The sequence below is a fragment of the Pyxidicoccus sp. M15 genome (genome assembly GCF_056858435.1).
This window is the reverse complement of the sequence record NZ_CM166495.1, coordinates 11,902,132-12,810,000: the sequence shown is the minus strand read 5'-3', so window position 1 is coordinate 12,810,000 and position 907,869 is coordinate 11,902,132. Positions and strand designations below refer to the sequence as shown.

General features: G+C 71.0%; 741 protein-coding genes, 2 rRNA genes and 4 pseudogenes (2 of these 747 cut by a window edge). 378 read left to right on the top strand and 369 right to left on the bottom strand.

Annotated features, from left to right (window positions below; all coding sequences use genetic code 11):
- Positions 1 to 2,868 (top strand): 23S ribosomal RNA (locus ACX9TP_RS47895); it begins 96 nt to the left of the window's first position.
- A gap of 165 nt (positions 2,869 to 3,033) precedes the next feature.
- A 5S ribosomal RNA gene (gene rrf / locus ACX9TP_RS47890) occupies positions 3,034 to 3,150 on the top strand.
- A 127-nt stretch (positions 3,151 to 3,277) separates the two neighbouring features.
- Here rrf and ACX9TP_RS47885 read toward each other — a convergent pair.
- A complete protein-coding gene (locus ACX9TP_RS47885; protein ID WP_482977436.1) occupies positions 3,278 to 4,246 on the bottom strand; it encodes a quinone oxidoreductase family protein in 969 nt (322 codons plus the stop codon).
- Positions 4,247 to 4,503: 257 nt separating this feature from the next.
- Between ACX9TP_RS47885 and ACX9TP_RS47880 the strand changes: the two genes are divergently transcribed.
- Entirely contained in the window at positions 4,504 to 4,947 is a 444-nt protein-coding gene (locus tag ACX9TP_RS47880; protein WP_482977435.1) for a hypothetical protein, read from the top strand.
- A gap of 3 nt (positions 4,948 to 4,950) precedes the next feature.
- On the opposite strand, the gene ACX9TP_RS47875 is transcribed toward ACX9TP_RS47880, so the two are convergent.
- Complete coding sequence (locus ACX9TP_RS47875) at positions 4,951 to 5,151, bottom strand: SlyX family protein (RefSeq protein ID WP_267858113.1); 201 nt, start codon at positions 5,149 to 5,151, stop codon at positions 4,951 to 4,953.
- Between the two features lie 65 nt (positions 5,152 to 5,216).
- On the opposite strand from ACX9TP_RS47875, the gene ACX9TP_RS47870 reads away from it, so the two are divergent.
- Positions 5,217 to 5,516 carry a tetratricopeptide repeat protein gene (locus ACX9TP_RS47870; protein ID WP_482977434.1) on the top strand — a complete coding sequence of 100 codons (300 nt, stop codon included), beginning with the start codon at positions 5,217 to 5,219 and terminating at the stop codon, positions 5,514 to 5,516.
- A gap of 22 nt (positions 5,517 to 5,538) precedes the next feature.
- Here ACX9TP_RS47870 and ACX9TP_RS47865 read toward each other — a convergent pair whose 3' ends face one another.
- From ACX9TP_RS47865 to ACX9TP_RS47855, 3 genes are all read right to left on the bottom strand, one after another.
- A complete protein-coding gene (locus ACX9TP_RS47865; RefSeq protein ID WP_482982336.1) occupies positions 5,539 to 6,450 on the bottom strand; it encodes a tetratricopeptide repeat protein in 912 nt (303 codons plus the stop codon).
- A gap of 160 nt (positions 6,451 to 6,610) precedes the next feature.
- Complete coding sequence (locus tag ACX9TP_RS47860; protein WP_482977433.1) at positions 6,611 to 6,955, bottom strand: putative signal transducing protein; 345 nt, start codon at positions 6,953 to 6,955, stop codon at positions 6,611 to 6,613.
- A 99-nt stretch (positions 6,956 to 7,054) separates the two neighbouring features.
- Positions 7,055 to 7,477 carry a hypothetical protein gene (locus tag ACX9TP_RS47855; protein WP_482977432.1) on the bottom strand — a complete coding sequence of 141 codons (423 nt, stop codon included), beginning with the start codon at positions 7,475 to 7,477 and terminating at the stop codon, positions 7,055 to 7,057.
- A gap of 205 nt (positions 7,478 to 7,682) precedes the next feature.
- On the opposite strand from ACX9TP_RS47855, the gene ACX9TP_RS47850 reads away from it, so the two are divergent.
- Entirely contained in the window at positions 7,683 to 7,913 is a 231-nt protein-coding gene (locus tag ACX9TP_RS47850) for a hypothetical protein (protein ID WP_482977431.1), read from the top strand.
- Positions 7,914 to 8,054: 141 nt separating this feature from the next.
- Here the strand turns inward: ACX9TP_RS47850 and ACX9TP_RS47845 are convergent, their stop codons facing one another.
- The 4 genes from ACX9TP_RS47845 to ACX9TP_RS47830 form a co-directional block, all read right to left on the bottom strand.
- Entirely contained in the window at positions 8,055 to 8,894 is an 840-nt protein-coding gene (locus ACX9TP_RS47845) for a hypothetical protein (protein WP_482977430.1), read from the bottom strand.
- Complete coding sequence (locus ACX9TP_RS47840; RefSeq protein ID WP_482977429.1) at positions 8,891 to 9,643, bottom strand: hypothetical protein; 753 nt, start codon at positions 9,641 to 9,643, stop codon at positions 8,891 to 8,893. Before ACX9TP_RS47840 ends, ACX9TP_RS47845 begins: the two co-directional genes overlap by 4 nt.
- Positions 9,640 to 11,976: a TonB-dependent receptor gene (locus ACX9TP_RS47835; RefSeq protein ID WP_482977428.1), complete on the bottom strand. Its 2,337-nt coding sequence runs from the start codon at positions 11,974 to 11,976 to the stop codon at positions 9,640 to 9,642. Before ACX9TP_RS47835 ends, ACX9TP_RS47840 begins: the two co-directional genes overlap by 4 nt.
- A gap of 329 nt (positions 11,977 to 12,305) precedes the next feature.
- Positions 12,306 to 12,704: a hypothetical protein gene (locus ACX9TP_RS47830; RefSeq protein ID WP_482977427.1), complete on the bottom strand. Its 399-nt coding sequence runs from the start codon at positions 12,702 to 12,704 to the stop codon at positions 12,306 to 12,308.
- A 198-nt stretch (positions 12,705 to 12,902) separates the two neighbouring features.
- Between ACX9TP_RS47830 and glpD the strand changes: the two genes are divergently transcribed.
- Both glpD and ACX9TP_RS47820 read left to right on the top strand, forming a co-directional pair.
- The gene (gene glpD / locus ACX9TP_RS47825; RefSeq protein ID WP_482977426.1) at positions 12,903 to 14,600 is read left to right on the top strand and encodes a glycerol-3-phosphate dehydrogenase; all 1,698 of its coding nucleotides are present in this window, start codon (positions 12,903 to 12,905) and stop codon (positions 14,598 to 14,600) included.
- 230 nt (positions 14,601 to 14,830) lie between these two features.
- Positions 14,831 to 16,621 (top strand): S8 family serine peptidase, encoded by a 1,791-nt coding sequence (locus ACX9TP_RS47820; protein WP_482977425.1) that lies wholly within the window; start codon positions 14,831 to 14,833, stop codon positions 16,619 to 16,621.
- A gap of 94 nt (positions 16,622 to 16,715) precedes the next feature.
- Here the strand turns inward: ACX9TP_RS47820 and ACX9TP_RS47815 are convergent, their stop codons facing one another.
- A complete protein-coding gene (locus ACX9TP_RS47815) occupies positions 16,716 to 17,195 on the bottom strand; it encodes an anti-sigma factor family protein (protein ID WP_482977424.1) in 480 nt (159 codons plus the stop codon).
- Complete coding sequence (locus ACX9TP_RS47810; RefSeq protein ID WP_482977423.1) at positions 17,192 to 17,806, bottom strand: RNA polymerase sigma factor; 615 nt, start codon at positions 17,804 to 17,806, stop codon at positions 17,192 to 17,194. The genes ACX9TP_RS47815 and ACX9TP_RS47810 overlap by 4 nt, the downstream gene beginning before the upstream one ends.
- A gap of 352 nt (positions 17,807 to 18,158) precedes the next feature.
- Between ACX9TP_RS47810 and ACX9TP_RS47805 the strand changes: the two genes are divergently transcribed.
- The gene (locus ACX9TP_RS47805; protein WP_482977422.1) at positions 18,159 to 19,388 is read left to right on the top strand and encodes an acyltransferase family protein; all 1,230 of its coding nucleotides are present in this window, start codon (positions 18,159 to 18,161) and stop codon (positions 19,386 to 19,388) included.
- Positions 19,389 to 19,497: 109 nt separating this feature from the next.
- Here ACX9TP_RS47805 and ACX9TP_RS47800 read toward each other — a convergent pair whose 3' ends face one another.
- Both ACX9TP_RS47800 and ACX9TP_RS47795 read right to left on the bottom strand, forming a co-directional pair.
- Positions 19,498 to 19,791 carry a FruA-associating protein, FapA gene (locus tag ACX9TP_RS47800; RefSeq protein ID WP_482977421.1) on the bottom strand — a complete coding sequence of 98 codons (294 nt, stop codon included), beginning with the start codon at positions 19,789 to 19,791 and terminating at the stop codon, positions 19,498 to 19,500.
- A 120-nt stretch (positions 19,792 to 19,911) separates the two neighbouring features.
- Positions 19,912 to 21,984, bottom strand: a complete 2,073-nt coding sequence (locus ACX9TP_RS47795) for an ATP-binding protein (protein WP_482977420.1) — start codon at positions 21,982 to 21,984, stop codon at positions 19,912 to 19,914.
- Positions 21,985 to 22,213: 229 nt separating this feature from the next.
- On the opposite strand from ACX9TP_RS47795, the gene mhpA reads away from it, so the two are divergent.
- The 4 genes from mhpA to ACX9TP_RS47775 all read left to right on the top strand — a co-directional run bounded on the left by mhpA (position 22,214) and on the right by ACX9TP_RS47775 (position 27,385).
- The gene (gene mhpA, locus ACX9TP_RS47790; protein WP_482977419.1) at positions 22,214 to 23,776 is read left to right on the top strand and encodes a bifunctional 3-(3-hydroxy-phenyl)propionate/3-hydroxycinnamic acid hydroxylase MhpA; all 1,563 of its coding nucleotides are present in this window, start codon (positions 22,214 to 22,216) and stop codon (positions 23,774 to 23,776) included.
- Between the two features lie 96 nt (positions 23,777 to 23,872).
- Positions 23,873 to 24,271 carry a BlaI/MecI/CopY family transcriptional regulator gene (locus ACX9TP_RS47785; RefSeq protein ID WP_482977418.1) on the top strand — a complete coding sequence of 133 codons (399 nt, stop codon included), beginning with the start codon at positions 23,873 to 23,875 and terminating at the stop codon, positions 24,269 to 24,271.
- Entirely contained in the window at positions 24,268 to 25,887 is a 1,620-nt protein-coding gene (locus tag ACX9TP_RS47780; RefSeq protein ID WP_482977417.1) for a transglycosylase SLT domain-containing protein, read from the top strand. Before ACX9TP_RS47785 ends, ACX9TP_RS47780 begins: the two co-directional genes overlap by 4 nt.
- 142 nt (positions 25,888 to 26,029) lie before the next feature.
- Complete coding sequence (locus ACX9TP_RS47775; protein WP_482977416.1) at positions 26,030 to 27,385, top strand: MEDS domain-containing protein; 1,356 nt, start codon at positions 26,030 to 26,032, stop codon at positions 27,383 to 27,385.
- A gap of 6 nt (positions 27,386 to 27,391) precedes the next feature.
- Here the strand turns inward: ACX9TP_RS47775 and ACX9TP_RS47770 are convergent, their stop codons facing one another.
- Complete coding sequence (locus tag ACX9TP_RS47770; RefSeq protein WP_482977415.1) at positions 27,392 to 28,744, bottom strand: S41 family peptidase; 1,353 nt, start codon at positions 28,742 to 28,744, stop codon at positions 27,392 to 27,394.
- 34 nt (positions 28,745 to 28,778) lie between these two features.
- Positions 28,779 to 29,273 (bottom strand): MarR family winged helix-turn-helix transcriptional regulator, encoded by a 495-nt coding sequence (locus ACX9TP_RS47765; protein WP_482977414.1) that lies wholly within the window; start codon positions 29,271 to 29,273, stop codon positions 28,779 to 28,781.
- Between the two features lie 129 nt (positions 29,274 to 29,402).
- On the opposite strand from ACX9TP_RS47765, the gene ACX9TP_RS47760 reads away from it, so the two are divergent.
- The gene (locus ACX9TP_RS47760) at positions 29,403 to 30,839 is read left to right on the top strand and encodes a glycoside hydrolase family 43 protein (RefSeq protein ID WP_482977413.1); all 1,437 of its coding nucleotides are present in this window, start codon (positions 29,403 to 29,405) and stop codon (positions 30,837 to 30,839) included.
- A 61-nt stretch (positions 30,840 to 30,900) separates the two neighbouring features.
- Here ACX9TP_RS47760 and ACX9TP_RS47755 read toward each other — a convergent pair whose 3' ends face one another.
- A complete protein-coding gene (locus ACX9TP_RS47755; protein ID WP_482977412.1) occupies positions 30,901 to 31,791 on the bottom strand; it encodes a LysR family transcriptional regulator in 891 nt (296 codons plus the stop codon).
- Positions 31,792 to 31,900: 109 nt separating this feature from the next.
- Between ACX9TP_RS47755 and ACX9TP_RS47750 the strand changes: the two genes are divergently transcribed.
- The 9 genes from ACX9TP_RS47750 to ACX9TP_RS47710 all read left to right on the top strand — a co-directional run bounded on the left by ACX9TP_RS47750 (position 31,901) and on the right by ACX9TP_RS47710 (position 42,222).
- The gene (locus ACX9TP_RS47750) at positions 31,901 to 34,081 is read left to right on the top strand and encodes a S9 family peptidase (protein ID WP_482977411.1); all 2,181 of its coding nucleotides are present in this window, start codon (positions 31,901 to 31,903) and stop codon (positions 34,079 to 34,081) included.
- Positions 34,082 to 34,366: 285 nt separating this feature from the next.
- Positions 34,367 to 34,714 carry a hypothetical protein gene (locus ACX9TP_RS47745; protein WP_482977410.1) on the top strand — a complete coding sequence of 116 codons (348 nt, stop codon included), beginning with the start codon at positions 34,367 to 34,369 and terminating at the stop codon, positions 34,712 to 34,714.
- 320 nt (positions 34,715 to 35,034) lie between these two features.
- Positions 35,035 to 35,964, top strand: a complete 930-nt coding sequence (locus ACX9TP_RS47740; RefSeq protein WP_482977409.1) for a DUF2381 family protein — start codon at positions 35,035 to 35,037, stop codon at positions 35,962 to 35,964.
- A gap of 11 nt (positions 35,965 to 35,975) precedes the next feature.
- Entirely contained in the window at positions 35,976 to 36,470 is a 495-nt protein-coding gene (locus ACX9TP_RS47735; RefSeq protein WP_482977408.1) for a serine/threonine protein kinase, read from the top strand.
- A 100-nt stretch (positions 36,471 to 36,570) separates the two neighbouring features.
- Complete coding sequence (locus ACX9TP_RS47730; RefSeq protein WP_482977407.1) at positions 36,571 to 37,392, top strand: vWA domain-containing protein; 822 nt, start codon at positions 36,571 to 36,573, stop codon at positions 37,390 to 37,392.
- Between the two features lie 146 nt (positions 37,393 to 37,538).
- A complete protein-coding gene (locus ACX9TP_RS47725; protein WP_482977406.1) occupies positions 37,539 to 38,039 on the top strand; it encodes a sigma-70 family RNA polymerase sigma factor in 501 nt (166 codons plus the stop codon).
- The gene (locus ACX9TP_RS47720) at positions 38,036 to 38,788 is read left to right on the top strand and encodes a hypothetical protein (RefSeq protein WP_482977405.1); all 753 of its coding nucleotides are present in this window, start codon (positions 38,036 to 38,038) and stop codon (positions 38,786 to 38,788) included. The genes ACX9TP_RS47725 and ACX9TP_RS47720 overlap by 4 nt, the downstream gene beginning before the upstream one ends.
- Positions 38,785 to 40,329, top strand: coding sequence for a caspase family protein (locus ACX9TP_RS47715; protein WP_482977404.1), 1,545 nt, complete (start codon positions 38,785 to 38,787; stop codon positions 40,327 to 40,329). Before ACX9TP_RS47720 ends, ACX9TP_RS47715 begins: the two co-directional genes overlap by 4 nt.
- Before the next feature lie 69 nt (positions 40,330 to 40,398).
- The gene (locus ACX9TP_RS47710) at positions 40,399 to 42,222 is read left to right on the top strand and encodes an Ig-like domain-containing domain (protein WP_482977403.1); all 1,824 of its coding nucleotides are present in this window, start codon (positions 40,399 to 40,401) and stop codon (positions 42,220 to 42,222) included.
- Here ACX9TP_RS47710 and ACX9TP_RS47705 read toward each other — a convergent pair whose 3' ends face one another.
- Genes ACX9TP_RS47705 through ACX9TP_RS47695 form a run of 3 tightly spaced genes read right to left on the bottom strand, consistent with a single transcriptional unit; the run spans position 42,223 to position 45,476 of the window.
- Positions 42,223 to 43,737: a hypothetical protein gene (locus tag ACX9TP_RS47705; RefSeq protein WP_482977402.1), complete on the bottom strand. Its 1,515-nt coding sequence runs from the start codon at positions 43,735 to 43,737 to the stop codon at positions 42,223 to 42,225.
- Positions 43,738 to 43,781: 44 nt separating this feature from the next.
- A complete protein-coding gene (locus ACX9TP_RS47700; RefSeq protein ID WP_482977401.1) occupies positions 43,782 to 44,543 on the bottom strand; it encodes an SDR family oxidoreductase in 762 nt (253 codons plus the stop codon).
- Positions 44,544 to 44,588: 45 nt separating this feature from the next.
- On the bottom strand, positions 44,589 to 45,476 hold the full coding sequence (locus tag ACX9TP_RS47695) for an NAD(P)-dependent oxidoreductase (protein WP_482977400.1): 888 nt from the start codon (positions 45,474 to 45,476) through the stop codon (positions 44,589 to 44,591).
- A 185-nt stretch (positions 45,477 to 45,661) separates the two neighbouring features.
- Between ACX9TP_RS47695 and ACX9TP_RS47690 the strand changes: the two genes are divergently transcribed.
- On the top strand, positions 45,662 to 46,489 hold the full coding sequence (locus ACX9TP_RS47690) for an AraC family transcriptional regulator (RefSeq protein ID WP_482977399.1): 828 nt from the start codon (positions 45,662 to 45,664) through the stop codon (positions 46,487 to 46,489).
- 32 nt (positions 46,490 to 46,521) lie between these two features.
- On the opposite strand, the gene ACX9TP_RS47685 is transcribed toward ACX9TP_RS47690, so the two are convergent.
- Together ACX9TP_RS47685 and ACX9TP_RS47680 are read right to left on the bottom strand one after the other, a co-directional pair.
- The gene (locus ACX9TP_RS47685; protein ID WP_482977398.1) at positions 46,522 to 47,232 is read right to left on the bottom strand and encodes a hypothetical protein; all 711 of its coding nucleotides are present in this window, start codon (positions 47,230 to 47,232) and stop codon (positions 46,522 to 46,524) included.
- 123 nt (positions 47,233 to 47,355) lie between these two features.
- The gene (locus ACX9TP_RS47680) at positions 47,356 to 48,333 is read right to left on the bottom strand and encodes an MBL fold metallo-hydrolase (protein WP_482977397.1); all 978 of its coding nucleotides are present in this window, start codon (positions 48,331 to 48,333) and stop codon (positions 47,356 to 47,358) included.
- An 89-nt stretch (positions 48,334 to 48,422) separates the two neighbouring features.
- Here ACX9TP_RS47680 and ACX9TP_RS47675 point away from each other — a divergent pair, with 89 nt between their 5' ends.
- Positions 48,423 to 49,307 carry a LysR family transcriptional regulator gene (locus ACX9TP_RS47675; protein WP_482977396.1) on the top strand — a complete coding sequence of 295 codons (885 nt, stop codon included), beginning with the start codon at positions 48,423 to 48,425 and terminating at the stop codon, positions 49,305 to 49,307.
- Positions 49,308 to 49,313: 6 nt separating this feature from the next.
- Here the strand turns inward: ACX9TP_RS47675 and ACX9TP_RS47670 are convergent, their stop codons facing one another.
- A complete protein-coding gene (locus tag ACX9TP_RS47670) occupies positions 49,314 to 49,646 on the bottom strand; it encodes an ArsR/SmtB family transcription factor (protein WP_482977395.1) in 333 nt (110 codons plus the stop codon).
- Between the two features lie 53 nt (positions 49,647 to 49,699).
- Between ACX9TP_RS47670 and ACX9TP_RS47665 the strand changes: the two genes are divergently transcribed.
- Together ACX9TP_RS47665 and ACX9TP_RS47660 are read left to right on the top strand one after the other, a co-directional pair.
- On the top strand, positions 49,700 to 50,182 hold the full coding sequence (locus ACX9TP_RS47665; RefSeq protein ID WP_482977394.1) for an SRPBCC domain-containing protein: 483 nt from the start codon (positions 49,700 to 49,702) through the stop codon (positions 50,180 to 50,182).
- 67 nt (positions 50,183 to 50,249) lie between these two features.
- On the top strand, positions 50,250 to 51,071 hold the full coding sequence (locus tag ACX9TP_RS47660; protein WP_482977393.1) for an SDR family oxidoreductase: 822 nt from the start codon (positions 50,250 to 50,252) through the stop codon (positions 51,069 to 51,071).
- On the opposite strand, the gene ACX9TP_RS47655 is transcribed toward ACX9TP_RS47660, so the two are convergent.
- The 3 genes from ACX9TP_RS47655 to ACX9TP_RS47645 all read right to left on the bottom strand — a co-directional run bounded on the left by ACX9TP_RS47655 (position 51,059) and on the right by ACX9TP_RS47645 (position 55,374).
- Positions 51,059 to 52,270 (bottom strand): hypothetical protein, encoded by a 1,212-nt coding sequence (locus ACX9TP_RS47655; RefSeq protein ID WP_482977392.1) that lies wholly within the window; start codon positions 52,268 to 52,270, stop codon positions 51,059 to 51,061. The genes ACX9TP_RS47660 and ACX9TP_RS47655 overlap by 13 nt on opposite strands.
- Positions 52,271 to 52,272: 2 nt before the next feature.
- The gene (locus ACX9TP_RS47650) at positions 52,273 to 54,909 is read right to left on the bottom strand and encodes a TonB-dependent receptor (RefSeq protein WP_482977391.1); all 2,637 of its coding nucleotides are present in this window, start codon (positions 54,907 to 54,909) and stop codon (positions 52,273 to 52,275) included.
- 102 nt (positions 54,910 to 55,011) lie between these two features.
- Positions 55,012 to 55,374 carry a hypothetical protein gene (locus ACX9TP_RS47645; protein WP_482977390.1) on the bottom strand — a complete coding sequence of 121 codons (363 nt, stop codon included), beginning with the start codon at positions 55,372 to 55,374 and terminating at the stop codon, positions 55,012 to 55,014.
- Positions 55,375 to 55,530: 156 nt separating this feature from the next.
- Here ACX9TP_RS47645 and mltA point away from each other — a divergent pair, with 156 nt between their 5' ends.
- From mltA to ACX9TP_RS47630, 3 genes are all read left to right on the top strand, one after another.
- The gene (gene mltA, locus ACX9TP_RS47640) at positions 55,531 to 56,742 is read left to right on the top strand and encodes a murein transglycosylase A (RefSeq protein WP_482977389.1); all 1,212 of its coding nucleotides are present in this window, start codon (positions 55,531 to 55,533) and stop codon (positions 56,740 to 56,742) included.
- A gap of 231 nt (positions 56,743 to 56,973) precedes the next feature.
- A complete protein-coding gene (locus ACX9TP_RS47635) occupies positions 56,974 to 58,053 on the top strand; it encodes an isopenicillin N synthase family oxygenase (RefSeq protein ID WP_482977388.1) in 1,080 nt (359 codons plus the stop codon).
- A 45-nt stretch (positions 58,054 to 58,098) separates the two neighbouring features.
- Positions 58,099 to 58,428, top strand: a complete 330-nt coding sequence (locus ACX9TP_RS47630) for a DUF2845 domain-containing protein (protein ID WP_482977387.1) — start codon at positions 58,099 to 58,101, stop codon at positions 58,426 to 58,428.
- Here the strand turns inward: ACX9TP_RS47630 and ACX9TP_RS47625 are convergent, their stop codons facing one another.
- Together ACX9TP_RS47625 and sitA5 are read right to left on the bottom strand one after the other, a co-directional pair.
- Complete coding sequence (locus ACX9TP_RS47625; protein WP_482977386.1) at positions 58,429 to 59,097, bottom strand: hypothetical protein; 669 nt, start codon at positions 59,095 to 59,097, stop codon at positions 58,429 to 58,431.
- Positions 59,087 to 60,337 carry a SitA5 family polymorphic toxin gene (gene sitA5 / locus ACX9TP_RS47620; protein WP_482977385.1) on the bottom strand — a complete coding sequence of 417 codons (1,251 nt, stop codon included), beginning with the start codon at positions 60,335 to 60,337 and terminating at the stop codon, positions 59,087 to 59,089. The genes ACX9TP_RS47625 and sitA5 overlap by 11 nt, the downstream gene beginning before the upstream one ends.
- 148 nt (positions 60,338 to 60,485) lie before the next feature.
- Between sitA5 and ACX9TP_RS47615 the strand changes: the two genes are divergently transcribed.
- The 4 genes from ACX9TP_RS47615 (at position 60,486) to ACX9TP_RS47600 (ending at position 64,985) form a co-directional block, all read left to right on the top strand.
- On the top strand, positions 60,486 to 60,698 hold the full coding sequence (locus ACX9TP_RS47615) for a hypothetical protein (RefSeq protein ID WP_482977384.1): 213 nt from the start codon (positions 60,486 to 60,488) through the stop codon (positions 60,696 to 60,698).
- Positions 60,699 to 60,850: 152 nt separating this feature from the next.
- Positions 60,851 to 63,511, top strand: a complete 2,661-nt coding sequence (locus ACX9TP_RS47610) for an ADOP family duplicated permease (RefSeq protein WP_482977383.1) — start codon at positions 60,851 to 60,853, stop codon at positions 63,509 to 63,511.
- A gap of 41 nt (positions 63,512 to 63,552) precedes the next feature.
- Positions 63,553 to 63,924, top strand: coding sequence for a PadR family transcriptional regulator (locus tag ACX9TP_RS47605; RefSeq protein ID WP_482977382.1), 372 nt, complete (start codon positions 63,553 to 63,555; stop codon positions 63,922 to 63,924).
- Between the two features lie 68 nt (positions 63,925 to 63,992).
- Positions 63,993 to 64,985, top strand: coding sequence for a hypothetical protein (locus ACX9TP_RS47600; protein ID WP_482977381.1), 993 nt, complete (start codon positions 63,993 to 63,995; stop codon positions 64,983 to 64,985).
- 4 nt (positions 64,986 to 64,989) lie between these two features.
- On the opposite strand, the gene ACX9TP_RS47595 is transcribed toward ACX9TP_RS47600, so the two are convergent.
- The 4 genes from ACX9TP_RS47595 to ACX9TP_RS47580 all read right to left on the bottom strand — a co-directional run bounded on the left by ACX9TP_RS47595 (position 64,990) and on the right by ACX9TP_RS47580 (position 69,411).
- A complete protein-coding gene (locus tag ACX9TP_RS47595) occupies positions 64,990 to 66,558 on the bottom strand; it encodes a serine hydrolase domain-containing protein (RefSeq protein WP_482977380.1) in 1,569 nt (522 codons plus the stop codon).
- A 134-nt stretch (positions 66,559 to 66,692) separates the two neighbouring features.
- Positions 66,693 to 68,024, bottom strand: coding sequence for a DsbA family protein (locus ACX9TP_RS47590; protein WP_482977379.1), 1,332 nt, complete (start codon positions 68,022 to 68,024; stop codon positions 66,693 to 66,695).
- Positions 68,025 to 68,131: 107 nt separating this feature from the next.
- Positions 68,132 to 68,908: a hypothetical protein gene (locus tag ACX9TP_RS47585; RefSeq protein ID WP_482977378.1), complete on the bottom strand. Its 777-nt coding sequence runs from the start codon at positions 68,906 to 68,908 to the stop codon at positions 68,132 to 68,134.
- Positions 68,905 to 69,411, bottom strand: coding sequence for an RNA polymerase sigma factor (locus ACX9TP_RS47580; RefSeq protein WP_482977377.1), 507 nt, complete (start codon positions 69,409 to 69,411; stop codon positions 68,905 to 68,907). Before ACX9TP_RS47580 ends, ACX9TP_RS47585 begins: the two co-directional genes overlap by 4 nt.
- A 246-nt stretch (positions 69,412 to 69,657) precedes the next feature.
- On the opposite strand from ACX9TP_RS47580, the gene ACX9TP_RS47575 reads away from it, so the two are divergent.
- The 3 genes from ACX9TP_RS47575 to ACX9TP_RS47565 all read left to right on the top strand — a co-directional run bounded on the left by ACX9TP_RS47575 (position 69,658) and on the right by ACX9TP_RS47565 (position 72,951).
- Positions 69,658 to 70,920: a hypothetical protein gene (locus ACX9TP_RS47575; protein WP_482977376.1), complete on the top strand. Its 1,263-nt coding sequence runs from the start codon at positions 69,658 to 69,660 to the stop codon at positions 70,918 to 70,920.
- Entirely contained in the window at positions 70,917 to 71,696 is a 780-nt protein-coding gene (locus tag ACX9TP_RS47570; protein WP_482977375.1) for a hypothetical protein, read from the top strand. The genes ACX9TP_RS47575 and ACX9TP_RS47570 overlap by 4 nt, the downstream gene beginning before the upstream one ends.
- A 103-nt stretch (positions 71,697 to 71,799) precedes the next feature.
- Entirely contained in the window at positions 71,800 to 72,951 is a 1,152-nt protein-coding gene (locus tag ACX9TP_RS47565) for an Ig domain-containing protein (RefSeq protein WP_482977374.1), read from the top strand.
- A gap of 14 nt (positions 72,952 to 72,965) precedes the next feature.
- Here the strand turns inward: ACX9TP_RS47565 and ACX9TP_RS47560 are convergent, their stop codons facing one another.
- Positions 72,966 to 74,324 carry a hypothetical protein gene (locus tag ACX9TP_RS47560; RefSeq protein WP_482977373.1) on the bottom strand — a complete coding sequence of 453 codons (1,359 nt, stop codon included), beginning with the start codon at positions 74,322 to 74,324 and terminating at the stop codon, positions 72,966 to 72,968.
- 198 nt (positions 74,325 to 74,522) lie between these two features.
- On the opposite strand from ACX9TP_RS47560, the gene ACX9TP_RS47555 reads away from it, so the two are divergent.
- Positions 74,523 to 75,374 (top strand): hypothetical protein, encoded by an 852-nt coding sequence (locus ACX9TP_RS47555; protein ID WP_482977372.1) that lies wholly within the window; start codon positions 74,523 to 74,525, stop codon positions 75,372 to 75,374.
- A 71-nt stretch (positions 75,375 to 75,445) separates the two neighbouring features.
- The gene (locus ACX9TP_RS47550; protein ID WP_482977371.1) at positions 75,446 to 75,673 is read left to right on the top strand and encodes a hypothetical protein; all 228 of its coding nucleotides are present in this window, start codon (positions 75,446 to 75,448) and stop codon (positions 75,671 to 75,673) included.
- Positions 75,674 to 75,689: 16 nt separating this feature from the next.
- On the opposite strand, the gene ACX9TP_RS47545 is transcribed toward ACX9TP_RS47550, so the two are convergent.
- Positions 75,690 to 76,292 (bottom strand): CDP-alcohol phosphatidyltransferase family protein, encoded by a 603-nt coding sequence (locus ACX9TP_RS47545; RefSeq protein ID WP_482977370.1) that lies wholly within the window; start codon positions 76,290 to 76,292, stop codon positions 75,690 to 75,692.
- An 878-nt stretch (positions 76,293 to 77,170) separates the two neighbouring features.
- Here ACX9TP_RS47545 and ACX9TP_RS47540 point away from each other — a divergent pair.
- Complete coding sequence (locus tag ACX9TP_RS47540) at positions 77,171 to 78,031, top strand: DUF4846 domain-containing protein (RefSeq protein WP_482982335.1); 861 nt, start codon at positions 77,171 to 77,173, stop codon at positions 78,029 to 78,031.
- 113 nt (positions 78,032 to 78,144) lie between these two features.
- On the opposite strand, the gene ACX9TP_RS47535 is transcribed toward ACX9TP_RS47540, so the two are convergent.
- The 4 genes from ACX9TP_RS47535 to ACX9TP_RS47520 all read right to left on the bottom strand — a co-directional run bounded on the left by ACX9TP_RS47535 (position 78,145) and on the right by ACX9TP_RS47520 (position 82,180).
- Positions 78,145 to 79,197, bottom strand: coding sequence for a fatty acid desaturase family protein (locus ACX9TP_RS47535; protein WP_482977369.1), 1,053 nt, complete (start codon positions 79,195 to 79,197; stop codon positions 78,145 to 78,147).
- Positions 79,198 to 79,503: 306 nt separating this feature from the next.
- The gene (locus ACX9TP_RS47530; protein WP_482977368.1) at positions 79,504 to 80,799 is read right to left on the bottom strand and encodes a cytochrome P450; all 1,296 of its coding nucleotides are present in this window, start codon (positions 80,797 to 80,799) and stop codon (positions 79,504 to 79,506) included.
- 446 nt (positions 80,800 to 81,245) lie between these two features.
- Positions 81,246 to 81,656, bottom strand: coding sequence for an STAS/SEC14 domain-containing protein (locus ACX9TP_RS47525; protein ID WP_482977367.1), 411 nt, complete (start codon positions 81,654 to 81,656; stop codon positions 81,246 to 81,248).
- 107 nt (positions 81,657 to 81,763) lie between these two features.
- On the bottom strand, positions 81,764 to 82,180 hold the full coding sequence (locus ACX9TP_RS47520) for a SpoIIAA family protein (protein WP_482977366.1): 417 nt from the start codon (positions 82,178 to 82,180) through the stop codon (positions 81,764 to 81,766).
- A gap of 160 nt (positions 82,181 to 82,340) precedes the next feature.
- Between ACX9TP_RS47520 and ACX9TP_RS47515 the strand changes: the two genes are divergently transcribed.
- From ACX9TP_RS47515 to ACX9TP_RS47505, 3 genes are all read left to right on the top strand, one after another.
- The gene (locus tag ACX9TP_RS47515) at positions 82,341 to 83,627 is read left to right on the top strand and encodes an ABC transporter substrate-binding protein (RefSeq protein WP_482977365.1); all 1,287 of its coding nucleotides are present in this window, start codon (positions 82,341 to 82,343) and stop codon (positions 83,625 to 83,627) included.
- Positions 83,628 to 83,844: 217 nt separating this feature from the next.
- On the top strand, positions 83,845 to 84,723 hold the full coding sequence (locus ACX9TP_RS47510) for a carbohydrate ABC transporter permease (protein ID WP_482977364.1): 879 nt from the start codon (positions 83,845 to 83,847) through the stop codon (positions 84,721 to 84,723).
- Positions 84,720 to 85,529 carry a carbohydrate ABC transporter permease gene (locus ACX9TP_RS47505; RefSeq protein ID WP_482977363.1) on the top strand — a complete coding sequence of 270 codons (810 nt, stop codon included), beginning with the start codon at positions 84,720 to 84,722 and terminating at the stop codon, positions 85,527 to 85,529. The genes ACX9TP_RS47510 and ACX9TP_RS47505 overlap by 4 nt, the downstream gene beginning before the upstream one ends.
- 11 nt (positions 85,530 to 85,540) lie before the next feature.
- On the opposite strand, the gene ACX9TP_RS47500 is transcribed toward ACX9TP_RS47505, so the two are convergent.
- The 4 genes from ACX9TP_RS47500 to ACX9TP_RS47485 are packed head-to-tail and all read right to left on the bottom strand — an operon-like array spanning position 85,541 to position 94,808.
- Positions 85,541 to 85,789: a hypothetical protein gene (locus tag ACX9TP_RS47500; protein WP_482977362.1), complete on the bottom strand. Its 249-nt coding sequence runs from the start codon at positions 85,787 to 85,789 to the stop codon at positions 85,541 to 85,543.
- A 55-nt stretch (positions 85,790 to 85,844) separates the two neighbouring features.
- Positions 85,845 to 87,998: a hypothetical protein gene (locus tag ACX9TP_RS47495; protein ID WP_482977361.1), complete on the bottom strand. Its 2,154-nt coding sequence runs from the start codon at positions 87,996 to 87,998 to the stop codon at positions 85,845 to 85,847.
- A 6-nt stretch (positions 87,999 to 88,004) separates the two neighbouring features.
- The gene (locus tag ACX9TP_RS47490; RefSeq protein ID WP_482977360.1) at positions 88,005 to 93,512 is read right to left on the bottom strand and encodes a hypothetical protein; all 5,508 of its coding nucleotides are present in this window, start codon (positions 93,510 to 93,512) and stop codon (positions 88,005 to 88,007) included.
- Positions 93,513 to 93,551: 39 nt separating this feature from the next.
- Positions 93,552 to 94,808, bottom strand: coding sequence for a hypothetical protein (locus tag ACX9TP_RS47485; protein ID WP_482977359.1), 1,257 nt, complete (start codon positions 94,806 to 94,808; stop codon positions 93,552 to 93,554).
- Positions 94,809 to 95,188: 380 nt separating this feature from the next.
- Here ACX9TP_RS47485 and ACX9TP_RS47480 point away from each other — a divergent pair, with 380 nt between their 5' ends.
- The 3 genes from ACX9TP_RS47480 (at position 95,189) to ACX9TP_RS47470 (ending at position 97,488) form a co-directional block, all read left to right on the top strand.
- Positions 95,189 to 96,097, top strand: a complete 909-nt coding sequence (locus tag ACX9TP_RS47480) for a LysM peptidoglycan-binding domain-containing protein (RefSeq protein ID WP_482977358.1) — start codon at positions 95,189 to 95,191, stop codon at positions 96,095 to 96,097.
- Positions 96,098 to 96,230: 133 nt separating this feature from the next.
- Positions 96,231 to 96,911 (top strand): class I SAM-dependent methyltransferase, encoded by a 681-nt coding sequence (locus tag ACX9TP_RS47475; protein WP_482977357.1) that lies wholly within the window; start codon positions 96,231 to 96,233, stop codon positions 96,909 to 96,911.
- 151 nt (positions 96,912 to 97,062) lie between these two features.
- Positions 97,063 to 97,488 (top strand): hypothetical protein, encoded by a 426-nt coding sequence (locus ACX9TP_RS47470; RefSeq protein ID WP_482977356.1) that lies wholly within the window; start codon positions 97,063 to 97,065, stop codon positions 97,486 to 97,488.
- On the opposite strand, the gene ACX9TP_RS47465 is transcribed toward ACX9TP_RS47470, so the two are convergent.
- Both ACX9TP_RS47465 and ACX9TP_RS47460 read right to left on the bottom strand, forming a co-directional pair.
- Positions 97,478 to 98,149, bottom strand: coding sequence for an SDR family oxidoreductase (locus tag ACX9TP_RS47465; protein ID WP_482977355.1), 672 nt, complete (start codon positions 98,147 to 98,149; stop codon positions 97,478 to 97,480). The two genes, ACX9TP_RS47470 and ACX9TP_RS47465, sit on opposite strands and share 11 nt — an antisense overlap.
- Positions 98,150 to 98,179: 30 nt before the next feature.
- On the bottom strand, positions 98,180 to 99,388 hold the full coding sequence (locus ACX9TP_RS47460; protein ID WP_482977354.1) for a phospholipase D-like domain-containing protein: 1,209 nt from the start codon (positions 99,386 to 99,388) through the stop codon (positions 98,180 to 98,182).
- Positions 99,389 to 99,554: 166 nt separating this feature from the next.
- Here ACX9TP_RS47460 and ACX9TP_RS47455 point away from each other — a divergent pair, with 166 nt between their 5' ends.
- The 3 genes from ACX9TP_RS47455 to ACX9TP_RS47445 all read left to right on the top strand — a co-directional run bounded on the left by ACX9TP_RS47455 (position 99,555) and on the right by ACX9TP_RS47445 (position 104,593).
- On the top strand, positions 99,555 to 100,076 hold the full coding sequence (locus ACX9TP_RS47455) for a DUF2378 family protein (RefSeq protein ID WP_482977353.1): 522 nt from the start codon (positions 99,555 to 99,557) through the stop codon (positions 100,074 to 100,076).
- Positions 100,077 to 100,163: 87 nt separating this feature from the next.
- Positions 100,164 to 103,706 (top strand): protein kinase domain-containing protein, encoded by a 3,543-nt coding sequence (locus tag ACX9TP_RS47450; protein ID WP_482977352.1) that lies wholly within the window; start codon positions 100,164 to 100,166, stop codon positions 103,704 to 103,706.
- Positions 103,703 to 104,593 carry a methyltransferase domain-containing protein gene (locus tag ACX9TP_RS47445; RefSeq protein WP_482977351.1) on the top strand — a complete coding sequence of 297 codons (891 nt, stop codon included), beginning with the start codon at positions 103,703 to 103,705 and terminating at the stop codon, positions 104,591 to 104,593. Before ACX9TP_RS47450 ends, ACX9TP_RS47445 begins: the two co-directional genes overlap by 4 nt.
- Here the strand turns inward: ACX9TP_RS47445 and ACX9TP_RS47440 are convergent.
- Positions 104,530 to 104,955 (bottom strand): DUF4267 domain-containing protein, encoded by a 426-nt coding sequence (locus ACX9TP_RS47440; protein ID WP_163991050.1) that lies wholly within the window; start codon positions 104,953 to 104,955, stop codon positions 104,530 to 104,532. The two genes, ACX9TP_RS47445 and ACX9TP_RS47440, sit on opposite strands and share 64 nt — an antisense overlap.
- Positions 104,956 to 105,100: 145 nt before the next feature.
- Between ACX9TP_RS47440 and ACX9TP_RS47435 the strand changes: the two genes are divergently transcribed.
- The 5 genes from ACX9TP_RS47435 (at position 105,101) to ACX9TP_RS47415 (ending at position 110,259) form a co-directional block, all read left to right on the top strand.
- Positions 105,101 to 106,030, top strand: coding sequence for an AraC family transcriptional regulator (locus ACX9TP_RS47435; protein ID WP_482977350.1), 930 nt, complete (start codon positions 105,101 to 105,103; stop codon positions 106,028 to 106,030).
- A 256-nt stretch (positions 106,031 to 106,286) separates the two neighbouring features.
- Complete coding sequence (locus ACX9TP_RS47430) at positions 106,287 to 106,637, top strand: hypothetical protein (protein WP_482977349.1); 351 nt, start codon at positions 106,287 to 106,289, stop codon at positions 106,635 to 106,637.
- Positions 106,638 to 106,883: 246 nt separating this feature from the next.
- Positions 106,884 to 108,266: an SAF domain-containing protein gene (locus tag ACX9TP_RS47425; RefSeq protein ID WP_482977348.1), complete on the top strand. Its 1,383-nt coding sequence runs from the start codon at positions 106,884 to 106,886 to the stop codon at positions 108,264 to 108,266.
- Positions 108,267 to 108,470: 204 nt separating this feature from the next.
- A complete protein-coding gene (locus ACX9TP_RS47420; protein ID WP_482977347.1) occupies positions 108,471 to 109,208 on the top strand; it encodes a 2OG-Fe(II) oxygenase in 738 nt (245 codons plus the stop codon).
- A 139-nt stretch (positions 109,209 to 109,347) separates the two neighbouring features.
- Positions 109,348 to 110,259 (top strand): glutaminase, encoded by a 912-nt coding sequence (locus ACX9TP_RS47415; RefSeq protein WP_482977346.1) that lies wholly within the window; start codon positions 109,348 to 109,350, stop codon positions 110,257 to 110,259.
- A gap of 9 nt (positions 110,260 to 110,268) precedes the next feature.
- Here the strand turns inward: ACX9TP_RS47415 and ACX9TP_RS47410 are convergent, their stop codons facing one another.
- From ACX9TP_RS47410 to ACX9TP_RS47370, 9 genes are all read right to left on the bottom strand, one after another.
- Positions 110,269 to 111,798, bottom strand: coding sequence for a hypothetical protein (locus tag ACX9TP_RS47410; protein ID WP_482977345.1), 1,530 nt, complete (start codon positions 111,796 to 111,798; stop codon positions 110,269 to 110,271).
- A gap of 153 nt (positions 111,799 to 111,951) precedes the next feature.
- A complete protein-coding gene (locus ACX9TP_RS47405; protein WP_482982334.1) occupies positions 111,952 to 112,779 on the bottom strand; it encodes an SDR family NAD(P)-dependent oxidoreductase in 828 nt (275 codons plus the stop codon).
- A gap of 15 nt (positions 112,780 to 112,794) precedes the next feature.
- Positions 112,795 to 113,565: a lysophospholipid acyltransferase family protein gene (locus ACX9TP_RS47400; protein ID WP_482977344.1), complete on the bottom strand. Its 771-nt coding sequence runs from the start codon at positions 113,563 to 113,565 to the stop codon at positions 112,795 to 112,797.
- Entirely contained in the window at positions 113,562 to 114,530 is a 969-nt protein-coding gene (locus ACX9TP_RS47395; protein ID WP_482977343.1) for a 3-oxoacyl-ACP synthase III family protein, read from the bottom strand. Before ACX9TP_RS47395 ends, ACX9TP_RS47400 begins: the two co-directional genes overlap by 4 nt.
- On the bottom strand, positions 114,527 to 116,440 hold the full coding sequence (locus ACX9TP_RS47390; protein ID WP_482977342.1) for a cyclic nucleotide-binding and patatin-like phospholipase domain-containing protein: 1,914 nt from the start codon (positions 116,438 to 116,440) through the stop codon (positions 114,527 to 114,529). The genes ACX9TP_RS47395 and ACX9TP_RS47390 overlap by 4 nt, the downstream gene beginning before the upstream one ends.
- A gap of 96 nt (positions 116,441 to 116,536) precedes the next feature.
- The gene (locus ACX9TP_RS47385) at positions 116,537 to 119,695 is read right to left on the bottom strand and encodes an efflux RND transporter permease subunit (RefSeq protein ID WP_482977341.1); all 3,159 of its coding nucleotides are present in this window, start codon (positions 119,693 to 119,695) and stop codon (positions 116,537 to 116,539) included.
- Between the two features lie 9 nt (positions 119,696 to 119,704).
- Positions 119,705 to 120,895 (bottom strand): efflux RND transporter periplasmic adaptor subunit, encoded by a 1,191-nt coding sequence (locus ACX9TP_RS47380; RefSeq protein WP_482977340.1) that lies wholly within the window; start codon positions 120,893 to 120,895, stop codon positions 119,705 to 119,707.
- Positions 120,883 to 122,382 (bottom strand): TolC family protein, encoded by a 1,500-nt coding sequence (locus tag ACX9TP_RS47375; RefSeq protein WP_482977339.1) that lies wholly within the window; start codon positions 122,380 to 122,382, stop codon positions 120,883 to 120,885. The genes ACX9TP_RS47380 and ACX9TP_RS47375 overlap by 13 nt, the downstream gene beginning before the upstream one ends.
- Before the next feature lie 221 nt (positions 122,383 to 122,603).
- The gene (locus ACX9TP_RS47370; protein WP_482977338.1) at positions 122,604 to 124,676 is read right to left on the bottom strand and encodes a HEAT repeat domain-containing protein; all 2,073 of its coding nucleotides are present in this window, start codon (positions 124,674 to 124,676) and stop codon (positions 122,604 to 122,606) included.
- Between the two features lie 1,564 nt (positions 124,677 to 126,240).
- Between ACX9TP_RS47370 and ACX9TP_RS47365 the strand changes: the two genes are divergently transcribed.
- From ACX9TP_RS47365 to ACX9TP_RS47340, 6 genes and pseudogenes are all read left to right on the top strand, one after another.
- Positions 126,241 to 133,428, top strand: coding sequence for an RHS repeat-associated core domain-containing protein (locus ACX9TP_RS47365; protein WP_482977337.1), 7,188 nt, complete (start codon positions 126,241 to 126,243; stop codon positions 133,426 to 133,428).
- Positions 133,425 to 133,904: a pentapeptide repeat-containing protein gene (locus ACX9TP_RS47360; protein WP_482977336.1), complete on the top strand. Its 480-nt coding sequence runs from the start codon at positions 133,425 to 133,427 to the stop codon at positions 133,902 to 133,904. The genes ACX9TP_RS47365 and ACX9TP_RS47360 overlap by 4 nt, the downstream gene beginning before the upstream one ends.
- A gap of 706 nt (positions 133,905 to 134,610) precedes the next feature.
- On the top strand, positions 134,611 to 134,883 hold the full coding sequence (locus tag ACX9TP_RS47355) for a hypothetical protein (RefSeq protein ID WP_482977335.1): 273 nt from the start codon (positions 134,611 to 134,613) through the stop codon (positions 134,881 to 134,883).
- Complete coding sequence (locus ACX9TP_RS47350) at positions 134,880 to 135,359, top strand: hypothetical protein (protein ID WP_482977334.1); 480 nt, start codon at positions 134,880 to 134,882, stop codon at positions 135,357 to 135,359. The genes ACX9TP_RS47355 and ACX9TP_RS47350 overlap by 4 nt, the downstream gene beginning before the upstream one ends.
- A 25-nt stretch (positions 135,360 to 135,384) precedes the next feature.
- Positions 135,385 to 135,708, top strand: a complete 324-nt coding sequence (locus tag ACX9TP_RS47345) for a hypothetical protein (RefSeq protein ID WP_482977333.1) — start codon at positions 135,385 to 135,387, stop codon at positions 135,706 to 135,708.
- A 291-nt stretch (positions 135,709 to 135,999) separates the two neighbouring features.
- A pseudogene (locus ACX9TP_RS47340) lies at positions 136,000 to 136,578 on the top strand (SDR family NAD(P)-dependent oxidoreductase); the annotation flags it as partial.
- On the opposite strand, the gene ACX9TP_RS47335 reads toward ACX9TP_RS47340, so the two are convergent.
- The gene (locus ACX9TP_RS47335; RefSeq protein ID WP_482977332.1) at positions 136,551 to 137,405 is read right to left on the bottom strand and encodes a helix-turn-helix transcriptional regulator; all 855 of its coding nucleotides are present in this window, start codon (positions 137,403 to 137,405) and stop codon (positions 136,551 to 136,553) included. The pseudogene ACX9TP_RS47340 and the gene ACX9TP_RS47335 sit on opposite strands and share 28 nt — an antisense overlap.
- A 232-nt stretch (positions 137,406 to 137,637) precedes the next feature.
- Entirely contained in the window at positions 137,638 to 139,410 is a 1,773-nt protein-coding gene (locus tag ACX9TP_RS47330; RefSeq protein ID WP_482977331.1) for a M4 family metallopeptidase, read from the bottom strand.
- A gap of 267 nt (positions 139,411 to 139,677) precedes the next feature.
- On the opposite strand from ACX9TP_RS47330, the gene ACX9TP_RS47325 reads away from it, so the two are divergent.
- The 3 genes from ACX9TP_RS47325 (at position 139,678) to ACX9TP_RS47315 (ending at position 142,315) form a co-directional block, all read left to right on the top strand.
- On the top strand, positions 139,678 to 140,913 hold the full coding sequence (locus ACX9TP_RS47325; protein WP_482977330.1) for an AAA family ATPase: 1,236 nt from the start codon (positions 139,678 to 139,680) through the stop codon (positions 140,911 to 140,913).
- A 156-nt stretch (positions 140,914 to 141,069) separates the two neighbouring features.
- On the top strand, positions 141,070 to 141,897 hold the full coding sequence (locus ACX9TP_RS47320; RefSeq protein ID WP_482977329.1) for an alpha/beta fold hydrolase: 828 nt from the start codon (positions 141,070 to 141,072) through the stop codon (positions 141,895 to 141,897).
- A gap of 133 nt (positions 141,898 to 142,030) precedes the next feature.
- Positions 142,031 to 142,315: a DUF427 domain-containing protein gene (locus tag ACX9TP_RS47315; RefSeq protein WP_482977328.1), complete on the top strand. Its 285-nt coding sequence runs from the start codon at positions 142,031 to 142,033 to the stop codon at positions 142,313 to 142,315.
- Between the two features lie 4 nt (positions 142,316 to 142,319).
- Here ACX9TP_RS47315 and ACX9TP_RS47310 read toward each other — a convergent pair whose 3' ends face one another.
- The 4 genes from ACX9TP_RS47310 to ACX9TP_RS47295 are packed head-to-tail and all read right to left on the bottom strand — an operon-like array spanning position 142,320 to position 149,821.
- Positions 142,320 to 145,214, bottom strand: a complete 2,895-nt coding sequence (locus ACX9TP_RS47310; protein WP_482977327.1) for a HEAT repeat domain-containing protein — start codon at positions 145,212 to 145,214, stop codon at positions 142,320 to 142,322.
- Positions 145,207 to 146,418, bottom strand: a complete 1,212-nt coding sequence (locus ACX9TP_RS47305; protein ID WP_482977326.1) for a VWA domain-containing protein — start codon at positions 146,416 to 146,418, stop codon at positions 145,207 to 145,209. Before ACX9TP_RS47305 ends, ACX9TP_RS47310 begins: the two co-directional genes overlap by 8 nt.
- Entirely contained in the window at positions 146,415 to 148,736 is a 2,322-nt protein-coding gene (locus tag ACX9TP_RS47300; protein WP_482977325.1) for a DUF5682 family protein, read from the bottom strand. The genes ACX9TP_RS47305 and ACX9TP_RS47300 overlap by 4 nt, the downstream gene beginning before the upstream one ends.
- On the bottom strand, positions 148,736 to 149,821 hold the full coding sequence (locus tag ACX9TP_RS47295) for an ATP-binding protein (protein ID WP_482977324.1): 1,086 nt from the start codon (positions 149,819 to 149,821) through the stop codon (positions 148,736 to 148,738). Before ACX9TP_RS47295 ends, ACX9TP_RS47300 begins: the two co-directional genes overlap by 1 nt.
- A 202-nt stretch (positions 149,822 to 150,023) precedes the next feature.
- On the opposite strand from ACX9TP_RS47295, the gene ACX9TP_RS47290 reads away from it, so the two are divergent.
- Positions 150,024 to 150,545: a GNAT family N-acetyltransferase gene (locus ACX9TP_RS47290; protein ID WP_482977323.1), complete on the top strand. Its 522-nt coding sequence runs from the start codon at positions 150,024 to 150,026 to the stop codon at positions 150,543 to 150,545.
- Positions 150,546 to 150,558: 13 nt separating this feature from the next.
- On the opposite strand, the gene ACX9TP_RS47285 is transcribed toward ACX9TP_RS47290, so the two are convergent.
- Entirely contained in the window at positions 150,559 to 150,909 is a 351-nt protein-coding gene (locus ACX9TP_RS47285) for a DUF3088 domain-containing protein (RefSeq protein ID WP_482977322.1), read from the bottom strand.
- A gap of 60 nt (positions 150,910 to 150,969) precedes the next feature.
- A complete protein-coding gene (locus ACX9TP_RS47280) occupies positions 150,970 to 151,653 on the bottom strand; it encodes an alpha/beta fold hydrolase (RefSeq protein ID WP_482977321.1) in 684 nt (227 codons plus the stop codon).
- Between the two features lie 178 nt (positions 151,654 to 151,831).
- Here ACX9TP_RS47280 and ACX9TP_RS47275 point away from each other — a divergent pair, with 178 nt between their 5' ends.
- Positions 151,832 to 153,784, top strand: a complete 1,953-nt coding sequence (locus ACX9TP_RS47275) for a DUF4185 domain-containing protein (protein WP_482977320.1) — start codon at positions 151,832 to 151,834, stop codon at positions 153,782 to 153,784.
- A 2-nt stretch (positions 153,785 to 153,786) separates the two neighbouring features.
- On the opposite strand, the gene ACX9TP_RS47270 is transcribed toward ACX9TP_RS47275, so the two are convergent.
- Together ACX9TP_RS47270 and ACX9TP_RS47265 are read right to left on the bottom strand one after the other, a co-directional pair.
- Positions 153,787 to 156,018 (bottom strand): hypothetical protein, encoded by a 2,232-nt coding sequence (locus tag ACX9TP_RS47270; RefSeq protein ID WP_482977319.1) that lies wholly within the window; start codon positions 156,016 to 156,018, stop codon positions 153,787 to 153,789.
- Positions 156,015 to 156,728: a hypothetical protein gene (locus ACX9TP_RS47265; RefSeq protein ID WP_482977318.1), complete on the bottom strand. Its 714-nt coding sequence runs from the start codon at positions 156,726 to 156,728 to the stop codon at positions 156,015 to 156,017. Before ACX9TP_RS47265 ends, ACX9TP_RS47270 begins: the two co-directional genes overlap by 4 nt.
- A gap of 370 nt (positions 156,729 to 157,098) precedes the next feature.
- On the opposite strand from ACX9TP_RS47265, the gene ACX9TP_RS47260 reads away from it, so the two are divergent.
- Entirely contained in the window at positions 157,099 to 157,707 is a 609-nt protein-coding gene (locus ACX9TP_RS47260; protein WP_482977317.1) for a DUF6891 domain-containing protein, read from the top strand.
- Between the two features lies 1 nt (position 157,708).
- Here ACX9TP_RS47260 and ACX9TP_RS47255 read toward each other — a convergent pair whose 3' ends face one another.
- On the bottom strand, positions 157,709 to 158,500 hold the full coding sequence (locus tag ACX9TP_RS47255) for an ABC transporter ATP-binding protein (protein WP_482977316.1): 792 nt from the start codon (positions 158,498 to 158,500) through the stop codon (positions 157,709 to 157,711).
- A gap of 298 nt (positions 158,501 to 158,798) precedes the next feature.
- On the opposite strand from ACX9TP_RS47255, the gene ACX9TP_RS47250 reads away from it, so the two are divergent.
- Complete coding sequence (locus ACX9TP_RS47250) at positions 158,799 to 159,812, top strand: ABC transporter ATP-binding protein (protein ID WP_482977315.1); 1,014 nt, start codon at positions 158,799 to 158,801, stop codon at positions 159,810 to 159,812.
- Positions 159,813 to 159,899: 87 nt separating this feature from the next.
- On the opposite strand, the gene ACX9TP_RS47245 is transcribed toward ACX9TP_RS47250, so the two are convergent.
- From ACX9TP_RS47245 to ACX9TP_RS47235, 3 genes are all read right to left on the bottom strand, one after another.
- Positions 159,900 to 161,606: a methyltransferase gene (locus tag ACX9TP_RS47245; protein WP_482977314.1), complete on the bottom strand. Its 1,707-nt coding sequence runs from the start codon at positions 161,604 to 161,606 to the stop codon at positions 159,900 to 159,902.
- Positions 161,603 to 163,951: a glycosyltransferase gene (locus ACX9TP_RS47240; RefSeq protein ID WP_482977313.1), complete on the bottom strand. Its 2,349-nt coding sequence runs from the start codon at positions 163,949 to 163,951 to the stop codon at positions 161,603 to 161,605. Before ACX9TP_RS47240 ends, ACX9TP_RS47245 begins: the two co-directional genes overlap by 4 nt.
- A gap of 693 nt (positions 163,952 to 164,644) precedes the next feature.
- Positions 164,645 to 164,842 carry a hypothetical protein gene (locus tag ACX9TP_RS47235; RefSeq protein ID WP_267858231.1) on the bottom strand — a complete coding sequence of 66 codons (198 nt, stop codon included), beginning with the start codon at positions 164,840 to 164,842 and terminating at the stop codon, positions 164,645 to 164,647.
- A 233-nt stretch (positions 164,843 to 165,075) separates the two neighbouring features.
- Here ACX9TP_RS47235 and ACX9TP_RS47230 point away from each other — a divergent pair, with 233 nt between their 5' ends.
- The 4 genes from ACX9TP_RS47230 to ACX9TP_RS47215 all read left to right on the top strand — a co-directional run bounded on the left by ACX9TP_RS47230 (position 165,076) and on the right by ACX9TP_RS47215 (position 168,766).
- Positions 165,076 to 165,402 (top strand): DUF2171 domain-containing protein, encoded by a 327-nt coding sequence (locus tag ACX9TP_RS47230; RefSeq protein ID WP_482977312.1) that lies wholly within the window; start codon positions 165,076 to 165,078, stop codon positions 165,400 to 165,402.
- Between the two features lie 172 nt (positions 165,403 to 165,574).
- The gene (locus tag ACX9TP_RS47225; protein WP_482977311.1) at positions 165,575 to 166,825 is read left to right on the top strand and encodes a Kelch repeat-containing protein; all 1,251 of its coding nucleotides are present in this window, start codon (positions 165,575 to 165,577) and stop codon (positions 166,823 to 166,825) included.
- A gap of 59 nt (positions 166,826 to 166,884) precedes the next feature.
- Positions 166,885 to 167,250 (top strand): hypothetical protein, encoded by a 366-nt coding sequence (locus ACX9TP_RS47220; RefSeq protein WP_482977310.1) that lies wholly within the window; start codon positions 166,885 to 166,887, stop codon positions 167,248 to 167,250.
- 109 nt (positions 167,251 to 167,359) lie between these two features.
- On the top strand, positions 167,360 to 168,766 hold the full coding sequence (locus tag ACX9TP_RS47215; protein WP_482977309.1) for a M24 family metallopeptidase: 1,407 nt from the start codon (positions 167,360 to 167,362) through the stop codon (positions 168,764 to 168,766).
- A gap of 51 nt (positions 168,767 to 168,817) precedes the next feature.
- On the opposite strand, the gene ACX9TP_RS47210 is transcribed toward ACX9TP_RS47215, so the two are convergent.
- Positions 168,818 to 170,002: a cytochrome-c peroxidase gene (locus ACX9TP_RS47210; RefSeq protein WP_482977308.1), complete on the bottom strand. Its 1,185-nt coding sequence runs from the start codon at positions 170,000 to 170,002 to the stop codon at positions 168,818 to 168,820.
- 129 nt (positions 170,003 to 170,131) lie between these two features.
- Entirely contained in the window at positions 170,132 to 170,542 is a 411-nt protein-coding gene (locus tag ACX9TP_RS47205; protein ID WP_482977307.1) for a hypothetical protein, read from the bottom strand.
- A 418-nt stretch (positions 170,543 to 170,960) separates the two neighbouring features.
- Between ACX9TP_RS47205 and ACX9TP_RS47200 the strand changes: the two genes are divergently transcribed.
- A complete protein-coding gene (locus ACX9TP_RS47200; RefSeq protein WP_482977306.1) occupies positions 170,961 to 171,419 on the top strand; it encodes a DUF2267 domain-containing protein in 459 nt (152 codons plus the stop codon).
- 84 nt (positions 171,420 to 171,503) lie between these two features.
- On the opposite strand, the gene ACX9TP_RS47195 is transcribed toward ACX9TP_RS47200, so the two are convergent.
- Together ACX9TP_RS47195 and ACX9TP_RS47190 are read right to left on the bottom strand one after the other, a co-directional pair.
- A complete protein-coding gene (locus ACX9TP_RS47195) occupies positions 171,504 to 172,172 on the bottom strand; it encodes an outer membrane beta-barrel protein (protein WP_482977305.1) in 669 nt (222 codons plus the stop codon).
- Positions 172,173 to 172,358: 186 nt separating this feature from the next.
- A complete protein-coding gene (locus ACX9TP_RS47190; RefSeq protein ID WP_482977304.1) occupies positions 172,359 to 174,089 on the bottom strand; it encodes a S8 family serine peptidase in 1,731 nt (576 codons plus the stop codon).
- A gap of 458 nt (positions 174,090 to 174,547) precedes the next feature.
- On the opposite strand from ACX9TP_RS47190, the gene ACX9TP_RS47185 reads away from it, so the two are divergent.
- Complete coding sequence (locus ACX9TP_RS47185; protein ID WP_482977303.1) at positions 174,548 to 176,989, top strand: serine/threonine protein kinase; 2,442 nt, start codon at positions 174,548 to 174,550, stop codon at positions 176,987 to 176,989.
- A gap of 36 nt (positions 176,990 to 177,025) precedes the next feature.
- On the opposite strand, the gene ACX9TP_RS47180 is transcribed toward ACX9TP_RS47185, so the two are convergent.
- Positions 177,026 to 177,697: a hypothetical protein gene (locus ACX9TP_RS47180; protein ID WP_482977302.1), complete on the bottom strand. Its 672-nt coding sequence runs from the start codon at positions 177,695 to 177,697 to the stop codon at positions 177,026 to 177,028.
- Positions 177,698 to 178,310: 613 nt separating this feature from the next.
- Here ACX9TP_RS47180 and ACX9TP_RS47175 point away from each other — a divergent pair.
- Positions 178,311 to 182,669, top strand: a complete 4,359-nt coding sequence (locus tag ACX9TP_RS47175) for a two-component regulator propeller domain-containing protein (RefSeq protein WP_482977301.1) — start codon at positions 178,311 to 178,313, stop codon at positions 182,667 to 182,669.
- An 8-nt stretch (positions 182,670 to 182,677) separates the two neighbouring features.
- Here ACX9TP_RS47175 and ACX9TP_RS47170 read toward each other — a convergent pair whose 3' ends face one another.
- Positions 182,678 to 183,649: a PDR/VanB family oxidoreductase gene (locus ACX9TP_RS47170; protein ID WP_482977300.1), complete on the bottom strand. Its 972-nt coding sequence runs from the start codon at positions 183,647 to 183,649 to the stop codon at positions 182,678 to 182,680.
- 434 nt (positions 183,650 to 184,083) lie between these two features.
- Here ACX9TP_RS47170 and ACX9TP_RS47165 point away from each other — a divergent pair, with 434 nt between their 5' ends.
- From ACX9TP_RS47165 to ACX9TP_RS47155, 3 genes are all read left to right on the top strand, one after another.
- Positions 184,084 to 184,734: a hemerythrin domain-containing protein gene (locus ACX9TP_RS47165; protein ID WP_482977299.1), complete on the top strand. Its 651-nt coding sequence runs from the start codon at positions 184,084 to 184,086 to the stop codon at positions 184,732 to 184,734.
- 182 nt (positions 184,735 to 184,916) lie between these two features.
- A complete protein-coding gene (locus ACX9TP_RS47160; RefSeq protein WP_482977298.1) occupies positions 184,917 to 185,675 on the top strand; it encodes an SIMPL domain-containing protein in 759 nt (252 codons plus the stop codon).
- Between the two features lie 184 nt (positions 185,676 to 185,859).
- Positions 185,860 to 186,384 carry a hypothetical protein gene (locus ACX9TP_RS47155; RefSeq protein ID WP_482977297.1) on the top strand — a complete coding sequence of 175 codons (525 nt, stop codon included), beginning with the start codon at positions 185,860 to 185,862 and terminating at the stop codon, positions 186,382 to 186,384.
- A 28-nt stretch (positions 186,385 to 186,412) separates the two neighbouring features.
- Here the strand turns inward: ACX9TP_RS47155 and ACX9TP_RS47150 are convergent, their stop codons facing one another.
- The 5 genes from ACX9TP_RS47150 to ACX9TP_RS47130 all read right to left on the bottom strand — a co-directional run bounded on the left by ACX9TP_RS47150 (position 186,413) and on the right by ACX9TP_RS47130 (position 198,335).
- Complete coding sequence (locus ACX9TP_RS47150; RefSeq protein WP_482977296.1) at positions 186,413 to 190,492, bottom strand: putative Ig domain-containing protein; 4,080 nt, start codon at positions 190,490 to 190,492, stop codon at positions 186,413 to 186,415.
- A 163-nt stretch (positions 190,493 to 190,655) separates the two neighbouring features.
- Positions 190,656 to 193,361, bottom strand: coding sequence for a lipoprotein TP_1001-related protein (locus tag ACX9TP_RS47145; protein ID WP_482977295.1), 2,706 nt, complete (start codon positions 193,359 to 193,361; stop codon positions 190,656 to 190,658).
- Between the two features lie 121 nt (positions 193,362 to 193,482).
- A complete protein-coding gene (locus ACX9TP_RS47140) occupies positions 193,483 to 194,901 on the bottom strand; it encodes an IgA Peptidase M64 (protein ID WP_482977294.1) in 1,419 nt (472 codons plus the stop codon).
- 104 nt (positions 194,902 to 195,005) lie between these two features.
- The gene (locus tag ACX9TP_RS47135; protein ID WP_482977293.1) at positions 195,006 to 196,460 is read right to left on the bottom strand and encodes a PEGA domain-containing protein; all 1,455 of its coding nucleotides are present in this window, start codon (positions 196,458 to 196,460) and stop codon (positions 195,006 to 195,008) included.
- 114 nt (positions 196,461 to 196,574) lie between these two features.
- Positions 196,575 to 198,335: an Ig-like domain-containing protein gene (locus ACX9TP_RS47130; protein ID WP_482977292.1), complete on the bottom strand. Its 1,761-nt coding sequence runs from the start codon at positions 198,333 to 198,335 to the stop codon at positions 196,575 to 196,577.
- Positions 198,336 to 198,701: 366 nt separating this feature from the next.
- On the opposite strand from ACX9TP_RS47130, the gene ACX9TP_RS47125 reads away from it, so the two are divergent.
- The 3 genes from ACX9TP_RS47125 to ACX9TP_RS47115 all read left to right on the top strand — a co-directional run bounded on the left by ACX9TP_RS47125 (position 198,702) and on the right by ACX9TP_RS47115 (position 201,564).
- Positions 198,702 to 199,706 carry an SDR family oxidoreductase gene (locus ACX9TP_RS47125; RefSeq protein WP_482977291.1) on the top strand — a complete coding sequence of 335 codons (1,005 nt, stop codon included), beginning with the start codon at positions 198,702 to 198,704 and terminating at the stop codon, positions 199,704 to 199,706.
- An 82-nt stretch (positions 199,707 to 199,788) separates the two neighbouring features.
- Positions 199,789 to 200,796 (top strand): diacylglycerol/lipid kinase family protein, encoded by a 1,008-nt coding sequence (locus ACX9TP_RS47120; protein WP_482977290.1) that lies wholly within the window; start codon positions 199,789 to 199,791, stop codon positions 200,794 to 200,796.
- A gap of 78 nt (positions 200,797 to 200,874) precedes the next feature.
- The gene (locus ACX9TP_RS47115; protein ID WP_482977289.1) at positions 200,875 to 201,564 is read left to right on the top strand and encodes an NUDIX hydrolase; all 690 of its coding nucleotides are present in this window, start codon (positions 200,875 to 200,877) and stop codon (positions 201,562 to 201,564) included.
- A gap of 27 nt (positions 201,565 to 201,591) precedes the next feature.
- Here the strand turns inward: ACX9TP_RS47115 and ACX9TP_RS47110 are convergent, their stop codons facing one another.
- Together ACX9TP_RS47110 and ACX9TP_RS47105 are read right to left on the bottom strand one after the other, a co-directional pair.
- Positions 201,592 to 202,449, bottom strand: a complete 858-nt coding sequence (locus tag ACX9TP_RS47110) for a hypothetical protein (protein ID WP_482977288.1) — start codon at positions 202,447 to 202,449, stop codon at positions 201,592 to 201,594.
- Between the two features lie 108 nt (positions 202,450 to 202,557).
- Positions 202,558 to 203,478, bottom strand: a complete 921-nt coding sequence (locus ACX9TP_RS47105) for a hypothetical protein (RefSeq protein ID WP_482977287.1) — start codon at positions 203,476 to 203,478, stop codon at positions 202,558 to 202,560.
- Between the two features lie 297 nt (positions 203,479 to 203,775).
- On the opposite strand from ACX9TP_RS47105, the gene ACX9TP_RS47100 reads away from it, so the two are divergent.
- The 6 genes from ACX9TP_RS47100 to ACX9TP_RS47075 all read left to right on the top strand — a co-directional run bounded on the left by ACX9TP_RS47100 (position 203,776) and on the right by ACX9TP_RS47075 (position 209,272).
- Complete coding sequence (locus tag ACX9TP_RS47100) at positions 203,776 to 204,576, top strand: protein phosphatase 2C domain-containing protein (RefSeq protein WP_482977286.1); 801 nt, start codon at positions 203,776 to 203,778, stop codon at positions 204,574 to 204,576.
- A gap of 4 nt (positions 204,577 to 204,580) precedes the next feature.
- On the top strand, positions 204,581 to 206,452 hold the full coding sequence (locus tag ACX9TP_RS47095) for a hypothetical protein (RefSeq protein ID WP_482977285.1): 1,872 nt from the start codon (positions 204,581 to 204,583) through the stop codon (positions 206,450 to 206,452).
- Positions 206,453 to 206,522: 70 nt separating this feature from the next.
- Positions 206,523 to 207,587 (top strand): cysteine hydrolase family protein, encoded by a 1,065-nt coding sequence (locus ACX9TP_RS47090; protein ID WP_482977284.1) that lies wholly within the window; start codon positions 206,523 to 206,525, stop codon positions 207,585 to 207,587.
- 100 nt (positions 207,588 to 207,687) lie between these two features.
- Positions 207,688 to 208,494, top strand: coding sequence for a hypothetical protein (locus tag ACX9TP_RS47085; RefSeq protein WP_482977283.1), 807 nt, complete (start codon positions 207,688 to 207,690; stop codon positions 208,492 to 208,494).
- Between the two features lie 12 nt (positions 208,495 to 208,506).
- Positions 208,507 to 208,902 carry a hypothetical protein gene (locus ACX9TP_RS47080; protein WP_482977282.1) on the top strand — a complete coding sequence of 132 codons (396 nt, stop codon included), beginning with the start codon at positions 208,507 to 208,509 and terminating at the stop codon, positions 208,900 to 208,902.
- 109 nt (positions 208,903 to 209,011) lie between these two features.
- On the top strand, positions 209,012 to 209,272 hold the full coding sequence (locus tag ACX9TP_RS47075) for a hypothetical protein (RefSeq protein ID WP_482977281.1): 261 nt from the start codon (positions 209,012 to 209,014) through the stop codon (positions 209,270 to 209,272).
- Between the two features lies 1 nt (position 209,273).
- On the opposite strand, the gene ACX9TP_RS47070 is transcribed toward ACX9TP_RS47075, so the two are convergent.
- Both ACX9TP_RS47070 and ACX9TP_RS47065 read right to left on the bottom strand, forming a co-directional pair.
- Positions 209,274 to 209,819, bottom strand: coding sequence for a dihydrofolate reductase family protein (locus ACX9TP_RS47070; protein ID WP_482977280.1), 546 nt, complete (start codon positions 209,817 to 209,819; stop codon positions 209,274 to 209,276).
- A gap of 140 nt (positions 209,820 to 209,959) precedes the next feature.
- On the bottom strand, positions 209,960 to 212,635 hold the full coding sequence (locus ACX9TP_RS47065; RefSeq protein WP_482977279.1) for an Ig-like domain-containing protein: 2,676 nt from the start codon (positions 212,633 to 212,635) through the stop codon (positions 209,960 to 209,962).
- A gap of 189 nt (positions 212,636 to 212,824) precedes the next feature.
- Here ACX9TP_RS47065 and ACX9TP_RS47060 point away from each other — a divergent pair, with 189 nt between their 5' ends.
- Positions 212,825 to 214,006, top strand: a complete 1,182-nt coding sequence (locus tag ACX9TP_RS47060) for a glycosyltransferase (RefSeq protein WP_482977278.1) — start codon at positions 212,825 to 212,827, stop codon at positions 214,004 to 214,006.
- Between the two features lie 3 nt (positions 214,007 to 214,009).
- On the opposite strand, the gene ACX9TP_RS47055 is transcribed toward ACX9TP_RS47060, so the two are convergent.
- Complete coding sequence (locus ACX9TP_RS47055; RefSeq protein WP_482977277.1) at positions 214,010 to 215,230, bottom strand: glycosyltransferase family 4 protein; 1,221 nt, start codon at positions 215,228 to 215,230, stop codon at positions 214,010 to 214,012.
- Positions 215,231 to 215,345: 115 nt separating this feature from the next.
- On the opposite strand from ACX9TP_RS47055, the gene ACX9TP_RS47050 reads away from it, so the two are divergent.
- Genes ACX9TP_RS47050 through ACX9TP_RS47035 form a run of 4 tightly spaced genes read left to right on the top strand, consistent with a single transcriptional unit; the run spans position 215,346 to position 218,318 of the window.
- Positions 215,346 to 216,257 (top strand): hypothetical protein, encoded by a 912-nt coding sequence (locus ACX9TP_RS47050; RefSeq protein ID WP_482977276.1) that lies wholly within the window; start codon positions 215,346 to 215,348, stop codon positions 216,255 to 216,257.
- Positions 216,254 to 216,916 (top strand): hypothetical protein, encoded by a 663-nt coding sequence (locus ACX9TP_RS47045; protein ID WP_482977275.1) that lies wholly within the window; start codon positions 216,254 to 216,256, stop codon positions 216,914 to 216,916. Before ACX9TP_RS47050 ends, ACX9TP_RS47045 begins: the two co-directional genes overlap by 4 nt.
- A complete protein-coding gene (locus ACX9TP_RS47040) occupies positions 216,913 to 217,299 on the top strand; it encodes a hypothetical protein (protein WP_482977274.1) in 387 nt (128 codons plus the stop codon). Before ACX9TP_RS47045 ends, ACX9TP_RS47040 begins: the two co-directional genes overlap by 4 nt.
- Positions 217,299 to 218,318 (top strand): hypothetical protein, encoded by a 1,020-nt coding sequence (locus tag ACX9TP_RS47035; RefSeq protein WP_482977273.1) that lies wholly within the window; start codon positions 217,299 to 217,301, stop codon positions 218,316 to 218,318. The genes ACX9TP_RS47040 and ACX9TP_RS47035 overlap by 1 nt, the downstream gene beginning before the upstream one ends.
- Here the strand turns inward: ACX9TP_RS47035 and ACX9TP_RS47030 are convergent.
- On the bottom strand, positions 218,308 to 218,691 hold the full coding sequence (locus ACX9TP_RS47030) for a serine/threonine protein kinase (protein ID WP_482977272.1): 384 nt from the start codon (positions 218,689 to 218,691) through the stop codon (positions 218,308 to 218,310). The two genes, ACX9TP_RS47035 and ACX9TP_RS47030, sit on opposite strands and share 11 nt — an antisense overlap.
- Before the next feature lie 268 nt (positions 218,692 to 218,959).
- Here ACX9TP_RS47030 and ACX9TP_RS47025 point away from each other — a divergent pair, with 268 nt between their 5' ends.
- The gene (locus ACX9TP_RS47025; protein ID WP_482977271.1) at positions 218,960 to 220,429 is read left to right on the top strand and encodes a HAMP domain-containing sensor histidine kinase; all 1,470 of its coding nucleotides are present in this window, start codon (positions 218,960 to 218,962) and stop codon (positions 220,427 to 220,429) included.
- 106 nt (positions 220,430 to 220,535) lie between these two features.
- Positions 220,536 to 221,141 carry a tudor domain-containing protein gene (locus tag ACX9TP_RS47020; RefSeq protein ID WP_482977270.1) on the top strand — a complete coding sequence of 202 codons (606 nt, stop codon included), beginning with the start codon at positions 220,536 to 220,538 and terminating at the stop codon, positions 221,139 to 221,141.
- Between the two features lie 19 nt (positions 221,142 to 221,160).
- Here ACX9TP_RS47020 and ACX9TP_RS47015 read toward each other — a convergent pair whose 3' ends face one another.
- Both ACX9TP_RS47015 and ACX9TP_RS47010 read right to left on the bottom strand, forming a co-directional pair.
- Positions 221,161 to 222,288, bottom strand: a complete 1,128-nt coding sequence (locus tag ACX9TP_RS47015) for a sensor histidine kinase (RefSeq protein ID WP_482977269.1) — start codon at positions 222,286 to 222,288, stop codon at positions 221,161 to 221,163.
- Positions 222,289 to 222,404: 116 nt separating this feature from the next.
- Positions 222,405 to 223,673 (bottom strand): monooxygenase, encoded by a 1,269-nt coding sequence (locus ACX9TP_RS47010; RefSeq protein WP_482977268.1) that lies wholly within the window; start codon positions 223,671 to 223,673, stop codon positions 222,405 to 222,407.
- Between the two features lie 215 nt (positions 223,674 to 223,888).
- Here ACX9TP_RS47010 and ACX9TP_RS47005 point away from each other — a divergent pair, with 215 nt between their 5' ends.
- The 3 genes from ACX9TP_RS47005 to ACX9TP_RS46995 all read left to right on the top strand — a co-directional run bounded on the left by ACX9TP_RS47005 (position 223,889) and on the right by ACX9TP_RS46995 (position 226,853).
- Positions 223,889 to 225,409: a sensor histidine kinase gene (locus ACX9TP_RS47005; protein WP_482977267.1), complete on the top strand. Its 1,521-nt coding sequence runs from the start codon at positions 223,889 to 223,891 to the stop codon at positions 225,407 to 225,409.
- 112 nt (positions 225,410 to 225,521) lie between these two features.
- The gene (locus tag ACX9TP_RS47000) at positions 225,522 to 226,187 is read left to right on the top strand and encodes a hypothetical protein (protein ID WP_482977266.1); all 666 of its coding nucleotides are present in this window, start codon (positions 225,522 to 225,524) and stop codon (positions 226,185 to 226,187) included.
- A gap of 18 nt (positions 226,188 to 226,205) precedes the next feature.
- On the top strand, positions 226,206 to 226,853 hold the full coding sequence (locus ACX9TP_RS46995; protein WP_482977265.1) for a response regulator: 648 nt from the start codon (positions 226,206 to 226,208) through the stop codon (positions 226,851 to 226,853).
- Between the two features lie 3 nt (positions 226,854 to 226,856).
- Here the strand turns inward: ACX9TP_RS46995 and ACX9TP_RS46990 are convergent, their stop codons facing one another.
- The 3 genes from ACX9TP_RS46990 to ACX9TP_RS46980 form a co-directional block, all read right to left on the bottom strand.
- Complete coding sequence (locus ACX9TP_RS46990; RefSeq protein ID WP_482977264.1) at positions 226,857 to 227,372, bottom strand: SRPBCC family protein; 516 nt, start codon at positions 227,370 to 227,372, stop codon at positions 226,857 to 226,859.
- A complete protein-coding gene (locus ACX9TP_RS46985; protein ID WP_482977263.1) occupies positions 227,369 to 227,707 on the bottom strand; it encodes an ArsR/SmtB family transcription factor in 339 nt (112 codons plus the stop codon). The genes ACX9TP_RS46990 and ACX9TP_RS46985 overlap by 4 nt, the downstream gene beginning before the upstream one ends.
- Before the next feature lie 104 nt (positions 227,708 to 227,811).
- Positions 227,812 to 228,744 (bottom strand): LysR family transcriptional regulator, encoded by a 933-nt coding sequence (locus ACX9TP_RS46980; RefSeq protein ID WP_482977262.1) that lies wholly within the window; start codon positions 228,742 to 228,744, stop codon positions 227,812 to 227,814.
- A 72-nt stretch (positions 228,745 to 228,816) separates the two neighbouring features.
- On the opposite strand from ACX9TP_RS46980, the gene ACX9TP_RS46975 reads away from it, so the two are divergent.
- A complete protein-coding gene (locus ACX9TP_RS46975; protein ID WP_482977261.1) occupies positions 228,817 to 229,665 on the top strand; it encodes a nuclear transport factor 2 family protein in 849 nt (282 codons plus the stop codon).
- A gap of 136 nt (positions 229,666 to 229,801) precedes the next feature.
- Positions 229,802 to 230,776, top strand: a complete 975-nt coding sequence (locus ACX9TP_RS46970) for a LysR family transcriptional regulator (protein ID WP_482977260.1) — start codon at positions 229,802 to 229,804, stop codon at positions 230,774 to 230,776.
- On the opposite strand, the gene ACX9TP_RS46965 is transcribed toward ACX9TP_RS46970, so the two are convergent.
- Both ACX9TP_RS46965 and ACX9TP_RS46960 read right to left on the bottom strand, forming a co-directional pair.
- Positions 230,715 to 231,083, bottom strand: a complete 369-nt coding sequence (locus ACX9TP_RS46965) for a response regulator (RefSeq protein ID WP_482977259.1) — start codon at positions 231,081 to 231,083, stop codon at positions 230,715 to 230,717. The two genes, ACX9TP_RS46970 and ACX9TP_RS46965, sit on opposite strands and share 62 nt — an antisense overlap.
- 55 nt (positions 231,084 to 231,138) lie before the next feature.
- Positions 231,139 to 233,556, bottom strand: a complete 2,418-nt coding sequence (locus ACX9TP_RS46960) for a CapA family protein (RefSeq protein WP_482977258.1) — start codon at positions 233,554 to 233,556, stop codon at positions 231,139 to 231,141.
- Between the two features lie 237 nt (positions 233,557 to 233,793).
- Here ACX9TP_RS46960 and ACX9TP_RS46955 point away from each other — a divergent pair, with 237 nt between their 5' ends.
- Together ACX9TP_RS46955 and ACX9TP_RS46950 are read left to right on the top strand one after the other, a co-directional pair.
- The gene (locus ACX9TP_RS46955; RefSeq protein ID WP_482977257.1) at positions 233,794 to 236,499 is read left to right on the top strand and encodes a T9SS type A sorting domain-containing protein; all 2,706 of its coding nucleotides are present in this window, start codon (positions 233,794 to 233,796) and stop codon (positions 236,497 to 236,499) included.
- Between the two features lie 113 nt (positions 236,500 to 236,612).
- Positions 236,613 to 237,032: an ATP-dependent helicase HrpB gene (locus ACX9TP_RS46950; RefSeq protein ID WP_482977256.1), complete on the top strand. Its 420-nt coding sequence runs from the start codon at positions 236,613 to 236,615 to the stop codon at positions 237,030 to 237,032.
- On the opposite strand, the gene ACX9TP_RS46945 is transcribed toward ACX9TP_RS46950, so the two are convergent.
- Positions 237,016 to 237,444 (bottom strand): ribosomal maturation YjgA family protein, encoded by a 429-nt coding sequence (locus ACX9TP_RS46945; protein ID WP_482977255.1) that lies wholly within the window; start codon positions 237,442 to 237,444, stop codon positions 237,016 to 237,018. The genes ACX9TP_RS46950 and ACX9TP_RS46945 overlap by 17 nt on opposite strands.
- Before the next feature lie 411 nt (positions 237,445 to 237,855).
- Between ACX9TP_RS46945 and ACX9TP_RS46940 the strand changes: the two genes are divergently transcribed.
- Positions 237,856 to 238,947 carry a helix-turn-helix transcriptional regulator gene (locus tag ACX9TP_RS46940; protein ID WP_482977254.1) on the top strand — a complete coding sequence of 364 codons (1,092 nt, stop codon included), beginning with the start codon at positions 237,856 to 237,858 and terminating at the stop codon, positions 238,945 to 238,947.
- Positions 238,948 to 238,959: 12 nt separating this feature from the next.
- Here the strand turns inward: ACX9TP_RS46940 and ACX9TP_RS46935 are convergent, their stop codons facing one another.
- Positions 238,960 to 239,514: a helix-turn-helix domain-containing protein gene (locus ACX9TP_RS46935; protein ID WP_482977253.1), complete on the bottom strand. Its 555-nt coding sequence runs from the start codon at positions 239,512 to 239,514 to the stop codon at positions 238,960 to 238,962.
- 207 nt (positions 239,515 to 239,721) lie between these two features.
- On the opposite strand from ACX9TP_RS46935, the gene ACX9TP_RS46930 reads away from it, so the two are divergent.
- The 3 genes from ACX9TP_RS46930 to ACX9TP_RS46920 all read left to right on the top strand — a co-directional run bounded on the left by ACX9TP_RS46930 (position 239,722) and on the right by ACX9TP_RS46920 (position 244,189).
- The gene (locus ACX9TP_RS46930; protein WP_482977252.1) at positions 239,722 to 241,017 is read left to right on the top strand and encodes a GDSL-type esterase/lipase family protein; all 1,296 of its coding nucleotides are present in this window, start codon (positions 239,722 to 239,724) and stop codon (positions 241,015 to 241,017) included.
- Positions 241,014 to 243,236, top strand: coding sequence for a serine hydrolase domain-containing protein (locus tag ACX9TP_RS46925; protein WP_482977251.1), 2,223 nt, complete (start codon positions 241,014 to 241,016; stop codon positions 243,234 to 243,236). The genes ACX9TP_RS46930 and ACX9TP_RS46925 overlap by 4 nt, the downstream gene beginning before the upstream one ends.
- A gap of 71 nt (positions 243,237 to 243,307) precedes the next feature.
- Positions 243,308 to 244,189 carry a YIP1 family protein gene (locus tag ACX9TP_RS46920; protein WP_482977250.1) on the top strand — a complete coding sequence of 294 codons (882 nt, stop codon included), beginning with the start codon at positions 243,308 to 243,310 and terminating at the stop codon, positions 244,187 to 244,189.
- Positions 244,190 to 244,252: 63 nt separating this feature from the next.
- On the opposite strand, the gene ACX9TP_RS46915 is transcribed toward ACX9TP_RS46920, so the two are convergent.
- Together ACX9TP_RS46915 and ACX9TP_RS46910 are read right to left on the bottom strand one after the other, a co-directional pair.
- Positions 244,253 to 245,362, bottom strand: a complete 1,110-nt coding sequence (locus ACX9TP_RS46915; protein WP_482977249.1) for a hypothetical protein — start codon at positions 245,360 to 245,362, stop codon at positions 244,253 to 244,255.
- Between the two features lie 58 nt (positions 245,363 to 245,420).
- Positions 245,421 to 245,870, bottom strand: coding sequence for a hypothetical protein (locus ACX9TP_RS46910; RefSeq protein WP_482977248.1), 450 nt, complete (start codon positions 245,868 to 245,870; stop codon positions 245,421 to 245,423).
- 269 nt (positions 245,871 to 246,139) lie between these two features.
- Between ACX9TP_RS46910 and ACX9TP_RS46905 the strand changes: the two genes are divergently transcribed.
- From ACX9TP_RS46905 to ACX9TP_RS46885, 5 genes are all read left to right on the top strand, one after another.
- A complete protein-coding gene (locus tag ACX9TP_RS46905) occupies positions 246,140 to 247,405 on the top strand; it encodes a helix-turn-helix domain-containing protein (RefSeq protein ID WP_482977247.1) in 1,266 nt (421 codons plus the stop codon).
- A complete protein-coding gene (locus tag ACX9TP_RS46900; RefSeq protein ID WP_482977246.1) occupies positions 247,402 to 248,088 on the top strand; it encodes a Vgb family protein in 687 nt (228 codons plus the stop codon). Before ACX9TP_RS46905 ends, ACX9TP_RS46900 begins: the two co-directional genes overlap by 4 nt.
- Positions 248,085 to 248,789 carry a DUF899 domain-containing protein gene (locus ACX9TP_RS46895; RefSeq protein WP_482977245.1) on the top strand — a complete coding sequence of 235 codons (705 nt, stop codon included), beginning with the start codon at positions 248,085 to 248,087 and terminating at the stop codon, positions 248,787 to 248,789. The genes ACX9TP_RS46900 and ACX9TP_RS46895 overlap by 4 nt, the downstream gene beginning before the upstream one ends.
- A gap of 58 nt (positions 248,790 to 248,847) precedes the next feature.
- On the top strand, positions 248,848 to 249,552 hold the full coding sequence (locus ACX9TP_RS46890) for a trimeric intracellular cation channel family protein (RefSeq protein WP_482977244.1): 705 nt from the start codon (positions 248,848 to 248,850) through the stop codon (positions 249,550 to 249,552).
- A gap of 120 nt (positions 249,553 to 249,672) precedes the next feature.
- Positions 249,673 to 250,227 (top strand): hypothetical protein, encoded by a 555-nt coding sequence (locus ACX9TP_RS46885; protein WP_482977243.1) that lies wholly within the window; start codon positions 249,673 to 249,675, stop codon positions 250,225 to 250,227.
- 38 nt (positions 250,228 to 250,265) lie between these two features.
- On the opposite strand, the gene ACX9TP_RS46880 is transcribed toward ACX9TP_RS46885, so the two are convergent.
- The 8 genes from ACX9TP_RS46880 to ACX9TP_RS46845 all read right to left on the bottom strand — a co-directional run bounded on the left by ACX9TP_RS46880 (position 250,266) and on the right by ACX9TP_RS46845 (position 258,787).
- Positions 250,266 to 251,168: a hypothetical protein gene (locus tag ACX9TP_RS46880; RefSeq protein ID WP_482977242.1), complete on the bottom strand. Its 903-nt coding sequence runs from the start codon at positions 251,166 to 251,168 to the stop codon at positions 250,266 to 250,268.
- Between the two features lie 20 nt (positions 251,169 to 251,188).
- Entirely contained in the window at positions 251,189 to 252,100 is a 912-nt protein-coding gene (locus tag ACX9TP_RS46875; protein ID WP_482977241.1) for a radical SAM protein, read from the bottom strand.
- Positions 252,097 to 252,834, bottom strand: a complete 738-nt coding sequence (locus ACX9TP_RS46870) for a hypothetical protein (RefSeq protein WP_482977240.1) — start codon at positions 252,832 to 252,834, stop codon at positions 252,097 to 252,099. The genes ACX9TP_RS46875 and ACX9TP_RS46870 overlap by 4 nt, the downstream gene beginning before the upstream one ends.
- 2 nt (positions 252,835 to 252,836) lie before the next feature.
- Positions 252,837 to 253,472: a hypothetical protein gene (locus tag ACX9TP_RS46865; protein ID WP_482977239.1), complete on the bottom strand. Its 636-nt coding sequence runs from the start codon at positions 253,470 to 253,472 to the stop codon at positions 252,837 to 252,839.
- Positions 253,459 to 255,165: a hypothetical protein gene (locus ACX9TP_RS46860; RefSeq protein WP_482977238.1), complete on the bottom strand. Its 1,707-nt coding sequence runs from the start codon at positions 255,163 to 255,165 to the stop codon at positions 253,459 to 253,461. The genes ACX9TP_RS46865 and ACX9TP_RS46860 overlap by 14 nt, the downstream gene beginning before the upstream one ends.
- Positions 255,162 to 256,037 (bottom strand): hypothetical protein, encoded by an 876-nt coding sequence (locus tag ACX9TP_RS46855; protein WP_482977237.1) that lies wholly within the window; start codon positions 256,035 to 256,037, stop codon positions 255,162 to 255,164. Before ACX9TP_RS46855 ends, ACX9TP_RS46860 begins: the two co-directional genes overlap by 4 nt.
- Positions 256,034 to 257,566: an AAA family ATPase gene (locus ACX9TP_RS46850; RefSeq protein ID WP_482977236.1), complete on the bottom strand. Its 1,533-nt coding sequence runs from the start codon at positions 257,564 to 257,566 to the stop codon at positions 256,034 to 256,036. Before ACX9TP_RS46850 ends, ACX9TP_RS46855 begins: the two co-directional genes overlap by 4 nt.
- 108 nt (positions 257,567 to 257,674) lie before the next feature.
- Positions 257,675 to 258,787 carry a Kelch repeat-containing protein gene (locus ACX9TP_RS46845; protein ID WP_482977235.1) on the bottom strand — a complete coding sequence of 371 codons (1,113 nt, stop codon included), beginning with the start codon at positions 258,785 to 258,787 and terminating at the stop codon, positions 257,675 to 257,677.
- 201 nt (positions 258,788 to 258,988) lie between these two features.
- Here ACX9TP_RS46845 and ACX9TP_RS46840 point away from each other — a divergent pair, with 201 nt between their 5' ends.
- The 4 genes from ACX9TP_RS46840 to ACX9TP_RS46825 all read left to right on the top strand — a co-directional run bounded on the left by ACX9TP_RS46840 (position 258,989) and on the right by ACX9TP_RS46825 (position 263,257).
- Positions 258,989 to 259,891 carry a LysR family transcriptional regulator gene (locus ACX9TP_RS46840; protein ID WP_482977234.1) on the top strand — a complete coding sequence of 301 codons (903 nt, stop codon included), beginning with the start codon at positions 258,989 to 258,991 and terminating at the stop codon, positions 259,889 to 259,891.
- A 119-nt stretch (positions 259,892 to 260,010) separates the two neighbouring features.
- Positions 260,011 to 260,472: a DoxX family protein gene (locus tag ACX9TP_RS46835; RefSeq protein WP_482977233.1), complete on the top strand. Its 462-nt coding sequence runs from the start codon at positions 260,011 to 260,013 to the stop codon at positions 260,470 to 260,472.
- Positions 260,473 to 260,565: 93 nt separating this feature from the next.
- Entirely contained in the window at positions 260,566 to 261,195 is a 630-nt protein-coding gene (locus ACX9TP_RS46830) for a hypothetical protein (RefSeq protein ID WP_482977232.1), read from the top strand.
- A gap of 418 nt (positions 261,196 to 261,613) precedes the next feature.
- Positions 261,614 to 263,257: a choice-of-anchor D domain-containing protein gene (locus ACX9TP_RS46825; protein WP_482977231.1), complete on the top strand. Its 1,644-nt coding sequence runs from the start codon at positions 261,614 to 261,616 to the stop codon at positions 263,255 to 263,257.
- A 3-nt stretch (positions 263,258 to 263,260) separates the two neighbouring features.
- Here ACX9TP_RS46825 and ACX9TP_RS46820 read toward each other — a convergent pair whose 3' ends face one another.
- Both ACX9TP_RS46820 and ACX9TP_RS46815 read right to left on the bottom strand, forming a co-directional pair.
- Positions 263,261 to 264,601 carry a nicotinate phosphoribosyltransferase gene (locus tag ACX9TP_RS46820; RefSeq protein ID WP_482977230.1) on the bottom strand — a complete coding sequence of 447 codons (1,341 nt, stop codon included), beginning with the start codon at positions 264,599 to 264,601 and terminating at the stop codon, positions 263,261 to 263,263.
- A gap of 25 nt (positions 264,602 to 264,626) precedes the next feature.
- Positions 264,627 to 265,076 (bottom strand): thioredoxin family protein, encoded by a 450-nt coding sequence (locus ACX9TP_RS46815; RefSeq protein ID WP_482977229.1) that lies wholly within the window; start codon positions 265,074 to 265,076, stop codon positions 264,627 to 264,629.
- 254 nt (positions 265,077 to 265,330) lie between these two features.
- Between ACX9TP_RS46815 and ACX9TP_RS46810 the strand changes: the two genes are divergently transcribed.
- From ACX9TP_RS46810 to ACX9TP_RS46800, 3 genes are all read left to right on the top strand, one after another.
- Entirely contained in the window at positions 265,331 to 266,362 is a 1,032-nt protein-coding gene (locus ACX9TP_RS46810) for a 2-hydroxyacid dehydrogenase (protein ID WP_482977228.1), read from the top strand.
- Between the two features lie 72 nt (positions 266,363 to 266,434).
- On the top strand, positions 266,435 to 267,733 hold the full coding sequence (locus tag ACX9TP_RS46805) for a universal stress protein (protein WP_482977227.1): 1,299 nt from the start codon (positions 266,435 to 266,437) through the stop codon (positions 267,731 to 267,733).
- Between the two features lie 31 nt (positions 267,734 to 267,764).
- Positions 267,765 to 269,231 (top strand): TIGR02996 domain-containing protein, encoded by a 1,467-nt coding sequence (locus tag ACX9TP_RS46800; protein ID WP_482977226.1) that lies wholly within the window; start codon positions 267,765 to 267,767, stop codon positions 269,229 to 269,231.
- An 11-nt stretch (positions 269,232 to 269,242) separates the two neighbouring features.
- Here the strand turns inward: ACX9TP_RS46800 and ACX9TP_RS46795 are convergent, their stop codons facing one another.
- The 3 genes from ACX9TP_RS46795 to ACX9TP_RS46785 form a co-directional block, all read right to left on the bottom strand.
- Positions 269,243 to 269,911 (bottom strand): metallophosphoesterase, encoded by a 669-nt coding sequence (locus ACX9TP_RS46795; protein WP_482977225.1) that lies wholly within the window; start codon positions 269,909 to 269,911, stop codon positions 269,243 to 269,245.
- Between the two features lie 82 nt (positions 269,912 to 269,993).
- Positions 269,994 to 272,993 (bottom strand): tetratricopeptide repeat protein, encoded by a 3,000-nt coding sequence (locus ACX9TP_RS46790; protein ID WP_482977224.1) that lies wholly within the window; start codon positions 272,991 to 272,993, stop codon positions 269,994 to 269,996.
- Between the two features lie 17 nt (positions 272,994 to 273,010).
- Complete coding sequence (locus ACX9TP_RS46785) at positions 273,011 to 273,907, bottom strand: sigma-70 family RNA polymerase sigma factor (protein ID WP_482977223.1); 897 nt, start codon at positions 273,905 to 273,907, stop codon at positions 273,011 to 273,013.
- A gap of 234 nt (positions 273,908 to 274,141) precedes the next feature.
- Between ACX9TP_RS46785 and alr the strand changes: the two genes are divergently transcribed.
- Positions 274,142 to 275,347 (top strand): alanine racemase, encoded by a 1,206-nt coding sequence (gene alr / locus ACX9TP_RS46780; protein WP_482977222.1) that lies wholly within the window; start codon positions 274,142 to 274,144, stop codon positions 275,345 to 275,347.
- Positions 275,348 to 275,363: 16 nt separating this feature from the next.
- Here alr and ACX9TP_RS46775 read toward each other — a convergent pair whose 3' ends face one another.
- Entirely contained in the window at positions 275,364 to 276,386 is a 1,023-nt protein-coding gene (locus ACX9TP_RS46775; protein ID WP_482977221.1) for a lysophospholipid acyltransferase family protein, read from the bottom strand.
- A gap of 94 nt (positions 276,387 to 276,480) precedes the next feature.
- On the opposite strand from ACX9TP_RS46775, the gene ACX9TP_RS46770 reads away from it, so the two are divergent.
- Positions 276,481 to 279,237 (top strand): M1 family metallopeptidase, encoded by a 2,757-nt coding sequence (locus tag ACX9TP_RS46770; protein WP_482977220.1) that lies wholly within the window; start codon positions 276,481 to 276,483, stop codon positions 279,235 to 279,237.
- Positions 279,238 to 279,300: 63 nt separating this feature from the next.
- On the opposite strand, the gene ACX9TP_RS46765 is transcribed toward ACX9TP_RS46770, so the two are convergent.
- Positions 279,301 to 280,056, bottom strand: coding sequence for an enoyl-CoA hydratase (locus ACX9TP_RS46765; RefSeq protein WP_482977219.1), 756 nt, complete (start codon positions 280,054 to 280,056; stop codon positions 279,301 to 279,303).
- Positions 280,057 to 280,161: 105 nt separating this feature from the next.
- Between ACX9TP_RS46765 and ACX9TP_RS46760 the strand changes: the two genes are divergently transcribed.
- Positions 280,162 to 281,643 carry a peptidoglycan-binding protein gene (locus ACX9TP_RS46760; protein ID WP_482977218.1) on the top strand — a complete coding sequence of 494 codons (1,482 nt, stop codon included), beginning with the start codon at positions 280,162 to 280,164 and terminating at the stop codon, positions 281,641 to 281,643.
- 95 nt (positions 281,644 to 281,738) lie between these two features.
- Here the strand turns inward: ACX9TP_RS46760 and ACX9TP_RS46755 are convergent, their stop codons facing one another.
- Positions 281,739 to 282,293 carry a hypothetical protein gene (locus ACX9TP_RS46755; protein ID WP_482977217.1) on the bottom strand — a complete coding sequence of 185 codons (555 nt, stop codon included), beginning with the start codon at positions 282,291 to 282,293 and terminating at the stop codon, positions 281,739 to 281,741.
- Between the two features lie 726 nt (positions 282,294 to 283,019).
- On the opposite strand from ACX9TP_RS46755, the gene ACX9TP_RS46750 reads away from it, so the two are divergent.
- The 3 genes from ACX9TP_RS46750 (at position 283,020) to ACX9TP_RS46740 (ending at position 285,801) form a co-directional block, all read left to right on the top strand.
- Positions 283,020 to 284,168 (top strand): serine/threonine-protein kinase, encoded by a 1,149-nt coding sequence (locus ACX9TP_RS46750; RefSeq protein WP_482977216.1) that lies wholly within the window; start codon positions 283,020 to 283,022, stop codon positions 284,166 to 284,168.
- Between the two features lie 248 nt (positions 284,169 to 284,416).
- Positions 284,417 to 285,226: a hypothetical protein gene (locus tag ACX9TP_RS46745; protein ID WP_482977215.1), complete on the top strand. Its 810-nt coding sequence runs from the start codon at positions 284,417 to 284,419 to the stop codon at positions 285,224 to 285,226.
- Positions 285,227 to 285,498: 272 nt separating this feature from the next.
- The gene (locus ACX9TP_RS46740) at positions 285,499 to 285,801 is read left to right on the top strand and encodes a hypothetical protein (protein ID WP_482977214.1); all 303 of its coding nucleotides are present in this window, start codon (positions 285,499 to 285,501) and stop codon (positions 285,799 to 285,801) included.
- A gap of 295 nt (positions 285,802 to 286,096) precedes the next feature.
- On the opposite strand, the gene ACX9TP_RS46735 is transcribed toward ACX9TP_RS46740, so the two are convergent.
- Positions 286,097 to 286,504, bottom strand: a complete 408-nt coding sequence (locus tag ACX9TP_RS46735; RefSeq protein ID WP_482977213.1) for a hypothetical protein — start codon at positions 286,502 to 286,504, stop codon at positions 286,097 to 286,099.
- Between the two features lie 122 nt (positions 286,505 to 286,626).
- Positions 286,627 to 287,532, bottom strand: a complete 906-nt coding sequence (locus ACX9TP_RS46730; RefSeq protein WP_482977212.1) for a ribose-phosphate diphosphokinase — start codon at positions 287,530 to 287,532, stop codon at positions 286,627 to 286,629.
- Between the two features lie 134 nt (positions 287,533 to 287,666).
- On the opposite strand from ACX9TP_RS46730, the gene ACX9TP_RS46725 reads away from it, so the two are divergent.
- From ACX9TP_RS46725 to orn, 5 genes are read left to right on the top strand one after another with little or no spacing between them, the layout of a single operon-like run.
- Positions 287,667 to 288,350: a phosphoribosyltransferase gene (locus ACX9TP_RS46725; RefSeq protein ID WP_482977211.1), complete on the top strand. Its 684-nt coding sequence runs from the start codon at positions 287,667 to 287,669 to the stop codon at positions 288,348 to 288,350.
- Positions 288,351 to 288,369: 19 nt separating this feature from the next.
- On the top strand, positions 288,370 to 289,062 hold the full coding sequence (locus ACX9TP_RS46720; protein ID WP_482977210.1) for a dienelactone hydrolase family protein: 693 nt from the start codon (positions 288,370 to 288,372) through the stop codon (positions 289,060 to 289,062).
- Positions 289,063 to 289,115: 53 nt separating this feature from the next.
- Positions 289,116 to 289,568 carry an archease gene (locus tag ACX9TP_RS46715; protein WP_482977209.1) on the top strand — a complete coding sequence of 151 codons (453 nt, stop codon included), beginning with the start codon at positions 289,116 to 289,118 and terminating at the stop codon, positions 289,566 to 289,568.
- Between the two features lie 21 nt (positions 289,569 to 289,589).
- Positions 289,590 to 290,798 (top strand): OsmC family protein, encoded by a 1,209-nt coding sequence (locus ACX9TP_RS46710; protein ID WP_482977208.1) that lies wholly within the window; start codon positions 289,590 to 289,592, stop codon positions 290,796 to 290,798.
- A gap of 37 nt (positions 290,799 to 290,835) precedes the next feature.
- Positions 290,836 to 291,387 carry an oligoribonuclease gene (gene orn, locus ACX9TP_RS46705; RefSeq protein WP_482977207.1) on the top strand — a complete coding sequence of 184 codons (552 nt, stop codon included), beginning with the start codon at positions 290,836 to 290,838 and terminating at the stop codon, positions 291,385 to 291,387.
- Positions 291,388 to 291,397: 10 nt separating this feature from the next.
- Here orn and ACX9TP_RS46700 read toward each other — a convergent pair whose 3' ends face one another.
- The gene (locus ACX9TP_RS46700; protein WP_482977206.1) at positions 291,398 to 291,751 is read right to left on the bottom strand and encodes a response regulator; all 354 of its coding nucleotides are present in this window, start codon (positions 291,749 to 291,751) and stop codon (positions 291,398 to 291,400) included.
- The gene (locus ACX9TP_RS46695; RefSeq protein ID WP_482977205.1) at positions 291,748 to 293,283 is read right to left on the bottom strand and encodes an ATPase domain-containing protein; all 1,536 of its coding nucleotides are present in this window, start codon (positions 293,281 to 293,283) and stop codon (positions 291,748 to 291,750) included. Before ACX9TP_RS46695 ends, ACX9TP_RS46700 begins: the two co-directional genes overlap by 4 nt.
- A 316-nt stretch (positions 293,284 to 293,599) precedes the next feature.
- Here ACX9TP_RS46695 and ACX9TP_RS46690 point away from each other — a divergent pair, with 316 nt between their 5' ends.
- Together ACX9TP_RS46690 and ACX9TP_RS46685 are read left to right on the top strand one after the other, a co-directional pair.
- Positions 293,600 to 294,319, top strand: coding sequence for a glycoside hydrolase family 16 protein (locus ACX9TP_RS46690; RefSeq protein ID WP_482977204.1), 720 nt, complete (start codon positions 293,600 to 293,602; stop codon positions 294,317 to 294,319).
- Between the two features lie 73 nt (positions 294,320 to 294,392).
- Entirely contained in the window at positions 294,393 to 295,175 is a 783-nt protein-coding gene (locus ACX9TP_RS46685) for a hypothetical protein (RefSeq protein WP_482977203.1), read from the top strand.
- A 214-nt stretch (positions 295,176 to 295,389) separates the two neighbouring features.
- Here the strand turns inward: ACX9TP_RS46685 and ACX9TP_RS46680 are convergent, their stop codons facing one another.
- Positions 295,390 to 296,946, bottom strand: a complete 1,557-nt coding sequence (locus ACX9TP_RS46680; RefSeq protein WP_482977202.1) for an AMP-binding protein — start codon at positions 296,944 to 296,946, stop codon at positions 295,390 to 295,392.
- Between the two features lie 126 nt (positions 296,947 to 297,072).
- On the opposite strand from ACX9TP_RS46680, the gene ACX9TP_RS46675 reads away from it, so the two are divergent.
- The gene (locus tag ACX9TP_RS46675; protein WP_482977201.1) at positions 297,073 to 298,635 is read left to right on the top strand and encodes a DUF5722 domain-containing protein; all 1,563 of its coding nucleotides are present in this window, start codon (positions 297,073 to 297,075) and stop codon (positions 298,633 to 298,635) included.
- Positions 298,636 to 298,686: 51 nt separating this feature from the next.
- Here the strand turns inward: ACX9TP_RS46675 and ACX9TP_RS46670 are convergent, their stop codons facing one another.
- A complete protein-coding gene (locus ACX9TP_RS46670) occupies positions 298,687 to 299,535 on the bottom strand; it encodes an MBL fold metallo-hydrolase (RefSeq protein ID WP_482977200.1) in 849 nt (282 codons plus the stop codon).
- Positions 299,536 to 299,639: 104 nt separating this feature from the next.
- Between ACX9TP_RS46670 and ACX9TP_RS46665 the strand changes: the two genes are divergently transcribed.
- On the top strand, positions 299,640 to 300,437 hold the full coding sequence (locus ACX9TP_RS46665) for a helix-turn-helix domain-containing protein (protein WP_482977199.1): 798 nt from the start codon (positions 299,640 to 299,642) through the stop codon (positions 300,435 to 300,437).
- Here ACX9TP_RS46665 and ACX9TP_RS46660 read toward each other — a convergent pair.
- Both ACX9TP_RS46660 and ACX9TP_RS46655 read right to left on the bottom strand, forming a co-directional pair.
- Positions 300,397 to 300,768 (bottom strand): hypothetical protein, encoded by a 372-nt coding sequence (locus ACX9TP_RS46660; protein WP_482977198.1) that lies wholly within the window; start codon positions 300,766 to 300,768, stop codon positions 300,397 to 300,399. The two genes, ACX9TP_RS46665 and ACX9TP_RS46660, sit on opposite strands and share 41 nt — an antisense overlap.
- A gap of 2 nt (positions 300,769 to 300,770) precedes the next feature.
- On the bottom strand, positions 300,771 to 301,529 hold the full coding sequence (locus tag ACX9TP_RS46655; protein WP_482977197.1) for a hypothetical protein: 759 nt from the start codon (positions 301,527 to 301,529) through the stop codon (positions 300,771 to 300,773).
- A gap of 206 nt (positions 301,530 to 301,735) precedes the next feature.
- Here ACX9TP_RS46655 and ACX9TP_RS46650 point away from each other — a divergent pair, with 206 nt between their 5' ends.
- From ACX9TP_RS46650 to ACX9TP_RS46640, 3 genes are all read left to right on the top strand, one after another.
- Positions 301,736 to 302,437 carry a hypothetical protein gene (locus ACX9TP_RS46650; RefSeq protein ID WP_482977196.1) on the top strand — a complete coding sequence of 234 codons (702 nt, stop codon included), beginning with the start codon at positions 301,736 to 301,738 and terminating at the stop codon, positions 302,435 to 302,437.
- The gene (locus tag ACX9TP_RS46645; protein WP_482977195.1) at positions 302,409 to 303,485 is read left to right on the top strand and encodes a hypothetical protein; all 1,077 of its coding nucleotides are present in this window, start codon (positions 302,409 to 302,411) and stop codon (positions 303,483 to 303,485) included. Before ACX9TP_RS46650 ends, ACX9TP_RS46645 begins: the two co-directional genes overlap by 29 nt.
- A gap of 184 nt (positions 303,486 to 303,669) precedes the next feature.
- A complete protein-coding gene (locus ACX9TP_RS46640) occupies positions 303,670 to 304,458 on the top strand; it encodes a hypothetical protein (RefSeq protein ID WP_482977194.1) in 789 nt (262 codons plus the stop codon).
- A 195-nt stretch (positions 304,459 to 304,653) separates the two neighbouring features.
- On the opposite strand, the gene ACX9TP_RS46635 is transcribed toward ACX9TP_RS46640, so the two are convergent.
- Entirely contained in the window at positions 304,654 to 305,112 is a 459-nt protein-coding gene (locus ACX9TP_RS46635; RefSeq protein WP_482977193.1) for an SMI1/KNR4 family protein, read from the bottom strand.
- Positions 305,113 to 305,861: 749 nt separating this feature from the next.
- On the opposite strand from ACX9TP_RS46635, the gene ACX9TP_RS46630 reads away from it, so the two are divergent.
- The 10 genes from ACX9TP_RS46630 (at position 305,862) to ACX9TP_RS46585 (ending at position 321,904) form a co-directional block, all read left to right on the top strand.
- Positions 305,862 to 307,313 carry a phospholipase D-like domain-containing protein gene (locus tag ACX9TP_RS46630; RefSeq protein ID WP_482977192.1) on the top strand — a complete coding sequence of 484 codons (1,452 nt, stop codon included), beginning with the start codon at positions 305,862 to 305,864 and terminating at the stop codon, positions 307,311 to 307,313.
- A gap of 198 nt (positions 307,314 to 307,511) precedes the next feature.
- Positions 307,512 to 308,756 carry an HlyD family secretion protein gene (locus tag ACX9TP_RS46625; protein WP_482977191.1) on the top strand — a complete coding sequence of 415 codons (1,245 nt, stop codon included), beginning with the start codon at positions 307,512 to 307,514 and terminating at the stop codon, positions 308,754 to 308,756.
- On the top strand, positions 308,756 to 309,517 hold the full coding sequence (locus ACX9TP_RS46620) for an ABC transporter ATP-binding protein (RefSeq protein ID WP_482982333.1): 762 nt from the start codon (positions 308,756 to 308,758) through the stop codon (positions 309,515 to 309,517). The genes ACX9TP_RS46625 and ACX9TP_RS46620 overlap by 1 nt, the downstream gene beginning before the upstream one ends.
- A gap of 100 nt (positions 309,518 to 309,617) precedes the next feature.
- Positions 309,618 to 312,038 (top strand): ABC transporter permease, encoded by a 2,421-nt coding sequence (locus ACX9TP_RS46615; RefSeq protein ID WP_482977190.1) that lies wholly within the window; start codon positions 309,618 to 309,620, stop codon positions 312,036 to 312,038.
- Positions 312,039 to 312,050: 12 nt separating this feature from the next.
- Positions 312,051 to 314,468: an ABC transporter permease gene (locus ACX9TP_RS46610; RefSeq protein ID WP_482977189.1), complete on the top strand. Its 2,418-nt coding sequence runs from the start codon at positions 312,051 to 312,053 to the stop codon at positions 314,466 to 314,468.
- Between the two features lie 15 nt (positions 314,469 to 314,483).
- Positions 314,484 to 315,161, top strand: coding sequence for an ABC transporter ATP-binding protein (locus ACX9TP_RS46605; RefSeq protein ID WP_482977188.1), 678 nt, complete (start codon positions 314,484 to 314,486; stop codon positions 315,159 to 315,161).
- Positions 315,162 to 315,192: 31 nt separating this feature from the next.
- Positions 315,193 to 317,604 (top strand): ABC transporter permease, encoded by a 2,412-nt coding sequence (locus ACX9TP_RS46600; RefSeq protein ID WP_482977187.1) that lies wholly within the window; start codon positions 315,193 to 315,195, stop codon positions 317,602 to 317,604.
- 84 nt (positions 317,605 to 317,688) lie between these two features.
- Positions 317,689 to 319,080 (top strand): sigma-54-dependent transcriptional regulator, encoded by a 1,392-nt coding sequence (locus ACX9TP_RS46595; protein ID WP_482977186.1) that lies wholly within the window; start codon positions 317,689 to 317,691, stop codon positions 319,078 to 319,080.
- Entirely contained in the window at positions 319,077 to 320,441 is a 1,365-nt protein-coding gene (locus ACX9TP_RS46590; RefSeq protein ID WP_482977185.1) for a sensor histidine kinase, read from the top strand. Before ACX9TP_RS46595 ends, ACX9TP_RS46590 begins: the two co-directional genes overlap by 4 nt.
- A gap of 131 nt (positions 320,442 to 320,572) precedes the next feature.
- Positions 320,573 to 321,904, top strand: coding sequence for a hypothetical protein (locus ACX9TP_RS46585; RefSeq protein WP_482977184.1), 1,332 nt, complete (start codon positions 320,573 to 320,575; stop codon positions 321,902 to 321,904).
- Between the two features lie 106 nt (positions 321,905 to 322,010).
- Here ACX9TP_RS46585 and ACX9TP_RS46580 read toward each other — a convergent pair whose 3' ends face one another.
- From ACX9TP_RS46580 to ACX9TP_RS46565, 4 genes are all read right to left on the bottom strand, one after another.
- Positions 322,011 to 322,532 carry an SRPBCC family protein gene (locus ACX9TP_RS46580; RefSeq protein ID WP_482977183.1) on the bottom strand — a complete coding sequence of 174 codons (522 nt, stop codon included), beginning with the start codon at positions 322,530 to 322,532 and terminating at the stop codon, positions 322,011 to 322,013.
- Complete coding sequence (locus tag ACX9TP_RS46575; RefSeq protein ID WP_482977182.1) at positions 322,525 to 322,884, bottom strand: ArsR/SmtB family transcription factor; 360 nt, start codon at positions 322,882 to 322,884, stop codon at positions 322,525 to 322,527. Before ACX9TP_RS46575 ends, ACX9TP_RS46580 begins: the two co-directional genes overlap by 8 nt.
- 120 nt (positions 322,885 to 323,004) lie before the next feature.
- Positions 323,005 to 323,535 carry a hypothetical protein gene (locus ACX9TP_RS46570; RefSeq protein ID WP_482977181.1) on the bottom strand — a complete coding sequence of 177 codons (531 nt, stop codon included), beginning with the start codon at positions 323,533 to 323,535 and terminating at the stop codon, positions 323,005 to 323,007.
- A gap of 307 nt (positions 323,536 to 323,842) precedes the next feature.
- The gene (locus tag ACX9TP_RS46565) at positions 323,843 to 326,587 is read right to left on the bottom strand and encodes a YncE family protein (RefSeq protein WP_482977180.1); all 2,745 of its coding nucleotides are present in this window, start codon (positions 326,585 to 326,587) and stop codon (positions 323,843 to 323,845) included.
- 228 nt (positions 326,588 to 326,815) lie between these two features.
- Here ACX9TP_RS46565 and ACX9TP_RS46560 point away from each other — a divergent pair, with 228 nt between their 5' ends.
- Positions 326,816 to 329,371 carry a glycoside hydrolase family 15 protein gene (locus ACX9TP_RS46560; protein WP_482977179.1) on the top strand — a complete coding sequence of 852 codons (2,556 nt, stop codon included), beginning with the start codon at positions 326,816 to 326,818 and terminating at the stop codon, positions 329,369 to 329,371.
- 67 nt (positions 329,372 to 329,438) lie between these two features.
- Here the strand turns inward: ACX9TP_RS46560 and ACX9TP_RS46555 are convergent, their stop codons facing one another.
- Both ACX9TP_RS46555 and ACX9TP_RS46550 read right to left on the bottom strand, forming a co-directional pair.
- The gene (locus ACX9TP_RS46555) at positions 329,439 to 331,835 is read right to left on the bottom strand and encodes an FG-GAP repeat domain-containing protein (protein ID WP_482977178.1); all 2,397 of its coding nucleotides are present in this window, start codon (positions 331,833 to 331,835) and stop codon (positions 329,439 to 329,441) included.
- A 214-nt stretch (positions 331,836 to 332,049) separates the two neighbouring features.
- Positions 332,050 to 334,842, bottom strand: coding sequence for a hypothetical protein (locus tag ACX9TP_RS46550; protein WP_482977177.1), 2,793 nt, complete (start codon positions 334,840 to 334,842; stop codon positions 332,050 to 332,052).
- A 141-nt stretch (positions 334,843 to 334,983) separates the two neighbouring features.
- On the opposite strand from ACX9TP_RS46550, the gene ACX9TP_RS46545 reads away from it, so the two are divergent.
- The 3 genes from ACX9TP_RS46545 to ACX9TP_RS46535 all read left to right on the top strand — a co-directional run bounded on the left by ACX9TP_RS46545 (position 334,984) and on the right by ACX9TP_RS46535 (position 337,874).
- Positions 334,984 to 336,036, top strand: a complete 1,053-nt coding sequence (locus ACX9TP_RS46545) for a sensor histidine kinase (RefSeq protein ID WP_482977176.1) — start codon at positions 334,984 to 334,986, stop codon at positions 336,034 to 336,036.
- The gene (locus ACX9TP_RS46540) at positions 336,033 to 336,806 is read left to right on the top strand and encodes a LytR/AlgR family response regulator transcription factor (RefSeq protein WP_482977175.1); all 774 of its coding nucleotides are present in this window, start codon (positions 336,033 to 336,035) and stop codon (positions 336,804 to 336,806) included. Before ACX9TP_RS46545 ends, ACX9TP_RS46540 begins: the two co-directional genes overlap by 4 nt.
- Before the next feature lie 117 nt (positions 336,807 to 336,923).
- Positions 336,924 to 337,874 carry a TolB family protein gene (locus ACX9TP_RS46535; protein ID WP_482977174.1) on the top strand — a complete coding sequence of 317 codons (951 nt, stop codon included), beginning with the start codon at positions 336,924 to 336,926 and terminating at the stop codon, positions 337,872 to 337,874.
- Between the two features lie 51 nt (positions 337,875 to 337,925).
- Here ACX9TP_RS46535 and ACX9TP_RS46530 read toward each other — a convergent pair whose 3' ends face one another.
- From ACX9TP_RS46530 to ACX9TP_RS46510, 5 genes are all read right to left on the bottom strand, one after another.
- Positions 337,926 to 338,354, bottom strand: a complete 429-nt coding sequence (locus ACX9TP_RS46530; RefSeq protein WP_482977173.1) for a hypothetical protein — start codon at positions 338,352 to 338,354, stop codon at positions 337,926 to 337,928.
- 416 nt (positions 338,355 to 338,770) lie between these two features.
- Positions 338,771 to 339,592, bottom strand: coding sequence for a lipoate--protein ligase family protein (locus ACX9TP_RS46525; RefSeq protein ID WP_482977172.1), 822 nt, complete (start codon positions 339,590 to 339,592; stop codon positions 338,771 to 338,773).
- 434 nt (positions 339,593 to 340,026) lie between these two features.
- Positions 340,027 to 341,883 carry a penicillin-binding transpeptidase domain-containing protein gene (locus tag ACX9TP_RS46520; protein ID WP_482977171.1) on the bottom strand — a complete coding sequence of 619 codons (1,857 nt, stop codon included), beginning with the start codon at positions 341,881 to 341,883 and terminating at the stop codon, positions 340,027 to 340,029.
- A 114-nt stretch (positions 341,884 to 341,997) separates the two neighbouring features.
- Positions 341,998 to 343,347 carry a glycoside hydrolase family 26 protein gene (locus tag ACX9TP_RS46515; RefSeq protein WP_482977170.1) on the bottom strand — a complete coding sequence of 450 codons (1,350 nt, stop codon included), beginning with the start codon at positions 343,345 to 343,347 and terminating at the stop codon, positions 341,998 to 342,000.
- Positions 343,348 to 343,448: 101 nt separating this feature from the next.
- Positions 343,449 to 343,901, bottom strand: coding sequence for a hypothetical protein (locus ACX9TP_RS46510; RefSeq protein WP_482977169.1), 453 nt, complete (start codon positions 343,899 to 343,901; stop codon positions 343,449 to 343,451).
- Between the two features lie 381 nt (positions 343,902 to 344,282).
- On the opposite strand from ACX9TP_RS46510, the gene ACX9TP_RS46505 reads away from it, so the two are divergent.
- A complete protein-coding gene (locus ACX9TP_RS46505; protein ID WP_482977168.1) occupies positions 344,283 to 344,885 on the top strand; it encodes a hypothetical protein in 603 nt (200 codons plus the stop codon).
- 10 nt (positions 344,886 to 344,895) lie between these two features.
- On the opposite strand, the gene ACX9TP_RS46500 is transcribed toward ACX9TP_RS46505, so the two are convergent.
- The 3 genes from ACX9TP_RS46500 to ACX9TP_RS46490 all read right to left on the bottom strand — a co-directional run bounded on the left by ACX9TP_RS46500 (position 344,896) and on the right by ACX9TP_RS46490 (position 350,861).
- A complete protein-coding gene (locus ACX9TP_RS46500) occupies positions 344,896 to 346,221 on the bottom strand; it encodes a hypothetical protein (RefSeq protein WP_482977167.1) in 1,326 nt (441 codons plus the stop codon).
- A 1-nt stretch (position 346,222) separates the two neighbouring features.
- Entirely contained in the window at positions 346,223 to 348,961 is a 2,739-nt protein-coding gene (locus ACX9TP_RS46495) for a TonB-dependent receptor domain-containing protein (RefSeq protein WP_482977166.1), read from the bottom strand.
- Between the two features lie 211 nt (positions 348,962 to 349,172).
- Positions 349,173 to 350,861: an LVIVD repeat-containing protein gene (locus ACX9TP_RS46490; protein WP_482977165.1), complete on the bottom strand. Its 1,689-nt coding sequence runs from the start codon at positions 350,859 to 350,861 to the stop codon at positions 349,173 to 349,175.
- Positions 350,862 to 351,232: 371 nt separating this feature from the next.
- Here ACX9TP_RS46490 and ACX9TP_RS46485 point away from each other — a divergent pair, with 371 nt between their 5' ends.
- The 3 genes from ACX9TP_RS46485 (at position 351,233) to ACX9TP_RS46475 (ending at position 353,357) form a co-directional block, all read left to right on the top strand.
- On the top strand, positions 351,233 to 352,348 hold the full coding sequence (locus ACX9TP_RS46485; RefSeq protein ID WP_482977164.1) for a GRAS family protein: 1,116 nt from the start codon (positions 351,233 to 351,235) through the stop codon (positions 352,346 to 352,348).
- A complete protein-coding gene (locus ACX9TP_RS46480; protein ID WP_482977163.1) occupies positions 352,345 to 352,842 on the top strand; it encodes a CinA family protein in 498 nt (165 codons plus the stop codon). The genes ACX9TP_RS46485 and ACX9TP_RS46480 overlap by 4 nt, the downstream gene beginning before the upstream one ends.
- A 116-nt stretch (positions 352,843 to 352,958) precedes the next feature.
- Positions 352,959 to 353,357 (top strand): STAS/SEC14 domain-containing protein, encoded by a 399-nt coding sequence (locus ACX9TP_RS46475; protein ID WP_163991464.1) that lies wholly within the window; start codon positions 352,959 to 352,961, stop codon positions 353,355 to 353,357.
- A 12-nt stretch (positions 353,358 to 353,369) separates the two neighbouring features.
- Here ACX9TP_RS46475 and ACX9TP_RS46470 read toward each other — a convergent pair whose 3' ends face one another.
- The 12 genes from ACX9TP_RS46470 to ACX9TP_RS46415 form a co-directional block, all read right to left on the bottom strand.
- Positions 353,370 to 353,963, bottom strand: a complete 594-nt coding sequence (locus ACX9TP_RS46470; protein WP_482977162.1) for an imm11 family protein — start codon at positions 353,961 to 353,963, stop codon at positions 353,370 to 353,372.
- Positions 353,964 to 353,967: 4 nt separating this feature from the next.
- Complete coding sequence (locus ACX9TP_RS46465; RefSeq protein ID WP_482977161.1) at positions 353,968 to 354,450, bottom strand: imm11 family protein; 483 nt, start codon at positions 354,448 to 354,450, stop codon at positions 353,968 to 353,970.
- 182 nt (positions 354,451 to 354,632) lie between these two features.
- Positions 354,633 to 355,724: a hypothetical protein gene (locus ACX9TP_RS46460; protein WP_482977160.1), complete on the bottom strand. Its 1,092-nt coding sequence runs from the start codon at positions 355,722 to 355,724 to the stop codon at positions 354,633 to 354,635.
- Between the two features lie 42 nt (positions 355,725 to 355,766).
- Positions 355,767 to 356,552 carry an Imm49 family immunity protein gene (locus ACX9TP_RS46455; protein ID WP_482977159.1) on the bottom strand — a complete coding sequence of 262 codons (786 nt, stop codon included), beginning with the start codon at positions 356,550 to 356,552 and terminating at the stop codon, positions 355,767 to 355,769.
- Positions 356,553 to 356,557: 5 nt separating this feature from the next.
- Positions 356,558 to 357,169, bottom strand: a complete 612-nt coding sequence (locus tag ACX9TP_RS46450) for an imm11 family protein (RefSeq protein ID WP_482977158.1) — start codon at positions 357,167 to 357,169, stop codon at positions 356,558 to 356,560.
- A gap of 18 nt (positions 357,170 to 357,187) precedes the next feature.
- Entirely contained in the window at positions 357,188 to 358,213 is a 1,026-nt protein-coding gene (locus ACX9TP_RS46445) for an AHH domain-containing protein (protein WP_482977157.1), read from the bottom strand.
- A 32-nt stretch (positions 358,214 to 358,245) separates the two neighbouring features.
- The gene (locus tag ACX9TP_RS46440; RefSeq protein WP_482977156.1) at positions 358,246 to 359,553 is read right to left on the bottom strand and encodes a TIGR02270 family protein; all 1,308 of its coding nucleotides are present in this window, start codon (positions 359,551 to 359,553) and stop codon (positions 358,246 to 358,248) included.
- Between the two features lie 4 nt (positions 359,554 to 359,557).
- Complete coding sequence (locus tag ACX9TP_RS46435; protein ID WP_482977155.1) at positions 359,558 to 360,079, bottom strand: DUF6484 domain-containing protein; 522 nt, start codon at positions 360,077 to 360,079, stop codon at positions 359,558 to 359,560.
- Between the two features lie 22 nt (positions 360,080 to 360,101).
- Entirely contained in the window at positions 360,102 to 360,572 is a 471-nt protein-coding gene (locus ACX9TP_RS46430) for a DUF4150 domain-containing protein (RefSeq protein ID WP_482977154.1), read from the bottom strand.
- A 71-nt stretch (positions 360,573 to 360,643) separates the two neighbouring features.
- Positions 360,644 to 361,678, bottom strand: coding sequence for a DUF2169 family type VI secretion system accessory protein (locus tag ACX9TP_RS46425; protein WP_482977153.1), 1,035 nt, complete (start codon positions 361,676 to 361,678; stop codon positions 360,644 to 360,646).
- A gap of 73 nt (positions 361,679 to 361,751) precedes the next feature.
- Positions 361,752 to 362,375: a hypothetical protein gene (locus tag ACX9TP_RS46420; protein ID WP_482977152.1), complete on the bottom strand. Its 624-nt coding sequence runs from the start codon at positions 362,373 to 362,375 to the stop codon at positions 361,752 to 361,754.
- Positions 362,375 to 363,310 (bottom strand): fatty acid desaturase family protein, encoded by a 936-nt coding sequence (locus ACX9TP_RS46415; protein ID WP_482977151.1) that lies wholly within the window; start codon positions 363,308 to 363,310, stop codon positions 362,375 to 362,377. The genes ACX9TP_RS46420 and ACX9TP_RS46415 overlap by 1 nt, the downstream gene beginning before the upstream one ends.
- 166 nt (positions 363,311 to 363,476) lie before the next feature.
- Between ACX9TP_RS46415 and ACX9TP_RS46410 the strand changes: the two genes are divergently transcribed.
- The 4 genes from ACX9TP_RS46410 (at position 363,477) to ACX9TP_RS46395 (ending at position 370,191) form a co-directional block, all read left to right on the top strand.
- Positions 363,477 to 366,344 carry an FG-GAP-like repeat-containing protein gene (locus ACX9TP_RS46410; protein ID WP_482977150.1) on the top strand — a complete coding sequence of 956 codons (2,868 nt, stop codon included), beginning with the start codon at positions 363,477 to 363,479 and terminating at the stop codon, positions 366,342 to 366,344.
- Positions 366,341 to 367,114 carry a hypothetical protein gene (locus ACX9TP_RS46405; protein ID WP_482977149.1) on the top strand — a complete coding sequence of 258 codons (774 nt, stop codon included), beginning with the start codon at positions 366,341 to 366,343 and terminating at the stop codon, positions 367,112 to 367,114. The genes ACX9TP_RS46410 and ACX9TP_RS46405 overlap by 4 nt, the downstream gene beginning before the upstream one ends.
- 115 nt (positions 367,115 to 367,229) lie before the next feature.
- A complete protein-coding gene (locus ACX9TP_RS46400) occupies positions 367,230 to 368,936 on the top strand; it encodes a GH3 family acyl-acid amido synthetase (RefSeq protein ID WP_482977148.1) in 1,707 nt (568 codons plus the stop codon).
- A gap of 67 nt (positions 368,937 to 369,003) precedes the next feature.
- On the top strand, positions 369,004 to 370,191 hold the full coding sequence (locus tag ACX9TP_RS46395; RefSeq protein ID WP_482977147.1) for a Rieske 2Fe-2S domain-containing protein: 1,188 nt from the start codon (positions 369,004 to 369,006) through the stop codon (positions 370,189 to 370,191).
- A 43-nt stretch (positions 370,192 to 370,234) separates the two neighbouring features.
- Here ACX9TP_RS46395 and ACX9TP_RS46390 read toward each other — a convergent pair whose 3' ends face one another.
- Positions 370,235 to 370,768 carry a hypothetical protein gene (locus tag ACX9TP_RS46390; protein WP_482977146.1) on the bottom strand — a complete coding sequence of 178 codons (534 nt, stop codon included), beginning with the start codon at positions 370,766 to 370,768 and terminating at the stop codon, positions 370,235 to 370,237.
- A gap of 356 nt (positions 370,769 to 371,124) precedes the next feature.
- Here ACX9TP_RS46390 and ACX9TP_RS46385 point away from each other — a divergent pair, with 356 nt between their 5' ends.
- Positions 371,125 to 373,359, top strand: coding sequence for a M4 family metallopeptidase (locus tag ACX9TP_RS46385; protein ID WP_482982332.1), 2,235 nt, complete (start codon positions 371,125 to 371,127; stop codon positions 373,357 to 373,359).
- A 64-nt stretch (positions 373,360 to 373,423) separates the two neighbouring features.
- On the opposite strand, the gene ACX9TP_RS46380 is transcribed toward ACX9TP_RS46385, so the two are convergent.
- Positions 373,424 to 374,689: a hypothetical protein gene (locus tag ACX9TP_RS46380; RefSeq protein WP_482977145.1), complete on the bottom strand. Its 1,266-nt coding sequence runs from the start codon at positions 374,687 to 374,689 to the stop codon at positions 373,424 to 373,426.
- A 228-nt stretch (positions 374,690 to 374,917) separates the two neighbouring features.
- Complete coding sequence (locus ACX9TP_RS46375) at positions 374,918 to 380,689, bottom strand: AAA family ATPase (RefSeq protein ID WP_482977144.1); 5,772 nt, start codon at positions 380,687 to 380,689, stop codon at positions 374,918 to 374,920.
- A gap of 127 nt (positions 380,690 to 380,816) precedes the next feature.
- Between ACX9TP_RS46375 and ACX9TP_RS46370 the strand changes: the two genes are divergently transcribed.
- Both ACX9TP_RS46370 and ACX9TP_RS46365 read left to right on the top strand, forming a co-directional pair.
- Positions 380,817 to 381,410, top strand: a complete 594-nt coding sequence (locus ACX9TP_RS46370) for an alpha-ketoglutarate-dependent dioxygenase AlkB (RefSeq protein WP_482977143.1) — start codon at positions 380,817 to 380,819, stop codon at positions 381,408 to 381,410.
- A gap of 48 nt (positions 381,411 to 381,458) precedes the next feature.
- Positions 381,459 to 382,709: a GAF domain-containing sensor histidine kinase gene (locus ACX9TP_RS46365; protein ID WP_482977142.1), complete on the top strand. Its 1,251-nt coding sequence runs from the start codon at positions 381,459 to 381,461 to the stop codon at positions 382,707 to 382,709.
- Between the two features lie 25 nt (positions 382,710 to 382,734).
- Here the strand turns inward: ACX9TP_RS46365 and ACX9TP_RS46360 are convergent, their stop codons facing one another.
- Positions 382,735 to 383,775 carry a gamma carbonic anhydrase family protein gene (locus ACX9TP_RS46360; protein WP_482977141.1) on the bottom strand — a complete coding sequence of 347 codons (1,041 nt, stop codon included), beginning with the start codon at positions 383,773 to 383,775 and terminating at the stop codon, positions 382,735 to 382,737.
- A 313-nt stretch (positions 383,776 to 384,088) separates the two neighbouring features.
- On the opposite strand from ACX9TP_RS46360, the gene ACX9TP_RS46355 reads away from it, so the two are divergent.
- The 4 genes from ACX9TP_RS46355 to ACX9TP_RS46340 all read left to right on the top strand — a co-directional run bounded on the left by ACX9TP_RS46355 (position 384,089) and on the right by ACX9TP_RS46340 (position 390,796).
- On the top strand, positions 384,089 to 385,549 hold the full coding sequence (locus ACX9TP_RS46355) for an MATE family efflux transporter (RefSeq protein ID WP_482977140.1): 1,461 nt from the start codon (positions 384,089 to 384,091) through the stop codon (positions 385,547 to 385,549).
- 6 nt (positions 385,550 to 385,555) lie between these two features.
- A complete protein-coding gene (locus tag ACX9TP_RS46350) occupies positions 385,556 to 387,415 on the top strand; it encodes a hypothetical protein (protein ID WP_482977139.1) in 1,860 nt (619 codons plus the stop codon).
- 152 nt (positions 387,416 to 387,567) lie between these two features.
- Entirely contained in the window at positions 387,568 to 389,427 is a 1,860-nt protein-coding gene (locus ACX9TP_RS46345; RefSeq protein WP_482977138.1) for a hypothetical protein, read from the top strand.
- 43 nt (positions 389,428 to 389,470) lie between these two features.
- Positions 389,471 to 390,796, top strand: coding sequence for a metal-dependent hydrolase family protein (locus ACX9TP_RS46340; RefSeq protein ID WP_482977137.1), 1,326 nt, complete (start codon positions 389,471 to 389,473; stop codon positions 390,794 to 390,796).
- A 70-nt stretch (positions 390,797 to 390,866) separates the two neighbouring features.
- Here ACX9TP_RS46340 and ACX9TP_RS46335 read toward each other — a convergent pair whose 3' ends face one another.
- Positions 390,867 to 391,979 (bottom strand): GNAT family N-acetyltransferase, encoded by a 1,113-nt coding sequence (locus tag ACX9TP_RS46335; RefSeq protein WP_482977136.1) that lies wholly within the window; start codon positions 391,977 to 391,979, stop codon positions 390,867 to 390,869.
- A 94-nt stretch (positions 391,980 to 392,073) separates the two neighbouring features.
- On the opposite strand from ACX9TP_RS46335, the gene ACX9TP_RS46330 reads away from it, so the two are divergent.
- Positions 392,074 to 392,745 (top strand): phosphatase PAP2 family protein, encoded by a 672-nt coding sequence (locus tag ACX9TP_RS46330; RefSeq protein WP_482977135.1) that lies wholly within the window; start codon positions 392,074 to 392,076, stop codon positions 392,743 to 392,745.
- A 177-nt stretch (positions 392,746 to 392,922) separates the two neighbouring features.
- A complete protein-coding gene (locus ACX9TP_RS46325) occupies positions 392,923 to 393,855 on the top strand; it encodes a fatty acid desaturase (protein ID WP_482977134.1) in 933 nt (310 codons plus the stop codon).
- Positions 393,856 to 393,876: 21 nt separating this feature from the next.
- On the opposite strand, the gene ACX9TP_RS46320 is transcribed toward ACX9TP_RS46325, so the two are convergent.
- The 3 genes from ACX9TP_RS46320 to ACX9TP_RS46310 all read right to left on the bottom strand — a co-directional run bounded on the left by ACX9TP_RS46320 (position 393,877) and on the right by ACX9TP_RS46310 (position 397,344).
- A complete protein-coding gene (locus ACX9TP_RS46320; protein WP_482977133.1) occupies positions 393,877 to 394,347 on the bottom strand; it encodes a ricin-type beta-trefoil lectin domain protein in 471 nt (156 codons plus the stop codon).
- Positions 394,348 to 395,817: 1,470 nt separating this feature from the next.
- Entirely contained in the window at positions 395,818 to 396,087 is a 270-nt protein-coding gene (locus tag ACX9TP_RS46315; RefSeq protein ID WP_482977132.1) for a DUF2277 domain-containing protein, read from the bottom strand.
- Positions 396,088 to 396,129: 42 nt separating this feature from the next.
- On the bottom strand, positions 396,130 to 397,344 hold the full coding sequence (locus ACX9TP_RS46310) for an MFS transporter (RefSeq protein WP_482977131.1): 1,215 nt from the start codon (positions 397,342 to 397,344) through the stop codon (positions 396,130 to 396,132).
- A gap of 187 nt (positions 397,345 to 397,531) precedes the next feature.
- On the opposite strand from ACX9TP_RS46310, the gene ACX9TP_RS46305 reads away from it, so the two are divergent.
- Positions 397,532 to 398,089 (top strand): GNAT family N-acetyltransferase, encoded by a 558-nt coding sequence (locus tag ACX9TP_RS46305; RefSeq protein ID WP_482977130.1) that lies wholly within the window; start codon positions 397,532 to 397,534, stop codon positions 398,087 to 398,089.
- Between the two features lie 127 nt (positions 398,090 to 398,216).
- Positions 398,217 to 398,795, top strand: coding sequence for a DUF2911 domain-containing protein (locus ACX9TP_RS46300; RefSeq protein WP_482977129.1), 579 nt, complete (start codon positions 398,217 to 398,219; stop codon positions 398,793 to 398,795).
- A gap of 16 nt (positions 398,796 to 398,811) precedes the next feature.
- Here the strand turns inward: ACX9TP_RS46300 and ACX9TP_RS46295 are convergent, their stop codons facing one another.
- The 6 genes from ACX9TP_RS46295 to ACX9TP_RS46270 form a co-directional block, all read right to left on the bottom strand.
- Positions 398,812 to 399,846: an ABC transporter ATP-binding protein gene (locus ACX9TP_RS46295; protein WP_482977128.1), complete on the bottom strand. Its 1,035-nt coding sequence runs from the start codon at positions 399,844 to 399,846 to the stop codon at positions 398,812 to 398,814.
- A complete protein-coding gene (locus ACX9TP_RS46290; RefSeq protein WP_482977127.1) occupies positions 399,846 to 401,513 on the bottom strand; it encodes an ABC transporter permease in 1,668 nt (555 codons plus the stop codon). Before ACX9TP_RS46290 ends, ACX9TP_RS46295 begins: the two co-directional genes overlap by 1 nt.
- Entirely contained in the window at positions 401,510 to 402,556 is a 1,047-nt protein-coding gene (locus ACX9TP_RS46285; RefSeq protein ID WP_482977126.1) for an ABC transporter substrate-binding protein, read from the bottom strand. Before ACX9TP_RS46285 ends, ACX9TP_RS46290 begins: the two co-directional genes overlap by 4 nt.
- A 127-nt stretch (positions 402,557 to 402,683) precedes the next feature.
- Positions 402,684 to 403,082, bottom strand: a complete 399-nt coding sequence (locus ACX9TP_RS46280) for a nuclear transport factor 2 family protein (RefSeq protein WP_482977125.1) — start codon at positions 403,080 to 403,082, stop codon at positions 402,684 to 402,686.
- 102 nt (positions 403,083 to 403,184) lie between these two features.
- Positions 403,185 to 404,468 carry an SO2930 family diheme c-type cytochrome gene (locus ACX9TP_RS46275; protein WP_482977124.1) on the bottom strand — a complete coding sequence of 428 codons (1,284 nt, stop codon included), beginning with the start codon at positions 404,466 to 404,468 and terminating at the stop codon, positions 403,185 to 403,187.
- A 38-nt stretch (positions 404,469 to 404,506) separates the two neighbouring features.
- A complete protein-coding gene (locus tag ACX9TP_RS46270; protein WP_482977123.1) occupies positions 404,507 to 406,060 on the bottom strand; it encodes a parallel beta-helix domain-containing protein in 1,554 nt (517 codons plus the stop codon).
- A 502-nt stretch (positions 406,061 to 406,562) separates the two neighbouring features.
- On the opposite strand from ACX9TP_RS46270, the gene ACX9TP_RS46265 reads away from it, so the two are divergent.
- From ACX9TP_RS46265 to ACX9TP_RS46255, 3 genes are all read left to right on the top strand, one after another.
- Entirely contained in the window at positions 406,563 to 407,375 is an 813-nt protein-coding gene (locus tag ACX9TP_RS46265; protein ID WP_482977122.1) for an FKBP-type peptidyl-prolyl cis-trans isomerase, read from the top strand.
- 169 nt (positions 407,376 to 407,544) lie between these two features.
- Positions 407,545 to 408,375 carry a dienelactone hydrolase family protein gene (locus ACX9TP_RS46260; RefSeq protein WP_482977121.1) on the top strand — a complete coding sequence of 277 codons (831 nt, stop codon included), beginning with the start codon at positions 407,545 to 407,547 and terminating at the stop codon, positions 408,373 to 408,375.
- A gap of 116 nt (positions 408,376 to 408,491) precedes the next feature.
- On the top strand, positions 408,492 to 409,670 hold the full coding sequence (locus ACX9TP_RS46255) for an alpha/beta hydrolase (RefSeq protein WP_482977120.1): 1,179 nt from the start codon (positions 408,492 to 408,494) through the stop codon (positions 409,668 to 409,670).
- Between the two features lies 1 nt (position 409,671).
- On the opposite strand, the gene ACX9TP_RS46250 is transcribed toward ACX9TP_RS46255, so the two are convergent.
- On the bottom strand, positions 409,672 to 410,256 hold the full coding sequence (locus ACX9TP_RS46250; protein WP_482977119.1) for a CAP domain-containing protein: 585 nt from the start codon (positions 410,254 to 410,256) through the stop codon (positions 409,672 to 409,674).
- A gap of 186 nt (positions 410,257 to 410,442) precedes the next feature.
- Between ACX9TP_RS46250 and ACX9TP_RS46245 the strand changes: the two genes are divergently transcribed.
- Entirely contained in the window at positions 410,443 to 410,649 is a 207-nt protein-coding gene (locus ACX9TP_RS46245; RefSeq protein ID WP_482977118.1) for a hypothetical protein, read from the top strand.
- Positions 410,650 to 410,671: 22 nt separating this feature from the next.
- Here the strand turns inward: ACX9TP_RS46245 and ACX9TP_RS46240 are convergent, their stop codons facing one another.
- From ACX9TP_RS46240 to ACX9TP_RS46230, 3 genes are all read right to left on the bottom strand, one after another.
- A complete protein-coding gene (locus tag ACX9TP_RS46240) occupies positions 410,672 to 411,313 on the bottom strand; it encodes a CAP domain-containing protein (RefSeq protein WP_482977117.1) in 642 nt (213 codons plus the stop codon).
- Between the two features lie 114 nt (positions 411,314 to 411,427).
- A complete protein-coding gene (locus tag ACX9TP_RS46235; protein ID WP_482977116.1) occupies positions 411,428 to 412,774 on the bottom strand; it encodes a DUF1552 domain-containing protein in 1,347 nt (448 codons plus the stop codon).
- A complete protein-coding gene (locus tag ACX9TP_RS46230) occupies positions 412,771 to 414,483 on the bottom strand; it encodes a DUF1592 domain-containing protein (protein WP_482977115.1) in 1,713 nt (570 codons plus the stop codon). Before ACX9TP_RS46230 ends, ACX9TP_RS46235 begins: the two co-directional genes overlap by 4 nt.
- Before the next feature lie 306 nt (positions 414,484 to 414,789).
- Between ACX9TP_RS46230 and ACX9TP_RS46225 the strand changes: the two genes are divergently transcribed.
- Positions 414,790 to 416,409, top strand: coding sequence for a R3H domain-containing nucleic acid-binding protein (locus ACX9TP_RS46225; protein WP_482977114.1), 1,620 nt, complete (start codon positions 414,790 to 414,792; stop codon positions 416,407 to 416,409).
- 29 nt (positions 416,410 to 416,438) lie between these two features.
- On the opposite strand, the gene ACX9TP_RS46220 is transcribed toward ACX9TP_RS46225, so the two are convergent.
- Positions 416,439 to 418,523 (bottom strand): M3 family metallopeptidase, encoded by a 2,085-nt coding sequence (locus tag ACX9TP_RS46220; RefSeq protein WP_482977113.1) that lies wholly within the window; start codon positions 418,521 to 418,523, stop codon positions 416,439 to 416,441.
- Between the two features lie 260 nt (positions 418,524 to 418,783).
- Between ACX9TP_RS46220 and ACX9TP_RS46215 the strand changes: the two genes are divergently transcribed.
- The 6 genes from ACX9TP_RS46215 to ACX9TP_RS46190 all read left to right on the top strand — a co-directional run bounded on the left by ACX9TP_RS46215 (position 418,784) and on the right by ACX9TP_RS46190 (position 423,426).
- Entirely contained in the window at positions 418,784 to 419,599 is an 816-nt protein-coding gene (locus ACX9TP_RS46215) for a CheR family methyltransferase (protein WP_482977112.1), read from the top strand.
- Positions 419,600 to 419,747: 148 nt separating this feature from the next.
- Positions 419,748 to 420,647, top strand: coding sequence for a hypothetical protein (locus ACX9TP_RS46210; RefSeq protein ID WP_482977111.1), 900 nt, complete (start codon positions 419,748 to 419,750; stop codon positions 420,645 to 420,647).
- A gap of 28 nt (positions 420,648 to 420,675) precedes the next feature.
- Positions 420,676 to 421,041, top strand: a complete 366-nt coding sequence (locus ACX9TP_RS46205; RefSeq protein WP_482977110.1) for a hypothetical protein — start codon at positions 420,676 to 420,678, stop codon at positions 421,039 to 421,041.
- Positions 421,042 to 421,118: 77 nt separating this feature from the next.
- The gene (locus ACX9TP_RS46200) at positions 421,119 to 421,652 is read left to right on the top strand and encodes a hypothetical protein (protein ID WP_482977109.1); all 534 of its coding nucleotides are present in this window, start codon (positions 421,119 to 421,121) and stop codon (positions 421,650 to 421,652) included.
- Positions 421,653 to 421,957: 305 nt separating this feature from the next.
- A complete protein-coding gene (locus tag ACX9TP_RS46195; protein WP_482977108.1) occupies positions 421,958 to 423,058 on the top strand; it encodes a S1 family peptidase in 1,101 nt (366 codons plus the stop codon).
- Positions 423,059 to 423,081: 23 nt separating this feature from the next.
- Positions 423,082 to 423,426 carry a YciI family protein gene (locus ACX9TP_RS46190; protein WP_482977107.1) on the top strand — a complete coding sequence of 115 codons (345 nt, stop codon included), beginning with the start codon at positions 423,082 to 423,084 and terminating at the stop codon, positions 423,424 to 423,426.
- Between the two features lie 1,304 nt (positions 423,427 to 424,730).
- Here the strand turns inward: ACX9TP_RS46190 and ACX9TP_RS46185 are convergent.
- Positions 424,731 to 425,129, bottom strand: a complete 399-nt coding sequence (locus tag ACX9TP_RS46185; RefSeq protein ID WP_482977106.1) for a hypothetical protein — start codon at positions 425,127 to 425,129, stop codon at positions 424,731 to 424,733.
- 172 nt (positions 425,130 to 425,301) lie between these two features.
- Between ACX9TP_RS46185 and ACX9TP_RS46180 the strand changes: the two genes are divergently transcribed.
- Together ACX9TP_RS46180 and ACX9TP_RS46175 are read left to right on the top strand one after the other, a co-directional pair.
- The gene (locus ACX9TP_RS46180; RefSeq protein ID WP_482977105.1) at positions 425,302 to 425,937 is read left to right on the top strand and encodes a hypothetical protein; all 636 of its coding nucleotides are present in this window, start codon (positions 425,302 to 425,304) and stop codon (positions 425,935 to 425,937) included.
- Positions 425,938 to 426,050: 113 nt separating this feature from the next.
- The gene (locus ACX9TP_RS46175; protein WP_482977104.1) at positions 426,051 to 426,752 is read left to right on the top strand and encodes a DUF1361 domain-containing protein; all 702 of its coding nucleotides are present in this window, start codon (positions 426,051 to 426,053) and stop codon (positions 426,750 to 426,752) included.
- A gap of 103 nt (positions 426,753 to 426,855) precedes the next feature.
- On the opposite strand, the gene ACX9TP_RS46170 is transcribed toward ACX9TP_RS46175, so the two are convergent.
- Together ACX9TP_RS46170 and ACX9TP_RS46165 are read right to left on the bottom strand one after the other, a co-directional pair.
- On the bottom strand, positions 426,856 to 427,155 hold the full coding sequence (locus ACX9TP_RS46170; protein ID WP_482977103.1) for a hypothetical protein: 300 nt from the start codon (positions 427,153 to 427,155) through the stop codon (positions 426,856 to 426,858).
- A gap of 187 nt (positions 427,156 to 427,342) precedes the next feature.
- Entirely contained in the window at positions 427,343 to 427,828 is a 486-nt protein-coding gene (locus ACX9TP_RS46165) for a hypothetical protein (protein ID WP_482977102.1), read from the bottom strand.
- 190 nt (positions 427,829 to 428,018) lie between these two features.
- On the opposite strand from ACX9TP_RS46165, the gene ACX9TP_RS46160 reads away from it, so the two are divergent.
- A complete protein-coding gene (locus tag ACX9TP_RS46160; RefSeq protein WP_482977101.1) occupies positions 428,019 to 428,474 on the top strand; it encodes a DUF2267 domain-containing protein in 456 nt (151 codons plus the stop codon).
- Positions 428,475 to 428,598: 124 nt separating this feature from the next.
- Here the strand turns inward: ACX9TP_RS46160 and ACX9TP_RS46155 are convergent, their stop codons facing one another.
- Positions 428,599 to 430,116 (bottom strand): HAD-IG family 5'-nucleotidase, encoded by a 1,518-nt coding sequence (locus ACX9TP_RS46155; RefSeq protein ID WP_482977100.1) that lies wholly within the window; start codon positions 430,114 to 430,116, stop codon positions 428,599 to 428,601.
- 214 nt (positions 430,117 to 430,330) lie between these two features.
- On the opposite strand from ACX9TP_RS46155, the gene nrfH reads away from it, so the two are divergent.
- The 4 genes and pseudogenes from nrfH to ACX9TP_RS46135 form a co-directional block, all read left to right on the top strand.
- The gene (gene nrfH, locus ACX9TP_RS46150; protein WP_482977099.1) at positions 430,331 to 430,837 is read left to right on the top strand and encodes a cytochrome c nitrite reductase small subunit; all 507 of its coding nucleotides are present in this window, start codon (positions 430,331 to 430,333) and stop codon (positions 430,835 to 430,837) included.
- 1 nt (position 430,838) lies between these two features.
- On the top strand, positions 430,839 to 432,416 hold the full coding sequence (locus ACX9TP_RS46145) for an ammonia-forming cytochrome c nitrite reductase subunit c552 (RefSeq protein ID WP_482977098.1): 1,578 nt from the start codon (positions 430,839 to 430,841) through the stop codon (positions 432,414 to 432,416).
- Between the two features lie 678 nt (positions 432,417 to 433,094).
- A complete protein-coding gene (locus ACX9TP_RS46140) occupies positions 433,095 to 433,739 on the top strand; it encodes an START domain-containing protein (protein ID WP_482977097.1) in 645 nt (214 codons plus the stop codon).
- 891 nt (positions 433,740 to 434,630) lie between these two features.
- Positions 434,631 to 434,825 (top strand): annotated as a pseudogene (locus ACX9TP_RS46135) (hypothetical protein); the annotation flags it as partial.
- Positions 434,826 to 435,701: 876 nt separating this feature from the next.
- On the opposite strand, the gene ACX9TP_RS46130 reads toward ACX9TP_RS46135, so the two are convergent.
- Positions 435,702 to 436,514 (bottom strand): YwiC-like family protein, encoded by an 813-nt coding sequence (locus ACX9TP_RS46130; RefSeq protein ID WP_482977096.1) that lies wholly within the window; start codon positions 436,512 to 436,514, stop codon positions 435,702 to 435,704.
- 236 nt (positions 436,515 to 436,750) lie between these two features.
- Between ACX9TP_RS46130 and ACX9TP_RS46125 the strand changes: the two genes are divergently transcribed.
- Positions 436,751 to 437,029, top strand: coding sequence for a TraR/DksA family transcriptional regulator (locus ACX9TP_RS46125; protein ID WP_482977095.1), 279 nt, complete (start codon positions 436,751 to 436,753; stop codon positions 437,027 to 437,029).
- A gap of 475 nt (positions 437,030 to 437,504) precedes the next feature.
- Here ACX9TP_RS46125 and ACX9TP_RS46120 read toward each other — a convergent pair whose 3' ends face one another.
- On the bottom strand, positions 437,505 to 437,981 hold the full coding sequence (locus ACX9TP_RS46120; protein WP_482977094.1) for a hypothetical protein: 477 nt from the start codon (positions 437,979 to 437,981) through the stop codon (positions 437,505 to 437,507).
- A 278-nt stretch (positions 437,982 to 438,259) separates the two neighbouring features.
- Here ACX9TP_RS46120 and ACX9TP_RS46115 point away from each other — a divergent pair, with 278 nt between their 5' ends.
- Both ACX9TP_RS46115 and map read left to right on the top strand, forming a co-directional pair.
- Positions 438,260 to 438,481: a hypothetical protein gene (locus ACX9TP_RS46115; protein WP_206723636.1), complete on the top strand. Its 222-nt coding sequence runs from the start codon at positions 438,260 to 438,262 to the stop codon at positions 438,479 to 438,481.
- Positions 438,478 to 439,473: a type I methionyl aminopeptidase gene (map, locus tag ACX9TP_RS46110; RefSeq protein ID WP_482977093.1), complete on the top strand. Its 996-nt coding sequence runs from the start codon at positions 438,478 to 438,480 to the stop codon at positions 439,471 to 439,473. Before ACX9TP_RS46115 ends, map begins: the two co-directional genes overlap by 4 nt.
- Here map and ACX9TP_RS46105 read toward each other — a convergent pair.
- Entirely contained in the window at positions 439,460 to 440,371 is a 912-nt protein-coding gene (locus ACX9TP_RS46105) for a DMT family transporter (RefSeq protein ID WP_482977092.1), read from the bottom strand. The two genes, map and ACX9TP_RS46105, sit on opposite strands and share 14 nt — an antisense overlap.
- Positions 440,368 to 440,730 (bottom strand): DUF2917 domain-containing protein, encoded by a 363-nt coding sequence (locus ACX9TP_RS46100; protein WP_482977091.1) that lies wholly within the window; start codon positions 440,728 to 440,730, stop codon positions 440,368 to 440,370. The genes ACX9TP_RS46105 and ACX9TP_RS46100 overlap by 4 nt, the downstream gene beginning before the upstream one ends.
- Positions 440,731 to 440,925: 195 nt before the next feature.
- Between ACX9TP_RS46100 and ACX9TP_RS46095 the strand changes: the two genes are divergently transcribed.
- Complete coding sequence (locus tag ACX9TP_RS46095) at positions 440,926 to 442,362, top strand: aminotransferase-like domain-containing protein (RefSeq protein ID WP_482977090.1); 1,437 nt, start codon at positions 440,926 to 440,928, stop codon at positions 442,360 to 442,362.
- A gap of 255 nt (positions 442,363 to 442,617) precedes the next feature.
- Here ACX9TP_RS46095 and ACX9TP_RS46090 read toward each other — a convergent pair whose 3' ends face one another.
- The 5 genes from ACX9TP_RS46090 to ACX9TP_RS46070 form a co-directional block, all read right to left on the bottom strand.
- Entirely contained in the window at positions 442,618 to 444,012 is a 1,395-nt protein-coding gene (locus tag ACX9TP_RS46090; RefSeq protein WP_482977089.1) for a serine hydrolase domain-containing protein, read from the bottom strand.
- A 43-nt stretch (positions 444,013 to 444,055) separates the two neighbouring features.
- The gene (locus tag ACX9TP_RS46085) at positions 444,056 to 444,754 is read right to left on the bottom strand and encodes a hypothetical protein (protein ID WP_482977088.1); all 699 of its coding nucleotides are present in this window, start codon (positions 444,752 to 444,754) and stop codon (positions 444,056 to 444,058) included.
- A 494-nt stretch (positions 444,755 to 445,248) separates the two neighbouring features.
- Positions 445,249 to 445,896, bottom strand: coding sequence for a YiaD family glycine zipper/OmpA-like lipoprotein (locus tag ACX9TP_RS46080; protein ID WP_482977087.1), 648 nt, complete (start codon positions 445,894 to 445,896; stop codon positions 445,249 to 445,251).
- Between the two features lie 136 nt (positions 445,897 to 446,032).
- Positions 446,033 to 447,877, bottom strand: a complete 1,845-nt coding sequence (locus ACX9TP_RS46075; RefSeq protein ID WP_482977086.1) for a metallophosphoesterase — start codon at positions 447,875 to 447,877, stop codon at positions 446,033 to 446,035.
- Positions 447,867 to 448,598 (bottom strand): cupin domain-containing protein, encoded by a 732-nt coding sequence (locus ACX9TP_RS46070; protein ID WP_482977085.1) that lies wholly within the window; start codon positions 448,596 to 448,598, stop codon positions 447,867 to 447,869. Before ACX9TP_RS46070 ends, ACX9TP_RS46075 begins: the two co-directional genes overlap by 11 nt.
- A 98-nt stretch (positions 448,599 to 448,696) precedes the next feature.
- On the opposite strand from ACX9TP_RS46070, the gene ACX9TP_RS46065 reads away from it, so the two are divergent.
- Both ACX9TP_RS46065 and ACX9TP_RS46060 read left to right on the top strand, forming a co-directional pair.
- A complete protein-coding gene (locus tag ACX9TP_RS46065; RefSeq protein ID WP_482977084.1) occupies positions 448,697 to 449,158 on the top strand; it encodes an acyl-CoA thioesterase in 462 nt (153 codons plus the stop codon).
- Positions 449,159 to 449,295: 137 nt separating this feature from the next.
- Positions 449,296 to 450,066, top strand: a complete 771-nt coding sequence (locus tag ACX9TP_RS46060; protein WP_482977083.1) for a class I SAM-dependent methyltransferase — start codon at positions 449,296 to 449,298, stop codon at positions 450,064 to 450,066.
- Here ACX9TP_RS46060 and ACX9TP_RS46055 read toward each other — a convergent pair.
- Positions 450,047 to 450,511 carry a winged helix-turn-helix transcriptional regulator gene (locus ACX9TP_RS46055; RefSeq protein ID WP_482977082.1) on the bottom strand — a complete coding sequence of 155 codons (465 nt, stop codon included), beginning with the start codon at positions 450,509 to 450,511 and terminating at the stop codon, positions 450,047 to 450,049. The two genes, ACX9TP_RS46060 and ACX9TP_RS46055, sit on opposite strands and share 20 nt — an antisense overlap.
- 101 nt (positions 450,512 to 450,612) lie before the next feature.
- On the opposite strand from ACX9TP_RS46055, the gene ACX9TP_RS46050 reads away from it, so the two are divergent.
- Complete coding sequence (locus ACX9TP_RS46050; protein WP_482977081.1) at positions 450,613 to 451,467, top strand: SDR family oxidoreductase; 855 nt, start codon at positions 450,613 to 450,615, stop codon at positions 451,465 to 451,467.
- Positions 451,468 to 451,470: 3 nt separating this feature from the next.
- On the opposite strand, the gene ACX9TP_RS46045 is transcribed toward ACX9TP_RS46050, so the two are convergent.
- Entirely contained in the window at positions 451,471 to 452,190 is a 720-nt protein-coding gene (locus ACX9TP_RS46045; protein ID WP_482977080.1) for a CTP synthase C-terminal region-related (seleno)protein, read from the bottom strand.
- Between the two features lie 496 nt (positions 452,191 to 452,686).
- The gene (locus ACX9TP_RS46040; protein ID WP_482977079.1) at positions 452,687 to 453,973 is read right to left on the bottom strand and encodes a hypothetical protein; all 1,287 of its coding nucleotides are present in this window, start codon (positions 453,971 to 453,973) and stop codon (positions 452,687 to 452,689) included.
- Positions 453,974 to 454,173: 200 nt separating this feature from the next.
- On the opposite strand from ACX9TP_RS46040, the gene ACX9TP_RS46035 reads away from it, so the two are divergent.
- A complete protein-coding gene (locus ACX9TP_RS46035; protein WP_482977078.1) occupies positions 454,174 to 454,554 on the top strand; it encodes an Mpo1-like protein in 381 nt (126 codons plus the stop codon).
- Between the two features lie 117 nt (positions 454,555 to 454,671).
- On the opposite strand, the gene ACX9TP_RS46030 is transcribed toward ACX9TP_RS46035, so the two are convergent.
- Positions 454,672 to 455,946, bottom strand: a complete 1,275-nt coding sequence (locus ACX9TP_RS46030; RefSeq protein ID WP_482977077.1) for a Gfo/Idh/MocA family protein — start codon at positions 455,944 to 455,946, stop codon at positions 454,672 to 454,674.
- A 287-nt stretch (positions 455,947 to 456,233) separates the two neighbouring features.
- On the opposite strand from ACX9TP_RS46030, the gene ACX9TP_RS46025 reads away from it, so the two are divergent.
- From ACX9TP_RS46025 to ACX9TP_RS46015, 3 genes are all read left to right on the top strand, one after another.
- Positions 456,234 to 456,956 carry a YebC/PmpR family DNA-binding transcriptional regulator gene (locus tag ACX9TP_RS46025; protein WP_482977076.1) on the top strand — a complete coding sequence of 241 codons (723 nt, stop codon included), beginning with the start codon at positions 456,234 to 456,236 and terminating at the stop codon, positions 456,954 to 456,956.
- A gap of 75 nt (positions 456,957 to 457,031) precedes the next feature.
- Complete coding sequence (locus ACX9TP_RS46020) at positions 457,032 to 458,519, top strand: DUF6068 family protein (RefSeq protein WP_482977075.1); 1,488 nt, start codon at positions 457,032 to 457,034, stop codon at positions 458,517 to 458,519.
- 137 nt (positions 458,520 to 458,656) lie between these two features.
- On the top strand, positions 458,657 to 459,781 hold the full coding sequence (locus tag ACX9TP_RS46015; protein ID WP_482977074.1) for a serine hydrolase domain-containing protein: 1,125 nt from the start codon (positions 458,657 to 458,659) through the stop codon (positions 459,779 to 459,781).
- A gap of 86 nt (positions 459,782 to 459,867) precedes the next feature.
- Here the strand turns inward: ACX9TP_RS46015 and ACX9TP_RS46010 are convergent, their stop codons facing one another.
- Entirely contained in the window at positions 459,868 to 464,337 is a 4,470-nt protein-coding gene (locus tag ACX9TP_RS46010; RefSeq protein ID WP_482977073.1) for a galactose-binding domain-containing protein, read from the bottom strand.
- A gap of 346 nt (positions 464,338 to 464,683) precedes the next feature.
- Complete coding sequence (gene msrA, locus ACX9TP_RS46005; protein ID WP_482977072.1) at positions 464,684 to 465,340, bottom strand: peptide-methionine (S)-S-oxide reductase MsrA; 657 nt, start codon at positions 465,338 to 465,340, stop codon at positions 464,684 to 464,686.
- 125 nt (positions 465,341 to 465,465) lie between these two features.
- Between msrA and ACX9TP_RS46000 the strand changes: the two genes are divergently transcribed.
- Positions 465,466 to 467,100, top strand: a complete 1,635-nt coding sequence (locus ACX9TP_RS46000; protein ID WP_482977071.1) for a Sapep family Mn(2+)-dependent dipeptidase — start codon at positions 465,466 to 465,468, stop codon at positions 467,098 to 467,100.
- 13 nt (positions 467,101 to 467,113) lie between these two features.
- Here ACX9TP_RS46000 and ACX9TP_RS45995 read toward each other — a convergent pair whose 3' ends face one another.
- Positions 467,114 to 469,132, bottom strand: coding sequence for a PAS domain-containing protein (locus ACX9TP_RS45995; protein WP_482977070.1), 2,019 nt, complete (start codon positions 469,130 to 469,132; stop codon positions 467,114 to 467,116).
- 313 nt (positions 469,133 to 469,445) lie between these two features.
- On the opposite strand from ACX9TP_RS45995, the gene ACX9TP_RS45990 reads away from it, so the two are divergent.
- Positions 469,446 to 470,408 (top strand): ornithine cyclodeaminase family protein, encoded by a 963-nt coding sequence (locus ACX9TP_RS45990; RefSeq protein ID WP_482982331.1) that lies wholly within the window; start codon positions 469,446 to 469,448, stop codon positions 470,406 to 470,408.
- On the top strand, positions 470,405 to 471,778 hold the full coding sequence (locus ACX9TP_RS45985) for an MFS transporter (protein ID WP_482977069.1): 1,374 nt from the start codon (positions 470,405 to 470,407) through the stop codon (positions 471,776 to 471,778). Before ACX9TP_RS45990 ends, ACX9TP_RS45985 begins: the two co-directional genes overlap by 4 nt.
- 95 nt (positions 471,779 to 471,873) lie before the next feature.
- On the opposite strand, the gene ACX9TP_RS45980 is transcribed toward ACX9TP_RS45985, so the two are convergent.
- Positions 471,874 to 472,116 carry a hypothetical protein gene (locus ACX9TP_RS45980; protein WP_482977068.1) on the bottom strand — a complete coding sequence of 81 codons (243 nt, stop codon included), beginning with the start codon at positions 472,114 to 472,116 and terminating at the stop codon, positions 471,874 to 471,876.
- 410 nt (positions 472,117 to 472,526) lie between these two features.
- On the opposite strand from ACX9TP_RS45980, the gene ACX9TP_RS45975 reads away from it, so the two are divergent.
- From ACX9TP_RS45975 to ACX9TP_RS45960, 4 genes are all read left to right on the top strand, one after another.
- Entirely contained in the window at positions 472,527 to 473,984 is a 1,458-nt protein-coding gene (locus ACX9TP_RS45975) for an AAA family ATPase (RefSeq protein WP_482977067.1), read from the top strand.
- Positions 473,981 to 474,874 (top strand): HNH endonuclease family protein, encoded by an 894-nt coding sequence (locus tag ACX9TP_RS45970; protein WP_482977066.1) that lies wholly within the window; start codon positions 473,981 to 473,983, stop codon positions 474,872 to 474,874. The genes ACX9TP_RS45975 and ACX9TP_RS45970 overlap by 4 nt, the downstream gene beginning before the upstream one ends.
- A 297-nt stretch (positions 474,875 to 475,171) precedes the next feature.
- On the top strand, positions 475,172 to 477,109 hold the full coding sequence (locus ACX9TP_RS45965) for a glycoside hydrolase family 15 protein (protein WP_482977065.1): 1,938 nt from the start codon (positions 475,172 to 475,174) through the stop codon (positions 477,107 to 477,109).
- Between the two features lie 107 nt (positions 477,110 to 477,216).
- Positions 477,217 to 477,510, top strand: coding sequence for a YgaP-like transmembrane domain (locus tag ACX9TP_RS45960; protein WP_482977064.1), 294 nt, complete (start codon positions 477,217 to 477,219; stop codon positions 477,508 to 477,510).
- A gap of 13 nt (positions 477,511 to 477,523) precedes the next feature.
- On the opposite strand, the gene ACX9TP_RS45955 is transcribed toward ACX9TP_RS45960, so the two are convergent.
- The 3 genes from ACX9TP_RS45955 to ACX9TP_RS45945 form a co-directional block, all read right to left on the bottom strand.
- Positions 477,524 to 478,282, bottom strand: a complete 759-nt coding sequence (locus ACX9TP_RS45955) for a hypothetical protein (protein ID WP_482977063.1) — start codon at positions 478,280 to 478,282, stop codon at positions 477,524 to 477,526.
- Between the two features lie 96 nt (positions 478,283 to 478,378).
- On the bottom strand, positions 478,379 to 479,305 hold the full coding sequence (locus ACX9TP_RS45950) for an NmrA/HSCARG family protein (RefSeq protein WP_482977062.1): 927 nt from the start codon (positions 479,303 to 479,305) through the stop codon (positions 478,379 to 478,381).
- A gap of 351 nt (positions 479,306 to 479,656) precedes the next feature.
- Positions 479,657 to 480,343 (bottom strand): hypothetical protein, encoded by a 687-nt coding sequence (locus ACX9TP_RS45945; RefSeq protein WP_482977061.1) that lies wholly within the window; start codon positions 480,341 to 480,343, stop codon positions 479,657 to 479,659.
- A gap of 263 nt (positions 480,344 to 480,606) precedes the next feature.
- On the opposite strand from ACX9TP_RS45945, the gene ACX9TP_RS45940 reads away from it, so the two are divergent.
- Positions 480,607 to 481,212 carry a hypothetical protein gene (locus ACX9TP_RS45940; protein ID WP_482977060.1) on the top strand — a complete coding sequence of 202 codons (606 nt, stop codon included), beginning with the start codon at positions 480,607 to 480,609 and terminating at the stop codon, positions 481,210 to 481,212.
- Positions 481,213 to 481,220: 8 nt separating this feature from the next.
- On the opposite strand, the gene ACX9TP_RS45935 is transcribed toward ACX9TP_RS45940, so the two are convergent.
- From ACX9TP_RS45935 to ACX9TP_RS45895, 9 genes are all read right to left on the bottom strand, one after another.
- Positions 481,221 to 481,622 (bottom strand): DUF2203 family protein, encoded by a 402-nt coding sequence (locus tag ACX9TP_RS45935; protein WP_482977059.1) that lies wholly within the window; start codon positions 481,620 to 481,622, stop codon positions 481,221 to 481,223.
- 58 nt (positions 481,623 to 481,680) lie between these two features.
- Positions 481,681 to 482,382 carry a hypothetical protein gene (locus ACX9TP_RS45930; protein ID WP_482977058.1) on the bottom strand — a complete coding sequence of 234 codons (702 nt, stop codon included), beginning with the start codon at positions 482,380 to 482,382 and terminating at the stop codon, positions 481,681 to 481,683.
- A gap of 637 nt (positions 482,383 to 483,019) precedes the next feature.
- Entirely contained in the window at positions 483,020 to 484,183 is a 1,164-nt protein-coding gene (locus tag ACX9TP_RS45925; RefSeq protein WP_482977057.1) for an alkaline phosphatase PhoX, read from the bottom strand.
- A 95-nt stretch (positions 484,184 to 484,278) separates the two neighbouring features.
- Complete coding sequence (locus tag ACX9TP_RS45920; RefSeq protein ID WP_482977056.1) at positions 484,279 to 484,773, bottom strand: endonuclease V; 495 nt, start codon at positions 484,771 to 484,773, stop codon at positions 484,279 to 484,281.
- Between the two features lie 86 nt (positions 484,774 to 484,859).
- On the bottom strand, positions 484,860 to 486,173 hold the full coding sequence (locus tag ACX9TP_RS45915; protein WP_482977055.1) for a DUF1444 family protein: 1,314 nt from the start codon (positions 486,171 to 486,173) through the stop codon (positions 484,860 to 484,862).
- A gap of 54 nt (positions 486,174 to 486,227) precedes the next feature.
- On the bottom strand, positions 486,228 to 486,944 hold the full coding sequence (locus ACX9TP_RS45910) for a c-type cytochrome (protein WP_482977054.1): 717 nt from the start codon (positions 486,942 to 486,944) through the stop codon (positions 486,228 to 486,230).
- A gap of 116 nt (positions 486,945 to 487,060) precedes the next feature.
- Positions 487,061 to 488,311 carry a YncE family protein gene (locus ACX9TP_RS45905; protein WP_482977053.1) on the bottom strand — a complete coding sequence of 417 codons (1,251 nt, stop codon included), beginning with the start codon at positions 488,309 to 488,311 and terminating at the stop codon, positions 487,061 to 487,063.
- Positions 488,308 to 488,949 (bottom strand): hypothetical protein, encoded by a 642-nt coding sequence (locus ACX9TP_RS45900; protein ID WP_482977052.1) that lies wholly within the window; start codon positions 488,947 to 488,949, stop codon positions 488,308 to 488,310. The genes ACX9TP_RS45905 and ACX9TP_RS45900 overlap by 4 nt, the downstream gene beginning before the upstream one ends.
- A 10-nt stretch (positions 488,950 to 488,959) precedes the next feature.
- A complete protein-coding gene (locus ACX9TP_RS45895; RefSeq protein WP_482977051.1) occupies positions 488,960 to 490,264 on the bottom strand; it encodes a WD40/YVTN/BNR-like repeat-containing protein in 1,305 nt (434 codons plus the stop codon).
- 202 nt (positions 490,265 to 490,466) lie between these two features.
- Between ACX9TP_RS45895 and ACX9TP_RS45890 the strand changes: the two genes are divergently transcribed.
- The 3 genes from ACX9TP_RS45890 (at position 490,467) to ACX9TP_RS45880 (ending at position 494,704) form a co-directional block, all read left to right on the top strand.
- Complete coding sequence (locus ACX9TP_RS45890) at positions 490,467 to 492,068, top strand: LVIVD repeat-containing protein (protein ID WP_482977050.1); 1,602 nt, start codon at positions 490,467 to 490,469, stop codon at positions 492,066 to 492,068.
- A 202-nt stretch (positions 492,069 to 492,270) separates the two neighbouring features.
- Positions 492,271 to 493,464, top strand: coding sequence for a cyclic nucleotide-binding domain-containing protein (locus ACX9TP_RS45885; RefSeq protein ID WP_482977049.1), 1,194 nt, complete (start codon positions 492,271 to 492,273; stop codon positions 493,462 to 493,464).
- 13 nt (positions 493,465 to 493,477) lie between these two features.
- Positions 493,478 to 494,704, top strand: a complete 1,227-nt coding sequence (locus ACX9TP_RS45880; protein WP_482977048.1) for a cyclic nucleotide-binding domain-containing protein — start codon at positions 493,478 to 493,480, stop codon at positions 494,702 to 494,704.
- A gap of 105 nt (positions 494,705 to 494,809) precedes the next feature.
- On the opposite strand, the gene ACX9TP_RS45875 is transcribed toward ACX9TP_RS45880, so the two are convergent.
- Entirely contained in the window at positions 494,810 to 496,003 is a 1,194-nt protein-coding gene (locus ACX9TP_RS45875; RefSeq protein WP_482977047.1) for an OmpP1/FadL family transporter, read from the bottom strand.
- A 27-nt stretch (positions 496,004 to 496,030) separates the two neighbouring features.
- Positions 496,031 to 498,985, bottom strand: a complete 2,955-nt coding sequence (locus ACX9TP_RS45870) for an alpha/beta hydrolase (protein WP_482977046.1) — start codon at positions 498,983 to 498,985, stop codon at positions 496,031 to 496,033.
- Between the two features lie 183 nt (positions 498,986 to 499,168).
- Here ACX9TP_RS45870 and ACX9TP_RS45865 point away from each other — a divergent pair, with 183 nt between their 5' ends.
- Positions 499,169 to 499,693 (top strand): hypothetical protein, encoded by a 525-nt coding sequence (locus tag ACX9TP_RS45865; RefSeq protein ID WP_482977045.1) that lies wholly within the window; start codon positions 499,169 to 499,171, stop codon positions 499,691 to 499,693.
- Positions 499,694 to 499,718: 25 nt separating this feature from the next.
- Here the strand turns inward: ACX9TP_RS45865 and ACX9TP_RS45860 are convergent, their stop codons facing one another.
- Positions 499,719 to 500,603, bottom strand: coding sequence for an OmpA/MotB family protein (locus ACX9TP_RS45860; RefSeq protein WP_482977044.1), 885 nt, complete (start codon positions 500,601 to 500,603; stop codon positions 499,719 to 499,721).
- Between the two features lie 209 nt (positions 500,604 to 500,812).
- Entirely contained in the window at positions 500,813 to 502,804 is a 1,992-nt protein-coding gene (locus tag ACX9TP_RS45855) for a patatin-like phospholipase family protein (protein WP_482977043.1), read from the bottom strand.
- Between the two features lie 173 nt (positions 502,805 to 502,977).
- Between ACX9TP_RS45855 and ACX9TP_RS45850 the strand changes: the two genes are divergently transcribed.
- Positions 502,978 to 503,292: a CBS domain-containing protein gene (locus ACX9TP_RS45850; protein WP_482977042.1), complete on the top strand. Its 315-nt coding sequence runs from the start codon at positions 502,978 to 502,980 to the stop codon at positions 503,290 to 503,292.
- A 269-nt stretch (positions 503,293 to 503,561) separates the two neighbouring features.
- A complete protein-coding gene (locus ACX9TP_RS45845) occupies positions 503,562 to 504,245 on the top strand; it encodes a nucleotidyltransferase family protein (protein WP_482977041.1) in 684 nt (227 codons plus the stop codon).
- Between the two features lie 55 nt (positions 504,246 to 504,300).
- On the opposite strand, the gene ACX9TP_RS45840 is transcribed toward ACX9TP_RS45845, so the two are convergent.
- Complete coding sequence (locus tag ACX9TP_RS45840) at positions 504,301 to 505,182, bottom strand: porin family protein (protein WP_482977040.1); 882 nt, start codon at positions 505,180 to 505,182, stop codon at positions 504,301 to 504,303.
- Positions 505,183 to 505,522: 340 nt separating this feature from the next.
- Here ACX9TP_RS45840 and ACX9TP_RS45835 point away from each other — a divergent pair, with 340 nt between their 5' ends.
- Positions 505,523 to 505,921, top strand: a complete 399-nt coding sequence (locus tag ACX9TP_RS45835; protein WP_482977039.1) for a response regulator — start codon at positions 505,523 to 505,525, stop codon at positions 505,919 to 505,921.
- Here ACX9TP_RS45835 and ACX9TP_RS45830 read toward each other — a convergent pair.
- The 4 genes from ACX9TP_RS45830 to ACX9TP_RS45815 form a co-directional block, all read right to left on the bottom strand.
- Complete coding sequence (locus ACX9TP_RS45830; RefSeq protein ID WP_482977038.1) at positions 505,918 to 506,775, bottom strand: hypothetical protein; 858 nt, start codon at positions 506,773 to 506,775, stop codon at positions 505,918 to 505,920. The two genes, ACX9TP_RS45835 and ACX9TP_RS45830, sit on opposite strands and share 4 nt — an antisense overlap.
- A 156-nt stretch (positions 506,776 to 506,931) precedes the next feature.
- Entirely contained in the window at positions 506,932 to 508,431 is a 1,500-nt protein-coding gene (locus tag ACX9TP_RS45825; RefSeq protein ID WP_482977037.1) for a hypothetical protein, read from the bottom strand.
- 180 nt (positions 508,432 to 508,611) lie between these two features.
- Positions 508,612 to 508,977, bottom strand: a complete 366-nt coding sequence (locus ACX9TP_RS45820; protein WP_482977036.1) for a hypothetical protein — start codon at positions 508,975 to 508,977, stop codon at positions 508,612 to 508,614.
- A 61-nt stretch (positions 508,978 to 509,038) separates the two neighbouring features.
- Positions 509,039 to 511,618, bottom strand: a complete 2,580-nt coding sequence (locus ACX9TP_RS45815) for a sensor histidine kinase (protein ID WP_482977035.1) — start codon at positions 511,616 to 511,618, stop codon at positions 509,039 to 509,041.
- Between the two features lie 205 nt (positions 511,619 to 511,823).
- Here ACX9TP_RS45815 and ACX9TP_RS45810 point away from each other — a divergent pair, with 205 nt between their 5' ends.
- Both ACX9TP_RS45810 and ACX9TP_RS45805 read left to right on the top strand, forming a co-directional pair.
- Positions 511,824 to 512,672: an HAD family hydrolase gene (locus ACX9TP_RS45810; protein WP_482977034.1), complete on the top strand. Its 849-nt coding sequence runs from the start codon at positions 511,824 to 511,826 to the stop codon at positions 512,670 to 512,672.
- Between the two features lie 110 nt (positions 512,673 to 512,782).
- Positions 512,783 to 513,304 carry a hypothetical protein gene (locus ACX9TP_RS45805; protein ID WP_482977033.1) on the top strand — a complete coding sequence of 174 codons (522 nt, stop codon included), beginning with the start codon at positions 512,783 to 512,785 and terminating at the stop codon, positions 513,302 to 513,304.
- Positions 513,305 to 513,375: 71 nt separating this feature from the next.
- On the opposite strand, the gene atpA is transcribed toward ACX9TP_RS45805, so the two are convergent.
- From atpA to atpH, 3 genes are all read right to left on the bottom strand, one after another.
- A complete protein-coding gene (gene atpA / locus ACX9TP_RS45800) occupies positions 513,376 to 514,923 on the bottom strand; it encodes a F0F1 ATP synthase subunit alpha (protein WP_482977032.1) in 1,548 nt (515 codons plus the stop codon).
- Positions 514,924 to 515,124: 201 nt separating this feature from the next.
- A complete protein-coding gene (locus tag ACX9TP_RS45795) occupies positions 515,125 to 516,603 on the bottom strand; it encodes a PAS domain-containing sensor histidine kinase (RefSeq protein WP_482977031.1) in 1,479 nt (492 codons plus the stop codon).
- Positions 516,604 to 516,748: 145 nt separating this feature from the next.
- Complete coding sequence (gene atpH, locus ACX9TP_RS45790) at positions 516,749 to 517,297, bottom strand: ATP synthase F1 subunit delta (RefSeq protein ID WP_482977030.1); 549 nt, start codon at positions 517,295 to 517,297, stop codon at positions 516,749 to 516,751.
- Positions 517,298 to 517,546: 249 nt separating this feature from the next.
- On the opposite strand from atpH, the gene ACX9TP_RS45785 reads away from it, so the two are divergent.
- The 5 genes from ACX9TP_RS45785 to ACX9TP_RS45765 all read left to right on the top strand — a co-directional run bounded on the left by ACX9TP_RS45785 (position 517,547) and on the right by ACX9TP_RS45765 (position 524,783).
- Positions 517,547 to 519,373, top strand: a complete 1,827-nt coding sequence (locus tag ACX9TP_RS45785) for an Hsp70 family protein (protein ID WP_482977029.1) — start codon at positions 517,547 to 517,549, stop codon at positions 519,371 to 519,373.
- 70 nt (positions 519,374 to 519,443) lie between these two features.
- On the top strand, positions 519,444 to 520,607 hold the full coding sequence (locus ACX9TP_RS45780) for a TIGR02266 family protein (protein ID WP_482977028.1): 1,164 nt from the start codon (positions 519,444 to 519,446) through the stop codon (positions 520,605 to 520,607).
- 155 nt (positions 520,608 to 520,762) lie between these two features.
- Positions 520,763 to 522,895 carry a beta-propeller domain-containing protein gene (locus ACX9TP_RS45775; RefSeq protein WP_482977027.1) on the top strand — a complete coding sequence of 711 codons (2,133 nt, stop codon included), beginning with the start codon at positions 520,763 to 520,765 and terminating at the stop codon, positions 522,893 to 522,895.
- On the top strand, positions 522,895 to 523,275 hold the full coding sequence (locus tag ACX9TP_RS45770; protein WP_482977026.1) for a hypothetical protein: 381 nt from the start codon (positions 522,895 to 522,897) through the stop codon (positions 523,273 to 523,275). Before ACX9TP_RS45775 ends, ACX9TP_RS45770 begins: the two co-directional genes overlap by 1 nt.
- A gap of 110 nt (positions 523,276 to 523,385) precedes the next feature.
- Positions 523,386 to 524,783, top strand: coding sequence for an MATE family efflux transporter (locus tag ACX9TP_RS45765; protein WP_482977025.1), 1,398 nt, complete (start codon positions 523,386 to 523,388; stop codon positions 524,781 to 524,783).
- Positions 524,784 to 524,812: 29 nt separating this feature from the next.
- Here the strand turns inward: ACX9TP_RS45765 and ACX9TP_RS45760 are convergent, their stop codons facing one another.
- The 11 genes from ACX9TP_RS45760 to ACX9TP_RS45710 form a co-directional block, all read right to left on the bottom strand.
- Complete coding sequence (locus ACX9TP_RS45760) at positions 524,813 to 525,526, bottom strand: esterase family protein (RefSeq protein WP_482977024.1); 714 nt, start codon at positions 525,524 to 525,526, stop codon at positions 524,813 to 524,815.
- A gap of 174 nt (positions 525,527 to 525,700) precedes the next feature.
- Positions 525,701 to 527,206, bottom strand: coding sequence for a MocR-like pyridoxine biosynthesis transcription factor PdxR (gene pdxR / locus ACX9TP_RS45755; protein ID WP_482977023.1), 1,506 nt, complete (start codon positions 527,204 to 527,206; stop codon positions 525,701 to 525,703).
- A gap of 12 nt (positions 527,207 to 527,218) precedes the next feature.
- Positions 527,219 to 527,824, bottom strand: a complete 606-nt coding sequence (locus ACX9TP_RS45750) for a hypothetical protein (RefSeq protein WP_482977022.1) — start codon at positions 527,822 to 527,824, stop codon at positions 527,219 to 527,221.
- A gap of 236 nt (positions 527,825 to 528,060) precedes the next feature.
- Positions 528,061 to 529,005 (bottom strand): alpha/beta fold hydrolase, encoded by a 945-nt coding sequence (locus ACX9TP_RS45745; RefSeq protein ID WP_482977021.1) that lies wholly within the window; start codon positions 529,003 to 529,005, stop codon positions 528,061 to 528,063.
- A complete protein-coding gene (locus ACX9TP_RS45740) occupies positions 528,947 to 529,735 on the bottom strand; it encodes a MerR family transcriptional regulator (RefSeq protein ID WP_482977020.1) in 789 nt (262 codons plus the stop codon). The genes ACX9TP_RS45745 and ACX9TP_RS45740 overlap by 59 nt, the downstream gene beginning before the upstream one ends.
- A gap of 139 nt (positions 529,736 to 529,874) precedes the next feature.
- Positions 529,875 to 530,630, bottom strand: coding sequence for a DUF5953 family protein (locus ACX9TP_RS45735; RefSeq protein ID WP_482977019.1), 756 nt, complete (start codon positions 530,628 to 530,630; stop codon positions 529,875 to 529,877).
- Positions 530,627 to 531,358 (bottom strand): DUF6310 domain-containing protein, encoded by a 732-nt coding sequence (locus ACX9TP_RS45730; protein WP_482977018.1) that lies wholly within the window; start codon positions 531,356 to 531,358, stop codon positions 530,627 to 530,629. The genes ACX9TP_RS45735 and ACX9TP_RS45730 overlap by 4 nt, the downstream gene beginning before the upstream one ends.
- Positions 531,359 to 531,575: 217 nt before the next feature.
- Positions 531,576 to 532,268 carry a YqiA/YcfP family alpha/beta fold hydrolase gene (locus ACX9TP_RS45725; protein ID WP_482977017.1) on the bottom strand — a complete coding sequence of 231 codons (693 nt, stop codon included), beginning with the start codon at positions 532,266 to 532,268 and terminating at the stop codon, positions 531,576 to 531,578.
- On the bottom strand, positions 532,265 to 533,425 hold the full coding sequence (locus tag ACX9TP_RS45720; protein ID WP_482977016.1) for a serine hydrolase: 1,161 nt from the start codon (positions 533,423 to 533,425) through the stop codon (positions 532,265 to 532,267). Before ACX9TP_RS45720 ends, ACX9TP_RS45725 begins: the two co-directional genes overlap by 4 nt.
- Positions 533,426 to 533,505: 80 nt before the next feature.
- Positions 533,506 to 534,468, bottom strand: a complete 963-nt coding sequence (locus ACX9TP_RS45715) for a hypothetical protein (protein ID WP_482977015.1) — start codon at positions 534,466 to 534,468, stop codon at positions 533,506 to 533,508.
- A 158-nt stretch (positions 534,469 to 534,626) separates the two neighbouring features.
- A complete protein-coding gene (locus ACX9TP_RS45710) occupies positions 534,627 to 535,220 on the bottom strand; it encodes a hypothetical protein (RefSeq protein ID WP_482977014.1) in 594 nt (197 codons plus the stop codon).
- Between the two features lie 171 nt (positions 535,221 to 535,391).
- Between ACX9TP_RS45710 and ACX9TP_RS45705 the strand changes: the two genes are divergently transcribed.
- From ACX9TP_RS45705 to ACX9TP_RS45690, 4 genes are all read left to right on the top strand, one after another.
- A complete protein-coding gene (locus ACX9TP_RS45705) occupies positions 535,392 to 536,564 on the top strand; it encodes an AAA family ATPase (protein WP_482977013.1) in 1,173 nt (390 codons plus the stop codon).
- A 165-nt stretch (positions 536,565 to 536,729) separates the two neighbouring features.
- Entirely contained in the window at positions 536,730 to 537,164 is a 435-nt protein-coding gene (locus ACX9TP_RS45700) for a bpX5 domain-containing protein (protein ID WP_482977012.1), read from the top strand.
- Positions 537,161 to 538,993 carry a serine/threonine-protein kinase gene (locus tag ACX9TP_RS45695; RefSeq protein WP_482977011.1) on the top strand — a complete coding sequence of 611 codons (1,833 nt, stop codon included), beginning with the start codon at positions 537,161 to 537,163 and terminating at the stop codon, positions 538,991 to 538,993. Before ACX9TP_RS45700 ends, ACX9TP_RS45695 begins: the two co-directional genes overlap by 4 nt.
- Positions 538,990 to 542,133: a bpX6 domain-containing protein gene (locus ACX9TP_RS45690; protein ID WP_482977010.1), complete on the top strand. Its 3,144-nt coding sequence runs from the start codon at positions 538,990 to 538,992 to the stop codon at positions 542,131 to 542,133. Before ACX9TP_RS45695 ends, ACX9TP_RS45690 begins: the two co-directional genes overlap by 4 nt.
- 3 nt (positions 542,134 to 542,136) lie before the next feature.
- Here ACX9TP_RS45690 and ACX9TP_RS45685 read toward each other — a convergent pair whose 3' ends face one another.
- Positions 542,137 to 542,856 carry a response regulator gene (locus ACX9TP_RS45685; protein WP_482977009.1) on the bottom strand — a complete coding sequence of 240 codons (720 nt, stop codon included), beginning with the start codon at positions 542,854 to 542,856 and terminating at the stop codon, positions 542,137 to 542,139.
- A 194-nt stretch (positions 542,857 to 543,050) separates the two neighbouring features.
- Between ACX9TP_RS45685 and ACX9TP_RS45680 the strand changes: the two genes are divergently transcribed.
- From ACX9TP_RS45680 to ACX9TP_RS45670, 3 genes are all read left to right on the top strand, one after another.
- The gene (locus tag ACX9TP_RS45680; protein ID WP_482977008.1) at positions 543,051 to 543,302 is read left to right on the top strand and encodes a hypothetical protein; all 252 of its coding nucleotides are present in this window, start codon (positions 543,051 to 543,053) and stop codon (positions 543,300 to 543,302) included.
- A 79-nt stretch (positions 543,303 to 543,381) separates the two neighbouring features.
- A complete protein-coding gene (locus ACX9TP_RS45675) occupies positions 543,382 to 543,768 on the top strand; it encodes a response regulator (protein ID WP_482977007.1) in 387 nt (128 codons plus the stop codon).
- A gap of 81 nt (positions 543,769 to 543,849) precedes the next feature.
- The gene (locus ACX9TP_RS45670) at positions 543,850 to 546,297 is read left to right on the top strand and encodes a PAS domain S-box protein (protein WP_482977006.1); all 2,448 of its coding nucleotides are present in this window, start codon (positions 543,850 to 543,852) and stop codon (positions 546,295 to 546,297) included.
- A gap of 17 nt (positions 546,298 to 546,314) precedes the next feature.
- Here ACX9TP_RS45670 and ACX9TP_RS45665 read toward each other — a convergent pair whose 3' ends face one another.
- A complete protein-coding gene (locus ACX9TP_RS45665) occupies positions 546,315 to 546,683 on the bottom strand; it encodes a response regulator (RefSeq protein ID WP_482977005.1) in 369 nt (122 codons plus the stop codon).
- Between the two features lie 108 nt (positions 546,684 to 546,791).
- Positions 546,792 to 547,934, bottom strand: a complete 1,143-nt coding sequence (locus ACX9TP_RS45660) for a serine/threonine-protein kinase (RefSeq protein ID WP_482977004.1) — start codon at positions 547,932 to 547,934, stop codon at positions 546,792 to 546,794.
- 389 nt (positions 547,935 to 548,323) lie between these two features.
- Here ACX9TP_RS45660 and ACX9TP_RS45655 point away from each other — a divergent pair, with 389 nt between their 5' ends.
- Both ACX9TP_RS45655 and ACX9TP_RS45650 read left to right on the top strand, forming a co-directional pair.
- Entirely contained in the window at positions 548,324 to 548,785 is a 462-nt protein-coding gene (locus ACX9TP_RS45655) for a hypothetical protein (protein WP_482977003.1), read from the top strand.
- A 348-nt stretch (positions 548,786 to 549,133) separates the two neighbouring features.
- Positions 549,134 to 549,538 carry a helix-turn-helix domain-containing protein gene (locus tag ACX9TP_RS45650; protein ID WP_324289983.1) on the top strand — a complete coding sequence of 135 codons (405 nt, stop codon included), beginning with the start codon at positions 549,134 to 549,136 and terminating at the stop codon, positions 549,536 to 549,538.
- Between the two features lie 93 nt (positions 549,539 to 549,631).
- On the opposite strand, the gene ACX9TP_RS45645 is transcribed toward ACX9TP_RS45650, so the two are convergent.
- From ACX9TP_RS45645 to ACX9TP_RS45635, 3 genes are all read right to left on the bottom strand, one after another.
- A complete protein-coding gene (locus ACX9TP_RS45645) occupies positions 549,632 to 550,243 on the bottom strand; it encodes a TIGR02265 family protein (RefSeq protein WP_482977002.1) in 612 nt (203 codons plus the stop codon).
- Between the two features lie 496 nt (positions 550,244 to 550,739).
- On the bottom strand, positions 550,740 to 551,627 hold the full coding sequence (locus ACX9TP_RS45640; RefSeq protein WP_482977001.1) for a hypothetical protein: 888 nt from the start codon (positions 551,625 to 551,627) through the stop codon (positions 550,740 to 550,742).
- Positions 551,624 to 553,180 carry an OmpA family protein gene (locus ACX9TP_RS45635; RefSeq protein WP_482977000.1) on the bottom strand — a complete coding sequence of 519 codons (1,557 nt, stop codon included), beginning with the start codon at positions 553,178 to 553,180 and terminating at the stop codon, positions 551,624 to 551,626. Before ACX9TP_RS45635 ends, ACX9TP_RS45640 begins: the two co-directional genes overlap by 4 nt.
- A 285-nt stretch (positions 553,181 to 553,465) precedes the next feature.
- Between ACX9TP_RS45635 and ACX9TP_RS45630 the strand changes: the two genes are divergently transcribed.
- The 10 genes from ACX9TP_RS45630 to ACX9TP_RS45585 all read left to right on the top strand — a co-directional run bounded on the left by ACX9TP_RS45630 (position 553,466) and on the right by ACX9TP_RS45585 (position 573,858).
- On the top strand, positions 553,466 to 556,345 hold the full coding sequence (locus ACX9TP_RS45630; RefSeq protein ID WP_482976999.1) for a TonB family protein: 2,880 nt from the start codon (positions 553,466 to 553,468) through the stop codon (positions 556,343 to 556,345).
- Between the two features lie 264 nt (positions 556,346 to 556,609).
- Positions 556,610 to 558,901 (top strand): hybrid sensor histidine kinase/response regulator, encoded by a 2,292-nt coding sequence (locus ACX9TP_RS45625; RefSeq protein ID WP_482982330.1) that lies wholly within the window; start codon positions 556,610 to 556,612, stop codon positions 558,899 to 558,901.
- Positions 558,902 to 559,014: 113 nt separating this feature from the next.
- Complete coding sequence (locus ACX9TP_RS45620; RefSeq protein WP_482976998.1) at positions 559,015 to 561,237, top strand: DPP IV N-terminal domain-containing protein; 2,223 nt, start codon at positions 559,015 to 559,017, stop codon at positions 561,235 to 561,237.
- 73 nt (positions 561,238 to 561,310) lie between these two features.
- The gene (locus ACX9TP_RS45615; RefSeq protein WP_482976997.1) at positions 561,311 to 563,338 is read left to right on the top strand and encodes a sensor histidine kinase; all 2,028 of its coding nucleotides are present in this window, start codon (positions 561,311 to 561,313) and stop codon (positions 563,336 to 563,338) included.
- Between the two features lie 203 nt (positions 563,339 to 563,541).
- Positions 563,542 to 564,543 (top strand): hypothetical protein, encoded by a 1,002-nt coding sequence (locus tag ACX9TP_RS45610; RefSeq protein WP_482976996.1) that lies wholly within the window; start codon positions 563,542 to 563,544, stop codon positions 564,541 to 564,543.
- Positions 564,544 to 565,223: 680 nt separating this feature from the next.
- A complete protein-coding gene (locus ACX9TP_RS45605; RefSeq protein ID WP_482976995.1) occupies positions 565,224 to 566,072 on the top strand; it encodes an MbnP family copper-binding protein in 849 nt (282 codons plus the stop codon).
- Between the two features lie 20 nt (positions 566,073 to 566,092).
- On the top strand, positions 566,093 to 566,596 hold the full coding sequence (locus ACX9TP_RS45600; RefSeq protein ID WP_482976994.1) for a hypothetical protein: 504 nt from the start codon (positions 566,093 to 566,095) through the stop codon (positions 566,594 to 566,596).
- Between the two features lie 13 nt (positions 566,597 to 566,609).
- A complete protein-coding gene (locus ACX9TP_RS45595) occupies positions 566,610 to 567,758 on the top strand; it encodes an MbnH family di-heme enzyme (RefSeq protein WP_482976993.1) in 1,149 nt (382 codons plus the stop codon).
- Between the two features lie 442 nt (positions 567,759 to 568,200).
- Positions 568,201 to 572,286 (top strand): M4 family metallopeptidase, encoded by a 4,086-nt coding sequence (locus ACX9TP_RS45590; RefSeq protein ID WP_482976992.1) that lies wholly within the window; start codon positions 568,201 to 568,203, stop codon positions 572,284 to 572,286.
- 3 nt (positions 572,287 to 572,289) lie between these two features.
- Positions 572,290 to 573,858, top strand: coding sequence for an Ig-like domain-containing protein (locus ACX9TP_RS45585; protein WP_482976991.1), 1,569 nt, complete (start codon positions 572,290 to 572,292; stop codon positions 573,856 to 573,858).
- 91 nt (positions 573,859 to 573,949) lie between these two features.
- Here ACX9TP_RS45585 and ACX9TP_RS45580 read toward each other — a convergent pair whose 3' ends face one another.
- The 5 genes from ACX9TP_RS45580 to ACX9TP_RS45560 form a co-directional block, all read right to left on the bottom strand.
- Positions 573,950 to 574,573: an LURP-one-related family protein gene (locus tag ACX9TP_RS45580; RefSeq protein ID WP_482976990.1), complete on the bottom strand. Its 624-nt coding sequence runs from the start codon at positions 574,571 to 574,573 to the stop codon at positions 573,950 to 573,952.
- A gap of 65 nt (positions 574,574 to 574,638) precedes the next feature.
- A complete protein-coding gene (locus ACX9TP_RS45575; RefSeq protein ID WP_482976989.1) occupies positions 574,639 to 575,193 on the bottom strand; it encodes a response regulator transcription factor in 555 nt (184 codons plus the stop codon).
- The gene (locus ACX9TP_RS45570; RefSeq protein ID WP_482976988.1) at positions 575,190 to 576,500 is read right to left on the bottom strand and encodes an ATP-binding protein; all 1,311 of its coding nucleotides are present in this window, start codon (positions 576,498 to 576,500) and stop codon (positions 575,190 to 575,192) included. Before ACX9TP_RS45570 ends, ACX9TP_RS45575 begins: the two co-directional genes overlap by 4 nt.
- A gap of 61 nt (positions 576,501 to 576,561) precedes the next feature.
- The gene (locus ACX9TP_RS45565; RefSeq protein WP_482976987.1) at positions 576,562 to 577,311 is read right to left on the bottom strand and encodes a hypothetical protein; all 750 of its coding nucleotides are present in this window, start codon (positions 577,309 to 577,311) and stop codon (positions 576,562 to 576,564) included.
- A 10-nt stretch (positions 577,312 to 577,321) separates the two neighbouring features.
- Positions 577,322 to 578,221, bottom strand: a complete 900-nt coding sequence (locus ACX9TP_RS45560) for a transporter (RefSeq protein WP_482976986.1) — start codon at positions 578,219 to 578,221, stop codon at positions 577,322 to 577,324.
- Between the two features lie 207 nt (positions 578,222 to 578,428).
- Between ACX9TP_RS45560 and ACX9TP_RS45555 the strand changes: the two genes are divergently transcribed.
- Complete coding sequence (locus ACX9TP_RS45555) at positions 578,429 to 578,869, top strand: DoxX family protein (protein WP_482976985.1); 441 nt, start codon at positions 578,429 to 578,431, stop codon at positions 578,867 to 578,869.
- An 18-nt stretch (positions 578,870 to 578,887) separates the two neighbouring features.
- Here ACX9TP_RS45555 and ACX9TP_RS45550 read toward each other — a convergent pair whose 3' ends face one another.
- Together ACX9TP_RS45550 and ACX9TP_RS45545 are read right to left on the bottom strand one after the other, a co-directional pair.
- Positions 578,888 to 579,241 (bottom strand): hypothetical protein, encoded by a 354-nt coding sequence (locus tag ACX9TP_RS45550; RefSeq protein WP_482976984.1) that lies wholly within the window; start codon positions 579,239 to 579,241, stop codon positions 578,888 to 578,890.
- Positions 579,242 to 579,286: 45 nt separating this feature from the next.
- Entirely contained in the window at positions 579,287 to 580,192 is a 906-nt protein-coding gene (locus tag ACX9TP_RS45545) for a metallophosphoesterase (protein WP_482976983.1), read from the bottom strand.
- 289 nt (positions 580,193 to 580,481) lie between these two features.
- Between ACX9TP_RS45545 and ACX9TP_RS45540 the strand changes: the two genes are divergently transcribed.
- Positions 580,482 to 581,702, top strand: coding sequence for a sensor histidine kinase (locus ACX9TP_RS45540; protein ID WP_482976982.1), 1,221 nt, complete (start codon positions 580,482 to 580,484; stop codon positions 581,700 to 581,702).
- 77 nt (positions 581,703 to 581,779) lie between these two features.
- Here the strand turns inward: ACX9TP_RS45540 and ACX9TP_RS45535 are convergent, their stop codons facing one another.
- The 3 genes from ACX9TP_RS45535 to ACX9TP_RS45525 all read right to left on the bottom strand — a co-directional run bounded on the left by ACX9TP_RS45535 (position 581,780) and on the right by ACX9TP_RS45525 (position 584,697).
- A complete protein-coding gene (locus ACX9TP_RS45535) occupies positions 581,780 to 583,381 on the bottom strand; it encodes a ligand-binding sensor domain-containing protein (protein WP_482976981.1) in 1,602 nt (533 codons plus the stop codon).
- 204 nt (positions 583,382 to 583,585) lie between these two features.
- Positions 583,586 to 584,185 (bottom strand): hypothetical protein, encoded by a 600-nt coding sequence (locus ACX9TP_RS45530; RefSeq protein ID WP_482976980.1) that lies wholly within the window; start codon positions 584,183 to 584,185, stop codon positions 583,586 to 583,588.
- 134 nt (positions 584,186 to 584,319) lie between these two features.
- Positions 584,320 to 584,697 (bottom strand): response regulator, encoded by a 378-nt coding sequence (locus ACX9TP_RS45525; protein ID WP_482976979.1) that lies wholly within the window; start codon positions 584,695 to 584,697, stop codon positions 584,320 to 584,322.
- 361 nt (positions 584,698 to 585,058) lie between these two features.
- On the opposite strand from ACX9TP_RS45525, the gene ACX9TP_RS45520 reads away from it, so the two are divergent.
- Positions 585,059 to 586,360, top strand: a complete 1,302-nt coding sequence (locus tag ACX9TP_RS45520; protein ID WP_482976978.1) for a trypsin-like serine peptidase — start codon at positions 585,059 to 585,061, stop codon at positions 586,358 to 586,360.
- 152 nt (positions 586,361 to 586,512) lie between these two features.
- On the opposite strand, the gene ACX9TP_RS45515 is transcribed toward ACX9TP_RS45520, so the two are convergent.
- Positions 586,513 to 586,962 (bottom strand): Fur family transcriptional regulator, encoded by a 450-nt coding sequence (locus ACX9TP_RS45515; protein WP_482976977.1) that lies wholly within the window; start codon positions 586,960 to 586,962, stop codon positions 586,513 to 586,515.
- Between the two features lie 559 nt (positions 586,963 to 587,521).
- Between ACX9TP_RS45515 and ACX9TP_RS45510 the strand changes: the two genes are divergently transcribed.
- The 3 genes from ACX9TP_RS45510 to ACX9TP_RS45500 all read left to right on the top strand — a co-directional run bounded on the left by ACX9TP_RS45510 (position 587,522) and on the right by ACX9TP_RS45500 (position 594,664).
- The gene (locus ACX9TP_RS45510) at positions 587,522 to 589,489 is read left to right on the top strand and encodes a sensor histidine kinase (RefSeq protein ID WP_482976976.1); all 1,968 of its coding nucleotides are present in this window, start codon (positions 587,522 to 587,524) and stop codon (positions 589,487 to 589,489) included.
- Positions 589,490 to 589,715: 226 nt separating this feature from the next.
- Positions 589,716 to 592,460 (top strand): right-handed parallel beta-helix repeat-containing protein, encoded by a 2,745-nt coding sequence (locus ACX9TP_RS45505; RefSeq protein ID WP_482976975.1) that lies wholly within the window; start codon positions 589,716 to 589,718, stop codon positions 592,458 to 592,460.
- Complete coding sequence (locus tag ACX9TP_RS45500; protein ID WP_482976974.1) at positions 592,460 to 594,664, top strand: hypothetical protein; 2,205 nt, start codon at positions 592,460 to 592,462, stop codon at positions 594,662 to 594,664. The genes ACX9TP_RS45505 and ACX9TP_RS45500 overlap by 1 nt, the downstream gene beginning before the upstream one ends.
- Here ACX9TP_RS45500 and ACX9TP_RS45495 read toward each other — a convergent pair.
- Complete coding sequence (locus ACX9TP_RS45495) at positions 594,559 to 594,810, bottom strand: RCC1-like domain-containing protein (RefSeq protein WP_482976973.1); 252 nt, start codon at positions 594,808 to 594,810, stop codon at positions 594,559 to 594,561. The two genes, ACX9TP_RS45500 and ACX9TP_RS45495, sit on opposite strands and share 106 nt — an antisense overlap.
- 62 nt (positions 594,811 to 594,872) lie before the next feature.
- Positions 594,873 to 595,373: an Hsp20/alpha crystallin family protein gene (locus tag ACX9TP_RS45490; RefSeq protein WP_482976972.1), complete on the bottom strand. Its 501-nt coding sequence runs from the start codon at positions 595,371 to 595,373 to the stop codon at positions 594,873 to 594,875.
- 285 nt (positions 595,374 to 595,658) lie between these two features.
- Between ACX9TP_RS45490 and ACX9TP_RS45485 the strand changes: the two genes are divergently transcribed.
- From ACX9TP_RS45485 to ACX9TP_RS45440, 10 genes are all read left to right on the top strand, one after another.
- Positions 595,659 to 596,036 (top strand): response regulator, encoded by a 378-nt coding sequence (locus ACX9TP_RS45485; protein ID WP_482976971.1) that lies wholly within the window; start codon positions 595,659 to 595,661, stop codon positions 596,034 to 596,036.
- Positions 596,033 to 598,081, top strand: a complete 2,049-nt coding sequence (locus tag ACX9TP_RS45480; RefSeq protein ID WP_482976970.1) for a chemotaxis protein CheA — start codon at positions 596,033 to 596,035, stop codon at positions 598,079 to 598,081. Before ACX9TP_RS45485 ends, ACX9TP_RS45480 begins: the two co-directional genes overlap by 4 nt.
- On the top strand, positions 598,078 to 598,524 hold the full coding sequence (locus ACX9TP_RS45475; protein WP_482976969.1) for a chemotaxis protein CheW: 447 nt from the start codon (positions 598,078 to 598,080) through the stop codon (positions 598,522 to 598,524). Before ACX9TP_RS45480 ends, ACX9TP_RS45475 begins: the two co-directional genes overlap by 4 nt.
- A complete protein-coding gene (locus ACX9TP_RS45470; RefSeq protein ID WP_482976968.1) occupies positions 598,505 to 601,066 on the top strand; it encodes a methyl-accepting chemotaxis protein in 2,562 nt (853 codons plus the stop codon). The genes ACX9TP_RS45475 and ACX9TP_RS45470 overlap by 20 nt, the downstream gene beginning before the upstream one ends.
- Complete coding sequence (locus tag ACX9TP_RS45465; RefSeq protein WP_482976967.1) at positions 601,063 to 603,432, top strand: HEAT repeat domain-containing protein; 2,370 nt, start codon at positions 601,063 to 601,065, stop codon at positions 603,430 to 603,432. The genes ACX9TP_RS45470 and ACX9TP_RS45465 overlap by 4 nt, the downstream gene beginning before the upstream one ends.
- Positions 603,433 to 603,441: 9 nt before the next feature.
- Positions 603,442 to 604,263: a CheR family methyltransferase gene (locus ACX9TP_RS45460; protein ID WP_482976966.1), complete on the top strand. Its 822-nt coding sequence runs from the start codon at positions 603,442 to 603,444 to the stop codon at positions 604,261 to 604,263.
- Positions 604,260 to 605,309, top strand: a complete 1,050-nt coding sequence (gene cheB / locus ACX9TP_RS45455) for a chemotaxis-specific protein-glutamate methyltransferase CheB (RefSeq protein WP_482976965.1) — start codon at positions 604,260 to 604,262, stop codon at positions 605,307 to 605,309. The genes ACX9TP_RS45460 and cheB (ACX9TP_RS45455) overlap by 4 nt, the downstream gene beginning before the upstream one ends.
- Before the next feature lie 171 nt (positions 605,310 to 605,480).
- Positions 605,481 to 606,398: a fatty acid desaturase family protein gene (locus ACX9TP_RS45450; RefSeq protein ID WP_482976964.1), complete on the top strand. Its 918-nt coding sequence runs from the start codon at positions 605,481 to 605,483 to the stop codon at positions 606,396 to 606,398.
- Between the two features lie 234 nt (positions 606,399 to 606,632).
- A complete protein-coding gene (locus tag ACX9TP_RS45445) occupies positions 606,633 to 607,760 on the top strand; it encodes a PilZ domain-containing protein (RefSeq protein WP_482976963.1) in 1,128 nt (375 codons plus the stop codon).
- Positions 607,761 to 607,785: 25 nt separating this feature from the next.
- Positions 607,786 to 608,154 (top strand): response regulator, encoded by a 369-nt coding sequence (locus tag ACX9TP_RS45440; protein WP_482976962.1) that lies wholly within the window; start codon positions 607,786 to 607,788, stop codon positions 608,152 to 608,154.
- A gap of 9 nt (positions 608,155 to 608,163) precedes the next feature.
- Here ACX9TP_RS45440 and ACX9TP_RS45435 read toward each other — a convergent pair whose 3' ends face one another.
- The 16 genes from ACX9TP_RS45435 to ACX9TP_RS45360 all read right to left on the bottom strand — a co-directional run bounded on the left by ACX9TP_RS45435 (position 608,164) and on the right by ACX9TP_RS45360 (position 629,441).
- A complete protein-coding gene (locus ACX9TP_RS45435) occupies positions 608,164 to 609,660 on the bottom strand; it encodes a sensor histidine kinase (RefSeq protein ID WP_482976961.1) in 1,497 nt (498 codons plus the stop codon).
- Between the two features lie 63 nt (positions 609,661 to 609,723).
- On the bottom strand, positions 609,724 to 611,133 hold the full coding sequence (locus tag ACX9TP_RS45430; RefSeq protein WP_482976960.1) for a glycoside hydrolase family 1 protein: 1,410 nt from the start codon (positions 611,131 to 611,133) through the stop codon (positions 609,724 to 609,726).
- Entirely contained in the window at positions 611,130 to 611,825 is a 696-nt protein-coding gene (locus tag ACX9TP_RS45425) for a hypothetical protein (RefSeq protein WP_482976959.1), read from the bottom strand. Before ACX9TP_RS45425 ends, ACX9TP_RS45430 begins: the two co-directional genes overlap by 4 nt.
- A gap of 184 nt (positions 611,826 to 612,009) precedes the next feature.
- On the bottom strand, positions 612,010 to 612,822 hold the full coding sequence (locus ACX9TP_RS45420; protein ID WP_482976958.1) for a hypothetical protein: 813 nt from the start codon (positions 612,820 to 612,822) through the stop codon (positions 612,010 to 612,012).
- Positions 612,801 to 613,799 carry a type VI immunity family protein gene (locus ACX9TP_RS45415; RefSeq protein WP_482976957.1) on the bottom strand — a complete coding sequence of 333 codons (999 nt, stop codon included), beginning with the start codon at positions 613,797 to 613,799 and terminating at the stop codon, positions 612,801 to 612,803. The genes ACX9TP_RS45420 and ACX9TP_RS45415 overlap by 22 nt, the downstream gene beginning before the upstream one ends.
- Positions 613,800 to 613,810: 11 nt before the next feature.
- Positions 613,811 to 615,595 (bottom strand): monovalent cation:proton antiporter-2 (CPA2) family protein, encoded by a 1,785-nt coding sequence (locus ACX9TP_RS45410; protein ID WP_482976956.1) that lies wholly within the window; start codon positions 615,593 to 615,595, stop codon positions 613,811 to 613,813.
- Between the two features lie 124 nt (positions 615,596 to 615,719).
- On the bottom strand, positions 615,720 to 616,094 hold the full coding sequence (locus ACX9TP_RS45405; protein WP_482976955.1) for a response regulator: 375 nt from the start codon (positions 616,092 to 616,094) through the stop codon (positions 615,720 to 615,722).
- A gap of 105 nt (positions 616,095 to 616,199) precedes the next feature.
- The gene (locus ACX9TP_RS45400) at positions 616,200 to 617,681 is read right to left on the bottom strand and encodes a potassium/proton antiporter (protein ID WP_482976954.1); all 1,482 of its coding nucleotides are present in this window, start codon (positions 617,679 to 617,681) and stop codon (positions 616,200 to 616,202) included.
- 313 nt (positions 617,682 to 617,994) lie between these two features.
- Positions 617,995 to 619,698 (bottom strand): ATP-binding protein, encoded by a 1,704-nt coding sequence (locus ACX9TP_RS45395; protein ID WP_482976953.1) that lies wholly within the window; start codon positions 619,696 to 619,698, stop codon positions 617,995 to 617,997.
- A 101-nt stretch (positions 619,699 to 619,799) separates the two neighbouring features.
- The gene (gene cheB / locus ACX9TP_RS45390) at positions 619,800 to 620,858 is read right to left on the bottom strand and encodes a chemotaxis-specific protein-glutamate methyltransferase CheB (protein ID WP_482976952.1); all 1,059 of its coding nucleotides are present in this window, start codon (positions 620,856 to 620,858) and stop codon (positions 619,800 to 619,802) included.
- Positions 620,855 to 623,029 (bottom strand): hybrid sensor histidine kinase/response regulator, encoded by a 2,175-nt coding sequence (locus tag ACX9TP_RS45385; RefSeq protein WP_482976951.1) that lies wholly within the window; start codon positions 623,027 to 623,029, stop codon positions 620,855 to 620,857. The genes cheB (ACX9TP_RS45390) and ACX9TP_RS45385 overlap by 4 nt, the downstream gene beginning before the upstream one ends.
- Positions 623,029 to 624,672, bottom strand: coding sequence for a methyl-accepting chemotaxis protein (locus ACX9TP_RS45380; RefSeq protein ID WP_482976950.1), 1,644 nt, complete (start codon positions 624,670 to 624,672; stop codon positions 623,029 to 623,031). Before ACX9TP_RS45380 ends, ACX9TP_RS45385 begins: the two co-directional genes overlap by 1 nt.
- Complete coding sequence (locus tag ACX9TP_RS45375; RefSeq protein ID WP_482976949.1) at positions 624,669 to 625,268, bottom strand: chemotaxis protein CheW; 600 nt, start codon at positions 625,266 to 625,268, stop codon at positions 624,669 to 624,671. The genes ACX9TP_RS45380 and ACX9TP_RS45375 overlap by 4 nt, the downstream gene beginning before the upstream one ends.
- Complete coding sequence (locus ACX9TP_RS45370) at positions 625,268 to 626,992, bottom strand: CheR family methyltransferase (RefSeq protein ID WP_482976948.1); 1,725 nt, start codon at positions 626,990 to 626,992, stop codon at positions 625,268 to 625,270. The genes ACX9TP_RS45375 and ACX9TP_RS45370 overlap by 1 nt, the downstream gene beginning before the upstream one ends.
- On the bottom strand, positions 626,989 to 627,462 hold the full coding sequence (locus tag ACX9TP_RS45365) for a chemotaxis protein CheW (protein ID WP_482982329.1): 474 nt from the start codon (positions 627,460 to 627,462) through the stop codon (positions 626,989 to 626,991). The genes ACX9TP_RS45370 and ACX9TP_RS45365 overlap by 4 nt, the downstream gene beginning before the upstream one ends.
- Before the next feature lie 131 nt (positions 627,463 to 627,593).
- The gene (locus ACX9TP_RS45360; protein ID WP_482976947.1) at positions 627,594 to 629,441 is read right to left on the bottom strand and encodes a CHASE domain-containing protein; all 1,848 of its coding nucleotides are present in this window, start codon (positions 629,439 to 629,441) and stop codon (positions 627,594 to 627,596) included.
- A gap of 179 nt (positions 629,442 to 629,620) precedes the next feature.
- On the opposite strand from ACX9TP_RS45360, the gene ACX9TP_RS45355 reads away from it, so the two are divergent.
- Positions 629,621 to 631,195 (top strand): phytoene desaturase family protein, encoded by a 1,575-nt coding sequence (locus ACX9TP_RS45355; RefSeq protein WP_482976946.1) that lies wholly within the window; start codon positions 629,621 to 629,623, stop codon positions 631,193 to 631,195.
- A 7-nt stretch (positions 631,196 to 631,202) separates the two neighbouring features.
- Here ACX9TP_RS45355 and ACX9TP_RS45350 read toward each other — a convergent pair whose 3' ends face one another.
- Positions 631,203 to 631,784: a head protein gene (locus ACX9TP_RS45350; protein ID WP_482976945.1), complete on the bottom strand. Its 582-nt coding sequence runs from the start codon at positions 631,782 to 631,784 to the stop codon at positions 631,203 to 631,205.
- The gene (locus tag ACX9TP_RS45345) at positions 631,781 to 632,311 is read right to left on the bottom strand and encodes a hypothetical protein (RefSeq protein ID WP_482976944.1); all 531 of its coding nucleotides are present in this window, start codon (positions 632,309 to 632,311) and stop codon (positions 631,781 to 631,783) included. Before ACX9TP_RS45345 ends, ACX9TP_RS45350 begins: the two co-directional genes overlap by 4 nt.
- A gap of 268 nt (positions 632,312 to 632,579) precedes the next feature.
- On the opposite strand from ACX9TP_RS45345, the gene ACX9TP_RS45340 reads away from it, so the two are divergent.
- Positions 632,580 to 633,419 carry a hypothetical protein gene (locus tag ACX9TP_RS45340; RefSeq protein ID WP_482976943.1) on the top strand — a complete coding sequence of 280 codons (840 nt, stop codon included), beginning with the start codon at positions 632,580 to 632,582 and terminating at the stop codon, positions 633,417 to 633,419.
- A gap of 50 nt (positions 633,420 to 633,469) precedes the next feature.
- Here ACX9TP_RS45340 and ACX9TP_RS45335 read toward each other — a convergent pair whose 3' ends face one another.
- A complete protein-coding gene (locus ACX9TP_RS45335) occupies positions 633,470 to 635,245 on the bottom strand; it encodes a methyl-accepting chemotaxis protein (RefSeq protein WP_482976942.1) in 1,776 nt (591 codons plus the stop codon).
- Between the two features lie 254 nt (positions 635,246 to 635,499).
- On the opposite strand from ACX9TP_RS45335, the gene ACX9TP_RS45330 reads away from it, so the two are divergent.
- From ACX9TP_RS45330 to ACX9TP_RS45305, 6 genes are all read left to right on the top strand, one after another.
- Entirely contained in the window at positions 635,500 to 635,691 is a 192-nt protein-coding gene (locus tag ACX9TP_RS45330) for a CsbD family protein (RefSeq protein WP_482976941.1), read from the top strand.
- 806 nt (positions 635,692 to 636,497) lie between these two features.
- The gene (locus ACX9TP_RS45325) at positions 636,498 to 637,433 is read left to right on the top strand and encodes a universal stress protein (RefSeq protein WP_482976940.1); all 936 of its coding nucleotides are present in this window, start codon (positions 636,498 to 636,500) and stop codon (positions 637,431 to 637,433) included.
- Positions 637,434 to 637,468: 35 nt separating this feature from the next.
- On the top strand, positions 637,469 to 639,325 hold the full coding sequence (locus tag ACX9TP_RS45320; RefSeq protein ID WP_482976939.1) for an ABC transporter ATP-binding protein: 1,857 nt from the start codon (positions 637,469 to 637,471) through the stop codon (positions 639,323 to 639,325).
- A 56-nt stretch (positions 639,326 to 639,381) separates the two neighbouring features.
- Positions 639,382 to 640,956, top strand: coding sequence for a hypothetical protein (locus ACX9TP_RS45315; protein ID WP_482976938.1), 1,575 nt, complete (start codon positions 639,382 to 639,384; stop codon positions 640,954 to 640,956).
- Between the two features lie 162 nt (positions 640,957 to 641,118).
- Positions 641,119 to 641,451 (top strand): DUSAM domain-containing protein, encoded by a 333-nt coding sequence (locus ACX9TP_RS45310; RefSeq protein WP_482976937.1) that lies wholly within the window; start codon positions 641,119 to 641,121, stop codon positions 641,449 to 641,451.
- A 6-nt stretch (positions 641,452 to 641,457) separates the two neighbouring features.
- Positions 641,458 to 644,400, top strand: coding sequence for a pentapeptide repeat-containing protein (locus tag ACX9TP_RS45305; RefSeq protein ID WP_482976936.1), 2,943 nt, complete (start codon positions 641,458 to 641,460; stop codon positions 644,398 to 644,400).
- Positions 644,401 to 644,410: 10 nt separating this feature from the next.
- On the opposite strand, the gene ACX9TP_RS45300 is transcribed toward ACX9TP_RS45305, so the two are convergent.
- Positions 644,411 to 644,755 carry a thioredoxin family protein gene (locus tag ACX9TP_RS45300; RefSeq protein ID WP_482976935.1) on the bottom strand — a complete coding sequence of 115 codons (345 nt, stop codon included), beginning with the start codon at positions 644,753 to 644,755 and terminating at the stop codon, positions 644,411 to 644,413.
- Between the two features lie 41 nt (positions 644,756 to 644,796).
- On the bottom strand, positions 644,797 to 646,341 hold the full coding sequence (locus ACX9TP_RS45295) for a CotH kinase family protein (protein ID WP_482976934.1): 1,545 nt from the start codon (positions 646,339 to 646,341) through the stop codon (positions 644,797 to 644,799).
- 563 nt (positions 646,342 to 646,904) lie between these two features.
- On the opposite strand from ACX9TP_RS45295, the gene ACX9TP_RS45290 reads away from it, so the two are divergent.
- Positions 646,905 to 648,512, top strand: a complete 1,608-nt coding sequence (locus ACX9TP_RS45290; RefSeq protein ID WP_482976933.1) for an SMI1/KNR4 family protein — start codon at positions 646,905 to 646,907, stop codon at positions 648,510 to 648,512.
- Positions 648,513 to 648,767: 255 nt separating this feature from the next.
- Here the strand turns inward: ACX9TP_RS45290 and ACX9TP_RS45285 are convergent, their stop codons facing one another.
- The 3 genes from ACX9TP_RS45285 to ACX9TP_RS45275 form a co-directional block, all read right to left on the bottom strand.
- Positions 648,768 to 649,040 (bottom strand): hypothetical protein, encoded by a 273-nt coding sequence (locus tag ACX9TP_RS45285; RefSeq protein ID WP_267858631.1) that lies wholly within the window; start codon positions 649,038 to 649,040, stop codon positions 648,768 to 648,770.
- Between the two features lie 114 nt (positions 649,041 to 649,154).
- Positions 649,155 to 649,832 (bottom strand): SanA/YdcF family protein, encoded by a 678-nt coding sequence (locus ACX9TP_RS45280; RefSeq protein WP_482976932.1) that lies wholly within the window; start codon positions 649,830 to 649,832, stop codon positions 649,155 to 649,157.
- A 48-nt stretch (positions 649,833 to 649,880) separates the two neighbouring features.
- Positions 649,881 to 650,303: a response regulator gene (locus tag ACX9TP_RS45275; RefSeq protein ID WP_482976931.1), complete on the bottom strand. Its 423-nt coding sequence runs from the start codon at positions 650,301 to 650,303 to the stop codon at positions 649,881 to 649,883.
- Positions 650,304 to 650,532: 229 nt separating this feature from the next.
- On the opposite strand from ACX9TP_RS45275, the gene atpG reads away from it, so the two are divergent.
- The 15 genes from atpG to ACX9TP_RS45200 all read left to right on the top strand — a co-directional run bounded on the left by atpG (position 650,533) and on the right by ACX9TP_RS45200 (position 665,658).
- The gene (atpG, locus tag ACX9TP_RS45270) at positions 650,533 to 651,426 is read left to right on the top strand and encodes an ATP synthase F1 subunit gamma (protein ID WP_482976930.1); all 894 of its coding nucleotides are present in this window, start codon (positions 650,533 to 650,535) and stop codon (positions 651,424 to 651,426) included.
- 305 nt (positions 651,427 to 651,731) lie between these two features.
- Positions 651,732 to 653,177: a F0F1 ATP synthase subunit beta gene (gene atpD / locus ACX9TP_RS45265; protein ID WP_482976929.1), complete on the top strand. Its 1,446-nt coding sequence runs from the start codon at positions 651,732 to 651,734 to the stop codon at positions 653,175 to 653,177.
- Between the two features lie 33 nt (positions 653,178 to 653,210).
- The gene (locus ACX9TP_RS45260; RefSeq protein ID WP_482976928.1) at positions 653,211 to 653,780 is read left to right on the top strand and encodes a hypothetical protein; all 570 of its coding nucleotides are present in this window, start codon (positions 653,211 to 653,213) and stop codon (positions 653,778 to 653,780) included.
- A gap of 21 nt (positions 653,781 to 653,801) precedes the next feature.
- The gene (locus ACX9TP_RS45255; protein WP_482976927.1) at positions 653,802 to 654,212 is read left to right on the top strand and encodes a F0F1 ATP synthase subunit epsilon; all 411 of its coding nucleotides are present in this window, start codon (positions 653,802 to 653,804) and stop codon (positions 654,210 to 654,212) included.
- Positions 654,213 to 654,613: 401 nt separating this feature from the next.
- A complete protein-coding gene (locus ACX9TP_RS45250) occupies positions 654,614 to 655,003 on the top strand; it encodes a group I truncated hemoglobin (protein ID WP_482976926.1) in 390 nt (129 codons plus the stop codon).
- Between the two features lie 17 nt (positions 655,004 to 655,020).
- Positions 655,021 to 656,025 (top strand): 2Fe-2S iron-sulfur cluster-binding protein, encoded by a 1,005-nt coding sequence (locus ACX9TP_RS45245; protein WP_482976925.1) that lies wholly within the window; start codon positions 655,021 to 655,023, stop codon positions 656,023 to 656,025.
- Positions 656,026 to 656,027: 2 nt separating this feature from the next.
- Positions 656,028 to 656,474 carry an RrF2 family transcriptional regulator gene (locus ACX9TP_RS45240; RefSeq protein ID WP_482976924.1) on the top strand — a complete coding sequence of 149 codons (447 nt, stop codon included), beginning with the start codon at positions 656,028 to 656,030 and terminating at the stop codon, positions 656,472 to 656,474.
- Between the two features lies 1 nt (position 656,475).
- The gene (locus ACX9TP_RS45235) at positions 656,476 to 656,736 is read left to right on the top strand and encodes a hypothetical protein (RefSeq protein ID WP_482976923.1); all 261 of its coding nucleotides are present in this window, start codon (positions 656,476 to 656,478) and stop codon (positions 656,734 to 656,736) included.
- A gap of 395 nt (positions 656,737 to 657,131) precedes the next feature.
- Entirely contained in the window at positions 657,132 to 658,160 is a 1,029-nt protein-coding gene (locus ACX9TP_RS45230) for an ADP-ribosylglycohydrolase family protein (protein ID WP_482976922.1), read from the top strand.
- A 180-nt stretch (positions 658,161 to 658,340) separates the two neighbouring features.
- Positions 658,341 to 658,745, top strand: coding sequence for a phage holin family protein (locus ACX9TP_RS45225; protein ID WP_482976921.1), 405 nt, complete (start codon positions 658,341 to 658,343; stop codon positions 658,743 to 658,745).
- Positions 658,742 to 659,254: a hypothetical protein gene (locus ACX9TP_RS45220; protein ID WP_482976920.1), complete on the top strand. Its 513-nt coding sequence runs from the start codon at positions 658,742 to 658,744 to the stop codon at positions 659,252 to 659,254. The genes ACX9TP_RS45225 and ACX9TP_RS45220 overlap by 4 nt, the downstream gene beginning before the upstream one ends.
- Before the next feature lie 45 nt (positions 659,255 to 659,299).
- On the top strand, positions 659,300 to 660,631 hold the full coding sequence (locus tag ACX9TP_RS45215) for a cytochrome ubiquinol oxidase subunit I (protein WP_482976919.1): 1,332 nt from the start codon (positions 659,300 to 659,302) through the stop codon (positions 660,629 to 660,631).
- Positions 660,621 to 661,640 (top strand): cytochrome d ubiquinol oxidase subunit II, encoded by a 1,020-nt coding sequence (locus tag ACX9TP_RS45210; protein WP_482976918.1) that lies wholly within the window; start codon positions 660,621 to 660,623, stop codon positions 661,638 to 661,640. Before ACX9TP_RS45215 ends, ACX9TP_RS45210 begins: the two co-directional genes overlap by 11 nt.
- 448 nt (positions 661,641 to 662,088) lie before the next feature.
- Complete coding sequence (locus tag ACX9TP_RS45205) at positions 662,089 to 664,893, top strand: hypothetical protein (RefSeq protein WP_482976917.1); 2,805 nt, start codon at positions 662,089 to 662,091, stop codon at positions 664,891 to 664,893.
- A 297-nt stretch (positions 664,894 to 665,190) separates the two neighbouring features.
- Positions 665,191 to 665,658, top strand: coding sequence for an RrF2 family transcriptional regulator (locus ACX9TP_RS45200; protein ID WP_482976916.1), 468 nt, complete (start codon positions 665,191 to 665,193; stop codon positions 665,656 to 665,658).
- Between the two features lies 1 nt (position 665,659).
- Here ACX9TP_RS45200 and ACX9TP_RS45195 read toward each other — a convergent pair whose 3' ends face one another.
- The 3 genes from ACX9TP_RS45195 to ACX9TP_RS45185 all read right to left on the bottom strand — a co-directional run bounded on the left by ACX9TP_RS45195 (position 665,660) and on the right by ACX9TP_RS45185 (position 668,133).
- On the bottom strand, positions 665,660 to 666,175 hold the full coding sequence (locus ACX9TP_RS45195; protein WP_482976915.1) for a hypothetical protein: 516 nt from the start codon (positions 666,173 to 666,175) through the stop codon (positions 665,660 to 665,662).
- A gap of 57 nt (positions 666,176 to 666,232) precedes the next feature.
- A complete protein-coding gene (locus ACX9TP_RS45190; protein ID WP_482976914.1) occupies positions 666,233 to 667,003 on the bottom strand; it encodes an SDR family NAD(P)-dependent oxidoreductase in 771 nt (256 codons plus the stop codon).
- A 167-nt stretch (positions 667,004 to 667,170) separates the two neighbouring features.
- Positions 667,171 to 668,133 (bottom strand): alpha/beta hydrolase family protein, encoded by a 963-nt coding sequence (locus ACX9TP_RS45185; RefSeq protein WP_482976913.1) that lies wholly within the window; start codon positions 668,131 to 668,133, stop codon positions 667,171 to 667,173.
- A 113-nt stretch (positions 668,134 to 668,246) separates the two neighbouring features.
- Between ACX9TP_RS45185 and ACX9TP_RS45180 the strand changes: the two genes are divergently transcribed.
- The gene (locus ACX9TP_RS45180; protein WP_482976912.1) at positions 668,247 to 669,143 is read left to right on the top strand and encodes a LysR family transcriptional regulator; all 897 of its coding nucleotides are present in this window, start codon (positions 668,247 to 668,249) and stop codon (positions 669,141 to 669,143) included.
- A 106-nt stretch (positions 669,144 to 669,249) separates the two neighbouring features.
- Here the strand turns inward: ACX9TP_RS45180 and ACX9TP_RS45175 are convergent, their stop codons facing one another.
- Positions 669,250 to 670,839, bottom strand: coding sequence for a glucose-6-phosphate isomerase (locus tag ACX9TP_RS45175; protein WP_482976911.1), 1,590 nt, complete (start codon positions 670,837 to 670,839; stop codon positions 669,250 to 669,252).
- A gap of 193 nt (positions 670,840 to 671,032) precedes the next feature.
- On the opposite strand from ACX9TP_RS45175, the gene ACX9TP_RS45170 reads away from it, so the two are divergent.
- Entirely contained in the window at positions 671,033 to 671,821 is a 789-nt protein-coding gene (locus ACX9TP_RS45170; protein ID WP_482976910.1) for an SPFH domain-containing protein, read from the top strand.
- Here ACX9TP_RS45170 and ACX9TP_RS45165 read toward each other — a convergent pair.
- Positions 671,731 to 672,627, bottom strand: coding sequence for a sterol desaturase family protein (locus ACX9TP_RS45165; protein WP_482976909.1), 897 nt, complete (start codon positions 672,625 to 672,627; stop codon positions 671,731 to 671,733). The two genes, ACX9TP_RS45170 and ACX9TP_RS45165, sit on opposite strands and share 91 nt — an antisense overlap.
- Before the next feature lie 10 nt (positions 672,628 to 672,637).
- Complete coding sequence (locus ACX9TP_RS45160; RefSeq protein WP_482976908.1) at positions 672,638 to 673,303, bottom strand: TetR/AcrR family transcriptional regulator; 666 nt, start codon at positions 673,301 to 673,303, stop codon at positions 672,638 to 672,640.
- Positions 673,304 to 673,489: 186 nt separating this feature from the next.
- On the opposite strand from ACX9TP_RS45160, the gene ACX9TP_RS45155 reads away from it, so the two are divergent.
- Positions 673,490 to 674,308: a sulfotransferase domain-containing protein gene (locus tag ACX9TP_RS45155; RefSeq protein ID WP_482976907.1), complete on the top strand. Its 819-nt coding sequence runs from the start codon at positions 673,490 to 673,492 to the stop codon at positions 674,306 to 674,308.
- Positions 674,309 to 674,428: 120 nt separating this feature from the next.
- Entirely contained in the window at positions 674,429 to 675,514 is a 1,086-nt protein-coding gene (locus ACX9TP_RS45150; RefSeq protein ID WP_482976906.1) for an alpha/beta hydrolase, read from the top strand.
- A 132-nt stretch (positions 675,515 to 675,646) separates the two neighbouring features.
- Here ACX9TP_RS45150 and ACX9TP_RS45145 read toward each other — a convergent pair whose 3' ends face one another.
- On the bottom strand, positions 675,647 to 676,912 hold the full coding sequence (locus ACX9TP_RS45145; protein WP_482976905.1) for an amidohydrolase family protein: 1,266 nt from the start codon (positions 676,910 to 676,912) through the stop codon (positions 675,647 to 675,649).
- Between the two features lie 288 nt (positions 676,913 to 677,200).
- On the opposite strand from ACX9TP_RS45145, the pseudogene ACX9TP_RS45140 reads away from it, so the two are divergent.
- Positions 677,201 to 677,602: pseudogene (locus tag ACX9TP_RS45140) on the top strand (M23 family metallopeptidase); the annotation flags it as partial.
- A 231-nt stretch (positions 677,603 to 677,833) separates the two neighbouring features.
- On the opposite strand, the gene ACX9TP_RS45135 reads toward ACX9TP_RS45140, so the two are convergent.
- Both ACX9TP_RS45135 and ACX9TP_RS45130 read right to left on the bottom strand, forming a co-directional pair.
- Positions 677,834 to 679,531 carry a GTPase gene (locus ACX9TP_RS45135; protein ID WP_482976904.1) on the bottom strand — a complete coding sequence of 566 codons (1,698 nt, stop codon included), beginning with the start codon at positions 679,529 to 679,531 and terminating at the stop codon, positions 677,834 to 677,836.
- A 175-nt stretch (positions 679,532 to 679,706) separates the two neighbouring features.
- Positions 679,707 to 679,871, bottom strand: a complete 165-nt coding sequence (locus ACX9TP_RS45130) for a hypothetical protein (protein ID WP_482976903.1) — start codon at positions 679,869 to 679,871, stop codon at positions 679,707 to 679,709.
- 245 nt (positions 679,872 to 680,116) lie between these two features.
- Here ACX9TP_RS45130 and ACX9TP_RS45125 point away from each other — a divergent pair, with 245 nt between their 5' ends.
- Together ACX9TP_RS45125 and ACX9TP_RS45120 are read left to right on the top strand one after the other, a co-directional pair.
- Positions 680,117 to 681,013 (top strand): dimethylarginine dimethylaminohydrolase family protein, encoded by an 897-nt coding sequence (locus tag ACX9TP_RS45125; RefSeq protein ID WP_482976902.1) that lies wholly within the window; start codon positions 680,117 to 680,119, stop codon positions 681,011 to 681,013.
- A gap of 72 nt (positions 681,014 to 681,085) precedes the next feature.
- A complete protein-coding gene (locus ACX9TP_RS45120) occupies positions 681,086 to 681,883 on the top strand; it encodes a hypothetical protein (RefSeq protein WP_482976901.1) in 798 nt (265 codons plus the stop codon).
- A 1-nt stretch (position 681,884) separates the two neighbouring features.
- Here the strand turns inward: ACX9TP_RS45120 and ACX9TP_RS45115 are convergent, their stop codons facing one another.
- Entirely contained in the window at positions 681,885 to 682,538 is a 654-nt protein-coding gene (locus tag ACX9TP_RS45115; RefSeq protein WP_482976900.1) for an MBL fold metallo-hydrolase, read from the bottom strand.
- A gap of 145 nt (positions 682,539 to 682,683) precedes the next feature.
- Between ACX9TP_RS45115 and ACX9TP_RS45110 the strand changes: the two genes are divergently transcribed.
- From ACX9TP_RS45110 to ACX9TP_RS45085, 6 genes are all read left to right on the top strand, one after another.
- Positions 682,684 to 684,588: a lipase maturation factor family protein gene (locus tag ACX9TP_RS45110; RefSeq protein WP_482976899.1), complete on the top strand. Its 1,905-nt coding sequence runs from the start codon at positions 682,684 to 682,686 to the stop codon at positions 684,586 to 684,588.
- Positions 684,589 to 684,712: 124 nt separating this feature from the next.
- The gene (locus tag ACX9TP_RS45105; protein ID WP_482976898.1) at positions 684,713 to 688,636 is read left to right on the top strand and encodes a protein kinase domain-containing protein; all 3,924 of its coding nucleotides are present in this window, start codon (positions 684,713 to 684,715) and stop codon (positions 688,634 to 688,636) included.
- A 73-nt stretch (positions 688,637 to 688,709) separates the two neighbouring features.
- Positions 688,710 to 690,449, top strand: a complete 1,740-nt coding sequence (locus ACX9TP_RS45100) for a HEAT repeat domain-containing protein (protein WP_482976897.1) — start codon at positions 688,710 to 688,712, stop codon at positions 690,447 to 690,449.
- 29 nt (positions 690,450 to 690,478) lie between these two features.
- Positions 690,479 to 691,828 carry an HD-GYP domain-containing protein gene (locus tag ACX9TP_RS45095; RefSeq protein WP_482976896.1) on the top strand — a complete coding sequence of 450 codons (1,350 nt, stop codon included), beginning with the start codon at positions 690,479 to 690,481 and terminating at the stop codon, positions 691,826 to 691,828.
- Between the two features lie 144 nt (positions 691,829 to 691,972).
- Positions 691,973 to 692,803 (top strand): Ig-like domain-containing protein, encoded by an 831-nt coding sequence (locus ACX9TP_RS45090; RefSeq protein ID WP_482976895.1) that lies wholly within the window; start codon positions 691,973 to 691,975, stop codon positions 692,801 to 692,803.
- Between the two features lie 269 nt (positions 692,804 to 693,072).
- Positions 693,073 to 693,510 carry a hypothetical protein gene (locus ACX9TP_RS45085; protein ID WP_482976894.1) on the top strand — a complete coding sequence of 146 codons (438 nt, stop codon included), beginning with the start codon at positions 693,073 to 693,075 and terminating at the stop codon, positions 693,508 to 693,510.
- 3 nt (positions 693,511 to 693,513) lie between these two features.
- On the opposite strand, the gene ACX9TP_RS45080 is transcribed toward ACX9TP_RS45085, so the two are convergent.
- The 8 genes from ACX9TP_RS45080 to ACX9TP_RS45045 all read right to left on the bottom strand — a co-directional run bounded on the left by ACX9TP_RS45080 (position 693,514) and on the right by ACX9TP_RS45045 (position 710,103).
- On the bottom strand, positions 693,514 to 699,723 hold the full coding sequence (locus ACX9TP_RS45080; protein ID WP_482976893.1) for an RHS repeat-associated core domain-containing protein: 6,210 nt from the start codon (positions 699,721 to 699,723) through the stop codon (positions 693,514 to 693,516).
- A gap of 120 nt (positions 699,724 to 699,843) precedes the next feature.
- Positions 699,844 to 701,478, bottom strand: coding sequence for an outer membrane exchange protein TraB (traB, locus tag ACX9TP_RS45075; RefSeq protein ID WP_482976892.1), 1,635 nt, complete (start codon positions 701,476 to 701,478; stop codon positions 699,844 to 699,846).
- Positions 701,475 to 703,679: an outer membrane exchange protein TraA family protein gene (gene traA, locus ACX9TP_RS45070; RefSeq protein WP_482982328.1), complete on the bottom strand. Its 2,205-nt coding sequence runs from the start codon at positions 703,677 to 703,679 to the stop codon at positions 701,475 to 701,477. Before traA ends, traB begins: the two co-directional genes overlap by 4 nt.
- A gap of 144 nt (positions 703,680 to 703,823) precedes the next feature.
- A complete protein-coding gene (locus ACX9TP_RS45065; RefSeq protein ID WP_482976891.1) occupies positions 703,824 to 704,918 on the bottom strand; it encodes a glycosyltransferase family 4 protein in 1,095 nt (364 codons plus the stop codon).
- 88 nt (positions 704,919 to 705,006) lie between these two features.
- Positions 705,007 to 706,437 carry an endonuclease/exonuclease/phosphatase family protein gene (locus ACX9TP_RS45060; RefSeq protein WP_482976890.1) on the bottom strand — a complete coding sequence of 477 codons (1,431 nt, stop codon included), beginning with the start codon at positions 706,435 to 706,437 and terminating at the stop codon, positions 705,007 to 705,009.
- Between the two features lie 192 nt (positions 706,438 to 706,629).
- Entirely contained in the window at positions 706,630 to 707,703 is a 1,074-nt protein-coding gene (locus ACX9TP_RS45055; protein ID WP_482976889.1) for a hypothetical protein, read from the bottom strand.
- Between the two features lie 78 nt (positions 707,704 to 707,781).
- Positions 707,782 to 708,177 carry a helix-turn-helix transcriptional regulator gene (locus ACX9TP_RS45050; RefSeq protein ID WP_482976888.1) on the bottom strand — a complete coding sequence of 132 codons (396 nt, stop codon included), beginning with the start codon at positions 708,175 to 708,177 and terminating at the stop codon, positions 707,782 to 707,784.
- A 183-nt stretch (positions 708,178 to 708,360) separates the two neighbouring features.
- Positions 708,361 to 710,103 carry a GTPase gene (locus tag ACX9TP_RS45045; protein ID WP_482976887.1) on the bottom strand — a complete coding sequence of 581 codons (1,743 nt, stop codon included), beginning with the start codon at positions 710,101 to 710,103 and terminating at the stop codon, positions 708,361 to 708,363.
- Positions 710,104 to 710,211: 108 nt separating this feature from the next.
- Here ACX9TP_RS45045 and ACX9TP_RS45040 point away from each other — a divergent pair, with 108 nt between their 5' ends.
- Entirely contained in the window at positions 710,212 to 711,576 is a 1,365-nt protein-coding gene (locus ACX9TP_RS45040; protein WP_482976886.1) for a thioredoxin family protein, read from the top strand.
- Positions 711,577 to 711,598: 22 nt separating this feature from the next.
- On the opposite strand, the gene ACX9TP_RS45035 is transcribed toward ACX9TP_RS45040, so the two are convergent.
- The 3 genes from ACX9TP_RS45035 to ACX9TP_RS45025 all read right to left on the bottom strand — a co-directional run bounded on the left by ACX9TP_RS45035 (position 711,599) and on the right by ACX9TP_RS45025 (position 714,595).
- Positions 711,599 to 712,762, bottom strand: coding sequence for a metallophosphoesterase (locus ACX9TP_RS45035; RefSeq protein WP_482976885.1), 1,164 nt, complete (start codon positions 712,760 to 712,762; stop codon positions 711,599 to 711,601).
- 21 nt (positions 712,763 to 712,783) lie between these two features.
- Positions 712,784 to 713,908: a LuxR C-terminal-related transcriptional regulator gene (locus tag ACX9TP_RS45030; protein WP_482976884.1), complete on the bottom strand. Its 1,125-nt coding sequence runs from the start codon at positions 713,906 to 713,908 to the stop codon at positions 712,784 to 712,786.
- Between the two features lie 336 nt (positions 713,909 to 714,244).
- Positions 714,245 to 714,595, bottom strand: a complete 351-nt coding sequence (locus tag ACX9TP_RS45025; RefSeq protein WP_482976883.1) for a hypothetical protein — start codon at positions 714,593 to 714,595, stop codon at positions 714,245 to 714,247.
- 255 nt (positions 714,596 to 714,850) lie between these two features.
- On the opposite strand from ACX9TP_RS45025, the gene ACX9TP_RS45020 reads away from it, so the two are divergent.
- The 4 genes from ACX9TP_RS45020 to ACX9TP_RS45005 all read left to right on the top strand — a co-directional run bounded on the left by ACX9TP_RS45020 (position 714,851) and on the right by ACX9TP_RS45005 (position 720,285).
- Complete coding sequence (locus ACX9TP_RS45020; protein ID WP_482976882.1) at positions 714,851 to 715,231, top strand: hypothetical protein; 381 nt, start codon at positions 714,851 to 714,853, stop codon at positions 715,229 to 715,231.
- Between the two features lie 70 nt (positions 715,232 to 715,301).
- Positions 715,302 to 716,222, top strand: coding sequence for a hypothetical protein (locus ACX9TP_RS45015; protein WP_482976881.1), 921 nt, complete (start codon positions 715,302 to 715,304; stop codon positions 716,220 to 716,222).
- A gap of 110 nt (positions 716,223 to 716,332) precedes the next feature.
- Entirely contained in the window at positions 716,333 to 719,047 is a 2,715-nt protein-coding gene (locus ACX9TP_RS45010; RefSeq protein ID WP_482976880.1) for a lipoprotein N-acyltransferase Lnb domain-containing protein, read from the top strand.
- 725 nt (positions 719,048 to 719,772) lie between these two features.
- Positions 719,773 to 720,285 (top strand): hypothetical protein, encoded by a 513-nt coding sequence (locus ACX9TP_RS45005; protein WP_482976879.1) that lies wholly within the window; start codon positions 719,773 to 719,775, stop codon positions 720,283 to 720,285.
- Between the two features lie 31 nt (positions 720,286 to 720,316).
- Here the strand turns inward: ACX9TP_RS45005 and ACX9TP_RS45000 are convergent, their stop codons facing one another.
- Both ACX9TP_RS45000 and ACX9TP_RS44995 read right to left on the bottom strand, forming a co-directional pair.
- Positions 720,317 to 720,991: a dienelactone hydrolase family protein gene (locus ACX9TP_RS45000; protein ID WP_482976878.1), complete on the bottom strand. Its 675-nt coding sequence runs from the start codon at positions 720,989 to 720,991 to the stop codon at positions 720,317 to 720,319.
- 75 nt (positions 720,992 to 721,066) lie between these two features.
- Entirely contained in the window at positions 721,067 to 721,402 is a 336-nt protein-coding gene (locus ACX9TP_RS44995) for a PilZ domain-containing protein (protein WP_482976877.1), read from the bottom strand.
- 126 nt (positions 721,403 to 721,528) lie between these two features.
- On the opposite strand from ACX9TP_RS44995, the gene ACX9TP_RS44990 reads away from it, so the two are divergent.
- Together ACX9TP_RS44990 and ACX9TP_RS44985 are read left to right on the top strand one after the other, a co-directional pair.
- Complete coding sequence (locus ACX9TP_RS44990) at positions 721,529 to 722,032, top strand: GreA/GreB family elongation factor (protein ID WP_482976876.1); 504 nt, start codon at positions 721,529 to 721,531, stop codon at positions 722,030 to 722,032.
- Between the two features lie 83 nt (positions 722,033 to 722,115).
- Positions 722,116 to 723,024, top strand: coding sequence for an MBL fold metallo-hydrolase (locus ACX9TP_RS44985; RefSeq protein WP_482976875.1), 909 nt, complete (start codon positions 722,116 to 722,118; stop codon positions 723,022 to 723,024).
- Positions 723,025 to 723,081: 57 nt separating this feature from the next.
- Here the strand turns inward: ACX9TP_RS44985 and ACX9TP_RS44980 are convergent, their stop codons facing one another.
- On the bottom strand, positions 723,082 to 723,798 hold the full coding sequence (locus ACX9TP_RS44980) for a class I SAM-dependent methyltransferase (protein ID WP_482976874.1): 717 nt from the start codon (positions 723,796 to 723,798) through the stop codon (positions 723,082 to 723,084).
- 123 nt (positions 723,799 to 723,921) lie between these two features.
- Here ACX9TP_RS44980 and ACX9TP_RS44975 point away from each other — a divergent pair, with 123 nt between their 5' ends.
- The 10 genes from ACX9TP_RS44975 to ACX9TP_RS44930 all read left to right on the top strand — a co-directional run bounded on the left by ACX9TP_RS44975 (position 723,922) and on the right by ACX9TP_RS44930 (position 736,308).
- Positions 723,922 to 725,031, top strand: a complete 1,110-nt coding sequence (locus ACX9TP_RS44975) for a vWA domain-containing protein (RefSeq protein WP_482976873.1) — start codon at positions 723,922 to 723,924, stop codon at positions 725,029 to 725,031.
- A gap of 53 nt (positions 725,032 to 725,084) precedes the next feature.
- Complete coding sequence (locus tag ACX9TP_RS44970) at positions 725,085 to 726,521, top strand: choice-of-anchor D domain-containing protein (protein WP_482976872.1); 1,437 nt, start codon at positions 725,085 to 725,087, stop codon at positions 726,519 to 726,521.
- Entirely contained in the window at positions 726,521 to 728,011 is a 1,491-nt protein-coding gene (locus ACX9TP_RS44965; protein ID WP_482976871.1) for a hypothetical protein, read from the top strand. The genes ACX9TP_RS44970 and ACX9TP_RS44965 overlap by 1 nt, the downstream gene beginning before the upstream one ends.
- A 35-nt stretch (positions 728,012 to 728,046) precedes the next feature.
- Positions 728,047 to 731,133: an IPT/TIG domain-containing protein gene (locus ACX9TP_RS44960; protein ID WP_482976870.1), complete on the top strand. Its 3,087-nt coding sequence runs from the start codon at positions 728,047 to 728,049 to the stop codon at positions 731,131 to 731,133.
- Positions 731,130 to 732,254, top strand: a complete 1,125-nt coding sequence (locus tag ACX9TP_RS44955) for a hypothetical protein (protein ID WP_482976869.1) — start codon at positions 731,130 to 731,132, stop codon at positions 732,252 to 732,254. The genes ACX9TP_RS44960 and ACX9TP_RS44955 overlap by 4 nt, the downstream gene beginning before the upstream one ends.
- A gap of 135 nt (positions 732,255 to 732,389) precedes the next feature.
- Positions 732,390 to 732,908, top strand: a complete 519-nt coding sequence (locus tag ACX9TP_RS44950) for a hypothetical protein (RefSeq protein ID WP_482976868.1) — start codon at positions 732,390 to 732,392, stop codon at positions 732,906 to 732,908.
- Between the two features lie 162 nt (positions 732,909 to 733,070).
- On the top strand, positions 733,071 to 733,796 hold the full coding sequence (locus ACX9TP_RS44945) for an SDR family oxidoreductase (protein WP_482976867.1): 726 nt from the start codon (positions 733,071 to 733,073) through the stop codon (positions 733,794 to 733,796).
- Positions 733,793 to 734,632 (top strand): dihydroneopterin aldolase, encoded by an 840-nt coding sequence (locus ACX9TP_RS44940; protein WP_482976866.1) that lies wholly within the window; start codon positions 733,793 to 733,795, stop codon positions 734,630 to 734,632. The genes ACX9TP_RS44945 and ACX9TP_RS44940 overlap by 4 nt, the downstream gene beginning before the upstream one ends.
- A 124-nt stretch (positions 734,633 to 734,756) precedes the next feature.
- Positions 734,757 to 735,536, top strand: a complete 780-nt coding sequence (locus tag ACX9TP_RS44935) for an SDR family NAD(P)-dependent oxidoreductase (RefSeq protein WP_482976865.1) — start codon at positions 734,757 to 734,759, stop codon at positions 735,534 to 735,536.
- 22 nt (positions 735,537 to 735,558) lie between these two features.
- Complete coding sequence (locus ACX9TP_RS44930; protein WP_482976864.1) at positions 735,559 to 736,308, top strand: queuosine precursor transporter; 750 nt, start codon at positions 735,559 to 735,561, stop codon at positions 736,306 to 736,308.
- Between the two features lies 1 nt (position 736,309).
- Here ACX9TP_RS44930 and ACX9TP_RS44925 read toward each other — a convergent pair whose 3' ends face one another.
- The 9 genes from ACX9TP_RS44925 to queD all read right to left on the bottom strand — a co-directional run bounded on the left by ACX9TP_RS44925 (position 736,310) and on the right by queD (position 744,790).
- Positions 736,310 to 737,431 (bottom strand): outer membrane protein assembly factor BamB family protein, encoded by a 1,122-nt coding sequence (locus tag ACX9TP_RS44925; protein WP_482976863.1) that lies wholly within the window; start codon positions 737,429 to 737,431, stop codon positions 736,310 to 736,312.
- Positions 737,432 to 737,848: 417 nt separating this feature from the next.
- A complete protein-coding gene (locus tag ACX9TP_RS44920; RefSeq protein WP_482976862.1) occupies positions 737,849 to 738,760 on the bottom strand; it encodes an alpha/beta fold hydrolase in 912 nt (303 codons plus the stop codon).
- Positions 738,757 to 739,881 carry an alpha/beta fold hydrolase gene (locus ACX9TP_RS44915; protein ID WP_482976861.1) on the bottom strand — a complete coding sequence of 375 codons (1,125 nt, stop codon included), beginning with the start codon at positions 739,879 to 739,881 and terminating at the stop codon, positions 738,757 to 738,759. Before ACX9TP_RS44915 ends, ACX9TP_RS44920 begins: the two co-directional genes overlap by 4 nt.
- Position 739,882: 1 nt before the next feature.
- Positions 739,883 to 740,329 (bottom strand): hypothetical protein, encoded by a 447-nt coding sequence (locus ACX9TP_RS44910; RefSeq protein ID WP_482976860.1) that lies wholly within the window; start codon positions 740,327 to 740,329, stop codon positions 739,883 to 739,885.
- 66 nt (positions 740,330 to 740,395) lie between these two features.
- Entirely contained in the window at positions 740,396 to 740,959 is a 564-nt protein-coding gene (locus ACX9TP_RS44905; RefSeq protein ID WP_482982327.1) for a Uma2 family endonuclease, read from the bottom strand.
- Between the two features lie 154 nt (positions 740,960 to 741,113).
- A complete protein-coding gene (locus ACX9TP_RS44900; protein WP_482976859.1) occupies positions 741,114 to 742,148 on the bottom strand; it encodes a M23 family metallopeptidase in 1,035 nt (344 codons plus the stop codon).
- 163 nt (positions 742,149 to 742,311) lie between these two features.
- Complete coding sequence (locus ACX9TP_RS44895) at positions 742,312 to 743,058, bottom strand: SDR family oxidoreductase (RefSeq protein WP_482976858.1); 747 nt, start codon at positions 743,056 to 743,058, stop codon at positions 742,312 to 742,314.
- A gap of 113 nt (positions 743,059 to 743,171) precedes the next feature.
- Positions 743,172 to 744,314, bottom strand: coding sequence for a TPM domain-containing protein (locus ACX9TP_RS44890; protein ID WP_482976857.1), 1,143 nt, complete (start codon positions 744,312 to 744,314; stop codon positions 743,172 to 743,174).
- Positions 744,315 to 744,427: 113 nt separating this feature from the next.
- On the bottom strand, positions 744,428 to 744,790 hold the full coding sequence (queD, locus tag ACX9TP_RS44885) for a 6-carboxytetrahydropterin synthase QueD (RefSeq protein WP_163992062.1): 363 nt from the start codon (positions 744,788 to 744,790) through the stop codon (positions 744,428 to 744,430).
- A gap of 420 nt (positions 744,791 to 745,210) precedes the next feature.
- Between queD and ACX9TP_RS44880 the strand changes: the two genes are divergently transcribed.
- From ACX9TP_RS44880 to ACX9TP_RS44870, 3 genes are all read left to right on the top strand, one after another.
- Positions 745,211 to 746,920, top strand: a complete 1,710-nt coding sequence (locus ACX9TP_RS44880) for a right-handed parallel beta-helix repeat-containing protein (protein ID WP_482976856.1) — start codon at positions 745,211 to 745,213, stop codon at positions 746,918 to 746,920.
- A gap of 94 nt (positions 746,921 to 747,014) precedes the next feature.
- Positions 747,015 to 748,955, top strand: a complete 1,941-nt coding sequence (locus ACX9TP_RS44875; RefSeq protein ID WP_482976855.1) for a PAS domain S-box protein — start codon at positions 747,015 to 747,017, stop codon at positions 748,953 to 748,955.
- Entirely contained in the window at positions 748,945 to 750,861 is a 1,917-nt protein-coding gene (locus ACX9TP_RS44870; protein ID WP_482976854.1) for an ATP-binding protein, read from the top strand. The genes ACX9TP_RS44875 and ACX9TP_RS44870 overlap by 11 nt, the downstream gene beginning before the upstream one ends.
- Before the next feature lie 87 nt (positions 750,862 to 750,948).
- On the opposite strand, the gene ACX9TP_RS44865 is transcribed toward ACX9TP_RS44870, so the two are convergent.
- The 4 genes from ACX9TP_RS44865 to ACX9TP_RS44850 form a co-directional block, all read right to left on the bottom strand.
- Positions 750,949 to 751,761 carry an isocitrate lyase/PEP mutase family protein gene (locus ACX9TP_RS44865; protein ID WP_482976853.1) on the bottom strand — a complete coding sequence of 271 codons (813 nt, stop codon included), beginning with the start codon at positions 751,759 to 751,761 and terminating at the stop codon, positions 750,949 to 750,951.
- Between the two features lie 90 nt (positions 751,762 to 751,851).
- Positions 751,852 to 752,400 (bottom strand): methylated-DNA--[protein]-cysteine S-methyltransferase, encoded by a 549-nt coding sequence (ogt, locus tag ACX9TP_RS44860; protein WP_482976852.1) that lies wholly within the window; start codon positions 752,398 to 752,400, stop codon positions 751,852 to 751,854.
- Positions 752,401 to 752,608: 208 nt separating this feature from the next.
- Positions 752,609 to 754,123, bottom strand: coding sequence for an AlkA N-terminal domain-containing protein (locus ACX9TP_RS44855; protein WP_482976851.1), 1,515 nt, complete (start codon positions 754,121 to 754,123; stop codon positions 752,609 to 752,611).
- Positions 754,124 to 754,189: 66 nt separating this feature from the next.
- Positions 754,190 to 755,089, bottom strand: a complete 900-nt coding sequence (locus tag ACX9TP_RS44850) for a GspE/PulE/PilB domain-containing protein (RefSeq protein ID WP_482976850.1) — start codon at positions 755,087 to 755,089, stop codon at positions 754,190 to 754,192.
- Between the two features lie 326 nt (positions 755,090 to 755,415).
- Here ACX9TP_RS44850 and ACX9TP_RS44845 point away from each other — a divergent pair, with 326 nt between their 5' ends.
- The 4 genes from ACX9TP_RS44845 (at position 755,416) to ACX9TP_RS44830 (ending at position 758,102) form a co-directional block, all read left to right on the top strand.
- Positions 755,416 to 756,150, top strand: a complete 735-nt coding sequence (locus ACX9TP_RS44845) for a MotA/TolQ/ExbB proton channel family protein (protein WP_163992076.1) — start codon at positions 755,416 to 755,418, stop codon at positions 756,148 to 756,150.
- 115 nt (positions 756,151 to 756,265) lie between these two features.
- On the top strand, positions 756,266 to 756,751 hold the full coding sequence (locus ACX9TP_RS44840) for an ExbD/TolR family protein (RefSeq protein ID WP_482976849.1): 486 nt from the start codon (positions 756,266 to 756,268) through the stop codon (positions 756,749 to 756,751).
- Between the two features lie 25 nt (positions 756,752 to 756,776).
- Positions 756,777 to 757,358 carry an ExbD/TolR family protein gene (locus tag ACX9TP_RS44835; protein ID WP_482976848.1) on the top strand — a complete coding sequence of 194 codons (582 nt, stop codon included), beginning with the start codon at positions 756,777 to 756,779 and terminating at the stop codon, positions 757,356 to 757,358.
- Positions 757,359 to 757,445: 87 nt separating this feature from the next.
- Positions 757,446 to 758,102, top strand: coding sequence for an HAD family hydrolase (locus tag ACX9TP_RS44830; RefSeq protein ID WP_482976847.1), 657 nt, complete (start codon positions 757,446 to 757,448; stop codon positions 758,100 to 758,102).
- Positions 758,103 to 758,117: 15 nt separating this feature from the next.
- On the opposite strand, the gene ACX9TP_RS44825 is transcribed toward ACX9TP_RS44830, so the two are convergent.
- Positions 758,118 to 758,918 (bottom strand): helix-turn-helix transcriptional regulator, encoded by an 801-nt coding sequence (locus ACX9TP_RS44825; RefSeq protein ID WP_482976846.1) that lies wholly within the window; start codon positions 758,916 to 758,918, stop codon positions 758,118 to 758,120.
- Positions 758,919 to 759,087: 169 nt separating this feature from the next.
- Between ACX9TP_RS44825 and ACX9TP_RS44820 the strand changes: the two genes are divergently transcribed.
- On the top strand, positions 759,088 to 759,702 hold the full coding sequence (locus tag ACX9TP_RS44820) for a putative glycolipid-binding domain-containing protein (protein ID WP_482976845.1): 615 nt from the start codon (positions 759,088 to 759,090) through the stop codon (positions 759,700 to 759,702).
- A gap of 27 nt (positions 759,703 to 759,729) precedes the next feature.
- Positions 759,730 to 760,296 (top strand): hypothetical protein, encoded by a 567-nt coding sequence (locus tag ACX9TP_RS44815; RefSeq protein ID WP_482976844.1) that lies wholly within the window; start codon positions 759,730 to 759,732, stop codon positions 760,294 to 760,296.
- A gap of 2 nt (positions 760,297 to 760,298) precedes the next feature.
- Here the strand turns inward: ACX9TP_RS44815 and ACX9TP_RS44810 are convergent, their stop codons facing one another.
- Positions 760,299 to 761,702: a sensor histidine kinase gene (locus tag ACX9TP_RS44810; RefSeq protein ID WP_482976843.1), complete on the bottom strand. Its 1,404-nt coding sequence runs from the start codon at positions 761,700 to 761,702 to the stop codon at positions 760,299 to 760,301.
- A gap of 277 nt (positions 761,703 to 761,979) precedes the next feature.
- Here ACX9TP_RS44810 and ACX9TP_RS44805 point away from each other — a divergent pair, with 277 nt between their 5' ends.
- From ACX9TP_RS44805 to ACX9TP_RS44790, 4 genes are all read left to right on the top strand, one after another.
- Positions 761,980 to 763,200: a tetratricopeptide repeat protein gene (locus ACX9TP_RS44805; protein ID WP_482976842.1), complete on the top strand. Its 1,221-nt coding sequence runs from the start codon at positions 761,980 to 761,982 to the stop codon at positions 763,198 to 763,200.
- A gap of 144 nt (positions 763,201 to 763,344) precedes the next feature.
- Positions 763,345 to 764,472 carry a HupE/UreJ family protein gene (locus tag ACX9TP_RS44800; protein ID WP_482976841.1) on the top strand — a complete coding sequence of 376 codons (1,128 nt, stop codon included), beginning with the start codon at positions 763,345 to 763,347 and terminating at the stop codon, positions 764,470 to 764,472.
- Positions 764,473 to 764,575: 103 nt separating this feature from the next.
- On the top strand, positions 764,576 to 766,105 hold the full coding sequence (locus tag ACX9TP_RS44795; RefSeq protein ID WP_482976840.1) for a DUF4331 domain-containing protein: 1,530 nt from the start codon (positions 764,576 to 764,578) through the stop codon (positions 766,103 to 766,105).
- A gap of 4 nt (positions 766,106 to 766,109) precedes the next feature.
- Complete coding sequence (locus ACX9TP_RS44790; protein WP_482976839.1) at positions 766,110 to 766,397, top strand: hypothetical protein; 288 nt, start codon at positions 766,110 to 766,112, stop codon at positions 766,395 to 766,397.
- Between the two features lie 113 nt (positions 766,398 to 766,510).
- Here the strand turns inward: ACX9TP_RS44790 and ACX9TP_RS44785 are convergent, their stop codons facing one another.
- Complete coding sequence (locus ACX9TP_RS44785; protein WP_482976838.1) at positions 766,511 to 766,732, bottom strand: hypothetical protein; 222 nt, start codon at positions 766,730 to 766,732, stop codon at positions 766,511 to 766,513.
- A 134-nt stretch (positions 766,733 to 766,866) separates the two neighbouring features.
- Between ACX9TP_RS44785 and espC the strand changes: the two genes are divergently transcribed.
- From espC to ACX9TP_RS44770, 3 genes are all read left to right on the top strand, one after another.
- Entirely contained in the window at positions 766,867 to 769,383 is a 2,517-nt protein-coding gene (espC, locus tag ACX9TP_RS44780; RefSeq protein ID WP_482976837.1) for a serine histidine kinase EspC, read from the top strand.
- Between the two features lie 191 nt (positions 769,384 to 769,574).
- The gene (locus tag ACX9TP_RS44775; protein ID WP_482976836.1) at positions 769,575 to 769,886 is read left to right on the top strand and encodes a hypothetical protein; all 312 of its coding nucleotides are present in this window, start codon (positions 769,575 to 769,577) and stop codon (positions 769,884 to 769,886) included.
- 118 nt (positions 769,887 to 770,004) lie between these two features.
- Positions 770,005 to 770,382 (top strand): VOC family protein, encoded by a 378-nt coding sequence (locus tag ACX9TP_RS44770; RefSeq protein WP_482976835.1) that lies wholly within the window; start codon positions 770,005 to 770,007, stop codon positions 770,380 to 770,382.
- Here ACX9TP_RS44770 and ACX9TP_RS44765 read toward each other — a convergent pair.
- Complete coding sequence (locus ACX9TP_RS44765; protein WP_482976834.1) at positions 770,379 to 771,017, bottom strand: TetR/AcrR family transcriptional regulator; 639 nt, start codon at positions 771,015 to 771,017, stop codon at positions 770,379 to 770,381. The genes ACX9TP_RS44770 and ACX9TP_RS44765 overlap by 4 nt on opposite strands.
- 83 nt (positions 771,018 to 771,100) lie before the next feature.
- On the opposite strand from ACX9TP_RS44765, the gene ACX9TP_RS44760 reads away from it, so the two are divergent.
- Positions 771,101 to 771,886, top strand: coding sequence for a fatty acid desaturase (locus tag ACX9TP_RS44760; protein WP_482976833.1), 786 nt, complete (start codon positions 771,101 to 771,103; stop codon positions 771,884 to 771,886).
- Between the two features lie 35 nt (positions 771,887 to 771,921).
- Positions 771,922 to 772,536 (top strand): PAQR family membrane homeostasis protein TrhA, encoded by a 615-nt coding sequence (trhA, locus tag ACX9TP_RS44755; RefSeq protein ID WP_482976832.1) that lies wholly within the window; start codon positions 771,922 to 771,924, stop codon positions 772,534 to 772,536.
- 67 nt (positions 772,537 to 772,603) lie between these two features.
- Here trhA and ACX9TP_RS44750 read toward each other — a convergent pair whose 3' ends face one another.
- Complete coding sequence (locus ACX9TP_RS44750) at positions 772,604 to 773,485, bottom strand: hypothetical protein (RefSeq protein WP_482976831.1); 882 nt, start codon at positions 773,483 to 773,485, stop codon at positions 772,604 to 772,606.
- A gap of 243 nt (positions 773,486 to 773,728) precedes the next feature.
- Here ACX9TP_RS44750 and ACX9TP_RS44745 point away from each other — a divergent pair, with 243 nt between their 5' ends.
- From ACX9TP_RS44745 to ACX9TP_RS44735, 3 genes are all read left to right on the top strand, one after another.
- Positions 773,729 to 775,948 carry a M4 family metallopeptidase gene (locus ACX9TP_RS44745; RefSeq protein ID WP_482976830.1) on the top strand — a complete coding sequence of 740 codons (2,220 nt, stop codon included), beginning with the start codon at positions 773,729 to 773,731 and terminating at the stop codon, positions 775,946 to 775,948.
- Positions 775,949 to 776,124: 176 nt separating this feature from the next.
- Positions 776,125 to 776,550 (top strand): VOC family protein, encoded by a 426-nt coding sequence (locus ACX9TP_RS44740; RefSeq protein ID WP_482976829.1) that lies wholly within the window; start codon positions 776,125 to 776,127, stop codon positions 776,548 to 776,550.
- A gap of 214 nt (positions 776,551 to 776,764) precedes the next feature.
- Complete coding sequence (locus tag ACX9TP_RS44735; protein WP_482976828.1) at positions 776,765 to 780,763, top strand: hypothetical protein; 3,999 nt, start codon at positions 776,765 to 776,767, stop codon at positions 780,761 to 780,763.
- A gap of 21 nt (positions 780,764 to 780,784) precedes the next feature.
- Here the strand turns inward: ACX9TP_RS44735 and ACX9TP_RS44730 are convergent, their stop codons facing one another.
- Positions 780,785 to 782,254: a hypothetical protein gene (locus ACX9TP_RS44730; RefSeq protein WP_482976827.1), complete on the bottom strand. Its 1,470-nt coding sequence runs from the start codon at positions 782,252 to 782,254 to the stop codon at positions 780,785 to 780,787.
- Between the two features lie 230 nt (positions 782,255 to 782,484).
- On the opposite strand from ACX9TP_RS44730, the gene ACX9TP_RS44725 reads away from it, so the two are divergent.
- Positions 782,485 to 783,321, top strand: coding sequence for a family 16 glycosylhydrolase (locus ACX9TP_RS44725; protein WP_482976826.1), 837 nt, complete (start codon positions 782,485 to 782,487; stop codon positions 783,319 to 783,321).
- Positions 783,322 to 783,624: 303 nt separating this feature from the next.
- Here ACX9TP_RS44725 and ACX9TP_RS44720 read toward each other — a convergent pair whose 3' ends face one another.
- From ACX9TP_RS44720 to ACX9TP_RS44695, 6 genes are all read right to left on the bottom strand, one after another.
- On the bottom strand, positions 783,625 to 783,984 hold the full coding sequence (locus tag ACX9TP_RS44720) for a hypothetical protein (RefSeq protein ID WP_482976825.1): 360 nt from the start codon (positions 783,982 to 783,984) through the stop codon (positions 783,625 to 783,627).
- Between the two features lie 110 nt (positions 783,985 to 784,094).
- Positions 784,095 to 785,012: a hypothetical protein gene (locus ACX9TP_RS44715; protein ID WP_482976824.1), complete on the bottom strand. Its 918-nt coding sequence runs from the start codon at positions 785,010 to 785,012 to the stop codon at positions 784,095 to 784,097.
- 1,263 nt (positions 785,013 to 786,275) lie between these two features.
- Positions 786,276 to 788,294 carry a tetratricopeptide repeat protein gene (locus tag ACX9TP_RS44710; protein ID WP_482976823.1) on the bottom strand — a complete coding sequence of 673 codons (2,019 nt, stop codon included), beginning with the start codon at positions 788,292 to 788,294 and terminating at the stop codon, positions 786,276 to 786,278.
- Between the two features lie 549 nt (positions 788,295 to 788,843).
- Positions 788,844 to 792,281: a Kelch repeat-containing protein gene (locus ACX9TP_RS44705; protein ID WP_482976822.1), complete on the bottom strand. Its 3,438-nt coding sequence runs from the start codon at positions 792,279 to 792,281 to the stop codon at positions 788,844 to 788,846.
- Positions 792,282 to 792,291: 10 nt separating this feature from the next.
- Complete coding sequence (locus ACX9TP_RS44700) at positions 792,292 to 793,731, bottom strand: outer membrane protein assembly factor BamB family protein (protein WP_482976821.1); 1,440 nt, start codon at positions 793,729 to 793,731, stop codon at positions 792,292 to 792,294.
- A gap of 580 nt (positions 793,732 to 794,311) precedes the next feature.
- On the bottom strand, positions 794,312 to 794,986 hold the full coding sequence (locus tag ACX9TP_RS44695) for a hypothetical protein (RefSeq protein ID WP_482976820.1): 675 nt from the start codon (positions 794,984 to 794,986) through the stop codon (positions 794,312 to 794,314).
- 57 nt (positions 794,987 to 795,043) lie between these two features.
- Here ACX9TP_RS44695 and ACX9TP_RS44690 point away from each other — a divergent pair, with 57 nt between their 5' ends.
- Positions 795,044 to 796,255: a hypothetical protein gene (locus ACX9TP_RS44690; RefSeq protein ID WP_482976819.1), complete on the top strand. Its 1,212-nt coding sequence runs from the start codon at positions 795,044 to 795,046 to the stop codon at positions 796,253 to 796,255.
- Between the two features lie 181 nt (positions 796,256 to 796,436).
- On the opposite strand, the pseudogene ACX9TP_RS44685 reads toward ACX9TP_RS44690, so the two are convergent.
- Both ACX9TP_RS44685 and ACX9TP_RS44680 read right to left on the bottom strand, forming a co-directional pair.
- Positions 796,437 to 796,679 (bottom strand): annotated as a pseudogene (locus ACX9TP_RS44685) (protein kinase domain-containing protein); the annotation flags it as partial.
- A 226-nt stretch (positions 796,680 to 796,905) separates the two neighbouring features.
- Positions 796,906 to 797,628 carry a hypothetical protein gene (locus ACX9TP_RS44680; protein WP_482976818.1) on the bottom strand — a complete coding sequence of 241 codons (723 nt, stop codon included), beginning with the start codon at positions 797,626 to 797,628 and terminating at the stop codon, positions 796,906 to 796,908.
- A gap of 44 nt (positions 797,629 to 797,672) precedes the next feature.
- Here ACX9TP_RS44680 and ACX9TP_RS44675 point away from each other — a divergent pair, with 44 nt between their 5' ends.
- On the top strand, positions 797,673 to 799,007 hold the full coding sequence (locus ACX9TP_RS44675; RefSeq protein ID WP_482976817.1) for a hypothetical protein: 1,335 nt from the start codon (positions 797,673 to 797,675) through the stop codon (positions 799,005 to 799,007).
- A gap of 145 nt (positions 799,008 to 799,152) precedes the next feature.
- Here ACX9TP_RS44675 and ACX9TP_RS44670 read toward each other — a convergent pair whose 3' ends face one another.
- The 5 genes from ACX9TP_RS44670 to ACX9TP_RS44650 form a co-directional block, all read right to left on the bottom strand.
- Positions 799,153 to 800,148, bottom strand: coding sequence for a hypothetical protein (locus ACX9TP_RS44670; protein ID WP_482976816.1), 996 nt, complete (start codon positions 800,146 to 800,148; stop codon positions 799,153 to 799,155).
- 92 nt (positions 800,149 to 800,240) lie between these two features.
- Positions 800,241 to 801,839: a caspase family protein gene (locus ACX9TP_RS44665; RefSeq protein ID WP_482976815.1), complete on the bottom strand. Its 1,599-nt coding sequence runs from the start codon at positions 801,837 to 801,839 to the stop codon at positions 800,241 to 800,243.
- The gene (locus ACX9TP_RS44660) at positions 801,836 to 802,660 is read right to left on the bottom strand and encodes a hypothetical protein (protein ID WP_482976814.1); all 825 of its coding nucleotides are present in this window, start codon (positions 802,658 to 802,660) and stop codon (positions 801,836 to 801,838) included. The genes ACX9TP_RS44665 and ACX9TP_RS44660 overlap by 4 nt, the downstream gene beginning before the upstream one ends.
- Before the next feature lie 22 nt (positions 802,661 to 802,682).
- Positions 802,683 to 803,180, bottom strand: a complete 498-nt coding sequence (locus tag ACX9TP_RS44655) for an RNA polymerase sigma factor (RefSeq protein WP_482976813.1) — start codon at positions 803,178 to 803,180, stop codon at positions 802,683 to 802,685.
- A gap of 143 nt (positions 803,181 to 803,323) precedes the next feature.
- Positions 803,324 to 803,692 (bottom strand): hypothetical protein, encoded by a 369-nt coding sequence (locus ACX9TP_RS44650; RefSeq protein WP_482976812.1) that lies wholly within the window; start codon positions 803,690 to 803,692, stop codon positions 803,324 to 803,326.
- A 344-nt stretch (positions 803,693 to 804,036) separates the two neighbouring features.
- Here ACX9TP_RS44650 and ACX9TP_RS44645 point away from each other — a divergent pair, with 344 nt between their 5' ends.
- Both ACX9TP_RS44645 and ACX9TP_RS44640 read left to right on the top strand, forming a co-directional pair.
- Positions 804,037 to 804,336 carry a hypothetical protein gene (locus ACX9TP_RS44645; RefSeq protein ID WP_482976811.1) on the top strand — a complete coding sequence of 100 codons (300 nt, stop codon included), beginning with the start codon at positions 804,037 to 804,039 and terminating at the stop codon, positions 804,334 to 804,336.
- 375 nt (positions 804,337 to 804,711) lie between these two features.
- Positions 804,712 to 805,038 (top strand): hypothetical protein, encoded by a 327-nt coding sequence (locus ACX9TP_RS44640; protein ID WP_482976810.1) that lies wholly within the window; start codon positions 804,712 to 804,714, stop codon positions 805,036 to 805,038.
- Between the two features lie 154 nt (positions 805,039 to 805,192).
- Here the strand turns inward: ACX9TP_RS44640 and ACX9TP_RS44635 are convergent, their stop codons facing one another.
- Positions 805,193 to 806,389: a tetratricopeptide repeat protein gene (locus tag ACX9TP_RS44635; RefSeq protein WP_482976809.1), complete on the bottom strand. Its 1,197-nt coding sequence runs from the start codon at positions 806,387 to 806,389 to the stop codon at positions 805,193 to 805,195.
- 431 nt (positions 806,390 to 806,820) lie between these two features.
- On the bottom strand, positions 806,821 to 808,407 hold the full coding sequence (locus ACX9TP_RS44630) for a hypothetical protein (protein ID WP_482976808.1): 1,587 nt from the start codon (positions 808,405 to 808,407) through the stop codon (positions 806,821 to 806,823).
- A 462-nt stretch (positions 808,408 to 808,869) separates the two neighbouring features.
- Between ACX9TP_RS44630 and ACX9TP_RS44625 the strand changes: the two genes are divergently transcribed.
- The 3 genes from ACX9TP_RS44625 to ACX9TP_RS44615 all read left to right on the top strand — a co-directional run bounded on the left by ACX9TP_RS44625 (position 808,870) and on the right by ACX9TP_RS44615 (position 810,513).
- Positions 808,870 to 809,043, top strand: coding sequence for a hypothetical protein (locus ACX9TP_RS44625; RefSeq protein ID WP_482976807.1), 174 nt, complete (start codon positions 808,870 to 808,872; stop codon positions 809,041 to 809,043).
- A 154-nt stretch (positions 809,044 to 809,197) separates the two neighbouring features.
- On the top strand, positions 809,198 to 809,389 hold the full coding sequence (locus ACX9TP_RS44620; RefSeq protein ID WP_482976806.1) for a hypothetical protein: 192 nt from the start codon (positions 809,198 to 809,200) through the stop codon (positions 809,387 to 809,389).
- Positions 809,390 to 810,204: 815 nt separating this feature from the next.
- Positions 810,205 to 810,513 carry an EF-hand domain-containing protein gene (locus ACX9TP_RS44615; RefSeq protein WP_482976805.1) on the top strand — a complete coding sequence of 103 codons (309 nt, stop codon included), beginning with the start codon at positions 810,205 to 810,207 and terminating at the stop codon, positions 810,511 to 810,513.
- Between the two features lie 14 nt (positions 810,514 to 810,527).
- On the opposite strand, the gene ACX9TP_RS44610 is transcribed toward ACX9TP_RS44615, so the two are convergent.
- Together ACX9TP_RS44610 and ACX9TP_RS44605 are read right to left on the bottom strand one after the other, a co-directional pair.
- Positions 810,528 to 811,229: an NrsF family protein gene (locus tag ACX9TP_RS44610; protein ID WP_482976804.1), complete on the bottom strand. Its 702-nt coding sequence runs from the start codon at positions 811,227 to 811,229 to the stop codon at positions 810,528 to 810,530.
- Entirely contained in the window at positions 811,222 to 811,785 is a 564-nt protein-coding gene (locus ACX9TP_RS44605; RefSeq protein ID WP_482976803.1) for a sigma-70 family RNA polymerase sigma factor, read from the bottom strand. The genes ACX9TP_RS44610 and ACX9TP_RS44605 overlap by 8 nt, the downstream gene beginning before the upstream one ends.
- Positions 811,786 to 811,921: 136 nt before the next feature.
- Here ACX9TP_RS44605 and ACX9TP_RS44600 point away from each other — a divergent pair, with 136 nt between their 5' ends.
- Positions 811,922 to 812,410, top strand: a complete 489-nt coding sequence (locus ACX9TP_RS44600; RefSeq protein ID WP_482976802.1) for a DoxX family protein — start codon at positions 811,922 to 811,924, stop codon at positions 812,408 to 812,410.
- A 32-nt stretch (positions 812,411 to 812,442) separates the two neighbouring features.
- Here ACX9TP_RS44600 and ACX9TP_RS44595 read toward each other — a convergent pair whose 3' ends face one another.
- Positions 812,443 to 812,610, bottom strand: a complete 168-nt coding sequence (locus ACX9TP_RS44595) for a hypothetical protein (RefSeq protein WP_482976801.1) — start codon at positions 812,608 to 812,610, stop codon at positions 812,443 to 812,445.
- A 544-nt stretch (positions 812,611 to 813,154) separates the two neighbouring features.
- On the opposite strand from ACX9TP_RS44595, the gene ACX9TP_RS44590 reads away from it, so the two are divergent.
- Positions 813,155 to 813,436 (top strand): hypothetical protein, encoded by a 282-nt coding sequence (locus ACX9TP_RS44590; protein ID WP_482976800.1) that lies wholly within the window; start codon positions 813,155 to 813,157, stop codon positions 813,434 to 813,436.
- 56 nt (positions 813,437 to 813,492) lie between these two features.
- On the opposite strand, the gene ACX9TP_RS44585 is transcribed toward ACX9TP_RS44590, so the two are convergent.
- The 3 genes from ACX9TP_RS44585 to ACX9TP_RS44575 all read right to left on the bottom strand — a co-directional run bounded on the left by ACX9TP_RS44585 (position 813,493) and on the right by ACX9TP_RS44575 (position 817,373).
- The gene (locus ACX9TP_RS44585; protein WP_482976799.1) at positions 813,493 to 815,019 is read right to left on the bottom strand and encodes a hypothetical protein; all 1,527 of its coding nucleotides are present in this window, start codon (positions 815,017 to 815,019) and stop codon (positions 813,493 to 813,495) included.
- A gap of 506 nt (positions 815,020 to 815,525) precedes the next feature.
- Positions 815,526 to 816,005: a hypothetical protein gene (locus ACX9TP_RS44580; RefSeq protein WP_482976798.1), complete on the bottom strand. Its 480-nt coding sequence runs from the start codon at positions 816,003 to 816,005 to the stop codon at positions 815,526 to 815,528.
- Positions 816,006 to 816,116: 111 nt separating this feature from the next.
- Complete coding sequence (locus ACX9TP_RS44575; RefSeq protein ID WP_482976797.1) at positions 816,117 to 817,373, bottom strand: DEAD/DEAH box helicase; 1,257 nt, start codon at positions 817,371 to 817,373, stop codon at positions 816,117 to 816,119.
- Positions 817,374 to 817,802: 429 nt separating this feature from the next.
- Between ACX9TP_RS44575 and ACX9TP_RS44570 the strand changes: the two genes are divergently transcribed.
- Positions 817,803 to 818,315: a sensor histidine kinase gene (locus tag ACX9TP_RS44570; RefSeq protein WP_482976796.1), complete on the top strand. Its 513-nt coding sequence runs from the start codon at positions 817,803 to 817,805 to the stop codon at positions 818,313 to 818,315.
- 606 nt (positions 818,316 to 818,921) lie between these two features.
- Here ACX9TP_RS44570 and ACX9TP_RS44565 read toward each other — a convergent pair.
- Positions 818,922 to 819,407 carry a hypothetical protein gene (locus tag ACX9TP_RS44565; RefSeq protein ID WP_482976795.1) on the bottom strand — a complete coding sequence of 162 codons (486 nt, stop codon included), beginning with the start codon at positions 819,405 to 819,407 and terminating at the stop codon, positions 818,922 to 818,924.
- 249 nt (positions 819,408 to 819,656) lie between these two features.
- Here ACX9TP_RS44565 and ACX9TP_RS44560 point away from each other — a divergent pair, with 249 nt between their 5' ends.
- On the top strand, positions 819,657 to 819,866 hold the full coding sequence (locus tag ACX9TP_RS44560) for a hypothetical protein (protein WP_482976794.1): 210 nt from the start codon (positions 819,657 to 819,659) through the stop codon (positions 819,864 to 819,866).
- Positions 819,867 to 819,889: 23 nt separating this feature from the next.
- On the opposite strand, the gene ACX9TP_RS44555 is transcribed toward ACX9TP_RS44560, so the two are convergent.
- Positions 819,890 to 820,234, bottom strand: a complete 345-nt coding sequence (locus tag ACX9TP_RS44555) for a DUF4304 domain-containing protein (protein WP_482976793.1) — start codon at positions 820,232 to 820,234, stop codon at positions 819,890 to 819,892.
- The gene (locus ACX9TP_RS44550; RefSeq protein ID WP_482976792.1) at positions 820,231 to 821,238 is read right to left on the bottom strand and encodes an alpha/beta hydrolase family protein; all 1,008 of its coding nucleotides are present in this window, start codon (positions 821,236 to 821,238) and stop codon (positions 820,231 to 820,233) included. The genes ACX9TP_RS44555 and ACX9TP_RS44550 overlap by 4 nt, the downstream gene beginning before the upstream one ends.
- Before the next feature lie 260 nt (positions 821,239 to 821,498).
- Between ACX9TP_RS44550 and ACX9TP_RS44545 the strand changes: the two genes are divergently transcribed.
- From ACX9TP_RS44545 to trxA, 5 genes are all read left to right on the top strand, one after another.
- Entirely contained in the window at positions 821,499 to 822,155 is a 657-nt protein-coding gene (locus tag ACX9TP_RS44545) for an LON peptidase substrate-binding domain-containing protein (RefSeq protein WP_482976791.1), read from the top strand.
- A gap of 130 nt (positions 822,156 to 822,285) precedes the next feature.
- Complete coding sequence (nadE, locus tag ACX9TP_RS44540) at positions 822,286 to 824,178, top strand: NAD(+) synthase (RefSeq protein ID WP_482976790.1); 1,893 nt, start codon at positions 822,286 to 822,288, stop codon at positions 824,176 to 824,178.
- A 146-nt stretch (positions 824,179 to 824,324) separates the two neighbouring features.
- Positions 824,325 to 825,434 (top strand): outer membrane protein, encoded by a 1,110-nt coding sequence (locus tag ACX9TP_RS44535; RefSeq protein ID WP_482976789.1) that lies wholly within the window; start codon positions 824,325 to 824,327, stop codon positions 825,432 to 825,434.
- A 151-nt stretch (positions 825,435 to 825,585) separates the two neighbouring features.
- Entirely contained in the window at positions 825,586 to 825,909 is a 324-nt protein-coding gene (locus ACX9TP_RS44530) for an FKBP-type peptidyl-prolyl cis-trans isomerase (RefSeq protein WP_482976788.1), read from the top strand.
- A 17-nt stretch (positions 825,910 to 825,926) separates the two neighbouring features.
- Positions 825,927 to 826,304, top strand: a complete 378-nt coding sequence (trxA, locus tag ACX9TP_RS44525) for a thioredoxin (protein ID WP_482976787.1) — start codon at positions 825,927 to 825,929, stop codon at positions 826,302 to 826,304.
- A gap of 52 nt (positions 826,305 to 826,356) precedes the next feature.
- Here trxA and ACX9TP_RS44520 read toward each other — a convergent pair whose 3' ends face one another.
- Positions 826,357 to 826,947 (bottom strand): DUF2378 family protein, encoded by a 591-nt coding sequence (locus ACX9TP_RS44520; RefSeq protein ID WP_482976786.1) that lies wholly within the window; start codon positions 826,945 to 826,947, stop codon positions 826,357 to 826,359.
- 196 nt (positions 826,948 to 827,143) lie between these two features.
- On the opposite strand from ACX9TP_RS44520, the gene ACX9TP_RS44515 reads away from it, so the two are divergent.
- Positions 827,144 to 828,397, top strand: coding sequence for a hybrid sensor histidine kinase/response regulator (locus ACX9TP_RS44515; RefSeq protein WP_482976785.1), 1,254 nt, complete (start codon positions 827,144 to 827,146; stop codon positions 828,395 to 828,397).
- Positions 828,398 to 828,403: 6 nt separating this feature from the next.
- Here the strand turns inward: ACX9TP_RS44515 and ACX9TP_RS44510 are convergent, their stop codons facing one another.
- Positions 828,404 to 828,688, bottom strand: coding sequence for a type II toxin-antitoxin system RelE family toxin (locus tag ACX9TP_RS44510; protein ID WP_482976784.1), 285 nt, complete (start codon positions 828,686 to 828,688; stop codon positions 828,404 to 828,406).
- A gap of 124 nt (positions 828,689 to 828,812) precedes the next feature.
- Entirely contained in the window at positions 828,813 to 829,700 is an 888-nt protein-coding gene (locus ACX9TP_RS44505; protein WP_482976783.1) for a hypothetical protein, read from the bottom strand.
- 143 nt (positions 829,701 to 829,843) lie between these two features.
- Between ACX9TP_RS44505 and ACX9TP_RS44500 the strand changes: the two genes are divergently transcribed.
- Positions 829,844 to 832,561: a TonB family protein gene (locus ACX9TP_RS44500; protein WP_482976782.1), complete on the top strand. Its 2,718-nt coding sequence runs from the start codon at positions 829,844 to 829,846 to the stop codon at positions 832,559 to 832,561.
- On the top strand, positions 832,558 to 833,466 hold the full coding sequence (locus ACX9TP_RS44495; protein ID WP_482976781.1) for a hypothetical protein: 909 nt from the start codon (positions 832,558 to 832,560) through the stop codon (positions 833,464 to 833,466). Before ACX9TP_RS44500 ends, ACX9TP_RS44495 begins: the two co-directional genes overlap by 4 nt.
- Here the strand turns inward: ACX9TP_RS44495 and ACX9TP_RS44490 are convergent.
- Both ACX9TP_RS44490 and ACX9TP_RS44485 read right to left on the bottom strand, forming a co-directional pair.
- The gene (locus ACX9TP_RS44490) at positions 833,430 to 834,638 is read right to left on the bottom strand and encodes a cytochrome P450 (protein WP_482976780.1); all 1,209 of its coding nucleotides are present in this window, start codon (positions 834,636 to 834,638) and stop codon (positions 833,430 to 833,432) included. The two genes, ACX9TP_RS44495 and ACX9TP_RS44490, sit on opposite strands and share 37 nt — an antisense overlap.
- Positions 834,639 to 834,641: 3 nt before the next feature.
- Positions 834,642 to 835,316: a TetR/AcrR family transcriptional regulator gene (locus ACX9TP_RS44485; protein ID WP_482976779.1), complete on the bottom strand. Its 675-nt coding sequence runs from the start codon at positions 835,314 to 835,316 to the stop codon at positions 834,642 to 834,644.
- A 112-nt stretch (positions 835,317 to 835,428) separates the two neighbouring features.
- Here ACX9TP_RS44485 and ACX9TP_RS44480 point away from each other — a divergent pair, with 112 nt between their 5' ends.
- A complete protein-coding gene (locus tag ACX9TP_RS44480; RefSeq protein ID WP_482976778.1) occupies positions 835,429 to 836,769 on the top strand; it encodes a TPM domain-containing protein in 1,341 nt (446 codons plus the stop codon).
- A 22-nt stretch (positions 836,770 to 836,791) separates the two neighbouring features.
- On the opposite strand, the gene ACX9TP_RS44475 is transcribed toward ACX9TP_RS44480, so the two are convergent.
- From ACX9TP_RS44475 to ACX9TP_RS44435, 9 genes are all read right to left on the bottom strand, one after another.
- Positions 836,792 to 837,562 (bottom strand): hypothetical protein, encoded by a 771-nt coding sequence (locus ACX9TP_RS44475; RefSeq protein WP_482976777.1) that lies wholly within the window; start codon positions 837,560 to 837,562, stop codon positions 836,792 to 836,794.
- A 67-nt stretch (positions 837,563 to 837,629) separates the two neighbouring features.
- Complete coding sequence (locus ACX9TP_RS44470; protein WP_482976776.1) at positions 837,630 to 837,959, bottom strand: c-type cytochrome; 330 nt, start codon at positions 837,957 to 837,959, stop codon at positions 837,630 to 837,632.
- On the bottom strand, positions 837,956 to 839,434 hold the full coding sequence (locus ACX9TP_RS44465; protein WP_482976775.1) for a PQQ-dependent sugar dehydrogenase: 1,479 nt from the start codon (positions 839,432 to 839,434) through the stop codon (positions 837,956 to 837,958). Before ACX9TP_RS44465 ends, ACX9TP_RS44470 begins: the two co-directional genes overlap by 4 nt.
- A 226-nt stretch (positions 839,435 to 839,660) precedes the next feature.
- Positions 839,661 to 841,673 (bottom strand): phosphatase PAP2 family protein, encoded by a 2,013-nt coding sequence (locus ACX9TP_RS44460; protein ID WP_482976774.1) that lies wholly within the window; start codon positions 841,671 to 841,673, stop codon positions 839,661 to 839,663.
- Positions 841,674 to 842,203: 530 nt separating this feature from the next.
- A complete protein-coding gene (locus tag ACX9TP_RS44455) occupies positions 842,204 to 843,892 on the bottom strand; it encodes a hypothetical protein (RefSeq protein ID WP_482976773.1) in 1,689 nt (562 codons plus the stop codon).
- A 266-nt stretch (positions 843,893 to 844,158) separates the two neighbouring features.
- Positions 844,159 to 845,406, bottom strand: a complete 1,248-nt coding sequence (locus ACX9TP_RS44450) for an Ig-like domain-containing domain (RefSeq protein WP_482976772.1) — start codon at positions 845,404 to 845,406, stop codon at positions 844,159 to 844,161.
- 85 nt (positions 845,407 to 845,491) lie between these two features.
- Positions 845,492 to 846,181 carry a hypothetical protein gene (locus tag ACX9TP_RS44445; RefSeq protein WP_482976771.1) on the bottom strand — a complete coding sequence of 230 codons (690 nt, stop codon included), beginning with the start codon at positions 846,179 to 846,181 and terminating at the stop codon, positions 845,492 to 845,494.
- Between the two features lie 139 nt (positions 846,182 to 846,320).
- The gene (locus ACX9TP_RS44440) at positions 846,321 to 846,974 is read right to left on the bottom strand and encodes a hypothetical protein (protein ID WP_482976770.1); all 654 of its coding nucleotides are present in this window, start codon (positions 846,972 to 846,974) and stop codon (positions 846,321 to 846,323) included.
- Between the two features lie 78 nt (positions 846,975 to 847,052).
- On the bottom strand, positions 847,053 to 847,652 hold the full coding sequence (locus tag ACX9TP_RS44435; RefSeq protein WP_482976769.1) for a hypothetical protein: 600 nt from the start codon (positions 847,650 to 847,652) through the stop codon (positions 847,053 to 847,055).
- A 305-nt stretch (positions 847,653 to 847,957) separates the two neighbouring features.
- Here ACX9TP_RS44435 and ACX9TP_RS44430 point away from each other — a divergent pair, with 305 nt between their 5' ends.
- Both ACX9TP_RS44430 and ACX9TP_RS44425 read left to right on the top strand, forming a co-directional pair.
- On the top strand, positions 847,958 to 848,821 hold the full coding sequence (locus ACX9TP_RS44430) for an exonuclease/endonuclease/phosphatase family protein (protein WP_482976768.1): 864 nt from the start codon (positions 847,958 to 847,960) through the stop codon (positions 848,819 to 848,821).
- Positions 848,818 to 850,533: a carboxypeptidase-like regulatory domain-containing protein gene (locus ACX9TP_RS44425; RefSeq protein ID WP_482976767.1), complete on the top strand. Its 1,716-nt coding sequence runs from the start codon at positions 848,818 to 848,820 to the stop codon at positions 850,531 to 850,533. The genes ACX9TP_RS44430 and ACX9TP_RS44425 overlap by 4 nt, the downstream gene beginning before the upstream one ends.
- Before the next feature lie 43 nt (positions 850,534 to 850,576).
- On the opposite strand, the gene ACX9TP_RS44420 is transcribed toward ACX9TP_RS44425, so the two are convergent.
- Complete coding sequence (locus ACX9TP_RS44420; protein ID WP_482976766.1) at positions 850,577 to 851,176, bottom strand: MarR family transcriptional regulator; 600 nt, start codon at positions 851,174 to 851,176, stop codon at positions 850,577 to 850,579.
- A 330-nt stretch (positions 851,177 to 851,506) separates the two neighbouring features.
- On the opposite strand from ACX9TP_RS44420, the gene ACX9TP_RS44415 reads away from it, so the two are divergent.
- Positions 851,507 to 852,262: a peptidoglycan-binding protein gene (locus tag ACX9TP_RS44415; protein WP_482976765.1), complete on the top strand. Its 756-nt coding sequence runs from the start codon at positions 851,507 to 851,509 to the stop codon at positions 852,260 to 852,262.
- A 34-nt stretch (positions 852,263 to 852,296) separates the two neighbouring features.
- Here the strand turns inward: ACX9TP_RS44415 and ACX9TP_RS44410 are convergent, their stop codons facing one another.
- The 4 genes from ACX9TP_RS44410 to ACX9TP_RS44395 form a co-directional block, all read right to left on the bottom strand.
- A complete protein-coding gene (locus ACX9TP_RS44410) occupies positions 852,297 to 852,929 on the bottom strand; it encodes an EcsC family protein (protein WP_482976764.1) in 633 nt (210 codons plus the stop codon).
- A gap of 29 nt (positions 852,930 to 852,958) precedes the next feature.
- Positions 852,959 to 853,402, bottom strand: coding sequence for a hypothetical protein (locus ACX9TP_RS44405; protein WP_482976763.1), 444 nt, complete (start codon positions 853,400 to 853,402; stop codon positions 852,959 to 852,961).
- Positions 853,403 to 853,491: 89 nt separating this feature from the next.
- A complete protein-coding gene (gene panD / locus ACX9TP_RS44400; protein ID WP_482976762.1) occupies positions 853,492 to 853,884 on the bottom strand; it encodes an aspartate 1-decarboxylase in 393 nt (130 codons plus the stop codon).
- Positions 853,885 to 853,989: 105 nt separating this feature from the next.
- The gene (locus ACX9TP_RS44395; RefSeq protein ID WP_482976761.1) at positions 853,990 to 854,832 is read right to left on the bottom strand and encodes an LEA/WHy family protein; all 843 of its coding nucleotides are present in this window, start codon (positions 854,830 to 854,832) and stop codon (positions 853,990 to 853,992) included.
- 117 nt (positions 854,833 to 854,949) lie between these two features.
- Between ACX9TP_RS44395 and ACX9TP_RS44390 the strand changes: the two genes are divergently transcribed.
- The 5 genes from ACX9TP_RS44390 to ACX9TP_RS44370 all read left to right on the top strand — a co-directional run bounded on the left by ACX9TP_RS44390 (position 854,950) and on the right by ACX9TP_RS44370 (position 860,177).
- The gene (locus tag ACX9TP_RS44390) at positions 854,950 to 856,476 is read left to right on the top strand and encodes an alpha/beta hydrolase (RefSeq protein ID WP_482982326.1); all 1,527 of its coding nucleotides are present in this window, start codon (positions 854,950 to 854,952) and stop codon (positions 856,474 to 856,476) included.
- Position 856,477: 1 nt separating this feature from the next.
- Entirely contained in the window at positions 856,478 to 857,212 is a 735-nt protein-coding gene (locus ACX9TP_RS44385; protein ID WP_482976760.1) for an ABC transporter ATP-binding protein, read from the top strand.
- On the top strand, positions 857,209 to 858,381 hold the full coding sequence (locus ACX9TP_RS44380) for an ABC transporter permease (RefSeq protein WP_482976759.1): 1,173 nt from the start codon (positions 857,209 to 857,211) through the stop codon (positions 858,379 to 858,381). Before ACX9TP_RS44385 ends, ACX9TP_RS44380 begins: the two co-directional genes overlap by 4 nt.
- Positions 858,382 to 858,488: 107 nt before the next feature.
- The gene (locus ACX9TP_RS44375; protein ID WP_482976758.1) at positions 858,489 to 859,022 is read left to right on the top strand and encodes a DUF2378 family protein; all 534 of its coding nucleotides are present in this window, start codon (positions 858,489 to 858,491) and stop codon (positions 859,020 to 859,022) included.
- A gap of 87 nt (positions 859,023 to 859,109) precedes the next feature.
- Entirely contained in the window at positions 859,110 to 860,177 is a 1,068-nt protein-coding gene (locus tag ACX9TP_RS44370) for a DUF2804 domain-containing protein (RefSeq protein WP_482976757.1), read from the top strand.
- Positions 860,178 to 860,187: 10 nt separating this feature from the next.
- On the opposite strand, the gene ACX9TP_RS44365 is transcribed toward ACX9TP_RS44370, so the two are convergent.
- From ACX9TP_RS44365 to ACX9TP_RS44345, 5 genes are all read right to left on the bottom strand, one after another.
- Positions 860,188 to 860,595, bottom strand: a complete 408-nt coding sequence (locus tag ACX9TP_RS44365; protein WP_482976756.1) for a hypothetical protein — start codon at positions 860,593 to 860,595, stop codon at positions 860,188 to 860,190.
- A gap of 105 nt (positions 860,596 to 860,700) precedes the next feature.
- The gene (locus tag ACX9TP_RS44360) at positions 860,701 to 862,173 is read right to left on the bottom strand and encodes a hypothetical protein (RefSeq protein ID WP_482976755.1); all 1,473 of its coding nucleotides are present in this window, start codon (positions 862,171 to 862,173) and stop codon (positions 860,701 to 860,703) included.
- Between the two features lie 70 nt (positions 862,174 to 862,243).
- Positions 862,244 to 863,527, bottom strand: coding sequence for a M16 family metallopeptidase (locus tag ACX9TP_RS44355; RefSeq protein WP_482976754.1), 1,284 nt, complete (start codon positions 863,525 to 863,527; stop codon positions 862,244 to 862,246).
- A 2-nt stretch (positions 863,528 to 863,529) separates the two neighbouring features.
- The gene (locus tag ACX9TP_RS44350) at positions 863,530 to 864,828 is read right to left on the bottom strand and encodes a peptidase M16 family protein (RefSeq protein WP_482976753.1); all 1,299 of its coding nucleotides are present in this window, start codon (positions 864,826 to 864,828) and stop codon (positions 863,530 to 863,532) included.
- Positions 864,825 to 866,783 carry a toxin-antitoxin system YwqK family antitoxin gene (locus ACX9TP_RS44345; protein ID WP_482976752.1) on the bottom strand — a complete coding sequence of 653 codons (1,959 nt, stop codon included), beginning with the start codon at positions 866,781 to 866,783 and terminating at the stop codon, positions 864,825 to 864,827. The genes ACX9TP_RS44350 and ACX9TP_RS44345 overlap by 4 nt, the downstream gene beginning before the upstream one ends.
- Positions 866,784 to 866,957: 174 nt before the next feature.
- On the opposite strand from ACX9TP_RS44345, the gene ACX9TP_RS44340 reads away from it, so the two are divergent.
- A complete protein-coding gene (locus ACX9TP_RS44340) occupies positions 866,958 to 867,578 on the top strand; it encodes a hypothetical protein (protein ID WP_482976751.1) in 621 nt (206 codons plus the stop codon).
- On the opposite strand, the gene ACX9TP_RS44335 is transcribed toward ACX9TP_RS44340, so the two are convergent.
- Together ACX9TP_RS44335 and ACX9TP_RS44330 are read right to left on the bottom strand one after the other, a co-directional pair.
- Positions 867,536 to 868,927, bottom strand: coding sequence for a DUF6986 family protein (locus ACX9TP_RS44335; RefSeq protein WP_482976750.1), 1,392 nt, complete (start codon positions 868,925 to 868,927; stop codon positions 867,536 to 867,538). The genes ACX9TP_RS44340 and ACX9TP_RS44335 overlap by 43 nt on opposite strands.
- Positions 868,924 to 871,476, bottom strand: a complete 2,553-nt coding sequence (locus ACX9TP_RS44330; RefSeq protein WP_482976749.1) for a M1 family metallopeptidase — start codon at positions 871,474 to 871,476, stop codon at positions 868,924 to 868,926. The genes ACX9TP_RS44335 and ACX9TP_RS44330 overlap by 4 nt, the downstream gene beginning before the upstream one ends.
- Before the next feature lie 383 nt (positions 871,477 to 871,859).
- Between ACX9TP_RS44330 and ACX9TP_RS44325 the strand changes: the two genes are divergently transcribed.
- From ACX9TP_RS44325 to mtgA, 3 genes are all read left to right on the top strand, one after another.
- Positions 871,860 to 873,896 carry a sensor histidine kinase gene (locus tag ACX9TP_RS44325; RefSeq protein WP_482976748.1) on the top strand — a complete coding sequence of 679 codons (2,037 nt, stop codon included), beginning with the start codon at positions 871,860 to 871,862 and terminating at the stop codon, positions 873,894 to 873,896.
- 197 nt (positions 873,897 to 874,093) lie between these two features.
- Complete coding sequence (locus ACX9TP_RS44320; RefSeq protein WP_482976747.1) at positions 874,094 to 874,777, top strand: NlpC/P60 family protein; 684 nt, start codon at positions 874,094 to 874,096, stop codon at positions 874,775 to 874,777.
- A gap of 104 nt (positions 874,778 to 874,881) precedes the next feature.
- Positions 874,882 to 875,790, top strand: coding sequence for a monofunctional biosynthetic peptidoglycan transglycosylase (mtgA, locus tag ACX9TP_RS44315; RefSeq protein WP_482976746.1), 909 nt, complete (start codon positions 874,882 to 874,884; stop codon positions 875,788 to 875,790).
- A gap of 85 nt (positions 875,791 to 875,875) precedes the next feature.
- On the opposite strand, the gene ACX9TP_RS44310 is transcribed toward mtgA, so the two are convergent.
- Positions 875,876 to 877,174: an amino acid permease gene (locus ACX9TP_RS44310; protein WP_482976745.1), complete on the bottom strand. Its 1,299-nt coding sequence runs from the start codon at positions 877,172 to 877,174 to the stop codon at positions 875,876 to 875,878.
- A gap of 121 nt (positions 877,175 to 877,295) precedes the next feature.
- Between ACX9TP_RS44310 and ACX9TP_RS44305 the strand changes: the two genes are divergently transcribed.
- Positions 877,296 to 877,964 (top strand): hypothetical protein, encoded by a 669-nt coding sequence (locus tag ACX9TP_RS44305; RefSeq protein WP_482976744.1) that lies wholly within the window; start codon positions 877,296 to 877,298, stop codon positions 877,962 to 877,964.
- Positions 877,965 to 877,970: 6 nt separating this feature from the next.
- Here the strand turns inward: ACX9TP_RS44305 and ACX9TP_RS44300 are convergent, their stop codons facing one another.
- Entirely contained in the window at positions 877,971 to 878,558 is a 588-nt protein-coding gene (locus ACX9TP_RS44300; protein WP_482976743.1) for a hypothetical protein, read from the bottom strand.
- The gene (locus tag ACX9TP_RS44295) at positions 878,555 to 879,175 is read right to left on the bottom strand and encodes a hypothetical protein (protein ID WP_482976742.1); all 621 of its coding nucleotides are present in this window, start codon (positions 879,173 to 879,175) and stop codon (positions 878,555 to 878,557) included. The genes ACX9TP_RS44300 and ACX9TP_RS44295 overlap by 4 nt, the downstream gene beginning before the upstream one ends.
- Before the next feature lie 401 nt (positions 879,176 to 879,576).
- Here ACX9TP_RS44295 and ACX9TP_RS44290 point away from each other — a divergent pair, with 401 nt between their 5' ends.
- Positions 879,577 to 880,956 carry a bifunctional lysylphosphatidylglycerol flippase/synthetase MprF gene (locus tag ACX9TP_RS44290; RefSeq protein ID WP_482976741.1) on the top strand — a complete coding sequence of 460 codons (1,380 nt, stop codon included), beginning with the start codon at positions 879,577 to 879,579 and terminating at the stop codon, positions 880,954 to 880,956.
- Here the strand turns inward: ACX9TP_RS44290 and ACX9TP_RS44285 are convergent.
- The gene (locus ACX9TP_RS44285) at positions 880,947 to 881,189 is read right to left on the bottom strand and encodes a DUF2171 domain-containing protein (RefSeq protein WP_482976740.1); all 243 of its coding nucleotides are present in this window, start codon (positions 881,187 to 881,189) and stop codon (positions 880,947 to 880,949) included. The genes ACX9TP_RS44290 and ACX9TP_RS44285 overlap by 10 nt on opposite strands.
- Before the next feature lie 160 nt (positions 881,190 to 881,349).
- Here ACX9TP_RS44285 and ACX9TP_RS44280 point away from each other — a divergent pair, with 160 nt between their 5' ends.
- From ACX9TP_RS44280 to ACX9TP_RS44240, 9 genes are all read left to right on the top strand, one after another.
- On the top strand, positions 881,350 to 882,663 hold the full coding sequence (locus tag ACX9TP_RS44280) for a cytochrome-c peroxidase (protein ID WP_482976739.1): 1,314 nt from the start codon (positions 881,350 to 881,352) through the stop codon (positions 882,661 to 882,663).
- 14 nt (positions 882,664 to 882,677) lie between these two features.
- A complete protein-coding gene (locus tag ACX9TP_RS44275) occupies positions 882,678 to 883,796 on the top strand; it encodes a metallophosphoesterase family protein (protein ID WP_482976738.1) in 1,119 nt (372 codons plus the stop codon).
- A 15-nt stretch (positions 883,797 to 883,811) separates the two neighbouring features.
- The gene (locus tag ACX9TP_RS44270) at positions 883,812 to 884,630 is read left to right on the top strand and encodes a c-type cytochrome (protein WP_482976737.1); all 819 of its coding nucleotides are present in this window, start codon (positions 883,812 to 883,814) and stop codon (positions 884,628 to 884,630) included.
- Positions 884,631 to 884,698: 68 nt separating this feature from the next.
- Entirely contained in the window at positions 884,699 to 885,385 is a 687-nt protein-coding gene (gene sitA6, locus ACX9TP_RS44265; RefSeq protein WP_482976736.1) for a SitA6 family polymorphic toxin lipoprotein, read from the top strand.
- 4 nt (positions 885,386 to 885,389) lie between these two features.
- On the top strand, positions 885,390 to 886,109 hold the full coding sequence (sitI6, locus tag ACX9TP_RS44260) for a SitI6 family double-CXXCG motif immunity protein (RefSeq protein WP_482976735.1): 720 nt from the start codon (positions 885,390 to 885,392) through the stop codon (positions 886,107 to 886,109).
- Between the two features lie 144 nt (positions 886,110 to 886,253).
- Positions 886,254 to 887,492, top strand: a complete 1,239-nt coding sequence (locus tag ACX9TP_RS44255; protein ID WP_482976734.1) for an efflux RND transporter periplasmic adaptor subunit — start codon at positions 886,254 to 886,256, stop codon at positions 887,490 to 887,492.
- On the top strand, positions 887,489 to 888,184 hold the full coding sequence (locus tag ACX9TP_RS44250) for an ABC transporter ATP-binding protein (protein WP_482976733.1): 696 nt from the start codon (positions 887,489 to 887,491) through the stop codon (positions 888,182 to 888,184). The genes ACX9TP_RS44255 and ACX9TP_RS44250 overlap by 4 nt, the downstream gene beginning before the upstream one ends.
- Positions 888,181 to 889,347, top strand: coding sequence for an ABC transporter permease (locus ACX9TP_RS44245; protein ID WP_482976732.1), 1,167 nt, complete (start codon positions 888,181 to 888,183; stop codon positions 889,345 to 889,347). The genes ACX9TP_RS44250 and ACX9TP_RS44245 overlap by 4 nt, the downstream gene beginning before the upstream one ends.
- A gap of 3 nt (positions 889,348 to 889,350) precedes the next feature.
- Positions 889,351 to 890,508, top strand: coding sequence for an ABC transporter permease (locus tag ACX9TP_RS44240; protein WP_482976731.1), 1,158 nt, complete (start codon positions 889,351 to 889,353; stop codon positions 890,506 to 890,508).
- Positions 890,509 to 890,517: 9 nt separating this feature from the next.
- Here the strand turns inward: ACX9TP_RS44240 and ACX9TP_RS44235 are convergent, their stop codons facing one another.
- The 4 genes from ACX9TP_RS44235 to ACX9TP_RS44220 form a co-directional block, all read right to left on the bottom strand.
- A complete protein-coding gene (locus ACX9TP_RS44235; RefSeq protein ID WP_482976730.1) occupies positions 890,518 to 891,858 on the bottom strand; it encodes an NAD(P)/FAD-dependent oxidoreductase in 1,341 nt (446 codons plus the stop codon).
- Between the two features lie 162 nt (positions 891,859 to 892,020).
- The gene (locus tag ACX9TP_RS44230) at positions 892,021 to 893,019 is read right to left on the bottom strand and encodes an acyltransferase family protein (RefSeq protein WP_482976729.1); all 999 of its coding nucleotides are present in this window, start codon (positions 893,017 to 893,019) and stop codon (positions 892,021 to 892,023) included.
- Between the two features lie 7 nt (positions 893,020 to 893,026).
- Positions 893,027 to 893,878: an NAD(P)H-binding protein gene (locus ACX9TP_RS44225; RefSeq protein ID WP_482976728.1), complete on the bottom strand. Its 852-nt coding sequence runs from the start codon at positions 893,876 to 893,878 to the stop codon at positions 893,027 to 893,029.
- Complete coding sequence (locus tag ACX9TP_RS44220) at positions 893,878 to 894,327, bottom strand: nuclear transport factor 2 family protein (protein WP_482976727.1); 450 nt, start codon at positions 894,325 to 894,327, stop codon at positions 893,878 to 893,880. Before ACX9TP_RS44220 ends, ACX9TP_RS44225 begins: the two co-directional genes overlap by 1 nt.
- Positions 894,328 to 894,475: 148 nt before the next feature.
- Here ACX9TP_RS44220 and ACX9TP_RS44215 point away from each other — a divergent pair, with 148 nt between their 5' ends.
- Positions 894,476 to 895,423, top strand: coding sequence for a helix-turn-helix domain-containing protein (locus ACX9TP_RS44215; RefSeq protein WP_482976726.1), 948 nt, complete (start codon positions 894,476 to 894,478; stop codon positions 895,421 to 895,423).
- Between the two features lies 1 nt (position 895,424).
- On the opposite strand, the gene ACX9TP_RS44210 is transcribed toward ACX9TP_RS44215, so the two are convergent.
- A complete protein-coding gene (locus ACX9TP_RS44210) occupies positions 895,425 to 896,153 on the bottom strand; it encodes a 2OG-Fe dioxygenase family protein (RefSeq protein WP_482982325.1) in 729 nt (242 codons plus the stop codon).
- 356 nt (positions 896,154 to 896,509) lie between these two features.
- Between ACX9TP_RS44210 and ACX9TP_RS44205 the strand changes: the two genes are divergently transcribed.
- From ACX9TP_RS44205 to ACX9TP_RS44185, 5 genes are all read left to right on the top strand, one after another.
- On the top strand, positions 896,510 to 897,913 hold the full coding sequence (locus ACX9TP_RS44205; protein ID WP_482976725.1) for a M20/M25/M40 family metallo-hydrolase: 1,404 nt from the start codon (positions 896,510 to 896,512) through the stop codon (positions 897,911 to 897,913).
- A gap of 111 nt (positions 897,914 to 898,024) precedes the next feature.
- Positions 898,025 to 900,103, top strand: coding sequence for a prolyl oligopeptidase family serine peptidase (locus ACX9TP_RS44200; RefSeq protein ID WP_482976724.1), 2,079 nt, complete (start codon positions 898,025 to 898,027; stop codon positions 900,101 to 900,103).
- Between the two features lie 181 nt (positions 900,104 to 900,284).
- Positions 900,285 to 902,552 (top strand): zinc-dependent metalloprotease, encoded by a 2,268-nt coding sequence (locus ACX9TP_RS44195; RefSeq protein WP_482976723.1) that lies wholly within the window; start codon positions 900,285 to 900,287, stop codon positions 902,550 to 902,552.
- A 284-nt stretch (positions 902,553 to 902,836) separates the two neighbouring features.
- Complete coding sequence (locus ACX9TP_RS44190) at positions 902,837 to 903,787, top strand: hypothetical protein (protein ID WP_482976722.1); 951 nt, start codon at positions 902,837 to 902,839, stop codon at positions 903,785 to 903,787.
- A gap of 150 nt (positions 903,788 to 903,937) precedes the next feature.
- Complete coding sequence (locus tag ACX9TP_RS44185; RefSeq protein ID WP_482976721.1) at positions 903,938 to 904,672, top strand: glutathione S-transferase family protein; 735 nt, start codon at positions 903,938 to 903,940, stop codon at positions 904,670 to 904,672.
- A 177-nt stretch (positions 904,673 to 904,849) separates the two neighbouring features.
- On the opposite strand, the gene ACX9TP_RS44180 is transcribed toward ACX9TP_RS44185, so the two are convergent.
- The 3 genes from ACX9TP_RS44180 to ACX9TP_RS44170 all read right to left on the bottom strand — a co-directional run bounded on the left by ACX9TP_RS44180 (position 904,850) and on the right by ACX9TP_RS44170 (position 907,468).
- Positions 904,850 to 905,626 (bottom strand): hypothetical protein, encoded by a 777-nt coding sequence (locus ACX9TP_RS44180; protein ID WP_482976720.1) that lies wholly within the window; start codon positions 905,624 to 905,626, stop codon positions 904,850 to 904,852.
- 131 nt (positions 905,627 to 905,757) lie between these two features.
- Complete coding sequence (locus tag ACX9TP_RS44175) at positions 905,758 to 906,792, bottom strand: rod shape-determining protein (protein ID WP_011556714.1); 1,035 nt, start codon at positions 906,790 to 906,792, stop codon at positions 905,758 to 905,760.
- A gap of 163 nt (positions 906,793 to 906,955) precedes the next feature.
- Positions 906,956 to 907,468: a putative ABC transporter permease gene (locus tag ACX9TP_RS44170; RefSeq protein WP_482982324.1), complete on the bottom strand. Its 513-nt coding sequence runs from the start codon at positions 907,466 to 907,468 to the stop codon at positions 906,956 to 906,958.
- A 244-nt stretch (positions 907,469 to 907,712) separates the two neighbouring features.
- Between ACX9TP_RS44170 and ACX9TP_RS44165 the strand changes: the two genes are divergently transcribed.
- Positions 907,713 to 907,869, top strand: partial view of a hypothetical protein gene (locus tag ACX9TP_RS44165; protein ID WP_482976719.1) — the beginning only. The gene runs 359 nt beyond the window's last position; 157 of the gene's 516 nt are visible here — the first part of the coding sequence; its start codon is at positions 907,713 to 907,715; the stop codon falls past the right edge of the window.

The following is a 907,869-nucleotide window of genomic DNA, read 5'->3' as shown; positions in this document are numbered from 1 at the left end:
GCGTTGATCCGGAGATGTCCGAATGGGGAAACCCAGCACTGCGAATAGCGGTGTTACCTCCAACTGAATAAATAGGTTGGATGGAGCTAACCAGGGGAAGTGAAACATCTCAGTACCCTGAGGAAGAGAAAACAACGAGTGATTCCCAAAGTAGCGGCGAGCGAAATGGGAGAAGCCCAAACCGTTGCCACGCAAGTGGCTGCGGGGTAGTGGGTCCACGGTAGGACTTTGACTTGCTAGCGGAAGCCTCTGGAAAGGGGCACCAAAGAGCGTGATAGTCGCGTACGCGAAAGCGAGTTGGAGCTGAGTGGGGTACCCAAGTAAGACGGGACACGTGCAATCCTGTCTGAATCCGCCGGGACCATCCGGTAAGGCTAAATACTCCTTGGCGACCGATAGTGAACTAGTACCGCGAGGGAAAGGTGAAAAGAACCCCGGTAAGGGGAGTCCAAAGAACCTGAAACCGCATGTCTACAAGCAGTCCGAGCACTACGGCGCAAGCCAGTGCGAGGGCGTACCTTTTGCATCATGATTCGGCGACTTAATATACGTAGCGAGGCTAAGCCGTTAGGTGGAGCCGGAGCGAAAGCGAGTCCTAAAAGGGCGATTCAGTTGCGTGTATTATAACCCGAAGCGGGGTGATCTACACATGGCCAGGTTGAAGTGCGGGTAACACCGCATGGAGGACCGAACTCATGAAAGTTGAAAATTTCTGGGATGAGCTGTGTGTAGGGGTGAAAGGCCAATCAAACTCCGTGATAGCTGGTTCTCCCCGAAAGATATTTAGGTATCGGCTCGGGCAATTCAATGCCGGAGGTAGAGCACTGGAACGGCTAGGGGTCTCACCAGATTACCAAACCGTACCAAACTCCGAATGCCGGCAATTGTTATCCCGGGACGCAGTCAGTGGGTGATAACGTCCATTGGCAAGAGGGGAATAACCCAGACCGACAGCTAAGGCCCCCAAATCTAGTCTAAGTGAACACTAGAAAGGATGTGGCAGGTCATTGACAACCAGGAGGTTGGCTTAGAAGCAGCCATCCTTTAAAGAAAGCGTAATAGCTCACTGGTCAAGACAGGCCGCGCCGAAAATGTAACGGGGCTCAAGACTAGTGCCGAAGCTTCGGGTCATGCGCAAAACGCATGGCGGTAGGGGAGCGTCCCAGTTGCAGCGAAGGTCGACTGTAAAGGCGGCTGGAGCGACTGGGAGTGCTGATGCCGAAATGAGTAGCGATAAAGGGGGTGAGAAACCCCCTCGCCGTAAACCCAAGGTTTCCTGGGTCAAGTTAATCTTCCCAGGGTTAGCCGGAACCTAAGCCGAGGCCGAAAGGCGTAGGTGATGGAAAGCAGGTTAATATTCCTGCGCCATCTTGTGAGCGTTGAACTAAGGGAGGACGGAGAAAGCTAGGCGAGCTGACCGGTGGTTGTGTCAGTCTAAAGGCGTAGGGGTGTCGCGTACGATTAAAGGCGCGGCAGCTATCCCCGAGACCCCATGGCGCCCCGTAAGGGGTAAGTCGCTGATGCTCTGCTTCCAAGAAAAGTCCCGTAGGGAGCTCATAGGGTGTCCGTACCGCAAACCGACACAGGTGGGTGAGGAGAAAATCCTAAGGCGCTTGAGAGAACTCTCCTCCAAGGAACTAGGCAAATTTCCACCGTAACTTCGGAAGAAGGTGGGCCTCTGGTAGGTGTAGGCGTACAGCCGAAGCCGAGAGAGGTTGCAGAGAAATGGCGGTAGCGACTGTTTACCAAAAACACAGGACTCTGCGAAGGCGACAAGCCGACGTATAGGGTCTGACTCCTGCCCGGTGCTGGAAGGTTAAGGGGATTCGTCAGCCGCAAGGTGAAGCGATGATCCGAAGCCCCAGTAAACGGCGGCCGTAACTATAACGGTCCTAAGGTAGCGAAATTCCTTGTCGGGTAAGTTCCGACCTGCACGAATGGAGTAACGACTTCCGCGCTGTCTCGGAGAGGGACTCAGCGAAATTGAAATAGCTGTGCCGATGCAGTTTACCCGCAGCAAGACGGAAAGACCCCGTGAACCTTTACTATAACTTGACAGTGACACTAGGGATTGACTGTGTAGGATAGGTGGGAGCCTTTGAAGCCGGGCCGCTAGGTTCGGTGGAGGCAACGGTGAAATACCACCCTGTTGATTTCTGGTGTCTAACCATGTCCCGTCATCCGGGATTGGGACACTGTCTGGTGGGTAGTTTGACTGGGGCGGTCGCCTCCCAAAAAGTAACGGAGGCGCGCGATGGTTCCCTCAGCCCGATTGGAAACCGGGCGGCGAGTGCAATGGCATAAGGGAGCTTGACTGCGAGAGAGACATCTCGAGCAGGTGCGAAAGCAGGTCATAGTGATCCGGTGGTCCTGAATGGAAGGGCCATCGCTCAACGGATAAAAGGTACTCCGGGGATAACAGGCTTATCTCCCCCAAGAGTTCACATCGACGGGGAGGTTTGGCACCTCGATGTCGGCTCATCGCATCCTGGGGCTGGAGCAGGTCCCAAGGGTTTGGCTGTTCGCCAATTAAAGCGGTACGCGAGCTGGGTTCAAAACGTCGTGAGACAGTTTGGTCCCTATCTGCTGTGGGCGTAGGATACTTGAGAGGCTCTGACCTTAGTACGAGAGGACCGGGTTGGAGGCACCGCTGGTGTACCAGTTATCTCGCCAGAGGTATCGCTGGGTAGCCATGTGCCGATTGGATAACCGCTGAAAGCATCTAAGCGGGAAACCGACCTCAAGACCAGGTATCCCGGGCGCAAGCCCCTGAAGACCCGTCGAAGACTACGACGTTGATAGGCCGGGTGTGTAAGCGTGGTAACACGTTGAGCTAACCGGTACTAATGGGTCGAGCGGCTTACTTTCCCCGTTCTCTTCCATGCCTCCTTTTGGGGCGTAAGGGACTCGGGGCCAAGGCCGAGGCTCGAGTGCGAAAGCACTCGCCCGGAAGACGCTTCTAAAATAGGCACGGCGAGACTTTCTTCTCGCAGAGAATTGAAACTTACCCTTTGTATGCACTGTCGCTTGTTTTCCGGTGGCTATGTCGGAGGGGTCCCACCCGTTCCCATCCCGAACACGGAAGTTAAGCCCTCCAGAGCCGATGGTACTTCGCGGGAAACCGCGCGGGAGAGTAGGTCGCTGCCGGATTCTTTTTGAGAACCCCCGTTGCCCTCGTGGCAACGGGGGTTTTCTTTTTTGCGCGTCCGCCTTCGTGGCCCTCTGCTGGCCGGGGGCCCGCAGACCTGGCGCGAAGCCCAATCACCTCGGACAAGGCCTACGGGACGCGCAGCACCACCTTGCCCACCGTGCTCCGGCCTTCCAATTGGCGGTGGGCCTCGGCGGCCTCGGCCAGGTCCAGCACCAGCCCCGCGCGCACCCGCAGCCGGCCTTCCGCCAGCTCCGCCCTCAAAGCCTCACGGGCGTGACGCTGCAGCTCCGGTGGGTGGTTCGTGCGCAGCCAATAAGCGCTCACCTTCAGGGATTTCTCATACAGCGCCTCCACGTCCACCGGCGGTGGCGCGCCGCTCGCGCTGCCGTAGCTCACCAGGTGGCCGAAGACCGCCAACGAATCCAGGCTGCTCCTCCAGGTGCTCGCGCCCACGGAGTCGAGCACCAGCTCCACGCCGCGGCCTCCCGTCAGGGCGCGCACCCGCTCCGCGACATCGCTTTCGCCGTACAGGAGGACTTCGTCGGCTCCGAGCTCCCTTGCGAGCCTCGCCTTCGCCTCCGTCGACACCGTTCCAATCACCCGCGCCCCCACGGCCTTCGCGAGCTGCACCGCGAGCAGGCCGACGCCACCAGCGGCGGCGTGGATGAGCACGGCCTGCCCCTCCGACAGGTGGCCCATCGTGTGGATGAGATGCCACGCCGTCAGTCCCTGCACGAGGAGGCCGGCGCCTTCCTCGAAGGACACGCGCTCGGGAAGCACGAGCAACTCCTGCTCCGACACGGTCACCCGCTCCGCGTAGCTTCTCACCGCCAGGGCCACCACGCGCCGGCCCAGCCAGGCCGCGTCCACTCCCGGGCCCACGGACTCCACCACGCCCGCGGCTTCGCTCCCGAGGATTCGCGGCAGGGGCACCTTCGCGTCGTACAACCCCCGCCGGCGCTCGGTGTCCGCGAAGTTCACGCCCGCCGCGTGGACCCGGATGCGCACTTCCCCGGGGGCTGCCACCGGCTCCGGCACTTCCTCGAGACGAAGGAGTTCGGGCCCGCCGACCTGGTGATAGCGAATGGCTTTCATGCGACGTCTCCTGATGACGTCCCGCTGTCTAACGTCCGACGGTGGCGCTCGCCCTGCCCGTGCGGCACGCGGATGACACCTCGCGAGCCCTCTCGGCTCGCGGCCATACCGTCCGCTGAGAGTGTCCCCCTTCCGCTGCGACTGGGTGTTCGCCGTGGAAGTTCGTGTTTCACGCATGCTGAAGCCACTGTGTGGCTGGCCTCGGTGCTCGTGGCTTGATTGAGTGGCGCTCCCCCCGTCACTCAGGAGCCTCTCGCATGAAGCTGCTTCGTCCCTGTCTCGGCGGCCTGCTCGCGGTCGGCCTGTTCTTCACCCCCGTGACTTCCGAGGCCGCTGCCGTCCGGCTCGGCCTCGGAGCCGACTACTGGATTGATGAGAGCGCCGCCTTCAGCTTCACCCTCGGCGTCGAGGGGCGCATCACGGGCCCGCTCTCCGTGGGCGCGCGGTTTGGCGCGGCGCTCATCACGGACGGCAATGACGTCGGCATTCCGCTCGACCTCTACCTGCGCGCCAACATCGCCAGAAGCGTCTACATCGAGGGCATGGCCGGCCCGTGGATTGTCTTCGGCCGCGGCGACGAGTTCCGCGCCCATGCCGCCTTTGGCTTCGGCCTGCAGGGCAAGGCCGCGAGCATCGGCATCGAGGTCGGCTACCTCGACCCCAATCCCGTCATCGGCTTGCGTCTGGGCTACAAGTTCTAGGCCTCAGTAGTGCGGTGGACGCTCCTGCTGCCGGGCGTCCACCAGCCCCGGGTCGCCCGCCAGCTTCTGCTTGAGCACCTCCACCTCCGCCTTCAGCGCGGAGATGACCTTCTGCTGGTCGTACAGCACGTCGCTCAGCTCCTGCAGCAGGTCCTGCTGCTGCATGTAGCGAAGCTCCAGCTCGGCAATGCGCTTCTCGTCCATGGGTGGCTACCCTTAACCCGGAGCGGCCCCTTGCGTCCCGTCCCCGCCGCCCATCTGTCCGTGCCATGAACGTCCAGGAATACCTCCAGCGTTCGCGTGAGCTCCTCGCCCGGGGACAGCCCGAGCTGGCCGAGTCCGCGCTCAGCGATGCCATCGACGCCGCTGTCTCCGCCGAGGACATCGTCCTCCTCACCCGGGCCCGATTCGCCCTCGGCGAGCTGCTCTTCCAGCAGGGGCGCGACGATGAGGCGCTCCCCTACCTGCAGGCCGTCGTCCGCACCGAGCGTGTGGATGGCTCCGTCGACACCGAGGTGAAGTCCTCCGCGCGGATGCTCCGGCAGATTCGCGGCACCGAGCCCCGGTGAGCCGAGGCTCGGGCCCTCCGAGTCACGGGATGCTGCAGGACTGCCGGATGAGGTCCGTCCTTCCCGAGAAGCGACGCTCCAGGTCCATCCTCGTGAGCCGCGCGTCGTTGATGCGCCGCTGCTCGAGCTGCATCGCGCACAGGGCCGCGAGCGCCTTGGGGTCGCTCAGGTCCAGCCTGTCGGCCTGGCGCAGGGACTCCTCGGCTGCCTCCGTGTTCCCCAGCCGGTACAGCGCGAGCCCCAGCTCGAAGTAGCCGATGCCCAGCCTCGGGTCTTCCTCCACCGCCTTGCGGAAGAGCCGCACCGCGTCCGCGTTTCGCCCCTCGCGCGTCCACACGCGGCCCTGCTCCACCAGCAGCCGGCCTCGCGGGAGCCGTCCCTCGAGCCCCTTCAGCACGGACATCGCCTCGTCTCCGTGCTTCGAGGCACTCAACAACCTCACGTAGCGCAGGCCGATGACAGGGTCCTGCGGAGCCTTGCCGTAGGCCCGTCTCAGCGACTCGGCCGCTCCCGCCAGGTCGCCGTCCTGCTCCTGGAAGTCGGCTCGCAGCAGGTCTGGCCGGGCGTCCTTCGGCGCCACCTGTGTCGCCCGCTCCAGCGAGGTGCTCACGCAGCGCTCCATCCGCTCCACATCACAGATGCGCGCCAGCAACAGCTGCGTCTCCAGGGCGCCCGGGTCCCTGCGCTCCGCTTCCTGCGCCAGCTCGTGGGCCTCGGCCGGCGCTCCGTCCAGCAGCAACTCCGCGGCCTCGCGCAGCTCCGCCGGCGTGGCCTTCGGGTGCTGTCGCAGCGGCATCAGGAACCGCACCCGCTCCTCCGCGCTCGTCGCGGCGCGGGCGATGGCCAGCTCCTGCTCGGGCATGTTCCGGGGCAGGAAGAGCGGGATGAGGTGGATGAGCAGGGCGACGCCGCACACCACCAGGATGCTGCGCATCCCCCGGTCCAGCCTGCGCCGGTGCTGTGGCTCTCCGGCGCCTCGCGGGTCGGCCCCTGTCGTCATCGACGGATTGTCCACGCGCCCCTCCTGCTCCCTCTCTGCCAGAGCCTTTCCATGCCTCACCGAAGCGAACTCCGCCATTGCTTCACGGACGGGCCTACACCGCCCGCAGGCGCGGGCGCAGGCCCGAGGGCAGCTCAAGGCCGCAGCTCCAGCACAGCTCGAAGTTCCCAGGGTTCTCCTCCCGGCACTTCGGGCACTCGACGGAGCGCTCCGACGCCTCCTGGTTCTCCCGCAGCTCGGTGAGCAGCCCGCGTGCCTGCTCCAGCTCGTGCGGCCACAGCCACAGCTCGACCCACGTCTCGCCGCTGGGAATCTCCCCACTCAGCGGAGCGAGCGATTCGCCGCGCACCTCTACCGACACTCCCGCGGCCTCCAGCGCACCCGCCAGCAGCCGCGCTTCTCCCACCGTGCGATGCACGGAGAACTGCACGCGCTTCATCCCCCTCTCTTCACAGAACACCGCGCCCCCGGCAACCCTACCTGGACCTACGTCCAGGCTCGTCCGCCGAGCAGCCTCACGGCTGGGCCAGGGGCCTCGCTACTCCTCCTCGCGCAGCTCATGCGGCCAGACGACGTGTGCGTGCCTGGGCGCCCGCGTGTGGAGCTCCGCCGTCAGCAGCGCGTCCATCTCCGCGAGCAGCGGGTCGTAGACGGGGCCCGCTCCGCGCGCGGGGAGCCGCTCCGTTGCCAGGCGCACGCGGGGGGCCTCCTCGTCCTCGAATGCGAGCGTCACGGCCAACCCATCCGGCCCGCCTCCCTGCGGCACCATGACCGCGGGGACGGGCTCTCTTCCGGCCGCCTCGAGCAGCGGGCCCAGCGTCCGGGCCTCGTCCGCGGTCAGGGCGCGCTCGGTCACCACCTCGCCCTGCTCCAGCACCTTCAGCAGCTTCAGCCCTTCCAGCCGCAGCGCCTGGGCGCCCGTGTTGGTCCGGCCGCTGCGTTCATAGGTCACCATCCTCACGCGTCCATCACCTCCTCGGGCACGAGGTAGGCACCCCGGCTCGCGGCGGCATCCGGGCCCACCTCCGTCACGTCGCGAGCGCACCCTCCGGGCGTGCGTTTCCCGACAAGCGCGCGGGCCCTCCGGCCGAGTGTGCCTCCCGCGCGCGCTCCCTAGTTTGCGGCCCTCCCCTGGCACTCTCGCCAGGGGCTCCCGAGGTAGGTCCATGAGCAAGGACAGCGGCAAGACCCCCAACGATCAGCGTTCCGACACCAAGAACCCCAACAACCCCGCGCAGAAGGCGTCGCAGGACAACCGCTCCAACCAGATGAACCCGAACAACCCCCGCCACTCGGGCAACACGTCCGACGGCGGCGGCAGTGGCGGCAGCGGCGGTGGCTCCGGCTCCACGACGCCGGGCCAGGGCAACAACTGGGGCGGCAACAAGAAGAGCTGAAGTCCGCTTCGTCTCTCCGCAGGAACCCCAGGACCGGGGAGGTCGGCCCCAGGTCCTGGCGCCTGGCGCGGTGAGGCTCGCGGCGCTCCCTGCCGCGCTCACCGCGCCAGCGTGTTTTCTCCCGCCCCCGTCAGTGGCGGCTCAGCGGGTCCGGGGACTGCACTCGCCCTCGCCGCGGAAGTGGCCCACCGTCCGCACCAGCGCCGTCACGAAGTCGCGCAGGTTGCGCACGCTGCCCACGCCGCCGGTGCCGTACTGGCCCGACGGCAGCTCGGTCAGGTCCACCGCCGCCAGCTCCTCCAGCGTGATGTCCCCGTCCGCGCCGACGATGCCCAGCTTGTCCGCGTCGGCCAGCGCCTGGAAGCGCATCTTCGCGGCCGCCGACTGCAGGTCGTCGAAGAAGAGGTGGTCACCGTGCATGGTGAGGTCCACCGTCTCCTCGCCTCCGTCCGGCACGGTGACGCCCTCGCCGATGTCCGGGTTCTCACAGCGCTCGTACAGGGTGTTCGTGGCGAAGCCCCAGGCGAAGCGCTTCGTCGCCGTGCCCTTCGTCGCCGTGCCCTGGACGAAGACGGAGTAGCCGTCCGTCTTCATCATCGCCACGTCCTGCGCGTCCGCGTTGCCCGCCACGGCGTCCGGCCAGGGCGCAATCGCATAGCTGACGTGGTCCCAGTCCTTCGCCGCCAGGTCGGTGAAGGTCTCCACCACCACCGGTCCGGGCTTGTGCAGGTCGAACACCTTCGGCTGGCCCTGCTGCGCGCCCGTCTCATCGTCCGTGGCCACCTTCAGCTCGCCGACCATCACCAGGAACTTGTCGTACTTCACCGTCCAGCCGTCCACGAAGCCGTCCTCGCCTCCCATGGCCGCGGGGATTTCCTTCTCGATGTAGTCCTCGCCGTAGGTGGTGAACGTGACGGTGCCCTTGCCCTCACCACATGCGGCCAGCCCGAGAAACGACAGCCCCAGCATCCAGTTCTTCATTGCGCGGCTCCTTCTTCCCACGTCACGACGTAGGTGGTGGTGTCCTCCACGCCGCGCACCAGCGCGTTCTGCGCCTGGCTGCCAGCGGGGAAGGTGTAGACGCCATCCGCGTCCGGGTCGGTTGCGGTGGCGAAGTCGATGCGGCCCAGCCACGTCCCCAGGGCCACGGCGATGCGCACCCGCCCTGCCTCCATGCCCAGGGACTTCTCGAAGCGCACCCCGGCCACGGGCACCGGCAGGTCCGCCACCGCGTCGAAGCGCACCGCGCCTCCGTCCGCGTTGCGCGCCGTGCCCCGCACCCGCACCGCGTGGCCGCCCAGCACCCCTGTCGCATCCGTCGACGTCGTGGGCGCCGCGAGCGTCAGCTCCAGGGAGCCGTACTCACCCGTCACCGCGCTCGCGTCCCCGAGCGGCGCGCCTGTCAGCAGGTCCACCGTGGTGGTGGTGAGTACCTCGCCCAGCGCGTCTCCCGCCACGTAGTGGCCGGGGTGCGCCTGCGCCGTGCCTCCGATGAGTGAGTACCAGTCGAAGCGCGGCGCGCGCCGGGACAGCAGCACGCGGCCATTGAAGAAGCGCACCGGGCCGACGGACGCGTGTGCGGACTCCAGCGTCACCGTCCAGCCCTTCTCGTTGGCGCCGCTGGGAAGCGTTCCCTTCACCTCGACGGGGAACGCGCGGCGCTCCGCTTCGCTGCCACAGCCGCTCAGGGCCAGGGCGAGCGCGCCCATCAGCACGTGTCTGCGAATCACAGGTGGACCTCCAGGGTGAGCGAGGCCATCCGAGGCGACCCCGCGGTGAAATGTCTCGCCGGCACGAGGCTCGGCACGGACTCCGCGTCGAAGCGGGAGCTGTAGACGAACTCACCGTCGCGCCAGCGCGAGTCGAGTGCGTTCTTCACTTCCAGCCGAAGGCCGAGCTCGCCGCGCCTCACCGCCGTGTACGCGTCCGCGAGGAACACCGTGCGGCTGCGCTCGTCGAAGGGCAGCGGACGCGGGCCGAGGAACGTGAGCCCCGTGCCCACCGAGAAGGTCGCGCCCGTGCCGCCCAGCCAGGCCCACGTCACCGGGCGCTCCCAGCCCACGTCCGCGCGCGCCACCAGCGGCGCGAAGTAGGGGAGCAGCGTGTCCGTCGCCGTGACGTACGCATGCGCCACCGTGGCGCTCAGCGCCGTGACGAGCCCTCGCACCGGCCGCGCCTGCACCGCCGCGGAGACGCCCGAGCGCAGCGTCTCGCCCGTGTACACGGTGCTGCCCACCGCGTGGTCGAAGAAGAAGTCGTTGGCCACCTGCGAGCCGAAGAGGCTGACCTGCGCGGCCCAGCGCTCGCCGTCGCGGCGCGCGCCCAGCTCCGCGCCCTTCACGGACACGAAGGGCGTGCGCTCGCCTTCCGCCAGGCTCCGCGCCTGCGGGGAGCGGAAGCCGTCACCGTAGCTGGCGAACAGGCGCCAGGTGTCCGCGGCGTCTCCGAGCGCGTACTCCACGCCCGCCTTCGCGCCCAGGTGCATGCCGAAGGCGCTGCGTGCGTAGCCACGCCCGTCGTAGTAACGCGGGTCGCTGAAGGCGAGCGCGTCGAAGACCTCCACGCCCAGCGCGTCCGCGCGCCCACCCAGGCGCAGCGCCCAGCGGCCCAGCGCCATGCGCGCCTCCGCCCAGCCCCACACGTCCGTCTGGGTGATGCGCGCGTCCACCTCGTCCGAGAAGAAGGTGCCGTCCGACTCACGGTAACGCCGTTGCGTCTGCTCCACGCCGTCGCGCCGGGCGCCGAGGCCCAGCTCGAGCGCGACGGGGCGGCCGAACGCCGTCACGCTCCGGCGGTGCTCGGCACGCGCGCCCAGGGTGGTGCCATCGTTCGTCTGCTCCAGTCCGTCTCCGCGCTCGTCCACGCGGTAGCCGGTGAAGTTGTTGCGCAGCCGCAGGTCCGACAGGATGCCGAAGACCTCCAGCTTCGTGCGCCCCTTGCCCGTCCGGGGCAGCTCGAAGCCCAGGAGGAGCTGATGCCGCGTCACGGTGCCGCCCTGCCTCGCGGTGGAGGGCGAGAAGAACGTGCGGCGGCCCGCGAGCAGGTCGTCCTCGCGCACCACGCCCGGCGAGTCGAACCGCGTGACGTAGCTGCCGCCGAGCGCCCTCACCGTGAGCCCGTCGCCCAGCTTCGTCGTGGCCTGCGCGAGCAGGGAAGCCCGCCCGTAGCCGCGCTGCGCGCCGTAGCCGTCGCCCTCGCCCAGCTCCACCGCAGCGAAGGTGCCCTCGTCGTCTCCCGGGCGCACGGTGACGACGAGCCGCCGCTGGCCGTACTGCCCCAGCGTGCCCGCGAGGTGGACGCCGGGCTCCTCGACGCCCAGGTCCATGCGCACCGTGCCGGCGACGGCGAAGTCTCCCTGCGACGCGCGGTACGAGCCCTCCGTGACTTCGAGCTCGCGGACGACCTCCGGGATGACGAAGTTGGTGTCCGCGTAGCCGAGCGCGTGGATATGGCTCACCTCGTTCACCGGCAGGCCGCCCACGTCCAACTCCACGTCCTGGCCGTGCAGCGCATCGAAGCCGCGCAGGAAGAGCTGGTGCGCCTTGCCCTCGCCGCTGTGCTGCGAGGCCACGAGGCCCGGCACCGCGCGGAGCAGGTCCACGGCGCTCGTCCTCGGGGCCGCGTCCAGGATGTCCCGGCCGAGCGTCACCTCGGCCGCGCTCTGCGTGGGACGGGTGCCTCGCACCACCGTGGACGGGGCCTCCGGGGACTTCTCGGTGGAGTCCTGGGACGGAGGCCCGGACTTCGCGGCGGTATCCCGGGAGGCAGGCTCGTCGGCCGCGGAGGGCTCCGCGACGCCGGCCTGCTCGGACGTGTGAGGCTCCTCGCCCTGGCCCTGTGCTGGCACGGCCGCGTCGACACCCGGAGCCGCAGTCCCGGGGTTGCTGCCCGGCAGCTCAGCGCCTGGGGGACCGGCGTTGCCGCGGGTCTCCGCGCCGGCAGCCCGCTCGGAAGGCTCCGTTGGCTGGCGGTCGCCGGAGGCCTCGACGCCCGTCGCGCCGGGCGCGGAGGTGGCTGGGGCGCTCGTCCCCGTGCCGGGCCCGGGAGTGGCCTGGCTTCCCATGTCTGCCTTCACGGCTGTGGACGCCACGGCCGGAGGCGGGGCGTCGGACGCACGTCCTCCCTCCGGGGCAACGGCTGGTGACACGGCGAGGACACACGCCGACAACGCGGTAACGAAGAGCACGGGCACGCAATGACAGACAGCGGCGCAAAGACACGTCCCGGGGACTCACGCACCCGTGGACACACCACGGCGCACGCGTCTCCCCGGTGGACGGCTCCACCGGCAGGACGGATACACGGAACGGACGAAGGCACAGGCCCGCAGGCGCCGCTTCGACCGCGCGACACCTACGCACCGGGATGCACTTTGGATGTCCGTCCCCGCGACTACGGGCCCTGCGGCATCGCCGTCAGGCGAGGCGCCGAGCCGGGTGCACGTGACGGCCCTCGCAGGACCTGTGCGAACCACGACACCGCCCGGACTCGCGGCGCTTCCACCACCGTCCAGGAGGCCGCCAGCGCGTGCAGGTGCTCCACCGAGCCCGTCGCATGCTGGTGCCCGCCCGGCCCATGGCCCTTGCCCGGTGCCGCGTCATCCGGCACATCCCGCTTCGGGCCGTGCGAGTGCGCCCGCTCACCCGCGCCATGCGTGTGGGCGGGCGGGACGTGTCCACCCCCACCACCGTGCCCCACCACCGCGTGCACCACCGGCGCGACGGCGAGCCCGTACACCAGGACCATCAGGCCCAGGCACGCCAGGTCTCGTCGGTCGTCACGGTTCAGCACGGGGGCTCGACCCGGGAGGAAAGGGGTGGGGCGGTCGCCTCCTAGCCGTCTTCCCCAGGACACGCAAGGCTGCCTCCCTCGCGCGTTGACCCGTCTTCAACACCCGGAAGCCCTCGCGAGCCATACGCGTTGTATCACTCTTGACGCGTCGCATTGAATTCCACTGCCGTGTCGGTGCCGTGGCATTAAACTCTCTCCGTGCGTTCCGAATCCGCCGCGCTCCGCCAGCCGTCATCCGAGGCTGAAGTCCCACCGCCTCCTCCCCGCGCGGACCGCCTGCGCGCGCTGGCCACGCAGGAGTTCGACCTCCTCATCATCGGCGGAGGCGTCACCGGCTCCGGCTCGGCTCGCGACGCCGCGCTGCGCGGACTCAAGGTCGCCCTCGTCGAGCGCGAGGACTTCGCGAGCGGCACGTCCAGCCGCTCGTCGCGCCTCATCCACGGCGGCCTCCGCTACCTGGAGCACGGCCACCTCGGGCTCGTCTTCGAGTCCAGCATCGAGCGCCGGCGGCTGCTCCAGCTGGCTCCGCACCTGGTGCGGCCCCTGGCCTTCATCTGGCCCGTCTACGAGGGCGCGCGTGTGCCCCGGTGGAAGCTCAACGCGGGCCTCATGCTCTATGACGCCCTGTCGCTCTTCCGGAACGTGAAGGGCTACCAGCGACTCAGCCTGCGCCAGGTGCAGGAGATGGAGCCGGGCCTGCGCGCGGACGGGCTCAAGGGCGGTGCGCGCTATTACGACGCCGCCACCGACGACGCGCGCCTCACCCTGGCCAACGCCGTGGGCGCGTCCGAGGCCGGCGCCACCGTGCTCAACCATGCCGCCGTGCGCAGCCTCGTGCTGCACGAGGGGCAGGCCCGCGGCGCCGTGGTGGTGGACCACCTCACCGGTCAGGAAGTCACCGTGCGCGCCCGCGCCATCGTCAATGCCACCGGACCGTGGAGCGATGAAATCCGCAAGCTCGACGCTCCGGACCACATGAGCTCCGCGGTGCGTGGCAGCAAGGGCGTCCACATCGCCGTGCCGCGCGAGCGCCTGGGCCACCGCGATGCGCTCACGCTGCTGTCCCCCAAGGACGGGCGCGTCATGTTCGTGCTGCCCGCCGAGGGCTTCACCATCATCGGCACCACGGAGACGTCCACGCGCGCCCACCCCGCGGAGGTGCGCGCCAGCGAGGCCGACGTGGCCTACCTCCTGGAGTCCGCCAACGCCTTCTTCCCCGCCGCCCACCTCACCCGCGAGGACGTCGTCAGTGCCTGGGCCGGCATCCGGCCCCTCGTCGCCAGCGGCTATCACCGCGCCCCGACGGACGCGGGCAGCGCGAGCCGCGAGCACGCCATCGACGTGAGCACCTCGGGCGTGCTGGCCATCAGCGGCGGCAAGCTCACCACGTACCGGGTCATGGCCCGCGACGTGGTGGACGCCGTGGAGCGCCACCTGGGACAGGCCCGCCGCAAGTCGCCCACCGAGACGCTGCCCCTGCCCGGCGGAGACATCCCCAGCATGGACGCGGAGTTCGCCGCCGCTCGCGCGGAGGTCGGTGACGACGCCACCGCCGTGCACCTGGTGCGCGCCTACGGCAGCCGCTGGCGCCGCGTGTGGGCCCTCACCCGCGAGGAGCCCGCGCTGGCCCGGCCGCTCGCCCAGGGCCTGCCCTACCGCGCCGCCGAGGCCGCGTGGGGCGTCACCCACGAGCTCGCGCACACCTTGTCCGACCTGCTCGTCCGCCGCCTCAAGGTGGCCTTCGAGACGCGTGATCTGGGCCGCGCCGCCGCCCGCGTGGCCGCCGAGGTGATGGCGCCGCGCCTGGGCTGGGATGCCGCCGAGACGCAGCGCCAGCTCGCCACGTACGACGCTGACGCGCTGCGCATCTTCGGTGTGGACAGCGCGGACGCCTGAAATCCCCTGTTTCGGCGGTCCACAACGTCCGCCGCTCCACGCACGAGCGGTGGCGGACGTCAAAAGCTCGTTGTCCGGCGGACAGCCGCCCGAGCGGCCGGCCGGCATGCGTGCTTAACTTGCGCGCCGGGAACGGGACAGGCTGTCCTCTCGTTCCATCCGGCCCCGGTTGAGCGCCGGAAAGGGAAGCCGCACACGACTCGCTGGCCGGGGCGTGTAAGGAGAACGACATGAAGCGTTGGGTCTGGCTTGGGCTGGTGGGAGGCCTGGTGGCTTGTAGCGAGGAGAAGCCGCCCGAGGTGGAGCCCCAGGCCTGTCCGGGGACCGTCGAGGAGTCGCTGCCGAAGCCGCCCCGGGCCCAGGCGCTGACGTCGGATGATGGGCTGGAGGACGTGCTCATCAAGTTCCGGCCTCGCGTGTCCGCGAGCGCCAAGGCCAGCGCGGACGCGTTCGCCGGCGACGTGGCGCGGGTGGGCGGCCGGGTGAAGCGCCGCTTCCCCGACCTCAACCTCGTGTCCGCGCGGCTGTCGGCCGAGGCGCGCGAGGCGCTCGCGAAGAATCCGGACGTGGTGTCGGTGCGGCCCAACCGCACGGTGCACGCCTTCGGGCTGCCCCGGCTGCCCACCAGCACCTGGCTGCACGCCGCCAACACCGTCGGCTCCGTGGGTGAGTACACCCAGGGCCTGAAGATGATTCAGGCGACCGATGTCTGGGATGCCAACAACGACGGTGTGCTGGACACGGGCAGCGCGTCGGGCACGAACATCAAGGTGTGCGTCATCGACAGCGGCTGGGATGACCGGCACCCCGAGCTGAAGGCGGCCTACATCGGCGGCATGGACTTCATCGACAACGAAGACATCATCCCGGGCGACGGGCCGCTGGACCGCACCCAGCAGGATGGCGTCTACGTGTACGGCGGAGGCCATGGCACGCACACCGCGGCCACCATCGCGGCGCAGCTCGGCGTGGGGGGCAAGGTGCGCCCGGGCAAGGAGCCCAATGGCGTGGCGGGCGTGGCGCCCACCGTGCAGTTGCTGATTGCCCGCGTGCTGGATGTGAAGGGCAGTGGCAAGACGGACGACGTCGTCGCCGCCATCGAATGGTGCAGCTCGCAGGGCGCGGACATCGCCTCGCTGTCGCTGGGCTCGAACTCCCCGGATGAAGACGAGAAGGCGGCCTTCGAGAAGGCCCTGCAGGGCGGCCTGCTGGCCTTCGCGGCCACCGGCAACTCGGGTGCGGACCGGGTCGCGTATCCCGCCGCCTATGATGCCGTGGTGGCCGTGGGCGCGGTGAACTTCAAGGGCGAGTGGGCTCCCTTCTCGCAGTTCGGCAAGCAGGTGTCGCTGGTGGCGCCGGGCGTGGACGTGCTGAGCGCCGGCATCGTCGGCGCCTCCCCGTTCTCGGATGTCGCGGCGGTGGGGACGCACTTCACGTCAGACCCGCTGGAGTACTCGGCCATCAGCTCGTACACGGGCCGGCTGGTCAACTGCGGCCTGGGGGACAGCGTCACCTCGTGCGGCGAGGAGGCCACGTGCTCGGGCTTCGTGGCGTACGTGGACCGCGGCGGCGGCCTCTACTTCGAGGAGAAGGCGCGCAATGCCATCCAGGCGGGTGCCAAGGCCGTCATCATCGGCAACAACGTCACGGAGAACCCGGAAGGCGGCTTCACGCTCGGCGCGTCGTCCGGCATCTGGGTGCCCACGGCGTGGGTGCCCCTGGACGTCGCCAACACCATGAAGGGCGACCTCATCGGGCTGCAGGTGACGGTGGACGTCACCGGCTCGGACTACCTGGTGCAGTCGGGGACCTCCATGGCCACGCCCCACGTGGCGGGCGCGGCCGCCCTCCTGTGGAGCGCGCGCCCGGACCTCACGGCGGCCCAGCTGCGCGACGTGCTGGAGAAGAGCGCCAAGGACCTGGGCCCCGCCGGGCGGGACAGTCAGTACGGCTTCGGCCTGGTGCAGGCCGCCGACGCCCTCGAGTACGCGAACACGAACATCCCGCGCAGCGTGCCGTGAGGCGCGTGCGCGACGCGCTGAAGTGAGAAGACCCCCGGCGCCGCTCAGGCTCCGGGGGTCTTTTCCTGTTCCAGGGCCTGCGAGCCCGTGGCCTTCAGCGGGAGGAGATGATGGGCGAGGCCACGAGGCACGCGCCCAGGGCGGCCTCGAGCGCTGCCACGGCCTCACCCGAGGGGTCCTCGCACGCCTCGCCCATCATGCGCACGTCGCGGCCGCGGGGCTCGTCGCCCAGGGGCGTGGGCCCGCCCGGCATCAGGCTGAGGCCCACGAAGGCCACCGTGGCGGCGGCGGCCATCATCATCTTCCCCCAGTTGGCCCAGCTGCCCGCCAGGGGCACCCAGGGTGGGGGGGCGGGCCGGGCCAGGCGGGCCTCCAGCGCGGAGAAGCTCAGCGCGGGGCGCGCGGGCGTGCGGCGCGCGCGCTGGGCCATCCACCCGCGCTCCAGACGCAGCCACGTCAGGGCGTGCCGGCACGCGGGGCAGGTGTCCACGTGGGCATCCACGCGCGCGGCGTCCTCGGAGGACAGCTCTCCGGCGAGCAGCGCGTCCAGCTCTCCCTCACGGCATGCGCTCACGGCCGGCCTCCCACATGGGCGGCCAGCTGCTCGCGGAGCTGCAGCCGGGCGCGGTGGATTTCGTTCTTCACCTTCTGCAGGGACCAACCCATGACCGACGCAATCTCCTCGTAGGGAAGGCCGTGGTCGATGCGCAGGAGCAGCGCCGAGCGCCGCTCCTCGCGCAGCAGGCCGAGCGCGTCCGCCAGCAGGCCCTCCAGCTCGCGGTCCAGCAGCAGGTCCTCCGGCGTGGGCGTGGGGAGCACGGCCTCCACGCGGCTGGCGTGCTCCTCGTCGTCCACGTCCACGTGCACGCCGCGGCCGCGCCGGGACTCCAGGTACACGTGCCGGGCGATGCCCAGAAGCCACGCGCCCAGCCGGTCCTCGTCGCGCAGCGCGCCGAGCCGCCCGTGGGCGCGGACGAAGGTCTCCTGCGTCGCCTCGTCGGCGGCGGCCTCGTCGCGGAGCAAGTCACGCAGGAAGCGCCACACGGCGGGGGCATGGCGCTCGAACAGCGTCCGGAAGGCGGCGGGGTCGCCGGCACGTGCACGGCGCAGCAGGGCCCGCTCCCGGTCCATGTCGGACGGGGGCGCACCTGCCAGCACCATCTTCACCGCGGAGAGAAAGGCCACGGCCCCTCTGTGTCACGAGCCGTCCGGGAGTTTCACCGGGCCGTGTCTTTTTCCCAAGCCCGCAGGCGGTTGCCGGGCTTCCAAGGCCCGCGCCGTGCGGAGCCGTTCCCTGTCTGCGGCGGGTCTCGAGATCCACTCCGGGCGCGCTGCCGCCACGGTGGCCTCGCGCGTGGCGCCCCGGCCGGATGAAGGGGAGCGCCCGTCCGGCTGGTCGCCCTGTAGCGCGGAGACTCGCGACGCGGCCCGGGCCCAGGTTCCCGGTCTTGTTGGAAATTTCACGCGTTGGTAAGAGTCGGGCCGTCGTGCGCGAGGAGAGGGGCCGTGCACGGAAACCCCGAGGAGAGTCACCGTCATGTCCGCCAACCTCGCCCGCCCGGATGCCGCGGCGGCGCACGCTCCTCGCCTGCAGGGCCACCTGCCCGTGCTCGACGGGGTGCGAGGCCTCGCCGTCCTCATGGTGGTCTTCTTCCACACCACCCACCTGAGCGACCAGAGCGCCGTGGGCCGTGCGACGTGGTGGCTGGCCGGCGCCGGCTGGACGGGCGTGGACCTCTTCTTCGTCCTCTCCGGCTTCCTCATCACCGGAATCCTCTGGGAGGCGAAGGGGCAGCCGTTCTTCTTCCGCAACTTCTACATGCGCCGCTTCCTGCGCATCTTCCCGCTCTACTACCTGGCCCTCGCCGTCTCCTTCCTGGTGCTGCCGTCACTGGCCGGACGCCTCAACCTGGACCAGCGCATCACCACCGAGGGAGCGACGTGGTACCTGCTCTACCTCTCCAACTTCTACCAGCTGTGGGTGGACACCACGCACCCCATCCTGGGCGTGGTGTGGTCGCTGGCGATTGAGGAGCAGTTCTACATCGTCTGGCCCTTCCTCATCGCCGCCGTGTCCTACCGCGGCGCCATCCGCCTGTGCCTCGGCACCATCGCCATGGCCATGCTCGTGCGCGTGGGGCTCACCCTCTACGGTGCCAGCATCGAGAGCACCTACGTGGTGACGTTCTGCCGCGTGGACTCGCTGGCCGTCGGCGCGCTCCTGTCCCTGGCGCTGCGCCACCCGGAGGGCGTGGGGCTGAAGGCGTTCCCCTGGATGCGCTACGCCGTGTGGGCGGCGGTGCCGGTGGTGCTCACCCTCGTCGTGCTGCCCGTCGGCCCGGCCTTCCACACGGTGAACCGGACCGTGGGCTACACCGCCATCGCCGTCCTCTTCGGCGCCGTGGTCCACCGGGCCGTGGCCGTCGCGCCGGGCCACCCGCTCAACCGCTTCTTCTCCTCGAAGCTGCTGCGCACCTACGGCAAGTACAGCTACGCCATCTACCTCATCCACTCGCCGCTGGACGCCATCCTCCGGCGGACGTCCTTCCTGCGCACGCCGCTCAAGCCGGTGTTCGGCTCCGACTTCCCCATGCAGCTGGTCTTCTACGTCGTGGCCGCCGCGCTCTCCCTGGGCATCGCGCTGGTGAGCTGGAACCTCTTCGAGAAGCACCTGCTCAAGCTCAAGGACCGCTTCCCCTACGGCGAGCGCGCCAGGGCCGCCGAGCCCGCGCCGCTGGCGGGGGGCTCCACGGGCGCCGCCCGCTGACCTCTCCCCACGGTGTCTGTCTTTGCGCCGGAAGTGGCCTGAGGTAGGGCGTCAGGCCCCGCCCTCGCGCCACCTTCTTCGGGTGGTGGGCCACGGGGCCCCTCGGCCCTCAGTCCCGCTGCCTGCCGACGGCTTCCGCAACGCGCAGGGCCCAGGCCTCTGCCGAGTCCAGCTCCGCGCGGGCGCTCGCGTAGCGGTCCAGCCCCTCATCGGAGCCGTCGCGCGCGAAGAGGGCGTCATGGAACTCCTTCTGTGCGCGGGTGAGCCACTGGCTCGCCTTCTGCCGCAGTCGCGCCGCGTTCTGCGGCGTGACGGCCACCTGTTCAGGCGCCAGCAGTTCGTGCTCTTCGGGGTACAGCGACGTCATCTTGTTGAAACCGACATGTTCAAGGGTCGTAGTCATGCTTTGAGAATTTGCACCGCAGGGCGAGCGGGCACCTGACCAGTCGGGCATGTCGAAGTGTGATTCCGAGCAGAGCCGTGGGCCCGGGGAGGATGCACGCTCCGGGCCTGGAGCGCCGCGTCAGGCGCTGGGGATGCCCCGGGCCCGCGCCCTGACGCGCGCGGCCTCGTCGGCGTTCCCCGTCTCCTCCAGGAGCGCGGCCGCGCGGTGGTACAGCACGGCGGCCTCCAGGTGGCGCAGGGCTCCAGCCTCCGCGTTGGCGGCGGCCACCAGGAAGGGCGCGGCGCGGCGCGGCTCGTTGCCCTCCAGCCAGTGCTGCGCCACCACCGCCGGCGCGGCCCGGCGCACCTCCAGCGCCGCCGCGAGCCTCCGGTGGAGCAGGGCCGCCAGCGAGCGTGGCACACCCTGGCGCACCACCTCGAAGAGCAAATCGTGGGTGAAGCGCTCACTCCGGAAGATTTGCGCCGCCTCCAGCTCCGCCACGTGCGTGGCGAGCGAGAGGGCCGGCATCTCCAGGACTTCACTGGCCAGCTCCAGCCCGAAGTCCGTGCGCGCCAGCGCCGCCAGCCGCGCCACCTGAAGCGCCGGCGCGGACATCCGCTCCAGGCGCTGCTGGATGAGCTGCCGCAGCCGGACGGAGGGCGTGACGTGCTCGGGCCAGCCGCGCTCCAGCCCGCCCGTCTCCAGCAGGTCCTTGAGCGTCTCGGTGATGAAGAGCGGGTTGCCGCCGGTGTGCCGTGTCACGTCTCGCGTGAGTCGCTCGGCGCCGGGCAAGTCCAGGCTGCCCAGCAGCGCGCCCACCGCGTCCACGCCCAGCGGCTGCAGCTCGATGACGACGGCCAGCCCCGCCACCACCAGCTGCTGCACGCAGACGACGGCCTCGGGGGACAGCTCGTCGCTGCGGTAGGTGTCGATGAAGCGCGGGAAGCGGCCTCCCGGCCCGGGCGGATGGCGGCGCGACAGCATCAGCACCGCGAACTCGGCGGTGGCGGAGTCCATGAACTGCAAGTCGTCCGCGACGAGCGCGTCCACGCCGGAGCAGAGCTGGTAGATGAGCTGGCAGTGCGCCTCGAGGAAGCGGCTGCGGTCCGCCTCGTCCGCCATGGGCGGGGGCGGCCCCTCCGGCCCGGCCAGGTCCGGCAACAGCCGCGCCAGCTCGCGCCGCACCCAGGGCTCCAGCTTCGGGTCCGGCACCCGGGCCAACAGCTGCCGCACCAGCCGCACGTGCGAGGCATAGGGCACGTTCTGCTCGCCGGGCCGCGCCTCCAGCATGAAGTGCGTGCCGCGCGACGCGGCGAAGTCATGCGCTAGGCGCGTCTTGCCCACCCCGGGCTCGCCGGCGAGGAAGATGGTCTGCCCCGCCTCCCACGCCGCCTCCATGCGCGCCCACTCGCGCTCGCGTCCCACCAGCACCGGCGGGCGCAGCACGGACAGCGGCAGCTTCGGCTTCGGCGGCGGGCCGGGCTTGGCCGCCGTCGGGCCGCGCTCGATTTCGCGCGCCAGCGCCACCGTCTCCGGCAGCGGCGTGGTGTCCAATTCCTCACGAAGCAGGCGGCGGCAGCGCTCGAAGGCGTTGAGCGCAGCCATCCGGTCCCCGGACACGTAGTGCAGCCGCATCAGCCGGCGCCACGCCTCTTCCGAGTACGGGTCCATGCCCAGGAGCCGCTCCGCGAGCGTGAGCGCGCCCGACAGGTCTCCCCGGCGCTCGCACGCCTCGGACTCCAGCGCCGCGGCCCGGCGGCGCAGCTTGTCCAGCCGCTCCCGCGCGCCCTCCAGCCACGCCTGGAATTCGGTGCAGTCCTCGTACTCCAGCGCGCCCAGCAACACGCCATCCAGTTGCAGGGCCTGGGCGTGGCGCCCCGCGAGCACGTGCGCCTGCAGCTCCGATGCGTCCGCGATGACGCGCTCGCAGAGCGAGAGCACGTCCACGCCCTGCACCAGCTCCGCGCCACACGCGAGCCGCAGGCGGCGCAAGAGCTGTCGCATGTTGTTGCGCGCCGTCGTCTCGCTGGACTCGGCCCACAGCAGGCCCGCGAGCCGGTACTTGGGGTGCGGCCCTTCGAGCGCGAGCCACGCCAGCACTCCGGCCGTGCGCCGCTCCAGGGGAATGAGTCCCTCGCCGCTCCGAAGCCGGGCTTCGCCCAGCAGCTCCAGGCGGTAGTCGTGCGTGCCTGCCGCGTCGTCTCCTGCCATGTCCTCCCCGGCCCCCCGAGGTTGGGAGGAGCGCCAACCTAGCACGACGGGCCAGGGCCTCCGTCACGGGTAGGGATTGCCCCAGCACTGACAATCCTTGTCATGTGGGTTTCCCGCTATACGGCAGCTCGCCACTCTGGGCGGAAGCCGTGAAAACCTGTGAACGCCGTCACAGCGTGGTCACACCCTTTGGTTAATCAATATGCTTGAGATTACCCCGGGAGGCTCCATGGGTTGCGACAGCCAACAGTCCGACATGCAGGTCGATGTCATCATCAGCGGCTGCGGTCCGGTAGGCGCTCTCACGGGCAACCTGCTCGGACTGATGGGCGTGCGGACGCTGCTGCTGGAGCGGGATGTGGCTCCGCACGGCGAGCCGCGGGCCTTCTCGTGCGACGACGAGGGACTGCGCATCTACCAGGCCACGGGGCTGCTGGAGCTGCTCCAGAAGGACATGCGGGAGACGCGCTTCGCCGAGTACGTGGGCGGCTCCGGCAAGCGCTTCGCCGAGATTCATACGGGCGAGGCGGACTTCGGCTTCGGGCACACGCCGCTGTGGTTCTTCCACCAGCCGCTGCTGGAGGGCGCGCTGCGCGACGGCCTGCGCCGCTTCCCGCACGTGGAGCTGCGCAAGGGCGTGGCCTTCGAGAGCGCGGACCAGCGCCCCGACGGGGTGACGGTGCGCTACCGCGAGGTGGCCAGCGGCGAGGAGCACACGGTGCGCGCGCGCTACCTGCTGGCGTGTGACGGCGCGCGCAGCGCGGTGCGCAAGTCGCTGGGCATCCCCATGGCGGGCAAGGCCTATGGCGAGCCCTGGCTGGCGGTGTCCGGCACCATCAAGGGCGAGGCGCCCGACATCTGCCGCTTCGTGTGCGACCCGAAGCGCCCCGCCTTCGTGGCGACGGGCGCCGTCAATCAGCTCCGCTGGGAGTTCATGATGCTCCCCGGCGAGACGCGCGAGGAGCTGGAGCGGCCGGAGACGATTGCGAAGCTCATCGCGCCGTACATCGACCCGGAGCGCGTCCACATCGAGCGCGCGCAGGTGTACACGTTCCACTGCCTCAGCGCGGCGCGCTGGCGCGAGGGCAACATCTTCCTGCTGGGCGACGCGGCGCACACCATGCCGCCCTTCATGGGCCAGGGCCTGGTGTCGGGCCTGCGCGACGCGGCGAACCTCGCCTGGAAGCTGAAGCGGGTGATTCACGGGCAGGCGCCCGCGGCGCTGCTGGACACCTACGAGGCGGAGCGCCGCCCGCACGTGGCGGAGGTGCAGAAGCTGTGCGTGCGCGTGGGGCACCTGTTCCTGGCGCGCAACCCCGTGCTGGCCGCGGCCCGCGACGCGCTGATGCGCACGGTGCAGCGGATTCCGAGCGTGCGCGACTTCATCCAGGGCTTCAAGTTCAAGCAGCCCCCGATCCACGAGAACGGCTTCTACTTCGGCGGCAAGGGCACGTACTTCATCCAGCCCCGCGTGCGGCTGGAGTCGGGGGAGGAGGTGCTCCTCGACGACGCCCTGGGAAACGACTTCACGGTGATGTGCCGCTGGGACGCGCCCCAGGCGGAGCTGACCGCGGCGCGCGAGCTGGCCGAGTCCCTGGGCGGCCGGCTGGTGACGTTCCGCCCCGAGGCCGCGAAGTCCGAGGCCCCGGCCGTGGTGGACGTCACCGGGAAGCTGACGGAGTGGTTCTCCCGCCAGGCCGCCGACGTGGTGGTGCTGCGGCCGGACCGCTTCGTCTTCGGCGCGGTGAAGGCCGCGCGCCTGCCGGAGCTGCGCGAGGCGCTGGGCGTCTGAGGCCTCCGCGCCGAGACGACCCACGGAGAATCAACTAAGGACTTAGTTGACGAACAACTAAGGACTTAGTAGTTTGCTGGCCACGGAGGAAATCTCGTGGCCAGCAAACCCGAGCCCGAAGCGCCCCGGCCGTTGACGCCGGTGGAGCTCGAGCTGATGCAACTCGTGTGGAAGCAGGGTGAGGTGAGCGTGGCGGACGTGCTCGCCGCGCTGCCGCCGGAGCGCGCGCTCGCGTACACGTCGGTGTCCACCGTCCTGCGCATCCTGGAGCAGAAGGGCGTGGTGCGCAGCCGCAAGCAGGGGCGGGGGCACCTGTACTCGGCGGTGCTGCCGCGCGAGGCGTACGAGGCGCAGAGCGTGCGCCACCTGGTGGACACGCTCTTCTCCGGCACGCCGTCCGCGCTCGTGGCCCGGCTGGTGGAGGCCGTGCCGCTGGCCCCCGACGAGGTCGAGCAGATCCGCAAGCTGCTCAAGGCGAAGGGGGACAAGTCATGAGCGCCGTCCTCCGGGAGCTCGCCTCCCTCTATCTGGCCGTGGCCCTGCTGCTGCCGGTGGCGCTGCTGCTCTCGCGGCTGGCGCTGGCGGTCCTCGCTCGACTGGGGGCGCCGCTGTCCGCGCGCCAGTCTTTGCGCGTGGGACGGGGCGCGCTGCTGCTGGCGCTCGTCCTGCCGCTCGTGGCCACCCTGGCGCATGCGGTGTCCCCGGCCGGACCGCTCTTCACCTTCGAGCGCTCGGTGGCGCGGCATGCGGGACGCCTGCCTGGGCCCGCCTGGGATGCGCCGCCGCCCCGGCCCGCCGCCGCGAGCCCTCGCGAGTCCTTGCCCACGTCCTTGCCCATCCTTCCCGCCGCCGCGCTTGTGATTGCGCTGGGCGCGTCTGTCTTTACCGTCCGGGCGCTCGTGCGCCACCAGCGCCTCTTGCGCCAGCTGGAGTCCTGGCCCCAGGTGCGCGGCGTGGGCCGTGTCCGGGTGGTGCTGGGCGAGGAGGGCACGCCCGCCTTCTCCGCATGGTTCCCGCGCCCGCGCGGCGGGCCGTCCGCGTGGGTGGTGGTGCCTCCGTCCGTGCTCGGTGACGCGGAGTCGCTGCGCCTCACGGTGCTGCACGAGTTGCAGCACCACCGCCAGCGCGACACGCACCTGGCCTTCGCGCGCCTGGTCCTCACCGGCGTCTTCTTCTGGCATCCCGCCGCGCACATGCTGTCGCGCTGGCTCGTCTCGCTGCAGGAGTTGGCGTGTGACGAGGCGCTGGTGGCGGGCGGCCGGGCCCAGGCGCACGCGTATGCCCGCTGTCTGCTGCAAGCGGCGCTCACCCTTCCAGGCACGCCGTCCCTTCCCGCCGGAGCCACCGGCATGTCCCATCCCACCGCGAGGAGAATCGAAATGCTGTTCCAACCCCGTCCCTTCCGCGCCCACGGCGCCGCGGCGCTGCTGTCCGCGCTCTTCCTCGTCCTCCTTCCCCTGGCGACGCTGGCCGAGGGCGCGGCGCGCGGCCGCACGGTGACGCTCGCGGAGGCGAAGGCGCTGGCCGAGTCCAGCCAGCCCGCCGGAGACCTGCCGGTGGTGGTGGACGCGAAGGTGGTGGAGCAGCTCAACCGGCTCATCGGCACGGAGAAGGGCCGCGCCTTCATGAAGCGCGCGCTGGCGAACCTGGGGACGCACCGCGAGGCGCTGCTCACGGGCCTTCGCGCCAAGAGCCTGCCCGAGGGGCTGCTGGCCGTGGCGGTGGTGGAGTCCGCGGTGACGAACATGCCCGAGACGGACGGGCGTCCCTCACTGGCCCCCGGCATGCGCGGCGCGGGCGTGTGGATGTTCATCCCGGAGACGGCGCGCCGCTACGGCCTGGAGGTGAGCGCCACGAAGGACGAGCGGCTGGACGTGACGCGCGAGACGCAGGCCGCCGCCGCCCTGCTGTCAGACCTGCACACGCAGTACGGTGACTGGCGGCTGGCGCTCGCGGCCTACAACCAGGGCGAGAAGAAGGTGGACGAGGCGCTCGCGAAGGGCGGCAGCCGTGACGTGAGCGCGCTCATGGCCGCCGGCCGGCTCAACGACTACACCGCCACCGTGCAGGCGGGCCTGCTCATCGTCCGCAATCCGCACCTGCTGGACTGAAGCAGCGGGTGTCCCCCTGGCCGCCGTGCCGCCGTGCCGCCGTGCCGCCGTGCCGCCGTGCCGCCGTGCGAGTGAATGGTTCTGGACGACAGCCGGCTTCCCGGTGTTGTAGGCCGGCGCCATTCACCGGCAAGGGGACCCCATGCACGAACAGCTTCGACCCAGTGGCCTTGCGGCCGTGGGCTCCCTGCCCTGGGGCGCCCACTTCTGCCAGTTCTACGACGAGCAGGCGGACCTCGTGGACACGCTCGTGCCCTATTTCAAGGCAGGGCTCGACAGCAACGAGAAGTGCCTCTGGGTGACGTCGGAGCCGCTGCCGGCCCGGGACGCGCGGACGGCCCTGCGCAATGCCGTGCCGGACCTCGAGGCGCGCGAGCGCCGCAACCAGATTGAAATCATCGACCACCACGACTGGTACACCGCCACGGGCAAGCCCGACCCGGACTCCACCCTGCGCGGCTGGGTGGAGCGCGAGGAGCAGGCCCTGGCGGCGGGGTTCGCCGGGCTGCGGCTGACGGGCAACACCTACTGGGTGGAGCGCTCGGACTGGAACGGCTTCGTCGACTACGAGTCCCGCGTCACGGGGACCTTCAGGGGCCGGAACATCATCGGCCTCTGCAGCTACTGCCTGGGCAGGTGCCAGCCCCACGACATCCTGGACGTGGTCGCCAACCACCAGTTCGCCCTCACGCGCAGAGGGGGCGACTGGCACCTCATCGAGAGCGCCGCGCTGAGCATGGCGAAGGACGAACTGCACCGGCTCAACACGGAGCTGGAGCAGCGCGTGCTCGAGCGTACCGCCGCGTTGGAGCACGCCGTCCGCGCGCGGGACGAGTTCCTCTCCGTCGCGTCGCATGAGCTGAAGACGCCCATCACCTCGCTCCAGCTCTACGTGCAGGGCCTGGTCCGCGCCCAGTCGAAGGGCACGCTGACGCCGGAGCAGCTCAATGCCCGGCTGAACCGGGTCCAGGTGCAGTGCGGCCGGCTGGAGAAGCTCATCAACAACCTGCTCGACGTCTCCCGTGCGGATGCCCGGGCTCCGGCGCTCCAGCGCGAGTCGTTCGACATGGCGGAGCTCGTCGCGGACGCGGCGGAGCGTTTCGCGGAGGAGTTCGCCCGCGCTGGCTGCGAAGTGACGGTGGATACGCGGGAGCCCGTCGTGGGCTGCTGGGACCGGATGCGGCTGGAGCAGGCTGTCACCAACCTGCTGCAGAACGCGGCCCGCTACGCGCCGGGCGCTCCCGTGCACGTGCGCGTCCAGGGCGAAGGCCCCTGGGCCCGGGTCGTCGTGCGAGACAGCGGCCCGGGCATCCCCGAGAAGGACCACGCCCGCGTCTTCGAGCGCTTCGCCCAGGCGGGCAGCGAGCAGTTCGCGGGCGGCTTCGGCCTGGGGCTCTGGATTGTGAAGCAGGTGGTGGAGGCCCACGAGGGCACCGTCACGCTCACCAGCCGCCCCGGCTCGGGGGCGAGCTTCACGTTGATGCTGCCGTGTGACTAGCGCCGCTCAGCTCCGCGGATACACCCGCGGAGTCGGGTCTCCCCGCCACAGCGTCTCCAGCGCCTTCGGCGTGAATCTCACGCGCAGCCTGTCGGCGCCGTCGACGGCGAACAGCCCGTCCGCCGTCAGCGGTGACAGGCGGCGCGTGGGCCGGTTGGGCCGGGCCAGCCAGAGCGCGCCCTCGCGCACGCTCACCTCGACATCTCCGTAGCGCCCGGCGAGCGACTTCAGCCGGGCCGCCGCGACGGAGACGGGGTGCAGGCGCGCCTCCACCTCCAGCCGCGCCCACTCGTAGTCGGCGCGGGCCTCGGGGGACACCCCGGGCGCCGCCGCCAGGCGCTTCAGGGCCAGCAGCTGGGCGGTCTCCAGTGCCTGGGCGGGCGGGGCCTCCACGGTGGGCGGGACGCCGACGCCCTCCCAGTTGGTGCCGGTGACCGGATGCACCGGGCGGCCGAAGGAGACGCTCAGCATGAAGCCGGGGCGGATGGGGACGAAGCGGTTGTTGTTGGCCGCGCCGGCCGTCTTCGTGCCCACCAGCTCGCCCAGCTTGAACTGCGCCACGTCGTAGGCGAAGGCCTCACCCGCGGAGGCCACGCCGCCGTCGATGAGCACGTACAGGGGCTTGCCCTTGAGTCGTCCCGCCGGGACGTGCTCCAGGGTGCGCGACTGCACCGGTGGATTCGAGCCCGCCAGGAAGGTCATCTCCAGGAGGTCCCCGTCCATGAAGTGGCTGACCAGGTAGCGCACGGCCGCGTGCTCGCCGCCGCCGTTGCCGCGCAGGTCGATGACCACCGCGTCGCCGTCCCGCAGGAAGCGCAGCGCCTCGTCGTAGACGGCGCCCGTCTCGTCGCGGACCCACTCGAAGCCGGTGATGCGCAGGTAGCGGAGGTTGCCGGGCAGGAGCTTCAACTCCGCGAGGCCGTGGTGGCTCCTGCGGGCCTGCCGGCGGATGAGCGCGTCGGTGTCCTCTCCCTCTTCCGGCGGAGCGTGCGCGACCCTGCGCTGCTCGGCGGCGTACTCGGTGGGACTGTAGAGGAGGTAGAGGTGGCCGTCTCCGCTGGCGGCCTTCAGGTCCGTGGTGATGCGCTCGGCCAGCATCGCCGCGTCGTCCAGGGTGTAGCGCCCGGCCTTCCGGGACTGCTCCAGCCGCTCGACGATGGCGGGGACCTTCTCCGGCAGGACGTAGGACTCGCGGATGGCCGCGATGATGGTCGCCAGCGCGGCGTCGCGTTCGGCGGGGGAGAGGGTGCGCGGCGCGGAGCGCTCGGGCGGGGGCGCGACCTGGGCCGACGCGGGGCCGGGGGACAGCGTGAGCAGCAGCGCCGTCAGGGCGGCGGTCAGGCTTCTTTGCGAAGGCATCGAGGGCTCCAGGTATGGGGTCGGGGCGTTGCGCTCAGGACCTGCTCTTGCGTGACGGCTTCAGCTTCGCGGTCGCCTTCTCGAGTCGTGCAGCGAAGGGCTCGCGCTCCAGGGCTTCCAGCGCTTCGGCGAGGACGCGGGACAGCGGCGCGGAGAGCTCCTTGTCGAGCTGGTCCGCCGCCGCGTTGGTCGCCGCCCACTGGCGCTCCAGGGCGGGAAGCATGGCGCGGCCTTGTGGCGTCAGCGCGACGATGCGCTCGCGGGCGTCGGCGCCGGGCTGGAGCTCCACCAGTCCGGCGGTGACCATCTGCGAGACAGTCTGGCTGACGGCGGAGTGGCTGACCTGCGCCTGCTGTGCAATCGCGCGGATGGAGACCGGCCCCTGCGCCATCAGCGTCCGGACGATGGGCGTGTAGCGCGGACGGTAGTCCAGCCCCGCGCGCTCGTAGGCCTGCTCCACGGCGCCGTCGAGGTGCTCGACGAGGTGCCGCAGCAGCGTGCCCAGGGTGGGACCTTTGCCGGTGCTCATGCTGGATATGTATAAGCGCTGTTATATGTCGTCAAGGCGATGTGTCGGGCATGCCCCATGGAAGGCGGGTCTGGCTGACTTGTCGGGAATTTCGTGCTACCTCGCGCGCCTCCACCTGGAGGTGTTCCCATGAGGAAGTCCCCCCGCATCCTGGCCCTCGCGTTCGCGAGCGTCCTGTCGACCTTCGCATCCGGCTGTGGCGACGAGCGCTCCGACCTCGAGGCTCCCGTCGACTCCACCACCGCGGCGCTCGCGTGCAGCACGCGCATCACCTACGGCGACCGGTGGATTCGTCCCTCGGGGCACACGGCGCAGTACGACATCGCGAGCGACCTGGTGACGTGGAACGGCGTCTGCGTCAACGAGGGCACCAACTCGTACGCGGTGCTCTCCAACGGCTGGAAGCCGTACTTCACCGGCAACAACGCGTGCGTGCTGGCGCTCGACACGGACTGCGCCGGGGCCACCGCGTGCAGCACGCGCATCACCTACGCCGCGTCCTGGCTGAGGCCCTCGGGACACACCGCTCAGTATGACGACGTGGGCGGGCGTGTGTTCTGGGGCAGGGGCTGCACGAACGAGGGCACGAATTCGTACGCGGTGCTCTCCAACGGCTGGAAGCCGTACTTCAGCGGCTCGGGCGCGTGCGGCATGTCGTTCCGGTACACGGGCTGCGGCGGGCTGTACCAGAACCCGGTGGTCCCCGTGGACTGCGCGGACCCGGGTGTCATCCATGATGGGACGCGGTACGTCGCCGCCTGCACGTCGGGTGGCGCGGCCAACGCCTTTGGCCTGCGCACGTCGACGGACCTGGTGACGTGGACGGGCGCGGGCCACATCTTCCCCTCCGCGAGCAAGCCCACGTGGGCGACGGGCGACTTCTGGGCGCCGGAAATCCACAAGGTGGGTACGCGCTTCATCGCGTACTACACCGCGCGTCACTCGAACGGGAAGCTGTCCATCGGCGCGGCGACCTCGGCGAGCGCACTCGGGCCCTTCACGGACCTGGGCCGGCCGCTCGTGCACGACACGGGGATGGGCATGATTGACGCCACCTTCTTCAAGGACACGGCCGGGGTGCCGTACCTGGTGTGGAAGGCGGACGGCAACGCGGTGGGGCAGCCGACGCCCATCTACGGGCAGCAATTGTCGGCGGATGGCCTGGCGCTCGTCGGCACGCGCCGCACGCTCATGAGCAACAACCTCGCCTGGGAGGGCGGCGTCGTCGAGGCGCCGTGGGTCGTCGCGCGGGGCGGCTACTACTACCTCTTCTACAGCGGTAACGCGTACTACAACAGCACCTACGCCGTGGGCGTCGCGCGCGCCACCAGCCCGCTGGGGCCGTACACGAAGCTGGGCGCGCCCATCCTCACGACGGGTAGCGGCTGGGTGGGGCCGGGACACAACTCCGTCGTCACCGGGCCGGGCGGCGACACGTACATGGTCTACCACGCGTGGAACAGCGCCCACACCGCGCGGGTGATGCTCGTCGACCAGCTGACCTGGCCCAACGGCTGGCCCGCGGTGCCGTCGGCGCCGTCGACGGGCTCGCGGCCCATGCCGTAGCGGCGCGGAGGGCTTCGAGCGGCGGCGCGCCCTGGTGAAGGCGGGCGCGCCGTCGTGAGGCTCACTGCCGGCGCGCGACGGCCTCATGGGCCACGGCGCGGAAGTGCGCGGCGGCGGAGGAGGGGTGCTGCCCCGCGAAGGCGACCGACAGCTCCGCGTAGCCCGAAGCGTCGCGCAGGGTCCGGAAGACCACGCCCTTCGGACGCAGCGCCCGGGAGGACATCGGGGCGATGGTGAGCCCGAGCCCCGCTTCGACCATGCCGATGACCGAGGTCCACGCGCTGGCCTCCTGGACGATGCGTGGAGAGAAGCCCGCGGTGAGGCACATGCTCGTCACCGTGTCGTGCAGGCCCGGCGCCGAGTTGCGGGGGAACAGGACGAAGGGCTCGTTCGCCAGCGAGGTCAGGGCGACGACCTTCTGACGGGCCCGAGGATGCCGGGCGGGCAGCGCGAGCACGAAGCGCTCCCGCAGCAGCCGCTCCACCGTCACCCCTTCATGCTGGAAGGGCGCTCGCACGATGGCCAGGTCCAGCTCCCCGGTGGTGAGCGCGACGCCGACGTTCAGCGTCCCGCGGTCGTCGAGCTCCAGCTTCACCCCCGGAAACCGCGTCCGGAACCGGAGCACGATGTCGGGCAGCACGCCGAAGGCCGAGGACGCCACGAAGCCGACCCGCAGCGTCCCCGTCTCTCCCCGCGCCGCCTGCCGCACGGTGGTGATGACGTCCGCGCGCTTCGCCAGCAGCGCGCGGGCGTCCACCAGCAGGCGGCTCCCGGCGGGGGTGAGGGCCACACGCCGGCTCGTCCGGGTGAGGAGCTCCACGCCCAGCTCCGACTCCAGCCTGCGAATCTGCTGGCTGAACGGTGGCTGTGCCATGCCCACCCGGGCGGCGGCCCGGCCGAAGTGAAGCTCCTCCGCGACGGCGATGAAGAGCTGGAGTTGGCGGAATTCCATATCCAGACGATATCCGTCTCAATCGACGTCGAAAGAGATATTGGTCTTACAGAATCCGGCTCCGTACGCTCCTGGCATGCGACGCCTCTTGCTTGCTGTTGGAATCCTGATGATGGCCTTCGCGAGCGTGCCCGCCGTGGCGCTGCCGGGCCCGGACGCGAAGCTCCAGGAGCGGCTGGACCTGGCCGACCGGTTCAGCCGGCTTCCGACGTTCATCCGCGACAGCCTCGTCCCCCCGAAATGGCTCCGTGAGGGAGACCGGCTGGTGTTCTGGTCGGAGGATGCGAAGGACGGAGGGACGTGGATGCTCTTCCACGCCCGGACGGGAGTGGCGACGCCGCTGGTGTCCGGCGCCGAGCTGCGGGCCCAGCTCTCTCGGCTGGCAGGCAAGCCCGTCTCCGCGCCGCGGTTCTTCGAGGTCGCCATCACCGCGGACCAGAAGGGCATCGTCTTCCAGCACGAGGGGAAGGTCTTCAGGCTGGGACTGGCGGATGGCCGCGTCACCGCGCTCGCTCCGGAGGACCGGTCCGCGCTGGAGCTGTCGCGGACGCATGTCCTGGCTCCTGCGGGAGGAGGCGTCGCGGAGCAGCGTGACGGCGGTGGCTTCGCCGTGCGCGGTGCGGACGGGAGCCTGGTGGTGGAGCGCGCCGGGGAGGAGCACCTCGGCTGGCGCATCCCGGAGAGTCCCTGGTCGCCGGATGGCCGCTTCCTGGCGGTGCTGCGCGAGGACCTGCGCGGCGTCCACAAGGTGCCGGTGGTGGACTACTCCACCGCGCTGGAGCGGGTGACGTGGGTTGCGTACGCGAAGTCGGGCACGCCGCTGCCGAAGCGGGAGCTCCACCTCGTGGAGCTGGCGACGGGCCGCGTGATGCGCATTGCTCCCGTGGAGGAGGAAACGCATGACTTCTTCATCGGCTGGCGGCCCGATGGGGGCGAGGCGCTGAGCCTCCACCTCTCGCGCGACGGCAAGCGGCTGGACCTGACGGGGGTGGAGCCGGTGTCCGGAAAGCGTCGGCGCGTGCTGCGCGAGGAGCGGCCGGAGACCTTCGTGGCGGGGCTGGACCTGGAGGTGGGTGGCTTTGCGAAGCAGGTCCGGTTCCTGCCGGACAGCAAGGCCTTCCTCTGGATGTCCGAGCGCGACGGCTGGCGGCACGCGTACCTGTATGACGTGTCGGGACGGCTCATCCGCCAGGTGACGCGGGGCGCGTTCCCCGTCCACGAGGTGGTCGGCGTCGCGCCTGGAGGTGACGCAATCTTCGTGGTGGCCTCCGCCGAGAGTGGTGCGCCGTACGAGCAGCTCTTCTACCGGGGCAGCTTGAAGGGTGGGGCGCTGAAGCGGCTGTCGTCGGGCTCGGGGCTGCACCGAATCACCCTGGCGCCGTCGGGGGCGTACTTCGTCGACTCATGGTCCTCGCGGACGCAGCCCCGGTTGAGGGAGGTGGCGTCCACGGATGGCAGGACGCGCGTGCGGCTCACGACGGCGGATGTGAGCGCGGTCGCGGCGATGGGCTACAAGCCCCCGGAGGCGCTCACCGTCATGGCGGCGGATGGCGTGACGCCGCTGCACGGGGTGCTCTATACGCCGCGAGATTTCGACCCGTCGAAGCGCTACCCGGTCATCGCGTACATCTACGCCGGGCCGTTCATGACGTCCGTGCCATGGAGCTACATCGGCACCTCGATGTCGCTCGACTGCGCGGCGATGGCACAGCTGGGCTTCGTTGTGGTGCTGCTGGACCCTCGGGGGACGCCGGGCCGGAGCAAGGCATTCCAGGACGCGAACTACGGACGGGTGGGTCAGACGGAGATTCCCGACTACGTGACGGGCCTGAAGCAGGCCGCCGCCACCCGTCCATGGATGGACCTGGAGCGGGTGGGCATCCATGGCCATTCATGGGGGGGCTACTTCGCGCTGCGCGGCATGCTGACCGCGCCGGAGTTCTTCAAGGCGGGCTACGCGGGGGCTCCGGGGGCGCTGGAAGAGGAGGCCATCATCAACGAGCCCTACCTGGGATTGCCGAGCGTGAATCCCGCTGGCTACCAGGCGGGGTCCAACGTCGCGCTGGCGGGGAAGCTCCAGGGACAGCTCAAGATGATGCACGGGACGAGCGACGTGAATGCCACGCTCTCCACGACGATGCGCATGGCGGAGGCGCTCATCCGGGAGGGGAAGCACTTCGAGCTGCTCCTCATGCCGGGGCAGGGGCACAACCCCGAGGCGGCCATGGGCCGCTACTACACCGAGGATGTGAACCTGTTCTTCGTGCGGACGCTGGGTGGGCCGCGCTGAGCGATGCCTGGGCGTCCATGCTCCTTGGTATGTACCCCAGCGCCGCCTTATGCCGAGAAGTCACGCGTGTGTATTCCCGATGCCCGGGACTGCCCAGGACGACAATGGGCAGCCTGACTTCGTGTCAGGCTCAGCGGCTGTGTTTACAAGAGGAGGCCGTTCTTTCTCAAGGCCTCGTCGCGTTTGCCTGAAAGGAATCAGTCCGCTCGTGGTTGGGATGCAGTGAAGAAATCTGGACGCCCGTTCAGGTTTGGTTACATTCTTCCCAAACTTCGTGGAGGACACATGATTGAGGAGAACTTTGTAGAGAACGGCCGTCAGACCGCCGTGCCTCCCCTGATGCAAAAGATCAATGGGTACCGACGCTCCTGGGAGCGAGTCAAAATCGGTGTGACCGCTGATCCGGAGAGGCGGTGGAACAAACACGTACCCAGCGGATGGGAGAAGATGGTGCTCCTCTATGACGCGTATACGCCGGCAATCGCCAGGGAGATTGAGCGGGAATTGATTGCCAGCGCTCGCGAGCACAACTTCATGTTGGCCATCGAGAACGTCAATCCCGGGGGAGAAGGGATTGGAGACGCGGATCGGTCGAATTACATCTACGTGCTGGTGGCTGGCAGGCGATTCTGACTGGCTTGGTCACGCTCTTCGATAGGAGTGAAACCAGGCCGACCCGGTTACTTGCGCGACGCTGTTTTCGTAGAAGCGCGAGCGCCGATGGGCGCTGTCGGAGCGGGCGGAGGCCATGCGGCGAAGCAATGGAAATTGGCCCCCGACGCACCGCGGCCAGCGTCCAGCGACATTGCCAGGAATCGGCAGCTGTTCACGCCAACCGCTGCCGTGAGCACCGGTGCCGAACGACGGGTGAGTAGCGCTCGCTCGTGCGTACTGGACCTTGAACGCTCATTGGGTTGGATGCCTGTAACACGCCCTGTTAGGTTGTTCGGGTCATGCGAACGCACCTGCCAGTCCGCTATGCCGCACTCTCACTCCTGCTCGCATCCATGGCCCTGGTTAGGGGGCTGGACGACAAGGTCGTCATCAGGGCGCTCGACATTTCGGAGCGGCCGGCTGACGCCACCCACAACATCTACGTTTCCGGGCAGGTAACGACGGTCCTCCGCTTCGAGCACGACATCGACCCGGCCCGTACACAGTTCATGGGCTGGGAAGGTCGGTTCGAGCCCCTTCTCTTGGGCAACAGGAAGGTCGTGCTGGAGCCGCTCCGCGACCTCGGTGAGGAGGTAGGGCTGCCGCTGCTCGTGACGCTCACCGATGGAACCACGATTCCGTTCCTCGTCAGGCCACCGCGTCGTGAGCCGGTTGGGTGGACGGACCATCAGGTGAACGTGTTCAAGAGCGGCAACAGCTACAATGCGGTGCTCTCCTCCCTTCAGGACTCCATCAAACGAGAGCGCGAATTGAGCGAGGAGAATGAGCGGCTCAAGGCGGAAGAAAACTCGGTGGACCACGCCTTGGCGACGCTGCTCGCCAACGGCGAAGCGAAGAAGACACCATTTCGCCGCGTGAAGACCTTCCGTCCGAAGAACCAGGACATGGACATGGTCGTCGAGCTCTTCTCAGGACCGGGGAAGGCGGCGGCGGTGGTTCGCCTGACCAACACGTACTACGGAGGCCCCTGGACCTTCGACGCTGCCTACGTCACCTCCGACCTGACCGTCTACACGAGGCGCTCGTTCGCGCTCCGGATGAACCGGGCAGAAATCGTCCCCGGTCAGTCCGGGAGAATCGCGGTCGTGGTGGACAAGAGCGCCTTTGATTCGCACGAGGGGCTCGTGGACCTCGCGCTACAGATATTCCGTGGGGATGGGCTCCTGCAGGTGGCCGTGAAGATGGAACACACCCTGGTTCAGCAGTAAGCGTACGGCGCATGCATACGGCCAAAGTCCTGTTCCTCGGCGCCTGCGCCCTGCTGGGGGCGTCAGCGGGCTGCACCTCAACCGCAGGCGGAATGGCGCTGCGCCCGGATGGGACGCCGGGCCCACAGGAGTGTTCCGAGGAAGCCAAGCTGGTGATGCGAGCGCTCAAGCTCAGGGTGGGGGATGCCGCGCTGGTGGAACTGGATGCGAACCAGATCAGCGGGAAACGCATCACGCTCTACGATGGGCCGATTGAAAGCATCTTGATTGACGACTTTGGCACGCTGGAAGCGACGACGCGCCTGTACGGGCAGGTCTGGACCGCGGGGCCGCAGGTCGTCATCCGGTACTACGAGGCACACCCTCCAGACAGCGAGAAGCTCTCCATCTGCGCGGTGGCCCGGCTCAGCTACGACCAGATGCGGAAGCTGCCCGAGTCGAAGCCGGGCACGGCCATTCTCGAAGGCTCCGTCGCCTCCGCCTACGTCGTGGACTCCTTCCGGTAGCGTCGTGCAGGCGCCACGAGTCCCCACGTCAGGCCCGTGACACCCACGGCGTCGGAGCCGTGCCGCTGAGGGCAGGGCGGCCCGTACCCGGGGGTGTCTCTTGGACAAGCTTTCGCGGCTGGACCTGGTCTTCTGCGTGGACCTGACCAGCAGCATGACTTCCTTCATCGCGCAGGCGCGCGCGCACGTGCGCCGCATCCTCGATGCGTTGAAGGCCATTCCGGACCTGGACCTGTGCGTGGCGCTCTCCGGCTACCGCGACCACGGCTTCCCGGCGGTGCTCGAGGTCCACCCCTTCACCCGGGACATCTCCGCGCTCGCCAAGGCGCTCGATGCGGCCCGGGTCTTCAGCCACGAGTCGAACGTCGACGCGGCCGAGGCCGTCTTCGCGGGCCTCGACGCGGCGGCGAAGCTTCCCTGGCGCGAGGGCGCCTTCAAGGTGGTCGTGCTCGTGGGTGATGCGCCCCCGCATGCCTGTGGCGGCGATGGCGGCCACGCCCCGGACCGCTTCCGCGAGAAGGACCCCAGCGGCTGGGACCTCGACGGCCTCACCAACCACCTGGAGGCCCAGGGCATCTTCCTGCACGCGCTCGCCATGGTGCCCTCGGTGCATCCGCACTACGACGCCGCGCTGGAGCGTGCCTTCCGCCGCCTGTCCATCTCCACCGGCGGCACCTACCAGTCCGCGCGCGGCCCGAACGCCGCGCTGGCCATCGTGGAGACGCTCGTCCAGCGCACCTCCGTCGAGTTCGCCTTCGACCGCCGCGTGCACGGCGCCATCGAGGCCCTCGCCCTGGACGCGCGCGGCAGCTCCGCGCTCCGTGAGTCCCTGGCGAAGCAGCTCGGTAGCACGGAGGTCATCGTGTCCTCGGCCCTGATGCGCCTGCGCCAGCGGGGGCTCCTGCCCGCGGGCGTGGAGTAGCGCTCCACGCCGATGCCATGCTCCGCTGAGGCGGAGCCGCGTCGCTCCAGTCCGGGTGCGAGCCCCACGCACCCGGAGTCCTTTCACCCTCCGATGTCCCAACTTCCGCCGCCCGCGTGTCCAATCCGGTGAAGATGTCCCAAGGGTTGAGCACGGCGGAGCTCCAGGACCTGTACGACCGGTATGCCCCAGGCATGTACCGGAGGGCCTTCGCCTTGCTCCAGCGCGAGGCGGATGCCTGGGACGCGGTGCAGGAAGCCTGCATCCGCCTCCTCCAGTCCGCGGCCGAGTTCCGGCGCGAGGCCCGGCCGATGACGTTCATCTACCGGGTCACCACCAACGTCTGCCTCAACATGCTCCGCTCCCGAGCCCTGCGCGACGTGGCCCCCGAGGCGGACGGGCCGGAGGGCGCCGTGGACGCGCTCGCCTCCACCGAGTGCAGGGACTTCCTGGTGAAGCTGGCGCGCGAATTGGACGAGCGCGGCCTCACCGTGGCGACGCTGTACTACCTGGACGGGTTGTCCCAGGAGGAGATTGCCCAGGTGCTGGGCCTCTCCAGGAAGACCATCGTGCGCGAGGTGCAGCGCATCAGCGTCCTGGCCCGCTCCCTGGGCGAGCCCGGGGGAGCGCGAGGAGGTGCCGGATGAGTGAACACCTGTCAGACCTCGTCCTGGACGAGGTGATGGCCGGCGGCCCGAAGCCGCCTCACCTGGAGTCCTGTGACACCTGCAACACGCGTGTCACCCAGCTGCGCGCCCACGCGGACGGAGTCCGGGCCCGGCCGGACTTCTCTCGCGTTCGTGCCCGCGTCCTCTCGGAGGCGGCGCGGCGCCCCTCACGGCCCGCGGTCTCACGGTTCGCCGGCTGGTTGCTCGTCCCCGCGCTCGCCACCGTGGCGATGGTGGTGCTCCTCCGTGGCCCGCTGTCGCAAGGCACGCCCGGCCCGGGGACGCTGCCCGTGACGCCGGGCATCCGTGTGAAGGGCCCACCCGGAGTGGAGTTGCTGCGGCTGGTGGATGGCCAGGTGAACCCCACCCTCCGCGAGGGAGACGAGGTGGCGCTGCGGTTGAGGAGCGGAGGTCGCAGGTACGCGCTGGTTGTCTCCGTGGACGTCGGAGGGCAGGTGGAGGCACTGTGGCCCTCCGGGGCCGCGCGCAGCGGCGAGCTGGATGCCGAGCAGCCCGCGCCCCTATTCCAGGTCACCCGGGGAGACTTCGCGGTGCATGCCATCTATTCGGAGACGCCGCTGAGCCTCGACGAGGCTCGCGCCTGGCTGGCCACGCACGGCTCGGAGTGCTCCGGCGTCTCTGACGCGGCCGCATGCCAGGAGCCCGCCGGCCTGCCCTCCGGGGCCGCGCACGCGACGGTGTCGCTCCAGGTCGAGGCCCTCCAATGACGCTCGCGCTGTTGCTCGCGGCCGTGGTGGCGGCACAGTCCGTGGCCCCGGCCGAGACTCCGGAGCTGGAGGGGGCGCCGCGCCGCTTCGCCCTCGCGGTGGGCAACAACCGGGGCACCGGCGCGGACGCTCCGCTGCGGTACGCGGAGCGCGATGCCCGCTCGGTGCTGGGCGTGCTCGAAGAGGTGGGCGGGCTGCGGCGCGAGGATTCCCTGCTGGTGCTCGGCACCGACGCGGACGCTGTGCGCGACGCGCTCGCCCGCTTCGAGCGCCACCTCCAGGCGCAGGCCCGTCCCGGCGACCAGCTCTTCGTCTATGTCTCCAGCCACGCGGATGCGGGCGAGCTGCACCTGGGCGGCACGCGACTGCCCCTGGGCGAGGTGGTGCGCTTCATCGAGAACGCCCCGGTGAGTGTCGCCCTGCTGGTGGTGGACTCCTGCCAGTCCGGCGAGGCCGCGCGCCTCAAGGGACTCAAGCCCCTTCCCGGCGTGCTGGTGAACCTGGAGCGGCCGGAGCTCGCCGGGCGCGTCATCATCACCGCGTCCGCCGCGGACGAGTCCGCGCAGGAGTCCGACGCGCTCGCGGGCTCCATCTTCACGCACCACCTGGTCGCCGCGCTGCGCGGGGCGGCGGACGTGTCCGGAGACGGCCGCGTCACGCTCGCGGAGGCTTATACGTATTCGTATGCGCGCACGGTGGAGTCCTCGCTCCTGTCCCGCGCGGGCACGCAGCACCCCAGCTTCCACTTCGACCTCCAGGGGAAGGGGGACCTCGTCCTCTCCGCGCCCGCTCGCGCGACGTCGCTGTTGACGCTCGCCATCGACGAGCCCGGCGACTGGACGGTGTCCACGCTCGAAGGGGCGCCCTTCCTCGGACACGTGCACAAGGGCGCGGGCACGGCGACACTGGCGCTGCCCGCGGGCAGCTACCTCGTCACCACGCGCGGCGAGCACACCGCGCTGGTGGCGCGCGTGCAGGTGCCCGACTCCGGACGCGCGGAGGTGACGCGCGCCCAGCTCCGTCCCCAGCGGCTGGAGGCGAACGCGCTCAAGGGCTCGCAGGCTCCGACGTGGATGGTCCACCTCGGCCCCAGCGTGGGTGGGCCGCTCGTGGAGTCCTTCGGGACGATGGTGGGCGGCACGCTCGCCGTGCAGCGCGCGTGGACGACGTCCGCGGTGAACCTGGCGACGGCCGTGCTGGACGTGCGCCATGGACGGCACCCCTCCGGTGACCTCGCGCAGAACGACCATGCGCTGCGGCTGGGCGTGGGCCACCTCGTGCGCGGCTGGCACGGGCTGCACCTCCAGCTCGGCGTGGAGGCCGGCGCCACCCTGTCCAGCCAGCGGCAGTACAGCAACGGCGATACGGGGCTCACGCTGCAGCCCTACGTCGGGGCAGCGGGCGGCGTGTGGCTGCACGTGGGCGGGCCGTTCGCGGTGTCCCTGCTCGGCAGCGCGGGGCACACGTTCGTGCGGACCGAGTCCGGCGCTCCAGCCGCGGTGTCCCTGGGTGGAAGCGTCGGCATCGGTTGGCTGCGCTGAAGTCCCAACACTCCGGCCTCGAGTGTCCAAGGGACAGCTCACGTCGCATCCGCTTCGCGAGGTCCCCACGTGCAACCCCGTCCCCCCCGCTCCTGGAAGTCGCTGCTGTTCTGCACGGCCCTGGGGCTCGGTGCCTGTGACTCCTTGAAGTCGGAGCCGGACCCGCGGCCGCCCGTGGGAGAGGAGCCGCCGCCTCCGCCCGAGCTCCGCGTCACCGTGACTCCGGAGGGGCCGGAGCTGTGCCGCGAGGGCACGTGGACGCTCGCCGTCTCCGTCGAGGGCGGCACGCCGGAGCGCGTGGAGGTCGTCGAGAACGGCGGGGCCGCCACGCCGCTCGACAGCCCGTACCGCTACACCATCGACTGCGCCACCCATGCGCAGGGCCGCTTCTCCTTCATCGCGCGCGCTGTGTCGAAGGACCTGCGCGTCGAGAGCCAGGGCGTCTCGATGGTGGTGGACCGGCAGGGGCCCTTCGTCGAGTCCTGGGGCCCGGCGTCGTACTACCCGAGCGTCGCCGCGCCGCTGGAGATTGTCTTCTCCGAGCCGCTGCTGCCCGAGTCTCTCCAGTCCGCACCCACGGTGCTCCGGGATGGCAATGGCTTCTCGGTGGCGCACACGGCGGTGCTCCGGGGGGACGGGCGTGTCCTCCAGCTCACGCCGACGGTGCCGCTCCGTGTGCCCGGCACGCTGCACGCAGAGCTGGTGCAGCAGAACATGACCGACCTCGCCGGGAATCCCTTCACGCAGGAGCTCGGCGTGGAGGTTGGGAGGCGGCTCGAGTACTGGCCCTTCGTCCAGGCGGCACCCCGGCTGACGGACAGTCCCCGGGGGTGGCTCTGTCTCGCCCTGCAGGGCGTCCCGTCGCGGCCCGTCGTCGCCCTGGTCGAGCATGGCTCCGGTGACATGGCGGACAAGGATGTGCTCGTCGTCCAGGTCATGAACGGCGACACGTGGGAGCGCCTGCCTTCACCTCGTGCACCGGGGGCGCGCGCGAACGCCCCGGTGAGCCCGCAGCTCGAGGTCCACGGTGAAAGCCTGGTGCTCGCGTGGGTCGAGCGCTCTCCGCTCCAGGACCTGATTCACGTGTCCCGGTTCGACGGCACGTCGTGGAAGGCCCTGGGCGCGCCGCTCGCCACCGGGGACCTCTACGTCGAATACAAGATGGCGCTGGATGAGCAGGGGGACCCGGTCCTGGTCTACCAGGAGGGACAGGACGGCGGCATCGACCTGCGCGTCGTCCGGTGGGCCGACGACGACTGGCGGCTGCTCGGAGGCTCGCTCAGTGCCTATCCCACGCTCGGGACCCGGGCGGAGCACCCGGCCATCGCCGTGGACAGGGCCCGCGTGGTGGTGGCCTGGTCGGAGCAGTCCGCGGAGGTGGGAGCTTCCTCCGAGGTCATCGTGATGGAGTTCCGGAATGGGGGCTGGAGGCAGCTGGGCTCGCCGCTCCGGGGCGTGCCGGGAGGATGGGGGACGGGGCATGTCGCCATCGCACTGCGCGGCTACCAGGACAGCCCCTTCGTCGCCTGGACGGAGCGCGCGTACTTGTCCGATGACGGGTATGTGTTCACCGCGTACTGGAAGGAAAGTCCTTCGGTGGAGATTCCCGGAAGCTGGACGCGTCCGGAGGAACTGCAGGGCGCAACGGAGTACTTCTTCCTGGACAATCTCCGGGTCCTCCTGGACGCCACGAACGAGCCCTGGGTGGTATGGCAGCGCAGGGAGGGGGATGCGCTCGCGGTCACCTCCTACCGCAAGCACCGCCCCGCGGGCTGGGAGCCGGAGCAACTCGTGGTGGGCACGGAGGTGTTCGACTTCCGGCTGGATGAGAGCTCCTTCCCCTGGGTCGTGGCGGGGTACTGGCCGCAAGACGCCATTCTTCGGCCGCGGTAGCTACGGGCTCCGGCGTCTCCACAACGGCCCGTCGCGGGTGAAGTGCTCCGCCACCCAGCGCTCGCTGGGCGCGGAGAGCTGCCATTCACCCCGTCCGTGCAGGACGAGGACCTCGCAGCGCGCGAGCAGGGGCAGCAGCGTGCGCTGCGAGCGCTCGTCCTCGAAGGCGGCACTTGCATGAGTGAAGCGCTCGGGGCCGCCGAGCGCGTCGTGCAGCATGAGGCCGTAGGAATCCACGAGGGCGGGCGCGCCGCGAGGCACGCCGGGCAGCCGGCCCGCGGCGATGGCCCAGGCGGGCTCGAAGGTGCAGAGCGCCGCGTCCGGAGGGACGGAGGCGCGCAGCGTGCTCCCGAGCGCGAGCAGTCCCCGGTCCTTCTGGCGCGCCGACTCGATGACGGCGGGCAGCGGTGACAGCGCCGCGACGCCCACGGCGAGGGCCACGAGCGCGAAGACCTTGCGCAAGCGTCGCTCCGCCACGCCCAGCACCCACGAGGCCCCCAGCCCGGCGAGCACTGCCTGGGACGCCGCGAGCTGGGCGTTGTACTGGCCCCAGTAGCTCTTCGAGGACAGGAAGGTCGCGAGCGTGAGCAGCCAGGCCACGGCGAAGAGCCGCTCGGCCACGGCCTCGCGCCGACGCATGCGTGTCAGTGCGACGGCGAGTCCCAGCACGCCTGGCAGGGAGATGCCGACATGGTGCTCGCCCACCGCCGCGAGCAGCCGGCGCCACACGTCCAGCTCGCCGTCGGGCGGGCGCAGCAACTGGAAGCGCAGCAGTCCTTCGAACATCGCGTCCGGAGCGAGCGCGAAGAAGGGGCCCAGCCACAGGAGGCCCACCCCCGCGGCCACGCCCACGACGCGCACCACGCGCCGGCCCTCTCCGGCCGCGCCGCGAGCGAGGACGGCCGCCAGCACCCACGCGCCGGCGGTGAGCTTGATGGCGCACGCGGTGGCGAGCAGCGCGCCGGCCCACACGTCCCGCCGCCGCTCCTCCCCGGGACGCAGCCACACCCAGGCCGCTGTCAGGCAGGTGAGGTTGAGCAGCGGCTCCAGGAAGGGGCCCCGCTCGACGGCCGCCGCCTCCGGATAGAGGGCGTACACGAGCGCGGCCACCACGCCCGCCCGTGTGCCCCAGCGCTCCTGGACGATGCGGCCGCTCAGCAAGGCGCTCAGCGCGCCCAGCAAGGGGATGAGCCAGCGCACCACGGTGAAGGCCACGGCCGCGTCGAAGCCGTGCGCGAGCGCGGCCACGGGGGCCAGCAGCACGGCGATGCCGGGCGGGTGGACGAAGAAGTAGTCGCGGTATGGCAATACGCCGTGGGACAGGAGCGCGGCGGCGCTGAAGTAGACGCCCTCGTCGTAGTCCACGGGGTAGCCGAAGGCGCCGCCCCGGTGGAAGAAGCCCGCGATGCGCACGAGCCACGCCACCGCCGCGACGAGCAGCAGCGGCCACCAGGGCGGCGGACGCGGCGTCGCGGCGGTGACGGCAACGGCGTGCAGGGGGCTCGCGGGACGCACCGCCGCCGCGCGTACCAGAGGCCACGCGCGGTGTCGAGGACACCCTACCGGTGCGGCGCCACCACCTGCGTGAGCCCTCCATCCACGGGCAGCTCGGCGCCGGTGGTGAAGGTCGCCTCGAAGGCGAGGAACAGCGCCGCGCGGGCGACCTCCTCCGCCGTGCCGATGCGCCCCATGGGGGTGATGGTGTTCCCCTCCTGCTCGAAGGCGGCCAGCTCTTCCTTCGAGGCCTTGGCGACACCCAGGGTCGGCGTCTTGATGAAGCCGGGGCTCACCGCATTCACGCGGATGCCTCGCGGCAGCAGCTCGGCGGCGAACCCCTGGGCGAACGAGCGGAGCGCGGCCTTCGAGCCCGCGTAGACGCTCATGCCGGGACTGCCCATCACGTTCGCCACCGAGGTGGTGAACACGAACGAGCCCCCTTCACGCACCAGGGGCGCCAGCCGCTGCACCGTGAAGTACGCCCCCTTCGTGTTGACGTCGAAGGTCTGGTCGTACTCCTCCTCGGACACGTGCCCCAGCGGCGTGAGCTGCGCGACGCCGGCGTTGATGAACACGAAATCCACGCGGCCGAGCTTCTCCTCGACGACGCGGGCCAGCGCCTCGATGTCCGCGAGGCTCGACGTGTCCGAGCGCACCACGTGCGCCCGGGGGCCCAGCTCGCGACGTGCCGCTTCGAGGTTCTTCTCGTTCCGCCCCGTGAGCAGCACCTCGGCGCCTCCCGCGAGGAGCGCCTTCACCGTCGCAAGCCCCATCCCAATCGTTCCGCCCGTGACGACGGCCTTCCTGCCTGCATACCTGTCCATGGTGTCTTCCTGTGTGTCGTTCCGCGTGGGTTGCCTGCGAAGCCGTCACTCCGACTTCGGCCGTTTGATGACTTCGATGAGGCTCGCGAGGGAGTGGCCGCCATGCCCCCTTGCGACGGCGCGGTCGAACAGCGCCTTGATGGGGCCCGGCACATCGGCCGTGAGTCCCTGCTCCTCGCTGGCATGCACGAGGTGCCCGAGCCCCACCGCGCTGATGCCGAGGGTGGAGACGTCGGTCTCGTAGTCGCCGCTGTCGACCTGCTCCGCCATGTGAGGCAGGAAGCCCGCCACGGCGGAGAGCCATCCAGTCGCCATCGGCAGGAAGGCCGTGGCGGCGACCTGCTCGGTGCCGACCAGGGCCGCGGCATGGAAGAAGCCGCTCAGCGTCGACCACATGATGCCCAGCAGGGCCAGGTCATACAGCGCCGCGAGCCCGGCATCGGCACCGAGATACGTGCCGCTGCCAAGGCACGACAGCGCCGGCTGCCAGTCCGTGAAGGCCGCCCGCGAGCCGCTGTAGAGCAGCAGGGCCTCCGGCCGGCCCACGCCCTGCGGGATGTCCATGATGGCCCCGTCGAGGTAGTCGATGCCGCGCGCCGCGGCCCAGGCCGCCGTCTCACGGGCCTGCGCCGGAGTCTCCGAGGTGAGGTTCACGAACCCCCGGCCCGTGAAGGCATCGCCGACGTCCCGGAGGACCTCGCGGACCGCGTCGTGGTCCAGCACGCAGACCACCACCAGCGGGCTCGCGCGGATGGCCTCGGTGACGGTGGCCGCGCGAGTCGCGCCGCTCGCGACGAGGTCCTCGGCCTTCTTTGCAGAGCGGTTCCAGACAGTCGTGGGATGGCCGGCCTTCAGGAACGTGCGTGCCAGCGCCGCGCCCATCAGGCCCAGGCCGATGACTGTCACCGGGGCCTTCTTCGGGGTCGTGTTCATGGTGATTCCTCGTGTGAGCCGGTGGTCACCGGGTGCGTTCGAGCCCGCGCACAGTGCCTCCGGCGTCCCGGGCGTTCGCGCACGAACCGATGACCCCCGAGCACGTTCTGCTGCGCTCACTTGGGGGACAGGTGCGTCGACGTCACCCGGGCGTTGGGGGATATTCCCGGTTAGGAGTCCACGTCATGAATCTCCTTCCATCGTCACCGGGGGATGAACCCCGCGCGCGGCTCGGGCTGCGCGTGGACCTGCGCACCACGCCGCCCGGGACGGTCTCCTTCGAGGCCCTGCCGGACCACCGACTCAAGATTCACGCGGGCGCACCCGTCCGGGGGGCGTGCCGCACGCAGCGGTTCGTCTACACGCGCGGCGACATCGACATCTTCCCGGCCGGCCAGTCGGACATCTGGGAGGAGGAGACGGCGAACACGTCCCTCGTCGTGCGGCTCGCTCCCGCGCTCCTGCGCCGCGCCGCCGACGACATGGGACTGAATCCCGACCACGCCGGGGTGGAGCCGCGCTACCACTTCCGGGACGCGCGCATCGAGCACATCGCCTGGGCGCTCGAAGCCGAGCGCGAGGAGGGCCACCCGGCCGGGCTGCTCTACACGGAGAGCCTGGGCCTGGCCCTCGCCTTCCACCTGCTGGGCCGCTACCCGGCGCCCCTCGCGAGCGTGCGCGGCCTGTCCGGGCCGCAATTGAAGCGCGTGACGGAGTACATCGAGGAGCACCTCGACCGGAATCTCTCCCTGACCCGGCTGGCAGGCCTCGCCAGCGTGAGCGAGTCGCACTTCCGCGCCCTGTTCAAGGGCTCCACGGGGCTGCCCGTGCACGAGTACGTCGTGCAGCGCCGCGTGGAGCGCGCCAGGACGCTGCTCCTGCGCGGCGACCTGCCCGCGAGTCAGGTGGCGCTCGAAGCGGGCTTCTCACACCAGAGCCACATGGCCCGGTGCATGCGGCGCGTCCTCGGGGTGACACCGACGTCCCTGGTGCGCGGCGCACGGGCGCGGTGAGCCTCGACGCGTCGACCATCGTCCGGTGCGCCTCAGAACCGCCCTTGCAGCCCGAAGCTTGCTCCACCGGAGCCCACGGAAAGCGTTGGCGTCACTCCGGGCGACCCCGGGGCTGGGGGCGCGGAGTCCGTCAACTCATAGCCCACGATGCTGAGCACCGGAGCGCTGGCGAGCAGCACGGCGCTCACGTTCTTCGACCCACCCAGCAGGCGCACGGCTCCGGCGGAGGCCAGCGACACGCCGAGTCCGCCAAAGGCGCCCAGGCGCCGCCCATTGCCTCCTGCCTTGCGTCCGCCCCACCACACGCCCAGCGGTATGCCCACGGCAAGTCCTGTCGCGCCTCCCACCAGGGCACTGGAGGCGAGGCAGTCCGTCGACACACCCAGGAGGCCCAGGACGGTGCTGCTGTCCGACTCGCACACCGCCAGACTCAGCACGCCCGCGCCAAAGGCGCCCGCGACCCCCAGTGCCACGGCGCCGACCAGGCTGCCTCCCAGCTCCGCTCCCACGCGGGCCACGGTGGGGCTCCGCGCGGGAGAGGGCGCGGACGGCTCGCCGTCAACGGGCGTGGAGGTGCCTGTCGTCACCAGCGGAGGGGGAATGGGCGCCAGGTCCGGCCCCAGGACGGGCGGTGGCTCGGGCTGGGCCGAGGCGGGCAGGGTGAAGAGCAGCAGAAGCAGGACCGCACGTCGTCCCCACGTGCGTGAGACGCCGCGCCGCCGGGTTTCCTGGTCGAGGTACATGCCCGGTGGGCTGCAAGCCGAACGCCATGTCTCCCTTGCCTCTCGCGCCGCTCACCGTGCAACGGGCTGCACGGAGCTGTGAAGCCGCCTGCACAGAGCTGGCTCGTGGAGCACCCGGGGCACTCAGTGCTGGTGTCCCAGCCGCACGTCGACGTTGGGGTGCGCCCGGGCGAAGGCGCGCAGCTTCTTGAAGCTCTCCACGCCGCGCGGCGCGTCGGCGGTGAAGGTGCCGGGCTCCACGTCGTGCTCCCAGCCCCAGCGCGTGTGGCTGGCGTCACCCACCAGCAGCACCGGCCCCTTCGTCGAGCGCACCAGGTACGCGGTGCTGCCGGGCGTGTGGCCGGGCACCCAGAGCGCCCACACCGAGCCGTCCCCGAAGATGTCCACCGCGCCGTCGAAGAGGCTGCTGGCCCCGTCAGGGGCATTGCCCCGGGGCTCGGTGGCGTAGGGCCACTCGGACAGCGCCGGCTTGCCCTCCAGCGATTGGTCGATGCTGCCCTGCGTGGCGACGTTGAGGAGCTGGCGGGCGGACGCCTCGCCGGGGCCGGTGTACACGGGCGTGCCCGCGGGCACGTCCGCCATGCCGGTGAGGTGGTCCAGGTGCAGGTGCGTGAGGAGCACGCCCTTCAGGGGCTGCGCCTGCTTCGCCAGCCACTCGCCCAGCGGCACGTGCACCTTCAGCTTCTCCAGGTGCATGGCGCCACGGACCAGCCCGCTCAGCGCGGACTCCTCCGGCGCGTCGCGCAGCGCCTTCTCCACGCCGGTGTCCACGATGAAGAGCCCCTGCGTCGGGTGGCGGAGCGCGTGGAAGTAGACCTGGATGGGCTCGTCGCCGTCCGTCAGGCCCTCGGACTTCGCGACGGGGTGGCCCAGGTTGATGAGGCCGCCGCGCTCCACCGCCCAGTCGGCGGAGTTGACCGTCTCCAGCTCCACCGGGCCGGGCTGGTCCAGCAGCGCGAGCAGGTCCTTCGTCGAGCGGGCCGCGCCGAGCGAGGACTTCCGCGCCTCATGCGAGCTGGCCGCGAAGCCGACGGTGCCGGCGACGGCGAGGAGACCGCCGAGGGCGGCGACGATGGAGAGGGCGATGGACCTGGGGCGCATGAAGCGGGCTCCGTGACTTCGAGACACGCGAAAGGTAGCGATGCCAGAATGGATGGAAAACGGCGAATACGGCATGGGGTCATGCATTCATGGATATCTCCTGGGATGACGCGCGGCTGTTCCTGGCCATCGCGGAGACGGGCAGCCTGAGCGAGGCGGCGAGGCGGCTGCGCGTGGGGCAGCCCACGGTGAGTCGGCGGCTGGCGGCGCTGGAGTACGCGCTGGGGACGGCGCTGTTCCGCCGCAGCGTGGACGGCGCGGCGCTCACGGCGGCGGGAGAGCGGCTGGTGCTGCCCGCGAAGAAGATGGCGGAGTGGGCCGGAGAGCTGCACCGCGCCGCGGAGTCGGCGGACAACTCGCCCAGGGGCTTGGTGCGCGTGACGGCGAGCCCCTTCGCCAGCTTCGACTTCCTGGCGCCCTTCGCGGCCTTCGTCGCGCAGAAGCACCCGGGCCTGCGGCTGGAGGTGCTGTCGACGGTCCAGTACCTCGACCTGGCACGAGGCGAGGCGGACCTCGCCCTGCGCTCGAAACCGCCGACCAACGCGGACTTGAAGCTCGTGTATACGCTGGAGCTTCACAACGCCGTCATGGTCTCCAGGTCCCTCCGGGCGAAGCTGCCGAGGAAGCCCACGCTCCAGCAGCTCCCCTGGGTGGCGTGGTCGCCGCCATTCGAGTCGGTGACGCCCAACCCGCAGCTCGAGGAGCTCATCCCGGGCTTCGCGCCCGTGTTCACCGCCGACAACTACCTGGTGATGCTGGCCGCGGTGGAGGCGGGCGTGGGGGCGATGGTGCTGGGGAAGCTCTCGCACCGCTTCAGCCGCGACAGGGGACTGGTGCCGCTGGACCTCGACCTGGGGCCGTACGCGACGAGCCACGTCCACCTGGTGTGCGCGAAGTCGGCGCTCGACATTCCCCGCGTGAGGAAGGTGTCGGAGCTGCTGGTGGACGAGCTGGAGCGCTCCAGGCGGAGGTGAGCCCGGCTATTCGTCCGGGTCCTCCAGGTCCTTCTTCAGGCGCGCGAGCAGGTCCACCGCGCCCTGGGCATAGCGGCTGATGTACCGGTCGTGAATCTCCTGGATGGGCAGCGGATTGAAGTAGTTCCAGCGCTGCCGGCCCTGCTTCTTCGCGATGAGCAGCCCCGCCTTCTCCAGCACGCCCAGGTGTTGCATCACCGTGGTGCGGTCCAGCTCCGGGAAGTGCTCGGTCAGCTCGCCCGTCGTCATCGGCCGCGTCTTCAGCAGGTCGAGCATCGCCCGCCGCCGGGCGTCTCCCAGGGCCTTGAAGACCGCGTCGTGGGCGTCACTGCTTGACATGTTATAAATCTATAACATATTGACCTTGAACGCACGAACTTCGGAGGCACACCATGGCGCAGGAGCGAAACGAGAAGCCGTCGTCGGAGGGGGAGCTGGCGCTCAAGTTCCAGGTCCACGCCAAGATTGCGAAGCCCGTCGCGGAGGTCTTCGACGCGGTCTACAACCCGAAGAAGCTGAGCGGCTACTTCACGACCAACGGAGCGAGCGCCCCGCTCGACGAGGGCACCACCGTCACCTGGGACTTCGCGGACTTTCCCGGCGCCTTCCCCGTGTACGTGAAGAAGGTGGAGAAGAACCGCTTCATCGAGCTGGAGTGGAAGGCCGGCGACGGCGACTACAACACGAAGGTCCGCATGGAGTTCGAGCCGCTCGACGGCAACGCGACGCTGGTGCGCATCAGCGAGTCGGGGTGGCAGAAGACGGCGAAGGGGCTGGAGAGCTCCTACGGCAACTGCATGGGCTGGTCGCAGATGCTCCTGTGCATGAAGGTGTTCGTGGAGCAGGGGACGAACCTGCGTAGGTTCCTCTATTAGATAGGGGATGCGCGGAGGGGTCTGCCTGGCGTACATCCGTGTCACCACCGCTCAGGAGACCCCTCTCATGGCCGACCTCAAGGGAAAGACGCTCTTCATCACCGGCGCCAGCCGCGGTATCGGCAAGGCCATCGCGCTGCGGGCCGCGCGGGACGGCGCGAACATCGTCATCGCCGCGAAGACGACGGAGCCGCACCCCAAGCTGCCCGGCACCATCTACACGGCCGCGGAGGAAATCGAGAAGGCCGGTGGCAAGGCGCTGCCCTGCATGGTGGACATCCGCGACGAGCAGCAGATTGCCGCCGCCGTGGCGAAGGCGGTGGAGACGTTCGGCGGCATCGACATCCTGGTGAACAACGCCAGCGCCATCAGCCTCACCGGCACGCTCGACACGCCGATGAAGCGCTATGACCTCATGCACGGCATCAACACACGCGGCACGTTCGCGTGCTCGCAGGCGTGCATCCCGTACCTCAAGAAGTCCAGCAACCCGCACATCCTCAACAACTCGCCGCCGCTCAACATGGAGGCGCGCTGGTTCGCGCCCCACGTCGCGTACACCATGGCGAAGTTCGGGATGAGCATGTGCGTGCTCGGCATGGCGGAGGAGCTGAAGTCGGACGGCATCGCCGTCAACGCCATCTGGCCGCGCACCGTCATCGCCACCGCGGCGGTGCAGAACCTGCTCGGCGGAGATGAGACCATCCGCGGCTGCCGCACGCCGGACATCATGGCCGACGCCGCCTACGCCATCCTCACCAAGCCCAGCCGCGAGTTCACCGGCAACTTCTGCATCGACGAGGAAGTGCTTCGCGGCGTGGGCGTGACGGACTTCGACAAGTACCAGATGGTGCCCGGGGCGGAGCTGCTCCCGGACTACTTCATCTGAGGCGCCAGGCCCTCCGCTCCGGAGGGCTCGCCGAAGACGGACACCTCGCGCAGGCGCGAGAACTGTCCCGGGCCCGACCCTCCGGCCGTGTACTGGACGGTCATCCGCAGCCGGATGCGGCTCACGACGGGCGCATCCGGCGCGAGTGCCACGTCCACGTACTTCTCGTCGACGGTCAGCGTGGCCGGGTCGTCCTCGTAGGGAATGGAGCCGATGCCGTCCGGGAAGGGCGCGCTGTCTCCCAGCGGCAGCCACGTCTTCCCGTCCACGGAGCCCTCCACGTGGAGCACGCCGCCGAAGCCGTCCATGCCCCGCATGAGGACCCGCCGGGGTTGGATGGGCTCCTTCAGCAGGACGATGAGCTCTTGGGGCAGGACGTCCTGGCCAATGGCCACCCGGACCAGCTCCAGCCGGCCGTCGGTGAAGGGACACGGTGAGAAGGTGCCGGACTTCAGCGCGCAGCCAGCGCCCCGGCTGGCGGGCACCACGGGCGCGAAGGGCAGGGACACCGGCGGCGACTCGGAGACGGCGTTGTAATACAGCGAGTTCTTGAACCAGACGCGCGAGCCCTTGGCCACCGCCTGCACGCGGACCCGGGCGTCGAAGTCCTCCGCCATCTCCGGAGCCAACCACGGCTCACCTCTGTCCGCGTGGACCTGCCAGGCGGTGCCGTCCTCGCCGAGCAGCCGCACGAAGTACTCCGGCTCCGGGATATCCGCCGTGGGCACCACTGGCTCCCACTCCACGCGGACACCACCCGCTTCGTCCACGGTGCGCGCGTGGCTCTCCCAGGGGCGCAGCGGCGGCAGGTCCACGTCGCGGCTGAACTGGAACCAGAGGAGGTCCCGCGCCCCGTCCGTGCGCGGAAGGTGGAGCTGGAAGGCGGTGACGTCCGTCCAGGGGTTGGGATGCTCCAGGCCGTCCGCGCCCACGTCGCGCGCGGTGAGCGGGTGGAGGAAGAGTCCCTGCGCGTCGGGCGTCACGTCGGCAAAGCGCTCGTAGCGGGTCGAATAGACTTCGCCGCCGTACTCGTTGACGCGGATGTCCACCTTGCGCGGGCGCATCAGCGTGAGCGGGGCGCCCTGCCAGGGCGTGCCGTCCGCCGCCAGCGCGGTGCCGGACAGGTAGACGGGGTCATCGGGCTCCAGCGCGCAGCCGGCCAGCGTGAGGCAGAGCGGAAGCAGTCGAGACAGTCGCATGGTCAGAAGCTCCCCTTCACGCCGAGGGTGGGCAGAATCACGGGCACGCCCACCGACGTCTTCTTCAGCCCCGTGGGCTGGCCGTAGCCGTACTCGAAGGTGAGGACCTCCTTGCGGGCGGTGATGTTGAAGACGTCCAGGTACGCCTCCAGCACGAAGCGGTCGAACACCCAGCTTCGCGAGGCGCGCACGTCCAGCCGGAAGAAGCCCGGCAGCCGGTCCACCGAGCCGCGGTCCACGGGCATCCACTCGGCGTTGCCGCCCGCGTCGACGCCCTCGCGCCGGGTGCGGTAGCCGAACTGGCCGCTCTCCGGACGGCCGGTGTTGAAGTGCGCCACCGCGCCCACCGTGGCGAAGGCGAAGCGGTAGCTGAGCGCGGCGTTGACCGAGTGCGCCTGCTCGAAGACGTAGGGCAGGTAGCCCTCCGCCAGCCCCAGCTCCTCGCCCTGCGTCCCCAGCCGCGAGTAGCGCTCGAAGCGCCGGCTCTGGTTGAAGCCGTAGGTGAGCCAGCCGAACCATTTGCGGCCGAGCGGCCGGCGCACCATCAGCTCCAGGCCGTAGGTGTGGCCGCGCCCCTGGACGTCCTCGGCCTCCAGGCCTCGGCGGCGCACATTGCTCACCACGTCCTCGAAGTTGAACTCCAGCGTGCGCACGAGCGGGTTGAAGTAGGCCTCGGCGGACAGCTCCCAGTCCTGCGACGGCCGCCACTCCGCGCCGGCGGACAGCTGCACCGCGCGCTGCAGGCCGCGCTCCAGCGCGAGCATCTCCCCCGCAGGGACGGGCAGCAGCACCGTGGCGGGCTGGTGGTAGAGGCCCGCGCCGGCCTTGAGGGTGAGCGCGTCGGTGAGCGCGTGCCGCACCGCGAGCCGGGGCTCCAGCGCGACGGACGTGTCGAGCCCGAAGCCGTGGTAGCTGTCCACGCGCAGCCCCGGCACCAGCGTCCACCGCGCGGTGGGGCGCCACGTGAGCTGCGTGCCCACGCCCGCGAAGGTGGCGAGGATGTCCGGCCGGCTGTACGCGTCGCGGCCGTCGACGGGGCCCACGGGACGGAAGAGGCCCGTGGCCACCAGGCTCGCGCTCCGGCGCTCGAGCTGGCCGAAGGCCTCGAAGGTGAGCGAGCGCGACAGCTCGCGCGTGAAGCCGGTGCGCAGCGTGACGCTGCCCTGCGTGAGCTCGTAGCTGCCGGGAGTGCCGCCGCTTTCGACGAAGTTGAGGCCCAGCCGGTCATACCCGAGCGTCAGCCCCACCTCCGCCTCGCCGCCCGCGAGCGGATGGCGGCCGCGCAGGTCCACGCGGTGGAAGAGCAGCCCCACGCCGCCGCTCTCATGCTCGGGCAGACGCGCGGTGATGCCCACCGCGTCCGACGAGCCCATGACGAGCAGCCGCAGCTGTCCCTCGGCGCCCACGCGCTGCTCCACGCGGGCCTGGTAGTCCCAGTAGTCCGCGTAGAGTTTGGGCTCGCCCCGGTCCTGGTACGGCGTGCCGTCCGGAGCGACGTACGTGTCCGGGGCGGTGATGCTGTTGGCCACGCGCGTGACGATGAGGCCGGTGTAGCTGATGCGCGCGGCGGCGGTGACGGTGGTGCCCGTCTCGGGGAAGGGCACCTCCAGGAAGGCGCCGCTGTTGATGATGTCCAGGTACGCGCTGCCGCGCACGCCGTCCTCGCGCGGGCGGCTGACGTGCGCATCCACCGCGCCGCCGAGCAGGCTGCCATACCGCGCCGAGGGCACTCCCACCTGGAAGTCGAGCGTGTCGATGAAGTCTGGATGGACGACGGCGTTGCCCACGAGCAGGTGGTAGAGGAAGGGCACGCGCACGCCGTCCACGAAGAAGGCGCTCGCGGCGGGCTGCACGCCGCGCACCACGGGGTAGGAGAGGCCCGAGGCCAGCGTCGTCACGCCGGGCATCAGCATGATGACGCGAAACGGGTCGCCCATGGTGCCGGGCACCTCGCGCAGCTCCTGGTCGTGGAGGGTGACGCGGGAGACCTCGGTGCGGGGCCTGTCCGCGCGCACCACCGTTTCATAGGGGTTCACCTCCAGCGGCTCCAGGCCGTAGAGGACCTCCAGGTGCTGGTGTGCCTCCAGCGTCTCGTCGACGTACAGCGGCTGGTGGCCCGGCGCGGAGACCTTGAGCCGCGTGGTGCCGGGGGGCATGTCCAGGCGGAAGAGGCCCTGGGTGTCCGTCTCCGCCGTGGCCTCTCCTGCCTGGACGGAGGCACCTGCAATCGGCTTGCGCGTGCCCTTCTGCCGCACGCGGCCGGTGATGAGGGCGCGCGGGGCCGGGGGCTCGAAGCGGTAGGAGTAGGGCAGGCGCACCGAGACGGGCGTGCCGTTGGAAGTGGCGGGGTGGAAGCGCAGGCGGTGGGCGGCCTCCAGGGCGGCCGTGGCCAGCTCGGGCGGCGCGTCACCGATGACGGTGGCGTCCGTGACGACGCCGGACGCGTCGAGCGTGAGCTCCAGTTGCACCACCACGGGGGCGGTGAGCGGGAAGCCCTCGGGCACGCGGGCGGGAGCGTCCTCGCGCAGGGTGGGCGGGACGAGGGGGGCCTCGTCCGGGCCGGACTGTGGGACTGCGAGCGCCGAAGCGGAGGAGATGCCGAGGGCGAGCGCGAGGAGGAAGGGTCTGAAACGCGTCATCGTCAGGAGCGGGGAAGGCGACTGTGTCTGACGCCCGTCCCCGATGTCCTGATCAAAATCTTCTCGGGCCCCGACCTCGTACGCGCGGTGAAGCGCGAAGGCTCAGGCGTGGCTGCTGCTGAGCCGCCGCGCGCAGAAGGCATCCACCGCGGTGGCCGCGAGGACGTTGCTCAGGGCGAAGCCGACACTGCCCTTCTTCGGGCTGTCCTGGAGGGTCTTGCCCAGGCCCACGAGGTCCAGGACATCTCCGGCCACGCGCGCCCAGACCCACGGCGCGGCCCGGGTCGGCGACATCAGGATGCCGACACCCACGGCGATTTCCCGCAAGCCGGAGATGCGCAGCAGCGCGGGGCGCGCCTCCCTCACCCCCAGGAAGCGGGCGAGCACACGAGGCACCACCAGCTCCGTCAGGCCCACGCCGATGCTGAGCCACCCGAGCCCCCGGGTCAGTTGCTGGATGTTCATCGAAGCCGTCCTCCGTCCAGGTGCGCCTGCCCGCTCTCCCGCGCGGGAGTCCCACCCGGGGAAGGTGGTCACGGAGGCAGGGCGGGGCGAGAGGGCTGCTCCCGGGCAGGCAGGCTGTGCAGTCGGTAGGGCAGGTGAGGTAGGTACGAGAGCTCCATGTCCACGTCGTTCGCCCGAGCCCTCCTGCTGGCGGCCTGTGCCCTGTTCGTCACGGCCTGTCCGCGCCCCACGCGCGCCCCGATTACCCGGCCCGAGGAGGCGCTCGTCCCCGTCTCCCGCGCGCTGGAGTTGCGTGACGACGGCGAGCCCGCGGCGCTCCGGGCCGCCATCGCGCAGAGCGTGCTGTGGCTGCGGATGCGGCCTGAGGTCGAGCGCTTCATCTACGGGGACCGCCGGGTCTCCGCTGGCATGCTCCGGGCCGCGCTGGAGCGCCTGCACTCGCGCATCCGCGACGGCATGTCCCCCGGGGAGCTGTCGGCGCGGGTGCTGGAGGAGTTCGAGCCGCTGGAGGCGGCCGGAGGCGAGGACGGCCAGGTGCTCTTCACCGGCTATTACGAGCCGACGCTCGACGCGAGCCTCACGCAGACGGCCGAGTACTCGGTGCCCATCTACGGGGTGCCCGCGGATTTGATTGAAGTCCCGCTGGAGGCGTTCGCGGAGCGCTTCGCGGCGGAGCGCGTCTTCGGGCGGCTCGACGGGCGGAAGGTGGTGCCCTACTGGACGCGCGGAGAGATTCGCAGCGGGGGGCTGGACGGCCGAGGGCTGGAGTTGGCGTGGGCGAAGGACCCGGTGGCGCTCTTCTTCCTGGAGGTACAGGGCAGCGGCCGGCTGCGGCTGCCGGACGGGAGCGAGCGACGCATCGGCTACGCGGCGTCGAACGGGCGGCCGTACCGGAGCATCGGCACGCTGCTCATCCAGGAGGGCACCATCCCCCGCGAGCAGATGTCGATGCAGGCGCTGCGCTCGTGGCTGGCGGCGAACCCGGAGCAGCGCGAGCGGGTGCTCGACTTCAACGAGTCGTATGTGTTCTTCCGCTACCTGAAGGGGTCCTCGGAGGGCTCACTGGGGAGGCCGGTGACGCCGGGGCGCTCCATCGCCACGGATGCGCGGCTGTTCCCCAAGGGGGGGCTGGCCTTCATCCAGACCGAGCACCCGGTGAAGCGGGCGGATGGGACGGTGGAGTGGAGACCGCTGACGCGCTTCGTGCTCAACCAGGACACGGGCGGCGCCATCCGTGGCGCGGGCCGCGTGGACGTCTACTGGGGCCCCGGTCCCGAGGCCGAGCTGGCCGCGGGGATGATGAAGCAGAAGGGGCGGCTGCTCTTCCTCGTGCCGCGCGGGGCGACGGTGATGCCGGTGGTGCGCTGACCTTCAGGGGGATGTGGATGGGCGTGGAGTGGGCGAGGTTGTCGCCGGCCGGTGGAATCGGGGACACACCCGGCGAGGGGGCGGGCAGGGGAGGGGGCCACGCGTAGGTGGCGGGCACACTCCGAAACCGGGCAGTATTGTCGTCGTCTCCAGAGGCCGGGGTGCCTGGGCACCCCCGGCCCGCGCGTGTGGCGCCGTGAGGGGACAGAGGCCTTCGGGATGAGCAGCGAAGTGGCTGAGACGAAAGACGGAGTGGTCCTCCTCGACTACGCGAAGCTCGCGGCGGGCGTGGACATGTCGGCCGCCATCGAGCGCGCCTATGGGCCGGACGGCATCGGCCTGCTGGTGGTCCGGGGCATCCCGGGGCTGGTGGAGCTGCGCAACGGCCTGCTGCCGCTGGGCTTCCGCTTCGCGGCGCTCCCCAATGAGGTGAAGGACAAGTACGTCCATCAGCGGAGCAGCTACTCGTTTGGCTGGAGCCACGGGAAGGAGCTGCTCAAGCCCGGCCAGTTCGATGAGTTCAAGGGCTCGTACTACAACAACCCCCAGTACGACGTGCCGCAGGCGGACGCGTCGCTGGTGGAGAAGTACCCGGAGAACTACCACCCGAACGTGTGGCCGGACGCGGACTTCCCGGCGCTGCGCCCCGCGTTCATGACGCTGGGCCAGCGGATGGTGGACGTGGGCGTGCTCGTCGCGGAGCAGTGCGACAGGTACGTGCGCTCGCGGCTGGGGGACAGGTTGTCTCCGGACGCGCAGCTGGCGAAGACGATTCGCGAGTCGCGCGCGTGCAAGGCGCGGCTGCTCTACTACTTCGCCATCAACGAGGACGCGACGCCGCGCACGCGCGACTCGTGGTGCGGCTGGCACAGCGACCACGGCTCGCTCACGGCGCTGTGCCCGGCGATGTACTTCGAGGCGGAGCCCGGAGCGCCCGAGCCGGCGAAGGCGGACATCCCGCTGCCGGACCCGGAGGCGGGGCTGTACGTGCGCACCCGCGGCGGCGAGGAGCGCAAGGTGGTCATCCCGAAGGACAGCCTGGCGTTCCAGATTGGCGAGAGCTCGCAGATTGTGACGGGCGGGCTGCTGCGGGCGACGCCGCACGCGGTGCAGGCGCTGGCGCATCCGGCGAGCCGGAACATCTCGCGCTCGACGTTCGCGGTGTTCATGCAGCCGGACAACGACGCGCACCTGCGGGCGCCGGAGGGCACGGACCCGAAGGAGCAGCGGGTAGGGGCGTTCAAGCCGGGGATGACCTTCGGCGACTTCGCCCGGGCGACGTTCGCGAAGTTCTACAATCCGTACGCGTGAATTTCTTCCGGGCTTCTTCGTCGGAGCCCGGACGGAGGAGGTCCGATGCGTACGCTCTTGCTGGCAGTGGCCGTGGCGGTGATGTGGGTCCCCGGCGTTGGACAGGCTGCCTCGATGCGCTGTGGCACGGGGCTGGTGTCGGACGGGGCGTCGAAGTCGGACGTGGTGGCGAAGTGCGGTGAGCCCGTGTCCCGGGAGTCCCGCACGGAGTCGGAAGAGGTGAAAACCCGGGATGGGGACACCTCGACGAAGCGCGTGGTGCAGAAGACGTTCGAGGAGTGGACGTACAACTTCGGGCCGAACCGCCTGATGCAGGTGGTGGTGTTCGAGAACGGCAAGCTCATCGAGGTGAAGAGCGCGGGGTATGGGCGGTAGCTACGGCTTCGGCGGTAGGAGGCCCAGCGGGTCCCAGACGTACTTCTCGATGGGGATGAGAGCCATGTGGCTCATGGCGTGTCGCTCGGCGAAGCGCTTGAAGCGCTCGGAGACGAGGACGACGCCCCACATGCCGCGGGGCCGGAATACGTCCTCCCCGTTCCAGGTGCCTTCCTCCAGGGCGAGGCCGTCGATGGCGTCCGGTCCGGCATAGCGGCACCAGGTGCACTCCGGGGGCTTCTTGCGAAGGATGCGGCTGCGCTCCAGGTCCAGGGCGGCGTGGCCGTAGGCGAGGGTGACGTAGAGATACTTCGGAGGCGGACCGGGCTTGGGGCCACGGCCTCTTCGGCGGACCCGTTTTATCTCGACGGGATGGAAGCCATTGAGGCCCGTGAGTCCCTCTGCCTTGAAGTCCTCGGCGAAGCGCTCGGTGATGAGGAGGCCGCTAGCCCCCGGCATGAGGTCTCCGAAGGCTGTGCCGTAGAGTTCCAGTTCCCCCTGGTATGGCGGCTCCCAGCTCAGTGCTCCGACGGTGTTTCCGCACTGAGGACAGCGCAGCGCGGGTCCGACATTCGCGATTGTGCCGTTGAATTCGGTGTCGTGCTCACCTTCACGCAGCTTTTGCAGGAGGAAGAAACGTGTCGGGTGCGAGGGAGCCTCAGATGCCATTGGGGAACCGCGCTCTCATTGCTGGGCGACTATAGAGCTGTCGCAAGAACGCCTCGAACTGCTGGGGTGTTGCGTTGTCGAAAGACTCAAGCCAAGCGATGACTTCCTCATCCACATCTCTGTGCCACTTCTGGTAGCCGTTGTGGGAAGCCTTGTTGGCGGCTCGCGTAACGAATCGTGGATCTCTCGCGGTGTAGAGACCGCGGAGTGTCGTATGCAGCTTGAGCTTTTCAGCTATCCGCTTGGAAATGACGTGATGCAGCTGTCCGCTCGGAGCTGATGCTGTCGGGCCTCCGCTCATGCCCTGGGCCACCATGGCGATTGCGGTGGCGGGTAGGGAGATGACGACGGTGCCTTCCATGACGGCGACCGCGGTCACCTGCCCCACGTTGGCCAGACTGATGCCCACCTGGGATGCGCCCATCGCCGCCGCCTCGGGGAAGCGAGGCAGCATCGACAGCCGCGAGGCCAGCAACGCGGCCCCTCCGGTCATGCCCTGAGTCACCACCACCGTCACCGCGAGGACGACGACGCGTGCCACCTGCGGGCCTACCCGGTTCGCGAAGCGCTGGCCGGCCTGCTCCAACTCCTGGGGCATGGTGGCCTTGTCAGTGGTCCGCTTCAGCTCCCGGCTCGCCTCCACCACTTCGAGGAAGGTCTCCAGCCCCAGGTAGATGAGCAGGAGCGCCGAGACGATGGCCGCTGCCTTGGTGAAGACGGGCTCGGGGTTGGCCGCCATGACGGCCCAGGTAACGAGGCCCGTCGAGATGACCGCGTAGAAGAGCTGGGGTGCCAGCGTGTGCTCCACGGCCCTGGCGATGCTCTCCTTCATGGGGGCGAGCGACAGGCCCAGGGCCACCCCCAGCTTGTCCCACTCGCTCAGGCCCATCGTGTCATCGAGGAGCGACAGGCAGTCGCCCCGGCGCTGGCCCGCCTTGCAGAGGCCTCCGAAGCTCCTGCCCATGAGGCGCTGCCACGCAGAGGCCCCGTCGTTGGCTGGGTAGGAGACGCGTTGCAGCCACCCCTGCTGGGAGGAGCGAAGCGTCATCGGTGCATTCAGCACCAGTCGCGTCAGTGCGTCCTCGAACGCGTCTGCGTCCACCCTCACGGCCTTGGCGGAAGTGGGCGGCCTGTACTCCAGTGGAGCTCCTTGGCCCGTGTCGAGACGCACGACGCGCGAGGTGGCGCACCCGGTCAACAGCGCCAGCAACAGGAACGCGATGCTCCAACGAGCTGCCATAAGAAGGACTCTGGAGTGAGGGGGCTCCCATCGTACGGGAAGACGATGCCGGCCTGAGCCGGCTGTCGGGATAGAAGGGCCGGGACCTCCTGGAACTGCGCAGGCGGCTGCTACCCACGGTGCCCGAAGCGATGCGCCCGCATCGCATGTGGAGCGCCAGCCCGAAATCGACCGGGTCCAGGCCGGCCAGACGCGCGCGGGGCAGATGGTGCTCAAGCCCCTCGGCGTGCTGCATGTGATGTTCACCCTGCTGGGCGCGGTGATGAAGCTCGCGGGCAAGAGGATGCAGGGCGCGGGCGGAGTCCCCGACGTCGAGCCGCGCTACCTCACGACGCTCACACGCGGAGGCTCAGCCGGATGATCCAGCAGAGGACCTCGGGCCTCTGAGGGGCCGGGCGTCGGCACGGACTCACCTGGCCTTCCTCCACGCACGGAAATCCCCCACGCAATCGTCCGTCGCTGGCTCCGTATTCTACATTGTAGTAACACCCCCGCCAGCAACACGAGGTTCACGTGCCGCCGTTGGAGCCGAGGAGTGGAGGCCCCGAGAAGGTCCCCCGACTGCCTCTGGCCCTGCTGCGGGCGTGGCTTCCGTATGCCGAGCGGGACGAGGTGATTGCCGAGCTCCGCGCCGAGTTCGCTTCCCGCGAGGCCCATGAGGGTCGCCGGGCCGCGAGCGGGTGGTTGTGGCGTCAGGTGCTCGGCTCGGTGCCGCCGCTGGTGCGGCGGACGTTCTTCCGCGGTTGGACCGGCTTCGAGCCGGCCTCCAGCCGCCTGCGCCCCGGAGGCCCCCCGATGGAGAGCTTCATCATGGACCTGCGCTACGCCGCCCGCCGGCTGCGCGCGCGTCCCAGCTATGCACTGCTGGCCATTCTCACCCTCGCCATCGGCGTTGGCGGGACGGCGGCGGCCTTCGGGCTCGTCCGGGGACTGCTCCTCACGCCGCTGCCGTACCCCAATGAAGAGCGGCTCGGCCTCTTCTGGTCCCCGGGTGACTGGTCCGAGCGCGAGTTCCTCCACCTGTCCTCCGACTGGTCCGGCTTCAGCGCCGTCGCCGCCTTCCGCACCAAGGAACTCCCGCTGCGCCGAGGCCCCCAGGCCTCGCCCGAGCTGGTGACGTCGGTCTCCACCACGGCCGGCCTCTTCGACGTGCTCGGCGTCCGCCCCGTGCTGGGGCGCGCCTTCGAGCCCGGCGAGGACCGTCCCGGCGCCGCGCCCGCGGTGGTCATCAGTGACGGGCTCTACGCGGACCTCGGTGGGCAGCCGTCGCTCATCGGCAACACGGTGGAGCTCGACGGGGCGACGCACACGGTGGTGGGCGTCATGCCCAAGGGCTTCTGGTTCCCGGACCCGACGGTGCGCGCCTGGGTGCTGGAGCCGCTCAACCCGGAGGATGGCTCCGGCAACTATGCGCTGGTGGGCCGCCGCGCTCCCGGGACGGACGGGCCCGCGGTGGACCTGGCGCTGAAGCGGTTCGGCGCGCGGCTCAAGGAGCGCTTCCAGTACCCGGCCGCCTGGGACAAGTCCCGCGCACCCGCGCTGACGCCGCTGCGCGAGCACCTGCTCGGACCGCTGCAGGCGCCGCTGCTCGCGACGCTCGCGGCCATGGCGGTGCTGCTGCTCATCGCCTGCGCCAACGTCGCCGCGCTGATGCTCGGACAGGTGGACAGCCGCGCCACCGAGCTCGCCGTCCGCATGGCGCTCGGCGCGGACAGCCGTCGGATGACGCAGCAGTTGCTCGCGGAGGCGCTCCTGCTGGGGCTCGCCGCCGCGGGTGTTGGCGCCGTCATCGCGGCCCAGGGCTTCCGGCTGCTCACCGACGCGCTGCCGCTCGGGCCCCTGGCACCGCGCGGCTCGCTGGACTGGGGCGTGTTCTTCGCGGCGCTCGTGCTGGCGCTCGTCGCGGCCTTCGCGGTGGCGCTGCTGCCGGCGCGCTCGCTGCGCAAGTCGGACCCGCAGCGCGCGCTCTCGAAGTCGCGCACGGGAGGCGTGGGCGCGCGTGGTGGGCGGACGGAAGGCGCGCTGGTGGTGGGGCAGGTGGCGCTCGCGGTGCTGCTGACGGCGGGGGCCGCGCTGCTGGTCCGCTCGGTGACGAACCTGCGCGCCATCGACTCGGGCGTGGACACCGGCCGCGTGGCGGTGCTGGACGTGGTGATGGAGGGCAACGTCGCTCGCGAGGCCCGGCCTCGGGTGATGGCGGACCTGGAGGCCTCGCTCGCCACGCTCCCCGGCGTGCGCTCGGTGGGCGCCACGCAGAAGCTGCCGCTGCGCGGCGCGGGTGAGGACTGGGGGCTCGAAATCGAGGGCAAGCCGGACCTGCCCCGCACCACCACCTTCGTGCGCCTGGTGTCCCCCGGCTACTTCGAGGCCATTGGCATCCAACTGCTCGACGGGCGGCTGCTGCTCGAGAGCGACCGGGCGGACACCGAGCGCGCCGTGGTCATCAACCGCGCGCTCGCGAAGAAGTACTTCCCGGGGGAGAACCCCATCGGCCAGCGCATCGACACGGGGCTCGAGGGGCTGGAGCGCATCGTCGGCGTGGTAGAGGACGTGGCGGAGGCTGGCCTCACCGACGGCTCCGTGCCCGCGCGCTACATGCTCCACGCGCAGGTGGCGGGCATGATGATGACGCGGCAGACGCTGGTGCTGCGCGCGCAGCCGGGGCAGGACCCCGCGGCGCTGGTGGATGCCGCCCGGAAGCAGATTGCCGCCACCTCGCCCTCCGTGGCCGTGCAGCGCGGCTCCACGCTGGAGGCCGTGTTCGCCCAGGCCATCGGTCCCGCGCGGCAGGTGATGTCCGTGCTCACGTTCCTCACGGTGCTCGCGGTGGTGCTGGGCGCGGTGGGGGTGTACGGCGTCACGTCGCACTTCGTCCGGCGGCGGCAGCGGGACTTGGGCATCTGCATCGCGCTCGGGCTGCGTCCGTCGCGCGTGGTGGCGCAGGTGGTGGGGCGGGGTGGGGCGCTGGTGCTGCTCGGGAGCGTGATTGGCACCATCGCGGCGCTGGCCCTGGCGCGGCTGCTCTCTTCGTTCCTGTATGGAGTGAGCGCGGTGGACCCGCTGTCGCTCGCGGGTGCCACGCTGGGGTTGCTGGCGGTGGGGGTCGGCGCGGCGCTGCTGCCCGCCTGGCGCGCCAGCCGGCTGGACCCCGCCGTCGTGTTCCGCGAGGGATAGAGTCCCCCCGTTTCAAGCTGTCGTTTCGAGAGGAGCAGCCCGTGTCGCCCGCTTCCAGTCCGACGTCCGACGCACCCCTCGGCACCTTCGAGGAGCAGGTGCTGCTCGCCGTGGTCCGCACCGCGCGGGACCCCGACACGGGGGGCGCCTACGGAATGGCCGTGCGCCGGGAGCTGGAGGTGGTGGCCGGACGTGAGGTGGCGATTGGCGCGGTGTACGCCACGCTGGACCGGCTCGAAGCGAAGGGGCTGGTGGCGTCCGAGCGGGGTGACAGCAGCGCCCGGCGGGTGTTCGCCGTCACGCCCCGGGGCGCCCGTGCGCTGGTGGACACGCGCGAGATGCGAGAGCGGCTGTGGAGCGGCGTGGACCTGGTGCCGCTGCTGGCGGGTGGAGTGAGACGGCGGGCCACCTGACCTGTGTCAGTGGACGTCCGCGCGCCGCCTGGGTTGACTTGGTGTTTTAGTGACACTAAGTATGCGGAATGAGCGCTCCGCCTCCCGTCTGCCTGCTCCGCCGTGAGTACGAACCCGCTGCCCTGCTCGCCGCGCACCCTCCCGTGCTCCGGCATTCGCACAAGAAGCTGCTGTTCGAGCTGACGTGTCCTCCTGGTGCCACCCACGAGGGGCGCGTCGTGCTGACCCGGTGGCGGGCCCTGTCGCTGCCCGCGACGGTGGAGCTCGCGCCCACCGAGGTTCTCGCGGTGCCCGGCACCTACGACTACAGCGGGGACGACGCCGGCGTCTGGCATGTGAATTTCGCCGACCCGCAGCTCTTCATCGGCTACGGCTCCGCGCTGCTGGCCCAGGATGAGACGCAGGCCGCTGAACACCCGGTGCTCGGCTCCCTGCGCGAGGCGCTGCTCGATGAGGGCCTCCCGGCGACGACGGAGTCCCATGACGAGGCGACGCCCGTCCTCGTCTCCGGTGCCGAGCGTCGGTGCGCCATCTCGACCGAGCCGGACCGCGCTGCTGGACGGCCCCTCGGCCTCTACGGCAACCGGTTCGCCGCGGCGCCCGCCAGCATCATCCGCGATGCGGTGCGCGTGCTGCGTCCTCCCACCCGGACGAACCTCATCGCCATCGCCGCGCCCGCGGGCGGACGTGGGCTGTACTTCCGCCACCAGTTGGAGCGGATTCTCACCACCGCGTACACCGGCTTCCGCGCCGCGGTGGCCGAGTCCCATCGTCAGTGGCCCGGGACGCCCGTCGAGGTCCGCACCGGCTTCTGGGGCTGCGGCGCCTTCGGCGGCAACCGTCAGGCGATGACGCTGCTCCAGTTGCTCGCGGCGCGGCTCGCGGGCGTCGACCGCCTGCGCTTCTACGCTTTCGACGACGCGGGCCAGGCCGACTTCCGCAAGGGCGCCGCGGACTTCGAGCGGGTCCTCGCGGCCGGCACTCCGGGCGAAGCGCTCGCGGAGCTCATCGAGCGCATCGGGGACCTCGACTACGCGTGGGGCGTGAGCGACGGGAACTGAGCGCTCACGGCTTCGCGCCCAGCTTCTCCAGCACCTTCACGGCGTTGGTGTTCTTCGGGTCCAGCTCGAGCGACTTCTTGTAGTGGGTGATGGCCTCCGTATTCTGGCCCGCCTTCAGGTAGCACTCACCGAGGCTGTCATAGGCATTCGAGTCCTCGGGGTAGAGCTCGATGTTCGCTTTGAACACCTTCAGCGCGTCGGCGCTCTGGCCCTCGCCGAGCAGCCGGTAGCCGAGGTTGTTCAGGTCCCCGGGCGTCAGCTTGCCGGACGTGCCCTCTCGCTTCATGGACCGGTACCAGGCGAGCGCCGCATCCGTTCCCTTGAGCCGCGCGAACAGGTCCAGCTGGATGAAGAAACCCTCCGGGCGGGGGACATACGACTTCCAGCCGTACTCGGCGGCCACGCTGGTGGCGATACGCTCTATCAGCAGCCCGCCGCTGTCCGAGTTGGTCATGATGGCGACCCCGCTGCCCGAGTCGGCGAACGCAATCAGGGCGCACTGGAAGCCCTCGTTCGAGCCGCCGTGCCCGAAGCGGTCCTTGTCGCCCTCCAGCTGGAACCCCAGTCCGAAGGCCTCCGACTGCTTCGTGAGCATCTGCTTCGCCATCGCCTGGGACAGCACGCGCGTGGACTTTCCCGCCCGCGCCTTCGACACCTCGATGGCGATGCGTCCCAGGTCGGACGGCGTCGTCCACAGGCCCGCGGCCGCCATCTCCGGGTAGACGTGCCACCGTCCCTCGACGCTCTCTCCGCTGAAGCGCGTCCCGGCGGCGGCCATCGGCGCGAGGGCCGCGGGCAGGGGCTGCTCGTACGTGCTGTTCTTCAAGCCGAGCGGCGCCAGCACCGTCTCCCGCATGATTTGCGGAAACGGCTTCTTCAGCTGGTTCACCAGCATCAACTGCACGAGCGTGGTGCCGCCGCCGCTGTAGCGCGTCTTCGTCCCGGGGACGATGTCCACCCGCACCGGGGCGGTGTTCGCGGGCTTCGCTCCGTCGAGAATCTGCTCCACCGTCGGCAGCGGGTCGGTGACCGCGTAGCCGGGGAAGCCGTGCACCGTGGTGCCCGCGCTGTGGCTGAGCAGGCGTCGCAGCGTCACCTTCTCCGTCTTCGTGAAGTCATTCTCCGGGAGCTTCCAGGCGCCCAGCGCGTCGTTGATGTTCGCGTCGAGCGACCACTTCCTGGCCTCGGCGTGGTGCAGCGCCGCGAGGGCCGTCACCGGCTTGCTGATGGAGGCGGCCTGGAAGAGCGTGTCGGGCGTGACGGGGTCCGCGCCGCCGGCCTGCTTCACGCCATAGCCCTTGGCCCAGACGAGCGCGTTCTTCTCGAACACGGCGACGCTGACGCCGGGAATCTTGTACAGCTCCATCCAGCGCTCGAGCGGCATGCGCATGGGCTGCTCGCCGGGGAGCGTGACGGTGGGCAGGCCCGCCTCCACCCGCGCGATGCGAGCCGCCTCGGATGGGCGGGCCAGCCACTCGGTGGTGGGCTTTCGGGTGTCGGCCCCGGTGAGCAGGGCAACCCCCGTGAATCCAGTGAGGGCAACCAGGGCGAGTCGTTGAAGCGGTGGGCGCATGTCGTTCTCCGGAGGTAGCGGCTCCTACGCCCGCCCCTCGCATCGATTGCATCCCACGGTGTGCGCTGGAAATACAACCGCCGGGCCCCCCTCGCGAGGAGCCCGGCGGAGTGAGCTGTTTTTCGGAGCAGGGCCTACCGCGCCGCCACGCCGGACTTCTTCAGCTCCTCGTCGATGATGCGACGGAACTGGTCGATGGGCAGCGCACCCACCAGCGGGCGGCCATTGATGAAGAACGTGGGCGTCCCTTGCGCGCCCACGCGCGTGCCCTCGCTCATGTCCGCCGTCAGCTGGCTGTCGAACTTCCCGGAGTCCAGCGCCGCCTTGAAGCGCGCTTCATTGAGACCGAGCTGCTTCGCGTAGGCCTCCAGCGAGGCCCGGTCCAGCTGCCGCTGGTTCGCGAAGAGGATGTCGTGGAACTCCCAGAACTTGCCCTGCTCGTGCGCGGCCAGGGACGCGGCGGCGGCCAGCTTCGCGTTCCGGTGCATGGGCAGCGGCTGGTGCTTGAAGGCCACGCGCAGCTTCCCGGCGTACTCCTCCTCCAGCGCCTTCATCGTCGGCACCGCGCGGGCGCAGAACGGGCACTCGAAGTCGGAGAAGGCCACCAGCGTCACCGGCGCGTTCGCCGGGCCGCGCGCGGGCGCGTTGCCCACCTCCACCTTCTGCACCGGCAGCTCCTGCGGCGCGGCCGCCGGCTGCGAGGGCGGCCGGTCCACGCCCTTCTCCAGGACGCGCGCGTACACCTCCGCCGGGCGCACGCCGCCCTTCACCAGCGCCTCCGCCTTGCCCAGCTCCTCGTCCACCACGCCCGTGAAGACCTCCAGCGGCTGCGCGCCGTTGATGAAGCGGCCGTTCACGAAGAAGGCCGGCGTCCCGGTGGCGCCCACCTGCCGCGCCAGCGCCTCGTCCTTGCGGATGCGCTCGGCCAGCCGCGCGTCACCCATGTCCTTCTTCCAGCGTTCCACGTCCAGGCCCAGCCCCTGGGCGTAGCGCTCCAAATCCCCCTCGCCCAGCGCGCGCGCGTTGGAGAAGAGCGTGTCGTGCATCTCCCAGAACTTCCCCTGCTCGCCGGCCGCGAGCGTCGCCAGCGCCGCGGGACGGGCGCGCGAGTGGTTGGGCAGCGGGTGGTGCTTCATCACCACGCGCAGCCTCTTCCCGTACTTCGCCTGGAGCTGCTTCACCGTCCCGTGCGCGCGCGAGCAGAAGGGGCACTCGTAGTCGGAGAACTCCACCAGCGTGACGAGCGCGTCCTCGGGCCCGGCCGCAATCGAGCCGTCCAGCGGCACCTTGTAGACGGTGGGCGAAATCGGAGGACGCTGCCGGGCCGCCGGAGCCTTCGCCGCCGCCGGAGCCCCGCGCGCCTCGACGGCGCCAGCGGACGCGTCAGCGGGACGGCCGACCCGGCCCCCCATGAAACCCAGCACGAGCCCCACTGCGAGGCTCACCCACACGGACGGCTTGGACACGGCGCGACTCCTCGGGAAGAGACACCGGGCTTCCTGGAGGGAGCCCGGTCCCCGCGTAGTGACGCGAGCCCGTCCGGAGTTTCAGCGCCGATTTTCGAAACCGCCCGTCAGCGCGGTGTGAGCGTCACCCGCGTCTCACCCAGCGGCTGTCCCCGGGCGTCGGTGAAGCGCGCGCGCACCTCCAGCGCACCACTGAGCCACCCCTCCTGCACCGGCGTACTGAAGGGCAGGATGACGTCCACCCCCGGGGCCACGTCCGCCGCCGGGCCTTCGCTGGGAAAGAAGCGCAGTGGCTCACCGGAAGGGGACGGCGCTTCGATGGTCAGCCGCGCCGCCTGGGGCGCCGTGTAGCTGAACTGTACCGAGCCCCCTTCCGCGCACGCCAGCGTGCCACCGGGCCGCGCCTCGCCGCGCACCTGCCCGTCCGCGCCGATGCAGAAGGCCCGCACACCCCACGCCGCGCCCGGCTGCCCCGAGCGCGCCTGCCACTCGGAGTCCTTCGTGTCATCAGCCTGCCGCGGGCTCACCACCAGGAGCGCGAGCGCCGCGCTCGCCGCGAGGCCCAGTGGCACGCCCATCCAGGGACGAAAAAAGGAGAAGCGCTCCGCGGGCGGCGTGGCACGCACGGGCGCCTTCACCGGAGCGGCGGCCGTGCGCTCCCCGAGCCGTGAGAACAGCGCCTGCTCCAGCAGGGCCTGGCGGGCTTCGGGCAGCGCGCGCTTCTCCAGCGACGACTCCACGCGCGCGAGCCTGTCGTACGCCTCGCGGCAGCCCGGGCAGGTGGCCGCGTGGGCGCGCAGCCAGGTGAAGCCCTCCGCGTCCAGCTCGCCACGGAAGAGTGCCTCCAGGGCCCGCTTCGCCTTCGTGTCCGCGCACACCCTCATGAATCGCCTCGCCGTCTGAAGAAGCTCCAGCCCCGGGTCTCCAGTCCTTCCAGGTAGCCGCGCGCCTGGAGGAAGCCGAGCAGCCGCGTCTTGATGCCGTGCTCCCGCCGCCGCACCTGGATGCGGGTGAGCCCCATCTGGCTGGCCGCCGTCTCCTGCGCCAGTCCCTCTCCGAAGCGCAGCTCGAACAGGCGCCGCTCCTCCGCGGAGAGTCCTTCCTTGAAGCCCGCCACCAACGCCTCCACCTCCCGGTCCTCCAGCAGCTGTGCCAGCCCGCCGCCGTCTTCCGGTACCTCGCCCTGCGCCTCGAAGGGCTCCAGGCCCACCGCTACCTCGCGGTTGCGCGACTGCTCCAGCAGCACGTTGCGGGCGATGCCCATGAGGAAGTGGGAGTACGGCCGCGTGCCGTCGTAGGCCGCACGCGCCCGGGGCTCGAAGGCCCGGGCGAAGGTCTCCAGGATGAGGTTCTCCAGCTCCATGGCACCCTTCAGGTGGGAGAACACGCCTCCTCGCCAGGCAGCCGCCCTCAGCATGCGAGCGAGCCCCTCCGCGTTCGCGCGGTACACGGCTGCAAGGGCCTCCGGGACACCCTCCCGGAAGCGCCGCAATGTCTGGTCATCCCACTCCATCCCTCACCGGCTTACCGCGCTGTGCGGCTGCCGTCATCTTGTGTTGACGCGAGGGGGCCCGAGTGGATTGCGCAAGTGGACTCGTGGCAGCCTCCAGTGTCGCGCCACCCATCCAACCGAATGAGACTTCTCCTTCGCGCACCTCTTACGGCCCTGTGGGTCGCGCTGCTCTTCTCGGCCTCCGCCCGAGCCGCGTCCACCGACGGCGCCTATGCCGTCATCGTCGCGCACAACGGCGGGCTGGACCGGACCCAGGCCCCCCTGCGCTACGCGGATGATGACGGCGCGCGCTATTACGAATTGCTGGCCCCGCGCGTGCGCGAGGCGGTGCTGCTGAGCGTCCTGGACGACGAGACGCAGGTGCTCCACCCGGGGCTGGCGGCCCGGACGCGTCCGCCCACCCGCGCGGCCCTGAAGGAGTCCCTCGCGCGGCTCAACGCGCGGATGGCGGCGGACCGGGCCCGGGGTGAGAGTCCGGTTCTGTACTTCGTCTTCACCGGCCACGGGAAGCGGGGCGCCGCGGGCGAGGGGACGGTGAGCCTGCTGGACGGCCCCTTCACGCGCACGGACCTTTTCCAGGGCGTGCTCGCGCCCAGCAAGGCGTCGTTCGTCCACCTCATCGTGGACGCGTGTGACTCGTACTACTTCGTGCACTCGCGCGGCGCGCTGCCGGTGGGGCCCGCGCACACGGAGGCGGTGAAGGGCCTGCTGGCCACGCGCGAGCTGGACCGCTACCCGCAGGTGGGCGTGGTGCTGTCCACGTCGACAGAGCAGGAGAGCCACGAGTGGAGCGCCATCCGCTCGGGGGTGTTCAGCCACCTGGTGCGCTCGGCGCTCACCGGCGCGGCGGACGTCAACGCGGACGGGCGCGTGGAGTACTCGGAGCTGCACGCCTTCGTCGCGGCCGCGAGCCAGGGCACGGAGGACGTGCGCGGCCGGCTCGCGGCGTTCGTCCGGCCTCCCGCGCTGGACCGCTCGGCGGTGCTGTCGGACCTGAGCACGCAGGCGACGCTGAGCTACCTGCTGGTGCCTCCGGGCATGGAGGGGCGGCTGTGGGTGGAGGACGCCCGGGGCCTGCGCGTGGCGGAGTTCAACAAGGAGCGCGAGCGCTCGGTGGTGCTGGCGCTGCCTCCGGGCCGCGGCTACTTCCTGCGCACGCACGGTCGTGAAGCGGCGTTCACCTTCGCGAAGCCGGGTGCCGTGGTGGACGCGGGCGGGCTGGGGTGGCACGAGACGGCCTTCGCCGCGCGCGGGGCGTTGCAGGACGCGCTGCGCGACAGGCTCTTCTCGGTGCCCTTCGGCTCGCGCTTCTACCGGGGCTACGTGGCGAACCTCGAGCTGCCGCCGGTGGCGCCCGACGAAGGGCCGGACCTGTCGCCATGAGCGCCCTGTCCGTCGCGCTGCTCCTCTCGCTGTCGCTCGCGCAGTCGGCGGTGGAGTGCGAGGGGCAGAGGGTGGTGCTCATCCCCTTCGACCGGGTGGCGCTGGCGCGCGAGGAGGCACGCGGGCTGGAGGAGGCCGTGCGCCGCGCGGTGGGCTCCTCGCCCGGGGTGTGCCTGGAGTCGCGCGCCGACACGGTGGCTCGGCTGCGCACGCTGGGCCCGGGTGCGACGGCGTGCGAGGGCGCGGCATGCCTGGGCGCGCGGAGCGTGGCGCCGGGCGCGGCGTGGCTGGTGCGCGGCGTGGCGCTGGGCGTGGGGGGCTCGCGCAGCGTGGTGCTCACGCTGGAGGACTCGAAGGACTGGGAGGCGCGGGAGGTGTTCCAGCTGCCCGCGGCGAAGGCGGAGTCCGGCGAGGCCGAGGCCCGGGCCCGTCAGGCGTTCCAGGTGCTGTGGGCGGGGCGTCCCTCGCAGGCCGGTGTGGCCGGGACGTCGGCGAGCGTGGCGCGTCCGACGCGCGTGTGGCCCAAGGTGCTGCTGGCGGCGGGAGGCGCGGCGCTCGCGGCGGGCGTGGGCTTCGGCGTGGCCTCGCGCCGGGCGGAGTCGCGCCTGTCGGCGGGGAACGCGGGCTGCTCGGGTGACGGCGAGGCCTTCCGCGCGTGTCTCGATGACCGGCTGCGCGCTGGCCGCAAGCAGGCGACGACGGCCAACGTGCTGCTGGGGACGGGCGCGCTGCTGGGCGCGGGAGGGGCATTCTTCCTGGTCTGGGAGCTGCCATGAGGCGCGTGCTTCCTCGTCGGGCCGCGCCGGGACACGGGACGGCGCTGCGCCTTCCGGTGTGCGGGGTGACAGGCGGGGACCGTCCGCGGTGCGGGAGGTCGCGATGAGGCGCGTGCTGCCGGGGCTGCTGGCCCTGCTGTGCGGAGTCGCGTGCACCTTCGACCCGGACCTGTCGCGCTATGCCGCCTGTGACGCGCAGGGGGACTGTCCCCTGGGCTCCACGTGCCTGGCGTCGGAGTCGCGCTGCGTGCCGGACTGCGAGGGTGCGCTGGACACGTGCGAGCCCGTGGACCCGGGGCCCGTCGCGGATGCCGGTGACTCGGGAGCCGACGCGGGTGACGACGCCGGTGCCGACGCGGGTGACGACGCGGGGCCCGGCGTGGACGCGGGCGAAGACGGCGGCGTGGACGGGGGCACGGAGGAGGTGGATGCCGGGCCGGTGGTCGCGCTCGCGCTCGACCCGGATGCGCTCGGGACGGGGCAGCAGGGCCGGATGTACAGCAGCCAGCTCCTCGCGCGGGGCGGCACTCCGCCGTACACCTTCACGGCCACGGTGGCGCTGCCGGCGGGGCTCACGCTCGACGGCGAAGGAATGCTCACCGGCACGCCCGCGGTGGCGGGGGACTTCTTCCTGTCCATCAACGTGACGGACCGGAGCACCCCTCCGCAGCAGGCGAGTGGCAGCCTCCGCCTGCGCGTCTATTCCAGGCTGCACCTCGCCGGGCCGGGCGCGCTCGTGGATGCGGTGCAGAACAAGCCCTACTCGGAGCGCCTGTCCGCCATTGGCGGCAAGACGCCCCACCGCTTCACGCTGGCCAGCGGCAGCACCCTGCCCGCGGGGCTGCAGCTCTCTGAGGATGGCAGGGTGACGGGCACCGCCGGGCCGGTGGGGAGCGCCAGCTTCACGGTGGAGGTGACGGACAGCGACTCGCCGCCCCAGGTCTCATCGAAGCAGGTGTCGATGCGGATGGTGAGCGCGGGGGGCCTCAACCTGATTGTGTTGACGCAGGGTCTGCCGGACGGGCGCGTGGGCAGCGAGTACAGCTACGCCCTGCGCTCCTATGGCGGGACGCCGCCCTTCTCGTGGTCGTGGAAGGGCGCCGTGCCTCCCGGCATCTCCGTCGTCAACGGCGCGGAAGGGGGCGTCCTCTCCGGCACGCCCACGCAGGCGGGCACGTACACGGTGACGCTCACCGTCTCGGACTCCCTGATTCAAACCGTGAACAGCGACACGCTGACGCTGAAGGTGGACTGACTGTCCCCCGTGCCTCAGGTCAGGTTCAGCAGCGGGCTGCCGGCGGGGACGAGCGGCGGGGGCAGCGCCCACAGCGCGGCGGGGTGGCGGTAGCCGAGCATGAAGGCGGTGAGGATGGCGGGCCACCGGTCCGCGAAGCCCGCCCAGTTGTACTCGGTGGGCCTGGAGGTGAGCGGGTTGCCGTCGCGGTCTCGCTGGGTGGCGGCGTAGTCGGAGAAGTTCCACGTCACCGTGCCCAGCCGCAGGCACAGCAGCGGGGTGAGGGCCTGCATCAGCTCCGGGCGGGACACCTCGTCCGGCGGCCGCGAGGACGGAGTGAAGGCGGGCTGCACCGCATCATGCTGCTCCCGCCACGCGAGGCAGTTGTTGGCGATGGCGATGAGTGCGTCGCGCGCGGCGTCCCCCGGGGCCTGGCGGGCCGTCTCGAGGAGCGCGAAGCCCGCCACCACCAGGCTGTTGCCCGACACGTCCGGCAGCAGGCGCGCGAAGTCCGACGGGGCCGGCTGCTCGCGGGTGCGGGTGATGAGGGCGTCATACGCGCGCTTCGCCTGCTGGGGCGTGGCGCCGCGCAGGGTGAAGTCGCGCAGCACGCGGTCCGGGGTGATGGCGCCCGCGCCCTGACGCCACGCGAGATACGTCTGCGCCGAGCCACCGATGTCGGTGAAGATGGCGACGTTGCCCTCGTTGAGCATGCGCTCCATGGCGCGGGCCATGGCTTCGGCCTTGTCGAGCGGCAGCATGCCGGGGGCCTGGAAGAAGAGGCGGGCGAGGCGGTGCGCGGTGGACCAGAGCGTGCGCGGGTCGGACAGCGGCTCCAGGTTCATGGCGCCTGCGAGCGCGCCGAGCGCGGCGGCCACGTCCTTCGGCAGGCCATGCCACCCGAGCGCGGTGGAGACCTTCTCCGCGCCCTCGCGCATGGCGCCGGTGAGGCCCACGCGGTCATACGCCTGCGCGGCGCCGGGCAACACCTCCCCCTGGGCGATGTCGATGATGCGCCGGGCGATGGCCGCGCCGAGCATGCCCTTTCCCGCCTCCTGCGAGGCGTGGGGCGTGAAGGCGAACCAGGACGGACGCACGCGGCTGGTGCCGCCCGGCCGGAAGTCCGGGTCCAGCAGCGCCTGGAAGGTCTGCGCGATGCCGATGTAGCCCTGGGTGATGAAGCGGTTCTGCCGCAGGGGCGTACCGGGAGGCACGCCGGTAGGAGCCGCCAGGTCCGGGACGGGCGCGCGGAGCACGTTGAGGTCGCGCAGCACGTTCTGCTCGGCGGCGGGCAGCGCTCCGGGCGCGTGGATGCGCAGCGCGGTGCGCGGGGGCTCGGCGGCCGGGAGGGGTGACGCCGCGGTGGGCGTGGGAGTCGGGCGCTTGGTCGCCATGGGATGACGGCTCCAGGGCAGGAGAAGAGGCCGCACTATCGCTGGAATGCCCCGGGGAATGCTCGCGTGGTGGCTTTGCATGGGAGCCGGAGGGGGCTCGGCGGGTGGCTCGCACTCCAGGCGCTTCGTGGCGCTACGGGTGGTTGTCCATGACCCGGCAGTCCCCAACTTTGGAGTGGAAAGGGAGGGCCGGGACCCATGCTGCGCAAGGTCAGCTGGACGGTGTTGGGCATCGCGGGCCTGTCGCTGCTGATGTGCGGTGGGTGCACGGCGAAGGCGCAGTCGGGTGACGCGGAGGCGGCGCGGCCCGCCGCACCGCAAACGCAGGCGGGCGGACAGGCGCTGCCCGCCGATGAGGCCGCGGACCTCCGGAGAAGCGTGGCCGAGCTGCGCGCGGAGATGTCGCAGCTCCAGCAGGAGGTGATACGCCTGCGCGAGCAGGTGGCGGAGCCGGGCACGGGCGGCTCGGGAGCGGGCACCGGGGAAACGCGGGACGACACGGCGCGAAGTGACGCGGAGCCTGGCACCGGTGGCTCGGGGAGCGCGGGTGTCGCGGACGCGCAGGCTGGGACAGCGAGCCCGGAGCCGGGCACGGGTGGCTCGGGGAGCGCGGGTGTCGCGGACGCGCAGGCTGGGACAGCGAGCCCGGCGCAGGGCACGGGGGGCCAGGGCGAGCAGGCCGGAGCCGCGGGCGCGGGGCAGGGCACCGGCGGCGCGGGCACTCCGCAAGGCACGGGCACCCGGGCCCCCGTGGTGAGTGACGTCCCGCCCGCGGGCTCGAACGTCCCCGCACCGCGAGGCACGGCGGTGGTGAACGCCGTCTACACGGGCAGGTTGATATCGGTCTCGCCGAGACAGGTGGTCATCGACACGGGCTCCGAGGTGTCACTGACGCTGGGAGTGGGCCCGGCCACGCAGGTGCTCCGCGACGGGAAGAGCATCGGAGCGCTCCAGCTCAAGAAGGGGGAGCAGGTCCGGGCGGTGGTGGACATGGTGGGCCAGCACCAGACGCTGGAGATCGCCGTATTGCCGGCGGCGCCGGAGGAATGAGGAGGGAGGGCGAGCCACGCTCCGTCAGTCACATGCCTCGGGCTCGTCCCTGGGGCGGAGGTTTTTCCATCATGACGGCCTATGACCGATACCGCGCGCTCCTGCGCAAGCTCCTGCTCGTGCGTGCGGGACATCCGGAGGGCGACTCCCCCGAGGAGGATGCCCTGCTGGATGCCATGGACGAGGTCTGGTCGGAGATGACCGACGGCGAGCGCTCCGCCATCGCCTCCGAGCGGGCGCGGGCGCTGGGGCTTCCGGAGTCCCACGGCACCGACTCCGCGCCTCCGCCCCAGGGCTGAGGCCCCCTGCCGCGCGCTACTTGCGCGCCGTGGGCATTGAAGACGTAGGCCCCTCGGAGGGGCCGTGGTGTGCGTGGGCCCGCGAGGACCCGGGGCCGCGAGTGCGCGCATGCAGCACCGCGCGCGAGTAGTCCACCACCGAGGCGAGCGACAGCACGCCGATGAGCGCGACGAGCGGAGACACCGCCGGCGGGAAGAGCAGTACGCACAACAGCGCCACCAGCTGCAGCGAGGTGACGACCTTGCCGAGCAGCCGTGCCTTCAATTCCACCGACCGCAAGCCCGGCACCATGCGAGCGACGATGAAGCCGATGGCGGTGCCGATGTCGCGCACCACCAGCAGCAATACCTCGGGCAGGGCGATGAGCCCGTCGAGGTAGCAGACGAGGATGGCCGTCACCATGAAGCCCCGGTCGGCCACCGGGTCGATGAGCGCGCCGATGCGCGTGGCGAGCCCCCGGTGACGGGCAATCCACCCGTCGAGGAAGTCGGTGAACGCCGCCAGCATCACCAGGACCGCGCGCAGCACCGTGTCGGGGATGACGATGAACGCCACCGCCATGGGCAGCCGCGACAGCGACAGGGTGTTGAGCAGCACGAGGTTCGCCCGGCGTTGCATATGCATTGAAAGTGCGTCCTCAACCCCCGCGATGCACGGGGCCCGGCGGATGACCGTTCAGCGGCGGACCCCACCTCAGGCAGGCAGAATGGCGGGAAGGGGAGCCAGGGGGCCGGAGTCCAAGGGGCGACGCCCCCGTGGGACGCGGGTACAGGGCCGCGGGCGGGATTCCAGCAAACAGGGGCCGGAAAGGCCGCGAGGGAACTCCGGGCGGGTGTGAATGTTCCAAGCAAGGGAGCGTCATTTCCTGTGCACCTCATCCCACCCGGAGCCTCCGCGCCGTGCATGAGCCCCACCGTGTCCCCTCCCGCGTATCGCGGGAACCGGAAGTGAATTCCCCTTCACCTCGCGCCCGGGGCGCCGCGGCCCCAGGCCCTGAGGCGCGCCGCCCCGCGCCGTTTGGCGTATCGGGGCTGCTGGTGCTGGCGCTCCTGGCTCCCGGCGCGGCGAAGGCCACGGGCCTGCCGCTGGACTCCAGTGCCCCCCGGGTGAGCCGCTCCCCATCCGCCGAGCACGAGGCCGCCGTCTCCGGCCCGAGGCGCCAGTGGCTCGCGCTCCTGGGGCAGGAATCCTCCGGGGCCATGGCCCCTTCCACCTCGGCGCACGAGGCCGACATCTCCGGCCCGAGGCGCCAGTGGCTCGCGCTCCTGGGCCAGGAATCCTCCGGGGCCATGGCTCCTTCCTCCTCCGCGCACGAGGCCGCCGTCTCCAGCCCGAGGCGCCAGGACTCCTCCGAGGCCATGGCTCCTTCCACCTTGGAGCACGAGGTCGTCTCCGGCCCGAGGCGCCAGTGGCTCGCGCTCCTGGGCCAGGAGTCCTCCGGGGCCACGCCCCCCGACACCTCCGAGCGCGAGGCGGCCCGCGACTCCGTCCTCGGCATGCGGCGCCAGGTGCTCGCGCTCCAGGGGAAGGAGCCCGCGGAGGCCTCCACCACCACCGCCGGGCCCCGGGCCCCCACCCGCGAGGAGCTGGCGCGCTACGCGTGGCTCTCCGCGGAGGCGAGCATCCGTCCGCTGGAGTCCGCCTTCGCGCCCCCGAAGGGCTACACGCGCGTCGCGGTGGAGGCTGGCTCGTTCGGCGCGTGGCTGCGGGGGCTGCCCCTGCGTCCCGAAGGCGCCCCCGTGCGCCACTTCCGGGGCGGCGAGGTGCTGGCCGGTGACGACTCGCGACTGGCGGCGGTGGCGGAAATGGACGTAGGCACGGCGAACCTCCAGCAGTGCGCCGACTCCGTCATCCGCCTCCACGCCGAGTGGCTCTGGTCCAGCAACCAGCGCGAGCACATCGCCTACCGCTTCACCAGCGGAGACGCCGCCGCCTGGCCCCGCTACGCGGCGGGAGACCGGGCGAAAGTCACGGGCTCGAAGGTGGCATGGGTGCGCAGCGCGAAGGCGGATTCCTCCCGCGCCGCGTTCCGCTCCTACCTGGACCTGGTCTTCACCTACGCGGGCACGATGTCGCTGGAGCCCCTCAAGAAGCGCCCCACGCGGGACGACGTGCGTCCCGGGGACTTCTTCGTGCTGGGCGGCAGCCCGGGGCACGCGGTGCTGGTGCTGGACGTGGCGGCCAACCCCGAGGGTCGTCGGGTGGCGCTGCTGGGGCAGGGCTTCATGCCCGCCCAGGACTTCCACGTCCTCTCACCGGGCGGAGACGACGCGCCCTGGTTCCCGCTGGACGGCGACACGTTGGCGACGCCCTTCTGGAGGCCGTTCCCGTGGTCCTCGCTGCGCCGCTTCCCGTGAGGTGAGCCCCGAAGCCGACCTTCCAGCCACCGCAGAAGCCCCCCAGCTCCTTGCGGCGGCCTTGGTGTCGGCCTTCGGCTCACGCGTCCCGGGAAGCGGGCCGCGAGCGGCCGTCACGAGTGCAGCGGCTGGCCCAGCTCCTGCTGCGAGGCAGCCACCGCCATCGAGGCGGAGGGCTCCGGCGTGCGGGTGATGAACTCGCGGATGCTGTTCTTCGCGCCCAGGTACGTGTCGAACATGTTCACCCCGTCCTCCAGCAGCCCAGCCTTCTCCAGCTCCTTGTGCATGACGGGGAGGTTGTAGAAGGGCACGGACGGGAAGGCGTGGTGCGTGAGGTGGTAGTTCACGTTGAGCGGCGCCACGAAGAAGTTCTCCAGCGCGGTGCCCTCCACGTCGCGCGTCTCGCGCGTCTCGTCGCCCTTCGGGTTCGGGTCGATGGGGTGCTCGCCCAGCGCGCGCATCCGGAAGAAGGCCATCATCACCGTCGTCGTGGGCAGCACCCACAGGAACAGCCAGTGCAGCCACGCGCCCGTCGTCACCAGCACGGTGACGAGCGTGGCCACGTACAGCCAGTAGCGCACGTGCTCGAAGGCGGAAATCTTCGGGTTCGCCTTGCCCACCAGGCGGCCCCAGTACGTCCAGGGCAGCACCACCTTCAGGTGGTTGGGGGCGTACAGGCCCAGCGCGTCCGCCATGAAGACGGCCGCCGCGCGCAGCGGCGTGCGCGGGAAGTGCCAGGACGCGTCCACCATCTGCCCCGCCCAGTACGGGTCCTGCGGCGTGTTCACGTAGCGGTGGTGCAGCATGTGCTCGTGCCGGTAGCCCGCCGTCGTCATGTTCAGCGGGAAGGCGCAGAGGAAGTCGCTCACCACGTCGCCCACCGCCCGGTTGGACAGGAAGTGGTAGTGCGCCGCCTCGTGCATCAGCGCCAGCATCGCGTGCTGCCGCGAGGCGATGATCAGCGCGGCGATGGGCCAGGCCCACCAGCGGTCCACCAGGACGACGGCGGTGAAGCATGCGGCGATGACCAGCCACTGGCTCGCGAGCGCCCACAGGGCCCGCACGTTGCTCACCTGCGACATCTCACGCGTCACGGACGCCAGGGCCTTGCGGTCAACCCGGCGGGCGAACTGGACATCCGCCTCGTCCACTACCTCGGCGTACATAGTTGGGGGGCTCCTTCTGCTTCACTGGGAAGCAGGGTGTACCTAGACTCTTTCTCCTGAAATAGGGTGGTCTGGCAAGAATATTCTTTCAGCACCGGAAGCCCTCCAGAGTGAAACTACCCTTTGAAGTCAGGAACTACCCAATGGGGGTTTTTCCTGACTTCGTGATTCACTCGCAGTGCGGTGCGAATCGACCACGGGTTGTGGGCGTCGTCGGTTTCTGGGGCAGGGCTCCAGACATGCGAAGGGCCTGGAGACCGTCTTACGGTCGCCAGGCCCTCGTTACAGCGTTCTACCGGGCTGTGGCTACGCCTCGTGCGTCCATTCCACCTTCAGGTGCTTCATCTGGCGCAGGACGATGCTCTGCCACGTGCCGTAGTCCTGGTGGGGGACGAGCTTGAGCGCCGGCAGGCGGTCCAGCAGGACGTTGGTCGTAATCTGGAACTGGAGGCGCGCCAGCGGGGCGCCCAGGCAGAAGTGGGTGCCGCGGCCGTAGGTGAGGTGCTGGGGAATCTTCTCCCGGGTGATGTCCAGCTTGTTGGAGAAGGGGCAGAGCGACTCGTCCCGGCTGCCGGCGGCGTAGAGCAGCATCAGGCGCGAGCCCGCCGGAATCTTCACGCCGCCCACCATGACGTCCTCGCGCGCGGTGCGGAGCATGGAGTGCTGGACGGAGTCGTAGCGGCTGGCCTCCTCGAGGAACTTCGGCACCAGCTCGCGGTTGGCGCGCAGCTGCTCCCACAGGCCGTGCTCCAGGGCCAGCTTCCAGGTGTTGGCCATCAGCGCGGTGGTGGACTCGTGGCCGGCGGACAGCATGGACGCGCCAATGGCCATGACGAGCTCGTCCATGGTGAGCGCCTCGCCGTCGTCCTCCACGGCCACCAGGTAGCTGGTGAGGTCCTCGCGCGGATTCTTGCGGCGCTCCTCAATCAGCCGGACGCAGTACTGCTGGAACTCGATGACGCCGTTCGCCATCTCCACCTGCTTCTCGGCGGGGATGTGCTCGAAGGTGAGCTGCTGCCAGTCCGCGCTCCAGCGCTTGATCTTCCAGACGTCCTCGGCGGGCACGCCCATGATGCCGAGGATGACGTAGGCGGGCAGGGGATAGGCGAGCTGCTCCACCAGGTCCGCGCGGGTGTCGCCGACGAACTTGTCCACGAGCTGGTGGGCCATCTTCTCGATGAAGGGCGCCATGCCGTTGATGCGCTGGGCGGTGAAGCCGCGGTTCATCAGCCGGCGCAGGCGGGTGTGGTCCGGCGGGTCCATGCCCAGGAGCACGTGCCGCGTGTCATGTCCCTTGGCGAGGATGGCCTTCGCCTCGTCCGTCAGGTGCGTGCCGCTGCCCAGCATGTCCTTGTTGGAGAAGCGCGCCGGGTCCTTGAGGATGGCCGTGATGTCCTCGAAGCGGCTCACCAGCCACATGTTCAGCATGGGGCTGAAGGTGACGGGCTCCTCCTTGCGCAGCTTCTCGAAGAAGGGGTGCGGGTTCTCCACGTGGGGGCCAGCGAACGGGTTGTACTGGGCGCCGAGGTGGGGGCAGCGCGTCGCCGCTGCGGCGTGGGCGGGGACTCCGGTCTCTTCCTGCTTCTGGACTGTCACGGGCATGGCTGACTCATCAGGTCGAGCGCGCCCCCCCGGCTCGCTCTCCCTGGTTGCGGGTTGGCTGGCAATGGAGGGGGCTGGGCCCCTTCACGCGAAACAACAGGGATGTGGGTGAGCCTGGACATGGAACAACCGAGCAGGATGGGGCTCGCCCTGGGGTTCAGCCTATACAACAAATCCCCATTTCTGTACCAGTTAGAGCGAATTTTTCTAGTGACACGGGTTTATGGTGACGCCGTGACATTCTGCCAATGGTAGATAACTGCCCGTGCTTGAAGGGTTTTCCACCCGGAGTGACGGGAGGGTGGCCATCGCGTGCGACCTCCGGGCATGCCTGACTCCGGACGCGCGGGCGGGTCGGCAAGGCACCAGACGTGGCGGGGATGACTTCGGACGCGCGGGTCGCCGGGCCCCGGAATGGGCCCGGCGGGGACCTCCGCGCGGCGGGCTCAGCCGCTCTTCTTGATCTGCTTGAGGCGGTGCTGCTCGACCCAGGCGCGAGCCTCGGGGAGCGTCTTCACGAAGACGGTCTCGAAGCGCGTCTTGCCGGTGAACAGCATGCCCAGGGCAATCACCTTGCCGAAGGTCTGCTGCACCACGTCCGCTCCGACGTAGATGGAGCCCTTGAACCAGTCGGCCTTGCCGTTCTCCGACAGGTACCGCCGCGGCTCCGCTCCCAGCTGGGACTGACCGATTTCGGCGATCATGTAGTACGGGCCGTGCTTCGCGACTTCGCCGTACACCTCCACGGCCCGCTGGATTTCCTCCAGGCTGATGTTCCCGGAGAAGGTCGCCACCACGACGTCCGGTGGCTCGTAGCGCACCTTGTGTGCGCCGATCTTCCACTCCTGTTGCTGCATGTCACTCCCTTCGGAATCCACGCGAGCATAACGCCAGGAATTGTCCTACGCGACATTCCAGACTTTCCCGGAGTGGGGATTTCAGGTTCCGGACGGGGGCCGGAGGCTCAGCCTGCCTTGCGCTGACGGGAGGCGCGGTGCTGGGTCACCCAGGCGCGGGCCTCGTCGACGTTGGCGACGAAGACAGTCTCGAAGCTCGTCTTGCCGGTGTAGAGCATGGCCAGGGCGATGGCCTTGCCGAAGGTGCGCTGCACGACGTCGGCGCCCACGTAGATGACGGCGTGGAACCACTCGGAGCGGCCATTGTCGGAGAGGTACCTGCGGCCGGCGGTGTCAATCTGGGAGCGGCCGATGTCCGCGATGCAGTAGTACTGGCCGTGGCGCTCGAAGGTCTCCTTGTAGAGCTGGGACGTGCGCTTCACCTCGTCCATGTTGATGAGGCCACTGAAGGCGACCACCAGCGTGTCGGGCGGCTCGAAGTGCGAATGGTGCTCGCCGAATTTCAACTCTTCCTGTTGCTTCATGGGGCCCCCTCCCGTCGTTCGGATGACACAATAGCGTCTGGCTTTCCCAAGCGCACGAGGCCCCCCCTGCATTCCCGGGCAGGACGGATGTTGGGGCGCGGACCCTGAGGTGCGCGGGTGCATTGACGAGGCGATGAGCGGCTGGACTCATGCCGCGCGTATGGGTCGACACAACGCCACCTTGCTCGCGCTGGGCCTCGCCGTGCTCGCCGTGACGGCGGGTGGGTGTCGGCATGCGTCAGAGGAGGGCGGCGCGCCGGCGGGGCGCACGCGGCTCGTCTTCAAGTACCAGCCGCTGTGGGGGGCGCCGGAGCCATTCCGCGAATTGCTGGCGCGCTTCGAGCGGGAGAACCCGGGCGTGGAGCTCGTCACCGAGGCGCTGCCCAATTCCTCGGACCTGGCGCACCAGTTCTTCCTGACTTCACTGGAAGGTGGGGCGGATGACTTCGACGTGCTGGTGGCAGACGTCGTCTGGGTTCCCGAGTTTGCGCGTGCTGGATGGATTGCTGATTTGTCTGAGTATTTCCCGCCCGAGCGCCTGCGCGCGGACTTCTTCCCCGGCCCGGTGGAGGCGGTGGTGGTGGAGGGGCGCACGTACGCGGTGCCCTGGTACCTGGACGTGGGCGTCCTCTATTACCGCAAGGATTTGGTGCCGCGAGCGCCGCGCACGTACGAGGAGCTGCGGCGGTACGCGCGCGAGGCGATGGCGAAGGCGCCCGGGGTGCAGGGCTACGTGTGGCAGGGGCGGCAGTACGAGGGGCTGAGCTGCAACGTATACGAGGCGCTCTGGGGGCACGGGGGCGAGGCGCTGGGCGAGGGTGGACGCGTGCTGCTGGACGCGGGGCCCGCGCGCGAGGCGCTCGCGTACCTGCGCGGACTGGTGGAGAGCGGCGTGTCGCCGGAGACGGTGACGGGGTTCTCCGAGGAGGAGGCGCGGCGCGTGTTCCAGGAGGGGCGCGCGGTGTTCATGCGCAACTGGCCGTATGCGTGGAGCGAGGCGCAGAAGCCGGACTCGCCCATTCGCGGGAAGGTGGGGATTGCCCCGCTGCCGACGGTGAGCGGCGAGCCGGGGTGGGGGACGCTGGGCGGGTGGCAGCTCGCGGTGAATGCGCACGTGTCGCCGGAGCGCAGGAGGCTGGCGGCGAAGCTGATTGCGCACCTGACGTCGCCGGAGGCGAACCTGGTGCTGGCGCTGAACTACGCGCGCAACCCGCCGAGGCCGGCCGTGTACGAGGACCCGCGCCTGCGCGCGGCGGACCCGTTCATCGCCAACCTGAAGGAGATGGTGGAGCGCTCGAGGCCGAGGCCGGTGACGCCGTACTACAACCTGATTTCAGACGTGCTGCAGAGCGAGTTCTCCGCGGCGGTGGCGGGGTTGAGGACGCCGGAAGCGGCGCTGAAGCGCGCGCAGAAGCAGGTGGACCACCTGACGGGGGTGGGGGAGTGAGGGGCTCGGGGCGGCGGAGGTTCGCTGAAGCGAGCGTGGCTCATGAATCCGGGCGCCCTCCCTTCCGGGGGAGGACTCGCGGAATGAACATTCCTTCCGCCGCTGCCGGGCGCCGGGTGGGCTGTCCCATCCCGTCATTCCGTGCAGGCCGCGTCCGCTTCCCGAATACGCCGCCAACGCGGACAGGCTCCGCATCCGGCCCACCCGGAGGTGACGCGTGAGCGGCGGAGGCTCGCTGGAGCGGGAGCGGCGGCAGGCGTACCTGCTGGTGGCGCCGGCGGTGGTGGTGCTGGCGGGCGTGGCGCTGTACCCCATCCTGGCGGCGGTGTGGCTGAGCCTGCACCGCTTCATCCTCGTGTTCGGCGAGCGGCGCTTCACGGGGTTGGACAACTATGCCTTCCTGCTGAGCGACGCGCGCTTCTGGTCGGCGCTGGGGAACACGGCGTACTTCACGCTGGTGGCGGTGACGGTGGAGCTGCTGCTGGCGGTGCCTCTGGCGCTGCTGCTCAACCGCTCCTTCCCGGGGCGCGGGCTGCTGCGGGCGTCGGTGCTGGTGCCGTGGGCCATTCCCACCGTGGTGAGCGCGAGGCTCTGGGCGTGGATGTTCAACCCCGAGTACGGCGTCATCAACCGCCTGCTGCCGGGGAGTGACATCAACTGGCTGGGAGCGCCGGGGTACGCGCTGCACGCGGCCATCCTGGTGGACGTGTGGAAGACGACGCCCTTCGTGGCGCTGCTGGTGCTGGCGGGGCTGCAAGGGATTGGCGAGGACCTCTACAAGGCGGCCCGCGTGGATGGCGCGTCGAACTGGCGGATGTTCCGGTCGATTACGCTGCCGCTGCTGAAGCCGGCGCTGCTGCTGGCGCTGCTGTTCCGCTCGCTGGATGCGTTCCGCGTGTTCGACGCGATTTATGTGCTCACGGAAGGCGGGCCGGCGAACACGACGGAGACGCTGAGCATCTACGCGTACAAGACGCTGATGCGCTCGGGAGACTTCGGGTACGGGAGCGCGCTGTCGGTGGCGACGTTCCTGTGCGTGGTGGTGCTGGCGGCGGTGTGGCTGCGGCTGTTGGGGCGAGAGGAGGGCGCACGATGAAGCGGCCGGGGCTGGGCACGGCGCTGGCGGTGGTGGCGTTCCTCACGTTCTTCCTGGGGCCGTTCTTCTGGCAGGTGATGACGAGCCTGTGGCCGGACGGCGAGCTGACCCGGCCGTGGCCCTCGCACCTGACGCTGACGAGCTACGTGAGCGTGCTGTGGGGACGGCCCTTCCTGCGGGTGGTGGCGAACTCGCTGCTGGTGGCGGCGCTGACGACGGCGTTCTGTCTCACCATGGGCGCGGCGGCCGCCTTTGCCCTGGCGAAGCTGGAGTTCCGGGGGAGGGGGCTGCTGCTGAGCGCGGCGCTGGCGGTGAGCATGTTCCCGCCGATTGCGACAGTGAGCCCGCTGTACCTGATTCTTCGCGCGGTGGGGCTGCGGGACAGCCTGATTGGACTGGCGTTGCCGTATGCGACGTTTGCACTGCCATTGACGCTGTGGGTGCTGACGTCGTTCTTCCGGCAGTTGCCAGACGAGCTGTATCGCGCGGCGAGGGTGGACGGGTGCACGCCGTTCCAGGCGTTCCGGAGGGTGCTGCTGCCCCTGGCGGCGCCAGGGCTGGCGACGACGGCGATTCTCGTCTTCATCTTCGCGTGGAACGAGTTCCTCTACGCGCTGACGTTCCTGTCCACGCCGGAGAAGCGCACGGTGCCCGTGGCCATCAGCCTGTTCGCCAGCGAGTACCGTGAGCCGTGGGGAGAGATTGCCGCCGCCTCCGTGGTGGCCACGCTGCCCCTGGTGGTGCTCACCGTGTTGTTCCAGCGGAGGATTGTGTCCGGGCTGACGGCGGGCGCGGTGAAGGAGTAGGGGCGCGAGGCTCAGTGCTCCGGCGGGCGGGTGGCCACGAGGAGCGCTGCAGCCGCCTTGTCCGGCACGGTGACGGCCTGCTGGGTGAGCGCTTCCAATGCGTCAGCATCCAACTGGGCGAGGCGCTGCTCGGCATCGGGCGGGAGTGCAAGTCCCCTTGCCTTCGCGAAGGCCATCAGAATCTCTGCACGAATTCGGGCGCGCTCCAGGGCTCGTTGCTCTTCCCAGAAAGGCGAGTCCCAGAAGGGCGCGTCCGGCATCAGCAATCAAGTCTAGACGCTACTCCCGCGAAAGGCTCGCCTCCTGGCGGTTCCTCTACCGACTCTTCGCTACCTGGGGCCGCGCCCTGGCCGCGGCAAGCTCCTGCTCGGTCATCCGTGCGTTCTTCTCCGGGAACTTGAAGGCGAAGAACCGGAAGTCGTCCTTCGCATCACCAAGCACCTTCGCCGAGATATCCACCAGCGCCTTGTCTCCACCCTGGTTGACGAAGGGCGGAATCAGGTGGGGATACTCGATGGGCTTCTTCTCGTGCAGCGCCTTCTGGGCGGCCGGGCTGTAGAAGTAGGTCGGGTCTCCCCCATCCCCGTCCTGCCGCATGTAGATGGGCGTCACGGCGGTGATGAGCCGCTCCAGCTTCTCCCGGAACTCGAGCGCTGAAGACGCGGGCGACTTCAGGTAGGCACGGGCCGCATCGCAGTTGGGATGCTTCCGCCCGTCGAACCCCGTCTTCACGATGACGTCCGTCGGCGTGAGGCACTCCGTCCACTCCTTGTGTCGCGCCACCCGGTTCATGATGGTGTGCGCCACGCCCTTCCACGCCGCCTCGCTCTGGCCAATCGCCTCGCCGCACACCGTGCCGACGAAGAGCGAGAACTCCTCCTGCAGCTCGGGCGGAACAATCGGCATCGGCGAGGACAGCCGCTCCACCTCGCCCGACAGGTCCACCGTGTTCCCCGTGCACACGCCCGACGCGAATACCCGCGAGACGAACGCGCCGCCCTCGAAGGGCGCGAAGCCGCTGTGGCTCCCAGGCTCGCTCGCCTCGTAGTCCGCGATGGCCCAGAAGGGCACCTCCCGCGTGCCCGCCACCTGCATGGGACTGATGGCCACGAACACCTGCAGCCCCGGCACCTTCTTGAGCACCTGCACGTAGTGTCTCGGCAGTTGCTTCAAGTCGAGGAGCTCGCGCTCGAAGGTGTTCTCCCGGGCCGTCACCGTCACCGTCTGGATTTCCGCCAGCAGCGTCGACACGTCGTCCGGCAGGCAGAGCGTCACGGCCGCGTACTGTTTCTCCGTGTGCTGGATGGGAAGGCTCGTCTCCAGGCGGGTGCTCTCGAGGACGTTCCGGAAGAAGTCATCCAGCTCCTCCACGCGCCACCCCTCTCCCTGCGGCACGCGGACGTACGACTTCACCGTCAGGCCCAATTCCACGGAGTCGCTGAAGTTCTCGAAGGCGCCCCGGATGCCCAGCCTTCCACCGTCCAGCTCCACCTCGAGGGACTTCAGGCGCGGCCTCGGCACTTCGAGCGCAAGCCTCGAGTCCGCGAACACACCCACGACGGGTGGCGGAGGCGGCGGCTTCTTCTTGCTGCCCTTCTTTCCCTCCGGCGCGGGCGGCGCGGGCGGCGGCTTCTTCGTGATTCCCAGCCGGTACTGGAAGCCCAGCTTCGCCGAGGACTCCATGCCGCCGAGCGCCGCGAGCCGGTTGTCGAGCACCTCCGGGCCCTCCCCACGCACCGCCAGGAAGCCTACCTTCCACAGCAGCACCTTCTCCGCGTCCGGGTGGCCCACCTCCCATTCGAGGTGCAGTGTCGCGCCCGGGTCCGGCGCCACGCCCTCCACTGGCGTGGGGAAGATGTCCAGCGTGGCCAGGTGCCCGTTGAAGAGCGCCGTGATGTCCGGCTTCAGCTGGAGGAGCGTTCCCACCCGCGGGCTCCGCACGTGCCGCTCGAAGAAGTCGGGCAGCCAGCCGGACGTCAGCTCCGCGGGCGCGAGGCCGAAGTCGATGCGCGCTCCCAAATCAAACGGAATGGCCGCCGCGTCCCCGGGCTTCACCTCCACGGGCTGGTTGCCGAACAGCAGCGGCTCCAGCTTGAAGCCCAGCCGCCCCGTGCCGATGAGCCCCATTTCGTAGATGGAGAGCCGCAATGGCTGCGTGCCCTCTCCAACCTTCTCGCGCACCACGAAGCCCCTGCCGCTGGGCGACAGGCACGTCTCCCGGCGGTGGGCCAGCCGCTTCTCCGCGAAGCAGTCGCTGGTGACAATCCACTCCAGCCGGCAGGGCACGTTGCCCACCAGGTTCTCGCTGCTGCCGCCCACCATCACCTGCCAGGTGTCCAGGCTCATCTGCGTGGGCTGCGACTGGGGCTCGGGGCGGAGCACCAGGTGTGGCACCGCGCGGATGCGCACGACGCCGTCGTAGCCGAGCGGGAGCTGGCAGTCTCCGTGGGACTCTTGAGCTGTTGCCATGTCTGTCTATTCCTCGTCCCGCGTGCGCGTGAAGGGCTGGCTCTTCTTCTCCGGAATCACCGTCTGCCGCACCGGGCTGCCACCCGCGCGCCGGAGGATGAACGTGTAGGGCACGTCCGGCTCCAGCGCCTTCAGGTCCACGGTGGCGACGAAGTCCCCTTCGACGTCACATCCGCCGCGCTTCCCATCCGGCTTCGGGGTGGCGTACCGGATGTGCTCCGACAGCTTCGGCTTGAGCCCCTCCAGGTGCGGGTCCGCCTTGTCGGGTGTGACGGCGAGCTCGAACTCGCGGGCGACATTCCAGGCGCTCTTGTCCTTCGAGCCCGGCACCGGCACCTCGATGCCCTCGCCATGGCAGCGCACCTCCAGCCGCTCACCCTGCCGCTCCACCGTCAAGTCGCCCACCCAGCGCGGCTTGAAGTCATACGCGCCCGTCGCCTCCAGGTGCCGGGGCTCGCACTCCACGTTGTCCGAGACCAGCTCCAGCTTGAACTCCGTCGCGCCGTCGACGGGCGTCGACGGGTACGGGACGCGCGCCGAGACGCGCCACTCCGCCACGCTGTTGTCCCCTTGCAGGTCGAGCTTCTCCGGCCGCACCTTCGTGAAGCCCTTGAGCGGCTCCCACTTCGTGGCCTTGGGCAGCTTGCGCGAGAACGTCGCGGTGTAGCGGTTCAGGTCCTCCGGCGCCCCGTGGACGCTGGCGAAGACCTCCAGCTCGCACTGGCCCGGACGGGGCGCGGGTTTGAAGGCCAGCTGCCGCGCGGGCTCGGTGGCGGTGGCCGCCACCACGTCGCGCAGGGCCACCTTCCGGTACCGGCCCGGGCCTTCGTGCGTGGCATGGATGGGTTTGGCCGTCTTCGCCTTCAGCGCTTCGAACTCCGCCAGGGTGAGCGAGCCATCGCTCTCACCGGTGTTCTCCCCGGGGCTGCGGTGCAGGAAGGCCTGGCCATTCAGGGCCACGAGCTCGAACCAGTAGAAGAGCTCCATGCCGGGCGGCAGCTCGCTCTGGTTGAGGGTGTCGAAGATGTGCCCGGGGTGGAAGGTGGCCACGGCCTGGCTCTTCGCCGCGGGGTCCACGGTGAGTCGCAGCCGGGACTTCTTCGCCGGGTCGGCCTCCGTCACCTCGAAGCCGCCGGACACGGCCGCCGCGCGCACCCGGTCCACCGCGCCCTTCCCGCTGGCGTCGATGACGCAGCTCATGCCCGAGGCCTCGATTCGCTCGATGACGAGGGGCTGCTTTCCGAGCGCCGTCTCCGCGTGCCACAGCGCCGCGGCGAGCTGGACGTGCAGTGTCACGGAGGAGCCCTGGCGGTACGCGGCCTGGTACTCGCTGAACTTCCTGGAGCCGAGCGCGGTGTCCCTCGCCGCGGGGCTGCTGTTGACGATGAACTGGCGCTCGGCGTCGAAGACCCACGCCCTGGAGACCTTCGGCTCGTCGCAGACGGCCACGTCGAACTCCAGCTCAGCGATGCTCGCCTGGGGCTGCCGCACCTGCTTCGCGCCCGCGGCCTCCAGACGCCGGAGGTCCACGTTGCTTCCCAGCAGTTGGAGCGTGCAGGTCAACCCGTCCGCGCTCAGGGCCGTCAGCTTGAAGGAGACCTTCTTCGCCGCGAGCCTGCCGAGCCCCTTCACCAGCGCCCAGCCCACCCGGATGTCCATGGCCCGGAGGCAGTCCAGGAAGCGGACGTGGTCTCCGATGACGTAGAGCTTCTCCGTGCCCGCGAGCTTCTGCTCGCCCGCCAGCGTCAGGCCGGTGATGACATCCTTCGTGCTGTTCAACACGAAGAGCTTCGGATTGAGCTCGGGCGCCTCCGCCTGGGTGCGCGAGCGCACCGTGACGGGCACTACCCGCTCCGGATAGGGAGTGCCGGGGCCCGTCTCTCGCGTGTCGGTCCGCAGCAGGATGAAGCCCGGCAGCTCCCGGGGCGCCGTCCCAGAGAACTGGAGCCGCCAGCGCCAGCTCCCATCCGCTTGCCGCTGGGGACGCTCGGTGAGGACGGGCTCGCCCTCCACCTGCTCGCCGGCGAGCTTCGGGCGGGGGACGGTCAGCTTCGGGGTGAGGAAGGGCGGCTGGAGCTTGGGCGTCAGCGTCTTCGGAGGGCTGGACGTGTCGGCGAGCTCCAGGGACCAGTCGCCCCAGAAGGCCGTCTGGACCTGCTGCACGATGTTGCCACCCGGGCCGTACTCCCGGGCACCGGACAGCACGAGCTTCCGCCCGTCCTGGGTGGCGAGCAGCGTGACGCGGTTCTCCGGGTCGTAGCCGAAGTCCTCGTCGATGACGACCGCGGTGGCGGTGTCGCCCACGTTGCGCTCACCGCCCTTCGCCACCCAGCCGGCGCACAGCGGGCTCGGGTCCTCCTTCCGGAACGAGGGCACGGTCCACTCGTCCCGGACGCGCGCCTGCTTCTGCTTGTCGAGCACGTTGAGCAGCCACACGCCCGTCACCGGGTGCAGGTTCTCCAGCAGGCTGGCGGGCGCGAGCCACCCTCCGGCGTCGAAGAGCTTCTTGCCCGGCGGCCTGGCGGGTGTCCCCTCGCCCAGGGACGGCACGCGCGCGATGTGCGCCTCCTTCGCCGGGTCGCACCATGCAATCTCGGCCACCGTCTTCTTCGCCGCCTCGTCGGTCTCCACCCCGAGCGCCGCGTTCACCTTGCCCAGCACCGACTGGACGTTCTCGGAGGTCCACTCGTTCTTCTGGACGAGCCGCACATTGCGCCAGCGCCGGGTGATGCCCTGCGCGAGCAGTCGCCCATCCGCGCCCGGCAGCGAGACGGCCTGCTCGATGAAGAAGCCCTCCTTCGCCTTCAGCGTCATCCGCTCCGCCATGGCGGGCACCTTCAGCGACAGCGGCACGACGCCGTCCTTCGCGGCGGCGAGCTTGTTCCCATCCACCTTGAGCACCGCGGGCTTGCAGACCTTCCGGCCCTTTTCCTCGCCGCCGCAGCCGCCCCGGGGGCACTCCAGGCGCAGCCACTCACCGGCGACCTCCTGCTCGAAGCACAGCTCCAGCTCGTAGCAGCCTCCGGTGACCATGGTGTTCTGCTCGGGCTTCGGCAGGAAGCGCGTCTCCACCTCCAGCTTCAGCGGATAGGCGAAGCGGCAGCAGGGGGAGCTCCAGTCGGGCTTCTCGGCCTCGGGCGCGAACGAGGTGTTCTTGTCGAGGAGCGAGGCGACCCGCGCTCCGTACTCCATGCTGCTGCGCTTGATTTTCTCGGCCGCATCGAAGACCTCCGCGGTGGCCTTGCCGAAGGCCTCCCGGTCCTCCGGCGGGAGCGCCGTCTTGAGGTGGTCCTGGATTTCGGACACCTTCAGGAAGTTGTCCGGCTGCTCCTCCTTCACCTCGTGGAGCTCGGCGGGGCTGGCGCCGCCCAGCTCGAGCTTCTTCATCAACTCCTCGAGCAGCTTGATGCCGTTCTCCTTCTCCTCCTGGGGGCAGAACAGCTGGAAGTGGAGGAAGCCCGAGCGCAGGGTGAACTGCTTGCGCCTGCCGGGCACGTCCGGGTCCGCGGGCACCTGGAACGTCGGCGCGGCTGTCGCCCGCTGGCCGGGGAGGGGGCCCGCGAAGCCGAGCACCTCGCCGGTGGCCACCGGGAAGAAGGGCTCCTCGAAGGTGACCACCTTGCCGTCGGCCAGCGCCTCCATCGCCGCCTGGAGGTTTCCGGGGGGCGGCTTGTAGAGCCACTCCACCCGGCCTTCCTTCGTGCGCACGGTGATGGGCTTCAGGGTGCCATCGTCCGCGAGCACCCGGGCCTCGCGGGCGCCGGCCGTGGCGCCCGCCTCCGCGAGCTTCTCGCTCCCCTCGGTGACGGGCGCGCCGGCCCAGGCGAGGGTGCCGGGCGCAACCTTCGGGTCCTCCGCGATGCGCACCCACGCGCCGAAGCGCTGCCGGTACAGCTTCTGGAACCAGGGCACGTCCCGGAAGTACCGGTCCAGCGCCGGGCCCCGCGCCTGCTCCGCGTCGTTCTTCGCCAGGTACACCGGCGAGCGCAGGTGCATGTAGAGCGTGTAGAACGTGCCCCGCTTGCCGACGACGGTGTTGCCGTCTTCCTGCTTCAGCGCCTCCAGCTCGTGGCGGAGGAGGACGAAGCCCGGCCAGTTGCCGAGCGCCTCGACGACGCCCGGCCCGAGGCTGGAGGTGTGCTGGCCGGGGAGCCGCGCCGCCACGACATGGCCCGGGGCCACGGCGCTGACGGGCGCGAGGTCCAGGTGGGCGGGAGGGAAGAGGTGGACGCCGCCGTGCAGGTTCCGCTGCAGGCCGAGCACGTAGTAGCCACCGATGCCCGTGTCGAGCGACTCGTTGTTGTAATAGCACTGCCACGGGTGGCTGGAGGCCGTGGAGCCGCGCAGCGGGAAGCTGTACTTCGGCCGGCTGAAGCTGCTGTCGAGCACCTCGGGGGGCACCTCGGTGCGCTTCTCCCGGTAGAGGTAGCGCCCGCGTTGCCTGTCCGTGTGGTCCAGGAACCGGTCGTAGGGCGTCTCCAGCGCCTGGGGGTTCTTCTCGAAGAAGGCCGTGGCGCGCACCAGGTTGAAGGACGCGAAGCCCTTCATCTTGAAGCCGTCGCTCAGGATGCCGGAGCGCATCCGGAAGAGCGCGTGGTGGGGCTCGAGCCGGTGGCCCAGGTCCACGCGCCCGTCGCTGTTGGGCGAGCGGAGCATCGTCTTCGCGAAGCCGGACTTGGTGGACGGGTCGGCCGTCACGAGCCACAGCTGCCGCGTGCCCCCGAGGTCCAGGATGCAGTAGCCGCAGATGACGATGATGTGGCGCGGGTTGACGTTGTCCTTCTTGTTCCTGAAGCCGATGCCCGTGTAGATGACGACGGGGTTGTTGGCGCGAAGGCAGTCGATGAGGTGGGCGAACCGCTCCCGGGCGCGCTCCTCGCTGTTCTTGATGGCGTCCGCGTCCTGCCGCATGGAGTCCGGCAGCAGGTGGCCGAGCTCCTCGCCGTCCCCCGGGCAGCGATAGCGCAGGATGCGGCCCACGCCCGTCGGGCGAGGCTCCTGCGCCGGGAAGATCTGACTCAAGGGGAGGGGAATCTCTCCCTGCTCCTGGGCCGCGGGCGCGGCGCCGGACTGGATTTCATACGAGTTCGGCCGGGGGATGACCGTCCAGCCCCGCTTGCGCTGGGTGTCGTCGGCGGGGGGGCCGAAGAAGGCCCGCTCACCTGCCGGATATCGGAGGTCGAGCAGGCACTCCGGGTCCCCGGCGCGCGAGTGGGTGATGTAGTGCGGGCGCGGATCTCCACCCTTGATGAGCTGGAAGTAGTTGTAGAGCATCGAGGCGGAGGTCCGCCCGCACCAGTCCGGTGCCTGCTCGGGCTCCAGCAGTTGCTGTCCCAGCAGCGGCACCTTGATGACGTGCCACTCCCGGGCCTGTCGCTTGATTTCCTCGGGGAACTCGTAGAGGTCGACGGGGAAGACGCGCAGGAGCGTGTTTCCCTCCCGCTCGATGATGTTCTCGGAGACGCCCAGCCCGCTGCCGTCTTCCTTCAAATAGAACTGACGCTGAAGCCCCATGAGTCCCTGCTCCCCCTCTGCGGTACCGCACCGGCGGCGCTACTCCGGATGACAGTCGGAGTCGTCGACCGGGATGTTCCTGGCATTCACGACGGCGTAGTGGTGGGTTTCACCAATGGGCCCCACCTCCCAGCGAGACACATTGGCCACGGCCATGGGCCAGGTGATGGCCAGGGTCTCCTGTTGCCCTCTCCGATATCTGAGCTGCAGTTGAAACCCGGTCTCTGTCTTCGAAACACTGACGACGCGGATGACCTTGCTGGTGGCCTCTCCGCCGCCCTCGAACCGGCGCCACCAGATGAACGCCCGGCGGTGGAGGTCCATGCGGAGGTCGACGCCAAAGAGCGCGCAGCTCGCGTCGATGATGAACGTGCCGTCGTGTGTCTTTGAAAGCGTGTACCAGCGCGGGGGCAGCGACAGATAGAGCCGGAGGGAGTCCGCGCTCAGCACCGGCATGTCCGGGGACTCCTGCCAGTCCGGCGAGTACTTCTGCTCGTCCGGCACCGGGGGCCGCGCGCCCTGGCGCAGGGCCCGCTGAAGCACTTCCGGTGCCGGCGAGATGCTCCGCGACTCGATGATGACGCGGAAGTCCTCGTCGCGGTCGTCGAGCGCCGGTGTGTACAGCCCCTTCGTGGACGCGTAGGCGCCCGTGTAGACGGCGAGCGCGCCGCCCCGGGACATGGCGCTGACGAAGGCCGTGCCGCGAAACACGATGCGGTGCCAGTCGAAGTCAATCTTCTCCAGCTCCCGGATGACACCGGCCTCGCCCGCCTCCCGCTTCGCGGGGGGGCCTTCCTGGGTGATCTGCCGGAACACCAGGGACGTCTCGTGGAGGCCGCCCCTGCGCTGGTCCTTCAGGAGCTGCTCGAAGTTGACGTCGAAGAAGCGGTCCGCGACGAGCGTCAGGGCCTGCGCGTTCTCCGGGTCCAGCGTGGCCGCGCGCATGGCGGCGTCCAGCCGCACCTTCGCGGCCCGGGTGGTGTCCTGCGCCTGCGCCAGGAGCGCCTCGACGCTGGGCTTCTCCGCGCCGACGAGGGACTTGAGCGTGAAGCCCTCCACGTCACCGCACTTGAGGCGCACCCACTGCTTCGGGGCGCTCTTCCCCTGCTGGCACTCGGTGCCGATGGCGACCTTCGCCACCACCTTCGCGCTGGTGGCGGGCTTGTCGCGCAGGTTCACCTCGGAGCCCTGGATGTAGACCGGCTTGCCGGCCTGGGCCCACGTCGTCGTGGGGGCCAGCGCCAGCAGGCAGGCGGCCCAGAAGGAGAGGGAGCGGCGGCAAGTCGTCTGCTTCATCGTCCGTTCCTCGGCGCGTGCGCGCATGGGCACACACCCAAGAGGCTGTGCGGCGGTGGCCGCTGAGACGAAGCCTGGGAGGGCTTCATCCTGGGGTCAAGGACGGCCCGGCTCGCTCGGCTATTCATGCGGGGCAGGGTGGACCCGGGGCGGGTGTTGCGGCTCGCGGATGACCCGCCACTCGCGTTGGTCGAACATACCGATGATACGGAGGGGCACTGCTCCATTGGTCGAAAGGGCCCTGAGGTCCGGGCAACGACCAGGAAATTCCGCTGACTCCGTCTTCAAGAGTGGAGCGTCTCCAGCGCGCCCACACCATGCCCCTTCGCCATCGTTTGCGAGACGGCCTGCGCGAGTATGTCATTCTCGAATTGCAGGATTTGATTCCCGAAGACCACGAGCCCGTCGCCGTAGGGCGGGGCTGGACGCTCGAGCACCGCCTGCTCCAGCTCGTCCGGGATGACGCCAACCTCCGCGCGCTGCGGGAGCTGGTCTACACGCACGGGCACACGGCCGCGCGCTCCTCCACGTCGCTGGGCGCGGACGCCGTCGCGCGACACGCGGCCACGCTGTTCTCCTTCGGCCTGCTCCGGCTGGCGCGCGCGCCGCTGCCGCTTCGTACCGCCGCGCCCCCCTTCGCCCAGACGCCCGAGGTGGCGCCTCCCGTGGAGGACGCGGAGCCGCTGTGGCTGCGCCTCCAGGTCGTGGACGACGTCACGGACGTGCCCATCTCTGGAATCCAGCTGTGCATCCAGTTCTCGGACGCGTCGGAGCAGCGGACCACCACCGACTCGGAGGGCCGCATCGACCTGAAGGACGTCCCCGAAGGCTCCGCCAACGTGCTCTCCGTGCTCGACGGCGCCACGCTGGACAACACGCTGGCGCTGGTGCGCACGGGTGGCCCCTGGTCCCAGCAGAAGCCGGCGAAGGCGGGCAGCAAGGGCAAGACGTCCTCGTCCCCGCGAGTGCTCGCGCGCATCGCCGAGCACCAGGTCCGCGACGGCGAGACGCTGGAGAGCGTCGCGGAGATGTATGGGCTCACGGTGGACGCGCTCGCGAAGTTCAACTGGGGGACCACCGACCCGGCCGAAATCCAGCGCTACCTCCTCCTGGAGGTGGGCTGCACGCACAAGGACAGACAGGGCCGGTATGTATTCTCCAGCGAGGACGTCCCCGGCATCCTCCGCATCCCCCGTCCCGTGGCGGTGCCCCGCATGGCCGTGGAGCAGAGCCACATCCTGCGTGTGAAGAAGGTTCCTGAGCCCCGCCCCTACCTGTTCTCGCTGTAGGGCTCGCCGCATGTCGCACACCGTGCAGCCCGGTTGCGTCAGGAGCCGGGTTGCCCCGGGGCCCCATCGCTCGTCGCACAGCGGACAGGGTATAGGGTTGCGGTCGCCCACACATGTCCAGGAGCAGTGACCGATGGAGACTCCCTCGCTGGAGCTGTCGCTGTCGCCCGAGGTGCATGCGGGCCAGGCCGTGTACACGCGGTGGATGCTGCGCTTCCTCTACGACGTGGGCGTGCTGGGGTACTCCAACCGCTTCGTCTGGAAATGCCCCACCCCCATCCAGCTCGACTGGTACGACACCCACGTCTCCGCCAACCACCTCGACGTGGGTGTGGGCACCGGGTACTACACCGCGTACTGCCGCTATCCCTCCCCCACGCCGCGTCTGGCATTGATGGACCTCAATGCCAACAGCCTGGAGTACGCGGCCAGCCGCACCGCGCGTTACTCCCCCGAGCTCTACCGGCGCAACGTGCTCGACCCCATCGACTTCGACGCGCCCCGCTTCGACTCCATCGGCCTCAACAACCTGCTGCACTGCCTGCCCGGCTCCATGGACGAGAAGGCCGTCGCCTTCGACCACCTCCGCCCCCTGCTCAACCCGGGCGGCTGCGTCTTCGGCTCCACCATCCTCCAGGGGGACGTGCCCCGCAGCGCCCAGGCCCGCCTGCTGATGCGCGCCTACAACCGCAGGGGTCTCTTCTCCAACGAGCAGGACACGCGGGAGTCCCTGGAGCGCGCCCTCCGCCGGCGCTTCAAGGAGTCCCAAATCACCCTGCACGGCTGTGTGGCCCTCTTCCAGGCGCGAACCTGACCCGCTTGGAATCCGGCCTCCCGCCAGGGGACACTGCGTGCCATGCACGACGAGCTCCTGGCACCCATCCGCGAGGCCCGCGGCACCCACGGCACCGTGATGACGCCGCTTCCGAGCCGCCGCCGCTCGAACCTCTCGCGGTGAGCGCCGGATGTCCGTCCGCCAGTGGGCCACCCTCGCCGTCGTTCTCGTGCTGGGCTCGTGTCTGGGCTTCGGAGGCCTCCTGTGGGCCTTCGATGACGCCGACATCCTGGGCACCGACAAGGACGAGCGGGACTTCTCGGTGGCGGAGCAGCGCAAGCTCTTCGACACCTTCTTCCCGGTGCCGGTGCCCCCGAGCGCCGCCGACGTGCGCATCCGCTACGAGGGCTTCCAGGACTGGCACCTGGAGCTGTCCTTCACGCTGCCTCCGGGGGAGTTCGAGTCCTTCGTCGCCCAGCTCACCCCGCACCCGGACCAGCCCGGCGTCTACGCGGGGCGCATCCGGCTGGGGGACGGTGGCTTCCTCGCGGACAACAGCTCCATCACCGTGGACCTCGCGGCCCGGCGCGTGACGCTCAAGGCCTTCACGGTGTGACGGGGGGCTTCACGCCCGTGGCCTCCACCTCGGCCCACAGGCTGTCTCCCTCCAGCACCGTGCCCAGCGGGCCCCGCTTCTCCGAGACGCGCAGGAGGACGGCGGCGAGCTGCTCCAGGTGGATGGGCCGCAGCTTCCCCAGCAGCGGCAGCCGGGAGAGGGCGCGGAGGACGGGAATCGGCTCGTGGTACTCGCCCTCGAAGGCCGGGGGCCGCGCAATCGTCCAGGGGATGCCGCTGTCTCGCACCAGCCGCTCGGCCTCCGCCTTGGCCTTGAGGTACGCGCCCACCGGCCGGCCCGCGCCCATGCTGCTGAGCAGCACGAAGTGGTCCACGCCCGCGCGCTTCGCCGCCTCCACGAGCTGCCGCGTGGTGCCGATGTCGCTCGTCTCGTAGGTGTCGCCCGCGCCGAAGCGCTTGCGCATGGTGCCGATGAGCTGCAGCACCGTGGTGTAGCCGCTCATCATTTCAATGAGCGTCTCGCCGTCGGACAGCTCCACCACCGCCTTGCGCGGCCACTCCTTCGCCAGGTCGCTGCCCGCGCTCTTCGGCCGCACGTGCGCAATCACGGGCACGCCGCGCGCGAGCGCCTGGCGCATCAGGGTGCGGCCGGTGGCGCCGGTGGCTCCGGCGACGAACAGGTGACGGGACGGCGTTTCCATGGGCGCTCCGGGGTTGGGGGCGCTTGGAGCCTAGCGCGCGGCCCGCTCGGCGCGGATTTCCTTCGCGCGCTCCAGGTCCTCCAGGAAGAACGCCTCCATGGACCGGGCGGCCGCGTCGTCCTGCAGCACCAGCGAGCCCTCCTCCAGCAGGTTGAAGGAGAGCGGGTCGTAGTTGATGGAGCCCACCAGCACCAGCCGGTCATCCACCAGCATCGTCTTCGCGTGCATCATCGACGGCTGGTACTCCCAGATGCGCACGCCGGCCTCCAGCAGCGTGTCGTACGCCGCGCGCTGGGCCACGGTGATGACCTTCTGGTCGTTGTAGTCCCCCGGCGCCAGCACCCGCACGTCCACGCCCGCGCGGGCCCGCTCCACCAGTTGCTTCGTCAGCGCGCCGTTGGGCGTGAAGTACGCCTGCGCAATCCACAGCCGCTTCTGCGCCGCGCGCACCATGAGCTGGGTGAGCCGCTCGGCGCGGGTCACCTCGGGGTTTGCCGTGCTGCCCACGAAGGCGGCCCAGCCCTCGCCCGCGCCGTCCAGGCCGGGCACCGCGTCCGCCAGGGCGGGGAAGTCGCTCGCGGGCAGCAATTCGCCGCTGGCCTCCTGCCAGTTCTCCGCGAAGGCCTGCTGCATCTGCGACACCACCGGGCCCCGCACCCACGCGTTGGTGTCGCGGTACTCCTTCTCCTTCAGGCCGTCGCCCAGCCATTCGTCCTGGATGGCCAGGCCCCCGGTGATGGCCGTCTGGCCGTCGACGATGAGCAGCTTGCGGTGGTTGCGCGCCAGGTTTTCATCCGCCGGCAGCGGGCGGAACAGGTGCGCGCGGCAGCCGGCCGCCTCCAGCTGGGGCTTCACCTTCGCCTCGAAGTCGGGGCTGCCCAGGGGGTCCACCAGCACGCGGCAGGTGACGCCGTCCTTCGCCCGCGCGGTGAGGGCCTCCAGCACCTGGTCCGACGCGCGCCCCGGCCGCCAGATGAACATGACGATGTTGACGGAGACGCGGGCCTTCTTCACCTCCTCGGCCATGGCGTCGAAGACGGTGCCGTTGTTCGCCCAGCGGATGTGATTGGCCGGCACCATCCGCACGCCGACCGTTTGATACAGCGCCACCGCGAGGTCCGGGCCCTGCGAGCCCACCGGCCCCTTGAGCTGGAACGGCCGTGACTTCTCCTTGGAGCAGCCCGCGGCGCACCCCGTCAACGCCGCCACCGCCATCGCCACCGCCACCCATCGACGCATACGCCGGACGCCCCCCTGGACTCTCGGAGGTAGGGACCCTGGCCGCGTGAGTCATCCTGTAGGACAGGGACTCTGTCGACCGCTGAACCGCTCGCGGCTACCTGTCGGATTGAGACAGCAGGCAGGCGGGCTACCATGTGCGCCCTTGCAAACCCAAGAACCCCTCGTGTTCCAGCAGAGCTTCGAAGGCCTCATCCGCGCGCTGGGCGACCAGCTCGACGAGCGCTGTGCCGGGCGCCTGCGGCAGGTGGGCATCAACGCGAAGGGCTCGCTCGCGCCGGCCTACCCGCTGGACGTGTGGGTGGGGGCCTTACGCGTCGCGGCGGACACGCTCGCGCCCGAAGTCTCGCTGGACGAGGGCGCGGCCGTGGTGGGCCGCCGCTTCGTGCAGGGGTTCAGCTCCACTCTTATCGGCAACGCGCTGCTGGCCACCGTGCGCCTCCTGGGGCCGGAGCGGATGCTGGCGCGGATGACGCGCAACCTCCGTACGGGTACCAACTATCTGGAGGCCCATATGGAGCAGCTCGGGCCCACCCGGTATGCGCTCACCTGCCGGCCCGTGGTGGTGGCCGGCTTCTACGTGGGCCTCTTCCTCGCGGGCCTGGAGGCCAGCGGAGCCAGGCAGCCCACCGTCCGGATTGTCCGGCACGACGGTGAGGAAGCCGTGTACGACATTGCCTGGAACTGAGCAGGGAGACACTCGCGGCGCACGGGGCTCGATACAACCCACGCGGTTTCCCGGGTTGTCTGTATCATGCGGGGTGGGCGGCCCCCCATGCGTCAACTCCCTCTCGATACCCAGCTCCGGCCGGAGGATCCGGCTCGTCGTCCCATGGATGGCGAGGTGGTGGGCGGCCGCTACCGCATCATCGACTTCCTGGGTCGGGGCGGCGCGGGCACCGTGTGGCGGGCGCAGGACCTGCTCTCCGGCCCCGTCGCGGTGAAGCTGCTGCACCGGACGCTGGAGGACCTGGCGCGGCTGCCGCAGAGCCCGGGCACGCCGTCCTCCGCCGCGCGCCATGAGCTGGCGCTGTCGCTGGCGCACGAGTTCCAGACGCTCGCGTCGGTGCGCCACCCGCATGTCATCAGCGTGCTCGACTACGGCTTCGACGCCGAGCGCCGGCCGTACCTGGCCATGGACCTGCTGGAGGACGCGAAGCACCTGGTGGAGGCCGGGGCGGGCCAGCCGCTCGCCGTGCAGGTGGACCTGCTGCTCCAGACGCTGGACGCGCTCGCGTACCTGCACCGGCGCGGCATCATCCACCGGGACTTGAAGCCCGCCAACGTGCTGGTGGCCCACGGGCAGGTGAAGGTGGTGGACTTCGGGCTCGCGGTGGGGCGCGAGCACGTGCACCGCGCGCAGCCCGCGGGGACGCCGGGCTACCTCGCGCCGGAGCTGTTCGAGGACCAGCCGCCCTCGGAGGTGACGGACCTCTTCAGCGTGGGCGCCATGGCGTGCCAGATGATGTTCAACCGGCTCCCGCACGCCGGCCGGGTGGACGCGCCGCCGGGCTTTCCTCCCGCGCTCAAGGCGCTGCTGGCGCGACTGGTGGCGCCGGAGCCGAAGAAGCGTCCGCGCGGCGCGGACGAGGTGATTGCCGCGCTGCGCGCCGCCACCGGCCAGTCCGAGCCGCGCGAGTCCGCCGCCACGCGTGAGAGCTTCCTCCAGGCCGCGCGCTACGTGGGCCGGGCCCGGGAGCAGGTGCGGCTGTCCGGCGTGCTGGAGGAGGCGCGCCGGGGACGTGGCGCCGCGTGGCTCGTGGGCGGTGAGAGCGGCGTGGGCAAGTCGCGGCTCCTGGAGGAATTGCGGGCGCTCGCGCTGGTGCGGGGCATGGCGGTGCTGCGCGGGCAGGCGGTGGCCGCCGGCAGCAGTCCGTACCAGGAGTGGCGCCCGGTGCTGCGCTGGCTGTCCATCCTCACCACGCTGGACGCGCGCGAGGCCAGCGTCCTCAAGCCGCTGGTGCCGGATTTGGAGTCGCTGCTCGGCCGCCCCGTGGAAGACCCCGCGGAGCTGGGCGCGGAGATGGCGCAGGCGCGGCTGATGCAGGTGGTGGAGGACGTCTTCGCCCGGCTGCCCCAGCCCACCGTCGTCATCCTCGAGGACTTGCAGTGGGCCCGCAGCGAGTCGCTGCTGCTATTGGCCCGGCTCGCCACGCGCGCGGGCGGGCAGCGGCTGCTCCTGCTGGGCAGCTTCCGCGACGACGAGGCGCCGGAGTTGCCGTCGCAGCTGCCGGACATGCAGGTGCTGCGGCTGCCCCGGCTGGACGCGCTGGAAATCGCGGTGCTCAGCCAGTCGATGATTGGCGCGCAGGGGGCGCGGCCGCACCTGGTGGACTGGCTGCGCCGCGAGACGGAGGGCAACCCCTTCTTCCTCGTGGAGGTGGTGCGCGCGCTGGCGGAGGAGGCGGGCGGGCTGGACAGGCTGGGGGACATGGCGCTGCCCGAGCGCGTCTTCGCGGGCGGCGTGCGCCGGCTGGTGCAGCGGCGGCTGGAGAAGGTGCCCGCGCCGCGGCGCGAGCTCTTGAAGCTGGCCGCCATCCAGGGCCGCCACGTGGACGTGGCGCTGCTCGAGCGCGCGGCGCCCGGCGAGGACGTGGAGCACTGGCTGAACGCGTGCGCGGGGGCGGCGGTGCTGGACGTGGCGGACGGCCGGTGGCGCTTCGCGCACGACAAGCTGCGCGAGGGCGTGCTGGAGGAGCTGTCCGCCGAGGAGCGGCCCGGGCTGCACCGGCGCGTGGCGGTGGCGCTGGAGGCGGCGCACGGCGACGGCTCGGAGTGGACGGCGGCGCTCTGCTACCACTGGGGCGCGGCGGGAGACCGGGTGCGCGAGGCGCAGTACGCGCGGCGCGCCGGCGAGGACGCGCTGCGGGTGGGCGCGTGCCGCGAGGCGGTGCCCTTCCTGCAGCGCGCGCTGGAGCGCGTGTCCGAGCAGGGCGGTGACGCCATCCGCCTGGGCCACCTGGAGGCGCTGCTGGCCGAGGCCCGCTTCCAGCTCGGGGAGCTGGCGGAGTTCCGCACCCTGGCGGAGCGGGCGCTGAAGCACTTCGGCTGGCCGGTGCCGTCCGGCCGCGTGGGCTGGGTGCTGGGCACGCTGGGGCAGGTGGCGCTGCGGCTGGCGCAGAGCGCGCGGCCGGACGTGTACGACGCGGAGACGGAGGAGAAGCGCCGGGTGCGCCTGGTGGCGGGCCGGTTGCTGATGCGGCTCACCGACGCGTACATCTACGCGCAGGAGGCGCTGCCGGTGCTCTGGTCCGGCCTGCGCATGCTGAACCTGTGCGAGCCCGCGGGCGCGTCGTCGGAGCTGGCGCGCGGCTACACCAACATGGCGGTGGTGGTGGGCACGGTGCCCATCCACCCGGTGGCGGAGGCGTGGGCGGGGCGCGCGCGGGACGTGGCCGAGCGCGTGGGCAGCCCCTCGGACCTGGCCTACGTGCTGGTCCGCAACGCCGTGTACGCCGCGTACGTGGCGCGGTGGGCGGACGTGGAGGAGTGGGTGCGGCGGGCCATCGGCATCGTCGACTCGACGGGAGACCTTCGGCTGGCGGAGGAGTGCCGCTCGTTCCTGAATGTGACGTACCAGTACCAGGGGAGGTTCTCCCAGAGCCTGCCGCTGCTGGCGTGGCTGGAGAGCTCGGCGCGGCGGCGCGACGCCGCGCAGTCGCAGCACTGGGCGCTGCACTACCAGGCGCACATCCACCTGCGGCTGGGCGACTACGTGAAGGCCCGCGCCATGCTGGAGCAGACGCTGGAGTGGACGGAGGCGCACGGCGGCATCACGGACCGCATCATCGTGGAGAGCACGCTGGCGCTGCTGCGGCTGCGCGAGGGCAACCCCGGCGGGGCGCGCGAGGCGGCACAGAAGGCGCTGGCGAAGCTGTCTGCGGGCAAGCCGGTGGCGCACTTCGTCTACTTCGGCGTCATGTCGGTGGCGGAGGTGCTGCTCGCGCTGTGGGCGCAGGACGGCGGCGTGGATGCCTCGCTGGAGGCCAGCGCGAGGGCGGCGTGCAGGGCGGTGGACGCGTTCGCGAAGGTGTTCCCCTTCGGCAAGCCGGCGTCCCTGCTGTGGCGGGGGAGCGAGGCCTGGGTGGCGGGGGACGCGCCGCGCGCGTACGAGTCGTGGCGCCGGTGCATCCAGGCGGCGGAGAAGAAGGGCACGGCCTTCGAGGCGGCGCGCGCGCGGCTGGAGCTGGCGCGCCACCTGCCGTCGGATGACCCCGCGCGGCGGATGCACGCGCAGCGCGCGGCGGAGCTGTTCACGGAGCTGGGCACGCGGGAGGAGCTGGCGTGGGCGCGGGCGGAGTCGCTGCGGCGGGGATGACGGGAGCCTTCGTCCGGGACGTGGAGCGGCTGGTCTGCCCGGCCTGTGGTGGGACGCTGGTGTTCCACGGGCAGGAGCGGGACGGGCGCCTCTTCCACGGTTGGCTGCGCTGCGGCGGCTGCGGCGAGGCCTGGGCGGTGGAGCGGGGCCTGGCCCGGCTGTACCGCGAGGACGCGGTGCGTGGCACGGACCGGCTGATGCGCGTCATCTATGACGGGCTGCCCGTGCTGCATGACCCGCTGACGGCGGTGCTGACGCCGCTGCTCCAGTCCGTCACCGAGTCGCGGATGCGCGAGCGGTACATGCGCCGGCTGGAATTGGAGACGTTGCGGCCGCGCGAGGACGGGCAGCCGATGCGGGTGCTGGAGGTGGGCGTGGGCTCGGGGGCGAACCTGCCGCTGATTCGCGGGGCGCTGCCCCACGGGCTGGCCGTGGAGGTGTGGGGCGTGGACCTGAGCGAGGGCATGCTGAAGCACTGCCAGCGGCGGCTCGTGCGCGGCGGGTACGAGTCCGTGCGGCTGATGATGGCGGATGCGCATGCGCTGCCGTTTCCGGATGGAATGTTCGACCGGGTGCTGCACGTGGGAGGGATTGGCGGGTACCGGGAGCCGGCGACGGCGCTGGCGGAGATGGCGCGCGTGGCGAGGCGCGGAACGCCGCTGGTGGTGGTGGACGAGCAGCTGGACCCGGCCTTCCGGCCGTCGCTGCTCCAGCGCGCGGCGTTCCGGGCGATTACGTTCTACTCGAAGGACCCGCACTGTCCCCGGGAGCTGCTGCCCCGGGGCGCCGTGTCTGTGATTGAGGAACAGGTGGCGCCGTTCTACTACTGCCTGTCGTTCCGGATGGCGGATGGGCGCAGCAGCGCCGCGGCGAGCACGACGCCGTAGACCACGGCGCTTCCGTGGACCGAGAGGGCCAGGGCCAGCGAGGCACCGGCCTTCAGGACGGTCAGCGCGTCCACCACGGGCATCACGATACTGGTGAGCACGAAGAGTCCCGCCGCGAGCCGCTGCCGGGTCACCACCAGGGCCACGATGGCCAGCCCGATGCCGAGGTCTCTGCCGGACTTCACGCTCATCCAGGGGAGGGCCTCGGAGCCGGAGAGGGGCAGCCCGAAGCCCCGTGCCGCGCTCACCGGGTCCACCCTGCTGTTGATGCTGAGGAAGAGCATGAAGGCCCCCAGCAGCAGGGTGAACACGGCGGTGGGGGAAGTGAGCTTCCAGGACAAGGTGTTCCGATGCGTTTCCATGGTGCCTCCGGGTGCGTCGTGGCGCGCTTTACGAGATGGAATGTGGCCGGGGCGGGCTCCGCGTGCCATTCGCGGACGGCTCAATGTTTTGCCCGAAGCGCTCATGGCCCGGGCAGGCCGGGCGGGCTGTTGGTAACTTGAGGAGATGGACGGCTCTCGTGCTTCCGACCTCCTCGGGCAGATTCTCGAACGCACCCGGCTGCGGGGGCAGCTCTACTGCCGCACCGTGGCGCGCGCGCCCTGGGGCCTGCGCTTCCCGCCGACAGCCGTGGCGACCATGCACCTCGTGGCTTCGGGGAGCGGCCATCTGGTGCAGGGACGTGAGGTGATTGCCCTGGGAACGGGGGATGTCGTGCTGCTGCCTCGCGGGGACGGGCATGCCATGGCGGACGCTCCGCGCACTCCGAAGGTGCCGCTGGAGCAGTGGCTGGCGGAGCGGGGGGACGGGCCCACGCACGTGCTGGGCGGCAGTGGCGTGGAGTCGCGGTTTCTCTGTGGCCACTTCGCGTTCGACGAGCCCGGTGCGCACCCGGTGCTGCGCCTGCTGCCCGAGCGGGTGCACCTGCGCGGCGACTCGGAGCCCGCACGCGCGATGTTGCCCACGGTGGCCCTGCTGGAGGGGGAGTACGAGCGTGGCGAGCGTGGGGCCTCGGTGGTCATCTCGCGGCTGCTCGATGTCCTGCTGGTGCAGGTGCTTCGCGCCTGGGCCGATGCGCAGCCACCGGGTGGAGCGGGGTGGCTGGGCGCGCTCGGAGACAGGACGCTCGCCAGCGCGCTGGGGTGGATGCACTCCGAGCCCGGACGGGACTGGGACGTGAGCGAGCTGGCGCGTCGCTCGGGCACGTCGAGGGCGACGCTCGCACGCCGCTTCGCGTCCGAAGTGGGAATGGCGCCGCACGCGTACCTCACGCGGCTGCGAATGCAGGAGGCCGCCGTCCTGCTACGCGAGGGCGAAGACGGGCTCGCGGCGATTGCGGCGCGCGTCGGCTACGACTCCGAGTTCGCGTTCAACCGGGCGTTCCGCCGGGTCATGGGCGTGCCTCCCGGGCTGTACCGGCGGCAGGCGCGCTCCTGAATCCACCCCGCTTGTATCTGACCGGTACGGCTTCGATAATGTGCACACGCCAAAGGGAGATAAAGGCTGTTCCCTCGCGTGCTTTCGCCGCAACTCCTCGTGAGGATGTGGATGCGTCAGCTCCCGTGGCGCGTGATGGTGGGCCAGCCAATGCGCCTGACCCGAGAGGAGCAGGCGTCGCCGTTCTACGGCTGCGTGTCGTTCTGGATGGCGGAGGCGATGCCGCCGGGAAACCGAGTCTTGGAGGAGCGAGCTTTTGGAGATTCCGGAGAACGTTCAGATAGACGCTATTCTGTCCGACAAGACGTGGGACGTGGCCCTGCGCTACGTGGACGGAAAATGGGGTTCACTCAAGTGGACGGTGACCTTCGACCAGGTCGTCCAGGAGGCCAGGCGTAGAGGTCTGGAATCATTTGTCACCTCGTATGGGCTGACAGAGGGCTTCTTTCTGTGTGCGACCGAGAATGGCTATGTGGTGTTCTTTCTGGAGCGAGGAGTTCGAGACGACTGCCGGGAGTTCGCCGAGCTGGAACCTGCGTTCGTTCATTGGCTTGCCCAGAATTTGAGGGCGAGCAGGCTGCGCCTGGCTGGCATGCCTGAACCCTGATGCTCACGCCACGCTCTGGGCGGCGGCAGCTCCCACTCCTGCTGCTGCGCCGCATCGGCTATGGCCCTTTGTGCCTGCCCACCGCGAGCACGTTCTCCTTCACAGCCGAGGCGCTGGTGTAGTCAACGAAGACGTCCAAGGGGACCGCCAGCGCTTCGTCGACCGAACCGCTGATGGGTGGCGCCGTTCTGCCAGAGCCTGTCGTTCCAGGTGGCGGGCGCGTCCGACACCTGCTGCAGTGGTGTCATGCGTTTCTCCTTCATGCTCCTCCTGCTCTGCCTTGCCGCCCACTCCGCACACGCGGGGGAGGAGACCTCCGTCGTGGTGGCGGCCAGGGCGCTCCCTGCTGGAGCGGTGGTGACGCCCGAGCTCATCTCCGAGCGGCCCCTGCCTTCCGCCCTCGTGACGAAGTCCATGGTGCTCAAGAAGGACGCGCCCTTCGTGGTCGACCAGCGTCTGCTCGAGCCCCTGTCGCAGGGCGAGCCGCTCCAGTGGTCGCAGATGGCCACCGTCTACAACAAGCCCTCGGACTACCGGCCCTACTGTGACTGGATGAAGGCCGCGGGGAAGCGGAAGCGCGCCTACCCAGGCGTCCCGAGCGCCACGAACGAGCTCCCCGTGATGACCGCCGCGCGCGCCCTGCCGGCGGGAACGGTGCTGACGCGGGACATGCTGGTGCCCCTGCGTATGCCCAGCTCGTTCGTCAGCGGCTATTGGGTGCTGCAGAGCGCGATGGGGGCGGTGGTGGGACAGCGGTTGCTGACCCAGCTCGAACAGGGCGACGTGCTCCGCTACCCCCAGCTCGCCACCTATGCGAGCGAGCCCCGATGTGACTGGCTCTTCGAAGTGGCGGGCAATGCCTACGAGGAGAAGGGGCCTTCGGAGGCAGGAGGCTTTGCATGTCCGGATGGAACGAGCCGCGTCCAGGGCGTGCCCGGAGGCGCGAAGTGGACGAACCTGCTCCCGGGCTGGGTGGCGTTCTGCCAGAAGCCGGACGGCGCGCGCCACGGTCCATTGAAGGCCTGGCACCGCATGCGGCGCGGGCTCGTCGAGGAGGGGCAGTACGAGGACGGCAAGCGCACTGGCGCATGGAAGCATTGGGATGCGGGGCAGTCCCTGCCCTATGTCGAGGCGGGCTACCTGAAGGGCAGGCCCCATGGACCCTGGGTGCTGCGGAGCGCGGGGAAGGTGGTGGCCGAGGGGAACTACCAGGAGGGACTCCGCGAGGGGCTGTGGCGGATTCCCGGTGGCATGGAGTCCGCGGAGCTCCAGGCCATGTTCACCGCCGGCCTGCCGGATGGAACCTGGCGCTGGGTGAAGGCGGATGGCTCCGTGGTGCGGCAGCTCGACTTCGAGAAGGGCCAGCTGAAGAAGCCCTTTCCGAAGGGCCCGGCCATTGCCCTCGCCGTCCGGGACCTTCCTCCTGGCACCGTGCTGCAGCCCGCACTGCTGAAGAAGCTCGTGCTCCCCGAGCAGTTCTGGCCTCCCGCGTTCGTCGGCGAGGATTCGGCCTCGTACGTCCTCAACCGGCCCGTGGCGTACGGCCTGCTCGCTGGCGCCCCGCTCATGTGGATGGACATTGATGCGCCTCATGAACTGCCAGCGCCAGGCCGGATGGGCGACAAGTAGGAGGGCAGGCCCGCGGCTTTCTCCCAGGTCCGAGGTGAGGTTCACCGCAACTACCGGGTCGCCTCCGGTAGGCGGATGCGGCATCTCCCGACATGGGACACGGCGACGAGGGAATGCGCCGAGCCCGAGAGGGAGCGTCGTCATGGATTCCGAAGCAACGAGGGATGGGGCGGCACGGTGGAAGGCTCGTGGCGAGGTGTCGCCATGACCGCTGCGCTTCGCCGAAGGAAGCTTCCCACCCTCACGGAGCGCGTGGCCGCGCTCGACTGGGAGCGCATCACCCAGGACCTCGACACCCATGGCTGCGCCACCGTGAGTGCGCTGCTCTCTTCGGCCGAGTGCGCGGCGCTCGCGGAGACCTACGCTTCGGACACCGCGTTCCGCAGCCGGGTCGTCATGGCGCGGTATGGCTTCGGGCGCGGTGAGTACAAGTACTTCGCCCACCCGCTCCCGGACACGGTGTCCACGCTTCGCACCGCGCTGTACCCGCCGCTCTCGCGCATCGCCAACCGGTGGAACGAGGCGATGGGCGTCGACGTGCGCTACCCGGACGCGCATGCGGACTTCCTCACTCGCTGCCATGAAGCCGGGCAGACGCGGCCCACGCCGCTGCTCCTCCAGTACGGCGAGGGTGACTACAACTGCCTCCACCAGGACCTCTACGGCGAGCACGTCTTCCCGCTCCAGGTCGCCTTCCTCCTCTCCGCGCCAGGGCAGGACTTCACCGGCGGCGAGTTCGTGCTCACCGAGCAACGCCCCCGCATGCAGTCCCGCGCGGAGGTGGTGCCCCTGTCGCAGGGGGACGGGGTCATCTTCGCGGTGCATCACCGGCCCGTGAAGGGCACGCGTGGGTACTACCGCGTCAACCTCCGCCACGGTGTGAGCCGGCTCCGCTCCGGACAGCGGCACACGCTCGGCGTCATCTTCCACGACGCGCACTGAGGAGACCGCACGTGCCGGCGTCACGCGTGTCCGGCTTCGTGCTTCGGCTGCGCAAGTCTCTTGTCGCTTCGGCGTCACTCACGTCGTGGTCTGACTGCCGTCGCGGCTATCATGCGCCCCCAAGGGGGACGGGCGCGCAATGGACTACCAGGCGATTCTCGACGAAGTGATGACGGCGGTCCGACCCGTGGTCGGCCAGGGACGCGTCGCCAACTACATCCCCGCGCTCGCGGCGGTGGACCCGGGCCGCTTCGGCATGGCGCTGGCCACCCTGGACGGCGACGTCTACGGCGTCGGTGACTGGCGCGTCCCCTTCTCCGTCCAGAGCATCTCCAAGGTCTTCACCCTCGCCCTCACGCTGGCCCGCGACGGTGACGCCGTCTGGCGGCGCGTGGGCAAGGAGCCCTCGGGCAATCCCTTCAACTCCCTCGTCCAGCTCGAATACGAGCAGGGCATCCCCCGCAACCCGTTCATCAACGCGGGCGCGCTCGTCATCACCGACAGGCTGCTCCGCCTCACCGGCGACGCCCGGGGCGTGCTGCGCGACTTCCTCCGCGCGGAGAGCGGCAACCCCACGCTCGACTTCGACCCCGTCGTCGCTGCCTCCGAGGCCGAGCACGGCCATCGCAACTCCGCCCTGGCCCACTTCATGGCCAGCTACGGCAACATCGAGAACCCCGTGCCCCAGGTGCTGGAGCACTACTTCTGGCAGTGCTCCCTCTCCGCGAGCTGCGCGGACCTCGCCCGCGCCTGTGGCTTCCTCGCGCGCCACGGTGAGCGTGCCAGCGGGCAGAGACTGCTCACCCGCAGCCAGGCCAAGCAGGTCAACGCCGTCATGCTCACCTGCGGCACCTACGATGCCGCGGGCGAGTTCGCCTACCGCGTCGGCCTGCCCGGCAAGAGCGGCGTGGGCGGCGGCATCATCGCCGTCATCCCCAACCGCTGCGGCCTCTGCGTGTGGAGCCCCGGGCTGGATGCCCGGGGCAACTCCGTGGCCGGTGTGGAGGCGCTGGACCGCTTCACCACCCTCACCGGCCTCTCGGTGTTCTGACGCCCGGACTCACGCCATCCGCGCCGGGTACGGATAGAAGAAGTGCGGCGTGACGTCTCCCCGGTGCCGGATGAAGAGCGGGCCCCACGCCGGGTTCTGGTCGTGCATCTGCTTCAGCAGCCGAATCATCCGGTCGAAGATTCTGCGCACGTCGGCCTCTCCGGCCAGCGCGGCCGTGACGCCCGCCGCCACCAGGTGCGCGGCGTAGATGCCCTCGCTGACGCGCTCGGAGAGCGTCCCCACGCCGGTGACGAGCAGGCGGCGCATGTCCTCCACCTTCAGCTCGTCCCGGTTGCGCCAGTTCTGGATGCCCCCCAGCGCATGCCCTTCGAGCGCCTGCAGCTTGTGCATGACAATCGTGTCCGCGACCAGCCGGGCGGACTTGCGCGCATCGTCGGGGGACACCTTCTGCCCCGCCAGCACGAGCTCCGCGGGAATCAGGTCCTTCTCCGTCTCCGCGAGGATGGCTTGGGACCACGCCCCCGCCCGGTCGAAGCGCAGGCGCGCGACGGCGTAGCCCGCCAGGAAGCCCCGGAGGATGTCGGCGGGATGCGGGTCCCCCGCGGGCCCCCGGTTGCGCAGCTTCCCCGGCCCACCGAAGGCGAGATTCAGCCCCCGGAAGTAGCCGATGAGGCCGATGCCCGCCGCGGGCCCCATGTTGAGGATGCCGAGGACGTCGGACGCCGTCTCGTCGATGCGCTCGCTCCAGTAGTTCCCCAGCGCGGCGAGCCCCTCCGCCTCGAGGCGCTCGGACACCGCGTCGGAGAGCTCCTCGGGCAGCCCCACGTCGGCGTGCAGGATGTCGTGCCCGCCCACCTCGTGCCCGAGCGCGGACCAGGCCAGCAGCCCCGCCCGCGCGTGCGCTGGCGGAAGGTTGACGATGCCGGCGTCCATCTCCAGCACGGCGGCCGTCACGTCCACCGGCCACGTGTACGGCCCGAAGTGGGGGTTGCCCCACTTCACCAGCGGGGGGATGACGCCCAGGTCGGGCGGCTCCACGCCCCGGCGGTCCTCGGCGCTGAGGAAGCCGTCGTACAAGTCACTCACCACCTCCTCGAAGGCGTCCGTCGCGACGAGCAGGTAGTTCTCCCCGTTCTGGAGGATGGTGTGCGCCACGTCGATGAGCAGCCCCGCCTCGCGCTCGCGGTTGGGGTCCCTGAGCAGCACCTCCGCGTAACCCTGGGGCCCGAGCTGGTCCAGGATGCTCAGGAACGGCACGAGGACCGCTTCGCGATAGAGCGGCGGCAGGGTGACCCGGGACGCTTCGATGCGGCCCCGGAGCTGGTGGAAGTCGAGTGGCTCCGGTGGACCCGGGTCGGTGTCCTGGGCGGCCACCACGACGTCCTGGATGCAGGCGGGCAGGTTCCGGAGGTCCACGACGGGGGGCTCGCTGACGCTGCGGGCCTCGGCCCGCGAGCGAGCGGTGGATACCGGACGCGTGGAGATGTTCCCACCGAGGAGCTTGTTGGGCTTCACCGCGGTACGCCCCGCCGGGGAGACACTTCGCATGCTCTTGCGACCCTTGTCCTGCCTTGCCATGACCACCTCCGAGCTCGCGCGAAGGTGGGACCCTGGGGGGCCCCGGTACACTGGCTCGCGGGGCACCCGGAGTGCCTGGGTCCACACGGCTTCCAGCCCGGTGGGGCGTGAAGCGCGCCCCCGCGCGCCGGCGGAGGAAGGCCGTGGGGGCAGTCACGTATTCAGCACCAGGTCCATCAGCCGCAGCGTCATGCCGCCGGTGAAGTCGATGGTGGCGCCGTTGAACCACGCGGCGTCATCCCCCACGAGCACGCTGACGAAGCGGGCCACCTCCTCCACCGTGCACATGCGCCCGGCCGGGTGCATCCGCGCGTGCGCGGCCTCCAGCCGCACCAGCGCCTCCGGCGAGTACACGTGCTTCAGCGCGGGCGTCATCACCGTGGCGAACTTGAGCAGGTTGACGCGGTGCCCGAGCGGCCCCAATTCCATCGCCAGGTGCTGCACGTACATCTCCAGCGCCGCCTTGGACGCGCTGATGAGCCCGGTGTTGTGCAGGTGGGTCACGTCCAGCGGGTTCTGCAGGCCGAGCAGCCGGGCCTCCGGTGCCAGCATGTCCGCCGCCACCAGCGCCTGCGCCCAGTAGACGAAGGAGTGCGCCATGGTGTCGAAGGTGCGCCGGATGCGGCGCGCGTGCAGCCGGTCCTCGCCCTCCGCCAGGAAGTGCCCCACCGAGGCACCTGCAATCGAGTGGACGAAGAGCTTCACGCTGCGAGTGCCGGCCTCACGCCGCAGGGCCTCCACTCCGGCCTCGGCCGCCTCCGGCGTGGACGCGTCCGCCTGCCAGAGCACCGCACGGCGCCCCGCCCCGCGTACCTCCTGCTCCATCCGCGCGCCGCTGTCCGGGTACCGCCCGCGGTGGACGCCGAAGACGTCCATCCCGGGCCTGCGCGCCACGGCCTCCGCGATGGCGGCGCCCGTGCCCGATGAGGCTCCCAGGACGAGCGCCCACCGCGAGGCGCCCGCGCCCTCATCCTCCTCCATGCCGCTCATACCCCTCTACCTTCCCAGGCCCCAGTCGCGCTCCGCCGGCCGCTCGCGCGCCCTGTCCAGCAATGACTGCACCGCACCCGCCACCTCGTGGTGGGCCGCCAGCATGGCGGCCCTGTCGCCCGCGTCGAAGCCGGGCTCCAGGTGGCGCGTCAGCGGCTCGCCCACCCACTGCGTCATCTTCACGGGGAAGGGAAGGGAGAAGGGCCACACGCCCGTCGCTCCCACGCCCAGCCACAGCGGCAGCCTCGCCGGCATTCCCACCCGCCGTCCCAGCGCGTAGCCGTCGTTGAGGCCCACGTACGCATCGTCCATGCCGCTTCCACCCACGGGGACAATCGGCAGCCGGTAGCGCACCGCCAGCCGCAGGTAGCCCAGCCGCTCTCCCCAGTCCACGCGGTAGCGCTGGCGGAAGCTCCGGCAGCCCTCGCGCGTGCCGCCGGGCTGCAGCAGCACATGCTCGCCGCGCGCCACCGCGTCCGCCAGGCGGGCATCATCCCCGGTGACGAAGCCCAGGCCGTCCGCCACCGCGCGCATGCCGGGAAGCCGGTCGAAGGCGCCGTGGGCCACGCCGTGCGGCAGGTAGCCCAGGCGCTCGTGCAGCGTCACCGTCAGCATGCACAGGTCCACCGCCAGGGGTCGCCCGTGGTAGCCGACGATGAGCTTCGCGCCGGGGCGCAACAGCGGCTCCAGGTTCACCACCTCGTAGCGGTGGTAGCGGCGCAGCAGCCGGAACGTGGCCAGCCACGCCGCCAGCGGCAGCCCGCCCGCGCGCCTCATCCCCCCACCCGGTACAGCACCGCGCCGTGTGCCACGCCCGCGCCCACGCCCACCAGCAGAATCCTGTCTCCGGGCTTCACCGGCCGCGTGCGCAGCAGCCGGTCCAGCCCCACGCCCAGCGACGCCGAGCCCACGCTGCCCACCGTGTCCACCACGCGCACGCCGCGCTCCGGCGCCACGCCCATGGCCCCGAGGATGGCCTCCAGCATGCTCCCGTTGGGCTGGTGCGTGAGCACCCACTCCACGTCACCCAAGGAGACGCGGGCCTCGCTCAGCACCGAGCGCGCGGCCCCCAGCAGCGCGTCCAGCGCCACGCGCGTCATGTCCTTGCTGGGGGTGAGGAAGCGCATCCGCTCCAGCTTCCCGGTGGCATGCGGGTTCTCCAGCACCACGTCCGTGGGCAGCGTGCCGTCGTTGCCCAGGGCCACGCCCAGCACGCCCTCGCCGGGCCGCCCCGCGCCCAGCACCGCCGCCGCGGACGCGTCACCCAGCACCAGGTACGGGCGCGGGTCCTCCGGCGTCGTCGTGCGCGACAGCAGCTCCACCGAGACGATGCCCACCGGCCCCCAGCCCGTCGCCACCGAGCGCGCCGCCAGGTCGAAGGCGCTGAGGAAGCCCATGCACGCGTTGCTCACGTCCATGGCGTCACAGGTGCCGGAGAGCCCCAGCGCCGCCGCCACGCGGTTGGCCGTGGCGGGCGTGGTGACGTCGCCGCCCATGGAGGTGACGCAGAGGATGCGGCGCAGCGCCCGGGCCTCCAGCCCCGCGACTTCCAGCGCGCCTCGCAGCGCGGCGGCCGCCACGTCCGCGGCCCGGGTGCCCGGCGGCGCGAAGTGCCGGGTGTGGATGCCCGTCTTCTGCTCCACCTCCGCGGCGTCGCGCCCCACGCGCGCGCACAGCTCCGCCGTCGTCACGGCGCGGCCGGGGAGGACGCTCGCGGTGCCGAGGATGCGGACGGGAATCATGCCGCCCGCCTTCCGCCGGGGTGGGGCTCCTGGGGACAGGCGCGCGTCTTCACCCGGTACCAGAGCGCCTTCAATTCCTCCAGCTTCTCCGCCAGCGCGCCGTCCGCGGCCGCCCGGTCGAGGATGTCCCGCGCGCGGGCGAAGTCCATGGCGGTGAGCAGCGGCAACTGCGCCGAGGGGATGTCGTAGCTGACGTCCGCCAGCAGCGACTCCGAGTCTCCGCTGCGGTGAAGCAGCAGCACGCCGCTGGCCACCAGGTCCAGCGCCCGCGACACCGGGTTGAGGCCCGCGAGGAAGCGGCCCAGCCCCGTGCGCGGCATGAAGGCCGAGTCGCGGACTCCGAAGGGGAAGATGTTGCTGGAGAAGATGAGGTCCGCGCCCGCGCCCAGCAGCACGTTGGCCGGCACCATGCTGGTGAAGGCGCCGTCCACGTACCGCGCGGGCGGCACCAGCGTGGGCGCGAAGACGCCGGGCGCCGAGCCGCTGGCGCGCACGCCCATGGCCACCGGCCCGTGCTCCAGCGCCACGCAGTGCCCGCTCGCCAGGTCCGTCGCCACCGGCAGGAAGCGGATGGACAGCTCCTCCAGCGAGGTGTCTCCCAGGTCCTTGCGCACGAAGCGCTCCAGGGCGTACGACGTCACCACCGCGCCCGTGGCCGCCAGCGAGAGCTGGCGATTCACCGCGCGCTCCTCCAGGCGCAACAGTCCCTCGAGCCCGCTCTTGCCGTCCAGCGCGCTGCCGCAGAAGTACGCGCCCACCAGCGAGCCCATGCTGGCGCTGCTGACCAGGTCGATGGGGATGCCCTGGCCCACCAGCCAGCGCAGGATGAACACGTGGTAGAAGCCCCACACGCCGCCGCCGCTGAGCGCCAGCCCCACGCGCCGGTGGCTGATGGCCCGGGCCCAGCGCGACAGTGCGTCCTGCTCCGCGTCGCTCAATTCCACGTTCTCCAGAGGCTGCTCATCCACGGGCAGCCGCGCCAGCCGCTTCAGTCCCAGCCGAAGCCAGCACGCCGGCAGCACCCGCGTGTCCACGGACAGCGCCTCGTCCCGCGGCAGCCCGCCCAGCGCCGCGCCCCGGGAAGGCTGCTCGGGGTCGATGACCACCGTGGGCAGCACGCGGTGCCCGGGCGTGAGCGGAGGCCGCGCGTGCAGCGGACCGGGGACCAGCCGCACCGTCTTCCCTGGCAGGGACGTGTCCGTGACACGGCAGCCCTCCAGGAAGACGTAGTGCGCGTCATGCTCTCGCGCAACCCGCCGGAGCACTTCCGGGTCCACGCTGCCCGGCGCTCCGGGTGCGGGTGCGCACGCACGGAGGACGCCGTCCGCGCCTTCCGACACCCCGGTGGCCGGGCCGTCCACGCGCAGCAGCAGCACCCGGTCTCCGAAGTCTCGCACGAGCACCTTCGCCACCAGGGAGATGAGCGAGGACAGCGGCGCGCCCGGCACGTCGCTCTCGAAGGAGACCACCTCCGCGCTGGCGCGCAGGGGCTCCCGCCGGGCCAGGGCCGCCGCGCGGGAGCCCACGTCCTGGCGCAGCTCCGCGCGGGCCCGCACCAATTCCCAGACGGTGTCCCGAGGGAAGAAGAGGCCGCGCGAGTCGGCCGTCGCCCGCGCGGTGACGGCGTTCTTCCCGCCCACCAGCGCCTCCACGCCCAGCGGCGTGCCCGGCCGCAGCGTCAGCAGGTGCTCCCCGCCCCGGCGCACGTCCAGCTCCCCGTCCAGCAGCAGGAAGAAGCCCTCCGCGTCCCGGTCCTCCTCGCACACCACCGCGTCCTTCGCCCACCGGACCTCCTGGCCCCGCTCCAGCAACTGCAGCAGCACGGTGTTGCTGGCGTGCCGGAGTGCTGGCGCACGCTTCAGGGCGTAGAGCCTTCGGCGTTGCACATCGAGGCGCGTGGAGTTTGCCATTGAGGCTTCAAAGAATAACAAAGCCTCTCTGGTCGCGGGACGGGTCGGAAAGACCCCGTGTCTATTTTTGTGTGGGTATTGCTTGGTTTGCTTGTTTCACGTGGTCTGTGCCGGCGGACTTTCCGCTGGGGGCGGAGCGCGCGGCGGTTGGTGCCCGCGCACACGCGCGCGCGCGGCCTCCACCAGCACGTACAGCACGGGGATGAAGATGAGGTTGACGAAGGTGGAGAGCAACATGCCTCCGAAGACGGTGGTGCCCAATGACTTGCGCGCGGAGGCGCCCGCGCCGGAGGCGAGCATCAGCGGCACCACGCCCATGAGGAAGGCGAAGGACGTCATCAGGATGGGGCGCAGGCGCGTCTGCGCGGCGTGGATGGCGGCGTCCACCACGCCGCGGCCCTCGCCGCGCAGTTGCTCCGCGAACTCGACGATGAGGATGGCGTTCTTGCTGGCCAGGCCCACCAGCATGACGAGCCCCACCTGGCAGAACACGTCGTTCTGCAGGCCGCGCAGGTTCTGCAGGCCCAGCGCGCCCAGCATGGCCACCGGCACGCCGAGGAGGATGACGGCGGGCAGGGCGAAGCTCTCGTACTGCGCCGACAGCACCAGGAACACGAAGACGACGCCCAGGCCGAAGATGAGCAGCACGCTGCTGCCCGCCTGCCTTTGCTCCTGGGACAGGCCCGTCCACTCGAAGGTGTAGCCCGCGGGCAGGGACTGGCGCGCCACCTGCTCCATGTCGTCCAGCGCCTGCCCGGTGCTGCGGCCCGGCGCCGCCTGGCCATTCAGGCCCGCCGAGCGGAAGAGGTTGTAGTGCTGGATGTTCTGCGCGCTGGTGATGGGCTTCACGCGGACGAGCGACTCCAGCGGCACCATCTGCCCCGACGCCGAGCGCACGTAGAGCGCGTTGATGTCCCTGGGCTCGTTGCGGAACGGCATGGCCGCCTGCACGTAGACGCGGTACACGCGGCTGGCGAAGGTGAAGTCATTCACGTACTGGCTGCCCAGGTACACCTGCAGGGTGGAGAAGACGGCGTCCAGCGGCACGCCCAGGGCCAGCGCCTTCTCGCGGTCCACCTGCACGTCCAAGAGCGGCGTGCTGGCGGTGTACGAGGAGAAGACGCCCCGCAGGCCCGGGTCCTGACTGGCGCGCGCCACCAGCGCGTCCGTCGTCTGGGACAGGTCCGCCAGCGAGCGGCCGCCCTGCTGGTCCTCGAGGACGAACTCGAAGCCGCCCACGCTGCCCACGCCGCGGATGGCGGGGGGCTCGAAGGGCAGCACGCGCGCGCCGCCAATGCCCATGAACGGGCCGCGCAGCCGCTCCACGATGCCGGCCACGCTCTGCTCCCGCTTCGTGCGCTCTTCCCAGGGGTGCAGGTTGACGAAGAGGGTGCCGTAGTTGGCGCCGGTGCCCAGCAGCGAGAAGCCGCCCACGGTGAAGATGTCCTCCACCTCCGGCTGCTTGCGCAGCACGTCCTCCGCCTGGAGGAGCACCTGGCGCGTGTAGTCCAGCGACGTGCCCTCCGGGCCCTGCACCGCGACGATGAGGTAGCCCTGGTCCTCGCCGGGGATGAAGCCGGCGGGCGTGAGGCGGTAGACGAACAGCGTGCCGGCGAGGCACACGACGAAGGCGATGGCCACCGGCCACTTCAGCGGCCCGGTGAGCCGCACGAGCAGCCGCCCGTACGCGTCGCGGAACCGCTCCAGCACCCTGTCGAACGCGCGGAACACCTTCCACTTCTGGCCCTCGTGCGCCTTGAGCAGCAGCGCGCACAGCGCGGGGGACAGCGTGAGGGCCACCAGCGCGGAGAGGCTGATGGAGAAGGCGAGGGTGAGGGCGAACTGCCGGTAGATGATGCCCGTGGTGCCCGGGAAGAAGGACACGGGGACGAACACGGCGGACAGCACGAGGGCAATGGCCACCAGCGCGCCGGCCACCTGCTTCATGCCCCGGTGGGTGGCCTCGCGCGCGTCCACGTTGTCCTGCTCCATGGTGCGCTCGACGTTCTCGATGACGATGATGGCGTCGTCCACCACCAGGCCGGTGGCCAGGGTGAGGCCGAAGAGCGTCAGCGTGTTGATGGAGAAGCCGAACGCGCTGATGAAGAGGAAGGTGCCCACCAGTGACACCGGCAGCGTGGTGGCCACCACCAGCACGCTGCGCCAGCCGTGCAGGAAGATGAACACCACCAGCACCACCAGGAGGATGGCCTCGCCCAGGGTGACGAGCACCTCCTCGATTGACGCCTGCACCGCGGCGGTGGTGTCGAAGGCGCGCTCGTACTCCAGGCCCGGCGGGAAGTTGCCCTTGAGCCGCTCCAGCTCCTGGATGACGCCGTCGCGCACCTCCAGCGCGTTGGAGCCGGGGAGCTGGAAGATGCCCAGGCCCACGGCGTCGCGGCCGTTGAAGCGCAGGAGCTGCCCGTAGTTCTCCGCCCCCAGCTCCGCGCGGCCCACGTCCTTGAGCCGCACCAGCGCGCCGTCCTGCCCGCGCTGCACGACGATGTCCCCGAACTGCTCCGCCGTGCTGAGCTGTCCCAGCACGCGCACGGTGAACTGGAACGTCTGGCCCGCGGGCGCGGGCGCCTGGCCCACCTGGCCCGCGCCCACCTGCACGTTCTGCGAGCGCAGCGCATTGACGACATCCGTCGCCGCCAGCCCGCGCCGGGCCAGCTCCGTGGGGTCCAGCCACAGGCGCATGGCGAAGCGGCGCTCACCGAAGATGCGCACGTCACCCACGCCCCTCACGCGCAGGAGCGCGTCGCGGATGAAGACGTCCGCGTAGTTGCTGAGGAAGCCCGCGTCGTAGCGGCTCTCCTTGTCGAACAGGCCGAAGGCCATGAGCAGCTGCGTCTGCGACTTGTTGACGGTGATGCCCAGCGCGTTGACCTCCGCGGGCAGCTGCGCGGACGCGGTGGCCACGCGGTTCTGCACGTCCACCGCGGCGAGGTCCAAATCTCGCCCCGGCTCGAAGGTGACGGTGATGCTGCTCTGCCCGGTGTTGCTGCTGGTGGAGGAGATGTAGCGCATCCCCTGCACGCCGTTGAGCTGGCGCTCCAGCACGGTGGTGACGGCGCTCTCCACCGTCTCCGCGGACGCGCCGATGTACGTCGCCGACACCTGCACCACGGGCAGCGACAGGTCCGGGTACTGCTCGACGGGGAGCGAGGGGATGGAGATGGCCCCCACCAGCGTGATGATGATGGACAGCACGCTGGAGAAGACGGGCCGGCGGATGAAGAAGTCCGTGAACATGCCGTCCCCTCACTGAGCCGGTGTCGAGCCGCCGCCCGCGCCCGTGCGCTGGGACTCGCCGTCGCCGCTGCCGCCCACGCCCTGGGAGTCACCCCGGGCCCCGGGCTTCACCGGCGTGGGTTGAATGGGCTGGCCGTCGCGCAGCAGCTGGATGCCGCTGACCACCACCTGGGTTCCGGCGTCCAGGCCGCCCAGGACTTCGTAGGCGTTGCCGGAGACCTGGCCCAGCTTCACCGGGGCGCGCTCGGCCACCGTGCCGCCGTCGCCCTGGCCCACCACGAAGACGAAGGTCTGGCTGCTGACGCGTGTCACCGCGAAGGTGGGGACCCGCAAGGCGTCACGCGTCTCGTACACCACCTGCGCGCGCACCAGCTGCCCGGCCCGCAGGCCCACCGTGTTGTCGAAGGCGGCCTGCACCTCCACGAGCTGCGTGGCGGGGGAGGGCGTCGGCGCGACGAAGAGGACGGGCGCGGTCACCACCACCTTGCCGTCCGCGTCGAGCACCTCCACCGGCGTGCTCCCCACCTTGATTTCGCGGGCCCGCTCGACGGGCACCGACACGGACACCTCCAGCGCGCGGCTCTGGTCCAGCTGGGTGAGCAGCGTCTGCTGCGTGACGAAGTCGCCCACCTTCACCGGGTAGTCCCCCACCACGCCGGCGAAGGGCGCGCTCACCTTGTAGAAGCCGAGCTGCACCTCCTGCGCCTGGATTTGCGCCTCCATGGCCCGCGCGCTGGCCTCGGCCTGCTCGGCCTGCGCCACCGTCTGGTCATAGTCCTGCCGGCTCTGCAGGCCTTCCTTCAGGAGCTGCGCGCTGCGCCTGCGGGTGCTCTCGGCGAACTCGCGCTGGGCCTCGGCGGCGGACTTCTGGGCCTGGGTGGCGCGCAGGCCGGCCTTCTGCTGGCGCGGGTCCACCACCAGCAGCACGTCACCCTGCTTCACCTGTGCGCCGGGGCTGACGGGAATCTCCTGCACGTAGCCTGCGACCTGGGGATAGACGGTGATGCTGCTGCGGGAGATGAGCGTGGCCAGGTACTCGCTGGTGTCGCGCACCTGTCCCGGGGCCAGCGCCTGCACCTGGACGGGCATGGCCTTGTTCGCGCCGGCCTGGCCGCCCTGGGGGCCGTCCTCCTGTCCTCCCTTGCACGCCGCCAGCGCCAGGAACATGAGCCCCGCGCTCCACGTCCTCACCACTCGCATGCCGCCTCCGCCAGGAATGCCTCGACTCGCGCCTGCTCCAGCTCGAACTCGCGGACCACCAGCGCCAGCTCCGCCTGGCGCAGCGCCGCCGCGGCGTCGATGAGCTCCAGGCTGGTGCCCGTCCCCACCTCGAAGCTGCGCCGGGTGAGCCGGTCGTTCTCCTCGGCCAGCGCGCGCTCGCGCGAGGCGATGTCGCGGGACGCCGTCGCCACGTCCACCCCGCGCCGCGCCTGCGCCACCTCCACCGAGACGTTGCGCTCCAGCTCCACCACGTCCTGCCGGGCCACCTCCGCCTCGGCGCGCGTCTGCCGCAGCCGGCCCTCGCGCGCGCCGCCCTCCCAGAAGGGCAGCACGAGGCTGGCGCCGATGTTCCACGCCGGCACCTGCGCGAAGCCGTCCTCAACCGTCAGGGCCACCGCCGTGCTGTCCAGCGTCAGCGTGGGCAGGTAGCTGCGCTTCACCTCCGTTATCTGCAGCTCGGCCACGGTGAGCCGCGAGCGCGCCGCCGCGAGGTCGGGCCGGCTGTCCAGCTCCGTCAGGCGCTGGCAGTCGTTGCGCGCGCTCAGGAGCAGCCCCTCCAACTGGACGCCGCGCGCCAGCCCCACCGCGCTCGGAGTGCCCAGCGTCAGGCCGAGCGCCTCACGCGCCTGCCGCAGCTGCTCGTCCCCCGTCACCACCAGCGTGCGAGCGGACTCCGCGTCCTGCTGCGCGCGGACCACGTCGAGCCGGGTGCCCGCGCCCAGCTCCAGCCGGCGCCGGGTCAGGGCCAGCCGCTCCAGGGCGTTGCGCAGGTTGACGCGGTTGACCTCGGCCAGCCGCTCCCGGGCGGACACCAGGACCAGCGCCTGCGCGAGCGCGCCGGTGAGCTGGCGCCGCGTCTCCGCCAGCGACAGCGCGGCGGTGCGTCGTCCCTCGTCCGCGGTGCGCAGCACGGCGAGGGCCTGGAGGTCGAGCAGCGGCATGGATGCGCTCAGCGTGCCGATGAAGGGCGGCGAGGTGGGACGCAGCGAGTCCGTTCCACCGCCGCCCACCCCTCCGCCGCCGAGGCCCCCGCCTCCGCCGCCGAGGAACGTCGTCGCGTCGGGGTTGAGCAGGTTGTACTGGGTGGACACGACGCCGGTGAGGCTCGGCAGCAGGCCCGCGAGGGCGATGCGCCGCAGTCCCGCCGCGGACTCCACCTGGGCCAGCGCGGTGCGCAGGTCCGTGGAGCGCTGGCGCAGCAGGTCCAGCGCCTCCCGCCATGACGACACCTGCGTGGGCGCGGGCGGTAGGGGCTCCAGCATCGGGTCCGACACCTGGAACTGCGCGGGTGGCGGGATGGCGTCGGCCTCTCCCTCCGGGGCCGTGGGGGGAGTGCCGGCGGGAGGAGGCGCCGCGGGCGCACCGGAGGTCGGCTGCCGCACGGTGCCGGGGTCCGCCTGTGCGAGCAGCAGGCCGGACAGTACGCCGGAGCAGGAGAGCAGGACTGCGAGCGGCAGGGCATTCATGGGGGCGCGCCCAGAGGTACGAGGCGCGCATGCCGGGAACCACGTCCCCGTGGGCAGCCCCGCGTCTAATGGACAAATGAAGCGCGCGGGGTGCTCAGCAGTGGATGAAGCAATGGCTGGCAGGAGTCATGCCAGGGGACGGACTCGCGACTGTGTTGCGAATGCAACGTCGCATCCCGGAGCGTCGGGATTCGTTCCGCCCGCGCCCGGCAGGGAGCTGCTCACCGCCGCTGGCGGAGCATGTTGAGCCGCTGCTTCGCGGCCTTGCTCTGCGGGTCGAAGCGCAGGGCCTCCTCCAGCCGCTCCTGTCCCTTCTTCGCCTGGCCCTGGACGACGTACAGGTCGGCGAGCCACACGAGGGCCTCGGCGTTGTAGGGCTGGAGGTCCAGCGCGCGCTCGAACTCGCGGGTGGCGGTGGTCAGGTCCTTGCGACGCATGGCGAGCTGGCCGAGCATGAGGTGTGGCGGCACCAGCCCGGACGTCTCCGGCCGCGTGGCCATGGCCTCCAGCGTGGAGACGCCGCGCGGGTCTCCGATGCCCGCCAGCGTCATCGCGGCGGCCTGTCGCACCCACAGGGAGCCATCCGCGAGCAGCGGCACCAGGTCATTCGCGGCCGTGCGCACGCCCGCCGTTCCGAGCCCTTCGATGACGTCCGAGCGCAGCAGGCTGTCCGTGGTGCCGTTGAGCGCCGCGCGCAGGGCGGGCACGGCGTCATGCTTGAAGCGGCGGGCCAGCAGCTTCGCGGCGACCCCGCGCAGCGACGGCGCCTCCGTCGCGTCCGCGAGCACGGCCTCCAGCGCGGGGCGACTGGCGGCGGCCGTCTTCTCGTCGAAGGCCTCGGCCAGCCTCAGGCGGCGCTGCTGGCGCGTGGCGGCCTGGGGCCACCACTTCGTGAGCGCCTGGGACATGGCCGTGGGCGTCTCCTTGGCGTGGCAGGTGTTGCAGGCGTTGGGGATGGCGTGGCGGGTGGTGTTGTCCGGGACGGGCACGTCGATGGCGTGGTCGGCGAACTTGTCGAGCACGCCGGAGACGACGGGCGGCATGTGGCAGGACAGGCAGTCATTCGCGGCGCGGGCGGTGTGGTGCGTGTGGGCCTTGCCCTGCGCGAAGACGTCCTCGTGGCACTGCTGGCAGGTGGAGGCACCGACGGAGACGTGGGTGGCGGTCTTCGCCGGCTTCGGCGGCACGAGCTCGTTGGCGCCATGTGGCTCGTGGGGGGCGGTGTGGCAGGTGAGGCAGGTGGCGCCGCCCTGGAGGTGGCAGCGGGACTGGATGAGGGCCTGGTACTCGAAGCTGGAGGTGCTGGGCCGGCCGTCGGTGAAGTAGTCGCCGGAGCGCTCGTTGCCGACGAGGACGACGATGGGCTGGTAGTGGTCCTCGTAGCGCTGGCCGGGCTGGAAGCGGTGGGCGGCGTCGAGGATGGGGAACAGTGGGCGGCGCGGGCCGTGGCACTGCGCGCACACGGCCATGGCCTGCGCGTTGTCGAGCTTCGCGGGCTGGACGATGTCCTTCGGGTCCTGCGTGTCGGCGTGGCGGGCGCCGGGGCCGTGGCAGCTCTCGCAGGCGACGCCCGCGTCGGTGAACTTCGTCTCCCAGGTGTGCGAGGCGCGGTCATAGCTCGCGTCCAGCCCGGTGACGTGACAGTCGAGACAGGCGTGCTGGGCGCTGCGGCGGAAGTTGGTCCAGAAGAAGGGATGGTCCGGGGTGAGGGCGCCCTGCTTCGTTTCCGAGTAGTCCACCCACTCGCCCTTGCCGGTGACGTGGAAGTAGACGGGCAGCACCTGCCAGCGACCGTCGGGGCGGATGGTGACGGGGTCCTGCATGCGCTTGCCCCCGATGACCCACTGCACGGGGAACTCGGCGAGCGCGCCGTCCGCGCCGCGGGTGCGCATGTGGTGCGTCTCGCCGTCGCGGCGCATCCACGCCTCGCTGGAGTCGCCCTTGAAGTGCGTGTTGCGGAAGTTGCCGACGACGAACTTCGACGTGGCCGGGGAGAGGGCGCGCGCGTGCCAGTCCTTGCCCCACGCGGCATGCTCGTCCTCGTGGCACTCACCGCAGGCCGCGGAGCCGGCGTAGGCGCCCGCGGGAGGGTGCGAGTCCTTCACCGCGGTGGGCGCGGGGCTCGCGGGGGCGCTTGCCGTCACGGTGGGCGCGGGGGCGGGCGCGGCGGTGGCGGCGGGCTGGGAGCGAGGCTCGGGCTCCGGGGATGAGCGCAGCGCGAAGGTGATTCCCGCGGTCGCACCGAGCACGGCGAGGACCACGAGGGCGAGCAGGGCGGGGCGAGGGGCGCGCATCGGAGTTGTAACTGTGATGCTGCACCGGGGGGCGACGCGACACAAGCGGGGCTCTGGCCACGCCCGATAGATCTGGCACTGCGGGTTGGGCGGCGGCTGCGTACCCCGTCCACGCTTCAGGACGTGAGTCCCTCAGGCTGGACGAGTGTCTTGAGCCCTGTGGCAGTGGAGGCGCGAGCAGTACAAGCCGCACTACTACTACGGATTGTGGGTGGTCGGCTCTTTGCACTAGGGATCCCTGCTCGTGTCCAGACCGCAGTTGGTCCTCTTCTTCCATTCTCTTTCGCAGCCCGACCCTCATGCTCCTGCTTCGCTTGTGCGAGCGTTATGCGCTCGTCCTCATATGTTGTCTGACATTTCTGGCGATAGAAGAAACTCATGCAGCTTGTATCGACGGGGAGGTGATGGCCTGCTCGTCAAACGGATGCACGGCCTGGAAGATTTGTGAAGGGACGGCCTGGGGACCGTGCACGTTCACTGGTGAGTCCACCGTCTACTGTGCGGTCTGCGGGCGCGGCGGGACCCTCAGCTGTACTGACTCCGGAAGCACCATCCCCGGCTCCTGCTCCGCCAAGCGGTCGGAAATCTGCAATAGCTGTGACGACGACGGCAACGGCGTCGTGGACGACGGACTCTCCGGTCTGCCATGCATCATGGGCAGCGGCTGTAGTGGCACCAGCCTGTGTACGAACGGTGTGGCTTCATGTGCCTGGGGGCAGGGGAGCACCAAACCCTGCGACCAGTGCGGAAACGGCGGCAGCTCCGCCTGTCAGCAGAACGGTTCCATCGGGCCGTGTCAGCCCGTGACTCTCTCTCGCGAGGTCGAGTGCAACGCCTGTGATGACAACCGCGACGGCGTCTCCGACGGAGCCCCGGGCGCGTCCGAGTCCTGCAATGGACGGGACGACGACTGCGACGGTGCCATCGATGAGGGAGCTTCGGGTTGGGAGGGCGAGGTCTGCCAAGTGGATGTAGTGCAGGCCTGCTGCCAGCCCACCACCTGTCAGGCCCAGGGAAAGAATTGCGGCACCATCCTCGATGGATGTGGCGGAACACTTCCCTGCGGCACCTGTTCCAGTGGCCAAAGCTGTGGCGCGGGAGGCACTCCCAATGTCTGTGCCTGCACGCCCATTCCCCAGGCCACGGTTTGCAGCGGCAAGTGCGGCCAGTTGCCCAACGGCTGCCCTGGCGGCTACTGGAATTGTGGTGGCTGCGCCAGCCCTCAGTCCTGTGGTGGTGGTGGCACGCCCAACGTCTGCGGATGCACCCTCACTCCGCATGCCACCGCCTGTGCTGGGAAGAACTGCGGGACGGTGTCCAACGGCTGTGGCGGCACCTACTCCTGCGGCGGCGCGTGCTCTGGCCATGACACCTGTGGCGGCGGCGGGACGCCCAATATCTGCGGCTGCACGCGGAACGTTGATGCCTGCAGCGGTGTGGAGTGTGGAAGCGTCAGCGATGGCTGCGGTGGGACCATCAAGTGCGGCACCTGCTTCGGGGGCGCCTATTGCCGGTCCGGCGTCTGCACGGGCGGCAGCAACCCCCTGAAGGAGGAGGTCTCGCAATGACGCGCACGACGGCTGAAGCGGTGCCTCATGACATCCAGGACATTCACATGACGTCGGAGACTCTTCGGAAGAAGAACGGCAGGATGAAGCGCGTCCTCTCGCTGTGCATGCTGGGTCTCTATGGCGCTCAGTTCCTCAGTTCGTGCGGCCCCATTCCGGACGGCGACGGCACGGAGCTGGAAGAGGTCTCGGCGAACCGGCTGAGCGGTGATGCCCGGCTCCTGGCCCCGGTCGGGACGGTGATGGATACGAACGTCCAGTCCGGCCTCGCAGCAGGTGTCACCGAGGGGACCTTCTCCGTTACCGCGGACGGTGCGGCTGCCTACCGCCTGCCGTTGTGGGTTCCTCCAGGGCGGGCGGGTATCCAGCCCGAGCTCGCGCTCAGCTACAACAGCCGTTCCGGCGCTGGCCTGGCCGGGATGGGCTTCACACTGAGCGGGACGCCTTCCCGCATCACCCGCTGCCGGAAGACGATTGCCCAGGACGGCGCTGTGGCCCAGGTGCGCTTCGACAGGACGGATGCCCTGTGTCTGGACGGCGCCCGGCTCATCCACATCAATCCCGAGACGACGCAGTACGGCGCCCACGGGAGCATGTACCGCACCGAGGTCGATACCTTTGCCCGGGTGTATCTCTCCGGCGGACCCCCGACTGGCGACTCTCCCGACTACTTCGAGGTGCGTGGGAAGGACGGACGCATCTCCATCTACAACAACGTGTTGGAGGGCGCTCGCGTCATCCCCACGCAGGTGCTGCCCACGGGCGTCAGCGCCGCGAGCACCCAGCAGGTTCGCTACTCCTGGGCCCTGTCGGAGGTGATGGACCGGCACGGCAACTACATGGTGCTCAACTATGACCTGCTGGGCGGGCATGAGTCGGGCTACGAGCACCGGTTGAAGAGCATCGAGTACACCGGCTCCTATACGGATGACTCCGTCGAGCAGCCCCTTCGTCGCGTGGAGTTCCTCTACGAGCCCGGAGATGTGGACGAGTCCTACGTGGCGGGCTTGAAGCTGCGCTCGGCCTCGCGCCTGGTTCAGATCGACATGTTCGCGCCGGACGTGCCGGTCTCCGACTGGGAGCTGGGCCCGAGCACTCGCTGGCGCACGTATGCGCTCGCGTACCGGAACGACAGCATCTCCGGGAGGAGCCTGCTCGAGTCCGTGCAGGAGTGCGACAACGGCAACGTGTGCAAGGTAGGCACCACGTTCGATTGGGAGATGGGCTCCGAGCAGTTCAATACCGTCAACACCGGCATCACGGATGTCGCGGCCAACGGCTACGTCACCAACACCTCGGGCGCCCTCCAGTACAAGGCTCGCGATTTCTGGAGTCTACAGCTCGCGGATGTCAACGGAGACGGCAGGGACGACCTCCTCTACCGCTTCATGCGCTTTTCCTCCACCGGCGGCTACTCCCCCGCCGAGTGGCGCGTGCGATTGAGCACCGGCACGGGCTTCGGTCCCCCTACCACGGTCAACCTGCCCAGCGCGCAGGTGGGCGATTCGCTGGATGACCTGTTGACTGTCGACATGGACATGGATGGCAAGACGGACATCGTCGCCGTCAACCGGGCCGACTGCGACCGCAACATCAGTGGCCACTATCAAGTCTACCGCTACAGCGGCTCCAGCTTCACCACCGCCCTCAACGACGGCAGCGAGACCTATGGCGTCTGCGGCACGACGACGGCGGGCGTGAATCCTCCGGGCATGCAGGTGGCGGACCTCAGCGGAGATGGTCTGCCTGACCTCCTTCGTTCCTGGCGGCCCGCCAATGCGAGCTCGAGTGTTGCCACGGAGTGGGCTTGGCGCCTGAACCAGCTGGGCACCACGGGCAGCCTGGGCTTCCCGGGCTATACCAACCTCGGCTTCCGCTCCGGCGTGGACCACGCCGGCTTCGTGGCCGACCTGGATGGCGACGGCGCCTCCGAGGTGCTGCTGCGCAAGCCGGACATGCTGCCCTACACCCAGTCGCGCAGCCCGGATGGCTTCGCTGGCTACTACACTGCGGTGGGCATCAACCCGGATGGCAGCCGGCGTGAGACGGAGACGACGCTGTCGGCCCTGCCCTGGGACTACGAATTCGGCGGGCCCTACCACTATCGCAACATGTGGCTCATGGACGTGACGGGGGACGGGCTGCCGGATGCGCTCACCCTGCACAAGGAGCGCGAGCCGCATGATGGCGTCCCCCGCCAGCTCCGGCTGTCCATCAACACCGGCAATGGCTTCCTGCCCCCGCGGACGCTCTCCATCCCCGCGGGAGCCATGCCGGGACCGTCGCAGTGGCGGGAGACGGGCCGCTTCGTCGACAACGGCATGCGCGTCCTCGACTACAACATGGATGGGCGGCAGGACCTGCTGCTCACGGACATCTACAACGACCGCGGCGCCATCCGAACCCACCTCACCGTGCTGCTGTCGACCGGCTCCGGCTTCACCGCGAAGGTGCTCACCGCACTTCCGGTGGGAATGACCACGGGGAACGGCGATGTTGGCCCCACTGGCTCGTATGTGAACCTGGAGGGCTCGGGCTGGGGCCAGAAGCTCACGCGGCTGGGAGACATCAACGGTGACGGCCTCCAGGACATCGTCCAGGTGGTCGGGAATGTCTCGGGCAATCAGGTCGTCGTGCACCTGCGCCAGGCGGTCAAGCCGGACCTGCTCAGCCGCGTCACGGATGGCAATGGCCGGTGGGTCTCCTTCGCGCACCGCTCGCTGGGGAACACGCAGGGCATCTACACGCCCGGCTCATGCACCTATCCCCAGTACTGCGGGGTGCGGGGCATGTGGGCTGTCAACGCGTACATGACGGACAACGGGCTCGAAGGCCCCGATGCCTTCTTCCACTGGTACGTGCTCGCCTACGAGGGGGCGCGGACGGACCTTCGTGGCCGCGGATGGCTGGGCTTCTCCCGCCGCACCGTCACCAGCCAGATGACGAGCGCGGTGACGACGACCCTCTATGACAACACCACCCGGACCGGCACGCTGTACCTGCATGCGGGGCTTCCCAAGGAGGAGGAGGTCGCCACGCCGCTGACAGGACGCACGCATACCCGCACCTCCAGTTTCACCCGCGTGCCACGCACCGCTCCGGAAGGCCGCACCCGGTTCCTCTGTCCGTCGGAGACGACGGTTGCCGAGAAGGACGGTTACTTCGGCTCCGTCTCGTGGACCCTCACCCACCAGGAGTGCGACGGCTACGGCAATGCGACGCGGCTCTTCACCAGCGTGCGCGCCGCGGAGTCTGACGTCACCAGCACCTGGATGGAGCGCATCATCCAGGTCGAGAACCAGCCCGACGCCTGGATCATGGGCCTCGCCCGGCGGGTGACGGATACAGCCTACACGCCTGCTTCAGACCGTCATCCGGGCGGTCAGCAGCGCACCCGCACCACGACGTACCAGTACTGCCCCGCCACCTCGTGCCCGGAGTACGACCTCTTGTGGCGTGTGACCACGGAGCCGGAGGGCAGCGCGGACCTGCGTCTGTTCACCACCTACGAGCGCGATGACACCGGCCAGGTGACGTCCGTCGAGGTGGCCGATTCGGCAGCCGGGCTTCCTCGCGTGGAGCGGGTCTACTACGACGCCTTCGAGAAGATATTCCCCTCGGTCATCGTCAACGCGGCCGGTCATCGCACCGACGTGGCCCATCACCCGGGACTGGGCGTGGTTGCGCTCACCGAGGACCCCAACGGACTTCGGGTGCGGACCGCGTATGACGGCTTCGGCCGCCCCCGCATGGAGACGGCACCGTACCGCGAAGGTGGCGCTTCATCCGGCGCCACCCTCTGGATGGAGTACCAGCGCGAAACCCGGGGCACTCGCATCACTGCCCAACAGGACGGCAGTCCCACCATGGTCCTGCACCTGGACCGGTGGGACCGGGAGGCTTCCCGCAGCACCCAAGCCGCCGACGGCACCTGGATCCACACCTCCATCGCCTATGACTTCTTCGGGCGCACCGCGCGCACCACGCTGCCCCGCTACGACAACGAGCCCGAGAAGGCCACCACGTTCACCTACGACAACCTGGGCCGGATGCTGAAGCAGACGAATCCGGATGGCACCTTCCGGGAGTGGGCTCACCAAGGGCGCACGACGTCCTTCGATAACGAGAAGAGCTTCAGGACGTACTTCAACCACAACCCGCTGGGGCAGATGGTGCGGGTGGATGAGGAGCGGGAGCCCCCGTCCAACTGGCTCACGACCCAGTACTTCTACGGTCCATTTGGCGTGCTGGACTCGATGAAGGACCCGAGCGGCGCCGTCACCGCCATGGAGTACGACGTGCTCGGTCGCCGCACGAAGCTCCTCGAGCCCAAGCTGGGGGCGCTCGTCACCTTCTACAATGCCTACGGCGACATCCGGGAGGAGACGGACGCAGCCGGCGTCCTGACGTCCTACGGAAGCGACACACTGGGCCGTGAGGTCTTCGTCGCCAGTCAGAACCGCCAGACGCGGTTCATCTGGGACACCGCTCCCAATGGCATCGGTGCCCTGGCCAGGGCGGTGGATGAGCGAGGCATCGACACGACCGCCCATGACGTCGTCACGGCCTACACGTATGACTCGCTGGGCCGCATCTCGCAGGAGGCGCTCACGTTCAATGGCGTCACCCATGCCGTAGACCAGACCTATGACGGCCTGGGACGTCCGGACACCCTCTGGTACCCGGCCGGACCCAACGGGACGCGGCTGACCACCCAGCAGCGCTACACGGCCACGGGATACCTCGAGGCCGTGCGCAACCCCTCCACGGGCGCCGAGTACTGGCGTGCACAGGACCGCGATGCCTCGGGCCGCCTGCGGGTCGAGACGCGGGGAGGAAACGTCCTCACGACCTGGAATCGCCATGACGGTCGGGGGCGCCTGCGCTTCATCGAGTCTCGCAAGGGCACATCGGGGCTCCAGGTCCAGGCACTGGCCTACAGCTACCACGCCGATGACAACCTGCGGACGCGCCATGACGGTCTGGCCCAGGTCACCGAGTCCTTCCAGTACGATGCCGTGGACCGCCTCACGCGCTGGACGGTGCAGGCAGGCTGCAACAACACCGTCACCGACTTTGGCTACGACAACCTGGGCAACTTCATCTCCAAGCGGGTGGCCCGCAATGGCACGCAGGTGGAGCAGCTCTACTACCAGTACGGTGCCTTCACTGCGCCGCGGCATGCCATTACGGGCGTGAGTACGGACGCCGCATTTGGCACGCTGGCGGAGACGTTCTCCTACGACAGCGTGGGGAATCAGACGCAGGCGAGCGAGGCCGCGACGGGACGCTTCCGCCGCATCACCTATACCCCCTTCAACCTGCCGGCGACCCTGGAGACCCCGCAGGGCACGCTGACGTTCACCTATGACGCGCACCAGCGCCGTGTGCTCAAGCAGCACAGCAACGGGGACTCCACCGTCTACGTGGGGGGCATCTACGAAAAGCGCACCCAGGGCGGCGCTGTGTCCCATGTCTACTCCGTGCTGGCCGAGGGGCGTGTGGTCGCCCAGGTGGTCCTGGCGGGGAGCAGCGGCGCCACTCCGACGACCCAGTACCTGCTGTATGACCACCTGGGCTCGGTGGAGACGGTGACGGACGCGGCGGGCACCGTGCTGGAGCACCGCAAATACCAGCCCTTCGGTGCACGCGGACGGGCGGATGACCCGACACTGGCCCCGGCGTCCACGGTGGGCGGCGTGCGCCTGGGCTTCACCGGTCACGAGTGGGATGACGAGGCGGGGCTCATCAACATGAAGGGGCGGGTCTATGACCCGAAGGTGGGGCGCTTCCTGTCTCCCGACCCGGTGGTCCAGGCCCCCTTCTCCAGCCAGTCGTTCAATCGCTACAGCTACGTCCTGAACAACCCCCTGCGCTACACCGACCCCTCCGGCTTCACGGCCGAGCACACGTCGAGCCTACTGGGGACATGGAGGACCGCGGATGGTGAGGGCGCGGAGATCTGCGGCTCGACGAATACCGGTGACTGCGGTGGCCCTATCGTCTGGACATCTGGAACCAGCAAGCCGTCCTCCATCGCGGGGGGCGCCGACCAGAACGGCAGCGTGGAGTCGGGCTATGTCGAGTCCTCCTGCAAGTTCTGCGTAGGAGATGGCCGTGGCCTGTTCGCGATGAGCGACCAGCAACTGGGCGACTTCCAGGGCTGGTTGCGGGAGACAAAGTGGTCCTACGTCCCCTTCGTGGGTCTCGGCACGACCTCGCTCAACCTGATGCTGTCGGTGATGCGGGGCAACACCGATGACCTGGTCAATGACACGGCACAGGTGGCACTCTCCTTCGTCTCCGCGAAGGTCGTGGGACTCGCGTTCAAGGCCGCAGCACCCATCGTCGCCTCTGCGACTCGCGGTATGATTGGCAGGGCTGGACGGTTCATCGCCGCAAAGGTGGTGTTGGGCGGTTGCTTCGTTGCTGGAACTCCGGTTCTCACGGCTGATGGACAGCGGCCCATCGAGGAAGTCGCAACTGGGGACTGGGTGTGGGCCTGGGACGAAGAGACGAAGGAGCCTGGCTGGCACCGAGTGGCACGAACCTTCGTCAAGTACGACAGGGTTGTTCTCCGTGTCGTGCTGGAGGCGCCCGACGGAACTCGCGAAGAGCTTGGTGTGACTGCAGAGCACCCGTTCGGGGTGGCGGGGAAGGGCTGGAAGGAAGCGCAAGACCTCGCGTCGGGGGATGCAGTCGAAACTGCTTCTGGACAGTTGTCACGAGTGGTATCAGTCCAGACGGTTGCCGAGTTGCAGACGGTTTTCAACTTCGAGGTGGATGACGCCCACACCTACTTTGTTGGGAGACATTCCTCGTGGGTCCACAACAATTCATTGAGCGGGTTGGCCGCCAAGGGAGTGGTGAAGTCGGGAGCTGAGGTCACTGATGATTTAATTCGTTCTGTAATGGCCGATGCTCCACTCAAAACTCATCAGGGCGCGGTCTCCGTGCCGGCGATCCGCCGGTATGTTGAGCGCCTCGCAGCGGGCGGAAAGCCACCCCCCATCAAAGTGGAAAACGGAATAATAGTTGATGGGAACCACAGGTACATTGCCGGGCGGCTGTTTGGGATGGATCCACCACAAACAAACTGGAGACTCCCTGACCATTTGCGTTCGGAACCACCGCGGAATTGGCTTGATGTGTTTCTCGACCCGGTCGACTGGGGGAACAGGTGATTCGAATCTCATGTGAGACGGGTGACTTCCTGGATGTTTCTGGTGACACCCTGGAAGGGGCAAATTTGTGCGGGGCGGCGCTTCACCGTGCCATCTTGGGCGGGGCGAACCTTCGCCGTGCGGACCTGCGCGATGCGAATCTCAGGTCCGCATTCCTTGATGGAGCTGTCCTCTCCGGCGCAAATCTGGACGGGGGCAGGCTCATGGCAGCGAGCCTGCGACAATCCCGTCTAATTGGATGCAGCCTTCGGGGCGCGTGGCTCAATGGGGCGAATCTAGAGGGAGCTGAACTCCAGGGCGCAGTACTCGTTGATGCAGATCTCGGAGGGGCGAATCTCGAGGAGGCCAATCTCAGTGGTGCCGATGTACGGGCACTCAGGTTGTCCCTGGCCAAGCTTCGAGGTGCTCGAGCGAGCAGGGAGACAATTTGGCCTGACAACTTCGATCCCATTCAAGCTGGGGTTGTCTTCGAGTAGCCCTTGAAGTGCGCGTTGCGGAAGTTGCCGACGACGAACTTCGATGTGGCCGAGGGGAGCCCGCGCGAGTGCCAGTCCTTGCCCCACGCGGGTGCTCGTCCTCGTCCTTGTGGTACTCACCGCAGGTTGCGGAGCTGGCATAGGCGCCCGTGGGAGAGTGGGCGTCCTTCACCGGCACGGGTGCGCTCGCCGTGACGGTGGACGTGGGTGCGGCCACGGGTGCGGCGGTGACGGGCGGGGAGGGAGGCACGGGCTCCGAGGAGGAGCGCAGGGCGAAGGTGATTCCCGCAGCCGCGCCGAGCACGGCGAGGACCACGAGGGCGGGCAGGGTGGGGCGAGGGCGGGCGCATCGGAGTTGTAACGGGATGCTGCCCCGGGGGCGACGCGATACAAGGATGGCTACCAGCTACTCCTGAGAGGCGAGCCTCATCCGGGGGAAGAGGCCCGTTCCAAGGCGTTAGAAGCTCTGACAACGCGAGGTATTCCAGGTTCGCCAGTAGCTGAGACAAGATGCGCGCCAGCTGCGCTTGAGGAAATCGGCCAGGTTGTGAAGTGGACTGGAGTGACGCGTCAGGGGGACCTCAATGGGAGCTGATTACGATGACGCGGTCAGGAGCATCATCAAGGTGCGGTTCCCGGAGGCGAAGCAGCTCCCAGACGGTGGGTGGGACAGAGATGGCGCATTGAAACGGGTGTGGATGTCCCCGTGACAGGCGATGCGCTTGGGGCGGCCGAGAAGGCCATGGCCCAGGAAGATTTTGAGGTGAGGATTGACAGGGTCGGCCACCGGACCGTGGACCTGCTGGTGACGACCCGCGAAGACCCGAAGCAGGGTCGATTCCTGTTTGCAACCTACAATGCCTTGCGCATCTTTGATCAGGGTGTGGCCTATATTCTTTCAGTTGAAGGGCAGCCACGTGAGCACTGGACACCGCTTCGCGACTGGTCAGCTTCACGGCTGGGAGGACCTCCAGATTGAGCAGCAAGCGCATTGCGCTGGATGATGAGCAACTGGGGCACCTCATGGAGTGCCTGCTCATCCACTACAAGCTCCATCCCGAGTCCGGTGCGTTTGTCATCGTTTCGGACCATTGGGAGAAGCCGGGGGAGGGCTACCGCGCCTTCATCCGTATCCGACTCTCCGGGGTCGAGGAGTTTGCACGAGAGCGTGGTGTCAACCGCGCTGCGCAGGTATTCATGGAGGCGTATCGACTGCAAGAGGCTGCGCCGCCCGTCGTATTTCAAGCCGTGGACTCCTTCTCGGAAGGAGAGGGAAGGACTCGGGTGAACTTCTGGTTCGGACCGGCGTTCGGCGGGGTTTCCTTCACGTGCCGTGAGTACTCCGCATGGCTTCGAGTCGCCCGCGTCAGGCAGACGGGCTCCAAGTGGGAGTACCGTGATGCGACGACGGAGGACGTGATGGATTTCTACGACCCCTTCGGGGAATGGCACTGAAGGGACAGGGATGGCGACATTGGGGATGACGCAACAAATCGCCGATGAGTTCCTCGGTTGGTGGATCGACCCAGCGAGCAACCCAGGTTTCCCGAGGCGCTTTGCCCATGGGTTTACCTACCGGAAGGAGCCGGTAGGACTGTCGGATTCAGCCGCGGTTTGGTTCATCGAACAGAAACTGCCGTGGTCCAAGGTGGACGTGAGATCTCAAGTAGTCGAGGGCGCCACGGCTCTCATCGTTATCGAGGGGGTAGACCCGGTGACGGAGCTTCGCCATGAATTCAGATGGGAGCTTGTCGTCCGGGGGGAGCGAATCGTGTCCGTACTTGAGCGTGTTGACACTCTTTAGCCACTGGCAGTCGGTCGAAGTTTGTCTGGGGGACAGGCTTGCTGAGGCGATTCGTCGCGGTGGTCCTCCTGTCTGGTGGGATGGCGATGCTCTCGAGCGTCATGTACTTCGAGTGCTTTCGAGGCCATTCGCTCCATGAGTTCAAGGTCCCGTGGGGAGCCCGGGACTTCTCATGCGCCGGAGTCCCTCGCCGCGCACGGTGAGGTGGCGGCCGGGCTCATCCTGGTGGTCCGGGTCATGGGATGAGTTCACGCCATTTTTCCGGCCGTCACGGGCCGCTAGTCATGGGCCATGACCACGAAACAAGAGCCCCTGAATTCTGGCTATGGCGCGCGGACCACGGCGCATGAGGTGATGGGCAACGGCAGCCTTGATGGAGCCTCCGCCGTTGTGACAGGCGGGTATGCGGGCGTCGGGCTGGAGACCCCGCGCGCGCTCGCGGCCGCCGGTGCGACGGTGGTCGTCCCCGCGCGAACGCCCGACAAGGCACGTGCGGCATTGGCCGGCCTGGAGCGCGTGGAACTGGGGCACCTGGACCTGAGCGAGCCGGCGTCGATTGACGCGTTCGCCGCGCGCCTCCTGGCGTCCGGGCGCCCCCTCCACATGCTCTTGAACAACGCGGGCATCATGGCGACGCCGCTCCTGAGGGATTCGCGCGGGTTCGAGTCGCAGCTCGCCACCAACCACCTCGGCCACTTCCAGCTCACGGCGCGGCTCTGGCCCGCGCTGCGCAGGGCCCACGGTGCCCGCGTGGTCTCCCTGTCGTCACGGGGGCACCGGCGCGCCGCCATCGACTTCGAGGACCCTCACTTCGAGCGGCGCCCCTACGACAAGTGGGTGGCCTACGGCCAGTCGAAGACGGCGAACGCGCTCTTCGCACTCGCACTCGACGCACGGGGCGAGCCCCAACGCATCCGTGCGTTCTCCGTCCATCGCGTGACGCGAAGCTGGTGGCCGTCGGGCTCCGAGTGCGTGAGCGCGACGTGCTCGAACTCGATGACGCCCAGGCCTGGATGGTCGATGACCTTCAGGCCCTCGGGCCGCTCGACCACGTCGTGCTCGCCCGAGAAGCGCGCGAACTCCGGACTGACGCTCGCCAGCTCCTCGACGAGCGCATCGAACTCCGTCCGGTCGGCGGCGCGAGCGGCATCGAGGCGGAAGCCCGCCACGGCCCCGCGCGCATCGGCTTCCCAGCCCGGCATGCGTGCGCGCCGGTCCGGGTTCATGAACAGCGACCACAGCCCGTTGCGCCGCTCCGGGGGCAGGAGGCCGAAGTCTCCGTAGAGGATGACCGCCAGTGCGTTCCAGGCGAGCACGTCCCACCGCCGCGTCGAGACCAGCGCTGGAAACGGGTAGTCGTCGATGACGCGCTGGAGCGCTTCACTGATTCTGGCGGGTGCGATGGCGGGCCGCGCCGCCGGCCGCCCGTGCGCCAGCTCGAACAGGTGTGCCCGCTCCGTCGGCGTCAGGCGGAGTGCCCGCGCGAGACGCTCGAGCAGCGGCTCCGAGACGTGGATGTCCCGCCCCTGCTCCAACCACGTGTACCAGCTCACCCCTACGTCCGCGAGCCGGGCGACCTCCTCACGGCGAAGCCCCGGCGTGCGCCGCCGGGTGCCGGCGGGCAGGCCCACCTCCGCCGGACGCACGCGCGCACGACGGGTGCGGAGGAACTGCGCGAGCTCGGCGCGCCGGGGCATGCGTGGCGTACTCGTCACGAAGCAACACGTTACGCGAGCGTCGAAGGGGGCACCACGGTTGCCGGGACCATGCCGAAGCAGCGGTGAGCTCTTTCCGCATCCCTGGCGCCCGGCGGCCGGGCGAACCCATCCGCCCGAGGGCGGAGGCCGCGTCCCCCGGCTCCGAAAAGACAACCGGCGCGGCCGCCAGGAGTGGCAGCCGCGCCGGCAGGTGAAGCACAGCTACCGCGGACTACTGACCGGAGCTCACCGTGTAGGTGACGCCGGAGTAGGCCGTGTAGCCCTTGATGAGGACGTAGTAGGTGCCCTGCTTCGCGCCGTTGATGGTGCAGGTCTCCGTGGAGGTGGCGCCCGCCGAGATGCAGTCGTAGCTGGTGGTGGTCGGGGCGCTGCCGAACTTCACGTACATGTCCGCGTCACCCGTGCCGCCCGTCGTCGCGAACTTCATCGACGTCGCGCCGGCCGGCGTCACGTGCGTGTAGCTCTTGTTGCTGCTCTTCGCGCCGGACAGGTTGCTCACCGTGGAGATGACCGTCCACGTCGGAGGAGCCGCCACGCCCACCGCCGTCCAGCCCGCGTTCACCGCGGCCGCCTCGGTCGCGCCGTACAGGTCCTGCGCCGCCTGCGCCGTGGCGCCGCGCGCCTCGGAGAAGGTGCTGCCCGGCGTCAGGTACACCGTGTTGGCACGGTAGAAGATGGCCGCGCCCTTCATGATGCTCGTGAAGGCGTCCGCGTCGAGCGGGGGCACCACGGTGGTCGTCTTGCCGCGCGGGTGCGAGCCACCCGTCACCATCAGCTTGAACGCCAGGTTGGCGATGCCCGAGTTCCAGTGCACGCCACCGTTGTCCGAGGTGCCGGTGTACCGCGTGGGGTAGTAGTCGAAGTCACCCGCGATGGCCGGGTCGTTCATGTAGCGGAGCGCGTCGCCCGCGGTCCCCGGCGTCCAGCACTCCTCGCCAATCTTCCAGGTGTTGGCCGTGACGGCCCCATCCCGGAACGCCTCGATGGCGGCGCCGAAGACGTCGGACATCGCCTCGTTGAGGGCGCCGGACTCACCCTGGTAGATGAGCTCGGACGACGTGTCGGTGACGGCGTGGGTCAGCTCGTGGCCCACCACGTCCAGCACCGTCAGCGGGCCGGACTGCGAGCCGTCGCCGTCGCCGTACACCATCTGCGTCCCGTTCCAGAACGCGTTCACGTAGTTGCGGCTGTAGTGCACCGACGAGATGAGGTTCGTCCCCAGGCCGTCGTAGCTGTCACGCCCGAACTTGCTGAAGTAGAAGTCGTACGTGAAGCCCGCGTTGTCGTGCGCCGCGTTCAGCGTCGCGTCGCTCGTGGGGGCCGTGGTCTCGCTGCGCACCAGCGTGCCGGGCAGCGTCGTCCGGTTGTTGGCCGTGTACGTCCTGCGGTTGCGCTGCGTCTTGATGTTGTCGAACGACAGCGCCGTCTCGCCGTTGTGTGCGTCGACGAACACGTTCGGCATCGCCGGCTCGCCCTCGGCCGACACCGTCTCCAGCTGCACCCGCCACGTCAGCCGGCCGCCCTTGCCGGTGGTGTTGGGGAGGATCTGGAGGTCCACCTTCGGCGCGCCCACCAGGACGCTGCCGGCGGGCATCTGGGCGATGGCCGCCTGGAGGGCCCGGTCCGAACCGAGGCTCGGACGGGTGTCCACCTTCAAGTCACGCGCCAGCTTGTCGGTGATGGAGCCGAGGGTGCCGTCCGCCTTCAGGTGGACGATGGCCTGGGCGCCGAACACCGGCACGCCGTTGACGCTCTGCGCCACCCGCTCGTGCGCCTTGCCGCCGCGCTCGGACAGGGTGCGCTTCGCGGTCAGCTCGCCAGTACCACCAAGGAATTCAGGCTGTTGCGCCTGAACCTGACGCAGGCCCTGGCCCGTCTGGCCAAGGGTCTGCAGGTCCTGCGGAGACTGCGTGTCGGCGTCCAACGTCTCGACGCCGCATGCAGTTCCGAGGAGCAGGGGGAGGATGGAAACAAAACGAGTCATGCGCATGAGGGGCTTCCTCCAGATCGGCCAGGTGGCCGAGCGCAGTCTTTCTCACGAAATGAAAAGTTTAGTCAAACTGTATAAGTGCAACTCACTTGCATCTGTGGAACCTGAGTGATTCCGGATATTTACGTTCGGAATGTTTGTTTCCCAAGTAATTCCGGTTTGTGAGGTGTAGGTCCGGGCAGGCGTGGAAGGAAGGTCCGCGGGCCGGCGCTCGTGGCCTCGGGTTGACGCTGGCGGCGGGCGAGAGGAGCCTCCGGGCCGATGCTCAAGCTCCAGTGGCTCCAGGTCCACGAGTACCGCTCCGTGCAGCCCGGGACGCGGCTGTCGTTCAGCCCGTCCCTCAACGTGCTCCTCGGAGAGAACGGCACCGGGAAGACGATGCTGCTGGAGCTGGTCGCCGCCGTGGCCAGCTCCGACTTCAGCGCCCTCAAGGCCGAGGCGTTCGACCTCGAGTACGAGCTGACCTCCGACACCGGCCGCATCACCGTGCGCGTGCGCAACGAGACGGTGGAGGGCGGCACGGGGCTCGTCATGGACCTGGTCGTCGCGCCGGGGGACATGGCGTGGCCGCTCGTCATCCACCGCGAGGGACAGCAGGTGACGGTCTCCCGCCAGGACGACACCTCGGACGTCGTCCACGAGCGCATCGCCCCCGAGGTGGGGGGGCGGCTGTGGCTCGTCCTCATGTCCGGCGGCATCGCCTGGGTGGAGAAGACGGGCGAGGGCGCCGCCGCCGTGGAGCCGCTGCTCGCCATGGCCCGCGAGGTGTCCGCCCAGGCGGGCCTGGGCCGCTTCGACGAGGGGCTCGGCTACTTCGACCAGCTCTACCAGGTGGAGCTGCGCCTCTCGCGCCGCGCCGAGGGCGTGCTCGCCACCGGCACCGGCCTCGCGTCGGAGGACCTGCTGGATGGGCTGCGCAAGGTGGCCGCCGCGCAGTGGGGCTCCGCCCGGTACGTGCTCCCCGCCGAGGGCATCCCCTTCCTCCGCGACGCCGCGCGGCTGCTCGGCTTCGTCTCCGCCGAGGCGCTCCTGGCCCCGCTGGAGTCCCAGCCGCAGGGCCGGTACGAGACGCTGTCGCTCGGCCACCTGGAGCTGGTCTTCACCGGGCCCGGTGGGAAGCGCGTCTCCGCGCGGGAGCTGGGCTACGGCCAGAAGCGCCTCGTGGCCCTGTTGCACTACCTCGCCCATGCGCGCGCCGTGGTGGTGGCCGACGAGCTGGCCCACGCCCTCCACCCCCGGCAGCTGCGCGCCGGCCTCGAGCAGCTCGGCGCCCGGCAGGCCTTCCTCACCAGCCAGAGCCCGCTCCTGCTCGACAGCCTCACCTTCGACTCGGCCGAGCACGTGCGTGGCTCCTTCGTGCGCTGCCGCCGCGAGGACGGCACCGGCATGCTCGTCTGGGAGGACCTGTCCCCCGAAGTCGCAGAGGACTTCTTCACCGCCTGGCGCGCCGCCCCCCAGCGCGTGGGCGAGCTGCTCCAGGCGCGGGGACTCTGGTAGCGCCCAGAGGCGCGGGGCTCCGGTAGCGCCCAGAGGAGCGGGGCTCCGGTATCGCCCAGAGGCGCGTCCGTCACCCGGATGACGCCTCATGCCACCGCAGGGTGGGACGCCGCGTCATGGCATGGCCTATCCTTCCGGGCGGGGAGGGAACCGCCAATGCCGATGCTGTCCGTGAATGGAACCGAGCTCCACTACGAGGATACGGGGGGCTCCGGGCCGCCCATCATCTTCAGCCATGGGCTGCTGTGGAATACCCGGCTGTATGACCCGCAGGTGGATGCGCTGCGAGGCCGCTACCGCTGCATCGCGTATGACCACCGGGGGCAGGGCCGCAGCGCGGTGCCGCCGGAGAGCGTCATCGACATGGAGACGCTGTACCTGGACGCGATTGGCCTCATCGAGAAGCTCGGCGTGAAGCCGTGCCACTTCGTGGGCCTGTCCATGGGAGGTTTCATCGGCATGCGGCTGGCGGCGCGCAGGCCGGACCTGCTGCGCTCGCTGGTGCTGATGGAGACGTCCGCCGACCCCGAGCCCCTGGCCAACGTGCCCCGCTACACGCTGCTCAACCTCATCGCCCGGCTCGCGGGCGTGCGGCCAGTGGCGGACCCGGTGATGCGCATCATGTTCGGCAAGGGCTTCCTGACCGACCCGAACCGCGCCGAGGAGCGAGCCCTGTGGCGCGCGCGGCTGCTGGAGAACCGCAAGGACATCTGGCGCGCCGTCAACGGCGTCATCAAGCGCCGCGCGGTGAGCGCCGAGCTGCCCAGCATCAAGGTGCCCACGCTCGTCGTGGTGGGCGAGGAGGACGTGGCCACCGTCCCCGCGAAGGCCGAGCGCCTGCACCAGCTCATCCCCGGCTCGCGCCTGGTGCGGCTGCCGCGCGGAGGACACTCCGTCACCGTGGAGGAGCCCGCGCTCGTCAACGCCACCCTGGGCACCTTCCTCGACGCGCAGTCCGAGCAGTCCGCGGCGCAGGCGGGCTGAACCGGAGGCATGGGGTGCCCGCGTCCACGCGGGCCGTGGAGCACCTGACAGGACGAGCGGCGGGCGTGCTTCCGTGAGTGCGCCCCCGCCCGTCCGCCGTTATGCCCGACCTTCGAACCGGAGGAGCACCGTCATGCCAGTGGCGAAGTGGAATGGAGTGGTGATTGCGGAGAGCCCGCACTGCGAGAAGGTGGAGGGCAACTGCTACTTCCCGGCCGAGGCCATCCGCCGTGAGTACTTCCGCCCGAGCGACACGCACACCGTCTGCCCGTGGAAGGGGACGGCGAGCTACTACGACGTCGTCGTCGACGGGCAGGTGAACAAGGACGCCGCCTGGTACTACCCGGAGCCGAAGGCCGCCGCGTCCAACATCACCGGACACGTGGCCTTCTGGCGTGGCGTCACCGTGGAGGGCTGAGCGCCTACGCCTTCACGCCCAGCATCCTTTTCGCCGTGCGGGACAGCGCCTTGTCCGCGGCCACCGCGGGCATGCCCAGCAGCACCTGGGCCACCGGCTTGCCGGCGCCGTGCGCGTTCTCCCCCGCGAGCTTGAGGTACACCGCGCACCGGGCGAGGAACTCCGGGTGCTCGCGCGAGGCCTTCGCCCGCTGGAGCAGCTCCTCCGCCAGCGCGTCGGCGGGGAACTTCTCGAACAGGTTGCGCAGCGCCTGGCGCTCCACCGCCTCCGGGCGGACCTCCGCCAGCCGCACCGCGGGCGCGAGCATGGCGAGGCCGAACGTCTTCAGCGACTCGGACACCACGCCCGGCTTCCAGCCGTCCACGAAGGCCGCCAGCAGCGTCTCCGCCCCACGCACGTCGCCCAGCACCCCGAGGGCATACGTCGCCGTCTTCGCCTCCTCGTCGTCCCCGCCGCGCGCCTCCACGCTGGCGACGAAGCGCTCCAGCACCTCCGCGTCCCCCAGCCACGCCAGCGCCATGGCCGCGCGGTTGCGCACCTCGCGCGACGGGTCCCCGTACAGCACCTGCCGCAGCACCGGCCACGCCACGGTGAGCCCCACGCCCTCGAGCTGGTCCACCGCGCCCCGGCGGGCCTCCTTCGTCGGCTCCGTCAGCGCCCGCTGCGCATACGCGTGGATGCGCTCGCGCCGCGTCTTCAGCAGCGCCGCCGCGGCCTCCGGGCCCGCCTCGCGCGCCCGCACGTCGTCCAGCACCTCGCGCGCGAACAGCCGCAGGCCCGCGTCGTGTCCCTTGCGCGTGAGCGCATCCAGGAGCTGCCGCGCCTCGGTGCCGCCCAGCATTCCCAGCACGCGAATCGCCGTGCGGCGCACCATGCGGCTGTGGTGCTCGGCCAGCGCCGTCTTCGCCACCACCAGCGCCTGGTCCCGCGAGCCCTGGGCCACCGCGCGCGCCACGAAGGCACTGGCCGCGCCGTCGCTCCAGGCCGGGTACAGCTCGCCCAGCAGCGCTTCCGGCTTCATGCTCGCGTAGTAGTGCGCCGCGTGGGCCGCCGCCTCGTAGCGCGTCAGCTCGCCGCGCGCCCGCTTCAGCAGCGCCTCGCCCGGAGGCAGCGGCACCTCGGGCCTGCGCACGTGGATGCTCGGGTGCGTGGGCACCGGCTGCAGCGCGCCGCCGTCCACCTGCACCGCGCCCGCCAGCCGCACCAGGGCGATGCCGAGCACCTGATACACCTTGATGAAGTCGTCCAGCCGCTCCCCCGCGTCGGGTCTTCCGGCCAGCGCCTCCAGCAGCGCCCCCGGCTTCTCCAGCCCCAGCTCCCGCAGCCGCGCCACCAGCGGCTCCACCGCGCGCGTGGACAGCGCGGGCAGCCCGTTGGCGAACTTCTCCGCCAGCTCGTCCCGCACCTCCGCCAGGGCAATGGCCGCGCGAGATGCGCCCGCCGCCCGCGCCGCGTCCGACCACCCGCTCCGGGGCACCGCCACCGGCGCCGCCGCCGGCCTCGAGCCGCCCCGCCGGCGCGACGCGAAGGCCTCGCCCTCCAGCCGGCCCAGGCCGCGCAACTCCAGCCCCTCCGGCGTCTCCACCACCACCGCCAGGGGGAACAGCGTGGGCAGCGCCGCCTCCAGGCCCACGTCTCCCAGCACCACCTTCAGCTTCGCGCCCTCCAGCGCCGCGGCCAGGGGCTCCTCCAGCGCCGCGTCTGCCGGGAGGAACAGGCCCCGGTCCCCCGAGTCCACCAGCTGCGAGCGCTGCCCGCTGGCCAGCAGCGTCTCCACCCGGAGCGTCACCGGAAGCAGGTCCGGCGCGAAGACGTCCTTGCGGTGTTCCTGGAAGGCCGTCAGCGCCGCGCCCACGTCCGGCAGCGCCACCTCCACCAGGCGCCGCAGCGCCGCCCCGTCCAGCGGCAGCTTCCGCGCCTCCGCGTCCAAATCCAGCCGGTGCGGCGCGAAGCCCGGGTACTGGCCGCCCTTCGCCTCTTCCAGCACCAGCCCCGCGTGGCTCTTCTTCGGCTCCACGCTCTTGAGGAACGCGGGGAGAATCTGCTTCTCCGCGTAGTGCTTCCCGGACGCCAGGTCCACGAAGCGGCTCTCGCGCACGAGGAAGTTGTCCGGCGTGGTGCGCGTGGTGAAGGCGTACTCCACCAACGTCAGCCCCTCCACCGGCGCGCGGTCCTTCTTCGTCCACGTCTTGCCAATCAGCTCCTCGACGTAGCGGTCCTCCAGCGCCTCGCCGCCCAGGTGCTTCTCCACCTTGCGCACGGTGAGCAGCATGTCCGCCACCAGGTCCGCGTACACCGGCGCCTCGAAGGTGCCCGTGCGCGCCACCGCGAGGTCCAGGAGCCCCGCCACCTCCACCGTGCGCGCCGCCAGCCGGCGCAGGCCATTGGCCCGCAGCACCTCTCCGAGCTGGCGCACCTGCTCCGGCCGGTCCGCGCCCAGCGACACCACGCCCGACAGGCCCAGCTCCCGCACCAGCGTGGACACCTGCGCCACGCCGGCCTTCATCAAATCAGCCGTCTCGGCCTTGCCCTTCTTGACGCTCTTCTTCTTCGCCCCATCCGAGCCGCCCGAGGGCGCCGCGTCCGTGGTGACGAACGCCTCCGGCGCGCGGGCCCACGCCACCAGCAGCGCCGCCGCGTGCTTGCAGAAGGGCCGCGAGCGCGCCGCCATGCACGAGCAGCGCCCCTTCACCTCGCGCCCGTCGCCGAACACCAGCGACACCTTGTAGGGCGACGCCCCCGAGCCCAGCGCGTCCGCGAAGAGCCGGTTCTCGTACCGGGACAGGTTGGAGAGCTGCTTGCCGTCGAAGAGCTGCGCGCCCTTCGTCAGCTCCGCCCGGTCGCTGATGATTTCCGTCAGCGCCCCGAGTCCCCCCGTCAGCTTCCGCACCTCAGCCATGGCGCGCCTCCTTGTCGGCCGACACGAGCGGCCCCAGGTCCTGGTTGCGCATCACCCGCTCCACCACGTCCACCAGCTTGCGCGGCGTGCACCCGAAGCACGGAATGCCCAGCGCGGTGAGCTTCTCCGCCATCGCATGGTCGTACGAAGGCTTGCCCCCGTCCGACAGCGCCAGCAGACACAGCACCTTCGCCCGCGAGTCCACGAGCTGCCGCAGCCGCGCCACCAGTTCCTCGGCGTTGCCGCCCTCGTACAAGTCCGTAATCAGGATGAAGAGCGTCTTCTCCGGCCGCTGCACGTGGTTGGCCTGCGCGTACGCCACCGCGCGGTTGATGTCCGTGCCGCCGCCGAGCTGCGCCGTGAAGAGCACCTCCACCGGGTCCGCCAGCATGGGCGTCATGTCCACCACCTCGGTGTCGAACAGGACGAGGCTCGTGCGCAGCACGTCCAGCGACGCGAAGATGGCCGCCATGACGGAGCTGTACACGACGCTCTCCGCCATGGAGCCGGACTGGTCCACCACCAGCGTCACGTCCCACTCATGGTGCCGCCGCTGGTTGGGCCAGAAGTAGAAGCGCTCCGGAATCAGCCGCTTGCGCTCCGCGTCCCAGCCCTTCAGGTTCTGCCGAATCGTGCGCTTCCAGTCCATGTTGCGCGCAATCGGCAGCGGGCTCGTCCTGTCCCGCTTCAGCGCGCCGAACACGGCCGTGCGGATGGGCGACTCCAGCTTCCTGCGCAGCTCATCGACGACTTCACGGACGATTTGCCGGGCGATGTCCTTCGCCTGGTCCGGAATCAGCCCGCGCGCGCTGACCAGCGTGGTGACAAGCTCCACGTTCTTGTCCAGGAAGGGCAGCGTCTCCGGCTCGAAGAGGAGCTGCGTCAGCCCCTTCTTCTCAATCGCATCCTTCTGGACGAGCGCAATCACGTCGTCGCGGAAGAAGCCTCGCAGCGCGCCCAGCCACTTGGGGATGTACGGCCGCGAGCCCGCCGCGCTCGCGCTCCGCTCGCCGTAGACGAAGGAGAGCGCGTCATCCAGCTCCTCCAGGTCCGACTCGCCCACGCCCACCGCGCCGGCGCCGGCGGCCAGTCCTCGCAGCGAGGGGCAGGAGCCCGTCTTCTCCGCCGCCGGGCCCAGCGCCAGCCGCCAGCGCAGGAGCGCATCCCGGTCCTTCTCCGATAGGTCCTTGGGGTCCACGCTCATAGCAGGTCGTCCAGGTCATCGAGCGCCTTGCCCAGCTCCGCGCTCATGTCCTTGAGCTTCTCCTTGTCCTTCTCTTCGAGGACGCCCTTCACCGCCTGCCCCTTCGTCCCGAGCTGTCGCAGCGCCACCACGTTCTCCATCAGGTAGCGGCGCTCCGTGGGACCCAGCGCGCCCAGTGCTCTCCTCAATACCGGCAGGGTCTGACGGAAGCGCTCCGCCTCCACGCTGGAGAGGAAGTCGTCCAGCGCCTTCACCACCTCGCGGCTCTTCACCAGCACCAGCGCATTCACCTGGAGGAAGCCCTCCAGGTACGCGGCGCCCGCCTCCGGCTCCACCGCCAGCGACAGCCGCCGCCCCACCTCCAGCGCCACGTCCGACTCGGCCAGCTCCTGCGCGAGGTACAACAGCCCCGTGGCCAGGCCCGACGTCGACGGGTGCACGGCGTGGCTCTCCATCAGCCCGCGCGCCTCCGCCAGCCACCCGGCCCTGTCCGCGCGAGGCTGCGCCAGCGCCACCTCGTGCAGCGTGCGCAGCGCCTCCAGCACCGCTCCCACCGCGTCCGGCGCGCAGGCGCTGGCCTCACGCACGCGCAGCAGCGCGCGGCCGAAGGTCTTCTCGCACAGCACCGCCACCGCCTCGTCGCCCACGTCCGCATGCGCCCGGGACGTGCCGTACGCCACCAGCCCGGACAGGGCCCGCGCGGCGGAGGCGAGCGACGGCAAATCCGAGTCCGTGGCCGCGTGCGCGTCACAGGCCCGCAGGGCCGCCGCCACCGTCTGCGAGCAGCCCGTAATCACGGACTCCAGCAGCACGTCCGCCGCGTCGGCGGTGGACTTCGCGCCGGTCAGCCGCTCCTGGAGGATGCGCGTCGTCACCGCCTCCAGCGTGTCGCCGAGGACGATTTTCTCCACCAGCGCCACGTCCGTGGACGGCGTCCACTGCGCCTGCCAGGACTCGCGCACGCGGGTGAGCGCGGCGTAGCCCCCGGCCTCCTGGGGCGGCGCTCCTCGCTGCTGCCCCGCGCCCTGGAGCGCCGCGTACGGAATCCCCGCCACGCGCAGCCGGTGCAGGAAGACGGAGGAGCCCACCTCCACGTCGTTGTTCAGCCGCAGGGAGAACGTCTCCGGACTGTCCGAGCGCGGCAGGCGGCGCGCGTCCACCTCGCGCCAGAACTCCGCCTGCAAGGAGTTCTGACCGATGCGGCTCGCCACCCGGCCCACCTGGTGGCCGATGACGCTCTTCCACAGGAAGCCGTCCACGTGCGTCGCGTCCCCGCGGCACAGCGTGGCCACCGTGGCCTCACGCAATTCGTCCAGGCCCGGCGCGCTCTTCTCCCGCAGGTCCGTCAGCGTCAGCGCCAGCCGGTACGCCTCCAGCACGTCCGACAGCGACGCGGTGAAGCCTCGCGTGCGCAGGTGCCCCGCGAAGTCGATGAGCACCTCCAGCGTCGCGCGCCGGAAGTCGCACTTCGCCTCGTGCGCCTTCTGGTAGAAGTGCGGCGCCCGGTTGCCCGCGCCATACCCGAGCTGCTCCGCCAGCCGGGGGAAGCTGTACGGAATCACCGTCACCGCGCAGGGCACGCCCTTCGGCAGCTTCGCCTCCAGCGCCGCGTCCACGTCGCCCGCGATGAAGGCCGCCACGTGCGCGGCGCCCGCCACCACCGCCACCTTCTCCGGCGGCACGCCGCTCGCCACCACCTCCAGCACCTTGCGCGCCATGAAGGCGTCGCGCCAGCGGTGGTAGTCATTCCTCGGGCCCGCGTTCAGCACGTCCGCCCAGGCCAGCAGCACCGGCCGGAAGCCCTCGGGCGTCCAGTCCGGCGCCTCGAACAGGGCCTCCCACAGCTCCTCGAAGGAACGGTAGCCACGCTCCTTCGCGAAGCGCTCGGAGAGGGGCTCCTCGGGCTCGTGGGTGACGGCCGTGGCGGCGGACTCCGTCTCGACGCCGGGCTCGGTGCCGGGCTCCTCTCCGTCCTCGCGGTCCACCTCCAGGCTGACGCCGACCGGGATGTCGATGAACTCCGCGCGGGCCTTGTGCGCCTTCGCCCAGCGCAGCGCCGCGTACTCGGGCGAGTACTCCGCGAAGGGCCACAGCGCCGAGCGCGGCGTGCCGTCCGTCCGGTAGCCCAGAATCGCCACCGGGGGCTTCGTCGCCTCGTCGCACAGCACGTCCACGAGGCCCGTCGCGTCACACGGGCCTTCCACCAGGATGACTTCCGGCCGGACACGTGCCAGCCACTTGCCCAGCACCGCCGTGGTGCGCGGTGAGTGGTGGCGCACCGGGAACAGGTGCACCTTGGAGAGCAGGGCGAGGTCCATCAGCCCCTCAGGAGCTTCTTGCTCGCGGTGTACAGCTCCTTCCACGCGCCCGTGCGGCCCTTGGCCACCGTCTCCATGTACTCGCGCAGGGCCTTCACGTCGTCCTCCTGCTCCTTCACCACCGCGCCCACCAGCGACGCCGCCAGCTCGTGCGGCGTCACCTTCCCGCCGCCGAACTGCTCCGCGAGGATGGAGCTGTTGAACAGCACGCTGATGGCCTCCGCCGTGGACAGCACCGCGCCCGGCGTGCGCACCTTCGTCTTCCCGTCCTTCGTCACGCCCTTGCGCAGTTCCTGGAAGAGCGTCAGCAGCAGCCGGGACAGCTCCTCCGGCGGCGGCACGCCCACCTGGTAGTCATTGCGCAGCTCGGCCTCGCGCTTGGTGACGATTTGAATCTCCTGCTCCAAATCCTCCACCACCGGCACGGTGACGAAGTTGAAGCGGCGCTTGAGCGCGGCGCTCATCTCGTTCACCCCGCGGTCTCTCGTGTTCGCGGTGGCGATGAGGTTGAAGCCCCGCTGCGCGCTCACCACGTCGCCCAGCTCCGGAATGGAGACCTGCTTCTCCGAGAGGATGGAGATGAGCGCGTCTTGAATCTCCGGCGACGTGCGCGTCACCTCCTCGAAGCGGGCGAACTTGCCCGTCTTCATCGCGCGCAGCACGGGGGAGGGGACCAGCGCCTCCGGGGACGGACCCTGCGCCAGCAGCAGCGCGTAGTTCCACGAGTACTTGAGGTGGTCCTCGCTGGTGCCCGCCGTGCCCTGGACGATGAGGGCCGAGGTGCCGCTGACGGCGGCGGAGAGGTGCTCGGACAGCCAGCTCTTCGCGGTGCCCGGCTCGCCCACCAGCATCAGCGCGCGGTCCGAGGCGAGCGTGGCGATGCACACCTGGATGAGGCCCTTGTCACCGACGTACTTGGGTGTAATCGGCACGCCTCCGACGGGCTTGGGGCTCCCGAGGATGTACGTCTCCACCGCGCGCGGCGAGAGCGACCAACCCGGTGGGCGGGGCTTGTCGTCATGGGCGGCGAGGGCTTCGAGCTCGGTCTTGTACTTCGCTTCGGCGGGCAGGCGGATGTCCGGCATGCGGAGAAAGCTATCTTCATGGTCTGACACACGGCAATCCGTGGGGTGGCCCCGCGGGTGGGACTCGGGACAACCCGTGGGGTGACGTCACGGGTGGTGGACCTCGCGGCTCCACACCGCGCGTGCAGGCCCATTCCGGCACGCTGTCATCCTGAAGAATCAACCGTGGCGCACGAGGGCGCCCCCGCGCAGATTACCCATCATGATTCTGACCTACCCGCGCACGACGACCACCGAGCGGCTGCTGCTCCGTCCCTTCCGGGAGAGCGAGGTGGAGGTGATGCTCGCCCTCCACGGGGACCCGGAGACGAACCGCTTCAACCCCAACGGGCCCATGCGCACCCTGGACGACGCGCGGGAGCGGCTGGCGCTGTGGCTCGGTGACTGGGCGCACCAGGGCGTGGGGTACTGGGCGGTGGAGCGGCTCGGCGTCCCCGGCGTGGTCGTGGGCGTCGGTGGCGTGCGCCACAAGGAGCTCCAGGGGCAGACGGTGCTCAACCTCGCCTACCGCTTCGCTCCCGAGGCGTGGGGCACGGGGTATGCGACGGAGGTGTCCCGCGTCGCGCTGGAGCAGGCGCGCAAGCACATCCCCGCCGTCCCCGTGGTGGCCATCATCAACCAGGTGAATGCGCCGTCCATCCGCGTCGCGGAGCGGCTCGGGATGCGGCTGGACAGGGTCATCGACTACGAAGGCGTCCCGAGCCGGGTGTACATGCCCGGCTGAGCCGCACGGTGCTTCACGGGTGCGGCGAGGCGATGCCGAAGCGCGCCGAGAGCCACCGGGCGATGGCCTCCTTGCCGGAGATGAACCGCCGCCCCTCGTAGGTGCCCGTCGCGCAGCCGTGGTTGTTCGAGCCCTCGCCGAGCACCAGCAGCGGGAGCCACTGGTTGTGCTCGCCCACCAGCTCCACCACCGCGGTGCGGGGCCGGGGCCAGGGGATGCGGCGCACGTCCAGCGCGCTCGCGGCCTGGGGGTAGTAGCTCAGCACGCCCTCCAGCTGCGCGCAGTGCTCGCAGTAGAAGCGCACGCCGGGATATGCCGGGTCCTCGAAGCCGGGAGACAACAGAAACAGGATGTCGGATGGCATGGTCACCGAGCTAATCCTCGTTCCACCCGGGAGACAGGGCAAATCGACACCCGGCCCCCTTCAATGAACAGCGAGCAGTCGCCGCACCGCCGCGACGATGGCATCCGGACGGTCCCTGGGAATGTGGTGGCCCGTGCGCTCGACGACCTCGACTTCGCCGGGCGCGCCACCCGCGACGAGCTTGCCTTGTGAAGTCAGGTTCTGCTCCCAGCCCTCCTCGCCGCGGTGGTCCGCGACGAGCGCGAGTACCGGCACGCCGTGCGGAACTCCCGCGGCCGTGGCGTCGCGGAAGCTGGGCACCCAGTCGATGTGCTGCTTCTCCGTCACCGGCCAGGCCTGCGCCGGGTCGAACCCGTCTTCCTGCACGGAGTCGACGAACAGGGCGGCCGCCAGGGATTCGGGCGCGGCGGCCGAAGCCACGCGCACCACGAGCCCGCCATAGGAATGCCCCACCAGCACCCAGCGCCTGGCCTGTCCCTTCAGGGCGTCGAGCAGCAGTCGCGTGTCGCTCCCAGCGGTGCGAGGCCCCGAGTGGGGTGGCTCCCACGCGCACGTCCTCACGTCCGGGTCCATGGCCGCGCGCACGGTGTCCCAGTCCGCCGCGCCCCGCGACGCGCCCGGGATGAAGACCACCGCGGGCTCCCCCGTGTTGCGGCAGTCCAGCCGCCCCACGTCGGCGGCGGGGGCCGGGCGGACCGAGGAGCAGGCGGGGAGCACGAGCAGGGCGAGGAGGCAGCGGCGCATCGGGTGAGTCTACTGGTTCGGCTCCGCTGAGCTTGTGACGGACATTCACGCCACGCCAGGTCGTGACGATGCGGCCGCGGGCGTGCCCCGGCGGCTGTTCTGGTATGTCTTGGAAGGCGCGGATTCCTGCTTTGGAGTCCCCGGCTGACCCGACATTCCCGAGAGGCGGACGCACGCGATGAAACGCACGACGCGCTGGAAGTGGACCCTGCTGCTGCTCGCCTTCACGGGGAGCGCCCACGCGGTGACGCCGACGGGGGTGACGAAGGTGTCGCGCGTCACCGGCGCGACGCCCGCCGGGGAGCTCATTCCGAACCCCAACCAGACGCATACGAACTACGAGGTGTACGGGACGGACCTCGGCATCATCTGGGACAAGGGAGGCGGTGAGGTCTTCCTGGCGTTCGGAGACACGTTCGGCGCGGGGTGGTGCGGCAACGGGGGCTGCGGAGGCGGCTGGCGCAGCAACGTGCTCGCCCGGTCCTCGGATACGACGCTGGCGAACGGGCTCACGTTCACCACGATGATTCAGGATTACACGCGGCACGCGAAGGAAATCCTCCCGTCGAAGAAGGTGAACAACGACGAGATGACGGTCATCCCCACGGCCGGCGTCACCGTGGGCTCGCGGCACTACATCCATTATATGTCCGTGAACCACTGGGGAGAGGCGGGGCTCTGGTACACGAACTACTCGGGCATCGCGTACTCGGACGACAACGGGCAGAACTGGGTGAAGCACCCGAGCGCGCGGTGGCAGAACAACGCCTCGTGGACGAACAACTTCCAGATGGCCGCCTTCGTGAAGAATGGCGGCTTCGTCTACATGTACGCGACGCCGAACGGCCGCCGCGGCAACGTGCACCTGGCGCGGGTTCCCCAGGGCTCGCTGCTGGATATCAGCGCGTATCGCTACTGGGATGGGAATGGCTGGTCCACGTCCCAGGCGGCGGCGCGGCCCGTCGCCATCGGCATCGCGAGTGAGCTGTCCGTCTCGTACAACGCGGCGCTCGGCCGCTTCCTGATGACGTACCTGAACGAGCACCGGCAGGCCATCGTCCTCCGTGACGCCGGCACACCCACGGGCCCGTGGAGCGGGGAGAAGGTGCTCGCCAGTGGCAGCGCGTACCCCGGGCTCTACAACGCGTTCATCCACCCGTGGGGAAACACCGCCACCGAGCTGTACTTCGTCATGTCCCAGTGGACGCCGTACAACACGTTCCTGATGCGGGCGACGCTGACGGGCGACACGGAGGGGGACAACCTGCTCTCCGAGCCGGGCTTCGAGACGCAGGCGGCGACGCCGGTGATGACGCCCTGGTGGGTGGAGGGCGGCGGCGGTGTGGACCGCAACCTGGGCGGCGCGCGCACGGGGCAGGACAACGGCTTCGTGCGGAGCAGCAGCGGCTGGAATGTGCTGAAGCAGAGCGTGGTGGTGCAGCCGTACACGGACTACACGTTGCGGGGCTGGGTGCGCACGTCCGCGAACAACACGGAGGGGTACTTCGGGGTGCGGGGACCGGGCAACGGGCCCATCCTGGTCGAGCGGCTCTTCGGCTCGTTGCCGGGGTACACGGAGCAGGTCGTGAGCTTCAACTCGGGAGCGAGCTCCGTGGTGGATGTGTACAGCGGCCTGTGGGCGAACGGGGACACGTGGCTCCAGCTGGATGACGTGAGCCTGCGCAAGGGGGCCAACCTCGTCGGCCACGCGGGCTTCGAGCAGCAGACGTCCTCGAGCGCGAGCTCCCCCTGGTACGTCGAGGGCATCGCGGGCATCGACCGGGGTGTTGGGTTCGCGAGGACGGGAGCGAACAACGCGTGGGCGCGGAGCTCGGAGGGGTGGAACGCCATCAAGCAGGAGGTCGGCGTGACGCCGAACACGAGCTACACGCTCACCGGCTGGGTGAGGACGGCGGGGGCGCACACCGACGGCTACTTCGGTGCGCGGGTGCTCGGAGGTGGCCCCATCCTGAACGAGGTCCCCTTCACGCAGCCGCTGGGCAGCTACACGCGGCTGACGGTGACGTTCAACTCCGGGGCGAACCACAGCGTGGAGCTGTTCGCGGGGATGTGGGGCCACGGCACGGACACCTGGATTCAGGTGGATGACGTGAGCCTGACGCGGAACTGAGGTCAGTACACGCGCGGGGCCTTCTTCGCCCAGGAGCTCTTCTTGTAGTGCTCGTGCAGGTAGCGGAAGGCCTCCCTGGCTTCCGCCGTGCCCTGTCGGCAGCCGCGCCGGCTGGCCCTCACGACGCGGAAGAGCGCCTTGGGCGAGCGCGGGTCCTCGGGATGCGCCTTCGCCCAGTCGAGCGCCACGCGCGCGAAGTACGGCACCGAGTCCCCCGCGTCGATGAGCGCCTTCCACTCGGCGGCGGAGGTCTTCTGCTCCGCCTCGCTCGCGAAGGGGAACGGCTGCACGGGCTCGCCGGCCTTGGGCGCGCACCACCAGTTCGTTCCGGACACGTCCACCGTCAGGTCGAACTTCGGGTCTTCCGTTGCGAGCCGGGGCACCCAGGGCCCCAGCCGCGCCGACACCGCGGGCAGGCCCATGAGCAACACCTGCGCCTCGAACCGGCGCTCCTCGGGCGTCGGCTTCGCGTCGATGGCGAGCAGCTCCGCCTTCGCCGCCGGCTCCTTCGCGGCGAGCGACTTCGCCGTGGCCCGCATCGTCTCGTCGTCGCCCACCACGGTGGCTCGGGCGAAGGCCGTCCAGCCCACCCACCGGCGCAGGGCCGGGGACAGGGCGTCGCTCGCGGCCAGCTCGGCCATCCGCCGCGCCGTCAGCCGGGGCTCCAGGATGGGAAGGACCTCCTCACCGAAGGACACCGGCCGCGCGTCGGGCGGCGCGTCCACCGCGTCGCTGTAGCTCTCCGTGGACTGGATGCCCGCGAGCCGGCGCGTCGAGTTGCGGAACAGCTCCTCCCAGCTCCGCGCCATCGCGAAGCGCTCCTGGCGCAGCAGGTTGTCGGTGGAGACCTGTTCCCGCGTCAGCTCCAGCGGCACCGTCGCGAGCCGCGCCTGCGCTGCCTTGATGTCCTCCCGCTCGCGCAGCAGGTGCGCGGAGCGGTATGCCAGCGTCACGCCCGCCGGTGAGGCGACAGGCACCTTCGCGGCGTCCGCCAGCAGCGCCGCGAGCCCCGCGGAGTCCGGCCGCGCCTTGAGCAGCGCGGTGACGAGCCAGGGCACGTGCGCCGACTTCTTCCAGCGGGCCACGGCCGTGTCGTACGCCTGGAGGCGTGCTTCCTCCTCCGACTGCCCGGGCTTCGTGATTCCCCGCGTGGCGGTGAGCCACTCGGCCAGCTCCGCCGCGGGAGCCGGGAGCCCCGTGCAGCGCTCCGCCTGCCAGCCCACGAGGTCCAGGTCGCCCAGCTCCGCGCCGAGCGACGAGCCCGTGCCCGGCTGGAGCACGCGCGAGAGCAGCTCGCATCCCCAGCTCTCCGGCCGCAGGCGGACGCGCACCAGGCTCTGCAGACGACGCGCGGGCCCATGCATCTGCGCCCACTTCGGCGTGGCGAGCACGTGGTCGATGACCTTGTCCGCCTCGGTGAGCCGCGCGACGAACTCGGGGGCCGTGGCCGGGTCGCCGAGGAAGGAATCTTCCTTCCGCCCGAAGAGCGCCTGGCGCACGCGGCTGCGCGCCACGAGGTACGCACCGAGCGCTTGATACGGCGAGTCCGCTGACTGGGAGATGCCTTGGAAGGCGTCGGCCGCGCCGTCGTAGTTGCCGCAGTAGAAGGCGGCGGCGGCCTGCTGGTAGTCGTGCTCGGCCTTGCGGCGGGACTTCTGCGCGGGCTTCAGGCCGTCGTCGAGCTTCGGCTCCAGTTCCTGCACGATGCCGCACGCGCTGAAGACGGCGTCCTGGTTGCGCACCCACTCCTCCACCAGCGCCGGGTGCTCCTTCCACTCGCGCGCGAGCGTGCGCGCGGTGTCCGCGGCCTTGCGGAGGGCATCACCCTGGATGCGCGCGTACTGCGCATAGTTGGTCTCCGCCACGGCCTGCGGCACGGAGGGTGGCAGCGCGGGCGCCACCTCCGCCCGGACGGCGAGCCAGTGCTTCTGCGCCTCCTCCGTGCCGGGAAGGGACACGTCGCCCTGCTTGCGCGACCACATGTCCACGAGGTGCCGCTGCTCGTCCTCCGTGGTGGGCACCCGCATCATCGAGCGCCAGGCATAGGCGAGGTACATGTGCCGGTACGTCTCGCGCAGCACGCCCAGTCGTCCCGCGGCGAAGGTCGTGAAGGGCCGGTCGGGGTGGGTGCGGTGGACGTGGATGGGCGAGCCCTCGTCGACGGCACAGGCCTCCGCCGTGGACGGAGGCACGAGGAGCGCGAGGCCGACGACAGCCGGGAGCAGGATCTTCATGGCTTCATTCCCGCCACCGCGCGTGAGAACGCCTCGGGCGTCCACGGGCGGGGGCTGAAGAGATAGAGGGTGGAGACGCCGGGCGGCACGGGCTGCCACTCGTCGAGCGCGAGCCCCACGCTGCCCTTGCACGGCGGCGGCAGCCCGCGTGCGAAGCGGGCGCGGAAGGCGGGGGCTTCGGCGCCCATGCGGAAGAGCTGGGGTACGACTTCGTCCACCGGCGCGCGCGTGAGCCAGCTTCCCGGCACGCACCAGGAGGCCAGCCCGGTGATGGACAGGAGCAGGGCCGGAGGCAGCAGCCGACGTGTCTCCTGGAGCAGCGCGACGTAGGCGTCCTGCTCCGACTCGCGCGCGTCGAAGTCGAGCTGCAGCGCCGTCACGTCGGACCGGTCCGCGAGGGTGGCGAGGCGCTCGGCGAGGCCGCGAAGGCGCTCAGGGGAGAAGTCCGCGAGCGAGGCCCCCGGGCGCATCTCCAGGCGCACGGTGGCCTTCAGCGAGACTCCCGGAGGCAGGCGCAGCGGCTGGCGGCGCGGGTGCACGAGCACGTCCGTCGCGGTCAGCTCCAGCGTCGCCAGCAGGAAGGCCACGTCTGCCACGTGGCCCGCGAGGAAGCGGAGGTCCTCCGGCCGCTCCCAGGCCCAGAGGACGACGCGCGGAGGCTCGGCGGCGGGCGTGCATGACACGAGGGCGCACAGCAGCAGCGCGGCCACGGGGCCACCTCGCGGCGGGGAGACCGTGGAACGCTGCTCGGCGAGAGCCCGGGCTGCACGGCGCGGCAGGGTGGTCGTGGAACCCCGCGGGGGCAGCGCGACTGTCACGCGACCGTCGCCGCGAGCCCGGGCTGTACGGCGCTTCAGGCTGGCCTCATGCGGCAAGGGACATGGCTTGGACATCGCGGGTGTCAGGCCACGCCCCGGTGGGAGGCATGGCTGCGTGGCGGCATTGTGCAATGCCGGCGCCGGGGATTCATCCCGGTGGGATTCCGGAGGCCCCGGCGTATGCGTGCCCCGGCCTCGCGGTGCGGGTCCTGACGGTGGTGCGGAGGAGCCAGGACCCTGCGCCCGGAATAGAATCCCGCGCATGAGCGACGATGATTCCCGGAGGCACCTGTTCGCCCGTGTCGAGTCCGCGGTGCGCGGCGGCTTCGAGGACGAGGAGGAGCTCCTCGAGAGCCTGGAGCAGTGGGTGGAGGACGAGCTGGGGGAGAGCAGCAGCGCGCTGTACGAGCAGCTGGATGCCCACGCCCGGAAGCTGCTCCAGGAGCAGCGCGTCCGGGAGGCGGGCTGGAGCGAGCCGACGCTGAATGACGCCATCGACAGCGCCTTCGACGAGCTGAACCAGCGCGGCATCGTCGCGCTGGAGAACGCGGGCTACACGATGTCCGACGGCTGGTCCGACGTGAACGAGGTCGCCAGCTACCAGGACACTCCGCCGCGCGGGGCGGTCTTCTACCACGGGCAGGATTTGGAGCGCGGCGTCGCGGGCGAGGGCCTGATGCTGGCCTTCGGTGCCTACGAGAGCAACCCCGCGAAGCACGCGGAGGCGAGCCTCGCCATCGGTCGCGAGGTGTGTGAGGTGCTCGGGCGCCATGGAGTGAAGACGGAGTGGAACGGCTCCGTGGAGGCGCGCATCCAGATTCCCCCCTTCGAGTGGCGCAAGCGCCGGTGGACCGAGGTGGCCCGGGCGTAGCTCAGCCCTGGGCCTTGCTCTTCGCGCGGCGCTGCAGCCAGTTCTTGATGAAGGCCTTCACCTCGGGGTGCTGGGACTGGCGGAACTGGTCCGGGGGCCCGTACTCGACGATGAGACCCTCGTGCATGAGGGCGAGGGCGTCGGCCATGCCGAAGGCGGACGCCACGTCCGGCGTAATCACCAGCGAGGTGGCGCCGAGCTGCTGCTTGCCGGTGAAGATGATTTCGTTGACGGCGGCGGTGGTGAGCGGGTCCAGGCCGGCCGTGGGGTCGTCGTAGAGGAGGATTTTCGGCTGGAGGATGGTGGCGCGCGCGAAGCCCACGCGCTTCTGCATGCCGCCGGACAGCTCGCCCGGGAAGCGCGTGGTTGCGTGGGACAGGCCCACCTTGGCCAGCGTCTTGTCCACCGTCTCCTTGATTTCCGCCTCGGACATCTTCGTGCGCTCGCGCAGCGGGAACGCCACGTTGTCGTAGACGTTGAGCGAGTCGAAGAGGGCGTTGGCCTGGAAGAGGATGCCCTGCTTGCGGCGCATGTTGTTCATCGCCGCCTCATCCATCTTCGCCAGGTCCTGGCCCTCCACCAGCACCTCGCCCTTGTCCGGCTTGAGCAGGCCCATGATGTGCTTCATCAGCACCGTCTTGCCCGAGCCGGACACGCCCATCAGCACGCAGGTGGTGCCCTCGGGGACGACGAGGCTGACGCCTCGCAGGGCCTCGGTGGCGCCGAAGGACTTGTGGATGTCCCGGACCTCGATGGCCGGGGGACGCGCCGGCTCGCCGCTCGTGTCGCTCATGGCCGCTCCACCATAGTGCGCGGGGCGTCCCTCCGCTGCCCCAATCCCTTCGCTCTCGGGAGGACGTACCCGGGGTGCGCGGCGCTTCGGCTTCGAAGTGAGGACGCGCTTCGTCTGGCCGCCCGGTGGGTGTCTCCGGGCATGGCCGTGGGGGGCGCGGGATGTCCGCGGGTGCACGGCGGCGTGACGGAGTGCTTGCCGTACAGGCAGGGGAAGGGATGCTCCGAGCTCATGTGGACGGTGAGACGGTGTGACGCGCGGTGGGCCCGGGGCATGGGCAGCGGGGAGGTGTAGCCGCGTGGCGACGGTGTCCCTGCAGGACGTGCGCAAGGTGTACCGGGGCGGGGTGGCCGCGGTGAAGGGCGTGACGCTGGACATCGCGGACGGCGAGTTCGTATCGCTGGTGGGGCCGTCGGGCTGCGGCAAGTCCACGACGCTGAACCTCATCGCCGGGCTGGAGGAGTTGTCGGGCGGGACGCTGCGCATCGACGGCGCGGTGGTGAATGGGATGTCGCCGCGCGAGCGGGACATCGCCATGGTGTTCCAGAGCTACGCGCTCTATCCGCACATGGATGTGGCGAAGAACCTGGCCTTCCCGCTGGAGGTGGCGGGGCTGGGGCGCGCGGACATCGACGCGCGGGTGCGCGAGGTGGCGGCGGTGCTGGGGCTGGAGGCGCTGCTGGCGCGGAGGCCGAAGGAGCTGTCGGGTGGGCAGCGGCAGCGCGTGGCGCTGGGGCGTGCGCTGGTGCGCAGGCCGAAGGTGTTCCTGTTCGACGAGCCGCTGTCCAACCTGGACGCGGCGCTGCGCGCGCAGATGCGCGGGGAAATCAAGAAGCTGCACGAGCAGCTCAAGGCGACGTTCATCTACGTCACGCATGACCAGGCCGAGGCGATGACGCTGTCGGACCGGGTGGTGGTGATGCACCAGGGAGAGGTGCAGCAGGTGGCGCCGCCGCGAGAGCTGTATGACGCGCCGGGGAACCTGTTCGTGGCGGGCTTCTTCGGCTCGCCGCGCATCAACCTGGTGAAGCCGGGCACGCTGGGCCGGCCGGACGTGGACGTGGTGCTGGGGCTGCGCCCCGAGCACCTGGAGGTGGGGCAGGGCGCGGTGCCGTCCGGAGCCCTGGAGGGCCGCGTGTACCTGGTGGAGCCGATGGGCGCGGAGAGCTGGGTGACGGTGGAGGTGGCCGGCGAGCGCATGGTGGCGCGCGCGGCCGGAGACTTCCGTGCGCCCACCGGCAGTCCCGTGTGGCTGCGCTACGACGCGGCGAAGCTGCGGCGGTTCGAGGCGGGGTCGGGCCGGGCGGTGTGAGCGGGAGGGTCCGTCTCATGTTCGGCACCGAGCGGCGGCGAGCCCACGCCGCCAAGGCCTCGCCGTACGGCGACGATGTCGACGTCATCATCCAATGCGGGAGCCATGAGCGGCCTCCTTTCCAGCCTGGCCGACGCCGGTGCTGAGCAATGCCCTCGTTCCGTACGGCACTCGCTGCCAGGGGGCATCAAGACCCGCCAGCTCGAACAGCTTCCGGAACTCTGCCTCCGTGCGTTCTCGTCCTCCCGTGGTCACGAGCATGTGCAAATCGAGCAGGCCGCCGTTCACACCTTCGAGGACCATCTCGATGACATGGACCCGGCCTCCGGGCCGTAGCGCCTCGCGAGCACGTTGCAGGATGCGCAGCGCATCCGCGTCATCCCAGTCGTGCAGCACACGGGCGAGGATGACCGCATCCGCCTGGACTTCCCACGGTGCGAAGAAGTCCCCCGCGCGCACCGTGAGCTGCTCACGCAGGTCCGGCGGCACCTCCACGCTTCGCGCCACCTCCGGCCGCTCCAACAGTACGCCCTGTAGCCCCGGTCTCCGCCGCAGCAACTCACACAGCAGTGTCCCGGAGCCGCCACCCGCATCGAGCACCACCCCCCGGGTGAGCTCAGGCAGGTGCTCGGCGAGGCCCGTGTAGTCGTGCCGTGCGTACGTCGCCATCGCACGGTGGTAGCTCGCGACGCGCTCCGGAGCCTTCGCCAGTGCTTCGAAGAAGCGGGGCGGCTCCCAGCGCGTGTCCTGCCGCAGCGCCGCGGGCAGTTCCTCCCAGAGCCCGTAGCAGTCCCGTCCCCAGTGGAGCGCGGCGTCGTGCAGGCTCAGCGGGTGCATGGGTGTGAGCAGGGCACCACGCCGGGTTGCCTTCCAGGTGTCACCCTCCCGCTCGACGAGCCCCAGCTCTCCCAGGGCTCGCAGCAGGCGGGCGCAGCGGTCCGGGCGCAGTGCGCGCTGCTCGGCGACGTGGGCCACCGTGGCCGGAAGCGCTTCCAGGATGCGCAGCTCCGCCGCTGCGCACAGCGTCTGCGTCCTCCAGAAGCCCACCATGTCCCCGGACAGCCCCTCCAGCTCCGTTCGTGAGGGCGGCCGGAGCTCGCACACCGTTTCGCCTCGCTCGTCGATGACGGCGAGTGCGCCATCCTCACGCTCCACCCGTGACTGTCCGTTGTAGAAGGGCTCCACCGCCGCGAAGCGGTGCGGATACAGCGGGGCACCGTCCCGGTCCACGTGGTGCCAGCCACGCGCGTCTCTCGCCCGCGCGTAGCCCTTGTGGAACACGTCCAGGTCCAGGAACCGCCGGTCATTCAGCGGGCGCCCGTCCCGGTCGATGTGCAGGTGGAGTCCGGAGCCCTCCTGCACCACCGCGCAGCCCTCCCGGTAGTCTCCGGCGTACGCGTACCGCTCGCCGTACACGGCGCCACCCTCCCGGTCGATGTGGAAGTAGCGCCCGTCCCCGCCGCGCACCGTGCAGCGCCCGTCCTGGAAGTTCCCGCACCACGCGTGCCGCACCCCCGCCAGCTCCGAGCCGTCCGGCCGCACGTGGAATGCTCCATCCTCCGTCTCCACGGTGGCCAGCCCCTCATAGAAGCCGAAGGTCCGCCGGAAGCGGCGTGAGTAGGCGGGACGCGCCGCCGTGTCGATGTGGAAGGCGCCTGAAGCGTCCAGTGCCGCCGCCAGTCCAGGCGCGTGGAAGGAGAGCACCTCGGTGAAGCGCGCCGGGTACAGCGGCGCTCCGTCCAGCAGGTGGTGCGTCCGGTCCGACGCCACTCGCGTCTTTGCCCAGTCGCTCATCGCGCCACCTCCGCGGGCTGGCGCATGTTGCAGCCCTTGCACAGCGGATGCTCGGGGTACGTCTCCCGCAGTCGCAGGTACTTCTCGCCGTTCCACACCTCCTGGATGCCCACGTGGTTCAGGTCGCCGAACTCGCCGAGCGTCCGCCGCTCCTTGTCCGGCGCGCAGCATGGGTCGAAGCGCCCGAGCGCGCTCACCCAGGCCTCCTTCCCGAGGAACGGGCACCGCGCACCGGGAGCCAGGTCCGCCACGGCCTCCTCCCCGAGCACGTGGAGGTTCTCCAGCAGCACCGAGCGTCCACCCGGCGGGGGATGCGCCGCCGCCTCACGCGCCTCGCGGACGGCCGCGTTCCAGCGGGCCAGGGACTCGGGGCTGCGGCGCATCGACAGCGGCTGTATCTGCTCGAAGTGCGCCCACAGGTGGTGGCCCTTCACCCGGTCCACTCCGAGGCTCGCGGCCAGCCGCACGATGTCCGCGAGCTCCGCTACGTTTGACTCCAGGAAGGTGAGCTGGAGCGTCACGCGGCAGCGGTGTCCGCCCGCGCGGGCGTGGGCATCTCTTTCGGAGATGAAGGTGCGGAGGTTCGCCAGCACCCGCTCCCACCGCGTGCCGAGCATCACCGCCTCCTGGGTCTGCTTCGTCGCTCCGTTCCAGGAAATCTTCACGTCGGAGGTGATGGGCACCAGCCGCCGGGCCCACTCGCGCGCGCCCCTTCGGGGGAAGGTGCCGTTGGTGGTGAGATTCATCAGCACGCCGTGCTCCATGCACAGGTCGATGATGTCGTCGAAGTGGGCGTAGAGCAGCGGCTCGCCCATGGTGGAGGGGATGATTTCGCGCAGCGGCGTGTCGCGGCTGTCCTCCATCACCCGGCGCAGCAGGGAGAGCGGCATCCTCCGCTTCGCAACACCGGCGGCTTCGCGCTCGCGCTGAGTGTGGCTGTAGGGCGAGTGCTCCTCGCACATGATGCACTTGAGGTTGCAGTCGTCCGGGTTGGTGTCGAAGGTGATGCGCCAGGGCCCCGGGCGCGCGGGCTGCCGCGCCTCGCGCCTGCTCCGGATGACGCGGGCGTAGAGCGCCTCCACGTGCTGCACATGCTCCGTCATGCCGGGGACGTCGCCGCTCTCCGCCTGGAGGTACCCGCGAGCCCCGAGGCGTGCCGCGAGCCCGGGCTCATCGACCAGTCGCTGCATGGCTCGCGCGAGCGACGCGGGCTCCCGGTGCGTGAAGAGCAATCCATTCACGCTGTCCTGGACGTACTCGCGCATGCCGCCCGCGTCAGCGGTGATGACGGGGACGCGGGCCTGGAGGGCCTCGTGGATGACGAGCGGCGAGTTCTCCACCCAGACCGACGGCACCACGATGGCGTCCACGTGGTTGAACACGTCACGGACGATGTCCGCGTTGCGGTACTCGGGACGCCACTCGACGCGGGCAGCGGCGTCACCTGGGAGGGCGCGGGCCATGGCCTGGAGTGCCTCCGTGTCCGCGCCGCGGGGGCGGCCCCAGATGCGCAGCCTCGCGTTGCCCTTCACCTGGCCGAAGGCCTGGAGGAGGTGGTGGATGCCCTTGGCGGGGATGTGCGTGCCGATGTAGCCGAAGACGGGCTCCGGCTCGGGTTGGCGCTGCCGGCCGCCCAGGCGTGCGAGGTCGAAGCCGTAGTCGAGGTACACCAACTTCGAGGCAGGCAGGCCGAAGTCGTCGCGGAAGCGCTCGAGCAGGTAGCGCGATGGAGCGATGAAGAGGTCCACCCGCTCGGCCATCCGCCGCACATGCTCCATGCGGCGGCGCACCCAGCCCTGCCAGTGGGCGATGTCCTCCTCTCGCTCTTCGGGAGCGCCGGAGAAGTAGCGCGCGTAGCAGCGCTCGGCGCACTTGCGGTCCTCCTGTCCGCCGCAGGCGGCCCAGAGGTTGTTGGGGGCCTCCGGGTGCATCTGCATGAACTGACCGCGTGGGCACATCAGCCAGTAATCGTGGAGGGTGAAGACGATGGGGAGCTGGCGGGACGAGGCCACCTCGAGGAGTGAGGTGGAGAGGTGGTTGAGATGGCCCACGTGCACGATGTGCGGCTGGAACGCGTCGACGACTTCCGCGAAGCGCTGGTCCACGCCTTCGTGGCGGTAGCGGTCCCGGCTGTTGGGGAGGTTGACGAGGTGCAGCTGGACGCGAGGGTCGTCCGGGTCCGCTTCGTGCCGCATGGTGTAGTCCGGCGCGAAGGGGTCCTCCTGCCGGGTGAAGACCTGGACCTGATGGCGCCCCGCGAGCGCCTGGGACAAGCCCTGGGTGTAGACCTCGGACCCGGCGTTGAAGCGCATCGGGTAGCCGTGGATGAGTTGAAGGATTCGCATGGACGCAGGTTTCCTGTTCCGGCCCCGCGCGAGGCGTGCCGGGAGGAGAGGGGTAGAGCGAGCCGTTTGGGGCTTCACGTCTGGCAGGCGCATCTCGGGGCAGCGCAGCGGTTGCCAATCCGAGAGGGCGCGAAGCCGTCAGGGCTCTGTTGCTAGTTCATGAGAGGGAATGAAGGGCCGCCTGCCGAGTCCATCCGCACCTCCGAGTGAATCCGGTGCGTGAAGACACCGGCCTGGTCGATCAAGCAGGTGCGGTAGCCCTCGGGATGAGGAGCTCCGTCTGCCTGAACGGGGGTCGCCGCCGTGAGCGAGGTTTCCCCCTCGTACTTCTCCACTGGGACGTGCTGCCCATCCTGCGGGACCCGACAGGCCAAGGAGAGTAGAGGCTCGCTTTCAATTGACGTTAGAGAGCTGCCCGATTCCGCGCAAGGCCATCCACGGGGAGGGTTCAATGCCTTGCGAAGTGCTTCGTGAGGCGCCTTCCGAGTGAGCGCACGAGGTGCCGCTGCCGCTCGCTACGCGCATGGCTTCGCCGGTGCGTACGCCCGCTCGCTCGGCCGGCCCGTGACGATGTGCCCGGGCAGCGGCTCCTTCAGTTGGGAAAGTCCTCGAAGCGCAGCTCGAGGGCCGCGGCGGGCGTGCGCGCGCAACCGCGGCCGCCCGGTGTGGTGCTGGAGATGCTCGACGCCGGACTCAGGCGTAGACTTGGTTCCCTTCGAGCGTCATCTCCAGGCGCCGCGTGAGCTGTTCCATCCGGTCGTACCGCTCGCGCAGCATGTCGCGATACGCGCGCTGGTCGGCATGGGCAATCTCGTCCAGGAGCACGCGCAGCGCCGAGTCCAGCGCCTGCTTCAGCTCGCGCGCCTCTACCGCGGACAGTTCCAACAGCATGAAGCACCTCCTGCGGCGAACGTTAGGCACCGACGCGAGTCCCGGCCCCCCGTGCCCGCCCGGAGCCCGCGTTGCCCATCCGCCTGACGCCGCGTCCCTCTGCGCTTCCCCCTTGGAGCAGTGGAGGGCTCCTCCGGCCGGCTCCCCCGTGATGCCGTCCGGCGCACGAGCCCTCACTGTTCTTCTCATGCGGGCCCGGAGGGTCCGGGCGCCACGAGCACGGGGAGGTCCAGATGGTTCAGGTCGGGGAAGTACGCGAGGGGATGACGGTGCGGACCGCGGACGGGCGCGTCGTGGGACGTGTGGCCGCGGTGGGAGACATCCACTTCGAGCTGGAGCAGGGGCTCGTGCCCATTCCGCGGCGCGACTACCTCGTGGAGTACGGCGACGTGGACTTCATCCGCGACCAGGACGTGTACCTGGCGAACGCGGACCACCCGCTGCTCACGCTGGAGGAGGATGACGACGGCGGAGCCCTGCCACCCCGCCACAGCCGGGGCATGGACGCCGAGCCTGTGAATGCCGCCCCCGACATGGAGGTGGAGCCCGTCCGCCACTGACTGATGCGCTGCGCCAGCGCTCCTGGCGCGCGCCCACGCCACGCCCCCGCTTTGCTGGAATTCCGACCCGCGGGGCGGTGTAAGCGTCGGGAATCATTCAGGTGGGATAGCCCTGGAATGTCAGACCGTCAGGCTAAACGAGCCCTCTCCGACCAGCCATCCGGGTGGGTTCATGCGACGGTTCTCGACATCCTGCGTCACCGCGGTGCTCTTCGCGTTGGTGTTCTCGTGCAGCTCCGATCCACGTGCGGAAGAGGGGCACGTGGACGCGGCCGCGCGGCCGCTGGCGTTGGCCACGCCGCGCAAGCTGCTGCCCTTCGTCTCGCTGGCGGATGGGCGGGTGCTGGCCGTGGGAGGGCATGACGGCCACCGGACGCTCGCGAGCTGCGAGGTGTTCGAGCCGGCGTCGGGCACGTGGCACGTGACGGGTTCCATGCGCGCGGCGCGGCGAAACCACGCGGCGGTGCGGCTGGCGGACGGGCGCGTGCTGGTGGTGGGGGGCACGCACGGCGCGGCGATGGGGGCGCTCGCGAGCGCCGAGGTGTACGACCCGGCCACGGGTGCGTGGACGGACACGGCGTCGATGGCCGAGGCGCGCAATGACCCGGCGATGGTGCTGTTGCCGGACGGGCGCGTGCTGGTGGCGGGCGGCACGGACGTGGACCGGAGGCCGCTGCGCTCGGCGGAGCTGTACGACGCGGCGACGGGCACGTGGAGCGCGGCGGAGGCGTCCGGCTTCGCGCGCGGGGGAGCGCGGACGGCGGTGATGCTGGCCAACGGCAAGGCGCTCTTCGCGAGCGGCCTGCAGGCGGAGCTGTACGACGCGGCGACGGGCCACTGGGAGAAGGCGGGGCCGGCGGGGGGCGCGGCGGGGACGCACCGGCTGGCGCACACGGTGACGCCGCTTCCGGACGGGCGCGTGCTGGTGGTGGGCGGAACGACGGCGCGCGCGGCGGGCACGGCGGAGGTGTACGCGCCGGACACGGGCGAGTGGACGCTGGTGGCGGCACCGGCGGTGCCTCGCGAGCACCACGCGGCGGTGGTGCTGCCGGACGGCGCGGTGTGGGTGCTGGGAGGCGAGCACTCGACGACGGGAGCGCTCGCGTCGGTGGAGCGCTTCGAGCCGGCGACGGGGACGTGGGCGTCGGTGCCGGCGCTGGCGGAGCCGCGCGGGAAGCTGGCCGCGGCGGTGCTGTCGGACGGCGCGGTGCTGGTGATGGGCGGTGGGAACGAGGTGGAGGGGATGCTGTCCATGAGCGAGCGGTACGTGCCCGGCGGGTGCGTGCCGACCGTGTGCTCGGCGCGGGCGGGGATGTGCGGGCCGATGGCGGATGGTTGCGGCGGGACGCTCGACTGCGGGCCATGTGGCGCGGAGGTCTGCGCAGCGGGTGAGTGCCGCGCCGAGGGACCGGGCGTGCCGTGAGCGGGCGGGCATGCGGCGCCGTGGATGACGGCGGCGCCGCGCCCGGGTGAGATGCGGGCATGAGGCGATTCCTGGTGATGGGCGCGCTGCTCGCGGGCTGCGGAGGTTCGGAGGAGCCGCAACTCAGTTACACCGAAGTGGCGGAGCGCACGGCCGCGGCGATGTGCACGTACGCGGGGCGGTGTGACGGGAGTACGGCGTCGTACGAGCAGTGCGTGGCGGATGTGCTCGCGGCGTACGCGGCGGTGGAGCCGGAGCTGAACGGGGCTGTCTCGGGCGCGAAGTCGGGCTGCGTGCAGTGCATGCGCATCCGCACGGAGGAGCTGGAGTCGGCGCTGGAGAGCGAGTGCCAGCGGGCTCCGGACGCGGCGAGGGTGAGCGCGGCGTGCGGCGTGGATGACGCGGCGTGCGCGGGGGCTCCTTGAGGTCCGAAGTCAGGACAAAGGTGTTCAGTCAGGATGCGGGGCGGAGTCGCAACACCGTCCCGCGCGTCACAGCGGCGCACCGTCCCCGCCCGTGACAGACTGCGCGCCCATGCGCATCCGGACCCTGTTCGTCGCTCCGCTGCTCCTGTCCACCGCCTGTGCCACCGCCCCCGCCGCATCACCGGGTGAGCCGCTGGCCGTCACCGCCGCCCGCGCCCCCGCGCCCGAGCGCCCCTTCGGCACCCTGCGCGAGCAGGCCCAGCGCCAGCAGGCCTGGCTCAACGAGCGCATGGAGAAGGCCCTCCCCCAGCTCATGCGCCAGTACGGCATCGAGATGTGGGTCGTCCCCATGCGCGAGTACAACGAGGACCCCGTCTTCACCGCGCTGTCCGCCCCCACCACCTTCGCCGCCCGCCGCCGCACCATCTACGTCTTCCACGACCGCGGCCCGGAGAAGGGCGTGGAGCGGCTCGCCCTCGGCGGCGGCTCGCAGGGCGGTGTCTTCACCCCGCGCCGCGCCCAGCGTCAGGTGGACGGCGGCGGCGTCAGCCGCGAGGCCGAGCTGTGGGGCCCCGAGCAGTGGCAGGTCCTCAAGCAGGTCCTCCAGGAGCGCAACCCGAAGGTCATCGGCATCAACGTGTCCCGCACCTTCGCCTTCGCCGACGGCCTCACCCACGGCGAATACGAGGGCATGGCCGAGGCCCTCGGCCCCGACTGGGTCAAGCGCTTCAAGCCCGCCGAAGGGCTCGCCGTGGACCTCATCGCCTGGCGCTCCGCCGACGAGGCCCGCTTCTACGAGGACATGACGAAGCTCGCCTGGAACATCATCGAGCGCGCCTTCTCCAGCGACGTCATCACCCCCGGCACCACGCGCACGAAAGACGTGGAGTGGTGGATGCGCCAGCGGCTCACCGACCTGGGCCTGGACACCTGGTTCCACCCCTCCGTGGACGTGCAGCGCCAGGGCGCCACCGAGCAGCAGCTCGGCGAGGACCCCGTCATCCAGCGCGGCGACGTGCTCCACTGCGACTTCGGCCTCACCGCGCTGCGCCTGAACACGGACACGCAGCACATGGGCTACGTGCTGCGAGAGGGGGAGCAGGACGCCCCCGAGGGCCTCAAGGCCGCCCTCAAGGCGTCCAACCGCCTCCAGGACATCGTCTTCGAGGAGCTGCGCCCCGGCCGCACCGGCAATGAAATCCTCCGCGTCGCGCGCGAGCGGATGAAGGGCGAGGGCCTCGACGGCACCATCTACTCGCACCCCATTGGCCTGCACGGCCACGGCGCGGGGCCCTTCGTCGGCCTGTGGGACCGTCAGGAGGGCGTGCCTGGCAACGGCGACCACAAGGTCATCGCCAACCAGTGGTTCTCCATCGAGCTCCAGGCGACGAGCGCCGTGCCCGAGTGGAACGGGCAGCGCGTCCGCTCCGCGCAGGAGGAGGACATCACCATCGACGCCCAGGGCAAGGTGCACTGGGGCTGGCAGCGCCAGACGTCGTTCCACCTGGTGCGCTGAGCGTGCCGCCGCGGGGCTCCCGTCCACCGGGAGGGAGCCCCACCGCCGCCGTCAGCGCGCCACGCCGGTCATCGACTTCAAGAGCGCCACCAGCGCCTGCTTCTCCGCGTCGGTCAGGTCCAGCTTCACGATGGTGTCCGTCCTGCGCCCCGTGAAGGAGCCCGCTGGGTCCCCGCCCTCGTTGTAGAAGTCGATGACCTCTTCCAGGGTGGCCTGCGCGCCGGTGTGCATGTACGGCGCCGTCAGCGCCACGTTGCGCAGCGACGGCGTGCGGAACGCCCCCTCCATCTCCTGCTGGTTCGCCTGTGTGCGCAGCGTCTTCAGCCGCACGGCGTCCGTGCCCGCCGGCGCGTCGCTGAAGGCGCTCGCGGCGTTGAACTCCCAGTCCAGCAGCGGCTCCAGCGCCGTCCACTGTCCACCCGCGCCGCTTCCCGTGTCCTCCACGCCGATGTTGTGGAACAGGTCGTCGCTCAGCGACGGGCCCTTGTGGCACACCACGCACTGGCCCTTGCGCACGAAGGTCTTCAGCGCGAGGTACGACGGGTCGTCCTCCGCCGTCCCGGCTTCCGCCGCGGCGATGAAGCGCTTCACGTCCTCGTCGAAGGGCGCGTCGTTTCGCACCAGCGTCCGCTCGTACGCCGCCAGCACCTTGCCCACGTTGGCCATCAGCATCGGGCCCGTCTCGTCCTCGGGAAACCTCCCGAAGAGGGCCTGGTACTCACCCCGGTACTCCGCCGCCGCCAGCCGCGCGCCCACCACCGTCGCGTCCGAGTCCATCTCGTCCGGGTTCGTCAGCGGCAGCACCGCCTGGCTCCAGAGCCGGTCCGCGCGCCCATCCCACATGAACCAGCGGCTGTAGGCCACGTTCAGCACCGTGGGCGGGTTGCGCAGCGTGCGCTTGCCGCCGCAGCCCTCCGCCGTCGCCGTGTCCACCGTGCGCCCGTCGCCGCCGTGGCAGCTCTGGCACGACACCGTCCCGCAGCGCGACAGCTTCGGGTCGTGGAAGAGCAAATCGCCCAGCCGCTCCGCCCGCGCCACGCCGTCCACCCGGTTGGTGCCGTCCTTCGGGGGCTGCCGCGACAGGGTGTGGAGGCTTCGGAGCTGGTCCAGCTCGTCGACGTTGGGAAACGCCTCCTCGGAGTCACAAGCCAGCCCCAGCCCGCCCAGGGCCAGGGCGAGCGCGGCGGCGCGCAAGCGGTACGGGGTCTTCACCGGGTCGTCCTTCTTCACGTCCATGGCGGCCTGGGGCCCTTGCGGTGCCTCGGGCCACCCGTGGACTTCGAGCCGGCAGCTTCGCGTTCCCTCCCGCGCGAATCAATCCCCGCGCCCCTCCCCGAGTGGAGAGGGGGCGCGGACCCGGCGTCTTCAGGCGCCGCAGCTCAGCGTGAAGTCCCGGTTCGCGGTGCCGTAGTCCTTCAGCTTCACCGCCGACGGGGCGGGCGTAATCGTCGGCGTGGCCCCGCTCTCACACTTCAGGCCCGAGTCCACCGCCAGACCTACCTGCAGGTCCATCTCGCTGGGCAGGCTCGACACCGTGAACGAGCAGCGACCATTGCGGCTGGTCTTCACCATCGCCCGGCCCAGCGCGTCCGCCGGCGTGGAAGGCGAGGAGACCACCACCTGCAGCTGGTCGCACGCGCCGTCCGTCTTCATCCCGCTCTGCGGCAGGCTCACCACCCCCGCGACGGTGGCGTTGCCCTCGCGGCTGCCTCCGCCACCCATGGTGGCGCAACCGGTGGTGGCAAGGACGAGGGCGGCAACGGCAATCCGATACATAAATCCTCACTTCATGGGGTAACGAGAAGGCGGCTCGGCCGCGGTACAGGCGACCTACGGCGCGGCCACCCATACAATTGCGTCGGGAATTCATTCCATGTTTCTTCGCCACCCCACCGGTACGGGGTTTCTGGAATTCTCCAGGAATTCCGACCGGTTCCGGACGCTGTGTCCCTCTTCTGGACACGCGCTGTACCGGAGAATCAGCCGGCGTCATCGCTGCAATCAAAGACAGACATGGCACGGCCGGGACGTCCCGGGAATGGACACACGCGTCCCATTTCCGCGCAGCCGCGAGGGGCCCTGGTTTCCCTGAAACGCTCGGGTGACGCGGAGCAAACGGCCGGGACGATGGCCCTCCGCCTGCTGCCAGCCGCTGCCGCCGCCCCCACGGTGAAGGCCAGGAGAGGAGACGCGCATGTCGATGCAGAAGCAGGATCAGACGCAGTCATGGTCGGGGCTGGGGGTGGGGACGGACCGGAAGTCCTTCCTCGACAAGGTGTCGGCGCAGATTCCGGACTACGAGGCGGAGCGCGCCGCGGAGGCGGTGTTCTGTGCGCTGTCGGAGCGGCTACCCGGGGGCCTGGTGCGGCAGCTGCGCGAGCAGCTCTCGCCGGACGTCCGGGAGATGATGAGCGCCTGCCACCGGCACCGCGGCGAGGAGCCCGCCCACCTGGACCGCGACGACTTCTACCTCATGGTGGCCAACCACCTGAACGCCGAGCCGGAGAACGTGCGCCTCGTGCTCCACGGCGTGTTCGCCGCGCTGCACACGCAGATTGTGGAGGCCGAGGCGCAGAAAATCGAGGGCCAGCTCCCCAGGTGGCTCCAGGGGACGTGGGCCGCGGCGCGCCTGCAGATTGACCGCCCGGCCTGAGCCGTCACGTATCCGCCCGGGCGGGAGGGCCGGTGTCCTCCCGCCCGGCCCCCCCTGGCATGCGGCCCCCGGTGGAGCGGGCGCTCAGTAGGTCCCACCCAGCGACAGCGTCGCCGAGTAGCGGCCGTCCCCCACGCCCGGGTCCAGCGTGCTGGGGGCGAAGTCCTGGTCGAACAGGATGTTGTAGGCGACGCGCGCGTCGGCGGTGATGAGGCCGCCCAGCTGGTAGCGCAGCCCCAGGCCCGCCGGGACGTAGCCGCTGGTGTCGTCGCTGAAGCCGAGCGAGTCGCCCCGCACGTCGCTGCGGACGTTGAAGGTCTCCACGCCGATGCCGCTCACGACGTACGGCTGCAGCTTCGTGTCCGTCATGTGGCCCAGGAGGAGGGCCTGGCCGCCGTTGCGGACGAGGTCCGGCCCGTTGGCGATGCCGCCGCCGCCCGCCCGGTTGAAGTCGACGTCATTCACGCCGCCGCTGTAGCCCAGCTCGATGCCGAAATAGGGCGAGGGGCGGTAGCCCAGCGTGGCGCCATAGGACAGGCCGGGGTTGACGTTCGGCGCCAGCTGTCCTGTGTAGCCCTCCGCGCCACCGCCCAGCAGGGCGTAGATGCCGGTGTCTGCCCGGTTCGTCCGGGTGTCCATCTCCACGGTCTCCAGCTCGACGCTCTGCACGGGCGGCGGGTAATCCTCCTGGGCCCGCGCCACGCCTCCCCAGAGCGCCGCAGCGCACAACCCGCTCAGCACGAATGCCTTCATCGCTCGGACTCCTTTTTCCTTCGTCCGAAAGGCAACGTGCTCCGCGGGGGTAGTCCCGGCAACGTCCCGGCGACGGGGGGGCGCCGCTCCTTCCTCCGGGTGGCGGCCCCTCGGGCACTCCATGCGCCCGGCCTTCCCACCCCGCGGGGCGGGGCGGTCCTCATTCCGGAGGCCGGAGCGCCCGGCTCACGGCTGCTGCGACACGGCGTCCAGCGCGTCCAGCGCGGCCTTCGCCTGGACCAGCCCGCGGCCGTACTCCGTGGGCGCGCCCAGGCCCTTCGCGGTGCTCAGCAGGGCCTGCTTCACCTGGTCCGGCGTGGCGGCCGGGTGGGCGCTGAAGAGCAGCGCGGCGACGCCGCTCACGTGCGGCGCGGCCATGGACGTGCCGGACATGTACGTGTAGTCCGCCGTGTCCACGTCGATGCGCACGGGGTAGTCGAACAGCCGGTGCAGCAGGGTGCTGCCCCCATGGTTGATGGAGACCGCCGGCACCCACGTGCCGCCCTGGGGCACCGAGAGAATCTGGGCGCCTCCCTCCACTTCATCGGTGGAGAAGATGACGGCGCTCGCGCCCTGCATCATCACGTTGACCATGGCCTGCTCCACGGAGACGTGGCCGGGGCGCACGTAGGCGATGAAGCCGCTGCACACGCTGCCGGCGCACGAGTCCATGGTCTCCGCCCCGCCGCAGTCCACCAGCTTCTGGTTGGACCTGCCCGGGGGCGCGTACAGCAGCGCGCGGGACAGCAGGGACGTGTCGTCCGCCTTGATGCTGGCCAGGGTGCCCCAGCCGCTGGGGAAGGTGGACAGCACGTCCACGCCCGGCGCCATCAGCGCCAGGCCCTCGCCGCCGGTGGAGAAGAGCGCCCGCCGCCCGTGCGAGTCCACCGCGCCCACCGCCAGCACGGACGGGTCCGACGCGGGGTAGGACACCACCCGGCCGCCGTCGTTGCCGGACGCGGCCACCACCAGCATGCCGCCGGCGTATGCCGCCTTGAAGGCCTGCAGCGTGGTGCGCGAGGCGAAGCCGCCGCCCAGCGACAGCGAGGCCACCTTCGCCCCCTGGCTCGAGCAGTACTCCAGCGCCTCCAGCACGTAGCTCATCTGCGTGCTGCCGTAGACGTCCAGCACCCGGGCAATGACCAGCTCCACCTCCGGCGCCACGCCCATGAGGCCGCGGCCCTGCGGCAGCTCCTTGCCGGCCTCGGCGCCACTGCCCGCCCGCGCGGCGATGATGCCCGCCACGTGCGTGCCATGGCCGGTGCCCCACTGGCGGGGCCGGCCGTCCGAGGGCTCGTCGTCACCGTCCAGGAAGTCGTGCCCCGCCACCACCGCGCCCCGCAGCTCCGGGTGTCCCAGGTCCAGCCCGCTGTCGATGATGCACACCCGCACGCCCCGGCCCGTGGGCCGCCCCGGGTCCGGCTGGCCGTTTCCGTCCACGTCCCACACCTGGGGGGCCTGCACCTGGCGCAGCCCTTCCGTGTACTCGCTGGAGATGCCGCCCTTCACCGCCGCGGAGGCGAGGGCCCGCGCCGGCACGGTGGCCGGACCCAGCGAGTGCCAGACCTGGTCCGGCTCGATGCTTTCCACCCGCGAGTCCCTCGCTAGGTCGTCGCGCTCCTGCTCCGTCAGGCGCGCGGCCACGGCGGGCACGCTGCGGTACGTGGACGTCACCCGGCCGCTCAGCTGGCGCACGGCGGCGGCCGCCGACACGCCGCCGTCCCGGAAGCGGACGATGTACGACTGGCGGCCGTCATCCCTGGGCGTGTCCGGGCCGCCCGCCTGGCGCGGCGGTGCCACCTCCAGCGCGCCCGCCGAGACATTCGGGCAGACCCCGCCCTGGGCGTCCCTGAAAGAAGTGTCCTCCGGTGCGCATGCCACCATCGCCACGAGCCCGACGAGTCCCCAGCGCTTCATGAGCCACTCCTTCCGTCACCGCCACCCGGCGAGACACCCACACGCCGCGGTCCGGATGCCTCCGGCCGATCGCGCATGCCTCCAGGGAGTGCATCGCCTCGCGCCTCCGCAATGGTTGCGGGAGGCCGGGGCAACGGGAGGTGTGGAGGTTCACATCCCGTGTGTTGGGGGCCGGAACCGCTTCCGAACCCTGCACGCCCCTGGAGCCGCGCCTACGGCGTCGCGCTCCAGTCGCCCACCCCGACCGACGGGTGGGCCCCGGACTCACTCGTGAAAAGTCTCAACGACGCGGAGCCAGGGACGTATTGGCGGTTTCACGGACAGTCTTGCCGGAAGGGTCTGACACCTCCCCGGGGGAGGGGCTTTCCGTTCAGCGCGCCAGGGGTGTCCATTTCATGGGAAGTCCCCCCGCCTGCTTGATTCGTCCAGGGCCGGGTGCTTCGCTGCCGGGAGAAGCCATGAGCACCGCACCTACAGAGTCCCCCCGCTTCCTCGGGCGTTACGAGCTCGTCCACCCCCTGGGCCAGGGCGGCATGGGCGAGGTCTTCCTGGCGAAGATCAGCGGCGCGGCCGGCTTCGAGAAGCCGTGCATCGTCAAGACGATTCTGCCGACGCTGCTGAAGGACCGGCAGTTCCTGGACCGCTTCCACCACGAGGCCAAGGTGCTGGTGCACCTCGTGCACTCGTCGATTGCCCAGGTGTACGACATGGGCGAGGCGGACGGCACCTACTTCATGGCGCTGGAGTACGTGGCCGGCGTGGACCTGGCGTACCTGCTGGAGCAGGCGCGGGCGCAGAACGTCCAGGTGCCGGTGCCGGTGGCGCTCTTCATCGGCCAGCGCATGGCGGAGGGCCTGGGCTACGCGCACCGCAAGGCGGGGCCGGACGGCACGCCGCTGGGCATCGTCCACCGCGACGTGTCCCCGCACAACGTCATGGTGTCGTACGAGGGCGAGGTGAAGGTCATCGACTTCGGCCTCGCCAAGTCCGCGGCGCGCAGCAAGTACACGCTGCCGGCCACGGTGATGGGGAAGCTGGGGTACATGTCCCCGGAGCAGGTGCGCGCGGAAGGCCTGGACCACCGCAGCGACATCTACTCGTCCGGCGTGGTGGTGTGGGAGATGCTCGCGGGCCGCTCGCTGATTCCCCACGGGACGGTGGGGGAGATGATGGCGGCCATGTCGCAGCCGGTGGTGCCCTCGCTGACCGAGGCCCGGCCGGACGTGGACGCCGGGCTGGACGCCGTCGTGCGGCGCGCGCTGGAGGCGAAGCAGGACGCGCGCTACGGGCGCTCGGATGAATGGGCCCGCGCGCTCAACGGGGAGCTGGTCCGCACGGGCGCGGCGGTGGGCGCGGAGGAGGTGGGCCAGTTCGTCCGCGCGCTGTGCCCGGAGGCCTTCGCCTCGCAGCGCAAGCTCATCTCCAAGGTCAGCTCGTCCTCCGGCCACCACCGGACCCCCGCGCCGGGCACGGGCACGGGCACGTTCGGCACCGGCCCGCAGCCGACGGCGGAGGAGGATGCCTCCGGCTACGAGTCCACCATGGTGCGCAGCGGGAGCCGCGGCGCGCCGTCCAAGCCCCGCTCGGGAGGCGTGGCCCGGCCCGACGCCGTGTATGCCGACGGTGACGACGCGGACCTGGGCGCCACCACGGTGCGCCAGCCCTCCGGCCCCGCGCCCGCTCCGGTTCGCGCGCCGAGTGGAGGCCAGGCCGTGCGCAAGCCGTCGCGCCCGGTGCCCGCGGTGGAGGTGGACGCGGCCGCCGCCGAGGAGGCGCTGGAGGAGCGCGCGGCCCGGAGGCGCCCGACGGGGCTCTACGCCGCCATCGCCGTGCTGCTGGTGATTGCCACCGCCGCCACCACCGCGCTGTTCGTTCGCCGGCCGGGGGCGCAGGTCCCGGCGCAGCCTCCGGCCACCGCGGCGAAGGACACGCCGGCCTCCCCGACGAACACCGGGAAGGGGCCCGAGGCGGCTGGCACGGTGGCCGCGGGGACCTCGGGCACGGCTTCCAACCCGGGAGCCGCGACGACGGGAACTCCGACGGCTGGCACCGGGGACGCAGGGACCGTGGTCGCTGCCGCGGGCCAGGGCGCTCCGGCGGCGACGGCCGTGCCGTCCTCGGCGAGCGTCACCGCCGGCAATGTGACGACGCCGGGCAAGCCGGAGCCGGTGGAACCCGTGGCGTCCACGACGACAGCGAAGGGTTCCGGGAAGAAGAAGCCCACCTCCGCTGCCACCCCTGCTCCCACGACCACGCCGACCGTGAAGTACGTCACCCCGGCGAAGGTCCTCCCTGTCATGCGCGACAACGGCAGGTTCTACGTCACGCGGGCAGGTGCGGCGGGCCTCGCTCTGGACGTCGAGGTGGACGTGGTGGGCCCCTCGCTGAAGCACAAGCGGGAATGGCTCGGCAAGGCCCGGGTGGTGGAGCCGTCTGCCAGGGCGAAGAGGCTGCATCCCATGCGAGTCTTCCTCGAGCTCGAAGAGAAGCTGCTGACCGCCGACGGTGACCTCTTCATCGACGTGTCCAGGTTCGTGGCGGCTGCCGACAAGGCCGAGCCGGCCACCGACACCGAGGAGCCGGCCACCGTCGAGGAGCCCGTGAAGCCCGAGAAGAAGGCCCTCTATGCGGAGATGTCGCTGCCGAACATGATTGAGAACCTCAACAACTCGGCCATCAAGATCCGCAACCTGGGCACCACGCCATGGACCGGATGCTCGGTGGTGATGCCCGTGCGCAGAGTGGCCCTGGTGGGCAACGTCGCGGCCAACGAGGAGCGGTCGGTTCCCGAGAGGCAATTCAGGTCCAACCCGGACGCGAAATTCGACCTGGGCTCCAGCAAGCTGGGCATCTTCTGCAACGAAGGCGAATACACCGTGGAGAAGAGGAGGCTGAAGTAGCCAGCCTCCCGCGGAGCGGGCCGGGGCCCGCGCCCCTCACTCGTTCAGCCGGTCCAGGGCCACGGGGCAGTCGGCCACCAGCGCCTTCGCCTCCGCATCCCCGCCGCGCGCGTTGCGCACCAGCCGGTCCAGTGAGCGCCGGCACTCCCACGTCGAGTCCCGCGTGCCGTGGCAGCAGTGCCAGCCGGTCAGCGTCTTCCCCAGGTACTTCAGCGTCTCCGCCTTCGTCGGCGTGAGGAGCAGCCACACCGCGCCGGCCAGCACCCCCAGCCACGGCAATTGCACGGCCACGCCCTTCAGCCGCGGGCCCGCGCCTGGCGCCACCGGCTCGGCGTGCACGCCCAGCTTCGCGTCCAGCGGACGCCGGTGCAGCACGCCCGACAGCAGCAACTCCAGGGGCGCGGTGGCGGCCCGCGCCAGCCCCAGCGGCAGCCCCGGCGCCACGTCTCCCCGCACCAGCCGCACGCCGGCCACCTGACGCCACAGCGTCCGGCCGGTGAGCCCGCCCACCGCGGACGCGACGAGCCACGCCAGTGCCACGGCGAGCAGCATCGTCCCCGCCGTGCGCTCCACCTCCAGCAGGCGCAGCGCGGCCCAGCCGACCAGCGCCGCCGTCGCCAGGTCCAGCAGGTCCGCCAGCCAGAGGTGCCACTGGTACCGGGACTCGGGCCTCACCGAGTCCATCGAGAACAACGCCCCGTCGCTCATCCACCCTCTTTTCGGGAGGCAGGAGCATAGACTGGCCCGGGACTCCGGGTGGCACGGACATTCCGCCGTGACAGCCGGGGAACACCTCGCGTGCCGCCGTGTCCCGGACGCGCCGCGCCCCGTGCGCGAGCCGCGCGGAAGCTCGGGATTCCCGCGACTTCCGGACGATGCCGGCCCGCCGCCGCGTGTCCACCTTCCCGCCCTCCCCGGATGACGGCCTCCCCGGGCCGCGAATGGAGGCGGGCGAGGCGGACGGCGCCCGGTGTGCCGGCCTGGTTCGACCGGAGGACGTGCCTCCTGTCGCCTTCTCGCAGTGGCGTCAGAGGGGAACGGCTCTCATCTTCAGTCCAGCGCGATGCGGCGAAGCCTCCACCACCACCGGGGCTTCGTGTCGGCGAGCGCGGTCGTCGAGGCCAGATGGACGCCGGGAAGGCTCCGGCGTGGTGGTCGGTGGCGGGCGGGGCGGCAGCGGCGGGAGCGGTGGGGGGCTGTACAGGGGATGGAGGTCGCGCCCCCGCCGCTGCCGCCGAGGCTGGCCCACTCAACGTTCCACCTGGGGTGACACGTACCTCGTTTGGCCTCCCGACCCGTTCTGCCGGACACTAGGGGCCTCATGTGCATTCCGGGGTACAGGCCCCACGCCGGGTGGCGTGGGCTCATCGGGCTCTTCTTCCTCGCAGGGCTCCTCCTCGCGAGGCCGGGCATGGCCCTGGACCCGGAGCGCCGCGTCTCGCAGTTCAGCCAGGACTCCTGGCGCAGCGACGACGGGCTGCCGCAGAACAGCCTCTTGTCGCTGGCGCAGACGCGCGACGGCTACCTGTGGCTGGGCACGTGGGAAGGGCTGGTGCGCTTCGACGGGGCGCGCTTCGTCGTCTTCGACAAGCGCAACACGGAGGAGCTGCGCAACCACACCATCAAGGCGCTCGCGGAGGACGCGTCGGGCACGCTGTGGGTGGGCACCCAGCAGGGCCTGGTGTCGTACCGCGACGGCCGCTTCGAGCGCGCCCGGGGCGCGGCCGCGCCGCTGGACGGCGTGAAGGTGGAGGAGCTGCTGGTGGGCGAGGGCGTGCTCTGGGTGGGCACGACGGTGGGGCTGTGGCAGGTGCCGCTGGGAGACGGGGCGGCGCGCCAGTTCACCATGGAGCAGGGGCTGCCGTCCTCGTACGTCACCGCGCTGACGCGGGGCGAGGGCGGCTCGGTGTGGGTGGGCACGAAGAACGGGCTGGCGCGGGTGGTGGGCGGCGAGGTGGAGCAAGGCGCCTTCGCCCTTCCGGTGCCGAAGGCGCGGCCGGAGATTCATGCGCTGAGCCGGGACTCGTCGGGCGTGCTGTGGGTGGGCACCAGCTCGGGGCTCGTCTCCTGGGACGGGACGGTGGCCCGGCGCTACACCGCTGACGAGGGACTGCCGGCGACCTCCGTCACCGCGCTGTTCACGGACACGCACGGGACGCTCTGGGTGGGCACGCGCCGCGGCGGCCTGGTGCGGCACACCGCGGACGGCTTCAGCGCGCCCGTGCCCGGCACCGGGCTGGTGGAGGCCGAGGTGCTGTCCCTGCTGGAGGACCGGGACGGGCACCTGTGGGTGGGCACGTATTCGGGGCTGTTCCGCCTGCGTGACGGCTCGTTCTCCACCTACGGCCTGCCCGAGGGGCTGGACCCGGAGGGCACGGTCAGCGCCGTGCTGGAGGACCGGCGGGGGACCATGTGGATTGCCACCGTGGGCGCCGGCCTGTACCGCCTGGAGAACGGCGTCTTCCGCCACGTGGGCGCGGAGGAGGGGCTGGCGGAGAAGGTCATCCCCGCGATTCACGAGGCGGCCGACGGGACGCTCTGGGTGGGCACCGTCGGAGGCCTGTACCGGTATGACGGCAAGCGCTTCACGAAGCTTGCTCGCGAGCAGGGGGGCCCCCAGGACGTGGTGACGGCCATCCTGGTGGACTCGCGGGGCGACATCTGGGTGGGCACGCAGTCGGGGCTGGTGCGCATCCACGAGGGCGACGCCACGCTGTTCGCCGCGAAGCAGGGCTTCACCCACCCGGTCATCGTCATCACCGAGGACTCGCGGGGGCAGGTGTGGTTCGGCTCGGAGGCGGGGCTCATGCTCTGGGAGGGGGACAAGAAGGGCTTCCGCCACTACACGCAGAAGGACGGGCTGCCGGGAGACCTGGTGCTGGCGCTGCTGGCGGACGAGGACGGCACGCTGTGGGTGGGCACGGAGACGGGGCTGGGGCGGTGGCGCGAGGAGAAGTGGGCGCGCTTCACCGTGCAGCAGGGGCTGTACGACGACGCGGTGTTCAGCCTGGTGCCGGACGGGGACGGGCACCTGTGGATGAGCAGCAACAAGGGCGTGTCCCGCGTGTCGCGGCGCGAGCTGGAGGAGGTGGCGGACAAGAAGCGCCCGCGCGTGTCCTCGCTGGACTTCGACCAGCGCGACGGCATGCGCAGCGCCGAGTGCAACGGCAACACGCAGCCGTCCGGCTGGAGGGCGAAGGACGGGCGGCTGTGGTTCACCAACCTGAGCGGCGCGATTTCGGTGGACCCGGTGCAGGTGCACGCGAGCCGTCAGCCGCCCGAGGTGCGGATTGAAGAGGTGCGGGTGCAGGGACAGCCGGTGCCGGTGGCGGGGCGGGTGGAGCTGCCGCCGGGAGGCTCGCGGCTGGAGATTCGCTTCACGGCCTTCTCACCGGTGGACGCGGCGCGGCTGCGCTTCCGCTACCAGCTGAAGGGGCACGACGACGGCTGGGTGAACGCGGAAGCCCGCATGGCCACGTACACGGGGCTGCGCCCGGGCAGCTACCGCTTCGAGGTGCAGGCGGAGGGCCGCGACGGCGCCTGGTCCGCGCCGGTGGTGCTGGACGTGGCGCTGGAGCCCAGGCTCTGGCAGCGCACGGGGTTCTGGCTCTTGTGCGTGCTGGGGGCGGGGCTTCTGGGCGTGAGCGTGTACCTCTTGCGCGTGGGGCAGCTGAAGGCGCGCGAGCGGTGGCTGGCGGAGCGGGTGCAGGACCGCACGCGGGCGCTGGCGCGGGCGAACGAGGAGCTGGAAGCGCACATGCGCACGCTGCGGCAGACGCAGGCGCAGCTCGTCCAGGCGGGGAGGATGGCGGCGGTGGGGCAGCTGGCGGCGGGGGTGGGGCACGAAATCAACAACCCGTTGGCGTACATCGTGTCGAACCTGGAGCACGCGAGCGAGGAGGCGGAAGCGCTCGCGCGCGAGCTGGGGGAGATGCGGGGCGCGGGGTTGAGGCTGCGCGAGGTGAGCCAGGCGCTGCGCGAGGCGCTGCATGGCGCGGACCGGGTGCGGCGCATCGTCCGGGACTTGAAGACCTTCTCGCGGCCGGACGACGAGAAGCAGGGGCCGGTGGAGTTGCACGCGGTGCTGGACTCGGCGGTGAAGATTGCGATGGCCGAGCTGCGCCCCCGCGCGAAGCTGGCGCGGGACTACGGTGACGTGCCGAGGGTGGAGGGCAACGAGGCGCGGCTGGCGCAGGTGTTCCTGAACCTGCTCATCAACGCGGCGCAGGCGCTGCCGGAGGGGCGGGCGGAGGAGAACGAGGTCCGGCTCGTCACGCGGCTGGCGCCGAATGGGATGGTGGTCGCGGAGGTGCGCGACACGGGCATGGGCATCGCCCCGGAGGCGCTCGGGCGCATCTTCGACCCGTTCTACACGACGAAGCCGCCGGGCGTGGGCACGGGGCTGGGGTTGTCGCTGTGCCACGCGTACGTGTCGGCGATGGGGGGCACCATCTCCGTGGAGAGCGAGCCGGGCCGGGGCGCGGTGTTCCGCGTGACGCTCAGGCGCGCGCCCCCCGAGTCCACTGCGGTGCCGGCGGCGCCCCGCGTCGCCCGTGAGTCCGGAGTGGTGCCGGCGGTGCAGGTGCAGGGCACCGCGCAGGAGTCGAAGCCGGCCTCGGCGGCGCAGGTGCGTGACGCGGGAGCGGCGCCCGCGGTGCAGGTGCAGGGCAGCGCGCTGGAATCGAAGCCGGCCTCGGCGGCGCAGGTGCAGCGCGAGGTGCGTGAAGCGGGAGTATCGGCGGCGCAGGTGCAGCGCGAGGTGCGTGAAGCGGGCGCGGTGCCAGCGGTGAAGGTGCAGGGCACCGCGCAGGAGTCGAAGCCGGCCTCGGCGGCGCAGGTGCAACGCGAGGTGCGTGAAGCGGGCGCGGTGCCAGCGGTGAAGGTGCAGGGCGCCGCGCGCGAGTCGCCGTCCGTGCCCGCGGTGCAGGGCTGGAGCACCGCGCGCGAGCCGCAGTCGGTGGCCCCCGCGCCGGGGCGGGGCTCCGCGCGGGATTCGCTGTCGTCGCCCGCCGTGCCGGTGCAGGCACGGGGCACTCTGTCGGGAACAGGCTCGGAGGCAGCCACTCCCCCCGCCCCCCTCACGCCGAACGGGGATGCCGGAGCCACCGCGTCGCGGGCTTCGACCTCGGGTGTCGAGCCCACCTCCTCCGCGAGAGCCCTCCACGAAGTGGCGCGAGCGCAGGCTCCGGACGCGCAGGGCGCTTCCCGCGAGCCCCGCACGGACATCCCGTCGCCGGAGTCAGCCGAGGGGCAGGTGCCTGGCGAGGGCCCCGTGCCGGCGCGTGGCCGCGTGCTGGTGGTGGACGACGATGCGCTGGTGAGCGGTGCCATCCGCCGCACGCTGTCGCGGGAGAACGACGTCGAGGTGCTGGTGAGCGCGAGGCAGGCCCTGGCGCAGCTGACGGCGCCGGAGCTGCGCTACGACATCGTGCTCTGTGACTTGATGATGCCGGAGATGACGGGCATGGACCTGTTCGAGGCACTGCAGCGGACCGCACCGCGCGTCGCCGAGCGGGTGGTCTTCATCACCGGCGGGGCCTTCACGCCGGCCGCGCGCACGTTCCTGGAGCGGGTGGAGAACCCCCGGGTGGAGAAGCCCTTCGACCCCGAGGCCCTGCGCAAGCTCATCCGCACCGAGGTCGCGCGCGTCCGCCGCGCGGCCTCCGAGCGGGCCGCGTAGCCCCGAGGCTACAAGTCCAACACCAGCCGCTTGGAGCGGGCGCGAGACACGCAGACGAGCATGCGCTTGTCGCCCGCGGGCTCCTGCTGGAAGAACGTGTCGCGGTGCTCGGGCTGGCCTTCGCAGACGCGGGTGACGCACGTGCCGCACGAGCCGGCCTCGCAGTCACTCTGCACGCGCACGCCGTTGCGGCGCAGCACGTTGAGCACGGACTGCCCGGCGGGCACGTTGAGCACCTGGCCGGTGCTGCGGATGGACACCTCGAAGTCGGAGTCCACCTGTCCGGAGGCGGCGCCGGTGCCCTCGGCGGTGAAGGACTCGAAGTGCACCTTCTCCCAGGGCCAGCGGTGGTGCGTGGCGGCGTCGCGCACGGCCTTCATCAGGCCCGCGGGGCCGCAGCAGTACAGGCGCGCCCCCGGCCCGCGGGTGGCCAGCAGCGCCTTCACGTCCAGGCCCTTCGACGGGTCTCCGCCGTCGAAGTAGAAGCGCACGCGGTCCGCGAAGGGCGCGGTGGAGAGCAGCTCGCGGAAGGCGGTGCGCTCGGGCGTGCGGGAGCAGTAGTGCAGCGTGTAGTTCGCCCCGGTGCGCTCGAGCATCCGCACCATGGCCAGCATCGGGGTGATGCCGATGCCGCCCGCCACCAGCACGTAGCTGCGCGCGAAGAGCAGGGGGAAGTTGTTGGTGGGCGCGCCCACTTCCAGCACGTCACCCACGTGGACGCGCTCGTGCATGGCGCGCGAGCCACCGCGCCCCTTGCCGTCCAGGTGCACGGCGATGACGTAGCGGTGCGTCTCGTCCGGGTCATTGCAGAGCGAGTACGAGCGCACGAAGTCCCCCGGCCCCGGGACTCGCACCTGGAGGTGGGCACCGGGCTCGAAGCCGGGCAGCGCGCCTCCGTCCTCGGCGACCAGCTCGTACGACAGGATGTCCTCGGCCTCGCGAGTGATGCTCGCGACCCGCACCCGCAGGGTGTCATTCACCACGGTGTCTCCCCTTCCCCTTGCTCGCCGCCGGCGGGACGCCGCCACCCGGTCAGGGCGCCCCGGACATTGGGCAGCGACCGTCCGAGCGGTGATTGCACCGGAGTACAGGGTGTTCGTCCGCTTCAAGTCGGTGCAAGTCCTTGAGGCCCCGTGAAACGGGCTGAAGCCCCGCCGCTCGCGGCTGCCGGAGCCGAGCGCGGCACGTCTTCGTGACACCCGCACCCCTTGAAAGGACACACGGCGCGTTCTGGCGGAGTGGAGATCGGAAGAAGTCGCCCGGCTGCCTGCCGGGCATGCGGGGCAGCGGGCCATCCCCGAGCCACCCCGGCATGCGGGAGGCACCATCCCCACCATCCACTACGTGCCGCGCTGCGCCAGGAGTTCTGCGCTCGGCGGGGGATGCGCGGCCTCACGACTTCAAGGAGGTTTTCATGGATGCCATCGCGTTGCTGAAGGCGGACCACAAGACGGTGGAGCAGCTCTTCCGGAAGTACGAGAAGGCGGGCCCCAACGCCCACAAGCTGAAGCGCAAGCTGGTGGACCAGTTGGTGCACGAGCTGTCCGTGCATGCCGCCATCGAGGAGCAGGTCTTCTACCCGGCGGTGCGCGCGCGTGCGGAGGAGCTGGGCAGCGACGTGCTGAACGCGCTGGAGGAGCACCACGTGGTGAAGCTGGTGCTCGCGGAGCTGGACGCGATGCCGCCCGAGGCGGAGCGCTTCGACGCGAAGGTGCACGTGCTGATGGAGAGCGTGCGTGCGCACGTGCTGGAGGAGGAGAGCGAGCTCTTCCCGGCCGTGAAGAAGGCCTTCCGCCCGCAGGAGCTGCGGACGATGGCGGACGTGCTGGAGATGGCGAAGAAGGCGGCGCCCACGCGGCCGCACCCGCTGGCGCCGGACACGCCGCCGGGCAACCTGGTGGCGGGCGCGGTGTCTGCGGTGATGGACATCGGCCGGGACGCGCTGCGGGCCGCGCGCCGCAAGGCGACCACGAAGGTGCGCTCGGTGGCGGGGCTCGGTCCGAGCTCGAAGCCGCAGCCCCGCCCGGCGGCGTACGAGGCGGGCGGCGACGCGGCGAGCCCGTGAGCCTGGGCCGGGCGGAGGGCTGAGACGCGCGCCAGGGGCCCGCGGTTCCAGCTCGTGGCACGCGCCCGAGGCAGGGAGATGAAGAAGGCAGGGCACCGAGGCGGAGTGAATGCCGCGCGGTGCCCTGCCGTCATTTGGGGGGACGACGTCGCATCACGACCCCGCACGCCCGAGGAGGCGCCATGCTCCCTGCCCGACCTGTCCGTTCCCTGTTGCTCGCCGCGCTGCTGCTCACCGGCCTGGTGGCCTCCGCGCAGCCCGAGCCCGTGTCCCAGCCGCGCCCGCCGGTGGACCCCGCCGTGCGGACGATTCGCGTGGAGGGCACGGGCGAGGTGAAGGCGCAGCCGGACGAGGCCTTCATCGACCTGGCGGTGGAGACGGTGGCGCCGAACGCGAAGGTGGCGGGCGAGCAGAACGCGAAGCGGATGGAGAAGGTGATTGCGGCGCTGACGTCCGCGGGGATTGCGCGGCGGGACATCCAGACGCGCAACTACTCGGTGTACCCGGAGTACGCGCCGCCCGCGCCCAACGAGCAGGAGCCGAAGCTCAAGGGCTACCGGGTGAGCAACGTGGTCAGCGTGCACGTGAAGGAGCTGTCGCGGGTGGGAAGCCTGCTGGACCAGGCGCTCGCGGCGGGAGCCAACCGGGTGGACCAGGTGCGCTTCGGGCTGAGCCGTGAGGACGCGGTGCAGGGCGAGGCGCTGCGCCAGGCCGTGGCCCGGGCGCGCAAGTCGGCGGAGGTGCTGGCGGCGGCGCTGAACGTGAAGCTGGGCGCGGTGCTGGACGCGAGCACGGTGACGGAGCCCCCGAGGCTGTACGCGGCGCGGCTGGCGATGGCGGAGATGGCGGACACCCGCGCGGCCACGACGCCCATCCAGCCGGAGGAGCAGACGGTGCAGGCGAAGGTGACGCTCATCTACGTCATCGAGTCCGCGAAGTAGCCGCGCTCGTCCGGGCAGGCGGCACGGTGCTCTGCCGCCTGCCCGCCCTCCCTGGGGTCCGGGAGGTTGGAGCCGCTGGGTTCTCGGCCGCCTGGACCGTTCGCATCTTGATGGGAGGGGAGGGAAACCGGGGCTGCGGGCCCGGGCCCTCGGACTTCTTGCACGGGCAGGAGGGCAGGGGACGATGACCAGCAGACGCGGCTGGACATGTGTGGCGCTCGTGGTGGGCAGCCTGGCGCTGGGGTGCCGGAACGAGGCCGAGGGGCCGTCGAATCCCTCGGCGGGCGAGCGAGAAGGACGCTCCGATGTCCTGCGGGGGCTCATGGCCTCGAAGGAGCGGGCACCGGAGCCGGAGAACCTGAAGGGGCCCTCCGAGCTGACACCGCAGCCCGAGCCCGAGCCGGGACAGGGCGGCTCTGGTCGTCCCGAGTCCGCGCGGAGCGTGCTGGGCCAGGTGTCCTGGGTCGGAGACGATGAGCTCCTCATCCGCGACGCGGAAGGCACCGAGCACGAGTTCGAGGTGAGCCCGGACACGCGGCTTGTGGTGGGCAAGGACGTCGTGCCGCTGAGGGCGATGCAGAAGGACGACGAGGTCCGGGTGCACTACGACGAGGGCGCGGGAGGGCTGGTGGCGCGCCAGGTGGAAGTGCTGCCCGGCCGGGACACGCGTCCCGGCCCGCGGGGCGAAGAAGCCCCGCGGCTGCGCTGAGCCCGTGTCCCCCGCGCGGGCTGGCGTGTCAGAACGCGCCGCCGTCCGCGCGCCGGCCCGCGGAGGAGCCGAGTCCCGGATTGAGCGTGGTGTGGGGGACCCAGCCCGCGTCGGGCACGGCGTCCGGCATCCGGTTGATGGACACGTTGTCGATGGTGCTGCCGTAGCCCACCATGTCCACGATGCCGCCGTCGGGAGCGCGGAGGCTGGGGACGTCGCCATCGTTGTTGAGACCGAGCTGTCCGGTGGACGCGGCCAGCGTGTTGGGCGTGCCGGCCTCGAAGCCCCGAGGCCCGCCGTACACGACGAAGGCGCGGCCCGGCGCGAGCGTCGTCCCCGAGGGGAAGACGTGCCGCGCGACGGCCGAGTCCCACAGGCTCCAGCCGGAGAGGTCCGCGTTGGAGTCGCCGAAGTTGAGCACCTCGATGAACTCGAAGTGGGGGTCGCCCACGCCACCATCTCCGGCGGGCTCGTTGGCGAGGATTTCGTTGATGAACAGCCTGGGCGGGGACGAGGGCTCCGAGTTGCCTCCGCCGCCCAGGGCGTACTGGCTGACGACGGGGTAGTGGTCGCTGACGACGTTGCCGTAGTTGGGAATCCAGCTGTCGGGGCGCAGCACGCGGACGGAGCCGGACAGGTAGTCCACCGCCAGCTCGTTGGTGGCGAGCGTGTGGTCGATGGCCTCGCGGTACGAGACGGTGGTGCGCTCCCCGGCGAGCGACAGCGGCCGGGTGATGAAGGTGTAGCGGGACGTGTCGAGCACGAAGGGCTCGAAGGGGCTGGCGAGGTACAGGCCGTCATTGCCGCGGCTGATGGAGCGGTCGACGTCATCGTTCCAGTCGCCGATGACGAGCACGCGCTCGGAGGGCATGGTGGTGTCGAGGTAGCTCTTGAGCGCGGCGCTGGAGCGCTGCCGCTGCCCGTAGGAGACCTCGTCTTCGAACGCCTTCATGTGGACGACGATGACGACGAGGGACACGTCCGCGCCGCCGACGCGCAGGGTGAAGTCCACGCGAAGGGGTGGGCGGCCACCGAAGTCGGCGGCCTGCGCCGTGAGGATGAGCTGGGCGCTGCGCCAGGTGAGGGAGCTGTCGTAGAGGATGCCGGGCTTCTGCTCACCGGAGCTGTACCAGGACGAGCCGCCAGGGACGAAGGACAGGTCGTTGGCGAGGAAGCCGCTGTACCCGGGAAGCTGGGCCTTGAGGGTGGCGAAGTCCGCCGAGTCCACCATCTCCACGAAGCCCCACACGTTGACGCCCGCGTCGCCGATGACGTCGCGCGCGTAGGCAATCTGCAGGTCGTCGGGAGTGCCACCGTCGGAGGTGGAGTTCGGAGGCCCCTGGTTGGGGGCGCCGAACCACTCGAGGTTCCAATGGCCCACGGTGAGCGGGGCGCCCGTGCCGCGCACGTTGAGCGACAGCGTGCGGAAGTCCTCGTTGTCTTCGGCGTCGAGCACGGTGACGGTGAAGCTCGCGGAGCCGCTCGCCGTGGGCGTGCCGGAGATGACGCCCGAGGAGGACAGCGAGAGTCCCGCGGGCAGCGCGCCGGTGTGGCTCCAGACCAGCGGGGCCCGGCCATTGGAGGCGGTGAGCGTGGCGCTGTAGGGCTGGCCCCGGACGGCGTCGGGGAGTGAGGCCGTCGTCACGAGGGGCGGGACGTAGACAGGCAGCGTGAGGGTGCGCAGCGCGGCGCGGCCGTTGGCGTCGGTGACGCGCGCGGTGAACGAAGTGGTGCCGCTGATGGGCGTGCCGCTGATGCTTCCCGTGCTGGACAGGGTGAGGCCCGCCGGCAGCGAGCCCGAGGCGATGCTCCAGGTGAGCGGGGCCTTGCCGCCGGAGGCGACCAGCGAGGTGGTGGGGTAGGGCTCACCACCGCGGCCCTCGGGGAGCGAGCTGGTGACGACAGCGGGGAGCAGGTAGGTGGTGAGCGCGAAGGCCCGCGAGTGGGTGCGGCCATTGGCGTCGGAGATGCCGACCTGTCCGGAGGTGGTGCTCGCGGCGAAGGGCGTGCCGGTCAGCTCGCCGCCGCTGGTGAGGACGAGCCACGTGGGCAGGGGATTCGGGGTGAAGAAGGTGTGCGGCGGCTTCCCGTCGCTGACGAGGTACGTGACGCTGAAGGGCTCGGAGACATAGCCGTCGAGCTGGAGGGGCGGGCCGGAGAGGGACGGCGGCCGGTACATGACGAGCGCCAGCGTGCGAGAGGAGGTGCGCCCTCCGCTGTCGGTGACGCGGACGGTGAGGGAGAAGGTGCCGGTGCTCGCGCCGGGAGTCCCGGTGATGGCGCCGCTGCTCGACGTGAGGGCGAGGCCCTGGGGCAGGGAGCCCGAGTCGATGGACCACGAGTGCGGCGCGCGTCCACCGGCAGCGGTGAGGCTGGCGGTGTACGTGCCGCCCACGTACCCGTCGGGGAGCGAGCTGGTGGTGACGATGGGCGGAGCGTAGACGGTGAGGGACAGCACGCGGCTGTCGGTGCGACCGCCGTCATCGGTGACGCGCACGGTGAAGGACGAGGCGCCAGTGCCGAAAGGCGTCCCGCTCAGCGTGCCGTCGGAAGCGAGCGACAGGCCCGAGGGCAGGGAGCCGGAGGCGAGGGACCAGGTGAGCGGAGCCCGGCCACCCGAGGCGGCGAGGCGGGTGGAGTACGCCTTGCCCGGGTCACCATCCGGAAGCGTGGTGGTGGTGATGGATGGGAGCGCGTGGACGGTGAACGAGACGGGGCGCGAGGCGGTGCGGCCGTTGGCGTCACGCGCGCTGACATTGAAGTTGAAGACACCGGCCTGGGCGGGCTTGCCATGGAGGAGCCCCTCTCCCGCGAGCGCGAGCCAGGGAGGGAGCACGCCCGAAGCGGTGAAGAGGTACGGAGCCTTGCCGGCGGAAGCGGAGAAGGGCAGCGCGACGCTGTCACCGACGTAGGCGCTCTGGGCGGGCACGGCGGCGAGCGAGGGAGGCGGATACGTGGTGAGGGACACCTGGCGCTCATCGGTGGCGCTCAGCGCGTCGGTGACGCGGACGGTGAAGGAGGTGGTGCCGGCGGCGGACGCGGTGCCGTCGAGGGCGCCCGAGTCGAGCAGTCGCAGGCCCGCGGGCAGCGAGCCCTGCGTGAGGGCCCAGGTGTACGGAGGCTGGCCGCCTGCTGCGGCGAGGCCCTGGCCGTAGGGGGCATCGGTGTACGCGTCGGGCAGGGTGGTGGGGGTGACGGTGAGGCCGCCGCGGACGGTGAGCTGGAAGGCGGCGGACGCGGCGCGGTCATTGATGTCCTGGACCTCGACGGTGAAGGACGTGGCACCCGGGGTGGTGGGGGTGCCGAGCACGGAGCCGCCCTCCAGCCGAAGTCCTTCCGGAAGTGAGCCCGAGGCGATGCGGAAGGAGAGTGGAGCCTTGCCGCCGCTGGCGTTCAGGGAGGCGGAGTAGGGAGCGCCGACCACGGCGAGGTCGAGCGTGGCGCCGGAGATGGACGGGGGCGCGAAGACGGACAGCGTGAGGTCTCTCTGGGCGGAGAGGCCGGATGCGTCCTGGACGCTGAGGGTGACAGCGAAGGTCCCGGAGCCCACGGGGGTGCCAGCGAAGCGGCCATTCGCGCCCAGGCGCAGGCCCGAGGGCAGCGAGCCGCCCGCGAGGACCCAGATGTACGGGGCCGTGCCGCCGGAGGCGGAGAGCAGGGGCGTGTACTCACTGCCGAGATACGCGTCTGGAAGCGAGGCGGTGGCGACCTCGAAGCTGGAGCCGCGGACGTCGATGCCAAGCATCCTGCGCGCGAACCGGCCGGCCGAGTCGCGGACCTCGACGGTGAAGGAGGTGGAGCCCGGCGCGGAGGGGGTGCCGGCGATTTCGCCTGCAATGGAGAGGGACAGGCCCGCGGGCAGGGCGCCCTGGATGAGCTGCCACGAGTACGCGGGCGAGCCGCCGGAGGCGGCGAGGGTGACGCGGTAGGGCTGGGAGACGGTGGCGGCCGGGAGCTCTTCGGTGGTGAGCGTGAGGGACGAATCACCCCCGTCACCCGTGTTCGAACCCGCGTCCGTGAGGGGAACGAAGGGGACGATGGGCTCGGAGCCGGGGCACGCGGTGAGGATCAGGGAGAGCAGCAGCGACAGGGCGCGCGGGAACCGCATGGAAGCTCCGGCCCGGCACAGCAGGGCCCACGGAAGAAAAGGGCGTCACTGTACTGTGTTGGACGGATAGGGGCCCCGGGTCGTCGCACACCCACCTGAAAAGAAAAGGGCCGCGGCTCTCGAAGGAGCCGCGGCCCGGGTGTTTCAGTCCTGAGGACTCAGGTTACGGATTGGCAGCGCCCCACGACGGCGCACCCACCGCCCAGTCAGCCGCGGTGTTGTTGTCCGTGGCGCTGATCCGGCGAACCGAGTTGGACGCAGGCGTGGCGCTGTTCGGGATGCCCGTCCAGTCAGCTGTGATTCCTACCGCAGTCGGGTTGGAAGTGGTCGAACAGAGTTCGCCGCCGCAGTCCGCAGGCAGCCACTGGCCCGCGGCCTGGATCGCCTGGAGCTGGCCGGGGAACGCCCCCGGAGGGTTGTTCGCGGTGTTCTTGAAGGGCACCGCATCCTGAATCTGCCCGGCCACATCCTTCACCAAGATGACGCGGGTGGAATAGGTGATGCCTGCGGTGCCGCCCCTGAAGTCCCACGCGTTGTCGTAGTTGCTCGCAGTACCGCTCGCGGGGAACTGGTTCTTCGCGGTCCTCTCATCATTCTGAGCCGTGCCATTGATGTGCACCACGATGATGTCACCCTGTGCGACGTCCACATCCGGAAGGGTAGCCAGCACAACAGGCGAGTTCACATCCTGCTGCACCACGAGCCCGTCCGTCGTGCCGGCGCTGAGTACCTGCAGCTCGACAAGGTCGAGGTTGGTGGCGGAGGCCGTATTCGGCTGCACTTCGGTGATACGAAGAACCGCAGGGACGCGGAAGCCCTTGAAGGTCTTCGTGTTGGCCGAGCCCGAGGTGGACACGGAACCTCCAGCCTGGTCCTTCACGGAAGAGGCCACCGTGACCGAGTAGCTCGTTCCCGCCGTCTGCTCGTTGGTGGTCACGAAGACCTGCTTGCCGCTCACACGGGCGGATGAAGCCGTCAGTCCGCCGGTGAAGGTGAACTGCTCCGCGGGGTTGGTGATGCTCGCCGGGGCGATGCTGCGGTCGAAGGTCAGCCCAACCTCGGTCAACGAGGTCGCCGCCGCGTTGACGAACTTCGGCGCGGGGCAGTTCGTCAGCTGGATTTCAGAGGCGTTGAAGACCGACGGCTGGGTCACCAGGTTGAACCGCCACACCGGCCCCACCGAAATCGTGAAGGCGCAGGTGGGGACGATATCAACCTCATTGACCAGCGTCGCAGGCACGCGGAACCGGATGTTAGGGTCCTGCTGGGTCTCTTCCTCAGTGGTGATGGGGTAGGCCGTGAAGCCGCCGCCACTGGACGTTCCCGCATCGGCAATGGTGCCGCTGAGAGTAATGATCCGGCTCTCGTAGATGTCCGCCGTATCCAGATTGGAAGCAGTAGAGGCGTTGGTCTTGAGGCCGGCGGGAGTCGCACCGGACAGGTTCTGGACCGGATGGCCCCTGCTGACGACCGTCAGGTTGCTCACGGTGAGCGCGATACGCATGCCCGTGGTGATAACGCCAGCGTCGCCGGAGGGTGCGGAGTTGCTACGCTCTGTGACGGTGAAGCTCACCCGGTCACCAACAGCGACCTGGCCGAGCGCCGTCGCGTCAGAGACGAACATCGCAGGGCCCGCCGCCTCGGCCTGGACGAAGAATCCCGGCTTGTCGGTGGTGCCACTGCCCGCGACCGCAGGCTTGATGTAGGTGACGAACGCGCCCGTGATGGGCAGGTCGACGGTCCCGAACGCGGCCGACAGGAAGGCCGTAATCTGCGCGCTTGTCTCCGCCGGAGTCGTGGTGACGGTCGAGTTCTCGCAAGTACCCGAGGCATTGCACACCTGGGTCAGCGAGCAGTTCGCGTTGGTGAGGCACTGCACGCAAGCCGTCCGGTTGTTGCAGATGGGCCGGGTCGCGTCCACGGAGGCGCAGTTGGCGTCCGTGATGCACACCTCACAAACGCCGCGGTTGTTGTTGGCCGTGGTGTCGCAGAAGTCGCGGTTGCTATCCGGCGCGTCCGAGCACTGCGTATCCGAAGAGCAGCCGCAGAAATTGCTGTTGCACGACGGCTTGCTCGCATCGCAACGGGCACGGCTGTCAGTAGTGCACTCGACGCAGGTGGTCGGCTGCGTATCCGTGCGGCAGACCGGGGTCTCCGTGGCGCACGAAGTGTCATCAGCGCAGCCCTCGCAGGCCGTGCCCGCCGCATTGCAGGTCTGGGTGCCCTGGCAGCCGACAGTGGTTCCGCTGGTCGTCACGCAGACCTTGCACTCACCGGCGCCACCGGCCGCGGTGGTATCGCAGATGTTGGTGGGTGAGTTGCAGCCCTGGTCCGCCGCGTTGCCCTGCGCCGAGTCGAGGCACACCTTGCACACGCCCGCGCCGCTGGCTGCGGTGGTGTCACAGATGGGCGCCGTGGCCGCGCAGCCCGTGTCCTGGGCACCAGCCTGAGCCGAGTCGAGGCACGCCACGCACTTGTCGTTCGCCGTATCGCAGACAGGAGTCGCGGCGGTGCAGCCCAGGTCCTGGCCCGCGCCTTCGACCGTGTCGGTGCACGTCTTCACGCCCGCGTCGGTGCCGGCATCCGTGCCCGCGTCAGTTCCCGCGTCGGTGCCCGCATCCGTCCCGGCATCCGTGCCCGCATCCGTCCCGGCATCCGTGCCCGCGTCGGTGCCCGCATCCGCGGGAGGCGGCTGGGTGATGTCACGCTGCCCGCACGTGCCGTCGTTGCAGGTCCATTCCCTGCCCGGGTCCGGCTGCCCGTTGTCGTTACGACAGTCGAACGCGTCGGTACACTCGTCTCCACAGCCCGTGCCCACCGTGACCAGCACGGCGGTCAAAAGAGCCGGAAGCCAATTCCGTCTCAGCATGCGTTCCCCTCCCAGGGATACAAGGTCTTCGCCCCCCTTACACCCGAACCCGGAGAGGGTCCATTGTCCGACCCCCGAGTCACGGGCATTTCACTCGGGGAACGCTTGAATTGTCAGGTGTTCAAGGACTGGCGCGCGGAGCCTTCGCCGCCGGCCCCGCGTACAGGTCGATGACCTCCGTGATTGCGCTCTGACACACCGCGCAGAACGGCACCCTGTCCCGGGTGAACATCACGCAGTCGAGCTGGGGTCGGAAATACCCCCTTGGCTCGTACATGGCGCCCTCGAAGGCACCCACGCGGCCCGAGAACTTCTGAGAGGACAGGAACTTCTCCTCCCAGTCCCGCTGGGCCACGAAGAGGGCGTCCATCTCCGTCTCCGGCTTGCGCTGGGCGCGAATCTGGCGCCGCTGCTTCTGCACGGTGTTGGAGTGGTTTTCGTAGCCCTCCTTGTTCCAGGGCGTGGGGAGCGGCGTGCCCGGCGCCACCAGGTGCTTCCACTTCAACTGCTCCGGGTCATGGAGCGCGGTGACGTTCTTCTCCCAGGGCTCCAGGCGCTCTTCGGTGGGGACGTAGACGGACTCGGAGGTGTAGTACTCGTCGGCCAGTCCGGCGAAGTGGTGGCCGAACTCGTGGACGAAGACGTACGGCGCCCACAGGCTGTCGGCGGCCACGGTGCCGTAGAGGCCGAAGATGCCTCCGCCGCCGTAGGTATTGCCATTGGCCAGGATTTCCACGAACTCGTAGGGCGCGAAGGCGGCCGTCTCCCGGAACGCCTTGTTGTCGAAGGTGAGGACGTACCGCTCGCTGCCGAAGGCGTCGTAGGTGGTGCCCACGGGCGAGCGCCGGTGGATGCCGGTGGACGGCCGGGAGATGCCGGACTGCGCGGCGGCGGGCATCAATCCCCAGACGTTGAAGTCCCCCTTGCGCTCCTTGAAGGGCGAGAAGGTGAAGAGGATGTCCGCCATGCGGCGGGCGTCCTTCTCGAACTTGGGGCGCTCTGCCTCGGTGTAGCCGTCGCCGAGGATGAGCAGGTCCACCTTCTGTTCCGACGGCCCGTTCTCCACCAGCTTCAGCAGCGGGCCTGGGGCCGGCGGAGAGGACGGGTCCACGAACATGTCCTTCGGGTCCACGACGAGCGACCAGATTTCGCGAAAGGCGTTCTGCGCGTCACGCTTCTTGAGGAGCACCTGGACGGGGCCTTCCGGCGCGGGAAAGCGCAGCGACTCGTGGAAGGTGCGGTGCATGCTCTTCGCTTCGGTCGTGATTTCCCACTCGCCGTAGATGGAGGCGAAGCCGCGCGAGAACAGGAGCCGGTTGGTCTTCCTGTCACGTACCTCGAAGAGGTACTTGCCGAGGTTCGTTTCGTCGATGGCGCGCGCGGGGTGCCCGGGCCAGGGCAGCGGCTCGATGACCGCCTTATCGAGGCTGAAGCGCTCCTCGGTGGCGTTGCCGGTGTGGAAGTAGTCGACGCGGAAGGTGCGAGGGGCCGCGGCGGAGGCGCTCGTGGCCAACAGCAGGACGAGGAGGGCACGCATCATGCGCGCACTCTACGCGCCCGGTGAGTCGCACGCTGTCGTTCCGTGAGTTGGCCCGGCCCACGGGCGTCCTGGCGCAATGGCCAGGACACGCCATGACGGCAGCCTCAGAAGGAGCCGGACAGTGTGGCCGACGCGCCCTCTCCGTCCATGGCGACGCCCACGGACACAGGAGGAGGCGTTGCCGAGGACGGCGACAGCAGGAAGAGCACGGCGCCGGTCGCCACCGCGGCTCCTCCACCAACGAGCAGCCCGGTCAGGACATTGCCCTTCTGGGCCAGCGAGTCACGGAGCACCAGGGACTCCTTGTCGGTCGAGAGGATGCGGCCGTTGTCGAGCCGCTTCTCCAGCGCATCCAGGTCCTTCTGCGCGAGGAGTCGCACCACGCCCGCGCCGCCCAGTGCCGCCGCGCCCACTCCGAGCGCCACATAGGACGCGGTGCGCAGACCGGAGGTGGAGCGGGGGACCGCCGTGTCCTCCACGCCCTCCGAGAGGAGACTGGGCGCGTTGAGGTCCATCCCCGCTTGTGAGCCGCCCGACTTGTCCGCGCTGCCCGGCTGCTCCCACGGCGCCTTGCCGTTGGCGTTCATCACCACGAGGTTGGAGGGGGAGCGGCCGGTGGTGACGAAGTCCACCAGGGCCGAGAGGGCCTCCGCCGGAGCATCGAGACCCTGCGTCTTGAAACCACCCTCGCGCAGCTTCTGGCCGCCCTCGACGTTGAGCACGGTGGCGGCGAACCACTTCGGCCCGCTGCTCGGGCGCTCCAGACGGACGACGATGACCTCCTCCACGCCGAGCGTGCCGCCCAGCCGGACGGAGTGGCTGAGCGTCCGTTCGTCATTGCCGTCCCGGGACGCGAGGCACGGAAAAGGACTGGTGGAGACGGAGCCTTCGTAGGCCACGTCGATGAGCAGGGGCATGTCCGCGCCCTGCACCTGGACCTGGCGCGGGAAGCTGGTGGTGGTGCCTTTCACCAGGGTGATGTCGTAGGTGCCTGCGGCCACCTCCAGCGTCACGGGCGTCTGTCCGACCTTGAGTCCATCCAGGTACACGTCCGAGGCCGGCTGCGTGGACTTCACGGACAGCCTTACCTTGCGAGTCTTGGCGAGTTCACGCCGGAGCTTGTCGAAGCCCTGGCGGACGGAGGGGGCGAACAGGTCCGGGTCGAGCTCGTAGTCGGGCTGGAGCCGGAGGACGTTGCGGAACGCGGCGTCGCTCTCCTTGGGCTTGCCCAGGGCGCGGTAGTTCAGGCCGTGGAGGAGCTGGGCATCCACGTAGAGCTTCCAGCGCGGCTCGCCCACGGGGAGTCGGGTGATTTGCTGGAGGGCCTCGTCGAGGGACTGGGCGGCCTTGCTGTTGCGCCCCTCGTAGAAGTGGTCCTGGGCGGCTTCGAGCTGGCGCTGCAGGTCTTCGAAGCTCTTGGAGGACTGGGGGAAGAGCCGCTCACCGAACTCGGTGGCGCTCAGCACGTCCTGCTCGGGGCGGGACGTGAGCGTGTCCAGGAACGCCTTGGTCTGGCCGCCCAGCTCCGCGTCCGTGCAGTCGCCGCTGGCGACGACCATGCGCCGCGGTGCCGCTGACGAAAGGACTGGTAACAAACATGCTGTAGCTATGAGTAGGAATTTCATTCGTGCTTTGCCTCGATGAAGGGCCAGGGAATTCCTTCGAGGATGCAGTTAATGATTGAGACGGTATGCGACGGGTTCCAAATAGTTGGAGCGCGACGGGTAGGATCTAAACCCCGTAATTACTGTGTTTTCGTGTGTGTCGCTGTCGAGCGACGAGGGAGAGAAACGGTATGGATTTGCGCTCTCCATTTCGAGGGGATGGGTGATGAGGTCCCATGTCTCGCCCGCCTGCCGATAGATGTTGATGCGTAATTCTGTTTCGATGAGTTCGCTCCAAGAGGCTTGTAGCTGGCTGCTGGAGCTTTTTTGAAAGACCGGGAAGCTTGAATCGACACCAGGTGAAGTATCGAGAGGGATTTCTAGTGTCAGCCATTCATTGTTGTGCCATTGGCTGAGTATGGTTTCTGTTTTGGTGCTGGAGTTCTCTCGGAGCATCCAGAACGCGAAGAGTTTGTTGCTGCTGTTGACGGCAATTTCGGCGTTACTGACATAGTGGTGGTCGTAGGCAGCAACGTAGTGAGCCATTTCCTCCCACACGCTTCCGGTCCAGCGTCGAACGTAGAGTTTCTGGCCGTCGGTAAACGCAACGGAAGGGTTGTCAGCGGAATCCAGTGACAAGGTGGGCCGTTGTGAGTTCGAGCTTGTGTCGCCGTAGAGAGGAGTGCCTACGGGGGCCCAGCCCGCTTCGGACCACTGATACACGTGGATTGCGGCGCCTTCGACATCCTCGGGATCCATGTTGAAAGCAATTGTAGGGATTCCCTTTGAAGTGAGTTGGAGCGAGATGCCCAATGCATGTGTGCGTTGGGGCAGGATGCCAATGGGATCGCCAAATTGCTCCCAAGACGTGCCCGTCCACCGCGCTACGTGGAGATGGTTCTCTGACTCATAGCCCATTCCCTCGTGCCAGGCGACGATCGGTCGACCATCTGGATCGATCTGGATTGATGGCGAATCCGCGAAGAAATCCGAGGTGGGCCTCGTTTTCAGCCCATCGCCAAGCTTTTCCCACGCACTCCCCGTCCATCGAACAACGAGAATGTTCATGCTCTTGCCGTCAAATTCCTCACGGACGACAACAGGATTCCCATTCCTGTCGAGTCGGACGATTGGCGCATTCATGAGTGATGGGTCTGGATATGATGCCGAAAGCGGTGGGTAGAGGAGGAGCCGTGGCAGGGCCCAGGTCCAATTGCCTGAGGGCAGCGATGCCTTGTTTCCCGCCAGATCCGTGACGCCCTCCGAAATGGCCAGCGCCACTGTGTTCGGCGTTGCCACCGTCGTCGTCGGCACCACCGTCACCGTCCTCCCATCCCCCGAAACCGACACCGTCCGGGCCACCTCCACCCCACCCACCGTCAGCCGCACGGACTCATTCGTCAGCGTGCCCACCTTCACCGGCTCGGAGAACACGGCCTGGATGGGGCTCTTCACCCAGACATCCTGGGCCCCCGGTTCCGGAGTCCGAGACACCACCGTCGGCGGCGTCCGGTCCACCACCACCTCCCGCGCCTCGCTGGCGAACGTCACCTCCCCGAACACCGCCCGCGCCACCAACAGGTGCGTCCCCTCCGCCACCTCCGCCGTGTCCCACGCATACACGTACGGCGCCGCCACCTCCGCCAACACCTCCCCGTCCTTCAGCAGCTCGACGCGCTCGGGCGTATGCCCCGTCACCTCCAGCCGGACCTCCAGCACACCCTTCGTGTAGGCCAGCCCCTCCGGCGAGGTGATGCGCACCTCCGCCTTCGCGGGTTCGATATCCGGCACGCTGATGCACGCCGGTGAAGACAGCAGGACGACAGCCACCCAGGGCAGCAGGAAGAAAGGTCTTGGGGAGTTCATGGCTCGGGGCCGGTGCAGGGAGCGTTCCGTCGGTTACCCGACAGTCGGGCGCACATACCAAGCCTGCCCGCCTTCCTCAAAACCGCCCCGCTCCCCAGAAACCCAAGTCATTTCCGACCCTTGCCGGCCCCCAGTCCCTATCCATCCAGACCGAACCCCCAAGGGAGTATGGACGGCCCCCGTCCCGACCGTGGACCCCCGTCCGCTCCGCCGCCTGCCCCCCAAGAGGGCTTGCGATGGCCGGGTGCGTCGCAACGTGCCATCCCCATCTTGGCGGAGGGGTTGGGACCATGGGGGCAGGGGCTCGGCCCGGCAAGGAGACCGTGGCTTATGAAGCGTGCCTGGAAGGAAAGAGTCATCGTCATCACCGGCGCATCCAGTGGCATCGGCCGCGCCACCGCGCTCGCCCTGGCGAAGAAGGGCGCCCACGTCGTCCTCGCCGCCCGCCGCGAGGAGCCACTGGATGACCTCGCCCGCGAGTGCGAGTCCCACGGCGTCCGCGCCCTCGTCGTCCCCACGGACGTGTCGGACTCCGCCGCCGTGCGCCACCTCGCCGACGAGGCCCTCAACGCCTTCGGCCACTTCGACGCGTGGATCAACAACGCGGGCGTCTACCTCATGGGCAGCCTCGAGGAGACGCCCGACGACGCCTTCCGCCAGCTCATGGAGACCAACTTCTTCGGCACCGTCACCGGCACCCGCGTCGCCGTGACGCAGTTCCGCCACCAGGGCTACGGCACCCTCGTCAACGTCTCCTCCACCTTCGGCACCGTCGCCGCGCCGTACGTCAGCGCCTACGTCGCCTCCAAGCACGCCGTGCGGGGCTTCTCCTCCTCCGTCCGCCAGGAATTGCTCAACACCGGCATCGACGTGTGCACCGTGCTCCCCGCCGCCATCGACACGCCGCTGTGGCAGCACACCGCCAACTACACCGGCTGGCGTATCCGCCCCGTGGAGCCCGTGTACACGCCGGAGCGCGTCGCCCGCGCCATCCTCCGCGTCCTGCGCAGCCCCAAGCACGAAATCATGGTCGGCCCCGCCGCCCGCAGCTTCGCCGCCATGCACGGCCTCATGCCGGCCACCTTCGAGCGCACCATGCGCGGCGTCACCGAGTCCCAGCACTTCGAGAAGGTGCGCCAGGGACACACCTCCGGCAGCCTCTTCCGGCCCATGGCCGAGGGCACCGGCACCTCCGGTGGCTACCACTCGGCCGGCAAGCAGTGGCTGCGCCGCCTGCTGTGGGCCGGAGGACTGGCGGTAGCGGCCGCCTCCTTCCGCAGGGGAGGGGCGGGACGAAGACTCGGAGTGCGTGTGGCCCACGCGCTGGCCAGCTGAGGGTCATCTTTGCGTCACGAGCCGCCCCGGGTTGCGGCGCTGTGACCGGGCCATGACACAGCCTGGGGAGAGTCCGCCCGCCATGACCGACATCGCCGTACTCGTGAACCTGCGCGCCCGCCGAGGCACCGAAGGAGTCGGAGGCCTCGTGGAGCGCTTCCTCCCCCGGGCGCGCGTGGCGCTCACCCGCTCCCTCGAGGAGGCACGGACCTGGATTTCCGACACACTCCGGCCCAACCCTCCCAGGCTGCTGCTCGCCGGTGGAGGGGACGGCACGATTACCGGGCTCCTCAATGAATTGCGCATGGCGGGCGTGGCGCTGCCGGCCATCGGCGTGCTGCCGCTGGGCACCGGCAACGCCTGGGCCCGCGTCACCGGCGCGCCCCGGGCCGCGGTGGCGCTGAAGCAGATTGCCGCGGTGGGCGAGCGTCTGCCGCCCCTGCGTCCCTTCTCCCTGGTGCGCGTGGAGGGCAAGGTCGCCCCCTTCGCCGGCACCGGCTGGGACGCGGAGATGATTCAGGACTTCAAGAACCAGCTCGCCGTGTCCGGGCCGCTGCGCGGCACCCAGGCGGGCCTGCGCGGCTACCTGGGGGCCATGTTCACCCGCACGGTGCCCCGCCACGTCTTCGGCGACGGCAACCCCCAGGTGTCCGTCTACAACATGGGCGACACCGCGCTCACCCTGGACGCACGCGGCGCGGTGCAGCCGGTGTCCCACGGGGACAAGGGCGCGCTCCTGTACCAGGGGCCCGCGGGCGTCGCCGGCGCGGCCACCACGCCCGAGTGGGGCTTCGGCTTCAAGGCCTTCCCCTTCGCGCAGGCGGTACCCCACCGGCTGTCCGTGCGCGTCTACGGCGCCACCGTGCTGGAGGCCACGCGCAACATGTTCAAGCTGTGGCGCGGCGAGCACCCCCTGCCTCGCATGCATGACTGGTTCGTCCAGCGCGTGCGCATGGACTTCGACCGCGAGGTGCCCTTCCAGATGGGCGGCGACGTCATCGGCATGCGCCGCTCGCTGGAGTTCGACCTGGCCGAGGAGAGCGTCCAGCTCGTCGACTGGCGCCAGCTGTCGCGCATGGTGCGGGTGTAGTCGCGGGCCCGGCTTGACCGGGGTGTGCGTTGGACACTATGGCTGCATCCAGTCCAGCGCCCGCGAACGGATGGAGCCGTGAGCCACACCTACGAGTACCCCAGGCCCGCCTTGACGGTGGACTGCGTCGTCTTCGGCCAGGATGAAGACGACCTGAAGGTGCTGCTCATCCGGCGGGGCGTGGAGCCCTACGCGGGGCGCTGGGCGCTGCCCGGCGGCTTCGTGCGCATGGAGGAGTCCCTGGACGCCGCCGCGCGCCGCGAGCTGGAGGAAGAGGCCGGCATCCGCCCCGGGCACATGGAGCAGCTCTACACCTTCGGCGACCCGGGGAGGGACCCACGCGGGCGCGTCGTCACGGTGGCGTACTTCGCGCTGGTGAAGCTCAGTGACCACACGCTGCACGCGGCCACGGACGCGCGCGAGGCGGCGTGGTTCTCCGTGTGGGACGCGCCGAAGCTGGCGTTCGACCACGCGGACGTCCTCGCCACCGCGCTGCAGCGGCTCAAGGGCAAGGTCCGCTACCAGCCCATCGGCTTCGAGCTGCTGCCGCCCAAGTTCACCCTCACGCAGCTGCAGCGGCTGTACGAGGTCATCCTGGAGCGGCCGCTCGACAAGCGGAACTTCCGCAAGAAGATTCTCGCCATGGACCTGCTGGAGGAGCTGGACGAGGTGGAGCAGGACGTCTCCCACCGCGCCGCGCGCCTCTACCGGTTCGACCACAAGAAATACAAACAGCTGGAGAAGGCGGGCTTCAACTTCGAGCTGTGAGGCCTTGAAGCGCAAGGCCCCGGAGGCTCAGCCCTGCTCATTCACGAGCACCCACGCGTCCTCGGCGGGGACCTGGACTTCGTGCGAGGGCGCGCTCTCGCCGGGCTTGATGTCGAGGGGATGAACCTCCCAGGCCGTCGTGGTGAAGCCGGGCAGCCGCACGCGCCGCGCGAGCCCGTGAAGGGGAAGCTCCACTTCGTCCGCACCGCCGGCCATGCGGGCCGCCGCCTCGGCTCCGGCCTGGGCGATGTCGTCCGGGACGAGGTTCTGCGGGCCCTTGTGCGCGTAGGCGAGCAGGAGCGCGGCCTCGGTCACCTCGCCGCCGCTCAGCGCTCGGAGCACGCGGTCCGCCCAGCGGACGCGCCACAAGTCGGTCCAGTCCTCCTGCGACAGCCAGTCCGGCCGTGCCGGCGCTTCGTCCTCGCGCACCGCCTGCCGCCAGTTGACCCAGGACTTGAACGGGGCGTCGCCGCCCTCCCGGTGGACCCAGAGCGTGTCCGAGTGCCGCGTGAAGCCGGCCACCCAGTACGCCAGCCCGTGGCTTTCGAGGAAGTGGCGCGTCTGCGCATCCAGGGACGTCAGCCGCGCGAGCTGGTCGAGCGTCATCGACTCGAACTCGCGCATGTCGGGCGCGAACTCGGCGTTCAGCTCCGCCATCTCCCAGAGGTACACCTCGAGCCCGGCGCGCTCTTCCTCGGGGAGCCGGAGGTCGGCCTGCTTGCGCAGCTTGGGCGGAAGCGCGCGCGCATCGACCAGGGCCACGTCGCTCTTCCACTGCGCCAGCGGAAACGCCTCGGGAAAGCCCGCGTCGGGGCCGAGGAGCACGTGCACCTTCGTTCCGAAGGACAGGCTGTCGGTAGGGCGCACGCCGATGATTCCGGGCACGGCCAGGCGGCTCTCAGCAAGACGAAAGGGTCGGATGGCGGGCTCCTGTAGAGGGGCTCCCTTCATCCTACGCGAGCGTCCGGGTGCCGGGCCGCTCCAGCGACGGAATCAGCGCAGGTCTTTCGAGAGTACCCAGGTATCCTCGGCGGGGACCTGGAGGTCGTGCAGGGGCGCGGGCTCGTCGCTTGTCCTGGCTTCGAACGGGCTGCGCCTCCAGACCTTCATCGTGAACGCGGGCATCCGCACCCGCAGCGCCGGGCCGTGGAGGGGAATCATCACCTCGTCCGCACCGGCGGCCATGCGGGCCGCCGCCTCGGCTCCGGCCTGTGCGACGTCGTCCTCGACCAGGTTGAAGATGGCCTGGCGCACCCGCGCGAAGAGGAGCCCCGTCTCCGTCACCGCGCCAGCGCTCATCACGCGCAGCATCCGGTCCGCCCAGCGCGACCGCGCGAGCTGCTCGTACGCCTCTGGCTTCAGCCATCCCGGGGGCCCCTCGGCATCCGGCTCATGGCGGGAAGGCAGCCAGTAGCTGGTCCAGGCCTCGGACGGAGTGCTGCCGCCCATGCGCCGGACCCAGAGCGTGTCCGAGTTCCGCGTGAAGCCGGCCAGCCAATAGGAGGCCCCGTGGGCCGTGAGGACGCCACAGGCCCGCTCCTCCAGGGGCGTCAGGCGCGCGCGCTCCAGGATGCGCAGGTCCGTGCGCCGACGCTCTTCCAGGTCGAAGAGCTCCGGGAACTCCTCTCGGAGGGCTTCGAAGTCGGCGATTCCCTCCTCGGGCAGCTCGAGGCCGGCTTCCTTCCGCAGCGCGGGTGGAAGCGCGCGTGCATCGACCAGGGCCACCTCGCTCTTCCACTCGTCCAGTGGCTGGAATTCAGGAAACCCCGCGTCGGGTCCGGTGAGCACGTGTACCTGGTGGCCAAAGGACAGGCTGCGCGGTCCGCGCACACCGATGACCCCGGGCACGGCCAGGCGGCTGTCGTCGAGTCGGAAGGGACGGATGGCGGGCTCCTCGCGGTGGCGTTTCGTCATCCTACGCGAGCGCCTCCTGCCGCCTGACTGTCCGCAAGCCCGCGAAAGCCCTGTCCTCCGGTGCGAACGGCCCCGATGGGTTTGACAAGGTGTCGCTTGGACACTATGTTGGTGTTGTAGAAACACGAACCTGGAGACGAGGCACCGCCCGCCGCGCCACGAGAGGAGAGGCGCGCTCGCGGCGCCCGCTTCCAGGGACGTGAGGAGACCGCCGTCCGTGGGGAGTCCACGGACGAGGCGCGTTCGCCCTGTGCGTCGTCCCGCTGTCCGTGCCCGCGTCAGGGCCACGGGAGAGTCATGTCCGCGCTGCCCTTCGACATCGCCGCCGCCTCGGTGCAGGGCCGGGAGCACGCCCGGGCGGGGCGCAACAACCAGGATGCGCTGTGCATCCGCGCCAGCGAGCACGGGCTGGTGGCCGTCGTCGCGGACGGGTGCGGCAGCCAGCCGTGCAGCGAATTGGGCGCGCAGCTCGGCGTGCGGCGGCTGGTGCAGGCGGCGCAGCAGCGGCTCGCGGAGGGCGAGCGCGTGGACTCGGCCTCCTTCCTTCCGGGACTGCGCGAGGACCTGCTGTGCCTCCTGGGCGAGCTCCGGGGCGAACTGGGCCGCGAGGCGCTGGCGGACTTCCTCTTCACCGTGGTGGGCGCGGTGGTGACGCCCGCGAAGACGCTCATCTTCTCCGCGGGGGACGGGGTGTGGGCGCTCAACGGCGAGGTGCATCCGCTCGGGCCCTTCCCGGGGAATGCGCCGCCGTACCTCGCCTATGCGCTGAGCGGCGACGACGTGCCGCTGTCCACGCAGGCGCTGATTCCCACCGAGGATGTGCACGCGCTGCTGCTGGGGACGGACGGGGTGGCGGACCTGGAGCGGCTCGCCTCGGCGCGAGTCCCCGAGAAGGACGAGCCGGTGGGCCCGCTGTCGCGGCTGTGGACGGAGGACCGGTACTTCGCCAACCCGGATGCGCTGCGGCGCCGGCTGGCGCTGCTCAACCGCGAGTCCGTGCGCGCCGACTTCGACGCCCGCCGCGTGGTGCGCACGCCGGGGCTGCTGCCGGACGACACGACGCTCGTGGTGCTGCGGCGCCGCATGGGGAGGGCGTGACGCCATGGACGTGTGGCTCGAGGGGAAGAAGGTCCGGCTGAATCCGGCGAACGCGCTGGGCAAGGGCGGCGAGGCGGACGTCTTCGACTTGGGCGACGGCCGCGCCCTCAAGGTGTTCAAGCCGCCCGAGCACCCCGACTACACGGGGCTGCCCGCGGAGCAGGACGCCGCGCGAGTCCGCCTGAACGAGCACCAGCGCAAGCTGCGCGTCTTCCCGACGGGGTTGCCCGGGCGCGTGGTGGTGCCGCAGGTGCTCGCCACGGACAAGAAGGGGCAGACGGTGCTGGGCTATGCGATGCGCAAGCTCGACGCGGTGGAGCCGCTGCGCCGCTTCGGTGAGCCGTCGTTCCGCCGCGCCGGCGCCACGTCCGCGCGCGTGGCGGAGGTGCTGCGCGGGCTGCACCGGACGCTCGACGCGGTGCATGCGTCGGGGGTGGTGGTGGGGGACTTCAACGACCTCAACGTGCTCGTGTCCGGAGTCTCGGACGCGTACTTCATCGACGCGGACAGCTTCCAGTTCGGTGCGTTCCTCTGCCCGGTGTTCACCGAGCGGTTCCTGGACCCGCTGCGAATCGGCACCGCCGGCGGCCTGGTGCCCGCGCGGCCCGCGTCGTCGGAGAGCGACTGGTACGCCTTCGCGGTGACGGTGATGCAAAGCCTCTTGTGCGTGGGGCCGCATGGCGGCGTGCACCGGCCGAAGACTCCGGCGGGGCGCACGACGCCCGCGGGCCGGGTGCTCCAGCGCGTCACCATCTTCCACCCGGAGGTGCAGTACCCGAAGCCCGCGCTGCCGCTGGCCACGCTGCCGGACGACGTGCTGCACCACCTGCACCGTGTCTTCGTGGAGGATTTGCGCGGCGTCTTTCCGCTGCCGCTGCTGGAGGGCCTGCGCTTCACCGCGTGCGCTTCCTGCGGCGTGGAGCATGCGCGCGGGGCGTGCCCCACGTGCCAGCCGAACGCCACGGCCTCGGTGACACCTGTCACCTCGGCACGCGGGCAGGTGACGGCGACGCGCCTGTTCTCCACGCGGGGAGTGCTGGTGCACGCCAGCGCCGAGGACGGCGTCCTGCGCTGGCTGTACCACGCGGAAGGGGCGTACCGGCGCGAGGACGGGCGCGTGGTGCTTCGCGGTCCGTTGGATCCGTCGCTGCGGTGGGGGCCGCAAGGCGACGTGACGTTGGTGGGGCGGGCGGGGGAGGTGGCGGTGCTGGCGCCGGGGAAGTCACCGGAGCGCGTGGGGGTGGACGCGCCCGAGGGCCAGCCGGCCTTCGCCGCCAATGCGCGCCACCGCTACTGGGCCGTGGGGGGCGGCCTGTGGCGGGACGGGGCGTACGGCGCCGAGCGCATCGGTGACGTGCTGGAGGGACAGACACGCCTCTTCGTGGGGCCTCGCTTCGGGCTGGGCTTCCACCGGGCGGGTGGGCTGCGCGGGGCGTTCGTCTTCGACGCGGGGCGCACCGGGTTGAAGGACGGGCTCGCGCTGCCGTGGCCCTCGGGCCAGCTGGTGGACGTGGAGTGCATCTTCGACGGGCCGAACGCGTGGCTGTTCCTGGTGGAGCAGGCGGGGGGGCGCACGGTGCACCACTGCGTGGTGGTGGGCTCGGACGGGGCGGTGCGCGCGAGCGCGGTGGCCGGGGCCGGGGACGGCTCGTGGCTGGGCGGTAGCCCGCGAGGACGGTGCGCGGCGGGGGACGCGCTGTTCTGTGCGACGGACGCGGGGCTCGTCCGGGTGGAGCTGCGGCAGGGCCGGCTGGAGGCCGTGCGCGAGTTCCCGGATGCCGAGCCCTTCGTGGACTCGGGCAGCCAGCTCTTCCTCGTGAAGCAGGGGCTGGCGGTGGTGGGCCGGCAGGACATCTCCGCGCTGCGGATGTCCTGAGCGGAAGGAACGTTCCTTTCAATCAACGCGCGCGGGCCGGGGGCCCTCGCGCCACACAGGGGGTAGGACGATGAAGACGCAAATCAAGGAGCTGCCGTTGCCGGGGTTCTACCGGGCGTCCAATGCGGGGGAGTACGGCTACGGGCCGAACGCCGGGAAGCTCCAGGAGGCCGCCGTCACCTGGCGGACGGCGAATGACCTCTCCGTGGCGGCGACGGACAAGTTCAACCTGCACCTGCTGCTCATCGACGTGCAGAAGGACTTCTGCTTCCCGGAGGGCTCGCTCTACGTGGCGGGGCGCAGCGGGCGCGGCGCGGTGGATGACAGCCGCCGCATCGCGGAGTTCATCTACCGCAACCTCGGCGCGCTCACGAATGTGACGGCGACGCTCGACACCCACTTCGCGTACCAGATTTTCTTCCCGTCCTTCTGGGTGGACCAGGACGACAAGCCGCTCACGGCGTACCGCGAGGTGACGCGCGAGCAGATTGAGCGCGGGCAGGCGCGGCCGAATCCCGCGATGGCGAAGTGGCTGTGCGGGGGCAACTACCCGTGGCTGCTCAAGCAGGTGAAGTACTACTGCGAGGAATTGGAGCGGGCGGGGAAGTACACGCTGTACCTGTGGCCGCCGCACTGCCTGCTGGGCAGCGACGGGCATGCGCTGGCGGGCGTGGTGCAGGAGGCGCGGCTGTTCCACTCCTTCGCGCGCGGCATGCAGTCGTGGGCAGAGGTGAAGGGCGGCAACCCGCTGACGGAGAACTACTCGGTGATGCGGCCGGAGGTGCTGTCGCGGCATGACGGGCAGCCGCTGGCGCAGCGGAACACGCAGTTCCTCAAGACGCTGCTCACGGCGGACGCGGTGGTGATTGGCGGCCAGGCCGCGAGCCACTGCGTGAAGAGCTCCATCGACGACCTGCTGGGGGAGATTGTCGCGCAGGACGCGGCGCTGGCTCGCAAGGTGTACCTGCTCACCGACTGCATGTCGGCGGTGACGGTGCCGGACGGGAAGGGCGGCTTCGCGGCGGACTTCACGCCGCAGGCGGATGCGGCGCTGAAGCGCTTCGCGGACGCGGGCATGCACCTGGTGAAGTCCACGGACCCGCTGGCGAGCTGGCCGGACCTGCGCATCGCCTGAGCGGCACCTGACGGCAGTCGAGTGAATGCGGGACCTGCTCCCTCGCGGGAGCGGGAACGGCGGAGCCATGCCCTCGGGAGAGGGCGAAGGAGCAGGGGATATGACCAGCAAGACGAGTGGTGGGAACGGCAGTGGCATCCAGCAACTCTTCAGCACCGCGCACGCGGAGGGCCTGCTGAGCCCGGCGGGGTTGCAGGCGCTGACGGTGGTGGACCTGGGGGCGCAGATTCAGGCCGGGCTCGGCGTGTGCGTGGAGGACGTGCAGGCCAGCGAGGTGGTGCTGGTGACGGTGATGCCGGATGACTCGGGGAGCATCTCCGGCGCGGGGCACGAGAAGCTGGTGTGCGACGGGCACAACCTGGTGCTCGACGCGCTCCTGGCGAGCAAGCAGAAGGACGGGGTGCTGTTCCACACGCGGTATCTGAATGGGAATGTGCTGAACCCGTTCCGGCCGCTGGAGGACGTGGTGCGGATGCACTCGGGGAACTACCGGGCGGACCAGGGGACTCCGCTGTATGACCAGTCGGTGGTGCTGCTGGGCACGGTGCTGGCGAAGTCGCAGGAGTTCAGCGGGAACGGCGTGCCGGTGCGGACGGTGACGCTGTTGATTACGGACGGCGCGGACATGCACTCGCAGAAGGCGAAGGCGAGGGATGTGGCGGCGCTGGTGAAGGACCTGCAGCGGGCGGAGAATCACATCATCGCTGCGATGGGGATTGATGACGGGAGCACCGACTTCCGCCGCGTATTCCGGGACATGGGCATCGAGGACAAGTGGATTCTGACGCCGGGACAGAAGGCCCAGGAGATTCGCGCCGCGTTCCAGGTGTTCAGCCAGAGCGCCGTGAAGGTGAGCCAGGGGGCCGCGAGCTTCAGCCGGACGGCGCTGGGTGGATTCGGGCGGTGACAGGAGGTTGAGATGGACGAGGTGTTGAAGAGGAGCGCGGAGTTGCTCAGGGATCGCATCGCGAAGAGCACCCCCGCGCTCCGGGCGTCCGCGTTGACACGGCGCCACGAGCAACAGGAAGCCCATAACGGTGGGTTGTACGGCGGCCTGAGAGTCCACACGGAGTCCTTCGAGGAGCGCGGGTTCGTGCTCGTGGACCGCTACACGCAGACCCGGGGCGAGAACCCGAACTTCGAGTTCTTCAGCGGAACCTGCCTCGTGCTGTTGACGGATGGAAGGTTGGCCGAGCTGGAGCGGTCAGGCTCCACCGGGTGTGACACCGGAGAGTGGAACGCCACAATGCGGTTCGTTTCCCCGGAAGAGGCGGTGCGCCGGTACGGCTTCGATGATTGCGTCGCGAAGCTTTAGCAGCAGAGCAGGCGAACATCATTGAGGCGCTGCCTGCATTGGACTGGGCGCACATGGCACACTGGGCTCAGGACCTGGGAATCGAGACCCTGTTGGCGAAGGTGAAGCGATGAACGACACCCTTCCACGTGCCGAAGCGCTCGTTCGGACCTTGCTGCTTCGGCGCTCCGGGGAAGAGCGCCTCAAGATGGGGGCGGACATGTTCTCCGCCTCCCGTGCACTCATGGCTGCATCCCTGCGGGAAGAAGGACTGGTGCCCGGGTCGGTCGAATGGAAGCTCCGGCTGCTGGACCGGACCTACGGTTCGGAGATTTCGCCTGCGCACCGGCAACGTCTTCTGGCGCGCTGGCGCTCTGAATCGGGAGGCTGAGTTACTCAGGCCGGTAGACGTTCGCGACGGCTCCCTTGTCGAACCGCGTCGAGCTCACCAGCCGCAGGTTCATGGGCTGCTCGCGCTCCGGGAACAGCCGCAGCCCTCGTCCCAGCACCACCGGGTGGATGAGGAGCCGATACTCATCGATGAGCCCGTGCTTCACGAGGGACTGCACGAACCTCGCGCCTCCGTGGGCCAGGAGGTCCTTGCCCGGCTCCCGCTTCAGGCGCGCAATCTCCTCGACCAGGTCGCCGCTCGCGACCCTCGAATCCGTCCAGGTCGCCTGCTTCAGCGTCTTGGAGAACACCACCTTCGGAATCTCGTTCATCGGCGCGGCGTACGGCTCGGTGGACGTCGGCCAGTGCGCGGCCATGTCCCCGTAGGTCACGCTGCCCATCAGGTGCGCGCCCGCGCTCCAGAGCGTATCCATGAGCCACGGGTTCACTCCGTCGTCGAAGGAGGGGAAGAGCCACTCCACCTCGCCGTTCGGTCCACCCACGAAGCCATCCAGCGACATCGACATCTTCAGCAGGAGCTTCCTCATGTCACCCAACTCCCTTCAGCCGCAGGGCGCCAGGCGGAGTACCCAGCGTCACACCCTGCTCATGAAGTGGCGACGAATGAGGCCGCGGTGAATCGACATTCCGGGCACCTGTTCAACAAGTGCCCGGAATCACGACCTTCTCAGTGCACGCGAGCAGTCGGCAGGTTGGACGGCGCCAGCTCTCCCGACTTGAGCTGCGTGGCAGAGGGGCAGACCAGCGCCTTCAGGTCCTCCGCGCGCCGGCCCAGGTCGTCGAACACGCGCGTCGTGTGCGTCACCGGGTCCGTCACCGTCGTCCCCTTCAGGTAGGGCGACAGCACCGACGCCTTGCCCGCCACTCGCGGCGCCACGTGGACGAACTCCGTCTGCGTCTCCCCCGTGTGGCACCCGCTGCACGTGTTCATGGAGAACTTGTGCCGCGCCTCCGTGCTCACGCCCGGCGCCCTCCAGAAGAAGTCCAGCGGCGCCCTCGCCATGGCCCCCAGGAACGGCTTGCCATTCATGCTGTCCGGCACCGAGTGCCGCTCCGCGACGATGTCCGCCTGGTTCTGCTGGATGTAGCTCGCCAGCGTCGCCGTGTTCTCGAAGCCCATCGAGGGCGTCAGCTTCACCGTCGCCGGCACCAGCCCCTGCGACGTGAGGTTGAACTCACGCATCTCCCACGGCTCGGCCAACGTAATCTCGTTGGTCCGAATCTGGTTCAGCGCGCTGCCCGCCTGGCGGCCCGTCATCACCCCCGCCTTCGCGAACCGGTCCGTCAGCGCCTGGAGCTTCGCGTTGTAGCCCGAGCTCCCCACCTTCACCCTGCCCAGGTCGTGCCAGTCATTGGCCCAGGTCTGGATGTCCGCCGCCGTGCCGCCCGGCAGCGCGTACTCCAGGATGATGGTGAACTCGAGCGGCGCTCCATTCGCATCCAGCACGCCGAAGACGAAGCGGCCCTCTCCCGCCTGGACTCCCGGGTTGCGCAGGTCCATGCGGTTGACGATGGCCAGCAGCCGGAACGGCGCCTTGCTGAAGTCCAGCGGCCTGGACGCCCCACCGCTGCGCTGCTCCCACGGGCCCAGCACCTTCGTCTGCATCTCCTGCCGCGCCGGCAACTCGAGCCCGTTCACCACCTGCTTCGTCGTCCACGTCTTCAGCCACGCGCGCACCATGGGCGACGGGTCCTGCCCGTTCGCCATGGCCTTCATCAGCGTGCCGAAGTGCCATGCACCGCCCGGCGCCGTGCGCACCGGGTCCTCCACCACGGACAGCGCCGTCACCATCAGCTCGCTCGGGCGGTCGATGGTGCACGCCGTCGCCTGGCACGCGTACGAGGACTCGCAGCCGTTGGCCACGTTGCCGTCGCAGTCATACCAGCCCGGCTCGCAGGTGTTGCCGCACGTCGCCGCCTTGCACACACCTTCCGCGTACTCATTGTCCTGGCACGTGGTGCCGCAGGCGCCGCAGTGGTCCTCGTCCGTCATCAGGTCCACCTCGCAGCCGTTGCTGGAGTCGCCGTCGCAGTCCGCCGTGCCCGCGGGGCAGCGCACTTCGTACGCCGGCCCTTCCGTGCACGTGGACTCGTTGCCCAGCGCGTCCTTCGCCGAGACGAAGACGCGGTGGCTGTTGCCCGCGCTGAACGGCACCGTCGCGCTGAAGCGCCCCTGCGCGTCCGCCACCACCGTCTTCACCGGCGTCCCCGTGCACGCGACGTCCACGAAGATGCCCACCGTGGTGCCCGGCTCGGCCGTGCCCGTCACCGTGAGCTGGCGGCCCGTGTTCGTGTACTGCCACTTCGTGTCGATGATGACCGGCCCCGGGGGCGGCGTGCTGTCGTTCTGGTACTCTAGGTCATTGGAGCACGCGGACGGCTCGCCGTAGCCGCCGCCCGCGTCCTTCAGTCGCGCGGACACCGTCAGCTTCCCGTTCTTCTCCACCGTCCCCTGGAAGCTGAAGGCACCGGTGGCCTCCGCCGTCACCACCGCGTCCACCGGGCCCTCGCAGTCGGCACGCTGGAAGAGCTCCACCATGGCGCGCGGCTTCGTACGCCCGTCGAACCAGGGCTGCAGGCTGAGCCCCGGCGAGCCGGGCCGCGTGGCCAACAGCACCGGCGCCGTCCCATCCGTGCCGCTGCCCGGGCCCTCCACCGTGGGGCTGCAGCTGGACCGGTTGCCGGCCGCGTCATACGCGCGCACGGAGAAGGTCCTGAACGCCGGCAGGACGAGGGGCACCTCGCAGGACGTGCCCGAGGTGACCTCCATCCTGCCCACCTCGGTGCCGGTGCAGTCCGGGCCGTCGTAGACGCGTACCGTAGCGCCGAGCTCGGTCTCGACGATGAGCGAGCGGCCCTCGGTCGTGCTCTCCGGGGCCCAGGCCGAGACGGGCGTCGCCGGCGCGGTGTGGTCCACGGTGACGAGGCCACCCGAGCGCTCGTTGTTGTCCTCGTTGCTCTCGCTCACCCGGAAGGCCGGGTCCACCTCCGCGAGCAGCGTGTACCGGCCCTCGGGCACGGACGGTGCGGCGACCCAGACCCACACGTCCGCGCACTCGCCCTGATCGAGCCCGCCCCGGGAGCTCGTCATCAGCAGCCGGTCCGTCGGGTCCACCGAGCTGTCCTTGGAGAGGTAGAAGGACACCTCCGTCATCTGGAAGTCCGTGCCTCGGTTGCACACGCGGGCCAGGAACTTCTGCTCGTCCGCGCCGAGGGCCGAGGGGCCCGTCACGGAGGTGATGTGGAAGTCCACCTCGCCGGAGTCCGTGTCCGGGTCCGAGGTGTCGGGCCATTCGGAGTCGTCGTCCCAGTCCGAGTAGTCGTCGGAGGGAGGCTCAATCACACAGCCTACGAGGGTTCCCGCGAGCGCGAGTGCCCACCAGCGCCTTGCTTGCATGACAGTTGCCTTGGGGAGCCAGGGGAGGTCCGGCCTTGGGGGTGCTGCGGTGGCTCCGCCGTGTGCCTGGACGGCTGTTCGCACCGTTTATTCACGGAATTGAATCGGCACGGGCCGGGGTAGGTTTCGGGGCCCATGTCCACCCACCCGCGCGTCCTCCTCCTGGCCGAACGATTTCCTCCGGATATCGGGGGGCTGGCGCGCAGCGGGGCGCGGACGGCGGGCTCGCTGGTGAAGCTGGGGGCGCAGGTGGACGTGCTGGCGTGGACCCGGACCGAGGCGCCCGGCTCGCTCCAGACGGTGGAGGACGCGGGCTCCGTCACGCCCTTCGCGCGGGGCGTCACGCTGCACCGGCTGGGCCTGTTCGGCAGCACGGACCTGTCCATGCAGCACACGCTGGATGTGCTCGGGTACCTCCATGCGAAGCGGCGGTATGACCTGGTGTGGGGCCACTACCTGTCGCCGCCCGGGTTCCTCGCCGTCGTGTTCGCGGAGTCTGTCGGCATTGCGTCCACCGTCAGTGCCCGGGGCAACGACGTGGACCAGCTCATGTTCCCTCCCGGTGACTTCGCCCGGTTGCTGTGGACGCTCCAGCGCGCGGATGTGCTCACCGCGGCCTCGGCGGACCTCGGGCGGAAGATGGGCATGCTGCTGGGGAAGGACCCGGGGGTGGAGGTCATCCCCAACGCGGTGGACACCGAGGTGTTCTCTCCCGGCCCCGCGGACCCGGCGCTCCGTGCGCGGCTGGGGATTGCTCCGGATGAGGCGGTGCTGGGGTTCTCGGGGGAGCTGCGCCACAAGAAGGGGCTGCCGTTCCTGCTGTCCGCGCTCACGGAGGTGCGGCGCTCACGGCCCGCGTGTCTGCTCATCATCGGTGAGGTGCGGCCTCGCGACGCCGAGCACCTCGTCGCCTTCCGCGCGGAGCACCCCGAGGATGCGGCGCGGTTGCTCATCTCCGGGCCGCTCGACACGCCGGAGGCCATTGCCGCGCACCTGCGTGTCTGTGATGTGTATTTGCAGCCGTCGCTCTGGGAGGGCATGCCCAATGCGTTGCTGGAGGCCATGGCGTGTGCCCGCCCCGTCGTCGCCAGTGACGCAGGCGGAATCCCCGAGGCCGTGGACCATGGACGCAATGGCTTCATCGTGCCCAAGGCGCTGCTCAATCACCTGGGGCAGGCGTGTCTCGACGTGCTCTCGTTGCCTCCCGAGCACCGGGCCGCGCTCGGTACCGCCGCGCGCCAGCGCATCGAGGCGGGCTTTCAGGCCGAGGCGGAGGCAGAGGTGCTGCGACGCGTGCTGGCCCGTGCCATTCCGTAGAGGCTACGCCGCTGACGGAGTGCTCCTCCGCGCCAGCCCGAAGGACTCCTCGTAGGCCTCCACCAGCGACGCCTGCGCCCGGCCCCACGGGAAGTCCCGCTCCACCCGCGCTCTCGCCTTCACACTCAGCGCCGGCCCCAGCGCCGCATCCGCTCGCAGCGCCTTCACCGCCTCGGCAATCGCCTTCGCCGAGCCCGGCCGGATGAGCAGGACCTCCTCCGGCCCGGCCAGGGTGCGCACCACGGGGAGGTTGCTCGCCACCACCGGCGTGCCCGTGGCCATCGCCTCCAGCAGCTTCAGCGGGCAGCAGCCCTGCACGCAGTTGCGGTCGTTCACCGGCAGCGGCACCAGCACCACGTCACACGCATGGTGCAGCCGCGCCAGCTCCGCCTGCGGCAGCGGCTCCAGCAGCTCCACCGCCCCTTCCAGCAGCAAGTCCCCACACCGGTCCATCAGCGCCCGCCGCCCGTTTCTCCTCAGTGGCCCCACCAGCGTCAGCACCGTGGGCACCTCCCGCCGCAGCAGTCGGCACGCCTCGATGGCGTGGTGCACGCCCTGCCAGGACGTCATCGTCCCGCTGTACAGCAGCCGCACCGGCCGGCCCGGCTCCACCGCCCGCGGCGGCGCGTACCGGAACACCTCCAGGTCCACGCCGTTCGGAATCACCTTCACGCGGCCCGCATCCGCACCGCGCTGCACCAGGTACTCCGCCGTCACCTCGCTCGGTGTCACCAGCAGGTCCGCGCGGGAGATGCACAGGTCCTCCTGCGCCACCAGCTTGCGCAGCAACTCCTCGTCGTCCGCCACGTCCGGGTGGTGGTACTTCAGCTCGATGGACGGCAGCCCGTTCACCTCGAACACCAGCGCGTCCGTCAGCGCCTCCTTCCTCCGGGCCACCGGGTAGCCCTCGAAGATGGAGCGCACGTGCACCACCGCCGCTCTCGGCCTCCCGCTCCACCACGCCGCCAGGTGCGAGCGGAACGACAGCGCCTGCTCCACCAAATCCCGGCCCCGCGCCTCCAGCGGGTGATACGTGACGCCCTCCGCGAGTGCGTGCGGGCCCGTGCTCACCGTGCTGCCATCCCGGAGCGCCAGCAGGTCCACCTCGCCAAACGCCGCCCCCAGCGCCTCCACGAAGGCCCGGATGTGCACCGCCGCCCCCTTGGGCGCGGGGAAGCGGTCGAACGACGCGTAGACGATGCCGGTGCCGGACGGGGAGGCCACGCCGCTGTTGCTACCGCGCCCTGGCCATGGCCGGCAAATGAGGGCGTTTGACCCTCGCGGCAACGGACCCGTACGCTTCCCCTCCTTCCGCCGCTCCGAGGGGGAGCTTCCCGCCGTGGCCATCGACTTCGACCGTTTCCGCTCCGAGCGGGTCTACCGCACGACCGCCCCGGCGCCCGTGGTGATGGCCGACCTCGGCGGGCTGCGGACCTTCGACGCGGAGATGGACCTGCGGCAGAAGACCTGGCGCCGGCGCGCGCGCATCTGCGGCTACTCGGCGCTCCTGGCCGTCATCGCGTCACTCCCGGTCATGACGTCCACGGACTTCGGTGGCGTGGCCTTCCTCGGGGTCGCCGTGCTGTTCATCGCGATGCTCGCCTTCAACGGCATCGCCTCCCAGTACCTCAAGCTGGACCTCCAGGACCGGCGCTATGAGCTGGTGTCGCGCATCCTCCAGCGGCTGCGCAAGGACATCGCCCCGGACGAGCCCGTGACGGTGGAATTGGACTTCCGCCCCACCACGGACCCGGAGAACCTCGCGGACCGCGGCAGCGCGGGCGAGTGGAAGACGGAGTCCTTCGTCCAGCGCTGGCTCTCGCTCCAGGTGCGGCTGATGGACGGCACGCAGCTGCGGCTGGGCATGGAGGAGCGGCTCCAGCTGCGGCGCCGCACCCGAATCAATCCCCGGGGCAAGTACAAGACCAAGAACAAGCAGAAGGGCACCGCGCTCCTGCACGTCCAGCTGCGCGTGAAGCCGGAGCGCCACCCCCACCTCGTCCGGCTCGAGTCGCGGGCGCGGCGGGCGGTGCGGCTGCCGGATTCCGTCTCGCTCGTGAAGCTGGAGGTGGCGGAGGACCGTCTTTCCATGCGCTCCGGGCTGCCGCTCGACTGGGAGGCCGCGGACCGCGTGGCGCCCGTGTCGTGTGACGCGCCCAGGGCCGCCATGATGTCCCTGCTGAGTCTCTACCAGGTGCTCAACTACTCCACCGCGCTGCGCAAGCAGGTGCCGGCGAGGGCCTCCTCATGATGCGCCGTGTCCTCCTCCTCTCCCTGCTCGTGCTCACCGGCTGCTCGCGCCAGGAGAGCACCGACGCGCGGTCGCCCCAGGCCCCGCAACAGAGCGCCACCGCCACCGGTGCCGAGGCTGCCGCCCCGGACAAGCTCAAGTTCAAGGACGCCGACGACCGCGAGCGCTTCTCGCTCAAGCCCAAGGACGACGGCGCCAAGCTGGTGGACGGCGAGGACCGCGAGCTGGCGCGGTACAAGTGGAAGGGCACGTCGCTCAAGGTCTCCGGCCCGGATGATGCCGTGCTCGGCCATGTCGTCGGCTCGGCGGGCGGGGCGCTCACCGTGCGCGACGCCGCGCAGCAGCAGATTCTCTTCACCCTCGCGCGCCAGGGGCCGGGCTGGCGGCTCAATGACGTGAAGGGCACGCTCCTCTACACGGTGTCCCCCGAGGACGAGGGCGCCACCATCCAGGATGCCTCCGGCACCGAGGTGGCCCGCGTGAAGGTGCGCGAGGGCAAGGTGTCCCTGCGCGATGCGACGGGGCGCACGCTGCTGGCGACGAAGTCCCTGGTGCGCGCCGAGGCCGCCGCGTGCCTCGCCTTCGAGCGGATGGAGCTGCCGCTGCGCATGGCGCTGCTCTTCCACCTCCAGTCTCCCCAGGAGGCCCGCACCCCATGAGCCCCCTGTTCGAGGGCCCCTGCCAGCAGAGCACCGGGTTCCTCTTCTCGCACGACTGCGGCCGGCCCGCGGCGGCGTCGTGCATGCAGTGCGGCAAGCGCGTCTGTGACATGCACCTCACCGCGTTGGGCGCGGAGCTGGTCTGCTCCACGTGCGCCGAGGACGACGACGGCGAGGATGGCGACACCGACTCCGGCGACTCGGGCTCCGACTCGGCGCCCGACGAGGACGACCCCAGCTACTACTACGAGGGCTACGGCTACTACGGCCAGGGCTCGGCCTGGGGGCAGGGCCGGGATTCGAACGACTTCACCGAGGCCGACGGTGAGAGCCTCCGCCACGAGGAGGACGCCTCGTTCGAGGAGGACCTGGGCGGAAGCTGATGGGCGCGCTTCGTTGGCTCATCTATGCGCTCGGCGGTGGGATGGGGCACCTCACCCGCGCCAGCGCGCTCGCGCGGGCGGCTGCGCGCCACGGCCACTCCGTCACCCTGCTCATCAACAGCCCCTTCGCTCCGGGCGTGCCGCTGGAGGCGGTGCTGGAGACCGGCGTGGAGGTGCTGCGGCTGGACGCGGCGCTGGACAAGCGCGCGGTGCGCGAGGTGGTGGAGTGCTGCCTCCAGGACGTGCGCCCGGACGTGTTCATCGTGGACACCTTCCCCCGGGGGTTGGGCGGGGAGCTGGTGTCGCTGATGCCGGGGCTGCGGGCTCGGAAGGTGCTCGTCCACCGGGACTTGAACCCCGCCTATGTGGAGCGGTTCAACGTGGCGCGCGCGGTGGACGCGTACGACCTGCTGCTCGTCCCGGGTGAGGACGCGCCCCTCGCGCGGCATCCTCGCGCCGTGCGCACCTCGCCGTGGCTGCTGCTGGAGGCCGGGGAGTTGCTGCCGCGCGCCGAGGCGCGGGCGCGGCTCGGGGTGGGGGCCGGGGATGCGCGGCCGGTGGTGGCGGTGATGGGGTGTGGCACCCACTCCGAGGTGGATGAGGCGGGGGCGCTCGCCACGCGGCTGCACGCGCTGCTGGGCGAGGCGGCCCGGGTGCGGTGGCTGGTGCCGCCGGGACAGGCGACCGCGCTTCCCGCGGCGGCCCGGCCGCTCCACGTGCCGGTGTGGCCCGCGCTGGCGGTGCTGCCGGGCGTGGACGTGCTGGTGGGGGCGGGCGGGTACAACACCGTCCACGAGGCGCGGGCGACGGGCACGCCCTTCGTGGCCCTGGCGCGGCCCCGGCTCTACGACAGGCAGGCGCTCCGGCTCCGCGTGGAGGAGCTCGCGGGCTCCGTGGAGGCGCTGCTGGAGAAGGCCGTCCTGCTCGCCCGCAGTCCCCCGGCCAGGGGGCCCGGGCGGTATGCGAGCGGCACCGGCGACGCGGTGGCGCTCATCGAGCGCCTGCGGCTCAGTGCTTGAGGTCCTTGTGGCCCGGCGCCGGGTCGATGCCGTGCGCCATGACGAAGTGGTAGAGCACCTGGGGGTCCTCCTTCGGGCCGCCCATCAGCTCCACCAGGATGTGGCCCTGGGTGCCCGTGTCCGGGTCCGGCGCCACGTTCACCTCCGTGACTTCACGGCCCGCCATCACCAGCTCACCCACCAGCACCTTGCCCTTGAGCACCTGCACCACGTGCTGGCGGTCCTCTTCGAGCAGCGCCCAGTGGAAGTCGTCGTGGTCGTAGAGCATCGCGTCGACGGAGCCACACCGCAGGATGCAGTGCGTGTGTTCCTGGAGCCAGCGCCAGAAGCCATCGAATTTCAGGGTGCGTACCGGCTGGGAGAGACTGTCCATGGAGACCTCGCACGTGGCCCGGCGCTCGCCTGCCACGTCCGTGCTCCCTAGCACGGCCGGGGCTGCTCGGCTCTGGCGGCGTGCAGGGAACCTCATTCCGCGCCCGCCTGCTGCCGGGTCCGCGAATCCCTCCCGCGCCAGGCTTGTTCCTCCACTCAGGAGGGGGGCGCGCGCTCACGAAAGCCCCGGCTCCGGGAGGGCGGCACGTGGGATTCCCGTCGGATGGTCCGGTGTCGCGCGAGGCCCCCGGCCCCGCCCTGGAGGTTGCATGAGTCTGCGCGCCTGGCTCGCGGCGACGATGGGTGCGCTGGCCCTGCTCACGCTGGCGGCCGCCGTCTCGCTCGTCGTCCTGACGACCGTGCTGGACCGCTCCGCCAGCACGCTGGGCAACTCCGTGGAGGGCGTCCGGCTCGCCGAGGAGGTGGAGGTGGGCCTGCTCTCTCATGAGCGGCTGGTGAGGGAGCGGCTGAGCACCGTGCCGCTCGACTCGGGCCGGGTCTCGCGCGAGGGGCTGGAGGCGTCCCTGCGCCCGCAGCTCGACGAGCTCCATCGCATCGCCGCCACCGACGCGGAGCGGGCGCTGCTGGACGAGGTGCGCCGGAACGTGGAGGTCTACCTCTCGCAGCAGCGGGACCGGCTCAGGACGCGTGTCGAGGAGGCGGGGCCTCCGCTCGACCGGGCGTTGAACGGGCTGGAGCAGGTCATCGAAATCAACGTGGCCGAGGCCCGCGCCGCGCGCGAGGAGGCGGCGCGGCTCAACGGCCTCGCCGACATGGTGGCGCTGGTGCTCAGCGTGCTGCTGCTGGCCGGCGTGGTGGCCGTCACCTTCCTGCTGCGGAGCATCGCCCTGCAGCCGCTGCGCGACATCAGCCAGGCCATGCGCCGCTTCGGCTCCGGCCGCAAGCGCACCCGCGCGCCCGAGGCGGGGCCCACGGAGCTGCGCGACATGGCGCGCACCTTCAACGAGATGGCCAACAGCCTGGCGCACCAGCAGGAGCAGCAACTCGCCTTCCTCGCCGGGGTGGCCCACGAGCTGCGCAACCCGCTGTCCGCCCTCAAGCTGTCCACGGCCCTGTCGGGCCGGGGCGGCGCCCCGCTGACGCCCGAGCGCATGGAGCGCACCCTGGCGCTGGTGGGCCGGCAGGTGGAGCGGCTGGACCGGATGGTGGGGGATTTGCTCGACTCCACGCGAATCGAGGCCGGCAAGCTGGAGCTGCGGCCGGAGGTGCGCGACGCGAGGGAGCTGGCCCGCGAGGTGGTGGAGCTCTACCGCTCCGGGGACAGCGGGCATGTCCTCCAGCTGTCGATGTCGGAGACCTCCGTGCTGGTGCGCGTGGACCCGGCCCGGCTGGAGCAGGTGGTGCACAACCTGGTCAGCAACGCGCTGAAGTACTCGCCGGCCGGCAGCCGCGTGGACGTGGCGGTGCGCCGCGTGGACGAGGAGGCCGTGCTGTCGGTGACGGACCAGGGCATCGGCATCTCCGAGGACGAGAAGCGCCTGCTCTTCGCGCCCTTCCAGCGCGCCGGCAATGCCCGGCAGCGGGCTCCGGGCGTGGGACTGGGACTGTCGGTGGCCCGCCGCATCGTGGAGGCGCACGGGGGGCGCATCGAGGTGGAGAGCCAGCCCGGCACCGGCTCCGTCTTCCGGGTGTGCCTGCCGCTCGCCTCCATGTCGGTCCGGCTCCCCGAGGCCGGGCCGTCCAGCCCGCTGCCCCCCGCGGAGGGGACGCTGCACTGAGGCGGCGGCCCGGTGTTGCCTGACGCGCGTCGGCCCGGGAATGCAGGATGCACCCTTGCGGACCCGGACGTACCTTGCGGTCCACACCATGGGAGTTGCCCGGAATATGAAGACCCTGCGCCGAGTCGCACCGCTCGCCGCCCTGCTGGCCCTCGGAGGCCTGTGTGCGTGTGCCTCCCAGAAGCAGGGACCGGCCGCCTCCACCCCGCCCGCGCCGAAGCAGGATGCGGCCACTGTCATCCAGTCCACGGAGGGCGGCTTCGCCGTCGCCATCCCCGGCCCGGTGAGCGAGGAGCGCCGCTCGCAGACCACCGAGGTCGGCGAGGTGACACTCCACACCTTCATCGCCGTACGCCCGGAGGCGGACACCGCCTACTACGTGTCCTACACGGACTTCCCGGCCGCCGCGGTGGCTCAGGCGGACCCGCGCGACGTGGTGGCCCGCGCCAGCCACGGGGCCCTGGAGGCGCTGGGCGCCACCGGGCTGGCCTCGCGGCCGCTGATGATGGACGGCTTCCCCGGCTGGGAGGTGGAGGGCGTGTCCGGCCCGCGTCACCTGCGCGGCCGCTTCTTCCTCGTGGGCCCGCGCCTGTACCAGCAGCTCCTGCTGCACCCGGATGGCAAGCCGCCCCACGACGCGGACCGCTTCTTCGAGTCCTTCAAGCTGGACCCGCAGGTGACGGCGATGCTCACGGGCTCGCGCCGCTCCTGAAGCCGCGCCCGGCGCGCCGCTACCGCGAGGGCGGGTGCAGCGGCAGTCGGACGGTGAACGTCGTCCCATCCTCTTCCTCGGAGTGCACGGCGAGGCCACCGCCGTGCGCGCGCACGATTTCGTGCGCGATGTAGAGGCCGAGGCCCAGGCCCCTCCGGCCCGGGGTGTGCGCGCCCCGGCGGAAGGGCTCGAAGAGGTGCGCGCGCAGCTCGGGCGGAATGGCGGCGCCCTGGTTGTGGACCTCCAGCACGGCGATGGTGCCGTCGACGCGCGTGGTGACTGTCACCGGCGTGCCCTCCGGGCTGTGCTGGAGCGCGTTGCCCACCAGGTTGGAGACCACCTGGGTGAGCCGGTTCCGGTCCCATCTTCCCCGGGGGATGGGGACGAGCAGGCTGCGCAGCTCGCGCGCGGGCCAGGCGACCTCCAGCTCCTCCAGCACCTCCTGGCAGAGCGCGTCCAGGTGCATGGGCACGGGCTCCAGGGGGAAGCCGTCGCCCAGGCGGACGCGGGTGAAGTCGAGCAGGTCGCCAATCATGCGCTCCATGCCGGCGGCGCTCCGGGCGATGCGGGCCACCACGCGGCCCTGGCGCTCGTCCAGCGTGCCGGCGTGGAGCAGGGCATTGGCCCCGGCGAGGATGGCGCTGAGCGGGTTGCGCAGGTCGTGGCTCACCACGCCGAGGAAGTGCTCGCGGAAGCGGGAGGTGCGCTCGCGTTCCTCCTCGGCGCGGTGGCGCTCGGTGACGTCGAGCACGGTGCTGACGTAGCCGGCGACGGAGCCGTCCGGCTGCACGTGCGGCACGTAGGTGGCGTTGATGCTGCGGGTGCCGCCGCTGTAGGGCACGGGGCGCTCGAAGTGGACGCGCTGGCCGGCCAGGGCCACGCGGACGGCGGGGCGGAGCAGCTCGTAGGCCGCGTCTCCCACCACCTCGCGCACGGTGCGGCCGAGCATCGCCTCGCGGGGGTGGTTGAACCACGCGGCGTAGGTGGTGTTGGCGAAGAGGTAGCGCTCCCGCGCGTCCACGTACGCGAGCATGACGGGCGCCGCGTCCGCGACCACGCGCAGCCGCTGCGCGAAGGTCTCCAGGTCCTCGGCGGGATGAGGTGGGAAGGGAGGGCGCAACACATACAGGCCGTAGCACGGCCCCACGGCCATTGCTCGCGACCGGCCCCCGGGCGTCCAAATCCAGACGCTCCGCTCGCCTGCCGGGGCCAATCCCAGCTCAATGACTCAATGCTTCATGCGGGGCGGGCGCGTCCACGCCGCTACCGGGTGACGTAGAGGTACGCGAGGCACATCTCGTCCTGGGTGCCCTCGCCCCACCGCACCGTGCGCGGCGTGGGGTTGTCCCAGATGCAGCTCAATTGCAGCCGTGAGCGGGCCGCGCGGAACTCCACCGGCTCCTCGTAGAAGTACATCTGCTGCCAGTGGAAGTCCCACGCGGGAATGTCGATGAGCGTGCCGGCCTCGCGCTGCAGCACGATGCGCCGCCCCAGCGTGTGCATGTGCGGAATGACGCCCCACAGCCTCCCCGCCGGGACGGCCTGCTGGAACGTGTACCGGTAGCCCTGCTCACCCGCTGGAATCGCGAAGCCGTCGCTCGCCACCAGCATCAGCGCGGCGGGGTTCGCCACCGGCTCGCGCGCGAACTGCAAATCCACCCCCGTGCGGTCCGCGACGCGGGGGCCGTTGTTCAGGTTGTAGTGGACCTGCATCACAACCACCGTGCCCGGCTGCACGCGCAACCCCGTGCCCTCCGGGTAGCGGGTGGCCGGCGTGCCCGGCGCCCACGCGCCCAGCACGGACTCGTTCCCCACACCCGAGTCTCCGAAGCACGTCCACCCCGGCCCCGGCTCGTTCGCGTCGGCCTGACGCGCGGCCGCCTCGGGCACGTTGAAGAGCAGCACGTGGTGCACCTGGTGCCGCGCCCCCGGCCGCACCTCGAAGCCGATGACGTCCCGCGCCTCGGGGAAGCCGGGCTCCAGCAGGAAGCAGTGGTAGTCGTCCGCCTGGGTGCCGTTGGGCACGTACGCCTCGGCGGGCTCCATGCGCGTGTCCACCCAGCCCAGGCCCTGGGGCGCGGGCTCGGGAGGCGGCGCGGTGGCCGGGTCTCCCTCCGGCGCGCCCTGCGTGGACCAGGCGGAGAGGATGGCCACCTCACCGCGCGTCAGCCGGCGCGAGTCCTTGAAGCGGAGCTCCCCCGGCGCGGGCATCCACGGTGGCATCCGCAGATGGGTGACGGCGGTGGCCATGGCCGCGTGCCGGGCGGACGCCTGCGAGTACGTCTTCATCGCGAAGGGCGCCATGCCGCCCTCGGCGTGGCAGCCCTGGCAGCGGCGCTGGACGATGGGCGCCACGTCGCGGTGCCACGTCACCGGGCCGCCGCTGTACGCGGGGCCTCCCTCCTCGGGCTCGGCCGTCCGTATCTCCGGAAGCGGGAAGCCCTCGTCGTCGTCCGCGGGGTCCTCCTTCGCGCAGCCCACGGCCCCCAGCAGTCCGGCGCCCGCCAGCAGGGTCAGCAGCAGTCGATTCATTCTTGAATCCTCCTCGTTCGACGTCCGGCCACGCGTGTCACATCACCCTGCCAGTGAAGCGCGCCGTGCACATCCGTCCCCGGGTGGAGGCCCGCCCGGGTCTGGAGGCGGAGCCCGGGAGGGCAGGGCGTGGGACTCCGTCTGGAGGCGGAGGCCGCGCTCCTCCTCCAGGCGGTGGAGCTGCGGGAGGGGGCGTGCCAACCTCGGCGGCCTCCATGCGTCCCTTGCGTCCCTGGCAGCGGTTGCAGTGGCGGCTCACGCTGGCCTGTGTGGGCGCCACGCTGGGCCTCGCGTTGCTGCTCGTCGTGGTGCTGCTGGCGCTGGCCGGCAACTACCTGCTCCGCTCGCAGGGCATGGCGGTGGACGTGGCGGCGGAGGCGCTCGGCAAGGCCGGGAGCCTCGCGCCCTCGCTGGCGGCGCGGCCTCCGGACGTGGACGCGATGGAGCGCATCCTCTCGCGGGAGCTGGGACAGGCGGAGGCGCCGCCGCCGTCACAGGAGAACGCGCTGGAGGTGGAGATTCGCCTGGGGGGCCCGGGCGCGGGCACGGTGGGGGTGCTCGACGCGAAGGGCACGCCCCTGCTGGCGGTGGACTTCTCCGGCGCGGGCGTGTCGCGCGCCCAGGGCTTCAGTCCCTCGGCGGAGGAGGCCGTGCTCATCACCCGGGCGCTGTCGGGTGTGACGGCGCCGGAGTCACTGGGCCTGCGCGGCGACAACGGCGGCCTGGTGGCGGCGGTGCCGGTGAGAGATGCCGCCGGGCACGTGCTGGGGGCGGTGGTGGCGCGGATGACGCCGCCCATGCGGCCGAGGGACTTCGTGGGCTCGGTGCTCGGGTTCGTCCTGGCGCTGGGCGTGCCGCTGGTGCTGCTGGGCACGGCGGTGGGGCTGGTGGTGGGAGCGCTCAGCGCGCGGCGGTTGCTCGCGGGGCTGCGGCCGCTCACCTCCGCCGCGGATGCGTGGTCCAGGGGAGAGCTGGACGTGGTGGCGTCCGTGCCGCCCGGGGACGAGCTGGCCGTGCTCGCCGACCGGCTCAACCAGATGGCCGGGCAGCTGCGCGGCGTGGTGGGACTGCGGCAGGAGCTGGCCGCCCGCGAGGAGCGGGACCGGCTGGCGAGGGACCTGCACGACACGGTGAAGCAGCACCTCTTCGCGGCGGCGATGCAGCTGGGCGCGGCGAAGGCCCACCTGCAGCGCCAGCCCGAGCGCGCCGAGGCGTGCCTCACCGAGGCGAGCGAGCTGGTGGGCACCTCGCAGCGCGAGCTGGTGTCACTGCTCCAGGAGCTGCGGCCGCGCGCCCTGGGCGGCCCGTGGCCCGAGCCGCTGCGCCAGCAGGTGGAGTCGTGGTCGGCGCGCACCGGCATCTCCGCCGAGGTGCGGCTGGACGCGGGGCCGATGTCGCCCTCTACCGCCGAGGCGCTCCTGCGCATCCTCCAGGAGGCCCTGGCCAACGTTGCGCGGCACAGCGGTGCGAGCCGGGTGCGCGTGTGGCTGGGAAGCACCGGACCCGAGCGCCAGGCCCTGGTGGTGGAGGATGACGGCGCCGGGCTGCCGACAGAGCGTCGTGGCGGCATGGGCCTGGACATCATGCGCGAGCGCACGGAAGCGCTGCCGGGGGGCCACTTCCGCCTGGCTCCGGGCGACGCACTGCCGGGCCTGCGCGTCGAGGCCGCCTTCAGTTCCAGCCCGTCCGAATCGGCGTCTCATCATCTGAGTCCCGAGCCCCGGGACAGGCCTTGAGTCTTGCGACTGTGGTTTTACTACGAGTGTGGGTGCTTCAGGGTACAAGGTGGAGCGCGCCACGGTAGGGGCGCGTACCGCCTCCTTCAGGAGGCAGAACCAGGGGTACTCCATGTTCACGATGCGTACGCAGTGGAAGGTCGGGCTGGCGGCGATGCTCGCGGTGGCGGTCCTCGCGGTTCCAGGCGCCGTCGTGGCGAAGGGCCCGCACGGCTCCATCGCCCAGGCACGCCAGCAGCCGCTGGGCAGCACGGTGACGGTGGTGGGCGTGGCGACGTCGTTCACCGGAGGGTTCTTCCCCAACGACAACGGCTTCGCCATCCAGGACAAGAAGGTCGGCATCTACATCCTCGACTCGCTCGCCGCGGACATCCAGGTGGGCCAGGTGGTGCGGGTGACGGGCACGCTGACCAACTCCTTCGGACAGGTGCTCAGCGTCGCGCCGACGTCCATCGAGGTGCTGGGCGAGGCGAACGTGCCCCCGCCCCACCCCCTGAAGACGGGCGACGTGAGCGAGGCGACCGAGGGCCGCCTCGTGCGCATCAAGGGCACCATCGTCAGCGACATCGAGGATGACGGCCCCTACGGGTTCAAGTTCGAGGTGGATGACGGCACCGGCCACACCGTCGTGTTCGTCAACGCCGGCACGGACATTGACGTGAGCGGGCTGGAGCAGGGCCAGCGCGTCGTCATCGAGGGCTTCAGCGGAGAGTTCCTCGGGGAGTACGAAGTGGACCCCGTGTTCCAGGAGGACATCCGCGTCCTTCCGTCACACTGAGGGTTCTCGCGAGACGACATGCCACCACTCACCGTTCTCATCACCGACGACCACACGCTGGTGCGCCAGGGCATCCGCGCGCTGCTGGCGGCGCAGCCCGACATCGAGGTGGTGGGGGATGCGGCCACGGGCGAGGCCGCCGTGGAGCTGGCGCGTGAGCACGCTCCCGACGTCGCCCTCGTGGACGTGCTGATGCCGGGCCTGGGTGGCATCGAGACGGCGCGGCGGTTGAAGGAAGCCAGCCCGCGCACGCAGGTGCTGATGCTCACCTCCTCGCACGAGGAGGAGCACATCGTTCCCGCCCTGCGCGCGGGCGCGCTCTCCTACCTCCTCAAGGACGCGAGCGCCGAGGAGCTGGTGCAGGCCGTGCGCCGGGCGGCGGCGGGTGAGGCCACGCTGCACCCGCGCGTCGCCAGCCAGGTGGTGCGCCTGCTGCGCGAGCCCTCACGAGAGCGACCTCCCGCGCACGCCGAGCTGAGCGAGCGTGAGCGGGAGGTGCTGCTGCTCATCGCCGATGGCTCCTCCAACGCGGACATCGCCGAGCGGCTCGGCGTGTCCGAGAAGACGGTGAAGTCCCACGTGAGCAACATCCTCGGGAAGCTCCACCTGGAGGACCGCACGCAGGCCGCCGTCTTCGCCTGGCGCGAGGGCCTCAAGCAGCGCTGAGCCTCAGTGGCTGGCCGCGGCGGGTTGGGCCGCCCCGTTCGCGAGCAGCGCGTCCAGCGCGAGGTAGCTCTGCTCCAGGCCCTCCGTCATGCCGGAGTGGAGCATCCCGTCGCGCTCTTCCGTGGTGTGGAACAGCGACGTCGTCACGAGCTTCGTCCGGCCGTCCCCCAGGTCCTCCAGCGTCATGCTGCTGATGACGACGTAGCCGGGCATCCCATCCCACTCGAACGTCTGCACGAGCCGCTCGGGAGGCGTGACTTCCCGGAACCGTCCCTCGAAGCCGTGGACGCCGTCGGCGGCGTGCTCGACGAAGCGCCAGTGTCCGCCGCGCTGGACCTCCAGGCGCTCGATGACGAGCTTGTTGCCGCGTCCCCACCACTGCGCGACGAGGCTCGGGTCGGTCATCGCCTGCCAGACGCGCTCCCTGGAGGCGTTGAAGATGCGCTCGGTGCGGACCTCGCGGTCCGAGGGCGTGGCGACGGTGACGGTGTTGGGGGACTTCGTGGCTGCGCTGTTCATGGCTTCTTCTCCTTCGTGCGTTCGAGGAATTCACCGAGGCTGTCGAGCCGCGCTTCCAGCATCTGGCGGTAGGAGGCCACCCAGGCCGCCACGTCCTCCAGCTGGCGGGGGCCGAGCCGGCATGTCCTCACGCGGCCCACCTTCTCCGTCGTCACCAGTCGGGCGTCTTCGAGCACCTGCACGTGCTTCTTCATGCCCGTCAGGGTCATGTCGAAGGTGCCCGCGAGCTCGCTGATGGACGCGTCGCCACGCCCGAGCCGCTCGAGGATGCCCCGGCGGGTGGTGTCCGACAGCGCGCCGAAAGCGGCGTCGAGCTGGGTGTTAAACTGAACCATGTGGTTCAGTTTAGGGATTTCGCGTCCGGGCGCAAGCCCCCGGCGTCACTTCTTCGCGGGCGGGACGCCTGGCGGAGGGGCAGGCGAGGCGCGTGCCGTGGGAATCAGGCCCGTGAGGCGCGGACGCGCGTGCGGGCGGGTGGGGAGGCGCGCTTGCCGGTGGTCGGGCCGGGGCCCTGCGCGGGGCTCAGCTCGCGCAGGCGTGTGAGCAGCTCGGTGACGGCGGGACGCACGGGCGCGCGGGTGCGCTGGACCGAATAGATGGTGTTGGTGAGCGCTGGCTTGCCCCAATCCATCGCGCGCAGGCGTCGTTCCCTGCCGAGGCAGAAGTCCGGGACGACGGCGACGCCTTCATCGTGGGCCACCAGCTCCAGCACCTCCTCCAGCTCCTCGAAGTGGGCCACGGAGTGCCAGCGCGGCTGGCGCCTTCCGAAGTGGTGACCGAGCCAGCGGCCGATGACGTAGTCGCCCTCGTCGTACGTCACCAGGGGAACGTCCTGGAAGTCCTCCTGCACGTTCAGCCGCCGCGCCCACTTCGGGCCCGCGGCCAGCACCAGCCCCTCCTCGTATACGGGCTCCAGCGTCAGGCGCGGGTGCACCGTGGGCTGGTAGGTGAAGCCCACGTCCACCTGGCCTTCGAGCACGCGCTGGAAGACGCCCTCGGCTGGGGGGTAGCGCAGCGTGAGCCCCTTGCGCAGCCGCGCGGACTCCAGCACCGCGGGGAAGAGGACATAGCGGCCGAAGCCCGCCACCGCCGCCACTTCCAGCGGCCGGTCCTCCTCCACTCCCGAGAGGACGGAGTGCACGTCGCGCGCGAAGCCGCCGAGGAACCGGAAGAGCCGGTCCGCCAGCGCCGTGGGAAACAGGCGCGCCGAGCGCCGCTCGAAGAGGGGCGCGCCCAGGGCCTCCTCGAGGCGCTGGAGCTGGTAGCTCACGGTGGGCTGCGTGCGGTGCAGGCGCCTCGCGGCCGTGGTGATGCTGCCTGTCTCGTAGACCTTCACGAAGGTGCCCAGGAAGGGGAGGTCTGGAAAGTCCATGGAGGATTTCTATGGTTTGTGCCGCGCACTATCAATTGGCGCGTGAGGGCCGGGTGGGCGCACTTTCACCGCATGTCGAAGCTCCTGCCCCTCCTCGCCGTCCTCGCGGCGCTCTGCGCCTGCGCCCATGTCCCCACCATGCCCACCCAGACTTCCGTCCACCCGCGGCACGCCACTCCCGAGGACGCGGTGCGGGCGTACTTCCGCGCTTCTGACACCGGCTCCAGCGGCACCCTGCGCTCGGCGTTCCACCCCAGTGCCCTCATGCGCCACGTGGAGCCCGACAGCGGCGCGCTGCGCACGGTGACGCAGTTGGAGTGGTGGCAGCGGCTGGACTCGAGCGCGTCCCCGCCCCAGCCCGCCACCGAGCGGCAGTTGAAGGTGTTGGACCGGGAGGGCCCGCTCGCGCTGGTGGAGGCGGTGTCCCGCTGGCCGAGCCACACCTTCAATGACCTGATGCTCGTGGTGGAGACACCCGAGGGCTGGCGCATCGTCGGCAAGGCCTTCGAGCGCATCAATGCGGGAGCACGGCTCCCCGAGGTTCCGTCCGCGGAGGCGGACATCCGCGCGGTGCTCGCCGGGAAGATTGAAGCCCACGCCGCCTACAGCCCGGCGCTGCTGCACCAGACGCACACGCCCGACTGCCCGTATTACCGCGTCCACGTGAAGGGCGTCCCCTTCGCCCTCGTCACCCTCTCCGAGGCGGCGGCGGGCTACGCCGACCATCAGTCGCGCGGCGAGACGGACCGCGAGAGCCCCTGGCGCATCCTCGCCGTCGAGGTCCGGGGCAACATCGCGGCGGCGAAGCTGGACGTGGTGTTCGAGGGCGTGCGCTACATCGACCACCTGCTCCTGGTGCGTGAGCGCGGCGTCTGGCGCATCGCCGAGGCGGCCTGGGGCGCGCCCGGTGACAAGCCCTGAAGCCTCGCCTGCCGCCGTTCCAGGGGGGACCCGCTCGCGCGGCGGCCGTTCATCCGTGCCCTGGTTCATGCAGTTCCAGTTACGGGTGCAGCACCGTTGGCGACGGTGATGTTTCATGGAGTATGGAATCACTCCCATGAATCTCTCGGCGGTGGACCTCAACCTCTTCCTCGTCCTCCACGCGGTGCTGGAGACGGGCAGCGCCACGGGGGCGGCGCGGCAGCTCCATGTCACGCAGTCGGCGGTGAGCAACGCGCTGGCGAGGCTGCGGGACGTGCTCGGGGACCCGCTGCTGGTGCGCAGCGGGCGTGGGCTCGTCGCCACGCCCCGGTGCGAGGCGCTGCGGCCGCTCATCACCTCCGCGGTGGCCCAGCTCCAGGCGGCCGTGGACGGCAACCCGTTCGACCCCGCGCAGAGCACGCGCCAGTTCACCGTGGGCTGCGGCGACAACCAGCACCTGTGTGACCTGCCGCTCGTCGTCGAGGCGTTCGCCCGGCGCATGCCCCGGGCGAAGCTGCGCGTGGTGAGCATTGACTACCTCATCGCGAGTGACGGCCTGGCCACCGGTGACGTGGACATCGCCCTGGGGCCCGTGCAGGTGGCCTCCCGGGAGGGCCTCTTCGCCGAGCCCCTCTACCTGGAGGACGTGACGTTCATCGCCCGGAAGGACCATCCGCGCCTGCGCGGGACGGTGCTGACGAAGGAGGCCTTCAATGCGTCACAGCAGGTGGACATGCACATCTCCCACGGCCGCCCGGGAGTCGGCCACCGCCTCTTCGAGCAGCTGATGAAGGAGCATGGCCTCACCCAGAACGTGGCGCTCACGGTGTCCACCTTCATCGCCGCGGCCGTGGCCGTCAGCCGGACGGACTACGTGGTGGGAATGCCGGCGCGGGCCGCACAGGCCCTGTGCGGCATGCTGCCGCTGAAGCAGCTCACACTCGAGCTGAACCCCAGGCCCCCGCCGATGACCATGGCGCTCATCTGGCACACGCGCACGCACGCGGACCCGGGCTCGCGCGCCTTCCGGGAGCTGGTCATCGACGCGCTCAGGGACGGCAGTGTGCCGAGACGGCCGCCAGCAGCTCGTCCATCTCGAAGGGCTTCTTGATGATGGCCTTGATGCCCGGGAACATGCCCCGCCCGCTGGCCGTCACCAGGATGACGGGCAGTGCGGCCAGGGCCGGCACCTTCTGGAGGTGCCCGACGAGCTCCTCCCCGTCCATGACGGGCATCATCAGGTCCAACAGGATGATGCACGGGCGCAGCGCGGGCTCTCGGCTCAAGAGCTCCAGCGCCTCCCGGCCATTGTCCGCCTGCACCACCCTGTAGCCCTCGAACGAGAGGATGTCCTGGACGGCTTCCCGGATGTCGGGGTCGTCGTCCACCACCAGGACGGGGTTCGATGCGGGGCTCACGCCTGCATTGTGGTGGGAACGCCGCGAATGGGAAGGGGGAATACCGGCGAATGTCTCAAGGCACGCGGTGCTCCCGGAAGGTGACACGCAGCGTGTAGCCGCCTGGACTCGTTTCCACCCGAACGAAGTCGCGAGGCTGCGGCGTCTCCAGGCGCAGGGTGCCTCCCTGGCCGTCGCGCTCCCACGCCACCACCGCCAGGTCGTCCACCGCGAGCAGGCCCGACCCCTTGGCGGGTGGTGCCTCGCGCAGCGCGAGCTGGAGGGCCCAGGGCGCGTTGTAGAGGTCCGGCTGGGGCGGCGAGCGCGGGAAGCTCAGGTCCGTCGTCACCATCGTCCAGTCGAACGTGCCGCCCGGGTGGCGCAGGACGTCCTGCTCGCCGAATACGTTATGGAACTGGATGGGTTGATACTGGACGACGACGCGGAATGCGCCGGCGCCGCGGCCCCTGAGCCAGCCCACCACCGTCAGGTCCTGGCGGGGCTGGCCCTCCGCGAAGCCCGGCAGGCGGAGCCGGTTGTGCAGGTCCACCACCGCGTCCTTCCTGTCGCTCGCACTGCGCGCCTGGCAGAGCGCCGCGGCGCCCCGGTGCGGCGCGTCCTGGCACACGAAGCCCGCTCCGCCGTCCAGCTCCCAGCGCGCGGCCTCGCTGGCGTCGCCGTCCACGTCGTGGTCCTCGAAGTCGCCGTGCAGCAGCACGTCCCGCCCGGCGCGCAGCCGCCGCGCCGTCACCCCCTGGCCATTGGCGCCCAGCAGCTGCGCGACGGCCATGGACTCACCCTCGCGGCGCAGGGGGCGCAGGTCCACCGTCGCCGCGCCGCTCGCATCCACCGTCACCGGCACGTCCACCGTGCGCTCGGCCACCGCGGCGGACTGGCCTTCGGGCAGCAGCTCTCCCGACGACAGCTGCGGCACCAGCGCCACGCCGCCCTCGCGCGACAGCTCGGAGAGGTTGCGCAGGGTGAGCTCCGCCAGCTCGCCCGCGACGGGGCGGGGGCGGTAGTCCTCGATGTAGACGGGCAGGGCGCGCGCGCGGGACACGGTGGCGCCGCGCAGCTCCACCTCCGTCATCATGCCCACCATCGTCTCCAGCCGGTCCTGGTCGAAGGCGAGGTTGCCGAGCGACTGCGCCACCAGCACGCCCCGGTAGCGCAGGAAGCCCTGGGGCGTGTGTGGGTGGTGCGCGATGACGAGCGCCGCGCCCTGGTCCACCGCGTTGCGCATCTGCTGTTCGGCGAACGCCGCGGGCCGCTCGCTGTACTCGGCGCCCGTGTGCAGCATGGCGATGGGCACCCGCTGCGCGCTCTTCTCACCGCCAAGCACCGCCGCCACGCGCGCGGTGTCCCGCAGGTCCGCCGCGCCGCCCTGGGTGGGACCGGCGACGTAGTCATGCTCCTCGCCGGCGCCGCTGATGGCGCACATGGAGATGAAGCTGTAGGGCGAGCCCGCCAGCTCCGTGCGCCACGGGCGGAAGGCCTCGTCCGGAGTGCGCCCCGCGCCGCTGTACGAGAGCCCCACCGAGGAGACGTGGCGGAGCGTGTCCTGCAGGCCCGCCTCCAGGTAGTCGTAGACGTGGTTGTTGCCCAGGCTCACGTAGTCCACGCCCAGCCAGGGCAGCGCGGGCAGCGAGCCGGGGAGGGTGAAGAAGGCGAAGTCCTTCGAGCCGTGCGGCGTGGCCGGCGTGTCCGTCACCGGCGTCTCCAGGTTCACCACGCGGAACTCCGCCGCCTGGAAGAAGGGCCGGATGTGCGTGAAGACCGCCTTCGTGCCGGGCAGCGGGTCCGACACGCGGATGAGCGCGTCGGGGTGGTCCTTGGGGACGCGGTCTCTCGGCGTCTGGTCCGTCGGGTCCAGGAAGCGTCGCCCCAGCGACACGTCTCCGCCGAAGAGCATCCGCACGCCGCCGTCCTTCGGCGTCAGCCGCAGCGGGGGCAGGTCCACCCGCGTCTCGGACAGGCCGCGCCGCAACTCCACCGCGGCGAGGGACGGGCGGAAGCCCTCCGCCTCCACGTGAAGGAGCGCGTTGTGCCGGGCGAGCACGGGGAAGCGGAAGCGTCCGTCCGCGCCGGTGCGCTGGGTGGCCTCGCCCAGCTTCACCGTCGCGCCGGCCACGGGTGCGCCCGAGGTGGAGAGCACGGTGCCCTCCAGCGCGATGCCGGTGCAGGCGTAGTCCTTGCGGGCCTTGCGCTCGGCCTCGGGCACCGGGCCGGTGTCACCGGCGGGCTCGGGGGCGCAGGTCGTCAGCACCGGAGGGTCCTCGGGCGGAGGCGGGTCGTCCGGAGTCGGGTCCGGCGTCGGCTCGGGGACGGGGTTGGGGGCAGGCAGCGGGCCGGGGGTCGGAGCAGGGGAGACGCCCGCGTCGGGCTCCTCCACGGCCGGTTCCTTCGCGCCCGGGTCCTGCCGCGACTGAGGCTCGCTCGAGCAGGCAACCAGACACAGCGCCAGACCTCCGGCGGGCAGCCACCGATGCCACATCTCCGTCCCCTCCCTCGCACGCCTGTCTGTGTTCGAGGGTGGAAGCGGTGTCAGGCGGGCGCCAGGAACGTTCACTGCTCGGAGCCTGGTCGCCTGCCCTCCGTTCGTCCGGGAGCCGACATGAAACAGTCATGAATTACAACAGCTTGCTGGGTTCCGGGTTGGTCTGAGTTTGCCCAATCTTGAAGCAAATCTCATAAATCAAGAATCATCCGGCCTCCTCTTGAAAGGAGCCGCATGAGACAACACCCGCTCGTTGCATGGCTGTGCCTGGCTTCGCTGCCCGTGGTCGCCGCGCAGGACGTTGCTCCCGCACCCGAGTCCTTCTCACCGCTCCAGCTCTCGCGTGACTCGGCGGCGTTCGCCTCGCGCGGGCGGGACATCGAGGGTGGCCGGCTGTACGTGGACTCACGGACGGAGCAGCAGGAGGGACGGCTGCTGAAGACCTTCATCCTCGAGGTGGAGCGGGCCGGCGACTACTTCATCGCGGCGCACGCCCAGGCGGTGAATGCCGTCCCCGCGGATGCCCGTGAGGCGAAGGCGAAGGCGTACCCGCTTCAGCGCATCTCCGTGTCGCTGGACGGCAAGGCCCTGGGGGACCTGGACCTGAAGAAGAACGGCTGGCAGCCGTCGCGCATCCAGGGCCAGGGGCGCGTCTACTTCTCCGCCGGCCGCCACACGCTCACCTTCGAGAGCGCGGCCCCGCACTTCCCGGATGTCGACGCGGTGAAGCTCGTGGCCAACGAGGGCCAGGCCACCTTCGACATGGGCGTCTTCGACGAGTACGTCTCCGGCCTGAAGCGCGGCGCGGACCTGCGCGTGGGCCGCCAGGACAAGGTGGAGCCCGTCGCGCCGCCGCAGGGGCCACCGCCTTCGACAGGCCCCATCCAGGGCGCGGCCTCCACGGGCTCGTACACGTGGCAGGTGACGCCGTACACGCTGGGCAACCCGAACGGCAACTACGCGCACTTGATGACGGTGCCAGTGGTCTACACGTACTACCGCAAGCTCACGCTCAACGCGGGCACCAACGTGACGTTCAACACGGCGCCCATCGCGGGGCAGGACTACTACGCGGTGGACCCGGTGATGTACCTGTTCTGCTCCACCGACAACACGGTGGCCTGGTCCAACGACGACGACATCGGCCGGCACCCGAAGATTTCGGTCAACATCCCCAAGACGTGTGAATACAACCTCGTGCTGCGCGCCTACAGCAGCTACTACGCGGGCACGTCCACGGGCTCCGCGGGCACCGTCAACGTCTACCAGAACGGCGTGCTGCTGCAGGAGAACGCGGTGGTGTCCGGCTACATGGTGAGCGTGGGCACGTCCAACACGGGCACGCTCAACTACTTCACCGGCTACTCCACCGGCCTGCCCATGCTGTGGCTCGCGCCGGAGGGCAACCTGACGCCGATGCGCTTCGCGGGAGGCCGGTACTGGTACCTGCCGCCCATGGACTACAACTGGTACGACGACGCGCGCTTCCGCATCGTGAAGAACACGACCTCGTACATGAACATGTACATGCTCGTGTCCGCCGAGGGCGCCTGGTACGTCTACTGGGGCAACGCGGACGTGTACGGCTCGGTGAAGCACCCCAGCGGCTCTCCGTTCAACTCCTTCCCGAACCTGAAGCAGGCGGACGCGATGCAGACCGCGCCCTCCACCAATACGTACAACTGCGCGTCGTGGGCCGGCGGCCTGACGAACGGGTGGTACTGGTCCTGCCTCACGTCCGAGTACAGCAGCTCCACCTGCATCAACGGCACCGTGTGGAGCAATCCCTACTCCTGGTACTCGTGGGACAACTACTTCGGCAACAACCCGCCGCGCTACACGGGCGCCACCACGTATACGCGGGTCGACGCCAACTCCAGCAACGCCGAGGTCGCCGTCTGGTCCAAGAGCAGCACCATCTACGACGTGACGCACTTCTCCGTGCGCCGCGAGGGCAACCGCCACCCGCACGGGTATGACTGGGAGAGCAAGCCGGGTGGCCTGGAGCGCATCTTCCATCCGATGAACGCGCTCAACGGCACCAGCTACGGCAGCATCATCGGCTACTACCGCGACGCGGCGAGGGACCCGTACAACCCCTGGCCCTTCGCGCCCGGCGTCCTGGGCGTGGAGAAGGTCAGCACGCCGTCCCTCACCTTCGAGGAGTCCGTGGCCACGGGCCTCACCGTGGTGCCCCGCGTGGAGCTGACGCGCTCCGAGGCGGGCAGGCTCGCGGAGCTGCGCGCGAGCGCCGGCAAGTCGCGGCCCCAGCTGGACCGGCTCTACAACGACTGGCTGGCCCGCGTCGCTTCCGAGGACCTGCGCAGGTTCAGCGACCCGGCCGTGTTCTTCGCGCAGCCGGAGTTCAAGAAGCTGGAGCGCTGGTTGCGCAACCACGAGGACGTGGCGGTGCCCTTCCTGATGGAGAAGGTGGTGGCCAGCGAGGAGGACGGCCTGGACTCCTCGCTCGCCTCCATGGCGCTGGCCCGGCTCACCTTCGAGCGTGACGGTGCGCTGATGGACGAGGTGCTGAAGGAGTGGCGGCGCGACAGCTACACGGCGGATGGCGCGTACGTGGCCCCGTCGGCGCTGGCGAACTCGAAGAACTTCGTGCGCAAGCTCCTCCAGCGGCGGTACGGCGTGGCGGATGAGCGCGCGTCGCTCGCGCCCCGCGCGGAGAACAGCCACGAGCGGCTCAGCGTGTCGCCCAACCCGCTGGTGGAAGCGGCGAGCGTGCGGTTCCGCGTGGACTCCGCCGCCACCGTGTCGGCGGCCCTGTACGACGCGAAGGGCACGCTCGTGCGCGAGCTGGCCTCCGGCGCGTACCCGACCGGCACCCACGACCTGGCGCTGGACCGCGGCGCGCTGACGCCCGGCATCTACTCGCTGCGGCTGACGGTGGGCGACGACGTGCTCACCCGCAAGGTGGCCATCCAGTAGCCGCTGGCATGCGAGCGCTGCCCCGTGCCCCCAGGGGTGGCGCTCGCGTGCCGGGGGTGTCAGGGCCGGCGGGGATACTTCTTCTGGAAAGAGCGTTCTGGAGGAGGCAGCCCATGACGAGCCCGATGACCGGTGTCCCCGCCGCGCAGCCCATGCCCTCGCAGCAGCAGGGCGTGGCGCAGGCGGCGCCCATGGACAAGCAGGGGGAGTCGCGGTTCGACGGAGCCCTCGCGGACAAGGCCCGCGTCTCCGGCACGCCCGCGGTTCAAGGTGTGCACGCGGTGGAGGAGGTCGCCCGCACGGAGCGGCCCGTGCTCAACGCCGTCTCCAGCGTCGTGCGTGCGCTGGAGCAGGGGCAGCTCGACATGGACCGCATCATCCGGGAGGCCAGCTCCGGCAAGCCGTTCTCCAACGCGGAGCTGCTATCGCTCCAGGCCTCCATGTACCGCTACACGCAGGAGCTGGACCTGGTGAGTCGCGTGGTGGAGAAGGCCACCACGGGTCTGAAGGACGTGGTCAAGACGCAGGTGTAGCCGCGCGCAGGCGCAGGGCGGCGCTCATGCCGAGCCCCGCCAGCACGCCGGCCGTGTAGCAGACGAGGTCGCTCCACAAGAAGCCCGCGCCCAGCACCAGCCGGCCCGGCAGCGTCCTGCGCACCGCGTTCAGCCAGGGGGCCTGGTAGAGCTGGCTGAACTCCACCGCGAAGGAGAAGGCCAGGGCCGCGGCCGCCACGTGGAGGGCCGGGCGCGTGGGGGCGACGAAGCGCAGCAGCAGGAATACCAGCAGCGCCCACAGCGTGTCCCCTGCGTACTCGGCGAAGAACGGCGGCCACGCCACCGACTTCGAGCGCGAGGCCAGACCCAGCGCCAGCACGAGCACCGCCAGCACCAGCGAAGTGAGGCGCACCCGGCGCGGCGACGGGCGTGGGGCGGAAGGAATGTTCATTCCGCCCCGGTCTACTCGGCGGAGGGCCCTGAGCGGAATGAGTGTTCCTTCCGGCCGGGTGCCCGCGAGGGGGCGTGGCCGCATCCGGAATGAGGGTTCCTTCCGGCCCGGTCTGCGCGGCGGAGGGCCAGAGCGGAATGAGTGTTCCTTCCGTCCGGGGGCCCACGAGGGGGGCGCGGCCGCATCCGGAATGCGGGTGCCTTACGGACCTGGGGCGGAGGGCCCTGAGCGGAATGAGGGTTCCTTTCGGCCAGGTGCCCGCGGGGAGCGCAGCCGCATCCGGAATGAACGTTCCTTCCGGCCCTGGGGCGGAGGGCCCTGAGCGGAATGACGGTTCCTTCCGCGTGGGTGGCGGCCCGCCTCCGCCCCAGGGTGATAGGGTACCCACCCGTTCCACTCCGGAGGTGCCGCATGGGAGGCCCGTCCCTGCAGCTGGACGCCCACGAGCAGGGGCTCGTGCTGGAGCTGGTGGAGACCCTGGGCAGCTCGCTCCACCTCTCGGAGGTGCTGGACGGGGCATACGGGCTGCTCGCGCGACTGCTGCCGGCGGACTGCGCGGCCATGTGCGTGTCCCAGCCCGAGCTTCCCGGCGGTTACGACTGGGTGGTGACGCGGATGCCGGAGGCCTTCGTCACCCACTACGCCGAGCTGTCCGCCGTGGACTTCGTGCGCGACGCCGTCGTCCACCAGCCCAACGTCGTGCTGCGCGACGCGGAGATGGTGACGCCCCTGGAGCTGGAGCGCACGGCGCTGTACCAGCGCTGTCACGACATTGGCTTCCCCATGCGCCACGTGATGTCGGTGCTGCTGGACGTGCGCGGCGACTGGCACGGTGGCCTCACGCTGTACCGCGAGCGTCAGCGGCCCTTCTCGGACAAGGACCGCGCCCTGTTGCAGCGGCTCACGCCGATGCTCGTCAGCACGGTGCGCAACTGCCGGCTGCTGGGCCAGCAGTCGCGTCGTGCCGCCCTGCTGGACACCCTCTTCCACCACCAGGGGGCCGAGTGCGTGGTGCTGGCGCCCTCCGGCCGCGAGGTGATGCGCACCGCGCACGCCACCGCGTTGCTGGAGCAGTGGTTCTCTCCGCTGGAGCGTGGGCCCGGAGGGCTGCCGCGGGCCCTGCTGGCGCCGCTGGCCCGGCTGTCCGGCGCGAGAGGACTGGAGGTGCCGCCCCCGGACGAATGGCGGCGCGAGGGGCCGCTGATGGACCTGCGCGTCACCTACGTGCCGCTGCCCCCGGACGGCACGGGCCCGCGCGAGTGGGCGCTGCTGCTGCGGGAGACGCCGCATGGCACGCCGCTGCCCGAGGCGTGGCGCGAGCGGCTCACACCGCGCGAGGTGGAGGTGGTGTCAGGCGTGCTGCGCGGCTGGGACAACCAGCTCATCGCGGAGGACTTGAAGTGCTCGCTGGGCACGGTGAAGAAGCACCTCCAGCGCGTCTTCGACAAGCTGGGGGTGTCCAGCCGCGCCGCGCTCCTGCACCGTGCGGCGCGGAGGCGGTGAGCGTCAGACGCGTCAGTGTTCCTCGAACAGGGCCTGGATGACGCGCCAGGCCCGCTGCACTTCCCGGCCCGAGCGGTGGGCGAGGAAGTCGCAGATCTCCGCCACGGCATCGGTGCGCTCGCGCTCGAAGCCCTGGAAGAGCGTCTTCAGCGACACGTCCAGGCCCACCGACAGCTTGCCCAGCGTGTCCAGAGAAGGAGAGAACGAGCCGCGCTCGATACGGCGGATGGCGTCGACGGAAAGGTCACTGCGTTCGGCCAGGGTCTCCTGTGTCAGCTCGCGAGAGTTCCTCAGTTTGCGTACGTGGTCGCCGAACCGTCGGTGCAGCCGCGTCCAGTTGGCTACCCTGTTTTTTGGTTTCTCCATAAGCAGCGGCGGATAATTTGGGGCATTGGTGCCCCAAGTGAAGTGAGGATGTTCGAGGTTTGACTGTGCAGGTTTGCAGGGCCCGTTCTCGTGGGTTGGGGTGTCGGAGACAAAGCGAACCGCCAGCGGCTGACCGGGATTCGGGTTGCGAGGCTGGATGATTCCAGCGGGCAGGGAAGCATCGCGCCCGGCCGGGAACATGCGTGTGCGGAGGCTTTCGTCTACGCTCCCCGGCGCATGATGCATTCGGAAGTTCGCTGGGGACGGGTCTGGCTCCCTGTCCTGGCCTGTGGCCTGCTGGCCGCCTGTGAAATCGGGTCGGAGCCGCGACGCCTCACGCCCACATCCGTCCTGCCCGTCGCGCCTGAGGGGTCTCCCGTACCCCAACCCGCGCCAGCACCCATCGCCGTGCGCGAGCCGCCGTCCGCGCCCGCGCGGGTGATGCCTGCCCGCCCGGCACGCGTGCAGGCGCTCCAGGAACTGGCGGAGCGGCTCGGCGCGCCCGGCGCGAAGGTGGATGACCCGTGCGTGAGTCCGGACGGCACGGCCTGTGCGCGCACCGCGCTGGCGCCCTTCTTCGCGTCGCTGGATGCGCTGGCGGTGGGCAGGGCCTCCGGCCCCACCGTCATCGAGGCCTTCGGCAACTCGCTGATCGCGGGAGACCGCATCGTGGACATCCTCCGCGAGGATCTGTCCACGGCCTTCGGAGCTTCCGGACGGGGGCTGCTGCTGGTGGACCGGATGGCGCCCTACGGAGGCAGGAGCCGCGCCAGCCACAGCGCCAGCGGGTGGCAGCCGCGCACGCTGGGCGAGCTGCGCGCGCCGCCGCTGCCCTTCGGAATCACCGGCGTGTACCACGTGGCCACCACCGCGAAGGCGCGAGCGCGCTTCAAGCTGGAGGGTGAGTCCCGGGGCACGCTGTGGTGGCTGGACGTGCCGAAGGGCGGGGCGCTCACCGTGTCCAGCGGCGGCCAGGTGCTCGCGAAGACGGAGCCCGTGGGCGACGGCGCGGCGCACGCCACCCGCTTCGAGCTTCCCGAGGGCGCCACGTCGGTGGACGTGGTGGCGGAGGGCAAGGGCGCGGTGGTGCAGGGCGTGGTGCTCCAGCACGCGCGCCCCGGCATCGTCCTGGACATGCTGGGTGTGCCCTCCGCGGACGCGGGGCTCTACGCGCGCGTGGACGACGCCATGCTCCGGGCGCAGCTCGCCGAGCGCGAGCCGAAGCTGATGCTCTTCTTCCTCGGCGGCAACGAGTCCAAGCGGCTGGAGTGGAAGCGCATGGACTTGCAGAAGCTGCGCGCGGACCTCCAGACGCTGCTGCGGCGCGCGCGCGCGGCGGCCCCGGCCAGCGCCTGCATGGTGGTGGGGCCCATGGACGCCGTGAGCGACTCGCGCGGAAAGGCGCAGACCTTCAAGCAGCGCCCGTTCCTGGAGTCCGTGGTGGGCGCCGAGCGCGAAATCGCCCTGGCCGAGGGCTGCGCCTTCTTCGACACCTTCACCGCCATGGGCGGCGCGGGCTCGCTGGCGCGCTTCTACAAGGCGGGCTTCATGCACGAGGACCTCGTGCACCCGAAAGGCCGGGGGCTGGACCTCCTCGGCCACCTCGTCACGGACGCGCTGCTGCGCGCCTGGGTGGAGACTCCGCCCGGCGCCGACAGGGTGGCCACTTCCACGCCCGCGCCCACCGCGGAGGCCGCGCCATGAGCTCCCCGTTCCTGAAGTCCCTGGTCGCCGCCGTCCTGCTGCTCGTCGGGCCCGCCACGTCGTGGGCGGCGCCGCGCGGCGCGCCGGTGTGCGAGCCCGTCGACGCCGAGGGCTCGCCGCGTGCCTTCCCGCCCGAGGCGCAGCGCGCGCTGGACGCCATCGTCCGCTCCGAATTGTCGCAGGGGCCCGTGGCGGGCATGTCCGTGGGCGTCACGCGGGGAGCGCAGCGCTGGGTGTGCGCGTACGGCCAGCGTGACCTGGCCCGCCGCCTGCCCGCGACGCCGCGCACCACGTACCGCATGGCGTCCGTCACCAAGTCCTTCACCGCGGTGGCGGTGCTCCAGCTGGTGGAGCAGGGGAAGCTGAGCCTGGACGCGGACCTCACCACCGTGGTGCCGTCCTGGCCCCAGAAACAGTGGCCCGTCACGGTGCATGACTTGCTGGGCCACCTGAGCGGCGTGCCGACCTATGACGGCCTGGCCTCCAGCAACAACGTGAAGGCGGTGAGCACGCAGGAGGCCCTCGCGATGTTCGCGGACAAGCCGCTCGTCTTCGAGCCGCGCAGCCGCTACCTCTACAGCACGTGGGGCTTCAACCTGCTGGGCGCCGCGGTGGAGGCGGCCTCCGGCCAGTCCTACCGCGACTACCTGCGCGAGCACGTCTTCCAGCCCGCGGGCATGGAGCACGCCGACCTGGACATCACCGCCACGCGCGACGAGCACCAGGCGGTGGGCTACCGGGTGGTGGGCGGCGTGCTGAAGCCGTCGCGCTTCCTGGACGTGTCCAGCCGCTTCGGCGGCGGCGGCACCCGCGCCACGGTGGGGGACATGCTCGGCTTCGGCCGCGCGGTGCTGGCGAACACGCTGGTGTCTCGCGACACGATGGGCCGCATGCAGGCGTCCATGGCCACCGCGGACGGGCGCCTCACCGACTACGGCATGGGCTTCGCCACCTACCCGCTGCGCGGCCACTACCTGGTGGCGCACGCGGGCGGCCAGCCGGAGACGACGACGCTGCTGGTGATGTTCCCCGCCGAGGACACGGTGATTGCCCTGGCCACCAACGTGGAGGGCGAGGCGAAGCGGCTGCGGCGCCTGTCCATCCGGCTGATGGAGCAGGTGCTGGAGGACGGCGTCACGCGGCGCGACGCGCACCTGGCGGACGCGGTGGACGCGGTGGTGTACGAGGGCCTGGGCCGCATCGCCAGCTACGGGCTGGCGTACCACCAGTGGGCCACGCGCGGGCCGGGCACGCTGCCGCCGGACGAGGATGTGCCCGGCGCCTTCGCCCGCGTCTCCGACTTGCTGGACCGCAAGGTGATTGCGAAGGACACGCGCACGGCGCTGGAGCGCATCAAGGGGGCGCATGACCCGCGCATGGGCTCCGTCTTCATCCGCGTGGGCACGCACATGGCGCGCACGCTGGAGAAGGCCCACGGCGCCGAGCGGCTGCGCACCTACCCCGCCGAGGGACCGCTGTCCTTCTTCGCGGACTACCTGGCCGCGTGCGACGCGCAGGGCCTGCCCGACACGGAGCGCTTCGGCGGGCCGCTGCGCGAGGACCTGCTGCGCTTCGTCTCGAGCTGGAAGCGCGCCGAGGTGCCGGCACTGCGCCACCAGCGGCTGGATGAAATGAAGGACCCGGAGCGCCACGGACCCGCGCTGCGCGAGGCGGCGGCCCGGGCCCCGGAGGTGCGGCCGGACTACTCGGATGAGCTGCTGCGCATCGCGGAGGGACATGCGCTGCGCAAGCAGACCGCCGCGCGCCTGCGCTGGCTGGAGCTCGCGGTGGAGCTGCAGCCGCGCAGCGTGGACGCGCGGGTGGCGCTGGCCCAGGCGCTGCTGGCGGCGAAGCGGGACGGCGCTGCGCTGCCGCACCTGCGCGAGGCGCTGGCCACGCCGCAGGGCGCGCTGTCGCTGGCTCCCGCCGGGCTGCTCAAGCGCGTGGGCGAGGCGGAGTCGCCCCTGGTGGGCCTGGGCCTGCTGCGCGCGGGCGTGGTGCTGCACCCGGACTCGCCCGAGCTGTGGGAGGCGCTGGCGAAGCGCGAGGGCGCGCAGGGACACAAGGCCCAGGCGAAGGCGGCGCTGCGCCAGGCCCGGCGGGCCCGGGAGGTGGCGCCGGCGCCCTCGACGTCCGCGAGCCGCGCGGGCGCGGAGCGGGGCCCTGGCAGCGGTCCGGTGCCGGACGACCACGGGCTCGTGCGTCCTCGCCAGCAGTAGCCCTGGAGCGCACGCGCGGGCTCGGAGAGTCCGTGGCGCGCGGGCACCACCGTGCGAGGATGGGCGCGCCCATGCGCATCCCCTGTCCCAACTGCCCGGCCGCCATCATCCCGGGCGCCGATTCCTGCGGAATGTGTGGCGCCTCGCTGCTGAAGGAGGCGGTGCCGGGCTCCGGCGAGGCGGTGTGCGCCGTCCACCCGGAGTACCAGAGCCTGAGTGCCTGTGCCCGCTGCGGCAACTTCGCGTGCGCGAAGTGCCTGCGGCAGGGCTCGCGGGGCGAGATTGTCTGCGCCGCGTGCCATGAGCGCCAGCCGGCGGGGCTGCTGGCGTGGGACAGGCGCGAGGAGGTGGGGACGCTCCGGGCCTTCTGGGAGACGTGCCTGGACATCATGTTCCGCCCGGGGCCCACCTTCGAGCGGGTGAAGCCGGAGGGCACGGTGGGCAGCTCGCTCGGCTTCGCGATGCTGTGCAACTTCGTGGGCTACTTCACCACGGCGCTCGTCTACATGGCCTTCATGCTCGTGTTCCCCATGCCGGACGAGACGATGAAGGCCGACAACGTGGACCCGGCGGCGTTCAAGGCGATTGGCGCCGGCATGTTCGCCGCGATGATGGTCCTGGCGCCCCTCATGGGCGTGCTCGTCACGCTGTTCAGCTCCGGCGTGGACCACCTGCTGCTGCGGATGGCGGGCAGCGAGCACCCGTACGCGGTGACGCTGCGGGGCAATGCCCTGTCCCAGGCGCCCTACCTGATTGGACTGATTCCGATGTGCGGCATCTACGTGGCCCCGCTGTGGGCCGTCGGCCTGCGCATCGTCGCCTACCGCCACCTGAACGCGGTGAGCTGGGGCGGGGCGGCGTTCGGCGCGCTCGCGGGGCCCGCGCTCACCTGCTTCCTGTGCGGCGGCAGCTACCTGGCGTTCTTCGCCGTCGTGAGGGCGATTGCGCAGTGAGCGCGGCGACCTGAATGCCTCGCCCGGCGCCCATTTGATGGCCCGTGCTCTTTTCGCGGGCGGCTACTGCGCGGTGGCGGTGGACCCGTCGGAGGGCACCGCCGCGGTGACGGTGCGCGGCTTCGGCCAGAAGCGCGTGGCGTGCACGCCGTCGAGTGCGAAGACGCGCCGCTTCGCCTTCGCGTCGTAGACGCGCACGGCCTTGTCGCCGGAGACGAGCAGCAGCGGCCCGCGCACCCGCAGGTCCACCGCGGACGCGGGCGCCAGGGCGAGCTCCTCGGGCTCCACCAGCCGGTCCTGCACCTCCCAGCGCAGCGGCGGCATCAGCGCGGACAGCTCGCCAGTGGCCCGCCACGCGTAGAGGGGGCCTCCGTCCGTCTCGAGGGAGACCCACTCGCCGAACCTGTCGTGGCCCTTCTCCTGCACCACCGCATCGAGCCGGGCGGCGTCCTCGCTGCCCTCGGGGAACGCGTTCGTCGCGGGCGCGTCCGGGTCCATGCCCGAGGTGGAGGACACGAGCATGCTCACGGTGGTGAGCGCGCCGGTGCCGGCGGCGTCGTCGGACTCGTACACGGTGGCCACCGTCTCGATGCGCTTCCACGCGTCCCCCTCGCGGCGGAAGGCGTGGGCGAGGCCGGAGCCGCCCTCGGCGGGCTCGGTGATGGTGATGCGCTGACCCTCGAAGAGGAAGTACTCGTCGGCGCCTTCCGTCTTGCGGACGAGGTCGTCCACCTGGGACACCAGCGCGACGGGGCGCCCCGCGGCGTCGAAGCCCACGGCCTCCGTGTGGCCCGTCTCCGGCAGCGCGAGCGGAGTGCCCTGGCCCGCCTGGATGTCCACCAGCCAGGCGCGTGGCTTCAGGGAGCCGCTGCCCCGGTCCACCACCGCGCCCTGCCGGCCGTCCGGGCTCCACGCCAGTCCGAGCCGCGTGCACGCCGCGTCCACGGTGAAGAGGGCCTTCTTCGCACCGGCCGTGTCCTGGCGCGTCCAGGTGCAGCCCGAGGGCGAGGCGTCCTGGAGGTAGGAGAGGGTGAACGCGGGCACGGGAGCCACGGCCTTCGCCTCCGCCGGAGCCGGGGAGGGGGCCACGGGGGCGGGGTCCTGGGACTTCTTGCAGCCACCGAGCAGAAGCGCGGAACCGAGGAAGAACGCGGGGCCGAGACGGCGGTCCATGAGGCTCTCCGGGGGAGTGACACCTGCAACATGGCAGAACGGCGGGAGTGGGCGGAAGTCACTCACGGCGTAGCAGGTGGTACACAAAACGTTTGGGCGTGCGGGTTGTGAAACCCGCACGCCTGCCCTGTGTTCCCGTTGCGGACGTTGCTTCCATGGAGCAGGCCTGGAGCTCGCTTGCCGGTACGTGCGCGTTGGCCGGGCGCGTCATGGGCCTGGAGCGCAGGAGGGAGACACCGACACCTGCGAGCGCGACGAGGCGCGGCCAGAGCAGGGTCGGAAACGCCAGTGCGAGGAGGAGGAGCGCGCCCGCGGAGATGGCGAACAGGGCGATCAGCCAGGGGTGACGCGCCCGCGCCACGCGAACGCCCGAGACGACGAGCGCGAGGGCGACGAGCGCGTTTCCCGCGTGGACGACGAGCGGGGCTGCTCCCTGCGCGATGCTCGCCCCGGTGCCGATGGCGGACAGGTAGACGGCGATGCACACCGGGCACTTGGGCAGGAGCACGCCCACGAGCATCGGGAGGAGCGCACCGCGAGGAATGCGCAGGAAGGCGCGGGACGGCTCGGTGCGAGGTCGGGGAGGCGGGGTCCGCATGGGCAATCCATAGTCAGCGGCTCCAGCTCCGGGGAGTAACAAGCGCGGCGCGAATCCGGACCACGGGGAGGGAGCGTGGGGGGCTCCAGTTGGTGATGCGCGGGCGCGGCGTGAAGCTGTTCCACGGGACGAGCTGCTGACAGGGACTGGGCGAATGCGCCTCAAGGTAGCCTGTCGGCATGGACTCCATGATTGCCGCGGCCGCACGAGCGCTCTCCGCCGGTGATGCGCTGGGGGCGCTGAGGCGCGTTGCCCTTCGCGACGACGCCCCGGCGCTCGCCTTGCGCGGTATCGCGATGGCCCAGCTCGGTGAGCATGCGCGGGCGCGTGAGCTCCTGCGGCGCGCCGCCCGTGGCTTCGGCCCCACGGAGGACCTTGCACGCGCACGGTGCCGGGTGGCCGAAGCGGAGATTGCGCTGGCGGTGCGTGACCTGACCTGGTCCCCACGCGCGCTCGACGCCGCACTCGTGACACTCGATGCCCGGGGGGACCGGGCGAACGCACTGCATGCACGCCTCATCGCGATTCGCCGGCTCCTGCTGCTCGGCAGACTCGACGAGGCCGAGGCTGCGCTCGCACACCTGGACGTGCGTGGCATGCCGCCCGCGCTCGTGGCCGTCGCGGAGCTCGTGGCGGCCGACATCGCCTCGAGACGGGTCCGGACACGCCCGGCGCGCGAGGCGCTCGAAAGGGCTCGCGAGGCGGCGATGCGCGCGCGCGTGCCCGCCCTGGTGGCCGAAGTCCAACAGGCCCACGCGGCGCTCGAACGGCCCGTCGCGCGCCAGCTCCGCGCGGGCTCCGAGCGGGCGCTCCTGCTCGAAGACGTGGAGGCCGCCTTCGCCTCGGGCGAGCTGGTCGTCGACGCCTGCCATCGCGTGCTGCGAAGCGGAGCACAGGAGGTCTCCCTCGCCCGGAGACCCGTCCTGTTCGAACTGGCACGCGCGCTGGGGGAGGCCTGGCCGCAAGGCGTCGACCGCGACGTCCTGATTGCCCGCGTCTTCGGTGCGCGCCGCGCGAACGAGTCCCATCGGGTCCGCCTGCGGGTGGAGGTCGGCCGCCTGCGCGCGGTGCTCGCGCCGCTGGCCCGCGTCGACGCCACCCCCGAGGGCTTCGCGCTCACGCCGCGCCCTGCCCGTGAGGTCTCCGTGCTCCTGCCACCCATCGACGGAGACCCGGCGTCGCTGCTCGCGCTGCTCTCCGACGGTGAAGCGTGGTCGACCTCGGCGCTCGCGCTCGCGCTCGGGGAGAGCCAGCGCTCGGTCCAGCGGGCGCTCGCCGAGCTCGAAGCCGCGGGACGGGTGCACTCGGTGGGGCGGGCCCGCGCTCAGCGATGGTTGTCGCCTCCGCTCACGGGATTCACGACGACGTTGTTACTCCCCGCGACGCTGCCGGCTGGGTACTCATTGCATGGAGCGGCGGAGAAGCCGCGAGGAGCCACTTCATGACGCGCACTCAAAGCAAGACAGCCCTGGCGCAACCTCCGGCCCGAGTCCAGGCCGCCGAGGTCGTGCGGGAATACGGCCCGTTCGCGGGCGCCGACCATGTGCACGGTGTCACGCACGACGGGCGCCACGTATGGGCGGCCACCGGCGAGAAGCTCGTCGCCTTCGACCCCGAGAGCGGCAAGCCCGTGCGGACGCTGGACGTCGCGTCGGATGCGGGCACCGCGTTCGACGGCAAGCACCTGTTCCAGATTGCCGAGGCGCGCATCGACAAGATCGACCCGGCGACGGGAAGGGTCCTCGCGTCGATACCGGCGCCCGGAGGCGGCAAGGACTCCGGGCTCGCCTGGGCGGAGGGCACGCTCTGGGTCGGCCAGTACCGGGAGCGCAAGATTCATCAAATCGACCCGGAGACGGGCGCCATCCTGCGCACCATCGAGTCCAACCGCTTCGTGACGGGGGTGACATGGGTCGACGGCGAGCTCTGGCACGCCACCTGGGAAGGCGACGCGAGCGACGTGCGCCGCATCCAGCCGGACACGGGCGAGGTGCTCGAGCGGCTCGAGATGCCTCCTGGAGCCATGGTGTCCGGGCTCGAGTCGGACGGTGGGGCGCTGTTCTTCTGTGGCGGTGGGTCGAGCGGCAAGGTCCGCGCCGTGCGGCGGCCGAAGGGGGCGCGTTCATGAACCCCCACAAGGTCGTGACGCGTGAGGAGTGGCTGGACGCGCGCAAGCGCCTGCTGCTCAAGGAGCGGGAGTTCACCCACGCGAGAGACCGGCTGAGCCAGGAGCGGCGCGAGCTTCCCTGGGTCCGGGTGGACAAGCCGTACGTCTTCCAGGGGCCCGGCGGCGAGGAGACGCTGTCGCAGCTCTTCCAGGGCAGAAGCCAGCTCGTCGTGTACCACTTCATGTTCGCCCCGGAGTGGGAGGCGGGCTGCAAGAGTTGCTCGTTCTGGGCCGACAGCTTCAACGGCGTCGTGCCGCACCTGGCGCAGCGTGACGTGTCCTTCGTCGCGATTTCCCGCGCGCCCTTCGCGAAGCTCCAGGCGTTCGAGCGCCGCATGGGGTGGAGCTTCAAGTGGGTGTCGTCCGCCGGGACGGACTTCAACTTCGACTACGCCGTCTCCTTCACGCCGGAGGACCTCGCCGGGAAGGGGGGGACGTACAACTACGCGCCGCTCGAAATGCAGATGACGGACCTGCCCGGCATCAGCGCGTTCTACAAGGACGAGCGGGGCGACGTCTTCCACACGTACTCCTGCTACGCGCGGGGCATCGACGCGATGAATACGGCGTACCAGTACCTGGACCTGGTGCCGAAGGGCCGCGACGAGCAGGGGCTCCCCAAGCCGATGGCCTGGGTCAAGCACCGGGACGAGTACCGGTGAAGGGACCTGCCCGGGAGGGCATGGACGCGGCGGCGATGAAGTAGCAGCCTCGGGGGCCATGGCTTTCGACCTGACGGCGCCCGTGGTCCCGGAGGAGGTCATCTCCCTGGGCACGCTCATCGTGGACCTGGTGGGCGTGTTCGCGGGCGCGGTGCTGGGGGCGTTGCAGGCCGAGCGCCGGAAGATGGACCTGATGGGGTACCTGGTGCTGGGGCTCGTCTCCGGTGTCGGCGGCGGCATCATCCGCGACACGCTGTTGCAGGCGGGGCCTCCGCTGGCGCTGGTGCGGCCGGGGTATCTGCCCATGGCGCTGCTGGGCGCGCTCGCGGCCTTCCTCTTCGAGCTGAGACATGGGCCGGGCGTGAAGCTGCTCGCGACGCTGGACGCGCTGACGCTGGGCGCGTTCGCGGTGGCGGGGACGCAGCGCACGCTGGAGGTGGGGCTGCACCCTGGCACGGCGTTGATGATGGGCGTCATCACCGCGGCCGGAGGGGGCATCGTCCGCGACGTGCTGAGCCGGCAGACGCCGGCGTTGATGCGGGCGGTGCCGGGCTACTACGCGACGGCGGCGTTGGCGGCGAGCATCGTCTGCCTCGCGTTCTCCCAGGCGGGGCATCCGAAGCTGGCGCTGCTCGCGGGGATGCTGGTGGGTGGGACGCTGCGGCTCGTGTCATTGCGTTTCGGCTGGAGGCTCCCCGTCAAGCGGACGCGCCCGCCGGAGCCGCCGTCGCGGGGGCCTGGGAGTCGAGAAGGGCCTCCGTAAGCGCGCGGGTTGGCGCGGTTCGCGAACGTGGTCATCCCGCTCCCTGCGCTATGTTCGCCCGGAGGGGAATCTCCATCACCTTGTTGTCGACCGCAGCGGTGCTCTTCGTGCTGAAGGCCGGTGGAGCGACGCAACACGTACGCCATCGCGCTGAACGAGAAGTCGCTGTGGCTCCAGGTGAAGGACGCGGCGGGGAAGAAGCGCGTCGTGGACCTCCAGAAGGAGTTTGGCGACGCCGTGAAGCAGTCGAAGTCCGTGTCGCTCGACTTCGTGGGGGACCTCAGTGGCGACGGCGCTCCCGAGGCCATCGTCGCGCTCACCCTGGATGGGTACACGCAAGCGCTCGAGAGCCGGTGGAACGTCCCGGTCGCGGTGATGGTGTCCCTGTCGGACCCGCTGCGGGTCGTGGGCTTCACCTCCGGCTCACCCTTCAAGCTGTACGGTGCCGGGAACTGCGCCGCCGTGGGCTGCGACGTCGTCGACTTCCTCGACAAGCAGGCGTCATGCGACCACTTCTCGGGCGAGGAGCCCTTCCACGAGAAGCGGCGGAGGTTCATCGAGAACGCCATGAAGGGCTGCGACAAGCTGGAGCCCCGGCGCAAGGCCCTGCTCGAGAAGTACCGCTCCAATGCGAGCGTCACGCAGGCGCTCTCGAAAGCGGCGCCTGGAGAGTGAGCTACTTCTCGCTGCCGTGGCGGGCCGCTTGAGCCCGCTCACCCCACCTGCGGCGGCTTGAAGCACAGCCGCACCACGTCACCGCGCTTGAGCGGTGCGAGGTACTCCGGCAGCTCGCCCTGCACGCGGAAGGACTTCACGTAGTAGCTGCCGCCCTCCACCACTGGCAGCCCGTGCTCGGCGAGCCACGCGCCCACCCAGGCGCGTCGCTCGGCGTCCACCGCCTGCATCCGCTCCAGGTCCACCGCGAGGAAGGCCCGCGCCGCCAGCGCGTTGAAGAAGTACGTGTGCCAGTTCCACTGCGTCTCGAAGCGCTTCCGGTACGGGTGGTCCTTGTGCACCAGCGCCACGCCGAGCTGCGACGCCGTCAGCCCGAAGCCCCGGCTGAAGCTGATGGACAGCACCGACTTCGGCAGCAGCGGCAGCAGCTGGCCCGCCACCTCCGTCCGCTCCGTGGCCGACATTGTCGGGTAGAGGTTCAGGTTGAGCAGGCAGTGCGAGGACGCCCCGAGGAAGCCCAGCATCTCCTCCGTCACGTGCCCGTTGCGCACCGAGGGGATGCACAGGCACGCCAGCGCTCCGGGGGACTCCGCGTCCCAGCGGATGCCCTCCTGCTGCGTGCAGCCCACCGAGAAGCCGTGCCAGTCCCCGGGGTACAGGCGCACCGGCTCCCGCGCCGCCACCGCTTCCACCAGGTGGCTCATGAAGTCGCAGTCGCTGCCCGCCGCGAAGGCCACGTAGTCGTCGAGCCGCCACACGCCGCCGCTCAGCGCGCTCAGCCGGGCCTTCACCTTCGGCACCAGCTCGTCGTGGAAGAAGCGCAGGCCCCGCGTGTAGTGCTGGGTCAGGTCGTCCGCCGTCAGCCCTTCCGCCGCGCGGCGGTACGCCTCCGCTCCCGCCGCGTACCCCACGGGCAGCAGCGGGCGGAACGTCTCCACCATGTCCGGAGTCAGCGCCTTCGCTAGCCGCTCAGCCGATACAACAGGCTCCGCGAGTCCTCCAGTGACGCGTACACGCTCCCGTCCGACAACAGATTCAGCGAGCGGCACAGCCCGTTCTCCTGCTCCCATTGCGGCGTCGGCTCCCGGTAGTAACAAACCTGCACCTCCTCGACCTTGCGAATGACGGGGCCCCACGGCAGGCGGCCCACCACCTGCCCCTGGCCCTCGAAGACGTCTTCTTCTACCTGGTGCTCGCGTGCCCACCTGTCGGCGGGGGACTCACGGAACACCGACTGCGCGTAGGCCACGTACGTGTGCTTGAAGGTGAACTCGCGCACCCCCAGCGGCGCCAGCGCGCGGATGTAGCGCCACGCGCCCTCTGGCCCGTCCACGTGCCCTCGCGCCAGGACACAGGTGGCCCGGACCTTGAGCGGCCTCGCGGCCTCCAGGAAGTCCTCGCGCAGCGGGGCCTGCTTCCCCATCAGCGCGCGGTTGTCCGCGTCGTCCACGGCGTGCCGGGACCAGCAGACGTAGGAGAGGCCCGCGTCCGCCAGTTCCTCCGCCAGCGCGCGGGTGAGGAACGTGCCGTTGGTGAAGAGGGCCACCTCGCTGAAGAAGCGGCGGCCCTCGCGCACGAGGTGCACCACCGTCTCAGGGCGCAGGAGCGGCTCGCCGCCGCCGGTGATGACCAGGCGCGTGGCCCCGCGCTCGCGCGCGTCGCGGTAGTAGCGCGCTATGTCCAGGTGCAGGAGGTCCGACGGCTCGTGCTTCAGCGCGCTGATGGACGAGCGCGAGAAACAGAACGGGCAGCGCAGGTTGCACGCGAGCCGCACCGGCAGCACGCTGCACGTCAGCGCGCGGCAGGACTCCCAGGGGATGAGGGTGGGCGCGGCGCCCAGCGCGGCAGGGCTCACAGGCTGCGCGGTGCTCATCGCACCACCCCTCCTTCGACAACCCGCGCCAGCTCCAGCCGGGGCAGGGCCTCCTTCAGGAGCGCACGGCGCTCCCTCGGCAGGTGGTGCCACGCGGCGCACAGGTCATTCTCCTCCACGCCCAGCCGCGCCAGCTCCTCCCGAGCCCGCAGCCGCTCATCGCGCTGGTGCGACTGGAGCGCCCGCCGCAGCGGCTCCGCGCACAGCTCCGTCGCCTCCAGCTCCGCCACCAGCCCATCCAGCGCATTCAGCGCCCCGGCCACCTGCTCGTCGTACTCCCTCCCGCCGAGCGCCTCGCGCAGCTCCGCCGCGTCCGACACCTCGCGCGCCAGCGGCTCCACCGACTCCAGCGGAATGGAGCCTGGGCAGTACGCCACCGAGGACAGGTCCACCGGCCGCGTGGCCCTCGCCACGAACACGCCGGGCACTCCCGAGCGCCACGGTTGCACGTGCAGCGGCCGCAGGAAGACGAGCCGGCCGGTGTTCTCGTAGTCGGTGTACGGCTCGCGAAAGTCCACCGTGCGCATGTAGAGCAGCGGCGTGAGCGGGCCCGCCAGTCTCGGCAGCGTGCCCCGGAGGTGGCGTCGCAGGGCCACCGGGCCCAAGTCCCGATACAGCACCGGGCACGGCTCGTCCGGCCTCAGGGCCGACAGCGGCGCGCCAGTGTGGAACTGGTAGCGGCGCAGGTCCTCGGCCGGGTACGCCGTGCCGGCGCTCGCGGGCGTCTCGAGCATGGCTACCACTTCCCCCGGGGGGAGACCTTCGCGTCCTGCGCCTCGCGCAGCTTCTTCAGCTTCTCCTGTCGCGCCTCCGCCGCCTTCTTCGCCCGCTCCGCCTCCGCCAGCAGCTTCTCGTAGTCCAGCCGCGCCAGCCGCTGCGCGCTCTCCTCGTCCGACTCTCCCTGGAGGCCCGCGCCCAGGGCCGCGGCCCACCGGCGTGCCAGCTCCTCCAGCCGCAGCGGGCTCTGGCCGAGCAGCTCCAGCGTCAGCAGCCGAGCCTCGCGCGCGAAGCCCGCGAAGCCCTCGCGCACCTGCTTCTCCACACCGTGCGCCCGCGCGAGCGACGCCACCGCCGTGCCCACCGGGGCCTCCTCCAGCGCGGACGTCACCAGCGCCAGCCTTCGCCAACCCTCGGCGTCCAGGCCCTCGCACAGCGTGAGGAAGGACTCCGGCGGCAGCGGCTCCAGCCCGTGGTCCCTCTGGAAGTCCGCCAGCCGGGCGCGCATGAGCACCGGCTCCACGTCCTTGCGCTCCAGCGCGGGGCGGCGCCGATTCAAGGCCTCGCACAGCGGGGCCAGGTCCAGCCGGGGCCGCTCGTCGGGGCCGGCGGGTGTGCCGCTCTTGCGGCCGAACAGGCGCTCAAGGCGCGACATGGCGTTCCTCCTGGAAGAGGGCGTGCGCGAGCGCGGCCGCCACCTTGGGGAAATGCTCCAATTCCATCACCTCGGCCACGCGCGCGCCCTGCTGCCGGTAGCGCGACACCCGCGCGGGGTCGGGGTGGTGCAGCAGCAGGACGAGCGGCGCGGAGGTCTCCGCCGCCTCGGCGAAGATGCGCGCGTGGCTCGCGGCCGCGTCGTGGTTGGCGTCGAAGTCCCGGTCGGTGATGACGACGCGGGTGGGCTGACGGCCGCGCTGCTCGCGCACGGACTCCGCCAGCCGCTCGAAGGGAAAGCGTGTCCCTCCACCGATGTAGTGCATGAGGAAGCGCGACATCTCCAGCTCGGAGCGGCACCACGCCCAGTACGCCACGCAGTCCGTCGAGTAGAGCAGCGCCCGCACCCAGCCACCCGCGCGCACGGCCCCTACGCAGAGAATCTGCGCGGCGAGCGTCATCGCGTTGAGCGTGGTGCGCGGGTCCGGCATGGAGCCGGAGACATCCAGGTAGATTTCCACTCGCGGCTGCCACAGCGGCACGTCCATGCCCTCGTAGTCGGCGATGCGCTCGCGCTTGAGCGGCATCACCGCGCCCAGCCTGTCCCCACGCAGGGCCAGCGTGGCCAGCCAGTCCACCGTGGGCAGCGCGTCGCCCAGCTCCCACTCCTCCAGCGTGGTGGGCACCACCGCCTCGCCCAGGTGCAGCCGGTCCGGAGGGCGCAGCAGGTAGCGCTCCGCCTCCTGCCGGTAGTACGCCGCCATGATTTCCGGCACCGCCTCCGCGTTCGCCGTCCCCTGGCCCGGCAGCGAGGCGATGCGCCGCTCGCGGCTCTTGTCACCCACGAGCCGGTCCGCGTTCTCCTTGTCCAGCCACCCTTCCGCGAGCGCGCGGCGCACGGCCTCCTTCTCCCGCGCGCCCGGGGTGAGCGCCTCCGCCCAGTCCTCCGGACGCGGCGCGTCCTTGCAGCAGTCCTGCGGGTCCGTGCTCTTTGGCAGGTCCCCCTTCATCGGCTGCACGTAGCGCGCGCAGATGGAGAGGAAGTAGAGGAACTGTGTGTAGACGTTGGGGCCCAGGTGGAAGAGGTTCTGCGCCATCAGCTGCGCATCCGCGCGCGCGGCGGGGAACTGCTTCGCGAAGGCCTCGTGCTCCGGCCCCATCAGGTGGCCCGGCTCCAGCTGCCACAGCTCCTCGTAGACGGAGAGGTAGAAGAAGAAGGCCGGGTCCTGCTTCCAGCGGTAGTCCTTCTGGAAGGCGCGGTAGATGGCGATGAGCTGGGGACGGAGCGCTTCGTCCGCGCCGAGCTGCTCGTTGATGAGCAGGTCGCAGAAGACGTTGATGAGCGAGTAGTCCTCCAGTGGCAGCAGCGTCTTCTCCATCATCCGCATGCGCGCGGAGACACCCAGGCTGCCCGGGTAGCGCACGTGGTGCCCCACCTCGTGCGCGAGCACCGCCTCCAGGCTGTCCTCCAGCTTCCGGGCGCGCAGCTCGCGGGCGTTGAACCAGACCTGCCGGCTGATGAGGTTGATGTGCGCGAGCGGGGCGCTCTGCTTCGCCGCGCGCGGCTCGCCGAGCAGCAGGAAGTGGGACCAGTGCCGCTGCGCGCGCTGCCAGCACGCGTCCACGTGCCGCTGCAGCTCCGGCTCCAGCACCTCGACCTCGGGTGCCAGTTGCTTGACGAACCCTTGCGTCATGGCGTGTCCAGCACCCACAGCCGCTGCGAGTCCACCGCGCTGGCCACCACGTACCCGCTCCGCGCGGCGAGCATCTGGTGGGGCATGCCCAGCAGCGGCAGCGTGGCCACCCGCTTGTTCACCCGCACCGCGCCCGGCCTCACCTCCAGCGGTGGTGGTGCTCCCTCCGACCAGGTTCCCAGGCACGGCAGGAGCCCGAGGAAGCGCGCCTTCCCCTCGGGCGCGAGGAAGAGGCCCACCTTCACGTCCACCGCGCGCCGGTCGTGCACGCACAGGACACAGGGCGCCGCGAGGTGCATGTCCCCGGGGAGGAACTCGTCCATCACCTTGCGCGTGTCGAGCGTCGCCAGCGTGAAGGGCCCGGAGAATGTGGACTCCCGCGCCGGCGCGAGGGCCGGGGCCAGCGTGGTGACGAGGAACTCGTCCAGCTTCTCCAGCGCCGGGGCTTCCGCCGCCGCCGCGGTGACATAGCGGTTGAGCCACAGGGGCTGCGCGGCGAGGCCCTCGCAGAGGTTCCAGGTGCGCGCGAGCAGCGCCACGGCCCTGTCCGCGGGGTACGCGGGGAGCTGCGCGGGCGCGAGTTGCAGGAGGCAGCGCCCCATCAGCGTCACCGACTCCGGCACCTTGCCCCGGCCGGTGAGGAGGTAGCGCGCGCTGGCGCGGTCCACCTGGCCCAGGCCCACCGCCTCGGCGGCGAGCTTCAGCCATGCGCCCGCCACCGCGTCCCGGCGCGGCTCGGCGTGGAGCGCGGCCCGCAGCGTCGCGCCGGTGTCATGGACGAGCGTCTCGAAGAGGGCCGCGTCCCAGTCCGAGTGCCGGCGCGGGCCCTGGGTGGTCAGCTCGCGCACGAGGGCTTCCCAGGCGTCGCTCATGTGCCTTCCGCCCTGCCACGCCGCTCCAGGCTGCGCAGGTAGACGCCGTAGCGGCCGTGCAGGTTCTTGAGGAGGACGAGGTCCTCGTGGACGGGGCCGTTGAGCTCCTGCTTCTGGAGCACCTTCTCCATCACCTGCTGGATGTCGCTCATGCGCCGGCGGACCTCGCCCGCGTCGAGCCCGGCGGGGCCCGCCTCGGCCTGGGCCTTCAGCTTCGCCACCGGCTCACGCACCTTCGCGTAGGCGGCCTGCTGCACCACCGCCGCGTCGAAGAGCTGGCGCACCCAGCCGATGCGGTCGAGCAGGTGCACCGCGTGCTCGGGCTTCTGGAAGAAGGCGCTCTGCGGGTTGGGCTTGAGCTTCTCGTGCAGCGCCCAGGGGAGCACCTGGCGCAAATCCTCCACCGTGACTTCGGTCGCGCCCCGGAAGTACGCCAGCGCCTTGGTGAAGAGGAGCACCGCCTGGTACGCGCGGGCGGAGACGCCGTTCTCCGTCTGGGTGCAGAGGTTGACGCTCTTGTCGAGCGGGCAGTCCTCCGTGCACACGTGCCCCACGCGGCGGCCGGCGAGGTGCAGCGTGTCCTTCAGCATGTACTCGAGCTGTCCGGACGCGCGCTGGCAGAACTCGAGCTGCCCGGCGAAGAAGCCCAGCAGCTCCAGCACCGTGGACGGCACCGGCACGGCGCGCACCTCCTGCTCCAGCGCGTCCAGTTCCTCGGTGGTGAAGACGAGGTCCGCGGGGACGAACTGGCCCGGCACCGTGCCCTCGGCCACGCGCTTCGCGAGCGTCTCCAGGTGGTGCGAGTGGAAGGGCATGCTGCGCACCACGAGGTCGATGCGGTCCTTCAGCGCCTCGATGACGGGGAAGGTGCCGCCGCCCTGGTCGTCGTTGGCGGTGAGGAACCACGCGGAGCGGCCGCACTCCACCACCTGCTCGAACATCTCCGCGTAGCCCTCGGCCATGAGGGACAGGAGCGCGGACTGCGTCTTGGTGGGGATGCGGTTGTACTCGTCGACAATCTTCACGCGCTGGGTGAGCCAGCGGCGCCAGGCGACGCGGATGTGGCTGGCGTCCTCGGCGCGGATGAGCTCGCTGGGCAGCGGGCTGCCGAGCAAGTCCGTCAGCGTCAGCTGCGGGTGGCCGTGCTGCACGCTGCGGCGCACCTCGTCCGGGGCGCCTCCGGCGATGAGGGCCACCAGCGTGGCCATGGTCGTTTTCCCGCGCCCGGGCGCGCCGACGAAGAGCAGGCGCTGCGAGGTGGCGAGGTTGAGCAGCGGCAGGAGCACGTAGGCGGAGTAGCCCACCGGGCCCAGCTCCACGCGCGTGCTCGCGCCGGTGAGGACGACGGGGTCACCGAACTGCACGTCCTGGTAGGGGCTGACGAGCGCCTGGGTGGCAATCCACGTGTACGCGCGCCGCAGCTTGGCGGCGAGGGTGGACACCGTGCGGGGCGCGAGCCGGAGCTCCAGGTCCGGACCGAGGGTGGCACGGCCCTGGAGCCACGAGGCGACGAGCTGGGAGGATTCCATGTGGGACGCGCCCGAGTAGAGCACGCGTCCCCGGGGTGGAACCAGATGGCCTCCCCGCCGTCCGCACACCCGGCGTGCGGGTGCGCGGGGCGGGAGGTCAGCGGGGGCTCACGGCTCCCAGAAAATCTCGGCGGAGGAGTACCACTCGGGCTCCTCCTGGCTGGTGCCTCCCACGACGAGCACGCCGCCCGAGGGCAGCAGCGTCGCCGTGTGGCCGGTGGTGGCCGCGTCCGTGCCCACGACGTACAGGGACCAGGAGTCGGGGTCGAACAGCTCCACGCTGCCGCCAATCTGGTTGCGCGTACCCCGCGCGACGAGCACCTGGCCCGAGGGCAGCAGCGTCAGCGTGTGGCCCCGGCGACGCGTCTCGTTGGCGTAGGAGACGTACTCCCAATAGTCGTCCTCCGGGAAGTACAGCCACGCGCCGCTGTCGTACCAGTACTGCTCCTGGCCCGTGGCCAGCACCGCGCCCGAGTCCAGCCGCACCGCCGCGTGCCCGTAGAAGGCCGGCGGGTCCGACACGCGCGTCCAGGTGCCGGTGGCCGGGGTGTAGACCTCGGCGGCGGCCACCAAGCCGTCGTCATTGATGGCGAGCACCCGCCCGTCCGCGAGCAGCGTGGCGGTGACGCTGCCCTCCGCCGTGGACAGCGAGCCCGTGGCCGTCCACCGGCCCGTGGACGGGTTGTAGAGCTCCGCGCTGCGCAGCGCGCTGTTGTACGAGGTGGTGCCGAAGCCGCCGACGACGAGCACCTGGCCGGAGGGCAGCAGCACCGCCTTGTGGTTGCGGCGCGCCGTCACCATGGCGCCGGTAGCGGTGAAGGTGTTGGTGGTGGCGTTGTACAGCTCCGCGCTCGCGTGGACGGCCGTGCTGTGGTGGCCGCCGACGATGAGCACCCGGCCCGAGGGCAGCCGCGTGGCGGTGTGGCCCGAGCGGGCCACGCCCAGGTTCGCGGAAGCGGCCCACGTGTTGGTGGCGGGGTTGTACGTCTCGGTGGTGGCGGTGACACCGCCCGAGCTGCCTCCGCCCGTGACGAGCACGCGGCCCGAGGGCAGCAGCGTGGCGGTGTGGGAGAAGCGGTAGCGGCTCATCGACGCCGCCTGGGTCCACGGCGAGACGAGGCTTGTCTGGGGGGGCGGCGTTTCGGGCAGTCCCGACGCGGCGGCGAGGGTGCTCCACAGTCCGAGCAAGAGCCACGCCTTCGTTGCGGATACTCGTGTCATACGGTCCTCGTGGTTCGGGGGGCCAGCATTGTGGCGGCAAGGACTGACGAAGCGCGCGTACTTCACGTCAACACCGCGTGACGGTGTGGGTGTCAGGTGTCGTATTTGCAGCCACGTTGCGGTTGTGACGCTGGGGGTGCGTGGCCACGAAGGGGGGCGCCAGCCTTCATCGGCCTCGCGCCGCCGTGGCAGTCTGCGCTGGTGGGCGAACCCCTCTTCGATGACCTGCTCGGCCTCGCGTGCTTCGCGCGCGTCGTGGAGCACCGCTCCTTCACGCAGGCGGCCACGGCGCTCGGTGTGTCGAAGTCCGTCGTCAGCGCGCGCGTGTCGCGGCTGGAGTCCCGCGTGGGCGAGCGGCTGCTCATCCGCACCACGCGCAAGCTCACCGTCACCGACGCGGGCCTGGGCGTGTATGCGCACTGCGCGCGGATGCTCCAGGAGGCGGGCGCCGCCACGCGCGGTGCGTCCGACGCGGGCCGGGGCACGCTGCGCCTCAACGTGCCCGTCAGCTTCGCGCAGCTGTACCTCGCCGCCCCCCTGGCACGGTTCCTCGCCGCGCACCCGGACACCACCGTGGACGTCGTGCTGAGCGACAGGCTCGTGGACCTCGTCGAGGAGCGCGTGGACGTGGCGCTCCGGATTACCCGCCTGCGCGACTCCAGCCTCGTGGCCCGCAAGCTGGCCACCACGTCGCTGCACGTGTGCGCGGCTCCCGCGTACCTGAAGCGGCGGGGGACTCCCGAGCGGCCCGAGGACCTCATCCACCACGACTGCCTGCGCTACACGCACCTGCGCACCGAGGACGAGTGGCGCTTCTACGGCCCGGAAGGGCGCATCCGCGTGCCCGTGTCCGGCTCGCTGGCCACGGGCAACGGCACCCTGCTCCGCGAGGCCGCGGCCCAGGGCATCGGCCTCGCCATGCTGCCGCGCTTCATGGTGGACGAGGACCTGCGCTCCGGCAGGCTCGTCACGGTGCTGGACGCCTTCGCGCCTCGCCCCCTGGGCATCTACGCCGTCCATGCGTCCGGCCGGACTCCCGCCCCGCGCCTGCGCGCCCTGCTCGACGTGCTGGCCGCGGAGTTCCGCTCCCCCCGGTGGGGATGATTGTTCTCGTGGGAGAACGATTCGTTCGCGAGCAGCGCCTTCCGCCGTGAAGGCGACGACGGCATTGCATGGAGCGTCCGGGGGGAATTCCTCCCCTCCCGCTTCGAGGAGTCGCCGTCATGAGCCGCATCGAGTCCTTCCTGTCCTCTCCTTCCGCGCGCGACGCGGGCGCCACCGTGCTCCGCATCGCCCTGGGCGCGGTGTTCCTCGCGCACGCGGGGGCCAAGGCGTTCATCTTCACCTTCGCGGGCACGGCGCAGTTCTTCGAGGCCCACGGCTTCCCCGGGTGGACCGCCTGGCCCGTGTTCCTGGCGGAGCTGCTCGGCGGGCTGGCGCTGGTGGCGGGGTTTCGCACGCGCCTCGTGGCGCTCGGGCTGGTGCCGGTGATGCTCGGTGCGCTCAAGCCGCATGTCGCCAACGGGTGGATGTTCACCAACTCTGGCGGCGGCTGGGAGTACGTCGCCTTCCTCATCCTCGCGCTGGTGACGCAGGCGTTGGTGGGCAGCGGAGCGTTCGCGGTCGACGGCGTGCGGGAGCGGCGCACGGTGTCGTCCGGACGCACGGCCAGCGTGATGGGTTGAGAGGCGCTCACTCCTGAGAGGAACCGACTTGCAGGGCGCTTCGGATTCCGCGGAGGATGCCGGCGGGGCCGCCAAAGCAAAGTAGGGACGCAGATGCGCAAGCTGACAGTGTTGCTGCTGTGGGCGGTATGGCTGGGCTGCAGTGCCGGTGGAGCTGATTCCAGGGAGGGCACGGCCCAGGACCCGGGGCCGGGCGACGGCTCGACGACGGCGGCGGGGTGCGTGGTAGCCGACACGCCCACCTGCTGTGAGGGATGCGGCGACGTCCTCCTGCAGCCCGTGTGCACCGCTGGGAGCTGGAGCTGCCCGGCGGGCTCGACGGACGAACGGCAGTGTCCGAGCACTCCCGGCCAGCCTGCCTGCTGGCTGCCCCGCCACCCGCAGGAGACGTACACGTACCCGGGCTGCGCCCACGAGGACTACCACTGCCCGCGCTTGAAGACGGTGTACTGCGCGCTGGAGAGCCTGCGCGCGGAGCACTCCGCGTGCGAGCAGGACGAGGACTGCGTGGCGGTCACCGTCAACGGCCGCTGCACGGGCTATGGGACGTGCCCTCCGGCCATGGTGAACGCCGCCGGTCGCGCGGACTTCGCGGCCCGGGCCGCCGCGGAGGTGTCGCGCTACTGCTCCGAGTCCCCCATCTGCACCAGCATCGGCTCGTGTGCCTACCCGGCCTTTGTGCCCCGCTGCCAGCAGGGGCGCTGCGTGGCGGAGGTGCCCTGAGCTTCGCCTCCGTGAAGGCCCGTCGGCTTCGTGCCTTCATCTTGATGTGAACGTGATGGAACCGTGAGGAACGGGCGGGCGCGGCGTGGGACAGTCCTCCCATGCTCGCGCTCTTCCCGATGGGGGTCGGGAGGCGGTCTCGCGGGCACTGCTGTCTCACGACAGTGCCCGCGCCGCGCCCCAGGACCTTGGAGCTGGGGCCCGCTGGCCAGGCAGGCCCTGGAAGTGAGCAGCAGTGCCCGCGTGTCCCGTCAGGGCGCCGCACCCGAGGTGTGTCCGGAGAGGGGCATCGGAGCAGGGCCCCGCCAGGCCGCTCCCTCTTCGTGACGCAATGACAGACACGCGAACGAACCGTGAATGTGTTCCTTCGAGGGGGGGCGCTTGTCAGGCTGACAGGGATTCGCATAGAAGGCCGCGCATGCTTCGCAATCCTGTGCTGTCGCTCCTGCTGCTCCTCGGTGCCTCCGCGCTCCTCGGCGCGTGCTCCGACTCCGATGACGAGAAGTCCGCGTCGGCCGCGCTCATCATCGACCGGGAGTCGCTCGACTACGGTGAGCTGGAGATAGGGCAGACCTCGCCCGAGCAGCTCTTCACCATCCGTAATGCCTCGCCGTCCGCCGTGGAGTCGGTGTCGGTGTCCGTCGACGGCGCTGGCTTCACCATCACCTCCAACACCTGCGAGCGGTACCTCGACGCGGGCATGGAGTGCGAGGTGCGCGTGAAGTTCACGCCCCCGCTGGCGGGTTCGTACGAAGCCCGCCTCAAGGTGGAGGGGGCTCCCTCCGTGGACCAGACGGTCCTCAAGGGTGCGGCCGTCAGCTGGGTGGAGGTGGCCTCGATGCCCGCGGGCGTGCGAGTCGTTGCCGGCGACAACGAGTGGTCCTGCGACCAGCCGTGCCGGATGCTCGTGCGAAAGGGGGAGCTGACCCTGCGGAGCTCACCCGAGGGGTTTCCCACCTGGGAGGGAGATTGCGAGGCGACGGCCCAGAATGGCTGTCTGCTCCGCATGAACGGGCCGAAGCGCGTCGTCATGAGGGCGCTCAGCCCGCTCTTCCAGTGGGAGGTGAAGCGGAACATCGTGCCCACGGGCGTGGTGGCCGCGCCCAACGGCGACGTCCTCGTCGTGGACAACACGGGCCTGACGCGGCTGAGCGGCACGGGGCAGGTGCTCTGGACGCGTGCCGCGTCGGACTCGTTGAGGCTGGGCCTGGATGCCGGGGGCAACATCTACGTGATGGACTACTCCGGCCGGGTGACGAGGTACGACGCGGAGGGGAATGTGCTGTGGCGCCACACTCCGGGCGGCACCTCCCCGAGCGGGGATCGCCTCGCGGTGAGCGCCAGCGGGCACGTCTACGTGCTGGTGGCGCAGGGCAACTTCGAGACCGAGCGGCAGTTCAAGCTCATCTCGCTCACGGCCGACGGGAACGAGCGCTGGAGCGTGCTCTTCAATGATGGCCACTTCAACTACCCCTCCGGCATGGGCGTGGATGCGGAGGGGCGGGTCTATCTGTCCGGCAACGCGTTCAATCGCGGTGAGACGTCCGGGCAGACCGTGTTCGTGAAGAGCTACTACCTGAAGTTCAGTCCCGAGGGGACGCGGCTGTGGGAGAAGGACTCCGCCTGGTACGACTTCGTCATCGGCCCCACGGGGGAGATGAGCTCCATCTCCATCTCCATCAGCTCGGCTCCGGGGGGCTTCTCGCAGTTCTGGGTGGACGCGGATGGGAGGATGGTGTGGAGCGCCTCGTCCACGAATGGGCCGGGAGTGGTCATCGCGCAGGCCTTCTCGTCCGCGGGCGCGCTGCTCGTCGGCGGCCATGAGCTGCTTCCCGGCACCCAGGCGCCGGGCCGGGGCTGGTTCTCGTTGATGAACCTGCAGACGCGGACTCCGGGCCCCGTCACCCATGTCAGCTCGTCCGCGAGCACTGGAACCCGGGTCACCATCCTGGGCTTCACCCCGGCCGGGAATGTCCTGGTGGGCGGCGGCCATGGCACCGCCCCGGTGAGCGGCGGGGGCTTCGTCCGCCAGTACGAAGCCCGCGTGCTCGCGGGCAACTGAGGTTCAGGGCGCCGCGGACCACGCCTCCACCTGTGCCGCGCGCGCCCGCTCCAGCTCCGTGCCCACCCTCACCGGGTATGGGGGCCTCGCGGGCTCCAGCGCGCGCACCTCGCGCGGGAGCCGTGACACCTCGCGCCTCGCGCAGGCCCGCACGTCCGCCAGCGGCGGCGAGGCTCCGGGCAGCCGCTTCCCCGTGCGCATCACCGGCCGCAGCAGCGGCCTGCCCTGCACCACGTCCCCGCGCCGGGTGAGGACGTCCCCGCGCGCCACGCCGTCCTCCTCCTGCCGGTACACCTGCTTCGCGCCCGGCAGGAGCACCTTCCCCTCGGACAGCTTCACGCGCGCGCGGCCCGCGTACTCCACCAGCTTGTACGCCATGTCCAGCGAGGGCGCGTCCGCGGACACGCCCATCGCCGTCCCCACGCCGAAGGCGTCGATGGGCGCGCCATGCGCCACGAGCCTCGCGACGGAGTCCTCATCCAGCCCGCCGCTGGCGACCAGCCGCACCCGGTGCAGCCCCGCCTCGTCCAGCATCTCCCGCGCCGCGCGTGACAGCGCCAGCAGGTCTCCCGAGTCCAGCCGCAGCGAGCGCACCTGGAAGTCCTCGCCCCGCTCGCGCGCGAGGCGGATGGCGTGCTGCACCCCGTGCAGCGTGTCGTACGTGTCCACCAGCAGCGTCGCGTCCGGGTACACGCGCGTGAAGGCGCGGAAGGCCTCCAGCTCGTCGTCGTGCGCCTGCACGTAGCTGTGCGCCATGGTGCCGGACACCGGGATGCCGTAGCGCTTCCCCGCGAGCACGTTGGACGTGGAGTCCACTCCCGCGACGTACGCGGCGCGCGCCACCTTCAGCCCCGCGTCCGCGCCGTGGATGCGCCGCAGGCCGAACTCCATCACCGGGCGCCCCGCCGCCGCCTCCACCACCCGTGTCGCCTTCGACGCCGCGAGCGTCTGGAGGTGGACCTGGTTGAGCAGGTACGTCTCCACCAGCTGCGCCTCCGGCAGCGGCGCGCGCACCTCCAGCACCGGCTCCTGGGCGAACACCGGCGTGCCCTCCGGCACCGCATCCACGTCCCCGCTGAAGCGGAAGCGCTCCAGCCAGCCGAGCAGTCGGTCCGAGAAGCGCCCCAGCGAGGCCAGCCAGTCCAGGTCCTCCGCGCGGAAGCGCAGGCGCTCCAGCATGTCGAGCGCGTCCTCCAGCCCCGCCGCGAGCAGGTAGTTGCGGTGCGCCGGGAGGCGCCGGACGAAGAGGCTGAACACCGCCTCGTCCCACAGCCCCTCGTCGAGGTACGCCTCCGCCATCGTCAATTGGTAGAGGTCCGTCAGCAGCGCGGCGCCATCCTCCATGACGTGCCTCCTTGTGCGTGGGGGCTCAGGCGGTGGCGTTCGCGCCACCCTGCGCCACCGACGCCATCACCCACCGCTCCAGCTCCGCGCGGGGCATCACCCCGCTGCGCCGCGCCACCTCGCGCCCGCCCGCGAACACCACGAAGGTGGGGATGCCCTGCACCCGCAGCGTGCTGGCCGCATGGGGGTGCTGCTCGGTGTTCAGCTTCAGCACCAGCAGCCGTCCCGCCTGGGCCCGGCCCACCGCTTCCACGATGGGGGTCGCCGCGCGGCACGGCGCGCACCAGGGGGCCCACAAGTCGAGCAGCACCGGCACTGGCGAGCCGAGGACGGCGCGGTCCAGCCCCTCGCCATCCACCTCCTGCGGTGCACCGGTGACGTCCAGCGCGGAATGACAGCGGCCGCACTCGGGCGCGCCCGGCGGACGGGGCTCGCGTACGCGGTTGAACGCCCCACAGGCCTTACAGCGGAACATGATTCCTCCCGACGCGAGCTCTTCCCACCAAGGTAGGCCTCGCCCCCTCCGCGCGCCCTGAAATGTGGGCCGAAAGCGCGCTGCCGGGCCCACCGCCGCTCGCCTGGTGCGCAGCTTTTGCAGCGTCCCCCCGGCGTGCGCAGCTTTTGCGCTGCCCGTATGGGTACAGCGCGGGGACGTGGACGGGTGCGGGCATTGCACTGAGACCAGGGCGACACGCCGGGCATGCAGTCCAGCCGGGCAGGGGAGCAGACATGCGGCTGGCCGTCTTCGACACCCACCGTTATGACCGTGACGCGCTGGAGAGGGCCAACGCGCGCTTCGGCCATGCGCTCACCTTCTTCGAGCCGCGGCTCACGCTGCAGACGGCGAAGCTGGCGGACGGCTTTCCCGCGGTGTGCTCCTTCGTCAATGACAAGCTGGACGCGGCGACGCTGGCGGCGCTGCACGGGGGCGGGGTGCGGCTCGTGGCGGCGCGCTCGGCGGGCTACAACCACGTGGACCTGGAGGCGGCGCGGCGGCTGGGCATCCGCGTGACGCGCGTTCCGGAGTACTCACCGCACGCGGTGGCCGAGCACGCGGTGGCGCTGGTGCTGTCCCTCAACCGCCACATCCCCCGCGCCTCCGCGCGCGTGCGCGACTGGAACTTCTCCCTCGACGGGCTGGTGGGCTTCGACCTCGCCGGCAAGACGGTGGGCGTGGTGGGCACGGGCCGCATCGGCCGCGTGGCGGCCCGCATCTTCCGGGGCTTCGGCTGCCAGGTGCTCTGCTACGACGTGGCGCCCGACGCCGGCTTCGAGCGCGAGGCGGGGGTGCGCTTCGTCCCGCTGGACGCGCTGTTCGCCGCGTCGGACGTCATCTCCCTCCATGTGCCGCTGACACCCGGCACGCGCCACATGGTGGACGCGGCGGCGCTGGCGCGGATGAAGAAGGGCGTGGTGCTCATCAACACCGGCCGCGGCGCGCTCATCGACAGCCGGGCCCTGCTCGACGCGCTGAAGGCGGGCCACATCGGCGGCGCGGGGCTGGACGTCTACGAGGAGGAAGAGGGCATCTTCTTCCAGGACCTCTCCGGGCAGGTGCTCCACGACGACGTGCTGGCGCGGCTGCTCACCTTCCCCAACGTCCTCGTCACCTCGCACCAGGCCTTCCTCACCCACGAGGCCCTGGCCAACATCGCCGAGACGACGCTGGCCAGCGTGAAGGCCTTCGAGCAGGGCGAGCCCCTGGTGAACGAGGTGCGCGCCGAGCAGGTGCTCCGCGCGCCGCCGGCCGCGACGAGCTGAGCCGTGGCACGGAAGGTGAAAGGTCCTCACCTCGAACCGGGCCGTACAACCGAAGCTGGGAGAAAGAGCGACATGTCCATCGTCTGCGCCACGAACTTCTCTGACGCCGCGCTGCGCGCGTCGGCACTGGCCGCGGAGCTCGCCCGGAAGACGGGGGAGCCGCTGCGCCTGGTGCACGTGCTGAACCCCAACTCCGCGCGCGCCTTCGGGCGGGCGCTGGCCGACGCGGCCGAGGCCGCCCTGGCGGACCAGGTGAAGCGCCTGGAGAAGACGGGCGCGAAGGTGGAGCGCGTGCTGCTCACCGGTGAGCCGGCGGAGGCGTTGGACGCCTACGCGCGGGAGCAGAAGGCCTCGCTCGTGGTGACGGCGGAGCCCAGCGACGGGGCGCTCTTCCTGAGCGTGGGGGGCACCGTGGACCGGCTGGCGCAGACGCTGGTCGTCCCGCTGCTGGTGGTGCGCGACGCGGCGCCCCTGGAGGCGTGGGCCAGGGGCGAGCGGCCGCTGAAGGTGATGCTGGGCGTGGACCGCTCGCGGACCTTCGAGGTGGCGCGCGAGTGGGTGAAGGGTCTGCGCCGCTGGGGCGAGGTGGAGGTGATGGGCGGGCGCGTGTACTGGCCGGAGGAGGAGTACCCGCGCCTGGGGCTGCCGCTCCCCCCCACCTTCGGCGACGTCACCGCGGAGTTGCGGCATGCGGTGGAGCAGGAGGCCGTCTCGCTGATGGCGCCGCTGGCTTCAGGGGGACAGGCGCCCCGCATCGTGGCGCACGCGGGCGTGGGGCGCATCGCCGACCACCTGGTGGAGCTGGCCGCGCGCGAGGGCGCGGACCTGCTGGTGGTGGGCACGCACCACCGCCGCGCCCTGGGCCGGCTGTGGAGCGTGTCGCACCACGCGGTGCGGCTGGCGCGCATGTCCGTGGCATGCGTGCCCACCATGGTGGCGCCGTCGGTCTCGGACGCGCCGCTGCCCGTCTACCGCGAGGTGCTCGTGGCCACCGACTTCTCGGACACGGGCAACCGCGCGGTGGCCCACGCCTGCGGGCTGGTGGCGGAGGGCGGCACGGTGCACCTCGTCCACGTGCTGGAGGGGCGCGTGAAGCCCGGCCATGAGGAGGAGCTGAAGCAGCAGCTCCTCGCGGTGGTGCCGAAGGCGGCGCAGGCCGGTGGGCGGCGCGTGCAGGTGGACGTGCTTCCCCAGGGCCGGGACGTGGTGACGACGCTGGTGCAGACCGCCGAGCGGCTCTGCGTGGATGCGCTCGTCATGGGCACGCACGGGCGCTCGGGGCTGAAGCGCGCGGTGCTGGGCTCGGTGACGCAGGAGGTGCTGCTGCGCACGGACCGGCCCGTGCTGGTGGTGCGCCCGCCGAGGGGGTGAAGCCGGGCCTCACGGGGTACACTGCCGGCCTGTGAGTGACACCCTGAGAGACCTCCTCGGACGCGCGCTGGAGGCCTTCGAGCGCCACTCCGAGGAGGAGGCCCTGGGCCGCCTGCTGGAGGCCTGGCGGCAGGCACGTGACGCGCGTATCGCCGCGCTCGTGGAGCGGCTGTCGGAGCGGCTCACGCGGGGACTGTCGGCGCTCGACTGCGAGCCCGGCTCGTCCACCATGGTGGAGTGCCGGCCGTTGGACCTTCCCCGGCTGCTCGTCACCGTCCGGGAGGGGGCGGACCGGGGCTTTCCCGGCTCGCTGCGCAAGTCGCTCCGGGCCTTCCGCAACTGGCCCGCGGACCCGCGCTTCACTTCCGTGCTGCTGGACATCTCGCGGATGCCCGTGGCCAGCGACCTCGGTGTGCCCGACGTGTTCTGTGGACTGCTGGAGGCGGTGAGGGACCCACGCGCGCTGGAGCCGCTGCGGACGCTGCGCGCGGGCCTGCCTCCGGGCTCCGATTACTCGACGCGACTGGAGGCCGTCATCCAGCGCCTCCTCGCGAAGCCGGGCCTGCCGCTGGGGGAGGACGCCTCGCGCCTGTGCGGGGAGCTGGAGGAGGCGCTCTGTGAGCGCGAGGCCGCCGAGGTCCGGAGCGCGCCCCTTCGCGAGTCGCTGGTGGCGCGCGTGTACGCGGACCCGGACGACCTGGAGGCGCGGATGGTGCTGGCGGACCTCCTGCTGGAGCAGGGCGACCCGCTGGGCGAGCTCATCACCTTGCAGTGCAATCCCCAGCCCGACGAAGTTCGCATCGAGGAGCTGCTGGCGGCGCACCACCTTCGCTGGGAGGCGCCGCTCGGTCCGGCCATCGTGCGCGGCGCCACGCGCTTCGAGCGGGGCTTCCCGATGGCCGTGCAGATGAACCCCTGGTGGGGCGCGCCGCTGCCAGAGGCGGGGGCTGGCTGGGCCACGGTGCGGGAGATTCACTGGGGCCGCGCGATGCTGCCGGACCTGGTGGCGTGGCTCGCGCAGCCGCCCCTGCGCAACGTGCGGGTGCTGCGACACGTGGAGGCGGAGCTGGCGCGCGGACTGGGGGAGCGCGGGCTGGGGATACGGCAGTTGGGTGTCACGGGCTCCGTCGTGGACAACGCGCCGGAGCTGTTCACCTGCCTGGACGGGCTGCCCCAGCTCACGCGCCTGCTGTTGGAAGACGCGGACCCGGAGGACGTGCGCCTGTGCGTGAAGTCCCGGCTGGCGTCGCGACTGGAGCGCTTCGAGGCACGGGGCGCCGTGGGGTGGGCGCTGGTGGTGATGCTCCGGAAGGACCTGCCCGTGCTGGCGAAGCTCCTGGGCGAGGAAGGGGTCCGGCCGCTCGCCCGTGCCATCAAGGACGCGGCGGGATTCGGCGTCCGGGGGCTCCACGTCCGGGTGGAGTGTCGCCTGACGACGCCGGACCGGAAGCTCCTGGAGGAGGCGGCGTCTGTCCATGCGCGGGTGGAGTGGAGCTGAGATGTGGGTCCTCACCCCGACGCGTCGACGTCCACGTACGCGCGCCTGGCCAGCACCGACACGAGCCGCCCCTCCGGCAGCACGTACGCGGACAGCCGGCCGCCGTACACGCAGCCCGAGTCCAGCCCGAGCGCGTACGGGTGCCGCTGAATCCCACGCATGGCGTCGTGCCCGAAGATGACCAGCTCCGGCCCCTTCCAGCAGCTGCCCCACGGCTCGCCGCCGTCCACGCGCTTCGACGGCGTGCCGTCCGAGGCGATGCTGCGCAGGTTGAGCAGCTCGTCCTCCTTCTGCTGCTCCAGCGCCACGCCCGGCACCAGCCCGCCGTGCACCGCCACCACGTTCAGCTCCGGGAAGCGGCGGTAGAGCGGCTGGGCCGCCAGCCACGCCCAGTCCTCGGTGGACAGCGTGTCCAGCACGAGCTGGTGCTCGGGCTTGAGCTTCTTGCCCTTGGGCCCCCGGCCCGCGTGCCAGCGCAGCACGTGCGCGTCGTGGTTGCCGCGCACCGCGAGGAAGCCGCGCTCGCGGGCCCGGCGCACCACGCCCGCCGAGTCCGGCCCCTTCGCCACCAGGTCTCCCACCAGCACCACGCGGTCGTCCGGCCGCCAGCCGCACTCGGCCAGCAGCGCGTCCAGTTCCTCCGCGCAACCGTGCACGTCCCCGATGAAGAGCGTTCGCATCCCGCTCCTCCTTTAATGCGCTTCGCGCGGGGACGGGAGCCCCATGCGCTCCTTTCGTCGCCCGCCGTGCTTCCGACAGACGCTAGCGCGTGTCGGCCGCTGGCACCCGGGCCGGCCGGGGCAGGCTGGCGCGCCACGCGTCCATCTCCACCACCACCTTCGTGTACCGCCCGCCCAGGCCCGCGAACAGCTCCCGCGCCTCCTCGGCCAGCCGCAGGGCGCGGGGCCGGTCCAGGTTCCCCTCCCACAGCGCCTTGGCCAGGGTGTAGCGCGCGAAGGCCCGCCCCCCTGCGGTCTGCTTCGAGCCGGAGCGGTTCGCCACCGCCAGCTCCAGCACCTCGGCGGCCTTGCGCGGCTGCTTCAAGTCCAGCCAGTTGCGGCCCAGGTCAATCCACGTGCCCGTCAGGTAGCCATACGGGTCATCCTGGCGTGACTCGAGGATGGCCCGGGCGCGCAGCAGGTAGGGGTGGGCCTCCTTGTAGCGCTTCATGTCGCGGTAGTTGTTGCCGCAGGCCCGGTAGGCCCTGGCCAGGAAGGGGTGCTGGGGCCCGAGCCGCTGCTCCAGCGGGGCGATGGTGGCCATGTGGCGCGCCAGGGCCTCCTCGTGGCGCCCCATCCGCGCCAGCAGGTTGGCCAGGTTGCTCATGACCATCTGCGTGCCGGAGCTCTCCAGGCCCTCCACCTGGAGGGTGATGTCCAGCGCGCGCTCCTGGAGGCGCAGGGCCTCGTCGCCCCGGCCCCGGTTCTCCACGACGGCCGCCAGCATCTCGAGCGCGGTCGCCACGTCGCGGTGCCCGGGGCCGAGCCCGCGCTCGAACACCGCGAGCGCCGTGCGCGACAGCTCCTCCACGCGCGCCAGGTTGGCCTGCCGCCAGTAGACCTCGGCCAGCTCCATCTGGGCGCGCGCCACGTCGGGGTGGTCCGGGCCCAGGGCCTTGCGCCGCGTCTCCAGCGCCTGCTCGATGAGCTTCAGCGCGTCATCCACGCGGTGCTGGGCGATGCGCGTGGCGCCCAGCCCCAGCCGGACGTCCGCGGCCTCCAGGCTGTCCGGGCCATACGTCTGCTCCAGCCGGGCGAGCGCCGCCTCCTGCTGCTCGGAGGCCTCCGTGTAGCGGCCCTGCACGAAGTGCAGCGCGCCCGTGCGGACCTGGAGCTGCGCGGTCAGCACCGCGTCGCCGCCCATCCGTTCGATGGCGGCCTCGGCGCGCTCCTTCCAGCGCCAGGCCAGGGCGTGCTGCTCCAGCACCTTTCCGGAGGTGTGCACCAGCGACGTCCAGGCCCGCGCGGCCACCACGTCGTTGCGTCCGGCCTCGGCGGCCCACACCGCCTCGAAGAGCGTGGCCTCCGCCTTGCGCGGGTCGCCCAGCTCCTGCTGCAGCTCGCCCAGGGGCAGCAGCAGGTCCGCGGCACCGTAGCGGTCCCCCGCGTCCTTCGCGGACTTCGCCGCCGGCTCCAGCAGCGCCACCGCCTCCGCGTACTTGCCGGCCGCCCTCAGCGCGCGGGCCCGCACCAGCGTCTGGCGCAGCGCCTCCGCCCGGGCGCGCGCCACGTCGTCCACGGGCTCGGGCGCGCGCGCGGCCAGGGCCGCGAGGTCCGAGCAGCGCTGCAGCGGGGGCAGCGCCTCCGCGGCGCGCGCGGCCAGCTCCACCGTGCCCGCGTCCGCGCGGGCGAAGAGCTGCGTGAGGGCGGCGACCTCCGCCAGCCGGCCGTCGAGGCAGTGCATGCGCCGGGCGAGCACCTCCTCGGGCTGCTCGCGGCGCACGCGCGTGGCCTCGCAGGCGGTGGTGCGCGTCGTCACCCACTCGGCGGTGTACACGTCCAGCGTGCGCCGCACGCGCTGCCACGCCGCGGCCGCGTAGGGCTTGCCGGTGGCGAGGAAGGCGGACTGGATGGCCGCCTGCTGCGACGGCCCCCACACCGTGGCGAGCTCCTTGCCCGCGCCCGCGCACGCCCGCTCGCGGCGCGAGCCCACCGCGTGGGTGATGCCCACCGCCGTCAACAGCAGCGCCGCGCCGCCCGCCACCTGGAGGCGGCGTGCCTGGCGCGCCGCCGGGTTGTGCTGGAGCGCGGCCAGCAGCGCGTCCATGGAGCCATACCGGTCCATGGGGTCCACGCACAGGCCCCGCACCACCACGCGCCGCAGCCACAGCGGCACCGGCGCGCCCCGGGGCGCGGGCTTCACCCGCCCGTTGCGAATCTCCGCCAGCAGCTCGCGCACCGTGGCGGCCGCGAAGGGGCGCTCGCCGTAGAGGGCCTCGTACAGCGCCACGCAGAAGGCGAACTGGTCGCTGCGCGCGTCGGGGTGCGCGTTCGGGTCCAGCTGCTCCGGCGACATGTACGCGGGCGTGCCGCCGGCCACGGGCGTGCCCGGCGCGGCCTCGTCCTGGGGGTTGGCGCTGCGGGCGAGGCCGAAGTCGGTGACGCGCACGCGGCCGTCGCGGCCGACGAGGAGGTTCTCCGGCTTGATGTCGCCGTGCACCACCCCCGCCGCGTGCGCCGCCGAGAGGCCCCGGCCCGCGTCCACGAAGAGGGCCAGCACCTGCCGCCACGGGCGCGCCGCGGCCTTCAGCCACTGGCGCAGCGTCTGGGCCTCCACCAGCTCCATGGCGAGGAAGACGCTCTGGCCGAACGTCCCCACGTCGTAGACGGGCACCACGTGCGGGTGGGAGACGCGGGCCATGGCCTGCGCCTCGTGCAGCAGGTGGGCGCGGCCTTCCTCCACCTCCAGGCCCAGCACGCCCACGCGCAGCAGCTTGAGGGCCACGCGCCGGTCCAGTTCCGGGTCATACGCGCTGTAGACGACGCCCATGCCGCCGGCGCCCAGCCGCTCCAGCACGAGGTAGCGGCCCACCGCGGTGCCCTTGTCCAGGGGCGCGTCCTCGCCGCGCGCGGGGCGGGGCGGCGTCAGCGCGGTGGCCTCGCCGGGCGGCCCCTCGTCGGGCGTCTGCGCGCGCAGCCCCTGGGCCACCATGCGCCGGCACGAGGCGCACGTGTCCAGGTGCGCGTCCACCTCCGCCGCGCGGGCCGGAGGCAGGCTGCCCATCAGCAGCTCGACGAAGGTGCTCTCGTCCAGACAGGCCACGGCGCGAAGGCTTTCGTTCAGTCGAGCCGCGAGCGCAGCAGGCGGCTGAGGCTCACGTCGAGCTGGCTGGAGATGAGGCGCAGCACGCTGTCGAGCTGCGAGCGGGTGAGGCGCAGGCGCTCGGTGAGCAGGCGCCGCGTCTCCTGGAGCAGGGCCTCCTGCGCGCCCACCACCCAGCGCGCCGCGGTGGAGCGGTGCACGCCGTACAGCGCGCCGAGCTGGTCGATGCTCAGCCCGTCCAGGTACTTCAGGCGCAGGAAGTTGCGCTGGCGCGGCTCCAGGGCCGCGAGCGCCGCCGCGAAGGACGCGTTGAACTCCGCCCGGTACGTCGTCTTGAGGTACGCCAGCTCCGGGTCATCACCGGGCGCCATCAGCACGGAGAGGTCCCCGTCCTCCGCCTGGGCCTGACCGCTGCGCTGGCGCTGCCAGTCCAGGGCGAGCCACAGCGCCGCCGCGCGCACCCACCCGCTCAGCGGGCCGGTGCCGGGGTAGGCGGCCAGCCGGGCGGGCGCCTCCGCGCTGCCCACCAGCATGCGCTGGCGCAGCAGCTGGCGGACCTCATCCAGGCCCGTGGGTGGGAGCTTCAGGCGCGCCACCGCCGCGTCGACCTCCGGGAGGAAGCGCGCCTCGAAGGCCTTGAGCGCGGCGGGCAGCCCGTCCGCCGCCGCGCGGGCGAGGTACACGTCCGGCAGGTTCAGCTTCTCCACGTCCTCGGCGGGCGCCTCTCCCGCGAGCAGCCGTGCCAGGTGGCCGACGTAGCGCGTGCCGTCCAGCGCCACGCCGGGCCACGCCGAGCGCGCCTGGTCCAGCACGCGCGCCAGCCGCTCCTGCAAGGAGGGAAGCGACTCCGGGGAAGCGGTGCCGCCGCGCGCCGCGACGAAGGCCTGGGCCAGGGAAACGTCCGGTGTGGACACGCCAGGGACGATAACACCGCCTCCCGTAATCCGGTTTCGACTGTTTCCCTGGTGAAGTGCTTGCACGCCTGCTCCATGGATTCCAGAAGGGCGGTGTGGGGCACGGGCGCAGTGCAGCCCACGCGGGCTCCCGTCCGCCTGCCCCGCGCGCGGGCACGGGTGTGGCCGGGGTGCCGCACACCCCATGGCCCGCGCATTGCTGGTATGGGGCGCTGAGTCGAGGTGGAGGTGCAAGTGGAGTCGATTGGGAGTGGCCCTGGAGACGCGGTCCATGCCTCGTGGCTGGAGCTGAGCGCGTCCGCGCTGCGGCACAACGTGGCGGTGTTCCGGGCGCTGGAGGGGAAGGGCGCTCCGCCGCGCGCGCTGGGCGTGGTGCTGAAGGGCAATGCGTACGGGCACGGGCTGGCGCAGGTGCTGCCGCTGGTGCACGGGCACGTGGACGTCCTCTACTTCATCGCCCCGCAGGACGCGCTGAAGGTGCGCGAGCACGAGCGGGCCCACGGGCTGCCGCCGCGGCAGGTGCTGGTGCTGGGCGCGGTGGCGCCGGCGGAGGCGGTGGTGCTGGCGCGCGAGGGCATCGACGTGGTGGTGGCGGACCGCGCCTGGGCGGACGCGGTGCCGGTGCTGCGCGCGGCGAAGCTGGAGCGGCCGCTGCGGGTGCACGTGCACATCGACACGGGGCTGGGGCGCGAGGGCTTCACGCTGGACGGGCTGCCGCGCGAGTCGCACTTCCTGCTGGAGGCGCGGGACGTGCTGGAGGTGGTGGGGGCGCTGAGCCACTTCGCGAACACGGAGGACGTGACGGAGCAGGGGTACGCGCTGGCGCAGGTGGACGCCTTCGAGACGGGGATGGCGTTCCTGGAGTCGCAGCTGAAGCCGGCCAGGCCGCTGCAGCGGCACATCGCCGCGAGCGCCGCGACGCTGGTGCTGCCGAAGGCGCGCTACGAGGCGCTGCGGGTGGGCATTTCGCTGTACGGGCTGTGGCCCTCGCCGGAGACGCGGCTGTCGGCGCGGCTGGTGCTGGGAGAGGTGCCGGTGCTCAAGCCGGTGCTGACGTGGAAGTGCCGCAGCCAGGTGGTGAAGTGGCTGCCGGCGGGCAGCTACGTGGGCTACGGCTGCACGTACCGGTGCCCGGAGCCCACGCGCATCGCCGTGCTGCCGGTGGGGTACTACGACGGCTACCCGAGGCTGGCGTCGGGCAAGGCCCACGTGCTCGTCAATGGGCGCCGGTGCCCGGTGCTGGGGCGCGTGATGATGAACCACCTCATCGTGGACGTGACGCGGGCCGCGTCCGACGAGCGGCCCGTGACGGCGACGCTGATGGGGAAGGACGGCGAGGAGGCCGTGTCCGCGGAGTCACTCGCGAGCTGGGCGCAGACGATTCACTACGAAGTCGTCACGCGGCTGGGCGCGCACCTGAAGCGGGTGGTGGTGGAGTAGGGCGCGCTTTTCAGCCTCAGTCCTTCGCCTCGAGCGCCGCCACCGCCTTGCCGGCGGCCGCCGGCTCCGGCTGGTACTTCCACCGCCGGTGCAGCCACATCCACTGGTCCGGGTACTTGCGGATGCAGCGCTCCAGCGCGGCCGTCACACGCGCCGTGTGCTCGGTCAGCGGGTCCTCCGACTCACCCGGCGCGGGCGGGAGGATGGGGCCCTCCACCTCCAGCCGCAGCCGCGCGCCGCCGCGCCCGTTGCGCACGCCCATCACCACGAACACCGGCGCGCCCGTGCGCCTGGCCGCCACCGCCATGGCCGGTGTCGTGGACGCCAGCTTCCCGAAGAAGGGCACGAACACGGCCGCCTTCGCCGGCAGCGCCTGGTCCAGCAGCATGAATGGGGACTCGCCCCGGTTCACCGCGGCGATGATTTCCTGGATGGCGCCCTTCGGGTAGATGAGCCCCGCGCCGCAGCCCACCCGGTTCTCCGCGATGCGCGTGTTGAGCGCGCCCTTCAGCGGGCGCACCAGCGCATCCAGCGGCACGCCCCAGCGGATGAGCATGTTCCCCAGCAACTCCCAGTTGCCGAAGTGCGCCGTCACCATCAGCACGCCCTTGCCCGCGGCCACGTGTGCCTTGAGCGCCTCCCAGGCCTCTACGCCCTCCACGCCCTGCTCGGCCCAGTCCGGCGGCAGCCGCTCCCCGCCCGGCAGCGACTCAATCACCACGCGCGACATGTTGATGTACGCCCCGCGCGCAATCTCCCGCCGCTCCGCCTCGCTCTTCTCCGGCATCGCCATGGCCAGGTTGTCCAGCGCGACGCGGCGGCGGATGCCCAGCGTGTAGGCCAGGTTGCCCACGAAGCGGGCGAGCGCGTCACGCGACTCGGGCGACAGCCACGTGATGAACGCCCACACGAAGCGCGTGAGGAAGCCCACCACCCGGCCCGGCGGCGTGCCGACGATGCGGCGCAGGTGCTCGGCCGAGTGCTTCGGTTTGACCGGTTGTGGGATTTGGGCAGAGGGTGTGGAGGCGATCTGGGACACGGCGGCACTCCACCCCGAACCCGCCGTGACGGCAAGGCCACACACACTCGCTCGGCGCTACCCTGCCTGCTTTCCATGGGCCACTATGCGCGCCATGCCCAACCTGCTCCGTCCGGCGGCCCTGGTCGCCGTCACCCTCCTGAGCGCGTGCGGTGCCCGGCAGAATCCCCCCACCGAGCCACCCTCCGCCTCCGCCCAGGCCTCGCAGCCCGCCACTGCCGAGGCTTCCACTCCCACCCCGCCCGAGCTGCGCCTGCCCGGCGACGTGCGCCCCACCGCCTACACGGTGGAGCTCACCATGGACCCGAAGGCCACCACCTTCCAGGGCACGGCCGTCCTCGACCTGGAGGTGGCGAAGCCCACCTCCGTCGTGTGGCTGCACGGCAAGTCGCTCGTCGTGAAGCAGGCCACGCTCACCCAGGACGGCGCGGCCATCGACGTGAAGCCCGTGACGGGCGGCACCGACTTCCTCGGCTTCTCGCTGGCGAAGCCGCTGGAGAAGGGCGCCGCGAAGCTGCGCGTGGTGTACGAGGGCCTCGCCTCCGAGAAGGACACGGACGGCGCCTTCCGCGTCAACGAGGGCGGTGACTGGTACATCTACACCCAGTTCGAGCCCATCGACGCGCGCCGCGTCTTCCCCTCCTTCGACGAGCCCGGCTTCAAGGTGCCCTGGCAGCTCACCTTCCACGTGCCCGCCGGCAACGTGGCCGTCACCAACACGCCGCAGGTGAGCGAGGAGGCGGGCCCGAATGGCAGCCGCACCTTCCGCTTCGCGCGCACCCAGCCGCTGCCCAGCTACCTCATCGCCTTCGGCGTGGGCCCCTTCGACTTCCACCCCGCCGCGCCCGCCGGCAAGAAGAAGGTGAAGACGCGCATCATCACCCCGAAGGGGCGCGCGGTGGAGGCCACCTACGCCGCCGAGGTGACGCCGCAAATCCTCGGCGCGCTGGAGGAGTACTTCGGCATCCCCTACGCCTACGAGAAGCTGGACGTGCTCGCGGTGCCGCTGCTCGGCGGCGCCATGGAGCACCCGGGCCTGGTGACGTTCAACTCGCGCCTCATCCTCTCCAGGCCGGACGAGGACACCCCCGGCCGCCAGCGCGCCTTCTCCAACGTGCAGGTGCACGAATTGGCGCACCAGTGGTTCGGCGACCTCGTCACCATGGCGTGGTGGGATGACCTGTGGCTCAACGAGGCCTTCGCCACGTGGATGACCCCGCGCATCATCGAGACGTGGCGCCCCACGTGGGACGCCCCGGTGGAGCGGGTGACCGAGCGCAGCGACGCGCTGGACTCCGACAGCCTCCTGTCCGCGCGCCGCATCCGCCAGCCGATTGAGAGCCAGAACGACATCCTCAACGCCTTCGACGGGATTACCTACGGCAAGGGCGCCGCGGTGCTCTCCATGACGGAGGAGTGGCTGGGCCGCGACGTGTTCCGCCGCGGCATCCAGCGCCACCTCAAGGCGCACGCGCATGGCAACGCCACCGCGAAGGACTTCCTCACCGCCCTGGACGCCGAGTCCGGCAAGGACGTGACGGGGATGATGAGCACCTTCCTGGACCAGGGCGGCGCGCCGCTCGTCACCGCGTCGCTGGAGTGCGGCGCGGATGGCTCCAAGGTCGTGCTCACCCAGAAGCGCTACCTGCCGCTGGGCTCCAAGGCGCCGGGCCCGCAGTCCTGGCGGGTGCCGGTGTGCGTGGAGTACTCGGCCGACAAGAAGGAGGGCCGCACGTGCACGCTGCTGGAGGGTGAGCGCACGGAGCTGGCGCTGACCGACGCGAAGACGTGCCCGACCTGGGTGTTCCCCAACGCGGAGGGCGCGGGCTACTACCGCATGCAGCTGTCGGGTGAGGCGGCGGCGAAGCTCACGAAGGTGGGCATGGACTCGCTGTCGCGCGCCGAGCGCGTGGCCTTCCTGGGCGACGTGCGCGCGCTGGCCATGGCCGGCTCGCTGCCCGCGTCCGAGGCGCTGGCGCTGGCGGCCCGCACCGCCAATGACAAGGACCGCGTCGTCACCGAGGCCTCGCTGGAGCTGCTGGACCTGGCCGGCATGCGGCTGATTCCGGAGGCGAAGGAGGCGGAGCGCGCCCGCTTCCTGCGCGAGACGTACGGCCCGCGCGCGCGTCAGCTCGGCTTCACCCCGAAGAAGGGCGAGAGCGAGGACACGCGCCTGCTGCGCGGGAAGCTGGTGCGACTGGCGGGCCGCGAGGGCGGCGACCCGAAGCTCGTCGCCGAGGCGCGCACGCTCGCGGACGCGTGGCTGAAGGACAAGCGCGCGGTGGCCCCGGAGATGGTGGACACGGTGCTCGCCATCGCCGCCGGCCACGGTGACGCGGCCTTCCAGCAGAAGCTCATCACCGCGGTGCGCACGGAGAAGGACCGCAAGACGCGGCAGCAGATGCTCCAGGCGCTGGGCGGCTTCTCGGACCCGGAGCTGGCGAAGAAGAGCTTCGCGCTGATTCTCGAGAAGGACCTGGACCCTCGCGAGTCGATTGGCATGTTCTTCGGCCCGCGCAACCCGCGCACCGCGGGCGTCGTCTATGACTTCGTGACGCAGAACTACGACAAGCTCGTGGGGGACTCGCCGGACGCGCTGCTGCCCAAGGACTGGGCGGGGCGCATGGCCTTCGTGGGCTTCGGCGCCTGCGACGCGGACACGCGCAAGCAGGTGGCCGACTTCTTCACCGAGCGCAACGCGCGCGCTCCGGGCGGCCCCCGGGTGCTGGCCCAGGTGCTGGAGTCGGTGGACCAGTGCACCGCGCTGAAGGAGGCGCAGGGCAAGAGCATCGAGAGCTTCCTCGACCAGCGCTCCGCGCCGAAGCCGCCGCAGGCGCCGCAGGCGCGCTGACCTCCGGCTGAAGCCAGGGGCCCGGATGCCGTCACCGGCGTCCGGGCCCTTTTCATTTGCCGTCTACTTCTTGGAGCCGCGGGCCATGAAGGCCATGAAGGCCTCCTGCGCCTCGGTGGACTGGAGGCGCTGGACGAACTCGGCGCCCTCGCGCGCCAGCGTGGCGCGGACCTCGGCGCGCAGCGGCTCGCGAATCAGGCGCTTCGTCACGCGCACCGCCTCGGCGGGGCGGGAGGCCAGGACGCTCGCGCGCTCGGCGGCCACCTCCTGGAGGTTGGCGGCCGGCACCACCTTGTTGACCAGGCCCGCGCGCTGCGCGGTGGCCGCGTCGAAGGGCTCGCCGAACAGGAGCAGCTCGCTCGCCAGCGCGAAGCCCGCCGTCCTCGGCAGCAGCAGGCTGCTGGCGCCTTCCGCGCACAGCCCCAGCTGCACGAAGGGCATGTTGAAGCGCGCGCGCTCGCTGGCCACGACGTAGTCACAGTGCAGCAACATCGTCGTGCCGATGCCCACCGCCGGCCCGTCCACCGCCGCGAGCACCGGCCTGGACGCGTCCACCAGCGCGTGCAGGAAGCGGAACACCGCGCTGTCCTCACCGGAGGGCGGGTGCTCCATGAAGTCGCCAATGTCATTGCCCGCGGTGAAGACGCCGCCCGCGCCGGTGAGCAGCACCACGCGGACGTCGGCGTTGGCCTCCGCCTGTCGCAGCGCGTCGGTGGCCGCCTCGTACATGGCATGCGTGAAGGCGTTCTTCTTCTCGGGGCGGTTGAAGGTGAGGGTGAGGACCCCGGACTCCAGCTTCGTCAGCAGCGTGTCGGACATGACCCGGCAGCCTAGCCGAGTCCCCGGGGCGGGGAGGGCGAATGGCAACTTCGGCGCACAGCCTGCGACAATCCCACCAGAACGTTGCCTTATCCGAGGAAGACCATGACTGTCCGCAGCGCCACCGCCAGTGCCCAGAACTTCCGCACGGCCAGCGCCCCGCAGCGCTACGACGGCAGCAAGCCCGCGCCCGGCACCACCAACACCAACGCCGCGCAGCTGACGAACCCGCCGCTGCGGGGGGACCCGAAGAACCGCAACGCGGACACGTACAACCAGGTCCTCAACCAGTTCGCGGTGGGCAACAACCCGCGCTACACGCCGCGCGACTCCAACGGCGACGGCACGCGCGACACCTTCTGCAACATCTTCCTGTGGGACGCGACGCGCGCGATGGGCGCGGAGATTCCCCACTGGGTGGATGGCAAGGGCAACTCCGTGGCCCCGGGCAAGGGCCGGGAGATGAACGCCAACTCCACCGTGGACTGGATGCACACCCACGGCGAGAGCAAGGGCTGGCGGAAGGTGACGGCGGAGGAGGCGCAGAAGATGGCCAACGAGGGCCACCCCACCGTCGCGCTGTGGAAGAACCCGGGCGGCATCGGCCACGTGGCGATGGTGCGCCCCGGTGAAGTCACCGCGCAGGGCCCGGCCTCCGCGCAGGCCGGCGGGAAGAACTTCAACAACAAGCACATCAAGGACGGCTTCGGCAACGCGAAGCCCGAGTACTGGGTGAACGACAGCGGCAAGGCCACCGGCAAGCCGCCCTCCGAGCCCACGAAGCCGCCGCCCACCACGCCCACGAAGCCGCCGCCCACCACGACGCCTCCCACCAGCGGTGGGGTGAGCGTGCCGAAGACGGACCTCAAGCGCGGCGCGGAAGGCCCGGAGGTGCTCAAGCTGCAGAAGGCGCTCGTCAGCCTGGGCTACATGACGCAGGCGCAGGTGAACACCGGCCCGGGGATGTTCGGCCCGAAGACGGAAGCGGCGGTGGCGAAGTTCCAGAAGGACAAGGGCATCAGCCCCAACTCCGGCATCTTCGGCCCGAAGACGCGCGCGGCGATGACGGAGGCGCTCAAGGGCAATGGCGGCACGCAGGGCCCGGGCCCCACGGGCCCCGTGACGGGTCCGACGGCGCCCACGGGCACGGACGCGGCGAAGGCGGCGAAGATCGACCAGATTCTGAAGGGCACGGGCCTGGCGGGCCAGGGCGCGCACATCGTGGCGATGTCCAAGAAGTACAACGTGCCGCCGGAGCTGGCGCTGGCGATGTTCCGCAAGGAAGCGTCGTTCATGACGGCGGGCTCGGCCGTGAAGAACAACAACCCGGGCAACCTGCGCTTCGCGCAGTGGGAGACGCAGTTCGGCGGCAGGCCCAACGGCAGCTTCGCGCACTTCCCCGACGTGAAGAGCGGCGTGGAGGCCTACTTCAAGCTGCTCGGCGGACCCGCGTACCGCGACTTCATCGACCGCGGCGACTACAAGGGGCTCATCAACAAGTACGCGCCCCCGACGGAGAACGACAGCGGGCTGTACCTCAAGCAGGTCACTCAGTGGATGCAGGAGTACAAGGCGAAGATTGGCTAGCGCTCGCCGGGTCGACGTCTGGAAGTGACGAAGGGGTGGAGGGCGCTTCGGGTGCCTTCCGCCCCTTGTTGTTGGGTGCGGCTGAAGTCAGCACCTCAGGGCAGTGAGGCGCCTCCATCGAGCGATGGCGTGTGTTTCGGGTCGCTCGGTGTTTCGGAGGACTGGGAGGACACACCGGGGGCTGCGGGCACTCCCACGTCGCCCGCATCCGGGCTTTCTGGAGGGAGGATTCCGTCGGGCTGTCCATCCACGAGACTCCGGAGGATGCGCCCATCCACGCTGATGGCATAGCTGGCGCCCGAGTGCAGCGCGGGAGCCTGCTGGCCACAGGCTTTGGGGTCTTCGTCGATCCGAACGAAGATGACCTCCGCCTGACGGATGACCCGGTAGCGATGGGACTCCTGTCGGTCCCAGCACGCGGGCCGCTTCACATTCGGAGGAAGGAAGTCATTCGAGGCAAGGGTGAGGGCCCGCAGGGTGGCGCCATCCAGCTCGTACGTTCCTCCCTGCGCTCCGACTTCTGCAGCGGTCTGCTCGAAGAACTGGGGGAAGACGATGGACGGGTCCTCTTCCCGTGCGACGGGGCGTGGACCGCGCACACAGCTGGCGAGCGGGAGGGCGAGCACGAGGAGGGGGATGTGCTTTTTCATGATGAGCTCTCGGGAGTGGATGTCCCGCCACGGGCTGCCTGCTTCCTATCGATGCGGTAGCTCGTCTCGCTGGTCCAGGTCACTGCCGCAGTCTGCTTTCTCTGTCATCGACCAGGCCCGGTCGTCGTCCACTTGAGCACCTCAATTGTCCTCGGGATGTACTGGAAGAAGCCACCACACCGAGAGCTGAAGATGAGGTCACCCCGCGAGTTCCGTATTGCTAACTCTCAACTTTGAGCTGTCCGATTTGACGGGGGCAACTCCACTCCCGTTCCAACACCGAGAGGAGACTGAGGCTTGCCGTGGAGGTGGCGAGCAAAACGTGCCCGACATTGGTAGGCCGCAAGGTGAGCCCCCCACCACCGCCATGCACCTGCACCAATCCGGGGTGAGCATCACGGAGATTGCATTGTGGCTCGGCCACGAGGGCATCAAGACGACGCACCGCTACTTCGAGTCGGACCTCAATTCGAACGAGCACACCCTCGTGCGACTGCACGGGCCTGGGGTGAAGCCGCTGCGCTACAAGGCCGAGGAGGATCTTGAGGCGCTCCTTGCGAGCCTCTATCTAATAGGTCTTCAGTTCCTGGCGATTGCTACGCTACGCCCTGTCCCAAACGCCTCCCAGCGCAGAGAAGTCCGTCTAGTCAGTACTCCCTGCCTGACACCCACTGATACGCCAGCCACAAAATTGACATTTTGCGGGAGCGGCTCGTTGATCGCTTCATGGACCTTGACTCGAAGAGTTCCAGCCTTCCGCCGACCTCCCAGCACCTTGGGGCGATCATTCCTCCTGAAGGTAGTTGGAAAGTCAATTACACGAAAGGCGAGCTTGTCGGACAGGGAGGCTTTGGCGCGGTTTACAAGGCCTGCGACAATCGGGACGGTTCACCCGTTGCACTGAAGATTTCCGACAATTCGAGCGATATACTTCGGCGGTTCCGCCGCGAGGTTGAGACGCTCCAGCGGATCCGTCATCGGAACGTCATCGAGATTCTCGATTTCGGTGACGACTGGTACGCGATGACGCTTGCGGATGGCAGTTTGACGGACTTTGCACCTGAATTGGGCGACGACGAGCGGATTGAAGTAGTGACTCAGGCCGCGCAGGGCTTGGCTGCGGTCCATGCCGCCTATCCGGCTCATCGAGACGTAACGCCGAACAACATCCTTCGCATCGGCGACCGTTGGGTCGTAAGCGACTTCGGATTGGTGCGGAAGCCACAGGGGATGTCGAGCTCTCCAAAGACCCAGGGGCAGGTCGGCACCCGCGGTTACATCGCACCTGAGATCCTCTCTGTGGGCGCTCACGAAGCCGATTCTCGTGCCGATGTGTATAGCTTAGGCCAAGTAGTCCGGTTCATCACGACGGCCAAACACCCTCAGGACCAAGCTCCGACTTCGGTGTCGCCGGTCTGGGGACCCCTCATAGCGAAGATGACTATGACGGCAAGGAGCGAGCGCTTCCAGACGATGCAGGAAGTTGTCGCAGCGCTCCATGACGTCCGGAGTCGTCTCAAAGCACAGCGGAAGGCTGATTGGGTAGCTGCCCAGAAGATAGAATCGGGAATACCAGCAGACGAAGTCATTGCGCTCAAGTTGATCCTCCAGGAGTTTGACGAAGATTTTCGCGAGCAAAGCCTTCTCTCGCTGCTACCGCAGGACAAGCGCGCTGACTTCCGCCTCACTATCCGCGGCCTTCAGCGCCGGAAGTTTCTTGAAGCTGCCGTTAACGAGAATGGGGAGTCCTGGGGATTGCGCCTGACAGCGACCGCCGTCGACTGGCTCATGGCAAACCGAGGACTGATCAATGCCTGCGCTCTTCCCACGAACCAAGTGCAGCAGGGCGCTAGCGACGACAATATTCCCTTTTGATAGGCCTGCCTTCTCGTACGCCAGCAGTGGGAGTTCAAGGCGTTTGGCCACTCGACAAGCTAGGGGTCTAGCGGGTGTGGCTCTCATCCTGAGCACGCTCCGAAGGGAGCTGGATGCTCGCCCAGCGGCCAAGCTCCGCATAAGGGGCTGAAATCAGGAGGGGGCTGCTGGCTGCTCAGGATGAGAGCCACACCCGGGCAGTTTGCCGCCTAAGATTCCCTCTGGGACTCGGAATACTTGAGGTCGCAATGTCACTGAATGCTGGGGTCAAGCGCACTACCAAGCAATGCGCCTACTGCGGAAAGAGCGAGCACTCGGCAACTAAGGAGCACATAATCCCCAACGCGATCGCCAGAACAATTTCCTCTCCAAGGACCTTCCACGTAAATAAAGAGATATTCTTCGATGGCGACGCGACAATAAAGGACACGTGCAGCCTCTGTAATAATGTGAAGCTAGGAGAGCTGGACAATCGACTCACTACCGCCGCGAAGCCTTGGTTTGGCAAATGGCTACGCGACGCGGACTTCAGCGTCACGCTTCATGTGGATTGGCAGACGCTTGCGCGTTGGCTGCTGAAGGTGTCATTCAATTCGGCACGCGTAGCCAAAGCGCACGACCTTGCCGCCCTCACCGCACAGCGAAAGTTCATTCTCGGTGAAGGTGAAGCGCCTCCTAAGTTGCTCATTCTCGGTGGCCTAATTCGAAGTCACCGGCTCACACCTCACGAGAAACAATTGATCCGCACTGAGCAGGACTGGCTTGACCCGGAGATGAACCGAACCGCTCATACAGTCTTGCCGAGACTCCCAGAGAAACTTTCGATTTCACGGGCGGTCCTAATCCAGCACCTAGCCTTCATGATCCTCAAGCCAGTGCGAGGATACAGTCTGGGGGTGAGCCTACGACGACTTGAGCAAGCGACCGGCTTCAGGGTCGTCGAGCGCAAAGTCGACAACGTGACGCTAGGCCCTACCAAAGACGATGCATTGGAAGTCGTTGAGGCTAGCATACGGGCCAAGTTTGACGCTTACAGAAAGGAGTACGGGGCCCAGTAGGCGCCAACGGTACTCAAGTGAGTGTGCCGGACTGTGATCGCTCAGTCGCATCGGGTATGAGGGTGTAGGTGGCTGGGGCTCTCATTCTGAGCGTGCCCCGAGGGAAGCCTCGGAGCCCTGCGGGAGACCAGCCTGCCGTTCAGGCAGATGTTGCGCAAATGTCTGATACTACAGCGCAGTTGAGAGAACGCGGCCTGTGCTCAGGATGAGAGCCAGCCCCGGTCTAGCTGGCTAGGTCTGCTGGTCGACTGCCTGCGTGCTACGTTGCCTCCATGAGCAAGAACAGCCTCAAAGGGCACTTCAGGGATCTCTTGCGCGAGTTTAAGCGCCAGCACACTGAAATCGCGACGCGGACGAAGACGCAGCGTGAGCAGGGCCTCCCCTACTCCCCAGAGGACGTTAAGCGACTTGTTGAACTCAATGCTCTGATCAACCCGCTTGGACGGGCGTTGGAGGTCATCAACCGCGCCGTTGAACCGAACCTTGCCGACTTGGAGAAGATCTCCGAGAACGTGAGTAAAGAGTTGGAGCGCTTGGCGGTCGAGGCGGAAAACCGGCAGAGCGACGACGAGTAACTGCCGACTCACAGCACCCGTCCGTCCTCAAGCGGTCCGGCACGTCATCCGCCGTACGGATGCGCCGACACGTCCCGCAGATCTCCGCATCTCTCCTTTGGGTGCTGTGCGGCGACCTACGAAGTGGACCGTGCGCTGCGAGCGGCATGGTCTGTCGGCGCTGACGCTTGAATCTGTTCGCCAGCAACTCGGATCTAACCTAATGTCGGCTGAGTCGAAGAAGCTGGGTTGATTTCCAAGTAGGGGTTCAGGGACAGCTTCTAGGCTCGCTGTCAGAGTTCATGAGGTCGGAATCCTAAAGGCCTCCGGACACTATTCCGCGCGGAATCCAGCCATACCGAAGGAGCCCCTCTTCAATGCTGCATATGCCATGGCTCTGCATAACTTCGAACGGATGGCTGTGCAGCACGAAGACGTAGCCAAGGCTGTCCGGCGGGTAGCGCGGGTCGTCCACGGTCGCGGGTAGCGCACAGCTTCGCTTGCGAGAGTCATCCTGGACGACGTTCGTCGCCAGCATGCTCATCTCGTATTGATGGGCCGGCGTGTAATAGAGCCACGCGCAGTACTCCTTCGAGAGCTGCCAGCGCAGCTGGAAGTCTTGAGCAGCAGGGCGCCCCGCGGTCGCGTGTGGCTTCTCCAGAATCACCGGGCACGCGGCAATCAAGGCATCCGAGAAGGACTTGTACGGGCCGAAGCCCGGCATCGGGCCTGGAACGCGCGTCAACCGCTCACCCGGAGGCGGCTGGACGACACCTGGGATGGCGCGAGGAGGCGCACACGCCAATCCCATGACGACCCATGCCAGGGCTGTAATGCGGACACGCCTCAAGGCCGCAGCGCGCGAGCCACCAGCGGCGCCAGCGTCACCACCTCATGGGGGAACGGCAGCCCTGTCGGCGGCTCCACGCTGTCCGTGCTCACCAGCCGCGTCAGCGGCAGCGTGCGCAGCCGTTCAATCGCGGGGCCCACCAGCAGCGCGTGCGTCGTCACCACCGTGAAGTCCTCCGCGCAGCCCGCCTCGCGCAGCGTGCCGGCCGCCGCCGCGAGCGTGCCGCCCGTGGACACCATGTCGTCCACGAGAATCGGACGCCGCCCGCGCACCTCGCCCATCAGCCCGCTGGCGTGGACCTCCTCGCCGCTCAGCCGCACCTTGTGAATCACCGCCCACGGGCGCCCCAACAGCCGCGCCAGCGCCTCCGCGCGCTTCACCGCGCCCAGGTCCGGCGCCACCACCACCGACGTGTCCGTCACGTTCGGCCGCAGCGCCTCCGCCAGCAGCGGCAGCGCGGTGAGGTGCTCCAGCGGCGCCCCGAAGCACCCCTCCAGCGCGGGACTGTGCAGGTCCACCACCAGCACCCGGGCGAACCGCCCCTGCGACAGCATGTCCGCTATCAGCCGGCCACCCAGGGGCTCGCCTGGCCGGGCGCGCCGGTCCTGCCGGGCGTAGCCCAGGTATGGCACCACCGCCTCCAGCCGGGCCGCGCCCGCCCGCCAGCACGCATCCGCCATGAGCAGCAGCTCCAGCAGGTGCTCGCCCGTCGGCGGGGTCGTCGCCTGCACGATGACGGCGGTGCGGCCGCGTACCGTGGCGGGCACCTCCACGTGCATCTCCCCATCCGGGAAGCGCTCGAAGTGACAGTCGGAAGGGGCCACACCCAGGGCGGCGCCGAGGGCTCGCCCCAGGTGGGGGCTGGCAGTGCCAACGAGGAGGACGGGGTCCATGGCCTCCACCCTAGCGCGCCTTCCGGGCCGGGGGCGCGGGGCCCCGTGCTCCCCCCGGCAGCAATCCAACAGGAGGGCCTCTGCCCGAATCGCCGCCGCCGTCCGCGCCCGCCGTGCCTCACCTTGCGGGGTGGAGGACGGTGATGCGCTATCAGGACCGGGCAGAGGGAGGCCGCCAGCTGGCGACCCGGCTGTTGTCCTACCGGGGCATGAACGTGGGCGTGCTGGGACTGGCACGCGGCGGCATGCGTGTGGCCTACGAGGTGGCGCGGGCCCTGGAGGTCCCCCTCCAGGTCTGGGTGGCGCGGAAGGTGGACATCCCGGGACGGCGGACGACGCTGGGCGCCGTGTCCGAGGGCGGCGGCCTGTACCTGGACCGTGAGGCGCTGCGGCTGTCGCCCATCGCCGAGCGGGCCTTCAACAACCTCGCGAGCGACGCGGCGGCCGAGGTGGACTCCGAGGCGCAGCTCTTGCGCGGGCGCAGCTTCCTGTCCCTGGGCGGCGCCACGGTGCTGCTCGTGGACGACGGGCTGGTGACGGGCGCCACCGCCGCCGCGGCGCTGCAGGCCCTGCGCAGGCTGGGCGTCGCGCGGCTGGTGCTGGCCGCGCCGGTGGCCACTCCGCATGCGCTGGACGTGGTGCGCCCCCTGGCGGACGCAGTGCACTGCTTGCGGACGGTGGAGGCCCTGCACTCGGTGTCCGAGGCCTACGTCGACTCCCGCCCCGTGCCGGACGTGGAGGTGCGGCAGTTGCTGGAGCGCTCGCGCCAGCCGCCCTACCCCCGCGAGGTGCTGGAGTCCACGGACCCCGGAGGCTTCTGGATGTGAAACGAGGAGGCATGACGGAATGAGATACGGGAGGAGCACGGACCCGGACGTACGAGAGGTGAAGGTGGTGGCGGGCGGCGTGGAGCTGGGCGGAAGCCTGGGGCTCCCCGACGGGACGCACGGGCTGGTCATCTTCGCGCACGGCAGCGGCAGCAGCCGCTTCAGCCCGCGCAACCGCGCCGTGGCGCGCGCGCTGCGTGACGCCGGGCTGGGCACGCTGCTGTTCGATTTGCTGAGCGAAGAGGAGGAGGCGCGCGACGCGCACTCCGGCGAGCTGCGCTTCGACATCCCCTTCCTCGCGCGGCGGCTGGCGGCGGTGACGGAGTGGGCGCGGGCACAGCCGGAGCTGGCGCCGCTGCGCTTCGGCTACTTCGGCTCCAGCACCGGCGCGGCGGCGGCGCTGGTGGCGGCGGCGCTGCACCCGGACCTCGTCCACGCGGTGGTGTCGCGCGGCGGGAGGCCGGACCTCGCCGGGCCGATTCTGGCCCGCGTGCAGGCGCCCACGCTACTGCTCGTCGGTGGGCGGGACATCGGCGTGCTGGAGCTGAACGAGGAGGCGCTGGCGCGGCTGGAGGGCCTGAAGGACATCCGCATCATCCCCAACGCCACGCACCTCTTCGAGGAGCCCGGCACGCTGGAGGAGGTGTCGCGCCTGGCGGCGGAGTGGTTCTCGCGCTACCTCGGCGCGGCCCGGCCGGAGGCGCGGGCATGAGCCTGGACACGCAGGGGAGCCTCGACTTCTTCAGGGGCTCCGAAGGAGGCACCATGGACGCTGGACCCGTGCCCGAAGCGGGTGCCGTGCAGGCCCGGGGAGAACACCCCGCCCAGGGCCTGACGCGGACGGTGCGCGGCGTGGGCCGCTCACCGGAGGAGGCGCTGGAGCAGGCCGCGGTGGCGCTGTCCGCGCTGGTGGCGGACCCGGCCACGGTGGAGGTGCGCGAGGAGGTGTCGCTGGAGTGCGACGCCAGGGATTTGGACCACCTGCTCGCGGACTGGCTGGGCGCCATCATCCACAACATGGCCGCGCGGCGGCTGCGCTTCCGGTGCTTCGCGGTGCGCCTGGACGGGCGGCGCCTGTTCGGCAATGCCTTCGGCGAGCACGTGGACCCGGCGCGGCACCACGGGGCCCTGGGGCTGCGCCGCGTGTCGCTCGCGAGGCCCTCCGTGCGGCGGAGCGCGGACGGGCGGTGGACGGCCGAGTGCGAGGTGCAGGGCTGAGCCGCACGAGAGGAGGCGCGGATGGGCAGCCGGGCGGTGGAGCTGCGCGGCGCGGGCGGTGTCCCGGTGACGGCGGTGCTGGAGCTGCCACCCGGCAGGCCCGCCGCCAGCGCGGTGCTGGTGTCGTGCTTCGCATGCCTGGGCCAGTCCCCCGGGCCGGCGCGGCTGTGCCATGCGCTGGTGTCCCGCGGCTTCGCGGTGCTGCGGCTCGACTTCACCGCGCCGCCCGTCGGTAGCGACGGCGTCCAGACGAAGCCGGACACGGTGCCCTCGGTGGACGCGGTGGTGGAGGCGGCGGCGTGGCTGCGCGAGCGCTACCCTCCGGCCCGCCTGCTGGTGGGCCACAGCCTGGGAGGCACCGCGGCGGCGGCGTCGCTGCCCCGCCTGCCGGAGGTCGCCGCGCTGGCCCTGGTGAACGCGCCGTCCGGAGCCGCGCCCGTCCTCGAGTGGCTGACGGCCCCGGAGCGCGAGGCCCAGGAGGGCGAAGTCACCCTGGGCCCCGGACGGCTGCGCCTGGGTCGGGGCTTTCTCCACGACATCGCCGCGGCGCGGGTGGCCGGGGCGCTGGGCGCCTTCCCGGGCGCGGTGCTGGTGCTGCACGCGCCCGAAGACAGGTACGTGGCGCTGGAGCACGCGCGGCGCCTGGTGGCGGCGGCGAGGCGTCCGGGCAGCCTGTTCCTCCTGGACGGCGCGGACCACTTCCTCTCGCGCGAGGCGGACGCGGCGCTCGCCGCGGACGTGCTGGGCCCGTGGGCCGCGCGGCACGTGACGCCGGTGACGGAGCGCGAGGCCCCGCTGGCGCCGGGCGTGGTGGAGGTCCACGAGGCGGGGGCGGGGAGCTTCGCCCAGGACATCCGCACCGGCCGGCACCGGCTGCGCGCGGACGAGCCGCTGAGCGTGGGCGGCGAGGACTCGGGCCCCACGCCCTATGGCCTGCTGCTGGCCGCACTGGGCGCGTGTACGGCCATGACGCTGCGCATGTACGCGGCCCGCAAGGACTGGCCGCTGGAGCACGTCCACGTGCGGCTCAGCCACGACAAGGTGCACGCGAAGGACTGCGAGGACTGCGAGACGAAGACGCGGAAGGTGGACCGGCTCCAGCGCTCGGTGAAGCTGGTGGGCCCGCTCTCGGAGGAGCAGCGCGCGAAGCTCACGGCCATGGCGGACCGCTGCCCGGTGCACCAGACGCTGGAGTCGGAAGTGGATGTCCTGACGGTGCTGGAGGATTGAGCGTCGCGCCCCGTCCCGGGGCTGGTAGGGTGGCCGCATGATTTCGCGTGAGCAGCGCTTCGTCTGGTTGGACCTGGAGATGACGGGCTTGGACCCGGAAACGTGCGCCATCATCGAGATAGGCGTCATCATCACCGGGCCGGACCTCCGCCCCCTGGCGGAGATGGAGCGCGTCATCTGGCAGCCGGAAGAGGTGCTCCTGCGCATGGAGCCGGTGGTGAAGGAGATGCACACCCGCAACGGGCTGCTGGACAAGGTGCGCGCCTCCACCACGGCGCTGCGCGTGGCGGAGCGCGACGTGACGGCCCTCATCTCCGAGCACTGCGCGCTGGGCGAGGGCGTGCTCGCCGGCAACTCCATCCACACGGACCGGCGCTTCCTGTTCCGCTACATGCCGCTGCTGGAGCGCTACCTGCACTACCGCATGGTGGATGTGACGAGCCTCAAGGTGCTGACGCGCGCCTGGTACCCGAACCTCGTGGAGCCCCGCAAGCCGCCCAGCGGGCACACCGCGCTGGCGGACGTGCGCTCCAGCATCGCGGAGCTGCAGTACTACCGGGACGTCCTCTTCCGCGGCACGCCGGGCTGAGCCCCCGGCCTCAGTTGCCGAGCAGCTCGGAGATGGTGTCGAGCAGCAAATCCAGCTCGAAGGGCTTGGCGAGGAAGCGCGCGCTGGAGCGGCGCTCCTCGTCGGAGATGCGGCCGGCGCTCATCACCACCACGGGGACGTCGCGCAGCGCGGCGTCCTCGCGCATGCGGCGCAGCATCTCCCGGCCGTCCATGACGGGCATCATCAAGTCCAGCAGCACCAGGTCCGGCTTGCCGGCCGTCATGCGCTGCAGCCCTTCCGCGCCGTTGAAGGCGGTGACGACGTCGTAGCCCTCCACGGAGAGGATGTCCTGGAGCGCCTCGACGATGGCGAGCTCGTCGTCGACGATGAGGAGCCGCTTCATTCGCCCCCCTTCCTGCGCCGCAACAGGCCCCTGCGCTTGCCGGGCTTCTCCGGCTTCTTCGTCACGCCGGGGGGCAGGGGCCGCGCCTGGCCGGTGAGGATGGCCTCGGCGCTCTCGAAGGTCTCCGCCACGTCGATGCCCTCGTCGGTGATGGAGAACAGCCGGAGGGCCGGGTCATTGTCGCTCTCGCGCATCTTCAGCACGGACAGCATGCGGTACAGCTGCGAGCGCAGCTCCACGAAACGCAGGAGGAGGATGTTGTCGATGATGGCCTCCACCCGCTCCAGCGGCGCGTGCAGCACCGGGCCGAAGAGGGTGTTGGTCTGCTGGGTCGCCAGCGTGGTGACGCCCAGGGCGCGCAGCTGGTTGGTCATCGCGGTGAGGAAGCGCGGGGTGCGGTGGGGGTCCGTGGACTCCTGGATGAAGGGCTCCAGCCCGTCCAGCACCAGGCGCTTGATGCCGTGCTTCTTCACCAGGCCGAACAGCTCCTGCACCAGCGCGTCCGGCAGCGACTCCACCGCCACGCGCGACTGCAGCCTCAACAGACCCGAGCGCTCGTACTTGCGCAGGTCCAGGCTCACCATGTCCGCCTTGTTGAGGATGCGGGCGGCGGTCTCCACGAAGCCGAAGTAGAGGCCCGGCTCCCCCAGGCGCGCGCCTTCCGCCAGGAAGTGCAGGCACATCAGCGTCTTGCCGCTGCCGGGCGAGCCGAAGACGAGCGTGGACGAGTAGCGCACCAGCCCGCCGTGCAGCATCTCGTCGAGCCGGGGGATGCCGAAGGCCAGCCGCTGCTGCAGCTCCGGCACGCGCTCCACCTGCTCCGAGTAGACGGCCTCGGTGCGCGGGTAGACGGTGAGCCCGGCGTCAGAGATGTCGAAGCTGTGCTTGCCGGCCAGCTGCCCGGTGCCGCGGAGCTTCGCCACCTCCACGCTGCGCACGGACTTGACGCCCTGGGGCTCCATGGCGAGGAGGATGACGCCGTCCACCATGGCGAACTGCGGGTCGGCCGCGTTGTTGCTCTGGCCGGTGAGCAAGAGCGTGGTGCAGCCCGCGAGCGCGTTGTGCACGCACAGGCCATGGAGGAACTCGCGGAAGGCCAGGCGCGACTCGGCGCGCTCCTCCACCGCGGACAGCCCGTCCACCACCAGCGCGGTGGCGCCGTGCTCGCGTACCGCGCGGAAGATGAGCCGGCTCAGGCCCGCGAGCCCCTCCGACTTGAGGGGGGCGTAGCCGCTCTCGTAGTTCAGCGTCCGGCCCACCGCCTCCTTGCGGAAGAAGCTCATGCCCTGCAGGTGCAGCACCATGCGCGCGTGCGACTCGGCGAGCACGGTGAGGTAGATGGCCTTTCCTCCGTGGGCGACGGTGGAGAAGCAGAACTGGTTGCCGAGGATGGTCTTCCCCGTGCCCGGCACGCCGGTGACGATGTATGTGCCACCGCGCAGCCAGCCGCCGCGCAGCAGGGTGTCCAGCCCTGGCACGCCGCTGGGGACCCGCGCGTCGCTCGTGCCCGCCAGGTCAGAGGTGTCCGTCACAGGTGCTCCTTCCTCCCTCGGGGCGCGAAGGTAGGCCACCGGGGGACGCGGGCCACGGAATTGAATTCGCTGTGTTCGGAATGCAGCGATGGACTCGCGCGCTCCCACGGGGGTGGGCCAGAACGCGCAGGTGTCGACAGATGTGTCATTCCCCGTTGACCCCCATTTCTCCATACCCGTTACTCCGGCTCCGACGCGGGGGCGGCGCCGCCACGCCCGCTGACCGGTCCAGGGAGCGCCGGGCTGGGCACCATCGGGCCTCGGCCCCAGGTTGTTGCATCCTCGAACGGGGGTTCCCTCCATGAGAAGCGCACGTGTGCCGGGTCTCGCTCTGCTCTCCTGTCTCGTCCTGGCCCCGCTGGCGGAGGCGAAGAGCGTCACCTTCTCCGGCTATCAGTGGGACGTGCGCAGTGGACAGGGGGGCCCCGGTCCCAACACCTGGGATGACCGCAACGTCTGGGTGGATGCGAACGGCTGGCTCCACCTGAAGATTGCCTGGCGTGACGGCCGCTGGACGACGGCGGAGGTGTACATGCCGCAGCAGCGGCTGGGGTTCGGCACCTACCAGTTCAAGGTGGTGGGCCGGCCGGACCTCTTCGACGACAACGTGGTGCTGGGCCTGTTCAACTACACGCGCTCCGACGTGGGGCCGGACGGCACGAACGAAATCGACCTCGAGTTCGCGAAGTGGGGCAACAGCCAGTCGCAGGCGGGCAACTGGGCCGTGTACCCCGCGGTGACGGGCGTCACCTATTCCCATCAGACCTACCCCATCAGCCTCGGCGGGACGTACTCCACCCACCGCTTCCAGTGGTCGTCGAATCAGGTCTTCTTCCAGGCCCTGCACGGCCACCAGAATGGCAACACCAACCAGTTCGCGAGCTGGCTCTTCAGTCCGACCAACTACTTGCAGCGCATTCCGCAGAACCCGCTGCCCGTCCACATGAACCTCTGGCTCTTCCAGGGGCAGGCGCCCAAGAACGGCCAGGAGGTCGAGGTCGTCATCGCGGAGTTCAAGTTCACTCCCGCGCCGTAGGGTGGGGCTGGATTGAATTTCCAGCGGGCTCCGTCGTCAGCGGTTTCAGCCCCCCGCACCGTGGAGCCCCTCCATGTCCCGCAACCTCGCCCGCTTCCTCCCCCTCTGCTTCCTCATCGCCGCGTGTGGGACGTCCGCGCGGCAGCAGGCGCTCCTCGAGCGACGGGAGGCCATCCGCACCTCGAATGCGGAGCACCAGGCGGAGTTCATCCAGACCTACCGCGGCAGCGAGGGGTTCCAGGACACGCTGTGGGGGATGTCCTCCGAGGAGGTGAAGGCGCTGTACCCCAAGGCGCGGATGACCAGCACCGAGGGGGATTTGCGCGCCACCGCCACCGTCGCGGACCGCGACGCCACCGTGGACTTCTTCTTCGCCATGGACAAGCTCGCGGCCGTCGTCGTCCAGTTCGAGGAGCCGGACCCGCTCCGGGAGGAGTTCGACTCGCTCTCGGAGTTGCTGCGGATGAAGTACGGCCAGCCGGAGGCCGAGCGGGACACCTCCGCGGAGGCGGAGCGGAAGCTGTGGAACATCGAGTCGGACAATGACCGCACGGAGCGCACCGCGAGGATGCGCGAGATTGGCTCGGGGCGCCGTTCCACGAAGGACCCGGTGGATGCCGAGTCCCGGCAGTGGGAGGAGGAAAAGCGGCTCGAGGCCATCCACGCCCGGAACGACTTCGCCCTCCGGAGCGAGTGGAAGAACGGCGAGACGCAGCTCGCCCTCACCGGACGCCAGACGCCCGCGACGAGCATGCTCCTGCTCCAGTACGAGAGCCGCCACCTGAAGCTCTACCTGCAGCGGTCCGTCGAAAGCTCCGAGGAGGAGCGCAAGCGCGAAGAGGCCCGGGACCTGTAGTCCCTCCGTGCGTGAGGCCAGGACGCGGCGTCCCGTGCTTCAGCGGATGAGGCCGGGACGCGGCGTCCCGTGCTTCAGCGGATGAGGCCGGGACGCGGCGTCACGTGTTTGAGCGAATGAGGCCGGGACGCGGTGCCCCGTGCTTCAGCGGATGACGCCGGGACGCGGCGTCACGTGTTTGAGCGAATGATGCCGGGACGCGGTGTCGCGCTTCTCACCGCGCCCCTTGCAGCCTGTCGCGCAGCAGGTGCTTCTGCACCTTGCCGAGCGCATTGCGAGGCAGCGCGTCCACGAAGACCACGCGGCGCGGCTTCTTGAAGCTGGCGAGCCGGTCCTTGCACCAGTCCACCAGCGCCTGCGCCTCTGGCGCGGGCGCACCAGCGGGCGGCACCACCACCGCCACCACCTGCTCGCCGAAGTCCGCGTCCGGCATGCCGAGCACCGCCACCTCCGCGACGCCCGGGTGCGAGGCAAGCACCTCCTCCACCTCGCGCGGGTACACGTTGAAGCCGCCGCTGATGATGAGCTCCCGCGCGCGGCCGGTAATCTTCAGATAGCCGTCCGCGTCGTGCTCGCCGAGGTCGCCGGTGCGGAACCACCCTTCCGCGTCGAAGGACTCGGCGGTGGCATCCGGGCGGCGCCAGTAGCCGGCGAAGACGTGGGGCCCGCGCACTTCAATCTCGCCCGTCTCGCCGCGAGCCAGCGGCTTACGCGTGCGCACGTCCACCACGCGCGCTTCCTGGCCGGGGTAGGGGAAGCCCACCGTACCGGGGCGGCGCTCGCCGTCGTACGGGTTGGTGGTGTTCATGATGGTCTCCGTCATCCCGTACCGCTCCAGGATGCGCGCGCCGAGCTCCGCCTCGATGTCGCCGAAGAGCTGCGGGCTCAGCGGCGCCGAGCCGGACACCCACAGCCTCAGCTTGCGCGGCTTCATGCCCGTGCGCCGCGCCTCCTCCAGCAGGCGCCCGTACATGGTGGGCACGCCGAAGAACATCGTGAGCGAGGCGTCGTCACGCAGCGCCTCCAGCGCCTCCGTCGCGACGAAGCGGCGGCGCAGGTCCGCGCTGGCACCGGTGTAGAGCGTGCCGTGCAGGCCCACCATGAGGCCGTGCGTGTGGAACAGCGGCAGCGCGAGCAGCAGCCTGTCCGCTTCCGTCCACCGCCACGCCTCGGTGACGGCCTTCACGTTGGCCAGCAGGTTGCGGTGCAGCAGCATGGCGCCCTTGGAGCGGCCCGTGGTGCCGGAGGTGTAGCCCAGCACCGCCAGCTCGTCCGGGCGCGGCAGCTCCAGCGGCGTGGAGGCCGCGGCGGTGCCCTGCGCGAGCAGCGTGTCGAAGGGCACCACCGTGAGGGACGCGGGCAGCGCGGCGGCCACGGGCTCCACGGTGACGAGCCACTGGAGCGAGGGGAGCTGCTCCCGCAGCGGTGCCAGCTCCGCCGCACCGGACGCGCCGGTGACGCACGCGCGCACCTCCGCGTCGGAGAGGATGTGGGCCAGCTCCACCTGCTTGTACGCGGTGTTGACGAGCACCACCACGCCGCCCGCCTGCTGCACGCCGAGGTAGGCGATGGCGAACTGGGGGCTGTTCTCCAGGAACAGCGCCACGCGCTCCCCGCGCTGCAGCCCGAGTGCCTTCAGGCCCCGGGCGAAGTCCGTGACGCGTCCGGCGAGCGCGCCGTAGGTGTACGCCTCGCCCTCGAAGGTGAGCAGCGGGCGCGACGGAGTGCGGTGGGCGTGGTCCAGGAAGGCTTCGAGCAGGGAGGACGGCATGGCGGCGCAGCCTACCGCCAGGGACGCGGCCGGGTGCTCGGACAATCACACTCGGGTAATAAATGAATAAACTGAATAGACGGTTCCTGGCTAGGGTGGCCCATTCCTCTTCTCCAGGAGCCATCCATGACGTGTGAGTTCCGCCGTTGGAGCCGGGTTCTCGCGGTGCTGCTGACGGGACTGGTGGTGCCCACGGTGGCGTCGGCGCAGCTGCCGTATCCCACGCGCAGCGCGTACCGCATCAAGGGCGTGCAGCCCGACTTCTGGCCCAGCTACGACGAGCTCGCGGGCAACAACACGGGCGGCGTGGCGATGAACCTGGTGTGGGCCCAGTGGGAGCCGTCGGTGCAGGCGCCGCCGTGCGCGGCGGGACGGGTGGAGTACAGCGGGCGCTGCTACGTGGTGGACGCGGGTGTGGACGCGGCCATCCGCGAGTGGACGGCGCGCGGCCTGGTGGTGACGGCGGTTGTGTACGGCGTGCCCGCCTGGGCGCGCGCGGGGCGGGTGTGTACGCCCGCGGCGCCGGGCTTCGAAATCTTCTGCGCGCCCAACAACGCGGCGGACTACGGGCGCTTCGCCGGCATGCTGTCGTGGCTCTACAACGGGCAGAACGGCCATGGCCGCATCGCGGACTTCGTCATCCACAACGAGGTCAACTCCAACGACTGGTTCGACATCGGCTGCGGGCAGGGGGCGGGGGCGTGCAACGTCACGTCGTGGCTGGACACGTACGCGGCCAACTACAACGCGGCCTATGACCAGGTGGTGTCGTGGCAGCCGGCGGCGAAGGTGCTCATCTCGCTGACGCACCACTTCGGCACGGAGTTCGACCAGCCCTCGGCCACGAGCCCGCTGCTGTCCGGCATCACCGTCATCAACGGCATCGCCGCGCGGGCGGGCTCGCGCGCGTGGCGCGTGGCGTACCACCCGTACGCGCCGGACCTGCTGCGGCCGCAGTTCTCCGCGGATGACTACCCGCGCGTGACGTACGGCAACCTGGGCGTGCTCGCGGGCTGGCTGCGCAAGACGTACCCGGGCCGACCGCACGCGTGGGAAATCCAGCTCACGGAGAGCGGCATCCACTCGGGCAGCCCGCAGTCCTCCGAGGCCGCGCAGCAGGCCGCGGTGTGCGACACGTTCCGCAACGTGCTCGGGACGCCGGGCATCGAGAGCTACATCTATCACCGCATGCAGGACAACGCGGCGGAGGGCGGGCTGGCGCTCGGGCTGCGCCGCCAGGACGGCAGCGCGAAGCCGGCGTGGTCCACGTGGGCGCTGGCGAACCGCAACGACTTGAATCCGCCCCAGCTCTCCTGCGGCTTCGAGGACCTGCCGTACACGCGCCTGCGCCGGGCCTACCACTCCACGAAGGGCCACTGGGCGTCGTCGCGGCTGCCGCCTCCGGGCTTCGGGGTGGAGCGCTCGTGGCGGCTGCTGCGCGACGCGGCCCCGAACACGCGGCTGTTGTACGAGTGCCGCGTGGGCAACCACAACCTGCTCTCGCCGGATGTGAACTGCGAGGGCCAGTTCGCGATGGGGCCGGTGGGCTACATCTACACCTCGCAGGTGACGGGCACGGTGCCGCTGTACCGCTGCCGCGTGGGCCAGGGACAGGACCACTTCATCTCCGGCGCCTCCAACTGCGAGGGGCACGTGACGGAGCAGCTCCTCGGCTACGCGGTGCCGTAGTCGGCACCGAGCTACGCGCTCAGGGAAGGGACGCCGTCGCGTTTCTTCCCGTCAGCCCGCCACGGCCCGGGGCAGGGGGCTCGTGGCGTGGCGCTGGAAGTCGGTGGGGCAGTGCGCGCAGAAGACGCTCACTTCGCTCGAGTGGTCGCGCACCAGTTCCCGCAGGCGCGCCTGGTTCGCCACGCGCGCCCTGTTGTCCGTCGAGCGCAGCCACTGGAAGAGGGCCAGGCCCGGCGGGCTGCGCGGGGACACCGGGTGGATTTCGCGGTGGCTGAAGTACGCGTCTCCCGCGTGGAGCAGCCAGCCGTCGGGCGTCTTCACCGCGATGCCGCAGTGGCCCTCCGAGTGGCCCACGAGCGGGACGATGAGCACCTCGTCGGAGAGGCCGGGGATGGGGCGCACGGCCTCGAAGCCGAACCAGCGCTCGCCGTCCACCGCGTGCAGGTTCCACCGGGGCCCGTGGGCCCACTGCCGGGGCCGGTAGCCGAACTTCTTGCTGCGGTCCACGGGCTTCATCGCGGCGGCGTGCTCGTCGCGGAAGACGTGCACCTGGGCGGTGGGGAAGTCCGACAGTCCGCCCGCGTGGTCCAGGTCCAGGTGTGTGGGGAGGATGTGGCGCACGTCCTCGCGCTTGAAGCCGAGCTGCTCGACACGGGCGACGGCGGTCTCACGCGGGTCCAGCCGGGGGGCGTTGCGCTTCACGAAGCGCTGGCCCAGGCGCGAGGGGTCCTGGATGTCCTGCATGCCCAGGCCCGTGTCGACGAGCGCGAGGCCCTGACGTGTCTCCAGCACGAGGCAGTGGCAGACCAGCTGCGCGCGGGAGAAGAAGCTGCCCTCGCCCAGCACGAAGCGGGCGCTGGCGGGGCAGAGGGTTCCGCAGTTGATGTGGTGGACTCGCATGGTCCGCATCGAATAGGGGCGACGGCCTTGGAGGCGATTGGAGGAAACGGCCATTCCTCCCGGCATGGGTTGAAGGCGGTGGGACGGTGGCCCATGCTTGGGGCGTGACTGTCTCGGTCCTTCCCGTTGCGCCCGCGAGCGTGCTGTCGCGCTTCGTGAAGTGCTTCCGCGTCATCTCTGGCGGAGACGACGAGGGCTCCTTCATCCGGCTGCCGGATGGCGAGGCGGACCTGGTGGTGCGCTTCACGGCTTCCTACGGTGGGGTACACGCCATCGGCACGCGCTTGAGCGTGCTGCGCAAGCCGGTGGACGTGGTGCCGCCGCGGACGCTGGTGGTGCGCTTCAAGCCCGGGGGCGCCTACCCCTTCTTCGGCGTGCCCATGTCCGAGCTCACCAACCGCATCGTGTCCATCGACACGCTCTGGGGCGCGGATGGCGTGCGCCTGCGCGAGAGGCTCGGGGACGCGGCCTCGGTGACGGAGCGGCTGCACGTGCTGGAGGGGGCGCTCACGGAGCGCGTCCAGCGCGGGGACGTGTTCGAGCCCGCCGGAGCGTACGTCGTGCGGCGCGCCGTGCGGCTCATCACCGAGTCCACCGAGTTGCCACGCGTCGAGGGACTGGCACGCGAATTGGGCATCAGCCCGCGACACCTGCGGCGCGCCTTCGAGGACGTGGTGGGCGTGAGCCCGAAGGAGTTCGCGCGCGTCGTGCGGTTCCAGCGCGCGGTGCGCGCCTCACAGCGCGCCACCGTGCCGGACTGGGGCGCCATCGCCGCGGCGACGGGCTACTACGACCAGTCCCACCTCATCACCGAGTTCAAGGCGCTGACGGGCGTCACGCCTCGCGTGCTCCTGCGCCCGCTCAGCGCGTCTCCTGCTGGAACGTCTTCACCAGCGCGTTGATGCGCCGCCCGGTGGGGTCTTCCTTCCGGGGGTCGGCGATGACGAGCACGAGCTTGCCGGAGACCACCGTGGAACCGACGGTGTTGCCGACGAGGTTCCAGCCAGCGTCCTCGGCCTGCTTCGCCTTCTCGGCGTCGTCGAAGACGCACACCGTGGTGTCCAGGCCGCTCACCTTGCCGGCCTGGCACTTGCCACCGGGCAGCTTCTCGCCGGCATCGGTGAACGCGGAGGGGGACTCTCCGGCTGCCTTCCACGCATCAATCACGTCGTCCGCGCCGCTGGAGCAGCCCGTCATCAGCAGGGCCATCAGCGGGAATGCCACGCGCCGCATGCTCAGTGCCGATCCTTGTGCTTCTTGTGCTTGTGCTTCTTGTGCTTCTTGTGACGCCTGTGGTCGTCGTGGCCGCAGTGGTCGTCATGGTGGTGCTCATGCACGACGCGCTCCTCGCGGATGATGACCACCTCGCGCTCGGGCGGAGGAGGCCGCGGCGGAGTGCCCACCCGCACCTCGACGCTCGGCACCGGGAGGTTGAGGCCCACCTGGATGATGGGGCCGTGGTACTCGGGCGGCGGGGCCACCCGCACCACCGGGCGCGGGGCGCTCCAGGGGCGGTAGACCGCGTTGACGCGCAACAGCTTCGGGCTCGCCAGCTTGTACTCCTCGGGGTACTCGCCCGCGTAGTAGGAGACGTCCTCCTTCTCCACGAACTTGTGCCGCGGCGGCGGCTCATAGGCGTGGTAGTGCGGCCCGTCCTGGTAGCAGTACTCCACGTCGTCCTCATCCACGTCGATGTTGATGATGACGTTGATGACCACCGGGTGGTGCCCATAGTAGGCGTGCCGCGGGCCCTCGTAGCCGAAGGGCGTCGGGTCTCCGATGAAGACATACACGTTGTCGCGCGTGCGGTAGAGCGTGTCGGCGTGCAGCGGCGAGGCGGTGTGCACGTGCATCATCTCGATGTGGCACAGCCCGTCCGCGGGCTGCCCGGTGCGCGGGTGCAGGCCCGCGTACTTCCACTGCTTCGCCTCGGCCACGCCGGCGGCGGTGAACAGCAGCACCGCGGACAGGCCGGCCAGATTCAGTCGTGACATGGTGGGGGTTCTTCCTCGGGGGACGGACGTCATACCAGACCCGGCGGGTGTGAGGCCGAGCACACTCGGGACCGCGACTCTCACCCGGGGTGTCTGCCTGCCTGCTCCGCGAGCGCTCAGCGGACAGCCAGCGCGAAACATTTCCACCTCGCGCCACGCCGAACCAGGATGCGCGCCCCGGAGTAACCTCCGCGCCTCGCCTCCCGATGCTCCTCTCCCCCCACACGCTCCGCCGCTGGCTGCTCGTGACCGCGGGAGCGCTGACCGCCCTGGGGGCGGGCGTGGAGGTGGCGTACTACGCGCTGGGCGCGCGGACGCTCGAGCCCCTCGTCGCGTTCCTCTCCCTCAGCTACGAGCGCAACCTGCCCACCTGGTACGCCTCGGGGCTGCTGCTGGCGTGTGCGTTCCTGCTGGCGGCCATCGCCCGGGCCGCGACGCTCGCGCGAGCCCCGGGGAGGCATCACTGGTGGGCGCTGGCGGTGGCCTTCGCCTACATCTCGCTGGACGAGAGCGTGGGCCTTCACGAGAACCTCGGGGACCTGCTCTCGCTGGGCGGCGTGCTGTTCTTCACGTGGGTGGTGCCGGCGGCCGTCGTGGTGGTGCTGGGCGGGCTCGCCTTCCTGCCCTTCCTCGCGAAGCTCCCGCCGCGCCGGCGGTGGCAGTTCATCCTGGCCGGCGTGTTGTACGTGGGCGGCGCGCTGGCCATGGAGCTGCCGCTGGGGTGGTGGACGGAGCGGCACGGCAACGACAACCTCGTGTACGCGCTCATCGACCACGTGGAGGAGGCGCTGGAGCTGGTGGGCGCCAGCCTCTTCCTCGCGGCGCTGGCGGAGGAGCTGGGCGAGCGGGTGGTGCTGACGGCGCGACAGGAGGCGGAGCATGGGGCTTCCCCAGACGGCTCCCGCTGAAGCCGCGCGCCCGGAGCTCGCGCTCGTGCGCGAGGTGCCCGCGCGCTCGCCCTACATCGTCGGGCCCGTCTTCGACTGGGCCTTCTTCCTGCTGCCTCCCGTGCTGGCGCTCGGGCTGGGCATCGCCATCTCCGGCACGGCCTTCAGCGACACGCCGGTCCGCTTCTTCGGCCAGGAGAAGACCCGGGCCGGGCTGATGGTGGGCAGCCTCATCCATGCGCACCTGGTGGCGGTGTTCTTCCGCAGCCACGGCAACCCCGCCATCTTCCGGCTCTACCCGCTGCGCTTCGTGGCGGTGCCCGTGCTGGCGTGGGCGGCCATCCGCGGCTCGGCGGTGGTGGCGGTGGCCGCCACGGTGCTCGCGACGTTCTGGGACGTGTGGCACTCGGGCTTGCAGACCTTCGGCCTCGCGCGCATCTACGACCGCAACCGGGGCAACCCTCCCACGGCGGGGCGACGGCTCGACCTCTGGCTGAACCACCTGCTGTACGCGGGCCCCATCCTCGCGGGCGCCACGATGCTGGACCACTTCGTGAGCTTCGAGGCCTTCGACGAGGTGGGAATGCCGTGGCTCGCCTCGGTGCCCGCGCGCATGACGGCCACACATGCGCTGTGGACGCGGGGCGTGCTCGCGGTGGGCGGCGTCTTCCTCGTCCTCTACGTGGCGGCCTCGGTGCGCCTGCTGCGGCGGGGCCACCGGCCCTCCTTCCACAAGGCGTTCCTGCTCGTGAGCACGGGGGCCTGCTCCATCTACACCTGGGGCTTCAACTCGTGGGGCGAGGCGTTCTTCATCATGAACCTGCTCCACGCCGTGCAGTACCTGGCGCTGGTGTGGGCCACGGAGGGCGAGCGCCTGCGGGAGCGGTTGCGGCTGAAGTGGCGCGGGCTGGCGCTGTCGCTCTTCCTGGGCACCGTGCTCGCGTACGGCGTGGGGGCCGAGCTGCTGGCCCCGGACCTGGAGAGCCTGTGGGCCTTCACGCTCGTCGTGTCACTGATGCACTTCTGGTACGACGGCTTCATCTGGTCCGTGGCACGCAAGCAGGTGTGAGGCTCGCGCTTCGACCCCATGACCTACATGTGGCTCCAGACCCGGGGGCTGCTTCCCCTTCCGTCCTGGCCCCGCTGGAATCCGCACGCCGGGCTGTAAGCGCGTGGCGCGTCAGCCTGGAAATCGTGTCGGAGCCGTGGCCATCCGGAAGTGAAGGAAGTCCCTTCGCGGGAGGTCTTCAGCGATGGTGCGTGAGTGTGTCGCTGTTCTGTTGGGGCTGGTCCTGGTGGGCTGCGGAGAGGACGACCCGCCCCCTTCGACGGGGCGCTTCGGTGAGGTGACGAGCGCGGTGGTGCTGGTCAACCCGGTCATCAACCAGGGGTCCACCACGTCGGTGGTGCCCGGCGGTGAGCGCTCGGGCGTGGAGTTCCAGGTCGAGGACCTGCCTGTCGCGCGGACGGACTCCACCGGACTGGCGCTGTTGGAGGACCTGCCCACGGGCACGGTGACGCTGGACTTCGACCCGGGCACGTACTCCTTCCAGGTGGTCGAGGAGAAGGAGCTGTACGACGTGGTGCTGTCGTACCGGGACGGCACGGTGCAGCCGCTGTTCCCGCCGGTGCGCTACCCCATTGGCGGCGAGGTGGTGGAGGTGGAGCCGGGCGAGAGCATCGCCCAGGCCGCGGCGTCCGATGACACCGTCATCGTGCTGAAGGAGGGCACGTACCCGGGCAACTTCGAGCTGCGCGCGGAAGGGGTGCTCATCTTCGGCGCCTGGTCTCCGACGCGCGGTCCCCTGTCCGTCATCGAGGGCAATGTGACGGTGCTCGGTGGCGCCAACCGCATGCGGGGCGTGAAGGTCACCGGCAGGCTGAGCAGCAACGCGAACAACTTCTCCGCGGCGTTCTCGGACCTCGCCAGCGCCACCATCACCGGCAACGGGGTGACGCTGCTGCGCAACCGCTTCACGGCCGGACAGGCCACGGTGCCCAGCTCCAACGCGGTGCTGGTGGACAACACGGGTATCCCCTGAGGCGTCGGCTCACATTCTCACTGGGGCTCATGCTGGTGGCCTCGGGCTGTGCCGTCCACCTGCGGAACCTGCCGGGCTACTCCCAGCCCGCATCATCCGGGGGCCGCCCTGCGGTGGGGATTGGGGTGGCTCCGAATTGAAGACCTGTAACGTCTCCGCTGACGTCATCTACACCAAGGAAATCCACGCCAAGGTCTACTCGTTCAACCAGAAGATCTGATTCCCGCTGCGGAGCGCCCGTTCCAGGAACTCGCCGAACGTCGCTGCAATCTGGCGCACCTCGCGCGGGTATGTCTCATGGTAGGCGTCGAGAAGAGGGTAGGGGCTTCCCGGCCGGGAGGTGTCGACGAGGACGAAGTCCGAGTCCTGGCAGTCCACCAGCGGGAACCACGAGGCGGCAGGCGGAGCACCTTTGTCCCTGAAGCGGACGCGCTCCGTCTGCCGCTGGATGTTCGCGAGCGAGAGGATGTTGTAGCTCGCGTCAGGCAAGGGGCGGAACAGCTCGGCGCCGTTGCAATGCAGGTAGAATGCGCGGAGCTCCGCGTCGAGCCGCCAACCCGCCTGCGCCTCGAACGCGGCAATCTGCTCCGGCGTAGCTGGCGGGCGCGGGAAGTGGGCGCGAGAGATTTCGGCCAGCAGCTGTTCCATTGTCATGGCGACTCGACGTAGGGCTTGTCCGGCCCCACTGGGCCCCGCGCGTGTAGCACGCGGGGTAGGCGAGATTGATGACGTCGTGCACCGCGGGCGGTAGCGGCAGCACATTGCCCGGAGCCGTCGGGTCTCCGCCGTGCAGCAAGTCGAAGATGTGGTGACCGGGCCAGTTGTTTCCGCCCGCCTGCGGCCACGCTCCGAACTCGCGGCCCCACTGATTTCGAAAGCCCTCCCGCGCGTTGTTCCATGTACGCCGCCGCGACGGGAGGTCGCTGACTGTGGGGTACTCACAGCAGCAGTGGGTGAGCGCCAGGTATCCGCCTGCCTCCGCGGGCAGGAACACGAAGCGCCCCTGCCAGTCGCCCTTGATGTCCGCGAGCCAGATGCAGCCCAGAAGCGCGTACCCCTCGGAAGCGCAGCGTCGCTGGCACTGGCCCATGTACCGGGCATTGCACTGCCAGGGGCCGTAGTAGATGACCGTCCTGACGGTGCCTCCACCGGGCCCCGGCATGACTGGGCCCACCCACTTCGCTGAGGCGGGCTTGCCGCTACTGCTCACCGTGGCCGAGCCGCAGCCCGCGCCGCCCACCAGCACCAGTAGAAGCGCGCAGGCCAGCTTCGACATGCCCAACTCAATAACACGGCAACCGGAGGTGCCTGATGGAGCCCGGCCCCACGGCACTGCCCGCTGCTGGACGCGACTCACATTCATGGGCTCACGTCGCACGCGGGACTCAAGGCATCCTCCGTCCGTGGTCCCTCCTTCCTCTCCGCCCACCTCCGACCTCGCCGAGCGCGCCTTCACCCGCGCCTCCAACGCCCTGCTGGTTCCGGGCAACGCCGTCCGGGTCCTCCTCGATGCCGGAGAGAACTATCCCGCGTGGCTCGAGGCCATCCGCTCCGCGCAGCGGTCCATCTTCTTCGAGAACTACATCATCGAAGAGGACGAGGTCGGCCTCGCCTTCGCGGAGGCGCTCGCGGACCGTGCGCGCGCCGGAGTGAAGGTCCGCTTGATTCGCGACTGGATGGGCTCTCGCGCGGGCGCATCGCGCCGCTTCTGGCGCACCCTGGAAGAAGCCGGCGTCGAGCTCCGCGTCTTCAACCCGCCCAGCCTCACGAGCCCCCTGGGCTGGGTCAGTCGAGATCACCGCAAGATGATTGCCGTGGATGGCCACACGGGCTTCGTCACCGGCCTCTGTGTCAGCAAGCGGTGGCTGGGCGACCCCGCGCGCGGCATCGCTCCCTGGCGCGACACCGGCGTGGAGCTGCGCGGCCCCGCCGTCGCCTGGGTGGAGCGCGCCTTCAAGGAGGTCTGGGACGCCACTGGCGCACCCCTGCCCATGGAAGCGCTCTCGGCCCCCGACGCCATCGCACTCGCCGGAGATGTCTCCGTGCGCATCGTCGCGGGACAGCCGTCCTCCACGGACCTGTTCCGGCTGGACCAGCTCATCGCCGCCGCCGCCCAGCGCACGCTGTGGCTCACCGATGCGTACTTCGTCGGCTTCATCCCCTACGTCCAGGCGCTCCGCGGCGCCGCGAGAGATGGCGTCGACGTCCGGCTCCTCGTCCCGTCCACCACCGACATTACCGTCATCAGCCCCCTGTCACGCGCCGGCTACCGGCCGCTGCTCGAAGCGGGCGTGCGCGTCTTCGAGTGGAACGGCTCGATGATTCACGCGAAGACAGCCGTCGCAGATGGCCGCTGGGCCCGCGTCGGGTCCTCCAACCTCAACATCGCCAGCTTCATCGGTAACTACGAGCTGGACGTGGCCATCGAGGACGCGTCGGTCGCCAGGTACCTCGAAGACGTCTACCTGCGCGACCTGGCCAACAGCACCGAGATTGTCCTGAGCAGCCATCGCCGCGTCCGGCCTGTCGCTCCAAGGGCCCCGGCGGCGCCAAAGGGCTCGGGTCGCCCGCGCGTGGGCGCGGTCCGGTTCGCCACCGCTGTAGGAGCGGCGGCGGCCTCGGGCACCCGGGCGCTCGGCGCGGTGGAGGGCGGAATCGAGCTGGCCCTGGCCGGCGGTCTGCTCGCGCTGGCCGTGGTGGGCTTCCTGTGGCCGGCCCTGCTCGCGTACCCCCTGGCGGTGCTCGGCGTCTGGCTCTCCCTCGCGCTGATGCTTCGCGCGCGAAGGAATGCCCAGCAACGCAAGGCCGACCACGCCGGGCCGAGCGCGCTCCAGACCCCATCGAAGAGCGCGTAGCGCCCGCGGACCCCAGCCCGCCCGCCCAGCACCCCGGGTGACGGGCGCCCGTTGATCCGCTCCCAAACCCTGTCCGCTTATGGGACGGCACTTTCCGCAACCGGGCACCGGAGCTGGGACGCCCCCCTCCATCCCGAACAAATCCAGGCATTTGAGCGGCGAAAAGCAATTGGCACGAGCCTCGCTCTTAGAGAGGCCGTGGACATCCCCAAAGCCAAGAAGAAGACCCGCAAGCCCTGGGTCCTCGCCATCGCCGGAGCCTGCGCGCTCATCGCCGTGACAGTGGGCCTGTCCAAGCTGCGCCCCGCGGCGCCCTCGGTGGAGCGGGCGTCGGTGTGGCTGGACACGGTGAAGCGCGGCCCCATGGTCCGCCAGGTGAAGGGCGCCGGAACGCTCGTCCCCGAGTACATCCGCTGGCTCACCGCCGACACCGCCGGCCGCGTGGAGCGCATCCACGTGCGCCCCGGCGCCATCGTGAAGGCCGACACGCTCCTCATGGAGCTGGCCAACCCGGACGTGCAGCTGCAGGCGCTCGAGGCCGAGCGCCAGCTCGCCAGCGCCCAGGCGGAGCTCATCCGCATGCGCACGGAGCTGGAGACCATGCGCCTCGCACAGGAGGCCACCGTGGCCTCCATGACCGCCGAGTCCGCCGACGCCTCCCGCCGCGCCGAGGCCAGCGACGCCCTCTTCCAGAAGGAGCTCATCGGCAACCTGGAGGTGAAGCAGACCACCGAGAAGGCCGGAGAGCTGTCCCGCCGCCTGGACCTGGAGCGCAAGAAGCTCCAGGTGGTGGCCGTGAACATGAAGGACCAGCTCGCCGCCCAGCAGGGCCAGGTGGAGCGCCTGAAAGCGGTGGCCCAGTTCCGCCGTACACAGGTGGAGTCCATGAAAGTCGTGGCCGGGGAGGACGGGGTGCTGCAGGAGCTGCCGCTGGAGCTGGGTCAGTGGGTGACGCCGGGCGTGCTGCTCGCCAAGGTGGTGAAGCCCGAGCGGCTGAAGGCGGAGCTGCGCATCGCGGAGACGCAGGCGCGAGACATCCAGCCCGGCCAGAAGGCCCTGGTGGACACGCGCAACGGGGTGGTGGAGGGCACGGTGGCGCGGGTGGCGCCGGCGGCGAGCCAGGGCACGGTGCGCGTGGAGGTGTCGCTGCCCGAAGAGCTGCCCCGGGGCGCGCGGCCCGACCTCACGGTGGAGGGGACGGTGGAGCTGGAGCGGCTGGGCAACGTGCTCTCCGTGGGCCGGCCCGCGGGCGCGCAGCCCAACGGAACGATGTCCCTCTTCCGGCTGATGCCGGGGAGCGACGAGGCGATTCGCGTGCCGGTGCAGCTGGGCCGGGGCTCGGTGAATGCCGTGGAAGTGGTGCAGGGCCTCCAGGAAGGCGACCAGGTGGTGCTGTCTGACATGGCCGCGTGGGATGCGGTCGAGCGGGTGAGATTGCGATGATGACGACGAATGACGTGAAGGCGCCCGCTTCGACGGAAGAGGCGGTGCTGGCGGGTGGACCGAAGACGGACGCGGGCAAGTCCCTCATCCAGCTGGAGGGGCTCACCAAGGTCTTCGAGACGGAAGAAGTCGAGACGCACGCCCTCTCCAACATCCACCTCACCATCCGCCAGGGCGAGTGGGTGGCGATTGTCGGCCCCTCGGGCTCCGGCAAGTCCACGCTGCTCGCGGTGCTGGGCCTGCTCGACACGGCCTCGCGCGGCGCGTACCTGCTGGACGGGCGCAGCGTGCTGGAGCTGTCGCCGTCGGACCGGGCGCTGGTGCGCAACCGGCACATCGGCTTCATCTTCCAGAGCTTCAACCTCATCGGAGACCTGACGGTCTTCGAGAACGTGGAGCTGCCCCTGACGTACCGGGGCATGCCCGCGGCCGAGCGCAAGCAGCGCACGGAGCGCGCGCTGGAGAAGGTGGGCATGGCGCACCGGGCGCGGCACATGCCGGGCCAGCTCTCCGGCGGTCAGCAGCAGCGCGTCGCCGTGGCGCGCGCGGTGGCCGGAGACCCGCTCATCCTCCTGGCCGACGAGCCCACCGGTAACCTCGACTCGAAGAATGGCGAGGCGGTGATGCAGCTGCTCTCCGAGCTGCACAAGGGCGGCGCCACCATCTGCATGGTGACGCACGACCCGGCGCACGCGCGCACCGCCACGCGCACGGTGAGCCTCTTCGACGGCCGCATCGTCCAGGACGAGCAGCGCCGCTAGTCCCCGACTTCACCTGCCGTCCTGCTCCGCACCCCAAAAGGGCGGAGACCGGGCGGCGTGTGCCCGCGCTCCTTACTCCCCGTGGTTCCGGAAACCCCGAATGGAAACCCTCCTTCAAGACGTCCGTTACGCGCTGCGCACGCTGGGCCGCAGCCCCGGCTTCACGCTGGTGGCGGTGCTCGCGCTGGCGCTGGGCATCGGCGCCAACAGCGCGGTGTTCAGCGTGGTGAACGGCGTGCTGCTCAAGCCGCCGCCCTTCGCGGAGCCGGAGCAGCTGGTCCACGTCCGGGGCAACTTCCTCAAGGCGGACCTCAAGGACATCTCGGTGTCGGTGCCGGAGTACCGGGACTACCGCACGCTGCCCCGGGCCTTCGCGTCGGTGGCGGCGTTCAACGTCAACGACGTCACGCTCACCGGCGGGGACGTGCCGGAGCGGCTCAGCGTCACCGCGTCCACGGCCTCGCTCTTCGCCACGCTGGGGGTGTCGCCCGTGCGCGGCCGGGCCTTCACCGAGGAGGAGGAGACGCCGGGCCGTGAGCGGGTGCTGGTGCTCACGGACAAGGCCTGGCGCACGCGCTTCGCGGAGGACGAGGGCGTGCTGGGCCGCACGCTGCAGCTCGATGGGGACTCGTACACGGTGGTGGGCGTGCTGCCGCCCGGGGTGGAGTACCCGGCGGGCACGGACGTGTACGCGCCCTTCGCGCCCACGCCGGAGCAGACGTCGGAGGAGCGCCGTGGCAGCCGCTACCTCGACGTGATTGCGCGGCTGAAGCCGGGGATGACGCTGGAGGCGGCGCGCGCGGACCTGACGCGGGTGGCGGGGGAGCAGGAGCGCCTGTACGAGAAGAACTACAAGGGCGGCGGCTGGGGCATCAGCGTGAACTCGCTGGAGGACACGGTGGTGGGCGACGTGAAGGGCACGCTGTGGCTGCTCCTGGGCGCGGTGGGCTTCGTGCTGCTGGTGGCGTGCAGCAGCGTGGCCAACCTCCTGCTGGCGCGGGCGGCGGCGCGAGGCCGTGAGGTGTCCATCCGCGCGGCGCTGGGCGCGGGCCGTCAGCGTCTGGTGGCGCAGTTCCTCACCGAGAGCCTGGTGCTGTCCGTGGCGGGTGGGGCGCTGGGCCTGCTGCTGGCGGTGTGGGGCACGGACGTGTTGCTGGCGGTGGTGGGTGAGGGACTGCCGCGCGCGGCGGAGGTGCGGCTGGACGTGGCGTCGGTGTTCTTCACGGCGGGCGTGTCGCTGCTCACGGGGCTGGGGTTCGGCCTGGTGCCGGCGCTCCAGGCCAGCCGGGCGGACCTGAACAGCGCGCTGCGCGAGGGCACGCGCGGCACGGACGGACGGAAGGCGGGCCGGCTGCGCGCGGGGCTGGTGGTGGGGCAGGTGGCGCTCGCGCTGGTGCTGCTGGTGGGCGCGGGCCTCTTCGCGAAGAGCTTCCACGCGCTGAGCGAGGTGGAGGCGGGCTTCACCCCGGAGGGCGTGCTCACCGGACGCGTCGCGCTGCCGCAGACGGCCTACGCGGACCCTGCGCGACGGTCGTCCTTCATGGGGGAGCTGCTCACCCGCGTCCAGGCGCTGCCCGGCGTGGAGTCCGCGGGCATCTCCAACATGCTGCCTCTGGGTGGGCGCACCGACAACAGCTTCGACATCGAGGGACGGACGAAGGCGCCGGACGAGATGTGGCCCGCCGTGGAGACGCGCTTCGCCAGCGCGAGCTACCTGAGCGCGCTGCGGGTGAAGCTGCGCGAGGGCCGCATGCTGGCGGAGACCGACAATCTGGACGCGCCCGGCGCGGTGGTCATCAACAAGACCTTCGCGGACCTCTACTGGCCGAAGGGCGACGCGCTGGGGCAGCGGCTGAGGCTGCACCGCGGGGAGACGCGGTGGGCCACCGTGGTGGGCATCGTCGACGACCTGCGCGAGTGGGGCCTGGACAAGCCCTCGCGCCCGGCGGCGTATTACTCGGCGGCGCAGTTCCCCCTCTACAACCTCAACCTGGTGGTGCGCGCGAAGGCGGGCAACCCGGAGGCGCTGCGCACGGCGATTGAAGCCGAGGTCCGCGCGCTCGACGGCAACCTGCCCCTGTTCAGCGTGGCCCCCATGGTGCGACTGGTGGATGACTCCATCGGCTCGCGGCGGCTGTCCGCCCTGCTGATGGGGCTCTTCGCGGGCACGGCGCTGCTGCTGGCGGCGCTGGGCATCTCCGGCGTCATCGGCTACTCGGTGGCGCAGCGCACGCGGGAGATGGGCATTCGCATGGCACTGGGCGCGGCGCGGCGGGACGTGCTGGCACTGGTGCTGGGCCAGGGCCTGAAGCTCGCGGGCCTGGGCGTGGCGGTGGGCCTGGTGCTGTCGCTGGGGCTGGCGCAGTTGTTGAGCGCGCTGCTGTACGGCGTGACTGCGTATGACCCGTGGACCTTCGTGGGCGTCGCCGCGCTGCTGGCGGGCGTGGCGCTGCTGGCCACCTGGCTGCCCGCGCGCCGTGCCACGCGCGTGGACCCCATCATTGCCCTGAAGGCGGAGTAGGAGCGCACGTCGATGGACACCCTGCTCCAGGACTTGCGGTACGCGGTGCGCGGGCTGCTGAGAGACCGCGCCTTCACGCTGGCGGCGGTGCTCGCGCTGGCGCTGGGCATCGGCGCCAACAGCGCGGTGTTCAGCGTGGTGAACGGCGTGCTGCTCAAGGCGCCGCCCTTCGCGGAGCCGGAGCGGCTGGTGGACGTCTCGAACACCTTCGCGAGGGTGGGGCGGACGGGGCTCACCTCCTCGGTGGTGGAGTACCGGGAGTACCGCGAGCTGCCCCGGGTCTTCGCGTCGGTGGCGGCCTTCACGGACGATGACGTGACGCTCACGGGCGTGGACACCCCGCGGCACCTCCACATGGTGGAGGCCACGGCCTCGTTCCTGCCGACGCTGGGCGTGACGCCTGTCCTCGGACGGGGCTTCACCGAGGCCGAGGAGACGCCGGGGCAGGACCGGGTGGTGGTGCTCACGCACAAGACGTGGCGGACGCACTTCGCGGAGGCCCCGGGCGTGCTCGGCCGCACGCTCCAACTGGACGGGGTGCCGTACACGGTGGTGGGGGTGTTGCCGCGGAGCGTGGAGTATCCGGCGGGCTCGGACCTCTACCGGCCCTTCGCGCCCGACCCGGAGCTGGTGTCGGAGGAGAAGCGGGACACCCGCTTCCTGGAGGTGCTGGCGCGGCTGAAGCCCGGGGTGACGATGGAGGACGCGGCGAAGGACCTGTCGCGCGTCTCCCTGGCGCTGGCGGAGGCCCACCCGAAGTACCAGACCGGCAAGCGCTCCATCGCGCTGAAGTCGCTGGAGGACGAGGTGGTGGGCGACGTGAAGGGCACGCTGTGGCTGCTCTTGGGCGCGGTGGGCTTCGTGCTGCTGGTGGCATGCGGCAGCGTGGCCAACCTCCTGCTGGCGCGGGCGGCGGCGCGTGGGCGCGAGGTGTCCATCCGCGCGGCACTGGGCGCGGGCCGGCGGCGGCTGGTGGCGCAGTTCCTCACGGAGAGCCTGGTGCTGTCCGTGGCGGGCGGGGCGCTGGGGTTGCTGCTGGCGATGTGGGGCATGGACGTGCTGCTGGCGGTGGTGGGGGAGGGCCTTCCCCGCGCGGCGGACGTGCGGCTGGACGCGCGCACGGTGCTGTTCACCACCGGGGTGAGCCTGCTGACGGGGCTGGTGTTCGGCCTGGTGCCGGCGCTCCAGTCGAGCCGCGCGGACCTGAGCGCCACGATGCGCGAGGGCGTGCGGGGCACGGCGGGGGGGCGCTCGGGCCGGCTTCGCTCGACGCTGGTGGTGACGCAGGTGTCGCTGGCGCTGGTGCTGCTGGTGGGCGCGGGGCTGTTCGGGAAGAGCCTCCTCGCGTTGCTCTCCGTGGACACGGGCTTCACGCCCGAGGGCGTGCTCACCGGGCAGCTCTCGCTCCCGGGCGCGAGCTACGAGTCGCCGGAGCGGCAGGTGGCCTTCTCACGCGAGCTGCTGGGGCGCATCCAGGGCCTGCCGGGCGTGGAGACCGCGGGGCTGACCAACGCGCTGCCCCTGGGCATGTTCATCACCTTCGGCTTCGCCATCGACGGGCGGACGAAGGGGCCGGACGAGGTATGGCCGGCCGTGCAGTTGCGCACCGTCAGCCCCGACTACCACCGCGCGCTGCGCGTCCGCCTGCACGAGGGACGCCTGTTGCAGGAGACGGACGGCCCGGACGCGCCGTGGGCGGTGGTCATCAACAAGGCGTTCGCGGACGCGTACTGGCCGAAGGGCGACGCACTGGGCCAGCGGCTGAAGCTGAAGCGCCCCGACGCGCAGTGGACCACGGTGGTGGGCATCGTGGACGACGTGCGCGAGTGGGCGCTGGACCGGCCGACCCCGCCAATGGCGTACTACTCGCTGTACCAGGTGCCCTCCACGGGCCTGGCGCTCGCCGTCCGGACGAAGGCCGGCAACCCGGAGTCGCTGCGCTCCTCCATCGAAGCGGAGCTCCGCGCGGTGGATCGGAACGTGCCCCTGTTCAACGTGGCCCCACTGATGCGGCTGGTGGACGACTCCATCGGCTCGCGCCGGCTGTCCGCCCTGCTGATGGGCCTGTTCGCGGGCACGGCGCTGCTGCTGGCGGCGCTGGGCATCTCCGGCGTCATCGGCTACTCGGTGGCGCAGCGCACGCGGGAGATGGGCATTCGCATGGCACTGGGCGCGGCGCGGCGGGACGTGCTGGCGCTGGTGCTGGGCCAGGGCCTGAAGCTGGCGGGCCTGGGCGTGGCGGTGGGGCTGCTGCTCTCGCTCGCCCTGGCGCGACTGTTGAACACGCTGTTGTATGGCGTGACTGCGTATGACCCGTGGACCTTCGTGGGCGTCGCCGCGCTGCTGGCGGGCGTGGCGCTGCTGGCCACCTGGCTGCCCGCGCGCCGTGCCACGCGCGTGGACCCCATCATTGCCCTGCGCTCCGAGTGAGCGCCCGAGAGACTCATGTCCCAGCCCCTCATTTCGCTGCGTAACGTCGAGAAGTCCTACCCCCTGGCGGGCGGCCGCGCCTGGGTGCTGCGCCGCATCGACCTGGACATCCAGCCCGGCGAGTTCGTCACGCTGATGGGCCCGTCCGGCGCGGGCAAGTCCACGCTGCTGTCCATTCTGGGCATGCTCGACGCGGAGTGGACGGGCGAGTACACGCTGGACGGCCAGGGCGTGCACGCGATGAAGCCGAAGGAGCGCGCGGAGCTGTCGCGGCGCACCATCGGCTTCGTTTTCCAGCAGTACCACCTGCTGGACAACCTCACGGTGGCGGAGAACCTGGAGGTGCCGCTGTCCTACCGCAACCTCAAGCGCGGCGAGCGCGAGGCGCTGGTGGGCGACATGCTGGACCGCTTCAGCCTGGTGGGGAAGAAGGACCTGTTCCCCTCGCAGCTCTCCGGCGGCCAGCAGCAATTGGTGGGCATCGCCCGCGCGCTCATCGCCAACCCCAAGGTGCTGCTCGCGGACGAGCCCACGGGCAACCTCCACTCCGCGCAGGCCAAACACATCATGGAGGTCTTCCAGGGCCTCAACCGGGACGGCACCACCATCGTCCAGGTGACGCACTCGGATGCCAACGCCGCGTATGGCCACCGGGTGGTGCAGCTCGCGGACGGCTGGCTGCAGAAGCCCTGAACACCTTCGTCGTGAGCCGGGAGGCTCGGTCATGTTGAGCGACGTGAAGATGGACCTTCGGTACGCGCTGCGCACGATGCGCCAGTCGCCCGTGTTCACCGTGGCGGCGGTGCTGGTGCTGTCCCTGGGCATCGGCGCGACGACGGCGCTCTTCAGCGTGGTGGACGCGGTGCTGCTGCGGCCCTTGCCCTTCCCGGAGCCGGACCGGGTGGTGATGCTCGGCTCGGAGAAGCCGCAGCGGACGCCTCCGCGCTACAGCCTGATGACCTTCGACGACGTGGCGCGCCAGTCCACGCAGCTGCGGAATCTCACCGCGTACTCCAACAACCTCTTCAACCTCACCGGTGACGGGGACGCGCAGCAGCTGCGCGGCACGGTGGTGGCGGGCGACTTCTTCGGCGCCTTCGGCGTGCAGCCGCTGCTCGGGCGTGCCTTCACGCCCCAGGAGCTGCGCACGCCGGTGGCGGTGCTGTCCTACGGGCAGTGGCAGGCCATGGGAGGCGGGACGGACATCCTCGGCCGCTCGCTGACCCTGAGCGGCCAGCCCTACACGGTGGTGGGGGTGATGCCGCCCTCCTTCCAGGTGCCGCAGGCGAACATCGCGGCGTGGGTGCCGTACGACAGCCAGCCGGGCGCGGCCACGTCCGAGGCGCGCACGCAGCGCGGCTACCGCGCGTTCAACGTCACCGGGCGGCTGGCGCCCGGCGCCACGCTGGAGTCCGCGCGGCAGGAGCTGGCGGCGCTCGCCCCGGCCCTCCTGAAGGAGGACGCCGCCCAGGAGTTCGGCGTGGTGAGCTACGCGGAGCAGCTCACCCGCGAGGTGCGGCTGGCGCTGTGGGTGCTGCTGGGCGCGGTGGCGCTGGTGCTGCTCCTGGCGGCGGCCAACGTGGCCCATCTGCAGCTGGCGCGCGCGGCGTCGCGGCAGCGGGAGCTGGGCATCCGCGTGGCGCTCGGCGCGGGGCGGGGGCGGCTGGTGCGGCAGCTCCTCACGGAGAGCTTGATGCTGGCGCTGCTGGGCGGCGTGGGCGGCGTGCTGCTGGCCCTGTGGGGCACGGACCTCCTGCTCGTCCTGGGCGCCAACGCCCTGCCGCGCGGCGACGAGGTGGCGGTGCAGGGGCGGGTGCTCCTCTTCTCGCTGGCGGTGACGCTGCTGACGGGCGTGGGCGTGGGGCTCGTCCCCGCGCTGCAGCGCAGCCAGCTCAACCCGGGGACGGTGCTGGGCCGGGGCTCCACGGAGGCGACGCGGGGGCGGGCGCACGCGGTGCTGGTGGTGGCGGAGGTGGCGCTGGCGCTGGTGCTCATCACCGGCGCGGGGCTGATGCTCAAGAGCTTCTGGCGGCTGAGCCAGGTGGACCCGGGGCTGGACCCGGAGGGCGTCTTCGTCGCGCGGCTGTCGCTGTCGAGGGACCGCTACCAGGAGCCGGGACGGTCGGCGGCCTTCCACCGCGACTTCATGGCCCGGCTCGCCGCGCGCCCGGAGGTGGCCGCCGCGGGCGTGGGCCAGAGCCTGCCGGGCGGCTGGGACATCCGCCGCTCGGGCTACTGGGTGGAGGGGACGCCGGACGTGGACAACCGGCCCAATGCCCTCATCAACACGTCCACACCGGGCTTCCTGGAGGCGCTGCGCGTGCCGCTGCTCGCGGGCCGCCGGCTCGCCGACTCGGACAGGGCGGACGCGTCGCGGGTGATGGTGGTGAGCGAGCGCTTCGCCCGCGAAGTCTTCCCGGGGCAGGACCCGCTGGGCCGCCGGGTGACGTTCGGCGGCGACGACGCGCAGGGCAACCCCCTGTGGCTGACGGTGGTGGGCGTGGTGGGGGACGTGCCGTACGCCGGGGTGGAGTCCGGCCAGGAGCCCACGGCGTACGTGCCCATGGACCAGGGCGGGCAGGGGTACTTCGCGGGCGGGCAGCTCGCGGTGCGGGCCGCTCCGGGCCTGGCGCCCCTGGCGCTGGAGGCCGTGGTGCGCGAGGAATTGCGCGCGGTGGACTCGACGGTGGCGCTCGCGCAGCCCACCACGCTGGAGGACCGGCTGGCGACGGACCTGTCCCGGCCCCGCTTCCGCACGGTGCTGCTGGGCGCCTTCGGCGTGCTGGCGCTGGTGCTGGCCGCGGTGGGCATCTACGGCGTGATGTCCTACGCGGTGGCGCAGCGCTCGCACGAGATGGGCGTGCGGATGGCGCTCGGCGCCCAGCGCGCGGACGTGCTGCGGCTGGTGGTGGGGCAGGCCCTGCGGCGGGTGGGGCTGGGGCTCGGGCTGGGCCTGAGCGGGGCGCTGGCGGTGCACCGGGTGATGGAGGGGCTGCTGTACGGCGTGGGCTCGCTCGACCTCTCCGTGCTCTCCGCCGTGGCGCTGCTGCTGTTGGCCACCGCCTGGCTGGCGAGCTGGCTGCCGGCACGTCGGGCGGCCAGCGTGGACCCGGCCTCCGTCCTTCGTCGCGGCTGACGCCGCCCGTTTTCTGGCGCATTCTTGCCCTGGGTATCCTCCGTGTCCGAGCCTCTTCCCCAAGTCCCGAACCTTCCCTCCCCCGTGCCGGCGTCCACCGCCCGGCCTGCCCGCATCCTCGTCGCCGACGACCAGGCCGACGTGCTGGAGGCGCTGCGGCTGCTCCTCAAGCGCGACGGGTACTCCGTCGTCACCTCCCAGTCGCCCCAGGGCGCGCTGGCCACGCTGGAGTCGGAGGACGTGGACCTGGTCCTCATGGACCTGAACTACGCGCGCGACACCACGTCCGGGCGTGAGGGCATGGACCTGCTCGGCCGCATCCGCGCGCAGGACGCGGCGCTGCCGGTGGTGGTGATGACGGCCTGGGGAAGCGTGGAGGGCGCGGTGGAGGCCATGCGCGGCGGCGCGCGCGACTACGTGCAGAAGCCGTGGGACAACACGCGCCTTCTGGCCACGCTGCGCACGCAGCTGGAGCTGGGCCGGGCGCTGAAGCGCAGCCGGCGGCTGGAGGAGGAGAACCAGCACCTGCGCCGCGGCCAGGGCGGCCTGCCCACCATGGTGTCCGAGTCGCGCGCCATGCAGCCCATCCGCCGCCTCATCGAGCGCGTCGCGCCTTCCGGCGCCAACGTGCTGGTGACGGGAGAGCACGGCACCGGCAAGGAGGTGGTGGCGCGGCTGCTCCACGCGTCCTCGACGCGGGCGGACCGGCCCTTCGTGGCGGTGAACTCGGGCGGCCTGTCCGAGGGCGTCTTCGAGAGCGAGCTGTTCGGCCACGTGAAGGGCGCCTTCACCGACGCGAAGACGGACCGCATCGGCTGCTTCGAGCTGGCGGACGGCGGCACGCTCTTCCTGGATGAGATTGGCAACATGCCGCTGTCGCAGCAGGCCAAGCTGCTGCGCGTCTTGCAGACGGGCGAGCTGCACCCGGTGGGCTCGTCGAAGACGCGCCGGGTGGACGTGCGCGTGGTGAGCGCCACCAACGTGGACCTGTCGAAGGCGGTGACGGAGGGACGCTTCCGAGAGGACCTGCTCTACCGCCTCAACACGGTGGAGCTGCAGCTGCCGGCGCTGCGCGAGCGGCGCGAGGACATTCCCCTGCTGGCGGCGCACTTCCTGGCGGAGCACGGCCGGCGCTACGGGCGGCCCACGCTGCGGCTGTCTCCGGGGGCGCTGGAGGCCCTGCTGTCGTACGCGTGGCCGGGCAACGTGCGCGAGCTGGAGCACGCGGTGGAGCGTGCGCTCTTGATGTCGGCGGGCGACGAGGTGACGGCGGAGGACCTGTTGCTCAAGCGGGCGACGCGTGAGGGTGCGTCGCGGCTGGAGGAGATGACGCTGGAAGAGGTGGAGCGCTACCTCATCGAGCGCGCGCTGGCGCGGCACGAGGGCAACGTGAGCGAGGCGGCCAAGGGGCTGGGCCTGTCGCGCAGCGCGCTGTACCGGCGGCTGCAGCACTACGGAATCAAGGGAGCTCGGTGAAGCAGAAGCGCGGGCCGCCGCAGCATGACTTGCAGGTGCTCGGCCTCGCGTGGCTCGCGGGCCTGCCGGGCTCGGTGGCGTCGCTCGTGCTGGTGTGGGTGGGGGACTTCTCCGCCAAGGTGCAGTGGACGCTGACCACGCTGGTGGTGGGCATGTTCCTGGGCGTGGGGCTGCTGGTGCGCGAGCGGGTGATGCGGCCGCTGCACGCGGTGGCCAACCTCCTCGCAGCGCTGCGCGAGGGCGACTACTCCGTGCGAGGCCGCGGCGCGCGAGGCGGCGACGCGCTGGGCGAGGTGCTGCTGGAGGTCAACGCGCTGGGCGACACGCTGCGCGAGCAGCGCCTGGGCGCGCTGGAGGCGGGCGCGCTCCTGGAAGCGGTGATGGAGGAAATCGACGTCGGCGTGCTGGCCTTCGACGGCGAGGGCACGCTGAAGCTCGTGAATCGCGCGGGGGAGCGGCTCCTGGGGCAGTCGCGCCAGCAGTTGATGGGGAAGGGCGCGGGCGCGCTGAACCTGGAGGACCTGCTGGAGGGCCCGGCGCCCCGGCGGCTGACGCGCACCTTCGCGGAGGAGGGCGGCCCGTACGAATTGCGGCGCGGCGCGTTCCGCCAGGGCGGCCTGCCGCACACGCTGGTGGTGCTGGCGGACCTGCGGCTGGCGCTGCGCGAGCAGGAGCGCGAGGCGTGGCGCCGGCTGGTGCGGGTGCTGAGCCACGAAATCAACAACTCGCTGGCGCCGATTGGCTCCATCGCGGAAGCGCTGCGGGACACGCTGCTGATGCAGCCGCGTCCTTCGGACTGGGAGGACGACGCGAAGAGCGGGCTGGGCATCATCGCCCGGCGCTCGGAGTCGCTGGGGCGCTTCATGTCGGCGTACGCGCGGCTGGCGCGGCTGCCGCCTCCGTCGCTGGCGGACGTGGAGGTGGACGGCTGGGTGCGGCGGGTGGCGGCGCTGGAGAAGCGCCGGCCGGTGGGCGTGCGCGCGGGGCCGGCGCTCGTGCTGCGGGGGGATGCGGACCAACTGGAGCAGCTCCTCATCAACCTGGTGCGCAACGCGGTGGACGCGGTGCAGTCCGTGCCGGACGGGGGCGAGGTCTGGGTGTCCTGGGCCGTGCTGTCCCCGGGCGCGGTGGAGGTGTGGGTGGAGGACGAGGGCCCGGGCCTCGTGGACTCCGGCAACCTCTTCGTGCCGTTCTTCACCACGAAGCCGCAGGGCAGCGGCATCGGGCTCGCGCTGAGCCGGCAGATTGCGGAAGCGCACGGCGGCGGCCTGCGGCTGGAGAACCGGCCCGAGGGGCGCGGGTGCCGCGCGCGGCTGAAGCTGCCGCTGGACACGCCGGGCATGCTGGCGAGCCAGGGCTGAGCCGCCAGTCTGGCTGGAGCCCCGTGGCCGGCAATTTGGTGCCCTGCAGAGGCCGTCCCTAGGATGGCGTCCTGTGGCGGGCCGTGGCCGGGAACTTCCGGGGCGGCGTCCGTTCTCTCGGGGTGAACGTCATGAACGCAGGACGGATGGCCGTGCTCCTCGTCTGGGGACTGATGGGGACGGCGCTGGCGGCGGACTCCGCGCCCGAGGCGGATGAGGACCTGTCGAAGCAGTCCACGGGGCTCGTCCAGTCCAGGATGTCCTCGGAGCAGAAGCGGCTGGAGGCAGCGGAGGCCGAGCTCACCGTCCTCCGTCACGAGCTCCAGAAGGCGCGGGCCCGGCAGGCGGATGTCCGGGCGCGGAAGTTCGACTCCGCGAAGCTCGCGCCCATGCTCACCCGCTTCCAGAGGGACTTCACGGCGGTGAGCGACGTGACGGCGAGAGGCGCCCTGCCGACGAAGGACGCCTACTCACGGCTGGAGCGCTCCGCGAACGAGCTGGCGGATGCGATGGCTTTCGAGCTGGCGGACTTCCTGCCTCGCCTCGGCGGCACCGAGCAGCGCAGCCCTAGCATCGACGAGCTGTATGGCGAGCCCCGCCAGACGCAGCTGCCGAGCTGGACGGAGCTTCAAGTATTGCGCTTCCCGCAGACGGGCCGCGACGGCGGGATGACGCCGGACGTGTTCCAGGAGCAGATGAGGGAGGCACTCACGGGCGCCAGCGACCGCGCCAGGACGCTGTCCCTCGCCGAGCTGGAGCGGCTGTTCGGCCAGGACCAGGAGGCGGTGGCGAAGGCGTGGCAGGGCATCATCGACCGTGCGCAGGCCACCATCGACCTGCACAACAGGCAGGTGAAGGACTCGCAGGCCGCCATCGACAAGCTGAGCGGGGAGCTGGACGCGCGTCAGGTGCAGAAGTTCGAGACGGACGGGCGGCTGACCTGGGCCATCATCATCATGGTCGTGGTGCTGCTGCTGCTCTACCTCGCCACGCTCCTGTTCAAGCCCGAGGTGCAGCAGACCATCTTCAACCAGCGCATCCTCGTCGAGATGATTGGCATGGCCTTCCTGCTGCTGACCATCATCATCCTCGGCACCGGCGAGAAGATTGACCGCGCGGTGCTCGGGACGCTGCTGGGCACGGTGGGCGGCTACATCTTCGGCCAGCAGCAGGCCCGCAGAGGTGGCTCGGAGACCCAGGCCGCCGCGCAGCCCGCGGCGACGGCGCCGCCTCCGCAGCCGATGGCGGCCGCGCCCGTGAGTGCGCAGCCCGTGCAGCCCATGGCGGCCGCCCCCGCGACTGCGCAGCCCGTGCCTCCGGCCCCGAGCGCCGTGGCGGCCCCGGCCGCCGTGCTGTTGCAGCAGGCCGCGCAGGAGGCACCCGCTCTCGCTCCGGCACCAGAGCCCACCGCATCGGCCGCCATGAGTGACGACGTCCGAGCGCCGGCTCCCGCCGGGAAGTAGCCGTCACACCCAGCCACCCGGGGCCGTATGCCCGGGGGGCGGCGGCCACATCCCGCCCGTTCCCAATCCGCGGTGGGTTGCTCCTGCCGCCCGCCGCCCCGGTGGCTCAGCCCTCCGCGAGCCGCGCGGTGTACTCCGCCTCCATCCGCGCGTGTGTGGACCAGAAGCCCGCGGGCTCCACGCCCCGCAGCCGGTCCCCGAGGATGCCCAGGTGCGTGTGCCAGCCGCTGGCCACCCCCACGAGGTGCCTCGGCTCCAGCCGCCGGTGAATCAGCACCAGCCGCACGTCCTCGCCCCGGGGCGTCAGCTCGAACGACACCTCTCCATCCGCGCCCCACGTGTAGCTCAACAGGCGCGGCGGCTCGCAGCGGGTGACGCGGCCTTCGAGGCTGCACCCGTTCTCGAACTGCTTGAAGCGCGCGGGCGGCCGCTCGAAGTGCGACGACAGCGAGGACTGGAGGAAGTGCAGCTCCACCCGCCCGCCGACGTGCAAGTCCATGGGCCCGGAGGCCAGCCACTTCCCGCGCAGCTCCGGCACCGTGAGGTACTCCCAGACGCGCTCCAGCGGGCCGGGCAGGACGCGCTCGAAGCGAATCATGTCCGTGACGACGACCCCGTGCTCACTCATGGGCGGCTCCGCGCTTGCGAGGGGAGGCGGGCTTGCGCAGCTCCTGCTCCAGCGCGTCCAGGCTGTCCGTCCAGAACCGCTCGTAGAAGCGCAGCCAGTCGAGCGCGCCCGCCAGGGGCGCGGGCGCCAGCCGGCAGCGGTGCGTGCGTCCCTCCACCGTCCGGTGCACCAGCCCGGCGCGCTCCAGCACCTTCACGTGCTTGGAGGCCCCCGCGAAGGACATGCGGAACGGCGCGGCCAGCTCACCGATGCTTCGCTCACCGTCCGCCAGGCGGTGCAGCATCCCCCGCCGCGTCGGGTCCGCGAGCGCATGGAACACGGCGTCGAGCCGCTCTTCATGACGTTGAACCATCTGGTTTAACTTAGGGGCGCACCGGTGAGCGGTCAACGGGGCCCAGGAAACGTCACGGGCCGCCCGCGGACCGTGGTGCAGGTCCGGGAGCGGCCCAGGGGCTTCGGCGTGTCGGGAGGCTCAGGCCGTCTGCGCGGCGGGGGCCTCGTCGGGCGGCGCGTCGTAGGCGGGGGTGAGGTCCACCACGTTGACGGTGACCAGATGGTAGACGATGCAGTTGCTCATCCAGAAGAAGATGGCGCACCAGTGCACGTAGACGAGCGGCGAGCCGGGCCACACCTGGAGCGGGTGGCCGAAGACGTTGGCCGCCATGTACCCGCCGAACCACTCACCGGCAAAGGTGAACACGGTGCCGATGGCGATGCGCGTCCAGACCTTCACGCGGCGCGGGTAGAACCAGAAGAAGTGCAGGCTCCACAGCATGGCCACGCAGCCGGCCCAGAGGATGAGGCTCCCGAAGGAGAACCAGTGGTAGGGCGACTCGGGAAACACCCAGCCCCAGTCACCGTTGACCTGCCGCCACGCCATGTTCTGCGCCAGCTCCATGAACCAGAAGAGGGGCGCGATGTAGAGCACCTGGGTCATCAGGATGCGCAGCCAGGTCGCGGCCTTCTTCCAGAAGAAACCCATGGGCAAGGCGAGCGAGAGCATTCGTTCCCCTCCGGCCGCGGCGGGTGTGGACAGACGCCGCGCAGAAGTAAGAACGGAGTAAGTCTCATTTCTTGGCAATTTCCGACGTCAACGCATTGCGTATGGGCGCCACACGCTCCGCGCCTGCCTGAACGGTGATTCAGGTCCTACGCGCCGCGCCGTGAAACAAAGCCGAGGAGTCCCGGAGGGTTGGCCCGCCTCGCGGCGCCAGGGGCGCCAGAAAAATGCCGGTAGCTCGAGACACTGTGCCTCGAGCTACCGGCTGTGCGGGTCGCCATGGTGCGAACGGCCCGCACGAATCCTGGGGCTAATTGCTGGCCGGGTCGTCCGGCCGGGTGCCCTGGTCGAGCTCGTCCCGGTCCAGCGCGCCGTCCAAATCCCTGTCGATGCCGATGCGAACCTCCGAGCCCTTGGGCACCACCGTGTAGGTCAGCTCACTGCCCGTGCGTCCCAGGGTCCGCAGCACCGAAGCCGTCACCGCCTCAGAGACCCGGTCTGACTGAAACTGGCCACTTCCCATGTACGTGTAGCCCCTGGCCAGGCCGCCCTGGCTCCCCTTCACCACCAGTCCCACCTTCCCGCCGTCCGCGAGTGACACGAACGAGGCCACGGTGGCGAGCTGCGCCGCCGTGGGAGTCGCCGACGTCAGCGTCACCTGCCGGCCCACCGCCGCGTGCGTGTCCTTGCTGTTGGGGCCGAGCGGCTCCTGGATGGCGGTGGTCGAGCCCTGCGGCAAATCGGAGCCGGAGAAGGCGAGCATGAACGCCACCATGTCCGCGACCTCCTGGTCGCTGTTCAGGTTGAACACGGGCTCGGTGATGAAGCGGGCAATGGAGTCCACGGCGCCGTCGTGCGCGAAGCCGAAGCCCGCGAGGTTCGACGTCTGCGTGAAGTCCATGCCCACCTTCTCGTAGAGGTTTCGCAGCTGCGAAATCTTCATCGTCACGTTGGTGAAGCCATCCACGGCGACGAGCGCGGTGTGGTGCTCTCCATTGGCGCCCACGGGGAAGGGGACGAACTGGCCGTTGCTCAGCGTCATGTCCGTGCCCATGCCAGTGGGCAGCGTGTGGCACGCGGAGCAGGCGAGCCTCCCGGAGTCCAGCAACCGGGGCGGCCGGTACATGTTCAGCCCGCGCTCCGCGTTGCCGTTGGGCAGCGGTTGCCCGGCCGCGCCGAAGCGCCCCGTCGTGAAGTGGCCCGTCAGCGACAGGTTCGTGGGTAGCGAGTTGTCCGTGTTGCGGAACGGGTTGGGCGGGAAGGTGAGCGTGGCGAGGAAGCTCTCGAACTGCTGCATCTCCACCACGGTGAGCTGCGCGTCGTCGCCTTGCAGGCTGACGAAGGCGCCGTTGAACTCCTCCAGGCCCGCCTTGTCGCCGCGCCAGTGCAGCGGCTCCTGGCCGACGATGTCCTGGAGCGTCTGCGTCGTCATCGGCCCCTTCATCGTGTGCCACGGCTGGAAGCCCGTGGTGAGGGCGGGCACGCCCATGCCCAGGTTCTGCCCCGTGACGGCCTTCATGTCGCCAGCGGGGTTGCCCAGGTCCCACGCGAGCCGGTCCATGCGCCCGTCGATGTGGCACGAGCCGCAAGCGATGTGCCCCAGGCCGGAGCCCTTGTGCGTGTCATACAGGTGCTTGCGGCCCGCCTTGATGGTGCCGGGGGACGGGTCGAAGAAGGGCACCCGCGCCACCTCGGTGTTGGACGCCGTGTCCACCACGGACACGCTCGCCGCGAACTTGTTGAGCACGTAGAGCCGCGTGCCGGAGTGCACCACGCCGGTGGGGCCCTCGCCCACGCTCACCTGCGCCACGCGGGCGCCCGTGGTGTCCGCCACGATGACGTTGTTGGAGCCCATGCCCGTCACGTAGGCGCGCGTGCCGGCCACGTTCCACGCCACGCCGCGCGGGTCTCCCAGCGACAGGTTGCGCGTGGCCTGCGCCACGGTGCTGGAGGTGTACGTGAGGTGCGGGTTGAGGTCGAACCGGCTCACCGACGCCGGCGCGGCCGGGTCCACGGACGCGGCCAGCACGCGCAGGAAGCGGCCCTTGAGGTTGGGCTCGAAGCGCACCTCGTTGATGGCGTCCGTGCCCACCACGGTGACGCGGCCGCCCGGGTGGACGGCCAGCGCCATGTTCAGGTTCATCAGCCCGGAGGCGTACGTCACCGCCAGCGTGGACGCGTTGATGATGGCCAGGTCGCGGTCCACCAGGTCCCACCCGGGCTTGCGCCCCGAGGACGCGGCATTGGCACCGGAGACGAGCGCCGTCCAGTCATGCGCGTTGTCGTCCATCCACTGGCCGCTCGCGTTCTTCCTCACGATGAGGCTCACCGGCGGCGGCGTGGGGTTGCCGGACTTCTGCGCCGGGTTGAAGAAGTTGCCCGAGTTGGGCGGAGGGTTGACGCCGCTGTAGGGGCCGGCGCTGCTGCTCACCACGTTGGGAGGAAAGCCGCCGCCCGCCATGGCGTTGCCGCCGCCGAGCACCGTGGTGCGGTTGCCGGACTCGAACAGTGCCACGTACACCTGCGTGCCCGCGGCGTTGACGGCCAGGGCGCGCGGCTCCTCGCCGCCGAGCTGCACGCGCGTGGGCGCGCCGAGCGGGCTGGCCGGGTCCACCACCAGCACGCGGTTGACCTGCGAGCAGGAGATGAAGGCGCGCTGCGGGCTGCCGGCGAAGACGACGTCGGCGGGCTCGTCGTCGGTGGGCACCGTCGTCCGCACGTTGAGCGTGGTGAGGTCCACGATGCTGACGCTGTCGGAGACGTGGTTGACGACCCACGCCTCGGTGTTGCCGCGCGCGCGCACGGACACCGGGTCCAGCCCCACGGGGATGGACGCGGTCAGCACCGGCGTCCCGCCCGCCACGCTGAACACCAGCAGCCGGTTGTCCGCCGTGTTGACGGCCAGCAGCTTCGAGCCGTCCGGCGTCAGCTCCAGCGGGTGCACGTGCGGGTGCTCCCAGTTGACGAAGGCGCCAGGGGCCTGCGCGAGCGCGGGCCCTCCCGGCAGCGCAAGGCACGGCAGTAGGACTGCGAGGACCCGGTGCACCAGACGCATGAGACGCTCCCAGCGACGCCGGGCGCGCTCCCACCCCATACCGCCAGCGCGACCGGCTTCTCATAAAATACCGGAATATCCAGTAATTATGGACCTCGAACACGGGACGCCGGCCACGGTTGCGGGGGAGGGGCGAAGAAGCGCGTGGGGTCGGTGTCACCCCGCGTCGGGGGCCTGCCTCTGGGTAGCCGTTGGCCCCGGGGCCGGAAGCACTCCAGAATCCGCGCCATGCAACCCGTCTCCAGCCCGTACCGCCGCGCGGTACCCCTCTTCCTCGCCCTTCTCTGTGCCGTGGCGCCGCCGGGCGCCCGCGCCGAGGTCGCCGTCCAGCGCACCTTCCTGCGCCTGCCGTCGTCCAACGGCCACGGCGCCGTCATGCTGGACCTGGAGCAGAAGAAGGTGTCGCACTTCCGCGAGCACCTCTTCGCCACCGAGGAGCCCGTCATCGACACGGTGGGCGCGGACGTCTTCGAGAAGGGCCAGCCGAAGGTGGTGCACACGCGCGACCTGCTCTTCGACGCCTTCTTCGGGCTGCGCTCGGGCGGCACGCAGCGCTGGCTGCCGACGCAGGACGCCAACCTGGACGCCAGCGGCTACGCGCCCTGGGAGCCGGGGAAGACGGCGGGCACGGGCGTGACGATGCTGGTGCAGAAGGTGGGCACGCTGGAGGTGACGACGTACGTCTTCGCGCCCCAGCGCCTGCCGCACGCGGCCTTCGTCATGGCGCTGCGGGTGCGCAACACGGGCACGGCGGCGGTGACGGGGGTGAGCGCCTTCTCGCTCCACAACTTCCACCTGGGCTTCGGCCGGCCGGGCGTCATGGCGGAGACGGACGAGAATGGCGAGACGGTGGAGCTCACCGGTGACGTCTTCTCGGAGAAGGGCTTCGCGGGCGCGCTGGTGGCGCGGCCGCTGGGCGCGGTAGCGAAGAAGGCGGCGTGGCTGTCGAGCGCGACGGGCTCGCAGAACGGCTTCAACGTGGTGAACAACGGCGGCTCGCAGGACCTGCAGGACTTCACGGCGCAGCCGTCCGCGGGCACCGGCTGGGCGACGGCGTACCAGTTCAACCTCGGGGACCTCGCGGCGGGCGCGGAGAAGTGGGCGGGCGTGGCCTTCGCGCACCACGCGAATCCGGAGTCCGGGAACGCGGCGCGGGAGTGGCTGGAGGAGTACGCGGGCGCCTCCGACGCGAAGGCGCTGGTGGAGGCGGAGCTGGCGCGCTGGGGGACCCTCCAGCGCGACCTCGTGAAGGTGCCCGCGGGCCTGGCGGAGGACGAGGAGTCGCTGGTGCGCCAGTCCGCGGTGGTGCTGGCGATGGCGCAGGTGCGCGAGAGCGACGCCTTCCTGCGCGAGTGGCTGACGAAGGACGGCGAGGTGCGCCGCACGCGCTTCAAGGACACCGAAGGCGCGACGGCGAAGCTGCCCACGCGGGTGCAGCACGCGGGCCAGGGCGCGGTGCTGGCCAGCCTTCCGCCGGGACAGTGGACCTACGCGTGGATTCGGGACGGCGCCTACGCGGCGTCGGCGCTGGCGACACTGGGGATGACCAACAGCGCGCGCGCGGCGCTGGCGTACTACCTCCAGGCGGACAGCGGCCGGTTCCGCGACTGGCGCGAGCTGCAGTCGTACAACATGCCGCCGTACATCATCACCCTCACGCGCTACCACGGCTTCGGCGTGGAGGAGACGGACTTCAACGAGTCCGGCCCCAACCTGGAGTTCGACGGCTTCGGCCTCTTCCTCTGGTCGCTGCGGCACTACGAGCAGGTGACGGGGGACGAGTCGCTGGTGGATGAGCACTGGGACACGGTGTCCACCAAGGTGGCGGACGCGCTGGTGGCGCTCATCGACCCGGAGACGGGGCTCATCCGTCCGGACTCGTCCATCTGGGAGACGCACTGGAACGGGCGGCAGCGCGCGTGGGCGTACACCAGCCTCACGGCGGCGCGCGGCCTGTGTGACGCGGCGGCGCTGGCCGAGCGCAAGGGCGACGCGGACCGGGCGCTGCGCTACCGCAACGCGGGCAATGGCATCCGCCGCGCGATGGCGGAGAAGCTGACGGACGCCAACTTCGCGCTGGCCTCGAACCTGGAGGAGCTGAAGACGGGCCGGGGCTACTGGGACGCGGCGGTGTTCGACGCGTTCGCCTTCGGCCTGTTCGACCCGAAGGGGAAGATTGCGAAGGCCACGATGCGCGGGCTGGACCTGCGCCTGTCCTCTCCGGCGGGCGCGGGCTGGCAGCGCAACGACGACCGGTATGACCACTCGGGCGGCGCGGACATGAGCCCGTGGGGCAGCGAGTACGACAGCGCGGAGTGGGTCATCGTCAGCCTGCGCGGCGCGGTGGCCAAGCGCCTGGCGGGGGACACGGCGCGGGCGGACCGGGTGCTGAACTGGGTGAAGGACCAGTCGCTGAAGAACTACCTCGCGGTGGCGGAGACGTACGACGAGAACAACGGCACGCACAAGTTCAACATCCCCATGGTGGGCTTCGGCGCGGGCGCCTACGTGCTGGCCCTGGCGCAGCGCGCGGAAGCGACGGAGGACCCGGCGTGCGGTGCGTACCTCGACGAGAGCACGCTGACGAAGGAGCCGGACGCGGGCACGCCGGACGCGGGCACGCAGGAGCCGGACGCGGGGACGCAGCAGCCGGACGCGGGCACGTCGAATGACGGTGACGTGGGCGGCGGAGGCTGCAACGCGACGGGCCCGGGGGCCCTGGCGATGTGGCTGGTGGTGGCGCTCGTGGGCGCCGTGCTGGCCCTGCGCCGCCGCGGGGCCTGAGCACCGCGATGCGACAGCCCGGCCTCCCAGTGAGGAGAGGCCGGGCCCGGTGGAGCGTGGAAGCGCGCTACTGCTGCCAGGCGTGCCCGGCCGGCGACTCCCCCGGCCGGACGCCGGGGCGGTCGGGCCAGCCTTCAACGCCGGATGCGGAGTAGCGGATGGTGTACCAGCCGCCCCAATTCATGTTGCTGGCGCGGCGCTTGTAGACGGCGACATCCGTGAGTCCGTCCCCGTCATAGTCACCCGTGACGGGGACGTCGTCGGGCTCGCCGATGGTGACGGAGTACGTGGTCCCGTTCGAGCTGCGGCGCAGGGTGTAGTGGCCACCGCCGTCATTCGCCGGCCAGCGTGGGGTGTAGACACCGAAGTCGCTGGTGCCATCCCCGTCGTAGTCGCCGATGACGGGCACGTCCCCCTCCTGTCCCATCGTCACCCACTGCCACGCCTGGGTCGCGCTGTGCCAGAGGGTGAACCACCCACCCCAGTTGATGGAGCTGGTGCGGCGCTTGTACAGCGTGAAGTCGTCCTTGCCGTCTCCGTCGAAGTCCCCCACCACGGGACTGTCGTCGGGCTCGCCCATGGGGAAGGTCCGCAGGTCTCCGTGGAGGCTCGACTTCCACTGGAACTCTCCGTAGACGAGCCCCGCCGCGCGGCTGTCGTACACGGGGCTGGTGTACCGGTGATAGACGGCGAAGTCGGTGGTGCCGTCGCCGTCGTAGTCCGCGGCGACCGGCACGTCTCCCGGCTGCCCGAGCGTGAACCAGCGCCACTGCTGGGAGTCGCTCAACCAGACGGAGAACCAGCCACCCCAGTTCATGGTGCTGGAGCGCGCCTTGTGCAGCGCGAAGTCGGTGATGCCGTCACCGTCGTAGTCGCCCGTCAGGGGGACGTCATCGTTCTCCCCCGCGGGAAAGCGCATCAGCCTCGGCATGGAGCTGGCCTGGACCGTGAACAGGCCCGGCTCCGGCAGCGCGGGCGAGGTCCAGTACCAGGAGGGGTCCGAGATGCCGTCACCATCGAAGTCGTCCTTCTGATGGGACAGCGGCGAGTCCGTGTAGACGTGGACCGCCCAGGGCGCGAAGGCATCCGTCCATCCGCCCAGCGAGGGGATATAGGCGAGCGTCCTCGGTCCCTCGAACAGGACGCGCACGCCCAGCGACGCGCGCCAGGTGCTGGGACGGATGAGGCCGGAGACAGGCTGCGCGGTCCGGTTGGCGACGATGAAGTAGTTCCGCGCGCCGACGCGCCGGTGCAGGCCCTCGAGGCCGGCCGGCAGCGTGAAGTTGCCTTGCTGGTCGGTGGAGCTCAGCGCCGGCTCCAGATAGCGCAGCTGGCTGGCCACCCGCTTGATGTCATGCCAGGCCGTCGAGGACAGCTCGATGTCCTCCGTCCCCCACCAGGTGACGCCGCGCGCCCCGTGGATGACCGAGCTGAAGGCCATGAAGCGCTGCTCCGCGTACTCCGGGCGGCGGCCGCGACGGCTGTCCTTCCCCCACGTGTAGCAGCACTCGTTGTAGCCCTGCCCCTGCAGCACCATGAAGATGGGGCCCGTGGGCGAGTGGGGCGCCAGGTCATCGTCGTCGTAGATGAACTCCATGGCGCCGACGGTGGTGCCCACGGGGTTGAGGTCCACGGTGGGAAAGGGCGGCGTCACGCCATCCTCACCGACGAAGTAGATGGGGTAGGTGTCCTGGGCCCAGGCATTCGAACCGGCCTGCCACGCGCGGTACCGCGCCCGGGTGAAGTCAGGTCGGCCGCTCGAACCGCTGGCACCGGGCTCCGTGGCGACGACGTGGTGGGCCGGGTCGCGCGAGTTGACGAAGGCGCGGAAGCTCACCGCCTGCTCGAGGCTGGGGATGCGCGCGCGCTGACGATTCGTCGTCGGCCAGTCGATGCTGCCGTCCGGGAACAGCGCAATCTGCCCCGGCCCCTCCTTGTTCCACCCCATCTCATCGTGGGTGTCGTACGCGAGGAGGGCCTCCTTCCCCTTGACCTCTTGAATCTTCAGGTCCAGCGCGCTGCCCACGACATGCTGGGACGTCTCGCGCACCCAGTGCAGCTCGTGGCCCGGCTCGTCGGTGAACTTCCAGTTCCAGGCCTCGGCGATGGCGTGCACGCCGTAGCGCCCCATGCGGTCGAGGTCCGGACCCGTGAGCGTCTGGAGGTCTGTCTTCACGGTGTTGATGCCAGACCCCGCGAGCTCAGCCAGGGCCTTGTCCGAGCGCTCCTGGTTGGGATTCTCGGGGGCGCCAGGACTGGCGTACTTGGGGTAGTCGAACAGGCCGATGACAAAGAATGGCTTGCCCTCGTGCATCCAGCGGGGGCCTCGCGCCGGGTCTGTCGCGCCGGGCTCCGGGTCCGGGAGCAGGTCACAGGTCGGAGGCGGCTCCGGCAGGGAGCAACGGGAGTCCGCGAGGGCGAGGCCGGGCTGGAGGAGGCAGAACAGGGTCATGACTCCGGCCATGACCCTCGAGTCGTTTCTCTTCACGTCGTTGCATCCAGTCGAGTGGGGCCATCGGGTGATGGCCGACTGCATGCTAGTGCGCCCGGGGCTCCGTCGTGGGTGCCGACGTCGCTCATGAAGTCCTTGCCTGGCAGTGCCGGGCCCGGGTGACACCCGGGCCCGGCGTGCAGATGCTACCGGGTCCGTTTCAGGGCATCGAAACGGCCCGCCCGGCTCAGGGGTGACTGAGAGGGTTCGACGCGTCGGTGGCCGCCGCCAGCTCGTCTCCGTCCAGGTGCCCGTCCAGGTCCCGGTCCAGACCGATGCGCGAGCCCGAGCCCGGGGGCACGCAGGTGTACGTCAGCACCCCGTTGCCCAGGACGACGCCCAGCCGCAGGTCCGAGTCGGACACGAGCGGCCAGGCCTGCCGGTCGCCCTTGAACTTCCCATTCCCGGCGTAGAGGAAGCCCATGTCCTGCCCGGCGACCCGGCCCTTCGCCACCAGGTCGCACTCACTGGCATCCGCGCGCTGCCGCAGCAGGTTGATGCGCGGGCTCGTCACGGACACGTTGCCCGAGGTGAGCGTCACCTGCTGCCCGACGATGGGCGCCAGGTTGCTCTCGAAGGCGAGCATGTACTGCTCCATGTTCTTCTTCGCCGTGGTGCCCTCCGGCGTGAGCGGAATGCCGACGGGGTTGAGCAGGCTCAGGTCGAAGTCGCTCCCGAAGCGGAACAGCGTGGGAATGGTGCCGTCGCTGTTGAAGCCGAAGCCGCGCACCTGGTCACCGAGGAAGGCATCCTCCGGCACCGTGCTGCCCGAAGTGAACGCCACGCCGAACATGCCCACCTTCTGGTACTGGTTGCGCAGGTGCGGCACCTTGGGGAACTGCCTGCCGGCGTCGAAGCCGGAGCGGCCGTCCGCTCCGAAGAAGCCCTTGGCGAGGCCCTCGCCCGGGTTGGCATTCAACTCCACCATGTGGCAGGAGCTGCACGCGCCCTGGAAGTCGGTGGTGACGTTGAAGAAGAAGTCCCGGCCCGCCTGCTGCTCCGGCGTGAGCGAGTTGTCCAGCTTGCGGATGGGGTTGGGCGGGTACATCACCTGGAGGATGAAGGTGGTGAACTTCTGCATCTCCGCCGGGGTGAGCTGCGCGCTGCGCCCGAGCAGGTCCTTGAAGGCGGGGTTGAACTGCTTGAAGGCCTCGTCCTCGTTGAAGGAGCCGCTGGCCGGCTGCGAGCTGGGCGCGGTGTCGCCTCCGTTCCGGTCTCCGCGCCAGTGCATGGGGCCGTGGTTGGCCATGCCGCGCAGGCTCTGCGTCACCATGGGGCCCTTGAGCGGGTGGAAGGACGTGTCCTGCCCCAGCGTCGGGTCATCACCGAACTCGGGCAGCACCGGGATGATGGGGCTCGGGTTGAGCTTCACGGTGCCGTCCGGGTTGCCCAAATCCCAGGCCAGGCTGTCGAAGTCACCGAAGATGTGGCAGCTCGCGCAGGACGAGTCGCCGTGGCTGGAGCTGCGCCGGGCGTCGTAGAGGAACGGGCGCCCCTCCACCACGCTCGCCGGCTCCGGGTTGAACATGGGCAGGTGGGCCACCTCCTGCTTCGTGGTGGTGTTGACCACGGAGATGGCGTTGTCGAAGCGGGTGAGCACGTAGAGGCGCCCGCGCGCCTCGTCCAGCACGATGCCCGTGGGGCCGCCGCCGGTGAGCTGAATCTGGTTGGCCGCGTTCGGCACGAAGGTGTCCGCCTCCAGCGCGGCGGTGGAGTACACGCCCAGCTTGGAGGAACCGAAGGCCGCGACGTACAGCGTGGCGCCGTTGGACGTCACCGCCATGCCCAGCGGCTGCGCGAGGCTCTTCTCGCTCTCCGCGTTGGGCACCGGCGCGCAGCAGGCGGCGTAGTTGATGTGCTTGTTGAGGTGCCGGGGCGTGACGCCGCCCGCGCCCAGCACGGTGATGCGGCTCTCGTGCAGGTGCCCGCGGAGGCTGGTGCCGGCGAAGGTGCCGGGGCCCTCGAAGCGCAAGTCGTTCCGGGCCTCGGTGTTGCTGACGTAGACCTTCCCGCTCACGGGGTTGACGGCCATGTTGAACAGGATGGTGCCCACGCCCTTGTAGAAGCCCGCGGAGCCCTGCAGCTGCACGGGCGGGTTGGCGTTGGCGGAGATGGCGAACACGTCCTTGTCCGGCAGCGAGAAGCGCACCTTGTCCGTCCACGGGCGTCCCACCACGTCCAGCCAGTCCTGGCCGTTGTGCTTGAGAATCATGGCGACCTCGGGTGCGGGGACGCCCTGGAAGTTGGTGTTGGGGGCGGGGTTGCCGCCCGCCGCCTCGCCGCCGTCGGGGATGATGCGCTCGGCGACCACGGTGGTGCGGTTGCCGGAGTGGAACACCGCCGCGTAGACGCGCGAGCCGTCCGGCGTCACCGCGAGCGCGCGGGGCGTGTCGCCGAAGAGGGAGATGATGGTGAGCGGGTTGCCGCCCAGCGTGCCGCCCAGGTTCTCCGAGTCGAACACCCAGACGTCGGCCCGGCCGACGCCCGGCGTGGTGAGCTGCGGGTCGAACGGGGCATTCTGTCCCCGGTGCGCAGCGGTGATGAAGGCGCGCTTGCGGCCCGGGCCGGCGAAGACGATGTCGCGAGGCTCGTCACCCACGAGCAGCGTGCGCGTCACCGTGCCGCTGCCTCCGCCCGAGTCGATGCGCACGACGCTGACGCTGTCGGACAGGTGGTTGACGACCCAGACCTCGTCATTGGTGCGCGCCGCGACGGCGACCGGCTCCAGGCCCACGGGCACCGAGCCCTGGTGGACGAGGCCGCTATTCTCCACCCGGTATATCTCCAGCCGGTTGTCCGGCGTGTTGGCGGCGAAGAGCAGCTTTCCGTTGGGAGAGAGTGCGAGGGGGCGAACCTGACCGCTCTCGAAGAGGGCGAACGGTGCCGCTGACGCGGAGGTTCCTACCAGGACGACTGAAAGCAACAGCCCTACGAGAACCGCACGACAGCTGTCTCGACGAGTAACACAACTGGATTGCATGATTCCCCCTGAGGTGTCTGCCCCCGTACTCGTGAATGGGCGCGAGGATAGGGGGCTGTGGGGAATCAAACGCCTGTGCGGCAGTCCCTGTAAATGGGCGATAGCCAACAATGAAGTGTCAAGACCGCATACAATTTGCACATGACACGCAGTATCAACTGGCGGTGGTGGTTGGCCGCGTTCGCCTGGTGGGCCCTGTCGGGTCTGGCGGCCGCGAGCGAAGCCCACGACGTGGGAGGTGCCACCTGGGAGCACGCCCTGCGCACCTGGGGAAGCTCCAACCTCCTGTGGACGCCCATTACGATTGCCGTCCTGTGGTTCGGGCTGCGCTTTCCGCTGGAGCGGCGGCACCTGACCTCACGCGTCATGCTCCACGTGGCCGGTGCGCTCGCGGTGTCACTGTTCCGCGCGACGGTCATCTTCCTGACGGAGCCGTGGGTGGGTTGGTACAGCCAGCCGCCCGCGTTCCTCGACGTGCTCGCGCACGCGCTGCTCTACAACCCCTTCATCTACCTCACGATTCTCGGGGTGGCGCACGCCGTCTACTACGCCGACCAGGTCCGGCTGCGGGACACCCAGCTCGCCCGCGCGCAGCTGCACGTGCTCAAGGCGCAGCTCCATCCGCACTTCCTCTTCAACGCGCTCAACTCCATCTCCGCCCTGGTGCATCGGGACCCGCGCGGCAGTGAGCGGATGATTGCGCGGCTGAGCGCGCTGCTGCGCGGCACGCTCGACGCGGCCACCCGGGAGGAAGTCACCCTGCAGGAGGAGCTGCGCACCCTGCAGCTCTACCTGGACATCCAGGGGGTGCGCTTCGCAGACCGGCTGACGGTGACCCAGGACATCGCACCGGAGACGCTCGGTGCGCATGTGCCCCACCTTGTCCTCCAGCCCCTGGTGGAGAACGCCATCCAGCACGGCATCGCCCCGCGCTCCGCCCCGGGGACGGTGACGGTGGCCGCGCGCCGCGAGGGCCCCGCGCTCCTCCTGGAGGTGAGGGACGATGGCGTGGGCCTGAACGCCGCCCCTGCTCCCGCTCCCGCGCACGCGAGCAGCGGGAAGGGGCTGTGGATTACCCGCGAGCGCCTGCAGCAGCTCTACGGCACCGACCACCGGCTGGAGCTGCGGGGCGCGGCCGGCGGCGGCGCCTCGGTGACGCTCGCCATTCCCTTCCGCACGGTGCCATCCCCATGACGCCTCGGACGCGGGTGTTGATTGTCGATGACGAGCCGCTCGCCCGCGAGCGCCTCAAGGACCTCCTGTCCGAGGAAGCCGACATGGAAGTCATTGGCGAGTGCCGGGACGGCCGCGAGGCCATCGCGTCCATCGAGACGGCGCGTCCGGACCTCGTCTTCCTGGACGTGCAGATGCCCGCGCCCGACGGCTTCGGCGTCCTCCGCGCGGTGGCGCCCGAGAAGCTGCCCACCGTCGTCTTCGTCACGGCCCACCGCGACTTCGCGGTGCAGGCATTCGAGGCCAACGCGCTCGACTATCTGCTCAAGCCGTTCGACCAGGAGCGCTTCCGCGTGAGCCTCTCCCGGGCGCGGGAGCGGCGCCGCTCCCCGGCCACGGACTTGCTGGAGCGGCTCGAGTCACTCGCGCTCCCCCGGCCCCCGGCACAGGAGCGCTATGCGACGCGGCTCATCACCAAGGTGGGCTGGCGCATGCGCTTCCTCCGCGTCGAGGACATCGACTACCTGGAGGCGGAGGGCAACTACGTCTCCGTGCACATGGGGAAGCAGTCGTACCTCGCCCGGGAGACGATGAGCGCGCTGGAGGAGAAGCTGGACCCCGCGAAGTTCATGCGGGTCCACCGCTCGTTCATCGTGCGCCTGGACCGCATCGACGAGGTGGAGCCGCTTCCTCCGGGCGAGTACGTGCTGCTGCTGCGCGACGGCACGAAGCTCACCACCGGCCGGAGCTATCGCGCGCGGCTTCAACAGGCGCTCGACCTGCCCTCGTGAGGCGGGGCCGCATGCGCGGCTCCACCGTTCGTCCCCGGACCTCCACCGTTCGTCACATCGGCGTCGACCCCTGAGCGGGGCGGGGCGACTGTCTCCTCACAACCCAGGAGGCAGCGCATGCATCCGTCGCTCAAGCAGTGGTCCCTGTCCCTCATCCTCGCCACGTCGTCGGCCACCGTGGCGTGCAATCCCCCTGAGCCCGTCGTGGCGGACGAGGCGTGGCAACTGGACGAAGCCGCCGAGCCGCTGGGGCATGCGGCCTGCGAGCCGGGGGGCAGCCTCTTCGCGCCCGGGGAGATTTCCCTGCCGGAGCGCTCGGAGTACCGGCTCTCCATCTCCGCGGACGGGCGGACGGCGTACTACCACGTCGACCACGAGGCGCCGCCGTACCAGACCATCTACGTGACGCGCCTGGTGAATGGACACTGGACCCCTGGCGAGGTGGCGCCGTTCTCGGGGACGTACCAGGACTCGGACCCGTTCATCTCCCCGGACGGCCGGTCGCTCTACTTCTCGTCCATACGCCCGGTGAATGGCGTGCTGCGCGACGACACCGACCTCTACGTCGTGCGCCGCGTCGGGAGCGGGTGGGGGCCGGCCGAGCACCTGGGGCCCAACGTCAACTCCGTGCGGCAGGAGCTCTACGTGAGCGTGACGAACGACGGGACGCTGTACTACGCGAGCGGCACGTTCGACTCGGACTTCGAAATCTACCGCTCCGTGCGCACGAGGACGGGTTACGCGCTGCCGGAGAACCTGGGCCCTGGCGTGAACAGCCCGGACACGTGGGAGTACAACCCGTGGGTGTCTCCGGATGGGCGGCTGATGGTCTTCGCCACGCTCAACCGGCCGGACGGGTACGGGCTGGGCGACCTCTACGTGAGCTACAACCGCGGCGGCACCTGGTCCCAGGCCATCAACCTGGGCCCGGCGGTGAACACGGAGAAGGACGAGTTCCACCCCCTGGTGAGCCGTGACCTGCGCCAGCTCTACTTCGTGCGGCAGACGTGGAACCCGTTCGTTCCGTCCGACTTCTACCGGCTCGATACGCGCTGCCTGTTCCGCTGAGCCGTGACGGTGGGCGCCCACGCCCGCGGAGGTGTGGGCGCCTTCCCTTCGTTACCGGGCGACGCTGCACGGGAGCGTCTTGTACACCACGGCGGAGGCGACGCCGTTGGCGTCCACCGCGTAGGCCTCCACCTTGAGCGACCAGAGGTACTCGTCGCCGCGGTTGGGCGCGCGCGGGCAGTAGAAGAACTCGGTGCTGCCGCCCTGGTGCCAGCCGGTCACCCAGGTGCTGCCGTCCCAGTGGTGATACTCGGTGCTGTTCCAGTAGTACGTGTAGGGCCCGGGGCCGCTGCTGACGTTGTTCGTGAAGTCGGTGTCCCCCGAGCCGATGTCGCGGGTGAACGTCAGATAGGACGTGAGCGACTGCTCGCTGCTGCCGAGCTCGGGTGCCGTGCCCTCCTCCAGCGGCGGTGCGCCGCACGCGTACAGCGAGGCACTGACCACGACGAGGAGCGCCTGACGGGACAGAAGCTTCAGCATGGTGGGTTCTCCTGATGCACTTCGGAACCATGGACGGCAGGGAGGATGCGTCCGCCCGTTTCAGTCGAGGCGGTCCCAGGTGTCGTCGTCCTTCAAGACAAACACACCTCCACTCTGGAGGGAACACAGCCCCAGGTTCGCGGCGGAGAGGCGCACGCGGCAGGACGTGTCAGGCAATCGGCATGGCCCCTGGACTCCGGCACTGAGGGGCTACGCCTCGGGGTCGACCCGCTCCTGGCCGCGGCGCCGGCTCGCATCGCGGCGAAGTCGCCCTCGGTCATGACCGGCTCCGCTGGGGAACGCTCAGCCTGGCCGGTTGGCGGGAGCAGGCATGGCGGCTCGTGCGGGAGCCAGCGGTGGGCGCGGGTGGTGGGGACGTGGTTCGTCCTTCCACCTTCGGGAGGTGTCGAGGGACGTCAGATGGCGTCGCGCGTCCAGTCCTCGCGGCCGTAGCGCTCCGCGACGAGCACCTCCGCGCGGGCGCGCACGTGCGGCGCAATCGAGACGGAGGTCCATTGCGCGCCGAGGCTCTCGGTGAAGCCCTGCTTGAGAGCCTCCGCGGCCTCGGCGTGGCTGACTTCGCGGCCGGCGGCCTCCTTCAGGTCCATCATCGCTCCGCGAAGGCGCTCGGGCTCCAGGCCGAAGAGGCGTGCGTGCAGCGCGTAGTCCGTCACGAGCGGGAGCGCGCCGTGCTGCATGAATGCCCCGCGTTGCCGCCGCTGCGCGCTGCCCACGAGCTTGCGCCCGTTCACCTTCAGTTCCTTGAGGGCAGGGGTGAGGAAGCACGCGCCGCTGGCCAGGCTGCGCTCGGGCCGCGAGGGCTCCAGGTCGGCTCGGACGCCGAAGCGGCTCGCGAGGCCGGTGGCGATGGCCTCCGACAGCAGGGTGTAGTTCTGCTCGATGCTGTCGGTGAACGGCGCGCCGACGCGGGCGATGAAGCTGTAGGTCAGCTCTCCGTGGTGCAGCACGCCCGAGCCGCCTGTCACCCGGCGTACCAGCTCGAGCCCCTGCTCCTGCGCCGCGGCCGCATCGACGCTCGCATAGGACTGCGTTCGGCCGAGGCTGAGGCAGCCGGGACGGAAGACATAGAGGCGCAGGGTGGGGACGAAGTCTGCCCGCGCGCAGGCGTCATCGAGCAGCGCCTCGTCGAGCGCCATCTGCCAGGAGCCCGGGGACTCCTCGAGAGGCTCGATGACGTTCCATGCGTGGGGCGCTTCGGCGGGGATGGACGGAGACATGGGGGCATCCTCTCCACTTCGGTCGGGAACGCAATGCCAGCGGCGGGACGCTCCCGGTGGGGCTTCCCCGGGATGCCAGGTGGCCGGAAGGAACGTTCCTTCCACCGGGGGCGGTGCCGACGCTGGGGCTGGATGGAATGCTCATTTCCGTCGAGCGAGCCGCGCCAGCGCCGGGTGACAGGGAGGAACGTTCGTTCCGCGCGACAGGCCGCCGCCCGGACACCGGAGGCTTGGAAGGAACGCTCATTCCGTCCGGCAGGCCGCTGCCCGGACACCGGAGGCTTGGAAGGAACGCTCATTCCGCGCGACAGGCCGCCGCCCGGACACCGGTGGCTTGGAAGGAACGCTCATTCCGCCAGGGACTGTGCCGAGGTCGGGCGGCAGGAAGGAACGTTCCTTCCCCGCTGCGGGCCGGGTGGCAGGTGACGGCGCGCTCACAGCGCCGCAGCGAACCTCGCGGCGATGGGGGCGGCGACCCGGCCGCCCACGCCTCCGCCCTCCACCAGGACGGCGAAGGCGATGCCATTGCGGAAGCCGATGAACCACGCGTGCGTGGGCAGCGGGGGGACCGTGCCGAACTCCGCGGTGCCCGTCTTGCCGGCGAGCTCCGGTACTCCCGCAGCCGACCGGCCCGTGCCCTCGGTGACGACGGACCGCATCAGCAGATTCAGCGCTCCCCGGGTGCCGTCCGCCAGCGACGCGCTCGGCCCGTCGTCCAGGTCCGTGACGAGGTAGGGCGCGCGCCACCGGCCCGACTCGGCCGCCGCGGCGACGGAGGCCAGGTGCAGCGGCGTGGCCAGCACCCGTCCCTGGCCGATGGCCGCGGCGGCCAGTTCGACGGCGTCGCGCGGCGCGGGGAAGGTGCCGCCGGAGGAGGGAAGCCCCGGGTGGTACTCCACGTCGAAGCCGAAGCGACGGGCCGCCTCGCCGAGCGCCCCACCGCCGAGGCTCGTGGACAGCAGCACGAAGGCGGTGTTGCACGAGTGCGCGAAGGCTCCGCGCAGCGTGGTGGCTCCAAGCGCCTCGCCCTCGAAGTTGCGGAAGGACTTCCCATTCACCGCCACCGTGGGCGGGCAGGGGGCCGGAGCATTCACATCCATGCCCCGCGCGAGCAGTGCCTCCGTGGTGACGACCTTGAAGGTGGAGCCCGGCGGGTAGCGGCCGGTGAGCGCCCGGTGCAGCGGCTGTGAGAGCGGACGGCTGGCGATGGCCAGGACCGCGCCCGTCTCGCTGTCCACCGCGACCAGCGCCGCCGGCTGCGCCACGCCTTCGAGCGCAGCCTCCGCGGCCGTCTGCAGCGCGGGGCGCAGCGTGGTGGTCAGCGGCGTGCCCTGCTTCCCCTCGAAGCGGTAGAGGACCTGCGCCTCTCCCGACGGGCGCGTGAGGAGCACCTCGCCCGAGGGCGTTCCCGCGAGCTGCGGCTCGAAGGCCCGCTCCAGCCCGGACAGGCCCACGATGTCTCCGGGCTGGTACAGCGGGCCCAGCTGCGCGAGCAGCTCGGCCGTCACCTCGCCCACGCGGCCAAGGGTGTGAGACGCGAAGCCCTCCGACGGAGACAGCCGGGCCGTCTTCTTGCGGAAGAAGATGCCGGGCACGGGCGCCAGCGCGGGGCGCACGAGCTGGTAGCGCTCGGGGCGCACGTCGATGAGGGGCACGAAGCGCTCGGCCGGGCCCGCTGCGTTCAGGACCTTCTCCACGCGCGCCGGGTCCACCTCGAGCTGCGCCTGGAGCGCGGAGGTGACGTCGGCGCGGTCGCGCACGCGCGACGGGTCCACGCCGATGGTGATGACCTCTCCGACGTGGGTGAGCGGCTCGCCGTACGCGTCCAGCAGGGGGGCCCGCTCCAACCACGTCCGGGTGCGCGAGAAGCGGTCGCCCTCGCGCGCCTGCGGGTGGAGCACCGCGGGAGTCCACCGTACCAGCCAGCGCCCCTCGCGGCGCACGAAGGGCAGTGTGCCCTCCAGCTCCCACTCACCGAGCCCGCGCAGCACGTGGACGGCGCGGAAGGTGGCCGTCGCGCTCTCTCCGTCGCGCTCGACGCGGCCGAGCTCGAAGCGGGAGGAGACGACGCGCAGCCCGTCGCGGAAGCGCTGGTGTTGCTCCTCGAAGTTCGCCGGCGGCCCGGCCACCGCGCGCTTCAAGGCGGCCATGTCGCTCGACGTCCACGCCCGCAGGTACGCCTCGGCCTCGTCCACCGGCCCGTCCGCGGGCCTGCCGCGCACGGTGGCGCAGGCCGACAGCAGCAGGGACAGCGCGACGCCGACTCCAACCCTCCACCCTCGCCAGGACATGCGGCGCACTCTGCTGCGCGGAAGTCACGGCGTCACGCACGAAGGAGGCACCGCCGCCGCCATGGCACACGCGGTGTGTCTCCCTCCTCACGGAGGGAGACAGCGCTGCGCGCCTCAGTTCGCGGTGAAGGTCGTGTCGTTCCGGTAGAGCAGCGTCTGTGACCAGTCGGCCGTGTAGACCAGCGTGTCCACGCGGTACGTCCCGGCGGGGCTGGACGTGGGAATGGTGAAGGCCGTGCTGTACGTGCGCGTCTGCCCCGCGGTGAAGGCCTGGGCCGTGTAGCTCTGCGACGTGATGAGCGCGGAGTTGGAGGCGGAGCGAATCTCGTACTTCACCACCAGCGTCCGGGCGGTGGAGGAGGAGACGGACGCGACCACCTGGAAGCCCTGGCCGCGCGTCACCGTCGCCGGGCTCACCGTGGCCCGCGTCGTCGAGACGACGGGAGTCTGGCTGGCGAAGTGGTTCTTGAACACGGCCGCGGCGTTGGGGAACTCGGTCTGGAACGTGTGGCCGCCGCTGCTGTCCACGTTGGAGAGCTGGTGGTGCCCGTCGCCCGCCTGGACGTCGAAGTAGGAGTGGTAGCCCACGTTGTTGGCCGTGTTGAAGATGAAGGCTAGCATCTGCTGGACGTAGTACGTGTTGTCGCCGCCGCCCGTGGTCGCCGCGTCATTCACGCCCCACTCGGGGACGGAGAGCCGCTTGCCGTGGGACTGGGCGAAGGTGCGGAACTTCGTCAGCGCCGGAGCGAACTGGATGTCCCAGTTCTGCTTCCACCGGTCCAGCTGGCACGTGCCCGTGCAGCCGGCCGGAATCGGGTAGCGCCCATTCCAGCCCTGGTCGTACAGGTCGAACCCGATGTAGTCGACGTACGCGTCACCCGGGTACGTCGCGGCCAGGTCGCCCGAGGCGATGTCGTAGTTGGGGTTCCAGTCGAACTCGAACCCGGCGGACGGCTGCGCGGCGCGCATGGCCGTCACGATGTTGCGGAAGCACGCGGCGAAGTTCGCCTGCTGCCCGTTGCCCGAGTACCACGGCATCCAGCTCCCGCTGAACTCCCAGCCCAGGCGGAGGATGCTTCGCTGGAGCCCATTGGCCACCAGGTTGTTGGCCAGGTTCCGGAAGCGGAAGTCGTAGAGCCCCTGCGCGCACTGGGCCAGCGAGCCCTGCCCGGTGGGGAACATGGCCACCGAGTAGTTGAGCCGCCGCCCCGCCTTCGCGCGCACCCAGGCGCCCCAGGACTGGAGCTGCCAGGTGGGGTTCTCGATGTTGGCCCAGCCGTCCTTCGCCTGGTGGCCCTGGCCCAGGGTGACGTCGTAGCCGAGCCAGCTCGAGTAGGCGTTGACGGCGTTCGGCTGGGAGTAGACCTCGCCACGGTAGACACCTGTCAGCGGCGCGGCCGGGGCGCCAAGGGCCACCAGCGAGGTGACGACGAAGGCGAGGACGTTTCTGGAGTGCGGGCTCATGGCGGTGCGGGTCTTCCGGAAGAGGTGAAGTCCTGCGACGCGCGAAGACGCGGCGACTCCGGGCGTGGCGCGCTTCACGCCCGGAGCCTCCGTGCGGCGTGCTAGTTCGGGGTCCAGCACCTGTAGCTCTTCGTCACCTCGTTCGACACGTAGCTGTTCGCGTCGACGATGCGGAACCGGATGTACTTCGTCCAGTACGTCCCGTACGTGTAGAGGCCGAACTGGCAGTAGTCGTTGTACGAGGTGGTGCCGTTGTACCAGTAGGGGCTCGTCGAGCCGCCTCCGAAGTCATCCACCACCTGCCACTGGTACGTGTACGGCGTCACCCCGTTGGCGCCGCTGCCGGAGCACGAGACGTTCGTCCCCACCTTCGTGCAACCCATCGTCGCCGTCGGGGGAAGAATGTCGAAGGCGGCGACGGTGTCGCCCGTACCGGCCGCCTCCTGTCCGGCCTCCTCACCGGCGAGGGGCTCGCCACAGGCACCGAGCAGGGCTGCCGCCGACACGAGCACGGCCCCGAACTGAAGGTGCTTCACGACACGCTGGATGGACATGGGTTTCTCCTGCGGATGCGGTTGGTGCGGCGAACCCAGTATCCCCGAGATACAGGTAAAACAGAACTACCTGTAAAAGTACGCTCCTGGTGGCTGAAGCGCGCGATGAAGACGTCGTACGCGCCGAATCCGCCCTGCGCGGTGAGGGACACGCCGGTGACGTGGGACTCCGCGTGAGTGCCGCAACCGCGTCACCGGGCGCAGATGCAATCCAGTGGCGCGAGAATGCGACACCCATGTCCGGAGGGCCGTCCCCACCTGTGCAGCGCGGTGCACGACCCACGCGTGGAGCGCGTGGGTTGCACCCGGAGCGCGGAAGGCACGTGGCTTGCTCTTCCCGCTCGCGGTGGTCGGCCGAGCCCACCGTGTAGGAGCTGTCGCATGAAGAGGCGTGTCGCTGCGTTCACCTTGCTCTGGCTGTCGTTGCTGGCTCCGGGCGTCGTCTGGGCAGAAGGCCGCGCGTTTGATTTCACCGGGGCCTCGCGGTCCGCGCGCCTGCTGGACACGCGCACGCCGTGGGCGGGGAGCGGCCACGTCCGCGCGCTCTCACCGGTGGACGTCACCGTCACCACGACGAGCCCGGACGTCCCCATGCACCTCTGGCTGGTGCCCCTCATCCTCACCGGGACGGGATTCCTCGGAGGCGTCGCGCTCTGTATCTATGGAAGCATGGACTCGTCGAGGAGCGTGGGCTGCGGCCGCGTCCTGCTGATGGGGACGGGCCTGGGCCTCCTGCTCGGCATGGGCTACCTCGAGGCGGTCGGCTGCTCCGAGGAGGGGGCGGACTGCTCCTCCACGTGCACCGAGGACGGTGCGGACTGTAGCGGGGACGAGGCCGTGAAGGGCTCCCGGGCACGCGCGGCCCTGAGCGGCGCGCGCCGCAAGCTCACGCAGGGCGCGCCGCGGGGCCTGCCGCTGGGGCTCGCTCCGACGATGGGGTTCGTCAACGACAGGGCCGTCTTCGGGCTGGGCGGCCGCTTCTGACGGGAGCGGCCTACTCGAACAGGGAGACCTCTCCCAGCTTCCACAGCCGGCCCTTCCACGTCCCGTCCCCGTCCTCCGGCATGACGTACAGCCGCACGTAGCGCACCGGCAGCTCCCCGGTGAGGGGCGCGTCGAGGAAGACGGGCGGCGTCCAGAGGTCCATCGGCCTGTCGAAGGGGCTGTCGGTGGCGGTGTCCCGCAGGCCGAAGTCCAGGAGTTGCCGGTGCGGGTTCTCCACGTGATTCACCTGGACGAAGCTCCCCAGCTGCGTCCACGTCCCGCCGTCCACGCTGCCCTCCAGCACCAGCCGCATGCGGGCCATGTCGTCGAGCGTCGTCTCCAGGTCGCGCACCACCAGCCTGCGCAGGCGCGTGGGGGCGTCCAGGGTGAAGGTCAGCACCTCCACGCCGCCATCGAAGATGCTCTCGTCGCTCGACGGGCGCGTCACCACGCTCTCGAGCTTCCCATCCGTGTAGGGACACGGGCGGTCCACGGGGCCCGCGTTGCACGGCCTGCCCCGGCTCACGGGCCGCAGGGCGCCTGCAGGCAGGGCGACGCGCGGGCTTCGCCACTCCAGGCGGAACGTCAGCGAGCTGGGCTCGGCGAGCAGCGGCTCGAAGTACCACTGGCCCGCGCTGGCCGCGCGGACCTGGGCCTCCACTCCGTCGAAGTCCTCCAGCACGTAGGGGCTGGGAGTCCAGGGAGAGGTGGCCGCCACCTGCTGCCACACCAGCCCGTCACCGCCCACGAGCTGCACCACCGGCTCGGGGGTGCTGGGAAGGGCGGTGATGGGGTCCTCGGGGCTGCCCACGAAGACCTGCGGCAGCGTTGCGGAGGGAGGCAGCTCCGGCACGGGCGGCGCCGCGGCGAAGGTCAGCGAGGGCCCGTCGCCCACCGCGACGCCCGAGGCCCACGGCTGGAGCGGTGGCAGCTCCACGTCATCGTCGGCGACGAAGGCGACGAAGACGCCGCTGCCGTCCGCTTCGAGGGGCGGGTACACGCGGAAGCGGTGCCACAGGGTGCCGTAGTAGCCGCTCTCCTCCACATAGGCCTCCGAGGTGAGGTCCTGGGACAGGGCCTCCAGCGTGAAGCGTCCCGAGGCCTCCGTGGTGCCCTCCGAGAACGGCTCGTACTTCCACACGCGGCCCTCCACGTAGCTGGGGCCTCCGGGCAGGTGGTCGAAGCTGTCCAGCGCGCGCTCCAGGCGCAGCGGCGTGCCGCCGGCCGGTGAGCCGTCCGGGTGCTTCACCTGGCCGTACATGAAGATGGGGTCCTCCGGCATCCGATTACAGCCGGTGACGAGGAGCGCAATCAGGGGCAGGGACGAAGCGCGCATGTCAGTAGGTCCCCTTCAGGCCGAGCATGGGAAGGATGACGGGCAGGCGCAGCGGCTCGCGCACCGGGCCCGAGGTGTCCAGGCGGTAGTCGTAGCCGAACGTCTCCCACTGGGCGGAGATGTTGAGCACATCCAGGTACGCGTCGAGCGTGAAGTCCTCCATGGCCCACGACTTCGCGGCGCGGAAGTCCACGCGGAAGAAGCTGCCCAGCCGCTCGACGCGGTCCTCGTCCACGCGCACCCACCGCGGGTTTCCGGCGGGGTCCGTCACCAGGCGGTGCGTCTGCGTGGACACCTGCCCGGACTCGGGCCGGCCGGTGTTGAAGTGCACCACCGTGCCGAACGTCCACGTGTCGAACTTGTAGCTGAGCGCGGCGTTGAGGACGTGCGCCTGCTCGAAGGCGAAGGGCAGGGTGCCCTCCACCGTCTCGATGACGCGGTTGTCATCCCCGTACCGTTCGATGCGCACGCGGCGCCGGCTCTGGAGGAAGCTGTACGAGGCCCAGCCGAACCAGTTGCCGCCCAGCGGGTGGCGCGCCATCAGCTCGAAGCCGTAGGCGTAGCCGGTGGTGGCGGGGTCCTCGCCCAGGCTGCCCCGGCGTCGGTTCTCCGCGACCTCCAGGACATCGAACTCCACCGCGCGCGACAGTGGGTTGTAGAAGACGTCGCCGCTCACCTCCAGCCCCTCCCTGGCCTTCCACTCGGCGCCCACGTCGAACTGCGCGCCGGCCTGGAGGCCGTAGCGCAGGCCGGCGGTGTCCAGCGCGGGCACGTGCAGCAGCACGGTGGGCGGCTGGTGGAAGAGGCCCGCGCCGCCCTTGAGGACCAGGGCGTCCGTGAGCTGGTGGCGCACGGTGAGGCGCGGCTCCACGGTGGTGTGGGTGATGCCGGGCACCAGGTGGTACGCGTCCACGCGCACGCCGGGCTGCACGAGCCAGGTCTCCGCGGGTCGCCATGTGGCCGTCGCGTACGCGCCGGAGAAGGTGGCCAGCGACGAGGGACTCTTCAGCGGGTCTCCCGTCACGCCGGGCTGCTGGCCGGGGGCCACGGCGGTGCCGGTGATGACGGTGGCGGCACGCCGGTGCTCCACGTCGCCGCCCACGGCCACCTCCAGCGTGTCGGAGAGGTGGCGCTTCCAGCCCGCGCGCACGGAGTACGTCGTCTGGGCCAGCCCGTACTCGCCCGCGTCCCTCACCCCCAGCGCGCCGCCCGCGTCGAGCACCGTCTCCTGGCCGGCGAAGGCCATCGTGTCCCAGCCCACCGTGAAGCCCACCTCCGCCTCGCCTCCCGCCCACGGGTGCGTGCCGCGCAGGTCCACCCGGTGGAAGCGGGACACGATGCTCCCACCCGTGTTGCCCTCCCACTCCATGGACGGGCTCGAGCCCACGTCATCCGAGCTTCCCAGGGCGAAGAGCCGCACCCGCCCCTCGCCCACCTTCTGCTCCACGCGCGCCTGGTAGTCGTAGAAGGTGGCGTGCAGCTTCTCCGACTGCGCATGGGAGACCAGCCGCTGGCCCAGTCCAATCAGGAGTCCCGTGTAGCTGACGCGACCCGCGACGCTGACGGAGGTGCCCGTCTTCTCGAAGGGGTACTCGATGAAGCCGCCGCTGTTGATGAGGTCCGCGTACGCGGTGAAGTGCAGCCGGTCCTCGCGGGGCCGTGAGAGGCGTCCCTCCACCGCGCCCCCCAGGAGGCGGCCGAACTGCACCGGCGGCGTGCCCGGGTAGAAGTCCACGGTGTCGATGAAGTCCGGGTGCACCACGGCCGGCCCCAGCAGCAGGTGGTACAGCATGGGGATGCGCACGCCATCGAGGAAGAAGCCGGTGGCCGCCGGCTGGCTGCCGCGCACCACCGGGTAGCTCACGCCCGAGGCGATGCTGCCCACGCCCGGCATCAGCATGACGACGCGGAACGGGTCTCCCAGCGTGCCGGGCACCTCGCGAAGCTCCTGCTCGTGCAGGCTGATGCGGGTGACTTCCGTGCGCGGCCGCTCGTCGCGCACCACCGTCTCGTAGGGATTCACGCGGCCGGGTTGCAGGCGGTAGACGACCTGCACGGACTGGCCCTGCGTCACCGTCTCCTCGAACGTCGCCGACTGGTGGCCGGGCGCGCGCACCTCCACGCGGTGGGAGCCGGGAGGGACTTCCAGCGTGAAGCGCCCCCGCGCGTCCACGGTGCCCGCGGGCTCGGTGCTGCCGTCGAGGAAGAGGGTGGCGTCGGCGAGGGGCCGGCGCGTGCCCCGGGCGCGCACCTCGCCCGTCAGGTGCGCGGTGGCCGCGGGCACCTGGACGGGCGGCGCGAAGCGGTAGACGAAGGGCAGGCGCACCGCCACCGATGTGCCGCCCAGCGTGGCCGGGGTGAAGCGCAGGCCGGGCGCGGCCTTCAGCGCGGCCTCGGTGAGGCGAGGCTCGTCCGGGGCCCGCACCACCTTCACCTCTGCCACCGCGCCCTGCGCGTCCACGAGCAATTCCAGCGTCACCTCGCCGGGCGTGCCCTCCAGCCCTTCGGGCCACGCGGCGGGGGACTCCGTCACCAGCGTGGGCGGCACCAGCTCGCCGGAGGTGAGGCCCAGGTGCTCGGCGTCCTCGGCGGACACGGACGTACCCGCGTCGGTGGCCTGGACGTCCACCTCCACCGCGCGGTGCTCGCTGGCGGGAGAGGGCACGCCCTGGGCACCCGCGACGCCGGGCCCCCGCGCCACGAGGAGCAGGACGAGAAGGCAGAAGCGTTGCGGTCGCATCACACGCACCAACACCGAAGCTCGCGAAACAGACACTCCGGCCGGTGCGGTTCGCGGACGCCGCCGATATCAGCCAGGGGGACTCTCCTCAAGACCCCCCACCCGGCTGGCGCGGTCAGAGACTCCGCGATTTTTTCCACGGGGTGTCGTCCGCGGGCCCTGGCGGCGCCCTTCCCCGGCAGGCGCGGTCAGCGACACGTGCGACTTCTTCCTACGGCCCGTCGTCCGGAGCCACCGGCGTCTGCTCGTGCGCGGTGCGCGGAGGCAGCGGAGGTGGGGCGAGGTAGTTGGTGTTGCTCACGAAGAGTCCCCGCCGGGGAAGCTCGTGGGCGCGGGGGCCCTTGTAGCGCAGCACGTAGAGGCCGCTGTTCTCGTCGGTGATGTAGATGAGGCCGTTGTAGAGGATGGGGTGCGGCCACATCCACACGTCGGGGCTGTCGCGGAAGCGCTCCACCACGCGGGAGGCGGGCCTCGGCACGTAGACGCCCACCTCCATCGGCAGCACCGGGTTGGCGATGTCCCACACGCGCAGCCCCGCCGAGTACCAGGAGACGAAGAAGAGGTTGGGGAAGACGAGCTGCTGGTGCGGGGAGAACTCGCGCAGGAGCGACGGGTCTCCCGGTCCGCCGGGCACGCAGTTGGGCTCCAGGTTCTCCGGCAGCATGTAGCGCGCCACGACCTGCGGCCGCCGCTCGTTGGAGATGTCCAGGATGTGCCCCCAGCTCCACGGGCACGTCTCCGTGCCATTGCGCTCGCCGGAGATGACCAGGTACGGCCGGCCCGGCACCGGGTACACCGAGTGCTCCGTCCACGCGTACGGCGGCGTGAAGTCCACACGCGCGTCCGGGTCTGGGTTCAGCTTGCGCAGGCACAGGTTGGGGTCCGTGTTGCTCGTCTCGTCCACGGTGACGGTGTCGCGGGTGCACGGCTCCCGGTTCGCCAGCCGCGAGCTGTCCAGCACGTAGTAGCCACCGTGGATGTTGGCCACGTACACGCGCGTGCCGTCCGGCGAAACGGACATCGAGTGCACGTTGTTGCGCTGCACGGGAGGCTTCTCCGTGTCGAAGACGAAGTGGTCGTCGCGCCACTCGAAGGGTGGCACCGGCTGCACGCGGGGGACGGCGGGCGTGAGGGTGAAGGTGGCCACCGGCTCGGGGCTGATGGGGCCGTCCGGGGGCGCCATCAGCTCGAAGACGCGCAGCGAAGGCTCGCGCACGTCACCCAGGTGGATGGAGGAATAGAGGAGGAAGCGCGCCGGCTCGCGCGGGTCTCTCCACAGGAAGAACTCGTGTGGCCGGTCGACGCCGAGCGAAAGCGTCTGCCGCAGCACCGGACGGCGGCAGTCGGTGATGTCATAGATTTGGTAGTTGTTCACCGCGCCGCTGTCCTCGCCCGTCTCCCGGAAGTTCATGATGATGAGCGTGTGCGCGTCGGGGATGGTGCGCAGCTCGCGCGAGGTGGCGTTGAGAATCGTCGGGAGCGCGCCCACGGGCTTCGGCCGGCGCGGGTTGGAGATGTCGACGATGAGCACCTCGGGCGGCAGCGGCGGGGTGCCGAACAGCGGGCCGGTGCCAGGTCTCCGACCGATGCGGCTGCCCACGTAGAGACAGTCGCCGGAGATGCCGGTGGGCCCGTTGCGGCCCCGGGCGATGGTGTCTCCCGGGTTGGGCAGCGGGTGGTAGCCGACGAGCTCGAAGTTGTCGTTCTGCGGCAACTCGTGCAGCGGCTGGCGCAGGGCACCGATGATGGGGCGCGGCACCTTCTTGAAGGGCGTGTCCACCACGGGAGGAAAGCGCGGGTGCTTCCAGCTGGAGTCCTGCGCCCGGGCCACGCTCCCCCAGGCCCCGGCCAGCGCCAACAGCCCCGCGAGCATCCGCCACGTCCTCGTCGCTCCAGCCATGCGTCCTCCGTGCATCCGGTTCCTCGAAGGGGGCGCACGGTAGGGATGGCCTCCGAGCGCGACGATGGGCCGGGGGTGGGGCCTGGCGAGCGGCGGAGGACAACTTTCCTGACTCACGGGGTGGACGGAGTGAGCGGACCTTCAGCGCGCGTCCACGGTGGGACATGTGTGCGCCTTCCGAGGCATGGGACGTGGGGGCAGGCCATGGGTGGACGGCCGCACACGCTTCGGCCTCGCGGGGCATGAAGCATGTGGGCCAGCCCACGGAGGGAGGGGCAGGCGGCGCGCGCACCTGGAGGCACGTGCGCGTGCGTCATTACTCTTTTTCAAACTCAATGAACGCACGCGGTGTGGGAACGGAGGGCAGGCCCATGCGCACGCCGAAGGATGAGCTGCTGCTCCAGGGGTTGGAGCATGCGCTGGCGGGCCGGTCCACACAGGCGGCGGAGGCGCTCCTCGCCCTGTACGCGCTGCTGGACGTGCAGGGCGTCTCGGAGGATTTGCACTACCTCCTCTTCGCCACGGCGCTCTCACGGCGGCTGGAGGGCGCGAGCGCGGTACCGCGCAACCCGTACCTGCAACCGGAGCCGGAAGCCGAGCCGCGGCAGATTGATTTGTTCCGCCTGCTGATGGCGCACATGCCGCTGGCGTCGGCGGCGGACGCGGTGGCCAACGCGGTGCTGGTGGGCCTGCTGCGTGGGCACGGCGAGGCCACGCTGCTGGACGTGGGCATCGGCCAGGGGCGGCAGGAGCGGGGGCTGCTACGCGAGCTGGCGCGGGCGGGCGCGCTGCCGAAGCGGCTGACGCTGGTGGGCGTGGACCCGAGCGGCGCCAGCCTGCGCCAGGCGGAGGCCACGGTGGCGGAGGTGGCGCGTGAGGTGGGCGCGACCGTGCGCTTCGTGGGGCTGGAGGCGCCAGTGGAGGCGCTGGCGGACGCGACGTGGGCGGCGCTGCGCGGGGTGCCCCGGCCGCTGGTGGTGAACGCGGCCTTCGCGCTGCACCACGTGGCCGAGGCGCCCGACAGCGGGGGCACGGCGCGCGACGCGGTGCTGCGACGCCTGCGCGCGCTGGAGCCGACGGGGCTGGTGCTGTGCGAGCCCAACGTGGACCACCACCGCGCGCCGGTGCGTGAGCGCTTCCGCAACGCGTGGAACCACTTCACGCGGGTGTTCGAGTTGCTGGACACGCTGGACGTGCCGAGGGCGGAGCGCGCGGCGATAAAGCGGTTCTTCGGCCGCGAGGTGGATGACGTGGTGGGCACGGTGGACGAGTCCGCCCGCTGTGAGCGCCACGAGACGGCGCAGTCGTGGATGGACCGGCTGCGCCGCGCGGGCTTCGAGGCGCTGGAGGGACTGGAGCGGGTGAGGCCCGCGGACATCCACCCGGCGGTGACGCTGCGACGGGAGCGCGGCTTCGTGGGAATCTCCTACCGGGAAGACACGCTGGTGGCGGTGCTGGGCGCACGGCCGGCGGAGGGACGCGGATGACGAGCGAGACACCGGACGTGCTGGCGGCGAAGGTCTTGCGGCGCTGCCGTGAGACGGGCGTGCGGTTGGTGCTGGTGGAGGCGTGCACGGGCGGCCTCGTGTGCGCGCGGCTGACGGACGTGCCGGGCGCGTCGGCGGTGGTGGAGCGCGGCTTCATTCCGTACTCGAACGAGTCCAAGGTGGAGCAGCTCGGTGTGCCGCTGGAGTTGCTCCAGGCGCATGGCTCGGTGAGCGCGGAGGCGGTGGAGGCGCTGGCCCACGCGGCGCTGGAGCGCTCGCGCGCGGACTGGGCGGTGGCGGAGACGGGCATCGCCGGGCCGACGGGAGGCACGCCGCACAAGCCGGTGGGGCTGGCCTTCGTCGCGGTGCTGCGCCGGGGCGGGAAGGCCACGGTGGAGCGCCACGTCTTCACCGGAGACCGGAGCGCGGTGCGTCGTGCCATCGCGGAGCGCACGCTGGAGCTGCTGCTCGACAGGCTGGGGTCGCAATCATGAATTGAACGCTGCTCCCGCCCTGCTGGACGCCTATCGGCAGGTGTCTCGCTTCTCTACTCTCCTAATCACGCCAGAGCGGCTCACCCCGTAATTCCCTGCGCAAGAAGGAGAGCCCGGTGTTCCAGATAGAGGTCGACCGGCAGCACGGCATCGTGGACTTCATCCTCGACGGCTACATCCGCGTGGAGGAGATGCAGCGCTTCGTGGCGGAGCTGCGTGGCGCCACCGACTCGCTGTCGGGGAAGGACATCAAAATCAAGGCGGACGTGCGCACGTTCAAGCCCGCGTCACCGGAAGCCGCGGACATGATTCGCCGCGTGCAGGAGTACGGGCTGCGCTCGGGCGTGGTGCGGGTGGCGGAGCTGGTGGAGAGCCAGATTGTGGCGCTGCAGCTCAACCGGATTGCCCGCGAGAGCCACACGGACCGGATTCTGCGGCGCTTCTGGCAGGAGTCCTCCGCACGCCAGTGGCTCATCCACGGCGACGAGGACATGGGGATGCATCCGGGAGTGTGAGCGGCGCGGGGCCTACTCCAGCAGCTCCCCGAGCGCGATGCCGCGCAGGCCTTCCATGCCCGCGGCCTGGAGCTTCTCGAGCAGGTCCGTGCGGATGAGCGTGGTGTCGGTGTCTTCCGCGAGGCGGAAGAGCTTCGCGTCCCCGGGGACCTTCTCGGGATGGATGTGGAGCCGCCGGATTCCAGCAAGGCGCCCCGGTGTCTCGATGGAGTGCCGTCTATACACGGACTTCTCGGAGTCGAAACAGGGCACCTTCAGCAGCGGATTGACGAAGCCGTACTTCTCGGGCCGGGGCTTCCCCTTCCGGTCCTTGAGGATGAAGGGCAGGTACTCGGCCTGCTCCTCTTTGACGCCTTCGACTCGCATCAGGTCCCAGGCTCGCTCAGAAGCCAGGATGACGCGGGCAATCGTGTAGATGAAGTCCGTGAAGCGGCTGCCGGACTTGGTCGACAGGGTGATTTCCGTCGTGGGAGGGAAATGGGCCGCCAGCGGCACGCCCCGGAAGGACAGGGCGGGGGGAATGGAGTCGTCGACGGGCTCGGTCGCGGCAATCTCCGGCCCAGGGAAGAAGGGGACCACGACATAGGAAAAGCGTGTCTGGGGCATCTTGCTATTCCAGCAGCTCGCCGAGGGCGATGCCGCGCAGGCCTTCCATGCCCGCCGCCTGGAGCTTCTCCAGCAGGTCCGTGCGGATGAGCGTGGTGTTCGTGTTCTCCGCAAGGCGGAACAGCTTTACGTCCTCGGGGATCTTCTCAGGGAGGATGTGAAGCCGAGAGATTCCAGCTAGGCGTCCCGGTGTATTGGTGGGAAGTGGTGCGTAATCGGACTTCTCGAAGTCGAAGCAGGGCACCTTCAGCAGCGGATTGACGAAACCGTACTTCTCCGGCCGCACGCGCCCCTTCCGGTCTTTGAGGATGAAGGGCAGGTACTCGGCCTGCTCCTCCTTCACGCCTTCAGCTCGCATCAGGTCCCAGGCTCGCTCAGAAGCCAGGATGAGGCGTGCAATCGTATAGATGAAGTCCGTGAAGCGGCCGCCAGACTTCGTGGACAGGGTGACTTCCGTCGTCGGGGGGAACTTGGAGGCCAGCGGCACGCCCCGGCGGGCGAGGACTGGAAGAGGAAGGACGTCGTTGACGGGCTCGGTCGCGGCGATCTCTCTGGCCCAGGGAAGAAGGGCACCACGACATAGGAAAAGCGTGACTGGGTCATGTGGGGCTCGCCTGAAGGCCCTCACATGGTAGGCCAGTAGACGCTGGACCTGAAGGGTTGTCGTGCTCAGCGACCGGAGTTCGGATTCGCCTTCGCGCGGGTGATGAGCGCCGAGGCCACCTCGCCCGTGTCCGAGCTGGACCACACCAGGATTTCATCTCCCAACGCATAGCCGCGAACCAGCGAGCGCACGGCGGCGGCGATGGAGATGGCGCCGCTCGCGGCCCCCGTGTCACCCAGGGAAATGGCGGGACAGTGGATGCTCGTGGGGAGTTCGTGGGTCGAAGACAGGCGAACCAGCGCGGTTCCCCACTCGTAGGCCCGTGCCTCTTCGCCATTCAGGTCGGCATAGATGTCGGCAACCTGCTGGCGGCCTTTCAGCGTCCGGGCCACGACGCCGGCCACGCCGGCTCCGGAGCCCCGCTGCCGCTGGGCGCGGCTCTGCGCTTCCTTGTCGAGCTGAACGCCTTCAATGAGCGCCTCCACCCGGGCCTGGCGGCGTTTGGCCTCTGGCTCGTGCTCCACGAGCACCGCCGCGCTCGCCTGTCCCGGCATGAGCCCCACGACCTGTCCCCCCACCTTGAGCCGGCCTTGCTGGGAAAACCAAGCCAGGTCGTCGTCTCCCACGAGGCTGTCCACGCCGAGGATGATGGCTCGTGCGATGCGCCCCGCCTCGACTTCCGCGCCCACGGCGTGGATGGCCGTGAGGACCGAAGCATGCCCCAGCGTGACCAGGTGCGCGTTCGCCAGGGAGATGGGCAGCTCGACCTCATCCAGGATGGAGGGGATGAGGCGCTCGGAGAAGAGCTCCTCGATGATGGGAGCCAGTTCGTCATTACGCGGCGGAGAAAGGCAGACGTAGAGCGCGGTGGAGCGCCAGAAGGCGGAGTCGCCGGGCGTCAGGCCCGCGTACCGCACCAGATCCTGGAGCGCCTGCGCCGCCAGTCGCGTGTAGAGGCCCACTCCCTCGTACCCGTCCGCGACACCCTTCAGCGGATGTCCCATGACGGGGGCCGAGCCCTCCTCCTCGTCTTCGGAGAACACCTCGAAGGGAAGGGGCGCTGGACGCGAGAGCCCGGCTCGAAGGGAGGCACACGCCGTGACGACGTCTTCCCCGATGGTGCTGAGCATTCCCAGACCGGTGATGGCGAGTCTCACGTGGCGTGTCCGAACATGAATCGAGGAGGGAACGCGCCCCGGCTAGCGCGTGCTCCTCCGGGAAAAGACGCTCTTGGAGGGCCGGAGGAGCGTCGCGGGGATGAAGGGGTACTGCTGCGCGGTCTTGATTCCCCGCTGCCGGGCGACCCGCACGAGCGCGGTGCCCTCGATGAACACGTGCGCCTCCGTCCGGTCATGGAAGGGGTCCACCGGGCCTGAGTCGCGCGCGTTCTCGATGCCTTCTCGCCACTCCGCTGTCACCGCCGCCAGCGCATCCTCGAAGTCGCGCTCGTGGTTGCGCAGCAGTGCGTCCAGGGCCTTCAGGCGAGGGGTGTCGAGCTCCGCAAGCAGTCGCGCCAGCCGCTGGGTGTCTTCCGCCGGTGGCGACTCCGGGCCCGCGCCGGGCATGAGCGCGGGCAGGAGCTTGAGGTATAGGAAGTCCTCTTCGTTTTCCGAGTCGGGCATCCATGCCGCAGGCAGGGCTTCATTGAGTTCGCGGGTGAGCTCCACGTCACCGGCGCAGAGCGCATCCAGCAGGAACTCTCCCCGGCCACGGGCCAGGTAGTACCGGGTCTTGGTGTCCACCTCGGAAAGGGGCTGGTGGGCCTGCAGGAACATCAGGAACAGCCGAGCGGCTTCGGAGAGCCGCTCTCGGCAGGTGTCTGCGTCGTGGCTTGCCAGCAGGACACCCAGGCCACTGCGGCGATAGAGGCTGCAGGTCTCGAGCGTGAGCCCGGGCTCGGGCCCCTCCTCGGAGAGGCGCCCCAGGTTGTCCACGAGGCGCAACTCCATGCTGTGGATGAGGAGCTCTAGTTTCTTGAGGCCCATGCGCGTTACTCCAGCAATGCGCCGAGGGCGATGCCGCGGAGCCCTTCCATGCCCGCCGCCTGGAGCTTCTCCAACAGGTCCGTGCGGATGAGCGTGGTGCTGGTGTTCTCCGCGAGGCGGAACAGCTTCACATCCGCGGGGACCTTCTCAGGGTGGATGTGGAGTCGCCGGATTCCAGCAAGGCGCCCCGGTGTCTCTTCGTCGTGTCGTGCATACGCGGACTTCTCGAAGTCGAAGCAGGGCACCTTCAGCAGCGGATTGACGAAACCGTACTTCTCCGGGCGGACGCGCCCCTTCCGGTCCTTGAGGATGAAGGGCAGGTACTCGGCCTGCTCTTCCTTCACGCCTTCGGCTCGCATCAGGTCCCAGGCTCGCTCAGAAGCCAGAATGAGGCGGGCAATTGTGTAGATGAAGTCCGTAAATCGGCTACCGGACTTGGTCGACAGGGTGATTTCCGTCGTTGGAGGGAATTGGGCAGCCAACGGCACGCCCCGGCGGGCCATGGCTGCAAGGGGAAGGACGTCGTTGACGGGCTCGGTCGCGGCGATCTCCGGCCCCGGGAAGAAGGGCACCACGACATAGGAAAACCGCGTCTGGATCATCTGGGGTTCGTTCATGAAGCGGTAGGGCCTGAATCAGGAGAGGAAGACTTGATTCTCTTGGGTCTGCTCGAACAGAAGCAGCGACAGGTCGTCCAGGCTCTTATGGAGTTTTTTTCCAGCGCTCTTCTCCACCTCGTGGGGCTCTCCATCCTCGCTCAAGTTCGCTTCCATCTCTTCGGCGATTTCTCGAAGTTTGCCTTCGACCATGTCGGAGTAGAGCTTGTGCCCCTTCATTCCCCACGGGCAGTGAGGGGGCAGGTTGAGGATTCTCGCCACGACCGGGTTGTCGGGCAGCAGGATGATGTTGTCCGGGTTGTGCATGTTCCACTTCGACTCCCAGAGGGTCGAGACCCGGCGCTCGAAGGGAACGCTCTTCGCATTTCGCAGGAGCGCGGACTTGAGCGCATCGCGCGGGATGATGTGGTGGTGCTCGTGATCATACGGGTACCACGCGCCCACATTCTGACCATGCTTGTCCGGAACGAAGTTCATGGGCTGGCTGACGCCCTTCTTCTTCGTATGCACGTAGCCATGGCTACCGAGGTACTCCCTCGTGACCAGCGACTTATCGAGGGCGTGCCCCACGTTCCATGCTTTTTCGTTGAGGGAGAGCCGGTGTAGGGGCTCGCCATAGCCAGCGATGTGCTTCTTGAAGAAGTTACGCGCCGTGAGGACTTTCAATCGGTCTACGGCCCTGAAAATAGTCTGTGTGTCCAGCCAGCCGAGCTTCTCTCCGCTGGCCCGGCGCTCCTGCTGCCGAGTCGCCTCTTCGCGGGCCTTGTTGACCTCTTCCCGGTGCTGATTCGCAGCCTCCTCGCGAATCTTCTTCCTCTCGCGATTGACTTCGTCGACCTTGTCCTGAGGCGGGACGTACATGGCGGAGCGCGATCCCTCCGACACCTTGAAGCCGTTATTCGGGTAGTAGCAGGGGTGCGTTTCCCAGCTCCCTTTCTGCCTGCCGTATGCCGTGTGATTCCAGATACAGCCGGTTTCCTTGGGCTCCTTCTCGTGGTCCTTGAGCCGATCCTTCAGTGACTTGTAGTGCTTCTTCTTGGCCATGGAGCACCCCTTGCACTACCCGAGATTGTACCTCAGCCTCGAAGCCCCTCGGCGAAGGGCCGGCTGAACGAGGTGGCTGGCGCCCCGCGGGCGGCCCTCCACCCGGCAAGCTGCTGTTCCACGAACGCACGTGTCGGAACCTGGAGCGCCCCCCGGCTGCGCAGCGCCAGCTCCAGGGCCAGCGCATGGCGGCGCCGCATGGACGCGCTGACGAGCGCTTCAACCAGCACCTGCGGCGTGTAGGGCTGACCCGCGAGGTAGCGCTGCTTCCCGTCCAGCCGGGGCCGCGCCTCCTTCCACCACGACGCCACCTGCTCGGCTTGGGGCTTCGGCAGTGAGTGCTCCGGCCTGGGCGTGAGGTCCGCGTCGAGGTCGTCGTCCTTCGGCTCCTCTTTCACGGCGGCATGCGCGCCTTCGATGCGCAGCCCGGTGATGGCGCTGAAGGCCTCACCCGCGAGCGCCGCGACGGGCTCCTCCCGCATCATCGCCACGCAGGCGTCGGCCGCGGCCAGTCGCCCGGAGAAGCCCAGCGCCCACAGCGCATCCCCGCGCAGCTTCGTGTCCGGGAGCAGCTCCAGCAGCCGCTTCACGTCCTGCTCCTCACCGCCCAGCCCCAGCAGCAGCATGGGAAACCTTCCACCGGGCGCGCGGGCATCCACCAGCGCCCTGCAGGCCGCCCAGGCCCCGTGAGCGCCCCCCATCAGCCCCGCCTGGAGGGCGGCGTCACGCAGGTCAGGCACCTGCGAGTCCAGTGCACGCTGGAGCAGCGCCGTCTCCAGCGGCAACCGCGCCCGGCTGGCGGCGCGCAGCGCGGCGGCGGCCACCTCCGGCGCGGGGTGGGAGAGGAACGGCGCGCACAGCGCCGCCGTGAGCTTCCCGTGCGTGCCCAGGGTGTCGAGCACGAGGGCCCTCAGCCCGGGAGCCGCGTCCTCCTTCTCCAGGAGCGCCGGAAGCGCCGTGGGAATGACGGCGGAGGGGGCCAGCGCGAGCGCGCGACGGAGGCCGGCCAGCGCGGGGGGCTCGGCCACGGGCAGCGCGGCGAGCACGGCGGCGGGCCCGGGAGGCTCTTCTCCGCGCAGCAGGGCCAGCGCGGCGGCGACGAGGCGCTCGGGCTCCTCCGAGGCCAGCGCGGGCTCCAGCAGGCGATGGGCCACGGGAGTGCCTCCGAGCACCAGGCCGTCCAGGTGCGCGGAGAACCGCTCCTCGACTTCCGCGACCTCCCCCAGGGTGAAGTCGGGTGCGTCGAGCGCGCTCTCCCACTGACTCCAGCGGAAGGCCGCCTCGTCGAGGTACGTCTCGTAGATGTCCCACCGCAGTGGGCGCCCGGCGTGCTCGGCCATCGTGTCAGTTGATTTCCACCGAGCCACCCTTGATGCGGTGGATGCCGGTGGCCTTCGATTCGAGGTTCGTGCCCTTCACGATGACCTTGCCGTTGCGGCGCAGGGTGATGCTGGCCTCCCCGCACTTGAGGACGATTTCGTCCTGGCCCTCGATGAGCACGCGCTTGCCATCCACCTTGGCTTCCATGGACGGCCGGGACTCCACGGGAGGGCTCTCCAGCAGCGCGTCCAGGAGCGGCGTGGCGGTGGGCTCCTGGATGAGCCCCATGATGAACGGCAGCCGCGGGTCGCCGTTCTCGAAGAGGAGGACCACCTTCTGCCGCTGGGCCACGGCGGACTGGAGCGTCTTCGCATCCACCGCCACCGCGAGCCGGGCGGGCAGCGGGCCCGCGGTGTTGCCCGGGTAGTCCACCAGCAGCGTCTGGGAGGCGTCGAGCCCCACGAGCTGGCCGGCGCGGCTGCCCAGGATGGGCTCCTGCGCGGGAGGGAGGGCGGAGAAGGGAAGCCTGTCGGAAGAGGAGCTCATGTGTGGGGACCCGGGAGCGGCGTCACTCCTCGAAGTGCTCCTTGCAGGTGGTGCACTTGGGCTTCTCGGGAGGGCCGCCCATGGCCACGATGGGCCCCTGCATGACGGGGAAGGGGGGCGTGTTCTTGTCGTTGTGGAGCATCAGGTCGAAGGCGCGCGCCACGTTCTTCCCCTCGAACTTCACGTCGAAGGAGAAGTTGACGAACTCCGCCTTGCCCTTCGTCTTGCTGGAGGCCACGCCGCCGCCCGCGGTGCCCGCCTCGTCGCCGGTGCTCGTCTTGAAGTTGGAGTCCTTCACGCACACCGGGTTGCCGGCCACGGACACCTTCTTGGTGCCTTTGTCGGTGTCCGAGGACTGGGCGATGTTGGGGTACGGAATGGGCACCGGGCCGGCGGGGCTCGGCGTCTTGCACACGTCCGGGAAGGCCGAGGTGACACCGCCGCTGTCCTTGGTCACCACGGACATCTTGTTCACACCGGTATTGACGGGCATCGCGTCCACCTCCAGGAAGGGACACGTTACCCCCTCGGGGCGACGCGGCGCGAGCACCCGCCTGAACATCCTCAGGCCTTGCGACGCCGGGACACACCCTCGGCGGTCACCCGCAGCTCCTCCACGTCATGGATGCCCTCACCGAGGACTACATGCCCCCGCCACAGCAGCAGGACCTGCTCCGCGTCCGTGTCGAGGATGACGGTGTCCAGGCGCATCTCCGGCTTCGAGTCCCCGCCGCCGGTCAGCGCCGCGGTGACGACCGGAGCCACCTGCCCTGGCAGCGAGAAGGCGAGCCGGCCCTTCGGTGACGCCCCCGCGATGACGACGGGCTCATCCCCCTTCAGGTAGCCGGGAGCGACGAGCCCCGGCGCGGCGGCGTTGAAGAAGCGCCGGTCGAAGTCCTTGGGCAGCAGCGGCTTGCGCGCCTTGTTCCAGGCTTCGTCATATGTGCCCGCGAGCTTCGCGCGCGGCTGCCAGTGCGGCGAGGTGAAGCCGAAGCCCACGGGGGTGACCCTCTGTCCGAATTCGCGCAGCGGCTCCGCCGGGTCCTCCAGGTTGGGCAGCTTCAGCCCCTCCTCGAAGTGACGCGGGCTGGCGCGAAAGCCGGTGCCCACGGGGTTGCGCGGTTCGAAGGCGGGCTTCCCCGCGTCCGTCTTGTCCCACCCTCCGAAGGCGCGCTCCCAGGTCAGGGGCAGCTTGTCGAGGGGCAGCGGCTTCGTCGCGGCGACGTGGCCCATGCTCCGGAACCACGTCCGCTCACCCAGCACGCGCACGGCCTTCTTCAGCGGGCCCACCTGCAGGGCCACCAGTGTCTCGGTGGCGCCCTTCTGCGGCGGGTAGGCGTGGCCGATGAGCGCCACGTCCGTGGCGCTCTTGAAGAAGGCCCCTTCCGGCTCGTATTTGTCGCTGGACTCGCCGGGCGAGCCCCAGGCCTCGCCGCGCCACTTCACCGGCACCTGGGTGTCCGCGAGCTTCAGCCCGGCGTCGCCGAGGGCGTAGGTGGCCTTCACCACGAGCAGCAGCAATGGCCGCCCCTCCTCGTCGGCGAGGCCCATCATGTCGAAGGCGAAGGGGGTCTCGTTCTCGAGGGTCGGATGTCCCATGGCGCTCACGGCCGCCGTGCCGGAGGTGCGGGCTGCTCGGGCGGAGGCGCCAGTGTAACAGCCCTCCCCGAAGTCAGTGCGCCATCACCAGCAGCACCGCCAGCCCCGCGTACAGCGGCACGTTGAGCGCCAGCGTCAGCCGGTTGATGCGGCGAAAGCGCGCCTGCTCCTCGTCCGCGAACCAGATGCCCTCATCGCCCGTGGTGCGCCCCTCCACCGCGTGGAAGAAGAGCGCCGCGTACGCCACCTCGACGAACAGGCTCACCAGCACCAGTCCCACGAAGGCCAGCGCCCACACGTCCGGTGCCCCCAGCGTCCCCAGCCACCGGGCGCGGCCCCAGAACAGCCCGCCGAGCACCAGCGCGATGCACGCCACGTCGTGCGCCACGCCGTACGGGGGCCGCCAGCTCTTCGTCACGTAGAGCAGGTACAACTCCGCCGCGCCGCGCAGCCACATGAAGCCGGCGAACGCGCCGAGCACCGCACGTGCCTCCACGGGGACGTTTACGTCCAGCGCCACCAGCGGGCAGACGAGGAACCAGAGGAACACCGCGTAGAAGAGCCACGCCACCTTGGGCCCGGAGATGCGGCCGCCTCGCGCGCCCTTCGCGTTCTGCGCGCGGCGGAAGAACAGCGCGACGCCGGCGCAGAGGAGCGCGAGCACGACGAGCAGGGCGCGGGTGTGCGGGGAGAGCATCAGAAGCGCCGGGGCGGAGGGTAGTGCGTGGGAAAGCGCGCCACGTACCACGCGCGCAGCCGGGGCAGGTGCTCCAGTGAGACTTGCGGGTGCAGGTGGTGCACCACGTGGCAGCCCACGTTGCGCGGCGCCAGCCACAGCCGGCCCGGCCACCCGAGCCCGTGGTCCATCGTCACCGCGAGCACGTCCCGCAGCGTGCGCCCGCGCGCCTGCGCCGGCGTGTGCTCGGCCAGCAGCCGGTGCGCGTTGAAGCCCGAGGCCACCAGCAGCGGCAGCCCGTAGCCCCAGGCCACCGCCTGGGGCCAGCGCCACGCCAGCGCCAGCACGCCGAGGTGGAAGAGTACCTGTCCCGCCTCCGAGCGCGCGCAGGCCCGCACCTCGTCCGAGTCCCCGAGCCCCGGGGACGGTGGGGCCTGGAGGAACAGCCGCGCATAGGGGCCGCGCAGCGCGGGTACCGCCCACGCGAGCAGCCCCACCGGCCCGCGCAGCACCCAGAAGGGCACCACGCCCACCAGGAGCAGCCACGCGCGCGCCAGGCGCCAGCCGTGCAGCGGCCTGCGGCGGTAAGGGTCCGACGGCAGGCCCGCGTCGTGGTGGTGGCGCAGGTGGTGGTAGCGCGTGGACTCCCAGGTGCTGGCGACAGGGTAGCCCGCGAGCGCCTCCACGAGTCGCAGCCCCATGCCCTTGCGCCGCACGCCCAGGTGGACCGCGTCGTGGAAGATGACCCCCAGTGCGTGCAGCCGCCCGGCGAGGACGACCACCGCGAGCGGCGCCGCCCACGGCCACCGCGCCAGCGCGAGCCAGCACGCGCCCATCCAGGCCCACTCGACGGCGGCCAGGCGCAGCAGGCCCGGCACGGTGGCACGCACCAGCAGCGCGGATGGCACCGCGGCGCGTCGGGGAAGGGGCTCGGGCGCCGTGCTCGCGGCTTGCATGGAGGCACTCATGACATGGACCGGATGCACGAAGTGAGCACAGGCGGGGAGGGCGGATGCAAGCCCCGATGCTGATTGGACAGCCCGCGAGCGGCGGGGCACGCTCGGCGGACCTGCCCGGTCTGGTGCCGAGGCGTGAGTCGCACAGGGCCGGAGGCGGTGAATCATGAGCGCTGGACCCGGGGCGAACCTGGCTGCACAGGTGTACGCCCCGCTGCACACGACACCACGCGTCGAGCGCTGGGGCTGGACGTGGCCCCGGTGGAACGACCCGCGCCTGCCCTTCGCGGCGCTCCTCACGCTCTACGGCGTGCTGGGCTTCACCTTCTTCGGCTTCAACCGCAGCCCGTGGCAGATGGCCACGATTGTCATCACCGGCAGCGCGCTGGACGTGGCGCTCGGGTGGCTGCTGGCGCGGCGGAAGGTGGTGCCGCTGAGCGCGTACATCTCCTGCTGCTCGCTGGCGCTGCTGCTCAACTACTCGCACTCGAGCTGGCTGCTCTTCCTCCCGGTGTGGCTGGCCATCGGCTCCAAGTACGTGCTCACGGTGGAGGGGCGGCACGTCTTCAACCCATCCATGTTCGGCGTGGCGCTGTCGCTGCTCCTGACGCGCGAGCTCATCACCGCGGCGCCCGCGTACCAGTGGGCCAACGGCAACGTGGCGCTGTCCGCCTTCATCCTCATGGCGGCGCTGGTGCTCTTCTTCTTCCGCGTGGGCCGGGGCTGGCTGGTGGTCAGCTTCCTCGGCTTCTACGCGCTGCAGACGGCGCTGCGCGCGTACATCATGCGGCACCACCTGCCGCCGGAGGTCCTCTTCCTCGGCACGCTGGGCGCGCCGTCCTTCTTCATCTTCGTCTTCTACATGCTCACCGACCCGGCCACCTCGCCCGGCACGCGGCGGGGGCAGATTCTATTGGCCCTGGCGGTGACGCTGGTGGACCTGGTGCTGCACCTGAAGGAGAGCGTCTACACCTTCTTCTACGCGGCCCTCACCTGCGCGGCGGCGCGCTTCCTCTTCCTCCACGCGCGCGCGGCGTGGAGGCGCGGGGCGGGTGCGTCGCTCAGGGCCCTGCTGTCCCCCGCGTACCTGAAGCGCGCGGGCCTGGTGGGCGGGCTCGGCGCCGTCATGGCCGTGGGCTTCACCGTGGCCGCCGCGCCCGGTGTCCGCGCGAAGCCGCTGTCCTTCCACATGGACCGCGTGGACGTGGCGGCGGCGGGGCTGGGCTCCACGATGGGTCACACGCTGGAGGAACTGGACCCGCGACTGGCGCACGTGGCGAAGTGGCTGGTGGCGGTGGGCGACGCGGTGGCCACGGGGGACTACGACGGGGACGGGAAGCTGGACCTGTTCCTCTCGCACCCGCTGGCCACGCCCGAGCACCACGCCGGCCTCTACCGCAACCTCGGCGACTTCCGCTTCGAGCGCGTGCCGGTGCCCGCGCTGGAGCGCTTCGCCACCCGCTACAAGGAAGAGGGACTGGCGGGCGGCGGCACCTTCGTGGACTGGGATGGGGATGGGGACGCGGACCTCGCGGTGGCGGTGGCCTTCGGGCCGGTGCGGCTGTTGCGCAACACGCTGCGCGAGACGAGCTTCGCCGGCTTCGAGGACGTGACGGAGGCCGCGGGCGTGGCGGACCACGCGGTGAGCCTGGGGCTCACCTTCCTCGACTATGACCGTGACGGGCACCTGGACCTCTTCGTCCTCAACGCACTGACGACCCACCTGCCGGACTACGCGCCGCCGGTGCCGCTCAACCTCTTCCGACTGCCCCAGCCGGAGACTCCGGACGACCGACGCATGTTCCGCTTCATGCACGACGGCTGGCACGACGCCACCAACGGCGGCCTCAACGCGCTGTACCGGGGCAGAGGCGACGGCACCTTCGCGAAGGTGGACGTGAAGGCGCTGGGGCTGACGGACACGCACTGGTCGCTCGCGGTGAGCACGGTGGACCTCGACCACGACGGCTGGACGGACCTGTACGTGGCCAACGACTTCGGCCCGGATGACGTCTACCTCAACGAGCAGGGACGCCACTTCCGCCGCGTCGCCGGCCGGCTCTTCGGTGAGATTGGGAAGGACACGTACAAGGGCATGAACGCGTCCGTGGCGGACTTCGACCGCAACGGATGGCTGGACGTGTACGTCTCCAACGTGCACCACTCACTGCAGGCGGAGGGCAGCCTGCTGTGGATGGTGGGGCCGGGCGAGGACGCCCGCACTCCGACGTTCCGCGACGAGGCCACCTTCCGTGGCGCGCTCAACGAGCGGCGCTTTGGCTGGGGCGCGGCGGCCGGTGATTTGGACAACGACGGCTGGCCGGACCTGGTGCAGACCAATGGGATGGTGGACGACCGGCTGGACGGGCCGCGGTGGCGCATCCCCGACGGCCAGCGCAAGGACTACTGGTACGTCAACCACAAGCTGATGCAGTCCGGGCCGGAGATGCACACGTACGCGGACAAGTGGGGCGACATCCGCGGGCGCACCATCTACCCGAACGAGGCGCGGCGTGTGTACCTCAACCTGGGCGACGAGAAGCCCGGGCACTTCGTGGACCTGGCGCGTGAGCTGGGCATGGAGGACCCGGACAACTCGCGCGGCGTGCTGCTGGCGGACCTGGATGATGACGGGGACCTGGATGCGCTCGTCACCAACCAGCACGCGCCCCTGTCGCTGTACCGCAACACGCTGCGCGGGGCGGCGGCTCCGGAGGCGCACTTCGTGGGGCTGACGCTGGTGGGCAACGGCACGGGCACGCACCGGAGCGCGGTGGGCACGCGCGTCGTCGTCTCCTATGTGGAGGACGGGCGGCGCGTGGAGCAGGTGCGTGAGATGGGGTTGATGGGCGGCTTCTCCGCTTCGTCGGACCCCCGGCTGCACTTCGGCCTGGGGCGTCACTCCGGGCCGGTGAAGGCGGAGGTGCACTGGTACGGCGGCGCGGTGCAGGAGGTGACGCTGGAGCCGGACCGCTACCACGAGCTGCGGCAGCCGACGAAGGCCGCCGCGCTGCGCGGGAGCGTCACGCCATGATGTCTCCGCTCAAGGGCTCCACGGTGCGGCGCGAGTCGCTCACGGAGGCACAGCGCGCGCAGATGCTGGCGCTGATGCAGCTCTGCTACGCGGGCGTGTCGCCGGAGCGGTTCGCCCAGGACCTGGAGGAAAAGCAGTACGTCATCCTGCTGCACGCGCGGCGCGGCGCGGAGTTGGTGGGCTTCAGCACCCTGCGTGTCTCGGAGGAGTACGCGGCGGGACGCGTGGTGGAGGTGGTGTACTCGGGTGACACCGTCATCCATCCGGACTGGTGGGGACACAAGGTGTTGCAGGTGTGCTTCGGGCGCTTCCTGCTGTCGCGCAAGCTGCGCAAGCCGCTGCGCCCGCTGCACTGGCTGCTGCTGAGCGCCGGGTTCAAGACGTACCTGCTCGCGGTGAACTACTTCGGCAGGACGGTGCCCCGGCGCGACTGGACACCGCCGCCCGGACGGGAGGACTTCCTCCGCGAGCTGGCCACGCGCTGGTTCGGCGCGCAGTACGACGCGGGGCGGGGCACGCTGCGCTTCCACGGCGCGCACTACCGCGTGCGGGATGGCATTGCCCCCATCGACCGTGCCGCGGCGGCGCACCCGCACATCGCCTTCTTCGCCGAGCGCAACCCCGGCCACGCGGACGGCGAGGAGCTGGTGTGCCTGGTGGAGATTCGCTGGTGGGACCTCGCGCGGGCACTGGGGCGCAGCGTGTGGGGGCAGCTCCGGGGCTGGGCGCGGCGCGGGCTGCGGCAGGTGGGCGTCCGCGTGGGGACGTGAGGAGGCGCGTCGTGGCTGCATGCATGCGGGCATCCTCCCACCGGACCGTGACTGCTTCGTCCGCACTTCCAGTCGGGCCCGGACGCAGGGCGCACCGGCTCGCGGGAGGCGCGCGGTGAAGGCCTCTTCCGTGCTGCTGGGCGGGCTGCGGGCCGCGCTCGCGCCTTCCGCGCTGCGCTTCCACCGTGCCCTGCGAGCGCCCGAGGCGGCGCAGGCGGAGTGTCTGGCCCGGGTGCTGAGAGCCGCCTCGGGAAGCCAGCAGGCCGCGCGCATCCCGGGCTTCGCGCGGGTGCGCAGCGCACGGGACTTCCAGGATGCGGTGCCGATGGTGACGCCGGATGGCCTCGCTCCGGACGTGGCGCGCATCGCCGCCGGGGAGGCCCGCGTGCTCACTCGCGAGCCGGTGCCGCGCTTCGAGCCGTCGGGCGGCTCCTCCGGTGCCAGCAAGCTGGTGCCGGTGACGGCGGGGCTGCTGGACGAGTTCCAGCGTGCCCTGTCCCCCATGCTGTTCGAGTTGCTCCACCACCGGCCCGTGCTCCGCACCGGACCGAGCTACTGGTCCATCTCCCCCATGGGTCGCAAGCAGGATAGGACGTCCGGAGGACTCGCGGTGGGAAGCGTGGAGGACAGCGCCTACTTCTCCCGCGCGCTGCGGCCATTGCTCTCGCGGGTGTTCGCGGTGCCGGGAGCCGTGGGCGCGCTGCCGGATGTGGAGTGCTGCCGCTATGTGACGCTGTGGCACCTCGTCGCCCGTGAGGACCTGGCCCTCATCAGCGTGTGGAACCCGAGCTTCCTTACGCTGCTCATGGACGCGCTGGAGCGGCACGGGGAGCGGCTCGCGGAGGACCTGGAGCGGGGCACCTGCCGCCCGCCGGAGCCCGGGGCCGGTGCGGGGGGCCCGCCTCACTCCCCCTCGCTGGAGTCGACGGATGCGGTCCGCTCGGTCCTCTCCCGCATGCACTTCCCCCCGCGTCCGGAGCGTGCCGCCGCGCTTCGCTCCGCCCTGCGCCACGGCCTCCAGGCGCGCGCGCTGTGGCCGCGCCTCTCCCTGCTCAGCATGTGGACGGACGCGCAGGCCGCGCACGCGGTGCCCGCCGCGTGCCGCCGCTTCGAGGGCGTGGAGGTGCAGGGCAAGGGCCTGCTGGCCACGGAGGGAGTCGTCACCGTGCCCCTCTTCGACGCGCCCGCGCCCGTGCTCGCCGTCCGCAGCCACTTCTTCGAGTTCCTCGACGCCGAGCGTCCCGAGGCGCGCCCGCGCCTCGCGCACGAGCTGGAGCGGGGCCGCACGTACACGGTGCTCCTCTCCACCTCCGGCGGACTGCTGCGCTACCGGCTGGGAGACCTCGTGCGCGTGGAGGGCTTCCGGTACGCCACGCCCTGCCTGCGCTTCCTCGGCCGCGCGGACTCCGTCTGCGACCTCGTGGGGGAGAAGCTCGCCGCCACGCGCGTCGCCGCCGTGCTGGACGCCGAGCTCCCGGCCCTCTTCGGCGGCGCACGTCCCGCCTTCGCCATGCTCGCCCCCGAGTGGCACGCGGCGCCGGAGCCTCCCGCCTACCGGCTCTTCCTGGACACGGCCGCGCCCGACGCGCGCCTCGCCGAGGCGGCCGCCGCCGTGGAACGCGCGCTCCACGAGGGCCACCACTACCGCTACGCGCGCGAGCTGGGACAGCTCGGCCCGGTGCGCGCCGTGCGCGTCTCGGAAGGGGCCCGCCGCTACGAGGCCCGCTGTATCGCGCTCGGCCAGCGCGCCGGCGACATCAAGCCCATGGACCTGCACCGCCAGCCTGGCTGGTCCGCCCACTTCTCCGAGGCCCGCGCATGAGACAGCTCCCGTCCATGGACCTGCACCGCCAGCCCGGCGGGTCCGACCACCTCTCCGAGGTCCGCGTATGAGACAGCCCCTGCACCTGCAACCCGTCGAGGCGCTCCGCGCGCCCAACGTGGACCTCGAGGCGGAGGCCGACCTGGCCCGCTGTGGCGCGCTGAAGGACTACTGGTACGTGGCCTGTCTCTCCACGGAGCTGAAGGCGGGCACGCCGCTCGCGCGCACCCTCTTCGGCACGGGCGTGGTCCTCTTCCGCGACGCGCACGGCCGGCCCGCCGCCCTGCGCGACAGGTGCCTGCATCGCAACGCGCGGCTGTCACGCGGGGCCGTGTTCGACGGGCGCCTCGGCTGCCCGTACCACGGCTGGGTCTACGACGCGTCCGGCGCGGTGGTGGAGGTGCCCTCGCTCGGCCCCTCGCAGCGGAGTGAGCTGCTGGACGCGGACGCCTGCGCGCGCGAGGGACTCCAGTCCGAGCCCTGCAAGCTGGGCCAACTCCAGCGCTTCCCGACGGTGGAGCAGGATGGGCTCGTCTTCGTCTTCATGGGGGGCCCCGACGCCTCGCGCGCCCGGGCCGGGCCGTTCCGCGTCCCGTACTGGGGACAGCCCGGATGGACCGTCTACTTCATGGTGACGCGCTTCCCGAACGGGGTGACCAACCTCGTCGAGAACTTCATGGACGTGCCGCATACGCTCTTCGTCCACCCGGGCTGGTTCCGGAAGCCGGCGAGCAGGCGCGTCCCCGCCACGGTGCGGCGCACCGCGGGCAGCGTGCTGGTGACGTACAAGCAGGAGCAGGACACCGTCACCGGGCTCGGCCGCCTCTTCAACCCGAGCGGCCTGCCGCTGCTCCACACGGACAAGTACTACGTCCCCAACGTCACCCGCGTGGACTACCTCTGGGGAGACCACGGCTTCGTCATCAACTCGCAGTGCACCCCCGTCGGCGCCACGGACAGCCTCGTCTACACGGCCATCAGCTACCGGCTGCCAGTGGACGTGCCGGGGGCGCTGGTGGGACGGGCGCTGAAGCCGCTGGTGCGCTGGTACACGCGGCAGGTCATCCAGCAGGACGTGGTCATCATGGGCATCCAGCGTGAGGCGCTGCTCGACGGGCCCGGTGGTGGCGTCTACTCCGGCACCGAGGCGGACCTGCACCACGCCGACATCGAGGCGTATCGCCGCTGGCTGCGCGAGGGCGGCCATGGCGCCGGCCCCGAGGAGGCCGAGCGCGACATGGCCTTCTGGATTTGAGCCACGGGCCGCGCTCGGCGGCCCGCGGTCCTCCTACCGCCGCTCATCCGCGCCGCGAGCCGTAGGCCGTGCCCCCACGCGTCGAGTGGCCGTGCTCCCGCTCCCAGCGCTCCCGCTCGATGCGGGCCAGCCGCTCACGCTCCAGGCGCTCCTTGCGCTCCCACTCGATGCGGGCGAGCCGCTCGCGCTCCACCCGCTCCCGCTCGAGGCGGGCGAGCCGTTCGCGCTCCACCCGCTCCCGCTCGATACGGGCCAGCCGCTCCCGCTCGCGTTCTGCCCGCTCCCGCTCGATGCGGGCCAGTCGCTCGCGCTCGCGTTCCGCCCGTTCGCGCTCGATGCGGGCCATCCGCTCCCGCTCCAGGCGCTCCTTGCGCTCGCGCTCGATGCGAGCCACCCGCTCCCGCTCCAGCCGCTCGCGCTCGAGGCGGGCGAGCCGCTCGCGCTCGGCGCGGTTGTTCTCCACCCGCCCGTACGGCTCTCCGACGCGGATGCTGGAAGCGCCGTGCACGTCGGCGAGAACCGGACTCCCGACGGACATCGCGAGGACCACGAGCACTCGAATCATCTTCCCGTTCATGACGGCCTCCAGTCGCGGCGGGTTGCGCCGCGTTCTGTCCCTTCTGACGGGGGCCCCCGGGGACGATTCTTCCGCCGTCCATTTCGGTTCATTACGCGACGCTGCCCCTGCCACACCCAATCCCTTTCACGGGAAGTATTGTGGTCTTCAGGCCACACATCGACTGGAGCATTCTTGTTCCACAGGGAAAATAGCGTAAATAAAATTTACGAAATGGGGTCCCCACCCCTCGGAAAACAAGCCTCCGCAAGTAACGAAACACTTTGAAACAGAAATCACGCACTGGGGGTTTGAAATTCATATTCCAGGTGTGTCAGGAATAGCGGGCCTTTCTCCCTGGAGGTATTTCGTTGGCTATTCGAGTCTTGAAGAAGTTTGGAGCGGCATGGCTGGGCCTGGCTCTCACTGCGTGCGGCGCGGCGGTCGACCCCGCGGCGGGTGACGAGTCCGGGCAGGGGAAGGGAGGGGAGGACATCCAGGCTTCGCTGGGTGCCCTCGACAACGCCGGTGTCATCGGCGTTCACGAGGACGGCATCCCGTCCACCATCCGCGGTGAGCTCGGCAAGGTGGAGCGCTCGCTGACGGCGATGGGTGTCGGTCAGGCCGCCATCGCGGCGGCTCCGACGCTGGCGGCCGTGGCGCCGGTGTTCCGCCTGAGCCCGGAGGACATGTACCTGCGCAGCGCGCGCACGGACGAGCTGGGCAACCAGCACCTGCGCTACTCGCAGACCAAGAACGGCCTGCCCGTGGTGAACGGCGAGCTCCTCGTCCACGTTCGCCCCAACGGCACCGTGTACCTGGCCAACGGCTCCGCCCGTGACGGCGTGGCGCTGCCCGCGAAGGCCACCGTGGCCGCCGCCGCCGCCGCGCAGGCCGCCGTGAAGGCGACCGCCGGCACCGGCATCGGCGCCACCGGCACCCCCCGCCTGGTGTACGTGCGCGACGAGGCCGAGAAGCTGCACCTGGCCTGGGAAGTCCGCGTGTCCGGCGCGCAGCTGGACGGCATGCCGCTTGTCGACCTGGTCTATGTGGATGCCCGCGACGGCCAGATTGCCGCGCGCTTCCCGCAGATCCACTCGGCGCTCAACCGTCGGGTGCACTCGGCCAACAACGGCACGAGCACCCCGGGCACCCTGCGCCGCAGCGAGGGCCAGGCCGCCACGGGCGACTCGCACATCGACATGAATTACGACATGCTCGGTTACACGTACAACTGCTACAAGTCGTTGTTCAACCGCGACTCCTTCAACAACGCGGGCGCGGCGCTCACCAGCACCGTGCACTACAGCACCAACTACGTGAACGCCTACTGGGACGGCACGCAGATGGTGTACGGCGACGGCGATGGCGTGAACTCCATCGAGCTGGGCAAGGACGCGGACGTCACCGTCCACGAGCTGACCCACGCCGTGACGGAGTACGAGTCCAACCTCACCTACTCCGGTCAGTCCGGTGGCCTGAACGAGGCCATGTCCGACACCTTCGCCGCCGTCTGCGAGAGCCAGGCCTCGGGCACCTGGAGCACCGCCGCCGCCATCTGGATGGTTGGCGAGGACGTGTGGACCCCGGGCACCGCGAACGACGCGCTCCGCTACATGGATGACCCGGCCAAGGACGGCGTGTCCAAGGACTGGGCGGCCAACGTGACGTCGTCCACCGACGTGCACTACAGCTCCGGCGTGCCCAACCTGGCCTTCGCGCTGCTGTCCAAGGGGGGTCTGCACCCGCGCGGCCGCTCCACCATCAACGTGCCGGCCATCGGCGTCGAGAAGGCCGCCCGCATCTGGTACAAGGCCAACAGCGACATCTACACGGCCTCCACCAACTTCGCGAACGCGAAGACCTGGACCATCCAGGCCGCCGCGGACCTGGGCTATGACCAGGCCACGCAGGATGCCGTGAAGGCCGCCTGGGAAGCGGTGGGCGTGGGCGTCACCACCCCGCCCCCGACCAGCACCCCGCTGACCAACAACGTCGCGGTGACGGGCATCGGCGACAGCGCGGGCAACAACAAGTACTACACCCTGGTCGTCCCCACGGGCGCCACCAGCCTGAAGTTCACCATCTCCGGTGGCACGGGTGACGCGGACCTGTACGTGCGCTTCGGCGCCGCGCCGGACTCCGCCACGTACGACTGCCGCCCGTACCAGGGTGGCAACGCGGAGACGTGCACCATCACCAACATCCAGGCGGGCACCTACCACGTCATGCTCAACGCGTACTCGACCTACTCGGGCGTGACGCTGCTGGGCGCGTACACCACGGGCACGCCTCCGACGGGCAACGTGCTGACGCGCGGCGTTCCGAAGACGGGCCTGTCCGGCGCCTCCGGCTCCGTGTCGGCCAACTACACCCTGGCCGTGCCGGCCAACACCGCCGCCACCATCTCCATCTCCGGTGGCACGGGTGACGCGGACCTGTACGTGCGCTTCAACTCCGCCCCGACGTCCACCGTGTACGACTGCCGTCCGTACAAGTCTGGCAACGCCGAGTCGTGCAGCCTGGCGGCGAAGACCACGTCGGGCACGTACTACGTGAACATCCGCGGCTACACGGCCTACTCGGGCGTGTCGCTGCTGGGCAACTACTAGTCCCAAGCGCTGAATGAAGCACCGGCACCCGGGCGGCCTCTCAGGCCTCCCGGGTGCTGTCGTTTCAGGGGACGGGCGTGGCGGCCGCCGGAGCCTCGGGGAGCGTCCGGCGGCCCTGCAGCGCCACGCCCACCGCGGCGATGATGAGCCCGAAGAGGAAGTACCAGGGGCCGCCGCCCTCGCTCACGTGGCCGCTGCTGCCCTCGAAGCCCTTCATGATGCGGTGGTTCTCGAGGATGTGGGAGAGGGCCCAGAGCCCCAGGGGCGCGAGGACGGCGAGCGGCGCGGCGCGCGCCAGCAGCGGATGTCCCGGCCCCTTCCACGCGAGCAGGGCCAGCACGGCCAGCAGCCCGAGCGCGGGCAGCCCGTTGGCGTAGTCCCACGCGGTGGTGTCACCGCCGAAGTTGCTGCCCGGCACCCACTCGCGCGTGGTGACGGTGCGCTCCATCAGGTCACCCTGGGAGTTGTAGTACGTGCTGGAAGACGAGCTGCTGTGGGAGTAGCCGGGCGTGGAGTAGCTGTTGTCCCAGTCCTCGGCCATGCACATGGCGGCGAAGCACACGCCCACCACCGCCACGCGCCGGCCCCAGCCGCGCCACAGCAGCCGCGGCTCGAAGGGGCCCAGCTCTCTTCGCAGCGCCGCGTCGCGCAGGAAGACGGCGGTGGCCGCCACCCACAGCAGGAACCCCGGCGTGAAGCTGCCGATGGACACCGCCACGAGCAGGAACACGACGCACGCGGCCGCGCCCAGCGTGGGGCGGCGCAGCCACGCGGGCAGGCGCGCGGCCAGGTCCGGACGGAAGGTCTGCGCCACCAGCAGCGCGATGACGGCCAGCCACACCAGCCCCAGCCGCGGCGCGCCGGGCATGTTGCCGTACCCCGACAGGAGGAAGGCCCCGGCGAACAGCCCCAACGTGAGGAGGACGCGCTTGCTGGAGCCCGCGGCCTCGCTTCCCGCCGGGAGCACCTCGGAGGGCCCGGACGCCTCGGCCGCGCGCTTCAGGGCTGCGCCCAGGTGCCGCGGCTCGCCGCGCTTCCACGCGTCGTGCAGGAAGACGCCCGCGCCCGCCAGCCACAGCACCTGGCCAAAGGTCCACGCGCCGAAGCCCAGCGCGGCGAGGCCGAGCACCGCGCCGCCGATGATGCCGAGCCACGGCCGCGCCAGCCACCGAGGCGCCCGCGCGACATAGGCGGAGGGCTTCAGCTCATCGAGCGCGAGCACCGCCAGCGTGAGGGCCAGCAGCCACGAGGGCCACAGCCCTCCCCGGAACGGTGCGCCGAGGACGAAGAGGGCCAGCGAGAGGAGGACGGGGCGGCGGAGGACGAGCATGGCGTGGGCGTGCCACCACGCGCCGCGAAGGCTCCCTGTCGCGGGGCCGGCGCGCGCGGTGCCTGGGCGGCGCATTGGAACAGTCCCCACCGGCGAGCGTCGAGGCCCCGGGTCCGCGCCGCACTCCCGGGGGCCCGGGCGACCCGGTGGCGGAGCGTGTCCCGCGAGGACGCCCGCCTGCCTGGCGGGCGGACCCGGGGCGGGGGGCTCCAGCGCCCGTCCGTCTGCTCAGCCGGGCGCCAGCCCCGCCACGTCCGCGGGCTCCGACGCCTCCTGGGGCGGCCCGGCGCACGGCAGCTCCACGGTGAAGGAGGTACCGACGCCGAGGGTGCTCTCCACCTGGATGCTCCCGCCGAGCGCGGTGAGGATTTCGCGCACCAGGTGCAGGCCCAGTCCCAGGCCGCCATAGGCGCGCACGGACACGGCGCGCTCGAAGCGGTCGAAGATGTGCGGCAGCCGGTCCGGCGCGATGCCGATGCCGTGGTCCCTCACGCGCAGCCACGCCGTGCCGTGCTCCACGCCGGCCTCGACGAGGATGGGCTTGCCGGCGCCGAACTTGATGGCGTTGGAGAGCAGGTTGAGCAGCACCTGCCCCAGGCGCATGGCGTCCCAGCGCCCGGGGATGGGGCCCTCGACGCGCACCTCCAGCGCGCAGCCCGCCCGCTCCAGCGGCTCGCGCAGGCGCGTGGCCACGTGGTGGATGACGTCCCGCAGGTCCACCCGCTCCAGGTCCAGGTCCAGCCGGCCGGCGTGCAGGCGCGAGACGTCGAGCAGCTCCTCGATGAGCGTGGCCAGCCGCAGCGACTGGCCGTCCACCGTGCGCAGGGCGCGCGCCGCGGCCTCCGGCATGTCCCGGGGGGCGTGGCGCAAGAGCGACTGCACCATCAGCCGCAGCGACGTGAGGGGCGTGTTGAGCTCGTGCGAGGCGACGCTGAGGAACTCGTCGCGCAGCCGGATGGCGTCCTGGGAGGCGCGGTACAGGCGCGCGTTGTCGATGCAGACGGCGACGCGCCGGGCCAGCTCCTGCGCCAGGTCCAGGTCCGCCTCGCTGTAGCGGCGGCCGGCCGCGCCCGTGGCGAGGGTGATGACCCCCAGCGTCTTGCCCCGTGAGGTCAGCGGCACGTGCATGGCCGTGCGCGAGCCCAGCGCCAGGATGCCCTTCACGTACTCCGGCCCCTGCCCCGCCTCCGCCAGCACCTCGGCGGTGAGCTCGGCGCGCAGCAGGGGGCGGCCCGTCCGCAGCACGCCCATGATGGAGGCCGGCGAGTTCCAGTCGGGCGGGTACTTCTCCAGCAGCGCGCGCATGCCGGCCTCCTTCTGGGGGTCCGCATGCGCGGAGGCGGCCACCCGCACGCGCTCGCCGTCCTCGGCGACGATGAACATGCACCAGTCCGCCAGGAAGGGGACGACCATGCGGGTGGCCTTCGCCAGCGTCAGCTCCAAGTCCAGCGACTCGGCCAGCGCCAGCCCCGACTCCGCCAGGAAGCGCACGGTGGCCTCCGCCTTGCGGCGCTCCCGCACCTCCACGTTGAGCCGCTCGAAGAGCTGGCTGTTCTCCAGGGAGATGGCGAGCTGCGAGGACAGCGCTCGCAGCACGCCCACGCGCTCGGAAGGGAAGGCGTGCGTGGCCAGGTCGTTCTCCAGGTAGAGCACGCCCACCGTCCGCGCCTGCCGCTGGATGGGCACGGCCAGGGCGGACTTCACGGCGCGCTGGACGACGCGCGGGTCGTTGACGAAGCGGCCCTGGTGCGCCGCGTCCCCCAGCACGAGCGTCTCTCCCGTCAGCCACGCGTGCTCCACCAGCGTGGCGGGGACGGTGCTCGCGGAGACCAGGGGCGTGTGCTCCAGGCTGACGGGCTCCGCCACGGTGCCCAGCGCGCGGACCACCAGGGTGCCCGCCTCGTCCAGCACCAGCGCGCCCCGCGTCGCGCCCGCGGACTCCAGGCACACCGCCATCAGCTTCTCCAGCAGCCGGTCCAGCACCACCTCGCCCACCAGCGTCGCGGAGGCCTTGAGCAGGCTGCGCAAATCCAGCGCCGGGCCCTGCGGCCCCGCGTCCTCCGAAGGGGTGCCGGGGACGCTCCAGGCCCTCCCGCCCGGGGACTTCAGGTCCGGGAACTCCTCTTCCAGCAGCGCCACCTTGGCCCATGCGCCCCAGCGGGCGAACCCCTCCAGGGCGGTGCGCAGGTGGAGCGCCGCGAAGCGCCTGCGGCCCAGCGCGTGGTAGTAGCGCCCCGCCAGCTCGTTCGCCAGGGCCTCGTCCTGGAGGAAGCCCTCGGCGTGGGCCCCGTCGATGGCGGCGTCGTAGAGGGCCATCGCCTCCACGTGCCGCCCCTCGAGCCGGGCCACCTCCGCGGCCACGAGCTGGTGCTTGTGGCGGAAGTTCTCCGGGCACGCTTCCGCCCACGCGCCCAGCTGGCGCTGGTTGTCGGCGATGCGCGCCAGGGCCTCCTCCCGGCCCGTCGGCGATTCGTCACACCGGGCCACCAGCAGCAGCGACGTCACGACGTTGAACTCGGGGATGCGGTGCGAGCCCTGGACGTGCACCGCGAGGGGGCCCGCCAGCTCGGCCAGCCTCCGGGCCTCCTCGAAGTCGCCCAGCAGGTATGCGACGAGCAGGCGCAGCATGGCGTGGAAGCCGCGGTTGAGGGACGCCAGCTCCTTCCTGGCGAGGAAGGACGCCTCGTCGAAGTCGTCGTCATCGAAGCGGGCCGGCTGGCGGGTATGGCCCTGGAGGGCGCGGATGGTCTGGCGGATGAGGGTGGCACTGTCCTGCATGGGCAGCTCGCCGCACTTGCGGAAGAAGGACAGGCACGACTCGATGGAGACGAGCACCCGGGGCAGCTCGATGCCCAGGGTCAGCTCGGTGGATGCGCCGCTGATGAGCGCATAGCCCGCGAAGTGCAGGTCCCCCCCGGCGAGCCCCACCGCGAAGGCGCGGCGCACCAGGGGGAGGTTGGTGCGCAGCGGCCTCCTCCAGTAGTTGAGTTGCAGGAGCGAGATGAGCGCGCGGCACTCCTGGCGGGGGTCTCCCTGCCTCCGGCCCAATTCCGCCGCCATGGTCGCGAAGGCATGGCCGGATACCAGGTCGCCCCCGCGCAGGGTCATCATCAGCCCGTGCCCTCCGTACACCACGGGCGCCCAGGGGGAGTTGCCGTGCTCCAGCGTGAGGTTGAGGGCGCGGGTGTTGACGAGGCCGAACAGCTCCGGGTGGATGTAGAAGGCCGCGTTGTCCAGCTCCGCCAGCAGCCGCACACAGGCCAGCAGCTCCGGGTCCTCCATGCGCGGGGCGTCCAGCAGCTCCTCCACCGTGCGGCCCCGCATGTGGATGGCCACCCGGTCCAGCTCCGCCGTGAGCGCCTGGGTGTAGTCGCGCTCCGGCAGCTCCATGCCGAACAGCCGCAGCCCCTCGAGCCCCCACCGGAGCGCCTCGTCGAAGCGGGCGTTGATGGCATTGGCGAGCACGAGGAGGCAGTGCAGGTTCGCCTTCTCCAGCCGCGAGGGCGCATGCTCCAGCGCGGTGCGCATCAGCTCCCCGGCCAGGGTGACGTCCCCCGAGAAGTAGGCGCACTCCGCCGCCTCCTTGTGCAGGCGGAAGACCTGCTCCTGACGCGAGCCCCACTGCTCGCGGGGCAGCAGCTGGATGCCGCGCAGCAGGTACACCAGCGCCGCGCCGAACGCCGACGTCCCCTTGGCCTTGAGGCCCGCGCGCAGGTTGAGCTCGGCCAGCTCCATCCCGTCCACCGTCCCGCCCGGCCGCTCCAGGCCCAGGTGGAAGTGGTCCGCCGCCGCGAAGAGCCGGTCGTCGAGCAGGTCTCCGCGGATTTCCCGCAGCAGCAGGCGCCCGGCCTCGTGGTGCAGGCGCCGCCGCTCGTCCTCGGAGAGCAGGGCGTACGCCGCCTGGCGGACCCGGTCATGCGCGAAGACGTACGTCGCCTCCCGGGCCTGCACGTCGGCCGTCCCGAGCCCGTTGCCGCGCGGCAGCCTGCCGGCTTCGCGCTCCGGGACGAGCAGCCCCTCGCGCAACAGGCACCAGAGCGCCGAGGCCGCGTCGCCCTCACGGTCCTCCATCAGCGCGGACAGGAGCCACAGCTGCACCCGGTCTCCCAGGCAGGCGGAGACCGTCAGCGCGCGCTGGGCCCGCTCCGGCAGCCGGCGGATGGTGGCCATCATCAGCTCCACCACGTTCTCCGTCACCTGCACCCGCTCCAGCCGGTCCAGATCCCACCGCCACTCGCCGCGCTCCAGGTCGAAGGCCAGCAGGCCGGAGTGGTGGAGCAGCCGCATCAGCCGGGTGAGGAAGAGCGGGTTGCCGGCCGTCTTGCGCAACAGGCAGTCCGCCAGCGGGCGCGCCCGCGAGGGGGGGCAGCGGAAGGTGTCGGCGCACAGCGCGGTGACGGCGGGCAAATCCAGCGGGGCCAACTCGAGCGTCCGGAAGGGCATGGCCTTCTCCTCGCGCAGGGACGCCAGCAGCCGGGACAGCGGGTGGGCCTCGTCCACCTCGCGCGGCCGGTACGCGCCCACCACCAGCACGTGGCACGAGTCCGGGTCCATGGCCAGGTGGTGGAGGAGCTGGAGCGAGCCGGGGTCCGCCCACTGGAGGTCCTCCAGGAACAGCACGAGCACGTGCTCGGCGGACGCGAGCGCCTGGACGAAGGACTGGAAGACGAGCTGCAGCCGCGCCGCGGCCTCCACCGGCTCCAGCGCGAGGGGCGTGGGCTGGGGGCCCAGCAGCGCGTCCAGCTCCGGGATGATGTCGCTGATGACGCGGCTGTTGGGGCCCATCGCGGCGAGCAGCCGGTGCCGCCAGCCCTCGCGCACCTCCGGGGGCTGCTCCTCCAGCTGGTGCATCAGGGACTGGAAGGCCTCCACGAAGGCCGGGTAGGGCACATTGCCCTGGATGATGGCGAACTTGCCGCTCAGCACGTGGTCTCCCGGCGCGGCGCGGCGGCCCAGCTCGCGGATGAGCTCCGACTTGCCGATGCCCGCCTCGCCCGCGAGCAGGACGCCCTCGCTGCGGCCGTGGCGCACGCGCTCCAGCGCCTCGCGCAGCCGCGCCAGCTCGCGTCCCCGGCCGTACAGGCGCCGGGGGAAGGTGAGCTGCCGGGCCAGGTCCACGCGGCCCAGCTCGAACGAGCCCACGGGCCCCGAGGCCTGCCGGCGCCGCGCCTCCAGCAGGTCCGCGAGGAGCGCCTCGGCGCTCTGGTAGCGCCCCTCCGGCATCTTCGCGAGCAGCTTCAGCACCAGGTCCGAGAGGATTTTCGGGACGGCGGGGTTGGCGAAGGCGGGTGGCACGGGCGGCTTCGCCAGGTGGGCATGCACCAGCTCGGCCGGGTCCATGGACACGAAGGGCGGCAGCCCGGTGAGCAGCTCGTAGAAGGTGGCGCCCAGCGAGTAGAGGTCCGCGCGGTGGTCGATGGGCCGGTTCATCCGCCCGGTCTGCTCGGGGGCTACGTAGGGCAGGGCCCACTGCAGCTCCCCCGGCATCTCGTGGCTGGGGGGCAGGCCGGCCACGCGCGTGGCGAGGTCGAAGTCGACGACGGTGACGTGCCGGCTGCCGGCGCCCACCACCATGTTGGTGGGGTTGAGGTCGCGGTGGATGACGTGCTGCTGGTGCAGGCTGGCGATGATGCCGGCCAGCTGGAGGGCCAGCTCCAGGAAGGCGTCCATGGCCACCGGGCGGCGCCCCAGCCACTCCTGGAGGTTCTGCGGGCCGGCGTCCTCCAGGATGAGGGAGGGCACGCTCGCCGCGTCCTCTTCCAGCGTCACCGGGCGCGAGACGCCGGGCACCTCGCCATTGAGGGAGCGCAGGAGCGAGTACTCGTGGCGCAGCATGGCCATGCTGCCGGCGGCGAGCGGGCCGGACAGCACGCGCTTGACGACCAGGGGCTCGCCGTCCTGTTTGAAACCGCGCAGCACCACGTAGCGGCGCCCGCGGTGGATTTCACGCAACCCCTCGTCACCGAGCGCCTGGAGCATCGCGCGACTCTCCACCTCCATTCATTCTCCTCCTTGAGGATTTGGATGGTGGGGCGCCGGAGCACTCCCGGGAGCCGTTGCCTGGGCGCTCGCCAGCGCTGCCGCGGACGTCGTTGCCAGCGGGGCGCTGGCTTCCCACCTTCCCCTCATGACGGTGCTGCCGGAAGGACTGCGCTACCTGCCCGACTTCCTCTCGGAGGAGGAGGAGCGCGCGCTCGCGGACGCGTGTGCGGCGCTCGACTTCAAGGAGATTCATATGCACGGCGTGGTGGCCCGGCGCACGGTGGCGCACTACGGCTGGGACTACGGCTACGAGTCCTGGCGGATTTCTCCCGCGGCCCCCATTCCGCGCTTCCTCCTTCCCTTGAGGGACCGCTGTGCCAGCGTGGCGGGGGTGGAGCCCCATGCGCTCGAGGAGGTCCTCGTCTCCCGCTACCCTCCGGGCGCGAGCATCGGCTGGCACCGGGACGCGCCCATGTTCGGCCCCTGCGTCATCGGCGTGTCCCTGCTGGGCGCGGCGCGGATGCGCTTCCGGCGCAAGGTGGGCGAGGCGTACGAGACGGCCGCCCTGGAGCTGGCGCCGCGCTCCGCCTACGTGCTGGCCGGGGAGGCGCGCTCGGTGTGGCAGCACACGCTGTCCCCGGTGAAGCACCTGCGCTACTCGCTGAGCTTCCGCACCGTGCTGCCCTTGCCGGCCCGCCGTGCGGCCTCGCGGGCGGGCGGTGCGCCGCCGTCGGTGTGAAGCGCGGCCCCGTAGACCGGAAGGGGCAGGGAGCCCACCTTCTCTTCCGTGAGTGACGGAACCTCCCAGACCCAGGGTGAACGCAGGGACCGCCTGCTCCATGCGCTGGAGAGCCTGCTCGCGCTCCCGGCGGCCGAGCTGCGGCCGACGATGAACAGGGCCAGCCTGGTCATCTCGGACCTGCTCCGGGCGGACAAGGTCGACATCTTCTTCCTCGACGTGTCCACGCAGACGCTGGTGGCGGCGGGGACGAGTGACACGCCCATGGGGCGCAAGCAGAAGGCGCTCGGGTTGGACCGGCTGCCGCTGGCCAACGGGGGCCGCGCCGTGCAGGCGTACGAGTCCGAGCAGCCCTTCCTGAACAACCGCGCGGACGAGGACCCGGAGGAGCTGCCCGGCATCAAGCACCGGTTGGGGATAAAGTCCTCGCTGATGGTGCCGCTGCCCATCGGCGGCGAGACGCGGGGCGTGCTGGGCGTGTCCTCGGCGGAGCCGGACTTCTTCGTCCCGGACGACATGCGCTTCCTGGTGGCGGTGGCCCGCTGGGTGGGGACGGTGGCGCACCGGGTGGAGCTGGTGCAGGAGCTGACGAAGCTGGCCACGCGGAGCGCGCGGCGCGCGGCGGCCGAGGAGCTCGTCACGGTGCTCGCCCATGACATGGCCAACCACCTCATGCCGCTGCGCGCGCGCATCGAGCTCATCCAGCGGCGCGCCACGCGCGACCACGCCGCGGACTACCAGCGGGACGCGGACGGCGCGCTCGCCTCGCTCAAGGCGCTCTCGCGGCTCGTCTCGGACCTGCTGGACGTCAGCCGCCTGGACCAGGGCCTCTTCACCCTGCGCCCGGGGCCGGTGGACGTGGTGGCCCTGGCGAAAGAGGTGGCCGCCGCCATGCGCGGCCCCGGGCGCGTGGTGGAGTACCGGGGGCCGGACGAGCTGGTCGTCGTCGCCGACGCGGACCGCCTGCGGCAGGTGCTGGAGAACCTCACCGCGAACGCGCTGAAGCACTCGCCCGCGGGCCTGCCCGTGGGCCTGGACGTCCAGTGGCAGGTGCGCCCCGAGGGCCGTCAGGCGCGCATCGCCGTCACCGACCAGGGCCCGGGCATTGCCCCCGACATGCTCGACACCCTCTTCGAGCGCTTCGCGCGAGGCCCCGGCTCCACCGGGCTGGGCCTGGGCCTGTACCTGGCGCGGCAGGTGGCCCTCGCCCACGGCGGCACCCTGGAGGTGACGTCGAAGCCGGGCGACGGGACGCGCTTCGAGCTCACCCTGCCCGAGGCCCCGAGCCCCGCCACCTGAGGCCCGCCCGGCGGCGCGCGGAGGGCTAGCCCACGCGCCGCAGGCTCGCCAGGTCCTCGGGCCGCAGGGCCCAGCGCGGCGGAGGCGGCGGCGTGGAGAGCGTGCCCGTCTGCACCGCCGGGAAGCCCTCCACCCGCGCGCCGTCCTGGAAGCTGGAGAGCGGCTTCACCAGGCTGCCCGCGCCCACGAGGCAGCCTCTGCCCAGGCGGCTGCCGTCGCAGAGGATGACGCCCGGCTCCACCACGGTGCCCGCGCCCACGTGGCAGCCGTGCACCGTGCAGCCCGGGCCGATGATGACGCCGTCCTCCAGCACCAGTCCGCTGTCCTGTGGCAGGTGCAACACGGTGTTGGCGAGCACCTGCACGCCCGCGCCCAGGCGCACGGGCCCCTCGGAGTCGCCGACAATCTTCACCCCGGGACCGATGATGCAGCCGGGGCCGATGACGACGTCGCCGGACACCTCGGCGGTGGAGAAGAGGGTGGCCGTCGGGTGGACGAGCGGGTGCTTGTCCCGAAACGTGTAGAGCTGTCCCATGGGGGCATCCTCGGCGCGGTCTCTCGCGGAAAAGGAGGTGAGGGGCTGACCGGGCAGTGAGAGGTTGCCGCCGCGCAGCCGGCGCAGGCGCTCCAGGTCCTCGGCGGTGGCGCGGCGGAGGAGCTGGCCGGGGCGGCCCTCCACCACCGACTCGTCCGGCACCACCATGCCGGAGGGGATGACGGTGCCCTCGGCCACGAGGCAGCGCGCGCCCACCCGGGCGAAGGGCATGAGGATGGAGCCGCTGCCCACCTCGGACAGGGCTCCCACCTCCGCGCCCAGCACGACGCACCGGTGGCCCAGCACCGCCCGCTCGCCCACGAGGACGGGGTGCTCGGACGTGCCGGTGACGCTGGCGTTCTCCAGCACGGCCGCGCCCGCCCCCAGCCGCACAGCACCCCCCTGGGAGCGGATGACCGCGCCCTGGGCGATGACGGCGCCAGGGCCCAGGTGGAGCGTCCCCAGGACCCGGGCGCTGCTGGCCAGACTGAAATGCGCGGCCCCCCCGGTGGGCGCCCCGGTCGGACTCACGGGTGGCAGGCTGATTCCCATTGTGCGGGCACCCTACACCCGGCCCTCCGACTTAAGGACGGCCCCGCGGCGCAGGTAGGTTGTCGACCCTCCGACGCTTGGGCGGGCGGCATCGTCTCCAGGTCCCATTCCACCGTTCGGTGGTCCGGAAATCGGGCGGTGGGCCATCGTGGTTTCCCCTCGGGAAGGGGGCGGGCAGCGGCCGGGGCCCACTCCGGGTCCGGGTCACACGCGCCGGGTCAGGTGACGGCGTCGGTTCCGTCCCTGGACGCGGTCGCACCTTCCTGACACAAGGGCGGCACGGAGGCATGCAATGTCGTCGGAATCATCTCCCGCCGGTGCGGACTCATCACCGGTGGTCGAGGCCGGAGGACTGCCCGAGGCGGCGTCCCCCGGGCTGTGGACGTCCTTGAAGGAGGCGGTCCACGGGACGCGGCAGGACCTCACGCGGCTGCCCATCCGGCGGGCCATCTTCCTGCTCTCCGTGCCCATGGTGCTGGAGATGGTGATGGAGTCCGTCTTCGCCGTGGTGGACGTGTTCTTCGTCGGCCGCCTGGGGGCGGACGCGGTGGCGACGGTGGGGCTGACGGAGTCGCTGCTCACCATCATCTACGCGGCGGCCATGGGGCTGAGCATCGGCGCCACGGCCCTGGTGTCCCGGCGCATCGGCGAGGGAGACCCGGAGCGGGCCGCGCGCACCGCGGTGCAGGCCATTGGCCTGGGCCTGGCGCTCTCGGCCCCCATCTCGGTGGCGGGCGTCGTCTTCGCGCGGCCGCTGATGGCGCTGATGGGCGGCTCGCCGTGGGTGCTGGAGCATGGCGTGCGCTACACGCAGGTGATGCTGGGCGGCATGGGCAGCGTGCTGCTGCTCTTCCTCATCAACGCCATCTTCCGCGGCGCCGGGGACGCGGCCATCTCCATGCGCGTGTTGTGGCTGGCCAATGCCATCAACATCGTCCTCGCCCCCATGCTCATCTTCGGCGTGGGCCCCTTCCCGGAGCTGGGCGTCATGGGCGCGGCGGTGGCCACGACGTTCGGCCGCAGCTGCGGCGTGGTGTACCAGCTCTACCGGCTGGTGCGCGGCGACGGGCGGCTGAAGCTGCGGCGCGAGCACCTGAAGCTGGAGCCGGGGACGATGCTGTCCATGCTGAAGCTGTCCGGCGCGGGCACCGCGCAGGCGCTGGTGAACACCACCAGCTGGGTGGTGCTGGCGCGCATCGTCGCGACGTTCGGCAGCGCGGCGGTGGCGGGCTACACCATCGCCCTGCGCATCGTCCTCTTCGCGCTCCTGCCCTCGTGGGGCTTGAGCAACGCGGCCACCACGCTGGTGGGGCAGAGCCTGGGCGCGCGCAGGCCGGAGCGGGGGGAGCAGGCGGTGTGGACGGCGGCCCGCATCAACGCCATCTTCCTGGGCACGGTGGGGGTGGTGTTCTTCGTCACCGCCGAGCCGCTGGTGGCGGCCTTCTCCCGCGAGCCGGAGGTCATCTCCCACGCGGCCCACGCGCTGCGCATCGTCAGCAGCGGCTTCCTCTTCTATGCGTTCGGCATGGTGCTGTCGCAGGCCTTCAACGGCGCGGGCGACACCACCACGCCCACCGTCCTCAACATCTGCTGCTTCTGGCTGCTGGAGGTGCCCCTGGCCTGGGTGCTCGCCGGGCCGGTGGGGATGGGGCCCTCGGGTGTCTTCCTGTCCATCGCCGTCGCCTTCTCCGTGCTGGCGGTGGCGGCGGTCATCCTCTTCCGGCGCGGCACCTGGAAGCATCGCGAGGTCTAGCGTCCCATGTCCCTCCGGCTCCTCCTGCCGAGCATCCTGGCGTGCGGGCTCGTCCTGGCCGCGTGTGGTTCCACCGTGGAGCTGCCGGGCGACGCCGAGGCGTGCGCCGGCATCCGGTGCACCGCGGGTGAGTGCATCTCCAACGGCGGTCAGCCCCTGTGCCGCTGCGACGCGTGGGCGTCCACCGCCGGGGTGGCCTGCGAGGTCGGCGCCTTCGAGACGCCGGACGACCACGGGGGCTCGCCCGCGGACGCCACCGTGCTGACGCTGCCCATGGCCCCGCGGACGGCGGAGCTCCAGAAGGGCCTGCGCCCGGAGCTGAGGGACAAGGACCTCTTCGCCTTCACCGCGCAGGCGGACCACGCGTACGCCTTCCGCTGCGGGAAGGTGACGCTGGACGACTGTACGCCGCGCCTGCTGGACGCGGAGGGCCGCCAGGCCCCGCTCGTCGTGAGCCGGTTGCTGGAGGACGGCAGGGCCCTGTGGGTGGGCGTGGCCCGGACGAAGACGGCGGGCACCTGGTACGTGGAGGTGGGCAATGACACGTTCGAGGGGACGTACACGTACCAGCTGCTGGACCTGGGCGAGGATGACCATGGCGACAGCCGCGGGGACGCCACGCGGCTCCAGGCCCTCCGCGAGCCCATCTCCTTCCCGGTGACGCACAGCACGCCGGAGGACCGGGACGTGTTCACCTTCCGCGCCGTCGCGGGCCAGGGCTACCGCTTCAGCTGCGAGCAGACGACCACCATCTACCAGGAGCTGCGGCTGACGACGGCGGGCGGGCGGGTGCTGGAGGTCCTCCCGCAGTTCGCGGTGGGCAGGGCCGCCGTGGGAGCCATGGCGACGCAGACGGAGGACTGGGTCGTGGAGCTGCGCGTCTCGTCCGGCACGTTCCCGGTGACGTCCTCCTGCCGGCTCGACGACCTGGGCCCCGACGAGCACGCGGACGGACCGCAGGGCGCCACGCCGGTGATGCCGGGCTTCCCGGTGTCCGTCACCTTCCAGTCGAAGGCCGACACGGACGTGCTCTCCTTCACCGGTGTGCCCGGCCACGTCTTCGTGCTGCGGTCGGGAGGGTCCGAGGCGTGCGGGGCGCGAGTGATGGACTCCGCGGGAGTGCAGCTGGCCCAGGGGACCTCCGGCGCGCTGGGCTTCGAGCCGGATGTGGAGGGGACGTACTACCTCGTCCTGACGCGGGGCTCCGCCTGGCTGCCTTCCTGCTTCTTCACGTTGGTGGACCTGGGGCCGGACGACCACGGCGACACGCCGGAGACCGCCACCTTCATCGGACAGGCGGCCGTCGCCACCGGCCGGTTCGAGTCGCCGCTGGACACGGACGCCATCGCCTTCTCCTCCGAGGTGGGGGGCATCTACCGCGTCGACTGCGAGCCCGCGTGCGACGTGGCCCTGGTAACGGAGGGCCACTTCCCGAACGGCTTCGCCCAGCTGGGGCCCGGACGGTACCTCGTCCACTCGTCATGGATGGAGCGCCGCACGCTCCTGCTCCGCTCCATGCCCGGCGTCGAGAGCTTCACCCTGCGGCTGGCGAAGGTGGCCACCGACGACCACGGCGACAATGCCCTCAACGCGACACCGCTGACCCTGCCGGTCACCGTGTCCGGAATCCTCCAGACAGTCGTGGACGAGGACGTCTTCGCGGTGCAGTTGGTGGCGCGGCGCCGGTACCGGTTGTTCATGACGGTGAGCGGGCTTCCGGTACAGGTGACCGACCCGAACGGCTCCCTGATGGGGTTCTTCGGTGATGGTTTCACCGCGAATGGCTCCGGCACGTACCTCATCCTGGTCCACGGGGGCGCGGGCCTGACGCAGCAACCGTGGCGCTTCACGCTGACCGAGCAGTGAGCGCGGGCCATCACTCCGGACGCCACTGCCCTCCGGCCGACGGGCGGCGTGTGCGCTGGGGAACATGCGCCGGCGCCGCGCGGGGGCGGTGCGTTGGCGGGGCGGTGCGCCGTTCATAGCTCCAGTGCGCGCCGTCGACCCGAGGTCCGCACTTGCTTCGCTTTTCGCTCCGAGGGGGAGCCGCTCCCCTGGTCATCACCGTGCTGCTCGCGCTCGCCGGCTGTGGCCCCACATTCGAGACGACGGCGGACGACGAGGTCGCCTGCGCGGGCGTGCGGTGCACGGCGGGCACGTGCTTCTCCAACGCGGGCCAGCCCAGTTGCCGCTGCGGCCCCTGGGAGGACTCCGCCGGGCTGCTGTGCCAGGTCGCCGCCTTCGTGACGCCGGACGACCACGCGGGCTCGCCCGAGGAGGCCACCCCGCTGGACGAGGGCCGTCCGCAGGAGGGCCGCATCAGCGCCAGCACGCGCGGCCAGTCGGACCGGGACCTCTTCTCCTTCACCGCGAAGCCCGGCCACACCTACTTCTTCTACTGCGGCGCGCAGTCGGACTCGCTGCCCCGCTGCCAGCCGCGGCTGCTGGACGGCTCCGGCCGGCAGGTGAGCAGCTTCCTCCTCGATGCCCGGCGGAGCTCGTGGATTTTCACGGGGCTGGAGGAGGGCACCTGGTTCGTCGAGGTGTCCGGCGACGGCGGCGCGACGGGGACGTACACGTACCAGTTCGTGGACATGGGGCTGGATGACTTTGGCGACCAGCCGTCGGGGGCCTCGGGGAGGGACCCGTCCGACGCGCCCTTCAAGGTGACGAGCACCTTCCTGGGGGACGCGGACGTCGTGCGCTTCCAGGCCGTGGCGGGGCATGCCTACCGCTTCAGCTGCACGCTGCCGACGCTGGACTCCGGCGTGGTGCTGCGGCTGCTGGATGGCTCGGGCCGGGTGGTGGATTCCGCCGAGGGGCTCGGGGTGCGCAACCAGCCCCGGCTGGACATGAAGGCCACCACGTCCGGGACGTGGTTCATGCAGGTGAGCCCGACGCTGGGCGAGCCGCCGCTGACCTTCGACTGCAAGCTGACGGACCTGGGGCTGGATGACCATGGGGACACGTCGGCCACCGCCACGCGGCTGACCGTTGGCGTGCCGCTCTCCGTGCGGATGCACTCGAGCAAGGACGTGGATGAGCTGGTCTTCACGGCCGTGGCGGGCCACGCCTATGCGCTGCGGCAGCAGCCCGTGCTCCCCCTGGACATCCAGCTCTTCGAAAGCGGTGGGAAGCGGCTGGGGCCGGTTGCCGCCAACACCTGGCTGCCCATTCCCACCGGCGGGGCGGGCGCGTATCACCTCCGGCTCACGCCCTCCCGCAGCGGCCTGACGGACGAGCCCTTCCAGCTCGTGCTGGAGGACCTGGGCCCGGATGACCACCCCACCTACGTCGCGGAGGCGGCTCGCTCTCCGCTGGGGGTGCCCATCCCGGTGCGCGCCCACTCCAGCTCGGACTTCGACGCCCTCGCCTTCGAGACCGACCGGGACGGCGTCTACGTGGTGAGCTGCGAGCCCGAGTGCCGGATGAGCATCAACGCCTACGGCTCGCGGAGCGGCTCGGAGACGGAGCGCGTGAGCTCCAAGCACGTCAACGTCAATGGCGTCCCGTCGCTCAGCCTCACCGTGCTGTCGGCCTCGTTCATGGAAGCCCGCACGCTGAAGGTGGAGCGGGTGGGCACCGATGACTTCACGGGCCTCACGAGCCAGGCCGCCCCGCTGGCGCTGCCCGCGTCGGGCAACTTCGAGGCGGAGAACGACCTGGATGTCTTCACCGTCACGCTGGAGGCGGGCCGGACGTACCGGGTCGACACGTCACCGTCCGCGCTCGTGTCCTTCGCGCTGCCCGGGGACGTGTCGCGTGCGCCGGTGGAGGGCCGGCTCACCGTGTGGCAGTCGGGCACGTACGTGGTGACGCTCTTGCTGGCGCACGGCGGCTACCCGGGGGCCTGGAGCCTGTCGCTGACGCCGGAGTGAGGTGGCTTGACTCGGGTGTGCCAGTAGGAGGCGAATGCGTCCCATGCGACGCTCGCTCCTGCTGGCCTCCCTGGTCCTGTCCTCTGTCGCTTCCGCGGCGGAGGCTCCTCCGAAGTCCTACGTCCTCAAGGCCGCGCGCCTGTTCGACGCGAAGGCGGGGAAGCTCGTCACGCCGGGCGTGGTGGTGGTGCAGGACGGGAAGGTGACGGCGGTGGGAGCGGGCGCGGCCGTCCCCGCAGGCGCGCGCGTGGTGGAGTTGGGTGACGCCACGCTGCTGCCGGGCTTCATGGACGCGCACACGCACCTGACGGGCGAGCCGGGCGCGGACTGGCGCCAGGACGTCATCGACGACCTGCAGCGCACCATCCCCGAGCAGACGCTGGAGTCGCTGCCGAAGGTGCGCGCGACGCTGATGGCGGGCTTCACCACGGTGCGCAACCTGGGGGCGCCGGACTTCATCGACGTGGGGCTGCGCAACTCCATCCGCCGGGGCACGGTGGTGGGGCCGCGCATCATCACCGCCACGGTGGGGCTGGGCAGCACGGGTGGGCACTGCGACGGGGGCAACTCCTTCCGCAAGGGCGTGCTCGCGGAGGAGTCCACGCGCGGCGTGGCGAACGGCCCGGAGGCGCTGCGCGCCATGGTGCGGGAGAACCTCAAGTTCGGCGCGGACCTCATCAAGGTGTGCGCCACGGGCGGGGTGCTGAGCCTGAACTCGGACGTGGACTCGCCGCAGCTCACCCAGGCGGAGCTGGACGCCATCGTCGACGAGGCGCACGCACGCAAGCGCAAGGTGGCCGCGCACGCGCACGGCGCGGAAGGGGTGAAGCGGGCCGTCCGCGCGGGCGTGGACTCCATCGAGCACGGCTCGCTGCTGGATGACGAGGCGCTGGAGTTGATGAAGAAGAAGGGCACCTGGTACGTGCCCACGGCCATGGCCTTCCAGGGCGTGCGCGAGCGTGCGGACAAGGGGATGCTGCCGGAGGAGAACATCCGCAAGGTGCGCGCGGTGGACGAGGCGCGGAAGCAGGCGCTGCGCAAGGCGATTGCGAAGGGCGTGCGGATTGCCTTCGGCACGGACGCGGGCGTCTTCGCGCACGGACGCAACGCGGGCGAGTTCGCGCTGATGGTGGAGGCGGGCATGCCGCCCGTGGAGGCGCTGCGCACGGCCACCGTCCACGCGGCGGAGCTGCTGGGCGTGTCCGCGACGCTGGGCACGCTGGAGCCGGGGAAGCTGGCGGACGTGGTGGCGGTGCCGGGCAACCCGCTCCAGGACATCCGCAAGACGGAGGGCGTCTTCTTCGTGATGAAGGAAGGTGTCGTCTACCGGCACGACACGGAGTCGCAGGCGTCGAGCGCGGCACGGTGAGCGTGGGAGGCCGAGGCCCGAGCCGCGGAGCGGGTGGCACCCGGCGCCGCACGGTGGGCGCGGGCGCTGCCTACGGCAGGCAGATTTCGAAGCCGGTGCGCCCGGGCGGGAAGGTGTCGCGCGGGCGCGAGGCGGGGGTGACGGCGTAGAGGTGGAAGTCGAGCCGGCGCTGGAGGAAGCCCTTGAGCGCCGGGGCCAGCGCGTCGTCCTCGCCCTGGTAGAGGGTGAAGAAGTGGAAGCCCTGGCCGTGGAAGTCCGCGTACACGCGGTCCAGCAGGGCGCGGAAGATGGCGGGGTCCTCGCCGCGCACGCTCGTGTTGCAGAGGTAGAAGTAGCGGAAGTCGCTGCCCGGCGCGGGCAGGCGCGGCGCCCGGACGACGGACGCCATGGCATTCCACCCGAGCTGCACCCAGCGCATGCCGCCCCGGTACGCGTGGACGCGGTAGCGCTTCACGGCCTCGGGGTTCCACGCGGAGGTGCAGCCCACCAGCCGCCCACCCGCGTCGAAGGCGAGGTACGTGTCCTCCACGCGCAGCCCCGGCCAGCGGGCGAAGCGGTGCTCCAATTCGCCGGTGTCGAAGCGGTAGCCGAAGGGGCGCGCGCGGTGGTCCGCGTCGAGGAGCGCGGCCATGGCGGGCACGTCCGCGGGCGTGGCGCGGCGCACGGTGAAGGCGCTGGGGCGGGGCCGGCGGCGGAGGAGGAACTGGATGGAGACGGCGGAGAAGCGGCGGAGCAGGGCGTAGTGGGGCTGGGCCTCGCGGCCGGGCTTGCGGCGCACCAGGGCCTGGAGGGCGGTGGCGTTGGAGGCCATGACGGCGGTGAGGAAGGTGTCCACGCCCAGGCGCTCGGCGGTCTCCTCCAGCACGGGGCCGAAGTGGCGGGCGAGGCCGCGGGCCCGGCGCGCGGCGAAGCGGGTGCGCAGGTCTCCGAGGTAGCCCACGCGGCACGGGCGGCCGTCCAGCCAGCCGTCGCGCACGTGGATGGCGCCCATGCCGTCGAGCCGGTGTGCCTCTTCGCCCTGGTGGACCCAGACCTCGGCGTCCCCGCGCTGCATGTCGAAGAGGGCGAAGTAGTCCGGGGAGCGCTGGGTGGAGAGGACGAGCTCGCCCTGCATCGGCACCGCGCCGAACAGGTCGAGCAGCGTCGGGTTGTCGTCACGGGTGGCGCGTCGGAGGAGGCTCATGCGGCGGCGGTGAGCCTACCCGGTGCGGGCCGCGCGTTGGCGCCGGGCACGGCGCCGTGCTCACATCCGGGCCTGTTCGCCGGAAGGAAGGGCCATGCGGGAGCTGTTGCTGCGCCTCAACCGTCGCTTCGCCGGCCGCCTGGCCACCACGGTGGTCGTCCTCTTGGGCACCTTCCAGTGCTACTGGTGGCTCAACGCGCACCTGCCGCCGCGCTTCGACCTGTCGCTGCCGGTGGACGCGGCCATTCCCTTCCTCCCGTGGACGTACGCCGTCTACACGTCCTTCTTCGTCTTCCCGCTCGTGGCGGCGTGGGCGCTGGACGCGGAGGAGTACGTGCGCATGCTGGGCGCGGTGCTGGCGGTGAATGCGCTGTGCTACCTGGGCTTCTTCCTCTTCACGTCGCACTTCCCGCGCCCGCCGGTGGAGTCGATTGCGTCCCCGTACTGGCGCGAGCAGTTCCGGGTGATGTGGTCGCAGGACTTGCCGGGCAACACGTTCCCGAGCCTCCATGTCGCCGTCACCGTGCTCGGAGCGCTGCGGCTGCGGCACCGGCGCGCGGGGGGACTGTGGCTCGTGTGGGCCGCGCTCATCTCCGTGTCCACGCTCACCGTGAAGCAGCACTTCGTGGTGGATGTGCTGGGCGGCGTGGCGGTGGCGCTCGCGGCGCATGCGGTGTTCTTCCGGCGGTGGAGAGGCGTGGAGGCGGGGCGCGGTGCCGTGACGCCTGTCATTGCGGGAAGGGCTTCGGAGGAGGTGCGCACGTGAGCCATGTCACCGCGCGGCGCCGTAACGCCCAGGGGCTCGGGGAAATTGCATCCGTGAGCCAGGTCACCGCGTGGTGGCGGAACGTACGTCCTCACGGGCAGGGCCTCGGGGAGGTGCGTCCGTGAGCTTCGCACCTGCGCGCAGTGGGCCGCTGTCCAGCGCGGGAAGGCACGAGCGATGAGCGGCGCGTCCGTGGATATCCCCGCGCCACCGGGACGGCTCAACGTGGCGCTGGCGCTCGGCATCATCTCCGGGGGCGTGGCCTTGCAGTGGGCCGCCTCTCGCGCGGAAGGGTGGCCCGGCGTGCTGGGCGCGGGTGTGGCCTTTTCGTTCCTCTTCCTGCCGCTGTACTCGCTGCTGCACGAGTCGGAGCACCGCGTCTTCCACGCGCGCCCGGCGGTCAACGAGGGCTTCGGCCTGTTGCTCGCGGCCTTCTTCCCGGGGCCCTTCTCGTTCCTGCGCGCATGTCACCTGGGGCACCACCGCCGCAACCGCAGCGACGCGGAGATGTTCGACCTGTACTACCCGGGCGACGACGTGCGGCGGAAGCGCGTCACCTTCTACGCGCTCTACCTGGGAGGCTTCTGGCTGCTGGTGCCCCTGGCGATGGCGGTGGTGCTGGTGGCTCCCGGAGCCCTGCGAGGCCGGCTCGTGAAGGACCCGTCCGCCGTGGCCATGGTGGAGGGCATCCCCGAGTCCTTCATGCGGCGCATCCGCCTGGAGTGCGCCGGCGTGGTGCTGCTGCACGTGGGGCTGGTGCTCGCGCTGGACCTGTCTCCCGCGCGCTACCTGCTGCTGTACGCGCTGTACGGGCTCAACTGGTCGGCGCAGCAGTACGTCACCCACGCGCACAGCCCCCGGCACGTGCTGGACGGGGCGCACAACCTGCGAGCCCATCCGCTGTACGAGTCGCTGCTGCTGCACTTCAACTGGCACCTGGCCCACCACCAGCACCCGCGCGTGCCGTGGCTGTACCTGCCGCGCCATGACGACATGACGCGCGAGCGGCCGGGCTACCTCACAGCCTTCGTGCGCTTCTGGCGCGGGCCCCGCATGGTGACTCCGGAGCCCGCACCGGTGGCAGGGCGCCCGACGAGTGCGGGTGGGTGAGCCCACCCGCGCGTCAGCGGGCTACTTCGTCTGCCAGCGCTGTGTGCCGCGGCCGTTGCACTTGCGCGCCACCAGCTTCGTCTCCTTGCCCTTCTGCTCGCTGTCGAGGCAGAGGGGAACCTTGTCCGGCGTGGGCAGGAGGCTCTGAATCTGCCCGTCCCTCACCACCCACCGCTGGTTCGGCCCGTTGTGGCACTCCCACAGCAGCACGCGCGCGGTGCCCTGCGTCTTGCCGCCCTCGATGTCCAGGCAGAGCGCTCCGTTCATCACGCTGAACTGGCCACCGGTGTAGTCGAACTTCTGATTCACGCCGGAGTGGCACTTCCACAGGATGGCCTGCACGCCGTTGCTGAAGTTCCCGTTGGGGATGTCCACGCACTGGTCGACGCCCGCCATCTTGATGCCCGTCGGCTTCGCGTCCGCCTCCGTGGTCCCCAGGACCGCCAGGATGCACGCCGCTGCCGCCACGCTGTTGCGAATGAATTCCTTCATGGTGATACCCCCTCGAGATGAATGGAGCTGCACTCCCTTCGGAGCGGGGGGGATGTTTGTCTTTTCTTGAAAGTTACAAAATGGTTCAAACACAACCCGGCTCGGGTCGGAGCGCACACCTCGCGCGCTTTTTGCGGGGAGTGATGGCGCGTCCGCACGCGCGGTTGCCTGTGACGCACCGCCAGCGCCAGCTTGCACCTTTTCGTGCGACCGCGAGTGCGGGCTGTAACGGGAAGGTGGTAGCCCTGCCTCCCTCAATGGGGTGACGGCTCACGGAGACTCACGGCGCAGAGCCAGCGTCGCGTGCCGGAGAAGTACGCGCAGGTCTGCCGTGGGCCGCAGGACCGGGCGTCTTTCGCGTCACAGGGACGCCGGCACTCCTTCTGCTCGCAGACTGTCCCGGTAGGGCAGGGAGGCTGGCTTGCACCGCAGCGCCGGGTGCACTCCATTTCAACTTCACCCGGACGGCTGGGGTGAGAACTCACGCTACAGGCCGTGCCTTCGGGACAGCGCTGGCGCTGGCAGTTCTCCCCCCAGACGCGAGCACATACCGAAACGCCCTTCTTGAAGGATACGCATTCCTGTCCCTCAGGGCAGGAGCGTCCATCACAGGTCGGCATGCAAGAGGGCCCGTTTCTTCCCTCCAGGCAGGTGGTGCCTTCAGGGCAGGTTCCCAGTTCTCCAAGCTCGCACGGGCGACCGCAGTAGCCGTTGCAGAGAAGCCCTGGGCGGCAGACCATTTCGCGGGTGTACGTGAACGAGGACGCGCAGGGCGCACCTTCATCCGCCAGTCCCTGGACGACACAAAGGCGTACCCACGGCCCCTGGCCCCGGCTCCGCAACGCGTTGCAGGTGAAGCCCTCGTCACATTGAAGGTCCGTCTGACACTCGCTGGACATGCAGAGGGCCTTGCCGCTCGAGAATGAGAGGCATCCGAGCGGGGGCTCACAGTCCTCCGCCTTCTCACACGGCCGCTCATGAGTCAGCAGTGCCCGGCGCTCATCGAGGGTCAGGACGGGGCTTGCCGTCTCCAGGTTCCTCCGAGGCTCCTGCGCTGGGGGCCTGCTCGCTGGCCAGTCCCGCCCGGCGGCGACGACGAAAACAACGGGAAGCGGAAGTAGGAGTCCCGCGAGAGCCGCTAGCAAGGGCCGCCACTTCACTTGCATCTCCAGGCGCACTCTTCGGTGCCACCCTCATGCTGGGGGCAGTCCCACTTCCAGGTTTCCCCTGGAGGGCACTCCTGTTCTTGAGCCGCCTTCGTGTCCTTGCGCGCGGCGCGGTCGACGAAGCCATCCCGCATGTGGTCATGCAGGCAGCCCGCTCCAGTCACGAGGAAGACGGCGGAAACGACACCGTAGCGCCAGCGCATGACTCCCCCCGAGGGCAGCGACAGCCTGCTCAGGGTAGCGCCAACGAAAGACAGGTCGCGCTCAACGCCTCGTGCGAGTGCTCAGCACCCGACTGCCACCGTCACCGTTGCTCCGCCTTCTTGAAGCGCAGTCGCTTCAGCTCCTCGAACCGCGCCCGGTTGCGAGGCGGCGTCGTCGCCACCAGCCCGTCGAGCATCCGCTTGGAGCTCTGGTAGATCTCCTCCACGGCCACGTCGAACGCATCGCTGTTCTGCTTCGACGGCTTGCGCGTGCCGGCAATCTTGCGGACGAACTGCAGCGCCGCCGCGCGGATGTCGTCGTCGGTGGCGGGCGGCTCGAAGTTGAACAGGGGCTTGATGTTCCGGCACATGCCCCAAGGCTAGGAGCGTGCAGGCCGTACGGGCAAGGCCGCTCAGGCCGGCCGGTCGGCGGTGGCGACAAGCCGCTCGTGGAGCACGAACAGCACCAGCGCAAAGCAGGCAATCAGCGGTGCGATGGCACGCAGGCCGGCGTATTCGCTCACGAGGCCCGCGATGTTCGGGAGCACCGCGATGCCCAGCGTCGCCATGCTCACCTGGAAGCCCACCGCGTGCGGCGCCATGTGCACCCCGACGCGCCGGGGCGTCTCGGCCATGAGCCCCGGGTAGATGGACGCGAGCGAGAACGAGAGCAGCGGCAGCGCGATGGCCCCCAGCGCCAGCCCGGGGATGGCGAACAGCGCGGCGGAGAGCACCACCCCCACGGTGGCCATCCGGAGCATCCGGACCTGCCCCAGCCGCTCCACCACCATTCCCAGCACGAGCCGCCCCACGAAGAGCCCACCCCAGTAGGCCGACACCCAGGCCCCCGCCGCCGTCCCTGAGAGGCCGCGCTCCTCCGTGAGCAGCGTATAGCTCCACTGCCCGGCGCAGACCTCGATGCCCGTGTAGAAGAAGAAGATGGCCAGCTGCAGCCACACCGTGCCGCTGCGCAGCGCCATGCGCCCGCTGACCCGCGGCTCCTCCTCCGGCACCGGGCCGATGCCGCCAGGCGCGTCCAGCACCACCGGCGCCTCGGAGGGTGGGGTGTCCCAGCGCCTGCGCGACACGGTGAAGGCGATGACCATGGCGGCGAGCAGCCCGCCAATCACCGCGTAGCCGACCCGCCAGGAGCCACCCCGGACGAGCACGGCGGTCATGATGGCCGGCCCCACCGTGGCGCCGGCCGCGTACGCGGCATGGAGCCAGGACATGTGCTTGGGCCCGAAGTTCCGGGCCGCGTAGGTATTCAGCGCGGCGTCGATGGCGCCGGAGCCGAAGCCCATCAGGAGCGACGCCAGCAGGATGAGCGCGAAGGCGGGAGCGGCGGAGATGCCCAGCACGCTCGAGGCGACGAGCGCCGTGCTCCCCGTCAGCAGCAGGCCGATGCCCAGGCCCTGGATGAGCCTGCCGGCGAGCATGCCGGAGAGGAAATACGAAATCGCCGCGGCCGCGACGGGCGCACCGAGGAGCGCCTGTTGGAGGCCCATTCCGTCCCGCATCGACGGCCATGCCACTCCGAGCAGCGCGTCGGGCAGCCCCAGGCTGATGAAGGCGAGATAGGCGAGGGCCAGGATGGACCCGGAGGCGCGGGAGGTCGGACGTTGCATGTCGGTGGGGCCGTGGATGCCATGGGAAGCGGATGGGGGGCCAGCGACAGTTTCCGGGAGAGCGGAGTGGGCGACGCACGCCTGCCCGGGGGCGGACGGCCCGAGCCGACCGGCACACCTGGGGCCCCTTTCGAACCGCGACTGTGTCTTCACGGAGGCGGTGGATGCCCGTTAGAACGAGCGGACCATGGCTCCCCAGACCTGTCTCGTCACGCGGCGCGAGGAGCTGGAGCAGATACTCCAGCTCCAGGCCGCCAACCTGAAGCAGCACGTGTCCCCCGAGCAGGCCGCGCGTGAGGGCTTCCTGACGGTGGCGCACACGCTGGACGTGCTGGAGCGGATGCACGCGCTCGCGCCGAGCGTCATCGCGAAGGACGGCGGCACGCTCGCGGGTTACGCGCTGGTGATGCCGGTGGAGGCGCGCGCCTTCGTCCCCCTCCTGGAGCCCATGTTCCAGCTCTTCGAGACGCTGAGCTGGCGCGGGCGCCCGCTGGGCGACTACCGCTACTACGTCATGGGCCAGGTGTGCGTGGCCGAGGCGTACCGGGGCCAGGGCATCTTCGACGCGCTCTACCTCGGGCACCGCGAAAGCTACGGGGCGCGCTTCGACTGCACGGTAACGGAGGTGGCCACGCGCAACACGCGTTCGATGCGCGCCCACACCCGCGTCGGCTTCGAGCCGCTGAAGACGTACCGGGACGCCTCGGACGAGTGGGCCGTCGTCGCAATGCCGCTCCACGGGTGACTGTCGGGGAATGGGCGGGCCTGTTCAGCGTTGCATGGCCCCGGAAGAGACGGGGGTGCCCCCGGCTGGCCGGATGGTACGGTCCGGCGCTGCTTCCGCCCTTCCTTCACGACAGAGGAGCCCACCCATGACGCACCGCCGACCCATGCTGAGCATTCCGACCCTGGCCGCGCTCGTCTTCCTCGCCGCCACGCCCGCGCTGGCGCAGAAGACCATTGCCCCCGAGAAGGCGCCCGTCAGCCCGCTGCAGATGACGGCGAAGAAGCTGGACGACAAGACGTACGTGAAGGTGACGTACAGCTCGCCCCGCATGCAGGACCCGAAGACGGGCGAGAAGCGCGTCATCTTCGGCAAGCTGGTCCCCTACGGAGAGGTGTGGCGCCTGGGCGCGAATGCCTCCACGGAGCTGACCACCACCGCGGACCTCGAAGTCGCGGGCAAGAAGCTCGCGGCCGGCACCTACGCGGTCTACGCCATTCCGCAGGCCGACAAGTGGACGCTCATCTTCAGCAAGGACGTCGGCGAGTGGGGCGCCTACAAGTACAACAAGGACCGCGACGCCCTGCGCGTGGACGTGCCGGCGAAGAAGAGCGCCGACACCTACGAGGCCCTCACCATCGCCTTCGATGACAAGGGCACCGCGCTGAACCTCTCGTGGGAGAACACGCAGGTCTCCGTCCCCGTGAAGCCGGCGAAGAAGGGCTGAGCCACCCGGCCTTGGCTCACCGGGAGGCGAACCGCTTCGCCTTCCAGATGCGCACGGCCAGCAGTTCCCCCGCGCGGGCGTCGCGCGGGGGGCCCACCACGCGCAGCAGCGTGCCGCCCACCGGGAAGCGGTACTCCGCCGCGTGCCCGAGGAACAGCCGCGCGGAGAGCGGCAGCAGCGTGCCCTCTCCGCCCAGCTCCAGGTCCTCCGGGCGGACCACCAGCGTGCACGGGCCGTCCGGCGCCACCAGGCCCGCGGGCAGGGGAAACTTCGCGTCCCCCTGCGCGGTGTGGAACTCCCCGTCGCGCACGTGGCCCACGAGGACATTCGCGCCTCCGACGAAGCCCGCGACGAACGGTGTCGCGGGCTCGCGGTAGAGCCGCTCGGGCGTGTCCACCTGCTCGATGACGCCCTGGTTCATCACCGCGATGCGGTCCGACAGCGCGAGCGCCTCGTCCTGGTCGTGCGTGACGAAGACCATGGTGGTGCCCAGCCTCGCGCGCAGGGCGGCGATTTCCGCGCGCAGCTCCTCGCGCAGCGCCGCGTCCAGGTTGGACAGCGGCTCGTCCAGCAGCAGCACGCGCGGGCCCGCCACCAGCGCCCTCGCGAGCGCCACGCGCTGGAGCTGTCCGCCCGACAGCTCGTGCGGCCTCCGCTTCGCGAGCGCCTCCAGCCGCACCCAGCGCAGCGCCTCCTTCACGCGCGACGCCACCTCCGCCTTGGGCATGCGCCGCAGCGTCAGCGGGTACGCGACGTTCTCCTCCACGGAGCGGTGCGGCCACACGGCATAGCTCTGGAACACCATGCCCAGTCCGCGCCGCTCGGGCGGGACGCGGACGCCGGGTCCGGCCACCGTCTCCCCTCCGATGCGGATGACGCCCGTGTCCGGATGCTCCAGCCCCGCGAGCATGCGCAGCGTCGTCGTCTTGCCGCAGCCGGAAGGGCCGAGGAGCGACACCAGCTCTCCCTCGCGCACGTCCAGACTGAGGCCGCGCACCACGGGCGTGGTGCCGTACGACTTGAACAGGCCCTCCAGCGCGAGCGCCGCCATCACCGCACCTCCACCGCGCGCCGGCCCAGCCGCGCGAGCACCGCCTGTCCCATCACCACCAGCGCGACGAAGGCACATGCCAGCACCGCCGCCGCCGCCGGGTCTGCGTAGCTCTGCAGCTCGAACAGCAGCGTGCCCAGCACCTCCGTGCCCGCCGGCACCAGCAGCACGGACATGGTGATTTCCGTCGCGCACGCGAGGAACGCGAGCACGAAGGCCACCACGAGCGCCGGCCGGAGCAGCGGCAGCGGCGCGTCCACGAAGGCCCGCAGCGGGCCCGCGCCGCTCACCCGCGCGGCCTCCGCCAGCGACGGGTCTATCTGCGCCAGCGCCTCCGCGCTGTTCCGCGCCCCGAGCGCCAGGTACTTCGCCGCGTAGGCGATGAGCAGCAGCCACGGCGTGTGCGCCAGCGCGAGCACGAAGGCCACGCGGCCCAGCAGGATGAAGCGCAAGTCACGCGAGAAGGCGAGGAGCAGCGCCAGCGCGAGCACCGTGCCCGGCACGGCGTAGGGCCACACCGCGAGCGCCTCCACTCCCGCCCCCGCGCGGCGGAAGCCCCGCTGGAGCACCGCCGCCGCGAGCCCCAGGGCGCACACCAGTCCGCCCGCGCCCGCCGCCAGCAAGAGGCTGCGTCCGGTGGCGCGCAGCGTGCGCGGCTCCAGCAGCACGCCGGACCAGTGCGCCAGCGTCAACTCCCGCCACGCCAGGTCCGCGCCGAAGCTGCGCTGCAGGGACGTGAGGAGGATGGCCGCCAGCGGGAGCAGCACCCACACCGCGCAGGTGATGCCCACCGCCACCGTGGCCGGCCCCCGCGCCCGGCCCAGCGGGAAGAGGCGCGAGGACACTCCCTTTCCGGCGCTCAGGCGCACCCGGCCCGAGCGCCCCAGCGCCCACGTCGCCACGAGCGCCAGGGGCACGAGCAGCAGCAGCCCGGTGGCCAGCACCGACGCGCGCGCCAGCCCCACGTCTCCGCCCAGCAGCACCAGTTCATAGATGCGCGTGGTGAGCACGCGCGTGGGCGGCGACGCCGACACGCCCAGGAGGTACGGCACGCCGAAGGACGACGCCGCCATGAGGAACACCATCACCGCGCCGGACAGCAGCGACGGCAGGGCCAGGGGCAGCGTCGTCGTCAGCAGCGCGCGCACCGGCGAGGCGCCACACACGCGCGCGGCCTCCTCCAGTGCCGGGTCCACCCGCCGGAACGCCGCCGCCCCGGCCAGCAGCACCAGCGGCAGGCCCGAGAGTCCCTCCACGAAGGCGATGCCCGCCGGGCCGTAGATGTCGAAGGTGCCCTCGCCCAGCAGCCGGTTGAGGTAGCCCGCCCGGGGGCTCGCGAGCGACAGCCACCCCATGCCCCAGATGAACGCGGGGATGGCGGAGGGCAGGGTGAACAGCACCGTGAAGGCCCCGCGCAGCGGCAGGTCCGTGCGGAACAGCAGCAGCGCCAGCGGCGTGCCCAGCAGCAGCGCCAGCAGCGCGGCCCCCGTGGACACCGTCAGCGTGTTCCCCAGCGCCCCGCCCTCCGAGGCCAGCCACGACAGGTCCCCAGGCGTCCCCGCTCCGCGCAGGAGCAGCAGGACGACGGGCCCGACGGCGAAGAACAGGACGGGCAAGAGCCACGCGCCCAGCCCGAGCCACCGCCCCGGCGCCACGTGCGTGCTCATCGGGAGAAGGCCCGGGTGAAGGACTCCTTGACGTCCCCACCGCGCGAGAGGCCCCGCTCCACGAGCGCGGGCGTCCACGGCTGCGCGCGCTCCAGCAGCACGTCCACACCGGGCTCGCCGCGCGGCCCTCCGAGCCTGGGGTCCACCGCGTGCATGTCGCCCTTGTCGACGATGAGGCGCTGGCCCTCGGGGGACAGGAGCACGTCCAGCACGGCCTTCGCCGCCACCGGGTTGGGCGTCGTCGCGAAGAGGCCCACCGGGCCGGGGATGACCACGGCGCCGTCGGTGGGCCACACCACCTGGATGGGACTGCCGCGCGCGCGGGCCGCCAGCGCGTTCTCCAGCAGCAGCACGCCCGCGTCCGCCTCGCCGCTCTCCACCTTCTGGAGCACCGCCGCGTTGCCTCCGGCGACGAGGGCGCCGCGCTCGCGCAGGCCGGTGAAGTACGCGTCGCCGTACCTCGCCTGGCAGAACACCGCCCAGGTGAAGGCGGTGCCCGACGTCAGCGGGTCACCAATGGCCACGCGCCCCTTCCAGCGTCCGTCCGCCAACTCCGCGAAGGACGACGGCACGGGCGTGGTGCCCTGGCGGTGCACCAGCACCATGGTGGACAGGCGGATGGCCGCATAGCGCGCGTCCAGGTCCACCAGCGAGCGGGGCACCCGGAGCACGTTGGGCGAGGCGTAGCGCGCGAAGGCGCCCTCGCGCGCGAGCCGCTCGTAGAGGAACGGGTCCGACGTGGCGAGCAGGTCCGCGCGCACGGCGCCCGCGGCGCGCTCGGCTTCGAGCCGGCTGGCCACCTTCTCGCTGCCGGCCTGGTACCAGTGGACCTGCACGCCAGGGAGCTTCTCCTTCAACAGCGGGTCCAGCGCGTCCAGCACGTGCCGGTACATGGACGTGTAGACCCACACGTCGCCGGACGGTGCGCCCTCGCGCGCGGCCACGGGACCGGACGCGGGCGCGGCGGACTCGATGCGGCACGCGGCGAGCAGGGCGAGCACGGCGGCCAGGCCGGCGCCCCGGACCAGGGCTGGAGAGGGCATTCGCCGGGGATTATGCGGAACGGGCGCGGAAAGTCACCGCTGCGTCGGGTTGCCTCGGGGAGGCATGGGGTTCGGCCAACGCGACTCCCGATGTTCGGGAGTCGTCGGGCAACGTCCGCGGCGACGCTCAGAACGGCTCGAAGCAGTCGTAGTTGCGCTGCGAGAGGATGCGTCCGTCCTTGAAGGTGAGGAACATGCCGCACGCGGCGCGCAGCTCCGCTCCCGCGGGCAGCGTGCGCAGCGGCACCGCGAGCGTGCCCGTCCAGTCCACCTCCAGCGCCACGGTGTCGCCCTGCTCCAGGGTGCCGCGCACGGCGTAGCGCTGCGACGACAGCAGCGTCTTCGCGCGCTCCGAGTCCGCGAGCAGCTTCTTCAGCTCCCGCGTCTGGCCGCTGCGGGTGAGCAGGTTGGGGTACTCGCGCTGTACCGCGTCCGGGTGGAAGAAGGGCGCCAGCGCTTCGCCCGCCGCTCCGCTCTCCAGGGCCTGGAGGTAGCGCAGCGCGGTGTCGAGGTTCGTCGTGGACATGGACTCCTCCGGGAAATGACACAACTCATGGGACGGCGCGACAAGGCCCCTCCGTGCGGCGTGCACGGAGGGGCCTGTCTTCGATTCGAGATGGGCTCCCGCCTACTTGCAGGAGCGCGACGGCATGCCGTCAATCCAGTCGGCGACGAGCTGCGAGCCCTGGTCGTGCCGGAGGGCGCGGCCAAGCTGCGGCATCATCTTCCCGGACTCCTCGGTGTGGAGCCGGTACCAGAGGATGGACACCGAGTGGTCGCCGGGGACGATGTCGAACTCCCCACCCACGCCGCTGCCCGCAGAGCCCGGCCGCTTGCAGACGCCCATGTTCAGGTTGAGCGTCTCCGTGCTGTCGAGGTCGAGGAACAGCTGGCTGGTATCCCCCGCCGTCGCATTGCGCCGGTGGCAGTGCGCGCAGTTGATGTCCAGATAGGTCCGCGCCCGGAGGTCCAGGTTCGCCTCCGCCGGGTTGAACGCATCCGGCGCGCTCGGCAGCTGGATGGCGGGAGGCACCCCCGTCAGCTTCCCCAGCTCCGACAGGTGCTGGAGCTGGTTGACCTGCACCCCACCGTAGTCGTGGTTCCGGTTGAGGTAGCGGGCCTTCACGCCGATGGGCAGCAGCACCTGATTCTGTGACGCGTCCAGGACGTGGTGGCACGTGAGGCACTGGTTCCGGCTGGGCACCAGGTAGTCGAACGTCCGCGACACGCCGTCCGCGCCGATGAACGTGAGGTTGCGCACCACGCGCCCACCGTTGGCCAGCGTGGCCTCCGTCTGGGCGTCGTTCCAGAAGTACGGGTACGCCTCCCAGCCGCCGGGCTGCCGCACCAGCACGCGCGTCTCGATGACGCGCACGTTCTTCTCCGGCTCGCGCAGGTCCGCGGGGAAGGAGAACGTCTTGGTGATGAGCGTGCCCACCGGCAAATCCAGCACGTCCTTGGGCTGATACGCCCCCGTCTTCCCCGGGGGGATGTAGAGCGTGCGGGACTTGAGGGCGTAGTCGGAGAAGAGCGCCGTGGTCAGCTCGTAGGGGACGTTGCCCTCCACCGGCACGAGCCCGCCCGTCGCGGGGCTGCCGGTGAAGAGGCCCAGGTCCGACAGGTTCGTGGGGATGACCACCGAGCCGTCCGGCAGCCCCGGACCGGCGTCCGGTGTCCCCGCGTCCCCGCCGCCATCCGGAGTCCCGCTGTCCTCGCCCGCGTCCGTGCCGGCATCCACCCCGGCGTCCGCGGTGCCGCTGTCCACCGGCGGCGTGCCGGAGTCCTCCTGCGAGGTCCCCGCGTCGGGCCCCGTCCCGGGCGGGTCATCACCGCCAGAGCATGACGCCACCGCCGCGGTCAGCAGCACCGCGGCGAGGCCCCACCCGAGTCCGGAGCTGAACGGCTTGCGCATGCGACGCTTCTCCTCCGACACCCGCATCGACGACGACCTCAGGGAAGCGCCAGCGCCGGGGCGAAGCCGGAGCAGTTGAACGGCGCCGCGCCCTGCGCGTAGCGGCGCGTCTCCGCGAAGGCGCCGGGCAGGTCGGGCGTCGCGCTCATGAGCTTGCCGGCGACGGCCTGCAGGTCGAAGTCCACGATGGATTCCTTCGTCGTGTCCGGCAGCTTGTTGCCGGTGAAGCAGATGTTGATGGGGTTCTTCAGCGTCTCATTGCGCGGGGCCGGGTCGATGCCGTCCCAGAGCAGGTGCTCCACGCGCGGGGTGACCTGCGTCGCCGCGCCGTAGGCGTACACCGCGCTCACCAGCGCGCCCAGCGGGCGGCGCGACGCGTCCGGCTTGCCGTTGTCCACCGCCTCGCCGCTGCCACCCGTGAAGGTGTTGCCGTGGATGGACACGTCCGCGCTGGTGAAGTTGAAGAACCCGGCGCTCCACTGGCTCAGGTCGTCCTCGATGGCGAGGCCGCTGAGCACGGCGATGTCCACCGTGTGGTTGTCACCCCAGGTGTTGCCGACGAACTCCACCCGGCGCGACGCGAGGATGAACGTGCCGGTGCCGGCGGGCACCTGCGACACCGTGCTGCTGCTGGCCGTCACGGAGGCGAAGTTGTCGCGGTTGTTCCCCGTAATCGTGTTGCCGGTGACGAGGATGTCCGTGCCCTGGATGGGGTTGCCGGGCAAGTCGAACACCACGAGGCCCGTGGTGTTGTCCTGCGCGATGTTGCCCTGCACGTAGGCGTACTTCGTGTTCTCGATTTCGATGCCCGCCACGTTCTGCTTGGCGATGTTGCGGCGGACGATGGCGTAGCGCGTCTGCCCCACGTAGATGCCGGCGTCGGCCGCGTTGTAGGCCTCGCAGTCCTCAATCGTGACGTAGGACGACTTCACCGGGTAGATGCCGTACTTGCCGTTGTTCTCGTCGTTGACCTTCTCCCACTCGGTGCGGATGCGCTGGACGAAGACGTTGGCGGAGTTCTCCACGCGCAGCGCGTCCTTGCGGGCGTTCCAGATGGCCAGGTCCTTCACGGTGAACAGCTTGCCCACCACGTCGATGCCGTTGGTGTTGCTGGCGGCGCCGGTGAAGTCGAGCACCGTGCTGGCGCTGCCGCCCGTGCCCTCGCCCTTGGCTCCCTTGCCCGCGCCGACGATGGTGATGCCGTTCTTGCGGATGGTGAGGGCGTTGTCGAAGACGAACGTGCCCGCGCCGAGCTGAATCGTGGTGCACTCGGCCAGGTCGTTCACCGCGTCCTGGAGCTCCTGCACCTGGTTGGCGTTGAAGGTCCGCGTCGCCTGCGTCTTGCCCTCGCAGGAGAACTCCTGGGGCCACGCCTGGGTGGTGGTGCCGCCGTCCGTTCCGGCATCGATGCCGGCGTCCGTGCCCGCGTCAATCTGCGTGCCCGCGTCGGTCTGCGTGCCCGCGTCCGTCCCCGGGTTGCCGGCATCCGGAGTACCGGTGCCGTCATCATCCGAGCATGCGGGAAGGGCGAGCAGGCCCACGAGGGCCAGGAGCACGGTACGGGGCGCGCGCGACAGCGGCAGACGGTGCATCAGGTTTCTCCTGCGGAAAGCGCCGCGCCTCTTCACTCCCGAGCGTGGGGCTCCAGGGCGCAAGCAAGACCGAGCGAATCCTCCTCGTGAAGGTGGTCAACCTCAAGGGTTCGGTGACGAATTCATGACCGCACTACCGTGACGCGGTGCGTTCTGTAACCGGGTTGAGATAAGGCGCATGCGGCCTGTGTCACCGCGACGTCCGCTGCATGCGGATTCGTGCCGTGGAGGCACCCTGCACCGGGCCTCGCCGGGCTCCACCCCGGCCGGCCGGGCGCCCCTCCGGGTCCAGGTAGAGAAAGCTCCTACCCGGGCCCCCGGGAGGCCCTGTGGAAGCCGGGCTCCCCTCTGGGAGTTGCAGGCGGGAAATGACCCGGGGGCCCTGAAAGGGCCGGAAACGCCGTCAAGCGGACGACAGACCGTTCCTGTAGTAAGTCGCCCCCGGAACCGATTGTGGCGGCGGTGTCTCACCGGCCGCGCAAGGCGAAGGAAGGGCAACGACATGCGGAAGACGTGGCTGGTCGCGGTGATGCTGGTGCTGGCGGGCTGCCCGCAGCCGGCGAAGACGGATTCGGCGTCCGGCGGGGGCGCGACGGGGAGCGGCAGCGCCGCCAACCCGCAGACGGAGGAGCAGAAGACGCTGTACGCGCTCGGCCTGTCCATTGGCCGGAGCATCAGCGTGTTCGACATGACTCCGGAGGAGCTCGAGTACGTCAAGGCCGGCATCACCACCCAGGTGAAGGGTGAGAAGTCGCCGGTGGACATGGAGACGTACGGTCCGAAGCTGCAGGAGCTGGCGCGCTCGCGCAGCACGCGCAAGGCGGAGAAGGAGAAGGAGGCCTCGAAGAAGTTCCTCGAGGAGGCCGCCAAGGAGTCCGGCGCCAAGAAGACCGAGTCCGGCCTCGTCTACAAGGAGCTGACCGCCGGCAGCGGTGAGTCGCCCAAGGCGTCCGACATCGTGAAGGTGCACTACAAGGGCACGCTGACCAACGGCACGGAGTTCGACAGCTCCTACAAGCGCGGCGAGCCCACGCAGTTCCCGCTCCAGGGCGTCATCAAGTGCTGGACCGAGGGCGTGCAGCTGATGAAGGTCGGCGGCAAGGCGAAGCTGACCTGCCCGTCGGACATCGCCTACGGCGACCGCGGCGCCCCGCCGAACATCCCCGGTGGCGCGGCCCTGGTGTTCGAGGTGGAGCTGCTGGAGATCGTGAAGGCCCCCGAGGGCCAGCCGGGCATGCCGGGCATGCCGGGTGGCGCGCCGCCGACGGGCGCTCCCCAGGGCAAGCCGACGACGCCTCCGGCGCCGACGAAGTAGTCGCACCGCTGCTCCACGGGAGCGGCACCTGAAAGAGGGCTGGTGGGGGATGTCTCCCTCCCAGCCCTCTTCCTGTTTGCGGGGCTCCAGTCCGCGCGCGCGAGCCGGTGGCGCGCGGCGGTCGTCCCGGGGTACGCCACGGGCCCTGCACTGGAAGAAGGAGCACGCCATGCGCCAAAGCCTGCTGCTGTTCTTGGGAGCGCTGTTGCTGGGGGGCTGTGTCGCCGGTCGCACCGTGGAGGTGGGGCGCGAGCCGTCGCCGACGGGGGCGGTGTCGGAGGCGGAGTTCAAGGCGATGCACACGCTGCGCCCGGACGCGGCGCCGCCGCGCAAGGGGCAGGAGGTGGAGGTGGCGGGGGCGAAGATGTACCTGAGCCTCCCCGAGGGCGCGAAGGGGCCGCTGCCGGCCGTGCTCGTCATCCACGAGTGGTGGGGGCTCAACGAGCACATCCAGCACTGGACGGACCGGCTGGCGGCGAACGGGTACGCGGCGCTGGCGGTGGACCTGTACGGCGGCAAGGTGGCCACCACGCGGGAAGAGGCGCTGGCGCTGGTGAAGTCGGTGGACGCGGCGCGCGCGCAGGAGGTGCTGAAGGCCGCGCACGCCTTCCTCCAGACGGACGAGCGCATCCGGGCGGAGCGCACGGGGAGCCTCGGCTGGTGCTTCGGGGGCGGCTGGTCGCTGCGGGCGGCCATGGCCCTGCCGGAACTGGACGCGGCGGTCCTCTACTACGGCAACCCGGTGACGGACCCGGACGCGCTGTCCACCATCCGCGCGGCGGTGCTGGGCATCTTCGGGACGAAGGACGCGTCCATCCCTCCGGAGAAGGTGGCGGAGCTGCGGCAGGCGCTGGACCTGGCGGGCGTGCGGCACCGCATCCTGGAGTTCGACGCGGACCACGCCTTCGCCAACCCGTCGGGTGAGCGCTACAACGAGCACGCCGCGTCCACGGCCTGGCACGAGACGTCCGCGTTCCTGGAGCAGCACCTGAAGCGCTGAGGCGCGCGGGCGGGGGACGAGGTGTTGGCCACCCGTCCCAATGGAGCCGTGCCGCTCGGCCGGCTGTTGCTCCCGGCCCCCAGGTCGGCTTGAAGGGCGGGCTCATCTTGGAGGGCATGGTGCTGAGGACTGGAGCGCGCGTCGCGGTGGGGCTGTGCCTGCTGCTGGGCGGTGGGTTGGGGCGGGCGGCGGACGGAGGTGTGGCGGCGCCGCACGCGGACGCGGGGGCTCGCGGCGCGGCCGTGCGTGCGGAGGCCGGTGAGGCGATGCCTCGCGGCGACGCGGGACTCCGGCCTCCATCGGTGCCGCAGCCGCCGCGTGCCGAGGAAGTCTCCTTTCGAAGCGGGGACGTCACCCTCGCAGGGACGCTGTGGCTGCCGTCGGGCGCGGCGCCGCGCGCGGCGGTGGTGCTGCTGCACGACGAGGACTCCGGGGCGCGGCTGTCTCCGGAGCCGTACCCGGCCTTCCTCGTCCAGCAGGGGCTCGCGGTGCTCTCGTATGACCGGCGGGGCGCGGGGCGCTCCTCGGGGGACGGGCAGCCATGGGTGGCCGGCCTCGACGCGTGGGCGGATGACGGGCTCGCGGCCGCACGGCTGCTCCGCGAGCGCACGGGCGTGCGTGACGTGGGGCTGATGGGCTTCGGCCAGGGCGCCTGGGTGGCCATCCACGCGGCGGCGCGCGCGCCCGACATCGGCTTCCTGGTGCTGGTGTCCGGCGGCGGCGGTCCACTGTGGAAGCAGCAGGAGCACCGCCTGCGCAACGAGGCCCGCAGGAAGGGGCTCACCGGCCCGGAGGTGGTGGACCTGCTGGAGCACGTGGGCACGCTCCACGACGCGCGCCTCTATGCCCCCGAGCGTGAGGCGAAGGCGCTGAAGACGCTCGACTTCCAGCTCAAGCGCGCGAAGCGGCGCAGGTGGTACGCGGTGTCGCCGCTGTCCCGCTTCGGGGACATGCCGGTGCCGCGCCTCCTGGAGGTGCAGCGCGGCGTGTGGGCCAACGTGTTGTCCTACGACTCCACGGAGGACCTGGGCCGCGTGCGCGTCCCGGTGCTCGCGCTGCTCGGAGAGGTGGACGAGGTGACACCCACGCAGACCGTGGCCCGCGCGCTGTCCCAGGGCCCTGCGCGAGATGCCGGGAGCGAGGCCTCGCGGGTGACGGTGAAGGTGCTGCGCGGCGCGGACCACCGGCTCGTCCTGCCCGCCGACGCGAAGCGGCCAGGCACGGAGGCGATGGCGGAGGAAGCCTTCCCCACGCTGGAAGCGTGGCTGCGTGAGCGGAGCCCGGCCGCGCCGTGAGTCAGTACGGCCGCTGGCCGGTGTAGTTGCCGGGCGGCGCGTAGTTGCACACCCAGAACTGCCACTGCGTCACCTGCGAGCCGAAGGGCGAGTTCTTCGTGCACACCTGCGTGGCGCAGCCCACGCGCTTCGTGTCCCGCCACACCACCTGCGTGTAGTGGCCGCACTGCTTGCCCGCCGCGCAGGTGTTGCGCGTGTAGTCGTAGTCCACCGCCTCATCCGCCCACGCCTTCACCACGCCCCGGGTATCCCAGTAGTCGAGGGTGGCCGCGGCGATGTTCTCGCCCAGGTTGCCGCGGTTGGGGTTGTGCTTGAACTCGCACTTCGCCGCGTGGTCCGTCGCGGTGGTCGCCGCGCGGGTGTCCCAGCCCAGCGGCTCCAGCGCCGGGTTGGGGGTGGGCGTCTTCACCGCCGCCCGCGCCGCGTTGTGCGCGTCCAGCATGTCGCGGGCGAACAGGGGCAGCGTGCTCGGGTCCGGAGGGGTGTCTTCGTCGTCCGGAGGGGACTCTCCGGAGTCACAGCCGGTGGCGAGCCATGGCACCAGGAACCCGAGTGCCAGCAGATGTCGGAAGGAGGGGCGGGACATGGCCTGGATTATCCGTGCCCGCGCGCGCCCATGCACCCCGCGAGCGTCCTCCCCCAGAGGTATTGAACCGGACGGAAAGTTCCAGGACCCGGGCCGGGGCCGCGTCGGGAATCACACGGCGGGGAGGGGGAGGGGCGCGTGCGCCGGGAGCCTGTTAGACTTACCCTTCCGTACCGGAGACCCCTCATGAGCAAAGACCCCCCACAGAGCCGCGCGAGCAAGGTCTTCACCTCGCTCGAGGGCCTGGACGAGTTCAGCGTCATGTCCATCGACCCGGATGCCCGGAAGCTGAAGGTCGAGCTGGAGGGCAAGCGGGTGGCCTCGGAGGGTCGGCCGGAGCCCGTCTCGGTCGGAGTCTTCTCGCGGCTGTTCCGCCGCCTCTTCCGCGGCTGAAGCCCCGCGGGAGGGCCCCGCTTCAGTAGGGGCGCTTGCCCACCCAGTTGCCGGGCGGCGTGTAGTTGCACACCCAGTTCTGCCACGTGGGGAACTGCGAGCCGAAGGGCGAGTTCTTGTTGCACATCACCGTGGCGCACCCCACCGCGCCCGTCGTCCTCCACACCACCTGCGTGTAGTGGCCGCACACCTTGCCCTTCTTGCAGGTGTTGCGCGTGAAGTCGTAGTCCACCGCCTCGTCCGCCCAGCTCTTCACCACGTCGGTCGTGGTCCACGCGTTGGGCGTGGCGGCGGCGAGGTTCTCCCCGAAGTCACCCCGCTCGGGGTTGTGCTCGAACCTGCACTGCTTCGCCCAGGATGCGGCCTTCTTCGCGGCCTCGTCGGACCAGGTGAGGGGCGACAGCGCGGGCTTCGGCGCGGGCTTCGCCTGCGCGCGCGCCTGGTTGTGCGCCGCCACCATGTCCCGCGCGAAGTCCTTCGCCGAGGGCACTCCGGTGCGAGCCTTCTCCTTCGCGCCCGCCGCTGGCGCCTTCTCCCGCGAGGCCGTCGCCGTCTGCCTTGGCGTCACCTGTCGCTGGGTGCTCCGGCCCGTCGGGCCACAGCCGAGCAGCGGGGTGAGCAGGAGCAGGGCGGACCAGCGGAAGCAGCGCGAAGACGGAGCCATGGGGCGCAATGATGCGCCAGGAGGCGCCGCGCTCGCATGAGAACCGTACGCTGCGGGCAGGACGTGCGGGGGCCGGCCGCACGCCTGCTCTCTCTTTCGACACCGCCCCGCTGACTACGCCGCCGTGAGGCCCGGCAGCGGACCGGTGCCGTTGTCCCCGAAGGTGGTGATGTTGGGAACGCCCATGGCCTGCATCAGGGAGATGTACAGGTTGGCGAGCGGCGCGGCGTTGTAGCGGATGTGCCGGCCCGAGGTGAGGGCGCCGCCGCCGCTGCCGCCGATGAGGATGGGCAGGTTCTTGTGCTCGTGCGAGTTGCCGTCCGCGATTTCGCTGGAGAAGTACACCATCGAGTTGTCGAGCAGCGTCCGCCCGTTCCCCTCCTGGATGCCCTTCATGCGCTCCAGGAGGTACGCGTACTGCTCCACCTCCCACCGGTCGATGGTGGCGAGCGCGTCGTAGTTGGCCTGCACCTTCTGGTGGTGCGAGTACGTGTGGTGCCCGCCGCTCAGGCCCAGGAAGCCGTACACCTTGGGGCTGCGCGCATTGGCCAGCATGAAGGTGGCCACGCGGGTGAGGTCGCACTGGAAGGCGAGGACGATGAGGTCCATCATCGCCTTCGTCTTCACGCGCGGGTCCTCGTTGTCCTCCGGCGCGGTGCCCGGGTTGCAGGACGGGCCGTCCGCCTCCAGCGCCTCCACCTGCTTCTCCAAGTCCCGCACGCTGGTGAAGTACTCGTCCAGCTTGCGCAGGTCCGACGCGCCCAGCTGTGTCTTCAGCGTGGTGGCGTCGTCGCGCACGAAGTCGATGATGCTCTTGCCGTACGCGCGGCGCTTCTCCACGGTGGCTTGGGAGGCGTTCGGGTCGAAGCCCGCGAAGAGCCGGTCGAACACCGCCTTGGGGCGCGTCTCCTTGGCCACCGGCGTGGTGGGGCCGGCCCAGGCGATGTTGTTGGCGTACGGGCAGGCATAGCCGGAGTCGCAGTTGCCAATGCCCTTGCCGGCGTCGTTGCCCAATTCCAGCGAGGCGAAGCGGGTGGCCTTCTGCGCCGCCAGGTGGTTGGCGATGACCTGGTCCATGGAGATGCCCGCGCGGAAGTCGGTGCCCTCCGTCTTGAAGGCCTTCGAGCAGCTCAGGAAGGCGGCGGTGGCGGCGGCGTGGTGGCCGTCCCCGTCCGGGTACGCGGGCAGGTTGGCCAGGCCGCTGAGGACGAGCACGTCGTTCTTCACCGCGGCCAGCGGCTGCAGCGTGGGCGTCAGCTCCCAGTTGGCGCCAAGGCCGGTGGGCGTCCACTTCGGCATGTGGATGCCATTGGGCGTGTAGAAGACGGCCAGGCGCCGGGGCGCGGGGCCGGTGGCCGCGCGGGCCGTCGCGGGCACCATCTGTTCCAGGACGGGGAGCGCCATCAGCGCCCCCGCGCCGCGCAGGAAAGTCCTCCGGGAGAGTTGGAACTTCTTGCTCATGGCTGCTTCGCCTCCGTCTCGCCGCGACGCATGGTGAAGTGCTCGCTGAGGACGATGCTGAGGATGTAGTCACTGAGTCGGCCGCCGCTGGCCTCCGCCGTGGCGGCGATTTCCCTCACCGCGCACTCGTCTTCCGGCTTCATGCCGCGGCCGAGCGCGTAGGTGAGCAGGTGCTCGGTGAGGCACGAGGACAGCTTCGGGTCCTCCTTCACGAACCGCCGCATGTCCTCGGCGCCAGCCAGGATGGTGCCGTTGGGCAGCTCGCCCGTGGGGTCCACCGGCGCGCCGCTGACCTCCTTCAGCCGCCAGCGGCCGATGGGGTCATAGTTCTCCAGCGCCAGGCCCAGCGGGTCCATCAGCCGGTGGCAGCCCTGGCACTGCGGCTGGCTGCGGTGCTGCGCCATGCGCTCGCGCATCGTCTGGTTCGGGTCCACCGCGGGCGGCAGGTTCTCCACGTCGGGCGGCGGCGGCGGCGGCGCGGCGCACAAGAGCTGCTCCAGCACCCAGACGCCGCGCTGCACCGGCGAGGTGCGGTCCGGGTTGGAGGTGACGGTGAGCAGCGAGCCCTGGCCGAAGATGCCCCGGCGCTCCGGGTGGCTGGCGAGGTCCACGCGCACGGGCGTGCTGCTGCCCGGCCGCGGCAGGCCGTAGTGCTCGGCCAGCGTGTCATTCACGTACGTGAAGGGCGCGTCCACCAGGTCCTTCAGCTTGTAGTCGCCGGTGATGAAGTCGCGGAAGACGAGCTGCGTCTCCTGGCGCATGGCCGTGCGCAGCTCCTCGTTGAAGGCGCCGTAGAGCGTCCGGTCCGGCTCCGCGGAGTCCAGCGCGCGCGTGTAGAGCCACTGGCCCGCGAAGTTCTCCACCAGGGCGCTGGACCTCGGGTCCGCGAGCATGCGGCGCACCTGGGCCTCGATTTCCTCGGGCGTGCCCAGCTTCCCCGCCTCGGCGGCGGCGAGGAGCTGCTCGTCCGGCATGCTGCTCCACAGGAAGTAGGAGAGGCGGCTGGCGAGCTCCACGTCGCTGAGCCGGCGCGGTTTGGAGTCGCCGCCCGGCGGGTCCTTCTCCACGCGGAAGAGGAAGTGGGGCGACACCAGCACCGAGCGCAGCGCCAGCTTCACGCCCGCCTCCGGGCCGTCACCGTGCTTCTTCGCCAGCGTGACGAAGCCCACCAGCCGGTCCACCTCCTCGGGCGCCACCGGCCGGCGCCAGGCGCGGCGGGCGAAGCGGGAGAGGATGTCCCGGGCGCAGGGCTCGGGGTTGGTCGCCGTCAGTGAGCAGGTGCCGAAGACGCCCTTCTTCCAGGCCGCCTCCACCAGCTTCTCCGCCGCGGTGGCGTACTTCTCCATCAGCAGCGGGGACATGCTGAGCACGTCCGCGTTGTTGTCGAAGCCGTAGCCGTGGTCGTCCGTCGGGAAGTCGCGGGCCGGCCGGGTGGTGTCGCCCAGCAAGTCCCGCACGGTGGCGTCGTACTCGGCGCGGTTGAGGCGGTGCAGGGTGATGCGGCCCGGGTCCTTCGGGACGTCCTTGCACTCGTCGTTCTGCTGATGGGTACCGCCGTCGGGCGTTGGAGTTTCCAGGCCCGGGATGTCCTCGCCGGGGAGGACCCGTGCCTGGGGAAGACTGTCGCCATTGCAGCCGGCGAGCAGCAGCGCGCATCCCGCGCCCGCCAGCAGTCGCCAGCTCCGTCCTCTTGGAAGCCTGGGTGTCACGTCCCTACCCCCTCCACACTCGCCACGCGCCCCCATGCCGCGGCGCCGCCCTGAGGTAAGCAAGACGCTCACCAACGCCATGTGCGCGGTGGTGGACGGCTCCCCGCGGGCGGGGGCAGGCTCCCGTCCGGAATCCACCAGCGGCCGGGTGGCTCCGAGGGAGGGGATGGGAAAGGGTTTTCCCCTGGTGGGAAGCCTCCGTGAGGGGATGGGCTCCGCACGGCTGGTGCCCTCCCGACCGGGTGGGGCCCGTGCAGGGCGGGCGGGGAAGACACACCGTTGATGAGGAGCGCAGAGGGACAGGACATGACGCCGCGTGCCGATGCCGTCGCTGACGACTTCCAGTTGCTGGTGAGCGTGCTCCCCGGCCCCCTGCAGGCGGCGGTGCGAGCGCTGCCGCCCCAGCAGGTGCTCGAGGTGGTGATGGACCTGGGCCGCCCGCCCGAGGCGCGGCTGGTGGACCGGGTGGAGCGGCTGCGCGAGGAGCCGGTGCTCCGGGAGGACCTGGAGCACGTGCTGGCGCAGGTGGGCCCGCCGGGGGACGACAACCGCGCGGGGATTGAACGGACGCTGCACCGTGTCTCCGCCATCCGCAACCGCAAGGGCAAGGTGGTGGGGCTGACGCTGCGGGTGGGGCGCGCCATCTACGGCACCATCGACATGCTGAAGGACCTCATCGGCTCCGGGCGCAACATCCTGCTGCTGGGGCGGCCGGGCGTGGGCAAGACGACGAAGCTGCGCGAGGTGGCGCGCGTGCTGGCGGATGACCTGCGCAAGCGGGTCATGGTGGTGGACACGTCGAACGAGATTGGCGGGGACGGGGACGTGCCGCACCCGGGCATCGGCACCGCGCGGCGGATGCAGGTGTCGCGGCCGGACCGGCAGCACGACGTGATGATCGAGGCCGTGGAGAACCACATGCCGGAGGCCATCATCGTCGACGAGATTGGCACGTCGGCGGAGGCCGCGGCGGCGCGGACGATTGCCGAGCGCGGCGTGCAGCTGGTGGCCACGGCGCACGGCAACACGCTGGAGAACCTGGTGCTCAACCCCACGCTGTCGGACCTCGTGGGCGGCGTGCACACGGTGACGCTGAGCGACGAGGAGGCCCGGCGGCGCCACACGCAGAAGACCATCAGCGAGCGCAAGGCGCCGCCGACGTTCGACATCGTGGTGGAGATGGTGAGCCGGGACGAGGTGCTGGTGCACCCGGACACGGCGGAGTCGGTGGACCGGCTGCTGGCGGGACAGGCCGTGGGGGGCGAGCGCCGCAAGCAGGACGCGGACTCGGGGCAGGTGGAGGTGGAGGCGGTGAAGGCGGCGCCGCCGTCACTGCCCGCGCTGCGGCCGGGGCGCACGGCGCCACCCGGCGTGCCCGGGGCGGAGAACATCACCGCGCGGACGCCCGGCCTGGGCGGGACGACGAAGGTGTACGCGCACGCGGTGAGCCGGGACCTGCTGACGAAGGTGCTGCGCGAGCTGGCGGTGGACGTGCGGCTGGTGAGCCGGCTGGACGCGGCGGACCTGGTGGTGACGCTGCGCTCGCGGGCGAATGACCCGAGGCTGCGGCGCACGGCGGAGAAGACGGGGGCGCGGGTGGAGGTGGTGAAGCGCAACAGCTCCTCGGAGCTGCGCCGGGTGCTGAAGACGGCCTTCCACGTGGTGGAGGGCGTGGACGAGGACCAGGTCCGCGAGGCCGTGGCCGAGGTGGAGCACGCGATTGAGCGGGTGCTCAGCGAGGGCGTGTCGGTGCCGCTGGCGCCGAGGCCGCCGAGGCTGCGCAAGCTGCAGCACCGGCTGGTCAGCCGCTACCACCTGGAGGCGGTGAGCCAGGGCAGCGAGCCGATGCGGCACCTGACCATCTACCCCCTGGGCGCGGAGGTGGACGCCGCGCTCGCGCAGGAGGAGGCCGAGGGGACGGCGTGAAGCACCGTCCCCTCAGGTAGAGACACGCGTCAGTTCCGGTCGAGGTACGCCTTGTACGCGTCGAAGCCGTAGTCGCGGCCGAGGAAGTCCTTCACCAGCTCGGACGCGGGCTTGGAGCCGCCGGGCTCCAGCACGGTGCGGCGGTACTTCATCGCCGTGTCCCGGTCCAGGTAGCCGTGCTGCTCGAACTGCGTCTCCAGGTCCTTCGCGATGACCGAAGACCACAGGTACGTGTAGTACGCGGCCGAGTACCCATCCAGGTGCCCGAAGGCGAGCTCGAAGTGGGTGCCGTCGCGGTACTCGTGCTTGAAGGGGCTGAGCTTCTTCTGCAGCACCGCCAGCGCCTCCGTGGTGTCGAAGCCCGGCGGGCGCGAGTAGTAGTCCAGGCTCACCGCGGACAGGAACAGCTGCCGGCGAGACCACAGCCCCTTGCCGAACTCCTTCGACGCGCGCAGCTTCGTCACCAGCTCCGCCGGAATGGGCTCGTTCGTCTGGTGGTGCTTCGCGAACAGCGACAGCACCTGCGCGTTGTTCGCCCACTGCTGGAGCAGCATGGACGGCGTCTCCACGAAGTCCCACTCCACGCGCGTGCCAGCGATGCCGCTCCACTGCAGGTTCCCCGCGAAGACGGCGTGCAGCAGGTGGCCGAACTCGTGGAAGAAGGTCTCCACCTCGTCGTACGTCATCAGCTCGCCGGGGCGGCCGAAGTTGCAGACCAGCGTGGCCTCCGGGTAGCGCTTGCCGGCCTGGCCCGCGACGAGGTCGAACTGCGCCGCGTGCTTGTACTTGTCGTCACGCGGGTGCATGTCCAGGTAGATGCGGCCCAGCAGCTTGCCGCCGTCGAGCACGTCGTACGCCTCCACCTCCGGGTGCCACACCTTCGCGTCGTCCGCCTTGCGCCAGGTGAGGCCCCACAGGCGCGCGGCGACGTCCATGACGCCCGCCTTCACCCGGGCGTACTCGAAGTAGGGACGCACCGCCTGCGAGTCGAAGCCGAAGCGCTCCGCGCGCAGCCGGTCCTCGTAGTAGTCCTGGTCCCACGGCTCCAGCGTCTTCGCGCCGGGCACGTCCTTCTGCTTGCGCGCCAGGAGCTCCGCGAACTCCTTCTTCGCGCGCGACTCGGTGGCCGCCGACAGCTTGTCGATGAAGTCCGCCGCCGCCTTCGGCGTGCGGGTCATCTTCGTCTCGGTGGTGTACGCGGCCCAGGTCTCATAGCCCAGCATCGTGGCCAGCTCGTGGCGCTTGGAGATGAGCTGCGCCAGCACCTGCTGGTTCTTGGGGAAGGCGCGCTGGCGGTAGGCGCGCCACAGCTTCTCGCGGGCGCGGGTGTCCTTCGCGTACGTCATGAAGGGGAAGTAGTCGGGGTAGTTGGAGGTGATGACCACCTTGCCGTCCTTCCCCGCCGGGTGCGCCTTGCGGTAGTCCTCCGGCAGGCCGTCCAGCTCCTTCGGGCTGAAGGCCACGCTGCGCACGTCCTCGGCGATGTTCTTCCCGAACTGCTGGCCCAGCTTGAGGATTTCCTCGTTGAGCGACTTCACCTTCTCGCGCGTGGCGTCGTCCCGGTCCACGCCGGCGCGGCGGAAGTCGAGCAGCGAGCGCTCCATCCAGTACCGCGTGGCCGCGTCCGTCCCGGACAGGTCCACCGCCGCGAGGGCGTCATAGACGCCGCGGTCCTGCGACAGCGCCACGTTGGCCGAGTCCACCCGCTGCTCGCACTCGCGCGCGGCGTCGCGGAAGGCGGCGTTGGGGTGCACCTCGCGAGCGAGGCTGGAGCGGTTGGCGGCGGCCGACAGCGCGCCGGTGGCCTCGTCGTATGCAGCCAGCACGGCCTTGCCGTCCTTGCGCGCGTCCAGCGTCTTGAGCGCGGTGATTTGCGTCCGGGCGCGCTCGAGGTCCGCGTCGCAGGCCGCGGTGAAGGCCTGCGCGGTGCCGGAGAGGATGCTGGCGAAGCGGGGCGGGGGCGGCTCGGCGGGAGCAGGGGCGGGGGCCTGCGCGGGCGCGGGGGCCTGGGCCTGGGGCTGCTGCTGGGGAGCGGGCTCGGTGGCCGCGGTGCCGTGCGAGCAGCCGGCCGCCGCCAGTGCCGCGGAGAGGGTGAGGGCGGTGAGTCTCTTCAAGGGTGGGTTCCTCCGGAGTCCATCGGAAACGCCGAAGCGTCATGCCACATCCCGGAGGCTTCCGCTCGGTGGTGGGGCAGGCGTCCCGGGGGGCGCGTCGCGTGCCGGACCCCGCACCAGCCACGGGGGCGCGTACCCGCGCAAACCCAGACGGGCGCTCCCTCGTCACCCCGGCACGGGGTTTCCCGCCGGCGGCGCTCCCCGCGACGGGAGGCGCCCACCCGGATGACGGGAACACCCGACGTGAGGAGCTTCACGGCATGACGGACCCTGAGTGCGTGGAGTTGCTGCAGTGGGCCGCGCCCTGGCTGCGCCTGCGCTGGGACGGCTTCCGCCGTGTCCGGGGGCAGGTGTGCAAGCGCATCGGCCGCAGGCTCCAGGCGCTGGGGCTCCCGGACGCCGCCGCCTACCGCGCCCGGCTGGAGGCGGACGCGGACGAGTGGGCGGTGCTCGACTCGCTCTGCCGCGTCACCATCTCCCGCTTCTACCGCGACGCGCATGTCTTCGACGTGCTGCGCGACAGCCTGCTGCCAGCCCTGCTGGAGGCGCTGCCCGCGGGGAGCACCTTCCGCGCATGGAGCGCCGGCTGTGCCTCCGGCGAGGAGCCTTCCACGGTGGCCGTCCTCTTCCGGCTCGGCCTGCAGCCCCGCTTCCCGGAGGTTCGCCTGGAGCTGCTCGCCACCGACGCCGACGAGGCGCTGCTCGCCCGCGCGCGCCGGGGCTGCTACCCGCGCGGCTCGCTGCGGGAGTTGCCCCCGGAGTGGGCTGCCCGGGCCTTCCCCGCGTCGGGCCCGGAGCCGTGCATCGCCCCCGCGTACCACGAGGGTGTCACCTTCCTCCGCCAGGACCTGCGCACACAGATGCCGGACGGCCCGTTCCAGCTCGTGCTGTGTCGCAACGTGGCCTTCACCTACTTCGCGCCGCCGCTGCAGCGCGAGGTGCTCGCGCGACTGGTGACACGCCTGGTGCCGGGCGGGCTGCTCGTCATCGGCGGCCATGAGTCGCTTCCCGAGCACGGCGCGGAGCTGGAGCGCCCCGCGGGGCCGCTTCCCGTCTTCCGCAGGACGACGGACTGAGGCGCTTTGGACCCGGTTTCGATACACCCCGTGAAACATGAGTCATGCATCATGCGTGTGACGCGCCCCGCCTTGAGCGCTGCACGGGTGCCCGGTACCACCGTTGCCTCCTTGGGGCCAAACCCCTGGCCGGAGGGAAGGCAACGTTATGCGCAAGGCGCTGTGTGCGGCGGTCGCGTCGTTGATGCTGTCGGCATGTGGAGGTTCTGGCGGTGGTGACACCCCCGCCGAGGTGAAGCAGGACGGGCTGTCCATGTCCGAGGCGGCGGGCCGCACGGACGGCACCTTCATCCACGGCGGCGGCGAGGTGTCGTTCTCCTCGCGCGAGGTGGAGCCCGGCGTGTACCGGCTGGAGGTGCGGCTGCGCGGGATGACGCTCAGCGGGCTGATGGACCCGGCCAGCGGCGTCTCCACGCTGGACGGCTTCGCGGACGGGAGCGCGACGGACACGCAGCTCGGTGACGCGGACCGCGAGCTGCTCGCCGCCCTCTACGGCGCGCTCAACGCGCAGCTCCCCGCGGGCGACGCGGCGGCCCCCGAGGCCATGTACCTGCGCCGCGCGGTGGGCCTGTGGGCACAGAACCCCGGCAGCGTGGAGCTGAAGCGCACGGTGCTGGGCGAGCAGGGCCGCGGCTACACCATGCTGTGCAGCTATACGAAGTGCAACGGCCGCCAGACGGGCAGCTGCGGCGGCGTGTACAACTGGTACTCGTACTCGAAGCATGACTGCAACAAGGGCGGCTTCGACTGGGCGGGCAACCAGCAGATTGCGCAGCTCGGCGACCACACCTCGTGCAGCGGGGACGAGTACTACCTGAGCGGCGGCACGTGGCTGTGCGGCGAGCCGGACCACTGGTCCCGCCCGAAGGTGATGGGCAACTGCTACGGCCGCTGCGGTGGCGGCTGCGGCGGTGATACCCAGTACACGCTGGACGCCACCAACCACGACGGCTGCGTGCGCAACGGCCACATGCTGGCGAGCGGCTACTGCGATGACCAGTTCGTGTCCGCCAGCGACGACGAGCTGTTCGCGCCCAACTGCTACTGAGCGCATGGCGGCTGTCGGGAGGAAGGGGATGCGGACGGGCGCCGGGGCGTGCTGGCTGGTACTGGTCGCCCTCGGGTGCTCGTCCGCGTCGTCCAAGACACAGGCCGCGGAGGCGACGGTGCGCCGCTTCTTCGAGGCGCTGCCCTCGCAGGACTGCGCGGTGCTGGAGCCGCTGCTGGCCACCGGGGGCAGCGCACGCCCCTGCGAGGAGACCGTGCGGGAGCTGAGGGAGCACGGCTTCTCCCTGGTGGCCATCTCCGGGTCGACAGTGGACGGGCGGGACGCGGAGGCCGTCATCGTCCGGGCCCGCGTCGCGCGGGATGGTGAGGAGCGCAAGGAGCCGTGGCTGTTGCGAGTGGAGCGGCAGGCAGGCGCGTGGCGCGTGCGGTTCTGAGAAGTGGAGTACGCTTCACGTCCGGCCTCCTGCACGCGCCTTGCAGAACGGCGGGCGCCAGGGAGGGCAAGCGAGTCATGAGGATTCGATACCGTCTGATGCTGGCCGCCGCCGTGGCGCTCACCGTGTCCCTGCTGGCGGTGGTGCTGTGGCCGGCGTCTTCCGTGCCTCCGGTGGTGCCGGAGACGCCGGTTGCCGCGGTGCCCGTGGCGCCCGTGCCCGAGTCCGTGCCCGTGAAGGCCGCGACGCGGGTGGAGCCGGTGCTCGCGAGCAGCGAGGCGAAGGCCACGGTGGTGGCGCTGGGGCCCGGTGATGTCGCGCCGGAGCCGGAGGTGCTGGGCGCGCCCCCGCAGGAGAATGACGCGATTGCTCCCGAGCTGCCGCAGACGGCGCAGTGGCGGCTGGAGAAGACGGTGCGCATCGCCGTGCTGCTGGGGCGGGACGTGGAGCGGCTGGAGCGCGAGTACGAGCAGGCCGATGCTCGCGGTGACGAGCGGCGCAGCGCGCAGCTGCAGACGCTGCTCGTGCGTCAGCGGGCCCGGCTGCACGAGCTGCGCGAGGAGCTCGAGGAGCTGGGCGAGGCGGCGAGGCAGGAGTCGTCCGCCGAATGAGGCTGGGGTCCGCCTCGGCCTGGAGTGGCGCTGGCGCGAGTGAGGGTGGGAAGGTTCCGTCCGTCGAGTGGCCGCATGCTGTGGCTCCATCGTGTGAGGGCATTCAGCGAGGCCCCACTCCGCATGCGCATGTCGCTGGTGGAGTGAAGACCTCGTGGTGGGTCGGCGGCGCCGTCGTGTTTGGCTCGTGCGAGTGCCGCAGGGGAGCTCAGTCCGCGCTCGGACCCCGTGCAGCGCGGGCCCTGCTCCTGATGACGGCTGTGGCCTCCCTGCTTGCATGCCAGCCCGTGGCGGAGGCGCCGTCCGTGTCCACGCCGCTCACGGACTCGGCGTCCATCGTGGATGGCACGGATGCGCTGGAAGACGCCGCTGCCGTGGCGCTCATCGCCCGCCGCACGCGCTGCGGTGGCGAGCCACCAGTGCTGCTCTGCTCGGGGGCGCTCATTGCGCCGGACGTGGTGCTCACGGCGGCGCACTGTCTGGCCATCTTCGGACCGGACGGGCCGCACGAGGTCTACTTCGGCCAGGTGTTGCTGCCCCAGCCGGAACCCGCTCCACGAGGCCGCTTCGCCCGCGTTTCCCGCGCGGTCATCCATCCGGACTACGACGCCGTCACGCACACGTATGACGCCGCGCTGCTGCGGCTCGCGGTTCCGGTGGACGTGACACCCTTCCCGCTGCCCGAGTCCACGAGCGCCGCGCCCGTCGTCGGTGCCTCCGTGCGGGTGGTGGGCTACGGGGACACGAAGGACGCGCGGGCCCCGTCTGGTCGGAGGCGACAGGGGACGCTCGCGGTGACGCAGGTGGAGCCCGCTGCCTTCCGCGCGGGCCCCTCGCCGAGCATGAGCTGTGTGGGGGACAGCGGTGGGCCAGTGCTCCTGCGCGACGGTGAGCGCGAGGTGCTGGTCGGGCTCACCGCGAGCGGCGACGTGGCCTGCCGGGACGAGGCTCTCAACGTGCGCGTGGATGCGCTGCTCGACGGCTTCATCCGCCCGTTCCTCGCGGAGGCTCCCACGCCCGTCGTGCCCACGCTGGCACCGGAAGCCCTCTGTCGCTCCACGTGCACGAGCGATGCGGAGTGTCCCTCGGGGCTCACCTGTGTCTCCGCTGGAGGTGCTCCCGGCAGGTGCCTGCTGCCCGCGCTCCAGGAAGGGGACTACGGCGCGATGTGCTCGGACGCCGCCGCGTGTGGCGCGGGCGGGCTGTGCGCGCGGCTGGAGCCCGAGGGTGATGCCTCGTGCCGCTGCTTCACGTCCTGCACCGGGCCGCTCCCCGACCCGGTGGACCCTCCCGAGCCCGAAGTCGACTCGGGAGGCTGTGCGAGCGCGCCGGGTCCCGTGCTCCTCGGAATGCTTGTGTTTGCGCTTCGAGCCGCTCGCGGCGTACGTCGGCCCGCTCGGCGCTGAGCGCCGGTTGGAGGACGGTGCGCATGCTGCATCTGCTGGTCCTGCGGTACCTCGTGGCGGCGCGGGAGGCGGAGCCCCACGTCGTGGAGCACGTCCGCTATCTGGAGCGCCACCACCGGGCCGGGACGTTCCTCGTGTCGGGGCAGACGGTTCCGTCGGAGCACGGAGGCGCCATCCTGGCCCGAGGCGTCGACCGCGCCACCGTGGAGCGGTTCACCGACGAGGACCCCTTCGTCCGGGCCGGCGTCGCGGAGTACGCCGTAACGACCATCGCCCCGGGCCTCGTGCACCTTGTCCTCGCGGAGTTGCTTGGCGTGAGTGCGTCGCGCGTGCGTCCCGGCTCTTTGGGCGTCGGCCGCGCGGAATGAAGCTTCCTTCCGCTGTCGCTGGCTGCCGGGGGCGCCGGACGGCGGATGCGTGGAATGAAGCTTCCTTCCGCGTCCGCTGGCTGCCGGGGGGGGCCGGACGTCGGCCGCGTGGGATGAAGCTTCCTTCCGCATCCGATGGCTGCGGGGGGCCGGACGTCGGACGCGCGGCATGAAGCTGCCTTCCGCGTCTGCTGGCCGCCGGGGGGGCGGCGGGCGCCGGACCTGAGGAAGGAAGGTTCCTTCCGCGTCCGATGGCTGCAGGGTGGGGGCGCCTGGCGTCGGACTCTCAGAATGATGGTTTCTTCCGCGCCTGATGGCGGCTGGGTGGGGGCGCCGGACGGCGGACCCGTGGAATGAAGCTTCCTTCCGCGTCCGATGGCTGCCGGGTGAGGGCGGCGGGCGTCGGACCTGTGGAATGAAGCTTCCTTCCGCTTCGGCTCCGGCTGTTTGGAGGGGCCGTCGGGCGATGCACTGCTCAAGGGAATGAGTCTTCCGTCCGCTTCCGCTGGGTGCCGGGCATCGGACGTGCGGAATGAAGAATCTTTCCCCGCCTGATGCGGCCGGGTGGCGCTGCCGGGCGTTGGCCTTGCGGAATGAAGCTTCCTTCCGCGCCCGATGGTGGCTGGGCCGGTGCTGCCGGGCGTTGGCCTTGCGGAATGAAGCTTCCTTCCGCGCCCGATGGTGGCTGGGCGGCGACGTCGGGCGTTGGCCGCGGAATGAAGCTTCCTTCCGCGTCCGATGGTGGCTGGGCGGCGACGTCGGGCGTTGGCCGCGGAATGAAGCTTCCTTCCGCGTCTGATGGCGACCGGACGGGTCCGTCGGGCGGCTGACCGCAGAAGGCAATGAGTCGTCCGACTGCTTCCGCTGAGTGCCGGCGGCGAACGCGCGGAATGCGCCTTCCCTTCGCTATCGCTATCAGGGAGAGGTCGTCGGGCAGCAGCCGCGCGGAATGAAGCTTCCTTCCGCGTCTGATGGCAGCGGGGCAGGGCCGTCGGGCGGCAGCCGCGCGGAATGAAGCTTCCTTCCGCGTCTGACGGCAGCGGGCAGGGCCGTCGGGCGTTGGCCTTGCGGAATGAAGCTTCCTTCCGCGTCTGATGGCAGCCGGGCAGGGCCATCGGGCGGCGCACCGCTGAAGGCGAAGAGTCCTCCAGGTCGCCGAAGTCCCCGGCAGTCACGGCGGCGCGTCGCTCAACCCGTCGTGCCTTCGTCCCCATGCAGCCACACCCGGGCCATGCGGGCCGCACCCACGTCCGGCCGAGCCCGGCGGCGCGCGCCCGGTGCCGGGTCGCGCGGCCCCACGTGACTCAAGCGCGGATGCTCGTCTTGCGCGCGCCCCGGCTCTTGTAGGCCTTGCCCGCCTTCAGCGGCGTCGTGTCCCCGCGTCCGGTGGTGCGCTTGGCGGTGCCTTCCTTCCGGTACGCCACGGCGGCCTCGGACGGCAGCGTCTTGCGCCGCGACGTGCTGCTGCCCAGCTCCGGCACCGGCAGCTTGCGGCCCTTCGCCGTGAGTCCCTTGCCCGGTGCACTGCGAGGGCTGACGTTGCGGTCCTCGAAGTCCGTGCTCCCCAGCGCCCGACGGCCGCTCTTCTTCGCCTTGTGGGTGCTCTCCCCCGCGGCCCGGCCCACGTCCGTGGCCTTGAGGGCCAGCGTCGTGCCCTTCTTCTTCGCGTTCTTCACACGCACCGCTCGCGTCTTCTCTGGCATGGAACCTCCCAGGCACTCAGGTAGGGATGAATCTCCCCGGTTGCCAGGAACGGCGGAGCGGACGGGCCCCGGCACTGCTGTCCGCCGCGAATCTTCCTTCGACGCCACACCCGCGTCGTACCCGGGGACGAGGTTGCGTGCGTGCACGTCGCGGTGCTCCCATGACGCCACCGTGCCCCGCCCACCCTTCATGCCGGACGCGTCCCACCGCGTCTGCCCCGGCTGTGTCCGGGTCGTCCTCCCGGGCCGCGATGCGCGCTGCCGGGAATGTGGCGGCTCCCTGGAGGACGCAGCGCATGTCTCGCGCGGACCTCCGCCCCCACCGCCTCCGCGCCGGCTCACCCGGGCACAGCGGCGCGCAGTCCTCCGTCCGAAGCTGGGCACCCAGTACTGGATGGGCACGTTCTTCCTCGCCCTGGGCGCGCTGATGCTGCCGGTGGCGCTCGCCTTCCTCCGGCCCCTGCTGCTCATGACCGGCATCTTCCTGCTGGTGGGCGTGTTGCTCCGCCGCTCCGGCTGGCCCGCAGCGCTCCGCCGCGAGCAACGCCGCCGCCTCCAGGCCCTGCGCTGGGGCCTGAGCGCCCCGGCGGAGCTCACCCGCGTGGAGCGTCACACCGTCCCCGGGCTCCAGGCGGGGCGCGTGGCGCAGCTCGACTACATCTTCCTCGTCCACGGCCAGCCCGTGCCGGGGAGCGTGCCCTCGTCGCGCCTCGCGGACGCACGGCGGCCCCCGGGGGAGCCCATCTGGGCCGTCTACCTGGCCGACAGTCCAGACGTCAGCGCGCTCTGGCCTCCGCCGGAGTCCTGAGGGATACCCGACCCTGGCCCGGACGTTGCTTTGGTCCGTGGGCACATTCCTTCACGGGCCCCGTGCCGTGTCCTCCGGGCCACGGTGCGCGGCCCGGCTGCCCCACCGCCACCATGTCCCAGACCCAGACTTCGCCTCCCACCCTCCTGTCCGTGCTGCGCCGCCATGGCTTCTGGCCCGCGCTGCTGAGCAGTGCCGCCGCGGTGGGCATGCTGGCCCTCCGGCTCGACTGGAGCGAGCGCGCCAGCTTCGCGTTCCTCTCCTGGAACCTGTTCCTGGCGTGGGTGCCCTACGTCCTGTCGCTGCTGGCGCGCCTGCTGATGGCGCGGGGAAGGGGCCGCGGGTGGCTGCTGGCGCCGCTGGCGCTGGGGTGGCTCGCGCTGTTCCCCAACGCGCCGTACCTCCTCACGGACTTCATCCACCTGCGTCAGCGGCCCGTGGTGCCGCTCTGGTTCGACGCGGCGCTGCTCGCGCTCTTCGCCGCGACGGGCTGGCTGATGGGGCTGCTCTCGCTGGAGGTGTGGAAGGAGTGGCTGGAGCAGCGCTGGGGCCGGGCCCGCGCCTGGGTCTTCGTCGCGGCCACGTCGCTTTTGTGTGGCTATGGCATCTACCTGGGCCGCGTGGAGCGGTGGAACAGCTGGGACGTGCTCGCCGAGCCGGGGCGCCTGCTGTCCGCCATGGCCGCGCACCTGCGCGAGCCCGGCGCCTTCCCGCACCTGACGCGCCTCACCGTCCTCTTCGCGGGACTGCTGCTGCTCTCCTACGCCCTCTTCGAGACGCTGATGGCGCGCCTGCGCTGCCGCCGCGCCACGTAGCGGGCGGGACGTCTGCCGCCGGAGCGCCCCATGGGAAACGAGGACACCGTCCGCACCCGGACGTCCGGGCGGGGACGGTGTCCCACGTGCTTCGAGCTTCCGCTCAGCCGCCGTGCAGGGGCGCCCGCTTCTTGGGCCCACCCCCGTGCTTCACGTTCATCTCGCTGGGGGCCTTCTTGCGGCCCTTGAGCGTCGTCACGCGGCGCCGGTTGCTCTTGGGCTCGTGCAACTCGGCGGCGGGCCCGAGCGTCACCCGCTCCAGCGTCTTCTGACGGCGCAGCGCCGCGGCGTCGTCCCGAGGCAGCGTCTTGCGCCCCTTGCTGGCCTGCACACTGGGCTGGGCCGCGTGTGCATCCACCCGCCGCTTGTTCTTGATTCCTGCCACTTTCGTCCGCACGGCCATGATGCCCTCCTTCCGTGGAGAGGTAAGGACGGCGCCCCGGCTTTTCCATCCCCCTCCGGGGGAAGGGACGGGGGCCACGCCGCGTGCCTGCGTGCTCTCCAGCCGCTCCTCCCTCCCCGCGGGGCCGGGCACTTCCCTCCGGGCCGACGTCGGGCCCGCGGGCCCGGCGGCTCCTGGCGGGGAGCCGCTACGTCGACGAGCGCTTCCCCTTCTTGGGCGGCCGGGTGCTGGTGGTGCTCTCGGGCGGGAAGAGCCAGCCCTCGGCGGCGCGGGAGGAGGTGGTGTTCTGCGTGGCCTCGGAGGGCTCCAGGTGGAGGCCGCGGCAGCCGCGGCACCAGGACTGGGGCCGGCGCCCGCTCTTCATGATGCGGTAGCCGAAGTCCTGCTCGGTGGGGCCCACGTGGCCGCAGCGCGGGCACCGGCTCAGGGACGTGGTGCCAATCTCCTTGGCCTTCTGGCGGCCGTGCTCCACCACCAGGGCCAGGGCCGCCGCGAAGCCAATCCGTCCCGTCGAGGCGACGTGGAAGCTGCGGCCGCGCTTGCGGTTGCCGCGGCCCAGTACGGGCCGGAGGTCCATCCCCCCGAGCAGGTTGCGCTGCTCGAGGACACGCGACGGCGAATTGTCCGGGGTCGAGTGGCTCACGGGACAACTCATACTGTGGCGGTCTGACATGCCCTGCCCGAGGGCCCTGGCCCCCTGGCCGCCTTCCGGGTGGGGACTGAACGAAAGTCCAGTAATGTCGCGGATCTACACGCATCCCACCCCGGAAGTGGGGTGGCTCGGGAGGCCGCATGACTGGCTGGAAGGCCCGGCGGAGGCGGGGGCGTGCGCAGCTTGTCGGGGGCGAACGGAGGCCCCCCACATGACGCGCCCCACCAATGAGACGGAGCTGATGCAGCGCCGCGTGCAGCGGCACGAGTCCCACACCCGCTCCACCTATGCGGCCTTCATCCGCCACCTGTGCGAGGTGGGGAAGCTGGAGCCGTCGCTGGCCGAGTGCGCGGCGGTGGCGGTGCTCCGGGCGCTGGAGCGGCGCATCCTCCCGGCCGAGGCGAAGGACTTGGAGGCCCAGCTGCCGCGCCGGCTGGTGGAGTTCCTCCCCCCGCTGGAGCAGCGCCCGCAGCGGCCCCGGCGCTTCGGCAAGGAGGAGTTCCTGCAGACGGTGGCGGATGATTTGGAGAAGCCGGTGGAGGAGATGGAGCCCCTGGTGCGCGCGGTGTTCCGCGCCATGAGGGACCTCATCTCCGAGGGCGAGGCGAACGACGTGGCCAGCAACCTGCCCCCGGACCTGCAGGCGCTCTGGCGGCTCACGCAGTAGGCGCCAGGCGCCGTGACTCGCCGGCGTCCCGGGCCCTGGCCCCGGGAGCCTGCCCCGGGAGCCTGCCCCGGGAGCCTGCCCGATGACGGGCGGGCTCGCGCGGGGGCCTGGGGGCAGGTGGTCGCTACTCCCCGGCGTCCGGGCCCAGCAGTCCTCCGCCGCCCCCGTCCGAGGAGGGGAACACGGGCGTGCCGCCGGGCAGGCTCGGGTCGTGCGGCAGGCTGCCGCGCGGGCTGCGCAGGTACACGAAGGGCGTGGCGAAGAGGAAGTTGGACACGCGCGACGTGTAGATGTCCGCGTAGCGCTCCATCTGCCGCGCCAGGTGGCTCTTGTCGTTGCCCGCGCGCGTGAGCAGGCCCCAGACGGGGTTGGACAGCTCGGTGGCGGCGCGCGCCATGGGCCCCAGCTCCGCGTCCAGCGCCTCCAGCTCCGCGCGCAGCTCGGCCTGCCGTGCCACCAGCTCCGTCTCGGAAGGGGTGTCCGAGCGCGGACCGTACTGGAAGCGGCGCCGCTGCTGCTCCAGCCGCAGCTGGCAGCTCTCCGCCTCCAGCCGCTCCTTGTGCTCCATGCGCTCGCCCAGCCGGGCCTCGGTGGCGCGGAAGCCGGCGATGGCGCGCACCTCGTCCTCCAGCTCTCGGAGGATGAGCGCCGTGCGCCAGCGCAGCACGTCCTTCGTCACGTGCACGTCGCCGAACATGTGGTCGCCCACGTAGAGAATCTGGTCTCCGCTCAGCCCCAGGTGCCGCTCCAGCTCCACCGCGCTGCCGCCGAAGTAGGGCGTGCCGGGCTTGAGCGGCCCCGAGTGCTGCCGCAGGAGCGCCTCGCCGCCGGCCTCCACCACCTCATAGAGCGCCGAGCGCGTGGTGAAGAACTCCGGCTTGCGCGCGGACACAATCACCACGTCGAACAGCTGCCGCCACGTCATGCCCTCTGGCAGGTGCCGGTCGAAGGCGAAGTGCATCATGGGCTCGGTGTAGGCCCACTCGCTGTTGGTAATCAGCAAGAGCTTCTTGCCGGCGTGGCGCTGGTCCAGCAGCGCCAGCGGCGTCTCCGGGTCGTCGAGGACGTAGCGCTCCGGGTCGGCGATGATTTCCGCCTTCAGCCGCCCCTGCATGTGCGTGGCGTCCAGATTCTTGCGCACGTGCTCGTAGAGGTCCGTGTACCCCATGGGCGTCGAGCCCGGGAGCTGGCCGGCGTCCAGCCGGTCCACCAGCTGCGCGAAGATGCACGCCTCGGACAGCGAGAAGAGCGTGTTGAGGAACACCCAGCGCCGCTCGTGCAGGTCAATGAGGGTGCTGGCGTACTCGTCGCGCTGGGCCTCGAAGTCCATGGGCCGGGTGCCATGCAGGGCCTTCTTCACGATTCCGAAGCGGTTGGCCTTGAGCAGGTTGCCCTTCTCCGTGTCGATGATGAGCCCGCGGATGGCGAGCCCCGGGTCGAACGTCAAATCCCCCACCGGCCAGCCCTGCGCCACCAGCCGGTCTCGGATGTGTTCATACGCACGGCGCTCCCACGCTTCCACGCGGTAGTGGATGAGCGTGTAGTCCATGTCGTAGCCCACGGCCTTGATGGCGCGCAGGTTGAGGGTGCGGTTGCAGAAGAGGCCCCGCTCGGGCGGGGGACCGGAAGGATGCGAGCGCATAGACACCCTGGCTTTGCCCCGCCCGGAGGCAAAAGTCGATGCCCACGTGGTCCGTCGTTTGCTGGAGGGCACATGCCCGGCCCGACCCCCGGGGGCCGGACGCGTGGAAAATGACGGGACGAGGGTTGCCACCCGAGAGGCGCGCTCATACCGTGCGAGGGACTCTCGGAGCCCCATGCTCGGTGCCTCCCGCCGCGTTACCATCAGCGCTGTCGTGCTTGCCGTCCTGGTGGGCACCGCCGTCGGCGCGGGTGGGTACACCTTCGTCTATGCGAAGGGCGCCTCGTACCTCACCGACGACCCGGCCGCGTGTGCCAACTGCCACGTGATGAACGAGCAGTACGCGGGCTGGGTGAAGAGCAGCCACCACACCGTGGCGGTCTGCAATGACTGTCACACCCCGCATGACTTCTTCGGGAAGTACTTCACCAAGGCGCTCAATGGCTGGCATCACTCGGTGGCCTTCACGTCCGGGGACTTCCACGAGCCCATCCACATCAATGAGCGCAACCTCCAGGTGACGGAGGCGGCGTGCCGCTCCTGTCACCAGGACATCGTCCACGCGATTGAGCCGGGGCTGCTGGTGCGGGTGTCCGCGCGGGCCCCGGCAGACACCCGGAAGGACGCCAACCCGCATGGCAGCCTGCACCCTCCTCCCGAGGACGGGACGCTGAGCTGCCTGCGCTGCCACCACTCGGTGGGACACCAGGAGCTGGACTGATATGGCGAACCCGAATGCTCCCGTGAAGCGCCGGCCCCTGCTGCTCCTGGTGGCCGTGGGCGGGGTGTCGGCCCTGGCCGCGGCGGCCGCCGTCGCGCTGGCCACCAACATCTTCGAGCGCAAGCAGGAGGCCCGAAACCCCTTCTTCCGCGTGGTGGAGCTCACCGACGACACGGTGGACCCCGCCGTGTGGGGCAAGAACTTCCCCCTCCAGTACGACATGTACCTGCGCACCGTGGACCAGACGCGCACGCGGTACGGCGGCAGCGAGGCGGTGCCGCACGCGCCCACGCAGGCGGACCCGCGCTCGGTGGTGGCGCAGAGCCGGCTGGAGGAGGACCCACGCCTGAAGCGCATGTGGGCCGGCTATGCCTTCAGCAAGGACTTCCGCGAGGAGCGCGGCCACGCGTACATGCTGACGGACCAGACCTTCACCGAGCGCCAGCAGGTGACGCAGCAGCCGGGCGCGTGCCTGCACTGCCACGCCAGCACGTACACGCTCTACAAGAAGCTGGGCGAGGGGGACCTCTTCAAGGGCTTCGACGCCGTCAACCACCTGCCGTACTTCGAGGCGCGCAAGCAGGTGGAGCACCCGGTGAGCTGCATCGACTGTCACGACAGCCAGACGCTGCAGCTGCGGGTGACGCGGCCGGCCTTCATGCTGGGCATGCAGCGGATGAAGGCCGCGCAGGGGGTGCTGGACTACGACGTCAACCGGGACGCCACGCGCCAGGAGATGCGCAGCTACGTCTGCGGCCAGTGCCATGTGGAGTACTACTTCAAGGGCCCGGAGAAGACGCTCACCTTCCCGTGGGACAAGGGGCTGAAGATTGAGAACATCCTCGAGTACTACGAGGAGAACCCGCACAAGGACTGGACGCACGCGGAGACGGGCGCGCCGGTGCTGAAGGCGCAGCACCCCGAGTTCGAGATGTGGAACCAGGGTATCCACGCGCGCTCGGGCGTGGCGTGCTCGGACTGCCACATGCCGTACACGCGGGTGGGGGCGCAGAAAATCAGCGACCACCACGTGCGCAGCCCGCTGCTCAACATCAACCGCGCGTGCCAGACGTGCCACCACTTCTCCGAGGCCGAGCTGCGCGCCCGCGCCGAGGCGCTCCAGGAGCGCACCTTCCGGCTGCGCAACCAGGGGCTGGATGCGCTGGTGGGACTGCTCAACGACGTCAAGGCCGCGAAGGCGGCGGGGAAGACGGACGCGGAGCTGGCCGGGGTGTACGCGCTGCAGCGGCGCGGGCAGTTCATGCTCGACTTCATCGAGGCGGAGAACTCGATGGGCTTCCATGCGCCGGAGGAGGCGGCCCGCATCCTCGGGCAGGCCACCAACATCATCCGCCAGGCACAGGTGCTGGTGAGGGACCCCACCTTCAAGCCGGAGATTCCCGACATGCTGCCCGCCGCCGAGGGAGATGCCCATCCCGGGCCCGGCGTCCGGGGCAAGACGGTGGGTGCCCCCATGGGGGGCGCGGGCGGTGGAGGGGAGCCCCGCGATGCGGGGGGCGCGGCCGCTGCTCCGGCGGGTGCTGGCGGTGCGGTCGAAGGTGGCAAACCGACCCGGTGATGAGTCGGCCGGTGCGTAAGGTCCCGGTGCTGAGGGTGGCACTTCGCGCGAGCCCGGCGGTGAGGGGGGCACGCCGGCGAGCCCGGTGGCGATGGTGGCAATTCGCGCGAGCTCGGCGGAGCAGGTGGCACTCCGCGCAAGCACGGTGGCGACAACTGCGCTTATTCAAGGCGCGGAACCCCCCTTGGGCGCACATGGCCATTCCATGGAGGTCCGCACCGTGTCCGGCGTCAGGCCGCGGCGGTGAGCTGGTCGGACGCGGAAGGTCATCCAATGGTCGGCCCAGCTCCAGGCAGGTCCGCACCGTGTCAGGCCGCGGCGGTGAGCTGGCCGGACGCGGAAGGTCATCCAAGGGTCGTCCCGGCTCCACGCAGGTCCGCACCGTGTCAGGCCGCGGCGGCGAGCTGGCGGGATGTGAAAGGTCATCCCATGACCGGTCCAGGTCGTCGTGGCTCGGCTGGGTATGACGGCACCGCGGTGGATGGCGGCCTCCTCGGGAGAAGCGGCTGCCCGGCCGGTGGTGGAGCGGGCTCTCGCTGTCGTCTTTCGGGAGGTCTCCTTCCCGGAAGGTGGAGAAGAGGCGCTGGGCCCTGGTGGGCTGAATGCCCGGTAGAGTTTGTCCGTTGGAAGGTGGGTAGAGGGCGAAGCACACCGGGCCGGAACTCAAGGGAAGGTCGCATGAAGATGCCATGGAGTTCGGGAGCCATCGCCGCCGCGCTGGTGCTCTCCGCCGGGATGTCGCGCGCGGAAGAGGCATGGGAGACGGTGGCGGAGAAGCCGTACCTGGTGAAGGTGCGGCCCCGCCCCGGCACCGGGGCGAAGGACGTGTGGGCCGAGGGGCAGCTCGCCGCTAGCGCGGCCGACGTGCAGGCAGTGCTGACGGACGTGGACTCGTATCGGCTGTGGATGCCGTACGTGAAGGAGTCGCGCACCATCAAAGAACTGCCAGACGGTGCTCGGCTGACGTACACGCGGCTGGACCTGCCCGTGGTTTCCTCGCGCGACTACGTGAGCCATGTGGTGCAGGAATCGAAGCTGGCCGAGGACGGCACGGGCGTCTTCGCCCAGCGCTGGAAGGCGGAACCGGACGCCATCCCCCAGCGCCGCGACACGGTGCGGCTGCGGCTCAATGAGGGGAGTTGGCGCGTGGAGCCTCGCGGCGAGGGGAAGGCCCAGGTCGTGTACAGATTCACCGTGGACCCCGCCGGCTCCATCCCCGGCTTCCTGGCCAACATGGGTCAGAAGGACGGTGTGGTGGATACCTTCCGCGCGGTGGAGAAGCGGGCCCGGCAGCATGCGGAGGCTCGACAGAAGCCGAAGTGACGAGGACCGGTTCCTCCGCGTCGGCGCCTCGTCGGTGTGTGGCGAGGACGGTGGACTGTGGAACTCGACGTCCATCGCGCGCGGCGCGGAGGCACACGGCTCGGGGCGGTTGTGGACGTACAGTTATCAGCCTCGGGGTCGGGGCAAGCGGGGCTCGAAGCTGAGAAGCCGATTCGACTCTGCAGTGTACGGTTTGCGGGAGCAGGCTCGAAGTTGAGAAGCCAATTCGACTTCAGGCTGCACGGTCGGAGCACGCGGAACTCGAAACTGACACGCCGGTCTGACTCCAGGCTGCGCAGTCGGAGCAGGCGAGGCTCAATGCTGACACGCCGCTCCGACTCCGGGCTGCGCAGTCGGAGCAGGCGGGGCTCAGCGCGGACACGCCGGGCTGCGCAGTCAAAGCCGGCGGGGCTCGACGCTGACACGCCGGTCTGACTCCGGGCTTGCGCAGTTGGACCAGGCGAGGCTCAACGCTGAAGCGCCGGTCTGACTCCGGGCTGCGCAGTCAAAGCAGGCGGGGCTCAGCGCGGACACGCCGGGCTGCGCAGTCAAAGCCGGCGGGGCTCGACGCTGACACGCCGGTCTGACTCCGGGCTTGCGCAGTTGGACCAGGCGAGGCTCAACGCTGAAGCGCCGGTCTGACTCCGGGCTGCGCAGTCAAAGCTGGCGGGGCTCGACGCTGACACGCCACCTCGACTCCGTGTTGCACGGTCGAGGCGCCCAGGCTCGACGCTGACACGCCATGCCCTGACTCCAGGCTGCACGGCCGGGCGGATGCCCATTGAAGCCGACTTCCGGGGGCGTGTGAGCGCGCGGCGTGGGTAACGGGAGAGTTTCCTCGATGAACGCCCGCCCTACCCCCTGGAGAGGTAGGCCCACCCTACCTGACCCATGTCAGCCCCCTCCGGTAGAAGGTATCGGCGGAAGAAACATTCCTTCCGCGCGAGGGTCCGCCCGGCGGGGTGGGGAAGGGGACGGGGTATGGGGCTGCTGGAGATCTACCACCACGGGACGATGCGCGACGCGGCGGAGGTGCTGGGACTGCGCGGCTATGACCATGTGTCGGCGGAGGAGCTGGCCCGGGTGGCGCGTATGTCGGTGGGCTCGTTGTACCGGCGCTACGGCAGCAAGGCGTCCTTCGCCCAGGTGGTGCGGGCCTACCTGGAGGACGACTTCTGCCGCTCGGCGGATTGGACTCCCAACGCGCGGCTGCGCGCGGCCGCGGAGATGGACTTCCGCGAGGCGTTCTTCACCTTCTGGTACAGTCTGGTGGACTGGGCATTGGAGCTGCGGGGGCCCTTCTCCTTCACCTTCCTGCACCGGCACCCGGAGGCCCCCGGGCAGCAGTCGTCTGGAAGTGCCGCGCGGGCCCTGGTGCGCGACGTCCTCCTGCAGGGTGAGCAGGAGGGAGCGCTGGTTCCGGGCTGCACCCGGGCAGGGGAGGTGCTCATCTGGGGGACGCTGACCGAAGTGGCGCGCGCGTGGGCCGAGCGACATGAGCCGGTGTCCAAGGAGGACATCCTCGCCTCCGCACAGACCCTCTGGCGCGCGCTGGCGAAGACGGAAGACTCTGGCGGGCCTCGCGGAGCCGGCACTCCTCCTGCCGGGGCCGCGCGGCCCGAACCCGCGATGCTCGGAACGCTCGCCTCGTTTCTAGAGCCCGCCCTGCCAGAGGCCGCGCGGGATGCGGCGCAGGCTCCGGATGCGATTCAGTCGGAGGCCGTGCGGGATGCGGCGCGGGCTCCGGATGCCATTCAGTCGGAGTCCGCGAGGGATGCGGCGCGGGCTCCGGATGCCGTTCAGTCGGAGTCCATGCGGGATGCGGCGCGGGCTCTGGATGCCATTCAGTCTCCAGTCGCGGAGCCGGAGAGCCTCGTCACGGTTCTCTCCGCTGCACCGTTGGATTCATTCATCGCCAGCTTCAGCCTGACATGTCGGCACCGCGTGCCTCGGATACGGAGCTCACGCCAGGCCCACTCCGAGGAGCACGGCGGTGGCGAGGCCCGCGACCGCGAAGCTCCAGCCCAGTCGCTCGAGATGTCGCGGCGTGGGCAGCAGGGCGAAGGTCCCGAGCGCCACCAGCGCGGTCGGCAACAACGCCATCACTCGCCACGGCGACACGCCCGTGGACATCGTCCACAGGAGGGCTCCCGCGACTCCGAACCCACTGACGGCAAGGCCCGCGAGGCGCGGCAGGGCGCGGTCCTCGCCGGGCTTGTGGGCCCGGATGACGACGTGCACCGCCACCGTGGCCAGCGCGAACCCGAGCGCGAACGTGCCCCACAGCGACAGGGCCGCACCCGGTGCCAGGCCTCCCGCGATGCCCACCGGTACCGCCCACGCTCCGAGCGCCAGGGACGCGAGCAGCTCGCCCGAGAGCGTGCGCTCCTGCCGTCCCCACGTCAGCAACAGCACCTCCGCGCCCAGGATGCCGGGAAGCGCGAGGTAGGGCCGGGCGGGGGCCTCGAGGTCCTGAAGGGCGAGCAGCAGGGACGTTGCTCCCAATACGACGAGGATGGCCGTCCGACTCCGGGCCAGGTGCCGCTCCTCCTCGTAACGGCGCGCACCCCGGTGGCCGAGCAGGACGAGCAGCGGCTCGTGCGCGAGGAAACTGGCGACCGCCGCGGCGGCGAGCCACAGCGCGGTGGCGCTCGGACCGGTGACGGCGAGCGCCGTCGCCAATGGCAGACCGAGCTGGAAGTACGCGCCGTGCTCCCGGGGCAGGAGCGCCTGGCGGGAGAGGGAAACCCGCGGTCGGGCAGAGAGGGTCAGCATGGGACGGCGTGGAGCAAGCGGCGTTCCGCTCCTGTGTCCAGGGGACGCGACGGGAGGACGGCGCAACGGGTGCGGAGGCATGGCGGGCTTGCGCAAGCCTTGCGCCGGGGCTCCGTCCGGGACGCTTGGGACGGAGAGGCACGGTTCCTGAATTGTCTCCATCCCGCCCTGGAGCACTGGACTCCGGGAGTGGCCATGGTCTTGAAGCCGCCAGGGGGCCGCTGTGGGAGGCGAACATGGACGTGCTGGCCCGTGAGGCCCAAGAAGCGCTGCTGCAGCGCAGCCAACGCCTGCGGGCTCGCGCCCGAGCGTCCTCGGACGAGCGGGCGGCAGAGGCGGCCGGGCTTTCCGACTCGGAGCGACAGGAGCTGGATGCCATCGAGGAGGCGCTCGCCCGCATTGATGGCGGGGAGTTTGGCTGCTGTGCGCGGTGTGGCGGCGCCATCGGCCGGCACCGGCTTCGCGCCGTCCCCGAGGCGCGTCACTGCATGACGTGCTCCGCTGCGGAGCGGTGAGCGGCTTCCGACGTGGACCCGTCTTGCGCATCGGTTCAGCGCTGCCCACCCCGGATGGAGCTCACAGGCCGGGAGCGTCACCGGGCTGCGCCTGCCTCGCCCCGGATGGAGCTCACAGGTCGGGAGCGTCACCGGACTGCGCCCGCCTCGCCCCGGATGGAGCTCACAGGTCGGGAGCGTCACCGGGCTGCGCCTGCCTCACCCCGGATGGAACTCACAGGCCGGGAGCGTCACCGGGCTGCGCCTGCCTCGCCCCGGATGGAGCTCACAGGTCGGGAGCGTCACCGGGCTGCGCCTGCCTCACCCCGGGCGGAACTCACAGGTCGGGGAACGTCACCGCGTCGAGCCTGAGGGTGCGGTCTCCTTCAGCTTCCCGCAACTCCAGGGTGTAGGGGCCGAGGGCTCCACTCTTTTCGGCCTCCGCTTCCACGACGATGAGGACCTCGGCAGCGTCCCCTTCCGTGGGCTTCGATTGTCACACCTGGACGATGCGCAGCCGTTGGCCATCCGTGCCGATGAGTGACGCGCTCCCAGTCGACCAGGGCCGCTCGCTTCGGGAAGACGTCACCGTCAGCTTCACCGCGACCCATTTCACCGTACGGAAGCACCGGCCGTCAGTCAGCTTGAGGTCCGCTCCCGTGAAACGTGGAAGGGGCTTCTTCAGCCCGCAGGCGTGGACGGCCACCACGTGCGGGTGGCCGGCCTTGTCCAGCAGCAGGGTCAGCTCGCGCATCGCGCGAGGCTCGAAGGGCTGCCGCGCCAGCTTCAGCGCGAAGTAGCGCCCCGGGTCCTGGGGGGCCTCCACCTTGTAGGCCGCGCCGTAGCCGCCCGCTCCCAGCCGCTCGAGGAGGCGCCAGCAGCCACCCACCACCGTGCCGGGTGGCCGCGTCTCCGGGTTCACCTGGGAGATGTTCGTGGATATGACCTTGGGAGTCCCCTGTGAGGCAGTCAATCTGTCAGGTTGATGAACCCTCAGGGAGCCTTGCCGGATGTGGCCGGGCCCGGAGGCCCTGGCGACCCTCGCCGGAGGCACGCTTCGGGGCGCAAGACGCGGGGCCCTCCCCGGGCGTCCGGACGGGCCGTCCCCGAGGGGGCTGCCCCCGAGGGCGGGCGTCCGTCCGAGGGCCCGGCTCCGCCGGTGTCCTCCAGGAGGCGCCCGCCGGCGGGCTCCCGGAAAGAAGCCGTGCATGCGGAGATGTCTATGGGTATAGACAGGCCCACATGTGTCCCATGGTGAAGACCGAAGACCTCATCGACGCCCAGGGAGTGGCCGGGTTGCTGCGCCTAAGCCACGCCAACAGCGTCAGCACCTACCTGCGCCGCTACCCGGACATGCCGCGGCCGGTGCTGGACCTGGGCGCCGGCCGCCCCCGGCTCTGGCTTCGTCCCCAGGTGGTGCGCTGGATGCGCGCCCGCCAATCCGAGCAGCTCAGCGTTGGAGGTGAATCATGACCACCGCCGTTCCCCGTACCGCCCCCGCCGTCCTGCCCGGCCCCAATGACACCTGCTGGTGCGGCAGTGGCTCCAAGTACAAGAAGTGCCACCGTGGCGCCGACGCCGTCGAGGCTCGCAAGAAGGGGCCCGACGCCGCTCGCAAGGGCGTGCGTCCCGGCCTCGTCAGCCCGCGCCGCGACGTGCCCCTGCACATCCCCCGTCCGGACTACGCGGCGACGGGCCGGCCCGGGCGCCGCGCCAATGCCTCGGAAATCAACACGCCGGACGTCATCGCCCGCATGCGCCGCGCCTGCAAGGCCGCCGCCGAGGTGCTCCAGGAGGTGGCCTCCCACGTGCGCCCGGGCATCACCACCGACGAGCTGGATGCGATTACGCACGAGGCGTACATCAAGCGCGGCGGCTACCCGAGCACGCTGAACTACCACAACTTCCCCAAGTCGCTGTGCACCTCGGTCAACGAGGTCGTCTGCCACGGCATCCCCGACAGCCGCGCGCTGGAGGACGGCGACATCATCAACCTGGACATCACCATCTACCTGGATGGCGTCCACGGTGACTGCTCGGCCACCTACTTCGTCGGCAACGTGGACGCGGAGAGCCAGCGGCTGGTGAAGGTGACGCGCGAGTGCCTGGACATCGGCATCGCCGCGGTGAAGCCGGGCCGGCCCATCAGCGACATCGGCCGGGCCATTGAAGACCACGCCACGAAGAATGGCATGAGCGTGGTGCGCGCCTACTGCGGCCACGGCATCGGCGAGACGTTCCACACGTCCCTGCAGATTCCCCACTACTACGAGCCCGAGTCCAACACCGTCATGGAGCCCGGGATGATTTTCACCGTGGAGCCGATGATAAACCTGGGCGGGTGGGGCAGCCGGACGTGGGACGACGGGTGGACCGCCGTCACCTCCGACGGCAGCCGCAGCGCCCAGTTCGAGCACACCCTGCTCGTCACCGAGAAGGGCGCCGAAATCCTCACGGTGCCCTGAGCGGGGCTCCGGGCGCGGGCAGCCGCTGGATGCGGCTGCGCGCGCTCGCGAGCACGCAGCCCACCACGAGCAGCGCGGCGCCCAGCGTGCCGCGCCCCACCTCCTCGCCGAGCAGCAGCGCGGACCAGCCCAGCGTGAGCAGTGGCTGCAGGAGCTGAATCTGGCTGACGCGGGCCACGCCTCCCAGGGCGAGGCCCCGGTACCAGGCGAAGAAGCCGAGGAACATGCTCACGCCCGAGAGGTAGGCGAAGCCGGCCCAGGCCCGGGGGCTGGCGTGCAGCAGGCGCGCGTCGAGGTCGAGCACGACGAAGGGCAGCAGCACCGGCGCGGACAGCACCAGCGCCCAGCACAGCACCCGCCAGCCGCCGAGCTCCCGGGACAGCGCGCCGCCCTCGGCGTAGCCCACCGCGGCGGCCGCCACCGCGAGGAGTACGAGCCCATGCCCCGACATGGACCCGCCCGCGCCCTGCGCCGCCGCGAAGGCCAGCACGGCGGCGAGCCCCGCCGCGCTCACCAGCCAGAAGGTGAGGGAGGGGCGCTCGCGGGCGCGGAACACCGCCGCGACGGCGGTGGCCGCGGGCAGCAGGCCCACCATCACCGCGCCGTGGGCGGCGGGCATGTCGCGCATGGCCAGCGCGGAGAGCAGCGGGAAGCCCACCACCACCCCGGCCGCGATGAGCGCGAGCCGGGGCCAGTGGCGCCGCTCGGGGAGCCGCTCGCGACGCACGGCCAGCAGGATGCCCGCCAGCACCGCCGCCACCAGCGCGCGCCCGAGTCCCACCACCATGCCGCCGAGCTCCGGCACGGCGGCGCGGGTCGCGGGCAGCGTCAGGCTGAAGGCGAGGACTCCGAGCCCGCCGAGCAGGAGCCCCTCGCGGGTCCTCGATTGTTCCGTCATGGCGCGCAGGCCTCCGGTGCGTGAGGCCGCGCCGCCCGCGCGCCCCCCGCCAGCCACCGCGAGAGGCACAGGCTCGCGGGCCGCAGCGCCTGCACCACCACGTGCCCGGGCGCGTCCACCTGCACGGTGTCTCCGGGGCCGAGCACGTAGTCCGTCGCGTCCCCCTCACACGTGAGCCACAGCTGCCCACCCGCGCAGGTGAGCGCCAGGTGCTCGCCGCCGTGCAGGTGCGCGCTCCAGATGGCGCCGCGCTTCAGGCACAGCGTCCCCGCGCTCCCGTCCCCGCGCGCCCCGCGCCCCAGCCGCTCCGCCAGGGCCCGCATCCAGTCGTGAATCGTGAAGGTGGGAGTCACCGTCATCGCCGCCTCCTCCTGTGGCTCGCAACATGCGCCCGGCGGGAAGAACGGAACAGATTCAGTGGATTGAGATTGTGACCGGTACAGTAGAAGGTGGGAGAACTGTATCGGTCACTGTGCCGGTGAGCTGTGTCTGTTACGCGGGACGCGGGCCGGGTACCGATGACAGCCGGGAAGCGACACACCCGGGGAGGACACATGGGCGCGCTGGCACATCGACCGAAGCTGTACGAGCAGGTGGCCGAGCGGCTGGGAGAGGCCATCGCCGCTGGCACGCTGCGGGCGGGGGACCGGCTGCCGTCGGTGCGGCAGCTCAGCCTCCGCGAGCGCGTGAGCATCTCCACCGTGCTCCAGGCGTACCTGCACCTGGAGTCCGTCGGCCTCATCGAGACGCGCCCGCAGTCCGGCCACTACGTGCGCCGCCGCGAGCGCCCCCGGCTCGCCGAGCCGCTGGTGTCCCGGCCCGTCGCCGCCGCCACGCCCGTCACCGTCAGCGCGCTGGTGGCCCGCGTGTACCGCTCCGCGCGCGATTCACGCCTCGTGCAGTTCGGCACCGCGTCGCCCGCCCCCGAGCTTTTGCCCACCCGGCGGCTGTACCGCGAGCTCAACGCCCTCACCCGCGAGGCGGGCGACACCGGCATCCTCTATGACCTGCCCCCCGGCTGCCCGGAGCTGCGCCAGCAGCTCGCCCGGCGCTCGCTCGACTGGGGCTGCGCGCTGTCTCCCGAGGACTTCATCACCACGTGCGGCGCGTCCGAGGCCATCAACCTGTGTCTGCTCGCCGTGGCGCGTACCGGCGACACCATCGCGATTGAGTCCCCCGCGTACTACGGCACGCTGCAGGCGATTGAAGCGCTGGGGCTGCGCGCGCTGGAGATTCCCAGCAGCCCCCGCACCGGCATGGAGCTGGACGCGCTGCAGGCCGCGCTGGAGCGGCGGCGCGTGGCCGCGGTGCTGGTGGTGCCCAGCTTCAGCAACCCGGTGGGCAGCTGCATGCCGGAGGAGCACCGCAAGCGGCTGGTGGCCCTGCTCGCCGAGCGCGACGTGCCCCTCATCGAGGACGACATCTACGGCGATCTGCACTTCGGCCCGGAGCGCCCGCGCACGTGCAAGGCGTTCGACACGACGGGCAACGTGCTGCTGTGCGGCTCGTTCTCCAAGACGCTCGCCCCGGGCTTCCGTGTGGGCTTCGTGGCCCCGGGCCGCTTCCGCGAGCGCGTGGAGTTGCTCAAGTTCTCCCACACCGTGGCCACCGCCACGCTGCCGCAGTTGACGATTGCGCGCTTCCTCCAGGAGGGCGGCTACGACAGGCACCTGCGTGCCCTGCGCCGCCGGCTCGCCGCCCAGGTGGAGCGCATGGCCGAGGCCGTGGCCGAGCACTTCCCCGAGGGCACCCGCGTGGCTCGACCCCTGGGCAGCTCGCTGCTCTGGGTGGAGATGCCTCCGCGCGTGGACGCGTTGGAGTTGCACGCGAAGGCGCTGGAGGCGGGCGTCAGCATCGCACCCGGGCCCATCTTCTCCGCGCGGCCGGACTCGTACCGAAACTTCATCCGGCTGAGCTGCGGCCACCCGTGGACGCCCCGAATCGAGGGCGCCGTGTCCACGCTGGGAAGCCTCGCGCGCAGCCTCGCGTGATGCCGCCGTCCGTGCCTGCTGCGGCCGCATCCGCTGTGCCTGCTGCGGACGTATCCGCTGTGCCTGCTGCGGACGTACCCACTGCGCCTACTGCGGACGTAGCCACTGTGCCTGCTGCGGACGTACCCATTGCGCCTACTGCGGACGTAGCCACTGCGCCTGCTGCGGACGCATCCGCTCTGCCTGCCGCGGACGTAGCCACTGCGCCTGCTGCGGACGCATCCGCTGCGCCTGCCGTGGCCGCATCCGCTGGGTCTACTGCGGACGCATCCGGAAGGACGACAGCCGGTCGTCCGACGCGAGGCTCACTCCGAAGCGGAAGGTCTTCTCCCCGAAGGTCACCAGGTACGTGTACACGCGGTCATCGCCCAGCGTGCTCCGCTCGACCAGCACCAGCCGCCCCGGAGGCCCCAGCTCGCTCAGCAGGCCCTGGTACAGCTTCGCGCCTTCCGGAAAGAAGCCCGCGCGGACGTACGCGAAGTCGGCCGGCGCGAGCTTTCCTTCACGGGCCTTCTCCAGCAACGCCGTGATTCGCGCCGTGATTTGCGGCTCGCGGTCCTCGATGGGAGCCAGGGCCGGCGGGGCGAGCGCGGGATGGATGAGGGCGACAAGGCCCTCCGCGAAGCGCGAGGGGCTCGCCATCGCGGAGTTGGTCAGCACGACGACGGAGAAGCCCTCCCCCGGGTAGCGGCCGAAGTAGCTGGTGAAGCCCTGCCAGGCGCCGGTGTGCTGGTGCAGCGGCTTCCCGCCGCGCTCGTCGAGCTGCCAGCCAAAGCCATACGGAAACGTGGCGCCGCTGGTGAGGGGCGCGGGCGTGAGGATTTCCCGCCAGCTCTCGGGCTTGAGGATGGCGCGCGCCTGGACGGCCGCGTCCCACGCGAGCATGTCCCGCACGGACACATACATGGAGCCGTCCGCCGTGGTGTTGAGCGCGGGCGCCACCCACTCCTGGTTCTTCAGCGTCCCTTTGACGAGGCGGTAGCCGGCCGCGCGGTGGGGGATGATGTCCTCCTCGCTGATGATGCGCGCCGTCGTCATGCCGGCGGGCTTGAAGACCTTCTCCCGCAGCACGTCGCCGTAGAACGTGCCGGAGACGCGGTTCACGATGATGCCCAGCAGGACGTAGCCGGTGTTGCTGTAGCTCCAGCGCGAGCCGGGGGCGAACTCGAGCGTCAGTGCCTGGGCGAAGCGCGCGAGCTCCTCGTCGGTGTAGTCCTTCCGGTAGTCGAGCGTGCCCTCCAGGTCCGGCAGGCCGGAGGTGTGGTTCAGCAGGTGCCGCACGGTGATGCCGCCCCACGACGCGGGGGCCCCGGGGAAGTACTTCGTCAGCGGGTCCGAGAGCTGGAGCTTCCCTGCCTCCACCTGGAGCATCACCGCCATCGCGGTGAACTGCTTTCCGAGCGAGCCCGCCTGGAAGAGGGTTTGCGGCCCGGCCGGCACCTGATGCTCCAGGTTGGAGAAGCCATACCCCTTCGCCACCAGGATTTTGCCGTTCTTCACGATGCCGATGCCGACGCCAGGAACGTTCTGCCGCGCCAGCTCCGCGCGCACGAAGGCATCGATGCGCTCGCGGAGCGGGGCCGGTGCGGCGGCGGAGCGGCTCGCGGTGAGGCCGAGCAGGAGGACGGAGAGCAGGGCGAGACGGTGCACACGGACTCCTTCAGGAAACGGGCAGCGGAATGGGAAGAGGGTGTCAGCGGGCGAAGAGGAGGCCCGCGCCCTCTCGGGCCGCGCGGTCCACCGCGTGTGTCACCGCGTCCAGGGCGACGGCGGGTCGTCCCCGGCTCGCGAGCGACAGCCCCCGCTGGAGCATGGAGGTGAAGCGGGCCATGCCTCGCACGGGCGTGTAGCCCGGTGGCCCGCCCAGGTGCTCGCGCAGGTCCTCGCGCACCTGCTTCACCTCGGTGGCCGTCCAGTACCCCAGCGAGGGAACCTTGCGCTTGAGGCCGATGCCCTCGCCCACCGCCATGCCCGGCGCTCGTCCCCAGACGAGGTGCCGCCAGAGCTGGCGCGTCCGTTCCGGACAGGCCGAGCCGATGACGGCCTCCGCCGCCTGGAGGTCCCGGTCATCCGGCTTCCGGTCCGTGGCGGGGAGGAGCGCGTCGGCTGGCCCAGGCTCGGCCCGGACCAGGAAGTCGGACAGGTCATCGAGCAGGTCCACCACCGCGTCCTGGAAGCGCGAGGGAAGCCGGGCCAGCGTCGGCGCCCCGTGCTGGAGGAGGTGGTCCACCAGGTCCACCACGGGCTGGAGGTCCTCATCCAGCTCCTGCTCGTCCGCGGGCGCATTCGACGTCCACTCGTGGATGAACCATGCGCGGAATGCCGTGAGCCGCTCTGGGGTGAGCAGGCCGGTGAGGCCCTCGGGCGGGGTGAGGAAGAAGCAGACGTCCATGGCCTCCTTCTACTCCGGACGCGGAAGGCCGGGGACGTCCGGGCTTCAGGCCGACCTCATCCGAGACGCGGCCGGTCCCCGCGCCCGGTTCCCCGGAAGGCCGGGCACGCTCGGACCTCACGCCGGTCCCATCCGAGACGCGGCCGGTCCCCGGCGGAAGCGGAAGGAACGTTCCTTCCGCCGATATGCCGCTCGGGGGCCCGGAAGGAGCGTTCCTTTCGCGGGCATGCCACGCGGGAGCGCGGAAGGAGCGTTCCTTCCGCGGGCATCCCGCTCGGGCACGGAAGGAGCGTTCCTTCCGCGGGCATCCCGCTCGGGCACGGAAGGAGTGTTCCTTCTGCGGGCATGCCGCTCGGGAGCGCGGAAGGAGCGTTCCTTCCGCGGACATCCCGCTCGGGCCCGGAAGGAGCGTTCCTTCCGCCGACATGCCGCTCGGGAGCGCGGAAGGAGCGTTCCTTCCGCGGACATCCCGCTCGGGAGCGCGCGGTGGCGCATCAGCCCGCGCGGGTCGCCTGGGGCATGTCGATGTGCAGCTCGACGCGGCGGTTGGCGGTGCGGCCCTCGTCGGTGGTGTTGGGGGCGACGGGCTCCGTCTCGCCCTGGCCGAGCACCACCATCTGCCGCTCCTCGACGCCGCGCCCCTTGAGCACGCGTGCCACCGCGTCCGCGCGGCGCAGGGACAGCGACTCGTTGAAGGGCTCCGTGCCCCGGCTGTCCGTGTGGCCTTCGATGGTGAGGCGGTCATCCGGGTACTTCGCGAGGATGTCGCCAATCTGCGTCAGCTGCGCCACCGCGGCCGGGGTGAGCACGGCGCTGTTCGTCTCGAAGAGCAGCTCGCTCTGGAGGTTCAGCAGCAGGCCGTGGTCCGTCTTGCGCGTCTCCGCGACCTTCTCCAGTTCCTGCGCGCGCTTGTCGAGGTAGTTGCCCACACCGCCGCCCACGGCCGCGCCCGCCGCGGCGCCCACGGCCGCGCCCTTCCAGCCACCGGCGATGGCGCCCGCGCCCGCGCCCGCGATTCCGCCCACGGCCGCGCCCGTCGCCGTCCGCTTCCCCGGGGTGGCGCAGCCCGCACCCAGCAGCGCCGTGGAGAGGAGCACCGCCGTCGCCGTCTTCCGAACCGTCGCGTTCTTTCGAGTCGTCACGTGAAGCCTCCTTGTCTCTGGGTTGGAAGGTCCCAAACGGTGGAGATTCACGTGACACATGGGGAGCCCCGGACGGCTGCCTGCTATCCAGGCATCGCCTGCCCCTCCGGCCGTGGGGCAGGCAGCCCGGCTTCGGCTACACGCGGATGGGCGGCTCGATGAGCACCGGCGCCGTGGCCTTCGCGTCATCCGGGTCGAAGGCGGGCGCGTAGGGGCCCGCGTGCGTCGCCTTCCACTGGCGCGGCACGCGCTCCACGCCCACCGGGTACACCATGAGGTGCCCGTCCTCGTTGATGTGCAGGCGCAGGAAGTTCTTCCAGTCCGGCAGCGCCAGCGAGATGAACGCCTCGTTGGAGTGGGCCCCGAAGAAGTTGACGCTCAGCCACAGGTACAGCCCCATGACGAACGGGCCCACCAGGAAGCCGAACAGGAAGGTGAAGCCCGAGGACAGGAGGAACTTGCCCGCCAGGTGCGCCCAGCCCGCCGTGCAGTGGAGCCCGTCCGCCGTCAGGTCCGGACACACGCCCAGCACGCTCACCGTGAAGTACGTGGCCGCCCACGCCGTGAAGAACGCACCGAAGATGTGGCCCAGTCCGTGGAGCGTCCCCGCCAGCGTCCGCCACTTGCCGAAGTGCGAGTCCGCGAAGCCGATGAGCCCGCCGATGGTCGCCAGCCCCAGCACCAGCGTCCATGGCCGGCTCACCATGCTGTTGGCCACCGCCATCACCACCTTCGGCAACTGCGTCAGCCCCAGCGAGCCCACCTCCGCGTACGCCGCGAGCGCGAGCAGCAGGTAGAGCCCCCCCGTTAGCAACCCGAAGAGCGGGCTGTAGCGGATGAGCAGCAGGTTCTTCCGCGCCAGCTTCCGCGAGGTGCGCTCGTCCGGGAAGCTCTTCTGGAGCGTGTAGCCGTCGCGCAGCACGTGCGCCGCCGGAGCGTGCGTGGGGTGCAGGAAGGCGCCGCCTCCGCCCGCCGTGATTTTCTGCCGGCCCGCGGCGTCCTCGTGCCGGCGGTAGTGGTGCAGGTCCCCGGCGAGGAAGATGCTGATGCGCCGGCCCAGCACCTTCTCCTGGAGGTACTCCAGGTTGTTCTCCAGGTAGCTGCCCTTGCGCCGCGCGGCCGCCGCGAGAATCCACGCGGGCTCCGCGTTGCAGAGGATGACGCGGTCTTCCGGCCCCATGTGCTGGGCCACCTCGCGGAAGTACTCCACCTGGGGCACGTCGATGTCGCTGTTGAGCTGCACGTCCGTGCCGATGAGCCACCAGCGGTGCGGCAGCTTCAGCGCGAAGTAGCTGCGGCTCTGCCGCGTGCGCCGGCCCGCAATCCACCGGTTGGCGCAGAACAGCCGCATGAAGGCGGACAGCCCGTCGTACCAGTCGTGGTTGCCCGGAATGACGAACAGGTCCGGGTTGGGCGCCTGCGAGCGGCGCATGGCCGCCTCGTAGGGCTGCACCAGTCGCTCCTCGTAGACCTCGCGGCTGGCCCCCGGGTACACGCCGTCCCCGCCGAACACGAGCACCCGCCCGCGCTTCGTCTCGTATGGCTCGCCCCGGTTGATGCCGCGCACGGGCAGCGTCAGCCGGGGCAGCGCGAGCAGCCGCGCCATGGTGTACGTGGAGTTCCACCCGTCACCCGTGTCCGCCACGTAGTCGAGCCAGAAGTCGCCCTCGGGCAGCGTCTCCTGTGAGTAGTCGAAGTAGGGGGCCTGCGGCCGCACCACGGCCTCGATGAGGCGGTGGTCCGCTCGCGCGCCGAACACCGCCGCCACCAGCGCGTCCAGGCCCGTGCGCAGCAGCTGCGCCGGGTGCAGCCAGCGCACCATGTCCGCGCGGTGGCGCGGATGCGTGGCCATGCCGCTGTCGGAGATGGGCAGGCCCTCGCGCGGCGACACCGGCTGCAGGCGCTCGGCCACGGGGAGGGCGGGTGAGGAGCCGGTGGGCTCGTCCTTGCGCGCGGCCGCCGTGTTCCGCTCACCGGCCATGGGGGGCGTTCTCCCGGGGGCCCTGCGTGAAGCGCTGCTCGGGGCCGGGGCCGGCGTACACCTGCACGGCCCTGAACGTCGGACCCGGCGACACGCGCGCCGAGTGCTTCGCTCCGGCGGGGATGTAGACGGCGTCACCCTTGCCGACGCGCAGCTTCTCTCCGGAGACGGTCATCTCCGCGGTGCCTTCCTCGATGTAGAGAATCTCGACGCTCGTGTCGTGGATGTGCTCGGGGACCTCGCCGCCGGGCTGCAGCTCCAGCAGCGTGACGGATGCGGCGGTGGCGCCCGTGGACGGGTTGAGGAGCAGCGTCGCGCGGCCCTTGCCCCCGGCGATGATGTGGCGCGGGGCCTCCGAGGTGGGCACGCGGTAGCGCACGGTGGGGGTGGCGGGGTTCGCGGGTGCGCCCGGCGCGGGAGCCTGCGTGGCGGGGTTCGCGGGCGCGGGGGCAGACGACGCGGCGGTTGCGCTCGTGGGGGCTGACGCGGGTCCGCCCGGGCTCGCGGGTGACATCGCCTGGGGGGGCGCTGCCGTGGACGCGGAGGCGGGCGCGGGGGCCATGGTCGACTGAGGCGCCGTCGCGGTGGGCTTCACGGCCGCGGGGGCCGGCTGGGGCACCTGTGCGGCGGGCTTCGCGGACGTGGGCGCCGGCTCGCGGGCCCAGGACAGCGCGGCGGTGCCGGTGACGGCGAGCACGGGAATCAGGAGGCGGGAGCGCATGACCCCCGTGAATTATCACGACGGTGCCCCTTGTCTGGAGGGCAGGCAGGCGCGGTTCTCCGTTCCCTGGACGCCCGGCCTGGGGCACCCTGGCCGGCATGTCGCACGCCCCCCTCAAGGACTTCCCCGTGGTCGTCCCCTTCACGCTCCACTGGAGCGAGATGGACGCCTTCGGCCACGCCAACAACGCCCGCACCTTCACCTGGTTCGAGTCCTCCCGCATCGCCTACTTCGCCCGCGTCGGCCTCACCGGGCCCTCGGGCGCGGGGGAGGACCGGACCCCGGGCGGCATCGGTCCCATCCTCGCCGCGACGAATGCGGAGTACCTGCGCCCCGTCGTCTTCCCCGCGCGCCTGCTCGCCGGCACCCGCGTCAGCCGCATCGGCACCTCGTCCATCACGATTGAGCACGCGGTGGCGGGCGAGGAGGACGGCATTCTCTACACCCGGGGTGGCTGCGTCATCGTCACCTTGAAGTACGGCACCCACGAGAAGGTCCCCGTCCCTGCGTCCATCCGCGCCGCCATCGAGGCGCTGGAGGGGCGCTCCTTCGGACCGTGAAGCCCGGGCTCCACCGCGAAACGCCCGGGCCCGCGAGGGACGACGCTGGCCCGGACGTGAAGCCCACGGTCCACCGCGAAACGCCCGCGTGCATGTGGCAGGTGCGCGCCCGGCCATGAGTGGTAGGACACGCCGCAATGAGTGACGCGGTGCTGGGGTTCTACGAGGGGCTGGCGGAGGAGTACCACCTGCTCTTCGCCAACTGGGCGCAGTCGGTGGAGCGGCAGGGCGCCGCGCTGGATGCCCTGCTGCGCCGCTGCGGCGCGCCTCCGCCCCGGCGCGTGCTGGACTGCGCGTGTGGCATCGGCACCCAGGCGCTGGGCCTGGCGGCCCGCGGCTACATCGTCCATGCCACGGACTTGAGCCCCGCCGCCGTGGCCCGCGCCGAGCGCGAGGCCCGTGCCATGAACGTCACCCTCACCACCGGCGTGGCCGACATGCGCACGCTGGACACGCAGGTGGCCGGCACCTTCCCCGTGGTGCTCGCCTTCGACAACGCGGTGCCGCACCTGCTGACGGACGAGGACCTCGACGCGGCCGCGCACGCGATGGCGGCGAAGCTGGCCCCCGGGGGCCTCCTGGCGCTGAGCATCCGCGACTACGACACGCTGGTGGCGGAGCAGCCGCGCTTCACCTCGGAGCGCGTGCTCGACGCCCCCGAGGGACGCCGCATCCTCTTCCAGCTCTGGGACTGGTCCGCCGACGGGCGGACGTACACGGTGCACCAGTTCATCCTGCGCCCCGAGGGCAGCGGGTGGCAGACCACCGAGCACACCGGCGTGTACCGCGCCCTCCACCGCGTGGAGCTGGAGCGGGCCCTGACGCGGGCCGGCCTCATGGACACGCGGTGGTACCTGCCCGAGGAGACGGGCTTCTACCAGCCCATCCTCACGGCCCGGAGGCCGTGACGCGCCGGGCCCTGGGCTCGCTGGCGTTCTTCCGGGGAGTCTTCGCCTGCCGGGCCCGCGCCTCCAGGACGCGGGGCAGGCTCTCCTCAATCCAGTCGGTGAGCGCCTCGACGTGCCCGGCGACCTCCTCACCGAGGGGCGTGAGGGTGTAGTCCACGTGCGGCGGAATCACCGGGTGGACCTCGCGCAGCACGAAGCCGTCCTCCTCCAGGGCGTGCAGCGTCTGGGCGAGCATCTTCTCGCTCACCCCGGCCACCTTGCGCCGCAGCTCGCTGAAGCGGTGCGTGCCGTCCACCAGGGCGACCAGCACCAACACCCCCCAGCGGCTGGTGACGTGCTCCAGGACGCCACGGGAGGGGCACTCCGCCGCGTGCACGTCGCCTCGCTGCTCGGCCCGCTTCGTCATCATCCGGCTCAGGTGCCGGGGCCCCTTCGTCGTCGCCATGCCAGTAGCTTACCTCAAGGTAGGTACTTACGAATAGTTAGTACGGCCGTTACGGTGAGTCTCGCGTTTCAACGAAGCCTTCACGCCAGGAGATTCACCCCATGATTCTCGTCACCGCCGCCACCGGGAAGCTCGGTCGTCTCGTCGTCGAGGAATTGCTCAAGAAGGTCCCCGCCAGCCAGGTCGCCGTGGCGGTGAGAAACCCCGCGAAGGCGGCGGACTTCGCCGCGCGTGGCGTCCAGGTGCGCCAGGCGGACTACAGCCGGCCGGAGACGCTCGGGGCGGCGCTGGCCGGGGTGGAGAAGGTGCTGCTCATCTCCTCCAATGAGGTGGGCCAGCGGACCACGCAGCATCAGGCGGTGATTGCGGCGGCGAAGAAGGCCGGAGTCCGCCTGCTGGCATACACGAGCATCCTGCACGCGGACCACACGCGCATGATGCTGGCCGGGGAGCACAAGGCCACCGAGGAGGCCATCCGCGCTTCGGGCCTGCCCTTCGTGTTCCTGCGCAATGGCTGGTACTTCGAGAACTACACGGAGAATCTGGGGCCCGCGCTGGCGCACGGCGCGCTCGTGGGCAGCGCGGGCGAGGGGCGCGTCGCGGCGGCCACCCGGGCGGACTTCGCGGCGGCCGCGGCGGCGGTGCTCACCACGCCGGGGCAGGAGAACACGGTGTACGAGCTGGCGGGTGACGTCCCGTTCACCATGGCCGAGCTCGCCGCCGAGGTGTCTCGCCAGGCCGGCAAGCCCATTGCCTACAACGACCTGCCGGCGCAGCAGTACCAGGGCGTGCTCACGGGCGTGGGCGTGCCGGGGCCGTTCGCGGAGATTCTGGCGGACTCCGACGTGGGCATCTCCCGCGGCGAGCTGAATGACAGCTCCGGTGATTTGCGTCGGCTCATCGGCCGGGCGACGACTCCGCTCGAGGACGCGGTGGCGGTGGCGTTCAATCGCTGAGGCTCACAGGGGCGCCCGGGCGGAGGCCGCCGCGAGGAAGGCCTGGATGAGCGGGTGGGGCTGGCCCGTGCTCGCGCTGAGCTCGGGCTGGAACAGCGTGGCCAGGAAGAAGGGGTGCTCCGCGAGCTCCACCACGCGCACGGCGCCCTCTTCGTCCTCGCCGGTGATTCGCAGCGCGGCGCGGTCGAGCACGTGCCGGTAGCGTGCATTGAGGCCGTAGTTGCAGTGGTAGGCCTCGGTGGACTCGATGCGGCCGAAGGCCCGGGCCGCGTGGGAGCCCGCCTTCAGTGTCACCTTGCCCCGTTCGCCGACCAGTGAGCAGGAGAGGGCGCCGACCAGCGGCATGGCGGCGTCCGGGTTGGACTCGGCGTGGTCCGCCTCGCGCAGTCCGAGCACGTGGCGCGCGAACTCGATGAGCACGTGCTGGAAGCCGCCGCAGGTGCCGAGGAAGGGGATGCCCTGCTCGCGTGCGACGCGAATCGCGGCGAGCGCTCCGGCCATGCTCTCGTAGGGGCTGCCGGGGACGCACCAGATTCCGGCGAACGGGGTGAGCGTGTCCTCGCGCACTCCGTCCAGCTGGCGCGTGCTCAACCAGGTCAGCTCGGGGGGCGGCACACCGAGCGCCCGGCTCGCGAGCTCCAGCGCCATGGGGATGGCGCCGTGCGCGCGCACGGCGGGACTGCGGTCTCCCACGAGACCGATACGGATGACGGGGTGGCTCACGGTTCCTCCTGACGGTTCGACCGCTCCGGGTACGCGACAGCAGCGCGAGCGGGATGCGCCAGGGAGTTCGCGGATAGCAGCCCGGCCTGCATGCGACAAGGACTCAGTGCCTTGCGGCCATGAGCCTCGACCCCGGCTCCGCTTCGATGTCGGGCAGCGTCTTCCCGGGAGGGTGGGGTCGGCTGGACGTGATGGACGCCTCGCGTGCGGTGGCTTCCTGCGGCTCGACCGCTCCGGAGTGCCCAGGCACTCGTGGCGCGCGAGGTCCTCCCGGACCGTCCGGGACGGGGCCCGAGGCGTCCTGTTCGGAAATGTCGGGGGTTTTGTGTCGCGAAATGTCCCGACATTTCCGAACAGGACGGTGCTGGGAGCGTCCGGGCCGCTGCCTGGCGGTCTCGTCGTCGCGCGGAACGTCGCTTCCAGCTTCGCTCGCGACTGCTCGCTCAGCGGTGGCCCTGTCGTGCCCGGGCAATGGCGACGTCTTCCGCGCCCTGGGTCAGGTGCCGCGCTTCGCGTCCGCAGGGGCGTTGGGGTGGCGGGTGAGGAGCGTGCGCAGCTGCGGCTGGCGGCGGACCGCCTCCTGCCGCAGGAGGTGCGCGATGAGGGCCGGCGGCGCCGCGCTCCAACGCGCGATGTTCTGGATGAGCATGGGCGAGCGGTACGTGCGCCCGCACAGCAGCGACGCCGTCTTTCCGTCCACCGGCAGGCCGATGAGCGCCGCCAGCGAGCGGCCCTCGGTGTTGATGATGAGCTCCACCTTCTCCTCGGCGGGACCGGTGGCGAAGCGCTGGCGGAGCACTTCACGCGCCGAGCGCCGCGTGCCCTCGGGGATGTCGCGGTCGTTCGTCACCTTGTGCAGCTCCATGAGGCGTCTCGCGCCCCACAGCCGGCGGAAGAGTCCCGCCGGAAGCTGCGGGTTGCGCACCAGCCACCGCCGCACACCCAGGTCCGCCGTGAAGGCCGCCCGCCCGCACAGCGCCTCCAGCCCCACCGGGTTGCGGTGGTAGCGCGCCACCAGTCGCGCATGCGCCAGCCCCGTGCGCGCGTTCTCCAGCACCGCCTTGATGACCGCCGGCACCGGGTCGAAGCACAGCGCCGACAGCACCGGGTCCTCCGCCGCGTGCGCGTGCGCCACGCGCTGGTCCTCGGGCAGCGGATGCAGCCGTGTCTCGAAGAGCTGGCGGTAGTTGCCCAGCGCCACCTCCGGCTCGTCCTCCGCGGGCTCCGAGTCGTCTGGAGCGTCGCCAGCTTCCGGAGGCACATCAGCCTCATGGGCCGTCAGGTCCAGCGTGGGGAGATCCTCCTCTGCTTCACCGGCAGGACCCGGCTGGGGGCGTGCACCCTGCGCCGGAGCCGTGTGGCCGTGGAGGGGGTTCGCTCCCTGTGCCGTGGACGTGTGTCCGGTGGGCCCGGGGCCTGCGCCCTGCGCCGGAGCCGTGTGGCCGTGAAGAGGGCTCGAGCTTCGTGCCGGAGCCGTGTGGCCATGAAGGGGGCTCGCGTCGTGTGCCGGAGTCGCGGTGGCGACTGTCGGCCGGGCCGCCTGCGCCACCGGTGCTGGCGCCGCACCCGGGCTCGCGGCCGCGACGGCGGGGAGCAGGGCGCCCTCGGAGACGAGCCGCGTGAGGATGGTCCTCAGCCGCTCCACGGGAAGCCCCGTCAGGGCGGGGAGGTTCCTCGCCGGCGTGGCGCCGTCCAGCCGCGAGAGCACGAAGCCCTCCTCGGCACTGAGCACCAGCTTCCGCAGGTCCACCGTGGGATTCAGCTTGGGAATCCAGTCCGCCATTGCCCGGCAGTCTCCCACGACCCACGCGCCTCGCGGAGTGCCTCACTTCCCCCCGTGGGGGCCCTGTCGCAAATTGCGCGTGAGACTGAAAGTGTGTCCCACGGACGGTCGGCCGGCGGGCACCCGGGCGTGTCCATGCCTACACGCTACGACCTGGGGCAGGTTGACGCGGGGCACCCCCCTGGACACAACTTCACCCTATGTCCGACCGCATCCAGACCTATGCCGAGTTCTGGCCGTTCTACCTGCGGGAGCACGCGTTGCCCTCCACGCGCTGGCTCCACTTCATGGGCACCAGCCTGGGCACGGGCATCGGAATCACCGCCGCCGTGACGGGGCGCGGACTGCTCGTGCCGGCCGCGCTCGTCGCCGCGTACGGCTTCGCGTGGTTCAGCCACTTCGTCATCGAGCGCAACAAGCCGGCCTCGTTCAAGTACCCGCTCTGGTCGCTCATCTCCGACTACCGCATGGCGGGGCTCATGGCCGTGGGCAAGCTCAACCCGCACATGGACCAGGCCCTCGCGGGCGGCGCGGGCTCTGGCGCCGCGAACCGGCTGTCCGCGGCGCAGCAGGCCCGGTAGTCCCGAGGCCGCTTCGCTCCTCCGCGCCGGAGCTGCTTCGGCGCTTCCGCCGAGGCAGTGCCTCCCCAGTCGCCCGAGGCCGCTTCGGCCCCCTGCCGGAAGCGAGCCCGCGCCGGCTCAGCCCTCTTCTCGCGGTGGCGGCCCGCGGAACGCATCGAGCTTCTTCGGCGCCTCCAGCTTCACCGGCTTGCCCTCGCGCGCGGAGCGGTAGAGCGCCTCGATGATGCGGACGTCCGCGAGCCCCTCCTCGCCCGGCGTGTGCACCGCGCGGTTCTCCTGCACGCACTGCGAGAAGTGGTCCATCTCCCGCGCGAACTGGCTCGGCTGCGGGTAGCTGCGCTCGGTGGTGTCCTCCGCCTTCGGCGACGCCGGGGACTTGCGGCCGATGCGCATGCGCAGCCCCCGGTACGCGAAGGCGTTGTCCATCTCCACCGACGCCTCCGTGCCCATCAGCCGCAGACGCCGCACCTCGTGCGTGCTGTAGCCCGTGGTGCAGTTGGCCATGAACCCCGAGGGGAAGCGCAGCTGGAACGTGAAGCTCTCCTCCACCTCCTTGAAGCGCGCGTCCCCCGGCGTGCTGTACATGGAGCCCATCACCTCCACCGGCTCCTCGCCGCTCAGGTAGCGCGCCGCGCTCAGGCAGTAGATGCCCACGTCCGGCAGCGGCCCGCCTCCCGCCAGCGCGCGCTTCAGCCGCCAGTGGTTCGGGTCTCCCTGCGCCTGGCCGTTGTCCGCGGAGAAGAGCCTCAGCGCTCCCAGCTCCTTCTTGCGCGCCATGTCGATGAGCGCGCGGTGGTGCGGCTCGTACTGGAGCCGGTACGCCACGCCCAGCTTGCGGCCCGCCTTGTTGCACGCGTCAATCATCTGCTGGCACTCGGCGGGCGTGTTCGCCATGGGCTTCTCGCAGAACACGTGCTTGCCCGCCTGCGCCGCGCGCACCGTGTACTCGGCGTGCATGTGGTTGGGCAGCACGATGTAGACGACCTGCACGTCCGGGTTGTCCTTCAGCGTGTCGAAGGACTTGTAGTCGTACAGGTGCTTCTCCGGCACGCCGTACTGCCGCGCCACCGTCCGCGCCTTCGCGGTGTCGCCGCTCACCAGCGCCACCAGGCGGCTGTGCTTCGACTCCGCGAAGGCGGGGAGCAACTCCTCCAGCGACAGCCGCCCCAGCCCGACGATGGCCCACCCCACGCGCTGGTCCGGCGGCCGGGGATTGGGCAGCGCGTGCTCCCGCTCGGAGGGCGCGGAGATGGGCGGCAGCTTCACCTCCTGCCCCGGTGCCGCCGCGGCCGCGGCCAGCACCTCCGGCGTCCACGCGCCCACCGCCACCAGCCCACCCGCGGCGCCGAGCACCCGCCTGCGCGTCCACTGCTGGTCCGTCTCGTGCTTCATCGTCCGTGTCTCCTCGCAATCCGGTTGCACGCGCGCAGCCAACCCCGGCCAGCCCGGTGCGAGGGGCCCCAACGGACGCGTGGGGCCGGAGGCTGTGGGCCGGAGGACAGGCACCGCGGGGTGGGGTGTTGGGGCACCAACACCTGGGGGCCCGCCCGCCGTGCGGCCCGTCAAGCCGCCCGCCCCGACGCAGTGGGCCACGGCGTCCCTCCACCCCGGCCCGTGCCCCAGGTGAAGTGGCGTAGGAGTAGCCACGCGGAAGGGCGCCGACCTATACATCCCCTCCCATGGGACGCATTTTCGAGACACGCAAGGCCACGATGATGGCCCGCTGGAACAAGATGGCGAAGGTGTTCACGCGCATCAGCAAGGACATCGCCATCTCCGTGAAGTCGGGTGGGCCCAATCCCGATTCGAATTCCTCGCTGCGCCGCATCCTCCAGAACGCCCGCGCCGCGAACATGCCGAAGGACAAGGTCGACGCCGCCATCAAGCGCGCCAGCGGCCAGACGGCGGCCGACTACGAAATCGTGCTCTACGAGGGCTACGCCCCCCACGGCATCGCCCTGCTGGTGGAGACCGCCACCGACAACGTGGTGCGCACCGTGGCCAACGTGCGCATGCACTTCAACAAGTACGGCGGCAACCTGGGCACCACCGGCAGCGTGGCCTTCATGTTCCAGCGCATGGGCGTCTTCCGCCTCAACCCCGAGGGCATCAACCCGGACGAGCTGGAGCTGGAGCTCATCGACCACGGCCTCGTGGACATGGGCGAGGGCAAGGGGGAGAAGGGCGAGAAGCAGCTCATCCTCCACTGCGCCTTCACCGACTTCGGCCAGCTGCAGCACGCGATTGAAGCCAAGGGCCTGACGCCCATCTCCGCCGAGTCCGAGTACGTGCCCCAGAACCTCATCGAGCTGCCCGAGGACAAGGCCACCGAGGTGCTGGAATTGGTGGACTCGCTGGAGCAGGACGAAGACGTGCAGCGCGTCTTCCACAACCTGGGCTGAGCGTCCGGCGCCCGTCTGCTTGCCTGGTAAAGCTCTCTTGGGTGGCCCTCCTTCCCTCATGCGATGCTCCGCGGCGTGAGAAAGCGTCTTCCAGCGTTCTGCGCCGCGCTCCTGCTGGCGGGCGCGGGCTGTGACGAGTCCGACGAGGACCCGCCGCAGCCCGTCGTCGCCACGGACCAGGACGCGGCGCCCGCCCCGCCGCGCAATGCGTGGCGCGAGGCGCGCGTCGGAGACTCGGTGGAGTACGAGTACACGTACGAGCACGGCTCCTTCAAACGCCCCGAGTCCCGGAGGAAGCTCGACGCCACCGCGAAGCTGGAGGTCATCTCCATCCAGCCGCCCTGGGTCTGGGTCCAGGCCACGGTGAAGGTGGCGCACGCCGCCACGCCCCAGCGGCGCTTCCTCATCCCCGTGGACTGGGAGCGCGTGCCACCACCGTCGCCGCGCCCCATTCCGCCGCCCGGCGTGGACGACCCGCGCGTGACGACGCAGGTGGGCGGCACGCCCATCACCTGCGTGGAGGGCGGGGCCGATGACCGCACCGCCGACGGGCCCGTCAGCTCCTGGTGCGACACGGAGGCGCCGGAGCTCTACCTCGCCCGGCGCATCTGGGAGAAGACCACCGGCGCGCTCACCGCGGGCGGCTTCTACACCTGGAAGCTCCAGGCCACGCGCATCCGGCGCGGGGCGAAGAGCCAGCCGGTGCCGCCGCCCTCGGACGTGCCCCGGCTCTTCCTGCCGGAGGCGTGGTGCCGGCGCATCCCCGTCTCCGGCCACCATGGCGCGGTGGGCGCGGAGCAGCAGGAGCGCTTCATCGGCGGGTGGGGCCTGTCGCGCCGCCGCACGCTCTCGCGCGTGCTGCGCACGACGGAAGACTTGCGGCGCGGTGACCTCGTGAAGGCCGCGGACGGCTGGTACGAGGCGGGCGAGTGGCATGAGGAGCCCACCGGCTCGCTCCTCGACGCGGTGCTGACCATCAGCCGCATGGAGGGCCAGCGGCCGGGGCACGCCGGGAAGGCCACGCCCGGACGCGTGCGCCTGGGCTCGGGCGTGGAGGTGGAGAGCCGCACCTTCGAGGACCGCCTGTTCCGCAGGGAGTATGCGAAGGACCCCTGGGACCCGGCCTTCGACGGGCTCCCCTGGTTCCCCCGCTGGGAGCCGCTCGTCGAGGTGGAGTTGCCGGACGGCCGCGTGCGCGGAGACCGGCTGTGGGAGTGTGGCCCGGGGCCGCTGGCGCCCTCGCCCATTCCCCCGGAAGACCTGCCGGACCGCGTCAGTCCGCACGAAGTCTCACGGCTCGCCAACGCGCCGGAGCTGCACGAGGCGTGCGGGCAGACCCAGCCCGCGAGCAGGTCCGCGGCCTACACGCTCAAGGTGCAGGTGGAGCCGGATGGCAGCGTCCGGTCCGCCTCGCTGAGCGTCGCCAGCCGCGAGCTGCCCAGGGAGGGCGTCGTCCCGTCCCGGCGCCTGCGGTGTCTGGAGGGCAAGTTCCGGCAGCTCCGTTTCCCGGCGCACAGGCTGCGCATGCCCCCGGTGGAGACCGTCCTCTTCCTCCGTTACTGAGCTACACCTGTCCTCCGGATGAGGCGGGCGGAAGACGCGCCCGCGGAAGGGAGCAGGTGATGAGCTCGGGAGGCTGGTCCAGGGCGCGGCTCGGCCGCATGCACGACGTCATGGCCCGTCACGTGGAGCAGGGCCACATGCCCGGCTTCGTCACCCTGCTGTGCCGGCGGGGTGAGGTGCACGTGGACGTGCTCGGCGACAAGGCGCTCGGCGGCGGCGAGCCGATGCGGCGCGACACGCTGTTTCGCATCACCTCCATGACGAAGCCCGTCACCGCCGTGGCGGCGATGATGCTGGTGGAGGAGTGCCGGCTGCGGCTGGACGAGCCGGTGGACCGGTGGCTGCCCGAGCTGGCAGACCGCAAGGTGCTGAAGCGGCTCGACGGGCCGCTCGACGACACCGTGCCCGCGCACCGGCCGATAACACTGCGCGACCTGCTCACCTTCCGCCTGGGCCTGGGCCTCATCTTCCAGCCGTCGGGCGGCTTTCCCATCCAGCAGGCCATCAACGGGCTGCAGCTCTCCCTGGGGCCGCCGAAGCCGGCGACGCCGCACTCGCCGGACGAGTGGATGCGCCGGCTGGGGACGCTGCCGCTGATGCACCAGCCGGGCGCGCGGTGGATGTACAACACGGGCTCGCACGTGCTGGGCGTGCTGATTGCGCGCGCGTCCGGCCAGTCGCTGGAGACGTTCTTCCGCGAGCGCATCTTCGAGCCGCTCGGCATGAAGGACACCGGGTTCACCGTGCCCCCCGAGAAGCTGGACCGGCTGGCGAGCTCCTACTGGGTCGACGACGCGACGGGCGGGCTGATGCTGCACGACGGCGTCCACGACAGCCAGTGGAGCCGCCCGCCCGCGTTCCCGGATGGCGCGGCGGGGCTGGTGTCCACCGCCGATGACTTCCTGGCCTTCGCGCGGATGCTGTCGAGCGGGGGGAAGCTCGGGCGCGAGCGCATCCTGTCGCGTCCCTCCGTGGAGTTGATGACGACCGACCAGCTCACGCCCGAGCAGCGGGTCGTGGCCGCCGATGACCTTGGCGCCAACTGTGGCTGGGGCTTCGGCGTGGCCGTCATCCACATGCGCGACGGGGTGGCGGCGGTGCCGGGGCGCTACGGCTGGGACGGCGGCTATGGCACCTCCTGGGCGAATGACCCGAGGGAGGACCTCATCGCCATCATGATGACCCAGCGCGCGGGCAATCCCGCGTACTCGCCCGTGTTCCAGGACTTCTGGACCCTGGCGTACCAGGCCATCGACGACTGAGTCGCGGAGGGCGGCCGCTCTCCGTGTCCGCGTGACTGCGTCGTGAAGGGCGGTCGCCACCGTGGCGACCGCCCCCCGTGTCACGGCTACTTCGTGAAGGTGATGGGCCCGTTGGACTGCGTGCTGTTGCCCGCACCGTCCACCGCGCGCACCCGCCACGTGTGGCTGCCGGCGTTCAGCCCGGTAATCGAGAGCTGCTCCGTGCCCACGCCGTACACCTCGAGCTCCCACAGCGAGTAGCCGTAGCCCGTCGCGCGCTGCACGCCGCGCATGCGCACGTAGCGTCCGACGCCGCTCAGGCCGGTGAGGTCGTCCTCGCCGCCGTCACCGGCCGTCACGCTGCGCAGCGTCTGCCAGCCCGTGGCGCCGTCGAGCGACGTCTCCACGACGTACTGGCGGCCGTACGCGGCCTCCCAGCTCAGCCTCACGCGCTTGATGGAGTAGACGCCGCCCAGGTCCACGGTGATGGACTCCGTGTCCGGGTTGGCCACGTCGGTGCGGCTGGACCAGCGCGTGGCGGGGTTGCCGTCCACCGCGTCGTTGGGGCTGCCGAACTCGTTGGACGTGGCGGCCACGTTGCGGCCGAGCGCGAGGTTGACGCCCGTCCCCACGTAGGCGCGCGGCGTCGCCGTGGGCGAGCGGTCCAGGCCGTCCACGTTGAGCACGTACTGCGACACGCCCGCGCCCACGTCCGTCGTCTGCTCCCAGATGAACGTCGTAATCGCCCCCGGCGCCGTCGAGTCCGCCGCCGGCACCAGCGCCGCGAAGGCCGAGGGCGGCGCGGTGTCGTTCATCGTGAAGGTGGCCGTGGCCGAGGTGGTGACGCCCCCCGCCCAGTTGTAGGCCTTCACGAACCACGTGTGCGCCCCGTTGCTGATGGCCGTGCTGGTGAGCGAGGCGGACGGCGTCTTCGTCGTCGCCACGGGGAACGGGTTCCCGTCGAGGAAGACCTCGTAGCGGTGGATGCCCGTCTGCGGGTCGCTGCTCGCCGTCCAGGTGAAGGTCGGCTTGGTGGTGATGGTGGAGCCCGGCGTCGGCGTGGTGAGCGAGAAGGCCGTGGGCGGCGTGCTGTCGCTCAAGCCGAAGCCCTGGATGCCCGCGCCGTACTGGAACAGCGGGTTGCCGTAGATGGGCAGCACCGGCAGGCCCTGAGCGATTCGCGAGCGAATCTCCGTGCGCTGCGCGGCGGTGGCGCCCAGGTCGAAGGGCAAGTCCCACTGATCGAGCTGGCCCGTCTCCACGTCGGTGCCCACCTGGCTCATGTCGCGCGGGAGCTGCCAGGGCAGCATGCCGCGCGGGAAGACGTCGCCGAAGAGGATGTCCGCGACGGCGGGGCCTCCGGAGTCACCCGGCCGGTACGCAATCAGCAGCGCATTGGTTTGCGGCACCACGTTGGTGAGGACGTAGGGGCGCGGCAGGATGACCACCGTCGTCGTGGGGATGTTCCGCGACTTGAAGCCGGTGATGATTCCGTACTGGTTGCCCCACTTCGCGTCGTGCGCCGGGCCAATGGGGTCGCCCGGCAGGTAGGGCTTCTCCTTGTCCCACTCGGTGCCGTGGGTGAAGTAGCTCTCGCCCACCACGACGATGGCCGCGTTGGGCGTCACGCCCGCGGGCGCGTTGTCCTTGTAGACGGTGATGCCCGCCGCTTCCGCGCGCTGCTTGATGGCCTGGTAGATGGTGAGGTCGCCGAACTCCGTCCCGTGGAAGTCGGAGCGCCACGTCACCATGCAGGACGGGTCATCCGCGCGCGGACCGGCGACGACGATGGAGGCGCCGGGGGACAGGCGCAGCGGCAGGGCGCCGTCGTTCTTGAGCAGCGTCATCGCGTTGGCCGCCGCACGGCGCACCAGCGCCTTGTGGTCCGCCGTGTGCCACTGCGAGGTGCCCGCGGGGCCGCCGCGGTACGGGTCCTCGAAGATGCCCAGGCGGAACTTCAGGTCCAGGATGCGGCGCACGGCGGCGTCAATCTTGGACGCGGGGACTTCGCTCTCGAAGGCGCCCATCTGCTGCGGGTTGGCGCCGCCCATGACGTCCGAGCCCGCGTTGGCCGAGCGAGACCACGCGCCCGACGGCAGCCAGTCCGAGCAGATGACGCCCGTGTAGCCGAGCTGCTGGCGCAGGTAGTTGAGGATGCCCGGGTTGTCACCGGCGCCGTAGCCCTCCGGCCCCAGCAGCCAGCTGCCCGCGTAGCCCGGCATGATGCCGCTGGTGCCGGCCTCAATCGCCGCGTGCCACGGACGCATGTGGTAGTGGATGGTGGTGCCGTCGTAGGTGATGCCGGCCTCACCGCCCGCGCCCTGGCCCGGCCAGTGCTTCGTCGTCACCCAGATGGAGTGCGGGTTCACCTCGGGGCCACCCTGGAGGCCCGCGATGATGGCGCGGGTGATGCCGGCGGCCAGGTCGGCGTCCTCGCCGCTGCCCTCCTGGATGCGCGGGTAGAGCACCTTGGTGCCGACTTCGGCCAGCGGCGACAGCGTGCCGCGGCTGCCCACCGCGAGCTGCTCGCGGCGCTGCATGTCGCCCACCTCGTAGACGGTGTCCAGGTCCCTCGCGGCGGCGAGCGCGGGCTGCGTGGGCCAGCTCGTCTTGTAGCCGTGGATGGTGTCGCCCGCGTCGATGTGGGGGATGCCCAGGCGCGTGGCGGCGGAGGCCCGCTGGAAGCTGACGATGTCCTGCGGGCTCAGCGGGCCCATGGTGAAGCCGGCCTCGGGCACCGTCTTCGCCTCGTAGAACATCTGCAGGGCCTTCTCGTGCAGCGTCATGCGCGACATCAGGTCGTTGACGCGCGTGGTGATGGGGTTGTGCCAGTCCTCGTACGGCTCAATCTGGCCGTTCTTGTTGAGGTCTCGCATGCCGTTGATGAGCGGCACCGCGTCCGCCGCCGTCTCCACCACCGGGAGGTACACGGAGAAGGTGCGCAGGTCCGAGCGGCTGGTGTTGCCGCTGGGGAAGCTGGCCACGACGTACCACTTGTATGTCCAGCGGTCGGGCAGGTCCGTGGTCAGCGTCCACGAGGTGCCCGTGGTGGTGGTCATCAGCGTGTAGCGGTCCAGCAGGCTGCCCGGCGCCATCCAGTCGTAATCGTCGCGGCTGATGTTGAGGTAGACCTTGTAGTTCGTCGCGCCGGTGACGGCGGCCCACTGGAGCGTGGGGCGGCGGGTGTTGGTAATCATCGCGGCGTTGGCGGGCGCGGTGACGGCGAAGGCTCCGGCGACGGGGGGCGGCGGCGGCGCCACGTACGGGTCGGGGATGATGGTGCGGTCTCTCCCGTCGGGGCCCGTGCCCGTCGAATAGATTTCCACCCTCCACTCGGCGCCCTGCACCGCGAGCGCGGAGACGGACTGGCCGCGCTGCACCACGCCGTTGGCGTCCGTCACGACGAGCCGGATGTCCGTGTTGGGCTGGGTGGGGGAGAACTGGTTCTTCGACATCGTCACCGTCGTGTTGGGCGCGAAGGTGATTTCGTAGGTGAAGGGCCCGGGCGGGTTGCGCACGGAGGGCGTGGTGTTGCCCTCCTCGGGCGTGGGCGTGACGCTGACGGGCGCGGGCGAGACGTTGATTTTCGCGTAGGCCAGCTCGGGGAACATCAGCTTCACCGTCTGGTTCGTCGTCTGCGGGGGCGGCTCGTTCGGTCCGCCGCCGGGCGCGTACACCTCGAAGGACCAGAGCGAGTAGCCGTAGCCGGTGCCGCGCTCGATGCCACGCATGCGCACGTAGCGGGCGCTGCCCGTCACGGTGATGGTGCGCACACCCGCCGTGCCGTTGGTGATGGTGGGCGCGAGCGCCGTCCAGTTCGTGTCGTCGTTGGAGCCTTCAATCGCGTACTGCTTGCCGTACGCGCCCTCCCAGTTGAGCACCACCTTGCCCAGCGTCTGCGAGGAGCCGAGGTCCACGCGAATCCACTGCGCCTCGAGGGAGGCGGAGGACCAGCGCGTGCCGACGTCACCGTCGAACGCGTACTGCGGCGCGAGGTGGGCGGCGTTGACCTCCACGCTGGACGCGGTGGCGGGCCGGCCCTTCGCCAGGTCGCCCGTCGCGCCGGTGCCGCCGTAGACGGCGAGCTCCCACAGCGAGTAGCCGTAGTCCACCGCGCCGCGCACCTGGCCGAGGATGCGCACGTAGCGGCCGGTGGCCGTCAGCGCGAGGTCATCCGTGCCGCCGTCGCCGTCGGTGACGACGCGCGCGTTCTGCCAGGTGGCCCCGTCCGTGGAGACCTGCACGGTGTAGCCCCTGCCGTAGGCCGTCTCCCAGGTGAGCACCACGCGGCCGATGGCCGTGCTCGCGCCGAGGTCGACCTGAATCCACTCGTTGGTGGTGAAGGCGCTGCCCCACCGCGTGGTGGCGATGCCGTCCACCGCGTAGCTGCCGGGAAGGCCCGCCTCGGCGGAGGACGTCGTCACCGGCCTGTTGAGGGCCAGGTTCACCGTCCCCACCTGGGCCTCGGCGGAGGAGGCGAAGGCCACGACACCCACGATTGCGAATACCGCGCACGCCCGGGCCAACCACGAGCCGGGGCCTTGCTCGCCCTGCACACGTCGCGTCAGCACACTCATAGGGGAAAAGCGGACCACTGGAGAAAGTGGGGGAGGGGGGCTGCGGACACCATTCGAGGAGGGGCTGCGTCCGAGCGGTCCATTCCTTTCTGGTCGGGATTTTAATTGTTCGGACTGCGAACAAAGTCAAACCGGGTCCAGATAACGCAGTAAGTCGGGGTTTCCGTGTGAGTGCGGGCGCACGAAAACCACAGCCCCGGCGGACGGCTACCGGGCTGCTACTGCTTTCGGGTTGCAACGGGAGGAGGTGGCGGCGGACGCCCTCGCGGAGAGGGCGCCACGGGCACGCCGGGGAGGGGCGGGGGCACCCGTCGAGACGGATGCCCGCCGCGTCACGACAGGGGACTCAGGCGCTGACGCCCACGCCCACCGGGCACGTCACGCCGGTGCCGCCGATGCCGCAGTAGCCACCCGGGTTCTTCTCCAGGTACTGCTGGTGGTAGTCCTCGGCGTAATAGAAGGCCGGCGCGGGGATGATTTCCGTCGTAATCGCGCCGAAGCCCCGGGCCTGCAGCGCCTGCTGGTACGCGTCGCGGCTGGCCTCGGCGGCGCGCTTCTGGGCCTCGCTCGTGTAGTAGATGCCGGAGCGGTACTGCGTGCCCGTGTCGTTGCCCTGGCGCATGCCCTGCGTCGGGTCGTGGTTCTCCCAGAACACGCGCAGCAGCTGCTCGAAGGAGACCTTCTTCGGGTCGTACACGACGCGCACCACCTCGTTGTGGCCCGTGAGTCCGGAGCACACCTCGCGGTAGTCGGGGTTGGGCGTCAGTCCACCGGCGTAGCCCGCCGCCGTGCTGTACACGCCGGGCACCTGGTAGAACTTGCGCTCCACGCCCCAGAAGCAGCCCATGCCGAAGATGGCCACCTCGTGGCCCTCCGGAACCGGGCCCTTGAGCGGGGTGCCGAGCACCTCGTGCTTCGCGGGGACGGGCATCTCTTCCGACCGGCCCGGCAGTGCCTCTTCCGGGCTCGGGATACGCAGCTTCTTCGTGGAGTTGAAGAACATGTCCCAGGAATAGCGATGTTGGCGCCCGGTTTCACGCCCAGACGGAGCAGGCGGCCGGGCGGAGGGTGGAAGGCCCGTTCCGCCGGTGGGCCGCCCTGTGTCCCTGGACTACGGTGTCCCCCTCCATGCGCTCAAGACTGACCGCTGCCCTCCTCTGTGTCCTCCCCTCCCTGGCCTTCGCCGCGAAGGACTCGCGCTGCCAGGGCACCCCCAAGGCCCGTGCCGCCCGCTTCTCCGAGGCCGCCATGAAGGGCGCCCCTGCCGCCGAGCGCTACGCCGCCTATGTCCAGGCCTGCGCCCTGGACGAGGTGGTGGAGCTGACGAAGCAGCTCGTGCGCTTCAAGACGGTGAGCAGCGAGGTGCCCGCGGCCAAGAGCCCCGCCATCGCCGACATGGGCCGCTTCCTCCAGAAGTGGGCGAAGGCGCACGGCATGACGTACCGCGCCGTGGGCGCCAACGACGTCTTCGAGCTGGCCTGGGGCGAGGGCGCGCCGAGCCTGGGGCTCGTGTTCCACGGCGACGTGGTGCCCGCCCCCGCGCACGAGTGGAAGAAGCCTCCCTTCGAGCCCTACGTCCAGGACGGCCGCCTCTACGGCCGCGGCGTGGAGGACGACAAGGGGCCCCTGGCCCAGGCGCTGGTGGCGCTCGACTTCGCGCGGCAGCTGGGCCTCAAGCCCCAGGGACGCGTGCTCGTCATCGTCGGCAACGGCGAGGAGAGCGACTGGTCCGGCATGGTGAAGTACGCGGCCTCCGAGCCCAAGGCCACGCACGTCATCTCCGTGGACTCCAACTACCCGGTGGTGGCGGCGCAGTCCGGCTTCGTCGCGTGGAACCTGGAGGCTCCGGTGGGTGAGCCGGTGAAGGCCGCCAACGCCACGCTGCGCGCGGTGGACGTCACCGGCGGCGAGTTCCTCACCCAGGTGCCCGGCGCCGCCACGCTGAAGCTGCTGCCCTCCGCGGGCCGCACCGCCGAGCAGGCCCTGGCGGACGTGCAGGCCGCGGTGACGGCGGAGAAGGGCGCGCGCGCGACGCTCCAGGCCGACGTGAAGCGCGACGGTGACGCCGTGGTGCTCACCACGCACGGCAAGGCGGTGCACGCGTCCATCGCCGACGAGGGCCACAACGCGATGTGGGACCTGGCCGCCGTGGCCGCGCGCCTGCCGCTGGAGGACAACGGCATCGCCGCCATGCTGCGCGTGGTGGCCCGCCGCTTCGACGGCGACCACTTCGGGCAGAAGCTGGGCGTGGCGTACAAGGACGACGGCCTCATGGGCCCGCTCATCTCCGCGCCCACCGTGCTGCGCGTGGCGGACGGCAAGGTGGCGTTGGGCGTCAACATGCGCCGGCCGCAGGGGAAGGACGCCGCGGCCTTCAATGCCACGCTCGACCAGGCGGCGAAGCTGGTGGGCGAGGACACCGGCGGCCGCGTGACGGAGGCCAAGGGGCGCTACGTGGGCGACGCGCACGTGGCGGACACGTCCGGCACGCTCGTCACCACGCTGCTGGACATCTACAAGCGTCACAGGAACGCCCCGGACGTGAAGCCCGGCTCCGTGCGCGGCGGCACCTACGCGCGCCTGTTCCCCAAGGGCGTGGACTTCGGGCCCGGCTTCCCCGGCGAGCTGTACACCGGCCACGCGCCGGACGAGTCCATCTCCCTGGAGAGCCTGGACGCCGGCACCCGCATGCTGGCCGAGGCCGTGCACACGCTGGCCCTGACGCCCCAGGCTCCGGCGCCCGCGCCGGCACCCACGAAGTAGCGCCGGCCCCCACTCACCCGGGCGGGGGCACGCGGGGCCAGTACACGGTGAAGGTGGTGCCGTCCCGTGCCGTGGAGCGCACCTCCACGCGGCCGCCGTGCACCCCCGCAATCTGGCTGACGATGTAGAGCCCCAGTCCCAGGCTGCGCTTCTGCTTCGCGGTGTCCGGCGGGCCGAGGTGCGTCTTGAACGGGTCGAAGATGCGCGCCATCAGCTCGGCGGGAATCGGCTCGCCGATGTTGTGCACCTCCAGCACCACCACGTCGGGCTCGCCGCGAACGCAGGTGCGCACCGGGGCTCCGTCCTGCCCGTGCTGAATCGCGTTGGACACCAGGTTGCCCAGCACCTGGGCCACGCGGTCCGGGTCCCACTCCCCCCACGTGTCGCCATGCGCCTCGAAGTGGAGCTGGCGCTCCGGGTGGCTGACCTGCAGCTCCTCCACCGCGGCCTGGCACACCTCGGCCAGGTTCATCCGCTGGCGCGACACCGGAATCCCGCCGCCCAGCCGGCTGCGCGCGAAGTCGAGGATGTCGTTGATCATCCGCCCCATGCGCGCGGAGGCCTTGCGGATGCGGTCCACCGCGCGTTGCTCCGGCACTCCCAGCGCTTCCGTCCGCGAGAGCTGGAAGGCCGACGCGGTGATGGCGTTGAGCGGGTTGCGCAGGTCATGCCCCAGCACCGCGAGCAGCTGCTCGCGGAAGTCCACCGCCTGCCGGAGCGCGGCCTCCGACTGCTTGTGCTCGGTGATGTCCACCACGGCGCAGCCCAGGCCCAGCACCTCGCCCAGCGCGGTGCGCACCGGGTAGAAGCTGGCCTGCCACATGCGGCCTCCGCCCCTGGGCACCGAAGGGGGCAGGCTGTACTCGAACGAGCGCACCGGCTCGCCCGTCTCGAGCGCGCGGCGGAGGATGGGCTCCACCGCGTCCGCCACCTCGGGCAGGTGGATTTCGCGGAAGGGGCGGCCCTCGTGCCCGTCCAGCGGCATGCCATTGATGTCCGCCATGGCCTGGTTGAGGCGCACGTAGCGCAGCTCCCGGTCCAGGAAGGCGATGCCCATGGGCGTGGCGGACAGCAGCGCGTTCAGTTGCGCGAGCGAGCGCTGCGCCTCCACGCGCGCGGAGCGCTCATCCGCCTGGAGCCGGGCCTGGACGAGGTAGGCGGTGGCCCGCTGGGCGATGCTGCGGAACAGCAGGGTGTCCGGGTCGGAGAAGAGGAAGGCGGTGCGCGAGCCCATGTACGCCACGCCCAGCAGCCGCTCGTCCTCCAGCAGGGGCACGCCATAGATGGCGCGAAGCCCCGGCTCCCGGAGCGAGGGCAGCAGCACGCGCGGGTCCGTGGTGGCCGAGCGCAGCGCCAGCGCCCTGCGCGTGGTGGCCACCTGGCCCATGAAGCCCTCGTCGTACCGCAGGGAGCTGCCGAGGGCCTTGTCCGCCCCCAGCCCCACCGCGGCGCGCACCACCAGCCGCTCTCCCTCCAACATCATCACCGCCGCCGCGTCCACCGCGAGCGCGGACTCCATCAGCACGGTGAGCAGCCGCATCAGGAGCGTGTCCGCGGGGGGGTTGTCCAGCGTGGCCTGCGTCATGCGGTCCAGCGCCTGGAGGATGCGCTGACGGGCCTGCGAGAAGCACGTCATGGTGCGCGTGACGACGCGGTCCAGCGCCTCGTCCAGCCGCTCCAGCTCGCCCGGCGCCAGCCCGCGCGGCTCGGCCTCCAGCCGGCGCAGGATGCACTTGCGCAAAAGCGCGTACTCGGACGCCACCTCGCCCAGGTCGAAGCCCTGGTCCAGCCGTATCACCGCGTGCTCGTCCCAGAGCGCGGTGCCGAGCCCCTCGGGGCCATGCTCGATGACCTCGGCCAGCGCGAGCAGCAGCTCCGGCATGTGGTCCATGAGCCAGGAGTGCCGCTCCGTGCGGTCCGCATGGAGCGCGTGCATCCCCTGCTCCCAGTCGGACAGGAGCGTGGCGCGATGCGCGCGCAGGAAGTCCGCGGCCCGGAGCGTCCTCGCCCCACCGGGCTCGTCTTTATTCACGGGGCGTGAATCCGGCTCCAGCATTGCCGACCTCCCGAGGCCCTGCCCGCCCTCGTCACCTCCGCCTCAATGTTGGGCACGACCCCACGGGCGTGCCTTGCCCTCGCGTCCCGGTGAAGGCGCACTTCCGGGCGCCACGTCGCGCCGCCGCGGTCCGGGCTCGCGGCGTTGCGCCCGCCGGGGCCGGCTGCCGCTCCCCACGGGGCGACGCACCTTCGTACAGAGGCCACTTCGTCCACCGGCGGGCGCTTGCCGTGCGCGGGGTGCACGGGACGCTGGGGGGACGGAGCCACTGGCGTTAGGTTGGATGAAGATGCGCACCCTCCTGCTCAATCGCTCCGACGTGTCCCGCAACCTCCAGGCGCTCACCCTGCTGGAAGACATGCGTGAGGCCTTCCGCACCGACGCCCTCGCCCGCACGGTGGCTCCCCAGCGCGCGCGCGGGCCGCTGCACGCGGAGGGCACCGCGCTGGTGCTCTTCCCCGGCAGCCTGCCCGGCATCCCCGCCTACACGGTGAAGGTGCACGCGAAGTTCCCCGGCCAGACGCCGGCCATCCAGGGCGTGGTGCAGCTGCATGACCTGGCCACGGGCGCGCTGCTGGCCATCATGGACTCCGGGCACCTGACGGCGGTGCGCACGGGCGTGGTGGGTGCGCTCGCGGCGGACGTGCTGGCGCGGCCGGACGCGAGCCGGGTGGCGCTCATCGGCGCGGGGCGGCAGGCGGTGCTCCAGCTCAAGTCGCTGCGGCTGGTGCGCTCGCTGCAGCACGTGCGCGTGCATGACACGGAGATGGAGCGGGCGCTCGCCTTCGCCACGCGCATGTACAACGAGCTGAACCTGCCGGTGCGCATGGAGGAGTCGGTGGCGGACGCGGTGGCGGACGCGGACATCGTCGTGACGTCGACGTGGAGCCGGGAGCCCTTCCTGCACCCCGGCATGCTGCGGCCGGGCACGCACGTCATCACCCTGGGCGCGGACGAGCCGGGCAAGGCGGAGGTGTCCGCGGAGGTGTTGAAGGCCTCGCTCTTCGTGGTGGACCACCGGGGGCTGGCCGTCACGAGCGGCGCGGCGGGCGGGGTGGGGCTGGGCGAGGACGCCATCCACGCGGAGCTGGGGGAAATCATCGCGGGGATGAAGCCGGGGCGCACGTCGCCGGAGCAGGTGACGGTGTTCGGCGCGGTGGGGCTGCCGTTCCAGGACCTGGCGGCCGCGTGGCACGTGTACCAGGCGGCGCAGGGGGACGACGCGGTGCAGGGCGTGGACTTCAGCGCATGAGGGCCTGGGACGCGCTGCTGACGCGCCTGGGGCTCACCCGGCCGGAGCTGCGCGCGTGGGCGCTGTACGACTGGGCCAACTCCGCCTACGTCACCACCGTCATCGCGGTGGTGTTCCCGCTGTACTACGCGTCGGTGGTGTCGGACGGGCTGCCGCGCGAGGTGGCCACCACCCGCTTCGCCACCGCCACCTCCGTGGCGCTGGCCGTGGTGGCGCTGCTGTCGCCGGTATTGGGCGCGTTGAGCGACAGGGCGGGGCGCATCAAGCAGCTCCTGGGCGGGTTCCTGGTGCTGGGCGTGCTGGCCACGCTGGGGCTGGCCACGGTGGGGCGCGGCGACTGGGCCTGGGGGCTGGTGCTCTTCGGCCTGGGCAACGTGGGGGTGACGGGGAGCACCGTCTTCTACGACGCGCTGTTGCGGCACATCGCCCGGGATGACGAGCTGGACCGGGTGTCCACCGCGGGCTACGCGCTGGGCTACCTGGGAGGCGGGCTGCTGCTGGCGGCGCAGTTGGTGCTGCTGCTCCAGCCGCACTGGTTCGGGCTGGCGGACGCGGCGTCGGCGTCGCGCGTGGCCTTCCTGACCGTGGCGGTGTGGTGGGCAGGCTTCTCGGTGCCCCTGTTCCTGCGGATTCCCGAGCCGAGGCCGGTGCACAACGGCCGCGACAGGCGCGTGTCCCTGCGCGGCACGTTCCTCCAGCTGGGCCAGACGCTGAAGGGGCTGCGCGAGCACCGGCAGGCGCTGCTGCTGCTGGTGGCGTACCTGCTCTACAGCGACGGCATCGGCACCATCATCCGGCTGTCCACGCTGTACGGGACGGAGCTGGGCATTGGCCGCGGGGCGCTGATTGGGGCGCTGCTGTTGACGCAGACGGTGGGCGTGCCGTGCGCGGTGCTGTTCGGCCGGGGCGCGGCGCGGGTGGGGGCGAAGCCGGCGCTGATGCTGGCGCTGGCGGTGTACGTGGGGGTGACGTTCCTGGGGTACTTCATGCGCACGGCGGCGCACTTCTTCGCGCTGGCGCTGCTGGTAGGCATGGTGCAGGGCGGCAGCCAGGCGTTGAGCCGCTCGCTGTTCGCGCAGATGGTGCCGCGCGACAGGGCGGCGGAGTTCTTCGGCCTCTTCAGCGTCTTCGAGAAGGTGACGGCGGTGGCGGGCCCGCTGGTGTTCGCGGCCACGGTGGAGCTGACGGGCTCCAGCCGGCAGGCGGTGCTGTCGCTGCTCGTCTTCTTCGCCGCGGGCGCGGCGGTGCTGTGGCGCGTGGACGTGGAGACGGGACGGCGCGCCGCCCGCGAGGCGGAGGCGCGCGCCGGGTGGGGCGAGGCGCCGCTGACGGACGGCGCCCCGGTGGGTGTGCCTGGAGACCGGGCGTAGCCCGGCGTGCTCGGAGACCGGGCGTAGCCCGGCGTGCTCGGAGACCGGGCGTAGCCCGGCGTGCTCGGAGACCGGGTGTAGCCCGGGCGCAGGCGTCACTGGTGGATGGGCGGGACTTCCCTCGGCGCGGCGAAGAGACTGTCGCGGCCGTGGTTGAGCACCACCTCGCCGTGTATCACCTCGCGTACATCCTCGATGGCGACGGCGAAGTCATGGTGGCGGAAGAATCCCTTCTCCACGATGAGCTCCTTGTCGTTCATGTCGATGATGCGGCCGATGGTGTGGCCGTCGTTGCCCCGGACCTTCATCCCCTTGTGGATTTCCGAACGGTTGAACATCGTTGGCTCCCCGGAGCCAGGAAGGGCTGGCCCCTGCGCAAAAGCTGCCGTGTGCTTCCATGCGGCGCAGCGGGCATGCGGCGCATGGCCCCGTTTCTTCCCGGAGCCCCGGACATGCCGGGCGGCGGTGCCCCTCTCGGTTGGCGTTGACGCGCCCTTCCCGTCGAGGAGGCAGGCAGGCGTCCGTCGCGGGGCTCAAAGGGTGGAGAACGAGCAACGTCGCGAGCTCGCTGTCTCATCCGGGTTCGCAGGTTGCGCTGTCCGGACGCTGGCTCCCGATACCCCGGATGCCGCGGCCCGCTGCGGCCCGTTCCTACCGCGACTTCAGGGCGGGCACATCCATGGGCCCTGTCACGAAGAAGGCGGGCGAGTCTCTTGCGGCACGCTCCCCTGCATGTGAGCTTCCGCCCATGTACCTTCGCCACCTCAAGGTCAAGCACCTGAAGCGGCTCGCGGCCTTCGAACTCGACTTCACGCATCGCGGTGCGCCGCGCATGTGGACCGTGATGATTGGCGAGAACGGGACGGCGAAGACGACGCTGTTGCAGGCCATCGCGCTGGCGTCGGTGGGATTCAAGGAGGTCAGCGGCCTGGCGGGGCCGGCCGTGAAGCATCTGCGCGACCGGCGCAGCGAAGAGTTCATGTCCATTGACGCGCTGTTCGCGTTCGGCCCCCAGTCACGCAAGGGCGGCAAGGCGATCCACCCACGCATGGCGGCCGCGGGCGAGCACAAGCCGGCGGAGTTGTTGCTCCGGTCCCAGGTGAGCCTCCAGGCAGGCGCGACGTCGCTCGATGCAGCTGCGTTCTATGGCACTACGCTGAAGGCGCACGCGCCCGACCCGCTCGCGGAGGCCCGGTCCCTGAACACGCCGCTGTGGTTCGTCGCGGGCTACGGCATCTCGCGGGCGCTGCCGGATGCGAACGAGATTCCAGCCCTGGCACGCCCGGCCATCGAACGTCTGGAGCCCCTGTTCCGGCAGCAGCGGCTGGCGTCCACCGGCTTCGCGAACCATTTCCTGGAGAAGGACCGGAGGGAGGGGCGCAGGGCCGGAGAGACCTCCCGGCGTTTCAGCCGGATGCTGAATCAAGCCGTCAAGCTCGGAGGGGACGACCTCTTCCCCGGACTCGCGCGTCTGGAACTGCGCGGGCAGGGCGGGGCCCGCTCGAGCACCGCGCTCATCGAGAGCGACCGCTTCTACCAGGTGATGGCCAGGGGGCAGGAGCCGGTGGCCATCGCGGGAGTCGCACTCTCCCATGGCTACCAGTCCACCTTCGCGTGGATCGCGGACCTGATTGGCCATGTGCTGCTCGAATCGAAGACGGAGGTCACCACGACTGAAATGGAGGGGCTCGTGCTGATTGACGAGATTGACCTCTATCTGCACCCAACCTGGCAGGCGCGCTTCATTCCCGCCCTGCGCCGGGTCTTCCCGCACATGCAGTTCATCGCGACGACGCACTCGCCCGTCGTGCTCTCGACGCTGGCTCCGCACGAGGTCGTCCGGCTCACCATCGATGAGCAGACCGGAGATATCGTTCAGGGAGGTTGGGCGCGCGGTGGCGGGCAGTTCCGTCCCGGCATCCAGGACGCCGAGCATCAGCCCGACCCGCGAATCATGACCGGGGGCGAGCTCTATCGGACCTGGTTCGGGCTCGAAGGCGTCACGCCCAACCCGCTCGGAGAGAAGCTGCGGCGTCTTCAAGTACTCTCGGTGCATCCGGCTCCGACGGCGGCGCAGCGAAGGGAGCTGAAGGAGCTGCGCGGCGCGGTTCGCCGGGAGCTCATCCAACTGCTCGGGCCCACCGAAGGAAGGAAGGCCTACGCGGATATCGAGGCGAGCCGCGAGGGCGCGGGAGGTACCCCATGATTCGTATTGCCCGGGGGGCCGAGCCCAGGGGCTTGAAGACAGCGGCGCGCAGGCGTCTGGCGGCCGCGGTGAAGGGCTTCAACACGCACGGGGCTCCGTCGAAGGCCCTCACGGCGATGCTGGATGGGTACAACACGCATGCGACGAAGCAGGCCCTGTACAAGGCCCAGCACGAGAAGTGTGCCTGGTGCGAGCAGGAGACAGCCTTCAGCAGCTCGCCGGTGGAGCACTATCGCCCCAAGGACGGGGCCTGGAGGCACCTCCCGGGCGAAGCGGAGCGCGTCGACCCGAGCCACTACTGGTGGCTCACCTGGGCATGGTCCAACCTGCTGTTCTCGTGCGTGCGGTGTAACGACGCGGGGCACAAGGCGAACTATTTCCCGCTGCGTGCCGGGACGGCGCCCGCGGCTGCTCCCGTCGCCCCCGTTCCACTTCCTTCTCCGGAGCCACTCGCGGACGTTTCCGCGGAGCACCCGTTGCTCATCGACCCCGCGGGGGGCGAGGACCCGCTCGACCACATCACCTGGGTTCCCACGAGCAAGAGCTTCGACAGGCGCGATTGGATATGGACCCCGCTGGGCCTGACCGATGAGGGCGATGCGACGATTGTCATTCTGAAACTCGAGGAGTTGGCGGATCGCGTTCAGGGACATGTCCGTACAAGGCTGATTCCGAGCATCGAGGAGATGGAGGAGCACCTGGGCGCCGGGCGCGTACAGGCCGGGTACCGCCGCTGGACGCGTCTCCTCGAGGACAACCTCGCGCCTGCGGCGGAGTGGTCCGCCTTCACCTGGCGCGCTTTGGACTATCTGGTGCCCGGGACATACAGGCGGCAGCACGGGCTCGTCGAACCCACGAGGCCAGGGGCTCCTCGCGCCGCCGACATGTGACACCCATTCGGAGGTCTGTGAGAGAGCTGGCAGCCGGCCAGGCAATCCCTCTGTCGAGAGAACCTCCTGCCTCCGTGCCATCGCTTGAGTGCCAGAGTGCTCCCATGGCCTTCGAGCGGCTCGCAACGTCCTGGGGAGGTTTGCCCTGCTCCCGGGTTGCCCCGGTGGCGGGTCGGCCCCATCGGTGAAGGGCGGAGGACCGGGCGAGGCACCGTCGCGTGCCGGGCCTTTCGCCCGTGGGGTGCGGGCGCGGGCCGGCGCCTCCCCCACGGTTCTCTTCGTGGGAGAGGAGTGCGGATGCGCCGCATCGCCGACTACGCGCTCGTGGGGGACTGTCACTCCGCCGCGCTGGTGGGGAAGGACGGCTCCATCGACTGGGCCTGCTTCCCCCGCTTCGACTCGCCCGCGGTGTTCTGCCGCATCCTCGACGCCCGGCGCGGCGGCAGCTTCGGCGTGGCCCCGGAGGGGCGCTTCCAGTCCACGCGCTCCTACCTGGAGGACACCAACGTCCTGGTGACGACCTTCCACACGCCGCGCGGGGTGCTGGAGGTCGTGGACTGCATGCCCGTGTTCCCCGGAGGCGGCGCGCGCGGCACGCACGTGGGCACGCGCCACGCGCTGCTGCGGCGGGTGCGGTGCCTGGCCGGTGACGTCACGGTGCGCGTGGTGCTGACGCCGCGCTTCGAGTACGGCGCCTTCGTCCCCCGCATGCGCCTCACCTCGGGGCGCACCGCGGAGGTGGTGGGCGGCGCCGACGCGCTGTGGGTGACGACGACGCACCCGCTGGTGGCCCGCGAGGACGCGCTGCGCGCCCGGTGGAAGCTGCGCGCGGGCGAGGAGGCCTGGGTGGAGGCGGCGTGGACGCCGTCCTTCGTCGAGCGCTCCCCCTCGGACGCGCCGGACCGCGACGCCTTCCGCCAGCGGCTGGAGGACACGCTCACCTTCTGGCGCACGTGGATTGCCCGCTGCGCATACACCGGCGAGCACGTGCGCGCGGTGCGCCGCTCCGCGCTCACGCTCAAGGCGCTCACGTACGCGCCCACCGGCGCGCTGGTGGCCGCGCCCACCACGTCGCTGCCGGAGGAGCTCGGCGGCGTGCGTAACTGGGACTACCGCTTCACCTGGCTGCGCGACGCGTCGCTCACGCTCATCTCGCTGCTGGTGCTGGGCTACCGCGACGAGGCGGACGCGTTCCGCCACTGGCTGCGCCGCACCAGCGCGGGCCGCGCGGCGGACGTGCAAATCATGTACAGCATCCAGGGCCACCGCCTGCTGCCGGAGGTGGAGCTGGCGCACCTGGCGGGGCACGGCGGCGCGCGGCCGGTGCGCGTGGGCAACGGCGCGGTGAAGCAGCTCCAGCTCGACGTGCCCGGGGAGCTGCTGGAGGCCGCGTGGCTGTACGTGCGCGCGGGCGGGCCGCTGTCGAAGACGAACTGGGCCTTCCTGTCCGGGCTGGTGGAGGAGGTGTGCCTGCGCTGGCGCCTGCCGGACCAGGGGCTGTGGGAGATTCGCGACACGCCCCGGCACTTCGTCCACTCGAAGCTCCTGTGCTGGGTGACGCTGGACAGGGCGCTGCGGCTGGCGCGCGCCCGGAGGCTGCCGGCGCCCCTGTCGCGCTGGGCCCGGGAGCGCGCGGCGCTGCGGCGCTACCTGCTGGAGTGCGCGGAGGACGGCTGGTTCCCGCAGGCGCGGGGCTCGTCCTCGGCGGACGCGTCCACGCTGCTGGTGCCGGCCCTGGGCTTTTTGCCGGTGGCGCACCCGCTGGTGCGGCGCACCGTGCAGGTGGTGCGCGAGCGGCTGGAGTCCCATGGGCTGCTGTACCGCTACCATGCGCCGGACGGGCTCGCGGGCGGGGAGGGGACGTTCCTCCTGTGCTCGTTCTGGCTGGTGGACGTGCTGGCCCACGCGGGTCGTTGGGACGAGGCGGAGGCGGTGCTGGCGCGGCTCCTGGGGCTGGCCAATGACGTGGGGCTCTACGCGGAGGAAGCGGTGCCCGGCACCGGCGAAGCGCTGGGCAACTTCCCCCAGGCCTTCACGCACATGGCCCTGGTGTCCTCGTGCGCGCAGCTGTCCGCCGTGTACGCCGCGGTCCGGCGCCCCTCGCCCGGGAAGGCGTACGACTTCGCCAGCTTCGCGCTGGAGCAGCTGCTCACGCGCAGGCAGACCCGGGTGGCGCGGCCGGATGAGTCCATCGTCCCGCGCGGCTTCCTGCACGACGCCGCGTCGCCGGACTGAGGCCGGGCCGCGTGCCCGGTCGGCTGCCCGCCAGGTCGCCGGACGTGGGGTGTGCTCCCGCTGGTCGGCCGCCGGAGCGTGCCCATCTTCGCCCTGGGGAGGTGTCTATGGTCGTCGGCTTCATGGCGTCGCGGACGGGACGGTGGCTCCGCATCGTGACGGGCGCTGGGCTGGTGCTGGGAGGGCTGACCTCGGGGACGTCGCGCGGCGCGTTCGTGGCGCTCGCCGGGCTGGTGCCGCTCATCACCGGCGCGCTGGACCTGGTGCCCATCGCCCCGTTCTTCGGCCTGCCGATGCGCGGCGAGGAGCTGCGCCGGGCGCTGGGTGTGCCGGAGGACTCCCCGCTGCTGGACGGGCTCCAGCGGCCGTCCACGCGCCCCACGCCCATCACCCTCCACTGAGGGCGGCCTTCCGTCACTCCTTCCGGACCTGGAAGGGGATGTCGAGCGTGCCGAACGGCTCGCCGGTGTTCGCATCCACGAGCCGGGCCTGGAGGACGACCTGGCGCTCGCGCTGGGCCACGCCCTGGAAGTAGAGGAAGCCCTCCACGCGGCCCCCGTTCGCGAGCGTGCCCTCGGGCAGCGCCTGCTCGAGCATGTCCTGGGTGGGCAGCGGCTCCGCGCAGGCGTAGCCGCCGTAGTACGGGTAGTAGGGACTGTACGGGCCGACGAAGGGCCCGGGCGGTCCACCATAGGGGCCGTAGCCGTAGCGGTAGCCATGGTGGCCGTAGCCGTAGAAGCGGCCGTAGCCCCAGTAGGGCCCATACCCCCAGCCCGGCCCGATGCCCAGGTACAGCGACCCGCTCCCCGAGCCACCCTGGCCCTGTTCCTCCCGCGGGGGCCCGCTGTCGCGCAGCTCCAGCGGAGGCACCGCGGCGTAGTGGAAGCGCGACTCACCACCGACAATGGAGAAGTCGCTGTACTGGAGGCGAAGGGGCCGGCCGCTGTGGTTGTCCAGGAGGACGCGCACGGGCGTCAGGCTGCGCTCCAGGTCCGACGGCGTGCCCCTCCACGCGGTGCCGTCCGCCAGCAGCACCACCCCGGACGCCTCCGTCCTGGCGACGTCCGCGTCACCCTGCTGCAGCTGTGCCCCGGTCGACGGACGCAGCTGCGCCTCCGGTACGCAGCCCGACGCGACGAGCAGCGACGCGGCGACGAGCCCGAATCCACGCATGGCGCTCCCTCCTCGTGTGAAAGGTAGGAAGCCACGCTCCGGGCGCGGGCACCGGCGGAGGTGTCCACTCGGGCCGCGAGGGGCCCGGGGGCGGTCTCAGTGGCTGGTCGGAGGGGTGGGCTCCGCGGCCGCGTGGGGCCAGGCGGGCGAGGTGAGCGCGCTCCAGTCCTGACCGCGCGCCCAGTCCTCGAAGGTGTGCCAGCGCACCTCCGGGTACTGGTGCCGCAGGGTGAGGATGTCCGCGTGGTAGCCCACCCGGTCCAGCCATTCCCACATGGCCGCGAGGTCCTCGCTGCGCTCGCGCAGGAAGTCCAGGGGGAGCTGCTCGTAGTGGATGCGGTGGCCGCTCACCATGGAGAGCAGCCCCGCGGCCTGCTGGCCCGTCACCTCGTCCGAGGCCACGTCGATGCGCTCCTCCATGAAGTGGTCCGGCTCCTCCAGCACGCGCACGGTGAAGGCGGCCAGGTCGTCCAGCGCCACCATCTGCAGGCCGCGCGAGGGCGGCAGGCCCGTGGCGAACACGCCCGCCTTCAGCCCCTTCTCGAACATGGGGCTGGTGAGGTTCTCCATGAAGAAGGCGGGGCCCAGGATGGTGTAGGGCAGGCCGCTGCGGCGCACGTGCAGCTCCACCCGGTGCTTGCTGTCGAAGTGAGGGATGCCCGTCTTCCGGTCCGCGCCTGCTACCGACGAGTAGACGTAGTGCCGCACGCCCGCCAGCCGCGCCGCATCCGCCAGGTTGAGGCCGTGGCGGATTTCCGTTTCCACGCCGCCCTCGAAGGGCGTGGCCATGGCGTACATGGCGTCCATGCCCTGCGCCGCGAGGGCGATGGCGTCCACGTTGTCGAAGTCTCCCACGGCGAGCTCGGCGCCCATGGAACGGAGCTCCTCGGCGACGGGGGATTCCGCGCTCCGGACGAAGGCGGTGACGCGGTGGCCGCGCTTCAGGAGCTGGCGGGCCACGGCGCCGCCCTGCTTGCCGGTAGCGCCGGTGACGAGCACGGAGCGGAAGAAAGCCATGGGCATGGTTCGAACCTCGGACGAAGGATGTGGGGAAGTTGGGGACGGAGGGAGCCGCTGGCGAGCACGGGCAGCCGGGTTCCACGGAGCCTGCCCGGGACTGCCGGGCAGCAGGGCAGGCAGGGTGGCTGCCAGGGTGCGGGCAGGCTTCCTCCCGGGTGCGCGCGGGACAGGGAAGGTGCGGCGGCCGTGGCGGCGCGCTCGTGCCCGGGTACGCGGGACAGGGACGGTACGGCGCGGCGGCCGTGGCGGCGCGCTCGAGCCCGGGTGCTCAGGGCATGGGGAGCGGTGGGCGGCGCCACCCCTCAACCCCGGAAGGGGCTCCACCGGTACATGCCGGCGGAGCCCCGTGAAGGACTAGCGCTTCTTGCTCGTGCCGCCGCGCGTGCTTGAGGTGTCCGTCTTCTTCGCGTCCGTCTTCTTCGCGTCCGTCTTCTTCGCGTCCGTCTTGGCGGTCTTCCCCTTGCCGGCGCGGACCTCCTTCGCGAGCGCCGCCGCGCGTACCAGGCCCTTCGAGCCCGTCGCGAGCGCCGTCCTGGTCACCGTGCCCACCACGCGTCCGAGCAGCCCCTGCTTCGAGTCCGCCGCGGCGCGCTTCGCCGGGGCGCTGGTGCGCTCGGCCGCCGGCTCCGCGCGCGTCGCCGTCTTCTTGCGCGCCGTCTTCGCCGTCGTGTGCTCCGCCGAGGCCTTCTTCGCCGTCTTGCTCGCGGGCTTCGCACGGGCCGTCGTCCCCGTGTCCTCACGCGCCGTCTTCGCGGTGCGCGCCGTCTTCGCCCGGGCCGTGCCACTGCCCTTGGCGGCCGCCTTCCGCCCGCCCGCGGGCCGCTTCGTGGCCGCCTTGGCGCGGGCTTCCTTCTTCGCCCGGGCCGCCCGGCGCTCCTGGAGGCGCTTCACCGTCTCCGAGTGCGCCATGCCGTAGTGGATGTCACCCTGGTGCGCGCCGGGGACGGTGTCCGGCTGCATCTCCTGGAACTCGCTCTTGAGCGGCTTCTGCTTGTCCTCGTCGTTGCCGAGCCGGTCCGGCGTGCCGACCACGGCTTGCATCGGCTTCTTGGCTTGGAAATGGTCGAAACTGTAGGTCCTGGGCATCCCACTCTCCTCGTGTGCCGCGCGCGCCCGCGCGCTTTGCTCACAAGGTAGGAACCCTCCGCTCCAGAGGGCAGGTGTCCCACGCATGTTGACTGTCCCCAGCTGCGCGCATGCGGACACTCGGCGCCGCGTGGAGCGGCCCGGACGTGGGCGCTCTGTCCGGAATCAGAAGCGACGGCACCACACCGGCCCTCGTGCATGCCATGTTCCCGCCCACCATGAGCAAGCGCGACAAGCCGCAGGAATCAGAGCTGGTGACCGCCGCACAGGCGCTCTACGAGGGACTGGAGCGCTTCGAGGCCCTGTCCGAGCAGCTCCAGAAGGCCCCCCTCCAGTCGGAGAAGCACCTGGAGCGTGCCTCCGCCACCCTGCAGCAGCTGGCCGACATGGATGACCAGCTCCGCCAGCGCGTCACCGCGCTCGTCGGCGCCATCTCCAAGGTGCGCGACAGGCAGCAGGCCCAGGCCGAGGCCGTCCACCAGCGCGCCCAGGAGCTGCAGTCGCGCACCGAGGTCTTCAAGGACTTGCTCGTGCGCTACGGCAACATGGGCCAGAGCGCGGCCGAGCTGAACGTGCAGATGCAGCAGTTCGCCCAGCAGCGCCAGCAGGCGAAGACGCCCGAGGAGAACGCCGCGCTGGCCACCACCTTCCAGGCGCTCCAGGACCGGATGGCCCAGGTGGCCATCGAGGCGGAGGAGCTGTCCACCGCCGCCGACCAGAAGGAGTTCCACGACATCGCCCGGCAGGCGGACTCGCTGCGCCAGCAGCTGCTGTCCGCGCGCAACAAGATGGGCCTGCTCCAGAAGAGCTTCGGCGGGAGCTGAGGCGTCCTTCAGCTGAGGTACGTGGGGGCGAAGTCGTCCGGACTGTCGATGGGGCGCCGTCCGGCGAAGCCCTCCTGCAGCTCGTGCCAGTGGGTGACGGCGGGCTCGCCGAAGCGCCAGCAGAGGAACACGGGGTCGTCACCCCGGTGCGCGCGGAAGTCCACCAGCCCGTCCGCGCCCTTGATTTCCAGCCCCATCTCCGTGAGCTGGAGCAGCTCGCCGCGGATGCGCTCCAGGAGGGCGTCGCGCTCCTCGCGCAGCGTGTCCAGCTGGACGTCGCGGGTGCTCTCGGACGCGCCGAGGGTGTCCGCGAGCTGCTGCGCCCGCTCCACCCACGGGCGGACGCGCTCGAAGGTGCGGGACAGCAGCGGCACCAGCCGGTTGGCTTCTTCCACGCTGAAGTAGCGCATGGCCCGGGAGCATGCCGCCTCCAGGCCCGCCGCCGCTACTGCCTCCGGGCGACAGGCGTCAGCCGCGCATCAGCGAGGTGAGGTTCTCCGCGAGCCAGCGCTGTGCCGCGTCGCGCAAGGGGAAGGCGGCCTCGCGCTCGCAGAAGGCCGGGGTGTGCTCGGGGGCGCAGCGGCCGTCCGCGTCCAGGGGCGCGTCGTCCGGTCCGGCGAGGTCCGCGTGCAGCATGGCGTGGAAGACGAGGTAGTCGACGACGAAGGCCGGGACGTGCGGGCGGTCCAGGGCGGGGTGGATGCGAATCTCGCGCAGCCGCGCGTCGTAGCCGCCCAGGTGGATGCTGCGGCGCCGGGCCCTGCCGGGCTTGCGCGCCCAGCCCACGTCCACGCGCACGCGGCCGTCGAAGTGGGTGGTATTGAGGCGGGCGGAGAGGGCGCGCAGGTCGAAGCACCTGCCCCGGGTGCGCAGGGGCTTGCCGGGGCGGCGCTCGCGGCGCACGAGGCCGCGGTGGGAGCGGGCGTAGGCCTCCAGGGCTTCACCGGCGTCGGCGTCATTGCGGCCCGCGTAGCGCGCCATGGCGTGGACCACGTCGTCCGGGGCTCCGAGGAACAGGTGGTGCGCGCGCAGGCGGACGCCCTCGGGGCCGCGGCGGAAGCTGACCAGCGTGGCGCGGTTGTCCGTGAGCCGCAGCTGCACGGGGACGCCGAGCAGCGACGACAGCCTGCGGGCCAGGTCCGCGGCCAGCGGGAGCGCATCCTCCCGCACGGGCAGCCGGTGGCGGGTGGCCTCCGTGGCGGGTGGCTCGGGGAGGGCGGTGGCGTCGGAAGGGGTAGCGCCCTCGGAGCGTCCGTGTCGCGCGGCAGCGTTGGAAGAGGCGGCGGCCTCGGAGCGTCCACGTCGCGCGGCGTGTTCGGGGTGTGCAGAACCTTCGGAGCGGGCAGCGCCCCTGGCGGGCTCTGTGTGCTCGGAACGCGCGGCATGCTCGGAACGGGCAGCGCCCTCGGGACGCTCTGGACGCGCGGGGGCCAGAGCGTCGAACAGCGCCAGCTGCGAGGGTGGGTGCGAGGGCATCCGCCGTCAAAGGTAAGCCCCCGCGCGCGAGGTTTCCAGGCGGACGGACGCCCCCCGGGCAGGGGAGCAGGGCTCACTGTTCACAAATGTCGGGGGTTTGGCGACGCGAAATGTCCCGACATTTCCGAACAGCACGCCCCCAACCCCATCCCGGGGGCTCCCCCCAGCGGCGGTCTCGCGGAAGGAATCCTCCTTCCACCCGCGCCCCGGCTCAGGCCGCCCGGGTGCGCAGTGGTCCCCTCGCCTCGAAGGTGACGCCCCACCCGCCCTCGGAGCCTCCCTCCGGGCGGCGGCCGCGCGGAAGGAATCCTCCTTCCACCCGCGTCCCGGCTCAGGCCGCCTGCGCGCGGAACGGGCCCGTCACCTCGAAGGTGACACCCCGCCCGTCGGTGCCGCGCTGGGAGCTGAAGTAGAGGCGCCGGCCATCCGGGCTGAAGGCCGCGCCCGCCAGCTCCGAGCCGGAGTGCCCCACCACCTGGAGGAAGGGCGACACCTTCCGCTCCGTCGAGAGGAGGCACACCTGCATGTCATCCCCGTCCTCGCAGACGAAGACCTCGCGGGCGCGCGACACGGTGACGTTGTCCACGCCCCTCAGCGGCGAGCCCGGATGGCGCGCCGGCTCGTAGAGCACCTCCAGCCGCCCGGTGACGAGCGTGAGCGCCCACACGCGGTTGTCCCGCTTCGTGGTGAAGTAGACGACGCCCCCGTCGTACCAGCAGCCCTCACCGCCGAGGAACACCGTCGTCTCCCGCGCGGCGGGCTGCTCGGAGGCGGGGGCCTCGGGGGACACGGGCACCCACTCCACCTTCGCGCCCTTCCGCACGTCCCCGACGACGCGCGCGGCCTCCAGCGTGCCCGCGTCCAGCGCGGGCCACTTCGCCGGAGTGAAGCGGTAGAAGCGCCCGTCCGACGTGTCCTCGGTGAGGTAGAGGCGCCGTCCCATCGGGTCCACCGCCACGGCCTCGTGCGTGAAGGTGCCAAGCGCGGGCCGCTCCACGCCCTGCCCGGCGCGGGTCGGGTCACACTCCCAGACGTGGCCTCGCGGGTGCTCCTCGCAGGACAGCCACGTGCCCCAGGGTGTGGGGCCACCGGCGCAGTTGATGTCCGTGCCGGAGAGGATGCGGTAGGCGTCCTTCACCTCGCCCCCGGCGCTGAAGCGCACTGCGGACACGCCGCCGTCCGGAGACATCTCGCTGTTGCACGCGTACACCCAGCCGCCGTCCGGCAGCGTGAAGCAGGCGCCGCCGTCCGGAGCCATGTGCCACGCGTAGTTCGTGCCCGGCACCACCTCGCGGCTGCGGGCGATGATGCGCGAGGTGAAGCCGTGGGCCAGCAGCAGTCCATTCGCATCCGGAGCGCTCGCCAGCGGGCCGTAGGGGCCGGGGCCGCCGGGCACGGGCGCCGTGGCGTAGACGTTCCGCCAGAAGCCGAGGCTGCCCAGGGCGAGCGCGCCGCCCCCGAGGGCGGTGAAGCGGAGGAAGTGACGGCGTTCCATGACGCGGTTGTCGCTCAGGTCGTGCCCGCGTGGAAGCCCCCCACGAGGGCAGGGCCGGAGGCGCTGCGGCCTGGAGGGCAGCCGGGCGTCCCGGCTCAGGACTCACGGCACAGCCGGTCCACCCGGTTGAGCAGGGTGGGGATGCGCGAGGGCCCATGCATGCGCCGGATGCATTGCGCGGCGGTGGCCGTGTCCATGCCGACCGCGGTGACGAAGAGGGGGCGCAGGCTCTGGCCGCGCAGCACGGGCACGGAGGGGCCGGTGGTGACGTACGCCGTCTTGGCCACGCCGATGATGGGCACGTCGCGGTTGAGCGCCTCGTACAGGTGCGCGCCCAGGCCGGGCTTGTCCTCGCCGAGCCACACGTAGCCATCCACGACGATGGCCTCCAGCGGCTCCTGCACCATGGCGAGCACGCGCAGCAGGTGGGGCAATTCGCGGCGGTAGAAGTGGCCCGGCTCGTACGGCGCGGCGGGAGGGCCGTGGTCCACCAGGTGCGACGCCTCCGAGCCCGCCGGCCAGTCACGGAAGAGGACACACGCGGCCACGGTGAGCTCGGGGCGGTAGTCCACATCCAGGCAGGCGAGCATCGGTTCCTCCTCGGGGGGCGCGGCCCCACATGCCGGGGCCTGACGCGGGGGGCTCCGGCGAGCTGACCGGAAGGGGGCGCGGCACTTCAGGGGCCGACGTAGTCCTCCAGGTCCACGCGGGCCGCGCGCAGCCGCTCCAGCACGTCCGGCGCGGGCCACGCGGTGGTGCGGTGGCGGGGCGGCCAGGACTCCGGCACGGGCGTGAGGCACCCGGGCGCCAGGCGCTCCACGTCCTCCCACGGCACCATGAAGACGTCCTGGGTGCCGCCCGGGTTCACCGCCACCACGTCCGCGCGCGGCAGCAGCGCGCTCACGTCGTGACTCCAGACGCAGTACATGACGGGGCGCTCGTCCTTCTTCCGGGCGACGGCGGAGAGGCTGGCGACGAAGACGTCCACATCGTTCGCCTCGTGGAGCTTGTCGAGCGACTCCTTCTGCGCGGCGTACTCGGACAGGGCGAGGCGCACGTGGGCCAGCCGCACGCGCTGGGCGAGCGCGTCGTTGCCCGGGCGCAGGTACGGCACCACGCGGCCGGCGTCGTCCACCGTGTAGAGGGCGGGGGTGAGGCGGCGCGACGCGGCCTCGTACTCGCGCTCGCCGCTCTCGCACAGGCGCGCCACGGTGGCGGGGTTCGCATCTCCGGCGATGAGCACGGTGGAGCGCTCGGGGAGGATGGCGATGGGGCGGCCCTCCACGCGCCCGGCGAAGGACGCGAGGAAGCCCGGGTGCAGCAGGCGCGACGTCTCGTACGTGTCGCCGGAGTCGACGGACCAGATGGGGCTCGGCGTGCGGTCGTACAGCTCCACGCCGTCGAGCGGGAGCGCGGCGAGGTTCTCATGCGCCGCGGCGAAGGCGGCTTCCGCGTCCGCGCCCCACTCCTGGAGGTGCCGCCGCTGCACGAACATGGCGGACTCGGGCAGGTCCACCACCAGCAGCTCGCGCAGGAAGGGCAGGGTGCGCTGTCCCACCAGCTCGCGGTCGGACTCGAGCTGGGCGAGCTGCGACAGGCCGAAGGTGGACGCGCGCAGCACGGGCAGCAGGCGCCGCCGCACGTCCTCCCAGGGGAGCGAGTCCGGGCCCTCCTGCCAGAGCGAGCGGAGGAAGCGCTGGATGAGCTGGGTGCGCGCCTCGGGTGGCACCTCGCGGGTGTCCGCGAAGAGGTTGTCGAGGAACACGGTGCCCTGGCGCCCGTCGCGGGTGAAGTGCAGGCCGTAGCTGTCCGGGTGGCGCTCCACCTTCTCCACCTTCGGCTCGGCGCGCAGCAGGGCCTCCACCTGCTTCAGGAGGTACTCGCGCGGGTCCACGGCCTGCACCGTGTTCGCCGCCGAGGCGGCGGGGACGGCGGGTCGCGGCTCCGGAGCCGGAGCCTTCCGTCCGAACAGCCTGTCCCAGAACCCCATGCGTGCTCCCGCGTGCGTGCCGGTGGCGAGGTTACGCCCTGGACGCGGTGGGTGTCACAGGTCCAGGTAGGTGAGCAGCGCGCCGAGGTCCGCGTCGGACAGGGCCTCCAGGCTGTACGGAGGCATGTTGCCGCCGACGCCGAAGAACTGGCCGTGGCGCACCTTCTCGATGACGACCAGCGACGGTGGCACCCCGGGGAACACCTCGCCGTAGTCCGCCGTCACCTCGGGCAGCACCGAGGCCGCCTCCGTCAGCCGGCCCGCACCCGTGTGCAGCTCTCCGTGGCAGCCCTGGCAGGCCGCGCGGTACACCTCCTGCCCGCGCGCCCTGTCTCCGCGAGCCACGTCGGCGGCGTTCTTCACCACCGTCATCGGCAGCGGCGGCGCGTCGCGATTCGGGCTGATGCTCACGAGGTACTCGTAGAGCGCGCGGCTCTGCGGCGAGTCCACGGGCAGCGGCGCCACGCCGCGCATGAAGTTGACGTAGCAGAAGTTCACCGCGTCCAGCAGGCGCGTCTCGTACCCGCCCCACCACGACTCGCGGAAGGCCGAGTCGTACAGCGTGTACCCCGAGTCCATCCGCCCCGCCGGAGCGGTGGGCGTCGTCGCGTGGCACGTGGCGCACGAGAAGCTGTTGAACCGGCTCTCCGACAGCTTCGCGTCGCTGAACAGCCGCTCGCCGTACTCCGCCGCGGGCACCGGCCCCTCATCGCCGCATGCCGCCGCGAGCAGCGCCAGTGCCGCGAGCACCACCCGCCTCGCGCGCCGCATGGCCGCCACCGGAGGATGCTCACCGAGAGCGCCCGCCGCGCGCCTCATGGCCGCCCCCGGAGGACGTTCACCGAGAGCGCCCACCGCTGCCTCACCCGGGGCTCCCACCGCGCGCCTCATGGCTGCCCCCGGAGGATGCTCACCGAGTCCGGGAAGATGCCCACCTGCACCGTGCCCACCACCGTGCCGGCGGCGAGGTCCACCGCGTGCACCGTGCCCGGGCCCTGGTGGTCCCCCTCGCAGACGACGAGCCCGTGCTTCTCGTCCGGCGTCAGCGTCACCTGGTGCACGTTGAGGCAGCCGGCCGACGCGAGGTCCACCTCGTCGCGCACGGTCCCCGTCACCGGGTCGATGACCGCGAGCACGTCCGCGGCCTGATAGGGCAGGTAGAGCGTCTTGCCGTCGGAGGTGAAGGTCCCGAACATGGGCGCGCCGCGCAGCCCCGTCACCGTGCGCGTCGGGTCCATCGCCTTCGTGGTGGGATTGAGCACCTGCACCTGCCGGCTGGACATGGAGCTGACCCACGCCTCGCCTGTGGTGGGCGACAGGGTGAGCGCGTAGGGCTCGTGCTGGGGGCTGACCGCAGTGCCCACGTTGGCCGCCACCTTCACCCGCTGCACCGTGGGCGGGCTCGCGGTGAGGTCCACGATCGCCACCTCGTCCGACCAGCATGCGACGTAGGCCGTGCGCTCGTCGGCGGACAGGCGCACCGCGTGGGGCGCGGGGCACACCTCCACCATGCTCTTCCGCGTCATGGTGGCCGCGTCGATGATGGCCAGCCGCGCGTTCATCTCCGCCTCGGTGCCGCCCCGCCGCGCCACCTCGGTAATCCTCAGGGTGTCGAAGTGCGTCTGGTACAGCGTGCGCCCGTCGCGGCTGACGATGACGTCCCCGGGGTTGGGGTCCACGCGCACCGAGCCCAGCAGCCGGTTGTCGCGCGCGTCGAGCTTGAGGCAGTAGCCGTCCTCGGAGCCCGTGCCGTGCGTGCCATGCGGCCCCGAGCCGCCGCCCGGCACGTAGTTGGAGATGCCGACGTAATAAGCCGAGCCGTCCGGAGCCACCGCCGTGTGGTGCGGCCCCTCCAGCACCACCGGGTTGAGCCCCACCGGCACGCGCGCCAGTTCCTTGAAGCCGGGCGTGCCCACGGTGTCCAGCTCGATGAGGCTCAGCGTGTCATCCAGGCTGTTGGTGATGAGGATGCGCCCGCCGGGCCCGGGCGGCGGAACGACGGTTCCTTCCGCCCACGGGTCCGGGTGCGCGTACTCGAGCTCTTCCGGGGGCGTCACCGCGTCCCCCGGCTCCGGGTCCTCGCTGCACGCGGCCAGCGCGAGCGCGAGCGCCGGCACCCACCGGCGTGCCCCCTTCATCGCGCGCCCACCATCTCGATGGTGCGCGGCGTGGCCAGCTTGTACGGCCCCTCGCGGAGGCGGTTCTCCACGAGGTACGCGCTCGTCACCTGGACGGACAGCTGTTGGCCAATCGCGCCGCGCAGCGTGTCCCACGTGGCCGCGTCGAGCTGCCACTCCAGGTTGGAGGTGAGCATCTCCACCGGGCACGTACGGCCCGGCACCGTCACCTGTACCCAGTAGATGTCGCCGGTGAAGGGCGGCAGGTGCGCCTCGGCCGAGGGCAGAACTAGGTTCCCCAGCCACGCCAGCACGGAGCGGCCTTCCTCGCGCGGGCGCGCATGCGGGGAGGGCGTCAGGGGCGTCGCGCCGGGCGTGAGCGACGCAATCGGCGAGGTCCACCGCCACGTGGGCGGCGCGTCGGTGGAGATGTAGGACTGTCCCTCGGTGGGGGACTCCAGCGTCACCGACTGCGCGCTGGCCGTAGACTTGTCCTTCGCGTCCACCAGTGAGCGCCAGGCCTCGTCGGTGGCGTTGCCGCCGTAGAGCGGCTCGCCGCACTCGTCGGCCTCCGGCTCGTTGCTGTCACAGGCGGGGGCCAGCGCCAGCAGCGCGGCCGACAGGGACGTCCACAAGAGCTTCCGGGAGAGGGTCTTCATGGTGAGGGGCCTACCGGTGGTTCGAGCGCCGCCGGCCGCGGCGCCACAGCGTGAGGGTCGACAGAAGCAGCAGGGCGGGCACCGCATTCCCGGACGCCGCGCCGCAGCCATCGGATTTCGAGGGAGGCGCCGTCCCGGCATCGGCTTCGGGCGTGCCCGCGTCCTGGGGCGGAGGTTCCCCCACGCCACCGTCGGGGTACACCTCCGCGCCGAGCTGGTCCGCCAGCTGCGGCCAGAGGCCCGGGCAGAGCTTCTGCACCGGCGTGCCCGCGGGGCACTGGTCGGGGCCCTTGATTCCGTAGAGGGTGAACAGCGGCTCCCAGGTGTCGCCCTGGTCGTTGCTGCGCGCCAGGGCCCAGTCGTGGAGCCAGGTGGAGCCGCAGGCGTAGAGCGTCTCGCCCGTGCGCAGCGCGCACGAGTTGCCGGTGGGCAGCGGCCGCTTCTCCAGCGGGCCGGAGCGCGGGCCGCGGAAGAAGTAGTTCAGGGTGCCCACCCAGGCGGTGCCGCCGTCGGAGGACAGCTCCATGTTGGTGAAGACGTCGTCCAGCACCTGCACCTGCGTCAGCGTGCGGCCGCCGTCGTCGCTGCGCATCAGGTGCGTGTAGCCCTGCGCGGACACGCGCAGCCACACCCCGTCCGCCTGCACGGGGTCCACCGCCGTCAACACCAGGTCGTACGGCCGCTGCAGCTCCGGCAGCGCGTGGGGGATTTCCTCCCAGGTGTCGCCCGCGTCGTCACTGCGCAACAGGAGCAGCTGGCCGCCCGCGTCGCCGGAGGCATACAGGCGCCGGGGGTCCACCGGCGAGACGCGCACGGCGTTGAGGTTGAGCCCCGTGCGCAAGAGCGGCGTGGGCTCCCACGTCTCGCCGCCGTCGCGGGAGCGGTACACGCCGTTGGGCGTCGTGGGCCGGCCGGTGACGGCATAGAGGATGCGGTCGTCGGTGGGGTGCGCGGCGAGCCCCGTCACCCAGGTGCTCTTGAAGTACGGATGCGTATTCCAGGAGCAGCCGTTGTCGGCCGAGCGCAGGATGGCGCTGCCGGTGGCGGCGATGATGTCCCCGGCCTCGCGCCACAGGAAGGACTCCGGGCGCCAGCCGCCGTAGCCCATGGCGTCCGGGCATATCCACCGCCACGTCTGGCCGCTGTCGCGCGAAATCACCGCGCCGAAGCTGGCGCCCACGAAGAAGTCCTCGGGGTGGCCGCGGCGAATGGTGACGTTGGACGTCTCCGGCAGGCCCGCATGCGCGTGCGCGGCCCCGCCCGTGCCCAGGGTCAGCAGTGTGACGGCCGCTGCCACCGTGTTGCGAGGATTCATCTCCAGGACTCCAGGAACGTGCCGGCCCAGCCTCCACGATAACGCCCGGCGCGCCCGCGCATAGCGGCGGAGCGTGAAACGCCGCGCGATATGCGGGTGCTTCCCCGCTCGTTCAGCAGGCAGAGCGGGACGGAGGGGCTCCGCGGGCCGGGCGGAGTGCTCCGACGCTTTCACTCATCACCCTTGCGGAAGGACGCTTTCGATGAAGCGGTGGACGCGTAGCGCGTTTGGACTGGTCGTGTCCGGCCTGCTGGGAATGACGGTGGGTTGCTCGGGGGAGCTGGTGGACCCGCCCATCGTCAGGCACGAGGTGAAGCCGTGGATGACGGACGCTCCGGACTGGGAGTACACGGGGCCGATGGCCGCCTGCAGGCCGGCCGCGAATGCCGCCGCCCCGTGCGGCGCCTATGAGTCCTTCGACCTGTCCGCCTGCAACCTGGCTTCACTGAAGGGCGCGAAGGCGGGCGGCCTCTACACCACGCACGTCATCCTGGATTCCGTCGAGCCGGTGTTCAGCACGGTCAACTCGCTGCGGGTGGCGACGGATGGGGGCGTCTCCCACCACAGCACCGTCGTCTTCCCCGAGCAGCAGGTGGAGGATGGCCGGTTCTACCTGGGGGTGAAATCGAGCCGTCCGGACGGCGGCTCCTCGGCGGTGGTGATGGTGGGGTGCGAGGCCAGCGAGGACGGGCTCACGCTGAAGGGCTGCTACCAGCAGTGCCGCAACGGGGCGTCGTCCCTCTCCGGCACCTTCGAGGCCTCGCGCGTGGTGCGCCGCCAGGGCGAGTCGGAGGCCTCCGGCCTGTCGCTGCTGTCGGAGGCGGCGGTGGGCGAGGCGATGCCCGTGGACGTGTACGTGACGAAGGGCCATGCGTACGTGGTGTCGGTACCGTTCCTGGGCCGGCCCGGCGGGCTGAGCGTGTTCGACGTGTCGGACGCGCGCGCGCCCGTGCTGAAGAAGTCGATTTCCTACCCCAACGACAACTACTGGAACGGCGTCTGGGCGAAGGACGACGCGCTCTACGTGGCGAGCGCCGACCAGGGCCTGCACGTCTTCGACATCTCCAACCCGGCGGACCCCCAGCTGCTGCGCTCGCTGCCGGGGGACGCGGGCGGCATCGACGTGCACACCGTCATCGTCGACGGCAACCGGCTGTACGCCATGTCGCCGGGGCCCAACGTGGAGACGCTCATCTTCGACGTGAAGGACGCGAGGGCGCCCGTGCTGCTCACCCGCTTCGTGGCGCCGGGTGCGCCCTCGGCGTCGAGAGTCACCTACCCCCACGACGCCTTCCCCTTCGAGAACAGGCTCTACATCAGCCACTGGGCGGGCGGTTACCGCATCGCGGACGTGAGGGACACGGAGGCGGTGGAGATGGTGGGCGAGTACGTCTACCCGAATGCCACCAGCCACACGAGCCGGGTGATGCGCCAGGGGGAGCGGCTCTACGCCTTCGAGGGCGGTGAGCACTGGGGCGCGCACCTGCGCGTGCTGGACGTGTCGGACCCGGCGGCGGTGCGCATCATCGGTGAGTACCGCCTGCGGCCGGGCGTCTCCATCCACAACATGGAGCTGAAGGGCAACCGGCTGTACCTCTCCCACTACCAGGAAGGGGTGCGGGTGCTGGATGTGACGCTGCCCTGGCAGCCGCGCGAGGTGGGCTACTACAACACCTACCAGCCCGAGCACCCCAAGGCGGGCTTCACCTTCTATGACGGCGCCATCGGCATCCGCGTTCCGGGAGACGGGCACGTGTACGTCATCGACACCGCGCGCGGCCTGCTCATCATGAAGGAGGGCTGAGCGGCGCCTTCGTGGCGGGGGGAAGGTTGTCCACCCGTCACAACGCCCCGGGGAAGCGCGCTCCGGAGCGTCGGCGGGAGGTGGGCCCGGTGCGCGGGGCTCGCCTCCCACCCGTCCTGTCTGCTACGGACGCGCGAAGACACCCGTACGAGGGCGGCTCCAGCGCGGGCGGCCCGCGGGTGCCTCAGGGGGAGTGCAAGACATGGCGGGGTCCACGGTGGAGCCCAGGCTCATCGACGACGGCGTGGGGCGGGCTGACGTGCCCGCGGGGGCCGCCACGCGCGCCGTCTGGGAGGCGGTGATGCAGGGAGCGGTGGAGGTGGCCGTCCGGGCCTACGAGGACCTGGCCGCGCCGCAGCGGGAGCGCGTGCTGGACGAGTCCTCCGGAATGCCCGGGCAGACGCGCGCGTCGCTGGTGGAGGTGTTGCGGCGGGCGCGGGACTTCGAGGGTGCCGCGCGCCTCTTGGAGGCGGATGGCGTGCACGCGGCGGCGGCGCCGCTGCATGAGCAGGCCGGCGCCCTGCACAAGGCGGCCGAGGCGTGGCTGCGCGTCGGTGAGCGCGGGCGGGCGGCCGCCGCCTTCGAGCGCGCGGGCAGCCTGGAGCGGGCGCTGGAGCTGTACCGGGCGCTGGATGCGCGCGAGTCCATGGCCCAGTGCCTCACGCGCCTGCACCGGCCCCTGGAGGCCGCGGCGGTGTACCGCGAGCTGGGCAACGCGCACGCGGAGCTGGAGTCGCTGCGCGCGATTGCGCCCGGGCACCCGCGCCGGCGCGAGGCGGTGCTGCGGATGAGCGCGCTCCTGGACGCGCTGGGAGACTCGTGGCGGGCGCTGGTGCTGCTGGCGGACGAGATGCAGGAGTCCGGCGGGGCGCGCGAGGACGGCGCGCTCCAGGCGGAGCATGCGCGGCTCCTGCGGCACCTGGGGCTGGACGCGGCCGTGGCGGAGCCCGAGCGGGCGCCCCCGCCGCCGCCGGACGGCTACGAGTACCTCAAGGCCATCCCCATCTTCGGCGAGCTGCCGATGCAGGACATGAAGGACCTGTTCCGCATGGCGCAGCAGGTGTTCATCCCCGGGGACACCACGGTGCTGGAGAAGGGCGCGCGGGGCACGGGGCTGTTGGTGCTGCTGGACGGGACGGTGGACGTGTACAGCGGCTCGGGGCTGGACGCGCGGCTGCTCAACACGCTGGGGCCGGGGGCGTTCCTGGGAGAAATCTCGCTCATCCTGGACGGGCCCACGTCCGCGCACGTGCGCTCGCGCACCGCGGTGCGGGCGCTGCGGGTGACGCGGGTGGACTTCCAGCACTACCTGGAGACCCACGCGGACGCCGCGCTGCGCATCTACCGGCTCTTCACCGAGAATCTGGCCGAGCGCGTCCGGGCGCTGAGCGCGTAGGCTGGGGCCCGCAATGGCGGACACGCGTGGCGCGAGCAGGGAGCGGGCCGTCCAGCTCGCCGGTGAAGGCAGGCTGGAGGAGGCGCTGGCGGAGTACCAGGGCGTGGCCAGGTCCGCCCCGGACGACGCGGAGGTCCGCCTGAAGGTGGCGGAGCTCCTGGAGTGGCTCGGGCGGCAGGCGGAGGCGGTGACGGCGTACGAGGCCGCCGCGCTCGCGTGGACGCATGCCGGGCAGCCGCTGCGCGCCGTGGCCGCGTGCCTGGCGCTGGCCCGGCTGGGCGCGCCCCCCGCCGTGAGGACGCGCACCGCGCGCGTGCTGGCCGAGCGCTTCGCCCTGGCGCCGGGGGCCGTGGCGCCGGCGGCGTCCCCGGGGACGATGGCCCCGGTGCCCGGGCCCGAGGCGCCGGGCGCGATGCCCATCCTCTCGCACCTGGACCGCGAGGCCTTCATCGCCCTGCTGGAGGCGCTGGAGGTGCGCGCCTTCTTCCCCGGGCAGGCGGTGGTGGAGGAGGGCAGCGCCGGCGCGTCCATGTTCGCGCTGGTGGAGGGCCGGGCGGACGTGCTGCGCACGCTGGAGGGCGGCGAGCGCAAGTCGGCGGGCACCGTGCTGCCGGGGGACTTCTTCGGGGAGCTGGCGCTCGTCTCCGAGGGGCCCCGGCTGGCCACGGTGGTGGCCACCGAGCGCTCCGTGCTCCTGGAGCTGACGCGCGGGCGCATGGAGGCGGTGGCCGCGCGCCACCCCACGGTGGCCGTCGCGGTGGAGGCCTTCTACCGGCGGCGCATGGTGGAGAACCTGCTGCGCAGCAACCCGCTGCTCAGCAAGCTGACGCCGGAGCAGAAGGCGGCCGTGTCTCGCGACTTCCAGCTGCGTACGGTGAGCGCGGGCGAGGCGCTGCTGACGCAGGGGCAGACGGGAGACGCCTTCTACGTGCTGCTGCGCGGCCGCTGCACGCCGTGGCTGGAGCAGCTCCACGGCCGGCGCGTGGCGCTGGCGGAGCTGCGCGAGGGCGACGTCTTCGGCGAAATCTCCCTGCTGCTGGACAAGCCCGTGTCCGCCACGGTGCGCGCGGACGTGGCGGGCGTGGTGCTGCGCCTGGAGCGAGCCGCCTTCGAGAAGCACCTGCTCAGCCAGCCCGGCCTCAAGGGCATGCTGATGCGCATGGGCACCGAGCGCCTGCAGCGCACCGCCCAGGCCCTGGCCTCCGGCCGCGTGCTGCACGACGGAGACCTGCGCGTCTGACGCGGGGCGCGGGCCCTCCTTGGAAAAACGAAACGCCCGGGCCCCCATGAGGGAGACCCGGGCGTCGGTACCGCCCCGGCTCGAGGAGCCGGGGCAGGCGGCCAGCTACATGGAGTAGCCGAGCGTCAGGCCGAACACGTGCGCGGTGCCGTTGTACGTGCCGGGGACGCCCGGCGCGGTGCTCACCTTGTCGGACAGCGTGACGTACTGGTAGGCGAGGTCGGCGCGCAGCCCGCCGAAGCCGTAGCCCAGGCCACCCGACACGGCGATGCGGTCCGCGTCCGGCAGGTCCGGCGTCAGCGTGTCATCCGGGCTCGGGGACGGGTCGATGACGAAGCCCGCGCGCACGCGCAGCGCCTCCGTCACGCCGTACTCGGCGCCGAGGTGGAAGTTCCACGTCGCCTTCCAGCGCTTGGGCAGCGGGTTGTTGATGGCCGGGTTCTCCGGGAACTCAATCGCCAGCTGCTCGAAGTCGGACCAGTCCACCCAGTTCGCATCGAAGGCCAGCGTCAGCCGCTCGATGGGCGTGACGGACACGCCCGCCGCGATGGACTGCGGCAGGGTGACGTCACCCTGGACGATGGTGTCCTTCAGGCGGCTCTGGAACTCCGCCGGGACGTCCTGGAAGTCCGCGTCGCCCTTGAAGGTCAGCTTCATGGGGCTGCGGTAGTGCACGCCGGCGCTGAGCAGCTTGGGGACGATGACGCCCTGGACGCCGACGTTGGCGCCGATGCCCCACGCGCTGCCGCCCAGGTGGACGTTGCCCTCGCTCTCGACGAAGTCCAGGCCACGCTTGAGCTCCAGCGTGCCCCGGCCGATGTCGAGCCCGGCGCCCACGCGGATGCGGTCGTGCACCTGGTAGGCCACCGTCGGGTTGATGTTGTAGACGGCCATGGCCGACTCACGGGCGCGGAAGCGGCCCGAGAAGTCATCCACCCAGCGGCTGCGCGCGCCGAAGGGCGTGTAGATGCCCAGGCCCACCGCCAGCTTGTCCATCACCTGGTACGTGGCGAACAGGTGCGGCGGCGGGGACAGCGTCGTCTTCTGGCCCTCCGTCGCCCCGCCCTCCGGGGTGAACTTCAGGCTGGGGAGGATGCCGGTGTCGCCCACCGTCACATCCAGCTTCTTGTCGCTGAGGATGTTCGCCGCGTTCGAATAGACGGCGGACGAGTCATCCAGCCACGCGACGGCCGCGTTGCCCATGCCCGTGGAGCGGGCGCTCTGGGTGTTGATCTGGAAGCCCGCGGCCTGCGAGGTGCCGGCCGCGAACAGCGCTACCAGGGAGAGTGTCTTCTTCATGGTTATTGGGTCTCTCTGGGGGGGCGATTACGGGATGGGCGCGAGGCCGGTCTTCAGGAAGCCGGCCATCTGGTCCTGGGCCGAGTCACGGACGGACTTGAGGAACTGCGCCGTGGGGTCGTCCGCGGCCAGGGAGGGGTCGAAGATGGTGAAGAAGCCATGCTTGACCTCCTTGGGCAGCGGCGCGACGTCGAACATGTACGACTGCACCGAGCGCTCCCCGCCGCGGTTGGCCGCGCCGAGCAGGTAGTCCGTCACCGGGTTGGTGATGACGTCGTCGCCCTTGATGTACTGGATGAACGCGTCGCGGTTGGCCGCCTGGCCGTTCTCCAGGAAGTAGCCGTAGTTGCGCGGGTCCGCCGGGTCCAGGATGGTCCGGGCCAGGGTGATGAACTCGTCGTAGGCCGCCGTGCCGACGGGGCGGCCGGCGCTGGTCAGCAGGGCGTTGAAGCCGTTGCGGCTCGCGACGAAGGTGGCGTTGGTGGACGTCAGCAGCACGTCGACCAGGCCGCCGCCCGCGGCGTTGAGGCCCACGCGGTGGATGCGCGGATTGACGGAGGCGGTCAGGGCGCCCTGGAGGCCGCCGAGGCTCTGGCCCACGTACTCCACCTGCGCGCCGTTGAGGGTGCCGGCGCCGGCCGCGTCGAGGCGGGCGTTGAGGCTGTCGGTGGCGAGCACGCGGGACAGCTGCGCGAAGTCCACCACGGAGTGGCGGAAGTTGTCGCGCGTGGCGAACAGGTTGGTGAGGTTGAGGAAGTTCCAGGCGTTGATGATGGGCGCCGCGCGCGCGTTGTCGTTGCTCTGGCGCAGGAAGTCACCACCCTCGCACTTGCCGGTGGTGGCGGTGGGGCTGGCGCCCACGCAGCGGCCCTGGCGCTGGGAGGCGCAGACCAGGTCGCCGTGCAGGGCGGCCAGGTTCGTCGGGTCCGTGGGGCTCGGATTGCAGTCGATGGCGACGGCGGCGTTCACGCAGCGCCCGAAGGTGGGACTGTTCGGCGTCACGTCGCAGGTGCTGCCGCTGGAGCACGCCTCGTCCGGCGAGTCGATGACCGAGGGGTTGGCCGGGTCACCGTAGAGCACCGGCGTCGCGGCGGAGATGCCCGCGCAGCTGACGCGGTCGCCGTGCTGCACGGTGTCGATGGCGGCCACCGCGAAGCCATGGGCGTTCAGCCTGTTGGCGACGGCCACGACGTTGGTGCGGTTGCCCGTCAGGCCGTGGCCGAAGATGACCACCGGGAAGCCACCCTCGGGCGCCGGCAGCTTCGGCGTGAAGAGGATGAACGGGACGCGGTCGATGCGCGGCGCGGCGCGGTTGAGCGTGCCCTGGTCGTCGCTGAGCAGGTAGGGCGAGGCGAAGGCGCCAACGAAGGCGCGGCCCACGTCGCCGTTGTCCAGCTTGTTGGCCGCCATGGTGGCCTTGAGCACGTCCGTCTGGTCCGTCAGGAAGTACGGGTCCGCCGGCACCTGGGAGGGGGCCGCGTTCAGCGCCTGGAGGATGGAGCGGGTGCTCTGGGTGGTGAAGGCCCACGCCAGGTTCACGTCCTTGCGCTTGATGCCCTGGGCCTCGAGCGCGTCATACAGCGGCTTGAGCGCCAGGCGCGCCGGCTCGAGCTGGGCGGCGAGGAAGCTCGGCACCGCGGCCAGCTGGCTGTTGCCGGCCGAGTCGACCAGCGGCGCCTTGCTGCGCAGCAGGACCTGGGGCGCGGTGGGCGCCACGGCGCGGCCCTTGATGTCCTTCATGCCGCGCAGCATGACCACGGCGTACTGGGTGGCCTCGTCCAGCGGCACCTCGGGGACAATCTGGAGCTGCTGCGGCGTGGTCTGCGCGCTGCCGTCCGGCTTCAGGCTGGACGTGCAGTTGACGCACACCTTGACCTTGGGGAGCGTGCCCTTGTCGGTGTTGGTGGTCTTGATGAAGAGCACCGTCTGGCCCACCTTGACGGTGTTCATGTCCAGCTCGGAGCCCAGGTCGATGGCGCCCGCGCGCACGCCGTTCTCGGAGACGATGGGGGCGGTGGTGGACCAGCCGTCCAGCGTGTTGAGGCCCCTGGAGATGGCGACCTCCAGCGGGTTGGCGTTGGGGGAGGTGTTGACCGGCAGGTTCAGGCGCGCCGGGGCGTTGGCCGTGGCCGGGATGCGCAGCAGGTCATTGGGGAAGGGGATGATGCTGTTGGCCGGGTCGAACGTGGCCTCCGGCATGTTCATCACCGTGAAGGTCCACAGCAGGACGATGTCGTCGCGCTTGAGGTTGAACTTCTCGGCGGTCGCGTCGATGACGGGCGCGTAGCTGCGGCGCAGCTGCTCCAGGCGGAGCGCGGTGGCCGTCTGCTCCGCGATGCGCGTGGCGGGGTCCGTCGAGGTGGCCGGGATGAGCTCCGTGGCCGCGCGGCAGTTGGGGGCCGTCAGGTCCTCACAGGTGACGAGCGGCTCCGTCGAGCTGGCGAAGGCCCACGTGGCCGACGGGATGACCGGCTTGCCGGACGTGGTCTTCAGGCCGTTCTCACCGCCGACGAGCGCCACCGCGTAGCGGCCGCCCTTGGGCCAGCCGGTGGGGGCAATCACGTTGATGCGGTCGGTGTCCTCGTTGTAGCCGACGACGACGTTCGCCGGGACGGGGCGGGACAGCGGCGTGCCCGCGTACAGGTCGAGGATCTTCACCGTGGCCGGCGTCACGGTCTCCGGGTCGAGGTTCTTGACCGTCGTGCTCGCGGAGATGGCCGTGGGGAAGCCGTCCAGCGTGTTCACGTAGTCGCGCGTGAACTCCTGCTCCGCCTCGGGCGCGTTCGGATTGATGGGCGCGGCGACGAGGCCCGTCTTCGGGTCCAGCGCCAGGTCGTTGGGCGACGGGACGATGGCAGGCGAGGCCGCGGGGTCGAACTCAGCGACGACAGCTTCTTCGGCGGGGGGTGCATCCTTCGCGATGTCCGGATCACACGCAGCCGCACCGAGGGCAAGAGCCCCCAGGAACAACACCTTTTTCATGGGTCAGACCCCTCCGCGTCCATAGTTGGACTGCTGGAAACGGTTCCGTGGCGTAGCACGTTGGCTGGTTGACCGGAAGACAGCCGGCTTGACGCGCCGTGTTAGCTATGGCTGGCGGGCGGGCGAGACAGACTGGCTGTCTCAGCGGCTGCGCCGGGGGCATGCGGCGGGTACGTTACGGGCATGAACCGACTGCTGAGTGTGCTGGTGGTGACCGCGGCCGTGGTGGCTCACGCGGAGGATGCCGGAGGGCTGACGTGGACGGCCCCGGCGGAGTGGACGGCGCAGGGCGAGCGGCCGATGCGCGCGGCGACGTACAAGATTCCGGCGGCGAAGGGTGACGCCGAGGGCGGCGAGCTGGCCGTCTTCTACTTCGGCCAGGGCCAGGGCGGCGCGGTGGACGCCAACGTGAAGCGCTGGGTGGGCCAGTTCCAGACGCCGGACGGCAAGCCTGTGGACAAGGCGGCGAAGACGAAGGCGGAGAAGCTCAACGGCATGAGCGTCACCACGGTGGACGTGAAGGGCACGTACGCGGGCGGCGGACCGATGATGGGCCCCGCCACGCCGAAGCCGGGCTACCGCCTGCTGGGCGCGATTGTGGAGGGCCCCGAGGGCGCCGTCTTCTTCAAGCTGACCGCGCCCGAGAAGACGGCGGCCGCCGCGGAGAAGCCCTTCCGCAAGCTGCTGGAGTCGGTGAAGAAGAAGTAGCCGCGGCGCCCGCGGGGACGAAGGGCTACTTCGTCCCCTTGGCGGGCTTCACCGCGTTCTTCGGCGTGGTGGAGTCCGCGAGGGCGCGCTTCACCGCCGCCGTGTTGCGCTGCTTGGGCAGGTCCGGCATGAGCAGCACCTCGATGCGGCGGTTGCGCGCGCGGCCCACCGGGGTGGCGTTGGCGGCCACCGGGCGCATCTCGCCGTAGCCGGCGGCCACCAGCCGGCGCGCGGGCACGCCGCCCTTCTCCTGGAGGAAGCGCACCACGTTGACGGCGCGCGCCACGGACAGCTCCCAGTTGGTGGGGAAGGTGCCCTGCAGCTTCTGGGACGGCGGCGAGTCATCCGTGTGGCCGGACACCTGGATGGACTTGTCCTCCACCTTGGCCAGCACGCCGCCCAGCCGGGTGAGGACCTCCTGGCCGCGCGCGCTGATGCTCGCGTCGCCGGAGTCGAAGAGCACCTTGTCCACCAGGTCCACCTGGATGCGGCCCTCGGCCTGCGACAGCTTGATGGCGCCGTTGGCGATTTCCGCCTTCATCTTGTCCTGCAGGTCGTCGTAGGTGGCCTTGAGCTTCGCCAGCTCCGCCTCCTGCTCCTGCACCGTCTGGCTGAGCTGCTCCTTCTCGCTGCTGAGCTGCTCCTTCTCGGTGGCCAGCTTCGTGCGCTCGGACTCCGCCGCCGCCAGCTTCTCCTCCAGCTGCAGCCGCGCGGCCTCGGCGTCACGGGCGCGGTTGGCGGCCTCCGTGGCGGCGGCGCGCGACTGCTCGGCCAGCGCCTGGGCCTGCTGAGAGCTCCGGTTGGCGAGGAACAGCACGCCGCCCGCCAGCAGCACCACCAGCGCCGTCACCAGCCAGGGGACCCAGGTGCGCTGCTGCTGACGCCCGTGCTCGTGCGGGACTTCCGTCATGTCGTGACCTCCAGTAGGTGGCGCCGGGAGGCGCCACGGTCTCTACGGTCGCGCCGCAAGGCGCCGCCGTCGTCTCAAGCCGGCGCCGGGGGACGCCATCGCCTTCGGTGAAGAAGGGACTCGCGAGCCACGGTAGCGACCACGCCCGGGTGCGCCTCAAGGCGCCCCGGGTGCGTGCAGGTATCTGGAGGTTCAACGTTGCAGCGACGTCAGAACGGGAACCACGAGGGGCGCACGCTGCGTGGATTGCCCAGGGCCTCGGAGAGCTGCGCGTTCAAATCCCCGAAGGCCTGGTTGTCCAGCCACATGGACTCAATCTTCTGCTTCCCGAGCTTCACCTCGTGCGGCTTGCCGTCCGTGCCGGTGGCCGTCACCTTGTCGCCGCCGTTGTACGTGACGCGGAAGGACTCGCCCTTGACGTTCACCGGCACGTCGAACTGGAGGTTGGCGGGCACCTGGGTGGAGAGGTTGGTGCCGCGCGCGCCGGGCTTGCCGAGGTCGTCCATGAACTCGCGCAGGAAGCCCTGCGTCACCTGGCGCGTCTGCTGGTCGAGCGCGGGGTCCACCTTCGCGTCGTAGCCGAAGCCGAGCATGCTGTTGCTCTTCTTGGGGTCGGTGAGGTCCCACGTGGGCACGCTGAGCATGAACTGGTTGGCGCCCGGCTGGGTGCGGTCCTTCCAGTCCTGCGCGTTGGTGGCGTTGTCCTTGAGCATGGAGACGCCGTTGAAGGCGTTCCACAGCACGTCGTCCGTGTCGAGCTGGCCGCCCGGCAGCGGCTTCGCGGTGGCCTGGCCATTCACCGGGTGCGCGTCACCGCGCGAGGAGAGCGACGCGCCAATCTGCGGCAGGTCGTTCTTGTTGTAGCCCATGGGCAGGTTGTCCAGCGTGCCGCCGTCCACCAGGTGCATGTTGCGGCCGGTGACGGGGTCCACCACCTGCACGGGCTCGAAGACGCCCGGAATGGCCATGGAGGCGCGCATGGCGAGCGCCACCGGCGTGTCCGGCGTCGTCTCCTGGCTGAAGACGAAGACGCGGTCCTTGGCGCTCTTGAAGCCCTCCTTGCCCACCGCGCTGTCGTACGCCTTGGCGGCCACGAGCTGCAGCGGCACCTTCAGGTCCGCGAAGGTGACGGGCCGGTCCTTGATGCCCGTCAGTTCGCGCAGCTTCGCGTCGAAGAGGTCATACGCGGCCTGTCCGTCGAGGATGCCGCCGTCCTTCATGTCCAGGTCGAAGTCGTAGAGGTTGCCCAGGCGCGGGTCCTTCGCCACGTCCTCCAGCTGCTTCGGCGTGGCGCCGGTGGCGGCGAAGGCCGCGGCGATGGAGCCGGCCGACGTGCCCGTCAGGCTCACCGGCACCACGCCCATCTCCTGCATCTCCGCCATCATCGCGGCGTAGCGCTTGCCCTTGCCGCCGCCGCCCTGGAGCGACAGGTGCACGCCGATGGGCTCACCGCCCTGCACCGGCATGCCCGCCTCTTCCCGGCGCTTCGCCACGGAGGCGGTGTATTGGGCCTCCTTCGCCTTGTCGCCGCCGAAGAGGAAGTCCAGGGGCTTGGGCGGCTTCGTCACCGGCGTGCCGGTGGGGAACCTGCTGGCGTGGACCTGGCCGTTGGGGAGCTCCTTGGAGAGGAACTGCGGGTCCAGCCACAGCGAGCCGGCGCGGGGCGCGGTGGCGCGGGTGTAGCCCGTCGTCTTCGTCAGCTCGGCCTCGGCCTTCGCCAGCTCCGCCTTCACCTGCGCGTGGCGCGGGTGCGAGGGGGGCAGCAGGTCCAGCTCCAGCCCCAGCGAGCGCACCTTGCCGAGGGTGTCGCGGAAGCCCTGCGTCTGGGAGATGAGCTGCTTGCCCTGCTTGTCGTCAATCTTCTGCGGGACGATGTGCTCCAGGACCTTGCGCAGGTCGCCCAGGTCGACCTGGAGCAGCTTGTCGAAGGGAATCTGGAGCGGCTTGCCGGTGAGGGTGATGCCCTCCCAGGGCTTGCCGGAGATGCCGGGCAGCTTCGGGAGGCCGAGCTTGCCCAAATCAGGCAGGCGGGCCTCGAACCCGTCGACGAGCTGATCCGCCCGGCGGGCGACGTTCTGGAGGCCCTGGCCGAGCTTCGCGATGAGGTTGGGCTCCTCCTTGCGCGGGGCGACGGGGGCGGGAGCGTCAGGGGTACGGCGGGGCGCGACCGGGGTGGGAGACGGGGTGGTCTTGACGGTCATGGACGGGCAGGCTCCGCGGATCAGCCGGGGGGAAGGGCGATTCTAGCGGGATTATCGCGCGTACCTTGTCGCAGGTTGTGTGTCCTTCTCCCGAAGCGAGAATTCGGGGCGGCAAGGCCCTTGCTACGGGGTGATCCACGAGGCGCCCGGCGCCTCGGTATCCGGAGGCATCCGTGACGACGTGCCGCAGTCCCCAGGTCCAGTCCCTCGTTTCACGTGCGGTGACGCTCTTCCCCGAGGACACCGTCCTCTCCGCACTCCAGGTGATGCACCGCCATGGGCTGCACGTGCTCCCGGTGGTGGATGGCCAGGACGGAGAGCTGTTGGGCGAGGTGACGGAGGGGGAGCTGCAGCGGCTCTCCGCCTGCGCTCCGCTGGCGCGGCTGGCTGAAATTCTGACCGCAAAGGCCCTCACGGGCATGGAAGAAACGACGGGCGTTCCCTACGAGGCGCTGGTGGCCGCGCCCGAGCGGCCCTGGCTGCACTGAAGCCCGCGCGCGGCCCGCCACACCGGCGCGAAGCAGGCGCGGAAGGGGCACGGGCGCGGGATGAAGCCGGGGAGGGTGCTCAGGGTGCACTGGTGGACGTTCTACCGGCAGGCAGGCTCCTCCAGCCAACACCCCGCCCGAGTGACTGGCGGCTGGCTGACGGCTCGGACCTGGGGGCGGGCTGCAATCCCGGAAGAAGTCCACAGCCTCTGATGGGTGGCCCCCGGGCCTGCTGGCGTTCAATTCATGGGGGGCGGAGGAGGCGTGGCATGAAGGCGGTCGCAATCATCCTCGCTGCGGGTGAGGCCCGGCGGATGGCCCATCCCAAGGCGCTCATCGAACACGAGGGAGGAAAGAGTTTCCTCCAATCACTGGCATCCACCTTTGGAAAGGCGGGTTGCTCCATCATCGGAGTCGTGGGCAAGGACTCGGAGGCGGTGCGCGAGCAGCATCCGGGGCTGGAGTTGGTGGAAGCGGAGAAGTGGCAGGAGGGGCCGCTGGCCTCGGTGAAGGCGGGGCTCGACGCCGCGCTGGAGTCCGGAGCGGACGTGCTGCTGCTGCAACCGGTGGACATGCCCGCGCTGCGCGCGTCCACGCTCAAGTCCCTGCTCAAGCTGATGGGTGAGGGGGACGAAGTCATGCGGCCGGAGTTCGAGGGCGCGCCAGGCTGGCCGCTGGTGCTCTCACGGGGCGCGGCCGAGCGGCTGCGCGCCGCGGAGGGACTGCAGCTGGAGCCCGCGCTGACGGGCCTCAAGATGCGGCGCGTGCCGGTGAAGGACCCGGGCGTGGTGGTCAACATCAACACGCCGGAGACGTACGAGCGGCTCTTCGGAACGGCGCCGAAGCTGGCGCCTCCGCCGAAGCGGCGCGGCAAGCGCACGGGCACCGGGGCCACCACGGTGGGGGAGCTGGGCGGAAGCCCGACGCCCATGGCCGCCGCGTCCGAAGAGTAGGTCCTCGAGGGCCGGAGCTCCCCTGTATGCGGGTGGCTCCGGCCCGGAAGTGCCGTCAGAACGCCAGGCCCACGCCAAGGTATGGGCCGCCGAAGCCCTCGGCGTGCTGGACGCCGTCCACGTGGCCGGCGTCGTCGAGGTACAGGCCGCGCCAGCCGCCGCGCACGTTGAGGGTGCCCAGGTGCGCCGCGAGGCCGGCCTGCACATCCACCTGGCGGTGCGGGTAGGGCGTGGCGTGCAGGCGCGCCTCCAGGTCCACCGGGGAGCGGCCGATGCACGCCTCCGCCGAGGCGCCGAAGCTGGGCCCCACGAAGATGACGTCCGGTGCGTGGGCACTGGCCACGCCCGCCTCCACGCGCACGCGGCCGCGCGGTCCCGCCCACAGCGCCGCGGTGAGGTGCGCGCTCATCAGGGTGATGCGGTCCACCGTGTCCGAGCCATCATCCGCCGGCAGTGAGATGCCGGTGATGCGCGTGTCCATGCCGAGGCGCCGTCCCTCCATGGCCATGAAGAGGCCCATCGCCCCGCCGTTGCCGAGCAGTCCGCCATCCACGCCCAGCCGCACCCGCAGGGGAACGGGCTCGTGCCGCTCGCGCACCCGGGTGACGGGCGCGAGGGCTCGGGTGCGGGGGCGCGGCGCGGCGATGATGGCGCCGGCGACGATGAGCTCCGGGAGCGGGCGCCGCACGACGGCCCGCCGCCTGCGCCGGGGCGCGTCGTCATTGTTGCCCGACGCCTCCTTGCCGATGGGCGTCGCCTGGTGCGTGCGCGGCCGCTCGTCACGCGGGGGGCGCGAGGGGCGCGAGCCGCCGTCCTTGCCCGGGTTGTTGTTGGACTGCGAGGAGGAGCGTTTGCCGAAGCGGGCCTCGGCGGAAGTGGAGCCCAGGAGGGCACCGGCGGCAAGCGCGGCGCACAGCACGGCCTTGGGGGATGGCACGGTCTCTCCACTCCTCTTCTCGGGGTTCGGAATGCTTTCGGGGAAGGGGATTCAACCGCCTTCGCCGGGGAGGGGCCATGGGCCCCCGGGCGGGGCGTGTCGTTGGCCAACGTCACCTGTGCGGCGGTGGACAGCGCTTGCGCCACGCGCCCGGCGTCATGCGCGTCCGCGGACCTTCAACCCCCGCCCCGGACCGGGGGGCTGACTGTTTCCGGATGCCTGTAATATCTGCCTGTCCTCCCCATGCAGATGCTCATGGTCCGACACTGGGCCGTCTGCGGGATGGCGACGCTTCACGACTCGCGTGTCTCGCGAGGAAGGAGCGGTTAGGGTGTCAGCCGTGACGCACGCTCAAGCGCGGCCCATGGTCCTCCTCGTCGAAGACGACCCGGACGTCCGGGGAGCCATGGCGGAAGCGCTCCACGATGAAGGCTACGAGGTCTTCATGGCCATCAACGGCCATGAGGGGGTGCGCGTGCTGGCGGCCCTGGAGACGCCGTGTCTCGTCCTGCTGGACCTGGAGATTCCCCGGGTGGACGGGCACGCCTTCCTCGAGCGGTTGAGGACGGACGCGCGCTTCGCCGGCACGCAGGTGGTGGGGATGACGGGGGAGCTCGGGCCCGCGCCCCGGGGCGTGGCGGCGCTGCTGCGCAAGCCCGTCAGGCTGGACGCGCTGCTCACCGCGGTGGCACGGCACTGCCCGCGGTGGGCCACCGGGGGCTCGTCGTCGAGCGGCTAGTAGGCGAGGCCCAGGCCGAAGAACGGGCCGTGGAAGGTGTCCACGTGGGTGACGCCGTCCACCTGCCCGGCGTCATCCAGCACCATGCCCCGGTAGCCGCCGCGCAGCACCAGCGCGCCCAGGTGCAGCGCCAGCGCGGCGCTCGCGTCCACCTGGCGGTAGGGGAAGGGCGTCGTCTGCACGCGCGCCTCGAAGTCCAGCGGGCCCGCCATGCACGCCTCGAAGGACATGCCCAGGCTGGGGCCCACGAAGGTGACGTCCGGCGCATTCGCGGTGCTCACGCCGGCCTCCACGCGCAGCCGCGCCCGCTGCAGGGAGATGAGCGCCCAGGTGAGGTGCGCCTCCACCAGCGAAATCGTGTCCGTGTCGTCGGAGCCGTCGTCCGCGCTCAGCCCCATGCCGGTGAGGCGCGCGTCCACGCCGAAGCGCCGCCCCTCCAGGCCGATGAACAGGTCCACCGCCCCGCCATCGGTGACGGGGCCGCCCTGCAGGCCCAGGCGGAAGGACAGCGGCGCCGCGTGACGCACCTCGCGCACCTCGCCGTGAGGGCCCCGCCGGTCATCGACGATGAGCCGGTGGTTGCCGCCGGAGAGGATGAAGGCGAAGAAGCCCACCGTCGCGTCCAGGTCCGAGTAGCTGCGCACGTTGCGGCGGCGGCGCGGACGGTCGTCGTCGTCGTCGTCGTCCGAGTCCTCCTCGCCCACCGCCGTGGCCTCGTGCGGCTTGTCGTCGTCCTTCTTCGGCTCGCTCTGGCTGGGACGCGAGCGCTTGCCGAAGCGGGCCTCGGCCGGCGTCGAGCCGAGGATGAGCCCGAGTGCGAGAAGGGCACACAGCACTGGCCGGAGTGGGGACACGGTTCTGCTCCTCGGTGGGGACCGGGAAAGGGGCCTACCGGAACCGTGGACGGATGCCCGGCTGCTCTATTCATTTCACGGCAATTCTGCACCCCCGCGCCGGAGGGCACCGGGGCGGACCTTCCCGCCCCGGGCCGTGGCACTTCGCACCTGCACCTACTTCTGGGGCGGCGGGGGCGGCGGGGTGTAGCCGTACTTCTGGAGGCACTCGCCCGGCGACATGGGCCGGCACTTGGTGGTGCAGTTCTTGAGCCTGTCGCACGTCGTGGTGCACACCTTCTGCACGCTGGGGGGCAGGAGGTCGCACGGGCTGGTCAGGTAGATGGAGATGGGCTCGGGGTGAAAGGCGCCAATCTCGTCCTGGCAGGACTCGAAGTCGCCGTCGCCCTTCACCTGGTAGCCGTCATTCACCTTGCAGCGGGGCAACCGGAGGCTGGTGCTGCCGGGCTCGCAGGGCCCCGCGGTGCGGGCCACGCAGACGTTGGCGCTCACGCCGGAGACGCTGGTGTTGGCGCAGATGCGCGCGGCCAGGTGGCTGTCGCCGGACACCCAGTCCCGCGAGTAGCAGGCGTGGACGCCGTTGTAGGGGTAGCCCTTGAACTCCTGCTTCGTGACGAGCGTGGGCTTGAAGGTGTCCTTCTCCAGGATGATTTCCGCCAGGAGCGCGCCCGGGTCGAAGAGGTTCCCGTAGAAGGCGCCCTCGCGGAAGGTGTACGCCCCGAAGGGCTCCGCGGGGTACGCGCCCGGCGAGCTGGAGCGCGCCTGCGGCCACACCCACGAGCCGGGCAGCGCGTCGCGGTTGTAGGGCGCGGACATGAGGCTGTAGCTGCCGGAGGCGGGGCAGGTGAAGGTGACGCTCGGGGTGATGCCGCCGCACGAGTTGCGGTCCGTCTCCGCGAGGAGGTCCGTCCGCTCGCAGCCCCGGGGGTCCTTGCACACGCGCAGGACGCGGTCGCCGCTGATTTCGCCCAGCTTGCCCGTGCAGGTGCTGTCGTACGGCGCGCCCGCGGCCACCGTCACGGCGGCGCCCGGGGTGCAGCTGCCCACGCCCTCACCCAGCCAGCCGCACTCGGGCGCCAGGCCGTAGCCGCCGGAGGGGCAGGGCAGGAAAATCGTGCTCCACTCCTCCGTGGCGCCGGACGGGTTGAAGCGCTTGAAGTCGCGCGGGTCCTCGCCGCGCATGGACAGCGGCACCTCGACGCCATAGGCGTTGTTGCGCGCCAGCAGGCAGGCCGACACGTAGCCCAGGCACTCGCGGGACGGCGCGCCGTACTGCCACTCCTTGCACATGCCCAGGGAGCCCTCGAAGTAGTGCGTCACGCCCGCCTGGTTCGTCCACTTCACCCCCTCGCCCGCCGGCAGGGCGCACTCCACCAGGTACTTCATGACGTGGAACGCGGGCGGGTGCTCCAGTTGGTGCTTGAGGCGGTCATCCGCGTAGAAGGCCTTGGAGTCGAGCGGCCCCGTCGTGAGGGCCTCCAGCGAGTCCCGGTTGGTGGTGAGGGCGTTGAGGGCCAGGTCCGACGTGGGGAGTGAATTCAGGATGCGGATGCCCGGCTCGGCCGCGGCCCTGGTCGCTGGAAGCATCAGCGCGAGCAGGCACGCGAGCGCGGCCAGCACGGGTCGCGAGGGAGCACGGAGGACGAAGGGCGACATGTGGAGCGGACCTCGACGGAAAGGTAAGCGACGCGACAATCCGGTTAGCACGAGGCGGGCCGGACCCGGGGCCCCTGTCTTTCCGCGAGGTTGCGCGGGGTGCGCCGCGCTGGTGTGGCCTGCCGGTCCACAGCGTCTCCGGCGGGTGTGGACGCGCGGGCAACGGCGGCGGCCGTCACGTCAGCGCCGGGCCACCTTCTTGCCCCGGACGGAGGCCTTCGCGGCGCGGCGGGGTTCGGGGCGGGCCTGGGCGGAGTCCGGGGGTGGGGTGCAGGTGGCGGGGGTGGCCAGGGCGGCCTGGTGCTGCTGCTCCAGCGTCCGCAGCCGGCGCGACTGGGACTCGCGCAGCGCCTGCAGCTCCGCCACCCGGGCCTCGGACTCGGCGGCCTCGCGCTCCAGCTGGCCGTTGCGCTCCACCAGCGCGGAGATGGAGCGCGAGCCCGCCCAGGCTCCCGACGTGGTGAGCACCACCGCGCCCACCAGCAGGCCCCAGGGCAGCCACGCCCGGCGTCGCCGCGCCGACTCGCTCTTCTGAGTCGCTTCCATGGCCCCAAGGCTAGCGGGCCCACCGGGGTAGGCCTCAAGGCGGCGTGCCTCGCCCCGCGTCCTACCCGTGGACCGGGTTTCGGGGCAGCCGCAGCACGAAGCGGGCCCCGGGGCCCTCGGGCGGGTCCTCCGCGGTGAGGTCTCCGCCGTGGGCGCGGGCAATCTGCCGGGAGATGTAGAGCCCCAGGCCCAGGCTGGCGCGGGCGTGCTCGCCGCTGGCGCGCTCGAAGCGCTCGAAGATGCGCGCCTGCGCGTCGCGGGGGATGCCGGGGCCCCAGTCGCGCACGACGATGACGGCCTCCCCGTCCGTGGCCTCCACGCACAGCTCCACCGGCTGGCCGGGCGCGTACTTCATCGCGTTGGACAGGAGGTTGGTCAGCACCTGCTCCAGCCGCGGCCGGTCCACGCGGGCCTGCACCGGCGCGTCGGTGTGGACGACGGGCGCGCAGCCCGCGGCGGCCAGGGCGTCCTCCATGCGCGCCACCAGCCGGTGTGCCAGCGCGGACAGGTCCACCTCCTCGCGCTCCAGCTCCAGGCGCCCGGTGCTGATGCGCGCCACGTCGAACAGGTGGGTGACCAGGTGGCCCAGCCGCTCCGCCTGCCGCCGCGCGCCGTCCAGCCCCTGCTTCAGCCGCTCCGGCGGAAGCGGCGTGTCGCGCTCCGTCGCGCGCTGGAGCGAGGTGAGCTGCAGCAGCAGCGCGGACAGCGGCGTGCGCAGCTCGTGCGTGGCGATGGCCACGAACTCGTCGCGCGCCTTCACGGCCTCTTCCGCCTCGCGGTACAGCCACGCGTTGTCCACCGCGAGCGCCGCGCGCGACGCCAGGTCCTCCATGAAGGCCAGGTCCCTGGCGCCATAGCGCCGGGACGCGCTCTGGGAGACGACGCTCACCACGCCGAGCGTCCGCCCACGCGCCACCAGCGGGACGAACATCGCCGAGCGCGGGTGCAGTTCCTCCATGTGCAGGCGGTGCTCGGGCGACACGGCGAGGGCGTCCAGCCACGCGGTGTCCATGACCGAGGCCAGCTCCGGCTGCCCCGACTCCAGGACGCGGCGCAGCGGCGTGCGCATGCCGGGGGGCGGAGGGAAGCGCAGCGACTTCTCCAGCAGGCGCTGGGTCCGCGCGTCGCGGGACAGCGCCTCCACGCGCTCCAGCCGCTCGCCGTCCGGGGTGAGCATGTCCACCGTGCAGTAGTCCGCCAGCTGCCCCACCAGGACCTCCGCCACGGTGTGCAGCGTGGTGCGCCAGTCGAGCGAGGTGGACAGGCGCACGGTGGCATTCGCGAGGAAGCGCAGCCGCTCCTCCTCGCGCTTCTGCTCCGTCACCTCCCGCACCGTGGCGCCCACGCCCAGTGGCTCGCCGTTCACTCGCACCGGGAAGTAGGTGGCCAGGTAGTGACGGAGCTCGTCCGGGCGCGGGTCGTCCACCACCTGGTCCACCACCGGCTCCCCGGTGCGCAGCACCTGCCGCAGCATCGCCACCAGGCCTTCCGCACCGGCGCCCAGCACCTCTGTCGGCGTGTGGCCCCGGTGCCCCTCCGGCGACACGCCGTTGATGTCGGCCAGCACCGGGTTGACGTGCACGTAGCGCAGCTCCCGGTCCAGGAAGCCCATGCCCACCGGCGAGGCGGCGAGGAGCGACTCCAGCAGCGCCAGCGACGCGTCCCGCGCCCGCAGCGCCTCCCGCGCCTCGCGGTACAGCCGCGCGCTCTCCACCGCGAGCGCCGCGCGGCGGGCGAACTCCTCCGCGTACGCGAGGTCCCTCGGCGTGTAGCGGCGCGCGAGCGAGGTGGAGATGAGGGTGATGAGGCCGAAGCGCCGCTCGCCCCGCACCAGCGGGAGCGCGAGCATGGAGCGCGGCGCCAGTTCCTCCATCATCTTCAGGTGCTCCGCGTTGCGCGCGTGGCGCTCCAGCCACTCCGGGGTGATGTCCGGCACCAGCATGGAGCGCCCCTCGGCGATGGCCCGCGCCATCACCGTGTCCGAGTCCAGCCGCGCCGGGTAGGGCAGCGCGCGATTGAGCAGCGCCTGGCGCGCCGGGTCCCGGGCGAAGAGGGCGAGCCGGTTCAGGGTGCCGTCCCCGGCCAGCACGTCCAGCAGGCAGTAGTCCGCCCACTCGTGGGTGGCCAGGCGCGCCACCGCCTTGAGCGTCGGCTCCCACTCCAGCGACTCCGCCAGCAGGCGGCTGGCCCCGGAGAGGAAGGCCTCCGCGCGCTCGGCCACCTTGCGCTCGGTGATGTCCACGTTGACGGCCACCGCGCCCAGCAGCGTGCCGTCCGCGCCGAACAGCGGCGTGGCCGAGTTGAGGATGGTGCGCCGCGTCCCGTCGAAGGCGACGATGTCCACCTCCTGGTGGAGCACCGTCTCTCCGTGCTCGAGTGCGCGGGCCAGGCCCCACTCGTGCGCCTCCAGCCGCCGTCCGGTGTCCGGCCACCAGGCGGCGTACTCGCCATACCGGGAGGTGCCCTCCACCAGGGGCGGCTGTCCTCCCCAGATGGCCTTCGCCGCCGCGTTCATCTCCAGCAGCCGCCCCCGCGCGTCGGCGATGAAGACGCCCACCGGCAACAGCCGCAGCACGGCGCGCAGCCGCTCCCGCTCGGCGAAAGGCACGACCTCGGTGGCGGAGGGCGGGAGCTCGGTCATGTGAAGGCTGGGAGCGCTCTGGACACCTACCTTGGGGCCGCCCTCCCGGCCTGACAACCCGCGCCTGCTTGCAACGTCGGCGGCTGGAATTACTCGGACGCCTCAGAATTCTGGATGTGGCCCGGTGAGGCGGACTTGATTCCGGGGCGGGGGCGGGGCGTCATCGGGCCCCTTTCACGAAATGACTTCGGGAGTCGGTGGGCTGATGGCGATTGCGTGCGTGGTGCTGGACTTCGATGGAACCTTCACGGACGTGGCGGCGGAGAGCGCGCCCTTCCTGCGTCACTTCCGCGAGGGGCTGGCGCGGGTGCTGGGGCAGCAGCTGGAGGTGGCGTGGGAGGAGGAAGTCGCCGCGCTGAAGGCGGGGGCGGACTCGCTGGGCTGGGAGCTGGGCGGCAGGGTGGTGGCGCCGGCCACGGCGGACCCGTACCTGACGGCGACGTGCGCGGCGCACCGGCTGCTGCAGCGCTTTGGCATGGGCGCGGACGAGGCGGTGCGCTCGGAGGCGGTGCAGGGGCTGTACCGCGAGGCGTACGCGTACTCGGCCACGGCCTTCAAGCCGGAGGCGAAGGAGGTGCTGGAGGCGCTGCTGGCCACGGGCCTGCCGGTGACGGTGGTGACGAACGCGCACACGGACCTGGTGGAGAAGAAGCTGGACCAGCTCGCGCCGAAGGGGCGGGAGCGGCTGAAGGTGTCCGGGGACGCGCGCAAGTTCCTCCTGGACCCGCCGGACGCGCCCGACGCGCGCTTCGACGCGGTGCCGGAGACGCAGGTGATGGACGGGGCGCTGCGCCGGCCCATCTACCTGCGCCGCGGCCGCTACTTCCAGGCGCTCAAGCACGTCTGGGACTCCACGGGCACGCGGCCCGAGCAGACGCTGGTGGCCGGCGACATCTACGAGCTGGACCTCGCGCTGCCGGCCGCCCTGGGCGCGCACGTGCAGCTGGTGGCCCGCGACAACGTGCTGCCCTACGAGCTGAAGGCGGTGCACGCGCTCGGCATCCGCGGCGGCGTGGACCGCAGCCTGCGCGCCCTGCTGCCGCGCCTGCGCTGACGCCAACGCGCCGATATTCCTCTCCGGGCGGCGCGTTGATTACGACGTCCGTCGTATTTCGCCGCCCCGGACTACGACAGGTGTCGTAGACCTGGAGCCCGGAGAGAGCCATGCCCGTCCACCCCGGTGTCCTCCTGCCCGTCGTCCTGGCCGTGGCCGCGTGCGCGTCACCGCCCGAGGTGAAGGCGCCCGCCGTCCACGCCTTCGAGACGCGGCCGCCCCGGCCGCCGGGCTGCGCCTTTGATTTCTTCGAGGACCGCGCGCCGCCCCGGCCCTACGTGGTGCTGGGCACGTTGCCGGTGCGGACCAACGAGTGGCTGGGCGCGAAGCGCCGCGAGGCGCTCCTGGGGAAGACGGCGTGCGAGTCCGGCGCGGACGCCGTCCTCCTGGAGCGGCCGGAGGAGCGCTCCATGGCCAACGTCCGCCTGCGCGAGTACACGGCCCTCTTCCTCGCCTACACGGACGTGCCCGCGCGGGTGGGCGCGGACGTGGCGCCACCTCCGCCGCCTCCGCCCTCGGATGAGGCCTACAGCGTGCCCATCAGCGAGGACCTGCTCGGGGACACCGAAGGCACCGAGGTGCGCACGCGGGAGGCCCCCGCGCCCGACCGGGAGTCGCCGCGCCCACGCTGAAAACACGAAGCCCCGCGTCCCGGTGAAGGGAGCGGGGCCTGGTGTGTTGCCGGCAGCGACTTCGGGACGCCTTAGACCTTGGCGCCCGGCGTGGGCTGGAACACCTCGTTGAACTCGGTGATGGCCTTGTTCAGCGCCGCCTTGGTGTCGTTGGTCAGCTCGCGCTTGGTCTGGATTTCCTTGGCGATGTTCGGGTGCTTGCCGTCCGCGAACTCCAGGAACTCACGCATCCAGCGCACCATGTCGGCCACCGGGATGTCGCGAATCCAGCCGCGCTTCTTGGGGTCGTCGCGGTTGGTGGCGGCGTACAGCTGCATGACCTGCTTCTCGACGGGGAGCGGCTCGTACTGACCCTGCTTGAGCACCTCCACCATGCGGGCGCCGCGGGCCAGCGTCTCCTGCGTGGCCTTGTCGAGGTCCGAGCCGAACTGGGCGAAGGCCGCGAGCTCGCGGTACTGCGCCAGGTCCAGCTTCATGGTGCCGGCCACCTGCTTCATGGCCTTGATCTGCGCGGCGGAGCCGACGCGCGACACCGAGAGACCGACGTTGATGGCGGGGCGGACGCCGGCGAAGAAGAGGTCCGTCTCGAGGAAGATCTGCCCGTCCGTAATCGAGATGACGTTGGTCGGGATGTACGCGGACACGTCACCGGCCTGCGTCTCGATGATGGGGAGCGCGGTCAGCGAGCCGGCGCCCTCCTCGTCGGACAGCTTGGCGGCGCGCTCCAGCAGGCGGCTGTGCACGTAGAACACGTCGCCCGGGTACGCCTCGCGGCCCGGCGGGCGGCGCAGCAGCAGCGACAGCTGACGGTACGCCACGGCCTGCTTGGACAGGTCGTCGTAGATGATGAGGGCGTGCATCTTGTTGTCGCGGAAGTACTCGCCAATGGCCACGCCGGCGTACGGCGCGAAGAACTGCATCGGCGCCGAGTCGGAGGCGTTGGCGGCCACCACCGTGGTGAACTCCATGGCGCCGAAGCGGTTCAGCTTCTCCACCACCTGGGCCACCGTGGACTGCTTCTGGCCGATGGCGACGTAGATGCAGTAAACGCCCAGGCCCTTCTGGTTGATGATGGTGTCGATGGCGACGGCCGTCTTGCCCGTCTGGCGGTCACCGATGATGAGCTCGCGCTGACCGCGGCCCACCGGCACCAGCGCGTCCAGCGCCTTGATGCCCGTCTGCAGGGGCTCGTGCACGCTCTTGCGCTTCACGATGCCGGGCGCCTTCACCTCGAGGCGGCGCGTCTCGGTGCTCGTGATGGGGCCCTTGCCGTCCAGCGGCTTGCCGAGCGGGTCCACCACGCGGCCCAGCAGGCCCTTGCCCACGGGCACGGAGGCAATCTGCTGGGTGCGCTTGACGGTGTCGCCCTCGCGGATGTGCTGGAAGTCACCCATGATGGCGACGCCGACGTTGTCCTCTTCGAGGTTGAGCACCAGGCCCTGCACCCCGTTGTGGAACTCCACCAGCTCGCCGGCCAGGGCGCCTTCGAGGCCGTAGATGCGGGCGATACCGTCACCGACGGACAGCACGGTGCCAGTCTCCGCGACGGTGACCTTCTTGCCGTAATCCTTGATCTGCTCCCGGATGATTCTGCTGATCTCGTCGGCGCGGATTTCCATGGGCGTTTCGCGTCCTTGCACTGGGCGGCCAACTGGGGGACGGCCGCGTAAAGCTGGAAGTGGGGGCCCCTTACCACGCACACCCCCCCGCTGCAATGCACTCGGCACGCTCGCGCGTGCGGGGAATGATGGGCCCGGTAAGAGGGGGCCTCCTCCCGGGCCGGGAGGGCTGGAAGGCAGGCGGGCAGGGGCCCGGACGCCTCAGGGGCCGGTGGCCTCGCGGGGGAGCCAGACGATGAAGCGCACCCCGCCGCCGGTGCGTGACTCCACCGTGAGCCGGCCACCGTGGGCGAGGGCGATCTGCCGGGCGATGTAGAGCCCCAGCCCCAGCCCGTCCGGGCTCGCCGCGCGGCCCCGGCGGAAGGGCTCGAAGAGGGCGGCGTGCTCCTCGGCGGGCACCACCAGCCCGTCGTTGTGGACGGAGAGGGTGACGCCTCCCACCGCGCCCGACAGTCTCAGCAGGATGTGGGCGTCCTCGGGGCCGTGCTGGAGGACGCTCCCCAGCAGGTTGTCCGCGAGCTGCGCCAGCCGGGGCGCGTCCCACCGCCCGCGCAAGTCGCCCTCGGACTCCAGTTGAATGGTGCGGCCGGGGTGCGCCAGCCGGCGCTCCTCCACCACCCGCTCCACCACCACGTCCAGCACGCCCGGCTCCGGGCGCACCACCAGCCCGCCGGCCAGCCGCTCCCGGGTGAAGTCGAGCAGCTCGTGGATCATCCGCTCCATGCGCCGGGCCGCCTGCGCCATGTGGCCCACCAGCCGGCGCTGGGGCTCCTCCAGCCCGCCCAGGCGCTGCAGGGCGCCGGTGCCCAGCTGGATGGACTGCAGCGGGGTGCGCAGGTCCGTGCCGATGACTCCCAGCAGCTGGTCCCGGAAGTGCTCCGTGCGGGCCACGCGGTCCTCCGCGGCCTTGCGGCTGCTGATGTCCCACACGGCCACCAGCCGCGCCGGCTGGCCCTCCCACGTCACGTCGCGCGCCAGCACTTCCAGGGGGATGCGCTGGCCGTCGGCGCGCACGCAGACGACTTCGTACGGCGTTTCCACCCCGCGGCTCATCGCCCCGAGCACCGTCTGGCGGAACTCCGGCGCCACCCACTCGGCCAGGTTGCGGCCCCGCATCTGCGAGGGGGCGGCGAGCCCCAGCAGGTTCACCATGGCCCGGTTGGCCTCGAGCACCTTGCCGTCGATGTGCAGGAAGTGCCCGTCGCACGCCACGTCCGCGAGGCTGCGCATGTGCACCTCGCGCTCGCGCAGCCGCCGCTCCTCGTGCACGCGCTCCGTCTCGTCGCGCACCCACAGCACCACACCCGCCAGCGCGCCGCCATTCAGCGCGGGGGAGGTGCCCACCCGCAGGTGCCGCTCTCCAGCCGAGGCCGCCAGCGCGCCGTACACCGGCGCCTCCGTCACGTCCTCGCCCGCGAGCGCGCGGGCCAGCAGCGGGGACAGCGCGGGCGCCACCTGGGGCCACAACTCCGCCAGCGGACGGCCCACGTGCGCGCGCGGCTCCTGGCCGGACAGCGCCGCCATGGCCGCATTCACCCAGACCGGACGCAGCTCCCTGTCCAGGAGGGCCACGCCACAACCCGCCGCGTTGAGCAACGCGCTCAGGAAGGGCCTCGACTCCTCGGGCGCGGCCGGCGTGGGCGCGCCATCAGGGAGCGAGTGAAGCAGGGACTGCGGCATGTTCAGGTCGTCCGGATAACGCGGGCTTGTCCCGCGTCGCTCCGAGTATACCCCTTACCAGGGCCCGCTGGAAATACCGGTTTACCCTGGACTGCGGGACGAGAAGCCGACCTGCACAGTTGGCTGCCGGACGGGCAGCCAGACGTCAGTGCTGCTTGAGCTCGCGGCGCATCTGCTCCAGCTGGGTGCGGAGGCTGCCGTCGTACTGGATGCTGCCCACCTGCGCGGACACGCCGCCCAGGAGGGAGGGGTCCACGCGCGTCTCCAGGATGACGTTGCGCTGGGTGAGCTGCTGCAGCTGCTGCTGGATGCGGGCCAGGGCGTCGGCCTGCAGCGGGGCGGCGGTGGTGACGTGGCCCCGGACGCGGCCGGCACGGGCATCCGCCATGTCGCCGAAGAGGCGGGCGATGTCCGTGAGGTAGCTCAGGCGGTTGCGGTCCACCAGCAGGCGCAGGGTGCTGTCCAGGATGGGGTCCGCTCCACCGGGCAGGGCCTTCAGCACGCCCTCCACCACCAGGGTGCGCTGGCTGCGGGAGTAGGCGGGGTTGAGGAGCACGTCCGTCAGCTCCGGGCTCTTCGCGAACACCTGGGCGAAGGCGGTGAGCTGCTCGGCGACGGCATCGGTACGGCCCGCCTCCGAGGCGACATCGAGGAGCGCACGGGCGTAGCGGCGGGCGATGGAGACATTCACCATGACGGGGGCGCCCTTAGCATGGTGCCCGACTCCGAGCAACGGCCGTGCGGCCGCGAGCAACGGCCGTGCGGCCGCGAGCAACGGCCGTGCGGCCGCGGGCCACCGCCGTGCGGCCGCCGCGCCCGCCCTCTCCTTGACAGGACGGACCGCCCGGAGGGCAGGGAAGCGCCGGGTACACCGGGAGTGTGAGGAATAGGGGACTTGGCGAGGTGGCCGGAAGACCCGTAGCGTGGTGTCCTGACCGCCCCCATGCACGACCCCGTCATCGGCATCGACCTGGGTACCACCAACAGCGCCGTGGCGACCGTCGAGGACGGACGCGCGCGCCTCATCCCCTCGCGCGCGGGTGGCCGTCTGACGCCCTCCGTGGTGGGCGTCACGAAGTCGGGTGAGCGTGTGGTGGGCCATGCCGCGCAGGCGCTCGGGGAGGAACATCCCGACGCCGTGGTGTGGGCCACCAAGCGCTTCCTGGGGCGGCGCTACACGCCGGAACTGGTGCAGCAGGCGAAGGCGACGGTGCCCTATCCGCTGGTGGCGGGGCCGTCGGGCGACGTGCGCGTGAAGCTGGGCGGGCGGGTGATGCCCGTCACCCAGGTGTCCGCGATGATTCTGGGCGAGCTGGCGCTGGACGCGCAGGCGCACTTCGGACGTCCCGTCTCCAAGTGCGTGATTACGGTCCCCGCCAACTTCGACGACAACCAGCGCCAGGCCACGCGCGAGGCGGCGACGATTGCCGGGCTGGACGTGGTGCGGCTGGTGAACGAGCCCACCGCGGCGGCGCTGGCCTACGGCCTGTCGCGCGGCTTCGAGGGCAACGCGCTCGTGTTCGATTTGGGCGGCGGCACCTTCGACGTGTCGATTCTGGAGGTGAAGGCCGGCGTCTTCGAGGTGCGCGCCACCGGTGGTGACTCGAGGCTGGGCGGCGAGGACTTCGACCAGCGCATCGTCCAGTGGCTCCTGGCCCAGGTGGACGACGACATGCGCCACCTGGTGTCGCAGGACGCGCAGAGCCTGCGCCGCCTGAAGGTGGCCGCCGAGGCCGCCAAGCGCACCCTCACCGAGTCCGACGAGGCCACCGTCTCCGTGTCCGGGCTGGGCGACCACGCCAGCAGCGGCCGGCGCCTGACGGAGCTGGAGACGGTGCTGACGCGCTCCTTCTTCGAGACGCTCTCCGAGCCGCTGTCGCGCCGCTGCCTGGAGGTGTGCCAGGGCGTCATGCACGAGGCGAAGATGGACCCGCGCTCGGTGGACGTGGTGCTGCTGGTGGGCGGCATGACGCGCGTGCCGCTGATTCGGCGGCTGGTGGCGGACTTCTTCGGCCGCGCGCCGTCCACGGACGTGCACCCGGACGAGGCCGTCGCCCTGGGCGCGGCGGTGCAGGCGGACGAATTGCTGCGCCAGTCCGGACAGGCGCTGCTGTTGGACGTGGCCAGCCAGAGCCTGGGCGTGGGCGTGCTGGGCGGGCGCGTGAAGCGGCTCATCGCGAAGAACACCGGCGTGCCGGTGGTGGCGCGCGACATCTTCTTCCCCGGGACGGCCGGCCAGAACGAGGCGCGCATCCCCGTGTACCAGGGGGAGAGCGACTTCCAGGACGAGAACCACAAGCTGGGCGAGGTGGTGCTGAAGAACCTGCACGTGGCCGCGCGCGGCGACGTGCCCCTGGAGGTCGTCTTCGAGCTGTCCAGCGAGGGCATCCTCGCGGTGAAGGCCACGGACCTGACCACCGGCAACATGGAGCTGGTGCGCCTGGAGGCGCGGCCGGGCATGCCGCAGGGTGAGGCGGAGAAGCTGGGCGCGGAGCAGGCCCACTACGCGCAGAGCCAGGGCGTGGTGGACGCGAAGCGCGCGGAGGAGCTGTTCCGCAAGCTCCTGGAGCGCGGCGACAAGCTGGCGCGGATGCTCCAGAAGAGCGCGCAGGAGAACCCCAGCCCCGAGGCCCAGGCGGCCGTGGGCACCGTGCAGCAGCTGCTGGACGGCGGGCGCAACGCGCTCGAGAGCCGGGATGCCGCGCAGTGCGCCTCGATTGCACGGCAGCTCACGCAGTTGCTGTCCGGCCGGCAGGAGCCCCGCGCCTGAGCGTCCAGACCCGAACGCTGGCCCGAAGGGCCCGTGGTTGTCCCTTCCCTTCCTTCCTATCCGTGAGCCCATGACCGTCCCCCCTTCCGCCGCGCGCGACACCGTGTTCGTGGTGGACGACTCCCGTACCGCCCGGGAGGTGGTGCGCCTGCACCTGGCCCGGCTGGGCTGCGAGGCCGTGGCGATGGAGGGCGGCGAGGCGTGCCTGGCGGAGCTGGCGCGGCGCGCGCCCTCGCTCATCCTCCTGGACCTGCGCATGGAGCGCATGCAGGGCGACGAGGTGTGCCGCCTCGTGAAGGCGCACCCCGCGGGCCGCAACGTGCCCGTCATCATGTTCACCTCCGCGGGCGAGCCGCACGAGGTGATGCACTGCTGGCGCGCGGGCGCGGACGACTTTTTGCCCAAGCCCGTGGCGATGGAGGCGCTGGAGGCGAAGCTGGCCGCGGTGCGCTCGGCGCGCGAGCAGGCGCAGGGCGCGCCTCGCGGGCGCCGCGTGCTGCTGGTGGAGGGCGGGCGCTTTTTGCACACCTTCCTGGGCGGCGCGCTGGAGCAGGAGGGCCTGCACGTGCTCTACGCGCGCGACGCCGAGGACGCCGCGCGCCTGGCCGCGCTGCACGGCGCGCAGCTGGACGGCTTCGTGGTGGACGTGTCCCGCACGCCCCGCGAGGCGCTGGGGCTGGCCGCGAGGCTGCGCGAGGTGCACTCCCGCAAGCCGCTGGTGCTGTTGTCGCGCGCGGAGGAGTCCGCGGAGGTGCTGTCGCGGGCGCAGGCGGTGTCGGGCGCGCCGCTCTTGGAGAAGCGCCACCTGGGCGCGGACGAGCTGCTGGGCAAGGTGCTGGGGCGGCTGGTGCCGGGGCTCGTCCCGCTGCGCGCCGCGGAGCGCGTGCCCTTCTTCACCGTGGTGGAGTTCGCCACGGCGGGCGGCGCGGCCATGTCCGGCTTCAGCCACGACGCCAGCCCGGAGGGCCTCTTCGTGCGCACCCTCACCCCCGCGCGGGAGGGCGCCCGGCTGTCGTTGAAGGTCCTGCTCGCCGGCCAGCGCACGCCCTGCACCGCCGAGGCGACGGTGGCCTGGTCCAACCCGCCGCACCCCCAGGGCCCCTTCCGCGCGCCGGCCGGCATGGGCCTGCGCCTGGAGCGCATGGACGCGTCGCTCACCCAGCAGTTCGTCCGCTTCGTGCCGCGAACCCTCGGTTTTCCGCTCTCGGGTTCCCCGCGCGCCTCAGGTTTCTGAGAGGCCCCCCGGCTCGCAACCCCCTGGAAATCCCGGTGCCCGGGCCTTCGCGCGCCCTGGCATGAGCGTGGCAATGCGTGCGGAGCCGCTGGCGCAGGTGACGGACTTGAGGTCCGCGCCGCCCGGTGGGGCCGATGACGAAGCGGGAGGGTCTGATGCGGCAGTGGAAACGCTATGGATGGGTGGGGCTGGCGTGGGTGGCGGCGGGCTGCAGTGATGGCTCGAAGACTTCCGGGGTGGAGAACGAGCCGGTCCAGACGGCGGCGAAGCTGGAGTCCTTCGTCGGCTGCGAGGACCTGGAGCGGTACATCGAGGACAGCGCGACGAAGCAGATGCGCGCCTCGCTGGAGTCCTTCAAGGGCCAGGGCGGCGGTGGCTGGGGCTGGTACGGGGGGGACATGCCCCGCTCGGGCGGCGACTCGGCGGGACCGCCGACGGGCGCCCCCATGCCGGCGGAGGACGCCGCGGGCGGCGGCAGCTCCGGGCCGGACAACTCCACGGGCACCAACAACCAGGTGGAGGGCGTGCACGAGGCGGACTTCGTGCAGAACGACGGCACGCGCATCTTCGTGCTGTCCGGGCCCCGGCTCTACATCCACCGCTCGTGGCCGGCGGAGCAGCTGGTGCGCACGGCGGCGCTGGAGGTGGAGGGCTGGCCTCGGGAGATGCTCTTCGACAAGGAGCGCAACCGGCTGGTCATCACCTCGCAGGTGTACGAGCAGCGGCCGGGCCGTCCCTCGCTGACGGGCCGCGGCGGCGCGGAGCCCGCCGTGGACTGCGCGGGCTTCGGCTGTGGCTACCACTACGGCGACACGCTGAAGGTGACGGTGGTGGACGTGGCGGACCTCGCCGCGCCGAAGGTGGTGGAGCAGGTGTACCTGCCCGGCTCCTACCTCAACGCGCGGCGCGTGGAGGGCGCGGTGCGGCTGGTGCTGTCGGACCAGTTCCGCTGGCCGGAGGACGTGCGCTTCTACCCCGACTACTCGCGCGAGCTCTACGAGGACAAGGACAAGCTGGCGGACGCGGTGGACGCGCTCATCGCGAAGAACGAGAAGCTCATCCGCGAGCAGGCGCTGGAGGACTGGCTGCCCGGGGGGCGGCGCGTGGACCCGGCGGGGCACACCACGCCGCTGACGTATTCGTGCACGGACTTCTTCCACGCCAACGCGCCCACGGGCCTGGGCTTCGTGACGGTGCTGTCCATGAACCTGGATGCGGACGCGGCCAACGCGGCGCCGCGCCGGACCAGCGTGGTGACGGCGCCGGGTGAGGTCTACGCCTCGAAGGACTCGCTCTACATGGCCACCAGCCACTGGTGGTGGAGGCCGGAGGTGAGGCAGTCGGACTTCACGTACCTGCACAAGTTCGACATCCGCGAGCCGGGCCAGTCCTCCTACGTGGGCAGCGGCACCGTGGAGGGCCACCTGGCCAACCAGTTCTCCATGGACGAGCACGAGGGCGTGCTGCGCGTCGCCACCACCGTGAGCACCCGGGCCGCGGACGTGACGAGCCCGGACTGGTGGCGCTTCGACACCGTCAACCGCGTCGTCACCTTCGGCGAGCGGGACGGGAAGCTGGAGGAGCTGGGGCGCACCGGGGACCTGGCGCCGGGGGAGCGCATCTTCAGCGCGCGCTTCGTGGGCAAGAAGGGCTACGTCGTCACCTTCCGGCAGACGGACCCGCTCTTCACCTTCGACCTGAGCGACCCGGCCCACCCGCGCATGGTGGGCGAGCTCAAGGTGCTGGGCTTCTCCACGTACATCCACCCGGTGGGCGACACGCACCTGCTCACCCTGGGCGAGCAGCGGGACGAGACGGGCAACTGGAACAGCCGCGCCCTGAAGGTGACGCTGTTCGACGTGACGGACCTGGAGCACCCCAAGGAGGCCTTCACGCAGACGGTGGGCACGGCGAGCAGCTACAGCGAGGCGCTCTACGAGCACAAGGCCTTCAACTACTTCGCGGCCAAGGGGCTGCTGGCCATTCCCTTCACCGACTGGAGCTACGACTACACCGACTACTGGTCCGGCTTCCGCAGTGAGCTGCGCGTGTTCCGCGTGGACACCGCCACCGGCATCACCCCGGTGGGCGCGCTGTCGATGAAGGACGTGTACCAGTCGTTCAACCAGCGCGGCTGGTCCTGGTATTGGTCGCCCATGGTGCGCCGCAGCATCATGGCGGATGACTACGTCTACGCCATCACCGACGGCGGCCTGCGCGTGGCGAAGGTGGACGCGCTCCAGACGCCGCTCGCCACGTCGCTGTTCCTGCCTCCGATGGTGCCCTGATGTCGCTCGCGAAGGGGATGCTGACCGCGCTGCTGCTCGCGGGCGTGGTCGGCTGCGGCACCGAGACCCCGTCGGAGCCGGGGCCGCTGCCCGACACGGTGGTCCAGGCGGCCTCGGACGACCCCCGCCTGCCCGAGGGCGCGGTGCGCAGGTTGACGCTCACCGACCTGCCCGGGGGCTGCAAGGTGGCCGCCACCTGTGGGGATTTGGTGGGCGTGGACTGTGGGGCCGAGGTGGACGGGCCCTACTACTACGTGGAGCGGTTCACGGGGCGCATCGTCGAGTACTGCGGCGGGGCGTGCATGAGGGGGCCGTCTCCGGACAGCCCCTACTGCCGGCACTGCCCGCCGCTCGGGTGGACGTGCAGGGACTCCCCGTAGCCGTCCCGTGACGGGACTGGACCCGCCCTCCCCGGTCAGGCTGGGGAGCGGCGGGGCGTCACAAGCGGGGAGCGCATTCCCTGCCGGAAGGCGCTATAGGCGCGCCTGCCATGACCATCGCCGCGACGTCGTCCCAGTCCGTGAAGACCTACCGCACGGAGCTCCGCGAGCTGAGCCGGCTGGCGTTCCCCATTGCCATCGCGCAGGGCGGCCAGGCGCTCATGGGCCTGGTGGACACGCTGGTGGTGGGGCGGGCGGGCACGTCCGCGCTGGCCTCGGTGGGCCTGGGCAACGGCCTGTTCTTCGCCATGAGCGGCTTCGGCATGGGCCTGATGATGGGCTTCGACCCGCTCCTGTCCCAGGCCATTGGCGCCCGGCACTTCGACCGGGCGCGGGCGCTCCTGTGGCAGGGCGGGTGGATGTCGCTGTTCGCGGGGGTGGTGCTCGTCGCGCTGATGATGCTGACGCCGCTGCTGCTGCCGCTGGCGGGAATCGGCGCGACGGAGGTGGCGGGGGCGACGGACTACCTCATCTGGCGCGCGCCCAGCATGCCGCTGATGCTGGCCTTCCTGACGATGCGCTCGTACCTCCAGTCCACGGCCTTCACCCGGCCGCTGGTGGTGGCCACGGTGGCGGCGAACGTCCTCAACCTGTTCGCGGACATCCTGCTGGTGTTCGGCGGAGCGGACCTGCCGGCGTACTTCGGGCCGCTGCGCGCGGTGCCGGCGATGGGCGTGGCGGGCTCGGCGCTGGCGTCCACGCTGTGCACGGGGCTGCAGCTGGGCATCGTGCTCTGGTCGGTGCGGGCGCGGGGGCTGGAGGGCACGGCGCGGCCCACGCGCAGGCCGGTGTGGGCGGACCTGGCGCAGGCGGCGCGGGTGGGCCTTCCCATTGGCCTGCACATCACCGCGGAGATTGGCGTCTTCACCCTGGCGGGCGTGCTCGCGGGAGGCCTGGGCGCGGCGAGCGTGGGCGCGCACCAGATTGCCATCTCCTTCGCGAGCGTGACGTTCACCGTGGCCATGGGCATTGGCAACGCGGGCAGCGTGCGGGTGGGCTGGGCGGTGGGCGCCAACAACACGCCGCAGGCGCGGGTGAGCGGCTTCACCGCCTTCGCGGGCGGCGCGGGCTTCATGGCGCTGGGGGGGCTGGTGTTCGCCCTCTTCCCGCGCGCGCTGGCGGAGCTGGCCGGAGCGCCCGAGGACGTGCTGCCGCTGGTGGTGCCGCTGCTGATGGTGAGCGCCGTGTTCCAGGTGTTCGACGGCGTGCAGGGCGTGGGCGCGGGCGTGCTGCGCGGCGCGGGCGACACGCGCTTCACGTTCCTCGCCAACATGGTGGGGCACTACGTCATCGGCCTGCCGCTGACGCTGCTGCTGGGCTTCGGGCTGGGCCTGGGCGTGGTGGGCATCTGGTGGGGCCTGTGCGCGGGGCTCGTCACCGTGGCGGTGGCGCTCCTGTGGCGCTTCAACCGCCTGAGCGCCGGTACGCTGCGCCCGCTGGAGGGGTAGGCACGTACCGGCGCGCGGCCCGCCGCGCGCTACCAGGGCAGGTACTGTTGAATCATCTGCCGCCACACGGGCCAGTCGTGGGTGCCGCCTTCCCACACGGCCAGGTGGTTGCCGATGCCCTTCTTCCACAGGAGGCTGGAGAGGTGCTCGTTGGAGGGGCGGCAGAAGTCGTGCTCGCCCACCGCCAGCACCATCTCCACGCGCTGCAGCGCGGACAGCTGCGCGGCGTCGTTGAGGCCCGGCAGCCACTGCGTGCAGGAGTGGAAGTAGACGTCCGAGTCGTTGTGGCCGTCGAGGAACTCGTCCGTCTCGAACTTGCCGCCCATGGAGATGAGGCGGCGGAAGACGTGCGGGTGGCGCAGGCCCACGTTGTACGAGTGGAAGCCGCCGAAGCTGCACCCGGCGAGGGTGAGCCGGCCGCCGGTGCTGCGGCGGGTGAGCAGCGGCACCACCTCGTGGAGGAGGTAGTCCTCCCACTGCTGGTGGCGCATGACGCGGTCATGCGGGTGGGCGGACTTGTTGAACCAGGACTCTTCGTCGACGGAGTCCGGACACACCACGATGTAGCGGCCGGACTGGATGCGGTCGGCGATGGCGCCGATGAGGCCGAAGTCCTCGGCCTGGTAGAAGCGGCCCTTGCTCGTGGGCAGCAGCAACACCGGCTCACCCGAGTGGCCGAAGAGGAGCACCTCCATGTCCCGGTGCAGGCGCTCGCTGTACCAGCGGTGGTATTCGCGGTTCATGCGCGGAAACTTAACCGCGTTGCGTCAAAGGCAAGTACGGGAGTGCGCCTTGCGTGCCCGGGGGGCGCGGGAGTGAACATCCGGCACAGGGAGCCCGCTGGAAGTTCGTCACCCGGCGCGTCTCCCACGTCGCGGCAGCCCCGATGGCCGCGCGGAGCCCGTCACTGAAAGGCCTCAAGGGAGGCTCTTTCGGGGGGGCACGGTGTCGAGCGCCCGTCGGACGACTGCCAGCCCGGCGCGGGTGGCGGCGCGGTTGGCGCCCGCGAAGCCGAAGACGAGCCCTCCACGGCCGGTGGCTCCGAACTTCGAGAGCGGTTGGACCTCGATGCCGGCGCGGGCGCACTCCGCGGCCACCGCGCGGTCGTCCGCGTGCGCCTTGAAGATGCCCGCGACGTGCATGCCGGCCCTCGCGGGACCGAAGTCCAGGCTGCCGGTGAGGACCTTCGCTTCCTCCAGGAAGGTCCGGCGCCGCTCGTCGTAGATGGCGCGCGTCTTTCGCAGATGGCGGGCGAGGTGGCCTTCCTGGATGAAGGCGGCGAGCACGCCCTGGGTGAGCAGGGCGGTGTGGCCGTCGGCGACGTGCTTCGCGTCGACGAAGGCGCCGACGAGCGGCTCCGGCACGATGGCGTAGGCAATCCTCAGTCCGGGGAAGAGGATTTTGTTGAAGCTGCCCACGTAGATGACGCGCCCGTCTCCATCCAGGCCTTGCAGTGACGCGAGCGGGCGGCCTTCGTAACGGTAGTCACCGTCGTAGTCGTCCTCGACGATGTACGCGTCCTGCTCGCGGGCCCAGCGGAGCAGCGCCTTCCTGCGCTCGAGCGACATCTCGTAGCCCAGCGGGTACTGGTGCGCCGGGGTGACGTAGGCCAGGCGCGCGCGCGGCGCGAGCCGCAGGCCGGCTTCCACGTCGAGGCCGTGTTCGTCGACGGGCACCTGGACGACTTCCAGTCCCACCGCGCGCAGGCAGTGCTGCACGGGCTGGTAGCCCGGCACCTCGGCCCACGCGCTGTCGCCAGGGTCGGCGAGCGCCTTTCCCGCGAGCTCCACGGCCTGCTGCGTGCTCGTCACCACCACGACTTGTTCGGGAGAACAGGCCACGGCCCGCATGGCGGAGGCGTGCGCGGCGATGGCCTCACGCAGGGCGGGCAGGCCGTTGCTCGCGCCATAGGCCCAGTAGGCGCTGCCGGGCCGGGCCGCCTCACGGTTCAGGAGGCGATTCCAGACGGCGCGCGGAAACAGCTCGACGGGCGGGAGCGAGGGGGTGAACGGCACCGCCTTGAGGGGCTGGTAGTGGCCGGGATAGCTCCGCAGCGCCGTCGCGCGCCGGGACAGGCGCCGCTCCGGTGTCTTGCCCGTCTTCGCCGAGGCCACGCGCTTCGGTGTCAGCGGAGGCGCGTCGTGTTCGGGAAGGCGGTCGGCCACGAAGCTGCCCGCGCCCCGGCGCCGGACGATGTAGCCCTCGGCCACCAGCTGGCCGAGCGCCCAGTCCACGGTGTTCCTCGCCACGCCGAAGTCCTTCGCGAGCGTCCGGCTCGACGGCAGGCGCGCATTCAGGACGAGCGCTCCGCTGCGGATGGCGGTGCGGATGCGGTCGCAGATGCGCGCGTACGCGGGCTGGCCCGGCGCGGCTTCGAGGCCCGCGACATCGACCGAGAAGATGGAAGCGGCGTGTTTGGCCATCAACTCCCGAGGTTAACCCTTCACCCGGGAGTGCTCGACCACCCAGTTCTTCTCCCACGCCTTGCCGTCGAGGGAGAAGGACTGCTCCCAGCGCGCGGCGTCAGGCCCGAGGCGCGTCCAGCGGAACACGACCTTGATGGGCCGGCCGTCGTCCGTGTCGTCGCCGTAGAACTCGCCGTGGTCGCCGGTGAAGCCGCCCACGACGGGAGGGAACAGCTCGCCCGTCCTGCTGTTGATCCAATACAGGGACCACTGGTGCTTCTCGAGGCTGAACGTACGCAAGGTCATCCCGGACCAGCCCTTCGTGGGGAAGACCACCTCGTCGATGTTCACGACGCCGCCCATGCGGCTCTCGCAGCGGACCGTGTTCGGGAAGACGTCCCAGTCGGTGCTGCCGACCCAGCGCTTCTTCAGGCGCCGGTTCACGCTCGACCAGTTGCCGACGAAGAAGTCGAAGTCGTGGATGTCCCCGGTGGGGAGCTTGGGGAGAGGCGTCTTGCCACCGGAAGGAACCTGGGGGCCGGCGGCGCTCGGGAAGGGCAGGAGGGACATGGCGCCGGCACCCGCGAGGGCGTGGGTCAGCAGCTTCCGGCGTGAAGGGGAGATGAGGAGTGGCATGCGGGAACGCTCGCTCGGGAGGAGGTGTGCCCGAGCAAGATGCGCGCAACCCGGTTGCACGAGAAGCGCCACTTAGGCGGAGGGCCCTGGGCCACTTTTCGCGCCTGGGGCTTCGAGCGAAGTGCCTGGCCCGACCTGACGGCGGGGTGGCTGGCAATGGCGCCGCCGCAATGGGCGTATGGCGGGCTCGACGCACGGGCGACCCGCGGGTTTCCGGGTCGCCGTATCACGTCGAGTCAGTTCTTCGCGATTCCGCGCTCAGCTCCCGGCGGGCCTGCCTTCCTTCGGGTCTCGCCGCGCTCGATGCCTCGCGCGATGTGGTCGGCGATGCGTTCCCACAGGCCCGGGGGGATGTTGTGCCCCATGCCTTCGATGAGGACGAGCTCCGCACCCGGGATTGCCGCGGCGGTTGCGCGCCCTCCACTGACGTCGCACAGGGTGTCGTCGGTGCCGTGGATGACCAGTGTGGGAACGTCGAGGGACTTGAGGAGTCGCGTGCGGTCGCCAGACGCGACAGACGCAACGGCCTGGCGGGCGATGGCGAGCTCGTCGTGGTTGCGGTCATAGGCAAGACCCGCGGTTTCGTAGACGTGGGCCGGCTCGGTCGGGTATCCGGGAGAGCCGACGATTCCATGCGCGCGAACAGCGCGGTCGATGACCTCCTGCCGGGTTGTCGCGGGTGGACCGCCGAATACGGCCGCGAGGGTCTCTTGATGGGCCTGTCCGACGGACATGTCGCCCGTCGTGGACATCATCGAGGTGAGCGAGAGCACCCGCTTGGGATACTGGATGGCCATCACCTGCCCGATGGCGCCGCCCATCGATGCGCCGACGACATGCGCGGCCTCGAGCCCCAGTGCATCGAGGAGCCCGACGCTATCGGCTGCCATGTCAGACAGCGTGTACGTTGCCGATGACAGGTCACCGGCGAGCGCCGCTGGCAGATTCGGAGGTGGCGCGGCGTGGAGGTGCGTCGAGCGCCCGGAGTCTCGGTTGTCGAAGCGAATCACCTGCAAGCGGCGGCTCACGAGCGCGTCGAGGAACCCTTCCTCCCAATGGATGAGCTGCGCCGCCAGGCCCATCACGAGCAGCACGGCCGGGTCCGCCGGGTTGCCGCGACGCTCATAGGCGATGTCGAGCTGCGACGGTCCTACGTTCCTTGCGACTTGCTCGTTCAGCATGTGCGTTCTCCTCCGCGTCGAGCGCGCGCAGCGCGCGGTCCAGGTAGCCCATGAGGGCCGGGTTCCAACCGGCAAGGTCGGTGGGCGGGGCGGCCGTTCGTAGGTGGCTGAGCGCATCCAGGAGCGCGGGGTCGCCTTCCGCGAACTGATGGATGAGCTCGCGCGCTTGAATCGCGACCTCGCGGGCGCGCCCGGTTGACGGGTCATCGCCTGCGTCCATGCACGCGCGCAGCTCGCCTGCCAGTGCCCTCCAATGCTGCTCGTTGCTGCCAGCCGTTCGAGCGGTGGTGCTCCGCTGGCGTGCATCGACATGCCGTTCAAGTCGCGACATCGCCTCGATGGTTCGAAGGAGCCCGGCGGTGTCAACGCTCGAATCGGGCTGGCGGCAGATGCGCCGCAAGCGGTCGCGCAGCTGGGTGAGCTCCTCGACCTGCCGTTCAACGTGTTCGAGGTGCCGGTGCAGCACCGACGCAACCGATGCGCCGTCGTCGATGAACCGCCGGATCTCGGTGAGGGGGATACCGAGATTGCGGAGTACGCGGATGCGGTAGAGACGCTGCACGGAAGCTTCGTCGTACAGACGGTGCCCGCCATCGGTACGTTCTGCCGTGACAAGCAGCCCGATCTCCTCGTAGTGATGGAGCGTGCGCACCGTGAGCCCGGTCAACTTGGCGAGCTCACCGACCTTCCAGGCCAGCCGAGGCGGCGAAGGGCGCGATTCCGGTTTCATGAACAGAAGCTACAACCTCACGTGACGTGAGGTTCAAGCCCCTGCCCACTCCTCACGGTCGTAGGAAACCGTCGGACTCGGAGAGGATGCGGGACAGGGAGCCTGGCCAGTCGCTTCCGCGCGCGGTGCCAACCGACCCTCAAGGGGGGGAGCGCCCGCCAATCTCCGGGAAACGCTCGTAGGCCCGCAGAAGCGAGTCGAGGTGAGCGGGGTTGTCGTAGTCGAGCGGCGTATCCGTAAGCCGCACTATCCACCCTCCCGTCGCGGTACGCCGCGAGTGCGAGAGCCATTCCGCGTCGCGGGCCGGGTCCGGAAAGCCGATAGCCTCCGCGGCAGCCTCCGACCAGTAGTTCAGCCAACCCAGGTAATACGGAATCTCCGGTGAACGGAGGTGCCAAGGCATCTCGAGCATCGGAAGCCCACGGGGTGACCGCTCCGGTCCTGGAGTGGCGCGGCGCAGTTGCTGCGAGACCTCCACGCCGAAGCGCTGCGGCGATGCATGCCCCCAGAACGCGCGAGCGCCCTCCGCGATGCCCTCCAGCACATTTGCTGCGCCCGCGATGATGCTCGCGTCCAATGGCAGGTCCGCGTGGACGTCGAGCAGCGGCTGCCCACCCGGCGCCTGGCTCGCGAGTGTTGCCAACCCTTGCACTGTCACGGGGAAGCGCTCATCACCGTTACATAGGAGCGGGAACTTTCTGTGTCTTGCCAGCTCCGCAAGCCATGCGTCGCGTTCCGGCAAAGGGATGGGGTGCCCTTCTTTGGATACCTTCCACTCCAACCGCAAACCGGAGAGAGCCCGTTCCATTCCGTGGACGACAGCGAGTGGACGGCCATCATCGTCCACGAAGGCAGGCGCGTAGACGGCGAACAGGAGGCGGGTTTGTGTGGTCATCGTTCACACCCCGTGACGACGATATCTAGGGAGGGTTCCAGGCCGAGCAGTGCTTCCTTGTGCTCGTCAGTGCTCACACCAACGACGAAGCCATATCCACAGGCTGCCGCGATGTCTCGCTCGCTCCACATCTCCTTCAGTTGAGCGCCGACCACCTGTTTCCGAAGGAAGAGCGAATACGTGTCGAACTGGTCGGTCTTGATCTCCCACAGCACACGCACGCCGACTTGCAGCGCGTCGAAGCGTTTGCCGTCAACGAGCACATCCTTGCCGGGATAGCGGTTGGGCGGAAATCTGTCGGCGCACCTGTCATGCGCGTCATCTCCGCCCCGGTGCGGCACCGGGATGGGTTCGCACCTGGCGTGGCGTTCGCGCGTCAGGGCCCCGGGCGGCACCGGGGGAAGCACGTCCTGCCCTGAGGGTTCCGGTTCGGGCTCTCGGCTTGCTGACGATTCCCTCGGGGCGGTCTTCGTCTGGGGCGCGGGCGCTGCTTCCTCGGCATGACTTCCCCTCAGCTCGTAGGCATCCAGTGCCTCTTTGATGGCTACCGCCACCAACACCACGCCCGTGACTACGACCGCTCCCACGAGGAGCTCCGGTGCAACCAGGACGCAGAGCCCGATTCCCAGGGTGGCCGCTTCCGCCGAGGCGACCGTGCATCTTCCCGTGGGGTCCTTGAACCGGACCCGGTCATGGTCCAGCGCCTGAAAGCACCGCTCCGCCAGCACCGGCCAGGGCTGGGACGCCTCGCGGACGGCGCACCGCCCCTTGTCCTTCCAGGGCAGCGTCGCCGCTCTCTGAAGGTTGGCCCGTCTCAAGTTCCGGGCCGTGGACGCTCTTGGACCGGGCGCCGACGTCGCGCAGGCCGAGAGGAAGAGGAGAAGTGCGATGCTCGCTTGGAACCGCGTGGCCGTGGTGACGCGCCTTCCTGAGAGGACAGGCACGTTACCGGCCCACGCCCCACGGGCGCAGGAAGTCGTCGGACTCGGAGAGGATGCGGGGGAGGGACGCGGTGAGCTCGTGGCCGTCGTCCACCTCCACCAGGCGGACGTGGCGCCGGCCTTCGGCCCACTGGCGTGAATAGTCGATGAGGCAGGTGTCGTCCGTACGCCCGTGGATGATGAGCGTGGGGACTCGCACGTCGGGCCAGCCGCCCGTGCGCGCGTCCACCGCTTCCGCGTCCGGGATGAAGCCGGAGTGGATGCGCACCTTGCGCTTCTCCGCGAAGTCTTCCGTCTCAATCCAGCCGGCCTTGTTCCAGTGCGCCCAGCCCGCGTCTCCCATGCGCCGGTGGAGCTGCTCCACCACCCGGAACGCGGGCGCCAGCAGCACGAGCGCGCACACTCGCGCGTCCTGCTCCGCCGTGCGCGCGGCGACGAGCCCTCCCAGGCTGGAGCCGAAGAGGACCGCGCGCTCCTCGGACCCTCCGAGCGCCGCGCGCACCGTGGCGAGCATGGCGCTCAGGCGCAGCTCTTCCATCGACGGCACGCGCAGGTTGAGGCGCTCCACGTGAAGGCCCTGGCTCGCGTAGTGCCTCGCCACCGCCACGCCTTTTGTCGAATCCGGCCCCGAGGCGAAGCCGTGCAGGTACAGCCAACGAGGACCAATGGGCGCGGGGACGGGAGGCGGCGTGCTCATGGCGGCGCACTGTACCTGTCGGTCGTCACAGGTGTGCGCTGGAATGCCTTCGTGAGTGTCCGGCCGATTCTCGCCAGCAGGTGCTCCGCTTCGGTGACACGGCGGAAACCCCGGGTACACGCGGCCACGATGATGGGGTGCCCCGGTCGGAATTCGAGGATGCCCACGTCACAGGCGCGCCGGTGCTGTGTGCCCGTCTTGTGTGCCCAGGTGGCTGTCGCTGGGAGCCCGGCCCGGATGCGGGCCCGGCCCGTGTCGCAGCTTCGCATCAGGGACTTCGCGTGCTCGCAGCTCGTGGGACTCAAACCCTCGCAGCGGGCCACCTGCTCCAACAGGCGGCCCATTTCGCGCATCGGGGCGGAGTTGGTGCCCTCCGCGTAGTACGCGTCGAAGGCGGACTCCAGCTCGCTGCCGGTCCAGGCGGGCGTGTGGCCCAGGACTTCGGAGAGGGCTCTTGCTCGCGTCCCGAGCGTGTTCTGTCGGCCCAGCGCTCGCACCTGCTCGGGCGTCAGCGCCGCGCCCCTCGGGTCCAGCTTTCCGTAGACCTGGCGCCGGTCCTCCAGCAGCGAGACGAGCGGACCGAAGCGCACGCCCCTGCGCTCCAGCCCCGCGTTCACCTGGTCGATGCCGACCCTTCCGATGAGCAGGTCCGCCGCCGCGTTGTCGCTGTGCACCATCATGTGTTCGAGCAGCGTCGCCACGGTGAGTGACGTGCCCGGGGGCACCTTCGCCATCGGGTGCATTCCGTCGCGGACGTCCTCGGGTTCGAAGACGATGGGCGTGTCGAGCGCGAGCGCTCCCGCGTCCACCTGGCGCAGCACCTCCAGCATCACGGCCACCTTGATGGCCGAGGAGAGGTACATGGGTGTGCTCGCGTCGAGGGCGTACTCCTCGCTTGTGCTCACGTCGCGGACGTAGAGCGCCAGCTCCCCGTCGAAGTCGCGCGCGGCCGCGTCCACGCCTTCGCGCAGGACGGCTCGCCACGGCGGCTCTGAGACAGCGGCCGCCTTCACGCCTTCGCTCAGGGCGGGGCGCCACGGCGGCTCGGGGACGGCGGCCGCCTTCACGCCTTCGCTCAGGACGGGGCGCCTCGACGGCGGCTCGGAGACGGCGGGCGCGGCACGGGCGGCACCGGCCAGCGTTCCGAGCAGCGTCACGAGAAGTGACAGCCACCTGCTTCCGATGCCGCCGCGCAAGGCGTGCGTCTCCGGGCCTTGTCAGGAGGGGCTGTTACCGCTCAGCCCCCACCGCCTCCGGCAAGGCCCGTGTCTTCGCTCGCGGGCGGGGAGGCGGGGGCCTCGGACTGCTGGCCCGCGCCGCCGATACCCGTGGCGTCCTCGTCGGTGTCAGGGGTCGGCGCTGTTTCCGGCTCCGGTGCCGCCTGCTGCTGGGCCGTGGCGCTGGTGTCCGGAGCCGCGGGCGAAGGCGTCGGCGCCGGAGGAGTGGCGGGCTGCCGGGCCGCGCTGCCTACGGCGGTGGCCTCGGTCGACGAGTCCGGAGTCGCGGGCTGCCGGGCCGCGCTGCCTGCGGCGGTGGTCTCGGTCGACGTGTCCGCAGCGGGTGGCGTCGCGGGCTGCCGGGCCGCGATGCCTGCGGCGGTGGTATCGGTCGACGTGTCCGGAGTCGCGGGCTGCCGGGCCGCGCCGCCTATGGCGGTGGTCTCGGTCGACGTGTCCGGAGTCGCGGGCTGCCGGGCCGCGCTACCTACGGCGGTGGTCTCGGTCGACGTGTCCGCAGCGGGCGGAGTCGCGGGCTGCCGGGCCGCGCTGCCAACCGTGGTGGCCGCGCTCTGTGCCGACTGCCGTGCCGCACCGCCGATGGTGGTGGCTTCGCTCTGCTCGGACTGCTTCGCGGCGCTGCCTGCCGTGGTGTCCTCCGACGCGGTGTCGGATGCCAACGGGCTCGTGGACTGCTTCAGCCCCGCGCCTCCCGTGGCCTGCACCTCACAGTCCTCCTGCTTCTGCTTCGGCGCGGCGCTCATGGACTGCTGCCCTGAGCCGCCCGTGCCCACCACCGAGCAGATGTACTCGGGCTGTTGCTCGGGAGTGGGCGCGCTTGCTCGCGGGCCGACGTGCTGTCCCGAGCTGCTCGTCCCCTGCGTGGGTGGGGGTCTGCTCGTCGAATCCGCGGGTCTGCTCTGGTCATGCGCACAGCCGGTGCCGAGCAGCAGCGCCGCCGCGATGGGTCCAATGACTTTCATGGTCAACCCCGTCTGGTCTGGGCCTGATGCCGGGGAAGGTGAGGCGTGCGTCGCGGAACGAACAGTTGGGGGCTAGTCGGGACGCTCCCCCTATGGGAGGGCTGGCGGGGAGGCTGACGCCCGCCGTGCCGCCCGCCCATGAGGGGAAGAGAGCAGGCTCAGAACCGCAACACCGGACCGGCAATCACGGACTGCAGCGGCCGGAAGCACACGTCCTGGATGTCCTCGGGGATTCGCACATCGCAGAACTGGATGGCCGACGCCACCGACACGCCCCAGCGCTCGCTGAACCAGCCGTCGATACCCACCCGGATGGCCATGCTCGTGGTGTCGAACTTCGTGCGCCGCAGCTCGCCGAAGTCATCCGGCGTGAACGGATTGGACCAGCTCTTCGACAGCCGCGCGCCCACCCATGGGTTGATGGGCTTGTCCCGGAAGAAGCGCAGCCGCGCCTCGATGCCCACCGCCTTGTAGTCGAACTGCGAGCGCTCCAGCTGGTTCGGGTCCGCGGCCGTCGGGAACTTCTCGCCCCACATCTCCGCGACCTCCGCCAACAGCCCCAGAGACAGTCCCACCGGCGCCTCCACCCCCAGATAGCCGTGCAACGTCCCGCCCTTGGCGTGGAAGCCGCTCAGGTGGTCCAGCGCGATGCCCGCGCCCAGCGACGTGTAGCCGTGCCACCCGTCCGCCATCGCCTCCGTGCCCAGGCCCAGCACACCCGCCAGTGCCACCCACTTCGACAGCTTTCTCATGCGCTCCAGTGTAGACCCGGGAGTGTGCTCCCCGGGAGCGCTGTCGCCCCGTCCCCGCGCGTCCGTGTCATGAACGCCAGTGGACCCCCGTCACGGAGAGTCACAGGCGAGTCCCACACCGGACGCGCCGCTCTTCGCGCCGGTCGAGTCCGGCGGTTAGGCTCACGTCCCATGTCCGTCTCCTTCGAAGCCGCCGCCTCCGCCGTCCGCGATGCCCTCACCGACGCGGGGCGCGGACTCGTCGAGCGCGAGGCCATGGTGGAGCTCGTCGCCCTGTCCGCCGTGGCCGGCGAGCACCTGCTCGTCATCGGCCCGCCCGGCACCGCGAAGAGCGAGGCCGTGCGCCGCACCGCTCGCGCCCTCGGCGGCTCCTACTTCGAGTACCTCCTGGGCCGCTTCACCGAGCCCTCCGAGCTGTTCGGCCCCGTGGACCTGCGCAAGCTGCGCGAGGGGCTCGTGGAGACGGAGACCTCCGGCATGCTGCCCGAGGCCGAGGTCGCCTTCCTCGACGAGGTCTTCCTCGGCTCCACCGCCATCCTCAACACGCTGCTCGGCATCCTCAACGAGCGCACCTTCCGCCGCGGCCACACGCGCATGCGCTGCCCGCTGCGCGTCTGCGTGGGCGCGTCCAACGCGCTGCCCGAGGACGACTCGCTCGCCGCCTTCGCGGACCGCTTCCTCGCGCGCATCTTCGTCGAGCCCGTGCCCGACCCCCGGCTGGAGGAGTTGCTCGCGGGCGGTGCCTCGCTGTGGGGCGAGGGCGAGGCGCGCTCCACCTCGCTGGAGTCCCTGGACGTGCTCGCCCGGGCGGCGCGCGAGGCGGACCTCTCGTCCGTCCGTCCGCTCCTGGCGCATGCGCTGCGCACGCTGCGCTCGGCCGGCATCGGCCTGTCCGACCGCCGCGCGGTGAAGGTGCAGAAGCTCATCGCCTCCGCCGCGGCCCTCGCCGGACGGCACGTGCCCACGACGGCGGACCTGTGGCCGCTCGTCTACGCCGTGCCCACGAAGGAGGCGCAGGCGCTGGCTCGCGACGTGCTGCGGGATTTGCTCGCGGCGTCGGAGAACCCGGCCCTGGCCGCCGCCGCGCTGGAGGCCAGCGCGGGCCCGCGTGCTCGCGCGCAGCGCATCGCCACGGCGGGACAGGTGCTGCTCTCGGAGCGGCCCGCGAACGGTGACGTGGAGGCGCTCGCCGCGTGGCGGCTGAAGCTGGAGGGCGTGGCGCGGGAGATGGACGCGGGCTTCGCGCCCGAGGCCATGCCCGAGGACCTCAAGGCCCTGCGGGCCCAGGTGTCCGCGGCGCTGGTGTCCGAGGCACCCATTGCCGCGCCGGGCGTGGCGGCCTGAGCGCCGCACGGTCAGTCGGCTTCACGGGCTCGCGTCGCTGCTCCCCGCTGGCAGTCCCGGCGGCGGAGTCGCTGGAGCGTGTCGGCGGGTATGATGAATCAGTGGCCTCTGCCGAGCATGGGCGCGGCATGAGGGGGGACGGGCATGGGTAGCGAAGGAGTACCGGTGCGTTGGGGACCCCGGGCCGAGCCGCTGGAGCCGCTCGCCGTCGCGGGTGAGGGCGCCGTGGCGCTCGCGCTCGCGCGCCGGGTGCTCTCCGAGACGGACGCACGGCTGGCGGAGTGGAGCGGGGTGGCCGGGACGGGGGTGCTCGTCCTGCTGGGCCCCGCGGGCTCGCTGCCGTGGGTGGATGGCGCCGTGTACCTCGGCAGGGACTCCTCCGCGCCGTCGCTGCTGATGCCGTGTGCGCTCGCGCCCGACGTGGCGGCGTCGATGCTGGAGCGCGCGCTGCTCGCCCGTGTGGGGCACGGGGGGCCTCCGGTGGCGGTGCTGCCCGCGTCCGGTCACCTCGTCCCGGTGGGCGCGGCCCGGCCCGTGGCCCGCCTCACGCTCACCGCCTGGCTGGAGCCAGCGCCGGGGACCGCGGGGGTGACGCCATGAGCGCGCTGCCTCCGGCGCTGCGGCCCTGGGCCTCGCAGCTCTCCCTGTTCCCCGATGACCTGGTCCTGCACCTGGGCCCGTACGTGGCGCGGCTGTCCGCGGCGCTCGGCGCGCTGCGCCCCCGGGGCGAGGCTGACGGTGGCGAGCCTCAGGGCTACGACGGCCTCACCCGACGCGGCACCTACGACCGGATGCTGGTGAGCGAGTGGCTGTGGGCCCTCGAGTCTCCGGACGAGCTGGTGCGTCGCGCGGCCTTCGGCGAGCTGTCCTTCCTCAAGCCCGCGTTCCGCCAGCCGCAGGGGGCCCGCCGCACCGTGGCGCTGCTGGACGCGGGGCCGGACCAGCTCGGCGCTCCGCGCATCGCGCACCTCGCGCTCCTCATCGTCCTGTCCCGTCGCGCCGAGGCCGCGGGCGCCGCCTTCACTTGGGCCGTGCTCCAGTCCGACCCCGGCAAGGGCGCCTTCTCCGAGGTGACGGCGAGCACCCTCAATCCCTGGCTCGCCGCGAGAGACCTGGCGCCTTCCACGGATGAGCGGCTCGCCGCGTGGCGGGACGCGCTGTCGCTCGACGCCGCCCCGGAGGATGCGTGGCTCGTGGGCGACGCGCGCCTGTCCCGGCTGCCGAAGGCCACCGGCCTGTCCCGCGTGGAGGTGGCCGAGGTGCTGGTCCCCGGCACCCGTCAGCTCACCGTGGACGTGCGGCCCGCGTCGCGCGCCTCGCGCTCCGTGCTGCTGGACCTGCCGCCGCCCGACACCAGCGTGCGTCTGCTCAGAGCCCCGCTCCAGCAGCCCCGCGTCGCGCCACCGGTGACACCGCGCCCCGCGCAGCCCTCGGCTCCGCTGCGCACGTTCTCCTTCTCCGCGGATGGCAAGCGGCTGCTGCTCTACCGCGAGGACGGCAGCGTGGGCGCCATGGCCATTCCGCACTCCATCCGCGCCACCGTGCCCAAGGCCCGCCGGGTGACGCCGCTTCCGGGGCAGGTGGTGCTGGGCACCGGCTGGCGCCACAACGGAGGCCTCGTCATCCTGTCGATGCGCGAGGGCGAGTACATGCTCCACGGCCAGCTCCGGGGCTCCTCGCGCAGCACGCTGAACACGAACATCTTCCAGTGCGAGCTCACGCCCGTGCAGCTCCCGCCGCCGACGGGTGGCGGGAAGCCGGGCCGGCTGCTGAGCTGCGAGGACTCCAACGGCAACGAGCGCCTGCTGCTGACCGGCGTGGACGAGAACCTCTACCTCGTCGAGGAGGACCGGACCACGCGGCGCATCAGCGTCTTCCTCGTGGCCCAGGGTGTCACCGCCGCGGCCGAGGTGAACCGCAAGGTGGTCTTCGTGGGGCGCCCCCGGATGTCGGAGTCGGAGACGCAGTCGTCTGGCGCCTGGCTCGGCGTCGTGGAGAAGGACCGCGTGCGCCACGTGCTGCTCGGCGGAGAGGACGGTGACGCGTACTTCGGCTACACGGACGAGTCCGCCCACCCCGACGCGGGCCTGCTCGCGGTGCGCGACGAGCCGGGCACCTGGCGGCTGTTCCGCTCGGGTGAGGCACAGGAAATCCACTTCTCCACGGACATGAGCGTGGTCGGCGTGGGCACGTGCCGCGACGCCCCGAAGGACCCCGGGCTGCTGGTGCTCGACGAGGACCGGCGCACGCTGTGGCTCATCAGTCCGCAGGCCCGCTACCGGCTGACGGTGGCCTGGGACGGAGTGATGCACGCGGAGGTCAGCCATGGGCTGCCGGTGCTCGGGTGGATGCTGAGAGGGGGCACGCTGGTGCTGAGCAACCTGCGCGAGGGCGGCATCCTCTACCAGGCGATGCCGAGGGCGGGATGATGGGCACGACCTCCACGCCGCTGCGTCCCCGGAGGCACCTGCACCGGGGCACCGTGCGGGCCTCCGCGCTCTGGTTCGACCCCGCGCTGCTCGGTGAGGGCGAGGCACGGCGCCGCGTGCTCGCCACGTGGACGCCGGGCTCCGCCGTGTTCTCCGTGGCCGGGGGCTACCTGCTGCGCCTGTCGCGGCCGTGCGCCGTCGCCAGTGACTCCGCGCCGGGGTTGCCGCTCACGCTGGAGCAGGGCGTCCTCTCCTCCGCGCCGCTGTCGGCCGCCGAGCGCGGGCACCCGGACCTGCGCGACGGCACGGTGGTGCTGGTGCGCGCGGGCCGGGCCCACGTCCACGTGCTGACGGGCGCTCGCGCGGTGGACCTGTCGGAGTGGCTCGACGTGTCCGCGTGGGTGACGCTGCCCGTGCGCGGACTCGGTGCGCCGCCGCCGCCGGTGCCCGCGCTGGAGCCCCTGCCGCCACCCACGCGCGCGTTCTTCGGTTCCTCCGTGCCTACGCTCGCGCCCGAGGCGCAGGTGATGCTCGCGCGCATGCAGGGCAGGCCTCCTCCGGAAGGCCTCGTGGTGGCGAAGCCGCCGGGCCTGCTGGCGCGGCTGCGCGCGGCGCTCTTCGGTGGCCATGAAGCAGGCCAGGCGGGGGCACCCACCGCCGTGCGTCGCGCCGGCCTGCTGGCGCGGCTGCGCGCGGCGAGGTCGGGGCGGGACGCGGGTGCTGGCTCTCCGGCGGGAGCGTCCGGTCCGGGGTTGCTGGCGCGGCTGCGCGCGGCGTTCCGGTCCGGGACGGCTTCGGGTGCTGCGGCGCCAGCCGGTGTCTCGAGCGTCGCCCGCGGGCCTGGCCTGCTCTCCCGGCTCGCCGCGTGGTTCCAGCGGGGCGCGCCCGCGCAGTCGCTGCCCTCTGGGGCTCGCGGCGCGGCGGGCGGCCCGCGGCGCGGCTCCGCTGCGTCGAAGCCGCGCCGTCCCTCGCTGCTGAGCCGGCTCTGGGCGTACTTCGCCCCCACCGACGAGCACATGGACGGCGCCACCGCCGGCGCCGGTGGCAGGTCCGGCGCCGCGCCCTCCGGCCCTCCGCCGGAACCTTCCGGGCCCGGCATGTTGTCCCGCCTGTCGGAGTGGATGCTGCGCAACACGCCGCTCGGCGAGCTGCTGGGACGGCGCAAGGCGGAGTACGTGCGCCGCCTCTTCGACCTCTTCGAGGAGGGCAACCTCCAGGAGGCGCTGCGCTACGCCATCCCCCTGGGCACCAACGCGCTGACGGAGGACGCGCGCATCGCGCTCGGCGTGCCCGGCCCGCGCGAGTCGCTCTCCATCCAGCCCTCCCGGGGCGGCGCCGCCTCCGTCTTCGCCGGGGGCGAGGCGCTGTTCTCCGCCCTCAAGGAGCGCTACCGCGACGCCTTCCGCCGCTTCGAGCGCGAGGGCCGCATCGACGAGGCGGCCTTCATCCTGGCCGAGCTGCTGGGCGCGCACGAGGAGGCCGTCTCCTTCCTGGAGCGGCACGGTCGTTTCAAGCTGGCCGCCGAGCTGGCCGAGGGCCGCAACCTGTCCCCGGGCCTGGTGGTGCGCCAGTGGTTCCTCGCGAGGGACGTGGCGCGCGCGACGGCCATCGCCCGGCGCGGCGGCGCCTTCGCGGACGCGGTGCTGCGCCTGGAGCGCACGCACCCGGAGGAGGCCCGCGTGCTGCGCCTGCTGTGGGGCGAGACGCTCGCCGAGTCCGGCGACTGGGCCCGTGCGGTGCAGGCGGTGTGGCCCATCACCGACGCCCGCGAGCTGGCGCGCGGCTGGGTGGAGCGCGGCGTCGCGTGCGGCGGCGCGAGCGGCGCGCGGCTGCTCGCGCTGTGGGTCACCGCCTTCCCCGACGGGCTCGCGGCGGCACGGGCCCGGGTGCGCGAATTGCTCGACGACGATGCTCCGGAGCGCGCCCCCGAGCGCTTCGCCTTCGCCCTCACGCTGGCCGGCGAGTCGCCCTCCGTGGGCCGCACCGCGCTGGTGGTGCCCACGGTGCGCGCGCTGCTGCGGGACAGGGCCGCGGGCCGGGCCCGCTTCACCTCCGACTTCCTCAACCGCCTGCTGCGCGACGCCCCCGACGGCACGCTGCGCTCGGACCTGCCCCCGCTGACGGAGCGCTCCCGCACCGAGTGGAGCACCGACGTGTCCCGCCCTCCCGTCCACGCCACCGTCCGCGAGACGGACGACGGCGCCTTCCCCGTCCACGACGCGGTGGCGCTGCCGGACGGCCGGCTCCTGCTCGCGCTGGGGGAGGCGGGCGCGCGGCTGGTGCGCGCGGACGGACAGCCGGTGGCGCACTTCGACGTGCCAGCCTTCGCGCTGGTGCCTTCCGTCCACGGAGACCGGGCCCTGGCGCTCGCGCCGCGCGGCGAGGTGCAGCGCCTGTCGCGCCTGGACCTGGTGGCGCGCCGGGCCACCCCGTGGTGCGACGCGGAGGTGCACGCCTGGGCCCCCACCTACGACGGCAGCGTCTGGTTTGTCTTCTCCCACTGCACGGTGATGATGGTGGACGCGCTCGCCAGGGACTTGCGCGCGCTCTGGCGGGTGCCGGACTTCCAAAGCCGCTCCGTGTTCGCGATGGCCGTGGATGCCGGGCGGCTCAGCTTCGTCGTCAAGGCGCAGGAGCGGTGGACCTACGACTTGCCGCAGGGACCCACGCTGCGCGCCCGTACCTCGCTGACGCCCGACAACCGCTCCTTCGGGAACATCCCCCCGTTCTGCTCGCTGACCGCGGATGGCGAGGCGGCCGTGGTCGCCGACACCCCGGTCCACGACCCACGCTTCACAGAGGCGCCCGACGCGCGCACCCCCCCGCGGTTCGAGCTGCGCACCTTCTGGCTGAAGCCCGCGGGGACCCGCTCGGCGATGCCACCGGAGAGCCACCGCGCCGGACGTCAGCAGCTCCACCTCTCCGAGAACTGGCGGGTGGACGTGCTGCGCTGCACCGGCCACTGGCAGCTCCACCTGACGGACGCACGCGGCACCGAGCGCGCCCTGCTCGTCTTCGAGGGGGACAGCGGGCCCCAGGTGCGCCTCACCACCACCGCGCTGCTGGCCTTCGACGCGCGCGGCCGGGTGCTGTGGCTGGACCTGGAGGAGGGCCTCGCCCGGCACGTGGCCGTGCGGTGACGCTCAGGACAGGCGGAGCAGGTCTGGCGGAAGCTCGATGGAGGAGGCGGTGAGCACGCGCTGCTCGTCGTCCACCTCCAGCACCACCCGCACGCCCCCCACCGTCACCAGCAGCGCGGGAGGCTCGCCCGGCAGCGCCATCAGCCACGTGGACGTCATGGGCAGCTCCGTGCCCACCAGCTCCGCCGCGCGCAGCAGGTGCAGCCGCATCCCATGGCACTGGGCCCGGGGCAGCAGGTCCAGCGAGAGCGCCACGTGCTCCTGGAGTCGCAGCGCATAGGGCCCGCGGGGCTCGCGGAGCTCGGGCTCGGGCAGGTGCCGCAGCCGCGCGCGCAGCTCGTCCAGCATCGCCTCCGGAGCGGCGGGCTTGCGCAGGTAGCCCACCACGCCCCCGAGCGGCGGCTCCTCGCCGTTCAGAGAGCCGGAGAACATCAGCACGTTCAGGTGCCGCAGCCGCTCGTTCGTCCGCAGCTGGCCGTACAGCTCCCAGCCGTCCATCCGCGGCAGCACCAGGTCCAACAGGATGAGGTCCGGGTGCCCGGCGCGCGGGTGGGTCTTCAGCCACTCCAGCGCTTCCACCCCATCCGAGGCGTGGGAGACGTGGATGCCCTCCGCGCGAGCGGCGTCCCCCAGGCGTTGTCGCCAGGTGGAGTCGTCCTCGACGAGGAGCAGATGGTGGGCGGGCCGGGACATGGCGCGAATGCTCGGTCGCGAGCGGAGCATGATTACTCCGGACGAAGACTTTGAGCCAGACAGGAAATGACCCCCCCGTTTCCTGGAGGACAGGGGCGGGATGTCTCGCACCGCACAGCGAAGTGTGGGGGACACCCCCCCGCATGGCCTCGGAAGCCGACGGCCGCATTGGACCCGCGGTACGGCTTGTTCCGCAGGATGGAACTGGTCAGTCTGGACGCACCATGGCCCTCCGCTTCCAGCTCGAGCCCCGGGCACTGCGCACCCTCCGCGGGTGTCCGTCCGCGGTGCGGGAGCAGCTGCAGTCGGAGCTCGGTGCGCTCGCCGCCGGTCTCCCGCTCGACGGGCCGCTCGTCACCGGGCGGGCCGGACTGGTGGTGCTCGACTCGGGCTTCCGCGTCCGCTACCACCTGGAGCTGGGCCACGGCCTGCTGCGCCTGACGCACATGCAGCCTCCACACGGGCACGTGCGCTGAGCGGAGGCCGCCGGGCAGGCGGCCCTCTGGCCGGTGTGGACCGGGGCTCCATGTCAGCCAGGGGTATTACCGTCATGGAATGGAAATCTCCGTCCCTGGTGTCGGCTCGGTCCTCGTGGTGGAGGACGACGCGGACCTGCGCGCCGCCGTCGCCGACATCCTGGAGGACGCGGGCTTCGAGGTGCACGTGGCGGAGAATGGCCAGGACGCCCTGCATGTCTTCGGGGAGCTGGGGCACCAGGGCGCGCGCCCCTGCCTCGTGCTGCTGGACTTGATGATGCCCGTCATGGACGGCTTCGCCTTCATGGAGCACGTGCGCGCGGACCCCGGGCTGAGCCAGGTCCCCGTCGTGGTGTTCTCCGCCTCGGTGAGCGAGCCGCCCGAGGGCGCCCGGGCCATGCTGCGCAAGCCCTTCGAGATTCCCGTCTTGCTGGACACCGTGGCCGGCTTCTGCGCCCAGGGCTGAGGCCCCGCGCTTTCGCTGCACGGCACTCCGCGCGGATTGCGGTTGTCGGCGGGCGCTCCGGGGACTTAATTGCCCGCCACCGTGTCCACCCCCCTGGCCGACTTCCTCCTCCAGCACCGGGACGCCATCATGGAGGCGTGGGAGGCGGAGGTGCGCGCCCTGCCCGCGGCTCGGGCCCTGTCGCGGCTCGCGCTGCGCGACGGCCTGCCCCGGCTGCTGGAAGTCGTCGCCATGCTGATGCGCGAGCGGCCCGAGGGCGGGGTGGCCTCGGGGCTGGGCGCCATTCCGGACCTGCACGCGCTGGAGCGGCTGGGAGAGGGCTTCGACCTGCGGCAGGTGGTGACGGAGTACCGCCTGCTGCGCGGCTGCGTGCTGCGGCTGTGGACGAGCCGGGCCGAGGCCGTCCCCGGCCCCGAGGCGGAGCGCCTCTTCCACGAGGCCATGGACGAGGCGGTGGCCGCCTCCGTCAGCCGCTACACCCGCGCGCGCGAGCGCACGCTGCAGGCCCTGGACCGCATCAGCACCGCCGCCCTGGGCAGCGAGGACGTGGCCGGCTTCCTCCCGCGCCTGCTACGCGTGCTGCGCGAGACGGTGGCCGCGGTGGACGTGGCCGCGGTGCTGCTGCGCGACGGGGACGGGCTGCGCGTGGAGAGCGTGGTGGGCGAGGGCCTGGAGCCCGGCGCCCGGGTGCCGGTGGGCGAGGGCTTCAGCGGCACCATCGCCGCCTCGCGCCAGCCGCTGCTGGTGCACGAGGCGGGCACGGACGCGCGGGTGGGGGAGCGCACGCTGCGCGAGGCGGGCCTGCGCGCGCTGTACGGCGTGCCCCTGGTGCTGGACGCGGAGCTGCTGGGCGTGGCGCTGATGGGCAGCCGCGCCACCAGCGAGCTGTCCGAGGAGGACCTGCTGCTGTTCCGGGCCATGGCGGCGCGCGCCACCGCGCTGTTGTCCCAGGCGCAGGCCCATGCCCGCGAGCGCCAGGCGCGCGCCGAGGCGGAGGCGTCCCTGGCACGGCTGCGCGAGAGCGAGGCCGGCCTGCGGCGCTGGGAGGAGGTCTTCACCCGGCTGGGCGTGGGCGTGGCGCTGGTGAGCGCGGAGGACAACATCCTGCGCGACGTGAATCCCGCCTTCGCGCGCATGCACGGGTACACGCCGGAGGAGCTGAAGGGGCGGTCGCTGGAGGACACCTTCGCGCCCGAGGCGCGAGGCGCGCTGCCCCGGCACGTGTCCGCCGCGCACTCCAAGCTCTCCCACGAGTACGAGTCGCTCCACGTCCGCAAGGACGGCAGCCGCTTCCCCGCCTTCTCCCACGTGACGGCCTTCCGCGACGAGACGGGCCGCGTGGTGCAGCGCGTGGCCACCGTGCTGGACATCACCCAGCGGCGCTCGGTGGAGGTGGACCGGCAGCGGCTCCTGGCGGCGATCGAGGCAGAGCGGGCGCGGCTGGCCTCGGTGCTGGACCAGATGCCCGCCGGCGTCTTCATCGCCGAGGCCCCCGGCGGGCGGCTGTTGATGACCAACCGGCAGGTGGAGGTGCTCACCGGCCAGTCCTTCCACGCGTCCTCCGCGGCGGAGGACGCCACGCGCGGCTACCCCGAGGTGCTGCACCCCGACGGGCGGCCGTACACTCCCGAGGAGCGGCCGCTGATGCGCAGCGTCCTCCACGGCGAGGTGGTGCGCGGCGAGGAGCTGCTCCTGCCGCGCGCGGACGGCCAGCGGTTGACGGTGCTCGTCTCCAGCGCGCCCATCCGCGACAGGGACGGCGCCATCGTCGCCGCCGTGGCCACCATGGTGGACGTCACCGAGCGGCGCCGCGCGCAGGAGGCCGCCCTGCAGGCCGCCCTCTTCGGCGAGCGGCTCATCGCCATCGTCAGCCACGACTTGCGCAACCCCCTCAACGCCATCCAGCTGTCCGCCACGCAGCTGCTGCACAGCGAGACACTGGCCGAGCGCGAGCGGCGGCTCGTCACCCGGCTGGCCCGCTCCGCGGACCGGATGCGGCGCATGATTTCGGAGCTGCTGGACTTCACCCGGGGACGGCTGGGCGGCGGCATCCCGGTTCAACGCGTGGCCGGGGACGTGCGCGCGGTGGTGCGGCAGGGCGTGGAGGAGCTGGAGGCGGCGTGGCCGGAGCGCAGCCTGCGCGTGCAGGTGGAGCCGGGCCGCTACGAGGGCCAGTGGGACGCGGACCGGCTGCTGCAGGTGGTGAGCAACCTGGGCGGCAACGCGCTCCAGTACGGCCCGCCCGAGTCCCCCGTCACCTTCCGCCTGTCGGACGCGGGCGACGCGGTGGTGCTGGAGGTCCACAACGGGGGTGAGCCCATTGCGCCGGAGATGCTGCCGCGCCTTTTCGACCCGTTCCGGCGCGGCGTCTCCGCCGGCCACGCGGGGGGCTCGGGCGCCGGCCTGGGGCTGGGGCTCTACATCGTCGAGCAGGTGGTGAAGGGCCACGGCGGACGCATCGAGGTGCGCTCCGTCTCCGAGGAGGGCACCACCTTCCGGGTGACGCTGCCTCGCGCGCCGCCGGACTGAAGGTCAGCCGCCCGCCCTCAGTTCATCCCCACCACGCGCGTCAGCGTGTCGCGCAGCTCGCCCAGGTCCACCGGCTTGGGCACGGTGGCGCGCACGCCCTCGGGCAGCGGCTGCGAGCTGCCCGCGCCGGACACCACCACCACCGGCAGGGCGCGCAGCCGCGTGTCCTCGCGCACGTGGCGCATCAGCTCCCAGCCGCTCATCACCGGCATCATCAGGTCCAGCAGCACCGCGTCCGGCATGGGCGGGCGGCGCAGGCGCTCCCACGCGGACAGGCCGTTGCCCGCCGTCTCCACCTGGAAGCCCTCCAGCGTGAGGAATTCCTCCAGCAGCTCGCGGCTGTCGGCGTGATCTTCCACCAGGAGGACGAGGCTGGGCGTGGACATGGGCCCCAGCCTTGTACCGGGGTCCACTGGCCGCCAGGGCCGTACTGTGAAGGCGTCCTCCCGCCGACGCCCGGAGTGTCCGGGAGGACACGCTGGGGAGGTGGGGTGTCAGGCGGTGGTGTCGTCTTCCGGGAGGAGCCGGTCTTCCGTGGCTTCCTCGGGGGACTCGCCGCCCTGGACGCGCAGCGCGGCGTAGCGCAGGCCGGCCAGCTCCGCGAGGGCCTCCGCGCGACCGAAGGACTGGCCGGTGCGGCGCAGGTGCTCGCGCAGGGCGCGGGCCAGCTCCGCGGCGGTGGTGAAGCGCTCGGCCCGGTCCGGGGCGAGCGCCTTCTGGACGACGGGCACGAGGGGGGCGGGCACCGCGCGCGTGGCGTCCTCCAGGTCCGCCCGGGAGTAGGCGAGGATGCGTTTCGTCAGCTCGTGCGTGGCGGCGTGGCGGACGGCCTCGTGCATGGCGGCGTCCAGCCCCGGCTGAAGGGAGGCGGAGTCCCGGACGCGCGCGCGCTCGCGGCGGCGGGCTTCGGCGTCGAAGCGGTCCGCGCCCTCGAAGAGGTGGCGGCCGGTGAGCAGTTGGAGCAGGACGATGCCCAGGGCGAACAGGTCCGCGCGCGCGTCCAGGCCCAGCTTGGCCACGTGCTCGGGCGCCGCGTAGGCGAGGCTTCCCGGCAGGTCCGGCCCGTCGGTGGCCACGCGTCCCGGCAGCCGGGACCAGGCGGCGCCGAAGTCCAGCAGCTTCACCGCGCCGTGCTCGGTGACGAGGACATTGTGGGGGCCCACGTCGCGGTGCACCACCTCCAGCGCGCGGCCGTGCTCGTCCATGAGGCCGTGGGCGTGGTGGAGCGCGTCCGCGACTTCCGCGGTGACGTAGAGGGCGAAGCCCTCCGAGAAGGGGAGCCGCGCGCGGGTGGAGGCCTCCAGGAGCGCGTCCAGGCGGTGGCCGGGCGTGTGCTCGAAGACGAGCACCGGCGCGTCGTCGGGGCCCTTGAGGTGGTGCACGGCGACGAGGTTGGGGTGGTGCAGCTGCGCGCTGAGGCGCCCCTCCTCCAGCAGCCGGCGCGGGGCCCCGTCCACCGCGTGCAGCGGGCGCTTGAGGACGGCATAGCCGCCGAAGCCCCGGTCATACAGGCGCCGGGTGAGCACCAGCTCCCCGTGGTGGGCGGGGCCCAGCATGCGGACGAACTCGTAGGTCGTGCGGCCGGAGCGCAGCAGCACCTGTGGCGGCGGGGGGACTTCGGACGGCAGGGACGACATGGCGGCTCTCCTGGGGCCGGCGGACCTCCCACGTCGGCCGGCTCACCTTCCGAGTATGGTCGTCCTGTTTCCGGAAGTCACCCTGTGGGTAGTGCCCCGCCCCGCACCTCCGCCCGGGCCGCGCACCGGGGGCCTGGAATCAATCAATATCAAGACAGACACCCGCCGGACGCCGCCCGGCGTGCGTCCCGTCTGCCGTCCATGACGGGAATGGCTGTCTTTGAGCTGGGAGTGGGTTGGGTTTCAACGATGTCACGCAGTCATGCGCTCCCCGCGCTCGCGGCGCTGTTCCTCCTTGGCGGTCGTGAGGGCGGCCTTCCTCCGGAAGCCTCCTCCGCGCCGGTGGGGCAGCGGGTGGCGCTGGGGGCCTGGACCTGTCCGCGCTGGACGTGGCCGCCTCGTGCGAGGCCACCGCGGCCGGCTCGCTCATCTTGCCGGAGGGCACCACGAAGGTGTTCGTCGTCGCGGACGGGGACGGCATCTTCCGGGAGGACAACTGCGGGGGGACGCTCGACATGCAGCAGGCGGCAACCCTCACCCGCGTCCACTCCGACGAGCAGGACGACGCCCTGTCGCTGCTGCGGGTGCTGGCCTGCGATGACATCCAGCTGAGCCCGGACCGCAAGTCCGCCATGGTCCGCGCCGAGGCCGCGCTGCTGGGCAACGGCCGCGTCTACACCTTCACCTACGAGGTCCGGGACGGCGCCGGCAACGCCGCCACCGGCACGTGCGACGTCCGCGTCCCGGCGCTGCTCGGCCGGCCCGCCGTCGACTCCGGCCCGGCCTTCTGCCAGGGCACCGGCTGCCCGCAGGGCACGACGGACCACGGCCTGCTCTGCTCGCTGCTGTAGCCACCGGCCTGGCGCCGCCCTACCCGGGGAGTGACTCCCCGGGTGGGGTGCGTCGGGGGATTCGAGGGGGAAATCCGGGATGTAGTCCCAGGTGGGATACACGCACTGTCCCAGGCGCGGGGGGACGGGGCGGGTGGGGGCGCGGCGGGGCTCCCCGGGGCGGATACACTACCCGCCATATCGGTATATCGCCTGCTGACTTGCTGGGTTATAAGTCGGGAAGCCCGCGACCGGGGGCGGCTTGTTCCTGCTCAGGCCGTGGCTTCGGTCCGAACTCAGAAGGTTGACGTGGTGAAGACCCACCCTGAAGGTTCCGCTACCCCCCGCAGGCGGCCCCGGCTCCGCAGTGTGACGGACCGCGCGAGGAAGTCGCGTCAGCAACTGGAGCGGCGCCTGGCGGCGAGTGTTGGCGAGGAGGCCCGGATTGCGCGGCTGCGCGCGGGGCTGACGCAGGCGGACGTCGCGGAGCGCATCGGCATCGCGGCGGAGGTGTACGGGCGCATGGAGCGCGGGAAGATGATGCCCAGCGTGCCCACCCTGTTCCGGCTGTGCCTGGCCCTGCGGCTGTCCGCGGACGTGGGCATGGGGCTCGTCACGGCGGCGTCCGTGGGCGCGGCCCTGTGGGAGGACGAGTCCCGGGACAAGGACCACCTGCCGGAGATGCGCCGGCTGCTGCGGACGCTGCGCCGCATGTCGCGCGGCCAGCTCAAGCTGATGAACCAGGTCGCCGCCGCCATCCTCCCCCAGCGGTGAGCCCGGCCCCTGCGGTGCGCCCGGCTCCGGCGGTGCGCCCGGCCCCTGCCCGGAGCAGGCGTTCCGGGCGGGTGTCTGTCTTTCGGCGCGCCCTCAGCGCCAGGACACCGCGTACTCCATTGTGAGCACGCCGGTGTCGCGCCCGTGGACCTCGATGTCCCGCGCGCCCCCCGCCTCCAGCACCGCGGCGAGGACGCCCTCGTGGTACGCGGGCGGCATGAAGTTGCGCTTCATGGTGAAGCTGCCGCTCGTCGGCCCCGTCCACGTCATGCCGCGCTCGCCGTAGCTCACCGACAGGCGGAAGGCCGTGTGGAGCTGCTCGAGGAGCAGCCGGGGTTCGTCGCGGGCGAGCATCCGCAGCGTCCTCCCCGCGACGGACTCGAAGAAGTCGTGCGTGGCCTGCTGGCCCAGGCGGCGGTGGGCCTCCTCGAAGCCCCCGCACGCGTCCGCGAGCACGTGCGCCGCAAGGAAGGAGAGCTGCAGGAAGTGGGTGACGGGGTAGGAGTAGAAGTCGAGGTAGCGCTTCTCCGGCAGCAGCTTCCGGCACTCCGCCTCCAGCGCGGGGCCGCCCAGCCGCCGCACCGTCTCCAGGACGCCCCGGAAGAACATGCCGCGGGTGGTGTCCTCGGGCGTGGCCAGCGCGCACCGCTGCTTCAGCGAGCGCTCCACCTCCGGGGCCATGGGGCGGACCCGGAGGGTTGTCATGACGTCGGGTTCCGGCTTCAGCGAGAGATGCGGTTGCATGGGCGGGGATGGGCAGTCGGGTGCCGCACGCAGCTTGCGCGTGTCCGCACTTGAAGAGGGGAGGGGTGGCGCCGTGTGCGACGGAGCGGCCTCGAATCGGGTTCCCGCGTACGCTGTTTTTCCGCGATTGAGGTAGTGTTCAGTTAACAAATGGTTTCTTGAAAGGCAAATGCAGTCTTTGCGCGTGCTGCATGTCTTTGCCGGCAGTGCGGCCATGCAGGCTCGGGCGGTGTCTCGGTGTAAGGGATTCCCCCGGGGTGCGGTCCGCCTCCCCACTGTATCGGTGTGAGGAATTGCGACTCCGAGAGTCGCAGGGCCTCCCGGCGGGGCGCACCGGGGGCTGGCTGCCGGGTTGGCGCTGGGGGACTCGGTGGATGCCCACACTGTGGGCCGTGCCGTGTCGCTCCCAGCGCCGGGCCTGAGCCGCTCGCCCCCTCCGTTGGCCCCGCTCGGGGTGTCAGTGCCCGCGCCGCCGGCGCAGCGCGAGCACCAGGAGCACCAGCCCCGCGATTGCGCCCGGGGCCGGCGCGCCGGTGCAGCCCATGCCCGCGCCCAGGTAGTCCAGCGCTTCGGCACCCGGCGTGTCGTCCGGAGGCACGGGGTCCGGCCGTCCCCCGTCATCGCCCGCGCCCCCGTCTCCGTCCGCGGTGCCCCCGTCTCCGTCCGCGGTGCCCGCGTCCTCACTACCTCCCGGGTTCGTCCCACCGTCCACGTCGCCTCCCGGGTTCGTCCCCCCATCCACGTCGCCGGAAGGGCCCCCGTCGTGGGCCGCGGGGCCCGCATCGCTTCCGGACGCGCCCCCGTCCGCTCCCGCGTCACCCGCGGGCGTGCCGCCGTCGGTGTCGCCCGTGCCCGCGTCGCCGCCGGACGGGCCGCCATCCGCGCCCGTCCCCGCGTCACCTTCGGGCACGCCGCCATCACCGCCCGGGCTGCCGGCGTCGAGCGGCGGCGGGACTTCCCCCACCGTCCACTCCCAGAGGGCGGGCGACTCGTCCACCTTGTTCGTCCGCCGGTTGAACGCGTACACCCGGAAGGTGTGCAGCCCCAGCGCGAGGCCCTCGCCGTGCCAGGTGCCGTCGTGGCAGGGCACGAACTGCTCCTCTTCATCCAGCATGCACCAGAACTCGGCGTCTTCCGGTTCGTCCGCGTTGGACGTGAAGGTGAAGTCGGCCGTGGTGGACGTCGTGAGCTCATCCGGATGGGTGAGGAGGTAGGTCTCCACTTCATCCCATTCGCCGGCGAAGGCGGCCGGCACGCACAGCAGCGCCATCCCCAGCAGCACGAGCCAGCCGGCCACGCGCGCCACCCCGGCGCGCACCAGGTCGAACGTCGGCGGGGCAATCATGGCGTGGCCTCCCGGGCGCTGCCCGGCATCGCGGTGGCGGGTGGGGTGATGTGGAACTCCACGCGGCGGTTGCGCTCGCGTCCGGCGGTGGTGTCGTTGGTGTCCGCGGGCACGTCCGGGCCCCGGCCCACCGCGCGCAGCCGCGTCCCCTCCACGCCGCGCCGCTCCAGTTGCCGGCACACCGACTCCGCGCGCGCCTGGGACAGGCGCCGGTTGTACGAGGCCGGGCCGATGTTGTCCGTGTGCCCCTCCACCACCACCCGCTCCAGCTCCGGGTGCTCGCGCAGCACCTTCGCCACCTGGTCCATCAGCGGGTAGGAGCGCGGCAGCACCTCCGCGCGGTCGAAGGCGAAGAAGATGCGCTCGGTAATCTCCAGCGTCTTCTCGGTGAGGTAGACCACCTGTCGCACCGACTCCGGGCAGCCCTGGTTGGACGGCGGGCCGGGCTCGCGCGGGCAGTTGTCCATGCCGTCCGCCACGGTGTCCTCGTCCTGGTCCAGCACCTCCTCGACGTCGGGCTCGGGCGGCGCCGCGCCGTCCTCCACCTCGGGCTCCAGCACGGCCAGGGCGTCCTCACCGGGCAGTCCTTCGCGCGCGCCGCCGGGCTCCGGCTCGCGCGCCAGCACGGGCAGCGGGACGGGAGGGGCCTCCTGCTTCACGCGCAGCGGGTCGAAGCCCACGCCCATCAACACGCGGAAGACGGGCACGCCGGGGGCGACGCCCAGGCCGGGGCCTCCCAGGGCGAACACCTCGAAGCGCTCGCTGAAGAGGTAGCGCGCGCCGGCCAGCACCTCGCCGGACCACAGGGCGCCGCCGTTGAGCGGCGCGGCGGCGCGCAGGGTCAGCTCGCCTCGCAGCGTGCCGTCCACGTTCGTCACCCCCAGCGCGAAGGGCAGCTCCGAGCCCACCGCGTGCGTGCCCACCTGCACGCGCTCCCGCAGCCGCGTGCCCGCCTCCACCGACACGCGCATCCGGTCGAACGTCCGGCCCGCCGCGAGGCGCGGCGTCACGCTCCAGCGCCCGTCGCCCATGAGCGCCTCGCGCCGCCCCAGCGGCAGGCCCGCGTCCACCTCCGCCGCCAGGTCCACCAGCGCGCCATCCGCCTCGCGCAGCAGGCCCACGCGCGCGCGCACCAGCGGCGTTCCGATGCCGGAGCGCCGCAGCTCTCCCACGCCCAGCGCCGCCAGCGACATGCCGCCCTGGCCCAGCAGCACCGGCACCGCCGCGCCCACCTCCAGGCGCGGGTGCGGCGCGACGGCCACCGCCAGGTGCAGCAGCGCGCGCTCGCGCACCACCTCACCCACGCGGCGCCCGTCACGCACCATGACGAGCGGGTGGTGCTGGTAGTGCGTCACCACCGCCAGCCGCAGCGCGCCCGGCTCCAGCAGCAGGCCGTCCGAGCCCAGCAGCGCACCGCGCGAGGTGGGCGTCACGGTGAGGCGCTCGAGGTCGAAGGCGGGCAGCGGCTCGGCGGCCACGGCGGCCGTGCCCGAGAGGAGCGACAGCACGGCGCACGCCAGCCGGCTCCAGGTCGAAGGGGATGTGAGTCTCATGGAGGGGGGTTCTCCGGGGTGGAGAAGAAGGTGGGGAGCACCCCCGCCCGCGTCCTCCCGCCCCGGTGGTCGACCCGCGTGTCCTTCCCCCGACGAGGACTCCCACATCGTCCACCCGCTGACGGAAGCGGGGAACTTCGACGGGATGAGAGCAGTCAGGCGTGGGCCTTTGCCCGGGGGCGCTTGTCACCCTGGCCCGTCCCTGGCCTCATGGGGCCAGGGGCCGACTCGAAAAACATCGTGAAGCACATGACTCGTGGACAGAGGCGGAGGGGGCGTCCCCGGATGTGCGCGCTCGTGGTGGCGCTCGCGCTGCTCGTGCCGGCGCTGGCGGCCCGGGCGCAGGACGTCGGCGCGCCCGACGCGGCCGTGGCCGGCCCTCGGGAAGTCGAGCGGGAGCTGTCGCACACGGACGCGGGCTGGGCCGTGGACCCGGGCGCCGCCGCCTCGGGGGCGGAGTCCGCCGCGGACGCGGGCACGCCGCAGCAGGCCTTCGTGCCGCCGGCGCTGGTGGCGGACTCGCCCGCGCCGTACCCGCCGCAGCTCGCGGCGGAGGGCGTGGCGGGCGTGGTGAAGCTGGAGCTGCTCATCGACGAGGCGGGCGAGGTGGAGTCCGCCTCGCTGGTGGACTCGCTGCACCCGCAGCTGGACCGGGCCGCGCTGCATGCCGCGCCCTCGCTGCGCTTCAACCCGGCCACGCTGGACGGGCTGCCGGTGCGCGTGCGCCTGTTCTTCGAGTACCGCTTCGAGGCCCCCGTGCCGCTGGCGGGCGTGGACGGCGGCGTGGCACCCGAAGGGCCCGTCACGCTGCGCGGCCTGGTGCGCACCCGCGGCAACCGCCGTCCCATCGCCGGCGCCACGCTGCTGTCGGATGCGCTGCCGGACGCGCCGGTGCAGGCGGACGAGCATGGCCGCTTCGAGGCGCGCTGGCCCGCGGGCTCGCACAAGGTCCGCGTGGTGGCGCCAGGCCACAAGCCCTTCGTCTTCCGCGAGAAGCTCAACGCGAAGGAGGCGCTGGAAGTGGTGTACGGGCTGGAGCCGCTCGTCATCAATCCCTACGAGACGGTGGTGCGCGGAGACAGGGACCGCACCGAGGTGAGCCGCGTCACGCTGCACGACGCGGAGCTGCGCGAGGTGCCCGGCACCATGGGCGACCCGTTCCGCGTCGTCATGCTGATGCCGGGCGTGGGCAGCATGCTGTCCGGCGTGGCCTACCCGGTGGTGCGCGGCAGCCAGCCCTCGTCCACGGGCTACTTCCTCGACGGCATCCGCGTCCCCATCCTCTTCCACCTGTTCCTCGGCCCCGCCGTCATCCACCCGGACTTCATCGACGCCATCGACTTCTATCCGGGCACGCCGCCGCCGAAGTACGGGCGGCTGATGGGCGGCGCCATCGAAGGGCGCCTGAGCCGCCCGCGCGACGACGGCGTCCACGGCAGCGCCTACGCGGACCTCATCAACGCGGGCTTCTTCATCGAGACGCCCTTCGAGGACACCCGCACCAACGTCAGCCTCGCCGGCCGCTATTCGTACACGCCGTGGATCATCGCGCTCGCGGCCAACAGCCTCCAGGCCCCGCCCGCGCCGGGCCGGGAGAACCCGAAGGTGGTGCTGGACTTCTGGGACTACCAGGGCCGCATCGAGCAGGACATCGGGAAGGGCAAGCTGCGGCTGTTCGCCTTCGGGTCCTCGGACACCTTCGGCAGCGAGGCGCAGGACGACTTCAGCACCACGGCGCTCCAGTCCATCATCTTCCACCGCGTGGACCTGCGCTACCGCCACCCGGTGGGCCCCGGCGAGCTCGAGGTGGGCGCCACGTGGGGGCTGGACCGCTTCTCCATCATCAACGAGGACGTGGCCGACAACGCCAACGCCATCTACATCGACCAGGGCACCCTGTCCGCGCGCCTGGGCTACACGATGACGGTGTCCCCGACGCTCTCGCTGCGCGGCGGCGCGGACATCGACTCCAAGCGCGCCATCGTCGACATCTTCGACGAGACGCGGGACAGCTCCGAGGAGGTGGAGACGGCGCCCGTCGCGCTGGGCACCTTCATGGGCGCGTACGCGGAAGTGGTGTGGCAGCCCGACGACAAGTGGTCCGTGGTGCCCGGCCTGCGCATGGACAACTACCACCTGTCGCCCGGCATCGACCACGCCGCGCTGGAGCCGCGCCTCACCGTGCGCAGGAAGATGTCGGAGACGCTCACCCTCAAGGGCGGCGCGGGCCTCTTCCACCAGCCGCCCACCTCCCTCATCAGCCTGCCCGTGGTGGACGTGGGCAGCCTGCTGCTCGGGCTCCAGGAGGGCATCCAGGTCTCCGCGGGCGCCGAGTGGAAGGCGTGGCGGGGGCTGGAGGTGGGCCTGGACGTCTACGTCAACCCCATGGTGCGCACCATCGAGCTGACGCCCTTCTCCGACGAGGGCCTGGTGGACGACGTGGACCCCGACCTGCCCGACGACGTGGACGTGACGAAGGGGGCCCGCCAGGCGCGCGCCCTGCGCCGCGCCTTCCAGGAGGAGGACGACGACGATGACGGCGGCGGCCTCATCCCGGACCGGGGCGACATCGACTTCCCGGACTTCACCAGCAACGGCCTGGCGTACGGGTTGGAGGTGCTCATCCGCCACCCGCTGGGGAACAACTGGTTCGGGTGGCTCTCCTACACGCTGCAGCGCAGCACCCGCCTCACGCGCTTCTACCGCCACGACGGCGCGGGCAACGTCATTGGCGAGGCCGAGAAGGACCTGCCCTTCGTCTTCGACCAGACGCACATCGTCAACCTGGTGCTCAGCTACAAGTTCTCCAACAGCATCACGGTGGGCGGGGTGGTGCACTTCAACAGCGGCCGCCCGGAGTACGGCGCCCTGGGCACGCAGACGCACCGCCAGGGCGAGGACGACGCGCGCCGGCCCGCGTGGGTGAAGTCGGACCGGGACGAGGTGGACCGGCTGCCGGGCTTCTTCCGCTTCGACCTGCGGCTGTCCAAGGCGTGGGTCTACGACTCCTTCAACCTGGAGGCGTACCTGGACATGCTCAACGTCACCATCAGCCGGGAGACGGTGGGCTTCGAGTACAACGGCGGTGGCGGACGGCCGCTCACCAAGGAGGCCGTCGGGCTGCCCGTCGTCCTGCCCATCCTCGGAGTGAAGGGCCGCTATTGAGCAGGGGGAATGATGGATAGCGCACGCTTACCCGCCCGCCCCGCCGCCGTGCGGGGCACGCGCCCCGCCGCAGCGGTGTAATCGTAAGCTCAGGCTTGTTCCCAGGGGCCCCGCCCTCGGGGAGTCATGGGCCCGGACGCACTCCGGACCGCCGAACACCCAGGTGACCTCTTCATGTTCCAGGACGGGATTCCGACGATGGCCGAGTGGATTGCGCGACTGGGGGTTCCCGCTCGCCGCCATGCGGTGACAGCGCCGAACCTCATGCTGGCGCCAGAGCTGCTGCCGCCCCCCGACGAGTCCTCGCACCACGCCGTCCTGGCGGGAAGCGATGCGCCCGCGGTGCTGATGGTGGATGACAACCCCGCCAACCTGGTGTCGCTGGAGGCCATCCTCGAGCCGCTCGGCGTGCGGATGGACAAGGCGCCCTCCGGTGAGCAGGCGCTGCGCTTCCTGCTGCGCGAGGAGTACGCCGTCATCCTGCTCGACGTGCGCATGGCGGGGCTGAGCGGCTTCGAGACCGCGGCGCTCATCAAGCAGCGCGAGCGCACGCGCAACGTCCCCATCATCTTCCTCACCGCCTACGGCCGGGACGACGTGGAGCTCATCACCGGCTACTCCGCCGGCGCGGTGGACTTCCTGCAGAAGCCCTTCCCGCCGGAGGTGCTGCGCTCGAAGGTGTCCGTCTTCGTAGACCTGTTCCGCGCGCAGCAGCAGGTGCGGCGCCAGTCGGAGCTCCTGAAGCAGAAGGAGGCCGAGGCGCGCGACGCCGCGCTGCGGGCGTCCGGCTACATCGACCGGCTGCGCGACTTCGCCGCCTGCCTGTCCGAGGCGGGGACGGTGGAGGAGGTCTGCCGCGCCCTCTTCGAGCAGGGGTTGGTGGCGGCCGGAGCCAAGGCGGCGGCCGTCAACCTGCTGGACGAGGCCGGCGAGGCGCTCGAAGTCGTGGACTCCATCGGCTACTCGGAAGCGGTGCTGGCGCAGTGGCGCCGGATGCCGCTGTCCTCGCCCATTCCCCTCACCCGGTCGGTGCGGGAGCAGCGGCCCGTGTGGCTGGGCTCGCTGGAGGAGTGGCAGGAGCACTATCCGGACGTGGACGCGCGCGGCGTGCACGAGGCGGCTGTCTCGCTGCCGCTGCTGGTGAAGGGCCGGGCGGTGGGCGCCATCGGTCTGTCCTTTGCCCGCCCGCGCGCCTTCACGGAGATGGACCGGGCCTTCTTCACCGCGCTGGCGCACGCGTGCGCGCAGGCGCTGGAGCGGGTGCGGCTGTCCACCGACGAGCGCCGGGCCCACGAGCAGGCGCGCGCCTCGGCCGCGCGGCTGCGGTTGCTGGGTGAGGCGTCGGACGCGTTCAGCGTCACCAACCGCGACCTGGAAGGACTGCTGGACACCATCGCCCGGTACGTGGCGCGGCAGCTCGCGGAGGCGTGTGCGCTCTACCTCCTGTCCGCTGACGGAGAGCGGCTGGAGCTCCAGACCTTCCACCACGAGAATCCGGAGGCGGAGGCGCTCTACCGCTCGGTGCTCCAGATGCCGCTGCGCTCCGGCGAGGGCTTCAGCGGGCGCGTGCTGGAGTCCGGCCAGTCCCAGCTCATCCCGGTCCTGACGCAGGAGGCGCTGCTGGCCATGCTGCAGCCGGAGCGGCAGGAGGCGGGCCGGCGCTTCCCCATGCACAGCCTGGTGGGCGTGCCGCTGCGCATGCAGGGCCGCGTGGTGGGCGTGCTGACGCTGTGCCGCTTCAGTCCGGGCCGGCCGCCGTTCACACGGGACGACCTGGGGCTGCTGGAGGAGCTGGCGGCGAAGGCGGCCATCTCCATCGAGAACGCGCGCCTGTTCACGGAGCAGCGGCGCGCGCAGGAGGAGCTGCGGCGGCGGGCCGAGTTCGAGCAGCAGCTGGTGGGCATCGTCTCGCATGACCTGCGCAACCCGCTGGCGGCCATCTCCATGTCCGCGGGGCTGATGGAGAAGAAGGGCGAGCTGTCCGACTCGCAGAAGCGCATGGTGGTGCGCATCAACCAGGCCACCGAGCGCGCGGCGCGGATGATTCGCGACCTGCTGGACTTCACCAAGGCGCGGCTGGGCGGCGGAATCGCGCTGCACCGGCAGGCCACGGACCTGAAGGACGTGGTGCACCAGGTGGTGGACGAGGTGCTGGTGGCGCACCCCGGGCGGCACGTGGAGCTGGATGTGGCGTCCGAGCTGAAGGGTGAGTGGGATTCGGACCGCATCTCGCAGGCGCTGACGAACCTCTTGAGCAACGCGCTGACGTACAGCCCTCCCGGCGCGCCGGTGCGGGTGGGCGCGCGGCTGGACGGGGACACGGCGCTGCTGTCCGTCTTCAACGGTGGCACGCCCATTCCCGCGGAGCTGCTGCCGCGCCTGTTCGAGCCGATGACGCGCGGCACGCTGAAGGAGGGCCAGTCCAGCCGGAGCATCGGCCTGGGGCTCTACATCGTCCGCGACATCGTCCGTGGCCACGGCGGCGGCGTGGACGTGGTGTCCTCCGAGGAGCACGGCACCACCTTCACCGTGCGGCTGCCCCGGCACGGCGCCTGAGCCGCGCTTGCCGTGCCGCTGTACCCGCACGGAGCCTGGAGTAGGGTGGGGTCCCAGTGACCCCTCGCAGTCACGGAGCGGCAACCTCTGACACGGGGGGGGCCGACCCCCGCATGCGCTACCTCCTCGCGGCGCTCGTCCTGCTGAGCGCTCCCGTCCTGGCCCAGCCGAAGCCCGCGCCGCCCTCCGCCCCCAAGGAGGATTCCTTCCTCCGGCAGCTGTCCGAGACGCGCAACTTCAACCTCGGGCGTCCCGGCTTCGGCAGCATCACCCCCGACGAGAAGACCGTCTTCTTCCTCCGGGGCCAACCGCCCTCCGGCGCACAGACGCTCTTCGCCTTCGACGTGGCGACGGGCCAGACGCGCGAGGTGCTCACCCCGGAGTCGCTCCTCAAGGGCGCCGAGGAGACGCTCACCTCCGAGGAGAAGGCCCGGCGCGAGCGCATGCGCATGGTGGCCTCCGGCTTCGCCTCCTTCGCGCTGTCCAAGGACGGCGAGCGCCTCCGTCTATCGCTGTCCGGCCGCCTCTACGTCGTCGAGCGCACCTCCGGAAAGGTGACGGAGCTGAAGACGGGCCCGGGCACCATCGACCCGCAGTTCTCCCCCGACGGCCGCCAGGTCGCGTACGTGCGCGACAACGACGTCTACCGCGTCGACCTCGCCTCCAACACCGAGTCCCGCGTGACGCGCGGCGGGACGCCGGAGAAGACGCACGGCCTGGCCGAGTTCCTCGCCCAGGAGGAGATGGGCCGCTTCTCCGGCTTCTGGTGGAGCCCGGACTCGAAGCTCATCGCCTACGCCGAGTCCGACACCTCCGAGGTGGAGCAGTTCACCATCGTCGACGTCATGCACCCCGAGCGCGGCGCCCAGCGCTTCCCCTATCCGCGCGCGGGCAAGGCCAACGCGAAGGTGCGTCTGGGCCTCACGCCCGTGACGGGCGGCAGGACGACGTGGGTGGACTGGGACGCGAAGAAGTACCCGTACCTCGCCTCCGTCGCCTGGCCGGCGAAGGGGCCGCTGACGCTGCTGGTGCAGAACCGCCTGCAGACCGAGGAGCAGGTGCTCGCCGTGGACGTGAAGACGGGCCGCACGCGCGTGCTGCTCACGGAGAAGGACGACGCGTGGCTGGACTTGCACCCACCCTTTCCCGAGTGGCTCCCGGACGGCAGCGGCTTTCTCTGGCTCACCGAGCGCAACGGCGCGCCGGAGCTGGAGCTGCGCGGCGCGGACGGCGCGCTCGTGCGCTCGCTGGTGAAGCCGGACGCCGGCTTCCGCGCCCTGGTGCGCTACCTCCCCCAGGAGGACACGGTGTACTTCCTCGGCGGCCCCAACCCCACCGAGCGCTACCTGTGGCGCATGGTGAAGGGCGGGGCACCCACGCGCGTGACGTCGGGCGGTCCGGCGCTGGAGCACGCGCGCATGAGCGAGAAGGGCAACCTCGCCGTGCTCTTCACCGAGGGGCCCACGAGCCTGCGTCGCGCCCTGGTGCTGAAGGCGGACGGCACGCGCGTGGGGGAGCTGCCCTCCGTGGCGAAGGAGCCGCCCTTCCAGCCCCGCCTCGAGGTCCGCCAGGTGGGCAAGGAGCGCTTCTGGGCGTCCATCGTCCGCCCGCGCGACTTCAAGCCCGGCGTGAAGCTGCCCGTCATCGTCGACGTGTACGGCGGCGCCATCATCACCAGCGTCCACCAGAGCATGGCGCAGAGCCTCATGTCGCAGTGGATGGCGGACCAGGGCTTCCTCGTCGTGAAGTTCGACGGGCGCGGCACCCCGCTGCGGGGCAGCGCGTGGCTGCACGCCGTGAAGTACAACCTGGGGCTGGTGACGCTGGAGGACCAGGTCGCCGCGCTCGAGGCGCTCGCGGCGGAGATGCCCGAGGTGGACCTGCGGCGCGCGGGCATCGTCGGGTGGAGCCACGGCGGCTACATCAGCGCGCTCGCCGCCATGGAGCGGCCGGACGTCTTCAGGGCCGCCGTCGCCGGCGCGCTGGTGGCGGACTGGCGCGACTACGACACGCACGTCTCCGAGCGCCTCCTCGGCATGCCCGACGAGCACCCGGAGGCCTATGAGAAGAGCTCGCTGCTCACCTACGCGAAGCAGGACAAGCCCATCGGCCGGCTGCTGCTCATCCACGGCACCGCGGACGACAACGTCTACTTCTTCCACACGCTGAAGCTGTCGGACGCGCTGTTCCGCGCCGGCAAGCCGCATGAGTTGCTGCCCCTCAGCGGCCACACGCACATGGTGGGCGACCCCCTCGTCAACCAGCGCATGTGGGAGCGGGTGATGCGTCACTTCAAGGAGTCCCTGTCCGCCCTGCCGGGTACGGCGGCCCGCTGAGCGCGCGAAGTGCTCACGGGTGAGCACTGGGCCGGGGGGCCGTACCCCGGGACAGGCTCGCTCCGGTGGGGACATGGCACTCTTTTCCTCCACCGCATGCTTCGTGCCGCGGGTGTGGCGGCGCGCGCTGGGGGAATCGCCGATGGTGGGTCTGTCATCACTCCCAGGGTCCGCCCTGGCATGGACGCCCCATGCCGGGAGCCCGGCGCCCTGCCTCTTCTTCGAGCCGGTACGGAGCCCCTCCGGGGAGGTGCTCGACTTCCAGTGGACGTCGTACAACGCGGCGGCCGGGGACGTGGTGCGCGACTGGGGGCTGGACGCCCACCTGTCGCGCTGGCCCGCCGACGGGGTGAGCGGCCTGGAGGTGGAGGACTGCGTGCGCCTGGGCGCCACCGGCGTGCCGCTGTCCGTCCCGCTGCGGGTGCGCTGCGAGGGCCTGGACGCGCGCTTCCAGGCGGTGGCGGTGAAGGAGGGCGAGGGCTTCTCGCTGTGGCTCCTGCCCCCGGTGGAGGAGGACGCCCAGGCGCTGCGCGAGACGCTGGAGCGCGAGCGCGAGGCGCGGCGCAAGGCGGAGGCCGCGCTGGAGGGCGCGAGCGCGCTGCGGGCCCGCGAGGAATTGCTGCGGCTGGCGCTGGCCACCGCGCGCATGGTGGCGTGGGAGTGGACGGAGGCGCGCCGCGCCGTCACCTGGTCGCAAGAGGCGGACGCCTTCTTCGGGCAGCTCCCCGGCACGCTGGGCAGCTCGCTGCCGGGCTTCCTCTCGTGCGTGGTGGTGGAGGACCGGCCCCGCGTGGCGCGCGCCATTGAACAGGCGCTGGCGGCGGACGGCCCCTACACCCTCAAGTTCCGCTGCCGGCACGCGGACGGCGCCACGCACTGGTACGAGGCGGTGGGGCAGGGCGTGCGCGACGGCGAGCGCGCGCACCGCATGGTGGGCGTCGTCATGGACTGCACCGAGCGCGAGCAGGCGGAGGCCACGCTGCGCGAGGCGGAGGAGCGCTACCGGCTGGCGGCGCGCGCCACCCATGACGTGCTGTGGGACTGGGAGCTGGGCGCCGGCACCGTGCGCTGGGAGGCCAGCCCGGGGGAGTGGTTCGGCTACGGCCAGCAGCCCTCCATCCACGGGCTGGACTGGTGGCAGGCCCGCGTGCACCCCGACGAGCGCGACGCGGTGGCCGCCGGGCTGCGCGCCTTCGTGGCCTCCACGGGCGCCGCGTGGCAGGCCGAGTACCGCTTCCAGCGCGGTGACGGCTCCTGGGCCCACGTGCTGGACCGGGGCGTGCTCGCGCGCGACGCGGCGGGCCGGCCGGTGCGGATGATTGGCTCCATGATGGACATCACCGAGCGCCACCGCGCCCTGGAGCGCCTGTCCGAGGAGGCCCGCTTCCGCGAGCGCTTCATCGGCATCCTCGGCCATGACTTGCGCAACCCGCTCAACGCCATCTCCCTGTCCGCGCGGGCCATGCGGCGTCGCACCCCTCACAATTCCAACCAGCAGCAGCTGGCCCAGCGGATTGAAACGAGCGCGGCGCGGATGGGGACGATGATTTCAGACATCCTCGACCTCACCCGCGCGCGGCTGTCCGGCGGCATCCCCCTGAACCTCGCGCCGGCCAACCTCGCCACCCTGTGCCGTCAGGTGGTGGAGGAGCTGTCCGCCGCGTGGCCGGACCGCCACATCGCCTTCGACGTGGACGGCCGCGCCGACGGCGTCTGGGACGCGGACCGGCTGGCCCAGGTGGTGAGCAACCTCGTCGGCAACGCGCTGGAGCACGGCGCGCAGGACGCCCCGGTGATGCTGCGCTGCGAGGAGCAGGACACCTGGCTCGTCCTGGAGGTCCACAACCCCGGCTCGCCCATCCCCGCCCCGCAGCTCGCCACGCTGTTCGACCCCTTCCGTCAGGCCGCGACTGCGCGCGAGAAGGGCCGGCGTCGGGGTGGTTTGGGACTCGGCCTGTTCATCGTGCGAGAGATTGTCCAGGCCCATGGCGGCAGCGTGCACGTGAGCTCGTCCGAGCGCGACGGCACCACCTTCACCGTGTCACTGCCGCGTGACGCACGGCAGGTGCGCGCGCCCTCGAACGCGGCGCGCGATACATGAATAAAACCTGAGTCATTCCAGACGCGAGCGTCTTCCGTACGTCTGTCCAACGACAGAGCGTCATGCGGCGCACGGAGTACGTGTTTGCCGCAGGACCGAGTTGGTCGATCTGCACGTGGGGACACCTGTCAGTCCGCGCGGGAAGCCTTACCGGTTGTCATGACCGCACGAACCGCGGTCACCCCCAACGCGGAGGCAGTCCCATGCGCCACCTCATCCCGCAGACCTCTTCCCACTCCGAGGTCACCCGCAGCCGGAGCCGCCATCCGCGCGGATGGGGTTGGGTGCCCGTGCTGCTATGCGTCGCGGCCATCGGCTGCGGCCCCGCCGAGCAGGGGATGGAGCTGGAAGGCGAGTCCCTCGGCACCCACGCGGACGGGCTGATGTCCCAGAACGGCCTGTCCACCAACGGCCTGTCCACGAACGGCCTGTCGACGAACGGGCTGTCCACGAACGGCCTGTCCACGAACGGCCTGTCCACGAACGGCCTGTCGACGAACGGCCTGTCCACGAATGGCTTCAGCACCTGGTTCGGGACGAACCCCGCGAAGGCGGACGAGGTGATGCGGTACATCGCGCGGTGCGCGCTGGGCTCGGGGCAGTCGCTCACGTACACGTACGGAGGCACCACGTACACGTGGACGGGCGTGCTGGGGCTGGCGCCGGGCTGGGCGGGCGGCGCGTCGGCGACGCTGGCGGAGCAGCAGGTGGTGTCCGGCTGCCTGGCCGCGCACGTGAACAAGTACGGCGTGCACCTCAACATCTCCGTGCTGGGCCGCGACGCGACGGGGGTGGCCATCCCCATCGGCACCGACGAGCTCACCACCTTCAACCAGCCGGAGGCGGTGTTCTTCGGCAACCTCTTCAACGGCGAGGGGCTCTTCGTGGGCAACGACGCGGACTACCTCTCGTACAACCAGAGCACGGTGCGCGCGTGCGGCCTGTCCCAGTGGGCCGGCGACCCGGACTGCGCCGTGGTCATCGGCCATGTGGGCTCCGCCAGCACGTACTGCCAGCTGGACACGTCGCGCAACTACTACAAGACGTGCACGTACAACGGGAAGGTCTACCGCCCCATCACCACCCGCATCCGCACGCAGGACATCTACACCTGCGGCGACGGCACCTGCCAGCTCTCCGAGCACTGCGGCACCAGCAACACCGCCGCGAGCTGCCAGGCCGACTGCGGCGTCTGCCCCCCGTGAGTGCGGCATCCCGGTGTTGACCGAGGCAGGCCCCGCGGCCGCGTGCGCGTCGATGGCCTCCGCCCGCTGGCGCACCGCCTCGGGAGTGTCGAAGTCCACGCCTGGAGGAGCGCCCTCGCGGGCCCAGTCCGCCACGCCGGCGCTGTGACACGCCAGGCAGTGCGTCCGCGGGAAGGCGCTCCCGAAGTCCGAGGCCCTGGGGCCTCCTTCGGAGGGCCCCCCCGCACCGGACGCCCGCGGGTGCGCCGCGTCATGGCGGGGCGCCTCGGAGTCTCCGCCCCCGCCGCCGCCGCCCTCGCCGTGGCTGCCCCCATGTCCCAGGCTCAGTCGCGCCAGGGCGAGCGGGGGCAGGACACGGGACAGCGTGCGCGCGGACATGTCAGCCTCCAGGAATCGAGAGAATGGGATGGGTAGGGCCGGACGCCCCCGAGGGCCAGCGCACCGGAGGGCAGGGCCGCGTCCGCTTCTTCACGTAAGGGCCGGCGATATGTCCTGAACGCCGCCACGTTCCCGACCCCAGACGCAGAGGGTGTCCCACCGTGGGCGCCGGGCCGTGCCGTGCCCGGCCCGACACACACGGTGGGCGCCGCGACAACATGCCACAGCGGCCGGGCCGGGCCCCTCTGCTACCCATCCCGTCGTCAGGGTGGCCCCCGCCCACCCTTCGTGGAGGTCGTTGAATGAATGCCGTCCTGAAGTCCGCAGGCCTGTGGCTGTTGCCGTCCCTGTTGCTGCTGCAGGGCTGTGCCGAGAAGGAGAAGACGTACCAGGTACGCTTCAGCCCGCAGGTCCGTGAGCAGCCCCTGACGTGCGGGACGAGCTACACGGATATCGGCACCTCGCGCGGCGTCATCGAGCTGCTCGACTTCAAGATGTACGTCCGGGACGTCACCCTGGTGCGCGCCAACGGCGAGCGGCACGCGCTGGCGCTGGAGCAGGACGGCACGTGGCAGCGCGACACCCTGGCCCTGCTGGACTTCGAGGACGGCACCGGCACCTGTGACACCGGCAGCCCGCTGATGCGCCGCGAAGTCGTGGGCACCGCGCCCGAGCACGACGACTACACGGGCCTGGAGTTCAAGGTGGGCCTGCCCCCGGACATGAACCACCTGGACGGCGCCACCGCGCCCGCGCCGCTCAACGCGCCCGGCATGTGGTGGAGCTGGCAGGGCGGCTACAAGTTCCTGCGCCTGGACGTGCGCACCGCCGCCAATGACAGCTACTACTTCCACCTGGGCGCGGCCGGCTGCCGGGGCTCGGTGGCCGAGGGCTTCACCTGCGCCTCCGACAACCAGGCCACGGTGACGCTGGACGGCTTCGACCCGGACTCCAGCACCGTGGTGCTGGACGCGGCCGGCCTCTACTCGGAGCTGGACGTGGAGCGCGTGCCGGACGGGACGTCGGACATGATGGCCGGCTGCATGTCCAGCGCGGCGGACCCGGAGTGCGCGACCTTCTTCAAGCAGGTCGGCCTGTCCGTGGACGGCAGCGCGCTGTCCCGGCCCGACACCTTCTTCCGCGTCCGCTGAAAGCCCGGAGCGCCCCACCAATGTCCGTCCCTGCCTTCCGCCTCTCCGCCGCGCTGCTGCTGGCGCTGGCCGCCGGCTGTGGCTCCGGTGACGGTGACGGCCCTTCGCCGCCGCCCACCGTGCAGCGCCCGCCGGAACTGGACGCCGTGTCGCTGAAGAGCCAGCGCGGCGGCACCAGCCACGAGGCGGGGAACAACTGCATGGCCTGCCACGGGCCCAACGGCACCGCGCCGGGGCGCTTCTCCGTGGCGGGCACCGCCGTCACCTCGAGGCGCGAGCCCAACCCGGACGCCACGCTGACGCTCTCCACCGCGCCCAACGGCGCGGGCACCGTGGTGCTGACGCTGGAGGCGGACGCGAGCGGCAACTTCTACACGACGGAGGCCGCGCCCTTCCCCGGCCAGTCGCTCTATCCTCGGGTGACGAGCCGGGCCACGGCGTCCGTCAACTTCATGCCGTTCCCCATCATGTCGGGCGCCTGCAACGTCTGCCACGTGGGGAGCAACCCCGTCGACCTGGACTGAGGGAGTCTCCACGATGTTCCGCGCATGGAAGGTGAGCGCCGTGCTGGGCGCGCTGCTGGCGGCGGGCTGCGGCGGCGAGCCGCCGCCGGCCCCGACTCCGCCCGGGCCCACGTATGACTGGAAGCTGCCGGCCGGCTTCCCCGAGCCCTTCGTCCCCGAGGACAACCCCATGTCCGAGGAGAAGGTGCAGCTGGGCCGCCACCTCTTCTACGACGCCCGCCTGTCCGGCAACGGCACGCTGGCCTGCGCCAGCTGCCACGAGCAGCAGCGCGCCTTCACCGACGGCAAGGCCACGCCGGTGGGCTCCACGGGGGACCACGTCCCGCGCAACGCGCCGGGGCTGGCCAACGTGGCGTACCTGTCCACGTACACCTGGGCCAACCCCCAGCTGGAGTCGCTGGAGGCGCAGGCCCTGGTGCCCCTCTTCAACGAGGTGCCCACCGAGCTGGGCCTGGCGCCCCGGCTGGACGAGGTGCTCGCGCGGCTGCGCGCCGACGCGCGCTACCCGGAGCTGTTCCGCGCGGCCTTCCCGGACGCGGCCGACCCGGTGGGCAAGGACGCCATCGTCCAGGCGCTGGCGTCCTTCCAGCGCACGCTCTTGTCGGGCGGCTCGCCGTATGACCGCTACCTGCAGGGCGACGACACGGCGATGTCCCGCTCCGCGAAGCGGGGCATGGAGCTGTTCTTCGGCGAGCGGGCGGAGTGCTACCACTGCCACAGCGGTACCAACCTGACGAACTCGTTCCGCGCGAAGGACTCGCGGCTGCCGGAGCGGCAGTTCTTCAACACCGGCCTCTACGACGTGGACGGCAACGGCGCCTACCCGCCGGACAACCCGGGCCTCTTCGAGTTCACCCACAACGCCAGGGACCAGGGCCGCTTCCGCGTGCCGCCGCTGCGCAACGTGGAGCTGACGGCGCCGTACATGCACGACGGCAGCATCCCCACGCTGGAGGCCGTCATCGACCACTACACCTCCGGCGGGCGCAATGTGACGCAGGGCCCCTTCGCCGGGGACGGCCGCGCCAATCCCAACAAGGACCCGCTGGTGCGCCCCTTCACGCTCACCGCCGAGGAACGCGCCGACCTGGTGGCCTTCCTGCAAAGCCTCACGGACACCGCCTTCACCCAGGACGCGCGCTTCTCCAATCCCTGGCAGTAGCCCCCCCCGGACGGCGCAGGCCCCACCTTTCGCGTTGGGGCCGCGCCCACCCACTGGGACTCACAGGACTCTCCGCGAAAAGTCAGCACTCCGCGTCTTTCCTGTGGCCGATTCGCGGACCTAAGGGTCCACCCCCATTTCTTCTGATTTTCGACTGTGTATACTCGTCAAAAGTTACGCTGATGGCGGAACGTCCCGGGGTTGTATGGACTCGTCCACTGTTGGCGTGGCCCTTCCGGAGAAGGCACTCCCCCAAAGGTGCCGTCGACGGGAGTTCCCTCTGACGTAGTACGGCGGAGTCAATTCCATGTCCAAGCCGTGGCCTCGGTGGCCTCTGCTCCTCGCCGGTCTGTTCTCGGCGAGCTCATCCCTCGCGGCTGAGAAACTCACTCCCGTTGCCCAGCCCTCGCTGGCGCAGCTCAGGGCCCAGGAGCCGGCCCGTGTGGCGCAATCCCTGTCAAGCCTGAAAGCCCAGAGTCTGACGCTGGGCCTGAGCTCGAAGGACGACTTCAAGCTGACCAGCGCCAACACGGACCGTTTTGGTCAGACACACGCTCGCTTCGAGCAGGTGTACCAGGGCGTGCCGGTGTGGGGCGCCATGGCCATCACCCACCGGGATGCCTTCGGCCAGGAGCTGCCCCTCACCGCGGACGGCCTGCGCAAGGGCATCCGCATGGGCGTGACGCCGACGCTCAGCACGGCGTCCGCGCTCGCGCGCGCCACCGAGGAGCTGGCGCCCAAGGGCAAGTACAGCGTCAAGCCCACCGCCAGGCTCGTCGTCTATCCGCAGACCCAGCTCGTGAACCGGTACCCCGGCAAGCCGGCCGCGAAGCAGAACGCGGCGGACTTCACGCAGGAAGTCGTCGGCTACAAGCTCGCGTACCACATCCACACCGAGCTGGAGAACCCGAAGGACGGCGTCAAGCACACCGACTTCATGGTCGACGCGCACTCGGGCGAGGTGCTGAAGAAGTGGAACTCGCTGCAGACCATCGCCACCCAGGGCACGGGCCACTCGCAGTACAGCGGCGACGTCAAGCTGGACGTCTGGCAGAACGCGGAAGGCAACTTCGAGCTGCGCGACACCACGCGCACCGGCGGCGAGGGCATCCGCACCTATGACGTCGGCCATGCCGAGGTGCAGGACGGCGAGATTCCCGAGCTGGTCCTCTACACCGACGCCGACAACGACTGGGGCGACGGGCAGAACTACAGCGGCGAGGGTGACACGCAGGACGCCAACGGCCAGACGGCCGCCGTCGACGCGCACTACGGCCTGCTGGCGACGTGGGACCTCTACAAGAAGATTTTCGGCCGCGACGGCATCGATGACCGGGGCACGCCCACGTACAACCGCGTGCACGCCAGCTACTACTACGACAACGCCTTCTGGAGCGACGGCTGCTTCTGCATGAGCTACGGCGACGGCTCGTTCCCCCTGGACCCGAACGGCTTCAAGTCCATGGCGGTGCTGGACGTGACGGCGCACGAGATGAGCCACGGCGTCACCTCGCACACCGCCGGCCTCATCTACGACGGCGAGTCGGGCGGCCTCAACGAGTCCAGCTCCGACATCTTCGGCGCCCTGACGGAGTTCTGGGTGGCCAACGGCCGCGGCAGCACCATTGGTGACGCGCGCGCCAACTGGCTCATCGCCGAGCAGCTCAACGTCTTCCCCCTGCGCGTCATGTACCGCCCGTCGCTGGACGGCCTGAGCGTGGATGCCTGGTACCCCGGCCTGAGCAGCATCGACGTGCACTTCAGCAGCGGCCCGATGAACCGCGCCTTCTTCTTCCTGTCGGCCGGCGCGCAGCCGATGATTGTCAGCACCGACTACTCCAGCACCTACCTGCCGGAGGGCATGACGGGCATCGGCAACGACAAGGCGGGCGCCATCTGGTACCGCGCCCTCACCACGTACCTGTACCCCTCGGCCAACTACCTGGCGGCCCGCACGGCCAGCCTCAAGGCCGCCGCGGACCTCTTCGGCACCCAGTCCAACGAGTACCGCGCGGTGCAGAACGCCTTCGCGGCCATCAACGTGGGCTACACCGCCGAGACGTACGATGACCGCACGGCGCCCACCGTCGTCGCGAGCATCTCCGGCAGCGCCCCCAACCTGCGGATGCAGGCGCAGGCCCAGGACAACGTGGGCGTGGCCCGCGTGGAGCTGTACGTCGACGGCGCGCTGATGGGCACCGTCACCGCGCAGCCCTTCGTGCTGCCCCTGGACGTCACCCAGCTGTCCAACGGCGCGCACGAGCTGGAGGCGGTGGCCTTCGACTCGGCCGGCAACTCCGCCCGCTCCACCCCGGCGAGCTTCACCGTCGCCAACAGCTTCGAGCAGCTGCTCTCCGACCCGGGCTTCGAGAAGGACGGCGAGGGCTGGGTGGCCGACCCCCCCGAGAACATCAACTTCCCCGTCCCCTCCGGCACGCACTCCGGCCAGGGCTACGTGTGGCTCAACGGCTGGGGCACGACGCACGTCGACAGGCTGTACCAGGACGTCGCCATTCCCGCCGGCGTCAGCAAGGCCTCGCTGACCTTCTTCCTCAACCTCACCACCTCCGAGACGACGACCACCGCCGTCCGCGACACGCTGGTGCTGCAGGTGCGCGACACCTCGGGCACGGTGCTGGGCACGCTGGCGACGTGGTCCAACCTGGACACGACGCTGGGCTGGGTGCAGCAGAGCGTGGACCTGACGGACTACGCGGGCCAGACGGTGCGCATCTTCCTGGAGGGCAACGAGAACGCCTCGATTCCCACCAACTTCCAGCTGGATGACTTCGCGCTGCGCGTCACGCACGCCGCGGACGCCGAGACGCCCCGGGTGGCGGCCAACGTGGTCTTCTCCGGCGCGCGCGTGGGCTACGTCGCGGAGGTGTCCGACAACGGCTTCGTCAACGCGGTGGAGTTCCTCATCGACGGCGTGTCCCTGGGCAGCTCGGTCAGGTCGTTCAGCCGGGTCGTCAACCTCTCCACGCTGACGGCCGGCGCGCACACGCTCGTCGCCCGGGCCACGGACGCGGGCGGCAACGTGGGTGAGTCTCCCGCGGTGACGTTCTACGTGGACCCCACCGCCACCCAGGGCGTGCTCAACCCCGGCTTCGAGTCCTCCTCGAGCTGGACGATTGCGACGACGGTGCCCGGCTCGACGGGCATCTTCACCAGCGCGGCCTTCGCGCACACGGGCAGCCGCTTCTACATCTTCTGGACCTCGGGTCCGGTGCGGCACTCCGTCCGTCAGGCCGTCGCGATTCCGGCGACCGCGACCTCGGCCATCTTCAGCTTCTGGCTGCGCATCTACAACGGCGGGTTCACCGACGGGCAGGCGCACCACACCTTCAGCGCGAAGGTGCGGGACTCCGCCGGCACCGAGCTGGCGACGCTGAAGACGCTCTCCAACGCGGATGACACCAACGCGGCGTACTTCCAGCACCGCTTCGACCTGACGCAGTACAAGGGCCAGACGGTGCAGCTGTTCTTCGACGTGGACCAGACGGCGGCCATGCAGATTGAAGACGGCGACGTCCAGTTCTTCCTGGACGACGTCACCCTGGTCACCTCCACCCAGGCGGACGTCCAGCAGCCCACGCTCTCCGCGGCGGTCGAGGGCAGCTACGGGACGGTGCAGCTGACGGCCTCCGTGAGCGACAACGTCTGGACGTCTTCCCTCGAGTTCCTGGTGGACGACGCCCCGGTGACTTCGTTCACGAACGTCCAGGGCATCTACGCGGCGCCGTTCAACACGACGAGCCTGTCCAACGGCCCGCACCAGTTCAAGGCCCGGGCGACGGACTCGGCGGGCAACGTGACGGAGCGCGTGGTGGAGTTCGAGGTCCACAACTCCGAGGTGGAGGACATGGGCCCGCCGACCATCACCGCCAGCCTGGAGGGCATGTACGAGAACTACACCCTGCGGGCCGAGGCCACCGACGACACGGGCGTCGTGTCCGTGGAGTTCTACGTGGACGGCGCCCTCAAGGGGACGGCCACGGAGGCTCCGTACACGCTGCCGCTGTTCCCCATCCCCCTGGCGGCCGGTGAGCACACCCTGGAGGCCATCGCGTACGACGCGTACGGCCATTCCTCCAAGGCGACGACCACCTTCACGCTGGCGCCCGTCACGGTGGAGCTCACGGCCGTGAGCCACGTGGTGGCGGTGGGCGGCACGGCCCAGCTCCAGGCGAGCGTGGCCAACGCGGTGAACACCTCGGTGTCCTGGTCCGTGGCGGAGGGCCGCGTGTGCGGCACCGTCAGCCCGACGGGCCTCTACGCCGCGCCCGCGGTCCGTGGCCTCTGCCACGTGACGGCGGCGAGCGTCGTGGTGCCCGCGGCGAAGGCCGTGGCGACCATTCAGGTCTTCACCGGAGACATCAACGGAGACAGCGTCGTGGACGGAGAGGACATGGGCCTGCTCGCGCAGACCTACGGCTCCAACGGCACCGAGGAGACCAACCTCGATGGCGCCGGCTCCGTGGACGACAACGACATCACCCTCTTCGTCAGCCAGTTCGGACGGTAATCCATGAAAACGCTTGTAAGGCTCATTGTTCCGCTCCTGATTGGAGCGCTCGCCGCCTGCACCGAGCCTGACTCGGGGCCGGTGACGGTGACTCCGAAGTCCGTGACGGTGAAGGTCGGTGAGAAGACGACCTTCAGCGCCACGGTGGAAGACGCCAAGGACCCGCGCGTCCTCTGGTCGGTGGAGGGAGGCGACTCCCACGGCACCATCACCAGCGCGGGCGTCTACACCGCCCCGGCCACGGCCGGCACGTACACCGTGGTGGCCACCAACGCGGTGGACACCGACAAGAAGGACACCGCCACCGTGAAGGTGGAGCCGGTGACGGCTCCGTCGATTGTGGTGAAGGTGACCCCGGAGACGGCGACGATTGCGCAGGGCGCCAGCACCACCCTCACGGCCGAAGTGACGGGCGCCACCCTCACGGCGGTGACCTGGTCCGTGGAGGGCGGTGACGCCAACGGCACCGTCACCAGCACGGGCGTGTACACGGCCCCGGACCACGCGGGCACGTTCACCGTGACGGCCGCCAGCGTGGTGGACCCGACGAAGAAGGCCTCCGCCACCATCACCGTGGAGGCGGTCATCCCCGAGGACGTGGTGGTGAAGGTGACTCCGGAGACGGCGACGATTGCCGAGGGCGTCTCCCTCGCCCTGACGGCGGAAGTCACGGGCACCACCGTCACGGCGGTGCAGTGGGCGGTGGAGGGTGGCGACGACAACGGTATCGTCACCAGCACCGGCCTGTACCGGGCGCCGAACCGCGCCGGCACGTTCACCGTGTCCGCCACCAGCGTGGCGGACCCGACGAAGAAGGCCTCCGCCCTCATCCAGGTGACCCCCGTCGTCATCCCCGAAGTGGCGGTGACGGTGACGCCCGCGACGGCGACGCTCGACCAGGGCGCCACCGTGGCGCTCTCGGCCGAGGTGACGGGCACCAACGTCACGGCGGTGACGTGGGCGGTGGAGGGCGGTGCGGCGAACGGCACCGTCACCAGCTCCGGCGTGTACACCGCGCCGAAGCACCCGGGCACGTTCACCGTGACGGCCACCAGCGTGGCGGACGGGTCGAAGAAGGCCTCCGCCACCCTCACCGTGCCCGTCGCGGGCACCGTCAACTACGTGGACCCGGTGGGCACGGGCTGGCGCCTGGTGAAGAACGCCGCCCAGTCCTCCGGCAACACGCTGGTGCTGGACCTGGTGGGCCCCGCGGGCGAGTCCGGCCGCGGCGCGGACCTGACGCTGGCGCTGGAAGCGGCCACCGCGGCCTGGTCCATGGTGGACGGTGACGAGTACGTGGCCAACCGTGGCTTCGTGCTGGGCACCGCGCCCCACCTGCTCAAGGGCGGCGTCAAGGGGAGCACGCTGAGCGTGGGCGTGTTCCAGAAGGGCGCCCCGGCGCACGAGTACACCGGCGCGCTGCTGTCCGTGGCGCTGACGGTGAAGGCCACCGAGACGACGCCGGCCGGCACCCGCGTGCCGCTGACCGTCATCAAGGCGCACGCGCTGCCGGCCTCCGGCTCGCTGCAGGCCATCGACGTGGCGGTGGGGACCATCACCACCGCGAAGTAACGCGCTGCTCGCTGTAGCAACAACGGCGGCCTCCCTTCCGGGGGGCCGCCGTCTTGTTTTCTGCCGGTGCGGGAAGCGGGGCCCGGGGCTCTCAGCCCCCGGACTGGCGGCCTTCAATCGCGCACAGGAGCACCGCGGCGGCGATGCCCAGGCGGCGGTCCAGCTTGCCTTCCCTGTCCATGGAGTAGTCGAGGTCGACCTTCTGGATGAAGGGGTTGAAGCGCTGGGTGAAGGTCAGCACGGGCGTGCCGCCCACGGCGCCGCTGAAGGTCTGCGGGATGAGGTTGGTGAGGAGGCGGCGCACGAGCGCCATCACCATGCTGTCCTCCTCAATCTTGCCCCGCTCCTGGTCGTTCGCATCGAGGATGAGCCACTCGTCGCGGAGGAGGGAGCGCAGGCCCTTGCGGCGCAGCGCACCCACGCGCTCGCCGGTGGACGCGTCGGTGACGTCGTACGTGGCGCCGAAGTCCAGGATGCTGCGTGCCTTGATGGTGAGCAGCTCGTCCTGCATGTCCTCGCCGCCGTAGATGCGCAGGTCCTCCTTCAGCTTGAAGGCCTTCATCTTCGAGTAGAAGGCGACGTTGCCCGCCTCGTCGTAGATGTGGAACGCGCCGCCGAACAGCTTGAAGAACTGACGGCGAATCATGTAGCGGCTCTGGCCGAAGCGGCCGCGAGCCAATTCACTGCGAGAGCGGGGCGTGAGTGCGGTGGACATCCGCTCCACCTACCGCGAAAGGGGCCCGCGCGAACAGGGTGTGTCCCCACCCGGGGGCCAGGGCTTTAGCGGGAAGGCGGGTATTTCTGCAGCTTCCGCTGCAGGGAGCGCCGGTGGATGCCGAGCTTGCGCGCGGCCTCGGAGATGTTGCCGCCGGAGTCGGCGAGCACGCGGTTGATGTGCTCCCACTCGGCGCGCGCGAGGGAGGGCGCCTCGAAGCTCTCGGGGGCCGCGACGGAGGGCTCACCGGAGGCGCGGGCGAAGGCGGCGAGGAGGTCGTCCACGTCGGCGGGCTTGGGGAGGTAGTTCACCGCGCCCAGGCGGATGGCGTCCACGGTGGTGGCGATGCTGCCGTAGCCCGTGAGGACGACGACGCGCGTGGCGGCGTCCACGGCGAGCAAGTCCCTCACCAGCTCCAGGCCGCTGCGGCCGGGCATGCGCAGGTCCACGATGGCGTACTCGGGCGACTCGCGGCGCGCGGCGGCGAGGGCCGCGTCGTAGTCCCCGGCGGTGGTGACGTCCCAGCCCCGCTCGCGGAAGGCCCGCGCCAGCCGCTCGCGCAGCGTGGCGTCGTCGTCCACGAGGAGCAGGCTGGGGTGGTGCGCTCCGACCGTGCTCATGGCGCCGCCTCCGCGCCCACCGGCAGCGCCAGGCTCGCGGTGGTGCCCTGGCCCGGCGCGGAGCGCAGCTCCAGCGAGCCTCCGAGCTGCTCCGCCAGCGTGCGCGCGAGGAAGAGCCCCAGGCCCATGCCCTCTCCCGGGGCCTTGGTGGTGAAGAACGGCTCGCCCGCCCGCGCGAGCACCTCCGCGGGCATGCCCGGGCCGCCGTCGCGCACCTCGAGCTTCGCGCGGTCCTGCTCCGCCCGCACGCGCAGCTCCACGGGCCTCGCCTCCGGCGTGGCCTGGAGCGCGTTCTTCACCAGCCCCCGCAGCACCCGGGCCAGCGCGCGCGGCGGGCCATGCACCTGCCGGGCGCTCAGCTCGGCCGGGACTTCCACGCGCACCCTCGCGGCGCCGGGCAGCTCCGCGAGCGTGTCCTCCACCAGCCGTCCCAGCGCAATCGCGTGGAAGGGCTCTCCGGTGGTCTGCCCCGCGTCCGCGGACATCTGCACCAGCACGTCGCGGCAGCGGTCCACCTGCTGGCGGATGAGGCGCAAATCCTCGCGCACGCCCTCCGAGGTGCCCGAGGCCGCCAGCGCGCGCTCCACCTCCTTCGTCACCACGGCGATGGTGGACAGCGGCGTGGACAGCTCGTGCGCCGCGCCCGCCGCCAGCGTGGCCAGGGAGGCCACCTTCTCCCGCCGCGCGTGCAGCGCTCGCGCCTGGGCCAGCTCCTGCTCGCGCGCGCCCAGCGCCCGGGTGACGCGCTGGACGAAGTAGACGATGAAGCCCGCGGCCACCGCGAAGGCCACCCACATGCCATTGATGTGCAGCCGCATCAGCTCCGCGTGGTCCGGCCGGGACAGTCCGCTCGGCAGCTCCACGTCCGGAAGCACGAAGAGCGAGCCGAACGCGGCGAGCGTGAAGCCCAGCAGGCTCCACGTCCACCGCGCGGGCAGCAGCACCGTGCCCAGCGCCACATTCACGAGGTACAGCGTGGTGAAGGGGTTGTGGGTGCCGCCACTGAGGGCCAGCAGGCCGGTGAGCACCAGCGTGTCCCACAGCATCAGCTTGCCGATGGTGCCCTCCGTCACCCGCCGCGCCCGGTGCAGCCACGCGCGCACGGACAGGTTGGTGAGCGCCTCCAGCCCCAGCAGCGCCGCGAGCACCGGCACGGGCAGCGCCAGCTCCAACCCGTACGCCGCCACGGCGATGACCACCGCCTGGCCCAGCAGCAGCCCCCACCGCAGCCGCAGCAGCCACTCCAGGTTGATGCGCGCGCGCGAGGAGGGCTCGGGGAGCGCGGTGTCGTCGGGCTCGGTCTTCATGGCACGGCGGAGGAGTACTCCGGATGGAGGCCCCCTGGCGAGGTGTCGGCGGCCACGGGCGTCATGGCGCGGCGGACGACCGGGCCGACGCGGAGCGGGCCACGTTGCCCAGCAGGTCGACGCGCGTGGGCTGCTCCTGGGGCGCCACGCCATCCAGCCATGTGTCCCACGCCAGCGTGAAGACGAGCGTGGCCCGGGGCGCGTCCTCCGACAGCGTCAGCCCGTCGAGCACCACGTCCACGGACGAGCGCCCGGCGCTGGTCGCGTCGAACGACAGGGCCTCGCCGCCCTCCTTCGGGGACAGCGTGCCGCGCACGTGGAGGCTGCGGCCCTCCATGTCCACGGGCTCGGGGCCCTCCGACGCGGAGGTCAGCCCCTGCGCATCCGCGTCGGCCGGCTCGAAGGTGAGCCGCGCGCGGCAGTACCGGCCCGGTGGAGGACGCAGCACGCCCAGTTCCGTGACGTCCCCATCCGCGCCATCCAGGCCCAGCACATGCGGCGTGCCCAGCCGCCGGGGGCTGGAGCTCGAGTGCGCCCAGGCGGTGCCCACGGGCGACAGCCCCCGCAGCAGGCGCCGCCAGCCGGCCTCTTCACACGGCAGCAGCTCCACGCTGCCCAGCGTGACGAGCGCCCGGGTGAACGACGCCCGCGTGCCCTGCGCGTTGACGAGGGTGCGCGGGCCCTGCGCGTCCACGGCGGCGCGGGCGCGCGCGGTGGTGACGCCAAGGGTCAGCGCCATGCCCTCCACGCGGTCTCCGCCCCCACAGGCGGCGAGACACAGGAGGGCGGCGGTGAAGACGGAGGGCTTCATGGGCGGGCGCTCAGAGGTCATACGCGACGGACATCATCGCGATGGGGGTGGGGGCCACGCGGCCATGGAGCCGGTTGAAGAAGGGCACGCGCACGCCGGCCGCCAGGACGATGTCCGTCGCCGGGCTGAAGAGGACATCGGGCGAGGCGTAGCCGATGACGCCGCCACCGTCCTCCTCCTTCACCCCGTGGATGTCCGCGGCCTGCTCCACCCGCCCGTCCAGCCCCAGGCGCACCGCCCAGCGCGGCGCCGGCTGGTACTGCGCGGCGAGCGTGGTGCGCACGGACGCTCCGGCGCGAAAGCCCCGGATGCCGCGCGTGGGGAGGAAGCCGGTGGCGCTGGCGACGAAGGACCACGTGCCCCGGAAGTGCTGGTACGCCACGCCGAACAGCGGGTCCACCGAGCCGCTCCCCAGCTGCGTGTCCAGGTCCAGCTCCGTCCCGTCCTCCGCGTGCAGCACGGGCGCGGTGGGCAGCTTCACGCCGGCCAGCACGCTGAAGAGGTGGTCGGGTGAGAAGTCCTTGTCCTGGAAGATGAAGGCCTTGGCGCTGACCTCCACGTCCCCCACGCCCCAGCCGCGCTCGCGCGCGAGGCTCACGTCGCGCACCTCGCGGGCCTGCAGGGGGAGGGTGGCCGCGAGGAACAGCCACGGCAGCGGCGCGTACGCGGCGGCCACGTCCATGCGGGCCTCGCGCAGGCGCAGCGCATTCACGTTGTCCTGGCCCACGGTGTGGCCCCACGCGCGCAGCGTGGTGGACAGGCGCAGGCGGCCGGAGAACGGCTGCTCCGTGCCCATGGAGGTGAGCGTGGGGTCTCCGCAGGCGCAGGTGGCGCAGGCCCAGGCGGGGGGGCCGGGGACCAGCAGCACCGCGCTGGCGAGGACGAGGGTGGCGGCGAGGGGCTTTCTCACGGCGCCGCGCACCATACGTACCCGGTGGCGGGCGGGCGTGCGGCGAGTTGTCGCAGCGGGGACAACCAGACGGGGACCCTGTCCTATCGTCGCAGGGCGGACGGGCAGCCGGGCGCCCGCTGTCCCGCAGGAATCAATGGCCACCTTGTGAATGACTTCCGCCCACCGGCGTTGAGGGGGTGGGAGGAGGGATACAGGGAGGACGTCATGGGCGTGCTTGCGCCGCTGGGCCGGCTGCTCTTCTCGGCCATCTTCATCACCAGTGGCTTGAACCACTTCTTCCAGCTCCAGGCGCTGACGGCCTATGCCCAGTCCTCGGGCGTGCCGGAGCCGCGCCTGGCGGTGCTGGCCTCCGGCGTGGCGCTGGTGCTGGGCGGCCTCCTGGTGCTGCTGGGCGTGTTCGCCCGCCTGGGGGCGGCGGCCATCGCCGTCTTCCTCGTGGCCGCGGCCTTCATGGTCCACAAGTTCTGGCTCGTCACCGACCCGGTGCAGGCGCAGAACCAGCTCATCCACTTCATGAAGAACCTCTCCATGGCGGGAGGCGCCCTCTTCATCGTCTATTTCGGCTCCGGGCCCTTCAGCCTGCGCAGCCGCAAGCGCGAAGAGGGGCTCGGCGGCGGACGGCTGGGCATGCCGCTGCGGCACTGAGCGGCGGGCTCTGCATTCTCAGCGGGCCGGGGGCGCTTCGGAAGCCGGGGGCGCTTCGGAAGGCGGAGGCGTCTGTCCGGCCGCGTCCTCCGCCCGCTTCGGCACGGAAATCCAGGTGATGTAGCGCGCCGCTTCCAGCAGGTTCTGCTTCAGCTTGTCGCAGGGCACCGCGTTGAGCGTGCCGCCCGCGGCCCAGTGGCGCAGGAAGCAGCTCTGCGAATAGGGGTCGATGATGTAGCTGGCTTCATCGACCCTGATGACGGCGAAGCCGGACCGCGTCTCGCGCGGGTCCGGCTTGGGCGCGTGCCGGGTATCCTGGTGGACACAGCCCGCGAGGGCCAGGGCGGCGGCGAGGAGGAGCGTTGAGCGCATGCGCGCGCACACTACCTCCTCGCTCGACTCCAGGAAGGGCACTTCTCAGCGCGCGACGGCCATCGCTTCGCTGCGCAGCGTGAAGAAGGCCACCTCGGGTTCGGCGCCGCGGCGCAGGTACGGCCCGCCGAAGCCGAAGCCCAGCCCGCGATTCACGTAGAGCTGGTTGCCATTCACGCGGTAGTGGCCGCTGATGTACGGCTGGCCCGCGCGGCGGAAGATGGCCTCGGTGAGGCCGCGCACCACGAACTGGCCGCCGTGCGTGTGACCGGAGAACTGCACCAGCCCGGCATGCGCGGGCAGCTTCTCCACCGTCGGCGGCGCGTGCGTCAGCACCAGCCGCGTGCCGCCTTCCGGTGCCCCGCGAAACGTGGCCTCCACGTCGTCGCGGCCGGTGCGCCCGTCGTCGATGCCCAGCACCGTCACCGGCGCGCCCTTCACGTGCACCAGGCGGTGCTCGTTCTGCAGCACCGTGTAGCCCAGCCGCTCGAAGCCCTCGCGGATGTAGGGCCCGTTCACCCAGTGGTCATGGTTGCCCAGCACCACGTAGACGGGGCCCTCGAGCCCCGCCAGCAGCTCGCGCACGCGCGGCAGCGGCTTGGGGCTGTGCGTCACGTAGTCGCCGGTGAGGAAGACCAGGTCCGGCTTCGCCTCGTTGACCGCCTCCACCGCGCGGCGGATGCGGATGGCGGAGGTCGCCTGCCCCACGTGCACGTCCGACAGCTGGGCGATCCTCAGCCCGTCGTGCTCGGCGTGCATGTGCGGGACGAAGAGGACGTTCTCGGAGAGGGAGAAGTGGTCCCTCCAGCGCAGCCGCCGCTCCTCGCGGAACGGGTCCGCTCCACTCCGGGCCACCAGCTCGTTGCGTCCCCCGTGCGGCAGCTCCCGGTACGCATGGGCGGCCGAGGAAGCATGGGGCGAGGGGCGGCGGGCGAGGCGTCTCAGGCGCATTCGGGTCGATTCCTCCGTGCCGGGGGCTGCATGAGCGGCTCCATTCTACGAGAGCCGGTGGGGGTGGGATGAAGCAGGTGTCCCGCGCACGCCTGCCCTCCATGCGGCCGGCGGCGGGGGTGACGGAGAAACCCCCGCGATTTCAGGAAGATTCCGGGCGGGACTCGGGCATCCTTCCACCACTGGACACACAGTCTACGGGGGCGCGGTGACGTCATCGGGCGGGGTTGGTACACACGCGGGGACGATGACCCCGAGGCTCGGGTCGGCCCAGGACATGGGACCGGACGTGACAACGCCAGCAGGTGGTGGAGGTGACGGGCGCCAGCGTCCCGCTGACGACGCGCGGCCGGTGGCCCTGGCGGAGCTGATGTCCACCGTGCCGCTGGGCATGGCGCTCATCGACCCGGAGCTGCGCTTCGTGGAGGTGAGCGAGGCGATGGCCGTCATGAACGGCGTGCCGCGCGAGTCCCACCTCGGCCGCTCCATGATGGACGTGCTCAAGGGCACGCCTTCCGCCTCCGACGTCATCCGCCGCGTGCGCCGCGTGCTGGAGACGGGCCAGCCGCTGGAGGGCGTGGAAATCGTCCACCGCGAGCACGGCGGCGGCGTGGAGCGCGTGCGCGTGTACCGCGCCAGCTACCACCCGGTGCGCCGCGACGGCGCCGTCGTGGCCGCGTGCATCTACGTGGAGGACATGACGGAGCGCCGCCGCGTGGAGGCCCAGCGCGACGCGGGCGCCGCGCGCGAGCGGGCGGTGCGCGAGCAGGCCCTGCGCGAGACACAGGAAGCCGTGCGCGCGCGCGACGAGTTCCTCAGCGTGGCCGCGCACGAGCTGCGCACGCCGCTCACCAGCATGCGCCTGCACCTGCAGCTCCTGCAGCGCCAGGTGGGCACCGCGCTGCCCGGCCTGTCGGAGGAGCTGGCGCCGCGCGCGCAGGTGCTGGAGCGGCAGCTGTCGCGGCTGGGCAGCCTGGTCAACACGCTGCTGGACGTGTCGCGGCTGGCCGCGGGCAAGCTGAGCCTGGAGCCGCGCGAGCTGGACCTGGCGCAGCTGGTGCGGCAGATGGCGGACGCCTTCGCCGAGGAGTTCAAGAAGGCGGGCAGCACGCTGACGGTGCACCTGGACGGGCCGCTGCAGGGCTCGTGGGACCCGCTGCGCGTGGAGCAGGTGCTCGTCAACCTCCTGTCCAACGCCGCCAAGTACGGCGCGGGCCAGCCGGTGGAGGTGTCGCTGGTGGGCGAGGGCCACACGGCGGTGCTGGCCGTGAAGGACCACGGCATCGGCATCTCCGAGGAAGGCATGGCCCGCCTCTTCGGCAAGTTCGAGCGCGCCGTGTCCGAGCGCCACTACGGCGGCCTGGGCCTGGGGCTCTACATCACCCGTCAAATCGTGGAGGCCATGGGCGGCAGCATCACCGTGCGCTCCGCGCAGGGGCAGGGCTCCACCTTCATCCTCCGGCTGCCCACCCAGCCCCAGCCGCCCGTGCAGGCGCGGGCCGCGCGGTAGACGCGACGAAGCCCCGAGGCGCCAGCGGGCACCCCGGGGCTTCATGTCCCATCAGCGCGCGCCCGCGCTTCGAGGCTTCAGGGGTCGCGCAGCACGGTCAGCCCGTCATCGGTGAGCGCCAGGAGCATGCCCGGCTTCGCGCTCGGGTCATACACGAGCTGCAGCACCTCGGAGCCCTTCACGCCCGTCACCTTCTCCACCGTCTTCTGCGGCGTGAGGCGCCACAGGCCCGCCTTCTTGGTGCCGATGTAGAGCGAGCCGTCGCCCGTGGCCGCCAGCGCGGTGATGTTCTGCAGGGCCGCGGCCTGCTCGTCGTTGGCGCCCTTTAGCTGGGTGCCCACCTGCGCCTGGTCCTTGGGCTTGCCCACGGTCAGCTTCCACAGGCCGTAGTCCTTGCTGCCCAGGTAGTACTCGCCGTCCTTCGTCTGCTGGAACCCGCGCCAGTTGTCGAACTCCTCCAGGCTGTTGACGGCCGGCAGGAAGGCGGACTTCACCTTCGTCTTGACGGGGGAGTTCTCGCTCTGGTTGTCCCAGTCGCCCATGTCGGACGTCGCCGTGGCGATGCCGAACGTCCAGTCATTGGCGATGAGGATGTCGCCGTCCTGGGCAATGCCGAGCCCGTAGGTGTAGCCGGCCCGCTGGCTGCTGCCCACGAACCACACCGGGTGGCGGTGCGCGTTGTACATCAGCCCGCGCACGCGGGTGACGCCGTGGTTGGAGCCCACGTAGACGTCGCCCTTGTCCGGGCCGGTCAGCACCGTCATGCAGCTGTAGATGGCGCGGTCCTCGTCGTAGTGGTGGTCGTTGCTGTTGCGGATGCCGAGGTTGTCCAGGTCGTCAATCTTGCGCGGCCCGTACTGGATGCGCGGGTTGCCCTGGTCGTCCGTCGTGTTCCGCATGGACTGGTGCAGGTGCTCCTCGAGGGTGATCTGCCCGCTGGCGTCCAGGCGGACCACGTCCACGTCGCCGTCCCGGTATATCTGCAGGCGGCGGTGGCTGTAGTTGTAGCACTCGGGCGCGTCCTTGTACGGGTAGTAGCAGGCGTCTCCCTTGCTGATGATGTAGTTGGTGTGGAGCAAGGGAAACTCCGGGTCCACGTCCAGGTCGTCCGCGTAGTAGCCCACGTAGGCGCGGCCCCCGCTGCCACCGCAGATGACGGTGGAGTTGTAGCCCGCCGCGGCCTGGCCCAGGGGCGAGGTCGTCCACGTGACGCGCTTCGTGTCCGCGCGCAGCACGCCGATGGTGGCGCCGTTGAGCAGCCAGATGTTGTGCGCGGTGTCCACGCCCACCGCCTTCACCTTCGAGAGCCCGAACGTCTTCGTGTAGTCCACCACGCTGTCCGTGGGCCACGGGTCCGGGACGGGCCCCGGGTCCGTGCCGCCGTCGGTGCCCCCGTCCGTCCCACCATCCGTGCCGCCGGTGGTGCCACCGTCGGTGCCGGCGTCCGTGCCCGCGTCGGTGCCCGTGCCCGCGTCCGTGCCGGCGTCCGTGCCCGCGTCGGTGTCCGTCCCCGCGTCCGTGCCCGCGTCGCCTCCCGCGTCCGTGCCCGCGTCCGCCCCCGGACTCTCGTCGATGTCCTGCACCGGCGGAGGCGTGGGGACGGGATTGTCCGAGCCACCGCACGCCCACGCCGTCACCACCACCACCCCGATACACGCGCCCAGCAGTCGTCGAATCACCGAATCCTCCTGGGGCTCCGCGCAAAGCAAGCCGCGTACCGGGCCCGCTACGCCTGTCTGGCCGGGTGGAGCGCCCCGGGTGGTGAAAGTTCTTCCCACCGTGGCACCCGCGAGGGCATGGCCTGGGCGGAAGAAACGACAGGGCCCGCCTCCCTGGTGGGAAGCGGGCCCGGTCCGGACGCATTCGGTGTGCGAGCGCGCGAGCTACTTGTTCAGCGTCTCATCCACCTCGTCGTGGACGTCCTCGCCGGCCTTCTCGGCCTTGTCCCCGGCCTTCTTGGCGTCTTCCTTCATCTCCTGCGTGCCGGAGCCGCCGGTGCCCGGCTCCTTCTTCTTCGCGTCCTTCTTCACGCCCTTGGGGCTGGTGGCGCGCAGCTCCAGGGCGACGACTTCCTGGCCCTCGAGCTGGAACTTGGCGCGCACCTGGGCGCCCTCGGGAATCTGGTCGGTCTTCTCCACCTTCTTGCCGTCCAGCATCAGCACCGTCTTGTCACGCACGTCCAGGTCCGCGTCGGGCAGGCCTGCGCGGGCGAGGCTGACGCCGTCCGCGGTGGCGTCCTTCATGGTGCCCGACAGGCTCATGGCCTTGTCCATCTTGAAGGTGCCCTCGTCCTCCGTCTGGGCGCCGACGGCCTTCTTGGCGGTGTTGCCGACGGCGGGCCCCACCTCGGTGGCGTCGACACCGGTGTCCATCTTCTTCTCCACCTCGGGCCCGGGCACCTGCTTCTCGGACGGCGGCTTCGCCTGCTGCGCGAATGCGGCGGTCCCGATACAAAGGGCCAGCGTGGCGATGAGCTTCTTCATGGGTTCCCTCTCCCTTCGGTCAGTTGTTCTGACTTCTGGGAGCAAGGGTGGGGAGGCTCTCTTTCCGCGCCAACCTGCTCGTCCCCGCGCCCGGTCCTCCCGACTGGAGGGCAGGCAGGCAGGAGCGGCAGTCCTCAGGCCGCCTGGCTGAGGCGCTTCACGGCGGACAGCAGCTCGGGCAAATCCAGCGGCTTGCGCAGCCAGCCAGCCACGTTCAGCCCCTCGGCCGCGCCCCGCACGTCCAGGTCCGCGCTGGCCACCAGCACGGGAATGTCGGAGAGGGCCTCGTCGTGGCGCAGCGCCTCGCGGAAGGCGAAGCCGTCCATGCGCGGCATCATCAGGTCCAACAGGATGAGCCCCGGCGGCGTCTCCACCTGGCGCAGCTGGGCCAGCGCTTCCAGGCCGTCCGCGGCGAGCAGGACGGCATAGCCCTCCAGCTCGAAGACGTCCTGGAGCGCATCTCGGATATCCAGGTCGTCGTCCACGACCAGCAGTGTCTGAAGCGGTTGCACCCAGGCCTCCGGTGCGGTCGGGAAGGCAGAACCCGCTCCACACCGCGGACTAGATGCGTCCGCCCCCACTCTGGCGGAAGCGGAGGCCGGAAGACGGCCGGGTGGAGTGCTCAGCAGCCAACGAAAGGGCCCGCGCCGCCCGGGGCCGGCCTGTAGCGGGGTGGATCATCCTGCCCCAGGGGCTCCCCATTCGTGCATACCCGGCGGTTGTTGCATCTGGGTTGCAACAATACCTGGAGCCGGATCTGCCGTCACTTCGTGGATTGGTTGAGTTGCGGATAATTCCTGGTGGGGACAGCATGCGGTCGGCCTCCAGCCCGTCGGGCGGGCGGCCTTCACCCCCAAAAGGAGTGTTCACCCCATGCGACTCCCCCGGCTCTCCCCCCGCAGGACGCTGCTCGGCACGCTGCTGTGTACCCTCTCCGTCGCTGCGTGTGGCCCGGCCCCGGAGGCGGGCACGGCCGACAGCACTCCCACGGGCACGGAGCAGCAGCCCGTCGTCTACGGCACGGACAACCGCACGGACGTGTACGCGCACGCGAATGCCACCCTGCGCGCCCGCGCCCAGCAGGCCACCGTGGCGCTGATGAACCCGTCGGACTTCAACGCGTCCAACCCCAACAACGTCACCTTCAACGCGGCCACGTTGCAGAGCGCGTACGGCCTGTGCAGCACCGAGCGCTTCCTGACGGACCTGACGCCGGCGTTCTGCTCGGGCACGCTCATCGACGATGACCTGGTGCTCACCGCGGGCCACTGCGTCACCAGCGCCTCGGCCTGCACCAGCACGCGGCTGGTCTTCAACTTCTACCGCACGGCCGCCAACGCCATGCAGACGGTGACGACGGCGGACATCTTCTCCTGTACGTCCATCGTCGCGCGCCAGCAGTCCACGGTGAACGGGCGCAACCTGGACTACGCCATCCTCAAGCTGGACCGCCCGGCCACCCCGCGCTTCACGCCGGCCCCCATCCGCGCGGGCAACGCCGCGCTGGCGGTGGGCACCAACGTGACGGTGATTGGCTCGGGCAGCGGCATCCCCTTCAAGATTGACTCGGGCGGCGCGGTGCGCGACGCGCGAGCCAGCACGCTGGACTACTTCGTCGCCACCACGGACACCTTCGGCGGCAACTCCGGCTCGGGCGTGTACGAGAACAGCGGCTACACGGTGGCCGGCATCCTGGTGCGCGGCGAGACGGACTACAGGGCGAACGGGAGCTGCAACGTCGTCAACGTGTGCACGGAGACGGGCTGCCGCGGCGAGGACGTCACCTACGTGCGGCCCGCCATCGACGCGTACTGCGGCGTGGCCACCAGCACGCGCCTGTGCGCCGGCTACCCGCCGCCGCCCACGCCCGTGACGTTCACGTACACGGCCACCAACACCAACAGCGCGCAGCAGAACACCACCAACCGCAACGTCACCCTGGCCGCCGGTCAGACGCTCAACTTCGGCACCTGCACGGTGCCCGGCTCCTCCGGCACCGGTGACACGTACCTGCGCCTGTACAACGGCACCACGCAGGTGGCGTCCAACGACGACGCGTGCGGCGTGCTGTCGTTCGGCAGCTTCAAGGCCACCACGGCGGGCACGTACCAGATTCGCGCCGGCTGCTACTCCAGCGGCAGCTGCAGCGGCACGGTGGCGTACACCGTCCAGTAACACCGGGAAGGCTCGCGCGGGCGGTGGCTCCACCGTCCGCGCGCTTCGCGGCCCGGCGCTTCGCGGCCCCCCTGGGGGCCAGCGTCAGGCGAGCCGGCAGGAGGCGGGCCCGCCCACCCCGCGAGGGGGCGGAGGCGGGCCTCCGCCGTCACTCACACGCAGCGGTCACACAGGCCGCGCAGCTGCACTTCCACCGCGCGCTTGGACACCGCGCGGGGCACGCCCTTGGACGACGCGATGCTGACCGAGTCCTCCGGCAGGCACGCCACGGTGCCGCAGTCGGTGCAGGTGAAGTGAGGATGGCTGCTGCCATGCTCCTCACCCTCGCGCTTCAGCTCGAAGCGCCAGACGTGGTCCCCCAGGTCCGCCCGCACCACCAGCCCGGCCTCCGTCAGGTCCGTCAGGTTGCGGTAGATGGTCACCCGGTCGTAGCCCTCGTCACCGAGCGAGTCCACCAGGTCGGCATGGCTCATCGGCGAGGAGGCGCTCTCCAGCTCCCTCAGTACCGCCACGCGGGGCGCGGTGCTGCGCAGGCCCGCGGCACGGATGCGGTCCTGGAACTCGGTGAGCTTCGGCTGCGCGGCAAGTTTCTTGGCTCCCATGATGTCCTTTCAATTAACGCAACTGCCATGCACTTTCACCTGTGTCACGAAACAACCCGGAGGGTCCGTCCCGACTCTCCGAGGCGTGGGGGCGGATGGGCGCTCGCGACACTGATGCAACTGTCTTGCACAAGAACCTCTGTTGCCCTCGTGGACAAGGAGAAGCCGAGTCGTGAGGCACCCGGGTGGGGTTCCGCGCTCCCGGCGGTGAGGCCTTCTTCCGGAGGCCGCGAGGCAGGTCCCGGGGAGTGACCCCGTGGGTTTCCAGGCGGCCACGGGTTTGTGGACGCTCGGACGGTTGGAGGGAGCCGACCCGCGCTGTCCGTGTTGACGGGGCTACTGGTGCGGCCCTGGATGCATCCGTCACGCGGATGCGTTGTCGCAAAGGCCCCGGGGCGGGCTTCCGGCCGGGGCGGGCTTCCGGCCGGTTTGCACCGGAGAACACTTGCTCCGGGACTGCTTGACTCAGGAGCCCCGCTGCACAGACTGCGACTCTTTCTTCATCGTCAGGGCGGAAGCCGCGCCCTGCCTGCCCGCCCGCCCTGTCGAACCCGACGTGATGAAGCCCACCCTCCTGCTCGTCGAAGAACCCGGCCCCGTACGGGAACTGCAGGTGCTGGCGCTGGAGAGTCAGGGGTGGGGGGTGGCGGCCCTGGCGGACCTTCCGGCGGCCGTCACCCTGCTGCACGCCGAGCCGGCGCACGTGGTGCTGGTGTCGGCGGCGCTGCTGGCGGCGGGCGGGGCGGCAAGGGAGGGGCTGGGGCAGGCCCTGGAGCTGGCGGGCGCGGTGCTGCGCGTCATGGCCTTCCCCGCCGAGCAGGAGGGGCTCAAGGGCCTGGCGTTGCCGGCGCTCGGCTTCCTCGACCGGCCGCTGTCGCTGGGCGCGCTGGTGGAGGGAGTGCGGCAGGCGCTGCCCGCGCGGGCCCTCGAGGCGGACCGTGCGGCGCGGCCCACGGTGCTGGTGGCGGACGACGACCCGGTGTCCCGCAAGCTCCTGCAGCTGCACCTGCTGCCGCTGCGCTTCGAGGTCCTCATGGCCGCCGACGGCGTGACGGCGCTGGAGCTGGCGAGGCGCCGGAGCCCCGACCTGGTGCTGGCGGACGCGCTGATGCCGGGGCTGGACGGCTTCCGGCTGTGCCTGGCGCTGCGGCAGGACTCGCGGCTGTCGCGCGTGCCCGTCATCCTCACGCACACCGTGGTGCCCGACGAGCTGGACTTGCGCATGGCCCACAACGTGGGGGCCAACGGTTTCGTGCGGCGCACGCAGGAGGGGGACGAGCTGGTGGGCGCGCTGCTGCACGAGCTGCGCGCGGGGGCCCCCGCGCACGTGTCGCCGCCCGCGGGGCTGGCCACCGAGGAGCACCTGTACCGGATGGTGCGGCAGCTGGAGCGGCGGGTGGGGCTGCTGGAGCAGGCCGAGCGCACCTCGCGCGAGGGCGAGGCGCGCTTCCGGTTGGTGGTGAACGGCTCCTATGACGGCATCTGGGACTGGGACCTGCGCCGCCAGACGCTCTACTGGAGCCCGCGCCTGCTGGAGATGCTGGGCCTGCGGCCGGAGGACTTCGCGGGCACGTACGAGGCCTTCACGGAGCTGATTCATCCGGAGGACCGGCCGGACGTGCTCGCCGCGCTGGCCGCCCACCTGGAGCGGGGCGTGCCGTATGACGTGTCCTACCGGCTGCGGCACGTCACGGGGGGCTACCGCTCGTGCGTGAGCCGGGGCAAGGCGATGCGCGACGCGCAGGGGCGGGCGGTGCGCATGGCCGGCATCATCGGCGACGTGACGGAGCAGCTGCGCATGTACCGCGAGACGCAGGAGGCGGTGCGCGCGCGCGACGAGTTCCTCAGCGTGGCCGCGCACGAGCTGCGCACGCCGCTGGCGGCGCTGCGCCTGCGCGTGCAGGGCGCCCAGGGCGTCTTGCGCGCGGGCGTGGCGTCCGCGCCCGGGCGGCTGGAGCGTGCGCTGGACGCGGCGGACCGGCAGGTGCAGCGGCTGGCGGACCTGGTGGAGTCGCTGCTGGACGTGTCGCAGCTGCAGGGCGGCGCGCCACGGCTGCACCTGGAAGAGGTGGACCTGGCGTCGGTGGTGCGCGACGTGGTGGCGCGCTCCGAGGAAGCGGCCGCGCGTGTGGGCTGCCAGCTGGTGGTGCGGCCGCTGGTGCCCACGTCGGGCCGGTGGGACGTGGCGCGGCTGTCCCAGGTGGTGACGCACCTGCTGTCCAACGCGATGAAGTTCGGGCCCGGCAAGCCGGTGGAGGTGGCGCTGGAGTCCGGGCCGGACATGGCGACGCTGGTGGTGACGGACCACGGCATCGGCATTGCCCCGGGGCGGGTGGACGGCCTCTTCCGCCGCTTCGAGCGCGCGGTGCCGGTGCGTCACTACGGCGGGCTGGGGCTGGGGCTGTACCGGCTGCGCCGAATCGTGGAGGCGCACGGCGGCGAGGTGTCGGTGAACAGCAGCCCCGGCGAGGGCGCCACCTTCCGCATCCGCCTGCCGCGCGCGGGCCCGCCCGCCGCGCGGGCCTGATTCAGGGCGCGTGAAGGTCCTGCTCATGGCGCTCCAGCCGCCATTCCAGTCAGGGCTCACGGGTTCTGGCGGAGTTTTGGCCGTAGGGTGCCGTCTCCCCTATGCTGCGCGCAGAGGGGGGGCAGCACCATGCATCAGTGGTTGAAGACCGAGGCGCTCGTGTCCTCGCCGGGCCCGTTGCGCCCCTCCTTTGTGCCGGAGTTTCCACCCGTCCAGAGGAGTTCCCATGCAGCGTGTGCTGAGCCTGCTGCTCGTAGTGGCCTCGCTTTGTCTTTCCTTCCCGGCGCACGCACGAGACTGGTTCGTCCGCGCTGGCGCCACCGGGGGTGACGGTTCGCGCGAGAAGCCCTTCGCCGACCCCTGGATGGCGCTCGAGCGCGTCGAGGCGAACGACAAGGTCCACGTCGCCACCGGCACGTACTTCGGCAAGCTCGAGAGGGGCAACTGGGAGATTCAGTTCCCCGGCGTCCAGCTGCTCGGCGGCTACGACTCGGACTTCCGCGAGCGCAACCCGTGGAAGAACCCCACGGAGCTCACCTGGCGGAAGAATTCGGTGAATCGGCCGGATGTCTCGCTCGCGCGCGTCAGCACCGGCACGCAGCGCGACACCGCCGGCGCCACCATCGATGGCTTCCTCCTCAACATGCAGGAGTACTACGAGTACACGAGCGAGGGCGGGAACTTCGACCCGAAGGCGCTCATGCGCAACGGCGCGGTCGACCTCGCCAAGGGCGGCATCCTGCGCAACTGCCTCATCGTCAACTCCATCAACGCGGTGCGGACGTCGCCGGGCGCGGTGGTGGAGAACAACGTCATCGTGAACTCCATCTTCGCCGCCGTGATTTCCAGGGGCGGTGGAGACCATGACGTGCCCGTCACCATCCGCGACAACACCATCGCCTTCGTGTGGGCGACGAAGGCCATCGCCGAGGGCGGCACCGAGGGCGCGGGCGTCGACGTGACGAACAAGGCCATCGTCGAGAACAACCTCATCGTCCACTCCGACAACCACGGCGCGTGGGTGACGGTCCCCGCGAAGGTGACGCTCCAGGGTAACGCCTTCTGGCGCAACCTCTACTCGAACGTCACGTTCTACTTCGAGGGGAAGAAGTCCTCGCTGGACGACTCGGACATCGGGGAGGCCGAGGACGCTGGATTCGCGAAGGCGGGCGGCAACGTGGCCGTGGACCCCGGGCTCCCCTTCGACACGGCGTGGTACGACCCATTCACCCGCCGGACCCTCGTGGGAAGGAAGTTCGACGCGAAGGCCTGGGACGAGACGCGCACGGCCGCGGGCCTCTCCCCGGCGGGTGAGCGCGTGGACGTCTTCGCGCCGGCCTACCCGCCGAAGGCCGTGGCCGCGCTCATCGCGCCGAAGAACACCTCGCTGAAGCAGGGCGCCCGCGTGAAGGACCTGCCGGTGCGCTTCTCGGCGGTGGCGGCGACGGGGCCGGCCAGGGCCTACAAGCGGGTCACCCTCGCCGACCTGAAGGACAATCCGAAGGGCTACGACGGCAAGGAGGTCGAAGTCGTGGTCGGAGCGCAGGGGGTGGCCAACCCGGACCACGGCCCCTCGGGCACGTCGCGCGAGACACACAAGGCCGTCAACCTCGTCGACGCGAAGAACGAGAACCGCACCAGCGGCTGGTTCAAGAAGGGCACGTCGGTGGAGCGCGCCATCGACGCCATCCCCAACTACGGCTCCGGTCCGCCGAGGGACCTCTTCGTCGTGCGCGGCACCTCGCGCGTGCGCGAGAGCCATCCGAAGTATGGCATCGTCATCGACTCCATCGAACCCTTCGAACAGGAGGTCGTCGCCTCCGCGCGCCCGAAGGGGCGGGACTGGTTCGTGCGCGCCGGAGAGAGCGGGGGCGACGGCTCGCGGGAGAAGCCGTTCAGGGACCCGTTCCAGGCCATCGAGAAGGCGGGAAGGGGAGACCGCATCCTGGTGGCCGAGGGGGAGTACGGCGGCAAGTTGAAGAGCGGGAAGTGGGTCGTGGACGGCAAGCAGTACCTCGCGCTGCTCGGCGGGTGGGACCGCGACTTCACCAGGCGCGACCCGTGGAACACGCCGAGCCTCCTGTACTGGCCGCCGGACTCGAAGACGTCGCCGCAGGGCTACCTCTTCGAGGGCAACGGCGACCACACCGGGCTCATCGTGGATGGGTTCGTCTTCGACCGGAAGACGCTGAACACCTACGGCGCGGACGGCTTCATCGACCTGAACACCTCGCCTGACAACGAGCACATCTGGGTGTCGTCACCCGAGGTGGTGATTCGCAACTGCACGTTCATCAACGGCGCGGGCGCGGCGGTCCGGATGAGCAACCTGGTCACCTTCGAGAACAACCTCGTGGCGAACATGTTCACGGACGCCATCCGCGTCACCGGCGGCTTCGGCACGCGGCCGGCCCAGGTGCGCAACAACACCATCCTCTTCGTCTGGAACCGGAACCGTCCGCATGACGGCTCCACCTCGTCGGGCAGCGGTGTCGCCATTGGGGGGAACACGCCCGTGGTGGTGGACGGGAATGTCATCCAGTACGTGGACAACTTCGCGGTGCGGTCCAGCGCCAACCTGAACGAGGTGGTGCTCACGAACAACAGCTTCTTCCGCAACTGGGCGGCGTTCCGCTCCACGCTGGGCACGCCGCCGCCCACGGTGGACGAGAAGTCGATGCACCTGCTGGGCGACCTGCCGTTCAGGAAGGCCGAGGGGAACGTGGTGGCGGACGGGGACTTCGAGCTCGAGCCGGCCTTCTACGCGGCGTGGTTCGCGCGGACCTCGCAGTCCACGAACCGGTTCACCGAGGAGGAGTGGAAGGCCATCGCCCCGCCGCAGGCCGGTGGCGAGCCGGCGAAGCCTGGCATGGGGATGGCGCTCGACTGGCGGAAGGCGGCGAAGCTGTTTCCGAAGAACGCGCGGGTCAAGGGCGCGCGACCGATGACGCTCGAAGGGGGGAACCGGTGATGAAGAAGAAGCTGATGGCGGTGGTGCTGGCAGTCCTTGTCACCTCGCCCGCGTTCGCGGACGAGATCGACGACCGGGTCCGGACGGTTGACGACTCCCTCTCCCGGATCAAGGACAAGCTCGACGGCATCGTCTCGGATTCGAGCTCGAGCGACATCGACCAGGCCCTCGACTACCTGAACACGGTCCGGGAGAACGTCGAGAAGCTCAAGTCGCTCGATGCCCAGAGCGACCCGGGCAAGTACATGGCCTCCTACTATCCGGACTGGATCTCCAAGTTCCGGGAGTCGGCGCAGTACCTGAAGCGGATGAAGGACGCCCAGGTCAAGGCGGACGAGTCGCGACTCCACGAGCGCTGCTCCGAGGCCGACCGGAACCTGAAGTCGTTCATGCAGACGTTCGTCGACAAGAAGGACCCGAACGGGCTCTTCAAGATTCCGGACGAGGCCGAGAAGGTCGGCCGCGCCTACAACGACGAATACCGGAAGCTCCAGGACGTCCACGGCGAGATGGACCGCTGGCGGAGCTACGCGAGGAACTTCTCCGAGTCACACAATCGCTGGTCGGACGTGAAGGGCGAGCTCCACGACGGCGTCAGCGATATCTGGGACCGCTGGACGCGGCGGATGGACGAGACGAAGTCGAAGTGCACCGAGCTCGCGAAGGGCAAGGACTCCGAAGCCGTGAAGGATGCGATGTCGAAGCTCGGCAACTTCGGGCAGGCCCGCACGGTGGTCCGGAAGAAGATTGATGAGCGGCTCCAGACCATCGCCTCGAAGGTCAGGGGCCTGGACTCCCTCAGCGGTGATGCGTCCTCCGAGCTCTCCGAAGCGCTTCGCGCCGTGGACGAGGTGCTCGCCTCCCTGAGCGACCTGAAGGACATCCAGGGCGAGGACCAGGAGGCCCGCCAGCTCGCGGAGCGCTGGCCGTCCCAGGCGCGGTCCCTGAAGGGGGCAATCGAGTCGGTTCGCGGGCTGAAGTCCGCGCAATACACCCTCGACGGGGACGTGCGTGAGTGCACCGCGGACCAGACCCGGCTCCAGGAGACCATCCGTCGCTACGTCGGCAACAAGGACGACCATGAGGAAGGTGTCGTGAAGCTCACCGAGCTGTCCGGCGCGCTCGGGAAGAAGTGGGTGGACAAGAAGACGGAGACCGACCGCAAGAAGGACGCGCTGGAGCGGCACCTGGCGGCCGCCAAGGCCTTCTCCTTCACGGAGGGGACCTGGGCGAGCATCAAGAGCAACCTCGACGCCTCCGCCGACAAGACTCTGGCCTTCTGGAACACCCGGCGCTCGGAGGTCTACGAGAAGGACCCCTGCAAGAACCTCGTTCTCGGGGAGAAGCACCCCGACGTCGAGCGCGCGATGCAGGAGCTCAGCCGCTACAAGGGCGGCATCGCCGAGAACTATCGCTCGCTCAAGAGGGACTTCGACGAGTGGGATCGCGATGTCCGCGAGTTCCGGAAGACCGTGGAGCAGGACTCGAAGGAAATCCGCGAAGCGTTTTGCAGGGAGTACGACTGGGAGCAGAAGGTGAAGGAAATCTCGGACGGCTACGCTTCGAAGCTCAACAATCAGTGGGGTTCAATCACCGGACGCTACGACCGCATGATGAAGGCCGTCGACCTCCTCATCAGTCAGAGAAAGGTGAAGTCCGCTCCAAAGCTCAGGCAGGCGCTCGTCTCGAGGATGACCAGCATCGAGAAGGTCAAGGAGGGACCGTTGCGCGGCTTCAACGACCCGAAGATCCAGGCGCACAAGCGATACGGACAAGAGGAGCACAGGCGCCGGCAGACCTCTTCGAGCTGTTCGCAGGCAGTCGAGCTCTACATCGAGAGCACCTACTGCACCAATCCGAACCCGCGTTACAAGGGCTCCGGGTGCAAGGTCGACTGTATCAATGACTGCCAGGTCATTGAGATCAAGCCCGACAACATCGCCGAGATGAAGAAGGGCGACGAGCAGGGGGAGGCGTACACGGCTGCGTTGCTCAAGATGTACGTGAAGCTCGGCGACGCCATGTTCAAGGAGAGGGGCTACGAGAAACTCGCGACCTGCGAGGACAAGAACAACAAGGTGCTCAAGCTCAAGAACCCCTACGTGCAGCCGTACTCGTTCTGCGCGGACCGCGGCGAGGGCTTCTTCGAACCGCTGGGTTCCATGCCGACCGACCAGCCGCCGGAGGATCCGGACGCCGGCTGATGGCCCGGCGCGCCCAGGCCCAGCTGCCCGCGGTTGTTGCGGCCCCACGCGTGGACGCGCCCGTCTCCTGCCGCCCCGGGAGTGGGGTAGGCAAGGAGGTGGAGGCCCGCTGTCGGTGATTTCCGCTCGGGAATGCGGGAATGCAACCCGGTTGCCGGGGAGCGACAAGGAGCCTGGAGGCTCCGCGCGCCCCGGTACCGGGGTGAGGCTACGCCTTCGGCTTGTCGACGCCGGGGGTGGCGCCGCCGCCCACGCCCACCTTGATGCGCTTGGGCTGGACCTCGGGCTTCTTGGGCAGCGTCAGGTTGAGCACGCCGTCCTTGAGGTCCGCGGCGATGTGCTCCGCGTCCACGCCCTCCGGCAGGGTGAACGCGCGGCTGAACGAGCCGAAGCTGCGCTCGAAGGCGAAGTAGCGCTCGTTCTCCTCGCGCTTCTCGGACTCGCGCCTGCCGCTGACGACCAGGCGGTCGCCGGTCAGCGAGATGTCCAGGTCCTTCTCCTGCACGCCGGGCAGGTCCGCCTTGAAGATGAACGCGTCCTTCGTCTCCTTCACCTCGAAGGCGGGGATGAACGAGGGGCCCGCGCCCCGGCTGCCCAGCAACTGCGTCATCGCCTCGAACGGGTCCCAGTTCATCAGCTCCTGCATCTGGGAGAACGGGTCCCGCTCACGACGGGGAATGCTGCCTTCGCGACGGGTGATGTCGGCCATGGGAAGTCCCTCCTCTTTCTTCCGGTTGAAGGGCCGGCAGCGTCACCCTGGCGCCCCCCGGCCCCTGAATGGACCGTAAAGCAGCGCGAGGACGCCGCAAGGCGGGGCGCGGGAGGGCGCCAGCCTGCACGTCGGGAGCGGTTCCAGAGGCACTTTCCGTCCGGGAGCGCAGGTGTCCCGCCGTACGATTGTCGGCCACTGGTCGCTGCAAAGGCCGTATGTACGGCGTTCTCTTTCATCTTCAAGGAATCGCTCTAGGGTCGGCACTCGTTGCCAGGGGAAGCCATGCCAGAGGTGCTCGTCGTCGATGACAGCAAGGTGATGCGCGACATGGTCGTCGCCTGCCTGCGCCCCTATCCGGGTCTCACCTTCACCCATGCCTCGAGCGGACTCGAAGCCATCGAGCGCCTGTCGCTCCAGCCGTACGATTTGCTCGTGCTCGACCTGAACATGCCGGACATCGGCGGCATCGAGGTGGTGGAGTTCGTGCGGAGCCAGGACCGGTTGCGGCACCTGCCCATCATCATCGTCACCACGCGTGGGGACGAGGCGTCGCGGGCGCGGGCACTGACGGTGGGCGCCAACCGCTTCATGACCAAGCCCTTCACTCCGGACGCCATCCTCGCCGAGGCGCGAGCCCTGCTGGAGGAGAAGCGCGGGTGACGGGCTCCGTGGACCTCGCGGACTTCCTGCCAGCCTACCTGGCGGAAGCCGAGGAACTGCTCGGCGCGGCCCACCGGCACCTGCTCGCCGTGGAGGCCAGCGTGCGGCGGGGGCTGGCCCACCCGCGCGCGGTGCGCGAGCTGTTCCGCGCGCTGCACACCATCAAGGGCCTGTCCGCCATGGTGGACGTGGAGCCCATCGTCTCCATCTCCCACTGGATGGAGACGTCGCTGCGCCACTCGGACCGCGCCGGGGGCCGGCTGCCCGAGGCCAGCGTGGAGCCCCTCATGGAGGGGCTGCGCGAAATCGAGCAGCGCGTGCGGCAGCTCGCCGCCGGCCGGCCCGTCACCCCCGTGCCCGCGGGGCTCCTGGAGCGGCTGGAGGCGCTGGAGGCGGCCGCGCTGGGGACGGCGCCCGCGAAGCCCGCGCCCGTCGCCCTGGCGCTGGACGCGGCGCTCTCCGCGCGCCTGTCCGCCGCGGAGCGTGAGCAGCTCACCGTGGGGGCCGCCGGCAAGCGCGCGGTGCGGCTGGACTTCATCCCCGGCGCGGAGCGCGCCGCCAGCGGCATCACCATCAACAGCGTGCGCGAGCGCGTGGCGAAGCTGGCGGAGGCGGTCAAGGTCCTGCCCCTGTCCGGCCCCGCGGAGGGCGGCGGCTCGCTCACCTTCGCGCTGCTCCTGCTCACCGACGCGACGGACGAGGCGCTGCTGGAGGCCGCCGGAGGCCCGCCCGCCTCGGTGCGCGCGCTGGCCACCGCGCCCGCCGCGCCCGTCGCGCCCGCCGCACCCGTCGCCGAGCCCGAGCTGGAGGCGATGGTGGCGCGGGTGGAGGAGGAGCCCGAGGAGCAGCGCCGGGGCGGGGGCACGCTGCGGGTGGAGGTGTCCCGCCTGGACGAGGCGCTGGAGCGACTGGCGGCGCTCGTCGTCAACCGCTCGCGGCTCACCCGCGCGGTGGCGACGCTGACGGCCGCGGGGGCGCCCACGCGCGAGCTCACCGCCATCCTCCAGGAGAACGGCCGCCAGCTGCGCGACATGCGCGCGGCCATCATCCGCCTGCGCATGGTGAAGGTGGCGGACGTGCTGGAGCGGCTGCCCCTGCTGGTGCGCGGCCTGCGCCGCAGCACCGGCAAGGCGGTGCGCCTGGAGCTGGAGGTGGGCGACGCGGAGCTGGACAAGGCCGTGGCGGACCGGCTGCTGCCCGCGCTGGTGCACCTGGTGCGCAACGCGGTGGACCACGCGCTGGAATTGCCCGAGGAGCGCCGCGCGGCGGGCAAGCCCGAGGAGGGCGTGGTGCGCCTGGTCAGCCAGGGCGGCGCCAGCGGGCTGCTCGAGCTGTGCGTCATCGACGACGGGCGTGGCGTGGACGCCGAGGCGGTGGCCCGCCGCGCGGGCGTGCCCGTCCCCGCCACGTCGGACGGGCTGTTGGACGTGCTCTGCCGCCCCGGCTTCTCCACCCGGGACGCCGCCACCTCCACGAGCGGCCGCGGCATGGGCATGGACATCGTCCGCCGCATCACCGTGGACCAGCTCGGCGGCGAGCTGCGGCTGGAGACGCGGCCCGGCCAGGGCACCACCTTCCGCCTGCGGGTGCCGCTGACGATTACGCTGCTGGACGCGCTCATCTTCGAGTGCGCGGGCCTGCGCTACGCGGTGGCGGTGGGCTCCGTGGAGGAGCTCATCGACGTGGACGTGGCGAGGCTGACGCGGCCCGCGGGCGCCAGCGGCGTGGTGCTGGTGGAGCGGAGGGGCAGCGCGGTGCCGCTCCTGTCGCTGGAGCGGCTGCTGCGCGGTGACTCGGCCGGGCAGGGTGGCACCGGGGCGAAGGCGCTCATCGTGCGCCAGCGCGGTGAGCCGGTGGCCTTCTCGGTCGACCGGCTGCTCGGCCAGCAGGAAATCGTCCTCCGTCCGCTGGAGGACCCGCTGGTGCGGGTGCCCGGGGTGGCCGGGGCCACCGACCTGGGCGACGGCCAGCCCACGCTGGTGCTGGACCTGGCGGCGCTCGGCTCGGCCCGGGGTGGCAACGGGAGAAGGGAGCGCGCGACATGAGCGTGCTGCACGTGGTGTTCAAGGTGGACGGGACCGAGTACGCGTTGCCGGCGGCGGACGTGCTGCAGATGGAGAGCTTCACCGGCGCCACACCGGTGCCGGGCGCTCCGTCTCACGTGGCCGGGCTGGTGCAGGTGCGCGGCCGCGTCATCCCCGTGGTGGACGCGCGGGTGCGCTTCGGGCTGCCGCCCGTGCAGCGCTCGCTGGACACGCGGGTGGTGGTAGGCCAGCTCGGCACGCGGACGGTGGGGTTGCTGGTGGACAGCGCCCGCGAGGTGTTGAAGCTGGACCCGGCGCAGGTCAAGCCGCCCCCTCCGCTGGTCGTGGAGGGAGCGCGCGGGTTCGTGAAGGCCGTGGCCCAGGTGGGGCCGCGGTTGGTGATGCTCATTGATTTCCCCCAGGTCATCGGGGAGGAGGCGCCGGATGGCGACGGACAGCGGTAACGGGGCAGTTGCGCTGGAGGACGCGCGCAACCTGGCCGAGAGCGCGGCGCGCGGCGTGCAGGAGACCACCAGCCTGGTGCAGGCGGCGGAGGCCCTGGCGACGCGGCTGGCGGCGAGCGGCAACGAGCAGGCCGCCGCCTCCGAGCAGGTGCGCTCCGCGATGGAGAACGTCGCCGCCCACGTGGAGGAGACGGGCCTGTCGGTGCACGAGCTGGTGCGGGCCCAGCGCACGGTGAGCGACACCGCGCGCGGCCTGCAGCAGGAGGCCGAGGCCACCGCGGGCGCGCTGCAGGAGGTGAATGCCTCCGTGGCCGGCGTGCGCAAGGACGCCGCGCACCTGGCCGCGTCGTCGGACACCACCGCGGCCACGCTGGAGCAGGCGACGCGCTCGGTGAAGGGCGTGAGCGCCAACTCCGAGGAGCTGGCCGCCTCCAGCGAGGAGCTGCTGGCCTCGATGACGGAGATGAACGCCACGGTGGCGGACCTCGTCGCCCGCAACCAGTCCAGCGCCGCCGCCACCGAGCAGGTGGCCGCCACGGCGGAGGAGATGGCCAAGGGCATCTCCCGCCTGGCCATGGACTCGCAGGCGGTGGGCGAGCGCGTGGCGCAGGTGTCCACCACGGTGGTGAACATCGGCCGGGTGCTGGGCGAGGTGGCGCGCGACGCCACCAGCATGGCCGCCAGCGTGGAGGAGACGGCCTCCACGTCGGAGGAGCTGGCGCGCAGCGTGCGCGGCGTGGCCGAGCATGCGCGCACGCTGGAGACGAGCGCCGCCTCCACCGCGTCCACCGTGGAGGAGGTGGCCGCCAGCGTGGAGGAGGTGGCCGCCACCGCGGAGAAGAACGCCGCCGTGGTGGATGCCAACGCGGCCACCATCGAGCAGCTTGCCCGCTCCGCCCAGTCGGTGGCGAAGGCCGCGGAGAGCATCAACACCCTGGCCTCCAGCAGCGCCACCGCCTCCACGCAGCTGGAGACGTCCACGCGCCGGGTGGCCCAGATGACGGAGGAGGCCCGCGCCAACGCCGAGCGCGTGGGCACCACCGCGCGCGAAGGCGGCGCCACGGTGACGCGCTCCATCGCCGGCTTCACCCGCATCCGCCAGTCCATCGTCGAGTCCTCCAGCGTGATGAAGGAGATGGGCAAGCGGGCGGAGGAGATTGGCGACATCGTCCAGACCATCAACCTCATCGCGGACCGCACCAACCTCCTGTCGCTCAATGCCAGCATCGAGGCGGCGCGCGCGGGCGAGCACGGCCGCGGCTTCGCGGTGGTGGCGGAGGAGATTCGCGCCCTGGCGGACCGCGCGGCGGCGGCCAGCGCGGACGTGGCGAAAATCGTCCGGGGCCTCCAGACGACGGCGCGCGAGGCGGCCACCGCCACCGGCGAGGGCGTGCGCGCGGCGGACGAGAGCGCGGCGCTGGCGTCCGACGCGGAGCGGGCGCTGTCCACCATCCTCAAGGGCGTGGAGGACCTGGGGCAGAACGTGCGGGAGGTGTCGCGCGCGTCCGGCGAGCAGGTGCAGGCGGTGCAGGCCCTCACCCAGGCCACGGCGAAGGTGAGCGAGCAGGGGCGCGTCATCACCACCTCCGCGGCGGAGCAGGCGCAGGCGGCGCAGTCGCTGGCCCAGGGCGGCACGGAGATGCGGCGCATGGCCCGCCAGACGACGCAGGCCACGGCGGACCAGGCGCGCGCGCTGCGCGACGCGGTGCGCTCCAACGGCCAGCTGGCGGAGGTGGCCCAGAAGGTGTCGCGGGCCGTGCAGGAGCAGGCCGCGGCGTCCGCGGAGCTGGCCAAGGCGTCGACGCAGATGCGCCAGCTGGTGCAGACGGTGAGCGGAGCGGTGGCGGCGCAGAGCAAGGAGGTGGCCGCCGTGGGCACGCTGTCGCAGGAGTCGTCCACCGCCACCCAGCGCACGCTGCTGGGGCTGGCCGAGCAGGCCAAGGCCGCCACCGAGGTGACGAAGGCCATGGAGGAGACGCGCAAGCAGGTGGCCCAGTCCGCGCGCGGCATGGCGGAGCAGGCCCGCGCGCTCAAGCAGGGCGAGGTGGCCAGCCGCCAGGTGGCGAAGCTGGCGGCGGAGGTGACGCGCGCCACCGACGAGCAGGCGCAGGCACTCACCGCGCTGGTGAAGGGCGCGGACGAGGTGCGGCGGGTGGCGAAGGGGACGTCGCGGGCGCTGGACGAGCAGACGGAGGCGCTGGCCGCCCTCGCCACCTCCGCCAGCCGCCAGGCCACCGGCGTGGCCTCGATGGCGCGCGCCAGCGGAGAGTCCACCACGGTGACGGAGGGGCTGGCCAAGAGCGTGGAGGAGATGCGCGCGCGCGCCCGGGAGGTGCTCACCACCACCGCGCAGCAGACGCGCACGGCCACCAACACCGCCGCGGAGGTGCGCGAGGTGGCCGGGCGGCTGGCCCAGCTCACGCGGCTCCAGGGTGAGCAGGCGGAGAGCCTGGCGCGGCTGAGCGTCGCGCTCGGCGGCACGCGCACCAGCGAGCGCACCACCGAAGCGGGGGCCACGCGGGCCCGGGAGCAGCAGGCGTGACGACGTCTTCTTCGGCACCCAGCCACCCGCTCGCCCTGTCCGCGGACGACCGCGCGCAGGTGGAGGCGGTGGAGCAGCTGGCCAGGCGCGGCACGGGCAGTCTGGAATTGCTGGTGGCTGGCCTGGACGCGCCGAGCTGGGCGGTGCGCCGCGCGGTGGTGGGCGCCCTGGCGCGGCTGGGCACTCCGGCCGTGGCCCCGCTGCGCGACGTGCTCAGCCACCGTCGCGACAGCGAGGCGCGCCTGGCCGCCGCGGTGGAGGCGCTGGTGGCCTCGTCGGGCGACGTGGAGGGACTGTTGGAGCCGCTCGCGGAGGACCCCAACCCGGCCGTCGTCTGCGACGTCGCCCAGGTGCTGGGCCGCCGCCGCGGCCGCCGCTCGGTGCCGCTGCTGGCCCGGCTCACCGTCCACGCGGACGACAACGTGGCGGTGGCCTCCATCGAGGCGCTGGGCCGCATTGGCGGCGGGGCCGCGGTGGACACGCTGCTGGCGGCGCTGGGCAGCGGCAACTTCTTCCGCATCTTCCCGGCCATCGACGTGCTGGGGCGGTGCGGGGACCCCATCGTCGTGCCGGCGCTGCTGGGCCTCTTGTCGGACCCCTTCTACGCGCTGGAGGCCACGCGCGCGCTGGGCCGCACCGGCCAGGAGGCGGCGGTGCCCGCGCTGGTGGGCCTGTTGCGCCGGGGCAATGACGCGCTGGTGCGCGGGGCCGCGGTGGCGCTGGTGGACATCCACGAGGCGCAGGTGCAGCGCTTCGGCGGCGCGCGCGCGGTGCAGGGCGCGCTGCGCTCCGACGCGGACGTGGCGGTGCTGGGCCGGCGGCTGTCCCAGGCGATTTCGGGCGCGGACTCGGCGGAGAAGGCCGCCCTGGCGCGGCTGCTCGGCTGGGTGGGCGGGCCGGATGCCGCGGCGGGCCTGCTCAAGCTCCTGGACGGGCCGGACCCGACGGTGTCGCGCGCGGCGGCCAGCGCCCTGGCGGACCTGGGCGCGGACGCGGACGAGCAGATTCTGGCGGCGCTGCGCGACGGCGACAGCGCCCGGCGCCGCGTGCTGCTGCCGCTGGTGGGCCGCAAGGCGGTGTCGGTGCCGGACGTCATGGCGTGCCTGGAGGACCGGGACGCCTCGGTGCGCGCGCTGGCGGCGGACACGCTGTCGCGCATCGGCGACGCCACCGCGGTGCCCGCCCTCTTCAGCCGCCTGGTGGACGAGGACCCGCGCGTGGTGCAGGCCACCGTGGGGGCCATCCAGTCGCTGGGCAGCGAGCAGACGGAGGCGCTGGCGTTGCAGGCGGCGCGCTCGCCGGACGCGCGCCTGCGCCGCGCGGCGCTGCGCATCATCGCCTACTTCGGCTACCCGCGCGGGCTGGACGTGCTCCTGCAGGCCATGCGGGACTCGGACGAGCGGCTGCGCGACGCGGCCATCTACGGCCTGCCCTACATCGAGGACCCGCGCGCGGTGGACGCGCTGCTGTCGGCCGCGGCCCACGAGTCCGAGCGCACGCGCGCGGCGGCCATGCGCGCGCTGGGGCAGACGGAGAAGGAGGCCCGCATCACCTCCACGCTGCTGGGCGGCCTCAACGACAGGGACCCGTGGGTGCGCTACTACGCGTGCCAGTCGCTGGGGAAGCTGAACGAGGAGGCGGCGGCGGACGCGATTGTCGCGCTGGCGGACGACGACGCGGGCCAGGTGCGCGTGGCGGTGGTGGACGCGCTGGCGCACATGCACTCGGAAGGGGCCATGGCGGCGCTGCGCCGCGCGGCCAGCAGCCAGGACGCGGACGTGCGCCGCGCGGCGCTGCTGGGCCTGGGCGTGGCCCGGCGCCCGGACGCGCTGCCGGTGCTGCTGGAGGCGGTGGGCTCCGAGGACGCGGCCACGCGGCTGGTCGCCCTGTCCGCGGTGGCCGAGTACGACACCCCGGAGACGCTGCCCGCGCTCCTGCGCGCCGCCAGCGACAGGGATGACAGCGTCCGCAACGCGGCGGTGGGCTTCCTCGCCACGCGCCCCGGCGTGCCCTCCACCCAGGCGCTGGTGACGCTCCTGGGGGACGTGACGCTGCGCGAGCGGGTGGTGAGCGCGCTGGCCTTGCCCATGGAGGGCCGGCTGCCGGGGCTGCTCACCGCGCTGGAGGTGGCGGACGAGGTGACGTCTCCGCTGCTGGTGGCGGCGCTGGCCCGCATGCGCCGGGCGGACGCGCGCGCCACGCTGCTGCAGGCGCTGGTGTCCGCCAGCCCCGCGGGCCGCCGCGCCGCGGCCCCGGCCGTGGCGGCGCTGGGCACCGTGGAGGCCCGCGAGGCGCTGGAGCACTGCTCCACGCACGACGAGGACGCCGACGTGCGGCGTGCCTGCCTCCAGGCGCTGGGGCGGTAGCGGGGAGCCATGTCTTCGCTCCCCATGTCCCCGCAGGTGTTCGCGATTCTGTCCGCGCTGATTGAGCAGCGCGCGGGCCTGCACTACTCGCCGGAGGACCGCGACCTCCTGCAGGAGAAGGTGTCCGCGCGCGCGCTGGACGCCGGCTTCGACTCGCTGCTCGACTACTACTACTTCCTCCGCTACGACCCGGCGGGCCCGGAGACGCTGGACGCGCTGGTGGACTCGCTGCTGGTGCACGAGACGTACTTCTTCCGCGAGGCGCTGCCGCTGACGGTGCTGGTGGAGGACCTGCTGGCGCCCGCGGTGCGCCAGGGCCGCAAGCTCCGGGTGTGGTGCGCCGCGTGCTCCACTGGAGAGGAGCCCCTCACGCTGGCGATGATGCTGGCGGAGCGGGGCCTGCTCTCCGGCGTGGAGCTGGTGGCCAGTGACTTGAGCACCCGCGCGCTGGAGCGGGCCCGCACCGGCGAGCACAACCTGCGCTCGCTGCGCGCGCTGCCGCCGGGCGTGGAGGGGCGCTGGCTGGAGGTGCGCGGCGGGCGGCCGTACGTGAAGCCGGAGCTGGTCGCGGCGGTGGACTGGCGCCGCGTCAACCTGGTGGACGCGGCGGCGGTGGCGGCGCTCGGCACCTTCGACGCCATCCTCTGCCGCAACGTGCTCATCTACTTCCAGGACGACACCGCGCTGCGGGTGGTGGAGTCGCTCGGCAGGGCCCTGGTGCCCGGCGGCCACCTGGTGGTGGGAACCTCCGAGTCACTGATGCGCTTCGGCACCGCGCTCTCCTGCGAGGAGCGGCGCGGCGCCTTCTTCTATACCAAGGTGGCTTCATGACGGCGTCGGCTCCCACGCCCATCCGTGTGCTGGTGGTGGACGACTCCGCCTTCGCGCGCAAGGTGCTGCGGCAGGTCCTCTCCAACGCGCAAGGGCTGGAGGTGGTGGGCACCGCGCGCGACGGCCTGGACGCGCTGGAGAAAATCGCGGAGCTGTCCCCGGACGTGCTCACCCTGGACCTGGTGATGCCCGGCCTGGACGGGCTGGGCGTGCTGCGGGCGCTCGCGTCCAACCCCTCGTCGCCGCGCGTGGTGGTGGTGAGCAGCGCGGGCGAGGAGAGCGAGCTGGCGGTGGCCGCGCTCCAGGCCGGCGCGGTGGAGCTGGTGAACAAGCCCACCGCGCTCGCCACGGACCGGCTCTACGAGCTGGGCGCGGAGTTGGTGGAGGCGGTGCGCACGGCGGCGGCCGCGGTGCCGCACCCCGCTCCGGAAGTCACCGGGGCCCCCGGGCCCTCGCCGGCGGGAGTGCCCGGGCCGGCCCGGAAGCTGGTGGTGGTGGGCACCTCCACCGGAGGCCCGCAGGCCCTCACCCGGTTGCTGTCGGCGCTGCCCGCGGACTTCCCCGCGCCGCTCGCGCTCGCGCTGCACATCCCCGTGGGCTACACGCTCGCGGTGGCCCGGCGCCTGGACGCGCAATGCGCGCTGGAGGTGCTGGAGGCGGAGGACGGCGTGGAGCTGCGCCCGGGGCGCGTGGTGCTGGCACGCGCCGGGCACCACCTCAAGGTGGAGCGGCACGGCGCGGTGTGCCTGGCGCGGCTGGACCGGCAGCCGGTGCGCATGCCACACCACCCCTCGGTGGACGTCCTCTTCGAGAGCGCCGCGAAGACCTGGGGGCCGGACGCGGTGGGCGTGGTGCTCACCGGCATGGGCGAGGACGGCCGGGAGGGCGCGCGCGCCATCCGCGCCGCGGGCGGCACCGTCCTCACCGAGGCCGAGTCCTCCTGCGTGGTGTACGGCATGCCCCGCGCCGTGGCGGAGGCGGGGCTGGCCACCGCCACCGCCCCCCTGGAGAGCATGGTGGCGCTGCTGGGGCACTACCTCCGCTGAGGGCTGTGGCCCGGGTGGGTGGGCGGCGCCTGGGGGCCTACACACCAGGCGTCCGGGCAGCCTCTTCCCCAAGTCGCCAGGATGTTTTGATCCTTGAACTGCGGCTGGGGCAGTATCCGCCCCATGCTTCGATACTCCGCTGACCGCAGGACCATGCTCTGGTGCCTGGCCATGCCCGTGGTCGCCCTTTCGATGTATGCGGCGCCCGAGCTCATCCCCTTCCTCTGCCCGGTGTCCTGCTACCTGGCGCTCTCGGCGGGAGTCATCGCGCACAACCACAACCACAGCCCCACCTTCCGCAACCGGAAGATGAACGAGGCGATGGGCATGTGGCTGTCGCTCTTCTACGGCTACCCGACGTTCGTGTGGATTCCCACGCACAACCTCAACCACCACAAGTTCGTGAACAAGGCGGGCGACGCGACGATTACGTGGCGCTACTCCAAGAAGCACAACTTCCTGGTGGCCTTCCTCTTCCCCTTCGTCTCCACGTACTGGCAGCAGGAGCCGACCAAGGCCTTCATCGAGAAGGCCAAGGAGCGCAACCGCCCGCTGTTCCGCCAGATTGTCCTCCAGTACGTCGTCTGGGGCGGCACGCACGCGGCGCTGCTGGGGCTGGCCATGGTGCTGCACGGCGTGGCCGGCGGCGCGCGCATCTGGGCCTTCGCCTTCCTCGTCCCGGCGTTCTTCTCGCTGTGGACCATCATGTTCTTCAACTACATCCAGCACGTCCACTCGGACCCCTGGAGCGAGCACGACCACAGCCGCAGCTTCACCGGGAAGGCCATCAACTTCTTCCTCTTCAACAACGGGCTGCACGCCGTGCACCACGAGACGCCGGGCCTGCACTGGAGCCTGCTGCCCGAGGCGCACGCGAAGATTGCGGCCTCCATCCACCCGGACCTCAAGCCCGTGAGCTTCTTCGGCTGGTGCTTCCGCGTGTACGTGCTGGCGCCCTTCTTCCCCCGCTTCGGCACGAAGCAGGTGGGCCGCGCGCCCTATGAGCCGCCCACCGGTGAGGCGGTGAATGTCGCCTTCGGCGACGAGTTGCAGGCCGTGGACTCGGGCATCAACGTCGCCCGCGTCTGAAGTCCGCCGTGCGCGTCAGCGCACGAAGTCCGGACGGCTTGGAGCGGGGCCCCGGGAGGCGTTGTCCTCCCGACCCCCGGCTCGCCTCCGTGTCCCCCTCTGTGTCGTGTATTCCCCATCTCTCCCTGGAATCGGCCCAGGGGGAGTATTCGTCGTGTGTCTGTTTCTCATATCTCGGAGCAACTGAGAGACAGTCGGGCGTGCCGGGGGGAAGGAACGACACGGAGGCACCGCATGATGACGGCTTCAGGGCGCATCCGTCCGCCGCCCGGCGTGGTGACTGCTTCGCCGCGCGTGCTGTGGGTGGGCCCCTCGGGTGAGCCGTGGCTGGCGCTGTCGCGGGTGGTGCGGACGCTGGGCGGTGAGCCCGTGCATGTGTCCTCGCTGGACGCGGCCGTCCCGGAGATGGCGCGCGTGCGGCCGGCGCTGGTGCTGGTGCACTGGCGGCTGGTGGCGGACGCGCGAGGCCCGGCGCTGGGCGCGCTGCGCACGCGCTCGGGCGCGGCACCGGTGGCGGTGGTGGCGGAGGCGAACACGCCGGCCGAGGTGCTGGAGGCGGGCGAGTCCGAGGGTGTGGAGGACTGCCTTTTGGCGCCCCTGCGCCTGCACGAGCTGCGGGCGCGGCTGGCGGTGCTCACCGGTGAGCCGGGGGCGGCCCCGGCGCGTCCGGTGGAGCGCTACACCCCCCGGGTGGTGCTGATGGCGGGGGCGAGCGGCCCGCGCGCGTGGGGCGGGCTGGGCGCGCTCTTGGAGGCGTGCGGCCACCACCTCATCTACAGCACCAGCGTGGAGGGCGCGGCGGTGCGGCTGACGGAGGGCGGCGTGGTGCCGCACCTGGTGCTCGTCTCGGGCGAGGGGCCGCTGGCGGCGCTGAAGCTCTTGTCCACGCTGCGCTCGCGGGCGGTGCTGGAGGGCGTGCCGGCGCTCACCGTGGCGGTGGGGCCGGGGACGCGGGCGCCGGGGCTGGCGGCGCTCCTGCCTCGCATCGACGCGCTCCTGGGGCGGGACTCGGGCTCGCTGCACGTGGAGGAGCGGGTGCCCTTCTGCTGCCCGGTGGAGTTCGGCGAGGGCGGCTCGCGCGAGACGGAGTGGACGTCCGGCTTCTCCAGCGCGCTGAGCCCCGGGGGCCTCATCATCCGCACGCTGGTGCCCCCCCGGCCGGGGACGACGGTGCGGCTGCGCATCCTGCTGCCCACCACGCGCGAGCGGCTGGAGACGCACGGCGTGGTGGCGTGGGCCAACCCCTTCGCCCCCAGGACGGGCCTGGCCTTCCCGTATGGCCTGGGCGTGCGCTTCATGGGCATGGGCCCTCCGCGGCTCATGCACCTGCGCCAGCTCTGCCAGCCGGTGGCCTCACTCTGAACCGCGAGCTGCCCGGGGGGGCGCCATGCGACGCAAGAAAGTGCTGCTCGTCGACGACTCGGCCACCGTGTTGCTCCTGCACCAGGGCATGCTGATGGAGCTGGGGTACGAGGCCGTCACCGCGCGCAACGGGCTGGAGGCGCTGGCCCGCGCCGAGGCGGAGCGGCCGGACCTGGTCTTCCTGGACGTCGTCATGCCGCACCTGGACGGCCTGGAGACGTGCCGGGCGCTGCGCACGCGCGAGCCCACCCGCCACACGCCCATCATCCTCTGCAGCACCCGCAGCGAGCCGCGCAGCGTGCAGGCCGGCTTCGACAGCGGCTGCACGGACTACCTCGCCAAGCCCTTCGACGGCTCGGAGCTGACGGCCCTGCTGCGCCGCTACCTGGACTGACGCGCGGGGCTACGGCGGGGGCCGCGGCGGCCCGCTGGGCTTGGTCGGCATCGAGCGGCGCGGCAGCGTCACCAGGAAGCTGGTGCCCTCGTCCTCGCTGGAGGTGACTTCAATGGTGCCCCCGTGCGCCTGGACGATTTCCCGGACGATGTAGAGCCCCAGCCCGTAGCTCATCTTCAGCGTGCGGGCCGTCTGGGGGCCGCGGCGGAAGGGCTCGAAGAGGTGGGGCAGCAGGTTGTCGGGGATGGGGCGGCCGGCGTTGAGCACCTCCAGCACCACCTTGTTGCGCACGCCGCGCACGGACAGGCGCACCGGCGTCTCCGCCGGGCTGTACTTCAGCGCGTTCTCCACCAGGTTGGACGCCACCTGTCCCAGCCGGTCCGGGTCCCACGTGCCCTGCGTGTTGCCCTTGTGCTCCACCTCCACGAGGCGCTGCGGGAAGGCCACGCGGAACTCGTGGGCCACCTTCGCCGCCAAATCCTTCAGGTCCATGGAGCGCGGCTCAATGGCCACGCCGCCCACCAGCCGCGTGCGCGTGAAGTCCAGCAGCAGGCGGGTGAGCCGCTCGATTCGCACCGCCGCGGTGGCGATGCGCTTGCTGGTCTGCTTCGCCTCCTCCGCGGTGCCGCTCTCGGCGAGCACGCGGGACCAGTTCATGATGGCGCCCAGCGGGCTGCGGATGTCATGGCTGACGATGCCCATGAGCTGCTCCTGGAACTCCGCGTGCCGGCGCGACTCCTCCTCGGCCCACTTGCGCTGGGTGATGTCGCGGCTGATGCCGAACAGGCCGGACACCTTGCCCTCCGGGTCTCTCAGCACGCCCTTGGTGGACAGCCACACGCGCGGGCCCTCGGCGCCCGGCTGCGCGTCCTCGTAGGTGACGGTGCGGCCGAAGGCGAACACCTCCCTGTCGTTGGCCGCGTTGGCGCGCGCCACCTCGGGAGTGAAGAGCTCGGCGTCCGTCTTTCCCATCATGGCCTCCACCGAGTAGCCCACCGCCTTCGCGCCCGCGGAGTTGATGAGCTGGTAGCGGCCCTGCAAATCCTTGGTGTAGACGGCGTCCGTCGTCCCCTCGAGGATGGAGCGGAAGATTTCGCTGGTGCGCCGCAGCTCCTCGCGCGCGCGGCGCTCGCCGGTGATGTCGCGGCAGTGCACCAGCAGGCCGCCCTCCACCGGGCGCACGCGGACGTCGAAGCACAGGTCCCGGTCCGGCCAGCCATGCTCGAAGCGCGCGGTGCCCTGCTCGGTGGCGGGGAGGTCGAAGCGCAGGTGGCGGCGCAATTCCAGCAGCTGGGGGCACGCGCGGCGCAGGTCGTCACCGGGGCCGCCGCAGCCGCCCAAGAGCTCCGTCATGCGGGGGCTGACGTAGAGGAAGTGCCACCCGGCATCGAGCATGAAGAAGGCGTCCGGCAGGCCCTCCAGGAGCGCGTGGAGCGGCACGGCGGGCGCCTCGGAGGGGGGCGCGGCCGGGGGGCGCTGGCGCTTCTTGGCGGAGGTGGGAGCCATGCGTCGTCGGTGGGGCGGTGGGCTGGAGGCCCTCAAGGGGTGAACACGGGGTGGGGCATGGCTTCAGGGCACGGGCGTGAGGCCGAGGTTGCGGGCGACGTCCTGGAAGCTCTCCACGGCGGGGGTGGGGACGCGGTTTTTATCCGGACTGGCGAAGTCCACGTGGAAGAGGCCGAAGCGGGGCGTGTAGCCCTCGGCCCACTCGAAGTTGTCCATGAGGCTCCAGTGGAAGTAGCCGCGCACGTCCGCCCCCTCTCTGACTGCCTGCTCCACCGCGTACACATGGCTACGGAAGTACTCCGGCCGCCGGTTTCCTTCGGCGTCCGCCATCCCATTCTCCGTCACGAACAGTGGGATGCCCAGGTCGCGGAAGCGGAGCAGGAAGAGATAGAGCCCCTCGGGATAGATGTCCCAGCCGAGGTCGCTCACCGGACGCCCGGAGGGGACGTACTGGTTGGAAAGCGACGCCTCGCGGAAGTCCTGCCGTACATGGTCTCGCGAATAGTAGTTGAGCCCCAGGTAGTCGCTGGAGCCCTTCAGGTCCGCCACCTCGCGGTCGATGCTGGCGCTGCCGGGCACGGACAGGCGGATGCGGCCGGTGGAGAGGGCCAGGGGGACGCTCTCGTTGAAGAAGGCGTCGGTGAGGCCCGCGGCGGTGATGTCCGCGGTGGAGCCGGTGGCGGGCTGGAAGATGCGCACGTGGTGCGCCAGGCCCACGCGGGTGGCATACCCGTCGCCGTCGGCGTCCACGGTGTCCAGGGCGCGCAGCCGCCGGGCCGCGCGCGCGTGCGCCTCAATGAGGTGCGACAGCGCGGTGGCCATGGCCTTCGCGTCCTTCTTCCCCGGAGGCCACACGCCATCCAGGTAGCCGAACACCGCGAGCACGTTGGGCTCGTTGACGGTGCACCACCAGTCCACCTCGCCGCCCAGCTCCGCGGCAACGCGGGCGGCGTAGGCCTCGAAGTCGTCGAGCGTGGCGGGGTTCTCCCAGCCGCCCGCGTCGGAGACCCACTGCGGCAGGGTGAAGTGGTACAGCGTGACGAGCGGGGTGATGCCCTGCTCGCGAAGGGCGCGGGCCTGCTCGCGGTAGCGCGCCAGGGCGTCCTCGTCCCACGTGCCGCGCGCGGGCTGGAGGCGGCTCCACTCCAGGCTGAAGCGGTAGGCGTTGGCGCCCAATTGCCGCATCAGCGCCACGTCCGTGTCGAAGCGCTCCCACGAGCCGGCCGCGTCGCCGGACACGCTGCCGTCGTGGATGTGGGGCCGGCCGTCGGGGAAGGTGCCCTGCTCCCACGCGCTCCAGTCGTTGGTGGTGCCGCCCTCGATCTGATGGCTGGCGGTGGCGGTGCCCAGCAGGAAGCCCGCGGGCAGGCCGGTGCCGAGCGTGGCGCGGCGGATGTCCTCCGCGTCGAAGGCGGGCCTGTCGCTGCACGCGGCCAGCGCCAGCGGGAGGGCGACGAGGGCGCGGCGCCTCATGAGGCACCTCCGGCGCGCTCGGACGCGGTGGGGCGGCCGACGATGCCCACGGTGACGAGCGAGGTGCGCACGTCGCCGTACTGGAAGACGAACCCCTCCAGGCGCACGCCGGCGCGGGCGGCCAGGGGGATGTCCACGCGCGCGCGGCCGCCCAGGGGGAAGACGTAGGCGAGAGCCACGGGCCCGTAGGAGGCGCCGAGGTGCGCGGGCAGCTGCCCGTTGGCGTCGAAGATGCCGGCCTCCAGGTCCACGCGGCCCACGCGGTAGAGGCCCTTCACGGAAGGCAGCACCTGGAGGAGCGGCCGGGAGGTGTAGCCCAGGCCGACGACGGCGCCGCCCACGGCGCTCCAGCGCTCACCGGTGTAGCCCAGGCGCGCGGTGACGGCGGTGCTGCCGCCGGGACCGCCGCGCTCCAGCGGCAGCAGCGACAAGAGGCCGCCGTCCAGCGTGAAGCCGCCGAGCAGGAAGCGCGCGGAGGAGGTGTTGGCGAGGTACGCGTCCTCCCAGCGTCCGCCCGCGAAGGCGTAGCCGCCGGTGAAGAGCCCGACGCTGGTGCCCAGCTCCGAGGCGAGCGCGCGGGGAGTCTCCACCGCGGACGGAGCCGTGGCCGTCTCGTGCCCGGCAATGGGAGCGCCGGAGAGCGTGAGGGCGAGGAGTGCGGGGAGCGAGAAGCACATCCGGGTCTGAACCATACCCCGCTCCCCGTCCCGCGCGAGGCCGGCCGGCCTCCTGTCCACTGCGCGTCACAGGAGGCAATGCGAGGAGCGGGGCTCCTGCGTCTCGGGGTCCACCCGAGACGGAGGAATGCGGCTGGGTTGAATGCGGGCTGGGGTGAAACAGGGATTTCCTGTGTCTCACGCCTCCCGGCATGGCCACTCACTCCCGGTTGATTCCGAGTTGGGGCGTGACGATGGCGGGCGGGCAGTTGCCGCCGAGCTCCTGGTACTTCGCCAGCTGCGCGCTGACTCCCGAAGTGCCGAGCGGGTCGCTCTTGTTCGCGGCGGAGCAGGGGAACTTGAAGTCGTAGACGCACTGAACGCTGGCCGGGTTGTGCGCGGCATGCAGGACGATGTCGGGCATGAGGGAGTCCTTCCACCGTTGGGTGAGCACGTACCGCGCCGTCGTGGAATCCAGTCCGTAGCGCGGCTCGATGGAGACGTTGTCCGGGAACAGCTTGAGGACTTCACGTCGGACACAGGCAAAGGCCACGTCGTGCTTCATCGTCCCCAGGTCCATCCGACGCAGCACGGGTTTGCCGTTCTCGTAGCGGACCACCCTCTCGCACTCGGCGTCGTCGGGTCTCTTGCCGCGTCCGTATTCCCGCTCATTGACCTCAAGGTCTGCTTCCCTGGCGCATTGCACGAGGAGTTGTTCGATGCGCGCCACCTCCGCGGCCTCCAGCGACTTCACGACGGCAAGGACGGCACCCGTCGCCCTCGCGGCATTCGACAGCCAGGGCAGGACCGCTTCCTCGCCCTGCTGGATGTAGCAGGCAGAACCGCGCAGGCAGCCGCTCGTCGCTGAATCCAGGCTCTGCTCGTACCGACCCGTGTCGCCACGCTCGGCGTGAGTCGTGGCGCAGGCGATTTGGAGCAGCAGGGTTCCGAGGAAGAACGCCCATCTGGAGAGACGGCTCAAGTGCATCCCGGCGAGAGGAATGGAGCGGCTCAATCGAGAAAGCGGCGCCACCAGCGCCTGACTTCCTCTTCCGTGTACCCCGTCCAGGAGCGGGCCAGGCGGGGCTCGAAAGCCTTCAGTCGTGGCTCCAGGGTTCGGGCCAGCTCCCGGTATGCGGGAAGGTGCTCGCCCTGAGCCAGGTCTCCTGCTTCCGGCCATGTTCCCAACGACACCATTGCGCGGCCGTCATTCATCCCCTCGACGCGTGTCTGGGGTGCGCTCAACCGTTCGCGCAGCCCGCCCATGCCGCCCAACGCGTCCAACACGGGCGGACCCAGGAAGTTCAGCCAGTGCACGCCATCGACTCGCGTGCCCAGACTCGAATCCACGCCGACCTGTGGCAGGTCCAGTCCCGGGTGGCGGAAAAGTGTCTCGCGAATCAGCGGCAGCGCACGGCTCCTCCTCCCATACAGCTCGAAGGCCAGCCCGACATGCCCCGTGGAGAAGCTCAGCAGCGAGGCCAGCGTCATCGCCAGCTCCTGCACCCTGCCCGGGCCCTGTTCCTCCAGGTACTCGGAGGGAAGGGTGGTGCTCAGTACGCTCATGCTTCCTTCTGGCGGCGTGCGCCACGGAAGGCGGGCCCGGTAGTTGAACGAGAATCCGTTGGGCTGGGGCTCGAGCCCGATGAGCAGGACGGACGTCTCGTTCTGCGTCTTGAGCTGGGTCCGGAGGAAGGGCGTCGCGTCCTCGCTCTCGAATTCGTCCATGAAGCGATAGCCCCCGAAGGGGCGCAGCAAGCTTCGGACGTGGGCCCACCCTTCCGGGCCCAGCGGGAACCGCTCGCCCTCCAGGTCCTCGCCGTGGGAGAGGATGTCCGGCCCGATGCCAACGGCATCGACGTAGAGGTCGAGCGCGCGGCGGACCTGGGGGGCCAGGTCGTGATGGTCATGCGGCATGTAGAACGCGAGCCGGACGACCTCTCGAACGAGCAGCCCCGCGCCGTCGGCCTCGGATGCGTGGTGGCGGATTCGCGGAACGTGCTCGTTCATGTCGGAGCCCCTCACGCGGACTTGGACTGCTCCTTGTCATCCTGCTCGAAGAGGCTCTCCAGCTCCTTGCGCGCCCTGGCGGCCATCTCGACGAGCTTCGCCTCGTCCGTGTGGAACTTCGCCGTCTCGCGCAGCAGCTCCTCGTCGTGGTCCCTCAGTCGCTCCAGCGCGCGGTGGCTCTCCGAATAGGTGAGCCCCATGACCATGAGCACGTCCTGCGCCATCTCCAGGCTGCCGGCGAACGTCTCGCGCATCACCCGCTGGATGCCCAGGTCCAGCAGCCGGTACGCATGCACGCGGTTGCGCGCGCGGGCGAAGATGGTCAGGTGCGGGAAGTGCTCCTTCACCGCCTGCGCCGTGCGCACCGACGCCTCGATGTCGTCGATGGCGAGCACGAACACCTTCGCCTTGTCCGCGCGCGCCGCCCGCAGCAAATCCAGCCGCGACGCGTCGCCGTAGAAAATCTTGCTCCCGAAGCGCTTCATGAAGTCGATGTGCTCGGGGCTGGCGTCAATCGCCGTGAAGCCGATGCGCTTGACGCGCAACAGGCGCCCCACCACCTGACCCACGCGCCCGAAGCCGGCGATGATGACCGGGTTGTCCTCCTCGGGGGCCACGTCGAACTCGCGCGCCTGCGCCTTCTTCGCGAAGCGCGGCCGCAGCCACCGCTCGTGCGCCGCGTACAACAGCGGCGTGGTCGCCATGGACAGGCCCACCACCACCACCAGCAGGTCCGCGAGCGCGCGGTCCATGACGCGGAACGAGACGGCGAGCGCGAAGAGGACGAAGGCGAACTCGCCGCCCTGGGAGATGACGACGCCCAGGCTGAGCGCGGGCTCGTCCTGCTTCAGGCTGAAGCGGCCCAGCCCGTACAGCACCGCGCCCTTGAGCACCACCAGCCCCACCACCAGCCCGCCCACCAGGAGCGGCTTCTCCACGATGAGCCCCAGGCTCACCGACATGCCCACGGCGATGAAGAACAGGCCCAGGAGCAGGCCCTTGAAGGGCTCGATGTCCGCCTCCAGCTCGTGGCGGTACTCGGACTCGGCCAGCAGCACGCCGGCGAGGAACGCGCCCAGCGCCATGGACAGCCCCACCACGCTGACCAGCGACGCGGTGCCCACCACCACCAGCAGCGCGGTGGCGGTGAACAACTCCTGGCTGTGGAAGGACGCCACCGCGCGGAACACCGGGCGCATGAGGTAGCGGCCCGCCACCACCACGCCCACCAGCACCCCGACGACCTTCAGGCCCGTGAGCCAGCCCGGCTCCGTGGAGACGCTGGGCCCGGTGCCCAGCAGCGGCAGCAGGGCGAGCAGCGGAATCACCGCCAGGTCCTGGAAGAGGAGGATGCCGAAGGCCAGCCGCCCGTACCCCGTGGTGAGCTGGTTGCGCTCGGCGAGCAGCTGGAGCGCGAAGGCGGTGGAGGACAGTGACAGGCCGAAGCCGGCGATGATGGCCGCGCCCGGCCTCAGGCCGAGGGCCAGGGCCACGCCCGCCAGCAGCCCGCCGGTGAGGAGCACCTGGGCGCCGCCCAGGCCGAACACCAGGCGGCGCAGCTCCCACAGGCGCGAGGGCCGCAGCTCCAGGCCGATGACGAACAGCAGCAGCACCACGCCCAGCTCGGACACGTGGAGGATGTTCTCCACGTCGGTGATGAGCTTCGCGCCCCACGGGCCGATGACCGCGCCCGCCGTGAGGTACCCCAGCACGGACCCCAGCCCGAGCTTCTTGAAGAGGGGCACCGCCACCACCGCCGCGGCGAGGAAGACCAGTGCCTGATGCAGGAAGGACATGGCCCTTCCTCGCATGGAGGGCGCGGCGGCGGCAAACCGGTGCGCCCGAGGCCCGGGCGCGGTGCCGGAAGACCTGCCCGTTCAGGCAGGGGCCGACGCGGCGGGCCCCTCCATTCCGGCAGGCTCAGGCGTGCGTGCAGTGGCGCGCCACCGCCTGGAGCAGGTGCGTCATCTCCACGGGCTTGCGCAGGAGCCCCACGGCGCCATTGGGCAGCTCGGTGACGTGGCTGGCCGTCATGATGAGCACCGGCACCAGGGACTGCGCGCCGGTGATGCGCAGGCGCTCCAGGAACTCGTACCCCGTCAGCACCGGCATCATCAAATCGAGCAGGACGAGGCAGGGCTGGCGGAGGGTCGCCAGGGCGTTCAGTCCTTCCTGGCCGTTGCTGGCGCTGGAGACGGAGTAGCCCTCCAGCTCCAGCAGCTCCGCGACGGCTTCACGAATGTCCTGGTCATCCTCCACCACGAGGATGGAGTGCTGGGTGTGCTCGCGGCGCATGTTCCCACCCTAACCGGGCCGAGAGGTTGAGCCCCCGAATGTAGCTCCATTCCGGGGGCTGTGTCCTGCGTAGCACCCTGGTCTGCCGGGCCCGAAGCGCAAGGGCTATTCGTCCTCCTGCTGGCCGAAGAGCAGGCGCAAGAGGGGCAGGTCCTCGGAGTGGCAGAAGACATAGACGTGGTCCCCCGTCTGGAAGACGGTGTCGCCCCGGGGCGCCATCAGCTCCTGGCCCCGCACCAGCAGCATGGCGGCGGAGCCGGGCGGGAAGGGCAAATCAGAGATGCGCTCGCCAGCCACGGCGGAGGCCGAGCCGATGTAGAAGGCGCTCAGCTCGCCATTGAGGAGCTGGGTGGAGGCAATCTCCAGCACGGCGGGGGGCGGCTCGGGCGCGTTGGAGGCCAGCCCCAGCCGGCGCGTCACCCAGGGCACGGTGGCACCGGGGATGAGCCCGTTCACCACCACGATGAAGAAGACGATGGTGAAGACCTCGCGCGCGCCCTGCGTGCCGGACAGCACGGGGAAGGTGGCGAGGATGATGGGCACCGCGCCGCGCAGGCCCACCCAGCCGGTGAAGAGGATTTCCCGCGCGGGGAAGCGGAAGGGCAAGAGGCACAGCAGCACCGCCAGCGGGCGCGCGATGAAGGCCAGCACCAGCGCCAGCCCCAGCCCCTCCCACGCCACGTCGAGCAATTGCTGGGGGAAGACGAGCAGCCCCAGCACGAGGAACATGCCCACCTGGGACAGCCACGCCAGCGCGTCGTGGATGCGCAGCAGGCCCGTGCGGTAGCGGATGGTCTCATTGCCCAGGGCGATGCCCACGATGTACACCGCGAGGAAGCCGCTGCCGTGCAGGAGCGTGGGCAGGCCGTAGGCGAGCAGGGCGAGCGCCAGCGTCATCACCGGGTAGAGGCCGGCGACGCGCAGGCGCAGGCGCTTGAGCAGCATCCGCCCCGCCCACCCGAGGCCCAGGCCGAGCCCCGCGCCCACCACCATCTGCACCACGGCCTCCACCAGCAATTCCCAGCCGGGGGGCTTGCCGCTCGCCATGCTGTGCGTGAGGGCGGTGGTGAGGATGACGGCCATGGGGTCATTGAGGCCGGACTCCAGCTCCAGCGTGGTGCCCACGCGCCGCTTGAGGGTGAGGCCGCTGCCGCGCAGCACGGCGAAGACGGCGGCCGCGTCCGTGGAGGAGACAATGGCGCCCAGCAGCAGGGCCTGCGTCCAGGCGAAGCCGAAGAGCAGGTGCGCGGCCACGCCCACAATGGCCGCGGTGGCCACCACTCCCACCGTAGCCAGCACGGCCGCGGGGCGCAGCGCGTGCTGGATGGCGTGCAGCGGCGTGTTGAGGCCGCCGTCGAAGAGGATGAGGACGAGCGCCACCGTGCCCAGCCGGAAGGCGAAGCCGTAGTCGCTGAACTCGATGCCGCCCGGCCCGTCGGTGCCGGCCGCCATGCCGATGCCGAGGAAGAGCAGCGCCACGGGGATGCCGAAGCGTCCCGTGGCCCGGCTGAACAGCACGCTCAGCCCCAGCAGGAGGCCGACGAGGGTCAACAGGAAGGCGGTGGGGAGCGGCTCCGCGCTGAGCATGACTGCGCGGGACTCTACCGGGCCCGGCGCCGCGCCCGTGGGCTGTTACGGCGCCTTCTCGCGCAGTGTCCGCCACCACATGCGCCACGGGCCCGGCCCGTCGCGCCGGACGCGCGGGCGGAGGACGGCCTCTGCCCACGGGGTGTCGGTGTTGAGTACCGGGCGGCGGCGGCGCTGCGGCCGGGTGGCCGGCGTCACGCGCGTCGGCGTCGGCGCGGACCGCGTCGTTGGCGAAGCCCGGGTGACTCCGCCGTGAGGGGCCGCGCGTGGGCGGAGGCGGAGCGGGCCGTGCCGGTGGCGAAGCCCGGGTGACTCAGTCGTGAGTCGCCACGCGTGCGGTCGGCGTCGACGACACCATGGCGGCGCCGGTGGAGGTGGGCAGCGTGAAGGTGAAGGTGCTGCCCTCGCCCAGGGTGCTCTGCGCCTGGATGGCGCCCCCGTGCGCTTCCACCAGGCCCTTGGCGATGGCGAGCCCCAGGCCGGTGCCCCGGCTGGCCGCGTCGCGCGCCTGCCAGTAGCGGTCGAAGATGTGCGGCAGCGCCTCGGGGGCGATACCGGCGCCGGTGTCGCGCACGTGGAAGGCCACCTCGGGGCCGCGCGTCCGCGCACCCACCGCCAGCTCCCCGCCCGCACCGGTGAACTTCACCGCGTTGCCGAGCAGGTTCCCCAACACCTGGAGCACCCGCACCCGGTCGCACCGCGTGCGCACGTCGCCCGCGGGCAGCTCCATGTTCAGGTGCAGCCCCTTGGCCTCGGCCAGCGGGCGGATGGACTCCACCGCCTCGGAGACGAGCGCCGCCGCGGTGTGCTCGCCCCACTCCAGCGGCAGCCCGCCCGCCTCCAGCCGTCCCCAGTCCAGCAGGTCCGAGATGAGCCGCGACATCCGCTCCGTCGCGTCCTGGATGCGCGTGGCCTGCTTCGCCACCGTCTCCCCGCCGGGCTTGCTTCCCGCGCCGCGCAAGAGCAGCGCCGCACCCAGCTGCACCACGCCCAGCGGGTTCTTCAAGTCGTGGGAGACGACGGCCAGCAGGTCCTCGCGGGCCCGGGCGGCGCGGCGGGACTCGCCCACCAGTCGCGCGTTGTCGATGGCGAGGCTGGCCCGCAGGCACAGGTCCTCCGCCAGCGCCAGGTCGTCCGGCCCGTAGCGGCGCCCGGAGCCGGACGCCACGAAGGTGACGGCGCCCAGCGTGTGCCCGCGCGCGCGCAGCGGGACAATCATGTACGAGCGGGCCTGCAGGGCCCGCAGCAGCGCGGGGTGCGCGGGCTCGGCGGCGGCCGCGCGCAGGAGCGAGTCCGTCACCGCGGGCACCAGCTCCGACTCGCCGGTGCGCAGCACGCGCAACAGGCCCACCGGCGCGTCGTCACGCAGCTCCGTGCGCGTGGGGAGCGCGCCCACGCGCTCCTGCTGCATCGGGTCCAGGCACGCCGCCGCCATGCGCGTCACCCACGGGCCCTGCTCCAGCGCGTCCACCAGGCACCAGTCCGCCAGGTCCGGCACGGCCAGGTGCGCCAGCAGCGTGTACATGCCGTGCGGGTCCGGAGGGTGGGTGAACAGCGTCGTCATCGCCTGGTAGAGGAACGAGCGCCGCCGCTCGGCCTGCTCCACCTCCGAGCGCGCGGCCTGCTCCAGCTCCATCGCGCGCGAGTACACCGCCTCGGCCTCGGTGAGGGGCCGCGCCGTCATCAGCACGGCCGCCGGGTGCCCCCCTTCCGCCGGCAGCGGGGTGAGCACCAGCGCATGCCGGCGCGGGCCCGTGTCCGTGGGCCAGGGCAGCTCCAGCGTGTCCGTGACGCCCGTGCTCAGCACGCGGGCGCGCACCGTCTCCAGCCGGGCCACGTCCTGAGCGGCCACGCCCAGCTCTGTCCACGACCTGCCCGCAAGCTCGGCGGGCAGGCGCTCCAGCGCTCGCGCGCCCGCGACGCTACTGGCGAGCACCCGCCCCGTGCCGTCCAGGACATAGGTGGGCTCGGGCAGAGCCGTGAAGGCAGCGGCGAGGGAGGGAGAGAGGGCTTCCATGCGTAGCTGAGCGGGTCAGCCCCATCATGACATCTGGGGCGCGGCGGACCATTCCTCGAAGGTGGCCCGCCCAGGGAGTTTTCAGTAGCCGATATTGTGGTTCATGCAACGGAGCTACCGTTCCGGACGCTCTGGAGGAGCCGCGAGGCGATGGAGGGCAGGGCCACGACTTCGTGCGCCAGGCCCGCGCCCACCACCACGCCCGGCATGCCGTAGACGACGGAGCTGGGCTCGTCCTGGGCCAGCACGTGGCCGCCCGCCCCGCGCAGCTCGCGCACGCCCTCCAGTCCGTCCTGCCCCATGCCGGTGAGGACGACGGCGAGCGAGCGGGCGCCATGCGCGCGGGCCACCGAGCGGAACAGCCATGTGGCGGACGGCCGGAAGCCATGCACCGGCGCTCCGCGGGACACCTCGGCCCGCCCCTCGCCGTACACGCCCAGGTGGCGATCATCCGGCGCGAGGTACACGTGGCCGGGCAGCAGCGGCTCCCCGTCCTCGGCCACCTTCACCGGCAGGGGACCGGCGGTGCCCAGCCAGGTGGCGAAGCCCTGGCTGAAGCCGAGGGCGATGTGCTGCACCACCAGCAGCGGCACGGGAAAGTCCGCGGGCAGCTCGGACAGCACCCGGTGGAGGGCGGCCGGGCCTCCGGTGGAGGCGGCCAGCGCCACCACCGCCGGGCGCTGGACGACGGGCGCCGGGGCCGGCACGAGCGGCGGCGGCGCGGCCGTGCGCTCCGGCCAGCGGCGCACCACCTTCACCTCCGCCATGGCCTTGAGGGTGTCGCGCAGGCGGCGGCTCTCCGCGTCGAAGTCGGGCGACTCGGGGCCCAGGGGCTTCTGGAGCACCGCGAGCGCCCCGGCGCGCAGCGCGGCCATGGACGTCTGGATGTCGCGCTCCACCAGGGTGGACACGACGACGACGGGCGTGGGCACCTCCGTCATGATGCGGCGGGTGGCGTCCAGGCCGTCCATGCGCGGCATCTGGATGTCCATCGTCACCAGGTCCGGCCGCAGGCGCTGCACCAGCTCCACCGCCTCCACGCCGTCCTTCGCCTCGCCCGCCACCGTCAGGGCGGGGTCGGCGCGCAGGATTTCCACCAGCAGGCGCCGGGCGGTGGGCGAGTCCTCGGCCACCACGATTCGCAACGGGTTGTTCCTCATAGCAGTCGTCTCAGCGTCTCCAGCAGGCTCGTCGGGTCGAACGCGCTCTTCACCAGGTACGCGCTGGCGCCGGCCTGGAGGCCGCGCGCCTTGTCCTCGGGCTTGCCGCGCGCGGTGACGAGCACCACCGGCAGTCGCGAGTAGCGCGGGGAGGCCCGCACGGCCTCGGTGAGCGCGAAGCCATCCATGCGCGGCATCTCCACGTCCAGCACCATCGCGTCCGCGCCGACCGCCTGGAGCCGCTCCCAGGCCTCCGCGCCGTCCGCGCACGCCACCACCTCGTACCCCGCGCCCTCGAGGATGCTCTGCTCCAACGCGCGCGTGGTGGGCGAGTCGTCCGCCAGCACCACGCGGCGCCTGGCCCGCTGGGCCGCCGGAGCGGGGAACAGCGCCGTGGTGGGCCGCCCTCCGGCCGCGCGCACGAGCGACAGGGGATTGAGCAGCAGCGACAGCCGCCCGTCGGGCAGCACCGCCGAGGCGGACACGTGGCGGGCCCGGCGCACGCGCGCGCCCAGCGAGCGCACCAGCGCCTCCTGCTCGGACAGCACCTCGTCCACCACCAGCACGGCGCGCGCGGTACCGGCGGCGAGCACCACCGCGCCCCGCCGCGCCCGCGGAGGCCCGGGGGGCAGGCCCAGCACGTCCGCCAGCGAGGCCAGCGGCACCAGCGCGTCCCCGGAGGCCCAGGTGGGGCGGCCCTCCACCTCGCGCACCTCGCCGGGCGCCAGGCGGACCAGCCGCGCCACGCTCTCACTGGCCAGCGCCAGCGTCTGCCCGCCCGCGGACACCAGCAGCACGCGCAGCGTGCTCAGCGTGAGGGGCACGTCCAGCAGGAAGGAGGTGCCCTGGCCCGGCCGCGTCGACACCTCCACCGTGCCGCGCAGCGCCTCCACCTGCGTGCGCACCACGTCCAGGCCCACGCCGCGGCCCGACACGCGCGTCACCTCCGCCGCCGTGGACAGGCCGGGCAGGAAGGCGAGCCTGGCGGCGTCCGCGTCGTCCTCCGGCTCGTCGAGCCCCCGGGCCCGCGCCTGCGCGCGCAGCGCGTCCAGGTCCAGGCCCCGCCCGTCGTCCTCCACCGTCACCTGCACCCGGCTGCCGCGAAGGCGCGCCGTGAGGACGACGAGCCCCTCCTCCGGCTTGCCCGCGGCGCGGCGGGCCTCCGGGGTCTCCAGCCCGTGCGCCACCGCGTTGCGCACCAGGTGCAGCAGCGGCTCGCGCAAGGCCTGGAGCAGCGAGCGGTCCAGCTCCAGCGCTCCGCCGTGCACCTCCAGCCGCGCCGAGCGGCCCAGGCTGCGCGCCACGTCGCGCGCGGCGCGCTCCAGGCCCTCGCAGCCCTCGAAGAACGACAGGGTGCGCGCGCGGCGGACCTCGTCGTCCAGGCCGGTGGCCACGCCGCCCAGGGCGCGCCGGTCCGAGGCCAGCTCGCGCGCCACGCGCGACAGCTCCGTCTCCGCGCGCCGCAGCGCCGTCTCGCCCGCCGTCCCGCGCACCGCCTCGCGGGCCTGGGCCAGCGACTCGCGCACGGACTCGAGCGCCTCGGCGCGGCCGTCCAGCCGCAGCGTCGCCACCCGCAGCTCGCCGCTGCGCGCCAGGAGCGCGTCCAGCTTCTGCGCGGACACGCGTACCGGCAGCGTGTCGGACATGAGCGGGCCGGGGGACGGAGGCTCCGGTGGCAGGGGCTCCGGGGGGAGCGTGCCGCCGGCCGGCGCGGTGAAGGCCGTGTCGGGGGCCCGCGGAGTCTCGGGGACCGGCCGCCGAGGGGCCGAGGAGCGGCTGGCGGCCTGCTCCAGCTGCGGCAGCAGGGTCTCCAGCGGGGAGCCGGCCAGGTCCTGCTTCGCCGCCAGCCGCCGGCCCGCGTCGTCCAGCGCGTCCACGGTGATGAAGCACAGCTCGAACACCTCGGAGGAGCCCGCGCCCTCGTCGCGCACGCGCTCCAGCACCTCCTCCAGGCGATGGCACGCCGTCTCCACCAGGGTGGCGCTGGCCGCGCGCGCCGCGCCCTTCACGCTGTGCAGCGTGCGCAGCAGCGAGGCCACCAGCTCGGCCACGCGTGCCGGTACCCGCTCGCGCTCCAGGGCGAGCAGCTCGCGGTTGAGCGAGGCCACGTGTCCCTCGAGCTCCTCGAGGAACGTGGCCAGCAGTGCCTGCGCCAGCCTGTCCCGGTCCATCAGCGCCCGTACTCTCCCAGCAGTCCCTTGAGCTTCTGGCCCATGCTGTTGAGGTCCTGCATGGCGCGCTCGGTCTGCCGCGAGGACTGGAGTGCCTGCTGCGTGGCCTGGTTCACGTCATGCATCGCCTGGCGAATCTGGGCGATGCCGGTGGCCTGCTGGTTGGCGGAGGCGGCAATCTGCGCCGCGGTCAGCGACGCCTGGGTCAGCAGGTCCGACAGCGTCTGGATGTTGGCGCCCGCCTCGGACACCACCCGGGTGGCGGTGGCCACGCTCTTGGTGCCCTCCTCGGTGGTCATCACCGCGCCGTGGGTGGCCTTCTGGATTTGCCCCAGAATCTGCCGCACCTGGCCGGTGGCCTTCTTGGACTGGTCCGCCAGCGCCTTCACCTCGGCGGCCACCACCGCGAAGCCGCGTCCCTGCTCGCCGGCGCGGCTGGCCTCGATGGAGGCGTTGAGGGCCAGCATGTGCGTCTGCTCGGAGATGTCGTTGACGGTGGTGATGATGTCGCCAATGGCCTGCGCCTGCTCGGCGAGGGCGAGGATGCGCGAGGCGATGGACTCCACCTGCTCGCGCACGATGCCCATGGAGGACACGGCCTCCTCCACCGCGCGCCGGCCGCCGCGGCCCACCTCCTCGGCGTGGCGGGCGGAGTCGCTCACCGCCCGGGCGCGGCCCGCGGCCTCCTCGGACGTCTTGGTGATTTCCTCGATGGTGCTCACCGTCTCCGTCACCGCGCTGCCCTGCTCCTGCGCGCCGGCCACCTGCTCGGTGGTGCTGGCGAGAATTTCCGAGCTGGCCCCGGCGAGCTGGTTGACGAACTCGGCCACCGTCCGCAGCGTGTGCTCGCGCTGCTCGGACTGCTTGGCCAGCTGGGCCTCCGTCTGCCGGCGGCGCTCGGCCATCTCGTTGAAGGCGCGCGCCAGCTCCGCCGCCTCGTCGCTGCCGCGCACGTCGATGCGGTGGTCCAGCTGGCCCCGGCCGAGCTGCTCGGTGCCGACCATCAGCTTGTGCAGGGGCCCGGTGATGCTCTTGGTGATGATGTAGCTGCCCACCCCGACGATGGCCATGCCCAGCACGGAGCAGATGGCCAGCACCCAGAGGAGGCGCTGGGCCATGGCCCTGGCTTCCTCCGAGATGTCCTCCCAGTGCTGCTGCTCGGCCGCGAGCATCTCGTCAGTGAGTTCCCGTATCTGCCGCATGAGCCGCTCACCCTGGCCCACCTTGATGTAGCTCGAGCCCCCTTCCAGGCCCCGCTCCCGCCGCACGCGGATGCCCTCCGCCAGCCGGTCAATCCGCTCCGTGACGACGGGCTCCAGCTGGTTCAGCCGCGAGCGCTGCTCGGGGCTGGACGCCAGGGACGTGCGCAGCTGGGAGATGCCGTCCTTCAGCGCGGTGACGGACCGTTGATAGGGCTCCAGGTACGGGTCCTCGCCGGTGAGCAGGAAGCCGCGCTGGCTGGACTCCGCTTCCACCAGCTGCGCGCGCGTCGCGCTGATGGAGCGGAAGTTCTCCCGGGCTACCAGCAGCCTGGCGGTCAAATCCGTGAGCTGGTTGGCGCCCTGGAAGGCCACGCCGGCCAGTACCAGCAGCACCAGCAGGGACAGTCCGAAGCCGAGTGCGATGCGGTTCCCGATGCTCATACAGCTCCTTCGTCGGACAAATCGAACACGAGGCGACTGTCACCCAGCAGCGCCTCTCCCTCCAGCACGAGCGTGCCGTCCTCTTCAGCGGCGGACACCAGCGCGGTGTCCACGGTGGAGGGTGGGGGCAGCAACGTGCGCCCCCGCAGCAGGGTGACCTCTTCGACTTCCTCGGTGCGCAGGCCCAGCTCGGGCCGTCCCGCGCCGATGACGAGCAGCGGGCCCGGGGCCTCCGGCGGCGCGCGGCCGAAGAGGGGGGCCAGCTCCACGACGGGGAGCACCTCGCCGTGCAGCAGCGTGAGGCCGCGCAGCGCGGGCGGGGCGCCCGGCAGGAGGACGACCTCGGCGGCGCGCACGACTTCCAGCACGAAGCGCGACTCCAGCGCGTACCGCTGGCCGGCGGTGCGGAAGTGGACGACCTCGCGCAGCGTGCCGGCTTCCGCCTCGGCGACAGGCTCGCGCGCCAGGGCCCGGGCGCGGGCGTCCAGGACGGCCAGGGCCTCGGCGGGCGAGAGGGCCTCCTCCGTCTGCGCGGCGGCCGCCAGCCGGGCGATTCGGGCGCGTGCCGCGTCCCAGTCGATTCCGGAGCCCGGCATCAGGTCGTCTCCTCACCAGCAGCCAGGGCTGCCTCCAGTCGTGTCCGCTCGCCGTGCGCGACGTCCGCCAGCCCGCGCGCGCGCTCGCCGTCCGCGAGTGGAACGGGGGCGTCCGGAGGGAGGACGGCGCACAGCGACTCCGCCTCGCGCCAGGCCTTGAGGGCGCCGGCCGTGTCGCCGCGCCGGCGCAGCACGCGGCCCAGCACCAGCCACGCCACCACCAGCGAGGGCTCCAGGTACAGCGCCTGCCGGGCGGAGCGCTCGGCGTCCGCGAGCCGGCCCTGGCCGAGCAGGAGCAGGGACTCCAGGTAGCGCAGCCCGGCGACGAGCGGATGGCGCGCGGCGGCCTCGGCGCAGGCGTCCACGGCGGCGTGGGCATCCAGGTTGGCGAGGGCGCGCACCGCCTCCAGGGAGATGGCCGGGTCCTCGTCGAGCGTGCCGAGCTGTCGGGCCGCGCCGCGCCAGTCGCCGCGCGCCAGGGCCCGCCGCGCCGTCGCGAGCGCCTCCGCGTCCGGAGCGCGCGCCGCGCTTCGTGACGGAGGGGGCACGGGCGCGACGGTGGAGCGCCCGGAGGAAGCGCCACCGAAGCGTCCCGGCACGGTGCCCGCCATGCCGCCGTCCCGTGCCGTTGTCGTGCCGGTTTCCGTCAGCTCTCCCGGAACGCGGTGCGCACCGCTCGCGGCGCCGGAATATGGCTCCCCCGGGACACGGTACGCACCGCTCGCGGCGCCGGCATACGGCTCGCCCGGGACACGGTACGCACCGCTCGCGGCGCCGGAAGCCGGCTCGTGCGGCGTCGGGCCGGCGTGCGTCCGCGCACCCGGAGCCCAGGCGGTCGCCGCCTCCGGATGCGCGGGGACGGGCCCGTGCGCCTGCGCCGTCACGGACACCCGGGTGCCGGGTGGGGGCCGGCGGTAGATGACGCCCCACTCGGTGAGGACGGGCTCCAGCGGGGCCAGGTCTCCGAGCGGCGGGTCCGACGGGCCCGTGAAGAGGTAGCCCCCTTCGGCGAGCGCGTCATGGAGCCGCTTCGCCACGGCCTCGATGGTGGCGCGGTTGAAGTAGATGAGGACGTTGCGGCAGAAGATGACGTCCAGCTTCCAGATGCCGCTGTCGGGCGACGGCCACGTGTCGAGCGCGAGGTTGAGGTAGCTGAAGCGCACGCGTTGCTGCACGTCCGGGGATAGGACATACCGGCGGCCCTCGACGCGCAGGTGGGGCCGCATGCGGTCCGCCCACGGGCCGCGCAGGGACCACTCGCCATAGGTCGCCTGCCGGGCGCGGGCGAGCGCGCCGCGCGACACGTCGGTGGCGTACACGGTCATGTGCTCGCCCCAACCCTCGGCCTGGAGCAGCACCGCCATGGAGTAGGGCTCCTCGCCGGAGGAACACGCCGCGCTCCACATGCGGACGGTATGGGCGGGCCCGTGCCGCTCGCGCAGCGCGGGCAGCACGACGCGGCGCAGGTGCTCGAAGTGCTCGGGGGTGCGGAAGAAGTACGTCTCGCCCACGGTGAGCTCGATGAGCAGGTCATCGAGCGCGGCCGCGTCCTCGGCGATGCGGGCGCGGTAGGTGTCGAAGTCGGAGAGGCCGGCGCGGTCCATGGCGCGGGAGATGGCCTCCTCGGCGGCGGCGGGGCAGCTGGGCGCGGCGAGCCCGGCGCGCTCCTCCACCAACGCGAGCACGGCAGCGAAGCCGGGGTGGCTCCAGGCGCCCCAGCTCACGGCGTCTCCGGCGACGAGCCCAGCGCGGCGTCCAGCTCCAGGCCTTCCGCCTCGGAGAGGAAGGAGCGCAAGTCGTGGACGAGCACGAGCCCGTCCGACAGCTTCGCGGCGCCGGCCACGTAGCCCACGCCGGGCAGCTCGCGGGGGGTGGCGTCCCACTCCCCGGGAGCGAGCATGCGCAGGCCCTCGGCGCGGTCCACGCGCAGCACGACGTGGCGGGGTCCGGCGCGGGCGACGATGAAGTGGTCCAGGGGCGACAGCGGGCGGGCCGGGTGACGGAAGCGGCGGCGCAGGTCGAGGACGGGGAGCAGCGCGCCGCGAAGGTTGAGAAGCCCCTCCACGACGGCCGGAGCACGTGGCAGGGGTGTCAGGCGCGCGGCCCGTACCAGCTCCCTGACGTCTTCGGCGGGAAGGCCGTAGCGCTGGCCGTCCAGGGTGAACAGCAGCACCTCGCGCGGTGCGGGCTCCATGACGTGGACATAGACACGGACGTGCGGGCTGTCGAACACTCATGTGCATCCGCATGCCGGGTGTCCACCAGTGCCCAGTCACCACGGCGTGTCCCCGCCGGGCTGGGACGCGCGGTATGGCCCGTTGCGACTCAGTGCAGCGGCGCCCCGGGCGGCTCGGGGGCGTCAGCCTTGTCCTCCGCCTCCTCTCCCGGCGCCGTCACCGGCAGGCGCACGGTGAAGGTGGACCCCTGTCCGGGGACGCTCACCACGGCGATGCTCCCGCCAAGCGCCTCCACGAGCTGGCGCGTGATGAACAGCCCCAGCCCCAGCCCTCCGTAGTGCCGGCTCGACACCGCCCGCTCGAAGCGGTCGAAGATGCGCTCCGCGTCCTCCCGCGCAATCCCGATGCCCCGGTCCTGGACCTCCAGGAGCGCCGCGCTCCCGTCACCGCGCACGCGCACCTCCACCGGAGCGCCCTGGCCGTACTTGAGGGCGTTGGAGACCAGGTTCGTCAGCACCTGCTCCAGGCGCAGCCGGTCCCACCGGCCGCGCACCGGCTCCGGCGCGTCCACCGTCAGCCGCACGCCCACCGACTGCGCGTCCGTCTCGAAGCGCCGCACCAGCTCGCGCGTCACCTCGCCCAGCTCCAGCGCCTCCAGCCGCAGCTCCATCCGGCCGTGCATCAGCCGCGACACGTCCAGCAGGCTGTCCACCAGCTGGGACAGCCGCGTCGTCTGCCGCTCGCAGGACTCCAACCCGCGCCCCACCCGCTCCGCGTCCAGCGGCCCCGCCTGGCGCAGCCGCCGGTGCAGCATCTGGAGCTGGAGCTTGAGGGACGTGAGCGGCGTGCGCAGCTCGTGCGCGGCGATGCCGAGGAACTCGTCGCGCACCCGCACCGCCGTCTGCGCCTCGCTCGCCAGCCGCTGCTGCTCCGCGCTGGCGGCCTCGGCCGCGGCCCGGGCGTTGACTTGCGCGCGCGTCATCAGGAACAGCAGCAGCGTCACCAGCAGACCGCTGATGACCACCGTGCCCAGCTGCACCTGGCTGTTGCGCTCGATGAAGGACTCGCGCGCGGTGAACACCAGCGTCCATGGGCGGCCGGCGACGGCCAGGGGCACCTCGCGGTGCAGGCCCAGCCGCAGCCCCTCCTGCCACACGCCCTCGCGGCTCGAGGTGAAGAGCAGCGTGTCCGGGCGTGCCTGCTCGCCGTCGTGAATCCGCAGGTCCATGGTGACCTGGAAGCCCGGGAAGCGCAGGCCCTCCACCAGGTCTCCCATGCGGAACGGCGCGAAGACGAAGCCCCGCAGGTGGGCCCGGTGGTCCTCGGGGGTGGTGGGCCGCGTGCCGTTGTAGACGGGCACGTAGATGAGGAAGCCCGCCTGGGGCCGGGTGTCCTCCTCGTGCTCCTGGACCAGCCGGACCTTCCCGCTGGCGGCCGGCAGCGCCGTCTCCATCGCGCGCCGCATGGCCTCCTGGCGGGTGGGCTCGGAGAACATGTCGAAGCCGATGGCGCGGAGGTTGCGAGCGTCGAGCGGCTCCAGGAAGACGATGGCGGTGTACTCCGCGCGCGCGCCCTCCGGCCACACGTGGTAGTCGGGGAGACCCTCCCGGCGCACCGCGGCCTCGTGCGCCGCCAGCGCTTCGGGCTCCACCCACTGCGTGAAGCCGATGCCCTGGATGCCCGGGTAGCGCCGGTGCAGCTCCAGGCTCTCCACGTACGCGTGGAACTCGTCGCGCTCCACGTGCTGGCTGCTGCTGAACAGCCCCCGGGTGCCGAGCAGCATGGCCTGGTACGTGTCCATGCGCTGCTGGAGGCCCAGCACGCCCTCCCGGATGGCATCGTCGAAGCGCCGGTCGCGCCGCTCGTCGATGCTGCGCTGCACGTACAGCGCGGCCACTCCTGTCACGGCCAGGCCGACCAGCAGCGCGCAATACGCGGAGGCGTGACGGCGCAGGTGGGAAGACGGGAGGGCAGGCACGGTGTCCGCGAAGACCACGAAGCGTGGACCCCTGGATGGGGCCCACCAGGGCGATACACAGGATGCCGGGCCCGGGGAACCCCCACTCCCGTACGGGCAAGTCCGCATGTCCGGCAGGAGAAAGGGCCGAGGGGGTGTCCGTCCGCCCGTGCACCGAGGGGAGTGCAACCTCCCGGGCGTTCAGGCATCAATGCGTCATGGTGCGTCACGTCATCGTCGTGGGAGCAGGGCCTGGAGGGCTGTCGGCCGCCATCAACCTGGCCGGGCAGGGGTTGCGCGTCACCGTGGTGGAGAAGGACGCGGTGCCCGGCGGGCGGATGAAGGGCCTGAAGCTCGGCGCGAATGGCGAGTACGCGCTCGACACCGGGCCGTCCATCCTCCAGCTGCCGGGCGTGCTGGAGCAGATCTTCCGGCGGGCGGGGCGGCGCATCGACGACTACGTGAAGCTGGTCCCCCTGGACATCAACACGCGGGTGCACTTCTGGGACGGCACGCACCTGGACACGTCCAGGGACATGGCGCGCATGGAGACGGAGGTGGCGAAGTACGGCTCGGAGAAGGCCGTGGCGCTGCGCCGGTGGATGGAGGAGGGGCGTGAGAAGTACGCCATCGCCTACGAGAAGTTCATCTGCACCAACGCGGGCAGCCTCGCGTACTACGCGCCGTGGCGGCTGGCGCCCACGCTGCGCTTCAAGCCGTGGCAGACGCTGTACCGGCAGCTGGACTCGTTCTTCCACGATGACCGGATTACGTACGCGCTGGCGTACCCGTCGAAGTACCTGGGGCTGCACCCGACGACGTGCTCGTCGGTGTTCAGCGTGATTCCGTTCCTGGAGCTGGCCTTCGGCGTGTGGCACGTGGAGGGCGGCTTCCGCGAGCTGGCGCGGGGGATGATGCGCTGTGCGCAGGATTTGGGCGCCACCTTCCGCATGGGCACGGCGGTGGAGCAGGTGCGGGTGGAGGCGGGGCGGGCGGTGGGGGTGAAGCTGGCGGGCGGCGAGGTGCTGGACGCGGACGCGGTGGTGGTGAACGCGGACCTGGCGTACGCGGCGACGAAGCTGCTGCCGGCCGAGGCGCGCGAGGGCTCGCGGCTGACGGACGCGGCGCTGGAGAAGGCGAAGTATTCGTGCAGCACGTTCATGGCGTACTACGGGCTGGACACGGTGTACCCGGACCTGCCGCACCACCTCATCTACCTGTCGGAGGCCGCGCGGCGCACGGACCGGGACGCGCTGGAGGACCGGCACGTGGACGTGGACGACCCGCCCTTCTACGTGTGCAACCCGGGGGTGACGGATGCGTCCGGCGCGCCGAAGGGGCACTCCACGCTGTACGTGCTGGTGCCCACGCCGAACACGGCGCGGGACGTGGACTGGGCCGCGACGGAGGCGAAGCTGCGCGAGCGCATCCCGGCCATGCTGGAGAAGGTGGGGCTGAAGGGCGTCAGGCAGCACATCCGCGAGGAGCGCTACTTCACGGCGGAGACGTGGCGGGACGACTTCAACGTGTTCCGCGGCGCGGTGTTCAACCTGTCGCACACGTGGCTGCAACTGGGGCCGCTGCGGCCGAAGGTGAAGAACCGGGATGTGGAGGGGCTGTACTGGGTGGGCGGAGGCACGCACCCGGGCAGCGGGCTGCTGACCATCATGGAGAGCGCCAACATCGCGGCGGACTACCTCACGCGCGAGGCCGGCAAGGGCCCGCTGCCGGGATGGCCGTATGTGCCGCCACTGGACGGGGCGGATGCGGCGCCCAAGGCCCGCGCGGGCTGACGCGGGGCTATTCGTAGTTGATGGAGCCGGGCGGAGCGGCGCGGGAGAGCGGGTAGATGGCGCGGAGGCCGACCTTGTAGTGGTACGCGACGAGGTGGGGCTCGCCGGCAATCGTGATGATGACCTGGCGGGGCGGCTCCGGCTGGCTGTCGACCCAGGCCCTGGCTTCTTCCAGGGTGTCGAACGTGGCCACCGGTGGGGGGAGGCCGTCGTCAATCACAGCTCGGAGGTAGTGCTCGAGCGTCTTGGTGCGGAGCAGATGGCGACGCTTGAGGTCGTCTGAGCAATTGGCGTAGTGGTACTCGCCTGCGACCAATACATCGGCACCGGTTGGAGGGTTGGGGTGGTCCTTCAGCCAGGCTTCGGCGCTCTTCCTCGTGTCGAATGTCGCGATGACGAGGGGAGGCGGGTCGTCCTTGAGGCTCTCACGATAGGCCTCGAAGTCGTGAGACTGACCCGACCGCAAGATGAAGTCGAGCGCGTCCATGGCCGCACCGAGGTACTCCTTGTCTTCCTCGGATGTGGACTCCTCCCGGAGCCGTCCCAGGAGGTTCAGGACGCGAAAAGGAAACTCCCAGTCCTTGCTCATGGTGAGACCTCCGCCATCCAGGGCTCGGTGGCTGTCGCCGGCTCGGCCAGGAGCACGGCGGGTGCGAGGACGAGGAGCCCCGTACCCGCGGAGAGCACCACGAAGGCCACGCCCGCCACGACGACCACGCTTCCCACCAGGACCGCCTTCCGGTTGCGCTTCAGCCAGTCCACCGCGCTGTCGACGGCTGTGAACTCTTGAGGTTTCAAGTCCTGTAGCTCGCTGCAATCCCGATAAGGCTGCCAGCATCTACCCCGGCAGTGCACCTCTTTGCTGGCCTTCCTGGCGTCCTTGGATTTACCGGAGGTGATGTGTCCGAATCCCGGGGCGAGAGGGCGTGATTTGCACTCATCGATACAATCGACGAATTCCTGATGGCAGTCCCTCGGCTGGGCCACCACGGGCAGGAAGTTCCGAAGCCTCTGCCGCGAGCGCGACAGCGCCCTGTACTCAGCGAGGTTCACCTCCTCGGCGCGTTGCCAGGAGTGGGTGACGGTGCCGTCAGGCCGCTCCCGGATGAAGAGCACGAAGCGGGTGAGCTCATCGGCATTGGCTGGAGCGACGTGGCGTGTGGTGCCACAGGCCGTGAGAAGTACGCTGAGGACTGCCGCCGTGACTCTTGCCGGCGTCGTGCTGCTTCGCATGGATGGGGGGCCGTTCCCGGAGGGGTTCACCGCACGCTAGCAGGCGCACGGGACGGCTGGCTGATTGGCGGACAACCAGGTAACGGCCCGGTTGTATCGGGTGGGCAACGCGGGTGCGATGCTGACACCCTTCTCCAGAGGAGAAACACGCATGCCCTTCTTCATCCCCATCGCGATGGGGGGCCTGGTGCTGACAGCGCTGGGGCTCGGCGTGAAGCGGATCCTGGAGGAAGGCGAGCCCCGGACGCCCGAGGAGGCGAGGGTGCGCGACGCACGCGAGCGCCACCGCGAGGCCCTGGCGTCCCTCAAGGCCGCCCGGCTGCGCGTGAGGGACGGCGTCACGGCGTGGGGCGAGCTCCAGTCGCGCGCTCACGTGGAGGGCGTGGCGCCCTTCCGCGCGCTGCTGGAGCGGCTGGAGCGCTGGGAATACGCGCGAGAAGACGACGTCCTCGAGCCCGGAGCGAGAGAGGCACTGCGGGCCCTGCCCCTGGAGCCACTGCCGCGCGCCGCGAGGCGTCCGTGGCCGTTGCTGGGCGCGGGCACGGAGGCACCTCCGGAGCTGGAGCCCGTGCTGACGTGGCTGGACCGTGGCTGGCTGGACGAGGACGCGCCGCCCGTGGTGGTGGACGGCGCATCACTGTTCGAGGCCGCGGCACCCTGGGCCGTCACCATGGCAGCGGGCACGGCGCCGGACGCACGGGTGCGCGCGCTGGATGAAGCCGCGAGCGCGCTGTCCCAGGCGACCCTGTTCCTCGGAGCCCTGCACGCGAAGCTGGAAGCTCGGACGACACGGGTCGCCGGGGTGTACGGACGGGCCTCCGCGCAGCTCGCATACCTGGACCCGGCCAGCTTCGACGAGGGCGGCCCGGAGCCCCGAGAGCGGCTGCGGCGACTGGCCGAGCTGATGGGCGAGGTGGCGGTGCTGCTCCGCGCGCCAGTGCTGACGCCGGACGGGCGCCTCGCTCCCGAGCTGCCCGTCGAGCCGTCCTAGCAGGAGCGACTCATCCCCGCGGCCCGCTCCCGGCGCGCGGGAGCGGACGGTCAGACGTACCGCTCCGCCAGCTGCGACACCTGCCCGGTGGCCTGGGTGACGGCGGTGGCCGCCTGCTGGGTGGTGTCCAGGTGGCGCAGCGTGTCCGTCGTCAGCTCGTCCAATTCGCGCACGGCGGCGAAGAGCTGGTCCACGCCCTGGTGCTGCTGCGACACGGCCTCCGTAATCTGGCGCACCGCCGTCGCGGACTCCTGGGACAGCGCGGCCAGCTCGCGCAGCCGCTCGCCGCTGGTGCGCAGCGGGGTGAGCGCCGTCTCCACTCCGTCCGTGCCCCGGGTCGACATCGCCGTGGCCTGGTGCGTGGCGGCGGCCATGGTCTCCAGCATGCCGCGCACCTGGTTGGTGGCCTGAATCGACTGGTCCGCCAGATCCCGCATCTGCCGCGCCACGACGCCAAAGCCCTTGCCGTGCTCGCCCGCGCGCGTGGCCTCAATCGCCGCGTTGATGGCGAGCATGTGCGACTGGTCCGCCAGCGCCTTCACCACCTCGGACACGCGGCCCACCTCGCGGGCGCGCTGCTCCAAATCGAGCATCTGCTCGTGCAGGCCGGCGGCGATTTCGCGGATGGAGGCGAGCCCCTTCTCGGTGCCGGCCAGCGACTCCTCGCCCAGCTTGCCCACGGCGGCGGCGCGCTCGGCCACGTGGAGGATGCTGGTGGCGCGCGAGGACGTGACGTGGGAGGCCTGCTGGATTTCCTGCGCGGTGGCGCGCGCCTGGTGCAGCGCCGCGGCCTGCCGCGACAGCGTCTGGTTCTGCTGCGTGCTGGCCTGCGACAGCCGGTGCCCGGCCACGGCCAGGTCCCCGGCGGAGGAGCGCAGCGAGCGCGGCAGTTCCTGGAGGCGCTGGTAGAGCTGCCACGTGTTGGCCGCCAGGTCGCCCAGCTCGTCCGAGGACACCCACTGCGGCGGCGCGGCGCGCCCGTCCACCAGCGCCTCCAGCGACGCGCCCACCGCGCGCGAGCCCTTCGCGAGGCGGCGGGCCGCCCAGGCGGCGGTGATGATGGAGCCCAGCGCCGCGTAGCCGCCGAGCATCACCAACGGCAGCACCAGGTCCTCCTGGAGCGGGCGGATGGTGGCCTTCACGCGCTCGGCCGCGACCAGGTCGCCGCGGTCCTTCATGTCGGTCGCGAGCGCGCCCAGCCCGCGCTCCAGCCGCAGGTGCAGCGTGACGATGCTGGTGAGGCAGGTGACGAGCAGCGCGGAGACGACGGTGGCCGGCAGCAGCCAGAGCTGGCGCGCCGCGAAGCCCTCACCCGCGGGCCTCGCGGTGGGCGCCTGCCGGTACGCATCCAGCACCGTGGGCATCATCACCCGCTCGAAGGCCATGAACATCAGCGGGCAGCTGAACAGGCCCGCGCTGACCGCCACCGCCACGCCCACGAAGATGACCGAGGCCGGCCGGCCCAGCAGCAGCACCACCCCGCCGTTGAAGAGGACGCCGCCCACCGCCCAGGACACCATCGCCTCGACGAAGGCCAGCGTCGCGGGGATGCGGATCAACCGCTGCACCCGGAGCGTCCCTTCCGAGTTCAGTGCCCGTCGCAGCAGCCACGGTGTCACCACCAGCGGCTGCGCCACCGCGCACAGCCCCAGCACCAACGGGGTGATGACGCCCAGGAAGATTCGCAGCTCGCGCTCGCCCTCCAGCGCCAGCAGCTGCATGTCCACGTAGAGGGCCGGGGTGAAGGCCACCGTGGTGATGACGGACCGGAGCAGATACAGCCGCCGCAGCAGCGCGCCAGGGGTCGGGAGCGAGGTGGTCGACATCGAAGCTGAGACTCCGGGGTGGCAGTGACCCCAGCGTGCGGCCCGAAGCGCCTTGCGTCAATGTCCGGGTTTACTCCCCGTTAGATGGGCTTCTGCCAGGAGAACCCGCCGCGTCTCGTTTCACCGGGTTTGGATACGAATAAAACATGAATTGCCCGGTTAGCAGGCAGGCGTGCGAGCCCCCGTCGCCTGCACGCCATCGCCTGGGTGCTCACTTTTCTGGAGCTGATGGCTCGAGCGAAAGGAGCCCCGTCATGGGTGAGTGGACCGACAAGGCCAAGGGACGCATCAAGGAAACCGTGGGCGTCGCGAGCGGCGACCGTGAGCTGGAGGCCGAGGGCAAGAAGGACACGGCCAAGGGCGAGCTCAAGGGCAAGGTCGAGGACGCGAAGCGCGTCATCAAGGATGCGCTGGACCCCGACAAGCCGCGCCGTGACGAGCCGTAGCCGCCTGGCGCATTGAAACCGATGTGTGTTGTTGGTGCGGGCCGCGGGGAGAACATCCTCCCGCGGCCCTTGCCGCGTTCTATCGCTTGGTCACCGGAGGGCAGGCCACCTCGAGGAACGTGGTGGACTTGCCGCTCAGCATGACCCACAGACAACGAAAGACGCAGCTGGCACCGAACTCCCGGTAGATGAGCCCCAGGTTGGCGACCACCTCTCGTCCGGTGATGACCCCGCGCATTGGTACTACCCCCTTCGTCCGCTTCCCGTCCGACCCGCCGCCCACTGCACCGAGCGCCGCCGCCGCACCTCTTCTGCAAACCTCCGGCCGTGCTTCGTGTGGCCGTCCGGAGTCGCTCTGTCTCCCTTCGGACGCGCCAAGCACGCCAACCGCCGTTCGCCGATGCACGGCCTGCTGCGCCCAGGTGTGATACGCGCGCCCCCGCGCTGGAGATTTTTCAGGGTGCCCGTCCACCGTATGACGCACGTGGCGGGCTCGCGGTGAATCTCCGCGTCGCGCCCGGACGCACCGCGCCACGTTTTCGGGGTGAGTCGGAAAGTGTTCCCGCGGGCGCGGTCCGCGGACGGGGGAGCAACCTGCCCGGTCGCGCTGTCGCCGGCTCGGCGGGCCCGGTGGCACATCCGCGAGGGCGCCTGAATCTTCTGCCCACGGGGCCCTTCATGTCGGGGGTGCGGCGGCTGCTCGTGGAGCGGCGGCCCGCCCGAGGCCTCTCTCCGCGAGAACCGTTGTCACCCACGCGGGAGCGCGGACACTAAACAATTGAGGAAGGCGGAAGGAGGGACGTGAGATGAGGACCCAGGAACTTTCACAGCGAGCCCTGCCCCTGCTGGCGGCGGGCCATTTTCGCGGCCAGCGCGGCGTGTCGCGGCTCATCGTCGGAACGGACTTCTCCCTGCGCTCCGAGTTCGCGCTCGCGCGGGCGCTGCGTCTGCCCTTGGGCCAGGGCGGTGTCTTCGCGGTGATGCACGCGGGGCCGCCACTGGATGGCCATGACGGGCCCGCGGGCGCGCTGCCCGGAGAGCGCTGCCTGCGCAAGGCGGTGTCCTCCGTGTGCCGGCGGCTGCGGCACCGGGTGGACGTGGAGGTGCAGGAGGTGCTGCGCCTGGGCGACCCGGTGGAGGCGGCGTCCGCCGTGTCGCGCGAGCTGGGGGCGGAGCTGGTGGTGCTGGGCCGGCCGCTGGTGACGTACCCCGTGCGGGAGCTGGCCGAGGACTCCATGGTGCGCCGCATGGTGCTGAGGCTGGGCGCGTCGGTGCTGGTGGTGGTGCCGCACCCGGTGCGGCCGTACGCGCGGCCGCTGGTGGCGGTGGACTTCTCGCGAGAGTCCCGGCGGGCGCTGGAGCTGACGCTGCGGCTGTGCCCGTCGCCCACGCCGGTGGACGTGCTGCACGTGGTGGACACGCGCGCGGAGGAGGAAGCGCTGCGGGCCTCGGGCGCGCCCGCGGAGCGGTGGCTGCTCCTCCGGCAGGAGGCGGAGCGCGGGGCGCGGGTGGCGCTCGGGCGGTTCCTCGCTCCCTACCGGGAGACGGGGCGCGAGCTGGAGGTGCGGGTGCGCAGCGGCGAGCCGGCGGAGGGCATCCTCGGCGAGGCGGCGGAGCGCGGCTCGGACGTGCTGGCGGTGGCCATGTCGGGGGCGGAGGCCCGCACGCCGCTGACGGAGCGGGTGCTGGCGCGGGCGGGCTGCGACGTGCTGGTGGCGAGGCACACGGCGTCCGCCTCCTGAGCGCGGACGGAGGGTCCGCGTTATGAACGCGGACCGTGTCCCCTCGTACGCCCGCTTCCCCCGTCCCGCAGTCCCTCCTGGCCCGCCTGAAGAGCACGGGCAGCCTCGTCCAGCAGCTGCCCGGCACCTTCCGCCTCTTCTGGCAGGCGAGCCCCCGGATGGCGGTGCTGCTGGGGGTGCTGACGCTGGTGGCGGCGGTGCTGCCCGCGGGCATCGCCTGGGTGGGGAAGCTGATTGTGGACTCGGTGGTGGCGGCGGCGCAGGGCTCGCAGGAGGCTCGTGCGCGCGTCTACGGCCTGGTGGGGCTGGAGTTCGGGCTGATGCTGGGCGCGGCGGTGGTGGAGCGCGGGCTGAACCTGACGCGCGAATTGCTCAGGGCCAACCTGGGCAACCTGCTCAACGAGCGGATTCTGCAGAAGGCGCTGGACCTGGAGTTGCGCCACTTCGAGGACTCCGAGACCTACGACAAGATGCAGAACGCGCGGCGCGAGGCGAACAGCCGGCCGCTGTCGCTGGTGATGGGCGCGTTCTCGATTGTGCGCAATGGAATCACCTTGAGCACCTTCGCGGCGCTGCTCGTGGCGCTGTCGCCGTGGAGCGTGGTGGTGCTGGTGGCGGCGTCGATTCCGGCGTTCATCGCCGAGGCGCGGCTGGCGGCGGAGGGCTTCCGGCTGTACTCGTGGCGGGCGCCGGAGGGCCGCAAGCTCAACTACCTGGAGTGGATTCTCACGCGGGACAACCACGTGAAGGAGGTGAAGCTCTTCGGGTTGGGGCCGCTGGTGCTGGGGCGCTACCGGACGCTGTTCCAGAAGTTCTTCAACGAGGACCGGGCGCTGGCCTTCAAGCGGATGGCGTGGGGGTTGGGGCTGGGGTTGTTGTCGCTGGCGGCGTTCTACGCCTGCTACCTGTACGTGGCGGGGCGCGCGGCGACCGGGGCGATTTCGGTGGGCGACATGGTGCTGTACCTGGGCGTGTTCCGTCAGGGGCAGGCGGCGTTCCAGGGCATGCTGACGAGCATCGGCTCCATGTACGAAGACGCGCTCTTCATGAGCAACCTCTTCACGTACCTGAACATCCCCACGGGCGGCGAGACGACGCGGGTGCTGCCGGCGAAGTCACCGCCGCGCGGGCACCGGAATGCGATTGAGCTGCGCGACGTGTCCTTCCGCTATCCGGGGAAGGATGCGTGGGCGCTCAAGGGTGTGAATCTGACGTTGAGGCCAGGGCAGAAGCTGGCGCTGGTGGGGGAGAACGGGGCGGGGAAGAGCACGCTGGTGAAGCTGCTCTTGCGCCTGTACGAGCCGTCGGAGGGGGAGATTCTCTACGGCGGGGTGAATCTGAAGGACATGGACGTGGAGGACCTGCGCAGCCGCTTCGGGGCGGTGTTCCAGGACTTCGTGCGCTACCAGTTCAACGTGGCGGAGAACATTGGATTGGGGCACGTGCCGGCGCTGGAGGACCGGACGCGGATTGTGAAGGCGGCGGAGGAGGGTGGGGCGAGCACGGTGATTGCGGCGCTGCCGAACCAGTACGACACGATGCTGGGGGGCTGGTTCGAGAAGGGGCAGGAGCTGTCGTCGGGGCAGTGGCAGAAGCTGGCGGTGGCGCGAGCGTTCATGCGGGACGACGCGGAGGTGCTGATTCTGGACGAGCCGACGGCGAGCATCGACGCGGAAGCGGAGCATGCGCTGTTCGAGCGCTTCCAGGCGCTGGCGGCGGACCGGATTGCGATTGTGATTTCGCACCGCTTCTCCACGGTGCGCATGGCGGACCAGATTGCCGTGCTCCACAACGGACAGGTGGAGGAGCTGGGGAGCCACGACGAGCTGATGGCGAAGGACGGGCGCTACGCGCACCTGTTCCGGCTGCAGGCGCGGGGGTACAGGGACTGAGCGGTACCGCGGGCGCGCTCCTTGCGCCGGCCCGCTCTCCAGTGCAGGTTGTGTCCATGCCGCGCCGCTTCAACATCGCGGGCCCCTGCCGTCCGGACTGGCACTACATGATTCCCGCCGAGCGCCGGCTCCCCGAGGCGCCGGGGCTGGTCGAGCAGCTCGGCTACTTCATGGTCCGCGCGCCCCGGCAGACAGGGAAGACGACGGCGCTCCGTGCGCTGGCGGAGCAGCTGACGGCCTCCGGCCGCTACGCCGCGCTCTACTTCTCCTGCGAGGTCGGTGAGGCGGCCGGTGACGACTTCGGTGAGGCGCAGCGGGCCATCCTGGGGAACCTGCGGCTCGGTGCGGGGCACTCCCTTCCGCCCGAGCTCCAGCCGCCTCCCTTTCCCGAGGCCCCCGACAGCCTGCTCCTGGGCACGGCGCTGTCCGCCTGGGCGAGCGTCTGCCGACGTCCCCTGGTGCTGTTCCTCGACGAGATTGATGCGCTGCGAGGCCAGAGCCTCATCAGCGTGCTGCGCCAGCTCCGGAGCGGTTTCCTCAACAGACCCCACGCCTTTCCCGCGTCCGTCGTTCTGTGCGGTCTGCGGGACGTGCGCGACTACAAGGCGGCCAGCGGCGGCGACGCCGACCGGCTCGGTACCGCGAGTCCCTTCAACATCAAGCTCGCCTCGCTGAGGCTGGGTGACTTCGACGCGGAGGAGGTGGCGGAGCTGTACCGGCAGCACACCGCCGACACCGGACAGGTCTTCACCGAGCCGGCGATGGCGCGTGCCTTCGAGCTGACGGCCGGTCAGCCCTGGCTCGTCAACGCCCTCGCCCGGGAGGTCATCGAGGAGCTGAAGGTGCCCGCCGGTGAGCCCATCACTGCCGAGCACATCGATGCAGCGAAGGAGCGGCTCATCTACGCGCGCGTTACGCATCTCGACTCGCTGGTGGCACGGCTGCACGAGCCGCGCATCCGCCGCGTGCTCGAGCCCGTGCTCGCGGGCACCCTGACGTCGGGAGATAGCTACCAGGATGACGTGCAGTACGCGCGAGATCTGGGCCTGCTCGCGCCAGACAACCCGGTGCGAGTCGCGAATCCCATCTACCGCGAGGTGATTGCCCGGGTGCTCGCGGGAGACGCCGAGCTCCAGATGCAGGCCGAGCCACGCAGCTTCGTCCTACCGGACGGCCGGCTGGACTTCGACCGCCTGCTGCGCGAGTTCGCCGCCTTCTGGCGCGAGCACGGAGAGGTGCTGACCGCCGGGCTCTCGTACCACGAGGTCGCGCCGCAACTGGTTCTCATGGCCTTTCTCCATCGGGTCGTCAACGGCGGCGGCTTCGTGGACCGGGAGTATGGCGTAGGCCGGGGCCGCATCGACCTGCTGGTGCGCTGGCCCTATACCGAGGTCGCCCAGCGCCGCTGGCAGCGCCAGGCGATGGAGTTGAAGGTGTGGCGGGAAGGGGAGAAGGACCCGCTCGCGAAGGGGCTCACCCAGCTCGACGAGTACCTGGAGCGGCTGAGCCTCGACACGGGCGTGCTCGTCATCTTCGACCGACGCCGGGAAGCCGGTGATGCGGACTCCCGAACGCGCTTCGAGCAGGCGCAGGCGCCCTCGGGCCGGAATGTCACTGTGCTGCGGGCGTGAGTCGCACCTGACTCCATTTCTGGCTGCCCATCGCTGATGCACTGAGTCTGTGCATTCTCGCGTTAGGCTGGCTGCGCCATGTTGGCGGGCCGCCTGGCGCGCTGGGCTTTCTGGGGGTGGACTGTGGGAACGCGAGTACCTGCATGGGAACAGGTCATTGCGATGGAGCAGTGGATCTCTCCAGAGGGAAGGTTGGAGCTTCCCGGTGAGGACCGCGCGCAGGTGCAATCCGTCGCCCTGCAGATGGCGCTTGCCGAGGCGGAGGTCTACACCTCCTTGCGGACGCCCGAGGGTACGGCGTCGCTGGTGAAGGAAGTCCGCCGCCGGGTCAGGGAAGGCGGGAAGCGGTACTCCAGTACGCTCGGCGACGTGCGCGACCTCCAGGAGGTGGGCGACACCGCTGGCGCGCGCAAGGTGCTGGCGGAGTACATCGCGAGCGAGTCCGTTCCGCGCTACCGGGAGTGGGCCGAGACGGAGCTGAAGGATTTGGAGTGAGGGGGGATGTCCATGTTCGACGCGCTCGTCTACGTCAAGGTCATCAGCAAGCTGTTGCAGGCGGGGATGGCCGCATGGGATGCCTTCAAGGAAGAGGGCATCAGCAGCAAGGAAGTCACCGCGATACGGCTGGCGACGGACCTGCTGGGAGACCTGGGAGGAAAGAGCTCCGGGCAGCTCTCGGACATGGCGGCCCTGCACCTTGGCGTCGTCACGCAGTGTTTCGGTCATGCGCTCGGACGGCAGTGGGCGTTCAACAGGAAGTTGGTGCCGCGTGGGTTCCGGCTCTTCATGGACAGGGAGCAACGTGAGCGTGCGGAGGAGATTGACCTCCGAGTAAAGCTCGCCGTCGGTTCGCTTCCGAAGCTCGGGGGCCCCTCTCTGCTGCAGGCGGGAGACCTGCCCGCGAGCGTGGAGGGAGTGAGGGACGCGGCCGTCATCGACGAGCCCCTGGCGACTCCGTACTACCGGGCCCTGTGGAAGGCCTTCTCCAACCCGAAGCTGGACGAAGGGGACGAGGGAAGAATTCCGTTGCTCGACCTGGAGAAGGGGCGACTGGCGTTCGAGCGGGATTTCCTTCTCGCGTACCAACAGGTGTTGGCTGCTCCAGAAGGTCAAAGGCTTCAGCAGTATGTGGCCGGAGTGGCTGGCGACTATCGCGCACGCATGCTGCGCGAACTGCTCCTGCGGGACATGGCCGGATGGGGCGAGCGCCACACCTTCGGCAATGTGGAGTGGCGCGACAGGCCCAAGGATGACCCCATTCCGTTCATGCCGCTCGCGAGGATGTATGTCGAGCCCGATGCCTGCCTCGTTGCAAAGGCGCGGGATGCAGATATGGCAGGGCAGCCCGTGCTTGCCCTGATCGAACATTGGCTTGCTGCTTCGAAGACGAACACCGTCGTCGTCCGTGCGGACTTCGGAATGGGGAAGTCGCTCACTGCGCGGTCGCTGGCGCAGCGGCTCGCTCGGCGGTTCCTGGAAATGCGTACCCCGTCACCAGAGGCGGAGTTGCCGGTCTTCATCCGGTGCGCCGAGGACTTGACCGAGGAGGGGTTCGATCTCGGCGCGTTCGTGCGCAGGGCGTGGAAGCGCGAAGCGGGTGAACTGGATTTGAAGTTGAAGCTCGATGACCCGGCCCTCGAGCCCCCGAAGCGCACGCAGCGAGCCCTCTTCATTCTCGACGGGCTGGACGAGGTCATCCTCGGAGAGCGGCGGCTGGAATCGTTCTTCCAGCGCATCAAGGACGAGGCCTCGGAGTGCCACCGCTTCATCATCTTCTCGCGCCCAGGGGCACTTCCTGCGGAGCAGGGGCTGGAAGGCATCCCGGTGCTCGAAATCCTGCCGTGGGCCGAACCTCAGATTTCCTCCTGGCTCGAAGCATGGAGCGTCTTGAACGGAGGTGCAGGGCCGACGGTTCAGGAACTGGAGTCGAGACACCTGGGCGAGTTGGCCAGGACTCCTATTCTCCTCTTCATGGTCGCGCAGACCTGGAAGGGCCAGTCCCGCGAGGTTGGCGCAAGCCGTGCCGCTCTGTACGAGGAGTTCTTCTGGCAGATCGCGCGGGGAAAACATGAGGCGGACCGGAAGCATCATAAAAACGTCTACGAGGCGTCCGCCGAGCTTCATCGGCACTTGATGAGCAGGGGGATGGTGACGCGGGACACCGAGCCGCCGGATGCCATGCTCTGGCTCATGAGCCGAGTCGCCTGGGAGGCCACAAAGCTCGACCAGCGTCAGATGATTGAGCCCTCACGGAAGCCGGAAGTACTCACGAAGCATGGCATCACGAGCCTGCTCGTCCATGAGTTGCAGGTGGATGGTGGTGCGGCCGAGACCATCGAAGCGATCCAGGTGGGATTGCTCCTGACGCTCCAGGCCCACTTGCGCTCCGGGGCAGCAAGCCAGCTTCTCTTTGGTCACAAGTCCTTCCGCGAGTTCCTGGTGGCGCGCTACTGGGCGGACAGGCTGAAGGCAGTTGCCCGTGCGCCCTCACGGGGCTGGGAGGAGATCGAGGCTCCACTGCTGGGAGGAAGGCTGCTCAGCCGTGAGGACCGAACGTTTGAATTCCTGCTGGAGATGTTGGACGGAGAGCCGCATCCACGACGTACGGCGGCGCCATTCAGCTTGAGCGAATCCGAGCGTCACTCCCTGTTTGACTGGGCGCAGGCACGTTTCGAGACGGAAGAACCCGAGGTGCCGACAGACTCTGCTCGCGGAGGACGTAGTCGTCAGTTGTCACTGCGAGAGGACAGGCGGCCATGGCTGCGCGAAGCGGCGCTAGCCATCGGGAGCTCTCTCCGGGGCAGTCCCGGCATGATGCAGCGCGACAAGCTCACAATGAGGTCGATGCTTGCCTGGTTCTGGCTGATGCGAATCGGCCCCATCATCATGGCGCGCGGTGCGCTCTGCGAAGGAGCAATTCTGTCCGAGCTCAATCTCCGAGGCGCCAATTTCCGAAGAGCCAATCTGCGAGGTGCCATTCTTTCGGGCTCGGCCTTCACGTTGACCCAGACAGGCGTGAGCGCCGACTTCTCGGGAGCCAATCTGGATGGCGCCAGCCTAGTGGGCACGGATCTGGAAGACGCGATTCTCAAGGAAGCGTCACTTCGAGGTGCAAAGCTCACGTACGCCCAGCTCGATGATGCCGACTTGAGAGCAGCGTGCCTTTGCGATGCGGCGCTGGAGCGCGCGCAAATGGAGCATTGCCGCTTGGACAATGCGGACCTCTCAAATGCGAGGCTGGAGAAGGCGTCTCTTCTAATGGCGTCGCTAAAGGGCGCGAATCTGCGGGGCGCCGATCTGCGAGGCGCGTACCTTGCCGCTGCGAATCTGACTGGCGCGTCGTTGGAGGGGGTGCGGCTGAATGATGCCGTCTATAGCGAGGAAACACTCTGGCCCGAGGGATTCGATCCTGTCGCAGCAGGCGCCATGCAACCGCCTCACTGAACCTCCCGACTCACGCCTTCGGCAGGTGGTCCCTCACCACGCCGAGCCAGTACTCCTTCCCATAGTACTGGCTCATCTTCCCGAGCAGCTTCCCGTCGCGGAACAGCAGGAACGTGGGAATCCCGAAGAGGCCAAAGCGCTTCGCCAGGTCCTCGTACTTGTACGCGTTCACCTTCACCACGCGCATCGGCGCACCGTCGAGCTCCGACAGCAGCATGGGCTCCGCGGCCGCGTAGATGTCGCAGTTCGGGCAGCCGTCACCCCAGAAGTCCACCACCACCAGCTCGCCCTTCGGCTCCATGACCAGCTGGTCGAAGTTCTCCGCCGTCCCCTCGTAGCTCACGGGATGTGCCATGGCCTCCTGCCTAACGGTCTCCCCCTCCGTCTTCAACCTGCTCACGGGGCGCGCCGCTCGAAGTCCTCGCTGTTTTCACTGCTCTTGCGACCGTACACCGTGCCAGCAGGCAGCGGCCCGAACCAGACGGCGTCCTCCGGCCCATGGAGCACCGGCCTCCCCGTCATCTCCGAGCGCCGTGCCCCGTCGAACACCCCCACCTCGCCCCCATCGCTCGACAGCGTGAAGGGCAGGTGCAGCGGTCCTCGTGCGGTGTCCCCGCTCGCCAGCAGCCGCACCGCCTGCCCCGGCCCCAGCGTCCCCGCCGCCAGCCGGTACCGCGTCGTGGCCCGCAAATCGTTCGTCACCTCGTAGCTCCCCAGCTCCAGCGCCTGGGGCCCGCGGTTGTACAGCTCCACGTACCCCGAGCCTCCCGTCGTCACCTCGCGGATGACCAGCGGCCCGCTCCCGTGCGCTCTCAGCGCCTCCAGCGCCTTCGTCAGGTACTCACGCCGCCCGCGCACGTAGTCCTGGAGGAACCGCCGCGCGCGCTCCACGTGCTCGGCGGACGCGTGCGGGTCGTCCTTCAGCTCCGGCTCCACCACCGCCCACAACGCGTCGATGTGGGCCAGGGCCTGCTCCTCGGAGAACGGCCCCATGAGCGCCGCTTCCAGCTTCGCGAGCACCCGCGCTCGCAGCGCCGGCCGGTCCCACACCCGCGTGGCGAGCACGCTCCACGTGGGCCGCAGCTCCGGCCGCGCCGTCACGCGTGTCTCGAACAGGTCCTGCACCTCCGGGTCATACAGCGTGAAGGACTGCGGCCACCGGTCCACCACGGGCGCTGCCTCCGGACTCCGCGTGCGCCAGTAGAGCATCCGCGCGTTGTTCAAATCCCACGGCACGTACGTCCACCGGTCCGCGTGCATCGCATGCACCCAGAAGCCGCGCGAGTCCTCGATGAGCGTGTTCGAGATGAGTGCGTCCGCCGCGAGGTTGCCCAGGTACGCCTCCACATCCACCCGGTGCTCCAGCTCCTCCTCGAAGCGCGCATCGTCGCTCCGGTTCACCCACTCCAGGAACGTGGTCAGCTCCTCGCGGCCGGTGTCCTCGTTCGTCTTCTTCTCGAAGTCGCCCTGGTACGGACCGGGCCCGAGTGTCAGCTCGCAGTTGCGATGGCCGCAGCGGTAGATGGACGCATCGCGCTCCTGGCCGTGGTGCTTCAGCCAGTCCTTCCCCACGTGCTCCATGTCCAGGTAGAGCCCCTGGTGCTCGCCATTCACGCGGACGCGCGCATAGCGGGCGCTCGGCACCGGCAGCCCCAGGGCCTGGTACAGGTCCACCGCGAACTTCTCCGTCAGCTTGCCGCCGTCGAGCCAGCTCGCGAGCAGCTCGAAGTGGTCGCGGTCCTCCAGCTCCTGGCCGGGGTCCAGCTCGATTTTGTAGCTCTTCTGCGGCAAGTCCCGCGTGCTCGCGCCCCGGTAGCGCACGCGTCCCGTCGCCCGCACGCCTTCTAGCGTCACCGTGCAGGGAACGGACGCGTCGGAGGTCGGGTCCGCCTCCAGCTTCCGGAGGTCGGCCGGGGCCACCTCCAGCGCGAAGGTCGGCACGGTCGACTGGACCGGTGGATAGGGCCCCACGGGATTCGGCGATGGCGTCGCGGGGGCACCGTGCCCGCATGCCAGCAGGCCCACGAGTCCCGCCACCCACCATCCCGCTCCACGACCCATGCTCCCTCCACGCGTGGAAGTGCCATCGCCCCGGACAGCCCGCGACGTCGGCGGCCCGAAGGGCTGGCGGAGGCTATGCACTGTCCTGGAGATTGCTCGTCCCCTGTTCCGGGCTCGTCCGGAGGCAGGGCGGGCAGCCAGGGGAGGCCCCATTCCCCGCCGCGGTGGATCAGGTGTGTTGCGGGCCCACGGGGCGCCTGGCGGCGTGCCGGGCCCGTGTCCGTCGCACGAAGGCCGAAGCCGGACCCGTCCTCCGTGGGAGGTAGGGATGGGGAGGCCGCGCGCCAGGGGTTTTCCCTATATCCGCTCGGGACGGTTCGCGGTGTCAGCCCGTGGGGGTTGGATCAACTGTGGCGGGCTGTCATCAAAAGCCAACACCCGCACTGCGCAGGAGGGCACACCCGCCGTAAGGTTGTGTCACTGCTGGATGTCGTGGAGGGGTCATGCACGAGTGGTTGGAGGCACTGCGGAAGTCGGCGAAGGCATCGTCACCCGGTGTCCCCGCGGAAGAGGTCCGCCGGGCGGAGACGGAGTGCGGCGTCCCATTCCCCGAGGAGCTGGGTGCTCTCTATCAGGCCCTCAATGGCGGGGAGCTCAACGGTGACGTGCACCTGTTCCAGCTGCACGGGCCGGAAGGGTCCGCGAGTGTCCTGGAGAAGTCCCGGCTCAAGCTGGTGGGCCTGCCGGCGGCGGGCGTGTGGCGCATCGGTCTGAAGGGGCTCCACCGTCACCTGTTCACCGCGCGCAAGGCCGCGATGGTCGAGCAGGGGGACGGGGGAGGGCCGCTGCCCGGCTGGATGGACGCGCTCGGCGACGAGGACTGGGTCTACGGCACGTGGGATGGCGAGAAGCAGGAGCTGCGGCTGTACCGCACGCTGAAGGACATGCTCGACGTGCTCGTGCCGCCCGCGGAGGTGGAGAGCTTCGGTGAGCGCACGTTCGCCCGCGCGATGAACGCCGTGCTTCAGGGCGCGCTGTCCGGCGCGGAGGCCGACGAGGAGGAGGGCAAGGGGGCCGATGGCGCCGCGCTGGAGGCGGAAGTGACCGAGGCGGAAGAAGAGGCCGCCGCCGAAGAGGAGGACCTGGGCGAGGTGCGCGAGCTCGCGTACGAGTACGAGGATGACTCGCGCCGCAGGGGCGACGAGGAGCGGCCCTTCGGTGGGAAGAAGCCCAAGGCGGAGCCCAAGAAGCCGGTACGCCCGGTGGGGATGGGCGATGGACGGGCGGCCAGCAAGGCGAAGCCCGTGGGGCGTGCGGAGCCCCGGTCCCCGGAGACTGGAGGGGCGGGAATCCTGCTCCCTCGAACCTCGAGCGGGACGGGCGAGGCCACGGGGGCCTCAGCGAGTGACGCGGGGGCGACCGGGGGGACGCAGACCGGTGGCGCCGAGACTCCCGCCGCGCCCGCGCCGAAGAAGGCCGCGAAGAAGGCTCGCGCCGAGGCGGCTCCCGCCATGGAGGCGCCTGGCGAACCCGCTGCCGCACCGGCGGCCCCCGAGGTGAAGGGGGCCGAGGTGATTGCCGCCGTGAAGAAGAAGGCGGCGAAGAAGGCGGCCACGGTGCCCACTGTCACCGCGCCTCCCGCCGAGACGCAGGCTCCCCCGGAGCGTGTCGCCGCGAAGAAGGCGGCAGCCGGGAAGCCCGTGGCCGCGAAGAAAGCGGCCGCTGCGCCCGCCACCGCGCCGGCTGCGGCGAAGAAGGCTCCTGCAGCCGCGAAGACGGCGCCGGTGAGCAAGACCACTGCTGCACCTGCCTCCAAGCGGCCCGCTGCGGCGAAGAAGGCTCCAGCGAAGAAGACCGCTGCGGCAACGAAGCCCGCCGCGAAGAAGGGAGCAGCGGCGAAGAAGGCCGCCGCGAAGAAGGCTCCGGCGAAGAAGGCTCCGGCGAAGAAGGCCGCCGCGAAGAAGGGAGCAGCGGCGAAGAAGGCTCCCGCGAAGAAGGCCGCAGCCAAGAAAGCGCCAGCGAAGAAAGCCGCCGCGAAGAAGGCGCCTGTCAGCAAGGGAGCCGCGAAGAAGGCTGCCGCGAAGAAGGGAGCCAAGGGACGCGGTCGTTGAACGAAGTCGCGGAGGCCAGGCGAAACACAGCCGCCCGGCCTCGCCTCACCGCTCCAGCACAGGACGCGAAAGAGGCCGGGCACCCAGCGGTGCTCGGCCTCACCCGAAGCCCTCACGTCACCGGAGCCCGAGCGCTCCACGGCCCGCGCACCGGGACCTCCATTGCACGGACCCGGCGCGACACCGGGCTCCACTCACTTCCACGGCGCCGCGAACCCGTGCCGCTCCCTGGCACGGGCGGCGCGCCCCGTGCCGCTACCCCTCGGGAAGCTGGTCGCGGCGGATGGGGCGGATGCGCTCGTCGGGCTGGGCGGTCAGCTCCGGCCCTTCCTCTTCCTCGTCGCCCCGGCGGAACTCGTGAATCTGGTCCGGGAGGATGTCGCGGAAGTCTGGCTCGTCCTCCAGCGGCGGAGTCGCCGCCATGTCCTGGTCGGAGATGTTGATCTCCTCCTCACCGGTATCCGGGTTCATGTGACGTCGCGAGGTCGACTCGCCCACGTCCTCCGAACCGAGCTTCTTGAATCGCATGGCCTCTCCTTCGAGAAAGCGCGGTGGGTCGGCTGCCTTCGGGTCAACAATGAGAACCGGGCGGGCTCGCCGCAATTCTCGCCGCCCGCCTGCCTGCCCCTGCTCGCTCGGGACTCAGCGCTCCGGGAGCGCCGTGCGGCTGGCGGGGTGGACGGGCTCCACCTCCAGCAGCACCATGGCCAGCGCCAGCACGCGCGACAGCGTCTCGCGCACCGTGTACCGCCAGGGCGTCGAGCGCCCCTCGTCCGCCGCCACGCCCCACGCGTCGATGCCCACCGAGTTGGCGATGAACAACGCCCGCGACAGGTGGAAGCGCTGCGTGACGAGCAGCGCCCGCTTCGCCCCGAACACCGTGTACGCCCGCAGGCAGCTGTCGTACGTGGACAGCCCCGCCTCGTCTCCCTGCACCGCCGCCTCCGGCACCCCGCGCTCCAGCAGGTAGCGCCGCATGGCCCGCGTCTCGTGGTGGAAGGGCTTCGTCTGGTCTCCGCTCACCAGCACCGCCTGCACCTTCCCCTGCTTCCACAGCGCAATCGCCGCATCCAGGCGCTGGGCGAGCACCGGAGACGGCACCGCGCCCGGCGCCAGCCCCGCGCCGAACACCAGCGCCACCGGGGCCTCGGGCGCCGTCGACAGGGGCACGATGCGGTCCTCGTAGCTCACCCGCACGAGGTGCGAGAGGACGAGCAGGCCCAGGCCGACCACGGCCAGCGCGAGGAGGCCTCTGCGCACCCACATCCTTCTCGCACCGCCTGGCTTCATGGACCCCGAGAACACCCGTGGAGGGGCCATTGTGTTCCGGCCGCCTGCCTCCGGAAAGGGCCGTGAAGCCCCGCCGTGTCAGGGAGACGTGCCCGCCTGGGCTCCGGACGACTTCAGCGCGTGGCGCTCGATGACCTCCAGCAGTTGCCGGGGCTCCACCGGCTTCTTCAGGAAGGCCGCCACGTCGTAGTTGGACGCGTACACGGCCCTGTCCCGCGGGTTCATCGCCGCCATGCCCGCGGAGAGGATGATGACGGGCACCTCGGCCAGCGCGCTGCTCGTCTTGCGCGTCGTCAGCACCCGGTGGCCGTCCATGACGGGCAGGGCCATGTCGAGCAGGATGAGGGCGGGGCGGGGCGGCGTCGCCATGTACTCGAGCGCCTCCTTCCCGTTGCTCGCCGCGCGCACCGTGTAGCCCTGCAGCTCCAGGTAGCCCTGGAGGGCCTCACGGATGTCCGCATCGTCCTCGACGATGAGCAGGGGACCGTTGGCAGCTGGCATGGGGTACTCCGCGCGGGGTGTGAGCACCCTTCCAAGGTAAGTCGGCCACCCACCACCGGGAGGCCGCCCGGGATGCCTGCCCGCCTGCTCCACCCGGGTCCGCCCAGGTCCGGACAGGCCGCCGTTGACCGGCCCCCGGCCCGCCTATATAGGGGGCCCCGCCGCCGTCCCCTGCTCTTTCCTACATGGGCGACGCGGGCTGAACGTCCCACAGGAGCTTCCCGGTCCCATGGCGTCCCTTCGTGACATTCGCAAGCGCATCCGCTCGGTGAAGAACACTCGGCAGATCACCAAGGCGATGAAGATGGTGTCCGCCGCGAAGCTCCGGAAGGCGCAGGACGCCATCCTCGCCGCGCGGCCCTACGCGACGATGCTGGACCAGATCATCTCCGACCTGGCGGCGCGCTCCGGCGATGAGAACCTCAGCCACCCGCTGCTCGCGGCCCGCCCGGTGAAGAAGGTGGAGCTGGTGCTCCTCACCTCGGACCGCGGCCTCGCCGGCGGCTTCAACTCCAACGTCATCCGCCGCGCCAACCGGTTCCTCTACGAGAACACCGCGCTGGAGAGCATCCGGCTCGCCACGGTGGGCCGCAAGGGCAACGACTTCTTCCGCAACCGCGGCCAGGCCATCCGCAAGGACTTCGGCGGCCTCTACCAGCGCCTGAGCTACCGCGCCGCCGCGGACGTGGCCGGGGAGCTGGTCGCCAGCTACCTCAATGGCGAGGTGGACGCGGTCCACATCGTCTACAACGAGTTCGTCTCCGCCATCGCCCAGAAGGTCACCGTCACGCAGCTGCTGCCGCTGCAGACGCTCGGCGCCGAGGGCCAGGCCCCCGCCCCCGTCGAGGCCGGCGCCCCCGCCCTGGTGGACTTCAAGTACGAGCCGGACCGCCAGGCGGTGCTGGACCGGCTGGTGCCCCAGGCCGTCAACATCAAGCTCTACCGCGCGCTGCTGGAGAGCGTGGCCAGCGAGCACGGCGCCCGCATGAGCGCCATGGAGAACGCCACCTCCAACGCGTCGGACATGATCGGCAGCCTGACGCTGACCTACAACCGCACCCGCCAGGCGGTCATCACCAAGGAGCTGATGGAAATCGTCTCCGGCGCCGAGGCGCTCAAGTAGTCCTCGCGGCTCCAAGGCGTGTGACTCCCAGCCAGGGCCCGCTCCGTCACCGGAGTGGGCCCTTTGCTTTTTCCGACAGGGCCCTCCGGCAGCCCCCAGGGCGGCCTGCCAGGGGCGGGCGGACGGATGGGCGCCAAGAGGGTGGCGTCCGGGGCTTGGGTCCGCTAAGCCCGACTTACCCCAAAGTGCCCGGGAGGCTTGACCCTACGGGAGGCCCCCGGTAAAGGGGGCCCGCCCTCCCATCCGGGCCGAATTTTAGAAGGGCGCGGCGTCCGGCCGTTCCCCCCGCGAGGCAGACGAATTCCATGAGCGCTCAAGTTCCGACGGCAGGCAAGGTCATCCAGGTCCTCGGCCCCGTGGTCGACGTCGAGTTCCCGCCCGGCGGGCTTCCCGAGGTCTACACGGCCCTGAAGGTCACCAACCCCAACCTGGGCGCCGAGGCGGACAACCTCGTCCTCGAGGTGGCGCAGCACCTGGGCGAGAACACCGTGCGCACCATCGCCATGGACTCCACCGAGGGCCTCGGCCGCGGCATGGCCGTGCGCAACACCGGCTCGCCCATCCAGGTGCCGGTCGGCAAGGCCACCCTGGGCCGCATCCTCAACGTCACCGGTGACCCGGTGGACGAGATGGGCCCGGTGAAGGCGCAGGAGTACTGGTCCATCCACCGCGCGCCCCCGCCCTTCACGGAGCAGGACGTGCGCGTGCAGATGTTCGAGACCGGCATCAAGGTCATCGACCTGCTCGCCCCCTACACCCGTGGCGGCAAGATTGGCCTGTTCGGCGGCGCCGGCGTGGGCAAGACGGTGCTCCTGCAGGAGCTCATCCGCAACGTGGCCGTGGAGCGCGGCGGCTTCTCCGTGTTCGCCGGCGTGGGCGAGCGCACCCGCGAGGGCAACGACCTGTACCACGAGATGCAGGAGACCAAGGTCATCCAGACGGACAACCTGGAGGCCTCGCAGGCCGTCCTCGTGTACGGCCAGATGAACGAGCCGCCCGGTGCCCGCGCCCGCGTGGCCCTCTCCGCCCTGACGATGGCCGAGTACTTCCGCGACGTGGAGGGCCGTGACGTGCTCCTCTTCGTGGACAACATCTTCCGCTTCACCCAGGCCGGCTCGGAAGTGTCCGCCCTCCTGGGCCGCATCCCCAGCGCCGTGGGTTACCAGCCCACGCTGTCCACGGAGATGGGCGGTCTGCAGGAGCGCATCACCTCCACCACGAAGGGCTCCATCACGTCCGTGCAGGCCATCTACGTGCCCGCCGACGACCTGACGGACCCGGCGCCCGCGACGGCCTTCGCCCACCTCGACGCGACGACGGTGCTCAACCGCTCCATCGCCGAGCTCGCCATCTTCCCGGCCGTGGATCCGCTGGACTCCACCAGCCGCATCCTGGACCCGGGCGTCATCGGCCAGGACCACTACGCGGTGGCCCGCAAGGTCCAGGGCGTGCTCCAGCGGTACAAGGAGCTGCAGGACATCATCGCCATCCTCGGCATGGACGAGCTCTCCGAGGAGGACAAGCTGGTGGTGGCCCGCGCCCGCAAGATTCAGCGCTTCCTGTCCCAGCCCTTCTTCGTGGCCAAGGTCTTCACGGGCAAGGACGGCCGCTACGTGAAGCTCGCGGACACCATCCAGGGCTTCAAGGAGATCGTCGAGGGCAAGCACGACGACATCCCCGAGGGCGCCTTCTACATGACGGGCTCCATCGACGAGGTGGTGGAGAACGCCCGGAAGATGGCGGCCTCCTAGTCGTCCCGCTTCGCCTCACCTCCCGAGGTGATTATGCGTTGCCGCGCGCTTGCCCTGGCCCTGCTGTTCCTGGCGCTCCCCGCCCTGGCGGAGGAGCGCAAGGGGAGGACCCGGGTGAGTGCCAACGGGCTCTTCAGCGTGCACCTGGTGGAAGTCTCGCCGGGGCAGTGCCGGCTGGAGGTGACGAAGGAGAGCGGCCCCGTCTGGCAGCTGGCGCAGTGCCTGGGGACGGTGGACGACTTCTTCTTCGTCTCCAACGACGGCGAGCGCGTCTGGGTGCTGTGGCCGCTGGTGGAGAAGGGCAAGCCGCCGCCTCCGCCGCCGCGCGTGAAGGGCAAGAAGCAGAAGCGGCCCAAGGGTCCGCCCGCGTGGGCGAACGTGGCGGTGGCGGCGCAGTACGACAGCAAGGGCAACCGGCTCCAGGAGAAGCGGCTGACGGAGCTGCTCAACACGCGGCAGCTCTCCGAGGTGCGCCAGCTCACCCACCACTTCAAGTGGCTGGAGGGCACGCTCGGCATCCCCGGCAAGGGGCCCCGGCTGACGGATGCCGGGGTGGTGGAGTTCGAGCCCGTGGGTGGAAGCACCCACCGGCTCACGTTCTGATGCGGTAGTGCGAGGAGCCTCATGGCCAAGCTGACTGTGGAGATTGTCACCCCCGAGAAGCGCATCCTGTCGGTGCAGGCCGACGAGGCCGTCGTCCCCGGCGGCCGGGGCCTGTTCGGCGTGCGCCCGGGCCACACCCCGTTCCTGTCGCTGATGGAGCCGGGCCCGCTGACGCTCATCGACGGCGGCCGGCGCGAGTCCTACTTCGTCGCGGGCGGCTTCGTGGAGGTGGGCAACGACAAGGTGCTGGTGCTCGCCGACGCGGCCGAGCCCGTGGCCGGCATCGACGTGGAGGGCGCCCGCCGCCGCATGGCCGAGGCCCAGGAGCGCATGAAGGGCCTGTCCGCCGAGGACGCGCGCTTCGAGCTCGAGCAGGCCACGGTGCGCCGCGAGGCGGCCCGCATCGGCGCCGCCGGCCTGCCGCGCGGCTAGGCCTCCCGCTTCACCTCACGGCCAGGAGCGTCCCCGCTCCTGGCTGAAGCCTCTTTGACGTTCCACGGCGGGCCGCACCTTCGCGGCCCTCCGTCCGGCGTCGCGCCCTGGGCCCCATTCGCGTGGCCCGGCGCTCGCTCCCGTCCCTGCCGTCGCACGGCGAAGGTCCGGCGTCCCCATGACAGGGGGCTCGCTTCCACGCCTGGCCGCCTCGGGGCGGATTCCTCCCTCCAGCACGCGCCTCGGGCGCAACTTTCGCGCGCGGCCCCGGCTCGCGCGCAACTCCTGCGCGTGGCGAGCCTGCCCGCTCCACGCCCGCGCCCGCGTTGCCGGTGCGGCATTTAAACTGCATTCTGAATGCATCATTGAGCGCCCGAGCCGGGCGCGAAGGAGTGAAGGGCATGGACACGGCGACGACGACGACGATGAAGAGCGTCTACGAGCAGATTGGCGGGGAGCCGGCGATGGCGGCGGCGGTGGAGGTCTTCTACCGGAAGGTCCTCTCGGACGAGCGCATCAGCCACTTCTTCGAGGACGTGGACATGGAGCGCCAGGCCGCCAAGCAGAAGGCGTTCCTCACCATGGTGACGGGCGGGCCGTCGAGCTACTCGGGCCGGGACATGCGCGCGGGGCACGCGCACCTCGTGAAGCGCGGGCTGAATGACCTGCACTTCGACGCGGTGGCGGGCCACCTCAAGGAGACGCTGGAGGAGCTGGGCGTCGCGGCGCCGCTGGTGGCGCGGGTGCTGGCCATCGCCGAGAGCGCCCGCGCCGACGTGCTCAACCGCTGAGGCTCAGGAGGCTCGCCATGGCGAAGGTGAAACATGAGTCGCGGTGGTATCCGCTGGAGCCGGGAGAGAGCGTGCTGGACGGGCTGCTGCGGCAGGGCGTGTCCGTCCCCAACTCCTGCCGCGCGGGCGCCTGCCAGTCCTGCCTGATGAAGGCGGAGCGCGGCGCGGTGCCGGAGGCCGCGCGCGTGGGCCTGAAGGACACGCTCGTGGCCCAGGGCTACTTCCTCGCGTGCACCTGCCGGCCTCCGGCGGGCACGGAGCTGGAGGTGGCGGGCGCGGAAGCGCTGCGGGTGCCGGCGCGAATCACCTCGCTGACGCTCCTGTCCGCGGACGTGCTGCGCGTGCGGCTCCTCGCCGACGCGCCCTTCGAGTACCGCGCGGGGCAGTACGTCTCGCTGGTGCGCGGGGACGGGCTCGCCCGCAGCTACTCCCTGGCGAGCCTCCCCCGCGAGGGCGCGCTGGAGCTGCACGTGCGCCTCATCCCAGGCGGAGCGATGAGCGGCTGGCTGGCCGCCGAGGCGCGGCCGGGAGACGCCGTGCACCTCCAGGGCCCCGCGGGCAGCTGCTTCTATGTCCCGGGCCGCCCCTCGCAGCCGCTGCTGCTGGCGGGCACGGGCACCGGCCTGGCGCCGCTCTACGGCATCGTCCGCGACGCGCTGGAGGCGGGCCACTCCGCCCCCATCTGGCTCTTCCACGGGGCGCGCGGGCCGGAGGGGCTGTACCTGCGCGACGCGCTGCGCGAGCTGGCCGAGCGCCACCCGCAGCTGCGCTACCGGCCGGGCGTGCTGGCGGGCGGCAGCCGGGACGTGGCCGAGGGGCCGCTCGACGTGCTCATCCGCGCCGAGTGTCCGAAGCCGGTGGGCTTCCGGGCGTACCTCTGCGGCGACCCCCAGTTGGTGCTATCCCTTCGCAAGAAGCTCTTCCTGTCGGGGCTCTCGCTGAAGGACCTCCACGCGGACTCCTTCCTGCCGAGCGCTCCCAAGGCGGAGGTCGTGACAAACTCCACCGCCGGAGTCCGCTGACCGTGCACCTCACCCTCCACGCCGACTACTCGCTGCGCGTCCTGCTCTACCTCGCCACCCGTCGCGGGAAGCTCTCGTCCACGCAGGAGATGGCGGACGCGTACGGCATCTCCAAGCACCACCTGGTGCGGGTGGTGCAGACGCTGGCGGCGCAGGGCTTCGTGGACGCGCGCGCGGGGCGTTCGGGGGGAGTGACGCTGGGGCGCGAGCCGAAGGACATCAACGTGGGCAGGGTGCTGCGCGCGGCCGAGCCGGACTTCCACCTGGTGGAGTGCTTCGACCGCGAGCGCAACGGCTGCCCCATCACCCCCGCGTGTGGCCTCAAGGGCGTGCTGGCCGAGGCGCGCGAGGCCTTCCTCGCCGTGCTGGACGGGTACACGCTCGCGGACCTGCTGGAGCGCTCGCGCCCGGACCTGGCGGACTTCTTCCTGCCGGCGCGCGCGGGCTGACATGACGTCCGGCACGCTGGAGTTGTTCCACCGCATTGCCGACCCGCCCTCCGCCGAGGTGCGGCGCTACGTCGTCGACTACGCGCTGGAGGACCGTGTGGCCTTCCGCAACGTGGCGTTTCGCGAAGCGGAAGAGGACTGGCTCCGGCGGGGCGGTCACACCACGCCCGCGCTGTGGGACGGCACGCACCTGCACCAGGGCGCGCAGGCGGTGCTGGCGCGTTTGCAGGCCGTCGTCAACCTCGGTCGCGACGACGCGTGACGGCAGCCAGCGCGCGTGTGCCGACATTCGCGCGGTGCTGCCACCTGTGCACCCGTCGTGCGCCACGCGCGTCGTGCGTGAAGCTTCTGGAGTTGGACACGTGTGCAGGTGCGTGGATGCGCGCGTGGCCACGCACTTGCCGCGCGCGTGCTGGTTGCGGTAGTCAGCCCGCCCCCGCACGTGCGTGAGTGCGTCTATCGCGAGGGGGAGGGTGGACGGTGATGACGGCGTGGGTGATGGTGTATGGGGACGGAGCGCCGCTTGCGCGGTGCACCACCTGGCCCGCCGTGCGCGCGTCAAGCCCCGGCATGCTTCTTCCCGCTTCCACGTGCGCGCGTTTCTCGCGCTTCTCGCTGGCCGTCCGGCCCTGAGCCTCGGTTAATCTCCACGCCCCCATGCCGCTGACTCCCGCCGAGCGCCAGGACAGGTTCCATGCGGCGTTCGTGGGGCTCGCCATCGGTGATGCGCTCGGCTTCCCGCTGCGCGGCATCCCGCCGGCGAGTCTCGCGCGGCTGCCCAACCTGGCGGATGACTTCGCGCCCCGTCCGCGCGGCAAGTTCGCCAAGGGCCAGTTCAGCGACGACACGCAGCTCTTGCTCGCCGCCGCGGAGAGCGTCATCCGCGAGGGCAAGGTGGACGGGCGCAGCGCGGCGGCGCACCTGGCGTGGCTGTGGCAGGAGGGCATCATCCTCCAGCCGCCCAGGAGCCTGGCGGACTCGCTGCAGCGGCTGGCCGGAGGCACGCCGTGGATGAGCGCGGGCGCGTCGCTGGGCACGAAGTGCCCGTCGGTGCTCAGCCGCGCGCTGGTGGTGGGCCTGCTGGAGAGCGGCCACCGCGCGCGCCTGCCCCATGACGCGGGCGTGCTCACCGTCATCACCCACAAGGACCCCGTCTGCGCCGCGGCCGCCGCCGCCTTCGCGCAGGCCGCCGCGCTGGGCATGGAGGAGGAGGCGCTGACGCCCGCCGCCTTCTGCGAGGAGCTGGCGCTGGCGGCGGCGGTGCACGACAAGGGCCTGGCCGAGGAGGTGCGCCACCTGCCGCGCCTCCTGACGTGGGACACCGCGCGCGCGCTGGGGCAGCTGCGCAAGGTGGGCGTGCCCCCCAGTGAGCTGAAGGGCGTGGACGGGCTGCCGGCGCACGTGGTGCCGGTGCTGCTCACCTCGCTGTACGCGGCGCTCAAGGTGCCGCACGACTTCCGCGAGGCCGTGGCCCTCACGCTGCGCTGCGGCGGCGAGGCGGACGTGGCCGCGGCCCTCACCGGGGCCCTCATCGGCGCGCACCTGGGCACGCGCGCGATTCCGGCCCGCCTGCGCAAGCAGGTGCTGTACGCGGAGAACCTCGTGGACACCGCGGACCGCCTCTTCCGCGCCCGCCAGGTGCGCGAGACGCTGGCCACCGCGCTGGCCCACCACCGCCGCCGCTGATCCCCGGAAGAGAGGGGTGTCGGCTGGAGGGCAGGCGGGCGGGCGTGGCGCCTGTCAGGGCCGGGACTTCTCCCATGGGTGCCTGCTGCCCACCTTGTGCGAAGGAGCGGGCCGCACGGGTGCCAGACGGGCAGCCGAGCGCACGGCGGTTCCGCGGAGTCATCGCAGGAGGCACGCGTCGTGGACCTCGAATCGGAACGCCTGGAGCGCAGTCAACTGGAGTCGCTCTCCACGGCGGAGCTCATCCGGCATGCCCTGGCGGAGTCCCGCCTGCTGGTGAAGGCCGAGCTGCTGCACGCCAAGAAGGAGCTGCGCGAGGAGCTGAAGGCCGCGCGTACCGCCGGCATCCTCATCGGTGCGGGCGCGGTGCTGGCGCTCATCGCCCTGGCCTGCCTCTTCGTGGGCGCCGGGCTGGCCATTCCGCTGGGCGAGCCCTGGAACGTGCTGGTGATGGGCGTGGCGGTGCTCGCGATTTCGGGCCTCCTGCTGTTCCTGGGCGTCAAGCGGCTGCCCAAGAAGCCGCTGGCGCACACGCAGGAGCGGCTGAAGATGGACTACCAGCTCACGCGGGAGACGCTGCAATGAACGGCAACGGCCGCGACAGTGGGGCCGCCGGCGAGTCGGCGGAGATTGAACGGCACGCCGACCACCACATCACCCGGGGCATGGATGACCGGAAGCAGGTGGAACAGACGGCGGACCGCATCCGCGACGAGCTGCTGCTGACGCTCGAGGAGCTGGACCGCCGGCGCGAGCGCGCGCTCAGCGTGCGCTACCAGGCGGAGCAGCACAAAGACGTCCTCATCGGCGTGGGCGCCGTGGCGATGGTGGGCGTGGGGCTGGGCGTGGGGTACGCCATCTACCGCTCGCGCACCCGCGAGGAGAAGCTGCGCCGAGAGCGCCGCATCGCCGTCAAGCGCGCCTGGGAGCACCCGGAGACCGTGGCCTACGCGGCGAAGCAGCGTCCGCTCGGCGCGGAGCTGGGACGCAAGCTCGTGCTCATCTTCGTCACCGCGCTCGCCACCCGCATCGCACAGAACTCCGTGCGCTCGCTGGTGCCCGTGGGGCAGAAGCCCAACTACGCTGGAGGGTAGAAGTAGAATACGTAATTGCGACAAATCCGCGCATAAAGCAGACTGATGTCCATGACGGACCTGCTCTATGCACGGGCGCAGATGGGCCTGTCGCTCGCGTTCCACATCGTCTTCGCGGCGGCGGGCGTGGCGCTGCCGGTCCTCATGGTGCTGAGTGACTTGAAGGCGCGGCGCACGGGGGATGGCGACTACCGGCTCTTGAGCCAGAAGCTGGCGAAGGGGACGGCCATCCTCTTCGCGGTGGGCGCGGTGAGCGGCACGGTGCTGTCCTTCGAATTGGGCCTCTTGTGGCCCGAGTTCATGGGGCAGTACGGCGAGGTGATTGGGCTGCCCTTCAGCCTGGAGGGCGTGGCCTTCTTCACCGAGGCCATCTTCCTGGGCATCTACCTGTATGGGCGCGAGCGCGTGTCGCCGGGCCTGCACCTGTTCTCCGGCGTCATGGTGGCGGTGAGCGGCGCTGCGAGCGCGTTCTTCGTCACGCTGGTCAACACGTTCATGAACAACCCGTCGGGCTTCACGCCGGGCCCGAGCGGGCCGACGGACGTGGAGCCGCTGGTGGCCATGTTCAGCCCCGGCTGGCAGTACCAGACGGCGCACGTGCTGCTCTCCTGCTACCAGGCGAGCGCCTTCGCCATGGCGGGCATCCACGCCTTCGTGCTGCTGCGCCACCCGGGCGCGGACTTCCACCGCAAGGCGCTCTCCGTGGCGCTGCCGCTCGCGTGCATCACCGCGCTGCTCCAGCCATTGATTGGCGACCTGTCCGCGAAGCACGTGGCGAAGGCGCAGCCGGTGAAGCTGGCCGCCATGGAGGGGCACTTCGAGACGGCGCGCGGCGCGCCCCTGCTGGTGGGCGGCCTGCCCGACGTGGAGACGGGGACGGTGCCCTACGGCATCGAGATTCCGAAGGGGCTGTCCATTCTCGCCTTCGCGGACCCGGATGCGGAGGTGAAGGGGCTCAATGACTTCCCCCGCGACGAGTGGCCGCCGGTGGCGAAGGTGCACGTGGCCTTCCAGGTCATGGTGGGCACGGGCAGCCTCATGGCGCTGCTCGCGCTGGTGACGCTGGTGCACCGGTGGCGCAAGAAGGCGTGGCCGACCGGGCGGTGGATGACGTGGGCGTGGCTGTTGACGGGGCCGCTCGGGGTGGTGGCGATGGAGGCGGGGTGGCTCGTCACCGAGTGGGGGCGGCAGCCGTGGATTCTCCGGGGCGTCATGCGCACGGGGGAGGCGGTGACGCCGGTGCCGCACCTGGCCGCGCCGTTCTGGACCTTCACCGCCGTGTACCTCTTCCTCGGCGTCACCGTGGTGTTCCTGATGGTGCGGCAGGTGGCGGGCACGCTGCCGGGCCGGCACGGCGGAGGCGCGCATGTCCACTGAGCTGATGCTGGGCTTCGCGGTGGCGGGGACGTTCGTCCTCTACGCCCTCTTCGGTGGCGCGGACTTCGGCGGCGGTGTCTGGGACCTGCTCGCCTCCGGCCCGCGCAAGCAGGAGCAGCGCTCGCTCATCGCCCACGCGCTGGGCCCGGTGTGGGAGGTGAATCACATCTGGCTCATCGTCGGCGTGGTGCTGCTGTTCGCCGGCTTCCCGCGCGCCTTCGCGGTGCTCAGCGTGGCGCTGCACGTGCCGCTGACACTGCTGCTCCTGGGCATCGTCTTCCGGGGCGCCGCCTTCACCTTCCGCACGTACGACACGCGCGGGGACGCGGTGCAGCGGCAGTGGGGGCTCGTGTTCAGCATCGCCAGCGTCATCGCGCCGCTGCTCTTGGGGATGTGCGTGGCCGCGGTGGTGGGCGGCGGCATCCGCGTGGAGGGCCGCGCGGTGGTGAGCGGCTTCTTCGGGCCGTGGCTCACCCCCTTCGCGTGGGTGGTGGGCGTGCTGGCGCTGTGCCTCTTCGCCTTCCTGGCGGCGGTGTACCTCACGCACGAGGCACCCACGCCGGAGTTGCGCGAGGACTTCCGCAAGCGCGCATTGGGCGCGGGTGTCGCCGTCTTCCTCGCGGCGCTGGCGGTGCTCGTCTTCGCTCGCGAGGGCGCGCCCCGGGTGTGGCAGGGCCTGCTGCACTCGCCCTTCGCGCTGGCGCTGCACGCGGGCACCGCGCTGTCTGCGGTGGCGGCCTTCGCCCTGCTGTGGACGCGGCGCTTCCGGTGGGCCCGCGTGGCGGCCGCCACCCAGGCGGGGCTCATCGTCCTCGGGTGGGCGGCGTCGCAGCACCCCTACCTCGTGGTGCCGGACGTCACGCTGAGCGGTGCCGCCGCGGGCCCCACCGCGCAGCGCATGCTGCTGGTGGCACTGGTCGTGGGCGCGCTCACCGTGCTGCCCTCGCTCGCGCTCCTCTTCCGCGTCTTCCGGCCGGGGCCCGCGCCCTCCGCCCGCGCGGAGAAGTGAGCTGTTTCACAGGCCCAGCAGGTCTTACGTGATACTCGTGAAAGCCCCGCGACCTTTAACCAGACATGGATTGTCTGGGATGAAGTCGCGGGCGCCCTCGCGGTGTCTCGTTTTCTCATGCTGAGTCAAGCTCCGTAAAAGTTCCGTCCCGCTGGACGACGTGCGCAGGGATTTTCGCCCGTGCGTCGGGGGCTTCGCACCGTGCGCCGCGCCGCGACGGCGTCCTGCGTGAAGATGGGCTCGCTGTAGCTTTCGCGTGTCTGGCTTTGCTTGGGGTGTGACGAGCCGTGACGGCGTCCAGGCCGCGCGTAGCTCTGGCTCCAGAGTGAAACAAACCCATGGCGGCGGATGTGGGTCTTCATTTGTTTCACGCAAGGAGTTGCACTTGCTGCGTAGATAAAGGCAGACAATGGAGAAGCACCGCTACTCCTGACTCGGAGGTCGCCGCATGGGTGTCATCACGCGTGCCGTCGTACTGTTGAGTCTCCTCGCGGTCCTGGCTCCGGTGGCGTCGCTGGCCTCGAGCTCCTCCTTCGTGAACTGGGAGGACCCGCACGTCCACCCGCTGGAGCTGACGCCGGACGGCACGCGCCTGCTGGCGGTCAACACCGCGGACAACCGCCTCATGGTGTTCGACCTGACGTCGAAGCGCGGGCCGGAGCTGGTGGCCTCCATCCCCGTGGGCCTGGACCCGGTGTCCGTGCGTGCGCGGAGCAACTCCGAGGCCTGGGTGGTGAACCACATCTCCGACAGTGTGAGCATCGTCGACCTGCGGCACGGCTACGTGCGCGCCACCCTCCAGACGGACGACGAGCCCGCGGACGTCATCTTCGCGGGCCGCCCCGAGCGGGCCTTCATCACCTGCTCGCAGGTCAACCGCGTGCTGGTGGTGGACCCGCACCGCCTGGACAAGGAGCCCCGGCGCATCACCCTGAAGGGCGAGGACCCGCGCGCCCTCGCCGCGAGCGCCGACGGCCGCTTCGTCTACGCCGCCATCTTCGAGTCTGGCAACGGCAGCACCATCCTCGGCGGCGGCTCGCTGATTCCGGAGGCCTACCCTCCCAACGGCGTGGGCGACGCGCGCGGCCCCTATGGCGGCGTCAACCCGCCGCCCAACGCGGGCACGGCCTTCGTGCCGGCGCTCAACCCGGCCAACCCGCCGCCGCCCGCCGTGGGCCTCATCGTGAAGAAGGACGCCCGGGGCCGGTGGATGGACGACAACCAGGGCGACTGGACGGGCCTGGTGAGCGGCGCGCACGCCTCGGCGTCGGGGCGCGTCACCGGGTGGGACATGCCCGACCGGGACCTGGCCATCATCGACACCGACACCCTGAACGTCACCTACGCCACGCGGCTGATGAACCTCAACATGGCGCTGGCCGTGCACCCCTCGGGCTCCGTCACGGTGGTGGGCACGGACGCCACCAACGAGGTGCGCTTCGAGCCCAACGTCAACGGCCGCTTCCTCCGCGTGCTGATGGCGGTGGTGGACCCGCGGCGGCCGGGCAGCCGCGCGGTGCATGACCTCAACCCGCACCTGGACTACTCGACGCCCACGGTGCCGCAGGCGGTGCGCAACCTGTCCGTCGGTGACCCGCGCGGCGTCACGTGGGACTCCAGCGGCACGCGCGCCTACGTGACGGGCATGGGCTCCAACAACGTGGTGGCCATGGGCCCGGGCGGCTCGCGCCTGGCGCAGGTGTCGGTGGGCGAGGGGCCCACGGGCATCGTCTTCGACGCGCGCCGGCAGCGCCTCTACGTGCTCAACCGCTTCGGCGCCAGCCTCTCCGTGCTGGGCACCGACCGCCTCCGCGAGCTGTCCCGGGTGCCGTTCTTCGACCCGTCGCCCGTCGCCATCAAGGCGGGCCGCAAGCACCTGTACGACACGCACAGGACGTCCGGCCTGGGGCACCTGTCCTGCGCCTCCTGCCACGTGGACGCGCGCATGGACCGGCTGGCGTGGGATTTGGGCGACCCGTCGGGCACGGTGAAGGCGCTGGACGGGCAGAACCTGGGCATGGGCCTGGGGATGCCGCCCTTCGAGTCGTGGCACCCGATGAAGGGCCCCATGACGACGCAGACGCTCCAGGACATCATCGGCAAGGAGCCGCTGCACTGGCGCGGTGACAGGGCGAGCCTGGAGGAGTTCAACCCCGCCTACCAGCACCTGCAGGGCGACGACACCCAGCTCACCCCGAAGGAGATGGCGGAGCTGCGCTCCTACCTCGCGACGCTGACCTTCCCGCCCAACCCGTTCCGCGAGCTGGACAACTCGCTGCCGCGTGACTTGCCGCTGCCGGGGCACTTCACCACCGGCCGCTTCGGCGCCGCGGGCCAGCCGCTGCCCAACGGCAACGCCGTCAACGGCATGGCCATCTTCCGGCCGCCGCGCCTGCTCGCGCAGGGGCTGTTCGCGTGCAACACGTGCCACACGTTCCCCTCGGGCATGGCCACCAACATGCAGTTCAACGGCGCCATGTGGATGGACCTGCCGCGCGGGGAGAAGGGCGAGTTCCACCACGCGCTCGTGTCCACCGACGGCAGCACCAACGTCACGCTCAAGGTGCCGCAATTGCGCAACCTCTACGAGAAGGTGGGCATGGAGCTGACGCAGAAGGAGAGCCTGTCGGGCTTCGGCTTCATCCACGACGGCAGCGTGGACTCGCTGGCGCGCTTCGTCACCGAGCCCACCTTCTTCCCGCTCAATGACCAGGAGGTCGCCGACCTGGTGGCGCTGCTGTTGTCCTTCTCGGGCTCGGACCTGCCGAAGGGCTCGCCCACGGAGTTCTTCCTGCCGCCGGGGCCGGACAGCCAGGACACGCACGCGGCGGTGGGCCAGCAGGTGACGCTGGGCTCCACGGGGTCCACGCCCGCGCAGCTGGGCCGCGTGCTGCTCTTCATGTCCCTGGCGGAGAAGGGCCGGGTGGGCCTGGTGGTGACGGGCCGCCAGAAGGGCCAGGCGCGCGGCTACACCTACGTGGGCAAGGGCGTCTTCCAGTCGGACCGGGCGTCGGAGAAGGTGAACGCCTACGTGCTGATGGCCCGCGCCCGCGAGGGCAGTGAGCTGACGTACACCGTCGTCCCCGCCGGCACCCAGTGGCGCATCGGCGTGGACCATGACGAGAACGGCCTGCTCGACCGCGATGAGGAGGACCGCCGCGCACACGCGGAGCTGTCCTCCGAGCTGTCCCCCGAGCTGTCCTCCGACGACGTGGCCGAGCTGGCGGTGAGCGCCATGGACGCGACGCGGTAGGGCCCCGGCGTCCGCTCCCCGGCCTGAAGGAGGGCAGGGGAGCTCAAGCCCGAAGACTCGGGCCGTCTGGGAAGGCCGCCCCGGCCCGGGGCGGCTTTTCGCTGTCCGGAAATCAGTGTTTACGCACCCTTGCCCGCGCTCGGGCAGGCCGGGGGCGGAGGCCTGGAGTCACCCCTCCCGGACGCGGGGTGCGGGTTCCGGGTTGACACACCGGCGCTCCCTCGCGGCGCGAGGGGTTGCGCGCGCAATCCCAGGGCGATACGTCACCCATGGGTTTCATCCGAGGGTGGAAGACACGTGAACTGCCGCTTCACCATGGCCGCGCACATGCTGGGAATGCTGGCCTGCGCCGAGCGTGAGGCGAAAGGCTCGCTGACGTCCGAGAGCATGGCGCGCAGCATCCAGACGAACCCCGTCGTGGTGCGGCGGCTGCTGCGAGACCTCGCGCGCGCGGGCCTGGTGGAGACGAAGCGCGGCGTGGGCGGCGGCGTGTCCCTGGCGCGCGGCCCGGAGGAAATCACCCTGCGCGACGTGTACGAGGCGGTGGAGGAGGACGCGGAGCTGCTCGGCCGCTACCCCACCGGCCCCAGCCAGTCCTGCGACATGGCCCCCATGGTGGCCGAGTACCTGGAGGGCGTGGTGGGTCGCGCCGAGACGGCCTTCAAGCAGAGCCTGGAGTCCACCACGCTGGCGATGATGTCCCGCGACCTGGCCGCGCGCGCCCGCCGCAAGAGCAGCCCCCGCCGCCGCGCGGCCGGGGCCTGAGTCAGGACGCGGCGGGAGGCCAGACGGCCTTCGGCTCCTCGTCCCCGAGGGCCACGAGGACGCTGGCCCCTTCGAGCAAATCTTCGGAGTCCAGCGCCTCCACCACGGTGCGCACGCCCGCGTCCGGGTCCATGACGCGGCAGTGCACGCTGAGGCGCTGCTCCTTCAGCTCGCCGCCCTCGACTTCGCCATTGCCCGTCCAGCCGAGCGCGTCCGTGAGGAGCTCCTCCACGGCGACGCGCTTCTCCAGGTCATGGCCGGAGCCCTTGCCCTCCACGACGTACTGGACGACGAGGGTGTGCATGGCGTCCGGCTCTGGCTCGTCATAGCCCTCGTCCACCAGCGGGCCGGCGGCCTCGGCGATGGCCATGTCCGGGTCCTCGTCGGCGGGCACGGGCTGCTGCTGCTCCTCGCCCACCTGACCCACCAGGCCCTGGTGCACGGTGAGCACGCCCTCGTGCACCCACGCCTCCCAGTAGCGGAGCGAGTCGCCTTCCTTCTTGTAGAGCTTCAGCACGCGTGCGGCCTCATGCGAGGGGCCCTGCATAACACGGCGCGCGCCGAAGGCCCTCCCTCAGAAGGCACGGCCCTGTCCTCCATCCACCGGGAGCGTGGCCCCCGTCACCCAGCGAGCGCGCTCCGAGCAGAGGAAGGCCACCACGTCCGCCACCTCCTCGGGGGCGCCGAAGCGGCCCCAGGGCAGCTCGTCGCGGACGAGCTTCGCCACCTTCTCCGGGTCCGCCTTCTGGCGTTTGTCCCAGCTGCCGCCGGGGAAGAGGATGGAGCCCGGCGCCACGCCGTTGACGCGGATGCGGTGGCGGGCGAGGTCCACCGCCATCTCCTTGGTGAGCGCGGTGAGGCCCGCCTTGGCGGTGGTGTAGGGCGCACTGGTGGCGTACTCGCGGCCGTAGATGGAGTTGATGTGGATGATGCAGCCGCCGCCCCGCTCGCGCATGACCTCCACCGCGCGCTGGCTGCACCAGACGGCGGCCATGAGGTTGCGGTCCATGACGGAGGCCCACTGCGCCACCGTCGCTGCGTCGAACGCGCCCGCGCCGCCGCTGCCGCCCACGTTGTTGACGAGGATGTCCAGCGTGCCGAAGGTCCGCACCGCCGCGTCCACCGCCGCCACCGCGCCCGTCTGCGTGGCCACGTCCGTCACCACGGTGGTGACGTCCGCGCCCGCGGCGCGCAATTCCGCGGCGGTGGCCTCCAGCGCCTCCGCGCCGCGTGCGGTGAGGCACACCCGCGCCCCCTCCCGTGCGAGCGCGGCGGCGATGGCCCGGCCAATGCCCCGGCTGCTGCCGGTGACGAGGGCCGCCCTTCCTCTGAGCTCCAGGTCCATGGGCGGAGGTTCTACCGCTTCGGCTGGTGGCCGGGGTGCCGCATGGAGGTCCGTGCGTCCAGGAAGGCCGCCGCGCGGAGCCTGGTGGGGCAGGCTCCGTCTCCCGGTGCACACCCGGTGGGATTCAGGTCCGAGGTCCGCTCATTCCGTTCGCCCGGAGGGAGGCTTCAGGCACCGCGCGCGTGCCTCGGGGACAGCGCCTGGTCCGCGAGCCAGTCGGCGGCGTCCGCCCAGAGCGAGCCTCGGAAGGGCTCGCGGAAGAAGCCGAAGTGGCCGATGGGCTGGCCCACGTCCTTCGGGGACAGCAGCCGGTGGTCCACGAGCGCATCCGCGTAGAAGGACAGCAGCGAGCGCACCGCCTCGGGCGAGGCGAAGGGGTCGTCCGTGAAGCTGTAGGCCCTGAGCGGCAGGTACAGCGAGGCGTAGGCCTCGCGGCGCGGCTCGCCGCCTTCGCTCAGGAGGTAGTCCGGGGACAGGCACCAGCGCGCCCACTGCTCGGCCACGCCCGCGGGCAGGTCCTCCGCCGTGCCGGCCCACCCGGGCAGCTTCCCGAAGGCCTTCACCAGCAGGGGCGCCAGCACGCGCCAGTTGAGCTCCATGCGCAGCCGCTGGGGGAACAGCCGGTAGTAGCCGGAGCCGGACGCCACCTTGAGCAGCGCTGTCACCTCGCGCGCGTTGTCCGCCAGTCCGAGCAATTGCCCGCCCGCGCTGTGGCCCACCAGCAGGAGGCGGCGGCCCGGGAAGCGCTCGCGCACGGTGTCGATGGCGCCCGCCAGGTCCAGCGCTCCAAAGTCCTCCATCCGCGCCCCGAAGCCCGAGAGCGACGCCGGACGCGAGCCACCGATGCCCCGGTAGTCATAGGTGACGGTGGGCAGGCCCCGCCCGGCGAGGAACGCGGCGAAGCGCGAGTAGTACCGCTGGCGCACCCCCATGGCGGAGCTGATGAGCACCACGCCGCCCAGCTCCGCGCCCGTGTGGGGGAAGCACGTCCCCGAGAGCGCGTAGCCGTCGCGCGCCCGGATGGGGAAGGCAACTCCCGGGCCGGTGTCCAGGGTGAGGCTCGCGCCGTCCTCCGCCGTGTTCCGCACTGCCGGGCCCACCGATTGCTCCAGCGTCGCCGCGTGAGACATGTCCGTCCTCCTGTTGTCCGCGTGGGGCCGCCGTGCGTGCCCCCGCCTGGCGGGGATAACTCCGGGAGGGCTGCACGGATGCAGCACTTTGCTGCACCATTGCAGGCATGGACATGCGATGGGATGACCTGCGGTACCTGCTGGCGGTGGCGCGCCAGGGCTCGCTCGCGGGCGCGGCGCGCGAGCTTCGCGTGGATGCCACCACGGTGGGCCGGCGGCTGGACGCGCTGGAGAAGTCGCTGGGCACGCGGCTGGTGCTGCGCGGGGCCCGGACGCTGGCGCTCACGGAGGCCGCGGAGGCGGTGGTGGCCCGGGCGCGGGAGATGGAGGACGGGCTGCGCCTGCTGCACGACGCGGTGGCCACGGAGGCCCGCGCCGTGGGCACCGTGCGCCTCACCGCCACCGAGTACCTCGCCCACGCGCTGCTCGCTCCCGGGCTGGGGGCGCTGCATGCGCTGCACCCCGGGCTGGACCTGGAGTTGGTGGCGGGCAGCGAGCTGGTGGACCTGCAGCGCGGCGACGCGGACCTCGCGCTGCGGCTGGCCCCGCCCCGGGGCGACGCGCTGGTGGTGCGCAAGGTGGCGGAGGTGGCCTTCGCCATGTACGCGTCGCGCGGCTACCTGCGCCGGCACGGCGCGCCCCGGCCCGGGGACTTCCACGGGCACAGCGTGCTCGTCTACCGCGCGGCGCTTACTTCTGGCGCGGAGTCCGAGGAGCTGAAGCGACTGACGGTGGGGGCGCGGAGGTTGCTGCAGAGCAACAGCGCCACCGTGCTGCGCGAGGCAGCCGCGGCGGGGCTCGGCGTGGCGCTGCTGCCGTGCCTCAGTGGTGAGCGGGACTCACGGCTGACGCGCGTGGGCGCGGGCGTCCTGGCGAAGCGGCCGCTGTGGCTGGTGTTCCACAAGGACCTGCAGAAGAGCCCTCGCGTGCGCGCCGCCTCCGACTGGCTGGTGGAGCTGTGCCGCAAGGAGCGGGCAGGGCTCGCGGGCCAGGAGCCCGGCGCGCGGTAGGGCGCGGGTTGCGCGCACGGACCGGCGCGTCCCGAAGCCGCGAGCCCTCCGGAACGGGCGGGCTCGCGGGGACGGAGGGCGCCCGGGGAACCGGGCTCCCCTCACTTCACTTCGCGCGGAAGCGCGCCTCGGCCGGCTTCGGTCCGCCGGAGCGCTGCACGCCCCGGTCCGGGTTGGCGGCCAGGTGCTCCAGCACCTTGAACACCGTCTCCACCTCGTCCGGCATGCCGATGTCGGCGGCGAGCTGCTCCGCGGAGCGGGCCTCCGCGCGGGCCTCGCCCAGCCGGGCCGTCAGCTTGCGCTGCAGCTCCAGCACCACGCCCGCGGCCTTCTTGCCCGCCTCCACGCCCGGCTGGTGATACGCGTTGATGTGCACGAGGCTGGCGTAGAAGCCCACCGCGCGCTCATACAGCGCAATCAGCGCGCCCACCGTGCGCGGGCTCACGTCCGGCACCGTGAGGGTGAGCGACTCGCGGCCCTTCTCGAACAGCGCGCGGCGCGTGCCCAGCAGGAAGCCCAGCAGGTAGTCCCCGCTGGTGACGCCGGGCTCCACCTCGAAGGCGGGGCCCTGGCGGTCCTTCAGCACCTCGATGAAGGTGGCGAAGAAGTTGTGCACGCCCTCGCGCAGCTGCTGCACGTACGCGTGCTGGTCCGTGGAGCCCTTGTTCCCGTAGACGGCGATGCCCTGGTTCACCACCTTGCCGTCCAGGTCCAGCTCCTTGCCCAGCGACTCCATGACGAGCTGCTGGAGGTAGCGCGACATCAGGAGCAGCCGGTCCTTGTAGGGCAGGATGACCATGTCCTTCGCGCCGCGCCCCTCGCCCGCCTGGTGCCACATCAGCGCCAGCAGCGCGGCCGGGTTCTTCTGCACGTCCCGCAGCCGCGTCGCCGCGTCCATCTCCCGCGCGCCCGCCAGCATCCCGTCGATGTCCAGCCCCTGCAGCCGCGCCGGCAACAGGCCCACCGCCGACAGCACCGACGTGCGCCCGCCAACCCAGTCCCACATGGGGAAGGTGCGCAGCCAGCCCTGCTTCTTCGCGGTGCCGTCCAGCTCGCTGCCCGCGCCCGTGATGGCCACCGCGTGCTTGCTGAAGTCGAGTCCCTTCGCCTGGTACGCGCGCTCGGCCTCCAGCATGCCGTTGCGCGTCTCCTTGGTGCCGCCCGACTTGCTGACGACCAGGGTCAGCGTCTCGGCCAGCCCGTCACCGAGCTGCTCCACCACCCGGTCCATGCCGTCCGGGTCCGTGTTGTCGAAGAAGGACACCTTCATCGTGTCCCGCGCCGTGCCCAGCGCGTCCGCCACCAGCTGCGGCCCCAGCGCCGAGCCGCCGATGCCCACCACCAGCAGGTGCGTGAAGCGCTGCGCCTTCTGCGGCTTCACCGTGCCGGCGTGCACGTCGCGCGAGAAGGCGTGGATGGCCGTCACCGTGTCGGTGATGTCCTTCTTGAGCCCCGCGTCCGGCGCCAGCTCCGGCGCGCGCAGCCAGTAGTGGCCCACCTTGCGCTTCTCGTCCGGGTTGGCGATGGCGCCCTTCTCCAGCGCCTCCATCTCCGAGAAGGCCTCCTCCATGCGCGGGCGCATCCGCTCCGGGAGGTCCGCCGGGAAGTTCATCCGCGAGATGTCGAGCGAGAACCCCACGGACGGCACGACGCACAGGTAACGCTGGTACCGCTCCCACAGCTCTCGCTCGGTCATGGCTCCTCTTTCGCGCGCAAAGGTGCCGGGTGGCTTAGCGCCTCCGCCTGCGGGTGGGAAGCCGCTCGCGGGGGCTGCGCGACTCGGGGGCACCCCCGGAAGGCCAGTGCTCAACACCTCGCGGGCCGCGTGGGCGGCGCCGGGGCCCGGGGCCCCCTGGGGACCGGGCCCGGCAGCGCAGTAGGATGGAGTCATGGGACCGCTGCTGCTCGTCGTCGCGCTGCTCCTGCTGGTGTTGGTGGCCGGCGGGCTCCTCGTCTGGAAGTGCTACCGGCGCATCGGTCCGCACGAGGCGCTGGTGGTGAACGCACCCCAGGGGCTGCGCGTGCACCTGCGGCAGGGCGCCTTCGTGCTGCCCGTCCTCCACCGGGCCGAGGTGGTGGACCTGTCCACGCGGACGCTGGCGCTGAACCTCGAGGGCGCGCAGTCGCTGTACTGCCAGGACAACCTTCGCGCCGACGTGCGCGCGCGCTTCGTCCTGCGAATCTCGCCCACGGTGGCGGACGTGGAGAAGGTGGTGCTCACGCTGGGCGCCGCGAGGGCGGGCTCGCCCGAGGTGCTGCGGGAGTTGTTCGAGGCCCGCTTCCGCGAGGCCCTCCGGGCGGTGTGCCGGGCCATGGACTTCGAGGACTGGCTCCGGCGTCCGTCCGAGCTCCGCGACGAGGTCCTCAAGTGGCTGGGGCGGGAGCTGTCGGGCTTCACCCTGGACGACCTCCACCTGGATTCGTTCGCGGCGACGCCCGTGTCCTTCTACGACAGCAACAACATCCTCGACGCCCAGGGGCTGCGCCGCATCACCGAGCGCACCACCCAGCAGCACGTGGCGCGGGCCCGGCAGGAGGCGGACGCCCGGATGGAGACGCTGCGCCTCCAGGCGGAGGTGGAGAAGGCTCAGGTCGACGGCCGCGCGGCCTCCGGTGACGGCGGGGGCTCGGGCGGCACGGACGCCGCGGGCTTCCAGGCGGGGTTGCGGAAGATGTAGCCCAGCCGCTGGCTCAGCGGGCCGGGCTTCCTCGCGTCGCGGAGGATGGCCGCCACCTCGTGGGTGGCGATGCGCAGCGGGTTGTACGTCTGCAGGTTCTTCGTCAGCCCGTACACCGGCTTCTCCGTCTCCGGCTCGAAGGTGCCGAAGAGCCTGTCCCACAGCATCAGGATGCCCGCGTAGTTCTTGTCGAGGTAGCGCGGGTTGGCGCCGTGGTGCACGCGGTGGTGCGAGGGCGTGTTGAAGAGCCACTCGAACGGGCGCGGCAGCTTTCCAATCGCCTCGGTGTGAATCCAGTACTGGTAGAGCAGGTTGAGTCCCTGCTGGATGAAAATCATCGCCGGGTGGAAGCCCAGCAGCGCGAGCGGGGCCCAGAACGGCCAGCTCGTCGGGACGAGCCACGGCTGCCGCAGCGCCGTGGAGAGGTTGTAGTGCTCGCTGGAGTGGTGCACCACGTGCGACGCCCAGAAGAAGCGGCTCTCGTGGTGGACGCGGTGGTACCCGTAGTAGCAGAGGTCCTCCGCGAAGAAGAGCAGCACCCAGGCCACCACGCCCGAGCCCATGCGCAAGGGCGTCCACTCGTAGAGCGCGAGGTAGCCGGCGAAGGCGACGAACTTCCACCCCAGCGAGAGGGCCGAGTAGCCCAGGCCCATGGTGAGGCTGGCCACCGTGTCCTTCCAGGTGTGGCCCACCACGGGGCGGCCCGCGTCCTTCAGCTTCTTCACCCAGAACGCCTCGGCGATGACCGTGAGGACGAAGACGGGGATGACGGGGGTGAGCACATCGGGGATGTGAGCCGCGTCCATGACGGGCCTCCTATGGACGGGAGCGGCGGCGAGTCCGCTCCGGGGTGGGTGAGAACGCGGCGCGCATGAAGCGCGTCAGGGTGTCCAGCATGCGGCGGTGCGCCGGGTCATTCGGGCGCGCGCTGCCGCCGACGACGGCGCCCTGCACCGCGTCCAGCGCCAGCTCCACCACGTCGTCGAACTCCGGGTACGTGGCGGCCACCTCGGGGAACAGCTCGCGCGCCACGCGGTGCAGGTTCTCCCGGTGCGGCCCGTCCACCGCCTCCAGCGCCAGCCGCAGCTCCGGGTCCGTGCGCGCCGCCACGTACAGCTCCACCGCCGCCTGCAATTCCGGCCGCTGGTACACGGCCCACAACATGTCTACCGCCGACGCGACGCGGTCTCTTCCCGCCGGCCGCGCCCCCACGCCCGCCAGGTAGTCCTGGATGATGCGCGGGAAGAGGTGCTCCACCGCCGCCGCGAGCAGCTCCTCCTTGGTGTCGAAGTGCGTGAAGAGCGCCCCCTGCGACAGGCCCGCCCGCTTCGCCACCTCCACCGTCGTCAGCCGCGCATGCCCCAGCTCCACCAGCGCGGAGATGGTGGCGTCCAACAGCTTGCGCCGCGTCGTCTCGCGGCGCTCCTGCTGTGTGCGGCGAGGTGGACGTGGCACCTCGGGTGCGGAGTTCTTCGCGGCCATTTCACCGGGAGGATAACTCCGAACTTAACAAGTGACCAGTCACTAAGTTGAGAGCATACGAGAGAGCCAGGGCCGCGCAGGTTGGGTGTAGCATCCGGCCCCCCCCTTACTTTCCGTGATTACAGGACTGAGACCCTGCTCATGCGGTGGCTGACGAAACCCTTCCTGATGTTCTTGAGTGTGATCATGGCGGTCTCCGGCATTGTCCATGCCACGAGCCGCAAGTTGCGGGAGCTGACCCGCTTCTACACGGGCTTCCGACCCCGGCCCGACGACATCTTCATCGCGACGTATCCGAAGTCGGGCACCACCTGGATGCAGATGATCCTGGTGCAGTTGCTCGGCAATGGTGACGTGGAGTTCGACCACATCCTCCAGAAGTCGCCGTACCTGGAGGAGCTCATCCGCCACGGGAACCTCGAGTACATCGAGAAGATGCCGTCGCCGCGCATGTTCAAGACGCACCTGCCGTACAGGGAGCTGCGGCCGGCGAAGAGCTCACGCATCATCTTCGTCACCCGCGATGCGCGAGACACGTTCGTCTCCTGCTACCACCACCACGAGATGCTGCGCCGGTTCCGCTCGCCGTTCGACCGCTTCATGAAGGGCATGGTGAGCGGGCGCGGCTTCTTCGGGAGCTGGTACGGGTACATGCGCTCGTGGATGCCCCACCGGCACGACGCCAACGTGCTGTGGATTCGCTACGAGGACCTGAGCTCGGACCTGGAGGGACAGGTGCGTCGCATCGCCGCCTTCCTCAAGGTCCCCGTGCCGGAGGCGCGCATGGCGGACATCCTGGCGAAGTGCAGCTTCGAGTACATGAAGCAGCACAACGACAAGTTCGACTTCCGCATGGGGATATACGAGGAGAACCCGGGAAGCTTCATCCGCGCAGGTGGCACCAAGCCGCGCCAGCCCATCCGCGAGGAGCACATCGCCGAGCTGGAGGCGAACCTGTCGAAGCTCCGCGGGGACCTGAAGCTGAAGGACACGGAGACCTTCTAGGCGCGCCAGGCGGGCGGGGAGGGAAGCGGCCCTCCCCGTCGCGGGCCGCTCACCAGGGGTTCCCGACCGCTCAGCCATGGGAGCGCCGCCCGGCCCGCGTGGGCCGGCATGCTGGGCGCCATGGCTTCTTCTTCCTCCCTTCCCGTGACGCACGCCGCGGCGCCGCGGCGCGGAGGCGGGCTCGCGTTCCTGCCGGGGCTCGTCGTCGCGCCGGTGGCCGTGCTGCTGATGGCCGCCGCGGCCTTCATCGGCGCCTCGCCTTCGGGCTGGGGCTACGCCGTGGGCTTCGCGCTCGTGTCCGTCGGACTGGTCGCTCCGCCCGGGCGGCGGGGGCTGGCGCGGGCGGGGCTCGGGCTCATGGTGCTGGTGGCGCTGGGGCGGCTGGTCTTCGCGCGGGGCACGCAGGTGGAGACCCTGCGACTGCCGGACGCGGGCCACCGGTGGGTGAACCGGCTCGTCGCCGAGCGGGACGGGACGCTGCTCGCGGGGCATGCGCTGATGCGCTCCGGCCGCCTGCCGCGCTCGGACGCGCGCGACTTCATCCCCGCGCTGGAGTCGGCCTTCGACAGGATGGACGCCGCCGAGGGTGAATTCGCCACGCCCGCCGTCGCCACGTACCTGGGCCTCCAGTCCCCGGAGTCCTTCGACGCGCTCGTCATTCCCCCGAAGGGTGACGCCACGCCCCGCACGGCGGTCGTCTTCCTCCACGGCTTCGCTGGCAACTTCGCGGTGTACTGCTGGCAGATGGCACAGTCGGTCCAGGCCATCTCCGCGCTCACCGTCTGCCCCTCGGTGGGCCCGGCCGGGGACTGGTGGTCACCCCGGGGCGAGCGCACGCTGAAGGCGACGCTCGGGTGGCTCGCGGAGCGGGGCGTCCGCCGCGTCTACCTGGGCGGGCTCTCCAATGGAGGGGTGGGCGCCAGCCTCCTCGTGGGCCGCGTCTCCCATCCGCGCCTCGAGCTGCGCGGCCTGGTGCTCGTGTCCGGCGCTGATTCGCGGGCTCCCGTGTCCGCCGTGCCCACGCTGATGGTGCAGGGGCGGCATGACACCATGATGCCCACCCGCTCCATGCGCGCCTACGCCGAGCGCCTGGGCCAGCGCGCGACGTACGTGGAGGTGGACAGTGGGCACTTCGCCTTCCTCGACCGCCATGAGGCGTGCCAGCGCGCCATCTCCGCGTGGCTCGTCCAGCGCGAGCGGGAGTGAGCGGGGCCGGGGCGCCGTCCCTCGGCGGGCACGGCGCTCAGCGTTTCGGCGGGCACGGCGCTCAGCGCTTCGTCCAGCACGGCGCTCAGCGCCTCGCCGGGCACGGCGCTCAGCGCTTCGGCGGGGCTCCGCTCAAGGCGTCGGCGCCTTCACCGCCGCCTCCACCTCCGCCAGCATCGCGTCCAGCTCCGCGCGCGGCAGCCACCGGCCGCGCAGCACCACGCCGTGCGGAGCCTGCGTGTGGCGCACGTCCTCGCGCGGGTCCGCGTCCAGGAGGAGCAGGTCCGCGCGCTGGCCGACGGCCACCGTGCCCCACTCGGCGGACTCGCCCAGGTACTCCGCCGCGTTGCGCGTGGCCGCCTCCAGCACCGCGCGCGTCGGCAGGCCCGCCGCCGCCAGGGCCTCCATCTCCCGGTGCACCGCGAAGCCCGTCACCATGAAGAACTGCGGCGAGTCCGAGCCCACCAGCAGCCCCGCTCCCGCCGCGTGCAGCCCCCGCACCACCTGCCGGCGCAGCTCCACGAAGCGCTGCCTCCGCGCGGCGGGGGCTCCCGCCAGCTCCGGGTCCGACAAGTCCTTCGTCCACGCCTCCACCGCCGCGGAGGGCACGTAGCGCAGCTCCGGCCGCGCGCGCAGCGTGTCCACCTGGTCCGCGCGGGAGAGCAGCTCGAAGAGGTCCATCGTGGGCGAGCTCCACACGCCCGCCCTCCGCGTCGCCTCCGCCAGCGCGGGGATGCGCGCCGCGTCCATCCGCTCCACCGCGTCGGTGAAGTCGAGCTGGTCCACCACCGCCTTATCACCCGGCGGCAGCAGCGCGGCCAGCCAGCCGTCGAGGTGCTCCAGTTGCTGCCCCGACTCCAGCGCGTGCGCGAGCCCCACGTCCTGCGTCACGTGGCCGCTTACTCGCAGCCCCTGGGCCTTCGCCTCGGCCATCATCGCGTCGTACGTCTCGCGCCCCAGCCCGCCGTGCGTCTTGATCAGGTCGAACCCGGCCGCCTTCTGGTCGCGCACGCGCTGCCGGGCCTGCTCCGGTCCCTGCACCGACTTGCCATGGAAGGACGGGCCGGCCACCAGCAGCCGGGGCCCGAGCACCTCGCCCTTCATCACCCGGGCGCGCAGCTCCAGTCCCGTCGGCGCGGCTCCCAGCGCCCGCGCGGTGGTGACGCCATTGGCGAGCAGCAGCCGCATCTGCCGGCCCGCCGCGTCTCCCGCCTGCCCGGTTCCCGGCTGGAGGTGCAGGTGCATGTCCGCCAGCCCGGGCATGAGCCAGCGTCCGCGCCCGTCCACCCGCGTCGCGCCCTCCGGCACCGGCGTGGAGGCCGACGGCCCCACCGCGACGATGCGCTCGCCGTCCACGAGCACCGTCTGATCCACCAGCGCGTCGGTGCCTGTAGCCATCGAGAGCACCGTCACCCCCACCACGGCCAGGGTGGCGGACGGTGCCCGTAAAGGCCCTTCCGGACCGGAAGTCCCATTCATTTCCGGCCCGCCACGGCAGGACGCCAGGCAGACGAGCAGACAGAGGCTCCAACCCCACCGCTGTGATTTTCCCTCTGAGACCATGCGCGCAGCCCTCCATGGAGGAGAACGGAGCATAGGCCCCCCGGTCGCGAAGCACGCGGGCTTCTGAGAAAATGCACAGGGAAATATCGGGGGCACTTGCCTCCGTTTCCAGCCCGCCCCGATATGAACCTTTCCGCTCTCCTCCTTGGTTCTCTCCTGGCTTCGGCCCCTGCGGTTCCCCCCTCGACTGCCTCCGCGCAGAGCGACATGCCCGAGGTAGGCGTCCCCTTCGCCTGTGGTCGCATCTACACGGTGAGCCAGGGACACGACACCGGCAGCCATCAGCACAACGACACCTACGCCTGGGACTTCCGCATGCCGGATGGCACCCCCATCGTCGCCGCGCGCGACGGGGTGGTGCGGCTGGCTCGCGGTGACAGCTCCACGGGTGGCTGCGACGAGAAGTTCGCGCCGCAGGCCAACTACGTCGTCATCTCCCACGGAGATGGCCTGGAGACGCAGTACCTCCACTTCAGCGCGGTGGTGGTGAAGCCCGGAGAGCGCGTGCGCGAGGGCCAGCTCATCGGCTTCTCCGGCTCCACCGGCTGGGCCTGCGGTGCGCACCTGCACTTCAAGGTGGCGCGTGAGGTGGGCAAGGGCTGGAACAACCCGTCCGTCCCGGCGCGCCTCGCGGGCTTCGGCGACCCGGTGCGCGACACGCGCGTCTCCGCGCCCGTCTGCAAGGACGCGGGCCAGCGGACCCTCATGGCCAACAACGAGGGCACGCACGCGCCGGGCCAGGCCGTGGACTCCATGTCACCTGAGCGCCAGCAGGCGCTTCGCGGCCTCCCGCCCGGGGCGCAGTCCATCATCGACGGCCTCAATCAGCCTCCCGCCCAGGGCGGCCAGGGCCTCGACGAAACGGCTACGCCCCGCCGCACCCGCACGGCGAGCGGCCCCAGCGAGACTCGCTGACGCCAGCAGCGCGCCTGCTCCGGAGAGCAGCGCGAAGAAGGCCCCCGCGTTGAGGAAGTACTCCAACGGCAGCAGGGGGCCTTCCACGTAGGCTCGCACCACGCGGTAGCCCACGTGTCCCAGCAGGCCGAGCAGCGGCAGGTTGATGAGTGGCAGCACCAGCCAGCGCGCGGTGCGCCACCAGCCGGCCACCGCCTCGCCCACGCCGGTGGTCGCCGTGTAGCGCCACGCCCCGGCGCGCGCCGCGCGGACCGCGTCCAGCAGCGCGTCCACGTCCGGTACACCGAGCAGCGCCGGGTCCAGGCCGCCGGCCCGCACCACGCTGCGCGCCTCCGCCAGCGCCGTGCGCGCGGCGGACTCCACGCCGAAGTCGTCCTCGAAGGGCTCCACCACCGCGTTCTCCGCGGCTCGGGCGCGCGTGCGTCCGCGCACCGCGTCCAGCGCGGTGGAGGCCGCCGCGACGGCCAGGCCCGCGGGCAGGCTGGCGCGTCCCACGAGGGCCGCCGCGCCCAGGCCGCTCGCTCCCCACAGGGACAGCCGCAGGCCCCAGGCCGCGGGGCCCCAGAAGCGGCCTCCCGCCTGACGCCGCACCTCCGCCGCGAGGTGCCCGTGCGCGAGCCGCAGCCGGGCGTCGAAGTCCGCGCGCAGGCCGTCCGCCGCCTTCTCCAGGCCGGAGCCCAGCGCGTCGCGGGTGCGTGCGAGCAGCGCGTCCGTCTCCTTCAGCGCCGCCTCCACGCGCGCGTGCACCTCTTCCAGGGCGCCCATGGCGTTGGTGCGCCGCACGCGCGCGGCCACGGCCTGGGTGGCCAGCCCGCGCAGGTGGAAGAGGAGGGCGCCGAATTCGCCGGACACGTCGCGGCCGTCCTTCGCGGCGAGCGCGCTGATGGCGAAGACGGGCACGTCCTGCTGCGCCAGGCCGTACTGCTCGGAGGCCACGCGGCGCACCTGGGCCTTGAGGGACTCGCGCGACTCGGGGGACAGCTCGTCCGCGAAGTTGAGGATGAAGACGAGCGCGCGGCGGCGGGCGAACTCCGCGAGGAACTCCACCTGTGAGGCCTCGGCCACGCTGCTCCTGTGCATGACGACGAGCGCCACGTCCGCGCGCTCCAGCGCGGCGCGGGCCACGTCGCGGTGGGTGGTGGCCACGCTGTTGAGGTCCGGCGTGTCGATGAACACCTGTCCGCCCCAGAGGCCCTGGGGCCCGGGGGCGTACCGGACGACGCGCGCGCCCGTCTGGGCCAGTGTGTCCGTGGAGGCGCCTTCCGGTGCGAACACGGTGGCGGCGGTGCTGGTGGGCCGGTCCACGCCCTCGCGCGACAGGGCCTGTCCGGCCAGCGCGTTGAGGAGGGTGGACTTGCCCGCGCCGGTGGCACCCACCAGTGCCACGCCGAGCGGTGCGTCCTTGCGGGCCACGCCGCGCGCGTAGTCGTCCACGAGCCGCTCCAGCCTGGCCGCGTGCGGTTGCAGCGCGGGCAGCTCCAGGGCGGCCTTCAAGAGGGGGCGAAGGGCTTCGGGGTCGGGGAGGCTCGTCTCGTCCACGTGGGGGGCGAGCCTCTCCCGGCACAGGCCGGGTGACTACGAAGAAGATGCGCCGAGGGTGCGCCAGCGTGCACTTCGCCGGACGGATTCAGGGCGTGGGCGCGGCTGGCACGGAGCCGGGAGTGGCCCGGCGGGAGCCGATGCGAGGCTCCCGCCGGAGTGAAGGACTCAGCGGTCAGCAGCCGGAGCAGCCGTTGGGCTCCTCGCCACAGGCGAGGGTGGTGAACTCCGGGCACTTCGGCCCCTTGTCCTTCGGCTGTTGGCCCGCGCCTCCGTGGATGCGGGCCAGGTCCTGCACGAACAGCTCCTTCACCTTCTTCACCTTCGTCTCGGTGCTCATGCGGTGCTCTCCCTGTCGTGGGGGCGCGTGGAGTGTCGGCCCGTGCGCGCGCCCCGTGAAGTCGCCTCGGGCCGTTTCGGCAAGAGGGAGAACGGTGGATGACGCCGGGCCTTTTCCGCCGGAAGCCTTTACAGGCCGGTGCGCCCGGGCAGGCGCCCTGCGTGGAGGGCTCGTCCGGAAGCCCGCTTCGGGGAATGCGCGCGGGTGGCGGTGCAGAAGGTGGAGGGAGTAGAAGCGACAGCACCATGGACCTCTTCCTCATGTCGCCCCCGGGGCGCGCGTGGGCCCTGCGCGGGCGCAACAACTTCCGCAGCCGCGAGGCCCCGCAGGTGGACGCGCGTCAGGCCCGGCTCGAGTGGCTGGCACTGGCGCGAGAAATCGAAGCGCGCGGCGGCACGGTGGTGGCGCTGCCGTCGCCTTCCGAAGTGCTCACCGGCATGCCCTACGCCGCGGAGTGCGGGCAGGTGGTACCGCGCGAGGGTGCACCACCGCTGTTCCTCCTGCCGCGGATGATGAGCGCGCACCGGCAGGCCGAGCGCGAGCACTGGGCCCCGCTGGCCCGCCGCATGGGCATGGAGGTGGTGGACCCGGGCGTGGGCATCTGGGAGGCGCACGGCGACGTGGCCACCTTCGACGGTGTCACGCTGCTGTTCTGGGGCGGGCGCACCACGCTGGACGGGCTGGAGGCCGCGGCGTCCCACTTCCCCGGCGAGGTGCTGCGCGTGCAGGTCCGCGAGCCCGCCTTCCACGGCAACATGGCCGTGCTGCCGCTGTCCGCCGTGGACCGGCTGATGGTGTGCCCGGACGTCATCGCCCCGGACTCGTACGCGCGCCTGCGCGAGCGGTTCGGTGAGCAGCGCCTGCTCGTGGTGACGGAGGACGAAATCAAGCACTACGCCACCAACGGGCTGCCGCTTGGAAGAGACCTGCTCGCGCCCTCGGTGGTGCAGGACGCGGTGCGCGCGCGGCTGGCCCTGCTGGGCATGCGTGTGGTGCCGCTCACCATGCGCGAGCTGTGCGAGAAGGGCGGCGGCTCCTCGCGCTGCCTCGTGTCCCGCGCGGAGGTGGACGCGGAGGCGGTGCGCATCCCGGACGAGTACCGGCTGGCGGCCGTGGCGAAGGACATCGAAGCCGAGGCGTGACACGCGCGCACGGGTTTGACAGGCGCAAGCGTTGTGCCCACTGGCGGTACTGACAAAGGACGATGAACCCCGATGCGTGACGCGAGCGCACTGACGAGGCAGGCGGAGTCATTTCTCGCCCAGCACCCGGGCGTGTCGATGATGGCACTCGGCTCGGGCGAGCACGCGGACTCGCTGGACCTGTCGCCCCTCGGGGTGCCGGTGCACTACCTGCCCGCCGAGCGGAACCTCGACCTGGCGGCGCAGTACCTCGCGCTGAACCAATTGGCCTTCGGTGGCATCGGCGTGCCGCGCTGGGTGCTGTCCGATTTGTACCTGCTGCCGGGAGCCATCGGCCTGCTGCGGTGCCCGGCGCGTCTGGTGAAGCCCGAGGTGCGCGAGCGACTGGGGCTGGCCGACGAGGACCCGACCATCGGCGCGGCGTACTACGCGGCGCCCTCGGTGACGCCGGGCCTGTTCATCGGCGTGTCGCTCTTGAGCTTCCTGCCGGGCACCGGCGCCGCGCCGTGGGTGAAGGTGCTCACGCTGAGCATGCTGCGCGCGAAGCGGCTGCGCGGCGTGGCCCAGTGGGACAACCCCAGTGTCCGCGTCCACGCGCGGCTCGGCCCGCTGCGCCTCGTGGGCCGCGTGCCCGGAGGCCACGAGTACGGCGAGCGCACCTTCGTCTACGAGTCGGACGTGTCGGACGGCGCGCGCGTGGCGGAGGCACTGGAGCGCAAGTCATCCCTGGCTCCCACGCGGCGGGTGTCCGTCACCGACCTGCCCACGCTGAGCGGACTGCTGGACCGCGCGGAGGCGGGCGAGGTGCTGCACCTCGTCCCGCCCGGCCAGGACGCGGGGCATGTGCTGGTGCGCGAGGGCGTGCTCTGACTCAGGGCGCCGACGCGGTGGGGGACTCCGGGTCCTCCGCCAGCGCGCGGCGCAGCGCCGCGGCGCCCTCGTTGACGATGGGCGCGCCGTGCGCGAAGCACACCGTCTGCACCGGCAGGTGGTCGAGGATGCGCTGCACGCTGTGCCGGGTGCGGAAGGGCTCGTCCTGGTACTCGCCGGGGACGAACTCCGGCGTGCCCCGGCCCTGGTGCGTCAGCAGGTCCGAGATGAAGGCCACGCTGCGCGGGTGCTGCTGAATCCACAGCGTGTACATCGCCTCCGTGGGCCCCGGCGTGTGGAACGAGACGATGCCGGCCGGCAGCGTTTCGCCCGCCACGTAGAAGAAGTCCGGCGCCTCCTCCAGCCCCTGCGCGCCCTCCGGCGCCCACACCGGGGCACCGAAGGCCTTGCGGAAGCGCCACGCCGAGCGCTGGTGGTTGCCCGCCGTCAGGACGATGGCGGTCACCTTGCCCAGCCGGCCCAGCAATTCCTCGTCGATGGGCAGCGGGTCGATGAGGACGACAGCGCCGTCTTCATCCACCACCGCGTACGCGTCACTGCGCGCGCCGCCGATGCGCTCGTCGGACAGGGTCCAATGGTGGACCCCGGGGACCACCTGGACCAGCCGCTTCGCCTTCCCCTTGGGCTCGCTCATGCCGTGAAACGTAGGCACCCCGTTCCCGTGTCACCTGGACCCGAGGACGGTGGAGCCGCGGGCTCGCCGGGCCTCCTGCCCCGGGGGCGGCCAGTCCGGGAGGGGAGGGGCAGCCACCGTCCCACCATGCACACCACCTTCCCTCATGGTGGCGCGACTCCTGCGTGGGACGGCCTCACGGCCGCTCGTACTCTTCGATGGGGACTGTGGCTTCTGTCGCCGCTGGGTGGCGCGGTGGCAGTTGAGCACGCGAGGGCGCGTGCGTTTCGAGGCGGCCCGCGGGTGGCACCGATGGGCGCTCGGCCTGCGCAAGGCGGACCTGAGGCGGGCCATGCAGCTGGTGGAGCCGTCCGGCCGCGTGTCGCAGGGCGCGGAGGCGGTCTTCCGCATGCTCACCTGGTCGCCCCGGAGGGGGACGCGCGTGGCGGCGAAGCTGGGGCTGCTGCCCGGCGTGCTGCACGCGGCGCGTGGCGTCTACGCCGTCATCTCCCGCAACCGGCGCACGGCGGCGCGGGTGGACTCCTGGCTCTTCGGACGCACCGTGGTTGCGCATGAGTACCGGCTGGTGCGCTGGGCCTTCCTCCGGCTGATGGGCGGCACGTTCTTCATCGCCTTCACGTCGCTGGGGCGACAGGTGCTCGGGCTCTACGGCGAGCGCGGCATCCGGCCCCTGCGCGAGCGGCTGGACGCGCACCGCGAGGTGGAGCCCGGGTGGCAGCGGTGGCGGATGACGCCTTCCGTGTTCTGGCTGGACGCGTCCGACGAGGCGCTGGTGCGTGGCTGCCGCGCGGGACAGCTGCTGTCGCTGGCCCTCACCTTCAACATCGCGCCCCGGCGCAGCGCGATGCTGCTGTGGGCGCTGTACCTCTCCTACGTGTCCGCCGGCCGCGAGTTCCTCTCCTTCCAGTGGGACGTGCTGCTGCTGGAGATGGGCCTGCTGTCCGCGCTCACCGCGCCCGGTGGCTTCAGGCCGGGCCTGGGCCGTGACGCGCCCTCCGCGCTGGACGTGTTCCTCTTCCGGCTGCTCGTGTTCCGCCTCTACTTCGGCTCCGGCGTCAGCAAGCTCCAGTCGGGGGACAGGACGTGGCGCGAGCTGACGGCGATGGACCACTATTACGAGACGGCGCCGCTGCCCACGCGCGGCGGCTGGTACGCGCACCACCTGCCGCAATGGGTCCACCGCGCCACCACGGCGGCCACGCTCGGCCTGGAGACGGGGCTGCCGTTCCTCACCTTCGCGCCCCGGAAGGTGCGGCAGCTCGCGTTCTGGGCCTTCGCCGGGTTGCAGGGCAGCATCGCGGCCACGGGCAACTACGGCTTCTTCAACGTCCAGTCGCTGGCGCTCGGGCTGTGGCTGCTGGACGACGCGGCGCTGCGGCGCGTGCTGCCGCTGAAGGCCAGGGTGCCCGCCCGGCCCCGTCCCTGGTGGCGCACGGGGCTGTCCGCGGTGGTGGCCGCGCCGGTGGTGGCGCTCGGCGCGTCCGAGGTGCTCCGCCGCTTCGAATGGTGGCCGCGCCGCTCGGAGCGCGTCCTGGGCGCGCTGGGGTGGCTGGAATCCCAGGCGCGTCCGCTGCGCTCCGTGAATCCGTATGGCCTGTTCAGCGTGATGACGGTGGAGCGGCCGGAAATCCTCATCGAGGGCTCCGACGACGGGGAGCACTGGAAGGAATATCCCTTCCGCTACAAGGTCGGCGCCCTGGAGCGTCCGCCCCGGCAGGTGGCGCCGCATCAGCCGCGATTGGACTGGCAGATGTGGTTCGCGGCGCTCGGCGCGCCCACGGGCTGGTTCCTCGCGTTGATGGGCCGGCTGCTGGAGGGCTCGCCGGAGGTGCTGAAGCTGCTCGCGGGCAATCCCTTTCCGGACAAGCCGCCGCGCATGCTCCGCGCGGTGCTCTACGACTACAAGATGTCGGACCTGGAGGAGCGGCGCCGCACCGGCGCGTGGTGGAAGCGCGAGCGGCTGGGGCTCTACGTCCCGCCGCTGGCCCTGGCCCCGGGACCCACGCCATCGGACCGGGCGCCCCGGCTGCAACGGGATGCGGAGGCCTGAGCACGAAATGATAGCGCGCCGCGCCAGGGTGGGATGTGCAATGCCTGACACGGTGGCTTCCCCCCCAGGCGATGGACGGGGGGGCTGGCGTCCGCGGGGCGCTGCTGGCTAGCGTGCGCGCGCGATGTTGCCCGCGCGCGATTCCGCGTCCCTCATCTTCGGCAGATACGCGGTGCTGAGCCGGCTCGCCGTGGGAGGCATGGGCGAAATCTTCCTCGCGCGCCAGGTGGGCGTGAGCGGCTTCGAGCGGCCCGTCATCCTCAAGAACCTGCTGCCGGACCTGATGGAGCAGGAGGGCTCGCTGGAGATGTTCCTCGACGAGGCGCGCGTGGCCGGCCGCCTCAACCACCCCAACGTCGTCTCCGTCTACGAAGTGGGGGAGTGGCAGGGCATCTTCTACATCGCCATGGAGTACATCGAAGGCGAGAACCTGGGGCGCCTGGCCCGGGCGGCCTCGCGCACCGGCACGCCGCTGCCCATGGCGGTCAGCGTGGAGGTCATCCGCGACGCGGCGCTGGGACTGGACCATGCGCACCACGCCGTGGACGCGCAGGGTGTCCCGCTGGAGCTCGTCCACCGGGACATCAGCCCGCAGAACATCATGGTGCGGCTGGACGGGGTGACGAAGGTGGTGGACTTCGGCGTGGCCAAGGCCTCCAACCGCTCCACCCGCACGCGCACCGGCATCCTCAAGGGCAAGCTGCGCTACATGTCGCCCGAGCAGGTGCGGAACACGCCGCTCGATGGCCGCAGTGACCAGTACGCGCTCGGCGTGGTGCTGTGGGAGCTCATCACCCAGCGGCCGCTCGTGGAGAGCGAGAACCCCGCCGAGGCGATGCGGCGCATCGCCCTGACGCCCGTCCCCCGGCCCTCGTCGCTCGGCATGGAGGTGCCTCCGATGCTGGAGGCCATCATCATGCGCATGCTGGCCAAGCCGCGGGAGCAGCGCTTCGCCCGGTGCGCGGACGTGGCCCGTGCGCTCCAGGCCTGGCTGGACGAGGTGCCCCGCGAGGTGGGCCAGGTCTCCACCACCATCGACCGGCTGGTGGGCGAGTCCGTCCGCGCCCGGCTGAAGGAGCCCGCGGAGGGGCTGGAGGGCGTGCTGCCCCGGGCTCCGGTCTCCAGCCTGTCGTGCCCGCGCTGTGGCCAGTCCACCAGCGGCACCAGCCGCTTCTGTCCCTCCTGTGGCAGTGCGCTCACCCCGCCCGTGGCCCCGTCCGGCACGCAGGCCGTGTCCGAGTCCCAGCTGCTGGGCTCCGGAGGCTCCGGAGAGGAGCTACCCACGGAGCACGTCGCCGGCGCGCGGCCTGCGCCTCCCGCCTTCAAGCACGGCGAGGACACGTCGCCGGTGGACGCCTCCGCCGTCGTGGAGACGCAGACCCTGGGCGACTCGGTGGCCGCGCCCACCGTGCGCATGCGGGGCCGTGAGGACGGGGCCTTCAAGCGCAAGCTCGTCATCGTCACGGTGGGGGTGGAGGGGGCGGAGGCGCTGCGGCGCGACCTGGGCGCGGAGGAGGGACTGGAGGCGGTGGGGCGGCTGATGGACGTGGCGGCGGCCACCGCCGAGCGCCACGAGGCGGAGGTGGTGCAGCTCACCGAGACGCGGTGGAGCTTCGCCTTCGGACTGCCGGCGGCGCGCAAGGACGACCCGCTGCGCGCCGTGCGCTGCGCGCTGGAGCTGCCGCTCGCCATCTCCGGGCTGGGGCTGTCGCCGCCGCCCGTGCTGCGCGTCGGGCTGGAGCTGGACTCGGTGCTGGTGAGCGGGGGGCGGGGACGCTCGCCCTGGCGCGTGGCGGGCTCCGGCCTGGACCGCGCGGCGGAGCTGGCCTTCGCGGCGGAGCCGGGCGAGGTGCTGGCCGGCCCCGCCGTCCGCGCGGTGCTGGACGAGGGCGTGCGCTTCGGCGCGGCACGGGAGCTTGCGTCGGGGACTGCCTGCCGCGTGGAGGGCTTCGGCGGCGTGGTGCGGGCGGTGGCCTTCACCGGGCGCGCGGAGGCGCTGGCGGCCGCGCAGGCGCTGGTGGACTCGGCGCGGGCCGGCGCGGGAGGAGGGTGCCTCTTCGTCGGCGCGGCGGGCATGGGCAAGAGCCGCCTGCTGGAGGCCGTGGCCGAGCGCGCGGCGCGGGCCTCGCCGCTGCGGTGCGTGTACGTCAGCGCGGCGGACCTCCAGGCGGCCGGGGCCATGGGGCTGATGCGCTCGGTGCTCACCGGGCTGGCCCGCGCGCTGGGCCCCGCGCCGGAGGGCGCGCCCCTGCAGCCGCTCACGGCGCTGGGCTTCTTGGCGCAGGAGGTGGCGGCGCTCTGGCGGCGGCTCTTCCACGGCGGCCCCTCCGGTCAGCTCCAGGCGGCGGACGCGGCGGTGGGCGAGGCCCTGCGGCGCGCCGCGCACCCGGCCGGGCTGCTGCTGCTGGTGGATGACGTGCACCGCGCGGATGCCGCCTCCGTGGAGCTGCTGGCGTCGGTGCTGGCGGCGCTGGACTCCGCCGTCGCGCTGGTGGGCACCGTGGTGCCGGAGTCCGTCCCCCCGGCGCTCGCGCCGCTGCCCCTCTTCCTGCTGGAGGGACTGCCCCGGCCCGAGCTGCGCGCGCTGCTGGCCTCGGCCTTCGGGGCCCCTCCGGGCGCGGAGGTGGAGCGCCTCGTCGCCGCTCGCGCCCACGGCAATCCCTCCTTCGCGCTGGAGCTGATGCGGGCCCTCGTGGAGCGCGGCGCCGTGCAGCGGCTGGGCGGCGCGTGGCAGGCCACCGGGCCCCTGGACGAGGCCGTCCTTCCCGACAGCCTGGACCTCGCGCTGGGCGCGCGGCTGGACCTGCTGCCGCCCTTCGCCCAGCGCTTCCTCACGCGGGCCGCGGTGGAGGGCGGCACCTTCTCCTCGCCGCTGGTGCTGGCGTCGCTGGAGGGGGAGGGCATCGGCGCGGACGCGCAGGAGGTGCTCGTCGCGGACGGCTGGCTGGTGCCGGTGCCGGAGCGTCCCGGGAGCTTCCGCTTCGCGCTGGAGCTGGCGCGCCAGGTGCTGCTGGGGCGGCTGCCCGCGAGCGCGCTGCGCCGGGCGCACCTGGAGCTGGCGGAGGCGCTCGGGCGCGAGGCCTTCACCTCCGAGCCCGCGCGCGAGGTGCGCGTGGCGGACCACCTGCTGGCGGCGGGAGCGCCGGGGGCCACCGCCGCGTGTGAGCGGGCCGGTGAGCGGCTCGCGGCGCGAGGCGAGTGGCGTCCGGCCACCGAGTACTTCCGGCGCGCCATGGGCGAGGCCCCCGCGTCCACGCCCACCGCGCGGCTGTGGCAGCTGGGCATGCTGTCGCGCGCGGTGACGTGCCTGTCGCAGGTGGACCCGGCCGCGGTGGAGGCGCTCGCGACGTCCTGGCTGGAGCGCCTGCCCGCCGCGGAGTCCCCCTCGGCCCGCGCCGAGGTGACGCGGCGGGTGGCCGCGGCGGAGCTGAAGCTGGGCCGCGTGGCCGCCGCCGAGGCACGGCTCTCCACGGCGCAGGAAGCGGCGGCGTCCGACGCGGAGGCCGGGGCCTGGGTGCTCGGGGAGCGCGCCCGGGCCCGCGAGGCGCGAGGCGACCTGCCCGGCGCGGTGGAGCTGCTCACGCAGGCCTTCCAGCGCATGGGCGGGCGCCCCGCGCGGGCCCAGGACTTCTACTGGGAGCACCTCAACCTGCTGGGACGCCTGCAGCTGCGGCTCGGGCAGCTGGAGCGCGCGCGCACCGCCTTCACCCGCGCCCAGGAGCAGGCCCGCGCGGTGGGCAGCGGCGTGGGACAGGCGCGCGCCCTCACCAACCTCGCCGGGCTGCGAGCGATGGAGGCGGACTCCGCCGGCGCGCTCGTGGACCTGGAGCGGGCGCTCCTCCTGGCGGAGCAGGGTGGAGACGCGCAGGAGGCGGCGCGCATCCACTACAACGCGGGGCGGCTGCTGGGGGCCTCCGGGCGCCTTCCGGAAGCGCGCGAGCGCCTGGAGCGTGCCCGCGAGCGGGCCCGGGTGGCGGGCTGGCGCGAGGGGGAGGCCCTGGCCACGCAGGCCCTCACCGCGCTCGACGGCCACGAGAGCCGTTCGTGAGCAGACAGTTCGCAACCCGGATGGAGTAGTCACCCGCTTTCAGGTCATGGCAAGAAAGGCGGGAATCCCCGTCATGCCTGCTCCTTCATCCCAGCCCCGCTCCTTCGCCCCCGTCGCGGGTGTTCCACCCACTCTCTCCCCCGAGGACGCGGCGACGGAGGTGGGCCACGCGCTGAGCAAGGCGCTCAACGGGTACCGCTTCTATTCGGAGGGGCACGCCACCCTCGTCGACTTCCAGCAGAAGCTGTTCGACGCGGTGACGCGCTACCACGGGGTGACGGGGCAGCCGGCCGTGCTGCACGTGCGCTCCGCGGCGCTGCTGCTGGGCGAGGCGGTGCTCCTCGAGTCCGCGTCCGCGAAGGACTCGGTGACGCGGCCCCTCTTCCTGGAGGGCGTGCAGGAGGTGCTCCTCCAGCCGGGCGTGACGCTGGAAGAGCTGCGCGACTTCCTGGGCATGTGGCACCGGGCCCTGCAGCGGGCGCTGCCCCCGGAGCATGACTTCTACACGCTGTTCTGGGAGCGCGGCTTCGAGGACATCGAGCTGGTGGTGGCGGAGGTCCCCTCCGCGCAGGATGGGCCCGACAGCGCGAAGGACGAGGCGCTGCTGGCCGAGCGCGAGGAGCAGCTCTTCTCGGAGCTCACCCGGCGGCAGGCGGGCGGAAGCGGGCGGCGGCGGCCTGTGGGGCATGACGAGTGGCTCGCGCGCCTGGAGGCGGAGGTGCTGGCGCCGGTGAGCGCGCAGGACCTGCTGCGCACCGGAGCGCCCGCCTTCGCCGGCACCACCGAGGCGGAGGTGGCGGAGCTGCGCGCGGCGCTGGAGCGCGAGCGCGGCGGGGAGGGCGTGCTGGAGCGCAGCCTGCGCACGGTGTGGGAGCTGCTGGCCGTCTGCCGCGAGGAGGAGCGCCCGGAGCTGCTCGGCTGGGCGGAGGAGCTGCTCACCGGGCTGTCCGCGCAGGGCCGGTGGGGAGAGCTGCTGCAGGCCGTGCAGGAGATGACGCGCGACGCGCGGGCCTCGGGGACTCGCACCCCGGACCTCTACGCCCTCACGCGCCTGTTCCTCCAGCGCGAGAGCCTGCGCCTCACGCTCGCGAGCGCGGCGGAGCGCTCCGGCGAGCTGCCCCGGGTGATGGAGCTGTTGAACGCGCTGCCCCGCGACGCGCTGCTGGCGGGCCCGGAGCTGCTGTTCGCGCTGCAGGCGCCGGCCGCGCGCGCCGCGCTGGCGAAGCTGCTCGTCCGCCGGGGCGTGGCGCTGGGGGCGCTGGTGTCCCGGGCCGCGTCGCTGCGAGAGGTGGACCTGGAGTGGGTGCACCCGCTGCGCGAGTCGGGGCCGGAGGCGCAGCCGCTCACCGCGGCGCTGCTCGCGCACCCCGTGCCGGGCGTGCGCGTGGCGGTGCTGTCCCGGCTGGGCCCCCGGGAGGTGGAGGTGCACAAGGCCGTGCTGCTCAAGGCGCTGGCGGACGCGGCGGCCACGGTGCGCGGCGCGGCGCTCACGGTGCTGGTGAAGCACGGCGTGGAGGCCGCCGTGGGGCCGCTGGTGGCGCGGCTGGACACCGCGCTGGAGTCGAAGGAGCGCATGGCCATGCTGCGCGCCCTGGCCGACCTGGGCGGCCCCGTGGCGGCGGCCGCGCTGCGCGCCACGTTCGAGCGCGAGCAGGACACGGAGCTGAAGGCGCACTGCGCGCGCTGCATCGGCATCCTGGGAGACCCGAGGGCCCGGCCGCTGCTGGAGGCGGTGGCGCAGAAGCTCTTCGCGCCCCGGGCGCTGAGACAGGCCTGCCGGGAGGCGCTCGCGCAGCTGGCCCCGGTGGGGTGAGACGGCAGTCGTGACGCGGGGGGGAAGTCATGGACGCGGTGACGGGACGGAGTGACAAGACGCAGGTGGGGTTGCGGCTGATGAGCGCGCTCGTGCGCTGTCTGCACACGGTGTCGCTGCACGACGTGGACAACGCCGGCGCGAAGGAGGCCATCGAGGAGCTGGGCGCGCTGCTCGACGCGGAGCTGCGCGGGCAGAAGTCGGTGGAGCTGCAGTGCGTGGGCGGCATCCCCTTCCTCGGGGGCACCCGGCTGAAGCTGGGCGAGGAGCACCTGGAGACCGCCGTGGCGCTGCGCCGCTACCTGGAGCCCCTTCAGGTGCAGGAAATCTCCTTCGGCTCGGGGCTGCGCCGGGAGCACCTGCGCGGCCTGCTCGTCGCCTTCCAGAAGCACCGGCGCAGCCCGAAGCCGCAGGCCATCCTCCAGGAGAAGCTGGCCCCGGTGCGGCTGAAGGACGTGCTCTCCGCGTCCCAGGTGCTCACGCCGCGCGAGGTGCTCTTGCGCTACTACGCGCGGCTCGTCGTGCTGCTCAAGCACGTCATCTCCACGCAGACGCCGGTGCGCATCGAGCGCTTCCGCCGCGTCCTCCAGCGGCTGGCCGAGGCCTCCACGGGCCACGAGTCGCTGCTGGTGGGCCTCACGCGCTTTCGCCGCACGGACGTGGACGGCGGGCAGCATGGCGCGGCGGTGGCGGTGCTGAGCCTGTTGATGGCGCGCCGGCTGGGGCTGTCGCGTGCGCAGCAGCTGGACCTGGCCCTCAGTGGACTGTTCCATGATTTGGGGCGGGGGAGCACGCCGCTGGCGCCGGAGCAGGAGTTCGACCAGGCCTCGCACGAGCTGCTGGCGCGGCGGGGGCCGCTGAAGACGGCGCTGCGGCTGTTGCAGCGCCCGTTGGACGCGGGGCGGCTGGAGCGCGTCATGGCCGCGCATGACTGCCTCCAGCCCGCGTGGAGCGGCCCGGTGCGCAGGCCCGGAGGCCTGGCGGGGAGGATGCTCGCGGTGCCGTGCGCCTTCGACCTGCTGACCTTCCCCGCGCCGCCCCACCCGGGGCTCGCGCCCGACGCGGCGCTCCGGCTCATCACCCACCGCGCCGGGACGCGGTTCGACCCGCGGGTGGTGCGCCTCTTCACCACGGTGGCGGGCTTCTATCCCGTGGGGACGCTGGTGCGACTGTCCGGCGGCCAGGTCGGCGTGGTGATGGACGTGCCCTCCGACGCGGCCCAGGCCGCGAAGCCCCGCATCCGGGTCATCCAGGGCGCGGGGCGCACGAAGGCCGACTACGTGGTGGACCTCGCCGAGCCGGGGCAGCGCCTGTCCATCGTCGCGTCGCTCGACTCGACGGAGCACGACTTCAACGTGCCCCACTTCCTGTTCTCATAGGGGCCGGCTGCCCGGACGGTGGGCTTCCGGGCGTCACCCGGGGCGTGGAGCAGGCGTGCGGTCATGGACGGAAGCGGGCCCTTTTCCCACCGGGGCTCGCCCACGGCGTTAGGATGGCCGCTGCTCCAACGCCCCCTTCGTGCCGTGAAGACGCGCCTTCCTCTCCCTTCCGTCCTCGTCCTCGTCCTCGGGCTCCTGAGTGCCTGCGGGCCGACCCCCGACTCCATCACCGTCGAGCCGCTGCCGTCGAAGTACCTGCGGACGCCGGGGCAGAACGTGAAGCTGGAGTACGTGGTCCTCGATACCGAGGGCAACCGGATGTCCGAGCCGAAGCTGCGGTGGACGAGCTCCGCCACGGACGTGGCCCTGGTGCAGGACGGCGTGGTGACGGTGCGCAAGTCCGGCAAGACGACCATCGGCGTCACCGGCGGCAAGATTCGCACGGCCGTTCCGCTGGACCTCACCATCCTCAACTCGCTCGACGTGAGGGCGCCGGGCGCGGACTTCATGGAGGTGGGCCGCGTCATCAAGCTGCGCGTGGTGGCGCGCAACGAGCAGGGCGAGTCGCTCGCCGACGCGGCGCCCGAGTTCCGCTCTTCCGACGAGACGGTGGTGCGCGTGGAGGACGGGCAGCTCGTCGCCGTGCGTCCGGGCACCGCCACCGTCACCGCGCTGCTGGGGCACCTGAGCCGCGCCATCGCGGTGCAGGTGGTGCCCCCGGACTTCGCGCGCCTGGGCCTCAACCTCACCCACCACGCCTTCCAGCGTCGGGGCCAGTCCGTGCTGCTCCAGGCCCGCGCCTACAACCGCAACGGCGCCGTGCTGGAGAGCGTGCCGCTGGAGTGGTTCACCTCGGACGCCGCCGTCGTCACCGTGTCGCCCGACGGCCGCGTGACGGCGGTGGGGACGGGGCGTGCCGTGGTCTCCGTCGTCGCGGGCCGGCGGCGCTCGGCGGCGGAGTTCGTCGTCCCGTAGCGGGCGGCGCGGCGGCAGGGCTGTCGCCGCTCGGGCCGTGCGTTGCCACTGCGGCTGAGAGCCAACCCTGGGGCGCGCGCTCGAGGGAGCGTCGGCGAGCCGCCCCTCGTGTGGAGCAGGCAGGCCGCCGAGGCTGAACCGGGGCGCGCCCATGGAGCGAGCCGGCGAGCCGCGCCGCAGCTCCCTCCAGGCCGCATGGAGGCGCCGGTGCTAGCTTCCCGGCCGTGCCTTCGAAATCAACGGCCCCCGTTCCCGGGCGGCCATCCAGGGTGTGGCTGACGCGCGGCCTCGTCGCCGGCGCGCTCGTGCTGCTCGGCGGGGCCATCGCCTACTCCGTCTCCGGTGACTCCGGCCCCACGTCCCCGCCGCCTCCCACCGAAGCACCCGGTGCCTCCGCCGGAGCGAGCCCGGCCACCGTGGCCCCGCGCCCGCCGGCCGTGACGGTGCCGCGCGCCCAGGCCCCGGCGGATGCGGGGCCCGCGCTCCCGGAGCCCTGGCAGGTGGCTCGAGAGCGTCCGTCCGCGCCGCCCCCGCCGGGCTATGTCCCCGCGTGGAAGGTGCGCCCGCCTCATCCAGAGCAGACGGGCCAGGCGCCGCTCCCGCCCCCCCGCGAGCCGCCGGAGCCGAGCCTCCACCGGCCCCCGGTGGAGAACCCCGGAGGCGTCAACGGGACGCGGCCAGCGCGCCCCACTCCGGGGCTGGAGTAGGCGTCACTGGGTCCAGATGCCGTCGTACACCTTCGACGTGTGGCCGCCCATGTAGAGGAACATCCGCTCCGTCCGCAGCAGCCTCCACTCCCCCCCGCCCAGCGTGGTGGCGATGGCGGAGACGGGGTTGAGGAAGCCCTGCGTCACCGGGTCGTTGAAGCCGGTGATGGTGCGCAGGGTCACCCCGGGAATCCGCCCGTTGACGACGTTGAGCGCGAGGCCCGGCACGGCCCACGCGTTCACCGTGGCGCCGTTCAGGGGGCCTCGGGCCAGCGTCAGCGCGTCCCACGCGCCCAGGCTGTGGCCGTGGAGGGTGATGTCGCGAGGGTCGGTGATGCCCGCGGCCCCGAGAGTGTCCCTCACCGCGACGGCCGTTTCGCTCAGCTTTCCGACGCGGTTGGTGGCGATGTCCTTCAGGTCCTGCATGATGCCTCGCAGGCCGCCCCCGTTGGTCGTCACGCCGGTGATGTACACGTCCGCGGTGCGGTGGCCCAGTCCATCCACCTTGATGTCGACGCGGGCGCGGTTGCCCTTGACGTTCGCCCCCGTGGCCGTGTCCTTGGCGCCGAGCGCGGCGTCCTTGAAGGTCAGGGGGACGAGCGCCGCGACCGCGGTGCCGGCGCCTATCATCCCCGCCTTCCAGATGTCGCCGCCCCGGGCGCCGTAGATGTAGGCCGTCGCCGCCCCTGACACGAAGCCGATGGCGGCATTCGCGGCCACCAGCAGTGGCGCCGCCAGCCCTCCTGTCATCGCCGTGAGCCCGGCGGCCACGAGGTTCACCACGCCAGCGGCAATCATCTTCCCCGCCAGCTCGAAGTCGCCCGTGAGGACGGCCATCGCGGCCAGCGGCGTGGCCAGCAGGCTCCCCACCACCGGGATGCGGGAGATGGTGTGGACGGCCTTGCGCAGCGACTTGACCAGGTTCTTGAAGCCCTTGGACAGGCTGCTGAAGAGCCCCAGTCCGTCCACGTCCGTGTGGTTGACCGGGTCGTTGCTCGCGTAGGCGTAGCGGTTCAGCCCGATGACGCCCTCGCTCGGCACCGTCGGGTCGGGCGACAGGAAGCGGCCCAGGGCCGGGTCGTAGTAGCGGGCGTGGAGGAAGAACAGGCCCGTCTCGTCCTGGCGCTGGCCCGTGTAGCCGCGCGACTCGGCGTGGCCCGTGGCGGTGCCCGTGCGCTCGCCGTAGGGCTTGTAGGTGAGCCGCTGCACCTCGTTGCCGGCCGCGTCGGTGATGGCCTGGACGGAGCCCCGCTCGTCCGTGTGCATCCAGAAGGACGTGGTGCCCACGCGCTTCGCGGTGAGCGCGCCGGCCAGGGAGACGTACTTGGTGGTCACCCCGTTGGAGACCTCGTAGTCGTCCCCGACCGTGAGGGTGGTGACACCGCCCACCACCTTGCGGATGCGGTTGCCGAAGCCGTCGTAGGTGAAGGTGATGCCGTTGATGTCCACCGGCAGGTTGTCGCCGTCGTAGACGATGGTGCGGCCCCCGCCGGACACGAGGTTGCCGTTGGCGTCGTAGCTGTAGCTGTTCGCCCCCGCCGTCAGCACCGCGTGCGGCCGCGCCGCCCCCGCCGCCGGGTAGCTGTAGCCGCCCACGTGCGAGTTGTAGGTCATGTTGCCGAGCGCGTCGTAGGCGAAGGCCTGGTTGTGCGGGCTCCAGACGGTGGACCCGTTCTGGAGCGCCGCCACCGACGTGAGCTGCCCGCGCGTGTCATAGCCGTAGGCCCAGGACTCGTTGGCGAACGGGCTGGTGACGCTCAGCACGTTGCCGGCCGCGTTGCGGGTGAAGCCCAGGTCCTGCACCACGGCGGAGCCCCGGACGGTGCGCAGGCCCAGGCGCCAGCGGCGGCTCGCGTCGTACGTGTGCGTGGTGGTGGTGCCGTTGGCGTTGAGCTGGGTGAGCAGCTGGCCGTCCGGCGCGTAGGTGGCGTCGTTGACGATGCCGGGGATGAAGCGCGTGCGGCCGTTGCCGTCGTAGCGCAGCGGGTTGCCCGCCGTGCCAATGCTGTCGCCGTCCGGGTACTGGGTCCACAAGAGCTGGCCGGAGGCGTCGAAGCCGCGCTGGACGGTGTACGCCACGCCGTCCTGGACGCGGGTGGAGCGCACCTGCTTGCCCGCGGCGTTGTAGTCATACGTCCACTGGCCGGTGGCGTCCCGGAGCGTGGTGAGGTGCCCCAGGTTGTAGAAGCCGGAGCGCGCCTCGTCGTAGGTCCACGTCACCGTCTGCGCCTGGGCCGTGCCCGCGCGGGACGTCCGGGTGAGGACGCGGCCGCTGACGTCGTACGTCCACTCGGTGCGCTGGCCCTTGGCGTCCGTGTGGGACCGCTCGCGGCCGGCGGCGTCGTACTCGTACGTCCAGGCGCCGAGGTCCGGGTCGGACGACGTCAGCTTCCGGTTGAGCGAGTCGTAGCTGAAGCTCCACACGTTGCCCGCCGGGTCGGTGACCCTCAGGAGGTTGCCGCGCGCGTCATACTGGTAGCGGGTGGACAGCCAGCCCGAGCTGGAGCTCTCGAGGCGCTCCACCACGCGGCCGAAGACGTCCAGCACCTCCTGCTGCTGCCGGCCGAGCTCGTCGGTGGTGAGCACGGTGCCCAGCCCGTAGGCGCGCGTGACGGACTGGCCATCCGGGGTGGTGATGCGCACGGGGCGGTCCAGCGCGTCGTAGTCCGTGGTGGTCCACACGGGGCTGGCGTCGGAGAAGTACGTCGAGCTCTCGCGCCACGCCTCGCCGCGCGCATTGAAGTCGGTGTCCTGGCGCACGGAGACGGCGCTGGTGGGGCCGTTGGTCTCCACGCGGCGCACGCGGTCCATGCCGTCGAAGTACTTGCGGGTGTAGGCCGTCGTGACGCCATCCAGGCTGGGCGCCTGCAGCTCCGAGTACTGGTTCCACGGGTCGCCGAGGTTGCCCCAGCTCTGCGTCTGCCAGGCGCCGCCCGGCAAGTCCTTGCGCACCAGCCGGCACAGGCTGTCGTAGGTGAGCCACTCGGACAGGCCCGCCGCGTCCGTCGTCTTCGAGCGCTGGCCGCAGACCGGCTCCCACTCGGTGGTGCTGGTGCGGCCGTTGGGCGTGGTGGTGGAGACGGGGAACTGGCGCGAGGTGGAGTCGATGGCGTACGTGGTGCGCTCGCCGAGCGGGCCCACCTCGGCCACCACGTTGCCCCAGGCGTCGTACTCGGTGCGCAGGGTGACGTACCCGCCGACGTGCCCATTCCACTGCAGCGCGGTGGTCACCCGGCCGCGCGCGGGCACCGCGTCCCAGCTGCCGGCGTCATCGTAGTAGAGCACCGTCTGGTTCTGCAGGGCGCCGCCCGAGCCCACGCCGTTGTACGTCTCGGTGATGGCGGGGCGGGAGACGATGAAGGCGGCGGTGTTGGGACGGTAGGTGTGGAAGAGGGTGCGCTCGTCCCCGGACACGTCGTAGTCGCCGTAGGTCGTCTCCTGCACGGCGTTGCCGTAGGCGTCGTAGGCGTGGGTGATGGCGGTGCGCCGCCCGTACGCGCAGGGCCACGTCGTGCAGTCGTTGCCGGAGCCGTCATAGACATACTCCCACGTGGTGGTCTCCGCGGACGTGTAGGGGACGGTGGCGCCGTTGGTCTGGTACTCGCGGATGGACGCGCTCCACAGCCGGCCGGCGCCGTCGCGGGTGTCCTGGCGCTCCACCTTGGAGACGGAGCCGTAGTCCTGCTTGAACCAGAACTCCTCGTAGGGACAGGCCGCCTCGCCAGCCAGGCACGGCAGGGTGCGCTTCGCGTAGCGGAAGCCGAGGAAGCGCCGCTCGGGGTAGTCGAAGAGGCCGCCGGAGTACTGGAAGGTGGTGCGGCTGGTGGTGCCGCGCCCGTCGGAGATGCTCACCGCGGACACGGTGTGGATGACGGGCGGGGCGTTGGCGCTCGTCCAGGCCGAGGACGGGGCGTACTCCACGGTGGTGGTGGCGCCGAAGCCGTTGACCAGCGACGAGACGAGCTCCGGCCGGGGCGTGCCCGGCCAGCAGATGAGCCCGTAGTCCATGCGCATGCAGGGGTGGCTCTTGCCGTCGCCCTTGATGTCGGCGAACTGGAGCGAGAACCAGTTGTCCGCGTCGAACGTGCCCCAGCCCTGCTGGTAGAAGTTGCGGCTGCCCAGGTACTGGTACGTCCACCCGGTGTCGAAGTCCTGGGCCTGACGCCAGCCGTTGCCGGTGTTGAGGTAGCAGTGCAGGCCGTAGTCCATGCGGGCGCAGGCGTCCGCCAGGCCATCGCCGTTGACGTCGGAGAAGCGCAGCGTGGGCCCGTTGTCCGAATCGAACTTGCCCCAGCCGCGCTGGTCCGCGTTGATGTTGAACAGGCCCGGCCCGGCGGCGGCGGTGTCGAAGGCGCTGTCGTAGACGAAGGTGCGGCCGTTGAAGAGGTAGCAGTGCAGGCCGTAGTCCATGCGGGCGCAGGCGTCCGCCTTGCCGTCACCGTTGACGTCCACCAGCTGGATGCTGGACCAGTTGTCCTCGTCGAAGGTGCCCAGGCCCCGCTGGTAGGTGCCGTTGCCGAAGATGGCGGCCGTGGGCAGGGCGACGAAGCCGCTGCCGGTGGACAGCCACAGCCGCATCCCCTCGTCGCCGCGGACGGCCATGTCCGCCTTGCCGTCCCCGTTCAGGTCCGGGAACTGGAGCGTCCTCCAGTTGTCCGTGTCGAAGTTGCCCCCGTCACCGGCCAGGCCCGTGTCGTAGCCGGCGCTGTACTGGAAGCCGGTGTCCGAGGACAGCACGCACTGCACGCCCCAGTCCCGGCGCACGCACGCGTCCGCGCGGCCGTCGCCGTTGAGGTCCGGGTAGCGCAGCGTGCTCCAGTTGTTCTCGTCGAAATTGGTGAAGTTCGCCCAGTAGGTGGTGGTGTGGCCCGCGCTGTACTGGAAGCCCGCGCCCGTGGACAGGTAGCACTGCAGGCCCGCGTCCCGGCGCATGCACACGTCCGCCTTGCCGTCGGCGTTGACGTCCGGGAACTGGAGCGTGCGCCAGTTGTCCGGGCCGTTGGACAGCGTGTTGTTGAACACGCCGGTGTCCCAGGCGGCGCTGTGCTCGAAGCGGCTGCCGTTGGACGGGAAGCAGTGCACGCCGTAGTCCATGCGGATGCACGCGTCCGCGCGGCCATCGCCGGTGACGTCGGCGAGCTGCAGCGTGCCCCAGTTGTCCTCGTCGAACTTGCCCCAGCCGCGCTGGTAGCTGTTGGTGTTGAAGAGGTTGTCGTTGAGCGACGAGCCGTCTCCGTCCGCGGACGAGTCGTAGCCCGACTCGTAGAGCCACCCGCCGGTGCCGGACTGGTAGCTGAAGACGGTGGCCGGCAGCGCGCTGCCGCCCTGGACGGTGCCGGCGGCGTCCACGGTGGCGTCGCGGCCGAACATCCGCACCTGCGTCAGCCGGGAGCGGCCGTTGACCGCCTGCTCATAGGTGAGCGCGTAGATGCGCAGCCGCTGGCCGCTCACGCGCACGTCCACCGACTTCAGCCGGTGGCCCGCGGACACCACGCCGTCGCCGGTGGCGTACGTGCGCCGGTCCGTGCGCGCCTCGCGGTAGAAGCGCACCGTGGTGACGTTGTAGGAAATCTGGTCCGGGTAGCACTCGCCGCCCGTCTCGCAGGCCCAGGTGTAGCTGGCGGTGTTGCCATTCACGTCCGTGACGGCGCCGAGCGCCCACCGGAAGGGCACGCCCTGGACCCACTGCAGCGGCTGGAAGACGGAGCGCGTCCCGTCCTTCGCCGTCACCGTCCAGGCGCCGCCATACGCCGCGTCCAACGTGAAGCGCTGGTAGCTCTCCAGCTTCGTCACGTGCGTGCCGCCGGTGGTGCAGCTGGGGCTGACGCTGCCCGCGGCGCAGGGGACGAGCTCCTGCCCGTCGAAGAGGAAGATGTCGGTGCTGTTGTAGCGGGGCGCGCCGCCGCCGGGGCTGGCCCGCTCGATGACGGGCAGGCCGGACAGGGACCAGCCCAGGCCCACGAAGCCGTTGCCGCCCAGGGAGCTGTAGTTGAGCGAGAGGGCCGGCTCGATGCCGTGGAAGCCCGGCACGGCCAGCGGCACGGACTCCTGGTAGCTGCCGTAGAAGGCATTCACCGAGTCCGTGCCTGGACTCTGGGGCCCGCTGGCGGCCCGGCCGGGACTGGACAGGCAGAGCAGGAGGACGGCGGCGACGCTGATGAAGGGACGGATGACGGGCCTCGCGGGGGAGGGAAAGGGCGCGCATGCTGCCACAGTCCCGCGGGGAATCAGCGGGGCCCCCCTGGGGGGCCTTCGCGGCTCCGTGCGTCAGAGAATGTTCTGCTCGCGGTGAGGTGGCCCCGCCCTCCGGGCCACCCCGTCGCTGACGGACGGCTACTTCTTCGGCGCCTGGGCGGGCGCCTTGTCCTTGGGCGCCAGCAGCTTCGGGCGGGAGCGCTTGAGCTTCTTGTCCAGCTCGTCCGGGCACGGCGGGCGGGGCCCGTCGCTCGGCGGTTGAATCGTGAACTCGACGCGGCGGTTGAGCGCCATGCCCTCTTCCGTCGCGTTGTCCGCCAGCGGCCTGCTCCGGCCGAAGCCCTGCGAGCACAGCCGCTCCGCCGCCACGCCGCTCTCGATGAGGAAGCGCACGACGCTGGCCGCGCGGCGCTTGGACAGGTCCAGGTTGTACGCGTCGCTCGCGCGCGCGTCGGTGTGGCCTTCCACGAGGATGCGGTCCACCTCCGGGTTCTCGTTCATCACCCGGGCCACCTCCTCCAGGATGGGGAAGGACTCGGAGAGGATGACGTCCTGGTCGGTGGCGAAGTTCACCTGCTCCAGGATGACAATCTTGTTCCCGTCGCGCCGGGCCAGCGGGCACCCGTCGCGTCCGCGGCTGCCGGCCGGCTGGTCCGGGCACTTGTCGAGCCGGTCCACCACGCCGTCGCCGTCCTTGTCCGTGTCCGGGCAGCCCGCGTTCCCCACGGGACCGGCCATGTCCGGGCAGAGGTCTCCCTCGCCAATCACGGAGTCGCCATCCGGGTCCACCGGAGGCGGGGGCGGAGGCGTCGGCTCCGGCGGGTCCTTGAAGCGCTCCAGCGCCTCCCACTCGCGCGTCTTCGCCGGAACCCAGATGATGGACGTGAAGAGGCTGAGCGTGGGCGACGCGAGCGAGCACCCACAGCCCGCACCGCCGCCGAACGTGAAGGTGAGGCCGGTGGAGCTGTACCAGCGCAGGCCGATGAGCAGCTCCGCGGGCACCTGCCGGGGCTCGTCCGGCAGCTTCTCCAGGCCCACCGCGCCGTGCACCATGCCCACGGCGGTGATGCCGCTGCCGCGCAGCAGGGGCACCTCGGTGCCCACGCCGAAGGGCATCATGTCGCCCACCGACACCCCGTTGAAGACGTAGTCCGGCCGCTTCCAGAAGCCGCCGTTGAGCGCGAGGAGGATGCCGTTGCCGAAGCGGTAGTCGAGCACCAGGCCCGGCGCCCACGTCAGCTCCCCGTCGCCGGCGAACGCGTCCTGCGCGCCGGTGGGGAAGCTCACGTTGAGCGTCAGCGCGGCGCCGAAGCCCTTGCCCTCGGCGGGACGGCGCAGGCCGGGGATGGCCACCTTGCCGGTGAGCCGCAAATCACCCAGGACGAAGCTCTCCACGCTCCCCTCGGTGCCGATGACCTCCAGGTTCTGCCCGCCCTGCGCGAGGATGAGCGGCATGTCCACGCCGACCTCGGCCCAGTCGAACAGGCCCACGCTGGCCATGGCGTCCAACTGGAGGCGGTTGCCGACGAGGGAAATCTTCCCCAGGTCGCCGCCCTCGGGGACGAGCGTCAGCGGGTTGAGCGAGTAGCTGAAGTAGGGGCCGCCGGCCACGGACAGGTGGGACAGCGGGCGTGACTGCGTCACGACCACCAGGTCCTGCGGGGCGCCGGAGGGACGGAATATCTGGACGTTGAAGCGCGTGTCCGGCTGGGCGGTGGCGGCGGTGGACAGCCCCAGCGCCAGGAGGAGGAGCGGCAGGTGCGAGGGCTTCATCGGGCGCGGCGCTGGTTCCTGAGGAGCATGAAGCCCGCGGCGAGCAGCACCAGGAAGGTGGTGCTTCCCGCGGGAGTGGCGTCGGCGGTGGTGCCACAGCAGAAGGCGCCACCCTGGGGCTCGGTGCCGGGCTTGCGGCGCCCGCGCTCGCACTCCTGCGTCTTGGCCGAGCAGAACTCCACGCCGAGGCAGTCCCCACTCTCCTCGCAGGCGGTGGAGCAGCTGTTGGTGGCCACGTCGCAGGTGCCGCCGCAGGGGCAGTGCGCGTCGGCGAAGCACTCCACGCAGGTGCTGCCGTTGCAGACGAGCCCCTGCTGGCACGTCACGGCGCACGCGCCGGCGTTGTCACAGGTGCGGGTGGTGGGGTTGCACACGCCGCTGCCGCAGTCCGAGTCCTCGCGGCAGCCCACGCAGGCGCTGCCCTGCACGGAGCCGTCGGAGAGGCAGAAGGGCGTGTCGCCCTCGCAGGCGCCGCAGCGCTCGCCGCAGTGCCGGTCGGTGGTGCAGGCGCTGCACTCGCCGCTGAGACAGAAGCTGCCGTCGCCGCACTCCATGTCGTTGCGGCACTGGACGCAGACCTCGCCGTCCAGGCAGAAGGGGCGCTCGCCGGGGCACTTCGCGCAGCCGGGGCCGCAGGCGTCGGCGGTGTTGCACTCGGGCACCACGTCCACGCAGCGGCCGTTGAGCGCGTCGCACTGCTGGCCGGGGGCGCACTGGCTGTTGCTGGTGCACTCCACGCAGGACGGAGAGGCGCCGGGCGTCAGCGCCGCGCACTGGGTGCCGTTGGGGCAGCAGTTGCAGGAGTTGCCCGCGCACGAGTCATTGGTGGCGCAGGTCGAGCACTGGTGGTTGGAGCAGATTTCTCCGCGCGGGCACTGGTCGTCGGTGTTGCACTCGTTGCACGTGCGGGTGGTGGGGTCGCAGACCTCGTCGCCGGGGCAGTGGTCGTCGGTGGTGCACTCCACGCAGGCGGAGTTGGGCACGTCGCACACGGCGCCGGGGCAGTCGCTGTCGTCGTTGCAGCCGGTGCACTGATTGGTGGCCGTGTCGCAGCGGCCGTTGTCGGGGCAGTCCGCGTCATCGTTGCAGCCGCGGCAGACGTTGTCGGACAGGTCGCAGCGGCCGTTGAGGGGGCAGTCCCCGTCGTCGTTGCAGCCACGGCAGGTGTTGTCCGTCAGGTCGCAGCGGCCGTTGGCGCACTGGCTGTCCTCCGTGCACTGCACGCACTGGGTGCGGCCGTTGAGGTTGGCGCAGTGGGGCGTGGACTGGCCGCAGGGAGAGCAGCTGTCGCCGCACTGGAGGGACGAGTTGCACGGCGCGCACAGCGCAGCGGCGTTGCAGTAGTAGTACGAGCCACAGCCGCCGTTGTTGGGCGCGTTGACGTTGGCGCGGCTGCACTGCTCGCAGCGGTCGAGGTTCTCCGGGTAGGACGGGAGCCCGTTCTCGGTCTGGAAGAACTGCGCGGGCTGCAGCAGCTGGAAGCCGGAGCTGAACAGGTTGACGATGGGGGGCTGGTTCGCGGCCCGCTCGAAGTCCGTGAACGCGCCCGACAGCATGCCCATCTCCAGCGCGGCGTGCTCCGTCACCTGGACATAGAGCATTTCCACGGCGTAGATGCCGGGCTGCATGAAGGTGACCGCGTTGGTCGTTCGCCAGGTTGCTGCGCCCAGCTGGGGAGGGCGGTTGATGACCGTGTATGTCTGGCCCCGGTCGTAGATGACGAAGCTGATGGCGTCGTCTGTATAGAAGCCGAAGTGCAGTGGCTGGCCCTCGAGCCCCGAGGGGATGTTCAGGTAGCCGCGGAAGCGCGAGACGAACGAGGTGAATGCGTCGTTGTCGTTGATGACGTTGTAGCTGCAGCCACCCGTGGAGCAACGAGGCGCGGTGACCTGGCCGACGAAGTCGCCGTAGCTCAGTGTGCGTCCGTCGTTGAGGTTGTTCGACAGGTCGAACGGCGTGCGCAGCACCGTGGTGACACGGCTCTGCTTGCTGGTGGGCTCCTCGATGTATCCGTTGATGCCATCGAGGTACGTGCCGCGTGTCTGCGGGAACTCGTTCAGGGTCCGCGTCCACACGTTGGACGCGACGCACAGGCCGTGACCGCTGCCGCTCAGCGCAGGCGCTATCGGAGGACCTTGAACGGTGACGTCCGCCAGCTTCTGGCCCAGGGCTGGGGAAGCCGTGAGACACACTGTCACCACGGCGAGCGCGATTCGCGCGATGCGGAGCAGGGGGGATTTCAAAGCGGCGTCAGAATGCTCGATTCCTCTGACAAGAGCAAATTCAAGCGCTTACTCCGCGGGTATGAGCGTGCAGGGTGGCTGACACAACTCGGCAGGTCTTCTTCAATTCTCACGACCTGGAGATGTTCGAAGCAGGTCGATGAACTCCTCCACGATGCGTTCGGTGGAGAACCGCCCCCGGACGAAGCGCATCCCCGCCTCGCCCATGGCCCGTCGGCGCTCGGGGGGCATGTCGGCGGCGGTGACGAGCGCGTCACGCCACGCGGCCTCGTCTCCTGGTGGAAGCAGCAGTCCGGTTTCCCCCTCGAGGAGTGTCTCCGGCAGCCCACCAATCCGGCTCGCGAGTACGGGGACTCCGCTGGCCTGGGCCTCGATCGAGACACGTCCGAAGGGCTCCAGCCACTCCGAGGGGACGACCGCTACGTCCATGGCCGCGTAGAGCGGCCGCATGTCCCCCGTCCAACCCCTCAGGACATGTCGCTCCTGGAGCTCAGGGGAGATGGCCTCCCGCAGCCTCGGGTGCGCGGCCTCCTCGCCCACCCAGAGAGCACGCAGTCTCGGACGTTGGGGCATGGCCTGGTTGAAGGCCGCCGCCAGCCGGAAGACTCCCTTCTCTGGCTTCAGCGCTCCGACGAAGCCGACGAGCAGTGCATCCTCATCCACGCCCAGTGCCCGGCGTGACTCCTCCCGGAGTCTTGCGTCCGGGCGGAAGTGCTCCACGTCCAGTGGGTTGTAGAGCAGGCTCACCCGCTCGGATGCAACTCCCTGCTCCACCAGGTTGGAGCGCATGGACTCGGAGACGGCGATGAAGCGGTCCGCCCACCGGGGCAACAGCGCGCGAGACATCGGCTTGAGCCGGCTGTTGAGGTGCCGGAACAGCGCCACGGGCGTCCCGGTGAGCTTGCCCAGCGTGAGCAGCGGCCAGTACTCATGGCCGAAGCTGCCCACCAGCCAGTCCGCCTTCACCTTCCGGAGGGCGCGCAGGACGCCCCGGGCGCCGCGGACATCCGCCGCATTGCGGAAGATGCCGGGCTCGATGGAAAGGCCGCTCGCCGCCAGCTCGCGGGCGATGTAGCCCTCCGGACGGGCCACGGTGAGCACCTCGTGCCCCGCGCGGGCGAGGGCACGCACCAGGCATACGAGGTGGGTCTCCGTGCCTCGCGCCCCAAGGCTGGTGCCGACAAATACGAAGTTCATGGCCTCCAACACACCACGGGTTCCCCTCGTGGACGAGGGGAACCCGGCACTCCAAGCGGCGGATTTCACGCTCCGCCGCGCTCCCGTCTCACTCGTTGATATAGAGACGCGTCACCTGCATGCGGTGGTCCGACAGGTACGGCTCCTGTCCCAGATGCCTGTCGTAGGCCGTGTAGGAGTCCACGAACCCGAATCCGGGCGTGCTCACCCAGACCCAGAGATGGTCGCCATTGAAGCGCGGTGGCGTCTCCGGCGTGACGTGGCAGCCGGTGCTCGGGGGCAGGCAGAAGTGCTTGTACGGGGGCGTGTAATAGATGGACTGGAACTCGACACTGACGGGCGTGCTGTACGGGTCACCTTGGAAGACGCTCGCGTTCATGTCGCCGCCGATGATGGCCGGCATGCCGGGGTTGCGCATGTAGGCCATCACCTCGTCCACTTCCTGCCGCCGGTAGGGGACCTCGGAAATGCCGCGGCTCTTCGCCACGCTTCCCGCGAGGAGGTGGAGGTTGGCGACCTTGACCGGGAAGCCACCCAGGTCCAGGACGACGTAGTGCCAACGGTGGTCGTAGCCTTCGAGCGGCTGTGAGAACTGGACCGGCACGTTCTGGCTGATGGGGAATTTGCTCATGACGGCAAGGTCCCCATTGCCCGAGAACCGGACCTGCCGGGCCAGTTCCTTGATGTACGGGCTCGCGGCGATGTTCCACACCGTGTTCTCGCTCGCCTCCTGGAACATGACCACGTCGATGTCGTTCCTGTCATTCATGTGCTGGGCGAGGCGGTCGAAGCTGCTCACCCCATCGTCGTCGGCACCATTGCGGACGTTGAAGGTCGCGACCTTGAAGGACTGCACGAACACGTAGCGCTTCAGCGGCGTCCTCAGCACGCCGCCGCTCCCATCCGTTGCCTCGGCCACCACGGAGAAGTCCTGCCGGTAGGGCAGGTAGTTGGTCGGGCATCGCGTCTCCTCGGCATACGACTTGAAGTTGATGGAGAGGGAGACGGTGCGCGAGGAGGCCGTGGTCGCGGCGCTGTTCTGGTTGGAGAAGGTGAAGGACTGGGTCGAGAAGCCCTCACGCAGCAGCACGTCGCTGCGCTGTTGCATGCAGACGACGTTGAGCGTTCCCTGGAGCTTGACGGACTTGACTCCGCGGGCCGGGTCTGCCGCCGTTGCGGTGAAGGTGAGGGCCTTCTGGGCCTGCCGGAAGAGGTAGGTTGGGAAGCTGTCCGTGGTGGGCGCGCCGAGGAGGCCCTCCACCTGGAGCTCACGGCTCGCGCCGATACCGCTGGTCACGTAGCTGAGCGTCATGGGAGGCGGCTCGTTGCAGGTGCTCGAGCCATTGCAGTCGCCCCAGTCGTAGCCGTCGCATACCGACGTCCCCGGGCATCCCCAGTCATTGGTGCACGCCTTCTGGGTGCCCGCGACGCATGCGGCGCTGGCGGTTCCCCCCAGGAGCACGAGCATCAGCGCGGCCCAGGCCGCGAGGTTGTCCTGCAGGAATGCGCGTGCACGCACGTGGAGTCTGGATGTCGATGATGGCATTGCAATCAAGTGCGGCAATGTTCCCCCTCTTGTGTGGCCGAGCCACGCTCGCGGCCCGCGTGGCGGCGGTGTTCCGCCCGCCCCGAGACGTTCTATAGCGATATGGTCTGACAGCGACTTGCTGGCTGCTCCACGTGGCCCGGGCCCTTCAACTGGCCCCGTCACTCACGCCCGGCGGCAGCTCACGTCGCCGTCCTGCGAGCGGATGAGCGCGGCGGTCAGCTCATGGCCCAGGGCCGCGCACAGCACCTCGAAGGTCCTCCGCCTCGCGCCTCCGACGACGACGGAGGGCTGGCTGGTGAGCGTCTCCGGGTGTCTCACGAAGATGTTGTAGCCGACGATGCACCCGTCCGCGCGCAGCACCGTGATTCCGTCCGTGGCCATCATCCCCCGGAGCAGCTGCGCGGTGGCGCGCACCGCGGTGGCGGCGGCGTCGGTGGGGTCCGCGTGGTAGCGCTCCAGCAGCGCGACGATGTCCAGCGGGCGCGGCAGGATGATGCCGTCCACGAACAGCATCGAGCCCGCGCGCTCCCGGGGCAGCACCGCCACCAGCGTGCCGTGCGAGCCCTGCATCACCTCGAAGAGGACGCGGCGGAAGAAGCCCCGGGCGCGCTCTCGCGCGGCGGTGGCCACGCCGTCCGTGACGGCCTCGGCCAGCTCGTCCAGCACCTCCGGCGGAGACGCCGCCTCCACGCGCGCGCCGGACAGGTACACGTGCCGGCACAGCCCGCCGCACGCGCGCAGCTCCAGGATGTTGTCCGCCAGCTGGAGCACGCCCACCACGCCCGCGCCTCCGTCGCCCGAGCGGCGCAGCCGCTCCAGCGGGGTCTCCGCCAGGGGGAACGGGTCCGTGCGGAAGACGCCGTACGCGAAGCCCTCCGGCACCCGCAGCAGGTACAGCGCCCACCAGCGGCCCTGGCCCAGCGGCGCGCACTGCTTCAGCGCCCGCTGAATCGTGGCCCGCGAGCGGGGACCGATGCCGATGCCGATGGGGTCGTGCCCGCCGAGCTGCGCCAGCATCTGCCCCAGGTCGTCACAGACGAAGGCCATGGGGAACAGCGGCGCGCCCTCCTCGCGGTAGCGCGACAGCGTGACGATGAGCTCTCCAATGGAGTCCGCCGTCTGCGGACACGTCATGCGGGCTTCGTCCAGGAACGTGCCGACCGCGTCGGTCAGCAGGTGGCGGAAGGAGAGGACGAGAGGTGGCGACCCCGGGGCGGCCGGGTCCGAGCCGTTCATGACGCCCCCAGCATGGCGCATTGCCGCAGCTCACGCACGGACGGAGTTCAGCCGTGCCCGCCTGCCTGCCCTGGGCCGTCAGCGCTCCTGCCGCTTGAGGCTCACCAGGAACTTGCGCAGGGTCCGCCACTCGTCGGGCTCGAAGCCCTGGAGGGTGCGGATGAGGCGGCGCAGCTCGGGCGGGTGCTCGGCGTGGGGCGGGGGTGGCTCGGCGACCTGCCAGGGGCCCGGAGGCAGCGTGCCGGCGGGGAGCCCCAGCATCCGGTCCGCGGACTCCTGCAGCACGTGGCACAGCCGCCAGAAGGTGGGGATGCTGGGGAAGGCGCGGCCCCGCTCGATGCGGCCGTACACCTCGGTGGCCAGGTCGATGCGCTCGGCCACGTCCGCCTGGGTGAGCTCCTGGCGCACGCGTGCCGCCTGAGCGTTCCTGCCCAGCGTCTTCTTCAGTGACGACTTCTCGCGCTCACCGAGCATACCTGCCAACCCATCCTGTAAAGTCCTGGGCCGTAGATACGACTTAATGGATTGGGGGCACAGGACATGCGGAGTGGGGCCGGCGGTAGGACCCGGCAGGTTGCGGTTCCGACCCGATTCCTCCCATCGGAATGCCAGACCCTACCCGTCCAGGAGGCACGGCGTTTCGGGGCCGCTGTCCGCTCAGGCCAGCCCCGTCCGGGCCTCGTCCAGCTTCGCCGCCGTGCGCGTCCAGTCGTCGGCCAGCCCGTCCAGGTGCGCCAGCACGTCGGAGAAGAACCGCGCCTCCAGCGCCCTGGCCAGCGTGGCTCCGTGCGCGTCCGCCCACTGCCGGGTGACGCGGGCGCGCACCTGCGCGCCCAGCAGGTCCACGAAGCGCTCCATCAGCGGCGTGGACAAGAGCGTGCCCGCCCACACCACCGCGTCATGGCCGAAGCCGCCCGTGGCCACCGTCACCACCGCCGCCGCGCCCGACGGCACCGAGTACACCAGCGTCGTCAGCGTCTGGAGCATCTCCTCCCGCATGCCGCCTTGCAGCTCCGCCGCCACCAGGTCCCGGCAGTAGGCGTACAGCGTGGCCCGGTCCGCCGCGTGCGCGTGCAGCGGCTCGAAGCCCAGCGGCTCCTCCAGCTTCGCCAGCGTCACCGGGCCGAAGGCCTCCGCCAGCTTCGCCTTCGTCTCCGCGTCCCCGCGCCACGCGGCCACCTCCGAGGCCAGCGCGTCCACCAGCCTGCGCACGCCGTCCTTCATGGTTTCATCCACCGCGAGCGTGGGCGTCTCCGCGCCCTCCGGCTCCGGCCCGGTGAAGGACTGGCGCACCTTGCGGCTGACGAAGGTGAGCGCGGTGGCCAGCCCCCGGAAGGGCAGCCGCACCCACTTGTGGAAGTTGCTGCGCGCGTCCAGCTCGTCCCGGAAGGCGTCGATGAGCACGTCCGCCGGCACCGCCTTCAGCGCCGCGCTCGCGCCCACGCCGGTCAGCTCATGCCGCAGCCGCTGCCGCAGTCGCTCGGGCTCCTGCGCCGCGCGTGACGCCGCGCGCGCCACCACGTCCAACTCCGCGCGTGCGTCCGCGAGCGACGCCTCCAGCGCCCGGGCCTTCAATTCGCGCGCGTGCTCGGCCTGTCCCAGCAGCGCGGACAGCGCGGGGCGCCCGTCCAGCGGCTCGGTGGCCAGCGGCTTGAGTCCCGCCTCCACCTCCGGCTGGTGCGGCGCCAGGTAGCGCGCCAGCGGCGGGTGGCCCACGTCCGCGGCCAGCTTGTCCAGGTGCCCGCGCGCCACCTCCTCGCGCGTGGCCTCGTTGTAGACGAGGAGGTACGGCCGCCCGTGCCCCACCGCCGCGCGCAGGAAGTCCACCAGCGCGGCGTTCTGGTACGTCTGCCGGCTCACCACGAAGACGAGCACGTCCACGGTGACGAGCAGCGCCTCCGCGCGCTCGCGGTTGTCGCGGTACACGCTGTCGAAGTCCGGCGTGTCCATGACGAGCAGCCCGCGCGGCACCGCGTCCGACAGCACCAGGTACAGCCGCCCCGCCGGGCCCGGCTGGTCCACCGGCGCCACGTCCCCCGACGCCACCGGTACCGTGTCGTAGCGCCGCGTGAGGAAGTCCTTCAGCGCGCCCGTCCACGTCTCCGGGTGCGCCGCCGCGAGGCACTGCTTGGTGAGGCCGCCCTCGGGCCGCGCGGGAGACAGCGCCGCGCCCACCAGCGCGTTGAAGAGGGTGGACTTGCCCACATTGTTGGGGCCGGCGATGGCCACCAGCAGCAGCGGCGCATCCGCGGAGCCCAGCCGGGGGAGCAAGTCCCGGCGCAGGCGCTCGGCGAGGCGGCGCGCGGCGTCCGCGTCCGGCGCCTCCGGGAAGCGCTCGGGGGCGGGGAGGGCGTCGAGTGCGGACGCGAGGAAGGTGCGCAGGGTGTACGGGTCTCTCATCACCGGAAGTCCGCGCGCACCAGAGCATGCACGCGGCGCCGTGCCCAGGAGATGCACTCGCGGGTGTCGGCCGAGGACAGAGGCGGCCATTGGCGCTAGGGTCGCCCCATGCGCCTTCCCGCCACCTGCCTGCTCCTTTTGGGGCTCGTCGCCTGCACCGCCGCCAACACCAACGCCCCCGCGGACGAGTCCCATGCCGGCTCTCCGCTGCCCTTCATCGAGGACGACTACAGCCGCGCGCTCGCCGAGGCGAAGGCGAAGGGGCTGCCCCTCTTCGTCGACGTCTGGGCGCCGTGGTGCCACACCTGCCGCTCCATGAAGGCGTACGTCATGTCCGACAAGGCGCTGGCCCGGCACTCCGGCCGCTTCGTCTGGCTGGAGGTGAACACCGACCTGACGACGAACGCGGCCTTCCAGGAGAAGTACCCGGTGGAGTTCTGGCCCACGCTGTACGTCATCGACCCGCGCCAGGAGAAGCCGCTGCTGCGCTTCGCCGGCAGCGCGACGGTGGACCAGCTGGTGAAGCTCTTCGACGACGGGGAGCGCGCATATAAAGGAGGCGTCACCGGCGCCGAGGCCCTTCTGGCGCGCGGCGACGCGCTGTACGCGGAGGGCCGCGCCGCGGAGTCCGCCGAGACGCTGGCCGAGGCCCTCGCCGAGGCGCCCGCGGACTGGTCCCGCCGGGGCCGCGCGGTGGCGTCGATGCTGACGGCCATGTACGGCGCGAAGCAGTACGAGCCGTGCGCGCGCAAGGCGCTGGAGGAGCTGCCGAAGACGCCGCGCTCCATCTTCTGGGCCAGCGGCGCGTCGCTGGGGCTGTCCTGCTCCCTGGCGCTGGACGAGGCGTCCGCGGCGGCGAAGGAGCTGCGGCCCGCCCTGGAGGCGAAGGTGACGGAGGCCCTGGCGCCTCCGGCCATCGAGATGGCCGCGGATGACCGCTCGGACCTGTACGGCGTGCTCGTGGACGCGCGCGAGGCGGCGAAGGACGAGGCCGGTGCGAAGGTCCTCGCCGAGGAGTGGCTGAAGTACCTGGAGGTCGAGGCCGCGAAGGCGCCCAACCCCGAGGCGCGCACCGTCTTCGACTCGCATCGCATGGGGGCGGCGATGAAGCTGGGCGCGCCCGAGCGCGTGATTCCGGCGCTCGAGCAGAGCGAGCGGGACTTGCCCCAGGACTACAACCCGCCCGCGCGCCTGGCCACGCTGTACCGCATGCAGGGGCGGCTGGACGACGCGCTCGCCGCGAGCGACCGCGCGCTGGCCCGGGTGCAGGGCTCTCGCCGCCTGACGGTGCTCTCCGGCCGCGCGGACATCTTCGTCGCGCGCAAGGACCCGGCTGGCGCCGCGAAGACGCTGGAGGAGGCCATCGCCTTCGCCAAGACGCTGCCCGCCTCGCAGGTGTCTCCGCGCGCGGTGGCGGGCCTGGAGAAGAAGCTCGCCGGGCTCCAGCAGGCCGCGCAGCCCGCGCCGAAGTAGGAAGCCCGCGCGGGCGGCGCGCTCAGCGCGTGGGGGCGCGGGTGTTCAGGTCGAACAGCTCGTACTCCCCGGGCGGGCACTCGCGCATGCCGCCGTCGGTGAAGACGAGCACCGCCGCCTCCGGCCTCGGTGGCGGCGGCGCGCCGTGCGCGTAGTCCACGCGCGTCCCATCCGTGACGAGGTGGCGCACCACCCCGTCGCGCGCCTCCGCGGTGGAGATGCCCAGCAGCTCGCGGCTGCGCTTGTCTCGCGTGTGCCCCACCACCTGCGTCAGCCCGGCGGGGAGCCGCCTCGGGTCGAAGCGCCGGCGAGGTGTCCCCCGCACGCGCTCGGCGTCCTCCGGCTTCAGGCTGGGGCGGTGGTAGAAGATGCCCACGCCTTCCCCGAAGGCCGCGTCGCCGGGACGGTGCAGGCCCGGCACGGACAGCGGCCCTCCCGTCCACGCCTCCACCGCCGCGTCCACCGCCCCGTTCAGCGCGGACGCCACCGCGCCCGCATCCGCCCGTCGCGACGGCGGCAGGCCCGTCACGTCCAGGTCCTCGTGGGTGACGCCCGCGTGCAGCACCAGCAGCCCGGACCCGGCCGCGTACGCCGTGCGGAAGCGCCGCACGCGCAACAGGTGCTCCACCCACGTGCGCTGCGCCTCGCGGAAGTTGCCGAAGTCGCGCGCCACCAGCTCCGCCGTGGGCACCCGCGGCCAGCGGGCGAGGAACTCGCGCTCCGCCGCCTCGTCGGTGTGTCCCGCCTGGTAGACGCGGTCGGCTTGCGCCTGCGCGGCGGCGAACGTCGCGTCCGTGAAGCCCCCCAGCTCCCCCACGCGGCCGAGGTCATGGTTGCCCAGAATCATCACCACCTGGTCCGCCGGGTGCGCGGCCAGCCACGCCACCAGGGACAGGGCGCTGATGGCCCCGGCCTCGCGCTCATACGGCTTGCCCCAGTCGAAGTGGTCGCCCACCGAGACGAGCATCACGTCGGGCCGCAGCCAGCCGTCGGTTCCCAGCGCGTCTTGGTGCGCGAGGATGGCCAGCACGCGCTCCAGGTCCGCCTGCGGGTCCCCCATGACGAGCCTCCGCCTCCGGGGCCGTCCCTCGGCGGGCGTGGAGTGGGGGCCCCGCTCCACGGCTTCCGCGGCTCGGGCGAAGGATGCGTGGATGCGGGCGTCGCGCGTATCGTTCACGGCGCCCATCCTAGGCTTGGAAATGGCAACTCAGGAGGTCTGGAAGAAACGGGCGATGAGGGCCGAACGGCTCTCCACCTGGGCCTTGCTCAGCAGATGCGTCACGTGGACCTCCACCGTGCGCTCCGCGCACCCCAGCCGCCCGGCGATGGACTTGTTCGTCTCGCCCTGGACGATGTGGGTGAGCACCTCCGACTCGCGCGCCGTGAGCGACCAGCGCGCGGACAGCGCCTGCACGCGCGCGGCGGCGCTGGACGCGGTGCCGGTGTCGATGGCCAGGTAGTGCGACGGCAGCCCGGGCGTGCGCAGCGGGGTGAGCGTCAGCGGGCCGGAGCAGGGAACGCCCTGGGCGCCGTGCTTGAGCTGCTCCATCAACTCCGGCTCGCCGCGCTCCAGCCGGATGCGCCCGGCGGCGTTGGCGTGCACCACCCGGCCGCTGGAGCTGACCACCCAGGCCGCGCGCCCGAGCGCCTCCATCGCCACCTCCAGCGCGGTGGACATCAGCCCCGACTCGCGCAGCCGCGCCTCCATCGTCAGCCGCCGCTGCAGGGCCGGCGTCAGCGCCTGGAGCAGCCGCTGCTCGCGCTCGGTGAAGGGCTCCTCGCGGCCCAGGCCCACCCAGCCGAGCAGCGCCGGGCCCTCGCACACCAGCGTGCGCAGCCAGGCCATGTTCTCCACGCCCAGCTGCCGGAACACCGCGCCGGAGCGGGCCAGCGCGCGCTCACGCACCGCCTCCAGCTCGCCCTCGCTCAGGCCCAGCCGGCGCCCCACCTCACCCGCGGGCAGGTCCGGCAGCGGCATCCGCTGCGCCTCCGTCTCCGCCAGCGAGCGGAAGTGCAGCGCGCGGTTGCGCTGCGCCGGCTCGGGGCGGGCGGGATCGAACCAACCCCACGGGTCACCCACCGCGGAGATGGAGCCGTCGAGCACGCCGTGGACCGTCGCCGCCGGGAGGGTGAAGCCCTGGCAATGCGAGTAGCTGGCGTTGTTGCGGCCGGGGCCTACATCCACCCCGTACGCCACCGCGCGCTCGGCCTTCAACACCTCGCGCAGGGCCCCCAGCACCGATGGGAGAGACTCCGCGCTGGGTTCGGCCTCCGCGACCAGGACCTCCAGGTCCGCCAGCAGCCCCTGCTCCTCGGAATTCAAACGGATCAAGATTAACGGAGTATACCCCCAAGGGCAGGGTGGCCGTCACGGGCGGACCCCGAGGTCGCCCAAGCGTCCGGGTCCTGACGTCTGGTGGGTCCATGCCCCCGGGGGGTGGAATCCGACCCGACGGGTTTCCCGTATGGACCTGTGAACACATTGCCCTGAGACTCAGCGAGTCGGCTCCCGGGGGGGAGGGCCGCTACCGTGGTGCGTGAGCGCGCGCCGGGTACTCGACCTCCGGGTGCCCGGCGCGCTGTTCCGTTGCCCGCCGAGCGGTGGCGCGCGTGGCGGCGGGCCTTCCAGCAGTCGGTCGGCGGCATGCGCGGGCCTCCGGGCGCCGCGTCACGTGACGGGACGCAGGAAGCGTGGGAGGCGCTGGGTCGGCACCACCCTCTGGATGAAGTGCAGCGAGCCGAGCCCCAGGTACGCCAGGCCGAACGCGAGCGTCGCCCAGCCAATCCACGCGCTGACGTCAGCGGTCCCCAGGCCGACCAGTGCCCAGATGCAGAGCGCCGCGCCGACAGTCCATGGCGCGGCGGTGCGCAGGTGGGGCCGGCTGAACGCGGCGCCGAGCGAGAAGAGGGCCGCCGCCAGCACCCCGAAGCCGAACCAGCTCGGCTCTCCGGGGGGGAAGAGCACGGCCAGGGCCAGCAGCGCGCTGAAGAGTCCGAGGATGGAGAGTCCCAGGGTCATGACATGACTCCACGAAGTACCTGGAGGAAGGGTGACGTCGCACCCCCCCGAATCCAAGCGCGTGGGTTTTCCTGGCGAAGCGCTCCGCCGACCCCCTGGCGCGTAGCCGGCAACGCACTTCCGACAAGCGGGCTTCGCGCCTTGCCGCGCGGCGTCGTCGTCCAAGGCCGCGAAACCGCTCCCTCCCCGCCTCCGGCACGCGACTGGCTACGGGAGGCGATCCGCAACGAGTGAACAAACGCAATTAGGGAGGACGTGCTCTCGAAGGGAGGTCAGATGGGGAGTGATTGGAATTCCGCCGTCATCGGAGTCGCTCCCCACCTGGCGCGCGCCGCGCGCCTGTCGCATGAGTACCTGCGCCTCCACCTCGGCCGGTTCCGCGAGGACGTGATGCGGGGCATGGGCCCCACGGTGGAGGCGCTGGCCTCGGTGGTGATGCTGCGTCGGGAGCACGTGCCGCTCTTCGGGATGCTGCTGCGGTCCCACCGGGACGAGCTGCTGGCGCTGGCGGATGCACGCACCCTCACTCCGGCGCGCTCGCTGGAGTTGATACAGCGCGTGGGCTCGCTGGTGCGCGAGGACCCACTGCTGCGCAAGGACCTCGAGGCCGCGCTGGAGGCGCACGCGGCGCACTGAGCACGCACCAGGCATGACCGTGCGCCGGCCGGGCCGCGCGGAAACGAACGGACATCCAAAGGGGTGTGGGATGAAGACGAAGAGCTCCGCGAAGTGCGCGCTGTGCATGGCCGTGGTGATGGCGGTCTCCGGCTGCAGGACGCCCGCGGCCATGGGCTCACGGGGCATGAGCGCCTCGGACACGGGCGCCTCGGCTTCCGGCGACTCCAGCCAGGGGTCGGACTCGGGCTCGGGCAACTCGAGCCAGGGTGACTCCAGCAAGTCGGACTCGGGTGGCTCCAGCGACGGCAACAGCTCGGAGTCCGGAGGCTCCAGCGACGGCAACAGCTCGGAGTCGAAGAGCTCGGAGGCGGGCGGCTCCAGCGACGGCAACAGCGCCGACTCGAAGAGCTCGGAGGCGGGCGGCTCCAGTGAGAGCCGCAGTGGCGCCAGTGAGCGGACCTCGCGCAGCTCCGAGGAGGGTGGCTCCAGCGAGGGCTCCAGCGGGACGCAGAAGGCGGAGGGCGAGGCGTCGCGCTCGAACTCCGACAACAGCAGCCAGAGCAACAACGACAACGTGGTGTCGGCGGTGACGGTGGGCGTGGTGGTGGTGGGCCTGGGCGTGGTCATCTGGCAGGCGTACGCGGCGGCGGAGCGCCGTCGGGGCGTGTCGCCGAAGGAGATGGGCCGCACGGCGCAGGTGTACCTGCGCTCGCGCACGCACCAGCTCCGCGAGGACCTGGCGCTGGGGGCGGGTCCCACGGTGGAGGACCTGGCGGCGGCGGCGCACATCCGCCGGGAGAACCTGGGGGCCTTCGGCCGCGTGCTGCGGGCGCACCGGCAGGAGCTGCTGGCGATGGCGGACGCGCGCACCCTCACGCCCGCGCGGGCGCTCGCGTGGATGGAGCGCGTGGGGGAGCTGGCCAGCGCCGACCCGCGGCTGGACGAGGACCGCCGTGCCTTCCTCCTCTCCGCGCCGGGAGGAGCGGAGACGGCGGAGGTGGCGCGTTGAGTCGCCACGCGGCCTGGGTGCTCGGCCTGGTCTGCGCGCTTCCGGTCGCCGCGCCAGGCCTGCCTTCGCCACGGCCGCCCGCTGCCGCGGAGGAGGACCTCCCCGCGCGGGTGCGCGCACTGGAGCGCTCCGGCGTGGTGCTGCGGGACGCGGCGGCCCGGGACGCGGCGCTGGTGACGGAGGTGGAGGCGGGGCTCCAGGCCCTGCCGCCCGCGATGCGCCGCCTCCCCGGCGGCCCGCTGGAGCTGGTGCTGCACGAGGAGCCGGCGCCCCTGGGGCTCGGTGACGGCACCCCGGAGCGGCCCGACTGGACGGAGGGCCGGGCGCGCTTCCACCTCTACCGCTACGCACCGTCCAACGAGCACCGCGCCACGCTGCGGCTGTCCCGGCTGACGGACGCGGAGTCGGAGCAGCTGTGGCGCCGCCGCGCGGTGGTGCACGCGGTGGTGCAGCGCTGGGACGATGACCGCGGCTGGAGCGGCACGCCGCTGTGGCGCCGGCTCTCGGGCTGGCAGAAGCCCTTCGAGCGGCCGCTGGTGTGGAAGGAGGAGGCCCGCCTCACCTACGCGGGCGCCTTCAGCCGCGCCCTGGGACAGCGGAGCGCCTCGCTGGACCTCGTCACCTTCGCGGAGGAGCTGCTCGTCCCCGCCGAGTCCCTGCGCGCTGACGCGCTGCCCGTGGACGACCAGGTCCGCTGCCAGGAGTTCTCCAAGGCCCGCGCGCTGGCGGAGCAGGTCGAGTCCTCCGGCCTCGGCACGCTGCCGGCGCGGGGGAGCTGCCCGACCTTCGAGGCCTGGGCGGAGCTGGAGTCCCTGTCGCACTTCGAGGTGCTGCTGGTGGCCTCCACCGGCCGCCAGCCGGAGTCCCTCTTCGGCCACATGCTGCTGCGCCCGGTGTGGCACGAGGGCGCGGTGCCTCGCGGCCCCACCTTCGAGCGCGTGGTGCAGCTGGTGGCGCTCACCGGCATGGAGTCCAGGGGGCTGGGCTACGTGGTGAAGGGGATGACGGGCGGCTACGACACCGTCTTCCTCACGGGGACGATGGGCGATTTGTCCCACGAGGCGCTGGAGCTGGAGCAGCGCTCCATCCGCCGCTTCCGCCTGCGCCTCACGCGCGGCGAGGAGGCGCGGATGCTGGAGCGCGTCTGGGAGCTCGAGCGCCGCGGCTACATGGGCTACTACTTCTTCACCGACAACTGCGCGAGCGCGCTCATCTTCCTCCTCAACGGAGCGATGGAGGGCGGGCGGCGGGTGCGCACGCCCGGCACGTTCTGGGTGCTGCCCACGGCCACGCTGGACGCCCTGGCCCGGGTGGAGGTGGTGGGCCAGGACGGCCGCGCCGGGCCGCTGCTGGAGCACATCCCGGACGCCTTCGAGTCCACCGGGGACCGCGCGCTGCGCTCGCACGCGGCGCGCGAGGACGCCCTGTCCACCCTGGCCGGGCACGTGGACAGCGCCGGGTACGCGCGGCTCCGGGAGCTTCACGCGAAGCTCCAGTCGCCCGAGCCCGACGTGCGCCGCGAGGCCTGGGACGCGCTGCCGGAGGTGGTGCGGGCCCTGCTCGCCTCCGCGTCGCCCCACGCGCACGCGCCGGTGCGAAACCAGCTGCACGCCTACGTGGCCCACGCGGTGCGCGTGGAGCGCGCGGCCGTGGACCGCGCGGAGGGCGAGCGCCTGGGTATCGAGCGTGAGCAGCTCCTCGCGGTGAGGGTGCCGGTGCCGGGCTCGGCGGCGGCGGGCGTGCGTGAGCGCCAGCGCATCTTCGAGAACGAGGACGCCCTGCAGCGCAAGCTCTCCGTGCTGGACCGCACCACGTTGTTGCAGGAGGCGCTCGCCACCGCGCCGCGCCGCAGGGCCACGCCGGAGGAGCTGCGCATCCTGGTCCGGGCCGAGCGCACCGAGGCCGCCTTCACCCGGGCCACGGAGGTGCAGGGCGCGCTCAACGACGGTGTGCTGGCGGAGGTGGACCCGGTGGCCTTCCTGGGCGAGGACCGCCGTCGCAAGGTGGAAGCGGAGACCGCCTGGGCGGACGGCGCCCTGCGGGACTCGGGCGCGGGGCGCACGGTGGTGAGCCTGGGCGTGGACTTCCCGGACGCCGGGGGCGCCAGGCCGGTGGTGAGCGTGCGCACCGCGGGCATGGCCGAGGCGCTCGGCGACGCGCGCCTCCACGGCTTCCAGCCGAGCAGCGAGCTGCGCGTGCTGGACGGAGAGCTCTCCCTGGAGCCGCGCTGGGGCGTGCCCCGGCTGCTGGCCTCGGAGCTGACGCTGGTGGGCTATCGCACGCTGCTGCGCGAGCTGCCGCAGTTCCGCGATTCCACCTGGGACTCGCTGGGCTGGGGCGCGGAGGCGCGCGTGACGTCGGCCCCGGTGCGCTCGCTGCCGCACCGGGCCTCGGTGCAGGCGGAGGCGCTCATGGTGCTGGATGAGAACGAGCGCTTCTCCAGCTTCACGGCGGTGGGCGTGGGCGCACTGGCCACGATGCACTGGAGCCAGGCCGCGCTGGCTCCGGCGGCGGGACCGCGCCTCTCGGTGGCGCACCGCACGGGGCTGCCCGGCTCGGGGGCCAATGCGGTGCGGCTGGAGGCGGCGTATGCCCCCACCTGGCGCGTGGGCGACGAGCACGTCACGCACGAGGCGGGGGCCTCACTCCAGGTGGAGTGGTGGCTGGGGCGGGCGGGGCCCTTCGGCGTGCTGCTCACTCCCCGCGCCTGGGTCCGCTGGGAGGGCTCAGTCGCGCCTGCGCTTCATCGCGAGTCACTGTCTCCGTCGACCTGGCTGGACGGCTCGTTGGAGCGGCGCCTGGCACTGGGCCTCGAGATGCGCTGACGGCGAGCGGCTCGTGCCGCCGCAGGAGGTCTCCGGTCGCCAGCGGGCGGCTGGCCGCGCCCGCCACCGCGCCGATGAAGGTGCCGATGACGTGGAGCACCACGAAGCCCTGGAAGCCCAGCCCGTAGAAGAAGCGCGACGAGTCCTGGTGGCTGAAGAAGTAGAGGAGGAAGAGCACGCCCGGCACCGCGACGGAGTTCACCGCGGCCGCCGCGAGCGCGCGCTTCAGGCGGCCCGCGTGGTAGCCGCCGAAGGCGCCTCCGAGCAGCCCGTTGAAGAGGGGAATCCAGAAGGTGACGAAGCTGGCGATGAACATCGTCAGGACGCTGCCGACGAAGATGCGCTGCTTGAGGACGACCTGCTCGGGCTTCATGGTGACGCCCGGGGGCAGCTCGGAGCGGACGAACTCGTAGTGGGGGGGCGGCGTCGCGCCCGCGTCGGGCTTGATGAATTCAGGCATGTGCGTCGAAGCTCCCGTGAGACAGGGTGAGGGCAACGCTGGATGCCCTTGAGGTTGGGACGGTGGCGGGAACAAGGAAGGGCTGCCCGGCGCACCGATGGGCGGGCCTCCCTGCGAGCCCTGGTGCACTCTCTCCGGAATACGGCTGCGGTGCCCGCCTCCCGACAGTGCAAGGGGAAGATGGGCATGGTCCTGGCGGGCCGGTGGGTTGCGGATATGCTGCCGCGCCCGGCTGCACCCCCTCCCATCCCGCACGGAAACGCCCATGAGCCTTCGCCGCACGCTGCTGACCGCCGTCCTGGCTTCGACCGCCCTCCTGTCCGCCTGCACCCTGCGCCCCTACTACCGGGACGTGGTCGCGCCGGGCCCCAACGCCAGCGTGGCGGGGCAGACGGTGGCGCTGCGCGTGCTGGACGCGGAGACGAACAGGCCCGTGCCGGGCGCCCGGGTGCTGGCCGGCGACAACCGCACGCGCCTGTCGGCCATCACCGACGCGGAAGGCCTGGTGACGTTCCAGGTGGCGCCGGAGCTGCTGAAGGAGAACCCGCTGATGGAGGTGGTGCTGCCCGCTGGCGTGAGGAGCTACCGCCTGCAGCTCATGCCCTCGGGGCAGTCGCCCGCGCCGGAGGGCATGCCCTCGACGCCGGAAGCGCCCTCCATGCAGGAGACGCCGGCCAACCCTGAGACGCCGACCTCGCCGGAGACGCCTGCCAACCCCGAGACGCCGGGCGCTCCGGCCTCGCCCGCCGCCCCGACGGGGCCCAGCGCCGGTACCTGAGCCGGCGCTGTTTTCCCCTCCACGCGTGTGCTCAGCCGAGCTTCGCGTGGAGGAAGCCCACGGTGCGCTTCCACGCCGTCTCGGCGTTGTCTCGCGAGTAGACCTCCGGGCGCGTGTCGTTGAAGAAGGCGTGGCCGGCGTCATAGCGGTGGATTTCCACCGGGACGTGGGCGCCCTTCAGCGTCTTCTCCAGCGCATCCACGCGCTCCGGCGTGCACCAGTCGTCCTGCCGCGCGAAGTGGCCGAGCACGGGCGCGCGGATGCGGGACACGTCCGCGCCCTGCTCGGGCGGAATGCCGTAGAAGGGCACGGCCGCGTCGAGCCCCGGGTCATTCGCGGCGGCGAGCAACGTCAGCGCGCCGCCCATGCAGAAGCCCATGATGGCCACCTTCGTGCCCGGAGCCCGCTGGCGCAGCGCCTCGGTGGCGGCGCGCAGGTCCGCGGCGGCCCTGCCCCAGTCCAGCGCGTTCATCAGCTGCTCGGCCTCCTTCGCGTCCTTCGCCACGCGGCCGCCGTAGAGGTCCACGGCGAAGACGGTGAAGCCCTCGCGCGACAGCCGGTCCGCGATGCCGCGGATGTGCGCGTTGAGGCCCCACCACTCGTGGATGAGCACCACCGCGCCGCGCGCCCCGCCGCCGGGAGCCTCGCTGAGCTGGCCGGCCAGCTCCTGGCCCCGCGTGTCCGTCAGCTTCGTCTGCCCTGCCATCGCACACCCCTTCGAGGATAACGAAAGGGCGCAGCGTACCCACGGGCTCCGGCCCGGAGCAGGGGAAAGGGCGGCTCAGGTGAACCAGCGCACGAGCCGCTTGCCCTGCATCTTCCGGTACTCCTGGAGGCGGCGGCGGAACTCCTCGGTGACGTGCGTGAAGCGCACGCCGTAGCGGCCCCGCACGCGCTCACCCGCCGCGCGCCGCGTCCACACCACTTCCCCCTGGAAGGGCACCTCCGACTCGCCCACGGCGATGGAGCCTTCTATCGGCGTGCCTGGCTTCAGCGGCTGGAGCATGTCCGCGCAGAAGCCGCCCTCGGACACGTCGTGCGTGTAGACAGGCAACATCCCGCGCAGGCGGACGGTGAGCCGGTGCGCGAATCGGGGGAGATTGCGTGGCAGGGGCATGGCCGTGATTCTGCCATTTTTCACATTAAACGGAAAAGAGGGCCGCCCACTGGACGGGCAGGCGTCCCTGGCAGGGGCTACAAATCCCTGGAAGGACTGAAGAATCTTTCGAGGGTGGAGGCAGGCATGTCGAAGGCATTCACCAAGGAGGACTCGGGCGGGGACGAGGGGCTGGTGCCCGCGCGGCCTCGTCCGGCGTCGGGGGAGAAGCGCTACATCACCCCGGAGGGCTACCGGGCGCTGCAGGCGGAGTTGCTCGCCACGCAGGGGCCGGACCCCGGCGCGCAGGGGCTGACGCCGCTGGAATTGGGCACGCGGCGCAAGGAGCGGGAGCGGCGCGCGCGCGAGCTGGCGGCGGTGCTGGAGGAGGTGCGCGTCGTGGAGCCGGACGGCGCGCAGGAGGGCCGCGTCTTCTTCGGCGCGTGGGTGGAGCTGGAGGACGAGGATGGAAGCTGGGCGCGCTACCGCATCGTCGGGCCGGACGAGGCGGACGTGAAGGCGGGGCGGCTGAGCGTGGAGTCGCCGCTGGCGCGAGCGCTCCTGGGCAAGGAGGTGGGCGAGTCCGTGCTGGTGGAGCGGCCGCGCGGCGCGGTGGAGTACACGGTGACGGGAGTGGACTACGTGACGTGAGCGGGGGCGCACAAAAGCAGGTGGGGTGGCGCGCCTCCGGTTATGTTGCGCGACCGTCGATTCCTGCTTCGTGGAGCCTATAAATGAGAAGTCTCCTGGCCGTCCTGGTGGCGATTCCCTCGGTGGCGCTGGCGCAGCTTCCGGACCCCGCGAAGGCGAACGTGACGAGCGAGCCCGTCGCCGGCAACGTGCACATGCTGACGGGCGCGGGCGGCAACATCGGCGTGTCGGTGGGCCCGGACGGCCTGCTCATCGTCGACGACCAGTTCGAGGTGCTGGCCCCGAAAATCAACAAGGCCCTCGACAAGCTGAGCAAGGCGAAGATTTCGTACGTGCTGAACACGCACTACCACTTCGACCACACGGGCGGTAACGGCGTGTTCGGCCGCGAGGGCCGCATCGTCGCGCAGCGCGAGGTGCGCACGCGCCTGCTTGCCGGCATCGACATGGGGGCGATGGGCAAGATTCCTCCCGCCAGGAAGGAGGCCCTGCCGGTCATCACCTACGACACGGGCATGTCCCTCTACTTCAACGGCGAGGAGATTCGCCTGACGCACCTGCCCGCGGGCCACACGGACGGCGACTCGCTGGTGTACTTCGTGGGCTCCAACGTGCTGCACATGGGCGACCAGTTCTTCGTGGGCGCCTTCCCGTTCATCGACCTGAATGGCGGCGGCTCGGTGGAGGGCTACCTGGCCAACATCGAGAAGGTGCTGGCGACGCTGCCCCAGGGCGCGAAGATCATCCCGGGCCACGGTCCGCTGGCGGGCCGCGCGGAGCTGGAGAGCTTCGTGGCGGCCATCCGCGAGTCCGTGCAGCTGGTGCGCACGAAGCGCGAGGCGGGCAAGACGCTGGCGCAGGTGAAGGCCGAGGGCCTGCCGGAGAAGTTCAAGCCCTGGGGCGCCGGCTACGTCAACCAGGACATGTGGCTGGAGACGGTGTTCACCAGCCTGGAGAAGAGCGCCAAGAAGGTGAGCGCGCCCACGCCGTAGTCGGCGGCGGCGCCTGTTGTGCCCGGGGCCCGGCCGCGACGCGCGGCGGGCCCCGTTTCATTTCCGCGTGGCGATGACGGTGCTGAGCGGCGTGAAGGGCTCGGGGAGGATGCCGTCGCGCACCTCGACGGTGAAGCCCTCCGCCTCCAGCAGGGCGCGGGCGCGCGGCACCAGGAACGTCAGGTAGTACATGACGAACGGTGGCCGCCAGAGCGCGTTGCGCACGCGCATGGCCGCGTTGAAGCCCTTGGCCAGCCAGAAGCCCGGGTGGAGCTTCGAGGGCGGATGGGACGTGACGAAGACGAAGCGGCCGCCGGGGCGCAGTGCCCGGGCGATGCCGCGCACCAGCCGGGGCTCGTCCTCCTCCAGGATGTGGCCGAAGGCGCCGAAGCTGGTGACGACGTCGAACTCGCTGTGGAACGGGAGCTCCAGCGCGTCGCCGCGGATGAACTCGAAGCGCGCGTCACCGGGAGCGCCGGAGAGGCGGCGGCTGGCCTCCTCGAGCATGCCCTGGCTGAGGTCGAAGCCGACGACGCGCTCGCAGGCGAGGGGCCGCAGGAAGCGCATGGCGGCGCCGGTGCCGCAGCACACGTCGAGCGCGCTGCCGACGGAGCCGGGCGGTCCGAGCTGCTCGATGGCGGCCTTGAGCACCGGGTCCGGGGTGCGGAAGGGCGTGTAGTCGAACTTGGGGGCGAGCAGGTCGTACCCGCGCTCGACGGAGGAGAGGGCCTGTTCGGCCAGCTCCCGGAAGGTGGGCCCTTGGCGGTGGAACATGGTGCCCTCGCATGTAGCGCATCCAGGGTGGGAGCAGGGGGGCGCGGTGGTGGAAGTGGAAGGTGGACGACGCGAGCCCGGGCGGGGCGCGAGGCGGGGAGGATGGGCTAGGCTGCACGCCCCATGCGCCGAGCCGTCGTGGTCGCCTTCCTGGCGCTCCTGTCCGTGTCCTGCCGTGACGAGCGGCTCGTGCCGTCGCTGCCGCCGGGCTACCACGTGGACACGTACGCCCAGCGCTCCGCCTCGTCGGTGGACGTGCTGTGGGTGGTGGACGATTCGGGCTCCATGGCGCCGAGGCAGGAGGCGTTGGCGCTCGGCTTCCAGGCGTTCATCTCGCTGTTCCGCGAGGGGCGCATCGACTTCCGGATGGGCGTGGCGACGACGGACATCTTCACGCGTCCGGGAGAGCTGGTGGGCGAGCCGCGCGTATTGGCCCCGGACACGCCGCGGCTGGAGCGGGCCTTTGGGGACAGCGTGAGGGTGGGCACGCAGGGCAGCGCGTACGAGGCGGGCCTGGAGGCGGCGAGCCGCGTGCTGGAGCGCCAGGCGCGGGAGAACGCGCCGGTGCTGGAAGCGCGCGCGGCGTGCGAGTCGGGCTGTGCGTCGGAGGCCTGCCGCGAGGAGTGCGCGACGGCGCACCCGGTGGCCTTCCTGCGTCCGGGGGCGTGGCTGTACCTGGCCTTCGTGACGGACGAGGACGACCGCTCGCCGCACGACGTGCGCACGTACTGGCGGATGTTCGAGCAGGCGAAGGGGATTGGGAATGACGGGACGGTGGTGGCGTCGGCCATCATCGGAGACGTGCCGGCGAACGGGTGCGGCGCGGAGCCGGGGACGCGCTACGCGGAGCTGGCGACGCTGACGGGGGGCGAGGTGGGGAGCATCTGCGACGTGGACTTCACGGACACGCTGCGCACGCTGGCGACGAGCGCGGTGGGCCTGCGGCGCACGTTCGCGCTGGAGCAGGCGCCAAGGGTGGACACGCTCCGGGTGCGCGTGCGCTACCCGTGTGGCACGGCACAGGAGGCACTCCAGGGTTGCGAGTCCGTGGACCGCGCGGCCTGCGAGGCGCAGCCGGCGGAGGCGCTGGACGCGGTGTGTACGCCGGTGCAGGGCGGGGAGGATGGATGGACGTACGAGCCGGCGCGGCGGGTGGTCTTCTTCGCGGGGGATTCCGTTCCGGGGCTCGGCACGAGGGTGGAGCTGGAGTACGTGGAGGAGGACGCGTCGTGAGGTGTTGCTGCGACACGGCTCTGTTGTCGTCGTGCGCTCGCGTTCTCCACAAGTTGTCCATCCTGCTCCTCGCGCTCCTCTGCCTCATGGGAGTCGCCTGCGGAGGCGACGGCGCCGCGCGCCCGGTGCTTCCCCGCTGGGTTGCGCCGGAGCCGACGCTCGACTTCGGCCCGGTGCCCGCGCTGAACGAGCGCACGCTGACGTTGCCACTGGTGAACGCGGGGCGCGCATCGCTGCGAATCCTCGGCGTCACGGTGCGCGAAGCGGACACTCCCTTCCGCGTGGTCTCCTCGCCGGAAGAAGTCGCCGCGCAGAGCGAGGCCCCCGTGACGCTGGCCTTCGTGCCACCGCGCGAGGCGGCCTATACAGCGACGCTGGAGCTGCGCACGGACGACCCCGAGCAGGGCACGACGGAAGTCTCACTCCGCGGAGAGGGCCGCACCGCGGCCGTCATCGAGCTGGACCCACCGCAACTCGACTTCGGCCGAGTATCGGAAGGCAGCGCGGCGGTGCGGTCCTTCACGGTGCGCTCACGAGGCAGCGCCTCCCTGGTGCTGGAGGAACTCGCGCTCACGAGCGACACCCCCGCCACCTTCGAGCTGCTCGGCTCGACGCGAACCCCTGCGGTGCTGGCCACCGGCACCGAGGTCCCCATCACCGTGCGCTACACGGCGACGGTGGGGGCCATGTCCGAGCCCGCGAGCGGCACCCTGCGTCTGCGCACCACGGACCCCGACCACCGCGAGGCCACGGTGTCGCTGCGTGGAGGAGTGAACCGCGCGCCCGTGCCTGAACTGGCACCGCTGGGAGCCAGCGCACCGGGCCAGGAAGTGACGCTCGACGCGACGGGCTCGCGGGACCCGGACGGGGACGCACCGCTCACGTATCAGTGGGCCCTCCGCCATCGGCCCGTGGGAGCCCAGGCCGCCATCGTCCAGGCTGGAGCGGCGAACACCGTGCTGCGGTTGGACCCGGTGGTGCCGGGGGAATACGAGGTGGAACTGCACGTGATGGACGCGGCGGGGGCGCGGAGCCTCCAGCCCGCGACGGCCCGCGTGGTGGCGGTGCCCGCGCAGCGGTTGTTGGTGGAGGTGTCCTGGGACAACGCGCTGACGGACCTGGACCTGCACCTGCTGCGCGGGGCGGACGCGGTGCTGGGCGCCGCGCCGGATGACTGCCACTACGCGAATCCGCGTCCGGACTGGGGAGCCCCCGGCCCGCTGGACGACCCGGCGTTGCTGCGAGACAGGCTGACGGGCTACGGGCCGGAGGTGTTCGGCTACGAGAGCCCCGTGTCCGGGACGTACCGGGTGGCGGTGGTGCTGGCTCGCGAGAACGGGGCCGTGGACCCGCGCAGCGAGGCCACGGTGCGGGTGTATGACCGGGGCGTGCTGAAGGGCGAGTTCCGTCGCACGCTGGCGAAGCAGGGCGATGTATGGACGGTGGCGGACGTGCAGTGGCCCGCGGGCATCGTCACGGAGGTGCCGTGATGGCGCGCGCCAATCGGAGTCTTCCGGTGCTGCCCGCGTTGCTTCTGGGCATGCTCCTCGTGGCCTGTTCCTCCGACCCCGCGAAGCCCGTGCCCGATGCGGGCCCTGACGTCTCAGCCTGCGAGCGCCGCGACGACTGCGAGGGAGGACAGGTCTGCGGGGCGGAGGGCTTCTGCGGCCCGTGTGAGTCCAGTGGCCAGTGCCGGCTGAAGGAGCGCTGCGAAGCGGAAGCGCGGGTCTGCACCCTGCGCGAGGGTTGGGGCACCGACTGCGCGGCCAGCGCGGACTGTGAGTTCGGGAAGTGGTGCCATCAGGGACTCTGTCGCCAGCGCGCGGACGTGGTCCTCTGTCCGTCCGGAGAGCGGGACGAGTGCCCGACAGGCCAGCGCTGCAACACGGCGAGCCTCGTGTGTGAAGAGGACCTGGGCTGCGTGGAGGACGCGGACTGCGGTCCGGAGGAGCGCTGCAACACGGGGCTGCACGCCTGCGTGCCCCGCTGTACCGAGGCCACGGCGTCCCAGGTCTGTGCCTCCGGAGAGCGCTGCGCGGAAGGCCGATGCGTCCAATGCGAGGAGGATGCGGAATGTGGACCCGGACTCCTCTGTGACGCCGCGGGGCGCTGCGCGGCGACACCGCGTTGCTACTCGGACCGGGACTGCACGGTGCCCCTCCAGTGTCACGTGCCGAGCGGAGTGTGTCTGCCCGAGCCGCCGCCCTGCACCTCGGACGACGGGTGCGCGGCCGACCAGCGCTGTGAGGTCGGAACCGGCACCTGCGTTCCGAGGGCCTGTGAGCCGGACACGCTGGAGCCCAACGATACCGGCGCCACGTCATACGAGGTGCGAGCGAGCCGCTACCTCGGCCTCACCCTCTGCCCGGACGACGTGGACCACTTCTCCATCACGCTGGAGCGAGGTGACCAGCTCGGCGTGAACGTGGAAGCGGACGCCTTCGCGGAGTCAGCCTTCTCCACCACGCTCCAGGACGCGAGTGGCAGGGTGCTCGCGTCGGGGCGCTTCCTGGCGACGCACGTCGCGGCGGTGCCCGGCACGTACACCGTGCGCATCGCGGCGCGGGGGAGTGAGCCGCGCGCGTACGACGTGGGCTTCTTCCTCTCGCGGGGAACGCCGTGCGACGACGACGCCCACGAGCCCAATGACACACCCGCCACGGCGACAGCCCTGACCGCGAGCACACCGCTCGAAGGGATGCTGTGTCCGCAAGACCAGGACCACTTCCGTCTCACCGTGCCGGAGGGGCAGGGTGTGCGGGTCTCCCTGTCGAACTACGTCGCCGCGGAAGGGCTGCTGCGCCTGTGTCTCCTTGGAGAAGAGGGCACCCAGGAGCTGGGCTGCTCCATCGATGCGAACGGAGCAACGCTCTCACTGCCCGCCTCCATCGCTGGAGGGAGGACGCTCACCGCGCGAATCACCGGAGAAACGGCGCGCACCGCGAATGGCTACACCCTCCAGGCGGAGTTGCTGCCATGAGCGTGGGCCGCCGCATCCGATGCCCTGTCACCGCCATGGCAGGACACCTGCGTCTGGCGGTGCTGTGCCTCCTGCCCGTGCTCGCCGCCTGTGGTGACACCCCGCGTCCGCCGGCAGTCACCCCCGACGCCGGCCTCACCGACGCGGGGGCCGGAGCCGAAGACGCGGGCCCGGATGCGGGCTCCTGGCCGGACGCGGGCCCGGCGCCCACACTCCTGTCGCTACTGCCAGCAAGGGGCGACAGTGGCGGCGGCGCTTGGGTGCGAGTCACGGGGAGCGGCTTCGTCCAGGGCGTGGCCGCGACTCCCACGGAAGCGGCCCGTCGCACGGTGCTCAAGCTGGGCGAGCGCGAGGTGCGCGACTTCCAGCTCATCGACGACACCTCGCTCGACCTCCGCACGCCGCCGGGGGCCTCCGGGCCCGCGAGCCTCACGCTGGAGAACCCGCGAGGCACGGCCCGCTGCGAAGCCTGCTTCACGTACTTCGAGTCCTTCGACCTGCGAGACCTCTCTCCATCGGAAGGAGCGCTCTCCGGTGGCAACACGGTGACGCTGGTGGGCACGGGCTTCCCCGCGGAGCTCCAGGTCCTCTTCGGAGGCGCAGCAAGCCCCGCCGTCACACGGGTCTCATCCACCGAAGTGCGCGTCATCGTCCCCCGAGCTCTGAGCGAAGGTCCCGTGGACGTAAGGGTCCAAGGGCAGGGAAGCGGAGGCGTGCTGCGGCGCGCGTATCGCTACGGCGACGACCCGCGAATCACGGACGTCGTTCCGCTCACCGGGCCTCAGTCGGGCGGCACGCGGGTGGTGCTCACAGGGAAGGGCTTCGAGGGCACGACCTCCGTCCTCTTCGGAAGCACACCCGCCCCGCTGTTCCAGGTGGACTCACCCACCCGACTCACGGCGACCGCGCCACCAGGCCCGAGCGCTGGAGCCCTGGACGTGACAGTCCTCACCCCACGAGGCGCCTGGACGGTACGAAACGGCTTCACCTACGAGGAGGCCCTCGCGGGCACCCTCACCCTGCGCGGAGTCTTCCCCCACGTCGGCACGAGGGCGGACGGCACGGTGACGCTCACGGGGAGCGGGCTCGACGAGCCCGGCCTCGCGGTGTCCTTCGGGGGCCAGGCCGTTCCGCTCGTCACGACCACGCCGACGACGGCCACCGTCACGGTTCCCGCGCAGGCCTCGCTGCCACGCATCGTCACCGTGAGCGTCACGGCCGGCACCGCGAGCGCCAGCCTTCCGAATGGCTACACCTTCCAACTCGTGCTCTCCCGGGTGGCGCCCGACACGGGGCCCACCGCCGGCGGTATGCCGGTGACGGTGGAAGGAACGTTCATTCCACCGGACGCGGTGGTGCGGGTGGGGGCTCTCGAGGCCACGGCGGTCTCGGCACCCACGCAGGAGCAGTTGCGCTTCACGACACCTCCAGGAGGCGCGGGCGCACAGGCCCTCCACGTCTTCTCCGCGAGCGACCCGGAGAACGAGGTCCTCCTTCCATCCGCCTTCACCTTCGAGGCGCCGCTCGTGCTCGCGCAGGTCGAGCCCGCCCGGGGCGCCATCGCCGGAGGCACCCGCGTGACGGTGCGAGGCGCGGGCTTCGGTGAAGGCACCACCGTCACCTTCGGAGGCGAGCCCGCGACGGACGTGCAGGTGGTGGACGGCCACACGCTGACCTGTCGCACGCCGTCCTCGCGGGTGCTGGCCCCGGTGGAGGTGGTCGTCACGCGAGCAGGCGCCCGCTCCGCGCTGTCCGAGGTCTTCACGTACTTCGACCCGAGGGGCCCCGGAGGGCTCTCCGGTGGACCGCTCACGGGGACGCTGAACGTCACGGTGCTCGATACGTCGTCGGGAGCCTACGGGCAGCCCGTGGTGGGCGCGCGGGTGATGCTCGGCACGGACGCGGCGACACCGCTCCAGGGCGTCACGGATGTGAGGGGCCAGCTCACGCTCTCGGACCCACGGATGGCGGGCGCACAGGTCGCCACGGCCTTCAGGGAAGGCTACGACGCGGTGACGGTGGCGGGCATCCGCGCGGAGAACCTGACGGTGTTCCTGCGCAAGCTCACGAGCGACGGCAACCCGGGCAATCCCCCCGAGCTTCCGCCTGCCGTCATCACCGGCCGGGTGCGAGGCTTCAAGCCACCAAGGCCCCTCGGTCCGAACGAGGTGATGGAGGCCCGCGTCTTCGTCGCGCAGCCGAGCCCCACCGCCGGGCCGCCCTTCGCGGGACCGGGAGACCGGCGCGCGGACACGTGGCGCGTGCGAGAGGATGGAGGCGTGTTCAAGGTCCACGGCCAGCCCGGCCTGCGCGCGGTGTACGCGGTGCTGGGCGTGCTGAAGGACGAGGTGGACTTCGAGCCCTACCTGCTCGGAGTGCGCCGCGGCGTCGCGGCTTCCTCCACGCGAGTCACGGAGGGGCAGGACGTGGTGCTGGACATGCACCTGGACGTCACCGCGCCGCTCACGGTGGACGGCCCCGTCAGCGTGTCGGGACAGCCCGCGCTGCACCAGGTGTACGCCTGGCTGGACCTGGGGGCGGAGGGACTGGTGCCGCACCCGCACAACTGGGGCACGGGGACGCGCTTCTTCTCCATCATCGAAGGTGCGGGTCCACGGCTCACGTTCCCCGACCTGCCACGGCTGGACGGAGCGAGCCTCCTGTTCCTGGATTTGCTGCGAGGCACCACCACGTATCCGCAGAGCCTGCTCTACCACCGCCAGCCGGGAGACCTCGCGCAGGGCCTGACGCTCGGGCCGCTGCTGCCGCTACCCACCTTCACCGCTCCTCCGTCCGGCCAGCGCTTCACCGGCGAGGTGGCGTGGAGCACGGCCTCGTCGTCCACGAAGCCAGACGTGCAGCGGCTCACCGTCACCGCGCTGGGCGAGGGCAGCGGCATTCGCTGGACGGCCATCCTCCCGGCAGGAGAAGGCCGCGTGACGCTTCCCACCCCCGCGCTGGAGGTGCTTCGCGCCGGCCTGCCCGAAGGCACGCGCCTGCGCGCGGACCTGTCCACGGCGCGAGTGCCCCGCTTCGAATACGCGCAGTGGACGTACGACACGCTCTCGCCCGCGACGTGGACAGCCTACGTGCTGAGCCGCTCGGAGGTCTTCGACCCATGAACCGCCGCGGCACCTGGCCCGTCGCCCTGCTGCTGCTCGTGCTCGCCGCCTGCCGCGACGACGCTCCGGAGCCGGGCACGGGCTGCCGAGCGGACGCGGACTGCGGCTCGCCCGCGGAGGCATACCGTTGCGACACGCAGGCACACGTCTGCCGCTGCCGCACGGACACGGCCTGCGGCCCGAGCGAGTCCTGCAACCCGGCGGGCTTCTGTCAGGACCGCGCGGGCTGCGAGTCGAACGCGGACTGCGGCGACACCTCCCTCTTCTGCGACACGGGCACCGGGACCTGCCTCACCCGAGGCCGCTGCACCTCGGACCTGCACTGCCCGCTGGGCGAGGTCTGTGACATCTCGCGCACCACCTGCGTGTCCGGCTGCAGGAGCGAAGGCGACTGCCCGGGCACTGCCTGCCGCTGTGGTGACGCGCCCTGTACCTGCGACGCCACCACGCGCGAGGGCCGCGCCGCCTGTGCGCTGGGCGTCTGCGACGCGACCTTCTGCGCGGAGACCGAGGACTGTGCCTTCGGCGAGCGCTGCGGCGCCTCTCAACGCTGCGACAGCGACTTCGACCCGATGCGCCGCCCCTACTGCGCGAGCTGCACCTACGGAGGCGGTCTCCAGGTCTGCGGTCGCGGCGCGAACTTCTGCCTGCGCGAACCAACGAGTCCGGGCACCGCCTTCTGCGGCGTGGACTGCTCGCAGGGGCAGGGGTGTCCCCACGGCTACCAGTGCGCGGACGTGGTGGTGGCCGCGAGCCGTGCGCGCTGCCGCTCGGATGCGGAGTGCGCACCGTCGCCGTCGCTCCCGTGCCGCGAGGACCCGGACTGCGGGCACGGCGGGCGCTGCGTGAAGTCACCGGGACAGGACACGGGCGCGTGCGCGGGCCGCTGTGCGATTGGAGAGGGCGACGTGGAGGGCTTCTGCACCTGCCAGCAGGACGCGGACTGCGTGCAGGACGCCTGCAGCCAGGGCGCGTGCACGGTGAGTCGCCGGGCCTGTACGGGGGACGCGGACTGCCGGCCCATCCGCTGCGTGGACTCCGGAGGCGTGGGGGGCTGCCTCGTGGGACAGAACTGCGCCCCCGAGGAGGGGCTGACCTGCGCCGAGGTCGCACCCCGCTAACCCCGCAAGCTCCCGAGCCTTTCCAATGTAGGTCCAGGTGGCGCCCGCCCCGGAAGATGCCGGGGCCCCGGGCATTGAATGAACCGCGGGGACCCCCGTCAGAAGGTGCAAGCAGGACGACGGAGGTTGAACGACATGGCTCTCAAGACTGGTATCGCGTCCCTGGTTCTCGGCACCCTTCTCTTCGGCTCCACGGCGGCTCTGGCGGAAGACGGCAGCGTGCGTGACTGGGCCAACCAGGAGGCCTCGCGGCGCACGAACGGCGGTGGCGACAACTACCGCGACGACCGTCGCAACGACCGCCACGACGACCGGCACCATGGTGGCGGCAACGGCTACGTCGAGGTCCACGTCCACGGCAGTGCGTGCAACCACGGCCCGGCGCCGCTGCCGCCTCCGCGGGCCCGCGGCCGCTACGAGCTGCAGACGGTGAACCGCTACGTCGAAGGCCGCCATGACCGCGTGTGGGTCCCCGAGGTCTGCAAGGAGCGCTACAACCGGCGCACGCGCGTCACGAAGTGCACGGGCGGCTACTACGAGAACCGCTGGGTGCCCGGCCACTACCAGGCCGTGCAGGAGTGGGTCTGGGTGTCCTACGGAAATGACGGCGGCTGGCGCACCAACCGCGCCCACGCGGCCAGCTACCACCCGTAGCGAAGACGGAATCAAGCATCAGGGGGAAGCACCGCATCAGGGGAAGCACCGAAGCAGGGAGTACCGCGGGGCGCATCGGACTACGGGGGTAGTCCGGTGCGCCCCGCGCCTTTTCAGGCGCATGGTGCCTTTCCGCGAGCGGCCTGTTACTGAATGCGGCCCATGGGTACCGCATTCGTCACGGGAGCCGGCATCCGCATCGGCAGCGCGGTGGCCCGCGCGCTCGGCCGCGCCGGCTATGACCTGGCGCTCCACGCGAACCGCTCGCTCGACTCGCTGGAGTCGCTGGCGGAAGAGCTCCGGGCGCTCGGCCGCCGCGTCACCCTCCACGCGGGGGACCTGAGCCACCCCGACGCGGTGGACGCGCTCGGCGCCAGCGTGCGCGAGGCGTGCCCCGCGCTGGACGTGGTCGTCCACAACGCGGGCCTCTTCGAGCGGGTGGACTTCGCCTCCGTCTCCCGCGCGCAGTACCGCACGATGCTGGCGGTGAACCTGGACGCGCCCTTCTTCCTCACGCAGGCGCTGCTGCCGTCCCTGCGCTCCGGGAAGGACCCGCTGGTGGTGCACGTCACCGACATCGGCGGCGAGCGGCCGGTGAGTCACTACTCGCACTACTCGGTGAGCAAGGCGGGCCTCATCATGCTCACCCGTGCGCTGGCGGTGGAGCTGGCCCCGCACGTGCGAGTCAACGCCGTGTCCCCGGGCACGGTGGCCTTCCCCGAGGACTTCGACGCGGCGGCGCGCGAGGCGGTGCTGAAGCGGATTCCCATGGGGCGCGAGGGCACCGTCGAGGACATCGCCCGAGTCATCGTCTTCCTCGCCCGCGAGGCGCCGTACCTCACCGGGCAGGTCATCGCCGTGGATGGCGGCAGGAGCGCACAGCTATGAATGGAGAGCCCCCCTTCCATCCCCCGGTCGTCACGACGCCGCAGGGCCGGCCGCTGGACGTCATCGAGCTGCGGGGCCTCACGGTGGACTGCATCGTGGGCGTCTTCAACCGCGAGCGCTTCGCGGCCCAGCCGCTGCGGCTGGACGTGGCGCTCTTCCTGGACACGCGCAGCGCGGCGGCGGGCGGGAAGCTGGCGAACACGGTGAACTATGGCCGGCTGACGGGCGAGCTGCGCTTCCTCCTGGAGGCGTGCCGCTTCGAGTTGCTGGAGTCCGCCGCCGAGGCCGTGTGCCGCTACGTGCTGGCGCCGCCCACCAGCGACGTGCCCCGGGCGCAGGTGTACGCGGCCACGGTGCGCGTCACCAAGCCGCAGGCGCTGGGGGGCATGGCGGTGCCGTCGCTCCAGATTCACCGCACCTCCGAGGAGATGGAGTACGCGCGCGAGGACAAGCCCTTCGGCCGCGTGGACATCATCCACGAGGGCGCGGGTTACGGCGTCTACCGCCTGCGCGTGAAGCCGGGCGGCACCATCCCCACGCACGTGCACCAGCAGATGGAGGAGAGCGAGTTGGTGCTCGGCCCCGGGCTGCTGCTGCAAGGCTCGCCGGTGGAGCGGGGCATGGCCTTCCACTGGCCGCGCGGCTTCCCGCACCGCTACGACAACCCGACGGCCACGGAGCAGACGGTGCTGTGCGTGGACCGGCCGCGCTTCATCCCCACGGACGAGGTGGAGACGGAGCCACCCGCCGAGGGACTGGCTCCCGCCACGGGCTTCTCCTACTACCCGCTCGAGGCCCCCGTGGCCCCGGGCTCACCGGCGGAGCGCAGCCCGTGAGCGCGGCGGGCACCCCCCGGCTCCGGATTCGCTGCGGGAGCGTGGCCGTGAGCGCGGCAGGCACCTGGAAGGTGCTCGTCACTGGCGGAGGCACCTGCTCCGGATTCGCTGCGGGAGCGCGGCCATGAGCGCGACAGGCACCCGGAAGGTGCTCGTCACTGGCGGCGGTACCGGCATCGGTCGCTCGGTGGCGGAGGCGTTGCTGCGCGCGGGCGGGCAGGTGGTGGTGACGGGCCGGCGCGCGGACGTGCTGGAGTCACTCGTGCGCGAGTGGCCGGGGAAGGCCTTCGCCCTGCCGTGTGACCTGGCCTCACCGGAAGCCCGCGACGGGCTGCTGCGTCGGGCGGCCGCGCTGCTGGGCGGTCTGGACGGCTTCGTCCACAGCGCGGGTCAGGTGGTGCACCAGCCGCCGGGCCACATCGGCGAGGACGCCCTGCGCGCGCAGTTGGAGGTCAACCTGGTGGCGCCGCTGCGGCTGGGAGAGCAGGCGCTGGAGGTGCTGGAGCCGGGCGGAGCGCAGGTCTTCGTCGCCTCCACGCTGGCCACGCGTCCCGTCCTCACCAGCGCCGTGTACAGCGCGGCGAAGGCGGGGCTCATCCAGGTGATGAAGGTGCTCGCCCTGGCCGGCGCATCCCGGGGCGTGCGAGCCAGCGCAGTGCTCCCGGGCGTGGTGGAGACGGACATGACGCGCGAGGTGCGGCTCGCACCGGGAGAAGACCCGTTGTCACCCGCGGAGTACGCGCGCAGGCAGCAGGTCCAGCTGGCGGGCCTGCGGGCGCTGCATACGCTCGGTCGCCTCGGAACCCCGGACGAGGTGGGGGAAGCGGTGCGCTACCTCCTGGGTGCCTCCTGGCTCACCGGGTCGGAGCTGGTCCTGGACGGGGGGCTACTGCTCCGGGAGTGAGGCGCGGTATAGACGCGGGCCGATGGTCCTCGACAAGCGGATTCAGCTCTTCGTGGTGCTGGCGGCGGTGTTCGTCATCTCGCTGGTGGTGGGCGACATCATCTCGGTGAAGCTGTTCGAGGTGAAGCTGGGGCCCATCGTCGCGGTGATGTCCATCGGGATGCTGCCGTTCCCGGTGACGTTCCTCCTCACGGACATCCTCAACGAGTTCTACGGGAAGAAGGCCGCCCGCTTCATCACCTGGGTGGGCTTCTTCATGGCCATCTTCGCCTTCGTGGTGATTGGGATTGCCGTGCAGGTGCCCTGGGCCCCGCTGACGCAGGCGCCGGACTGGCAGGGCGCGGTAGAGACCACGTTCAACAACATCTTCGCCGGCTCGCAGCGCATCCTGATGGCGTCGATGGTGGCCTACCTCATCGGCCAGTTCTGCGACATCGCCATCTTCAACCTGCTCAAGCGCGTCACGCAGAACCGCATGCTGTGGCTGCGCGCGACGGGCTCCACGCTGGTGTCGCAGCTCATCGACACGGTGGTGGTGCAGTTCGTCGCGTGGTCGGGCCTGCTGCCCACCGCGACCATCCTGAACATCATCTACACGTCCTACGCGGTGAAGCTGCTGGTGGCGGTGGGCCTGACGCCGTTCATCTACCTGGGCCACGCCTTCGTCGAGCGCAAGCTGGGCATCAAGCCGGTGGTGCTCGGCGAGAATGGCGAGCCCGTGGAAGCGCCCGCGCAGGCCACGCCCCCGGAAGCCACGTCGCGCGCGGCCTGAGTCAGGGCACCAGCCGCTGGAGGAAGACGTCGGTGTCGTCCGCGGCGAAGAAGCGGACGCCGAAGGCGCGCGCGCCGGAGAACATGCCCGCGCCCACCACGTCGCCGCCGGGCAGGAAGGTGACGTCGCGGAGCAGGGGCGTCGCGGAGCAAGGCGTGGTGACGTAGAGGTTCTGCCACAGCACGTCACCGCTGGCCGACAGGCGCGCCAGCTCCGAGCCGCACCCGTGCCGCCACAGCATCACCGCGCTTCCGTCCGTGTCCACCGCGAGGCGAGCGCCCTCCGCGCCGCTCAGGTCCTCGCTGTCCGGCATGCGCCCCCAGAGGGGCTCTCCGTAGGCGTCCGTGGCCAGGGCGAACACGGTGCGCTGGCAGCCGCGCTCCGTGCACGGTGTGCGCAGCGTGGCGCGCCCCCACTCCAGGATGCCGGTGAAGTCACCGGTGAAGAGGAAGCTGCCATCCGGACGGAAGGACACGTCCGTGAAGTCCGGCGCGCCGGGGCCCACCTCGCGCTCCCAGCGCACCTCGCCGTCGGGTGACAGGCGCACGATGAAGCCACGGCTCTCGAAGGGGCCCAGGGGGCGTTGTCCCGCCATGATGAGCCCGCCCTCCACGTCCAGCGCGGCGACGGTGGCCGAGCCCACCGCGGGGACCTCCCGCTTCCAGCGTGAGCCCCCCCGCGCGTCGTGGCGCTCCACCACCAGGCCATGCGCCACCACCAGCTCGCCGTCTCCACCCGGCAGCAGCGCCTTCACGGAGCCCGAGGCCCGGGCCCACTGGAGGCTGCCGTCCGGCGCCAGCTTCACCACGAAGGGGCTGTCGGTGATGACGGTGTCCCCCATGGGGAGCCGGCCCTCCACCCTGCCGGCGACGAAGACGTCGCCCGACGCGGAGACGGCGAGCATCGGCGCATCCACGGCGGCGAGGCCCTTGTCTCCCGGCTCGGGCGTGAAGCTCCGGCTCCAGAGTTGCTGCCCGTTGCCGTCATGGCGCGAGACGGTGAGCGTCGTGCCGGTGGCGCCCTGGGGCGTGCCTCTGGGAGCGGGGGCCTCGCTCGTGCCGAGCACGACGACGCCGCCACTCCCATCCGAGGCGACGGCCGTGACGTCCTGTCTGCCGGCCACTGCGGTGTGGACCGTCCAGCGGGCATCTCCCGGTTCGAGCTCGGAAGGCGCACCCGGCGTGGGGGCCGGCTCCTCGACGGTGGGTTGTGGCGTGGGCCCCGATTTTCCCTGGTCGCAGCCAACTCCGAGCGCAGCCCACACGCCCAGCGCCAACCCCGCCGTGCCTGCTCGCCAACGCACCATGCCCGTCCCCACTCCCGCCCCGGTTTCCGGCCGGTCGCGAAACTGTACAGGCCCGCCCTGGGAGGCAAGGCCAGGGTCCATTACTTCACGGCGCGCGGGACGCGAAGCCTGTTTCATGAGGCCGAAAGGCCACCCGGTGTCGAGCCGTCAACACCGGTCGGCTCGCACCCGCGGGAGAGCGTCCACTCCAGCCAGGCGTCCCGCCCCAGGCCGGAGGAGCCCGGCGAGAAGCCGTCATTCGCCCGCGTGCACCAGCGGGGCGAGGATGTCCCTCCAGTGGGAGTAGATGGAGAAGTGTCCGCCGCCCGGGAGGAAGTGGGGCACGGCGCGCGGAAGCCGCGTGGCCAGGTAGCGCCCCATCTGCGGCGGGACGATGCTGTCCCCCTCCCAGTACCAGAGGTCCACCTCGCAGCGAATCTCCTCCAGCGGCACGTCCCACGGGGACGCGAGGATGTGCGCCTCGCGCCGCATGCCCGCCACTCCGTTGCGCGTGGCCTCGCGGCGCCAGCCCTGCACCTGCGCGGCGATGAGCGGGTCCGCCAGCACGGCGCGGTCATCCGGCGACGCGTGCGCCAGGACTCCCGCGAGCGCCTTCGCCGGATTCGCGCGCACCTGCCGGTCATGCATGGCCATCAGCGGGTGCAGCAGCCACTCCGGCCATGCCGCCATCGAGTACGCGTTTCGGTAGTCCCGGTTCACCCCGTCCATGGCCCCCCGCCGCTTCAGCGGCGACGCCCCGGAGACGATGGCCGCGCGGGTGAGGCGCGCCCCCAGCTTCCACGCGCAGGCGGCGACATACGGCCCGCCCGCGGACACGCCGAAGAGGGCGAAGCGGCCCACCTTCAGCGCGTTGGCGAGCTGCTCGAGGTCGTCCGCGAAGTCCAGCAGCGTGCGTCCGGGCTGGTAGTCCGACAGCCCGTAGCCCGGCCGGTCCGGGGTGATGAGGCGCACGCCCAGCCCGTGCGTGAGCCGGTCATCCGGGTGCCGCATGTAGCGCGAGCCCGGGTTGCCGTGGATGAAGAACACCGGCAGGCCGTCCAGGTCACCGGACTCGACATACGCGAGCCGCCGCCCGTCCCGCAGGCGGATGGAGCCCTCGCGCACCTGCACTCCCGCTCCTGTCGTCTCTGTCCCGGTGGAAATCATGGCTCCATCGTCTTCGAGCGCTCGCCAATCCAGGCGGCGATGGAGGGCCACACCACGGTGGCGCCCTTGCTGGAGGCGGACAGGCCGATGTGGCCCACCGGGTAGCGCCGCGTCTCGACGTCCTTCGACGACACCAGCGACGGCAGCGGCTCGCTCATGGCGGGCAGGGCGATGCTGTCCTGCTCGGCGATGACATTGAGCACCGAGCACTGGATGCGGCCCAGGTCGATGTGCTGCTCGCCCACCTGCATCTGCCCCTTGGGGAAGAGGTTCTGCTGGTAGCAGTCCTTGATGTACTGGCGGTAGACCTCGCCGGGGAAGGGCACGGGGTCGGCGCCCCAGCGCTCCATGGCGAGGAAGGTGGTGACGAAGTCCGGGTCGTCGATGCGGCGGCACACCTCCAGCCAGCGCGTGAGGCGCTGCACCGGTGCGGCCATCATGAAGCCGCTCTCCAGCACCTTGGTGGGCACGTTGCCGTACGCGTCCACCAGCGAGTCCACGTCGAAGTTCTCCGCTGATGTCCACAGCGTGTAGACGCCGCCCTTGCTGAAGTCCACGGGCGTGGCCTGGGCCACCAGGTTGCGCACGCCCTCGGGGTAGAGGGACGTGTACGCCAGCGCCATGGTGCCGCCCATGCAGTAGCCGTAGAGCGTCAGCTCGCGGCTCTTGCTCACGCGCAGCGTCCACTGCACGGCCGTCTGGATGAGGCCGCCCAGCAGCTCCTCCCAGTCGATGTGCTCCTCGTTCTTCCCGGGCACGCCCCAGTCGATGGCGTAGACGTCGTAGCCGGCGCGCGTGAGGTGCTCGATGAGGCTGCGCCCGGGGAGGAAGTCGAGGATGTACCAGCGGTTGATGAGCGAATAGACGAAGAGGATGGGCGTGCGGTAGCGCCGCCGGGGCGCGGCGTAGCGCAACAGGCGCATGCTGCCGCGCGTGTACACGACGGTGTGGGGCGTGGCGCTGATGGGCGGCTCGCGCACGCCGGACGCCTTCTCGATGATGGGCTTGAGGTACGGGTAGGGGTTGAGCGGCCGCGCCTTGAGGACGCTGGCCACGGCGCGCGGGAGGTCGAGCTTGCTCGCGACGAACGAGCGGAGACGCTGGGTGGTGGACGCGGTCATGTCAGGCGCGGCGCGTGGACGAGGCGCGCCCCTTCGGGCGGGGCGCGCGGGTTTCGGAGGCGTCAGCCTCGGAGCTCTCCGGGGTGTGGACGAGGTCCACCATGCTCTCCAGCTGGGTGCCGAGCGCCTCCACCTGGTCATTCATGCGGCGGAGCTGGTCCCTCAGGTCCTCCACCTCGGAGGGCGTGGGCAGGCGGAGGGTGCGCAGCGTGCGCTCCACGAGTCCCCGACGGCGGATGCGGGCATTGAAGCCCTGGCGCATGAGGCCGCCGCTGACCCGCAGGTACGTGGGGCTCTCGGCGACGCGTGCGAGCACGCGGGTGAGACCCTGCTCGGCGCGGGTGAACACCTTGCCGGTGCGTGTCTGTGGGTGGGTGAGCTGCCCCAGCAGCTTCAGGCCGCGGGCGAGGAGCCCCTTGTTGGGAGCCGGTGCTTCCGACTGACTCATGGACGGGACTTTATCCCAAGGCGGGGAGGGGCGCGCCGGGGGGGCCGCAAAAACATGAACCGTGGTTCACTTTTCCCAGAGAAGGGCGAGCTTCAGGGGCAGCGCCTCGAAGGGCTCGGCGTGGACCACGGCGTCGCCCGTGTGTACGCCGAGGCGGAGCCAGTCTCCGCCTTGTAGGCGGTAGACCTCCAGAGTCTGGAGCCGCGGGTCCACGAACCACAGGTGCTTCACGCCCTCGCGCGCGTACACCGCCATCTTCCGGTTCCGGTCCAGCGTCTCCGTGGAGGCAGAGAGCACCTCGCAGACCCAGTCGGGCGCGAGCGTCATGGCGGCGACGGTCGGCAGCTCGGGCATCCGCTCGCGGCGCCATCCACCGAGGTCGGGGACGAGCACATCGGGGCGGTGGCCCACGCGCAGCTCCGGCTCATCGAGGATGATCCACCCGCCAAGGCCCTGGGTTCCCAGGTCGAAGGGGCTGAGGATGGCTCCAAGCCGCGACGCCGACCGGGTATGGGGCGTCGCGGGCCTGGGGCTCACGTACAGCTCGCCATCGATGACCTCACCAACGACGTTGGGCGGGAGTCGCTCCAGCGCCTCGTAGACGTCCTCTGGCCGTGGTGTGTCGCCCATGTCCTCAGGATGCGGCCCCGCCCCGTTCGTCGCAACCTGCCCCTCCCCCTGCACCTGGATGTCTTCGCTCATGTGTCCAGCATGCACCAGACCTCTGACATCCTGTACGCGGGGGACAATCCTCCAGGTAACTCGCGAAAATGCCGGCGCGTCCTCACTTCGCTGAAGCGTAGCGCTCGAACGTGCGCGGAATGCCCTTGTCCTCGTCGACGTCCTGGAAGGTGACGGGGATGCCGTCGCCGTTCTTCTCCACCACGAAGTGGATGTGGCCGGTGAGGCTGTTGCCCACGTTGCCGACCTCCGCCAGCGGGGCTCCCTGCTTGACGGTCTGGCCTTCCGCCACCTTCGCGCTGCCCGTCTTGATGTGCATGTACTTCGCCACGGTGCCGTCGTCGTGTTTCACCGTAATGAAGTTGTTCTTCTTGCCCTTGCCGTTGCCTTCGAAGTCGTGCTCGACACCGAGCACCGTGCCGCCGCGCGCCGCCAGCACCGGGGTGCCGCACTGGCGCCGGAAGTCCCAGGCGAACTCCTCGTCCTCCTGGTGGTTGAAGTGCGAGTTGTTGCCCTGGATGACCCACGAGCGCTCTCCGTCGGGATACGGGAGCTGGTACGGCGAATTGGCCGCCGTCGGATAGGCCCCGGCCTCGATGGAGCCGCGCAGCAGCATCCACGCGACGAGCCACACCACGCCCCACAGCCCGTACACCGCCGTGCCGATGATGGCGAGCCGCCCCCAGCCGGGAAGCTCCACGCGCTGCCCCGCGTCTCCCGCCGTCTCTCGCGCGATGAAGGGCGCGGCGAACCACGCGCCGAAGCACAGCATGCTGCCCACCAGCCCACCCCAGTGGTACAGCCCCGACAGCCACACCGGACCGCACGAAGCGAAGGCGCCGAAGCCGAAGGCGAACGCCGTGATGATGGACAAGCCCGCTCCAATCAATGGAAGCGTCTTCGTCCAGAACACCGTGGCGTCGAACCGGTTTGCCTCGCCCCCGCGGACGGCCAGCGCGCGCCGCAGGCCGTGCAGCGTGAGCACGATGAAGCCGCCCCAGCACAGCAGCGCCACCACCGCGGTGGGCACCATGGGCCCGTCACCCGCGAAGCCCGCGAAGGAGGCGAAGAACATCACCGCCGCGTAGCCCCCCAGGAGGATGAGAAGGACCGCCGCAGCCGTTCCGTAACGAGTCATCGCTGTTCCCCCCGCCCGCGTGGACCTCACGCATGGCTTCTCATGAGGGGAACGACGGACGGGGCAGGGTGTCGTCCGCGAAGCGGGCCCACCGCCGGCCGGGGCCTCCACCGGATGCCGGGCCCGCGGTGAGCGGCTCGGGCGCCTCCTCGCGCGCCCGCGCTCAGCCCCGCTTCACGGGCAGCGGCCCGAAGGCCTGCGCCACCGGCATCAGGGACATGATGTTGATGTTCACGTGCGCGGGGCGCGTGGTCACCCAGTGCACCGCGTCCGCGATGTCCTCGGGCGTCAGCGGCTGGGTATTGGCGTAGAGGGACGCGGCGCGCGCCTCGTCGCCCTTGAAGCGGACGTTGGAGAACTCGGTGCCGCCCACGAGGCCGGGCTCGATGTCCGTCACGCGCACGGCGGTGCCGTGCAGGTCCGCGCGCAGGTTGAGGCTGAACTGGTGCACGAAGGCCTTGGTGGCGCCGTACACGTTGCCGCCGGGGTAGGGGAACTCGGCGGCGATGGAGCCCATGTTGACGATGTGGCCCCGGTTGCGCGCCACCATGCCGGGCAGCACCGCGTGCGTGCAGTACAGGACGCCCTTCACGTTGGTGTCCACCATCACGTCCCAGTCCTCCACGCGCGCCGACTGCGCCAGGTCCAACCCCAGCGCGAGGCCCGCGTTGTTGACCAGCACGTCCACCTCGGCGAAGTCCGCCGGCAGCGAGCGCACCGCGCGCTCCACCGCCTCGCGGTCCGTGATGTCGAGCGTCACGGGAAGCAGTCGCTCTCCCAACTCCGCCCGCATCGCCTCCAGCCGCTCCGTCCGTCGCCCGATGGCGATGACGCGCGCGCCGTCCTGGAGGTAGCGGCGGGTGATGGCCAGCCCGAATCCGGCGGTGGCCCCGGTGATGAGCACGTTCATGTGATTGCCCTCGAACCTCGAAGTCGGTTTCCGGGCGCTACATGCCATGGGCGGGACGGCCGCGCACGGGATTGATGCCGCCCGTCACGGCCCGGCGACACACGAGGTGCGGGCTACCACGACGAGCTGGAGCCACCCCCGCCGAAGTCGCCGCCCCCGCCGCCCCACGAGCTGTCCGAGCTGGAGCTGCTGGACGAGGATGAGGACGAGTCGGAGGAAGACCACGACGAGGACGAGTCGGAGGAAGACCACGACGAGGAGGAAGACCACGACGAGGACGACGAGTCTCCCGAGGCCGAGGAAGCGCCACCCCACGACGAGGAGCCGCTGCCGCTGGTGGCGGCCCGGAAGATGGCCCAGAACATGAAGGTGCCGCCGACGAAGAAGCCGCTGAACATGAGCGTGCTCACGAGCAGGTCCAGCACGTTGGCGGGGTGCTGCCCCATGACGACGAGCCCGCCGCTCCCGAGCACGAACACGGCGGCAAGTACCGCCACGACCCGGGAGACGTGGATGCCGAAGAGGGCTTGCAGGAAGAACACCATCGCGAGGAAGGCGAAGGCCCACAGGAAGTTAGCGGTGGGGAGCTGGCTCGACTGGACGGCGAGGGTGATGACCCCCAGAGGCAGCAACACGAGCGCGCCCACCGTCCCGGCCAGCTTCGCGGCGCCGAGTCGCTTCCTCCAGGGGCCCACGCACAGCCCCAGCAGCATGCCGACGGCGAACCCGCCGAACAGCAACCCCAGGAAGACCGCGCCCACCTGCGCCGCGCCCCACGGAGCCCGGTACGTCACCACGCCACCGACGCCCGGCACCCGCAGTCGCACGCCCCGCACCACCGCCAGCAGTGCGTCCCGGTAGTCACCCTGGCGCAGCAGCGGCCCCTGCGCGTCGAGCAGCGTGCGCACGGCGTCGTCGGGCAGGTACTCCTCCAGCCCGTAGCCCACCTCCAGCCGCTGGCGCCGGTCATTCACCGCGAGCACGAGCAGCAGCCCGTTGTCCTGGCCCTTTCCGCCGCCCTTCCAGGTCTCGGCGACCTGCAGGGCATGGTCCTCGATGGGCACTCCGCCGGTGGTATCCACCATGAGCACCGCCATCTGCACGCCGGTCTCCTCGCGCAGGCGGACGAGCTCGGTGGCCACGGCCTCTTTATCGGAGAGGGACAGCCGCCCGCTCATGTCCACCACGGGCCGGTCCACGACGGGCGTGGCGCCGAGCAGGAACACGGGCAGCAGCAACACCAGGGACTTCAGCATGGGGCCCCCCTCGATGGCCCGCCCGCTCGGGCAGTGACGCCACGGGTGGACCGGGGGCAACGATACGTCAGAACGCCGGGAGCGCGACACGGCCCCGGGGCGTCCTCGTCCTGCTAGTCGTCCTCGCCCTGGTAGATGCATCCACTGGTGCACGTCTCGCGCACGACGACGCGGCTGAGCTGCGGGAGCGTGGGCCGCAGCCGCTTCCAGATCCACCGCGACAGGTTCTCGCTGGTGGGGTTGTCCAGGCCCTCGATTTCGTTGAGGTAGTAGTGGTCCAGCCGCATCCGCACGGGCTCGAAGGCCTCCTTGATGTCGGAGAAGTCCATCACCCAGCCGGTGCGCTCGCCCACGGGACCGCGCACGTGGATTTCCACCCGGTAGCTGTGCCCGTGAAGCCGGCTGCACTTGTGGTTGGGGGGCACATTGGGCAGCCGGTGGGCCGCCTCGAAGGTGAATTCCTTGAAGATGTCCAAGGCGTCTCCTGACCGCGGGTGGGGCGCGCTGATATCCCGCGCGCTCCTCCCCTCGTCAAGGAACGCCGGAGCGCGCCCCGGAGCATGGGCGGACGGCCCGCCCACGCGCACGTCCGCCCGCTCCCGCCCGGGCCGACCTACTCCCAGCGTGAAAAAGAAGAGGCCCGACTCGGGAATATCTCCGCCTCCACGGGCCCACATCCGCATGCCAGCCTGACGAATGTCGGCTCATCGCCGCATCAGCGGGGCTTCTTTCCGCATTCCGCAACCTCGCGGAATCGCGATTCTCGCCTCCTTCCCCTGCGTCCCGGCAGGCATGGGTTGCCGTCGGGTGCGGGAATGAACAGCGCGGGGCCCGGAATTGGCGGCCGTCCTCGCGAGCGCCCCACACGTCGCGACCCACACAAGGAGTCTCACAGGATGCGCCAACGGTTTCCGCTGATACCGGCCCTCTGCTCCGCTGTCCTGCTCTCCTCCGTCGCCTGCAACGGCAAGGGAGAGCTCACTCAAGACACCGGTGCGTACCCGACTCCGGGCGAGGCCCCTTCGGCGGAGACGCCTCCCATCTTCAACCCCGACCTTCCCGGCGGCTCCGATGACGACGAGACGCCGACCCCGTCGGAGGACCCCGACCCGATTCCCGGTCCGCTCCCCATCCCGGACCTGCCGACCGACCCCATCCCGACGCCGACGCCGACCCCCACGCCGACGCCGACTCCCACGCCGACGCCGACGCCCACCCCGACGCCCGCGCCCCAGCCGGAGTTCTCGCGCATCCTCTGGGTGGCCACCAACGGCAGCGACACCGCGTCCGGCACGCAGGGCGCGCCGCTGCGCACGGTGGCCAAGGCGCTGTCGCTGCTCAAGCCGGGCGAGGCCGTGTACCTCAAGGCCGGCACCTGGTCGGAGCGCCTCAAGCTGGAGGAGAAGGGCGGCTCCGAGTCCTCGCCGCTCACCGTGCGGGCCGCGCCCGGCGCCACGGTGGTGCTCAAGCCCTCGGGCAGCGGGTCCGCGCTGGTGGACGTGCGGGGCGCGTACTGGCGAATCGAGGGGATGACGCTGGACCTCGCGGGGGATGCGTCCTTCGCGGTGCTGTGGCGGGGCGTGGGCTCGCACCACGGCGTGCTGCGCGGCTGCACGGTGAAGAACGGCACCGCGGGCGCGGGCGTCAACGTGGGCGAGAAGGCCGCCGACGTGCTCATCGAGAACAACGTCATCAGCAACTTCAGCCGCGGCTCCACCGACAGCCACGGCGTCATCGTGCAGACCACGTCGAAGAACGTGGTGGTGCGCGGCAATGACATCCACCACAACTCCGGGGACGCGGTGCAGTGCATCGGCCCCGAGGGCGGCGCCACCGTCTCCGGCACGCCCTTCGACAACCTCCTGGTGGAGGACAACGAGCTGCACGAGAACCGCGAGAATGGCGTGGACATCAAGACGTGCACGCGCGTCACCCTGCGCGGCAACATCATCTGGGGCCACAAGTCCTCTTCCTCGTCGCGCGGCGAGGGCGTGGTGGTGCACCTGTCCGCCAGGGACGTCACCCTGGAGGACAACGTCCTCTACAACAACGGCCGCGCCATCAGCGTCGGCGGTGTGCGCGTGGACGCGCCTCCCACCAACGTCACCATCCGACGCAACCTCGTCCGCGACGCGCTCGGCGGCAGCGAGGAGGGCAGCGGCATCCGCGTGGACACCTCCATCAACGTGAAGGTGCAGCAGAACACCGTGTGGAACGTGCCCGGCCCGTGCCTCATCTTCGGCCACGGCGACACCGGCCCCAGCGCCACCCTGGACGTGCGCAACAACGTCTTCGCCGGCTGCGGCGTGGCGGCGCGCGGCGGGCCGGAGCGCACCAACACCGTGGTGGACGCCAACCTCTACTTCCGCTCCGGCGGGGCGGCCGTCTTCCGGCTCAATGGCTCGGACATGGACTTCGCGGACTGGAAGGCGGGCAGCGGCCTGGACCGCCGCTCGCTGGAGAAGTCACCGGCCTTCCTCAATATCGACACGGGTGACTTCCGCCTCGCTGCCAGCTCGCCTGCCCGCAACGTGGGGGCCTCGCTGGGGCTGACGTACTGCGGTGCCGCGCCGGACCTGGGGGCCTTCGAGTCGGACTGCCCCTGAGCGGCCGGGCCGTGTAGAGTGGGGCTCCCCGCCTTCCCTGGACCCCACCCTCCACGTGCCGTCCTCGCTGGAATTCGCTCTCGGCATCACTCTGGTGCCTTCCGACTCGCAGGCGCGTGAGGCGCTCGCCGCCTCGGCCGCGCGTGCGGGGCTTCGGGTGGTGGAAGGCCTGGAAGAGGCCTCCCTCGCCCTGGTGGACCTCACCCTGCCCGGCAGTGGCTCCGCGCTGCGGGCCCTGCTCGACGGCCCCCGCGCCTCCAGCCTCACGCTGGTGGTGCTGGTGGAGCCCGGCGAGCGGGGCTTCGCCGCCGCGCAGGCGCTCAAGCCCGCCGACATCCTCACCCTGCCGGTGGCCACGCACGAGCTGGCGTGGCGGCTCCAGTGCGCCGCCGCGCGCCACGTGGAGCGCGGCGAGCAGGAGCGCAGCCAGGAGGACCTGGCCCTCCTGCTGGAATTGACGGCGGAGTACGCGGAGAGCTCCGACGTGGAGGCGCTCCTGCACGGCGTCACCCGCCGGCTGGCGGAGAAGCTGGACATCGCCCGCGCCACGCTGGTGATGCTCGGCCGCAACGCCGACGAGGGCGTCATCGTCGCCGCCAGCGACGACCCGGCCCTCAAGGACTTGCGCATCGAGCTGTCGCGCTACCCCGAGATTCGCGAGGTGATGCGCACCGGCAAGCCGGTGGTGATGCAGGAGGCGTCCACCCACCCGCTCCTGGGCGACGTGGAGCGCCGGGCGGTGGCCGCGCGGGGCATCCACGCCATCGCCGCGCTGCCCCTGCCCGTGCGCGGGCAGGTGCGCGGCGTGCTGCTGGTGCGCGCGGCGGGCACGCGGCGCACCTTCACGCCCCGGGAAATCGACTTCCTCACCACCGTGGCGCACGCCACCGCGGTGGCGCTGCGCAACGCGTCCGTCCTCCAGTCCGTGCGCGGGCAGACGGAGGCGGAGAAGACGGCGCGCCTGGCCGCCGAGGAGCAGGCGGCCTCCTTCAAGCCCTACCAGCTCTTCTTCGCGCACGTCAGTGAAGGCGTCGCCATCCTCGACGACAAGGCCTGCGTGCTGTCGCTCAACCCGTCGGGCGCGCTGATGCTGGACCTGCCGGCGGTGGAGGCGCGGGGCCGCCACCTGCACCAGGTCACCCAGCCGGTGGACGAGTGCGTGCTGATGGAGCTGGTGACGACGGCCTCGCACGGCGAGGCCCGCTCCGGCGTGGACGTGGAGGTGCGCACCGCCGCGGGCCGGCGCCTGACGCTGTCCATGTCCGCGGCGCCCATGCGCGACGAGGACGCGGCCACCATCCTCTCCTTCCGGGACGTCACCGACGCGCGCAAGCTGGAGTACGAGCTGCGCCAGACGAAGGACTTCCTGGAGCGGCTCATCGACTCGTCGGTGGACGCCATCGTCGCGGCGGACGTGAAGGGGCGCATCATCCTCTTCAACAAGGGCGCGGAGGCCATGTGCGGCTACACCGCGCAGGAGGCCATGAGCGGCCTCACCGTCCACCAGCTCTACCCGCCCGGCGTGGCCAAGCGGGTCATGGCCATGCTCCGCAGCCCGGAGCACGGGGGCAAGGGCCGCCTGTCGCTCACCCGCGAGGAGCTGATGCACCGCTCGGGCGAGCGGGTGCCGGTGAACATGACGGCCTCCATCGTCTACGAGGGCGGCCGTGAAGTCTTCAGCGTGGGCATCTTCACGGACATGCGCGCCCGCATGCAGCTGGAGCGCAAGCTGTCCGACGTGGAGACGCGGCTGGAGGAGAGCGAGAAGAGCGCCGTCATCGTCGCGCTCGCCGGCACCGCCGCCCACGAGCTGAACCAGCCGCTCACGTCCGTCATGGGCTACGCGGAGCTGCTCAAGCGCAAGCTGAAGGAGGAGGACTTCGCCTGGAAACCGGTGGACATCATCTACCGCGAGGCGGAGCGCATGGCGGAGATCGTCCGGAAGATTGGGAAGATCACCCGCTACGAGACGAAGTCGTACATGGGGGCGCAACAGATTCTCGACCTGGACAAGGCCACCTCCCATGAAGACTGAGCCCCGCGTCGTGCGCATTCCCGGCGGCCCCTCGGCGGAGTCCTTCCAGGCCTTCTTCGAGGCGCTCGACGCGCCCTCGGCCATGTGTGACCCGGGGCTGCGGCTGGTGGCCGTCAACGAGGCCTTCCGCCGCTTCTGCGCCGAGCACCACGTGTCGGTGGACGACGTGGCGCGCGCGCTGGCCGGCGCCTGCGTGCCCTCGGACGGCGCCAGCTGCGACGTGGAGCTGCTGGACGACCTGGCGGGCGTGGTGCTGACGCTGTCGCGCCGCGGAGACGTGGTGGCGGTGCGCGCGCGCAACGAGCCGGAGCTGGCGCGCAACCGGCTGGTGGTGGCGGAGAAGGCCCTGCTGGAGCAGGCCCGCACGGAGAGCGTCCTGCTGGACTTGGGCCGCAGCGTGGCCGAGGCCGGCGGCGAGGAGGAGCTGGTCGCGGCGGTGGCGCGCGGGGTGAAGGAGCTGTTCCCCGGGCGCTCGTTCTGCATCCGCATCACCGACGCGCGCACCGGCGGGCTGACGTCGCTCTACGCCGAAGGGCGCCTGAAGGAGGGCGCGCACGAGCCGCTGGCGCTGCTCCAGCGCGCGGTGGACAAGACGAACCTGGCGCCCACGTCGCTGCCTCCGGGCCGCGTGGCGGTGCTGACCGAGGTGCCGCTCCTGTTCGAGGGCTGCAGGCACGGGGTGAGCGCGCCGCTGGTGGCCAGCGGGCAGCTCTTCGGCGCCATCAACATGGAGTACCCGGAGGGCTTCGACGCGGACGTGCAGCACGACGAGCGCGTCCTGCTGCAGCTCGCCAACCAGGTGGCGGTGGCGGTGAAGAACGCGAAGCTCATCGACGAGCTGACGTTCGTCCGCAAGTACCTGGAGGACCTGCTGGAGAAGGCCAACGCGCTCATCCTGGTGGCCAGCCGGGACAAGCAGGTGGTGGTCTTCAACCAGGCCATCAGCGCGCTCACCGGCTTCCGCAAGGAGGAGGTGCTGGGCAAGGACCTGTTCTGGCTGGTGCCGGAGAGCGAGCACCTGCGGCTGACACAGGTCATCGCCTCGGCCATGCGCGGCGAGTCGGTGAACAGCTTCGAGACGCGCCTGTTGTCCCGCGACGGCGGCGAGGTGCGCGTGTCCTTCGCCACCTCCTCCATGCTCACCCAGCACGGTGAGGTGGAGGGCGTCATCGCCATCGGTCAGGACATCACGGTGGTGAAGGAGCTGGAGAAGCGCATCATCCACGCGGAGAAGCTGGCCTCCATCGGTCAGCTCGCGGCCAGCGTGGTGCACGAAATCAACAACCCGATGACGGCGGTGGCCACGTACGCGGACGCGCTGCTGCAGCGCTCGCGGCTGTCGCCGGGGGCGAATCCGGCGGACCAGGAGAAGCTGAAGAAAATCCTGGAGAGCAGCCACCGCATCCTGCGCTTCACGCGGGATTTGGTGAGCTACGCGCGGCCGGCGCAGGACAAGCCGGAGCGGGTGCAGCTCAACGCCGTGGTGGACATGGCGGTGGGCTTCTGCGAGCACGTGGTGGCGCAGGCGCGCGTCAGCGTGCACCGCGAGTACTCGGAGCTGCCGCCGCTGTCCGCGGTGCGGGCCAACCTGGTGCAGGTGTTCGTCAACCTCATCACCAACGCGTGCCACGCCATGCAGCCGGGCGGCGCGGTGTACCTGGCCACCGGCCGGGACGGGCAGGACGCGGTGGTGACGGTGCGCGACACGGGCACGGGCATCGACCCCAAGCACCTGCAGCGCATCTTCGAGCCGTTCTTCACCACCAAGCCGGAGGGGAAGGGCACCGGCCTGGGCCTGTCCATCTGCCAGGGGATTGTCGAGAACCATGGCGGCCGGCTCACGGTGGACAGCGCCGTGGGCACGGGGACGACGTTCACCGTGAGGCTGCCGCTGGCGGTGGGGTAGGGGCCCGGGCGGGCCTGCTCATACCGGGCCCGCTCTGGCTGGGATGACCGACGGCGTCCCTCGTGTCGCCGCGTGCGGCCTCCTCGCCTAGCGAGTCATCAGCGCGTTGAGCTCGGGGTAGGAGAGGGCGCCCTCGAACAGCGCGGGCGTGGCCCCGTCTCGCAGGAAGGCGGTGGTGAGCGCCGCCGCCCTTCCGAGGACGGCCGTGGCGATGTTGATGCCCGCGCTCAGGCGGCGCACGCCCATGGCCTCGAGCTCCGAAGGGGAGGGCACGCCCGGCCGTGCCATCACGTTCAGCGGAAGCCCCGCTCCCGAGGCCACGGCCCGGATGTCCGCCGCGTCCACCATCCCCGGGACGAAGAGGCCGTCCGCCCCCGCGGCGCGATAGCGCCTGGCGCGGGCCAGGGTCTCCTCGACGCGCCGCTCCTTGGGGGCCAGTCCCTGCAGGAAGACGTCCGTGCGGGCATTCACGAACACGTCCACGCCGAGCCGTGCTGCCGCGCGCTTCACGTGCTCCAGCTTGGCGCAGAAGAGGTCCGGCGTGCCGGTGCCGTCCTCCAGGTTGATGCCCACGGCGCCGGCCTCCAGCACCGTGGCGACCGTCTCTCCCACGGCGGCGGGGTCATCCGAATAGCCGCCCTCCATGTCCACGGTGAGGGGAACCCGGATGACGCGGGCCATCTCCGCCACCGTCGCGGCCAGCAGCCGCACCGGCAGGTGGTTCCCGTCCGCGTACCCATGGGACCAGGCCACGCCGGCGCTGGTGGTGGCGACGGCCTTCGCGCCCAGGCTCTCCGTCAGCCGCGCGCTGCCCGCGTCCCAGGCATTGGCGAGGAGCAGCAGTCCTTCGGTGTGCAGCCGGCGGAACACCTGGGCATTCGTTGCGTGGGGCGAGGTCATGGCGTGGTTCCTTTCCTTCGGAGGACGCGGTTATGCGTTCGGGCGTGCGGGCGCGCACGAACATCTGCAATCGGGTGGTGTGATGCGTTGCTAGCGGGCGAACGGGAGGAGTGGCTGGGACGCGGCGTGGCCTTCATGGGCGAGCAGCCAGCGCTTTCGTTCGAGGCCGCCGCCATAGCCGGTGAGCGAGCCATTGGAGCCCACCACGCGGTGGCAGGGCACGACGATGCCCACCGGATTCGCTCCGTTCGCGAGCCCCACCGCGCGCACGGCGGCGGGGCGGCCGATGCGGCGCGCGAGCTCCGAGTAGGACACCGTCGAGCCGCACGGGATGTCACGCAAGGCGGCCCAGACCGTGCGCTGGAAGGGCGTGCCGCCGGTTTCCACGGGCAGGCCGGTGATGACGCCGAGGTCTCCCGTGAAGTAGCGGCGCAACATCGTGGTGAGGCCTCCGGCGTTGCGCTCGGGCACGAGCTCGAAGCCGCCCTCGCCGTAGTGCAGACGCAGCAACTGGCGCATGCGCGGCTCGTAGTCCGTCCAGTCGATGGCGCGCAGCCGGCCTTCGCGGTCCGCGACGATGACCAGCTCACCAATCGGTGTCTCGGTCCGGTCGATGAACAGGCGCAGGGGCTCAGCCATGACGGTCCTCCTGGGCGCACTCGCCCGTCCGGCATCGGCGGCGCGGATGGCTGGGTGGGAGGTCTCAGCCATGACGGTCCTCCTGGGCGCACTCGCCCGTCCGGCATCGGCGGCGTGGATGGCAGGGTGGGCGGTCTCAGCCATGCCGGTCCTCCTGGAGCACTCGCCTCGTCCGGCATCGGCGGCGCGGATGGCTGGGTGGGCGGTCTCAGCCATGACGGGCCTCCCGGGCCTGCTGGCTCATCACCGCATCCGCGGCCCACAGGTGCTGCGCGGCATAGGCCCGCCAGGGCCGCCAGGGCTCCGCGCGTTGCAGCAGGTCCTCCGGAGTCGGCCGCTCGCCCGCGTCGTTGGCCGCGCCCCGCAGCAGCGCGACGTCGCTCGCCGGAAACGCGTCCGTCTCCCGCAGGGCGCGCAGCGCGATGTACTGCGCCGTCCACTCCCCCACGCCCCGGATGGAGCGCAGCCGGGCAATCGACTCCTCCACCGTGCCGAAGGGACGGAAGAGGTGCGGGTCCGCCATCGCCGCCTCCGCCAGGGCCTTGAGCGACGCCCGCCGCGCGGAGGGCATGCCCAGCGCACCCAGGTCCACCGAGGCCACGCGCTCCGGCGAGGGGAACGCACGCGTCAGCCCCGCGTGCAGGCTGGCCGCCTCGGGAAGGGCCTCACCGCACAGCGCCACCAGCCGCCCCGCGAGCTGCCGCGCCGCGACCACCGTCACCTGCTGGCCCAGGATGGCCCGCACCGCGAGCTCGAACCCGTCCCACCCGCCCGGCGCGCGCAGGCCCGGCCGCTGCGCCAGCAGCGGCGCCAGGAACGGGTCTCTCGACAGGTGCGCGCCAATGGTCTCGATGTCCGCGCCCACGTCGAACACCCGCCGCACGCGCGCCAGGATGGCGGGAAGCGGGCGCACGTCCGGGAAGCGCACCGTGACGGCCAGGTTGTTGCGTGCCGGCTCGTGCTGGACCTCGACCGTGCCCACCCGGCCGTCCTGCGCCACCGTCCGCCGGTAGCGCCCATCCACCACCTGCTCCACCCCGTCGATGGCGCGCGCCTCCAGGTACGCCAGCATCGCCGCCCAGTCGTACGGCGGCCGGTAGCGGAGCCGGAGCGTCACGCCCGCCTCGCCCACCGAGCCCGCGGGCAGCTCCGTCAATGCCTTGCGTCGCAGCTCGCTCGGCGGCCGGTGATACAAATCATGAAATGTTTCATTGAAGCGCCGGACGCTGCCGAAGCCGGCGGCGAGCGCCACCTCCGCCATTGGCATCCGTGTCTCTTGAATGAGCTGCTTGGCGAAGAGGACCCGCCGCGTCTGGGCCACGGACACCGGTGACGCCCCGAGGTGCTGCTTGAACAGCCGGCGAAGCTGGCGCCCGCCCACCCCCAGGCGCTCGGCCACTTCGTCGACGCCCGCCTCGCCCCCATCCAGTCCGCCGTCCGCGATGATGGCCAGCGCCCGGGACACGGTGTTGGACGTCCCACGCCACGACGCCAGGTCCGGGGCCGTCTCCGGCCGGCAGCGCAGGCACGGCCGGAAGCCCGCCTCCTGCGCGGCGGCGGCCGAGGCATGGAAGGTACAGTTCTTGAGGAGCGGCGTCCGCGCCGGGCAGATGGGGCGGCAGTAGATGCCCGTCGACGTCACCCCGACGAACAGGCGTCCGTCGAACCGGGCATCACGAGACTGGAGGACGCGGTAGCACGCGTCGCGGTCGAGCAGGTCCATGGACGGACCCTTCTCATGTCCGGGTGAAGCGCTCTCGCGGTTTTCGGACATGGACCCCCCGGCCCGTCAGCGCTCGCCCTCGTCGTCCAGCTCGCGGGTGAACTCCTCCTTCGACAGCAATCCCTTGCGCGCCATGATCCGCATCAGCGCCCAGAACTTCCGCTCCAGCTCCTCGATGCGGTCCGGGTCCTCGCGGGCCTGCCCGAAGAGATAATCCAGGTCATCCAGCACGCCTGTCGCGCTCGCCGCCGGCTTCGGCTTCGCTGCCTGGGCCTGCCCGCGACGCTGCTTGCGCTGCTCCTCCCGGTCGCGGATCAGCTCCGCCAGGGACGTGCGCTGGGTCGTCTCTCCCGGCGGCAATTCCTCTCCGACGATGACCTCGTCCTCCTCCTCCTCGGGAGGCGGGGCCGCCTTCGCCACGGGCGCCGCGGGCCTCGCCGGGACAGCCGAGGGCCGGGCCGCCACCGGAGCGCGTGGCGCCGGGGCCGGAGCCGCCGAGCCCTGCCCGGTGGCCACCGCCACCGGCACCTTGTGGTAGTAGCGCAGGATGGCGCTGCGCACCGCCGACAGGGCCGCCACGCGCGTGCTCACCTTCAGGCCGGTGGTGAACTCGATTTCCTCCACCGCCGTCACGTTGAGCGGATCACTCATCGCCACCACGAGCTGCCGCCGCCCACCCACGCTCTCCAGGGCGATGGGGAACAGGTCGTGCTGCTCGCAGAAGCGCGCGCGCAAGAGGTGCACCGCCGCCCACTCGGGGGTGATCGCCGCCAGGTCCACCTGGGGCAGCCCCAGCGCCTGGCTCAGCGCGCCCGCCAGCGTGGCCTCCGTAATCGCGCCCTGCGCGATGAGCGTGGCCCCCAATCGCTGTCCCGACTTGCGGTGCGCGGCCAGCCCCGCCTCGAGCTGCGCGACGCTGATCGCCCGCTGCTCCAAAAGCAGCTCGCCAATGCGCTTCCTCGCCATGAGGCCGCGCTTAGCATGCGTTCGTGGGGCCCGGAAGCGCGCGCGGTGTCACATCCGACGCGTCTTGGGAATCCCCCCGAAAATGCCTGCCCTGCTGCTGGGGAGACCACCTGGCAAGGGGTGGACCGGCGCAAAATTCCTGTGAGATTTCAGCACTTAACGTCGCTGGGCCTGCCTTGACACCCCCGCCTCGCATTCCTAAAGTCGGCACACCGATTTCAACATTCATTCCTGCTGCCCATGAGGGCGGATCATCCGCCCGAGGGGGTGGCAGGCATGTAAGACCCGCCTCAGCGGGTCCAGCCGCCTAGTGGAGGCATCAAGCGATGAACCTGGGGTTTCTGACGAATCTGACCGTACTTGCGAACACCGGCGGCCCCGAGCGCAGCCTCTTCGAGGAAATCGCGCGCCGCTGGGAGGCCGGTCAGTGGGGTATGTACCCCATCGCCGTGTGCCTCGTGATTGCGCTGTCCATCATGGTGGAGCGCGGCATCGTCCTGTTCGGCAAGGCGTCCATCAACAAGGAAGCCTTCCTGCGCGGCCTGAAGAAGCACATCTACGCCGGTGACCTGGACAAGGCCATCAACTACGTGGCCGGCCAGAAGTCCACGCCGCTCACCAACGTCATCAAGGCCGGCCTGATGAACGTTCCCAAGGGCAACGACGAGGTCCAGGCCGCCCTGGACGAGGCCAGCCTGCGCGAGACGCCTCGCCTGGAGGCCCGCACCGGCTACCTCGCCATGCTCGGCAACGCGGCGATGCTCGCCGGTCTGCTCGGCACGGTGTCCGGTCTCATCTCCTGCTTCGAGGCCGTGGCCAACGTGAACCCGGCCGACAAGGCCACCATTCTCGCCAACGGCATCTCGGAAGCCATGAACTGCACGGGCTTCGGGCTCGTGACGGCCATCCCCGCCCTGGTCGCCTTCTCCGTGCTGATGGGCCGCACGCAGGCGCTCATCAACGACATCAACGAGACCAGCGTCTCCGTCCTCAACCTCATCGTGGCCAACAAGGACAAGTTCAAGAACATGAACGTCCCCGCGGCCCGCGACGAGGAGTAGTCGGTCGGGAACCCGGTGCCCGGGCGCGCTGTCCTGTCCCCCTGAGGGACGCACGGCGCGCCCTTTGTAATCTTACCGGCTCCTCACGGAGCCACGGCCGAAGGAGAGAAACGCCATGGCCGGCGGAATGGACACAGGTCAAGGTGGCAAGGGCAAGAAGTCGCTCGACGTCGCCATCAACCTGACCGCATTCATCGACTTGATGGCTGTGACCATCAGCTTCCTCATCATGACGGCCGTCTGGACCCAGATTGGCCGTCTCCAGGTCTCCCAGGCGGGAGGCCCCAGCACCGAGGAGGAGCAGAAGCAGGAGGAGACCAAGACGGTCCAGCTCAACCTGCTGATTACTCCCACGGAGCTGCGGCTGACGGCGGACCAGAGCGCCTTCGACCCCATTCCCCTCACCAAGGATGCCAAGGGCAAGACGGACCTGTCCAAGCTGACTGCGCGCTTCAAGGAGTTGAAGGCGCAGCTGCCGGACCAGTCCGCCATCACCCTGCAGCCCGAGGACAAGGTCCGCTACGAGGACCTGGTTCGCATCATCGACGAGTGCATCGGCTCTGGGCTGCCCCAGGTGTCGGTGTCCGCGGCGATGGGCTAGCCGTACACGGAGCTAACGACACGTCATGGCCATCCAGGTCCCAGGCAAGCGGTACGGCAAGCGTCTCCAGCACTCCAAGGTGTTCGGACACGGCGCGCACGGCAAGAAGAGCGGCTACGCCGACCTCCTCATCACCCCGCTCGTCGACATGTTCGTCATCATCGTGCTCTTCCTCATCGCGAACTTCTCCGCGACGGGCGAGGTGCTGATGATGACCAAGGACATCGAGCTTCCCGAGGCGATCAACGTCAAGGAAGTGGAGATGCACCCTGTCGTCATGGTGTCCAACGACCAGATCAGCGTGTCGGGCACCATCGTCGGTCGCGTCGAAGACTTCTCCAAGGACGAGTACCTCAACATTCCCGCGCTGGAAGAGAAGCTGCGGGACATGAAGAAGCAGTACGAGGACCTCCACGCCATGGCGAAGGACGACGAGGGCGGCTTCAAGGGCGACATCAACATCCAGGCGCACAAGGACGTCGAGTACGCCATCATCAAGCGGGTGATGTTCAGCTGCGCCACGGCCGGCTACCAGAACATCAACTTCGCGGTGATGACCGTCGCTGGCGACGCGCCCCCGGGCCCCACGGCCCAGGTCACGCCGTAGTCAGCGTCTGAAACGCGGGCCCTCGTGCCCCGAACGCCCTGGCCCACCGGCCGGGGCGTTTTCGTTTTTTCTGGAGACTTCAATCCCATGCAGCTTCGCGCCGTTATCTTCGACCTCGATGGGACACTGGTGGACTCGCTGGGGGACATCGCGGACGCGATGAACCACGCGCTCACGCACCACGGTCTGCCCGCGCATCCGGAAGCCGCCTACCTGCGCTTCGTCGGTGAGGGCGTGAAGGAGCTGGTGCGCCGCGCGGTGCCGGCCGGGCGCGAGGACCTGCACGCGCCGGTGCTGGCCACCTGGCGCGGGTACTACGACGCGCACCTGTTGGACAGGACCCGGCCCTATCCCGGCATCCCCGCCATGCTGACGGCACTGGCCCGGACGGGGGCGCGGCTGGCGGTGCTGAGCAACAAGTCGGACGTCTTCGTGAAGCGGTTGGTCGAGGAGCTGCTGCCGGGCGTGCCCTTCGACGCCGTGTATGGCGAGCGGCCGGGCGTGCCGCGCAAGCCGGACCCCACGGGCGCGTTGGCGCTGGCGGCGGAGCTGGGCGTGGTGCCCGGCGCGTGCGGCTTCGTGGGGGACACCTCCGTGGACATGGACACCGCGCGCGCGGCGGGCATGTACGGCGTGGGCGTCACCTGGGGCTTCCGGAGCCATGAGCTTCAGGCGCATGGCGCCCGCGCGGTGAGCAACACCGCGGAGGAACTGCTGGCCGCGCTGCGCGACGCGCGGCCGTGAGCGCGGTGCCGTGGCTCAGGCGCTGAAGGGCAGCAGCCCCTTGCGCGTGGCACCTGGGGTGCGTCCGTAGCGGCGCATGAAGGCATTGCCCAGGTGGCCCTGGTTGGCGAAGCCGGCCTCCAGCGCCACCTCGGCCAGCGGCAGCCGCGTGTCCAGCAGCAGGGCGAGCGCGTGCCGCAGACGGACTTCCTGCTGGTGCTGGTGGATGCCCGTCCCCATCACCCGGCGGAACACCCGGCACGCGTGGAAGACGGACACGCCCGCGCCTTCCGCCAGTTCCTCCAGCGAGAGGCGCTCGTCGAAGCGCAGGGAGACCTCGTGGGCAATCACCCCCGCGATGTTCCTCTCACGCGCATTCGGCGCGCTGCCGACGGCCGTGCGCGGCTCGGAGCGGGACACCGTCAGGCACAGGGCCTCTTCCACCTGGAGGCGCTCCACGGGCTCCTGGCGGGCGACGCGGGCCAGCAGGGCCTGGAGGCGCACGTAGGCCTCGGCGCTGACGGCGAAGGTCGACGTGGCCGGGTCCACGACGCGCCTCACCCAGGGGCCGCGCACGGAGAGACAGGCGTCGCCTCCGCCGTGGGGGTGGCTGATTTGACAGGGGTTGTGCGCGCGCATGAGCAGGCCGGTGCCCGGGCCCACCACGGCGCGCGTCCTCGCGTCGCGGAACTGGAAGCGGCCGTGCAGCGCGAGCACCAGGCTCTCGCTGCTTGAATACTCGTCCTTCAGGCGCGGAGCGTCGTGGCCGTCGCACGTCACGCGGAAGAGCTGGAGGTCCGATTCGCGGAGCAGGGGTGCGGCGTGCAGGCGCGGCATGCCGCCACCATGGCAAGCCGCCCGGGCCGCGGACAAGCGCCGCGAGCGTGCGCTGGGAAACGCTGGGAGCAAGGACGTGTAAGACGGCGCGCGAGGCCTGCGCCTACCGTGCATTCCGTATGACGGCGATGACTCGACGGACCTTTCTCTCCCTCGTGGGGACCTGCTCATGACCGCTCAGCACACCGGGGCTCCCCCTGGCCCCGCCCCCGCGTCGCGGTGCCTCCGCGCGCTCGTCTGGCATCGGATGGAGCAGCCGGGGAGCGAGTACTTCGAGCTTCGGGAGTCCGCCGAGGGCTGGATGCTGGCCGGCTCGGTGGTGCTCGCGGAGGACGGCCTTCCGTACGCGGCGGACTACATCCTCCACTGTGACAAGCAATGGCTGACGCGGGAGGCGCGCATCGTGCTGCGGCGCGGGGGCGTGGAGCAGTCGCTCTCCCTTCGCGTCGATGCGCAGCGGCGTTGGTGGCGGGGGACGGAGGAGGTGCCGCAATTCAGAGGGTGCTCGGACATCGACCTCGCCTTCACGCCCTCGACGAACACGCTGCCCATCCGCAGGCTCGCGCTGGAGGTGGGGCAGGGTGCTGACGTGACGGCCGCGTGGGTCCGCATGCCGGACCTGTCCCTGGTGACGCTGCCCCAGCGGTACACGCGGCTGACGCCGTCGCGCTACCGGTACGAGAGCAACGGCGGCAGCTTCACGGCCGAGGTGGACACGGATGAGCTGGGCCTCGTCCTGAACTATCCGCCCGGCTGGGAGCGCGTCGCCACGACGAAGGGCTGAGCCGCTTCAACCCTGGAGGAAGTCACCATGTCGAGTCATCCCACCCCGCTCTCCGAGCGGGCACTGGCACTGCTGCGCGCGGAAGGCCCCCTGGCCACGCACGCGGACAAGCTGAACCTCTTCGGCCGCTTCGTCGGCGCCTGGGACGCGGAGGTGGTGTTCTACGGTGAGGACGGGAAGGAGGTCTTCCGTCAGCCCGGGGAGTGGTCCTTCACGTGGGCGCTCGACGGGCGCGCCATCCAGGACGTGCTCATCTACCCCAACGCCGAGGCGGGCCTGAGCTCGGCCGTGGGTGAGCGGCGCATCGGCACCACGCTGCGCCACTACGACGCGAAGGCGGACCACTGGCGCGTGGTGTGGCTGGGTGCCACCACGGGGTTCCTCGCCGTCCTGACGGGGAGGCCGGTGGGCGGGGAAATCCACATCGAGGGGCCGGACCCGGAGGGTCACCTCCTGCGCTGGATGTTCACCGCCATCACCGAGGACTCCTTCCTCTGGCGTGGCTTCCTCTCGAAAGACGGCGGCGCCACCTGGCGCGTGACGCAGGAGATGCCCTGCCGCCGTCGCGGGGGCCCGGGCACGACGCGCGCCTGACGTCACGCGGTGCGAGCGAGCGCGCTGGCGGGCAGCTCGATGAGGAACTCCGTCCCCTGGCCCACCTCGCTGTGCACGGTGAGCGTGCCTTCGTGTTTGTGCACCAGCGCGGAGACGATGGCGAGCCCCAGCCCCGTGCCCTGCGTCTTCGTGGTGAAGAGCGGCTCGAAGATTTTCGACAGCACCTCGGCGGGAATCCCTGGCCCGTCGTCCACCACGCGCAGCCGCCAGGGCATCCCCGCGCCGCCCTCGGCGTGGACGCGCACGGTGCCGCCGCTGCCCGGAGGCATCGCCTCCACGGCGTTCTGCACCAGGTTCACCAGCACCATGCGGAACAGCTCCCGGTCCAGCCGTGGCACCGGGAGCGACTCCGGTACCTCGTTGACGAGCCGCACCCCCGCGCGCTGGGGCACCACGCCGAGCACCTCGTCCACCAGCGGGCGCAGCGCGCAGGGCGCGAGCTGGGGCGGCCGCTCGCGCGCGAAGTCCAGCACGTCGGAGATGATGCGCGCGCACACCGCCAGCTCCCGCTCGGTGACGTCGAGGAAGTGGAGGATGCGCGAGTCCGTCAGCGCGTCCTGCAGGTTCGCCACCCGCAGCAGGACGCAGGACAGCGCGGTGCGCGCCGCGGCCAGTGGGTTGCGCAGCTCATGGCTGATGCTCGCGGCCATCTGCCCCATGGTCGCCAGCTTCTCGATGCGCGAGTACTGCTGCTGGAACTCGCGCAGCTGCTGCTCGGCGCGCACCAGCGCCTGCGCTTGCGTCTGGAGCTTCTGCTCGTGCGACAGCTCCGCTTCCGCCCGGCGCTCGGCCGTCTCCCAGGCCTCGCGCTGGAAGACGCGGCACGCCGCGAGGAGCACGGCGTCCGTGATGAGCACCCAGAAGGCCAGCTCCAGGAAGCGCCACCATGCCGAATCCGCCGTGCCGTAGACGGACTGGGGCCACAGCACGCCCCGCGCGAAGTGGTCCAGGATGGTGGTGGCGCTCGCGGACAGCAGCACCCACGGGTCCCTGTAGAAGGCGAGCAGGGCCAGCGACGCGAAGATGTGGAAGTGCGTCTCGCCGCGCCCGGCCGTGAGGTGGATGAGCAGCGCGGACCAGAGCATCTGCGCCACCGCCATGCCCTGCCGCGCGAGCACCGAGCCCGGCCGCCAGCGCGCGAGCACCAGCGGCAGCAGGCTGAGTGCCGCCCCCAGCAGGACGGCGGCCTGCACGTGGGAGGACTCCGTGCGTGCCTTGCCCTCCCAGGCCAGCGGGGAGAAGACCCACGCCACCACCACGCCACACATCCACTGGCCCACCATCATCCGCGCGAACAGCTCATCCACCCGACGCCGCATCTCCTGGAGCTGGGCTGCATGGAGCCGCTTCGCGCGCTCCTGAAGTGACGGTGCGCTGATGTGCATGCGGACTCCTCCAGCGAGCAGGCGAACACAGGGTGGAAATGACCGTGGCCATTGGAATGACCTGCTGGTTCATCGACTCCTTGCGAGGGGTGGCGGGGCCGCACATGACGCCATCGCCAGGTAGTGAGCGAGGCGGGCCCGGGTGGATCTCCCACCCGGAAACGCCGTGTCCCCAGGTCCAACGCCAGTGTTGGGAAGCAGGCGTTCGGGCGTCAGCGGGCCGCGTGTCATTTCCTTGGAAATCCACCCGGAGGTGGGCCGCGTAAGGCTGTCACCGATGCGAGCCCACATACCCCGCTCACGCTTCACCACCCACCTCGCGGTGGGGGTGGCCGCCGTGCTGGCCCTGCGGTGTGGAAGCAATCCTCCCGCCGCCGAGCGGGTGCCCTTCACTCCCGCCTCCGACGGTGTGGTGCTGGAGCAGGTGCCCGCCACCGCGGGAGATGCCCGCGCCCGGGAGCGTGCCGCGCTACGGCGCACCCTGGCCGCTCAGCCCGCGCAGCTCGACCTGGCGCTGCGGCTGGCGAGGCTCGACATCGAGGAGAGCCGGATGCGGGGAGACCCGCGCTACCTCGGCCGGGCGCAGGCGGCGCTCGCTCCCTGGTGGGACGCGGCCACGCCGCCGCCCGGCGTGCGGCTGTTGCGCGCCACCATCCTCCAGGGCCGGCATGAGTTTCCCGCGGCGCTCGCGGACCTCGACGCGGCCGTGAGGGAGGACCCGCGCGACGCACAGGCGTGGCTGACGCGCGCGGTGGTGCTGGGGGTGCGGGGCGAACATGCCGAGGCGGCCAGGAGCTGCGCGCCGCTCGCGGCCCTCGCCGGGCCGCTGACAGCCGCCGTGTGCGAGGCCCAGGTGAAGAGCCTCGCAGGCCGCTCGCGCCAGGCCTTCTCACTGCTCACGGAGGCGCTGGCCCGGGGAACTCCGGGCCCGGAGGCGGAGGCGTGGGCGCTCTCCACGCTGGCCGAGGCCGCCGCGCGCGCGGGGGACACGGCACGCGCGGAGAAGCTCTTCATCCGGACGCTCGCGCTGGACCCCGGTGACGCGTACACGCGCGCCGCCTACGCGGACCTGCTGCTGGACGCGGGGCGTCCGCGCGAGGCCGCCACCCTGGTGCGCGGGCGCACGGAGGACGACAACCAGTTGCTGCGCCTCGTGCTCGCGGAGACGGCGCTCGGCTCGGAGGAGGGCCCCGCGCTCGCCGCCGAGCTGGCCGAGCGCTACGCGGCCAGCCACCTGCGCGGAGACGGCCTGCACGCACGCGAGGAGGCCCGCTTCGCGCTCCACGTGGAGAAGGCGCCGGACAAGGCCCTCACGCTCGCGCGGGCCTCGTGGGACGTGCAGCGCGAGCCGTGGGACGCGCGGCTGTTGCTGGAGGCCGCGCTCGCCGCGGGGAAGCCGGAGGCCGCGGCGCCCGCAGTGGAGTTCCTGAAGGCCGCCGGCTGCGAGGACCCCGGACTGGTGGCGCTCGCCGAGCGCGTGCGGAAGCGCCTGCCTTGAGCCGCCCTGCCACGTTGTTGCTGCTCGCCCCATTGGCCGCACGCGCCGAGTGCGTGCGGAAGCGCCTGCCTTGAGCCGCCCTGCCACGTTGTTGCTGCTCGCCCCACTGGCCGCACGCGCCGAGCGCGTGCGGAGGAGCCTGCCTTGAGCCGCCTTGCCTCGCTGTTGCTGCTGCTCGCCCCGCTGGCCGCGCTGGCTCACAAACCGAGCGACAGCTACCTGCACCTGACGCGCGACGGGAGCGGCTTCTCCGGCCGCTGGGACGTCGCGCTGAAGGACTTGGACGAGGTGCTCACCCTGGACGCGGAAGGAGACGGCGCGATTACGTGGGGCGAGCTGCGCGCGCGCCAGGCGGACGTCGCCGGCTATGTGCTCGCGCGCCTGACGCTGGGCGCGGACGGCGCCCCGTGCACGCTGGAGCCGGGGAGCGCCGCGCGCGTGGTGCGCCACTCGGACGGTGCCTACGCGGTGCTGGACTTCGCCGCGCGCTGCCCGGCGGCGCCCACCGTGCTGGACGTGGACTACTCGCTGCTGTTCGACAGGGATTCGCAGCACCGCGGCATCGTCCGCGTCGCCCACGGGGGCGCGAGCGAGACGCGGGTCCTCTCCGCCTCGAATCACGCGGCCCGCGTGTCGCTGGAGGGCCTGTCCCCCTGGCGCAGCTTCGGGGAGATGGTGGTGGAGGGCGTGAAGCACATCTTCGCGGGGCTGGACCACCTGCTCTTCCTCTTCGCACTGCTGCTGCCGTCGGTGCTGCGCCGGGAGGCGGACGGCCGCTGGGTGCCGGTGCTCGCCTTCGGCCCGGCGGTGAAGGACGTGGTGAAGGTGGTGTCGGCCTTCACGGTGGCCCACTCGCTCACGCTGAGCGCCGCCGTGCTCGGCCTGGTGTCGCTGCCCTCGCGCTTCGTCGAGTCCGCCATTGCCGCGAGCGTCATCGCCGCCGCGCTCAACAACGTCTTCCCGGTGGTGCGCGGCACGCGCTGGGTGGCGGCGCTCGCGCTGGGCCTGCTGCACGGCTTCGGCTTCGCGTCCACGCTGGCCGACCTGGAGCTGCCGGGCGGCAGCCTCGCCGTCACGCTGCTGGGCTTCAACGTGGGCGTGGAGCTGGGACAGCTCGCGTGCGTGGCCGCCTTCCTCCCGCTGGCCTTCGCCCTGCGCGGCTCGGTGCTCTACCGCCGCGCGCTGCTCGTCGGAGGCTCGGCCGCCATTGCCCTGGTGGCCTGTGTCTGGCTCGCCGAGCGCGCGTTCGGCGTGGGCATGTCCTTCACCTGACCCCCGCGAAGCCCGCCGGGACGCAGGAGAGTCCCGGGGGTGCGAGCCGTCCGTCGCGCTCCCTGGTGCAACAGCAGTCCCTACACCTCAACAGGAGAAGCGAATGAGAGCCAAGAAGCTCGCGGCGGCATTGACCGTCGCGACAGCCCTGGGTGCCACCGGCGCCCTGGCGTCCAGTCACCGGGAAGCTCCCTTCATCACGGAGATGCCCAAGGTCGACGGCACCGACTTCTACATGTTCCGCAGCTACGAGCCGGGCCGGGACGCCTACGTCACGCTGATTGCCAACTACCTGCCCCTGCAGGACGCGTACGGCGGTCCCAACTACTTCTCGCTGGACCCGGACGCGCTGTACGAAATCCACGTCGACAACACCGGTGACGCCGTCGAGGACCTCACCTTCCAGTTCCGCTTCAACAACACCCTGGCCGCCAACGGCAACGGCGCCACCCTGGACATCGGCACCGGGGCCAACAAGAAGACGGTGGCGGTGCCCCTCGTCAACGTGGGCCCCATCACCGCGGCGGACCGCAGCAAGCTCAACGTCCAGGAGTCCTTCACCCTGAAGGTCGTCCGGGGCAACCGCCGCACGGGCACCGCCGCGGACGTGACGAACACCAATGGTGGCAGCGCCACGTTCCTCAAGCCGACGGACTACATCGGCACGAAGACGTTCGGTGACTCGGCCGCCTACGCGACCTACGCGGGCCAGCACATCTACTCCGTGAACATCCCCGGCTGCACCGGCGCGGCCAGGGTGTTCGTGGGGCAGCGCAAGGAGGGCTTCGCCGTCAACCTGGGCCCCATCTTCGACCTGGTGAACGCGCCGGCCTCCGTCATCGCCGACGCCGCCAACCGCAACGCGGTGCCCAACCCGCTCGACAGGAAGAACATCACCACGCTGGCGCTGGAGGTCCCCATCTCCTGCCTGAGGACGGCGGAGAAGCCCGTCATCGGCGGGTGGACCACGGCGAGCGTGCGCCAGGCGCGCGCCATCAACCCGAAGGCCACCTACGCCACGCCGGCCCGTGAGGGCGGCGCGTGGACCCAGGTCAGCCGCCTGGGCATGCCGCTGGTCAACGAGGTCGTCATCGGCCTCAAGGACAAGAACCGCTTCAACGCCAGCGAGCCGAAGGACGACACCCAGTTCGCCGACTACGTCACCCACCCCACGCTGCCCGCGCTGCTGGAGAGCCTCTTCACCGAGGCCGGCGTGAGGGCGCCCACCGTGTTCCCTCGCGCGGACCTGGTGGCGGCCTTCCTCACCGGCGTGACGGGCGTGAACGCCAACGGCTCCACCGCGGAGATGCAGCGCCTCAACGTGGAGCTGCCGGTGAAGGCCCGCGCGGACCAGAACAACCTGGGCGCCGCGGGCTGCTTCAAGGACGGCGCGCTCGACACCACCCTCAGCGGGTGTGACCCGGCGGGCTTCCCCAACGGCCGCCGTCCCGGTGACGACGTGGTGGACATCGCCCTGCGCGTGTCCATGGGCTACCTGCTGGCCAATGACACGCAGGCGCCGTCACGCAACATCCCGTTCCACGATGCCGTGCTCCAGGACGCGTCGCAGTTCGACACGACCTTCCCCTACCTGCGCACGCCCAACCCGGGCGCCAACGGCGACGGGACCTGACGTCATGGGTACGCTCAGAGCACTGGGCTGCATCCTGGCCCTGGGGTTGGCCCTGGCCTACACCGGCTGCAGTGACGACATCAACGACAGGCCGGACCCCGGCCCGTTCCCGTCCCCTCCCCGCGACGGCGGCGTGGACGCGGGCACCGATGCCGGCACCGAGTTCACCACCTTCGTGAAGGACCTCATCGAGGACCAGACGACGGCCACCGGCACCCCGGTGGAGGTGGACGACCAGGAGTTCGTCGACACCGAGCCGACGGACGCCTTCCCGGACGCGTTCTTCCAGTAACGCGCCGGGGAGAAAGCACGGAGCCCGGTGCCGGGGACACTCCCCACGGCGCCGGGCTCCCTGTCACTTCGGGGCAAGGCACCCGCCGGCTCCCCAGGGGCCGGCCGGTGCCGTTACACGACGGTGACGCGGTATTTCACCTGGTTCTCCGCCCGGCTGTGCGCCGTGGCGGCCGCGATGATGTGGCACACCCAGCCCAGGCACCCACCGGTGCCGATCCAGAAGCCCGGGGTGATGATGAGCCAGAAGACTCCGCGGAGGATGTCCCCGTTGTAGATCTGGCCCACACCGGGGATCAGGAAGGACAGCAGGGCAGCGATTCCGGGACGCGACATCGTTTCGGTGAACCTCCTTGCCCCTTTCTACGCAAGAGGGCCCCAACCCATTGCATGGCCGGCTATCGGCTCCTGGACGCTTGCCTGCCTGGTCTCCGGGGGACAGGTGCAATACGCGGGGGGACCCGGTTAGCATGGGAGCCGTAGGTACCCGTCGCGTCAGCGGACGGTACCTGGGGGGATGGGTCATCTTCGGGCTGCTCCGAGCCAGCGTTCGCGCGGTCAACGTCAGGTACCTCCTGGAGGTGCTGGCGCTGGCACTCGTGTATTTCGTGGCCGGGAGGCTGGGCCTGCTGGTGGCCACCGTGGGCAGCAGCGTCAGCCCCGTCTGGCCTCCCGCCGGGGTGGCCCTCGCGGGGCTGGTGCTGCGCGGCCCCTCGCGCTGGCCCGCCGTCTTCCTGGGCGCCCTGTGCGTCAACGCAGGGCTGACCGCGGCGCCCCTGCCGTCGAGCCTGGGGGTGGCCACGGCGGCCACGGTGTCGGCGGTGCTGGGCGCGCTGCTGCTGCGGCGGGTGGGGTTCGACGCCCGCCTGGGGCGCATCCGGGACGTGGTGGTGCTGTGCGCGGGCGCGGGCGCGGCCTGCACCGCGGCCAGCGCCACCCTGGGCTCACTGAGCCTGATGCTGGGACAGGTGCTGCCTCGCGCGGAGCTGGCCCGCACCATCTGGGTGTGGTGGGTGGGGGACATGATGGGGGTGCTGGTGATGGCGCCTCCGCTGCTGGCGCTGGGGCAGCTGCGGCGCCCGCGCAGGTGGGGCGAGGCGCTGCTGCTGGCGGGGCTCACCGCCGCGCTGGGCGCGGCCATCTTCATGCTCTCCGACGTGAGCCTGAGCGCGAAGCACGTCGGGGCCTTCCTGCTCTTCCCCATGTCGGCCTGGGCGGCGCTGCGCTTCGGCGCGGGCGGCGCGGCCACCGCCACGCTGTTCATCGCCACGGCCGCCATCGTCGGCACCGCGAGCGGGCAGGGGCCCTTCTCCTCCGGCCACATCACGGACGACCTGCTGGTGCTGCAGCTCTTCGTCGCCGTCACCTCCGTCACCGGGCTGCTGGTGGCGGCGGCGAGCGACGAGCGCAAGCGCGCCGTGGAGCAGCTCCAGTTGCTGGCCACCACCGTGCACGGCGTGCACGAGGGCGTGCTCATCGCGGAGGTGCGCGCCCCGGGCCTGCTGCGCACCGTGTTCGTCAACGAGGCCCTGTGCGCGCTGGTGGGCCACCATCGGGAGGACCTCGTGGGCAAGGACCCGTGCTTCGTCTATGGCGAGCAGGAGCCGGAGCTGACCCGGCGCGTGCGAGGCGCCCTGCTCGCGGGGGAGCCGCTGTGCACGGAGGTGCCGGTGACGCGCAAGGACGGCAGCCCGCTGCGCACCGAGGTGCTCCTGTCCCCGGTGCGCGCCACCGGCGAGGACATCACCCACTTCGTGGCCACCCACCGCGACATCACCGCCACCAAGGAGCTGCAGGCGCGCCTCGTCGCCGCAGAGCGCGTGGCCGCGGTGGGCACGCTCGCGGCCGGCGTGGGACACGAAATCAACAACCCGCTGGCCTACCTGGTGCTCAACCTGGAGGCCGCCGCGCGCATCCTCTCCGAGGGCGGCCTGCCCGCGACGCGCGACGCGCTGTCCGGGGTGCGGGGCGCGCTGGAAGGGGCGGAGCGCATCCGCCTCATCGTGAGGGACCTCCAGGTGTTCAGCCGCCAGGGAGACCAGGAGCGTGGGTTGGTGGACCTCAACGCGCTGGTGCCTCCGGCGGTGCGCATCGTCAGCCATGCGCTGCGCCACCGCGCCCGGGTGGTGGAGGAGTTCGGCCCGGTGCCGCGCGTGCTCGGCAGCGAGGCGCGGCTGGGGCAGGTGCTGCTCAACCTGCTGGTGAATGCCATGCAGGCCATCTCCGAGGGCAGCCCCACGCTGAACGAGGTGCGCGTGCGCACCAGCACGGACGCGTCCGGCCGCGCGCGGGTGGACGTCATGGACACCGGCGCCGGCATCCCCGCCCACGTGCTGCCCCGCATCTTCGAGCCCTTCTTCACCACCAAGCCCACCAGCGAGGGCACGGGCCTGGGGCTCGCCATCTGCCAGCAGGTCGTCCGCGCGCACGGGGGTGAGTTGGAGGTGCGCAGCGAGCCGGGCCGGGGCTCCGTCTTCAGCGTGCTGCTGCCGGCCGCGCCGGTGCAGGTGAGCACGCCCTCCTCGCGGTCCGCGGTGGCCGCCGCGCTGCCCACGTCCCGCAGCCGCCGCGGGCGGGTGCTCGTGGTGGACGACGAGCCGAGGCTGGCGCAGTCCATGCGCCTGCTGCTGGAGCCCTACCACGACATCGTCACCACCACGCGCGGCAGCGAGGCGCTGGCGCTGGTGGCGGCGGGGCACCGCTTCGACGTCATCCTGTGTGACTTGCAGATGCCGGAGACAGACGGCGCCACCGTCTTCCGCCGCCTGTGCGCCACGGCGCCGGACCAGGCCGAGCGCGTGGTGTTCATCTCCGGCGGGGCCTACACCGCGGAGTCGCGCGCGTTCATGGAGTCGGTGACGAACCGCGTGCTGGAGAAGCCCGTCCGCCCGGAGGTGCTGATGGCCACCGTGGACGCCGCGCTGACGGACGGAGGCCCCCTGCTGGAGCCGGAGCCCGTGGCCGCCGTGGGCGGCTCGCGCCACTAGCCGTGCGCTGCGGGCCGCTGCCCCACCGGATGGCGGCGGAGCAGGGGCCCTGGCCGGGTGTGGTGGCCGGCCCTGGCCGGGCGCAGCTTGAGGGCAGGACGGGTTGGCGCGTCTCGCGTCGCCGGGCGGAGGGCCTCGGGCTCGTTCGCCGGGCGGGCCTCGCGGGAGCAGTCACCGGCCGGGAGAGCGCCATGGTGATGGAGAACTGGAGTGAGAACCAGGCCAACGTGGAGCGGATGGTGACCGGCAGAATCGTGGACGCCGGCCCGGACCACCTGACGGTTCACGACCTCGCCGCGGGAGAGGACGTCACGGTGCGCATCGACGACCGCGCCCGCTACAGCTGGACGGACGTCACCGAGGAGGGCCGGTTGACGGACAATGCCCAGATTCGCATCGGCTACTTCATCGCCGGTGGGCTCCACATCGCCACGGAGATTCGCGTGCTCGACCCGGGGGACGGAGAGTCCATCGCCGACGCCATCCCCCGCACCCTCCACTGACACGGCGGCCCGGGGCCTGCCCCTCCGGCCGGAGGCCAGGCGCACGGCGGCATCCCCGCTGCGCACGCGCCGGGGGGACCCCACGATGGCCTCGAGGAGCTCCACCCAGGAGGCAAGGATGTTCGGGAACACCAAGGCGTTCAGCGGTTTCTCGGTGAACGACGTACAGGCGGCCCGGAAGTTCTACGAGGAGACGCTGGGCCTGAAGGTGTCGGTGGAGAACGGCATCCTGTCCCTGCACCTTGCCGGAGGCCGGGACGTGCTGGCCTACCCCAAGGACGACCACGTCCCCGCCACCTTCACCATCCTCAACTTCCCGGTGCCGGACGTGGGCAAGGCCGTGGACCAGCTCTCCGCCCGCGGCGTGCGCTTCGAGCGCTACCCGCAGTTCGAGAAGGACACCGACGCGAAGGGCATCTTCCACGGCGGCGGTCCTCTGATTGCCTGGTTCAAGGACCCCGCAGGCAACGTGCTGTCCGTCATCCAGGAAGGCTAGCCGCGCTTCTTCGCGCCCAGCCGCGCCCCGGGGGAGTCCGGCTCGCGGGGCAGGTGGCGCAGCCCCATCCACCCGAGCGCCGCGACATGCCGTGACACGTGGTCGATGGAGAAGGACTTGCCCTCCGTGGCCCACCACTGGCCCACCTGCGTCACCATCCCCACCAGCGCATTGGCGTAGATGGGGGCCACCTTGGGGTTGAAGCCCGCGCGCTCGAACTCGCTGCGGAAGATGTCGCCCACCCGCTGCGCCAGGTCGTCGATGACGCGCGTCAGGCCGCGCCGCGCGGTGGCCAGCGGCGAGTCGCGCGTCAGCACCGCGAAGCCCGCGGGCTCCTCCTTCGCGTACGTCATGAAGGCCAGCACCGCCGCCTCGAAGCGCTCGCGCGGCGTGCCCTGGGAGATGCTCTCCGACATGCGCGCCACCAGGTCGTCCATCTCCCGGTCCACGATGGCCGCGTAGAGCCCCTCCTTCGCGCCGAAGTGCTCGTAGACGATGGGCTTGGACACGCCTGCCTGCTGGGCCACCTCCTCAATCGAGGTCGCCTCGTAGCCGTGCGAGGCGAAGACCCCCCGGCCGACCTCCATCAGCTGGACCCGGCGGTCGGCGCCCGACAAACGCTTCTTCTTCGCCACGTTGACCTCTAACCTACTCGCGAGTAACTTACTCAACCGGAACCTACTGGCCGGTAACCCATCGGCGGAAGCTGGAGCCCTCCATGTACCTCGCCATCTGCGGAGCCGTCTTCCTGGCGGCGTATCTGCTCAACATCCTCACGATTTCGGTGGGTTACCACCGGGGCCTGGCGCACAAGGCGGTGCGCCTGCACCCGGCGCTGCGCGGGGCGCTCATCACCGGAGGCAACTGGCTCACGGGGCTGGACCCGAAGGCGTGGGTGGTGATGCACCGGCTCCACCACACGCACTCCGACACGCCGTTGGACCCGCACTCGCCGGTCAACGTCGGGCTCCTCGGCATCGGGCTGGAGCAGCTGCGCAACTACAAGCGCGTCATCGTGGGGCTCTTGCGCGAGGAGCCGGAGTACACGCGCCATGCGAGGGACCTGGACTTCCCGCTCAACGCGCTGAACCGCACCGGGCGCTGGTACCTGCCGTACCTCCTGCACGCCGCGGTGGGACTGGCGCTGGGCGTGGGCATCGGCTGGCTCCTGGGCGCCGCGTGGTTCCTGGGGATGATGAGCCACCCGGTGCAGGGGGGCATCGTCAACGCGCTCGGGCACGCGGTGGGCGGGCGCAACTTCGACACGCCGGACAACTCGCGCAACAACCACCTGGCCGCGTGGCTCATCCTCGGCGAGGGCTTCCAGAACAACCACCACCGCCATCCGGCGTCCGCGTCCTTCTCCTACCGGCGGCACGAGGTCGACCTCGGCTATGGTGCCTGCGTGCTCCTCGAAAAGCTGGGCCTCGTCACCATCCAACGCGACTCCCTCATTCCTCGTCCGCCGTCGGAGTCGGCCGTCGAAGCGCGGGCCGCGTCCTGAACGCCCGGGCCGCGGAGAAGCCGAAGCTCCGAGGGGTGCTGCACCAGTTCGCCGCCGCGAGCGCGCTCGGGGCGGGGTGTGTGCTCGTGTCGATGGCGCCCACGCCCCGTGCCGCCGCCGCGGCGGCGCTGTATGCCATCAGCCTGGTGGTGCTGTTCTCGGTCAGCGCGACGTACCACCGGGTGGACTGGTCCCCGCGCGGGCGGGCGTGGATGCGGCGCATGGACCACGCGTCCATCTTCATCCTCATCGCGGGGACCTATACGCCGGTGGCGCTGCTGGGCGTCACCGGAGCGGCGGGTGACAGCCTGCTGCTCGCCATCTGGTGCGGGGCGCTCCTCGGCGTCCTCCAGTCGCTGTTCTGGGTGGGGGCGCCGAAGGTCGTCACGGCGGCGCTCGCCGTCGCCGTCGGCTGGACGCTGGTGCCGTACCTCGGGGATGCACGCCGGGCGCTCGGTGCCGCCGAGCTCGCCCTCATCCTCGCTGGCGGCGTCGCCTACACCACGGGCGCCATCGCGTATGCCCTGAAGCGGCCGGACCTGCGGCCCGGGGTGTTCGGCTACCACGAGCTCTTCCACGCGCTCACGCTGGTGGGCGCCGGGCTGCACTTCGTCGTGGTGCTGCGGCTCGTCCGCGCCGCGAGCGCGTAGCCGGGGCTTCGGAGGCAGGCCGCCGTCAGGCGCGCGGCTGCACCCTCCCGTGGGCCGGGCGCTCAGCTCACGGAGGACCCACCGGCGGCGCGCTGGCCCGGCGCTCCGGGCCCGCCTCCCGCTCGGCGCGCGAGCCCGTGACGAGCCCGTGAGCCGCGGGGCCGGGAGCCCAGCCGGCCAGGGACTCGAGCAGCGCTGCCAGTACGCTCCACGCCGCCGGTGCCTGCTGGAAGCAGGCGCTCTCACGCGCCTGGAGCGCCGCCACCACCCGCACGTGGGACTTCTTCTTCGGGCGCATCGTCGACCAGTACCGGCCCGCGGCGGCGCGGAAGTCGTCCTGGGGGAAGCGCCGCACCAGCGTGTGGAGGACGTGCACGCCGCAGGTGAGCTGCGCGTACGGATTCAGCAGCGAGCGCTCCGGGTGGCTGGAGTGGAACGTGCGGGCCCCCGCGCCCGCCGCCACATCGCTCGTGAAGGCCGCCCGGTCCGCCTCCCAGTCGAACCGGCAGCCCAGCCCCTCCGCCGGGGGATAGCCGGCCATGTCCGCATAGGAGAGCTGGAGCAGCCCCTCGCTGAGGATGGGCCGGCGCGTCACCGGGTCCACGGCCTGCCGCCGCGTGGCCCGGTCGATGATGCCCGTCTCGTTGAACATCACCCGCCGGTCCCACCCGGACTCCGGCCCGGAGATGGCGTACAGCAGGTCCGCGTAGAACTGGAGGCGCGCGTCGGGCGCCAGCTCCGCCCACCGGGGGCAGAAGTCCGCCATCTTCTCCGCGGGCAGCGTCCGCAGCGCCGGCACCTTCGCCGCCTCCGCACGGACGTGCGCGTCGTAGGCCGGCACCCAGCCCCGCACGGGCGCGGGCCGCGACTCCGTGAGCGGCTCCGGCACCTGGGCCCACACGTCGACACCCCAGACGACACTCAGCAGCAACAGCAATCGCTGACGCATGACGGGCCCCGGGTGGAAGGGAAGGACAGTCTGCTCACGCTGGACGTCCCATGCCGCGCTGGGAGCGCTGCCTGCTCACCCGTGGACACCGCCCGGGCCCGCTCGGGTCCACAGCCACACGGGTAGGTAGGGAGTTCAGTAATACCGTAAAATCTCGTGGGTACTTGATAGTCGCGTAAATCACGTGAGACTCTGATTCCAGCCGTACCCATCCCAGTTCGTTTTTCCCCAGGGGGTTTCAGAATGCAGAATCGAGTACGTGGAGCGCTCGGAGTCGCGGCGCTGTCGTTCCTCGTTGGCGCGTGCAACGAGGCAGCTCCGGCGGCGGGCGCGAAGGCTCCGGAGTCCGGGAGCCGCAGCCAGCGGCTGGAGAATGGCGTCAACGTCATCGAGGCAGACGCGTCCGGCGCCCCCAGCTTCATCGGTGGGGACCTGGGCACGCTGCCCGTCATCGACTCGGTGGGCGCGGAGTCGCTGCAGGCCCCGCACCTGGCGTCGGTGATCGCCACCGTGGCGCCGCTGCTGAAGCTGGACCCGGCGGACCTCACCTTCACCAAGTCGTACAAGGACCCCCAGGGCGACGTGCACTACCGCTACGCGGTCACCCGCCAGGGCCTGCCGGTGTTCGGCGGTGAGCTGCGGCTGCACGCGCGTGACGGCAAGGTCTTCGCGGCGAACACCAACGTTCGCAGCGACCTGAAGGCCGCGGAGAAGGCCTCCATCGCCTCCGACGCGGCGGTGGCCGCGGCGGCCGCGGACCGCGACACGCTCGAGGGCTCCGTTACCAGCCCCGAGGCGGAGCTGGTCTACTGGCGTGACGGCGAAGAGCTGCGCCTGATGTACAAGCTCGAGCAGACCGGTGAGAAGCCGGACGGCACCCCGGTGCGCGACATCATCCTGGTCGACGCGCAGAAGGGCGACGTGCAGCTGCGCATTCCGACCATCCACGAGGCGCTCAACCGCCGGATGCACACCGGCAACAACCTCAGCACGCTGCCCGGCCCCGTGGCGCGCACCGAGGGACAGGCCCCCGTGGCCGACGCGGTGGTCAACACCAACTACGACCACCTGGGCACCGTCTACAACTGCTACAGCTCGCTGTTCGGCCGTGACTCCATCAACAACGCGGGCGCGCTGCTCATCAGCACCGTGCACCACCGCGTCAACTACGTGAACGCCTTCTGGAACGGCACCCAGATGGTGTACGGCGATGGCGACGGCGTGAACGCGTCCAACCTGGCCAACTCGCTGGACGTGACGGCGCACGAGCTGACGCACGCCGTGACGGACAACGAGTCGGACCTCATCTACTCGGGTGAGTCCGGCGGTCTGAACGAGTCCATGTCGGACATCTTCGGCGCGGTCTGCGAGTGGTACGGCGACGGTGCGGGTGACGTCACCGCCCGCCACTGGCTCATCGGCGACGACGTCTGGACGCCGAGCATCCCGAACGACGCGCTCCGCTACATGAACAGCCCGACGGTTGACGGCGTCTCGCTGGACTACTACCCGGACTACTCGTCGGGCACGGACGTGCACTACAGCTCCGGCATCTCCAACCTGGCGTTCTACCTGCTGTCGCAGGGTGGCACGCACCCGCGCGGCAAGACGACGCAGGCCGTCGCGGGCATCGGCATCGAGAAGGCCGCGCGCATCTTCTACAAGGCCAACGCGGACCTGCTCCTGCCGTCCTCCAACTTCGAGGCCGCGAAGACGGCCACGGAGCAGGCGGCCGCGCAGCTGGGCTACGACGCCGCCACCGTCACCTCGGTGAGCAACGCGTGGAAGGCCGTCGGCGTGGGCGTGCCGGTGCCTCCTCCGGTCAACACCCCGATGGAGAAGAACGTCCCCGTCACGGGCCTCTCCGGCGCGCGCAGCAGCAAGGTGTACTTCTCCGTGGTGGTGCCCGAGGGCGCGAAGAACCTGAAGTTCACCATGTCCGGTGGCACGGGTGATGCGGACCTGTACGTCCGCTACAACAACGCGCCGACGTCCACCTCGTACGACTGCCGTCCGTACTCCGGCGGCAACAACGAGACGTGCACCTTCGCCGCTCCGGCGCAGGGCACCTGGTACGCGATGCTGAACGGCTTCAGCGCCTACGCCGGCGTGTCGCTGGTGGTGACGTGGGAGGGCGGCTACGTGCCCATCGAGCCGAACGTGCAGATCTCCGGCCTGTCCGGCGCGGCGGGCTCGTCGCAGGTGTTCACCGTGCAGATTCCGGAGCGCACCGACGGTGGCACCCGCAACATCCACGTCCAGCTGCGTGGCACGGGCAACGCGGACCTGTACGTGCAGCGCGCCGCGGTGCCCTCGGCCTCCGCCTACGACTGCCGTGGCGTGAACGAGCACAGCACGGAGAACTGCAACCTGAACGGCTTCGAGCCGGGCAAGTATTACGTGCAGGTCTTCGGCGCGAAGGGCGGCTTCACGGACGGCACGCTCATCGTCAAGTTCAACTGAGCCACGGGCGGAAGGGGCCGTTCCTCCGGCCTCCTTCCGTCTGACGGGAAGCGCCCCGGTTGCCCGCGAGGGTGGCCGGGGCGTTTTTCGTTCCGCTACTTCGGTGGAGCCGCTCCTTGAACCTGGGTTGACACGTGGCGCCGGGGCGTCCGTAGTCTGGCCACATGGCTATCAGAATGGACAACGTCGGAATCGTCGTCGTGGATCTCACCGCGGCGATCGCGTTCTTCACCGAGCTCGGCCTCGAACTCGAAGGACGCGCCATGGTGGAGGGCAAGTGGGCAGGGCGCGTCACCGGCCTGGGCTCCCAGCGCGTCGAGATCGCCATGATGCGCACGCCGGACGGCCACGGAAAGCTCGAGCTCTCACGCTTTCTCGAACCGGATGTGGTCGCCGATCACCGCACCGCACCGGTGAACGCCCTGGGCTACCTCCGCGTCATGTTCGAGGTGGACGACCTCGATGAGACGCTCGAGCGTCTCTACAAACACGGTGCGGAGCTCGTCAGCGATGAAGTGGTGCGGTACGAGGACGTGTACCTGCTCTGCTACATCCGCGGACCCGAGGGCATTCTCATCGGGCTCGCCCAGTCAATCCGCTGAGCCGGCATCCGCCGCACCTGCGGTTCCGCTCCCGTCGAGCCCCGCGAGTGCGGACGCCAGGAAATCATCTTGCTCCGCACCTGCGCAGCGCCAGCAGGGGACTCAGCGTGCTGCTGCTGTGTTCCGTCCCCGCGCTCGTAGAGGAATGGGCGCACGGCCCCAGCCGATTTCGCTAGGCTCCAGCAGCTTTTCCGACAGGAGCCCTCCGATAGAAATGAAGCACTCCCTCCCGGTCGTCGCGACCGTCCTGCTGGTCCTTGGCATCGGCTTCCTCTCCGTCCCGGCCCAGGCTGGCAGCCGCCCCCAGCGCGTGCGCAGCGCGGTGGGCGTCGTGAAGCTGTGGTCCGAGTCGCAGCACCTCTACGTCAAGGGCGACATTGGCGTGTCGGACGAGCGGCTTCGTGAGCTGGAGAAGTGGCTGACGGCGAACGCGCCTCACTGGACCGTGGTGCTGCTGGACAGTGCCAAGGGTGAGCGCTTCGCCGACGCCGAGGGCACCTCCTTCGAGGGAATCGAGGCGGTGAAGCACGCGCTCGGCAAGGGGCTGTCGAATCGCACGCGCTTCGGCGCGCTGAAGCATCCGCGCACGGGCGAGCAGGACGGCGCCATCTTCCTCCTCTCGCTGGAGGAGCGGAACCTGTCCTACTTCGCCTCGGACGCGCAGGACCGGCGCGGGCTGGGCGAGGAGCACTGGGTGGGCACGCTGGATGCGGCCGCCATCGCCGCCATGCGCGACGGTGGCCGCGTCGTCGATGCGGCGCGCGACACCATCACCACCATCGACACCCGGCTGGCCCGCGCCGTGAGCCAGGAGGAGGCTGCGCGGGAGCAGCGGCGCGTCTCGCTGCGCGACCGCCTGCAAGGGCTCCTGGGCACGCTCGACACCATCGCCGCGCTCCGGGACGAGACGTTCCAGGGGCGGGCCGTGCCCCTCGTGCCCCAGGCCAACCCGGACCTCGCGGGGCTTCGCGCGAAGGTGGCCCTCGCGCTGAAGCTGCTGGAGCCCGCGGACAAGGCGCGCTTCGAGGAGGCGGAGGCGGCGCACGAGACGCTGCGGGTCGCCATCGACGAGGCCCGCAAGGGCGTGGAGGAATGTCGCGCGGCCCTCATGAGGCTCCGGCAGGAGGAGACCGCGCTCGCGTCGCTCCTGGCGCATCCCCTCCGTCGCTTCGAGCCACCGGAGGTGGGGGCCGCCCAGGAAGCGCTCGAAGCAGCCCGGTCCGCCGCCCAGGTGCTGTCGGGTGACCGGGAGGCGCGCTTCGGCGAGGCGGTGGCGCGGCGGGAGGCCCTGGGCAAGGTGCTGGAGGACCTGTCCCAGCGCGAGCAGCGGATGAACGCGCTTCCGGGCCTGCTCGACGCCGCGGAGAAGCGGCCCGACGCGCCGCTCGTCCAGTCGCACCTCGTGGCCTCGCGTGAGGCACTGCGGAAGGCGCGTGAGGCGTTCGAGCGCGGAGAGCCTGCGTTCACCGGGTGGGTGCGCGCGAGCGACGAGGCCTACGCGGTGGCCCTCGCGGGCATCCGGAAGGCCGAGGTGGAGCGCGCCCTGCGCGTGTTCGGCGTGTTCATGGGCTCGGTGACGCTGCTCACCGCCCTGGGCATCGCGCGCTTCCGGCGCAACCGGCGCAGGCGCGAGGCCCTGACGCGCTACACGCAGTGGCGCACCGCCATCGACGAGAAGACCCAGGCCCTCTTCGGGTTGCTGGACCGGACCCACGGCGTGGCCGGCCGCTCCCGGGAGGACATCGAGCAGCGCTATGCGGGCGTCTCGCGCGAGCGGGCGCTGAAGCTCGCCTCGGACGTGGACGAGCTGTTCCTGCTGTCCGTCGCCGCGTCGCGCGTGCTGGGCGAGGCCGACACCTGGCTCACGGGAGGAACGGGGGTCCTGAACGGGTTCGGGAAGCACCTGACGACCGGGCGGTACACGCGCGTCACGCACCTGCTGCGCGACCAGCCCATCGTCTTCCACCCCGACGAGGGGGTCGAGCTGGTGCTCCGGGGCGGCCGCACCGACGCGCAGAAGCTCATCGGACCGCTGGCCAGCTACCAGCCGTTCTCCCTGTCCTTCGAGGCACTCGTCGAGGCGTTCAACACGCGCGCCGCGAACGCGCTCGCCGCGCTCGATTCGCTGGAGCATGCGCCGGAGCACGCCCGGGAGCAGATTGCCCGGCTGGTGGACCTGTCCGCCGAGCTGCGCGGCCACGAGGCGGAGGTGGAAGGGCTGCGGGCCCCGGCGCTCGTGGGACGCGTGGCGCCCGCGCTGGAGGCGTGCGTCGAGCGTGCACGGGCGCTGCTGCTCCAGGACCCGCTCGGGGCGCTCGAGGGTCCGCTCCAGGAGGGGCTGCGACAGGGGATGGACACCCGGGCCCTGCGCGCGGTGCTCGGGCGCGGCCGTGCGGAGGTGCTGCCCACGGCGGAGCGCGCGGGCGTCGCGCTCGTCGCCACCGGGCTGCCCCGCCACTGGGTGGACCGGTCCATCGAGCTGCTCACACACGAGGGAAACGCGGTGGCGGAAGCCCTGGTGGAGCGGCCCGTCACGGCCGACCTCCAGTCGCTCACCGAAGGCCTGGAGCTGCTTCGCACGCGCACCTCGGAAGCCGAGGCGCTGGTCACGATGGCCGGAAAGGCTCGCGCCGAGCTGACCCGGGCGGCGGGGGCCATCGACACCGCGAGGACCGAGCTGGGCCAGGCCATGGGCAAGCCGCCCTCGGCGCTGCTGCGCGAGGAGGGCTCCAATCCGTCCCACCTCGCGGGCTCGGGCGAGCAGTCACTCGCGGAGGCCCGCGAGGCGCTGGGGGAGGGGGCTCTGGAACCGGCGTGCACCGGGCTCACCGCTGCGCTGGCGCGGGTGTCCGAGGTGGATGCCGTGCTCGCCCACAGCCGCGAGGCCCTGGCGCGCTTCGCCCCTCGACGCGAGGCCTGTCTGACCGAGGCGCGGCGGCTGGAGCGGCTCGCGGCGGAACGGGAGGCGCTGCTGGGCGAGGTGACGCGGCGCTACCAGCCTTCCGCGCTGCGCCTGCGCGCGGGAGACCCCGTGCACCCGAACGCGAACGGCACCGTGGGGGACAACCTGGGTGAGGCGGCCTCGCACCGGAAGCAGGCGGCGGGGCTGCTCCGCGAGGCGGATGCCGCCTTCGACGCCGCGCGGCTGCTCGCCACCGCGGAGCTGCTGCGCCAGGTGGAGGGACACCACGCCCTCGTCGCTCACCGCCTGGACGAATTGGAGGAGAAGGTCCGCCAGCTCGAGGCCGCCGAGGCGGCGAACGCGCGGACGCTCATGGCCACCGAGCTGCTGGCCACCGCCTGCGCCACCGAGGCCGCCGACCTGCGCACCATGGCGCCCACGCAGGCGGCGCTCGCGGCGGGCGGGCTCCTGCTTCATGCCGCGCGGGAGGCGGTGGCGGCCCGTCCCTCCGAACCCTTCTCCGCGGCCGAGCGACTCACCGCGGCGACCCTGGCGCTCACCCAGGTCCAGCAAGGCGTGGCGAACGACCGCAAGCTGCACGCGAGGGCAGGGGAGCGCATCGCGTCCGCGAAGGCCGAGCTGAAGGAGGCCGAGTCGCTCGCGAAGCGCGCCGCCAGCGACGGAGTGACCGACAGCCAGGAGACGACCCGCGCCCGGCGGGCGGTGGAGGAAATGGGCCGCGCGCTCGCCATGGCGGCACGGAGGCTGGACGCCGCTCACGAGGACTGGAACGCGGTGGACGCGGAGGCCGGGCGCCTCGAGTCGCGGTTGGAGACCGCGGCCTCCTCGCTGAGAGGAGAGCTCGAGGCGGCCGAGCGCGCCGTGGGTGCCATCGAGGAGGCGAGCCGCGCCGTGCAGCGCGCGGACCGCTGGTCGGGTGACTACGGCGTGAGCATCTCCGGGAGGCCCGGGGCGTCGCAGCTCTCCGATGCGCGCGAGGCCTTGCGGCAGGGGCACTACCCGGCGGCGGAGCAGGCCGCGCAATGGGCCGAGCGGTCCGCGCTGGATGCCATCCGGGAAGCCGAGCGAGAGGAGGCCCGACGTCGCCGAGAGGAGGAGGAGCGACGCGAAGCAGAGCGCCGGCGGCGGGAGGAGGAGCGGCGGCGGCGAGAGGAGGAAGAAGAGCGCCGCAGGGAGGCCGCCCGGCCCCGGAGCACCAGCTCGTCCTGGAGCAGCTCGTCCTGGAGCAGCAGCGACGATGGGGGTTCGTCGTCGGGCAGCGGCTCGGGCTTCCGCAGCTCCAGTTGGTGACTCGCGGGGCCCAGCTTCATCTCAGCGCCACTCCACTCGGGCGTACCCGGACACCGACGCCCTTAGCAGTTGCTGCGCCTCGGGGGGGACGCGGGCCGCTCCCTGAACGCGCAGGGCCCGGGTGCTGAAGCCCATGGCGGCGTGCACGGCGGCAGACAGATGGTTCGCGCCCGCACTGCTCACCAGCGTGGCACGAACGGGCACATCCTCCGAAGGCGTCACCACGAGCGCCCACTGGCCCGGGGCGTGTGCTTCAAAGCGCTCCAGCCGCGAGGCCAGTCCCGAGTCCACGCACAGGTACACATCCGTCGAGGTCGCGTTCCGGAGGAACAGGCGCGTCAGCCGGGGCAGCCGCGACAGCTCCTTGAACAGGCTCAAGAATCCCGGAGGGAGGCCCTCCGACAGCCCGAGCTGCCGCACCCCGACCCCGAGGCTCTCGGTGGCCAGCGTCCGCGCGACGAGTGGAACCACGCCCCTCAGTATCGTCACTCCACCCAGGTTTTCGTGCGAGAGCCACTTCGCCGCATCCAAGAACCGCGTCCCGGCCAGGTCCACCTCCCGAACCGTCCTCCAAACCCGTCCGGGCTCGGGCAGCCCGCCGCTCCAGTCGCGACTCAGCCGGACGGCGAAGGGAAAGCCCCGCTCGAAGCGGATGGAGCCCCGCGCCACATGGGGGCCGAGCGGAGCCTCCCATTGCCACGCGTTCGTCTCCAGCAATCGCTCGATGCGAGCCCTGTTCGAGCGCGGCATGCACTGGAGCATGATGAGCTCGCCCCACGGCACCCCGTCCTGCAGCAGGTGGTCGGCCAGCACCATCCGCGCGGACGTGTCCCTGGGGTCCGCGTACACACGCGCCAGGAGGAGCTCGCGGATGGACGCGCTTCGTGCCTCGGAGGTTTCGCGCTCGGAGAGGGCCTGCTCCAGGTCCATGCACCGGGCCAGGGTCGCCGCGTCCAGCGGTGGGGGCACCACGGCGGCGATGGCCTGGAGCACTTCGTCCAGCAACCCGGTCTGGTTGAAGCCAGACGGGAGCGTCAGCCGCAGCGCCCGCAGCGGCTCCAGGGCGCGCGGGTCCTTCGTGGCCTTGAACGCGCGGCAAAGCGCCCTGAACGAGTGCCGGTCGAGCGCGGCAGGCCTGAACACGAGGTCCAGCAACACCGGGGTGAGGCGTGGGTCCGATGACCACTGGGTGAGGATGTGCAGCTCTTTGGGCAGGTGGCCCCAGAACCCGCTGTTCACCGTCGTCATCGAGGTGGCCAGCAGTCCCGGCACGTCCAGCGGGTGATGCTCCTTCATGGTCAGAGACCATTCGCTGTACCGGCGCGGAGTGGGGGGGGCGGTGAGCCGCGACGACAGCCGCTCCACCAGCGCGGCGACACGCGCCTCGCGCCGCTGGCGCCAGGCGTTCAGCAGGAACTGGAAGCTCTCCACCTCCGCGTGGCCTTCGAAGGCCTCGGCCGCGCGGGCAAGGTCATCAAGGGTGTCGCTCACCGCGCCAGTCTATCCCGGCCGGAGCGTATAGCCGTCCGAAGCGCGTGTTCTCGCTGCTGCACGAGGCCCGACGGGTCTTCCTCCCGGAGGTTGCACCCGCGCGCCGCGTCATCACCCGAGGCACATCACACCGAGAGCCCCGGTCCGTCTCTGTGATGCGGTGATGCCGCCCACCGGCGAGGAGTCACTCGCAGGCTGGAAACTCTTCACCATTGTCACCACGGTGCACCATGGGCAAAGCACGTCGCGAACTGAAGACCGACCCCGCTCGCGGGCTCACCGTCGCCGGGCAGAGCGTCTATTACAGCCTCGGCTCGTCGGATTGGACCAACCTGACGAGCGGGCCGTACGCGTCCTCGACCTACAGCTACTCGCCGCCGCCGGGCGGGGGTGGGCCGAACATCGAGCTGGCGACGATGAACATGGCGAACTGGGGCGGGGCGGGCTCCTGGTACTCGGCGAAGATGCGGCTCGGCGTCGCGCTCGGCTTTGGCCAGTACGAGCTGTCCATCAAGGTGGGCGCCGGGAGCGGCGTGACCACGACCTTCTACTTGAGCGAATTCGATCAGGACCAGGAGCAGGAGATCGACTTCGAGTTCTCCGGCCACTGCACCCCCGGGTCCTCGCCGTGTGGCACGCAGAGCGTGTCGACCAACGTCTGGTGGCAGAAAAAGGCGTACGCGAACACCGCGACGCCGCTGTGGACCGGCACCCCGCCGAACCCGCTGCCCGACACGACCTCCGGCTGGGGCGCGTCGGTGTACCGCTACCGCATCGACTGGGAGCCGGACATGGTCACCTGGTCGGTCGACCTCACGGGCACGGGCAACAACTACGTCGTCATCCGGAGCCAGGACATGTCGACGGTCGGCGCTTACGACGAGTCGCTGTGCTACGCCTTCATCAGCTTCTGGCAGGGCTGGACGCCCGACGGCTCGCCGTTCCTGAACGGCGCCGACGCGTCCGGCAACTGCGGCGCCTCTGGCGGTTGCTACCAAGCGTTCTATTTCCAGTCCCTCAAGTTCACCCCCTCGGAGAACAACCAGCTCGTCGCGCTGGTTCCCTGAGGAGCATGGGAAGGACTGGGCCCCTGTTGTGCGGACTTGGGGCTGGCGCCGGAGGGCGGGGTGGCACGCGGTTTCCAGCACCGCCAGTCCCCTCCGGCTCGCGAACAGCACACAAGGTCCAGGCATGCAGCGCGTTCATGAGCTCCACCCCCGAAGCAGTGCTGGCTCACCACCAGCGAAGTTGGGAGCGTTGCTTACTGCGAGAATTGCTTCCGCGTCACACTCTGGCCCAAGGACGCCAACCTGCCGTTCGCGCCCTCTCCGGGTCTGGGGAGCCGGGTCGACACGTACGGCATCATCCAGCTACTTCACCAGGGTCCGTACGCGGGTCAGCAACTCGGCCGTGACGGGTTGGGCTCCGAGCCGCTCTTCGAGGCTGACCAGTCCACCCTGGTCCGTCTTCCCCGTGACAAGGACGAGGAGTTTCGTCCCCGGAGCGAAGAGCTTCGAAGAGAGTCCGGGCACGTCGCCGGGCTGGGCCGTGGGGCTGTGGGCCACCACCACGTGGCGCACCACCACTTCCGGGCCAGAGACGTGTCCCTTGAGGGGCTCATCGAGCCGGTAGCAAACCTCCTGGTACATGGGAATGCGCCCCGCCCATTGAGGCGGCGGTGCGCCCACCGAGACGACCGTGCCCACGAAAGCCACCGTGCTCCGAGCCAAGGCCGCCTCCAAGGGGGGCTGCGCCTGCTGCGTTGGAGCATCGGGTTTGCCGGTAGCCATGGCTGTTTCCATCGAAGTCATCATGAGCGTGAGGGACAAGAGCCGCAGGTTCACGGCCCGCTCGGATTGACACGGGTGATGCCCGTGATGTTGTTACCGCTGACGCGGATCTGCTCCTGGTAGCCGTTGTCGTACTGGAAGATGACCTCTCCACCGGGGCCTCTCGCCGTGTCATTCGGAGGTAGCCGCAACTGCGACGTCTGACCGATGTCCCGCCGATATTGGTTTTCCGCATTGATGGCCGCGGTGTGACTGACCGCATAGCCATTTCCCAGAGCGCCCTGGTACGCCTCCGCCATCGCATGGACCAGATTCTGTCCTCGGGCCATGGCGTCGGGGTTGCCAGCCGGAGGGGTGAGAGGCCACTGCTCGAAGTCGTCCAGATCGATGGTTTGCTGGCCGGCTGAGGGATACTGGAAGCCATCCACGAAGATTCCCGCCTGACCGCGCCCCGTGTTCACCGTGATGGGATGGGCCGAGTCGGCGTTGATGGTGTTCATCAGCGTGCGGAACGAGGGGGAGGTGAGCATCTCCCGGCGCACCATGTGCACATAGCTCGCCTGGTCGGCGTTGCTCCCGCTGACAGTCAGGCCCGCTCCCGGGGTAAAGGTGGCCGAGTCAATGCGGTCCACCTGGGCCTGCTCCGCGCTCGTCAGCCCTTCCGAGGCCATTGCGGAGCGCAGCGCGCGCAGCTTCTCCGCGCCGCCCGGAGCCTCGGCCAGAGTCAGCAGGGCATCGTTGCCGAGCGAGCGGAGGTAGGCCTCCGCGTTGCCGTGGGTCGAGATGCCGCTGAGCACCTCCGTCCGTTGCGCCGCCGTCAATCCCTGGAAGGACGTGTCGCTCGCGAGAGACGACAGCTCTCCGGCCAGCCGGCTGTCTCCTGGCCGCGTCAACTGCGTTCCCACCAGCTGCTCTTGCGTCGCGACCCCGAGGCCAGAGACCCCTGGAGAGGCCACCAGGCGCTGCATGTTGGTCGCGGTCTGGACGGGGTTGGAGCTGGTCGTGATGGCCGTCTCCGTTCGCAGCCGCAGGCCTTCCGGCAGGGCCGAGTAGGCAGGCGTGTTCCGAAGCTGGTCGAGCCTCTGGGGCAGCTCGCCATGACCTCCGCCTCGGCCCGGGACGACGCCGCCGGGGCGGGGCGTCGTCTCGAAGGTAGACTCCTCATTCCTTCGGGCCGGGGGGGGTGGGGGCCGTGGAGTGGACGCTGTTGGCGAGGCCCGGCCCGCGATGGGCGCGGGAGGCTGCGGCGGGCGGCTGAAGACCGGCTTGATGCTCATGTGAGAGTCCCTTCCAACTCGGAGTGTGAGCATGCCAGGGGTTTCACTGAAATTGAAGCCAGACTCCAGGCAGTCGCTTGCACTGGGATGTGCCGAACAGAAGGCAGACTGGCTCACGGGCGCATCAGGCCATTGCTTTATCAGCCGAGGAGGCCGCACTCCTCCCCACGGCGCTTCGTTGTCGAAGAATCCCGGCAATCCCTCACGGACACCGGGCTTCCCACATCGAAGGTGACCTGGACCGAGGCCCTGAAGGGCCTGACAGTTCTTCTGGTAGAGCGCTTCGCAGTTCTTCTGGATCCGCGCGTGGGGGCAGTGACCTATGGCGTCTACGTATAGGTATAGGCGGAATTGGCGGCCACTTTCACCTCGGCGTCTGGTAGCCCCTCAGTGCGCCCTCCTGGGACGCTGGCGGGCCGTGGCCCTCGAGGGGGGCCCTCCGGGGCCCGCCGCAGCCAGGACAGGTGAAGACGTCGAAGTCGAAACTGCGCTTGAGCAGCGTCGCCTGGTCCAACCGCGCAGCACGCTGCTTCCTCCGCACCTGCGCAGCGCCAGCAGGGGCCTCAGCGAAGGCGCCGTGGAACCTCGTGAGGTTTGTCCGCGGTGAAGGCAGCGTTCGTGAAGGGAGCACAAGGGGGACGCGCGATTCGGGAGCCCCTGGGCTTGCCCACGGCAGGTGCGAGCTTGGCCCGGTGCGAGGGTTCCTGCAATGTGTGGGGTGGTGAGGCTCAAGCTGCCACAGCCAAGAGAGTCAAGCTCCTGCCGCACCTCATGGGCAGGCGGCTTGGGCAGGCGTGTACCCAAGGGGGCTGCGCGGCCTCTGCACCGGCCGGGCGCACAGAGCTCAGGCGGCCCCGTCAGCGGTACTCCTCGGCCCCTCGGCGCCTGCCACCTCCCTCAACCAGTCTTCGCCTGATGCGCCTCACTGCATATAGGTCCGGCAGGCTTCGGCGTTTACGCCGAACGTGGCACCTTGCTTGATTTAGGCTCGACAAGCTTCCATCGCTCAAAAGAATCGAGCATAGAAAAATTCCCCATTCGAAACGCGCTAACAATAGCTGTATAGAAGTCCACGTCGTTCTGAGCAAGCAATTGGGAGAACTTCTTTTCTAGAACATCATGCCCCCACGTGTTACGCATTATTCTCTCATCGACCATGGACCTGAGTTCGCCGATGAAGCGACTGTCGTCGCGACCTTCACAGCGTTCCACCAGGGCCCCAAGAAAATTCAGAATTGCGACAACATAGTAGCTCTCGCGCTTTTCATTAAGGGCATTCTGAATGATCGTGCGTGCCTCTCTTGATCGCTGATTGGCGATGAGGAACTCCGCGTAGTTTGCGGCATATGTTTGATCTTTGGGGTCGAGTTCTATCGCTCGAATGAACAGGGGCTCCGCTTTGGATTGGTCGCCATATTCCGAATAGAATACGGCGAGGGCCATGATGATAGGCGCTGTCTCGGGCGCCAAATTCAAGGCCTGTCGATAGGCGAGCTCAGCGGCTGCCACATCACCCCTGCATGCAGCAAGAAACCGACCATAGTTTACATGGCAAATTAGTCTGCCAGGGTTGGTCTCAATGACTTTTTTGAACATCGCCTCCGCTTCATCAAGTTTGCCTCGATAGGTGCTTATCAGATTGGCGTACTTGATGATTGCTTGTAGGTGATCAGGGTCGACTTCTAGGGCTTTTTGGAGCAGGCGCTCAGCCTCGTCTGGATTTCTAAGGGCCTCCAAATAGATGGCTGCTCGCGCTACATAGAGTTGAGCGCTCCTCGGGTTGAGCTCGATTGCTTTGGAAATGATTTTATCAGCTTCGACAGGTTTGCTGCATTTGTCTGACAGGAATTTTGAAAAGCTGAGATGTAGCTCGGCGGATTTGGGGAACTTGTGAAGTCCCTGCCGATAGATTGTTTCTTGCTGTTCGAGGTCCCTTTCCCTCTGTGCACGCGCATCCCACGCCCACCAGCCGCCGGCGCGCTCCAAGGTCGAACTGAGTGCAGCTGTAACTTCTGGGTGGCCTGAGGTGTCAAGCGCCAGAACACGCTCTCGGTAATTCTCTGCACGCTTTTTTGCACGCTCTTCGATAATGGAATCCAGCGGCTCGATTCCAAGCGCGGATCCAAGCAAAATCATTAACAAATCAAAATCTGGCACTGGGACCAGGGTACCTCGGTGGTGCTTGACAAGGTCTTTAATTCGATTGCTCGGAGTGCTCTTCTCGTAGTAGCACCAGATGAGTTGCCCCTTGATGTCTCCCTGATCTAGCGATTCCAAGAGATCCATCAAGCTGTCGTCGTTTCCGCCGTAGCCTACAAAGATGGGCGTGTAGTGAGAAAAGAGAGACCTCAGCGCACCTGCCCAAGTCTCATGCAGGCGCTTCAAGCTTCTGGGGTCGCTCTTGGGGCCCAATAGCAAGTCCCGATGGATTTTACAGACAAGAGGGCGACGCATCGCAGCCCGCACAAACCCTGTGAGGGCCTCGTGCCCCACGACAAAGGGAAATGTGTCCGTGTATATGGCGAGAGCGTCTGCTATTAGATTGTCGAAGTTGGTGGTGACCACGAGGCGATGGCGCGTATTTTCGATGGCCTTCGCGAGAATGGAATATCCCGGGCTTGGGTCTTTGCCCGCCATTAGTTCTTCGAGGTATGCATACCCTTCGTCTGGGTGGTCGCGGAAACGCCGCTCGTAGATCTGAGGATAGAAGGTTGCAGCTTGCTCCAGCAAGAATCCTTCAATCTCAAGATTGCTTGATGTGGCCCATTCCTCAAATGGACGTCCCGACGTGTCCATTCGTTCATGTAACTCATGAAGCCAGTTGTTTACAAGCTCGCCTCCGGTAGGAATTCCCGAAGCGCGCGACGCGCCGGCGCCTAAGACCCAGGCAAATGCATGGTCGTGCATTTTCGTGTGCACGAAGCGAAAATGGTCGCAGAATCCCTTGAGTGTCCAAGTAGTCGGATCGGCCACGTGAGTTCCTGTCAATGTACGATGGGATCGAATATTGGGCGGGTGCCATCACCACGGCTGACTTCCTCGGATTGTGAACGAACGATGCCCCATCAGCAAATTCGATTTGGCAAGTCCAGCGGGGTGGTTTTGACCCTTCTTGAGATTGCGTGTCCACTTAGTCTTTAGGCGCGGCTGCGTACGTATACGTATAGGCGGAATTGGCGGCCACTTTCACCGCGGCGTCGGGTAGCCCCTCTGTGCGCCCCCTTGGGACGCTGACGGGCCGTGGCCCTCAAGGGGGTGCGCGTCCCCCCGCCGCCCGCCTGCGCGCGCACTGCTGGCCTGTCCGGCGGCCTCTGTGTCCCGGCCGGTGGCGCTGAAACCGAGGTGTCGGGGGGGCCTCTGCCCTTGAGTGCAGCCACTGCCCTTGGGGCGGGCCCCGTGCAGAGGCCAGGGGCAAGGGGAGGGTGGGCAACCCCAGGTGCCTCGGTAACGTGTGCCCTGGCGAGGTGGAGCCGGGCAGGGCCCGGTGGAGGCGCGCGGGTGGGCGCACGGGCGGAGGGGCGGTCATGGGCGGGCGCTCCCACCCTTGAGGGCGCGGCGTCGCCGGGAGATGACACCGGGCAGGAGCACCACGGCCACCAGCATCCACGAGGCATCTCCTGGACTCGCCGCGCAGCCGTCACTTCCCTTGGCAGGGGGCTCCTCGGGCGGGGGTTCGCCAGGTGGCGTGTCGACGGGCGGGGGGCCGCTGGTTGGGGTCGTGACGGTGAAGTGCACGGCGCCGCTGGCCGCACTGGTGCCCCCTTCGTCACGGGCCGTGGCGCTCACGGTATGCGGCCCGTTCCCCAGGGCCGAGGTGGGCGTGAAGGACCAGGCTCCCGCCGCATCGGCCAGGGTCGTGCCGGCCACGACGCCGTCCAGGGTGACGGTGACGGTGCTGCCGGGCGGGGCGGTGCCAGAGATGACGGGCGTGGGGTCGTCCAGGGTGGCGCCGTCGGCGGGCGAGGTGAGGTCAGGGGCCGCGGGCTTCATCAGCGCCACCCTCCAGGTGTGAAGGGCCGGGGTGGCGTCCGAGTTGCCGGCGGCATCGCGCGCCCGCACCTGGAAGAAGTGGTCGCCCGCCGCCAGGTGGTCGTAGGTCGCTGGCGAGGTGCAGATGGTGTAGGCCGCGCCGTCCAGGCTGCAGTCCAAGGGAGCCCCCTCCTCGCTGGCGGAGAAGACGAAGGTGGCCGTGCGCTGGGAACTGGGGTTGGTGGGAGCAGAGGTGAGGTGCGTGTCGGGGGCCGTCCGGTCCACCGTCCAGGTGTGAGAGGCCGGGGTGTCGTCTGTGTTGCCGGCCTTGTCCCGTGCGCGCACCTGGAAGCCATGGGACCCCTCGATGAGTCCGGTGGCGGAGACAGGTGAGGTGCAGCGGGTGAAGGCCGCGCCGTCCAGGCTGCACTCGAAGCGGGCGCCCGCGTCATCGGAGCTGAAGACGAAAGTGGCCCGGTTCTGCCGCGTGGGGTGGGCCGGAGCGGAGGTGAGGAGGGTCTCTGGCGCCGTCGAGTCGCGCCGGAGGTGGAGCACCTTGCTGCCGGTGAGGCCGTTGACGGTGGCCCCCAACAGGTACTGCCCGGGAGGCAGCTCGGGCATCTGCGCCGTGACGTGGTCGCTCGAGAAGTCCCGCGGGAGCAGCGGGATCCACCGCTCCCGGGAGAGGTCTCGCAGCATCAGCAGGGGGAAGTCCGTGGGACTCGAGCGGCTGTTGCCACCGCTGGCTTCCGAGACGCCTCGCAGGAACAGGCCACCGACGGTGAAGACCTGCCCGGGCTCCAGCGACGTGCCAGTCGAGAGGGTGGCGAGGGAGGGCCGCCACTCTGGGTGGCTCACCGTCGCTCCGTAGACCTCGGCGCTGGCGAGCACTCCGCTGCTGTTGGACCCACCCACCACGAGCACCCTGCCATCGGGCAGCACCGTGGCCGTGTGGTCGTAGCGCACCTGCGCCGGCCAGGCCGTGAAGGACCAGAATTCGATGTTCGGGTCATACAGCTCCGCGGTCGCGACGCTGAGGCCCTGCCCGCCCGTCGCGAGCACCTTGCCATCGGGCAGCAGCGTTGCCGTATGCCGGGCGCGGCCCACGAAGAGCCAGCCGGCGGAGGACCACCAGTCGAGGACCGGGTCATACAGCGATGCACTGGAATAGACCCTGTCGTCGGTGGCTCCGCCCACGACGAGCACCTCGCCCGTGGGCAGCAGCAGGACCGCGGCGTCCTGGACGTTGCCTGCCGGCTCGGTGGACGACCACGTGCCGGTGTCCGGGTCATACAGCTCGGCGCGGGAGTTGTAGCCGCTGGAGCCCATTCCGCCCACCACGAACACCTTGCCCGAGAGCAGCAGCGTCGCCGTGTGGTGGGTGCGGCCCAGCGCGAGCGAGCCGGTGGAGGACCAGGTGCCGGTGTCCGGGTCATACAGCTCGGCGCTCGCAAGCGGGTGGAGGCTGTCCGTCCCTCCCGCCACCAGCACCTTGCCCGTGGAGAGCAACGTCGCCGTGTGTTGTTGCCGGAGCTGCGCGAGCGAGCCGGTGGAGGACCAGGTGCCGGTGTCCGGGTCATACAGCTCGGCGCTGGCGAGGGGGCCACCAGGGCCCGCCCCTCCCACGACGAGCACCTTGCCCGTGGGCAGCAGCGTCGCCGTGAAGCCATGGCGGGCCTGCGCGAGCGAGCCGGTAGAGGACCAGGTGCCGGTGTCCGGGTCATACAGCTCGGCGCTGGCGAGGGAGCCGCCGGCCCCCATTCCCCCCGTCACGAGCACCTTGCCCGTGGGCAGCGGCGTCGCCGTGTGGCCGCTGCGGGCCTCGGAGAGCGAGCCGGTGGAGGCCCAGGAGGCGGGGGTGGGATCATGGAGTTCGACACTGCTGAGGCTGTCGCTGCCTCCGGCATATCCACCGACGACCAGCACCTTGCCCGTGGGCAGCAGGGTGGCCGTGTGCGCGGCGCGGGCCTGCGAGAGCGAGCCCGCGGAGGACCAGGAGCCGGTGACGGGGTCATACAGCTCGGCGCTGGCGGTGTAGCCGCTGGGGCCCGACCCGCCCACCACGAGCACCTTGCCCGAGGGCATCAGGGTCGCCGTGTGGTCGGAGCGGGCCTCGGAGAGCGAGCCGATGGAGGACCAGGAGCCGTTGGCCGGGTCATACAGCTCGGCGCTGGCGAGAGAGCCGCCGGCCACCGCGCCTCCTGCGATGAGCACCCTGCCCGTGGGCAGCAGCGTGGCCGTGTGGCCGGTGCGGGCCTGCGCGAGCGAGCCGGCGGAGGACCAGGAGCCGGTGGCCGGGTCGTACAGCGCGGCGCTGGCGTGGGAGCCGCCGCCGCCCATTCCCCCCGCGACGAGCACCTTGCCCGAGGGCAGCAGCGTGGCCGTGTGGCCTTCGCGAGCTTGGGGAAGCGAGCCGGTGGAGGACCAGGTGCCGGTGTCCGGGTCATACAGCTCGGCGCTGGCGAGGGGGCCTCCAGGGCCCGCCCCTCCCACGACGAGCACCTTGCCCGAGGGCAGCAGCGTCGCCGTGTGGAGGCCGCGAGCCCCGGAGAGCGAGCCGGTGGGAGACCAGGAGTCGTTGGCCGGGTCATACAGCAGGACATTGTCGATGGAGACGTCGCCACCCCCTCCCCCCGCGACGAGCACCTTGCCCGAGGGCAGCAGCGTCGCCGTGTGGTTGAAGCGGAGCTGAAGGAGCCCGCTGGTGTCGAGCCAGCGGCCGGTGGGGGAATACCGCTCGACGCGGCCAGCGAACCCGCGCTCGAAGCTCAAGCCGCCCGCCACGAGCACCGAGCCATCGGGGAGCAGTGTGGCCGTGTGGTGGCTCTTGCCTTCGAGCAGCGAGTACGCCGTGCTCCAGCCCGAGCTGGCGAGCCGCGAGGGCTGGGTGGACGCCTCCCGAGCCCGTGGGGGCACGGGCTCGGAGCTGGGGGTGCAGGCGGCGAATAGCAGGAGGAGCGCCGCAGTCAGGTTCACGTGGAATCGAGACATGCGCATCCCCCTACTTCAGGTTGACGGCGCCCACGGAGCCGCCGGTATTGATGTACAACACGCCATTGGCGGAGATCGCCAGGGAGCCAGTCTTCCAGTAGGACCACACCGGCGTATGCTTCACGAGGTCAATCGCATACACATGCCTGTCGGTGCTGACGAAGAGCAGGTTGTCGGTGACGAGCAGGTCGCCATACGAGTCGAAAGAGCCCGCGCGGGCCCCTTCATTGCCTGGCGGTGTCCAACTCCAGAGCAGGGCACCGGTTGACTCGCTGCGGGCTTCCAGCTTCATCCGATAGTGCCCATCCGGGACGTTGATGGCGTACACCACGCCATGGGCCAGCACGGGATTGCCCCCATACCGCCCCGTGACGGACCAGCTCAGACGGCGTGCGGTCGTGTTGAAGTTCAGCAGTTGATTGTCATGGAAGATGTTTCCACTGCTTACGGCGATCACCGAGCCCCCGGTGCCGAGGACGGGCGCGCCCATGCTGTACCCATCCCATTCGTATTTCGGGTCGGCGAGGGTGAAGAGCTCCTGGCCGGTGGACTTGTCCCGGGCGCTCAGAACGCCTTCGAGGAAGGTATAGGCATGGGTCCCATCGACCGCGGGCGTCCATGCGAAGGTGGAGCCGTGCGCCATCGTCACGGACCAGTCCTGTGCGCCCGTGGCGGCGTTGAACGCGCACAGCCGGCTGATCTCGCACGCGGCGTAGACGACTCCGCCTTGAATCGTGGGCGCGTTGAACTCCAGTGGTTGTGAATTGAAAGCCGTTTTGGAGAGCAGGTCCCCCGTGGCCGCGTCGAACGACCACATGGAGGTGTCTTCGTAATTGGCGGTTGCGATGAACACCTTTCCACCCGAGACCGCAGGCGGATTGAGCTGCTGGACGAAGCCGAAATCGAAATCCCACTGGAGCTCCTTGTCGCTCTCCCTGAGCGCGAGCAGCCTTCGCGTCGTGGCCTCCGGGAACCATGGGGAGTTGGAGAGATAGACCAGGCCATTGGCGATGACGGGAGGGCTCAGCGAGATCTCGTCCTCCGGCAGCTTCCAGCTCCACCGAGGCGAGAACCGGCTCGCATCCAGGGTGACCGGGATATGGCCTGTATGTGAGGGATTGCCCTGGAACGTCTCCCAGTCGGGGACGGAGGGCCAACGGGTCAGCGGTGTCAGGTTGGTACCCCTGAGGACCTGCAAGTCATACGGCAGGGACACAGGTGAGCCCGGATACTGGGCGTGGCAGGCCCGGTCGCGGCACAGCAGCACGTCGATGGCCCCTTGATGACGCCCCTCCGGGAGCGTGGTGGACGTCTGCACACTCGCGAAGTAGTCGCCGGGTCTGTCATCGGCCTGCACCCAGATGTGCGGATCGATCACCCCGGCCTTGTCGACCACGGCGATATAGATATCGCCGGACACGGGAAGGGTGAGGGTCACCTTGACGCTCAAGTAGATGGAGTCGCCAGCGCCATAGGTGCCCCTCAAGAGGTTCGGCGAAAAAGTCATCGCGGGGGGCTGCGATGGACCGCTCCCCCCATCCCCCGCGCCAGTCCCCCCGTCCCCAGGCTCCGTGCCGCTGTCTCCGTGCCCCGTGCCGCTGTCCCCCGGGTCTGTCGTTCCCCCGTCTCCCGAGTCAGGTCCCCCGTCACCGCGGGTACTACCGCCGCAAGCGGCGAGGAGGCACAGCAAAACGAGTGCCGGAAATTTCCTCTGCGCCCAAGCCATGGCTCGACCTCCAGGAAGCCCCATCCGGAACCCGAGCAAGAGGTCCCCGTCTGGAGAGAGCCGGTCAGTCGAGAAATGATGCAGGAAAATCCGCGGGGGCGGCGGGCACTACTGAGGAGCGGCGGGGTCCTGAGGAGGAACGGGCGCGGCGCGCATCGCCCTCATCACGCCGAGCAGAATTCCCATGAAGACGGAGTACGAGCGTTTGCGTCCCGTGAGGTTGAAGAACAGCATCACCAACCCCGCGCCCATTCGTGAAACATGCTCCGTCCACCGGCCGGACGTTCAGCCCGGGCTCGCCCCGTCAGCGGGCGGGCAGGTCCCTGAACCGCAGCCGCGCGCCGAAGGTGAACCAGTAGTGCATCGCACGGTATCTCAGCGACTCACTGCCCGTTCCCGAGTCCAGCCGCACGTCGAGGGCGCCGTACCGGCCGGCCGACAGCGAGAAGAACAGGCCGCCCCACAGCACGCTGGCGAGGTGGCGGTCGAAGCCTCCCTGGAGGCTGAGCTCGGGGCCCGCGTACGTCATCTCCACCTCCGAGACGCGATAGCGCGTCCACTCATGGCCCAGCCCCAGGCCCAGCCAGGGGTCCGTCGCGCCCCGTGGATTGAAGTGGTAGCTGCCCAGCACGCCCAGCCGCAGGTTGCTGCCCGCGCATTCCTCCGTGTCCGGACAGAGGCCGCGAATCTGCGCACGCGCGAGCTGGACCCACGGCCCCACCTCGATGCCGGACTCGAAGCGGTAGTCCGCGTCGAGCCAGAGCGCGAACAGGCCGCTGTACAGGTCATACAGATAGGGCGCCTCGGGTCCACCTTCCGTCAGTCCCTTGGGCAGCGCGTAGCCCGCGCGCAGCCCCATGCCCAGCCACCGGGGCAGCCCACCCGTGCTCTCGCCCGGGGACGACTCCGCTGCCGCCGCGCGCGGCATGGCGACGAGCAGCGTAACCACCAGGAGGCTGCGAACGGTCAGGCTTTGCATGGGAGGGACGCGACTATTACGGTCCGCTTCGCCACGTCAAATCGAGGTTGGAACTTCATGGACGGCCATTTGCGCTTCCCCGCCCGCTGGCTGCTGCCAGTGGCCCTGCTGTGGGTGCTGGGAGGCTGCGACTCCGCTTCCGTCGAGGAGGACGCCCGGGTCTGTGCGGGCGTGAGGTGCACCGCGGGCGCGTGCATCTCCGAGGGGGGCCAGCCCGTGTGCCGCTGCGGCGCGTGGGAGCAGGCTGCCGGGCTGACGTGTGAGTTCGCCAGCGACGTCCAGACGCCGCGGGATGACCACGGGAACGATTTCGACTCCGCCACGCCGCTCGTCTCGTCCCCCCTGGGGAAGGAGGGCACCATCGACGCGCCCTCCGGCGATGCGCCGGACGTGGACACCTTCACCTTCACCGCCGAAGCCGGGCACACGTACCGCTTCAGCTGCGTCGGCAAGCAGGAATTGGGCACCTGTGACGTGCGCGTGCTGACCGGGCCCGGAGCCCCGAGGCCGGCCCCGCAGAACGGCGTGCGCTGGTTCTACAGGGCCGTCACGACCCGATTGTTCCTGGAGGTCTCCGCGGGCGCCCCGCGGAACTCGGGCACGTATGTGTACCAGTTCGAGGACTTCGGCCCGGATGACCATGCCGACAGCAGACAGGCCGTCACCGCCGTCCAGGCGGCGGGCGTGGAGATTTCGGTGTTGCTCCATCCGGAGGGGGACACGGACGTCGTGGCCTTCCGGCCCACTGCGGGCCACGGCTATCGCCTCACCTGCAACAGCTACCTCTACGAAGGCGTGCGACTGGCGGTGGTGGATGCGGCGGGCGCGACGGTGGCGTCCGGCGACTATTTCTTCGGCATGAAGGCCGGCGAGGGAGCCCGATGGTTCCTGGAGGCGCGCAGTGACGCAGACGACCTGGCGCGGCTCATGTACTGCCGGCTGCACGACCAGGGGCTCGATGACCACGCGGACGAGCCCGCCGGCGCGACCCCGCTGACGGCAGGCGTGCCCATCGCCTGCCGGGGACACTGGGCGAACGACGTGGATGTGTTTTCCTTCACCGGCACGGGTGGGCACGACTACAGCCTCCAGACCGGCATGTTCGCCCGCGTCACGGACGCCTCCGGCAAGGATGTGCTCCTGCTCTCGAGCTCGGAAGGGCCCCCGCGCATGCACCTCTCCGTGTCGGGCACCTATTACGTCCACGTCATGTCCGGCAGCGGCGACCTCACCTTCTGGGTGACGCTGCGGGACCTGGGACCGAAATAGGCGAGCCGGGCCGCACGCGGGCCTCCTGTCAGGAATCGGGGCCGCCGGCCATCGGGGCGCCGCGGCCCCGACATGGATGAGGAACGTCCGTACCAGTCACCCACTCCGGCCCCGAGCAGCAGCAGCCCACCCCCGATGACGAGGAGGCGGTGACGAGCCCCAAGCCCCTTCGAGGGAGCCGTGGCCCCGGGAGCGGCAGGCGCCCGCACACCATCTCATAGAGCACCACGCCGGTGGCCCACACGTCCGTGCGCGCATCCACCTCCTCCCCGCGTGCCTGCTCCGGCGAGAAGAAGAGGTACTTGCCCTTCACGATACCCGGCGCGGTCTCGAAGTTGCGCAGCGAGCGCGCCTTGGCGATACCGAAGTCGACAATCTTGACCTGCCCCTCGTAGCTGACGAGGACATTGTCGGGAGAGATGTCCATGGGCTCTGGGGTTGGTCATGGAGAGCGAGAGGCTGGAAAGCCGCCACACGCTCCGATGGAAGGGTTCGTCAGGAGTTGCTGGGGCTCACCATTCCGCAGCCGCCGGATGACCTCCTGCCGGGCCTCGAACTCAGCCCGCTGCTCCGCCCGGGTGATGTAGCGCGTTTCCTGGGCATACTCTCCGCTCGGAAGCGGTGTCCCCTCTACCCGTGAGCGACCCGGGCTAGCCTCCATCCCTCCGGGTGCCGGCATCCGAGCCGCCATCGCGGGCGCCCGCGTCCTGCGAGCCGCCGGCATCCGCGCCGCCATCGCCGGCCCCCCCATCCGTGCCCCCATCTCCCATGCCGATACAGCCCGTGGCGGTGCCGCCGTCGCCCTTGAAGGTGGGCGGGCACCCGCAGGCCTTGAGCTGGCACAGCTCCCGGTACGTGACGCTCCCGGCGTCTCCCGCCGGAGGGTCCGGCACGTGCTCACTGGGTGAGCCCACCTTGATGTCCTTGCACTGGTTGTCGAGCAGTCCGGCCTGCGCGCACGCGATGAACCGGTCGTTCTCGCCGATGTTCCAGTCCTGGTCCTTCATGTTGAGCGCGATGTAGCCGGGGCAGTTCCGGTACTTGCAGATGTCGGGGAACTCGGCGTTGCACCGGCCGAGGACCACGGTGTTGCACGAGGAGGACGGCGGGGCCGGGCAGTCCGGGCTCGGCGCGCCCGCGCCCGCCGTGTTCCACCAGGAGCCCTTGCAGTCCTCGGGCGACTTGGGCTTCGGGCAGGTGATGCTGGACGGACACGTCGAGAGGTCGATGGGCCACGCGTCCTGCCCCCACGCGTCCTCCTCGGGCACGAGCGCGCCGCTGCAGGCCGACAGCACCGCGGCTCCCAGCAGGACCGCCGGGATGGAGGGGCGCCACCCACTTCCCCGGGTTGGCTTCAAATTCTCTCTATTCATGATAAACTAGTATAACACGTTTATCATGATCAAGGAGCCCCTCGATGATGAAGCGTCTGACGCCCTGGTGTCTGCTGGCGGCCGCCCTGGTCGCGCTGTCCGGCTGTAGCGAGCAGGAGTCCCCCGCCGAGGAAGGAAGCCTCGAGCCGACGTGGACGTGGGAGGAGCTGGAGGGCCGTCGCCTGCGGACGTTCGACGAGTGGCTGGCCAGCTCCGGGACGTCCCTGAGCGTCGAGCAGCAGCGTCAGCTCGAGGCGCAGGGCTACCTCTTCGAGGTCGTCCCGAGGGAGAGCCTCCCTGTTCGCCACCGGGATGGGACGGTCGAGGTCGCGCCGGAAGCCCACCAGCGCATCGCGGCGCTGAACGGGCTCGATTCCCTCAGCCGCTTCGAGGCCCTGTGGCGGCTGGGCCTGTTCGACCCGGCGGACCCGGTCCAGGCCGCGAACGCGAGGGCGTTCCTCGCCGAGCGCGCCGGCATGCGGACCACCCGGGGCGAACTGGCTGGCGACGGCGGCGCGACGGATGCGGGCGCGCGTGACTCCGGCACGGCGGACTCGGGCTCGACGGATGCCGGCACGCCCGACTCCGGCACGCCCGACTCCGGCACGCCGGATGCCGGGGTCTGCCGGGTGACCTGCAACGTCCTGACGAGCCTCTCCGGGGATGCCGGGAGCAACTCCTGCAACTGCACCAACGTGAGCCCCAAGAAGCTGACCGACAGCCAGCCGGCCGTGACGCGGACCGGGACCCTGACGGTGGCCTGCACGTTCGACACGGAGTGCACGTCCGCCGCCAACGCGCACGTCGTGGGGGCGTACGTCCACGGGACGGCGGCCTGCCAGGGCTCTTCGACCGTCGGGAGCATCAGCTCGACGGCCTCCTGGTCGGGTGGAGCCAACGGGAGCGCGAGCAAGACGGGCTCCGAGGAGAAGAGCTTCGCCCAGACCCTGGCCTTCACCGTCGGCTCGGCGGCGTCCGGCACGTCCACCGTGGGCGCGAAGGCCTCCGCCGGTTCGAACATCAAGGTCGAGGTGGACCCGGGGACGCTCAACGTGGGTGGCTCCGCGCAGATGGACCGGCAGGCCTCGGCGGACTTCGCGGTGACGCGGCTCTACGAGAAGAGCTACACGACGACGGCGCACACCATCAACTTCACGGGCAAGGCGGGAGGTGACTTCCAGCTCACCTATGCGGATGGCAGCGCCAACGCCAATGTCAGCGTGACGGCCGGCGGGTGCTCCTGCTCGGTCGTCGATGCCTACTGGGACACCAACAAGGCCTCGGTGTCCGACCAGGCCTCCGTCACGAAGGACACCGGGGCGAAGCAGTGCACCTGCTCGGACTCCAAGCCCTGCCGGTGCACCGTCACGGGTCAATGACGGCAGCCTGCGCCGCGACGTAGGGCCCGGTGGGCGGAGAGCCCGCCCACCGGACCTTGCTCGAGCAGCGTCGCCGGGTCCAACCGCGCAGCGCGCTGCTGGCTCCGCACCTGCGCAGCGCCAGCAGGGGCCTCAACCGGCGCCGCTACGGCACCGGCGTCACCGGGCAGGGCCACCACTCGGGAGGACTCGCGGTCTGGTTCCAGCCTTCGCGGGTGGGGCTCGCCAGCGCGTAGAAGACGGTGTTGGCCGACTGGCAGAAGCGCTCGGGGTGCATGTTCACCGCCAGCACCGTCTGGCCGCGGCGGCGGGTCTGCATGCACTGGGAGGTGGTGGTGGCCGGGTCCGGCGGGGTGGCGGGCGCCGGCTGCCAGTTGGGGTAGTACCAGACGCTGATGTCGGCGGTGCAGGCGAGCTGCCCGGCGTCCGTCTCCGGCAGCCACATGGGCACGGGGACCCGGCCCGAGAAGAGCTGGCACTTCTCGAAGACATAGAGCCGCGAGGCCTCATCCCACTTGAAGTACTGCTTCACCACCGAGTAGCCCTGGGGAGGCTCGGGGCAGTCGATGAAGGCCACCGAGCGCCACAGGGGGTGCAGGTCGCCCTCGCGGTAGACGATGTCCACCAGCGTGCGCTGCACCTCGCGCTTCAGGTCTCCGTTGGAGCCGAGCACGTTGTCGATGCTGGCGAGGTCCTCGGGGGCGACGGGGTCCAGCCGGTGGTTGTCGTTGCGGTCCTCGTAGGCCAGCACGCTGGCCATTCCGAAGGTGGCGCCCTTCCAGTGGTGCAGGGATGCGGGGTCCGGCGCCGCGTACAGGGGCATCTGGAAGACGCCCGGGAAGGCGCCCGTCACGGGCACGTCCTCCACGTACGTCTGGAAGGAGGGGGACCGGGTGTTGAGGCAGTCCAGGTTGCGGCCCTCCTCCACGCACGTCACCGCCTCGTCGGGGTAGAGGTGCCAGACGAGCGCGGCGCGCAGCCGCTCGGGCTTCTGCACCACCAGCGCCTCGCTCGCGGTGTTCAGGGTGCCGTCGAGCAGGACCAGGGGGTCCCCCGAGGAGTCTCCGCCCAGCAGCCCTCCGCACCCCGTGGCCCCTGCCGCCCACAGCGCCGCCACGGCGCCTCGCATGGCTCGTCTCATGTCATGTCCTCGCTTCGTGTTCCGGGTGACGTGCCCGGGACTGTGTCCCGCGCACTGTCCTGGAGACGCCGCACTCGCTCGCCATGGGACAGCTACTTCCCCCACGTGGCGCCCAGCAGCAGCTGGAGGCCGGGCTGCACGTGGAGCGCGCCCAGGTCCTCGCGCAGGACGCTCGCGCGGGCGGACAGCCGGCCCCACAGCCCCAGGCGCGGGCCCAGCGGCAGCTCCGCGCTCGCGGCCAGGGCGGCGCTCCCGCCCAGCGCGAAGTGGTCGAAGACGGGGTTGAAGCCCGTCTGCTCGAGCACGCGCTCGGCCTCGTTGTGCACGGAGTGCTGGTACACGCCGACGAGGCCCAGCGCCGCGTGCGCCCCCACCCGCAGCGCTCCGAGGGGCCGCAGCACCCCGGCGCCTCCCAGGGCCTCCAGCTCCACGGAGCGGAAGCGCAGGTAGGGACCGCGGTGCTGGTTGGCGGCGAGGCCGAGCTGCGCGCCCAGCGACAGGCGGCCTTCCGACTGGCGCTCCAGGAGCAACGCGGCGCCGGGGCCCCAGCCGCCCGCGCTGGTGTGCGAGCGCGCAAGCCCGGCGCCCAGGCTCCAGCGCCAGTCCACCGGTGTGAGCAGCGCGCCCTTGCGCTGGTGCTGCGCGAGGGTGCGCACCTCCAGCTGCTGCACCGCGAGCTTCTGCCGCTCGCCCCAGGGAAGGTAGACGGTGCCGTAGAGGACCTCGGTTCCGCGGCGGACCTGGACGCGGTAGCGGCCGGCAGGCAGGGCGAGGTGCACGGGGCTGGCGCCTCCGGGCTCCACCTCCGCCACCACCTGCTGCGTGCGCTCCTCCACCACCATGACGTTGCCGCGCAGGCCCTCGGGCAGCTCCAGTCGGGACTGGCTGCGCTCCAGGAAGCTGAGAAACAGGTCGCCCTCACCGGCCAGCTGGCTCATCAGCTCCGGGTGCTGCACCGCCGCCGTGCTGCCGTGCGAGGTGGTGAGGGTGCGGTGGTAGACGTAGCGGTAGGCCTCGGCCAGGCTCACCCGGCCGTCCCCATCCGTGTCCGCCGCGCCTCGCAGGCCGCTGACCAGGTGGTGCGTGAAGTACGAGCCCTGCAGCGCGTCCGACTCCTGCGCCACCTCGTGCGCTCCCGCCGAGGCGATGACCACGCGCCCCTCGGGGCCCGTCTGCCGGACGAGGGATACGTCGAAGGCGGGGCCCGAGCCCAGGCCCTTGGCGCGCCCTCGCACCAGCGAGCCGCTGTGACAGGCGTCCAGAATCACGACGGTGGCCGTGGCCGGCACCTCGCGCAGCATCCGCTGGAGCTCCACCAGGGGGAGCCGCTCTCCGGCGAGGCGCAGCGCGGACTCGTCGCCGTGGCCTGAGTAGTAGACGAGGAGCAGCGTACGCTCTCCGTTCCGGCGTGCCTCTTCGATGCGGCCTCGCACCCGCGCGAGCGCGAGCCGCAGGGGGCCGACGCCCTCGCCCAGCAGCCGGATGCGCCGGTCCTCCGTGACGCCGCCCAGCTGTCCCGCCAGGGTGTCGAAGCGCTCGGCGTCGCGCTCCGCCCAGCGCAGGGGCTCGTCTTCTCCGTGGCCCAGATTGTTGCCGATGGACAGCGAGAAGCGGCTCTCCGCACCCGCGGCGCTGGGAAGCACGAGCAACAGCGCGGCGAGAAGGGGCGGCCACTGCCATGCACGCCTCATGGCGCCACCTCCTTGGGCAGCTCCACCACGCTGAAGCGGCTGTCCTCGGGCGCGTCCGGGTGGGGCGGGAAGGTGGCGTCCCCGGTGGCCTCCCGCAGCCACCGCCGCACCTGCTCCTCTTCGAGCGGACGCGGCGCGAGCAGCAGGTAGAGCGCCTCCCGCTCCGGCGCCGCGTCCAGCTCCGTGCTGCCCGGGAGCACCTGCCGGCCGGGCCCCAGCCGCATCGCTCCTCCCGTCGACTCGAAGCCATGCAGCGGCGTCACCGCGCCGCGCTCACTCAGGCCCAGCACATAGAGGTGGCCTCCCTCCACGTCGTCCACCTCGATGCGCAGCCGGTCGCCCGGGCGTAGCACCACGCCCGGTGACAGCTCGAAGAGGGCCTCCTGGCGCTTCACCACCACCCGCGCCGTGACACCGCCGCGCACCCGCACCTTCCCGTCTTCGCCGCCCCAGGGGACCAGCAGGAGCAGCCCCACCGCCAGCGCGGGGAACAGCGCGGCGACACCCCAGCGCGGCAGCCCGGGCAGGCGGCTCCGAGGCGGGCTCGAGCGCTCACGCGGGGGACTGGCCGGGCCCCGGCGCGGCGGCCCGCGCTCCCCGCGCGGAGCCTCCAGCCCCTCACGCAGGACGCTGAAGGGGCGGTGCTGGAGGAAGGCCTCCCGCTCGCGCTGACGGGTCTCGAGGTAGCTCGCCAGCTCCGGCCGTGCCCTCGCGGCGGCCTCCACGCGCGCAGCCTCGGGGGCGGGAAGCTCGCCGCAGAGGTACTGCTCCAGGAGGCGGTCCGGCAGGCCGGGGAAGCGGGGAATGGGAGAGGGACTCATGGGTCGTCCTTTCTCGCGGTCTTCAGGCCGCGCTGGCCTGGAGGAGCCGGCGCGCGGTGTCATGGAAGGTCTGGAGCTTGCGCTGCACCGTCTTGCGCGAAACGCCGAGCAGCGCGGCAATCTGCTCCTGCTCCAGCTCGTCGAGGAAGCGGTGGGTGGCGATGCGCTGCACGTCCTCGGCGCAGTGGGCCAGCACCCGCGTCACGAGGTCCGCCTCGATGAGCATCCGCTCGAGCGCGGCGTCACCGCCGCCAGCAGGCACGCGCAGGAAGTCCTCGGCGGCGAGGGCCACCCTGCGGTGGCGCAGCAACGAGAAGCACTGGCGGTCCGCCACCGTGAGCAGCCAGGAGAGAATCGACGCGGCGGCACGCAGCTCGTGCCGGCGCTGGTGCGCCCGCAGGAACACCTCCTGCGTCACGTCCCAGGCCAGGGCGTCCTCGCCCAGCAGCCGCCGGCAGCGGCGGTGCACCGGCTCGCCATAGCGCCGGTACCAGCCCTCAATCTCGTCGAGCTCGCTCACGTCGCCTCACACCGGCCCAGCCCTCGTGCCAGGAGCAGCACCTGACGCCGAGACGCGCGAGGCGGTCCGCGTGGGACATGGCAGGTGGATTTTCCTCCGGGCCCGGACAGGCCCGACCCGGTCGTTGCGCCGTGAAGGGCTTCTCACGCGCCCCCGGGGCGGAAGCGGGACTTCCGGCGCCTCAGGGCCTCGGGCTTGCAATGCCGGGGGGCGCGGGCGACGGTTGAGCCAGCCGTGGGGCGGCCCATGGCCATGATTCCAGCCCATTGCGCGGAGTTCTTCACCGAGACCGCCGGCTGTCCTCGACCGCGGGTGAGTCCGAGCATCGGCACGTCCTCGTCGTTGACCTTGAGGAGCGCATCCGCCACCAGGTCCGATCCGCGCAGCGACAGCGACGGCTCGCCGGTTGTGCTCAATCCCAGATACAAACGAACCCGGGATGCATCGTCCCAGCTCTGCACGCCGCGGCTCTGCTTCTCACCCTTCGCCCCCGCGCTGACGGCGACCAGCACCTTCCAGGTTCGAAGCTGGCGCTCCAGTTGCTCGACTCACCTGCTGAGACCGGCGGTTGATTCCAGGTCCATGGTGTTTTTTTTCCCCGGAAACGAGCTGCATTTCGCAGTTTCCAGAGAGCGTAGACGTAGAGGCGGAATTGGCGGCCACTTTCACATGGGCGTCCGGTAGCCGCTCCGTGAGCCCTCCTCGGACCTGAGCGCCCGATGTCTCGGAGTCAAAGGTCTTGGATGCGATTGGCTACTCCACCCTCCAGGTGCTTTACTCTGTTATTCAGGACTGATATGGAATTCCAGTCTTCACCGCAGAGGAACTCGTATTCACGCGAGAGGGGATGCACCGTATGCAGAAGTCACTGCGAATCTTCACTGTCTGGATGGTCGCAATTGCAGGGACGCTCACCGCCTGTGGGCCTGTCGAGGAGTCTCCTGAGAGCCAGTTGGAAATGGCTGTACCCGCAGAAGGGCCTGCTGAAATGAAGCCGCTGCCGGACGAAAACAACTTCAGTTGTATGATTGCCACCTGCCAGGTTGGCGCTGCGGGAGATGCATCCTGCACCGACCTCTGCGGTAGTGCGGCCAAGTGCGCTCCTGCTGGCGCACCGGGCTGCGGTTGGCATCAGCCCTGCTGCGTCTACCTGTGAAGCTCCCAGGTGCCAGCGCTGAACACAGTGGACTGACAGTCGTGAAGACGAGCGGGCGGCCAGGGGCGTATCCCTGGCTGCCCGCGGAGCGCACGTCCATGTGACGAGCGAGTCGTTGCTGTTGTCCGGCGCACGTGCCGGGCGGAGCGTCGAGCACGCTCCCCAGTGCCTTCAGGTGGGCCAGCGACTCCTCGGGCTCTCCGGAGCCGTGGAGCCCGGTGGCGAACTCCTGGGCGGAGGCGATTTCGTGCTCGAACGAGAGCTGGCAGTCGGGGGCCGCGGCTTTCAGCGCGGCGGTGTCGATGGATGAAGGCTTTTCATCATGAGTAACCTTGTTGCATGATTCATGGGTTCCCCCGACTCATGGAGCCCCTGATGAACACGTCGCGAATCCTTGTCTCGCTGGCCGCCTGTCTCACCCTGTCTCTCACCGCCTGTGGAGGCACGGAGGAGTCCCTCACGGAGGCGCCGGACACCGGTGACGCGCTCGTGAGCACGGAGCAGGGTATCGGGCTGCCGCCGAACTGCCCGAACGGGGACCTCTTCTACTGGTACGAGAACATCCAGGGGTGCCTGACCTGCGGCACGGTTCGCAACCCGGGGCAGCTCGCCACCCAGTACGCCGCCTGCCAGTCCAACGTGCAAGGGACGAAGAAGCTCATCAACGTGAAGGCCTGCATCACCGGCTGCGACCCCTACTGACACCACTCGGTCAGATGAAACGGGAGCGGCAGCCCCGTGTTGATGGGGCATGCCGCCCGCCCAGTTGCACCAGCTCGACCGAGAGCTGTCCGAGTACCTGGACACGATGACGGGTCGACGAGCCAGTCCTCAGCCTCCTGAAGCAGGCGCCGCTTCAGCCCAGCGTCTTGATGAGCCGCTCGGCCTGCTCGCGCAGCTCCTTCTCGCCGGGGGGCGCCTTCTTGATGACGTCCTTCGCGAGCGCCTGGGCCTTCGCCTTGTCACCCCTGCGCGCCGTGACGAGCGCGAGGTTGAGCAGCGGCTCCACGCGAGACGGCGCCCGGCGCAGGGCCTCCTCCAGAATCTCCGACGCCGCGGTGAGGCGCTCGTCGGCGTTGCCCTCCTCCCAGCGCATCAGCAGGTTGCCCAGGTTGTTCGCCGAGGCCCAGTCATCCGGGTCCAGGTCCATCGCCTCGCGCCAGGCCGTCACCGCGCCCTCGACGTCGGGTGGCTTCATGGACTCGAGCACCATCGCCTCGATGGACTTCGTCTGCGCGGTGGACAGGCCGCGCTGCGCGAGCCGGCGGCACACGTCCAGCGCGTCCTCGCGGTGGCCGGTGGCCATCATCATCCGCGCCAGGTTGCCCTGCACCGACGCGTCATCCGGCAGCTGCACGGCGAGGCGCTTCGCGATGCCGAACGCCTCCGGCACCTTGCCGCGCGCGGCGAGCACGGCGCTCAGCTGGTTGAGCAGCTCCGGGTGGTCCGGAATCAGCTTGAGCCCCTGGCGCAGCAGGTCCTCCGCCGTCTCCAGCTCCCCCAGCTGCTGCAGCACCACGCTCCAGATGACGTACGTGGGCGGGTGCAGCGGGTTGAGCTCCAGCGCCCGCTCCAGCTGCGGCAGCGCGAGCTTCAGCTCCTCCAGCGCGAACAGGATGCGTGCGAGGTGGAAGCGGTACGCGGCGACCTCCGGCTCCAGCTCCACGGCCCGCTGCAGCGACTTGCGGGCACCCGGGAAGTCCTCCTCGGCGGCGAGCAGGAAGCCCAGGCCGAAGTGCGCCTCGCCGCGCGGGTTCTGCGTCGACTCGAGGATGACCTGCGTGTAGAGGGCGCGAGCGCCGTCCAGGTCGCCCTTCTCCGAGGCCAGCGCGGCCCGCACCAGGCGCGAGTCCGTGTCCTCCACGCCGTCCTTCGTGGCGCGGTTGAAGAGCTCCTCGGCGCGCGCCCGGTCGCCGTCCATCAACGCCAGCCTTGCGAGCGTCAGCAGCGCGTCACGATGATTCTTGTTCGTGGTGAGGACGCTCTCCGCGCGCGCCCGGGCCTTGTCGACCTCGCCGGCCCTCAACATCGACTGCATGCTCCTGATGGTCATGGCGGGAGTCTTGTTGATCTCACCCGACGACTGGAAGCCGTTCTCGTAGCGACCGTTCTCGTCGATGTGAGGGCTCTTCGCCTGCGGCTGCGTCGCGACCTGGTTCTGAGGAGGGGCGGGGCTCCCCGCCGCCTGCCTGCGCGCGCACTCCTTGCGTGTCGGGCGGCCTCTGTGGCCCGGCCGGTGGCGCTGAAATGAGGTGTCGTGGGGCCTGTGCCCTTCAGTGCAGCCACTCCCGTTGGGGCGGGCCACGTGTAGAGGCCAGGGGCAAGGGGAGGGTGGGCAACCCCAGGTGCCTCAACACCTCCTTGACGCCGGGGCCTTTGAGCACCGCCACTCCCCTCCGGCGCCCGCCGCAGCCAGGACAGGTGAAGACGTCGAAGTCGAAACTGCGCTTCAGCAGCGTCGTCAGTGGAGTCGCGCAGCCAGGGCTACTTTCTCCGGAAGATGGAGCGGCCTTCGCGGAGGCACGCGATGAGCGCGTCGCGGCGGAGCCCGTTTGCGTCGACGACCGCGTCCACGAGCCACAGCCGCACACGGGCGAGGAGCTCGTCGTTCCGGAAGAAGTCCTCGTCGGAGCCCAGCTCGGTCTCCAGGTCGCCCCCGAAGCGGATGTCGTGGTCCTCGCCGAGGAAGAGTCGCGCGCGGATGCCACCGGAGACCATCAATGACTTGTCATTGCGGAAGCCGTGGATGAGGTCCTTCGCGACGAGGTCCCCGCCGACGAAGAAGGCCCCGTCCGTGACGAGGCTTCCACACCGCAGCGCCCCGGCGATGACGACCCGGGAGTCCGGGTCACAATCCCGGACGAGCCCGGTGACTTCGGCATCCCCCAGCACGAGCAGTGAGCCGATGATGCGCAGGTGGCCTTCGACGCGGAGGTCGCCGGGGATGACACGGACCTCGCCGGACCCCACTTCCATATCGCCGGAAACGACCTCCGTGGGACGTGGGGTTGGAGCCGCTTCGCGCAGCAGCCACGCGGCGGCGTAGAAGCCCCAGGGCTCCACGTTGCGCTTGCGCAGCTCGCGAGCCCACTCCTCGGCGGTGGGCGGGAGTGGCTCCATCCACCTGTCCAGGGCCTCGGCCTTGCCGTCCTCGAAGGCCGTGTCCGACCGCAGCCGCTCCGCGACGCGGGCCTTCACGTCCTGCAACGCCGCCAGGGAGATACTCATCTCGTGCGCCTCCCTGGGCGACTCGTCGGCGAGGGCCTTTGCGACTCCTGTGGGAGGCCTGGTGAGACGGCGGCGTGCGACCAGGAGGTCCACGACCGAGCGCAGTGCGATGCACGTTCGGTCATGCAATGGGTAACGCTCCGTCGCGAGGCGATGGAGGTCCTGCCACGTGAGCTCGGCACCCGTGCCCTCATCACCGAGCCTGGCCACGGACACAGGAGGCGGAGATGTGTACCCGAGGTAGCCATGGAGAAGAGGCGAGGCCCACAGCCGTGCGAGCAACCCGGTGCGCTCGAGCTGCTCGGTGTCGAAGTCGTCGGTCAGCTTTGCCTCGAAGACGAGGAGCTTCGAGGGAAGCACGAGCGCGAGGTCCGGCTTCGCGTTGAACACGCCCTGGAGCGCGCCGTAGACAGCGCGGTTCTGCACGTCCAGCGCACTCCCCGGCAGGGTGCCCTCGGACCCGACCCCGATGGAAAGGCGGTCTGCCTTCGTGAGTACCTGGGCCGGGTGGGTCTGCTTCGTGTCTCGGAGGACTGGCGCCAGCTGCGACCACCGGGTGTGCGGACGTCCCTCGGCAACGAGCCCGACCAGTTCATCCATGCGGCTGGAGACGTCGCCGCCCTTCCACGTCTCGTATGCATCCCGGATGAGGGAGACTTCGGTCAGGACCACGGCGCCAGCGGCCTCGCCGGGAATGTCCATGCCACGCCCACGGAGGACGGCCAGCACCTGTGCCAGCGCGCTCGCCTGCGGCGCGGTGGCAAGCCCCTCATGGAGGAGTCGAAAGAGGTGCGAGCAGGCCGCGCGCTCCTCCCGATTGAAGCTGTCGAAGGGAATCTCCATTCGCGCAATATGCCCACTCCTCCCGCCAGGTGGGACGGGCAACGGCGCTCGTAGGCGCCCGTGAGGGAGGACACGCAGGCCTGGGCCTCCAGGTAGCCGGTCCGCACCGGCACGTCGGACAGCACTCGGGAGAGCCCCGCGGCGACAGCTACCCGCGGGGCGTCTGAGAGGAGGCCGTCACCGAGGCCAGCGCCGCCGTGCTGCCGATGGCGCCGAGCGACAGCGCACGGCGTGACGCGGGTTATCGTCTCACGCTGAGTACCGAGCCTGTGCCCCACGACTGTTCGGCTTGAGCACGGCTGGACGTAACTGCAATCATTGCATACCGCGCAGACTGTTTAAAACAGGACGGCGACATGCCCGAGCGAACCGCTGCTGTCCCGCCGGACCCTCTAACGTCGTCTTGGGCTCGCCCTCGCGCACCGTGGTGGTGCGCGACAGCTGCGAGCTCTTGAGACACTCATGACACGCATCATGGTTGCCGCTGTTCTGGGCTTCGCTGCTGCCTTCGGCGGCGGCGTAACCGTTGGGAGTCAGCAGCCCGCAGAGGCGGAGCAGGTCGTTCTCCCAAGCTGCTACGATGTCTGCGGAACCGATCCCTACTACATCGACCGTGGCCAGTGCGTCTGCATGTAGCCGATGTCCACCGCACGACCCGTCTCGGAGCCTCCCCGAGGCGGGCCGTGTCGTTGCAGGTGCTGCTCAGCGTGCTGAGGACACCAGCCCCGGCACGGTGCAGCGCTCCGCGAAGCGCGCGGTAAGACCGTCCTCCGCGTAGGAGGCGCCCACGGTGAGCGCCCAGCAGCACGGAGGTGAGGCCCAGGGCGAGCTGCGCGTCCCTGTCGTCGCCCACCAGGTTGCTGAGCAGCGCCACCCCACCGCCGGCCGCCCCCAGCGCCCCGGACACCGTGCCCACCACGCCCAGGTGAGGCGCGAGGAGTCCCAGGCGGCGCACTGCGCGTCGGAGGCCACGGGCCGGTAGTCCACTGGGGCTGCAGCGTCGAGCTGCACGGAAACGGAGGGCGGGCGCGCGTGCAGCGGCGTGCAGCCCTGTCCCAGCCCGGCCAGGGGCAGCGCCAGCAGCGCCCTTCCAGGTGCTCAGCTCCAACAGCAACCACTCCAGCATGTGAGACTCCACGGGGACTGCGAGGGGTGCCCGGGTCCGCCCCGGGCAGGAATCCAGACGGGGAAGCGTGGCGGCTCAGTCCAGCGTGCGCGGCAGGCGGCGGAAGTGCCGCATGGACATCCACCCCCAGGACTCGGAGGCGCTCGGTGGCGGGGGGGACCATCGTCCACTCCTCGCCCTTCTCGCCCCCGAAGTTGCCGTCATGGTCCGGCACCCACGAGTAGAGGACGTACTGCTTGCCCACCGTCAGCAGGTCGTCCTTGTCGACGCTGACGCACTCCAGCCTGTCCCCCACACGGTGAATGTCCTCGCTCGCCAAGAGGTGCGTGGCGAAATCCCACTCGCCCGATACGTCACCCAGCCCATCGGCCAGCTTCGCCAGGATGGCGCCTGAGTGGTACTGGCGGAGCGCCTTCACGCGGTAGAGGCGTGTCCGTCCGAGAAACAGGTCCGGGTCCTCCCGGTAGCACTGCACCTCGTCACCAACGGCACACGGCATCGTGGTCTGCATGGCATCTGCTGGGGTTGCGGGTGGTGCCGCGCCAGGCGCGCGGCTGGGAAGCTCAGGTGCCACTGCGGCCGTCCTTGGAGGCCACCACGTTGGCGGCGTCTCGTCGTCGCCGGGCTCCACGGTGACGGTGCTCCGGTCGACTACGATGGCCCCATGGCTCTTGTCGACGCCTGAAGGGAGCTTCCTGGACGCGCTGGAGTTCGAACTCCGCGACGCCATCCTGAAGTCGATGATGAGGGACTCGATGTTCGAGGTCTTCAATGAGATCGACACGAACAAGGACGGCGTCCTGGACGTGTCGGAGGTGATGAGCAAGTTCCGCGAGAAGGGCTACCACGACGACGAAGTCGACGCGTTCTTGCAGATGTGCGACCTCGACAGGAGCGGCACGGTGTCCATCGAAGAGTTCCTGGGCGCGCTCTCGCAGTTCATGGCCAGGTCGAAGCTCGCGAGCGACGTCAGCGCTTGAAGGTGAGGCCTGGTTCACACCCGCCCGACAGGGGCTCGGCCTGCTCCGGAGTCCCGGCCGCTCGCGTCCGTGGGCCCCACGACATGTCCGGCCGTCGGGCGGTCCAGACACCACCGCCCCAGACCGATGCCGGCGAGCCCCGCGAGCACGACTGGGACGAAGTGCCAGAGGAGGAGATGCCGTGGATCATCCTTCGCGCACAGGACCTGGGTGCCGAGCATCGCGAGAGCGCTCGCGGACAAAAGCGCCAGGAAGCCCGTCCAGCCTCGCTTCAGCGGCGCGGCCTTGCGCAGCATGAAGAATGCGGCGAGCGCCGGCGCCGTCGCGAGACAGGTCATCCTCCAGACACAGGTTCCCCCCGCCAGCGGTTCGCTCAGCGCGGACGAACCGTGGGTCGCGATGAGAAGCGCCCACCCCGCCGCTCCGAGGAGCGGATGGACGAGCGTGGCCGGCATGCGTTCCATCCCTGGGACGCTGAGCTGGAAGGCGCTCCGTGCCGAGAGGGCGAAGAGCAGAAGCAGTGAAGCGCTCTCGATGAGATACGAAGGCTCGCGCAGCTTTTCGGAAAGGTCCGGCCTCGCGCCCAGGGCATGGGTTCCCAGCCCCACGCAGGCGAGCGCGAAACCGGCCCAGAGGAGGGCGCGCCAGTCAGTGCTCCAGAGCCGCCGCACCGGCTTCAACTCTTGAACCAGCGAGCGGATGAGCGCGTCACTCATCGCGAGCCGGGTCCATGATGAGCTTGCGGAGGGACTTGTAGCCACGGTGGGCCGTGACCTTGACCGACGACTCGGAGAGCCCGGTCCGGCTGGCAATCTCCGCGACGGAGTATCCTTCGAGCTTGAGCAGGGAGATGATTTCACGCTGCTTCTTTGAAAGCAGCGCCAGCGCCTGCTGCAGAAAGCCGGGTTGCGCTCCAGGCTCGACGCCGGGCCCTGCGTTCGAGTACGCCTCCTCCCATCCCTCCTCCCCCAGTTGCTCATGCTCGTCCCGGCGCCGCTGCTTCGCGACCTGGTCGAGCAGCCGATGCCTCGCGATGGCGTACATCCATGGACCGAATGGGCGTCGCGGATCGTAGGTGTGCCGGTTCCGGTAGATGGCGAGGAGGGTCTCTTGAACGACGTCTTCCCACCCATCCGTGTGCTGAAGGCGCTTGCGCACGAATTCCCTCACGAGTGCAGCGACCTCGTTCAGAAGTGCTTCGCAGGATGCACGATCGCCATCCTGGGTTCTCGCCATGAGCGCCGCGAGCTTCTGATCGAGGTCCGGGTCCAAGTCCGCTCCACTGCCCTGTACGGGCTGGAGGCCGATCCGGTTACACGCAGTCGCAATTATTCGGAGCTCGGGATGTAACCAATGTTCGCGAGCGACCGCATGGGCTGACCGAGGTTGCCAGCACATAGGGGTCGCGATGCCGGTTCCAGAAAAGATAGCAGCGCTGCAGAGAAGACTGTCCGTCGAAGGCTGGGCGCTCCTGCCGATACGCCTCATGGTGGGATACGGCTTCGCCGCCCACGGCTACGCCAAGCTTGCTCGCGGTGTCGAGGGCTTCGCGGGAATCCTCACGGCCATGGGGCTTCCAGCGCCCGGTTTCATGGCCTGGGTGACGTCCCTTCTCGAGCTCCTTGGTGGAATCGCGCTCATGGCGGGAGCGTCGGTCGTATGGCTCAGTCCTCCCCTCGCGGCCATCATGCTGACCGCGCTGTGGAGTGTTCACCTTCGCTACGGGTTTTCCTCGATCAGGTTGAAGGCGCTGGGTCCCTCGGGTGCGGAGTTCGGGCCCGTTGGCTATGAGCTCAATCTCCTCTACATCGCCGCGCTTCTCACGCTGGCGCTGAGCAGGTCGAGCCCTCTCTCCGTAGACCGCTGGCTCGAGCTACGACGAAGCAAGCGAGGATGAGAGCGGCTGACGGGCCCCCGGGCTCATCCGCTTCACCAGGCGTCGGGGTGGAGCGTCAGTTGCCCTTCGAGATACGTGACGGCCTTGCCGGCCAGCAGCACCCGGTCGTTCTGTTGCCGGCAGTGCAGCGTGCCGGTTCGCGGCGACAACTGCATCGCGACCATCGATTCCCTGCCCGGCTTTTCGGCCTGGTAGGGCACGAGCGAACAATGCGCGGAGCCGTGAGGACGTGAGGATTCCGAACGGACGAGGTACCTTGTTGAGTCACAGCTCATCTCGGAAAGCCTCACCCGCCCGGGTTGAGGTACCTGTGTCGAGTGGGGCGCCCCGAGCCCGACGGAGGAGGCTTCATGCAGACGTCCAGCCTGGCAGCGAGCAGCTGGGAACGCACACGGAGGCCGCCGTGTCACACACCGAGCCGGAGGCGCAGGCGGCGTTCGAGTGGCATTGGCGCGCGCGCCCAACTGGGCCTCCATCCTCCTTATGCTCCGACGCGGCGTGCATACCCTTCACGCGGCTCGGTGTGTCGGGCTCCGGCTTCATCCTGGGGAGGGGAGGGCTCATGGGCCGCCCAGCATGCCCCGCCGACAGTGGGCCCGGCCTGAATGGACCGGCTCAACATCCTGGAGCCTTCGCGCAATGACTGTCCTGCCCCGGCGCAATCGATGACAGGCTGCGTCTTGTCAGGACTTGCGGAATTGGCTATTCATCTTCGCGCAGCCAATGTCTGACCAGGGAGTCATCGTGAACCAGACGAAACTGAAGACGTCGCTGTCCGGCCTTGCACTGATGCTGGGACTCACCACGGGGATGGTGCTGGCAGCTGTCCCCATCGCCGCGCCGGAGGTCTCCCCGTCGATGGAGGCCTCCGCCGGGAAGACGGAGCTGGTGGTGGAGGAAGGGGAGGTCGACAACGCCCTTCCCCGACCCAGGATCTGCACTTTTTCGTGCCGGGATTGTACGTTTGACCCGTGCGGCCCTGATGAGGGCACCTGCGCCAATACCCTCTGCGCCAGCGCCAACTGAGCCCTCCCGGAGCCGCGGTGCTGGCGACACGGGCCATGCCGGTCGCCAGCGCCCGCTCAGGGAATGGGCGCGAACTTCACGATGCGCTTGTGGCCGGTCTGCTCCGCTCCCCGGTCGGCCACGTAGATGAACCCATTCGCGTCCACCTCGACATCGACGGGGTCGATGATGTCGCTCGCGGCCGAGCACCCGCCCGTGGTGCTGATCTTCCGCTGGCACCCGTAACCGCTCGCATCGCAGATCCAGACACCCGCGGTGGTGCTGGTGTTGCTCGTGCTGTAGTGCGCCACGTACAGCCGCCCGTCGGGTCCGGTCGACATATAGGCAATGCTCCCCTCCGTTCCGAGCGTCGCGGTGGTGACTCCGCCCGTCCCGGTGAGGGACATGCGGTGGATGCGATTGGAGTTGTTGAAGGCGTAGTACTCGCCCATGAAGAGGTAGGAGCCGTTGGCGGCCACGCTGGCCACTGGCAGGTCGGCGCCCACGTGGAACTGCCAGGTGTTGCTCTGCCGGTAGTAGCGGCCGGTGAAGCTTCCGGCGGAGCTCATCGCCTCCACCCGTCCCGTCATGTAGGTGGCGGAGCAGCCCGGGTTGGACCACGCGGCACTGACGCCGCCCTGGCCGACGTAGAGCGTTCCCGTCGAGGTGATGGCCACGCCCGCCGCACTGCCTCCGGGGAAGTTGCCGAGCGTCGAATGCGCGCTCTTGAAGCGCTGGGTGCCCGTCAAATCCGGGTCATCGTGCCCGGTATAGGGGCAGTCCGTGGCCAGGTTGTAGAAGTCCGTGCTGTCCACGCCGCTGGGCGTGGAGGTCAGGGACGACTTGAGGTTCTTGTTGCTGCCGCGCGCCCAGACTCCGCTCAAGGTGCTGGTCCCGGTATCCCGCACCTTGAAGACCATCCTGTTGGTGCCGCGGGAGAACGACAGGTTCTCCAGATAGTACAGGGTGATGACGCCGCCCTCCTGCGTGGCGGAGATGTCGCCCGCGGAACTCGGGGAGTAGCCCGAGGGCCGGCTCAGGACGAAGTTGGAGGGCAGGGTGCCGTCGGTATTATAGACAAACAGCGTTTGGGCATCCTGCACGTACACCCGCCCGCTCTGCCGCTCCACGGCGAGGGACTCCAGCGGATCGGCGAAGACGTTGGTGGGGTTGTAGATGCCGTAGGTCGTCCACTCGGCCACGTACTGGCCGGGGGTGAAGGTCGCCGGGTCGATGGTGAAGGCGCCGAAGTCCGCCGGGGCGTCACACGCGGTGGAGGTGCCACTGTCGTTGTCGTGGCCCACCACCTTCCAGTACCAGGGGCCCGCGCCCGCCAGCATGGCCGAGTAGGCGGGGGAGGTCACCAGCGCGGCATTGACCACCGGTGATGAGAAGTCGGGCTGGTCATCGATGGTGACGCGGTAGCTCAGCGCCCCGGCGTCGCCCGTCCAGGCCAGGGAGACCTTCTGGCCGCAGTGGGTGTTCACCTGCGGCGCGCTGGGTGGGGCAGGGCAGGTCGACGGCGCCTGTGCGGAGGCCCTCGCTCCGGCCAATGCCATGGACAGACATGCCGCCATCACCGACGTGGGCCAGGGTGCTCGCATGCGTTGCTCCTTCGGGCTTCGATGCCCCGAAAGACAAACATACACGTCCTGGACGCGATTCCGGCAGGCAGCCGTACGACAAGATTCCAATGGAGCGGAGCCTGACGGACGGGCCACTGACACAGCGGAAGCGTCCACGTGTCCGGGCGGGGTCGTGAAGGCAGCCCCCGGTGTCGTCGCGGCACCGACCTCGCGAGGCTCAGCCCCCGCCTTTCGGTGACTCGATGACGACGGCGAACGGGTCTATCTTCACCAGGACGCCGAGCACCTTCGGGTTCTTCTTCGGCTCCGAGGGCTTTCCAAAGTTCGAAGCTCTTGCGCCAGGCCGTCAAGCGTCTAGCGCTTCAGCCATATCGCCGCCCGGGCAACCTGCACTCTGACCCTGACGGAAGCCGCGGCCTTCCGGGTGACGGGAGCGACGCTGCCGCCCATGCTGGCGGCAGCGTCTTCCCCTGCTGGGGCCCCTCATTGGCTGACATTGCAGGGGGGCTTTTCCCCGACTCGAATCAGAGCGTTCTCTCGCCAGAAATCACATTGAAGTAGCCGAAAGAAGGTATCCACTGCGGCGAGTTCACCTGGATGCGTGCCTGCGCGCGATGCCGGTAGATACCCGGCGCGTACGGGACTTCGGACGCTTGACTGACGAAATGCGCGTTCGGCACCTGGCTGCAGCTGCGGACCTGCTCGAGCCAGATGGTCTTGCCGGTGACGTGATCGATGCCGTGTTGCTTCTCGATGACCGAGCAGACCTCGATGATGGGATAGTCCGTGATGCAGCCGGAGACCGAGGCATACCCGCGAATCTCGTCGATGGCGGTGAACGGTATACTCGAATCGAGGATGCACCCCGTAGGCGGAATGGGCTGCGACACCGCAGCCTCGGCCTCGCCAAGCTCCGCGGCTTCGTTATTCGCTTCTGGCTGGGGGCCGCACGCGGCAAGTGCAATGGAAAACACGGCAAGCCCGCTCACGATTGCTCGCTTCATGATGAGGTTCCTTGGAAGAAGGTACTTTCCACACCTCATCGAAAGCGAGCTGCGAGGTCAATCCCACACCGCGGCAGTTCCGGTGTCGAAGGTGAAGCGACCGCCTCGGCCCTATCTCCGAGTCGTCGGGCGCTTCGTGGCGGCCGCGGCCTCGCGGAGCTTGTCCTTCTTGCTCTTCCGCTTCCCCTTCACGCCGCCATTCGCGTCCAGGGGCGGCGTGGGCACGTCGACCGGCTCGAACCCCGCGAGCCGCTCGCGCGTGAGGCTGAGGCCGTGGCGTCGCTCGATGAGTCGGAAGTGGGCCTGCGTGTCCGCGCTGATGAAGCTGATGGCCATGCCCGGCTCACCCGCGCGGCCCGTGCGGCCAATGCGGTGCAGGTAGTCCACGGGCGAGCGCGGCAGGTCGTAGTTCACGACGGCGGGCAATTGCACGATGTCGAGGCCACGTGCGGCGACATCCGTGGCGACGAGGACCTTCACGCGCTTCGCCTTGAAGTCCGCGAGCGCCTGTGTGCGGGCCCCCTGGCTGAGCTCTCCGTGCAGGGCCGCCGCGGTGAGGCCGGCGCGGTTCAGCTTCAGCGCGACGTGGTCCGCGCCATACCGGCTGGCCACGAACGTGAGGACGTGGGACCACGCATGCGTCTCGATGAGGTGGCGCAGCAGCATCGTGCGCTTCCCGGCGTCGACTTCAATGGCACGCTGGACGATGAGGTCCGGGGCGGGCATCGCAGCCGCCCCGATGTCGACCCGCGTGGGCTCATGCAGCAGTTGTCCGGCGAGCGCCCGTACCCCGGGCGGAAATGTGGCGGAGAACAGCAGGTTCTGGCGGCGGGCGGGGAGCAGCGCGAGCAGGCGCGTGAGCTCATCGGCGAAGCCCAGCGACAACAGCTGGTCGGCCTCGTCGAGCACCAACGTTTCCACCGTGGAGAGCCGGAGCGCGTTCTGGTCCACGAGGTCCAGCGCGCGGCCCGGCGTGGCCACGACCAGGTCCGCGCCTCCCCGGAGCGCCATCATCTGCGGGTTCGCCGAGACGCCGCCGACGGCGAGGCAGGTCTTCAGCCTCCGTGGGAGATGGCGGCCGTACTGCTCGATGGCCCGGGCTACCTGCGCGGCGAGCTCGCGCGTGGGCACGACCAGCAGGACCCGCGTCCGACGGGGTGAGCCGCCTGGACTCGCGCCAAGTGCCTCCAGGACTGGCAGGAGGAACGCTGCGGTCTTCCCCGAGCCCGTCGGCGCCGAGGTCCACACGTCACCTCCCCGCAGCACCGCAGGGATGGTGGCCTGCTGCACCGGTGTCGGCTCGACGCAGCCGAGGTCGGTCATGGCGCGGACGAGCGGCTCCGAGAGCCCGAGGGAGGCAAAGGTCATGGGCGGGCACCCTATCCCACCGTCCCGCCCCGCCGACGTATAGGCGGGAATTGGCGGCCACTTTCACCTCGGCGTCCGGTAGCTCCTCTGTGAGCCCCCTCTCGGACGCTGGCGGGCCGTGGCCCTCAAGGGGGGCGGGCCACGTGCAGATGCCAGGGGCAAGGGGAGGGTGGGCAATCCCAGGTGCCTCAACACCTCCTTGATGCCGGGGCCTTTGAGCACCGCCAGTATCGTCCGGCGCCCGCCGCAGCCAGGACAGGTGAAGACGTCGAAGTCGAAACTGCGCTTCAGCAGCGTGGCCCAGTCCAACCGCGCAGCGCGCTGCTTGCTCCGCACCTTCGCAGCGCCAGCAGGGGCCTCAGGGGACTGGCGCCCGGGGGCGAGAAGGGGCTGGAGCGCATCCTGGAGGCGACCCAGCGCGCCACGCGCATGATTCGAGACCTGCTGGACTTCACCCATGCGCGCGCCGGCGAGCGCATCCCCATCCGGCCGTGCACCATGGACCTGCACGTGCTGGCGCGCAACGTGGTGGACGAGGTGCTGCTCGCCCATCCCCAGCGCAACATCCAGGTGGAGCTGCTGGGGGACGGGCGGTTGGAGGCGGACGCGGACCGGCTGGCGCAGGTGGTGAGCAACCTGGTGGGCAACGCGCTCCAGCACAGCGCGGCCGACTCCTGTGTGCGCGTCGCGCTGCCGGAGGCGGAGGGCGGCGTGTCGCTGGAGGTCTTCAACGTGGGCACGCCCATCCCCGCCGCGCTGCTGCCCACGCTCTTCGATCCCTATCGCCGGGGGCCGGAGGCGCGCGCCAGCCAGGGCAGCATCGGCCTGGGGCGCTACATCTCCCGGCAGATCGTCCTGGGCCACGGCTGCAGCATCGACGTGTCGTCGACGGAGGAGGGCACGCGCTTCAAGGTGTGGCTGCCGCGCCACCGCAGGTGGTGACACGCCGAGTGGGCGATGACTGGCATTGATAGGGGTTGGCTTGACACGAGCGGCGGATGCATCTACCTTGCGTGCATCCTCTCGACGTGGCGCCGCAGCGCCTCTCGCGTGACCTCCTCGACAGCCTGAGCAGCAGCCTCCCAGCGCGAGCCCTTGTGGCGGCACTGCGTGAGCGGCTCACGTCCTCTCCTCCCTCTGTGTCGTGTCTTGCGCCGCACCACCGGCAGCATCCCGGCCGGTCAACCCGTCCCTTGGGGATTCAGCCACCCCACGGGCTCGTCGTGCCCTTGGCTGTCGCGATGTATCGCTGTCAGTCGTGTCAGAAGTCCGTCGGTCCCGGTGTGTCCTGTCATCGCGTGACGGTGGCCACCCGGCTCGTCGAGTTCCCCGCGCGTCCGAGCTGCCAACGTGCCTTCGTCGCCGGCCGCATGAAGTGGAATGACGACCCTGGGGGCGTGGGGCCGCAAATCGTGCGGGAGCAGCAGCTGTGCCCGGTTTGTGCTCGGGTCGCGAGGCCCCTGTTGAATTGAGCCGCCTGCGCGCGCGACACGGCTCGCACCCTCGGTTCCTCCGGAGGCGCGAGCCGGCCTTCCTACAGCGCGTGGCTCATGGGCACGGAATGGTGACGCGGCTGCACACCGCCTCGCCGGGACAGCAGCGGTAGTTCGCCCGGCAGGGCGGACACTCGGGCCCCGGGCCGGGGCCGTAGTAGCCCTCGCCGACGACCGTGGCGAAGCCGAGCATCGTGGTGTGCGTCATCTCCGAGTACAGCCTGAACTCGAACGTATTGCCGGCGGTGATCCACGTCGCGTCCGCACAGCCGCTCGGGGCCCGGGCGAAGAGCACCTCGGACTGCCCGTTCAGGCTCAGCCACACCTCCGCCGTCGACGTGCCGGTGGTGTTCCAGCACACCGTCGTCGTCCCCGTGTTCGTCTGGTTCAGGTTGATGAGCACGGTGGAGGGGCTCGCGGTGACGCTGCCTGCGGCCAGCTCACTCGACGTCTGCCCCAGCTCCTCCAGCTCCGGGACTTCCGCGGCCCCCCCGCAGGCCAGCGCGAAGGTGGCGACAATCAATGACAGGATGCGCTTCATGGACAACCTCCCCTTGAATGGGCTGCACCCAGGAGACGACCATGCCCCGCGCCAATTGCCAAAGAAATACGCACGCGCAGTGAATCCTGGCGCGGTGAGCCATCCGCGGGGATGACGCGACACGCCGAAGCGCCGCGAGCGCCCGACTATCACGGTCGGACGCTCGCGCGCGGCTCCGGCGCTGGGGCGATTCCCTGCACGAAGCTGTTATTTCGACGGAGCTGTGGAGCGTGATGCGAGCGGCGTGAGGTGGAGTACGCGGAGCTGCTTTTCAAGGGTGAGCCTGCGGTCGGCGAAGAACGCCACTCCACGACGCACGTCTGCGAGCGCTCCATCGAGGTCGCCCGTCACGTAACGGAGTTGCGCACGCAGGAAGAGCTGGGCGCCATGGTCCAGCGCCTGGTGCCGCAGCAGCTTCGCGGGGCTGTCCACCGCATCGAGGAACGCGGCGGCGCGTGAGAGGTCCGCCGCGAGCGGCGCCGTCAGCTCCGCTTCATCGGTGCTCGCGTCCAGGTTCCACTCGGACGGAGCCCCCGAGACCAGGTCCTCCATCCGTTCGCGGAAGTGACACGCGTGTTCCCTGGGGGCTTCGGGGACGGGCTCGTTCTCCAGGCGTAGAGGGCGTCGAAGGCGATGGCCACATTCACGTAGCACCGGGCCTCGCTCGCGGTGTTGCCGTGCGAGCGCTGCACGTTGAGCACCTGGAGTGTCTCCCCATGACGGCGGCGCCAGGTCAGCTCCTTCTTCTTGAAGCCACCTGCCTTGGCGAGCGGCTTCATCGCGGCGGTGGCGATGGCGGTCAGCGTCTTGATGGCGTCCATGGTCATTCGGACTGTCGTGGGAGAGGCGCTACGCGCGCGAGTGAGTCCCGGACCGCGGCGCACAGCGCCGTCCGCTCGGTGAGGATGGCGGAGACGTGCCCGGCGTTCACCCATCGCAGCTCGCTCTCCTTCCAGTGGCCATGCAGGGTGCGCGTCTCCGCCGCCGGGACGAAGCCGTCCTTCTTGCAGGCGAGGAGGATGGCCGCGCCGGGCTGTCTCGGGGGCGGGAACTTCGTCAGGTTCGCCAGGTCGAAGATACGGCCCAGCCGCTGGCGGGCCTGCTCCGCGTCCCGCCGGGCGCCGTCGAGCTCCGCGAAGGAGATGGACCACGACAGCAGCCCCCGGGTGAACACGGGCACGGGGGACGCGCCCGCGGCCAGCGCCGCCACCGCGAGCGGCCCCGGGAAGAGCACCGCCGTGAGCGCCGCCATGTACCCGCCCATGCTGTAGCCCGCGATGCCCAGCCGCTCGTAGCCGGCGTCGCGCAGCCACGCGAGCAGCGCGCGCGCCTCCTCCACCATGCCCAGGTTCATCAGCACGTGGTCGCTGACGGTGCGCAGCGCGCCGCCCTTCTGTCCGAGCGGACGGCGCACGCCGTAGTACGGATTCTCCAGCAGGAAGAGGTCGATGCCCTCGCGGACGAGCGGCGTGTAGAGGCGCTCGCGCAGCACGTAGCCCTCTTCGCGCGATGCGGCGAGCACCACGCAGGCCGAGCGCCCACGGGGGCTCTCCGCGCTCAACCAGCGGACGTGCGCCGTCTGGATGGGCGGGGCCAGCAGGGGCAGGGGAGAGGTGAAGGTTCCGTCGCGAAGCCACGTACCCCGGTGCGCCCTGGCTTCACCCCAGACGGGTGAGACGCGGGCCGGCTCTGGGAGGAAGGAGGTCCCCACCTCCACCTTCTCCAGCAGTTGCTCGTCACCCCAGCCGTTGGTGAACAGCCGGGCGCGGCGGGCCAGCCCCGCGAAGAGGACATCCACGACGTGCGAACCGAGCGGGGACCAGGACTCCACGCGGCCATCCTAATCGCGCGGCTTTCCCTCCTGACGTGCCCACCGTCGAGTGACGCCCAGGCCCATGCCCCCGCATCGAGCCCCGTGCTGGACCTCTGCGCCGTGTCCTCCACCTCGGCCGGCGCGCTGCTGCTGGCACTGTATCCTGCCCGGCCCGGCGGAACCCACATGTCGGTGTAGCCTGGGAAGAGCGCTCGAAGGGCCGCATGTTTGGAATGCGGCCTGGGGCTGCTGGGCTTATCTCCACAGGGGTGCCCCCAATGACCGCTCAAGAACGTGTCGAGCGCGCCGCCAGCGCGCTGAAGGTCTTCCCGCTGCCCTCGGCGGTGCTCTTCCCGCACACCGTCATCCCCCTCCACATCTTCGAGCCGCGCTACCGCGCCCTGGTGAAGGACGCGCTCGCCGGGGACCGCGTCATGGCGCTGGCCCAGCTCGAGTCCGGCTGGGAGGGCAGCTACGGCGGCAAGCCCCCCATGCAGCCCATGATGTGCGCGGGCATCATCATCTGGGACGAGCAGGTGGAGGAGGGGCGCTACAACATCCTCCTCCAGGGCGTGAGCCGCGTCCGCCTGGCCAGCGAGCTGACGAGCGACAAGCTCTACCGCGAAGTCACCGCCCAGGTGCTGCCAGACCTGCCCTACCAGGGGCCCGAGGAGGAGCAGCTCCGCCAGGCCGTCTTCGAGCTGGCCGGCCGGGTGCCTCCCTCCTTCGCGGAGAACCTGCTGCCGGTGGCCGCGCGCGCCATGGGCGGCACGCTGGCGGACGTGGTGGCTTCCGCCATCGTCCCGGAGGCCGAGCGCCGTCAGGAGCTGCTGGCGGAGCTGGACGTGAAGCGGCGCCTGGGCGCGGTGATGGAGGACATCGGCGAGCTCATCGGCCGCCTCCAGCCCGTGCGGCCCTCCGGGCCGCTGAACTGACCGCGGGGCCCCACCGGCCCGCGGGTTGGGCTTGCCTTGAGGGACGGGTCGGGCATTGCTGGGACCCACACCGGTGCCGGATGGCGAGCCCCTCCCGGGCGCGTCCGGCCGAAAGGGGACTGGAACCACCATGCGGCTCGTGAAGCTTGGGCTTGCCAGCGTCAACACCACCGTGGGCGCCTTCAGCAAGAACACGGACAGGGCCCTGGCGCAGGCGAAGAAGATGGCGGCGGATGGGGTGACGCTCGGGGTCTTCCAGGAGCAGCTCATCGCCGGCTATCCGGTCGAGGACCTGGTGCAGTGGCAGGGCTTCGTCGACCGGCAGTGGCCGGAGCTGGAGCGCTTCGCCCGCGAGACGGCGTCGCTGCCCACCGTCTTCATCCTTGGCGTGAGCATCGCCTGGCAGGGCCTGCGCCTCAACTGCGCGGCGGTGGTGGCGGGCGGGCGCGTGCTGGGGCTCGTGCCCAAGGAGAAGCTGCCCACCTACAGCGTCTTCTACGAGGCGCGGACGTTCGGCCGCGGCCTGCCGGGCATGGCGGAGACCCATCGCGGCGTGCCGCTGGGGGACTACCTCTTCCAGTTCGACTTCGGCCTCGTGGCCCCGGAGGTGTGCGAGGACATCTGGAGCGCGGACGGCCCCATGCGCCGGCGCACCTATTCCGGCGCGGAGCTGGTGGTGAACCTGTCCGCCTCTCCCTTCCGTCTGGGTTTCGTGGAGACGCGGCGCGAGCTCATCGCCACCCGCGCGGCGGACCACCAGTGCACCATCGCCTACTGCAACGGGCTGGGCAGCAACGACGGCCTCATCTTCGACGGCGGCGGCTTCCTCAACCAGAACGGCCGCCACGTCATGGAGACGCCGCGCTTCCAGGAGGGCTACGCCGCGGCGGTGGTGGACCTGGACCGCACCCTGCGCCTGCGCGGCGAGGCCACCACCTGGCGCGTGGACCGCGAGGCCTGGGTGGCCAGCGGGGGCCAGCGCGTGCCCGTGGTGGACTGCACCGCCGCGGTGAAGACGCGCCGCGAGGGGCTCACCTTCCCGGTGCCCCCGCACCGCAGCTTCTTCCTCCCGGGGCCGGACCAGCGCCGGCCCGCCCGGGAGGCCCTGTGCGAGGACCTGCTCGACGCGCTGGCCCTGGGCGTGGGCGACTACTTCGAGAAGACGCGCGCCTTCAAGGTGCTGGGAATCGCCCTGTCGGGCGGGCGTGACTCGCTCCTGACGCTGCTCATCGCCCACCGCTACGCGAAGAAGGCGCGGCCGGAGGACCCGGGCTCGCTCATCCGCGCGTTCTACATGCCCAGCCGTTATTCCAGCGACGCCACCAGCAACGCGGCGGAGACGATTGCGCGCGAGCTGGGCGTGCCCTTCCAGGTGGTCTCCATCGACGAGGCCTTCGAGCGCGAGCGCGCCGTCGCCCAGAAGATGCTGGGGGACAAGCCCGTCACGCCGATTACGGAGCAGAACATCCAGGCCCGCCTGCGCGCCCAGCGCATGTGGAACTGGAGCAACTCCTGCGGCGGCCTGTTCCTGCAGACCGGCAACATGAGCGAGAAGTCGGTGGGCTACACAACCATCGGCGGAGACCTCATGGGCGCTCTGGCCGTCATCGCCAACGTACCGAAGACGGTGGTGATGTACCTGCTCGACTACCTGCAGGAGACGACGGGCTACGAGGGCATCAAGAAGGTGCTCGCCAAGCCCGCCGGGCCGGAGCTGGCGCACAACCAGGTGGGGGAGGAGGAGCTGATGCCCTTCCCCGTGCTCGACGCGTGCTTCTACCTGCACGCGGGCGAGAAGCTCACCCCCGCGGAGATGCTCCAGGCGCTCACCGCCATGTTCCCGGAGGTGGAGGCGGCGCGCCTGAGCGGCTACGTGGAGAAGTTCGTCCGCCTCTTCCACCAGTCCATCTACAAGTGGGTGCAGTCCCCGCTGTCGCTGCACATCGGCAACCTGGACCTGGACCGGGAGCGCGCGCTGCAACTGCCCGTCGTCACCGGCACCGAGTGGATGCGCGAGGGCTGACGCGCAACCCCTGTTGCCTCCATGCCACGCCCGGCCGCCCCACGGACGGCCGGCCCGTGCGGCGATCCGCCCTTGCCGGGTGGCGCCTTGCCGGATGTCACTTCGCAAACAACCTTCAGGTCAGCCACTCGACGATGGAGGGTTGGATGAAAGCGAAGATTCTGGCGGGCGCCATCGCGGCGCTCATGTACGGCACGGCGGCCGTTGCCGCTGATGGTGACTGCCCGCCTTCACAGGCGAGCGCTGACAGGTCCACGCAGGGGATGACGCTGGCCCAGGCGCAGGATGAGATGCCCGTGGAGGGAGACGTCCAGCAGGAAGACACCACAATCATCGAAACGGAGCCGGTGCCCGACACGGGCGTGGCGCAGGACCCGCTGCTCGAAGAGGGCGTGGGCGGCAGCGGCGACGTAGGACAGGAGCCGGGCATCGGCGGCAGCGGCAAGCAGGGCGAGATGATGCTGCGCTGCGAGCCGGTGAACCAGGGCACGGGCGGCAGTGGAACGATGCAGGCCCCGCCGTCCCAGGAAGTGATGCCTCCGTCGTCCCAGGAGCTGGCCCCGCCGCAGACCGAGGAGCTGCCTCCGCCGCAGTCCTCCGAGGTGTACCCGCCGCAGGACGAAGCCACGGGCGGTAGCGGTATCGCCACGCCTCCTCCCGACTACCGGCCCTCGGCCGAGGCGGCGGAGCCCATCGAGCCGCTGGAGGTGGAGGAGAAGGACAAGCACGACCTGACGGGCCTGTCGCTGATGATCGGCGGCGGTGTGGAAGGCTACACCGGTGAGCTGGCGCCGCAGATCAACCCCGGCGCCACGGCGGGTGTGACCGCGGCCATCCGGCCGTCCAAGGTGTTCGGCATCGAGCTGGGCTACAGCGGCGCGGTGAACAACATCGACATCCCGACTGATGGCGGCGCGGTGGATGGCCCGGACCTCGTCCGTAACGGCGGCACGGCCGTGGCGACCCTGGGTCTGTTCGCCACTCCCTGGCAGCCCTACCTGCTCGGCGGCATCGGCATCAACGACTACAACTTCCGCGGTGGTGAGGGGCTCGGCTACTCGGACGACACCGTGGGCAGCGTGCCGGCGGGCGTCGGTCTCCGGGGCGCCATCGGCCGCACCTTCGCCGTGGATGCACGCGTCAACTACAACTTCCTCTTCGACAAGGAGTTCGCTCCGGGTGTTGATTCCGGCGGCGGCGACTTCAACGAGGGCGGCAGCTACCAGGGCACCGTGAGTGTTGGCGGTACCTTCTGAGCAGCCTGTCGTGGAAGTTGATTTCGCGGGATGACCTGGTGGCGCGGTGCCCGGAAGACAACGGGCCCCGCGCCACCGCGCGTTTTACGGTGCGGCGCGTGCGCGCCCGGCGCGTTAAGGTGTCCCACCCCCGCGGCAAGAGGAGAGGTGAATGAGCCTGAAGGTGGAAGACGTGAAGGTGGGAACCGGCACGGAAGCGACGGCCGGCAAGTCGGTGACGGTGCACTACGTGGGCACGCTGACCAGCGGCTCCAAGTTCGACAGCAGCCGGGACCGGGGCCAGGGCTTCACCTTCAAGCTCGGCGCGGGCCAGGTCATCGAGGGCTGGGACAAGGGCGTCGCCGGCATGAAGGTGGGCGGCGTGCGCAAGCTCACCATTCCCCCGGAGATGGGCTACGGCGCGCGCGGCTACCCGCCCGTCATCCCCCCCAACTCCACCCTCCTGTTCGAAGTCGAGCTGCTGGAAGTCCGCTAAAGGAAGCGAGGCGCGTCATGGCGGCGGTGGAAATCACGAAGGACAACTTCAAGGAGACGGTGTCGAAGGAAGGCATCGTCGTCCTGGACTGGTGGGCGGCGTGGTGCGGCCCGTGTCGGGCCTTCGCGCCCACGTTCGAAGCGGCCTCCGGCAAGCACCCGGACATCGTCTTCGGGAAGATTGATACGGACGCCCAGCCGGAGCTGTCCGGCGCGTTCGAGATTCGCTCCATCCCCACGCTGATGGTCTTCCGCGACGGCATCCTCCTGTTCGAGCAGGCCGGAGCGCTTCCGGCCGCCGCGCTGGAGGACCTGGTCAAGCAGGTGCGCGCGCTCGACATGGAGCAGGTGAAGAAGGAAGTCGAAGCGCGCCGCAACGAGCCGCCCCAGGCCTGACACCGGGGCGGGCGTTGAGAAGGCCGGGAGCCCCGCTGGCGGCGTGGCGGGGCTACCAGCTCACGAGCAGCGTGAAGGACGAGTAGGGCGGCTCTCCGGACTCCAGCTCCACCCGGAAGGTGAGCTGGGGGTTGCCCTTGAGCAGCCCGCTGAGCGCCATGCCGCGGCTCCACGCGGGGCCGAAGAACTCGTCCCGGAAGATGAGCCGGGCCGAGCGGTCCGAGACGCGCTCGTACTCGCGCTCGCCGTAGGTGGAGGTGGCGCCGGCCATGCCCTGGGTCACGGACAGGCCCTCGTTCGGGTCCTTGCCCGCGACGGAGAGCACCATCTCCCCCACGGGCGCGGAGAAGATGCGGTTGGCCGCGTGGAAGGACAGCTTCTCCACCGCGTCCGAATACGTCAGGCCCGTGGCCACCAGCGCGGTGGCGCCCTCGTGGAGCAGCTGGAGGTACTCGCGCGCGGAGCGGAACGCCGGGGCGCCCCTGGAGGAGGTGGCGCGCGGAGGCGGGCCCCCTTCTGCGTCCACGGGTTTCCCTGTCAGCTCGGCGATGCTCTGCCGGAGGCTCTGGAGGAAGAGGTCCAGCACGGTGTGCTCGGGCTGGCACAGGGCGAGGCGGGCTTGGAGGAGCTCTGGGGAGTCCATGTCCCCTATCTACCCCAGCGCGCGCTCGTCAGGGGAGCGGGCAGCGGGGCAGGGGGGCCTGCGTTGGCAGGGGAACTCGCACCCGGTGCGATGTGTTCAGGCAAAGGTGCTTCGCAGCGGGCTGGCCCTCAGGGCCCTGCTCCGCTGCTCCCTCCCCTTCTCATACGCGGTGTCACTGCCGCGGACGGACTGAAAGGTGCCTTCCTCGCTCTCTCATCTCCCCTCCGTCCCTTCCGCAGTCTCCTCCGAGCCCTCGCCGCCCCGCGCCCGCATCCTCCTGGTGGACGACGTTCCGGCCAACCTGGTGGCGCTGGAGGCCATCCTGGAAACGCTGGGGCAGGAGCTGGTGACGGTCCGCTCGGGGGAAGAGGCGCTGAGGGAGCTGCTGCGCGGCGACTTCGCCTGCATCCTGATGGACGTGCAGATGCCGGGGCTGGACGGCCTGGAGACGGCCCGGTTGATCCGCTCCCGCGAGCGGACGCGGCACGTGCCGCTCCTCTTCATCACCGCGCTCAGCCGCGAGGCGGCGTACGTCACCCGGGGCTATGCGCAGGGCGCGGTGGACTACCTGCTCAAGCCGGTGGACCCGGACATCCTGCGCGCCAAGGTGCAGGTGTTCGTGGACCTGTACCTGCGCGGCGAGGAAGTGAAGCGCCAGGCGCTGGCCCTGGCGGAGCAGCGGCGCGCGGCGGAGGAGCTGCAGCGCGCGGCGGAGCTGGAGCAGCAGCTGGTGGGTGTCGTCGGCCACGACATCCGCACGCCCCTGTCCGTCATCCTCACCACGGCGAAGGCGCAGCTGGGCTCGCAGGCGCTGCCCGCCGCGCAGCGCAAGGCCTTCGAGCGCGTGGCGCGGGGCGGTGAGCGCATCCAGCGGATTGTCGACCTGCTGCTCGACTTCACGCGCGCCCGCCTGGGCGGCGGCATTCCCGTCGTCCCCCAGGCCGGAGACCTGAACGACTTGTGCATCCGGGTGGTGGACGAGCTGCACGTGACGCGGCCGGGCCGGGTCATCCAGTGCGACTTCGCGCGCGACAGCCTGCACGGCGCGTGGGATTTGGAGCGGATGGCGCAGGTGGTGTCCAACCTGCTGGACAACGCGCTGAAGTACAGCCCGGAGGGCACACCGGTGCGCCTGTCCACGTGGGAGAAGGGCGAGGGCGTCTACCTCGAGGTCCACAACGCGGGCGCGCCCATCCCTCCGGAGCTGCTGCCGCACCTGTTCGTGCCCTTCCGCCGGGGCGAGGGCTCCTCCGGGGCCACGGCCCGCGAGAGCCTGGGCCTGGGCCTCTACATCGCGCAGAGCATCGTCCAGGCGCACCGGGGCACGCTCGGCGTGCGCTCCACGGAAGGAGAGGGCACGGCGTTCCGCATCTGCCTGCCCCGCCGTACGGACGCCTGGCAGTCCGCTCCGTGCGCGGAGGCGCCGGAAGCCCTGTCGATGACCGCCTGACGCCGGCTACTCGGACGAACCGCCGTCCTGGACGTCCACCTGCTGGAGGCGCTGGACGGTGAGCGCCCGGAGGTTGGCGTCCACGGAGAAGAAGACGAGGGCCGCGCCCACGTTCGCGACGAAGCCGTCGTCCTCGCGCTGCAGCCGTGCCAGCAGCTGCTCGGGCGAGCCCTGCTCCAGCGCCGCGGCGAGGTTCTCCAGGTGCGTCTCGATGTGGAGTCGCACGTCCTCCGGGAGTCGCTTGAGCTGGAACTCCGCGGATTGGGAGATGAAGATACGGCCGGGATGCATGTCTGGGGGCTCGGTGGAGGGACCGTTCCAGACTGTGTATCCCGGGGTGGAACGGCCAGTCGCCAACATTCCGGCGCGTTTCACGACTGTTCAGCCGGCTACACATCGTGCGCCCCTTCACACCTCACCTCGCGACGGTGCAGACGCCGCCTCCGTTGAGGTGTGCCTGGTCGACGATGCTCCGGGTGATGAACTCCTGGAGCGTCCTCACGTCATACGCGCCCGGGAGGTAGACGACGGGTTGTCCGCCCGAGTCCCGCAGCTCCCGTCCCTGGCTGTCGCGCAGGTCCGTGAGCTGCTGTGAGGCGAGGCCCTCGGGGGTGATGACGCCGTCCTCTCCGGCGGTGGCGGCGATGGCGTCGAAGCGCAGGCGCACGCCTTTGTGGGTGCCCAGCCGGTCATAGAACATGTGCTCGGCGTGGATGGTGACCTCGGCTTCGGCCACGGAGGCCTCGGGCACGATGATGCCCTGGGTGCCGTCCGCGCCGTTGATGCAGTCCTGCATCTGCGCATCCACGGGGAAGCCCATGCGGAAGGTGAGCACGCCCACGCCGGCCTTCACCGCGCGCCCCTCCACGAAGTAGCTGAAGCCGCGCTCGCGCATCATCGCCGCGTCCTCCGCGGCCACCTGGCCGTCCGCCAGCTCGGTGCCGTCCCGGGGCGGGCTCAGCCGGAAGCCCACGTCCCAGCGGCCCGCGGGCAGGCCCTTGAGCTCCGCCAGGGGCACGTCGCCCTTCTGCACGTCCACCAGCACGTGCCGCGCGCTCGTGTGCACCTCCCCGGAGGCGGAGGTGAGGGTGAAGTCCCCCAGCGACACGAGGTAGCGGGTGAACTGGATGGACCAGCCGTCCTCGAAGAGGGTGTCCGGCAGGCCGCGCTGGGTGCGGTCGCCTCCGCTCATCGTCACCTTCACGTCGCCCGTGGCCACGTTGTCGCAGGCGGCGCCCGCGAGCACCCAGGCCGCCAGCACCGCGCACCACGTCGTCCGGGACCGCCACTGTCGTGCGTTCATGTTCCATGGATGTAAATGCAACTTTGTTGCAAGTCAATCCGGGGCTGGGGTATCTGGGCGTGGAGGTGCCCCGGACGTCTGGCCCGCCCGTCGGGTGGGCGGCTTTCCGGGGGCCGGTGCCATCTGGAGCGAGGTCATCACCCGTGTGGATTCCGACGTTGGTGCTCTGCGTGCTGAGCGCCACGGCCGACGTGGCCGTGACGCCGCCCGTGCCCCTGGAGGCGCCGCCGCCGGTGCTGCCGGTGGGGGTGCCTCCGCCCGAGGTCCCCGCCACGGTGCTCCTGCGCGTCACCATCGATACGGCTGGAGAGGTGTCCCATGTGGAGGTGCGGCAGACGGCGGGTGTGGCGTTCGACCGGGCCGCGATGGCCGCCGCCGTGCGCTGGCGATTCCAGCCGGCGCGACGCGGCGGGGAGCGGATTGAAGTGCGGGCCGACGTGCCCGTTACCTTCGTGCCTCCGGTGCACGGACATCACCTGGAGCCCGTGGACGGCGCGAAGGACGGGGCGGCCACCGGCACGCAGGCGCATGGCCCGGAGATAGCGCAGGAGGCGGAGCTGCCCGAGGCCGGCGCATCGGGCTCCTCCGAGGCCGGCGCATCGGGCTCCTCCGAGGTCGGCGCATCGGGCTCCTCCGAGGCCGGCGCATCGGGCTCCTCCGAGGCCGGCGCATCGGGCTCCTCCGGGGCCGGAGCTTCGGGCTCCTCCGAGGCTGCACGGGAGCCGGCTATCGCGGACGGTGGCGATGCACCGGGTGCCCCGGACGATGCGCCCGCCTTCTCCACCACCGTGCGCGGCACCGCGAGCGCGCCGCCTCCCGTCTCAGTGGGCGACCTCCACATCCCCGTGGGACAGCTGGGGGACGTGCCGCGCCACTCGGCGGCGGACCTGATGCTGCTGGCTCCCGGGGTCATGCTCGCCAACCACGGCGGCGAGGGCCACGCGGAGACCATCTTCATCCGCGGCTTCGACGCGGGCGAGGGCAAGGACGTGGAGCTGCGCCTCAACGGCGTGCCCCTCAACGAGGTCTCCCATGCGCACGGCCACGGCTACGCGGACACGTACTTCATCATCCCGGAGCTGGTCGAAGCCCTGCGCGTCACCGAAGGGCCGTTCGACCCGGCTCAAGGCGACTTCGGCGTGGCGGGCACGGTGGAGTACCAGCTCGGCCTGGAGCGCCGGGGCCTTACCGCCTCCGTCGCCTATGGCAGCTTCGCCTCGCGGCGGCTGGCGCTGGTGTGGGGCCCGCCCGAGTCCAACAGCGCCACCTTCGTGGGCCTGCTGCTGCGCCAGGGCCACGGCTTCGGCCCCAACCGCGCGCACGCCAGCGCGGGTGCCATGGCCCAGGTGGAGCTGCGCCTGGGCGATGAGACACGGCTGCGCCTGTTCGGCACCAGCTACGGCATGCGCTTCTCGTCGGCCGGCGTGGTGCGGGAGACGGACGTGGTGGACGCGCGGCTGCCCTGCGCCTCCGACGAGGACTCGCAGTTCTTCTGCCTCTACGACGCCAACCAGGGCGGCGCGGGCCAGCGCCACCTGCTCTCCGCCGAGCTGTCGTCCCGCCTGAAGCGTGGGGGCCGCTTCGTGCAGCAGGGCTACGTCGTCCTCCGGCAGACGCGCATCCGCGACAACTTCACCGGCTTCCTGCAGGACACGCCGCCCGGAGAGGAGGCCCAGCGGGGGGACAACACCGAGGGCTACTACCAGGGCTCCACCGTGGGCCTGCGCGGGCGCTACACGCCGGGGCTCACGCTGCTCGGGCAGCCCCGGCCGCTGGAGCTGGGCTACGAGGCCCGCTTCGACGACGTGCACACCCGCTCGCGGCGCCTGCGCGACAGCGGCGGCGCGCCCTACACCACGCGCTTCGACAACCGCGTGCGCACCACCCACCTGGCGGCCCATGCCTCGCTGCGAGCCTCGCCGCTGTCCTGGCTCACCCTGCGCGGCGGTGTGCGGCTGGACACCTTCCTCTTCGGCGTGGACGACGAGAACCGGCCCACCGAGGACCGGGACGGCCCGCGCATCCCCGAGGAGTCGCTGGAGGCCTACGGCTTCTTCGCCAGCCCGCGCGGCACCGCCGAGGTGCGGCTGTCTCCGAGACTGAGCTGGCTCACCAGCGTGGGCCTGGGCGCGCGCTCCAGCGACGCGGCCGCCCTGTCCGACGCGGAGCTGGCGCCCTATGCGCGAGTCACCTCCGCCGAGACGGGCCTGGGCTGGCGGCTGGAGGACGCGGGACGGCCCTACGCCCTGGAGGCGCGCGGCGCCGTCTTCGCCACGCGCGTGTCGCAGGACTTCGTCTTCGACGAGAAGGCCGGCCGCAACCAGCCCATCGGCGCGTCGCAGCGGCTGGGGGCCTTCGTCTCCGCGCGGGGGACGTGGCGGGAGCGGGTGGACGTGCAGGCCTCGCTCGCCTGGGCCCGCGCCACGCTGCCGGTGCCGGGCGCCTCCGCGTGGAAGGTGTGGGACGGCACGGTGATGCCATACATCCCCCAGCTGCTGGGCCGGCTGGACGCGTCCGTGCGAGGCACCGCCACCGTGGCGGGCGAGCAGCTGGGGTGGAACGTGGCGGTGGGGCACAGCGCCGTCGGCCCCCGGCCCCTCCCGCTGGACCGCTTCAGCGACTCCGTCTTCCTCTTCGACGTGGCCACGCGCGCGCGGTGGAAGGCGTTCGAGGTGGGGCTCACCGTGGAGAACCTGCTCGACGCGCGCTGGAGGGAGACGGAGTTCAACTACGTCTCCAACTTCCGCGGCCCGGATGCGCCCGCGTCGCTGCTGGCCACGCGGCACTTCTCCGCGGGCGCGCCGCGCACCTTCACGGGCACCTTCACGCTGTACCTGGACCTCCAGGAGGACACGCCATGACGTCCCCGCTGCGCACCACCCGGCGCGCCTTCACGCTGATGCTGGGCTCGGCCCTGGTGGGCGGCGTCGCCGCCTGCGGCCTGTCCGGCACCGGAGGCCGTGGCATCACCTTCCGCATGGGCCTGCGCACCGCGCTCGCGCCCGGTGAGACGGCGCCCGGTGAGTTCACCACCGACACCGGCTGGCACGTGCGACTGTCCTCGGGGCGGATGGTGCTGGGCCCCATCTACCTCTTCGAGAACGCGTCACCCCTCCAGGCCCGGGCCTCGCCGTCGCGCCGGCCGGAGGAGCGGCGGCTGCTCACGGCCCCGGCGCACGACAGGGGACTTTCCTCCCGCCAGGCCCCTGCGCTGCGCCGACTGGGCGAGTGGCTGCTGCCCTCCGCGCGGGCGCACGAGGGGGACTTCTTCTCCGGAGGCCGCGTGCTGGGCGAGTGGGACCGCGAGGTGCTGTTCGACCTGCTGGCGGACGGCGGCGAGGCGCGAGTGCTGGGGCGCTCGCCGGGCATCGCCGGGCTGGCGCGCTCCTTCTCGCTGTTGCTCCAGCCGCCGTCGAAGGCGCTGGGCGCCGAGGGCGCGGCGCTCAACGGCCGCTCGGTGCTGCTGGAGGGCACGGCCTTCCGGCAGGAGCAGCGCGTGCCCTTCCGCGTCGCGCTGGACTTCCCTCCGCCGCTGGAGCTGCAGCGCGTGGACTTCGTGCCCATCGAAGCGGAGCTGGATGACGAGGGGCTCTTCGTCGTGGAGGTGCAGCCGCACCGTTGGTTCGAGGGCGCGCACTTCGACCGGCTGGAGGTGCCCCCCGGAGGCGGCCCCGTGGACCTGACGCCGGAGACCCAGGTGCACCGCGCCCTGTCCGTCAACCTGCGCCGCTACACTGCCTTCGCCGGCTCTTGGGCGCCAGCGTGAGACCTTGGGACGAAGCGGATGGGTAGACGCGTGGGGCCGAGCACGTTGAGCGCCTTGCGCGGCACCCACGGCTCGGTGCTCGCGAGCTGAATGCCGTCCAGCCGCTCCAGCAAATCCGTGAGGGCCACCCGACCCTCCATGCGCGAGAGCGCCGCGCCCAGGCAGAAGTGGATGCCGTGCCCGAAGGCGATGTGTGGATTGGGCTCCCGGGTGATGTCGAAGCGGTCCGCGTCCTGGAACTTCGTGGCATCGCGATTCGCGGAGCCAATCATCACCAGCACCAGCTTCCCCGCGGGGATGACCTGGCCGTGCAGCTCCACGTCCTTCTTCGTAGCGCGGAACACCATCTGCGCCGGCGTGCGGTAGCGCAGCACCTCCTCGATGGCCGACGGCAGCAGCCCCGGCTCCGCCCGGAGGCGCGCGAGCTGGTCCGGGTGCTCGAGCAGGCACAGGAGCGCGTTGTTGATGAGGTTGGTGGTCGTCTCCGTGCCGGCGGACAGCAGCAGCTGGAAGAAGCCCAGGAACTCGCTCGGCGTCAGGTGCTCTCCGTCCACCTCCGCCTCCACGAGCCGGGTGAGGAGGTCGTCCTTCGGTGCCCGCTGCCGCTGCGCGGCCAGGTCCGCGAAGTAGGCCCGCATCTCCTCCTTCACCACGACGTTCTCGCTCAGCGCCCGGGCCGCCTCCTCGCCGCCGGAGACGGTGTAGCTCAGCGTCATGATGACCTCGGCCCAGTGCATGAAGCGCTGGCGGTCCGCGGCCGGGATGCCCAGCAGCTCGGCAATCACAATCATCGGCAGCGGGGCCGAGTAGTCCGCGACGAGGTCCATCTCCCCACGCGCCAGCACGGGCTCCAGCAGCGCGCGTGACAGCTCGCGCACGCGGGGCTCCAGGCTGGCGATGGACTTCGGCGTGAAGGCCCGCATGACGATGGCGCGCAGCTTCGAGTGGCGCGGCGGGTCGGAGAAGACCAGCCAGTCGGGCGCCTTCCCCGTGGGTGTCTCCACCACGGAGCTGAACGCGTCGTGGTCATGGAGGGCCCGCTTCACGCTGTCGTAGTCGAACAGAATCCACATGCCGGAGCTCGGCTCGTGGAGCACGGGGAAGGCGCTCCGCGCCTGGGCGAACAGCGGGTACGGGTCCCGGCGCATCTCGTCGGAGAGAAAGTCCAGCATGGCTCAGGGCCTCCGTGACACGGGTGATGGGGAAAAGGCGCGCAGGACGGCGTCGACGACACCGCGCGAGAGGCGCTCGTCGACGGGGCCGCCGGTGATGAGGAAGCGGTAGAAGAGCGGGCCGCCGAGCAAATCGAGCGCGAGCTCGTAATCGAGTCCCTTCTGCAGCTCGCCCCGCGCCACGCCGCGCTCCAGCACCTGCCGGAGCGCCTCGCGTCGTACGCCGACAAAGCCGGAGCGGACGGCCTGGGCGATGAGCTCGCTGCGGGCCATGGCGGCGACGAAGCCGGACAGCAGCGCGCCCGACGCCGGGTCCCGGTACATGCCCAGGGCGTCGCGCATCATCCGCCGCAGGTCGCCCTCCACGGTCCCGGTGTCGGGGACGGGGATGGCGCGCATGATGCGCTCGATGGCCTCGGCGGCGAGCGTCTCCTTCGTCGACCAGCGGCGGTACACGGTCGCCTTGCCCACCCCGGCGCGTGCGGCGATGGCGTCCATGCTGAGCGCGTCGTAGCCCACCTCGCGGATGAGCTGGATGGCGGCGTCGAGGATGGCCCCGTGCGCCTCTTCGCTCCTCGGACGGCCGGGCCGGCGGCTGACATTGCCCTCCGGGGCTGGAGGCGGCGGGCTCCCGGCGGCGCGGGACGGGCGCTTGGAGACGGTACGGCGTTGTTCCATGAACCCAGGCTAGAGGGAATGGATTACGGAACGCAATCGTATCGAAACACGGCAACAGGCCGGGTGGTATCGTCTGTTCAGGATTGGTCGTGCCCCGGTTCGAGGTCTCCCGATGGTGAAGGCGCTCTGTCTGACGTTGCTGCTGCCGGCCATGCTGCTGGGCGGCATTCCCGACCTGCGCCGGCCCGTCACGGACCCGGACGGGTTCCTGTCCCGCGAGGACACGGGCGCCGTCGCGGACCGCCTGGTGCGCCTGCGCTCGGAGACGGGCGTGCAGATGGCGGTGCTCGTCGTGGCCACGACGGAGGGCGTGCCCATCGAGGACTACTCGATGCAGGCCGCGGAGGCGTGGAAGGGCGGCGAGAAGGGCCGGGACGACGGCGTGCTGCTGGTGGTCGCCGTGAAGGACCGGCGCATGCGGCTGGAGGTGGGCTACGGGGTGGAGGAGCACCTGCCGGATGGGGCCGTGCGGCGCCTGCTCGACGCGCAGGGCCCGCTGATGCGCGTGCGCGACTACCGGGGCGCGCTGCTCGCCATCATCCAGGGTGTGGGAGCGCGGCTGCCGGGGAACGTGTCGGCCGGGGCGGAGGTGGCTCCACGGCCCGACGCCGTGGGCGGGCAGACTCCCGGCCTCCCGACTTCCGACAGTGATTCCGTGGCCACGCCCACGGCCGCGCTTCCGGGCGCGAAGGATGGCGTCCTGGCCGGGACGCCGGCGGACCTTCCGAACGCGGAGCGCGACGCCAGGAGTGAGCCGCCCGCCCTGGAGGAATTCAGCGCGCGGCCTCCGCCCCAAGTCGAGCCGCCTCCCACCCATGAGGGACGCAATGCGTTCCTTGGCCTGGTGCTATCGGCGCTGGTGGTGGTGGGGCTCCTGGTCGCGGTGCCTGGTGCCCTGCGTGAGCGGCTCGGCTCCACGCTCCTGAGCGTCGTGAAGGGCGCGCTCTTCCTCGTGCCGCCCATCCTCCTCTCGCTGCTCAGTCCGGTGTCCGGAGTCGTCATCTTCCTCGGCTACGCGGGGCTGTTCGCGGCGCTCCTCGTGGGCATCCGGTCCTGGCAGCAGGGGCGCGGCACGGGGGCTCGGACCATGGGCGCCATCCTCCTGGGCTGCCTCGTCGTCGGCATCGGGGCCGCGCTGGTGAAGGCCAACCCCGCCAGCCTGCCGTCTTTCTTCGACAAGACGTTCCTCTTCGGCCTCATGGCGATGGTGCCGGTCGCGCTCTCGGTGCTGGGCTTCAACGTCTTCACCGCACCGCCTGCCGGTGGGGAGGACTACTCCGGCACCTCCCCCCGCACGCGCGACCGTGACAACGACTGGATGTCGTCGTCCTCGTCGTCCTTCGGCTCCAGCGACTCGCCGTCGTCCTCGTCGTCCTCGAGCTCCAACTCCGACGACTCGTGGCGTGGCGGAGGCGGCGGCTTCGGCGGAGGCGGGTCCAGCTCATCCTGGTAGCGGGAGTGCGGACCGTGCCCTGCTACCACGGGGCGCAGTTGCTGGAGTTGTCCAGGAGGGTCTTCTCGCTCACCTGAGGGGTCAGCTTCTCATTCTCGATGCGGTACTTCACCCGGACCTGTTTGACGTCCGGTCCGGCCGGGCAGTTGGAGCTGAAGCTGAGGGAGGTGACCGTCGGCCCCGCTCCGTCGAGGGAGGCGCTGAACCCCGGCTCGCTCGTGAAGTCATCCGTGGCGGGGTGTCCGTGGCGCTCGTCCGAGCCGAGCATGCGTCCATCCGGTGCGCGCAGCGTCACGCGCAGGCTCTGCTCGACGGACTGGCCCGGGCCTTCCTTCTTCTCGAAGCTCTCCAGCAGCACGGCCGTCAGCGTGCCCTCCTTCTTCTTCCATGACTTCGACTTGATGACGCGCCACGTGGGCCCGAGCTGGGGACATGCCAGCGGCTCCGCCCACGTCACGTCGCGCGCGTACGCGGCGGCCTCGAAGGCCTTGACGGTCTCCAGCACCTTCGGCCCCGCCGCCGGCTCACAGGCTCCGAGCACCACCACCACGAAGCCCGCCTTGAGTCCCGGCACGCTGTCGCTCGGGACGAGGCGGGGGTAGCCCTCGGCCACCTTCAGCGTTCCGTCCCATTCGTTCTGCTTCGCGCGCTCCTGCCACCTGCCCAGGGACGCCTCGGCCTCGGCCGTGTCCTTGCCTCCACCCCAGATGATGAGCTGGGCCGGACGGGGCTCCGCGGCCGCCACGCCCGTCCACGCCAGTACAGCAGTCATCACGAGCCAGCTCGACGTCATGCAGTCCCCTCGTTGGTCCGACGGCTCGGAATCCTACGCGGGAAGGCCCTCCCGACAGGAGGGCGACTCAGTCCTTCTCCTCCTGCAGCTCGTTCAGGAACGCGACGATGGCGTCCACCTGCGCATCGCTGAGCATCTCGTCGGTGAAGGCGGGCATGGCGCCCACGCCCCGGCGAATCTGCGTGCGCATGGCCACGGACGGCAGGGGCTTGTTGTTGATGCTCGGCCCCAGGCCGCCGGCGCCGCCCGGGTGGCACATGTTGCAGTTGCGCATGAAGAGGACGCGGCCCTCCTGCTGCTGCGCATTGAACTGGCGCGGCGTGCCGAAGGCGGGGCCCCGGCGCGCGGGGCCGCAGGCCGCCACCAGCGCCAGCACGACGAGCAGGGCGGTCCTCATGGCTTCACCTCCGGCGCCGCGCGGGTGATGCGCCACAGCACGCCCGTCTGCTCGAACGGATGGATGACGCCCTTCGCCTTCACCAGCATCACCCCGAAGTCGACGATGTAGAGGGCCCGGCCGCTCGGGTCGAAGCGCGCGTCGATGGGCCGCTCCAGGCCGCCCTTCCCGAGCCGGGTGGCGGGGCCGCCGCTGCCCTTGCTCTTGTTGGCGACGAAGTCCTCGATGACGCCGTTGGACACGTCCACGCGCACCACCTTGAAGCCCACGGGCGCCATCGTCTCGCCCGTGTCCGGGGACTGGTCTCCGAACTGCGCGACGAAGGCCTCGCCCACGTGGCCGAACTCCGCGCTGCGCGAGAAGTCCAGGTGGTTGGAGGACGAGTGCACACCGAACAGCGCCACCGGCCGGGGCGGTGTGCCGGGGGGCTCCTGGAGGACGCGTCTGGGCACGTCGCCGCCGGGCACCTTGAACCACTCCTGGTCCACCGGCTTGCCGCCCGCGAAGTCCGGGAAGCCGTACCACGCGCCCTGCTCCACCTCCCAGAGGTAGTCCGCCACGCCGAACAGCGGCCGGCTGCCGCGCACGTCGTACCCGTTCTCCGTGACGTACAGCCGGCCGTTGGGCGCGAAGGCAAGGCCGAACGGATTGCGGAAGCCCCACGCCACCAGCTCCGGGTCGGTGGAGCCCGGGACGAGGCGGAACACGGCGCCGCTGCACGGCATGGCGCCCTTGATGACCTGGCCCGGCTGGGTCTCCGTGCCGAAGGGGACGAAGGCGCCCGTGCTCACACGCCCCGTCTTCGGCGCGAGCGGGTTGTCGCTGGGGTGGTTGACGCCCGCGAGGGTGATGTCGCGGCAGGGCAGGTCATGGAAGGCCGGGTTGCGCTCCAGCCAGCCCAGGCTCGCGTTGTCCGGGCCCACCACGCCCGAGTTCGTCGCGGTGCCCACGCTGAAGTAGAGCGCGCCGTCCGGCCCCACGGCGGGGCCGTTGGTGTGGTGGTCCCCGAGGCTCGGCAGGTTGGACACGAGCGGGGTGATGCGGCCGTCCGGGGTGATGCGGACGATGCGGCCTCCGCCCTGCACGCCGCCCTCGGCCACGTAGAAGGCGCCCTGGTGCCAGGTGACGCCCGTCCACGGTGGGTGGTCTCCCCGGGCCACCTCGGTGAGGCGGCCGTCCTTCTCCACGCGCACCAGGCGGGACTGGGCGAAGTCCTCGCCGTAGCTGTAGCCGGACTCGGTGACGTAGGGCGTGCCGTCCCCGTCGAAGGTGATGCCGGTGGGGTAGGTGAGGCCGGTGGCGACGACCTCGACGCGGTAGCCCTCCGGCACGGCCACGTCCGCCGGATTCACGCGCCGGGGCGGTCTGAACTCCGTGGAGCCGCCGCCTCCGCCCGCGAACAGGTGGAAGCAGCCGGGGAGCAGCAGCAGCGCACATGCCGCCAGGAGCGGGCGCACGAGGGAGAGCAATCGCATACGCGGTGCGGGGACCTCGGGGTGGGGATGCGTGAGGCCCCCGACGCTAGAAGTCGCCTCCTCGCGCGTACAACGCGGGTCGCGGATGACGGTTGCCTGTGAGACAGACCGCCGGGGGCCCTGGCGCGACACGGCCCGGGCCGTCCTCCCCGTGCTGGGAGGCGCGGCCCGGGCCGGCCCTGCCCGGAAGGCCCTGGCGTTGGCGGGGTGGCCTGGAGCCCTTCCGCTAGTTCTGCACCGTGAAGCGGACCGTGAGCGGCACGCCGCCGATTTCCTGCGCGTCGTGGTTGCTGAAGGGCGTGCCCGTCAGGACGTGCGTGCCCGGGGTGAAGTTGAAGGGGTGGTAGTTGCCCGGCGGGTCGTCCCCGGCGATGGCGTAGGGCGGCACGTTCTCGAGCTGCACCGTGGCGCCGTCGTAGACGAAGCGCACGCTGCCCACGATGTCCCGGAAGGTGTCCGCGCGGATGGAGAGCGGGACGTTGCCCAGGTCGCTCAGGTCGATGACGTCTCCGTTGTAGACGGGACGGATGTCGTGGTTCGTGTCCGCGTTCACCAGGATGAAGCGGTCCACCCGGGTGACGACGCGCGGCAGGATGGGGCCGTTGGCGTCCACGGTGATGGTGTTGCCACCCAGCGTGCGCACCTTGTAGCCCTCGAAGGGCTGTCCGTCCGGCTTCGTCTCCGGATACAGGCGCACCCAGTCCTGCAGCGCGCGCAGCGTGTAGAGCTCGCCCAGGCGGGACGCGTTGTCGTGGTCGCTGCGCCAGTGCACGCCGCCGAAGAGGCGGGCCACGCCCACGTTGGAGGCCAGCTTGTCCAGCTCGTCGAACATCATCAGCGTGCCGCCGTACGGCACCAGCGCCGTGCCGTCCGCGTTGACCACCTGCGGGTTGATGATGGGGAAGTCCCCGTAGAGGGCCTTGATGGCGGTGACGCCCGCGCCGATGTACGTGGAGTGGCCGGAGGCGTACGCCGGGTGGGTGGGGCTTCCCTCCGGGAAGGCCTGGTTGAGCAGGTACGTCCCCTGCGTTCCCAGCCCGCGCTCCAGGTTGCGCTGCGCGTTGCGCGCGAACACCAGCGGCAGCACGGCCGAGCTGAGCAGCTCCGAGGGCAGCGGGTAGACGCGTGCGCCGGTGAGGGTGTTGTGCACGCGACCGCCGTACTCCTCCGGGCGGATGCGCCGGTGCACCTGCCACTTCTGGAACCACTGCCCGCGCAGCGACGTGGTGCTGCTCACCAGCGCCGTGAAGGCCTGGGCGTCGCCGTTGCCGAAGGTAACGAAGGGCTCCTGGTTGTTGTAGAGGCGGTAGGGACTGTTCGGGTCATACGCGCGCGGCGAGGACTTGCCATCCGAGTCGTACTTCCCGTCCGGCAGGAAGTCTCCCTGACGCGCCAGGATGAGCGCCGCGTCAAGGGAGGCCTGGAGCGGGTAGTCGAAGTGCACCCACTCGGCCAGGTCGCGGCCATTGCGGATGTAGCGGCGCGTGTCGTCCATGTCCTCCAGCGTGTCGATGGGGTCCGCGGGCGCCGCGCCGTTCTGGATGGAGAGCCACTCGTCGTAGGCGGTGACGCGGTCATCCCCGGCGAAGCGCGTCCAGATGCGCTGCTCAAAGGGCTGGTGCGCGGTGGGCTCCACGCCCGGGGGCGGGGGGTTGGTGTCCGTCTCCTCCGCCAGCGGGCCGCCGCCGAACGGAACGGTCTTCACGAGGAACTGGGAGATGAACGGCCCCTGCACCGCGCCGGACAGGTCCGCGCGGAAGAGGGTGGCCGGCGTCACCAGGCCGTTGCTGGCGCGGGCGCCGCGGTGGACGTCCACGTTGCTCAGCTCGTTGGCCGCCTGGGTGATGAGCGGGTCGGCGGCGTACTGGTCGAAGCGCACGTCGCGGACCAGCGACATCCAGTACAGCTCGGTCATCTCGCCGGAGATCTCGGGGCTGTTGAAGTCCGGCGCGGGGCCCATGGTGAGCGCCTGCGCGTCGGCGCCCTCCAGCACGAAGGAGAAGCCGGCCTGGGGATTGACGAGCTTGCGGGTGCCGCCGAGCACCACCGCCTCGAGCTGGGCCGGGTCTCCGGCCAGCACCGCGGCGAGCAGGGCGTCGTATTGCACCGGGTCGGGCTCGCCCAGCGCGTCGTGCGGCAGGCCCTTGGAGTACGTGGCGAAGCGTCCGAAGTCCTGCAGGTCCTGGTTGTTGGTGTGGACGGGCTGGCCCTGGAGGGCCTGGAAGTTCGCTGCATTCACCCGGACCTGCCTCGCACGAAGCGGCCGGGTAGGGTCATTGACGGCTTGCGCCTGGGCGCCAACGGACGCCAGGAGCGACAGGACAATGAGACCGCGGGGTAATCTCATCGTTGCTCTCCACGTTTGGGGTGTGAACGGCACCTGTCCCGTTGCGCGAGCGAGATGTGAGTCAGGTGACGCAATTCCTAACGTGAGGGCAGTCAATTCATTGATATCGGACGTGAGGGTTTCCGGAGCTCTGTTTTACTTCAGATATGGCAAACGTCGTATTCTGAACTGAAAGTCTTTTGTTTTTCGTTGTCCACTGCACTGCGGAGCCGGTTCCTGTCGGCTGGATGACAAGACGCGACTTCTGTCCAGTTGCATGTTTTGTTGTGAGTATTAGAATTCCCGGTTTTTCACAGCTAGGCTGGAAAGTTGCGCTGTCGGTGAAGACAGACGCATCCGGGCAAAAAACACCGGGCCCGCCGACGCTCGTGAAGCCGAGACGCCCGCGGGCCCGGTCTGTTCTTCACTGTCAGGGATGGAGTCTAGGGTGTGGTGTCGAGGCTCTTGAGGAACTCCGCCATGTCGGCGCGGTCGCTGGCGCTATCGAGGTAGACGGGGTGCGGCGCGTTGGCGCCCCGGCTCGGGTTGAGGAGGGCGTCGGCGGTGGGGACGGAGCTGTCGTGGAGGAAGTCGGGCTTGCGGGCCAGGTCCAGCAGCAGCGGCATCACGCTGCCGCGCACGTCGCCGCGCTGGCTGGCCTCCACGATGACCGTCTTGTCGTCATGGATGCTGTTCGGGTCATCCTGGATGGGCGCGAGGGCCGTGGGGCGGAAGGGCAGCTCCACCGGGCGCTGGGCGAGCACGGTGGGGGTGTAGCCCGGGAAGATGTCCTTCATGGGCACGACGAAGGACGGCACGGGCCGGCTCTGGTCCACGTTGTGGCACTCGGTGCAGCGGGTGCGGAAGAGCGTCCGTCCCCGGCTGGCCGCGGCGGCGTCGAAGCTGGAGGCCTCGGGCGCCGGCAGGCTGTTGGTGTAGGCGTTCATGTCCAGCAGCTTCTGGTTGTCCACGCGGCGGCCCACCAGCGCGGCCTCGCTGCCGGCCGGCTCGGCGGTGGTGCTGGCGGTGCTGTAGGGGAAGCCCTCGCCAATGACGCCGCCGGGGCCCCGGACCTGCGTCTCGCGGAGGATTTCCAGGTACTCGTCCGAGATTTCCTCACCGGCCGCCGCGCCTCCGAGCTTCTTGAGGAAGTTGCGTCCGTCGGGCGTGACGAGGCTCGTGGGGTCCAGCAGCGCCGTGTAGACGGTGTTGTTGAAGTTGTCGATGCGGGCGAAGCTGCCGTCGGTGCCCCAGGGCGCGGAGAGGTCCGTGCGGAACATGGGGGTGATGTGCTGCGGCGCGCCATTGCCATCCGCGCCGTCGTCGAAGCTGCCCCGGGGATAGAAGTTGGGGTTGTTGAGGTAGGCGTCCACCTCCGCCTCGGTGGAGGTTTCTGTGAGGCCCTGGTCCGAGGGCGCCCGGCCGATGGACTTGTTGCCATTGGCGGCCAGCTTCAATTGCAGCAGCGGGTAGTAGGCGCGCGAGTTGGCCGCGAGCGCGAGGATGCCGCCCACGTTGAGGTTGTGGGGCGTGGGCCCGTCCACCCGCTTGCCGATGCCGCCTCCGCCCGGCACCTCCAGGACGGAGTTGTCGGTGATGGAGTGACAGGCGGCACAGGTGAGGCCCACCTTGTCGCCGTTGGCGGCGTCCAGCACGCCGTTGCCGTTGGTGTCCTTCACCACCACGCCGAGCACGGCGTTGGCGTTGATGAGCTTCATGGTGGTGGCGGGGTCATTGAGCAGCGGCCCGTTGGTGCCCTGGGCGGCCAGCTCCGCCGCGACGGCCTGCTTCGTGGCGGCGTCCAGCGCGTCCACGTCCACGCTCATGCCCGCCTGGAGCGCCTGCTTCGGCGTCAGGCCCGCCGCGACCACACCCTGCGGCAGCCGCATGGCGTCCGTCCAGAAGCCCTCGTTGCCGAAGGTCTCGAAGCGGAACACCTCGCGGCCCCGGTTGGCGTCGCCAGTCTGATGGTCGAACGCGGGGCCCTGGTTCGCCGGGCCGTCCGAGCCTTCCTCGGGCGGGTCGTCGACCGGAGGCGGGTCGTCATCGTCATCGCAGCCGGTGAAGGTCAGTAACGAGGCCGTGAGCAGCGCGGCCGTCCAATGCCAGGGTTTGCGCGGGGTATACGACATGGTGCGGGCTTCCTTTCCAGACAAACGCGGAGCGTCAGGAGCGCATCGCGTTGAAAGGACGGTGCCCCGCAAATGGAGCTATAGGGAGCCCCCCGAGGTCAGTTACGCCCCCCGGCCAAATGTCTGGCCCGCAGTTGTTCCGATGACAGGATTTGCGGCCGGAGACCTGGGCGACGATGGCTATTCAACGCCTGTCTTGTCTGAAGGTGCGTACCGCGAGCCGGACCCCGGGCCGGTGCGTTGTGGGAGGCCTCCCTCGCGTGGCGTCAGTACCGCTCGAAGACGAAGGTGAAATTCTCGTGCTCCGTCGGTCCGAAGGTGAGGCGCAGGAAGCGGTCTCCCGACGGTGCTGAGAACTTCAGCAGGTGGGTGATGGCGGGAGGGCAGACCGGGGCGGCGGGCTCCAGCGTGGAGGCCACGAGCGTCTCGCCCTCGGTCGTGTCGTGCACTGTCACGGGGACGGGCTGGTTCAGGTAGAGCGCCACCGTCTGGTCCCGGTCGGGGTCCGTCACCACCTCCGTGTAGCCCTGGAAGGCTGTCCCGGCCGACGGCAGCGTCAGGCCATAGAAGGTGTGGCCCGTGTCCGTCGCGGGGTAGGAGCTCGTGGGCGCGCTGCCCGCGGTGACGGCCTGGGATGGGTTGAGCAGTGCATGGGTGCACGCGTGCTCGCCGTTGGCGTCCCTCCGGCCGGTGGTGAAGTCCAGCTTCCCGTCTCCGAGCCCGGCGTGGGCCGTGTCCACGGGCTGGCCCGTGGCGCTCCGCAGCGCCGTGACGTCCAGCGTGTACCCGTTCTCCTGCTCCAGCGGCGGCAGGTCCGACTCCGGGCGGGGAATGGCCACCGTCAGCGTGAGGCCATCCGAGGACCAGGTGCCCGTCAGCGTGCGCGGTGCCGTGGCCGGCGTCGTCACGTCCCGCAGCGTCACCTGGGTGGCCGAGGTATCCATCGGCTCGTTGAAGGTGAGCGTGAGCACCTTGCGCAGCGCGAGGTTGGTGGCGTCGGCCTTGTAGAGCTCCACGGGCAGCACGCCGGTGGCGCCCTCGGCTGGCTGGGACGTGGTGACGTGCGGCCGCGCGGCCGCCGTCCCGTGCACGGTGAAGTGGAAGGTGCGCGGGGCCGCCAGCCGGTTGCCGGCCAGGTCCTCGAAGTCCGCCTCCACGGTGAGCTGGACTCGCGCCCCCGGAGGGAAGGGCTCGGCGGGGGGCGCCATGAAGACACGGCCCTCCTCCTTCCACTGCCTCAGGCCGAGCGCCCACTCCGCTCCATCCACGATTGCGCGCACGGTGCCCCGCTCTGGCTTCATGGGCTCGCTGAAGCGCACGGTGAGGGCGGCGTCGGCGGCCACGTGGGCCTCGTCGGGGGCGGGGGTGGTGCTCGTCACGGTGGGCGCCGCCGTGTCGCCCGCGTCCGCCGGGCTGCCCGCATCCGGGGTGTCTGGGGTGGTGTCGTCGTCGCAGCCCGTCAACGCGAGGGCGGCGCAGGTGGCGAGCAGGGCGGTGGCGTGGGCGAGTCGCATCGTCGGTACTTCCTCCAGGAGGGGCGGGCGCAGCGGTGCCGGAGCGCCTTTCACGTGGAAGGGCGCTCCGGCGGAGGGGGTGCTGCTAGCAGTTGAAGATGGCCGGGTCGTTGTCGTTGCAGTCGAAGCGACGGTTCACGTAGCCGGACGGCGGCTCGCACGCGGTGAGGACGGAGTTGGTGCTGGTGCCGTAGGTGTCGCCGTCCGCGTCGCGGTACCAGCGGACGCGGTTGTCATCCAGGTACTCCGCCACCACGCGCACCTGGTTTCCGGCGACGGGGCCCATGGCCAGGATGTACGTGCTGCCCACCGTCAGGTCATACGTCACCACCTTCGACAGCCCGCAGCCGGAGGTGATGGTCTCGGTGATTCCGGGCGTCACGGTGGCGCCGCCGGAGGTCAGCAGGGTGAAGGTGGCCGAGGGCGACAGGTAGAACGAGATGGACTCCGTGGTGTCGCCCGCCGTGGTGGCCGAGGGGACATACGTCACCGAGCCCTCCGCGCCGGCCGGCAGCGTCACGGTGTAGTGCTTGTGCTTCGTGCTGATGGCCGGCGCGCTGGAGGTGCGCGTGGCGCTCGCCGTTGCATTCACGTTGTCGGCGCCGTTGCCGTAATGGATGCAGGCGTGGTCCGTCATGCTGGTGTCGTCCACCGACGTGCAGCCGGCGGGCAGCTCCTGCTCCTGCTGCCCCGGAGCTTCCAGGTCGGCCTCGTCCACGCCGCCGCAGGCGGCCAGCGACACTCCCAGCAGCGCGCTCCAGAGATTCCGCTTCATCCGATTCATGTGGGGTTCCTTTTCGATGCCGCCGGCATTGCGCGGCGCCAGCATTCATTGATCAGATGTAACTGAGTTGCAATAACAGTCTGGTCATTTCCCGTGCATGTGAGCGTCGCGGGCAGGAAGGAGCGCGGGGCTAGGGCAGGTGTTCAATCACCATGCCCAGCTCGGGCAGGGAGGTGGGGCCGAGCGTGAGCGTGTACTGGACGCGGTCCGTCAGCTCGTAGCCAATCATGTGCTTCAGCCCGGCGCAGTGGTCGTCGGTGGGGCGGGTGCCGGCCGGCGTCACGGCCTTGTCGATGCCGGTCTCCACCAGCGTGACGGGGACGTCCGGCGTGCCGAGGTAGACGACGAAGTTGCCGGTGGCGAAGGCCTTGTAGCTGAAGGTGCCCACGTACTGGCCGCCCTCCGGACGCAGCTTCACCGTGTAGTACGTGTGGAAGTCGTCCACGCGGGGCAGGCGGGCGGTGGACGCGGAGACGGTGACGTAGGGCCCGTTGGAGACGTGCCAGCAGGCGTGCTCTCCGTTGTCGCCGAAGCTGAAGCCCGCGCTCGGGACGTAGTCGGGGTCCGTCTCGCACGCGAGGCCCTCGGCCGTGGCCCGGTAGCCGCGGTTGCAGTGGCACCAGTCCCCGGTGGGCTCGCGGTGGATGTGGCCATTGGGCGCGCAGGGGTCCGTCTGCGAGGGGTCCTCGTCGGGGGGCGGGTCGACGATGGGGGCGTCACCGCCACAGGCGGAGAGCGCCAGGGCACACGCGGCCAGGGCGAGGACGCGGAGGGAGGGGGACATGAGGCTTCCTTGGCGGGAGGGAGTGGACGGGCCCGCGGGTGATGACTTCGTTCGCCCGCGGGCCCCGGGCTGGCGGGGCTACTCCTCGTGGTCGTGAGCCGCTTCCTCGATGACCAGGGTGAACTCGGAGTTGCGCTCCGCGATGGCGAGGAACTGGAGGTGGTACTCCGTCCCGCCCTCGAGGTCCGCGACGATGGCGGTCTTCAGGGCGCCGCACACGCTGGTGGGCACGCTGTAGCGGCACTCGCGGGCGACCTCGACGCCCGTGGCGGCGTCGTAGATGCGCACGCCGCGGTGGCGCGACAGGAGGAAGGCGAACTCACCGGACTCGTCGGGGATGAAGCCGACACGGCCGCCCCAGCCGCAGAAGCCCGTGGCGGGCAGGGTGATGTTGTAGCCGGTGTGCGGAAGGCTCACGTCCACCAGCACCGGCGCGCCCAGGGCGGCGGCCGTGACGGACTGGAAGGGGCCGAGCTCCGCGTGGATGCAGGCGTGCTCGGTCACCTCGCCCAGCTCCACCGGGTCGCACGAGGCGAGCAGCCCCTGCTCCTCCGACGTCATCGTGGCTTCCCAGTCCTGCCCGGCGGCGGGCTCCTCGGACGGGGCGCCGCAGGCGGTGAACAGGGCCGCCGCGCAGGCGGTGAGCAGGGACTTCTCGAACAGCTGCCAGGTCTTCATGGGTGGGTTCCTCATCGGGACTGCTGGGGGCCTGCCACTGCGACAGGTGTGCGATGGCACGCGCGCAATATGTATCCAAGATGTAGATGCAATCAAGTTGCGTTTATGGGCGGTCGACGCGCGCTCGTCGCTCCGCCGCCGACGCCGTTCGACTCAAGGGTGGGTGTGTTTGGACCTTGGTTGTTTCTTACGTTTCAAGAACGTTTGTTGCCCCTAACACCTTGAGTCCACTACGACGGACCTCGCGCGTGGTGCCCCGCGCGTGCGGCCGTCCCCCGCGGCCGCCCCCCTTTCGAGGTGCCTGCATGAGACTGCCGTCCTTTGTGCTGAACGCGGTGGTGCTGGTCGCTCTCGTCGTTCCCTCGCTGGCGCAGGCGGCTTCCTACCTGCGGGTGGTGAGCTGGAACCTGCGTCACGAAGGCTGGACGGCGGAGCAGACGTACACGGACGATGCGAAGCAGATCTGGAACCAGTTCGGCGCCAACAGCACGTCCAACAACGGCTGTGACCTGGTGTTCCTCCAGGAGGTGATGAACACCAGCGTGATGCCGGCGCTGGCCCAGGCGCTCACGCAGGTGTCCGGCGTGTCGTGGAGCTACGCGCAGACGCCGCTCATCGGCCGCTCGTCGTACAAGGAAATCTACGCGGTGCTGTACCGGACGGACACGGTGTCGCTGCTGTCGTCCTCGGTGTACAGCGACTCGGGCGACAAGTTCGAGCGCGAGCCGCAAATCGTGAAGGTGCGGCACACGCCCACGGGCGCGGACTACACCTTCATCAACTGGCACGCCATCTGGGGCACCGCCGCCGAGCGCGACGTGGAGGTGCGCAACATCGACACCGTGTTCAAGTCGGTGCAGGACGGCAGCTCGAGCGACCAGGACGTCATCCTCGTGGGAGACCACAACATGGCCTGCTCCGGCGCCTCGTGGTCCGAGCTGGCGGGGCTGTCTCCGGCGGTGTCCTGCAAGCTCGACGTGGCGACGACGCTCAACACCAGCGGTGGCTTCGCGAACGCGTATGACCACTTCTGGATGCAGGGCACGTACGTGACGGAGTTCTCCTCGTCGGGCCGCGACTACATCGCCAGCACCCTCGACTTCGTCACCCGGCTGTCGGACCACGCGCCCGTCTACGTCTCCCTGTACTCCAGCAGCGACACGGATTGAGGCGCACGCTTCACAGGGCAGGGTGGAGCCTGGCCGCCGTGCTGGTGGTGGCCGGGCTCGTGTCGTGGTGGGTGTGGCCTCGGGCGCTGGAGACCGGGGCCGTGCCCGCGCGTCCCGCCGTGGTCGCGGAGGCGGTGACGCCAGTGTCTGACGTTCCGCGGGTGCCCGCGCGCGCGGAGCCGGAGGGCCCGAGGCTGCGCGCGGTGCTGGAGGGTGAGCATCCGTTCCATGGCGAGGCGCGCGTGGGGGCGGCGTTCATCTCCGAGGAGGACCGGCGCACGTGGGAGGGGGCGAAGCGCGAGGGCGGTGGCGGAGCGGGGCCGGAGCGGCTGGAGGACCTGGCGAACGTGGCGGCATGGCGTCCGGCGGCGGTGACGCCGTCTGTCTCGGGCGGGACGCTGGGGCCGGAGCCGGTGCCGGTGGCGGACCGCTACCGGGTGCTCGCCTGGGAGCCGGATGGGACGTTCTGGTGGGGCGACGTGGTGCCGGAGTCCGCGGCGGGCCTCGTGGACGTGGGCGTGCTGCGCGCGCGGCGGCCCACCGGAGTCCGCGTGCGGCTGGCGGGAGCGCGGCCGGAGCAGGGGCCGTTCTCCGTGAGACTGGAGCGCGTGGTGGACGTGGACCCGCGCACCGCCGAGCGCGCGAGCGAAATCCTGCCGGTGGTGGCGCACGCGGCTCCCGTCGTGGCGGCGGCGCTGCGGGATGGCACTCCCATACCGCTGACCTCGGAAGCAGGGGAGACGCAGTTGCTGCCATTGCCGCCGGATCCCTCTGTGCGGCTGTGGCTGCGCAGCGCCTCGGGACGCGAAGGTGGACCCGTGGAGGTCCCGCTGCGCGAGGGGCGCGTGGAGACGGTGGTGCTCGACGTGGACGCGCTCTTCCCGGGGGGCGTGGGCGGCACGGTGACGCTGCGAGGGCGAATCTTGCTGGAGGGCTCGGTCCGGCCCCCGCCCGGCGCGCGGCTGCTGGGGCCGGAGGGCGAGGCCGTGGCGCTGGAGCCGGATGGACGCTTCACCGCGCCGGGGCTGCCATCGTGGCGGGCCTCGCGCTTCACCGTGCAGGTGGAGGCGCCGCCCTCCGGACGCCCCGTGGCGCCCGCGCAGCAGGACTTCGAATTCCTCCCGGAGCCCGGAGCGTCCGACGCGGAGGTGACGTGGCGCGTGCCGGTGTACCGCTGGCTGGTGCTGCGCATGGACGACTTCACCCGGGCGCAGCTCCAGTCACGGGCGCGCAGGCCCTACCCGGTGTTCCTCCTGCAGCGGCGGGACGCGGGCGGCTCGTGGCGCACGCACCCGGCCGACGTCTTCCATGACCAGGAGGACGGCGTGGCCGTGTCGCTGCACCCGCCCGGGACGTACCGCGTGCTGGCCGCGGCCTCGCCGTACGAGGTCCATGCCAGCACCTCCGCGGAGCTGGGCACGGACGCCACGGAGCGCACCGTCTCCGTGCGCGTGGACGAGGGCGGCGTGCCCTGCGAGGTGCGCGTCACGGTGGCGGGAGCACCGGTGTACGGAGCACTCGTCACCAGCGCCAGCACCCTGGGCTCATTGCCTCCCGCGCGAGGCCGCACGGACGCGGAGGGGCGCTGGCGGCTGGGCCGCGTGCGCGCCGACTCGCTCCACCTGGAGGTGGAGGCGGACGGTCATCCTCCGTGGACGGGTGAGGCCACCGCGGCCTGCGAGGCGTCGGGCGTGGTGGAAGTCCGGCTGTGATGCTGCCGCCGGGAGCCCGGGCCCATCCCCGGGCTCCCAGCGCTCAGGCCGCGTTGGCGGTGATGGCGTCAGGCTCTGCGCGAGCGAGCATCGGCCGCGGCGCACGCGGCTCGGGCGGCACCTCGACGGCGGCCGGCCCGGTGGCTTCCGAATCGGTCTCCTCGGCGGCCTGCTCCTCGGCGCGGTTCCAGCAGCCCATCGCTTCCACCCAGCCCTCCAGCATGTCCATCAGCGCGCTGCGCTGCTCCCCCCCGAGAGGCAGCAGCAGCTTCGCCATGCGCTCCTGGACCACGGAGTCCGCCTGCTCCGCCAGGGCGCGGCCCTGCTCGGTGAGGCGCACGCGCACGCGGCGCCGGTCATGCCGCACGGAGCGCTCGCGCTGGACGAGCTTCGCGTCCTCCAGCCGGTCCAGCAGCCGGCTGAGGCGGGGAAGGGCAATGCCACCCAGGCGGTCGGCGAGGACGTTGACGGGCAGGAGGCTCTCCGCTTTCAGCCACCAGATGGCCTGGACCTCCATGGGGTCCAGCTCGGTATGCGGCAGCGAGCCCAGTGGGCTGCTCAGCGCGCCGCAGCGCGCTACATCGATGATGAGATTCCGCAACCTCGCGACCTGCACGCGCACTTCCATCGAGAGCTCAGACATCTGCACGCCTCCGCTATGGGGGCCGCGGCTTCTCCGGCCGAAAAGTCCGCCCTGCCACCTGGCTTCGATGGGGCTTCCGCCCCGGCTGGGAAGAACAACGTCCGGGCCCCGGAGGGCATATCGGACCCCTTGCGAATTCATCGCGATTGCCTCGGTGGATCATCCCTTCCGGGTTGGCCGGAAGGCGTCGTCTGTTCACCCGGAGCAGGTGCCGGGCACGTCCATCCCCGAGGGGTGGGTGTGGGTTCAGGACCGGGCACGCGCCGCGCCTTTTCGGCCAGGAGTCCAGGGGGGCCCGCGTCCCCACCATGGAGGGACGGGGGGGACACCATGGCTCGCGGGTTGGCCCTGGGGGACTCGGGGCCCGAGGTGCGGCGGCTGCAGGAGTTGCTCACCCAGCGGGGCTACCCGCTGGTCGTGGACGGCGACTTCGGTGAGGCCACACGCGCGGCGCTCGTCACCTACCAGGCACAGAACCTGGACTCCAACGGCGCGCCGCTGGTGGCGGACGGGCAGGTGGGGCCGGCCACGTGGTGGAGCCTCACGCACCTGCGACCCTTCCTCGTGCATCCTCCCGCCATCGACTTCACCGTCATGCCGCTGCCGGAGCTGGGCGGCAGCGCGCGCGGAAGGCATGCGCTGGAGTCGGCCCTCGGCGAGCTGAAGGCGGGCGCGGGCGAGGAGGGCGGGCCCAACGCGGGGCCGTGGATTCGCAAGTACCTGCATGGCCTGGCGCCCGAGGGCAGCACCTGGTGCGCCGGCTTCGTGAGCTGGTGCTTCTGGCAGGACCCGGGCGGCCCGCCCTTCCCCTATATCGTCAGCGCGCGGAAGCTCTTCGGCGAGCTGGGGCAGCGCGGCTGGGCCCACCTGTCGGGAGAGCCCTACACGCCCCAGCCGGGGGACCTCGTCGTCTGGTCCCGCGTGGACGCGGACGGCCACGAGGACCACGTGGGGCTGGTGCACCACGTGGCGTACGGCATGCTCTACACGGTGGAGGGCAGCCACGGCCCGCGCGTGCGGGGCTTCAGCTACGCGCTCCGCCACATGGACCGGCTGCTGGGCTACGCGCAGGTGCCCGGGCCGTGAAGGCGGAAGTCCGGGCGCCGCACGAGGCCGCGCGTCAGCTTCCGGTGGCCTTCTGGCGGTGGGCCTTCGCCTTGGCGTGCGCCTTGTCGAAGCCTTCGTAGAAGCGCACGGCCTGCTCGCCCACCATCTGGATGTGCTGGTTGTTGAAGTAGGCCGTAATCGGCGCGGCGACGAGCGGCATGGCCCGCCCCAGCGTGTGCATGCCGCCCTTCTCCAGCATCATCGCGGCCAGCTTCCCCAGCACCTTGGGCCCCGCGCGGTGCAGCGGGCCAATCCCGTTGGCGTAGCCCAGCAGGTCCAGCATCTCTCCGCGGGCGCGCTCCGTCTTGAGGTTCGCCTTGTAGAGGGTGGCCACGTCGGTGAGCAGGATGACTTGCAGGTACGCCATGAAGAGCAGGTCCGCCGGCAGCGCCACCAGGCCGAAGACGCCGCTCACGCCGCCCACCATGCCGGCGAGGTTCTTCTTCTCGTCGATGAGGCGCTGGGCCAGGTCCTTCGGCTGCGACTGGGGGTAGCGCTTCTCCAGCTCGGCCACGCGGACGCGCGCGCGCGCCACCTCCGCGGTGACGATGTCCGACAGCTTCGCCGAGCCGAGCTTCTTCAGCTCGCTGGGGGTCAGCATCTTCATGAAGGCCAGCCGCTCGGCCACCCGGTCGTAGATGCCCATTCGTCACTCCTCCTTGTCCCGCCTGTCCTCTAATAACCCCGCTCGGACAGGTAGAGGTCCACCAGCGCGCCCTCTTCGTACCAGGCGTGCCGCATCTCCACGTTGAACCAGCGCGAGTCCGGCTTCGCCCCGCGCACCTCCAGCTTCACCTGGTTGGGCGACGTGTCGATGACGGCCGCGCGCGCCTTGCACGCGCCGCCCGGCTCCTCGCCATAGCCACCCTCCAGGCACACCTCGTCACCCACCGACAGCCGACGGGTGTACTCGGTGGCGAGGTACATGGCTTCGTCGCACGCGGAGCGCGCGTTGGAACTGCCATGCACCTGACAGCGGTCCCTGGGAGGCGCCTTCACGACGGGAATGACCCCGTAGATGGGGTCCTCGTCGTTGGGATTGGGGCGGAACGAGCCAATGGCCTTGCAACCCGAGAGCACCAGCGCGAGCGCACCGGCCGCCATCCACATCCGCCTCATCGTATGCCTGCCTCCGGGGCCATCCGCCCCTTTCTTAAGGATGGGCGGAGCATGGCAAAAGGCACCCGGAGGGGCAAAGCGGCGCGGACTCAGGCCGAGCGGCGCTGGGGGCCCGGAATCTCTTCCTGGATGCCGGGGACGATGCGGTTCTTCCCGTCCACGAACACCACGGTGGGCTTCCAGCCGGCGAGCTCCGCCTCTTCCACCTCGGCGAAGGTGGCGAGAATCACCAGGTCGCCGGGCTGGTTGAGGTGCGCGGCCGCGCCGTTGATGCAGATGACGCCGCTGCCCGAGGGGCCCTCGAGCGCGTACGTCTCCAGGCGCGTGCCCCGGGTGACGTTCCAGACCGCCACCTTCTCGTAGGGGAGGATGTCGGCGGCGCGCAGCAGGTCCACGTCGATGGTGACGGAGCCCTCGTAGTCCAGGTCGGCCTGGGTGACGGTGGCTCGGTGGATCTTGGACTTGAAGAGGATGCGGCGCATGGCGGAAGTCCGGGAACCTGGGGGGATGACGACCCACCGTAACGTCAAGAGTGCTCCGGGACAACCCTGGGGTTCAGTCCTCGTCGCCCGGGGAGCAGGCAGGCGTCATTTCACGAAGTTGAGGAGCTGACTCAGGCTGAGCGGCACGGACTGGGTGTCCGAGGTGAGCTTTCCGTCCAGCTTCACCTGGGCGCTTCCACCCGAGCGCAGCGCCATGGCCGCCGAGGCCGCGCTCAAGAGGTTGATGGTGAGCGGCAGCGTCACCTGCTTCGTCCCGCTGCCGTCCAGCAGGCCCAGGTTGCCTGTGGACAGGTTGCCCACATTCGCGCCGCCCACCTTGAGCGCGCCGGTGATGCCGGCCACGGGGAGGGGGAAGCTGTTGCGGTTCTTGATTTCGAGGGGGAACTCGATGGTGGCGCTGGTGCCGCTGATGCCCTTGATGCGGGGCGACTGGAAGGAGACCTGCGGAATCTTGGGCACCTCGAAGGCGCCCTCCTTCGACAGCGGGAAGTTGAGCACGCCGATGGGCGTCTTGATGCCCACGCTGCCCTCGGCCTTGTACGCGGCCTTGTCCTTGTTGAGGAACGTCTCCACCACCGGGGCGATGTCCGCGAACCTCACGTTGGCGGGGAACACCAGTTCGCTCTTGCCGTTCTTCTTGAGCGACAGGCCCTTCTTCGGCTTGCCGGCGACCACCTGCTTGCCCTCGACGAAGAAGGAGTAGTCCACCGAGGCCAGGTCCAGCCCGAAGCTGTTGGGGTTGTTCACCTCGTACACGAGGTCCACGGTGGCGTCGGACAGGGACGCGCTGGACAGGCGGGCCGTCTTGAAGGTGAGGGTGGGCTTCTTGAAGGCCCCCTTCAGCAGGTTCTGGAGGGCGGCACAGCCCGTCAGGGTGGTGAAGGACAGGACGGCCAGGACGAGGAGGGCGCGTTTCATCTTGGGCATGGGCGTATCACCAGACGCGGGTTTTCTATCGCGGATTCAATGCCGCCGTCCGGGCATGGCGGATGGGTGTACCGCGTTGTGGGCCGGGTGGTATGTGGCAGGTCTCCCCGCACCATGATGGAGGCACCCTTGCCCGGGGTCCGGACACACATCCCCTCCTTTCCTCCGCCCCGGCTCCGAGCCCTTCGTTGGCTGGCCCTGGGGCTTGCGGCGCTGGCGCTGGCGGGCTGCTCCCGGGGCGGGCCCTCCGGCGCCGAAGGCCGGAAGCTGGCGCTCAGCCCCTGCCGGTTGGAGGGAGTGGCCAGCCAGGCGCTGTGCGGCACGTACGAGGTGTTCGAGGACCGCGCGGCGAAGGCGGGCCGGAAGATTGCCCTGCGCGTGGTGGTGGTGCCGGCGCTGGCGGCCCAGGCGGAGCCGGACCCGCTGGTGCTGCTGGCGGGCGGGCCGGGACAGGCGGCGTCGCGCGTGTCGCAAGTCCTCCTGGCGCTGGAGCGCATCCGCCGCAAGCGCGACATCGTCCTGGTGGACCAGCGCGGCACCGGGGACTCGAACCCGCTGGAGTGTGAGCCGCACCCGCTGGAGGAGGGGCTGGCGGCGCGCTTCGATGACCGCGGCGCGGTGGAGAAGCTGCGCAGGTGCCGCGAGGGCTGGGCCGCGGACGTGCGCCACTACACCACGCCCAACGCGATGGACGATTTGGACGAGGTCCGCGCGGCGCTCGGCTACGACAAGGTGAATCTCTGGGGCGTGTCCTACGGCACGCGCGCGGCGCTGGTGTACATGCGCCAGCACCCGGAGCGGGTGCGCACCGCGATTCTGGACGGCGTGGCGCCCATGAGCCTGTACCTGCCGCTGAACGCGCCGCGCGACGGGCAGCACGCGCTGGACTCGCTGCTGGCCCACTGCGAGAAGGACGCGACGTGCGCGAAGGCGTACCCGGACCTGCGGCCGCGCACGGAAGGACTGCTGGCGAAGCTGGCGGCCCAGCCCGCGCGCGCCCAGGTGCCGCACCCGCTCACCGGGGTGCCGGAGGAGCTCACCCTGTCGCGCAGGGCCTTCCTGTCGGAGCTGTTCAGCCAGCTCTACAGCCCGGAGATGGCGTCGCTGGTGCCGCTGACCTTGGACAGGGCGGCACGCGGCGAGTGGGCCCCCTTCGTGGCGCTGGGCGTGGGCCAGTCGGAGAGCGCGGGCCGCACCGTGAGCCATGGCCTGTACTACGCCGTCGTCTGCGCGGAGGACGCGCCCTTCTTCGACGCGGCGGCGGTGGAGCGCGAGGCGAAGGGGACGTGGTTCGGCCCGGACATGGGGCTCGAGACGCTGGCCATCTGCGCGGACTGGCCGAAGGCAGCGCTGCCCGCGGGCTACCGCGAGCCGGTGGTGTCGGCCGTGCCCACGCTGCTGCTCTCCGGAGAGCTGGACCCGGTGACGCCGCCCGTGTGGGCGGAGGACGCGAAGCGCACGCTCAGCCACAGCCTGCACGTGGTGGTGCCCGGCGTGGGCCACAACACGGTGGGCGCGGACTGCGCGCGCACGCTGATGAATGACTTGCTCACGCGCGGGAGTGTGGAGGGGCTGACGCCTTCGTGCGGCACCCGCCTCACCCGGCCTCCCTTCTTCACCTCCTTCGCCGGCCCGGTGCCTTGAGATGATTGAAGCCAGGAACCTGCACAAGCGCTTCGGCGCGGTGACGGCGGTGGAGGACGTGTCCTTCACCGCGCGGGACGGCGTGATTACGGGCCTGCTGGGCCCCAACGGCGCGGGCAAGACGACGACGCTGCGCATGCTCTACACGCTGGTGCGCCCGGACGGCGGCACCGCGCTGGTGGACGGCGTGGACGTGGTGCAGCGGCCCGAGGACGCGCGCCGCGCCCTAGGCGTGCTGCCGGACACGCGCGGCCTCTACCCGCGCCTCACCGCCCGCGAGCATGCGCGCTACTACGGCGAGCTGCACGGCCTGTCCGGCGCGGCGCTCGACGCGCGCGTGGCGGAGCTCATCGACCTGCTGGACATGAAGGACATCGCGGACCGGCGCACCGAGGGCTTCAGCCAGGGCCAGCGGGTGAAGGTGGCGCTGGCGCGCGCGCTGGTGCACGGGCCGCGCAACGTGCTGCTGGACGAGCCCACCAACGGGCTGGACGTGATGAGCACCCGCGCGGTGCGCACGCTCTTGCGGCAGCTGAAGGCGGAGGGGCGGTGCGTGGTGTTCTCCAGCCATGTCATGCAGGAGGTGGCCGCGCTGTGTGACCGCATCGTCGTGGTGGCGCACGGGCGCGTGGTGGCGGACGGGACGCCGGACGAGCTGCGCGCGCGCACCGGCAAGGACAGCCTGGAGGAGGCCTTCGTGGCCACCATCGGCAGCGAGCAGGGGCTGATGCAATGAGGCGTCTGACCGGCACCGTCTTCCGCAAGGAGCTGAAGGACCACCTGCGCGACAGGCGCTCGGTGCTCACCGCGGTGATGTTCCCGCTGCTGGGCCCCGTCGTCTTCCTGGTGATGTTCAACCTGCTGGCCTCCTGGTACCGGCAGGACCGGCCGCTGGAATTGCCGGTGGTGGGGCGCGAGCACGCCCCCAGCCTGATGGCCTTCCTGGAGCGCTACGGGGCCACGCTCAAGGAGGCGCCGAAGGACTACGAGGCGCTCATCCGCGCGGGCACGCTGGACGCGGTGCTCATCGTCCCGGAGGACTACGGCAAGGAGTTCTCCTCCGGACGCACCGCCGAGGTGCAGCTCGTGGTGGACAGCTCGCGCCAGTCCGCGCGCCACTCCACCCTGCGCGCGCGCCGGCTGCTGGAGGCGTACGCGGGGATGCTGGGCAACCAGCGCCTCTACGCGCGCGGCATCGCCCCGGAGCTGGCCATCCCCGTGCGGGTGGAGGAGCTGGACTTGTCCACGCCCGAGCGCACCGCGGCGGGCGTGCTCAACATGGTGCCCCTCTTCCTGGTGCTGGCCGCCTTCGCGGGCGGCATGCAGGTGGCCAGCGACACCATGGCCGGCGAGCGCGAGCGCGGCTCGCTGGAGCCGCTGTTGCTCAACCCCGCCCCGCGCGGCGCGGTGGTGGCGGGCAAGTGGATGGCCACCGTCGCCATGGCGGTCGGCGCGGTGCTGCTGACGCTGGTGGGCTACCTGCTCGTGGTGCGGCGCGTGCCGCTGGAGGACCTGGGCGTGAAGGCCCGCTTCGACGCGCCGGCCGCCCTGGGCATGGCCGTGGCGGTGCTGCCGCTGACGCTGGCCGCGTCGGCCGTGCAGCTGTGGGTGTCCACGTATGCACGCTCCTTCAAGGAGGCGCAGACGTACCTGTCCCTGCTCATGGTGGTGCCCATGCTGCCGGGCATGGTGCTGGCGCTGTCCCCGTTGCAGACGAAGCTGTGGATGTTCGCCGTGCCGGTGCTCGGGCAGGAGCTGCTCGCGGGTGAGGTGATGCGGGGCGAAGCGCTGGGCCCGCTACCCTTCCTCATCGCCGCGGGCTCCAGCCTGGTGGTGGCGGCGCTCGCCCTGCGCATCACCTCCCACCTGCTCACGCAGGAGCGCATCATCTTCGGCCGCGGCTGAGGGTCGGCACGCACCCGAGTGGCTCGGCGCGCACCCCCGGGCTCGGCCGCCCGCCTGCCTTCGGCGCGCTTCCGTTTCCTTCCGGACGGTGTGAGGCTTTCGAGCCCATGCCTACCGAGCCGATGACCCGCGCGACGGTGTTCGAGCACCTCTTCATCAAGGGACTGCGGGCGGACGGAGTGCTCGTGGAGCTGCTGCGGGCCGAGGGCGTGGAGCTGAACTCCCTGGACGCGGAGTACCCCGTCGGGGTGCTCAACCGGTGCGTGGACGTCACCTGCGCGCACCTGTATCCGGACCTGGAGCTGGAAGCCGCGCGGCTGCAGGTGGGCCGCAGCTTCGTGCAGGGCTTCATCCAGACGCTGATGGGCAAGGCGGTGGCGGTGGGCCTGCCCATGCTGGGCCCGGTGCGCTACCTCAAGCGCTTCCCGGACCACGTGCTGATGGACGGCTCTCCGCTGCGGGTGACGCTGGTGCAGCTGGCGGAGCGCACCTTCCGCATGGAGTTCCGCAACGAGTTCCAGGTGCTGTCGGGCTTCATGTCGGGCGTCCTGCTGGAGTGGCTGAAGCTGGCGCGCGCCGAGGCGACCATCACCACCGAGCGTCACTCGCCCATGAGTTTCGATCTTCACATCACGTGGTAGCCCCGCGGGGCGGCAATGTCGGCGGGGTGGCCCTTGGTGGGCGACTCCGGATGACATCCGCTCGCGGTTGTCCTCCAATGGGGGCAGATGACGCCCGAGCGAGAAGCCTCCCTCCCCCCCGCGCCGGCCTCCGTGGCCTCGGCGCGGGGTGAGCCCCGATTTGGCACATACCAGGGCGAGCTGCCCGAGGTGGACCTCCCCAAGCTGCAAGGGGCGTGGTCTCCCACGCGCACCACGCGCCTGCTCAAGCGCAAGCGCTGGCACTACACCTTCGCGGCCACGCCGGAAGTCGCGGCCCTCTTCGCGGTGGTGGACCTGGGCTACACGGCCAGCGCCTTCGCGGTGGCGCTGGACCTCAAGGAGCGCCGGCCGCTGTGCGACGTGAGCTTCCTGGGCGCGCCCGGGCCCATGGTGGAGCTGGGCGACAAGCCCGGGGCGGGGCTCAACGCCCGCTTCCGGACGCTGGGCGGCCGGCTGTCGGTGCGGCGTGGCGAGGAGGACGAGCGCTACCACGTGGAGGTGGATGTCAGCCGGCTGCGCACCGGCAGCCTCCAGTCCTTCCAGTGGGCGGGGGACCTGCTGGTGGCGGGCGGCCCGCCCGCGCTGACGGTGATTGCGCCGGTGGAGGGGGACGGGCTCGTCAACGTGACGATGAAGCGCAACGGCCTGCTGTCCTTCGGCAGCCTGGAGGCGGGCGGCAAGCGCTTCCGGCTCGACGGCGGCGTGGGCGGCATGGACTACACGCAGGGCTACCTGGCGCGGCACACGGCGTGGCGCTGGGCCTTCGCGGCGGGACGGCTGGCGGATGGGATGCCGGTGGGCATCAACCTCGTGGAGGGCTTCAACGAGGGCAACGTCGAGGCGAACGAGAATGCGCTGTGGCTCGGGGACAGGCTGTACCCGCTGGCGCGGGCGCGCTTCGAGTACAACCCGAAGGAGCTGATGGAGCCGTGGCGGCTGACGACGGTGGATGGCGCGGTGGACCTGCGCTTCCAGCCGTTCCACGTGCACCGCGAGGAGCGGGATTTGCGCCTCGTGGTGAGTCACTTCGCGCAGCCGGTGGGCCTCTTCCAGGGCACGGTGAAGCTGGGCGGGCGCACGCTGGAGCTGAACAACGTGCCCGGCGTCACCGAGGACCAGGACATGCTGTGGTGACGGGGCGGCTTCAGGCCGGCGTCTCCCTGCGCCGGCCCAGCCGCCAGACATTCATCGCCACGGCGTAGACGGCGACGTCCACGAGGCGTGGGAGCAGCATGTCGACCTTGCTGGCGAAGTCGGGAGAGCCGTCCCAGCCCCAGTTGAGACACCACTCGAGCATGACGAGCAGGACCGCCACGAGCTCGAACATGGCGAAGCGCAGCCAGCCGCGCCGCGCGTCATCCTGACGCAGGAACGTGGAGACCAGCGCGAGCAGGGCCGCGGGAAGCGCCGTCAGCGCCAGCCTCAGGAGCCACCACTCCCCGGAGGGCTCCCCGGAGGACACCGACCGGGCCCAGAGGGCCGCGACGCCTCCGACGAAGATGCACCCTCCGCTGAACAGGACTTCCTCCACGTGTTTCAACCACTTCTGCACGGCCACCCCCTTGAATGAGGCGTGAACCTACCGGCGGGAGTTGGTTACGGCACGTAACAAGCCCAGGCCTCATCGATAACTCGTGGTTATCGATGACGACGGGTGTCAGGGCGACGTGTGGATGAGCTCGGAGGTGAGCTTCCCCTCGGGACGGACCTGCTCCAGCCACTCCAGCTGTCCCCGGGCGCTGGCTCTCGCCCTTGCGGTGCTGGTGCCGACGGTCAGCGTGAGCGCGCTGGCGGATGAGTCACGGCGCAGGGTGAGCTCCAGCGGCGCGGTGACGTCGTCGGCCGGGCGGTACACGTCGAGCACCACCTCCGGTCTGTCTCCGGGCAACAGCCACCTGCTCACGGCGAGGCGGACGTCGTCGTCCGTGGCGAGTCCCCGCTTCGAGGTGAAGGTGCCCTTCAGGGCGCGCGGACCCTGACGTCCCTCGTAGCGGTACGTGGTTCCGGGGACGGTGAGTGCTTCCGGACTGGCGGGCTCGGCGCCACGGGCATTGCCCTGGGTGCCGGGGACGGTGCGCGCTTCCGGGCTGGGGGACTCCGCACCGCGGGTCTTACCCTGGGTGCCGGGGACGGTGCGCGCTGCAGGGGGGGCTGGCTCGGCGCCGCGGCCATTGCGCGTTGCTGCCTCATGCTGCGTGGTGGGCGTCCCGGTAGCAGCGGTGGTGCGGGAGGCCGGCTCCTTCTCGCGCCGCAGCGTCACCTGCAAGGCCAGGGCGCCATTCTCCGCCCGCGCATGACGCAGTTCCGTCAGGTGGCCCTGCTCGTCGGTGAGCGTGGTGGTGGTGGCGTCCTCCGCGCGCAACGTGCCGTCCGTGCCGGGGAGGAGCAGGCTGGTGGTGGACTCGGTGCGCGTGTGGCCTGTCGCCTCGCTCCGCGACGTGCGCCACTCGAAGCCGGCGAGCCTTCCGTCCAGCTTCAGCACTCGGAGTTCCTCGCCTCGCTGCTCGGACGGACGCGAGCGGCCGGGGACCTGGAGCGTGCGGGCCAAATCGGTGGTGATGCGGCGGAACGTCCGCGCGTAGCCGGGCTCGTCGTGCGCGCACAGCAGCGGCAGCGCGCGGCTCGTGCTCACCATCAGCTTCATCTGCCCCGGTGCAGTCGTCTCGTAGTCCACGCGGAAGAACAGGGCCGGCGCTCCCGCCACTACGGTGACTTCCGTGGGAAACATCTGTCGCACCGTAACGCCCGGGCCTTCACGCACCGCCTTCGCCACCGCGAGCAGCGAGCCCGCGGCGTCCAGCGGCCGCTCGTAGATGAAGCACGCCAGCGCGGCTCCGGTGCCCAGGGGGATGTCGATGCGCGTGGAGCCCTCGTTGCGCGCCAGCGTGGGCGGCGCGCTGGCCTCCACCTCCGCGGTGAAGATGCGCTCGGGCGAGTCCACCCGGTGCTTCGGCAGCGGTGGCTGCTCCCGTGCGAAGGGGCCCGTGGGTTCGGGCTCCGTCGGTCCGGTGGAGGTCCCCGTCGTGGCCCCGCCCTCCGGGGCCCCGCTCTGTCCGGCTCCCGGCCGGGATGTCCGTGTCGGGCCGGCACAGGCGGTGGCGAGGCACAGCAGGAGGGCGATTCGCCGCATCGGTGGACTCGGAGCACGGAAGGGTAGCGCGGGAGGACGCTAGCCCGACCCTGCCGCGGCGTCAGTCACCTCAGCCTTCCAGCGGAGAGCTGGTGATGTGCACCGCACGCTCCTCCAGGAAGTAGCGGCGGACGAAGCCCTTCAGCTCGGCGCCGGTGGGCACCGGGGGCGGCTGGAGGAAGCCCAGGTCGGTGAGCCCCTTCTCCCGAGGCTCCGCCGCCCGGGCGGCGACCGCATCCGCGAGTGTTGCCTCGTCCACCAGCCCGGGGCCGGCCGCGCGCTTCCACCGCTTCTCCAGCAGCTTGCGCTCGGCGGCGCTCGGAGGACGGGTGGCCAGCGCATCGAAGGTCTCCTGCATCAGGTAGGGCAGCCGCGAGCCCTCGATGGAGCGCGTGTACGCGAAGGCGAGCAGCAAGTCATTGCCACGCAGGTTGAGGCAGAGCACGCGCATGCTGGAGACGATGGGCTCCTTCACGTGCACCTCGCCCAGCAGCCGGAGCTGGAGCAGGTCCGCCACCGCGCGGCAGGTGTCCCTGTCCCCGCTGTCGATGGGATACCCCAGGGTGACGAAGGTGGCGGACGCGCGCGTCTGCTGCACCGCCGGGTACGTCGCCCGCTCGACGGAGGGCGGCACGGCCTCCTCGGGAAGCGCGGGCGGCAGGCGGTAGCCCTCCTCCGCGAGCCGGCGCGCGGCTTGCGCGTCCACCGCGCCCGTGAGCACGAGCGAGATGTTGGAGGTGACGTAGTGGCGCCGGTAGAAGTCCACCACGTCGTCGCGGGTGATGCGCTCGCGCGATTCGGCGGTGCCGATGATGGCGTGCTCCAGCGAGGGTTCCTGGAACAGCGCCTCCTCGACCTGGCTGGCCAGGCTCCCCTGCGTGAAGTGGTAGAGGCTCTCCGTCTTGATGATGCCGCGCTCCCGCTCCAGCCACTTGCCGCCGGGGAGCGTCGGGCTCGTCACCATGCGCAGCACGTCCCGGGCCAGGGGGAGGAAGGCGTCCCTTGGCGCGTCCAGCGCGTACACCGTGGACTGCGCCGACGTGAAGGCGTTGAGCGTGCCCCCCGCGGCCTCGACGCGCGAGCGGAGCGCGGCGCCGGGCAGGTCGTGGCTGCCGTGGAACACCAGGTGCTCCAGCAGGTGCGCGAGGCCCTCCTTGCCGGACGGGTCGCGAGAGGCGCCCGAGCGCACCACCAGCCGCAGCGAGGCCGTGGCCGCTCCAGGATGAGACACCACCACCAGCTCCGTGCCGTCCGCCAGCAGCTCGGCGGTGGAGGACGAAGCGGCGCCCGCCAGGGCGGGGCACACGGTGCAGAGCAGCAGGAGCAGCTGTCGCCAGGGGCGAAGGAAGCGCATGGTCATCTCCGCCTCGAGCGGTTGCCGGGTCTGGGGGGCTGCCGCACGGGCGCGGTGCGCGGGCTGAAGCTCAGGTGGACGAGGCGGTCCTCGCGCAGCCAGGGCGCGACGACGCGGGTGAGCTCCTCGGGTGTCAGCGAGGCCAGCGCGGCCTCCACCTCGCCCGAGTACCAGGCCGGTGTCTGGAGGCTGTCGGCCAGTTGGCGCGCCACCGCCCCGGGCCGCGGGTCCTCCAGGCGCAGCCGCGCGAGCGCCGCGCCACGACTGGCGGCGAACTCCTCGGGCGTCACCTTGCCCTCGCGCACCGCGGCCACCTCCTTCAGGAGGAAGGGGCCCAGGTCCAGCGCCGACGGGTCGCTCGCGGGCAGCGTCAGCACCAGCGCGTCCATCCACGGCGTCAGCAGCGGCGCGGCGTCCTGCGAGTAGCCCACGCCCATGCCGCGGAAGCGCTGCTCCATGCGCTCGCGGAGCAGGTGCCCCACCACGCGGAGCGCGGCGGCCTCCGAGGGCCCGGTGAGCTGGACGGGGTAGGCCAGCACATTCACGTCGCTGCGGGCGGGGACCTCGACCTTCAGGGGGAGCCGGGGCTCCAGCCGCGCCACCGGCGAGGAGAGGCCGCCCTTGTACCGGGAGACCGTGCGGCGCAGCGCCGCCGCGTCGAATGCGCCCGCCGCGATGACCACCGCGTTGCGCGGGTTGAACGCGCTGGCCATGTGAGAGGCCACGATGTCCTCCGTGAAGCTCTGCGCGCTCGACGCGTTGGCGGGCGGCCCGGCCGCGTAGCGGGAGTCACTGGACAGCGCCATGGCCAGGCGCGCTTCGAGGAAGTCGTCCTGCGCCGTCAGCCTCGGGTCCTGGCTGGCCCGCTCGATGGCCGCCTCGAACTTCGCGGGGGCCAGCTGGGGGGCCAGCAGGAGCGGCAGCAGCCGCTGCGCCAGCGCGTCGAAGTCGTCGACGTGGGCGTCGAGGATGAAGGCGCTCTGGCGCAGGCCCGTGACGAGCTCCAGGGAGGCCCCCGTGCCGAACAATTCCCGGACCAGGTCGTCGTAGCGGCCCCGCTTGTTGGCCTCCAGCATCACATGCTGCGTCACCCGGGTGAGCCCGCTGTCACCCGCCTCGTCGAACCGGCCGCTCTGGAAGAGCACGACGAGCGTCGCCGTGCCCGCGCCCTCGCGAGGGGCGAGCACGAGCTGCGGGTGGTCCGCCGACTCGCGCGAGCGTTGGACTTCGAAGGGGGCGGCGGCGGCGCTCCAGGCCCAGAGCAGTGTCAGGACGCCCCACCAGGACCGCGGGCTCCTCATGGCGACTCCCTTCCCAGCAGCGCGTCTTCCGGCCGCGGCGCGACGACCACCTTGGGCCCTGCATTCGTCTCCTCCACCGCGAGCCCGTTGAGGCCGGCGCGGTGCACCGTGAGGGCATAGCGGGAAGCGCCCTCCGGAGCCTCCCGCTGCATCCACAGGCGCCTCACGCGCTGGTCCCACCACTCCCGGGGGTGCCCTCCGTAGAGCGCGTCCACGGGCACGGGGGCCGGGGCCGGTGACGCCGAGGCCGCCGCCAGGGCGACGGCGGCGGGCGCGGGCGTCGCGCTCTCCACGCCGAGCACCAGTGCGCGTTGCCCGTCATTCCACCAGGTGGCGTCCACCCGCTTCCCCGCTTCGTCGTAGCGGGTCCAGTCCCCATGCCGGCGTCCCTGGCGGTAGTGGCCCTCCACACGCGTCCGGCCGCTGGGGAAGTAGAGGGTGTACGGGCCGTGGAGCTGCCCATCCTCGTGGTGCCGTCGCTCCAGCGGGGTGCCGTCCTCGGCCTGCTCCAGCTTCTCGCCGTGCAGTCGCCCCCGGGCGTAGGAGGACCGCGCCACCAGGGCGCCCGACTCGGCGAAGTAGCTCCAGGTGCCGGTGGGCAGGTTCTGCAGGTACGCGCCCTCCGCCCGCAGCCGCCCGGCGCCGTCCCAGTGACGGAAGGCCCCCGAGCGCTGGCCCGCGGTCCACGCCGTCTCCTCACGCAGGCGCCCGCGCGCGTCCCGAAGCCACGAGGTGCCCTGCTGCTTGTCCTTCTCGTCGAGGCACTGGTGCAGCGCCCAGCCGTCCGCGCGCACCGTGCGCTGGTGGCGGGTGTCCGGTGTGCAGGGAGGACTGACGGACAGCAGCCGGACGACGCCGACGGCGACGCAGAGCGAGCCCGCCAGCGCCGCGCCGCTCAGGGCCGGCGACAGGGGGCGCGTCGCGTTGCGCTCCGGGGTGGGCGTGGGCCGGGCACGGGGGCGGCCATGGCTGCCTCCGGTGAGCCGGTGCAGCATGCCCGCGCGCAGCCACGCCACGCCGCAGTCGGCACAGCGCGAGAGGATGCTCCCGCGCAGGGCCACGGTGGGGACGCTTCCCCCGCAGGAGGCGCAAGGCACCTGCCGTCCCGTCGGCTCCGCGCCCTGCAGCTCCTCCTGCGCGAGCAGGGCGCCCTGCTCCACGGCGGACAGCAGGTCTCCGCCACAGCGGGCGCAGTGGTGACCGGGCTGGCCGGGCTCCCGGAGGAGGGGCGCGGGCGCGGGGCACTCGGGGCAGTCGAGCCCCGGGGCCGCGTCCGTCTCGGCCGGGGTCGGTGCGACTTCGGCGGCGGGGAGCACCGGAGCGGGAGGCCGGGCCGCGAGCTCGCGCAGCGCCTGGACGTGGCCCAGCAGCACGAGGACCTGCACGAGCAGGAGCATGCCGTCGGTGACGAGCACCCCGAACGCCCACTCCGGGGTGTTCTTCCAGGCCTCCAGGACCAGGGCCCCGGCGACGGCGAGGTGCAGGAAGACGAGGCCGGAAACACCCACCCTCAACGCCGTGGCCCGCCGGGGCGACGACTCCTTCGCCAGCTCGCGGAAGGAGTACGTGAGGCCGAAGAGCCGGTACCCCGGAACGAAGGCCAGTGCGAACAGCTGCAGGCGGGAGAGGGGACGCGGCCCACCCGCCTTGCGCTGGAGCTCCCCTCCCAGCAGGAGGACGCCGCCCCAGCAGAGCCAGGGAAGCAGGGCGGCCAGCGCGGGCACCCGGTCCACCTCCAGCGGTGCACCCCACAGGACGGGCCACAGCACCCAGGCCTGGAACGCCCTGGGCACCTCCAGGGGCGCCGCGAGCTGGAGGAGTCGTGCCGCGACGAAGGCCGCCCCCACACAGACGAGCGCCGTCAGCTGCCGGGGCTGTGTAAGGATTTCAGGTGATGTCTTGATTTGAGGTGCTGTCTCCAGGATTTCTGGAGTTGGAGGCGGCTGGGAGGACATTTCACCTTCTGCGCGGAGCCGGCCCGCACTCTAGCCGAAGAGCGTGCCCAGACATGAGTCACCGCCAATGCTGCCAGGACTCACAGCCGGTGAATGGCGTGGCATTGACCTCATGTCGTGAGCTGCGTATAGGGCTGCGTTCGCTTCTCAGACATGCGAGGGGGATAGTCAGACATGCGGTGTCATCGAGACCTCACCATCCAGTTGCTCGGGGTCACCGTGGCCCTACTCGTCGCGCACGCGGCCGAGGCGCAGTCCTCCGGCTCGTATCGCCCCCGGAACTCCCTACCGTACAAGGAGCTGCCGTCGCGAGACGTGAAGCTGGGCACCATCGAGCCGGGCGGCCCCGCCGAGCGCTCCGCGCTCCCGGACCGTGGGGCCTTCTGCAAGAGCGTGAAGAGCCTGCTTCGCGCGGCGGGCAAGGGCTTCGTGCCCCTGCGCGGCGCTCCGCAGAAGAGCTACGCGGAGGACGTGAGCATCTGGGAGTCGAGGCAGGGCATCGAGGACTTCCGCTGCTCCGTCTACAGCACGCGCGTGCTGGGCGACTACGTCTACTGCGTCCAGGCCAACGAGCAGTGCAAGCCGTTGCAGGACCGCTTCCACATCTTCTCGTCGTACCTCATGGAGTCGTGCGCCCGGGATTGGACCTGGGCGGACTCGCGGGTGAACTCCTATGACCCGCGCCGCATGGTGACCGCCACGAACGACGAGGGCGTGCGCATCACCTTCGAGACGTCGCGGGCCAAGGACTCCTATTCCATGTGTGACTTGTCGCTCTCCATCGAGCTGCTCTGAGCGGCCCGGCGTGACTCGACGATGGCGCGGAAGGAGCGGCTGCGCAGCTCCTCCAGCGTGAGGCCCGCGGCGAGCACCTCGTCCTGGTTGAGGGCGCCGCAGCTCAGCCCGCGCAGGAAGAAGTTGAGCAGGCCCTGCCCGGTGGCCGCGTCGTCGAACACGTCGCCCACCAGCGAGGCCTGCGCGGCCTTCTCCAGGAAGGCCTTCAGCCGGCGCGAGGCGGCGTCCAGCCCCTCCAGGAAGAACGCGTACACCGCCGCGTAGCGCACGGGCAGCTGCCCCGGGTGCAGGTCCCACCCCTGGTACCACGCGCGCTCCAGCGAGTGACGGATGTGCCGGTACGACAGCTGCCACACCCGGTGCACCGCCTCCATGTTCTCCCGCCGCTGCGTGGGGAGCACCGACTCCTCGCCCTGCGCCCGGTGCGGCGGTATCGGCATGACGTGGGTGGCGCCGTCGGCCAGCATGATGCCGGTGCCGGCGAGCGACACCTGCACCACGTCGCGCAGGAAGTCACAGGACGGGTGCAGCATGCTCTGCACGTGCGCGCTGACGCTGAGGGCCGCGGTGTAGTCGTACACGCCCAGGTGCACGCTGGTGCAGCGCCCCGCGCTCGCCGCCACCAGCCGGGGCAGGTGCAGCCGCCCCTCCGCGTCGAACAGGGACTGCGGCGTCTCCACCATCAGCTCCAGGCCCAGCGAGCCCGGCGCCAGCCCCTTCTGGGTCTCGAAGACCTCCAGGATGCGCGCGAGCGCCGCCACCTGCTCGGGCAAGGACACCTTGGGCAGCGTGACGACGAAGGACGGCGGCAGCTTCCCGCCGGTGCGCTCCAGCAGGGTGGTGAGGAACAAGTCCAGCGTGCGCGAGGAGCGCTCGAACAGCTCCTCCGTGAAGGACTTCACCCGGATGCCGATGAACGGCGGCAGCGAGCCCTGCTCCAGGCCGCGCGCCATCTCCTCGGCGGCGGACACGGCGTGCCCGTCCTCCTCCGCGTCGGGGCGGTGGCCGTAGCCGTCCTCGAAGTCGACGCGCAAATCCTCCACCGGCTCGCGCTCGAGCTTGTCCACCACGCGCCCGTAGACGCGCTGGGCGAAGCGGCCGCGCTGGGGCAGCCCCAGGCCGTGGGCCAGCTCGGCCGCGTCCGGGGCGTACTCCTTCAGCGCGGCGAGCGCGAGGTCCCCCAGCTTCCGCGCCGTGTTGGCGCGGAAGAGGTGGGCCCCGCCGTACACCACGTGCACGGGCTGCCGGCGCGGCGACTCGCCGGGGTACGCCCGCTCGAAGGCGGTGTTGGCCCGGCGCAGGGCCTCGCGGGCGCCGGCGAGGCTGGACGGCGTCAGCGTCGTCTTCACGGCTGCTTCTTCAGCCACGCGGACACCTCGGAGGCGCAGCGCTCACGCAGCGCCACGTCCTGGGACAGCCGCTCCAGCGTCTGCGCCGTGGCCTGCTGCGCCTCGGGCACGGGGTTGGCCTGCAGGAGCGCCTTCATCTGCTCCAGGTGCTCGCGCGTGCGCAGCATGCCCATGGCCTCGACGATGCGGCGCATCAGCATGGGCGCGCTGCCCGTGCGGGCCATCACGTCCTTCCACCGCTTCTGCATCTGCCCCCACCAGCCCTCGCGGCCGGTGCGGTTGCCCAGCAGGCCCGCGATGAAGCTGGCCACGTCCTGCGTCTTCACCGTGTCGGTGAAGAGCAGCCCCTGCGCGCGCTCGGCCAGGGCCTTGTCCTCGAAGCCGGCGAGCGCCATGAGGTAGCGGCGCTGCGTGGCCGGGTCCGGCTCCTTCGGCATCCGCTGGAGGAAGGTCTCGAAGAGGGCCGTGTCCCCGGCGCGCGCCACCATGGCCACCGCCGCGTCCAGCAGGTTGGGCTCCAGCGCGTCGTTGTCGCCGGCCAGCATGCGGGCCACGCGCGGGCGGGCCTCCGCCAGGGCCTCGGGGCTGCGCGCCAGGCCGCCCATTGCCCGCACCAGCGCCGCGCGCCGCAGCTTCACCCGGTCCGACTCGCCCGCCGCCGCCTGCCAGCCCACGCGCTTCAGGCCCGGGCCGAGCAGCCGCTCCACCCACCGGCGGAAGCGCTCCTGCTCCTCGCCGTCCAGCAGCCGGCCCTCCACGTACGCCAGCCGCCCCACCAGCTCGTCCAGGACGGAGTCGTCCTCCTCGTCGCCGAAGCGGCCGGCCAAATCGAGCAGGTCCGCAATCGACGCCTGCCCGGAGCGCACCAGCGCCCACTGGTCCGCCAGCAGGGAGATGCGCTCGGAGGGCGCGAGCGCCTTCACGTTCGCCGCCAGCTTCTCCAGCGCGGGCTTGTCATAGGCCACGCGGTAGAAGCCGGTGGAGCCGGCGTTGGCGGTGAGCCACTTCACGTCGCCCGAGCCCTCCAGCTTCACCGCGGCCTGCGCGTCGCGCAGCAGCACGCGCTGCTCGCGCACGCCCGTGCCGTCCTCGAAGCGCAGCACCATGGGCACCGGCCACTTCTCGCCGCTCTGCACGCCCGGCTCCGAGTAGAAGCGCCGCTGCGACAGGTGCAGGGTGCGCCCGTCCAGCTTCGCCGTCACCAGGGGGAAGCCGCTCTGGCCCACCCACGCCGTGGCCAGCTCCTCCACCGGCTGCTTCGCGGCCTCGCCCAGCGCGTTCCAGAGGTCTTCCTTCACCGCGTTGGCGCGCGCGTGCTTGCGCATGTACTGGCGGATGCCCTCGCGGAAGGGGCCCTCTCCGAGGAAGCCCTCAATCATCCGCAGCACCGCGCCGCCCTTCTCGTACGTAATCGCGTCGAAGCTCTCACCGGCCTCGCCCGCGTTGCGCACCACCCCGTGGATGGGGTGCGTGGACTTGAGCGCGTCCAGGTGCAGCGCGCTGGCGCGGTGCGCGTCGAAGTCCAGCCACATGCGCCACTCGGGGCGCCACTGGTCGACAATCTTGAAGGCCATCCACGTGGCGAAGGCCTCGTTGAGCCACAGGTCGTCCCACCACACCATGGTGACCCAGTTGCCGAACCACTGGTGCGCCAGCTCGTGCGTCACCACCTCCGCCACGCGCTTCTGCACGGACAGGGGCGCGGTGGCCGGGTCCAAAAGCAGCGCCACCTCGCGGTAGGTAATCAGGCCGGCGTTCTCCATGGCGCCGGCCTCGAAGTCGGGGATGCCCACCTGGTCCACCTTGGTGAAGGCATAGGGCAGGCCGAAGTAGTCCTGGAGCCGGGGCAGCACGTTGAGCGCCACGTCCTGGCCGAAGCGCGTCAGGTGCGCCTTCTCCGGCAGGGACCAGGTGCGCACCGGCACGCCCTGGATCTTCTCCTCGTCGGTGCCCACCAGGGGACCCACGACGAGGGCGATGAGGTAGCTGCTCAGCACCTCCGTCTCCTGGAACGTCACCTTGCGCAGGCCGCCGTCCTGCTCGTCCTTCACCACCGGGCCGTTGCCCAGCACGGTGAGCCCCTGCGGCACGCGCACGGAGAGGGCCCACTTCGCCTTGAAGGCCGGCTCGTCGAAGCAGGGGAAGAGGCGGCGCGCGTCGGCGGCCTCGAACTGCGTGGCCGCCACCTTGCCCGCCTGGTACAGGCCGCGCAGGCCTTCGGTGAAGCGGCCTGTCCACGCCACGTCCAGCGACGCGGCCCCGGCGGGCAGCGGCGTGTCGAAGCGCAGCACCACCGTCTCGCTCTGCGCCATGGGCTGGAGCGAGGACGGCCTGCGCTGCTCGCCGCCCGCGCGGAACGTCACCTCACCCAGCTGCAGGGCGATGGCATGGAGGATGATTTCCTTCGCCGGCTCGGCCAGCTCCAGCTCGATGGTCTGCTGTCCGGAGAAGGTCCGCGCGTCCAGGTCGAGCGTGACGGTGGCCACGTGGCGACGGGGACGGATGGTATCGGGCAGGCGGAAGTTCTTGTCTTCGGTCGGATGCGCCATAGGGATTGGGAATGTAGCGTCCAGGCCGCGTCGTGCCTGGACTTAAGTGGCGGTTGTCCGCCGTCACACCCTTGAAGGCCGGGCGCGGCGACGGGGGGAGGAGGTGGTCGGGCGTGGGACGAGCGGGTGCGAAGAGGCGGGACGCATCCGGTAGACGCGCTGCCGGGCCGTGGAGAGGTTGTCGTCGTCGTCGAAAGACACAGGGGTCGAGCTCCAACGGCCTGAAGCTGGGGACGCCTCGTACCGCGGGGCACCCGTGCCGCCCACCTGTCGGGTGGAGCAGGCAGGGGAGCCGGGACGGACGTGCGCTCCCTCGCACCGCCGCCCTTCCTAGCACCCGGCCGGGCACACCCGTGCTGCTTACCTTCGCCTGGGGGTCGTTCATGGCACGTCGCGCCATGTTGCTCGCACTGTGCTTCGTGGCGCTGAAGTACCTCTGCCTGCGCTTCGTCTACCCCCCGTTCATGAGCGCGCTGCTGTGGCTGCCCGCCGGGGTGAGCCTGGCCTTCCTGCTCCGCTCCCCCACGCGCATGTGGCCCGCCCTGCTGGCCGCCGTCTTCGCGGCGGAGGCGGTGACGGTGGTGATTCAGGGCATCCCGGTGTCGGCGGCGGTTGCCTGGGGGGTGGGCAACGTGCTGCGCACCCTGCTGGGCGCGGCGCTGCTGCGGCGCTTCGTGGGCGGGCCGGTGCTCTTCCACCGGGTGCGCGACGTGGCCGGGCTGCTCGTCCTGGGGGGCCTGGTGGGCACGCTGCCCAGCGCACTGCTGGGAGCGGTGGGCGTCCACCTGTGGGGCGGCACGGCGGGCTTCGGGGACGAGTTCGTGGCCTGGTGGCTCAGCGACCTGCTGGGCACCGTGCTGGCAGCGCCCGTGTTGCTGACGTGGTGGTCCCCGGGCCGCGAGGTATGGGCGCCCCGGCGGTTGGTGGAACTGGGAGGGCTGCTGGCGCTGGTGGCCGGCGTCACCATCCTCATCTTCCGGCGCTCCGGAGCGGACTCCATGGGGCTGCTGACCACGCTGCCCTATGCGGCGTTTCCGTTCGTCATCGCCGCGGCGCTGCGCCACGGGCCCCGGGGGGCCTCCAGCGCCATCCTGGTGATGGGGACGCTGGCGGTGGCGTACACGGGCTGGGGGTGCGGGCCCTTCGCCATGCTGCCCATGTCGGTGGCGGAGCGGGTCCTCTCCGTGCAGGTCTTCCTGGCGGTGCTCGGCCTCACCTCCCTCACCCTGGCGGCGGTGGTGGCGTCGCGGCGCCGGGCGGAGGTGGCCCAGCGGGTGCTGGCCACCGCGGGGGCGGAGCTGGCGTCGTCACCGGACTGGGGCGCCACGCTGCCGCGCGTGGTCCGGCTCATCGTCCCGGAGCTGTGCGCCGGCGCCGCGCTCTGGATGGTGGACACGCACGGCGTGGTGCAGCGGGTGGCGGCGGCGGGGTGGACGACCGGGCATGTGGCGGCGCTGCGCGGCCAGTTTCCTCCGCTGCCGCTCGCGCCGCGCCGCTGGCGGAGGGCCGAGGGCTCCGGGGTGCTGGTGCCGCTGCGGGTGCGCGGGGAGGTGGTGGGGGCGCTCGCGCTGGTGGCGGACGCCGACGAGCACCCCCTGGGCCGGCGCGACGTGCTGCTGGCGGAGGACCTGGCGCGCCGCTGCGCCATGGCCATGGAGAACGCGCGGCTGCTCGACGAGGCGCACGAGGCCATTGGCGCCCGGGACGAGTTCATCTCCGTGGCGGCGCACGAGCTGCGCACGCCGCTGGCCACGCTCACCCTGCGCGTGCAGAGCCTGATGACCCAGCTGCGCCGCGCGGGCGAGCGGGAGGAGGTGATGGAGCGGCTGGGCTTCATCTCCCGGCAGGTGACGCGGCTGACGGGGCTGGTGGAGAGCGTGCTGGACGTGGGCCGCGTCAACGCCGGCACGCTGGCGCTCCGGCGGGAGCAGGTGGACCTCACCGCGCTGGTGGAGGCGTGCGTGGAGCGCCTCGCGGACGAGGCCTCGCGTTCCGGCTGTGAGCTGCGGCTGAAGACTCCGGCGCCCCATGTCATGGCGTGGATGGACCGGGGGCGCGTGGAGCAGGCGCTCACGCACCTGCTGGGCAACGCCATCAAGTTCGGCATCGGCGCGCCGGTGGACGTGGAGCTGGTCCTGGTGGACGACCGCGCGCGGCTGACGGTGGCGGACCATGGCATCGGCATCCCTCCCGAGGCGCTGGAGCGCATCTTCGGGCGCTTCGAGCGCGCGGTGTCCTCGCGCCAGTACGGTGGACTGGGGCTGGGACTGTTCCTCACCCGGCAGATTGTCGAGGCGCACGGCGGCTCCATCCACGTGGAGAGCGAGGCCGGCGCGGGGGCCACCTTCGTGCTGGAGCTGCCCGTGCAGCCGGGCCGCTCGCTCCAGGGGGCGCCGGCGTGGCCCCAGCCGGGGGCGTGAGGCGCGCGCGTGGGGGCCTGCGTGGCGCCGCCGCGGGCTCCGGCGGCGCCGGATGTTTCCATCATGGGTCGTCCCGCGGTCCCGTGTGGGAAATCAATTCCACACAGGGCTCGCACCGCCCTCCCGGGGTGGTGTCCACGGGTGGACGTCCGAGCGGCCGTGCGGGCGCGGCACGCGGGTTGCTCTGACGCGCGGGCATGCATCGTGGAGTGTGGCTGGGGGCGGTGGTGGGGATGCTGCTGTGGGGCGGTGAGGCGGAGGCCGCGCGCAAGCGCACGCCGAAGCGTCAGAACACCGTCTCGCTGGCGGAGCGGGCCGTGTGGCGGGCGAAGTCGTGGGTGGGACTGAACTCGCTGCGGACCGTGAGTACGACGGTGAACGATGACTGCTCGGGCTTCACGCAGCTGGCCTACCGCAAGCCGGGGCTGAGCCTGATGCCGGAGGTGACGTTTCCCGGGGAGAACGGCGTGAAGGCCATCTACCGGAAGGCCGTGGACCTGGGCACGGTGCGCGAGACGCCTCGGGCCGGGGACATGGTCTTCTTCCGGGACACGCATGACCGGAACAAGGACGGCAAGCTCAACGACGGGCTCACGCACATCGGTGTCATCGAGAGCGTGGGCGCGGACGGCACGGTGACGTTCGTCCACAAGGCGGGCGGCCTGGTGAAGCGCGGCCGGTTCAACCTGTCGCACCCGGACGCGCGCAAGGACGAGCAGGGCCGCGTCCTCAACGACTGGCTGCGCCGCAAGGACAAGCGCAACCGCGGCTATCTCGCGGGAGAGCTGGTCGCCGGCTTCGCCTCCGTGGACGACCGCTGGGCGAACACGACGCCGCGGAAGCCCGCGTCGCCGAAGCTCGCGTCGGCGAAGCGCCGGTAGACCCAGGGGACATCCTCCCGGGGGCGCCTGCCTGCTCGCTGACGCGCGCCGCGCGTGGGCGGGGTGGGTGACGCCAGGGCCGGGAGGCGGTATGCACGGCCCCGATGTCCTTGGAACCCGAGCACACGGCACCCGCAGCGCCCGAGCGGGGCGATGCCTCGTCCAGCACCGTGAAGCCACTGGCGCCGGTCTCCGGTCCCGCTTCGACACGGGGGCGGTGGTCCGTGCGCCGCAAGGTGCTGCTCGCGCTCGCCGCGCTGTTCGTCGCCTTCGCCGGGTACGAGTACGTCACGCTGCCGGACGCCGCGCGGTTCGAGAAGGAGAACCCGAAGACGACGGCGCTCATCGACCAGCGCGCGGAGGAGGCGCGGGAGGCGGGGAAGAAGGTCCGCCGCCGCCAGCAGTGGGTTCCGCTGACGGCCATCTCCAAGCACGCGGTGGCCGCGGTGCTCATCTCCGAGGACGCGGGCTTCTACGTGCACGAGGGCGTGGACACGACCGAGATGCGCAAGGCGCTGGAGGAGGCGTGGGAGAAGGGCCGGCTGGGCCGGGGCGCCTCCACCATCTCCCAGCAGCTGGCGAAGAACCTCTGGCTGTCCACGGACCGCAGCCTGCTGCGCAAGGCGAAGGAGCTGGTGCTGACGCGCAGGCTGGAGGACGCGCTCACCAAGAAGCGCATCCTCACGCTGTACCTCAACGTCGCGGAGTGGGGGCAGGGCGTCTACGGAATCGAGGCTGGCGCGCGCGAGCACTTCAGCGTGTCCGCGTCCCAGCTCACCGTGGCGCAGGGGGCGATTCTGGCCGCCATGCTGCCGGCGCCCCGCAAGCGCTCGCCGTCCTCCGGCTCGCGGGCGCTGTGGCGGCGCGCGCACTGGATTGTGGACCAGCTCGCGTCGGTGAACCGCATCAGCGCCGCGCAGGCGGACGAGGCGCGCTCGGACATCGACCGGCTGCTGGGGCGCAAGCCGGCGGCGGGCAGCGCCGCCGACGAGGACGACACCGACGAGCGGTGAGGCCGCGCCCGGGCGCTCGCGTGAGGTGAGCGCGCTTCCGATGCGGCCGCTCCGGGGCCTTCCTCCACCGAAGGGCGTCGTTGTTTCACCCCGCCCGGGGCCCCGCGAAGCGCTGGTAGACGAGCGCGCAGACGGCGACGGCGGCCACCCAGGCGATGAGCGTCCCGACGAAGAAGAACACCGCCGTGCACACCACCAGCGACAGGATGGCCGCGTGGGACATGGGCCCCTTCAGCAGCTTCACGGCGGCGGCCATGGACAGCACGTAGGTCGCGAGGAATGACGACGTGGAGAACGGCAGCAGGTCCGCGATGCGCAGCCGGGCCAGCCACGTCACCGACAGGGCCACGAGGACGACGGCGCACATCGCCGCGAGCGCCCGGTGCGGCGTGCCCGACGCGGACATGACGCCCACCCACGCGGGGAGCTGCCGGCGCTCGCCCAGCGCGAAGGCGAGGCGGCTGGTGCCCGCGACGTACGCATTCACCGGGATGAACGAGAGCAGCAGCCCGGCGATGCCCACCACGCGCGAGGCGCTCGGCCCGAAGACCTTCGCCGCCAGCAGCACCAGCGGCGTCTGCGCATGCGCTGCGTCCCCATGCCCGGTGGCGCCAATGGTGACGATGGCGAGCGGCAGGTAGACGAGGGCGACGATGCCCACCGCGAGCATGCTCGCGCGCCAGATGTCGCGCGGGTCCTTGAACTCGCGCGCCAGCGGCGTAATCGCCTCCCAGCCGACGAAGGCCCAGAAGAGCTGCACGGCGGCGAGCCCGACGGCGACGGGCCCCTTCGAGAAGAAGGGCGTGAAGGCCCGGGGCTCCACCTCCGGGAGCGCGCGGCCGACAATCAGCGCCAGCCCCACGACAATCACCGCGAGCGTCACCAGCTGCGCCGTCGCGCTGACGCGAAGGCCCACGAAGTTGAGCGCGTACGCGGTGACGACCAGCGCCGCGCCGAACGCGAAGGCCAGGTCCTGGCCTCCGCCGAGCACGCTCGCGCCGTACTCGCCGGCGATGAGCGCCACCACCGAGGTCCCCATGGGGACCTGCGCCAGGAAGAGCCAGCCCGCGACGGCGCCCCAGCGGGGGCCGAAGGCGCGCTCAATCGCATCCGAGAACCCGGCGGCGTCGGCCCGCTGCCGCGAGAGCGCGGCGTAGGTGAGCGCCAGCGGCACCGACAGCAATATCAGCCCCAGCCACGCCAGCACCGACGCCGGGCCCGCCGTGTCCGCGGCGATGGCCGGCAGCACGAGCACCCCGGACCCCAGCACCGAGCCGACGTAGAGCGAGACGCCCTGCCACAGCCCCAGCGTCCGCCGCACTGACGGGCCTTCTGCCGGGACTGCCGGAGGGATGTGGGTCGCGGTGGCGGTGCTGGAAGACATGCGGACCTCTCTTTCACGCGCACGTATTCCTCAAGGCAGTGGTCGGTACAATGGCCACTCCTGGCCGGACCGATATGACCACTGCTCACGGCCCTACAGGCAGAGGAGCTAGCATGCGGCCATGGGCCTTCCCTCCCGTGCGCTCCTGCTGTGTCTCTCCGTGCTGCTCGCGGGCCTGCCCGCCGCCGCGGAGCCCGCGTCACCTCCCGCCGAGCCGGTGGTGGCCATCCTCCCCTTCGGCAAGGTGGAGCAGGACGTACTGGACCGGGTGGCGAAGGAAATCCAGACGCGGCTGCGCGTGCAGGTGCGCTTCGAATCCCCGCGCGAGCTGCCCAGGGCCGCCTGGTACGCCCCCCGCAAGCGCTGGCGCGCGGAGAAGCTGCTGGAGGCCGTCGACGCGGACCCGCCGAAGGGTGCGTGGAAGGTGGTGGCCGTCACCGCGGCCGAAATCTCCACCACCAAGGAGGACATCCACGACTGGGGCATCGCCGGGCTGGGCAACCTGGGCGGCCTGTCCTGCGTGGTGTCCACGCACATCTACCGGAAGCACAGCAAGACGCGGCCGGTGCTGCTGCGGCGCGTGGGGGACCTGGCCATCCACGAGTTCGGCCACACGCTGGGCTTCGACCACTGCGAGACGGACGGCTGTGTCATGTCGGACGCGAAGGGCAAGGCCGTCAGCTCCGCCGACCACAGCTCGGGCAACTACTGCGGGCGGTGCCTCGGAGTGCTGTCACCCGAGGCCCGCGCTCATATGAAGGAGGAGCGCGCCGCGCCCGCTCCCCCCTAGCCCGCGCTACAGCCCGCCCACCTCCAGCGCGCCGCCCAGCCCCGGGAAGGGCTTGGTGAGGACGGCCTGGAAGATGATGTCCTCGAGCTGGATGTTCACCGGGAACACGGGCGTGCCGATGCCGCTGCGCACCACCGTGTTGCTGACGATGAACCAGACGCGCCGCCTGCCGATGGCGTTCTTCAGCGCGGGCGTGTCGATGCGCACCGCCGTGCGGGAGCCCGGCGCGAAGTCGCGCGCGGGGAGGATTTCCGCCGCGCGGTCATAGTAGGCGGGCCGGTTCACCTCCGTGTACGTCCTCGGCCGGTCCGGCGCGGCGGTGCCGTCGAAGGACAGCCGCGCGGACGTGCGCAGCGTCAGGAGCGTGGACGGGTTCACCACGGTGAGGGTGGCGGCCACCTCCTCCACGGTGATGTCCAGCCCCTCGGTGTTCACCGTCTCCTCGGGCAGGTCCAGCGCCACCTCCGCGTAGACGGGCTCGAGGATGGAGGTGACAGGGACTGTCGCGTCGAAGGGCTCGGTCTGCACGGAGATTTCCGCCGAGCACGCGGACAGCAGCAGGAAGCACGAAGCGAAGAGGGCGCGGGTCATCATCGGAAGGTCCAGGAGAGGTCGAGAACGGGAAGCACGGGGAGGCGCTCGCCGGGGAGGGCCGTGTCGCTCAGGTCCACGTAGGCGGCGCCGAGCCCGAAGCCCAGGCCCTCACCGCCGTAGCGGATGCCAGCCGCCGCGCGGAGGGCGGAGCCGCCCGTCACGCGCACGCCGCCCTCGGCCACCACGGACCAGGGGCCGGAGAGGTGGAGCCAGGCTGCGCCGGTGAAGGACAGGTAGTCGGTGGTGTAGTGGCCGTAGCGTGCCTCACACTGGATTTGGAGGGGCCCCAGCACCAGGCCGTACACGCCGTAGAAGGACGGGCCGGAGAACTCCGGCTCGAAGCTCTGGATGGCGGGGGCCTCGGACTCGACGATGTCCGAGTAGACGGAGGCGCCCACGAAGTGCGTGTAGCGCGCGCCCAGCACGACGCGGTGCGGGCCGGCGGCCAGGGCCCAGCGCAGGCCCAGGTTGGGGGCCAGCAGCGCGTCCGCGTACAGCGACGTGTCCACCACCAGCCCCCCGAGCAGCGGTATCGCCGTGCGCTGGAGTCCGAGCACCGGCGCGTCGATGACCTCCGCCGCGTCCGTGGTCATCAGGCGCGCGGTGTTGGTCCGCATGTCCGGGGGCTCGGCTTCGGCGGATGCGATGGCAGGGGAGAGGAGAGCAGCGAAGGCACAGGCCAGACATGTGGATTTCAAACCACGTGCTCCTGAAGAAGGTGGCGTGACTCATATTGCCGAATCGCGCCTCCGGTGGCGTGCCGCCGGGTGATGTGTCGACTGCATGTCGACGCGCGCCCGTGGTCGCAAGTGACCTGGCGCTCCGGACCTGGAGGCCCGTGGCTGCCCGGGGCATCCATCAGTCCTGGTGATTCACGCCGGAAGTCCGGGCAACCGCCTGCCTGGCCTGCTGGAGCATTTCCATTGCGGGTGCGCCCCTAGCGCGTACCTTCGGCGCGGCGGGACTGGATGCCCGCCGAGGTCGCGTCACGCCCATGGAGCGGGAGGTGTCGGACGGCATGAAGCGGACGGACACAGACGCCGCGACCGGGAGCGCGCGGGTGCTGGAGTTGCTGCGCCAGTACGGGTGGAACGCCACGTCCTTCCAGGTGCTCCAGCCGGGCTTCCGCTACTGGTTCGACCCGGCGGGCGACGCGTGCGTGGCCTACGTGGACACGGGGGGCGCGTGGGTGGCGGCGGGCGCGCCCATCGCCTCGCCGGAGCGGCTGCCCGCGGTGGTCGCCGGCTTCCAGGAGGCCGCGCGCGCGAAAGGGCGGCGCGTGTGCTTCTTCGCCACCGAGCCGCGCTTCACGGAGCTGGTGCCCATGCGGGCCCTGTCCGTGGGCGAGCAGCCCGTGTGGGACCCGACGCACTGGGACGAGGTGGTGCGCGGCAGCCGCAGCCTGCGCGAGCAGCTGCGCCGCGCCCGCAAGCACGGCGTGACGGTGCGCGAGGTGCCCGCGCCCGTGCTGGAGGACCCGGCGCACCCCATGCGCCGCGCGCTGGATGGGCTCGAGGCGCGGTGGCTGGCCTCGCGCCGCATGGCCCCCATGGGCTTCCTGGTGCAGCTGGGCCCGTACGCCTTCGCGCGCGAGCGCCGCGCCTTCGCGGCCGAGGTGGAGGGGACGGTGGTGGGCTTCCTCGTGGTGTCGCCCGTGTACGCGCGCGAGGGCTGGTTCCTTCAAGATTTGCTGAGAGACCCGGAGGCGCCCAACGGCACGGCGGAGACGCTGGTGGACGCGGCCATGCGCGCGGCGGCGGCGGAGGGGCGGCGCTACGTGACGCTGGGGCTGGCGCCGCTGTCCGGGCCGGTGCGGCCGTGGCTGCGGCTGGCGCGCGTGTGCGGGCGGCCGCTGTTCGACTTCGAGGGCCTGCGCGCCTTCAAGGCGAAGTTCCGCCCCGACGCCTGGGTGCCCATCCACGTGGCCTGGCCCCAGTCCCACGGCGGGCCGGCCGCGGTGTACGACGCGCTGCGCGCCTTCGCGCGGGGCAGCCTGGTGCGCTTCGGCGTGGCCACGGTGCTGCGGCGTCCCCGGCTGCTGGTGCATGCGCTGGCCCTGCTGCTGGTGCCCTGGACGGTGCTGCTGGCGCTGCCCGTCACCGGGCGCTGGTTCCCCTCCCTCTCGGTGCAGTGGGGCTGGGTGCTGTTCGACGTGGGCCTGTCCGTGGGCCTCTTCTCGCTGGTGCGGCGCTGGCGGGACTCGCTGGCCACGGCGCTGGGGATGCTCACCGCGTCGGACGCGTGCCTCACCTTCGTCCAGGCCGCGACGTACAACATGGCGCGGGCGCGCGGCCCGGTGGACTGGGCCGTCATCACCGCCGCGGTGCTGGCGCCCGCGACGGCCTCCGCGCTGCTCTTCCGCTCGCGGGACTTGCGCCTGCCCGAGCGTCAGGGCTGAGCGCCCGCTCCCGCGTCCTCCACCGGCACGTCGACGCCATGGTCTCGGTGGAGGATGGCCTCGCCGTGCTCCACGCGGTCCACCGCGTGGAAGCGCACCATGAACTCGCGCTGCGCCGGTGAGCCCTGCTCCAGCTCGAAGTGCGTGTCTCCCACGTGCACCACCGTGCCGAGCCTCCGCCCCTCCAGGTCCTTCACGGTCATCCCCTCGCGCAGCTCTCCCGGGTCCACCATCTGTCGCCTCCTGCATGGGCAACCCTCCAGTGGTGGACACTCGTTCCCCCCGGAATCTGGACCTGACCCGCAGGGCAGTGGTTTTTTCTGGGAAGACTCGTTCCGGCCCCCCCACCGTGAACTCCTCGCGGTGCACAGGTGGTCGGCAAGGAGGGACTCGATGCGAACGCCGCCCGGCGTTGCCCTGCCGCTCGCCGTCCTGCTGTATGCCCTGACCGGGCACGCGGAACCGCCCCCGAAGCAAGCCGCCCCACCTCCAGCCGACCTGCCGCCAGGTGTGTCGCCCGCGCTGTGGAAGCTGTCGGTGCCCGCGGGCGCCGAGCCCACGCCGGAGAAGGTCTCCCTGGGCCAGAAGCTCTTCAATGACAAGCGCCTGTCGGTGGACGACTCCGTGTCGTGCGCCACCTGCCATGACGAGAAGTTCGGCTTCACGGACGGCAAGCCGGTGTCGGAGGGCGTGAAGGGGCAGAAGGTGACGCGCAACAGCCCCACCGTCCTCAATGCCATGTTCAACGCCTCGCAGTTCTGGGACGGGCGCGCGGGCACGCTGGAGGACCAGGCGAAGCTGCCCATCCTCAACCCCCGCGAGATGGGCCAGCCCAACCCGGAGGCGGTGGTGGCCAAGGTGAAGGCCATTCCCGAGTACCAGGCGGAGTTCCGCAAGGTCTTCAACCGGGAGGTGAATTACGAAGACCTGGCGTCGGCCATCGGCGCCTTCGAGCGCACGCTCTACTCCGGCAACGCGCGCTTCGACCGCTTCATCATGGGCGAGGCGAAGGCGCTCAGCGAGTCCGAGCGCCGCGGCTGGGCCCTCTTCAACGGCAAGGCCCGCTGCAACACCTGCCACGCGGGCAACGTCGTCTCGCCGCTGTTCAGCGACCAGAAGTTCCACAACATCGGCATCGCCGCGCACAAACAGGACTTCGTGAAGATGGCGCGCGAGGCGCTCAAGGTGGTCCGCACCGGCGACGAGAAGCAGATTGACGAGCTGGCGCTGGAGACGAACTTCTCCGAGCTGGGTCGCTTCCTGGTGACGAAGCAGGAGAACGACGTCGGCGCCTTCAAGACGCCCACGCTGCGCAACATCGGCATCACCGGCCCGTACATGCACGACGGCTCGCTGACGACGCTGTGGGACGTGATGGACCACTACAACAAGGGTGGCGTGGCCAACCCGTACCTGGACGGAGGGATGCAGCGGCTGGGGCTGACGGAGGGCGAAATCGACGACATGGTGGCCTTCCTCTTCACGCTCACCGACGAGCGCTTCGCCTCGCAGAACACGAAGCGCCTGTCCGAGCAGCGCGCCCGCAAGGGCCAGCGGCCGGAGCGCGACACCGCCGTGGCCATGGGAAAGAAGGGGAACCTGGGCGACCTGGCTCCCAACCCGGACCTGAACGTGAAGAACCCCGCGGCGATTGGTGTGTACGGCACCGAGACGTCCGTGAAGCCCGCTTCGACGAAGAAGCCTTGAGGAGGTGGTCGCTTATGGGCAACAAGTTCCGCAGCATCGAGACGAAGCACCACGAGGAGCGCGACGCCTTCTTCGACGACTTGAAGAAGCTGGACCGCAGGGCCTTCATGCGGGTGGCGGGCATCTCCGCCGGCATTGTCGCCGGCATGGGGCTGAGGACGCCGCAGAGCTTCCAGCTCGTCAACGTGGCCGAGGCGCAGGGCACCAAGCCCCGCTTCTCCTTCGCGTACATCTCCGACACGCACCTGTATGACCAGAAGCTGAATGACCGCTTCGTCCGCTCCATCCTCAAGGCGGTGGACGACGTGAATGCGCTGGACCCGCAGCCGGACTTCGTCCTCTTCGGTGGGGACCTGGCGCAGCTGGGACAGGCCGTCGAGCTGAAGCTGGGCGCGCAGATTCTGAAGAGCCTGAAGGCGCCCGTGAAGATGATGGTGGGCGAGCACGACTGGTTCCTCGACATGGGCGAGCTGTGGCGGGACTTGTTCGGCCCGCCGAACTACTCGTTCGACCACAAGGGCGTGCACTTCGTGGTGCTCAACTCCATCCTGGAGAAGGACTTCTGGACGGAGAAGAAGCTCACGCCGATGGAGCGCATGAAGATTGTCGCCGGCCTGGACAACGGCCTGCAGTCGCGCTTCGAGGTGGGCGGCGAGCAGCGCGCGTGGCTCCAGCAGGACCTGGCGAAGGTGGACAAGAAGACGCCGCTCATCGTCTTCAGCCACTCGCCGCTCTACAAGTACTACCGGCCCTGGAACTTCTGGACGGACGACGCGGACGAGGTGCAGGCCATCCTCAAGCCCTTCGAGAAGGTCACCGTCATCCACGGGCACACGCACCAGCTGCTCAGCAACCAGATTGGGAACATCAGCTTCCACGGCATGCTGTCCACGGCGTGGCCGTGGCCGTACGCGCCGGAGGGGCTGCCGAAGCTGACGGTGCAGATGAACCGTCCGGACCCGTTCAGCCAGTTCGACGGGTGCGGCGACGGGCGCATGGACGTGTTGGAGTCGGGGCTGGTGGACAAGCTGTACAACCTCTGGGAACGCAACCCCATCACCGTGCGCGCGAGCTACCTCGCGTCGGGTGGGAAGCAGAATGCGCCGCCCCGAACCAAGCTGCCGAGCTACTGAGCGCGAGGGGACACCATGACCATCCGGATGAAGCTGCTTGTAGGCGCGGGAGCGCTCCTGTCCTTCGCGGGCGGTGTGGCGCTGGCCGGCGAAGGCCCCGTCGCTCCCGAGGTGAAGAAGCACGCGGTGCCGACCTCGAAGGACGGCGACCTCGTGGTGGGGCTGTGCGACGGCGTCACCTCCATGGAGGTGGACGGCGTGAAGGAGGGGCAGAAGCTGACGCGCGAGCAGGCGCTGCGCGTGTCGGGGGCCCTGATGGAGCAGTGGCTGAAGAAGAACCCGGACGCGAACTGGGACCCGGCGCCAGTGCTGGCGCAGGCACCTCCGCCGCCGAAGACGCCGGAGGCGCCGCGCAGTCCGCCGGCGGTGCCCTCCACGCCGCAGAAGCCGTCGTCCGGAGGGACGATGGTGGGCGGCGGGGTGAAGCCGGAGAGCGGTGGGAAGGACGTGAAGAAGCAGGTGGGTACCAACATCCAGGACGGGCACACCTACGGCGCGTTCTCCCAGCGGGACGAGGCCATCTGGGCGGCGTCCACGCAGGCGTTCGTGGAGGATGGCAACCGCGTGTTCCACGACGCGGAGCTGGTGGGCGGCACGGTGGCCGTGTCGTGTGACATGTGCCACCCGGATGCTTCGAATACGCACCCGGAGACGTATCCGAAGTACCAGGTGCAGCTGGGCCGCGTGGCGCTGCTGCGCGACATGATCAACTGGTGCATCGAGAACCCGGTGCGCGGCAAGCCGCTCGCGGATGACGACCCGAGGATGCGCGCGATGGAGGCGTACATCTACGCGAAGCGGAAGGGCACTCCGCTGGAGTACGGGAAGAAGTAACTGGATTGCAGTGCCTGATATGACCTCCGGCCGGCCCCTGGACTTCGGGGCCGGCTGGGGGAGTCCTGATGGGGTACCGGCTTCAGTGGTTCTTGTTGTGCGCGGTGCTGGCGTCGTGCGCGTCGACTCCGGCGTCCCCTGTCGAGCGGGACGTCGTGGAGTTCCCGGAGGCGTACACCCGGCTGGATGAGGGCGCGTGCGTCACGTTCCTCTGTGTCGAGGATGCGTGCGGCCTGTTCCGCTGTGAGGACGTGCCGTCCGAGCCCGGGCGCGTGGTGCGGACGCGGGGAACGTTCGTCCTTCCGCCGAGCGCGGTTCGGTCACCGCAGCGGAACTGGGGCTACCCCTGGGTATCGCCGGGACAGTCCGAGCCTGTCTTCGTCATCCGCTGGTACGGGCGGGAGCTGCTGCCGAGCCAGAAGCGGCTGCTGGAGATGGCGCAGGCGCTGGCGACGAAGCCGCGGGAGAAGCACCACATCTTCCCGAGACAGGAGGGGCTTCGGGAGTGGTTCGAGGTTCAAGGCATCAACATCCACAAGGAAACGATGCTTCTTGATATCGACACTCACCATCGCATCCACAAAGGGCCTGATGGGGGGCCCTGGAACGAGGCGTGGAGGAATTTCCAAAAAGCGCACTTTGGCGCGACCAAGGAAGACATGTACCGGTACGCGCGGGAGTTGATTATCCGCTTCAACCTGATTGGACCCATCCTGCCCTACCATCTGCTGGTGGGCCCTCCCATCGAGTACTGACGCCATGCCGCGATTCTTTGATGTTCTGCTCGGAGACTACAGGAGCCAGAAGGGAAGCTACGAAGCCCGGCACAAGTGGCTCCTCCCAGGGGTGAGTTGTCCTGAGTGCAAGGCGACATGGGGCGGAGCGGGGCTCAACTATCCCGCCGTGGACCTCTCCGGACATCCAGTGGCGAAGACGCTCTCGAAGGCCTACCTGGAGGAGAACTTCAGCGAGTTCGAGCGCCTGCGCGAACAGGTGCGTTCGTTGCTGCCTGCCGGCTATCCACTCCTGCCAGGCACAACTTTCGGCCCCCTTGTAGGAAAGGCCAGAGGACCCTTTTCCGCGCTCATCCAGAAGTATGCCGGCACGTTGCTCGTCCAGCCCGACGTGCTGACGTTGTTGCAGGGAGAAGGACTCCGCGGCCTGCGCGGCTGCCGCACGGAGATACTCTTCCGCCCGAAGGGCGTCCCAGAGCTCCTCAACCTGCACATCGAGCCGCGCGGGCTCCTCCACGCCGACTGCATCCCGAAGAGCACGCCCCCACCGTGCCCGAAGTGCGGCCGTCATGGCTTCAGCCTGCCGAAGGAGCCCATCCTCGATGGAACCTCCCTCCCCACGGACCTGGACCTCTTCCGCCTGCGCAACTTCGCGACCGTGCTCATCGTCACCGAGCGCTTCAAGGACGTCGTGGAGCGCTTCGAGCTGGACGGCCTGACCTTCCGCGAACTCCCGGTGCGCTGAAGCAACCCCGTCACCGGCAGGCCACCGTGGAAGCGCCCCGTCCTCCTCCAGAGGCGAGGGAAGGCACTCCCCGCCAACAGCACCGCGCCTCGCGCCTCCCTACCTTCATTCCCGAGAGTCCGTAGCCCTGCTCGGGAGGAAGCCGTGGCCGAAGCACCGGCGCAGACACCATTGAGCGCGCTCCGCATCGACCGCACCGCCGCGCCGCTGAAGCGACGCCGCAAGCTGCGCTGGCTCATCCCCGCCGGGCTCCTGCTCGCCGTCGTCGTCCTGATCGGCATCTCCCTCTCCCGCCGCGCCCCCACCGTGCGCGTGGCCGAGGTCCGCGAGCCACTCCCGGGCGAGCAGCAGACCGAGCTGTCCGCCGCCGGCTATGTCGACTCGCGGCGCCGCTCGGTCATCGCGCCGCAGATTGCCGGCCTCCTGGTGGACGTCGCCGTGGAGGAGGGCGAGCCCGTGAAGCAGGGGCAGGTGATTGCCCGCCTGGATGACCGTGATGCCCGCGTGGAGCTCGACCGCGCCGAGGCCGAGGTCCGTGCCGCCCAGGCCCGCCTCGCCGCCGCGCGCGCCCAGGCCCAGAACGCCCGGCGCACCACCGAGCGCACCCGCAACCTCGCGAAGCAGGGCGTCATCCCCAGCGCCGAGCTCCTGGACGTGGAGACCGCCGGCAGCGCCTCCCAGGAGGAGCTCAACGCCGCCAGCGCCCAGCTCGGCGTCGCCATCCGGGTCCGTCAGGGCGCGCGCCTGCAGCTCTCGCACACCGTGGTGCGGGCGCCCTTCGACGGCGTGGTGGCACGCAAGCTCGCGGACGCGGGCGCCATGCTCGCCCCGGCCGCGCTCGAGGGCACCGACCTGGGCGGCATCATCGAGCTGGTGGACCTGGACGCGCTGGAGGTCGAGGCCGAGGTCAGCGAGGAGCAGCTCTCCCGCATCCAGTCCGGGCAGCCCGCGCTCATCTTCCTGGACGCCTTCCCGGACCGCGCCTTCTCCGCGACCGTGGCCACCGTGCGTCCCGCCATCGACCGCTCCAAGGCCACCGCCACGGTGATGGTCCGCTTCCAGTCCGTCCCCAGGGGCGCGCTGCCGGACATGGGCGCCAAGGTGTCCTTCCTCCGCGAGCCGCTCCCTCCCGGCGCGCTGGACACGAAGTCCCAGTCCCCGCGCGTGCCCTCCAGCGCGGTGGTGCAGGACGGCGGCGAGCCCGCGGTGTGGGTGGTGAAGGACGGGCGGCTCGCGAGGCAGCCAGTGCAGCTGGGCCCGCGCGTGGGAGAAGAGGTCTCGCTGGTGGAGGGGCCTCCGGCGGGGACGCAGGTGGTGGTGGCGCCGGACTCGCGGCGGCTGCGAGAGGGCCGGCGCGTGAAGGTGGAGGCGGGGAGCGGATGAGCCTGGAAGCCGTCCCAGCCCCGCTCCCCATGGTCCGCCTGGAGGGCGTGTCCAAGACGTACCGGCGCGGCACCGTGGCGGTGCCCGTGCTGGAGGCGGTGGACCTGTCCATCGCCTCCGGCGCCTTCGAGGCCTTCATGGGCCCGTCCGGCTCCGGCAAGTCCACGCTGCTCAACCTCATCTCCGGGTTGGACCGGCCCACCACGGGCATCGTCGAGGTCGCCGGCCGCAACCTGGCCGAGCTGGACGACCGCGAGCTGAGCGACTGGCGCGCCGCCCACGTGGGCTTCGTCTTCCAGCTCTACAACCTCATCCCCGTGCTCACCGCGGCGGAGAACGTGGAGCTGCCGCTGCTGCTCACGCCGCTGTCGCGCACCGAGCGGCGCCGGCACGTGGCCGCCGCGCTGGACCTCGTGGGCCTGTCCCACCGGGTGAGCCACCGCCCGCCGCAGATGTCCGGCGGCGAGCAGCAGCGCGTGGCCATCGCCCGCGCCATCGTCACCGACCCGGACCTCATCATCGCGGACGAGCCCACGGGCGACCTGGACCGCAAGGCGGCCGAGGCCGTGCTGGACCTCTTCGGGGTGCTCCACCAGTCGCTGCACAAGACGCTCGTCATGGTGACGCATGACCCGCACGCCGCCGAGCGGGCCGGGCGGGTGCACCACCTGGAGAAGGGGGTGCTCCAGTGAACTACGTCCGGCTCGCATGTCGCGACCTGCTGCGCAACCCGCTTCGCCTGGCGCTCACCATCCTCGCGGGCGCGGTGGGTGTGACGGCCTTCATCTTCCTGCGCACCGTCATCGACATCTTCTACTTCGGCGCGGAGGCGGCGCAGGTGGACCGGCTCATCGTCCGCAACAAGGTGTCCCTCACGCAGCCGCTGCCGCTGTCCTACTACGCGCGCATCGCCGCGCTGCCGGGCGTCACCGCCGTGACGCACCAGGAGTGGTTCGGCGGGACGCTGGGCGAGACGCAGAAGGACTTCTTCGCCAACTTCGCCGTCGACCCCAGCACCTTCCTCGACGTGTTCCCCGAGTTCCTCACCCAGCCCGCGGAGCTGTCCGCCTTCCGCAGCGACCCGTGCGGCGCGCTGGTAGGCGAGAAGCTGGCGCGGCGCTTCGGCTGGAGGACGGGAGACCGGGTGACGCTCAAGGGGCAGATATACCCGGGCGACTGGACATTCACCGTGCGCGGCATCTACACCGGGGCGCGTCCCAGTACGGACACCACCGCGTTGGTGTTCGGCTACCGCTGCCTCAACGAGAGCGCGCAGCTGCCCAAGGCCATGAAGGACACGGTCGGCATCTACGCGGTGCGGGTGGATGACCCGGCGCGCTCGGCCCAGGTGTCGGCGGCCATCGACGCCATGTTCGACAACAGCCCGTACCCGACGAAGACGGAGAGCGAGAAGGCCTTCCAGCTCGGCTTCGTGGCCATGTCGTCCGCCATCCTCACCGCGGTGAAGGTGGTGTCCACCGTCATCCTGCTCATCATCCTGCTGGTGATTGGCAACACGCTGGCCATGGGCGTGCGCGAGCGCACGCGCGACATCGCCACGCTGCGCGCCATGGGCTTCCGCCCGCGCACGGTGGTGATGCTGGTGCTGGCCGAGTCCTCCTTCATCGGCTTCGCGGCCGCGGCGCTGGGCGTGCTGGCCGCGCCGTCGCTGGTGAATGGCTTCGCGCGGCTCATCGCCTCGCAGTTCGGCCAGCTCCCGGACAACGTGATGCGGGGGCGCACGCTCGTCCTGTCCGCGCTCGCGGCGGTGGTGGTGTCGCTGCTGGCGGGAATCGGGCCCGCCCTGCGCGCGGTGCGCCTGCCGGTGGCGGAAGGCCTGAGGAAGGTGGCCTGAGCCATGGTGCCGCTCTTCTACAACGCGCGCAGCCTCTGGGCGCGCCGGCTGTCCACGGGCCTGACGGTGGTGGGCCTGGGGCTGGTGGTGTTCGTCTTCTCCGCGGTGCTGATGCTGGCCAATGGCATTGAGTCCGCGCTCGCCTCGGGCGGGGATGCGTCCAACGCCGTCATCCTGCGCAAGGGGGCCACGGGTGAGCTCGTCAGCGGGTTGGAGCGGGACGCGGTGCGCATCCTCACCACGGACCCGGCGGTGGCCTCCGGACCGGACGGCGCGCCGCTGGTGTCCGGTGAGTTGGTGGTGCTGGTGACGCTGCCGCGCGGGGGGACACAGGAGATGAACACCACCGCGCGGGGCACCGGCCCGGAGAGCTTCACGGCGCGGCCGGAGGTGCGGCTCGTCTCCGGGCGCAAGCCCCGGCCGGGCACGAATGAAGTCGTGCTGGGCCGTGCGCTGGTCGGCTCCTCACCGGACGCCACCCCGGGCGGTGAGCTGCGCTTCGCCCAGCAGCGCTGGCCGGTGGTGGGCGTCTTCGAGGCGCGCGGCGGCGCCTTCGAGTCCGAGCTGTGGGGTGACGCCACGCGCCTGGGCGCGGCCTTCGGGCGGGACGGGTACAGCTCCGCGCTGGTGCGGCTGCGCTCACCCGCGGCGATGGAGGCCTTCGTGAAGCGCGTGGCGGCGGACCCGCGCTTCACGCTGGAGGCGAAGCCGGAGCCCGAATACTGGGAGGACCAGGCCAGTGGGCTGGCGACGTTCATCCGCGTGCTGGGCCTGTTCGTGTCCCTCGTCTTCAGCGTGGGCGCGGTGCTGGGGGCGATGATTACGATGTACGCCCAGGTGGCGACGCGCATCGCCGAGCTGGGCATGCTGCGCGCGGTAGGCTTCCGGCGCCGCAGCGTGCTGGCCAGCGTGGTGGCGGAGTCCGCCATGCTCGGCGCGGCGGGCGGGGTGCTCGGCGCGCTGGGGGCGCTGTCCACGCGGTGGATTCACATCCGCACGCTGAACTTCCAGACCTTCGCCGAGGTGAGCTTCGGCTTCACGCCCACGCCGGGCATCGTCGTGGGCGCGCTGCTGTTCGGCACGCTGATGGGGCTCATCGGCGGACTGTTGCCCGCCCTGCGCGCGGCGCGCCTGTCCATCCTCGACGCGCTGCGGGCCTGAGCGTGGGGCTCACGCCGCCTTGGAGACCTGCACGGCGAGCGGCTGCGGGCCCGGGTGCGGCGCCGCCGTCACGGGCCGCGAGGTCAGCGCCTTCCAGAACAGCTTCGGCGAGAAGATGGACGTGGGCGGCCGGAGCATGTGCATCACCTCCATGAAGGTCCGCACGGCCTCGTCGTCCTTCGCGGTCAGCCGCTGGAACCGCTCGCCGTACCAGTACAGGAAGCTGCTCCCCAGGGGCCGCAGCTCGCCCAGCTCGGGCAGCCGGAAGTCCTCGGTGGTGGACAGGGCCCAGGGCACCTTCAGGAGCTGGCCGGCGCGCGCGAAGTAGCGGCGCGACAGCCCGTCCAGGCCCTTGCGCAGGCACTCGCCCAGCGCCTCCACGAGCAGCGCGCTGGAGGTGATGCCCTGGCCATAGATGGGGTTGAACGAGCAGAACGCGTCACCCACCACCACCAGCCCCTCGGGGACGCGGGGCAGCCGCTCGAAGTGGCGCCACTGGCTGTGGGAGAAGCGGTAGCTGAGGATGGGCCCGAGCGGCTCGGCCTGCTTCAGGGCCTCGTACAGGTGGGGCTGCGCCAGGGAGCGCGCATACGCGAGGAAGCCCTCCTCGTCCGTGGGCGGGTAGTCCTTGAGCCAGCCGCACAGCGTCACCGTCCACCGGTTTCCCTCGATGGGGATGATGGTGCCGAAGCGCCGGTTCGTCGGGAGCTCGGCGGAGACGATGAGTGACTTCCACCCCGCGTCGAAGCCCGGGGGAATGCGGTACAGGCGCGTGGCGTAGCCGACGTCAATCTGGATGCGCGTCTCCTCCACGCGTGGGCAGCCCAGGGCCTCCAGCCACTGCGGCATCCGGCTCCCCCGGCCGCTGGCATCCACCACCAGGTCCGCCTCCAGCCGCGCTTCTTCCGTGCTACCGGGCGCGCGGACCTTCAGGCCGGTGACGCGGGTGCCGTCCGCGGCGTGCAAGAGGCCCGTGACGTCGTGCCGGTCGAGGATGCGCACGTTGGGGAGTGCAGCGAGCATGGTGCGCACGCGCCACTCGAAGAGGGGCCGCGTCTGCGAGTACATGGTGACGCGGCTGGGGACGCGCTTGCGCCAGACGCCGGCCACGTGCCACGCGCCGTCGGCGGCCATGTCCAGCGCCTGGGCGCCGGCGGCCTGCAGGTCCTCCATGAGCCCTGGGAAGATGGCCGCCGCGATGTCCATTCCCCGCTTGAGCAGGATGTGCGTCTGCGTGCCTTGGGGGACGCCCTTGCGGACGAGGGGAGTGTCCTCCAGGCCATCCCGCTCCACCACCGTGACGCGCTCGAAGTGCCGCGCGAGCAGCCCCGCGGTGAGCAGGCCGGCCATGCTGCTCCCGCACACGATGGCGTGGCGGGGGGACGTAATGGGGGGAGAGGGAGGACGCATGACGACACCTCACGCTTGGAGAAAGCGGGGACGCTACGTACCGGAAGCCCGCATCATTTATACACGCGCACAGAACAGGTCCTTGCGGACCGGGGGTCTGTCTCACACCCGACCGAAGAGTCGGCGCGGCTCCCAGAGTGGGCGAGTGACACCCACGACGAGCGGGTGGCTGAGCAGCAGTGCGAGCACCGCGCCTCCGGTCAGGGTGAGCAGGACACCCGTCACACCGTGTAGTTCGGAGAAGACACCGGCCTGTTCGACACCGCGCACCACGAATCCATGCAGCAGGAAGGGCGGCAGGCTCCGTGCGCCCAGAAGGGTGAGGACACTGTCGCCTCGGGGACACACCCTGAAGAGCGCCCACGTCAGCGCGAGCGCGCAGCCGAGGAGCGCGAGCCGCGTGGCCATGCCGGTGAGCGGGGCCACGCCGAGCGCCGTGTAGCTGGCGCTGCCGTACAGCCACTGCGGGTTCGGAGCCGCGAGCGTCCCGGAAGCGATGGCCCAGACGCCTCCGCCCAGCGCGACGAACAGGGCCGCGGCGAGCACGCGGTGCCGCGGGCCTTCACCCAGCAGCCACTCCCTCCGGGCCAGGTGGCCGGCGACGAAGCAGGGGAAGAACACGAACGTCCGCGAGAGGCCGAAGAGATAGCCCACCCACGGCAGCAGGCCCGCTCCGACGGCGACGAGGACGGACAGCAGCAGCGGCGCCGGCAGGCGGCGAAGCAGCGGCAGCACGAGCCGCCAGCACGCCAGGCTCCACAGGAACCAGAGCAGCCAGTACGGCTGCAACAGCCACGTGCGGCTCAGGCCCCTGCCGAGCACCCACGCGTCGAACGCCACGTACAGCACCTGGAAGATGACGAGCGGCGCGAGCAGCGACCACGCGATGTTGGCCAGGGCCTTCCGGCTCCATTCCGCGCGCGACAGGTGCCCGGAGAGGAAGGCGAAGGCGGGGATGTGGAACAGGTAGAAGGCCGTGTAGAGCGCCCGCGCCAGCGGCTCGCGGGCGAGCAGCGGCTCCAGCGAGTGTCCCATCACCACGAGCGCGATGAGCACGCCGCGCACGTTCTCCAGCAGGGACACTCTTGCAGGGGTCGTCACACCGGCGTCATACCGGTGCGGGCGGGGCTCGCACAAACCCCGGCTTCACGAGGCGTGCGACGACGTCGCGGAAGGCGCGAGGGGGTCGGCCCGTGATTCGAAGCACGGCCTCCGTGGTGCGGTCCTCGGTACCACGAGCGATGGTGCCCTCCATGCCGGCCAGCAGCGCCGCGTAGGTGTCGGGAATGCCGGCGGCGGCCATGTGCACGCGGGCCTCTTCGACGGAGACCGCCTGGTGCTCGATGCGCCGGCCCAGGGCGTCGGACAGGATGGCCGCGACGTCGTCGTACGAGAGCGCCTCGGGGCCCGTGAGCACGGGTGCGGATTGGGTGGGCGCCAGCACCGCATCGACGGCGACGGCGGCGATGTCCGCCACGTCGATGAAGCCGACGCGGGCCTGCCCGGTGGCGGTGACCATCCGCCCGTCCCTGGCAATCCCCTGCGCCAGGTGGTGGCGCGCGTCGAAGAAGTTCTGCATGAACCAGGAGGGACGCAGCACCGTCCAGGCGGGAGCCCGGGTCCGCAGCGCCGCGTGGACGGCGCCGAGCCCCGTGGGCCCCTCCTCCACGGCCGAGGAGGAGAGGAAGACGAAGTTCCGCACGCCTCGCGCGATGGCCCGGTCGATGAACGGCACCATGACGTGGGAGGGGTCCCCGTCCATCGCGGGCGCCACGAGGTATGCGGCCTCGACGTCGCGAAGGGCCTCCTCGTGGGTCTCGGGACGCTCCCAGTCGAACACCGCATGGTCGCCGTCGCGCGGACTCCGGCTCGCGGTCCGCACGAGGACGCCGCGCTCTCGCAGGCCACCGGCCACGAGCGCTCCGGTCTGCCCGGTTCCTCCGAGGACGAGCGCCCGCATCAGCTCACCCCCAGGCTGCTGGCCACCTGGGCCAGTCCGCCGAAGGACTCGAAGGCGGGGAGGGGGCTCCAGTACTCGCGGTAGCGGACGATGCGTCCGTCGCGGCAGTGGATGAAGAAGACGTAGTCCTGCTCGTAGGGCTTCGAGGTCGACGCAATCGTCGCGGAGCCATGGGCCTCGCCGATGGCGACGTCCGAGTCGCTGGTGGCGTAGCGGCGCACGTTGCTGAAGGTGAGGTTCCGGAACACCTCCGGCGTGCGGGAGAAGTAGGCCCGGATTGCCTCCTTGCCCACGAACCCGCCTGGCAGGCTCGTGCCGACGGCGTACGGGAACTCCACCGTGGCGTCGTCGGCGAAGAGCGTGAGCCAACGCTCGATGTCGGTGCCAATCAGCGCGAGGTGGGCGTCGAGTGCCTCCAGGGCGTTGCGGGGCTTCGGGTCGTGGGACATGGCGGTCTCCTCCAGGGGGTCACGGCGCCGTGAAGGCGCCTTCCGTGTGGAGGGGAAGGTAGAAGGGCCCGCTGTGCAGCGCGTCCGCAGTGCCGTTCCGTGCGTCCGGCGCGGGCCCGCGGCCAGGCCCGGTGTTATGTTTGCGCCCATGATGTCCGCGTTCGATGAGCTGTCCCGCTCGCTGGGTGTTCGTGGCAGTGCCATCGCCCACCTGGAGCTTGCAGGGCGTTGGGGCAAGCACCGGCTCCAGGAGCCCGGAAGGGCGCGCCTGTACGCGACGCTCGGAGGCGAGGGGCTGCTGGAATTGCCCCGGCAGCGTGTCCACCTGAAGCCCGGCGAGCTGGCCTTCCTGCCTCGCACGGATTCGCACATCGTCCGGGATGCGCCGACGACGCACGTCACGCGCGGCGGCAGTGCCTGTGAGGGCATGCGCCAGGTGTCCGCGAATGCCTGGGCGAACACGCGGGAGCCCGGAGCGCGCCTCGTCATCGTCGACTTCGAGCTCGACACACGGGATGCGCCGTGGCTCGGCCTGCTGTCTCCGCTGGTCGTGGTCTCCGGCGAGGACGGCGGCCTCGGTCGCTGGCTGCGGGAGACGCTGACGTTGCTCGCGGGGGCGCATGAGCTGTCCGCCTCGCTGCGGCAGGAAATCGCGACGACGTGGGCCCATGCCCTCTTCGCGCACGCGCTGCGCGATGCGAGCGCGTCCCTGCCCGGGGCGGATGCGGTGCGCGACGAGCGCGTCGTGGCCGCGCTGGTGCAGGCCCGCGCGCGTCCTGAGGAGGACTGGGAGTTGGGGGCGCTCGCGGCCCGCGTGGGCGTGTCCCGCTCGGTGCTCGCGGAGCGGACGACGGCGCTCCTGGGCGAGCCCCTGGGCCACTACCTGCGTCGGTTGCGAATCGACCGCGCCGCGACGCTGCTCGTGTCCAGCGATGCGCCGGTGAAGACCATCGCCGCGCGCGTCGGGTACGACAGTGAGTCCGCGTTCGCTCGCGCCTTCTCACGGGTGCGGGGCAGCAGCCCCACTGTGTGGCGGCGAAGCCATCGCGGCGGCGTCATGGAGGATGGTCACCGTCCGGCAGCGCGGAACGGGTGAGTCAGGGGCCCTGGAAGCCCTTCGCGCGGAAGGTGAGCACGAGCGTGTCCCGGTGGCCCGTGCCACCCAGCGGCTGGATGGGCGTGCTCTCGTGAATCACGCGCTCGTCGTCGAGCAGCAGCGCGGACCAGGGCTCGGTGAGCGTGAAGCGGATGCCGCTCGGCCCGGCCGCTTCGAATACGCGTGTCTCGCCGCCCTTGATGCCCTCGCGGCCCGTGAGCAGCACGGCGACGAAGTCCACGCCGTCGCGGTGCGCACCCTCGGGCGTCGGCCGGCCGATGCCATCCGTCGTGTCGATGCGGAACTGATGCGCCTCCACGTACCAGGGCTGTGCCCCCTTCAACCCGGAGCAGCACGTCCCCAACTCGCTCAGCAGCCGGGACCACGCGGGCTGCGAGATGACGCCCGGGGAAATCGGCTCGAACCAGCGCTCCAGCCCGCCGTGCAGCGCGTTGTACTCGACGGGCTGCCAGTGCGCGCGGTGCGGCACCTGGGAGACCGAGGCGCCGTCCACGACGAAGCACGAGTGCCGGCGTGAGCGATAGCGCCCACCGTCCCGCAGGTACCCGTCGAGCGGCAGGTCGTTCCATGTCGGCAGCAACGCGTCGAGCTCGGCAGCCGGTGTGTGCACCAGCTCGCACAGGCCCGCGCGGCTGAGGACGGCGTAGCCGCGCTCGCGCAGGACGGAGAGGACAGCCGAAGGAGACGTGACGGGCGGCGAGAAGCTCATGGGCGTGACGGGGGCGGTGCTGCCGCGGACCATGACGGCAGGGCGCGCACGTTGCAAGCGCGCGGGCCCCCGTGCGCGCAGCGGCCGGAGATGATGGCGCCACGCGAATTCTCCGCGCCCTCCGCGTGCGGAAGCGCTGACGGCGCATTGCAGCAGAGAATCCTGTGACTTCTGGGAATCCACGGAGGTGCTACCGTCCCGCCACTGTCCGGGGCTGTCGCCCGCGCACAGGCGTGCCGGCGCGGACGGGCCCGTTTCCCGAGGAGAAGACTGTGAGCCGACCTGTAGAAGCGCGCCCGTCCCCGGGCGTCGTGCGGTCCGTCCGGAATGCCTCCCGTGCACTGGGGGCTTCGTGTGTGTTGCTCGTCCCGTTTCTCGCCTGGTGCGCCGGGCCTGACGCCTCGCGGGGGACGCGGCTCGCCAGCGCCGCGCAGCCGGAGACGGCGCAGGGCAGGGACGACGAGCGGTCGGCAAGGCCGGTGCCGCGCGACGTGCGGGAGATGCTGCGCGAGATGAATGCGGGGAACGTGGAGAACACCATCCGCACGCTCGTCTCGTTCGGCACCCGCAACACGCTCTCCGTGCAGGACGACCCGGCGCGCGGCATCGGCGCCGCGCGCGACTGGCTCCGCTCGCGCTTCGAGGCCATCGCCGCCACCTCGGGCGGGCGCATGACGGTGGAGCTGCAGAGCTACGTGCAGGCGCCCGCCTCGCGCATCCCCGTCCCCACCGTCATCACCAACGTCGTCGCCACGCTGAAGGGGAAGCAGGCCGCGTCCGAGGGCCGCGTCTACGTCGTCAGCGGCCACTACGACTCGATGTGCGGCGACCCCATCAACCCCACCTGCGACGCGCCCGGCGCCAATGACGACGCCTCGGGCGTGGCCGCCGTGCTGGAGATGGCGCGCGTCATGGCCACGCGCGAGTTCGACGCCACCATCGTCTTCATGGCCGTCGCGGGCGAGGAGCAGGGGCTCTACGGCTCCACGTACTTCGCCACGCAGGCGAAGGCGGCGGGGCGCAACATCGCAGGCATGTTCACCAACGACATCATCGGCAGCTCGCGCGCGGATGACGGCTCTTCGGACCCGTTCACCGTCCGCGTCTTCGCGGAAGGTGTGCCCACGGCCGAGACGGCCACGGAGGCCAACACCCGCCGCTCGGTGGGTGGAGAGAACGACTCGCCCTCGCGTCAGCTCGCGCGCCTGGTGAAGGACGTCGGAGAGAACAGCGCCACCGGCATGCGGGTGAACATCATCTACCGCAGGGACCGCTACCGCCGGGGCGGGGACCACATCCCCTTCCTGCAGCAGGGCTACCCGGCGCTGCGCTTCACCGAGCCGCACGAGAACTACGCCCACCAGCACCAGGACGTGCGCAGTGAAGATGGCACCGTCTTCGGCGACCTGCCCGAGTTCGTGGACTTCGCGTACATCACCCGGGTGGCCCGGGTGAACGTCGCCGCGCTCGCCGCCCTCGCCCGCGCGCCGGCCGTCCCCGCCAACGCGCGCATCATCACCGCGAAGCTCACCAACGACACCGAGCTGGCCTGGGACGCGAACCCCGAGCCGGACGTCGCGGGCTACGAAATCGTCTACCGCGAAACCACGGAGGCGCTCTGGACGCACGTGCTCCCGGTGGGCAACGTGACCACCTACACGGTGCCGGGCCTGTCCAAGGACAACTACTTCTTCGGCGTGCGTGCCGTGGACAAGGACGGCCACCGCAGTCCGGTCGCCTTCCCGAAGCCCGTGCCCTGACGGACGCTCCCGGCCAACACTCCCGGTGTGCGGGGCGGGGCGGCAAGCCATGGGAATGACGGGCGCCGTGGGGTGTTGCCGGCCCGCCTTCGACCGCAGGGAGATGAGGACATGCGCAGGGTGTTCATCGCGTCGCTGTTGACCGGGCTCTTGACGGCCCCCGTGGCCCTGGCCGAGGAGGACCCCTTCCTCTGGCTGGAGGAGGTGCAGGGGACGCGGGCGCTGGAGTGGGTGCGCGCGCAGAACGCGAAGACACTGGCGGTGCTGGAGAAGGACCCGCGCTTCGAGACCTTCCACGCCGAGGCGCTCACCTTCCTCACCGCCACCGACCGCATCCCCACCCCCGACTTCCGGGCCGGCGGCGTGGACAACTTCTGGCAGGACGCGCGCAACCCACACGGCGTGTGGCGGCACACCTCGCGCGACAGCTACGCGAGCCCCACCCCTGAGTGGCGCACGGTGCTCGACCTGGACGCGCTGTCGAAGACCGAGGGCACGAACTGGATATGGAAGGGCAGTGACTGCCTGCCGCCCGCGGACCAGCGGTGCCTGCTGCGGCTCTCCGACGGCGGCAAGGACGCGGTGTCGGTGCGCGAGTTCGACGCCGCGGCCGGGAAGTTCGTGGACGGCGGCTTCCGGCTCCCGGAAGGCAAGCAGTCCTCGGAGTGGCTGGACGCGGACACGCTGCTGGTCGGCCGGGACTGGGGCGGGGGCACGCTCACCGAGTCCGGCTACCCCTTCGTGCTCAAGCGCTGGAAGCGCGGCACGCCGCTGGAGGAGGCGCAGGAGGTGTTCCGCGGCGAGCGCACGGACGTGCAGGCCTCGCCCCTGCTGCTGCGGGACTCCGAGGGCCAGCTCCAGGGCGTGCTCGTCAATCGCGCCGTGACGTTCTTCGAGTCCGAGTTCTACCTGCTCGGCGACGCGGCTCCCACGCGCGTACCCCTGCCGGGGAAGGCCTCCTTCCAGGCCTTCATGTCAGGCCGGGTCCTCTTCACGCTCCAGGAGGACTGGGGCCGCTTCAAGCAGGGCGCGCTGCTCGCGTACGCCCTCGCGGACCTGAAGAAGGACGCCGCGTCGGCACGCCCCTCGCTGGTCGTGCAGCCGGGGCCGCGCCAGTCCATCGACGGCGTCTCCGCGACGCAGTCGCGGCTGCTGGTCAACATGTACGAGGACGTGAAGGGCTTCATCGACGTCTACACGCCCGTGAAGGACCGCTGGACGCGGACACGGCTGGCGCTGCCGAAGAACGCCTCCGTCGGACTCACCGCGACGTCGTCCGCGCATGACCACTTCTTCGTGAAGTCCCAGGGCTTCCTCGAGCCCACGGCGCTGTGGCTGGGAGATGCCGGGACACAGACGGTGAAGAAGGTGAAGTCGCTGCCGGCGCGCTTCAACGCCTCCACGCACCGGGTGGACCAGTACCAGGCGGTGTCGAAGGACGGCACGCGGGTGCCGTACTTCGTGGTGCGCTCGAAGACGCGCAAGCTGGACGGGACGACGCCCACGCTGGTGTACGGCTACGGCGGCTTCCAGGTGTCCAAGCCGCCCGTGTACCAGCCGGAGGTGGGCAAGCTCTGGCTGGAGCGCGGCGGCGCCTACGTCGTCGCCAACATCCGGGGCGGCGGCGAGTTCGGCCCCCGCTGGCACCAGTCCGCGCTGCGCGAGCACCGTCAGCGGGCGTTCGACGACTTCGCGGCGGTGCTGGAGGACCTCGTCCGCCGGAAGGTCAGCTCCCCGCGCCGCATGGGCATCTACGGGCGCTCCAACGGCGGCGTCCTCACCAGCGTGGAGCTGACGCAGCATCCCGACCTGTTCAACGCGGCCGTCATCGAGAGCCCGCTCATCGACATGTTGCGCTACCACAAGCTGCCGGCCGGCGCGTCGTGGGTGGGCGAGTACGGCAACCCCGAGGTGCCCGGGGACGCCGCGTTCATCGCGAAGTATTCCGCCTACCAGAACCTGAAGCCGGGCGTGCGCTACCCCAAGCCGTACATCACCACCAACACCAAGGACGACCGCGTCCACCCGGGCCATGCACGCAAGTTCGCGGCGCGGCTGGAGGCCATGGGGCTGCCGTACCTCTACTTCGAGAACACCGACGGCGGTCATTCCAACGACGCGGACCCGCTGCTCAACGCGCGCCGCTGGGCGCTGCACCACGTGTACCTCGCGCAGCAGCTGATGGACTGAGCGTCGGGCCAGTGGGGCGCAACGCGCTCGCGTGGAGGGCATATCGCTCCCCCGTCGAAGCGCTTGCGCCACGAGGGGCATCCCGGGGTGCGGGGAATGCGGCCGGGAAATTCCCGGGATGACGTCGTTCCTCCAGCTGACGGGCCACGCATCGTGCGCGGTCCGCACCCTGGAGTCACTCATGTCGAGAAGTCGATTCCCCCTGCATCGCTCGTGGCTGGGCGCGGCGTCCCTGGCCGTGGCCCTGAGCACCGCTTGCGGAAGCCCTCCGGACGTCCCCGCGCCGGAGAGCCCGGAGGCGCCCGCCGACGCACTGCCCATCTCGCTGGATTCCGCCTTCGTCGCCGTGCCCCGGGCGGTGAGCACATTCCAGAAGCAGCAGGTGGAGCAGAAGCTCCAGGGCGTGGTGGACGACTCCGGCACCAGCTTCTACCTGGCCATCCGGCGCAGCGAGCTGGCGCAGCGGTGGTTCATGTCCGCGTTCCTCAAGCAGGCCCACCCGGGCGGCGTGCTCTACTACGCGGCCTCCTCGCTGGGCACGCGCGTGGTGAGCTTCAAGGAGCAGAACGGCAAGCTCTTCGTCCTCGACGTGGCGAACGGCAAGGCCATCAGCGACGTGTTCGACCCGGACCTCCTGGTGGAGGCGTACCCGGTCGTCACCGACCACGGCCCGTTCAACCGCACCCGAGGCTCGGACCAGTACGTGCTCATCGACCCGACGGCGGGTCTCAACCGCTTCGGCGTGGTGGGTGACTTGCTCGGGCCCCAGCGCATCCCGTTCAACGTGGAGCTGAGCTTCGCGCAGCGCTTCCGCACCCTGGCGGACGGCATCTCCTTCGAGCAGGTCTACACCGGCTACATGGACGTGCCGGACGACCTCGCGCACTACTTCCTGGAGAACAACCCGTACCGCAGCTCCGGCACGCTCTCCCTCTCCCTGCGCAAGTACAGCGAGGGCGCGGGCTTCACGCCCACGCCGCGGCCGGACGTGGACCACTACTTCCTCAGCGATGAGCAGCTCATCATCAACAGCGGGGGCTGGACCGAGCAGACGCCGGTGAAGTGGAACATCCGCCCGGGCATGAAGCCCATCCGGTGGAACATCACCCCCACCATCCTCAAGCTGCAGAACGACCCGCGCTACCAGCAGTACGACGTGGTGGGCGCGGTGAAGCGCGGCATCGAGGGCTGGAACCAGGTGTTCGGCTTCAAGGCGCTGGAGGCCGTCGTCGCGGACAGCACGCAGAGCTTCGCGGACGACGACAAGAACTTCCTCATCTTCGACACGGATGAGGGGATGCCCTTCGCCTTCGCGAACATGCGCACCAACCCCAACACCGGCGAGATTCGCGGCGCCAGCGTGTACCTGCCCGCGCTGTGGCTGGTGCTGTCGGACCTCGACTACAGCGACGACGCGGGCGAGGCCGCGCACACGGACGTCCCTGCGCCGCACACGGCCCTGCGCATGGGCTGGGCCGGCATGACGGGCGGCACGCTGTGCGACCTCGCGGTGCCGAAGGCGGGCGCCCTGTCCGCGTCACCGGCGCTCGCCTCGCTGACCAAGAAGCAGAAGGTGGAGGCCAACCTCACCAACGTGGTGCTGCACGAGATTGGCCACACGTTGGGTCTGCGCCACAACTTCGCGGGCTCGCGGGTGTACGAGGGCGGCCCCACGACGCTGCGCTCCACGTCGGTGATGGACTACATCGTCGGGGAGGACACCGTTTATGGAACCGCGCCCGGGCCGTATGACGTGGAGGCGGTGCGCTACCTCTACGGGCTGTCCACGCAGCCGCCCACGCTCGCGTTCTGCACGGACCCGGACACCGCGGTGGACCCGTACTGCAACCGGGATGACCGCTTCGATGACCCGCTCACGAAGTGGTACGTCCCCGAGTTCCACGACCTCATGACGCGGGTGATGTACAGCACGGCGAACCTGGACCGCCAGAAGCCCCTGCTCGGCTACTACCTGAACCCCGTGCTGCAGTTCGTGCGCGCGGGTAACGCGCAGGCGCAGGTCACCGCGTACCAGCTCGCCCTGGCCCAGGTCCGGCCTCCGCTCCAGGTGCCCGCGGGCGCGCCCCCGCACTACGCCGCCCGGGCGGATGAGCTGGCGCGGTTCACCCTGTCTCGCCTGTACCTGGACCCGGCGGCGGACCGCGGCTTCTTCAAGGCCAACCCGCCCAACTCGTCCACGCTGTTGCCGCTGGTCCTCGCCGACCTGAAGGCCATCCTGCTCAACGTGGACGGTGTGCGCAGCCATGCCTCGCGCCGCACCATGGTGGACATCCTGAAGAGCCAGCAGACGCTGGCCTCGTACTCGGCGCTGCGCGAGGTGCGGGACACGCTCACCGCGCAGCTCCCGTCGCTGGGCGGTGACGAGCGCCTGCAGGTCGAGGACCTGGTGGCACGCATCTCCGCGGCCGTCTCGCCGTACTACCGCTGACGACGCGGCGCCGGCCGGTGGGCTGCCATGCCACCGGCCGTGCGCCTCGGGCGCAATGCGGCGCAGGTACGAGCGGCGTCCCACGGGAGCGTCCGGTACTCCACGCCGCCGCTGTCCCGCGCGCGACGCACACATGCACGGAAGTCGGGGGAACGAATTCCCATCGGGTGTCAGCGCGAAACTCTTTCAAGGGGACTGCACCGTTCAGCTCGACCTCACAGCGCGACCCGGAGGCCCCCGGAGGTCTCGGCAGGTGACGCCAACGACTCACAATGGGGGAGCGCATGCGGTCCAGACATGTGGAGAGCCTGTTCGCGGTGGCGTTGATGGTGACCGGGGTGGGCTGCGGCCCGGTGGATGACGCTGACGTGGACACGGACGGTGTGGTGGCCACGGCCGAGCAGGAGCTGAGGTCGGCGAATGGCCTGTCCTTCAACGGCTTGTCCTTCAACGGGATGTCGCGCAACGGCCTGTCCTTCAACGGGCTGTCCTTCAACGGGCTGTCCACCGGGGGCCTGTCGTCGTCGCAGTTCGGCACGTGGTTCCAGTCCAACCCGGCGCTCGCGGACATGGTGATGCGGTACGTGGTGCGCTGCGCGGTGCCGGCGGGCGGGGTGCGCGGCTACACGGACCCGCATACGGGGCGGGCGTATACGTGGTTCGGGTTGCTCGGCCTCGCACCGGACTGGGCGCAGGGGCAGAAGGCCACCACGGTGGAGCAGCAGGTGGTGTCGGCCTGCCTGGCCGCGCACACCAACAAGCGGGGCATCTCCATGGCCATCTCCGTGCTGGGCGAGAACGGCCGGGGCCAGCCCATTCCCTACAGCTTCGCGGAGCTGGCGGCCTTCCCCGAGCACGAGGCCTGCTTCTTCGGCAACCTCTTCACCGACGAGGGCGTCTACGTGGGCAGCGACCAGGGGCTGCTGACCGGGCGCAAGAGCTCCCTGCGGGAGTGCGCGCTCTCACCGGGCCCGCTCCAGATGGAGGACAACTGTCCGCCCATGGAGCCCGTCGGGAACTGCGAGCTGCACTGCGACTTGCGGCTGCTGAGCCCCTACTACGGCCATTGCTACAAGAACGGCATCCGCTACAAGGCCCTCACCACGAGGATGCTGGCGGCGGACGTCTACGTGTGCGGTGACGGCAGGTGCCAGGTCACCGAGTCGTGCGGCCTGGGGCTCGGCTACCGGGACTGCCTGCTGGACTGCGGGCTGTGCCCGGGCGGCAACCGCTGAGGCTCCGGTCCGGAGACGCCGGCCGGGGCGGGAACCGATGCCGGCCGTGCTCCTCCTCGCAAAGGGACCTCCCGCCCTTGGGGGGCGCCGCGTCACCGTGCCAGCAGGCCCTGGGCCCGCGCCTCCGCGCGGCGTACTGTCCCGGGCCTCATGCGCACACTCTACGGACTGCGGTACTCGAGCTGGACGGAGAAGGCCCTCTGGGCGCTGGACCACCACCGGGTCTCCTATCGCTATCGCGAGCACATGCCGCTCATCGGCGAGCCCCTGCTGCGCTGGCGCACGCCGAAGGGCGTGCACCCCTCCGTTCCCATGCTGCTCGACGAGGGCGGGGCCATCACCGGCTCGTGCAACGTCGCGAAGCACGCGGAGGCCCAGGGGTCGGGCGCGCCGCTCTTCCCTCCGGAAGCGGCGGAGCTCAACGCCCGCTGGGAGGAGACGGGGGACCGCGTGCTCATGGTGGCCCGCGCGCGCGTGCTCATGGGCATGCTCTACAACCCGCGCGCCCAGCGGGAGAGCCTGCCCGGCTTCGTGCCCGGCTTCCTCCGGGGGGTGATGGCGCCCACCGCGAGGATGGGCGTGCACTTCATCGGCCGGAAGCACCGGGCCGCCTTCGACGTGGACTCCGCCATCCTGGAGACCGTCGTCCCCGCGTTGGAGCGGCTCCGCGCCGAGCTGCGCGGCCGGCCCTACCTGGCGGACGGCTTCACCTACGCGGACATCAACGGCGCGGCCATGCTCCAGTTCCTGCGCCCACCGGAGGACCGCTACCTGCCCCTCGGCCCCGGCACGCGCGAGGTGTGGACCCACGCCGCGCTCGCCGAGCGCTTCGCGGACCTGCTCGAGTGGCGTGACGGCCTCTACGCGAAGCACCGCCTGCGCTGACGCGCGCTGCCCCAGTCACCGCGGGTTCTCGGAGGGGTGGCTCGTCGTGTCCGTGCCTCCGACAGCGGCTCGAAGCCGCACGCCACGGACAGCGCCTGCTCCATCCTGCTGCCCGGGATGAAGGGGCCCCAGGGGCTTCATCCCGCGCACGCCGAGGACCCTGCTCCCAGCACCTGCTCAGGGCTTCTGCCCGCCCCCCTGCGGCGGTGGTGCGCCCTGGCCCATTCGCTGGCGAATCAGCTCCTGAATCTGCTCGGGCGTCTTGCCCTGGAAGTCCTCGGGCTTGAGGCCGCCCATGGGGGCGCCCGGGGGCGGGCCCTCCACCTTCCGGTAGTCGGCGGGGATGGTGAAGACCGAGTCGGGCTGCTTGCCCTCCTGGATGTTGGTGAGGTTGAACTCCATCACCCGTCCCTGGGGGTCGAACGTCTGCGCGCGCACGTAGGGGACCTCGGACAGGTCCGTGGGCCGCCACACCTTCTGGCGCAGCGGCTTGCCGTCCATACCCGGCGGCGTGCCCTCGTACACGGTGGCGGAGTGGCCGTTCACCTTCTCGGTGCCCGTCTTCTTGTAGCCCTGCTCCAGGAAGCAGGCGTCGTAGTCCTGCGTCTTCCCCATGCAGGAGCCGGGGAGCTTCACCGGCAGCTCATCCAGGCTCCGCACGGATGCAATCTTCTGCGCGTGCATCAGCGTGGTGCCGGTGCGCTTCTCGAAGTCGAACAGGATGGACATGGACATGCCGTTGCCCTGGGGCGGGCCCGGCACCTGCGTGTCCATGCGCAGCAGGCCCTTGCGCCCGTAGATGCGGCCCTTCGTCTCCGGAGGCGCCTTCTGGCCGGGCTGGGGCGACACCTTCGTGGTCGCATCCGCGGACCAGTCCGCGAGGGCGGGGGAGGCCACCAGCAGCGCGGCGGAGACGAGTCCTGACAGCCGGTGACGCAAGAAGGAGGGGCTCATGCGGGCCACCACAGTCCACGGCCCGCACGGCTGTCAAACCGCCGCGGATACGAGGACGGAAAAGCGAACGGCGCCGGCCCTTCCGTGGAAGGACGCGGCGCCGTGGCCGTGAAGCACCGTGCTGGAAGCCGTCAGCCCGGCTGGCAGACCTGGCGGAGGATGTCGAGCGACTCCAGCGCCTTGCCCGCGCCAATCACCACCGCGGACAGCGGGTCCTCGGCGAGGAACACGGGCAGGCCCGTCTCCTCGCGCAGGAGCGTGTCCAGGTTCTTCAGGAGCGCGCCGCCACCGGCGAGCACGATGCCCCTGTCGGCGATGTCACCGGCGAGCTCCGGCGGGGTGCGCTCGAGCGTGAGCTTCACCGCCTCGACGATGCCGTTGACGGGCTCCGCGAGCGCGTCGCGGACCTCGTCGCTGGACACCGTCAGGGTGCGCGGCACGCCGGCCACCAGGTCGCGACCCTTGATCTCCATGGTCATGACCTCGTCCGTCGGGTACGCGGTGCCGATGCCCATCTTGATGAGCTCGGCCGTGCGCTCACCGATGAGCAGGTTGTACTTGCGCTTGACGTACTGGATGATGGCTTCGTCCAGCTTGTCGCCGCCGATGCGCACGCTCTTGGCGAACACGATGCCGGCGAGGCTGATGACCGCGACGTCGGACGTACCACCGCCGATGTCGACAATCATGTTGCCGCTGGGCTCCGTCACCGGCAGTCCCGCGCCAATCGCCGCGGCCATCGGCTGCTCGATGAGGTAGACCTCGCGGGCGCCCGCGTTCGCCGCCGCCTCGCGCACCGCACGGCGCTCCACCTCGGTGATGCCCGAGGGGATGCCGATGATGATGCGCGGGTTGACGAGCGTCTTGCGGTTGTGGGCGCTCTGGATGAAGTAGCGCAGCATCGCCGCGGTGATTTCGAAGTCCGCGATGACGCCGTCCTTCATCGGACGGATGGCCACGATGTTGCCCGGGGTGCGCCCGAGCATCTCCTTGGCCTCCTTGCCCACCGCGAGGACCTTCTTGCCCCCGCGCGCGTCCTGCTGCACGGCCACCACGGAGGGCTCGTTGGACACGATGCCCTGGCCGCGGATGTAGATGAGGGTATTCGCCGTGCCCAGGTCGATGGCGAGGTCACGCGAAAAGAGGGTGTGAAGCCAGTCAAACATACGAGGGCGGGAACTTTCAGGGAGGCGGCGGAATTTCCCCCAGAGCGTGGGGGGAGTCGCGCGGAAGGTACTACGCGCCGCAACACGGAGGAAGAAAAGCCGGAAGCAGCTTCCACTTCAGGTTGGAGAGCAGTCGGCCAGCGGACTCGTGCCGCCCCGGGTCTCAGTGCAGGGAGGCAGACTCGGCCTGGGCCTGCTCGAAGCGCCGGGCCACCACCCCCGCCTCCTCGGGCGTCCCCTCGGGCAGCGCCCCTTGCGGCAGCGTCCCCGCCTCCTCGGCCTGCCGGTACTCGGGCGTGTGGCGGAGGGCATCGCTGGTGACGTGGAGCAGGGCGTCGCGCACGGGCTCGAACAGCAGCGCGGTGAGGTACCAGGCGGGCGCGTAGTCCAGGCGGATGAGGCCGTGCACGCTCCACCGGTGCGGCGAGTAGTCCCACGGGCAGCGGCCGAGCAGCCGCTTCAGCGCCCAGCCCGTGCCGTACTCCGCCGCGAAGATGAGGGCGGTGTAGGCCAGGGCGCGCAGGGGCCGGGGCAGGGGCTTGAGCCGGGCGGAGACCTCCTCCAGCGCCAGCGCCGTGCCTCCGTAGATGGGGTGCATCCACAGGTAGGTGCGCGCGGTGGCGCTCTTGTCCCGCTTCATGGCGGCGCCGGTCCCCGTGAACAGGACCTCCAACACCCACCCCGTACAGCCGTAGAGCAAGAATCGTGAAAGCACATCCGGAACCTAGGAATCGCTCCAGGGTTGGGGCAGTGGCGGGAGGGCCACTCCTGGCCGGCCGCCGTCAGACTGGGACTGGGAGGCCGGGTGGATGTGCTCCACCGAACGCGAGACCTGTCCGATAAGGCGAGGCGGACAAGAACCTACAAAGGATGCGGGAGTGCTTTACTCACCGGAGGGCCGCGTAATAACAGGAGGGGTGATGCGCGCGCCCGGCCACAGCTCGAGAAGGACCGGCACCGGGGGCGGAGCGCACGGGCCGTGGCTCGTCGCCATGGTGGGTGTCTTCCTGACGCTGGGCCTCGGGAGCGCCGTGCTCGCGGAGCCGGGGCCGCGGCCCGAGGTGGCGAGTCCCCATT

Excerpts from the sequence above, each read along its gene's own strand:
- ACX9TP_RS45450 (WP_482976964.1), top strand. The coding sequence starts at position 605,481 with ATGCCCGTGGTCGCCCTTTCGATGTATGCGGCGCCCGAGCTCATCCCC.
- ACX9TP_RS47045 (WP_482977275.1), top strand. The coding sequence starts at position 216,254 with ATGATGCGCCGTGTCCTCCTCCTCTCCCTGCTCGTGCTCACCGGCTGC.
- ACX9TP_RS47440 (WP_163991050.1), bottom strand. The coding sequence starts at position 104,955 with ATGGAAACGCATCGGAACACCTTGTCCTGGAAGCTCACTTCCCCCACC.
- ACX9TP_RS46720 (WP_482977210.1), top strand. The coding sequence starts at position 288,370 with ATGAGATACGGGAGGAGCACGGACCCGGACGTACGAGAGGTGAAGGTG.
- ACX9TP_RS46500 (WP_482977167.1), bottom strand. The coding sequence starts at position 346,221 with ATGCGCGCTTCGTCCCTGCCCCTGATTGCGCTCCTCGTCACCGGCTGT.
- ACX9TP_RS47505 (WP_482977363.1), top strand. The coding sequence starts at position 84,720 with ATGAAGCGGCCGGGGCTGGGCACGGCGCTGGCGGTGGTGGCGTTCCTC.
- ACX9TP_RS46165 (WP_482977102.1), bottom strand. The coding sequence starts at position 427,828 with ATGTCAGACCGCCACAGTATGAGTTGTCCCGTGAGCCACTCGACCCCG.
- ACX9TP_RS44585 (WP_482976799.1), bottom strand. The coding sequence starts at position 815,019 with ATGCGAGCACCCTGGCCCACGTCGGTGATGGCGGCATGTCTGTCCATG.
- ACX9TP_RS46505 (WP_482977168.1), top strand. The coding sequence starts at position 344,283 with ATGAAGAGGCGTGTCGCTGCGTTCACCTTGCTCTGGCTGTCGTTGCTG.
- ACX9TP_RS46960 (WP_482977258.1), bottom strand. The coding sequence starts at position 233,556 with ATGTGGCATCGGTGGCTGCCCGCCGGAGGTCTGGCGCTGTGTCTGGTT.
- ACX9TP_RS45150 (WP_482976906.1), top strand. The coding sequence starts at position 674,429 with ATGGCTTCTTCTTCCTCCCTTCCCGTGACGCACGCCGCGGCGCCGCGG.
- ACX9TP_RS46435 (WP_482977155.1), bottom strand. The coding sequence starts at position 360,079 with ATGAGCTCCTCTTCCGACAGGCTTCCCTTCTCCGCCCTCCCTCCCGCG.
- ACX9TP_RS45760 (WP_482977024.1), bottom strand. The coding sequence starts at position 525,526 with ATGAACCGCGAATACCACCGCTGGTACAGCGAGCGCCTGCACCGGGAC.
- ACX9TP_RS47630 (WP_482977387.1), top strand. The coding sequence starts at position 58,099 with ATGCGTACGCTCTTGCTGGCAGTGGCCGTGGCGGTGATGTGGGTCCCC.
- ACX9TP_RS44985 (WP_482976875.1), top strand. The coding sequence starts at position 722,116 with ATGAGAAGTCTCCTGGCCGTCCTGGTGGCGATTCCCTCGGTGGCGCTG.
- ACX9TP_RS46605 (WP_482977188.1), top strand. The coding sequence starts at position 314,484 with ATGTCCCAGCCCCTCATTTCGCTGCGTAACGTCGAGAAGTCCTACCCC.
- ACX9TP_RS45780 (WP_482977028.1), top strand. The coding sequence starts at position 519,444 with ATGACCGTCCCCCCTTCCGCCGCGCGCGACACCGTGTTCGTGGTGGAC.
- ACX9TP_RS47565 (WP_482977374.1), top strand. The coding sequence starts at position 71,800 with ATGAGGCGCGTGCTGCCGGGGCTGCTGGCCCTGCTGTGCGGAGTCGCG.
- ACX9TP_RS47145 (WP_482977295.1), bottom strand. The coding sequence starts at position 193,361 with ATGCTGAGACGGAATTGGCTTCCGGCTCTTTTGACCGCCGTGCTGGTC.
- ACX9TP_RS46375 (WP_482977144.1), bottom strand. The coding sequence starts at position 380,689 with ATGGAGGTGGAGAGTCGCGCGATGCTCCAGGCGCTCGGTGACGAGGGG.
- ACX9TP_RS47090 (WP_482977284.1), top strand. The coding sequence starts at position 206,523 with ATGAAGACGCAAATCAAGGAGCTGCCGTTGCCGGGGTTCTACCGGGCG.
- ACX9TP_RS45275 (WP_482976931.1), bottom strand. The coding sequence starts at position 650,303 with ATGCCAGCTGCCAACGGTCCCCTGCTCATCGTCGAGGACGATGCGGAC.
- ACX9TP_RS44750 (WP_482976831.1), bottom strand. The coding sequence starts at position 773,485 with ATGCGTCAGCGATTGCTGTTGCTGCTGAGTGTCGTCTGGGGTGTCGAC.
- ACX9TP_RS47865 (WP_482982336.1), bottom strand. The coding sequence starts at position 6,450 with ATGCGCAGCATCCTGGTGGTGTGCGGCGTCGCCCTGCTCATCCACCTC.
- ACX9TP_RS44930 (WP_482976864.1), top strand. The coding sequence starts at position 735,559 with ATGGTCCTCGACAAGCGGATTCAGCTCTTCGTGGTGCTGGCGGCGGTG.
- ACX9TP_RS45960 (WP_482977064.1), top strand. The coding sequence starts at position 477,217 with ATGGTCGTCGGCTTCATGGCGTCGCGGACGGGACGGTGGCTCCGCATC.
- ACX9TP_RS45875 (WP_482977047.1), bottom strand. The coding sequence starts at position 496,003 with ATGAAGAAGACACTCTCCCTGGTAGCGCTGTTCGCGGCCGGCACCTCG.
- ACX9TP_RS47120 (WP_482977290.1), top strand. The coding sequence starts at position 199,789 with ATGACCGACATCGCCGTACTCGTGAACCTGCGCGCCCGCCGAGGCACC.
- ACX9TP_RS47160 (WP_482977298.1), top strand. The coding sequence starts at position 184,917 with ATGCTCCCTGCCCGACCTGTCCGTTCCCTGTTGCTCGCCGCGCTGCTG.
- ACX9TP_RS44770 (WP_482976835.1), top strand. The coding sequence starts at position 770,005 with ATGTTCGGGAACACCAAGGCGTTCAGCGGTTTCTCGGTGAACGACGTA.
- ACX9TP_RS45185 (WP_482976913.1), bottom strand. The coding sequence starts at position 668,133 with ATGTCTCACGCGGCGACGCTGGAGCAATCGGTGGGCCCGGCAGTGCGG.
- ACX9TP_RS44495 (WP_482976781.1), top strand. The coding sequence starts at position 832,558 with ATGACGTCCCCGCTGCGCACCACCCGGCGCGCCTTCACGCTGATGCTG.
- ACX9TP_RS44795 (WP_482976840.1), top strand. The coding sequence starts at position 764,576 with ATGAGAGCCAAGAAGCTCGCGGCGGCATTGACCGTCGCGACAGCCCTG.
- ACX9TP_RS46390 (WP_482977146.1), bottom strand. The coding sequence starts at position 370,768 with ATGAACGGGAAGATGATTCGAGTGCTCGTGGTCCTCGCGATGTCCGTC.
- ACX9TP_RS45250 (WP_482976926.1), top strand. The coding sequence starts at position 654,614 with ATGGACACGGCGACGACGACGACGATGAAGAGCGTCTACGAGCAGATT.
- ACX9TP_RS47880 (WP_482977435.1), top strand. The coding sequence starts at position 4,504 with ATGAAGCTGCTTCGTCCCTGTCTCGGCGGCCTGCTCGCGGTCGGCCTG.
- ACX9TP_RS44185 (WP_482976721.1), top strand. The coding sequence starts at position 903,938 with ATGCGCACACTCTACGGACTGCGGTACTCGAGCTGGACGGAGAAGGCC.
- ACX9TP_RS45505 (WP_482976975.1), top strand. The coding sequence starts at position 589,716 with ATGCAGCGTGTGCTGAGCCTGCTGCTCGTAGTGGCCTCGCTTTGTCTT.
- sitI6 (WP_482976735.1), top strand. The coding sequence starts at position 885,390 with ATGCCGCGATTCTTTGATGTTCTGCTCGGAGACTACAGGAGCCAGAAG.
- ACX9TP_RS44740 (WP_482976829.1), top strand. The coding sequence starts at position 776,125 with ATGGACAACGTCGGAATCGTCGTCGTGGATCTCACCGCGGCGATCGCG.
- ACX9TP_RS44385 (WP_482976760.1), top strand. The coding sequence starts at position 856,478 with ATGATTGAAGCCAGGAACCTGCACAAGCGCTTCGGCGCGGTGACGGCG.
- ACX9TP_RS46575 (WP_482977182.1), bottom strand. The coding sequence starts at position 322,884 with ATGGTTCAACGTCATGAAGAGCGGCTCGACGCCGTGTTCCATGCGCTC.
- ACX9TP_RS47740 (WP_482977409.1), top strand. The coding sequence starts at position 35,035 with ATGCGAACGCACCTGCCAGTCCGCTATGCCGCACTCTCACTCCTGCTC.
- ACX9TP_RS45385 (WP_482976951.1), bottom strand. The coding sequence starts at position 623,029 with ATGGACCGGGACAGGCTGGCGCAGGCACTGCTGGCCACGTTCCTCGAG.
- ACX9TP_RS45365 (WP_482982329.1), bottom strand. The coding sequence starts at position 627,462 with ATGGAGCCCGCACCGCGCGAGGTGCTGCTGTTCACCCTGGACGGCCAG.
- ACX9TP_RS46105 (WP_482977092.1), bottom strand. The coding sequence starts at position 440,371 with ATGACGGAACAATCGAGGACCCGCGAGGGGCTCCTGCTCGGCGGGCTC.
- ACX9TP_RS44210 (WP_482982325.1), bottom strand. The coding sequence starts at position 896,153 with ATGAGCTTCTCGCCGCCCGTCACGTCTCCTTCGGCTGTCCTCTCCGTC.
- ACX9TP_RS46620 (WP_482982333.1), top strand. The coding sequence starts at position 308,756 with ATGACGACGAATGACGTGAAGGCGCCCGCTTCGACGGAAGAGGCGGTG.
- ACX9TP_RS45460 (WP_482976966.1), top strand. The coding sequence starts at position 603,442 with ATGTCTTCGCTCCCCATGTCCCCGCAGGTGTTCGCGATTCTGTCCGCG.
- ACX9TP_RS47260 (WP_482977317.1), top strand. The coding sequence starts at position 157,099 with ATGAGCGACGATGATTCCCGGAGGCACCTGTTCGCCCGTGTCGAGTCC.
- ACX9TP_RS46085 (WP_482977088.1), bottom strand. The coding sequence starts at position 444,754 with ATGGACGTCTGCTTCTTCCTCACCCCGCCCGAGGGCCTCACCGGCCTG.
- ACX9TP_RS46065 (WP_482977084.1), top strand. The coding sequence starts at position 448,697 with ATGTCGCACGCCCCCCTCAAGGACTTCCCCGTGGTCGTCCCCTTCACG.
- ACX9TP_RS46455 (WP_482977159.1), bottom strand. The coding sequence starts at position 356,552 with ATGGGCCTCAAGAAACTAGAGCTCCTCATCCACAGCATGGAGTTGCGC.
- orn (WP_482977207.1), top strand. The coding sequence starts at position 290,836 with ATGATTTCGCGTGAGCAGCGCTTCGTCTGGTTGGACCTGGAGATGACG.
- ACX9TP_RS47385 (WP_482977341.1), bottom strand. The coding sequence starts at position 119,695 with ATGTTCACGGACTTCTTCATCCGCCGGCCCGTCTTCTCCAGCGTGCTG.
- ACX9TP_RS44670 (WP_482976816.1), bottom strand. The coding sequence starts at position 800,148 with ATGAGACGAGCCATGCGAGGCGCCGTGGCGGCGCTGTGGGCGGCAGGG.
- ACX9TP_RS45215 (WP_482976919.1), top strand. The coding sequence starts at position 659,300 with ATGTCCATGACGGACCTGCTCTATGCACGGGCGCAGATGGGCCTGTCG.
- ACX9TP_RS45380 (WP_482976950.1), bottom strand. The coding sequence starts at position 624,672 with ATGAGCATCGGGAACCGCATCGCACTCGGCTTCGGACTGTCCCTGCTG.
- ACX9TP_RS46350 (WP_482977139.1), top strand. The coding sequence starts at position 385,556 with ATGTCCCTCCGGCTCCTCCTGCCGAGCATCCTGGCGTGCGGGCTCGTC.
- ACX9TP_RS46210 (WP_482977111.1), top strand. The coding sequence starts at position 419,748 with ATGCGCAAGGCGCTGTGTGCGGCGGTCGCGTCGTTGATGCTGTCGGCA.
- ACX9TP_RS47660 (WP_482977393.1), top strand. The coding sequence starts at position 50,250 with ATGGCCGACCTCAAGGGAAAGACGCTCTTCATCACCGGCGCCAGCCGC.
- ACX9TP_RS46765 (WP_482977219.1), bottom strand. The coding sequence starts at position 280,056 with ATGTCCGACACGCTGCTGACGAAGCTGGAGTCCGGGGTCCTCACCCTC.
- ACX9TP_RS46675 (WP_482977201.1), top strand. The coding sequence starts at position 297,073 with ATGACGTGTGAGTTCCGCCGTTGGAGCCGGGTTCTCGCGGTGCTGCTG.
- ACX9TP_RS46125 (WP_482977095.1), top strand. The coding sequence starts at position 436,751 with ATGGACGTGCTGGCCCGTGAGGCCCAAGAAGCGCTGCTGCAGCGCAGC.
- ACX9TP_RS44785 (WP_482976838.1), bottom strand. The coding sequence starts at position 766,732 with ATGTCGCGTCCCGGAATCGCTGCCCTGCTGTCCTTCCTGATCCCCGGT.
- ACX9TP_RS46825 (WP_482977231.1), top strand. The coding sequence starts at position 261,614 with ATGCTTCGCAATCCTGTGCTGTCGCTCCTGCTGCTCCTCGGTGCCTCC.
- ACX9TP_RS45950 (WP_482977062.1), bottom strand. The coding sequence starts at position 479,305 with ATGCCCATGGCTTTCTTCCGCTCCGTGCTCGTCACCGGCGCTACCGGC.
- ACX9TP_RS46520 (WP_482977171.1), bottom strand. The coding sequence starts at position 341,883 with ATGTCCTGGCGAGGGTGGAGGGTTGGAGTCGGCGTCGCGCTGTCCCTG.
- ACX9TP_RS46750 (WP_482977216.1), top strand. The coding sequence starts at position 283,020 with ATGGACCTTGACTCGAAGAGTTCCAGCCTTCCGCCGACCTCCCAGCAC.
- ACX9TP_RS44745 (WP_482976830.1), top strand. The coding sequence starts at position 773,729 with ATGCAGAATCGAGTACGTGGAGCGCTCGGAGTCGCGGCGCTGTCGTTC.
- ACX9TP_RS47175 (WP_482977301.1), top strand. The coding sequence starts at position 178,311 with ATGTGCATTCCGGGGTACAGGCCCCACGCCGGGTGGCGTGGGCTCATC.
- ACX9TP_RS46920 (WP_482977250.1), top strand. The coding sequence starts at position 243,308 with ATGCGCATCCCCTGTCCCAACTGCCCGGCCGCCATCATCCCGGGCGCC.
- ACX9TP_RS46380 (WP_482977145.1), bottom strand. The coding sequence starts at position 374,689 with ATGCTCGTCCTCCGCCGCCCCGTCCTCCTCTCGCTGGCCCTCTTCGTC.
- ACX9TP_RS45765 (WP_482977025.1), top strand. The coding sequence starts at position 523,386 with ATGACCATCGCCGCGACGTCGTCCCAGTCCGTGAAGACCTACCGCACG.
- ACX9TP_RS47685 (WP_482977398.1), bottom strand. The coding sequence starts at position 47,232 with ATGTACCTCGACCAGGAAACCCGGCGGCGCGGCGTCTCACGCACGTGG.
- ACX9TP_RS47280 (WP_482977321.1), bottom strand. The coding sequence starts at position 151,653 with ATGCGCCGCTGCCTCCTCGCCCTGCTCGTGCTCCCCGCCTGCTCCTCG.
- ACX9TP_RS47770 (WP_482977415.1), bottom strand. The coding sequence starts at position 28,744 with ATGCCTTCGCAAAGAAGCCTGACCGCCGCCCTGACGGCGCTGCTGCTC.
- ACX9TP_RS44565 (WP_482976795.1), bottom strand. The coding sequence starts at position 819,407 with ATGAAGCGCATCCTGTCATTGATTGTCGCCACCTTCGCGCTGGCCTGC.
- ACX9TP_RS45680 (WP_482977008.1), top strand. The coding sequence starts at position 543,051 with ATGGCCCTCCGCTTCCAGCTCGAGCCCCGGGCACTGCGCACCCTCCGC.
- ACX9TP_RS44410 (WP_482976764.1), bottom strand. The coding sequence starts at position 852,929 with ATGGGCATCTACGACCGGGTGGCCGAGCGGCTGGCCTTCATGAAGATG.
- ACX9TP_RS46510 (WP_482977169.1), bottom strand. The coding sequence starts at position 343,901 with ATGTCCATCCAGCGTGTCGTGAAGCACCTTCAGTTCGGGGCCGTGCTC.
- ACX9TP_RS47415 (WP_482977346.1), top strand. The coding sequence starts at position 109,348 with ATGGACTACCAGGCGATTCTCGACGAAGTGATGACGGCGGTCCGACCC.
- ACX9TP_RS46310 (WP_482977131.1), bottom strand. The coding sequence starts at position 397,344 with ATGCAACGTCCGACCTCCCGCGCCTCCGGGTCCATCCTGGCCCTCGCC.
- ACX9TP_RS46795 (WP_482977225.1), bottom strand. The coding sequence starts at position 269,911 with ATGCGAACGCTCTTCATCGGGGACGTGCACGGTTGCGCGGAGGAACTG.
- ACX9TP_RS46490 (WP_482977165.1), bottom strand. The coding sequence starts at position 350,861 with ATGGCTGGAGCGACGAGGACGTGGCGGATGCTCGCGGGGCTGTTGGCG.
- ACX9TP_RS46430 (WP_482977154.1), bottom strand. The coding sequence starts at position 360,572 with ATGCCCGTCAATACCGGTGTGAACAAGATGTCCGTGGTGACCAAGGAC.
- ACX9TP_RS47760 (WP_482977413.1), top strand. The coding sequence starts at position 29,403 with ATGAGGAAGTCCCCCCGCATCCTGGCCCTCGCGTTCGCGAGCGTCCTG.
- ACX9TP_RS47545 (WP_482977370.1), bottom strand. The coding sequence starts at position 76,292 with ATGCAACGCCGGGCGAACCTCGTGCTGCTCAACACCCTGTCGCTGTCG.
- ACX9TP_RS44940 (WP_482976866.1), top strand. The coding sequence starts at position 733,793 with ATGAATGGAGAGCCCCCCTTCCATCCCCCGGTCGTCACGACGCCGCAG.
- ACX9TP_RS47290 (WP_482977323.1), top strand. The coding sequence starts at position 150,024 with ATGATTCTGACCTACCCGCGCACGACGACCACCGAGCGGCTGCTGCTC.
- ACX9TP_RS45350 (WP_482976945.1), bottom strand. The coding sequence starts at position 631,784 with ATGAGCAAGGACTGGGAGTTTCCTTTTCGCGTCCTGAACCTCCTGGGA.
- ACX9TP_RS45125 (WP_482976902.1), top strand. The coding sequence starts at position 680,117 with ATGGACCTCTTCCTCATGTCGCCCCCGGGGCGCGCGTGGGCCCTGCGC.
- ACX9TP_RS45100 (WP_482976897.1), top strand. The coding sequence starts at position 688,710 with ATGCCTGCTCCTTCATCCCAGCCCCGCTCCTTCGCCCCCGTCGCGGGT.
- ACX9TP_RS47205 (WP_482977307.1), bottom strand. The coding sequence starts at position 170,542 with ATGTATCGGATTGCCGTTGCCGCCCTCGTCCTTGCCACCACCGGTTGC.
- ACX9TP_RS47465 (WP_482977355.1), bottom strand. The coding sequence starts at position 98,149 with ATGGAAACGCCGTCCCGTCACCTGTTCGTCGCCGGAGCCACCGGCGCC.
- ACX9TP_RS46420 (WP_482977152.1), bottom strand. The coding sequence starts at position 362,375 with ATGCTCTCCCCGCACACCCGCGCCCTGCTCGTCGTGCTCGCGCTCCTC.
- ACX9TP_RS47475 (WP_482977357.1), top strand. The coding sequence starts at position 96,231 with ATGGAGACTCCCTCGCTGGAGCTGTCGCTGTCGCCCGAGGTGCATGCG.
- mtgA (WP_482976746.1), top strand. The coding sequence starts at position 874,882 with ATGTCCTTGGAACCCGAGCACACGGCACCCGCAGCGCCCGAGCGGGGC.
- ACX9TP_RS44555 (WP_482976793.1), bottom strand. The coding sequence starts at position 820,234 with ATGACCATGGACGCCATCAAGACGCTGACCGCCATCGCCACCGCCGCG.
- ACX9TP_RS45545 (WP_482976983.1), bottom strand. The coding sequence starts at position 580,192 with ATGCGCCTGAGACGCCTCGCCCGCCGCCCCTCGCCCCATGCTTCCTCG.
- ACX9TP_RS44420 (WP_482976766.1), bottom strand. The coding sequence starts at position 851,176 with ATGTCTGAGCTCTCGATGGAAGTGCGCGTGCAGGTCGCGAGGTTGCGG.
- ACX9TP_RS45645 (WP_482977002.1), bottom strand. The coding sequence starts at position 550,243 with ATGACAACCCTCCGGGTCCGCCCCATGGCCCCGGAGGTGGAGCGCTCG.
- ACX9TP_RS45065 (WP_482976891.1), bottom strand. The coding sequence starts at position 704,918 with ATGAACTTCGTATTTGTCGGCACCAGCCTTGGGGCGCGAGGCACGGAG.
- ACX9TP_RS45005 (WP_482976879.1), top strand. The coding sequence starts at position 719,773 with ATGAGCCTTCGCCGCACGCTGCTGACCGCCGTCCTGGCTTCGACCGCC.
- ACX9TP_RS45600 (WP_482976994.1), top strand. The coding sequence starts at position 566,093 with ATGTCCGTCCCTGCCTTCCGCCTCTCCGCCGCGCTGCTGCTGGCGCTG.
- ACX9TP_RS46685 (WP_482977203.1), top strand. The coding sequence starts at position 294,393 with ATGTCCCGCAACCTCGCCCGCTTCCTCCCCCTCTGCTTCCTCATCGCC.
- ACX9TP_RS47680 (WP_482977397.1), bottom strand. The coding sequence starts at position 48,333 with ATGCGCCCCAGGTCCATCGCCCTCTCCATCGTCGCCGCCCTCGGCGGT.
- ACX9TP_RS45805 (WP_482977033.1), top strand. The coding sequence starts at position 512,783 with ATGCCCGTCCACCCCGGTGTCCTCCTGCCCGTCGTCCTGGCCGTGGCC.
- ACX9TP_RS44820 (WP_482976845.1), top strand. The coding sequence starts at position 759,088 with ATGACCGCTCAGCACACCGGGGCTCCCCCTGGCCCCGCCCCCGCGTCG.
- ACX9TP_RS45160 (WP_482976908.1), bottom strand. The coding sequence starts at position 673,303 with ATGGCCGCGAAGAACTCCGCACCCGAGGTGCCACGTCCACCTCGCCGC.
- ACX9TP_RS46935 (WP_482977253.1), bottom strand. The coding sequence starts at position 239,514 with ATGTTCCCGGCCGGGCGCGATGCTTCCCTGCCCGCTGGAATCATCCAG.
- ACX9TP_RS45945 (WP_482977061.1), bottom strand. The coding sequence starts at position 480,343 with ATGCAAGCCGTGGTCGGCACGCCGGACCGGCTCGGCAACGACGAGGAC.
- ACX9TP_RS45880 (WP_482977048.1), top strand. The coding sequence starts at position 493,478 with ATGGCGGACACGCGTGGCGCGAGCAGGGAGCGGGCCGTCCAGCTCGCC.
- ACX9TP_RS47450 (WP_482977352.1), top strand. The coding sequence starts at position 100,164 with ATGCGTCAACTCCCTCTCGATACCCAGCTCCGGCCGGAGGATCCGGCT.
- ACX9TP_RS45045 (WP_482976887.1), bottom strand. The coding sequence starts at position 710,103 with ATGAGAGACCCGTACACCCTGCGCACCTTCCTCGCGTCCGCACTCGAC.
- ACX9TP_RS46850 (WP_482977236.1), bottom strand. The coding sequence starts at position 257,566 with ATGGAATCCTCCCAGCTCGTCGCCTCGTGGCTCCAGGGCCGTGCCACC.
- ACX9TP_RS46280 (WP_482977125.1), bottom strand. The coding sequence starts at position 403,082 with ATGTCCACGACGAACCTCGACACCGCGCTGCGCTACCTCCAGGCCCTG.
- ACX9TP_RS47520 (WP_482977366.1), bottom strand. The coding sequence starts at position 82,180 with ATGAAGCAACAGGAAGAGTTGAAATTCGGCGAGCACCATTCGCACTTC.
- ACX9TP_RS44520 (WP_482976786.1), bottom strand. The coding sequence starts at position 826,947 with ATGGACTCCCCAGAGCTCCTCCAAGCCCGCCTCGCCCTGTGCCAGCCC.
- ACX9TP_RS47080 (WP_482977282.1), top strand. The coding sequence starts at position 208,507 with ATGGACGAGGTGTTGAAGAGGAGCGCGGAGTTGCTCAGGGATCGCATC.
- ACX9TP_RS46395 (WP_482977147.1), top strand. The coding sequence starts at position 369,004 with ATGAGACAGCCCCTGCACCTGCAACCCGTCGAGGCGCTCCGCGCGCCC.
- ACX9TP_RS45865 (WP_482977045.1), top strand. The coding sequence starts at position 499,169 with ATGAACCGACTGCTGAGTGTGCTGGTGGTGACCGCGGCCGTGGTGGCT.
- ACX9TP_RS46340 (WP_482977137.1), top strand. The coding sequence starts at position 389,471 with ATGCGACGCTCGCTCCTGCTGGCCTCCCTGGTCCTGTCCTCTGTCGCT.
- ACX9TP_RS46660 (WP_482977198.1), bottom strand. The coding sequence starts at position 300,768 with ATGCGGCGCGTGGCATTCCCGCTGATGGCCCTGCTGATGACGGGCTGC.
- ACX9TP_RS45285 (WP_267858631.1), bottom strand. The coding sequence starts at position 649,040 with ATGCGATTCAAGAAGCTCGGTTCGGAGGACGTGGGCGAGTCGACCTCG.
- ACX9TP_RS44895 (WP_482976858.1), bottom strand. The coding sequence starts at position 743,058 with ATGAACGTGCTCATCACCGGGGCCACCGCCGGATTCGGGCTGGCCATC.
- ACX9TP_RS47190 (WP_482977304.1), bottom strand. The coding sequence starts at position 174,089 with ATGAAGCGCTGGGGACTCGTCGGGCTCGTGGCGATGGTGGCATGCGCA.
- traB (WP_482976892.1), bottom strand. The coding sequence starts at position 701,478 with ATGAAGCCCTCGCACCTGCCGCTCCTCCTCCTGGCGCTGGGGCTGTCC.
- ACX9TP_RS45120 (WP_482976901.1), top strand. The coding sequence starts at position 681,086 with ATGCGTGACGCGAGCGCACTGACGAGGCAGGCGGAGTCATTTCTCGCC.
- ACX9TP_RS44680 (WP_482976818.1), bottom strand. The coding sequence starts at position 797,628 with ATGAATAGAGAGAATTTGAAGCCAACCCGGGGAAGTGGGTGGCGCCCC.
- ACX9TP_RS46875 (WP_482977241.1), bottom strand. The coding sequence starts at position 252,100 with ATGAGCACCGCGCAGCCTGTGAGCCCTGCCGCGCTGGGCGCCGCGCCC.
- ACX9TP_RS46155 (WP_482977100.1), bottom strand. The coding sequence starts at position 430,116 with ATGCGCTCGCATCCTTCCGGTCCCCCGCCCGAGCGGGGCCTCTTCTGC.
- ACX9TP_RS47875 (WP_267858113.1), bottom strand. The coding sequence starts at position 5,151 with ATGGACGAGAAGCGCATTGCCGAGCTGGAGCTTCGCTACATGCAGCAG.
- ACX9TP_RS46820 (WP_482977230.1), bottom strand. The coding sequence starts at position 264,601 with ATGGAGGATGGCGCCGCGCTGCTGACGGACCTCTACCAATTGACGATG.
- ACX9TP_RS45695 (WP_482977011.1), top strand. The coding sequence starts at position 537,161 with ATGAGCGCGCTGCCTCCGGCGCTGCGGCCCTGGGCCTCGCAGCTCTCC.
- ACX9TP_RS46035 (WP_482977078.1), top strand. The coding sequence starts at position 454,174 with ATGTCCGACCGCATCCAGACCTATGCCGAGTTCTGGCCGTTCTACCTG.
- ACX9TP_RS44640 (WP_482976810.1), top strand. The coding sequence starts at position 804,712 with ATGAACACGTCGCGAATCCTTGTCTCGCTGGCCGCCTGTCTCACCCTG.
- ACX9TP_RS45740 (WP_482977020.1), bottom strand. The coding sequence starts at position 529,735 with ATGAAACCGGAATCGCGCCCTTCGCCGCCTCGGCTGGCCTGGAAGGTC.
- ACX9TP_RS45260 (WP_482976928.1), top strand. The coding sequence starts at position 653,211 with ATGCGTTGCCGCGCGCTTGCCCTGGCCCTGCTGTTCCTGGCGCTCCCC.
- ACX9TP_RS46770 (WP_482977220.1), top strand. The coding sequence starts at position 276,481 with ATGCCCAACCTGCTCCGTCCGGCGGCCCTGGTCGCCGTCACCCTCCTG.
- ACX9TP_RS46245 (WP_482977118.1), top strand. The coding sequence starts at position 410,443 with ATGAGCAAAGACCCCCCACAGAGCCGCGCGAGCAAGGTCTTCACCTCG.
- ACX9TP_RS46470 (WP_482977162.1), bottom strand. The coding sequence starts at position 353,963 with ATGCCCCAGACACGCTTTTCCTATGTCGTGGTCCCCTTCTTCCCTGGG.
- ACX9TP_RS47365 (WP_482977337.1), top strand. The coding sequence starts at position 126,241 with ATGACGCGCACGACGGCTGAAGCGGTGCCTCATGACATCCAGGACATT.
- ACX9TP_RS46495 (WP_482977166.1), bottom strand. The coding sequence starts at position 348,961 with ATGCGACCGCAACGCTTCTGCCTTCTCGTCCTGCTCCTCGTGGCGCGG.
- ACX9TP_RS45440 (WP_482976962.1), top strand. The coding sequence starts at position 607,786 with ATGCGACGCAAGAAAGTGCTGCTCGTCGACGACTCGGCCACCGTGTTG.
- ACX9TP_RS47670 (WP_482977395.1), bottom strand. The coding sequence starts at position 49,646 with ATGTCAAGCAGTGACGCCCACGACGCGGTCTTCAAGGCCCTGGGAGAC.
- ACX9TP_RS46100 (WP_482977091.1), bottom strand. The coding sequence starts at position 440,730 with ATGACGGTGACTCCCACCTTCACGATTCACGACTGGATGCGGGCCCTG.
- ACX9TP_RS44835 (WP_482976848.1), top strand. The coding sequence starts at position 756,777 with ATGGCCATCCAGGTCCCAGGCAAGCGGTACGGCAAGCGTCTCCAGCAC.
- ACX9TP_RS44220 (WP_482976727.1), bottom strand. The coding sequence starts at position 894,327 with ATGTCCCACGACCCGAAGCCCCGCAACGCCCTGGAGGCACTCGACGCC.
- ACX9TP_RS45965 (WP_482977065.1), top strand. The coding sequence starts at position 475,172 with ATGCGCCGCATCGCCGACTACGCGCTCGTGGGGGACTGTCACTCCGCC.
- ACX9TP_RS44535 (WP_482976789.1), top strand. The coding sequence starts at position 824,325 with ATGAAAGCGAAGATTCTGGCGGGCGCCATCGCGGCGCTCATGTACGGC.
- ACX9TP_RS45415 (WP_482976957.1), bottom strand. The coding sequence starts at position 613,799 with ATGAACGAGCACGTTCCGCGAATCCGCCACCACGCATCCGAGGCCGAC.
- ACX9TP_RS47005 (WP_482977267.1), top strand. The coding sequence starts at position 223,889 with ATGCGTCCCTTGCGTCCCTGGCAGCGGTTGCAGTGGCGGCTCACGCTG.
- ACX9TP_RS46975 (WP_482977261.1), top strand. The coding sequence starts at position 228,817 with ATGTCGAAGCTCCTGCCCCTCCTCGCCGTCCTCGCGGCGCTCTGCGCC.
- ACX9TP_RS47555 (WP_482977372.1), top strand. The coding sequence starts at position 74,523 with ATGCTGCGCAAGGTCAGCTGGACGGTGTTGGGCATCGCGGGCCTGTCG.
- ACX9TP_RS45810 (WP_482977034.1), top strand. The coding sequence starts at position 511,824 with ATGGCGATTGCGTGCGTGGTGCTGGACTTCGATGGAACCTTCACGGAC.
- ACX9TP_RS47300 (WP_482977325.1), bottom strand. The coding sequence starts at position 148,736 with ATGGACCTCGCCCTGCTCTCCAAGGTGCACCTGTTCCCGGTGCGCCAC.
- ACX9TP_RS45515 (WP_482976977.1), bottom strand. The coding sequence starts at position 586,962 with ATGGGAGCCAAGAAACTTGCCGCGCAGCCGAAGCTCACCGAGTTCCAG.
- ACX9TP_RS45170 (WP_482976910.1), top strand. The coding sequence starts at position 671,033 with ATGGGACCGCTGCTGCTCGTCGTCGCGCTGCTCCTGCTGGTGTTGGTG.
- ACX9TP_RS46010 (WP_482977073.1), bottom strand. The coding sequence starts at position 464,337 with ATGAGTGTGCTGACGCGACGTGTGCAGGGCGAGCAAGGCCCCGGCTCG.
- ACX9TP_RS45290 (WP_482976933.1), top strand. The coding sequence starts at position 646,905 with ATGCACGAGTGGTTGGAGGCACTGCGGAAGTCGGCGAAGGCATCGTCA.
- ACX9TP_RS44480 (WP_482976778.1), top strand. The coding sequence starts at position 835,429 with ATGGTGAAGGCGCTCTGTCTGACGTTGCTGCTGCCGGCCATGCTGCTG.
- ACX9TP_RS46095 (WP_482977090.1), top strand. The coding sequence starts at position 440,926 with ATGGGCGCGCTGGCACATCGACCGAAGCTGTACGAGCAGGTGGCCGAG.
- ACX9TP_RS44965 (WP_482976871.1), top strand. The coding sequence starts at position 726,521 with ATGGCGCGCGCCAATCGGAGTCTTCCGGTGCTGCCCGCGTTGCTTCTG.
- ACX9TP_RS47625 (WP_482977386.1), bottom strand. The coding sequence starts at position 59,097 with ATGGCATCTGAGGCTCCCTCGCACCCGACACGTTTCTTCCTCCTGCAA.
- ACX9TP_RS44325 (WP_482976748.1), top strand. The coding sequence starts at position 871,860 with ATGGCACGTCGCGCCATGTTGCTCGCACTGTGCTTCGTGGCGCTGAAG.
- ACX9TP_RS46330 (WP_482977135.1), top strand. The coding sequence starts at position 392,074 with ATGCGGGAGCTGTTGCTGCGCCTCAACCGTCGCTTCGCCGGCCGCCTG.
- ACX9TP_RS47220 (WP_482977310.1), top strand. The coding sequence starts at position 166,885 with ATGAGGCGATTCCTGGTGATGGGCGCGCTGCTCGCGGGCTGCGGAGGT.
- ACX9TP_RS46075 (WP_482977086.1), bottom strand. The coding sequence starts at position 447,877 with ATGGCCGGTGAGCGGAACACGGCGGCCGCGCGCAAGGACGAGCCCACC.
- ACX9TP_RS45895 (WP_482977051.1), bottom strand. The coding sequence starts at position 490,264 with ATGAATCCTCGCAACACGGTGGCAGCGGCCGTCACACTGCTGACCCTG.
- ACX9TP_RS44530 (WP_482976788.1), top strand. The coding sequence starts at position 825,586 with ATGAGCCTGAAGGTGGAAGACGTGAAGGTGGGAACCGGCACGGAAGCG.
- ACX9TP_RS44910 (WP_482976860.1), bottom strand. The coding sequence starts at position 740,329 with ATGAGTCAGTCGGAAGCACCGGCTCCCAACAAGGGGCTCCTCGCCCGC.
- ACX9TP_RS47780 (WP_482977417.1), top strand. The coding sequence starts at position 24,268 with ATGAGCGCCGTCCTCCGGGAGCTCGCCTCCCTCTATCTGGCCGTGGCC.
- ACX9TP_RS47370 (WP_482977338.1), bottom strand. The coding sequence starts at position 124,676 with ATGCGCGCCCCTCGCCCCGCCCTGCTCGCCCTCGTGGTCCTCGCCGTG.
- ACX9TP_RS46050 (WP_482977081.1), top strand. The coding sequence starts at position 450,613 with ATGATTCTCGTCACCGCCGCCACCGGGAAGCTCGGTCGTCTCGTCGTC.
- ACX9TP_RS45530 (WP_482976980.1), bottom strand. The coding sequence starts at position 584,185 with ATGAAGAAGCTCATCGCCACGCTGGCCCTTTGTATCGGGACCGCCGCA.
- ACX9TP_RS47425 (WP_482977348.1), top strand. The coding sequence starts at position 106,884 with ATGCGTTTCTCCTTCATGCTCCTCCTGCTCTGCCTTGCCGCCCACTCC.
- ACX9TP_RS44880 (WP_482976856.1), top strand. The coding sequence starts at position 745,211 with ATGCGCCAACGGTTTCCGCTGATACCGGCCCTCTGCTCCGCTGTCCTG.
- ACX9TP_RS47150 (WP_482977296.1), bottom strand. The coding sequence starts at position 190,492 with ATGCGGTTCCCGCGCGCCCTGTCGCTGCTGCTCTCCCTGATCCTCACC.
- ACX9TP_RS45520 (WP_482976978.1), top strand. The coding sequence starts at position 585,059 with ATGCGACTCCCCCGGCTCTCCCCCCGCAGGACGCTGCTCGGCACGCTG.
- ACX9TP_RS45430 (WP_482976960.1), bottom strand. The coding sequence starts at position 611,133 with ATGAGGCGCCGCGCCCTCGTCGCCCTCCCGCTGGCGCTGGCCGCGTGC.
- trxA (WP_482976787.1), top strand. The coding sequence starts at position 825,927 with ATGGCGGCGGTGGAAATCACGAAGGACAACTTCAAGGAGACGGTGTCG.
- ACX9TP_RS46060 (WP_482977083.1), top strand. The coding sequence starts at position 449,296 with ATGAGTGACGCGGTGCTGGGGTTCTACGAGGGGCTGGCGGAGGAGTAC.
- ACX9TP_RS45050 (WP_482976888.1), bottom strand. The coding sequence starts at position 708,177 with ATGCTCGGTGAGCGCGAGAAGTCGTCACTGAAGAAGACGCTGGGCAGG.
- ACX9TP_RS45315 (WP_482976938.1), top strand. The coding sequence starts at position 639,382 with ATGCCGCGCCGCTTCAACATCGCGGGCCCCTGCCGTCCGGACTGGCAC.
- ACX9TP_RS46640 (WP_482977194.1), top strand. The coding sequence starts at position 303,670 with ATGGTGCGTGAGTGTGTCGCTGTTCTGTTGGGGCTGGTCCTGGTGGGC.
- ACX9TP_RS46615 (WP_482977190.1), top strand. The coding sequence starts at position 309,618 with ATGGAAACCCTCCTTCAAGACGTCCGTTACGCGCTGCGCACGCTGGGC.
- ACX9TP_RS47395 (WP_482977343.1), bottom strand. The coding sequence starts at position 114,530 with ATGATTCCCGTCCGCATCCTCGGCACCGCGAGCGTCCTCCCCGGCCGC.
- ACX9TP_RS47525 (WP_482977367.1), bottom strand. The coding sequence starts at position 81,656 with ATGCAGCAACAGGAGTGGAAGATCGGCGCACACAAGGTGCGCTACGAG.
- ACX9TP_RS44445 (WP_482976771.1), bottom strand. The coding sequence starts at position 846,181 with ATGAAGCGGAATCTCTGGAGCGCGCTGCTGGGAGTGTCGCTGGCCGCC.
- ACX9TP_RS47245 (WP_482977314.1), bottom strand. The coding sequence starts at position 161,606 with ATGAGCGACTGGGCAAAGACGCGAGTGGCGTCGGACCGGACGCACCAC.
- ACX9TP_RS46335 (WP_482977136.1), bottom strand. The coding sequence starts at position 391,979 with ATGAGCCTCCTCCGACGCGCCACCCGTGACGACAACCCGACGCTGCTC.
- atpD (WP_482976929.1), top strand. The coding sequence starts at position 651,732 with ATGAGCGCTCAAGTTCCGACGGCAGGCAAGGTCATCCAGGTCCTCGGC.
- ACX9TP_RS47400 (WP_482977344.1), bottom strand. The coding sequence starts at position 113,565 with ATGAGGCGCGCGGGCGGGCTGCCGCTGGCGGCGTGGCTGGCCACGTTC.
- ACX9TP_RS44690 (WP_482976819.1), top strand. The coding sequence starts at position 795,044 with ATGGACGGCCATTTGCGCTTCCCCGCCCGCTGGCTGCTGCCAGTGGCC.
- ACX9TP_RS44830 (WP_482976847.1), top strand. The coding sequence starts at position 757,446 with ATGCAGCTTCGCGCCGTTATCTTCGACCTCGATGGGACACTGGTGGAC.
- ACX9TP_RS45855 (WP_482977043.1), bottom strand. The coding sequence starts at position 502,804 with ATGACCGTCAAGACCACCCCGTCTCCCACCCCGGTCGCGCCCCGCCGT.
- ACX9TP_RS47095 (WP_482977285.1), top strand. The coding sequence starts at position 204,581 with ATGGACGTGTGGCTCGAGGGGAAGAAGGTCCGGCTGAATCCGGCGAAC.
- ACX9TP_RS46725 (WP_482977211.1), top strand. The coding sequence starts at position 287,667 with ATGCGCTATCAGGACCGGGCAGAGGGAGGCCGCCAGCTGGCGACCCGG.
- ACX9TP_RS44600 (WP_482976802.1), top strand. The coding sequence starts at position 811,922 with ATGCCGGTTCCAGAAAAGATAGCAGCGCTGCAGAGAAGACTGTCCGTC.
- ACX9TP_RS47390 (WP_482977342.1), bottom strand. The coding sequence starts at position 116,440 with ATGGCAAACTCCACGCGCCTCGATGTGCAACGCCGAAGGCTCTACGCC.
- ACX9TP_RS45310 (WP_482976937.1), top strand. The coding sequence starts at position 641,119 with ATGGAGCAGTGGATCTCTCCAGAGGGAAGGTTGGAGCTTCCCGGTGAG.
- ACX9TP_RS44990 (WP_482976876.1), top strand. The coding sequence starts at position 721,529 with ATGTCGAAGGCATTCACCAAGGAGGACTCGGGCGGGGACGAGGGGCTG.
- ACX9TP_RS47530 (WP_482977368.1), bottom strand. The coding sequence starts at position 80,799 with ATGCCCGTGACAGTCCAGAAGCAGGAAGAGACCGGAGTCCCCGCCCAC.
- ACX9TP_RS45825 (WP_482977037.1), bottom strand. The coding sequence starts at position 508,431 with ATGTCGCCCTTCGTCCTCCGTGCTCCCTCGCGACCCGTGCTGGCCGCG.
- ACX9TP_RS46415 (WP_482977151.1), bottom strand. The coding sequence starts at position 363,310 with ATGCAAGCCGCGAGCACGGCGCCCGAGCCCCTTCCCCGACGCGCCGCG.
- ACX9TP_RS46160 (WP_482977101.1), top strand. The coding sequence starts at position 428,019 with ATGACGCGCCCCACCAATGAGACGGAGCTGATGCAGCGCCGCGTGCAG.
- ACX9TP_RS47675 (WP_482977396.1), top strand. The coding sequence starts at position 48,423 with ATGGATATCTCCTGGGATGACGCGCGGCTGTTCCTGGCCATCGCGGAG.
- ACX9TP_RS47375 (WP_482977339.1), bottom strand. The coding sequence starts at position 122,382 with ATGAATGCCCTGCCGCTCGCAGTCCTGCTCTCCTGCTCCGGCGTACTG.
- ACX9TP_RS46410 (WP_482977150.1), top strand. The coding sequence starts at position 363,477 with ATGAGCGCTGGACCCGGGGCGAACCTGGCTGCACAGGTGTACGCCCCG.
- ACX9TP_RS46580 (WP_482977183.1), bottom strand. The coding sequence starts at position 322,532 with ATGAGTGAGCACGGGGTCGTCGTCACGGACATGATTCGCTTCGAGCGC.
- ACX9TP_RS45890 (WP_482977050.1), top strand. The coding sequence starts at position 490,467 with ATGAAGCGGTGGACGCGTAGCGCGTTTGGACTGGTCGTGTCCGGCCTG.
- ACX9TP_RS45605 (WP_482976995.1), top strand. The coding sequence starts at position 565,224 with ATGAATGCCGTCCTGAAGTCCGCAGGCCTGTGGCTGTTGCCGTCCCTG.
- ACX9TP_RS47240 (WP_482977313.1), bottom strand. The coding sequence starts at position 163,951 with ATGCGAATCCTTCAACTCATCCACGGCTACCCGATGCGCTTCAACGCC.
- ACX9TP_RS46030 (WP_482977077.1), bottom strand. The coding sequence starts at position 455,946 with ATGAAGCACGAGACGGACCAGCAGTGGACGCGCAGGCGGGTGCTCGGC.
- ACX9TP_RS45400 (WP_482976954.1), bottom strand. The coding sequence starts at position 617,681 with ATGCTCAGCGCGGAGCCGCTCCCCACCGCCTTCCTGTTGACCCTCGTC.
- ACX9TP_RS45375 (WP_482976949.1), bottom strand. The coding sequence starts at position 625,268 with ATGCCGGGCTCCGGAATCGACTGGGACGCGGCACGCGCCCGAATCGCC.
- ACX9TP_RS46515 (WP_482977170.1), bottom strand. The coding sequence starts at position 343,347 with ATGAGCCCGCACTCCAGAAACGTCCTCGCCTTCGTCGTCACCTCGCTG.
- ACX9TP_RS47235 (WP_267858231.1), bottom strand. The coding sequence starts at position 164,842 with ATGCTGTTGGAACTGTCCGCGGTAGAGGCGCGCGAGCTGAAGCAGGCG.
- ACX9TP_RS46270 (WP_482977123.1), bottom strand. The coding sequence starts at position 406,060 with ATGCACCGTCTGCCGCTGTCGCGCGCGCCCCGTACCGTGCTCCTGGCC.
- ACX9TP_RS46055 (WP_482977082.1), bottom strand. The coding sequence starts at position 450,511 with ATGGCGACGACGAAGGGGCCCCGGCACCTGAGCCGGATGATGACGAAG.
- ACX9TP_RS47380 (WP_482977340.1), bottom strand. The coding sequence starts at position 120,895 with ATGCGAGTGGTGAGGACGTGGAGCGCGGGGCTCATGTTCCTGGCGCTG.
- ACX9TP_RS46530 (WP_482977173.1), bottom strand. The coding sequence starts at position 338,354 with ATGCTGAAGCTTCTGTCCCGTCAGGCGCTCCTCGTCGTGGTCAGTGCC.
- ACX9TP_RS45870 (WP_482977046.1), bottom strand. The coding sequence starts at position 498,985 with ATGAAAAAGGTGTTGTTCCTGGGGGCTCTTGCCCTCGGTGCGGCTGCG.
- ACX9TP_RS47305 (WP_482977326.1), bottom strand. The coding sequence starts at position 146,418 with ATGAGCGTGGACCCCAAGGACCTATCGGAGAAGGACCGGGATGCGCTC.
- ACX9TP_RS47210 (WP_482977308.1), bottom strand. The coding sequence starts at position 170,002 with ATGGACGTGAAGAAGGACGACCCGGTGAAGACCCCGTACCGCTTGCGC.
- ACX9TP_RS45550 (WP_482976984.1), bottom strand. The coding sequence starts at position 579,241 with ATGCGCTCAACGCTCCTCCTCGCCGCCGCCCTGGCCCTCGCGGGCTGT.
- ACX9TP_RS44545 (WP_482976791.1), top strand. The coding sequence starts at position 821,499 with ATGACCGCTCAAGAACGTGTCGAGCGCGCCGCCAGCGCGCTGAAGGTC.
- ACX9TP_RS46555 (WP_482977178.1), bottom strand. The coding sequence starts at position 331,835 with ATGGCCGGAGTCATGACCCTGTTCTGCCTCCTCCAGCCCGGCCTCGCC.
- ACX9TP_RS46835 (WP_482977233.1), top strand. The coding sequence starts at position 260,011 with ATGAGCCGCATCGAGTCCTTCCTGTCCTCTCCTTCCGCGCGCGACGCG.
- ACX9TP_RS46880 (WP_482977242.1), bottom strand. The coding sequence starts at position 251,168 with ATGGTGGAGACGTTCCGCCCGCTGCTGCCCGTGGGGTACGCGGCGGGA.
- ACX9TP_RS46740 (WP_482977214.1), top strand. The coding sequence starts at position 285,499 with ATGAGCAAGAACAGCCTCAAAGGGCACTTCAGGGATCTCTTGCGCGAG.
- mhpA (WP_482977419.1), top strand. The coding sequence starts at position 22,214 with ATGGGTTGCGACAGCCAACAGTCCGACATGCAGGTCGATGTCATCATC.
- ACX9TP_RS45235 (WP_482976923.1), top strand. The coding sequence starts at position 656,476 with ATGACGTCCGGCACGCTGGAGTTGTTCCACCGCATTGCCGACCCGCCC.
- nadE (WP_482976790.1), top strand. The coding sequence starts at position 822,286 with ATGCGGCTCGTGAAGCTTGGGCTTGCCAGCGTCAACACCACCGTGGGC.
- ACX9TP_RS44810 (WP_482976843.1), bottom strand. The coding sequence starts at position 761,702 with ATGCACATCAGCGCACCGTCACTTCAGGAGCGCGCGAAGCGGCTCCAT.
- ACX9TP_RS46185 (WP_482977106.1), bottom strand. The coding sequence starts at position 425,129 with ATGCCAGAGAAGACGCGAGCGGTGCGTGTGAAGAACGCGAAGAAGAAG.
- ACX9TP_RS46265 (WP_482977122.1), top strand. The coding sequence starts at position 406,563 with ATGCGGAAGACGTGGCTGGTCGCGGTGATGCTGGTGCTGGCGGGCTGC.
- ACX9TP_RS44180 (WP_482976720.1), bottom strand. The coding sequence starts at position 905,626 with ATGAGCCCCTCCTTCTTGCGTCACCGGCTGTCAGGACTCGTCTCCGCC.
- ACX9TP_RS44850 (WP_482976850.1), bottom strand. The coding sequence starts at position 755,089 with ATGGCGAGGAAGCGCATTGGCGAGCTGCTTTTGGAGCAGCGGGCGATC.
- ACX9TP_RS45445 (WP_482976963.1), top strand. The coding sequence starts at position 606,633 with ATGATGACGGCTTCAGGGCGCATCCGTCCGCCGCCCGGCGTGGTGACT.
- ACX9TP_RS45640 (WP_482977001.1), bottom strand. The coding sequence starts at position 551,627 with ATGATTGCCCCGCCGACGTTCGACCTGGTGCGCGCCGGGGTGGCGCGC.
- ACX9TP_RS45820 (WP_482977036.1), bottom strand. The coding sequence starts at position 508,977 with ATGGAAGCGACTCAGAAGAGCGAGTCGGCGCGGCGACGCCGGGCGTGG.
- cheB (WP_482976952.1), bottom strand. The coding sequence starts at position 620,858 with ATGAGGAACAACCCGTTGCGAATCGTGGTGGCCGAGGACTCGCCCACC.
- ACX9TP_RS44715 (WP_482976824.1), bottom strand. The coding sequence starts at position 785,012 with ATGCAGCGCCTGGTGGCCTCTCCAGGGGTCTCTGGCCTCGGGGTCGCG.
- ACX9TP_RS46635 (WP_482977193.1), bottom strand. The coding sequence starts at position 305,112 with ATGACAATGGAACAGCTGCTGGCCGAAATCTCTCGCGCCCACTTCCCG.
- ACX9TP_RS45770 (WP_482977026.1), top strand. The coding sequence starts at position 522,895 with ATGTCGCTCGCGAAGGGGATGCTGACCGCGCTGCTGCTCGCGGGCGTG.
- ACX9TP_RS47230 (WP_482977312.1), top strand. The coding sequence starts at position 165,076 with ATGGTTCAGGTCGGGGAAGTACGCGAGGGGATGACGGTGCGGACCGCG.
- ACX9TP_RS45665 (WP_482977005.1), bottom strand. The coding sequence starts at position 546,683 with ATGTCCACGCCCAGCCTCGTCCTCCTGGTGGAAGATCACGCCGACAGC.
- ACX9TP_RS44935 (WP_482976865.1), top strand. The coding sequence starts at position 734,757 with ATGAGCGCGACAGGCACCCGGAAGGTGCTCGTCACTGGCGGCGGTACC.
- ACX9TP_RS45055 (WP_482976889.1), bottom strand. The coding sequence starts at position 707,703 with ATGAACGGCTCGGACCCGGCCGCCCCGGGGTCGCCACCTCTCGTCCTC.
- ACX9TP_RS46560 (WP_482977179.1), top strand. The coding sequence starts at position 326,816 with ATGCAACCCGTCTCCAGCCCGTACCGCCGCGCGGTACCCCTCTTCCTC.
- ACX9TP_RS45230 (WP_482976922.1), top strand. The coding sequence starts at position 657,132 with ATGCCGCTGACTCCCGCCGAGCGCCAGGACAGGTTCCATGCGGCGTTC.
- ACX9TP_RS46950 (WP_482977256.1), top strand. The coding sequence starts at position 236,613 with ATGACGAGCCCGATGACCGGTGTCCCCGCCGCGCAGCCCATGCCCTCG.
- msrA (WP_482977072.1), bottom strand. The coding sequence starts at position 465,340 with ATGTTCTTCAACTCCACGAAGAAGCTGCGTATCCCGAGCCCGGAAGAG.
- ACX9TP_RS46600 (WP_482977187.1), top strand. The coding sequence starts at position 315,193 with ATGTTGAGCGACGTGAAGATGGACCTTCGGTACGCGCTGCGCACGATG.
- ACX9TP_RS46130 (WP_482977096.1), bottom strand. The coding sequence starts at position 436,514 with ATGCTGACCCTCTCTGCCCGACCGCGGGTTTCCCTCTCCCGCCAGGCG.
- ACX9TP_RS46405 (WP_482977149.1), top strand. The coding sequence starts at position 366,341 with ATGATGTCTCCGCTCAAGGGCTCCACGGTGCGGCGCGAGTCGCTCACG.
- ACX9TP_RS47155 (WP_482977297.1), top strand. The coding sequence starts at position 185,860 with ATGACCAGCAGACGCGGCTGGACATGTGTGGCGCTCGTGGTGGGCAGC.
- ACX9TP_RS47600 (WP_482977381.1), top strand. The coding sequence starts at position 63,993 with ATGAGCGCTCCGCCTCCCGTCTGCCTGCTCCGCCGTGAGTACGAACCC.
- ACX9TP_RS46650 (WP_482977196.1), top strand. The coding sequence starts at position 301,736 with ATGCTCCTCTCCCCCCACACGCTCCGCCGCTGGCTGCTCGTGACCGCG.
- ACX9TP_RS44360 (WP_482976755.1), bottom strand. The coding sequence starts at position 862,173 with ATGCGGCGAATCGCCCTCCTGCTGTGCCTCGCCACCGCCTGTGCCGGC.
- ACX9TP_RS44200 (WP_482976724.1), top strand. The coding sequence starts at position 898,025 with ATGCGCAGGGTGTTCATCGCGTCGCTGTTGACCGGGCTCTTGACGGCC.
- ACX9TP_RS46585 (WP_482977184.1), top strand. The coding sequence starts at position 320,573 with ATGAACGCAGGACGGATGGCCGTGCTCCTCGTCTGGGGACTGATGGGG.
- ACX9TP_RS44415 (WP_482976765.1), top strand. The coding sequence starts at position 851,507 with ATGGCTCGCGGGTTGGCCCTGGGGGACTCGGGGCCCGAGGTGCGGCGG.
- ACX9TP_RS45940 (WP_482977060.1), top strand. The coding sequence starts at position 480,607 with ATGAGCAAGCGCGACAAGCCGCAGGAATCAGAGCTGGTGACCGCCGCA.
- ACX9TP_RS46525 (WP_482977172.1), bottom strand. The coding sequence starts at position 339,592 with ATGTCTCCGTCCATCCCCGCCGAAGCGCCCCACGCATGGAACGTCATC.
- ACX9TP_RS46755 (WP_482977217.1), bottom strand. The coding sequence starts at position 282,293 with ATGAAAAAGCACATCCCCCTCCTCGTGCTCGCCCTCCCGCTCGCCAGC.
- ACX9TP_RS45595 (WP_482976993.1), top strand. The coding sequence starts at position 566,610 with ATGTTCCGCGCATGGAAGGTGAGCGCCGTGCTGGGCGCGCTGCTGGCG.
- ACX9TP_RS47295 (WP_482977324.1), bottom strand. The coding sequence starts at position 149,821 with ATGCCGGACATCCGCCTGCCCGCCGAAGCGAAGTACAAGACCGAGCTC.
- ACX9TP_RS47405 (WP_482982334.1), bottom strand. The coding sequence starts at position 112,779 with ATGGAGGAGGATGAGGGCGCGGGCGCCTCGCGGTGGGCGCTCGTCCTG.
- ACX9TP_RS44625 (WP_482976807.1), top strand. The coding sequence starts at position 808,870 with ATGACACGCATCATGGTTGCCGCTGTTCTGGGCTTCGCTGCTGCCTTC.
- ACX9TP_RS47695 (WP_482977400.1), bottom strand. The coding sequence starts at position 45,476 with ATGAACACGACCCCGAAGAAGGCCCCGGTGACAGTCATCGGCCTGGGC.
- ACX9TP_RS46540 (WP_482977175.1), top strand. The coding sequence starts at position 336,033 with ATGACGCCTCGGACGCGGGTGTTGATTGTCGATGACGAGCCGCTCGCC.
- ACX9TP_RS46145 (WP_482977098.1), top strand. The coding sequence starts at position 430,839 with ATGGCGAACCCGAATGCTCCCGTGAAGCGCCGGCCCCTGCTGCTCCTG.
- ACX9TP_RS44630 (WP_482976808.1), bottom strand. The coding sequence starts at position 808,407 with ATGGAGATTCCCTTCGACAGCTTCAATCGGGAGGAGCGCGCGGCCTGC.
- ACX9TP_RS47775 (WP_482977416.1), top strand. The coding sequence starts at position 26,030 with ATGCACGAACAGCTTCGACCCAGTGGCCTTGCGGCCGTGGGCTCCCTG.
- map (WP_482977093.1), top strand. The coding sequence starts at position 438,478 with ATGACCACCGCCGTTCCCCGTACCGCCCCCGCCGTCCTGCCCGGCCCC.
- ACX9TP_RS47595 (WP_482977380.1), bottom strand. The coding sequence starts at position 66,558 with ATGCGCCCACCGCTTCAACGACTCGCCCTGGTTGCCCTCACTGGATTC.
- ACX9TP_RS46205 (WP_482977110.1), top strand. The coding sequence starts at position 420,676 with ATGCGGACGGGCGCCGGGGCGTGCTGGCTGGTACTGGTCGCCCTCGGG.
- ACX9TP_RS46610 (WP_482977189.1), top strand. The coding sequence starts at position 312,051 with ATGGACACCCTGCTCCAGGACTTGCGGTACGCGGTGCGCGGGCTGCTG.
- ACX9TP_RS45685 (WP_482977009.1), bottom strand. The coding sequence starts at position 542,856 with ATGCTCCGCTCGCGACCGAGCATTCGCGCCATGTCCCGGCCCGCCCAC.
- ACX9TP_RS47435 (WP_482977350.1), top strand. The coding sequence starts at position 105,101 with ATGGACGGCTCTCGTGCTTCCGACCTCCTCGGGCAGATTCTCGAACGC.
- ACX9TP_RS45845 (WP_482977041.1), top strand. The coding sequence starts at position 503,562 with ATGAAGGCGGTCGCAATCATCCTCGCTGCGGGTGAGGCCCGGCGGATG.
- ACX9TP_RS47035 (WP_482977273.1), top strand. The coding sequence starts at position 217,299 with ATGGGCGCGCTTCGTTGGCTCATCTATGCGCTCGGCGGTGGGATGGGG.
- ACX9TP_RS44470 (WP_482976776.1), bottom strand. The coding sequence starts at position 837,959 with ATGAGGACCGCCCTGCTCGTCGTGCTGGCGCTGGTGGCGGCCTGCGGC.
- ACX9TP_RS44790 (WP_482976839.1), top strand. The coding sequence starts at position 766,110 with ATGGGTACGCTCAGAGCACTGGGCTGCATCCTGGCCCTGGGGTTGGCC.
- ACX9TP_RS47495 (WP_482977361.1), bottom strand. The coding sequence starts at position 87,998 with ATGGCAACAGCTCAAGAGTCCCACGGAGACTGCCAGCTCCCGCTCGGC.
- ACX9TP_RS45325 (WP_482976940.1), top strand. The coding sequence starts at position 636,498 with ATGAGGACCCAGGAACTTTCACAGCGAGCCCTGCCCCTGCTGGCGGCG.
- ACX9TP_RS44900 (WP_482976859.1), bottom strand. The coding sequence starts at position 742,148 with ATGACTCGTTACGGAACGGCTGCGGCGGTCCTTCTCATCCTCCTGGGG.
- ACX9TP_RS47040 (WP_482977274.1), top strand. The coding sequence starts at position 216,913 with ATGAGCCCCCTGTTCGAGGGCCCCTGCCAGCAGAGCACCGGGTTCCTC.
- ACX9TP_RS47270 (WP_482977319.1), bottom strand. The coding sequence starts at position 156,018 with ATGAAGATCCTGCTCCCGGCTGTCGTCGGCCTCGCGCTCCTCGTGCCT.
- ACX9TP_RS45620 (WP_482976998.1), top strand. The coding sequence starts at position 559,015 with ATGCGCTACCTCCTCGCGGCGCTCGTCCTGCTGAGCGCTCCCGTCCTG.
- ACX9TP_RS47125 (WP_482977291.1), top strand. The coding sequence starts at position 198,702 with ATGAAGCGTGCCTGGAAGGAAAGAGTCATCGTCATCACCGGCGCATCC.
- ACX9TP_RS47715 (WP_482977404.1), top strand. The coding sequence starts at position 38,785 with ATGACGCTCGCGCTGTTGCTCGCGGCCGTGGTGGCGGCACAGTCCGTG.
- ACX9TP_RS46970 (WP_482977260.1), top strand. The coding sequence starts at position 229,802 with ATGAATCTCTCGGCGGTGGACCTCAACCTCTTCCTCGTCCTCCACGCG.
- ACX9TP_RS44725 (WP_482976826.1), top strand. The coding sequence starts at position 782,485 with ATGGGCAAAGCACGTCGCGAACTGAAGACCGACCCCGCTCGCGGGCTC.
- ACX9TP_RS45985 (WP_482977069.1), top strand. The coding sequence starts at position 470,405 with ATGAGGGCCTGGGACGCGCTGCTGACGCGCCTGGGGCTCACCCGGCCG.
- ACX9TP_RS46925 (WP_482977251.1), top strand. The coding sequence starts at position 241,014 with ATGAGCTCCCCGTTCCTGAAGTCCCTGGTCGCCGCCGTCCTGCTGCTC.
- ACX9TP_RS45425 (WP_482976959.1), bottom strand. The coding sequence starts at position 611,825 with ATGGTTCAGACCCGGATGTGCTTCTCGCTCCCCGCACTCCTCGCCCTC.
- ACX9TP_RS46855 (WP_482977237.1), bottom strand. The coding sequence starts at position 256,037 with ATGAGCGACGCCTGGGAAGCCCTCGTGCGCGAGCTGACCACCCAGGGC.
- pdxR (WP_482977023.1), bottom strand. The coding sequence starts at position 527,206 with ATGGCCAAACACGCCGCTTCCATCTTCTCGGTCGATGTCGCGGGCCTC.
- ACX9TP_RS44995 (WP_482976877.1), bottom strand. The coding sequence starts at position 721,402 with ATGCCCCTGCCACGCAATCTCCCCCGATTCGCGCACCGGCTCACCGTC.
- ACX9TP_RS44950 (WP_482976868.1), top strand. The coding sequence starts at position 732,390 with ATGGCTCTCAAGACTGGTATCGCGTCCCTGGTTCTCGGCACCCTTCTC.
- ACX9TP_RS45585 (WP_482976991.1), top strand. The coding sequence starts at position 572,290 with ATGAAAACGCTTGTAAGGCTCATTGTTCCGCTCCTGATTGGAGCGCTC.
- ACX9TP_RS47070 (WP_482977280.1), bottom strand. The coding sequence starts at position 209,819 with ATGAGGAAGCTCCTGCTGAAGATGTCGATGTCGCTGGATGGCTTCGTG.
- ACX9TP_RS46015 (WP_482977074.1), top strand. The coding sequence starts at position 458,657 with ATGCCCGGCTTCGTCACCCTGCTGTGCCGGCGGGGTGAGGTGCACGTG.
- ACX9TP_RS45630 (WP_482976999.1), top strand. The coding sequence starts at position 553,466 with ATGTGCGCGCTCGTGGTGGCGCTCGCGCTGCTCGTGCCGGCGCTGGCG.
- ACX9TP_RS46905 (WP_482977247.1), top strand. The coding sequence starts at position 246,140 with ATGGACTCCATGATTGCCGCGGCCGCACGAGCGCTCTCCGCCGGTGAT.
- ACX9TP_RS47140 (WP_482977294.1), bottom strand. The coding sequence starts at position 194,901 with ATGATGCGTGCCCTCCTCGTCCTGCTGTTGGCCACGAGCGCCTCCGCC.
- ACX9TP_RS46860 (WP_482977238.1), bottom strand. The coding sequence starts at position 255,165 with ATGACGCAAGGGTTCGTCAAGCAACTGGCACCCGAGGTCGAGGTGCTG.
- mltA (WP_482977389.1), top strand. The coding sequence starts at position 55,531 with ATGTCCACGTCGTTCGCCCGAGCCCTCCTGCTGGCGGCCTGTGCCCTG.
- ACX9TP_RS44295 (WP_482976742.1), bottom strand. The coding sequence starts at position 879,175 with ATGCGGACCAACACCGCGCGCCTGATGACCACGGACGCGGCGGAGGTC.
- ACX9TP_RS47845 (WP_482977430.1), bottom strand. The coding sequence starts at position 8,894 with ATGAAGAACTGGATGCTGGGGCTGTCGTTTCTCGGGCTGGCCGCATGT.
- ACX9TP_RS47215 (WP_482977309.1), top strand. The coding sequence starts at position 167,360 with ATGCGCATCCGGACCCTGTTCGTCGCTCCGCTGCTCCTGTCCACCGCC.
- ACX9TP_RS45210 (WP_482976918.1), top strand. The coding sequence starts at position 660,621 with ATGTCCACTGAGCTGATGCTGGGCTTCGCGGTGGCGGGGACGTTCGTC.
- ACX9TP_RS44490 (WP_482976780.1), bottom strand. The coding sequence starts at position 834,638 with ATGCTGGACTTTCTCTCCGACGAGATGCGCCGGGACCCGTACCCGCTG.
- sitA5 (WP_482977385.1), bottom strand. The coding sequence starts at position 60,337 with ATGGCAGCTCGTTGGAGCATCGCGTTCCTGTTGCTGGCGCTGTTGACC.
- ACX9TP_RS46745 (WP_482977215.1), top strand. The coding sequence starts at position 284,417 with ATGTCACTGAATGCTGGGGTCAAGCGCACTACCAAGCAATGCGCCTAC.
- ACX9TP_RS47470 (WP_482977356.1), top strand. The coding sequence starts at position 97,063 with ATGTCCGTCCGCCAGTGGGCCACCCTCGCCGTCGTTCTCGTGCTGGGC.
- ACX9TP_RS45180 (WP_482976912.1), top strand. The coding sequence starts at position 668,247 with ATGCGATGGGATGACCTGCGGTACCTGCTGGCGGTGGCGCGCCAGGGC.
- ACX9TP_RS46670 (WP_482977200.1), bottom strand. The coding sequence starts at position 299,535 with ATGCGAGTCCACCACATCAACTGCGGAACCCTCTGCCCCGCCAGCGCC.
- ACX9TP_RS44705 (WP_482976822.1), bottom strand. The coding sequence starts at position 792,281 with ATGTCTCGATTCCACGTGAACCTGACTGCGGCGCTCCTCCTGCTATTC.
- ACX9TP_RS44370 (WP_482976757.1), top strand. The coding sequence starts at position 859,110 with ATGACGCCCGAGCGAGAAGCCTCCCTCCCCCCCGCGCCGGCCTCCGTG.
- ACX9TP_RS44345 (WP_482976752.1), bottom strand. The coding sequence starts at position 866,783 with ATGTCCTCCCAGCCGCCTCCAACTCCAGAAATCCTGGAGACAGCACCT.
- ACX9TP_RS44190 (WP_482976722.1), top strand. The coding sequence starts at position 902,837 with ATGCGGTCCAGACATGTGGAGAGCCTGTTCGCGGTGGCGTTGATGGTG.
- ACX9TP_RS46810 (WP_482977228.1), top strand. The coding sequence starts at position 265,331 with ATGCGGCTGGCCGTCTTCGACACCCACCGTTATGACCGTGACGCGCTG.
- ACX9TP_RS45130 (WP_482976903.1), bottom strand. The coding sequence starts at position 679,871 with ATGAGCACCGAGACGAAGGTGAAGAAGGTGAAGGAGCTGTTCGTGCAG.
- ACX9TP_RS44280 (WP_482976739.1), top strand. The coding sequence starts at position 881,350 with ATGCGAACGCCGCCCGGCGTTGCCCTGCCGCTCGCCGTCCTGCTGTAT.
- ACX9TP_RS44840 (WP_482976849.1), top strand. The coding sequence starts at position 756,266 with ATGGCCGGCGGAATGGACACAGGTCAAGGTGGCAAGGGCAAGAAGTCG.
- ACX9TP_RS47285 (WP_482977322.1), bottom strand. The coding sequence starts at position 150,909 with ATGCCATCCGACATCCTGTTTCTGTTGTCTCCCGGCTTCGAGGACCCG.
- ACX9TP_RS46915 (WP_482977249.1), bottom strand. The coding sequence starts at position 245,362 with ATGGACCGCCGTCTCGGCCCCGCGTTCTTCCTCGGTTCCGCGCTTCTG.
- ACX9TP_RS44215 (WP_482976726.1), top strand. The coding sequence starts at position 894,476 with ATGATGTCCGCGTTCGATGAGCTGTCCCGCTCGCTGGGTGTTCGTGGC.
- ACX9TP_RS45245 (WP_482976925.1), top strand. The coding sequence starts at position 655,021 with ATGGCGAAGGTGAAACATGAGTCGCGGTGGTATCCGCTGGAGCCGGGA.
- ACX9TP_RS46715 (WP_482977209.1), top strand. The coding sequence starts at position 289,116 with ATGGACGCTGGACCCGTGCCCGAAGCGGGTGCCGTGCAGGCCCGGGGA.
- ACX9TP_RS46535 (WP_482977174.1), top strand. The coding sequence starts at position 336,924 with ATGCATCCGTCGCTCAAGCAGTGGTCCCTGTCCCTCATCCTCGCCACG.
- ACX9TP_RS45615 (WP_482976997.1), top strand. The coding sequence starts at position 561,311 with ATGGCACTCTTTTCCTCCACCGCATGCTTCGTGCCGCGGGTGTGGCGG.
- ACX9TP_RS45255 (WP_482976927.1), top strand. The coding sequence starts at position 653,802 with ATGGCCAAGCTGACTGTGGAGATTGTCACCCCCGAGAAGCGCATCCTG.
- ACX9TP_RS45910 (WP_482977054.1), bottom strand. The coding sequence starts at position 486,944 with ATGCGGCGCGCGAGGCGGGTGGTGCTCGCGGCACTGGCGCTGCTCGCG.
- ACX9TP_RS45145 (WP_482976905.1), bottom strand. The coding sequence starts at position 676,912 with ATGGCTACAGGCACCGACGCGCTGGTGGATCAGACGGTGCTCGTGGAC.
- ACX9TP_RS44915 (WP_482976861.1), bottom strand. The coding sequence starts at position 739,881 with ATGACCGCGTCCACCACCCAGCGTCTCCGCTCGTTCGTCGCGAGCAAG.
- ACX9TP_RS46315 (WP_482977132.1), bottom strand. The coding sequence starts at position 396,087 with ATGTGCCGGAACATCAAGCCCCTGTTCAACTTCGAGCCGCCCGCCACC.
- ACX9TP_RS45785 (WP_482977029.1), top strand. The coding sequence starts at position 517,547 with ATGCACGACCCCGTCATCGGCATCGACCTGGGTACCACCAACAGCGCC.
- panD (WP_482976762.1), bottom strand. The coding sequence starts at position 853,884 with ATGCGCCGCATCCTCTTCAAGTCCAAGATCCACCGAGCCACCGTCACC.
- ACX9TP_RS44435 (WP_482976769.1), bottom strand. The coding sequence starts at position 847,652 with ATGAAGACCTGGCAGCTGTTCGAGAAGTCCCTGCTCACCGCCTGCGCG.
- ACX9TP_RS46260 (WP_482977121.1), top strand. The coding sequence starts at position 407,545 with ATGCGCCAAAGCCTGCTGCTGTTCTTGGGAGCGCTGTTGCTGGGGGGC.
- ACX9TP_RS44340 (WP_482976751.1), top strand. The coding sequence starts at position 866,958 with ATGCGGTGTCATCGAGACCTCACCATCCAGTTGCTCGGGGTCACCGTG.
- ACX9TP_RS46805 (WP_482977227.1), top strand. The coding sequence starts at position 266,435 with ATGTCCATCGTCTGCGCCACGAACTTCTCTGACGCCGCGCTGCGCGCG.
- ACX9TP_RS47645 (WP_482977390.1), bottom strand. The coding sequence starts at position 55,374 with ATGAACATCCAGCAACTGACCCGGGGGCTCGGGTGGCTCAGCATCGGC.
- ACX9TP_RS47275 (WP_482977320.1), top strand. The coding sequence starts at position 151,832 with ATGAAACGCACGACGCGCTGGAAGTGGACCCTGCTGCTGCTCGCCTTC.
- ACX9TP_RS47325 (WP_482977330.1), top strand. The coding sequence starts at position 139,678 with ATGCTCAAGCTCCAGTGGCTCCAGGTCCACGAGTACCGCTCCGTGCAG.
- ACX9TP_RS46250 (WP_482977119.1), bottom strand. The coding sequence starts at position 410,256 with ATGTCCCGCCCCTCCTTCCGACATCTGCTGGCACTCGGGTTCCTGGTG.
- ACX9TP_RS44450 (WP_482976772.1), bottom strand. The coding sequence starts at position 845,406 with ATGCGACTCGCCCACGCCACCGCCCTGCTCGCCACCTGCGCCGCCCTC.
- ACX9TP_RS47490 (WP_482977360.1), bottom strand. The coding sequence starts at position 93,512 with ATGGGGCTTCAGCGTCAGTTCTATTTGAAGGAAGACGGCAGCGGGCTG.
- ACX9TP_RS44195 (WP_482976723.1), top strand. The coding sequence starts at position 900,285 with ATGTCGAGAAGTCGATTCCCCCTGCATCGCTCGTGGCTGGGCGCGGCG.
- ACX9TP_RS47795 (WP_482977420.1), bottom strand. The coding sequence starts at position 21,984 with ATGGCAGGAGACGACGCGGCAGGCACGCACGACTACCGCCTGGAGCTG.
- ACX9TP_RS46985 (WP_482977263.1), bottom strand. The coding sequence starts at position 227,707 with ATGGTTCAGTTTAACACCCAGCTCGACGCCGCTTTCGGCGCGCTGTCG.
- ACX9TP_RS46830 (WP_482977232.1), top strand. The coding sequence starts at position 260,566 with ATGCGCAAGCTGACAGTGTTGCTGCTGTGGGCGGTATGGCTGGGCTGC.
- ACX9TP_RS45900 (WP_482977052.1), bottom strand. The coding sequence starts at position 488,949 with ATGAAGACCCTCTCCCGGAAGCTCTTGTGGACGTCCCTGTCGGCCGCG.
- ACX9TP_RS46735 (WP_482977213.1), bottom strand. The coding sequence starts at position 286,504 with ATGCCGGGCTTCGGCCCGTACAAGTCCTTCTCGGATGCCTTGATTGCC.
- ACX9TP_RS47025 (WP_482977271.1), top strand. The coding sequence starts at position 218,960 with ATGAGTCTGCGCGCCTGGCTCGCGGCGACGATGGGTGCGCTGGCCCTG.
- ACX9TP_RS47745 (WP_482977410.1), top strand. The coding sequence starts at position 34,367 with ATGATTGAGGAGAACTTTGTAGAGAACGGCCGTCAGACCGCCGTGCCT.
- ACX9TP_RS47135 (WP_482977293.1), bottom strand. The coding sequence starts at position 196,460 with ATGGTCGTCGCCAGCGGCGACTGCACGGACGCGGAGCTGGGCGGCCAG.
- ACX9TP_RS44395 (WP_482976761.1), bottom strand. The coding sequence starts at position 854,832 with ATGCCCAAGATGAAACGCGCCCTCCTCGTCCTGGCCGTCCTGTCCTTC.
- ACX9TP_RS46480 (WP_482977163.1), top strand. The coding sequence starts at position 352,345 with ATGACGAGCGAGACACCGGACGTGCTGGCGGCGAAGGTCTTGCGGCGC.
- ACX9TP_RS45975 (WP_482977067.1), top strand. The coding sequence starts at position 472,527 with ATGTACCTTCGCCACCTCAAGGTCAAGCACCTGAAGCGGCTCGCGGCC.
- ACX9TP_RS44975 (WP_482976873.1), top strand. The coding sequence starts at position 723,922 with ATGCGCCGAGCCGTCGTGGTCGCCTTCCTGGCGCTCCTGTCCGTGTCC.
- ACX9TP_RS44430 (WP_482976768.1), top strand. The coding sequence starts at position 847,958 with ATGAGACTGCCGTCCTTTGTGCTGAACGCGGTGGTGCTGGTCGCTCTC.
- ACX9TP_RS45635 (WP_482977000.1), bottom strand. The coding sequence starts at position 553,180 with ATGAGACTCACATCCCCTTCGACCTGGAGCCGGCTGGCGTGCGCCGTG.
- ACX9TP_RS46655 (WP_482977197.1), bottom strand. The coding sequence starts at position 301,529 with ATGTCACGACTGAATCTGGCCGGCCTGTCCGCGGTGCTGCTGTTCACC.
- ACX9TP_RS45575 (WP_482976989.1), bottom strand. The coding sequence starts at position 575,193 with ATGAGCACGGTCGGAGCGCACCACCCCAGCCTGCTCCTCGTGGACGAC.
- ACX9TP_RS45510 (WP_482976976.1), top strand. The coding sequence starts at position 587,522 with ATGAAGCCCACCCTCCTGCTCGTCGAAGAACCCGGCCCCGTACGGGAA.
- espC (WP_482976837.1), top strand. The coding sequence starts at position 766,867 with ATGGGAGCCGTAGGTACCCGTCGCGTCAGCGGACGGTACCTGGGGGGA.
- ACX9TP_RS47330 (WP_482977331.1), bottom strand. The coding sequence starts at position 139,410 with ATGACTCGTTTTGTTTCCATCCTCCCCCTGCTCCTCGGAACTGCATGC.
- ACX9TP_RS47345 (WP_482977333.1), top strand. The coding sequence starts at position 135,385 with ATGACGCAACAAATCGCCGATGAGTTCCTCGGTTGGTGGATCGACCCA.
- ACX9TP_RS46845 (WP_482977235.1), bottom strand. The coding sequence starts at position 258,787 with ATGACACGAGTATCCGCAACGAAGGCGTGGCTCTTGCTCGGACTGTGG.
- ACX9TP_RS44235 (WP_482976730.1), bottom strand. The coding sequence starts at position 891,858 with ATGGCCGGCCTGCTCACCGCGGGGCTGCTCGCGCGGCACTTCGAGCGC.
- ACX9TP_RS46550 (WP_482977177.1), bottom strand. The coding sequence starts at position 334,842 with ATGCAATCCAGTTGTGTTACTCGTCGAGACAGCTGTCGTGCGGTTCTC.
- ACX9TP_RS46190 (WP_482977107.1), top strand. The coding sequence starts at position 423,082 with ATGCTGCATCTGCTGGTCCTGCGGTACCTCGTGGCGGCGCGGGAGGCG.
- ACX9TP_RS44290 (WP_482976741.1), top strand. The coding sequence starts at position 879,577 with ATGAAGCGGACGGACACAGACGCCGCGACCGGGAGCGCGCGGGTGCTG.
- ACX9TP_RS44855 (WP_482976851.1), bottom strand. The coding sequence starts at position 754,123 with ATGGACCTGCTCGACCGCGACGCGTGCTACCGCGTCCTCCAGTCTCGT.
- ACX9TP_RS47225 (WP_482977311.1), top strand. The coding sequence starts at position 165,575 with ATGCGACGGTTCTCGACATCCTGCGTCACCGCGGTGCTCTTCGCGTTG.
- ACX9TP_RS47700 (WP_482977401.1), bottom strand. The coding sequence starts at position 44,543 with ATGGACAGGTATGCAGGCAGGAAGGCCGTCGTCACGGGCGGAACGATT.
- ACX9TP_RS44350 (WP_482976753.1), bottom strand. The coding sequence starts at position 864,828 with ATGAGGAGCCCGCGGTCCTGGTGGGGCGTCCTGACACTGCTCTGGGCC.
- ACX9TP_RS45110 (WP_482976899.1), top strand. The coding sequence starts at position 682,684 with ATGGTGGCGCGACTCCTGCGTGGGACGGCCTCACGGCCGCTCGTACTC.
- ACX9TP_RS45355 (WP_482976946.1), top strand. The coding sequence starts at position 629,621 with ATGGTGCGTCACGTCATCGTCGTGGGAGCAGGGCCTGGAGGGCTGTCG.
- ACX9TP_RS45625 (WP_482982330.1), top strand. The coding sequence starts at position 556,610 with ATGCTGGCGCCAGAGCTGCTGCCGCCCCCCGACGAGTCCTCGCACCAC.
- ACX9TP_RS45115 (WP_482976900.1), bottom strand. The coding sequence starts at position 682,538 with ATGAGCGAGCCCAAGGGGAAGGCGAAGCGGCTGGTCCAGGTGGTCCCC.
- ACX9TP_RS47010 (WP_482977268.1), bottom strand. The coding sequence starts at position 223,673 with ATGAATCGACTGCTGCTGACCCTGCTGGCGGGCGCCGGACTGCTGGGG.
- ACX9TP_RS47550 (WP_482977371.1), top strand. The coding sequence starts at position 75,446 with ATGACGGCCTATGACCGATACCGCGCGCTCCTGCGCAAGCTCCTGCTC.
- ACX9TP_RS44870 (WP_482976854.1), top strand. The coding sequence starts at position 748,945 with ATGAAGACTGAGCCCCGCGTCGTGCGCATTCCCGGCGGCCCCTCGGCG.
- ACX9TP_RS44250 (WP_482976733.1), top strand. The coding sequence starts at position 887,489 with ATGAGCCTGGAAGCCGTCCCAGCCCCGCTCCCCATGGTCCGCCTGGAG.
- ACX9TP_RS44735 (WP_482976828.1), top strand. The coding sequence starts at position 776,765 with ATGAAGCACTCCCTCCCGGTCGTCGCGACCGTCCTGCTGGTCCTTGGC.
- ACX9TP_RS44945 (WP_482976867.1), top strand. The coding sequence starts at position 733,071 with ATGGGTACCGCATTCGTCACGGGAGCCGGCATCCGCATCGGCAGCGCG.
- ACX9TP_RS44305 (WP_482976744.1), top strand. The coding sequence starts at position 877,296 with ATGGGCCTTCCCTCCCGTGCGCTCCTGCTGTGTCTCTCCGTGCTGCTC.
- ACX9TP_RS44440 (WP_482976770.1), bottom strand. The coding sequence starts at position 846,974 with ATGTCCCCCTCCCTCCGCGTCCTCGCCCTGGCCGCGTGTGCCCTGGCG.
- ACX9TP_RS44675 (WP_482976817.1), top strand. The coding sequence starts at position 797,673 with ATGATGAAGCGTCTGACGCCCTGGTGTCTGCTGGCGGCCGCCCTGGTC.
- ACX9TP_RS45710 (WP_482977014.1), bottom strand. The coding sequence starts at position 535,220 with ATGAGAAAGCTGTCGAAGTGGGTGGCACTGGCGGGTGTGCTGGGCCTG.
- ACX9TP_RS46450 (WP_482977158.1), bottom strand. The coding sequence starts at position 357,169 with ATGAACGAACCCCAGATGATCCAGACGCGGTTTTCCTATGTCGTGGTG.
- ACX9TP_RS45565 (WP_482976987.1), bottom strand. The coding sequence starts at position 577,311 with ATGAAGCCCTCCGTCTTCACCGCCGCCCTCCTGTGTCTCGCCGCCTGT.
- ACX9TP_RS47750 (WP_482977411.1), top strand. The coding sequence starts at position 31,901 with ATGATGGCCTTCGCGAGCGTGCCCGCCGTGGCGCTGCCGGGCCCGGAC.
- ACX9TP_RS45205 (WP_482976917.1), top strand. The coding sequence starts at position 662,089 with ATGGGTGTCATCACGCGTGCCGTCGTACTGTTGAGTCTCCTCGCGGTC.
- ACX9TP_RS45410 (WP_482976956.1), bottom strand. The coding sequence starts at position 615,595 with ATGTCCTTCCTGCATCAGGCACTGGTCTTCCTCGCCGCGGCGGTGGTG.
- ACX9TP_RS46890 (WP_482977244.1), top strand. The coding sequence starts at position 248,848 with ATGGCTTTCGACCTGACGGCGCCCGTGGTCCCGGAGGAGGTCATCTCC.
- ACX9TP_RS46870 (WP_482977240.1), bottom strand. The coding sequence starts at position 252,834 with ATGCTCGAGACGCCCGCGAGCGCCGGCACGGCGTACCCGGCCGAGGAC.
- ACX9TP_RS45035 (WP_482976885.1), bottom strand. The coding sequence starts at position 712,762 with ATGGGCGCCGTGAACGATACGCGCGACGCCCGCATCCACGCATCCTTC.
- ACX9TP_RS47335 (WP_482977332.1), bottom strand. The coding sequence starts at position 137,405 with ATGCCCCGGCGCGCCGAGCTCGCGCAGTTCCTCCGCACCCGTCGTGCG.
- ACX9TP_RS45500 (WP_482976974.1), top strand. The coding sequence starts at position 592,460 with ATGAAGAAGAAGCTGATGGCGGTGGTGCTGGCAGTCCTTGTCACCTCG.
- ACX9TP_RS47020 (WP_482977270.1), top strand. The coding sequence starts at position 220,536 with ATGAAGACCCTGCGCCGAGTCGCACCGCTCGCCGCCCTGCTGGCCCTC.
- ACX9TP_RS47755 (WP_482977412.1), bottom strand. The coding sequence starts at position 31,791 with ATGGAATTCCGCCAACTCCAGCTCTTCATCGCCGTCGCGGAGGAGCTT.
- ACX9TP_RS45280 (WP_482976932.1), bottom strand. The coding sequence starts at position 649,832 with ATGGCCCCTCCACGGGTGTTCTCGGGGTCCATGAAGCCAGGCGGTGCG.
- ACX9TP_RS47500 (WP_482977362.1), bottom strand. The coding sequence starts at position 85,789 with ATGCCGGACGCGCCCTTCTGGGACTCGCCTTTCTGGGAAGAGCAACGA.
- ACX9TP_RS47570 (WP_482977375.1), top strand. The coding sequence starts at position 70,917 with ATGAGCGCCCTGTCCGTCGCGCTGCTCCTCTCGCTGTCGCTCGCGCAG.
- ACX9TP_RS46200 (WP_482977109.1), top strand. The coding sequence starts at position 421,119 with ATGAGGATTCGATACCGTCTGATGCTGGCCGCCGCCGTGGCGCTCACC.
- ACX9TP_RS45040 (WP_482976886.1), top strand. The coding sequence starts at position 710,212 with ATGCGCCTTCCCGCCACCTGCCTGCTCCTTTTGGGGCTCGTCGCCTGC.
- ACX9TP_RS45860 (WP_482977044.1), bottom strand. The coding sequence starts at position 500,603 with ATGACGGAAGTCCCGCACGAGCACGGGCGTCAGCAGCAGCGCACCTGG.
- ACX9TP_RS45920 (WP_482977056.1), bottom strand. The coding sequence starts at position 484,773 with ATGCTCGCCTGCCTGGATGTGGACTACCGCCCCGAGCTCACCGTGGCC.
- ACX9TP_RS46290 (WP_482977127.1), bottom strand. The coding sequence starts at position 401,513 with ATGAGCACGCACGTGGCGCCGGGGCGGTGGCTCGGGCTGGGCGCGTGG.
- ACX9TP_RS44920 (WP_482976862.1), bottom strand. The coding sequence starts at position 738,760 with ATGATTTCCACCGGGACAGAGACGACAGGAGCGGGAGTGCAGGTGCGC.
- ACX9TP_RS47410 (WP_482977345.1), bottom strand. The coding sequence starts at position 111,798 with ATGGCAAGGCAGGACAAGGGTCGCAAGAGCATGCGAAGTGTCTCCCCG.
- ACX9TP_RS47195 (WP_482977305.1), bottom strand. The coding sequence starts at position 172,172 with ATGAAGGCATTCGTGCTGAGCGGGTTGTGCGCTGCGGCGCTCTGGGGA.
- ACX9TP_RS45690 (WP_482977010.1), top strand. The coding sequence starts at position 538,990 with ATGATGGGCACGACCTCCACGCCGCTGCGTCCCCGGAGGCACCTGCAC.
- ACX9TP_RS45735 (WP_482977019.1), bottom strand. The coding sequence starts at position 530,630 with ATGACCACACAAACCCGCCTCCTGTTCGCCGTCTACGCGCCTGCCTTC.
- ACX9TP_RS44955 (WP_482976869.1), top strand. The coding sequence starts at position 731,130 with ATGAACCGCCGCGGCACCTGGCCCGTCGCCCTGCTGCTGCTCGTGCTC.
- ACX9TP_RS46570 (WP_482977181.1), bottom strand. The coding sequence starts at position 323,535 with ATGCTCTCGCTCGCCTTGCCCATGGGTTTCTTCTGGAAGAAGGCCGCG.
- ACX9TP_RS45915 (WP_482977055.1), bottom strand. The coding sequence starts at position 486,173 with ATGGGGTTCTGGGACAGGCTGTTCGGACGGAAGGCTCCGGCTCCGGAG.
- ACX9TP_RS46320 (WP_482977133.1), bottom strand. The coding sequence starts at position 394,347 with ATGAAGGAATTCATTCGCAACAGCGTGGCGGCAGCGGCGTGCATCCTG.
- ACX9TP_RS44375 (WP_482976758.1), top strand. The coding sequence starts at position 858,489 with ATGCCTACCGAGCCGATGACCCGCGCGACGGTGTTCGAGCACCTCTTC.
- ACX9TP_RS45190 (WP_482976914.1), bottom strand. The coding sequence starts at position 667,003 with ATGGACCTGGAGCTCAGAGGAAGGGCGGCCCTCGTCACCGGCAGCAGC.
- ACX9TP_RS47185 (WP_482977303.1), top strand. The coding sequence starts at position 174,548 with ATGAGCACCGCACCTACAGAGTCCCCCCGCTTCCTCGGGCGTTACGAG.
- ACX9TP_RS46355 (WP_482977140.1), top strand. The coding sequence starts at position 384,089 with ATGTCGTCGGAATCATCTCCCGCCGGTGCGGACTCATCACCGGTGGTC.
- ACX9TP_RS44405 (WP_482976763.1), bottom strand. The coding sequence starts at position 853,402 with ATGAGGCGGATGTGGATGGCGGCCGGTGCGCTCGCGCTGGTGCTCTCG.
- ACX9TP_RS46995 (WP_482977265.1), top strand. The coding sequence starts at position 226,206 with ATGCCACCACTCACCGTTCTCATCACCGACGACCACACGCTGGTGCGC.
- ACX9TP_RS45300 (WP_482976935.1), bottom strand. The coding sequence starts at position 644,755 with ATGGCACATCCCGTGAGCTACGAGGGGACGGCGGAGAACTTCGACCAG.
- ACX9TP_RS45025 (WP_482976883.1), bottom strand. The coding sequence starts at position 714,595 with ATGACCCTGGGACTCTCCATCCTCGGACTCTTCAGCGCGCTGCTGGCC.
- ACX9TP_RS46325 (WP_482977134.1), top strand. The coding sequence starts at position 392,923 with ATGAGCGGCGCGTCCGTGGATATCCCCGCGCCACCGGGACGGCTCAAC.
- ACX9TP_RS46215 (WP_482977112.1), top strand. The coding sequence starts at position 418,784 with ATGACGGACCCTGAGTGCGTGGAGTTGCTGCAGTGGGCCGCGCCCTGG.
- ACX9TP_RS47575 (WP_482977376.1), top strand. The coding sequence starts at position 69,658 with ATGAGACTTCTCCTTCGCGCACCTCTTACGGCCCTGTGGGTCGCGCTG.
- ACX9TP_RS47100 (WP_482977286.1), top strand. The coding sequence starts at position 203,776 with ATGTCCGCGCTGCCCTTCGACATCGCCGCCGCCTCGGTGCAGGGCCGG.
- ACX9TP_RS44695 (WP_482976820.1), bottom strand. The coding sequence starts at position 794,986 with ATGCAAAGCCTGACCGTTCGCAGCCTCCTGGTGGTTACGCTGCTCGTC.
- ACX9TP_RS45935 (WP_482977059.1), bottom strand. The coding sequence starts at position 481,622 with ATGCGCTACTTCAGCGTGGAAGAAGCCAACCGGCTGGTGCCGCTGCTG.
- ACX9TP_RS44240 (WP_482976731.1), top strand. The coding sequence starts at position 889,351 with ATGGTGCCGCTCTTCTACAACGCGCGCAGCCTCTGGGCGCGCCGGCTG.
- ACX9TP_RS47310 (WP_482977327.1), bottom strand. The coding sequence starts at position 145,214 with ATGGCTGAGGTGCGGAAGCTGACGGGGGGACTCGGGGCGCTGACGGAA.
- ACX9TP_RS47850 (WP_482977431.1), top strand. The coding sequence starts at position 7,683 with ATGAGCAAGGACAGCGGCAAGACCCCCAACGATCAGCGTTCCGACACC.
- ACX9TP_RS47165 (WP_482977299.1), top strand. The coding sequence starts at position 184,084 with ATGGATGCCATCGCGTTGCTGAAGGCGGACCACAAGACGGTGGAGCAG.
- ACX9TP_RS44775 (WP_482976836.1), top strand. The coding sequence starts at position 769,575 with ATGGTGATGGAGAACTGGAGTGAGAACCAGGCCAACGTGGAGCGGATG.
- ACX9TP_RS45660 (WP_482977004.1), bottom strand. The coding sequence starts at position 547,934 with ATGTCGTCCCTGCCGTCCGAAGTCCCCCCGCCGCCACAGGTGCTGCTG.
- ACX9TP_RS47560 (WP_482977373.1), bottom strand. The coding sequence starts at position 74,324 with ATGGCGACCAAGCGCCCGACTCCCACGCCCACCGCGGCGTCACCCCTC.
- ACX9TP_RS46000 (WP_482977071.1), top strand. The coding sequence starts at position 465,466 with ATGCGCTCAAGACTGACCGCTGCCCTCCTCTGTGTCCTCCCCTCCCTG.
- ACX9TP_RS45015 (WP_482976881.1), top strand. The coding sequence starts at position 715,302 with ATGAAGACGAAGAGCTCCGCGAAGTGCGCGCTGTGCATGGCCGTGGTG.
- ACX9TP_RS46370 (WP_482977143.1), top strand. The coding sequence starts at position 380,817 with ATGACGGTGCTGCCGGAAGGACTGCGCTACCTGCCCGACTTCCTCTCG.
- ACX9TP_RS44455 (WP_482976773.1), bottom strand. The coding sequence starts at position 843,892 with ATGTCGTATACCCCGCGCAAACCCTGGCATTGGACGGCCGCGCTGCTC.
- ACX9TP_RS46170 (WP_482977103.1), bottom strand. The coding sequence starts at position 427,155 with ATGGCCGTGCGGACGAAAGTGGCAGGAATCAAGAACAAGCGGCGGGTG.
- ACX9TP_RS47200 (WP_482977306.1), top strand. The coding sequence starts at position 170,961 with ATGTCGATGCAGAAGCAGGATCAGACGCAGTCATGGTCGGGGCTGGGG.
- ACX9TP_RS46295 (WP_482977128.1), bottom strand. The coding sequence starts at position 399,846 with ATGGCGGCGCTCGCGCTGGAGGGCCTGTTCAAGTCGTACGGCACCACG.
- ACX9TP_RS46980 (WP_482977262.1), bottom strand. The coding sequence starts at position 228,744 with ATGGACTTTCCAGACCTCCCCTTCCTGGGCACCTTCGTGAAGGTCTAC.
- ACX9TP_RS45165 (WP_482976909.1), bottom strand. The coding sequence starts at position 672,627 with ATGGACGCGGCTCACATCCCCGATGTGCTCACCCCCGTCATCCCCGTC.
- ACX9TP_RS44825 (WP_482976846.1), bottom strand. The coding sequence starts at position 758,918 with ATGCCGCGCCTGCACGCCGCACCCCTGCTCCGCGAATCGGACCTCCAG.
- ACX9TP_RS47885 (WP_482977436.1), bottom strand. The coding sequence starts at position 4,246 with ATGAAAGCCATTCGCTATCACCAGGTCGGCGGGCCCGAACTCCTTCGT.
- ACX9TP_RS47870 (WP_482977434.1), top strand. The coding sequence starts at position 5,217 with ATGAACGTCCAGGAATACCTCCAGCGTTCGCGTGAGCTCCTCGCCCGG.
- ACX9TP_RS47460 (WP_482977354.1), bottom strand. The coding sequence starts at position 99,388 with ATGCGTCGATGGGTGGCGGTGGCGATGGCGGTGGCGGCGTTGACGGGG.
- ACX9TP_RS46760 (WP_482977218.1), top strand. The coding sequence starts at position 280,162 with ATGACTGTCCGCAGCGCCACCGCCAGTGCCCAGAACTTCCGCACGGCC.
- ACX9TP_RS44320 (WP_482976747.1), top strand. The coding sequence starts at position 874,094 with ATGCATCGTGGAGTGTGGCTGGGGGCGGTGGTGGGGATGCTGCTGTGG.
- ACX9TP_RS47315 (WP_482977328.1), top strand. The coding sequence starts at position 142,031 with ATGCCAGTGGCGAAGTGGAATGGAGTGGTGATTGCGGAGAGCCCGCAC.
- ACX9TP_RS44905 (WP_482982327.1), bottom strand. The coding sequence starts at position 740,959 with ATGGGCGACACACCACGGCCAGAGGACGTCTACGAGGCGCTGGAGCGA.
- ACX9TP_RS44275 (WP_482976738.1), top strand. The coding sequence starts at position 882,678 with ATGGGCAACAAGTTCCGCAGCATCGAGACGAAGCACCACGAGGAGCGC.
- ACX9TP_RS46235 (WP_482977116.1), bottom strand. The coding sequence starts at position 412,774 with ATGAGCAAGAAGTTCCAACTCTCCCGGAGGACTTTCCTGCGCGGCGCG.
- ACX9TP_RS45155 (WP_482976907.1), top strand. The coding sequence starts at position 673,490 with ATGGCGGTCTCCGGCATTGTCCATGCCACGAGCCGCAAGTTGCGGGAG.
- ACX9TP_RS45490 (WP_482976972.1), bottom strand. The coding sequence starts at position 595,373 with ATGGCCGACATCACCCGTCGCGAAGGCAGCATTCCCCGTCGTGAGCGG.
- ACX9TP_RS46040 (WP_482977079.1), bottom strand. The coding sequence starts at position 453,973 with ATGGCGGACTGGATTCCCAAGCTGAATCCCACGGTGGACCTGCGGAAG.
- ACX9TP_RS44610 (WP_482976804.1), bottom strand. The coding sequence starts at position 811,229 with ATGAGTGACGCGCTCATCCGCTCGCTGGTTCAAGAGTTGAAGCCGGTG.
- ACX9TP_RS46300 (WP_482977129.1), top strand. The coding sequence starts at position 398,217 with ATGACGCACCGCCGACCCATGCTGAGCATTCCGACCCTGGCCGCGCTC.
- ACX9TP_RS44390 (WP_482982326.1), top strand. The coding sequence starts at position 854,950 with ATGGAGGCACCCTTGCCCGGGGTCCGGACACACATCCCCTCCTTTCCT.
- ACX9TP_RS45990 (WP_482982331.1), top strand. The coding sequence starts at position 469,446 with ATGCGCACCCTCCTGCTCAATCGCTCCGACGTGTCCCGCAACCTCCAG.
- ACX9TP_RS46485 (WP_482977164.1), top strand. The coding sequence starts at position 351,233 with ATGCGCACGCCGAAGGATGAGCTGCTGCTCCAGGGGTTGGAGCATGCG.
- ACX9TP_RS47030 (WP_482977272.1), bottom strand. The coding sequence starts at position 218,691 with ATGGACAGTCTCTCCCAGCCGGTACGCACCCTGAAATTCGATGGCTTC.
- ACX9TP_RS44285 (WP_482976740.1), bottom strand. The coding sequence starts at position 881,189 with ATGGTGGACCCGGGAGAGCTGCGCGAGGGGATGACCGTGAAGGACCTG.
- ACX9TP_RS44330 (WP_482976749.1), bottom strand. The coding sequence starts at position 871,476 with ATGGCGCATCCGACCGAAGACAAGAACTTCCGCCTGCCCGATACCATC.
- ACX9TP_RS44665 (WP_482976815.1), bottom strand. The coding sequence starts at position 801,839 with ATGAGGCGTGCATGGCAGTGGCCGCCCCTTCTCGCCGCGCTGTTGCTC.
- ACX9TP_RS47835 (WP_482977428.1), bottom strand. The coding sequence starts at position 11,976 with ATGGGAAGCCAGGCCACTCCCGGGCCCGGCACGGGGACGAGCGCCCCA.
- ACX9TP_RS47820 (WP_482977425.1), top strand. The coding sequence starts at position 14,831 with ATGAAGCGTTGGGTCTGGCTTGGGCTGGTGGGAGGCCTGGTGGCTTGT.
- ACX9TP_RS44475 (WP_482976777.1), bottom strand. The coding sequence starts at position 837,562 with ATGACGTCGAGCTGGCTCGTGATGACTGCTGTACTGGCGTGGACGGGC.
- ogt (WP_482976852.1), bottom strand. The coding sequence starts at position 752,400 with ATGGCTGAGCCCCTGCGCCTGTTCATCGACCGGACCGAGACACCGATT.
- ACX9TP_RS46955 (WP_482977257.1), top strand. The coding sequence starts at position 233,794 with ATGAGACAACACCCGCTCGTTGCATGGCTGTGCCTGGCTTCGCTGCCC.
- ACX9TP_RS45925 (WP_482977057.1), bottom strand. The coding sequence starts at position 484,183 with ATGGAACGCCGTCACTTCCTCCGCTTCACCGCCCTCGGGGGCGGCGCG.
- ACX9TP_RS47485 (WP_482977359.1), bottom strand. The coding sequence starts at position 94,808 with ATGAAGCAGACGACTTGCCGCCGCTCCCTCTCCTTCTGGGCCGCCTGC.
- atpA (WP_482977032.1), bottom strand. The coding sequence starts at position 514,923 with ATGGAAATCCGCGCCGACGAGATCAGCAGAATCATCCGGGAGCAGATC.
- ACX9TP_RS44580 (WP_482976798.1), bottom strand. The coding sequence starts at position 816,005 with ATGAAGCGAGCAATCGTGAGCGGGCTTGCCGTGTTTTCCATTGCACTT.
- ACX9TP_RS44175 (WP_011556714.1), bottom strand. The coding sequence starts at position 906,792 with ATGTTTGACTGGCTTCACACCCTCTTTTCGCGTGACCTCGCCATCGAC.
- ACX9TP_RS46945 (WP_482977255.1), bottom strand. The coding sequence starts at position 237,444 with ATGAACATTCCTTCCGCCCCACGCCCGTCGCCGCGCCGGGTGCGCCTC.
- ACX9TP_RS45715 (WP_482977015.1), bottom strand. The coding sequence starts at position 534,468 with ATGAAAGTCATTGGACCCATCGCGGCGGCGCTGCTGCTCGGCACCGGC.
- ACX9TP_RS46865 (WP_482977239.1), bottom strand. The coding sequence starts at position 253,472 with ATGTCGCGCCTTGAGCGCCTGTTCGGCCGCAAGAGCGGCACACCCGCC.
- ACX9TP_RS46425 (WP_482977153.1), bottom strand. The coding sequence starts at position 361,678 with ATGGGACATCCGACCCTCGAGAACGAGACCCCCTTCGCCTTCGACATG.
- ACX9TP_RS45095 (WP_482976896.1), top strand. The coding sequence starts at position 690,479 with ATGGACGCGGTGACGGGACGGAGTGACAAGACGCAGGTGGGGTTGCGG.
- ACX9TP_RS45775 (WP_482977027.1), top strand. The coding sequence starts at position 520,763 with ATGCGGCAGTGGAAACGCTATGGATGGGTGGGGCTGGCGTGGGTGGCG.
- ACX9TP_RS47105 (WP_482977287.1), bottom strand. The coding sequence starts at position 203,478 with ATGACGAAACGCCACCGCGAGGAGCCCGCCATCCGTCCCTTCCGACTC.
- ACX9TP_RS45795 (WP_482977031.1), bottom strand. The coding sequence starts at position 516,603 with ATGCCGCAGTCCCTGCTTCACTCGCTCCCTGATGGCGCGCCCACGCCG.
- ACX9TP_RS47650 (WP_482977391.1), bottom strand. The coding sequence starts at position 54,909 with ATGACGCGTTTCAGACCCTTCCTCCTCGCGCTCGCCCTCGGCATCTCC.
- ACX9TP_RS45340 (WP_482976943.1), top strand. The coding sequence starts at position 632,580 with ATGCCCTTCTTCATCCCCATCGCGATGGGGGGCCTGGTGCTGACAGCG.
- ACX9TP_RS45000 (WP_482976878.1), bottom strand. The coding sequence starts at position 720,991 with ATGGCAGGGCAGACGAAGCTGACGGACACGCGGGGCCAGGAGCTGGCC.
- ACX9TP_RS44635 (WP_482976809.1), bottom strand. The coding sequence starts at position 806,389 with ATGACCATCAGGAGCATGCAGTCGATGTTGAGGGCCGGCGAGGTCGAC.
- ACX9TP_RS45105 (WP_482976898.1), top strand. The coding sequence starts at position 684,713 with ATGTTGCCCGCGCGCGATTCCGCGTCCCTCATCTTCGGCAGATACGCG.
- ACX9TP_RS47805 (WP_482977422.1), top strand. The coding sequence starts at position 18,159 with ATGTCCGCCAACCTCGCCCGCCCGGATGCCGCGGCGGCGCACGCTCCT.
- ACX9TP_RS45405 (WP_482976955.1), bottom strand. The coding sequence starts at position 616,094 with ATGCGCCGCGAGCACACCCAGCACTCCATCCTCGTGGTGGAGGATGAC.
- ACX9TP_RS47445 (WP_482977351.1), top strand. The coding sequence starts at position 103,703 with ATGACGGGAGCCTTCGTCCGGGACGTGGAGCGGCTGGTCTGCCCGGCC.
- ACX9TP_RS44760 (WP_482976833.1), top strand. The coding sequence starts at position 771,101 with ATGTACCTCGCCATCTGCGGAGCCGTCTTCCTGGCGGCGTATCTGCTC.
- ACX9TP_RS44980 (WP_482976874.1), bottom strand. The coding sequence starts at position 723,798 with ATGTTCCACCGCCAAGGGCCCACCTTCCGGGAGCTGGCCGAACAGGCC.
- ACX9TP_RS47665 (WP_482977394.1), top strand. The coding sequence starts at position 49,700 with ATGGCGCAGGAGCGAAACGAGAAGCCGTCGTCGGAGGGGGAGCTGGCG.
- ACX9TP_RS45435 (WP_482976961.1), bottom strand. The coding sequence starts at position 609,660 with ATGGCTCCCACCTCCGCCAAGAAGCGCCAGCGCCCCCCGGCCGCGCCC.
- ACX9TP_RS45970 (WP_482977066.1), top strand. The coding sequence starts at position 473,981 with ATGATTCGTATTGCCCGGGGGGCCGAGCCCAGGGGCTTGAAGACAGCG.
- ACX9TP_RS44505 (WP_482976783.1), bottom strand. The coding sequence starts at position 829,700 with ATGAACGCACGACAGTGGCGGTCCCGGACGACGTGGTGCGCGGTGCTG.
- ACX9TP_RS46140 (WP_482977097.1), top strand. The coding sequence starts at position 433,095 with ATGAAGATGCCATGGAGTTCGGGAGCCATCGCCGCCGCGCTGGTGCTC.
- atpG (WP_482976930.1), top strand. The coding sequence starts at position 650,533 with ATGGCGTCCCTTCGTGACATTCGCAAGCGCATCCGCTCGGTGAAGAAC.
- ACX9TP_RS45395 (WP_482976953.1), bottom strand. The coding sequence starts at position 619,698 with ATGGAAGCCCTCTCTCCCTCCCTCGCCGCTGCCTTCACGGCTCTGCCC.
- ACX9TP_RS45905 (WP_482977053.1), bottom strand. The coding sequence starts at position 488,311 with ATGAAGGGGGCACGCCGGTGGGTGCCGGCGCTCGCGCTCGCGCTGGCC.
- ACX9TP_RS46225 (WP_482977114.1), top strand. The coding sequence starts at position 414,790 with ATGACGCCGCGTGCCGATGCCGTCGCTGACGACTTCCAGTTGCTGGTG.
- ACX9TP_RS47085 (WP_482977283.1), top strand. The coding sequence starts at position 207,688 with ATGACCAGCAAGACGAGTGGTGGGAACGGCAGTGGCATCCAGCAACTC.
- ACX9TP_RS45305 (WP_482976936.1), top strand. The coding sequence starts at position 641,458 with ATGTCCATGTTCGACGCGCTCGTCTACGTCAAGGTCATCAGCAAGCTG.
- ACX9TP_RS46990 (WP_482977264.1), bottom strand. The coding sequence starts at position 227,372 with ATGAACAGCGCAGCCACGAAGTCCCCCAACACCGTCACCGTCGCCACG.
- ACX9TP_RS45330 (WP_482976941.1), top strand. The coding sequence starts at position 635,500 with ATGGGTGAGTGGACCGACAAGGCCAAGGGACGCATCAAGGAAACCGTG.
- ACX9TP_RS46115 (WP_206723636.1), top strand. The coding sequence starts at position 438,260 with ATGGTGAAGACCGAAGACCTCATCGACGCCCAGGGAGTGGCCGGGTTG.
- ACX9TP_RS45745 (WP_482977021.1), bottom strand. The coding sequence starts at position 529,005 with ATGCTGAACGAGCAAGTCGCAAGGAACGTAGGACCGTCGCAGCTCGAC.
- ACX9TP_RS46440 (WP_482977156.1), bottom strand. The coding sequence starts at position 359,553 with ATGGCCGAGCACGCCGGGCGCCCACTGCGGTGGGACATCTACGAGACG.
- ACX9TP_RS45815 (WP_482977035.1), bottom strand. The coding sequence starts at position 511,618 with ATGACCGAGCTCCCGCCCTCCGCCACCGAGGTCGTGCCTTTCGCCGAG.
- ACX9TP_RS47735 (WP_482977408.1), top strand. The coding sequence starts at position 35,976 with ATGCATACGGCCAAAGTCCTGTTCCTCGGCGCCTGCGCCCTGCTGGGG.
- ACX9TP_RS44575 (WP_482976797.1), bottom strand. The coding sequence starts at position 817,373 with ATGACCTTTGCCTCCCTCGGGCTCTCGGAGCCGCTCGTCCGCGCCATG.
- ACX9TP_RS44270 (WP_482976737.1), top strand. The coding sequence starts at position 883,812 with ATGACCATCCGGATGAAGCTGCTTGTAGGCGCGGGAGCGCTCCTGTCC.
- ACX9TP_RS45725 (WP_482977017.1), bottom strand. The coding sequence starts at position 532,268 with ATGAGCACGCCGCCTCCCGTCCCCGCGCCCATTGGTCCTCGTTGGCTG.
- ACX9TP_RS45705 (WP_482977013.1), top strand. The coding sequence starts at position 535,392 with ATGTCCGTCTCCTTCGAAGCCGCCGCCTCCGCCGTCCGCGATGCCCTC.
- ACX9TP_RS47075 (WP_482977281.1), top strand. The coding sequence starts at position 209,012 with ATGAACGACACCCTTCCACGTGCCGAAGCGCTCGTTCGGACCTTGCTG.
- ACX9TP_RS45555 (WP_482976985.1), top strand. The coding sequence starts at position 578,429 with ATGGGCGTGCTTGCGCCGCTGGGCCGGCTGCTCTTCTCGGCCATCTTC.
- ACX9TP_RS46025 (WP_482977076.1), top strand. The coding sequence starts at position 456,234 with ATGGGACGCATTTTCGAGACACGCAAGGCCACGATGATGGCCCGCTGG.
- ACX9TP_RS47255 (WP_482977316.1), bottom strand. The coding sequence starts at position 158,500 with ATGAGCGACACGAGCGGCGAGCCGGCGCGTCCCCCGGCCATCGAGGTC.
- ACX9TP_RS47515 (WP_482977365.1), top strand. The coding sequence starts at position 82,341 with ATGGGTCGACACAACGCCACCTTGCTCGCGCTGGGCCTCGCCGTGCTC.
- ACX9TP_RS47420 (WP_482977347.1), top strand. The coding sequence starts at position 108,471 with ATGACCGCTGCGCTTCGCCGAAGGAAGCTTCCCACCCTCACGGAGCGC.
- ACX9TP_RS46895 (WP_482977245.1), top strand. The coding sequence starts at position 248,085 with ATGAACCCCCACAAGGTCGTGACGCGTGAGGAGTGGCTGGACGCGCGC.
- ACX9TP_RS46645 (WP_482977195.1), top strand. The coding sequence starts at position 302,409 with ATGGGGCTTCCCCAGACGGCTCCCGCTGAAGCCGCGCGCCCGGAGCTC.
- sitA6 (WP_482976736.1), top strand. The coding sequence starts at position 884,699 with ATGGGGTACCGGCTTCAGTGGTTCTTGTTGTGCGCGGTGCTGGCGTCG.
- ACX9TP_RS46070 (WP_482977085.1), bottom strand. The coding sequence starts at position 448,598 with ATGCGCTCCCGCCTCCTGATTCCCGTGCTCGCCGTCACCGGCACCGCC.
- ACX9TP_RS44510 (WP_482976784.1), bottom strand. The coding sequence starts at position 828,688 with ATGCATCCCGGCCGTATCTTCATCTCCCAATCCGCGGAGTTCCAGCTC.
- ACX9TP_RS44815 (WP_482976844.1), top strand. The coding sequence starts at position 759,730 with ATGTCGAGTCATCCCACCCCGCTCTCCGAGCGGGCACTGGCACTGCTG.
- ACX9TP_RS45885 (WP_482977049.1), top strand. The coding sequence starts at position 492,271 with ATGGCGGGGTCCACGGTGGAGCCCAGGCTCATCGACGACGGCGTGGGG.
- ACX9TP_RS44310 (WP_482976745.1), bottom strand. The coding sequence starts at position 877,174 with ATGTCTTCCAGCACCGCCACCGCGACCCACATCCCTCCGGCAGTCCCG.
- ACX9TP_RS44380 (WP_482976759.1), top strand. The coding sequence starts at position 857,209 with ATGAGGCGTCTGACCGGCACCGTCTTCCGCAAGGAGCTGAAGGACCAC.
- ACX9TP_RS44805 (WP_482976842.1), top strand. The coding sequence starts at position 761,980 with ATGCGAGCCCACATACCCCGCTCACGCTTCACCACCCACCTCGCGGTG.
- ACX9TP_RS46445 (WP_482977157.1), bottom strand. The coding sequence starts at position 358,213 with ATGGCCAAGAAGAAGCACTACAAGTCACTGAAGGATCGGCTCAAGGAC.
- ACX9TP_RS44660 (WP_482976814.1), bottom strand. The coding sequence starts at position 802,660 with ATGAGTCCCTCTCCCATTCCCCGCTTCCCCGGCCTGCCGGACCGCCTC.
- ACX9TP_RS44355 (WP_482976754.1), bottom strand. The coding sequence starts at position 863,527 with ATGCGCTTCCTTCGCCCCTGGCGACAGCTGCTCCTGCTGCTCTGCACC.
- ACX9TP_RS47535 (WP_482977369.1), bottom strand. The coding sequence starts at position 79,197 with ATGTACGCCGAGGTAGTGGACGAGGCGGATGTCCAGTTCGCCCGCCGG.
- ACX9TP_RS47765 (WP_482977414.1), bottom strand. The coding sequence starts at position 29,273 with ATGAGCACCGGCAAAGGTCCCACCCTGGGCACGCTGCTGCGGCACCTC.
- atpH (WP_482977030.1), bottom strand. The coding sequence starts at position 517,297 with ATGGTGAATGTCTCCATCGCCCGCCGCTACGCCCGTGCGCTCCTCGAT.
- ACX9TP_RS47320 (WP_482977329.1), top strand. The coding sequence starts at position 141,070 with ATGCCGATGCTGTCCGTGAATGGAACCGAGCTCCACTACGAGGATACG.
- ACX9TP_RS45955 (WP_482977063.1), bottom strand. The coding sequence starts at position 478,282 with ATGCGTGGATTCGGGCTCGTCGCCGCGTCGCTGCTCGTCGCGTCGGGC.
- ACX9TP_RS45470 (WP_482976968.1), top strand. The coding sequence starts at position 598,505 with ATGGCGACGGACAGCGGTAACGGGGCAGTTGCGCTGGAGGACGCGCGC.
- ACX9TP_RS44645 (WP_482976811.1), top strand. The coding sequence starts at position 804,037 with ATGCAGAAGTCACTGCGAATCTTCACTGTCTGGATGGTCGCAATTGCA.
- ACX9TP_RS44865 (WP_482976853.1), bottom strand. The coding sequence starts at position 751,761 with ATGACCTCGCCCCACGCAACGAATGCCCAGGTGTTCCGCCGGCTGCAC.
- ACX9TP_RS44960 (WP_482976870.1), top strand. The coding sequence starts at position 728,047 with ATGGCAGGACACCTGCGTCTGGCGGTGCTGTGCCTCCTGCCCGTGCTC.
- ACX9TP_RS46285 (WP_482977126.1), bottom strand. The coding sequence starts at position 402,556 with ATGCCCTCTCCAGCCCTGGTCCGGGGCGCCGGCCTGGCCGCCGTGCTC.
- ACX9TP_RS47540 (WP_482982335.1), top strand. The coding sequence starts at position 77,171 with ATGCGGCGCCAGGTGCTCGCGCTCCAGGGGAAGGAGCCCGCGGAGGCC.
- ACX9TP_RS47000 (WP_482977266.1), top strand. The coding sequence starts at position 225,522 with ATGTTCACGATGCGTACGCAGTGGAAGGTCGGGCTGGCGGCGATGCTC.
- ACX9TP_RS47720 (WP_482977405.1), top strand. The coding sequence starts at position 38,036 with ATGAGTGAACACCTGTCAGACCTCGTCCTGGACGAGGTGATGGCCGGC.
- ACX9TP_RS45220 (WP_482976920.1), top strand. The coding sequence starts at position 658,742 with ATGAACGGCAACGGCCGCGACAGTGGGGCCGCCGGCGAGTCGGCGGAG.
- ACX9TP_RS44465 (WP_482976775.1), bottom strand. The coding sequence starts at position 839,434 with ATGCGATTGCTCTCCCTCGTGCGCCCGCTCCTGGCGGCATGTGCGCTG.
- ACX9TP_RS47655 (WP_482977392.1), bottom strand. The coding sequence starts at position 52,270 with ATGCGACTGTCTCGACTGCTTCCGCTCTGCCTCACGCTGGCCGGCTGC.
- ACX9TP_RS44845 (WP_163992076.1), top strand. The coding sequence starts at position 755,416 with ATGAACCTGGGGTTTCTGACGAATCTGACCGTACTTGCGAACACCGGC.
- ACX9TP_RS46815 (WP_482977229.1), bottom strand. The coding sequence starts at position 265,076 with ATGTTCCGCTGTAAGGCCTGTGGGGCGTTCAACCGCGTACGCGAGCCC.
- ACX9TP_RS46275 (WP_482977124.1), bottom strand. The coding sequence starts at position 404,468 with ATGCGCAAGCCGTTCAGCTCCGGACTCGGGTGGGGCCTCGCCGCGGTG.
- ACX9TP_RS46940 (WP_482977254.1), top strand. The coding sequence starts at position 237,856 with ATGGGAGGCCCGTCCCTGCAGCTGGACGCCCACGAGCAGGGGCTCGTG.
- ACX9TP_RS44890 (WP_482976857.1), bottom strand. The coding sequence starts at position 744,314 with ATGCTGAAGTCCCTGGTGTTGCTGCTGCCCGTGTTCCTGCTCGGCGCC.
- ACX9TP_RS44570 (WP_482976796.1), top strand. The coding sequence starts at position 817,803 with ATGATTCGAGACCTGCTGGACTTCACCCATGCGCGCGCCGGCGAGCGC.
- ACX9TP_RS46175 (WP_482977104.1), top strand. The coding sequence starts at position 426,051 with ATGTCCCAGACCCAGACTTCGCCTCCCACCCTCCTGTCCGTGCTGCGC.
- ACX9TP_RS45335 (WP_482976942.1), bottom strand. The coding sequence starts at position 635,245 with ATGTCGACCACCTCGCTCCCGACCCCTGGCGCGCTGCTGCGGCGGCTG.
- ACX9TP_RS44300 (WP_482976743.1), bottom strand. The coding sequence starts at position 878,558 with ATGATGACCCGCGCCCTCTTCGCTTCGTGCTTCCTGCTGCTGTCCGCG.
- ACX9TP_RS47180 (WP_482977302.1), bottom strand. The coding sequence starts at position 177,697 with ATGAGCGACGGGGCGTTGTTCTCGATGGACTCGGTGAGGCCCGAGTCC.
- ACX9TP_RS46545 (WP_482977176.1), top strand. The coding sequence starts at position 334,984 with ATGACACGCAGTATCAACTGGCGGTGGTGGTTGGCCGCGTTCGCCTGG.
- ACX9TP_RS45980 (WP_482977068.1), bottom strand. The coding sequence starts at position 472,116 with ATGTTCAACCGTTCGGAAATCCACAAGGGGATGAAGGTCCGGGGCAAC.
- ACX9TP_RS46565 (WP_482977180.1), bottom strand. The coding sequence starts at position 326,587 with ATGCGTCTGGTGCACCGGGTCCTCGCAGTCCTACTGCCGTGCCTTGCG.
- ACX9TP_RS44225 (WP_482976728.1), bottom strand. The coding sequence starts at position 893,878 with ATGCGGGCGCTCGTCCTCGGAGGAACCGGGCAGACCGGAGCGCTCGTG.
- ACX9TP_RS45610 (WP_482976996.1), top strand. The coding sequence starts at position 563,542 with ATGCGCCACCTCATCCCGCAGACCTCTTCCCACTCCGAGGTCACCCGC.
- ACX9TP_RS45580 (WP_482976990.1), bottom strand. The coding sequence starts at position 574,573 with ATGTCCACCGCACTCACGCCCCGCTCTCGCAGTGAATTGGCTCGCGGC.
- ACX9TP_RS45750 (WP_482977022.1), bottom strand. The coding sequence starts at position 527,824 with ATGCCACTCCTCATCTCCCCTTCACGCCGGAAGCTGCTGACCCACGCC.
- ACX9TP_RS45485 (WP_482976971.1), top strand. The coding sequence starts at position 595,659 with ATGCCAGAGGTGCTCGTCGTCGATGACAGCAAGGTGATGCGCGACATG.
- ACX9TP_RS47060 (WP_482977278.1), top strand. The coding sequence starts at position 212,825 with ATGTCCACCCACCCGCGCGTCCTCCTCCTGGCCGAACGATTTCCTCCG.
- ACX9TP_RS47860 (WP_482977433.1), bottom strand. The coding sequence starts at position 6,955 with ATGAAGCGCGTGCAGTTCTCCGTGCATCGCACGGTGGGAGAAGCGCGG.
- ACX9TP_RS45675 (WP_482977007.1), top strand. The coding sequence starts at position 543,382 with ATGGAAATCTCCGTCCCTGGTGTCGGCTCGGTCCTCGTGGTGGAGGAC.
- ACX9TP_RS47800 (WP_482977421.1), bottom strand. The coding sequence starts at position 19,791 with ATGACTACGACCCTTGAACATGTCGGTTTCAACAAGATGACGTCGCTG.
- ACX9TP_RS46680 (WP_482977202.1), bottom strand. The coding sequence starts at position 296,946 with ATGCCGTCCTCCCTGCTCGAAGCCTTCCTGGACCACGCCCACCGCACT.
- ACX9TP_RS46255 (WP_482977120.1), top strand. The coding sequence starts at position 408,492 with ATGGTGCTGAGGACTGGAGCGCGCGTCGCGGTGGGGCTGTGCCTGCTG.
- ACX9TP_RS47690 (WP_482977399.1), top strand. The coding sequence starts at position 45,662 with ATGAATCTCCTTCCATCGTCACCGGGGGATGAACCCCGCGCGCGGCTC.
- ACX9TP_RS46240 (WP_482977117.1), bottom strand. The coding sequence starts at position 411,313 with ATGGCTCCGTCTTCGCGCTGCTTCCGCTGGTCCGCCCTGCTCCTGCTC.
- ACX9TP_RS46710 (WP_482977208.1), top strand. The coding sequence starts at position 289,590 with ATGGGCAGCCGGGCGGTGGAGCTGCGCGGCGCGGGCGGTGTCCCGGTG.
- ACX9TP_RS45570 (WP_482976988.1), bottom strand. The coding sequence starts at position 576,500 with ATGAAGACCGAGCCCGACGACACCGCGCTCCCCGAGCCCTCCTCGCGC.
- ACX9TP_RS46900 (WP_482977246.1), top strand. The coding sequence starts at position 247,402 with ATGACGCGCACTCAAAGCAAGACAGCCCTGGCGCAACCTCCGGCCCGA.
- ACX9TP_RS45475 (WP_482976969.1), top strand. The coding sequence starts at position 598,078 with ATGAGCGTGCTGCACGTGGTGTTCAAGGTGGACGGGACCGAGTACGCG.
- ACX9TP_RS47585 (WP_482977378.1), bottom strand. The coding sequence starts at position 68,908 with ATGAGGGTGTGCGCGGACACGAAGGCGAAGCGGGCCCTGGAGGCACTC.
- ACX9TP_RS45175 (WP_482976911.1), bottom strand. The coding sequence starts at position 670,839 with ATGACCGAGCGAGAGCTGTGGGAGCGGTACCAGCGTTACCTGTGCGTC.
- ACX9TP_RS44485 (WP_482976779.1), bottom strand. The coding sequence starts at position 835,316 with ATGGAACAACGCCGTACCGTCTCCAAGCGCCCGTCCCGCGCCGCCGGG.
- ACX9TP_RS46305 (WP_482977130.1), top strand. The coding sequence starts at position 397,532 with ATGGCTCCCCAGACCTGTCTCGTCACGCGGCGCGAGGAGCTGGAGCAG.
- cheB (WP_482976965.1), top strand. The coding sequence starts at position 604,260 with ATGACGGCGTCGGCTCCCACGCCCATCCGTGTGCTGGTGGTGGACGAC.
- ACX9TP_RS46700 (WP_482977206.1), bottom strand. The coding sequence starts at position 291,751 with ATGAAGCGGCTCCTCATCGTCGACGACGAGCTCGCCATCGTCGAGGCG.